This is a genomic window from Leclercia sp. GHBNCSD (genome assembly GCF_055805075.1).
Genome location: NZ_JBQVYO010000001.1, coordinates 2630693 through 3553438, shown reverse-complemented (window position 1 = coordinate 3553438; position 922746 = coordinate 2630693). Strand labels below are relative to the sequence as shown.

Below are 922746 nucleotides of genomic sequence, written 5' to 3'. Positions count from 1 at the left end.
GGTGTCGATGCGTACATCGCTGAACACCGACTCAAGCTGCGCCGCTACAAAATCAGGCTCAATGCGATAGACCGACTGCACCCCCCGGGTATTCTGGGCTACCAGGGCGGTGATCACCGAGCAGCCGTATGCGCCGAGCGCGGAGAAGGTTTTGAGGTCAGCCTGGATGCCAGCGCCGCCGCTGGGGTCGGTACCGGCAATGGTCAGGGCATTAATGCGTTTCATCGTTGTGCCCCCAGAGCCCACAGGGCATCAAGGAACGTTGCCGCAAAACTGCCCGGCCCGCGGCTTTGAGCAGCCGCAAGGGTACCGGCCCGTTTCATCCAGCCACAGGCCGCCGCGATGTTATCCAGCCGGTCGCCCGGCAGCGAACAGCTGGCCGCCACCACCGCCGATAGCGCACAGCCGGTGCCCACCACCCGGGTCATCATCGGGTCGCCCCCCGTCAGGGTCTGGGTGCGCAGTCCGTCAGTGACGTAATCCACCTCCCCCGTCACCACCACAATCGCATTGGTTTGCCGCGCCAGCGCCTGGGCAGCGGGTAGCGCGCTGGCCGCCGTGTCGGTGGTGTCCACCCCGCGCCCGCCCGCGCTCATCCCGGCGAGCGCGAGAATTTCCGAGGCATTGCCGCGAATGGCCGCCGGTTTCAGGGTGAGAATTTGCTGGCAAAAACGGGTGCGGTACGCCAGCGCGCCAACGGCTACCGGATCGAGCGTCCAGGGCTTGTCCGCCGCCACCGCGCTTTCAATGGCCCGGCGCATCGCCTGGGCGCGCGGTGCGGTCAGGGTGCCGACGTTGATCAGCAGCGCATCGGCCAGCGCGGAGAATTGTTCCGCCTCTTCGGCTTCAATCACCATCGCCGGTGATGCACCAAGGGCCAGCAGGACATTGGCGGTAAAGGTCTGCACCACGTCGTTGGTCATGCAGTGGGTCAGCGGAGAACGGGTTCGGAAATGGTGTAAGGCGTGTAGATTAAGCAGGTCAGGCTGCATGGTATCGCTCCTGCCTTGCGCGAAGAAGCGATAGCCCGGAGGGCATCTGACTTCCCTACGCTGGCATTATCCAGATCAGGTGGTACGGGTATATTCTCAGCCTTCACAAAGAAGGGCACCCCGAGTCAAATCAATTACAAAACAATCATTTACACAGAAACAAATTGTAGGCGTTTAGTGTAACCGGGGCCGTAGGCAGGGTGCAAGGATTATCGATTTATCACAGTGCTTATCACAGCAGTTATCACACCAGAAATAGGTTTCTCACGTAATTAATTACCTGAAATGTGCTCACCCGCTTGTATATCCGCTTGAGGTGAAGAGCGTAGGTAAGTTGTAACTGTCGCAGGCTTCCAGTTACTCGTCTCCGGGCAATCGCTTCTTCGCGTAAGGCAGGAGCAAAAGACAGAAGAAACGCTAACTGCGTTAGCTGTCCGATAGTAAGGGTGTGGGTCAAGACAACAAGATTAAGTAAGGTTATAAATCATTCAAATTATTAAAACCCTCTTTCACTCGACACTAAAACAAATTAGAATTGGCAATCAGATTTCATAGTAAAGAGAGTTAAAACCTTTAGTTTAATAGCTAAAATTATACTAGGGTTGTTTGTGAAGCTGCTTTAGCGCTCTTCATTATTTAATTTAAAAGTTACCAATAATTAAAAATCAAAGGCATGATAAAATGACATTGAACTCAGGTATATTTGCATTTTTCCTATTATATTTAGTACTACACATTTTATATTTGTTTAAGGTTAAAGCATTCAAAATGAATGCTGAGCCTCTTACTCACCAACAATTATTTAAAGCAGCAATCATAATACCTATAGTTTCTTTCTTGATGATAGGGTTTATATGCTGGAGAGAATACGATCTTAAACTTGATGCAGATGGATTTAATAAATTCATTGAAATCAGCAAATTGCCGTTAGGATTGTTATCCTTATCAATTCCCTTTGGCGTAGTTGTAAATAACATACATCGAACCATTCAGACTGATAAACAGATAAAAGAAGCAGAAAGAAAAAACAAGGCTGATGGTTTTTACTCTCATAGAAAAAACACTATTGAGATGTTTGAAAGCTTACCATTTAAAAGTTTCCAAGTGGCAGGCGAAAAATATACTCTAGAGTTTGACAACTGTTATTCGACCTATAGGTACTCTTATCCTATGGCGTCTACTAGCTCTGGTGAATTCATCGCTGACGAAAATTTCGTACGCCGAGTAGATAATCTATGGATTGCTTTAAAAGAGAAATTGGAAAACCCACCTACCAGGAGTGCTGAATCAACATTAAAATATATAGCATCAATTGAAAACATTCTTGATAACATGCATAGAATATTACTTTTCAAGCCCATTGAAATTAAAAAATTACTCTTAGTAAATTTTTCTAACGAGGAAGGGTTTACAAAGCGATTTGTTACCAAGTTTTCATGCGAAGATGATATAAAAATGGCTATAAACGCTTACTGGAATGCCTGCATGATAATCACACAAGCTTTAGAGTTAGACATAAATGAAGGTATTATGATCCAATCAATTGCCGTTGAGCACTATAGTTTGAATAGTGAAAAAATCTTAAGAAACTGGGGAGTATCGGTTAATGATAAAATTAATCATGCAATCCCAGGGATTTACTAATGTATCTCATGAGAATACAAAGTATTACGGCGAATCTAAGTTTGGTTAAAGCTGAAAAATCGCCGTAAGGCCGTAAACAATTAAACTTCTTCTAACTCATTCCAATCATTGAAACGATAATTGCCATTAAGAAGCCCTTCCAACTTTCCCAACGATAAAGGGAAGATAAGATCTACTTTATACCCTCTGCCATGAATTGCTTCTTGCCTGAGAGTGTTGATGTTCTTAGCTTTACGTTTCTGTTTTTTGAAACCAACCGATTGTTTATAGCTTTCACTAAATCTCTCTACTCTTTTAGTGATTGGCTGGTAGTACTCAATATCTTTGAATGTATTCATAATGACTATCTCATTAATTAGGTGGGTATATATTTATATGATTACAAGAAATATAAAACCAGTACCATATAACTACATATTATTTAAAAAAAGCCCCATCACAAAAATTAGTTTCTCTATGCATAGAAATTCTTTTTCATGTGAGGGGGAATTCTTTATTTCTCTATATGTACGTGATCAAACTAACACAAGGAAATGTTAACTAATGAGGGTGTAAATTTAAGCTGCAAGGATGGATAACTTAAAGACTCACACTCAACCTGTCAGGGAGCTTCACAATAAAAGCGCTTCTACTATGATTACTTTGAAAGATCGAGTATGAGTTTTTAAACTATCCAGTGTCCGAAAGCCGCAAGCTTTAATAGGCCGATAGAGAGAGCAAATTCCCATTGAGAGGGAAAGGATTAAAAGATCGATAAAAGGGAAAGGCCGTATTAGGTACGATAAGAGAAGATAATTATCTCTATATGCAATATCAGTCTTTTGCTTTGTTCTTTTTACTATCGGTCTTTTGAATTTAATCTTTTGACTTACTTACAACCAAATCTTTAGATTTGTGTTGTTATTAGAAATAACTGAAGGGAAATATTTATTTTAATAATAAGATAATATTATTGCTTTTGTCTTTTGACTTACTACGAAAAGCCAAAGGCTTTGAAGTTATTAGAAGTAATTGAAAGGAAGTTATTAACTTTCCTAAGACACATCCTACATTGTAAAGCTTTGCTTTACCTGTAAAGTAAATCATTCAAGGTAATATTTATCTTAATCACTATATTTTAGATACAGTTTGGTTAAAGTAGGAGAGTAGGCAACTCCTGAAAAGCTTACTTTTAAGCTTTCTTCCCTTTGTTTACCCGGTTGTGCATACGGCCTTTGAAGTAGCTTCCCGCTCATGGCGTAATTGTCGGTAGCTGTTTGCCCGCGCCTTATTGTCGTCGGGATTCTGCAAGAGTTTTTTCAATGCTCTATATTAAGTATATTACACAGCAGTAAAATTAGGTTCCAACCTTGTTAAAATAATTTAACATCGTAATAACCATGCTCTTCTAATTAATCATTTGATTGATTAATTAATATTTAATTTCATTTTAAGCACTCACTTCTTTCATTCGAAGAAATAAGCCTTACTTCCCTAACTTATTACATCATATCTCTTAAGCTATACGTGCTTTTCGTGATGTACATCAACATTTCAAAACACCGTTTCGATGATAGTTTCTTCACGGCATTAAAAAAGATTACCAAACCTGACAAATGTAAATTTTGTATTCGCATAATCAATGCCTTACAAAATTAATCATTACTATCAACAACTTAATTAGGATCTCAGCAGTCCATGAAACGTTCTATTCTTGCTATCATCGTCGCTACTTCTACTATCTCAGCTTTCAATGCTTATGCTGAACCTCTGCAAGCTCAGGCAGGTCGTGATATGGCTGCTGCTAAAGCTGTTGCTAGCCTTGCCTCTTACAATATGGATAAAGCCGCTAAATCTGGTGATGCTTCTCAGATATCCCGCGCTCAGAAAGATCTTAACTCTGCATTAGCTCAAGTGCGTTCTACTGCCCTTAGAAATCAGTTAGCACAACAGCGTGATGCTCAAGCCGCTTCAATTGGTCAACTGAATGCTTTGAAGGCTCAAGACTTAGCTAATCAACAAGCTCAAGTTACAGCACATATGAATCAGGTTACGGCTAACATGAGTGCTACACCTAATGCTCCAGCTGCTCCTGTGCAATCTGTAACGCCGTCAGCAACACCATCAGTACCATCAGCGCCAGCATCACCATCAGCACCACTCACTGTAACGGTAAACACCGCCTCCCCTACTACCGCACCCGGTATGGCTCCCGGTACTGTTGTTGGTGCTGCTCCTGCTCCAGTGTCTTACACCGTATCTCAGACGGTAGTTAATCCAAACCTGTCAACAGCACCCGTAGCTGGTTTACCTGCTGGAAGTGTGATTAATGGTGTAGCGGCTCCTGCTACGTTATCTAGCACCACTGTAGCAAACACTACTGATGCTGCTGCTCTACAAGCGGCATTGACTGCTAGCAAAATGGCTAGCTCTGCTGCTGCTCCGGGTGTTGCAACTTCTACGATGAATCCAGGAGTTAAAACTAATCCAGTGGGGAATCCTGTAGCCATTACTAGCAAAGTTGCGAATAGCTCAATTAACGTAGGTGTTTCATCTGTACCAGCGTCTACACCTGTGCAAGTGGGTAGTATCATCACCACTGCTGGCGCTATCGCTGCTATCGATTCCACTATCCAGATTTCAATACCCTATGAAAGCGTATTTGATGCCCCTGTAAAATCAGTACATAGTGATCATCAGAAAAATAGCCGTTCTGAGCATGGCACTGGTAATGGTGCTAACAACGCGCAAGCTTCCCGCTCTGCTGGCGGTTTCTCTACTGCTGGCTCACATATCGGCGGCGGTAAATCTGGCGGTGGATTCCATTACTAACCGATGCAATAAATACAAAATCCTAAATGAAAATATTATTGCTATGCATGGCCTTTAGTCTTATTGGCTTATTTATTGCCTTGAGATTGGTTAAGGCTAATGGATGATTTTAGTTTTACAATTTGGTTAGTAGTTGGTTTTTTATCATTTGAAATAATAACAATATCTCTAGGCTTTTAATTAATAGATGGTGATGGTGTGAAAAAGTTATTGATTGTGGGCTTAATGGCTTTGTTTACAGTTAATGTTATAGCATGTGATTTAGACTCTGCTAGATCTGCTGCTCAAGATGCTAGTGACTTTTCACGTAAAGCTAAAAATGCTGATGCTATTGGTTTATCGGAAAAAGCCTACGAATATTCCAAACGTGCATATAACGCTTCTGAGGATGTGATTAGCTTCCTTTCGGATTGTGAAGATAATATTGGAGAAAATCACTAATGAATAAAATAGTTTTGGTTTGTGTACTTACTTCTGTGCTGGCTGGCTGTGCTCAACGCTACGTATCACCAGAAGAGCAAGCAATGACTAACGCCGCATATAAGGGCGCTGCAATGAATCAGGCGCTTGCTAACGCTCATGCTGCTGCTTTCGATGGTAAAGAGATTGGTAGCGATAGTAAGCACAAGCACCATCATCATCATCACCTCTCTGATTCGGAAAACTATCATGAAGATGATCAGGATAATGGCGTAGTCTATAAGCATGGTAAAAAGGGTTATTACGACGCTAACGGTGAATTCATTCAATACGCACAAAGCGCACATAAGCCAGTTAATCACGACGCCGCTTTTAAACAGGTGAGTGCTGAGTCTGATGCTGTAATCAATGGTACTATCGGTGATGGTTCTGAGTTTCTGTTAGGGCAAGGCTGGAAACCTAATAACGGGAAATGGCATAAGAAAGGCTACACGTTAACGCTTGTAGTTGAAAATGGAATTGTGTTAAACGCTCAGCTTTCCAAATAGGAGTAAACAGGTACTATTAGCCCTTCTTTATTAGGGGGCTATATAGGAAAAGAGATTGATAGCGTTTCTATCATGGATTAATTAACCTGCTATTAGTCTCTTTCTCTGTATAAGTTTATTAATTGAGAAATGAACATAAAATGGGATTCTTCAAAGATTTAGTAGTAAAGGCGGGTAATACTGCTGCGAGAAGTAACATAGCTCTAGCTATCAGAGCTGGAACTGATTACATGGCTATAGGAGATTTGAAGAAGGTTGTAAAACAAGTAACGATCATTAATGGTGCTGTTGAAAGCATCACTTCAAGTATTTTAGATAATGAAGATTTTACTGGTGAACCTGTAGAAACGGCCTTGAGTATTATTGACACACTGCCCCGTTATATTAAAGAGAAAGAAGCCCTTATAGCTGCTGGAGAATTTATTAAAAAGGTAAATGACTGGATTGATGAAGATCCTGTTATGCAAGAAGTGATAAAAATTATCGATGGTAAATAAAGAATACCCCTTAATAAATCCTTACTCAAGGGATCTACTAAGGGGATGTTGCATTACTATTATCTCGTTATTCCTAATGTCCTTAATAATAGCACAATGCGTAAACACATTAACTTGATGTTATTCATTATATCATAATTAATGTGTAAACCGTTTATAGTGGGGTTCAGCACTCTCAGCATCAAAAAGGGTTAGATAACCCTTCAGAATCTTGCAAACTAAAATTAGACCATAGCTTTAAAAAATATATCCCTTGAATGCCCATTCTATGCGGGTTTCAAATCGAAGTTTACACATAAGATGAGAGGTAGTTCATCTACTATGTAAACTTACCCTATTTGCAGTTTTTAAGGGCTTAAATTAAGCCATATTTTTTATCGAATTTATTGTTTAATCCATGCATAACCATAATCACTACAACTAGAAACATCATCAAATGATCGTTGAGGCATCACCATAGGACTAGCGCTATACTCTGCTTTGTTTGCTTGCTCCTGAATTACTTTGGCCGCTGCTTACAGCTAATGTTAACAACTGTCGAAACTTGGTACTGATTTTTTAGTATTAACCTGATATTTAGAAGTTGTCGGCGTAAAATCGGAAGTAACTCAAGGTTTGTGCTTAATAGACCAAGCAATATCACAAAGCATCGCCCTATCTCCCAACCATCTATTACGAAACGTAGTTTTACTTAAATTCAATACTTGTTGCTCATGTGGTCATTGTTTGTAAAATAGCCACAGAATATATTTCCACAACAAGCATAGGGATTTATGCAGCAATATACCAATGAGATCACGCCTGAACTCCGAGAATCCTCTTCACAGTCACCCTACTACGAAGATTTTTTAGAAAGCTGGGACAGCAAGACTCGTGAAAAGTTTGAAGATTTTAACAAACACGTTAGTCGCTCATTAACTTACATTTTCCGGTTCACTGTGGGGGGAAGCGTTACCCGCGACGAGGGAATGCTCTGCAATCTTTCGGGAGGTAGTACGGTTGGCGGTTATAGGATGGCACGAGTTGGAGATAAGGTTGTTTACGCTGATAGCAGTGAAGCCACTGTTATTTTCGGTGCAGGTGGAGCACGTATTAGGCAGGGCGCATCTGCAGCACTGGTTGGAAGTATACTTGATAATGGCGACGAAATAATCTCAATACCACAGTCCGTCAGCAGGCTGATTTTCCCTGAAGGTGACACATTTCCGAAAGGATTCTTAAACATGCCAGGGAATAAGCACTAATGGCAGCCAAAGGTTACTTTCTGTTCAGAGGTGATAAGACGGTATGCGGCGGTCGGATTATTGAAGGATGGAATGATCACCAGTTTTTCGGTAAAGACATGGCCTGTGAAGGTCATCAAGTGACCTGTGGTAAACATCCAGGTCGTTACCGTATCTGTGGCGGTCTTGATACTGACTCTATACATGGTAAAAGGATAGCTGGAACTCTGCACAGCTATAGCTCCTGTCCCTGCAAATCGAAATTCGTCCCTTCAAACTTCGAAGATCATTACGAACTTGGTGGAGATGAAACAGTAGCACACACCGATCTGTCTCACCTCGTCAAAATGTCTGTATTCCCAGATCAGATTGAACCAGACCCTGAACAGTACGCTCAGACAGCGAAGAAGACTGGCATAGATGCAGGTTTTGCCGTTCTCCCTTATGGCGGCACCACAGAGGCCTGGCAACGTCTGCTGTTCACGGAGAACCCACCTATAGGAGCCAAAGAGTTATTCGTTACACTGAATGGTACAGGCAAAAGCTATAAAGCTGATTCTATTATGCTTCTGGTTGATCCTGATAAGCAGGACGATGAGCAGATCGCCCATATGAAATCCACGAAAGCGCAAGTTGATGCGGCATTGGCACCATTGACGCACAAGGAAGCTAATTTCCTACATAAGCATTACACTACTATAGCTAATTTTACCAGCTACGCTGATACTGGAATTGGCCTTGCTGCTGATCCTGTTGGGAAATACTTTGAGAATATCGAGAAAATTCTTAAAGAGATTCAGGATACATATAAGAATACCTACATAACAAGAGGTGCGTTGATTGGTGAACAATTTTACGTTAAGCGTAGCCAGTTGTTTAAAGAGCTTGAGTCCATACTCAAAGTCAGTTTCCTTAATAAAGCCATGAAATTTGTTGAATATAACAAAATAAAAAACGCACTCGGCCTCTCGAGCAGTTCTATTACCCACAAATGGAATGAAACGGGAGTGGGTGATATTGATGGATACGCAACTCACATTGAACGGGCAGCCAAATATGTTAAAGCAATGCGATACACTGGTTATTTAGGTATTGGCTTCAGCGGACTCCATTCACTTAATGAAGTAAGTCAGGCTTGCTCAGTGGGTCGTGAGAAAGAATGCTCTAAGAAAAAGTATACCGAGATCGGTAGTTTTGCTTTGGGTACAGGCGGTGGAGTTTACGCTGGCGGCTACGCCATACCATTATGTGTCGCAATCGGTGTTGGTAGTGCAGGTGTTGGTGGACTGGTTTGTACTGTCATTGCCGGTATTAGTTTAGGGTATGCTGGCAGTACAGTAGGCAGTGCTGTTGGTGAGTTAAGCGGGGAGCAATTGTATAATGTTTTCGGCAATTAATTTTTTGACCATTCATCGAATTGAGATTTCTGGAATCTTTATGATTCTTGGAATAACAACATACGCTTCCAGCGTAATATATGACAAATTATCCAATGAAAAATTTGTTAAGCTTTGCTCATTATTTGTAGATAAGTTCGGAGCAAGACCAGCAGAAGTTTTAATTTATCAAGACGCAGGATTTTTTTTCTCTTTTATGCGTGATGCTTTCTTTATTAAAGCATTATATTTTAGGGAAAATTCATTTCATACCCGCAGAATGGACAATGAACAAATTCGCTTCATCAAAGATCTCCCTAATCAGTACACTGATTGGTTACGAGTAAAAGTGCGACTTTCAATCGTTGGTTTTATTTGTCTGTTCATAATGTTAGCAGTTTTCTATTTGCCACAATTATTTGAAATATAACTATAAAATTAATAGCCAAGATACACGCTTGGCTATTTAATTTTAAAATTTGTCCTAGGAAAGAAAGCGACGGTTGCAAGTAGGAATACTGACTATCTTGATTTCATTTTTCATTATTTACTATTAATAAAGCCCATCAACAACATACGGAGTTGAGGATAATAACAGCTTATAAATAATGTTCAGTGATCCCCCGCTTTTCTCCCGTCCCACCTTTTGCGTAAGATATAGTTTGTTTTTCACCCAACCTCCAATAATCGTCCCAGGATAACTCTCAAGTTTTTAGCTATTCGTGCTAAATGTGATCTCCGTCAACCTGATAACGCATCTCTTCCGCGATAGTCATCCCGAGCCATCGCTGCGTTTCTATTATAGACGCACGCAAAGAATGGCCAGACCAACAATAATGAACTTATCAACCCCGGGGAATATCGGTTCCTCAACTTATTTAAGGTTAATGTATGAAAAAGATTCTGTTAGTCGGGATAGTGGCTACGCTTCTTGCGGGCTGCGTCTCAGAAGAGCAGCGCTTGGCGCAGTGTCAGGCCAAAGGCGTAAGCCGCGACGCCTGCTACGTTGCCGACCAGAACCGTCAGGCCGCCATTAATGCCGCGGCGGAAAAACAGGCCCTCGAGAATGCGCATGAAGCCGTACAACACGGTCAGGCGGCACACGTTGCCGACCCGCTGCGTGAAGCGTCATTTAGCGCCAACGGTATCAAAGCCAGCATCAATAACGGCTTTACCCAGGCGACCATCAACGGCAAAAAAGCCACGGTGAAACGCTTTAATGCTAACTTCTACGAAGTCAGAGGCGCAGGTTACGTCCTGTCGATCTCACTGGATGCGGACGGCGTGACCGATGCCTCGTGGAATAAAACCCATGGGCGCGACAACGGCATTCTGAACGTCGTTCAAAAGTAGTCCAAAAGTATTCTAAAACGCCCCTCTTTTTTACACGAAGCGCCCCCCACAAAACCTCAGCTACCATGCGGGGTTACGCCTTACGCGCGTTGATTCAACGCGCGTTACAAAACGATAAACAATTAACCATTGAGCCCCGGGCAAAAAGGCTCTATATTGGCCGCGTTTTTTGAGGCCCTTCTCATTTTTTTCATTAATTATTCAATCGGAGCCACGTGCTGAGCTGCGGTTGTAGGAGTGATATGATGACGGATAAAGTCCGTATTGATACTTTGAATGCTTCTTCTTTCAAAACCAACGAAACCTATCTGGCCCGTCAGGCCGAAATGGAATCCAATGTCAGGAGTTATCCGCGCAAACTGCCTTTAGCTATTACGAAGGCGGAAGGGGTGTGGATCACCGATGCGGATAATAAAGAGTATCTTGATTGCCTGGCCGGTGCGGGAACGCTGGCGCTGGGTCATAACCATCCTGATGTGCTGAAAAGCATTCAAAGTGTCATTACCAGCGGCTTGCCGTTACATACCCTGGATCTGACTACGCCGTTAAAAGACGCGTTCTCAGAATACCTGCTCTCCTTGCTGCCAGGTCAGGGTAAAGAGTACTGCCTGCAGTTTACCGGCCCATCCGGTGCAGACGCCGTTGAAGCCGCGCTGAAGCTGGCGAAAAAAGTAACTGGCCGCAGCGGCATTATCAGCTTCTCCGGTGCTTATCACGGCATGACCCACGGCGCACTGTCTGTAACCGGCAACCTCTCTCCGAAAGAAGCGGTTGACGGCATGATGCCTGAAGTCCAGTTCATGCCTTACCCACACCAGTACCGCTGCCCGCTGGGTATCGGTGGTGAAGCGGGCGTGAAAGCGCTGACCTACTACTTCGAAAACCTGATCAACGACGTGGAAAGCGGCGTGCGTAAACCTGCTGCCGTGATTCTGGAAGCGGTCCAGGGCGAAGGCGGTGTGAACCCGGCGCCGGTTGAATGGCTGCAGCGCATCCGTAAAGTGACTGAAGAGCACGGCATTCTGCTGATCCTCGACGAAGTTCAGGCTGGCTTTGCCCGTACCGGTAAATTCTTCGCCTTCGAACACGCAGGTATTCAGCCAGACATCGTGGTGATGTCCAAAGCTGTAGGCGGCGGTCTGCCGCTGGCCGTTCTGGGTATCAAAAAGCAGTTCGATGCCTGGTCTCCGGGTCACCATACCGGTACTTTCCGTGGCAACCAGCTGGCGATGGCTACTGGCCTCACCACCCTGCAGATCCTCAAAGAGCAGAACATCGCTGATAAAGTTGCCGCCCAGGGCGAGTGGCTGAAAGCGAAGCTGGTTGAGCTGCAGAAACGCTATCCGGTTATCGGTCACGTGCGCGGTCTGGGCATGATGATCGGCATCGAGATCGTTAAACCGCACGAAGCTGCCGACCATATGGGCTGCTTCCCGGGCGACGGCGAGCTCGCTGCGCTGATCCAGAAGAAGTGCTTCGAAGCGGGCCTGATTCTGGAGCGTGGCGGCCGTAACGGTAACGTTGTGCGTCTGCTGCCTTCCCTGCTGATCAGCGATCAGGAGCTGAATGTGTTCCTGGACAAATTTGAGCAGGCGCTGCTTGCTGCGGGCGTTCGCCCAGTTTAACCGGAGACAATGGATAGAATGTCAGATTTAAACCCGATTTTGTCGTCCTCGGCGCAAAGCATCGAAGCCTACCAGCAGGCGATCGAGCAGAGCACCCAGGCGGTCATGCAGTGGCTGAAACAGCCGGAAATGTACCAGGGTAAAACGGTCGCCGAACTGCGCGAGCGTATCAACCTGGAATTCAGTCCGGAAGGGCTGGGCAACGAAACTGCTATCGAGCGTGCCGTTGAATATTTCCTGAAAGACAGCCTGGCGGTGCATCATCCGCAGTGTGTGGCGCATCTGCACTGCCCGAGCCTGGTGGTAAGCCAGGCGGCGGAAGTAATGATCAACGCCACTAACCAGAGCATGGACTCCTGGGATCAGAGCCCGTCCGCGACCATTATCGAGATAAAACTGATCGAGTGGCTGCGTACCCGCCTGGGTTACCAGGCGGGCGACGCTGGGGTCTTCACCAGCGGCGGCACCCAGAGCAACATGATGGGTCTGATGCTGGCGCGCGATGCCTTCTTTGCGCGTCAGGGCCACTCCGTCCAGCAGGATGGTCTGGTGGGCGATCTGCGTAAGATCCGTGTGCTCTGCTCCGAGAGCGCGCACTTCTCTGTGCAGAAGAACATGGCGCTGATGGGCCTCGGCTACCAGTCCGTTATCCAGGTAAAAACTGACGAATGTTCGCGCATGGATCTTAACGATCTGGCCGCGAAAATTGAGCAGTGCAATGCCAACGGCGAACAGATTCTGGCGATCGTTGCCACCGCAGGAACCACCGATGCGGGTGCTATCGATCCGCTGCGTGCGATTGCAGAGCTGGCGGCGAAGCAGAATATCTGGGTTCACGTCGATGCGGCATGGGGCGGCGCGCTGCTGATGTCCGAGAAGTATCGCGATTACCTCGACGGTATCGAGCTGGTGGATTCCGTTACTCTGGACTTCCACAAGCAGTTCTTCCAGACCATCAGCTGCGGGGCGTTCCTGCTGAAAGAGGCGCGTCACTATGAGCTGATGCGCTATCAGGCGGCGTACCTGAACTCTGAGTTCGACGAAGAGGCTGGCGTACCAAACCTGGTGTCCAAATCCCTGCAGACCACCCGTCGCTTTGACGCGCTGAAGCTGTGGATGAGCCTGGAAGCGCTGGGCGAGAAGAAATACGCTGAGATCATCGATCACGGTGTCACCATGGCCCAACAGGTTGCGGCGTATGTCACTGAGCAGCCGCGACTGGAACTGGTCATGCCGCCGCAGCTGGCGAGCGTTCTGTTCCGTTTCCGTCCGGAGCATCAGCTGGATGACGCGGCCATCGCGCTGCTCAACCAGAAGATTGGCGATGCCCTGCTGGAATCAGGCCGCGCTAACGTGGGTGTTACCGAGCATAACGGTGTCACCTGCCTGAAGCTGACCCTGCTGAACCCAATTGTGACCCTGGAGGATGTTAAAGTCCTGCTGTCACTGGTGGAACGCACGGCGAACGAGCTGCTGGCTAAGTAAGTTGTCCCACCCGGCAGCGTTCGCTGCCGGGTCTCTCTTTCGTTATCTCGCTTTACTCTTCTCGTTTTCGTGCTGTCCGGCAGAATAACCATAAGCATTGTAACCGGAAGCATAATAGCTGGCCGCCGATTTCACGACGTCGTTCAGAATTGCCCCTTTGATGTTGACCCCCATCTGCTGTAAACGGTGCTGGCTGACCTCCATCTCGCGAACGCTGGTCACGTTAAACCGGGCTACCAGCAGGGTAGAGCCAGCGATCCGACCTACCAGCGCAGCATCGGTGACCGCCAGAACCGGCGGAGCGTCGACAATCACTATGTCGTACTGTTCGCTGGCCCAGGTCATGAATTCACGAAAACGATCGTGCGTTAGCAGCTCTGAAGGATTAGGCGGATACTGCCCGCAGGTCACGACATCAAACTGTCCGCTGGTGTAAGTCTGAATCGCCGCCTGGAAGGTCACTTTACCTGACAGTACATCCGACAAACCGGCATCATTGCGCAACCCAAAGATGTTATGCACGTAGCCTTTACGCATATCAGCATCAATAAACAGCACCCGTTTATCAACCTGCGTCACCAGCGCCGCCAGTGAGGTACTGACCAGTGTTTTACCGCAGTCCTGAGTCGGGCCGCTGAACATGAGAATATTATTTACGGCATCCATCATCGCGAAGTGCAGGCTGGTGCGTAATCCGCGCACGGCTTCGACAAAATTATCCAGCGGCCTGTCGACGGGCAAGAATGGCACATCTTTGATTTTATGCCGCCTGGAGCAGTGGAAGAAATAGCGGTTGCCCACCCGGGTTTTGCTGTGCAGCCAGACCGAATGGGGCAAGGTGGCATAAACGTTAATACCCTCTTTTTCAAGTTGTTCCGGTGCGTTAATGCCGCGTCGTAACGCTGCTTTTGCCAGCACGCCAGCGGCAGAGATAAAGAATCCGAACAGGGTCATAAAAGCGACAATTAACGCCTTGCGCGGCTTGATAGGCCCAGGGTTTGTGGCTGCCGAGTCGATAATGCGCGCATTGCCAATCGTGCTGGAGCGGGAGATATTGAGCTCCTGCTGACGGGTCAGAAGCTGAAGATAAACCGCCCGATTGGTATCCACGTCGCGGCTAAGGCGCAAAACCTGCTGCTGCGTAGACGGCATCGTCTCAACACGTTTGTTCAGTCGTTCACGTTCGCTCTCTAAAGTCTGCCGCTTTTCACGCAGCGCCCGATAGGTGGGGTGGTCTTTTTTAAAGTGCTGAGAGACCTCCGCCTCGCGGAAAGTAAGCTCATTCAGCTGATTGTCAACGTTAACAATCTGTTCCAGCACTGACTTGGCTTCCAGGGTTAAATCCACCGAGTCCCGCTGTTTACGATAGGTATTGAGACGCTCCTCGGCCTGCTCCAGCTCTTGCCGCACCAGCGGCAGCTGGCGTTGCAGAAAGACGAGGCTCTGTGAATCCTGTGCGGCCTGGCGGGCAATATTCTGCTGCAGATAATTGTGCATGATATGATTGAGCGTGTTTTTAATCTGCACAGGATCGTGGCCTGTCAGACTCAGCATCAGGATCCCGCTCTCTTTGCCCTGCTCTGTCACGCTAAACTGACGGCTCAGGGCATTTATCACTTCCAGTGGGCCACGTTGCCGAACCCGGAATTGCGTGCCAGGCGGTGCTGACAATTCACGAACGGTAATGCTCACCCCGCCATGCTGCAATGGTCTACCTACCGTGCCGTGCGCGCTGATACCCTCTCCTTCCAGCAGAAAACGGCCTTTAACTTCAGCGGTCAAGGTCAAAATAATCGGCTCGCCCGCGGTTTCGGGAAGCGTCAGATTATCCAGAATCAATGTGCCGTCGGGTTGACCAGTCAGCTTCGCCCATGCTTTGCCTATCAGCGGCAGGCGAACCTGAGTGATTTCATCGCGTAAGCGCAGCGCTTCCACCGTTTCACCCAGGATCATTCGCGATTTTAGTATTTGAATTTCGGCGCTGGAATCTGGTGAAAGCGCCGGTGTCAGCTGATTTAAGGTTTTGAGAATACTGTTCTGCTGCTTATTTTCTATTTGCACCATCGCATCGGCAAGATAGACCGGTGATGCAAAGAGTGCGTATAACGTTCCGAAGAGCGCAAAAATTAGCGTAATGCCGAGAATAGCCACGCGATGATCGATTAACTCTCCCAGAAGACGTGCCAGATCAAGCTCATGTTGGCTATCAGCCTGACCCTGAGTATTTACAATGTTCGACGACATGTACGTAATCCCTTAACGGTAAGTCGGTTGGCCCATTCCTGGCTTGCTTCGCCAAGCAGGCGAAAAACATATTCAAAAGCTTCCATGCTTTTGCCGTACGGATCGGGTATCTCCTGTTCCCTCAGCCATTGCCCAAACAGCAAGGCTTTGCCACGCACCTCAGGGGCGATAAGCGAGATCCGGTTTATTTGATCTGACTCCATGGCAAGAAGCAGATCGTATTCCCGCATCATTGCTATCGTCAGCGGCCGTGCAACATGATCCGCCAGCGACAGGCCATGCCTGGCAGCAATTTTTTGCGCATAGCGATCCGCCGGGTACCCGGCAAGCGCGCGGATACCTGCGGATGCGATGGTTAACGAGGGGAGCTGTTGCTGTAACAGCCGCTCGCCAATCGGGGAACGGCAAACATTTCCCGTACAAATCACCAGAATGGATCGGATCATTATTCAGGCCACGATTTAATGAAGCGCACTGTTTCGGTCAGATCATGCACGCCGCTGATCGTCGGCACCAGCTGCGTCAATACCCGGTTCCAGCGTGAGACAGGCGCGGTGGTGACATAGACGATATCGTAGGGCTGGAGCTGAAATTCTGTGCCAAGCACCATCGCAGACGCATCGCGGGCATCGAGTTGATAGATACGCGCGATTTTGCCGTCCTGACTGTTGTTGCCGTTGGAGCGAATGACGAAGATACCGGTCGCATCGGCCATGCTTTGGTTCAGGCCACCCGCGTTCGCCAGGGCTTCTGCCAGCGTCATGCCGCTGCGATCCATCTTGAGGGTGCTCTGTTTCACCACTTCACCCATGACAAAAACTTTCAAGGCATCATTGCGTGGTACAAACAGAATATCCCCCGGCCACAGCAACCTGTTTTGCGTCAGGTCCCCGTGCTGCATCAGGGCATAGAGTGAGATCCGGGTGTCCTTACCCTTGTGCGTCAGCACCACATTTCGCCAGTCCGCATCCGGGGAGAGGCCACCCGCCGCATTGATCGCATCCATTATGGTCAGCGGAATATTGGTAATTGGCTGCTGCCCTGACTTAACCACTTCGCCAGTAACGTAGGCTTTTTGCGAACGAAACGCCGCGATACTGACGTCAACCTGCGGGCTTTCAATCACTCTGTCCAGGCGGGCGGTGATCTCTTCGCGCACCTGGGCGAGCGTTTTTCCGGCAACGTGCAGTTTACCGACGTAAGGATAAAAGAGCGTTCCGTCTGCGCCGACCCAGTTTCCGGTGTCGCTTGCGCTACGGTACTGCCCGGCAGGGGTTGTAAGTTCAGGGTGATCCCAGACGGTGATCATCAGCACATCTCCGGGGCCGATACGGTACTCCCAGTGCTTTAATTGCTCATCCAGATTCGGATTTGCCTGAGATTTCACCTGGCTTGTGCGAAGCTGTTCAATCACGGAGGGCGTTAATGGCCAGACATCCATTTTTTTATTTAAATCATATGGATTGTCAGTAACCGCAATATTATTTTTCCCGGAAGTATTTATATGCTGGCCAGGCGTAATGGTGCAGCCTGTCAATAATAGCGCGCAAATAAAACTTACACTGGTGCGGAGTGGTATTGTCATTAATAAGAGGTGCTCTATTATATTCCGTTAAATGCCCACGCATTTCCCTGTAGCTCTCATTAAATTTGCTACATTATTAAATTTAAAAATATTAACTATAGTCAGAGAGTTACAAAAAAATAACCTAATAAAAAAACACTGGCCGTACTGGAGATTGTCTGTTGATATCTTTTAAAAAAAGCAAATCAAAAACAGCACAAATTAATCAAACGGCATCATAAACATTCCACAGAAAAAATAACATAGCACCTTGACGACTATTATGTCTGAAGGCAGTGATTTAAGAATTTATAAAAAGAAAGATAAACACTATAAATCTAAATCAGGAAATAAATTCACAATGTAAATATTTAAAGCTGATGCGATTAGCGGGGGGATGTGTTGATTTGTTACATTTTTTACACCCTTAGCCAACCGGCAAAACATAAAATAGACTATCTGTTGCTCAGCCACGAAACGGCAGAACAAGAGTAATGGCCACGGTAAATCTGGAGATAAAATGACTAAAGGTAAAATTCTACTTCTGGGCGTATTGATGTCACTGGCGAGCGCAGCATTTGCTGCCCCACAAGCCGCAGTGGCCCCCTCTGGCATCCAGGCCTATGAGGAACAGGAGTTTGTAGCCGATTTTACGAAATACAAGATTGGTGATTTCGCCCCGGCGCAGTACCTGACACCTGAGTACACCATCAAGCAGTATAAGCTGCGTAACCTGCCTGAACCGGATGCGGGGACCCACTGGACTTACATGGGCGAGAACTACGTACTGGTGGGTGATACGGACGGTAAGATCTACAAAGCGTATAACGGCGATATCTTCTACCACCGTTAATCGCTTAATGCGCCAGGTGGCGCTTCGCTTACCTGGCCTGAGGTGCAGGCCCGCGCAAGCAAAGCGCCACCCGGCAAAGGCTTACACCGCGCGGAACGCGATGTCGCCCGGGATCACCTCACCCTGCCAGTAAAGCTGTGCGGCAACGCGATCTGCCAGCTGACGATACATCTCAGCGAACTCACTTTCAGGGCGGTTGACGACGGTCGGCTTGCCGCTATCCAGATCTTCACGCAGCGTAATGTGCAGCGGCATCTGTCCCAGCAGTTGGGTATGATACTGCGCAGCCAGTTTTTCTGCCCCGCCGGTGCCGAAGATGGCTTCATGATGACCACAGTTGCTGCAAATATGCATGCTCATGTTTTCAACGACACCCAGCACCGGCACCTCAACCTTCTCGAACATCACAATGCCTTTTTTGGCATCAATCAGCGCGATGTCCTGCGGAGTGGTGACGACCACCGCGCCGGTCACCGGGATGTTCTGCGCCAGGGTCAGCTGAATGTCACCGGTGCCCGGCGGCATATCGAGCACCAGATAATCGAGATCCGGCCACATTGTCTCCTGCAACATCTGCATCAGCGCCTTGCTGGCCATCGGCCCGCGCCACACCATGGCGTTGTCGTCGGTAACCAGATAGCCAATGGAGTTGGTCGCCAGACCGTAAGCCATAATCGGCGCCATATGGGTGCCATCCGGCGAGGTCGGACGCTGATTTTCCGCGCCCAGCATGTTAGGAATTGACGGGCCATAGATATCGGCATCCAGAATACCGACCTTCGCCCCTTCAGCGGCCAGCGCCAGCGCCAGGTTCACGGCGGTGGAGGATTTCCCTACCCCGCCCTTGCCGGAACTGATAGCAATGATATTTTTCACGCCATTGATACCCGGATGGTTCTTCACCCGTTTCAGCGTGGCGATGGTATGGGTTAATTTCCAGTCGATGGCTTTCGCCCCGGTGATGCGCAGCAGCTCGGCGCTGGTTTGTTCTTTCAGCGTCTCGAATGCATGGCTCCAGACGAAAGGCATATGCAGTTCGACATGCAGGGTATCATCCAGCCACGCCACGTGATGTAACGCTTTCAGCGTGGTGAGATTGTGCTTCAGGGTGGGGTGCTGAAAATTAGCCAGCGTCCCGGCAACCATTGCGCGCAAGGCTTCCGGTGATTTGGCCTGGGATTGAGAACTCATCCCGACTCCTTTGTAGTTGTTCTGAAAAAGAGATGTAATTACCAAGTTTACCCCAGAGGTAACAATTATTCATTTATGGATTAATGCCCTTATCACTTGGCGTAGTTATTCCCTTTCGGGTAACATCAAAAACCCTTTTTACAGCTAAAAGAAGTAATACCTACTATGACTCAAGTCGCGAAAAAAATTCTGGTGACGTGCGCTCTGCCGTACGCTAACGGCTCCATCCACCTCGGCCACATGCTGGAGCATATCCAGGCTGATGTCTGGGTCCGTTACCAGCGAATGCGCGGCCACGAGGTAAACTTCATCTGTGCAGACGACGCGCACGGCACGCCAATCATGCTGAAAGCGCAGCAGCTGGGTATCTCCCCGGAGCAGATGATTGCCGAAATGAGTCAGGAGCATCAGACCGATTTTGCTGGCTTCGACATCAGCTATGACAACTATCACTCCACGCACAGCGACGAAAACCGCGAACTGTCGGAGCTGATCTACACCCGTCTGAAAGAGAACGGTTTTATCAAAAACCGCACTATTTCTCAGCTCTACGATCCGGAAAAAGGCATGTTCCTGCCGGACCGTTTCGTGAAAGGCACCTGCCCGAAATGTAAGTCGCCGGACCAGTATGGCGATAACTGCGAAGTGTGCGGCGCGACCTATAGCCCAACCGAGCTGATTGAGCCGAAGTCCGTGGTATCCGGCGCGACCCCAGAGATGCGTGACTCCGAACACTTCTTCTTCGACCTGCCTTCGTTCAGCGAAATGCTGCAGGCGTGGACCCGCAGCGGCGCGCTGCAGGAGCAGGTGGCGAACAAGATGCAGGAGTGGTTTGAATCCGGCCTGCAGCAGTGGGATATCTCCCGCGATGCACCCTACTTCGGCTTCGAAATCCCGAACGCGCCGGGCAAATACTTCTACGTCTGGCTGGATGCGCCTATCGGCTACATGGGCTCCTTCAAGAACCTGTGCGACAAGCGCGGCGATACCGTAAGCTTCGACGAATACTGGAAAAAAGATTCCACGGCCGAGCTCTATCACTTCATCGGCAAAGACATCGTTTACTTCCACAGCCTGTTCTGGCCAGCCATGCTGGAAGGCAGCGGTTTCCGCAAGCCGACCAACCTGTTTGTCCACGGCTATGTCACCGTGAACGGCGCGAAGATGTCCAAATCGCGCGGCACCTTCATTAAAGCCAGCACCTGGCTGAACCACTTTGATGCCGACAGCCTGCGCTACTACTACGCGGCGAAGCTTTCGTCCCGTATCGACGATATCGACCTGAACCTGGAAGATTTCGTGCAGCGCGTCAATGCCGATATCGTGAACAAAGTGGTCAACCTGGCCTCCCGTAACGCCGGCTTTATCGCCAAGCGTTTCGACGGCGTGATGGCGGCGGAACTGGCCGATCCTGAGCTGTACAAAACCTTCACCGACGCGGCTGCCGTGATTGGCGAAGCGTGGGAGAGCCGCGAGTTTGGTAAAGCGGTGCGTGAAATTATGGCCCTGGCCGACCTGGCGAACCGCTACGTTGACGAGCAGGCACCGTGGGTAGTTGCCAAACAGGAAGGCCGCGACGCTGACCTGCAGGCGATCTGCTCCATGGGGATCAACCTGTTCCGCGTACTGATGTCTTACCTCAAGCCGGTTCTGCCGCAGCTGGCCGCGCGTACTGAAGCGTTCCTGAACACCGAACTGAGCTGGGACAGCATCAATCAGCCGCTGCTCGGCCATAAGCTGAACGCCTTCAAGGCGCTCTACAACCGCATCGAGATGAAGCAGGTTGAAGCCCTGGTTGAAGCCTCGAAAGAAGAGGTGAAAGCCGCCGCCGCACCGGTAACCGGCCCGCTGGCGGACGATCCGATTCAGGAAACCATCACCTTTGACGATTTCGCGAAGGTCGATCTGCGCGTGGCGCTGATCGAAAACGCGGAATTTGTGGAGGGCTCCGATAAGCTGCTGCGCCTGACCCTCGATCTGGGCGGCGAGAAGCGCAACGTCTTCTCCGGCATCCGTTCCGCCTACCCGGACCCGCAGGCGCTGATTGGTCGCCACACGGTGATGGTGGCGAACCTTGCGCCGCGCAAAATGCGCTTCGGCATCTCTGAGGGGATGGTGATGGCCGCAGGTCCTGGCGGGAAAGATATTTTCCTGTTAAGCCCGGACAGCGGTGCGCTGCCTGGTCACCAGGTGAAATAAATAAAAAAGCCGGAGATAATCTCCGGCTTTTTTTATGCCTTTTTGCCGGGTGGCGGCTTCGCCTTACCCGGCCTCCATAACCTGTAGGCCCGCCGCCGGGCAATATTACGGCTTCGCGGCATGCACCCGGTTGGTGAGCCCACGCAGGAAGTAGCGCAGGAATTGATCCCCACACTCGCGGTAGTTTTTATGGTCCGGCGCGCGCATCATGGCGGTGATTTCCGGCATTGAGACACGGAACTTTTGCTCGCTCATGATGGCCAGAATATCGTCGGTTTTCAGTGAAAAGGCGATGCGCAGCTTCTTCAGCACCGTGTTGTTGTTTACACGACGCTCCAGCGACAGCTCAGGCGCAGATTCATCTTTGCCACGCTTGTGGTAGATCAGGCCGTTCAGAAAACCGGAGAGGATGATGTCCGGGCAGCGAACAAACCCCTCCTCGTCCTCTTTGGTCATCCAGGTGTCGAACCCGGCCGAGGTGGATTCCATGTCGGCAAGCGCAAGAATGCGCACCATGTCGTTGTTATTTGCTTTCAGGGTGTAGCGCAGGCTACGAAGAATATCATTACTGAGCATAGAGCCTTCGAGTGTCGATGATGCAATGGCGCGCAGTGTAGCAGTTTTACAGCCCTATCGCCTCTTTCAAACTTTTCAGGTAGCGACGGCTGACCGGCACCGTCTGTCCGGCGCGCAGCACCAGTTCCGCCTGACCGTTCTCTTCAAGGCGGATCTCTTTCAGATGCGCCATGTTCACCAGGTACTGGCGATGGCAGCGCAGCAGCGGCGTGCGGCTCTCCAGAGTACGCAGCGTCAGCTCGGTAAAGCCCTCTTTGCCTTCATGGCTGGTGACAAACACCCCGCTCATCCGGCTGCTGACAAAAGCCACGTCCTCCATCTGCAGCAGATAGATCCGGCTGTGGCCGGTACAGGGGATAAACTTCAGCGGCTGCTGGTGTTCCGCCAGCAGCGATACGTCCTGCACGTTGCGCTCCTGGCGCAGACGGTTGAGCGTTTTTTCCAGCCGCGGCTCTTCGATGGGTTTCAGCAGATAGTCAAAGGCGTGCTCTTCGAACGCTTTTACCGCGTATTCATCAAAGGCGGTGAGAAAGACAATGTAGGGTCGATGTTCCGGATCGAGCATGCCCACCATCTCCAGGCCGCTGATGCGCGGCATCTGGATATCCAGAAACAGCACATCGGGACGCAGCTTGTGCACGGCGCTAATGGCTTCAATGGCGTTAGCGCACTCGCCGACAATCTCAATATCGCTGTGCTCCTGCAGCAAAAATCGCAGGTTTTCTCGCGCTAACGGCTCGTCATCGACAATCAGCACATTCAACATGCGTGTTCCTCCAGAGGCAGTCGTAAGGTTATACGGGTAAAGCTGTCGGGCTCACAGGTGACGGTAATGCCGCAATCTTCGCCAAAATGGGCGCGCAGACGCTTGTCCACCAGCCCCATTCCCAGGCCTCCCCCCTCTTTTGCACCGCTATAGAGCCCGGCATTGTCTTCAATATCCAGCACCAGATAGCGGTTAAAGCGGCTGGCGGTGATGGCGATCTCGCCGGTGCCCAGCAGCTGGGAGGTGCCATGCTTGATGGCGTTTTCCACAATCGGCTGCAGGGTAAAGGCTGGCAGCTGCTGCCAGGCCAGCTCATCCGGCACCGACAGCGTCACCTGCAGGCGCGACTGGAACCGGGCCTGCTCGATTTGCAGATAGGCATTCACATGCTCAATTTCATCCGCAAGGGTGACAATTTCCGAGGGCCGCTTCAGGTTCTTACGGAAAAAGGTCGAGAGAAACTGCACCAGCTGCGTTGCCTGATCGCTGTCCCGACGGATCACTGCCTTCAGGGTATTGAGGGCGTTAAACAGAAAATGCGGGTTCACCTGAGCGTGCAGGAGCTTGATCTCCGACTGGGTGAGCAACGCCTTCTGCCGCTCATACTGCCCGGCGAGGATCTGGGCCGAGAGCAGCTGGGCGATCCCCTCTCCTAATGTTCGGTTGATGGAGCTGAACAAACGGTTTTTCGCTTCATACAGCTTGATGGTCCCCATCACCCGCTGGTTTTCACCGCGCAGGGGGATCACCAGCGTCGAGCCCAGCTTGCACTGCGGATGCAGCGAGCAGCGGTACGGCACTTCGTTACCGTCGGCGTAGACTACCTCACCAGTCTCGATGGCGCGAAGCGTATATGCGGACGAAATCGGTCTGCCTGGCAGGTGATGGTCATCGCCGGTGCCGGTAAAAGCCAGCAGCTTTTCGCGATCGGTAATGGCGACCGCGCTGATATCCAGCTCCTGGTGCAGCACCTGCGCCACCTTCATGCTGTTCTCTTCGTTAAAGCCCTGACGCAGGATCCCCTCCGTCGAGGCCGCGACCTTCAGCGCCGTTGCCGAAAAGGCCGAGGTGTACTTTTCAAACATGGCCCGCTTATCAAGCAGGATGCGCATGAACAGCGCGGCGCCTACGGTGTTGGTGACCATCATCGGCGCGGCAATGCTGCCCACCAGATGCAGGGCGTCCTCGAAGGGACGGGCGATCAGCAAAATGATCAGCATCTGCACCAGCTCGGCCACCAGGGTTATCGCGCCTGCAGTAAGGGGACTGAAGACTTTATCCGGGCGACCGCGACGGATCATCACGCTGTGGACGAGGCCGCCAAGCAGCCCTTCGACAATGGTCGAAATCATACAGCTCAGCGCCGTCATGCCGCCCATTGAGTAGCGGTGCAGTCCCCCGGTCAGCCCCACCAGTCCGCCGACAACCGGGCCGCCGAGCAGGCCGCCCATCACCGCGCCGATCGCACGGGTGTTGGCAATGGAGTCTTCGATATGCAGGCCCAGATAGGTGCCGAGAATGCAGAAGATAGAGAAGGTGACGTAGCAGAGCAGCTTGTGCGGCAGACGAACGGTGACCTGCATCAGGGGGATGAACAGGCGTGTTTTACTCATCAACCACGCGATGACCAGAAACACACACATCTGCTGAAGCAGCAGCAACACCAGATTAAATTCGTACATACCCACAAACCGCAAATTCTTAAAGCGCGTAACATACACCGAAGCGCAATAACTTTCTTTGCAGTCAAAGCACGAAAATGTGTTTTCGTGTGAGCCATCACACCTTTAGCCGAACATAATCTGATATTCGCATTTTTTTTGGGAAAAAAGAGCGAAACTTCCTGGTTCAGCATTCTCCGTCTACAGTTAATCTGGGCATGCGCAAGCCGGAGGGAAAACATGGCGCTCTACACGATAGGAGAAGTGGCACTCCTGTGTGATATCAATCCTGTGACGTTACGGGCATGGCAGCGACGTTACGGATTACTGAAACCGCAGCGAACCGACGGTGGCCACCGGCTGTTTACGGATGCGGATATCGACCGGATCCGTGAGATCAAAGGCTGGATCGATAATGGCGTCCAGGTCGGGAAGGTTAAAACGCTATTGAGCCCGGAAGGTCAGAAGGAGCAGGACATCTGGCGCGAACAACAGGAGGTGCTGCTGCGTTATCTGCAATGCGGCCATCTGCACCGTCTGCGTATATGGATCAAGGAACGAGGCAGTGAATACCCTGCGCAAACCCTTATTACCCAACTGTTCATCCCGTTACGAAGGCGTCTGCAATCGCAGCAGCCCACGCTCCAGGCACTGCTGAGCGCGCTGGACGGCGTGCTTATCAACTATATCTGTATTTATCTTGCTACGGCGCGAAAGAAGAACAGCAAAGATGCGCTGGTAGTCGGCTGGAACGTGCACGACACGACTCGCCTGTGGTTTGAAGCGTGGATTGCCGCCCAGCAGGGCTGGCGCGTCGACGTGCTGGCGCATTCGCTGGCTCAGCTGCGCCCGGAGCTGTTCGACGGACAGACGCTGCTGGTCTGGTGCGGAGAATCACCGACGGCGGCGCAGGAGCAGCAGCTGACCCAGTGGCAGGCGCACGGCTATCCCGTCTTCCCGCTGAAAGGCAATTAATGGTTCATTAACACCCGCGCTTCACCGTATAATCGCCCTGTTAACATCAGGAGCACATTATGAAGGCAACCAAAGTCGCGGTTATCACCCTCTTCTTTCTCATGGCCGTCAGCGGTATTGGGGGCGTGATGCTGGCAGGTTATTCGTTTATTGTCCGTGGCGGTGTTGGCTGAGGCTTCGTGCCAGCCGTTCGAAGGCGCGATCGACCACAATCGCCGCCAGCGCCACCAGCAGCGCACCCTGGATAATATAGGCGGTATTAAAGCCACTTAAGCCGATAATAATCGGCGTCCCCAGCGTGTTTGCCCCTACCGTTGAGGCAATGGCTGCGGTACCGATATTCACAATCACCGAGGTGCGGATCCCCGCCAGCATCACCGGCGCGGCCAGCGGCAGCTCGACGTTGCGCAGGCGCTGCCAGCCACTCATCCCCATCCCTTCGGCTACGCTGATGGCCGCCGCGGGCACTGCCGCCAGCCCCGCCAGCGTCGCCTGTAAAATCGGCAGCACCCCATAGAGGATCAGCGCGATAATCGCCGGCTGCTGGCCAAAGCCCATCACCGGTACCGCAATGGCCAGTACCGCCACGGGCGGGAAGGTCTGCCCGACGGCGGCGATGGTCTCCACCAGCGGGCGAAACTCCCGGCCCGCCGGCCGCGTTACGGCAATCCCGGCGCCTGCCCCCACCACGATGGCAAAGAGGCTGGAGATGCCGACCAGCCAGAAGTGGGCGAGCGTCAGGCTAACGAAGCTCTCCTGCTGGTAGACCGGGCGCGGCAGCTCCGGGAACAGCGCGCTGAAGAGCGGCGCGCTGTAGGGCATCAGGAACAGGAGCGCCACAAACAGCGCCACCAGCCACAGAAGTGGATCGCGTAATAGCCTCACGACGCCTCCCGGGCCAGCAGATCGCGAAACCAGAGCGTGCCGCACGGCCTTTCCTGATCGTCCACCACCGGCAGACGCTCACAGCCCTGGCTGACAAATGCCGAGAGCGCATCCCGCAGGCTCATGGAGGCCCGCAGCGGGCTGGACTCGCCCGAGGTGATTTCCGGGCGCATCGACTCGCCGACCGTGCGCAGCGACAGCAGGCGTACGCCCAGTTCGCTGCGGCCAAAAAACTCGCGCACAAATCCATTCGCCGGTCGGGTCAGCAGCGCCAGCGGCGTCCCCTGCTGCACTACCCTGCCGCTGTCCATCAGCACCAGGTGGTCTGCCAGCCGGAGCGCCTCGTCGATATCGTGCGTTACCAGAACAATGGTCCGCCCCAGAATGCGATGGATGCGGGTCATCTCCAGCTGCAACGCGCTACGGGTGACCGGGTCGAGGGCGCCAAAAGGTTCATCCATCAGCAGCACCTCCGGGTTAGCGGCCAGTGCCCGCGCCACACCGACCCGCTGCTGCTGCCCGCCTGAAAGCTGGTGCGGATAGCGCTCACGCAGGGCAGGATCCAGCCCCAGCAGCGCCATCAGTTCATCCACCCGGTCGTCAATCTGTTGCCGAGGCCATTTTTGCAGCTGCGGCACGGTGGCGATGTTGCGCGCCACCGTCCAGTGCGGGAAGAGACCGATGGACTGAATGGCATAACCCATCCGCCGACGCAGCTCCAGCACCGGCAGGCTGCGGATCTCCTGCCCGGCAAAGCGGATCAGACCGCTGTCATGCTCCACCAGTCGGTTGATCATCTTCAGGGTGGTCGATTTGCCCGAGCCCGAGGTGCCCACCAGCACCGTGAAGGCCCCTTCGGCAAAGGTCAGATCCAGATTGCTGACCGCGGGCTCGCCGGCAAAGGTTTTACTTACATCATCAAACTCAATCATCGGTTCTCCTTCGCAGCAGGGCGATCCACAGCGCAAACAGCGCGTCCACCACCACCGCCATCACGATGGTCGGTATAACGCCCAGCAGCACCAGATCCAGGGCGCTGCTCAGCAGCCCCTGGAACACCAGCGCGCCGAATCCTCCGGCGCCAATTAAGGCCGCTATCACCGCCATCCCCACGGTCTGCACCGCCACTACGCGCAGGCCGCGCAACAGCACCGGCAGGGCCAGCGGGAGCTGGATCTGCCAGAAACGCTGGCGGCTGTTCATCCCCATCGCGTCGGCGCTCTCCAGCACCTCGGCGGGCACCTGGCTGAGCCCCGCCAGCACCCCGCGCGCCAGCGGCAACAGGGCATAGAGCACCAGGGCGATCAGCGCGGGCGTCAGGCCGGTTCCGGCAATGCCCAGCGAAGACAGCCACGGCCAGGCGCGGGTCAGCCCGGCAAGCGGGGCAATCAGCAGGCCGAACAACGCCACGGAAGGGATGGTCTGAATGATATTCAGCACCGCAAACACTGGCCCCTGAGAGGCCGGACGGCGATAACAAAGCAGCCCCAGCGGCACGCCAATCAGCAGGGCCGGGATGAGGGTGCCCAGCAGCAGCGTGAGGTGCTGCTGCCCGGCATCGTTAAAGACATCCTGCCGGTTGGCGTACTCTTTCATCAGCGAGAGGGCGTTGAGTTCGCCGCTGAACAGCAGCAGCAACGGCAGGATCCAGATTTGCGCCTGCAGCAGCCAGCGCCAGAGCGGCGGCAGGTTAAGCCGACGAATGGCATCGCTGCAGGCGAGCAGGCAGAGCGCCAGCCAGAGCCACAGGCCGCTGCCCACGGCAGTGCGCGCCAGCGGACTTTCGCTGCTGGCAAGATGCGTGGCGGCAAGCCCCGCGCTCCAGACCAGCCCGGCGAACAGCAGCTCGCACACCACAAGCGTCGCCACCACTGCCCCGCGACCACGCATCAGTGCAAGCACGATTAACAGACCCGGCACAATAAGCAGCAGTGCAGGCGAGAACGCCCACACCTGCCAGACGGCACGCCCTTCCCCGGACACCAGCCGGTTCGGGGCAAAATTCACAAAGGGTAGCGCGGCTGCAGCCAGGGCAATGAGAGCCATCAGCAGCAGCACGCGGTTATGACATCTTATCGGCACAGCACAGTCCTGCGGCGGGTTATTTCACCAGCCCTTTTTGCTTCAGGTAATCTGCCGCCACTTTTTTGGCATCCAGCCCCTCGACTGCAATGCTGGCGTTCAGCTGTTGCAGGGTTTTCTCATCCAGCGTTTCAAATACCGGCTTCAGCCAGGCGTCCAGCTCCGGATAAGCCTTCAGCACCGCCTCGCGCACCACCGGCGCCGGGGCATAGATCGGCTGAACGCCTTTTGGATCGGTGAGGGTTTGCAGACCCAGCGCCGCTACCGGGCCGTCGGTACCATAGGCCATCGCCGCGTTCACGCCCGAGGTTTGCTGAGCGGCTGCTTTGATGGTGACGGCGGTATCACCCCCCGCCAGTGAGAGCAGCTGGCTCTGATCGAGCTTGAAGTCATAGGCTTTTTCAAAGGCAGGCAGGGCATCCGGGCGTTCGATAAACTCGGCTGAGGCGGCGAGTTTGAAATCACCCTTCTCTTTCAGGTAGCGGCTGAGATCCTCAAGGGAGGTGAGTTTGCCTTTCTCCGCCACATCCTTGCGTACCGCGATGGTCCAGGTGTTATTCGCCGGAGCCGGGGTAAGCCAGATTAGCTTGTTCTGTTCGGCATCGAGCTTTTTCACTTTCTCGTAGCCATTGCTGGCATTTTTCCACGCCGGGTCATTTTCATCTTTAAAGAAGAAGGCCCCGTTGCCGGTATATTCCGGGTAGATATCCAGTTCGCCTGAGGTGATGGCGCCACGCACTACCGGGGTAGTACCCAGCTGCACTTTATTGACGGTTTTGACGCCATGGCTCTCCAGCACCTGCAAAATAATATTGCCCAGCAGCGCCCCTTCCGTATCAATTTTCGACCCGACCTTTACCGGCTCCGCTGCCTGTAATGGCAGGCTCAACGCTGCCATCAGCGCCGCTGAACCAACAATCCCCTTTAAAATAGTCATTCCGCTTTCCTCATGATTTTGCCGCCTTTTTCAGAGGCTTGAGAGAAAAGCGTAGTCGATAAGTGGCGTTTTAGCGCGTCTCAGGCAGTTTTAACGGCAGGGTAAGCACGCTGGCGGCAAAGTAAAGCATGGCGATCACCCACAGCGTCCCCTCCACGCCGAGGGGGGCCACGCAGAGGGTGACAATCAGCGGCCCGACAAAGTTGCTCAGGCCGGAGCCCAGATTGAGGCAGGCGATCGCCGCGCCTTTGTTATCAGGAAGCAGGGAGGGGATCAGCGCGCTGAGCGGCCCGAACGCCCCGAGCCCAATGGCATAAAGCGCTAAGGCGCAGAACAGCGCGGGCTCGCTGTTACCAGACAGCACCGGGGCGTAGCATACCGCCACCATCGCCAGCCCGCACAGGGTGCCGGAGAACCAAACCACCGTGTTACGCCAGCCGATGGTGTCCCCCAGCCAGCCAAAGAAGTAGCTGGCGAAAATATTAACAACGTTCACCAGCCCCCAGATGGTGAGCCACGTCGCGATACTGAAGCCAAAGCGCGGCAGGTAGACCGGCATCAGGATCACCAGCGAAAATTTGCCGATGTCGTTGATGGTTTTGACGATCACCGCGAGACGCATTTTAGGCTCCCGCACCATCACCATGATCCCTTCGGTGAGTGCCGCCCCCATGCTGCCGCCCTGCGCCGTCTGCGGCCGATCGGGATTGAGCACCAGCGCGCAGAACGCCCCCAGTACCACAAAGATAAAGCCGCTCAACAGGGTGGCGGTTTCGCCGATCCGCGGCAACATCAGGCTGGCGTACCACGGTCCGATAATGGTCATCCCCACGCCAAAGGCGATCCAGAACCAGGAAACCGCCCGCCCCAGGATACGCGGCTCGCAGCGCTGGTTAATCCAGACCAGAAACGAGTAGGCAAACAGCGGGTAAGCCACGCCGCGCAGGGCGTAGCTGGCGACCATCAGGGGGTAGTTTCCCTGCGGCAGGGCATAGCCGATAAACGGGATCGAACCGAGAAAGTAGATCGCCGTGGCACTCCACATCAGACGACGCAGGCCCAGTACCCCCGCGCCGATCCCCGCAAACCAGGAGATCACCGCCACGCACAGGCCGAACACCGATGAGAGCAGGCTGATGTGAAACGCATCAAAGCCGCGGTTTTGCAGCATCGAGGCCAGCCAGCTTTGCTCGATGGTGGCACCGGTAATAAACAGAAAAATGCCGATAAAACCCCAGCTCAGTTCCCGGGGCAGACCCAGTCTGGCCCAGATCCCTTGCTGAATATATACGCTGTGTTCTGTCATGTGCTTCGTCCTGAAAGACCGGGGGCCCGGACCCGGTCAGCCTGTGAGGATCAGGCGTTGGTGAATTGCGGAGGGCTCTGACGCGCCATCATCCGTTTGCGGTTGAGATAGCCAACGGTGTTCTCGCCCCAGCAGTGCTCATACGGCATACCGGTCAGGCTTTCGATAACCGCACGGTTTTCCGCGCTGACGGTCGCCTTGCTGCCGCCCTGCTTCAGGCGCGCCACCTCTTCGTTCAGAATGGCGTGGGTGCGGCTGTTGATGCGGAACTGGCAGGCCGACCAGATCCCCCAGACGGTGAGGATCATCGGTAGCACAATCATGATCACTATGATCATGTTGATGGCCGACTGCGGCTGCGCGGACTGCCCGGAGACAAAGCCCGACATCTGCAAAGCCACGCCAACAAGGAAAATCGACATCGCCTGAGAGGCCTTACGCAGCAGACTCATAAAGCCGGCGAAGATCCCCTCCCGACGCTGACAGGTGAGGATCTCGTCCACGTCTGCCACGAAGGTGTAGTTATTCCATGGAATGGCGTAGATCCCGCCGCGCGCCAGGCCGGCAATCGCCGCCCCGGCATACAGCAGTACCATCCCACCGGTCTGGTGGAAGTACGCTGACACCAGCAGGGCAAAGGCCACCAGAGCCATTGAGGCCTGGGTGGCGAAGGCCCGGGACGGGGAGTAACGCAGGGTCAGCCAGGTGGCGATCCCGACGCCAAAGAATTGCAGGGCATTGATCACGCCGAGCAGGTTAGAGGCCATCACCGACGAGGTCATTAGGGCGAAGACCACGAAGTAGGTAAAGACGGAGTTGAAGATATCCTGCGCCACTGAACCGCCCAGATACATCCCGAGGTGCAATCTGAACGTTTTGATTTTCAGGGTGGAGAGGAAATCGTAATAGATATGGTACGTCCGGGTTGCCAGCGGCTCCTTCTCTTCCTCTTCACTGTGGGCTTCGCTCTGCTGGATCTCCTCCAGCGAACGTTCCCAGGTGCCGAAGTAGACAAAGAACAGTACGATCATAAAGGAGACGGTGAAAATGGCGCCGGTATAAAAGAATGACGCTGACGACTCCGGCCCGAAGTATGCCACCAGACGTCCCGGCAGGAAGGCGGCAGCAAAACCGGCCAGCTGGGCGATATACATGCGGGCGCTGGTGAGTTTTGAGCGCTTTTTGAAGTCGGAGGTCATCTCTGCCGACAGGGTGTCGTACGGGATGATGATCATGGTGTAGACGATCTCAAACAGGATGTAGAACAGCAGGTACATCCAGTAATTGAAGCCCTCCACCCACAGCAGGCTGTAGACCGACACCAGCGGGATGCTGGCCAGCAGGAAGAAGCGGCGACGGCCAAAGCGTCGGCCCAGCGCCGTCTTATGGAAGTTATCGGAAATGTAGCCGATGACCGGACACATGATCACATCGACAATACGCGCCACCGCAAACAGCGAGCCCGCCTGAATCGGCGTCAGCCCGCAGAAGGTGGTTAAGAAAAACAGCAGCCAGGCGCTGACCAGCGTGAAGGCACCGGAGCCAATCACATCTGCCAGCCCGTAACAGACATAGTTACGCAGTTTAATTTCTCGCACTTTTTTTATCATTTTGTATTCCCTGTATTCGCCGGGTAAGTTCGGATGCTCTCTTCATCCCAGCCCGCAGGTAACGGCAGCGGACGGGCAATCTGGATGACGTGCAGCTGTAATCCCTCAACACCTGCGGCATAGAGCGCGGGCAGTCCGTGCGGATAGCGTTCTACGCCGTAGGCGCGCCCCGTTTGCGGGTTAACGCGCCAGGCGTTATCCAGTCCCATCCCTGTCGGGCGCGCGGGGTTACAGGGAGGGCGCACGTCATAGCAGCCCTGCTCCTCGCTGGCGCTCAGGCGCTGAGAGAAGCTCAGCCCGTTAAAGGTGATGTCGTGAATGGCGCCCGGCACGTCGCTGTGTAGGTTGATAGCCCCTTCCCCGCTTCCGCTGAGGCTTAAGAACGTGACCTGGCTTATCTCGCCGGGCGCGACGTTGGGCGCGCGGTGGCGGACGGAGACAAAGACCGGATCGGCTTTTCCCCAGTGGCAGGGATCGCCGTGCCGGCAATCAAAGACGATATTGCTGAACAGCATCTGGCTGAACCGTCCGCCGTCGCGGGAGACCAGGCCGATGGCGCGGTTGGATTCGAAAATGACGCAGTTGCTGACCACCAGGTTGCGGATGTCGGCAAAGGTCTCGGTGCCCACTTTGATGGCGCAACTTTTTGAGCGAATGATGCAGTTATTGACCGTGACGTTCTCCATCGGCTGCTGCAACGCTGCGCTTTTGGCGGTGGTCTTCAGGCAGATGCCGTCGTCGGCGGCGCTGAAATAGCTGTCGCTGAGGTGCACATGCTGGCAGCTGTCGAGATCCAGCGCATCGGTATTGGAGAGCGCCAGATCGTTATCAATGGTGATCTGTTTGATAAAAACATGCCTGCAGCTGACCAGGTGCACGGTCCACATGGGTGCGTCGTACAGCGTGATATCGGCGATCCGCACCTGCTCGCACCCTTCCAGCACCAGCATGCGCGGACGATGGGTTTTCGGCTGACGGTAGCCCTGGGCGTCCGGCGCTGGCGCAAACCAGGCGCTGGCATTGCCGTCGATGCAGCCTGGACCGCACAGGGTCAGGTGATGGGCATCACGCGCATAGAGGAGCGCCATTCTGGAAAGCTCGGCCATGCTTTGGGTTTCGCAGGCCTGGTAGTCCGCCTCATGGGGGCTCGCCAGCAGACGCGCACCGGCTTCCAGATGCAGGGTGAAGTTTGACGGTAATACCAGCGTGCCCGTCAGGTAGGTACCCGGCGTGATCACCAGCGTACCGCCACCGGCCTGGGCGAGGGTCGCAATCAGCCCCTGGAGGAGATCGGTGACGGGAGTCAGACCGCTGCGGTCGAGAACGACATTTTCTAACGAGAGCTTCATGTTGATACCTGTCAGCTGTTAAGTGACAGGCATTTAACGCCGTTTTATCCCCCTGCTCGCGGGCCCTGTCTGGGGATTTTGAGCGAAGAGTGAAGATCGTCACGCCAGGATAAGGCGGTAGAAAGGGCTTTTGATGGGGTTCACGTTTTATCAGGGGCGGCAAAAATGAAGTGTGAAAATCATCACAAATCACCCGCCGGTGAGGAATAAAAAAGAGGGAATCAGGTCGGTTTCAGGCGGGACGGGAAAAAAATTGCGGGGCCGATCACGAATCAGGTGAGGCGGCCCCGTCTGGATATTGCCCGGCAGCGCCGGGCTATTTTTACAGCAGTTCGAACTCACCCTTGTTTACGCGGGCAGAATCCGTACCGATAAAGACGTTGAACTTGCCTGGCTCAGCGTCATATTTCATCTGCTGATTCCAGAACTTCAGCGCATCCACGTCGATCGGGAAGCTGATGGTCTTCGTTTCACCCGGTTTCAGGTTGACCTTCTCAAAGCCACGCAGCTGTTTCACCGGGCGGCTCATGGAGGCGGTAATATCCTGAACGTACATCTGAACCACCGTCTCCCCTTCACGTTTGCCGGTGTTGGTGACATCCACGCTGGCGGTCACCGTGCCGTCCGCCTTCATGGTCGGGGCCGACATTTTCACCTCAGAAACCTTAAAGGTGGTGTAGCTCAGGCCATAACCAAACGGATAGAGCGGGCCATTGGCTTCGTCAAAGTAGCGCGAGGTGTACTTGTTCGGCTTGTCGGCGTTGTAAGGACGGCCGGTATTCAGGTGGCTGTAATAGACCGGGATCTGCCCCACCGAGCGCGGGAAGGACATCGGCAGTTTACCCGACGGGTTGTAGTCACCAAACAGCACGTCGGCAATGGCGTTACCGCCCTCGGTACCGGCGAACCAGGTTTCCAGAATCGCGTCAGCCTGCTGATCTTCTTTCACCAGCGCCAGCGGACGGCCGTTCATCAGCACCAGCACCAGCGGCTTGCCGGTGGCTTTCAGCGCGGCAATCAGATCGCGCTGGCTTTGCGGCAAGGTGATATCGGTACGGCTCGAGGCTTCATGCGCCATCCCCTGAGCTTCACCCACCACGGCCACGACCACATCAGACTGCTTCGCAGCATTCACCGCTTCGTCAATCATCTCCTGGGCGGAGCGCGGATCGACCTTCACGGCCTCTTCATACTGGTTGAGGAAGGTGACGATGTCTTTATCGTTGGTGACATTGGCCCCTTTGGCGTAAATCACTTTGCCTTTGTCGCCCAGCGCATCTTTAATGCCCGTCAGCACCGTGACGGACTGATCCGCCACGCCTGCCGCAGACCAGCTGCCCATCACATCGCGTTTGCTGTCGGCCAGCGGGCCCACCACCGCCACGGTGCCAGATTTCGCCAGCGGCAGGGTCTCGAGACGGTTTTTCAGCAGCACCAGGCTCTCACGCGCCACTTCACGCGCCTCTTTGCGGTGCAGGCGGCTTTCAGCGTTGGTGTCTACCGGGTCAGACTCTTTTGGCCCCAGGTGGCTGTACGGATCGTTAAACAGCCCCATATCATATTTGACGTTCAGAACATGGCGCGTGGCGTCATCCAGCTCCGCCATGGTGACCTTACCGCTCTTCACCAGACCCGGCAGGTACTTGCTGTAGTACTCATCGCTCATGCTCATGTTGATGCCGGATTTCAGCGCTACCCGCACCGCATCTTCCGGATCCGCCGCCGTGCCGTGCTTGATCAGCTCCTTGATCGCCCCGTGATCGGAGACGGTGATGCCCTTAAAGCCCCACTTGTCGCGCAGAACCTCTTTCAGCAGCCAGGAATCCGACGTGGCTGGCGTGCCGTTGAGCGAGTTCAAGGCGACCATCACCGCGCCGCTACCGGCATCCAGGCCTGCTTTGTACGGCGGCATGTAATCGTTAAACAGGCGCTGCGGGCTCATGTCGACGGTGTTGTACTCTTTACCGCCTTCCACGGCACCATAGGCGGCGAAGTGCTTGACGCTGGTCATGACCGAATAGCGATCCGCCGGGCTTTTACCCTGCATCGCTTCCACCATGGTTTTCCCCATCGTGGCGGTCAAATAAGTATCTTCACCAAAGCCCTCTGACGCGCGGCCCCAGCGCGGATCGCGGGAGACGTCAACCATCGGGGCCCAGGTCATGTTGAGGCCATCATCCGCCGCCTCGTATGCAGAGACGCGACCGACGGTTTTCACCGCCTCGAGGTTAAAGGAGGAGGCCAGGCCGAGGCTGATCGGGAAGACGGTACGCTGGCCGTGAACCACGTCATAGGCGAAGAATAACGGGATTTTCAGGTGGCTGAGTTCCATCACCTGATCCTGCATCTTGCGGATATCCTGGCGGGTGACGGTGTTGAAAATCGCCCCTACCTGCCCGTTTTTAATCATCTCGCGAATGGCTTCTTTCGGATTATCCGGCCCGACGCTGATGAGGCGCAGCTGGCCGATTTTCTCATCAACCGACATCTTAGTAAGCAGGTCGGTTACAAATGCGTCCCGGGCTTCCGGCGTGAGCGGATGATTGCCAAACAGGTCGTCAGCCAGCGCGGGTTGCAGCGCCAGACTTACAGCCACACCTACAGAACAGAGCCATTTCATTTCGTTTACTCTCTCATCAATAACCGCCGGATAGTCGCGGCCAGACCGTACGAAAAGCGCAGTGTGCCATAAACCCTCTGAACGTTGCAGGGTTTATTCTCTGATTTTTCTGGTGAATAGTCGTTCGCTTAAACATTAATCGCGCTATGATTTTCGACGACGCATTTGAATAACCACAAGGGGTGGATGATGTCTTCTGTACAACTGCACGATAACACCAGCTTCATTAACGAGTTGTCACGTCTGGTAGGCCAGGCGCACCTGCTTACCGACGCCGCAAAAACCGCCCGCTACCGCAAGGGCTTTCGCTCCGGCCAAGGGGACGCGCTGGCGGTGGTGTTCCCGGGCACGCTGCTGGAGCTGTGGCGGGTACTTAATGCCTGCGTCGCGGCAGACAAAATCATTCTGATGCAGGCGGCCAATACCGGCCTGACCGAAGGCTCCACGCCGAACGGCAATGATTACGATCGCGACATTGTCATCATCAGCACCCTGCGCCTCGATAAGCTGCATCTGTTGGATAAGGGCGAGCAGGTGCTGGCCTACCCGGGCACCACGCTCTACTCCCTGGAAAAGGCGCTCAAGCCGCTGGGCCGGGAGCCGCATTCGGTGATTGGCTCCTCCTGTATTGGCGCCTCGGTGATCGGCGGGATCTGCAATAACTCCGGCGGCTCGCTGGTGCAGCGCGGCCCGGCCTATACCGAAATGTCGCTGTTCGCCCGCATCGATGAGCAGGGCAAGCTGACGCTGGTGAACCATCTGGGTATCGATTTAGGGGTCACGCCGGAGCAGATCCTCAGCAAGCTGGATGATGATCGCGTTAAAGATAGCGATGTCCTGCATGACGGGCGCCACGCTCACGACCATGATTACATCAGCCGGGTACGTGAAATTGATGCCGACACCCCGGCGCGCTATAACGCCGACCCGGACCGTCTGTTTGAATCTTCCGGCTGTGCTGGCAAGCTGGCGGTCTTTGCCGTACGCCTGGACACCTTCCCGGCCGAGAAACGCCAGCAGGTGTTCTATATCGGCACCAACCAGCCGGAGGTGCTGACCACTATCCGTCGCCACATTCTCGGGGAGTTTACCCATCTGCCGGTCGCCGGCGAGTATATGCACCGGGATATTTACGACATCGCCGAACGCTATGGCAAAGACACCTTCCTGATGATCGACAAGCTCGGCACCGACAAGATGCCCTTCTTCTTCACCATGAAGGGGCGCACCGATGCGATGCTGGAGAAGGTGTCGCTGTTTAAGCCTAACTTTACCGACCGCTTCATGCAGAAGCTGGGCAGCGCATTCCCGGCACACCTGCCGCCGCGGATGAAAAGCTGGCGGGATAAGTATGAACATCACCTGCTGCTGAAAATGGCGGGCGACGGCATTGCCGAAGCGCAAAGCTGGTTGAGCGAATTCTTCAAAACCGCGGAGGGGGATTTCTTTGCCTGCACCCCGGAAGAGGGCAGCAAGGCTTTTTTACACCGCTTTGCCGCTGCTGGCGCCGCGATCCGCTATCAGGCGGTTCACGCCGACGAGGTAGAGGATATTCTGGCGCTGGATATCGCCCTGCGCCGCAACGATACCGAATGGTTCGAAAAACTGCCGCCAGAGATCGACAGCCAGCTGGTGCATAAGCTCTATTACGGCCACTTTATGTGTTACGTCTTCCACCAGGATTACATCGTTAAAAAAGGGGTCAATGCCCACGCCCTGAAGGCGCAAATGCTGGCCCTGTTGAAGGCGCGCGGCGCGCAATATCCGGCGGAACACAATGTCGGTCACATTTACGAAGCACCGGATTCATTAAAACAGTTTTATCGCGCTAATGACCCAACTAACAGTATGAACCCGGGGATTGGCAAAACAACCAAGCATAAAAACTGGAAAGAGGAGTCAGAAACAGTGCGTAATGGCTCGCAAGCTACTGATCACACCAGTTAGCCCGAACGGACCTACTATTAAGCCCCTATAAATCGTACTAGAGTAGCCACGGGTCGCCAGAGAAACGTTTCTCTGGCTTTTTTTGATGAGGAGCGGACATATTATGTCGGCTGTTGAAACTTTCTCCGAAACTGACGTTCAGGTTCGCGATGCCGAGCTTGAGGATGCGCATGCCATTGCCGCCATCTATGCCTGGCACGTTCTGAACGGACGCGCATCGTTTGAAGAAGTGCCTCCTACCGTTGACGAGATGCGCGAGCGCATACATGCGGTGACCAGTCAGGGGTTGCCGTGGCTGGTGGCGCTCTATCGGGGTATCGTGGTGGGTTACTGCTACGCCACCCACTATCGTGCACGCCCCGCCTACCGTTATACCCTTGAAGAGTCGATTTACGTCGAGGCCAGCACGCCCGGACGCGGCTTTGGCAGCGCGCTGCTGAGCGCCCTGATTGCCCGCAGCGAAGAGGGGCCGTGGCGCCAGATGATCGCCGTGGTGGGCGACGGGCCAAACAACGCCGGGTCGTTACGCCTGCATAAAAAGCACGGTTTTGAAGTGGCGGGGCAGCTCAGAAGCGTGGGATATAAGAAAGGTGACTGGCGCGATACGCTAATTTTGCAGCGCCCCCTTAACGAGGGTGACTGGACGCTGCCGGAGTAATCTATTTCAACGCGGTATTGCCGGGTGGCGCTGCGCTTACCCGGCCTACACAACCCGTAGGCCCGTGCAAGCGAAGCGCCGCCGGGCATTAAACGCGATTCAATCGTTCTGCGCCGTCGCCATCTGGGCGGCTTTTTGCTTTTTGTAGCTCAGGGCCGCGGCGGGAACCGGGGTGACTTTTCCGGTTTCAATCCAGGTCCGCAGCCGGCTGGCATCGGCAAAGTGGGTATATTTGCCAAAGGCATCCATCACCACCAGCGCTACCGGCTTGCCATTAAAGACCGTGCGCATCACCAGACAGTGGCCCGCCGCGTTGGTAAAGCCGGTTTTAGTCAGCTGGATATTCCAGTTATCGCGGTAGACCAGATGGTTGGTGTTACGAAACGGCAGGGTATAGGCCGGATGCGAGAAAGTGGCCATCTCTTCGCGGGTGGTGCTGAGCTGGCCGAGCAGCGGATACTGCTTAGTGGCAATCAGCAGCTTCGTCAGATCCTGCGCCGTCGAGACGTTATGAATCGACAGACCGGTTGGCTCCACAAAACGCGTCTGGGTCATGCCCAGCGCCTTCGCTTTGGCGTTCATGGCGCGGATAAAAGCGTCATAGCCGCCCGGATAGTGGTGGGCCAGGCTTGCCGCGGCGCGGTTTTCCGAGGACATCAGCGCCAGCAGCAGCATATTTTTACGGCTGATTTCGCTGTTCAGACGCACGCGGGAATAAATCCCTTTCATCTCTGGCGTATGGCTGATGTCGACGCGCAGTTTTTCATCCAGCGGCAGCCGTGCATCCAGCACCACCATCGCGGTCATTAATTTGGTAATCGAAGCGATCGGGCGCACCAGATTCGGGTGGCTGGAATAGATCACTTTGTTGGTATTCAGATCGACGATCATAGCGCTGCCGGAAGCAATCTCCGGCTGTGTCGCCGTAGCCACAGCGGCAGTGTTGGCGATTGCGGGGGTCGCCACTGGCACAGCCAGCAACAGAGCAAGACTCAGTAAAGAAACGCGGAATTTCAGCATGGTGAGATTTCGGATAATTATTCACGCACGTAATAACGTACGCCGCCCGGGCCGAAGCGAGAACACGGGCTGGCTAAGGCATCATAGCCGTCCGGATGCCTTGCTACCAGTAGTTAATCGTGAACAGATGCTGCATTGCTGGCAATTCCGCCAGCAATGCAGTGACGTCAGAAGAGACGATATCCATAACCCCAAAGAATAACCGTCAGCGCCAGTAACACTTCCAGCAACAGCACGCCGATGGCGAGCGTAGAACCGGAAAAGCTGCGGCCCTCCTCTTTATTGATATTCAGGAAGGTAGGAATACCGATATAGAGCAGATAACCGGTATAAAACAGCGCCAGGGTGCCCACCAGCGCGCAGAGCCAGACAATAGGATAGAGCGCCACAATCCCGCTTAAAAATAGCGGCGTTGCCACGTAACCGGCAAACACCATGCAGTGCGCCAGGGAAGGACGCTGCGGATAGCGACGCGCCATCCAGTAAATCACCCGCCCCATTACCGCCACCCCTGCCAGCATCAGCGCGTAAAAGACCGCGGCCAGCGCCAGTCCGGTTGTCCACGAAAGTTTTACAATATTGCCGTCGTCAAAATCCCAGCCAATTTGCGTGGTACCAAAGAACGCGCAAATTACCGGTACGGCGGCCATCAACAACACATGGTGGGTATAGTGATGGCTGACCGTTTCGTTTTCGCTTCTGATCACGTGCATTTCACGATCGGGATGGGAAAAGAGTCCCCAGACATGGTTCATAACGCCCCCTTGTTGTCGGCCCGCTAGCGATAACTCAAGTATAATGCAGCCTGAGATTATTTTTTGAGCAACACAAGGAAATGGTCATTGTCGGTTCATTGACAGAGGGAGTGTATGATTAGGCAGACTTTCTCAGGACAGCTACGCTTACCCCTATGGACATTAATACTCTCATTGCACAGTATGGCTATGCCGCGTTGGTTATTGGCAGCATAGCGGAAGGCGAGACTATCACCCTACTGGGTGGCGTGGCGGCGCATCAAGGGCTGCTGCGTTTTCCCCTGGTCGTGGCCGCAGTAGCGCTGGGGGGCATGATCGGCGATCAGCTACTCTATCTGCTTGGCGTCCGGTTTGGTCCGGCGATCCTGCGGCGCTTTTCCCGCCATCAGAAGAAAATCAACCGCGCCCAGCAGCTGATCCAGCGCCACCCTTACCTTTTCGTGATCGGCACCCGCTTTATGTACGGTTTCCGCATCATCGGCCCGCTGCTGATTGGGGCCAGTCACCTGCCGCCAAAAATTTTTCTGCCGTTGAACATTGTGGGCGCCATCATCTGGGCGCTGATCTTCACCACTTTAGGCTACGTGGGCGGTGAAGTGCTGGAGCCCTGGCTGCACGCGCTGGACCAGCACCTGCGCCACTGGATCTGGCTGATTGGGGTGCTGGTGCTGGTTTTCGCGGTGCGCTGGTGGCTTAAACGCCGGGATCGCAGCTAAGCATTACTGCTCCGGTTTAAACTGCGGATTGCCCAGCATAAAGCCCCCATCGACGATAAATGACTGTCCGGTGGCGTAGCTGGCGTCGGTGTCACATAGCCAGGCGACCAGGCTGGCAATCTCTTTGGTATGCCCCGGCCTTGCCAGTGGAATGTTGGGCATGGAGCCGGGCTTCACTTCGCTGTCGTCCATGTCATTCATCGGAGTGGCAATGGCGCCCGGCGCCACGGCGTTCACCAGAATGTTATGGTGAACCAGCTCCATCGCCATCGACTTGGTCAGGCCGCCGAGGGCGTGTTTGGCTGAGGTGTAAGCGCTGGCCTCCGGCAGCGGCGTGTGTTCATGCACCGAGGTGATATTGACGATACGTCCCCCCTCCCCCTGCTTCACCATCTGCCGGGCGGCGATCTGCGAACAGAGAAATGCCCCGTCCACATCGACGCTAAAAATGGATCGCCACTGGTCATATTCCATCTCAAGAAACGGCGCTTTGGTCATCGCTCCAGCGTTATTGACCAACACGTCAAGACGGCCGAAACGTTCAATCAGCGTCTCGATGGCTTTCGCCCCGTCCGGCAGTTGGCTGAGATCCAGATGGATGGCCTCTGCCCGCTGCCCGCGCGCCTCGATCTCGCGACAGGTTTTCATCGCCCCTTCTTCATCCGAGTGCCAGGTCACGCCAATATCAAACCCACGCTCCGCCAGCATCAGCGCAGTGGTTTTGCCAATTCCCGAATCTGATGCCGTTACAATAGCCACACGATTGGTTGAACCCATACTCACCTCCAGAAAAGAAGACAAAGAGATAAGTATAGTTACTTCTCACTTTTCACCCGTGGTGATAGCCGCCGCCGAGCGCAGAGGTGAGTTGCAGGGTGGCATCCACGTATTGCCCCTGCAGCGCAATCCCGGCGAGTTGTTCCTGCAGGGCGGGGATTCTGGCCTCGCTGACGCGCGAGCCTGCGACAATCCCGGCGTTGAAACGCGCCTGCGCCAGGGCCACGACCCGGGCGGCATCGGCTTCCACGCGCTGCTGATGTTTATTTTTTGCCATCAGCGTTTCAACGTCGCTGGCGCAGCGGGTCACCTGATTGACCGCCTCCACCACCGCTTTGTTGTAGTGGGCAATCGACAGATTGCTTTGCGCCTGGGCAATATCAAGATTCGCATTCAGGCGTCCGCTGTCAAAAATTGGCAAGGTCAGACCGGCGGTGACGCCCATCTGCTGCGCCGAGGAGCGGAACAGATCGCTTAGGTGCAGCGCATCCTGTTGCAAGAAGGCCATCAGGTTTACATCGGGATAGAAGGCCGCTTTCGCCGCATCCACCTCATGCAGGGAGGCTTCGATATACCAGTGCGCCTCCTGTAAATCAGGGCGGCGAGCCAGTAATTCATAGCCGAGGGTCGACGGCAGATTGCTCTCCACAGTGGGCAAGGCATGCGGGGTGAGCTTCACCGTCGGGGAGTTGGTGAGCGCCGCCAGACGCGCCTCGATGGCTTTCATTTTCCCCTTCACCTCCGCCAGTCGCTCATCGGTTTTACTGGCGCTAATGTCGGTTTCCACCCCTTCCACGGAAGAGGTAATGCCATGCTGGTATAGCTCCCGGTCGGTACCGATAATCTTGAGCTGCTCCTGTTTGATGGCGGTTAAGAGATGCCCGATGGCCGCCTGGGTCTGCCAGTCCCAGTAAAGACGCGCCACGCTGCTGGCAAGCAGTTGACGGGTCTGCTGCAGCTCCGCCTGTTGTGCATTGACCTTCCCGATGCGGGCTTCCACCTGGGCGCGGTTTTTACCCCACAGATCCAGATCCCAGCCAGCGGTCAGGCCGAAGGTGCCGTTGGTGTACCAGGGGCCGGTGGTTCCGGCCGCCGGATCGGTTATCGCGAAGGGCCCCATCAACCCTTCGGCTGACATCTTCTGGCGCTCTGCATCAGCAGAGAAATTAACCTCCGGGCCATCGGCAGCCATGGCCATTTTGGCCTGCGCTTCGGCAAGGGCGATGCGCTGACGGGCAATGGTCATATCCGGCGCATCGGCCAGGGCTTTGGTAATCAGCTTATTTAATTCTGGATCGTGAAAATCTTCCCACCAGCTATCTTTAGGCCACTGGCCGGCAGCCAGGCCGGTATCGATTTTCGCAGCGGGGATCTGTTGATTAAGCGAGGCTGCGGTATCGTGGCCCGGGGCGCAGGCAACAAGAAGCAGGGAGAGAGGCAGGCAGCAAAAATAAAAAGTCGAACGATTCATGACGTTATTCACCGAAAAAAGAAGGGTGCAAAATACGCCCGCCTCGCCTCCTTTGTTTAGGAATCGGTGGCAATCCACAATTTGTCATACCTTTACATATCCAGCAAAGGCCCGGACTGGCATCCCGTTTGCGCAATTTCACTGTGTCGTTCGGTGCCACAATGCGCGCCGCAAAAAAGGTGATGCTGACCGTACTGCTATTTCCCCTGAATCACCCGGGCGATATCGGCCGAGGTTTGCAGGGTACGGATCTCCTGAAACAGCGCCAGGGCTTCGTCATACTCTTTGCGCAGATAGCTTAGCCACTGCTTGATACGCGCCACGTGATACAGGCCGGTGTCGCCCTGCTTTTCGAGGCGGGAGTACTTCTTCAGCAGCGTGACGACATCCGCCCACGGCATGCGCGGCTCATCGTATTTAATCACCCGGCTGAGGTTAGGGACGTTGAGCGCCCCGCGCCCAATCATGATGGCATCGCAGCCGGTGGCGGCCATGCAGGCCAGCGCGCTCTCGCGATCCCAGATTTCACCGTTAGCGACCACCGGGATGGTCAGCCGCTTACGGATCTCGCCGATAGCCTGCCAGTTAATGCGTTCGGCTTTGTAACCATCTTCTTTGGTGCGCCCGTGAACCACCAGCTCAGTCGCCCCCGCCTGCTGCACGGCGTCGGCAATTTCAAACTGCCTGTCGCCGCTGTCCCAGCCGAGGCGTACCTTCACGGTCACCGGCAGATGCGAGGGCACCGCCTCGCGCATCGCTTTTGCGCCACGGTAGATAAGCTCGGGATCTTTCAGAAGCGTGGCGCCGCCGCCGCTGCCGTTGACCATTTTCGACGGACAGCCGCAGTTAAGATCCACGCCCCAGGAGCCCAGCTCGACGGCACGCGCGGCGTTTTCTGCCAGCCATTCGGGGTATTGTCCCAGAAGCTGGACGCGCACCAGCGTACCGGAGGCGGTGCGGCTCTGGCGATGCAGCTCCGGACAGAGTCTGTAAAACGATTTTACCGGCAACAACATATCCACCACCCGCAGGAACTCGGTGATGCAGAGATCATAATCGTTAACGTCAGTCAGCAGCTCGCGCACCAGCGAATCGAGCACGCCTTCCATCGGTGCCAGTAATACACGCATATCAATATCCGTAAAAAAAGAGGCGCTATGGTATCTGCTCTGTGTAACGGTGGAAAGCCCTGTTTCAGGGCTCGTGGAACCGGGCTGATTTATAATGTTTTTACCCTTCTGGCTGGGGGAATGCCCGAGGTTCCAAATGGGAATGTCTGGTATGCTCAAAAGTCATGATGTGATCCGTAGCACGTTTCCGGTTTTAATTGTATGATGAATGCGTTCCATTAAGGGCTTCCACCATGAATAAATCACTGATCGTTGTCTGGCAATACCTGCGCGCCTTCATCCTTATTTATGCCTGCCTCTATGCAGGTATTTTTCTCGCCTCCCTGCTGCCGATCGCCATTCCCGGCAGTATTATCGGCATGCTGATCCTGTTTGTGCTGCTTGCCTTGCAGATCCTTCCGGCAAACTGGGTCAAGCCAGGCTGCTCGGTCCTGATCCGCTATATGGCCCTTCTGTTCGTCCCCATCGGTGTGGGCGTGATGCAGTATTACGATCTGCTGAGCGCGCAGTTTGGCCCGATCTTCGTCTCCTGCACGATCAGTACGCTGGTGGTGTTTTTAGTGGTGAGCTGGAGCACCCACCTGGCGCACGGGGAGCGCAAAGTGATTGGACAGAAAGGAGAGAAAAAATGATGGCGAATATCTGGTGGTCGTTGCCGCTCACCGTGGCGGTCTTCTTCGCCGCCCGCAAGCTGGCGGTGCGCCTGAAGTTTCCTCTTCTTAATCCCCTGCTGGTAGCGATGGTGGTGATCATCCCTTTCCTGCTGTTAACCGGCATCCCTTACGCTCACTATTTCCAGGGCAGCAAAGTTCTCAACGATCTGCTCCAGCCTGCGGTGGTCGCGCTGGCGTTTCCGCTTTATGAGCAACTGCACCAGATCCGCGCCCGCTGGAAATCGATTATTACCATCTGTCTCGCCGGGAGCGTGGTGGCGATGATCACCGGCACCTCGGTGGCGCTGCTGATGGGGGCGACACCCGAAATTGCCGCCTCCATTCTGCCCAAATCGGTGACCACGCCGATTGCAATGGCGGTGGGCGGCAGCCTCGGCGGCATTCCGGCGATCAGCGCCGTGTGCGTCATTTATGTCGGTATTCTGGGTGCGGTGTTAGGCCATACGCTGCTGAATGCCATGCGCATTCGCACCAAATCTGCCCGTGGGCTGGCGATGGGCACCGCCTCACACGCCCTCGGCACCGCCCGCTGTGCGGAGCTGGATTATCAGGAAGGTGCCTTCAGTTCGCTGGCGCTGGTGATCTGCGGGATTTTGACCTCGCTGATCGCCCCTTTCCTGTTCCCGATAATTCTGGCTGTGGTGGGCTAAAATTTGCGACGCGTCGCGCATTTTTAATCTGAGTTTCATAAGTTGCACACATAATGAGATCTAAGTCACATATAAAGCCCCAGCGGCTCCGTAAACTACCGATCCATTAACCTTTATGAGGCAACGCCATGCATCCACGTTTTCAATCAGCTTTTGCCGAGCTAGCAGAGAATTTGCAGTCAGCCCTGGCCCCGGTACTGGCGGATGCACACTTCCCCGCCCTGCTGACGGCTGAACAGGTCGCCGCACTGAAACGTGCCACGGATCTGGATGATGACGCGCTGGCCTTTGCGCTTCTGCCGCTGGCAGCGGCCTGCGCCCGCGCCGATCTTTCCCATTTCAACGTCGGCGCCATTGCCCGGGGCGTGAGTGGCACCTGGTACTTCGGCGGCAATATGGAGTTTCTCGGCGCTACCATGCAGCAGACCGTTCATGCGGAACAGAGCGCCATCAGTCACGCCTGGCTGCGCGGCGAACAAGCCCTGGAGGCGATCACCGTCAACTACACCCCATGCGGCCACTGCCGTCAGTTTATGAACGAACTCAACAGCGGATTAGCGCTGCGCATCAACCTGCCGGGCCGCGCCCAGCATACGCTGGCGGATTATCTGCCCGATGCCTTCGGACCGAAAGATCTAGAGATCAAATCACTGCTGATGGACGAGCAGGATCACGGTTATGCCGTGAGCGGAGATGAACTGACCCAGGCAGCTATCCTTGCCGCCAATAAAGCACACGCGCCATACAGCAACGCGCCGAGCGGCGTGGCGCTGGAGTGTCGTGACGGGCGAATCTTTACCGGCAGCTATGCCGAAAACGCCGCCTTTAACCCGACGCTGCCGCCGTTACAGGGTGCACTGAACCTGCTCAGCCTTAACGGTTATGACTACCCGGATATCCAGCGCGCCATTCTGGCGGAGAAAGCCGATGCACCGCTGATCCAGTGGGATGCCACTGCGGCCACGCTGCGGGCGCTGGGTTGTAGCAACATTGATCGTGTCCTGCTGGGCTAAGCGTATGATGCGGGCAGCCATGCCCGCACAACTGATGAAAATCCCCCCAATTAAATCGCCCTTTCTTGCGCTTACCAGACGGGTAAAGTAGCCTGAGTGAAATTTCACCTTTGGTAAGAGTCATCTGTATGTTAAAGCGCGTGTTTTACAGCCTGGTTGTCTTGATCGGCATCGTGCTGTTGACTGCGCTGGGCCTCGACCGCTGGATGAGCTGGAAAACGGCTCCTTATATCTTTGATGACCTTCAGGATCTGCCCTACCGGCAGGTCGGCGTGGTGCTGGGCACCGCCAAGTATTACCGCACCGGGGTGATCAACCAGTATTACCGTTACCGCATTCAGGGGGCGCTCAACGCCTATAACAGCGGCAAAGTGAATTATCTGCTGCTGAGCGGTGACAACGCGCTCCAGAGCTATAACGAGCCGGTCACCATGCGTAAGGATTTGATTGCCGCAGGGGTTGATCCGGCCGATATCGTGCTCGACTACGCCGGTTTCAGAACCCTCGATTCGATAGTTCGCACCCGTAAGGTATTTGATACCAACGATTTCATCATCATTACCCAGCGCTTCCACTGCGAACGCGCGCTGTTTATCGCCCTGCATATGGGCATTCAGGCCCAGTGTTATGCCGTTCCATCGCCAAAAGATATGCTCACCGTGCGGGTACGCGAGTTTGGCGCACGCCTGGGGGCGCTGGCGGATCTCTACATCTTTAAACGCGAACCGCGCTTCTTAGGCCCGCTGGTGCCGATCCCGACGATGACGGAAGTCCCGGCCGATGCCCAGGGTTATCCGGCGGTCACGCCAGAACAGCTGCTTGAGATGCAGAAGAAGAAGTAACCCCCGCCGGGTGGCGGCTTCGCCTTACCCGGCCTACATTACCCCGTAGGCCCGCGCAAGCGCAGCGCCGCCGGGCATAAAAAAACCCGCACAAGGCGGGTTTTTTGCTAACCGAAATCTTACTTCTTACGCGCGTACTTCAGGGAGTCCAGCGCTACCGCAAAGATAATGATGGCGCCCTTGATAATGTACTGCCAGTACGGGTTGACGCCGATATAGGTCAGGCCGTAGTTGATAACGGTGAAGATGATCACACCGGTTACCACACCCAGCACAGTACCCACACCACCACTGAACGACACGCCACCCACGACGCACGCGGCGATGGCATCCAGCTCATACATAAAGCCGAGGTTGTTGGTGGCAGAGCCGATACGGCCCGCTTCCAGCAGACCACCGAAGGCGTAGAACACGCCCGACAGGGCATAGATAACCAGCAGGTTCAGCGCCACGTTAACACCAGAGACTTTTGCCGCTTCCGGGTTACCCCCGATAGCAAAGATGTTCTTACCGAAGCGGGTTTTGTTCCACAGCACCCAGACGAACGCTACGGCAATCAGCGCGTAGAAGGTGATGTAGGAGAGGCGGAAACTGCCCATCGCGATAAAGCCCTGCGTAAAGGTCGAGAATCCACTGTCGAAACCGGAAATCGGTGATGCGCCCACGAAGTCGTAGTACAGGGAGTTAATACCGTAAACGATGATCATGGTACCCAGGGTGGTGATAAACGGCGTTACGTTCAGGTACGCAATGATGATGCCGTTAATCAGACCGATGACCGCGCCAATGGCACAGACAATCAGGATCACCAGGAAAATGGGCATGGTTGCCATTTCCGGGAAGACCTTGTTGGCGTTTTCCATCGACTGCAGAAGCGTTGCCGCAACAACCGCCGCCAGACCAACCTGACGGCCGGCTGACAGGTCAGTACCCTGGGTGACAATAAGACCTGCCACGCCGAGGGCGATAATAATACGCACCGAAGACTGGGTCAGAATGTTACTTAAGTTCAGCAGACTTAAGAAAGTCGGATCCTGGAAAATAATAATGGCCAGTAAGACTAAAAGAACAACGTAAATACCGCCTTCTTTCAGATAAGTAAGAAAACTTTTCTTATTTAACGCACTCATGAGGAGCCCCTGATCTTAAAGGTGCAAAGACGCAAGACGCAAAATTTCGTTTTGCGTTGTCGTTTTGGTGTCAACAATTCCGGCAACGAGACCATTGCTCATAACCAGAATACGATCTGTGATCCCTAACAATTCCGGCATTTCGGAAGAAATAATAATAATCCCTTTATCTTTCTTAGCTAATTCAGCAATCAGCTGATAAATTTCAAATTTTGCACCAACGTCGATACCGCGGGTTGGTTCATCCAGCATCAGAATTTCTGGCTGGGTTAACAACCAGCGTCCAATAATAACCTTTTGCTGGTTACCACCGGAAAGCGAGCCAATTTGCGTGCGGTGTCCAGGGGTTTTTACGCGCATGGAGTCAATCACCCACTGGGTATCGCTCTTCATGCGGGAATTATCCAACAAACCGATTTTATTTTTATAATTATGAATATTAGAAATTAAGGAGTTAAAGTTAATATCCAGATAGGCATAAATACCGGTCGAGCGACGCTCTTCGGTCACCAGCGCAAAGCCGTGGTTAATAGCTTCGTTGGCGTTATGGTTATTAATCTTTTTACCGTGCAGGGTAATGGTCCCGGCGGATTTCTCGCGGATGCCAAACAGCGTTTCGACGATATCGGTACGCTTGGCCCCCACCAGACCGGCAATACCGAGGATCTCCCCTTTATGCAGATCGAAGGAAACATCGCGAATGGAAGGCTGACGCAGTGAAGTCAGGTTGCGCACTTCCAGAATCACTTCGCCCGGCTTGTTCTCTTTGTTCGGGAAGCGCTGGTTCAGGGAGCGGCCAACCATCATGGCGATGATCTTGTCCATGTCCAGCCCTTCCAGTGACTGGGTGGCGATCCACTGCCCGTCGCGAAGCACGGTGATTTCATCACAAAGCTGGAAGATCTCTTCCATTTTGTGAGAGATATAAACGATGCCGCAACCGCGATCTTTCAGTTTACGGATAATGGTGAACAGGTGGTTCACCTCTTTCTCCGTTAATGAAGAGGTAGGCTCGTCCATAATCACGATTTTGGCGTTATAGGAGAAGGCCTTGGCAATTTCGATCATCTGCATTTGTGAAACAGACAATGTACCGACGCGCGCGCGCGGATCGATATCAATATCCAGTTCATCAAAAATAGCTTTGGTGTCGCGATACATTTTGTCCTGATCGACAAATACGCCTTTGGTCGGATAACGACCCAGCCACATATTGTCCATAACAGAACGCTGAAGTACCAGGTTAAGCTCCTGGTGAACCATCGAAATACCGTTTTCCAGCGCCTCTTTGGCGGAATGGAAATCGATCTCTTTCCCCTGAAAAAGAATGCTGCCAGAATCTTTTTGATAGATCCCAAATAAGCATTTCAATAATGTTGATTTACCCGCACCGTTTTCACCCATTAAGGCGTGAATGGAGTGAGGCCGTACTTTTAAATTAACATTATCCAGTGCTTTAACACCGGGAAAAGACTTGTTGATACCGCTCATTTCCAACAAGTATTCACCGGACGACTGAGTCGTTGTGCTGACCATAATTATACCTTCTCGGCCTCGCGTCGCGTGATAAAAGGGCGCAGAAACTGCGCCCAGTGGAATGCTATAACTTATTTACCGGTGAACTGCGCCAGGTTTTCCTGATCTACGCCAACGTACGGTACACGAACAACTTTGTTGTCAATTTTCCAGTTAGTACCGTCAGCCGCGCCTTTGCCTTCTGCCAGGTTTTTCGCCAGATCGAAGGTGGCTTTCGCCTGGTTGTTTGCATCGTTCAGTACGGTACCCGCCATTGCGCCAGATTTAACCAGTGCCAGCGCTTCAGGCAGGGCATCCACACCAAATACCGGGATAGAGGATTTGTTGTGTGCTTTCAGAGCTTCTACCGCACCCATTGCCATCGCGTCGTTGTTGGCGATAACCACTTCAATTTTGTTCGCGTTCGGGCCGGACAGCCATGCGTCCATCTTGTCTTTCGCCTGAGCGGTATCCCACATTGCGGTATCTAAAGCCAGCTGCTGGGTTTTCAGACCCTTGTCGTTCAGCTCTTTGATAACGTAGGTGGTACGTGCTTCAGCGTCCGGGTGGCCTGGCTCGCCTTTCAGCAGTACGAACTGTACCTGACCGTCTTTGTTCAGATCCCAGTTCGGGTTAGCGGCCCAGTGTTTGGCAATCAGGTCGCCCTGAATAATGCCGGATTCTTTGGAGTCGGTACCGACGTAGAAGGCTTTGTCATAGCTATCCAGCGCTTTGCGGGAAGGTTCTTTGTTGAAGAACACAACCGGCACGTTCTGGCCGCGTGCTTTTTCAATAACAGTGCCTGCTGCTGCCGGGTCAACCAGGTTGATTGCCAGAGCTTTTACGCCTTTCGCCAGCAGAACGTCGATCTGGTCGTTCTGTTTGGACTGGTCATTCTGGGAGTCATTCATCAACAGCTGTACGTCTGGTGCGCCTGTACCCTCTTTCTCGATTGCCTTACGCACAACGGACATGAAGTTGTCGTCATACTTATAGATAGTCACACCAATACGGCTATCTGCAGCGTGCGCGGCGGCACCGAAAAGCATGCTTGCCATAACAGCAGACAGAGTCAACACCTTCTTATTCATGATATCTCCGATTTTTATGCAGGGTAGTTCGTGTGAATAACGCTCGGCGGGCACATGTTAAAGAAACGTTACTGCCGGCCGAAGTCCACTTATAAAATTTCTATCTTCCTTGGTCGGTAACGCTCCAGAATGCGTTTTTTTGGATGTTTAACGGACCTCAGCTATGGTCAAAGTGATTAATCACCGTTACATAGCGTTTCAGTTGCTAAAACGCTGACATCATAGACAGCGCATTGTTAAGTTACTGTGAATTTACTCACAAATTGAAAACGGTTACATCACGGCGAATTATTAGTTAGTGATCGGCACCACAGTTTGCCGAATGGCAACGGAGTGGCGACGCACTAAAGTTGGCATGAAACAGTGTGTTGCATTGATATCCAGCTTCCCGGCGGCCCCCTGTAACGCCAGCTCTGTGGCCAGCCGGGCCATGGAGGCGATGGGGTAGCGAACCGTCGTCAGCTGAGGGTCCGTGTAACGGGCAATCGGAATATCATCAAAACCAATCAATGACAGATGCTGCGGCACCGCAATGCCGTTGTCTTTCAGCGCCGTGAGCGCGCCCGCCGCCATGCTGTCGTTGTAGGCAAAGACCGCGGTCAGCTGCAGGTTGCGCCCGAGCAGCTCCACCATCGCTGCCTCTCCGCCCTGCATGTCCGGAGCGCCGGTGCCGATCCAGCTTTCCGACCCCGTAATGCCCTGTTCCAGCAGCGCTTTCTGCCAGCCTTCCCGGCGCATATCGTCGTCCTCGATGCGATGGCTGGAGGCCAGATAGCCGATACGCTGATGCCCGTTGTTCATTAGCATCCGCGTGGCCATCATCGCTCCGCTGACGTTATCGAGGCAGACGCAGCGGTGGGCATAGCCGGGAACGATGCGGTTAATGAGCACCATGCCGGGGATCTGCTCCATCAGCGCGGAAAGTTCCTCATCGCTTAACGCTTTTGAGTGCACGATCAATGCGTTACAGCGTTGACGAATCAGCACCTCAATGGCGTTGCGCTCTTTTTCCGCCTCGTGATAGCTGTTGCCGATCAGCACGTTTTTCTGGTGCTCCTGCGCCACCATATCGACGGCTTTCACCAGCGCGCCAAAGAACGCATCTGACACGTCCATCACCACCACACCGATGGTGTCGCTGACCTGGGTCGCCAGCGCCTGGGCGTTCGCATTAGGCCGGTAGCCCAGCGCCGTGACGGCTTTCATCACGCATTCACGCGTCTCCGGGCTGACCAGTGCGCTATTGTTAAGAACCCGGGAAACGGTGGCGACAGAAACGCCCGCCTGACGCGCGACGTCACGAATGGTGATCATATTCACCACCCTTATTTAGATTGCAGCGACTCACAGACACCCCCTGTGTTTAGCAAGGTGCCTATTCTGGCAGCGACAAGGCGAGGACTACGTGAAGAAGGTCACAAGGATGAAAACGGTTACATCCGTTTTGTTAATGATTGTGATCCAGATCGTTATCCGGATGTATGGCTTGATGAAACGCCTGACGCACGTATGGTCAATTGTCGCCATACCCATTCCAGCGGCCCCTGACGGAAATGGCGCAGCCAGAGGACGGAGAATAGAATATTAACCAGCCACACCGGCAGGACAATGCCCAGCAGCTGTAGCCGGTCGAACTTCATAAATAAGCCAAGCTGATAGAACAGGGCGGTACAGATCAGCGTCTGTAAAATATAGTTGCTGAGCGCCATGCGCCCCACGCAGGCCACCGCCGTCACCAGCCTGAAACGGCAGAGCTGCGGCCAGTAACCGTAGATGAGCGCGGCATAACCAATCGTCTGAAACGGCGCGCTCAGCTCACGCGGCGCCTGCAACAGGAATGCGCACCAGCGATAATCCCAGTGCAGATACCACTGGGCGATCACCGCCGGAAGGTTGATCGCCAGCCCCACCAGCACCAGCCACATCCCGGTACGGCGATAGTGGCGCGGGCTGAACTCGCCCTTCAGCCAGCCGGTACGCATCAGCGCGGCGCCGATCAGCATCATCCCCGCCAGCTGCCAGCCATACTGTGCGCCGAGCGCCAGTAAACTGTTGCCGATCATATCCGCCCGGTTGCTGATGGCTTCCAGTCCACCGCCCAGCTTCCAGTACTGCTCATATTGCAGGTTCGCCGCATCCGGCACCCAGGAGCGGTTGGTCGAGCCGCCGGAGATAACCCCCAGCAGCAGCAATATAGCCACGCCGATAAGAAACAGCACCACGCCGGTATTGAAGAGATTTTTGACATCATGTGCGTCGCGGATGATACGCCAGCAGATCAGCCCTACCAGCCCATAGGCCAGCAGAATGTCGCCATCCCAGAACAGCAGCCCATGAATAAACCCGAACAGCACCAGCAGAGAGAGCCGGGCCTGGATCCAGCGTTTACCACGTTTCAGTAACAGCTGAAGACCTGCCCCGAACAGCAGCGCAAACAGGGTGAGGAATTTGACCTGAGCAAAGAGATCCAGTATCGCCCATGTCCAGGCGTCGCGGAGAGTGATATCGCCATACCAGACGGGATTGAGGTAAGCGGCCTTCGGCAAACCGAAGGCGCTTATATTCAGAAGCAGAATACCCAGAATCGCGACGCCACGAACGAAATCCAGCGTGACATTTCTTTCCATGTACCCTGCCCTGACGATTAGCTAACGTGACGGACGGCGCGCAGGAACTCCTGGCGGGTATTCTGGCTCGATTTGAACAGGCCGCCCAGCGAGGTGGTAGTGGTGGCGCTGGTCGCATCACGAATGCCACGCGCTTTCACGCAGTAGTGTACCGCATCAATCGATACCGCCACGTTGTTGGTGCCCAGCAGCGTTTGCAGCGCGATGAGGATCTGCTGGGTTAAACGCTCCTGCACCTGCGGACGCTGGGCAAAGAACTGTACGATACGGTTGATTTTGGACAGGCCAATCACCGCGTCTTTCGGGATATAGGCCACGGTCGCTTTACCGTCGATGGTCACAAAGTGATGCTCGCAGGTGCTGGTCAGGGTGATATCGCGCACCGTCACCATCTCATCGACCTTCATTTTGTTTTCAATGACGGTAATTTTCGGGAAATTGGCGTAATCAAGCCCGGAGAAAATCTCATCGACATACATTTTGGCGATGCGACGCGGCGTCTCCATCAGACTGTCATCACTCAGATCGAGATTGAGCAGCTGCATGATTTCGGTCATGTGCCCGGAAATAAGACTTTTACGTGTTTCGTTGTCCATCTCCTGAACCGGTGGGCGCAGCGGCGTTTCAAGGCCGTGTGCTACCAGCGCTTCATGGACGAGGGCAGCTTCTTTACTCATTGATGACATTCTTTTCTCCTGCAGGTGTGGCGCTCTTCTGCCCTCCATGGGGCAAAATGTGCACTCATTGTGCGCGAGGCGGCGAGCATAATCCAGTATTCACCGCGATAATTATTCCAATTGTCGTTACCTTTCAACCTGACGCTGCCAGACCAGTCCACCCGCAACAAACAATGCGATACCGGCAAGGCCCAGCGCAGGCTCAAGCTGATGGGTAAGCCAGCTCGACAGTGCCGATGTCATCGGGCCAATTAGCTGCCCGATGGCATAGCCGGTCGTCAGTAATCCGGCCATGTAACGCGTATGATTCGGTGCCAGTTCACGCCCATAGAGCAACGAGAGCTGCACCGCACATAAAAATCCGCCGCCGACCAGCAGCGCACCGGTCACAAGCCCAGCCATCCCCGGCATCAGCCAGGCGGCAATCACCCCTACCGCCTGCAACCAGAGCACGATCGCCAGCCGACGATGGGTCGACGCGACGTGGCGCAGGGCGATGCTGAGGGCAATCCCCACCATCGAAGCGACACCAAAAACCGGCCAGACAAACTGGGCAAAGGCGCTACCGGGAAAGCGCAGCGCCGCCATCTGCGACAGAAAGGTCGCCGGGAGGATGTAGCCAAACCCGGCGAGGCTGTAGCTCCAGACCAGACGGCGCAGATCGCGGGTTAGCGTCAGCGGCTCCGGCGTGGTGCCCGGACGATGCAGCTGTCCGGCTCGCGGCAGGTAGCGGGCCACCAGCGCGACGAGCACCAGCGCCAGCAGGCCGTAGATTTGCCAGGCGGCGCTGGCGGAGAGCGCCTGCGCCTGGATCCAGACCGCCAGCAGACCACTTAAGGCGATCCCCGCCCCCGGCCCGGCAAACACCGCGGCACTCAGGCCCGGCTTGCCATAATGGGCCAGCCGCTCGTTGGTCCAGGCGGCGACCAGCACCATCGACCAGCCGCTCATGCAGCCAATCACAAAGCGCAGCAGCCCGTGGATCACCGCATTATCCGCCACGGCGGAGAGCAGCGTCAGCGCCACTGCGCCCCCGATCCCCAGCCATAAACGTCCTTCAACGAAGCGGTGCGCGCGCATGGCATCCCATGCACCCGCCAGATAGCCGAGGTAGTTCATCGCCGCCACCAGCCCGGCGCTGGTCAGGGTGAGCTCCCCTGCCGTAATCATCAGCGGCACCTGGGGCGTAAAGGCAAAGCGCCCTATTCCCATCGCCACCACCAGAACCACAAATCCGCTGAGCGCGATACGCAGCGCCATGACCACCCCGATTGTTAAAGTTTCGTAAATTCATGATGCAGGATATGAGGCGAATGCGGAAGTGAAAGTTGCTCACACGTTACTGAATAATCTGTATTATGGCTTTCAATCCCGATCTCACCTTCCTGAAGGAGCCCTGCATGGAACTGCTCGAAGAGCACCACTGTTTTGAAGGTCGACAGCAGCGCTGGCGTCACGACTCCACGGTGCTGAACTGCGCGATGACGTTCAGCATTTTTCTTCCTCCGGCGACCGACGGGGCGAAACCGCCGGTGCTTTACTGGCTCTCCGGCCTGACCTGCAATGATGAGAACTTCACCACCAAAGCGGGCGCCCAGCGCGTGGCGGCCGAACTGGGGATCGCCCTGGTGATGCCGGATACCAGCCCGCGCGGTGACGACGTGGCGGACGATGCCGGGTATGACCTGGGCAAAGGCGCCGGGTTCTACCTGAACGCCACCCAGCAGCCGTGGGCGCGTCATTACCGGATGTATGATTATCTGCGCGACGAGCTGCCGGCGCTGATCCAGGCGGAGTTTGCGGTAGCCGATCGCTGTGCCATCAGCGGCCATTCGATGGGCGGTCACGGTGCGTTGGTGATGGCGCTGAAAAACCCGGGTAAATATGTCAGCGTCTCGGCGTTTGCGCCAATCGTCAACCCGACGCAAGTGCCGTGGGGGCAGAAAGCCTTTAGCCACTATCTGGGTGAGGATGCTGCAAACTGGCAGGCGTGGGACAGCTGCGCTCTGATGCTGAACAGCCAGCCGGAACAGGCGATCCCGACGCTTATCGATCAGGGCGATGCCGATCAGTTCCTGGCGACCCAGCTCCAGCCAGCCGTACTGGCGGAAGCGGCACGGCAAAAAGCCTGGCCGCTGACGTTACGTATCCAGCCGGGGTACGATCACAGCTATTATTTCATTGCGTCGTTTATTGAAGATCATCTGCGCTTCCATGCGCAGCAGCTGTTGAAGTAAGTGCCAGCCTCATGCCCGGTGGCGCTTCGCTTACCGGGCCTACAAAACCCACACCAGCCCTTAGGCCGGGCAAGCGCAGCGCCGCCCGGCATTTCAACCATCAGAACTGGTAATCCACCGCCATAAAGTAACGGCGTCCCTCTTCGGTATAGGTGTAGTCGTCGCGGCTGAGATCTTTATCCAGCAGGTTCATGACGCCCGCACGCAGCTTAACGTTTTTGGTTGCCTGCCATGCACCACCCGTGTTCCACACCACATAGCCACCCGGCGTTGCCGCGCCCTCGGTAATCGCGCGTTTCTCACCCGTGTAATTCCCCTGCACGTAGAAGGACCACGCCTGGGTCGCCTGCCAGTCCAGCGTGCCGTTTGCGGTATGGAACGGCAGCTCGGAGAGCGGCTTGTTGCCGCCGTTGCTGATATCACGCCCGTCGTTATAGGTGTAATTCAGCGTCATTCGCCAGTCTTCGGCAATGGGGAACTTAATCTCCGTCTCCAGGCCGCGGATACGCGCCTTATTGACGTTGTAGTAGCGGAATACCGGCTCACCGTCACCGTTCAGCCCGACATAGTTAGGGTAGCTCTGCGCCTGGCTAACGCTGGCGGTACGGCTGATGCTGATCCGGTCATCAACGTCGTTCTGGAAAGCGGTGATGCTCCCCTGAACGCCCTCTAACCATCCCTCTTCCCCGCTGTAATACAGCCCCAGCTCGAAACTTTCGCTGGTCTCTGGTTTCAGATCCGGGCTACCGACAATTTCACAGGCACCGCGGCAGGAGCCGGTGGTCCAGTCCGGACTCAGCTGCAACAGCGACGGCGCTTTGAATGCCGTTGCCCAGCCGCCTTTTACCGTTACGGTATCGGTGGCGTTATAAACCAGGTAAGCACGCGGGCTCCAGTGATCGCCGTAGGTTTCATGGTCATCCATGCGTACGCCGGTGGTCAGGGCCAGCGGTTCGAAGATCCGCCATTCATCTTCCAGGAACAGCGCATACTGGCTGGCCGAGGTATTGCTGCTGCTGCCGCCGGTAAGGTTGACCGGATCTTTCAGCTTGTCGTGACGCCACTCTCCGCCGAAGGTCAGCAGCTGGTTAATCTCCCCCAGCGGCAGAACATATTTGCCGTCAATGGAGTTGCTTTCGGACGTAATCGGGTTGGCATTGCCCGGGTTTTTGTTATCCACCTTCTCGCCGTAGAATTTTAGCTCGCTGTTGCCCAGCCCCCAGCGGCCATTGTGGCTCAGGGAGTAGTTCTGGCGCTCCAGGCGGTTTTTATCCAGCGAGTCGGAATCCCGATCCTGACGGTCAAAACCATACCCGGCGGTGAAATCGTGGTTTTCGTTCGGGGTCCAGGCAAATTCCACGTTGGCATCACGGCTGGTGAAGCCTTCGATACGCGGGGTTTCGCCCGTGGCGCTGGTGGAAGAGGACTGCGGATCGTCTTTATCACGCTGGGAGACGCTGCCGAAGGCTTTCAGGCCGAGGAGGCCATCCACCAGCGGGCCGCTGGTATAGAACTGCCCGCCGTAGGTGTCGCCGCGATCGCGATGTTCCTGAATAGTGGTGTCGGCAGTGAGGGTGCCGGTCCATTTCTGGCCGATCTTTTTGGTGATGATATTGACCACGCCGCCCAGGGCATCGGAGCCGTAGAGGGAGGACATCGGCCCGCGCACCACTTCGATGCGCTCGATGGCATCCACCGGAACCCAGTTGAGATCAAAGTCGTTATGGCGGAACACGGCATTGCGCGAGTTGACGCGTTTGCCGTCGATCAGGATCAGCGTATAGCTGCTGTCCAGCCCGCGGATACTGACCCCCTTGCGGTTGTCCCCTTCGTTGGTTAACTGTACGCCCGGCACGTCCTGTAACACATCTTTCAGGTTCTGCACCGGCTTACGCTGCAGATCCTGCTGGGTGATGACGCTGATACTGGCGGGGGCATCCTTCAGGTTTTGCTCGTTGGCCGAGGCGGTAACGACCATCGTGTCGCCAGATTCCACCGCCGCAACCGGCAGCGCCAGGGAAAGAGCAGACGCGCACAGCCCTCCCCGAACGAAGGGATTCAACCTAAACATTCCATTTCTCCATGAGGTAAACACAGCAAAATCAAATATGTACTGCTCACATTGCATTGCATGCCGCCCGCTTCTTTGGGCGGGTCGGTCTGGTAATTCTTTGCAGGTGTGGCCGCAACCCCTCCCCTGACCAGGGCTAGAAAGTTGACTCCTTCATCCTTTTGATTACTTTGCTAATGATAAAGCAAACGATAACTATTATCAATTCAATTGTTAAAAGTTATGTCAAGAGAGCATACTGTGGAGAAATAAAAAACCCGCTCGGCTGAGCGGGTTAGAGAGAGGCGGTACGCTTATTTTTTAAAGCTATTCGGGAATTCCATTTCGCTGTAGCGCACAAACTTCGTTCCCTTCGCCAGCTTGTAGCCAAACCAGATGATCAGGAACAGCGGGATACCGATATAGGTGGCCGCAACGCCGCCCCAGTCGATGGTGTCGGCCAGGAAGGCTTCGTAGTTCTGGCCGAGGGTGATGATCAGACAGAGCACAAAGGCGAAGATCGGACCCAGCGGGAAGAAGCCGGAGCGGTATGGCAGGTTGTTAATATCGTAACCCTGCTTCACGTAGCCGCGACGGAAACGGTAATGGCTGATGGCGATGCCCAGCCAGGCGATGAAGCCCGTCATCCCGGAGGTATTCAGCAGCCACAGGTAGACGGTCTGGTTGCCGAACATCGAGGTCAGGAAGCACAGGCAGGCAATCACGGTGGTGGCATAGAGCGCGTTGCGCGGCACACCGCCCCGGGAGAGCTTCGCGAAAATACGCGGCGCTTTGCCATCGCAGGCCAGAGAGTAGAGCATACGGGTAGAGGCATACATCCCGGAATTACCCGCCGACAGCACCGCCGTCAGGATCACCGCGTTCATAACCGCTGCCGCAGAGAGCAGACCGGCATGCTGGAACACCAGGGTGAACGGGCTGACGCTGATATCTTTCACATCGTTACGCAGCAGGCTCGGATCGGTATATGGAATGATCAGGCTGATAATCAGGATGGCGAACACATAGAACAGCAGGATACGCCAGAAGACCTGACGCACCGCGCGCGGGATGTTCTTCTCCGGGTTTTCGGATTCACCGGCGGCAATGCCGATAAGCTCCGTCCCCTGGAAGGAGAAGCCGACAATCATCGCCACGCCAATCATCGCCGATAATCCCCCCGCAAAGGGTGCATCGCCAACCGTCCAGTTGCTCCAGCCCGCAGGCTCGCTGCCCTGGAAGATACCGACGATCATCGCCAGGCCGACGATAATAAAGATGATCACGGTCGCCACTTTGATCAGGGAGAACCAGTATTCGGCCTCACCAAAGCCGCGCACGGAGATGTAATTGAGCAGGAAGATCACCGCCAGGAAGAGCGCGCTCCAGATCCAGCCCGGCGTGTCCGGGAACCACCATGTCATGACCAGCTGTGCCGCCACCAGGTCCACGGCGATGGTCACCGCCCAGTTGTACCAGTAGTTCCAGCCCAGCGCGAAGCCAAAGCCTTCTTCAACGTATTTCTGGCCGTAGGTAGAAAAAGAACCGGATACCGGCATGTACGCCGCCAGTTCACCCAGGCTGGTCATCAGGAAGTAGACCATCAGACCGATCAGGATATAGGAAAAGAGCGCGCCGCCAGGACCCGCTGCTGAAATCGTCGCGCCAGAGGCAACAAAAAGGCCTGTACCGATAGAGCCGCCAATGGCGATCATCGTCAGGTGACGCGCCTTGAGTTCGCGACGTAGCGCGGGCGCTTCTGTGGTTTTAGTTTCGGAAACCATGTGAAAATGCTGTCCATTCAAAAAATGAGGCGCGATTGTAGCAGACGATCGCCGGCTCTTCCGGCACAAATGCCCTGTTATAAGAGAGCTTCATGACCGGTCCAGGATTATAAGTAAAGCAGAGAATAGTATTGATGCGAGTAATGACTACCGGCGGACAAAACGCCGCCGGGCAGGATTACATTTCGCAGTAACGCAGAAAACGCTGGAGGGAATTAGAGAGGTGCTTCTGGCGGTGATGGATGCGCCACAGGGTGCGCACCAGCTTATTAGGCAACGGCACGGGGATCTCCACCAGCGTTCCGCTCTCCAGCTGTTCGGCAATCACCCGCCGCGACAGGCAGCTGATGCCAAGACCGTGGCGCACCGCATGTTTGATGGCCTCTGAATTGCCGAGCTCCATGCCCATATGGAACTGCGGCAGATGGGAGAGCAGCAGATAATCGACGATCTCACGCGTGCCTGAGCCCTGCTCGCGTAAAATCCACGGCGCCTGAGCCAGCCGCTCCAGGGTCACCTCCTGCTGTAATAAAGAAGAGGCCGGCGAGGCGAAGACCACCAGCTCATCCTCCAGCCAGGGCTCAGCAATAATGTCGGCGTTGTGGCATGGCCCTTCGATAAGGCCAATATCCACCCGAAAATCGATCACCGCGGTGATCACATCCTGGCTGTTGCCAACGCTCATCTCCAGCGGCAGGGTCGGGAAATCCCGGCGATAGCGGGCAATCACTTCAGGCAGGATATAGTTGCCAATGGTGCTGCTGGCGTAGACACGAATGGCGCCGTTATCCTCGCGAAAGAGCTGTTCGATTTCGACCGTTTGCTCCAGCAGAGCCAGCGCGCGCGGGTAGAGCAAACGTCCATGCTCGTTCACCACCAGCCGCTTCCCTACCCGGTCAAAGAGCTGAACCCCCAGCTGACCTTCAAGATCGGTTAACGCGGCGCTGACGGCGGACTGAGAGAGTGCCAGCATCTGAGAGGCCTGCGTAGTCGATCCGCTTTTCAGCACTTCGGCGAAGACTTCAAGCTGGCGTAAGGTAATGTGCATAGTCGCTATCCGGTAGGGTAAGCACCCTGCTTACCACTTATAAAGATTAATTATAAATATATAATCAATTTTATTTTTAAGCCAGCGCGCCGTAACCTTTTAGCCAGAGAAAAGGAGACGGTTATGACAACACTCACCCTACAGCATCATCGTACCGTGTGGCACTACATCCCGGGCCTGGCGCTCAGCGCGCTGGTCACCGGTGTCGCATTATGGGGCGGCAGCATCCCGGCGGTTGCAGGCGCCGGATTCAGCGCCCTGACCCTGGCTATCCTGCTGGGGATGGTGGTCGGTAATACGGTTTATCCGAAGATTTACAAGCCGTGCGACAGCGGCGTCATCTTCGCCAAGCAGCACCTGCTGCGACTCGGGATCATCCTGTATGGCTTTCGTCTTACCTTCGCGCAGATTGCCGACGTCGGAGTAAGCGGTATTGCGATTGATATCTTAACCCTCTCGAGCACCTTTTTACTGGCCTGCTTTATCGGCCAGAAGGTGTTCGGGCTCGACAAACAGACCAGCTGGCTGATTGGTGCAGGCAGCAGCATCTGCGGCGCCGCGGCGGTGCTGGCCACCGAGCCGGTGGTAAAGGCCGAGTCCAGCAAGGTGACCGTGGCGGTGGCGACGGTGGTGATCTTCGGTACGCTGGCGATCTTCCTCTATCCGGCCATGTATCCGCTGGTAGCCCACTGGTTTAGCCCGGAAAACTACGGCATCTACATCGGCTCGACGATGCATGAAGTCGCCCAGGTGGTCGCGGCGGGTCACGCCATCAGCCCGGACGCAGAAAATGCCGCGGTGATCGCCAAAATGCTGCGGGTGATGATGCTGGCCCCGTTCCTGCTGATCCTGGCCGCAAGAGTGAAACAGCTTGCGCCAGCGGGCAACGGTGAGAAGAGCAAAATCACCATCCCCTGGTTCGCCATTCTGTTTATTGTGGTCGCGGTGTTTAACTCGTTCCATCTGCTGCCCAAAGCGGTCGTGGATATGCTGGTGACGCTGGATACCATCCTGCTGGCAATGGCGATGGCGGCGCTGGGCTTAACCACCCACGTCAGCGCCCTGAAAAAAGCCGGAGCGAAACCGCTGCTGATGGCGCTGCTGCTCTTTGTCTGGCTGATTGTCGGCGGGGGCGCCATTAACCTGGCGGTGCATAGCCTGATGGCATAAACCGCTGTAGCCTTATCCTGTTAACCCGCTATCATATGCGTTTGCGGGTTAACAGGAGTCCCTTTATGAAATATGTTGGAGCGCACGTCAGCGCTGCCGGCGGTCTGGCAAATGCCGCTATTCGCGCCGCCGAAATCGAGGCGACCGCCTTCGCCCTGTTCACCAAAAATCAGCGCCAGTGGCGCGCCGCGCCGTTAACGACTCAGGTGATTGATGAGTTCAAAGCGGCCTGCGAAAAATACCATTTCTCCCCCGGCCAGATCCTGCCCCACGACAGTTTCCTGATTAACCTCGGTCACCCGGTACAGGAGGCGCTGGATAAATCCCGCGCGGCCTTCCTTGATGAGGTTCAGCGCTGCGAGCAGCTCGGCCTGACGCTGCTGAACTTCCATCCCGGCAGCCATCTGTCGCAGATCGACGAAGATGCTTGTCTGGCGCGGATCGCCGAGTCGATCAACATCGTGCTGGCACAGACCCAGGGGGTGACGGCGGTGATTGAAAATACCGCCGGACAGGGCAGCAACCTCGGTTTCCGCTTTGAGCATCTGGCCGCCATCATCGATGCCGTGGAGGATAAATCCCGCATCGGCGTCTGCATCGATACCTGCCACGCCTTTGCCGCCGGTTACGACCTGCGCAGCGCGGAAGCGTGTGCAAAAACCTTCGCCGAGTTCGAGCGCGTCGTGGGCTTTGAGTACCTGCGCGGTATGCACCTCAACGACGCGAAAAGCACCTTTGGCAGCCGCGTTGACCGTCACCACAGCCTGGGTGAAGGCAACATCGGCCATGATGCGTTCCGCTTTATCATGCAGGATCCGCGTTTCGACAACATTCCGCTGGTGCTGGAAACCATCAACCCGGATATCTGGGCCGAGGAGATCGCCTGGCTGAAAGCGCAACAGCATGCCGAGGCGACCGCAGAATGATGAACGAAAGGGAAAAGCAGATCCTGAAGATCCTGCGGCGCAACCCCCTTATTCAGCAGCATGAGATCGCCCAGATCCTCGATATCAGCCGCTCCCGCGTCGCTGCGCACATTATGGACCTGATGCGCAAAGGAGCGATCAAGGGCAAAGGCTATATCCTGACCGAACAGGATTATTGCGTGGCGCTCGGCGCCATCAATATGGATATTCGCGGGGTGGCCGATATTCGTTTTCCTGAACCCTCCTCCCAGCCGGGAGCCATTCAGTGCGCGGCGGGCGGCGTGGCGCGTAACATCGCCCACAACCTCGCGCTGCTGGGGCGCGAGGTGCACCTGATCTCTGCCGTGGGCAGCGATTTTTATGGCGAAACCCTGCTGGAGCAGACCCGCCAGGCGGGCGTTAACGTGCAGAGCACCATCCGCCTGCACGGACAAAGCACCGCAACCTATCTGTCGATTGCCAGTCCGCAGGACGACACTGTGCTGGCGATCAATGATACCCATATCCTGCAGGGGCTGACGCCGCAGCTGCTGAATCACTCCCGGGAACTGCTGGCCCATGCGGGCGTCGTGCTGGCCGACTGTAACCTCACTACGGAAGCGCTGGAGTGGGTCTTTACCCTCGCCGGGGATGTGCCGGTGTTTGTCGACACGGTTTCAGAATTTAAAGCCGACAGGATCAAACCCTGGCTGTCGCGCATCCATACCCTGAAGCCGACGCTGAAGGAGCTGCAGATCCTGGCGGAGTGCGAGGATCGCACGAGTGCCCTCGCCGCCCTGCATGAGAAAGGGGTGCAGCGGATTGTGGTCTGTCTGGAAGATGATTCGGTGCTCTGCAGCGAACAAGGCGCGGAGCCGCTTCTGCTATCGCCGCTCACCCACCCGGTGGTTGACCGCTTTGGTGCCGATGACGCCTTTATGGCGGGGTTGATTTATGGCTTCCTCGACGGGAGCGATTTTACGGAAAGTGCCCGGTTCGCGAGTGCCTGCGCGGCGCTCTCCCGCGCCAGTGAAAGCATCAATAACCCGACGCTGTCGGTAGATAACGTCCTGTCGCTGCTGGAGAGCCAGCCGTAAACAGGCCGGGTAGTTGCCCTACCCGGCCTGCGTCACTAGCCTGCCAGACCAATAAAGAAGCCCGCAATGGTGGCGCTCATCAGGTTAGAGAGCGTGGCCGCCACCAGCGCCCGCACGCCCAACTGGGCAATCTCCGGGGCGCGCTGGGGCGATACCGCAGAAAAGGCGCCCACCACCACGCCAATCGAGCCGAAGTTGGCAAAGCCGCACAGAGCAAAAGAGATGATGGCGATGGTCTTCACATCCAGCTGACCGGCGGTTTGCAGATATGGCGAGAAGTTGAGATAGGCGACAAATTCGTTAATCGCCAGCTTCTGCCCAATCAGGCTGCCTGCGAGCGTGGCATCCTGCCATTCGACCCCCATGAGCCACGCCAGCGGTGCCAGGGCATAGCCAAACAGCCCCTCAAGGCTCAGGCTTTCAATACCCAACCAGCCGCCAATGCCGCCCAGCATACCGTTCAGCAGGGCGATGATCGCCACAAAGGCCATTACCACCGTCGCAACCCCGGCGGCGATTTTTAACCCGGTCATCGCCCCGGTCGCCGCGGCTTCGATAATGCTTTTCGGCGGCGTGTCGCTGAACGACAGGTTATCGAAGGTGACCTGTGACGCCTCTGTGGCCGGGCTCAGCAGACGGGCAAACAAAATCCCGCCAGGAATGGCCATTAACGAGGCGGCGAGCAGGTAATCAATCGGCACCCCCATCCCGGCGTAGCCAATCAGCATCGAACCGGCAATGGACGCCATCCCGCTACAAATAGCGGTAAACAGCTCATTGCGGTTCAGCTTATCGACGAAGGGTTTCACGATCGCCGGGATCTCGTTCTGGCCGAGGAAGATGGTGGTCACCGCCACGAAGGATTCAATTTTACTGATACGCAACGCTTTCTGGAAAATGGAGCCCAGAATACGGATCAGCAGCCCCATCACCCCGATGTAGTAGAGCAGGCTTATCAGCGCGGTGACAAAGATGATGGCGGGCAGCACCCTGAAGGCAAAGACGAACCCGGCACCGTCAAACAGCGTATCCATTTTGGGGCCAACCAGCGCGCCAAAGATAAAAGCACTACCGGCATCGCTGTAGGACATTACCTTGCTCACCCCTATCGCGGCCTGTTCAACCAGCCATTTTCCTGGCGGGAAATAGAGCATGATGCCGCCAATTGCCACCTGCAAAATGAAAGCGGCGCCAACGGTACGCAGACTGATACGGCGTTTATTGACCGACAGGAGGAAGGCTATTGCTAACAGCACCGCCATACCCAGCAGACTTCTCATTACATCCATAATGATTTCCTTACCTGAAAACCCGGCGACTGGCCGGGTATCCGTGATTCCACTGTGAAGACAGGCGACGGCAAACTGCCTGTGAAAAGATTACGCGATGCGCTGGTACGCTTTCGCGATGTCGCAGGCCAGACGGGCGTTGTTAAAGACCAGCTGGATATTGGATTTCAGGCTGTCGCCACCGGTTAATTCCGCCACGCGGGCCAGCAGGAACGGCGTGCTGGCTTTGCCGGTCACACCCTGCTCTTCCGCTTCTTTCACCGCCTGATCGATCGCGGCGTTGATGGTCTCTTCAGGCATCGCAAACTGTTCCGGGATAGGATTCGCCACCACCAGGCCGCCGTTAAGGCCGGTCTGCCATTTCACCGCCATTGCGCGCGCGATGGCTTCAGCGCTGTCGAGACGGATGCTGACCTCAAACGGGCTGGTGCGACAGAAAAAGGCAGGCAGGGACTGGGTCTGATAGCCAATTAACGGTACACCGTTGGTTTCCAGATATTCGGTGGTTAACCCGAGGTCGAGAATAGATTTCGCCCCGGCGCAAACCACGGCGACATTGGTTTTCGCCAGCTCCTGTAAATCGGCAGAAATATCAAATGTGTGTTCCGCACCGCGGTGTACACCGCCAATTCCGCCGGTAGCAAAGACCTTAATCCCGGCCATTGCCGCAATAATCATGGTGGAGGCAACCGTGGTCGCGCCATTAATTCCTGCGGCAACCACAAAAGGTAAATCCCGGCGGCTGACTTTGGTCACCGCATGGCCTTCACGGCCTAACAGTTCAATTTCTTCTTTGCTGAGCCCCACTTTCATTACGCCACGAATAATGGCGATAGTGGCGGGAATAACCCCCTGCTGGCGGATCGCATCTTCAACTTCCAGCGCCGTCTGGGCATTTTGCGGGAAAGGCATGCCGTGAGAAATAATGGTGGATTCAAGGGCCACAACCGGCTTGTTATTATTTAAAGCGTCCTGAACCTCAGGAGAAATTTGCAGGAACTCAGCAGATAATTTTAATTCAGACATGTTCTCTCTCCATTAATGCGTTAACATTTTCAGCCGATAAGTCGGGGTTATTGGTATATACGGAAGCGAGCGCCAGCGACGAGCAGCCCTGGGCAAAACGAACGGAATAGGCAAATGTGGCTCCTTCCAGCCAGCAGAAGGCGAGCCCCGCCATCATCGCGTCCCCCGCGCCGGTGACATTGACAAGCCGGGTTTTAAACGGGGCTGACCAGCCGCTTTCGCCCCCTTTCTCGCTGTAATAAACGCCGTCGCCGCCCATGCTTAATACCAGCCGGAACAGGCCGTGCTGGTGAAACCAGGCCGCGACTTTCGGGGCATCCGCCGCGCAGGAGAGCGGGATGCCGCTCAGGGTTTCGGCTTCAATCCGGTTGGGCTTCAGCGTGTGGATATGGCCCAGCCAGTCGCGCACTTTGTTGCATTTCCAGGCCGAGACGGGGTCAACGAATACCGGTGCCTGGCCTGCATTTTCAAATATCCAGCCCAGCGCAGATTCACTGAGATTGCAGTCCACCACTACCGCGTTTGCCGCACGCAGAAAGGCCAGGTGGTGGGCCAGATAGTCCGGATTGATGTAGTCAGAAATAGCCATATCATTAATGGCTACCAGCATTTCGCCGGTATTATCCAGCAAGGATAAATAACTGGAGGTGCCTTCGCCCGCGATCACCTGACATTTTTCCACCTGTACGCCAGCGGCCTGGGTTTGTGATAGCAGCGACTGACCGTAAAAGTCATCGCCGACCGCGGAAAGTAGCCAGACATTTTTTCCCAACAGCGCAAGGTTTTGCGCAATATTCCGCCCAACGCCGCCGGGGGTAAATTTAATTTTCCCTGGGTTAGAGTCCGCATAATTAAGCGAGGCGTGTGAATACCCCGCAACATCCATATTCGCAGAACCAATAACAGCAATATAATCCTTTTCACGCATAGAACATCCTCTGGCACGCCGGCCATCGCAATGATAATTAAGCGAGTGAGTGACTTTTAATTCTATTAGAGCACATGTTTATAGATGAACATGTGTTTATAGTATGCGCAGGAAGGGTAAAGTAAAGCGGTGGCAAAAAGGGTGTGAAATGGTTATGAACAGAATCACAATTTTTTGTAGAGAGCGTTTTGCTGTCTACAAAAAACTGCGAACAGCAGCACGATAAAAGGCAAAAAAAGGGCAGAGTCGCCTCTGCCCTTTTCGGATGAAGAAAGATTATGCTGCTTTTGCAGCAACCGCTTCAGCTTCCGGGCGTTTCAGCACCGCGTAAGAGAGGCCCGCTACCAGGGTACCGGCGATAATCGCAAACAGGTAACCCAGCACTGGCGTAATGGCGCCCGGGATCAGCAGAACAAACAGACCGCCGTGCGGCGCCATCAGTTTCGCGCCAATCGCCATAGAGATAGCGCCGGTCACCGCGCCACCGACGATACAGCATGGCAGCACGCGCATCGGGTCACGGGCAGCGAACGGAATCGCCCCTTCAGTGATAAAGCACAGGCCCAGTACCAGCGCCGCTTTACCACCTTCCTGCTGCGCCTTGTCGAACTTACGACGGGCAACGATAGTCGCCAGGCCCAGCGCCAGCGGCGGCACCATACCCGCCGCCATAATGGCAGCCATTGGCGCATAGGTCTGGGTACTCAGCAGGCCGACACCGAAGGCGTAAGATGCTTTGTTCACCGGACCACCCATATCGGTACACATCATCGCACCGAGGATTGCACCCAGCAGGACCGCATTGGCAGTGCCCATGGTTTGCAGCCAGTGGGTCAGGCCTTCGAGGATACCCGCAACCGGTTTACCGATCAGGTAGATCATCGCCAGGCCAACCACCAGGCTGGAGATCAGCGGAATGATCAGGATCGGTTTCAGGGCTTCCATACTCTGCGGCAGTTTCAGCTTCGAGCTAATCAGCTTCGCCATGTAGCCTGCGAGGAAGCCCGCGATGATCCCGCCGATAAAGCCAGAGCCGGTGCTCACAGCCAGCATACCGCCGATCAGACCTGGAGTCAGACCCGGACGGTCAGCAATAGAGAACGCAATGTAACCCGCCAGGACCGGCACCATCAGCGCGAACGCCGAGCCGCCGCCAATCTGCATCAGCGCCGCCGCCAGGGTACCCGGCTCTTTAAAGGCTTCGATACCAAAGGCGAAGGAGAGCGCGATACAGAGACCGCCCGCCACCACCATCGGCAGCATATAGGAGACGCCCGTCAGCAGGTGACGATACGCGCCAGCGGACTCTTTTTTGCCTTCAGAAGCCGCAGCCGCGGTGTTGCCGGCAGGCTGGAACGGTTTCGCTTCGGCCTGGGCTTTATCCAGCTCTTGCGCGGTTTTCTTCAGCGCCAGACCGGTGGAGGTGCGGTACATCGGCTTACCGGCAAACTTCGCCAGATCCACTTCGATATCTGCCGCCACAATCACCAGATCCGCAGCCGCCACCTCTTCCGGGGTGATCGCATTACCTGCGCCCACGGAGCCGCGGGTTTCAACTTTTACCCACCAGCCGCGTTTTTTGGCTTCAGTTTCAATAGCTTCAGCCGCCATAAAGGTGTGCGCTACGCCGGTTGGGCAGGCGGTAACCGCCACCACGCGTTTCGGACCCGCAGCAACAGCCGTCTCCGCCGCTGCGACAGGTGCGGTATAGAGTGCCGCATGGCCTTTCGCTTCGCTCAGGAACAGTTCCGGGTGTGCAACGGCGCGGTTGATATCGCCCAGCCACACTTTTTTGCCGTTCAGCGAACTGTCGGCGGGGATTTTGTCGCCGAGAACGATAACCAGTTCGGCATCGCCCGGGTTGTCGATGAAATCAAGGTGTGCTTTATGTCCCGCCGAACCGAGCAGGGTTTTCGCCATATAGGCGCGCGCCTGTCCGAGTGCAGAGTCAATAATCAGCAGCGTTTTCATTATGCCTCTCCTGCTGTCAGTTAAAGGGTTTTAAGTCAACGCGCGCCATCATCGCGGCCAACTGGGTACGATCGGTAATACCGACATTGCTCTGGCTGACGGCCAGGGCTGCAACGGCGGTGGCAAGACGTAAAGTATGTTCACTGGATTCGCGCATCAGCAGGCCATAAATCAGCCCGCCAACCATCGAGTCGCCGGCACCGACGGTGCTGACCACTTCCATCGACGGCGGTTTCGCTATCCATTCGCCGGAGGCGTTAACCCACAGCGCGCCCTCTGCCCCCAGGGAGATGACCACATGAGCGATACCCTGCTCACGTAGCGCATGGGCGGCTTCAATCACATCCTTTAATTCTGGCAGCTTACGGCCTGCCCAGATCTCAAGTTCGCGACGATTAGGTTTCACCAGCCACGGTGCGGCTTTCAGACCGGCCACCAGCGCATCGCGGCTGCTGTCAAAGATGATGCACGGGCACTGGCTGCGCAGACGCGTCATCCAGTCGGTAAAGGCTTCCGGGCTGACGCCGGACGGCAGACTGCCGCTGACGCAGACCATGTCGAACTGACCCAGCCAGCTCAGGGAGTCATTCACAAAACGTTCCCAGTCCGCCTGGGTCACTTCAAAACCGGAGAAGTTCAGATCGGTGACTTCGCCATCTTTCTCGGTCAGCTTCACGTTGATGCGGGTACGCCCCTGCACCACCTGGAAACGGTTGGCGATCCCCAGCTCGCTGAACAGCTGCTGGAAACCATCCTGGTTATCTTTGCCGAGGAAACCGCCGACGGTGACGTCGATACCCAGATCCTTCAGCACTTTGGCAACGTTAATCCCTTTACCTGCCGCGTGCAGGCCAGTGGTACGCACGAGGTTGACTTCGCCGCGTTCGATTTCCGGGCAAAAGCCCACGAGGTCATAAGCCGGGTTCAGCGTAATTGTGGCAACACGTCTGCTCATTATGCGCCCTCCCCCAGACCTGCGGCGATAGCGTCGCCAATCGCTTTCAGCGCCTGTTCAGCATCTGCACCCTGCGCGGTGAAGCGCAGGCGATGCCCTTTCTTCACGCCCAGCGCGACGACTTTCATCAGGCTACGGCCGTTAGCCGGTTTACCGCTACCGTCGAGGTTGGTGACGGTCACGTCGCTGTTGAACTGCTTAATGGTATTGACCAGCATGGTGCCAGGACGGGCATGCAGGCCGTGTTCGTTGCGCACGACAAACTCGGCGCTCAGCAGTTCATCGGTGTTCACATCATCGCTGGTCAGCAGCGCCAGCAGGGTCGCAGCATCCGCTTTCAGCAGTTGTTCAGCTTTTTTGTTCAGCAGCAGATCGCTAAGGCGCTTCAGCACCTCAACCGGCTGTTCATCGGCCATGGCGACGGTCACCAGCATCGCCGTGGTTTCGCCGGCGGTATCGAATGCGGTTGTTGCACGGCTGACGGCGATAGCGCTGCGCAGGTTGCCTTCAGCACAGTCGTTCAGCCAGACGCCCTGACCGAGATTCAGCGGTTTATCGTTAATGGCGTGGGCCACGAAGGCGGTATCCACCGCACCGGCCTCTTTCAGGCGACCGGCGTTCAGCGCCTGCAGGGTCACCAGATCGGAGGCGGCTACGTCGAGCGTCAGCGTCTCGTTATCCAGCTTCAGGGCTTCGCTCTGCTTTTCACCCATCAGCAGGGCGCGCAGCTCTTCGGCGGTGGTGGCGGATTTCAGCTGTTCAGCCACGGCGTCGTCGCTCAGGACGTGCGTCAGCTGACGCAGCAGACCGAGGTGTTCGTCGCTGCTGGCGGCAATGCCGATGGCAACATAGGCTACCTGGCCTTCACCCCAGAGCACGCCCTGCGGGAACTGATAGACCTGAACGCCGGTTTTCAGCACCTGATCGCGGGTATCGGTAGTGCCATGCGGAATGGCGATGCCATTGCCAAGGAAAGTAGAGGTCTGCTGCTCACGCGCCAGCATGCCGTCAACGTAGCCGCTAGCGACATTGCCCGCCTCTACCAGCGCGGCAGCAATCTGCCGGATAGCCTCTTCTTTAGTGCCGGCCTGTTCGCCGGGATGAATGTCCTGCACGGATAACTGGAACATGGTTCTCCACTCCTGCTGAAATTGAATCGTTTCAGCTTAAATGTGAAAAAAGGCGCCAATCCGTTTGGGTTAGGTAAACCAATTAGCGCTGAAACGTTTCAAGAAGTCTTGCGCTTTCCAGGCATCCTTGCAAGTAAAGCCGCATTTCAGCTTGCAGAATTTAGAGTTACAGCACATTTTTGCTTCAGGCCGCTGCCTTCAGGGGTGAACAGCCGTTCGGCTTCAGCAACTTCAGCAAGCGCAGCGACGGACTGAAAACACGTTTTGATTTTTTGTGGGGTAACTGGCGAGGATATCTGTCTATTTTATGACAAGCGGCGTAAACTCCGCGTCTCTTCATATCACTGATACAGAAACATGCACACCACTCCCGCAGCCGCCTCACCCAAGCCATTTGATTTGACCTCATCGGCGTTTTTGATTGTTGCTTTTCTTACCGGCATTGCCGGCGCGTTACAGACCCCGACGCTGAGCCTGTTCCTCACCAACGAGGTGCATGCCCGCCCGGCCATGGTGGGGTTCTTCTTCACCGGCAGCGCCATTATCGGCATCCTGGTCAGTCAGTTCCTGGCCGGTCGCTCAGATAAGCGGGGCGATCGCAAATCCTTGATCGTCTTCTGCTGTCTGCTGGGTGTCCTGGCCTGCCTGCTGTTCGCCTGGAACCGTAACTACTTTGTGTTGCTGTTTGTCGGCGTATTCCTTAGCAGCTTTGGCTCTACCGCCAACCCGCAGCTGTTTGCCTTAGCCCGCGAACATGCCGACCATACCGGTCGCGAGGCGGTGATGTTCAGCTCGATCCTGCGTGCCCAGGTGTCGCTGGCCTGGGTCGTGGGGCCGCCAGTGGCCTATGTGCTGGCGATGGGCTTTGGCTTCCCGGTGATGTATATCAGCGCCGCCGTGGCGTTTGTGGTCTGCGGCGCGATGGTCTGGTTTTTCCTGCCGACGATGCGCAAGGAGCCGAAGCTGGCAACCGGGGTGCTGGAGTCGCCGCGCCGCAACCGTCGCGACGCCCTGCTGCTCTTTACCATCTGCACGTTAATGTGGGGCACCAACAGCCTCTATATCATTAACATGCCGCTGTTTATCATTAATGAGCTGCATCTCTCCGAGAAGCTGGCGGGAGTAATGATGGGAACCGCTGCCGGGCTGGAGATCCCGACGATGCTGATTGCGGGCTACTACGCAAAACGCTTCGGTAAGCGCTTCCTGATGCGCGTTGCCGCCGTTGCCGGTTTGCTGTTTTACGTCGGGATGCTCACCGCGCACACGCCGGTAGTGTTACTCGGGTTACAGCTGCTGAACGCCATCTATATTGGCATTCTCGCCGGGATCGGCATGCTCTATTTCCAGGATCTGATGCCGGGTCAGGCTGGCGCGGCCACCACGCTTTATACCAACACCACCCGCGTCGGCTGGATCATCGCAGGCTCCGTGGCGGGCGTCGTGGCCGAGATCTGGAGTTATCACGCGGTATTCTGGATTGCGCTGGGGATGTGCATCCTCACCACGCTCTGCCTGACGCGTATTAAGGATATTTAAGGCGCAGTAAGCGTCTCGAGTTCGAGCAGCCAGGTCATGGCCTGGCCGCGCGTATCGCCGCACATCTCCCGCGACGGCTGCAGGCCAGCACACACTTTCGGGCGCGAGCTCGAGCCGAAAATTTTGCAGCGCTGTTGCGCGTCCAGCTGCACGCAGGGGGTATTGGCAGGCTTGCCGTTGGGCATCCCGGGAATGGGGCTGGTGATGGAGGGGGCGGTGCAACATGCTCCGCAGTCCGGACGGCAATCCATATTCGTACTTTACCTGAAAGAAAGCCGCTCCCGCGGGCGTGACGGGCACAGTAACACCTTTTACGTATTGATAGCAAAAGCCACGAAATCCACTTGCCTGAAATGCCGCGCGCGAGTACTTTGACGCGATATTTTTGACCTTCCCGTTAACAGGATTACTGCAATGCCAAGAGCGAACGAAATTAAGAAAGGTATGGTGCTGAATTACAACGGCAAATTGCTGATTGTAAAAGACATCGATATTCAGGCACCCAGCGCCCGTGGCGCAGCAACGCTGTACAAAATGCGTTTCGCCGATGTACGTACCGGCCTGAAAGTTGAAGAGCGTTTCAAAGGCGACGATATCGTGGATACCGTTACCCTGACCCGTCGCTATGTCGATTTCTCGTATGTTGATGGCAACGAATACGTCTTTATGGATAAAGAAGACTACACGCCATACATCTTCACCAAAGATCAGATTGAAGAAGAGCTGCTGTTTATTCCGGAAGGCGGCATGCCCGACATGCAGGTTCTGACCTGGGATGGCGTTCTGCTGGCGCTGGAGCTGCCGCAGACCGTCGATCTGGAGATCGTGGAAACCGCACCGGGCATTAAAGGCGCATCCGCGTCTGCACGTAACAAACCGGCGACCCTGACCACCGGTCTGGTTGTGCAGGTGCCGGAATACCTCTCCGCAGGCGAGAAAATTCGTATCCATATCGAAGAAAAACGCTATATGGGTCGTGCTGACTAAGTGCGGGCTGTTTTGCCCGGTGGCGCTACGCTTACCGGGCCTACAAAAAACCGGCCATTGAGCCGGTTTTTTTGTGTCTGCTTTTGTAGGCCGGGTAAGGCGAAGCCGCCACCCGGCAATACCGGTTAAAGAAGCTCAGGATATTTGGTCATCTTCAGCGCCAGCTCCACGCCGCGCACTTCCGCCATCCCTTTCAGACGGCCAATGGCCGAATAACCCGGGTTGGTTTTCTTACGCAGATCGTCCAGCATCTGATGCCCGTGATCCGGACGGAATGGAATAGGACGCAGATCTCCCGCCTGCTTACGGCGCTTCTCTTCACGGAGAATGGCATCCACGACTGCCACCATATTCACGTCACCGCCGAGGTGCGCCGCTTCGTGGAAGGTCTTCGGATTCTCTTCCCGGCAGGTTGCCCGCAGGTGGGTAAAGTGAATGCGGTCGCCAAAGGTTTCAATCATCTGCACCAGGTCGTTGTCGGCCCGCACGCCGTAGGAGCCGGTACACATGGTGAAGCCGTTGCTGATGCTGTCGACCGTCTCTTTCAGCCACTGCATATCCTCAATGGTGGAGACGATACGCGGCAGGCCCAGGATAGGACGCGGTGGATCGTCCGGGTGAACGGCCAGACGCACACCCACCTCTTCCGCTACCGGCACAATAGCGCGCAGGAAGACGGCCATATTTTCCCGCAGCTGGGCTTTGTCGATGTTGCCATACTCCGCCAGGCGCGCGCGGAACTGGTCGAGGGTGTAGCCCTCTTCCGCCCCCGGCAGACCAGCGATGATATTGCGGGTCAGCTTTTCGATATCCGCTTCGCTTGCCGCATCGAACCACGCCTGCGCCTGCTGCTGCTCTTCTGCAGTGTAGTCAGCCGCTGCGCCTTCACGCTTCAGGATGTGCAGCTCGAACGCGGCAAAGGCGATCTGGTCAAAACGCAGCGCCTTTGAACCATCCGGCAGCTGATATTCGAGGTCGGTACGCGTCCAGTCAAGGATGGGCATAAAGTTGTAGCACACGGTATCAATGCCGCAGGCCGCGAGGTTGCGAATGCTCTGCTGGTAGTTGGCGATCCAGGTCTGATAGTCGCCGGAGTGGGTTTTAATCTCTTCGTGAACCGGAATACTCTCCACTACCGACCAGGTGAGTCCTTTTTCGGCCAGCAGCGCCTGACGCGCTTTGATCTCTTCTACCGGCCACACCTGACCGTTAGGAATATGGTGCAGCGCGGTGACAACGCCCGTTGCGCCAGCCTGACGCACGTCATCAAGCGAAACAGGATCATTGGGTCCGTACCAACGCCAGGTTTGTTCCATCGATTCACCCTCTAAAGTTGTTATACCAATATTTCGTCATGTGATGACGACTACCATACATGCATGCGGAAACAGGTCAACTCGCCTCGCAATATTGATTGATCCATCTCACAGTTCCCGGATATTTACGGCTTACCAATTCAATTTGCTGTCATATAACTTTACACTCACCTTGTTAATTAATGGTTAATCAGGTGTTTATTTCATGAAGACAATTGCCACCACCGCGCTACCCGCTCACGTGTTGCAGCCGCAGTACGATCGCCAGGCGTTACGCTCCCGTATCGTCCATTTCGGCTTTGGCGCCTTTCATCGCGCCCATCAGGCCCTCCTGACCGACCGGGTGCTCAACGCCAAAGGCGGCAACTGGGGGATCTGTGAGATTAGCCTGTTTAGCGGCGATACGCTGATGAGCCAGCTGCGCGCGCAGGATCATCTCTTTACGGTGCTGGAAAAAGGCGCCGACGGAAATCAACCGATTATCGTCGGGGCGGTACATGAATGCCTGAACGCTAAACTCGATTCGCTGGCGGCCATTATTGAGAAGTTTTGCGAGCCGCAGGTAGCGATCGTCTCCCTGACCATCACGGAAAAGGGTTACTGCATCGATCCGGCCACCGGCAAGCTGGATACCCGCAACGAGCGTATTATTCACGATCTGGAGTACCCGGATGCGCCGCACTCGGCGCCGGGTATCCTGGTCGAAGCCCTGCACCGCCGCCGCGAGCGCGGCCTGGCGCCGTTCAGCGTGCTTTCCTGCGATAACATTCCGGACAACGGCCACGTGGTGAAAAATGCGGTGCTGGGGATGGCCCACAAGCGCTCGCCAGAGCTGGCGGAGTGGATCGCCGCCAACGTCAGCTTCCCGGGCACGATGGTGGACAGGATCGTACCCGCCGCCACCGACGACTCCCTTGCGGAAATCGCCCGCGAAGTGGGCGTCGAGGATCCGTGCGCCATTAGCTGCGAGCCGTTTATTCAGTGGGTGATCGAAGATAACTTTGTTGCCGGCCGCCCGGAGTGGGAAGTGGCCGGAGTACAGATGGTGCAGGACGTCCTCCCCTGGGAGCAGATGAAGCTGCGCATGCTCAACGGCAGCCACTCTTTCCTCGCTTATCTCGGCTATCTGGCCGGTTTCGCCCATATTAATGACTGCATGGCCGACAGCGCGCTGCGTGACGCCGCCCGTCGTCTGATGCTTAACGAACAGGCGACGACGCTGCGCATCACCGGGGTGGATCTGATCGCCTACGCCGACAGCCTGATTGATCGCTTCGCCAACCCGGCACTGCAACACCGCACCTGGCAGATTGCGATGGATGGCAGCCAGAAACTGCCGCAGCGAATGCTGGAGAGTATCCGCCTCCACCTTCAGCGTGACACCGCCTGGCCACTGCTGGCGCTGGGAGTCGCCGGGTGGATGCGCTACGTCAGCGGCGTGGATGATGCGGGCAATGCCATTGACGTGCGCGATCCGCTAAGCGATAAAATTCGCGCCATCATCGAGACCAGCAGCGAGGAGGAGCGCGTGACCGCCCTGCTGGCGCTGAATGAAATTTTTGGCCACGACCTGCCTCAGGAACCCCGGTTCGTGGAGGCCATCACCCAGGCTTACCAGCGTATCAGCCAGTCGGGCGCGCGCCAGGCGATTATCGACACGCTGTCGCTTTAACCTTTATTGCGCTTAAGGCGAGCGGGAAGTCTTCCGTTCGCCCTTCCCCTTCCCAATGCTGTTCTTTTCCGCCAGGATTATTGATAATTGTTATAGCATTACATTTATCACCCTGGAGCACCTGTGACTAAAACCAACCTCATTACCGGTTTTCTCGGCAGCGGGAAAACCACGTCAATACTCCACCTGCTGGCCAATAAAGATCCTGACGAAAAGTGGGCCGTGCTGGTCAATGAATTTGGCGAGATCGGCATTGATGGCGCGTTGATGGCCGATAACGGGGCGCTGATAAAGGAGATCCCAGGGGGATGCATGTGCTGTGTCAACGGCCTGCCGATGCAGGTGGGGCTGAATACCCTGCTGCGACAGGGCAAGCCCGACCGGCTCTTGATTGAACCTACCGGGCTCGGTCACCCAAAGCAGATCCTCGACCTGCTGACCGCCCCGGTCTATGAGCCGTGGATCGATTTACGCGCCACCCTGTGCCTGCTCGATCCCCGTCAGTTGCTGGACGAAAAGTTTGTCCAGAACGAGAATTTCCGCGATCAGCTGGCCGCCGCCGACATCATCATTGCCAATAAAGAGGACCGCGCCACCCCGGAAAGCCGCGCTGCGCTGGAACTCTGGTGGCAGCACTTTGGCGGCGAGCGTCAGATTGCGCACACCACCCAGGGAAGTGTGGACAATGCCCTGCTCGACCTGCCGCGGCGTAATCTTGCTGAATTGCCCGCCAGCGCAGCCCATTCCCACAGCCACGGCGAAAAACAGGGTCTGGCGGCACTGAGTCTGCCTGCGCACCAGCGCTGGCGTCGCAGCCTGAACAGCGGCCAGGGGCATCAGGCCTGTGGCTGGGTCTTCGACGCCGACACCTGCTTCGATACCATCGGTTTACTGGAGTGGGCGCGGCTTGCCCCGGTTGAACGGGTGAAAGGGGTAATGCGTACCCCCGATGGGCTGGTACGGATTAATCGTCAGGGGGAAGATTTCTTCATCGAAACGCAGGGCGTGGCGCCGCCGGACAGCCGAATAGAGTTAATTAGTGCGGTTAACACCGACTGGAATGCCTTACAGTCGAGCTTGTTGAAGCTTCGTTTAAGTTCGGGCAACTAACGTTGCCCTGATTGAATTACTTACGGCGTGATGATGAAAACCCGACTTTTCCCCATTTTATTGCTTAATGTCGCCGGTGTGGCGCTCTTTTTATCCTGGTATCTGCCGGTCAACCACGGTTTCTGGTTCCCGCTGGATAGCGGCATATTCCACTTCTTTAACCGGCAGCTGGGAGAGAGCCGCGCCTTCCTGTGGCTGGTGGCGATCACCAATAACCGTGCCTTTGACGGCTGCTCGCTGCTGGCGATGGGTTATCTGATGCTGACGTTCTGGCGAAAAGAGAGTCCCGCCGGGCGTCGCCGTATTCTGATGATCGGCCTGGTGATGCTACTGACCGCGGTGGTGCTGAACCAGCTGGCGCAGGCCTTAATACCGGTGAAACGCTCAAGTCCGACGCTATTTTTCCCGGATATTTATCGCGTCAGTGAATTGCTGCATATTTCCACAAAAGATGCCTCTAAAGACAGTTTCCCAGGCGATCACGGAATGATGCTGCTTATTTTCAGCGCTTTTATGTGGCGTTATTTCGGGCATAAGACTTTCGCATTAGCCCTGATTATTTTTGTGGTTTTCGCATTCCCTCGGGTAATGATCGGTGCGCACTGGTTCACTGATATTGCCGTCGGGTCGCTTTCGGTGGCGTTGATTGGTCTTCCGTGGTGCCTGATGACCCCATTGAGTGAGCGTTTAATCGCCTTCTTTAATCGTTATCTGCCCGGCGATAAAACAAATTCGAAACAAGTTACTAACAGAAATTAACAATAACCATCAGGGATCATTACCGATCCCTGATAGATTTCCCCCTCGATTTCAGCGCCTTTGTCATCTTCCTGTCACATTAATCACGTTAGAAATTAATGCGTTGTACAGAACTTAACCTAAATTACCCTGCCCGACCACTCTCCTGTCAACGTACTTTTACTATCACAATTACTTATAAAAAAAGTGCGTATTTTTACTCGCATTACCCGCCTCAATCAGGTAATCTCAGACTCGTTTTACCTCAGCGCCACAATTATTATCGTTGTAAATAAATTTGTGCGATTCGCCACAGATTTGACCATAAAGAATTGTCTGATAGTGCGCAGGTATTTAGTCTCGTCTCGCTTGGCATTTTTTATAACGATATTTGTCGTTAAGGACTTCAAGGGAAAATAAACAACATGGTCAAATCTCAACCGATCTTGAGATACTTCTCACGGGTAATCCCGGCGATTGCAGTCGCGGTTCTGCTTTCAGCTTGTAGCGCATCGAACACCGCAAAGAATATGCATCCTGAGACGCGTGTTGTGGGGTCAGAAGACGCCTCTTCACTGCAAGCTTCTCAGGATGAATTTGAAAAAATGGTCAGCAATCTGGATATCAAATCCCGATTAATGGACCAGTATGCCAGCTGGAAGGGCGTGCGCTATCGCCTGGGCGGCGAAACACGTAAAGGCATTGATTGTTCCGGTTTCGTACAGCGTACCTTCCGCGAACAGTTTGGTTTAGAACTTCCGCGTTCAACCTATGAACAACAGGAAATGGGCAAATCGATTTCACGTAACAGCTTACGTACCGGCGATTTAGTTCTGTTCCGTGCGGGTTCAACCGGCCGTCATGTCGGCATCTATATTGGTAACGACCAGTTTGTCCACGCGTCCACCAGCAGTGGTGTGACGATCTCCAGTATGAACGAGCCATACTGGAAAAAGCGCTATAATGAAGCGCGTCGTGTACTGACTCGCAGTTAACCGCCTGTGCTGTCCGTTTCCCTTGACTGACAGCATGGAAAAAAGCACTGCTATGGCAGTGCTTTTTTTTTATCGCAGGACGCGATAATTCTGGACGGCTCGTTCCAGGTTATAGTTTTATCGTTGCGTGAGTTTAGCCGTCATGATAATGCGGGCGGCAAATCAGGATCCCATAACGTTTATGTTTACCCGCCATTTATCTTCCCGCCGAAAGGTGCTGATGCTCAGCGTACTTTCAGCTCTTATCGTCGCCCTGCTCTGCGGCGGTATGCAGTTTTTTTTCAGTTACCATAAACGTGCAGTGAAATACGATAACCTGATTAAAGACCTCCATGACTACATCGAAAGTTATTTTAAAGAGCTGCGCGTTTCTGTTGATGAATTACAGCCACTGACGCTCAGCGAGTGCCAGGATGTACGATCTGAACTCACCTCCCGCGCGTCATTCAGCCTGAACGTCCGCGCCTTTCTGCTGGTGAAAGATAAAATGGCCTTCTGCTCATCAGCAACCGGGCCGATGCATGTCCCGCTCAGCGAACTGGTGCCGAAAATCGACGCAACTAAAGCGGTAGATATGGCCCTGCTGCCGGGTACGCCAATGATGCCGAAAAAACCGGCCATTGTGTTGTGGCATCGTAATCTGCTGATGAAAGATGGGGGGATATTTACCTCCATTAACCTCAACCTGACCCCTTATCTGCTCTACACCGCCCGCCAGGATGAGTTTGCCGGTATTTCTCTGATCATTGGCGATACGGTTTTTTCGACCTATTCAAACCGCATCACCCACGTTTCGGAGCTAAAAGAGCGCCCTGCGCGCTCAAGCAAAATCGAAGGACTGCCGCTCACCGTTAATCTCTACGCCGAAAGCTGGACGATGGAAGATCTGGTCTTTGCACTACTGTTTGGTCTGTTGTGCGGTTCCAGCATCGGGGTACTCTGCTTCTACTGGCTAATGATGCGCGCCAACCCGCGTAAAGAGATCCTGACCGGCATTAAGCAGAATCAGTTTCATGTGGTCTACCAGCCAGTGGTAGGTGCCAGCGATTTGCAGATGCGGGGCGTGGAGGTGTTGATGCGCTGGCAGCATCCCGGCGCGGGGGCGATCCCGCCGGATGCCTTTATTAACTTTGCAGAGGCCCAGCAACTGATTGTGCCGCTGACGCTGCACCTTTTCGATCTGATCCTGCGCGACGCACCGGCGTTAGCGAAACGGCTGCCGCCAGGCTCCAAGCTGGGCATTAACATTTCGCCAGGCCATCTGCACGCCGAGAGCTTTAAAGATGACATGCGCAAATTTGCCGCCTCGCTGCCGCCGGATCATTTCCAGATTGTGCTCGAAATTACCGAGCGCGACATGCTCAATCAACGGGAAGCGACAAAGCTGTTTGAGTGGCTGCATCTGGAAGGTTTTGAAATCGCCGTGGATGATTTTGGCACCGGACACAGCGCCCTGATCTACCTTGAGCGTTTTACTATGGACTACCTCAAAATCGACCGGGGTTTCGTGAATGCTATCGGGATGGAAACTGTCACCTCGCCGGTACTGGATGCGGTGCTGACCCTGGCGCGGCGGCTGAATATGGTGACCGTCGCCGAAGGTGTCGAAACCCCCGAGCAGGCGAAATGGCTGCGCGATCACGACGTCAATCTGCTGCAGGGCTACTGGATAAGCCGACCCCTGCCCCTGGAGCAATTCCTGAACTGGCAACCTGATATTCACCTTGATCGCGAATAATTGCCCAACCACCGCTACGTCACTTATTATTCAGGTATCTTGCCCGGGCCGAACAGAGAAGGAAAACGTAGCGTAATGATAGTGCGCATTGTGGTGCTGATGGTGGCGTTAATGAGCGGGTTCAGTCAGGCGCAAACCATTAAAGAGAGCGACGCCTTCGCGGTTATTGGCGAGCCAAAATATGCCATCAATTTCGATCACTACGATTACGTCAATTCTGCCGCGCCTAAAGGGGGCGCTGTGACCCTGGCGGCAATTGGCACCTTCGATAATTTCAACCGTTATGCGCTGCGCGGCGTGGCGGCAGAAAGAACCGACGCCCTCTACGACACCCTCTTTACCACCTCAGACGACGAGCCCGGCAGCTATTATCCGCTGGTGGCCGAGACCGCCCGCTATGCCGATGATTTCTCCTGGATGGAGCTGACAATCAACCCGCAGGCGCGGTTTCACGACGGTACGCCGGTCAAGGCCAGCGATGTTGCCTTCACCTTTCACAAATTTATGACCGAGGGCGTTCCCCAGTTCCGGCTGGTCTACAAAGGGGCGACGGTAAAGGCCATCGCGCCGTTGACGGTGCGCATTACCCTTGCCAGCCCCAATAAAGAGGACATGCTGAGCCTGCTCACCCTGCCGGTAATGCCGGAAAAGTTCTGGAAAGATCATAAGCTCAGCGATCCGCTCTCCACCCCACCGCTGGCAGGCGGCCCGTATCGCATCACTCGCTGGCGGATGGGGCAATATGTGATTTATTCCCGGGTAAAAGATTACTGGGCGGCAAACCTGCCGGTAAACCGGGGCCGCTGGAATTTCGACACCCTGCGCTACGACTACTATCTGGATGACAACGTGGCCTTTGAAGCCTTTAAAGCGGGTGCCTTTGATATGCGGATAGAGAGCAGCGCCAAAAACTGGGCCACCCGCTACACCGGGAAGAATTTTGACCGCCACTATATCGTAAAGGAGTCCTTTAAAAATGATTCCGCCCAGGATACGCGCTGGCTGGCGTTTAATATTCAGCGCCCGGTATTTACCGACCGCCGCGTGCGCCAGGCCATCACCCTCGCCTTCGATTTTGAGTGGATGAACAAAGCGCTCTTTTATGGCGCCTACAGCCGTGCCAACAGCTATTTCCAGAATACCGAGTATGCCGCGCAGGGCTACCCGGATGCCGCGGAGCTGACGCTCCTCGACCCATTAAAAGATGCAGTTCCCCCGGAAGTGTTTACGACTCTCTTTCAGCCCCCCGTCTCGAAAGGCGACGGTTTTGATCGTAACAATCTGCTGAAAGCCAGCCAGCTACTGGACGAGGCGGGCTGGGTCATCCGAAATAAACAGCGGGTCAATAAGCAAACCGGCAAACCGCTCAGTTTTGAACTGCTGCTGGCTTCCGGGGGCAACAATCAGTGGGTACTGCCGTTCCAGCACAACCTGGCGCGGCTGGGCATTACCATGAATATCCGCCAGGTGGATAATTCACAGATCACCAACCGGATGCGCAACCGCGATTACGATATGATGCCGCGCCTGTGGCGGGCCATGCCGTGGCCGAGCAGCGATCTGCAGATCTCCTGGGCCTCTCAGTACATTGATTCCACCTACAATTCACCGGGGGTGCAAAACCCGGCGGTGGATAAGCTGATTGCGCAGATCGTCGCCGCGCAGGGGGATAAAGCCAGACTGGTACCGCTTGGCCGGGCGCTGGATCGGGTTCTGACCTGGAACTATTACATGCTGCCCATGTGGTTTATGGGGGAAGACAGGGTCGCTCGCTGGGATAAGTTCGCCCTTCCCGCCCAGCGCCCGGTTTATTCTCTCGGGTTTGATACCTGGTGGTATGACGTTAATAAAGCGGCGAAATTACCCGCCGAACGGCGTTAAGGATACGCAATGGGCGCATATTTACTTCGTCGTTTACTGCTGGTGATCCCCACCCTATGGGCGATCATCACCATCAACTTTTTTATCGTGCAGATTGCTCCAGGCGGCCCGGTGGATCAGGCGATTGCCGCCATCGAGTTTGGTAACAGCGGGACGATGCCCGGCGGAGGCGATGCGGGCATGCGCGCCAGCCACGCCCGCACCGGGGTCGGCAATATCAATGAGAGCCACTATCGCGGCGGGCGCGGGCTCGATCCGGAGGTGATCGCCGAGATCACCCAGCGGTACGGCTTCGACAAACCGATCCATGAGCGCTACTTCAAAATGCTGGGCGACTATCTGCGCTTCGATTTTGGCGACAGCCTGTTTCGCAGCGCGTCGGTGCTGCATCTGATCAAAGAGAGCCTGCCGGTCTCCATTACCCTGGGGCTATGGGGAACGCTGATCATCTATCTGGTCTCCATTCCGTTAGGTATTCGTAAGGCGATGGATAATGGCAGCCGGTTCGACATCTGGAGCAGCACCTTCATTATTATTGGCTATGCCATTCCGGCATTCCTGTTTGCCGTCCTGCTGATCGTCTTTTTCGCCGGGGGTAGCTACTTCGATCTCTTCCCGCTGCGCGGGCTGGTCTCGACCGATTTCAGCAGCCTGCCGTGGTACAAAAAGATAACCGACTACCTGTGGCACATTACCCTGCCGGTGCTGGCGACGGTGATCGGCGGCTTTGCGGCCCTGACCATGCTGACCAAAAACGCCTTTCTTGATGAGATCCGCAAGCAGTACGTGGTCACCGCCCGCGCGAAGGGGGTGAGCGAGCGACGCATCCTGTGGAAACATATTTTTCGCAATGCCATGCTGCTGGTCATCGCCGGTTTCCCGGCCACCTTTATCAGCATGTTCTTTACCGGCTCCCTGTTAATTGAGGTGATGTTCTCCCTTAACGGCCTGGGTCTGCTGGGCTACGAGGCCACCGTCTCGCGGGATTACCCGGTGATGTTTGGCACGCTCTATATTTTCACCCTGATTGGCCTGCTGCTGAATATCCTCAGTGATATCTGCTATACGCTGGTCGATCCGCGTATTGATTTTGAGGGTCGCTGATGCTGCGCTTAAGCCCCGTCAACCAGGCCCGCTGGGCTCGCTTTCGTCACAACCGCCGCGGCTACTGGTCGCTGTGGATTTTCGCCCTCTTTTTTGCGCTGAGCCTCTGTTCGGAGATCATTGCCAACGACAAACCGCTGCTGGTGCACTTTAACGATCGCTGGTACGTGCCGGTTTTGAAGAATTACAGCGAGAGCGACTTTGGCGGCCCCTTTGCCACCGAGGCGGATTATCAGGACCCGTGGCTACAGGCGCAATTGAATGAGCACGGCTGGGTGCTCTGGACGCCGGTCCGCTTTGGCGCCAACAGCATTAACTTTGCCACTACCACCCCGTTCCCGTCGCCACCCTCGGCACAAAACTGGCTGGGTACCGATGCCAACGGCGGCGATGTGCTGGCGCGTATTCTGTACGGTACCCGCATTTCTATACTGTTTGGCCTGCTGCTGACCCTGTTTTCCAGCGTCATGGGAGTGCTGGCCGGGGCGATCCAGGGCTATTACGGCGGCAAGATTGATCTCTGGGGACAGCGGTTTATCGAAGTGTGGTCCGGCATGCCAACGCTGTTTTTAATTATTCTGCTCTCAAGCGTGGTGCAGCCTAACTTCTGGTGGCTACTGGCTATCACGGTGCTGTTTGGCTGGATGGCGCTGGTAGGGGTGGTGCGGGCGGAGTTTCTGCGCACCCGCAACTTCGACTACATTCGCGCCGCCCAGGCGCTGGGGGTAAGCGATAGCGGGATCATTTTCCGCCACATGTTGCCTAATGCGATGGTCGCCACCCTCACCTTCCTGCCGTTTATTCTGTGCAGCTCTATTACCACCCTCACCTCGCTCGATTTTCTCGGCTTCGGCCTGCCGCTGGGCTCGCCTTCTTTGGGGGAGTTGCTGTTGCAGGGCAAAAATAACCTCCAGGCACCGTGGCTTGGGATCACCGCCTTCCTCTCCGTTGCTGTGCTGCTCTCATTGCTGATTTTTATTGGCGAAGCGGTACGCGACGCCTTTGATCCAAATAAGGCGGTTTAAGATGACGCAGCCTTTACTTCACATCGACGCGCTCTCCGTTGCTTTTCGCCAGCAGGGCGAGCTACGCACCGTGGTGAATGATATCTCCCTGAAAATTGACGCCGGCGAGACGCTGGCGCTGGTCGGCGAGTCGGGTTCCGGAAAGAGCGTCACCGCCCTGTCGATCCTGCGTCTGCTCCCCGCCCCGCCGGTGGTCTATCCCCAGGGCGATATCCTGTTTCACGGCCAGTCCCTGCTCCATGCTGACGAGCGCACGCTGCGCGGGGTGCGCGGCAATAAGATCGCCATGATCTTTCAGGAGCCGATGGTATCGCTGAATCCGCTCCATACTCTTGAAAAACAGCTCTACGAGGTGCTTTCCCTGCATCGCGGTATGCGTAAAGAGGCGGCTCGCGGAGAGATGCTGGATTGTCTCGAACGCACCGGGATCCGCAACGCCGCAAAACGGCTTGCCGATTACCCGCACCAGCTTTCGGGCGGTGAGCGCCAGCGGGTGATGATTGCCATGGCGCTGTTGACCCGTCCGGAACTGCTGATCGCCGATGAGCCCACCACCGCGCTGGATGTTACGGTGCAGGCGCAGATCCTGCAGCTATTACGCGAGCTGCGCGACGAGCTGAACATGAGCCTGCTGTTTATCACCCACAATCTCAGCATTGTGAAAAAGCTGGCCGACCAGGTGGCGGTGATGCAGAACGGTCGCTGCGTGGAGCAGAACCGCGCCGCGCCGCTGCTTGCCGCACCGCAGCATCCCTATACCCAACGCCTGCTCAACAGCGAGCCCGCAGGGGATCCCGTCCCACTGCCGCAAGATGTTCAGCCGCTGCTGCGGGTCAAGGATCTCTCGGTGGCGTTTCCGCTACGTAAAGGCATCCTGCGCCGGGTGGTGGATAACAAGCAGGTGCTGAACAACGTCAGCTTTACCCTGCGCCCGGGTGAGACCCTGGGGCTGGTGGGTGAGTCTGGCTCCGGCAAGAGCACCACCGGGCTGGCGCTGTTACGCCTGATCGCCTCGAAGGGGGAGATCCTGTTTGACGACAACCCCCTGCATGAGTGGGATCGCCGCCAGATGTTGCCCGTCCGCCACCGGATGCAGGTGGTTTTTCAGGATCCTAACTCTTCTCTTAACCCGCGCCTCAACGTGCAGCAGATCATTGAGGAGGGGCTGCGGGTACACCAGCCTGGCCTGAGCCTGCAGGCGCGTGAAGAGGAGGTCATTCGGGTAATGGGCGAAGTGGGGCTCGACCCGCAGACCCGGCATCGTTACCCCGCCGCCTTTTCCGGCGGCCAGCGCCAGCGGATCGCCATTGCCCGGGCGCTGATTTTGCGCCCGGAGTTGATAATTCTGGATGAGCCGACCTCATCCCTCGATAAAACCGTGCAGGCGCAGATCCTGGCGCTGCTAAAAGATTTACAGCGAAAACACCGTCTGGCCTATATTTTCATCAGCCACGATTTGCAGGTGGTACGTGCGCTATGTCACCAGGTGATTGTGTTACGTCAGGGAGAGGTGGTCGAGCAGGGAGACTGTCAGCGCGTGTTTGCCGCGCCGACGCAGGAGTATACGCGTCAGCTGTTAGCGTTACGCTGACGCTCAGAAAGGATTCTGGCCAGAAAAAGGCTCGGCGATAGCCACACCGACGTTTTTCAGGCGGCAGGTTGCTGCAAACTCATCCTGGCTTTTCACGAACAGGCACGGCTCGCCTTCGCACTCCAGCACCGAGCTGTAAAGCTCAATGTCCGTCAATGCCTGGCTCAGCTTTTCCATCAGCGGCCATGCGTTGCCCTCTTCCGGGCTCAGCAGTTTGAGCGCCACCAGACAATTATCAGGGGTTGTTCCACTTTGCGGAATCGGTTCAACCTTCGAGCCTGCAAAACCCGCCGACCAGCGATAGCTCTGCGGCAAGCGATGCACAATTGAGAGCTGTAATGTATTCACGTTTATTCCCCGGAAGCAAATTTACTTCACAATCTATTTACATTTATAGTAACACAACATTAACCGCCTGCTCTGTTTTTAATAAGAAAACGCTTACACCCACTATTCATGGGTGCAGGGGCCTTGTTTTTCAGGGCTTTCTGACGGTGTTTCAGGTTTATAGCGGCGCTATATGTACCCGTTTCTGTGATCTAACACAACCTTTTTAACTACAAAGATGTGACTATTTACACAAATAGATTTTACATAAAAGAAACAAACAAGCGGTCAAAGAACCGCCTTTTAATTGACCTGCATCAAAAAAGGGCCCCGACAGGGCCCTTTTTTGTGCATCATTTCACCAATTTCTTTGGCCGGCTGGCATAAAGGCAGAAAAGAATCGAGCCGGTGGCGCACAGCGCGATTGACCAGAGCATCGGCCAGGCGCTGTTAAACGTCGCCAGTGAAAGCAACGCGCCGACAATGGCGCCGATACCAAAGCGGAAGGTCCCCGCCAGTGAAGAGGCGGTACCGGCCATATGCGGGAACTCGTCGAGGATGACCGCCATAGCGTTGGACGAGACCATCGATATACAGCCAACAAAGGCCGCAATACCGATTACCAGCGCCCAGAATCCGATATCAAAGTAAGCGGTTACCACCATCCACACCGCCATCACAAACTGGATCCACAGCCCGATACGGAACATATTCAGCGCCCCTACCCGGCGCACGAAGCGGCTGTTGATCATCGTCAGCACGAAGATGAATACCACGTTCAGCGCGAAATAGTAGCCAAATTGCTGCGGTGAGACATGGTTAAGCTCAATGTAGACAAACGGCCCGGCGCTGAGGAATGAGAACATCCCGGCAAAGCTGAAACCGCTGGCCAGCATGTAGCTCAGCACGCGCTTATGGCGAAACAGCGAGGCAAAGTTGCCAAGCGTGGTGCGAATATGAAACTTCTGCCGGTGTTGTGCAGGCAGGGTCTCTTTAATAAAGAAGAAGATCATTGCCGAGGCCATCAGGGCCGCCAGCGCCAGGATCCAGAAAATAGCGTGCCAGCTAAACCAGACCAGCACCGCTCCCCCGACCATCGGCGCCACCAGCGGCGCGACGGTGGTCACCAGCATGACGAATGACATCATGCGGGAGAACTCCTCCTTCGGGTAGATATCGCGCATCAGGGCATTGATGACCACGCTTGCCGCCGCAGCCGCCAGGCCGTGGAAGAAACGCATCACAATAAGGTAATCGACAGATTGCGCCATCGCGCAGGCCATCGCCGCGCCGGCGAATACCAGCGTACCGCCCAGCACCACCGGTTTGCGCCCCAGGCTGTCGGCCATTGGCCCGTAAAGCAGCTGACCGAGGGCAAAACCGAGAATATAGCTGCTGAGAGTCATCTGTACGCTGCCTGCCGGCACGCCAAACTGCTCGGCGATCACCGGCAGTGCGGGCAGATACATGTCGATGGACAGCGGCATCAGCATGGCCAGCAGGCCAAGAATAAAAACAATGCTGAACGACGAGTGTGGCCTGGTGGTCACAATTAACTCCTGAAATTAGCGTGAAGAGAGGCCAACGCTGGCAATTTCTTCTTCCGTCAACGGGCGGTATTCGCCTGGCTCAAGGTCCGGGTCGAGAGCGATAGCCCCGATCCGTTCGCGATGCAGACCGACCACGTGATTTCCCACGGCGGCAAACATGCGCTTCACCTGATGATAGCGCCCTTCACTGATGGTCAGACGCACTTCGGTTGGGGTAATAACTTCCAGCACGGCGGGTTTGGTCAGATCTTTTTCATTATGCAGCTGGACGCCGTGGGCGAACTGCTCTGCCGTACTGTCGCTCACCGGATTTTCCAGCGTCACCCGGTAGGTCTTTTCGCAATGGTGGCGCGGTGAGGTGATGCGGTGTGACCACTGACCGTCGTCGGTCATCAGCACCAGGCCGGTGGTGTCGATATCCAGACGCCCGGCAGCATGCAGTTTGTGAGCGACCGGCTCATCGAGAAAATAGAGCACGGTGGGATGGTCGGGGTCTTCGGTGGAGCAGACATAGCCTTGCGGTTTATTGAGCATGAAGTAGCGCGGGCCGTTCTGCTGGGTCAGCGAGTTGCCTTCATACTCCACCTGATGCTCAGGCTGGAGTTTAAACGCGCTGTCTCGCACAATGTCGCCATCCACGGTAACGTGGCTGCCGCGGATCAGACGCCCGGCAATAGCGCGGCTTACGCCGAGTTGCTGAGCGATAAACTTATCAAGTCGCATGAAATATTTTAAACCTTACAGGTGCCAGGAGCCGGACAATGCGTCCGGAAAAGAAGCAGTCAGGAACAGTCCAGTATAACGGGCTCTGTGCGCCACTCAAGGGAAAAAGTTTCGTGGCATAATATGAGCGAGATAACCAAACCGAGACCCCATGACCTTTACACTTCGCCCCTACCAGCAGGAAGCCGTGGACGCTACCCTCGCCCACTTTCGTCAGCATAAAGAACCGGCGGCCATTGTCCTGCCCACCGGCGCGGGCAAAAGTCTGGTGATCGCCGAGCTGGCGCGCCTGGCCCGGGGCCGCGTGCTGGTGCTGGCGCACGTCAAAGAGCTGGTGGCGCAGAACCATGCCAAATATCTGGCGCTGGGTCTGGAGGCTGATATTTTTGCCGCCGGCCTACAGCGTAAAGAGAGCCACGGTAAAGTGGTCTTTGGCAGCGTGCAGTCGGTGGCGCGCAATCTGGATAAATTCCAGAGCGAGTTCTCCCTGCTGATTGTCGATGAGTGCCACCGTATCAGCGATGATGACGATAGCCAGTATCAGCAGATCCTGACCCATTTGAAAAATGTTAATCCGCAGATCCGCCTGCTGGGGCTTACCGCCACCCCGTTCCGCCTCGGTAAGGGCTGGATTTATCGCTTTCATTACCACGGCATGGTGCGCGGCAATGAAAAGGCGCTCTTCCGCGACTGCATTTACGAGCTGCCGCTGCGCTACATGATCAAACATGGCTACCTGACGCCACCGGAACGGCTGGATATGCCGGTGGTGCAGTATGATTTCAGCCGGTTGCAGGTGCAGAGTAACGGCCTCTTCAGCGAGGCGGATCTTAACCGCGAGCTGAAAAAACAGGATCGTATTACCCCGCATATCATCAGCCAGATCATGGAGTTTGCCGCCACGCGTAAAGGGGTGATGATTTTTGCCGCCACCGTGGAGCACGCCCGGGAGATCACCGGCCTGCTCCCCGCCAGCGAGGCCCGGCTTATCACCGGCGAAACGCCAGGCAGCGAGCGCGATCGGCTGATTGAGGCGTTTAAGGCGCAGCAGTTCCGCTATCTGGTCAATGTGTCAGTGCTTACTACCGGCTTTGATGCCCCGCACGTGGATCTGATTGCCATTCTGCGCCCGACCGAATCCGTCAGCCTTTACCAGCAGATTGTTGGCCGCGGCCTGCGCTTAGCCCCCGGGAAAACCGACTGCCTGATCCTGGATTATGCCGGGAACCCGCACGACCTGTATGCCCCGGAGGTGGGTACGCCAAAAGGCAAAAGTGACAACGTGCCGGTACAGGTGTTTTGCCCCGCCTGCGGCTTTGCCAATACCTTCTGGGGTAAAACCACCGCCGACGGCACGCTAATCGAACACTTTGGCCGTCGCTGCCAGGGCTGGTTTGAAGATGACGAGGGCCATCGCGAACAGTGTGACTATCGCTTCCGCTTTAAAAATTGCCCCCAGTGCAACGCCGAGAACGATATCGCCGCCCGCCGCTGCCGCACCTGCGATGCGGTGCTAGTCGATCCCGACGATATGCTGAAAGCGGCCCTGAAGCTGAAGGACGCCCTGGTGCTCCGCTGCAGTGGGATGGCGCTGGCACACGGTGCCGATGACAAAGGCGAATGGCTCAAAATCACCTACTACGATGAAGATGGCGCCGATGTAAGTGAGCGCTTCCGTCTGCACACACCCGCCCAACGCACCGCCTTTGAACAGCTGTTTATCCGCCCGCATACCCGCACGCCGGGCGTGCCGCTGCGCTGGATCACCGCGGCGGATATCGTTCATCAACAGCCGCTGCTGCGCCACCCCGATTTTGTGGTGGCGCGGAAAAAAGGGCAGTTCTGGCAGGTGCGAGAAAAAGTGTTTGATTATGAGGGCCGCTTCCGCCGTGCCAATGAATTGCGGGGATAGCGGGACTTTTCATTGATGTGAAAGCCATTTGAGTATAAAATGCCGCCCGCTTCACATCCGTGAGGCAGAACACTCACCTGTTGCTGGGTCGCCTGTAGCAGGATTTTTTATACAGAGAGAAATCAATGTTCACTATCAATGCAGAAGTACGTAAAGAGCAGGGTAAGGGTGCGAGCCGCCGCCTGCGCGCAGCTAACAAATTCCCGGCCATCATCTATGGCGGCGAAGCTGCTCCTGTCGCAATCGAACTGGACCACGACAAAGTGTGGAACATGCAGAACAACGCTGAATTCTACAGCGAAGTGCTGACTCTGGTTGTTGACGGTAAAGAAGAGAAAGTTAAAGCTCAGGCAGTACAGCGTCACGCTTTCAAGCCAAAACTGACTCACATCGACTTCGTTCGCGCGTAATCGCAAACTTGTCGAAAAAAAACCCCGCATTGCGGGGTTTTTTTATGGCCGTTATTTGCCGCCAGAGGTGCGACGCTGCAGCTGATCCCGCAGATTTGGCGGCGTGCCTTTAATGGTCAGCGTGTCGGTCGCCGGATCCCAGAAAATGCGCTCGCCGAGCAACATGGCATCAAAGTTGATGGTTAATCCGCCGCCGCTACCGGCAAATTTGGTGAGCTGACGCAGCGTACTGCGATCCGCCGGGAAGCTCTCTTCCAGCTCGTAGCCTTTCTCCGCCGTAAAGTCCTGGAAGCTCACCTCGCTGACGCCCGCCAGCTCTTTGGAGAGCGATTCCAGTTCAATCTCTTCGCCCGCCTGTAGCTGTTCGTTGCAGTAGGCATAAACCTGCTGGCGCACGTTCTGGCGTTCCGCTTTGTCCAGCTCGGCTTCTGCGGTGAAGTCATCCACCGCCTGCAGCAGGCCTTTATTCTGCGCTTTGGCATTCAGCCCTTCGCTGGCGCCGAGGAAATCCATAAAGAAGTCGGCCACCTTGCGCCCTACCCGGCCTTTCAGGAAGGTCAGATAGCGGGTGGATTCAGGATTGGTTTCCCATTCGGTCAAATCGATGCGCGCCACGATATCCGCGTGGTTGATGTCCAGATAGTGGGTCGAGCTGATATCCAGCTGCTCGTTGACGCGCATGCTGCTTAAGTTGTTCAGCACCGCCACCAGCAGGTACTCGACCGCCAGGTAACGATAGTGGCAGAACAGGACGATGCCGCCGTCGGCAAACGGATATTTTGCCAGCTCATCGCGCAGGCGGCCGGTGGCGGCCCGGCTGAACGCGAGAAAATCGTCTTCACCCTGACGCTGCTGGCGCAGCGCCTGCGCCAGTTCGCTCTCTTCGCTGAACAGGCCGTAGGCTTTGTTTTTGGCACTGTAAACCCGATGCAGCTCCGCCATCATGTCAACAACGGTAGGCGTCGGCTCCAGTAACGAATCGCGCAGCACCAGCTCAAGGGTTTGCTCATCACGCTTGATAAGCTGGTGCAGAGCAATCTGGTTGATATCCAGACTCATGTTAAACTCTCCTTTTAGACCGGGCCGTATTCAACCACCCCCCAGTCATGTATGCAACCGAAGATAAAAAAGGGGAAAAAAAGCTGTTGCTACGGTAATATGTTGCCCTTTCCTCCACAAACAGATTTAGATTTATGCCACAACTCTCCCGCTACAGTGATGAACACGTTGAACAAATGCTCAGTGAGCTGCTCAACGTACTGGAAAAACATAAGGCACCGACCGACCTTTCCCTGATGGTTCTGGGAAATATGGTGACTAACCTTATCAATACCAGCGTTGCGCCGGCCCAGCGCCAGGCGATCGCGAAATCTTTCGCTCAGGCCTTACAGTCCTCGGTTAACGACGACCAGGCGCACTAAGGGAAACAAACGACAGTTTATGGTGACGAATCGTCAGCGCTACCGTGAAAAAGTCTCCCAGATGGTTAGCTGGGGGCACTGGTTTGCCCTGTTTAACATTCTGCTGGCGATGGTGCTTGGCAGTCGTTATCTGTTTGTCGCCGACTGGCCGACGACGCTTGCCGGACGGGTCTTCTCCTGGATAAGCGTCATTGGCCATTTCAGCTTTCTGGTCTTCTCCACCTATTTACTGATCCTCTTCCCGCTGACGTTTATCGTCATGTCACAGCGGCTGATGCGGTTTATCTCCGCTATCCTCGCCACCGCGGGCATGACGCTGCTGCTTATCGACAGCGAAGTCTTTACCCGTTTTCACCTGCATCTTAATCCCGTCGTCTGGGAACTGGTGATCAATCCCGACCAGAACGAAACGGCGCGCGACTGGCAGCTGATGTTTATCAGCGTGCCGATTATCCTGCTGATTGAGATGCTGTTTGCCACCTGGAGCTGGCAAAAACTGCGCAGCCTGACGCGGCGCCGTCGCTATGCCAAACCGGTGGCCGCCCTCTTTTTTGTCGCCTTTATCGGCTCGCATTTTATGTATATCTGGGCGGACGCTAACTTCTACCGCCCCATCACCATGCAGCGCGCGAACCTGCCGCTCTCCTATCCGATGACCGCTCGTCGTTTCCTGGAGAAACACGGTCTGCTGGATGCCCAGGAGTATCAGCGCCGCCTGATTGAACAAGGGGATCCTGAAGCGGTATCGGTACAATATCCGCTGAGCGATCTGCGCTACCGTGACATGGGTCAGGGGCAAAACGTCCTGTTGATCACCGTCGACGGTCTGAACTACTCGCGCTTTGAGAAACAGATGCCAGCCCTGGCGGAGTTCGCCGAGAAGAACATCAACTTTACTCAGCACATGAGCTCCGGTAACTCAACCGATGCCGGGATCTTTGGCCTGTTCTACGGCATTTCACCTGGCTATATGGACGGCGTGCTGTCATCGCGTATCCCTGCCGCGCTCATCACCGGGCTCAACCAGCAGGGCTACCAGCTGGGGCTGTTCTCTTCGGATGGCTTCAGCAGTCCGCTCTATCGCCAGGCGCTGTTGTCCGACTTCTCTCTGCCGACCGCACAGAGCCAGTCCGACGAACAGACCGCCGGGCAGTGGATCAGCTGGCTTCACCGTTACGCGCAGGACGACAACCGCTGGTTCTCCTGGGTTGCTCTGAACGGCACGACGCTGGATGACAGCAACCAGAAAACCTTTAACCGCCGCTATGCGCAGGCCGCAGGCAATGTTGATACCCAGATTGCCCGGGTGCTGGACGCGCTGCGGGAATCGGGCAAGCTGGAGAATACCGTGGTGGTGATCACCGCCGGTCACGGTGTGCCGCTGGGCAGCGAGCGCAACGATGTCGACTGGGCGCGCCCTCGCCTGCATGTTCCGCTGGTGATCCACTGGCCTGGTACGCCATCCCAGCGCATTAACATGCTGACCGATCATAAAGATGTGATGACTACCCTGATGCAGCGTCTGCTCCACGTCAGCACGCCAGCCAATGAGTATTCCCAGGGTCAGGATCTGTTCAGCGCAACGCGTCGTCATAACTGGGTGACGGCTGCCAGCAACAACACGCTGGCCGTTACAACGCCAACCCTGACGCTGGTGCTGAACAGCAACGGTAATTACAAAACCTATAACCCGCAGGGTGAGAAACTCAACGACCAGACGCCGCAGTTAAGCCTGCTGCTACAGGTGCTGACGGATGAGAAACGGTTCATTGCTAATTGATTTAATATTAATCAGTTAGCCAGAACCACCCTTGCATTAAACGCGGAAATAGGTAGTATAAATTTCACGTGTCGGCACGTAGCGCAGCCTGGTAGCGCACTGTCATGGGGTGTCAGGGGTCGGAGGTTCAAATCCTCTCGTGCCGACCAAAATTTCCCCAAAAAAAACCAACCTTCGCGGTTGGTTTTTTTATGCCTGCAAGAGATGGCTAAAAAGCCAGCCCGATGGCAGGCTGGCTTTTGCACGAACATGCTGCTGATTAGATTTCCGGGGTATGCTTGTACCCGGTCAACATCAGTATCAGGCTCTCTTTAGAAGAGGCAGGGCTGAACTGATAGTGATTACCCTGACGGTCGCCACCGATATACCAGGAGATTTCAGTCTTGCCCGCCGCCAGCGCTTTGCGCACCGCCTTGTCGACATCCACCATCCGGTATTCGCGCTTGTTGTTGAGATAGAGCAGCGCATCGGACGAGTAGTTACAGGCCGGACGATTTTTCCAGGTGACGGTGGCGGGATCCCAGTCGTTGCTCGCCGGATAGAAGAAGATCTGATCCGCGCCGTTAGCCTCGACTTTTCCGCCATAGATCCGCACCCGGTATTTGAACAGAGAAGGATCCTGGCCTTCAGGCAGCGCAGGGATCGTAAACTTAACCAGACTCATCGTTTCGCTGTTACGGGTGCGGCCGCCGTTTTTCCAGTTATCCTGCACCAGCAAGGTCTGCGCCCCAGGTACCGGGGTATCTGGCGTCTCGCTACTCACCCAGACGTTTGCCAGCGCCTTTGAATAGCCGTAGGGGACGTTAGTGCCGCAGTCCATGCCCTGATTCATGCACATCTCAGTCATAAAGCGGGCACCCTCTTCAGTCCAGCCATTCATAAAGTCGGCGTGGGCGGTATAGAGGCTGCCCCAGTGCTCTTCGCGCACATCGCCATTCATGGTGGGATCGAGCGACAACTGGGCTTTGGCGGTATCCAGGGAGGTGATCCCGTGCAGCACCCAGGCCACGTTCATATTTACCGTCGGGATTTTCACCGGATAGCCGGACGGGCACTGCCCTTTCACATCGTAGGTCGCATTCGCCATGCCATGGTGCGGCTGCAGGTGGATACCATCCCAGCAGTTAGGGAACTGGATCCCGATATTAAACTGCACCGCATCTTTGGCTTTTCTCAGCCCACACACTTCACCGACTTTATTGCTGTAGCCTCTGCCGTTAGCGCATAAAAAGGTTATGCGGGCGTTAGGCCCGGTACCGTGGTGATCGCCCGCCAGCAGCGCCAGCCCTGCCGGAAATGGGCTGAGCGGGAACTGTTCCACGTTAGACGCCTGGTAATAGGTTTTTTGGTAGGCGGGTTGAACCACCGTCCCGTCCGGCAGGCGCAGCGACGGCGCCCAGTAAGCTGAGCTGTCGGCTTTGTTATCGCAGGTGGTTTCTGACTGCTTACGCAGTGATTGATAGGTCGAATGGGCGTCCGTGCGGGTGTTGCCGAAAAAGTCGTGCCACATCGCCTGGTTGGTTTTGCCAAACATCATAATGGCGTCATCGCCCAGAGTATGGCTATAAGCACAAACCACGTGCGCCTGCGGGCCTGCATGGGCATAAAGTGACGGCAACAGCAGGGCTGACGCCATCGCGGTATAAAGTGTGGTCCTTTTCATAAGTATCTCCTGATAGAAAGGACCACATTGGTAACAAAACGGCACTCACGCTTCGAATGATTTGCGCAATATTTTTCTGCGCTTGCGCGCTTTACAACGCCGCGGGGGGGTTGCGCAGATATCCCAGCGTCAGCAGGCAGATCGTCGCCCCGGCATAAAAGGTATATTCCGCGCCCCACGTTTCCCAGATGATGCCAGCCCCCAGGCTGGCAACCAGCAGCGCCACGCCGCTCACCATACTGAACAGGCCAAACGCCGTACCGCGCAGGTCGGGGGGTGCCGTCTTCGCAATCATCGCGGTCAGCAGCCCCTGGGTCATCCCCATATGGATGCCCCACAGCGCCACGCCGGCAATAATCCCGATCCAGTGGGTGCTCAGCGCCAGTACAATATCGGCGGCGATCAACACCGCCAGTCCCCACTGGAGCAGGCGCGTATGGCTCATGGCATCGGAGAGTTTGCCAAACGGATAGGCCGAAAACGCGTATAGCAGATTCATGGCGACCATCACCAGCGGGATCAGCGCCAGCGGAATGTCCGCCTGCTGGGCACGCAGCACCAGAAATGCCTCACTGAAACGGGCGAGAGTAAAGACAGCGCCGAGGCCAATTACCCACCAGCAGCTGGCGCCGAGGCGTTTCAGGTTCTCTTTTTTGATGGGATTGGACCGTTTATGGGCAACAGGCGTGGCGGGCTCATGCAGGCCCACAAAGAGCAGTAAGACGGCCAGCACGCCGGGGATGACGGCGATCCAGAAGATAGTGCGGAAATCATCGTTCCACAGCAGCATCATGCCGACCGCCAGCAGTGGGCCGAGAAACGCGCCAATGGTATCCATCGACTGACGCAGCCCGTATGCCGCCCCGCGCAGTTCCGGCGGCGTGACGTCAGCTACCAGCGCGTCGCGGGGGGCACCGCGGATCCCCTTTCCTACCCGATCAATCAGACGCGCCCCGAGGATCATCCCCGACGACGAGACGATCGCAAACAGCGGCTTACTGGCCGCACCCAGACCGTAGCCCAGCAGCGCCAGCCCTTTGCGTTTCCCCAGATAGTCGCTGATGGCACCGGAAAAAACCTTAATGATAAGCGCGGTGGCTTCCGCCAGCCCTTCAATCAGGCCAATGAAAATGACGCTGGCGCCCAGGGTGGTCACCATAAAGAGCGGCAGCAAGCTATGGATAATTTCCGATGAAATATCCATCAGCATACTGACGCCGCCAACAACCCAGACCCCTTTTGGGATCCGGCTCAGCGTGGAAAACCGGGAAACCATGCTCCACTCCTGTAAACGGGGAAAAAATCATTTAACCCGAAAACGGCACAGGAGTGAAACAGGCATTAATCGCGTTGGCGACTCAGTGTTTATCGCTCCCGCCGAGGAAAAATATGCCCAACGGGATAGCCAGCAGCACGGTAAAGACCGTGCTGTAGACCAGCACCATCGCCGACTGCAGCACGTACATGCTGGTGGTCCACTCCGTCAGTGGGATATTGTACTGCTCAACCACGCCAATAATAGTCACACGGCCTACCCCCATCACCGCGATCAGAAAAACCGTCAGCAGTGCCAGCAGAAATTTTTTCCCCGCCGGGGTGTTGAATTTATTACGTACCATGCGTGTTTCCTTCACAGATAGATAACAATGATTGCAGCTCACCCTACCACGATCGTTCCCCCGGGGCCAATACAGAATTTAAAACCAAATCACAAGGCACTTACCAGTTATATAAACCAGTTAAAAATAAAATTAAGGTAAAAAACACCATTCATGGTAGTGTATGGCCACCGTTTGACATAAAAAGGAATCACTGTGAAAAACGCCGCTAAAAGTCTCATCACTCTGCTGGCTCTGACCTGCGCCAGCGCATACGCCACCCCTGCTGACCAGCCGCTCAGTAAAACGGCCCCCTACCCGCAGGCGGAACAGGGGATGAAGCGCCAGGTCATTGACCTGCCTGAGCAGAAAGATGAAGCGAATTACAAGGTGGAACTGCTGATCGGCCAGACGCTGGAGGTGGATTGCAACGCGCACCGCCTCGGCGGTCAGTTAACCAGCAAGACGCTGGAAGGCTGGGGATATGACTATTACATCTTTGATAAGGTCACTTCGCCGGTTTCCACCATGATGGCCTGTCCGGACGGGAAAAAGACCACAAAATTCATAACCGCGAATCTCGGCGAGCATAGCCTGCTGCGCTACAACAGTAAGTTGCCGATTGTGGTTTATACGCCTGCGGATATCGAGGTGAGATACCGTATCTGGCAGGCTGACGAGAAGGTAGAAAGCGCCGTCACGCGCTAATAAAAAAAGCCGGGTAAATCACCCGGCTTTTTAATATCAGAGTGCGATATCCGCAACCGGTTTGCTTTCCGGCTGGGAGGTCGCCTGTGCCTCAGGCTGAGGCGCCGCATCCGGTGCCTGCGGTTTTTCATACTTCAGCTGCAGCACGCGGCTGGTGTACTCCAGCTCCTGCTCGGTGGCCTCAACGTTGCCGTTCAGCGCCGTACCGTATGAAGGAATAATGGTCTTCAGCTTCGCCTGCCACTCCGGGCTGGCGACTTTGTCTTTAAACACTTTTTCCATCAGGTGCAGCATAATCGGTGCCGCGGTGGAGGCGCCCGGGGAGGCTCCCAGCAGCGCGGCTACAGTGCCTTCTTTGTCGCTGACCACTTCAGTGCCCAGACGCAGCACGCCGCCTTTTTCCTCATCACGCTTGATGATCTGCACGCGCTGGCCCGCCTGCCACAGACGCCAGTCCGCTTTCTTCGCTTCCGGATAGTACTCTTTCAGCGCCGCAAAACGATCGTCATCGGAGAGCATCACCTGGCTAATCAGGTATTTCACCAGATCGAAGTTATCCAGACCAACATCAACCATCGGACCCACGTTTGAAGTGGTGGTGGAGCTGAGCAGATCCCACAGCGAACCGTTCTTCAGGAATTTGGTCGAGAAGGTGGCGAACGGCCCGAACAGCACCACGCGCTTACCGTCGAGAACACGTGTGTCGATATGCGGCACCGACATCGGCGGTGCGCCCACGGACGCCTGGCCATAGACCTTCGCCAGATGGCGATTCACCACCTCCGGGTTTTCCGACACCAGGAACTGGCCGCCAACCGGGAAGCCCGCGTAATTCTCCGCTTCCGGAATACCGGTCTCCTGCAACAGCTTCAGCGCTGCGCCGCCCGCACCGATAAAGACGAACTTCGCCTTGATGACGTGCTCTTCTTCATTGTGCTTCAGATCGGCAACGGTCACGCTCCAGGAGTTGTCCGCGTTGCGCTTAAAGCCGCGCACTTCGCTGTTCAGCGACAGCGTAAAGTTCTCTTTTTTCTGCAGAGAGCCCACCAGCTGACGGGTAATTTCGCCATAGTTAACGTCGGTACCGATTTCCGTACGGGTGGCCGCCACCTTCTGGTTCGGGTCGCGCCCTTCCATCACCAGCGGCGCCCACTCTTTGATCTGGGCGTGATCTTCGGAGTACTTCATGCCGCGGAACAGCGAGCTTTGCTGCAGAGCAGCATAACGTCCGCGCAGGAAGTTCACATTGTCGTCTCCCCAGACAAAGCTCATGTGCGGGACGGTGTTAATGAAACTGTGTGGATCGTGCAGCACACCGCTGTTCACCTGGTGAGACCAGAACTGACGAGAGATCTGAAACGCTTCGTTGATCTCCACCGCTTTCTCAATGCTGATGGAGCCATCTTTCTTCTGTGGGGTGTAGTTCAGCTCCATTAACGCGGAGTGGCCGGTTCCGGCGTTGTTCCAGCCGTTAGAGCTCTCCTGCGCTACCCCGTCCAGGCGTTCAACCATGGTCATGGACCAGTCCGGCTGAAGCTCCTGCAAATAGGTTCCCAGCGTGGCGCTCATGATCCCGCCACCAATTAACAGAACGTCCGTTTCCTGCTCTTGCGATGCCTGAGCCTTCGCCGCCGTGGAGACAGCACTAAGGCTTGCCGCCGCAGCCAGCAGCAGGGCAGTCATTTTTTTCATAATTAATGCCTTCGTAATACGCGTTTGTTCGCTATTTATGCAGATGAAGTCGAGTGCGGCGCCACGGTAGCAATAATTAAATATTGTTTAAAGGTTAAATAATTATTGTAATTATGATAATTAATGTCGCGGTATTTGTAGGGATATGGCATTTACTGCGCTGGAAACGCGCGCGATTTCCCGTTACTATGCTGCCCTTTGTGATCGGCCGCACAGATCCAGCCTTCTGCCACTAACCTGCGAAGAATTATGTCTCCTACACACGCTTCTCCCCATACTCTTGCCGTCCTGCGCTCTCCGTCGCTGTTGATGCGTGAAACGCTGGCCGGTGTGATCACCGCTCTGGCGCTTATTCCGGAGGTGATCTCCTTTTCCGTGGTAGCGGGCGTCGATCCGAAAGTGAGCCTGTTCGCCTCGGTGGTGCTGTGCCTGGCGCTGTCGGTGATGGGCGGTCGCCCGGCAATGGTGACTGCCGCTGCGGGATCGGTGGCGCTGGTGATTGGGCCGATGGTGCATCAGCATGGCGCGCAGTATATTCTGCCGGCAGTGCTGCTGGCGGGGCTTATCCAGATCCTGTTCGGCGCGCTGGGAATGGCGCGTCTGATGCGTTTTATTCCCCAGGCGGTGATGACCGGGTTTGTTAACGCCCTCGGGATCCTGATTTTCTTTGCCCAGGTGCCGCATTTCTGGAGCAGAAGCCCGCTGATTGTCGGCCTGTTCGTCCTGACCCTGCTGATTGTGCTGTGGGCGCCCCGCTACATTAAAAGTATCCCTTCCCCGCTGATCGCGATTGTGGTCCTGACGCTCTTCACCGTCACCAGCGGCCAGCTGCTGCCGACCGTGGGGGATGAAGGCTCTATCGGCGGCGGGCTGCCGGGGATCACCCAGATGCTGGTGCCGCTGAATCTGCACACCCTGAGCATTATCTGGCCCTGCGCCCTGAGTATCGCCTTTGTCGGCCTGATGGAGTCGCTCCTGACCGCGAAGCTGGTGGATGAGCTGACGGCAACCCCGTCCAGCAAGCGCCGCGAGAGCATGGGGCTGGGCGTGGCCAATATCATGGCGGGCTTCTTTGGCGGGATCGCCGGTTGCGCGATGATCGGTCAGACCATTGTTAACGTCGAAATGGGCAAAGGCCGCAGCCGCGTCTCCACCTTTGCCGCCGGGCTGGTACTGCTGGTGCTGGTTACCGCCCTGAGCGAAGTGATGGCGAAAATTCCGATGGCGGTGCTGGCGGGGATCATGGCGATTGTCGCCATTAAGACCTTCAACTGGCAGAGCATTCGCCCTGCCACGGTGAAAGGCGCGCCGGTTGCGGAAACGCTGGTGATGCTGGTGACCGTCGGGGCCACCGTTTCAACCGGCAACCTGGCAATTGGCGTGGTAGGCGGGATTATCATGATGGTGATCCTCCCTGCCCGCCTGCGACGCAAACACGCCGTTACAGCAGAAACAGTGTCGCCAGCCCAAGAAAAATAAAGAAGCCGCCAGTATCGGTAATGGCGGTGATCATCACGCTCGACCCCACTGCGGGGTCGCGCCCGAGGCGGGTCATGATCATCGGGATGAGAACGCCCATCGTCGCCGCCACCAGCAGGTTCAGCACCATCGCCAGAGTCATTACCCCACCCAGCGCCATATCGCCGTACAGCCACCAGGTCACGCCCCCCATGATGCCGCCCCACACCAGGCCATTAATCAGCGCCACGCCGAGCTCACGCAGGATCAGAAAGGTAAAGTTGCCCGGCTGAATATGCTGAAGCGCCAGGGCGCGCACGATCATGGTGATGGTCTGATTACCGGTATTGCCGCCAATGCCCGCCACGATGGGCATCAGCGAGGCCAGCGCCACCAGCTGGGAGATGGTGTGTTCAAATCCGTCAATGACACGTGAAGCGATGAAGGCGGTGCAGAGGTTGATCGCCAGCCACGCCCAGCGGGTTTTCACCGCCTTGCTCACCGGGGCATAGACATCCTCTTCGGCACTTAACCCGCCGAGGGCACGCATATCGTTGTCGGTCTCTTTGTAGACCACGTCGACGATCTCATCGATGGTCAGGCGCCCCAATAGCTTACCCGCCGGGTCTACTACGCCCGCGCTGAGAAGGTTGTCACGTTCAAAGGTGCGGGCGGCTTTTTCGGCGTCATCTTCCGGGGAAAAGAGCATCGGCTGCGTTTCCATCACCTCGCTGACCAGGGTCTGGGTGCTGTTAAGCAGGATGGTCTGTAGCTCAAGCTCGCCGAGCAGGGTTTTATCCCGTGAGGTCACAAACAGCTTATCGGTGTTCTTTGGCATTTTGCCCAGACGTCGCAGGTAGCGCTGGACCGCGCCCAGCGTGACGTCAGGGCGCACCGTAATGACGCTGAACTCCAGGATCGCACCGACGCGGTCCTGCTCATAGTGCATCACCTGTTGGACCCGGGCACGATCCTGAGGCGGCAGCGACGCCAGCAACTGTCCGGTCAGGTTGCGCGGCAGGTGCTGGACCATGTAGAGCTGGTCGTCGATATCCAGGGTGCGTACCGCGTCGAGAATGGCCTGGTCGCTCATCTCGTCGATCAGATCGTCCCAGACGTTTTCGGAGGCTTCCAGCAATACCTGACCGCGCTCGTGATCCTCTACCAGCCGCCACAAAGCGTGGCGCTCTTCCGAGGGCAGCGCTTCGAGGGTGTCGGCGAGATCCGGCGGCGGTAAATGGGCTACCAGCGCCCCTACCTCAGCAATATCGTCGGCTAACGTCCCGACATCATATTGCTCAGCCAGGGTCAGTTTACCCAGCAGGGTGGAAGTGAGCGCTTTGTCGGTGGTCATCAGCCAGATCAGGCGCGCACGCTCTTCATCGCGCAGCCTTGCGCTGTTTTTGGTTAATCCAGACATTAAATATCAATCCATTAAATAAGTTGGCATTAAGCATAGCGTGGGGTTGTGTAAATTTTAATAAACGGATGAGAGGAGAGGTTAAAAAAACAGCAGGCGGGGAAAACAAGATCGCAGGCCGGGTGAGGCGAAGCCACCACCCGGCACAGTTACGCTCAGGCGGTACGGGCTACCGCATCACGCGACGCGGCATCACGCTCCGCGCCGGTCAGTTCCGTCAGCTGGCCGCTGCGCATCTCAAGCAGACGGTCAGCATGGATAAAGTAGTGGTCGTCATGGCTGATGGCGAAGATGGTTTTGCCCATCTGCTGCATCAGCGGCAGCAGCACCTGGTAAAACTCGCGACGGAAATGCGGGTCCTGATCGGCAGCCCACTCATCCAGCAGAATAATGTCACGCTCTTCCGCCAGCGCCAGCAGCAGCGCCACGCGCTTCTTCTGCCCTTTTGACAGCTTGAGGTTGAGGATTTTGCCATCCTGCAGCTCCAGCTTGTGGGACATTTGCAGATGCGCCAGCCACTTCTCCACCAGCGCCGGATCGGCCTGCTTGCCTTCCGGGCCCAGCAGTTGATCGAACAGCCAGACGTCGGTAAACACCGCCGAGAAGAGCTTGCGGTAATCCTCCGGTTTTTCAGCGCTGAGCGGTTTACCGTCCAGCAGGATCTCGCCCGACTGGGGCTGATACAGGCCGGTCAGCAGCATCGCCAGCGTCGATTTGCCGCTGCCGTTGCCGCCAATCAGGAACAGCAGCTCACCGCGCTTAAGGGTTAAATTTACCGGCCCGACGGAGAAGGCGTTGTCCTGATACTGGAAGGTGACGTTGCGCAGCTCCAGCGTCTGCCAGTTTGGGAAGGCCTCAGGGCGCGGGAACTCAGGTTTGTACGGCGCCAGGGCAAACTTGCGCAGTTTGTTAAAGGCCACCTGGGCGCTGAGCAGGGTCGGCAGCGCACCGACAGCCGAGAGCAGGGGCGTGCGCAGGAACAGCAGCGTCAGCGAATAGGTCGCGGCGACGTTGGTATCCGCCCAGCCGAGGCTGTTTGCCATCCAGAAGACCAGGCCAATCGCCCCCAGCATCATGATATTCGACCAGTTGACCGCGCTCAGGTGGAAGGTATCGGCCCGCACGATATGGTGGCGATACTCACGGGCATCCGGGATATAGAGATTATTGAAGATGTGCTCGGCGCGCTCGCGGTTCAGGGTCAGCTCTTTGCGCCCTTCCAGCACCGTCTGATAGTCGTTGTAGAGCTTATCTTCGGTTTCGCGCAGCACCGCCATATGTTTGTAGACGCGCGACACCAGCAGGTAGCCGCCCCAGATGGTGATCGCAATCCACAGGGCAGTGATGGCCAGCATTTTGGTGGAGAGCCAGGCCAGATAGACCGCCGATCCAAAGGTCAGGATGATCCCCTGCACCAGCTCCGGCAGACGCACAAAGGCGATGGTGATCGAACGTACGTCGCTAGTCAGTCCGGCCAGCAGCGAGGCGCTGCCCAGTTGCTCGACGCGTTCAACCTGAGTATCCAGAATCCGCTTGATGAACTCGCTGCGCAGGCGGTAGACAAAGTGGTGACCGAGCGTCGTGAGCGCCAGCTGCGAGCCGAGGGTGACGGCCATCAGCAGGACCAGCAGGCCGAGAAATTCCGGCAGCACCATCAGGGTGGTATCAACAGTTTCAATCAAACGCAGGTTGATAAAGGCGATAAGCCCAATACCCAGCGCGGCGCTGAGCAAGCTCAATGCCATCACCGCGATAAACGGCCAGCGGTATTGGCGCCAGACCAGTAACAGGAGTTCCATGCAGAGCAATCCAGACAAGAAAAAACAGCCAGCAGTGTAAACTGCTCGCCGTTTACATCAAGAATAATTCTTATTTTTATTCGCTATCCGCCGCCTGGCGGAAGGTCAGGTTGTAGCGACAGTCGCCGGTAAGAGGATGCGTACCAGGCTTAAGCGGCTGAATACCATGATAAAACAGTCGTGATGCCCCACCCCAGACCACCACGTCGCCATGCTCCAGCAGCAGACGTTTAAGGGGATCGTTACGCCGTAATCCGCCAAACTGGAATACCGCCGGCAGGCCGAGGGAGACTGAGACAATCGGCGCCCGCAGGTCCGCTTCATCTTTATCCTGATGCAATGAGAGCTTAGCCCCAATCGCGTAGCGGTTGATGAGACAGGCGTCCGGCTGGAACTCAGGGTAGCCCGCCGCGCAGGCAGCATCGTGGCACAGGGTAGCGAACGCCTCCGGCATCGGCGGCCAGAGGGCGTCGGTAAGCGGGTCTTTTGGGGAGTAGAGATAGCCCCGCTGATTGGTGGTCCAGCCCAGCCCGCCGCAGTTGGTCATTGCCACCGACATGGTGTAGCCCCCGGGGGTGACCATCTGGCGGAACGGCGAGACGGTAGCCACCTGTTCGATTGCCTGCATTAATGCAAGCGCCCCAGCCCGGGCGAAGCGGCGCAGGATCACCGCACCGGGCGCCAGCGGCTCCTGCCAGGGTTGTTCATCTGCAAAGAGATCGAGCATCACACCTCCTCTTTTTTCGCTTCCCGACGCAGCAGCGCCGCTTTGCGGGCCGTGCCCCAGCGGTAGCCCGAGAGCCCACCATCACTACGCACCACCCGGTGACAAGGGATGATAACCGCCAGCGTGTTGGCGGCACAGGCCCGGGCCACCGCCCGCACCGCGCCAGGATGGCCAATGGCGTTTGCCACCTGTTGATAGCTTGCCGTCTCGCCGCTACGTATGGCTCGCAGAGCTTGCCAGACCTGGCGCTGAAAAGCGGTGCCGCGAATATCCAGCGGCAGGGGGAGCGCCACGGCGTGGTTATCCACGCTGGCGATCACCCGGGCGACGCGGGCGGCAAAGGCGGCATCTGCCTGTTCCCGCCGGGCGTGAGGAAAAAGGGTCTCCAGCTCGGCAATCAGCGTGCTGTCGTCATCGCCGGGTAAAATGGCGCAGATCCCCCGCACGCTCTCCGCCACCAGGCACCGCCCCAGCGTACAGTCGCTCAGGGCGTAGCGCACGGTGGTCTCTTCCCCGCCGTTGCGGTACTGCTTCGCGGTCATCCCCAGCGTGGCATCGGCGTTGCGATAGTAGCTGCTGCTGTCGGGGAAACCCGCTGCCAGCACGGAGTCGGTAATTTTATCCCCCTGCGCAAGGGCATGGCGTAGCCGTTTCGCCCGGGCCGCCTGCTGCCAGGCTTTCGGGGTCATTCCGGTCGAGGATTTGAACAGACGATGAAGATGATACGGGCTCATCGCCACCTGCTGCGCCAGCTGCTCAAGGGTCAAAGGTTGCTCCTGCTCCAGCAACCGGCAGGCTTTTTCGATGGTGGCGGCGCGCTGCGCCTGCGGGTCCTGTTGATCCGGGCGACAGCGTTTGCAGGGGCGAAAACCCGCCAGCTCCGCACGGTGGGCATCAGGATAAAAGCGGACATTCTCACGCAGAGCATGGCGAGCCCGGCAGGAGGGACGGCAGAAGATGCCGGTGGTCTGCACGGCAAACACAAACTGACCATCGGCACTCTCATCGCGGGCCAGCACCGCCAGCCAGCGTTCATCATCATTATTCAGGTTCGGCTTTTTCATGATCGGCTCCTACTGTAAGCATACTCATAGCCTGCCTGAGCGCCAGCCGACAAAAACCCGCAACCTTGCTTTTTAATTCTTCCCGTTAACGAGGAAACTGGCGAACTGCGGGGACATCCAGGTTTTGAAGCCCTCCCCTTCCCGGGTGATCATATAGACAGCCAGCCCTTGCTGACGCACGACCTCTTTGGCTTTTTCCGTCCCCAGCACCATCAGGCCGGTATCCCAGGCATCGGCCTCCAGGGCCGTCGGGGAGATTACCGTCACCGACACCAGGTTGTGGGTAATCGGACGGCCGGTCTGCGGATCGATTACGTGCGAAATGCGTTTTCCGTCCAGCTCATAATAGTTGCGGTAGCTGCCGGAGGTGCTGATCCCGTGGCCGTTGATATCGAGAATGGCCTGCACGGCGTTTTGCTCATCGGTCGGCTTCTGGATCGCCACGCGCCAGGGCTTATCGCTGGCGTTCATGCCCCGGCTGACCAGCGCCCCGCCTACCGACACCAGATAGCGCGAGATCCCCTCTTCGGCCATTAGCCGGGCCAGGTGATCGGCGGCGTAGCCTTCGCCCACCGTGGAGAGATCGACAAACAGATCGGGAATATCTTTTTGCAGATACTGCTGGCCGGACTGATTAATCACGGACAGATGCTGCAGCCCCGTTTGCGCCCGGGCATCGTCAATCTGCGCCTGATCGGGGGTTTTCACCGGCTGCTTGTTTGGGCCAAAGCCCCAAAGGTTAACCAGGGGACCGACGGTAATATCCATTGCGCCGTTAGTTTTGTAGCCCACCCGCAGCGATTCGGTGACAATGTCCGCCATCGCTTCGCTCACCGGCCAGGGCGACGTACTCTTCGACTGATTAAAGCGCATCAGTGCGGAGTCGTTTTTATAGGTGGACATCAGTTGGTCATCGCCGTCCAGCTGAGCCTGGATCTTCCCGCGCAGCTCTTCCGCCCGGGCAGCGGAGAGATCGATGGCGCTGACGCGCCAGAAGGTGCCCATCGTTTTCCCTTCCAGCACCGTCGCGGCGGCGGTTTCGTTCTTTGCAGAGGGAGCAGGTGCGTCACACGCGGTCAGCATAAAAAGTGTTGCCAGCAAGCCGACACGTAAAAAAGTAATTTCCATTCGTTATTATCCTCAAGCCTGAGACCGGCAAGAGTACACCAAAAAGCAGGCTTTGTAAGGGCCTGACGGTAAAACCAAAAAAAGGGGCCATTTGGCCCCTTTCGCAAGAGTACGTAAGACTTAGAACTGGTAAACCAGACCCAGTGCTACGATGTCATCGGTGCTGATGCCTGCACGGTCGGTGAAGGCGTTTTCATCCAGCAGGTTGATTTTGTAATCAACATAGGTGGACATGTTTTTGTTGAAGTAGTAAGTCGCGCCCACATCAACATATTTCAGCAGATCCTGGTCGCCGTTGCCTTCGATGTCCTTACCTTTAGACTGCAGGTAAGCCACGGATGGACGCAGACCGAAGTCGAACTGGTACTGTGCAACCACTTCGAAGTTCTGTGCTTTGTTGGCAAAGCCGTAAACAGCATTAGCGCGGTCGGACTGAGAGTCACCGAAACGGGTTGCATTGTAGGTCTGGGAGTACTGCGCTGCCAGGTACAGGTTGTTTGCGTCATATTTCAGGCCGCCGCTGTACACTTCAGCACGGTCGCCACGGCCGTAAACGCGTGGACCGTTCTGGTCTGCGGTACGTTTAGAAGAGGCTGCTGCCGCACCTACGCTGAAGCCTTCGCCCAGATCGTAAGTCAGGGAGCCGCCGAAGCCGTCGCCGTTCTGTTTCAGCAGGCTACGACCGCCCACGTTTTCACCGCTGACGCTGCCGTTTTTACCCTGATACTGCAGAGCAAAGTTCAGGCCATCAACCAGACCGAAGAAGTCCTGGTTACGGTAGGTAGCAACGCCGTTACCACGGGATTGCAGGAAGTTATCGGCACCGTAAGTGTCGCCGCCGAATTCTGGCAGAACGTCAGTCCAGGAGGTGACGTCATAGATTACGCCGTAGTTACGACCGTAGTCGAAAGAACCTGCTTCAGCGAACTTCAGACCTGCGAAGGCCACACGCGTCCAGGACTGGTTGTCGCTCTCGGTGGTGTTGCCCTGAATCTGGTATTCCCACTGACCGTAGCCAGTGATCTGGTCGTTAACCTGAGTTTCGCCTTTGAAGCCGAGACGCATGTAAGTCTGATCGCCATCAGCGCCATCGTCATCAGAGAAATAGTGCAGACCGTCTACTTTACCGTAGAGATCTAATTTGTTGCCGTCTTTGTTGTAAATTTCAGCCGCATTCGCTGCGCCTGCTACCAGCAGTGCTGGTACCAGGAGGGACAGTACTTTAACTTTCATTATTTTAACCCTCTGTTATATGTCTTTTATTACCACTGCTTACTGATTAACCCTCTTAACCAGTCGGCAAGTTCATTCTCCGCAAAAAAACAGAATAATCCAATAAGAATATGATACGAAAACTTTTAAGATGTTTCATATTGCCACATAGATGTTTCAATTTGTAAATTTTAGGGAACTTTTTGGCCGCACATTTAGTTAAAAAATAGAGCACCAATAATCAAAAACACAAAATAAATCATAAAAATCAATCACTTATCCAAAAACAAATTATAGCACTGATTGATAAAACAAAAACCGCAGCGGCGACTAAAATATTTACCGCTATCATCATTAACTTTATTTATTACCGTCATTCAGATTTGAATGTCTGTTTATCCAGAATTGAACCGAATGCAATGCATTCGGTTTTTTTTTACTCATCTTTACGCAAACTTGAATAATTTGTGCTACCTGCCTGAAACTATAACGACTATTAATTAAATCTTCGCTTGCTATTTTTAGGCGCATAAATTTCATGGTGATTTTAATTTCTTGTTTATTCGTGCTATTTTTTTCCTATATTGGGACTTATTTGTACAATTTTTATCTGAGCGTACAGATTTAAAACAGTCCATTTTCGTCTCACAGCGACATGAAAAAGTCAGCCCCGGTAGTGGCGTGAGGCTGGAAATTCGATTATTACGCTTTATACTGCCCTATTCGCCTGAAGCGCAGCCATAACGGGTTAAACACATCAATGAGTCAGTCTGAAACCACAGCCGCGAACAAGTTTTCCCTGCTCCCGGGCAGCATTACTCGTTTCTTTCTTCTATTGATCGTTGTGCTGTTAGTGACCATGGGCGTAATGGTGCAGAGCGCCGTGAACACCTGGCTCAAAGACCGCAGCTATCAGATTGTCGATATCAGCCACGCGCTGCATAAACGCATCGACACCTGGCGCTACGCCACCTGGCAGATTTATGACAACATCGCGGCAACCCCTACCACCTCCTCTGCTGAAGGTTTGCAGGAGACGCGCCTGAAACAGGACGTCTACTATCTTGAGAAGACGCGACGCAAAACCGAAGCCCTGATTTTCGGTTCCCACGACAGCGCCACGCTGGAGATGACCCAGCGCATGTCGACCTATCTGGATACGCTTTGGGGCGCGGAGACTGTTCCCTGGTCGATGTACTATCTCAACGGTCAGGACAACAGCATGATCCTGATCTCCACCCTGCCACTTAAAGATCTCTCTTCCGGGTTTAAAGAGTCTACGGTGGGTAATATTGTCGATTCCCGTCGCGCGGAGATGCTCCAGCAGGCTAACGCTTTGGATGAGCGCGAAAGTTTCTCCTCCCTGCGCCGACTGGCATGGCAAAATGGCCACTACTTCACCCTGCGTACGACGTTCAATCAGCCAGGCCATCTGGCCACGGTGGTGGCCTTTGATCTGCCCATCAACGATCTGATCCCGCCGGATATGCCGCTGGAAAGTTTCCGCCTGGAGCAGGACAATAGCGTGCAAAATATGCGCGCGCCAACGGATAAAGAGAGCCCTGACAGCGTCTCCATCTCCTTTAATGGTTCGAAAATCGAAATTGCTTCCGCCCTGAACACCACCGGCATGCGTCTGGTCTGGCAGGTGCCTTTCGGCACGCTGCTGCTGGATACGCTGCAAAATATCCTGTTGCCGCTGCTGCTCAATATTGGTCTGCTGGCGCTGGCGCTGTTCGGTTACAGCACCTTCCGTTCGCAGCCGGGTCGCCAGAGCGATGTTCCCGTGGCAGCCGGTACCCATAATGAGCTGCGCGTCCTGCGCGCGCTGAATGAAGAGATTGTCTCTGTGCTGCCGCTCGGCCTGTTGGTGCACGATCAGGAGGCTAACCGCACGGTGATCAGCAACAAAATTGCCGACCACCTGCTGCCCCACCTGAATCTGCAAAACATCACCAGCATGGCGGATCAGCACCAGGGGGTGATTCAGGCCACGATTAATAATGAGCTGTACGAGATCCGCCAGTTCCGCAGCCAGGTGGCGTCGCGCACGCAAATATTCATTATTCGCGATCAGGATCGCGAGGTGCTGGTGAATAAAAAGCTCAAGCAGGCGCAAAGGCTGTATGAGAAAAACCAGCAGGGCCGCGCAGCGTTTATGCAAAATATCGGCGAAGCGTTCAAGCTGCCGCTGAAGGCGCTTGCCAGCGAAGCCGCCCATTTATCCACCCCGGAGAGCATGCAGCTGTCCGCTCATGCCGATACGCTGGTACGGCTGGTGGATGAGATCCAGCTTGCCAACATGCTGGAAAATGATACCTGGAAGAGCACGGCGTCGCTGTTTTCCATTCAGGATCTGATTGATGAAGTGGTGCCGGAGGTACTGCCAGTCATCAAGCGTAAAGGGCTTCAACTGCTGATCAACAATCCGCTGCGCGCGAACGATGAGCGTCATGGCGACCGCGACGCCCTGCGCCGCATTCTGCTGATGCTGATCCAGTACGCGGTCACTACCACCCAGATCGGCAAAATTACCCTTGAAGTGAGCAGCGATGAATCGGCTGACGACCGCCTCACCTTCCGCATTCTGGATACCGGCGAAGGGGTGACGGCCAGCGAAATTGATAACCTGCACTTCCCGTTCCTTAACGAGACTCAGGGCGATAACTATGGCAAAGCCAATGCCCTCACCTTCTGGCTCTGCGATCAGCTGGCGCGTAAGCTTGGCGGCCATCTGAATATCAAAGCGCGTGAGTCGCTGGGCACCCGTTACTCTCTTCACGTTAAAATGGCGGCCAGCCCGCAGGATGCGGAGGAGGATGAACGCCTGCTGGATGATGTGGTAATAATGGTGGATGTGACCTCAAACGAGATCCGTAACATTGTGGTTCGTCAGCTGGAAAACTGGGGGGCGAGCTGTATCTCGCCGGACGAACGGCTGGCAAGTCAAGAATATGATCTCTTTTTAACAGATAATCCGTCTAATCTTACTGCCTCGGGCTTGCTTTTAAGCGATGATGAGCCAGGCGTGCGGAAAATTGGCCCCGGCCAGGTGCGCGTCAACTTTAATATGAGCAATGCTATGCAGGAAGCTGTACTACAACTAATAGAAGAGCAACTGGCGCAGGAAACGATCCCGGAATCCCCACTGGGCGGCAATGAAAATGCTGAACTTCATGCCAGCGGATATTATTCGCTCTTTGTAGACACAGTTCCAGATGATGTTAAGAGGTTGTATACTGAATCGGCCGTGAACGACTTCGCGGCGCTGGCTCAGACAGCACACCGGCTCAAAGGGGTGTTTGCCATGCTTAATCTGGTTCCAGGCAAGCAATTATGTGAAACGCTGGAACATCTAATTCGTGAGAAAGATGCCGCCAGCATAGAAAAATACATCAGCGACATTGACGCCTACGTCAAAAGCTTGCTGTAGCAAGGTAGCCCTATACATGAACAATATGAACGTAATTATTGCCGATGACCATCCGATTGTACTGTTCGGTATTCGCAAATCACTTGAACAGATCGAGTGGGTGAATGTAGTTGGCGAATTTGAAGATTCCACAGCACTGATTAATAACCTGCCTAAGCTTGATGCGCACGTGCTCATCACCGACCTTTCCATGCCTGGAGATAAGTACGGTGACGGGATTACGCTGATCAAATACATCAAGCGCCATTTCCCGAGCATTTCGATCATCGTGCTGACCATGAACAATAACCCGGCGATTTTAAGCGCGGTTCTGGATCTCGATATCGAAGGCATCGTCCTGAAACAGGGCGCGCCGACCGATCTGCCGAAAGCGCTGGCCGCGCTGCAGAAAGGGAAAAAATTCACGCCGGAAAGCGTCTCCCGCCTGCTGGAAAAAATCAGCGCCGGCGGTTACGGTGACAAACGCCTGTCGCCAAAAGAGAGTGAAGTCCTGCGTCTGTTTGCCGAAGGTTTCCTGGTGACCGAAATTGCCAAGAAGCTGAACCGCAGTATCAAGACCATCAGTAGCCAGAAAAAATCGGCGATGATGAAGCTGGGTGTGGAGAACGATATCGCCCTGCTGAACTATCTCTCTTCCGTGACCCTGAGTCCGGCGGATAAAGAGTAATAAGCTACATGCCCGGCGGCGCTTCGCTTGCACGGGCCTACAGGTAGCGTAGGCCGGGTAAGCGTCAGCGCCACCCGGCAATAATAAAAAAGCCCATTTCTGGGCTTTTTTTATCCCCGCGCTCTTCTCACCCGCTCCGCGTACACCGACAGCGTCTGTTTCAGGACATCCAGCGTTACCGGCTTGGAAAGACAGCTATCCATCCCCGATTCCAGACAGCGCTGCTTCTCCTCTGCCAGCGCGTTAGCGGTGACACCCACCACCGGCAGCGTCAGACCGAGCTGGCGGATACGCTGGGTCAGGCGATAGCCGTCCATATTCGGCATGTTCACATCACTCAGGACAATGTCGATATGGTTTTTGCTCAGCACATTGAGGGCATCCACGCCGTCATTCGCCGTTTTACACTGATAGCCCAGCGAGCCGAGCTGATCGGCCAGCAGGCGGCGGTTAATCGGATGGTCGTCCACCACCAGGATCATCATATCCTCATTCAACGACTGCTCAGATTCCGGCGACGGCAGCGAGGCTGTTCCGTCCGCGCTGTCCATTTCCACACGATAGATGCGCGCCAGCAGTGTAATCAGCTCATGTGGCGAGGCCACGCTGTTCACCCATTCGCCGTGCGCACGCTCCAGGGCGATACCGATATGGCGCCGGCAGAAGATCACCGCCGCTTTACCCTGCCACGGCTTCGTCAGCTCATCGTCGGTGAGAAGCATATCTTCCGCGTCCGGGGTTTGGCCGGCGTAGCGCGCCACCCGAATGCCGTATGAGCCCAGCAGAGACTCCAGGTAGGCATACAGCGAGGCATTATTCACCGCCAGCCAGCAGCGTTTATCGCTTAATCCCTCAATCAGCATGTTGCCCGGAGACTGCGCCGCATAAAGTGGAATACGGATAGTAAACTGACTGCCCATGCCCGGTTCGGTATCCACCGAGATATCGCCGTCCATCATGCTGATCAGTTTTTCACAGATCGCCAGCCCCAGCCCGGTGCCCTGGAAGTTGCGCTGAACCCCCGTCCCCACCTGGAAGAACGGGTCGAAGAGTTTGACCACCTCTTTGGCCGGAATACCCACCCCGGTGTCGCGTACGCGAATGCTCAGGTAGTCCCCCGCTTTGGCGACATGCATCACAATGCAGCCCATATCGGTGAACTTAATGGCGTTGCTGAGCAGGTTGGAGATCACCTGCTGCAGGCGCATCGGATCGCCCTGCAACGTTAGCGGCACGTCTGGCTCAATAAAGCAGTACAGCCCCAGCTGCTTACGCACCACCAGCGGCAGGTAGTTGGCGCTGATATGGTTCATCACCTCGCGCGGCGAGAATTCGCGCGGTTCAATTTTTAGCTGCTCGGACTCGATCTTAGAGAAGTCGAGAATGTCGCTGATGATTTTCAGCAGCAGGCTGGAGGAGTTGTTCATCGCCGTCACCAGACGGTCAACGCCACGCGGCAACTCTTTGGTCTGCAGCAGATCGAGGTTACCGATAATCCCGTAGAGCGGAGTACGCAATTCGTGACTGACGGTGGCAAGGAACATCGATTTCGACTGGCTGGCCTGTTCGGCGGACTGGGCCATATCCTGCAATGACTCTTCCATTTTGACGCGCGCGGAGACATCCACCAGCACGCAGATCGCCACGTTCTCATTGCGATAGCGCGAATGGACAAAGCTTATCTGCAGGTTGGTGTTGTTACTGGTCAGGACATCGACGAAGTTGACCTGCTGCCCACAGATAATCTGCGTCAGCCGCTGTCGGTCCTCATGGGTGAGCATATTGAGATAGTTATGCGCCAGCTCGTTACTGAGGATATTGGTCCCGTCAAGGGTGCGTAAAATACAGATCCCCACCGGCGCAGAGGCAACAATCTTACGGTTAAACTGCTCATGCTCTTCAAGACGCTGGGCATCGATCTCCGCCGGAATAAAGATTTTACGCTCGTACATCCGCGCGAGGGTAAATAGCGCAATCCCCACCAGCACGTTCAGCAGTACCGAGTTGAGGATCAGCATCCGAATACGCTCCAGCACCATATCCACCGGTACGGAGTAAACAATGCTCAGCGACGAAGGCGGCAGGCTTTTTTTCAACACCAGGTCACGAAAACCGGCGCTGTAACCAAACCATGAGCGCTCCTGCATCCAGCGAGGATCAACCTTCAGCCGCGATTCCGGCCCGGCCAGCGAAATAAGAGAGTGACCATTTTCATCAAGAATGGTGACGCCCATCGGCAGATTACCCGGGGTGAAAAAGTTCTCCATGCGGATAGTCTGCTCGATACCGAGCATCGCCTGCAGACGGTTGCCCAGATAGACCGGCGTCAGGGCATAGAAGTACCCTACCCCTGAACGCGGCCCCTGGCTTATCCAGAACAGATTATTACCGCGTTCATCCTGCGGCGCGTTACGGTACTTGATGATCCGCTCGTGCAGGCTTTTCAGCGCGCTGTCACGGTCTACCGGCACATCGCGCAGGCCAAAATCGGCCATACAGAGATTTTCGCTGCCAATCAGGAAGACGCGGTTCAGGTCATAGGCTGCCGAGAAGTTATCGCGCCAGTAGCGCATAAACCAGGCCAGTGACTCCAGCGATCCCCGCCATGCGGAGCCCATCGCCGAGCAGTCAGAGTCGGGGAAAAGCGGCTCAAAGTTGGGAACGTCCGCCTTACTGTCGCGCCCGCGGATAGCCAGAACGCCATTCTCCGCCGTCAGACGATTCTCGGCGATATACTTGAGCTCCTTCATGACGTCCGCGGTGCGCTGAATATAGCGCTGGGACTGATCGAAGCTGAGGTTAAACTCCTGACGGATCTCCGCCTCCTTCTGGTGCAGCGCATTGACGATGTAAAACACCGAAAAAAGCGCGATAAGCACCCAAATCAGGAGCGCCAGCGCCCGAAAAAGATAGCGAGAAACTTTCAGCGTGGTTCGAAAGGAGACGAGGTATTTCAAGGGGGCGAGGCTCCGCCGTCAGGTTGACAAGGAATGGGTTAAGGTAGCGGTAAATCGCCGCCGTCGCAACGTTCGGTTGTCTGCAATTCAGCGCCGCGACAAAAGAAAAGGGCCGGAAACCGGCCCTTTGTCGTCAGAAGAGATTACTCTTCGGCATCATCTACCGCATCATCGTCGATTTCCGCTTCCGGCGCGATTTCATCGTCACCTTCTGCCACGCTACCGTCGATTGAATCGAGCTCTTCGTCATCCACTGGCTCAGCAACACGCTGCAGACCCACCACGTTTTCATCTTCCGCAGTACGGATGAGGATCACGCCCTGGGTGTTACGCCCGACCACGCTAATTTCCGACACACGGGTACGCACCAGCGTACCGGCATCGGTAATCATCATGATCTGGTCGGCATCATCGACCTGTACCGCGCCCACAACGGAACCGTTGCGCTCGGTGACTTTAATCGAGATAACGCCCTGCGTGCCACGGGACTTGGTTGGATATTCGTCCTGGGCAGTACGCTTACCGTAACCATTCTGGGTGACGGTGAGGATTGCGCCTTCGCCACGTGGAACAATCAGGGAGACCACGCTGTCTTCGCCCGCCAGTTTGATCCCGCGGACACCGGTCGCCGTACGGCCCATGGCGCGCACCGCGTTCTCTTTGAAGCGCACCACTTTACCGGCGGCAGAGAAGAGCATCACTTCATCGGAGCCGGAGGTCAGATCCACGCCAATCAGTTCATCGCCTTCGTTCAGGTTGACGGCGATAATGCCGGCAGAACGTGGGCGGCTGAACTCGGTCAGGGCGGTTTTCTTCACCGTACCGCTGGCGGTCGCCATAAAGACGTTCACCCCTTCAGCGTACTCGCGAACCGGCAGGATCGCCGTAATACGTTCGTTTTGTTCCAGCGGCAGCAGGTTGACAATTGGACGTCCACGGGCGCCACGGCTCGCTTCCGGCAGCTGATAAACCTTCATCCAGTACAGACGGCCCCGGCTGGAGAAGCAGAGGATGGTGTCATGGGTGTTGGCCACCAGCAGGCGGTCGATAAAGTCTTCTTCTTTAATACGTGCCGCTGATTTGCCCTTACCGCCACGACGCTGTGCTTCATAGTCGGTTAACGGCTGGTACTTCACGTAGCCCTGGTGAGACAGGGTAACCACAACGTCTTCCTGGTTGATCAGGTCTTCGATGTTGATATCCGCGGAGTTGGCGGTAATTTCCGTGCGACGCTCGTCGCCGAACTGATCGCGGATCAGCTCCAGCTCCTCGCGGATCACCTCCATCAGACGATCGGCGCTGCCGAGGATATGCAGCAGCTCAGCGATCTGCTCCAGCAGCTCTTTGTACTCGTCGAGCAGTTTTTCATGCTCAAGGCCGGTCAGTTTCTGCAGACGCAGATCCAGAATCGCCTGGGCCTGCTGTTCGGTCAGCCAGTATTTGCCCTCGCGAATACCGTACTGCGGCTCCAGCCACTCAGGACGCGCGGCATCGTCACCGGCACGTTCCAGCATCGCAGAGACGTTGCCCAGATCCCACGGCTGGGCGATCAGGCCCGCTTTCGCTTCGGCAGGGGTTGGCGCACGACGGATCAGTTCGATGATCGGATCGATGTTTGCCAGGGCCACCGCCAGCGCTTCAAGGATGTGCGCACGATCGCGGGCTTTACGCAGTTCGAAAATAGTCCGACGGGTCACCACTTCACGGCGGTGACGCACGAACGCGCTCAGAATGTCTTTCAGGTTCATGATCTTCGGCTGACCATGGTGCAGTGCCACCATGTTAATACCGAAGGAGACCTGAAGCTGAGTCAGGGAATAGAGGTTGTTAAGCACCACTTCCCCTACCGCGTCACGTTTGATTTCAATCACGATACGCATGCCGTCTTTGTCAGACTCATCACGCAGCGCGCTGATACCTTCAATACGTTTCTCTTTAACCAGCTCGGCAATCTTCTCGATCAGGCGCGCTTTGTTCACCTGATACGGAATTTCGTGGACGATAATGGTCTCACGGCCAGATTTGGCATCCGCTTCGACTTCGGCGCGGGCACGAATATAGATCTTGCCGCGACCGGTACGGTAGGCCTCTTCGATACCGCGACGGCCATTAATGATGGCGGCGGTCGGGAAGTCCGGGCCCGGGATGTGTTCCATCAGCCCTTCAATGCTGATCTCTTCATCCTCGATATAGGCCAGGCAGCCGTTAATCACTTCGGTGATGTTGTGCGGCGGAATGTTGGTCGCCATACCTACGGCGATACCGGACGAACCGTTTACCAGCAGGTTAGGGATCTTCGTCGGCATAACGTCAGGAATTTTTTCCGTGCCGTCATAGTTGTCGACAAAATCTACCGTCTCTTTTTCCAGATCGGCCATCAGCTCATGGGCAATCTTCGCCAGGCGGATTTCCGTATAACGCATTGCCGCAGCGGAGTCGCCGTCGATAGAACCGAAGTTACCCTGACCATCAACCAGCATGTAACGCAGCGAGAACGGCTGCGCCATACGGACGATAGTGTCGTACACCGCGGAATCACCATGAGGATGGTATTTACCGATTACGTCACCAACGACACGGGCAGATTTTTTGTACGCTTTATTCCAGTCATTGCCCAATACGTTCATGGCGTATAGTACGCGACGGTGTACCGGCTTAAGTCCATCGCGGACATCCGGCAGCGCACGGCCAACAATGACCGACATCGCATAATCCAGATAGGAGCTCTTCAGCTCTTCCTCGATGTTAACCGGTGTAATTTCTCTCGCAAGGTCGCTCATCTAACCGCTATCCCTCTACTGTATCCCGGATTCAAAGGTCGGAAATTATAACACACCCGCTTAGGTTTAAACTAATTTGCTTTGTTATCCTGATATACTTCCTCGTCTTTAAATTACGGAGTAAAAGCGTCCATGAATGCGGAAAAATCCCCGATGGCTGACAACGTCGACCACGAAGAGATCGCCAAATTTGAAGCCGTGGCCTCGCGCTGGTGGGATCTTGAAGGTGAGTTCAAACCGCTGCACCGCATTAACCCTCTGCGCCTGGGCTATATCGCGGAGCGTTCCGGCGGCCTGTTCGGTAAAAAAGTGCTTGATGTGGGGTGCGGCGGCGGCATCCTGGCCGAGAGCATGGCGCGCGAAGGCGCCACGGTGACCGGGCTGGATATGGGCTTCGAGCCACTGCAGGTAGCACGTCTGCACGCGCTGGAGAGCGGTATCCAGGTGGAGTACGTGCAGGAAACGGTTGAAGCCCATGCGGCGGAGCACGCCCACCAGTACGACATCGTCACCTGCATGGAGATGCTGGAGCATGTTCCCGATCCGCAATCGGTGGTGAAAGCCTGTGCCGCGCTGGTGAAGCCGGGCGGTCAGGTGTTCTTCTCCACCATCAACCGCAACGGCAAGGCCTGGCTGATGGCGGTGGTTGGCGCAGAGTACGTGCTGCGAATGGTGCCAAAAGGCACGCACGACGTGAAAAAATTCATCAAGCCGGCAGAATTACTGAGCTGGGTCGACAACACCTGGCTTAAAGAACAGCATATGACCGGCCTGCACTACAATCCCCTGACCGACAAATTCAAACTGGCGCCAGGCGTGGACGTTAACTACATGCTCCATACCACCGCCAAAAAAGAGCAAGAGTAATTACTCTTTTTCTGACGAATGCGCAGCAGTTTGTTGCGCATTTTTGACAGCCCGTTGAAGAAATCAGCAGTCGATCAAATTTTCATTTTTTTTTCTGGAATATTGACATGTCTTCCAGGCCTTACGGTACGAGGACTTACGCTTTTTTACGCTTTAACAACCTCAATTTAACCTCAAAATCAACTCTTGTACTCAAAAGAATCCTTACTAGAATACTCACCATCTTGCGTTATCCTTATTGTAAAACCCCTATATGTAGTATTTATCCACAGAAGGCTGTGGATAAGCGGGGGATATTTTCATTTTCACGGACAGGTAAAAACCCACATGAATCAGAGTCTGCTGGTGACAAAGCGCGACGGTACCACCGAGCGTATCAATCTGGACAAAATCCATCGAGTTCTCGACTGGGCAGCAGAAGGACTGAATAACGTATCGATCTCCCAGGTTGAACTGCGCTCCCATATCCAGTTCTATGACGGCATCAAAACGTCTGATATCCACGAAACCATTATCAAAGCCGCGGCGGATCTCATCTCCCGCGACGCGCCGGATTATCAGTACCTCGCTGCCCGTCTGGCGATTTTCCACCTGCGTAAAAAAGCCTACGGTCAGTTTGAGCCGCCAGCGCTGTTCGATCATGTCGTGAAGATGGTCGAGCTTGGCAAGTACGACACGCATCTGCTGGAAGACTACACGGAAGAAGAGTTCAAGCAGATGGACGGGTTCATCGATCACTGGCGTGATATGAACTTCTCCTACGCCGCGGTGAAACAGCTGGAAGGGAAATACCTGGTCCAGAACCGCGTGACCGGCGAGATCTACGAAAGCGCTCAGTTCCTCTACATTCTGGTGGCGGCCTGCCTGTTCTCGAACTACCCGCGTGAAACCCGTCTGGAATACGTGAAGCGTTTCTACGATGCGGTTTCCACGTTCAAGATTTCTCTGCCAACGCCAATCATGTCCGGCGTTCGCACCCCAACCCGCCAGTTCAGCTCCTGCGTGCTGATCGAGTGCGGCGACAGCCTGGATTCCATCAACGCGACCTCCAGCGCCATTGTGAAATACGTTTCCCAGCGTGCCGGTATCGGCATCAACGCCGGTCGCATTCGTGCGCTGGGCAGCCCAATTCGTGGCGGTGAAGCGTTCCACACCGGCTGTATCCCGTTCTACAAACACTTCCAGACCGCGGTGAAATCCTGCTCTCAGGGCGGCGTGCGTGGCGGTGCAGCTACCCTCTTCTATCCAATGTGGCACCTGGAAGTAGAAAGCCTGCTGGTGCTGAAAAACAACCGTGGCGTGGAAGGCAACCGCGTGCGTCACATGGACTACGGCGTACAGATCAACAAGCTGATGTATACCCGTCTGCTGAAAGGTGAAGATATTACCCTCTTCAGCCCGTCCGATGTTCCGGGCCTGTATGACGCCTTCTTTGCCGATCAGGATGAGTTCGAGCGTCTGTACAGCAAATATGAAAAAGACGACAGCATCCGTAAACAGCGTGTGAAAGCGGTTGAACTGTTCTCCCTGATGATGCAGGAACGTGCCTCTACCGGCCGTATCTACATTCAGAACGTCGATCACTGCAACACCCACAGCCCGTTCGATCCGATCGTTGCGCCAGTGCGCCAGTCCAACCTGTGTCTGGAGATCGCCCTGCCGACCAAACCGCTGGAAGATGTGAACGACGAAAACGGCGAAATCGCCCTGTGCACGCTCTCCGCGTTCAACCTGGGCGCCATCAATAGCCTGGACGAACTGGAAGAGCTGGCGGTGCTGGCGGTTCGCGCCCTGGATGCGCTGCTGGATTACCAGGATTACCCAATCCCGGCGGCAAAACGTGGTGCGATGGGTCGTCGTACCCTGGGTATTGGCGTCATTAACTATGCTTACTGGCTGGCGAAAAACGGCAAACGCTACTCCGACGGCAGCGCTAATAACCTGACGCACCAGACCTTCGAAGCCATTCAGTACTACCTGCTGAAAGCCTCGAACGAGCTGGCGAAAGAGCAAGGCGCCTGCCCGTGGTTCAATGAAACTACTTATTCCAAAGGCATTTTGCCGATCGATACCTATAAGAAAGACCTGGATGCGATCGCCAACGAGCCGCTGCATCTTGACTGGGAAGGCCTGCGCGAATCCATCAAGACCCACGGCCTGCGTAACTCCACGCTCTCTGCCCTGATGCCGTCCGAGACCTCCTCGCAGATCTCTAACGCCACCAACGGTATTGAGCCGCCGCGCGGTCATGTCAGCATCAAAGCGTCGAAAGATGGGATCCTGCGCCAGGTGGTACCGGATTATGAGCTGCTGAAAAACAACTACGAGCTGCTGTGGGAGATGCCAAATAACGACGGCTACCTGCAACTGGTGGGGATTATGCAGAAATTTATCGATCAGTCGATCTCTGCCAACACCAACTACGATCCGTCACGCTTCCCGTCCGGAAAAGTGCCGATGCAGCAGCTGCTGAAAGACCTGCTCACCGCCTACAAATTTGGCGTGAAGACCCTGTACTATCAAAACACCCGCGACGGTGCGGAAGATGCGCAGGACGATCTGGCCCCGTCCATTCAGGATGATGGCTGCGAAAGCGGCGCATGTAAGATTTAATGTAAATGCCGGGTGGCGCTACGCTTACCCGGCCTACGATTTTGTTTGCCCGATCTACAAAATCTCTCACAGGACACACTCATGGCATACACCACCTTTTCACAGACGAAAAACGACCAGCTCAAAGAGCCGATGTTCTTCGGCCAGCCGGTCAACGTGGCGCGCTACGATCAGCAAAAATATGACATCTTCGAAAAGCTGATTGAAAAGCAACTCTCTTTCTTCTGGCGTCCGGAAGAAGTTGACGTTTCACGCGACCGCATCGATTTCCAGGCGCTGCCGGAACACGAAAAGCACATTTTCCTCAGCAACCTGAAGTATCAGACGCTGCTGGACTCCATCCAGGGGCGCAGCCCGAACGTGGCATTGCTGCCGCTGATCTCCATCCCGGAGCTGGAGACCTGGGTCGAGACGTGGGCGTTCTCCGAGACGATCCACTCCCGCTCCTATACCCACATCATCCGTAACATCGTCAACGATCCGGCGATTGTCTTCGATGATATCGTCACCAACGAACAGATCCTGAAGCGTGCGGAAGGCATCTCCCACTTCTACGACGATCTGATCGAGCTGACCAGCTACTGGCACCTACTGGGTGAAGGCACCCACACCGTAAACGGCAAAACCGTCACCGTGAGCCTGCGCGAGCTGAAGAAGAAGCTCTACCTGTGCCTGATGAGCGTGAACGCGCTGGAAGCGATCCGCTTCTACGTCAGCTTCGCCTGCTCCTTCGCCTTTGCGGAACGCGAGCTGATGGAAGGCAACGCCAAAATCATTCGCCTCATCGCCCGCGATGAAGCCCTGCACTTGACCGGTACCCAGCATATGCTGAACCTGCTGCGCAGCGGCGTGGACGATCCGGAGATGGCCGAGATTGCGGAAGAGTGCAAGCAGGAGAGCTATGACCTGTTTGTCCAGGCGGCACAGCAGGAGAAAGAGTGGGCGGAGTATCTGTTCCAGGGCGGCTCCATGATCGGCCTGAACAAAGATATTCTCTGCCAGTACGTCGAGTACATCACCAACATCCGCATGCAGGCGGTCGGCCTGGATCTGCCGTTCCAGACCCGCTCCAACCCGATCCCGTGGATCAACACCTGGCTGGTCTCTGACAACGTGCAGGTGGCGCCGCAGGAGGTGGAAGTGAGCTCCTACCTGGTCGGTCAGATTGACTCCGAAGTCAACACCGACGATTTGAGCGACTTCCAGCTCTGATGAGCCGCGTAACGCTTCGTCTTTCTGGCACAGAGCTTCTGTGCCAGGAAGAGCACCCCTCCCTGCTTATTGCGCTGGAATCCCACCAGATTGCCGTTGAATACCAGTGCCGCGAAGGCTATTGCGGCTCCTGCCGCTGTCGTCTGGTGACCGGTCAGGTTGACTGGATAACTGAACCACTGGCCTTCATCAACGACGGTGAAATTTTGCCCTGCTGCTGCCGGGCGAAAGGGGATATAGAGATCGAGATGTGATTGTGCCGGGTGGCGCTTCGCTTACCCGGCCTACAAAACCGCAGTCCATAGGCCGGGTAAGGCGCAGCCACCACCCGGCAATTTCAGCCTTTATCCTTCAAAAAGCTCACCGCTTTATCCGGGAAGTCCGTAAACAAACCGTCCACGTCCGCCTGCTTATATAACACCTCGTAAAGCTGATTCACGTCTGTGGCGTACGGCGGCAACTGGTCAGCACGCACCGTATACGGATGCACCTGCATCTTGCTGGCATGCGCCTCTTTCACCATCGCCGTTAGCTTCACGTGGCCCGGGGTTGAACCTTCCGCCACCAGCATGTGGTAATCGGGTCCGATCCCGTCGGCGTACTGCGCGATCTGCTTCATCGCACCCGGTTTGAACATCCAGTCGTAGTTGTAATTTACCCACTTGCCGTCTGCCTGCTTCTCCTGGGTTTCATTCCAGTCGGTATAGGCGATCAGCTGAACCAGATTGAGATCCATCCCCATCTTTGGCTCCAGCTCGGTTTTGATGCGCTTCAGTTCCGCGGCGTCAAAACACTGGAGCCAGACTTTGTCCTTCTTGCTGGTGTAGCCGTACTGCTTCAGCACCTCCAGCGTTTTCGCGGCGATATCCTTCCCTTCCTGGTGATGGAACCACGGGGCTTTAATTTCCGGATAGATACCGATATTTTTGCCCGTCGAGTGGTTCAGCCCCTGAACAAACTCAATCTCTTCCTGGAAGGTATGGATGCGGAACTCAGATTTGCCCATCGGGAAACGTCCCGGATAAACCTGCACCTTCTTGCCGTTTTCAATCTCGAAGCCCTCGGTAAACTTCAGAGAGCGGATTTCATCCAGGGTGAAGTCGATGGCATAAAAACGGCCATCTTTACGGGCGCGGTCCGGGAAACGTTCCGCCACATCGGTCACCCGGTCAAGATAGTGGTCATGCAGGACGACCAGCTGGTCGTCCTTTGTCATTACCAGATCCTGCTCCAGATAATCGGCCCCCTGCGCATAGGCCATCGCTTTCGCCGGCAGCGTATGCTCCGGCAGATAGCCGCTTGCGCCGCGATGGGCAATAACGATTTTATCCGCCGCCAGGGCGGATCCGGTCATCAGGCCCGCCAGCAACAGACCGGCCGCTATTTGCGTGAATTTCATGGCAGTGCTCCTTATTGACGACGCGCCAGCACGTCCGCGTGGTGACGTTTTTCACCGATCATCACAACAATCAGCAGCAATACCGCCAGCACGCTGCCGCCGATCATCACCATAAAGCCGCCGTCCCAGCCGAAGAAGTCAACGGTATAGCCTACGATGGCGCTCGCCGCGACCGAACCGCCCAGGTAGCCGAACAGACCGGTAAAGCCTGCCGCCGTGCCTGCCGCTTTTTTCGGTGCCAGTTCCAGGGCATGCAGACCAATCAGCATAACAGGGCCATAAATCAGGAAGCCGATGACGATCATACAGGCCATGTCCACGCCCGGGTTGCCCGGCGGGTTGAGCCAGTAGACGACGGTGGCAATGGTCACGAGGGTCATAAAGAAGACGCCCGTCGCGCCACGGTTGCCCTTAAACACTTTGTCCGACATCCAGCCGCAAATCAGCGTCCCCGGGATCCCGGCGTACTCGTAGAGGAAGTAGGCCCAGGAGGATTTATCCAGCGCAAAATGCTTCACCTCTTTCAGGTAGGTCGGCGACCAGTCGAGGATGCCGTAACGCAGCAGGTAAACAAACACGTTCGCTACCGCGATGTACCACAGCAGTTTGTTCGGCAAGACGTACTTCATGAAGATCTGCTTTGCCGTCAGCTCTTCTTCGTGCTTCTCGCTGTAATCATCCGGATAGTCGTTTTTATACTCTTCAATCGGCGGCAAACCGCAGGACTGCGGCGTGTCGCGCATCAGCGCAAAGGCGATAATGGCTACCAGGATTGCCCCAAAGGCTGGCATATAGAGCGCCGCGTGCCAGTCGTTGAACCAGGCCATCCCCAGCAGGAACAGCAGCGGTGGAAGCCCGCCCCCGACGTTATGGGCGCAGTTCCAGACCGACACGATACCGCCGCGCTCTTTCTGCGACCACCAGTGCACCATGGTGCGTCCGCACGGTGGCCACCCCATCCCCTGGAACCAGCCGCAGAGGAACAGCAGCACAAACATAATGGCGATGCTGGAGGTCGCCCACGGCACAAAGCCCATAAACAGCATGACCGCTGCCGCCAGGATCAGGCCAGCGGGCAGGAACACGCGCGGATTCGAGCGATCCGACACTGACCCCATAATGAATTTCGAAAAACCGTAGGCGATAGAGATCCCCGACAGCGCGAAACCAAGATCGCCGCGTGAGAAGCCCTGTTCCACCAGGTAGGGCATGGCGAGTGCGAAGTTTTTACGTACCAGATAGTACGCCGCATAGCCAAAGAAAATCCCCATGAAGATTTGCCAACGCAGACGGCGGTAGAGAGGGTCTATCTCTGCCTCTGGCAGTCGCGCCCGATGTGGCGCAGGTTTAAAAATACTGAGCATAACAGCCTCCGTGGCCTTTCAAAAAGTGACCGGACATCACGCGCCCGGCTAGAGAGGCGGGGATGTTAAGAAATCACGGTGATTGTTACTGTGAATCAACGCACAGATTGTTACAGAAATATGACAGAATGCGCAAAAAAGCGCATTAAATCACGTTTCACTTTCGAATTTCGCTCGTTTGTGTTCGATATCAAACAAACCACAGTTTTTATGTGGCTAAATGAGACAAAACGAACACTGAGGGATGGCAATGACAATTCACGATCCACGCTATAGCGATGTGATTATCATTGGCGGGGGCGCGACCGGCGCAGGCATCGCCCGCGACTGCGCGCTCAGGGGGCTGAGCGTCACGCTTCTGGAGCGCCATGATATTGCAACAGGCGCAACCGGACGCAATCATGGTCTGCTGCACAGCGGCGCCCGCTACGCCGTCACCGACGGCGAATCGGCCCGCGAATGTATCGCCGAAAACCAGATCCTCCGGCGCATTGCCCGTCACTGCATTGAGCCCACCGACGGTCTGTTTATTACGCTTCCCGAAGACGATCTCGCCTTTCAGTCAACCTTCATTACCGCCTGCCAGGCCGCAGGCATTCAGGCGCAAGCCATTGACCCGGCCCTAGCACGCCGCATCGAACCTTCGGTTAATCCGGCATTGACCGGGGCGGTGAAAGTTCCGGACGGCACCGTGGATCCGTTTCGCCTGACGGCGGCCAACATGCTGGACGCCCGCGAGCATAGCGCGCGGATCCTGACCGGCCATCAGGTCACCGGGCTTATCCGTGAGGGGCATCGCATCGTAGGTGTGCGGGTCCTGGATACGCGCTACAACGAACACCACGAGCTCTATGCCGCCGTGGTGGTCAACGCGGCGGGGATCTGGGGGCAGCGCATCGCGGAATACGCCGATCTCTCTGTGCGCATGTTTCCGGCCAAAGGCTCGCTGCTGATCCTCGATCACCGCATTAATAACCATGTCATCAACCGCTGCCGCAAACCGTCTGACGCAGACATCCTTGTACCCGGCGATACCATTTCGTTAATCGGGACCACCTCCACCCACGTGGACTACAGCGAGATTGATTTCAATCGGGTCACCGCAGAAGAGGTCGACATCCTGCTGCGTGAAGGAGAAAAACTGGCGCCGGTGATGGCCCAGACCCGTATCCTGCGCGCCTACGCGGGTGTGCGTCCGCTTGTTGCCAGCGATGACGATCCGAGCGGACGCAACGTCAGCCGCGGCATTGTGCTGCTTGACCACGCCGCGCGCGACGGGCTGGACGGCTTCATCACCATCACCGGGGGTAAATTGATGACCTACCGTCTGATGGCCGAATGGGCGACGGATGCCGTCTGCCGCAAGCTGGGCAATAGCGAACCGTGCGTGACCGCGGAACAGCCCCTGCCCGGCTCGCGCCAGTCCACCGAGAAAACAGTGCAAAAAATTCTCTCCCTGCCCGCCCCCCTGCGCGGTTCGGCTGTCTATCGCCATGGCGACAGAACACCGGTCTGGCTGGGCGAAGGACGGCTGAGCCGCAGTCTGGTATGCGAGTGCGAGGCCGTTACCGCCGGGGAAGTGCAATACGCGGTGGAGAATCTGACGGTGAATAGCCTGCTCGATCTCCGTCGCCGCACCCGCGTCGGGATGGGCACCTGTCAGGGGGAGCTGTGTGCCTGCCGTGCCGCCGGGCTGTTGCAGCGTTTTCATACCACCACCGCCACCCAGTCGCTCGATCAGCTCAGCGATTTTTTAAACGAGCGCTGGAAAGGCATTCAGCCTGTCGCCTGGGGCGATGCCCTGCGTGAAAGCGAATTTACCCGCTGGGTGTACCAGGGGCTTTGCGGTCTGGAGAAGGAGCAACACGATGAAATTTGATACGGTGATCGTCGGCGGCGGGCTGGCGGGTCTGCTCTGTGGCATCAAACTCACGAAGCAGGGACTGCGCTGCGCCATTATCACCCGGGGCCAGAGCGCCCTGCACTTCTCGTCGGGCTCGCTGGATCTGCTGGACGAAACGTACCGTGACAAACTGCCGGCAGAGCATCCTTATCACCTGATCGGCGCACAGCACATTGACCGCTTCGCCCTGGAGACCGAAGCGCTGCTGGCTGATTGCGGCGCACGTATGCAGGGGAGCGCCAGGCAAAATCACGCGCGCGTCACGCCGCTTGGCACCCTGCGTTCCGCCTGGCTCAGCCCGGAGGAGGTCCCCGTTGCCCCGTTCAAGGCCACGCGCGTGCGGGTGGTGGGTATTAGCGGTTTTCTGGATTTTCAGCCCCATCTGGCGGCGGCCTCGCTCAGTCGCCAGGGGGTCAACGCTGAAACGGCAGAGATTGACCTTCCTGAGCTGGATCTCCTGCGCGACAATCCCAGCGAGTTCCGCGCGGTGAATATTGCCCGTTTGCTCGATAACGAAGAGAAATGGCCGCTGCTGTATGAGGCGCTCAAACCGCTTGCAGAGGGATGCGATGCGCTCTTTATGCCCGCCTGCTTTGGCTTAGGTGATAACCGGCTGTGGTGCTGGCTCTCCGACCGCCTGCCCTGCTCGCTCGGCCTGCTGCCAACGCTTCCTCCGTCCGTACCCGGCATTCGCCTGCATACCCAGCTTCAGCGCCAGTTTGTGGCCCAGGGAGGCGTGTGGATGGCGGGCGATGAGGTGAAAAAAATCACCCTGACTGACGGCTCGGTGAGCGAAATCTGGACTCGCAATCACGACGACATTCCGCTTCGCACGCGTTACGCGGTGCTGGCAAGCGGCAGTTTCTTTAGCAACGGTCTGCTGAGCAGCCGGAAGGGCATTCGCGAGGCGATTATGGGGCTGGATGTGCGCCAGAGTGCCTCCCGCGCGGACTGGTATCAGAGCGATTTCTTTTCCCCGCAGCCCTGGCAGCAGTTCGGCGTGATTGTGGATAACCAGCTGCATCCGCAACTTTCCGGAAAGCCAGTTCCAAATCTCTACGCCATCGGTTCGCTTTTGGGCGGATACGATCCTATCGCCCAGGGCTGCGGCGGCGGCGTCTGCGCCATAACGGCGCTCTATGTAGCAGAGCAGATTTGCCAGCGCACGGAGGCTGAACAATGAACGACACCCGCTTTGAAAGCTGCATCAAATGCACGGTCTGCACCACCGTCTGCCCGGTCAGCGGCGTTAACCCGCGCTATCCCGGGCCGAAACAGGCCGGGCCGGACGGCGAACGCCTGCGTCTGAAGGACGGCGCGCTGTACGATGACGCGCTGAAATACTGCATCAACTGCAAACGCTGTGAAGTCGCCTGCCCGTCGGATGTGAAAATCGGCGACATTATTCAGCGCGCCCGGGCACGCTATAGCACGCAAAAACCGTCGCTGCGCGATGCCATTCTCAGCCATACCGACCTGATGGGCAGCGTCTCCACGCCGTTTGCCCCGCTGGTGAACGCCGCGACCTCGCTGAAACCGGTGCGCCAGCTGCTGGATGCCACGCTGAAGATCGACCATCACCGCAGCCTGCCTAAATATTCCCACGGCACCTTCCGCCGCTGGTACAAATCCGTAGCGGCAGACCAGGCGCGGTATGCCGACCAGGTGGCGTTCTTCCATGGCTGCTACGTGAATTACAACCACCCGCAGTTGGGCAAAGATCTGCTGAAAGTGCTGAACGCCATGGGTACAGGCGTGCAGTTGCTGAGCAAGGAGAAGTGCTGCGGTGTGCCGCTGATCGCCAACGGGTTTACCGATAAAGCGCGCAAACAGGCCAGAAGCAACGTCTCGTCGCTGCGCGAGGCCATCATCGATAAAGGCATTCCGGTGCTGGCCACCTCCTCGACCTGCACCTTCACGCTGCGCGATGAGTATCCGCACCTGCTGGAGGTGGACAATACCGGCCTGCGCGAAAAGATTGAGCTGGCGACGCGTTTCCTGTGGCGCAAGCTGGACAGCGGGCAGACGTTACCGCTGAAAAACTTACCCCTGAAAGTGGTCTACCATACGCCCTGCCATATGGAAAAAATGGGCTGGTCGCTCTACACGCTGGAACTGTTGCGGTTAATTCCGGGGCTGGCGCTGACGGTGCTGGATTCGCGCTGCTGCGGCATTGCGGGGACGTACGGCTTTAAGCGTGAAAATTACGAAACATCACAGGCAATTGGCGCGCCGCTGTTCCGCCAGATTGAGGAGAGCGGCGCCGATATCGTGGTGACCGACTGCGAAACCTGCAAGTGGCAGATAGAGATGTCCACCAGCAAGCGCTGCGAACATCCCATCACGCTGCTGGCGAAGGCGTTGGGTTAGGTATCGCCGGGGCCGCCGCCCCGGCAAACCGGTTACTCAACGAACAGCGATTCCACCACGTTGATCCAGCCGTGCTCGCTGGCCACCTCCTTACCTGCCAGCCAGCGACGCAGCATGTTCAGCGCCATCATGGCGCAGACCTCCTGACGCACCGCCAGGCTGTGGCGGCTGATACCCATTTTGACTCTTAAGGCATGGGTCCCTTCCGGCGTGGCGAGCGCAAAATTGAGATACTCTTCATCCAGTCCCCCGACAAACAGCGCCAGACCGGCAAAATGTTTCACCCGGCGTTCTGACGCCCAGCGTGCCGTCTGCGCCAGCGTCTCCTGCTGGAAGGGCACCACTTCGCTGGCCAGCAGTGGGGCACTGGCCCGGTTTAACTGCAACGCCAGCAGGCCACCGGTAAACTGCTCGCTCAGGGTAACGCTCAGCTGGCGCGACTGCAGATGCTTCGCAATCTGCGCTGGTAGCCCTTCCGTACCCTCGAAAATAAGACTTTCGCCCGCCACGCGCTGCACTTCCGGCCAGAGCGCCAGCATCGCCGCTTTCTGCGTCGCAGGCCCGGTCAGCTTGAGTTCAATGATCGGCATGGAAGAGCGATAGCCCATGGATACCCCCGGTGGCAGCGGCAGGTGATCGAGGCTCTGCGCCAGATCGCTTTCCGAGCGGCCAAAGGTGGTCAGGCGCAGGCAGACTGGCGGTTCAGGCAGGGTAAAACGTTGACGAAGGCGCGGCAGGATCTGCTGTTCGACCATCACTTTAAATTCAGACGGGACACCCGGCGTGAAGAACATCAGGCAGCGGTTCAGTTGAACGGCGAAACCGCAGGCGGTACCCACCGGGTTATCGACCAGTTCGGCGCTGGCCGGGATTTCAGCCTGTTTGCGGTTGCTGGGGGCCATCACGCGGCCACGTTCGGAGAAGAAACGCTCCATCTGGGCCAGCCACGCCTCATGCAACACCAGCCCTTCGCCTTTGGCGGTCGCGGCAGCCAGCGCGCTGAGATCGTCGCCGGTGGGGCCGAGCCCACCGTTCACAATCAGCACGTCGCAGTGTTCGCTACGCTCGCGCAGAACAGTCACCAGCGACTCAAGACTGTCGCCTACGGTATTGCGGCGCGTTAACGGTAATCCTTGCTCAAAGAAAAGATCGGCAAGCCAGGCAGCATTGGTATCAATAATCTGTCCATGCAGCACTTCGTCGCCGGTGGATAACATCTCCACGTTAATCATTGTGTTCTCCCGCTTATATGGTGAAAACACTATAGCGCAATCACCGGCACGGAGAGGAGAGAAACTGGCGCGACGGACGCCGCGCCGGAGGGGTTAGAAGCCTGCGCTGACGCCCACGTACGGGCCGTCAGCCAGCGCGTTGTCGCGGTTGCCCTCTTTGCCCGCCAGGTTCAGATAACGATAGCCCGCTTCGATGGTAATCGGACGCATGATGGTCCAGCGCGCACCCGCGTTAGCTTCTTTATAGCTGTCGATACCGCTGGAGAGGGAGTCCGGAGAGTAGTAATACTCGCCGAACAGGCCGAAGCTGTCGCCAATTTTCCACTGCAGACCGCCGCCCACTGCCGCCGCGTAACCTTCGTCACCGTCGTTCGGGTTGGTATAGATGCCTTTACCGCCGACGGTCGCCAGGAATGGACCAAGCGGAACGTTAAAACCGAGGCCCAGGCTTGCCGCATCGCCATCGTCGTCGTTATGCGTCCAGCCGCCGGTCATCGCCAGGCCTGCGCTATCCGTGCCAAGACCAAAGCCCAGGTGGGTATAGTCCTCGCCCGCCGAGCCGTTGAAGGAAATAGCGTTGGCCGCTGCCGATACACACATCAGGCCTAAGCCCATTAATGCCACTTTTTTCATTGTCGTGATCCCGCACAATTTGTTCACAGATATCCAAAACCGCGAGATTTTAACCTGACTGGCTATGGGATCAATGGACTCCGTGTGCGTCGGACAATTAGTTTGTAACGATTTGATAATATCAACATTTACGTCATCAATAAAAAGCGCATTTTGACGCACAGACCGCCCAGATTTTCACTGGCCATCAGTTGAAGATGGCTGCGGTGCAGGCGGGCGATATCGTTGGCCAGCGCCAGCCCAATCCCGGACCCGGTGGCATCTCCTACATTATCCAGCCGATGAAACGGCAGCATGGCCTGGGAAATCTGATCTTCAGCAATTCCCGGTCCGCTGTCCTCCACGCTCAGCTCAACAGCGTCGTTAACCGTGTGCAGAGACACGGTGACGATGCCCTGCTGCGGGGTGTATTTGATCGCATTCTCCAGCAGGTTGGCACACAGTTCGCCCAGCAGCACCTCATCACCTTCAATCATGACGGATTGCTGAATGCCGTCATAACCTAAATCGATCCCCTTGCTGCGCGCCTGCGCCAGCCGGGAGAAGCAGCAGTTCTGCACCACCTGAACCAGATCCACCGGGGCAAACTGGCGCTCTCCCTGCTCTTTGTGCTTCACCGTGGAGAACTGCAACAGCCGTTCAGTAAGGACGATGGTGTTGTCCAGCGTCACGTTCATGGCGCGTAAACTCTCCTGCCACAGGGCCGGATCGTTTCGCGTCAGGGCAACGGAAACCTGGGTTTTGAGCACCGCCAGCGGCGTTTTGAGCTGATGAGAAGCATCGGCGTTGAAACGCTCCTGGCGGGAAAGCACGCCGCGTAATCTGTCGATATAGCGGTTAAAGGCCACGATCAGCAGCCGCGTTTCTGACCAGGGCAGCAGCTCCGGCAGCGGGGCCAGCAGCCCTGGCTCACGGCGCACCATCAGCGAGGAGAGCTGACGCATCGGGCGCAGCACGCGGCGCAGCAGCCAGGCGGTTAAGACCAGCGTCAGCAGCACCAGCAGCCCCTGCGAAACGAGCGATGAAAACAGGAGCTGTGTGGCGAGATAGCGCCGCGACTGCAAGGTTTCGGCGACGTAGATCTCCGCCATACCGGAAACATTGTCTTCGTTAATTGGCTGGAGCAGCTTCGCCACGCGGATCGCCTGGCCGCGATACTCAGTATGATAAAACCAGGCCAGCGCGGGATAGTGCGTGGTGCGCGACGTGGAGCGGGGCATATTCGGCAGATCGTCATAGCCGGAGATCACCCGCCCCTCCGGGTCAACCACCTTGTAATAGAGGCGATCGTTCATGTTCAGCTCGAAGCTGTCGAGCACCACCCAGGGAACATCGACCAGCAGCTTGCCGTTGTGCACCTCCAGCCGCTCAGAGACGGTACGCGCCGACGATAACAGCGTGCGGTCGTACGCCTGGGTCGCCGCCTGCAGGGCGCTGACGTAACTGTTAAAGGCCGACAATCCCCACAGCAACAGCAGCGGTAGGCCGAGAAAAAGCAGCAGTTGCAGATAAAGCGACTGAGGCTTAACCCACTTCATCGCCGCACTCCAGCACATAGCCCAGCCCGCGCAGGGTGGTGATCCGCACCCCGCTGCCAGTCAGTTTTTTGCGCAGGCGATGAATGTAGAGATCGAGACTCTCGGGGCTGACGTCATCATTCAGGCTAAACACCTGATCGAACAACTGCTGGCGGGAGACGGGCCGGGTGCGGCGATGCATCAGCACCTTCAGCAGTGACAGTTCACGCGGGGTGAGCGAGAGCGGCTCATCGCGCAGCAGGAAAAAACCGTCGTCGTCATACTCCAGCTCCCCAAGACGCTGGCGTTCCTGGGTTCGCCCCTCGCTTCGGCGCAGCAGGGCGCGAAGCCTGGCGTCCAGCTCCTCCAGCTCAAACGGTTTTGGCAGATAATCATCCGCCCCGGCGTTCAGGCCTTTCACCCGATCCGCCACGTTGCTGCGTGCGGTGAGAAACAGCACCGGCAAGGTCTGGCCGCGTTTTCGTAAACGGTGCACCACCTCCAGGCCGTCAAAACCGGGCATACCGATGTCCAGTATCGCCACCGCGTAGTTTTCCCCCTGCAGCAGATGATCGGCAGCGCGCCCGTCAGAAACGCAGTCTACGGCAAAGCCCTCCTGCACCAGCGCTTTCTCCAGCCAGTGAGCCAGCTCACGATTATCTTCCGCCAGTAAGAGACGCATATCACATCCTGTAAAGTTGGTGTCGCGTTGAAAGGGAAATGAAAGGTTATTGTTTTAACAATCACGCAACGGAACCGCTACAAGGTGGTTCACATAATCAGAAAAAAACCCGTACCCGTACCCCCGGATCGCCGGCGTGAGGATAAACGATGAAAAAACAATTACTTTCAACGGTTGCTGCAAGCGTATTAATGTTGAGTGCCTCTGTTGTCCAGGCCCAGGACGCCCCGTCCCGCACCGAATGTATCGCCCCGGCCAAACCGGGCGGCGGTTTCGATCTCACCTGCAAGCTGATTCAGATCAGCCTGCTGGAGACGAAGGCCATTGAAAAACCGATGCGTGTAACCTACATGCCAGGCGGCGTGGGCGCGGTGGCCTATAACGCGATCGTCGCGCAACGACCGGCGGAAGCCGGCACGGTGGTCGCCTTCTCCGGCGGCTCGCTGCTGAACCTTTCCCAGGGCAAGTTTGGCCGCTACGGCGTGGATGACGTGCGCTGGCTGGCCACCGTCGGTACCGACTACGGCATGATCGCCGTGCGCGCAGATTCCCCGTGGAAATCCCTGAAGGATTTGCTCACCGCCATGGAAAAAGACCCTAACAGCGTGGTGATTGGTGCAGGCGCCTCCATCGGCAGCCAGGACTGGATGAAAGCCGCCCTGCTGGCGCAGCAGGCGAAAGTGGATCCGCACAAAATGCGTTACGTGGCGTTTGAGGGCGGCGGTGAACCGGTGACGGCGCTGATGGGCAACCACGTGCAGGCAGTTTCCGGTGATCTCAGTGAAATGGTGCCTTACCTGAGCGGCGATAAAATCCGCGTGCTGGCGGTCTTCTCCGAAAACCGTTTGCCGGGACAGCTGGCAAATGTGCCGACTGCAAAAGAGCAGGGTTATGACCTCGTCTGGCCGATTATCCGCGGCTTCTTTGTCGGGCCAAAAGTGACCGATGCCGAATACCAGTGGTGGGTCGACAACTTTAACAAACTGCAGCAGACAGACGAATTTAAAAAGCAGCGCGATCTGCGCGGGCTGTTTGAGTTCAACCTGAACGGTAAGCAGCTGGACGAGTATGTCAAAAAACAGGTGAATGACTACCGCGAGAAGGCAAAAGCGTTTGGCCTGGCCAAATAACCGGAGGCGCTATGAGCGATCGCATTTTTGCCGGGATCTGGTTGTTGCTCTGTATTGGCGGGATGTTCGTCGCCTGGCAGATCCACAGCGAATACAGCTATGAACCCGTGGGGCCCCGCCCCTTTCCAATGGGCATTGTCGGCCTGATGCTGCTTTGCTCGGTGGCCATGCTGTTACGCCACCCGGATACCGTAGAGTGGCCGCCTAAGCGCATTTTGCAGCGGCTGCTGGTGATGGTCATTGTGCTGCTGATGTATGCCTGGGGCTTTGAATGGCTCGGCTTCCCGGTGGCGACCACCATCCTGACGATGGTGATCGGCACGCTGTTTAACGCCAGCCTCCCTGCGGCGGGGATCTCGGGCGTGGTGATGGGCATTTTCCTGTGGTACGCCTTTGACCGCCTGCTGGATGTGACGTTGCCGCTTGGCGCCTGGCTTAATTAACGGAGCACGCTATGGATACCTGGATTTACCTCTCACAGGGGTTCGCTGTGGCGATGACCCCGGAAAACCTGGTGATCGCCCTGATCGGCTGCTTCGTCGGGACGATCGTCGGTCTGTTGCCTGGGCTTGGGCCCATCAACGGGGTCGCTATTTTGCTCCCGCTGGCGTTTGCCCTGCATCTGCCTGCGGAATCAGCGCTGATCCTGCTGGCGACGGTCTACATCGGCTGTGAATATGGCGGCCGAATCTCGTCAATACTGCTCAACGTGCCTGGGGATGCGGCGGCCATTATGACCGCGCTGGATGGTTACCCGATGGCGCGGCAGGGGCGCGGCGGCGTGGCGCTGTCTATTTCCGCCGTCAGTTCGTTCTTTGGCTCGCTGATTGCCATTGGCGGCATCATTCTGTTTGCGCCTGCGCTGGCCCAGTGGTCGCTGGCGTTTGGTCCGGCAGAGTATTTTGCCCTGATGGTCTTCGCCATTGCCTGTCTCGGCAGCATGATGGCGCAAAACCCACTGAAATCGTTTTTGTCTGCGCTGATTGGCTTAGGGTTAGCCACCGTCGGCGTGGATGCCAACACCGGGGTCTATCGTTTTACCTTCGACAGCGTTCACCTCTCCGACGGCGTGCAGTTTATCGTGGTCGTGATTGGTCTGTTCTCTGTCTCTGAGATCTTACTGATGCTGGAACATACCAGCAGCGGGCAGACGCTGGTGCGTAAAACCGGCCGGATGCTCTTTAACGCCAAAGAGGGCGCGCAGTGTATCGGTACTACGCTGCGTTCAGGGGTGATTGGTTTCTTTGTCGGCATTCTGCCGGGTGCCGGAGCAACCATCGCCAGCGCCATCACCTACATGACGGAGAAAAAGCTCAGCGGCAACAGCGACAGCTTTGGCAAAGGCGATATTCGCGGCGTCGCCGCACCTGAGGCGGCCAACAATGCCTCGGCCTGCGGCTCGTTTATTCCCATGCTGACGCTCGGCGTACCCGGCTCCGGTACCACGGCGGTGATGATGGGGGCGCTGACGCTCTATAACATCACCCCAGGACCGGCGATGTTTACCGAACAGCCGGACATCGTCTGGGGTCTGATTGCGGCGTTGCTGATTGCTAACGTCATGCTGCTGGTGATGAACATCCCGCTGATTGGCCTGTTCACCCGTATGTTGACCATTCCGCTGTGGTTCCTGGTCCCCGCGATCGCGGCCGTCTCGGCGGTGGGGGTGTATGCAGTACACAGCACCACCTTCGACCTGATTCTGATGGTGGTGCTGGGGGTGTTCGGCTACATCTTGCGTAAAATGCACTTCCCGATGTCGCCGCTGATTTTAGGGTTTGTGCTGGGTGAGATGCTGGAGCAGAACCTGCGCCGCGCTCTGTCCATCAGCAATGGTAATGTCTCCATTCTGTGGGACAGCAACGTGGCGAAGATCCTGCTGACGCTGGCGATTGTGGTGGTGGTCGTACCGCCGGTGCTGCGCCTGTTTCGCCGCCGTCAGCGTAAGCCGCAGCCCGATATCGGCTAATTACCCTGACAGTTGGGCATTCACCCACTGTGTTAACGCCTGGCGGGAGATCTTAATCCCGCCATTTTTTAGTTCTGCTGGCAGCACCAGCCAGTGCACGGGCTGCTCAAATCGCGCCATTTTGCCCTGTACCCACTCCGGGAAGCGGGTGAAATCCGTTCCCGGTTCACACTCCACTACCGCCACCGGACGCTGACCAAATTCGGCGTCATTCAGCGGGACAATAAAGACCTGGCTGATGTGCGGATGGGTCGCGATAATCCGCTCAAGGCTCTCCGGCTGAATGCCCTCGCCTCCGCTGAAAAAGAGGTTATCCATCCGACCGAGGATCGTCAGGCGACCCTCATGCAGCTCCCCGCGATCGCGGGTGGCAAACCAGCCCTCAGAATTTGTGAGCGGCAGCAGCGCGCCGTCGCGCCAGTAGCCTGAAGCCATGCTTTGCGCCCTGATCCACACTTCACCGTTAACAACCTGCACCTCCCTGCCCGGCAATGCGCAGCCCACGTCCGGCTCACCGTCAGCCTCTTTCGCGCAGACGGTAGAGGCAAACTCCGTCAGGCCGTAGCCACAAAACGTAGAAATACCCTGCGCGCGCGCCTGTTGCGTCAACTCAACGGGGATGGCGGCCCCGCCCAGGAGTACCGCTTTCAGCGCGATGTGCTGGTGTGTATTAAGCAGACGCCAGAGCTGGGTTGGCACCAGCGAGGCATGGGTACACCCCTGCAAGGCCTGCTCCAGCGGCTGCTTCTCGCGCACGGTTAAGCGCGCGCCGGCCTGCAGCCAGCGCCATAAGATCCCCTGCCCGGAGACATGAAACAGCGGCAGCGAAAGCAGCCAGTCGTCATCCTCGCCGTAGGGCATCAGCGCGAGGACACCCTCAGCGCTGGCAAGATGCGCCCCGCAGGTATGAACGGCCGCTTTCGGCAGCCCGGTAGAGCCGGAGGTGAGCGTCATTGAGGCCAGCCGCTCAGGCTGCCATGCCACGCTGTATTCGCCAGACTGTGCATGCATGCCAAGCGCGGCGAGTCCGTCATAGTGACCATCCAGCACCAGCGCAAAACGCAGCGTCATTTGCAGAAGCAATACCTCCAGCAGCGGGCGCGGGAGCTGAGGGTTAACGGGAAGAATACGCGCGCCGCACTGGAGCAGCGCCAGCCATGCGAGCAGAGTCTGCGGATGATTATGGGCAAGCAGCAGCACACCGTCCCCCGCCTCCACGCCCTGCTGATGGAACCCTGCAGCCAGATTGTCGATGCGGGTGCAGAGCTGTTGCCAGCTCAGCACCTCGTCGTTGAGACGCAGAGCCGGTTTATCAGCACGCTGCTCGCGCCAGTGCCGCCACGGCCAGTCACTAAAACTCATTGCAACGGCTCCAGGGCCTCAACGCCCGCGCACGGCAGGGCGCTACCCGGCCACGGGCGAATAAGCTGGGTTTGCATCAGGTTTAACGTATCCAGCCCCGGGATGGTGTCGGGCGTTAACCAGGCGGCAATACGCGCCAGCTGCGTCAGCCCAAGGCTGGATTCGATGGAGGAGCTGATCACCGCCGTCAGTCCTGCGCTATGCGCTGCCGTCACCTGGGCACGCACCTTCGCCAGACTGCCCGTTAGCGTCGGTTTTATGACCACGGCGCTGACGCCCGGCTCGGCGGTAAAGGCAAAGTCCGCCTCGCGCAGGCTTTCGTCCCAGGCGATGGCTATGCCGGTTTCGCGGGCAAAGCCGCGTGAATCCTCACGGGTTTTGCACGGCTCTTCCAGAAAAGCGATGCGGCTGCGGTACGCCGGATTGACGTACTTCGCGAACTGCTGCGCCTTAAGCGGCGTCCAGGCGCGGTTGGCATCCAGACGCAGGCGCAGATCGGGGATTGCCTCCAGCAAGAGGTTAGCGACCATGCCGTCGCGTACCGCTTCGTAAAGACCGACTTTGATTTTCGCCACTTTCTCGCCGGGCATAGCGCTGAGCAGTGCAAACAGCTCATCCGGATCGCCGGTACAGAGCGGCGCGGCACGGTAATCGGCCTCATCAGGGAGGCTGCCGTCGAGCTCCGCGAGCGCACAACTGATGCCGAACGCGGCGGAAGGAACTTCGGGCAGCGGCGGATTCAGGCCTGTACGCCATTCCTCTACCCATGCCACCAGCGCAGCCTGCGCCTCCTCCAGCGACTCCAGGCTAAAGCCCGGCAGAGGCGAAATCTCGCCCCAGCCCTGCCCTTCGCCCTGCTGCAGTTGCACGAAGAAGCCATCACGGGTTTTTAACCGCCGTTCACGCAGCACCACGCCCGCGTCCATCGGTATCTGCCAGCGGTAAACCTGCGCGCTGCGCATTACGGGTTCCGTTTGTATTTGCTGAAGTCCGGCTGGCGCTTCTCGTTAAACGCGTTGCGTCCTTCCTGACCCTCTTCAGTCATGTAGAAGAGCATGGTGGCGTTACCCGCCAGCTCTTGCAGACCGGCCTGGCCGTCGCAGTCGGCGTTCAGGGCCGCTTTCAGGCAGCGCAGCGCCATCGGACTGTTCTGCAGCATTTCACGACACCAACGCACGGTCTCTTTTTCGAGGTCGGCAATCGGCACCACGGTGTTCACCAGGCCCATATCCAGTGCTTCCTGAGCGTTATACTGGCGGCAGAGGAACCAGATTTCACGCGCTTTTTTCTGACCGACAATGCGCGCCATATAAGAGGCACCCCAGCCGCCGTCGAAGGAGCCGACTTTTGGTCCGGTCTGCCCGAAGATGGCGTTCTCTGCGGCAATGGTCAGATCGCACATCATATGCAGCACGTGACCACCGCCGATGGAGTAGCCCGCCACCATTGCGACAACCGGTTTCGGGCAGGTGCGGATCTGACGCTGGAAGTCAAGCACGTTCAGGTGATGGGTACCCGCATCGTCCTGGTATCCGCCGTAGTCACCGCGTACTTTCTGATCGCCACCGGAGCAGAACGCTTTTTCACCTTCCCCGGTCAGGACGATAACGCCGATGTTGTCGTCATAGCGCGCATCCGCCAGGGCCTGAATCATCTCTTTGACGGTTAACGGGCGAAACGCGTTACGCACCTCTGGACGGTTAATGGTGATTTTGGCGATGCCGTCAGTGGACTTGTGGTAACGAATGTCGGTATAGCCTTCGGAGCAGTCCAGCCATTCCACCGGTGCATAGAGCATGTTTTCATCAGGGTAGATCATAGAGTGTCCTTAATTGAAAGAGGGAGTATCTGGGCCAGACGCTCAGCCACCGCAGCGGGGTTTTCCCGATGGGCGTTATGTCCGGCGTGAGGAATTTCATGGCGGGTGGCGGTAAGCTGCCGGGCAATACCCCGAAACTTAGGGTCCTGTTCGCCATAGAGATAGAAAAAAGGAAGTGCGCACGAGGCGAGCTCAGGGCGTAAATCGGCTTGTTCGGCAAGCGACGTCGCCTGGAGCATGGCGGCCAGAGCTGGAGCATTATTCTGGCTACGCAGGGCGACAAGCTGTTCGCGCTGCGCGGGGGTTAGCGAGGCAAATACCGGCTGCTGATACCAGTCGGCAAATACCGACGCCAGAGGTTCATGGCGCAAGCGTGCCGCCCACTGCGCATCGGAGGCGCGACGGCTCGTCCGCGCGTGTTCATCGCTCAACCCCGGATGCGCCCCCTCCACAATCAGCCCCTGTAGCCCCCCGGGCCGCTGGCAGGCGTGATACATCGCAATGCGGCCGCCGAGGGAGTACCCCACCAGCCAGTAATTTAGTATGTTGTAACTAATCAGAGTGCGATTGAGCAAGCCGTTGAGATGATGGAAATCACTCACCACAATGGAGGCCGACTCTCCGTGTCCCGGGAGATCGAGATAGAGGCGGGAATAATCGCTCAGGCGCTCCCCTGACACCTGCCATTCGCGGCAATCGCCGGAAAAACCGTGCAGGAAAACCAGCCAGGGTTTATCCGGCTGACCTTTACGCTGGGTTCCCGCGAGGATCATAGATGGCTTACCTGCGCCAGCAGGTTTTGCAGCATCTGCGCCCCGTCGCTGTCGTTTACCACCACCTCGATTAGCGTGGTGCCGGGTTTGCTCCACGCCGTGCTGAGCGCGCTCTCCAGCTCCGCCCAGTTTTCCGGGCGCTGATACTTGAGGCTGAACATCGCCGCCGCATGTTCAAACTGCACGTTCTGCGGCATCAGATAAAAGCGTTCCCGTTCGCTCTGCGGCGTCGGCAACAGGGAGAAAATCTGGCCGCCATTGTTGTTGATCACCAGCAGCACAAAGGGCGCCGAAGCCTGACGAAGCAGCGCCAGCGCGTTCAGATCGTACAGCGCCGAGAGATCGCCGACGATCGCCAGCGTCGAACGGGCATTCGCGCGCTGAAGCCCTGCTGCGGTTGAAATCAGACCGTCGATACCGCTGGCGCCACGGTTACTGAATACCGGGTAGCCCGCCGGCAGGCGGGAGAAAGCGTCAATCAGACGCACCACCAGGCTGTTGCCCACAAACAACTGCCCCTGTTCGGGCAGATAGCGATGGATGCGGTGGGCCAGCTGCGCTTCACCGAATGCGTCGCTGTGTTGCGCCGTCAGTTCCCAGGCCTGGCGAGAGAGTTCAGGAATGTCGGTTGCCCAGGGGGCACGTTTTTCCGCCGGATGCAGCTCCAGCCACTCGGCCACGCTGGATACCAACCGACGGCCACGATGGTGCGCGGGATCCAGCCGCCCTTCGCGGGAATCGACCAGCCAGTACTCTTCCGGCCTGCAGGTGGCCTGCCACTGCAGAAGACGTTTACCCGTCAGGCTGCCGCCAAGCTGCACCACAATCTGCGCCTGCTCCAGTTCGGTCACGGCTCTGGCGTTGCCGAGCCAGAGATCCGCGCACGGCAGCGGCTGGCCGGTCTGGGAGAGCACGTCGCCAATCAGCGGCCAGCCAAGCCGTTGCGCCCACTGCGCTACCTGCTTGCCTTCCTCGGCGCTCATCCTGCCCGCGATGACCACACCGCGTTTCTGCCGCCAGAAGAACCAGTCGCGCTGTTGGGGGCTTGAAAGCGCCGCCGGAGCGCGCAGCCAGGGTTTATCGCTCTGCCACCAGTCGCCCAGCGCCTGCTGCCACTCAAGATCGGTATCATCCATTTCGCCATACAGCGGCTCGGCAAACGGACAGTTGATGTGCAGCGCCCCGGCACGCAGCCCGCCCAGGGCGTTATCCACCGTCGAAACCAGCCAGCGGGCGGGAATATCGCGGGTCGGACGCGGCAGCGACAGGGTTTCTGTCGGATGGGTGGCAAAAATCCCCGACTGGCGAATGGCCTGATTGGCGCCGCAGTCGATCAGCTCCGGAGGACGATCTGCCGTCAGCAGCACCAGTTTTTCACCGGTCAGACCGGCTTCGATCAATGCGGGATAGAGGTTAGCCACCGCCGTGCCGGAGGTCACAATCACCGCCACCGGCTCATGGCTGGCTTTTGCCAGCCCCAGCGCCAGATGGCCGAGACCGCGCTCATCAAAATGGGTGTGATGAATAAAGGCGCGGTTTTCGGCGGCGGCCAGGGTCAACGGCGTTGAGCGCGAGCCGGGCGCAATGCAAACATGCCTGACGCCATGGCGGGTCAGGGCTTCAAGGATCACCGCCGCCCAGCGCCGGTTAAAGGAACTCACTGACATGGAATTGTCCGGTATCAATATTGCGACGTAGTATAAATAATAGAGAAAGATGTAATTTTGATATGAATCGGGAATGTATGACTCAGTATTAATCCTTTAGGAGCAGAGAGCGCAGCCCGGCTGCTTTATTTTCAATCTCCTGCCACTCCTGATCGGGGTCAGAACCGCTGACGATCCCCGCCCCGGCATACAGGCGAACACAGCTCTCCTCAACGCTTGCCGAACGCAGCGCCACGCAGAACTCGCTTTGTGCTAACGAGAGATACCCGGCGGAACCGGCATACCACTCCCGGTCGAAGGGTTCATTGTGGGCGATGAAATCCCACGCCGCCTGGCGCGGCAGACCGGCAACGGCCGCGGTAGGCTGCAGGCGCAGCAGGCACTGTTCATCGTCCGGCTGTTGCAGCGCGGTCCAGATGCAGCGGCGTAAATGCTGAACCTTCCGCAAGCGCACGATTTGCGGCGGGAGGACATCAAGCACCCCGTTTTCCCGCTGCAGGCGCTGGCAGATGTCCTCAACCACCAGCATATTTTCCCGCTGGTTTTTATCGTCGGTCATCAGCCAGTTACCCAGCCGTGCGGCATGGGCATCGTCCGGATGGCTGGCAACGGTACCGGCCAGCGCTTCGGTGCGCAGCAGCAAACCGCGCCGCCGCCACAGCCGTTCCGGCGATGAGCCGAGAAACGCCCGGCTGGCATCAGGGCGCATAAAGAAGTGATAGCACTGGAAGTTGACCTGCCGGCTGGCCGCCATCAGCGCGGCGGGGTTTACCGCCTCGTTAAACTGCAAATCTGTCGCCCGGGCCAGCACCACTTTATCGAATGCCCCCCGGCCGATAGCCTCTGTCGCCCGGGTAATCAGCTGAAGCCAGCCGGCCCGGTCAGGGAGATGCGTTTCGCTCACCACCGCCTGCGTGACCGGGGCGACAGGCTGGCTCTCCGCCAAAGTCTGCATAAACTCCCGCGCGCGCTGGGCCTCCGCTTTCAGGGAGGTGTCGCTCCAGAGCACCAGGCGCAACGTTGCGGTCCCGCCGAAGCGCTGCCACAAAAGGCGCGGCAGGAACAGGCTGCCCTGCTTTGGATCGAAGGCATTAACGCCCACCACTCTCAGGTCGGGTGCGTGTGGATAACGGTTTAAAAACTGACGGGCAACGGATAACGAGGAGAAATGCGTTATCGCTCCGAGAGCAGCATACTCTTCGTCGCCATTGCGCTGCTGCCAGTAGAACTGCGGGTAGATGTGCTGGGCATTCAGCCAGCCGAGCGGATCAAACGCGTCGTTGAGGGCAAAGGAGACATCGAGATAATGCAGGCCTGGGGTATCGGGAAAATCGTCAGCTAATTGTTGGCAAAGGCCTTTCAGCGCGGTGGAAATCGAGTGCACGCGAACTTCTCCCAGCTCAAAAACCTCACATTATAAGGGGTACTAAACAGAAAAAGCAGTACCCCGAGTTGGCAGGGAGAAGCGTTCGTGCTGTGTTGTTAACGGCGGGCGAGTAAAATACCCAACACCAGGCCGGCGGCGGCGCCTACGCCAATCCCCTGCCACGGCTTTTCACGGACATAATCATCCGCACGATAGACCGCTTTTTTGGCCTTGTAATAGTATTGATCGGACGCATGACCCACGCGCGTTTTCACATCATGCAGAGCCTGCTCAGCACGCGCTTTTAGCTCAATGTATTTCTGATCGGCCGGATCGCCGGAAGAGCGTAAGACCTCCTCCAGGGTTTCACTCAGCAGGGTCAGATCGTCATCTACATGGTTATCCGATGATTGATAAGACATAGTGTTCTCCATGTGGTTGCATCAGTTCCGTAACTATAGACAATGCTTGACGATTCCGCCTGCTACGCTTGTTGTACCTCTTTCGCCATACCCACGTGCGGAATGCTATCTTCGTCGTAGATATCCGTCACCTGCACAAAGCCAAAACGGGCATAAAAAGTGTGCAGATGCGCCTGCGCCCCGAGGTATAACGCCTTGTCGGGCCAGTTATTTTCGCAGGAACGCAGCGCGTGCTCCATCAGGGCATAGCCCAGCTTCTCGCCCCGCACCTCACGGCTGATAATCACGCGGCCAATCACAACGGGGGAGAAATCGTCGTCACTTTTCAGAATCCTCGCATACGCCACCAGCCGGTTATCTTTCCAGCCGAGGATATGGCGGTTCTCCCCCACCAGGTCTTCGCCGTCAATGTCCTGATAGGGGCAGGTTTGCTCAACGACAAACACCTCACAGCGCAGTTGAAGTAAGGCGTAAAGCACAGGAACGGACAGCTCGCTATGGTGCAGATCTTGCCACTGGATCATTGGGGTCTCCTTATCGTGAGGGGAGCCGTTATACTAATGACTTTTCATCCCCGGTGCAGAGGCTGAGTGCATTATGGAGCTGTTTTTTTTAGGAACATCCGCTGGCGTACCGACCCGTACGCGCAACGTCACCTCAATTTTGCTGGATCTCCAGCACCCCACCCGCGGCGGGCTGTGGATGTTTGACTGCGGCGAAGGCACGCAGCACCAGCTGCTGCGCACCGCCGCGCATCCCGGCAAGCTGGATAAAATTTTCATTACTCACCTGCACGGGGACCACCTTTTTGGCCTGCCGGGGCTGCTCTGCAGCCGCTCGATGGCAGGCAATATCCAGCCGCTGACCATTTACGGCCCGCCCGGTATCCGGGAGTTTGTTGAAACCAGCCTGCGGATCAGCGGCTCGTGGACGGATTATCCCCTCGAGATTATTGAGATCAAACCGGGCGTGGTGTTCAAAGATGATGCCTACACGGTGACCGCCGCGGCGCTCAATCACCCCGTGGAGTGTTACGGTTTTCGCATTGAAGAGCGGGATAAACCCGGCGCGCTGGACGGTGCCGCGCTGATTGCCGCGGGAGTGCCCTTCGGCCCGCTGTTTCAGCAGCTAAAACGCGGCGAAAGCGTCACCCTGGAAGATGGCCGAACCATCAACGGTGCGGCGTATCTCTCCCCGCCCCGTCCGGGTAAGAAGCTGGCCCTCTTCGGGGATACCGCCCCCTGCGACAACGCCCTTGCGCTGGCTCAGGGCGTCGATCTGCTGGTGCATGAGGCCACCCTGGAGGTAGCGATGGAGGAGAAAGCCAATAGCCGCGGCCACAGCTCCACGCATCAGGCGGCCAGGCTTGCCCGCGACGCGCAGGTAAAAAAACTGATCGTCACCCACGTCAGCTCCCGTTACGACGCCGAAGGCTGCGCCATGCTGCTGGCGGAGTGTTGCGCCATCTTTGCTGCCAGCGAGCTGGCAGAAGATTTTGCTACCGTGCGCGTTTAATGCTCTGGTTTTCCCCGAAACTGCCGATAACCCTATCAGGCCGGTATTTTTCACTGAGGGGCAAACATGGATAACTTCCAGAAAGACATTGATGACAGGGCAAATCTTACTCTGTCGAACCGATTTGAGCTGCTGCTGTTTCGTCTTGGCCGCTCAATGAATGAAAACAAATCTGAGCTGTTCGGCATCAACGTCTTTAAGCTTCGCGAGATTGTGCCCATGCCCTCGTTCACCAAACCGGCGGGGATGAAGTCGCCCCTGATGGGTATGGTTAATATTCGCGATCAGGTGATCCCGGTTATCGACCTGGCCGCGGTGGCAGGCTGCAAGCCAACGACGGGGCTGAACATTTTGCTGATCACCGAGTATGCCCGTAGCGTCCAGGCGTTTGCCGTGGAGTCGGTCGAAAATATCATGCGCCTGGACTGGAAGCAGGTGCATGCGGCGGAAACCGCGGTCAGCGGACGCTATATCACCAGTATCGCCTGTCTGGATGAGAAGACGGATACCAACGATCTGGCGATGGTGCTGGACGTTGAGCAGATCCTCTATGACATCACTCCGGCTAACCACGACCTGCATGCTACCGATCTGAAAATCACCAAATTCAATATCAAGCCGGGTGCGGTGGCGATTGTGGCAGAAGACTCCAAAGTGGCGCGCTCAATGCTGGAAAAAGGGCTGCAGGCGATGCAGATCCCGGCGCAGCTGCATATCACCGGCAAAGAGGCCTGGGAGAAGATCGGCGTGCTGGCCGCGCAGGCCCAGGCGGAAGGGGTGCCCATTACCGATAAGATCTCGCTGGTGCTGACCGACCTTGAGATGCCGGAGATGGATGGCTTTACCCTGACGCGCAAAATCAAAACCGACGCCATCCTGAAGGATATTCCGGTGGTGATCCACTCTTCCCTGTCCGGTAACGCCAACGAAGATCATATCCGCAAGGTGAAAGCCGATGGATACGTGGCGAAGTTCGAGCTGAACGAGCTGTCATCGGTGATTGAAGAGGTGCTGGAGCGCGCCAACAAGAAAATCGACGGGCCGCTGATTAGCCGTAAGCAGCTGGCTTAAGCCCGGCGGCGCTTCGCTTGCACGGGCCTACGGTTTTGTAGGCCGGGTAAGCGCAGCGCCACCCGGCAATAAAAAAACCCGCCGAAGCGGGTTTTTTTTTCTGCCGTTTTTACATCAGCGGCATCGCATGCTGCACGATGGTGATCAGCGGCTGCGGATAGATACCGAAGATCAGCACCAGCAGCGCGGAGATGAGCACCACAATACCGCCGGCGCTGTACTGCCAGTTGCCTGGCGCATCGCGGTTGAGCTGCTGAGGCGCACTCAGGTAGAGGCTCACGGCAACGCGCAGGTAGTAGTAGAGACCAATCGCGGAGCCGATAACGACACCCGCCGTCAGCCACCACAGACCGGCCTGCACACCCACTGCCAGCACATAGAACTTCCCGATAAAGCCGAGCGTCATCGGGATACCTGCCAGCGAGAGCATCATCACGGTCATCACCGCGGAGAGGATCGGACGGTGCCAGAACAGACCACGGTAGGAGAAGAGCGAGTCGGCATCCGGGCCACGGTACGGGCTGGACATCAGGCTCACCACGCCGAAGGCGCCGAGGCTGCTGAACAGGTAACCGGCCAGGTAGACACCCACGGTCTCCATGGACATCTGACCGCTCTGCAGGGCAATCAGCGCCACCATCAGATAGCCGAGGTGGGAGATGGAGGAGTAACCGAGCAGACGCTTGATGTTGGTCTGGCTCAGCGCCATCAGGTTACCGAAGATGATGGAGACAAAGGCGATCACGCCCAGCACTACGCGAACCGCTTCGCTGTCACCCACCGGGGCGTAGAGGAACAGACGCATCACCACCCCGAAGATAGCGATCTTGCTCGCCGTCGCCAGGAAGGTGGATACCGGCGCTGGCGCACCCTGGTAGACGTCTGGCGTCCACAGGTGGAACGGCACCAGAGAGAGTTTAAAGCCGAGGCCAACAATCATCATGCCCAGACCCGCCAGCAGCAGCGGCTCATGCAGCATGCCGTCGCCGAGGCTCTTGCCGAGCGCTTCAAATGAGAGGTTACCGGACTGAGCGTAGAGCAGCGCAATACCAAACAGCAGGAAGGACGAAGCAGCAGCAGACAGGATCGTATACTTGATACTCGCTTCCAGAGAGCGCTTCTGGCGGAAGGCATAACCAATCAGGCCGAACAGCGGCAGCGAGATCAGCTCAATACCGAGGAACAGCGCCGCCAGATGGTTGGCATTCGCCAGCAGAATGCCGCCCAGGGCCGCAATCAGAACCAGCAGGTAAAACTCTTCTCTGTTGTCGTTGTACCCTTCCAGCCACGGGTAGGCAAAGGTGCAGGTCGCCAGACTGGCTAACAGCACCAGCCCGGTGTAGAGCATGGCGAAGCCATCAACGCGCATCAGCGGCGTGACGTCCATCGCCCCCGCCTGGCCAACAAACCAGAGGGAGACTAACGCAGCGTTCAGACCCAGAACCGCCAGCGTGGCATTCAGGAAGTGATTGCGTCGCCACGCAATGGAGAGCATCACAACCACCACCGTCAATCCGACGATCAGCAGCGGTAGCAGCGCAATCAGTTGTTGTGGAGTTATTGTCATGGCGATTTACGGCCTTGTAGTAGAAGCAGAATTAACAAACCACTGCTGGATATTACCCATCGCGGAGTGCGAGGTATCCAGAATCGGCTGCGGGAAGAAGCCCAGCAGCACCAGCAGTACGACCAGCAGCAGGATGATGAACAGCTCGCGCAGCGACATCCCCGGCAGTTCTTTGGCAGCGATCTCACTCTTCGCTTTACCGAAGTAAGCGCGGTGCAGCATCGCCAGCGAGTAAACGGAGGCGAACACCAGACCGAAGGTGGAGATGACGGTAATCATCGGTACCACCTTGAAGCTGCCGAACAGGATCATAAATTCGCCAACGAAGTTACCGGTCCCCGGCATCCCCAGCGTGGCAACCGCGAAGAACATCGACATCGCTGGCAGCCACTTAATTTTGCTCCACAGACCACCCATCTGACGCATGTCACGGGTGTGCAGACGTTCGTACAGCTGACCACACAGGATGAAGAGACCGGCTGCGGAGAGACCGTGGGCAATCATCTGGATCACCGCGCCCTGGTAGGCCAGCTGGCTGCCGGTGTAGATAGCAATCAGCACGAAGCCCATGTGGGAAACGGAGGTGTAGGCAATCAGACGCTTGATGTCGTACTGCGTGAAGGCCATCCAGGCACCGTAGAAGATACCGATCACACCGAGCCACATGGCAATCGGCGCAAACTCTGCGGAGGCATTCGGGAACAGCGGCAGCGCGAAACGCAGCAGACCGTAGGCCGCGGTTTTCAGCAGGATACCCGCCAGGTCAACGGAACCCGCCGTTGGTGCCTGGGAGTGCGCATCTGGCAGCCAGCCGTGCAGCGGCACCACCGGCATCTTCACCGCAAACGCAATGAAGAAGCCCAGCATCAGCAGGTATTCTACGCCGTGGGACATTGGGGTCTTCAGCAGGTCCTGATAGTTGAAGGTCCAGACGCCGGTCGCGTTGTAGTGCACGAAGACCAGCGCCAGGATGGCAATCAACATCACCAGACCACTCGCCTGGGTATAGATGAAGAACTTGGTGGCCGCCGTGATACGCGTTTTACCGTCGGATGCCTTATGGCCCCACAGCGCGATCAGGAAGTACATCGGCACCAGCATCATCTCCCAGAAGAAGAAGAAGAGGAACATGTCGATGGCAAGGAACACGCCGATCACGCCGCCCAGGATCCACATCAGGTTCAGGTGGAAGAAGCCCTGGTATTTTTCGATTTCTCGCCAGGAGCAAAGCACCGCCAGAACGCCGAGCAGACCGGTCAGCACCACCATCAGCAGCGACAGACCATCAATCGCCAGATGGATGGTGATACCGAAACGCGGGATCCACGGCAGAATAAATTCAGACTGCCACTGCGGAATGCCCGCAGACTGGGTCAGTGAATAGCCGCCCTGCAACCAGAGTTGCAGACCGAGCGCGAGCGTCAATCCCATGGTGATCAGCGCAATCCAGCGCGGCATCTTCACGCCAAAGCGTTCGGTCTGCCAGCACAGGAACCCACCGATAAAGGGAATTAATATTAGCCAGGGTAGTAACATGGCGATTTGCATTCCTTTTTAAGGCCCCCAGAAGGGGCCTGATTTTCAACGAATTCGAATAAAATTCACTTAACGATCAACGCAATACCATCAGCAGCGCCAGCACCACAACCGCGCCGATGCTCATGGACGCTACATACCAGCGCAGATACCCGTTCTCGCTGAACAGCAGGCCTTTACCTGCCAGGCGGGAAAGGATGGCCGGGATGTTCATTACCGCGTTCAGCGGATCGCGTTTGATAAGCCACGCAATGCCGAGGAACGGTTTCACGAAGATCATGTCGTACAGCCAGTCGAAGCCCCACGCGTTATACCACCAGGTGCCCAGCAGACGGCCCGGCGCACTGTTGGCAACCGAGGTGACCAGGGTACGTTTGCCCAGCCACAGCCATGCCGCAATCAGGATACCCGCGATAGCGACCACACCGGAGGTGATTTCAAGCGTCAGAACGCGACCGTGCTCAAGCTCGGTGGTGTCTGGCAGTACGCCCTGCAGCGGTGGCACAATCATCGCGCCAACGAAGGTGGAGAGTACCAGCAGCACAATCAGCGGCAGGTGGTGGGTAATCCCCTTCCCTGCGTGAGCGTGAATTTGTTCTTTACCGTGGAAGACGATGAAAATCATACGGAAGGTATACAGGGAGGTCATAAACGCACCGACCAGACCCGCAACCATCAGATTGATATGCCCGTTCGCCATGGCCCCCGCCAGGATTTCGTCCTTACTGAAGAAGCCCGCGGTGATCAGCGGCAGTGCCGCCAGCGCCGCGCCGCCCACCAGGAAGCAGACGTAAACCAACGGGATGGACTTACGCAGTCCGCCCATTTTGAAGATGTTCTGCTCGTGGTGGCAGGCCAGGATCACCGAACCGGACGAGAGGAACAGCAGCGCTTTGAAGAACGCGTGCGTCATCAGGTGGAAAATAGCCGCGTCCCACGCCTGTACGCCCAGCGCCAGGAACATGTAACCGATCTGGCTCATGGTGGAGTAAGCGAGAACGCGTTTGATGTCGGTCTGGACCAGCGCGGCAAAGCCTGCCAGCACCAGCGTCACCGCACCGACGATGCCCACCAGATGCAGAATTTCCGGAGTCATCAGGAACAGGCCATGGGTACGCGCAATCAGGTAAACACCGGCGGTCACCATGGTGGCGGCGTGGATCAGCGCGGAGACAGGGGTTGGACCCGCCATCGCGTCGGCAAGCCAGGTCTGCAACGGCAGCTGTGCAGATTTACCCACAGCGCCACCCAGCAGCATCAGGGTTGCCCACCACAGCATATTGTTGCCGGCTTCGAAGTGCGCCGGTGCCAGTTCCACCATCTCGCGGAAGTTCAGCGTGCCCAGCTCGTTGTAGAGAATGAACAGCGCGAAGGCGAGGAAGACGTCACCCACACGGGTCACAACGAACGCTTTCATGGCCGCTGCGCCATTCTTCGGATCGGTGTAGTAGAACCCGATCAGCAGGTAAGAGCAGAGACCCACCCCTTCCCAGCCGAGGTACATCAGCAGCAGGTTATCCGCCAGCACCAGTACCACCATGCTGGCGATAAACAGGTTGGTGTAGGCGAAGAAGCGGGAGTAACCCTCTTCACCGCGCATATACCAGGAGGCGAACATATGGATCAGGAAGCCGACACCGGTGACCACGGAGAGCATGGTCAGAGAGAGACCATCCAGCACCAGGTTAAAACCGATGTTGAAATCACCCACCGACATCCAGGTCCAGAGTGGAACGCTGAAAGCCTGACGTCCGTTATTAAAGAAGTCGATCCCCGCATACGCTGTGACCAGTGCGGCCAGGCCCACAGAGCCCATGCCGATGGTCGCAGAGAGATTCTCAGACCAGCGGCCGCGTGAGAACGACAGCAGCAGGAAGCCAATCAGCGGAAAAATAATGGTTAAGGCAAGCATGTTCATCCACGCAACTCACTTACTGAATCGATGTTCAGGTTCTGGCGGCGACGATGGAGCTGCAGCAACAGCGCCAGGCCAATACTCGCTTCCGCAGCCGCGAGGCTGATAGCGAGAATGTACATCACCTGACCATCGGTCTGGCCCCAGTAGCTACCGGCAACCACAAAGGCCAGCGCGGAAGCGTTGATCATGATCTCCAGGCCAATCAGCATAAACAGCAGATTGCGGCGGATAACCAGACCGGTTAAGCCCAGCACGAATAAAATCGCGGCGAGGATCAGTCCGTGTTGTAAAGGGATCATGCGTGATCCTCCGTTTTTCTTTTCGCGCTGTCGTCCTTACGGTTGCTCAGCACTTCACCCATGCGCTCTTCGCGACCCACGTGGAAAGCAACGACCAGGCCTGCCAGCAGCAGCATCGAGGCCAGTTCCACCGCCAGTACGTATGGCCCAAACAGGGTGACACCCACCGCTTTGGCGCTGATTGGCGTGCCGTCGATACCCTGGTCGTTCACACCCAGAATGGCGTAAACGATCACCGCCAGCATGATGGCCGACAGAATTGCCGGGCCAATCCACACCTGCGGTTGCAGCCACTGACGTTCCTGCTCGATCTCAGAGCCGCCCAGGTTCAGCATCATCACCACGAAGACGAACAGAACCATGATGGCCCCGGCGTAAACGATGATTTCAAGCGCACCGGCAAAGTGTGCGCCCAGCGCAAAGAACACCCCGGAAATAGCCAGCAGCGAAATGATTAAATAGAGCAGCGCATGCACCGGGTTGGTGTGCGTAATCACTCGCAGCGTAGCCAGGATGGCGATCAGGCCACAGATATAAAAAGCGAATTCCATTGCCCCTCTCCTTACGGTAACAGGCTCTTGACGTCGATAGGCTTGGCTTCGTTCTCTGCTTCGCCCTTATCTTTGCCGTCGATTGCCATACCCGCCATCCGGTAGAAGTTATATTCCGGGTATTTGCCCGGACCGGAAATCAGCAGATCCTCTTTCTCGTACACCAGATCCTGACGTTTGAATTCACCCAGTTCGAAATCGGGGGTCAACTGAATCGCCGTGGTCGGGCACGCTTCTTCACACAGGCCGCAGAAGATGCAGCGTGAGAAGTTAATGCGGAAGAACTCAGGGTACCAGCGACCGTCCACCGTCTCTGCTTTCTGCAGAGAGATACAGCCTACCGGACAGGCTACCGCACACAGGTTACAGGCAACGCAGCGCTCCGAACCGTCCGGGTCGCGCGTCAGCACGATACGGCCACGGTAGCGCGGCGGCAGATATACCGGTTCTTCCGGATACATCCGGGTTTCGCGTTTAGAAAACGCGTGCAGGCCGATCATCCAGATACTGCGTACCTGGGTGCCGAAACCTACCAATAATTCTTTTAAGGTCATGATCTCAAAGCCCCTTATGGCTGCTGCCAAAGAATGACAGCCGCCGTTACCAACAAGTTGACGAGCGTCAGCGGCAGGCACACTTTCCAGCCGAAGGACATTACCTGGTCATAACGCGGACGTGGTAATGCAGCGCGAATCAAAATGAACATCATCATGAAGAACGCGGTTTTCAGCGCGAACCAGATGAACGGCGGTAAGAACGGGCCATGCCAGCCACCAAAGAACAGCGTGACCATCAATGCGGAAATGGTGACGATACCGATGTACTCGCCCACGAAGAACAGACCGAACTTCATACCGGAATATTCAATGTGGTAACCGTCAGCCAGTTCCTGCTCGGCTTCTGGCTGGTCAAACGGGTGGCGGTGACACACTGCCACACCGGCGATAGCAAAGGTAACAAAACCAAAGAACTGCGGGATAACGTTCCAGATGTCGGCCTGGTTGTTGACGATGTCGGTCATGTTGAATGAACCGGCCTGCGCCACCACGCCCATCAGGGAGAGACCCAGGAACACTTCGTAGCTGAGCGTCTGCGCAGACGCACGCATCGCACCCAGCAGGGAGTATTTGTTGTTACTGGACCAGCCTGCAAACAGTACCGCGTAAACCGCGAGACCTGCCATCATCAGGAAGAACAGAATGCCGATGTTCAAATCAGCGACCACCCAGGTCGGGCTGACCGGAACGATAGCAAACGCCAGCAGCAGCGAGGTAAAGGCGATCATCGGTGCCAGAGTAAAGATCACGCGATCCGAGAAGCGCGGGATCCAGTCCTCTTTGAAGAACATCTTGATCATGTCCGCGACCAGCTGGAGTGAACCACCCCAGCCCACGCGGTTCGGTCCGTAACGGTTCTGGAACAGACCGAGCAGACGACGTTCACCAAAGCTCATGAACGCACCGCAGGTGACCACCACCAGCAGGATAACAACCGCTTTCAGGATGCTCAGCAGGATATCGATAAGATCCGGCGTTAACCAACTCATGCTTTTGCCTCCTGCAGGTTATCAAGACGCGCGCCGGCCAGCACCGGGGCGATGCCAGGCATACCCATCGGCAGACCCACCTGCCCTGCTGTCAGACCTTCAGAGATAATCAGCGGCAGGCTGATTGTCTGGCCTTCATAGCTAAAGCTGATGTTCGCGCCCGCGTTGACGCCAAGCTTCGCGGCGTCTGCCGGGTTGAGCTTGATGTAAGGCTGCGGCATGCGGGTCTGGAAGACCGGGGAACGCTGTGACAGCTCGTCGCTACCAAACAGATGGTAGTACGGCGCAATACGCCAGTTACCCTCTTCTGCCTGGAAGCGTGCCGGAACGGTGGAGAAGAACGCCAGACCGGTTTCGCTGGCTTCAATCAGGCGTACGCCCGGATCGCCGTGGCGCAGAGAACCACCCACTTCAGCCTGGAACTTGTTCCATGCCTGCGGGGAGTTCCAGCCTGGCGCCCATGCGAATGGGATCTGCGAACGTGGCGCAGACGGCTGGTTGTTCCCTTCCATCGAGAAGGCGAACATGGTGTCTTTATCCTGCGGCTGACGCGGTTCGTGTACGCTGATATTGGCGCGCATTGCAGTACGGCCACTGTAGCGATGCGGTTCACGCGCCAGTTTCTGGCCGCGAATACGGAAGCTCGCTTCCGGCGCCGCATCTTTGATGCCTGCCAGCTGCGGCAGCTTTTCAATAACGGCGTCGATCACGTGGTCGAGCTGCGTCCAGTCCACCTCACGGCTCAGCACGGTGCTGTGCAGGGAGTGCAGCCAGCGCCAGCTTTCCAGCATCAGGGTGGTATTGTCGTAGTAGGCCGGGTCATAAACCTGGAAGAAGCGCTGGGCGCGGCCTTCGTTGTTAATCACCGTCCCGTCGCTTTCCGCGAAGCTTGCCGCAGAGAGCACCAGGTGCGCTTTGTCCATAATGGCGGTGCGCTGATGGTCGATAACCATCACCAGCGGCGCCTTAGAGAGCGCAGCATCTACGCGTGCGGCAGAAGCATGGCGGTGAAGATCGTTTTCAAGTACGACAACGGCATCCGCAGAGCCAGATTCCAGTTCACTCAGCGCCTCTTCCAGAGAGCCGCCGCCGATCATACCCAGACCAATGCTGTTTACCGCACGGGCAATCATGGTTACGCCAACGTCGGCGCCACGGCCTTTCAGCGCTTTGGCCACGTTCGCTGCCGCTTCAATGATCTCGCTGCTGCCGGCGTTGGTACCGGAGATAATCAGGGGTTTCTTCGCACCGGCCAGCGCCTGCACGATAACGTCAACTTTGTTCTGCAGATCGCGATCCAGCTCAACGGCCGGGGCACTGCTGTCCAGGCCGTTAGCAATAGCAAAGCCGAGACGGGCCTGATCTTCCACCGGCGCGCGGTAGGTCCAGGCGGCGATGTCGTCGAGACGGGTGTCATCAACGTTGGTCACGAACAGCGGATGCTTCGCGCGCTGACCGATGTTGAGGATAGCCGCGATCTGCCAGTCAGCCACTTTCTGTGCCGCTGCCATTTCACGCGCTTTCCCTTTCACCGCCTGACGAACCGCCAGGGCTGCGCGAGCGCCGGTCTGGGTCAAATCTTCGCCCAATACCAGTACCGCATCATAGGATTCGATTTCGCGCAGCGCCGGGGTATGGATACCGCCTTCGCGCAGCACTTTCAGCACCAGCTGCAGACGTTCCTGCTCGCCCTGGGCGATACCGGTGTAGAAGTTATCCGCACCCACCAGCTCGCGCAGCGCGAAGTTGCTTTCGATGCTGGCGCGCGGGGAGCCGATACCGATCACTTTCTTCGACTGGCGCAGAATATCCGCCGCGCCCTGCATCGCCTGTTCAGCGTTCAGGGTGATGAAGTCATCGCCACGGCGCTGAACCGGACGACGCGGACGGTCTTTCAGGTTCACATAGCCATAGCCGAAACGACCGCGGTCGCAGAGGAAGTAGTGGTTAACGGTACCGTTGTAACGGTTTTCGATACGACGCAGTTCGCCGTAACGTTCACCCGGGCTGGTGTTACAGCCCAGCGAACACTGCTGGCAGATGCTTGGCGCAAACTGCATGTCCCACTTACGGTTGTAACGCTCGGAGTGAGTTTTATCGGTGAAGACGCCGGTCGGACAGATTTCTACCAGGTTACCGGAGAATTCGCTCTCAAGCGTACCGTCTTCCGGACGACCGAAGTAGACGTTGTCATGCGCGCCATAGACGCCCAGATCCTGACCATCCGCGTAGTCTTTGTAGTAACGCACGCAGCGGTAGCAGGCGATGCAGCGGTTCATTTCGTGAGAGATGAACGGCCCCAGATCCTGGTTACGGTGGGTACGCTTGGTGAAACGGTAACGACGGAAGCTGTGCCCGGTCATCACGGTCATATCCTGAAGGTGGCAGTTACCGCCCTCTTCACAGACCGGACAGTCGTGCGGGTGGTTGGTCATCAACCACTCCACCACGCTTTCGCGGAACTCTTTGGCTTCCGCATCGTCGATAGAAATAAAGGTACCTTCGGCGGCTGGCGTCATACAGGACATTACCAGGCGACCACGCGTGTCTTCCGCGTTTTGATATTGCTTCACCGCACACTGGCGGCAAGCACCGACGCTCCCCAGCGCCGGATGCCAGCAAAAATACGGAATATCAAGGCCGAGAGACAGACAAGCTTCCAGCAGGTTGTCCGCCCCGTTGACCTCATATTCTTTGCCGTCTACATGAATCGTAGCCATTAGCATGCTTCCAGTTGTCTCGGTCGAAACCGAGCGTTAATCAAAATTCTGTTTTTACCAGCGCGCTTTCAGCAGGTTCGGCTGAATCCCATTGATTGAATGGGTATTGCTGAACGGCTGCTTGATGCCTGCTTCGAATTCGTCGCGGAAATACTTAATCGCGCTCTGCAGCGGCTCAACCGCACCTGGCGCATGCGCACAGAAGGTTTTACCTGGGCCCAGGAATCGACACAGTTGCTCAAGTGTCTCGATATCGCCAGGCTGGCCTTCGCCACGCTCAATAGCACGCAGGATCTTCACGCTCCACGGCAGACCGTCGCGGCACGGCGTACACCAGCCGCAGGACTCGCGGGCAAAGAACTCTTCCAGGTTACGCACCAGCGACACCATGCCAATCTCGTGGTCGACGGCCATCGCCAGCGCCGTACCCAGACGGCTGCCTGCTTTACCAATGCTTTCGAATTCCATCGGCAGGTCAAGGTGCGCTTCGGTCAGGAAGTCTGTCCCTGCCCCACCCGGTTGCCAGGCTTTGAATTTCAGGCCATCACGCATACCGCCGGCGTAGTCTTCAAGAATTTCACGGGCGGTGGTGCCGAACGGCAGTTCCCAGACGCCAGGGTTTTTCACGCGGCCGGAGAAGCCCATCAGCTTGGTACCGGCATCTTTACTTGAGGAGATGCCCTGATACCACTCCACGCCGTTGGCGAGGATAGCCGGAACGTTACACAGGGTTTCGACGTTATTCACGCAAGTCGGTTTACCCCATACGCCTGAGCTCGCCGGGAATGGCGGCTTGGAGCGCGGGTTGGCGCGACGCCCTTCCAGAGAGTTAATCAGCGCGGTCTCTTCCCCGCAGATATAACGCCCTGCCCCGGTGTGCACGAACAGCTCGAAGTCGAAACCGGTGCCGAGAATGTTTTTGCCCAGCAGGCCCGCTTCGGTCGCCTCGGCAATCGCGCGACGCAGGTTCTCTGCCGCTTCGATGTACTCGCCGCGCAGGAAGATGTAGCCGCGATAGGCTTTCAGGGCGAAGGCGGAGATCAGCATGCCTTCCACCAGCAGGTGCGGCAGCTGCTCCATAAGCAGGCGGTCTTTATAGGTGCCCGGCTCCATCTCATCGGCGTTACACAGCAGGTAACGGATGTTCATGGATTCGTCTTTTGGCATCAGGCTCCACTTCAGACCGGTGGAAAAGCCTGCGCCGCCGCGCCCTTTCAGGCCAGCGTCTTTAACCGCGTTAACGATCTCATCCGGCGCCATGCCGGAGAGGGCTTTACGCGCCCCGGCATAGCCGTTTTTGCTCTGGTACTCTTCGAGCCATACCGGCTGTTTGTCATCACGCAGACGCCAGGTCAGCGGATGCGTCTCAGCAGTACGAATTACAGTTTTCATTTGTACTGCTCCAGCAGGTCAGGAATGGCTTCCGGCGTCAGATAACTGTGAGTGTCCTCATCAATCATCATGGTCGGCCCCTTGTCGCAGTTACCCAGGCAGCAGGTTGGCAGCAGGGTAAAACGACCGTCAAAGGTGGTCTGGCCCGGCTTGATATTGAGCTTCTTCTCAATCGCAGCCTGAATGCCCTGATAACCAGTGATATGGCATACCACGCTGTCGCAGTAGCGGATCACGTGACGGCCTACCGGCTGACGGAAGATCTGGCTGTAGAACGTAGCCACGCCTTCGACGTCGCTCGCCGGAATACCCAGCACTTTTGCAATCTCATAGATCGCGCCATCCGGCACCCAACCACGCTGTTTCTGTACGATTTTCAGCGCTTCAATGGACGCCGCACGCGGGTCTTCGTAGTGGTGCATCTCGTGCTGAATGGCGGCACGCTCTGCTTCACTCAGCTCAAAAGCCTCGGTTTGTGGTTGTTGATTCTCGTGCATAATTAGCGGTCCACATCTGACATAACAAAATCGATACTACCCAGATACACAATCAGGTCAGAGACCAGACTGCCGCGAATGGCTGACGGGATCTGCTGCAGGTGCGGGAAGCTTGGCGTACGTACACGGGTACGGTAGCTCATGGTGCTGCCGTCGCTGGTCAGGTAGTAACTGTTGATACCCTTGGTCGCTTCAATCATCTGGAAGGATTCTTGCGCCGGCATGACCGGGCCCCAGGAAACCTGCAGGAAGTGCGTGATCAGGGTTTCGATATGCTGCAGCGTGCGCTCTTTCGGTGGCGGCGTGGTCAGCGGGTGATCCGCCTTGAACGGGCCTTCCGGCATGTTGTTGAGGCACTGCTCAAGGATGCGCAGGCTCTGGCGCAGCTCTTCCACTTTCAGCATCACGCGGGTGTAGCAGTCGGAAACACCGCCGCCCAGCGGCACTTCAAAGTCGAAGTTTTCATAGCCAGAGTAAGGACGCGCTTTACGCACGTCGAAATCGATACCGGTGGCGCGCAGGCCAGCACCGGTGGTGCCCCACTCCAGCGCCTCTTTCGCGCCATAGGCAGCAACGCCCTGGGAACGGCCCTTCAGGATGGAGTTACGCAGCGCGGCTTTCTCATACGAGGCCAGACGTTTCGGCATCCAGTCGAGGAATTCACGCAGCAGACGATCCCAGCCGCGCGGCAGGTCATGCGCGACGCCGCCAATACGGAACCAGGCCGGGTGCATACGGAAACCGGTGATCGCTTCCACCAGATCGTAAATCTTTTGACGGTCGGTAAAGGCGAAGAAGACCGGGGTCATCGCGCCGACGTCCTGAATGAAGGTGGAGATGTAGAGCAGGTGGCTGTTGATACGGAACAGTTCAGAGAGCATAACGCGAATCACGTTAACGCGATCCGGCACGGTGATGCCTGCCAGTTTCTCAACGGCCAGCACGTACGGCATTTCGTTTACGCAGCCGCCGAGGTACTCGATACGGTCGGTGTACGGAATGTAGCTGTGCCAGGATTGACGCTCACCCATCTTCTCGGCACCACGGTGGTGGTAGCCGATGTCTGGCACGCAGTCGACGATCTCTTCACCATCAAGCTGCAGAATAATACGGAACGCACCGTGCGCGGAGGGGTGGTTTGGACCGAGGTTGAGGAACATGAAGTCCTCGTTGTCGGTGCTGCGCTTCATGCCCCAGTCTTCCGGCTTGAAGGTCAGCGCTTCCATCTCCAGATCCTGCTTGGCTTTGGTCAGCTCAAACGGGTCGAATTCGGTGGCGCGCGCCGGGTAGTCTTTACGCAGCGGGTGACCGGTCCAGGTCTGCGGCATCATAATGCGCGTCAGATGCGGGTGGCCATCGAAGGTCATGCCAAACATTTCCCAGGTTTCACGCTCATACCAGTTAGCGTTCGGGAAGAGTTTGGTGATCGTCGGCAGATGCATGTCGTTTTCAGACAATGCCACCTTGAGCATGATATCCGTGTTGCGGTCTATTGAGATCAGGTGGTAGAAAACGGAAAAATCCGCCGCGGGTAAACCCTGGCGGTGAGTACGCAGACGTTCGTCCATGCCGTGTAAGTCAAACAGCATGACGTAAGGTTTAGGCAGTTTCTTGAGGAAATCAACCACTTCCAGTAACTGCTCACGCTTCACCCAAACAACGGGTACCCCGGTGCGGGTGGCCTGAACAGTAAAGGCATCCGGCCCAAAACGGTTGCGCAGTTCGCCGATGACCGGGTCATCCAGATGATCCCGTGTTTGCCAGGCGGCGTCTTGCGCGGTTAAGTCGGTCATAGTGTTCACCATTGCAAAAGGTCCGTGGTGACTGTTGGGCGTGGCTTCGCGCTATTTGAATAGTGATATGCGAAGGTTATCTCCATGCCCACAGGCGCAAATTAAATTTCGTCTGGTGTCCGCAGATTGGTCACTGCGATACGTTCACCGCGTTTACGCTCGCGCTCAGACTGCATGTTAGCGCGGTACACGCCCTGGTCACCCACAACCCAGGAGAGCGGGCGGCGTTCTTTGCCAATCGACTCCTGCAACAGCATCAGCGCCTGCATGTAGGCTTCCGGACGCGGTGGGCAGCCCGGGATATAAACGTCAACCGGGATAAACTTATCTACACCTTGTACGACGGAATAGATGTCGTACATGCCGCCAGAGTTGGCACAAGCGCCCATGGAGATAACCCATTTTGGCTCGAGCATCTGGTCGTACAGACGCTGAATGACCGGTGCCATTTTGGTAAAGCAGGTGCCCGCTACCACCATCAGGTCAGCCTGACGCGGAGATGCACGCAGTACTTCCGCACCAAAACGCGCAACGTCATGCACCGCAGTGAATGACGTCACCATTTCAACGTAGCAGCAAGAAAGGCCAAAGTTGTATGGCCAGATGGAGTTCTTACGACCCCAGTTGACCATATCGTGCATGGCATGCTCGAGCTTGCCCATGTACACGCTTTTGTTGACTTCTTGCTCCAGGGGGTCGGTTACGATCTCCTGCTTTTGCAGGGGGTAACGGTCATTCTCACCGTTAGGATCTATGCGGGTGAGCGTATAATCCATCTTATTGCCTCGCTGTTACTGCTGACGATTAGGGATACTGTTTTCCGGGTTGATACGTTCACGGCGTGAACGTGCAGGTGTCCAGTCCAGCGCGCCAATACGCACCAGATAAACCAGACCGGCCAGTAACACTAAAATGAAAATTGCGGCCTCGACAAAGCCTACCCAGCCACTCTCACGAATGGAGGTCGACCATGCGAACAGGTAAAGCGCTTCCACGTCGAAAATGACGAAGAACATGGCTACCAGATAGAACTTGGCAGACAGGCGTAAACGCGCGGTACCTACCGAATCGATACCCGATTCGAATGGCGTGTTTTTGTGCCTTGCGCGGGCGCGACCGCCCAGGAACCAGCCGCCGACTAGCATCAGGCAGCACAGGCCAATGGCAACGATAAGAAAGATTGCGAATGCCCAGTGATGAGCGATGACTTCTGTGGATGTTGACATACTCATTGCTTACTCATCAAAAGTGATACCTGAAACACTGCTCTTTCTGGCAGATGGGCATCACATCGATTCATGGGGAGGAACAAATAACCGTACACTAACTGTCGAAAATGAGACATAGACAGCAAAATGATGTGGTTTTTTACTCCTTTCTATAACCTTTTGTCAACTTTAACAAAAGTTTCTTCACATTAAATTACATTGATCGAACTTCATTAACATTTAATGCCCTTTACCCTCATTAAGTGTGAGGCGCGTACCTGCGTGGGGGTGTTGAATCGTGTCCGTAATGAACTAATACAAAGATTACCCGCCTATTTTGACAGGATTTGCCGTCGATTCCTCCCCCCAAAGAGGAGTATTTTCTTGATCTGTGACACGCTTTTGTTAATTCAATCAAAAAAACAGCAACATCTTTGCTGCTTTTTTAACATGCCCATTGACATTAGAAAGAACAAGTATAGCGGGGTTTTGGAGAAAGGCAGGATATCTATCAGATTGATAAAACACAAAATTAGCAATGACTTAAATCAAATCCCTGGAATCCCATGCAAAAAAAGAACCACTGTGCGCAGAGGCAGCAGCAGTGGTTCGTTATCGTCTGGACGAATTGTTATCAGATTATTAGGGACCCTTTTACTCGAAATCACTTTCAATGATTACCGAGTCATCCCCTCCTTGTTGAGTCACTGTATTGTACTGCCAGGGGTTATGGTAATCATCCATGGCGCTAAAGATGGTCTGCGCAAGCTCGTTGTTACTGGCCGGATTATGGCACAACAGATATTCCGTATCCGGCAGCGCGGGCAATCCGTCCGCTTTACCTAACACACGCAAATCGGGGCTCATCATCTCCACCGGGCGTGCCGTTACGCCGAGCCCCGCTTTTACCGCGGCGCGGATCGCAGGCAGCGTGGAGGCGACATAGGCCATTCGCCATGGGACATTGGCGGCATTGAGCGTAGCCAGCACAACGTCGCGAAACGGGCTGGGATCGTCCAGCAGGACTAAGGGCACCGGCTCGCCGCGCTGCAGCGTGAACTCGGCGGCGCAGTACCAGTGTGTCGGCGAGGTGCGCAGCGTCAGACATTCGAACTGGCTGGTACGATGGGTGGTCACCACCAGATCGACCTCCTGCTCCTGCAACATATCAACCATAAAGGCGTTGCGTTTCACTCTGACATCAAGAGCAAGTTTCGGGTAAACCGAACTGATGCGATTGAGCAGGAACGGCAGAATGGTGTCGGCCGACTCGTCAGAGGCGCCTAATGTTAAGACACCCTGCAGGTTGCTAAACATTAATGATGAACATGCTTCATCATTGAAGCGCAGGATTTTTCTGGCGTAACCCAGGAGCTGAATACCATGCTCCGTTAACAGCTTATTGCGGCCATGACGGGCAAAAAGCTCTTTACCGACCAGTTGTTCCAGTCGTTGCATTTGTTGGCTTACTGCAGACTGGGTACGGCAAACTGCCGCCGCCGCCGCAGCAAAGGTGTTCAGATCGGCGACCGCCACAAAGGTTCTCAGCAGATCGAGGTCGAGATTCAGTATCGGACGATTTGCATTAATCATATCTTTTCACTTACAGGTTGCTCGTACGGAGCTGCCCCGGGTTTAAGCTGTGTGCGTAAAAGTAATACAGTTCCTTCTGAACGAAATCCGCTGACGTCCTGGTCTGGCAGGGGCCTGCATAATGTAATTGTGCTGGTTATATCAGTGGTCAGAAACAACTTATCTGACGTTATTTTTATTCTCAAAATCGTTCGAGATATATAGGTATTTGCCGGATGATGTAAATTCGATTAAAGAAGATGCATATCCAACGTTAACTTTATCGCAGTACAGGTTGAGCGGCAATGGTATCGCTTAACTTCTCAAGGCAGAGATAATTCCAGCAATTACAATAAACTATTAAAGGTCCAGGCATCAAGGCCTGCTGTGACCTGTTATCTTTCATCGCTAAACCCGGCATACATCTTACCCTAAAAACTTTTTCTTTATAAGCCTTATTGCAAATCCTTTGATTTAACCTGAATGGTAACTAGCTAAACTAATTTTATTAATATTAACGAAAGTTGCGATTTCGTCTTTATTTAGAAATAAACAATAATTGAAACCGGACTTAATGATTAATAATACTTAACATTAATTTCACATGAGCAACGTTAATATAAAAAGGCAGGAAAGCGAATACCAGTGAGTTTCATTCAGCTTTTACGAAAAATCACTACAGGAAACTGTAGCACCACCAGCGCAAGCCGCTCAAATCACCCCTTTTTTACAGTGTAAAATCCATATTACAACATCCATAACAGGACAAAACACCAACAAAAACCAAAAATACATACGTTAAAGTGATTAACCCATTAAAAAAGAGTTAAAAGATTCAGGGCAAAGCGGCAGCAATGCACAAAATCTTCTTCTGCCAACGCTTCAAAATCGGGCGTTCGAGGAGTACATTGTTTCGTGCTGACTTCCACGGCAGGACGTCGCAATAACAGTGAAAAGGTCAAAGATTCATGTCACCCATCGAAAAATCCAGCAAGTTAGATAACGTTTGTTATGACATTCGTGGCCCGGTTCTTAAAGAGGCAAAGCGTCTCGAAGAAGAAGGTAATAAAGTACTTAAGCTCAATATCGGCAACCCGGCGCCATTTGGTTTTGATGCACCGGATGAAATTCTGGTTGATGTGATTCGCAACCTGCCGACGGCGCAAGGCTACAGCGACTCCAAAGGTCTCTACTCTGCGCGAAAAGCGATCATGCAGCACTATCAGGCGCAGGGTATGCGCGATGTGACTGTAGAAGATATCTACATTGGTAACGGTGTTTCCGAGCTGATTGTCCAGGCGATGCAGGCCCTGCTGAACAGCGGAGACGAAATGCTGGTTCCCGCTCCGGACTACCCGCTCTGGACTGCGGCCGTGTCCCTCTCCAGCGGTAAAGCGGTGCACTACCTGTGTGACGAATCGGCTGACTGGTTCCCGGACCTGGATGATATTCGCGCCAAAATTACGCCGCGCACCCGCGGGATCGTCATCATCAACCCGAACAACCCCACCGGCGCCGTCTATTCCAAAGAGCTGCTGCTGGAGATCGTCGAGCTGGCCCGCCAGCATAATCTGATCATCTTCGCGGATGAGATCTACGACAAAATTCTGTATGACGCCGCGCAGCACCACTCTATTGCCGCGCTGGCGCCGGATCTGTTGACCGTCACCTTTAACGGCCTGTCAAAGACCTATCGTGTTGCGGGCTTCCGCCAGGGGTGGATGGTCCTGAACGGCCCGAAAAAACATGCGAAAGGTTACATTGAAGGGCTGGAGATGCTGGCTTCCATGCGTTTGTGTGCCAACGTTCCGGCCCAGCATGCGATCCAGACCGCGCTGGGTGGCTATCAGAGCATCAGCGAATTTATCGTGCCGGGCGGGCGTCTGTATGAGCAGCGGCAGCGCGCGTGGGAGCTGATCAACGATATTCCAGGCGTCTCCTGCGTGAAGCCAAACGGCGCCCTCTATATGTTCCCGAAAATCGACATCAAACGCTTCAACATCTTTGACGATCAGAAGATGGTGCTCGACTTCCTGCTGCAGGAAAAAGTGTTGCTGGTACAGGGAACGGCATTTAACTGGCCGTGGCCGGACCATGTTCGCATCGTAACGCTGCCGCGTGAAGATGAGCTGGAGATGGCCATCAGCCGGTTCGGACGCTTCCTCTCCGGATACCATCAGTAAACGATAATCGGGCTGCCACAGGCAGCCCGATTTGCATCTCACCGCCCCTCCCCTCACAATGAAACCTGTCGCTGTGCAGATTTAAGGTAACTTATGAGTCAGAGTCATTTCTTCGCCCATCTTTCCCGACTGAAACTGATCAACCGCTGGCCGCTGATGCGCAATGTGCGCACCGAGAACGTTTCCGAACACAGCCTGCAGGTAGCGATGGTCGCCCACGCGCTGGCCGCCATCAAAAACCGTAAGTTCAATGGTCAGCTAAACGCCGAACGTATCGCGCTGCTGGCTATGTACCACGATGCTTCAGAAGTGCTGACGGGCGATCTGCCCACGCCGGTAAAATACTTCAACTCGCAAATCGCCCAGGAGTACAAGGCGATTGAAAAAATCGCCCAGCAGAAGCTGGTCGACATGGTGCCGGACGAGCTTCGCGATATTTTTGCCCCGTTAATAGACGAGCAGAGCTATAGCGAAGAGGAGCACTTCATTGTGAAGCAGGCCGATGCGCTGTGCGCCTACCTGAAGTGTCTGGAAGAGCTCTCTGCCGGCAATCACGAGTTTTTACTGGCGAAAACGCGTCTGGAGAAGACGCTCGAAGCGCGCCGTAGCGAGGAGATGGACTACTTCATGGAGGTGTTTGTCCCGAGCTTCCAGCTCTCGCTGGATGAGATTAGCCAAGATTCGCCGTTGTGAGTTATGCCCGGCGGCGCTTCGCTTGCCGGGCCTACGGTTTCCAGGCAGCAAGCTTAGCGCCGCCGGGCAAAACTGTCAGAACGGGAACAACATCGGGATCATCACTACGCACACCACCATCACCAGGATCGTGAAGGGCACGCCAAGCTTAACGAAATCGCTAAAGCTGTATCTTCCAGGCCCCAGCACCAGGGTGTTAACCGGTGACGACACCGGCGTCATAAATGCTGCGGAAGCGGCCATCGCCACCATCATGGCGAACGGATAAGGTGAGACTCCCATCGATTTCGCCATCGCCAGCGCAATGGGCGCCATCAACACAGCGGTCGCGGTATTGGAGATAAACAGTCCGATCGTGGCGCACATAACAAACAGGCACATCAGCATCATGTATGGGCCATAGCCGCCGCCGAGCTCCATCAGACCTTTCACCACTAAATCGACACCGCCAGTTTTTTGCAGCGCCAGCGCAAAGGGCATCATGCCGACGATCAAAATGATGCTCGGCCAGTGAATCGCTTTGTAAGCGCTTTCAGCGTCAATACAGCGGAATTTCCCCATCAGCAGACAGGCAATGATCGCCGCCACCGGATTGGGGATTTCGTCGGTCAGCATCAGAGCGACCATCAGCACCAGACAAAAAATGGCGTGCGGTGCCTGGCTATGGGCAGGGGATGCATCGCTGACCTCGACAGGCAGGTTGAGCACCACAAAGTCTCGCCCTCTCTGCCCCAGTTGGGTAATCAGCTTCCAGTTACCCACCACCAGGAAGATATCCCCCAGTTGAAGGGGCTCATCCACCACCGAGCCGTTCATCGCCTCGCCGTCGCGCTTTAACCCCACGACGTTCAGACCGTACCGGGTACGAAAGCCGATTTCGCGAATGGTTTTGCCGAGCAGCTCCGACTCAGGGATCAGCGAGACCTCGGCCATCCCCACATCCAGCGCCTGATCGGAGAAGTACTCCCCGCGCAGGACCATCGGCTCCAGCAGCTGTTCGCTGCAAAATTCACGCAGATCGACCTCTGCCGACGACATATCAATGAGCAACACGTCACGGGCGCGAAACTCCGATACACCGTTTACGTTGACGATAACCCGACGAAAACGGCGCCAGCGCTCCACGCCGATGACGTTGGCCCCGTAGCGTTCGCGGAGTTTTAAATCATCCAGACGCTGTCCAATCAGCGGTGAACCGGGGCGGATCGCCAGACGGCGGGCCCGCCCGGTGAGGCGATACTCTTTGATCAGATCGCGAAACGTGCGGCGCTTCCAGCCGTCGCGGGTTTTATCCTGCTTTTCGCTTTTCAGGGCAAAGCGGGTCAACAGCATATAGACAATGCCCATCACCAGGACAACCAGCCCCAGCGGCGTCACGCTGAAGAAGCTGAAACCGTCCAGGCCTTCACGCAGCAGTTCACTGTTTACCACCAGGTTTGGCGGGGTCGCCACCAGCGTCATCATGCCGCTGATAAGGCCGGCAAAGCTCAGCGGCATCATCAGGCGCGACGGCGAAATCTGCATGCGCATGGAGACGCTCAACACCACAGGAATGAAAATAGCCACCACACCGGTGGAGCTCATAAAGGCCCCGAGTCCGGCCACGGTGAGCATCAAAAAGACCAGCATTTTGGTCTCGCTGTTGCCCGCCATGCTCACCAGCCAGGTACCCATACTGGTTGCCACGCCGGTCCGCACCAGGCCGTCGCCGATGATAAACAGGGCGGCAATGAGAATCACGTTGGGATCGCTAAAGCCTGAAAAGGCTTCCGGGAGGGTTAAGGTGCCGCTCAGCACAAAAGCGACGATCACCAGCAGCGCCACAGCATCCATGCGGATTTTGCCGGTTGCAAAAAGAAGAATGGCGATAAGAAGCAGGCTTAACACCCAGATGAGTTCACCGTTCACAACAGATCCTTGTCAGAAAAGAGTGCGTCAGATAGTGCCATAAAAAAGCCCCTGCAATGTGGGGCTAAATCATGTGATTACATTTTCCGGGTGACTGTTACATTCCCGTCGGGCTCGCGGCTGACGGCGAGTGCCTCCAGCGTGGTAAGCACAAAATCCGCCTCATCCAGACGCGGCGAGTTAGCGGGGACATTGACGGCAATGACGTGGCTTCCGGCATTGAGTCCCGCCAGCACGCCGGCTGCGGCATCTTCTACCACCACACACGCTTCAGGCGCCAGCCCCAGCAGCTCCGCGCCCAGTAAAAAGGCATCGGGCTCTGGCTTGCCGCGCTTGACCCGCTCCGCGGTGATAAAGACTTCCGGCAGCGGCAGGCCTGCCGCTTTATGACGCGCATGAGCCACAGGAACCGAACCGGAGGTGACGATAGCCCAGGGGATCGCCGATTCATTCAGATGGGTGAGCAGCGCCTGGGCCCCCGGCAGCGCGGTAATACCGTCGGTATCGGTGGCCTCGACCTGCTCAAGCCAGCTGAACTCCGCCTGAATTTCCGCTTCACTTTTTCCCTGGAGAAAGTGCCGTAAAGAGGTTATGGCCTGTTTGCCATGGATAAAATTCAGTACGTCCTGATGGTCGATGCCATGTCTGTCGGCCCAACGGCACCAGGAGCGTTCAACAACCGGTAGCGAATCGACCAGCGTACCGTCCAGATCAAACAGAAAACCTTCACACTGCACATCTACCTCCGTCAGGCATTAATAATTTGTTGGATCTCGTTACTGCTCAGGTGGTACTGGCGAGGACAAGCGTGCCATACGCTGAGCATGCGCTGATATTTTTCCCACATCGGGGTCTGGGCATTAAAGCCATGCGTACCGGCATCGAAATGGGTATAGCGTCCTTCGACATTGACCATAAAGCGGACATAGCTCAGGTAACGGGATTCAGTGGCCGCATCAAAACCCAGGAAGGTGACACGACGTTCGTCGATGCTCTGGGCATCTTTCAGGTTGGTCCAGGAGACATGCAGGGCGTGATACATCTCCATGATGTCGATGACGATGCGGCAGGTCTCTTCTTTCAGTTCGCCAAAGTCGCGATCCAGCTCGCGCATCTGTAAACCAAAGCCACGTTCGATGATAGTCTGCAAGCGGCGATAGCGCTCTGCGTTGTCGGGATCAAGCATAGTCATCATTTTGTACTGATTGGACAAAATCAGACGTTGAGCGTGGGTCATTTCCATCTTTCGACTCCTGTTGCGCATGGCAGCTTTAAAAAAGACACGGTAACGGTGGGTTACTGTGCCTTCTTTTGGTCATCGTTTCGATGATCAATCACAAGTCATCGAGGAATGTTTTATCAAGTTGCTTGAATGCCCGCTTCAGCGTATCAGCCAGCGCCTGATAATCGGGTTTCCCCTCTACCGGCGCGAGCGCCTGACCAGCATCCTGCAATTTGCCGCGCACCTCATAGAACCAGGACAACACGGATGGCGGCAGCGGTGTGACCGAGCGTTTGCCGAGCCACCACAGCCCCTGCATCGGCAGACTCAGGGCAAACAGCGCGGTAGCAACAGCAGGACCAAGCTGTCCGCCCAGCGCAATCTGCCAGCACAGAGTAAAGACCGCGAGAGGCGGCATCAGGCGGATAGCGTGACGGGTGGCGCGGATCACCCGGTTTTCAATAAAGACGGGCGCCAGGCGCTTTTCCAGTGGCCACGTCTTTGCATAGTGCTGTCCCCGGCGAAACAGGCTAAAAAAGCTCACGGATGGATTCTCGGGTGTCGACATGGCTTACCTCAACTTCACATATAAAATTTAAAAAATTCGTGCAAAACCACAACTGCTCATGACAACGTTCAAAAACTTTTGTCAGCGCTACCCAGTATCGGGTATCCTGTGCCGGCCTGCAAAGGCCTTAGACGAGGAACGTTCACTCGTCAAATTATCGCACATTATGCCATTGCCGGAAAAATGCGCAAAATGGCATAAAATCATATGTATTCTTTTCGTCATGCCAGAATGTCCTTCGGGCATGATGTTAATCATAAATGTCAGCGATATCTTGCGCTACGATCCTTGACTCACTGACGTTTTTTTAGCCACGTATCAATAATAGGTACTTCCATGTCGAGTAAGTTAGTACTGGTTCTGAACTGCGGTAGCTCTTCCCTGAAATTCGCCATCATCGATGCGCTCAACGGTGAAGAGTACCTTTCTGGTTTGGCCGAATGTTTCCATCTCCCTGAAGCACGTCTGAAGTGGAAAATGGACGGCAGCAAACAGGAAGCGGCTTTAGGTGCAGGCGCCGCTCACAGCGAAGCGCTGAACTTTATCGTTAACACTATTCTGGCACAAAAACCGGAACTGTCCGCCCAGCTGACCGCAATTGGTCACCGTATCGTTCATGGTGGCGAGAAGTACACCAAATCTGTGGTCATCGATGACAGCGTTATTCAGGGTATTAAAGACTCAGCCTCTTTTGCACCGCTGCATAACCCGGCTCACCTGATCGGTATCGCTGAAGCACTGAAAGCCTTCCCGCAGCTGAAAGACAAGAACGTGGCCGTATTTGATACCGCGTTCCATCAGACCATGCCGGAAGAGTCTTACCTCTATGCCCTGCCGTATAAACTGTACAAAGAGCACGGCGTTCGTCGCTATGGCGCACACGGCACCAGCCACTTCTACGTCACGCAAGAAGCAGCAAAAATGCTGAACAAGCCGGTAGAAGAAGTGAACATCATCACTTGCCACCTGGGCAACGGCGGTTCTGTTTCTGCTATCCGTAACGGCAAATGTGTTGATACCTCCATGGGTCTGACCCCGCTGGAAGGCCTGGTCATGGGTACCCGCTCCGGTGATATCGATCCAGCGATCATCTTCCACCTGCACGATATCCTGGGTATGAGCGTAGAAGATATCAACAAGATGCTGACCAAAGAGTCTGGCCTGCTGGGTCTGACCGAAGTGACCAGCGACTGCCGTTACGTTGAAGACAACTACGCCGAGAAAGAAGACGCGAAACGTGCAATGGATGTTTACTGCCACCGTCTGGCCAAGTACATCGGCTCTTACACTGCGCTGATGGACGGTCGTCTGGATGGCGTGGTCTTCACCGGCGGTATCGGTGAGAACGCGGCAATGGTGCGCGAACTCTCCCTGGGCAAACTGGGCGTGCTGGGCTTTGATGTTGACCATGAACGTAACCTGGCCGCGCGCTTCGGTAAGTCTGGCTTCATCAACAAAGAAGGCACCACGCTCGCAATGGTTATCCCAACCAATGAAGAGCTGGTCATCGCGCAAGACGCGAGCCGTCTGACTGCCTGATTCCCCACCGCCAGCAATGCTGGCGGTGCTGTTTTGAAGCCCGCCCGTTTTCGGCGGTAACGAAAGAGGATAAATCGTGTCCCGTACTATTATGCTGATCCCGACCGGAACCAGCGTAGGCCTGACCAGCGTCAGCCTCGGTGTTATCCGTGCGATGGAACGCAAAGGCGTTCGTCTGAGCGTGTTTAAGCCAATCGCTCAACCACGTGCTGGTGGCGACGCACCAGACCAGACCACCACTATTGTTCGTGCAAACTCTAACCTGCCAGCCGCTGAACCGCTGAAGATGAGCCACGTTGAGTCTCTGCTCTCCAGCAACCAGAAAGATGTGCTGATGGAAGAGATCATCGCTAACTACCACGCTAACGCCCAGGATGCGGAAGTGGTACTGGTAGAAGGCCTGGTTCCGACGCGCAAGCATCAGTTTGCCCAGTCTCTGAACTTTGAAATCGCCAAGACGCTGAACGCGGAAATCGTGTTTGTGATGTCCCAGGGTACCGATACCCCGGAACAGCTGAAAGAGCGTATTGAGCTGACCCGCAGCAGCTTCGGCGGCGCGAAAAACAGCAACATCACCGGCGTGATTGTTAACAAACTGAACGCACCGGTTGATGAGCAAGGCCGTACCCGCCCTGACCTGTCCGAAATTTTCGACGACTCGTCCAAAGCAAAAATCGTGAAAATCGATCCGGCTAAGCTGCAGGAATTCAGCCCGCTTCCAGTGCTGGGCGCGGTGCAGTGGAGCTTCGATCTGATCGCCACTCGTGCTATCGACATGGCGCGTCACCTGAACGCCACTATCGTGAACGAAGGCGATATCAATACCCGTCGCGTGAAGTCCGTGACTTTCTGTGCGCGTAGCATTCCGCACATGCTGGAGCACTTCCGTGCAGGTTCCCTGCTGGTTACCTCCGCTGACCGTCCTGACGTGCTGGTTGCAGCCTGTCTGGCCGCAATGAACGGCGTGGAGATCGGTGCGATCCTGCTGACCGGTGCCTATGAAATGGACCCACGCGTCAGCAAACTGTGCGAACGCGCATTTGCCACCGGCCTGCCGGTCTTCATGGTGAACACCAACACCTGGCAGACCTCCCTGAGCCTGCAGAGCTTTAACCTGGAAGTGCCGGCTGACGACCATCAGCGTATCGAGAAAGTGCAGGAATACGTTGCCGGTTGCATCAATCCTGACTGGATTGAATCTCTGACCGCGACCTCCGAGCGCAGCCGTCGTCTCTCTCCACCAGCCTTCCGTTATCAGCTCACCGAGCTGGCGCGTAAAGCGGGCAAACGCGTTGTTCTGCCTGAAGGCGACGAACCACGTACCGTTAAAGCCGCGGCAATCTGTGCCGAGCGCGGTATCGCCACCTGTGTGCTGCTGGGTAATCCGGATGAGATCACCCGCGTCGCGGCGTCCCAGGGCGTTGAGCTGGGTGCGGGTATCGAAATCGTGGATCCGGAAGTGGTGCGCGAAAGCTATGTTGCCCGTCTGGTTGAGCTGCGTAAGAGCAAGGGTATGACCGAAGCCGTTGCCCGCGAACAGCTGGAAGACAACGTGGTTCTCGGTACCCTGATGCTGGAGCAGGACGAAGTTGATGGCCTGGTTTCCGGGGCTGTTCACACCACCGCGAACACCATTCGTCCGCCGCTGCAGCTGATCAAAACTGCGCCAGGTAGCTCTCTGGTTTCATCCGTGTTCTTCATGCTGCTGCCGGAACAGGTTTACGTTTACGGTGACTGTGCGATCAACCCGGATCCAACCGCTGAACAGCTGGCAGAGATCGCGATTCAGTCCGCTGACTCCGCGATTGCGTTCGGTATCGAGCCGCGCGTTGCGATGCTCTCCTACTCCACCGGTAACTCTGGTGCAGGTAGCGATGTAGAGAAAGTACGTGAAGCCACCCGTCTGGCGCAGGAAAAACGCCCGGATCTGGTTATCGATGGCCCGCTGCAGTATGACGCCGCAGTTATGGCTGACGTTGCCAAATCTAAAGCGCCTAACTCGCCGGTTGCTGGTCGCGCTACCGTGTTCATCTTCCCGGATCTGAACACCGGTAACACCACTTACAAAGCGGTACAGCGTTCTGCCGACCTGATCTCCATCGGGCCGATGCTGCAGGGTATGCGCAAGCCAGTGAACGACCTGTCTCGTGGCGCGCTGGTAGACGATATCGTCTACACCATCGCCCTCACTGCGATCCAGGCTTCACAGCAGTAAGCTGCTGCCAAACGTAAAAAGGCGACCCCAGGGTCGCCTTTTTTATTATCACCGTTACGCTTCTTCTTGCTTAGCCGGTTCGTTGTTGGCATTGCGGCTCATCCACAGCGCCAGCGCTTTTAACGAATCAGGCGTGAAGTCATCGCAACGGGCGGTGATCTCCGTCGGGGTCATCCAGAAGACTTCGCTGACCTCTTCTTCCTGCAGCGCAAACGGGCCGTGGGAGACACAGCTGAAGAGGCCTCCCCAGACGCGGCAGTGGCTGTCTTCAAAGTAGAACTGACCGTGTTCGGCAAACGGCACACCGGCAATCCCCAGCTCCTCTTCCGCTTCACGGCGGGCGGAGTCAAGTAACAGCTCATCGGCCTGCACCACACCGCCGGCCGTTGCATCGAGCATGCCGGGCATGAAGTCTTTCGTTTCGGTACGGCGCTGCACCAGGATATTGCCCATACCATCATGCACCACGATATAGGTCGCGCGATGGCGAAGGCGCTGCGCGCGCATCTGCTCGCGGCTCGCCTGGGCGATGACTTCATTGTCTTCGCTGACTATATCTACCCACTCAGTACTTGCCAAATGACTCTGCTCCACCATCGGGAAACCTTCTCTTTATAGCGCTCTCACGGCGCGTTTACTGTTGAGGAGTAAGTTACGGATTAATCCTGGACTCTGCAATAACCTGGCTGTCATTCAGCGTCATAACGCACAAATGGCCCTCTTCCAGCATCCCATAGCTGGGTGGAAACCCGCCTTTAGGCAGGCTGACGGAGCCAGGATTGAAATGAATAATGTCGCCCTTCTTCCCAGCCACCGGAATATGAGTATGACCATAAACCAGGACATCGCCAGCATTCAGCGCGGGCAGATTATCCGGACCAAACAGATGGCCGTGGGTAACAAACAGGCGGCAGTGTGCCATCAGGATCTGCTGCCACGGGGCGGTGATGGGAAAGTGCAGTAACATCTGGTCGACTTCGCTGTCACAGTTGCCCCGCACGGCAATAATGCGCGAGGCAAAAGCGTTAAGCCGCTCTGCAACCTCAGCGGGGGCATAGCCTTCGGGTAGCGGATTGCGCGGGCCGTGATTCAGCACATCGCCGAGGACCACCAGCCATTGCGCCCCGCTCTGGTTAAACAGCGAAAGCACTTTTTCGGTCGCCGGTAGCGAGCCGTGAATGTCCGATGCAAACATCAGCTTCATCAGTGACTCCTTGTAGTGAAAAGCCGCCCCATCATACCTGAATCAGCAGGCCTTATCAGCCAGCCCGCTTAGCTGAAAGCGCCACATAACGCTGCACCGAGGCGCGCTGCCACTGGAAGCTGGCGTAATCCACCAGCTGTTGTGGTACGTCATCACCATTGAGCACCAGGCGGTTGAGCATCAGCGCCAGATCGCTATCCGCAATGCACCATTCCCCGAATAAATTCTGATTGCCGTGGGCCAGAAGCGAGGTGGCGGTATCAATCAGCTGGCTTGCCGTGCGCTGGGCAGTTTCGCTCAGGGCCGGTTTTTTCACCCCGGCAAATACCACGTCGGTAGAACGTTCTTCACGGATGGGCATCAGATCGCTGCGCAGCCACGCCTGTATCTGACGCGCGCGGGCGCGTTTTTGCAGATCGAGCGGATAGATCCGCTCCCATTCCGGCGGCGCAAAACGCTCTTCCAGATATTCGGTAATCGCGGAGGATTCGCTGAGTTCAAACCCGTCCACTTCCAGGAGCGGCACGCGACGGGTCAGCCCATAGCCCCGCCACTGCGGCTGACGGTTCTCCCCCCGGCTGAGGTCGATGGTTTTCAGGGCAAAGGGCAATCCCTTTTCGGCCAGCGCGACGTACACGCTCATCACATAGGGTGAAAAATAGTCGGCATCTGACCACAGGGTAATCGCAGGTTGGCTCATAACGTCCTCATAAGGCTTCGCGTGATGGGTAGATATCCAAAATATAACCTCCTGCCCCGGCTGTCACTTGATGAAAACTCACGATTTATCATCACCACCTATACTCGATCTATGTAGAAAAAAGCGCTATGACAGGAGTTGCGATGATTGACCTTTACTACGCCCCGACGCCCAACGGGCATAAGATCACTCTTTTTCTGGAAGAGGCCCAGCTGGACTACCGCATCCTGCCGGTCAATATCAGCAAAGGCGAACAGTTCCGCCCCGAGTTTCTCGCCATTTCCCCCAACAATAAAATTCCGGCGATTGTCGATCGCGATCCGGAGGATGGCGGTACCCCGCTGAGCCTGTTTGAGTCTGGCGAAATATTGCTCTATCTGGCAGAGAAAACCGGCAAGCTACTGAGCGGGGAATTACGCGAACGCCACGTCACGCTGCAGTGGCTCTTCTGGCAGGTTGGCGGCCTGGGGCCGATGATTGGTCAGAACTACCACTTTAACCATGCTGCGCCACAGCCTATCGCCTATGCCATCGAACGTTTCCAGGTCGAAACGCAGCGGCTCTATAACGTATTGAACAAGCGTCTGGAAAAATCGCCGTGGCTGGGAGGCGAACACTACAGCATCGCGGATATCGCCTGCTGGCCGTGGGTCAACACCCATGAAAACCATCGTGTCGACCTGGCATCATGGCCTGCGGTAAACAACTGGTTTGAACGTATCCGCACCCGCCCGGCAACCGAGCGTGCAATGCAAAAAGCGCAGCAGATATAAACGCTTTCCTCATGTATTATGGTGTCGATAATGACACGGAGGAAGCCTGCAATGTCCCAGCAAGACGCAATTATTCGTATTAAAAATTTACGCCTGCGCACCTTTATTGGAATCAAAGAGGAGGAGCGTGCTAATCGCCAGGATATCGTTATTAACGTGACGATCCACTATCCGGCAGACAAAGCCCGCGCCAGTGAAGACATTAATGATGCGCTGAACTATCGCACCATTACCAAAAGCATTATTCATCTGGTGGAGAATAACCGTTTCTCTTTGCTGGAAAAATTAACTCAGGATGTGCTGGATATCGCACGCGAACATCACTGGGTCACCTATGCTGAAGTCGAGATCGATAAACTTCACGCGCTGCGCTACGCCGACTCCGTCTCGATGACGTTAAGCTGGCAACGCTAAGCGCAACCCTGGAGGTGGTATGAAGATCCTGGTAACCGGCGGCACCGGCCTGATTGGCCGGCATTTAATCCCACGTTTGCAGGTATTGGGCCATGAGCTGACTGTGGTCACGCGCAGCCCTGAGAAGGCGCGCCAGCTTCTCGGCTCCGGCATCGATATCTGGAAAGGGCTGACGGAGCACCAGGATCTCAACGGCTTTGATGCCGTCATCAATCTTGCAGGCGAGCCCATCGCCGACAAGCGCTGGACAAAAGAGCATAAACAGCGTCTGTGCAACAGTCGCTGGAACATCACCCAGCGGCTGGTCGATATGGTTAAGGCCAGCGACACGCCGCCCTCGGTCTTTATCTCCGGTTCGGCTTCAGGTTATTACGGCGATTTAGGCGAGGTGGTGGTGACCGAAGAGGAGCCGCCGCACAATGAATTTACCCATAAGCTGTGCGCCCGCTGGGAGCAGATTGCCTGCGGTGCCCAGAGCGAAAAGACCCGCGTATGCCTGTTGCGCACCGGCGTGGTGCTGGCCCCCAAAGGCGGGATTCTCGGAAAAATGCTGCCGGTATTTAAGCTGGGTCTTGGCGGCCCGGTCGGTAACGGGCGTCAGTACCTGGCGTGGATCCATATCGACGATATGGTCAACGGCATTCTCTGGCTGCTGGATAACGATCTGCGCGGCCCGTTCAATATGGTCTCCCCCTACCCGGTGCGTAACGAGCAGTTTGCCCATGCCCTGGGCCATGCGGTGCATCGCCCTGCCGTAGTTCGCGCGCCCGCCACCGCTATCCGGCTGCTGATGGGGGAATCCTCCGTGCTGGTGCTGGGTGGCCAGCGCGCGCTGCCGAAGCGCCTGGAAGCCTCCGGCTTTGCTTTCAGGTGGTATGACTTAGAAGAGGCCCTGGGAGATGTGGTAGGTTAAATTTACCCTGTCAGATGTTAATTTGTTATATTCGCTCCCTGTTCAAGGCGCTTTGATGGCAACCATTACCACTCCCCGGCTGACGCTCTCCCCTTTTGAGCCCGCCGACTGGCCTTTTTTCCACAGGCTGCGTGAAGCGCCGGAGATCATGCGCTATATGGACGCGATCGCCCCGGAAAAAGAGATCCGACGCCTGTTTGCCGCCCGTCTTACCGCCCCGCACACCTTTGTGATCCGCGTCCATGATGATGCCACCCCGCTCGGGGATATTGGCCTGCAAATCAGCTCCCACTACCCTGAAGAGGCCGATATTGGTTACACCGTGATTGCCGCCGCCCAGGGCCAGGGAATAGCCTGCGAGGCGCTGCGTGCCGTGTGTGAATATGCGTTTATCCGGGTGGGCGTAAAAGCGATTAACGCATATGTGCTGGCGGACAACGGCGGATCGGTGCGGGTGTTAGAGAAAGCGGGTTTCATGCGCACCCAGGTACTTGAGCAGGCATATGAGATTAACGGCGTGCGGTATGACGACTGGGTGTACCGACTGGAGGTAAGTGCGGCCTGAATGCCGGGCGGCACTACGTTTGCCCGGCCTACGGTTTTGTAGGCCCGGTAAGCGTAGCGCCACCGGGCAACAAACTACTTCAACGATCCCTTAAGGAACTGCTGCAGACGCGGGCTCTTCGGGTTGGCCAGCACCTCATCCGGATGCCCCTGCTCTTCGATTACGCCCTGATGGAGGAAAATCACGTGGTTGGAGACGTTACGGGCAAAGCCCATCTCGTGAGTTACCACCACCATGGTTTTCCCCTCTTCAGCGAGCTGCTGCATGATGCGCAGCACTTCCCCCACCAGCTCGGGATCGAGCGCGGAGGTAGGTTCGTCAAAGAGCAACACTTCCGGCTCCATCGCCAGCGCACGGGCGATAGAGACACGCTGCTGCTGACCGCCGGAGAGATGCACCGGGTATTTCATCTGCTGGCGTTCGTCGATACCCACTTTCGCCAGGTATTTCTCCGCCCGGGTACGGGCTTCCTGCTTGCTTAAGCCCAGCACCTGCACCGGCGCTTCCATGACGTTCTCCAGCACCGTCATGTGACTCCAAAGGTTAAAGTGCTGGAACACCATCGTCAGACGAGTACGCAGCAGACGAAGCTGGTGTTTATCCGCCACCTTCAGCTGACCGTCTTTGTCCTGCACCAGATTGATGTTCTCACCGCTGACCACAATCGAGCCGGCACTCGGCTTTTCAAGAAAGTTAATGCAGCGCAGGAAGGTACTTTTACCCGACCCTGAGGAGCCGATAATACTGATCACATCGCCCGCATTAGCCTGCAGCGACACCCCTTTCAGCACTTCATGTTCGCCGTAGCGTTTGTGCAAATCGATAACGTTTAATTTGTTCTCAGCCATCTTCATTCTCAGTGCGTCGAAGGTTTGACATGCTGCAACCAGCGTTTTTCCGCTTTGCGGAACAGGCTAATCAGGACATAAGAGATGATTAAATAGAGCACTGCCGCGATCCCGAAGGCGGTAAAGGGCTGATAGGTCGCCGAGTTAATATCACGGGCAATCTTCAGCAGGTCCGGCACGGTAGCGGTAAAGGCCAGCGCGGTGGAGTGCAGCATTAAAATCACTTCGTTGCTGTAGGCAGGCAGCGCAATACGCAGCGCCGACGGCAGAATAATGCAGCGATAGAGCTTCACCGAAGAGAAGCCATACGCCCGCGCCGCCTCAATTTCACCGTGCGGCACGGAGCGGATCGCGCCGGCAAAGATCTCGGTGGTGTAGGCGCAGGTGTTGAGCGTTAACGCCAGCACGGTACAGTTCAGCCCGCTACGGAAGAACGCGTTCAGCATCTCGGTGCCTTTGACGATTTCCAGCGTGTACATCCCGGAGTAGAAGACCAGCAGCTGCACATAGAGCGGCGTACCGCGGAACACGTAGGTAAACAGCCAGATGGGGAAGCGAATATATTTGTTGCTGGAGACGCGGCCAATGGCGAGGAAAATCGCCAGGATCCCGCCCATTACCACAGAAGAAATCAGCAGCCAGAGGGTGATCGCCACACCTGTAAAACGGTATCCGTCGGTCCACAGCAGGGATTTCCAGTATTCCTGAATAATTTCGATCACAGGTCAGCCCTCTTCACACCCACGGAATAGCGCCGTTCGAGCAGGAGCAGCACGCCATTGGAGACGGTGGTAAACACCAGATAAATCACCCCGCAGACAATCGCGAAGTAGAACGGCTCCCAGGTGCTTTTGCCTGCCAGCTGCGTGGCTTTTACCACATCTTCCAGCCCCAGTAAGGAGACCAGCGCCGTTGCTTTGAGGATAACCTGCCAGTTGTTACCAATTCCCGGCAGCGCAAAGCGCATCATGGCCGGAAACATAATGCGGCGAAACGTCTGTGAGGAGGTAAACCCGAAGGCCGTAGCCGCTTCGATATGCCCTTTCGGCACCGCGAGATAGGCCCCGCGGAAGGTTTCGGTAAAATAGGCGCCATAGATAAAGCCCAGGGTGATGATACCGGCCACCATCGGATCGATATCAATCTGCGCCATACCGATGGCATCCGTAATGCCGTTAAGGGCGATTTGCAGACCGTAGAAGATCAGCAGCATCAGCACCAGGTCAGGCACCCCGCGGATCAGGGTGGTATAGCCCTCAAACAGCAGCGCCATCGCCCGATTCGCAGAGAGCTTCGCGCCCGCGCCTGCAAGGCCTATCAACACGGCCAGCACCACTGAACTGAGAGCCAGTTCAAGGGTGACCAATGCGCCTTGTAAAATTACGCCAGAAAATCCGTACAGCATACCGCCTGCCCTGTCGTGAGTGGTGTAGCCGTGTCTTTTCCCCTCCCTGGACGGAAGGGGCCGCACGTTATTAAGTGGAGGGATTAACCACCGTAGACATCAAAGTCGAAGTATTTCTTCGCCAGTTTTTCGTAAGTGCCGTCGGCGCGCATTTCAGCAAAGGCTTTGTTCAGCGCTTCACGCAGTTCGTTATCCTCTTTACGCAGACCCATACCGGTGCCCACGCCGAAGAGTTTCTCATCCTTGATGGACGGACCGCCAAACTTGTAATCTTTACCAACCGGCTGTTTCAGGAAGCCTTCGCTGGCTGCCACTTCATCCTGGAAGGCGGCGTCAATACGGCCCGCAGTCAGGTCAGCGTAGATATTCTCCTGGCCCTGGTAAGAGACGATTTCAATTCCTTTCGGTGCCCAGTGCTCGTTGCCGAAGGTCTCCTGAGTGGTGCCCTGCAGCACGCCCACACGTTTACCTTTCAGGGATTCAAGGGTTGGCTGAATATCGGAAGATTTCGCTACCACCAGACGCGAGTCCGCTGCATAAAGCTTGTCGGTAAAGGCAATCTCCTGCTGGCGTTTTTCGGTGATAGAGAGGGAAGACATAATGGCATCAATTTTTTTCGCTTTCAGCGAAGGGATCAGCGCATCCAGTGGGTTTTCAACGAAGGTACACTCTGTTTTGATACGTTTGCACAGCTCTTTAGCCAAATCGATATCAAAACCTACCAGTTCACCCTGCGCATTCTTCGATTCGAAGGGGGCATAAGTCGGGTCAGTACCAATACGAACTTTTTGCGGAATTGCTGCAAATGCCGCGGTAGCGCTGGAAAAGGCCAGAGCCAGAGAAAGTGACAAAACCAGTTTTTTCATATCTATCCTCAACAGACTGTCTTCTTACGGGATTTTAACGCCGACGGGGCGCCTTTAATGTGCCACTAATCGCCGCGGCAAGGCAAAAGATTATGCCCGGCAAGCGCGAAAAAGTGCATTGCGAGTGCTTAACTATTCACTTTATAACCAACACAGCGCACGATTTGCACCATCCTGGTTCGCAAAGGCCATTGTCGCACCATAACGGGGAGCCATTATGGTGCGCACCCGTCAGTTCCGGTTAGCCGCCGTAAACATTGAAGTCGAAGTATTTCTTCGCCAGTTTGTCGTAGGTACCGTCTTTACGCAGTTCAGTGAAAGCTTTGTCAAAGGCCGCCTTCAGCTCGGCATCGTCTTTACGCAGGCCGATCCCGGTGCCGTCGCCGAAATATTTTTTGTCTTTGACTGACGGGCCAGCAAAGGCAAACTCTTTGCCCGCCGGTTGTTTCAGGAAGCCTTCGCTCGCGGCGACTTCATCCTGGAAAGCCGCATCCAGACGCCCTGCCGCCAGATCGGAATAGATCAGATCCTGGTTCTGGTACGCCACTACATCCACGCCCTTCTCACGCCAGTTGGCGTTCGCATAGCCTTCCTGCGTTGAGCCCTGCAGAACGCCTACATGCTTGCCTTTCAGCGAGTCAATGGTTGGCTGGATTGGGGAGCCTTTCGCCGCAATCAGACGTGAATCCGCCGCGTAAAGTTTCTCAGAGAAGGCGATCTCCTGCTGACGCTTTTCGGTAATCGAGAGCGAGGAGATGATCGCGTCAATCTTCTTGGCTTTCAGAGACGGGATCAGCGCGTCGAAGTCGCTGCCCACCCAGGTACATTTCACGGACATGCGTTTGCACATCTCATTTCCCAGGTCGATATCAAACCCAACGAAATCCCCCTTCGCATCTTTCGATGAGAACGGGGCATAGGTTGCGTCTGTACCGATACGTACGTTCTGTGGGAGCGCCGCAAAGCTGCTTGCCGCAGCGCTTAATCCCACCAGCAAAGACAGAGCCAGAACCGTCTTCTTCATACATTACCCTCAAGTGTCGTGATTTTCTTATGTAATAGATTGTGTTGTGTGTTGTTGCAGGCAATCTCTTGCAGGTCTTATGCCATATTGCAGATAACGCAAAATTACGGCGTTAAATATGTTAATGAAAGGTTGCAGGATTACCTTAATGGTGAAAGATAGCAGGTCTGCCAAACGAACCGCAGTGCCTGGAAAGGAAAAAAGGAATTAAATGTTGAGGATATGATCGCTGTTGCAGAATTGCCCTGAAACAGGGCACGTTGCGGTGAAATGCACTCTGGCAGAACAGCCTTACCGTCAGGCGCCCTGCCAGCGGGTAAAGAGATCGTCCGGCAGGTCAATGTCGAACTGATCGAGCACCCGGTTTACGGTCTGATTAATCACATCATCCAGGCTTTGCGGACGGTGATAAAACGCCGGCACCGGCGGCATGATCACCGCCCCCAGTTCAGCGGCCTGGGTCATCAGGCGTAGATGGCCCAGATGCAGCGGGGTTTCGCGCACGCACAATACCAGCGGGCGACGCTCTTTTAATATCACATCGGCCGCACGGGTCACCAGCGTATCGGTATAACTGTTGACGATGCCAGAGAGAGTTTTGATGGAACAGGGCAGGATCACCATGCCCGCCGTTTTAAACGACCCGGAGGAGATGCTGGCGGCGATATCGCGCGCGTCATGCACCACATCGGCCAGCGCCTGAACGTCACGCAGGGAGTAATCGGTTTCGAGAGAGAGGGTCTGACGCGCAGCCTGGCTCATCACCAGATGCGTTTCAACCTCGGCGACGTCGCGCAATACCTGCAACAAACGGACACCGTAAATCGCGCCGCTGGCCCCTGAGATCCCTACAATTAATCGTTTCATGATGTTCGCCCTTTCTGTTACAGGGCTGACTGTGCAGGATTTTGGCGGGAGTTGCAAGCGAGGGCAGATGCCCTCGCCTGCGATAGTGCTTAACCTTCGTTATGCATCTCTAAACTTTCGAGATCGTTCGCCAGCTGGACGGCTTTCGCGTCGTCGTTGCGCAGTGAATCGAGGTAGTCCAGGTAGCCCTGATCCACATCTTTGGTGACGTAGATACCGTTAAACACCGAGCACTCGAACTGCTGAATATCCGGGTTCTCGGCGCGCACCGCGTCGATCAGATCGTTCAGATCCTGGAAAATCAGGCCGTCGGCACCGATGATCTGGCGGATCTCATCCACTTCACGACCGTGGGCAATCAGCTCGTTGGCGGTAGGCATATCGATGCCATACACGTTCGGGAAGCGAATTTCCGGTGCCGCAGAGGCCAGATAGACCTTCTTCGCACCCGCTTCACGGGCCATCTCGATAATCTGCTCAGAGGTGGTGCCGCGCACGATGGAGTCATCCACCAGCAGCACGTTCTTATCGCGGAACTCGGCGCGGTTGGCATTCAGCTTGCGGCGCACCGATTTACGGCGCAGCTGCTGGCCCGGCATGATAAAGGTGCGGCCAACGTAGCGGTTCTTCACGAATCCCTGGCGGTAAGGTTTACCCAGAATACGCGCCATCTCCAGGGCGATATCGCAGGAGGTTTCCGGGATAGGGATCACCACGTCGATATCCAGGTCTTCCCACTCGCGTGCAATCTTCTCGCCGAGCTTGGTTCCCATATTGACGCGGGCGCTGTAGACGGAGATTTTGTCGATGAAAGAGTCCGGGCGAGCGAAGTAGACGTACTCGAACAGGCACGGATTGCTGACCGGATTCTCTGCGCACTGACGGGTAAACAGCTGGCCTTTCTCGGTGATGTAGACCGCTTCGCCAGGTGCGACGTCACGCAGGAACTCAAAGCCCAGGGTATCCAGCGCCACGCTTTCGGAGGCGACCATATACTCGGTGCGGCCATCGCCAATATCGCGCTTGCCCAGCACCAGCGGGCGGATGCCGTTAGGATCGCGGAAGGCGACCATACCGTGGCCGATAATCATCGCGACGCAGGCATAAGCGCCACGGATCAGGCGGTTAGTGGCGGCTACCGCGGCAAAAATGTTGTCAGCTTCCAGCGGATAGTGGCGGAAGTTATCCAGCTCGCTGGCAAAGACGTTGAGCAGGATTTCAGAGTCAGAAGTGGTGTTAATGTGACGACGCTTCTCTTCAAACAGCTTCTTACGCAGCTCGTGAGCATTGGTCAGGTTGCCGTTGTGGGCAAGCGTGATGCCATACGGCGAGTTAACGTAGAACGGCTGAGCTTCAGAGGCGCTGGAACTGCCAGCAGTCGGGTAACGAACGTGACCAATACCCATGTTGCCTTGAAGACGCTGCATATGGCGGGCTTCGAACACATCGTTTACCAGGCCGTTGGCCTTACGTAAACGGAAGCAGTTGTGTGCATCAATGGTGATGATACCCGCAGCATCCTGCCCACGGTGCTGAAGCACCGATAATGCGTCATAAATAGACTGGTTTACCGGCATGAAACCGGCGATACCGACAATACCGCACATTCGTCATTTCCTCGTTAAGCCACATCTCAGGGTTTATGCCCTGGGCAAAAAACTCGACGAGCTTTGCAGATAGTCAAAGAACCATCTGATGATGAAGCTGAACTGCGGGATAAGCTGCGATTTCTGCCAGTCTTCACTTTTTGAGAACCCGGTAAAGGTATCAAGGAAGAATAGTATCGCGGCAACAATCAGCGCGCCTCGCAACGCCCCGAAACAGATCCCCAGCACCCTGTCCGTTCCTGACAACCCGGTTTTCTCGACCAGCTGGCCAATCACGTAGTTAACAATGGCGCCGACAATCAGCGTCGCGATAAACAGCACCGCGATGGCAATCCCATTTCGAACCAGTTCATCTTCAAAGCCCGTGAACCAGACAGACAGGTAAGTGTAGTAATGACTGGCAACAAAGAAGGCACAGCCCCAGGTTACCAGCGATAACGCTTCACGAACAAAGCCACGGATCAGGCTAACCAGACAGGAAAAACCTATCACCGCAATGATGGCGTAATCAATCCAGACCATATGTGTCCCACGATCAAACGCCCTGTCATCCAGTTCGGGGCGAATTCTAACAGAAAAAGAAAACGTTTGCGTAGGGATTTCCTTCCCGCGCGTAAATAAAAAAAGCGCTGAAAAAATATTCAGCGCCCCAGGCGGGTTACCTTCTCAGGCAATCTGCTGCGCCTGTTTTTGCCTTATCCCGTAAACGAGAGAAACCCTCAGTTCACGCTGTAATTCATCACCACGCCGCTCAAACCAGAGAGTTTATTCAGCTCTCCAAGCGATCCCTTCAGCTTGTCTCTCGACGCATCCGGCCCTACGAGAATACGGGTGATTTTACCCTGTACCGGTGTGGTAGGTGAAGTGTAAACGCGATACCCCGCACCACGGAGTTTGGCCACCACCTCGTTGACCTTATCGGCGTTTTTCAGGGCACCGAGCTGCACAACGTAGGCTTTACCGGTCGGGGCCGGTTTCTCTTCTGCCGCCGGTTTGGCCGGTGGGGTTTCTGTCGCCGCCGCCAGCTGCTGGCTGGTGTTATCGCGCTGCGGTTTCGGCTGCGGCTTCTCAACCGGTTTCGGTTTTTGCACCGGTTTTGGCGCGTACTGCTCAACCGGCGCCGGAACGGGATCCAGCTCGTTGTTGTTTCCGGCTGCCAGACGCGCCGGATCTAACGATGGCGCCGCGGCATCGCCCGCGCGCACCTCTTCAGCCGCCCCTTCTGGTGGCTGTGCAGGCAGAGCCTGTGTTGCCGGGAGCATGTCCGGCTCATCCCGATCGCCCGGTTTCGGCACCAGCGGGATCGCCGCAAACTCATCCTGATAATGTTTTTTCTGTCCATCAAGCAGCCCGGGGAGAATAATCACCCCCAGCGCCACCAGCACAATGGTGCCTGCTAAACGGTTCTGAAACTTACTTGCCACCGGTTCTCCCCGCATCCATTACGTCCATGACATGTGCCACCGTGTGGAACGAACCACACACCAGCACGGTATCTTCTGGTCTGGCATCGGCCATCGCCGCCCGCCAGGCCTGCGCCACGCTATCAAAGCGCTGCCCTGCGCCGAGATGCGCCATTAACTGTTCGGCAGTCGCCCCGCGTGGGCCTTCCAGAGGGGCACAATACCAGCTATCGACCACACTCTCCATGCAGGCCAGCGTGCCGCCAATATCTTTATCATGAAGCATACCGATAACCGCCAGCACGCGCCCGGTTTTTGGCAATGATTTGAGACGCCCTGCGAGATACGCCGCGGCATGGGGGTTATGCGCCACATCCAGAATCAGACGCGGTGATTCGCTGACTATCTGGAAACGCCCCGGCAGAATCGCATGCTGAATGCCGTCGCGCATCGCCTGCTCCTCTACCGCCAGACCACTGGCGCGCAGTGCGGCCAGCGCCGTCGCAGCATTCGGCTGCGGTACCTGGGGCAGCGGCAGGTTATCCAGCGCGCCCGCCGCGTCTTCAAAGCGCCAGCCGCTTTCCGTCACGCTGTAGCGCCAGTCGACGTCACGGCGCTGCAACAGCGCCCCTTTCTCCTGCGCCACGTCAGCAATAGTGTGCGGCATATCGGGTTCGCCGACGATAGCCGGTTTGCCCGGGCGGAAAATACCGGCTTTTTCACGGCCAATGCTCTCGCGATCGGGCCCCAGCCAGTCGGTATGATCCAGCGCGATGCTGGTGATTACCGCCACATCCGGGTCGACAATATTAGTGGCATCCAGACGTCCGCCTAACCCGACCTCGAGGATCACCACGTCCAGCTGCGCCTGCTTAAAGAGCCACAGCGCCGACAGGGTGCCATATTCAAAATAGGTCAGCGAAATATCGCCGCGCGCGGCTTCGATCTCCGCAAACGAGGCGGTGTGCGCGGATTCAGCCAGCTCCGCATTCTGTACCCGCACGCGCTCGGTATAGCGCACCAGATGAGGTGAGCTGTAGACCCCTACTTTGTAGCCTGCCGCCATCAGCATCGCTTCCAGGGTGCGGCAGGTGGTGCCTTTGCCGTTGGTACCCGCCACGGTGAAGACAAAGGGAGCCGGTTTCAGAACATCAAGGCGCGCCGCGACCAGGCTGACGCGCTCAAGTCCCATGTCGATGGCTTTACTGTGCAGGTTTTCCAGATAAGAAAGCCACGCGGCCAGAGGCGACGTGGCTTGGGGAAGAGTAATATTTTCCATGTTGCGCGCTTTTCAGTTACGGTTAGAAAGCAAAAGGGCAGCGCCACTGGCCCTGCCCTTTTCAGTTATCAGGCCTCGGGTTCCTGATCCGGTACCACCACGCCTTCGCGCGGCTCATCCGGGCTCGGCGACGGCAGATTCATCAGCTTCGCCAGAATGCTGGCCAGTTTCAGGCGCATTTCCGGACGGCGAACGATCATGTCGATAGCGCCTTTCTCGATAAGGAACTCACTGCGCTGGAAGCCCGGCGGCAGCTTTTCACGTACCGTTTGTTCAATAACGCGCGGGCCGGCAAAGCCGATCAGCGCTTTCGGTTCAGCGATGTTCAGATCGCCCAGCATCGCAAAACTTGCCGATACGCCGCCCATGGTTGGGTCGGTCAGCACAGAGATGTACGGCAGACCGCGCTCCTGCATTTTCGCCAGCGCTGCGGAGGTTTTTGCCATCTGCATCAGCGACATCAGCGCTTCCTGCATACGGGCACCACCGGAGGCGGAGAAGCAGATCAGCGGACAGTTGTCTTCCAGCGCCTGCTCAACGGCACGCACGAAGCGCGCGCCCACTACGGAGCCCATTGAGCCGCCCATAAAGGAGAACTCAAACGCCGCCGCGACAACCGGCATCTCGTGCAGAGTGCCTTTCATCACCACCAGGGCATCTTTCTCGCCGGTCTCTTTTTGCGCAGAGGCCAGACGATCTTTGTATTTCTTGGAGTCACGGAACTTCAGCACATCTTTCGGCTCAAGCTCGCTACCCAGTTCAACCAGAGAACCTTCATCCAGCAGGCTATGCAGGCGGTTACGCGCCGACATACGCATGTGGTGATCGCACTTCGGACAAACTTCGAGATTACGCTCCAGTTCGGCGCGGTACAGGACCTGGCCACAGCTGTCACATTTAGTCCACACCCCTTCAGGAATACTCGCTTTGCGGGTTGGGGTGATATTGCTTTTAATTCGTTCAATCCAGCTCATTGATAACCTTTCTGCCTGAACCAGGTTTGCTGCAAGGGGCGCATAATGCCATTTTTGCCCCCGGCAGACCATGAATGTTGCACATTAAAACATAACAGCCCGAAACTTTGGATAAAAAAGTGGTCGAACCGCAGTCGTGCCTTTATTTTACTTGTTTTGCCGCCGCGCGACGGTGACGAATCACTTCGATAACGCCCGGCAGAATGGAAACCACAATAATCCCTACGATCAGCAACTTAAGGTTTTCCTGGATCATAGGAATGGTCCCGAAGAAATAGCCCGCGTAGGTAAAGCTCAGCACCCACAGCAGCGCACCGGTGACGTTATAGAGCGCGAACTGACGGTACGACATATGACCCATACCCGCAACAAACGGGGCAAAGGTTCTGACGATGGGCACAAAGCGCGCGAGAATGATGGTCTTACCGCCGTGTTTCTCATAAAACGCATGGGTTTTATCGAGATAGCTGCGACGGAAAATCTTCGAGTCCGGGTTACTAAATAACCGCTCGCCGAACAGCCGCCCTATAGTGTAGTTCACCGCATCGCCAAGGATGGCGGCAATCAGCATTAACACCACCATCAGGTGAACGTTAAGGTCGTTGGTCTCCAGCGACGCCAGCGCGCCCGCCACGAACAGCAGTGAATCGCCCGGTAAGAAGGGCGTCACCACCAGCCCGGTTTCGCAAAACAGGATCAGGAACAGAATGGCATACACCCAGACGCCATAATCAGCGACCAGCTCTGCCAGGTGCACATCGATATGCAGAATGAAATCGATCAGAAAGCGAATTAAATCCATATTGTCTAAACCTTTATTGCCACGGCTATCAGTCCGCTAAGAACAGCGGGCCCATTGGCGGTTTTGGAAGGTCAAACCGATCCGGGTAATCGACCGAGACCAGATAGAGCCCTTCCGCTTTCGCCGTTGCTGCCGCCAGCGTTCTGTCCTTCGCCGCCAGCAACTCTGCAATCCAGCTCTCCGGCTGGTGTCCGGCGCCTACTTCCATCAGGCTGCCTGTAATATTCCTGACCATATGATGAACAAAGGCATTCGCTTTGATATCCACCACCACATACGCGCCATGCCGACTGACGTTAATGTGCATCACGTTGCGCCACGGCGTGCGAGACTGGCACTGCACGGCACGGAACGAGGTGAAGTCGTTTTCGCCAATCAATGCCTGCGCCGCGCGGTGCATGCGATCGGCATCCAGCGGCTCGTAAAAATGGGTGACGCCCTGGCCTAACACCGCCGGACGAAGACGCTGGTTATAGATGATATAGCGGTAGCGGCGCGCGGTGGCGCTGAACCGCGCATGAAAATCATCCGGCACATTTTTGACCCAACGTACCGCGATGTCACCAGGCAAATTCGCATTTACCCCCAGCGTCCAGGCCGCGTCTTTACGCACGGCGGTGGTTTCAAAATGCACCACCTGCCCCGTACCATGGACACCGGCGTCGGTACGCCCCGCGCACAGGACATTGATGGGCTCATTCGCCACCTGAGAGAGCGCTTTTTCCAGCTTTTCCTGGACGCTGCGCACCTCATTCTGACGCTGCCAGCCATAATATTTACTGCCATCGTACTCAATGCCGAGGGCAATCTTATGAACGGGCTTTTGCTCCACTTCAGACATCAGTAGAGATACTCCTGCACCAGTTTTTCAGCGATTTTCACCGCCATCAGCGCGCCGCCGAAACGCACGTTATCGGCGACCGACCAGAACTGGATCTGCTCCGGCATACCGTAATCGTTACGTACACAGCCAATGGAGAGACGCGCGTTGCCCGTTGCGTCGCCCACCTGGGTCGGGAACTCGCGCTCTTCAGACAGTTCAATATCTTCGCCGCGGCCAAAGGCATCGCGCGCCTCTTCCGCAGCCAGCGGACGCATGGCTTCAAAGCTCACCATCTGGGCATGGCCGTAGAACACCGGTGACTGCACACAGCTGGCGGAGATCATCAGTCCGTCGTCCTGCAGGATCTTACGCACTTCATCGATGATACGGCGCTCTTCGCGCACGCTGCCTTCACGATCCGGCAGCAGCGGCAGCATGTTGAACGCCAGCTGGCGGCCAAAGAAATCCTCTTCGTCCACCGGGATACCATTCAGCAGCTTCGCGCTCTGCCCTGCCAGGGCATCCACCGCTTTTTTACCGCGGGCAGAGACTGACATCAGGCTGGTTACGGCGATACGGGACAAGCCACCTTCGTCGATGAGCGGTTTCAGGGCGCTAAGCAGCTGGCTGGTCAGGCTGTCCGGGACGGCGATGATGTTACGGTTGCGGTAGTCGGCCAGCACGAAGGGGTTCACCTCCGGCACCACCAGCGGCACGTCCGGTTCAAGGGCAAACAGGCCGCTTAAATCAATGACCAGACAGCCCGCGTTGGTGGCCTCTTCAATATATGCTGCGGAGGCGTCGACCCCGGCCGCGAAAAAGGCCAGCTGCGCCTGGGTCCAGTCGAACTCAGCCGCATCCTGAACCATGACGGATTTACCCGCAAAGCGCAGGTGCTCGCCCGCGCTCTCATTACGCGCCAGGGCATAGATGTCGCCCACCGGGAACTGACGCTCAGCAAGGGTTTCGAGCAGGGCTTCGCCCACGGCGCCCGTTGCGCCCAGTATGGCAATGTTCCAGCCTTCAGACATGGTGGTTTACTCCAGAAATAAAAAAGCGTCCCTGGCGGGGTATCCGCCAGGGAGCATTAAGAAGACATTAACGAACCGGGTGATGAACGGCGTTGAAACCCAGCTTATGCAGCAGCGACGCCGCAGCAGGATCATCACACATCACATACAGAGAGGACCATTCGCGGCGCTCAACGTAATGCTTACGCAGCTTGTCAAACTCACCCGGTATACCCGCTACTTTTCGCAGCAGCGCGTCATCGCGGCGCACATCATACACTAAATGCACCAGCCTTTTCAGCGTTCCCTGATCCAGCGGGCCGTGCAGGGTGATGCGGCCAAAATCCGGGGTTGGCAGAAGGGTATCCAGCGCCACCTGCTGGGATTTGCCGATAAACGCGCTGTACGCCTCAAACACCTGGGTGGTGCCGCGGGCTTTACCTTCGAGGGTGTAACCGGCGATATGCGCGGTACCGATATCCACTTTGTCCAGCAGGGCCACGTTGAGATCCGGCTCCGGCTCCCACACGTCCAGCACCACGCTCAGATCCTGACCAGTTTCCAGGCGCTGCAGCAGGGCCGCGTTGTCCACCACCGGGCCACGGCAGGCATTAATCAGGATAGTGCCCGGTTTCAGGCGGCCAATCAGGGCGTCGTCTGCCAGATGGCGCGTCTTATACGGCCCGTCTTTAAACAGCGGCGTATGGAAGGTGAGCACGTCACACTCGGCCACCAGCTCATCCAGGCTGCGGAAATCGCCTTCATCGCCACGGTCAGCGCGAGGCGGGTCGCACAGCAGCGTGCGGATACCTAACGCCTCGAGGCGCTTTTGCAGGCGGCTGCCGACGTTACCGACACCGACAATGCCTACGGTCCGGCTGGTGAGCGTAAACCCGTCACGCTCGGCCAGCATCAGCAGAGAGGAGAAAACATACTCCACGACGGCAATAGCGTTACAGCCCGGTGCGGCGGAAAAGCCAATCCCGGCCTGCTTCAGCCACGCGTCATCCACATGATCGGTTCCTGCGGTTGCCGTGCCGACAAATTTGATCCCTTTGCCAGACAGCAGCGCCTCATTCACTTTGGTTACCGAGCGCACCATCAGGGCATCGGCATCAGTCAGCTCGGCGAGCGGAATGGGACGTCCAGGAACGGCCTTAACCTCACCCAGGCGGCTGAACAGCTCGCGGGCGTAAGGCATATTTTCATCAACGAGGATTTTCACGTCTGAGTACCTGTTTGAGAGGAAGAAAACCTGTCAAGTGTGCCATAATCTGGCCGCCAGGCATATACGTAAACCTGGTTAACGATGAGTAACGACTTTAAGGATTTTTTGCCGATGCAGCCCATTTCAGGTACGCCGCCACAACCTCCGGGTGATGGCCCGCGTCCATCCCACGTCGCGGGCGAACAGCCCCTCTCCACACAGCAACGCACTGTACTGGAACGTCTGATCACCCGGTTAATCGCTCTGACGTCGCAGCAGAATGCGGAGGTGTGGGCCGGAGTGAAACACGATCTGGGATTAAAGAATGATGCGCCCATGCTGTCGCGCCACTTCCCTGCTGCGGAGCAAAACCTCAACCAGCGCCTGAACACCGCCCAGCAAAACCACACCACCCGGCAGATGGTCTCCCAGTTGACGGAGCTGCTGACTCAGGGCAATAACCGCCAGGCGGCCAGCGATTTTATTCGCCAGCAGTATGGCCAGACCGCCCTGAACCAGCTGACGCCCGATCAGCTCAAAACGGTGCTGACGCTGCTGCAAAATAATCAGCTCAATATTCCGCAGCCACAGCAGCGCCCGGCCACGGAGCGCCCGCTGCTGCCAGCCGAACACAATACGCTGAAGCAGATGGTGACCAAACTTGCCGCCGCCACGGGCGAGCCGACCAAGCTCATCTGGCAGTCGATGCTGGAACTGTCGGGGGTGAAAGCGGGAGAGTTAATCCCGGCCAGGCAGTTTACCCACCTTGCCACCTGGCTACAGGCACGCCAGACGCTGAGCACGCAAAGCGCGCCAACCCTGCACACCCTGCAGGCCGCGCTGAAACAGCCGCTGGAGGCCCAGGAGTGGGACAGCATTCAGGACTATGCCCGGCAGAACTGGCAGGCGACGCCGCAGACGGTGCTGACTACCGCCCAGGTACAGGATCTGCTCAACGAGATCTTCGTCCGCCGCACCGAGCGTGAAGCTGGCGTGACGGAAGTGCGCAATATCCAGCCGATCTACAGCCCGCTCTTTGCCCCGGTAGTGGAAACCTTCAGAACGCTGTCTGCCCGTCCCGGACTGATGTTGATCGCCTTAATCATTGCGCTGGCGATTTTCTGGCTGGTCGCCTGATGTTTTGCCCGGTAGCGCTCCGCTTACCGGGCCTACAAAAGCACGTACTGTAGGCCGGGTAAGGCGCAGCCGCCACCCGGCAACAAACAGCTAACCCCGGCGAAACGCCACCAGCGTCACCACAATCCCCACCACCGCTGAAACGGCCCCGGCCAGGAAGACCGAAGGGTAGCCAAACGAGGTGGCTAACAGCCCCGCCAGCGGCCCGGTTATCCCGTATGAGATATCCTGAAAGGCGGCGTAGCCCCCCAGCGCCGTGCCCCGCACCTGCGGGGCAACGCGTTTAACCACTTCAACACCCAGCGCCGGGAAGATCAGCGAACAGCCGCAGCCGGTCAGGGCTGCCCCCAGCAGGGCTACCGGCGCGCTCGGCGCCTGCCAGAGCAACACCAGACCCACGGTTTCAATTACCAGCGACGCCACCGCTACTTTTACGCCACCGAAGCGATCCGGCATCCAGCCGAACAGCACCCGCATCAGTACAAACGCGCCGCCAAAAGCGGTGAGCGTAAACCCGGCCATCGCCCAGCCGCGGCTCATAAAGTAGAGCGAAACGAAGGTGCCAATCACCGCGAAGCCAACGCCCTGCAACGCAAGGCCCAGGCCTGGCTGCCAGATCTGCCCCACCACGCTCCACAGGGAAGGTCGTTCGCCTTTATGGGCCGGAACTTTACGCACCGAGCCGTTAAACGCCCAGGCCAGCAGCGGCAGTGCCATCGTGGTGGCGGCCAGCGCCGCAAAGCCCAACTGACTGTTGATCAAAAGACCCAGCGGCGCGCCTGCGGCCAGCGCACCATAGATCGCCATTCCGTTCCACGACATCACTTTGCCGGAACGCGCAGGCCCGACCAGCCCCATCCCCCATGTCAGGGTGCCGGTCAGGAGCTGGCTTTCACCAAAACCGAGAATTAATCGCCCCACCACCAGCAGCGCGAATTTCCAGGCAGCCTCTACCGGCAGCAGCGCGGCCAATAGCCATGCACCCCCCGCCAGCCCGCAGGCGAACATGCCCTGCAATGCCGAGCGTTTTGCGCCGTGCTGATCCGCCAGCCGTCCGGCATAGCCGCGGGTTAGCACCGTGGCTAGAAACTGAATACCTACGGCGATGCCGACCATGGTGTTGCCATAGCCCAGCTCCTGGTGCACAAACAGCGGGATCACCGGCAACGGCAGGCCGACGGTCATATAGGTGAGGAATACCGCAAAGGCGATACGGAACAGCGAGACGTTGCCGGAAGCGGCGTGTTTATCTGTGGTAACGGCCGTCATGCATAACTCCATGTTCAGGCATAAAAAAAGGGAGCCATCAGGCTCCCTTCTACTATACATTCAAACGCTTATGCTTTCAGCTTACGCATCACCAGCGTGGCGTTGGTGCCGCCGAAACCGAAGCTGTTGGACATGACGGTAGTCAGTTCACGCTCGGTGGTTTCAGTTACGATGTTCAGACCTGCGGCCTGCTCGTCCATCTCTTCAATGTTGATGCTCGGCGCGATAAAGCCGTTTTCCAGCATCAGCAGGGAGTAGATCGCTTCCTGCACGCCAGCCGCACCCAAGGAGTGACCGGTCATGGCTTTGGTGGCGGAGATAGCCGGGCTGTTGTCGCCGAACACTTCACGGATAGCACCCAGCTCTTTCACGTCGCCTACCGGAGTAGAGGTACCGTGGGAGTTCAGGTAGTCGATTGGGGTATCAATGCCGTGCATCGCCATCTTCATGCAGCGCACTGCGCCTTCGCCTGATGGAGCCACCATGTCTGCGCCATCGGAGGTGGCGCCGTAGCCAACAATCTCAGCATAGATGTGCGCACCGCGGGCCAGAGCGTGTTCCAGCTCTTCCACCACGACCATACCGCCGCCGCCAGCGATAACGAAACCATCGCGGTTTGCGTCATAGGTACGGGAGGCTTTTTCCGGGCATTCGTTGTATTTGGTGGACAGGGCGCCCATCGCATCGAACTCACAGGCCATTTCCCAGCCCAGCTCTTCGCCGCCGCCAGCAAATACGATGTCCTGTTTACCCAACTGGATCTGCTCAACCGCGTTACCGATACAGTGTGCAGAGGTCGCGCAAGCGGAGCTGATGGAGTAGTTTACGCCGTGGATTTTGAACGGGGTTGCGAGGCAAGCGGAAACCGCTGAACCCATCGCTTTGGTCACAACGTATGGACCGACCGCTTTCAGGCCGCGCGGGCTGCGCATCGCGTCGGCACCAAACACCTGCGCTTTAGAGGAGCCGCCGGAGCCAGCAATCAGACCCACGCGCGGGTTGTTCTGATAAACCTCTTCGCTCAGGCCAGCGTCAGCAATCGCTTCCTGCATAGAGAGATAGGCGTAGATGGAGGCATCGTTCATGAAACGGACCACTTTGCGATCGATCATGCCCGTGGTGTCCAGTTTTACATTACCCCATACGTGGCTACGCATACCGGAATCTTTAAACTCTTCAGAGAAGGTGATCCCGGAGCGTCCTTCACGCAGAGATGCCAGGACTTCCTGCTGGTTATTACCGATGCTGGAAACGATGCCCAAGCCAGTAATCACTGCACGTTTCATTCAATACCTCTGTAAGTCGCACTATTTAAGTTTCGAGTCGCACAATAGCGTACACTTGTACGCCGAACAAGTCCGATCAGCCAATTTCTGTGGAAATTTGCACCATCAGACGCACATCGTTAAGATCGCGGCACAGCCTGTCAGACGAGTAACTTACGTGAAACAAAACGCTATACAACCCGCCAACCTCGAATTCAACGCTGAGGGTACACCTGTTTCCCGAGATTTTGACGATGTCTACTTCTCTAATGATAACGGACTGGAGGAGACGCGTTATGTTTTCCTCGAGGGAAATCAGCTAAATTCCCGTTTTCCGCTGCATCCCCGCGATCTCTTTGTGGTGGCCGAAAGCGGCTTTGGCACCGGGCTGAATTTTCTTACCCTCTGGCAAGCGTTCGATCGCTTTCGTGCGGCACACCCTGACGCTACTCTGCAAAGGTTACATTTCATCAGTTTTGAGAAGTACCCGCTGGCCGCCGACGATCTCCGTCTGGCCCACCAGCACTGGCCCGAGCTGGCGCCGTGGGCGGAACAGCTCCAGGCCCAGTGGCCGCTGCCTATCGCAGGCTGCCATCGTTTGCTGCTGGACGGCGGGCGCGTCACGCTCGATATCTGGCTGGGGGATATTAACGAACTCACCGATAAGCTGGATGACTCCCTGAACCAGCAGGTTGACGCCTGGTTCCTCGACGGTTTTGCCCCGGCCAAAAACCCGGATATGTGGAGCCCTGGGCTGTTTGCCGCCATGGCGCGTCTGGCGCGGCCCGGGGGAACGCTCGCCACCTTTACCTGCGCCGGGTTTGTCCGTCGCGGCCTGCAGGAAGCGGGCTTCACCATGAAAAAAACCAAAGGCTTTGGCCGCAAGCGCGAAATGCTTGTCGGGGTGATGGAGCAGGATTGCCCCTCCCCTGCCCGCACCCCGTGGTTTGCCCGTCCGGCCAGCGACGGGCGCGAAACCGCCGTGGTGGGCGGCGGGATTGCCAGCGCGCTACTGTCGCTGGCGCTGCTGCGCCGTGGCTGGCAGGTGACGCTCTACTGCGCCGACGATGCCCCGGCAGCAGGCGCCTCCGGCAATCGTCAGGGGGCGCTCTATCCCCTGCTCAGCGCCCAGGATGCTGCACTGAGCCAGTTTTTCCCGGCGGCGTTCACCTTTGCCCGCCGCCTGTACGACACCCTGCCGGTGGCCTTTGATCATGCCTGGTGCGGCGTCACCCAGCTGGGCTGGGATGAAAAGAACCAGAAAAAAATCGACCAGATGCTGGCTCTGGGCCTGCCCGAGCAGATTGCGGTGGCGGTGAACGCCCAACAGGTGGCGGAGAGCACCGGGGTGCCCACCGGCTGCGGCGGGATCCAGTATCCGCTCGGCGGCTGGCTGTGCCCGGCGCAGCTTACCGCAGCGGCGATCGCGCTGGCGCAAACTCTGGGCCTGCAGGTGCGCTATGGCCGCAAGATAACGTCGCTGGCCCAGACCGACGCCAGGTGGATGTTGCAGTTTGCCGACGGTGAGCAGGCGCAGCATGGCAGCGTGGTGCTGGCGAACGGACACGGCATCAGCCAGTTCAGCCAGACCGCACCACTGCCGGTCTACCCGGTGGGCGGTCAGGTGAGCCATATCCCGGCGGCACCGCGGCTGAGCCAGCTACGTCAGGTGCTCTGCTACGACGGGTATCTGACCCCGCAAAATCCAGCCAACGGCCAGCATTGCATCGGCGCAAGCTATCATCGCGGCCAGACCGAGCCGCAGTACAGCGATGAGGACCAGCAGCATAATCGCCAGCGTCTGCTCGACTGTTTGCCGCAGGCGGCATGGGCGCGTGAGGTGGATGTCAGCGCAGGCGAGGCGCGCAACGGCATTCGCTGCGCCACCCGCGATCATCTGCCGATGACGGGTGCGGTACCGGACTATGAAGCCACGCTGACGGCTTATCAGGATCTCGCCAGCAACACATCCCAGGCGGTCAGCGCCCCGGCGTTCCGGAATCTGTTTATGCTCGGCGGGCTGGGCTCCCGCGGGCTCTGTACGGCGCCGCTGACGGCGGAGGTTCTTGCCGCCCAGATGAGTAACGAGCCGATCCCGCTGGACAGCCACACGCTGGCCGCGCTCAATCCGAACCGGTTATGGGTAAGAAAGTTGTTGAAGGGGAAAAGGGTGAAAGCGTAGGCCCGGTAAGCGTAGCGCCACCGGGCGATTACCGATTAGTTCAGGCTGGCTTTCTGAAACAAGGTTTCCCACATCCCCAGCACTAATGACTGGTCGCGCGGAGAGAGTTCGCCGGCCAGAATCGCTTTTTCCAGGCTGCGGGAAACTTCAGCATGCACCGCGTCCGCAGAGTGGTCGTCACCGGCTTCCAGTTCGGCGACGGCCAGCGTCAGGTGACCACGCAGATAACCGCTGGCAAACAGTTCATCGTCACTGGCGTGCTCCACCATGTCATCAATTAACGCCAGAATGCGTGATTCAAATTCTGCGATCATCTTCTTTCCTCAGTTAAGATCTTCCGGCCACGGGAAGTGTTCCGCCGTGATGTCCGGCGTGTGGTAATAATTCTGTAAAGCCTTGATCAAGCGCGCCGGACGTTCCGGGATGCCTTTTTCAAGGTACTCCATCACCTGCGCGTGCACGCGGCGCTGGAAGACAATACGGTCTGGCTCGAAGTCGCCTTCGAGATTGTCGCAGCTGACGTTGAACGGAAATCCTGCCGCCACGCAGAAGAGCCATTCCAGCGCCTGGGGTTTCACTTCCACATCTTCAAATTGCCCCTGGGTCGCGGCGTCACGCCCGTCCGGGCAGTACCAGTAGCCAAAGTCCACCAGCTCGCGGCGCGCTTTACCGGCAATGCACCAGTGGGATATTTCATGCAGACCGCTGGCGTAAAAGCCGTGGGCAAAGACGATCCGGTTGTACGGTAGCTCTGCATCAGCAGGAAGATAGATCGGTTCGTCGTCGCCTTTAATCAGACGGGTATTAAAATCATCAGCAAAACAGCCGTCGAAGATCTCAATCAGCTGTTCATATTTATGCGTACTGTTCATTAGTTCATCCCCAACCAGTGGAGGATCTCCTGTCCGTGGCTGTCATAAAGAAGTTTGGCACTCATGACGGCCGAGACAATGACAATCATCGGACGGATGAGCTGTTGCCCTTTGCTTAACACCAGGCGCGAACCTGCCCGCGCGCCCAGAAATTGTCCGGCCATCATCACAAAGCCTGTCGCCCAAATCACCTTCCCGCCGATGATAAAGAGCAGCAGGCCACCGACGTTAGAGGTGGCGTTCAGCACTTTCGCATGGGCGGTGGATTTGGCGAGGTTAAAACCGGCCAGCGTGACAAACGCCAGGGCGTAAAACGACCCGGCCCCGGGCCCGAAGAAGCCGTCGTAAAAGCCGACGCAGCCGCCCGCGATCAGCGCAAACGGCAGACCGTGCAGGCGGCGCTGCCTGTCCTCTTCACCCAGTTTCGGCATCAGTAAAAAATAGAGACCAATGCAGATGACGAGAATCGGCAAAATCTGGCGCAAAATATCAGACTGCACGTGCTGAACCAGCAGCGCCCCGCTGGTAGAGCCGATAAAGGTCATCAGGATGTTGAGCTTCTGATCGGCGAGGCTCACCACCTTGCGGCGGATAAAATAGAGCGAGGCGGATAACGATCCGCCGCAGGCCTGCAGCTTGTTGGTCGCCAGCGCCTGGGCCGGGCTCATGCCCGCCGCTAGCAGCGCCGGAACCGTCAGTAACCCGCCGCCACCGGCCAGGGCATCAATAAACCCGGCCAGCATGGCGATAAAAAACAGCGCCACCAGCATCAGCGGCGACACCATAAACAACTCAGCAAATTGGTCCATCACAGGGCATGCTCATCCAGTAGCGCCTGGCAGGAAGGCGGCAACGGAGGCGGTGTCTTCTTCTCAGGCTTGGTGGGTCCAGGTTTCGCTGGCTCAAACCAGCTTTGTAATTCCGCGCCGCAGCCATCGCCTGGCGGCGGTAACGGTTGATCTTCACACTCGAGGCTGTTCGCCGGGCATCGCAGGCGCACGTGCATGTGCGCGCGGTGCTGGAACCACGGCCGCACTTTACGCAGCCAGTCGCGGTCGGTTCCGGCATCTTCGCATAGCTGCTGCTTGATGGCCGGGTTAACGAAGATACGCGTGACGTCGTTATCTTCCGCCGCCAGCTTGATCATGCTGGAGACCTCTGGCGACCAGCGCGACGGCACCACCCGCTTGCCATCGCTGGAGACCAGATCGAGGGCCTGCGGCTTCAGCAGCTGTGCTGACGTCCAGCGGGTTTTTGGTAGCTGGAGGAAGATATCGACATCCAGCCCTGTCTGGTGGCTGGCGTGGCCGCCGTTAAAGCGTCCACCTGCCGGCATCCCCATATCGCCAATCAGCATCGTGCCGAGCCCCAGGTTATGCACCTGGTTACCCAGACGCTGAATAAACAGCACCAGGTCCGGGTGGCCGAAGTAGCGGCGCTGGTCGGTACGCATCACCTGATACGTATCCGACTGCAGAGGAAGTTCCTGCGCACCAACGATACAGCCATTAGAAAACGCACCAATCGACTGGGCGCTGCCCGCGACCGGATGGGTGATTTTTTGCCATGGCGTTGCCGCCAGAGCGGCTCCACTGGCAAGCAGCGCCAGCAGAGCAATTGCGGTTTTTTTCATGGTTACCAGCGTGGAATGGTGGTCGTCACATCCGCATTCTGCGCGCGCTGGCGCAGGAAGTGATCCATCAGCACGATCGCCAGCATCGCTTCGGCGATCGGCACTGCGCGGATCCCGACGCAGGGATCGTGACGTCCTTTGGTGATCATCTCAACTTCTTCACCAGAGCGGTTAATGGTGTGGCCCGGCACGGTAATGCTGGAGGTTGGTTTCAGCGCAATGTTGGCGATAATCTGCTGCCCGCTGCTGATGCCGCCTAAAATGCCGCCCGCGTGATTGCTCTGGAAGCCCTGGGCTGTGATCTCGTCCCGGTTCTGACTGCCACGAAGCTGAACCACGTCAAAACCGTCGCCAATCTCCACCCCTTTTACCGCATTGATGCTCATCATCGCATGGGCGATATCAGCATCAAGGCGGTCAAAGACCGGCTCGCCCCAGCCCGGCGGTACGCCGTCAGCCACCACGGTGACTTTGGCGCCAATGGAGTCGCCCTCTTTCTTCAGGGCGCGCATCAGTTCATCAAGCGCTTCCAGCTTCGAGGCGTCGGCGCAGAAGAACGGGTTCTGCTCAACCTGCTCCCAGTCGGCGATCGCCAGCGGGATGTCGCCCATCTGGGTCAGGCAGCCGCGAATGGTGATACCAAACTTCTGTGCGAGGTATTTTTTGGCAATGGCCCCTGCCGCGACGCGCATGGCGGTTTCACGGGCGGAGGAGCGTCCGCCGCCGCGATAGTCGCGAAAACCATATTTCTGCTCGTAGGTATAGTCGGCGTGGCCCGGACGGAACACATCCTTAATGGCGCCGTAGTCCTGGGAACGCTGATCGGTATTCTCAATCAACAGGCCGATGCTGGTGCCGGTGGTGCGTCCTTCAAAGACGCCTGACAGAATTTTGACCTGATCCGGCTCGCGGCGCTGGGTGGTGTAGCGTGACGTGCCTGGACGGCGTCGGTCGAGATCGTGCTGTAAATCGGCTTCAGTCAGTTCGATGCCTGGCGGTACGCCATCGACGATACAGCCCAGCGCCAGCCCGTGGGACTCACCAAACGTCGTCACACGGAATAATTGTCCAATACTGTTTCCTGCCATCACGGCTCCGTTTTCGTTGTTCTGTGTTTGAGCTTTCTGTGTTTGCGCAATGTGAAACGGGCCGAAGCCCGTTGGATTAATCTTTGTAGATGCTGAAGTGTTCGCGCGCGGCGAGAAGCTGCGCTTTGGTCAGCATGAAGACGCCGTCCCCACCGTTGTCGAACTCGAGCCAGGTGAACGGCACATCCGGATATTGCTCCATCAGATGTACCATGCTGTTACCGACTTCACAAATCAGAATGCCGTTGTCGGTGAGATAATCCGGCGCACAGGCCAGAATGCGGCGGGTCAGCTTCAGGCCGTCGGAGCCGGAAGCCAGGCCCAGCTCTGGCTCGTGACGGTATTCGTTTGGCAGGTCTGACATATCTTCTGCGTCAACGTACGGCGGATTGGTCACAATCAGGTCGTACTGCACTTTTGGCAGGTCACGGAACAGATCGGAACGGATCGGCGTGACATGATGGATCAGACCGTGCTCTTCAATATTGTGTTCCGCTACCGCCAGCGCATCAGGAGAGATATCGACAGCATCCACTTCTGCTTCCGGGAAGGCGTACGCGCAGGCAATGGCGATGCAGCCGCTGCCGGTACACATATCCAGGATATGCTCAGGCTGATGGTCAATCAGGCCGGCGAACTGGTTGTTGATCAGCTCACCAATCGGCGAGCGCGGCACCAGCACGCGTTCATCGACAAAAAACTCATGGCCGCAGAACCAGGCTTTGTTGGTGAGGTAGGCAACCGGAATGCGCTCGTTAACGCGACGGATCACGCGCTCAACGATGCGGTGTTTTTCGCTGGAGGTCAGGCGGGCTGCGCGCATATCTTCCGGAATATCCAGCGGCAGATAGAGGGATGGCAAAACCAGCTGTACCGCCTCGTCCCATGGGTTGTCGGTACCATGGCCGTACCAGATATTGGCCGCGCTGAAACGGCTGACCGCCCAACGCAACATGTCCTGAATGGTTTGCAGCTCATTCACCGCTTCATCGACAAAAATTTTATCCACTATGTTCTCCAGGGCATGCTCGCTAAATTTTCGGCGGCTAGTGTGCCATGAAGACGGCGATAAATCAGCATTGTCAGCCGCCGCCGGCATTGAAAAAATGCGTTTTGCCGCGCAGTGAGTCAGGTACACTGTCGGAAATAAGAGATGAGACGACCCCATGAAAAAGAAAATATCGCTCAGCGAGGAGGATCAAACGCTGTTTCGTCAGTTAATGACCGGCACGCGTCAAATCAAGCAGGACACCATTGTCCACCGCCCGCAGCGCAAAAAAGTGAGTGAAGTTCCGGTAAAACGGCTGATTCAGGAGCAGGCCGACGCCAGCCACTACTTTTCCGACGAGTTTCAGCCGCTGCTAAATACGGAAGGTGCGGTGAAATATGTGCGCGCGGACGTCAGCCATTTCGAGCTGAAAAAACTGCGTCGGGGAGATTATTCGCCGGAGCTGTTCCTCGATCTGCACGGGCTAACCCAGATGCAGGCGAAACAGGAGCTGGGCGCGCTGATTGCCGCCTGCCGTCGCGAACATGTTTTTTGCGCCTGCGTGATGCACGGCCACGGCAAACATATTCTCAAGCAGCAAACCCCACTGTGGCTGGCTCAGCATCCACACGTGATGGCATTTCATCAGGCACCGAAAGAGTATGGCGGTGATGCCGCCTTGCTGGTGTTAATTGAAGTGGAAGAGTGGCAACCGCCTGAGCTCCCCTGAGAGACAGGCGGGTGGCTGGATGCTACCCGCCTGGGTCCGTTTTACATCAGATAGCTTTCGCCATCTTCAGATTGCAGGGGCTCATCTGCCAGTTGAAGACGCCAGCACCCGTTTCAGAGAGGGTAACGTTGGCAATGGCAGAGGTGCTGAACATTGGCGGCGTTTCGCCCGGGCAGAGTTCAGCCACCAGATAGCCGACTAACGGCAGATGGGAAATTACCAGCGCAGAGGCGACACCTTCATTGCACAGCGCCTGAAGATAGGCACTGACAAGACCCACGTCGCCGCACGGGGTAAGCTCTGGCAGAACATCGACATTGGCTGGCAGGTTCATACACTCCCCTACCACATCCAGCGTCTGTTCAGCGCGTAAGAACGGGCTGACGAGGACACGTTCAATATCCACTTTTTGCCCTTTCAACCAGGTAGCCATTTGACGGGACTCGTCACAGCCGCAAGGCGTCAGAGGACGTACAGAGTCACTGGCAGCATCAAGTGCCGCGTCACCGTGACGCATGATAAAAACTTGCATATTGCACCGCTTTTGTTGACCAGGATCACCGGTGTTATTGCCCCGCGTGAACACTTAACGAGGTAAAAACCCGATGGCCGGGCATTGTGCCTGATCCATCCGTTGAATGAAACGCTGTTTTTTACCTCAACGGCGTAAGTATAGTCAATGTCTGTTTACAAATTAGACAGGACCAGCCCCTTCAACGGCGGATTTACTCTTATTTGACCTTAATTTACAAGGTCAGTTTCCTTTGCTGGCCAAAATCGCAGCCCCTGATCCGCCATCTGCAATAATGTGTCACACGGTGTAAACCGCGGCCCATATTGCACAGCCAGTCGTTGTAAAATCGCAACAACTTCACCCGCACCTACGCTATCCATATAGCGGAACGGGCCACCCAGGAAAGGTGGGAAACCAATGCCAAAAACGGCGCCAATGTCGCCATCTCGACCATTTTTAATGACCTTCTCACCAAAGCAGCGCGCCGCTTCGTTGAGCATCATCATCACGCAGCGTTCCGCGCACTGGGTCGCAGAGAGTTTGCCCTCGCCGCCAGGCTTAATAAGCCCATAAATCGCCGGGTCTACCCGCTTCTTGCTTTTACGCCCTTTTGGCTCGTAAAGATAGAAACCGCGGCCATTTTTTCTGCCTTTGCGATCGTCATTCAAAATTGCAGAAACAATGTTTGCGGGCGCGCTAAACCGTTCTCCATAAGCGCTTTCCAGCACAGGTATAATTTTAGTGCCGGTATCGATTCCCACCTCATCCAAAAGTTGGATTGGGCCGACGGGGAAACCAAACTTCACCAGCGCATTATCGATATGCTCGACCTTTTCGCCTTCGGTCAGCAGGCGCATAGCCTCGTTGATATAGGGGGCCAGAATGCGGTTGACGTAGAACCCGGCTTTATCAGCCACCACCACCGGCGTTTTGCCCTGCATTTTTGCCAGCTTAACGACGGTGGCAATGGTCTGCGGGCTGGTTCCGGCATGGGGGATAACCTCCACCAGAGGCATTTTTTCTACCGGACTAAAGAAATGCAGCCCAATCACCTGCTCAGGGCGCGCGGCCTGGGCCGCAATATCGCCGATAGGCAATGAGGAGGTATTAGAGGCAAAAATGGTGTGCGGCGCACAGTTCGCTTCGACCTCGGCCACCATCTGCTGTTTCAGCGCCAGGTCTTCAAATACTGCCTCAATCACCACATCGCGATGACGGAATCCGCTGTAGTCAGTGGTGCCGGAGATCAGCGCCAGCTCGCGATCGCGCTCGCTGGCTTTGATATGGCGGCGTTTGACCTTTTTATCAAGCAGCTGCCAGCTGTACTGCAGGGCGTGGTTGATCCCTTTCGGATTGATGTCTTTGATCCGCACCGGTAATTTGCCTTTGCTGGCGCTGACGAAGGCGATCCCGCCCCCCATCAGGCCACCGCCCAGCACGCCAATTGACGCCAGCGGCGCAGGCTCGGCTTCGCTGCCGGGATCTTTCTTCACGTCGGTGCTGGCAAAAAAGATGCTGCGCAGCGCCTGAGACTGCGGCGTCATCGCCAGCTCGCCAAAGGCTTTCGCTTCTGCAGCATAGCCGCTGCTGCTGCCCTGAGTCAGACCGGTATGGATAACCTCAAGAATGCGTTTTGTCGCCGGGTAGTTGCCCTGGGTTTTTTGCTCGGTTTTGTTCGCCACCATTTTAAACAGCAGCGCACGGCCCAGCGGCCCTGCCAGTACGCGCTCGCGCACCGGTAAGCGACGGCTATCGGGTTTGCCTTTCAGCGCGCGCGCCACGGCGGCCTCCAGCAGAATGGAATGCGGAACCACCTCATCTACCAGCCCGACTTTCAGGGCCTGACGCGGACGCAGCTGTTTGCCGGCGAGGATCATCTCCAGCGCCGTGCTGACGCCCACCAGTCGCGGCAGGCGCTGGGTGCCGCCTGAGCCCGGCAGTAAGCCAAGCTGCACCTCCGGCAGGCCCAGCACCGTTTTGGCGTCGTCGGTACAAATTCGTCCGTGGCAGGCTAGCGCCAGCTCCAGGCCGCCGCCGAGACAGGCGCCGTTGATCGCCGCAATCACCGGAATGGTCAGGGCGTGAATTTCGGCCATGATCTGCTGCCCCTGACGGGCCAGGTCTTCCGCTTCCTGGGCGCTTTCAGCGCGGGCAATCATGTTGATATCGGCCCCGGCGATAAAGTTATCCGGCTTGGCCGAGATAAATACCAGCCCGCGCAAGGCTTTGTTTTCTCGCACCTGTTTGAGGATAGCGCGAACCTGACCGCCAAACTCCGCTTTCAGGGTATTCATCTTTTCGCCTGGGGCGTCAATGGTGACGACCGCCACGTTGTCCGGACGCACGTCCAGGGTGAATGCCGTTGTCATCTCCATTACTCTACCTCCAGAACCATTGCGGCACCCAGGCCACCCGCAGCACAGGCGGTGACCAGTCCAAACCCACCGCCGCGACGGCGCAACTCATGCAGCGTCTGGGTGATCATCCTCGCCCCGGTCGCGGCAAAGGGGTGGCCATACGCAATGGAGCCCCCCAGCACGTTAAATTTGCTTTCGTCCACTTCGCCGGTGGCGTGGGCGCGGCCCAGCACATCCCGGGCAAAACGATCGCTTGCCAGCAGTTGCAGGTTGGCCAGGGTTTGCGCGGCAAAGGCTTCATGCATGTCGATGAGCGTCAGATCGCCCATCGTCAGTCCGGCGCGCTCCAGCGCCAGCGGCGTGGACCAGGCCGGCCCCAGCAGCATATCCTGCCAGACATCAATGGCGGTAAAGGCATAGCTGCGCAGATAGCCGAGCGGCTTCAGGCCCAGCTCTCTGGCGCGGGATTCGGTCATCAGGATCACCGCTGCCGCGCCGTCGGTTAACGGCGTGCTGTTCGCCGCCGTGACGGTGCCATGTTTGCGGTCGAATGCCGGACGCAGTTTCGCATAATCCGCCAGCGTAGAGGTGCCGCGAATATTGTTATCCTGGCTTAGCGGTTCGCGGAATGGTGGGGTGTAGGCGGTCATCACCTCCTCCGCCAGCTTGCCTTCTGCCCAGGCTTCTGCGGCGCGCTGATGCGAGCGGTGCGCCAGGGCATCCTGCTGCTCACGGGTGATGCCATAGGTTTTCGCCATCTGCTCGGCGGTATCCCCCATTCGCAGCCCGGTGGAGTATTCCGCCACGGCGGGGGGAACAGGAAGGAGATCGCGCAGACGCAGGCGCGAGAACAGTGACAGCCGCTGCCCGGTGGTGCGGGCCTTGTTGACGTCCACCAGCACACGCGCGAGCTTTTTGCTGACGCCAATCGGCAGAACTGAGGAGGAGTCGGCACCCCCGGCTATCCCGACGCGAATGGTACCGGTTATCAGGCTTTCTGCCACGTTCGCCACTGCCTGAAAGCTGGTGGCGCAGGCACGGCTGACGCTGTAAGCATCGGTGTGGACATTCATTCCGGTGCCAAGCACGATTTCACGGGCGATATTCGGCGCTTCCGGCATTTGCACGACCTGGCCAAAGACCAACTGTTCAATCACCTCGGGCGGGATTTCGCTGCGAGCCAGCAGCTCCCCTACAACCATTTTTCCCAGATCGACGGCAGGTACGCCATGATATGCCGTCGCCTGACGGGCAAATGGCGTGCGTAATCCACTGACAATGGCAATGCGATCCCCCTGACGGGTGATTAGCGGTAATGCCTGACTCATAACGCTCCCCTGTGAATAACAAATGCGCAAAGTGGTCTGACCTGATAACAGTCTTAACTAAATTTTTACATTAGCCAATCGGGGAGAGGAAAAATTGCGAGCGAACACACAGAGAGGAGACGAAACGCCTCCCGGAAGGGAGGCGCGGGAAGGGATTAACGCAGACCGAGTTGAAAAATCAGGGATTCTGCTTCGCAGCTGAACACGAAGTCGATGTCCAGACGAACGCCACCTTCCACTTCAGTGAAGTTGGCGTTGATTGCACACGGTTCAGACTCCACGCCGCGGGCTTTTTCGGTCAGCGCGGCCAGCGTCTCTTCGGCGTCGGCACGGCGGGTAAACTCACGGCTGTAAGAGGCGGTGCAATCCGTGTTGTCCACAATGGTGCCCACATCCATACAGCAGCAAACCGGGGTTTCATCAGCACTGCATTTACTCATAGTAGATTTCCTCTTCATTCGCGCATGGCGCGAGATAAACACGATGCTGATATTTTACGCGCCGGGCGGGAGCGGCTCCAGTTGTTAATGGCTTTAAACCGGGTAAGTGAGCAATATCACAAGTAAAAATGATCTAAAACAAAAATCACCCATTAGGAGGACGCGAACTGGTCACAATTTTGCCAACCAGATCCCGTTTCGAAAAACATATCGGTAAATATTCATAAACACCCTTGCAACATTCTATCTGGTCAGACCTATACTCTCGCCACTGGTCTGATTTCTAAGTGTTACCACAGACCCTACACTTCGCGCTCCTGTTACGGTATGTAACAAAAATTGAATAAAAATAACTCAATGAGGTTATGGTCATGAGCCAGAAAACCCTGTTCAAAAAAACTGCGCTGGCAGTCGCAGTGGCAATCGTCTCCACCTCCGCCTGGTCAGCGGGCTTTCAGTTGAATGAGTTCTCTTCCTCAGGCCTGGGCCGCGCCTATTCCGGGGAAGGTGCTATCGCTGATGACGCAGGGAACGCGAGCCGTAACCCTGCCCTGATCATGATGTTTGATCGTCCCACCTTCTCCGCAGGTGCCATCTTTGTTGACCCTGACGTGGATATCTCCGGACGCTCGCGAACGGGCGCAAGCCTGAATGCGGATAACATCGCGCCAACAGCATGGGTGCCAAACCTGCACTTTGTCGCACCAATCAACGATCAATTCGGCTGGGGCGCATCCGTCACCTCTAACTACGGACTGGCGACCGAGTTCAATAACAACTACGCAGCAGGGGCATACGGCGGTACCACCGACCTGGAGACCCTCAACCTGAACCTGAGCGGTGCTTATCGCCTGGATAATCACTGGAGTTTCGGTGTTGGCTTTGATGCGGTCTATGCGAAAGCGAAAATTGAGCGCTACGCGGGTGACCTGGGTCGCATCGTTGCAGGCTCCGGGGCATTACCTCCGGCTCTGGCACGACAGGTCGCGGGGATCCCGGGAGATACCCAGATTGCCTACCTGAAAGGTGATGAGTGGGGCTTTGGCTGGAACGCCGGTATTCTGTATGAAATCGATAAGAACAACCGGTATGGCTTGACCTACCGCTCTGAAGTGAAAATCGATTTCGATGGCGACTATAAGAGCAGCCTGCCTTCAGCCTATAACCAGATCCTCGGAAACTTTGGTCTGCCAATGGGGACGGATGGCCGCACCACTGGCGGTTCTCTGACCCTGAATTTACCTGAGATGTGGGAACTGTCCGGTTATAACAGAGTCGCGCCGCAATGGGCCATCCACTATAGCCTGACCTACACGAGCTGGAGCCAGTTCCAGGAGCTGAAAGCGACTAACAGCGGCGGTGATACGCTCTTCTATAAAGACGAAAGCTTCCGTGATGCTTACCGCATCGCTCTGGGTACCACCTACTACATGGACGATAACTGGACATTCCGTACCGGTATTGCCTTCGATGACAGCCCGGTTCCGGCAGACAAACGCTCTATCTCCATTCCGGATCAGGATCGCTTCTGGCTGAGCGCCGGTGCGACCTATGCATTCAACAAAGATGCCTCCATCGATGCGGGTGTCTCTTATATGCATGGTCAGAAAGTGACGTTCCAGGAAGGTCCGTATGAGTTCTCTTCTGAAGGTAAAGCCTGGCTCTATGGCATGAACTTCAACTACGCGTTCTAATCACGCAGGGATAAAAAAGGTGAGCCTCGCGCTCACCTTTTCTTTTTTATTCCGCATCAATCTCGGAGAGTTCATTCTCGATCGCTTTGGCGTTCGGGTTATCTTCCGGTTTCAGCTTACCGCCGTTAGCAATGAAGTCGTGATTCTGGAAGTACGCTTCACGCACCATGAGATACGGATCGGAAGACTGACGCAGCAGACCGTCTGAATCCAGCAGTTGCGCGCGCGTCTCCACCCCTTCCAGCGTCCATTTACCCACCGACAGCGGCCAGGTCAGCCACGACAGCACCGGATAGAGCGTATCGACCATATCACCGCCGTCATCACGCAACGTGAAGCTACCGTAGAACGGCAGATGCACGTACGGGCCGTAACCCACATTGTAGTGACCCAGCGTACTACCGAAGCGGTGCGGCTGTTCGCGCTGCAGCTTCGGATTCGCCATCCCGGCAACGTCAATAAAGCCACCCATACCTAACAGGGTGTTCAGGAAGAAGCGGGTAAAGTGGACCATCCCCTGATAGGGATCGCCCTGCAGGAAGTAGTTCGCCATCACCGCTGGCTCTTCGAGGTTGCTGGTGAAGTTGCTCAGCCCGTTACGGGCAGGCTGTGGAACATAATCCCGCCATGCCACCGCAACCGGACGCACCACATACGGATCCAGCACGTTATAGTTGAAGTTGTACATGGTGCGGTTAAATCCTTCCAGAGGATCGGAGCGCCCCTGCTGCTCGCCAGAGCTGGCGCAGCCCATCAGCAACGTGGTGCTCAACGCAACCACCGACAGCCGAAGTTTCATATCTTTCTCCCTGTTAAGTATGGCTATCAGCAAAAGCCATCCGTCATGGCGCTTTCGCGCTCTGTCTGTAAACGTGTAAGTGATTGTATCAGCGCGTTTACTGATGTCTACGACCACAAATCGGGGCAATAAACACTCTCTGGTATGATCTCAGAATAGCCTGGCTTTAGGTTTTCGTTTGGCTGGCAATTTTATACGGCCTTTGCCAGCGATGTATCGCCTTTATTGCCATTACAGGAATTTAAGAGCTTCCCCACGGGCGGCGGGAGAAAAAGCGCTACGCTTAAAGGTATCTGCAACCTATGGAGCATTGCGATGGACGAGCTAAAAGAAGAAAAAATTGATAACCATACCGAAGAGCTGGAAGTTGAAAGCGAGGAGAATCGCCGGGGAAAGAAGATTGAGGTTGACGAGGATCGCCTGCCCTCACGTGCAATGGCAATCCACGAACATATTCGCCAGGATGGTGAAAAGGAGCTGGAGCGCGACGCCATGGCGCTGTTCTGGTCGGCCATTGCCGCCGGATTATCGATGGGCGCTTCCCTGCTGGCAAAAGGGATTTTTCATGTCGAGCTTGAAGGGGTACCCGGCGGGATAATCATCGAAAACCTCGGATACACCTTTGGCTTTATCATCGTGATTATGGCGCGCCAGCAGCTCTTCACCGAGAATACCGTCACCGCCGTACTGCCGGTGATGCAAAGCCCAACCTGGGGCAATTTCGGCCTGCTGATGCGCCTGTGGAGCGTGGTACTGCTCGGCAATATTATCGGTACCGGTGTCGCCGCCTGGGCGTTCGAGTTTATGCCGATATTTGATGAGCCCACCCGCGACGCCTTTGTGAAAATCGGGATGGGAGTCATGGAAAACAGCCCGGCAGAGATGTTCGCCAACGCGATCATCTCCGGCTGGATTGTCGCCACCATGGTCTGGATGTTCCCGGCGGCCGGTTCAGCGAAAATCGTGGTCATTATTTTGATGACCTGGCTTATCGCTCTGGCCGATACCACTCATATCGTGGTGGGTACGGTAGAGATTTTATATCTGGTCTTTAACGGCACCATTCACTGGAGCGAGTTTTTCTGGCCCTTCGCGATCCCTACTCTGGCAGGCAATATCTGCGGCGGCACCTTTATTTTTGCCTTGCTGAGCCATGCGCAAATCCGTAACGATATGTCGAATAAGCGCAAAGCCGAGCTTAAGGCCCAGCAGGAGGAAGCGGAAGAAGATAAAAAAGCGGTGTGAGTGGCGACACTTTAAGCAGTCAGGCGGTCACGCGCTTAACGCATTGTATAAATGACGTTATACTCGTGCCGCTTTGTCCCCTTAGTTAAATGGATATAACGAGCCCCTCCTAAGGGCTAGTTGCAGGTTCGATTCCTGCAGGGGACACTTTCCTGCCGTCAGATTTACCATTTTTTCCCGCAACTTCGTAAGTTACTTTCTGTTCAATAGCACCCATAAACACAACTTAACCGGTTGCTGTAATGTACTCTCCCGCCATCAGAACGTATCCCTGGCTCACCAGGTAATACAAAATTGAACGGAGAAAGTTAATGAAGAAGATCCTGATCGCGCTGGCTTTAATCGCCCCATGCTCTGCCTTTGCTGGTGTTATCTTTCACCCGGTAGAACGCGCAGCCGTGGTTGCGAATTCCGCCCACCCGGTAGCGGCTGCAACGGTTACCGCGCAGGCAAGAAATCACCGTGCCGCCAGGGTAGATGCCGTTAACTGCAACGATGGGCATTGCGTACAGCGCGGCAACGTCATTCGCTAAGCGTTACGGAGCCCCGAAAGGTTGGGGCTCTCACCAGATGTTATTTCATCGAATCATTCAGCAGTGACAACACTACCTGCGGCGTCTGGTTGGCTTTGGTCATTAACGAGGCGAACGTTTCCTGGAGCATCTGCGCCCGGGCCATACTGGACACTTCCGCGGCATAGTCCGCATCTTCAATCCGCGAGCGGGACGCACTGACCGCAACAGACATTGTCGCCTGGAGATTTTGCGTGGACTCCAACCGGTTCGCCACAGCGCCCAGCGTGCTGCGTCTTTCATCAACCTGTTTAATGGCATTATCGAGCGCGGCCAGAGGGTTCTCAGGATTTTTCAGGCGGATCTCATCGCCGACTTCAGCGATATTCAGGGTCGTGTAGTTGGTCGCCGCATCCGTAGAGGCACTAAAAGACGCCTGGTAGTAGATCTGGAGATCCCCCAGACCATTCAGCGTTTTTAGCAGGAAACGGGCAGGATTCTCATCAGTCAAAACCAGAGTGGCTTTTTTTGTCTCAGTGCCGTTCACCACATCCATGTAGTAATTACCGTCCGCGTCCAGGCGCAGCACATCGTTGGAGATATTACCTTTGGCATCGGTATAACGCACGTTGACCTTCGCAGGATCCATCGTGACCCTTGACGACCCGCTGACCTGATTCACATCAGAGAAATTATTCAGACTGGTAGCGTTATTCGCCGTCACCACAAGCGAACTGTTCGTACCGTCAGTCGTGGTCGTTACTGAGGCAGTGTAATAGTTAAAATTACCATTGCCATCATCCACTTCCATAATGTACTGGCTGCCCGACTTCAGGAGTCGGGAACTGGAGCCGGAAAGCGGATTATTACTCGCATCCCTGAAGCTCAATGCTGCGGTCGTGGCATCAATATTGGGCGTAGTCGTTACGACAGCCGGAAGCGTAGCGAAATCCGTATCCAGTTTTGCCGTGGTGCTGGTCATTTGTGCGGTGACGGCACCCGATGAACCGTAGCTCAGGGTTGCAGGATAATAGAAATCATCCTGCTCAATATAATACTGGCCGTTTGATTCTCTTAATGTCGGCGCGGGACTATTGCTTAACATTCCCCCGTTGGTATCGATATAGCTCACCGAAGTAATGGTCCGGCTATTTAGCTGGGTGACGCTGCTGTAGAGAGGCGTTCCATTGGTGGCACTGATATTTACAGTTCCGGTTCCGCTGGCGGTATCCCAGCTTGCGGCCGTGGTGGCCTGATAATAAGCTGGCTTGCCGTCGGCTCCCGTGTCCTGAATGTAATACCGGCCATCAGTGGCGTTTCGCACCAGTTGCGGCGAGTTGTATGAGCCCGTCGGATACCAGGTTACGCTGACATTACCGCTGTTCAGGTCGATATTACTGGCATTTCCAGAAACCTGATTGATATCTGAAACCTTACCGCTGATGCCACGAATAACGAAATCCTTCAGGCCGATACTCTCTACGCTGAAATTTTTCGATAAATCGAGGGAGATTTTTTCATTATCCCGGGTGCCGACCTGAAAACCGACGGTACCCGCACTGCCATTCAACAGATTGATGCCGTTAAAGTCGACAGCGCCGTTCAGGCGGTCGATCTCTTTAAGGTTTAAGTTGATTTCGGCCTGAATGGTATCGGCATCCACCAGGGTATTGGATTCACTGAGCCCTTTGACTGTAAGCTCGCGAATACGCTGCAAACGATTGTTAATTTCATCCATTGCGCCTTCGGCCGTCTGAATCATCGACAAGCCATCACCAGCATTCCGCTGCGCCTGCTGCAGCCCATTTTGCTGGCTGGTCATGCGGTTAGCAATCGCCTGGTTGGCCGCATTGTCCTTCGCGCTATTGATACGCATGCCGGAAGACAAATTGCGGATAGACTGCTCCAGGGCAGAGGTGTTTTTTGCAGATTGACCCCGCAGCGTTAACGCCATCAGGTTAGTTTTTAGGCTCAGCATTTCGATATACCGATACAGGTTTCTCTGAAGCTGTTATCGGTCGTACAGTAGATTAGTTGATGATTTATTTGAGCCTTAACCAAATTTGGTAGGGGGCGTGGCGCATAATTGCGAATATGTTAATGCGTTCCAGCGTTAAGAAGATGCCCAAAAACCGATAATAACCCTGCCAGTGGCGAGGTTTAAGGAGGATTACATGCCAAAAGCACTACTCATCATCGATATGCAGAATTTTGTCACAGAGAGAATTCAGCAGGGCGTGGATTACTTCCCGCATAACAGCATTGAAAACATGACCTCTGTAATTGAAAAATTCAGAAAATCAGGCCTTCCCGTCATCCACGTTCGCCACCAGACGCCTGAACAGGGCTCGCTTTTCCATCCCAGCTCCTCCTCCAGCTTACCCCTGGACGCCTTTAAAGAATCAGCGAACGAACCGGTCTTTATCAAACACACCTCCTCCGCGTTCAGCTCAACGGGATTACTGGATTATCTTCAGGATGCGCAAATTTCAGAGGTTGTTGTCACTGGCGCGGTGGCCGGATTTTGCGTTAACTCCACCGTCAGGATGGGTGCCGACCTTGGATTAAAGATGACGGTGCTAAAAGATGCGGTAATCAGCTTTGAACTGAGTCAAGCTCAGCTCAGCGCAAAAGTCATTCATGATGTCACCCTTGCGCTGCTTGCGGCCGATTTTGCCCAGGTTATCCCTGCAGTGGAATTACAGGTATAATCTGCCCATCATTTGACAGATTTCAGAAACGACGATGACCAAACTCACACTACAAGAGCAGATGCTGAAAGCTGGCTTAGTCAGCAGTAAAAAGCTGGAAAAAGTGCAGCGCACCGCCAAAAAGTCCCGCGTCCAGGCGCGTGAGGCCCGGGAAGCGGTAGAAGTGAATAAGCAGGCGCAAATTGAGCGCGACAAAGAGCTTAGCGAACAGCAAAAGCAGGCGACGCTGGCAAAAGAGTATAAGGCGCAGATCAAGCAGTTGATTGAGATGAACCGCATTGTGATTGCCAAAGGCGATATCAGTTTTAACTTCACCGACGGCAATCTGATTAAAAAAATCACTGTGGATAAGACCACGCAAAAACAGCTGGTCAATGGCCGTCTGGCGATTGCGCGTCTGGTTGCTGAAGCGGGTCGCGAGAGCGAATACGCCATCATCCCTGCCGTTGTGGCGAATAAAATTATGCAGCGTGATGCGAGCTATATCGTCTTCAGCGGTGAGCTGACGCAGGAAGCGAAGGATGAAGACGATCCATACGCCGATTTTGTCGTGCCTGACGATTTGATGTGGTAACACTTAAAAGCCACCTCCCGGCGAGGTGGCCTTTCTCCATACTTATTAACGCTCGTGGAACGCCTCCGCTCTGGCGCGCAGAATCGGTTTCAGCAGATAGGCCATCACCGTTTTCTTACCGGTAATAATATCCACCGACGCCACCATTCCCGGAATAATTAACAGCGGCTTTTCATCCGTGCCGAGATGGTTTTTATCGGTGCGCAGGCGAATCACGTAAAAACTTTTCCCGTCTTTGTCGGTTACCGTATCAGGGCTGATCTGCTCCAGCGTTCCCTTCAGGCCGCCATAGATGGTGTAGTCGTAGGCGGTGAACTTCACCGTTGCTTCCTGGCCCGGACGTAAAAACGCAATGTCCTGCGGGCGAATTTTGGCCTCCACCAGCAGCTTGTCGTCCAGCGGCACAATCTCCACCAGGTCGTTGCCCGGCTGGATCACGCCGCCGATGGTGTTGACCATTAGCTGCTGCACCACGCCGCGCACCGGCGAGGTGACCAGGGTACGGTTCACCCGGTCGGAAATCGCCTTGCCCGACGCCTCTATCTTGCTGAGATCGGTTCGCGCCTCGTTGAGCTGCCCCAGCGCCTCGCTGCGATAACGCCCGCGCGTTTCACTGACTTTGCTCTCAATCTCCTTGATGGCCGCTTCCGCCCGGGGAATGGCAAGGGTCACGGAGTCGAGCTGTCCCTGGGTCTCTACCACGCCACGACGCAGGCGGAGCACTTCGACTTTGGAGATCGCCCCTTTCGCCACCAGCGGTTCAGACATGGCGACCTCCTGCTGCTGCAGCCCCAGGCTACGACGGTACTGGCTGGCTTTGCCCTGGAAGTCGAGCAGCTCCTGCTTCTTCTGCACCAGCTGTTCGTTGAGCCCCGCCAGTTCGCTCTGAATACGTTTGTTGACGCTGGCGAAGAGTTCCATCTCACCGCTGGCGATCTCCGGCGCCTTCTTCACTATCTCCGGCGCCAGGGTCAGGGTTGTGGCATCGTTCAGCTGCGCGGTCAGACGCTGGATGCGCGCCTGGAGCGCCAGCCGGTCGGCTTCGCTCTCCCCGGCGTTGGAACGAAACTGGGTATCATCCAGACGCAGCAGCGGCGCGCCGGCTTTCACCACCTCGCCTTCATGCACAAAGACTTCGGCCACGATCCCACCCTCAAGGTTCTGCACTTTCTGCAGACGTGATGAGGGGATCGCCCGCCCTTCCCCGCGCGTCACTTCGTCAATGCTGGCCAGCGATGCCCAGAGGATCATGGCGATAAAGAAGGCGAAGATAGCCCACAGCGTGACGCGCACCACCCGGGGGGCATCATCCAGCAACGCTTTGTTGACCTCGTTGGTGGTAAACGGTGCGGGCTGTTTATCTCCTGACAGCCAGCTCATCAGGCGGCTAAGCGTCTCAACGATTCGCATGAATTTGTCCCTTCTTCAGCGCACTCATGACGCTCTCTTTCGGGCCATCGGCAATGATTTTGCCGTTGTCGACGATAATCAGACGATCCACCAGCGTCAGCAGCGACGCACGGTGGGTGACCATCAGCAGCGTTTTGTTGGCAATCACCGGCACGAGCGCCTTTTTGATCAAATCTTCGCTGGTGTTATCCATCGAACTGGTGGGTTCGTCCATCAACAACACCGGCGGGTCGAGCAGTAGCGCCCGCGCCAGGGCGACAGCCTGCCGCTGGCCGCCGGAAAGGCTCATTCCCCGCTCACCCACCTGCATGTTGTAACCGGAGGGGTGACGACGGGCAAACTCGTGCACCCCGGTCAGGGTAGCCACCCGCAGCATCGTCTCGTCATCAACGTAGCTGGCGCCATACACCAGGTTCTCCCGCAGGGTGCCGCTGAACAGATGAATATCCTGTGGCGCGTAGCCGATATTGTGCCGCAAATCGTGAACATCGATCTGACGGGCATCGATGCCGTCGATCAGCACATTCCCGCTGTCCGGCTGGTAAAACCCGACCAGCAGTTTCGCCAGCGAGCTTTTCCCGGACCCACTGCGGCCAATAATCCCCACCTTCTCCCCGGGCTGGATCGTCAGCGAGACGTTGCTGAGCGAGGCATACTGATTGCCGGGATAGATAAAGGTCACATCGCGCAGCTCAATGGCGCCGGAGAGGGTTTCCCGCTTCAGCGGCACTTCGTCGTCCTGCACCTCCTGCTCAAGATCCATCATCCGGTCGATGGTGGCCTTGGTCATTCGCGCGCGCTGGTAGCGGGTGATGAGGCTACACAGCTGGCCGATGGGCATCATGGCGCGACGGTGCAACAGATAGCAGGCAATCAGCCCGCCCATGCTCAGGTTGCCGCCGATAATGATGTAGACCCCGGCCACGATCAGGGCCACGCCGCTGAACTGCTGCAGCCAGGCAGTAAAGTTCACCGCCACATAGGAGAGCGACTTCACCCGCAGTTCCAGCTTGCTCAGCTGACCGGTGAGGTGCTCCCACTGATACTGACGCTCGCTCTGGGCGTTGTTGATTTTGATGGCATCCAGGCCGGTGAGTGTCTCCACCAGCATCGCCTGGCGTTCGTTGGAGAGCTGATAGGTCTTCCTGACCCGCGACATCAGCGGACGCTGGATCAACCAGTTCACCAGCAGCGCCAGCGGATAAGCGAGCAGCGGGATAAACACCAGCGGGCCGCCAATGATGCCAATCACCAGCAGGATCAGCAGGGTAAAGGGGAGATCGATAAAGGCGGTCAGCGTCAGCGACGACAGAAAATCACGAATCGACTGGAACTCCTGGAAATTCTGCGCAAAGCTGCCCACCCGCTGCGGGCGGAGCTTCATCTTCATCCCCAGCAGCCGCTCGAACAGCGCCGAGGAGACCACGAGGTCGGTTTTTTTGCCCGCCAGATCGAGGCAAATTCCCCGCAGGATCTTCAGTACAAAGTCGAACACAAAGGCAATGCTGATGCCAATCGCCAGCACCCACAGCGTGGCGGTGGCCTGATTGGGCACCACCCGGTCATAGACATTCATCACAAACAGCGGGGCGCTGAGGGCCACCAGGTTGACGAGGAAACTGGCGACCACCGCATCCAGGTAGAGGGATTTCGACAGTTTGAGCGTGTCCTGGAACCAGGCTTTGGTACGCGGCAATGTAGCCGTCGGCTGGGCATCAAACTCATGCTCCGGAGAGATAAAAATCACCCGGCCGCTGTAATTCTCCGCCAGCGTCTCTGGCGACACGGTGATTTCACCGCCCTCCGTTTCGCTGGGTAGCAGCCGGGCGCGCTGCTGCGCATCCCAGCCAATCAGCACCGCGGCCTGATTGTTCTTCAGCAGGAGAATGGCGGGCAGAGAGAGCGCGGTGATGTTTTCAAGCCCACGCTGCACCACCCGCGCCTTGAGCCCGGCCCGTCCGGCGGCGCGGGGGAAGGTCTCTGTCGTCAGGGTGTGGGCTGCCAGCGGCAACCCCGCGGTCAGGACGTTGCGGCTGGTGCCTATGTTATGCAATTTACAGACGATCATCAGCGCATCCAGCAGGGGATCGTCATGGCTTTGCCGCGGATCCAGCCTGCCCTGCGCCTGCGGGGCCATCTCGATGCGATCAGAGGAGTCAATATCAGGCGTCATTCTCTGCCTCAGTGTTCTGCGGACGGGAACCGCAGATAAAAAAAGAGAGGGTTGTTGCCGTTATCTCTGCCAGCAACAACCCCGTCAGCCTCTCAGGGCGTCTTACTTTAATTCAGGCAGTTCTGCCTGGGAAGATTTCGCTTGCGTGAGCGGCTCCGCTGCCGTCGGCGGCTGAATATTCAGGCTCTTAAGCAGTTCGCCGGTACGGGCGCTGATGCGGTAGGTGGTAAACATGTCGACAAACTGCAGCTCGACGTAGCGGCGCTGGGCGCTGAACACCTCGTTTTCACTGTCCAGCATATCGAGCAAGGTCCGGTCGCCAAGGCTGAACTGCTCCTGGTAGGCGCTACGCACCTGCACGCTGCGATCGGCATACTCTTTGGCGATCGGCACCTGCTGCCCGGCGTTTTTCAGGGCGTTCCAGGCCAGACGCAGCTCTTCGTTCAGCTGACGCTGGGCGTTATTTTTCACATCCTGAGCCTCTTTCATTTTGTAGGCGTAAGAGGTGAGCGTCGCCTGGTCGCTGCCGCCGTTATAGAGGTTGTAACGCATGCGCAGCATCGCCTGCCACTCCTGGCTGTGGCCGCGGGTCCCATCGATGTTGTTATCCATGGTGCGCCCGACTTCGACATTCACATCCGGATAAAAGCGCGATTTTGCCGCCTCGTACTGCTGGCGGGTCGCTTCCACATCGGCATCGGCCTGTTTCAGCAGCGGATTGTTTGCCAGCATGACGGTCCGCGCGGCCTCCAGCGAGGCGGGTACCGCGATTTTGGCGGGCATGACGAGAGTGTCAGGCTCTTTGCCGGTGATACTCTGGTAGTTGGCGCGAGCGTCTTCGAGGTTAGTTTGCTCGGTCAGCAGGTTGTTGCGCGCCTGGGCCAGACGAGCCTGGGCCTGCTCAAAGTCAGCCTGACGCCCCACCCCCTGCTCGGTACGCAGGCGGATCTGATCGAATACGCGCTCGTGATTCTTCAGGTTATCTTCTGCCAGCGCCACCATCTTCTGGCGCATCAGCACATCGAGATAGCTCTGGATCGCCTGCAGGGCGGTGGATTCGCTGGTATTCATTACCGTCCAGGCGCGGGAGTTGACCGTCGCTTTCTGGCGGCCCACTTCGCTGGTGGTGGCAAAACCGTTGAAGACGTTCTGGCGCAGATTGATGGCGGACTCGCTGCGGTGCAAATCACGCAGATGATCGCCTGCCCCGCGGGTGCTGGCGTTATCGGTTTGTTCCCAGCCGGTACCGGCGGTGAGATCCAGGGTCGGGAGATAGCCGCCTTTGGCGGCGCGGAGATCCTGATCGGCGGAATAGCGGCTGTTTACCGAGGCGTTAACTTCCGGATGCCATAACAGGCTCTCTTTCACGGCCTGTTCCAGGGTCGTGGCCTGGCTATATGTGGCGCTCAGCGCCAGGGTAGCCCCTATAACGAACTGACTATACTGTTTCATCTTATTTTTTCCTTCATATCCCTTGATTATTGGTCAATATTCACCAGAGAAACCCCATCAGAGAGAGGGGGAAAAATGTACCCTGCGATTTTGCGGACAGACGGGATCCCTCGTCTGTCCTGAATAATGTTTGCCGCGCAGTGCCAGACCAGCCCTGCGCGGCGCCAGTCAGGCGTGCTCTTCCGGTTTGGCGATCAGACTGTCGAGCACCGTGTCGTTACCCGCGTCATACCCCTCCGTTCCGGCGATCTCACCGCCTTCAGCAGGAACATGCTCGACTTCCGCCGGGCCCTCCGCCGTGTCGCTCTGCGGCCCCGCCTGGATCAGCGTGCTGAGATCGTTATGCTCTTCATCATGAATGAGATCGCTAAAGTTCAGCTGCTCCTCCTGATCCGTACTCTGGAGCGTGAGGTTTTCGCTCTGCGCATTATCGACCGTTGGTGTGCCGTTGTTATCCACACTGCTGGTATTGAGCATCAGGTTGTCGTCATCGATTAACGATGCGGCGTGATCCCCGTTCGCCAGAGCGTGGTCGGCGTCATGCTCATCAGCCGTCAGGCTGCTCGTCTGCTTGTGATTCTCTTCACTGTCGCTTTCAACATGATTCTCCTCAACGCTGTGGTCAGCCATCAGAGAGCGATCGTCAACGTTATCATCGGCGTGCTCTTCTCCGCCGTGGCTTTCGCTGACAAACGTTCCGCCCTCTTTCCCGTCAACGGTGAAGTCGGTTTCGTGTTGATCGAAGGCGGTAGAGTCCACTTTCAGCCCGATCTCCCCGAAATCGCTCTGACCGTCCGGCAGCTCAACGCTCACCTGGCCGTTGAAGTGCGAGGTGTCGTTGTCAAAGGTCAGGGTGTAGCTCTTCTCTTCGGCGTTGTAGCTGACGCTCGCATAGTTGCCGGTAAAGGTCGCGTTTTCCGGGATACCGCTCAGGGTGATGCTGTTAAGGTGATCGCTGCTGTCTGAGCTTTCGAGATTGACATCCAGATTCAGCGTCACCGTATAGCTGACGGTGGTATTGCCGCCGTGCGTGGAGGAGGGTCCGTCACCAAAAACAACGCCTTCGATGCCGTTGGCATTCTGGAACGGTGACTTCCCGGTCTCGTTATCAACCACATGCAGGTTATCTATATCGTTGTTTTTACCATTCTGTGGATGGTCGACACCGGTAACGGTGTAGTCAGCCTCATTCCCCTGAACAAAGATATAGTCCTTACCCACGCTGCTTTGCGGTAAGCCCTGGTTGCCAGTGATGCCGTTGAGCGGCCGGAATTCATAGCGATCCTGCGGCCAGTCACCCTGCTGGTAATAGCCACCCGTATGGTCACCGACCACAAATATATCGGTGTAGGTCTTGTCGCCGTTATTGGCGTTGGCGTTACCCTGGCTGTTGTAGTAGTGGATCTGATCCAGGCTGTCGGCCTTCGGCACGAAGTCGCCCTGGATCTTACCGTCCGGGCTATCCGGAGTCAGCCAGACATGTACGTTGCTGCCGATCGCCACAATCACGCCGTTCTGGATGTCGTAACCGTTAGGATCGCCGCTGCCGCCATTAACGTGGATGATCTGGTCATCTGTCGTCTCGGTCGTCTTACTGCCTGGAGTGACGGTAACGGTTAGTTTGACGTCGGCGTCGGAATCAGAGTCCGCGTCGGCATCCGCGTCGGCGTCGGCGTCGGCATCAGAGTCCGCATCTGCGTCGGCATCGGCATCGGCATCGGAATCAGAATCGGCATCAGCATCAGCATCAGCATCGGCATCGGCGTCGGCATCAGAATCCGCGTCAGCATCGGAATCCGCATCGGCATCGGCATCGGCATCAGCGTCAGAATCCGCATCCGCATCCGCGTCGGCATCCGCGTCGGCATCGGCATCTGCATCAGCATCCGCATCAGCGTCTGCATCCGCATCCGCATCTGCATCGGAATCCGCATCGGCATCAGAATCCGCATCGGCATCGGCATCGGCGTCTGCATCTGCATCTGCATCTGCATCTGCATCTGCATCTGCATCGGAATCGGCATCTGCATCCGCATCGGCATCGGCATCGGCATCAGCATCAGCATCAGCATCAGCATCAGCATCAGCATCGGCATCGGCGTCGGCATCAGCGTCGGCATCAGCGTCCGCATCGGCATCGGCATCAGAATCCGCATCGGCATCAGAATCCGCATCGGCATCAGAATCCGCATCGGCATCAGAATCCGCATCGGCATCGGCATCCGCGTCGGCATCAGAGTCCGCATCTGCATCTGCATCTGCATCTGCATCTGCATCCGCATCAGCGTCGGCGTCCGCATCTGCATCGGCGTCCGCATCGGCATCCGCATCGGCATCAGAATCCGCATCGGCATCCGCATCCGCATCCGCATCGGCATCGGCGTCGGCGTCCGCATCAGCATCAGCGTCAGAATCCGCATCAGCATCAGCATCAGCATCAGCATCGGCATCCGCGTCGGCATCAGCGTCCGCATCTGCGTCGGCGTCGGCGTCCGCATCTGCATCAGAATCCGCATCCGCATCTGCATCAGCGTCGGCGTCGGCGTCGGCGTCGGCATCAGAGTCCGCATCTGCGTCGGCGTCGGCGTCCGCATCTGCATCAGAATCGGCATCCGCATCAGCATCAGCGTCGGCGTCTGCGTCTGCGTCTGCATCAGAATCAGAATCAGAATCGGCATCAGCATCTGCATCGGCATCGGCGTCCGCGTCGGAGTCAGAATCCGCATCGGCATCCGCGTCTGCATCAGCGTCAGAATCCGCATCAGAATCCGCATCGGCATCGGCATCGGCATCCGCGTCGGCATCGGCATCGGCATCCGCGTCGGCATCGGCATCGGCATCGGAATCCGCATCTGCGTCCGCATCGGAATCAGAATCGGCGTCTGCATCAGCATCGGCATCCGCATCGGAATCAGAATCAGCGTCCGCATCAGCGTCAGCGTCAGAATCGGCATCAGCGTCGGCATCGGCATCGGCATCAGAATCCGCATCGGCATCGGCATCCGCGTCGGCATCAGAGTCCGCATCTGCATCTGCATCTGCATCTGCATCCGCATCCGCATCCGCATCTGCATCGGCATCAGCATCTGCATCTGCATCGGCATCTGCATCTGCATCGGCATCGGCATCGGCATCGGCGTCCGCATCTGCATCAGAATCGGCATCCGCATCCGCATCTGCATCTGCATCGGAATCAGCGTCGGCATCCGCGTCGGCATCCGCATCAGCATCAGCATCAGCGTCGGCATCGGCATCGGCATCGGCGTCGGCGTCGGCGTCAGCGTCAGAATCCGCATCGGCGTCTGCATCAGCGTCGGCATCGGCGTCGGCATCGGCGTCTGCATCGGCATCGGCATCGGCGTCGGCATCTGCATCTGCATCTGCATCTGCATCTGCATCTGCATCTGCATCTGCATCTGCATCGGCATCCGCATCAGCATCGGCGTCAGAATCCGCATCGGAATCAGAATCCGCGTCAGCATCGGCGTCTGCATCAGCATCCGCATCGGCGTCGGCATCCGCATCGGCATCAGCGTCCGCATCGGAATCAGAATCCGCATCCGCATCCGCATCCGCATCGGCATCAGAATCCGCATCCGCGTCTGCATCGGAATCAGAATCGGCATCCGCATCTGCGTCGGCGTCAGAGTCCGCATCGGCATCGGCATCAGCATCAGCATCAGCATCAGCATCAGCATCAGCATCAGCATCAGCATCAGCGTCAGAATCCGCATCAGCATCGGCGTCCGCATCCGCGTCGGCATCGGCATCTGCATCAGCATCCGCATCAGCATCAGCATCTGCATCAGCATCAGCGTCAGAATCCGCATCGGCATCTGCATCGGCGTCAGAATCCGCATCCGCATCCGCATCCGCATCAGCATCTGCATCGGAATCAGAATCGGCATCTGCATCTGCATCAGAATCGGCATCCGCGTCGGCGTCGGCGTCGGCGTCGGCATCAGCATCAGCGTCGGCATCAGCATCAGCATCAGCGTCCGCATCGGCGTCCGCATCTGAATCGGCGTCTGCATCTGCATCGGCATCCGCGTCGGAATCAGCATCTGCGTCGGAGTCAGAATCGGAATCCGCATCTGCGTCGGCATCTGCATCCGCATCTGCATCCGCATCCGCATCCGCATCCGCATCCGCATCCGCATCAGAGTCAGCATCGGAATCGGCATCTGCATCGGCGTCGGCGTCCGCATCGGCATCGGCATCCGCATCCGCATCGGCGTCGGCATCAGAATCAGCATCCGCATCAGAATCCGCATCGGCATCGGCGTCTGCATCCGCATCAGCGTCAGAATCGGAATCTGCATCTGCATCGGCATCGGCATCGGCATCAGAATCTGCATCGGCGTCTGCATCGGCATCCGCATCAGCATCTGCGTCCGCATCGGCATCCGCATCTGCATCTGCATCTGCATCGGAATCGGCATCTGCATCGGCGTCCGCGTCGGAGTCAGAATCCGCATCTGCGTCGGCATCAGAATCCGCATCGGCATCTGCATCAGCGTCAGAATCGGAATCCGCGTCGGCGTCGGCGTCAGAATCTGCATCTGCATCGGCATCGGCATCAGCATCAGCATCAGCATCGGAATCAGAATCAGCGTCCGCATCTGCGTCAGCATCGGCATCCGCGTCGGCATCGGCATCGGCATCGGAATCCGCGTCAGCGTCAGCGTCCGAATCGGCATCTGCATCCGCGTCGGCATCCGCATCCGCATCCGCGTCAGCATCCGCATCAGCATCTGAATCATCAATATCGAGCAGCGTTAATTCTTCCGGGGGCTCATCATCGGGGAAATCCAGGCCGATCGTTGGGTAACCCGCAGTGGGATCAACAATTTCGCCGGTAAGATCGAGCACGACGTGGGTATGTGACCCGCCGCCGCTGCCGCCTGGCTCGCCGCCAGAATTACCGGATTGCGGACCAGCTGCTGTCGCTTCCAGGGTTTGCGTCGGGTCCTGCCCGTCGGCAATAGCCTGCTGGATGGCTGCCACGTCCTGCTGCTGGGTCGCCGTGGCCTCTGCCACTATATGCCCTGAGCTGTCCCACTGACTGTCACGCCCCAGATCCAGTTGTTTGCCATCCGGCAAAGATAAGGTAATTGCGCCAGCCGCTCCCGTCTGGACGTGTTCTCCTTCGAGAACGCGGTCGCCTTCGGTCAGCAAACGCTTACTGCCGTCAGGGCTGACGGCAAATACCTGCCCGATTACTGCTTTGACAATCCCGGATACGCCACTCATATATTGTCTCCCTCAATCTTTTTCTTGCCCAATTCATCCATTTGTCAGGCTTAGAATGCTAAAAGAGTATTTAATCTGTATTAGTAATATGCTGTGCAACTATGACTACAATACGCCTTTATGCACCAGATTTATTGATGCAGATACGGATCAGGGCGCTATATTAATAGATGCCATGAATAAACAGGAAACTAAAAAGATCTGTACTATCAAAATAGGGAGCCAGGGAAATATCCCCCTATTAATTGTTGATTAATCCCGGTACGCAAAAGAGGCTAAATAAGCCCCTCGTCCTCATCCGCGATTAACCCTTCCAGACCACTCAGCGAGCGACGCGCCTGCGCACGGCTGGTGAGTTTGGCCTGTGCGGCAGGCGGCAGGTCAGTAATGGTGATAACCCCTTTACTCATCAGAACCTCGATCAGATCCTCAAGCACACGCACCATCTCAAGGTCGCTTTGCCGCAGCTGATACAGCGTGGCTTCGCGGATATCACGCTGGCGCAACCACTCGTCAATCTCGGGCGTACAGAGATCGTGCTGTTCTGTCATTGCGGAAAAAGGTGTCAATTCCACCCGAATTATTCGTCTTTCCCTATCGCGTTCTACGTAATACATATTCAGCCTCTGTATAACCTGTGAGGTTAATTTCCACCCAGCGTACTGGCATCAGCAAAATAGCGCCCCATTGCGCCATACAGCCCCATTTTTTCGAGGATCGCCAGTTCGCCTGCCGTTTCCACTCGCTCGGCAATTAAAGGAAGATTTATCTGACGGGCGGCCCAGTAAATAGCCTCAATAAACAGTTTTTTATCGTCCTCGCTGTCTATATCGCGAATATAACTGCCATCAACCTTAATCCAGGCCAGACCCCATTGCGGCAAATTGCCGATAAGGTGGAAGCGTCCGCCAAAGTGCTGGATCCCCAGACGACACCCCAACGCCTTCAGGCGGCTGACCAGAACATTCACCCTCTCGACATCGGGCAGCTCATTCTCATCCAGCTCAAACGTCAGCCAGGTTGCCAGCTGCGGCGCGCTTTTCAGCGGCTGCAACAGGGCATTCAGGCTCTGGTCATCCGCGACGCTGGCCCCGCTGATGCTCAGCGCCAGCGGACGCGGTGATTTTGCCAGTTCACTTAGGGTCTGCTGGAGCATCACAATGTCCATGCGGCGGCTGAGATTGAGCCGGTGGATCCACGGCATAAAGCGTCCGGCAGGCACCAGCTCCCCCTCCGGGGTTTTAATTCGCGCGAGGATCTTATGATGCAGCACCTCACGCGCGCTGTTGCAGGCGTAGACCGGCTGTGAAAAGAGCGCAAAGTCGCCGCTTGTCAGCACCGCGTCCAGACGGGTGTACCAGCTGTGATGATCGTCTTCGCTCTCGGTGGCCGATGCGGTATCGGGCGTTGCAAAGATGCGCATTTCGGTTTCGGCTCTCGCCAGCGCCTGGTCCGCCTGGGCCAGTACTGCCTGGGGCGTATCGCCTGGGTTAAAGGGCACCATGGCAAAATGCGCCACCGGCGTTACGTCGCTCATGCCCATCTCAGACAGCGCCTTCAGCTGGGTGCTGAGGGTGTTGCGCAGATTATCGAGCTCCTGGCCCAGGATCTGCGGGGCGATAATGGCAAACTCCCCGCCGCGCACGCGGGCTACAAACCCCTCGTTGTGGAAATAGTTGCGCTGCAGGCCGCTCAGAATATCCGCCACGGCCACCAGCAGCTGATCGGATTTCGCCCCACCCAGACGCTGGTTAAGCCCCATCAGATCCTGCACCCGCAGCAGCATAATGTGGCCGGCGGCGTTCTCTTCATCACTCAGGCGTGACTGGAGCTGCATATCAAACGCCCGGCGGTTGCTCAGGCCGGTCAGGCTGTCGTGATAGGCCTCCTGGCGCAGCGCTTCGGTACGCCGGGCCTGCTCGCTGAATAACACCTTGAGCTGGGTCACCATCATGTTGGTGGCGTCCACCACCCGGCGCAGCTCAGGCGTTTTTGGCAGCGCCTGTATATTAAGAAACTCGCGGCGGCAGATGGCCATCGCCTGTCCGGCAATATAGTTAAGCGGGCGCAGAATGCGGTTCAACAGCAGGGTGGCTGCCAGCACAAACAGCAGGCTACAGCCGATCAGCCACAAAAAGCTGGCAACGATACTGTTCCACAGGCGGGCCAGGGCGAATATCGGATGGCTGACCACTTCTACCCGGGCAACCTGCGTCCAGCCCCGCATCACAATGGCATCGCCTTCGCCTGGGCTGAGGTTCACCAGCCGCACAAACCAGTGCGGTACACGGGTGCTCTGGGGTACGTCGCTGCGCTCGATAATCGGTTTATTGGTTTTAATGTCGATCACGCGAATGCGATAGAAATAGCCGCTGTCGAAGATGGAGTTCACCATCAGCTCGGTCATGGCCGGATCGTCGATATGGGTGGTCAGCGACACCCCCAGCGCCGTCGCCGCGTCCTGCGCGTGGGCGCTAAGCTGATTGCGGTACTGCTCCCGTGAGCTTTCCAGGGTAACGAAAAAGTTGCCGCAGAAAATGACGAGCGTAAATAAACAGATGCCAATCAGTAGCTGTTTATAAAGAGACATGGCCCTATCCTATTCATGAATTACAAATCCTTCTGCACGCATACGGGTGAGAAGATCCTGCCAGCGGGAGAGCCGTTTGCTGTCACCCACGCGTTTGTTGCCGCCAGATTGCGGCAGCCACAGCCCTTCGCCGTTAAACGCATACACCGGAAGCAGATCGGTACGCTGTGTAGCAGGCAAGATGGCGGTTTTCAGGTTATCCAGAACCAGTGGGATCGCCGTGGGGGTGGAATACCATGTCACCACCATGTGCGCCTGATTCAGTTCGAGTGCTTTAACATAGGTAATACGTAACTGGTTCGCCGGCACGCCCATTTCGCGCAGGGTGAAATATTTCGCCAGCGCAAAGTCCTCGCAGTCCCCTGCCCCCTGACGTAAAAACTCAATTGGCGTTGCCCAGTAATCCTGCTGCTTCCAGACGACGATATCATCGCGAAACGCCATCCGGGCGTTAAAAAACTGGTTTACCCGGTTTAAGGTGTCATGGATCGTGCCCTGCGACGGCTGTTTAAGCAACGCTGCCCACTCATCAATCCGCTGCCGGGCGGCGGGGGTAGCAGGACCATACAGCCGTTCGGTACGGGTGCTGATGGCGCTGAAATCCCACCCGGCGCCGAGTCCGGGGGAGATAACCAGCAGCAGCACCAGCCAGAGCGACAGCCAGCGTCGACAGCTCACCAGAAGAGAAGGATAAAGCCGCATGACGTAACTTACTGCTCGCCTGACCGGGCCAGCCAGCGCTTACGGTACGCGACATAGCCGGAAAGGTAGTGTTCAACATCGTCGATTCGCACGCGATAGCTGTGGTGACGAATAAAAAAGCTGCCGACGATGCGCGGCGGGTTTTTAAAGAACATCGCCAGTTCCGGCCAGAAAAAGCCGTTTGCCAGATAGCGGGCGCGGCTCTCCAGCGCCTGGTTGAACACCGCCATGTCGAAGCCCGCCAGCAGATGTTTATGCGGCGATGTCTCAAGCCGCGCGATCATCCGTGAGGCCGCCATCATCAACTCAAGCAGCGTAGGATAAGTGGTGACGCGGTTCTGAACGAAGTCGAGATGATCGCGCACGTTATCCAGCCCAAACTGGTAATAGCGCTCCAGCGGCTGGTAGCGCGTCAGCTCGTTGACGCAGTAGCTGAGCCAGTGATCGTGCGCCTGCCAGTGCTTCTGCACAATAAAATGATCCATCGCCCGTTCGACCATTGCCAGCCAGCGCGGCGCTTTAGTCAGTCCGTAAAGACGCATCAGCGCAAACGCCGCCTCACCGTCGTAATAGATAATGCGGTGCGCCGCCTTCAGCGACAGATCCCCTGCGTTCAGCACGTGAACAAACCCGCCCGTCTGCGGATCCTGCATAAAGCCGATCCCGTTCGCCAGCCGCGCCATCGGTTCCAGATACCGATCATCACCGGTCAGCTCGCTGTATTTCGCCATCGCCAGAATACACACCGCATTGCCGCCAAGCTTAATCTCATCCCCGGTATCGACCAGGAAATCGGCGTCGCTGCCGTCCGGTAGCCGGTAAGTACGAATAAAGCTGACACAAAGGTCGTTGAGTGCCCGCTCGATTGCCGCGAACTGTTCAGGCTGCTGCGTCACTTCCCATCCTTCGAGCAGTGCATAGGTAGAGCTGGCGTGGCGCAAGGCGTTATAGGTGGGAATGGCGCGATCGAAACAGGGGAACCAGCCGTACTGATAGCGCCCGGAGGGGGCGATCTGCCGGGCAAGGTAGTCGGTGGCGGAGGCGATCATCGGCTCAAGCGCCGTCGCCTGCCAGTCGGGTAGCTGGCGGTAGCCGCTGTTACGCCCGGTCGATTCGATGGGTAACAACTGCTCGCCGTCGCAAAACAGCGCCCGGGTGGTGAAGCGCCAGAGCGTCTGGTCAGGCTCCTCCGGCCAGCTCAGCACAGCGCCGAAGCGACGGCGGGAAAAATGGGCCAGATTAGTGGCATTGGGCGTGGCAACGCCGTGATCGCCATGATAGAGCAGCGCGTTGGCGGCAATCTCCTGCTCCAGCATCGCGTAGCGAAACGCTGGGTCCAGGCTGATGCCGAAGCGAAAATAGTTGCGTTTGGTCCTGGCTAAGCGGGCTTGCAGGTTATCCCAGCGCAGGGCCTGCACCTGATCCACAAGGTCAACGCGCAGCCAGCAAACCACCGCCCCACTCTTTTGCTGCCACTGCAGCAGCGCCTCTACGCCCTGCTGCCAGGCCTGATCGAAGCTGTCGCCAAAGCCCTGCACAATATGCGCACGGCTTTGACCATCGGAAGCACTAAAAAAGATCGCCCAGGCGGGGCAAATCGGCGGTTTGGGCGCGACGTCCAGCAATTCCATCGCCGGGCGGGTTTGCGCCAGTAATTGGCTGAGCGGCATTTTTACTCCTGATAACGCCTGAAGAAACCCTGTCAGAAAAATCCTAACCAGATAATACCATTATGTATGACAAGTTGTGTATTCTGTATGTCTATTGTTTCTTCCGGGGCGGTGGTGTGAGTCGATGTTTCGCGGTATGGATCCTGCTGCTAATCAGCGTTTTCGCTTACGCTGAGACGCCGCTGCTGTGGAACCAGCCAGCCTCCCGACAGCACTGCCCGGTCGGCGACGAGGCCGTGTGGGTACACTACCCTCAAGGCAACGCCTGTATGCGCTATTTCAGCGCCGGAAATCTCCAGGCTGCCCCACTGGCGGTGGTGATGTTAAAAGGCGACCGCGTCTCGCAGATAAAGCGTCCACCCGAAACCATTCCAGGTAACACCGCCGCCGACCAACGCCGTCAGGCCCGGGCGATCCTACGCCAGACCGGGTTGCCGACCATTATTATCGCCCGCCCCGGCACCTACGGCTCCAGCGGCAACCATTACCGCCGTCGTCAGGCGGAAGAGTTCCAGGCTATCGATGCTGCCCTCAATGCTATCAAGGCCCGCTATGGTATCCAGCGCTTTATTCTCAGCGGACACAGCGGAGGCGCCACCGCCGCTTCGGCGCTGTTGACTACCGGCCGCCGGGACATCGCCTGCGCGGTGCTTACTTCCGGCGCCTGGGGAATACTCGAGCGGGCGCAGCGCCTGCGTCAGCAGCGTGGCGAAGCCCCGGCGCCTGCACTGGACGGCACCGGCCTCCCTCACCCGTGGGATCCCCTCGAACACATCAGCGGGATCGCCGCCGATCCCTTCCGGTTGATCCTGGTGATCGGCAACCCGCAGGATCGCAATACGCCGTTCGATCTGCAGGCGCGATTCGCGGATGCGCTGCGGGAACATGGCCACCGGGTAGAACTGCTCGAACGCCCCGCCAGACCGCCGCAATTTCATAATTTGACGGGGAATGCCGGTATCAACGCCATTCGCCTCTGTCCGCTACGCGGATAAGCCCAAAAAAGCAGGAATAAAAATATGCGCCAGAAACCGCCCCGTCAGCCACGCGCAGAGACGCAAGCACCGGGATGGACCGCTGCCGAACTCGAAAAACTACCCGGTAGCGTCTGGTACAATCGTCCGGATGCAGGCTGGCACGCCGCTGACATTGTCCTTTTTCATGATAAGGCGCAGCCTGGCCATCCCTGTCTGTTTGTCGCCATCGATCCCGACACCTGGCACAAGGGCTCCGGCAACACCGGAGTTTACGCAGGCTGGGATGATACTCATCTTTCGCTTCCCCGCCACGCCTCTCGCTACTGCGGGGCCATCGTCCAGCGCAAGGTTGATGGTCTGCCTCCGGACTTTCCTCAGCTGGTGGTGGGCAACAGCTATCAGGCCCTGCTTTGGCTTGCAGAAGAAGCCCGGCGGCGACTGGACGGTAAGCTGGTGGCGATCACCGGTACGGTAGGCAAAACCTCGACCAAAGAGATGCTCAACAGCATCCTGACAAAGCATATGTCGGTAGTGGCGAGTCGCGGGAACCATAACACCCGCACGGGGGCCTCCATCACGCTGGCGCGTGCAGTCTGCAATCCGCAGGCGGTGGTGCTGGAGGTGGCGATCTCTGCTCTGTGGATGCGCAACGGCGGGATCGGCCCGCGTATCAAACCGCATATCGTCATTATTACCGAGATCGGCCTCACCCAGGTGGGCAGGAGCGTGACCTCTCTCGACGATGTGGCCCGCTTTAAAGCGCGCATCAGTCACGGTCTTATTCCGGGTGGTTACGCCATTTTAAACCGTGATATGGCCAGCTATGACACCGTGGCTGCGTGCGTCACCCGTGACGGTGCCCGCATCATCAGCTACGGGTTTGATGCCGACGCCGACGTGCGGATCACGGCGTTTACCCAGAATGCCAACGGGAGCCTGATCACGCTCAGCCTCCGTCAGCAGAGCCTGAATTACCGGCTGGCTGTGCCGGGCAAAGGCGCCGCGCTTAACTCGGTGGCCTCGCTTATCGCCGCCGATCTGCTCGGGGTGAGCCTGGCGGAGATCGTGGCCAGCCTCGAAACCTGGCGCAGCGATGATCAACATATGGGCATTTCCGCGCTGCCGCTGCCGGGCGGCGGGGCTGTCACCCTGATTGACGACAGTTATAACGCCGAATACCTCTCGATGCTCAACGCGTTTGAGGTGGCCGCTCAGCGAGCGCAGGAAGGGGGCGGCCGTGTGATCGCCCTGCTGGGGCGGATCATCAACCTCGGGGATCGGTCCGCCGCCATCCACCGCTCGCTGGCGCAGCCCCTGCTGGCGGCTGGCTGTCAGCAGGCATTTCTGCACGGTGACGAGATGTGTGCCCTGCACGACGCCCTGCCGGAGGAGGTTCGTAGCGGTCATTTCAGCACCGCAGAAGCGCTGGTGGAAGCCGCTGCGCCAGCGTTGCGCGACGGCGATATCGTGCTGGTAAAAGGGAGCGTGCGTAATTCCGACTTCAGGCGGGTTGTCGGCCTGTTGAAGCGCCGACTTACCGCGTCGCCAGCCCTGGCAAAAGGGCAAACCGCCCGCCTGCTGATGAATCTTACCACCGGCGAAACCCGGCTGTCTGAGCAGGGTGACAGCGCGTTTGCCCCCACGTACTTGAGCCAGCTGCTGCTGGCCGTCTGCCTGGCAGAACGGCTGCTGGCGAAAAAAATAGACCTTGATACGCCTGTTGAGATGCACGGCATCGCTGCCCACGTTCTGCAGGGCAATCCGGCTCTTGGCCTGCAACGGGGGAGCACGGCAACCGTGAAATCGCTGGTGCAGGCGATGCTCATCCACAACGCCTGCGACGCCGCCATTCATCTGGCGGAAACGCTGGCCGGCAGCAGCGCGGAGGCGTTGAAGGCGCTGCGCAGCCTTGTCGACCAGCTGGAGATGCGCCACACCCATATCAATAACGTCTCCGGTCGGCCCCGCCCCGGCCAGCGCACCACGCTTACGGATATCGCCAGGCTGATGCACCATTTCCAGCTGCGCTACCCGCACTGGCTTACGTGGCTGGGTGAGCACGAGGCGGCCATCGGCGAGCGGGTCTACCGTAAAAGCGGCAACCTGCACAGCAACGGCAGCGCATGGGGACAATTCTGCGCCGGACGCTGGGGCGTTGCGCTGCAGTGGATCGCAGGCGAACTCTGGCTGGCCTGCGCTGCCGGGGCGGATGACGCCTTTCATCTCGACTATCTGCTGGATGGGCTCCTGGCCGGAGTGGATGGCGCAGAGCCCGCACCGGTGCCCGTCGAACGGCACATCGACAAACCTGTGGCGACCCTCACCTTGTTGGGCGACACCTATTTTGGGGAGTGGTATACCCGCAAGCGCCAGGCGCGGGGTCTGGATGATGCCCTGCAACGTTACGGCTACGATCACAGCTTTCTGGGCATCGCCCCCCTGCTGCGCGGTAGCGACTTCACTCTTGCCAACTTTGAGGCGGCCCTCGCCACCGATCTGCGCGCCAGTCTGGAAGGCCGAAAGCCGTTCTGCCTGACCGGGGATCCGGTCGCCTCGGTTACCGCCCTGCGTAAACAGGGTATCGACGCGGTGGCCCTTGGCAATAATCACGCCATGGATGCCGGACTGCCTGGGCTGGAGAGCACCCTGGCGGCGTTTGGCGGCGGCGGCATTGCCTGCATCGGCGCCGGACGCAATGCGCAGCAGGCCCACGCTCCGCTGGTGCTGACGGTGGGCGACAGACAGTACAAGATTTTCAGCGCCTACTGGTACCGACGCTACATGGAGCAGGATTGCGCCTTTTATGCCCGCCCACATCGGGCAGGGGTCGCCTGCCTGAGCGGCGGCCTGGCTGAACAGCTGCGTCTGGAGAAAGCACGCCCCCGGCCAGCCACCACTATCGTGCTCGCTCACTGGGGGCTAGATTACCAGTGGACAACGGTGGGACAGCGGGCGCTGGCGCAGCGTCTCTGCGAGGCCGGAGCCGACCTGATTATCGGCTCCGGGCCGCACATGGCAGGCGAGGCGGTACGACTGGGCGAAAGTCTGGTGGTCTACAGCATCGGCAACGGGGTGTTTAACAGTAACGGTGAATACCAGTCGCGTGGCGTGCCGCCGTATGGCTTTGTCGTCCGCCTGCGGCTTGGCAATCCGCAGCCGCAGATCGCGCTTCTGCCGATCCTGACCGACAATAAACAGACTTTCTGGCAGCCCCGCCCGGTGACCGGGGCGGAATTCTCAGATCTGATCGCGCAGCTTACCGCGCAGGGCATGCCCATTACCCAGGAAGAGACGTCCGATGCGGGCTGGCGCGCCGTCAGTGAGGAGGGTGAATGCAGGCTGATCATGCCGCTGGCGCACCTGGCCGGGAGGTAAGCAGAATTTTTAAGCGATACAACTACCTGAATTAAAATTCCCGATTACATTTAAAAGACGTCACTCCGCTGTGCGACAGAGTCAGGACAAACTGATGAGCGTGCTACTGCAAAAAATGCCCCGCTGCGGGGTGGTGTTGTTAACGCTGCTTCTGAGCGTAAGCGGTTGTGCTAGCCATGATAAGAATCCCAGCCGGGCGCGTGTAGCGCCGAAATATGTTCGCCCTGCGCCTGTGCAGCCCGCGTATAGCGCACCTGAATCGTTCCTGAACGCGCCAGAAGCGTCCCCTGCGCCGCCCGTAAGAGTAAAAAAACGGCCTCAGGATAAAGCCGCCGAACCGCCCGCGCCCCGGGTCATGCCGGTGCTGGATAACTCGTTGCCGGAGCAGATCTGGCAACCTGCGATCACCCGTCAGACCAGCCTGGAGCTGAAATCATGACGGAACGCGCTCTCGGTGAACTGGAAAACCGGGCCGATATCAAGCGCCCCACGCTGCCGCTGTGGCAAAACGCAGTGGTTATTCTTCTCACCCTCACCTATCTCATCTGCGAGCTGGCCTTTAACTCGCGCCTGCTCGACCTGGTGGGAAGTCTCTCCACCCCCGACGATATCCACAGTATGGAGCGCTATGGTCGGGCCCTAACCGCCATCGCCGCCGCGCTGCTGATGTTCCAGCTGGTGCTGGCGTGCAACGCCTGGCTGAAAAAACGCGGCATTGCCTTTCCCGCCCCGTGGGTGGCAGGCATGGTGTTCTCGCTCTGTCTGCTCACCGGCGTGGTGACATGGCAAACGGTGGAGCGGGTTATTGAGCGCCAGGTCGCCCAAAGTACCGGCGAGTTTCGCCAGAAGTCGATGCTGGCGCAACTCTACCAGCAGTCTTTAATTGACGGGCACCAGACGCTGGAGGGGATCCCGCTTGGTGACGATGGCAGTCAGCGCGAAACCTGGACCAGCCCATCCGGGAAAGCGTTTCTGGCGATGCTGCCGCTACTTATGAGTTCGGTCAGCCGCTATCACGAACTGCTTGAGCGAGAGGCGGCGCAAAACCTGCGCGACAGCATCAGCGTTCAGGAGGGCGGGCTCCTCGGCTATTACAAACTCTGGCTGGCCGCGCGCGCAGAGATTTATCAGGACTATCTCGACTATACCAGCGTTACGCAGAAAAATGAGCTCTATCATGGGGTGACAATCCCGGCCCGCCTCGACTGGGAGACATTTTTTATGCTGGACCCGGTGCAGAAAAGGCTGCGGGAAAAGCTGGCCCTGCCGCTGCAAACCCGGGTGCAGCCTGAATATCCGAAAGAGGACGCCCTGAAACAGTTCGCCCTGGCGCTGCAGGCTCCCCATCTTGACTACGCCGTGCAACAGCAACTCCCCCGCCTGCAGGCTGCGCTGGCCAGCTACGGCACGGGCGGAGCAAATGAAAAACGGGGCGAGGATGCGGCGCGGGCGGTGATTGTTCCTCCCATTGCGCTGATGTTCTCCCTGCTCGGCGCCCTCACCCACCTGGCAAAACTGCTCTATCTGCTGCTTCTGCCGTTAAGTGCCGCCCTGCTCTCTGTTACCGCCTGGCGGCCCGTTCGCCTGCTTAACCGCCATCCGCTGATCTTCCCGGTGCTGTTAATCTGCCTGCTGCTCGGCCTGTGCAGCGTGACCAATAACAGTATTACGGCTTCTCCGGCCTATCAGTCGCTGCGGCACGCATTGCAGGGAGCGGAAGTGGCGATCACCAATACCCCCTCACCCCTCAGCGGCGGCACGCTGTTGCGGGCGATCCATACGGTCAGCATCGGGCAGAGTTACAGCTATCCGTTGAATCAGGCCATACGCCAGAACGTGCTGCTCGGCTTTGATTTTGGATATGGAAAGCCTGACTAATCGCGTTTGAATGTGGATAAAAATAGCCCCGGTTTGAGCCCTTTTGTGGGTTATTTTTTGCGCAAAAAGTAGTGTTAGCAGTTAAGATATATCAGTGCTACATTACGCCGCCCAGCGCCGACAGCCTTTTTTCAGACCTTGGGCATATACGGTAATCACCATGAACCAATAGTATTAACGCAGGTCTTAATAGCATTCCGGCGTAGCGCCAGTCTGGGGCTACCAATATACTCTCCATAAAGGTCGTTTTATCTTGTCTCAATGCAAATTCACGCGCACGCTTCTGCACCCGCGTTACTGGTTTACATGGTTTGGTCTGGGTGTCCTCTGGCTGCTCGTGCAACTTCCTTATCCGGCGCTACGCTGGCTCGGTGCCAGCCTCGGAAGTCTTTCGCGTCGTTTTCTGAAGCGCCGTGAATCTATCGCTCGCAGGAACCTCGAACTCTGTTTTCCGGCGCTCTCCCCTGAAGAGCGTGATCATCTCATTAGTGAAAATTTTAAATCTATCGGCATGGCGTTACTGGAAACGGGGATGGCCTGGTTCTGGCCGGACTCGCGGGTACGTAAGTGGTTTGACGTTGAAGGCCTGGAAAATTTGCAGCGCGCGCAGGCAAAAAACTGCGGGGTGATGGTGATCGGCGTTCACTTTACGTCGCTGGAGCTGGGTGGCCGGGTGATGGGGTTGTGCCAGCCGATGATGGCCACTTATCGTCCACATAACAGCGCCCTGATGGAGTGGGTGCAGACGTGCGGGCGCATGCGTTCAAATAAGGCGATGATCAGCCGCAATAATTTACGCGGGCTGGTCAGCGCCCTGAAAAAAGGCGAAGCGGTCTGGTTTGCTCCGGACCAGGACTATGGCCGCAATGGCAGCAGCTTCGCCCCCTTCTTCGCGGTAAAGGAGGTGGCCACCACTAACGGCACATTTGTGATTCACCGTCTTTCAAAGTCGGTGATGCTGACGGTCACCATGGTCAGAAAAGACGATAAAAGCGGTTATCGCCTGTTTATTATGCCGGAAATGGAGAACTATCCTCAGGAAGAGGCGGCCGCCGCGGCTTACATCAACAGGGTGATCGAGAGCGAGATCATGCGTGCGCCGGAACAATATTTATGGGTGCATCGCCGTTTTAAAACGCGTCCTGTGGGGCACGCTTCCCTCTATCTTTAACCCCGTTGAAGGTTAGTTTCTAAAAGAAACTAACCTTTTCAATCACCTGTAATCACTCAGGTTTATCGTTAGCACGCTATCTTGCCGAACGACAATTTATTACCCGCTGAAATTAAACTGTCGCCGTTCCACGACACTCGTAAGTCATGGAAATTATTTAGAAAAATGCCTCTTGTCACTCCTGAAATTTAAGCGTACATTAGCGCCGTCTGGCTACCTGAAAGCACAGAATTCTGAGCTGGAGTCGTCGCTGAAACGGGATAATTCTCATTTCCGCCCCGGCCTGACTTCACCTCTCTATACTCAGTTGGACTCTATTTTTATTGCGTATCACGAAATACGCGGAGCGATGAACGTGAAATATTTCTTTATGGGTTTTTCAGTGATTTTGTTCGCATGGGTCGGTACGTTTGCCCTGATGATGAACTGAGCAAAGAAAATGTAGTCAAAAAAACAGGCGCCCAAGGCGCCTGTTTTTTTTGGGGTTACTGACCCGCCTGCTCTGGCGTCGGCTTTGTTACCTGGGGCAGTAATCCGTCGGCGCGGAACATGCTTTTAATGCCCCTCACCGCCTGACGGATACGATCGCTGTTCTCAATCAGCGCGAAACGCACGTGCGTATCGCCGTAGTCACCAAAGCCAATCCCCGGGGAGACGCACACTTTCGCATCCTGGAGGAGTTTTTTGGCAAACTCCAGCGACCCCATCGCGGCGTAGGCGTCCGGGATCTTCGCCCAGACGTACATCGAAGCTTTAGGCATCTCCACCATCCATCCCGCCTCATGCAGCCCTTTGACCAGCACATCGCGACGGCGTTTATACTGGGCGGCAATGTCCTTCACACACTGCTGATCGCCTTCCAGCGCAGCAATGGCCGCTACCTGCAACGGGGTAAAAGTGCCGTAGTCGTGGTAGCTTTTGATACGTGCCAGCGCGTTGACCAGCGTCTTGTTGCCGACCATAAAGCCGATACGCCAGCCCGCCATGTTGTAGCTTTTCGACAGGGTGAAAAACTCCACCGCAACGTCGCGTGCGCCGGGTACCTGCATGATCGACGGCGCTTTCCAGCCGTCATACACGATATCGGCGTAGGCCAGGTCATGCACCACCAGCACGTCGTAGCGCTTCGCCAGGGCCACCACTTTCTCAAAGAAGTCAAGTTCCACGCACTGGGCGGTCGGGTTGGAAGGAAAACCGAGGATCATCATCTTCGGCTTCGGATAGCTTTCCCGGATGGCGCGCTCCAGCTCGTTAAAAAAGTCGACGCCTTCAACCAGCGGCACAGAGCGCACCTGCGCACCGGCAATGACCGCACCGTAAATATGGATCGGGTAGCTGGGGTTCGGCACCAGCACCGTGTCGCCATGGTCCAGCGTCGCCAGCATCAGATGCGCCAGCCCCTCTTTTGAACCGATGGTGACAATGGCTTCGCTCTCAGGGTCGATCTCCACCTGATAGCGTTCCTGATACCAGCGCGAAATGGCGCGGCGTAAACGCGGAATCCCTTTAGAGGTTGAGTAACCATGCGTGTCCGGGCGCTGGGCGACGGTGCAGAGTTTTTCCACGATATGGGGCGGCGTAGCGCCGTCCGGATTACCCATACTGAAATCGATAATGTCTTCGCCGCGCCGACGCGCAGCCATTTTCAATTCAGCAGTAATGTTAAACACATACGGGGGAAGACGATCGATACGCGAAAAACGGCGTTCAGGACTGGAGTCAGCCATAAATTCCTCAGATTACGTTAGCGCCCGGACCGTCCGAGCGACGTCGCCACGGATGTGGCGTGCTTAGAAAATAACCTGAAAAAATTCGCCTTGTCGAGGGGGGAAGAAATAAAAAAAAGCGTAGCGCTAAAACAGGAACTCTGCTGAGGCAAAAACCGGAAGCAAAAAAGAAAAGAGGCATCAGGAATGTTATTTTGTTAACATTTTAATATCATTACAGTTACGACTTCCGGGTGGCTTTTTGGCTTTTCTGCCCGCTCAGGCGACCTTAGATACAATCCCCTTTGATTAACGTGGTTTATCCCCATTTTATAAAAGAGCGGGATGGCTGGTCATTGAGCGTCAGGTTTTTTATCATGGTTCTTTCCTCTTTTCCCAGGTTTACCCGTGCACGAAATATTCAATATGCTGCTGGCGGTGTTCGATCGCGCGGCGTTAATGCTGATTTGCCTCTTTTTCCTCATTCGCATCCGCCTGTTCCGCGAGCTGCTGCATAAGTCTGCCCACTCGCCCCGGGAACTGCTGGCGGTCACTGCGATCTTTTCGATGTTTGCCCTGTTCAGTACCTGGTCCGGGGTACCGGTGGAAGGTTCCTTGGTTAATGTGCGGATCATCGCCGTGATGTCTGGCGGGATCCTGTTTGGCCCATGGGTCGGGATCATCACGGGCCTCATTGCCGGGACCCACCGTTACCTGATTGATATCGGCGGCGTGACTGCGGTTCCTTGCCTGATCACCAGCATTATCGCTGGCGTGCTGTCGGGGGCGATCAACCGCAAAGTCCCTAAGAAACAGCACTGGAAAGCGGGTATCATCGCCGGCATGCTCTGCGAAACCCTGACCATGATCCTGGTGGTGGCGTGGGCCCCCACCACGGCGCTGGGGCTGGATATCGTCTCAAAAATTGGTATTCCGATGATCCTCGGTAGCGTCTGCGTGGGCTTTATCGTGCTGCTGGTGCAGAGTGTGGAAGGCGAAAAAGAGGCCAGCGCCGCCCGGCAGGCCAAGCTGGCGTTGGATATTGCCAATAAGACGCTGCCGCTGTTTCGCGACATTAACGCTGAATCGCTGCGCCAGGTGTGCGATATCATCCGCCGCGACATTCACGCCGATGCGGTGGCCATCACCAATATTGACCGGGTGCTGGCCTACGTGGGCGTGGGTGAAGCAAACTACCGGGATAATGATGATACCATCAGCCCCACCACCCGCCAGGCAATCAGCGGCGGCAAGATCATCATTAAGAATAACGATGAGGCTCACCGCACCCCGGAGATCCACTCTATGCTTGTGATCCCGCTGTGGGAAAAAGGGGTGGTCACCGGCACGCTAAAAATTTACTACTGCCACGCGCACCAGATCACATCGACCTTACAGGAGATGGCGGTCGGGCTGTCACAGATTATCTCTACCCAGCTGGAGGTCTCCCGTGCCGAGCAGCTGCGGGAGATGGCAAACAAGGCAGAGCTGCGCGCCCTGCAGAGTAAAATTAACCCCCATTTTCTGTTCAATGCGCTGAACGCCATCTCCTCGTCGATCCGCCTGAATCCGGACACCGCCCGCCAGTTGATCTTCAATCTGTCGCGCTATCTGCGCTACAACATTGAGTTGAAAGACGACGAGCAGATCGACATCAAAAAAGAGCTTTATCAGATCAAAGATTACATCGCCATCGAACAGGCGCGGTTTGGCGATAAGCTTACCGTCATCTATGACATCGATGAAGAGGTGAACTGCGTGATCCCGAGCCTGCTGATCCAGCCGCTGGTGGAGAATGCCATTGTCCACGGCATTCAGCCGCGTAAGGGTAAAGGGGTGGTCACCATCAGCGTGGCCGAATGCGGTAACCGCGTGCGGGTGGCGGTGCGCGACACCGGCCACGGGATCGACCCGAAAGTGATTGAACGGGTGGAGTCGAATGAGATGCCCGGCAATAAAATTGGTCTGCTCAATGTCCATCACCGCGTTAAGCTGCTCTATGGTGAAGGGCTACACATTCGCCGCCTTGAGCCGGGTACCGAGATCGCGTTTTATGTTCCTAACGAACGCGCCGCCGTTCATGCCCAGACGTTGTTGTTGCCTTAGAGGGAGTGACGCATGAAAGTCATCATTGTGGAAGATGAAATACTCGCCCAACAGGAGCTGAGTTGGCTGATTAAAGAACACAGCCAGATGGAGATCGTCGGCACCTTTGAGGATGGTCTGGACGTGCTGAAATTTCTGCAGCACAACCGGGTAGACGCCATATTTCTGGATATCAATATTCCCTCTCTGGACGGGGTACTGCTGGCGCAAAACATCAGCCAGTTTGCCAGTAAACCGTTTATTGTCTTTGTCACCGCGTGGAAAGAGCATGCGGTGGAGGCCTTCGAGCTGGAAGCGTTCGACTATATTCTTAAGCCGTACCAGGAGTCGCGGATTGTCAGCATGCTGCAGAAGCTGGAACACGCCTGGCACCAGCAGTCCGGCGCGGAACAGGTCGCGGCCTCACCGGTCATGCGCGAAAATGACACGATCAATTTGATCAAGGATGAACGCATCATCGTGACGCCGATGAACGATATCTATTATGCCGAAGCGCATGAGAAGATGACCTTCGTCTACACACGCCGCGAGTCGTTCGTCATGCCGATGAACATCACCGAATTTTGCAGCAAGCTGCCGGCGAGCCACTTCTTCCGTTGCCATCGCTCTTTTTGCGTCAATCTGAACAAGATCCGCGAGATCGAACCCTGGTTCAACAACACCTACATTCTACGGCTGAAGGATCTCGATTTTCAGGTGCCGGTGAGTCGCAGCAAGGTGAAAGAGTTTCGCCAGCTGATGCACCTGTGAGGGGAATGCCCCGGTGAACAGACGTCACCGGGGAAGAGCCATTACAGTACCTGGCCCAGGGTCTGGCGCAGATGCGCGCCCGAGCCCAGCAGACCCGGATTGTCATGTACAATCAGGTACACCGGAATATCCCGGACATAATCGCGGAAGCGCCCCTTGTCTTCAAACCCGCCGCGGAAACCGGAGGATTTAAAGAAGTCGAGGAAGCGCGGTACGATCCCGCCCGCGATATAGACCCCACCAAAGGTGCTCAGGTTCAGCGCCAGGTTGCCGCCAAAACGCCCCATGATGACGCAGAAGAGCGACAGCGCGCGACGGCAGTCGGTGCAGCTATCTTCCAGCGCGCGTTCGGTCACATCTTTCGGCTGTAGATTCTCCGGCAGACGGCCATCGGATTTCACAATCGCCCGGTAGAGGTTCACCAGGCCCGGACCCGAGAGCACCCGCTCCGCCGAGACGTGGCCGATCTCCGCGCGCAGCTCTTCGAGGATAATGCCCTCTTCTTCGCTGTTTGGGGCGAAATCGACATGTCCGCCTTCACCCGGCAGGCTGATCCAGCGCTTGTCGACATGTACCAGATGGGAAACCCCCAGGCCAGTGCCAGCGCCGTAGACGGCAATGGGCTTACCTTCAACCGGCTCGGTGCCGCCGAACTGGATCAGATGCTCCGGCTTTAACATCGGGATCGCCATCGATACCGCGGTAAAGTCGTTAATAATTTCCAGATGGGCAAAGCCGAGGTTGGCCTTCATTTCGGCGACAGAGAATGCCCAGGTGTGGTTGGTCATCGCCACCCAGTCGCCGGTAATCGGGCAGGCAATGGCGATACAGCCATCCTCAACGCTGACATCATGCTCCGTCAGATAGACACGAACCACCGCTTCCAGGCTGGGGTAATCCAGCCCGGAATAGGTTTTGGCGCGGGAGATTTCGCCGGTGTTGACGTCACATAACGCCAGACGCGCGTTAGTCCCCCCTACATCACCTACCAAAGCATACTTTGTCATTCTTCTACTGCTCCGCTAAAGTCAAAATAACTGTTTGGCACACTCTAAATTCAAGGCCCGTGAACAACAACGACCTGGATAAAAGCACCCCAGGATTATCGATCTTCATCACAGAATAACTTTACCGTTTCAGCACCATTTGCACTATTGCCATAAGGCTGAACGTGCAAAGTACAGACAGCTATTTTTAACAAGGAAATCATCATGCTCCATCCGCGAGCCAGAACGATGCTGCTGCTGGCCCCTCCTGCGCTGATTATTGGCGTTGCATCCAGCCTGATCCTGATTGTGATCATGAAGGTCGCCTCCGTGCTGCAGTCGGTTTTGTGGACCTCATTACCGGCTTCCCTCGGCCTTAACGCAAGCTCGCCGGTATGGGTTATTTTAATCCTGACGCTTACCGGTATCGCTGTAGGAGTGGTGATACGCTACAGCCCGGGCCATGCCGGGCCAGATCCAGCCACTGAGCCGTTGATTGGCGCGCCGGTCAATGCCGCTGCCCTGCCCGGGTTGATTATCGCCCTGATTATTGGTCTGGCGGGCGGCGTCAGCCTTGGGCCTGAGCATCCTGTGATGGCGGTGAATATCGCCCTGGCCGTCGCCATAGGGGCGCGGGCCTTCCCCCGGGTAAACGCCCTTGACTGGACCATTCTCGCCTCTGCCGGCACCATCGGGGCGCTGTTCGGCACACCTGTCGCGGCGGCGCTGATTTTTTCCCAGACCCTGAGCGGCAACACGGAGATCCCGCTCTGGGATCGTCTGTTCGCCCCGCTCTTATCCGCCGCCGCCGGAGCCCTGACCACCAGCCTCTTTTTTCATCCTCACTTCTCACTGCCCGTTGCCCACTACAGTCAGATGCAGATGGTGGATATTTTCAGCGGCGCGATCGTCGCCGCCTTCGCCATCGCGCTGGGGATGGTGGCGGTCTGGTGTCTGCCGCGCCTGCACCGTCTGATGCATCGTCTGAAGCACCCGGTACTTATTCTTGGCGCAGGCGGATTTATTCTGGGGATCCTTGGGGCAATCGGGGGCAATATCACCCTGTTTAAGGGGCTGGATGAGATGCAGCAGATGGCCTTCAGCCAGATCTTCAGCGTGTCGGATTATCTGCTCTTTGCGCTGATAAAACTGGCGGCGCTGGTAGTGGCTGCGGCCTGCGGTTTTCGCGGCGGGCGCATTTTCCCGGCGGTGTTTGTCGGCGCGGCGCTGGGGTTGATGTTGCATGAACATGTAGAGGCGGTTCCCCTGGCGATCACCATCTCCTGTTCGATTATGGGGCTGGTGCTGGTTGTCACCCGGGATGCGTGGCTAAGCCTGTTTATGGCGGCAGTGGTGGTGCCGGACACCACCCTGCTGCCGCTGCTCTGTATTGTGATGCTGCCCGCCTGGCTGCTGCTGGCGGGCAGACCGATGATGGCTGCATGGAACGATGAGAAGTAATCAGGCGCTTTTGCGTGCTTCCAGCGCCTGGATAATGCCGCTCAGCAGCGGCGGAACGTCGGCTTTCGGCAACATCACCTCAATCAATGACAGCCGTTGTGGGTGCGCGACTCTCTCCAGCACCTCTTCCAGCTGCACCGTCTCGCTCACCCGCCAGCACTCGGCCTGACAATCCAGGCTGAGCGCCTGCGGGATCTGCGTCCAGTTCCACAGCGCTATGTCGTTATAGCGCTGGTTCGGACCATGAATGGCGCGCTCCACCGTGTACCCTTCGTTATTCAGCACCATGATCACCGGGCGCTGCTTGTCCCGCAGCATGGAGCCCAGCTCCTGGATAGTGAGCTGCGCCGCGCCGTCGCCGGTAATGGCAATCACGCGACGATCCGGGCAGGCGGTCTGCGCACCGTAGGCGGCGGCCAGGGTGTAGCCAATCGATCCCCAGATCGGCTGCACGATAAAATTTACCTCATCCGGCAGACGCAGCGCGCCAGCCCCAAAGGCCGAGGTTCCCTGGTCGGCGAGAATAATGTCCCCCGGACGAATATAGGTTTGCAGCGTTTTCCAGAAGCTGTCCTGGGTTAACGAACCGGGATGAACCGCATGAAGCTGTCTCGCCGGGCGAGGCGTATTGCCGGTTTGGGCATACTGATGGCAGAGGCTGGAAAGTACCTCAATGGCCTGGGTCATGGGGATCCCGGTGTACCAGACATCGCCTATGCGCGAGGCATGCGGCTGAACATCAATAGTCTGCTGATGGGAAAGTTTGTGGGTGAAGCCTGCGGTAAGCGTATCGGTAAAGCGCGTACCCACGCAGATCACGGTATCGGCGCCTTCAATGGCCTCGTTAACCTCGGCTGCGCTGGCGGAGCCGCTGTAGGTGCCAGCAAAACCGGGTTTGCGCTCGTCAAAAATCCCTTTCCCCATCAGCATGGTGGCGTGGGCGATGGGCGTTTGGTCCACCCAGCGTTGCAGCTGATTTTTCAGGCCATAACGCAGGACCAGGAAGTCGGCCAGCAGCGCGGTGCGATCGCTCGCGGCCAGCCGTTTTTCTGCCGCCTGGCGGAAGGCGTCAAGACGGAAACTGTCGCTCTCATAAAGAGGGTTCATGAGCGTGCTCACAGGCGGCGTGGCCGGTTTTTTTGCCACATCGGCAGGCAGCATAATATAGCCCGGACGGCGCTCCCGAAGCATCTGGGTCAGGACCCGGTCGATTTCATAGCAGGCATTTTGTTCGGTCAGGTGCGCCTGGGCGACGGTAACGGGCTCACTCATCTTATAGAAATGACGAAACTCACCGTCACCGAGCGTATGGTGCAGTAGCTCCCCTTTTTTCTGCGAGGCGCTGCCCGGGGCACCCACGATATGCAGAACCGGCACATGCTCGGCGAAACTGCCCGCGATACCGTTCATGGCGCTGAGCTCGCCTACCCCGAACGTTGTTAGCAGCGCAGCAAACCCTTTGCAGCGCGCATATCCATCGGCGGCATAGGCCGCATTTAATTCGTTGGCACAACCTACCCAGCCAATATCCGGGCTGGCGATAACGTGATCGAGAAACTGCAGATTGTAGTCGCCCGGCACGCCAAACAGATGATCGGCACCACAATCTGTAAGACGGTCCAGCAGGTAATCGGCGACGGTGTAGGGGGTTTGCATGACAGTTATCCTTATAATGTTGACTTCAGTTTGAGTATTGAAGAAGCGTGATAGCTGTCCAGGAATGGCGATAAACTGCCCATGGAAATAATGCTTTACGTATTTTCGCGAGGTAATCTGCCTGCCTGACGTTTAGTGTAAACGTATACACTGAATGACATTCTGACGCAGAGGGGCAAGACTCATGGTTTATCAGGCGAATCAAAACCGTTACCAGTCAATGAATTATCAACGATGCGGGCAAAGTGGTCTTAAGCTCCCTGCCATCTCCCTGGGGCTGTGGCACAACTTTGGCGACGCCACATTGATCGAAAACAGCCGTCAACTTTTACATCGTGCCTTCGATGTGGGGATTACGCACTTCGACCTTGCCAATAACTACGGTCCACCGCCGGGTTCCGCAGAACGTAACTTTGGACGAATCTTGCAGGAAGATTTCAGCGCCTGGCGCGATGAGCTCATCATCTCGACCAAGGCGGGCTATACCATGTGGGAGGGCCCTTACGGCGACTGGGGCTCGCGTAAGTATCTGATTGCCAGCCTCGATCAGAGCCTGAAACGGATGGGCCTGGAGTATGTCGATATCTTCTATCATCACCGTCCGGACCCGGAAACGCCGTTGAAAGAGACGATGAAAGCGTTAGACCACATCGTGCGCCAGGGCAAGGCACTGTACGTTGGGCTATCCAACTATCCGGCAGAGCTGGCTCGGCAGGCCATTGAGATCCTCGATGATTTAGGCACGCCCTGCATTATCCATCAGCCGAAATATTCGATGTTTGAACGCACCCCGGAAGCGGGCTTACTGGGCGTCCTGAAGGATAAAGGGGTGGGCTGCATCGCCTTTTCGCCCCTCGCCGGGGGCCAGCTGACCGACCGCTATCTTAACGGTATTCCGGCAGATTCCCGCGCCGCCAGCGGAAGCCGGTTCCTCAATCCGGATCAGCTCACCGAAGAGAAGCTGGCGAAAGTGCGTCAGCTTAACGCCCTGGCGGAACGCCGCAACCAGAAGCTATCGCAGATGGCGCTGGCCTGGGTATTACATCAGGAAGCCGTCACCTCAGTGCTGATTGGCGCCAGCAAAACGGCGCAAATTGATGATGCTGTGGGAATGCTGGCGAACCGTCACTTCACGCCTGAGGAACTGAACGAAATCGACGGAATTCTGAATAGTGTAAATTAAAAGCGCTTTTAGCAAAAAGTGCTACGCCTTCTGAATTAGGAGTTAAAGCGATTATCCGGGGCTTTACCGCCCCTTAATATTGCGTTAACAAGCCGATTACGGCTCCGATCGTGAAGGAGAAAAACCATGTTCAGGTCTCTGATTCTTGCAGCAGTATTACTGGCTTCAGCCCCGCTGGTCGCTAATGCTGGCGAAATCACCCTGTTGCCATCCATAAAATTACAAATTGGCGATCGTGATAATTATGGTAACTACTGGGATGGCGGCGGCTGGCGTGACCGCGACTACTGGCGCCGACATTATGAATGGCGCGGCAACCGCTGGCACAGACATGATAACGGCTACCATCGTGGCTGGGATAAACGCAAAGCCTATGAGCGTGGCTACCGCGCAGGCTGGAGCGATCGTGACGATCATCGAGGCCCACGCGGTCGTGGTCATGGTCATGGTCATGGCGGGCACGGTCACCGTCACTGATACGAAAAAGGCGCCTTCCGGCGCCTTTTTTACAATCCCAATGCGGTCCCGATAAGTAGCCACAGATTCAGCGCCACCACCAGAACCACGATCGCCCACCCCGTCCGTCTCACCGCCTTACTGTTAACCAGATCGCCCATCAGCTTCTTGTCACTGGTGAACACCAGCAGCGGCACCAGCGCCAGCGCAATACCAAAACTGAGCAGCACCTGGCTCATCACCAGAATGCGGGTCGGATCCAGTCCCATCAGGATCACCACAAACGACGGCAGCATCGTGATCGAACGGCGCACCCATAAAGGAATGTGGAAGCGCACAAATCCCTGCATCACCACCTGCCCTGCCAGCGTGCCTACCACGGTGGAAGAGAGACCCGCTGCCACCAGGCTCAGGCCAAAAATGGTCGCCGCCGCGTGACTCAGCAGCGGTTCCAGCGTCAGGTACGCCTGATCCAGATCGGCAACGCCGGTATGGCCGTTGAAATGGAATGCCGCTGCGGCGGTGGCCATCATCGCCAGGTTAACAAACCCGGCAATGGTCATAGCGATGGCGACGTCCCACTTTGTCGCGGAGTAGCGCTCATGCCGTGAACCGCCATGCAGGTTCTGGGTCAGCGAGGAGTGCAGATAGATCACGTGCGGCATAATGGTCGCGCCCAGTACCCCGGCCGCAAGGAACACCGCTTCGGTGGTAGGCAGACTTGGGATCGCCATTCCTTTACCCAGTTGAACCAGATCCGGCTGGGAGAAGATGAGCTCAACAATGTAGGCTGCCGCCACAAACAGCAGCAGGCCGCCAATTACTTTCTCCAGCGGTTTCTGCCCGCGTCGTTGCAGCATCAGAATAAGGAAGGTGGCGATACCGGTTAATACCGCGCCCTGCAACAGCGATACGCCGAGGATCAGCTTAAAGCCGATCGCCGCGCCGATAAATTCTGCCAGGTCGGTCGCCATGGCAATAATCTCCGCCTGCACCCAGTAGAACCAGACCAGCGGACGCGGATAGTGGTCGCGGATCTGCTCCGCGAGATTTTTACCGGTGGCAATGCCCAGTTTTGCCGACAGCACCTGAATCATCATCGCCATCAGGTTGGCCCAGACTACCACCCACAAGAGTTTGTAGCCGAAGCTGGCTCCGGCCTGGATGTTGGTCGCAAAATTACCGGGATCGATATAGCCAATGGCGGCAATAAACGCAGGTCCCATTAATGCGAACCGCATTTTGCGTGCAGCTCTGCCACTGCTACTCTCATCAACGCGACTATTGCTCATTTTTGCCTCAGTAATATAGCCTTTGCTATGTTAAATGCTATCAAAATGCGAATGATTATCAAGTTCATTTAAAAGGATTATCGTGATTGCAGTGATAGCGAAGAACAATTAGCAGGCTGGAATGAAGTATGGATAGCGGGCAAAAGCACGCGCCTTTGTGAAGCGTAGCACACAAACTTAACTTTTAACTCATTTACATAACATAACAAAAATGTATCGTATGTCACTATTTTTGAAACTCGTCACAGGACTCAACGATAGTGTGGCTTTGATCTCGTTTTCTTTACGCTTGTTTCATAGAATGTGCAGCGAAATTAAACCTGCCTCATATTTGGAGCAAATATGGACCGCGTCCTACATTTTGTCCTGGCACTTGTTGTCGTTGCCGTGCTTGCGTTGCTGGTCAGCAGCGATCGCAAAAAGATCCGCATTCGCTATGTCATTCAGTTACTTGTTATTGAAGTATTGCTCGCCTGGTTCTTCCTGAACTCAGACGTGGGGCTGGGCTTTGTAAAAGGCTTCTCCGAGATGTTTGAAAAACTGCTCGGATTCGCCAATGAAGGAACCAACTTCGTGTTCGGTAAAATGAACGATGAAGGTCTGGCATTCTTCTTCCTGAAAGTGTTGTGCCCAATCGTCTTTATCTCCGCCCTGATCGGTATCCTGCAGCACATTCGCATTCTGCCGATTGTCATCCGCGCTATTGGTACCGTGCTGTCTAAAGTAAACGGCATGGGCAAACTGGAATCTTTCAACGCCGTAAGTTCCCTGATCCTCGGTCAGTCTGAGAACTTTATCGCCTATAAAGATATCCTTAGCAAAATGTCCCGCAACCGCATGTACACCATGGCGGCAACGGCAATGTCTACCGTTTCCATGTCTATCGTGGGCGCGTATATGACCATGCTTGAGCCTAAATATGTGGTGGCTGCGCTGGTTCTGAACATGTTCAGCACCTTTATCGTTCTGTCACTGATTAACCCGTACCGCGTGGACGAAAGTGAAGAGAATCTGCAGATGGCGAATCTGCACGAAGGTCAGAGCTTCTTCGAAATGCTGGGTGAATACATCCTGGCAGGCTTCAAAGTGGCGGTGATTGTTGCCGCGATGCTGATCGGCTTTATCGCCCTGATCTCCGCGCTGAATGCCCTGTTTGCTGCCGTACTGGGTATCTCCTTCCAGGGGATTCTGGGTTACATCTTCTACCCGGTAGCCTGGGTGATGGGTGTGCCAGCCAGCGAAGCGCTGCAGGTGGGCAGTATTATGGCGACCAAACTGGTTTCTAACGAATTCGTCGCGATGATGGATCTGCAGAAAATCGCCGGTAGCCTCTCCCCGCGCGCCGAAGGCATTCTCTCCGTCTTCCTGGTTTCATTCGCTAACTTCTCTTCCATCGGTATCATCGCCGGTGCGATTAAAGGCCTGAACGAAGAGCAAGGTAACGTGGTTTCCCGCTTCGGTCTGAAACTGGTCTACGGTTCTACGCTGGTCAGCGTCCTGTCAGCGTCCATCGCTGCACTGGTACTGTAATAGCATAAAAAAACCGGGGATAACACCCCGGTTTTTTTTCGCCTGTCATTCGCTGAGCGGTTGCGGTTTGCCGATCAGATATCCCTGTAAATAGTCCACTCCCGAGGCGAGCAACTTTTCCCGCTGCGCTTCCGTTTCGACAAACTCCGCCACCACGCACAGCGACCGGGTCTTTGCCAGGTTACAGATGGATTTCACAATCATCGCATCCATGCTGTCGCTGCAAATATCCTTCACAAAGCAGCCGTCGATCTTGATGATATCCGCCTGCAGGCGCTTGAGTCGTTCGTAATTGGCGTACCCGGTACCGAAGTCGTCGATAGCAATTTTAAAGCCGTACTGACGCAGCTGCTGAATGTTAGCGATACTCACTTCCGAATTGGAGAACGCCTGCTCTTCGGTCACCTCAATAATAACCGTCTGCGGCTTCACGCTGTAGCGTTCAAACAGTGCAATGATCTCTGACGCAACCTCTTTTTGCATCAGCGTCAACGGCATCAGATTCACCGAGAAACGCGCGCAGCACCCCTGTGCAGGATGATCCTGCAGCCATACCAGCAGTGCTTCAACCACGCTGATATCGAAGCGTCGGCTCAGGTTAAATTGCGCCACCAGGGGCAGAAATCTGTCGGGCGTAAGGAGTTCGCCCTCGCTCTCCAGTCGCGAGAGGATTTCATGGTAGCCCACGCCATCGGCTCTCTGAATGGGTTGTGCATACAGACGCAGCCCCCCCTCATCCAGAGCGCGTTTGATCCGGCTCAGCATCAGCACACGCTCCGTCGTCTGGCCCGAAACCGTCTCAAAGCTGTTATTCAACGACAGAACCTGATTCGCCGAGCAGGCCTTTTCTGCCAGCCAGCTTAGCTGGCCCAGCGTGTGGTACAGGCTCTCACCCCCGTTAGATTCCACACCGCCCCAGGCGCCGCCAAACTCAATATCCATGCCGATATTGTTCCAGTAAATTTTGCGGCTGTTGAGATAATCAGTAATGTGCTGCAGGCGCGCTCCGGTTTCCGGGCCGCTAAGCACCACCACCAGCTCATTACCCGGGATTTGAAAAACCTGTTCGTTGACCATCAGCAACGGCTGCAGCTGGCGAATAATGTCCCGTTTACACTGCACGCGCATCATCAGGCCGTAATGACGGCTCAGAAACTCCAGGTTGTCCATGCGTAAACAGCACAGGGTGATATCCCTGTTGCCCTTCATAAAGCATTCCAGCGCGCGCAGATTACGCAGCCCGGTTAATGGATCGACCAGCGCCCTCTCCTGCCAGCCACGTTTGAGCCATTGACTGCGCTGAAAAATGCGGGACATATAAGCCAGACAAATTGCGAAGGAGATCAGCACCGACAGCACAAACGCCAGTGAATAACCGTTCTGTACGCCCTGTAGAAAATTGCTGTTGTAGGTAAGCAGCAGCAAAGCGCTTAGCGCCCAGCCCAACGCGATGAAAGGATAGCGAAATCGACTGACCCCTAAGGTGAATAAAATGAATATGACGGGAACCAGGTAGCCTGCAATGATATCGGAGGTAAAAGGTACACAGAGCAGCAAAAGGAAAGCAACAAGCGTGAGAAGTAATGCGGATGTAAATAACCTGTTGCGAAATGAAAATGAATTATGAATATTGCGCCGCCAGAAAGCGCGCGCATAATGGGGATTGATAATCATCCTTAAGGGATAATAGAACAGCATGGTAAAAATCAGAACCGCACAAATCAGGCTTTGAATATCGACTATATGGTAAATAACCGAGCCGCGGTCGGAAAAATTCGCAAGGGTAATCGGAAAATCACATAAATAACCGGCCAGATACATTGAGAGTTTGGTGGCTAGCGGCAGGATAAATCCCAGCCAGAAAATGCGCGCGCCGATAAAGCGATTGGGTACGTGATAACGCCAGCGCGTTCCAAGTTGCCATCGCAGGATCCCACAGACCACCAGCGTACTAAATACCTGACAAAATAATAAGATAGCAACCTGCCCTGGCGTTAAATCTAAATTCCATTCGTTAATGATGGCAAAACTGATGATGATTGGAAGAATAGCCTGACGACCAAATAAGAGTATCATCGCCAGCATGACGCTCAGCGGCATCCATGCCAGATAAACTTCAAAACCATCAATAACAGACTTCGGTGAAATAAGGCGGGAGAAAGGAATGACAACCAGACATAACACCAGAGCGAGCGAGAAGCGCTTTACGTCAATAGTAAACTTAATCTTCATTAATTTTATTAAACAGTTTATCTGGCGTTATTAAATTCACAATAATAATAATTTCTTTATGCAGGTGATTCAACTTAAGGTCCAGGAAATAGCATTTCCTGCTCAGGAGTAAACCTGAATAAGATTTATTTACAGAATTATGAGGAGAGACAGGAAACGGTATCGCGGGCATAAAAAAACCCCCGCCGTCTGGCGAGGGTTAATATTTTGGTGGAGCTAAGCGGGATCGAACCGCTGACCTCTTGCATGCCATGCAAGCGCTCTCCCAGCTGAGCTATAGCCCCACAGTATTCTTTACGCACCAGACTCTGTTGGGTTCAGAGTTTGGTGGAGCTAAGCGGGATCGAACCGCTGACCTCTTGCATGCCATGCAAGCGCTCTCCCAGCTGAGCTATAGCCCCATCGCGTAAAGCGTGTCGTGTTGACGGGCGGCATCATATGAATTCCATTGCTGAGTGTCAACGGCAAATTCTCACACTGTGGTTCAATCGCTGAAAATTCATGCAAATGAATCACATTGCGAGAGTGCTCGCAGCCATGAGTTAATCTTGTCACGTTTTCCAGTAAAAGGGTGTTATAAAATGACTCACTAATTAACCACACTCTTACTCAGGAAATTGCATGATCAAGGAACGAATGACGCCAGAAGAGTTGGCCCGACTCACTGGCTATAGCCGACAGACCATCAATAAGTGGGTGCGGAAAGAGGGTTGGTCCACATCGCCAAAACCCGGCGTCCAGGGCGGTAAAGCACGTCTGGTCCATGTGAATGAGAAAGTTCGGGAGTTTATCCGCAACGCACGCAGAGCCCCGGATATGGCCGCATCGCCGGAGATCTACCCTGAGAACTCGCTACAGGCCCTGCTGATTACGCTGGCCAATGAAATGACACCCACAGAGCAGAAACAATTGACCTCTTTATTACTCCGGGAAGGGATTACCGGTTTGTTACAACGTTTAGGGATCCGCGATCAGAACTGATATGAAAAGATTACGTAGCAAAATGACCACCGAGGAGCTTGCGGAAACGCTGGGCGTCGCCAGGCAAACCGTCAACCGTTGGGTGCGCAATAATGGCTGGAAAACGGAAGGCATTAACGGCGTAAAAGGTGGGCGGGCGCGCCTGATTCATATAGATGCGCAGGTACGCGAGCACATCATGAACATCCCCGCCATTCGTAAACGGCAGGCCCTCTTTCAGTTGGCGGAGACCTCGGCCAGCTATGGTAATGGGCAACCCGTTGCCGTGCTGCGGCAGATTACGGATGCACTGGAGAAGATGACCCCACCTGAGCAGGAGCGGCTGGCCGTTTTGCTGGCGCGCGAGGGAATAGAGGGTTTTCTGGTGCGGCTGAACATTCATCAGTCAGCGCAATAAAAAACGGCAGGGAAACCTGCCGTTTTATTTTTTACGTTCTGGTTACTGCTGGCTTTCGCGTTCAGCAATAAACGCCAGCGCTCTGTTGATGCGCGCCACGCTACGGGTTTTGCCAATGGCGTGTACGGTAACGTCCAGTGCCGGAGACTGACCCGCACCGGTGACCGCCACACGCAGCGGCATACCCACTTTACCCATACCGACTTCCAGCTCATCCGCTGTCGCCTGAATGGCATGATGCACATTCTCAGCGCTCCAGTCGGTAATGGCTGCCAGCTTGTCGCGAACCACTTCCAGCGGCTGACGCGCAACCGGACGCAGGTGCTTCTTCGCCGCATCAGCATCAAACTCGTCATACTCCTCATAGAAGTAGCGGCAGTTTTCCGCGATCTCTTTCAGGGTCTTACAGCGTTCACCCAGCAGTTTGATCAAATCGGCAAGCTGTGGACCGTTGCGGGTATCAATATTTGCCTGCTCAATGTGCCACTGCAGCTGGGTCGCAACATACTCTGGCGGCAGGGTATTGATGTAGTGGTGGTTCAGCCACAGCAGTTTATCGGTATTGAACGCACTTGCAGACTTACCCACCGCACTCAGGGAGAAGAGCTGGATCATCTCTTCGCGACTAAAGATCTCCTGATCGCCATGGGACCAGCCCAGACGCACCAGGTAGTTCAGCAGCGCTTCCGGCAGGTAGCCGTCGTCACGGTACTGCATGACGCTGACTGCACCGTGGCGTTTAGACAGTTTTTTACCGTCGTCACCGTTGATCATAGAGACGTGGGCGTAAACCGGTACCGGCGCATTCAGCGCTTTAAGGATGTTGATCTGACGTGGGGTGTTGTTGATATGGTCTTCGCCACGCACCACGTGGGTGATCGCCATATCCCAGTCATCCACCACGACGCAGAAGTTATAGGTTGGTGAACCATCGGTACGGCGGATAATCAGATCGTCCAGCTCCTGGTTGCTGAATTCGATCGGGCCGCGGATCTGATCGTCAAAAATGACTGAACCTTCCTGCGGGTTAGCGAAACGCACTACGCACGGTTCATCCGCAGCGTGATGTGAATGGTCATGGCGGCAGCGACCGTCGTAACGTGGTTTTTCGTTATTCGCCATCTGCTCTTCACGCAGCGCTTCCAGGCGCTCTTTCGAGCAGTAGCACTTATATGCAGTGCCCGCTTCAAGCATGTCATCAATTACGGCGTTGTAGCGATCAAAACGTTTAGTCTGGAAATAGGGGCCTTCGTCCCAATCCAGATTGAGCCAGTTCATACCATCCATAATGGCTTCGATTGCTTCCGGCGTGGAGCGTTCGAGATCGGTATCTTCGATACGCAGCACAAACTCACCGCCCTGGTTGCGAGCAAACAGCCAGGAATAGAGAGCAGTACGCGCACCGCCGACGTGCAGGTAGCCTGTCGGGCTTGGCGCGAAGCGAGTTTTGATTTTCATGAAGTGGCCTTACAGTGATAAAGATGCCGACAACCGGCATATCCTGGAAACTAAAGTGGGCAATATTCTATCACTCCAGCCTGATTCCTCAATCTTGTTACTGTCAGATCGTTCTCTGTAGCCGTTTTTGTTTAGAAATCATGCACCACAGGCGGTTTTGCGATCGTTTTGTTTAATTTTACGACGAACGAACAAAATCTTTAGAAAAGGCGTTGACTCATTTTCAACTCTCCCTATAATGCGACTCCACACAGCGGGGGTGATTAGCTCAGCTGGGAGAGCACCTCCCTTACAAGGAGGGGGTCGGCGGTTCGAACCCGTCATCACCCACCAACTACTTTATGTAGTCTCCGCCGTGTAGCAAGAAATTGAGAAGTGGGTGATTAGCTCAGCTGGGAGAGCACCTCCCTTACAAGGAGGGGGTCGGCGGTTCGATCCCGTCATCACCCACCACTTTCTCGCCAGCTGGATTTCTTGCAGTAGTAAATGAAGTACCGAAGTGGGTGATTAGCTCAGCTGGGAGAGCACCTCCCTTACAAGGAGGGGGTCGGCGGTTCGATCCCGTCATCACCCACCACTTCGGGTCGTTAGCTCAGTTGGTAGAGCAGTTGACTTTTAATCAATTGGTCGCAGGTTCGAATCCTGCACGACCCACCAATGTAAAAAGGCGCCCTAAAGGCGCCTTTTTGCTATCTGCGATATTAACGATTCGAACCTGCGCAGGTTCGGGACGAACGCAGTGAGTCAACGGAGCCGCCTGCGGCGACGGCCCGAAGGGCGAGCGAAGCGAGTCATCCTGCACAACCCACCAATGTAAAAAGGCGCCCTAAAGGCGCCTTTTTACTATCTGCGATATTAATGCGCTTACTACCTCTTCAGGTAGCTATTCTCAAGCCCTTCAATTTTCTGCCGATATCTCTTTTTTAGGCAAGAGACTATCGTCATGACAACCATTCAGACATCCACCCCGTCCGTACAAACCCAAAGCAGCGGCAGCAGCAGTTCCGCCGGCAATGACCTTGCGTCGCAAATCAGCCGCCTCACCTCACAAATCACTAAACTGACCAAACAGCTGAAAGAGGTCGCCAACGGCAGCGGCTCGGCGGAAGAGAAAAAAAAGCAGCAGGAGCTGCTGCAGAACCAAATCAAAATGTTGCAGGCTCAGCTCCAGCAGTTGCAGCGCCGCCAGGCAGAAGAAGCTCTGCAGAAGCAGGATAAACAGCAGGCTAAAGTGGAAGGCGTTAACTCCCCTTCCGCTGAACACCAGATTGATATCTACGTTTAACGGTTTTCTGGGTTAAAAAGCGGATCGCGTATGCGGGCCTGCGTCAGCCGCTTCGCCTGCATGCGTACCACTTCCCACAATGCCTGGGCGGCCCCCGAAAGTGAGCGATTCTTTCGACGAACCAGCATCAGCTTCCGTTCGATGATTGGAGTGAAACGTTTTACCGTCAGTCGACTCCCCTGCGGCAACGGGAGCGCCAGCGCGGGCAGCACGCTAATTCCGATTCCGGCTTCCACCATTGGAAAGAGCGTGGCGGGATGACCAATCTCCTGCACAATCGTCGCCCTTACCTGCTGCTCTGCCAGAGCCGCATCAATGAGTGGCCGACTGCCAGAGGCGTAATCCTGTAACACCAGTTTGGCACCCTGAAGCGACTGCCATGTCACCTGCTCCAGAGCAGCAAGGGGATCGTCGTCCCGGCACAGCAATAAGAAAGGCTCAGAGAGCACCTCTTCACACTCCAGATCGCTAACCGGCCCCGGATCGATAACGATACCGAAATCCACCTCTCCCAGGCGGATGCTCTCCAGAACCCACTGCTGCGGCCGGTCATGGAGCACAAAATTGATATCCGGATACTGATGATTACTTTGCGCGATACAGTGTGGAATTAAATGCGCCGAAATGGTCTGGCTGGCGGCAACCCTTACTGTTCCGGAGAGCTGTTGCCCTACTCTGCCTGCATCCCGTAGCGTGCTGGTAAGTTCATCCAGCAATCTTTCCAGACGCGCGGCCAGCTGTTGCCCCGCCTCTGTTAACACCACCTCACGGGTGGTGCGGTCGATAAGCCGCACGCCGGTCTGTAACTCCAGCTCTTTCACGCTATGGCTCACCGCCGACTGGCTCAGGCCGATCATCGTCCCCGCGCGGCTGAAACTTTTCGCCTGCGCGACGGTAACAAATATACGAAGTTGCCGCAGAGAGTAATTCATCTGTTTTACTCATAAATTGATGCAATAAATCAATTTTATTTCTCAAACGGAGTTAAGCACAATAGCGTTATCTGTTTTCAGGAGTATTTATGAAACTTTTGCGCATTCTTGATCCGTTCACCCTTATTCTTATCGTCGTGGTTCTGCTCGCCTCCTTCTTCCCGGCTCGCGGCGGTTTTGTCCCCTTCTTTGAAGGCTTAACCACTGCCGCCATCGCCCTGCTGTTCTTTATGCATGGGGCAAAACTCTCCCGTGAAGCGATTATCGCGGGCGGCAGTCACTGGCGACTGCACCTGTGGGTAATGTGCAGCACCTTTGTTGTTTTCCCGGTCCTGGGCGTGCTGTTTGCCTGGTGGGCACCGGTCAACGTCGACCCGGCGCTCTATACCGGTTTCCTCTATCTCTGCATTTTGCCAGCTACGGTGCAGTCGGCCATCGCCTTTACCTCCATGGCGGGCGGCAACGTGGCGGCTGCGGTCTGTTCAGCCTCCGCCTCCAGCCTGTTGGGAATTTTCCTTTCGCCGCTGCTGGTGGGGCTGGTGATGAATATGCATGGCGCGGAGGGCAGTCTGGAGCAGGTGGGCAAAATCATGCTGCAGCTGCTGCTGCCGTTTGTGCTGGGACATCTTTCCCGCCCCTGGACCGGGGCATTTGTGGCGAAACATAAGAAGTGGATCGCCAAAACCGATCAGTCATCGATTTTGCTGGTGGTCTATTCTGCGTTCAGCGAAGCCGTGGTGCATGGCATCTGGCATAAGGTTGGAGTCGGATCGCTGCTGTTTATCGTGGTGGTCAGCCTGGTGCTACTGGCGATTATCATTGCCATCAACGTCTTTGCCGCTCGCCGCTTTGGGTTTAACAAAGCTGACGAAATCACCATTGTCTTCTGTGGCTCGAAAAAGAGCCTGGCTAACGGCATCCCGATGGCCAATATACTGTTTCCAGCCTCGGTGGTTGGGATGATGGTGCTGCCGCTGATGATCTTCCACCAGCTGCAGCTGATGATCTGTGCGGTGCTGGCGCGTCGCTACCGTCGCCAGACCGATGAGTTGCAGGCCCGGGAGCAGGCCCGCGCGGCAAAAGTTTAAGGACGTCTCAGGGGCTGAACCAGCTGGGTCAGCCCTTCGGTTTTAATCAGCAACGTTAAGGCCATCAGCTCACCCAGATGCCCGGCAGGAAATTCATCCTTACGGGCAAACCACAGCAAATACTCTTCCGGCAAGTCAATCAGCCGACGGCCTTTATACTTGCCGAACGGCATTTCGGTGTTGGCAATCTCAATAAGCTGCGCTTTATCCACGTTACTCTCCCAACAGACGTAGCATTTCGGCTTCGTCGATGACCGTAATGCCCAGCTCCTGCGCTTTGGCAAGTTTAGAGCCCGCCGCTTCACCGGCAATCACCAGGTCGGTTTTCTTCGACACGCTGCCGGCCACCTTCGCCCCCAGCGCCGTCAGACGCGCTTTAGCATCATCGCGTGAAAGCTGGCTCAGGCTGCCGGTCAGCACCACGGTTTTGCCGGCAAACGGGCTGTCGATCTCGTCGGCGTTGATCGCCACCGGCGCAGGCCAGCGAATCCCTTCGTTAAGCAGCTGGCCGATAACGTCGCGGTTGCTCTCTTCCGAGAAGAAGTTAAAGACGTGGGTAGCAACCACGATGCCAACGTCCGGCACCTTTTGCAGTTCGTCGATCGTCGCCTTTTCCAGCGCCTCCAGCGTACCGAAATAGCCCGCCAGCCCCGCCGCCGTCGCCTCGCCCACTTCACGGATCCCCAGTGCGTAGAGGAAACGGGCAAAGGTGGTCTCTTTGGCCTTTTCCAGCGCGTCGGCCACATTCTGGGCAGATTTAGGCCCCATGCGATCCAGCCCGGTCAGCTTACCGGGCGTCAGGCGGAACAGATCGGCTGGCGTATGGACATACTCTTTCTCTACCAGTTGGTCGATGATTTTGTCGCCCATACCGTCAACATCCATCGCCCGGCGGGAGACGAAATGTTTCAGGGACTCTTTGCGCTGGGCACCGCAGACTAAACCGCCGGTACAGCGGGCTACGGCCTCTCCTTCGACGCGCTCAACGTCGGACCCGCACACCGGACAGTGGGTCGGGAACTCAACGGGGCGCGTATAGTCAGGACGCTCTGATTCCACTACGTTCACCACCTGCGGGATCACATCCCCGGCACGGCGGATCACCACTTTATCGCCAATTCGCAGCCCCAGCCGGTCGATCTCATCGGCGTTGTGCAGGGTTGCATTGCTGACCAGTACCCCAGCCACCTGAACCGGCTCCAGACGCGCCACCGGCGTTATCGCCCCGGTACGGCCCACCTGGAACTCAACGTCGCGCACAAAGGTCATCTGCTCCTGCGCCGGGAACTTAAAGGCTACCGCCCAGCGCGGCGCACGGGCGACAAAGCCAAGCTGTTCCTGCAGCGCGAGAGAGTTGACTTTGATCACCACCCCGTCGATATCGAAGCCCAGCGTCGGACGATCGGCTTCAACCTGACGATAAAACGCCAGCACGGCCTCCGGCGAGTCGCACAGCTGCACCCGGTTGCTGACCGGCAGCCCCCAGGCTTTAAACTGCAGCAAACGGCCCAGATGGGTATCAGGCAGCTCGCCCCCTTCCAGGATGCCGACCCCATAGCAGAAGAACGTCAGCGGACGCTTCGCGGTAATGCGCGGGTCGAGCTGGCGCAGCGATCCGGCGGCGGCATTGCGGGGGTTGGCGAAGATTTTGCCGCCGGTACGACGCGCCTCTTCGTTAATTTTTTCAAATCCCGCCTGGGGCAGGAAAACTTCGCCGCGCACTTCGAGACGTGCCGGAATGTTCTCGCCATGTAATTTGAGCGGAATCGCGCGGATGGTACGCACATTGGCGGTAATGTCCTCGCCGGTGGTGCCATCGCCGCGGGTGGCCGCGCGGATCATCACCCCGTTTTCGTACAGAATGCTGACGGCCAGCCCATCCAGCTTCAGCTCGCAGCACCAGCTCAGGGCATCGGTATGTTTCAGGCGATCCTGGACGCGTTTGTTGAAGGCGAGGAAGCTCTCTTCATCAAAGACGTTATCCAGCGACAGCATCGGCACTTCATGACGTACCTGGCTGAAAAAGGCCAGCGGTGCCGCCCCGACGCGCTGAGTTGGCGAGTCCGGTGTGATTAACTCGGGGTGCTGCGCTTCAAGCTCGCGCAGCTCACGCATCAGACGGTCATACTCCGCGTCCGGCACTTCCGGCGCATCCATCACATGATAGAGATATTCATGGTGGCGAAGCGTGGTTCGCAGTTCGGTGAGTTGTTGTTCGATTGAGTCCATGTCGCACCATTAATGAGAAAAACCCCCGACAGGCGGGGGTTGAGGAGGTGTGAAACAAACGCGAATGTTTACGCGTTAGCTTCTTTCACTTCGCGGATGCGGTCCTGATATTCGCGCAGTTTCTGCGGCGTCATCATTCGACGCTGATCGTCGAGCACCATACCGCCGACTTCATCGGCAATATGCTGAGCGGACTGCAGCATCAGCTTAAAGTTTTGCAGTTCATCGCCATACGAAGGCACCTGCATAAAGATGGTAATGCCCGGCGTCGTGAAATCACCGGTCATCTCCGGATCGAAGGTTCCCGGATTAACCATATTCGCCAGGCTGAACAGCGAAGGGCCGCTGCCGTCAGGGCTGAGGTGGCGATGGAAGATATTCATATCGCCAAATTTAAAGCCCGCCTGATGAATGCTGTTAAGCAGCACGTCGCCATTCAGGGTGGTGCCCTGGTGAGCCGCAACGCTCATGACAATCACCGTCTCTTTACGCTGTGGTTTTTCAGCCACTGGCGCGGCCTCGACAACCGGCTCCGGCTCTGAAACCGGTGCTGGCGCAGGGGCGGGTTGCGGCGCTGGTGCAACAGGCTGTGACGCCTGCTGTACGACAGGTTGTGGCTGCGGCTGTGGTTCAGGCTGAGCGGCATATTGCGGCTGCTGACGCACAGGTTCATGCTGCTGCGGCACGGGCTGCTGTCGCACAGGTTCATGCTGCTGCGGCTGCGGCTGCGGCTGGCGTACCGGTTCGGCCACGGGCTGCGGCGCAGCGGGACGTGGCTGTGCAGAGGCGTAAGGCGGCTGGTACTGATGCTGCGGAGGCTGACGAGGCGCTTCATGCTCCCCATGGCCTGCGCCGGGCGCAGTATTGGCCCGATGAACGCGTACTTCACCCACACCCTCATCTTCCATGTCGTCGATATCCTCATCGCTATCGTCGTCACGGGTAGACTTCATGCGCTTCAGTGGGCGATCGCGAAACATAGAAGAGCGCTCTTTACGGCTGGTCCAGAACCCATGGACCAGTAAAGCGATTATGGCGATCGCGCCAACAATGATTAATATCAGACGCAAATCCTGCATCATTATATTCTCTGTTGTTCTAACACCTTGCCACCACGGCAAACATTTACTCACTAAGAGTATTTGCCGATTACGTCAAGTGCAAGTGCGTGCAGAGCATTCGCAGCATAAAGATGAGTTAAATCGTGCTTTTTGCTGTTTTTTCGAACATTTCCGAACTGGTCAACGTGCCGCAACTGGCTAATATAGGCAGGCAATTTCACTGGTTGTGATAAAAGGAGCTCAACCTGGTTATGGTTTCATCGACATCTTCCCCTTCACGCAGCGGCGTCTGGTACTTTTCGCAGGGCTGGAAACTGGTTTCCCTGCCCGGCATCAGACGCTTTGTGATCCTGCCTCTGCTGATCAACGTTCTGCTGATGGGGGGCGCCTTCTGGTGGCTGTTTACCCGTCTGGACAGCTGGATCCCGGCGCTCATGAGCCATGTCCCCGACTGGCTGCAATGGCTGAGCTATCTACTATGGCCGATTGCGATCGTTTCGGTGCTGCTGGTGTTTGGCTACTTTTTCTCGACGCTCGCCAACTGGATCGCCGCGCCCTTTAACGGTCTGCTCGCCGAACAGCTGGAAGCGCGGTTGACGGGCGCCACGCCGCCGGACACCGGCGTGCTGGGGATCATGAAAGATCTGCCGCGCATTATGAAACGCGAATGGCAAAAGCTGGCATGGTATCTGCCCCGCGCCATCGTGCTGCTGCTCCTCTATTTTATTCCCGGCATCGGACAGACCGTAGCGCCGGTACTCTGGTTCCTGTTCAGTGCGTGGATGCTGGCCATCCAGTATTGCGACTATCCCTTTGATAACCATAAGGTGCCCTTCAAAGAGATGCGCACCGCCCTGCGCAGCCGTAAGATGGCCAATATGCAGTTTGGCGCGCTGACCAGCCTGTTCACCATGATTCCGTTCCTTAACCTTTTCATCATGCCGGTAGCGGTGTGCGGCGCGACGGCGATGTGGGTGGATTGTTATCGCGACAAACACGCTTTGTGGAAATAAGTTAAAAAGAGGGGTGGCTTATGCCGCCCCTTATTCCATACTGATCCCCATTATTTCTATGCAGCATATAGATATGCGATTTCCTTACTTCCCCCTACCTATGCAACAGGTATGCTGGGACGGTATCCCAATTTCAAACAGTTAAGGACAGGCCATGAGTAAGATTTTTGAAGATAACTCGCTGACTATCGGTCACACGCCCCTGGTTCGACTGAACCGTATCGGTAATGGACGCATCCTGGCGAAGGTAGAATCTCGTAACCCAAGCTTCAGCGTAAAATGCCGTATCGGTGCCAACATGATTTGGGATGCGGAAAAGCGTGGCGTACTGAAACCGGGCGTTGAGCTGGTTGAACCAACCAGCGGTAACACCGGTATCGCGCTGGCCTACGTTGCCGCCGCGCGCGGTTATAAGCTGACGCTGACCATGCCAGAAACCATGAGTATTGAGCGTCGTAAACTGCTGAAGGCCCTGGGCGCAAATCTGGTCTTAACCGAAGGCGCAAAAGGCATGAAAGGCGCTATTCAGAAAGCAGAAGAAATTGTGGCCAGCGATCCGGCTAAATACCTGCTGCTGCAGCAGTTCAGCAACCCGGCTAACCCGGAAATCCACGAGAAGACCACCGGTCCGGAGATCTGGGAAGATACCGACGGTCAGGTTGATGTCTTTATCTCTGGTGTGGGTACCGGCGGTACGCTGACGGGCGTGAGCCGTTATATTAAAGGTACAAAAGGTAAAAAAGACCTTATTACCGTTGCCGTTGAGCCAACCGACTCTCCAGTCATTGCCCAGGCGCTGGCCGGAGAAGAACTGAAGCCGGGCCCGCATAAGATTCAGGGTATCGGCGCGGGCTTTATTCCGGGCAACCTGGATCTGAAACTGATTGATAAAGTTGTGGCTATCACCAACGATGAAGCCATTTCTACCGCGCGCCGCCTGATGGAAGAAGAGGGTATTCTGGCGGGTATCTCCTCCGGTGCTGCCGTAGCCGCCGCGTTGAAATTACTCGAGGATGAAACCTTTACCAATAAGAACATCGTGGTTATTCTTCCATCGTCGGGTGAGCGTTATTTAAGTACTGCCCTGTTTGCCGATCTCTTCACTGAAAAAGAACTGCAACAGTAGTGCCAGAATGTAAATATCGCGTAAAAAAGCACCCAACTGGGTGCTTTTTTGTGGCCTGCTTCAAACTTTTATCTCTTCCGGCATTGCTCAACCCCGTTGGCTCTGGTATTTAAGCTGACAATTATTTTGAAGCACGAAATTAATCGATCCAGGAATTCGCGCTGCTGAATCGATTTTATGATTTGGTTCAAGTCTTGCTTTCGCGGCATAATGTTTAATGTCGAGCGAGACGTCAGCAGCCTGACATGCCAGTGCCGGAATACGTTTGACACATTTGTGCCTCGTGCCGTTAAGCCGGTGCTAACAATACAGGCTAAAGTCCTGCCGCCAGGCTAGACTTTAGTTCCACAACACTAAACCAATAAGTTGGGGAAATACAATGTTCCAGCAAGAAGTTACCATTACCGCTCCGAACGGTCTGCACACCCGCCCTGCTGCTCAGTTTGTTAAAGAAGCAAAAGGCTTCACTTCTGAGATCACTGTGACTTCCAACGGCAAAAGCGCAAGCGCAAAAAGCCTGTTCAAACTGCAGACTCTGGGTCTGACTCAGGGCACCGTTGTGACCATCTCCGCGGAAGGCGAAGACGAGCAGAAAGCAGTTGAGCATCTGGTTAAACTGATGGCTGAGCTCGAGTAAGTATCCGGGTTCTTTTAAATATCAGTCACAAGTAAGGTAGGGTTATGATTTCAGGCATTTTAGCATCCCCGGGTATCGCTTTCGGCAAAGCACTTCTGTTGAAAGAAGACGAGATCGTCATCGACCGGAAAAAAATTTCTGCTGATAAGGTAAATCAGGAAGTTGAACGTTTTCTGAGTGGCCGTGCAAAAGCATCTGCGCAACTGGAAGCGATCAAAACTAAAGCTGGCGAAACTTTCGGTGAAGAAAAAGAAGCCATCTTCGAAGGGCACATTATGTTGCTCGAAGATGAGGAGCTTGAGCAGGAAATCATAGCCCTGATTAAAGATAAAGGCATGACAGCGGATGCCGCTGCGCATGAAGTTATCGAAGGTCAGGCATCTGCCCTGGAAGAGCTGGACGATGAATACCTGAAAGAACGCGCGGCTGACGTGCGTGATATCGGTAAGCGCCTGCTGCGCAACATCCTTGGCCTTGCCATTATCGATCTGAGCGCGATTCAGGATGAAGTCATCCTGGTTGCTGCCGACCTGACCCCGTCAGAAACCGCACAGCTGAACCTGAACAAGGTGCTGGGTTTCATCACCGACGCGGGTGGCCGTACCTCCCACACCTCTATCATGGCGCGTTCTCTGGAGCTGCCAGCCATCGTGGGTACCGGTAGCGTGACCGCACAGGTGAAAAACGACGATTATCTGATTCTGGATGCCGTAAACAACGTGGTTTACGTCAACCCAACTAACGAAGAGATCGAAAAACTGCGTACCGTTCAGGAGCAGGTTGCGACTGAAAAAGCGGAACTCGCTAAGCTGAAAGATCTGCCAGCTATTACGCTGGATGGTCATCAGGTAGAAGTGTGCGCAAACATCGGTACCGTACGCGACGTCGATGGCGCTGAGCGCAACGGCGCGGAAGGTGTCGGTCTCTATCGTACTGAATTCCTGTTCATGGACCGTGACGCCCTGCCAACCGAAGAAGAGCAGTTCGCTGCCTATAAAGCGGTTGCTGAAGCCTGTGGCTCCCAGGCCGTTATCGTCCGTACTATGGACATCGGCGGCGACAAAGAGCTGCCGTACATGAACTTCCCGAAAGAAGAGAACCCGTTCCTGGGCTGGCGTGCCGTGCGTATCGCAATGGATCGTAAAGAGATCCTGCGCGACCAGGTCCGCGCTATCCTGCGCGCCTCCGCTTTCGGTAAACTGCGCATCATGTTCCCGATGATCATCTCTGTTGAAGAGGTGCGTTCACTGAAGAAAGAGATCGAAATCTTCAAACAGGAACTGCGCGACGAAGGTAAAGCATTCGACGAAGCTATCGAAGTTGGCGTGATGGTAGAAACCCCTGCTGCCGCGACGATTGCCCGTCATTTAGCCAAAGAAGTGGACTTCTTTAGTATTGGTACCAACGATTTAACCCAGTACACCCTGGCAGTTGACCGTGGTAATGATATGATTTCACATCTTTACCAGCCAATGTCCCCGTCCGTACTGAACTTGATCAAGCAAGTTATTGATGCTTCTCATGCAGAAGGTAAGTGGACAGGCATGTGTGGTGAGCTTGCAGGCGATGAACGTGCTACACTTCTGTTGCTGGGTATGGGTCTGGACGAATTCTCTATGAGCGCCATTTCCATCCCGCGTATCAAGAAGATTATCCGTAACACGAACTTCGAAGATGCGAAGGTGTTAGCAGAGCAGGCTCTTGCTCAACCGACAACGGACGAGTTAATGACGCTGGTTAACAAGTTCATTGAAGAAAAAACAATCTGCTAATCCACGAGATGCGGCCCAAATTACTGCTTAGGAGAGAAGTCTAATGGGTTTATTTAGTAAACTATTCGGTGACAAAGGCAATAACGACACCGGAACTATTGAGATTGTTGCTCCGCTGTCTGGTGAGATCGTCAACATCGAAGACGTGCCAGATGTCGTATTTGCTGAGAAAATCGTTGGTGATGGCATTGCTATCAAACCAACCGGTAACAAAATGGTTGCACCGGTTGACGGCACGATTGGTAAGATTTTTGAAACCAACCATGCATTCTCTATCGAATCCGATAGCGGTATTGAGCTGTTCGTTCACTTCGGTATCGACACTGTTGAACTGAAAGGCGAAGGCTTCAAGCGTATCGCTGAAGAAGGCCAGCGCGTTAAAGTTGGCGATCCGGTGATTGAATTCGATCTGCCACTGCTGGAAGAGAAAGCCAAGTCTACCCTGACGCCGGTTGTTATCTCCAACATGGACGAAATCAAAGAGTTGATTAAACTGTCCGGCAGCGTCACCGTGGGTGAAACCCCGGTTATCCGCATCAAAAAGTAATTTTTGCCGCACAGAAAAATGGCGCCTTCGGGCGCCATTTTTGTTTGTCAGAGAGGTAAAACCAGCTCGTCGTACCCTTTTTCCTGAGTATACTGCATGACCTGCGTCACCCTCTCCCCTGCACGGCTTATCGCCGCCGCCACGCTCTCATTCTGCACCAGCGCGCTGACAAGCTCTGAACAGAAGAGATCGCCAGTACCTTTAAGATCGACGTTGACGCGGGGATGGGTACTGATTGTCACCTCGTCATGGGATACCAACACTACATGAATAGCGTCAGCGTCACCAGCCACGGGGGCGCTGGTAATCGCTACCCACTGCAGCGTATCAGAAAGTAGCCCTTTTGCCGCGGCAATGGCGCTGGCGTTATCCCGACACGATTTGCCACTGAGCACTTCCAGCTCGTAGACATTGGGCGTAATCCCCTGCGCCAGCGGCAGCAGATGCTGACGGTAGGCTTCCGGGATTTCGGGTTTAACGTAGGTTCCGCTGTCGGTGTCGCCAATGACCGGGTCCACCAGGATAAAGAGATCCGGATGCTGTGCCTTAATCGTGCGCAGCCAGTTCGCCAGCAGGATAATCTGGCTGGCGCTGCCCATGTAGCCGGTGGTGACCGCTTTCAGCTCCCGCAAAATGTCCCGCTCTTCCAGCGCCTGCAGGTAGCCGCTGAACCACTCGTCGGGGATCACCCCACCGTAAAAGGTGTCGTAGTGGGGGGTATTACTGAACAGCACGGTTGGTATCGCCGTCACGTTGAGGCGATGCTGGCGAATATTAGGCACCGCAATGCTGTTACCCACGCTGCCGTACACCACCTGCGACTGAACCGCCACAATATCGCTCTGCTGCGCCCGGGTTTTATCCCGGAATAAAATCATCTCCATCGCCTTTAGATCCCTGCCCCTTGCGTATAGCTCTCCTCACCAAACACGCCGGTAGAGAGATAGCGATCGCCGCGATCGCAGACGATCGCCACCACCACCGCGCCCGGCACCGCCTGTGCAATGCGCAGGGCGCCCGCTACCGCGCCGCCTGAACTGACGCCGCAGAAAACACCTTCGCGTACGGCCAGTTCACGCATGGTATTTTCCGCCTCGCGCTGGTGAATATCCAGCACCTGGTCCACAAGCTGAGCATTAAAAATGCCCGGCATGTACTCCGCAGGCCAGCGGCGAATACCCGGGATGCTGCTCCCCTCTTCCGGCTGCAGGCCAACAATGGTGACCGCTTTTTCCTGCTCACGCAGAAAACGGGAGACGCCGGTGATGGTGCCCGTGGTTCCCATGCTGGAGACAAAATGGGTGATGCGGCCTTCGGTCTGCTGCCAGATCTCCGGGCCGGTGGTGGTGTAATGGGCATAGGGGTTATCGGGGTTGTTGAATTGATCCAGCAGCTTACCTTCGCCCCGGTTCGCCATCTCAAGAGCCAGATCGCGAGCCCCCTCCATACCCTGCTCTTTACTGACCAGAATTAACTCGGCACCATAGGCCCGCATCGCGGCACGGCGCTCCTGGCTCATGTTGTCCGGCATCAGCAGCTTCATGCGATAGCCTTTGAGGGCGGCGATCATGGCCAGCGCAATGCCGGTGTTCCCGCTGGTCGCCTCGATCAGCACATCGCCGGGCTTGATTTCACCGCGCTTTTCCGCCTGGACAATCATCGACAGCGCGGCACGATCCTTCACCGAACCCGCCGGGTTGTTGCCTTCCAGTTTGATCCAGATTTCGCTGCCGTTATCCGGCCCCATCCGTTGCAGCTTGATCAGAGGGGTGTTGCCGATGGTTTGTTCTAATGTGTTCATGACCGCTGTCCAATAAAAAGCCCGGTGGCGCTGACGCTTACCGGGCCTACACAGAGCATATCGTAGGCCGGGTAAGCGCAGCGCCACCCGGCAAAACTACGTGGCGTTAACCTATCAGGCAGATTCCGCCAGAGCAAGATCTCCCCGCGTCTCGATGCGATCCTTATCATGGTAAATGCGCGCATGTTGCAGGCCGACAAACAGGCGTTCACCGCGGTGCGGCGGCTCCTCGTCGCGCATCACCACCGTCAGCGGTTCGTTGTACCAGCCCAGCGGCTGGACGACCAGTTGGGTGTAATGACCTTTCGGGCTGGCTTCCAGCACCTGGACCGGCAGCGGCGAGTCGAGACTGGTGCGACGGCTGACATCCACTTCCCACGGACGCAGGAAGAGATCGACCGGCCCCTGATAGCCAGGGGTGTAACCCAGCGGCCAGCGGTGGGCCCCGACATGGAACTGGCCGCCGCGGATATTGCCGTGCAGTCGGTTCACTTCACCCATAAACTCCAGCACGAAGCGGGTCGCCGGTTCACGCCAGAGCTGCTCAGGCTCATCAACCTGTTCGATATTCCCCTGGCTCATTACCACCACCCGGTCGGCCACTTCCATCGCCTCTTCCTGATCGTGGGTCACGAAGACGCTGGTGAATTTCAGCTCCTCATGCAGCTGACGCAGCCAGCGGCGAAGCTCTTTACGCACCTGCGCATCCAGCGCGCCAAAGGGTTCGTCCAGCAGCAGGATTTGCGGCTCAACGGCGAGGGCGCGCGCTAAGGCCACACGCTGTTTCTGGCCGCCGGAGAGCTGCGCCGGATAACGATCAGCCAGGTGAGCCAGCTGCACCATCTCCAGCAGTTTGGTAACTTTCGCCTTGATGGTGGCGGCGTCCGGACGTTCACGACGCGGCAGCACCGTCAGGCCAAAGGCGATGTTATCGAACACCGTCATGTGGCGGAACAGGGCGTAATGCTGGAACACAAAGCCCACTTTACGGTCGCGGGCATGCAGGCGGCTCACGTCAGTGCCGTGGAAGCGGATGTGCCCGCTGGTCTGATGCTCGAGACCGGCGATGATACGCAGCAGCGTGGTTTTACCGGAGCCAGACGGCCCCAGCAGCGCCACCATTTGTCCGGAAGGGATATCCAGCGAGATATCATTCAGCACCTGGGTGCGACCAAAAGACTTCTTAATATTGGCAATCTCAATGCTCATGATTTCCCTCCTGATGCTGACGTTTTTCCTGATTCTCTAAACGCCACTGCACCACACTCTTCAAAAACAGGGTCAAAATAGCCATCAGCGTCAGCAACGCTGCGGCGGTAAAGGAGCCGATGGTGTTGTAGTCCTGCTGCAGCAGTTCAATCTGTAACGGCAGCGACAGGGTTTCACCGCGAATGGAGCCGGATACAACAGAAACGGCCCCGAACTCGCCAATTGCACGGGCGTTCGTCAACACTACGCCATAGAGCAGCGCCCAGCGGATATTCGGCAGGGTGACGCGGCGGAACATCTGCCAGCCGGATGCGCCCAGCAGCACCGCCGCTTCGTCTTCGTTGCTGCCCTGGCTTAACATCACCGGCACCAGCTCACGTACCACAAACGGACAGGTGACAAATATCGTAACCAGCACCATGCCCGGCCAGGCGAACATGATCTGCAGGTTATGCTCATCCAGCCAGCCGCCCAGCGGGCCGTTGGAGCCGTAGAAGAGCAGATAGACCAGACCGGCCACCACCGGTGAAACCGCAAATGGAATGTCCAGCAGGGTCAGCAGCAGCTGGCGGCCCGGGAAGTTAAAGCGGGTGACCAGCCAGGCCAGCAGAACACCGAACACCAGGTTCACCGGCACGGTGATAAGCGCAATCATTACCGTCAGCCAGATGGCATGCAGCATGTCCGGGTCGGCCAGATTGTGCAGCGCGGGCATAATCCCTTTACTGAACGCCTGGACAAAGATATAGACCATCGGCACGACCAGAATGAAGGCCGATACCATCACGCCGGTGCCAATCAGCACCCATTTTCCCCAGTTGATACGGGGAGCGTCGTAGCGTTTCAATTGAGTGATTTCCGCCATCAGTGACCTACCACGCGTCGACCAAAGCGACTTTGCAGAGTGTTAATCGAGAACAGCAGCAGCAGCGATGCCGCCAGGATCACCGAGGCAATGGCGCTCGCCGCCGGGTAATCAAACTCCTGCAGGCGAACAAAAATCATCAGCGAGGTCACTTCGGTTTTCCACGCGATGTTACCGGCGATAAAAATCACCGCGCCAAACTCACCGAGGCTGCGGGTGAACGACAGCGCCACGCCCGCCAGCAGGGCCGGAGAAAGCTCAGGCAGTACCACCTTGCGGAAGCTCTGCCAGCGCGTTGCGCCCAGCGTTTCTGCCGCCTCTTCATATTCCGGGCCTAACTCTTCCAGCACCGGCTGCACGGTTCGCACCACAAACGGGATGCTGGTAAAGGCCATCGCCACCGCAATGCCGAGCCAGGTATAGGTCACTTTGATATCAAACTTCGCCAGCCACTCGCCGTAAAAACCGTTGACGGAAAACAGCGAGGCCAGGGTCAGGCCCGCCACCGCGGTGGGCAGCGCGAAGGGTAAATCCATCAGAGCATCCAGCAGCGTGCGGCCCGGAAAACGGTAGCGAGTTAAGATCCACGCCATCAGCAGGCCGAACACGCCGTTAAACAGGGAGGCAACAAACGCCGACAGCAGCGTCACTTTATAGGCCTCCACCACCTGCGGATTGCTGATCACCTCCCAGTACTGGGACCAGCTCATCTCAGAGAGCTGGACCACCAGCGCGCTGAGCGGTAATAACAAAATGAGACAGACGAACAGCAGGCTGGTCCCGAGGCTTAAGGTAAAGCCCGGCAGCACACGTCTGGAGGAAACTGCAAACATTACTTACGCCCCGCCGCCAACAGTTTGTCTAACTCACCGCCGCTGGCGAAATGGGTCTTCATCACCTCAGGCCAGGCACCAAAGTGCTCTTCCACGCGGAACAGCTCGGTCTGCGGGAATTTGTCTTTCAGCTTGTTCATCACGTCCGGGTTATTCACGCGATAGTAGTAATCGGTGATCACCGTCTGCGCCTGCGGGCTGTAGAGATAGTTGAGATAGGCTTTTGCCGCCTTCTCCGTGCCGTTGGCTTCGATATTTTTATCCACCCACGCTACCGGGAACTCCGCCAGAACGTTGGTTTTCGGGATAACCACTTCAAAGCCCTGGGCTTCGTACTGCTTACGGATGTTGTTCACTTCCGATTCAAAGCTGATCAGCACATCGCCCAGACCGCGTTCCGCGAAGGTGGTGGTGGCACCGCGACCGCCGGTATCAAACACTTCAACGTTTTTCAGGAACTGGGTCATGAACTGTTCAGTTTTGGCTTTATCGTTGCCGTCCGCTTTGTCTGCGGCGCCCCAGGCGGCCAGGTAAGTGTAACGGGCGTTGCCGGAGGTTTTCGGGTTCGGGAAGATCAGCTTCACGTCAGAACGCACCAGGTCGTTCCAGTCGTGGATGTTCTTTGGGTTGCCCTTACGTACCAGGAAGCCCATGGTTGAGTAGAACGGCGAGCTGTTGTTTGGCAGACGGCTCTGCCAGTTGGCCGGGATCAGCTTGCCTTTATCGTGCAGGATCTGCACATCAGTGACCTGGTTATAGGTGACCACATCGGCCTTCAGCCCCTGCAGAATGGCCAGCGCCTGTTTCGACGAGCCGGCATGAGACTGCTTAATGGTCAGCTTATCGCCGTTATTCTCTTTCGCCCACTGCTGTTCGAAGGGCGGGTTCAGGGCGGCAAACAGCTCGCGCGAGACATCATAGGAGCTGTTCAGCAGCTCGGTTGCCTGCGCCTGCGCGACCAGCAACACTGAAGCTGCCAGCACCAGAGATCCTTTTTTCAGTACAGTAATGGCCATTGCGCACCCTTAAGATGTGATGTTTTTCTCAGGGTCATGATATTTATAACGCGTACTAAAGGAGTAACGGTTTTATATACCGTTTAGTGATTTGGAAGCAGAAAAGGGAATAAGGGTGCGGGAAAAGTGCCGGGTGGCGCTTACGCTTGCCCGGCCTGTGAAAGGAGTGCCGTTTTATAATGCCAGCAGACGCTCGATGGATGGCGCAAAGTAGTAGCCGCCGGTCACCGGTTTGGTGAAACGCAGCATCGCGTCGCGCTTGCCGTCGGTATCGCCAAACATGCTCAGCAGCTGCTGTTCAATGTTATACAGACGCGCGCAGTAGGCGCAGAAGTAGAGGCCGTGTATGCCGCTGGCGGTACCATACGGCAGGCTCTGGCGGACAATCTTCAGCCCTTTGCCATCCTCTTTCAGATCCACGCGGCTCAGGTGAGAGGTCGCCGGGCGATCGTCGCCGTCGATCTCTTCATTGGCCTCTTTGGTGCGGCCAATCATCATCTCCTGGTCGTGTACGCTCATGCGGTTGAGCTGTTTGAGGTTGTGCTCCCAGCGCTGGACGAAGACGTAACTGCCGCCCGCGTCCACGCCCTCTTTGATCACCGCGACTTCACGACGGATCTCGTCCCCTGCCGGATTTTCGGTGCCGTCAACAAAGCCACTCAGATCGCGCTCTTCCACCCAGCGGAAACCGTGGATCTCTTCTTTTACTTCAACGCAGTCGCCAAAGGCAGCCATCGCAGCCTGGGCGATGGAGAAGTTCACGTCGTGACGCAGAGAGAGAATATGGATCAGCACGTCGTACTGGGTGGCCGGAGCCAGACCTTTACCGTAAGGGACAAAGTCTTTCAACTCTTCGGCCCCTTCTCCGCCGCTCAGCTGACGCCAGACGTTGTGACCAAATGCCACCACTGCGCCGCAGTGGGCATCCGGGAATTTGGCCTGGAAGGTGGCCACGTTATCAATAAAGACTTTGCTGGCCGCACGCAGGGCATCAACATCCCCTTTGACATTGGCTTCGATCCAAATCGCCGCGCGGCAATGTTCTGGCAAAATGCCACTCTGAACCTGAGACATCGCTCCTCCTGAAAAAAAGATGCCACGAAGTCGTGGCATGGTTGGCGGCGATTATACCCGCTTTTTCAGCGAGGCGGCTTGTCCAGGCGCAATTTACTGCTGCCAGATAATTTTGCTGACTTTCCAGTTTTTCAGGGTGTCGTCAGAGGGCATTAACCCTTGCGGGCCATTCCAGGTTCCGCTGAACTGATAGCTGATATGCTGGCTGCCTTCCGCCTTGCACTCTACCGCCACCCCCTCTTCTGCAGGGGCGCTCGCGCAGTTGCCGTAGGCTTTCTGATAGAGGTCGCTGAACGGAGTACCGATCTTCACCCCAGTGTCAGTTTCGATGTCGCTATCCAGCACCTCGATGCGCGTCACCGTCTCTTTATTACCGTTAATCACCAGGGCCAGTTGGTCATCTTTCAGTGCTTCGTAATAGTGCACAATGTTGCCGTTCTCGGTTTTCATGCCGCTGCGCAGCCGGTAATCACCGCCTAATGCCGATTCGATGGCGCTCTGTTCCAGCGGCGTGGCGGCGGTGAGGTTGCCCACCCCCTGCTCAGTCACATCGCTGGATGAGCCGAACCAGTTCCAGGGATAAGCCGCAGACCAGTTAACGGCGGAAAGCGTTGAGCAGCCCGTCAGGACAACGGGGAGCGCACATAACAGTAAACGCAGCGATTTCATCGGGAGTCCCTTTCTGGTTATTTGAACGCTTGTTGGAGTACAGCATCGCTAAAAAGTGCCGTTTAATCTTTCTCGGGGGTGAAACAGGCGCGCAGACGAGGATGGGTCAGCAGCCACAGCAGCGCCACAATATCGGCCACCACCAGCGCAATGCCTGGGCCGCTCAGGGCTTCGCCGTTCAGCCACAGCAGCGGCTGCCAGCACAGCAACACACCCTGGGCAAGGATAAGCAGCCCGTGCAGCGCACGCCACAGGCGCGGCCAGAGATGACGTCGCCCGCTCAGTAAAAAGGCAACTACTGCCGGGAGCCCCGGCAGCAGCCCGAGCCAGAAGTTATTGCGATCGGGATAAAACAGGCTCAGCAGCGTGTTGCCCTGATCCCGGGAGGCGCCAGCCAGCACGAACAGCACCCAGGTGCGCGCCTGAAGGAGCAGCACGCACCAGAACAGAAACGGCAGGCGTACCCGGCCATAGCTGTCATAGTCGCCCGGGTGAAAATCAATACTCTTCATCTTCTATCAGGCGCTTGCCCAGCGTCAGCACGTCGGCATGTTCATAGTTAAGACGCTCGTACATACCCAGTACCATGTCGTTATCTTCCCGCACCATGATCTGAATTTTTGGACAGCCGCGGGCGATCAGTTTCTTTTCCAGACGATTGAGCAGCGCGTTGGCGATACCACGCCCGCGAAACTCCGGGTGCACGCCCAGATAGTACGCCGAGCCGCGATGCCCGTCGTAGCCGCCCATTACGGTGCCTACCACTTCGCCGTTCACCTCCGCCACCAAAAACAGGCTGACGTCATGATTGAGCTTGCGCTCGATGTCCATCTCCGGATCGTTCCACGGTCGCAGGAGCTCGCAGCGCTCCCAGAGAGTGATCACCTCTTCGAAGTCTGCCTGGCGAAAAACACGTATCTCCATGGTATTAACCGCCTTTTTGGGTTCAAAAACAGTGATTATGACGCGAACGCCCGCTTTCGCCAATATCCCGCGAAAAACGCCTGAAAATTTGGCATAATGGCACTTTGTCACGTATTGAAATGAAAAGTAAAACAATTCGCCACATGGACTGTCGTAACGGAAAAGACGATACGATATAACACCAGGACCCCAATTTTTACAATTCAGGCCGCATGAGCACATTCAAACCATTAAAAGCACTCACATCGCGTCGTCAGGTTCTCAAAGCGGGGCTGGCGGCCTTAACGTTAACGGGCATCGCAAAGCAGGCTCAGGCAAAAGACGAGAGCACGCTCAAAACCAGTAACGGACACAGTAAACCCAAAACCAAAAAACCCGGCGCGAAGCGTCTGGTGATGCTCGATCCGGGTCACGGCGGCATTGATACCGGCGCCATTGGCAGAAACGGATCGAAAGAAAAACACGTTGTGCTGGCAATTGCAAAAAATGTCCGGTCGATTTTACGCAACAACGGCATTGACGCCCGCCTGACCCGCACCGGCGACACCTTCATTCCGCTGTACGACCGCGTGGAGATCGCCCACAAGCACGGCGCGGATCTGTTTATGTCGATACATGCCGACGGCTTTACTAACCCGTCGGCGGCGGGGGCATCGGTATTTGCCCTCTCCAACCGCGGCGCCAGTAGCGCCATGGCAAAATACCTCTCCGACCGGGAAAACCGCGCGGATGAAGTGGCCGGAAAGAAAACCACCGACAAAGATCATCTCCTGCAGCAGGTGCTGTTTGACCTTGTTCAGACGGATACCATCAAAAACAGCCTGACGCTCGGCTCGCATATTCTGAAGAAGATTAAGCCGGTACACCGTCTGCACAGTAAAGGCACCGAGCAGGCGGCGTTTGTGGTGTTGAAATCGCCGTCGATTCCATCAGTGCTGGTGGAAACCTCTTTTATTACCAACCCGGAAGAGGAGCGTCTGCTCGGCACGACGGCGTTTCGCCAGAAGATCGCCAACGCGATTGCCTCCGGCATTATCAGTTACTTTAACTGGTTCGATAACCAGAAAGCGCACTCCAGGAAACGTTGATGAAACCCAATGCACAGCTGGTTAAAACCTTTCTGCTGCAACTGCAGGATGACATTTGCCAGAAACTGAGCGCCGTCGATGGCGGTGAATTCCAGCAGGACGAGTGGCAGCGCGAGGCCGGTGGCGGCGGACGCAGCCGCGTACTGCGCAACGGCGGCGTGTTCGAGCAGGCCGGGGTTAACTTCTCCCACGTCCACGGCGACGCGATGCCCGCCTCGGCCACCGCGCACCGCCCGGAGCTGGCAGGCCGCAGCTTTGAGGCAATGGGCGTCTCGCTGGTGGTGCACCCACATAACCCCTTTGTACCGACCAGCCACGCTAATGTGCGCTTTTTTATCGCCGAAAAACCGGGTGCTGAGCCGGTGTGGTGGTTCGGTGGCGGCTTCGACTTAACGCCTTATTACGGCTTTGAAGAGGACGCGGTGCACTGGCACCAGACCGCCCGCGATCTGTGTCAGCCTTTTGGCGACGAGGTCTATCCGAAATACAAGAAGTGGTGCGACGACTATTTTTACCTGAAGCATCGCGACGAGCAGCGCGGCATTGGCGGGCTGTTCTTTGACGATCTCAACACCCCCGATTTTGATACCGCGTTCCGCTTTATGCAGGCTGTGGGCAAGGGCTATACCGATGCGTACCTGCCGATTGTCGAGCGGCGGAAAAACCACAATTACGGGGTGCGCGAGCGCGAGTTCCAGCTCTATCGCCGCGGGCGCTACGTGGAGTTTAACCTGGTCTGGGACCGCGGGACGCTGTTCGGTCTGCAAACCGGCGGGCGCACGGAGTCGATTCTGATGTCGATGCCGCCGCTGGTGCGCTGGGAGTACAGCTATGAGCCAAAAGAAGGCAGCCCGGAGGCTGCCCTGAAGGATTTTATTAAGGTTCGCGACTGGGTTTAACCCCAGGCAGCGCTGCGCTTGCCCGACCTACAGGTCGGGTAAGCGAAAGTGCCACCCGACACTTACCCACTACAGCGGCTGCGTCTGCGCCTCAACCACCGCCAGCGCCACCATGTTCACGATACGGCGCACCGAGGCAATCGGGGTTAATACATGCACCGGTTTCGCCACCCCCATCAACACCGGCCCGACGGTCACCCCTTCTGAACTGGAGACGCGCAGCAGGTTGTAGCTGATACGCGCCGCTTCCACGTTCGGCATGATCAGTACGTTGGCAGAGCCTTTCAGCGGGCTGTCCGGCATCCGCTCGTTACGGATGCTCTCCACCAGCGCGGCATCGCCATGCATCTCCCCGTCGATCATCAGCTCCGGCGCGCGCTCGCGCACCAGCGCCAGCGTCTGGCGCATTTTGCAGGCGGCAGCCGATTTGGATGAGCCAAAGTTGGAGTGCGACAGCAGCGCCACCTTCGGTTCGATACCGAAGCGACGCACCGTTTCCGCCGCCATCACCGTAATTTCCGCCAGCTGTTCCGGGGTCGGATCGTCGTTGACGTAGGTATCGGCAATAAAGGTGTTACCGCTTGGCAGCAGCAGCGCATTCATCGCCCCGGCAGTATGCACGTTGTCGCGATAGCCGAAGATCTCCTGCACCACGCTGAAGTGCTCATGGTACTCACCGATGGTGCCGCAGATCAGCGCGTCGGCTTCACCGCGGTGCACCATGATCGCCCCGATCACCGTGGTGTTGCCGATCACCGCCCGCTGCGCCTGCTCCTGGGTGATCCCCCGGCGCTTCATGATGCTGTAGTACTCGCTCCAGTACTCCTTGAAGCGTGGATCGGATTCATTGTTGACGATCTCGAAATCGACGCCTGGCTTGATCTGCAGACCCAGCTTCTGGATACGCATCTCGATCACGCTCGGACGACCAATCAGGATCGGCTTTGCCAGCCCCAGGCTTACCAGCTCCTGAGTGGCGTGCAGGACGCGCGCCTCCTCCCCTTCCGCCAGCACCACGCGTTTTGCGTCCGCGCGCGCCTGGGAGAAGATCGGCTTCATGAACAGGTTGGTTTTGTAGACGAATTCGGTGAGTTTATCGACGTAGGCATCAAAGTCGGCGATCGGGCGCGTTGCCACGCCGGAATCCATCGCCGCTTTCGCCACCGCTGGCGCAATTTTGACAATCAGACGCGGATCGAACGGCTTCGGAATAATGTAATCCGGGCCAAAGCTCAGATCCTGATCGCCATAGGCGGAGGCCACCACTTCGCTCTGCTCCGCATGGGCCAGCTCGGCAATGGCGTGAACCGCTGCCAGCTTCATCTCTTCGTTGATGGCGGTCGCGCCGACGTCCAGCGCCCCGCGGAAGATGAACGGGAAGCAGAGAACGTTGTTCACCTGGTTTGGGTAGTCTGAACGACCGGTACAGATAATGGCATCCGGGCGTACCGCTTTCGCCAGCGGGGGCAGGATCTCCGGCTCCGGGTTGGCCAGGGCGAGGATTAACGGCGCGCGCGCCATCTTCATCACCATCTCTTCGTTCAGCACTTTCGGGCCCGAGCAGCCAAGGAAGATATCTGCGCCCTCCACCACCTCTGCCAGAGTGCGCCTGCCGTCATCCTCCACGGCGTAGGCAGCTTTGGTCTCCGCCATGTTGGCTTCGCGGCCTTTATAAATAACGCCTTTGGAGTCGCAGACCACGATGTTGTGCTTCTGCATCCCCAGCGCCACCAGCAGGTTCATACAGGCGATAGCTGCCGCACCCGCACCGGAGACCACCATGCGCACGTCAGAGAGGTTTTTCTCCACCACCCGCAGGCCATTGAGGATAGCGGCGGTGCTGATGATGGCGGTTCCGTGCTGATCGTCGTGGAACACCGGAATGTTCATCCGCTCGCGCAGTTTCTGCTCGATATAGAAACATTCCGGCGCCTTGATATCTTCCAGGTTGATGCCGCCAAAGGTCGGCTCCAGCGCGGCCACCACGTTGATAAATTTGTCCGGGTCGAGCTCGTCCACTTCAATATCGAACACGTCGATACCGGCGAATTTCTTGAACAGTACCCCTTTCCCTTCCATGACCGGTTTACCGGCCAGCGCCCCGATATTCCCCAGCCCCAGCACCGCGGTGCCGTTGGAGATCACCGCCACCAGGTTGCCGCGGGCGGTGTATTTGTAGGCCGCCAGCGGATCTTTTTCGATTTCGAGGCACGGCGCAGCCACGCCCGGGGAGTAAGCCAGCGCCAGATCGCGCTGGGTTGCGAGAGGCTTGGTGGGGGAGACCTGAATTTTGCCGGGTACAGGGAATTCATGAAAATCGAGGGCACTCTGTTTCAACTGATCGTCCATTGTAAGGTTCCTTTCACGTGTCGTTCAAAATGGGTGATGTTGTTATGGTCTGAGTTCACCCAGGGTGGCGGATAGTATCGCTGCTGACTGCGGTTCAAACTTTGAAGGGTGCCAAAGTCTCACTATCCAAAAACAAAAATTGTTATCAATTTATAACAATCATGTTACCTGCCCAGCGAAGCAAGACCATGTCCGTCTGCTATGCTTTTTTGTTAAGTCCATCGCGAATTTCGCAGAAGTGTGATCTAACACACTCCACCAACTCTTTTATTTTCAAGGAGTCATCATTTATGAACCAACTAGACGGCATCAAACAATTCACCACAGTCGTGGCTGACAGCGGTGATATCGAGTCTATTCGCCATTATCAACCCCAGGATGCGACCACCAACCCGTCGCTGCTGCTGAAAGCCGCCGGGCTTGAGCACTTCTCGCACCTGATTGACGACGCTATTACGTTTGGTAAAGCCCGTGGCAAGACCAAAGAGCAACAGGTTGCCGAGGCCAGCGACAAACTGGCGGTGAATATCGGTAGCGAAATTCTGAAAAGTATTCCGGGGCGCGTCTCTACCGAAGTGGACGCCCGGCTGTCGTTCGACCAGGAGAAGAGCATCGCCAAAGCGCGGCAGATTGTGCAGCTCTACGAGGAGCAGGATGTGGAGAAATCGCGCATTCTGATCAAGCTGGCCTCCACCTGGGAGGGGATCCGCGCGGCCGAAGTGCTGGAGAAAGAGGGGATCAACTGTAACCTGACCCTGCTCTTCTCCTTCGCTCAGGCGCGTGCCTGCGCCGAAGCCGGGGTGCATCTGGTTTCACCGTTCGTCGGGCGTATCTACGACTGGTATCAGGCCCGCCAGCCGATGGACCCCTATGTGGTGGATGAGGATCCCGGCGTAAAATCCGTTCGCAATATCTACGATTACTATAAGCAACACCGCTACGAAACCATCGTGATGGGCGCCAGCTTCCGCCGGACCGAACAGATCCTGGCCCTCACCGGCTGCGACCGGCTGACCATCTCCCCTAACCTGCTGAAAGAGTTGCAGGAGAAAGATGAGCCGGTTATCCGCCGTCTGGTGCCCTCCTCCACGGTGCTGCCAAAACCTAAACCCATGACCGAAGCCGAATTCCGCTGGGAGCATAATCAGGATGCCATGGCGGTCGAGAAGCTGTCAGAAGGGATCCGTCTTTTCGCGGTCGACCAGCGCAAACTCGAAGATCTGCTTGCCGCCAAACTGTAACCTTGCCATGGAGTGAACTATGTCCCGTAAAGAGTTAGCCAATGCCATTCGCGCCCTCAGCATGGATGCCGTGCAAAAAGCCAATTCCGGTCACCCAGGCGCGCCGATGGGCATGGCCGATATTGCCGAAGTGTTGTGGAACGACTTCCTGAAACATAACCCTAACGATCCGACGTGGTATGACCGCGACCGCTTTATTCTCTCTAACGGTCACGCCTCGATGCTGCTTTATAGCCTGCTGCACCTCTCCGGCTATAACCTGCCGCTTGAGGAGTTGAAAAACTTCCGTCAGCTGCACTCAAAAACGCCGGGGCACCCGGAACTGGGTTATACGCCAGGGGTTGAAACCACCACCGGGCCGCTCGGTCAGGGGCTGGCGAATGCGGTCGGGCTGGCGATTGCCGAGCGCACGCTGGCGGCGCAGTTTAACCAGCCGGGACATGAGATTGTCGATCACCATACCTATGTCTTTATGGGCGATGGCTGTCTGATGGAGGGGATCTCGCACGAGGTCTGTTCCCTGGCGGGCACGCTGGGCCTGGGCAAGCTGATCGGCTTCTACGATCACAACGGCATCTCCATCGACGGCGAAACCGAGGGTTGGTTCACCGACGACACGGCCAAACGCTTTGAGGCCTATAACTGGCACGTGGTGCATGAGATTGACGGCCACGATCCAGAGGCACTGAAAGCGGCCATTCAGGAAGCGCAAAGCGTAACCGATAAACCGTCGCTGATAATCTGTCGCACGGTCATCGGATTTGGTTCCCCGAACAAAGCCGGCAAAGAAGAGTCCCACGGCGCGGCGCTGGGGGAAGAGGAAGTAGCTCTGACGCGGCAGAAGCTGGGCTGGAAATACCCGGCCTTTGAGATCCCTAAAGAGATCTACAAAGCCTGGGATGCCCGTGAAGAGGGCGAAAAAGCGCAGGCGGCCTGGAACGACAAATTTGCTGCCTATCAGAAAGCCCATCCGGAGCTGGCGGCAGAGTTCAGCCGTCGCATGGGGGGTGGCCTGCCTGAAAACTGGGAAGAGACCACCCAGGCGCTGATTGAGAATTTACAGGCTAATCCGGCGAAAATCGCCACCCGTAAGGCCTCGCAAAACGTCCTTAACGCTATTGGCCCGATCCTGCCGGAGCTGCTCGGCGGCTCGGCGGACCTGGCACCGAGTAACCTGACTATCTGGTCGGGCTCCACCTCGCTTAAGGAAGATATCGCCGGGAACTACATCCACTACGGGGTGCGCGAGTTCGGCATGACCGCTATTGCCAACGGTATCGCCCACCACGGCGGGTTTGTGCCTTATACCGCCACCTTCCTGATGTTTGTGGAATATGCGCGTAACGCCGCGCGTATGGCGGCACTGATGAAGGCCCGGCAGATCATGGTTTATACCCACGACTCCATCGGTCTGGGGGAAGATGGTCCAACTCACCAGGCGGTGGAACAGCTGGCCAGCCTGCGTCTGACGCCAAACTTCAGCACCTGGCGACCGTGCGATCAGGTTGAAGCCGCTGTCGGCTGGAAGCTGGCGATAGAGCGCCACAACGGCCCGACGGCGCTGATCCTCTCCCGCCAGAACCTGGCGCAGATCGAGCGTACCCCGGAACAGGTGAAAAATATTGCCCGCGGGGGATATATCCTGAAAGACAGCGGCGGCAAGCCGGATCTGATTCTGATTGCGACCGGTTCGGAGATGGAGATCACCGTCAAGGCGGCGGAAAAGCTCACCGCCGAAGGCCATGCAGTACGGGTGGTGTCGCTGCCTTCAACGGATATCTTTGATGCTCAGGATGAAGAGTACCGTGAGTCGGTGCTGCCATCAGACGTGACGGCCCGTGTAGCGGTGGAAGCGGGTATCGCGGACTACTGGTACAAATATGTCGGGCTGAAAGGGAAGATTGTCGGCATGACCGGCTACGGTGAATCCGCCCCGGCCGAGAAGCTGTTCCCGTTCTTCGGCTTTACGGTGGAGAATGTGGTCGAGAAGGCGCAGGCCTTACTGTAAGGGGTTTGCCCGGCGGCGCTGCGCTTGCCGGGCCTGGAAGGTTAACGTCATCCGTGGGCCGGGTAAGCGCAGCGCCACCCGGCATTTTAGCGCGTTATCCACAACGTCGGCCATGCATCCGGCCCATGCCAGTTATCACAGCTTGGCTCTTCCGCATACCGTACCAGACGGAAGCGCTGACCGGTAAAACGCCAGCGCGTCTGGATACCGCAGTCGGCAATCCCGCGTCCCAGCGCCAGGGTCGTCAGCTCGCGGCTCTTCTCATCAAAACTGGCGTTCATTAACTCCATCTCGCTGCTGTCGCTGGCGGGAACAAACGGCAGGCGCAGACGTACCGCATGGGAAGCAAACGGCTTTTTGCGTGAGACCAGCCAGGCCAGATCGACGGTGTTGTACGCCCCCGCCTCGCAGCCAACCATCAGCAGCGCTTTGTCATCCGTCAGGGCGGTGACCCGCACTTCACGACGCGCCGGGTCAAGTGAACACTGGCTGTTGTTGATACGCCAGGTGCCATAGTCGAGCAGATCGCTGCGCTCCTCGCGAGTGAGCGGCGTCGGCGTCGGGTTTACCACGGCCACCTCTTTTAGCGCCGGTGCGGGCGGTACGCTCAGCGGGGGTTGCGCCCCTTTGTTGATCCACGCGGTTTCGCTTCCGCCACGCTTTTGCTGGGCATCAATAAACTGTAGCGCCTCTTTCATCCCATCGAGGGAGATGACCTGCTTGCCACCAGCGAGCGTGATGACCCTTTTTTGCTGAAGCGTAGTCAGCAGGGCAGTAATGGTGGCGGCATGGTCGGTCGTCAGACGCCAGGGGGTGATTTGCCAGTGCGGGGGGCCAAGCTGCAACGGCTCGCCGTCGAGCAGCAAGCGGGGGGCAATGGCGGGCTGTTTAGGATCGGGCGTTGCCAGCCCACCGAGATCGATGCGCAGCAGCGCGTCAGTTTTTGCACCCGCGCTGCGGCTTAAGGTCATCACCAGCCCGTGATGCTCGCCGGTGTTACGGGCGATGCAAAAGTTCTGGTTGTTGCAGGTCACCTGCCAGTCGATAAACGACCGCTGTGCAGGTGCTGCCCGGGCTAACGTCGCGGGCAGCACGCTGAGCATGAAAACAAGTAAAAGGCAGTGACGCATGAATAGCAGGATCCCGGAAGCAATAGCTGAACAGACAGAGCGTATCTTCCTGCTCAGACCGGGGTTGCTCAATCAGATTTATCGGATAGATTTATTCTGAATACATCTTATTAACGGCAACAAGATCAAGCCATTAACCCGGAACTTTGCAAATACTGTAATAATATCACCGTTTTGCCGTCCCGTATTTCACCCGATTGTATCATCGATAATGCCTGAGCAAAGGGCAGCTCCAGCACCTCGATCTCCTCATCTTCGATGCCCCCGCCCTCTCCGGCGCGCCGGGCGTCGCTGTATTCCGCCACGAAGAAATGGACGATTTCCGTTACGCCGCCCGGAGACATATAGAGCTCAAAAACTTTGCGTGCCTCGCCGACGACAAAGCCGGTCTCTTCAATCGCCTCTTTGCGAATGCACACTTCCGGCTCATCGTTATCCAGCAGTCCGGCACAGGTTTCAATCAGGCGCCCGTCGGGGTTGCCATTCACCCAGGTGGCAATGCGGAACTGGCGAATCAACACCACGCTCTGCTTCTCACGGTTGTAAAGCAGGACCGTGGCACCGTTGCCCCGATCGTAAACTTCGCGTTTGTGGCGCACCACCTCACCGTTACGCCGCGTCAGATCGTAGGTCAGGTTGCGCAGGATGAAATAGTTATCCGAAAGGCACTTGTCTTTAATTAATTCAATTTTCACGGTAATACGGGCTCCGTTGCGCTCAATACTGGCCATACTACGCTGCGAAGCCCGCCTTGTCGCCCGTCGGGTTAATGTTCGGTGGGAGAAGCGACCCCAAGCCAGTCGGCGATCCCCAGGGCGGCGTGTCGCCCTTCCGCCATCGCCGTTACCACCAGATCGGCTCCCCGCACCGCGTCGCCACCGGCAAATATCTGCGGGTTGCTGGTCTGGTAGCGATAGCGCGATTCCACGCTTGCCGCAATCCTGCCCCAGTCATCCACCTCAACCCCCTGCGCCTGTAGCCAGGGCATCGCATGCGGGTTAAAGCCAAAGGCCATAATCACCGCCCCGGCAGGCATCACAAACTCGCTGCCCTCGATGGGCTCCGGGCGACGGCGTCCCTGCGCATCCGGCTCACCCAGCCGGGTGCGCAGCAGGCGGATGCCGTTGACCCGCCCGGCGTCATCGAGGGTGAGCTCCACCGGCTGGACGTTAAACTCAAAGGTCGCTCCCTCTTCTCTGGCGTTTTTAACCTCTTTTTTCGAGCCCGGCATATTGGCCTCATCCCGGCGATAGGCGCAGGTGACATTCGCCGCTCCGTGGCGCAGAGCGGTGCGCACACAGTCCATCGCCGTATCGCCGCCGCCCAGCACCACGACGTTGAGTCCGGCGGTATCGACGAAGGGCTCTTCCACCGACGGCGGCAGCCCCATCAGCTGACGGGTATTGCCCACCAGGAACGGCAGGGCATCATAAACGCCTGGCGCATCTTCATTAGGAATACCCGCTTTCATTGAGCGATAGGTTCCCACCCCGACAAAGAGGGCATCGTACTCGCTGAGCAGCTGCGCCAGCGGGATATCTTTACCCACCTCACAGTTCAGTTCGAAGCGGATGCCCATGGCGGTGAAGATCTCCCGGCGGCGGGCCAGCAGGGATTTATCCAGCTTAAAGGCCGGAATACCGAAGGTGAGCAGGCCGCCAATTTCCGGGTGGCGGTCAAAGACCGTGACGCTGACGCCGCGACGGATCAACGCGTCAGCGCACGCCAGCCCGGCGGGCCCAGCGCCGATGATGGCCACCTGCTTATTGACCGGCGTAACGTGGCTCAGGTCCGGTCGCCAGCCTTTCGCCAGCGCCTGATCGGAGATATAGCGTTCGATGTTGCCAATGGTCACCGACCCGGCCACGTCGCGCACCGTGCAGGCGCCTTCGCACAGTTTGTCCTGCGGGCAGACCCGGCCTGTTACTTCCGGCAGGCAGTTGGTCTGGTGAGAGAGCTCGACCGCCCCAGCGATATCCCCCGCTTTCACCCGTTCGATCCACTGGGGGATATGATTGTGCAGCGGACAGGTCCATTCGCACACCGAGTGCTCGCCGCAGGTAAGGCAGCGGTCGGCTTCCCGCTTCGCCTGTGCCGGACGGAACGGCAGATAAATTTCGTTAAAATTGCCCGCCCGCGCCTCAGGGGAGAGCTTATCTGGCTCCCCGCGCGCGGGCGTAGCTGCCAGCTGCTCGCGTTTGCTACCTGTTCTGGTCACGCTCGCCGCCCGGGTCTGCCACGGCTGGGCCTCATGGCGCGCCGTGCGCATTTGCCGGGCGCGGGCCAGCTGGTTCAGGTTATCGGGGGTCACCAGCGACAGGGCATCCGCCGGGCAGTTCGCCACACAGGCGGGCCCCTGCGGGCGCTCAAGGCAGAGATCGCACTTCTGGGCGGTAGCCGCCAGCGGTGTGGTGACAATCTCGATGGTGCCAAACGGGCAGGCAATCACACAGGCTTTACATCCGATACATTTGTGCTGCTCCACCTGTACACTGTCATGCATGCGGCTGATAGCCCCGTTCGGGCAGCTCTGGACGCAGGGGGCGTTTTCACAGTGGTGGCAGGTTACGGCGCTCTGTTTATTGCCCTCTTTGACCACGGTGATGCGCGGGGTAAAATGGCGCTGGCTGAGGACATGCTGCTCATTATTATGTGCCATGACGCAAGCGACCTCGCAGGCATAGCATCCAATACATTGCTGGCTATTTGCCATAATAAAACGGTTCATGACGGTTCCCTTGCTGGCCCTGATAACCTTATTCTTTTAACGGAATAGTGTATTTACCCACCGCAACGGTAACAGGCAATGTTCATTTGCCCAGGAACGGAAAATATTTCGCCTGAACCTGTATCAGATCAATTTATTTCAGCGCGGGTGAAATTACGTTTCATTCCCTTGCACAAATGCTTATCAGGACGCGACCGGTGAGAGTTAAACAACCTGTTTCACGCAGCCTTGCCCGGGCCTTTTTCTCCATCATTGCCCTGTCGCTGCTGACCAGCGCGATTGCGCTGTTTACTCTCGCCAGCGGCCAGCGTGATGCTGAAGCCATCAACCTGGCCGGTTCGTTACGGATGCAGAGCTATCGCCTGGGTTACGACATTCAGCGGGGCAGCGTCGACCTGGTGCCTCATCGCCGGATCTGGCAACAAACCCTGGACGCCCCTGCCCTGCAAACCCTGAACAGCTGGTATGTCCCGGACGAGGTTAAGCAGCGCTATCGCCAGCTGCAGATCCGGTGGCTGGCGGTGGATCAGAAACTCGCTCAGGGTAATTACGCCTGGTATCAGGCGCAGATGGACGAGTATGTGGCGCGTATCGACGCCTTTGTCCTCTCCCTGCAGCACTATGCCGAACGTAAGATCACCCTGGTCTTCGCCATCTCCTTTGCCGGTGGGGCCAGTATTTTTCTGCTGGTGTTTGTCACCCTCCGCCGCATCCGCCAGCAGGTTGTCGCCCCGCTCAATCACCTGGTCACCTCCAGTCTGCGCATTGAACAAGGTCATTTTGATACCCCGGTGCCGAATACCGATCTCTCCAATGAGCTTGGCCTGCTCTCCCGCACCTTTAACCATATGTCGGCGGAGCTGCACACCCTCTACCGCTCGCTGGAGATTTCGGTTGAAGAGAAGACGCATCACCTGCACGAAGCCCACCAGCAGCTGGAGATGCTGTTTACCTGCTCCCAGGCGTTGAACACCGGCAAGATTGACAGTCACTGCTTCCGGCACATCCTGCATATTGTCTGCGAATATACCGGGATCACGTATCTGGCCCTGCACACCAGCGACGGCTGGCAGATGCAGGAGGGCGAAGCCGCACTGCATCTCGACATCCAGGTACTGCCGGTAGTGATGATGGAGACCCGCTTCGGTGAGCTGCGCTGGCAAAGCGCGCAGCGCCCCGTCCCGATGCCGCTGATGAAAAGCGTGGCGACGATGCTTGGCCGCGGCCTCTTTTCCAACCAGGCGCAGAAGCACTATCACCAGCTACTGTTGATGGAGGAGCGCGCCACTATTGCCCGCGAACTGCATGATTCGCTGGCGCAGGTGCTCTCTTATCTGCGGATCCAGCTGACGCTGCTCAAACATGCGGTGCCGGAAGAAAACGAAACGGCGCAGGGGATCATTACCGATTTTTCCCAGGCACTGAATGCCGCCTACCGCCAGCTGCGCGAGCTGCTTACCACCTTCCGCCTGACGCTGAACCAGGCCAATCTGCCGGCTGCGTTGCAGGAGATGCTGGATGACTTACAAAAACAGACCGCTGCGCGGCTGACTCTCGACTGCCAGCTTTCGTCTCTGGCGCTGGATGCACAGATGCAGGTCCACCTGTTGCAGATTGTCCGGGAGGCGGTACTGAACGCCATCAAGCATGCGCAGGCCAGCGACATCACGGTCTGCTGCATCACCGCCCCGGATGGCAAGCACACGGTGACAATTTGCGACAACGGCATCGGCATTGGTGATGCCAGCGAACCTCCGGGCCACTACGGTCTGAACATTATGCGTGAACGTGCCGACCGGCTGGGGGGAACCCTGAGCTTCTCACAGCCGCCAGCCGGCGGTACCCAGGTCAGCGTGCGCTTTTGTTCTTCGACCGCAACCGAGGGTAAATAACGGTAAAAACAGGCGGGGGATCGCCTGTCAGCCACGCCGATGAACAATACTCACCGCTGCACCAGGGCGATGTCGCGGAAAAAGCGCATGATAATTTACATTATCTCCTTTATTTCTCCACGTTTGACATCTCCCTTGCCGCTAGAGTGAAGCGGGCTATCTACAATGACGACGCGCAGCAAAACGAGGTCCTATTTTAATGGCGAATTTTTTCATCGATCGCCCCATTTTTGCCTGGGTGCTGGCAATTTTATTGTGCCTGACCGGCACGCTGGCTATTTTTTCTCTCCCTGTTGAGCAGTACCCGGATCTGGCCCCGCCTAACGTGCGGATCACGGCTAACTATCCGGGGGCATCCGCACAAACTCTGGAGAACACCGTTACCCAGGTGATTGAACAGAATATGACGGGCCTCGACAACCTGATGTACATGTCTTCCCAGAGCAGCGCCACCGGCCAGGCGTCGATAACGCTCAGCTTTACCGCGGGCGCCGACCCGGATGAAGCGGTGCAGCAGGTGCAGAACCAGCTTCAGTCAGCCTTGCGTAAGCTGCCGCAGGCGGTGCAAAACCAGGGCGTGACGGTGCGTAAAACCGGCGATACCAACATCCTGACCATCGCCTTTGTCTCCACTGACGGTTCAATGGATAAGCAGGATATCGCCGACTATGTCGCCAGTAATATTCAGGATCCGCTGAGCCGTATCAACGGCGTGGGGGATATCGACGCCTACGGGTCGCAGTACTCCATGCGCATCTGGCTCGACCCGGCGAAGCTCAACAGCTTCCAGATGACCGCGAAAGATGTCACCGACGCCATTGAATCGCAGAACGCCCAGATTGCGGTGGGTCAGTTGGGGGGCACGCCGTCCGTGGATAAACAGGCACTGAATGCCACCATTAACTCCCAGTCGCTGTTGCAAACGCCCCAGCAGTTCCGCGACATCACCCTGCGTGTCAATCAGGATGGCTCCGAGGTGCGCCTGGGGGATGTCGCCACCGTGGAGATGGGGGCCGAGAAGTATGATTACCTGAGCCGCTTCAACGGTAAGGCGGCCTCCGGGCTGGGGGTTAAACTGGCTTCCGGCGCCAACGAGATGGCCACCGCAGAACGGGTTATCGACCGTCTCGACGAGCTGTCGCACTACTTCCCGCACGGGCTGGAGTACAAAATCGCCTACGAGACCACCTCGTTCGTGAAGGCTTCTATTGAGGATGTGGTGAAAACCCTGCTCGAAGCCATCGCGCTGGTGTTTTTGGTCATGTACCTGTTCCTGCAAAACTTCCGCGCAACATTAATCCCCACCATCGCCGTTCCGGTAGTGTTGATGGGCACCTTCACGGTGCTCTACGCCTTTGGCTACAGCATCAACACCCTCACCATGTTTGCGATGGTGCTGGCGATAGGCCTGCTGGTGGATGATGCCATCGTGGTGGTGGAGAACGTTGAACGTATCATGAGCGAAGAGGGACTCTCGCCCCGGGAAGCGACGCGTAAATCGATGAAGCAGATCCAGGGCGCGCTGGTGGGTATCGCCATGGTGTTATCGGCGGTATTTGTGCCGATGGCCTTCTTTGGCGGTACCACCGGGGCGATCTACCGCCAGTTCTCAATAACCATCGTGGCGGCGATGGTGCTGTCGGTGCTGGTGGCGATGATCCTCACTCCAGCGCTGTGCGCCACCCTGCTTAAACCCCTGCATAAGGGGGAGCAACACGGTCAGAAAGGCTTCTTTGGCTGGTTCAACCGCATGTTTAACCGCAACGCGGCGCGCTATGAGGCGGGCGTGGGACGGGTTCTGCATCGCAGTCTGCGCTGGATGCTGATCTACATTCTGCTGCTGGGGGGCATGGTTTTCATGTTCCTGCGGCTGCCCACCTCGTTCCTGCCGCTTGAAGACCGGGGCATGTTTATTACCTCCGTGCAGTTACCGAGCGGCTCGACCCAGCAGCAGACTCTGAAGGTAGTGCAGCAGGTGGAGTCGTACTTCTTTAACCAGGAGAAAGACAACGTGCTGTCGGTCTTTGCCACCGTCGGCTCCGGCCCGGGCGGGAACGGACAGAACGTGGCGCGTATGTTTGTCCGTCTGAAAGACTGGGATGAGCGCGATGCCACAACCGGCAGCTCGTTTGCCATTATCGAGCGCGCCACCAAAGCCTTCAGCCGCATTAAAGAGGCGCGGGTCTTTGCCAGCAGCCCACCCGCCATCAGCGGGCTCGGCAGTTCGGCGGGCTTTGATATGGAGCTGCAGGATCACGCCGGGGCCGGACATGATGCGCTGATGGCCGCCCGCGACCGTCTGCTGGAGCTGGCCGGAGAAGAACCTTCCCTGACCCGCGTGCGTCACAACGGTCTGGACGATAGCCCGCAGATGCAGATCGATATCGATCAGCGTAAAGCCCAGGCGCTGGGCGTCTCCATCGATGATATCAACGACACCCTGCAAACCGCGTGGGGTTCGAGCTACGTGAACGATTTTATGGATCGTGGCCGCGTGAAAAAGGTCTACGTGCAGGCGGCGGCCAAATACCGCATGCTGCCGGACGATATCAACCTGTGGTACGTGCGCAATAAAGAGGGCGGCATGGTGCCCTTCTCGGCCTTTGCCACCTCGCGCTGGGAGACGGGCTCGCCGCGCCTGGAGCGCTACAACGGCTACGCCGCGGTGGAGATTGTCGGTGAAGCCGCGCCGGGCGTCAGTACCGGAACCGCGATGGATGTGATGGAAAATCTGGTGCGGCAGCTGCCTGCCGGATTTGGTCTCGAGTGGACCGCCATGTCCTATCAGGAACGCCTCTCGGGAGCCCAGGCTCCGGCGCTGTATGCCCTGTCGCTGCTGGTGGTATTCCTCTGTCTGGCCGCGCTGTATGAGAGCTGGTCGGTGCCATTCTCGGTGATGCTGGTGGTGCCGCTGGGGGTTATCGGCGCCCTGCTCGCCACCTGGATGCGCGGCCTGGAAAATGATGTCTATTTCCAGGTAGGGCTGTTAACGGTCATCGGTCTGTCGGCGAAGAACGCCATTCTGATTGTCGAGTTCGCCAACGAGATGAATGAAAAAGGTCAGGAGCTGATGGCCGCCACCCTGGAAGCCTGTCGCCAGCGCCTGCGCCCCATCCTGATGACCTCGCTGGCGTTTGTGTTTGGCGTTCTGCCGATGGCCACCAGCTCTGGCGCGGGCTCCAGCAGTCAGCATGCAGTGGGTACCGGGGTGATGGGCGGGATGATTTCGGCCACTGTTCTCGCCATTTACTTTGTTCCGCTGTTCTTTGTGCTGGTACGGCGACGTTTTCCGTTAAAGGAAAAACAGAAATAAGATCTTGATAATAAAAAAGGCGTCCTTACCGGCCGCCTTTTTTGTGTGTTAATTTTCACACTTTTATTATTTAGAAAATTAAGTGCTCTTGCGTTACTTGCTGAATGTCATTTACGAAGCATGCCTTCGATAAAATCTTTCCAGTTCCCCAGTTCACGTTCAATCATAACTACCTCTCTTATTATTATCGGCCATTCTACGAGAATATATCATCATTGTGAAGAGTTTTTAATCAGTGATACTGCTCTACCCCCGTTGGTACGACTGGCTTGTAGATACTATGGGCTCTTCGCGTTAAATTTTATGTGACCAACTGCAATATTTTGAAATAACCTTAATCAGGGCCGGGAAAATAACTTTGTAGCTGTTCTTAAATGCATTTTTGGCTATCAGCGCCCTATGCAATAAAGATGAAATTATATTCAGGACTTAAGTGCAATTTGTCACGCTGCTGAATATTCAATAAGGTAATAAAACAAATGTGTTATATTTCCACAAACGTTTACTCATCGAAATTACTGAGCAACTGACCACTTTTAAGACAAAAGGATTCACCATGATCACCCTGTATGGCATTAAAAATTGCGACACCATTAAAAAAGCCCGCCGCTGGCTGGAGCACAACAACATTGAGTACCGTTTTCACGACTATCGCGCCGACGGTATTGATGCTGATTTGATGCAGAAATTTATTGCTGAGCTCGGCTGGGAGGCGCTGCTCAACACGCGCGGCACCACCTGGCGCAAACTGGATGAAAGTGTGCGGGCCAGCATCAACAATGCCGACAGCGCAGCCGCATTAATGGTGGAAATGCCCGCAATCATCAAACGCCCATTGCTCTGGGCGCCCGGTAAGCCTATGCTGCTGGGTTTCAACGAAAATCAATACCAAACCTATTTTATTGAGGTGTAGTCTATGTCATGCCCGGTCATTGAGCTGACTCAGCAGCTTATTCGCCGCCCCTCCCTGAGCCCTGATGATGCGGGTTGTCAGGCTCTGATGATCGAACGCCTGCGGGCGATTGGTTTTACCGTCGAACCGATGGATTTTGGCGACACGCAAAATTTCTGGGCCTGGCGCGGCCAGGGTGAAACCCTGGCATTTGCCGGACATACCGATGTGGTACCCGCCGGTGATGCCGATCGCTGGATCAACCCTCCTTTCGAACCGACCATCCGCGACGGCATGCTCTTTGGTCGTGGCGCGGCAGATATGAAAGGATCGCTGGCAGCGATGGTGGTTGCCGCCGAACGTTTCGTGGCGCAATACCCGAACCATAAAGGCCGCCTGGCGTTTTTAATCACCTCTGATGAAGAGGCCAGCGCTAAAAACGGCACCGTGAAGGTGGTTGAAACGCTGATGGCCCGTAATGAACGTCTGGATTACTGCCTGGTGGGCGAGCCGTCCAGCACCGAAATGGTGGGCGACGTGGTGAAAAATGGCCGTCGCGGCTCTATCACCTGCAACCTGACCATTCACGGCGTCCAGGGTCACGTGGCTTATCCGCACCTGGCCGATAACCCGGTGCACCGCGCCGCGCCGATGCTCGAGGAACTGGTTGGCATTGAGTGGGATAAAGGCAATGAATATTTCCCACCGACCAGCATGCAGATCGCCAACATTCAGGCCGGTACCGGCAGCAATAACGTTATTCCTGGCGATCTGTTTGTGCAGTTCAACTTCCGCTTCAGCACCGAGCTGACGGATGAGATGATCAAAGCCCGCGTCGTGGCCCTGCTGGAGAAACACCAGCTGCGCTACAGCATCGACTGGTGGCTTTCGGGCCAGCCGTTCCTGACCGGGCGCGGCAAACTGGTGGATGCGGTAGTTAACGCCATCGCGCACTATAATGAAATTAAACCGCAACTGCTGACCACAGGCGGTACCTCTGACGGACGCTTTATTGCCCGCATGGGTGCACAGGTGGTCGAACTTGGGCCGGTGAATGCCACGATTCATAAAATCAATGAATGCGTGAATGCCGCTGATTTGCAACTGCTGGCCCGTATGTATCAACGTATCATGGAGCAACTTGTCGCCTGACGGTTGCCCCAAAGAAGGATAAGCGAATGGACTGGCTGGCTAAATACTGGTGGATCCTGGTACTGGTTTTTCTGGTAGGCGTACTGCTGAATGTGATCAAGGATCTCAAGCGCGTTGACCATAAGAAATTCCTCGCCAACAAACCTGAACTCCCCCCACATCGTGACTTTAACGACAAGTGGGATGATGAAGACGACTGGCCGAAGAAAGACCAGAAGAAGTAATGCCTGCCCCTCTCCCCCGGCGGGGAGAGGGTTATCCGCTAAAAGAACTCCACGATGTCGTCATCATTGGGCTTGCCGCCGCTGAGCGCTTCATCGAAGTAACGTTTCGGCACGGTAAAACGCAGGTGATCCAGCGCAAACTGCATGCTGCGATCGTCAATGGCGTGCCCCAGATCGTCGACAATATCCAGCGTCACATCACCGCCCGCGCGGATCAGCGCCTCCTGGGCAGCAACCGCATGGGAGAGCTCAATCACGCGATCGTCCCCGCCGTGGATCAGATGAATAGTGGTTCTGGTGGTCGCCTGTCCGGGCAAGGTCGCATAGCGGCCATTGAAAGCAATTACCCGCGAGACCAGGCCTGGCTCCGCTTTTATGCTCTCCAGCGCCATAATCGCTCCCTGGGAAAAACCGATCAGCGCCGTGGCATCCGCCTTCACACCGCTTTGCTGCTGCCAGTAACGCACCGTTTCGACAAAGGCCGGCATGATGGCATCCACGCGCTCCTGACGGCTCTCTTCGGTCACGCCCTGCACGGAAAACCACTGACGGCCGTTCGGGCCGCAAGGCTCCGGAGCGCCCACGCTCACCACAAGCGCGTCAGGAAACAGGGGTGCAAACCAGCGGCCAATCTCCCCCATATTGACCGGGTTGTCGCCAACGCCATGAAACAGCAGCAAAAGCTGTTTGGCTGGCATAGCGGGGCTCTGGACAACAAAATGGTCATGTTTCATGGCAGTCTCCTTAATGGGTAAGCGGGATTCTACGCCTGACAGGCAGAATGAACATGCCAGTTTACTGATGAAGTTATTGAAAAAATTGCCATTGCAAAACCGTCTGCTTCAGCTCCTGACAGCGCTGACTGTCCAGCTGCGCCAGCGCCTGGCCCGCCTCGCTGCGCAGATAATTCAGTAACGCCTTGCGCCCGTTCAGCCCCAGACTCTGGCTCAGCGCGCCGTCGTCCCGGTCCTGCTCGATTTTGCCCCGCAAGCCTGCCAGGGGCAGAACCGTTGACCGCAGCAGGCGCGTCAGACTGGCAAACGACGCCGTGAGGGGGCGATGAGCAAAAGCAAATCCGGCCAGCTCCAGCCAGTCATCATCATTAAGGGTAGACTCACCCGCGGGCTCTACCGGGATCTTTTCTCCGTTCATGCGTTCAATCACTGCGGCATCACGACAGAGCCGCTGATGCTCGCGCTGACACAGCGCCTGCCCCGCCGGGCTAAGCGGCAGGAGTGCCATCGCCGTGAAGCAGCCGCTGCTGGCCTCCCGGTGGCTCCCCATGCGCACCAGCACAAAACCGCAGCGCTGCCAGAAACGCCAGAGCGCGTCGGTGTAACCAAAGCTCACAGAAAGGTAGTCGAGGCTCGTCTGCTGGCAGGCCGCGGCCACCAGCGCCCGGCCAATGCCTTCGCGCTGGCGGGCAGGATGAACGGCTACGCGGGTCACCCGTCTCGCGCTCAGCGTTGCCGCCAGGGGCGAGCCCCCATGTGCCGCCAAAGATTGCGCCACCAGATTGCCGCGCGGACGCCGGTAGCCCGCCCATACCGCCTGGCTGAGCGCCGGGCTTAAGCCTCCCTCCTCCACCAGCCACAGCGCGCCGCAGACGCTCTCCCCTGCCCGGGCAACGGCAAAATGCTGTCCGGGGGCATCCATCATGCGTCGCAGATCGAGGGGGGATGTCCGGTAGTGGGCCGCGCAAAGCAGTTTATAGACCGCCGCCGGGAGCGCAGGGGCGCGGTTCCAGGCCTCCTGCTCCAGGGTTGCGTAGCCGATCTCCCCCAGCGGGATGCTGTCGTCGGGCTCATCATCAAACAGCAGCACCTGGGCGATAAGGCGCTCCAGCGGGCAGCCTGCCGCCCAGCGCACCGGGGTGGAGAGGGTGAAGTAACGCAGCCCGGCAAAACGGGCGCAGAATTTCAGCAGGAACCCCCTGCCGGTGCCCTCATAGCCCTGCACCGTGGTGGTCAGCAGGACCCGGGGAAAGCGCGTCACCAGCCGCTCCAGCAGCGGGCCGGGAATGGCCGCCGCCTCATCAACGATCAACCAGTCGGCATGTTCGTCCGGGGCCAGCAGCGCGTCAGGGGCCATAAAGCGATAGCGCTCGCCACCGAAACGGGCAATGACGTCGGTCGCCGCCCTGGCGGGAGCGGTGACAATGGCGTTGCCCATAATGCGATGCAACAGCATGCCCGCCAGTGCCGACTTGCCGCGCCCGCGCGGAGCGGTGACGGCGGCGACGCCTTCAGGCATGGTAATGAGCTGGTCCAGTATCGCAGCCTGCTCGCTCTGGGGCTCGCCGCTGGCTGGATGCCAGTCGGGTGCGGGTGGCGTTGGCGTAAGCATAAAAGGCTCGCCCTGCTGCCAGCGTAACACCTGCGGATCGCCCAGGATGTGGCGGCAGAAGCGGTCAATAAAGCGCGGCGTAGGGATGGGCTCTGGCCTGTCGCTCCAGCGCAGCGAATCCTGGTCGGGAATCTTTGGCCAATGCGTCAGGTCGGGTGTGAGTAAAACCAGTAGACTGCCGGCTCGCAGGGTGCCCGCCACGGCAGCAAAGGCCGAGACGTCGAAGCCGTGCCGGGCGTCGAAGATAGCGTGAAGAAACTCACGGCCCAGCAGCCGATGCAGCGCCTGGGGCGCGCAGGATGGCGGCTGCGGGGCATCAGCGCCAATCCACAGCCACTCCCCGGGATACTCCTCTTTCAACAGCCGCGCCTGCTGCTGCGTCCAGGTTTCATCCCCGCTCAGCACCAGCAGCCGCCGGTGCCCTTCCCGCGCCAGTTGTTCAGGCAGGCCTGATAAATTCATCCCTGACATTGAAAATTACAGCGCCTTGCCGAAGGTATTGCACTGTGCCGGATCGCCGCCGTCAAAGCCCTTTTTGAACCAGTTATAGCGCTGTTCTGACGTACCGTGCGTAAAGCTGTCTGGCACGACATGGCCCTGACTTTGCTGTTGCAAACGGTCATCGCCAATGGCGTGGGCCGCGTTGAGGGCCTCTTCCAGATCGCCCGCCTCCAGCACGCCCTCCTGCTGCATCTTGTGACCCCAGACGCCGGCGAAGCAGTCGGCCTGCAGTTCCATGCGTACCGACAGGGCATTCACCTCTTTCTCGCTGGCATTCTGCTGCAGCTGACGCACTTTAGGTTCAATCCCGAGCAGTTTTTGCACGTGATGGCCGACTTCATGGGCGATAACATAGCCCTGGGCAAAGTCGCCGTCGGCGCCCAGCTTATGTTTCATGTCATCGTAGAAGGAGAGATCGATATAGACGGTAGAGTCAGCAGGACAGTAGAACGGACCCATGACCGATTGTCCGGTGCCGCAGCCGGTGCGGGTGGCGCCGCGATACATCACCAGCTTCGGTTGCTGGTAGGTACGGCCCATTTTTTCAAACAGCTGGCCCCAGGTATCTTCTGTGGTGGCGAGAATGACCGACGTAAATTTCGCCGCCTCGTCTTCACTTGGGCTGATGGAACGCGTTGCCTGCTGCTGTTGCTGAATCGGTTGCCCGGTTAACAGCCCGCTCAGGTCGACCCCGTAGTAGCCCGCCACCACGACCACCAGCAAAATAATAATGCCGCCCTTGCCTCCCGGCAGGCGAAATCCCGGGCCGCCCATTGACGGGCCCCTACTGCTGCGTCTGTCATCCACATTGTCACTTTCACGACGCCCTTGCCAGCGCATAATCCCACCTCGAAAAATATCATCTTGATAACAGGTATGATCGTAGGCGCTTCGAAGCAAGATTACCACAGGAAACAGGAGTGAGATGCCAGAGGAGGCTGTGCTCCTCTGGCAGGTAGGGCAGGATTAATCGAGTTTAACACCCAGACGGTGAGCAACGGCTTCGTACGCTTCAATCAGGCCGCCCAGGCTTTGGCGGAAGCGGTCTTTGTCCATTTTATCCAGGGTCTCTTTGTCCCACAGGCGGCTGCCGTCCGGGGAGAATTCATCACCCAGCACCACCTCACCTTTATACAATCCGAATTCCAGTTTGAAGTCGACCAGAATGAGGCCCGCGTCGTCAAAGAGCTTCTTCAGCACGTCATTAGCTTTGAAGGTCAGCTCCTGCATACGCGCCAGATTCTCTTTGCTCACCCAGCCAAAGGTTTCGCAGTAAGATTCGTTGACCATCGGGTCGTGCATGGCGTCGTTTTTCAGGAACAGGTCGAACAGCGGTGGGTTCAGCTCCATGCCCTCTTCGATGCCCAGACGCTTCACCAGGGAGCCCGCGGCGCGGTTACGGACGACACATTCAACCGGCACCATGTCCAGCTTCTTCACCAGACACTCTGTATCGGACAGTAACGCTTCCATCTGCGTCGGGATACCCGCCTCTTCGAGCTTGCTCATAATGAAATGGTTGAACTTGTTGTTCACCATGCCTTTACGGTCAAACTGCTCAATGCGCGCGCCATCTCCTGCTGACGTATCATTGCGGAACTCGAGCACCAACAGATCCGGGTTTTCCGTGCTGTATACGGTTTTCGCTTTGCCACGATACAACTCAGCTTGCTTCTGCATCTTCATTACTCCTGGTGTGATGATTTGTGTTCAAAACTGGAGATATTATGCCACGCACACGTTTGCGTAGCACGAAAATTAAAAGGGCTGGATTAACCAGCCCTTTTTTTTACTTGCTGAATGCCGCCTGAAGGACAGCGACCAGCGCATCATTCTGCGACTGGGTCAGCGTATGGCCTTTCGGATCGATAAACTGCAGGCTGCTACGGTTGTCCAGATCGCCGACCTGAAGTTTGTAATCGCCCGAAGCCAGACCCGGATCGCGTACGCCCAGCTCTTCCCAGCTGCTGTCAGAGAGCGGTTTGTAGGTGAGCGTCATGCTGCCGGTTGAGCGGGTGCTGTCGGTGACTTTCATGCCGACACGCTCAAGGGTAGAAGGCAGACGCTGCCAGACCTGGTTGAACGGACCACGCACTACCAGCATTGGCAGACCGGTATCGTCGGCAGCGCTCTGCACGTCGAAGGTGGCACCATTACGGTTCTGAGCAGCATTCGCCGCGTCGGTGGCGCTCTTATCAAGACCCGCAGCAATCACGTTAAGCAGTTCGGTGCTGTAACGCTGCATGGATGCCGCGTCGGCAACCGGTTTGCCCGCCTGCTCCAGGTTGATGAGTTTAACCACCACCGCCTGCTGATAACCCTGAGGTTTAACAGAGACTTGATAGCGCCCACGGTACTGCTGGTCTTCATCCAGACGGCTCCATTCGATCCAGTCTGTCGTCAGCGTCTGGCTGGCATCGTCGCGCTGGGTAATCGCGTAGTTCTTCGACTGAAGTACGCTCACCACCTGCGGCCACAGTCCGGCATTGCGCGCGCTCTCAACCTGCAGCGTCGCGGTATCGCCGGTGAACTGAGTACGCGCCCCGCTTACCAGCGCCAGAGGCTGTGCTGGCGGACGAATATCAAGCGCTTTGCCTACCGCGCCGCTACCGTTGGCAACCGGAATGTTGTAGTCGCCATTCTGAATGGGCAGGATCATGCCAGCAGGTGCATGAAGTTCAGCAAGCGGCGCAGCATCCAGATAGGATTCGTCACCGCTCACCTGGCGCTTGTAGCGTGAATCTGAGCTACAGGCCGCGAGCAGCATAACAAGCGAAACACCCGCAACCTTCACCAGGCGCGACTTCTGTACTGAGTAAGCCATCAAATCTCCCTAAACTTTACAGCAGACCGGCATGCTTCAGCGCCGCAGTGACCGTTTCACGACCGTGGTCGGTAATCGGGGTCATTGGCAGACGCAGCGTATCGGTCGCTACAAGTCCCAACTCCTTACATGCCCATTTCACTGGGATTGGATTGGGTTCGACAAATAATTTGTTGTGCAGCGGCATCAGACGCTGGTTAATCACACGCGCTTCCTGGAAATGACCAGCCGCAGCCAGTTTACACATTTCAGCCATATCGCGGGCTGCAACGTTAGAGGTCACGGAAATCACGCCGTGGCCGCCGAGCTGCATAAAGTCCAGCGAGGTCGCATCATCGCCACTCAGCAGAATAAAGTCGTCTGAAACCAGCTCTTTGATCTGATGAACGCGGCTTAAGTTCCCGGTCGCCTCTTTAATACCGATAATATTTTTTACTTTCGCGAGGCGGCCTACCGTTTCTGGCAGCATATCGCAGCCAGTGCGCGACGGCACATTATACAGAATTTGTGGCAAGTCAGTATGTTCAGCGATGGCTTTGAAATGCTGGAACAGACCTTCCTGGGTAGGACGGTTGTAGTATGGGGTTACCGTCAGGCATCCCACCACACCACTGTCGTTGAAGCGCTGGGTCAGACTGATGGCTTCAGCCGTGGCGTTGGCACCTGTACCAGCGATAACCGGGATACGCCCGTCAGCCAGTTCAAGGGTCATCAACACCACTTCGCCATGCTCTTCGTGGCTCAACGTAGCAGACTCACCGGTAGTTCCTACCGAAACAATCGCCGAGGTTCCGCTGGCGACATGATAATCAATCAGTTTCTTCAGGCTTGACCGGCAGACATTACCTTTCTCATCCATCGGTGTTACAAGCGCGACAATACTTCCCGTGAACATGGGCCATCCTCTGTGCGTACAAGAGCCTCAATGGTACGTTTGGTGCTGTAATAAAAGCAAGCGACGTGAGACCTCCAGGTTATTGTATGCCGGTTTTTTTTATGCTTTCCTTAGAAAGACTAAACCAAGCAAAGGAAGAACAGGTTTGACAACCTCATCACAACATTACCTGGTTATTACTGCGCTGGGTGCCGACAGGCCGGGGATCGTGAACACCATCACCCGCCACGTCAGTAGCTGCGGCTGCAACATCGAAGACAGCCGCCTGGCGATGCTGGGTGAAGAGTTTACTTTCATCATGCTGCTTTCCGGGTCGTGGAATGCGATTACCCTGATTGAATCGACCCTGCCGTTAAAAGGCGCAGAGCTGGATCTGCTGATCGTGATGAAGCGCACCACCGCGCGCCCGCAGCCTGCCCTGCCGGCTACCGTCTGGGTCCAGGTGGAAGTGACTGACTCCCCGCATTTAATCGAACGCTTTACCGCCCTGTTTGACAGCCACCAGATGAATATCGCCGAGCTGGTCTCGCGGACGCAACCGGGCAAAGATGACGCCGTGCCGAAACTGTTTATTCAGATCACCGCCCACAGCCCGGCGTCGCGGGATGCCTCAAATATCGAGCAAGCGTTCAAAGCCCTCTGTACAGAACTGAATGCGCAAGGCAGTATTAACGTCGTCAATTATTCCCAGCATGAACAGGATGGAGTTGAGTAATGAATCCACTGAAAGCCGGTGACATCGCACCGAAATTTAGCTTGCCCGATCAAGACGGTGAGCAAGTAAATTTGACCGACTTCCAGGGACAGCGTGTACTGGTCTATTTCTACCCGAAAGCCATGACCCCAGGCTGTACCGTACAAGCCTGCGGCTTACGCGATAACATGGACGAGTTGAAAACCGCCGGCGTCGAAGTGCTGGGTATCAGCACCGACAAACCGGAAAAACTGTCTCGTTTCGCCGAAAAAGAGCTGCTTAACTTCACGCTGCTTTCTGACGAAGATCACCAGGTTTGCAACGCGTTTGGCGTCTGGGGTGAGAAAACCTTTATGGGTAAAACCTATGACGGTATCCACCGCATCAGCTTCCTGATCGACGCTGACGGCAAAGTTGAACACGTGTTTGATGACTTCAAAACCAGCAATCACCACGATGTGGTGCTGGAATGGGTGAAAGCGAACGCCTGATTTGGCTCTTCGCTTGTTTCGCCGGGTGGCGCTACGCTTACCCGGCCTACAAAATCCATAGGCCCGTGCAAGCGTTAGCGCCGCCGGGCAACAGCCTACTCCTCCACTGCCGGCACATCCGGCCAGGCATGCACCACCGCTTTAACCAGTGTTGCCAGCGGGATCGCGAAGAAGACTCCCCAGAATCCCCATAATCCGCCAAAAATTACCACCGACAGAATAATGACGAGTGGGTGCAGGTTTACCGCTTCCGAGAACAGCACCGGAACCAGCAGGTTTCCGTCCAGCCCCTGAATAATCAGATAGACGACGAAACAGCTCCAGAACTCGGTGCCCAGACCAAACTGGAAGAGCGCCACGCCCACTACCGGAATGGTGACCACAAACGCCCCGATATAGGGAATCAGCACCGAGAAGCCTACCAGCACCGCCAGCAGTAGCGAGTAGTTGAGGCCGAAGATTAAGAAGCCAATCCAGGTGGCAACCCCAACGACAATCATCTCCAGCACTTTGCCGCGAATGTAGTTGGTGATCTGCTGGTTCATCTCCTTCCACACCTGTCCTGCCAGCCCACGGTTACGCGGCAGGACGCGGCGCACCGCGTTAAGCATCTGATCTTTGTCCTTGACCAGGAAGAAGACCATCAGCGGCACCAGCACCAGATAGACCGCCAGCGTCAGCAGGCCCACCAGCGACGCGAGGGAGAATTTCACCACCGTATCCCCCATCGTCATGATGCGGGTGCGCATGTTCTCGGCCATAGCATCGATGATGCCCGCATCCATCAGGGCCGGATAGCGGCGCGGCAGGGTGGCGGCAAAGTCAGAGAGTTTGCTGAGCATCCCCGGCATATCGCGGATGAGATTGATCCCCTGCTGCCAGGCGATCGGCAATACTACAAAGGACATCACCATCAGGATGCCGACAAAAAAGACCAGCACGATGATGCTGGCCCAGCGGCGGGAACAGCCAATATTTTCCAGCCGGACGGTAGGCCACTCCAGTAAATAGGCGAGCACGATTGCCACCAGTAGCGGCGCCAGCAGCCCGCTAAAGAAGAAGAGGATGCCAAAACCGGCAACCAGAATAATCAGCAAAGCAATGGCCTCAGGATCGCTAAAACGTCGGCGGTACCACTGCATTAATAACTCGAGCATTCAACCCTTCCCTGAAGATATTGGCGGAACGTAAAGGGTGAATTGTATCGAAGAGTTAATGAAAAGACTTTCGCTTTTTCTTGCTCCGTCACAAAACGCAAAAGCCTGAAAAGAGGGATTTTCTTATCGCCCTGAGGCGCATACACTTGCAGAGCAGCCGCAGATGAACGATATGCGGGTTCTTCGGTCAAATTAGCACACCCACCAGACAGGACAGAGGTTATGTTCAGGCAGTTGAAAAAAACGTTGGTTGCGACGCTCATCGCTGCGCTGACCGCTGGCCAGATGATGCCAGCCTTCGCTGACTCTGCAGACGCATTGCCGGATATGGGCACCTCGGCAGGAAGCACGCTCTCCATTGGTCAGGAGATGCAAATGGGCGATTTCTACGTGCGCCAGCTGCGCGGCAGTGCGCCGTTGATCAACGATCCATTGCTGGTGCAGTACATCAATTCGCTGGGGATGCGCCTTGTCTCCCACGCGGATTCGGTAAAGACCCCTTTCCACTTCTATTTGATCAATAACGACGAGATCAACGCCTTCGCTTTCTTCGGCGGCAACGTGGTGCTGCACTCGGCGTTATTCCGCTATGCCGACAACGAAAGCCAGCTGGCCTCGGTAATGGCGCACGAAATTTCTCACGTCACCCAGCGTCACCTGGCGCGCGCGATGGAAGATCAGAAGCGCAGCGCCCCGCTCACCTGGGTGGGCGCACTGGGCTCTATCCTGCTGGCGATGGCGAGCCCGCAAGCGGGTATGGCCGCGCTGACGGGTACCCTGGCGGGCACCCGTCAGGGGATGATCAGCTTTACCCAGCAAAATGAACAGGAAGCGGACCGCATCGGTATTCAGGTACTGCAACGCTCCGGGTTCGACCCGCAGGCGATGCCGAACTTCCTCGAAAAGTTACTCGACCGGGCGCGCTACTCCTCGCGTCCGCCGGAAATTCTGCTGACTCACCCCCTGCCGGAAAGCCGTCTCTCGGATGCCCGCAACCGCGCCAACCAGATGCGTCCGGTGGTGGCGCAGTCCTCAGAAGATTTCTATATGGCGAAGGTCAGAACCCTCGGCATGTACAACTCGGGGCGCAACCAGTTGACCAACGATCTGCTCGATGCCCTGAATAAAGGCAACGTGCGTGAACAGCGTGCCGCCCGGTATGGCCGTGCCTTACAGGCAATGGAGGCCAGCAATTATGACGAGGCGCGCAAAAACCTGCAGCCGCTGCTGGCCGCAGAGGCCAACAATGCCTGGTATCTTGATCTGGCAACTGACATCGACTTAGGGCAGAAAAAAGCCCAGGATGCGATCAACCGTCTGAAAGGCGCCCGTGACCTGCGCAACAACCCGGTCCTGCAACTCAACCTGGCGAATGCTTACTTACAGGGTGGACAGCCGCAGGAAGCCGCGCCCATTCTCAACCGCTACACCTTCAATAATAAAGATGATCCTAACGGCTGGGATCTGCTGGCCCAGGCGGAAGCCGCGCTCGGCCATCGCGATCAGGAGCTGGCTGCCCGCGCCGAAGGTTATGCCCTGGCCGGACGTCTGGATCAGGCCATCTCCCTGCTGAGCAGCGCCAGCTCGCAGGTGAAACTCGGCAGCCTGCAACAGGCCCGTTACGATGCCCGTATCGATCAGTTGCGCCAGCTGCAGCAGCGCTATCGCGCGTATGAAAAGATGTAAAAGGAGAAAAGATGTCTGACGCGGTTACGATCTACCATAACCCTCGCTGCTCAAAGAGCCGCGAAACCCTGAACCTGCTGAAAGCCAACGACGTTGAGCCGCAGGTGGTGCTCTATCTGGAGACGCCGCCGGATGCCGACACCCTCCGCACGCTGCTCACCCAGTTGGGAATGACCAGCGCCAGAGCGTTAATGCGCCAGAAAGAGGAGCTTTACAGAGAGTTGCGTCTGGCAGACAGCGCGCTCAGTGAAGATGAGTTAATTCAGGCGATGGTGGAGCATCCGAAGCTGATTGAGCGCCCGATTGTGGTGGCCAACGGCCAGGCCCGGATTGGACGCCCGCCTGAGCAGGTGCTTGAGATTGTGAAGTAAGCAGGATTGGCCCGGTAGCGCGTGCGCCGGGCCTAAAGATTGAGAATGTCTTTCACAAAAGGAATGGTGAGTTTCCGCTGGGCAGTGATGGATGCCTTATCCAGCTGATCGAGCGTCATAAACAGCGTACGCATCTCGCGATCTAAACGTTTTAGCAGAAAACGCCCTACGTCTTCCGGCAGTTCAAATCCCCGTAACCGCGCCCGCAGCTGCAAAGCCTGCAGCTTATCTTCATCGGAAAGCGGCTGTAATTTGTAGATTTGTCCCCAGTCGAGACGCGAGGCCAGATCGGCCAGCCCGAGATTTAACTGACGCGGCGGTCGATCGCCGGTGATCAGCAGCCGGGTCTTCCCCGACTCCAGAATGCGGTTATAGAGATTGAAAATCGCCATTTCCCACAGCTCATCCCCCGCCACGCATTCGATATTGTCGATGCAGACCAGCGACAGCTGTTCCATTCCATCGAGCACCTCCGGCACAAACCAGGTGCGTTTATCCAGCGGCACATAGCCGACCGCATCCCCGCGCTGAGAAAGTTCAGCACAGGCGGCGTGCAGCAGATGGCTGCGCCCCGCGCCTTCGCGTGACCAGATATAGATGTAACCGCTGTGCTCCTGGCGCAACACGTTTTGCAGTGCAGCCAGTAAAGAGGGGTTATCACCCGGCCAGAAACTCGCGAAAGTTTCGTCGTCGGGAAGATAAAGTGGCAAAGAGAGCTGTGCCGGTGCGTTCAGAAATACCTCAACCAGGTCTTACTCGGAATCGGCCCAGAGTTTAACACGGAACAAGCGGGGAGAGAACCGGGCGGATCGGCCGCCCGGTTGCAGGATCAATGTGAGACTTTTTCGCTCTCTTCGGCGTCCAGCACCACCTCTTCCGGGCGCAGAACGGAGATCAGCTTGAAGATGAGGGCCAGACCGATACCAACGATGGTCGCCAGCGCCATGCCTTTCAGCTCGGCGGCGCCAATGTGCACCTTGGCACCGCTGACGCCGATAATCAGGATCACCGAGGTCAGGATCAGGTTTTGCGCTTTGCTGTAGTCAACTTTTGAGTCGATCAGAACGCGAATACCGGAGGCGCCAATCACCCCGTACAACAGCAGCGAAACACCGCCCATCACCGGAACCGGGATAATCTGGATAGCCGCCGCCAGCTTACCGACGCAGGAGAGCAGGATAGCGAAAATCGCCGCACCGCCAATAACCCAGGTGCTGTAGACGCGGGTAATAGCCATCACGCCGATATTCTCACCGTAGGTAGTGTTTGGCGTGGAGCCGAAGAAACCGGAGATGATGGTTGAGAAGCCGTTGGCAAACATTGAGCGGTGCAGACCCGGGTCGCGGATCAGGTCGCGCTTGACGATATTGGCCGTCACCACCAGGTGACCGACGTGCTCGGCAATCACCACCAGCGCCGCAGGCAGAATAGTGAAGATGGCAAACCACTCAAAGCGCGGGGTGTAGAAGGTTGGCAGCGCGAACCAGTGGGCCTGGGCAATCGGGGTGGTATCCACAACGCCCATCGCAAAGGAGAGCGCATAGCCAGCCAGTACGCCGATCAGGATCGGGATAATTGCCATAAAACCACGGAACAACACGGAGCCAAAGACCGTCACGCCCAGCGTGACCAGCGAGATAGTAATGGTTTTAGTATCCGGGGATTGCCCGTCGGCAGGCAGCAGGCCCGCCATGTTTGCGGCCACACCGGCTAATTCAAGACCGATGACGGCAACGATTGCGCCCATCGCCGCAGGGGGGAACATCACATCCAGCCAGCCGGTCCCCGCTTTCTTCACAATGAAAGCCACCAGACAGAACAGCACGCCGCACATAATGAAACCACCCAGCGCCACTTCATAGCCTAACGGCAACAACAGCAAGACCGGGGAGATAAAGGCAAAGCTGGAGCCCAGGTAGGCCGGAATCTTACCTTTACAAATAAAGAGATAAAGCAGCGTACCGATGCCGTTAAACAGCAGCACGGTGGCCGGGTTAATGTGGAACAGGATTGGCACCAGCACGGTTGCACCAAACATCGCAAACAGGTGCTGCAAACTAAGCGGGATTGTCTGCAAAAGTGGCGGTCTTTCACTCACCCCGATAGCACGGCGCGTCATAGAATCTTCCTCAAGTGTTGTTTGTTTTAAGCGGTTGGGTTTTTTATTCAAAAAAAAGCCGACTATCAAAGTCGGCTTCTTTTTCGTTATTCACTTATTTAGTACCAAAAATCTTATCGCCGGCATCGCCGAGTCCCGGGATGATGTACCCGTGCTCGTTCAGGCCCTGATCGACAGAGGCGGTGTACAGTTCAACGTCCGGGTGCGCTTTTTCCAGCGCAGCAATGCCTTCCGGCGCGGCAACCAGTACCAATACTTTGATGCTGCTGCAGCCCGCGTTTTTCAGCAGGTCGATGGTGGCGATCATGGAGCCACCGGTGGCCAGCATCGGGTCAACGACCAGCGCCATACGCTCGTCGATATTGGAGACCAGCTTCTGGAAATAGGGCACCGGCTCCAGCGTCTCTTCGTTACGGTAGATGCCAACCACGCTGATACGCGCGCTCGGAACGTGCTCCAGCACCCCTTCCATCATGCCCAGACCTGCGCGCAGGATTGGCACAACGGTAATTTTTTTGCCTTTGATCTGCTCAACCTGTACCGGGCCGTTCCAGCCTTCGATGGTCACAGTTTCGGTTTCCAGATCGGAGGTTGCTTCATAGGTCAGTAAGCTGCCAACTTCAGAGGCCAGTTCACGAAAGCGCTTAGTGCTGATGTCATGCTCACGCATCAGGCCCAGCTTGTGTTTAACGAGTGGGTGTTTCACTTCCACAATCTTCATTCTCTTTCTCCTTCGGGTGGCAGCCACAAAAAAAATCGCCGGATTATACCGCTTTTTTCGGATAGCGCCATACCCATCTTGCTTGACCGGGATCAACCAAAGTGAATTAGAGTCTGTCAGAGAGTATAAAAGAGACAAAAAAAACCGGCGGGGGATCGCCGGCTTTTGTGCGGGTTTTCGCCCGGCGGCGCTGCGCTTGCACGGGCCTACGGTTTTGTAGGCCGGGTAAGGCGAAGCCGCCACCCGGCAGTGGGCGTTTAAAGCGACTCGCCGTTGCTGGCGATCACCTTCTGATACCAGGCGAACGACCTCTTCTTGCTGCGATTCAGCGTGCCGTTACCTTCGTTGTCTTTATCAACATAGATAAAGCCATAGCGTTTTTTCATCTCGCCCGTTCCGGCAGAGACCAGATCGATACAGCCCCACGGGGTGTAGCCCATCAGATCCACGCCATCTTCCACCACCGCTTTTTTCATCTCACGGATATGGGCGCTGAGATAGTCGATGCGGTACTGGTCATTGACCGTGCCGTCACTCTCCAGCACGTCGATGGCACCAAAACCGTTTTCGACAATAAACAGCGGCAGCTGGTAGTGATCCCAGAACCAGTTCAGGGAGTAACGCAGCCCCACCGGATCAATCTGCCAGCCCCAGTCCGATTTCTGTACATAGGGGTTGGAGACCAGGCTTTTGCTTTCGTCGTAGTCGAGCTGCGGGTTGTCCTCCGTGGCTTTGGTGGCAAACGACATGTAGTAGCTGAAGCCGATGTAATCCACGCAGCCCTGCTTCAGCGCCGCTTTATCCTCTTCGGTAATATCCAGCGCAAAACCGCGACGGGCAAAGTAGTTCAGCAGGTGTTGCGGATAGGCGCCGCGCACGTGCACATCGGTGAACCAGTAGCGGCGGTGCATGGCGTTCATCGCCATCATCATGTCGTTCGGGGCGCAGGTCAGGGGATAGATCGGACACATGGCGATCATGCAGCCAATTTTCAGGGACGGGTTGATGTCGCGTCCGGCTTTTACCGCCAGGGCGCTGGCCACCAGCTCATAGTGCGCCGCCTGGAACATCACCGGCTCGCGATCTTCACCCGGCTGGTACTTCAGCCCGGAGTTGGTAAACGGGGCGAAATCTTCGTGGAAGTTGGCCTGGTTGTTGATCTCGTTAAAGGTCATCCAGTATTTCACTTTGTGCTGATAGCGCTCGAATACCACGCTGGCAAAGCGCACAAAGAAGTCGATCAGTTTGCGGTTACGCCAGCCGCCGTACTCTTTCACCAGGTGATAAGGCATTTCGAAGTGCGAGAGGGTGATCACCGGCTCGATGCCATGCTTCAGGCACTCATCAAACAGATCGTCATAAAACTGGAGCCCCGCCTCGTTAGGCTGCTGTTCATCGCCTTTCGGGAAAATACGCGTCCAGGCTATGGAGGTGCGGAAACATTTAAAGCCCATTTCCGCGAACAGCTGGATGTCATCTTTATACCGGTGATAGAAATCGATGGCTTCATGGTTGGGGTAGTTTTTGCCCGGCAGTACGCCGTCGGTAATTTCGCGGGGGACGCCGTGGGCGCCAGCGGTCATCACATCTGCCACGCTCGTGCCCTTCCCGCCCTCCTGCCAGCCGCCTTCAAGTTGATGCGCCGCCACTGCGCCGCCCCACAGAAAACCCTCTTTGAATCCTGACATGCAATATCCCTCATTCAGCGTTAATTATCGGCAAAAAAGAGTACAGAAACCGGTTTCATTGGAATGATGTGCATTCACTGGCAGGGTTGCAAGAATAAGAATGTACCCGGTTTCATTTTCGTGAACGGGTTCAAGTTTGTATGCTAAGGGGCGATTTTTACTCGATTTTCAGGCGCACGATTTTCTGTTGCAGAATGGGCTCGCAAACGTTTGCCTGGACTGTTAGAATTGCGCCGATTTTTCTTATATCGCAATGCAATCGCGTGGGGACTTGAGCCGTGACCAACAAAACTTCTCTCAGCTACAAAGATGCCGGTGTAGATATTGACGCAGGTAATGCGCTGGTTGACCGTATCAAAGGGGTAGTTAAAAAAACCCGCCGCCCGGAAGTGATGGGAGGTCTGGGAGGATTCGGCGCACTGTGCGCGCTGCCGCAAAAATACCGTGAACCGGTTCTGGTCTCAGGCACCGACGGCGTGGGCACCAAGCTGCGTCTGGCGATGGATCTGAAACGCCACGACACCATCGGCGTTGACCTGGTTGCGATGTGCGTGAACGACCTGGTGGTTCAGGGCGCTGAGCCGCTGTTCTTCCTCGACTACTACGCGACCGGCAAGCTGGACGTCGACACCGCAGCCAGCGTCATCAGCGGTATCGCCGAAGGCTGTTTGCAGTCAGGCTGTGCACTGGTGGGCGGTGAAACCGCTGAAATGCCGGGCATGTACCACGGCGACGATTACGACGTGGCTGGCTTCTGCGTGGGCGTTGTCGAAAAATCAGAGATCATTGACGGCAGCAAAGTGGCCGACGGCGACGTGCTGATTGCGCTGGGCTCCAGTGGCCCGCACTCTAACGGCTACTCTCTGGTGCGCAAAATTGTTGAAGTGAGCGGCTGCGACCCTCTCACCACCGAGCTGGAAGGTAAACCGCTGGCCGATCACCTGCTCGAACCGACCCGCATCTACGTGAAATCCATTCTGGCGCTGATTGAGAATGTGGACGTTCACGCGATTGCCCACCTGACCGGCGGCGGCTTCTGGGAAAACATTCCGCGCGTCCTGCCGGATAACACCCAGGCGGTGATCGACGCATCCTCCTGGCAGTGGCCTGCGGTATTTAACTGGCTGCAGGATGCCGGTAACGTCAGCGATCATGAGATGTATCGCACCTTCAACTGCGGCGTGGGGATGGTTATCGCCCTGCCGGCAAGCGAAGTGGACAATGCCCTGGCGCTGCTGCAGGCGAAAGGTGAAAACGCGTGGAAAATCGGTATCATCAAAGCATCTGATTCCGAACAGCGTGTGGTCATTGAATGAAAAATATAGTGGTGCTCATTTCCGGTAACGGAAGTAATTTGCAGGCTATCATCGATGCCTGCAAACAGAAGAAGATCAACGGCACCCTCCGCGCAGTATTCAGTAACAAGGCCGATGCATACGGCCTTGAGCGTGCCCGCCTCGCGGGCATTGCCACGCATGCGCTCAGCGCTGCCCAGTTTGCCAGCCGCGAGGCGTTTGACCGCGAATTGGTGCAGGAGATTGACGCCTACGCCCCGGATGTGGTGGTGCTGGCCGGCTACATGCGGATCTTAAGCCCGGCGTTTGTCGCGCACTATGCCGGACGTCTGCTCAATATCCACCCCTCCCTGCTGCCTAAATATCCTGGCCTGAATACCCACCGTCAGGTGCTGGACAACGGCGATGAGGAGCACGGCACCTCGGTCCATTTCGTTACTGACGAACTGGACGGCGGCCCGGTGATCCTGCAGGCGAAAGTGCCGGTGTTTGAAGGCGACAGTGAAGAGGAGGTGACCGCCCGGGTGCAGGCTCAGGAGCACGCTATCTACCCGCTGGTGGTGAGCTGGTTCGTTGAAGGCCGTCTTGAAATGCGCGACGGCGCCGCCTGGCTGGATGGCGCGCCGTTACCCCCGCAAGGTCACGCGGCGGAAGAGTAAACTTTTGCCGGGTGGCGCTATCGCTTACCCGGCCTACAGCACCTTTTGCCCCGCCAACTCTCTATTATCCCTCAAGAAAAAATTTAACTGTCATACTTTTCTGACACAGTTGGACATATTGTGGAAATGCTCGCCATAATAAAGGCGAGACGGATTTACCACGTCCTGTGATTGAACTGGAGTGTGAGTAGTAATGGGTCAGGAAAAGTTATACATCGAGAAAGAGCTAAGCTGGTTAGCGTTCAACGAGCGCGTGCTTCAGGAAGCGGCCGACAAAAGTAACCCGCTGATTGAGCGCATGCGTTTTCTGGGGATTTACTCCAATAATCTGGATGAATTCTATAAAGTGCGTTTCGCTGAACTGAAGCGTCGAATCATCATTAGCGAAGAGCAGGGTTTAAACTCGAATTCGCGTCATCTGCTTGGCAAGATCCAGTCCCGGGTACTGAAAGCCGACCAGGAATTTGACAGCCTGTATAACGAACTGCTGCTGGAGATGGCGCGTAATCAAATCTTCCTGATTAACGAGCGTCAGCTCTCGGTTAACCAGCAGAGCTGGCTGCGTCACTATTTCAAACAGTATCTGCGCCAGCACATCACCCCGATTCTGATTAACCGCGAAACCGATCTGGTGCAGTTCCTGAAAGATGACTACACCTACCTGGCGGTGGAGATTATCCGCGGCGACAGCATCCGCTATGCGCTGCTGGAAATCCCGTCAGACAAGGTGCCGCGCTTCGTCAACCTGCCACCGGAAACGCCGCGCCGCCGCAAGCCGATGATCCTGCTGGATAACATCCTGCGCTACTGCCTGGACGATATCTTCAAAGGGTTCTTCGACTACGATGCGCTGAACGCCTATTCCATGAAGATGACCCGCGATGCCGAGTATGACCTGGTGCACGAGATGGAGGCCAGCCTGATGGAGCTGATGTCATCCAGCCTCAAGCAGCGTCTGACGGCGGAGCCGGTGCGCTTTGTCTATCAGCGCGATATGCCCGATGCCATGGTTGATATGCTGCGCGAAAAGCTGACCATCTCCCGCTATGACTCCATCGTGCCGGGCGGTCGCTATCATAATTTCAAAGACTTTATCGGCTTCCCAAACGTCGGCAAGGCCAACCTGGTGAACAAGCCGCTGCCCCGCCTGCGCCATATCTGGTTTGATAAGTTCCGTAACGGCTTCGACGCCATTCGCGAGCGCGATGTCCTGCTCTACTATCCGTACCACACTTTTGAGCATGTACTGGAGCTGATGCGGCAGGCGTCGTTCGACCCCAACGTGCTGGCGATTAAAATCAACATCTACCGCGTGGCGAAAGATTCCCGCATTATCGATGCGATGATCCACGCTGCCCACAACGGCAAAAAAGTGACCGTGGTGGTGGAGTTGCAGGCGCGTTTCGATGAAGAGGCCAACATCCACTGGGCCCGTCGTCTGACCGAAGCGGGCGTACACGTGATCTTCTCGGCCCCTGGGTTGAAGATCCACGCCAAGCTGTTCCTCATCTCCCGTAAAGAGGGTGATGATGTGGTGCGTTATGCCCACATCGGCACCGGTAACTTCAACGAGAAGACCGCGCGCATCTATACCGACTACTCGCTGTTGACCGCCGATGCGCGGATCACCAACGAGGTGCGTCGGGTCTTCAACTTTATTGAAAACCCCTATCGTCCGGTTAATTTCGACTATCTGCTGGTCTCCCCGCAGAACTCCCGTCGTCTGCTGTATGACATGATCGACCGCGAGATCGCCAACGCGCAAAACGGCCAGCCGGCCGGCATTACGCTTAAGCTCAACAACCTGGTCGATAAAGGACTGGTGGATCGCCTGTATGCCGCCTCCAGTTCGGGAGTTCAGGTTAATCTGCTGATCCGCGGCATGTGCTCGCTGATCCCCGATCTTGAGGGCATCAGTGAAAATATTCGCGTCATCAGCATCGTCGATCGCTATCTTGAGCACGATCGGATCTATATTTTTGAGAATGGCGGCGATAAACGCGTTTACCTCTCTTCCGCCGACTGGATGACGCGAAACATCGATTACCGGATTGAAGTGGCGGCACCGCTGCTCGATCCGCGGCTGAAGCAACAAATTCTTGATATTATCGACCTGTTGTTAAGTGATACTGTAAAAGCACGTTATGTCGATAAAGAACTGAGTAACCGCTATGTGCCGCGCGGCAATCGCCGTAAAGTACGGGCACAGCTGGCGATTTACGACTATATCAAATCACTCGAGCAATCCGATTAACCTATGCCGATAAACGATAAGACCCCACGACCGCAGGAGTTTGCTGCGGTCGACCTTGGTTCTAACAGCTTCCACATGGTCATCGCCCGTGAGGTGGATGGCGCAATGCAGATCATCGGTCGTCTGAAGCAGCGCGTCCACCTGGCTGATGGCCTGGATGCGAACAATATGCTCAGCGAAGAGGCGATGGAGCGCGGGCTGAACTGCCTGTCGCTGTTTGCCGAACGCCTGCAGGGTTTCACCCCGTCGAGCGTCTGCATTGTCGGAACGCATACCCTGCGCCAGGCCGCAAACGCGACGGAATTTTTAAAGCGCGCGGAAAAGGTGATCCCCTACCCTATCGAAATCATTTCGGGTAACGAAGAAGCCCGTCTGATTTTTATGGGCGTGGAACATACGCAACCTGAAAAAGGCCGCAAGCTGGTGATTGATATTGGCGGCGGCTCGACGGAGCTGGTGATCGGCGAAAACTTTGAGCCGCATCTGGTCGAAAGCCGCCGGATGGGCTGCGTCAGCTTTGCCCAACTCTATTTCCCCGGCGGGGCGATCAGCCGGGAGAACTTCCAGCGCGCGCGGATGGCCGCGGTACAGAAGCTGGAGTCCCTCGCCTGGCAATACCGTCTGCAGGGCTGGAACGTGGCGCTTGGCGCCTCGGGTACGATCAAAGCGGCACACGAAGTGCTGGTGGAGATGGGCGAAAAAGATGGCTTTATTACCCCTGAGCGTCTGACCAGGCTGATGGAAGAGGTGCTCAAGCATAAGAGCTTTACCGCCCTCAGCCTGCCGGGTCTCTCCGAAGAGCGCAAAGCGGTGTTTGTGCCGGGTCTGGCGATCCTGTGTGGCGTGTTCGATGCGCTGGCGATCCGCGAGCTGCGTCTTTCCGACGGCGCGCTGCGCGAAGGGGTACTCTATGAGATGGAAGGCCGTTTCCGTCATCAGGATATTCGCAGCCGCACCGCGCAGAGCCTGGCCAACCAGTACAATATTGACCGCGAACAGGCCAGACGCGTGCTGGAAACCACGACCCAAATGTATGAGCAGTGGGAAGCCCAGAACCCGAAACTGGCGCATCCGCAGCTGGCGGCTCTGCTCAAATGGGCGGCGATGCTGCATGAAGTGGGGCTCAATATCAACCACAGCGGGATGCACCGCCATTCGGCCTACATTCTGCAACACAGCGACCTGCCAGGCTTCAACCAGGAGCAGCAGACCATGATGGCCTCGCTGGTGCGCTATCATCGTAAAGCCGTTAAGCTGGATGAGCTGCCGCGCTTTACGCTGTTCAAGAAAAAACAGTTCCTGCCGTTGATCCAGCTGTTACGTCTGGGCGTGCTGCTGAACAACCAGCGCCAGGCGACGACAACGCCACCTACGCTGACGCTCACCACGGACGATAACCACTGGACGCTGAGTTTCCCGCATGACTGGTTTAGCCAGAATGCGCTGGTCTTGCTGGATCTGGAAAAAGAGCAACAGTACTGGAGCGCCGTCACCGGCTGGTGCCTGAAAATTGAAGAAGAGCACTCCCCGCACGTCGCCGCGTAATCTTCCCGTCAGGCGCTCATACCGAGCGCCTCACCCCTAAGCAGACTCTCCAGCGGCACAGGTTTGCCAATCAAATAGCCCTGAAAATAGTCAATGCCCAGCGCTTCAGCCGCATGGCGGATCTCTTCGCTTTCAACATACTCCGCCACCACCAGCATCTTTTTCATCCGCGCAAGATGACAGATCGAAGCGACAATCTGGTAATCCAGACTATTGCTGACGATGTTACGAATAAAGCTGCCGTCGATCTTCAGAATATCGGCATCCACGTTTTTCAAGCGCGCATAGCTGGCGTAGCCGGTACCAAAATCATCTATGGCAATCCGGCACCCCATCTGCTGCAGATGGTTGACGGTCTGCATCGCCAGCCCGGCGTTGCCGAAGCTGCTGCTTTCGGTGATCTCGAAGATGAGCTGCCAGCTCTCAATGGCATATTTTTGCAACATCCGGCTGACCTCAAGCGGCAGCTGGGCCCGGCAAACGGACGTTGGCGAAAGGTTAATGGCGAACCGCTGCCCCGGGAGCGTTTCGCGATTCTTCGCCATAAACTGAAGCGTCTTCTCCAGCACCAGCAGATCAATTCGCGACGAAAGGCCAAACTCCATGGCAACGGGCAAAAAGATATCGGGCGAGATCAGCCCGGCATCACCATTTTGCAGGCGGAGCAGTATCTCGTGATAGCTATCGCCGCGGATGCCCTGTACGGGCTGCGCCAGCAGGGTAAACTCATCTTTTTCCAGCGCCCGCTGCACGCGATTCATCATCGCAACCTTGTCTTTCAGACCGCGCTGCAGGTTGATTGCGCCCCGCTGCTGCAGGTTTTCCGGGTGGTTGGTCGCCAGAGAGAGATCCGCAATGGTACTCAGCTCACCCAGCAGCAGATAGATATGCACCACCGGTGAACGCACATAGCAGTAACTGACCCCCACCTGCGGCTGCAGCGGCATCCCATCCCAGATAAAGCGAAAGCGTTTGATGTGCAGATCCAGCTCTTCAATACGGGATTGGTGCAGCTCGGTATTTAAACGCAACACTAAATCGTGACCCGAGAGTTGATAGATGCACTCATCCGGCTGCAGATAATCATTCAGCCAGGCGGCCAGCTTCTGTTTGTACTGGATGCGCAGCAGTACGCCATAGTTACGCCCCAAAACTTCCAGTTCAGGGATGCGCAAGAAACAGAGCACCGACCAGGGTTTTTTGCCCAGGGCACGATTGAGCGCCCGCAGGTTTGGCATGTGCACCACCGGATCGAGAAACGCCAGCCGACGGGCGCGAATATTGATGGCCCGCTGTCGCGTCGCCAGTACCGCCATATAGACCACCACGAAGGTAAAGACCAGATAACTGGAGGAGGTAATGGTGAGCTGAATATCGTATCCCTGCGACCAGGGGATGTAGCGGTAAAAATAGTGAATAGAGACGATCAGCACTGGAGTCCAGATCAGAGACATCAGCTTATAACCAAAGCGCATCGATCCCCAAAGCATGACCGGCATCAGCAGCGACAGCGTGTAGTTGGTACTGAAGATACTGCTGTTTTCGTTAATCGGCCATAACAGCAGGGCCAGTAAGGCACTGTTGATCAACATCCAGGTGACAGCTTCTGCCAGCGACACTTTGCGGTCTATCTGGCTCCTAATCTGCGATATCAGGCTGCGCAGATAGCGGGGATGACGGAGGATGCGGATGATCACATAGCTGAAGGGCACCCCTGTCAGGCAGCCAACCAGTAACCCCTGATAGTTAATCAGCGAGCGGATCCCGGGAGTACTGATACCGGCCAGGTCAAACCGCGTCTGGTAAACGCCGAGGTAAACCGCGAACTGAAATAGCAGGAGAAAAATCGTGGCCGGGCAGAACATCTGCCAGAACATCCGTTGCGCGATAAGCCGTGCGTCGCCATAGGCAGTCATATTACGTCGGGGTGTGAAGACCCGATATCCGCCCCAACTGAGAGTTATAGGGATCAGGAAATGCGCAATGGCAATCGCCGTTTCGTAGTCGCCAATCGAGGGATAATAGTGCAGGAAGAGCGCAACCATAATGCCCGGCACTGCCGCCATTCCATAAAACAGCATGAGCGCGAGTAACAACGCCAGCGGCATATAGTAGAGCACCACCAGACTCCCCTCAACCTGGGTGTAGGTAGTAGCTAAGCGCGCAATGGGCAGCAGCACGATCGGCAGAAGCATCGGCAGCGCCCACCAGCGATCTTTGTATTTTTTGTATAAAGTGAAAATAGTCATAGATGCCATAGTAAACCCGCTGATCCCGGGGGTAATTCAGACAGGCATCCAACCTGACACTGTTGCCGCGCATCGAATAACGATTACACGAAGGGAATAAAAGATTTTAATTAGCAACGGCGGGTGACATTTGACTTAAATCAAAAATATTAATATCGCTCAATTAGATTCACATTTTTTGACCACACTTTTGTGCTAATTATCAATGGCGTAAATAAGTTAATTATTATACATAACATTAAGTGAGTGAGTTGTTGACGCAATTTTACATTACGATTAATTGACCCCTGCCCGCCCGTATGCCTTAATGGCGTACCGCCCGCAGGGTATTATCAGGAAAACAACAGTGAGTCAGGCCACACGTATGCGAAGACGACATCGGTTTAACACTCGGATGACGCGTATCATACTGCTAATCAGCTTCTTCTTTTTCCTTGGCCGTTTCGTCTATTCCTCTATAGGTGCCTGGTATCACCATCAGGAGAAAAAACAGGCCCAGCAATCCAGCCTCTCTGTCGATTATGCCGGGCGTTCCACATCGACAATTAATTAATCGTTTGGTTTTTATTGGTTAATTTAATTATTCTGTTGTTTGTAATAAACGAATAATTTCGCTCATTCCTTTGCTCAGTATTTTGTCCTGACGCATAACAATAGCCAGCTGGCGCTGTAATACCGGCGTAAGCGATTGTACGCATAATCCCTGTCTGTCCTGCGCGCAGGCGACCGCCATGCGGGGAATAATGCTGTACCCCAGCCCGACACGAACCATACGCTTGATCGCTTCGATGCTGCCGGACTGCATCACCGGCTGCACCTCCACGCCGCTTGCCTGGAACCAGGCGTCGATGACCGTACGCGTACTGCTTCCCGCACTAAAGGCGATAAAGGGTCGATCCTGTAGATGCTCAGCGGTCAGCATGCCGAACTGCCTCTGCTCTTCCCCGGCGGCGATATAGACAAACTCCTCATTCATCACCGGTGCGATCGAAAGCGCAGACCCGGCAGCCGGGAGTGTCACCAGCCCCAGATCGAGACGGTTCTCCTCGATAGCGCGAACAATCTCAAGGGTATTGCCGGTGGTGACGCCAACCCGCAGCAGCGGATGATCCTGACGCAGCTGCTGCAACAGAGGTGGCAGCAGATGGATGCAGGCCGTGGCACCCATTCCGAGGGTAATGGTGCCGCTCACCTCATGGCTGAAGGCCCCTATCGCGCGTATCGCCTCATCCACCGCCTGCTCGATGCGCTCGCCGTGCGTAAGTAACGTGAGCCCCGCCGCGGTGGCTTTAATCCCCCGTCCGGTTCGCTCGATTAATCGCGCCTGCAGAAACTGCTCCAGCTGGCGGATCTGCAGACTGACGGCCGGTTGCGAAAGTCCCAGCAGATCCGCCGCGGCAGAAAAACTGCCCCGCTGCACCACCAGACGAAAGGTCGCCAGCTGTCCAAGATTCAGCGTCGTCATCACAAAGTTTCTCTTATAGGAGCCATAAACGCACCGGCCTGCCAGGGTCCTGATGCAACCGATATGCTCAGCATAACGCCCTGATGGAATGAAAGATAATGAAAAACCCTGCCCTGCCCCGCGCCCTCTCCCTCACTGCTGGCTGTAACCAGCTTATCAACTGGGGGATCTCTTTTTATATGCCCGGCACCTTTGCCCGGGCGATATCGGCGGATACCGGCTGGTCGTCAGCGCAAATCTACTCGGGCCTGACGCTCGCCATGCTGGTGATGGCTGCCCTCTCGCCGTTTGTCGCCCGCTTACTGGCGCGGATCGGCGGCCAGCGTGTGGTGATGACCGGCTCCCTGCTGATCGCCATGAGTTGCCTGCTTATGGCTTACACGCACTCGCTTATGACCTGGTACAGCGCCTGGGTGTTAACTGGCATCGGTATGCGCCTGTCGCTGTACGACGCACTGTTTGCGGCGCTAGTGAATCTCTACGGTCAGCAGGCGCGGCGAACGATCTCCCGCGTGACGCTGGCGGGCGGGCTGGCCTCGGTGGTCTTCTGGCCGCTGGGAGAGGCACTGCTCATGGTCATGAACTGGCGTGAAGCGCTGCTGATCTATGCCCTGTTCGGCCTGCTGAGCGCCGCGTTAATCCTGTCGCTACCCAATCAAACTCACCCTCTAGCCAACAAACCCGCCGCCCCTGCCGGGGGAGAGGATCGGCGCAACGGCTGGCTGTACGCCGCGTTTATCGCGCTGATCACCTTTGTCTCTAACGGCACCTCGACCCATCTGCCGGAATTTATCGCCAGCGTCGGGCTGCCGGTTGCCGTCGGCATGTTATGGGGAATTGGGCAGACCGGGGCGCGGTTCCTGGAGGTGGTGGCCGGAGCGGGACTGACTCCGCTGCGCCTGACGCTGCTCACCGCGCTTGCCATGCCGGTCTGCTTTCTGCTGGGGCTCTGCAGTACGCTCTGGCTCTGGTCAGCCGCCGGTTTTGTGCTGGGCTACGGGGCGATTAACGGGCTGGTGACCATCGTCAAAGCCACGCTGCCGTTGCAGCTGTTTGCCCCTGAAGAGTACGCCAGACGCACCGGCGTGCTGCTGATCCCGGCCCAGCTGATGGCGGCGGCTTCTCCGCTGGCCTATGCGTGGCTGAACCGGGCTTTAGGGACGATGGGGGCGATGTGGCTGTCGTGGGGGCTGACGCTGGTGATTGCCGGGCTGGCGGTGGCGATGGTGAAGGGACAGGCCGCGCGTGGGGGCCAGGGCATCCCTGCCCTGAGTGACTAAAGAACAAATCCGCCGTCAATGGTCAGGCTTGCCCCGGTCATGTAGCCGGATGACGCCCCGGCAAGCCAGGACGCCAGCGAGGCGATTTCGTCCGGCTCGCCCATTCTTTGCAACGGGATGCTACCGACGATCTGCTCCGCCATCCCGGCGGTCATATCGGTGGCAACAGGCCCTGGCTGAATGTTGTTAATGGTGATGCGCCGTGGCGCCAGATCCAGAGCGAGGTTCTGCACCATCGATGCCACCGCCGCTTTGCTCATGGCATAAACGCTGCTGCCCGCATGCCCGGTACGCACGGCGGTATTGCTGCCGATGGTGATAATTCTCCCCCCTTCCGTCATCGGCTTCACCGCCGCCTGAATGGCGAGGAAGACGCCGCGTACGTTGACCGACAGCGTGGCGTCCAGATCCGCCAGGGCATACTCCTCAATCGTTCCAGGGCGAAGCACACCCGCGTTCACCACCGCGACATCCAGCCTGCCGTAGCGGCGCAGCGTCGTATCCACTGCCGCCTGGATTGCTGCCGCATCTGCGCTGTCGGCTTCAATGGCTATCGCCTGACCGCCCTGTTGTTCAATGGTTGAGACCAGCGCCTGCGCCCGATCCGGGCGTGATACCTAGGTAATGGCAATCCGATAACCCTCGTGCGCCAGTCGCGCCGCAGTGGCCGCTCCGATCCCGCGTGCCCCGCCGAAAATCAACGCTACTTTTTCGTGATTCATGATGGTCATTCTCCTGTTGGCTTGAGCACCCAGCCGGGTGCCTCTGCAGACACCCTGCCAGCAGAATTTCCCCTGCGCATGCGCGGAATGTATCGCACTGTATCCCCGCCCCCCTGCTTACGCAGCCATACAAAAAAGCCGCCCACAGCAAACAGACCCGATACATAAAAATGGTTTTCTGTACCTGTCGTCACTGATTACCTGAAGAGGAGATACCCGGATGATGCATCGAAATGTCCTGCTCACGCTGTTCGCCTTGTCATCAGGCTGTACCTGGGCCGCACCGTTAAGCGGGCTTAGTGCGGCGGAGGTGAATGGCCCTGCTGCCGTAGCACCGCTCGAACAGCCCCAGCCTCCGGCGAAGCTGATTGTGGATCCGCCGCTGGCGGGCCCGCTAAGTAAAGGCGCGGTCTTTATTCAATACCGCGCAGAGAACATGCGCATTGAACCGGTGTTCGGGCCTGAGGCGTTGAAAGTGACGCCGCGCATCGGCCATATCCACGTCATCGTGGATGACAATCCCTGGCACTGGGCCGACGCCAGCGGTGAACCGATCATTCTGGTGGGGCTACCCGCAGGTCATCACAAGGTGACCCTTATTCTCGCTGACCCAACTCATAAACCTGTTGATCGTAAAACCATTGAATTTACCGTGCCGCCGCATGCCGCGATTATGCACTGAACGCAACCCCTGACCTATTTTTGAGGATTTAAACCATGAAAACATTACTGATTGCTGTCCTGACCTTCACTGCCGCAATGACCTCTTCCGCTTTCGCCGCCCAGGAAATTAACCAGCCTCAGGGAGAGCAAAAGATTGGCACCGTTTCCGACAGCAGCGGTGCGACGTCGCTGGCGGATCTGGAGGCAAAACTGCAGGCCAAAGCCGATAAAGCGGGCGCCAGCGCGTTTCGTATTACCTCCGCCGGGGGGAACAACACCCTGTCCGGCACCGCCGATATTTATCGCTGAGGCGTAACCATGAAAAAAGTGTCTATCCATACCGTTGCGGTGGGCTTGCTGCTGGCCGCCGCCAGCGGCTCCGCGCTGGCGAATAATAAAACCGTCGTTCTGGTGCACGGCGCGTTTGCCGACGGCAGCAGCTGGAACCGCGTGATCGACAAGCTGCAACACCAGCATACCGAGGTCATTGCCGTTCAGCTGCCGCTCACCTCGCTGAAAGAGGATGTCGCCGCAACCCAGCGCGCCATCGCACGGGCCCACGGGGATGTGGTGCTGGTAGGCCACTCCTGGGGCGGCACGGTGATAAGCGAGGCGGGTAACGATGCGCGGGTCAAAGCGCTGGTTTACGTGGCGGCGTTTGCCCCGGACTCGGGCCAGTCGACGGCGGATCTGGCGGGGAGCTGCTACCCTGCCCCACCGGGCAGCGCAGGCATCGCCAAAACCGCGGACGGTTTTCTCTATTTGCCTGCCAAATCGGTACGTCAGGACTTTGCCCCGGACATTAATGCGGCCGAGCAAAGCACACTGGTCGCCACCCAGGGCCCGATCCGCGCAGAGGCTTTTGCAGAAAAGGTCACGCATGCGGCCTGGCACGATAAGCCGAGCTGGTATGTGGTCAGCAAGAGTGACCGGATGATCAACCCGGATCTGGAGCGGGCAATGGCGAAAGCGATTGATGCGAAAACCAGCGAGGTAGCGGCAAGCCATGTGTCGATGGTGAGTCATCCCAGGGAGATTGCCCGGGTGATTGAGCAAGCGGTGAAATGAGGCCAGCGAAAAAAAGCCCGCACGATGCGGGCTTGATTTATATGCGCTTAACAGGCGGGATTTATTCCCACTCGATCGTCGCCGGTGGCTTACCGCTGATGTCATACACCACGCGGGAAATACCGTTCACTTCGTTGATAATACGGTTGGATACGCGGCCCAGGAAGTCATACGGCAGGTGCGCCCAGTGGGCAGTCATAAAGTCGATGGTCTCCACCGCACGCAGGGAGACAACCCAGTCATACTTACGGCCATCGCCCATTACGCCTACAGAGCGAACCGGCAGGAAGACGGTGAACGCCTGGCTCACTTTGTTGTACAGGTCAGCTTTGTGCAGCTCTTCAATGAAGATCGCGTCCGCACGACGCAGCAGGTCACAGTACTCTTTCTTCACTTCGCCCAGCACGCGCACGCCCAGACCCGGCCCCGGGAACGGATGACGGTAGAGCATGTCATACGGCAGACCCAGCTCCAGACCGATCTTACGCACTTCGTCTTTGAACAGCTCGCGCAGCGGCTCAACCAGACCCATCTTCATCTCTTTCGGCAGGCCGCCCACGTTGTGGTGAGATTTGATGACGTGTGCTTTACCGGTGGCGGATGCCGCGGATTCGATCACGTCAGGGTAGATGGTGCCCTGCGCCAGCCACTTCACATCTTCCAGCTTCAGCGCTTCTTCATCGAACACTTCAACGAAGACGCGGCCAATGATTTTACGTTTGGCTTCCGGATCGTTTTCACCCGCCAGCGCGTCGAGGAAGCGCTGCTCGCCTTCCACGTGAACGATGTTCAGACCGAAGTGGTCGCCGAACATGTCCATCACCTGCTGGGCTTCGTTCAGGCGCAGCAGACCGTTGTCGACGAAGACGCAGGTCAGGTTTTTGCCGATGGCGCGGTGCAGCAGCATCGCGGTCACGGAGGAGTCAACGCCGCCGGACAGGCCGAGGATCACTTTGTCGTCACCCACCTGCTGGCGGATACGCTCCACGGCGTCGTCGATAATTTTTGCTGGCGTCCACAGCGCTTCACACTGGCAGATGTCGATGACAAAACGCTCCAGCATGCGCAGGCCCTGACGGGTGTGGGTCACTTCCGGGTGGAACTGCACGCCGTAGAAGCGCTTCTCTTCGTTCGCCATGATGGCAAACGGGCAGCTCTCGGTGCTGGCAACGGTCACGAAGTCGGACGGGATAGCGGTAACTTTGTCGCCGTGGCTCATCCAGACGTCCAGCAGCGCTTTGCCGTCGGCGGTCAGGGAGTCTTCGATACCGCGGATCAGGGCGCTGTCGGTCTGTACTTCAACCTGTGCATAGCCGAACTCACGCTCGTTGGAGCCCTCTACATGGCCACCCAGCTGCATCGCCATGGTCTGCATGCCGTAGCAGACGCCGAACACCGGCACACCGGCTTCGAATACATACTGCGGCGCGCGCGGGCTGTTCTCTTCGGTGGTGCTTTCCGGGCCGCCAGAGAGAATGATACCGCTTGGGTTGAATTCGCGAATCTGTGCTTCCGTGACATCCCACGCCCACAGTTCACAGTAAACGCCCAGCTCACGTACGCGACGTGCCACCAGCTGAGTGTACTGCGAACCGAAATCCAGAATGAGAATGCGATGTTTATGAATATTTTCCGTCATTGACGCTAATTCCGAGGCAAGTGAAACAAAATCGCCCGGCTTATAGCCGGGCGTGGAAATTTATCAGGAGCCCATGCGGTAGTTCGGGGACTCTTTGGTGATGGTCACGTCGTGAACGTGACTTTCCTGGATACCCGCACCGCTGATACGTACAAATTCCGCTTTGGTACGTAACAGGTCAATAGTACCACAGCCGGTCAGGCCCATACAGGAGCGCAGGCCGCCCATCTGCTGGTGGATGATCTCTTTCAGGTAGCCTTTATAGGCCACGCGGCCTTCGATACCTTCCGGCACCAGTTTGTCAGCAGCGTTGTCGGTCTGGAAGTAGCGGTCGGAGGAGCCTTTGGACATCGCGCCCAGAGAGCCCATTCCACGGTAAGATTTATAAGAACGACCCTGGAACAGTTCGATTTCGCCCGGAGACTCTTCGGTACCGGCCAGCATGGAACCGACCATTACCGCTGCCGCACCGGCCGCGATCGCTTTCGCGATATCACCAGAGAAACGGATACCGCCGTCAGCGATAACCGGAATGCCGGTGCCTTCCAGCGCTTCTACCGCGTCGGATACCGCAGTGATCTGCGGAACGCCCACGCCGGTCACGATACGGGTGGTACAGATGGAGCCTGGGCCGATACCCACTTTCACTGCGCTACAGCCCGCTTCAGCCAGGGCACGCGCGCCCGCGCCGGTTGCCACGTTACCGCCGATGATCTGCAGGTCAGGGTATTTTGCACGGGTCTCACGAATACGCTGGAGAACGCCTTCGGAGTGGCCATGAGAGGAGTCGATCAGCAGCACGTCAACGCCCGCCGCAACCAGTGCGTCAACACGCTCTTCGTTGCCCGCACCCGCGCCCACCGCCGCGCCAACGCGCAGACGGCCATGCTCGTCTTTACAGGCGTTCGGTTTACGTTCTGCTTTCTGGAAGTCTTTAACGGTGATCATGCCGCGCAGGTGGAAGCTGTCGTCCACAACCAGCGCTTTTTCAACGCGCTTTTCGTGCATTTTGGCGAAGACCACGTCGCGGGACTCACCTTCACGCACGGTAACCAGACGCTCTTTCGGGGTCATGTAAACGCTGACCGGCTGGTTCAGGTCGGTGACGAAACGCACGTCACGGCCAGTGATGATGCCCACCAGTTCGTTATCGGAGGTGACAACCGGATAGCCTGCAAAACCGTTACGCTCGGTCAGCGCTTTCACTTCGTGCAGGGTGGTGGTTGGCAGAACGGTTTGTGGGTCGGTAACGATGCCAGATTCATGTTTCTTCACGCGGCGAACTTCTTCCGCCTGACGCTCGATAGACATGTTTTTATGAATAAAGCCAATGCCGCCTTCCTGAGCCAGGGCGATAGCCAGGCGCGCTTCCGTCACGGTGTCCATTGCCGCGGAGAGCATAGGAATGTTCAGGCGAATGGTCTTGGTTAACTGCGTGCTGAGGTCGGCAGTATTCGGCAGAACGGTGGAATGAGCGGGAACGAGGAGGACGTCGTCAAACGTCAGTGCTTCTTTAGCGATACGTAGCATGGGCAATATCTCTGACCTGGGTGGTTAAATATTGCCGTGGCATTATACAGAGCGTAACCGATTGCATCCACACTTTTTTATAAATAATGCTTGCGATTGCCTCTTATCAGGTTACTATCGACTGAATAACCTGCTGATTTAGAATTTGATCCCGCTCACATGTTATCCTCTCAATCCCCCTCAATTTATACCGTCAGCCGCCTGAATCAGACGGTCCGCTTGCTGCTTGAGCAGGAAATTGGCCAGGTGTGGATCAGCGGAGAGATCTCCAATTTCACCCAACCGGCGTCCGGTCACTGGTACTTCACCCTGAAGGACAATACAGCCCAGGTGCGCTGCGCGATGTTCCGCAACAGCAACCGTCGCGTGACCTTCCGTCCGCAGCACGGGCAGCAGGTGCTGGTTCGCGCCAGTATCACCCTGTACGAGCCGCGCGGTGATTATCAGATTATCGTTGAGAGCATGCAGCCTGCGGGAGAAGGGCTTCTTCAGCAGAAATATGAGCAGCTTAAAGCCGCGCTTTCCGCTGAGGGCCTGTTCGATCAGCAGTACAAACAACCGCTTCCCTCACCTGCCCACTGCGTGGGGGTGATCACCTCGAAAACCGGCGCCGCGCTGCATGACATTCTGCATGTCCTGAAACGTCGCGACCCCTCCCTGCCGGTCGTTATCTATCCGACCGCAGTGCAGGGCGATGATGCGCCGGGACAGATTGTCCGCGCCATTGCGCTTGCTAACGCCCGTCAGGAGTGTGATGTGCTGATTGTCGGGCGCGGCGGTGGCTCGCTGGAGGATCTCTGGAGCTTTAACGACGAACGGGTGGCGCGGGCAATTTTTGCCAGCCGGATCCCGGTAGTCAGCGCCGTCGGGCACGAAACTGACGTCACTATCGCCGATTTTGTTGCTGACCTGCGGGCCCCCACACCGTCTGCCGCGGCAGAAGTGGTAAGCCGTAACCAGCTTGAGCTGCTGCGCCAGCTGCAAAACGGCCAGCAACGGCTGGAGATGGCGATGGACTATTTCCTCGCCAACCGCACCCGTCGCTTTACCCAGCTTCATCATCGTCTGCAACAGCAGCACCCGCAGCTGCGCCTGGCGCGCCAGCAAACCGTGCTGGAACGTCTGCGCCAGCGGATGAACGTGGCGGTGGATAGTCAGCTTAAACGGGCGGTGCAACGCCAGCAGCGCGTTACCCAGCGCCTGAACCAGCACAACCCGCAGCCGCGTATTTACCGCGCGCAAACCCGCATTCAGCAGCTGGAGTATCGCCTTGCGGAGAATCTGCGTGCCCGCCTGAGCAGCACCCGCGAGCGTTTTGGTAATGCGGTCACCCACCTGGAAGCCGTCAGCCCGCTCTCAACCCTGGCGCGCGGCTACAGCGTGACCACGGCAACCGACGGCAAAGTGCTGAAGCAGACGAAACAGGTTAAAGCGGGGGATGTGCTTACTACCCGCCTGTCAGACGGCTGGGTGGAAAGCGAAGTGAAAGGCGTGACGCCGGCCAGGAAAACCCGCGCCCGCAAAAAGGCCTGACGCGGTTAATTCCGGGGGGCGGGACTCACCATCACCATCGCCAGCGATAACGCGGAGAAGGCCAGCAGCGCCCACGCCGCGCCGACAAATCCATACAGCTGGCCAAAGAGCACCGAGCCGATAATCTGCCCGACCGCCAGCATCAGAAAGGCGACGCTGACCCCGGCCGCAGGCGAAGGCTCCGCGACCCGCGCCCCCTGAACCAGCAGCACGCCGGATAAAATCACATATCCCGCCCCGCTCATCGCCACCACCGGTACCAGCCACCAGGCAAAGCCCTTGCTGAAGGCCAGGGCAATCAGCGACCCCGCCATAAAGATCTGCGATCCGCGATAAACCCCGCGCATGCCGATGCGTTTCGCCAGGCTGCCGGTAAATACGGCGGCCACCCCAGCCCCGCCGCTCACCAGCCACAGGATGTTGGTGGCGGCGTCCTCCAGACTGGTATGGCGCTGCAAAAGCTCGGGGCCAAAGCTCCACCAGGCGGCGCTGGCGATGCCGCTGACCAGCGCAATAGCGGAGAGCCGAATCATCCCCGGTTTATGCATCAGGCTGCGCCAGCCCGGGGTCGTTTCGCCCGCCCTTCCCGCGCGGGGCAGATAGCGCCAGACGGGAAGAAGAGAGGCTAACGCCAGCAGGGCAAAGATCGCGCAGGCAACCCGCCAGCCTCCCGGCACAAAAAACAGCACCGGCACCGACAGAATGATGCCACCGCTGGTCCCGGCATTGATAATGGTGTTCACCTGAGTTTGCCGCTCGGGGTTAACCCCGATGCTTACGGCCCCTGCCAGGGCGGGAGACGCCAGCCCCGAACTGAGGCCAGCAATGAACAGGCCCGCGGCCAGCACCGGCGGCGAAGGGGCGAACGCCAGAATCAGCAGCCCGGCCGCCGCCGTTAAGGCCGCCAGAACCGCCGGCAAGCGCGGCCCGAAGCGCTCAGTGAGAGACGAGGCGAAAAAAACCGACAGGCAATAGGCCCCGTAGCTGCAGGCGGCAATCAGGCCCGCGGCCTGCGGCGAGAAAGGGATAGCCTGCCGGATATCCGGCAGCATGATGCCCCATGAAAAGCGCGCCATCCCATAGGTGATAGCGATCAAGGTAAATCCTGTGATGGCCAGAGCCAGGTTTTTCTTCATGCCGTTCCTCGCGTTGGGTCGTTAAAACCTAAACCCTGTGCGCCGGGTGCGCCACTTTTTCGCCCCGCGACTTGTCCGACTTGCCTGCCGTTTTGCTGCGATGGCATACACTTAAGCTGTTGCTTTTTTCGGCATTGCCATAACAGGAGAGACGCATGACCCGAACCTATAGCGTGATCCCGCCCTATATCCTTCGCCGTATTATTGAGAGCGGCTCTGAGCCGCAGCAGCGCTGCGCTCGCCAGACCCTGACCCATGTCCAGACGCTGATGGCCCACATGCCGGGCAAACCTGTCGCGCCGCACGTGAACAGACCCGGGCAGCTGGAGCGGGACATTTACGACGCCAGGCAGACCCAGGAGCTGCCGGGCACCCAGGTGCGCTATGAGGGGCAGCGCTCTAACGGCGACGTGGCGGTGGACGAAGCCTACGATTATCTGGGCATCACCCATGATTTTTTCTGGAAAAACTATCAGCGTGACTCCCTCGATAACAAAGGGCTAATCCTCACCGGTACCGTGCATTATGGCCGGGAGTATCAGAACGCCTTCTGGAACGGGCAGCAGATGGTCTTTGGCGACGGGGACGGTGAGATTTTTAACCGCTTTACCATCGCCATCGACGTGGTCGCCCACGAGCTGAGCCACGGCGTCACCGAAACCGAAGCCGGGCTTATCTACTTTGAACAGTCCGGGGCGCTGAACGAGTCGTTATCTGACGTTTTTGGTGCGCTGGTGAAGCAGTATCATCTTAAGCAAACCGCCGATAAGGCCGACTGGCTGATTGGCGAAGGCCTGCTGGCAGAGGGCGTTAACGGCAAGGCTCTGCGTTCCATGTCCGAGCCGGGCAGCGCCTACGACGATCCACTGCTGGGCAACGATCCGCAGCCGGGGCATATGGATGATTTCATTAAAACCCGTGAGGACAATGGCGGCGTTCATCTGAACTCCGGCATCCCTAACCGCGCCTTTTACCTGGCGGCCACCGCCATTGGGGGCTATGCCTGGGAAAAGGCTGGCTACGCCTGGTACGATACGGTGTGCGATCGCAACCTGGCGCAGGACGCGGATTTTGCCGCCTTTGCACGGCTGACCATCTATCACGGAGAGAAACGCGCCGGCGGCGACGTGGCGGCAGCCATTGAACAGGCCTGGAAGAGCACAGGAGTACTGTAAATGCAGATCCCGGAACTGACGGATGACGCCGTGGTTGAGCTGGCCCGCGAGGGCGGCGTCGCTTTTATTCCTAAGCTGAGCGGCCTGCGGCGTATCGCCCTCTCGGAACTGAACGAGCAGCAGCGCCAGCGGGTGGTAGCGATCCTCGACCAGGCGCTGAACCTTGGCCAGCCGCCCGGCCAGGCATCATCACCGGGGCGAGGGGATCAGCGCTATTTTCGCATCCAGATCGTCTGGACCCGGCACAACCAGGCGCAGTATACCGACGTGATCCTGCTGGTGCCGGAACAGGAAGCCCCGCCCTCGCTGGTGGATTTGTGGCGTAAGGGCGAAGACTGCGTCTGCGATTAAGCGCCGGGCAGGACGAACTCAACGCGCTTTTTCGAGATCAGGCCGTGGCCGTTCTGGCAGAAATAGTCCACCGCACCGCAGGCTTTTAACACCTCGAGCGGCTTATGGCACTCCGGGCAGCGCGCTTCCAGGGCAATATCCTGGTTGCAGTTTTCACAATGCGCCACGCCGTTTTGCGGTTCAATCTCCGCATGGCAATCCGGGCAGGTAATCGACATGATGACTCCTTGAAAGGATATTCAGTACGCTGTTGATTTTAACACGATGCGCTCAGTGGGGGCCACGTAGCTGTTGCTGTAATGTCAGCAGGCATGTTACTTCCTCCAGCCGACGTTGCGTTGTGCGGCTCACCTCCTGCGGGGCACGTTCAAACAGGCTCTGCTCCCCCAGGATATGCTCCGCCAGACAGTGGGCGTAAATCGTGCCGCCAAAACGCCAGCTCTGAACAACCTGCCCCTTATCAATGAGCTCCAGCACATCTTCCGCTCCGCGCCGGTCGTGGCTGAGGATACGGCCGTCACGCAGATAGAGCCGCAGCCCTTTTTGCCCGCCGCTCGGCCCCGCATATTTGTTGAGCCAGATATCCATCGGCACGCCGCTAATCTGCCCCTGAAGATGCGCCTCGCCTTCCGCGGTGGTCAGGTCGCCTTTAGCGATATCGCGCCCCAGCCGATCTCTGGCGGTCACCACCTGCAAGGCCAGATCCCCACTGCCGCCCAGATAGCGCACCGTTTCGCGCATCATCGCCAGTACGTGCGTGCCGATATCGAGGATCACCCCATCCGGGTGGCGAAGCGTCCGGGTATCCGGCTCGCCGGTGGCAAAGTTAAGCGCGACAGGTTCCCCCGCCGCGTTAAACCCGCTCGGCTCCTGCAAAAAGCCCTCGATCCTGACGATGTCAGAGAAGGAGCCGATCAGCTCCAGACGTATCAGATGAATGCGCGCCATCCAGTGATCGAGCGCCAGCACCCGGGAGGCCGCCTCCGGCCTCGCCAGCAGCGATGTCAGTTTTTCGGCCTGGGCAAGCGTGGCGACAATCGGTTTTTCGACCACAATCCTCGATATGGAGGAGGCCAGCGCCTGCTCAAGCACATCCAGATGGTGTAGTGATGAGGTCGTGATAAAAAGCGTATCGAGGGGGCGGGCAAGGAGGTCGTCGAGCGCAGGAGATCGGGTGATGCCTGCAAGGGTCTTTGCGGGCTGGATATCAAACCCCAGAGAGTGGAGTGAATCACCAAAGGTATTTTGTAGTGCGGGCAGGTAGGCGGTTTCAACCACCGCGCCAAGCCCGACAAATCCAATCTGCATCTGTTACCTCTTTCGTTGCATTGCCGGGGCGTAACACCGCCCCGGCCAGGAAAGGTCAGATTCAGGCGTTGGTTACGGGTTTCGGCTCACTTTTCGTTTGCGCATTTTCCAGCATACGACGCACCGGAACAATGAGCACCGTCAGAACAGCGGCACAAATCAGCAGGGCAATGGAGCAGCGCGCGAAGAGGTCCGGCAGCATATCCAGCTGGTCGGCCTTCACGTGCCCGCCAATCAGGCCCGCCGCCAGGTTGCCCAGCGCGCTGGCGCAGAACCACAGCCCCATCATCTGACCGCGCATTCTTTCCGGGGCCAGCAGGGTCATGGTCGCCAGACCAATCGGGCTCAGGCACAGTTCACCGAGGGTCAGCATCAGAATACTGCCCACCAGCCAGAATGGGGAGACACCCGCCCCACCGTTACTGAGGACATTCTGCGCCGCCAGCATCATCAGGCCAAAGCCCCCTGCCGCGCACAGAATACCGATCACGAACTTGGTGATGCTGCTCGGACGAATATTGTTTTGCGCCAGTTTAGGCCAGGCCCAGCTAAAGACCGGCGCCAGCAGAATAATAAACAGGGCGTTAATTGACTGGAACCACACGGCCGGGATTTCAAAATCGCCGATCATGCGATTGGTGTAGTCGTTCGCAAACAGATTGAACGAGGTCGGCTTTTGCTCGAACGCAGACCAGAAGAAGGCCGCAGAGACCAGCAGAATAAAGCAGACCAGCAGTCTGGCGCGCTCTTTCCGGTTCAGGCCGGCAAAGGCAAACAGCCAGATGAAGTAGAGCGCCACAGAGGCGGCAATCACATACACCAGCACGCTGGCAACGGCGACCGGGTTAATGACAATCACGCCCTGAGCAATCAGGGTAACAATAATCGCAATACCCACTGCCAGTGCCAGCAGCCAGCCGCCGACACCGTTTTTCTTCGCAACCGGGCTGTTCCAGGTGGAGTCCAGCCCCACTTCACTGTCGTAGCGTTTCATGGCCGGTACGGCAAACAGGCGGAAGATGACCAGCGCCACCAGCATCCCGATGCCGCCGATACCAAAGCCCCAGTGCCAGCCGTGGGATTTAATCAACCAGCCGGAGATCAGCGGCGCGATAAATGACCCCATGTTGATGCCCATATAGAACAGCGAGAAGCCGCCGTCACGACGCGCATCGCCTTTCTTATACAGGGTGCCGACCATTACCGAGATACAGGTTTTAAACAGGCCCGAACCAAGGACAATAAACATCAGGCCGATAAAGAACAGGTTGTTACCCATCACCGCAGAAAGCGCAATCGACAGGTGGCCGAGCGCAATCAGGATCGAACCGTACCAGACCGCTCTTTGCTGGCCGAGCCAGTTATCCGCCAGCCAGCCGCCCGGCAGCGCGGCCAGGTACATGGTTCCGGCGAAGATACCGACGATAGCGGAGGCATTTTCACGGGCCAGCCCCATGCCGCCATCATAGACGGTGGCCGCCATAAAGAGGATCAGCAGCGGACGGATACCGTAAAACGAGAAGCGCTCCCACATCTCCGTGAAGAACAGCGCGCCGAGCGGATAAGGATGGCCGAAGAAAGTTCGGCTTTCGTTTTTATTAACAGAGGATTGCATAATTCTCCCGAGATGATGTGTCGTCGTACTTGTTAGCACCGGAAGTCAGCCGCCCCGTTAGCATTCGGGTGGCTTTTTTACATCCGGCGAAATGTTATTTAACCATTTGATAACCTGAAGCAACTTTTGTCCAGCCCCTGGTGCACCACCAAAAGATGAAAGTTCGACAATCATCTTATTTCTTAGATTTTATGTTGGATAAACATGAATAGTGATTGACATCACATCAATAATTATTCGTTCCTGTCAGGCATAAAAAAACCCGCGACAGGCGCGGGTTTTTTGGCAGAGCAGCAAAGATTATTTGCTTTTCTTGATGTGTTTAATCAAACGCTTACGTTTACGCATCTGGTTCGGCGTCAGGGTGTTGCGTTTGTTAGCAAACGGGTTATCCCCTTCCTTGAACTGGATACGGATCGGCGTACCCATTACGTCCAGCGATTTGCGGAAGTAGTTCATCAGGTAACGTTTGTAAGAATCGGGCAGATCCTTCACCTGGTTACCGTGAATCACCACGATCGGTGGGTTATAACCACCGGCGTGCGCATACTTCAGCTTCACGCGACGACCACGCACCAGCGGTGGCTGGTGGTCTTCTGCCGCCATGGTCATGATGCGGGTCAGCATCGCGGTACCGACACGGCGGGTAGAGCTGTCGTAGGCTTCGCGTACGGATTCAAACAGGTTGCCGACGCCGCTACCGTGCAGGGCAGAGATGAAATGCACACGAGCAAAGTCGATAAAGCCCAGACGGAAGTCGAGGGTCTCTTTCACCTGCTCACGCACTTCATTGCTCAGGCCATCCCACTTGTTGACGACGATAACGAGTGAGCGCCCACTGTTGAGGATAAAGCCGAGCAGGGAGAGATCCTGATCGGAGATGCCTTCACGGGCATCGATAACCAGCATCACCACGTTGGCATCTTCAATCGCCTGCAGGGTTTTGATTACCGAGAATTTTTCCACTACATCGGTGATTTTGCCGCGCTTACGCACGCCCGCGGTGTCGATCAGCACATATTCACGCTCGTCGCGCTGCATCGGGATGTAGATGCTGTCACGGGTCGTGCCCGGCATGTCGTAGACCACCACGCGGTCTTCACCGAGAATACGGTTAGTAAGCGTTGACTTACCGACGTTTGGACGGCCCACAATCGCCAGCTTGATCGGCAGATCCTGTGGATTGAAGTCGTCTTCAGGCTCTTCTTCGCCCTCTTCGCTCTCTTCAAACTGCGCCCAGTATTCCGCGTCTTCATCCACTTCTTCTGGCGGGTTGATCTCATCAACAAACGGCAGCAGCGCGGTTTCCAGCAGGCTGGTCACGCCACGACCGTGAGAGGCGGCGATCGGGTAGATATCACCCAGGCCTAATGACCAGAAATCGGCCATCGCCTGGTCGGCATCGATACCGTCAGTTTTGTTCGCCACCAGGAACGTTGCTTTTTCACGTGAGCGCAGATGCTTGGCAATAGCCGAGTCGGCAGGCATCAGGCCCGCGCGCGCATCGACCATAAACAGCACGATATCGGCCTCTTCGATCGCCAGCAGGGATTGCTCCGCCATGCGGGTTTCCACGCCGTCCTCTGTACCGTCGATACCACCGGTATCGATACAGATAAACTCACGACCTTCCACTTCTGCACGACCGTACTTACGGTCACGCGTGAGCCCCGGGAAATCCGCAACCAGCGCATCACGGGTGCGTGTTAAACGGTTAAAAAGAGTGGATTTTCCAACGTTCGGGCGCCCGACAAGCGCGACCACAGGTACCATGTTTAAAGCCTCATAAAATTCGATATCACGTCGCATTTGCGGCGTTTTTTAAAAAATCAAAACGGCCCCTGAAGCAACAGGAGCCGTTGAGTATACTACAACCGCGGTGATTAACGCGTGATCGCGTACAGCGTGCCGTCTTTTGCCTGGATCAGCAGTTTACCGTCAACCGATACCGGCTCGGTCAGGAAGCCGGAACTGTCGACCTTCTCCTGCGCGACAAAACGACCGTTGCTCGGGTCAATCCAGTGCATATAGCCTTCGCTATCACCCACCACCAGGCTGCCGTTATAGAGTGTCGGCGCGGTCAGCAGACGGTGCAGCAGATCGCTTTGCGTCCACAGCGTCACGCCGCCTTCAGTGCTCAGGGCCAGCACGCGATCGTTCTGATCGACCAGGTAGATGCGGTTGCCGTCAACGATGAAATCGTTCACCGAGCCCAGCTCACGTTTCCACATGATTTGACCACTACGCAGATCCATCGCGGTCAGGTTGCCGTTATAGGCCAGCGCATACACAACGCCATTCACGATAACCGGCGTGGTATCGACGTCGCTCAGACGGTCGATTTCGGTCGGACCGGTAGCCTGAGAGATACGCTGCTGCCAGATCAGCTGACCTTGCTGCATCAGTACGGCGCTAACGCGACCGTTATCACCGCCGACAATGGCGGCGCCAAACGCGGTAGCCGGAGCCGATTCGCCGCGCAGGGAGAGCGCAGGCATATCCAGGTTCACGGTCCATTTCACCGCGCCGTCAGTTTCATTCAGCGCCTGCAGCTGACCGTTTGCGGTATGCACCAGCACCATGCCGTCGCTGACGACCGGACGAGAGAGCGATTCGCCCGCCACGCGGGTCTGCCAGGCAATGGAGCCATCGCTGGCGTTAAGAGCATAGACCTGTGCCTTCTCGCTGCCGATATAGACATGGCCACCAGCGACCGTTACACCACCGGAGAGCAGCGCAGGCGTGCGTGACAGCCAGCCGCTTTTTTCTGCGAGGTTAACCGACCACACTTCTTTGCCGTCGTCGGCATTCAGGGCTTTCACCGTGCCTTTACGGTCAGCCGCATAGACAACGCCGTCCGCAGAAGCCGGATGCAGGTTAGAGTAGAAATCACCAATCCCGTCGCCCACGGAGGTGCTCCAGGCAGTAGAAGGTTCAAACTGGTTTTCAACCGTCGGCAGTGGCGACATGGTCACGACATCTTCTTCACCGCTGAACAGTGAACAGCCGCTCAATAACGTAACGGAAAGCAGTCCTGGCAGAAGTAATTTACGCAATTGCATCGGGTCCCTCTCAGACGGACAAATTATTTATTTTCATCTGCAGCATTTCGCTCAGCGCTGGCGAAGCGTTGCTTTTCACGCCCGCTTCCCACGCGCTGCGCGCGCCCTGTTTGTCACCTTTGCTCAGCAATGCTTCGCCACGCAGGTCGGCAACAATGGCGGCGTAACCTTCACCTTTAACGCTGTCCAGCGTTTTCAGCGCGTCGTCAGTTTTTTTCTGCTGAACCTGAATACGGGCGAGACGCAGGTTGATAACCGCTTTCAGATTATCGTCGCTTGCTGATGCCAGACCCTGCTGCAGCTGGGCTGCCGCTTTGTCCAGTTCATTTTTATCAACAAACTGCTGAGCCACTTCCAGGGAAGCCAGCGCACCGTAGGTGTTTTTGTTGTCTGCGGCAAATTTCTCTGCCGCCGCCAGCGTTTGTGGCTGATCGGCGCGGATTGCGCTAACGGTATTTTCATACTGTAAGGAAGAACCACGGGCAGAGTCGACCTGATGATTGTTCCAGTAACGCCAGCCCACCAGGGCGCCAACACCTAAAATGACCCCAACAGCCAGGGCTTTGCCGTTTTCAGCAAAGAAGCGTTTAAGTGCATCAACCTGGTCGTTTTCGTTCTCGTAAATTTCCACGCAGTCCTTCTCCTTAGCCCAGTAGAGTGCGCAAGTGCGCCGCAACGCCGTCCTGCGTTACCGTTGTTTGCTCACCAGAGCGCAGATCTTTCACTACCACTTCGCCGTTAGCCACTTCTGACTCGCCAAGTACCAGTGCGATACGCGCGCCCCACTTATCGGCACGGGCGAACTGTTTTTTAAAGTTGCCGCCGCCGTGGTTGGTCATCAGCTTAGCCTCCGGGAGCGCATCGCGCACGCGTTCGGCAAGCTGCATTGCCGCAGACTGCGTTTCCGCGCCTGAGGCTACCAGGTATATATCGACAACAGGATCGGCTTTAAATTCCGGATTAACTGCCTGAACTAACAAAACAAGTCGCTCAAGGCCCATGGCGAAGCCAACGGCAGGTGCTGGGCGACCGCCTAACTGCTCAACCAGACCGTCATAACGGCCACCGGCACAGACAGTCCCCTGGGAACCCAGGCTGGTAGTGACCCACTCAAAGACGGTGCGGTTATAGTAATCCAGGCCACGTACCAGGCGCTGGTTAACCGTATAGGTAATACCAGCAGCTTCCAGCAGTTTGCACAGACCAGCAAAGTGTTCGCGGGAGTCGTCATCCAGGTAATCACCCAGCGCAGGCGCATCGTTCAGCAGCGCCTGCACGTCCGGGTTCTTGGAGTCCAGCACGCGCAGCGGGTTGCTGTACATACGACGTTTGCAGTCTTCGTCCAGCTTCTCTTTGTGCAGTTCCAGGAAGGCCACCAGCGCATCGCGGTAGTTCGCGCGCGCTTCAAGAGAACCGATAGAGTTCAGCTCCAGCGTAACATGTTCAGCGATGCCCAGCGCACGCCACCAGCGCGCGGTAAGCATGATCAGCTCAGCGTCGATATCCGGCCCCTGCAGGCCAAAGGCTTCGACACCCAGCTGGTTAAACTGGCGGTAGCGGCCCTTCTGCGGACGTTCGTGGCGGAACATCGGGCCGATATACCACAGGCGTTGCTCCTGATTGTACAGGAGACCATGCTCGATGCCGGCGCGAACACAGCCCGCCGTACCTTCCGGACGTAAAGTCAGGCTGTCGCCGTTACGATCCTCAAAGGTATACATCTCTTTTTCAACCACATCGGTCACTTCGCCGATAGCGCGCTTGAATAACGGGGTCTGCTCTACAATCGGCAAACGGATTTCGCTGTAACCGTAGCTGCCGAGCACCTGCTTCAGGGTGCCTTCAATGCGCTGCCAGATGGCGGTCTCGGCAGGCAGATAATCGTTCATGCCGCGAATGGCTTGAATATTCTTTGCCACGTTTGTTCTCTTTCTATAGACAAAAATGAACCCCGGGGTTCATAACCGAAGGGTTCAATCATACACAGGAAGCATACCGCTTCCCATCACGTTATTTTTCGACCTGGTGCACGCTGATGCGCTGCGCTTCATCAAGCATGGTCGCTTTGGCGCGGATTCGGGCTTCAAGCTGATCGATCATGTCGCTATTATCCAGACGATCTTTGCGAACGCCATCTTCATAGAGACCACTTTTCTTGTTGCCGCCCGTTACACCAAGCGTTGACACCAGCGCTTCACCCGGACCGTTTACCACGCAGCCGATAATCGAGACATCCATTGGGGTGATGATATCTTCCAGACGCTGCTCAAGGGCATTCACGGTACCGATGACATCAAACTCCTGACGCGAACAGGTCGGGCAGGCGATAAAGTTGATGCCACGGGAGCGGATACGCAGGGATTTCAGAATATCGAAACCGACTTTGATCTCTTCGACCGGATCGGCGGCCAGCGAGACGCGCAGGGTATCGCCAATGCCTTCGTTCAGCAGCAGGCCGAGGCCAATGGCTGACTTCACCGCCCCACTGCGCGCGCCACCGGCTTCGGTGATCCCCAGGTGCAGCGGCTGATCGATCTGCTTCGCAAGCAGACGATAGGATTCAACGGCAAGGAAAACATCAGAGGCTTTCACGCTGACTTTGAATTGATCGAAGTTCAGGCGATCGAGATGATCCACATGACGCATGGCCGATTCCAGCAGCGCCTGCGGCGTCGGTTCGCCATACTTTTCCTGCAGATCTTTTTCCAGAGAACCGGCGTTTACGCCGATACGGATGGGGATGTTTTTATCGCGGGCGCAATCCACCACCGCACGAATACGCTCTTCGCTGCCGATATTGCCGGGGTTGATACGCAGACAATCGACACCGTATTCCGCCACTTTCAGCGCGATGCGGTAATCGAAGTGAATATCGGCAACCAGCGGAACAGAGACCTGCTGCTTGATGAGTTTGAATGCTTCTGCCGCATCCATCGTTGGCACGGAAACGCGAACAATGTCCGCACCTACGCGTTCTAACGCTTTGATCTGATTGACCGTCGCTTCCACATCCGTGGTGCGGGTGTTGGTCATCGACTGAACGGCGATGGGGGCACCATCGCCGATTGGCACATTTCCGACGTAAATACGTTTCGATTTTCTACGTGGAATAGGAGCCTGGTTATGCATGAAAAATCTCCCGCGTTGCCTGTCCGTTACTTACTGTGCTGCTGATTGTTCGGCATTTACGGTCAGACGCGCAACCTGGTTAGTTCTGATAAAACGGCTCAGATCGACAGGTTTACCCTGGAACTGGATCTGGACCGCAGCCGGAGCACCAATCTTGAGTTTGTACGGCGCCTGGCCTGTCAGGTTTAAATTACCGTCTTTACGCTGCAGACCGCTGAACAGCTTTTTGCCCGTCGCATCGGTCACTTCCAGCCAGCAGTCGGCGGTGAAGTTCATCACCAGCGCGTTCGGGTCAACAGGTGCTGCCGACACGCCTGCCGGATCGGCAGGTAAGGTCTGAGTGGCATCCGCCGTCGCTGCAGGTGCGGTTGCAGGTGCAGTCTCGACGTTAGCCTGAGAAGGCGACACCACCGCATTGTCTGCCGGTGCCTGCGCCGTCTGATCCGCGGCTGGCGCAGCAGTTTGCGCCGTTGCCATATCCTGAGTGCCGGTTGCTGGCGTCTGTGAATCGCTGGCGCTTGCAGAGGCGTCGGTATTCAGCGGGATGCTCTGGGCACCATCGCCCGCTGAGTTATTGAGCTCGGCGGAAGTTTGATCGGCCATGGTGGTGATCTCTTCCTGCTGCGCTTTATGGTTCTGCCACCACCACGCGCCCGTCAGGCCGATGACCACAAACAGCACCAGCCAGGTGAAACTCATCAGCCAGCCATCACGTTTTTTACGGCGTTTGCCCAGCGAAAAACTCTGCATCGGCGCGACTTTCGCCGCTCTGACCGGTGCCTGTTTTTCCATCATTGGCAGCAGTTCGTTTTCAGGGATATGAACCAGTTTCGCATAGGAGCGGATATAACCACGCAGAAACGTTGAAGCAAGATCGGCAGGAGCCTTATCTTCTTCAATATCGCGGACCGTGGAAACCTTCAGACATAAGCGCTCCGCAACGACTTGCTGGCTTAGTCCAAGTTGTTCACGGGCGTTACGAAGACGTACGCCAGTGGAAAGTGCTGCATTTTGGTCGTGAGTGGCTTCAGTATTCATTCGCTACAACTACTGGTACGTGAAAAGTGAGTATCCTGGCGCCGGTGAGTCACAATGCCACCTGCACCGCGAAACTTCTGGTCAGTTAACCTTAGTAACCCCGCCCAATGCTGTCAGGTTATCGTTGACAGAGGCGGTCTGGCAGTGAGGCTAAACTGTTGTTGCATCGTTACATACTGCCTCAAAGTCATATAAAACGCACCGTAATTATTACCCATATGCCGGCGCAATGACTGTTTATTCGCATCCGTAGCCGCCACGGCGCAATAGACGCGCCGTGACGGCATAATAATTACACGGACTTGATCGCGATGGCGTCGCCCTGCATGCGTTTACGCAGTGTACGCTTGGTGCGGTCGATAACATCACCGGCCAGCTGACCACAGGCGGCATCAATATCATCACCACGGGTTTTACGCACGATAGTGGTAAAACCATACTCCATCAGAACCTTGGAGAAACGGTCGATACGGCTGTTTGAGCTACGGCCATACGGCGCGCCCGGGAACGGGTTCCATGGGATCAGGTTGATCTTGCACGGCGTGTCTTTCAACAGTGCCGCCAGCTCGTGGGCGTGTTCGGTACCGTCGTTGACGTGATCCAGCATGACGTACTCAATGGTGACGCGACCCTGGTTGGCGTTGGACTTCGAAATGTAGCCACGAACCGAGTTCAGGAAGGTCTCAATGTTGTACTTCTTGTTGATGGGCACGATCTCATCGCGGATGGTATCGTTTGGCGCATGCAGCGAAATCGCCAGCGCCACGTCAATCATATCGCCGAGCTTATCCAGCGCGGGAACAACGCCTGAGGTAGAGAGTGTGACGCGACGTTTGGAGAGGCCAAAACCGAAGTCGTCGAGCATGATTTCCATCGCCGGAACCACGTTGGTCAGGTTCAGCAGCGGCTCGCCCATCCCCATCATCACCACGTTGGTGATTGGACGGGTGCCGGTGATTTTTGCCGCACCGACGATTTTCGCCGCACGCCACACCTGGCCGATGATCTCTGACACGCGCAGGTTACGGTTAAAGCCCTGCTGCGCCGTGGAGCAGAATTTACACTCCAGCGCACAACCCACCTGGGAGGAGACGCAGAGGGTAGCGCGATCGTCTTCCGGGATATAAACCGTTTCAACACGCTGATCGCCAACCGCAATCGCCCATTTGATGGTGCCGTCAGCGGAACGCTGCTCTTCCACCACTTCCGGCGCGCGGATTTCGGCCACTTCTTTCAGCTTGTTGCGCAGCACTTTGTTGATGTCGGTCATCTCATCAAAGTTGTCGCTGCAATAGTGGTACATCCATTTCATGACCTGGTCGGCACGAAACGGCTTTTCGCCCATCTCTTTGAAGAACTCGCGCATCTGCTGACGGTTCAAATCCAGCAGGTTGATTTTTCCATTTTTATTCGGAACCGCAGGAATGGCGACTTCGGAGGTGTTAACTAATTCAGACATAATATATTCCGGCCTCGTTGTTACACGTTATGGCCCGTGGAGGGTTGAAAAGAAACGCCCCGGAAAGCGATCGGCTCATCCGGGGCGTTACATTGTACAAAGTCTGGTGCAGGGATGCCACGTTTGCACGCGGCATTTACGAAAATAATGTGTAAACGAAACCGTTATATTAACGGGTACGTGGACACACTTCGCCTTCCGCGAAGAAGTAGGCGATTTCGCGTTTAGCAGATTCTACGGAGTCGGAACCGTGGGTGCCGTTCTCGGTGAAGCTGTCAGCGTAGTCTGCACGCAGTGTACCTGCCAGCGCGTTGTCCGGGTTAGTGGCACCCAGCAGATCGCGGTGACGCTGAACGGCATTTTCGCCTTCCAGAACGGAAACCACGATTGGGCCAGAGGTCATGAACTCAACCAGGCCGTCGAAGAATGGGCGACCTTCGTGCTCAGCATAGAAACCGCGAGCCTGCTCAACGGTCAGATGCAGCATTTTGGTACCAACAATTTTGAACCCTGCCGCTTCAAAGCGCGCAAAGATGCTGCCAATAACGTTTTTTGCCACCGCGTTTGGTTTGATGATGGAAAAAGTACGTTCAATAGCCATGATTACCTCTGTGATTTGTTCTGTTGTTTTGCATTCATGCGAAATATATGGCGCGGATTATAATGAGCATTGGCGCCATTGCCTATGGATGCATGTAACATTTTTTTAAAATAAGACGAGTTTTAACAACAGATCCTCGTCAAAACACCTTTTATCTATTGCAGCGTGAAATCCACAGTCGCCACCTGCCCCGCCTCATCCATTACCAGTAGCTGATAATCTCCTGCATTTTCAAGCTGCAACGTATACATTCGCCCCTGGACATTCAGCGGTTCGCCATTAAGAAACCACCAGCGCGGTCCCTCGCTGCCGCTGACCAGCAGAGGCAGCGAGACGCGCGACTCCCCCGGCAAACGCTTAATCACTGCCCCCTGACGAATGCCGGAGAGCAGCAGCGGCGCCGGGAAGGTCTGACCGAGCGGCGGACAGGTTGCAGACGCGGGCGGGATGCGGGCAGACCGTCGCTCTGCCTGGGGCAGCCACGGCTCCAGCGGCAGCGGCCAGACGTCGACGCTTTTTTCCTGCGCCTGCGGGCAGTCTGCTGCCACCCGCTTACCGCTGTTATCCAGCCAGATCGGAAAATGAATGCCGCGGATGCCCTCCTGCTCCGGCAGTAACAGCGTCGGCGGTTGGCTCCCTTCGAGCAGCCACGTCGCGAGTCGACGGCGGCAGTTGCTGTCCCCGTCTGGCAGCGACTGCCCGCCCGGCCAGCAAATCACCCCGCGGCTAACGGAGGCCGGGCGCGGATCGCGCGGCAGACGCGCCTCATCCAGCGCCGATCGCGACTGCAGCAGGTTATTAACCTGATTCAACACCGGCACGGCGCTGGCAAAACCAAACTGCCCGGCCACCGGGGTGCCGTCCGGCCTGCCGGTCCAGACCCCGATGACGTAGCGCGCATTCAGCCCTATCGCCCACGCATCGCGATAGCCATAGCTGGTGCCGGTTTTTATTGCCAGGGGCACTACCTGAGCAAGCGCGCTGTCGGGTAACGGCTGCGCCTCACTGGCAAGAATGCGTCGGATGATCCACGCGGACCCAGGCGAGAGTAGAGGCCGTTCCAGCAGCGGGTCGTCGGGTTTCAGGCGCAGCTTCCCTGCCCGACCCTGACGGGCAAACGCGCTGTATGCCGCGGCGATATCCGCCAGACGCGCCCCGGCGCCCCCGAGAATCAGGGACAGATTCGGCTGAGCCCCCGCAGGCAGGAGAAGCGGTAAACCAGCGTTACGCAGCATTCCGGCAAACTTTTTCGGCCCGTAGGCCTCCAGCACCTGGACGGCGGGCAGGTTCAGGGATCTCACCAGCGCCTCGCTCATGCTCACTGGGCCGTGAAAGCCGCTGTCAAAGTTACCCGGACGGTAATCGCCGGTGCGTCGCGGCACATCCTGCAGCAGCGAGGCGGGATGGATCAGCCCCTCATCCATCGCCAGGCCATAGATAAAGGGCTTCAGCACCGATCCGGGGGATCGGATCGCGCTGATCATATCCACATGGCTGAAGCGGCTGTCGTCGTTGATGTCGACCGACCCCACCCAGCCGCGCACCTTCATATCGGTATGATCCAGGACGATCATCGCCAGCGAGCTGCGGGGCGGCAGGCGGGATTTCCAGTTCAGGGCCAGCTCCTCCAGCTGACGCTGCAGCGTGGCATCCAGCGTCGTCACCACTTTGCTGTCGCGGCTTTTGCCCAGCATCATGCGCGAGAACAGCGGCGCCAGCTGCGGCATCTGGCGTGGCGCCAGCCAGACGGGCTCTTCCTGCGACTCTTTGACCTGGCGGGCGGACCAGACGCCCTGGGATGCCATCCGGTTAAGCACTTTGTTACGCGCCGCCTCTGCCCGCTGCGGCCAGCGATCCGGTCGCAAACGGCTCGGCGCCTGGGGCAGAACGGCAAGCAGGGCGGCTTCGGAGTAGCTCAGTTGCGCAGGGGATTTTCCCAGATAGGCCCAGCTGGCGGCCCCCACCCCCTGTAGCGTGCCGCCAAACGGGGCGCGGTTCAGATAGAGCGTCAGGATCTCAGCTTTGGAGAGGTGCCACTCCAGCTGGAGCGCCCGCCAGAGCTGACGCACTTTGCCCCCCAGCGTACGGGAATGCGGATCCAGCAGTCGCGCCACCTGCATCGTCAGCGTGCTGCCGCCCGAGATCACCTTTCCGGCCAGCAGATCCTGCCAGGCGGCGCGCAGAACAGAGAATGGGTTAACGCCGGGATGATCCCAGAACCAGCGATCCTCATACTGGATCAGCGCCTCAAGATAGCGGGGTGAAACCTCTTCAATGGTGACCGGATAGCGCCAGATCCCGTCGCGATCGGCAAATCGCCACAATGGAATGCCCTTTTCATCCACCACCAGGCGGGCAGGGTTGACCTCGTGTAACGGCAGCGGCCACAGGCGATCGGCGGCCACGACAGCGCCCCATAGCAGAAGAAGCGCTCCCGCCAGCCACAGCCAGCGGGAGCGTAACAGAGAGCGGCGCTGCACGTTACGGAACGACAGTTAGCGGGCCGCTGGCCGCACCCGTTGCCCGCCACTGCGGTACGTACATGGATTCCACCATCGGTACCGGCACCGTGTAGGTTCCCGGGGTGACGGCACGGGCCAGATAGACCAGCGTCACTGTCTCATAATTTTTCACCGACACGGCGGCGACAAAGCGATCGTCGCGGAACTCCATATGCTGGATATCCGCCTGCTGCATCTGGTTGAGCAGGTTTTGTACCTCGCTGCCGCTCTCCTGCAGGCTGGCGCTGCTGCTGGCGAGGTTCTGGTTTTCCAGCTCCAGCCCCGCAGGCAGCAGATCCACCACCAGCGCATCCGGCACGTTCTTGCTGGCACGCACGGTCAGCCAGACCAGAACCAGCTCCCCGCTTTTCAGGGAGGAGAGCGACTTGCTGCTGCCATCGGTGGCCAGAATCTGCCGTTCAATTTTCAGCACGTTCGAGGCGGGCTGCGGCGCGTATTGTGGGTAGCCGCTGCTGTCCAGACGCACCCACAGCGGTGCAGTGCCGGTATTGGTCACCTGCAGGGCGGCCAGTTGATCGGCATTAAGATTTTGCACCTGCGGTTTGTCTCCCCGCATATTGCCTTCTTTAAACGACGTGGTGGCCTGCCACTCTCCGGTGAGTTTCTGTACGGAACGCCCCGCCAGGAACAGAGCGTTACTCTCCTGCGTTGAGAGCCAGCGCTGGCTGTACGCCTGCTCAGAAAGCACATTCAGCAGCGTATTCTGAGCGTTCGGCAGCAGTTTGTACTCTTCCAGCAGGCTGAGCATCATCGCGTTATCGCGAAGCGGGCTACCGTAATCGGCCAGCCAGCTTTGCGTTTCGCTGCGCGGCGTTTTGATTGCCAGATCGAGCGCCTGCTGGCTGCGCGGCGCATCCCCCATCAGCTTCAGCGCCAGGCCAAGCTGCATCAGCGGCAGGCCCGATTTGGCCTGACCATGACGATCCCAGATTTCACGCAGCGCCCCCAGCGGCGCTTTTTGCTGACGAGCCAGCACCAGCGCGGCATAGGCCTGGATGGCAAATTTGCTGGCGGTGGTGTTCTCGCTGTAGCGGACAGCCATCATGCCCGGGTCCTGCAGATAGCGCAGCAGGCGGTTGTTGGCGTTGGTAATGGCCTCAGCCGGGACGCTGTAACCCTGCTCGCCCGCCCGCACCAGGAAATCAGTGACGTAGGCGGTGAGCCAGTACTCTTCCTCACCGTTTTTATCCCACAGGGCAAAGCCACCGTTGTCACGCTGCATCTGCAGCAGGCGGGAGATACCGATCTCAATAGCCGCGCGACGTTTTTCGTCGCTGTCACCCTTAATCCCTAACGCGCTCAGCTGGGCGGCATTGGTATACAGAGACGGGAAGAGACCGCTGGTGGTCTGTTCCAGACAGCCATACGGATAGGCCTGCAGCTCACGAATGTAGCGGGCCAGGTTGAGCGGCGGCTTGCCGCTGAGCAGAAGCTGCCCCTGTAAGGTCACCGGCGAGAAATTCGCCAGGTGCTGTTCCGGCGCATGCCAGCTTTCGCCCGGATTGAGCATCGTGCCGGTGTTCACCGTCTGCGCCGGGAATGCCGGGCGCACGCCGATTTTCCAGCTCTTCTGCTGCGGGGCAAAGGTTTCGCCGGGCAGCGTCAAGCCGTTTACCTGCGCGACGATTTCGCCCTCGCCGTAACCCTCCAGCGCCCGCACCGGAATAAACAGCGTCGAGCGTTCACCCGCGGCCAGTGTAACCGGCTGCGGCTGGGCCCCTTCCAGCGCCAGATTACCGCCAGCGGTCAGGGCGACGTTCAGGGTCTGCGGACGATCGGTGAGGTTAGTCAGATCCAGCGTCAGCCTGGCGCTATCGCCGCTGGCCAGGAAGCGCGGTGTGTTTAGCTCGGTGATCACCGGTGCGGCAACGATGATTTTGCTCTCGCTACTGCCAAAATCATCATCGGTCCAGGCCTGGGCCATCAGACGCAGCTCGCCGTTAAAGTCGCCAATGGGTAACGAGACGGTGCCCTCCCCGTTGGCGTCCAGCTCTACCGGCTGCGCCTGCTGGGCGATAATGGTGACGTGGTTAACCGGCGGTTTGCCGCCGCGCTTGAGCTCATCGCCGTCGCCGCCAAAGCGCAGCGACGCCAGACGCCCCTGGCCTTCAATCACCTGCCCGTAGATATCGTAGATGTCCGCGCCATAGCGCTTCTGGCCAAAGAACGCCTGCCACGGATCCGGGGTGACGTAATCGGTAATGTTGAGTACGCCGCTGTCCACCGCCGAAACCAGCACGTTAACTTTCTGCGGGGTCGTCCCCTCTTTCACGCTGGCTTTCACTTTCACCGTCAGCATCTGGTCAGGACGCATTTTGGGCGGATTTTCCAGGGCGATGCTCAGGCGACGGTTCTCATCGCCCATCGGCAGATGCAGCAAGCCCACAGCCCGTTTTGGCGTGGCCGATTTGGATTTATCGCCGGGGCGAACCACCAGCGTGGAGAGGTAAAGATCGTGACGTTTCCAGGCTTTATCTACCGGGATCGTCATATCCAGCCCTTCAGCCGGGACGTCGATCTCTTTCCACCACAGCGGCCCTTCGCTGGATTCGATCATCGCGTAGCCTTTACCTGCCGCCGGGGCGGCAATGTGCAGCTTGATGGTATCCCCTGGCTGATAGGCCGGTTTGTCCAGCTTCAGGGTGACGCGATCCGGTCGCGCCGCGCCGGAGCCGTCGCTGTTATCCTGCCAGCTGTAGCCCGCCCAGAAGCGCACGCTGCTCACCGCCTCATCCGGGGCTTTCACCTCCAGACGGTAGGAGCCCCACTCCACCGGGAAGCTCACTTTCCCCGTTTCGCCCGCGGCCAGATCCAGCGCCTGCTCGCCTTCGATCAGATCTTTTTGATCAAACTGCGACTGCCAGCCGTCACTTTCCGACCAGGTCCAGGCGTAGTCCCGACGTTCGCGGATCAGGCGAACCTGCAGACCAGAAACGGCTTTTTTCGCCCCGCTGGCATCAGCGTAGACAATATCGAATCCGGCCTGGCTGTTCTCCTCCACAATCGGCTGGTTGACGGTGGTATCGGTGCGGTAGTCATAGACCGCTTTGCTGGCGAACTGCGGACGGATGCCCGGCAGGGTGGCCGCTGGCCAGACGGCCTGTTCCGCCCGGCGGGTCACCGGACGTCCGCCGGACTCCAGCAGGCTGGCCTGCAAAATAACCTGCAGCGGGGAGTGCGTCTCTTTCCACTGGCTTTCGCTGGTCACCTGACCCTGCCCTTGTTCGTCCAGGGTCAGCTGCACTTCGTCGAGGCTGCGGCTCAGGTTCTCTTCGGCGATATCGCCAAACTGGAAGCCCGGCAGTGCGGCCACGGCGTCACGCAGCGGGCGTAAAAAGAGCTGTCCTTGCAGGCTGTTGCCGTTGGCGGGAGCGCCGTACAGGTAATACCCCGTCACGTCGAACGCGACATCATCCTGCGGCGCAACCGGCGCTTTTTGCCCGGTAAGATTCAGCGCCATGCGCTCTGGCATAAAATCTTCGACGTGGAAATCCCACATCCGCTGCTGGTTATCGCCGGTACTGGCGCGCACATGCCACATGCCGGTCTGCGCCCCGCTATCAAGGGGATAGTTAAAGCGATAGAGACCGTTTTCCGGCTGGCTGACCACGGTACGTGCCACCTGGCCGTCCGGGCGTAATACCTCCAGCTTCACCGGCTGGTCGGGCAGCGGTTTGCCGTCGCTGTCGCGCAGCAGGCCGTTGAGGATCAACGTTTCGCCCGGGCGATAGAGATCGCGCGGACCAAACATAAAGAACTGCTTGTTCAGGCCTGGCGCGCCGGAGATGGCAAACTCCGCCAGATCCAGCGCCGGAAGGGTGAGATCCAAAAGCGTGGTCTGCCCATCTTTACGGGCGAGAAGCAGCGCGGCCGCTTTATCTGTTTGCAACGTCGCGTGACCGTCGGCATCGCTCGACGCCTGGGCCAGCGTTTGCCCTTTATCGTTAAGCAGCAGCACCTCAATGCCCGACTGCGCCGCGCCGTTCTCCAGGCTCTGGGTAAAGATATCCAGTCGGTTATGGTAGCGGTGGGCGGAGAGACCAATATCGCTGAGGGTAAAGAGCGTGGCGGCGTTGCTGTAGTTATAGTGCCCGGCCTGATTCATCACCGCGATGTAGACCCCCGCCTGCTGTAGCGGCTTGATCTCCGCCAGCGGCAGCAGCAGTTTCTCGCGGGTATTGCGCGCCGGGTTAAGGTCGAAGCGGCCGGTATAGACCAGATCGGCCATCTTCAGCAGGTTGTCAGATTCCCAGTTGGTAAGCGAACTGCGGTACTCCCACTGGCTGACGAACGCGGCCAGGGACTCGGGTTTGACCCGGTAGAAATTCACATCGACGTTGTTTACGTTCAGCGCCATTACCGGCAACCCTTCTACCACCTTGCCCGGCAGCAGCGAGCCGCGGCTGGCGAAGCCCACGGTCGGCTCAATATCGCGGGTGGTGATGGTTTTTTCGATATCGCTGCCCAGCGTGGCTTTATTCAGCCCAAGCAGCGCGCCCTCGACGGTGACCACCAGATTCCGGTTTGGCTCCAGATGGCGCAGGCGCAGCTCCTTCAGGTTAGGCGCCAGCTCCCATGCCCCATCAACCTTGCCGCTTTTTTTGTCCACCACGTGCACGGTGCGGGCGAAATCCTGGGCGGGATCGAGGGGAACCGAGAAGGTCAGCACCAGGGCTGCCGCGCCGTCGAGCTGGAGCTCTGAAGCATCCAGCAGGGTCAGCGCCTTGCCCTGGCTCTGCGCTGCCAGTTTTTCCAGCGTGGCGCCGTCAGGCTTCGCCGGGACAGTCGGTTGTGTGGTGGATGCAGCCGCCGCAGCGGGCGCCTGGGGTTTGGGCTTATCGTCACTGTTGTCACAGCCGATAAGCGCCAGTGAAGTGAGCAGCGCTAATGAAAGTGCGGCGAAGCGAAACGGTTTCATCCTTTATCCCTGGCCTCTCGGGCCTGTTGGTCGTCGTCGGGGTAAGTATTATCCGCAAGTTTCATTAATACAAAAGCACTCAATCCAATTACGGACAGCACCTCGCAAAATAATTATCAGCATTAAAAATTCCGCTGCTACGGCGATCACAGCGCATAAGGTTACATGTAACCTTTAACGTCATTTGTTTTTAAAACAAGAAGATATATGGATAAACCGGCGTTCCCACTGCTAGTTTTACTCTCAGACGCACCTTGAGTGCGCGGTTCAATAAGAGAGAACATGATGAAACGAGCCGTGAACGCCCTACAAAATTTCGGAAAATCATTATACGGACCGGTACTTATCCTGCCGATTGTCGGTCTGTTTATTGCCTTTGGAAACGTGCTGGGTAACGGTGGTCTTGCCGGCTATCTGCCATTCCTCGGCCATCCACTGATCCAGAGTATTGGCCAGCTGATCGCCAAATCCGCCGTCTCGGTGCTGGTTAACCTCGCGCTGGTGTTCGCCGTGGGGATTCCCATTGGTCTGGCAACACGTGACAAAGGTTACGCGGCGCTGATTGGTCTGATGACCTTTGTGGTGTTTATCAACGCCATGAACGTCACGCTGCAACTGCAGGGCGCGCTGGCCCCTGCGGAGCAGATGAAAGCCGCCGGACAGAGCATGGTGCTGGGGGTACAGGTGCTGGAGATGGGCGTGTTCGCCGGGATCCTCACCGGGGCGCTGTCGGGCTACCTGTATAACAAATACTCCGGGGTGCAGTTTAACGGCGCCATGGCAATCTACTCCGGCCACTGCTTTGTCGCCATTATTATGCTGCCGGTTTCAATGCTGCTGGGGGTGGTGATGAGCGAGCTGTGGCCGTTTGCCCAGCACGGGATCAGCACGATGGCCTTAGCAATAAAAGGTTCCGGACCGTTTGGGGTGGCGATTTACGGCTTCCTTGAGCGCATCCTGGTGCCGACCGGCCTGCACCATCTGGTTTATACCCCCTTCCTCTATACCGAACTGGGCGGTACCCAGGAGGTCTGCGGCGCTACCTACCAGGGCGCGCGTAATATCTACTTCGCCGAGATGGCCTGCCCGGATGTGAAGCAGCTCAGCAGCACCGTGGTCTGGGATGCTCGCGGTATCAGCAAGATGTTTGGCCTGCCTGCCGCCGCGCTGGCGATGTATGTCACCGCGAAACCGGAGCGTAAAGCCGCGGCGAAAGCGATTCTGATCCCGGCGGCGCTCACCTCGTTGCTGGTGGGCGTGACCGAACCCATTGAGTTCTCCTTCCTGTTTGTCGCCCCGCTGCTGTTTGTGGTGCATGCGGTGCTGACCGGGATTGGCATGATGCTCTTCTCCCTGTTCGGCGTTCACGCCATCGGCGCCAATGGCATCATCGATTTTATTCTCTATAACCTGCCGCTGGGCACGGAGAAGTCTAACTGGCCGATGTACATCGTGGTCGGGCTGATCATGTTCACCGTCTACTTCGTTGTCTTCCGCTTCCTGATCCTGCATTTCCGCATGAAAACGCCGGGACGCGAGGAGGAAGATCAGGAGACCCGTCTGTACAGCAAGCAGGAGTATCAGGCGAAGGGCAGCAATAATGGCCTGGGCGAGGCGATTGTGGTCGGCCTCGGCGGACGTGAAAACATCGAGGTAGTGGACAACTGCTACACCCGCCTGCGCGTCACGGTGAAAGATGTCGCCGTCATCGACGAGCCGCGGCTCAAGGCGACGGGCGCGAAAGGCATTATCAAACAAGGTAACAACGTTCAGGTGGTCTACGGGCTGCATGTCAAAAAAATGCGAGAAGCGGTCGAGACGGTTCTCTGAAGGAGATAAACATGATTACACCCCCATTCATTCTCTCTATCGCCGGTGGTGGCAGCACCTATACGCCAGGAATTGTGAAAAGCCTGATGGTGCAGCTGGACAAATTCCCGCTGGCGGAAATTCGCCTCTACGACATCGACGCCGCGCGGCAGGATACCATCGCGCCGGTGGTGGAGAAGGTGATTCGCGATCACAGTCAGAGCATCAAATTCACCGTCACCAGCGACCCGGAAGTGGCCTTCAGCGGTGCCCATTTCATCTTCGCCCAGATGCGCGTGGGTCAGTACAAAATGCGCGAGCAGGATGAGAAGATCCCGCTGCGTCACGGCGTGGTTGGCCAGGAGACCTGCGGCCCGGGCGGGCTGGCGTATGGCTTACGCACGATCCTGCCGATGGTTGAACTGATCGACATGGTCGAGCGCTATGCGCATGAAAAAGCGTGGATCGTTAACTACTCCAACCCGGCGGCCATCGTCGCAGAGGGTGTGCGCCGCCTGCGACCTGACGCCCGGGTGCTGAACATCTGCGATATGCCGGTCGCGGCGATGCGCAATATGGGGGCCATTCTGGGCGTGGATCGTCACAAGCTGGAGGTGGATTACTTCGGTCTGAACCACTTCGGCTGGTTTACCCGCGTGCTGGTGGATGGCGAGGACAAACTGCCGGAGCTGCGCCGCCATGTCGCCAGATTTGGCCTGCTGACGGAAGATGCGGCTAAAACCGACCCGCAGCACTCCGATCCATCCTGGGTGAAAACCTGGCGCAACATCAAGCCGATCATGGATAACTTCCCGGAGTATCTGCCGAACCCCTATCTGCAGTACTACCTGATGCCAAACCAGATCGTGGAGCACCAGAACCCGGACTATACCCGCGCCAACGAAGTGATGAACGGTCGCGAGAAAAAGCTGTTTGCGGCTGCGGAAGAGTATAAACAGACCGGGATCCTGCCGGATGCGTTCCACGTGGGGGTACACGGCGAGTTTATCGTGGATGTGGCCCGCTCGCTGGCGTTCAACCTGCGTCAGCGCCATCTGGTGATGGTAGAAAACCGCGGGGCGATTACTAATCTGCCGTATGACGCCATGGTTGAAGTGCCGGCCTATATCACAAGCGAAGGGCCAGAGCCGATCCGCATCGGCCAGGTGCCGCTGTTCCACCAGACCCTGCTGCAACAACAGCTGGCCTCGGAGCAGCTGCTGGTAGAGGCCACCATCGAAGGCAGCTACGAGAAAGCGTTGCAGGCGTTCACCCTGAACCGCACCGTGCCAACCATGGAGCATGCCAAAGCCATTCTGGACGAGATGATCGAAGCTAACCGTGAATACTGGCCTGCATTGCAGAAAGCGTGGCAGGACGGAGAAGCGGTGAAAAAATAAGGGCTTGCTCGCGAGTTGAACGTGGTTCCCTTGTCGGTGTCAGAAAAAACACCGACAATCCATTATTGGATTCATTTATGGAGGCAACCATGTCCACCTCATATTTTGTCGCAGCCGACTGGCTGATTGAGCACAGTGACGATCCTGAAGTCCAGATCCTCGACGCGCGCATGGCGCCGCCGGGGCAGGAGCATCGTGACGTTCCCGCGGAATACCGCGCCGGGCATCTGCCGGGGGCGGTATTTTTTGATATTGAAGCCCTCTCCGATCACACCTCTCCCCTGCCGCACATGATGCCGCGCCCGGAAGCGTTTGCGGTCGCCATGCGCGAGCTGGGCGTCAGCCACGATAAGCATCTGGTGATTTATGATGAAGGGAATCTCTTCTCCGCACCACGGGCGTGGTGGATGCTGAAAACCTTCGGCGTGGAAAAAGTGTCGATTCTGGCGGGCGGGCTTGCGGGCTGGCAGCGGGCGGAGCTCCCGCTCCAGCAGGGCGATGTTTCCCTGCCGGACAGCGATTTTGAAGCCACCTTCGACGCCGGGGCGATCAAGCGCGTCACCGACGTGCTGCTGGCGAGCCACGAACAGACCGTACAGATTGTCGATGCCCGCCCTGCCCCGCGCTTTAACGCCGAGGCCGACGAGCCGCGCCCTGGCCTTAAGCGCGGCCATATCCCAGGCGCACGTAACGTGCCCTGGGGCGATCTGGTGTTTGAAGGCGAGCTGAAAACCACCGATGAGCTGCGTGAGATTTTTGCCCGTCAGGGTGTGGATCTGCATCAGCCCATCGTCACCAGCTGCGGCTCGGGCGTCACCGCCTGTGTGGTGATCCTGGCGCTGGCTACCCTCGGCAAAACCGACGTGACGCTCTACGACGGGGCGTGGAGTGAATGGGGTGCCCGGGACGATCTGCCGGTTGAACCGGCGCAGTAATGGATAACCGCCTGGCGACATTGTTATCGCGCGGGGAGACCCTGACCCGCGCGGAATATCGCGTGCTGGCCCATCTGACCGGGCATCCACTGCTGGTGGGTCAGATCACGGTGCGGGAGCTGGCGCAGGCGACCTTTGTCTCTACCGCCACCATTATGCGCCTCTGCCGCAAGCTGGGGTTTAGCGGCTTTAGCGAGTTCATCTGGCACTGCAAGCAGCTATTGAGCGACACGCCGCACATTGCCGCCGAAAGCCGTCAGCCTGCGGAGTTGCCCGCGCTGTTCAATCAGTTTATCGCCAACTATCAGCAGACCTTTCAGTGGGCGACGGCGCAAAAGCGCCACTATTTTGCCGAACTGCTGCGGGAAAAAGAGAGCTTCTTTCTCTACGGGGCGGGCTTTTCCTATCTTTTTGCCGAGTACCTGACCAAAAAATTGCAGGTGCTGGGCAAGACGGCCTTTATCTCCGGCCCGGGCGACAGCCGTAATATCTTTCTCAGCAACGCCTCGCGCTATCAGGTCTTCATCGCAGTCTCGCGCAGCGGGGAAACGGAACAGGTTCTGGATAAGGCGCGCATTGCGCAAAACGTGGGGATGACGGTGGTGGCTTTTACCCGCGCGTCGGCGAATAGCCTGGCGGGGATGGCGGATCTGCATTTTGCTTTGTACGACGAAGCGGTGCATTTCGCCGCCGAAGCCGCAGGGGTGACCTCGTTTGAGTCGAACCTGGTGCTGCTGATGGATTTACTGCTGCTGGAAGCAACGGGGTGAGTGCCACCCCGTAAGATTCAGATAATGCGGTTGTTTTTGAAATCGCGCAGGAAGCCACCCCAGCGGCGCTCATAGAACGGCGTGATGTGCTCGGTGATAAAGTGGCTGATGCCCTTCTCCCCCGCCACTACCCGGCAGATATCGATCGGCTCGTCGCCCGGCAGGGTGTCGGTCGCCACGCTGCCCGCGGCCTGAATGATGTCGTCGATCTCGCCATCCGCCTCGATACCAATCAGCAGTACCGGCTGTTCGTCAGCCTGCTCTTTGATGGAGCAGAGAAACGCGCGCTTAACCGGCTTGAGGGTCTGGAAAAGGGTGGTCAGGGAGTCGATCATCTGCGCCGGTGGCTCGGCCACTTCCGACAGCAGCAGCGACTCGCCGCCCTCCAGCACCTCCTGGGTGCTAAGCGGGTTGCCCTCTTCGCCAATCAGATGGCTGATTTCACGCGGGGTGAACTCTTTCCCGGTCGGCAGTTTGGCATTCAGAAACAGGGTTTCGCCCAGCGTCATCTCAAACAGTGTGCGCACCGGCATCACCACGAACGCCTGCTCATCTTCAACGGCTTGCTGTAAGGCCTCAAGGGAGGAGAAGAACGGGATCACCGAGGTGCCGTCGTCTTTTTCCCAGTGCAGCAGATCCAGGGCGCTGTCCTCAACAACCTGCTCGCCTTCCGCCGCCGTACCGGGCACCCAGACGGTGGACTCCAGCAGCGCGCGGAAGAATGCCGGACGATGGGCGGGCTCGGTGGCCGCTTTCTCCAGCAGGGTTTCTAATTCGTTTTTGGTTTCTGACATAGTTTCACTACTTCAAAAAACGCCGGGTGGCGCTTTGCTTACCCGGCCTACAACACCCGTAGGCCCGTGCAAGCGCAGCGCCGCCGGGCAAGCTAATTACTCTGCCGTCAGCAGGTTCGCAATGGTACGCACGCCCAGACCGGTCGCACCCGCGGACCACTGTTCAACCGCCGCTTTACGGTAGGTCGCGGAGCAGTCGATGTGCAGCCAGCCTTCGCGATAGTTCTCGACAAAGTGCGACAGGAAACCGGCGGCGGTGCTTGCCCCTGCCGGATAGGCCGCGCTGGCGGTATTGTTCAGTTCGGCAAAGTTCGACGGCAGCTGGCTGCGGTGGAACTCGGCCAGCGGCAGACGCCAGAACGGCTCGTTCTCGGCGGCGGCGCTCGCCAGCAGGCGGTTTGCCAGCTTATCGTCGAAGCTGAACAGCGCGTGGTAGTCGTTGCCCAGCGCGGTTTTCGCCGCCCCGGTCAGGGTCGCCATGTCGATAATCAGCTCTGGTTTTTGCGCCGAGGCATCGATCAGCCCATCCGCCAGCACCAGACGGCCTTCGGCGTCGGTATTCATCACTTCAACGTTTTTGCCGTTGCGGTAGCGAATGATGTCGCCCAGCTTAAAGGCGTTACCGCTGACCATGTTGTCGGCGCAGCAGAGCCAGAGCTTCACGCGTTTGTTCAGACCGCGGGTGATGGCAAAGGCCAGCGCACCGGTGATGGTCGCCGCGCCGCCCATGTCGGACTTCATGGAGTCCATGAACGCGCTCTGCTTCAGGCTATAGCCGCCGGTGTCAAAGGTAATGCCCTTCCCGACCAGGCAGGCGAATACCGGGGCCGCTTTATCGCCGGTTGGGTTGTAGTCCAGCGCCAGCAGCACCGGCGGGCGCTCAGAGCCGCGACCCACGGTGTGGATGCCCATATAGTTCTGCTCGCGCAGATCTTCGCCTTTGGTGATGCGGTAAGAGACGTTTTCGCCCGCCACCTTGCTCAGCAGATCGACAGCACGCTGCGCCAGCTGCTCCGGACCCAGCTCTTCCGCCGGGGCGTTGATGGTGTCGCGCACCCAGTCGATAATGGTCAGACGGCTTTCCAGCTCGCGCTTGCTGGCTTCGTCCAGATTAGCCCACTCAATTTTACGGCTGCCTTTTGGCCCTTTATAACCGGCCCAGAAGGCCCAGCTACGATCGGTGTCCCAGCCTTCGCCGTCGAGTAACACATGTTTAATGCCCAGGCCGTCAATTTTACGCGCCGCGCGCTGGATCAGGCCTAAATCGTCGCTGCCGTTCAGGTGCAGGGTAATACCGTCGTTGTTGATGCTGTAAGTGGCTTTTTCACCCCAGCGCGCATCGGCAGGCTGAGTAGAGAGCGTAATCTTCATCGCTTCGGTCATTTTATTTTTCCTTATTAGCAACAAGCAAACGGGCCGCCTGAAGGCAGCCCGTTACGTTTTTATTCTGCTTCGTCCAGCCAGACTAACAGAATCGCCTCCAGAATTTTTTCATTGGATGCGTTGGGATCGTCGTCAAACTCTTCCAGATCGCAAATCCACTGATGCATATCGGTGAAGCGTACGGTCTTCGGATCGAGATCCGGGTTGGCGTCGTACAGCGCCTCGCCGATTTCACGGCTGTCTGTCCACTTCAGTCCCATATTAATGCTCGCGTGCGTGGTTAAGCGTATAACGCGGAAGTTCGACCACCAGATCTTCATCGGTGACGCGCGCCTGACAGCTCAGACGGCTTTCCGGCTCCAGACCCCATGCTTTATCCAGCATGTCGTCTTCATCTTCTGTGCTCTCCGCAAGAGAGTCAAACCCCTCGCGGACGATGCAGTGGCAGGTTGTGCAGGCACAGGATTTTTCACAGGCGTGTTCCACTTCAATACCGTTACGCAGGGCAACGTTAAGGATGGTTTCGCCGGTCTCAGCTTCCAGAACTGCGCCATCCGGACAGAGGTCCGCATGTGGCAGAAAAACAATCTTTGGCATATTAAACCTCGTCCACGGAGTGGCCTTTCAGCGCGGTACGGACAGACTGGTCCATACGACGAGCGGCAAACTCCTGGGTTTGTTTATCAACGTTTTTAATCGCTTGTTCTATGGCGTCAGCATCATTGCCTTCGGCCACCGCAATCAACTGTGCGACGGCATCGTCAATGGCCTGACGTTCAGCGGCGCTTAGCAGCGCGGCATCAGCAGTGAGTGCGCTGTTCAGGCTTTCCAGCACGCGTGCGGCTTCGACTTTCTGTTCGGCCAGCATACGCGCCTTCACATCCTGCTCAGCAAAACTCATTGAGTCCTGAATCATGGTGGCGATCTCATTATCGGTCAGACCGTAGGACGGTTTCACCTGAATGGAGGATTCGACACCGGTCGATTTTTCCATCGCCGTGACGCTCAGCAGGCCGTCCGCATCCACCTGGAAGGTCACGCGGATGTGCGCCCCGCCTGCAGGCAGCGCCGGAATGCCGCGCAGGGCGAAACGCGCCAGCGAACGGCAGTCCTGAACCAGCTCGCGCTCACCCTGCAGCACGTGGATCGACATTGCAGTCTGGCCATCTTTAAAGGTGGTGAACTCCTGCGCGCGGGCCACCGGAATGGTGGTGTTACGCGGGATCACTTTCTCCACCAGGCCGCCCATGGTTTCTAACCCGAGGGAGAGCGGGATGACATCCAGCAGCAGCATTTCGCTGTCCGGCTTGTTGCCGACCAGAATATCGGCCTGGATAGCGGCGCCGATAGCGACCACTTTATCCGGATCGATAGAGGTTAATGGCGTGCGGCCAAAGAACTCGCCCACGCGCTCACGCACCAGCGGCACACGGGTTGAACCGCCGACCATCACCACCTCCAGCACCTCTTCGGCTTCCACGCCCGCATCTTTCAGCGCGCGGCGGCAGGCCAGCAGAGTGCGTTTCACCAGCGGGGCAATCAGTTCATTGAACTGCTCGCGGCTGATGTCGCCTTTCCAGCCCGCCACCTCAACGGTCACGGAGGAGGCATCGCTGAGGGCGATTTTGGCGGCAATGGCCGCATCCAGCAGCTCGCGCTGGACGCGCAGGTCGCTGCGATCGGCAATCCCCGCCTGCTCGCGGATGTGATCCGCCAGCAGATGGTCGAAGTCGTCACCGCCGAGGGCAGAGTCGCCGCCGGTCGCCAGCACTTCAAACACCCCTCGGCTCAGGCGCAGGATGGAGATATCAAAAGTCCCGCCGCCGAGATCGAATACCGCGATCACCCCTTCCTGGCCAGAGTCGAGACCATAGGCAATGGCGGCCGCGGTCGGCTCGTTGAGCAGACGCAGCACATGCAGGCCCGCCAGACGCGCGGCATCTTTGGTGCCCTGACGCTGGGCGTCATCGAAATAGGCCGGCACGGTGATCACCACGCCATCCAGCTCGCCTGAAAGGGTCGCGGTGGCGCGGGCGGCCAGCGCCTTGAGAATATCGGCAGAGACGCGGATCGGGTTCAGTAACCCTGCGGCAGTGGCGATCATCGGCAGGCCATTTTCACTTGCCTGCAGCTGATACGGCAGATGGGGATAACGGTTCTGGATATCCGCCAGCGAGCGGCCCATCATGCGTTTTACCGAGCTGATGGTGTTGGCAGGATCCTGCGCGGCATTGGCGCGGGCATCGAAGCCCACGCTGTGGCCCTGAGGCTGATAGTGGACCACAGAAGGCAACAGATGTTGACCCTGCGCATCCGCCAGCGTCTCAGCCTGGCCGCTGCGCACGGTCGCCACCAGCGAGTTTGTGGTGCCTAAGTCGATGCCCACCGCCAGACGACGCTGGTGCGGTGCGGCACTTAAACCAGGCTCACTAATTTGTAATAAGGCCATAATCGCTTCCGAAATTAAAAATCGAGCAGCTTTTCTTCGAGTTGTTCAGCACTGCTTCGCAGTTTATCGAGAAAACGCAGCTTGCGAACGCTGTCCGCTGCCACATCCCACGTCTCGTTATTCAATTGGTTAACCATCTGCTGATGGCGGGTATCGAACATCCCTTTTACGCGCTTGATAAAGCGCTCCAGACGGGCTTCGTCTTTGGCCTGTTCAATCTCATCCAGCTCTTCACGCAGCTCCAGCTGTTCCATCAGGAATGCGGTGTCGCGGACGGTGTGTTGCTCACTGGAGAGATCAAACCCGTGACGCGAAAGCAGATATTCTGCCCGGCTCAGCGGATTGCGCAGGGTTTGCCACGCCTGATTGATGGTCGCAGAGTGCTGCACCGCCGCCAGTTGTTCCGCCTGCGTACCGCTGGCGAATTTATCCGGGTGATACTGACGTTGCAGATCCTGGAAACGGGCCGCCAGCGCCTGAGTATCAATTTCATACCCGGCTGGTAACCCAAAGAGGGTGAAGTAATCCATAACAATCTCAGGGTTAGCTGATTAAAGCAAACCCCACACACAGCCTGGCTGCGGTGGGGTTAACAGGTGATGCGCAATTATACGTGGAAGCTTTCGCCGCAGCCGCACTCGTCTTTCACGTTCGGGTTGGTGAACTTAAACCCTTCGTTAAGACCTTCTTTAACAAAGTCCAGCTGAGTGCCGTTCAGGAACTGCAGGCTTTTACCATCGACCACCACCTTCACGCCTTTGTCTTCGAACACGGTGTCTTCCGCCGCAGGTTCGTCAACAAATTCCAGTACATACGCCATACCGGAACAACCGGAGGTGCGTACACCCAGTCGGAGGCCAAAGCCTTTGCCACGGTTTGCCAGGAAGGCGCTTACTCGCGCGGCAGCGCTGTCGCTAAGGGTAATCGACATAACAACCTCAACTAATTATTTTGCTTCACGTTTGCTTTTGTAATCCGCAATTGCGGCTTTGATCGCATCTTCCGCCAGGATAGAGCAGTGAATTTTCACCGGCGGCAGTTCGAGTTCGTCAGCAATATCGGTATTTTTAATCGCCTGCGCTTCGTCCAGAGACTTGCCTTTCACCCACTCGGTAACCAGGGAGCTCGACGCGATTGCGGAACCGCAACCGTAGGTCTTGAAGCGCGCGTCTTCAATGATACCTTCATTGTTGACTTTAATCTGCAACTTCATCACGTCGCCACACGCTGGTGCACCCACCATGCCGCTGCCCACGCTGTCGTCGCTGTTGTCGAAGGAGCCCACGTTACGTGGATTCTCGTAATGATCGATAACTTTTTCGCTGTATGCCATGCTGAATTCTCCTTACAAACCGATTAGTGATGTGACCATTCAATGCTGTTCAGATCCACGCCTTCTTTGTACATTTCCCACAGTGGAGAAAGATCACGCAGACGGCCAATGGAGTTGCGAACCAGTTGGATGGTGTAGTCAATCTCTTCATCGGTAGTAAAACGACCTAAAGAGAAGCGGATAGAGCTGTGTGCCAGTTCGTCGGTCATGCCCAGCGCACGCAGTACGTAGGACGGCTCCAGGCTTGCGGAAGTACACGCAGAACCGGAAGAGACGGCCAGGTCTTTCAGGGCCATGATCAGCGACTCGCCTTCAACATAGTTGAAGCTGACGTTGAGGATATTTGGTGCGCCCTGCTCGAGATCGCCGTTCAGGTAGACCTCTTCCATATCCTTCACGCCTTCCCACAGACGGTTGCGCAGCGTACGCAGGCGCGCCATCTCGGTTTCCATCTCTTCTTTGGCGATACGGTAAGCTTCACCCATGCCCACGATCTGGTGAACAGGCAGCGTACCGGAACGCATGCCGCGCTCGTGACCACCGCCGTGCATCTGGGATTCGATGCGGATACGTGGCTTACGACGCACGTACAGCGCGCCGATACCTTTCGGGCCGTAGATTTTATGGCCGGAGAAGGACATCAGGTCCACTTTCAGCTGGCTCAGATCGATAGGCAATTTGCCCACGCTCTGGGTCGCATCCACGTGATAGATAATGCCGCGCGCACGGCACAGCTCGCCGATTGTCGCGATATCCTGCACCACGCCGATTTCGTTGTTAACGTGCATGATGGAGACCAGAATGGTGTCGTCACGCATTGCCGCTTCGAGCTCTTTCAGGTCGATGATACCGTTGCGCTGCGGAGCGAGGTAGGTTACTTCAAATCCTTCACGCTCCAGCTGACGGCAGGTATCCAGTACGGCTTTGTGTTCAGTTTTGCTGGTGATAATGTGCTTGCCTTTTTTCTGGTAGAAATTAGCGGCACCTTTAATCGCCAGGTTATCGGATTCGGTTGCGCCAGAGGTGAAAACAATTTCACGCGGGTCGGCACCAACCAGCTCGGCAATCTGGTTACGGGCGATATCTACCGCCTCTTCAGCATGCCAGCCAAAACGGTGTGAACGGGAAGCTGGGTTACCAAAGTTTCCGTCCAGGGTCAGACACTGCATCATTTTCTCGGCAACACGCGGGTCCACCGGCGTGGTTGCGGAGTAGTCGAGATAAATCGGTAATTTCATTGCTCTATAAACTCCGTACATCGCTTCAATGCAAGGAATCAGGCAACCGGCTGGATGTACGACCGAGTACACGGGGCGTTACGCCCCGGCCTGATTCTGAAATACTTATCTTTTTATTACGCGCGTAATTTGACGTCGATAGCGTCCTGCGCGCGGGTATTACGATGGGAATCGTGGCTGTGCTGACGGCCTGATACATCCAGAACTTCCTGGTTATTTACCAGCTCACCGAGGGTGATATTGTTCAGGAAACCGGTCAGACGGTCGCTCAGATCGCGCCACAGCGCGTGCGTCAGGCATTTGTCGCCGCCCTGACAGCCGCCTTTACCCTGGCAACGGGTCGCGTCGACGGATTCGTCAACTGCGCTAATCACTTCACCAACCGCAATACTGCCCGCGTCTTTACCTAACAGATAACCACCGCCAGGACCGCGAACGCTGGAAACCAGGCCATTTTTACGCAGTCGGGAAAAAAGCTGTTCCAGATAAGAGAGGGAGATTCCCTGACGTTCAGAAATATCAGCCAATGGAACCGGGCCCGCTTCGGAGTTGAGCGCAACGTCCAGCATCGCGGTCACGGCATAACGCCCTTTAGATGTCAGTCTCATGTCTTACTTAACCTCAAACTCGCCCCTGCCCGGGGTTTTTTATTGTAAAGTGGGGGTATTGCATAGCAGGGCCAAGTCTGACATTCCTGACTAAAATGGTCAACTATTTACTTGACTGATTTAGTCAGGTATTTAACCTTCTGTGCGCTCATCAGTTTTTGCCCGGCGGCGCTTCGCTTGCACGGGCGTACGGTTTTCGTAGGCCGGGTAAGCGCAGCGCCACCCGGCGCCACACCGCACTACTCTTTATTCTTCTGCTCAATCGACGCCAGAATACCGCGCAGGATGTTCAGCTCCTGGCTCTCCGGACGGGCGCGAGTAAAGAGGCGGCGCAGACGATTCATCACCTGACCCGGATGACCGGCGCGGATAAAGCCGGTGGCGAGCAGGGTCTGCTCCAGATGGCCGTAGAACCGCTCCAGATCGTCCACCAGCGGATAAGGCGTCTCTTCCTGCGCGGCGGGAACATCTTTTTCCTGGGTTGCCAGCCAGGCCATACGCACCTCATAGGCGATGACCTGCACGGCCATGGCCAGGTTCAGCGAGCTGTACTCCGGGTTGGCGGCAATGGCGACGTGATAGTGACACTTCTGCAGCTCATCGTTGGTCAGCCCCACGCGCTCACGGCCAAACACCAGCGCCACCGGCGCATGCTGGCCTTCGCTGATGCTTTTCAGCCCGCATTCACGCGGGTCGAGCATCGGCCACGGCAGGGTGCGGGAACGCGCGCTGGTACCCACCACAAGGCTACAACCCGCTAAGGCTTCATCCAGGGTATCGACGATCTGGGCATTGCCAATCACGTCGCTGGCCCCTGCCGCGAGGGCAATGGCCTGGGAGTCGGGTTTGACCAGCGGGTTAACCAGCCAGAGATTGGTTAAGCCCATGGTTTTCATAGCGCGGGCTACGGAGCCCATGTTGCCGGTATGCGATGTTTCGACCAGCACGATTCGGATATTTTGCAGCATAATTTTTCTGAGTATGGAGAATATTCGATGATGTTATCATAAACGGAAGACATATTCCGATCCCGCTGCTATACTCTGCGCCGTTTTCGTTTCCCCGTTCTTTAACATCCAGTGAGAGTAACCGATGCAACATCCTATGTTGACCATCGCCGTGCGCGCAGCGCGCAAGGCGGGTAATGTAATTGCCAAACACTACGAAACACCCGATTCCGTAGAAACCAGCCAGAAAGGCAGCAATGACTTTGTGACCAACGTTGATAAAGCGGCAGAAGCTGTAATTATCGACACCATTCGCAAATCTTACCCGCAGCACACCATCATCACCGAAGAAAGCGGTGAGCATGAGGGCGAAGATCAGGATGTTCAATGGGTTATTGATCCACTGGATGGCACCACCAACTTCGTTAAACGTCTCCCACACTTCGCTGTTTCTATCGCTGTACGCATCAAAGGCCGTACCGAAGTGGCCGTGGTTTACGATCCAATGCGTAACGAACTCTTCACCGCCACCCGCGGTCAGGGCGCACAGCTGAACGGCTACCGTCTGCGCGGCACTAACGCTCGCGACCTCGACGGCACCATCCTGGCGACCGGCTTCCCGTTCAAAGCCAAACAGCACGCCCCTGCGTACATGAAAATTCTGGGCAAACTGTTCACCGAGTGCGCCGACTTCCGCCGTACCGGCTCCGCTGCGCTGGACCTGGCTTATGTTGCCGCTGGCCGCGTTGATGGTTACTTCGAGATTGGCCTCAAGCCGTGGGACTTCGCCGCTGGCGAACTGATCGCGCGTGAAGCGGGTGCGCTGGTGTGTGATTTCACCGGTGGCCACAACTACATGCTGTCTGGCAACATCGTTGCGGGTAACCCACGCGTGGTAAAAGCCATGCTGGCGAACATGCGTGACGAACTGAGCGAAGCGCTGAAGCGTTAATCTCAGCAGGCGGGTGAAGATCTTTCACCCGCCTCTTTTCCTGCCCTGCCCGCCCCAGACAATTAACGATTACTGCAGCAGTGACAGCAGTATACGAATGAAGGTATTGGTGACCATCGCCAGCACCGCCATGCCGTTAAACAGCGCAAAATACCGCCACCCTTTTTGACACCGCGCCTCCCCCAGCCACTGATGCAGCAGACAGGCGATACCGCCCGTCGCCAGTCTGGCTAACAGCACGCCAATCATGGTGGGGACGAATAGCAGCCATCCTGTCAGGATCAAATCATGCTCCCGCGCCCCCAGCACTAGCCACACGATTTGTGAAGGCATATAGAAGCTCAGCGCGAAAATGAGCGGCAGCCGAATATTGCTCCGGGGACCTTCAGCGCTTTTCCGCCAGCACAAGGCATCGCGAACCAGCAACACACCCAGTACCAGCGTGGCGAAATAGCAGACGTAGTTGAACGCTGCGACAAAGCGCAGCAATACCTCGTGGGAGAGATTCTGCGTAAATCCGATGCGCCAGAAAACAATGACAAAAAAACCGCCCTGCAGGATCCAGCTGCGCACTATCCAGTCAAAGAATTGCCTGGCCGAAGGCTGGTTATGCAGCATCCAGGCGACGAGAGGTATTTTGCTGTAGCCGGGATGCAGAAAAGCCAGCACAAAACCGGCCACCAGCAGCTTGCCGTACATGGCGAGCGGAAGCGTGTCGATGCTGGTTTGCCCCATACCGATAAGAAAATAGAGGGTGGAATAGATGCGGGGGAGATCTTCAGGCCGACAGCAGGCCGGACCCGGCGGCTAACCAGAGATTGCGTGTTGAAACAGTAGTATTATGATCGGTCATCGTGACTCCTTGTCATGACCCCAAAGCAAAGCTGCAAACTAAAACATCCCTGTCGAAGCGACAATCATGTCCCGCCATTTTGGGATTTTTGCCCGGCCGGGACGACTAAAACGGCCTCAGCCCCCTGCCCACCGGCACCGCGCTCAGCCACATGATGACCGCCGCCGCCAGCAACACCACACCGCCCGCTAATGCCAGCGTCGTCCATCCGACCTGTCGCCACAGCACCGGCGTTTTATTGCCGCTGAGCCTGACCGCCAGATGGCGAAAGCCGTGCACCAGCAGTGCCAGCGAAGAGATGGTTAACCCCGTTCCCGCCGCCATCGCCAGCGCCGAGGCCACACCCCAGCTGAATACGCCGATTACCTTACTGAACAGCAGCACCATAATGGCCCCGGAACAGGGCCGCATCCCCATCGACAGAATAATCATCAGCCGCGTCCGCCAGTCGTCCGCGCCCTGCATCTGCCCCGGCGTGGGCAGATGTTGATGGCCGCAGCCGCAGTTTGCGTCGTGGACGTGATGCGGGGTAAAGGCTTTGAAGGTCGGTTTGCGCAGCAAGGCGCGCAGTTTTTTCAGCGCCCGCCAGCAGAGCATAATCCCCAGCACGCCCACCAGGGCGTAGCTGCCCTTCTCCAGCCAGAAGCTACTCATGTGCAGATCCCGCGCCGGGAGCCGCAGCAGCATTAATACCCCCACCACCAGGGCGATCGCCACGCCCCCCTGTAATAAAGAGGAGGCCAGGGTTAAGCCGATGCTCGATTTCAGTTTTGAGGGGTGGGTCGCAAGCCAGGTGGTGATAACAATTTTGCCATGTCCCGGCCCCAGCGCGTGCAGCACGCCATAGAGGAAGCTGAAGATCAGCAGTGACCCGCCTGCTGCCGTCGGGTTATCGGCCACCGCTTTCAACAAACCGCTCATCTGCTGGTTGACCTCCCGCTGCCAGAGAATGCTCTGGCGCATCACCTGCGGCCACGCCTGCCATAACCACACGGCTCCCGCCGCCGCCACAACGAGGAACAGCGCCAGCGGCCAGAGATCCCACCCACGTCGCGCGCGCATTACTGACATTGTAAGGTCACCGTCTGGGCAAACTGTTTGCCGAGATTCATATCTTCCGGCGGGGCATCATCTTTATCCAGCGAGCTGGCAAAGTTGAGCGTCTCATCGCTGGGCTCCGGGGTATCGATAGTGAGGGCGCATTGACTTTTCAGGCCGTCAGGCAGCGTCACGTCACTATCCTCTGCATAGCTCATGTCGACGTAATAAGAGGGATCGAAGGTCGAGAAGGTGTACTTTTGTCCGGCCAGCGGCTGGGGCTCCGCCAGCGGCAGGATAAATGTCAGCACCGCCTGGTGATCAATGCGGCTCATACCGTACTGAGTGGGGCGGTTAAGAAATTTCACCTTCTCCCCGTTATGCCAGAACTCGGTAAAGTAGTGCTGGCCGAGCACGTTGGCCATGACCTCCGCCGCCAGCTTTTTCCAGATTTCATCCCCGGGCTTTGCGTTCCCGGCATCATAAAGCAGATCGGCGGATGTTAGCTCGTCCATTACCCAGCGCATTTTCAGGCCGGTGACCTGCTCATCCTTCACCATGATTTGCGTTTTCAGGGTGATAAAGCTGTGAGGGTGCGCGACGGCGGAAAAAGACAAAACCGCCAAAAAAAGCGCAGTTGCGCTGCGTTTAACTATTTGCATCTCATCCTCACGTCAAAAATTCTGTGATGTTCACCCGCATTCCTGAAGGAAAGCCCGGCATCCCGTGCTATGGCGTACATCCTTTAGCTATTCTTATCAAACACACTCACTGGAACCCGACAGATGATGACGACTCTCGAAATGCCATCTGCACTTTCCAGTTCGCAGCGCCGCTGCCAGGTTCTGTTGATGCTCTATGTGCCAGGCTTTCGCGCCACTCTGCAAAGCATCGGGGAAATCAATGGTGTCGATGATGCCCTCTGCCGGCAGGATATCGACGAGATGCGCATGGAGATCCAGCGCTATCACCAGCTCGACATTGCGACACAGCATGATGGCTGCTACCTGCTGGAAGGTAGCCACCTTAATCAACGCTTATGCCTGCTGCACTGGTTGCGCCGGGCGTTACGCCTCTGCCCCCACTTCATCGCGCAGCAGTTTACCCCATCTCTGAAGATCGCGCTAAAGCAGCTCGGCATCGCCCGCACGTTATATGACGACACTAACCTGCAGGCGCTGGTCAATTTCTGTTCCCGCCGACTGCAACGGCAGTTTGAATGCCGTGACGCGCAGTTTTTACAGCTCTACCTGCAATACTGCCTGCTCCAGCACCATCTGGGCCAGACGCCGCAGTTTACAGTGGTTCAGCGTAACTGGACCCAGTCGCGTAACGAATATCTGATGGCGCAGGAGATTGTACGCCACTGGCAGCGTCGCGTGGTGCAGGTACCCCACGCGGATGAACAGCTGTTTCTGGCTCTGCTGTTTATGATGTTGCGTACCCCCGATCCGCTGCGCGATGCGCACCAGGAAGATGAACGCCTGCGCCACGCCATTACCCGGATGATCGACCGCTTCCGGGAACAAACGGGGATGCATTTCAGTGACGAGCAGGGACTGACCGCTCAGCTCTATATCCACCTTGCCCAGGCGCTGGACCGCTCGCTGTTTGGCATTGGCATCGACAACAGCCTGCCGGAGGAGATCCACCGCCTCTATCCGCGCCTGATGCGTACCACCCGGGAGGTGCTGTTTGAGCTGGAGTCCGAATTCGGCCTGCGGTTCTCCGAGGAGGAGGCGAGCCTGGTGGCGGTGATCTTTGGCGCCTGGCTGATGCAGGAGACCGATCTGCATGAAAAGCAGGTGGTGTTGCTGACCGGTGAGGATAAAGCGTGCGAGGAGCTGATTGAACAGCAGCTCCGGGAACTGACCCTGCTGCCGCTGAACATTCGCTATGTGACGCTACAGTCTTTTCAGAAGGAGGGTGCCCCGCGCGAAGCGGCCCTGGTGGTCACACCTTACACCACCGCCCTGCCGCTGTTCTCGCCGCCGCTTATCCATGCCGTCGAGGCGTTGAATGCGCAGCAGCAGGAACATATTCGCGCCATGCTGGAAACTTAGCGCACTGCCACGCGCGGACGCAGCAGAACCGCGGGCAGCGCCACCAGCGCCATCACCCAGAAGACCCCGTGACCCAGATGCTGGTAAAGGAAACCGGCAAACACGGTCATGATGGCAATACTGCCCCCCATCGCCACGGCGGAGTAGACCGCCTGCAGGCGGATCACGTCGCTGCCTTCGCGCGCCGCGATATAGCGCATCGCCGCCAGGTGGCACACCGTAAAGGTGCCGCAGTGCAGGATCTGCGCCACAATCAGCCACGGCAGCTCCGTGGTCCAGCCCATCAGACCCCAGCGTACAATCCCGCAGAGGGCCGATAACAGCAGCAGGTCCCGGGCGCTGAAGCGGCGAAACAGCCTGTTGCTGAGAGCAAAGATAATCACTTCCGCTACCACGCCCAGCGACCAGAGATAGCCGACAGCGGAGGCTGAATACCCGGCTCCCTGCCAGTAGATAGCGCTGAAGCCATAGTAGGCGGCATGCGCCCCCTGCAGCAGACAGACGCAGGCCAGAAAACGCCAGCTCTGGGCGACAAGCGATCGCCAGGCGGGCCAGCCTGCGCTCTCCTGCTGACGGCTCTCCCCCTGCGGCATCACCGAAGGACGCAACAGCATACCGAGCAGCATCGACAGGATCCCCACGCTTAGCAGCGCCAGAATCGCGCGATAGTCGTAAAGGCTCACCAGTTTGCCCACCAGCGCCGAGCCAATCACAAAGGCAATCGAGCCCCACAGCCGCACCCGGCCATAGTCCATAGTGATCTGCTTTTGCCAGGTATTGGCGAGCGCGTCGGTCAGCGGAACCAGCGGCGAGAAGAAGAGGTTAAAGCCCACCATCACCACCATCAGCCAGGCAAACTGCTGGCTGACCCAGAAACCGGCCATAAACACCAGGGTGAGCAGCGCCAGCACGCGTACGGCTTTGATTAACAGGGAGGGATCGCTGACGCGCGGCGCAATAAGCAGGCTACCGAGAAAACGTGCCACCAGGCCCGAGCCCAGCAGAAGGCCAATCATCTCCGGCGTAAGGCCAATTCCCTTGAGCCAGACGCTCCAGAAAGGCAGAAAAATACCGTAGCTAAAAAAGTAGGTGAAGTAGCTGAGCGCCAGCCAGCGTGTGGAATGCAAAACCATGAATCCCTCCCGTTTTGGAGGCGATAGTCTGGCGGCAAAAACGGGCTGGCGCAAGGGAGTATTAACAGCGGTTTAACAGTTTCGGCGAGCCTTTTCGACGGCGATTTCCATCGCAAAACGACTGCTCTCTCCCTGGGCTAACGCCACCAGGCCAGGCTGCCCGGCCATATGGTGGGCATTGACCGGATGGCTCTGGGGCTCAAGGCATAAGAACGATTGACCCGACATTCTGAACAGCATCAACCACGGAGTTTGCGCTGTAATTGTGATATTCATCACATCATGATCCAGGGTCGCCACGCCGTTCCAGCCGGAATAGCCGACGTTCAGCCAGCGATCGCCGCCATGGCGTGACGTGCTGAAATCGACATCCGCCGGGATATTGCTCTGCCAGGCTTGCGGTAAATGGTGTGCACCTTCCGGCCAGTAGCCGCTGGCGGAGAAGCGCAGGCGGCTTTGCGCATCAAAACAGAACCACGGGTGAAAGCCCAGGCCGTACAGCATCGGCGCCTGACCAAGATGGGTGAGCGTCAGCTCCGCCCGCAGAACGTTCCCGCGCAGCTGGTAGCGCAGCCCGGCCTGATAATCAAAACCGCACTGATGCTGGCTGCGCAAGGTGAGGACGCACGCCGTGTCGGAATGCGAAGCTATCTGCCAGCGCGACTGCCAGCCATCACCGTGCAGGAAGAAGCGCTCATCAACCGGACTTTGCGGCAACACCACCTCCCGCCCCTGAAACCAGAAGCGATTCCCCGCCACCCGGTTTGCCAGCGGCACCATCGGAAACAGCGCGCTGTCGCCGCCGTCCCATAACACCGGCTGCCCGCAGGTCAGGGAAAAGAGTTCCTGTAACCCGCCGCCCTGCGGGTTGACGCGCATCCGGAGATGCGCGTTTTCAATCAACAGCGTTTCCATTAGTGCACGCGCTCAGCATGATTTGCGGAGGCAACCTTGCCGTGCTGTTTTTCCAGCTGTGCCTCCAGCGCCTCCAGCGTCACGCCTTTGGTCTCCGGCACTTTACGCAGAATGTAGAGATAGCCCGCCGCGCAGATCACCCCGTAGAGCAGGAAGCTCCCCGCCGCACCCAGACCGGCATTGAGCAGCGGGAAGGTGTAGGTTAACAGGAAGCAGGCGATCCACAGCGCCAGCGTGCCCACGGACATCGCCAGGCCGCGCACGCGGTTGGGGAAGATCTCCGACAGCAGCACCCAGGTGACCGGCGCCAGCGTCACGGCGTAGATGGCAATCGCCGCCAGCACCAGCAGCAGCACCGGCCAGCCCATGATGTTCATAGCGTAGGCGCTGGCAATCAGCACGTAGATAATGGTCAAGCCTGAGGCGCCGAGCAGCATCAGCTTGCGGCGGCCAATCTTATCCACCAGCGGCAGCGCGGCGAGGGTAAAGACCAGATTAATGATGCCGGTCGCCACGATCGATTTCAGGGTGTCGTTGATATCAAACCCGGCGGAGGCGAAGATCTCCTGGGCATAGTTGAAGATCACATTGATCCCGCACCACTGCTGGAACATCGCCAGCACGATGCCGATGATGACAATCGGTTTGACCTGCGGTTGCAGGAGCGTGGAGAACGCCACCTTCTGGGTGTCTTTCTCCAGGGTGTGGGCGATCTCTTTTAAGGTCTGACTGGCGTACGCCGGGGTGCCAATACGCTCCAGCATGGCGCGCGCACGCTCTGGCTTGCCCGCCTTCATCAACCAGCGCGGCGATTCCGGGACAAAGAACATCAACACCAGAAACGCCAGGGCGGGAACCAGCTCAGCGCCAAACATCCAGCGCCAGCCGGTCTGCCCGTTCCAGGTCTGAATGATGGCCTCCTGAGTGGCGCCTGCCGCTACCGGCTCGGCAATCATCAGGTTAATCAGCTGTGCGGCCAGCACGCCCACCACGATGGTCAGCTGGTTAATGGCTACGAAGCGACCGCGCTTTTCCGCCGGGCTGACCTCCGCGATGTAGAGCGGACTCAGGGCGGAGGCCAGGCCGATACCGAGGCCGCCGACGATGCGCCAGACCACAAACATATCAAAACTGCCCGCCACCGCCGTGCCCCACGCCGAGGCGCTGAACAGCACCGCCGAGAGGATAAGCGGACGCTTGCGGCCAAATTTATCGGCACACCAGCCGGAGATCAGCGCCCCGAAGATACAGCCCACCAGGGCGGAACTCATCGCCCAGCCGGACTGTGCCGGGTCGGTAATGGAGAACCAGGCTTCATAGAAGGGCTTGGCCCCGCCAATCACCACCCAGTCGTAGCCAAACAGGAGTCCGCCGCAGGCGGCGACCAGACAGATAGTCCAGACGTAGCCCATTTTCAGTTGTGTCTGCGCGCTATTATTCATGTTGATTCCTCTTTAAGGGAAACGCAGGGTACAGAGGGTTAACAGGTGGGTTTCCCCACCTGCGAGGTCAGTTAATGGAAAATGCCCGTGGCCTGCGCATGCTGAAACAGATGCGCTTTGTCATGGGCCGGGTTCAGCGCCAGTAAGTTCCCCAACAGGCGTTTGCAGGCCGCGAGCTCGCCCAGCCCTGCATAGCCCAGCGCCTCAATGAACAGGCAATGCTGCTGGTGCTGATGACCCGCTGGCGTATCCAGTACCACCAGATCCGGGAGCGAAACTGCAAAGAAATCCGCTTCGGGCAGGTCGTCGCGATGGGCCTGCACCCACGCCAGGAATCCCTGGAAGTGGCGCTCCGCCGCGGCGGGATCGCCCAACTGGCGCAGCGCCATTCCCTGCCAGAACAGATAGTCCGCTGGCTGATCGTTGTAGTAGCGTCCGGCATCGAGAGTGGAGCCGCCCTGTGCCGCCCGGGCAAAACAGCGTTGCGCGTCGGCATGTACGCCACTTTGCGCATGGCAGAACCCCAGCAGATACCAGATATCGTTATCGGTTTGCCCCGGCAGACGCCCCTCCCCCAGATTGTGCGGATAGTGCAATGCCGCCTGCAGCAGAGCCATCGCCTCCTGGAATTCCCCGCGGCTTATGTGCTGCAGGGCACGATGCTGCTGGTTCAGCAGATACTGCCCGGTCACTTTGCCTTCCCCCCCTTCCCACGGATGGAACTGCCGCTCCTGAAGTACCTGCGCCGCAGCATCGTAGCGCCCGGAACCGTTCCACAGACTCAGGAGTTCTGCGGTGAGGTCATCGCGCTTCAGCGCCACGCGCTCCCGCTCGGTGAGCATGGCGAGGCGTTTCGCCACCGGCTGCCCGGTGAGCTTATTGAGATAATCAAGCTCAAACAGGAAACGCGGATTGTCCGGCTCCAGGGCCACGGCGCGCTGCAGACACTGCGCCGCCAGCGCCAGGTTGTGCTGTTTATTCCAGGCGTAGATCCCCAGCAGGCGGTGGGCAGGGGCAAACTCCGGCTCCTGCGCCAGCGTGGTCTGCCAGCATTTCACCGCATCGTCATAGCGGCGTTTGCTGTACCAGAAGCAGCCCAGCAGATAGCAGGCATATGGGTCGTCGTGCAGGGTTTGCAGCATCTGCACTTCATCAAGCGCATTCGGGAAACGTACCCGGTTGGCCTCGCAGCGCCGCGCCGCGGCAATATAGCGGGCACGGGTAGCAGGATCGTCGCTTAAGGCGGCCCGCCACAGCTGGGGCAACGTCTCCTGGCTGTCGAGCAGATCCAGCATCTCGCGGGCGGCGTCGCGCATGCCCATCGAGATTAACCAGCCCGCCAGCAGGCAGGCATTGGCCCCTCGACGACCAGTCACCTGCAACAGCTGGTCACAGGCAGCATCATCCCGGCTGATTGCCCAGCGGGCATAGTGCAGGGCGTAGCTCAGAGGATGGGTTTGCAGGCAGCGCTGAATGTAGTCCAGCGCTGCGCCTTCGCCCTGCACCTCTGCCAGCGCGAGGGCTTTCAGCCCCATCGCCAGGTTGTTGCTGGCGTTGGTGCTAAGGCTGATATCAACTTTTTCCAGCGCATCAGCCGCGTTGCCGCGCTTCATCGCCAGCCGCGCCAGGGATAAGAAAGCCGCATCACGGCAGTTTCCGCTCCACGAGGCTTTGTAGTAGTGATCCCATGCGGCGTCGTCCTGCCCCTGCCGCTCCAGGGCCGTCGCCAGCAGCTGGCTGGCTTCGCCGTCGCGGGGGTTTTTATTCAGACGATGGGCGCGAACCAGCGCGGCTTCGGCGCAGCGTTGCGCCAGCGCCCAGTCGGCACGGTTGAGCGCCAGCGTGCCCAGCGCCACGTTATTGCGATAGTCGTTAGCATCCAGCGCCAGCGCCCGGCGATAGTAATCTTCCGCATAGCGGCTGGCATGGTTGTACTGCTCCAGATGCTGCCCGATAAAATAGAGTTCATCGCTGTTGCTGATCTCTTCCGGCATGGCGGGCGCGGTGGCCGGATCCGGCAGCGGCGTCTCCTGCGGGATATGCTCCTGGTAGTGGAGCAGCGTGCGGCCCGAGGCCTCTTTCACCCTCAGCGTTAAGCGCTGCGGCCAGGTATCCGGCAGCGCCTGCTGCCAGCTTTCGCCCGGCATCAGGGTCAGGTGCGTCTCCCAGACCGGTTTTTCGTCGGCGGTCAGCTCGAGCCGCACATCATGCAGCGGTGCGATGGCGTAGAGGCCGAGGTGAAGCTGCTGCTCACGCCGTTCCAGCTTAAGCGCCAGCTGCGTGTTGGCGTTATGCACCTGTCCCAGTTCGCTATAGGGCAGGAAGTTCTGCACGAAGATCTTCTCTTCGTAGGGTGCAAGCCAGGTGAAATCGGGCTGGTTATCGGTAAACACCCCGGTCATCAGCTCGATATAGGGGCCGTTTTCATCGGTCAGATTGCGATCCCAGGCACGGCCAAAATCGTCATGACCCCAGGTCCACTGCTTTTTCCCCGGCGACACATGGTGGTCGGCCACGTGCAGCAAGCCGCCGCGCTCGCCGTGATGGTATGCCCCGACGAAATCGTAGTCCGATTTTTCCGCCATGTAGGAGGTTGGCACCGGCACGTTTTTGTAGCGGGAGATATCCACGCCCGCGGAATAATCGACTTTATAGTAGGTGCCGGTGGCGATCGGGAAGGCGGAGACGGCGCGCTTGCCATGGTCAAATACCGCCGTGACGTCCGGCGGGAAGACGCTCTGGTGATCGTCCCCACCCTTCACCGCCGGATTTGCCCACCACAGGAAGTGGCGCGGCGTGGCATTGCCGTTGAAGACTTTGCCGGCGATCTCAATCAACGCCCGGTCCGGGTAAAGGGTAAACCCAGTCATCACCTGCAGGCCGCGCATCGGCTCGGCCTCGCCCAGCCAGACGGTTTGCGCCCCGTTATCCTGCTCCTGAATGGTGACGTCGACAGGCATAAAGGTGGTTGGGCGATGGTGCTGCGGCCAGTTAAACTCGATCCCACCGGAGATCCACGGCCCCAGCAGCCCCACCAGCGCCGGTTTCACCACTTCGTTGTAGTAGACGAAATCACGCTGCTGGACTTTGTCATACGCGCGATGAATACGTCCCCCCAGCTCCGGCAGCAGCATAATGCGGATGAAGTCGTTTTCCATCCAGACGGCCTGGTAATTACGGGTTTCGCGAACGCCGGTCAGGGTATCGGTCACGCCGTAGGGATAGACCGCGCCAGAGGAGCCCTGATAGACGCGCTTTTCCAGGAACATCGGGTTGGTATCTTCTGCGCCGGTGGTCCACGTCGGTAATGCCACGGTCTCCCGCCAGACCTTCACTGCTCCAGACATATTCACTCTCCAGTAAACAAATAACAGTAAAACGCGATAAGATGGCAGTGTAGAGAGGAATTCAGCGCGCTGATTGCGTAATGCTCACGCAATATAATTAACGGAGTTTAGTGAATGCAGCTATCCGGTCTGAACAATCACAGGGTACGACAGCATAACCGCCGCACGATCATGTCCCTGGTCTGGCGCTACAAGCGCCTGAGCAAATCCCAGCTGGCCCAGCACACCGGGCTCTCTATTCCCGCGGTAAGCAAGATCCTGGATGAGCTGGTGGCGGACAAAAAGCTTGGGCATTCCAGTGAAAACCTCAGCACCCGGGGAATGAACAGCGGCCATTATCAGATCCCGGATGCGGGGCCATTAATACTCTGCATGAATGTCAGCCCCACCAGCATTGAGAGCCAGCTTATCGACGCCCGTATGTCGCCGTTAGGCGAGTTTCGCTGGACTGACGTGAACGCACAGACGCCCGAAGCGTTGTTACAGGCCATTGAGAACCTGTGGCAGCAGCAGCGCAAACAGTGGCCGGGGCAGCGCATTACTCTGGCGCTGGGGATCCACGGCCAGGTCGATACCGCCACCGGGGTATCGCAGATGATGCCCCAGGCGCCGTGGAAAAAACCGGTTGAGATTAAGTATCTGCTGGAAGAAAAACTGGGCATCACGGTGAAGGTGGATAACGACTGTGTGATGCTGGCGCTGGCAGAGAAGTGGCAAAACCCGGCCAACCGCGACGATTTTTGCGTGATTAACGTCGATTACGGTATCGGATCCTCGTTTGTGATTAATGGCCAGGTCTATCGCGGGACGCTTAACGGCAGCGGGCAAATTGGCCACACCATTTTCGATCGCGACGGCGTAGCCTGCGCCTGCGGACGCTACGGCTGTCTGGAGACGGTCGCCTCCCTCTCAGCCCTTAAAAAACAGGCGCGTTTATGGCTGAAATCCCAGCCCGGCACCCTCGGGCTTGATCCGGACAGCCTCACCAGTCTGCAGCTGATTGAGGCCTGGCGTCAGGGGAATGCTCCAATTCAGCGCTGGGCTGACGAGGCCGCCAACGCTATCGGACTGACGCTCTACAACCTGCTCAATATCCTTAATATCAACCAAATCTGGTTCTATGGCCGCAGCTGCGCCTTTGGCGAACGCTGGCTGCAGACCATCAATCGCCAGATTGGATTTACCCCCTTCGATCACGGCGATGCGGTGCGTAACCGGCAAACGGAAATCGCCTTTGGCGGCTTAACCCGGCAGCAGCAGATTATCGGCATTGGCTTTCTGTTCGTGGAGGACGCGCTGGCGGAAGGCTAGCGGAGAACATGCTGAAAGGGGGGGGAATTTAAATCATCCTGATGGCTGATTTATGGCGAAAAGCGGAATGGCGGGGCGGCAATTTGTGTATTAGCTTTAAGATAAATCCCACCCCAAACGAGCCTGCCATGAACACACTACGGTATTTCGATTTTGGTCAGTCCCGGGCGCTGATCCTGTTGATTGCCCGTCTCGCCCTTATCCTTCTGTTCATTATTTTCGGCGTGCCTAAAATGTTCGGTTTTGACGGCACGGTGCAGTATATGGTGAAGCTGGGCGCCCCGATGCCGATGCTGGCGGCCATTGTGGCGGTGATCATGGAAGTGCCCGCCGCCATTCTCATCGTGCTCGGCTTTTTTACTCGCCCGCTGGCGGTCCTGTTTGTCTTTTATACGCTGGGAACGGCGTTGATTGGGCACCACTACTGGGATATGAGTGGCGATGCGGTAATGCCGAACATGATTAACTTCTTCAAGAACATCAGCATCGCTGGCGGATTCCTGCTGCTGGCGGTGGCCGGGCCGGGCGCTATCTCCATCGACCGGCGTTAGCCATAAAAAAGGCCGCTTGCGCGGCCTTTCTGTTCTGCGAGGCAGACTTATGCGTAAACCGGGAAGCGGGCGCAGATCTCCAGCACTTTCGCTTTCACGCGTTCGATAACCGCTTCGTCGTTGATGTTGTCCAGCACGTCGCACATCCAGCCCGCCAGCTCTTTCACTTCCGCTTCTTTAAAGCCGCGGCGAGTGACAGCCGGAGAACCGATACGGATACCGGAGGTCACAAACGGGCTCTTCGGATCGTTTGGTACGCTGTTTTTGTTAACGGTGATGTTGGCGCGGCCCAGGGCAGCGTCAGCTTCTTTACCGGTCAGGTTTTTATCAACCAGATCCAGCAGGAACAGGTGGTTTTCAGTCCCGCCGGAGACCACTTTGTAACCGCGGTTCAGGAAGACTTCCACCATCGCTTTGGCGTTCTTAGCAACCTGCTGCTGGTAAACCTTGAACTCTGGCTCCATCGCCTCTTTCAGCGCCACGGCTTTTGCCGCGATAACGTGCATCAGCGGGCCGCCCTGCGCGCTTGGGAAGACAGCAGAGTTCAGTTTTTTGTACAGCTCTTCGTCACCGCCCTTCGCCAGGATCAGGCCGCCGCGCGGACCGGCCAGGGTTTTGTGGGTAGTGGTGGTGACAACGTGTGCGTGTGGAACCGGGTTCGGGTAGACGCCTGCGGCGATCAGACCGGCAACGTGTGCCATATCGACGAACAGGTATGCGCCGATGCTGTCTGCGATTTCACGCATTTTTGCCCAGTCAACAACACCGGAGTAGGCAGAGAAACCACCGATGATCATCTTCGGTTTGTGCTCTTTGGCCTGCTTCTCCATGTCGGCGTAGTCAATTTTACCGGACTCATCGATACCGTAAGGGATGATGTTGTACAGTTTGCCGGAGAAGTTAACCGGGGAGCCGTGAGTCAGGTGGCCGCCCTGCGCCAGGTTCATACCCAGTACGGTATCGCCCGGCTGCAGCAGTGCGGTATAGACAGCGAAGTTAGCCTGAGAGCCAGAGTGCGGCTGCACGTTAGCGTAATCAGCGCCAAACAGCTCTTTTGCACGGTCGATTGCCAGCTGTTCAACCACATCGACATACTCGCAACCGCCGTAGTAGCGCTTGCCCGGGTAACCTTCAGCATATTTGTTGGTCAGCTGAGAGCCCTGCGCCTGCATCACGCGCGGGCTGGTGTAGTTTTCGGAGGCGATCAGTTCGATGTGCTCTTCCTGACGTACTTTTTCCTGCTCCATAGCCTGCCACAGTTCGGCATCATAATCGGCAATGTTCATTTCACGCTTTAACATCCGCATCTCCTGACTCAGCTAACAAGTAAATTTTGGCCTGAAAAGGCAGTCCTGATGGACGACGGGCAACAGTATAACTGATTAGCAGAGTGATAACAGGTCTTGACAAAGGATTTTACGCAAACGTTTACCTACCCGCCACGCAAGGGTTTGAGGAATAGCGTACTCGCCCTGCAAAAGGGAATTCTTTTCAGGTTTGTGATGCAGTTAATTCATGTTGCAAAGAACCATTTACAAAGCAGGGTTATTTTTTATAAGATGCATTCAAAATACACTATTAAAGTAACATTTGAAGGAAGCTGCTATGTTAGATGCCCAAACCATCGCTACCGTAAAAGCCACGATTCCCCTGCTGGTCGAAACGGGTCCTAAACTTACCGCCCATTTTTACGATCGTATGTTCGCGCACAACCCGGAGCTCAAAGAGATTTTTAACATGAGCAACCAGCGTAATGGCGATCAGCGCGAAGCGTTATTCAACGCCATTGCCGCCTACGCCAGCAACATCGAGAACCTGCCGGCCCTGCTGCCAGCAGTGGAAAAAATCGCTCAGAAACATACCAGCTTCCAGATCAAACCTGAGCAGTACAACATTGTTGGCACCCACCTGCTGGCGACCCTGGACGAAATGTTCAGCCCGGGCCAGGAGGTGCTGGACGCCTGGGGCAAAGCCTACGGCGTGCTGGCGAATGTCTTCATCAACCGTGAAGCGCAGATCTACAGCGAAAACGCCAGTAAGACCGGCGGATGGGAAGGTACCCGCGCCTTCCGTATCGTGGAAAAAACCCCGCGCAGCCAGCTTATCACCAGCTTTGAATTTGAACCCGTCGACGGCCAGCCGGTTGCCGATTACCAGCCAGGCCAGTACCTGGGCGTGTGGCTGAAGCCTGAAGGCTTCCCGCATCAGGAGATCCGCCAGTACTCCCTGACCCGCAAGCCAAACGGCAAAAGCTATCGCATTGCGGTAAAACGCGAGGAAGGCGGTCAGGTTTCGACATGGCTGCATAACGAAGCCCGCGTGGGTGATGTGGTGCATCTGGCCGCCCCTGCGGGCGACTTCTTTATGGCTGTTGAAAGCAATACCCCGGTGACGCTGATCTCCGCCGGTGTCGGCCAGACCCCGATGCTGGCGATGCTGGACACCCTGGCGAAGGCGCAGCATAAGGCGCAGGTGAACTGGTTCCACGCTGCAGAGAATGGCGAAGTGCATGCGTTTTCTGATGAAGTGAAAAGCCTGGCTGCCGGCCTGCCGCACTTTACCGCTCATACCTGGTATCGCCTGCCGTCGGATGACGACCGTGCCGCTGCCCGCTTCGACAGCGAAGGCCTGATGGCGTTAAGCGAGCATAAAGAGCAGTTCCACGCCCCGGAGATGCAGTTCTACGTCTGTGGCCCGGTGGCCTTTATGCAGTATGCCGCCGCGCAGCTCCTTGAGCTGGGGGTGAATAAAGAGAACATTCACTACGAATGCTTCGGCCCGCATAAGGTGCTGTAATGCAAAAAGCCCCTCAGTAGAGGGGCTTTTTTTTGCCCGGCGGCGCTGCGCTTGCAGGGGCCTACGGGATGTCAAACAACGGGTAATTAAATCGCTGCGTCGTCTTCTTCGCCGGTACGGATACGGATCACGCGCGCCACGTCAAAGACGAAGATTTTGCCATCACCAATTTTGCCGGTCTGTGCGGTGCGGATAATGGTATCCACGCAGGTATCCACGATGTCATCCGACACCACGATCTCAATCTTCACCTTCGGCAGGAAATCGACCATGTATTCTGCGCCACGGTAGAGTTCGGTGTGGCCCTTCTGACGACCAAAGCCTTTCACCTCTGTCACCGTCATGCCGGTAATGCCGACTTCTGCCAGCGCTTCGCGCACATCATCCAGTTTGAAAGGTTTAATAATCGCATCAATCTTTTTCATGGTGGTCCTTAAACTTATGCCTGTCAGCTGCCTCGTAATCGGTTGCTCACAGTATCATATTCAGGCGGAATTTAGCGCATCACTCTTTAAAATCGTTTGCTTCCAGCTCATGGCGCGAGAGCAGTTTATAAAACTCGGTGCGGTTACGCCCCGCCATGCGCGCCGCATGGGTGACGTTGCCTTTGGTGATCTGCAGTAACTTACGCAGATAGTTAAGCTCAAACTGGTTGCGGGCTTCAACGAAGGTCGGCAGGGCGGTGTTTTCGCCCTCCAGCGCCTGCTCCACCAGCGCATCGCTGATCACCGGCGAGGAGGTGAGCGCCACGCACTGCTCAATCACGTTCACCAGCTGACGCACGTTACCGGGCCAGCTGGCGGTCATCAGCCGCTTCATGGCGTCGGTGGAAAATGCACGGACAAACGGCTTGTGCCGCTCCGCGGCCTGGCGCAGCAGCTGAGTAGCGAGCAGCGGAATATCTTCTGCCCGCTCCGCCAGCGCCGGGATCTTCAGGTTAACAACATTGAGACGGTAGAAGAGGTCTTCACGAAACTCGTTGCGCGCCATCGCCTTGGGCAGATCCCGGTGGGTCGCGGAGATGATGCGCACGTTGATGTCGATATCGCGGTTACTGCCGAGCGGTCTGACCTTGCGCTCCTGCAACACGCGCAGCAGTTTAACCTGCAGGGGCGCCGGCATGTCGCCAATTTCATCGAGGAATAGCGTGCCGCCTTCCGCCGCCTGGAAAAGCCCTTCCCGGCTGCTGACCGCGCCGGTAAAGGCGCCGCGCGCGTGTCCAAAGAGCTCGGACTCCAACAGCTGCTCGGGCAGCGCCCCGCAGTTAATGGCGATAAAGGCGTTTTTGCCGCGCGGGCTGGCGTTGTGAATGGCCTGGGCGAGGATCTCTTTCCCTGTGCCGCTCTGGCCGTTAATCAGCACGCTGACATCGGACTGCGCCACCATGCGCGCCTGCTCCAGCAGACGCAGCATAATCGGGCTGCGGGTAACGATCGCCTCCCGCCACGTTTCGTCGCCGGAGGGGGCGGCGTGTTCCAGGGCATCATCAATCGCTTTGTAGAGCGCGTCTTTATCCACCGGCTTGGTGAGGAAGCTAAAGACCCCCTGCTGGGTGGCGGCCACCGCATCGGGGATGGAGCCGTGGGCGGTAAGAATAATCACCGGCATGCCGGGCTGGAGCTTCTGGATCTCGGTGAAGAGCTGCATGCCGTCCATTTCGTCCATCCGCAGATCGCTTATCACCAGATCGATCTTCTCGCGGCCCAACACTTTCAGCCCCTCCTGACCACTTTCGGCGGTCACGATGCTGTAACCCTCGCTCACCAGACGCATCCCCAGCAGCTTCAGCAAACCGGGATCGTCATCCACCAGCAAAAGATGCGCAGGTTTTCGGCTTGTCATGGCTTTACGTCCTCCTGTTTCGGGGCATCGCTTTTCGGCTCTGTCGCATCACCCTCGGTGCCGGCGGGCGACGCGGCACTCTTCGGCGCGTCCGGCAGATAGTTACTGACCGGCTTACGGGTGGAGAGCTGCCGTTCAATATCGGTCAGGTTTTCCAGCTTGCGGGTTGTGGTGTCCAGCTGCGCCCGCAGGTATTGCTGCTGCTGGCGCAGGGTATCCAGTTCACCGTCGGTGGTCTGCTGCAGCTTACCGTAGCGGAAACGCTCCTCTGCCAGCTGCAGTTGCAGCACCTGACCGTGTCGCCACAGCTGATACAGCGGGCGCACCTGGGCCGGGATCTGCGGGCTCAGCGCATCCAGCCGGGTGGTCAACTGGCGCCGCTCCACGGGATTAATTTTGGCATTGGCCAGCAGGATCCCGCGCTTAAAACTCTCCTGCCAGGTATCATCGTCCCATCCCCTCGCCTCTGCGCGCGCGGCGGCGGGTGAGAGGCGATCTGCACAGTCCATGCCGCGCAGCCAGTAAAGCGGGTTGCTGTCGGTCTCCTGACCATGCAGCTGCCAGATATTATTGCAGTCGGTAGACAGGAAGTCCGCCAGCTGATGCTCAGGCAATTTTTCACCCTGCTTGTCGCTGATGGCACTGGTCGGCGTACTGGTGACGCACCCGGCCAGCAGCAGGCAGGGAAGGCTCAGAAAGAGAGAGTGACCGGAAAATACCGCGTTAATGGCGCGGGAAAAGACGTGTGACATACTCACCAGATTTAGATTCATTTTAGTGGTTTTTCCGACTCAAGCGGCAGTTCGATGCGAAAACAGACATCGGTACGGTCGTCAGTAACAAGGTTAAGCTCTCCATGCATACGACGAATACAGTCGCGTGCGATACTCAGCCCCAGGCCGCTTCCCTTCACCGCCCCTTTTCGTTGATGGCTACCCTGATAAAAGGGTTCAAAGATCATCGCTTTTTCATCGTCGGGGATCGGGCTTCCGGTGTTGGCGACATCGATACAGACTCGCGAGCCGCGCGTAAAACTGCGAACATAAATGGTACCGGATTCAATACCATAGTGCACCGCATTGGAATAAAGATTATCCAGCACGCTCATCAGCAGCATCGGCTCGGCTAAACAGGCGGGTGTCGCCAGCGCCAGTTCAGTATGCATCATTTTAGCGCGAGCAGGCAGGCTGTGAGCAGACAGCACCATATCCACCAGCGGTGCGAGCTCTACGCGCTCAAGCTCCGGGATGCCGTCGGCCAGTTTACGGTTGTAGTCGAGCAGCTGTTCAATCAGCTTTTGCAGGTTGCGGCTGCTGGCATCAAGGATCTCGACAATCTCTCTTTGCTCCGGGGTCAGCGGCCCGGCAACCTCATCGGCCAGCAGTTCGGTGCCCTCACGCATGCTGGCAAGGGGCGTTTTCAGTTCGTGGGAAATATGGCGTAAAAACTGGTGACGTTGGGATTCGAGCCATGACAGCCGCTCCGACAGCCAGATGATACGTTGTCCGACCGAACGCAGCTCGCGCGGGCCGGTAAAGGCCACGGTATTGCCCAGCGAGCGCCCCTCCCCCAGCCGGTTGATCATCCGCTCAATGCCCTTAACCGGGCCGATGATCATCCGGGTGAAGAGCACCACTAACAGCAGGCTGAGCAGAAAAAGGACCAGCGCCTGCCAGCCAAAGAACTGGCCGCGCTCGGCAATCTCCTGCTGGAGCTGTTGCCCGCGGGAGAAGATCACCGACCGGGTCGCCTGAACCATCTCGGTATTGGCATTCGCAAAGGCCTCCAGTCGCATAGCGGCCTGGGCATCAGGCCCGCTGTTAATGCACTGCAGCTGGGACAGGGCGTTAAGATCCTGGCGCAACGTCTGATAGAGCTTATCGTCGGGCAGTACACCGGCATGGGCGTCGAGCATATCGCTGTAGCGCTTACGCTGATCCTGGTACACCCGCGCCAGCGTTCTGTCGTCGAGGACGCAATACTGCCGGTAGCTGCGCTCCATCTCCAGGGCGGCATTGGTCATCGCCTCGCTGCGGCGGGCATCAATCAGGGTGGTTCTGTTGGTCAGCGCCGCCTGCGCGCTGAGCGCGTTCAGGCTCTGCCACGCCTGCCATGCCAGCACCAGCAAAGGCAGCAGGATCAGCAGGAAGGCCATCATGACTAACTGTCGTAAGGAGCGAGGGAAAACTGGCCAGCGTTTCAACGCATTACTCTCTGTCGCGAGGGGGTAAGGGGATGCTAGCCGGACATGCGTTCAGATACAACAAAGCCGGGTTAAAAACCCGGCTTTGTTGCGGAATGAGGCGGTGCCTAACTCGACGTTTCGCCCTGGGTCTGATAAAGCAACGCTATGATCAGTAGTTGGACGGCAGGCACCTTTTTGTGCGTCATTCGAAGTTTATGTAGCACGTCCCGAAGGGGCTGACATAAGAAGGTGAATGAGCCACTGGTTACTATTATGCAACAGATGTGCCAAAATGCAAATAAAAATATTAATGTGTTGAAAAATATGAATTTATAGAGCTTTGCGTACTTATTCAGCGCGTGATGATTTTCAGGCTATCTGTCGCTAATCAGCAACACTCTGGCAGAATCCTTACTACCATTATAAAAATCAAAAACTTAAGTGTCGCCTTTTGGCGACACCGCAGAATGTGAGTTGTCGCACATTTGCGACACTGAGGAATTGCCGGGCGGCACTGCCTTTGCCCGGCCTACAAAATTTATCCGGCTTTTGGAGGCCCGGTAAGCGAAGCGCCCCCGGGCACAACAACGATCTCTTAACCTAACTGCTTACGCGCGTTGCGGAAGATACGCATCCACGGGCTGTCCTCGCCCCAGTTTTCCGGGTGCCAGGAGTTACTGACGGTGCGGAATACGCGCTCAGGGTGCGGCATCATCACCGTGACGCGACCGCTTTCGCTGGTCACCGCGGTGATCCCGTTGGCAGAGCCGTTCGGGTTTGCCGGGTAGTTTTGCGTTACCTTGCCGAAGTTGTCGACAAAGCGCAGCGCCACCAGACCTTTGCTTTCCAGCTCCGCCAGATGCGCGGCATCACGCAGTTCAACCTGCCCTTCACCGTGGGAGACAGCGATCGGCATCTGCGATCCCACCATTCCCTGCAGCAGCAGAGACGGGCTCTGGGTCACTTCCACCAGGCTGAAACGCGCTTCGAAGCGATCGGACTGGTTACGCACAAAGCGCGGCCAGGCTTCGCTGCCCGGGATCAGCTCACGCAGGTTAGACATCATCTGGCAGCCGTTACAGACGCCCAGCGCCAGGGTCTGTGGACGGTGGAAGAAGGTTTCGAACTCATCGCGGACGCGTTCGTTGAAGAGGATGGATTTTGCCCAGCCCTCGCCCGCGCCCAGCACGTCACCGTAAGAGAAGCCGCCGCAAGCCACCAGCGCCTGGAAATCGGCCAGACCGGTGCGCCCTGCCAGCAGGTCGCTCATGTGAACGTCGATGGCATCGAAGCCTGCACGGTGGAAGGCGGCCGCCATCTCAACGTGGGAGTTCACGCCCTGCTCACGCAGGACAGCTACTTTCGGACGCGCACCCTTCGCAATGTACGGCGCGGCGATGTCTTCGTTAATGTCGAACGAGAGTTTGACGTTCAGGCCCGGATCGTTGTCGTTGGCTTTCGCCTCGTGCTCCTGATCGGCACACGCCGGGTTATCACGCAGACGCTGCATCTGCCAGGTGGTTTCCGCCCACCACATACGCAGCGTGGAGCGACTTTCGGCAAAGACGGCCTGGCCGTTGGCGTCGATAACAAAGCGATCCCCGGTCACTGCTTTACCCAGGTAATGGACGCAGTCGCCCAGGCCGTGCTGCGCCAGCAGCGTTTCCACCGCCTCGCGATCTGCCGCCCGTACCTGAATGACGGCGCCCAGCTCTTCGTTGAACAGCGCAGCCAGATTATCGTTACCCAGAGAGGCAATATTCACTTCCACGCCGCAGTGGCCGGTGAAGGCCATTTCCGCCAGGGTGACCAGCAGGCCGCCGTCGGAACGGTCGTGGTAGGCCAGCAGTTTGCGTTGGGCCACCAGCGCCTGAATGGCGTCGTAGAAGCCCTTCAGCTGCGCCACATCGCGCACGTCTGCCGCTTTGTCACCCAGCTGGCGATAAACCTGCGCCAGCGCGGTGGCGCCCAGTGCGTTATGACCTTTACCCAGGTCAATCAGCAGCAGGGCGTTGTCTTCGGTAGAGAGTTGCGGGGTAATGGTGTGGCGCACATCTTCCACGCGGGCAAAGGCGGTAATCACCAGCGACAGTGGAGAGGTCATCTCGCGCTGCTCGTTACCTTCCTGCCAGCGGGTTTTCATCGACATGGAGTCTTTACCCACCGGAATGGTCAGGCCCAGCGCCGGACAGAGCTCTTCACCCACCGCTTTCACCGCTTCGTACAGCCCGGCGTCTTCACCCGGGTGACCGGCTGCGGCCATCCAGTTGGCGGAGAGCTTGATACGTTTGATGTCGCCAATCTGGGTGGCTGCGATGTTAGTCAGCGCTTCACCTACCGCCAGGCGGGCAGAAGCGGCAAAGTCCAGCAGCGCCACCGGGGAGCGTTCGCCCAGCGCCATCGCTTCGCCATAGTAGCTATCGAGGCTGGCGGTAGTGACCGCGCAGTTCGCCACCGGGACCTGCCACGGGCCCACCATCTGATCGCGGGCGACCATGCCGGTCACGGTACGGTCACCGATGGTGACAAGGAAGGTTTTCTCCGCCACTGCCGGCAGATGCAGAACGCGGTTTACCGCCTCGGCAATCGTCACACCCTGCAGGTCGAGCGCTTTACCGCTCGCTTTGCGGGATTCAACGTCGCGAGTCATCTTCGGCGTTTTACCCAGCAGCACGTCCAGCGGCAGATCGATCGGCTGGTTGTCGAAATGGGTATCGCTTAAGGAGAGGTGCATCTCTTCGGTGGCCTCACCGATCACTGCATACGGGGCGCGCTCGCGACGGCAGAGCTCGTCAAACAGCGGCAGCTGATCCGGGGCAACGGCCAGCACGTAGCGCTCCTGAGATTCGTTACACCAGATCTCCAGCGGGCTCATGCCGGGTTCATCACTCAGGATATCGCGCAGGTTGAAGCGGCCCCCGCGGTTGCCGTCGCTCACCAGCTCCGGCATGGCGTTGGAGAGACCGCCCGCACCCACGTCATGAATAAAGAGGATCGGGTTGGCATCGCCCAGCTGCCAGCAGCGGTCGATCACCTCCTGGCAACGGCGCTCCATCTCCGGGTTGTCACGCTGTACGGAGGCGAAGTCGAGATCCGCATCAGACTGGCCGGACGCCATTGAGGAGGCGGCCCCGCCACCCAGACCGATATTCATCGCCGGGCCGCCCAGCACGATCAGCTTGGCACCCACGACGATCTCGCCCTTCTGCACGTGATCGGCGCGAATGTTGCCGATCCCGCCCGCCAGCATGATCGGCTTATGGTAGCCGCGCAGCTCTTCGCCGTTGTGGCTGTCCACTTTTTCTTCGTAGGTACGGAAGTAACCGTTCAGTGCCGGACGACCAAATTCGTTGTTAAACGCCGCGCCGCCCAGCGGTCCGTCGGTCATGATATCCAGCGCGGTAACAATACGCTCTGGTTTGCCAAAATCTTCTTCCCACGGCTGTTCAAAGCCCGGGATGCGCAGGTTGGAGACGGAGAAGCCGACCAGACCCGCTTTTGGTTTTGCCCCACGACCGGTTGCGCCTTCGTCACGGATTTCACCGCCGGAGCCGGTGGCGGCACCTGGCCACGGCGAAATAGCCGTCGGGTGGTTATGGGTTTCCACCTTCATCAGGATATGCGCCGGCTCCTGATGGAAGTCATAGCGCCCCGCTTCGCGATCGGCGAAGAAGCGGCCCACCTCGGAACCTTCCATAACTGCGGCGTTGTCTTTGTAGGCAGACAGCACATGATCAGGGGTTTGCTCGAAGGTGTTTTTGATCATTTTGAACAGCGACTTTGGCTGTTGCTCGCCGTCGATAATCCAGTCGGCGTTGAAAATCTTGTGGCGGCAGTGCTCTGAGTTGGCCTGCGCGAACATATAGAGTTCGATGTCGTTCGGGTTGCGGTTCAGCTTAATGAACGCGTCCTGCAGGTAGTCAATCTCATCTTCTGCCAGCGCCAGGCCTAAACGCAGGTTGGCGTCAATCAGCGCCTGACGGCCCTCACCCAGCAGGTCCACGCTCTGCACGGGCGCAGGCTGATGGTGAGAGAAAAGCTGCTGCGCATCGTCGAGAGAGGCGAACACGCTCTCCATCATGCGGTCGTGCAGTTCTGTTGACACGGCTGACCACTGTTCATCAGTCAGGCTTGCGGCTTCAACGTAATAGGCCACGCCCCGCTCCAGACGATTAATCTGGCTCAGACCACAGTTATGGGCGATGTCGGTTGCTTTAGAAGACCAGGGGGAGATGGTACCCGGACGAGGCGTAACCAGCAGAAGTTTACCGTTCGGGGTATGGCTGCTCAGGCTTGGGCCGTACTTCAACAGGCGCTCAAGCCGGACTAAATCCTCTGACGTTAAGGGAGCATTCAGGTCAGCAAAATGGACATACTCAGCGTAAATATTGCTTACCGGAAGGTCGGCCGCCTGAAAACGTGCCAGCAGTTTATTGATACGGAAGGCAGACAGTGCAGGCGAACCACGCAGAATTTCCATCATAAGTCTCTCGTCTTCGAAGCGCCGGAGGCGCTTACAGTGTGCGCAAGGGGGGAAAACGGGCGCCATTATAGTGGATCCTGCGCGCCGACGAAACCGTTTGCGTCGTAATAAAATCGTCGTCGTCATTTAACCATTGGTGTTGCCTTTCCCGCTAATAAGTTGCCAAGTGGCGCAACTTTACGCAAAATGCCGCGAAATCTTTGGTAATACTTGTTTTTACTATGGCCAATAAACAACAGAATAATACACAGCGCATAGAATCAACTTATTGAAAAAATTAAAGATTAATTATCTGTTCATCGGCATCGTGACCCTGCTGTTGGCAGCGGCCCTGTGGCCTTCAATCCCTTGGTTCGGTAAAGCCGAAAATCGCATCGCCGCCATTCAGGCGCGGGGGGAGCTGCGCGTCAGTACCGTGGCCTCTCCCCTCACCTACAGTGCGATCAACGATAAAGTCATTGGGCTGGATTACGAGCTGGCGCAGCATTTTGCTGACTATCTGGGCGTAAAGCTCAGAATTACGGTACGCCAGAACATCAGCCAGCTGTTTGACGACCTGGACAATGATAAGGCTGACATGCTGGCTGCTGGCCTGGTCTATAACAGCGAGCGCAGCAAAAACTATCAGCCAGGCCCAACCTACTACTCTGTCTCGCAGCAGCTGGTCTATCGCGTGGGCAGCCTGCGACCACGCACGCTTGCCGGGCTCACCGCCGAGCAGCTCACCGTTGCCCCGGGCCATGTTGTCATTGACGACCTTCGGGCGCTGAAAGAAAAAAAGTACCCTGAACTTAGCTGGAAGGTTGATAAGAAGCTCGGCACCACGGCGCTGCTGGAGCAGGTGACAGACGGGAAACTGCCCTACACCATCGCCGACTCGGTTGCCATCAGCCTGTTCCAGCGCGTTCACCCGGAGCTGGCCGTGGCGCTGGACGTCACTGACGAGCAGCCTGTCACCTGGTTCAGCCCTCTCGACGCCGACCAGACGCTTTCCGCCGCCATGCTCGATTTCTTTAACAGGATGAATGAAGACGGCACGCTGGCGCGTCTGGAGGAGAAGTACCTCGGTCACGGGGAGGGCTTCGACTATGTCGATACCCGCAGCTTCCTGCGGGCGGTGGATAATGTCCTGCCGACGCTGAAGCCCCTGTTTGTGAAGTATGCCCAGGAGATTGACTGGCGACTGCTGGCCGCCATCTCTTATCAGGAGTCTCACTGGGACGCACTGGCCACCTCGCCAACCGGGGTACGCGGCCTGATGATGCTGACCAAAAATACCGCCCAAAGCCTGGGACTAACCGACCGTACCGATGCTGAGCAGAGCATCAGCGGCGGCGCGCGCTACCTGCAGGCGATGATGGACAGAGTGCCGGAGAGCGTCCCGGAAGAGGAGCGGATCTGGTTTGCGCTGGCGGCCTATAACATGGGCTATGCCCACATGATCGACGCCCGCGCCCTGACCGCGAAAACCAAAGGCAACCCCGACAGCTGGTCAGACGTAAAACAGCGTCTGCCGCTGCTGAGCCAGAAGCCTTATTACAGCAAGTTGACCTATGGCTACGCGCGCGGCCACGAGGCGTACGCCTACGTGGAAAACATCCGCAAATATCAGATAAGCCTGGTGGGGTATCTGATGGAGAAAGAGAAAGAGGCGCAGGCAGCCCAGCAGCTGGCCCAGGCCTATCCGGTGGTGGCACCGGAGGAGCTTACTCACCCGATAACTTCCATTCTGCCTTTTGCTGCTTTTTCTGCTGACGCCGCATTCGAAAGAAGTCACTTAGCATCGCCGAACACGCTGGTGCCAACACCTCTCCAATAACCTTGACCTGATGGTTCATGCCGGGATGGCTGAGCACGTCCAGCAGCGAACCTGCCGCACCGGTTTTTTCATCCCGCGCCCCATACACCACCGTACCGATCCGGCTGTGGATCATGGCGCCGGAGCACATGACGCAAGGTTCGAGAGTGACATACAGGGTGGTGTCCAGCAGGCGGTAGTTTTGCAGCACCAGTCCGCCCTGGCGCAGGGCCATAATTTCGGCATGGGCGGTGGGGTCATGGCGACCAATCGGGCGATTCCAGCCCTCGCCGATCACCTGATTATTGTGTACCAGCACGGCACCGACCGGGACTTCGCCTTCATCCCAGGCACGTTGGGCAAGCTGGAGCGCATGGCGCATCCAGTATTCATGATTAAGTTCAGGGTCGGACAACGCAGCATACTCCAGTCTGAAAAGCGGGCGCATTATACACACCCGCTATGCATAATCACAAAATCATTCCAGTTGCTGAAGTTCGCCCAGCGGCGTAACGCGCCAGCGGTGCTGGCAGAAGTAGAGCAGCGGGTTATCCTGTTTGCTGTCGCTGTAGCCGCTGTAGAGCCGCAGTGGGGTGCCGATTTTCTTCTCCAGCTGTGCCACCTTCTCATGCCCGAGACAGCGCATGGTCAGCACCCAGCCGCCATAGGCGCGGCCAATCTGGGTGGCGATCAGGTTAACGCGCGGCAGCCAGGGGGTATCAAAGTAGACCTGTTCCACCAGCGACTGCGGCGAGCCGGTGATGAGCCAGATGTCGGCATCGTTGGCGTCCAGGTAGTTTGTCAGCCGATCCTGCACTACCGGAAAGGCGGTGACATGTTTGCGAAACCAGGTGACAAACTCTTTCTCCAACTGTTTAAGCCGGGCTTCGCTGTGGCCGAAGGTACACCCCCACAGCAACAGGCTCATCGGCCAGCGAGCGGCGCGCCCCTTCACCAGCAACACGCCGCCAATGATTGGCAGCAAGGGCAATACGAGCAGGGCATTCAGGGGCTGTCGGCGCAGTAAATAGCGCATAAAGGTGCCGAACATATCCTGCTGATGCAGCGTTCCGTCCAGGTCAAAAAAGACAACACGACGCTCGTTATTTGCCAAACCTTACTCCTCTGGATCGTTAAACCCTAACAGCCAGGTAAACAGGAACCCGGCGATCACCGCTACCAGATAGCCTAACAGATAGAGCATGACTTTTCCGGTCACGATGGTTAATGCCAGCGGTAATCCGGAAATACCAAAGGTGATGACGGTCGCCACTTTCCAGTAACCGATCAGCGCCCCACCGACCGCGCCGCCCAGACAGGCCCCGATAAACGGCTTGCCGAGCGGGAGGGTGACGCCAAAAATCAGCGGCTCGCCGATGCCCAGCAGCCCGACCGGCAGCGCCCCTTTAATTACCTTTTTCAGGCGTGCGTTGCGGGTTTTCATCAGCACCGCGATGGCCGCGCCGATCTGTCCGACCCCGGCCATCGCCAGAATAGGCAGCAGGGCGTTGTAACCGTGCGCCTGCACCAGCTCAACGTGGATCGGCACCAGCCCCTGATGTAAACCGGTCAGCACCAGCGGCAGGAAGGTACCCGACAGCACCGCCCCCACCAGGAACCCACCGCGATCGATAGCCCAGGAGGCACCGTGGGCAATGGACTCCGAGATCCAGCCTCCCAGCGGCTGCAGGGCAATGATGGCGATACTGCCGGTGATAAGCGTGGTCAGCAGCGGGTTGAGGATCAGCTCCAGGGAGCCTGGCAGGACATTACGCAGCTTTTTCTCGAGCCAGCACATCAGCACCACCACCAGCAGCACGGCGATCACTCCGCCGCGCCCCGGCTGCAGCGCTTCGCCGAACAGGGTGATCTGCGCCAGCTGCGGGCTGGAGAGAATACCGGCCATCACCCCGCCTAACGCCTGCGAGCCGCCAAACACTTTGGCGGTATTAACCCCCACCAGAATGTTCATGATGGCAAAGACCGCGCTGCCGAAAATGCCGAGGATCCCGAGCAGGTTTGGGTATTGGGTCGCGAAATCCCCGACAATGTCCGGGCGTTTGAGGATATTGATAATGCCGGTGATGAGCCCCGAGGCAATAAAGGCCGGAATGAGCGGAATAAAGACATTCGCCAGCATGCGTAGCGCATCGCTCATCGGGGCTTTATATTTCGCTTTTGCCTGCGCTTTGGTGCGCTCGGCATCATCAATCACCGCCCCGCCCATCAGGGAGCGCATGGCATCCACTACCTGCGCGGCTTTACCCGGCCCGACGATGAGCTGGTGCTGCTCCCCCTGCTTTACGTATCCGCTGATGCCAGGCAGTTTTTTCAGGGTGGCCGGATCGAGCTTGTCGTCATCCTGCACTTCCACCCTCACTCGCGTCATACAGTTTTCCAGACGCCGTATATTTTTTTCTCCGCCGATCCCCGCAAGAATACCGCTGGCGAGCGCTACTGTTTTTTCCATGTACGCCTCTTTAGTTTTCTAATGCCGCACGTAAGAATCCCTGATGCGCGTCAAGCCTGGCGCGCGCCGCAGCGGCATCCAGCCCGCTTAAAATCATCAGAATGGCCGGTTTGACGTCGTACCCGGTCTGTTTCAGCACCTCTTCCGCCTCTTCGCGGGAGCTCCCTGTGGCTTCGACCACCATGCGACACGCCCGGTCAATGAGCTTCACGTTGGTCGCTTTCATGTCCACCATCAGGTTCTGGTAGACCTTACCGAACTTGACCATTGCCCCGGTGGAGATCATATTCAGCACCAGCTTTTGCGCCGTGCCGGATTTCAGGCGGGTGGAGCCGGTCAGCGCTTCCGGGCCTACCACCGGCGAGATAGCGATCGTCGCCACCTGGGCGATGGGGGAACCGGGATTGCAGGAGATGGCCACGGTAGTGCAGCCGGTCTGGTTCGCATACTCCAGCCCGCCAATGACGTACGGCGTGCGCCCGGAGGCCGCCAGCCCGACCACCAGATCCTGCGCGGTCAGGTTAAGCGCTTTGAGATCGTCTTCACCGAGCTGCTTGCTGTCCTCTGCCCCTTCCACCGCTTTCAGCAGCGCTCCCGGCCCACCGGCGATGAGGCCGATCACCAGGCCATGTGGTACGCCGAAGGTGGGTGGGCACTCTGAAGCATCCAGCACCCCCAGACGCCCGCTGGTGCCCGCCCCCATATAGATAATGCGTCCCCCCGCTTTCAGCGCATCTGCCGCGGCATCCACCGCTTTCGCCACCTCGGGCAATGTTTCTTTCACTGCCTGCGCGACCAGCGTATCCTGTTGGTTGAAGCGATGAACAAGGTCAAGCGTGGAGAGTGCGTCCAGGTCCAGGGTTTGTGGGTTGCGGGATTCTGATACCAGTGAGCCGAGATTCATTTTTTTGTACCTCAAGAATTTTTAATTCATAATAATCGCATTATCATGGAATATAAAATTCATTCAGGCGAGCAGAATTCGCATTTGCTGCAGTCATCACATTTCGCCAGGAGTCCCTATGAACTGTCTAATTCGCATCCGCCAGCGATACGCGGGTTTTGCCCAGAGCGATAAAAAGCTGGCGGATTTTTTACTCTCGCAGCCCGATCGTGCCCGCCATTTAAGCTCTCAGCAGCTTGCCAGCGAGGCGGGCGTGAGCCAGTCAAGCGTAGTGAAATTCGCGCAAAAGATTGGTTTCAAAGGTTTCCCTGCCCTGAAACTGGCGCTCAGCGAGGCGCTGGCCAGCAACCCAAATCCGCAATCCATGCCGGTTCATAACCAGATCCGCGGCGACGATCCGATGCGCCTGGTCGGGGAAAAGCTCATCAAAGAGAACGTGGCGGCGATGCATGCCACCCTCGACGTCAACAGCGAAGAGAAGCTGCTGGAGAGCGTGGCCATGCTGCGGGCGGCAAGACGGGTGATCCTAACCGGCATCGGCGCCTCGGGGCTGGTGGCGCGTAACTTCGGCTGGAAGCTCAATAAAATCGGTGTGATTGCCATTGTCGAACAGGACATGCATGCCCTGCTGGCTACCGTACAGGCGATGGAGCCTGACGATCTGCTGTTGGCCCTCTCCTATTCTGGCGAACGCCGCGAGATTAATCTGGCCGCTGATGAAGCGCTGCGCGTGGGGGGCAAAATTCTGGCGATCACCGGCTTTACTCCCAATGCCCTGCAGCAGCGGGCCACACGCTGTCTGTATACCATTGCCGAAGAGCAGGCCACCCGCAGCGCGGCGATCTCGTCCACCAGCGCGCAGATGATGCTGACCGATCTGCTGTTTATGGCGCTGGTTCAGCAGGATCTGGAGCATGCCCCGGAACGTATTCGCCACAGCGAGGCATTGGTAAAAAAACTGGTTTGAACAGACAATGAGCGTATAATGCCCGCCCTGTTTGTGTTGTTTCTGAGAATTTCCTGATGGCGCTGTTAATCACCAAAAAATGCATCAATTGCGATATGTGCGAACCCGAATGCCCTAATCAGGCAATTTCAATGGGAGCGAGCATTTACGAGATTAACAGCGACCGCTGCACCGAGTGCGTGGGCCATTATGAGACGCCAACCTGCCAGAAGGTGTGCCCGATCCCCAATACTATCCTGAAAGATCCGGCACATCCTGAATCGGAAGAGCAGCTGTGGGACAAGTTCGTTCTGATGCACCACGCCGATAAAATTTAACTTTCGATAATCACCGTGGCGCAGGCGTAATGGCGTTCATCCGCCAGCGTCACATGCATGTTCGCCACGCCCAGCTTTTCTGCCAGATTTAGCGCCTCGCCCCACAGCCTGAGGCGCGGTTTACCCAGCTCATCGTTAAAGACTTCGAACTGATTGAACGCCAGACCGTTGCGGATGCCGGTACCGAAGGCTTTTGCCGCCGCCTCCTTCACCGCAAAACGTTTGGCAAGAAAACGCACCGGTTGCTGGTGCGCTTCCCAGATGGCCCACTCGTTATCGCTGAGCACCCGACGGGCAAGGCGATCGCCGCTGCGGGCAATCACCGCTTCGATGCGGGCGATCTCAACAATATCCGTGCCTAAGCCGAGGATAGCCATTACTTGCGGGCTTCCAGCATCAGACGCTTCATCTCTGACACCGCCTCTTTCAGACCGCTCATCACCGCGCGCCCGATAATCGCATGGCCGATGTTCAGCTCATGCATCTCCGGGATCGCCGCAATGGCCTTAACGTTATGATAGGTCAGACCGTGACCAGCATTCACCTTCAGACCCAGACCCGCCGCGTAGGTTGCCGCTTTGGCGATGCGATCGAGCTCTTTCGCCTGGGTCGCTTCGTCTTCGGCATCGGCGTAGCAGCCGGTGTGGATCTCAATAAACGGCGCGCCAACGTCGGCGGCGGCTTTGATCTGCGCTTCATCGGCATCGATAAACAGGGATACTAAAATCCCGGCATCGGCCAGACGTTTGCAGGCGTCACGCATCTTATCCAGCTGACCGGCCACATCCAGCCCGCCTTCGGTGGTCACTTCCTGGCGCTTTTCCGGCACCAGGCAGCAGAAGTGCGGTTTGGTCTCAACGGCAATCGCCAGCATCTCTTCGGTGACGGCCATCTCCAGATTCATGCGGGTGTCCAGGGTCTGGCGCAGGATGCGCACATCGCGGTCGGTAATATGGCGACGGTCCTCGCGCAGATGCACGGTAATGCCGTCGGCACCCGCCTGCTCGGCGATAAAGGCCGCCTGGACCGGGTCAGGATAGGCGGTTCCGCGCGCATTGCGCAGCGTGGCGATATGGTCAATGTTGACGCCTAACAGTAATTCAGCCATGACAATCCTCGGTTTCTCGTTGTTCATTTACGCTTTGGCATAAACTGCCTGAATAATTCGCGGCTCTTTAAGGGCTTGCCACCAAGATACGGCTTGAGCGCAATACGGGTAAAGCGTTTTGCCGCCCGCAGGGTGCTGGCGTCCGGAAATTCGCGTTCCGCCAGCGCCCGCAGATCCCGCCCGGTAAAGGTGCTGTTGTCGATAACCACGCTGGCGATAAAGCCCTTCTCTTCGCGATAGCGGTAGGTCATGGTGTCCTCTACCGGCTCGCCGCTGCCCGCGCAGTGCAGAAAATCGACGCCGTATCCCAGATGCCCGAGCAACGCCAGCTCAAAGCGGCGCAGCACAGGCTCGGGCGAGCCGCTCACGCCAGCCAGCGCCTGAAGACAGTGCAGATAATCGAAAAAGAGTTCAGAGAAGCGGGTCTCATGTTCAAGCACGCGCGTAATAAGCTCGTTAACATACAGACCGCTGTAGAGCGTAATACCAGAGAGAGGGAGCGCCAGAGAGACGGCTTCAGCACTGCGCAGGGTTTTCACTTCCCCACGTCCGCCAAAGCGCACCAGCAGCGGTGTGAAGGGCTGCAAAGCACCTTTCAGATTAGAACGTTTAGAACGTGCGCCTTTGGCAACAAGGCGCACGCGGCCTGACTCTTCCGTGAAGACGTCCAGCATCAGGCTGGTTTCACTCCAGGGACGACTGTGAAGGACAAAGGCTCTTTGCCATCCATCCACGTTTTAGTGGCTTATACGTCGTCGCCGTAACCAAGACTGCGCAGTGCGCGCTCGTCATCGGCCCAGCCAGATTTCACTTTCACCCACAGTTCCAGGTGAACCGGCGCTTCGAACATCTCCTGCATATCCTTACGGGCTTCAATACCGATGGTTTTGATTTTGGCACCTTTATTGCCAATCACCATCTTCTTCTGCCCTTCGCGCTCAACGAGGATCAGCCCGTTGATGTCATATCCGCCGCGCTCGTTAGTCTGGAAACGTTCGATTTCAACGGTGACAGAGTACGGCAGCTCCGCGCCAAGGAAACGCATCAGCTTTTCGCGAATGATTTCAGACGCCATAAAGCGCTGAGAACGGTCAGTGATGTACTCTTCAGGGAAGTGATGAATCGCTTCCGGCAGATGCTTGCGCACGATGCCCGCGATGGTGTCGACGTTCAGACCGGTCTCGGCAGAGAGCGGGACGATATCGAGGAAGTTCATCTGGCTACCCAGCCACTGCAGATGCGGCAGCAGATCGGCTTTTTCCTGCACGTTGTCCACTTTGTTGACCGCGAGGATCACCGGCGTTTTACCGTCACGCAGTTTGTTCAGCACCATCTCGTCGTCCGGGGTCCAGCGGGTACCTTCGACAACAAATATCACCAGCTCAACGTCGCCGATAGAGCTGCTCGCCGCCTTGTTCATCAGACGGTTAATGGCGCGCTTCTCTTCCATATGCAGACCCGGGGTATCGACATAAATCGCCTGATATGCCCCTTCGGTATGGATACCGACAATGCGGTGACGCGTGGTCTGCGCCTTGCGGGAGGTAATAGAGATCTTTTGCCCCAGCAGATTATTCAGCAGGGTTGATTTGCCTACGTTCGGACGTCCGACGATGGCAATAAATCCACAATAACTTTTTTCTTCGCTCATTCCAGCTCCAGCATTTTCAGCGCCTGTTCGGCGGCAGCCTGTTCCGCCTTACGACGGCTTGAACCTGTGCCAACCACCGGTTCACTCAGGCCACTGACCTGGCAATGGATGGTAAACTCCTGATCGTGTGCTTCGCCACGAACCTGCACCACCAGATAAGATGGCAGCGGCAAATGGCGACCCTGCAAATACTCCTGCAAACGGGTTTTTGGATCTTTCTGTTTATCACCCGGGCTGATCTCATCCAGACGCGTCTGATACCAGTTCAGGATCAGCTGCTCCACCGTCTGGATATCGCTGTCGAGGAAAACACCACCGATTAACGCTTCGACCGTATCCGCGAGAATAGATTCACGACGGAAGCCGCCGCTTTTCAGTTCGCCAGGCCCGAGTCGCAGGCATTCACCCAGTTCGAATTCACGGGCAATTTCGGCAAGCGTATTGCCACGTACCAGCGTTGCGCGCATGCGGCTCATATCGCCTTCATCCACACGCGGGAAACGGTGATAAAGCGCATTCGCAATAACAAAACTTAAAATGGAGTCGCCCAGAAATTCGAGTCGCTCATTGTGTTTGCTGCTGGCACTGCGATGGGTTAATGCCTGTTGCAACAACTCCTGATGCTGAAAAGTGTAGCCCAGCTTCCGTTGAAGCCGATTAATTACGATGGGGTTCATGCGATACCAATAGAATAAATGCGTCAAAAATGCAGCACACGAAACCGTCCTGAGAAAGCCAACGCGGTTTCGTGTGCCGTGGCACTGAATCAGCGCCAACCTTAAACTTCGGGGGAATATTCTATACGCAACGACAGGGGTTGTCGTTAGTCAGAAGAGATTTATCAGTGAAATAATTCACGTAGCCTCTGGTTAAAGAGGCTACGTGCTCATTTATCAGGAATTAATGGATGCCGCCAATACGATTTAACCGTACGCCGGTTGGCCATTCGCCTTCCTGTTTCTCGAAGCTCATCCAGATGGTGGTGGCTTTACCCACCAGGTTCGCTTCCGGCACAAAGCCCCAGTAACGGCTGTCCGCGCTGTTATCGCGGTTATCACCCATCATGAAGTAGTGTCCCGGTGGCACGATCCAGGTCGCCAGCTGCTGCCCCTTTTGCTGATAGTACATACCCAGCTGATCCTGCGCGATGGAGACGGTCAGGATACGGTGCGTCACATCGCCCAGGGTCTCTTTACGCTCGTTCAGACGAATACCGTTCTCTTTGGTCTCGCCTTTCGGCAGCTGGAAGAAACCGCTGGTCGCTTCGCCGCCGTTGCGACGGGCAAAGGTCTGCACAAAGTCGCTTGGCTCAACGCCGGAATAGGTCACCGGTAATGCGCTACCGCAAGCGGTGCCGGAACTGCAGCCAGGCTGAACCGTCACCTCTTTGGAAACCGGATTATAGGTCACCTTATCACCCGGTACGCCAACGGTACGTTTGATGTAATCCAGACGCGGATCGTCCGGATATTTGAACACCACGATATCGCCGCGTTTTGGATGGCCGGTTTCGATCAGCGTTTTCTGGTAGATCGGATCTTTAATGCCATAAGCAAACTTCTCGACCAGAATAAAATCACCGATCAGCAGCGTTGGCATCATCGAACCGGATGGGATCTGGAAAGGTTCATAGATAAACGAACGTACCACCAGCACAATGGCCAGCACCGGAAAGACCGAAGCGCCCGTTTCCAGCCAGCCCGGCTTAGGGCTGACTTTCTTCAGGGTATTCGGATCCAACTGGTCGCCCGTGGCAGCCTGCGCGGCGGCCTGACGTTCGCGACGTTTCGGAGCAAAGATAAACTTATCCAGACACCACAACAGCCCCGTCACCAGTGTGGCAATCACCAGGATCAGGGCAAACATGTTCGCCATGCCAACTCCTTAAGGGTTATTTTCCGTCTTTACCAACGTGCAGAATGGCGAGGAACGCTTCCTGCGGCAGCTCAACGTTACCGACCTGCTTCATACGCTTCTTACCTTCTTTCTGCTTCTGGAGCAGCTTCTTCTTACGGCTGACGTCACCGCCATAGCATTTTGCCAGAACGTTTTTACGCAGCTGTTTCACCGTAGAACGGGCGATAATATGGTTGCCAATGGCCGCCTGAATCGCAATGTCGAACTGCTGGCGTGGGATGAGATCTTTCATCTTCTCGACCAGTTCGCGACCGCGATACGGGGCGTTGTCGTTATGGGTGATCAGCGCCAGCGCATCGACGCGCTCGCCGTTGATCAGCACGTCCACACGCACCATGTTGGAGGCCTGGAAGCGTTTGAAGTTGTAATCCAGCGACGCATAACCGCGTGAAGTTGACTTCAGACGATCGAAGAAGTCGAGCACCACTTCCGCCATCGGGATTTCATAGGTCAGCGCTACCTGGTTACCGTGGTAAACCATGTTGGTCTGCACACCACGTTTTTCGATACACAGCGTGATGACGTTACCGAGGAACTCCTGCGGCAGCAGCATGTGACATTCGGCGATCGGCTCGCGCAGCTCATGAATATTATTCAGCGGCGGCAGCTTGGATGGACTGTCGACGTAGATAACCTCTTTGGAGGTGGTCTCGACTTCGTACACGACCGTTGGTGCGGTGGTGATCAGATCCAGGTCATATTCACGCTCCAGACGCTCCTGAATGATCTCCATGTGCAGCAGGCCGAGGAAGCCGCAGCGGAAGCCGAAGCCCAGCGCCGTCGAGCTTTCTGGCTCATAGAACAGGGAAGCATCGTTCAGGCTCAGCTTGCCGAGCGCGTCACGGAAGTTCTCATAATCGTCAGAGCTGACCGGGAACAGACCGGCGTAAACCTGCGGTTTTACCTTTTTAAAGCCTGGCAGCGCTTTTTCTGCCGGGTTGCGGGCGCCCGTCAGGGTATCGCCCACTGGCGCGCCGAGGATGTCTTTGATCGCACAAACCAGCCATCCTACTTCGCCGCACTTCAGCTCGGTACGGTCGACCTGTTTTGGCGTGAAGATACCCAGACGGTCAGCGTTGTAAACCTGTCCGGTGCTCATCACTTTGATCTTGTCGCCTTTACGCATGGTGCCGTTTTTAATACGCACCAGCGAGACAACGCCGAGATAGTTATCGAACCAGGAGTCGATGATCAGCGCCTGCAGTGGCCCCTCCGGATCGCCTTCCGGCGCCGGGATGTCACGCACCAAACGTTCCAGCACGTCGGTTACACCCACGCCGGTTTTTGCCGAGCAGCGCACGGCGTCGGTCGCGTCGATGCCGACGATATCTTCGATCTCTTCCGCCACACGCTCAGGATCGGCGGCTGGCAGGTCGATCTTGTTCAGAACCGGCACCACCTCGAGATCCATTTCCATCGCGGTATAGCAGTTCGCCAGGGTCTGGGCTTCTACGCCCTGCCCCGCATCCACTACCAGCAGCGCGCCCTCACAGGCCGCCAGCGAACGGGAAACTTCATAAGAGAAGTCAACGTGGCCTGGGGTGTCGATAAAGTTAAGTTGGTAGGTTTCACCGTCAGACGCTTTATAGTCGAGCGTAACGCTCTGCGCTTTAATGGTAATACCGCGTTCGCGTTCCAGGTCCATGGAGTCCAGTACCTGGGCTGCCATTTCACGATCAGACAGGCCACCGCAAATCTGGATAATACGGTCAGACAGCGTCGACTTACCGTGGTCAATGTGAGCAATGATCGAAAAGTTACGTATGTTCTTCATATAGTTAAATAATTATGCCTTACGAATTCCTGGAGGCCGCTGTTCTTAGCCTGACGTTTTTCAGTGCGAAAACGCAGCATTCTACACTACATCTCCGTCACCAGGAAATGCTCTTCCAGCAAGCTTAGCGCGAAGATCTGGCGTTTTCTTTTATGAGATGTAAATAAAACAAAGCCCGGTAACATCACCGGGCTTCTGAAGAGAGCGTGTCGACACGCAGCTGATCGGGTGGCAATCCGACGCTGAGAATAACGGGCTGCCACGCTTCACGCTCCGCAAGACGGGAGGAAAAGCCGCGAGCCAGTAAAAAACCGCCTACGCCGCCCAGCGCTGCGCCGCACATGGCGGCGAGATCGGTCCCAAACAGTACCTGGAACAGACCGCCAAGGGCAAACAACCCCACCAGCGGGGAGAGATAGACCAGCATCGCCGAGCCAAGCAGGCTACCTTCAGCGATTCCTAACTCGACTTTTTGCCCCTCCACCAGCGGCTCTGCGCTGGGCACGCTGATCGTGTGTGAGGTCTGTGGTCCAAGTTTGTTCAGCACCCGGCTGCCGCAACCGGCGCGGGAGGCGCAGCTGTTGCAGGATGCTTTGACGTCGCAGCTGACCAGCGCGACGCCCTTATGCCATGAAACGACCGTTGCCCACTCTTTGATCATTGTGCAGCCCTGAATTTAATGCTGTCGGCGATACGTTTAGCCGTTTGCGGCGGCAGTTCACCGACAACGGTGATCTCTGCGTTATCCCGTATTGTGGTGCTGACGGTGCGACGCCCGGTACGCAACATCTGATCGGCACTGACCGGTGTTGCCCGGTTGATATTAACCGAGAAGCTGAACAAGCCGTCGGAGTAAAGACGGGATTCAACCGGGGTATCGATGGTGGGCAGCTGGCGTCGACTGCTGGAGACTTCACTGAAGCCCTGCGGGATCCAGTTGGGCGCCCAGTTAAAGTTGACGTTATCCCCCGCCGGGACGGAGAGCAGCGGCGGCAGGTTCGCTTTTGCCAGATTCTGCATGCTGTTACCGACCTGATCGTCGATGGTGAAAGAGATCACCCGGAACTGCTCCAGCGTCTCACCATCCCGATCCAGCAGATCGACCCGCATTGGCAGCTTGGTCTCTGCATCCATCCAGACGATATAGCTGTAACGTGTTCCGTCTCTGGCGACCACCCGCAGCACCTCGCAGAGCCGATCGGCGATACGGGTACGTCCTACGGAGATAAAGTCGTAGTAAGGGGAGAGCCGTTTAAAATCGGTATAAATGAGCGAAGGCAGCGAATCAACAATGTAGTCGCCATTCAGCGTAAAGGGTTCGAGACCCGGCTCGAAATAGCTGATTTCATTGCCACGCTGCACGACTTCGCGGCGCGGACCATCCATCTGCAAAAGCTGGGCAAGCGGCTGTTTATCAAGACGGGCATGGCGATAGCGTAACGACTCTACACCTTGCTTATTGATACTGATAAAAGACAGCTCGTAGTTGAGTGACTGGCTGGCCTGGTTCATTTGCTGCAACAACGCCCCGGACGATACATCAGCCGAGGCGTTGACAGTGAACAACAGGCTACCCGCCATCAGAGACATGGCGCACCAAAGTTGCTTCATTACTGCGATTGCGTTCCTAAAGTTTGGTTTCCTGGCACTTGCACAGCAGCCTGCTGCGTTTGCGCCTGTTCAAACTGAAGCTGTTCAGAATGCAGACGACGCTGCAATTCATAATCCTGCAACATCGCGTTAATACGACGGCGCTGCTCCTGGACCTGCTGCTGCTGACCGGCACCGGCCGAGGCATCAGAAGGAATACCCAGACTTACCGGGCTGGCTTTGCCCATCATCGGCAGTGTATTAAACACTGGCGCTTCTGGTTGCTGGCTCACTTCAGATTGAGTGTTATAGTGCTGGACGCCCACAATAACTGCAAGCGATACGCAAGCAGCCACACCCATTTGAGTCAGTTGACTCGCCCAGGGGCGCACTTTGTTCCAGAAAGGCATCTTCTGCCACAGGTGCGGTGCAGGTTGGGCTTCGGGGATTAGCGGGGTGGCCTGAGAAACAGGTTCGTTCTCTATGGCCGCCATTACGCGAGCTGAGATATCAAAATGGAGGAGATCGCTGGTATCGCCGCGCAGAGTATCGCGAATGAGATGATAACTCTCCCAGGTTTTTTGCATCTCAGGAGAGCGAGAGAGCTCGTTGAGCATCTCACTGTCCAGCGTTTCACCATCCATCAAAGCGGAAAGTTGTTCTTTCTGCATGCCTAATACCTTTTCCAGTATCCCGCTATCGTCAACGCCTGATTAGCGGTTGAACTTTATTATCAATAGCTTCTCGCGCACGAAAGATCCGTGAGCGAACCGTACCGACCGGGCAATCCATGATAGCGGCTATCTCTTCATAGCTCAGGCCATCTAACTCCCGCAACGTAATTGCCATGCGTAAATCTTCCGGGAGCGACTCGATGGTGCGAAAAACTATTTGTCTCAGTTCTTCTGACAACATTAAGTTCTCAGGGTTCGAAATTTCTTTCAACGCACCGCCGCTTTCAAAATTTTCAGCGTCGATAGCATCGACATCGCTTGAAGGCGGACGTCGGCCCTGAGCGACGAGGTAGTTCTTAGCCGTATTGACGGCAATACGGTACAGCCAGGTATAAAAAGCACTATCTCCCCGGAAAGATTCCAGCGCACGATAGGCCTTAATGAAAGACTCTTGTACCACATCAGGAACATCCCCTGACGGTACATAGCGGGACACCAGACTCGCCACCTTATGCTGGTAGCGCACCACCAGTAGGTTAAAGGCTTTCTGATCTCCCTTCTGGACCCGTTCAACCAGAATCTGGTCCGTTAACTGCTCGCTCATCCGAGGTAAAGTCTCCCCAAACCTAAATTCCACGCGTTATCGAAACGCCACTCCAAACACTGCACTGTGAGCAAGCAGTTGCTTTGAGGGTCTTTATTTCAATTAGTTCCGTCACGCCTTTGTTTTTGTTAATCACGTCGCAGACCGTTCATTTTCTATCATTATAAGTCTGATACCGATACGTACCCAGTTTCTGCTAAGAAATGGTCTTTTACCGCTTGCAGGGTAACGCAAGACGGGCTTTATTTCACCACAAAATCTGAAGCTAACGATCTGCTACGCAAAATATTTTCGCCCTTTTAGTCCCTTATCGCTGTCCAGCCTTTGTTTAGTCATTGCAACAACTCTTAAAAAAAACGTGCGATTCATCGCATTCAGGTGCTATGCTGGCCAAACACTGTTTAGTAAATTAAACACACATCATGAACGCAATTTCCGAACTCACCTGTGACGTACTGATTATCGGCAGCGGTGCCGCCGGCCTTTCACTGGCGCTGCGACTCGCCCCACACCAGAAAGTGATTGTCCTCAGCAAAGGTCCTGTTAGCGAAGGTTCTACCTTCTATGCCCAGGGCGGAATTGCTGCGGTGTTTGATGAAACTGACAGTATCGACTCCCATGTCGAAGATACCCTGATTGCAGGTGGCGGTATCGTGGACCGACACGCGGCTGAATTTGTCGCCAGTAATGCCCGCCACTGCGTGCAATGGCTGATCGATCAGGGCGTGCTGTTTGATACCCACGTGCAGGCCAATGGAGAAGAGAGTTACCACCTGACGCGTGAGGGCGGACACAGCCATCGCCGGATCCTGCATGCCGCAGATGCCACTGGTAAAGCAGTCGAAACGACGCTGGTCAGCCAGGCGTTAAGCCATCCCAACATCCGGGTGCTGGAACGCAGCAACGCGGTGGATTTGATCATCTCCGATAAGATTGGTCTGCCGGGCACGCGGCGCGTTGTGGGAGCCTGGGTCTGGAACCGTAATAGAGAGAAGGTGGAAACCTGTCGGGCAAAATCGGTTGTACTGGCAACCGGCGGTGCCTCTAAGGTGTATCAGTACACCACCAACCCGGATATTTCCTCAGGGGACGGTATTGCCATGGCCTGGCGAGCAGGCTGTCGCGTGGCCAATCTGGAATTTAACCAGTTCCATCCCACTGCGCTATTCCACCCGCAGGCACGCAACTTCCTGCTGACCGAAGCGCTACGCGGTGAAGGCGCGCATTTAAAACGCCCGGATGGCACGCGCTTTATGCAGGATTTCGACGAGCGGGGCGAGCTGGCGCCGCGTGATGTCGTGGCCCGCGCTATCGATCATGAGATGAAACGCCTGGGCGTGGACTGCATGTATCTGGATATCAGCCACAAACCCGAAGCCTTTATTCGCCAGCACTTCCCGACCATCTATGAAAAACTGTTGGGGCTCGGCATCGATATCACCAAAGAGCCGATGCCGGTGGTGCCCGCGGCGCACTATACCTGCGGCGGCGTGATGGTCGACGATCATGGCCGGACCGACGTTGACGGCCTGTACGCCATCGGCGAGGTGAGCTACACCGGCCTGCATGGCGCGAACCGAATGGCATCAAACTCGCTTCTGGAGTGCCTTGTGTATGGCTGGTCAGCGGCGGAAGATATCACGAAGCGCATGCCTTACGCCCGCCAGGTGGAAAACCTGCCGGACTGGGACGAAAGCCGCGTGGAGAACCCGGATGAACTGGTCGTGATCCAGCATAACTGGCACGAGCTGCGCCTCTTTATGTGGGATTACGTCGGCATTGTGCGCACCACCAAACGTCTGGAGCGCGCCCTGCGCCGTATTACCATGCTGCAGCAGGAAATTGATGAGTATTACGCCCATTTCCGCGTATCCAATAATTTGCTGGAACTGCGTAATCTGGTTCAGGTGGCGGAGCTGATTGTGCGCTGCGCAATGATGCGCAAAGAGAGCCGCGGTTTGCACTACACGCTCGACTACCCGGAGCAGCTTGAGCATTCCGGCCCGTCGGTGCTCTCACCGCTGGCTCACATAAATAAATAGAAGGGGTGGGTCAGCGCCGTGTAGTCATCGGAATAACGCTGATCTGGCCCACGTATCACCAGCCTGTCGCTGAAGCACTCTCCCTCTTTCGGCGACAGCGCCAGCAGCACCCGGTGCGGCAGCCTGCCGTCGGTTTCCGCAATATCGGTGCGCAGGCGTAAAAACCAGCCCATCTCCAGCGCGCTGGCAATAAATGCACTGCCTGCGCTCTCCGGTAATACCACGCAGAAAAATCCCTCTTCGGAGATCAACCCGGCAGCGCAGGCTAACAGCGCGCCATGATCGAGCGTGTCGGTATACCGGGCCTGCTCTCGCTGGGGTGTAGCACAGGCTACGCCCGGTTCAAAATAGGGAGGATTGCTGACAATCAGGTCATAGCGGCCCGTTTGTTCTGGCGCCCAGGCAAGAACATCCGCACAATGAAGAGATACGCGCGAAGCCCAGGGGGATTCCGCTACGTTTTCCGCTGCCTGCTCAGCCGCCTGGGGATCCAGTTCAACCGCGTCAAGCGTGACAGCGTGTTCGGTACGCTGCGCCAGCATCAGGGCTAATAATCCGCTGCCGCTGCCAATGTCGAGGATACGTTTAACGCCTGCTACCGGTGCCCATGCCCCCAGTAAAATGCCATCAGTGCCGACTTTCATTGCACAGCGATCGTGGGCAACAAAGAACTGCTTAAAAGTAAAACCATCGCGGCGCAGCTGCGCTTTGAGTTGAGACATGTCGGAGCAACCTTCAAAGTGAAACGGGAGTAGCATAGGTGAAAGCGTAACGACGGAAAAGGGATATCCACACAAACAGATGAAGATTGCAGCCGTAACGTCTATAATCAGCGCCCCACACAGAGGTAGAACATGACTGTAACGACTTTTTCCGAACTTGAACTCGATGAAAGCCTTCTGGACGCGCTCCAGGAAAAAGGCTTCACACGCCCGACCGCTATTCAGGAAGCGGCAATTCCGCCTGCACTGGAGGGCCGTGACGTGCTCGGTTCTGCGCCAACCGGCACGGGTAAAACGGCAGCCTATTTGCTGCCTGCGTTGCAGCATCTGCTGGATTTTCCGCGTAAGAAATCAGGTCCGCCGCGTATTCTGATCCTCACCCCGACCCGTGAACTGGCGATGCAGGTTACCGATCATGCCCGTGAGCTGGCGAAGAATACCCACCTGGATATCGCAACCATTACCGGCGGTGTGGCCTATATGAACCACGCCGAAGTATTCAGTGAGAACCAGGATATCGTCGTTGCGACGACCGGGCGTCTGCTGCAATACATCAAAGAAGAGAACTTCGACTGCCGTGCGGTTGAAACCTTAATTCTTGACGAAGCTGACCGTATGCTGGATATGGGCTTTGCGCAGGATATCGAACACATTGCCGGTGAGACCCGCTGGCGTAAGCAGACTATGCTCTTCTCCGCGACGCTGGAAGGCGATGCAATTAAAGATTTTGCTGAGCGTCTTCTGGAGGACCCAGTTGAGGTTTCCGCCACCCCGTCCACCCGCGAGCGCAAGAAGATCCATCAGTGGTACTACCGCGCCGATGATATTCAGCATAAAACCGCGCTGCTGATCCACCTGCTGAAACAGCCTGAAGCCACCCGCTCTATCGTCTTTGTACGGAAACGTGAGCGTGTGCACGAGCTGGCGACCTGGCTGCGTGAAGCGGGTATCAATAACTGCTATCTCGAAGGCGAGATGGTGCAGATTAAACGTAACGAAGCGATCAAACGTCTGACCGATGGCCGCGTGAACGTGCTGGTGGCGACCGACGTTGCTGCGCGCGGTATTGATATTCCTGATGTCAGCCACGTGTTCAACTTCGATCTGCCGCGCACTGCGGATACCTATCTCCACCGCATTGGCCGTACCGGTCGTGCCGGGCGTAAAGGGACAGCCATTTCGCTGGTCGAAGCGCATGACCATCTGCTGCTGCAAAAAATTGGTCGTTACGTTGAAGAGCCGCTGAAGGCCCGCGTGATCGACGAACTGCGTCCGAGCACCCGTGCGCCGAGCGAAAAAATGACGGGCAAACCGTCCAAGAAAGTGCTCGCTAAACGTGCCGAGAAAAAGGCGAAAGAGAAAGAGAAACCGCGCGTGAAGCAACGCCACCGTGATACCAAAAACGTGGGCAAGCGTCGTAAGCCTAGCGGCAGCGCGCCGGTGACACAGAAAGAAGAGTAATAAAAAAGCCGGGTTCTAACCCGGCTTTTTTTATCTGTACGCTGGTAACGATTACAGGCTGGCAGTAAAGGTACGGGCAATAACGTCGCGCTGCTGTTCGGCAGTCAGTGAGTTAAAGCGTACCGCGTAGCCAGAAACACGGATGGTCAGCTGCGGATATTTTTCCGGATGCTTAACAGCATCTTCCAGCGTTTCACGACGCAGCACGTTAACGTTCAGATGCTGACCGCCTTCAACGCGGACTTCAGGTTTGATTTCCATAGGGATTTCGCGGTATTCGAACTCGCCCAGCGCGTTAACCTGAACAACTTCATCTTCAGCAAAGCCTGCTTTTGCGCATACGCAACGCGCTTCGCCTTTCTCGCTGTCCAGCAGCCAGAAAGAGTTCAGCAGGTCGTCGTTTGCAGCTTTAGTAATCTGGATACCAGTAATCATGTGATGTCTCCCTTACACTACAATATTGGGTGTCGCCCGTTCGTCCGGGCAATTGGTAAAACCATTGTTGCTTGAGTGTATATATATCAGTCAAACCCTCGCCATTCCTTGACTTAAATCAACAAAAACCACACCAGTAAAAGGGTGATAAACGGAGATTATTGTTTTATATCAATTTTAACCTCGCAATTGGCTTCAAAATTCCGTGTAAATTTTCAATATTTTTCAGTGCAATGACATTTTTGGCTCGCCAGTTTTGTTCCCTCGTCATATGCAGTTAAGCTAAAGACAGTGAAAATTCGCAGGAGAGCGAGATGACAGCACCTTTAACCTGGCACGACGTACTGGCCGATGAAAAAAAACAGCCTTACTTCGTTAATACTCTGAATACCGTTGCCGCGGAACGTCAGGACGGCATCACCATCTATCCGCCCCAGAAAGATGTGTTCAACGCCTTTCGTTTTACCGAGCTGGCAGATGTCAAAGTGGTTATCCTGGGACAGGATCCCTACCACGGACCGGGTCAGGCACACGGCCTGGCGTTTTCTGTGCGTCCGGGCGTTGCTATCCCCCCTTCCCTGCTGAATATGTATAAGGAGCTGGAAGCCTCCGTACCGGGGTTTACCCGACCTTCACATGGTTACCTGGAAAGCTGGGCGCGTCAGGGCGTTCTGTTGCTCAACACCGTGCTGACGGTTCGCGCCGGGCAGGCCCATTCTCATGCCAGCCTCGGGTGGGAGACATTTACCGACAAGGTCATCAGCCTGATTAACCAGCACCGGGAAGGCGTGGTCTTTTTGCTCTGGGGATCGCATGCGCAGAAGAAAGGGTCGATCATTGATACTCAGCGCCATCATGTGCTGAAAGCGCCGCACCCGTCACCGCTGTCAGCCCATCGCGGCTTTTTTGGCTGCAATCATTTTGTGCTGGCGAATGAGTGGCTGGAGAAACAGGGCGAAACGCCGATTGACTGGATGCCGGAGTTACCGGCTGAAAGCGAGTAAGTTGTTGTAGGCCGGGTAAGGCGAAGCCGCCACCCGGCACATTGCCCGGCGGCGCTACGCTTGCCGGGCCTACGAACGACGAACAAAGCGGGATTATGCTTTGTTCTGACGCCACCATTCCGCCAGCAGAACGCCGGTCGCAACGGATACGTTGAGGCTTTCTACATTGCCGGTGCCATCGATAGAGACGCTCAGATCGGCGCTGGAGAGTGCCGCATCGGAGAGACCATCGCGCTCCTGACCCAACACCAGCACCATCTTACGGGGCAGTGTCGCTTTAAACAGCGGCGTGGTGCCTTTGTGGCTGGAGGTGGTCACGATGGCATAGCCCGCCTGACGGAACTGCTCAATCGCTTCCAGCACGCTGTCGCCAGTGATCGGCTGAACGTGCTCCGCGCCGCCTTCCGCCGTACGGATTGCTGCGCCGGATTCCAGCAGAGCCGCATCCTGCAACAGAACGCCTTTCACGCCGAAGTGGGCACAGCTGCGCATCATGGCGCCGAGGTTGTGCGGGTTACCCACGTCTTCCAGGGCCAGCACGCAATCATCTTCGCCAGCCTGGCTGACCCACTGCTTAACGGTGGTACCGTTACGTTTCTTAATCAGGAAGCAGACGCCACCATGGTGTTCGGTGCCAGACGCTTTGGTGATCTCAGCATCGTCCACCACATGGTAGGCTTTGCGGTTGGCCGCCATCCAGCGCAGCGCTTCTTTGAAACGCGGCGTGACGCTCTGGATGAACCAGGCGCGCACGATGCAATCAGGACGGCTCTGGAACAGGGCCTGACAGGCGTTTTCGCCATAGACGCGCGTCTCTTCGGCACGCTGACGGCGGATCACTTCCGGATCGATAACCGTTTTACCGGCCATGCTGCCGTGATCGACGGGCGCTGTGGACTCGTCGCCCGGCGCGCGGGAGACGGTACGCCACGGTGAGGCGTCGCGGCTAAAATCGTCGCGTTTGAAATCATCACGCTTACGGTCGTCACGTTTGCGGTCATCACCGCGGCTGCTTCTCTCATCGCGGGCGGGGCGACGGCCACCGTCTGCACGAGATGGCCCTGGACGTCCGCCACCTTTTCCGGTACGCGGATTTTGGGTGCGTTTATCAGAGTCATCGTCACTGCGGACATACATCACTTTGACCTTGCCGCTTTTGTTTTTCAGTTCGTCGTTCATGCTTTTCTCCACCAGCGCTGCGCGAAGCGCGCAGATTACCCGATGTCCCGGCGCATAGCCATTACTTCGTATAAAAGCCTGTGACTATTGTTCTCATTGAACAAAACGCATTGTCGTTTCAAACAGGGTCGTTGATAATATGTAACATATTGGAAACATAACCGGCATGTTGCCGATTTGTCCCCCTGCTCTACCTGAGGTTAGTTATGAATACCGTATGTGCCAACTGCCAGGCTCTTAACCGCATTCCGGAAGATCGCATTGATGACGGAGCAAAATGCGGACGCTGCGGTCATGAATTGTTCGATGGTGACGTGATTAATGCTACCGGCGAAACTCTGGATAAACTGCTGAAGGATGATCTGCCGGTTGTTGTAGACTTCTGGGCACCCTGGTGCGGCCCTTGCCGTAACTTTGCGCCGATCTTTGAAGATGTCGCCGAAGAGCGTAGCGGTAAAATGCGTTTTGTGAAAGTGAACACCGAAGCTGAGCGCGAACTGAGCTCCCGCTTCCGCATTCGTAGTATCCCGACCATTATGATTTTCAAAAATGGTGAAGTCGTCGATATGCTCAATGGTGCCGTTCCGAAAGCACCTTTTGATAGCTGGCTGAACGAATCCCTCTGACATTCCGGGGCACGTAACTTGTGCCCCGCCCTCGCCTCTGCGAGAATGGCGTTTTTTCTGCGCTCCTTCCCATGACTGATAACGCCGTACTGCAACTGCGCGCCCAACGCCTGGCGCGTGCGACTCGCCCTTTTCTTGCCCGTGGTAACCGCATTCGTCGCTGTCAGCGCTGTCTGCTGCCGCTCAGGCAGTGTCTCTGCGCGACGCTGGCGCCCAGCCATGCTCAAAGCCGTTTCTGCCTGGTGATGTTCGATACCGAACCGATGAAGCCCAGCAACACCGGACGGCTGATCGCCGATATTCTACCGGATACCGCAGCCTTCCAGTGGTCACGCACTGAGCCACCTCAGGCGCTGCTCGATCTGGTCGCCAGCCCCGACTATCAACCGATGGTAGTGTTTCCGGCCTCCTACGCCGGTGAGACGCGCCAGGTAATTACCGCGCCCTCCGCCGGCAAACCGCCGCTGTTTATCATGCTGGATGGCACCTGGACTGAAGCGCGTAAAATGTTTCGCAAAAGCCCCTATCTGGATGCGCTGCCGGTGATCTCCGTCGATTTGTCGCGCGTCTCGGCTTACCGGCTGCGTGAAGCCCACGCAGAAGGCCAGTATTGTACTGCCGAAGTGGCCATTGCCCTGCTGGATCTGGCGGGGGACGTTCAGGCGGCAGGCGCCCTGGGCGATCACTTCTCACGCTTTCGCGAACGTTATCTGGCCGGAAAAACCATTCATAAGGGAAGCATCACAGCGGCGGAGCCGGAAAGCGTTTAAAATCATCAGGTCACTCGCCTTTTCAGGAGATCTGTATGAGCCAGCGCGGGCTAGAAGCCTTACTCCGCCCTAAATCCATTGCCGTGATTGGCGCGTCGATGAAGCCTGAACGCGCCGGTTATCTGATGATGCGTAACCTGCTCGCTGGCGGCTTTAATGGCCCGATACTGCCGGTTACCCCCGCGTATAAGGCGGTGTTGGGTGTCCTTGCCTGGCCGGATGTGGAGAGCCTGCCCTTCATTCCCGATCTCGCGGTGCTCTGCACCCACGCCCGACGTAACATCGCCCTGCTCGACGCGCTGGGGAAGAAGGGCTGCAAAACCTGCATTATTCTCTCTTCGCCCCCTGAACAACAGGCGGAGCTGCTGGCCTGCGCGACGCGCTACCAGATGCGACTGCTGGGGCCAAACAGTCTGGGTCTGCTGGCACCGTGGCAGGGGCTGAATGCCAGCTTTTCTCCCGTCCCGATACGTAAAGGCAAGCTGGCCTTTATTTCCCAGTCGGCGGCGGTCTCTAATACCATCCTCGACTGGGCCCAGCAGCGCGAAATGGGCTTTTCCTATTTCATTGCGCTGGGCGACGGTCTGGACATTGACGTTGACGAGCTGCTGGATTTTCTGGCGCGCGATAGCAAAACCAGCGCCATCTTGCTCTATCTTGAGCATCTCAGCGACGCGCGACGCTTCGTCTCGGCAGCCCGTAGCGCTTCACGCAACAAACCGATTCTGGTGATCAAAAGCGGGCGTAGCCCGGCCGCCCAGCGTCTTTTGCATTCTCATTCAGGCATGGATCCGGCATGGGATGCCGCTATCCAGCGTGCCGGCTTGCTGCGTGTTCAGGACACCCACGAACTTTTTTCCGCTGTCGAAACGCTCAGCCATATGCGCCCGCTGCGCGGGGAACGGCTGATGATCATCAGTAACGGGGCCGCACCGGCCGCGCTGGCGCTGGATGAACTGTGGCTGCGTAACGGTAAGCTGGCCACCCTCAGCGAAGAGACAATGCAGCGCCTGCGTGAGGCATTGCCGTCCGGCGTGGAGCCGGGTAATCCACTCGACTTACGCGACGATGCCAGCAGCGAGCACTATCTCATGGCACTCAATATCCTGCTGGACAGCCAGGATTTTGATGCCCTGATGGTTATTCACTCCCCTAGTGCCGTAGCCCCGGGCAGCGAAAGCGCTCGTGCGCTGATTGATATTGTGAAGAAGCATCCGCGTGGAAAGTATGTGTCGCTTCTGACCAACTGGTGCGGTGAATTTTCATCTCAGGAGGCGCGACGTCTGTTCAGCGAGGCTGGCCTCCCCACTTACCGTACCCCGGAAGGCACTATCACCGCTTTTATGCATATGGTGGAGTACCGGCGCAATCAGAAACAGCTGCGGGAGACGCCTGCCCTGCCGGGAAACCTGACCGCCAATACGGGTCATGCTCACGACCTGTTGCAGCGTGCCATTGATGACGGCGCGCGTTCGCTGGATACCCATGAGGTACAGCCGATCCTCACCGCCTATGGCCTGCATACACTGCCCACCTGGATCGCCAGCGACAGCGCGGAAGCGGTGCATATTGCCGAGCAGATCGGTTATCCGGTAGCACTGAAACTGCGTTCGCCAGATATCCCGCATAAATCTGAAGTTCAGGGGGTGATGTTGTATCTGCGTACCGCGGCGGAAGTCCAGCAGGCGGCGGATGCCATTATCGATCGCGTTAAAATGGCCTGGCCCCAGGCGCGGATCCACGGCCTGCTGGTGCAGAGCATGGCTAATCGTGCCGGCGCGCAGGAGCTACGGGTGGTAGTGGAACACGATCCGGTCTTCGGTCCGCTGATTATGCTGGGCGAAGGGGGCGTGGAGTGGCGCCCTGAAGAGCAGGCGGTGGTTGCCCTGCCGCCCCTGAACATGAACCTGGCGCGTTATCTGGTGATTCAGGGGATTAAGAGCAAAAAGATCCGTGGACGCAGTGCCTTAAGACCGCTGGATATCGCCGCCCTGAGCCAGTTCCTGGTGCAGGTATCGAACCTGATTGTCGATAGCCCGGAAATCCAGCGTCTGGATATTCATCCTTTACTGGTATCCGGCAGCGAACTGACGGCGCTGGATGTGACGATGGATGTGGCGGCCTATACCGGCGATCGCGAAAGCCGGCTTGCTATTCGCCCTTACCCCCATCAGCTTGAAGAGTGGGTGGAGATGAAAAATGGCGAACTGTCGCTGTTCCGCCCTATCCTTCCTGAAGATGAACCCCAGCTTCAGCGCTTTATCGCCCAGGTCACAAAAGAAGATTTGTATTACCGCTACTTTAGCGAAATCAACGAATTTACCCACGAAGATTTAGCCAATATGACGCAGATCGACTACGATCGGGAAATGGCTTTCGTTGCTGTCCGACGCACTGAAGAGGGCGATGAAATCCTTGGCGTCACACGTGCCATCTCCGATCCTGATAACGTTGATGCGGAGTTTGCGGTGCTTGTTCGCTCCGATCTGAAAGGTCTTGGGCTGGGAAGACGATTACTCGAAAAACTGATCAGTTATACGCGCGATCACGGACTGATCCGCCTCAATGGCATTACCATGCCTAACAACCGTGGCATGGTCGCCCTGGCGCGAAAGCTGGGCTTTACCGTTGATATCCAGCTTGAAGATGGGATCGTCGGGTTGACTCTGCAGCTTATGCCATCAGGTAAACAAGAGTAAGGTACTGGAAATGTTGACCACTTTAAACGGCACTGGTGGTATGATTGCCCGCTTCTGTTGTCTACATAGTACATATAATCCTTCAATGAACAGAGAAGAAACGCACTGTGATGTTGTCAAAATTTAAGCGTAATAAACATCAACAACACCTTGCTCAACTACCGAAGATTTCTCAGTCAGTTGATGATGTAGAGTTTTTTTATGCTCCCGCCGACTTTCGGGAGACGCTACTGGAAAAAATTGCCAGCGCAACGCATCGTATCTGCATTATCGCGCTTTATCTTGAACAGGATGAGGGCGGCAGCGCCATTTTACGCGCCGTGTACGAAGCCAAACGCCAGCGCCCTGAGCTGGATGTCCGTATCCTGGTCGACTGGCATCGCGCCCAGCGCGGTCGTATTGGCGCCGCTGCGTCCAACACCAATGCCGACTGGTATTGCCGCATGGCGCAGGAAAACCCCGGCGTAGATGTCCCCGTTTATGGTGTTCCTGTTAACACCCGCGAAGCTCTGGGCGTTCTCCATTTCAAAGGCTTTATCATTGATGACAGCGTGCTCTATAGCGGCGCGAGTCTGAACGATGTCTATCTGCATCAACTGGACAAATACCGTTACGATCGTTATCACCTGGTGCGTAATGCCCGCATGGCTGACGTCATGTTTGAGTGGGTGGACCAACATCTGGTGCATGGCCGCGGCGTGAATCGGCTTGACGATCCGCAGCGACCAAAAAGCCCGGAGATCAAAAATGAGATCCGCCTTTTCCGTCAGGAACTGCGCGATGCCATGTTCCATTTCCAGGGCGATGCCGATAATGAACAGCTTGCAGTGACCCCACTGGTTGGGCTGGGTAAATCCAGCCTGCTCAACAAGACCATCTTCCATCTGATGCCGTGTACAGAACATAAGCTGACCATCTGTACACCGTACTTCAACCTGCCGGCGGTGCTGGTGCGTAACATCATTCAGCTGTTACGCGACGGTAAAAAGGTGGAAATTATCGTTGGCGATAAAACCGCGAACGATTTCTTCATTCCTGAAGATCAGCCATTTAAGATCATCGGCGCCCTGCCTTATCTCTATGAGATCAACCTGCGCCGCTTCCTGAGCCGCCTGCAGTACTATGTGAATACCGATCAGCTGGTTGTGCGTCTGTGGAAAGATGAAGATAACAGCTATCACCTGAAAGGCATGTGGGTTGATGATGAATGGATGCTGCTGACGGGCAATAACCTCAATCCCCGCGCGTGGCGACTGGATCTAGAAAATGCGATTTTGATCCACGATCCCCGCCAGGAGCTGGCTGCTCCGCGCGACCGTGAACTGGATCTGATCCGCACGCACACCACTGTAGTGAACCATTATCGCGATCTGCAAAGTATCGCTGACTATCCGGTGAAAGTGCGTAAGCTAATTCGCCGTTTACGTCGCATCCGAATCGACCGGTTGATTAGCCGCATCCTGTAATCTTCAGCCCTGTCATTGACGGGGCTTTTTTATGGAGGTCGTTGTGCGTTATTTGCTGTTAATGGGCTGCCTGGTTTTGGGCGGATGCAGCCATATGGCTCAGGATAGCTGGTCGGGTCAGGATAAGGCGCAACACTTTTTAGCCTCGGCGATGCTCTCGGCTGCGGGTAATGAATATGCACAGCGCCAGGGCTACAGCCGCGACCGCAGCGCTGCATACGGCCTGATGTTTTCGGTCAGTCTGGGGGCATCGAAAGAGCTCTGGGACAGCCGCCCGGCAGGGAGCGGCTGGAGCTGGAAAGATTTTGCCTGGGACATAGCCGGTGCGACTACCGGCTATGCCGTCTGGCAGATGGCGGATCATTAAAGACGCACGCCTTTCCCTTTGCGGTGCAGCATTAAAGAAACCATAAATGCCAGCGCCCCCATCAGCGTGACGTACCAGAAAAAGATTGCCTCACTCCCCACCGATTTTAATGACAGGGCTACATATTCCGCTGAGCCGCCAAACAGCGCGTTAGCCACCGCATAAGATAACCCAACGCCCAGTGCACGCACCTGAGCCGGAAACATCTCTGCCTTAAGAATGCCGCTGATCGAGGTGTAAAAACTGGCAATGACCAATGCGACCATCACCAGTGCAAAAGCGGCATAAGGAGATGTGACATGCTGGAGTGCAGTGAGAATGGGCACAGTACATATTGCCGACAACCCGCCGAAAATCAGCATTGAGCTACGACGACCGATTCTATCCGACAGCGCACCGATAATGGGCTGGATGAGCATAAAGACAAAGAGCGCCACCGTCATGACCATGCTCGCCACGTTAGCGTGCATACCCGTTGTATTAACCAGATACTTCTGCATATAGGTAGTGAAGGTATAGAAGGTGAGCGAACCGCCAGCCGTAAAGCCGAGCACCATTAAAAAGGCCTTCCGGTTACGCCACAAGCCCTTAAAAGAACCTGCCTCTTTTAACGTCCTTACCTCTTTACGCGACGTTTCGTCCAGCTGACGGCGCAGCCACAGCGCCACAATGGCAAGGAGGGCGCCAAGCGCAAAAGGAATACGCCATCCCCAGGCACGGAGATCTTCATCACTCAGAACCTGTTGCAGGATCACGACGGCCAGAATTGCCAGGAGCTGTCCCCCGATCAGGGTGACGTACTGAAATGAGGCATAAAAGCCTTTACGCCCTTCCACGGCAACTTCACTCATATATGTCGCGCTTGTGCCATATTCCCCCCCAACGGAAAGTCCCTGGAACAAACGCGCCAACAGCAGTAAGGCTGGAGCCCAAGTGCCGATAGTGTCATAGCCCGGAAGGCAGGCGATAACCAGGGAGCCGAAACACATCATGCAGACGGAGATCAGCATGGACGTTTTTCGCCCCTTTCGATCGGCAATACGCCCAAAGAGCCAGCCGCCGATTGGACGCATCAAAAAGCCTGCGGCGAAAACGCCTGCAGTTTGCAGAAGCTGGGTAGTGGTGTTGCCGGATGGGAAGAAGATATGGGCAAAATAGAGCGAGCAAAACGAGTACACGTAAAAGTCGAACCATTCAACCAGATTGCCTGAAGATGCACCGACGATTGCCCAAATCCTGCGGCGAGTATCGTCCTCTGCCAGTTTTTTACTATCCGTATCTGTACTTGCTACGGTTTCTGTCATTTTAAATCCCCTGTCTTACAATGCGGGCCAAAGCACCCACTCCAGTAAAACCAGATTTAAAATTTAACGTTAGGTAAAATAATTGTTTCTATTATGTTTCATTTAATTTTGTTATCTCCGTCACAAAATGCGTCCTGACACGGATAACATCATCAGCCCCACTTTTTTTGATGCGCTTGTTTTCTCTGTAAATAATCCTCATCGGCGCGAATTTTGTCCCACCATCCTTTGAATACTTTTGCGGCTTCGGCTTTAACGGGATCGTGATCCAGTGGACGAACATTGCGTTCATCATCGTACTTTTTTCCGCCTTTGTGGTTGGCGTAGCGTCTGGCGCGGGTATATCCCATCTGGATGAATTTTCTGGCCATATCCATGCCCACAAAATCGTCTTGCTGACGGTATTGCTCAAAGAGTGCGTATATTTCCTGCGCAGATTTTGTCGCAACCTCAGCATTTTTGTATCGCCAGTAGGGCAGAATTTCGCTTTTGTAAGGTTCAACCAGCAGAACGCCTTGTTCTCCCCGCCCTACCTGGTAAAGCTCAGGATGGTCGCGAAAGTTTATGTTGGCGAAATCTTGTTGATAGTTAAAGGGGGGGTTCGGCAAAATAACCTCGCTGACGATGCGTATCTTGTTATTTTAGCCAGAGATTGTTGATTGTGCCCGCCAGGGTGGAAAAGCAAAAAACCCCGCACCATAAGGTACGGGGTTTTTTAATTTGATGCCTGGCAGTTCCCTACTCTCGCATGGGGAGACCCCACACTACCATCGGCGCTACGGCGTTTCACTTCTGAGTTCGGCATGGGGTCAGGTGGGACCACCGCGCTACAGCCGCCAGGCAAATTCTTGGTGCTCTGTACGCAATACTTTATCGCATCAGCCGCGTTGGCCGCGCTCGTAAAGTCAGTCACATACTTCAGTATGCTCCTTCCTTTCCTTCGCTTGCCGCCTTGCTGCTGCGCAAACTATTGTGTACTTAACTCTGAATCAATGCTGAAAATCTCTCAAACCCACCGAAACAGCTTCGGCGTTGTAAGGTTAAGCCTCACGGTTCATTAGTACCGGTTAGCTCAACGCATCGCTGCGCTTACACACCCGGCCTATCAACGTCGTCGTCTTCAACGTTCCTTCAGGACCCTTAAAGGGTCAGGGAGAACTCATCTCGGGGCAAGTTTCGTGCTTAGATGCTTTCAGCACTTATCTCTTCCGCATTTAGCTACCGGGCAGTGCCATTGGCATGACAACCCGAACACCAGTGATGCGTCCACTCCGGTCCTCTCGTACTAGGAGCAGCCCCCCTCAATTCTCCAGCGCCCACGGCAGATAGGGACCGAACTGTCTCACGACGTTCTAAACCCAGCTCGCGTACCACTTTAAATGGCGAACAGCCATACCCTTGGGACCTACTTCAGCCCCAGGATGTGATGAGCCGACATCGAGGTGCCAAACACCGCCGTCGATATGAACTCTTGGGCGGTATCAGCCTGTTATCCCCGGAGTACCTTTTATCCGTTGAGCGATGGCCCTTCCATACAGAACCACCGGATCACTATGACCTGCTTTCGCACCTGCTCGAGCCGTCACTCTCGCAGTCAAGCCAGCTTATGCCATTGCACTAACCTCCTGATGTCCGACCAGGATTAGCTGACCTTCGTGCTCCTCCGTTACTCTTTAGGAGGAGACCGCCCCAGTCAAACTACCCACCAGACACTGTCCGCAACCCGGATTACGGGTCTACGTTAGAACACCAGCCATTAAAGGGTGGTATTTCAAGGACGGCTCCACGCAGACTGGCGTCCACGCTTCAAAGCCTCCCACCTATCCTACACATCAAGGACCAGTGTTCAGTGTCAAGCTATAGTAAAGGTTCACGGGGTCTTTCCGTCTTGCCGCGGGTACACTGCATCTTCACAGCGATTTCAATTTCACTGAGTCTCGGGTGGAGACAGCCTGGCCATCATTACGCCATTCGTGCAGGTCGGAACTTACCCGACAAGGAATTTCGCTACCTTAGGACCGTTATAGTTACGGCCGCCGTTTACCGGGGCTTCGATCAAGAGCTTCGCGTTGCCGCTGACCCCATCAATTAACCTTCCGGCACCGGGCAGGCGTCACACCGTATACGTCCACTTTCGTGTTTGCACAGTGCTGTGTTTTTAATAAACAGTTGCAGCCAGCTGGTATCTTCGACTGATTTCAGCTCCACCCGCAGGGGCTTCACCTACATATCAGCGTGCCTTCTCCCGAAGTTACGGCACCATTTTGCCTAGTTCCTTCACCCGAGTTCTCTCAAGCGCCTTGGTATTCTCTACCTGACCACCTGTGTCGGTTTGGGGTACGATTTGATGTTACCTGATGCTTAGAGGCTTTTCCTGGAAGCAGGGCATTTGTTGCTTCAGCACCGTAGTGCCTCGTCATCACACCTCAGCGTTAACAAGGTACCGGATTTACCTGGAACCTCCGCCTACATGCTTAAACCGGGACAACCGTCGCCCGGCCAACATAGCCTTCTCCGTCCCCCCTTCGCAGTAACACCGAGTACAGGAATATTAACCTGTTTCCCATCGACTACGCCTTTCGGCCTCGCCTTAGGGGTCGACTCACCCTGCCCCGATTAACGTTGGACAGGAACCCTTGGTCTTCCGGCGAGCGGGCTTTTCACCCGCTTTATCGTTACTTATGTCAGCATTCGCACTTCTGATACCTCCAGCATGCCTCACAGCACACCTTCGCAGGCTTACAGAACGCTCCCCTACCCAACAACACATAGTGTCGCTGCCGCAGCTTCGGTGCATGGTTTAGCCCCGTTACATCTTCCGCGCAGGCCGACTCGACCAGTGAGCTATTACGCTTTCTTTAAATGATGGCTGCTTCTAAGCCAACATCCTGGCTGTCTGTGCCTTCCCACATCGTTTCCCACTTAACCATGACTTTGGGACCTTAGCTGGCGGTCTGGGTTGTTTCCCTCTTCACGACGGACGTTAGCACCCGCCGTGTGTCTCCCGTGATAACATTCTCCGGTATTCGCAGTTTGCATCGGGTTGGTAAGCCGGGATGGCCCCCTAGCCGAAACAGTGCTCTACCCCCGGAGATGAATTCACGAGGCGCTACCTAAATAGCTTTCGGGGAGAACCAGCTATCTCCCGGTTTGATTGGCCTTTCACCCCCAGCCACAGGTCATCCGCTAATTTTTCAACATTAGTCGGTTCGGTCCTCCAGTTAGTGTTACCCAACCTTCAACCTGCCCATGGCTAGATCACCGGGTTTCGGGTCTATACCCTGCAACTTAACGCCCAGTTAAGACTCGGTTTCCCTTCGGCTCCCCTATACGGTTAACCTTGCTACAGAATATAAGTCGCTGACCCATTATACAAAAGGTACGCAGTCACACCCGAAGGTGCTCCCACTGCTTGTACGTACACGGTTTCAGGTTCTTTTTCACTCCCCTCGCCGGGGTTCTTTTCGCCTTTCCCTCACGGTACTGGTTCACTATCGGTCAGTCAGGAGTATTTAGCCTTGGAGGATGGTCCCCCCATATTCAGACAGGATACCACGTGTCCCGCCCTACTCTTCGAGTTCACAGCCTGTGTGCTTTCGTGTACGGGAGTATCACCCTGTACCCTGCGACTTTCCAGACGCTTCCACTAACACACAAGCTGATTCAGACTCCGGGCTGCTCCCCGTTCGCTCGCCGCTACTGGGGGAATCTCGGTTGATTTCTTTTCCTCGGGGTACTTAGATGTTTCAGTTCCCCCGGTTCGCCTCGTTAGCCTATGTATTCAGCTAACGATAGTGCAACGAATTGCACTGGGTTTCCCCATTCGGACATCGCCGGGTCAAGGGTTCATATCACCTCGCCGGCGCTTTTCGCAGATTAGCACGTCCTTCATCGCCTCTGACTGCCAGGGCATCCACCGTGTACGCTTAGTCGCTTAACCTCACAACCCGAAGCTGTTTCACTTCGTGTTGTGAAAATTTGAGAGACTCGAACACACTTAACGTGTGTCGTTTCAATTTTCAGCTTGATCCAGATTTTTAAAGAGCAAATATCTCAAACGTAACTCGATGAGTTAGTTTTGAGATATAAAGGCAGGTGACTTTCACTCACAAACCAGCAAGTGGCGTCCCCTAGGGGATTCGAACCCCTGTTACCGCCGTGAAAGGGCGGTGTCCTGGGCCTCTAGACGAAGGGGACACTGAAGTCTCAATCGCAAGACGCCTTGCTATTCACTTTCTATCAGACAATCTGTGTGAGCACTGCAAAGGCAGGTTCTTTAAGGTAAGGAGGTGATCCAACCGCAGGTTCCCCTACGGTTACCTTGTTACGACTTCACCCCAGTCATGAATCACAAAGTGGTAAGCGCCCTCCCGAAGGTTAAGCTACCTACTTCTTTTGCAACCCACTCCCATGGTGTGACGGGCGGTGTGTACAAGGCCCGGGAACGTATTCACCGTAGCATTCTGATCTACGATTACTAGCGATTCCGACTTCATGGAGTCGAGTTGCAGACTCCAATCCGGACTACGACGCACTTTATGAGGTCCGCTTGCTCTCGCGAGGTCGCTTCTCTTTGTATGCGCCATTGTAGCACGTGTGTAGCCCTACTCGTAAGGGCCATGATGACTTGACGTCATCCCCACCTTCCTCCAGTTTATCACTGGCAGTCTCCTTTGAGTTCCCGGCCGGACCGCTGGCAACAAAGGATAAGGGTTGCGCTCGTTGCGGGACTTAACCCAACATTTCACAACACGAGCTGACGACAGCCATGCAGCACCTGTCTCAGAGTTCCCGAAGGCACCAAGCCATCTCTGGCAAGTTCTCTGGATGTCAAGAGTAGGTAAGGTTCTTCGCGTTGCATCGAATTAAACCACATGCTCCACCGCTTGTGCGGGCCCCCGTCAATTCATTTGAGTTTTAACCTTGCGGCCGTACTCCCCAGGCGGTCGACTTAACGCGTTAGCTCCGGAAGCCACGCCTCAAGGGCACAACCTCCAAGTCGACATCGTTTACGGCGTGGACTACCAGGGTATCTAATCCTGTTTGCTCCCCACGCTTTCGCACCTGAGCGTCAGTCTTTGTCCAGGGGGCCGCCTTCGCCACCGGTATTCCTCCAGATCTCTACGCATTTCACCGCTACACCTGGAATTCTACCCCCCTCTACAAGACTCAAGCCTGCCAGTTTCAAATGCAGTTCCCAGGTTGAGCCCGGGGATTTCACATCTGACTTAACAGACCGCCTGCGTGCGCTTTACGCCCAGTAATTCCGATTAACGCTTGCACCCTCCGTATTACCGCGGCTGCTGGCACGGAGTTAGCCGGTGCTTCTTCTGCGAGTAACGTCAATCACTGCGGTTATTAACCACAATGCCTTCCTCCTCGCTGAAAGTACTTTACAACCCGAAGGCCTTCTTCATACACGCGGCATGGCTGCATCAGGCTTGCGCCCATTGTGCAATATTCCCCACTGCTGCCTCCCGTAGGAGTCTGGACCGTGTCTCAGTTCCAGTGTGGCTGGTCATCCTCTCAGACCAGCTAGGGATCGTCGCCTAGGTGAGCCATTACCCCACCTACTAGCTAATCCCATCTGGGCACATCCGATGGCAAGAGGCCCGAAGGTCCCCCTCTTTGGTCTTGCGACATTATGCGGTATTAGCTACCGTTTCCAGTAGTTATCCCCCTCCATCAGGCAGTTTCCCAGACATTACTCACCCGTCCGCCACTCGTCACCCGAGAGCAAGCTCTCTGTGCTACCGTTCGACTTGCATGTGTTAGGCCTGCCGCCAGCGTTCAATCTGAGCCATGATCAAACTCTTCAATTTAAGTTTGATGCTCGTGAATTAAACTTCGTAATGAATTACGTGTTCACTCAGAGACTTGGTATTCATTTTTCGTCCGAGGACGTTAAGAATCCATGTCACTTTGAGTGCCCACACAGATTGTCTGATAAATTGTTAAAGAGCAGTGCCGCTTCGTTTTTCGCTGCGGCGCGGGTTGTGCATACTACGCTTTCCCGCTTCAGAGTCAAGCGATTATTTCGCGCTTTTCTCTGCTGATTCGGCGGCTTGCTTGCCGTTGTTCCGTGTCAGTGGAGGCGCATTATAGGCAGTTCTTCGGAGCTGGCAAGTATAAAGTGAAAATTATTTATCGACCGCTCACTTTCCAGGCAACTCCGCATTTGGATCTCTATTTTTGCCTGGTTTTTAAACAAAAACGAGCCCTCCGGGGGCTCGTTTTTGCGTTTTGTGATTTACTGCACTGCCACAATGCGATCGTCGTTAGCTTCCAGACGGATAACTTTGCCCGGAATCAGCTCCCCAGAGAGGATCTGCTGTGCCAGCGGGTTTTCGATCTGCTGCTGGATAGCACGTTTTAATGGACGCGCACCGTATACCGGATCGTAACCATTCTCGCTCAGCAGCTTCAGCGCATCGTCGGAAATGTGAATTTCATACCCACGCTCTTCCAGACGTTTATAGAGACGCTGCAGCTGAATCTGCGCAATCGAGGCAATGTGTTTCTCACCCAGAGGATGGAAGACCACCACTTCATCAATACGGTTGATGAACTCAGGACGGAAGTTATGGCTCACCACCCCGAGCACCAGGTCCTTCATATGGCTGTAATCCAGTTCACCGAAACGTTCCTGAATCAAATCAGAACCCAGGTTCGAAGTCATGATGACAACCGTATTACGGAAGTCGACCGTTCTCCCCTGCCCGTCCGTCAGACGACCATCATCCAGTACCTGTAGCAGAATGTTGAACACATCCGGATGCGCTTTTTCCACCTCATCCAGCAGGATGACGGAATAAGGACGACGGCGCACTGCTTCCGTCAGGTAACCGCCTTCTTCATAACCAACATAACCAGGAGGCGCACCGACCAGACGTGAAACGGAGTGTTTTTCCATAAACTCGGACATATCGATACGCACCATCGCATCGTCACTGTCGAACATAAAGTTAGCCAGCGCTTTGCACAGTTCGGTTTTACCGACGCCGGTTGGCCCCAGGAACAGGAACGAACCAATCGGGCGATTCGGATCGGAAAGCCCTGCGCGACTACGACGGATAGCATTCGATACCGCTTCAACCGCCTCGTTCTGCCCAATCACACGATTATGGAGATCCTGTTCCATACGCAGCAGTTTTTCACGTTCGCCTTCAAGCATGCGCGCCACCGGAATCCCGGTCCAGCGAGCAAGCACTTCAGCAATTTCCGCATCCGTCACTTTATTACGTAACAGACGCATCGTTTTACCTTCCGATTGCGTCGCCATCTGAAGCTGTTTTTCCAGCTCAGGAATTTTGCCGTACTGCAGTTCAGACATGCGCGCCAGATCGCCCACACGACGCGCCTGCTCAATGGCAATTTTTGCCTGTTCAAGCTCAGCTTTGATTGTTTGAGTGCCAGACAGGGAAGCTTTCTCGGCTTTCCACTCTTCTTCTAACTCAGAATACTGGCGCTCTTTATCATCCAGCTCTTCATTAAGCATATCCAGACGCTTTTTACTCGCTTCATCAGACTCTTTTTTCAGCGCCTGCTGTTCCAGCTTGAGCTGAATGATCCGGCGATCGAGTCGGTCCAGCTCTTCTGGCTTGGAGTCAATCTGCATACGAATACTGGAGGCCGCTTCGTCGATAAGGTCGATCGCTTTGTCAGGCAGCTGTCGGTCGGCAATATAGCGATGCGACAAGGTAGCAGCCGCCACGATGGCCGGGTCAGTAATCTGCACATGGTGGTGCAGCTCATAACGCTCTTTCAGGCCACGCAGGATCGCGATGGTATCTTCCACTGACGGTTCAGCCACAAATACTTTCTGGAATCGACGTTCCAGAGCAGCATCTTTTTCAATGTACTGACGATACTCATCAAGCGTGGTGGCGCCCACGCAGTGCAGCTCGCCGCGAGCAAGAGCGGGTTTCAGCATGTTCCCGGCATCCATGGCACCATCGGCTTTACCTGCTCCCACCATCGTATGCAGTTCGTCGATAAACAGAATGACGTTGCCTTCCTGTTTCGCCAGATCGTTGAGCACGCCTTTTAAGCGTTCTTCAAATTCGCCGCGGTATTTGGCCCCGGCCACCAGCGCGCCCATATCCAGTGCCAGTACACGGCGGCCTTTCAGACCCTCCGGCACTTCACCATTGACGATACGCTGGGCAAGCCCTTCCACAATAGCCGTTTTACCGACGCCCGGCTCACCAATCAGCACCGGGTTATTTTTGGTACGGCGCTGCAGGACCTGAATGGTACGGCGGATCTCTTCGTCACGGCCAATGACCGGGTCAAGCTTGCCCTGTTCCGCACGCTCAGTCAGGTCGACCGTATATTTTTTCAATGCCTGACGCTGATCTTCAGCACCCTGATCGTTCACGCTCTCACCTCCGCGCATTTGTGCAATCGCCTGCGTCACATTGGCGGTAGTTGCGCCAGCTGTTTTCAGCAGGTCGGTCAAGGTGCCACGTGATTCAAGCGCCGCCAGAACAAAGAGCTCTGACGAAATAAAGTTGTCGCCGCGTTTCTGCGCCAGTTTGTCGCACAGGTTTAATACGCGAACCAGATCCTGAGACGGCTGAACATCTCCGCCTGTGCCCTCTACCTGCGGTAAACGGCTCAGCGCCTGATCGATGGCTGTGCGTAACTGGCCCGCATTAATGCCGGCAGATGTCAATAAAGGACGTACCGATCCCCCTTCCTGATTCAGTAAGGCGCTCATTAAATGAAGAGGTTCGATAAACTGATTGTCGTGCCCCAGTGCGAGAGACTGGGCATCGGCGAGAGCAAGCTGGAATTTATTAGTAAGACGATCCAGACGCATAACTCCTCCCATAACAGGTCAAAATTGCTACTGGAGATTAAATGAGGTCATCCCTCAATTATTCAAGGTGAATGACCTGAATTATGCGAAAAGAAAACGGCGCGTACCGGATCGTCTTGATTCTATAGGTTATATCAGCCAAATGAAACTTGCCATACGCCCGGTAGTCTTGTCGCGGCGATAGGAAAAGAAATCACCGTTTTCGGTGAAGGTGCAGCGATCGCCGCCGTAGATCTGGCTGATACCGACGCGGGTCAGGCGCTGGCGGGCAAGCTGATAAATGTCCGCCATATACTTATCCCTTGCCGGAAGAAAAGCGCTCTGCGCCTGCGGATCGTGCGCCATAAAAGCGTCACGCACCTCCGGCCCCACTTCAAAAGCCTGTGGGCCAATGGCCGGGCCAAGCCAGGCGATGATGTTATCCGCGCCGTCGGCAAAACAGGCGACGGTCTCTTCCAGTACGCCGGCGCACAATCCGCGCCAACCGGCATGGGCGGCGGCCACTTCCGTGCCCGCACGGTTGCAGAAAAGCACCGGCAGACAGTCAGCAGTCATGACGGCACAAACCGTGCCCGGAGTATTGCTGTAAGACGCATCGGCACGTTTCGAGGCATACGGTTCACCGGTGAGACGAAGCACAGCGGTACCATGTACCTGTTCAAGCCAGACCGGTTTTGACGGCAACTTGCCTGCCGCAAACAACCGCTTACGATTCTCTTCAACGTGATCGAGGTTATCGCCACAGTGAGCGCCCAGGTTCAATGATTCCCAGGCCCCCTCACTCACGCCGCCGATACGGGTTGAACTGCAGGCCGCCACACCTTCTGGCGCAGGCCACTCCGGGACAATCAGTTTGGTCATAACCAGTCCACGTCATCCTTATGTTCTTCAAAATCGGCACGCATCGCGTCGATAAGATCCACCATATCCTGTGGAATTGGCGCATGCCATTCCATCTCAATGCCGGTGATCGGATGGTAGAGACGTAGCATGGTTGCGTGCAGGGCCTGGCGGTCGAATTTACGCAGCATCGCGATAAATTCGTCAGACGCCCCTTTCGGTGGACGCGGACGACCACCGTACAGCTGATCGCCCACCAGCGGATGGGTGATATGGGACATATGCACACGGATCTGGTGCGTACGGCCCGTTTCCAGACGCAGACGCAGACGCGTATGAATGCGGAAATGCTCCATAATGCGGTAGTGCGTGACGGCCGGTTTACCCATCGGGTGAACGGACATGTGGGTACGCTTGGTCGGATGGCGACTGATAGGCTGCTCTACCGTGCCACCGGAGGTCATATGCCCAATAGCAACCGCTTCGTATTCACGGGTGATTTCACGCAGCTGCAGGGACTCCACCAGACGCGTCTGCGCCGGAATGGTCTTGGCAACGACCATCAGGCCGGTGGTGTCTTTATCCAGACGGTGAACGATCCCCGCACGCGGTACGTCCACAATAGGAGGATAGTAGTGCAGCAGGGCGTTCAGTACAGTGCCGTCAGGGTTACCTGCGCCAGGGTGTACAACCAGATCGCGCGGCTTGTTAATAACCAGGATGTCGTCATCTTCATAGACGATATTCAGCGGGATATCCTGAGGCTCAAAACGGACTTCTTCTTCGATATCAGCATTGATGGCGACCACTTCCCCACCCAACACTTTCTCTTTTGGCTTGTCCCAGATCTTGCCATTTACCAGCACGCGCTGGTCAAGAATCCATTCTTTTATGCGTGAACGCGAATAATCAGGGAACATTTCGGCCAAAGCCTGATCTAAGCGTTGTCCGAGCTGTTTTTCGGAGACTGTTGCGGTGAGTTCTACTCGTTGTGCCATAGACTGCTTCTTCGTTTAACGTTGGGTTTTACGGCTTTGCCGTTTAATATAGTGTGCTATTGTAGCTGGTCTTAATCGGGAGCAGGAAAGAGATTCTCCCGGACAAACATTTGAGGAAAGTCAAAACGTCATGACGCGCATGAAATATCTGGTGGCAGCGGCCACGTTGAGCCTGGCTTTGGTAGGCTGCTCCGGTTCGAATGAACAGGTCCCTGACAATCCGCCGAATGAAATCTATGCGACTGCTCAGCAAAAGCTGCAGGACGGTAACTGGAAACAGGCGATAACGCAACTGGAAGCGCTGGATAATCGCTATCCATTTGGCCCGTACTCCCAGCAGGTACAGTTGGATCTGATCTACGCCTACTATAAAAATGCCGATCTGCCACTGGCCCAGGCGACGATTGATCGCTTCATGCGTCTGAATCCGACCCATCCGAATATTGACTACGTGATGTATATGCGCGGCCTGACCAATATGGCGCTGGATGACAGCGCGCTGCAGGGCTTCTTTGGTGTGGATCGCTCCGACCGCGACCCGCAGCACGCCCGCGATGCGTTTAATGACTTCTCTAAACTGGTTCGCGGCTACCCGAACAGCCAGTACGTAACGGATGCCAGCAAACGTCTGGTGTTCCTGAAAGACCGTCTGGCGAAATACGAATACTCTGTGGCGGAATACTATACCCGTCGTGGTGCATACGTTGCCGTCGTGAACCGCGTCGAAGGCATGCTGCGTGATTATCCGGATACTCAGGCAACGCGTGATGGCCTGAAGCTGATGGAAAACGCCTATCGCCAGCTGCAGATGACCTCCCAGGCTGACAAAGTGGCGAAGATCATCGCCGCGAACAGCAGCAGCTCCTGATCGTCCAGTAGAATGCAAAACGGCAGCCTCAGGGCTGCCGTTTTTTTATCCATTTCCGCATCAAGCTGAAGCGGTTTAGCCTGCACGAATCCTATCAACTATGGCCGCAATTTGTCGCTTCGACAAGGTAAATGTTACGTGTTCCTGTCCTGCCTCACAAAAAGAATCCGTTGACAAAAAGTGACATAAAAATGTGATTTACATCACACATTTTGACATTAGGAACGGTATGCTGGACTCACCAAGACGGGAAAGACAAGAGGTAAAATTTATGACAATGAACATTACCAGTAAACAAATGGAAATTACTCCGGCAATCCGCCAGCACGTCGCAGACCGTCTCGCCAAACTGGATAAATGGCAAACACACTTGATTAACCCACATATCATTCTCTCTAAGGAGCCACAGGGTTTCATCGCTGACGCAACTATCAATACTCCAAACGGCCATCTGGTCGCCAGCGCGAAACATGAGGATATGTACACCGCCATCAACGATTTGATTAACAAGCTGGAACGGCAGCTCAATAAAGTGCAACACAAAGGTGAAGCCCGTCGCGCCACAACATCGGTGAAAGACGCCAGCTTCGCAGAAGAAGTTGAAGATGAGTAATCCCTTACATTGAGTCTATCGCCAACGCGCCTTCGGGCGCGTTTTTTATTGACAGGGTGAAAACAGTACGGGTACTTTAAGTCTGTCTTCTGAAGGAATTTTCCATGACCATTAAACCGTTTTTCTTCGCATTCTTTTTTACCTTCCCCTGATTGGGAGGCGTTTCGTCGTGTGATAAAGAATGCGAAGACGAACAATAAGGCCTCCCACACCGGGGGGCCTTTTTTATTGATAACGATAAATGACAAAGGCAACGCTATGACACCGGAAAACCCGTTACTGGATCTGCGAGATAAGATCAGCGCTCTGGATGAAAAATTGCTTTCACTACTGGCCGAACGCCGTGCGCTTGCCGTTGAGGTCGGAAAAGCAAAGCTGGCTTCACATCGTCCGGTACGCGATATCGATCGGGAGCGCGACCTGCTGGAACGCCTGATTAACCTTGGTAAAACGCACCATCTGGATGCGCACTACATTACCCGTCTGTTCCAGCTGATTATCGAAGATTCCGTTCTCACCCAGCAGGCGTTGCTGCAGCAGCATCTGAACAAAACTAATCCGCACTCGGCGCGTATTGCCTTCCTGGGACCAAAAGGGTCCTATTCCCACCTCGCTGCACGTCAGTATGCTGCCCGTCACTTCGAAGAGTTTATTGAGAGCGGCTGCGCGAAGTTCGCCGATATTTTCAATCAGGTAGAAACCGGCCAGGCAGATTACGCTGTCGTGCCGATTGAGAACACCAGTTCCGGTGCCATCAACGACGTTTACGATCTGCTCCAGCACACTACGCTGTCGCTGGTCGGCGAGATGACGATCCCGATTGACCACTGCGTACTGGTTTCCGGAACGACTGACCTCGACAAGATCGAGACGGTCTACAGCCACCCACAACCTTTCCAGCAGTGCAGCCAGTTCCTGAACCGCTATCCGGGCTGGAAAATTGAATATACCGAAAGCACGTCAGCCGCGATGGAGAAGGTCGCACAGGCCAACTCCCCCACCGTTGCCGCGCTCGGCAGCGAAGCGGGCGGGGCGCTCTATGGCTTACAGGTGCTGGAGCGCAACCTGGCCAACCAGACGCAAAACATCACCCGTTTCATCGTGCTGGCGCGTAAAGCAATCAACGTCTCCGATCAGGTGCCGGCCAAAACCACCCTGCTGATGGCGACGGGCCAGCAGGCCGGCGCGCTGGTTGAGGCTCTGCTGGTACTGCGCAATCACAATCTGATTATGACCAAACTGGAATCGCGCCCTATTCATGGCAACCCGTGGGAAGAGATGTTCTATCTCGATATCCAGGCCAACCTGGAGTCTGCGTCCCTGCAGAAAGCCCTGCGTGAACTGGGTGAGATCACCCGCTCCATGAAGGTGCTGGGATGCTATCCGAGCGAAAACGTCGTCCCGGTCGATCCGGCTTAACGCGCGATAAATGGGCCTTTTTTCACTCCTGCCACGCTGACGGGCAGGGTGAAAATGGCGCCGGAAAGAGGATATGCCGCCACCTCCTGTGCGTCCATGTTCTCACGGGTGGTGGTAATAAACAGCGTCTGCATATCATCGCCCCCAAAACAGACCATTGTCGGACAGCGCACCGGCAACCGGTACTCTTCCAGCTGTTCGCCCTGCGGTGAAAAACGGGCGATCCGCCAGCCGTCAAACAGCGCGCTCCAGTAACAGCCCTCCACATCCACCGCCGCGCCGTCCGGGATCCCCTCCCCCGGCTGGAACCGGCGAAAGACTTCCCGTTTACCCGGTTCGCCCTGCTCATCCAGCGGCGTACGGTAGATCACCGCATTGGGCGTGTCTGAGGTGTACATCCAGCGCCGGTCATCGCTAAAGGCCAGCCCGTTATGGCCGTGGATATCACACTGGATCACCTCCGGCGTCAGGTCGTTATCGATACGCATCAGCAAGGCGCCGTTATAGTCCCCCGGAGCCCAGAATGTGCCCGCGTAAAAGCGGCCGAAATGATCGGTTCCCCCGTCATTAAAGCGTGCCAGCTGCGGGTTCGACGGATTATCACAAACTTTTCGTTGTAGCAGCCCATGCTTATCCGCCAGCCAGATGCCCGTGCGCATGGCGACAATAAAGCCCCCATCCTGACGCAGCGCGAAGCACCCCACCTCTTCATGGAAGGATAAAACGCTGTGTTCACCCGTCGGCAGATGGTAGCGGTGGATCTCGCCTTCCAGAATATCCGCCCAGTAGAGCGCGCTTTCTGCTTCGCTCCAGGTGGGGCACTCTGGTAAGTGCCCCGTATAGTCAAACAAAACGCGTGGTTCAGCCATGACAGTTCCCCAAAATAAAAAAAGCCAGCAGTGCTGGCTTTCAGTATATACATCATCAGATTACTGGCGACTGTCATTCGCCTGTCGGAGCAAAATGCGGCTCTCGCTCTGGAAACGCTGGGCGTAATCGCCAAACCAGTGCTCGACCTTGCGGAAGCTGTCGATAAAGGCCTGCTTATCGCCCTGCTCCAGCAGCGTAATCGCCTCACCAAAACGCTGGTAGTAACGTTTGATCAGCGCCAGGTTATTGCCCGAGGACATAATGATATCCGCATAGAGCTGCGGATCCTGGGCAAACAGTCGTCCGACCATCGCCAGTTCAAGACGATAGATAGGAGACGACAGCGACAGCAGCTGCTCAAGCTGAACGTTCTCTTCCGCCAGGTGCAGGCCATACGCGAAGGTTGCGAAGTGACGCAGCGCCTGGATAAAGGCCATGTTCTGGTCATGCTCGACGGCACTGATCCGGTGCAGTCGTGCGCCCCATACCTGAATCTGCTCCAGGAACCACTGGTACGCTTCTGGCTGGCGGCCATCACAATAGACGACTACCTGCTTCGCCAGACTGCCGCTGTCCGGGCCGAACATCGGGTGCAGCCCCAGCACCGGACCACGGTGTGCGGCAAGCATCGCCTGCAATGGACCATTTTTTACCGAGGCGAGATCGACCAGAATACAGTCATCCGGCAGCGGTGGCAGTCGGGCAATAATCTCTTCGGTGATGTGGATCGGTACGCTGACAATGACCATACCCGCATCGGCCACCATCGCCTGCGCCCGGGTCCAGTCCTCTTTTTCAAGGATGCGGACCTGGTAGCCTGAGAGCGTGAGCATCTTCTCGAAGAGACGCCCCATCTGCCCGCCGCCACCGACAATGACCACCGGGCGCAGCGTCGGACAAAGGGTTTTAAATCCCTTGTCGTTTTCGCTGGAATACGACTCGCGCATCACCCGGCGCAGTACATCTTCTATCAGGTCCGGCGAGACGCCCAGCGCCTGCGCCTCTTTGCGCCGGGAGGCCAGCATGGAGGCTTCGCGCTCCGGCACGTAAATCGGCAAGCCATATTTACTTTTGACTTCACCTACCTCGGCGACCAGCGCCATGCGGCGCGCCAGCAAATCCAGTAGCGCCTTATCTACCTCATCAATTTGATCGCGCAGGGCGGTCAATTCAGCAACCATAACAAACCTCTTAAGCCAGACGCGTCGCCAGCTGGCCGTTCAAATCTTTGTGGATCTCACGCAGCAGCGCATCGGTGGTTTCCCAGCTGATGCAGGCATCCGTAACAGATACCCCGTATTTCATGGTGCTGCGCGGCTGCTCAGATGACTGATTGCCTTCATGGATGTGGCTTTCAATCATCAGGCCAATAATCGAACGGTTGCCATCTTTGATCTGCGCGACGACGGATTCCGCCACCGCAGGCTGACGACGGTAATCTTTATTGGAATTACCATGACTGCAATCTACCATCAGCGCCGGGCGCAGTCCTGCCTGTTCCATCTCTTTTTCACACTGCGCCACATCTGCCGGGCTGTAGTTAGGCGCTTTGCCGCCACGCAGGATAACGTGTCCGTCCGGGTTGCCCTGGGTCTGCAGCAGGCAAACCTGGCCCGCCTGGTTGATGCCGACAAAACGGTGCGGCATGGCAGCGGCACGCATAGCGTTGATGGCTGTGGCCAGGCTGCCGTCTGTTCCATTTTTGAAACCGACCGGCATGGAGAGGCCAGAAGCCATTTCACGGTGCGTCTGAGACTCGGTCGTACGCGCCCCGATTGCCGACCAGCTAAAGAGATCGCCCAAGTATTGTGGGCTGTTCGGATCCAGCGCTTCTGTCGCCAGCGGCAGCCCCATGTTCACCAGCTCCACCAGAAGATTACGCGCAATCTTCAGACCGGCTTCCACATCAAACGAGCCATCCATGTGCGGATCGTTAATCAACCCTTTCCAGCCGACAGTGGTACGAGGTTTTTCAAAATAGACGCGCATGACCAGGTAGAGGCTATCGCTGACCTCCTCGGCCAGAGCTTTAAAACGATGGGCATATTCGATGGCAGCTTCAGGATCATGAATAGAGCACGGACCACATACCACCAGCAGACGCGGATCGCGCCCGGCGATGATGTCGGAAATGGTCTTGCGGGAGTGCGCGATTTGCGCCTCCTGCTCAACGCTCAGCGGGAATTCCGCTTTCAGTTGATCCGGAGTAATCAAAACATGTTCATCAGTAATATGTACGTTATTCAGCGCGTCTTTTTGCATGATTGCGGTCCTGGAAGCTCGTTTGCGATAGTGGTTTCCTCACTGAGGAAGCCCAACGATATCACATCAAGTAAAGATTTCAATCCAAAATTCGTAAATAATAGTTTACAACGCCTCTTTTCAAGCAAAAAACATCTGATTAAGGTGTAACGTAAAAATTACAGAATAGATTCTTATCGCCAGGCTATGCTCAATGGAAAAAGGAGAATGCCTTATGCGCCTGACCGTTATCCCGCTTTTGGGTCTGCTATTAACCGCTTGTCAGATTGATCCTTACACTCATCAGCCTCACTGGACCGGCACCGACTGGTATGGTGCGGGGAAAGAAGACGCGATGGACGGCGTGGCCGTAAAATCCCGTGAAACGCTTGCCGCTAATTTTAATGACCCTAAGGTGGACCGCCCGGCCTATCTCAAAGGATATAAAGAGGGACAAAAGAAAATATGCCAGGAAAATTTTGTTTACGCCTGGGGATTAGCCGGTCGAATATTCCCCGCCAGCTGTGATACCGCTGAAAACGCCACTCAGCTCCGCACCGCCTGGCAGCAGGGTATGGATGAAGGTACAAAAGCCAGCCGTTTGAATTAATAACCTCGATAGCTCCTTTTTAAATTAAGGAGCCAGGATTTTACTTAAGCTCCTTAATATCAGCGCGACGTAATGACGATCCGGGTAAAAAATGGTATTATTGCGGCAAAACTAAAGGGCTAATATTCCCAGAGTGGTATGGCGGATTCTGGTGGGTAACTATTTTCTCATTTCCGGTTGTCGGGTAGCGCTGGTAGTGATGCTGTTAATATCCTGCGGACACGCTATTGGCGGAACATTATCCAGAACGGATAAATCGGTACGTTCAATTGTCTCCGGGATCGTCAGTTATACCCGCTGGCCCACCCTCTCTGGCCAGCCAACCCTGTGCATTTTTGCCTCTTCCCGCTACGTTGAGGCGCTCAGTATCGATGGCCCGGACACGCTGCCCTATATCCCCGTCATTATCCATAGCGATCAAGAGGCACTGAGTGCAGGATGCCATGCGCTCTATTTTGGCAGTGAGCCTCCCCACGCCCAACTTGAATTAAGCACAGCATTTAATGCCAGACCGTTACTCCTCATTGCGGAGCAAAATTCGCAGTGTCTCACAGGCAGCGCTTTTTGCCTGATAATAGACGATAGACAGGTCAGATTTTCCGTCAATATGAATGTGCTGTCGCGCAGCGGAGTCCGGGTTAGTCCTGATGTGTTAATGCTTGCATGGAATACAAAGCATGAATAAGGAATTTACATCAGCGCCGCGTCCAACGTTCAAAAGAACCCTCAGGCGCATCAGTATAATTAGTGTTCTCATTACCATGACGCTGGTCTGGTTATTATTGTCTATTGCTTCGGTATTCACACTGAAACAGTACGCGCAACGAAACCTTGAATTAACCAGCGCCACGGTAAGTCGCAGCCTGGAGGCGACGCTGGTCTTTAATGATACCGCCGCCGCTCACGAAGCGCTGGCCACACTCGGCAAACAGGGGCAATTTTCGTCAGCAATATTGCTGGACCGCCACGATAACCCTTTTGCGGCGTGGTCAATGGAGCCAGACGTGCAGGCGGATCCCCTGAGTCAACTGGTCAGCCAGTGGTTATTCCCCCAGCCCATCAGACAGCGCGTCTGGCACAACAACCTGCCGATTGGTGAATTACGCCTTACCGCACGTGACAGCCTTATTAGTCACTTTCTCTGGACGTCTCTGGCCGTGTTAACCGGTTGCATCCTGTTTGCCTCCCTGGTGGCGTTAGCGATAACCCGCACCCTGCACAATGGCGTGGTCACCGCCCTGCAAAACATTACCGAGGTGGTGCATGATGTCCGTACGAACCGGAATTTCTCCCGCCGGGTGCCAGAGGAGCGTATTGATGAATTTCATCGTTTCGGTCAGGACTTCAACAGCCTGCTGGATGAAATGGAGGAGTGGCAGCGCAAACTACAGGCGAAAAATGCCCAGCTGCTGCGCACTGCCATGCACGACCCGCTCACCGGGCTGGCGAATCGGGCCGCTTTTCGTACCCGCATCTCGGCCCTGATGAGTGACGCCTCCTCGCGGGCTAACGCCGCCCTGCTCTTCCTGGATTGCGATGACTTCAAGCTGATTAACGATACCTGGGGGCACGCCGCGGGCGACGATGTGCTGATTGAAGTGGCCCGCCGCATGGTCGAATTCAGCGGCGGGCGTCATCAGCCCTATCGTCTGGGCGGGGATGAATTTGCCATCATTCTGTATGGCGTCCACTCGGAGTACGAGGTTCTGCGCCTTTGCGCTGCGCTGACGCAGCAGTTCAGCCCCTCATATGAGCTGCAAAACGGACTCAGCACCAGAATGTCGCTCAGCATTGGCTTCGCGCTGGGCTGGGAACACCATTCCGTTGAAGCGTTGCTCGATCAAGCCGACCGGAATATGTATCTGGTGAAGCATCAGCGTCCTAGAAATTCCGCGTAGAAGACAACGCCGCTGATGCCCCGCGCCAGCGCAGCCAGTCAACGATGACGAACAGCGCCAGGCTGCATCCCATTACTGGCATCGCCAGCCCCAGTAAAAAGGCGATAGCGAAAGAGAGCACGCGCCCCCACAGCGGCAACGCCAGCCAGCTCTGACACAGCGTCTGCGCCGGATTGGTTGCCGTCTGGCGGGGTCTTCGCATCCACCACATCCGGTATCCCCAGACGATCATCACACACAGCGCGAGGCCAAAAGCGATCAGCACCAGCTGGTTTGGCAGGCCAAACAGCACCCCCATATGGAAATCCACACCCCAGCGGGTCAGTTTGGCCATCAGCGGGAAATCCGCAAAGCGGGTCCGATCGATCACCGTCAGGGTCGCCGGGTCAACAGCCACCGCATCCACCTGCGTCGGCCAGCCGCGATCGATCTCCGTTACCGTCCACGCCGTGGTAGCGCTTTTCGCCGGGCGAATCTCCAGCTTCGTGGCATCAATACCTGCTGCATAAGCCGCGTTCATTACGCCGTCATACAATGCCAGGTCGGGCTTCATCTGCGGCATGGGCATCGACATGTGGTGACCATGATGATCGGCATGCGGATCGGCGACCTCCGCCGGACCGTGCAGCTGCGTGTTCACCTGCGGCGTGAGCCAGTTCAGCTGCGCACGCAGTTTATCCACGTTGCCCCCCGCCCACTGGGACCAGGTCAGGCCGGTAGCCGAGAACAACAGCATGCCCAGCAGCAGACACCAGCCGAGGGAGACGTGTAGCCGACGGTGGTTCTGGAAGCGGTTATTGATGCGCCGTTTTGGCCGGGTATAGAACCACAGCGCGATCCCTCCCAGCGCAGCGATCCACATCCATGACGCGGCCAGCTCGCTGTAGATACGCCCGATATCGCCCAGCAGTAATGACCGATGCAGATAATCAATCTTCTGGCGTAACGGCAGGATACCGCTGGTGCCATAGACGGTCATATCGCCGCGCACCGCCAGGCTGACCGGGTCGATAAAGATGGCCCGGTTCTCAGAGGCGTTCAGCGCCGGGTCGGCATACATCACCCGGGTGGTCTCACCTGCAACCAGGCCCGGACGTACCGCATGCAGAGGTAGCCCTCCGCCGGTGACCTTTTCTGCGACCGCGATCTGTTCAGCAAGGGGACGCGCTTCTCCCTCGGTCTCGCTGAACAGGGCATGATGATAAAGCGCATTTTCCAGCTGCGGCGTAGCGACATAGAGCGTACCTGAGAGCGCAGCGATGAAGATAAACGGCCCGACAAACAGACCAATATAGAAGTGAAGACGACGCAGCAGGTTGCCCCAGGCTGCGCGCGAAGTGCAGGTAGTCATGCTTTCCCTTTTTCAGGCAATAGATTATCGGTACACCAGGGTGTACGTTTTATTTAAATGGAATAAGCAGACAGGTGCGGCGGTGCGCGGGTATCGGGGCAGAGCCAGGGGAAGAAGTGCCAGTGGCGAACAGAGGGGCGCGGCGGCGTCAGGCGCTGCCTGAGTAATACCGCGCACAGCAGCATCACCAGCGCCAGAATCACACCCGGCACGTGGGCCAACAGTACGCAGTAACCGCAGGCTTCGGCATGGTCAACCGGCATGCTTTCGGGCGGGGCATGGTGCTCTGCCATCATGCTCATGTCATGGTGCATGCCGGGCATCGCGCTCATGGGATCTTTTTGCAACGAGACAGAGACCAGCGGCGCAAAGACGATCATCAGGATCGCAAATAACGCGAGACCTGCCGCGATACGTTGCCATTTTGTCTGATGCTGTTGAGTCGTCACTTACCCTCCGTTAGAGCAGGGGCATTGTAAACGATTTATGACGAAGAAGTTAATGCGCAGGGCACAGAGAGATAAAAAAAGGGCCGGCCATTCGGCCAGCCCTTTTTACAGGATGTCGCACAAGCGAATCTTAGTTCAGACGCTCTTTAATACGAGCAGACTTACCAGTACGCTCACGCAGGTAGTACAGTTTAGCTTTACGTACAGCACCACGACGTTTAACAGCAATGCTGTCAACTACCGGAGAGTGAGTCTGGAAGACACGCTCAACGCCTTCGCCGTTGGAAATTTTACGAACAGTGAATGCAGAGTGCAGACCGCGGTTACGGATAGCGATAACCACGCCCTCAAATGCCTGCAGACGTTTTTTGGAACCTTCAACAACCCATACTTTCACTTCCACGGTATCACCCGGACGGAAGGAAGGTACGTCCTGCTTCATCTGCTCTTGTTCAAGTTGCTTAATAATGTTGCTCATAATTTAATCTCTTATCCTGGGTAAACTGATATTTGGGGGCCTCAGGCCATCCCATCATGTTTCTGCTGCTGGTGCGCGTGTTCAGTTTTGAACTCGGCCAGCAACTTTGCTTGCTCTTCAGTCAGAGCCAGGTTTTCCAGAAGTTCAGGTCTTCTAAGCCAGGTACGGCCCAGCGACTGCTTCAGGCGCCAGCGACGAATCTCGGCATGGTTTCCCGACAGTAATACTGGCGGTACCTCCATCCCTTCTAACACTTCAGGACGGGTATAGTGTGGACAGTCCAGCAATCCATCAGCAAAAGAGTCTTCTGTTGCTGAAGCTTCATGGCCCAGAACCCCCGGAATAAACCGGGAAACCGAGTCAATCAGCGTCATTGCCGGTAACTCACCACCGCTGAGAACGTAATCGCCGATAGACCATTCTTCGTCAATCTCGGTTTGAATTACGCGCTCATCTATCCCTTCGTAGCGACCACACACCAGAATCAGTTTCTGATTCGTTGCCAGTTCGCTGACGCCCGCTTGATCAAGCTTGCGTCCCTGAGGTGACAGATAAATCACCTTTGCGCCTTCACCTGCCGCGGCTTTTGCTGCTGCGATGGCATCCCGCAAGGGTTGAACCATCATGAGCATCCCCGGTCCGCCGCCGTAAGGACGATCGTCCACGGTACGGTGCCGGTCATGCGTGAAGTCACGTGGACTCCAGCTTTCGATGCTCAGCAGGCCATTTTTTACTGCCCGGCCAGTTACCCCGTAATCAGTAATCGCGCGGAACATTTCAGGAAACAGGCTAATAATGCCAATCCACATAGCGCCGTCTTTTACCGTTTTCAGGAGAATTTAAAAACCAGGATCCCAATCTACTTCGATAGTACGAGTAGCGAGATCGACTTTCTTGATAACCTGCCCATCGAGGAACGGAACCAGCCGCTCCTTGATACCAAACGCATCTTTCAGGTTTGCCTTAATGACGAGAACGTCATTGGATCCGGTTTCCATCATATCGATGACTTTCCCCAGACCGTAACCTTCAGTCGTGACTACCTGGCAACCCATAAGGTCTTTCCAGTAGTAGTCACCCTCTTCCAGCTGTGGCAACTGCGACGAATCGACGACAATTTCACAATTAGTCAGCGCATTCGCGGCATCACGATCGTCAACGCCTTTCAGCTTGATGATGATGTCCTGATTGTGGTGACGCCAGCTTTCCAGCTCGACCTCTTCCCACTTACCGGCCTTCTGGATAAACCAGGGCTGATAGTCAAAAATGCTTTCGGCGTCTTCGGTGGAGGAAAACACTCTGAGCCAACCACGGATACCGTAGCAAGAACCCATTTTGCCCAATACAATCGGTTCAACAGGTGCTTTTTTGCTCATCATGACCACCGTGACAGATTAAGCTGCTTTGTTTGCTGCTTTGATCAGCGTAGCAACGCGATCGGAAACAGTAGCGCCCTGGCCAACCCAGTGAGCGATACGATCCAGATCCAGACGGGTTTCTTCTTCTGCGCCAGCGGCCAGTGGGTTGAAGAAACCAACACGCTCGATGAAGCGACCGTTGCGTGCATTACGGCTGTCGGTGACAACAACCTGGTAGAACGGACGCTTTTTCGCGCCGTGACGTGCTAAACGAATAGTTACCATAACATCCTCTTGTGTGAATAAAACACCGGGCCCCATCGAGGGAAGGAGCCCGGTGTCATATTAAAAGCCCGAAAATTTTACTGATTTCTGGGGAAAATGCAATCAGCATCTGTTTTTTACTGCACAAGGCCAGGGCGTAACCGGTGCAGCCAGTTTGGCGTCGGCGTGCGCGCAGCTACCGGAGCGTACTTTGCGTACGTGAGGATAGCGAGCACACCCCGGCGTCAAAATGGCAAATAAGGTAGCCCGATATTATCTACCCGGGAATCCTGGGGGCATCATGCCTTTCATGCCGCGCATCATCTTGGCCATGCCGCCCTTCTTCATCTTCTTCATCATGCGCTGCATGTCGTCGAACTGCTTCAGAAGACGGTTCACGTCCTGGACCTGCATCCCACAACCCGCCGCGATACGGCGTTTACGGGAGCCTTTGATGATTTCCGGCTTCGCGCGCTCTTTCAGCGTCATGGAGTTGATAATCGCCTCCATACGCACCAGGACCTTGTCGTCCATCTGCGCTTTTACGTTATCCGGAATTTGCCCCATGCCCGGCAGCTTGCCCATCAGGCTCGCCATACCGCCCATGTTTTTCATCTGGCGCAGCTGCTCCAGGAAGTCGGTCAGATCGAAGCCGTCGCCTTTTTTCAGCTTGGAGGCCAGCTTCTCGGCCTGGGCACGGTCAACCTTGCTCTCGATATCTTCGATCAGCGACAGCACGTCGCCCATGCCGAGGATACGGGAGGCAATACGGTCCGGGTGGAACGGCTCCAGCGCTTCGGTCTTTTCGCCGACGCCGAGGAACTTGATTGGCTTGCCGGTGATATGACGAATAGAGAGCGCCGCACCGCCGCGGGCGTCGCCGTCCACTTTGGTCAGCACCACGCCGGTTAACGGCAGCGCTTCGTTGAAGGCTTTTGCGGTATTGGCCGCATCCTGACCGGTCATGGCATCGACGACAAACAGGGTTTCTACCGGGTTGATCGCGGCATGCACCTGTTTAATCTCGTCCATCATCGCTTCGTCAACGTGCAGACGACCGGCGGTATCCACCAGCAGCACGTCAAAGAACTTCAGCTTCGCCTCTTTCAGCGCCGCGTTCACGATATCGATCGGTTTCTGTCCGACATCGGACGGGAAGAACTCCACGCCAACCTGTTCGGCCAGGGTTTCCAGCTGTTTGATCGCCGCCGGGCGATAAACGTCGGCAGAGACGACCAGCACTTTCTTCTTGTGCTTCTCGCGCAGGAATTTACCCAGCTTACCGACGCTGGTGGTTTTACCCGCACCCTGCAGACCCGCCATTAGCACGACCGCCGGCGGTTGCGCCGCCAGGTTCAGGCTCTGGTTCTCTTCGCCCATCGCCGCAACCAGTTCGTTACGCACAATTTTGACGAACTCCTGACCCGGGGTCAGGCTCTTATTCACTTCATGGCCAACCGCTTTCTCTTTTACACGGTTGATGAAATCACGGACGACAGGCAGCGCGACGTCTGCTTCGAGCAGCGCCATACGCACTTCGCGCAGCGTCTCTTTAATATTGTCTTCGGTAAGGCGTCCACGGCCGCTGATGTTGCGCAGCGTGCGCGACAAACGATCGGTTAAATTATCAAACATTGTCTCTCGCCTGGGGTAGAAACGTTAGGTCGCTGGCGCGACACGTACACAGAATTTTGCCGGAGTATAACATGAAGGCGCCTTTGTTGTTATGCAACGGTTGGAGCACGCCTCACGTAACGTTATACTGCATCTCTTTCTTATCAGGACAACTGTCGACACCTATATGCCTGTTTTCGCTTTGATCGCCCTCGTCGCGTACTCTGTCAGCCTTGCGCTGATCATTCCTGGCCTGTTACAAAAAAACAGCGGCTGGCGGCGAATGGCTATTTTGTCGGCGGTCATCGCGTTGATAAGCCACGCTTTTGCGCTCGAAGCGCGCATTTTGCCGGGCGACGGTAGCGGGCAGAACCTGAGCCTGCTTAACGTCGGCTCGCTGGTCAGCCTGATGATCTGTACGGTGATGACTATCGTGGCGTCGAAAAACCGCGGCTGGCTGCTGCTGCCCATTGTCTACGCCTTTGCGCTGATCAATCTGGCCTTTGCCACCTTCATGCCGAACGAGTTTATTACTCACCTTGAGACCACCCCGGGCATGATGGTGCATATTGGCCTGTCGCTGTTCTCTTATGCCACGCTGATTATTGCCGCGCTGTACGCGCTCCAGCTGGCCTGGATTGACTACCAGCTCAAAAATAAAAAGCTGGTCTTCAGCAACGAGATGCCGCCGCTGATGACCATTGAGCGTAAGATGTTCCACATCACCCAGGTTGGCGTAGTATTGCTGACGCTCACCCTGAGCACTGGCCTGTTTTATATGCATAATCTCTTCAGCATGGAGAATATCGACAAGGCCGTGCTCTCCATCATCGCGTGGTTTGTCTATATTGTCCTGTTATGGGGCCATTATCATGAAGGCTGGCGCGGTCGCCGCGTGGTCTGGTTCAACGTGGCGGGTGCAGGCCTCCTGACCCTTGCCTATTTTGGTAGCCGCGTCATCCAGCAATTTGCCAGCTAAGTAACAAAGGAGTTCCCCCTGGAACACATCTCCACTACCACGCTGATCGTTACCCTGATCGTCATGGTGGTTATCTCCGCCTATTTCTCCGGCTCGGAGACCGGGATGATGACGCTCAACCGTTACCGGTTACGTCATCGCGCCAAACAGGGTAACCGTGCCGCTCGCCGTGTAGAAAAACTGCTGCGTAAGCCAGATCGCCTGATAAGCCTGGTGCTTATCGGCAATAACCTGGTCAACATTCTCGCCTCCGCGCTGGGCACCATTGTCGGCATGCGTCTCTACGGCAACGCCGGGGTCGCTATCGCCACCGGGGTGCTGACCTTTGTGGTGCTGGTCTTTGCCGAAGTGTTACCGAAGACCATCGCAGCCCTCTATCCCGAGAAGGTCGCCTATCCCAGCAGCTTCCTGCTGTCGCCTATGCTCGTTCTGATGATGCCGCTGGTCTGGCTGTTAAATGGTGTGACCCGGATCCTGATGCGCCTGATTGGTATCAAAGCGGATGGGGTGGTCAGCAGCGCGCTGAGCAAGGATGAACTGCGCACCATCGTGCATGAGTCACGCTCGCAAATCTCCCGCCGCAATCAGGATATGCTGCTGTCGGTGCTGGATCTGGAGAAGGTGAGCGTGGACGACATCATGGTGCCGCGCAATGAGATCGTCGGTATCGACATTAACGACGACTGGAAAGCGATTGTCCGCCAGCTGACCCACTCCCCGCATGGCCGCATCGTGCTGTACCGTGATTCGCTGGACGACACCATCAGCATGCTGCGCGTGCGTGAAGCGTATCGTCTGATGACCGAGAAAAAAGAGTTTACCAAAGAGGTGATGCTGCGTGCGGCGGATGAAATTTACTACATCCCGGAAGGTACTCCTCTCAGCACCCAGCTGATTAAATTCCAGCGCAATAAAAAGAAAGTGGGTCTGGTAGTCGATGAGTATGGCGATATTCAGGGCCTGGTGACGGTGGAAGATATTCTGGAGGAGATTGTTGGCGACTTCACCACCTCCATGTCCCCTACCCTTGCCGAAGAGGTTACGCCGCAAAACGATGGCTCGGTGCTGATTGACGGTAGCGCGAACGTCCGTGAACTCAATAAAGCCTTTAACTGGCAGATGCCGGAAGAGGAAGCCCGAACCATCAACGGCATGATTCTGGAAGCGCTGGAGGAGATCCCGGCTGCAGGCACGCGGGTGCGGATTGGTCAGTACGATATTGATATCCTGGACGTGCAGGACAATATGATTAAGCAGGTTAAAGTCGTGCCGGTTAAACCGTTGCGGGAGAGCGTCGCGGAGTAAGATGTTGTAGGCCGGGTGAGGCGACGCCGCCACCCGGCACTACGGGAGGCAAGTTACGCCTTTGCTTTCGCCACGGAGACCATCGCCGCGCGAATGGTACGACCGTTCAGGGTATAGCCTTTCTGCATCACCATCAGCACGTTGCCGGCAGCCACGTCCTCAGATTCCACCATCGCAATGGCCTGATGCACGTTCGGATCCATCGGCACGTTGGTATCGGCAACCACTTCCACACCGAACTTCCTCACTACGTCGAGCATGGATTTCAGCGTCAGCTCAATCCCTTCAACCATCGGTGCCATATCCGGGTTCGCTTTATCCGCTACTTCCAGCGCGCGATCCAGGCTGTCGATAACCGGCAGCAGTTCGTTGACGAATTTTTCCAGCGCAAATTTATGCGCTTTTTCAACGTCCAGCTCGGTACGGCGACGCAGGTTTTCCATTTCTGCTTTGATACGCAGGATGCCATCGCGCTCGCGGTTCTGGGCCTCAGCTAACTGCGCTTCCAGATTCGCAATTTTTTCATCGCGCGGATCCACCTGCTCAGCACCAGCCTCAGCCTCTACAGCCTCAACCTCTTCGTGCTGCTCCGTGATAATTTCTTCCGGGGCTTGCCCCTCAGGCGTTTTCTGTTCTTTACTACTCATGAATTTCTCCGCGTTTTTCTGCATTCAACTCGCTAACTTCGCTTATTATGGGGATCAGTTTCCGGGATTCAAGGGAACAAGCCACATTGTCATCATTCATTCGCACAAGGACCTTCAGAAAATGAGCAACCATTTCAAGTGTATTGGAATTGTCGGTCATCCACGTCACCCTACTGCGTTGACGACACATGAAATGCTCTATCGCTGGCTGTGCGCCAAAAATTATGACGTGATTGTGGAACAGCAAATTGCTCAGGAACTGCAGTTAAAAAACGTTAAAACCGGCACGCTGGCGGAAATTGGACAGCAGGCCGACCTGGCCGTGGTGGTCGGTGGCGACGGCAATATGCTGGGCGCCGCCCGTACCCTCGCCCGTTACGATATTAAAGTCATTGGCATCAACCGTGGCAACCTGGGCTTTTTGACCGACCTCGACCCGGATAATGCCCAGCAGCAGCTCGCCGACGTGCTGGAAGGCCACTACATCACTGAAAAACGCTTTTTACTGGAGGCGCAGGTCTGCCAGCAGGATTGCCAGAAGCGAATCAGTACCGCTATCAACGAAGTGGTGCTGCACCCGGGCAAGGTGGCGCATATGATTGAGTTTGAAGTCTATATCGACGAAATCTTTGCCTTCTCGCAGCGCTCCGATGGGCTGATCATATCGACGCCGACCGGCTCGACAGCCTACTCGCTCTCGGCGGGCGGCCCGATCCTGACGCCTTCGCTGGATGCCATCACCCTGGTGCCGATGTTCCCGCATACCCTTTCAGCCCGCCCGCTGGTGATTAACAGCAGCAGCACCATTCGTCTGCGCTTTTCCCACCGCCGCAACGACCTGGAGATCAGCTGCGACAGCCAAATCGCGCTACCTATTCAGGAAGGTGAAGATGTGCTGATCCGCCGCTGCGATTATCACCTGAATCTTATTCACCCTAAAGACTACAGCTATTTCAACACATTAAGCTCCAAGCTCGGCTGGTCGAAAAAATTGTTCTGAAATAGCATCCAGCACTTTACTGTATAAAAAACCAGATTATACTGTACACAAACACAGTCATGGTTTTTCATACAGGAAAACGTTTATGCTGGCACAACTGACCATCAGCAACTTCGCCATCGTGCGTGAGCTCGAAATTGATTTCAACAGCGGTATGACGGCTATCACCGGCGAGACCGGGGCCGGTAAATCTATTGCGATTGACGCGCTGGGGCTCTGCCTTGGCGGTCGTGCTGATGGCAGCATGGTGCGCGCTGGTGCCAGCCGCGCCGATCTGTGCGCCCGTTTTTCCCTCAAGGACACTCCCGCCGCGCTGCGCTGGCTTGAAGAAAACCAGCTTGAAGACGGACGTGAGTGCTTACTTCGCCGTGTTCTCAACAGTGATGGCCGCTCCCGTGGCTTTATCAACGGTACCGCGGTGCCGCTCTCCCAGCTGCGCGAGCTGGGCCAGCTGTTAATCCAGATCCACGGCCAGCATGCCCATCAGCAGCTTATCAAACCTGAACAGCAGAAGTCGCTGCTCGACGGCTACGCCGGTGAATCTGCGCTGATGCAGCTGATGGCTGCTCACTATCGTCAGTGGCATCAAAGCTGCCGCGAACTGGCGCTGCATCAACAGCAGAGCCAGGAGCGTGCGGCCCGCGCCGAACTGCTGGCCTATCAGCTGAAAGAGTTAAACGAATTCAGCCCCCAGGCGGGCGAGTTTGAGCAGATTGACGAAGAGTACAAGCGCCTGGCCAACAGCGGTCAGCTGCTCTCCACCAGCCAGCAGGCGCTGAATTTGCTGGCCGATGGCGAAGATGTGAATCTGCAAAGCCAGCTGTATGCCGCACGCCAGCTCGTGACCGAACTGGCCGGTATGGACAGTAAAGTCTCCGGCATGCTCGATATGCTGGAAGAGGCGGCGATTCAGATCTCCGAAGCGAGTGACGAGCTGCGCCATTACTGTGAGCGACTGGATCTGGACCCTAACCGCCTGTTTGAACTGGAACAGCGTATTTCGCGTCAGATCTCCCTTGCGCGCAAGCACCACGTTTCACCTGAAGAGTTGCCCAATTTTCACCAGTCCCTGCTTGATGAGCAGAATCAGCTCGACGATCAGGCCGACTCGCTGGAGACCCTCTCTCTGGCCGTCAGCGTCCATCATAAGCAGGCTCTGGAAACGGCGACGCAGCTGCACAACGTGCGTCAGCGCTATGCTCAGGAGTTGAGCCAGCACATCACCGAGAGCATGCATCTGCTGTCGATGCCCCACGGCGTCTTCACCGTTGATGTCAAGTTCGAAGCCAACCACCTGACGGCTGAAGGCGCAGACCGCATTGAATTCCGGGTCACCACCAACCCGGGGCAACCGCTGCAGCCTATCTCCCGGGTCGCGTCGGGCGGTGAGCTGTCGCGTATTGCCCTGGCGATTCAGGTGATCACCGCGAAGAAAATGGAAACCCCGGCGCTGATCTTCGATGAAGTGGACGTTGGTATCAGCGGCCCGACCGCGGCGGTCGTGGGCAAACTGCTGCGTCAGCTTGGCGAGTCCACCCAGGTAATGTGTGTGACCCACCTGCCGCAGGTTGCTGGCTGTGGCCACCATCACTTCTTTGTCAGCAAAGAGACCGATGGCGAGATGACGGAAACGCATATGCAGCCGCTGGACAAACGCGCCCGTCTGCAGGAGCTGGCGCGTCTGCTGGGTGGCAGTGAAGTCACCCGCAATACGCTGGCGAATGCGAAAGAACTGCTGGCTGCGTAAACTTTTTCGGTATCTCAGGGTCATACAGAACAATAAAAACGCCGACAGACCGGCCGCCAGAGGTTTTAATGTGGTGAAAGGTCTATTATCATCGGCATATTACATATGAGCCGTCGCGTATTGCCCGGGCCCGAAAAGGAATCAAATCACTATGCGCTGTAAAACGCTGACCGCTGCCGCAGCGGTTCTTCTGATGATGACCGCAGGCTGCTCCACGCTGGAAAAAGTGGTTTACCGCCCTGACATCAACCAGGGGAACTATCTCGCACCTAACGATGTGTCTAAAATTCGCGTCGGCATGACGCAACAGCAGGTCGCTTATGCCCTGGGCACACCGATGATGTCCGATCCATTCGGCACTAACACCTGGTTCTACGTCTTCCGCCAGCAACCGGGCCACGAAAACGTGTCGCAGCAGACCCTGACGCTGACTTTCAACAGCAGCGGCGTTCTGACCAATATCGACAACAAACCAGCGCTCACCGACGAGTAAGGTTTCAGAAATGCAAAAGGTGCTCACTGAGCACCTTTTTTGTTTTCTCTCGCTGCCTGTAAACCCGGAAAGCGCAGCGCCGCCGGGAAACCCCGCTTATTTAGCCGCTTTCTCCGCACGCTGACGGCGTAGCTCCTTCGGATCGGCAATCAGCGGACGGTAAATCTCGACCCGATCGCCATCTTTCAGAGTATCGCTTAGCTTCACCGGACGGCTGTAAATACCGACTTTGTTTTTCGCCAGATCGATATCGCTTCGCAAGGTCAGCAGGCCAGAAGCATGGATCGCTTCTTCAACGGTCGCGCCCTCTTCCAGCGTAACGCGCTGTAGATACTGCTTTTCCGGCAACGCGTAAGCCACTTCCACCACGATCTCAGGCTGCACTGTAGACCTCTTTGGCGCGCACGGTGAACGCCTGAACCATATTGGCCGCCAGCTCTTTAAATATGCGGCCAAACGCCAGCTCAATCAGGGCGTTGGTAAACTCGAAGTCAAGATGGAATTCGATCCGGCAGGCATCGGCACTCAGCGGAACGAACTTCCATCCACCCATCAGTTTTTTGAAAGGACCATCCACCAGATGCATCAGAATACTCTGGTTATTGGTCAGCGTGTTACGGGTAGTGAAGGTTTTGCTGATCCCGGCCTTGGAGACATCCACTGCCGCCGTCATTTGCGTCGGGCCTGACTCCAGCACGCGGCTCCCGGTGCACCCCGGGATAAACTGCGGATATGACTGTACGTCATTCACTAACTGGTACATCTGTTCCACACTGTAAGGGACAAGCGCAGTACGACTAATCTGAGGCATAACATTTTTCCTGATCAAACAACCAACAAATAATAACATTTATCACCTGTTAAAAAAACGCTGAGCCTTATCTCATGCTAATATAGCGCGTTAGACCTCACAGGACGCAATGAGGTGACTTTTTGACATCAGATTACCTACGGCTTTACGACACTTATGACGAAGAAAAAAGCACATAAACCTGGCTCGGCAACCATTGCGCTCAACAAGCGTGCCCGCCACGAGTATTTCATCGAAGAAGAATTCGAAGCTGGCCTTGCGCTGCAGGGCTGGGAAGTTAAATCGCTGCGCGCGGGTAAAGCCAACATCGGTGACAGCTACGTGATCTTTAAGGATGGCGAAGCCTTTCTGTTTGGCGCGAACTTTCAGCCGCTGACGGTCGCCTCTTCTCACTATGTTTGCGATCCGACCCGCACCCGTAAGCTGCTGCTGAACAAACGTGAGCTGGATTCGCTCTTCGGGCGTATCAACCGCGAAGGTTACACCGTGCTCGCCCTGTCGCTGTACTGGAAGAACGCCTGGTGCAAAGTGAAAATCGGCGTGGCGAAAGGTAAGAAGCAGCACGACAAGCGTAACGATGTGAAAGATCGCGAGTGGCAGGTCGATAAAGCGCGCATCATGAAGCACGCAGGCCGTTAATTTCCGGATACTTATTGAGCGATTCAATAAGTTAGCGTTCCGGGGTGGTAACCGGTCTGCAAATTCTGGTATACTTGCTGTAACACTATTGGGGCTGATTCTGGATTCGACGGGATTTGCGAAACCCAAGGTGCATGCCGAGGGGCGGTTTGCCTCGTAAAAAGCCGCAAAAAAATAGTCGCAAACGACGAAAACTACGCTTTAGCAGCTTAATAACCTGCTAAGAGCCCTCTCTCCCTAGCTTCCGCTCTTAAGACGGGGATCAAAGAGAGGTCAAACCCAAAAGAGATCGCGTGGAGGCCCTGCCTGGGGTTGAAGCGTTAAAACTAATCAGGCTAGTTTGTCAGTGGCGTGTCCGTCCGCAGCTGGCCAGCGAATGTAAAGACTGACTAAGCATGTAGTACCGAGGATGTAGAAATTTCGGACGCGGGTTCAACTCCCGCCAGCTCCACCAAAATTCTTTGTTAACGGTCACCAGAGCCTGATACAAAGTCCTGAAAGCCCGCAATGCGGGCTTTTTTGTTTCTACCGTCCCTCTATTCCAGTACTCTAACCTTCCCTGCGTCCCTCAACAGAATCCTTAAGCCTCTACCGCCGTCAGGTAATCCAGCCGCAGCGGCTCCGCCAGCAACTCATCCATCTGCAGGATAAAGGCCTGGAAATGGGGCAGCGCAATGTGAGCCTCTAGTGCCTTCTGGCCTCGCCAGGCTTCCCGGACGTAAAACATGTCCGGCGTATCGCGCAGCTGAAACAGCTGATACTCAACGTTGCCCGGCTCCTGACGGGTCGGCAGCAGCAGCGCCTGTAAGGCCGTCTTCAGCGCGTCACGTTTGCCGGGCTTCGCCTTCAGAACCGCTATAAGCGAGATGATGTCAGAGGTGGCCATCTCAGAACCCCTCCAGTACAATCTTCCCGACCGCACGCCCGGTCTCGAGCTGCGCATGGGCCTTCTGCACATTCGCCGCCGTAATCGCCCCGTAATGCTCACCCAGCGTCGTGGTAAGCACCTGCTCGTCAATCAGATTTGCCACGCGGGTCAGCATCTGGTGCTGGGCAATCATATCGGCGGTCTCAAACATAGAGCGGGTGAACATAAACTCCCAGTGCAGGGAGATGCTTTTTGCTTTCAGCGGACGGGCGTCGAGCGTATCGGGATCGTCGATCAGCGCCAGTTTGCCCTGCGGCGCTAGCGCCTTAATAATCTCATCATAGTGCGCTGCGGTATGGGTCAGGCTGGCGACGTGGGTCACCTCTTTGATACCCGCGGCGGCTAATTCTTCCGACAGCGGCTTGCTGTGATCGATAACGTGATGCGCCCCCGCTTCCCGCACCCACTGCTGGCTTTCCGGGCGTGAGGCCGTACCTACTACAGTCATTTTCGTCAGCTTGCGCGCCAGCTGCACCAGAATCGACCCCACTCCGCCCGCCGCGCCGACGATCAGCAGCGTGTCGCTTTCATTACCCTGCTCCTGAATGCCCAGGCGATCGAACAACATCTCCCATGCGGTGATAGCGGTTAACGGCATTGCGGCAGCGGATGCGTTATCCAGGGTTTTGGGCTTCAGGGCGACAATGCGCTCATCCACCAGCTGAAACTCGCTGTTGCTGCCAGGCCGTCCCAGCGCACCGGCATACCAGACTTCATCCCCGGGCGCGAAAAGCGTTACCGCCTCGCCCACCGCCGCCACAACGCCCACGGCATCCCAGCCGAGAACACGCGGCGTATCGCCGGTAAAACCGGCGCGGACCTTGGTATCCACCGGGTTTACGGAGATGGCTTTCACTTCAATCAGCAGATCGTGTCCTGTCGCTTGCGGCTGCGGCAATTCGATATCCTGCAGGAACGCGATGTTGTCAGGGGCAGAACGGGTAATGGCAATGGCTTTCATAATCTCTCCGTCGTTTATCGTGTGTGTCGCAATAATGTGATGGTAAAGCGTAGCTGTGGCGGGAAAAATAGCCTCGCGACGATAAGACTTGTACTCGGGAGATGAAAATGGCCCGGCTTGAAGATTGCGGAGCACGCCTGACGGGCCATGAGAATGACGCATGTTGCTGAATATCCTCTGTCCGCACCGCAAACCGCTGTCTGCGGGCGTCAGATGAGTGTAGGAAGAGTTAAAGCCTGTTATGAAGGTCAGTCAGCGCGCGATGATGCAGTTTAATCACCGCTTTTTTAAGCATACCGGGCTTCGCGGTAAAACAGCCCGGCTTATGGGGTTCGCCCGGCATAAAAATGGCAAACATCCCCGGCTTCAACGTCAGGCACTGTTCATTCCCGATGCGGTCACAGAGCTGATAATCCTCCTCCTCGTGCCACGCATCGCAGGCCCGGGCGCTTCCCGCCAGTCCGTAATAAATGTGCTCTTCTCCCTCCAGCAGGATCTGGATATCGATATAGTTGCGGTGCAGCTCGGCACGTTTTTGCTCAGCGCGCTGGGTCTCAAACTGCATCACGTTGACGAACATCTTCTCGCCCTGCAGCGGATAGCTACCCGGCGCCAGCTGCGCTAGCCCCGCGCTCAGGGCCTGGTCGATCGCCTGACAGAACACCGTCGACAGACCGGCAGCCTGCAGACGGTTGATATCACCCACAATCATTGCCACGCTCCTTTTGCCCATAATGCAGCACCCAGCAGCCCCGCGTCGCCGCGATGGCGGGCTGAGCAGAGTTCGGTCTGATAAACAGCGGGCTCCTGCGCAAGGTGATGCTGTACCTGCGTGAGATAGCCGTCGGCCAGGCCAATGCTGCCGCCAATGACCACCCGTTGACAGTCGGTCAGCGCTTTTATATCCGCAATGAGCCGCGCCAGCGTCCGGGCGGAACGCGCAATCAATCTCCCCGCCTGGGCATGTCCCTCTGCGGCGCGGGCAAAGATGGCTTTCGCATCCAGCCCGCAAAGCTCCCCTTCTGCCGCCGCGGCGATACCCCGGCCTGAGGCGATCGCTTCCACACAGCCGATCCGCCCGCAGCCGCAGCGCGGTCCGTTCGGGTCGGCCTGAGTGTGGCCGCAGTGTCCGGCCAACCCACCGGAGCCGGTCACCAGGCTGCCGTTATGGATCATCCCGCCCCCTACGCCGGTCGAAACGGTGATAAAGACCATATCGCGCACGGCATCTGGCATGTGTTGATACTCCGCCAGCGCCGCGGCCTGGGCATCGTTTAGCGCCACGCCGGGGAGCCCGGTTATAGCCGAGACCGATTTCACCAGCGGAAAATGCGCCAGCCCGCCCAGATTTGCCGGGTTAATGGAGGTGAGTACCCCTTGCTGGATAATCCCTGTCGAGGCGATAGCGAACTGCTGCGCCCGGCGGTATAGCGGGGTGACCAGCTCGCACAGCGCCGCTTCCAGCGCATCCGGCGTTTTGCTGGCAGGGGTGGGGATCTCCCTGCGTTCAATAATCCTCAGCTCGCGGTCGACCAGCGCCGCGGCGAGTTTGGTCCCGCCAATATCAATAGCCAGCGTGATCATTTTGTCGCGTCCTGTAAGGCGTCCCGATACCACTGACAGATATGCTCCAGGCGGGTGATGGCAGAGCCTACCGTCACGGCCCATGCCCCGTGCTTCATAGCCTGCGCGGCCAGCTCCGGTGAGTTGTAGCGCCCTTCGGCCACCACCCGGCACCCGGCCTGACTCAGGGTTGAAACCAGCGCCAGGTCCGGCTCGACGGGCGTAACGTCTGAGGTATATCCCGACAGCGTGGTGCCAATCAGTTCAACCCCCAATTGATGGCAATACAGCCCCTCCTCCTGCGAGGCGCAGTCTGCCATCGCGATCAGCTGATGGTGCCGGATGCGCGCCAGCAGGGCCTCAACCGGCACAGGCCGCGTGCGCTGTGTGCCGTCAAACGCAATAATGCTGGCGCCTGCCTCAGCCAGCGCATCCACATCCTCCAGCCAGGGCGTAATACGCACCGGGGTATCGGGCAGATCGCGTTTAATAATGCCAATAACCGGCACGCTTACCACGGCACGCACCGCCCGCAGGTTTTCAATACCTTCGATACGCAGCGCCACGGCACCCGCCTGCTCCGCCGCCAGCGCCATCGCCGCGACGATCAACGGCTTATCCAGCGGGCTTTGTGGTACCGGCTGACACGAGACGATCAGCCCGCCCCGGGCTTTTATGTTTGCATCCAGTTCATCAAGGAACGACATAACTCCTCCGTTAAAAATTCAGCCTTAGTGTTTGGCAAGCTGGCTCGCCCTTTTGCCGGCCACAATGGCGCCGCTGAACGGTTTGCCGTCGATGGCATCGTGGGTACGCAGGGCTTCAGGATGCAGCCAGCGCTGAACGCGGGACGGCATATCAAAACCAATCAGCAAAATGACGACGAACGTCAGACCAAACGAGAGCGAGCAGAGCGCGGTGCCCAGATCGAGACGTTGAGCGATAAACGCCCCCAGAACCGGGGCCAGTGCACCGCCGAGCGCGCCGACGTTGTAGGTAAACCCGAGCCCGGCCGCGCGCTGTTCGGTATCAAAATAGCCTCCGATCAGTTTAGGCAGGATCCCTGAGATGCCCTGTCCAAGCATCTGCTGGAAGAAGAGCAGCAGGCCCAGCACCCAGACGCTGCTGCCGCCAAGGGTAAATACCGGAATGATCAGCAGCTGCGAGGCGAGCAGGCTACAGACATAGGCTTTGCGCGTGCCCAACCAGTCGCCAAGGAAGCCCCCGGCGCAGCAGCCTGCCGCCGCACCAAAGCCGCTGAAAAACAGCACCTGAGCAACGGTGGCGGGATCGTAAGCCAGATCGGTTTTCAGCCAGGTAGGCAACAGCGCCTGAATCGGCCAGGAGTATAAGAAGGCAAACAGCACCACCACCATCAGGGTGACGCCGGTCGGCCAGCGCTTGCCGTTGCTTTGCACCATAAAGCTAATGAAGATCCCCGCGCACAGCAGGCCGAGCAAGGCCACAATCGCCGCGCTCTCCAGCTGGCCTGCGAAGCAGAACCACAGCGAGACGGCGGCCACCAGGGTCATCATAATATTGATAACCCGATGTTCACCGCGATAGAGAATATCGACCATGGTTTTCACGGGCGCATTACTCTGCTGCTTCTCTTTCCAGTCTTCGGCTTCCGGAATATTTTTTCTCAGCCAGAGGGCAAAAACGATCGGCAAAATGCCGATGAAGAAGAGCGCCCGCCAGCCCCACTCCGGCACCACCAGGCTATAGACCTGAGCCGCCACCACCGCGCCGACGGAGAAGCCCGAGATCAGGAAACCACTGGCTTTGTTACGCAGGTGTTTGGGCCAGCTTTCAATCACATAGGTGGCGCTGGAGCCATACTCCCCCGCCATCCCCATGCCGATCACCAGACGGGCGATGAACATGGTGGTATAGCCCTGGGCCAGGCCGCACGCCAGCGTCCCGACGGAAAAGAGGATAATGCTGCTCACCATCGCCAGACGGCGACCGTAGCGATCCCCCATTGCGCCCAGCACCAGACCGCCAAACCAGCGGGAGATAAAGGCGGCGGAGATCAGGCTCGCGGCATGAAGGGTGGTCAGGCCGAATTCGGTTTTTATATCGGTTAAAACAAGAGCGATGAGGACAAAATCAAAACCATCAAGAACATAACCGACCCAGGCGGCAGAAAACGCGCGCCACTGCTGACGGTTGAGGCAACGATACCACGGGACATTTTGAGTCATTGTATTCATGTCAGTCTCCGCAATGGGTAAACCCATACGCTGTTTTGCAGGATACAGCTTTAGTAATGCCGGGTATGCCCGGCATCCGGCGTTGTCTTAACGTTGCTCTTTTTCTTGCTGGAGCCGCTGCGCTAATGCCCGTAGCGCGGGGAGATACTGTTCATCGACAGGGGCAAACGGCTTGCGGCACAGCGGAACATCAATCACGTCCATATAGTGCAGCACCGTTTTCAGGCCGCGGAATACGCCCACGTTGACCAGCAGGTCGATCACTTCATTACACTTGACCTGCAACGCTTTGGCGGTGGCGATATCCCCCTCCTTTAGCGCCCTGACGATCCCCTGATAGCGCCAGCCCATGATGTTATAGGTGCTGCCGATGCCACCATCCGCACCCGCCAGCAGGCCGGAGGCGAAAATCTCATCGTAACCGTTGTACAGCACCAGATCCGGGTGTGCCCGGCGGATCTGCTCCATCTGATAGAGATCGCCGGAGGTCTGCTTCAGCGCGCCCACGCCGGGTAAGGTCACCAGCGTATTGATCTGATCCAGAGAGAGTTTGACCCCGCTCAGGGCCGGGATGTTGTAGACCACCATCGGCAACCCATCTGCTGAATCAATAATTTCCCGATAGTGATCGAAATGCTCTTCAAAGCTGAACGGATAGTAGAAGGGCGTGACCGCAGAGACGGCGTCATAGCCATAACGGCTGGCCGCCTGGGCCAACTGCTGGCTCTCGTGGGTGCTGACGGTGCCGACATGGGCGATCAGGGTGACTTTGCCTTTTGCTTCTTCAGCAACGATCTCAAGCACTTCCTGACGTTCGGCGCTGTTCTGCACGAAGGCTTCGCCGGTAGATCCCCCAACATAGAGGCCATCGATGCCCTGGGCAATGTTGAACCGTACCAGCTGGCGCAAGCTTTGCGTATCCAGCTGCTGGTTGCGATCGAACGGTGTAAGCAGTGCGGGCATAACCCCTTTAAGCGTGACGGACATAGATACCTCGAATGTAATGTGATGACGCGATAATGGTAGACCTTTATACCTGTTATACCAGACACATTAAAAACAGCGCGATCGAAATGCGCAGAACGCGATCGAGTTCACTAAATCATCGAGGCGATTATTTGCGGCGTTTTTTGCCCTGCTCGAAGGCGTGCCAGGTGGCGAAAACGCTGGTGAGGTGGGCCTGTAATGCCTCTTCAGCCGCATCGGGATCGTGGCTGCGGATAGCGTTAAAGATGGCGATATGTTGTTGATAGCTGGTGTTATTATGCTCGTGCAGCGCCTGCTCCGGTACCGTGGGGCGCGCGGCAATCAGCCAGTCGATCAGCGCCACGTGGATCGCCAAAAAGATCGGGTTGTTGGGGATCTCCGCCAGCACGCGGTGAAATTCCACGTCGGAGCGAATAAACAGCGCATTGTCATCCAGCGACTGGCTGTTCAACGTCAGGGCTTTTTCCAGCAGGGCAATCTGCTCATCGCTGGCATGCTGTGCAGCATGGCGCACCAGGCTGGACTCAAAGAACAGGCGCAGCTGCTCAAAATGAGCGATCCCACCCGGATGGGCGAGGAAATCTTTTGCCATACCGGAGAGTTCGCTAATGATGGTGTCCGCAGAGGGGCGCGAAATACGGGCGCGCTCGCCGTTCTGGATCTGCACCAGCCCTTTGCGTTTGAGTGCCGCCAGCGCCTCGCGCACTGAAGGTCGCCCGACATTAAAAAAGGCCATCAGCTCACGTTCAGAGGGCAGCTGTTCACCTTCGGCAAACTCACGGCGACGGATCATCTGCTCCAGCTCTTCTTCCACCATCTCGGACAATTTTTTGCGCGCCAGCGGGCGACGACGCAATGTCCGCCCAATGGTTTCAGAGGAGATTTCTGTCTGTTTTTCGCTGGAAAGAGTCATAGACGCTACATCATAAGAAGTTGAGTTAAGGAGTTCTTTATCATAACACAGGCGTTGGTGCCAGGTGCGATGGGTTACGCAGGTGCCAGAGGATAACGTCAACGCAGACATTCACTTATATGGCGAGGTAGACCCAAATGGCCCCGGCGTTATCGCGACGCTCACCTGAAACTTTCTCAAACTGTGAACCCGCTACAAACGCATATTTAACACTCTTCTGAAACCCCTTGCTCACGCGCTTCCCTGTTTCTACGCTTATTCTCACGCAGGGCAACACCCCTCTTACACCAAACAAGCCTGCGCGCTGATGCGTTAACTTGCAACCTGTGAATGGGAGAGCCCCCTATGCTGCGCCGCATTCTTCTGCTGGTCTTCATGATCGCTTGCCCGTCGCTTTACGCCGCCCCCGTCGTCTATGTCATCGACACGCAGAAGACCGCCATCAGGCTGTCGTGGCGCGCCTTCGGCGGCATACCCTCCTGGGCGCATCTCCAGGGGGTGACGGGGACGGTCACGCTGAACCCGGACAATGAATATGACGATCGCATCCGGGTGTCGGTGCCGGTCGCCACACTTCAGGCCTCCAACAATCTGCTCACCTGGCAGTTGAAAAGCGATATGTTTTTTGACGCCGCCCGCTACCCGACGATCACCTTTACCAGCACCCGGGTGGTGAAAGTTAAGGACGATCATTACCGCGCGTTCGGCACTCTCACCGTCCGGGATCTCAGTCGTCCGGTGATCCTCGAAGCCACGCTCGATCGTCTGCCGGACGAGGCGATCGCGCTGCATGCCACCACCGCCATCTCCCGTTCAGCGTACAAGATGGATCGCTTTGCGCTGGTGGTGGACGATCGCATCGCCATTGCCATTGAGATCCAGGCGATGCGGCGTCAGTAAAATTTCGACCTGATACAATAATATTTATTAATAATTGCTCCGGTAAAAAATCCCGCCTGTTCTATACTGCCTTTCAGAAAATAATAAACGCGCAAAAAATAGTACAAACGTCGTAGAGCGTTTTGTAGAAGGCGTTATCCAGACGAGAAAAAATCATACCTTTGTATTATTCAAAAATTCAGCAACGCTTCTATTAGCCGGTGGCGAAAATATAATAAATAGCGTGTTATCGCGCCCTCGAATTTAATAAATATAAAAGCTAATCCAGCGATGAAACTTGTGATCTCTCGCAATCTCCGCTTCATCATCCGCACTAACAAAACCCGACACATCAGAATAAAAATAGATAAAATACAACATTTTAATCAATAATTCTGGCGATTGCCCACTGGTTTATTAGGTTTCAACGCGGTTAAGTAAGCGCCTATGCTTTATTTCACCGCTTCGTCATTTGCGCTTTTGGTTCTTTATGACTATATCCTTTAATGCACTTATAAAAAGCCAGCAATATAAATAACAGGGATGGCAATCATCACGCCTGCGCAAAAAACAAAAAAGTCGCAGAAAAACTATTACAGCAGAACATTATTTCTGACAAATAGTGTCTCCTTCGGGACGCTTAAACTCTGCTGAAAGAAAAACGATTTTTACACACAGCATTCATTACACTCTGTTGGGAGTCATACAAATGAGTAAATTCACTGTTATCTCCAGACTGACGCATCAACAAACAGTCGCAGAAGGTAACCAGATCATTCTGGGCGAGGATTCCGTTGTTAAGCTCGATGCAGGCAGGGGCGATATTGCCAGTTATTCCCGCAGCAATAACGATTTGCTGGTCAGGATGACCAACGGCGAAACCGTGACGCTGAAGAACTACTACATCAACGATCATCAGCTGGTACTGAATGAAAACGGCGCGCTGTGGTGGATTGAAGATCCGCTGGCGGTTGAGCGTTACCAGTCGATCCCGTCAACCGACGCGTTGATTGCCGGTAACGTCAGTAGCTCATCGGGCGATACTCCTATCTGGCCGTGGGTGCTGGGTGGCGTGGCCGCAGCGGGGGGCATTGCGCTGGCAGCAGGCGGTGGGGGCGGCGGCGGTGGGGGCGGTGACGATCGCATCGATCCGGGTCCGGTAGCGCAGGATACCACGCCGCCCGGCGCGCCCACTAACCTGCATTTCGCCAACGGTAACACCCAGCTGCTCGGCAGCGCCGAAGCCAACAGCATGGTAACCATCACCGATGCCAGCGGTAACGTGGTGGGCAAAGCCAAAGCCAACGGCAATGGTGAATTTACCGTCGAGCTGGGGGTGCCCTACACCAACGGCGAGACGCTGACGGCCACAGCCGCCGACAGCTCCGGCAACGTTAGTCCGCCCACCAGCCTTACCGCCGCGGATACCACCCCGCCAGATGCGCCCATGATTATTATCGCTGACGACAACGCCGGCAGCCTGACCGGGGCGCTGAACAGCGATCAGACCACCGACGATCCGCGCCCGGTCTTTAGCGGCAGCGGCGAGGCCGGTTCGACCATCACGGTGTATGATAACGGGAAGAACATCGGCAGCACGGTAGTGAACAGTGACGGTAGCTGGACGTTTACCCCCACCGCCGATCTCGCTAACGGCTTGCATCAGATCACCGCCAGCGCCACCGACCCGGCAGGCAATACCAGCCCGGACTCTCCCGCGTTCAACCTCACCATCGATACCGTCGCCCCGAATGCGCCGGTTCTGCAGGTGATGGATGAGGTAGGCAACATCCAGGGGTTCATCACCTCCGGGGGTTTTACCGATGACAACCAGCCGGTGCTGAGCGGTACGGGCGATCCCGGCAGCACCATTACCCTCTACCACAACGATCTGCTGGTGGCGGAGATCATCGTTCCGGACAACGGCTCCTGGAGCTACCAGCTTGCCGAGCCGCTGACGGAAGGGCTACAGACCTTTACCCTGACGGAGACGGATATTGCGGGCAATCTGAGCCCCTCTTCCGCGCCGTTTGAATTTACCGTCGACCGCACGCCGCCCGCCGCGCCGAGTGGCCTCGCCATCAATGCCACTGGCACCATCGTCACCGGTAGCGCCGAGCCCAACTCGACGGTTACGGTGACCAACGACCTGGGTGATAGCCTGGGTACGGCCACCGCGGACGTCAATGGGGCATTTTCGCTGACCCTGACCACTCCGCAGGTCAATGGCGAAACCCTGAGCGCCGTGGCTACTGACCGGGCGGGTAACGAAGGTCCAGCCTCTTCGCTGCCTGTGCCGGACATCGCCCCGCCAGCGGCACCGACAGCCCTCTCCGTCGCCGCGACGGGCGACAGCGTGAGCGGTGAAGCGGAAGTGGATGCCCGCATCTCGGTACGCGACGCCACGGGCCAGGAGATAGGTACCGGCACCGTGGGTGCCGACGGTAAATTCACCGTCAATATCGCCCCGAACCAGCTCAACGGCGAGGTGCTGACGGTCTACGCCTTCGATACCGCCCAGAACCAGAGCCAGCCGGCGCAGGCCACCGCCCTGGACTCCACGCCACCGGCACCGCCTGCAGGGCTGGATGTCTCCGATAATGGTCTGGCGCTCACCGGCACGGCGGAAGTGGGTAGCACCGTGGTCGTCATGGAAGGCACCACTAAACTCGGCGAGCTGATTGTCGGCGAATCGGGTAGCTTCTCCTTCACCCTGCCTACCGCCAAACTGAACGGGGAGATCATGACGCTTACCGCTACCGATAAAGCGGGCAACACCAGCGCGCCCGGTACGGTAGAAGCCGACGACACGACCCCGCCGGCCACACCGATCATCACCAACGTGGTGGATAACGTTCCGGACGCCATCGGCACCATCGTGAGCGGGACCTTATCAGATGACCGCACGCCGCTCATCTCCGGCACCGGTGAGGTCGGCACCAAAATTTATGTCTACAGCGAGCAGATGCAGATCGGCTTTACGGAGGTGGATTCGGCAGGTAACTGGTCGTTCCAGGTCTCCGCCAGTCTGACCGATGGGCTCCACTCTCTGACCGCCGATGCGGTTGACCGCCGCGGCAATCACAGCCTGATCTCCGAGACCTGGACGATTAACGTCGACCCGCTGGCCCCGAACCCACCGACGGCATCAGCGGCAACCGCGGCGTTTGCCCAGAGCGAGGAGCCATTGGTGAGCACCCTGAGTGCCAGTACCACGGGCGAGACGCTGATTTATAACGTGCTCAGCGATAACGGCGGGGAGCACGTCGGTAACTTCTCGCTGGCGCAGGGCGACAAAATCGACATCAGCCAGCTGCTGGTGGGCTGGAATGGCGATGGCAACACGCTGGGGGATTATCTCCATCTCACCAGCAACGGCGATGGCAGCACGACAATCACGCTCGACCGGGATGGTGCAGGCACCAGCTTTGCCCCGGCCACGCTGGTGACGCTGGATAACGTGCAGACCACCTACGAGGAGCTGGTGAACCAGAATCATATTATCACCGGTTAACTCACCCCCCGCCGGGTGGCGGCTACGCCTGACCCGGCCTACAAAACCAAAAACCCGAAAACGAAAAACAGCAATGAAAAAGTCAAACAAAATAAATAGCTTACAGCGACTATCGTGTCCGGATAAAAATCGCTGAGGCGTTGACCGCAGGCCGGGGCGAGGCGCAAGGATCACGCCCGCCCCGATAGCCGAAGGGAATAAGCCGAAGACAAAATTGCCGGGAGCCCGGGTCGCCAGGGTGGTGGCGATTGAGCCACCCTGGCACGTTCACCGGTTCAGGCGTAACAGAAGCAGAAAACGTGAGGTGAACGGAACCCCTACTTCGCCACATATACTTCTCTTCATTCCCCACAAGAAGAAAATAATGTGATCTCTCCCACCGTAATAACATTTCTACCAAATAACCTGGTTGCCTTAACTTATACGCCCATCTAAATAGCACAACTCTTTATTAATTCAACCCAGATTCGACAATATTAAAAACCTTCTCAAATATATCATATTCAATATCAACTTCACTCCCATTTAAATATTTATACAGCCACACTAAAATACCCCTATAAAATACCTCCCCCTCACCAAATGCCGCTATCTCATTAAATTAAAAACAAAAATCTCTACACACGCCTCGCTCAGCAGACACCTGCAAGCCGCGCCACGCCTGCCACCGCCATTTTCACACTGCACAGCGCAATATTTTAAATATGACTAACCATTTATTAACTCACGCTTAATTTGCACTTCTGGTACTTTCTGGCTATATCAAATTCAGTCAATCACAAATTCTTACCATTATTAAAGACAAGGATTTTACCGCTGAAAACATATTCCCAATCGCATTATCTCTTGAGTATCAAAGGCTAAATGTCGCTGCCACCATCGCTATATCGGCAGCTTTTAATCACTTTCACATAATTACCCAGGGTCATTGTTTTAAATAAACAATATCCCTTTGGGTGGCGCTTAATCTGCTGAAAAGAAATGGCGAAAAATAGACGCCGTTTCTCTGCACTCTGCCGGGAGTAATACACATGAGTAAAATCACTGTCATCTCCAAACTGACGCACGTCGAATCAGTAACAAACGGGTCTCAGGTGACGCTGAATGATTCCTCCATTGTAAAAATCAACGCTGAACGGGCTGACATTCTCGAGTACAACCGCAGCGGGAATGACTTGATTGTTAAGCTGACCGACGGCGAAACCATTACCGTCAAAAATTTCTTCGTCAGCGGCGATAACGGTATCAGCCAGCTGGTACTGGAAGAGGACAACGGTGCGCTGTGGTGGATTGCAGACCCGATGGCAGCAGAGCAATATCAGTCGATAGCCTCCATTGATGCCCTGCTGGCAGGAACCACAACCGCGTCCGCGGGCGAAGCGGCGATCTGGCCGTGGGCGCTGGGCGGAGTGGCGGTCGCAGGGGGCATTGCGCTGGCCGCTGGTGGCGGTGGCGGCGGTGGTGGTGGTGGCGGAAGTAATGGCGACGGTGACGGCGGCATTGATAACGGCGGTGGCAGCAATAACGGCGGTGGCAGCGACAACGGCGGGAGCCCCAACCTCCCGGGCAGCCCGAACGACACCACCCCGCCGGGCGCACCCGCCAACCTCCGATTCTCAGCAGATGGCACCCAGCTTAGCGGGAGCGCCGAACCCAACAGCACCCTCACCGTTACCGATGTCAACGGCAACGTCATCGGTCGGGGCCAGGCCAACGGCAACGGCGAATTCACCGTCGATCTCGGCAAGCCTTATACCAACGGGGAAACCCTGACCGTCACGCCAACCGACGGCGCAGGCAACGTCGGCCCGGGCACCCCGGTGACCGCCGCAGATACCACCCCACCCGCAGCGCCAGTTGTCGCCAGCGTGGTCGATGACGTGGGCAACGTAACCGGGTCGCTCACCAGCGGCCAGACCACCGATGACGCCCGCCCTACCTTTAGCGGCAGCGGCGAACCCGGTGCCACTATCACGATTTACGACAACGGCAACGCCATCGGCACCGCGCAGGTCAACAGCGACGGTAGCTGGACCTTCACCCCGGCCAGCGCGCTGGGCGAAGGGGCGCATCAGATCACCACCCGGGCCACCGACGGCGCGGGCAACACCGGACCGGCCTCCCCGGCCTTCAGCTTTACCGTGGATACCGTCGCGCCGAATGCGCCATCCGGCGTGACGGTGAATGACACCACCGGCACGATACAGGGAGTCATTGCCGCCGGGCAGACCACTGACGCCAACCGCCCTTCCCTGAACGGCAGCGGTGAGGCGGGCAGCACCATCCGGATTTATGATAACGGCCAGCTCGTAGGCGAGACCGTTGTCGGCGCAGACGGCACCTGGAGCTTTACTCCGGAGACTCCCCTTGCCGACGGGCCACACTCCCTCACCCTGACGGAAACGGATCCCACGGGCAACACCAGCGCCCCCTCCGAGCCGTTTGCTTTTACCATCGACCGTACGCCACCGGACCAGCCAACCATTAGCCTGATCCCGGGCGGCACCGAGGTCGTCGGTACCGCCGAGCCGGGCAGTAACATCATCATCACCAACGGTGCCGGGGACGAAATTGGCCGCGGCACTGCCGATGCCAACGGCGACTTCACGATCCCCCTCGACGAGGCGCAAAACGAAGGCGATACCCTCAACGTGGTGGCCTCCGATGCCGCCGGGAACCAGAGCCAGCCCGCCACTGCGGTGGTGGGGGATGTCACCCCGCCTGACGCGCCAACCGATCTGCAAATCTCCCTGAATGGCGCCACCGTTACCGGTAAGGCGGAGGCGGGCAGCACCGTGACCATCCGCGATGGCGACGACGTGATCGGCAGAGGGGTAGCGGACGCTGACGGCAACTTCAATATTCTTCTCAGCACCCCAAGGCTCAACGGTGAAGGCCTGGCGGTTACCGCCACCGATGCCGCGGGCAATACCGGGCCGGAAAGCAGCGTTGCCGCCCCGGACGTCACCCCGCCCGAGGCGCCGGTTATCGTAAGCGTGGTGGATGGCATGGACGACATCACCGGCGTGGTCAACGACGGGCAGGTCACTAATGACCGCCAACCGCTCATTACTGGCACCGGTGAGCCGGGCGCCACCATTTACATCTATAACGGCGACGAGGAGGTCGGTTTTGCCAACGTCAACGCAGACGGCACCTGGTCTACCAACATCACGCTGGGCGCGGACGGCGGCTACGTCCTGCGGGCGGAAGCGGTGGACAGTGAAGGCAACCGCAGCGGCCCGTCCAACACCTGGAGCATTATTCTCGATGCCACCGCGCCGGGTACGCCTGCCATCGTCCAGGTGATCAACGATCTGCCTGACTCCGCTGGCGTGATCGATAACAACAGCGCCACCAACGACAACCGCCCTACCCTCTACGGCACCGGTGAAGCCGGGTCGACCATCACTATTCTGGTGGATGGCGTGGAGGTGGGCACCGCGCTGGTGGGCAGCGGCGGCGAGTGGAACTTCACCCCGGCGACGGCGCTTGAGGATGGGGAGCACGCCATCACGGTGGTGGCGAAAGATACCGCCGGGAATAACAGCGCCGCCTCCGACGCCTTTACGCTGACCGTTGATACCACCGCCCCCGCCGCCCCGGTCATTACCCGGGTGGCAGATAACACCGGCAGCGTGCAGGGTGATGTGGGCAACAACGTGCCCACCGACGAAACCCGTCCGGTGTTCTACGGCACCGGCCCGGCGAACGCGCAGATCGCCCTCTATGAAGGCACCACTCTGCTGGGCACCACCACCACCAATGCGCAGGGCGAATGGAGCCTGCAAGTGACGACCCCGCTGGGGAATGGCACTCACACCATTACCGCCACCGTCAGCGATGCGCTGGGCAACACCGCCACCTCGGAGAGCTTTAACCTGGTGGTTGATACCCTCGCCCCGGACACTCCGGCGCTACCGGAGATCACCGTCAATCCTGACGGCGGCGAGGAAGCGATCCTCACCTCCGGCGGCAGCACCCGCGACACCACCCCAACCCTGAGCGGTACCGGTACGGAAGGCGACATCGTCACCATCTACGACGGCACTACCAAAATCGGCGAAACCACCGTCCAGCCAGACGGGAGCTGGAGCTGGACCCCGCCAGAAGGACTGCCTAACGGCACCTACGATCTCAGCCTGACCGTGACCAACAAAGATGGCGCGGGCAACGAGAGCGCCCCGTCGCAGCCGGTGAGCATTACCATCGATACCGACGCGCCGGATCAGCCTGCCGCCCCGGTAATTACCGATAACGTCAGTGAAATTACCGGCCCGGTTGGCAACAACGGCGCCACTAACGATACCCGTCCGGTACTGAGCGGCACGGGCACGCCAGATGACACCATCAGCATCTACGACCAGACCGCCACGGGCAACGTCAAGGTGGGCGAAGCGGTGGTCGACATCAACGGCAACTGGAGCTGGCGGCCTGATGACGAGCTGGCCCAGGGGCAGCACAGCTTTACCGTGACCGCCACCGACGAGGCGGGTAACGTCTCGGCGATCTCAAACACCATCACCGTGACCGTCGACAGCGAGGTACCGGCGATCCCGGTTATCAGCAGCGTGGATGACAACCTCCCGGCGGGCGGCAGCAGCAACGACAATACCCCGACCGTCACCGGCACCGGCGAAAACGGCACCACCGTGATCCTTTACAGCAACGGCGTGGAGGTCGGACGCAGCCTGGTCACTGACGGCAGCTGGAGCATCACCACTCCGGAACTGCGAGATGGCCCGACTACCCTGACCGTGGCGGCGGTGGATGCTGCCGGGAACGTCAGCGGCGCGGGCAACGATTTTGCCTTCACCATCGACACCCAACCGCCAGGTAACCCACAGCTGCTTGCGATCTCTGAAAGCACCCTGGCCGGTGGCCAGCTTTATGTGAACAACGCCACTCCGACCCTGAGCGGCAGCGGGGAACCACTCAGCACCATCACCGTCGTTATCGACGGCAATGCCGTAGGCGAGGTACAGGCCGACGCCGGGGGCCAATGGACGCTGCCGCTGCCCGAGGGCACCACGCTGAGCGATGCCAGCCATACCATCACCGTGGTGGCGCGCGACGCGGCGGGTAATACCAGCGAAAGCACGCCGGTTAACCTGATCGTTGATACCCAGGCACCGGACGTGCCGGTGGTGACCGGAATTGTCTCCGGCGGTACGCCGCTGACTGGCACTGCCGAAGCGGGTTCCATTATTACGGTGACCGGCCCGGGCAACGTGGTGCTGGGCACCGGGGTCACCAACGCCCAGGGGCAGTTCTCCGTCGCCCTGACCCCGCCGCAAAGCGACGCGGTCACCCTGAACCTGACCGCCAGCGACGTGGCGGGCAACACCAGCCTGCCGGGATCGTATGACGTTCCGGCTACGCCAGCGCTGCCGGAGGTGCCGGTCATCAACGAGATTGTTGATGACAACGGTACCGGCGGCAACGTTAAAGGCGGCAGCTCCAACGACACCACCCCGACCCTCACCGGCACCGCCATCCCGGGCAGCGTGGTGACACTCTATCTCGACGGCAGCACCACGCCGCTGGGCACCGTCACCGCCGACGCCACCACCGGCGCATGGTCGTTCCCGATTGAAACCGCCCTGGATGAGGGCAGCCATAGCTTCAGCGTCACCGCCACCGTTGACGGCCAGACCAGCGGCCTGTCGCCGGAAGCGACGGTCAATATCGATATCACCCCGCCATCCGCCCCGGCGTTCGGTAGCGTGGTGGACGACGTGGGCCCGGTTTCGGGCGCCATCGTCAGCGGCAGACCGACTAACGATGATCTGCCGACCTTTAACGGCACAGCGACGCCGGGCGACGTCATTACCCTCTATGCAGGCGACACCGTGCTCGGTACGGCAACGGTGGGCAACACCGGCGCCTGGAGCATTACCCTTGCCCAGCCGCTGGATGATGACACCTACAGCCTGACCCTCAGCGCCACCGATCCGGCGGGCAACGAAAGTCCGCGCTCGGCACCGTTCACGCTGGTGGTGGATACCAGCGCGGGCGAAGTGCTTATCACCGGCGCTAACGACAACGTCGATCCGGTCAGCGGCAACGTGGCTAACGGCGGCAGCACCAACGACAACACCCCTACCCTCTCGGGCACCGCGGAGGCGGGCAGCAGCGTGGCGATCTACGATGGCATTACGCTGCTGGGTACCGTCACCGCCAGCGCCACGGGCGCCTGGAGCTTCACCCCTACCCGCGTGCTGGCGGAAGGTCAGCACAGCTTCACCGCAGTCGCTACCGACAGCGCGGGTAACATCAGCCCGGTATCCGGTGTTTACACGCTGTTCGTGGACATGACCCCACCGGCCACCCCGGTCATTGTCAGCGTCAACGATGATGTGGAGGGCAGCACCGGGCCGCTGACCAACGGCCAGGTCACCAACGACACCCGCCCGGAACTGACCGGGACCGGCGTGGCGGGCAGCACCGTGCATATTCTCGATAACGGCGTGGAGATCGGCACCGCCTTAGTCAGCGAAAGCGGCAACTGGAGCTTTATCCCTGGGACCGATCTGACGCCGGGCTCGCACGATCTGCGCGTCAGCGCCACCGATGCCGCAGGCAACCTCTCGGGCACCTCGCCAGCCTTCACGCTGAACGTGGATACCGCCGCCCCGCTGGCGCCAGTGGTGATCACCGTAGTGGATGATGTCGGCGCGGCCACCAGTACGCTGGCAAGCGGCGATACCACCAACGACACCCGTCCAACCTTTACCGGCAGCGGCGAAGTGGGTGCCACGATCCGTATCCTTGTTGACGATCGGGAGATCGGCACCGCGGTGGTTAACGCCGCGGGCAGCTGGACTTTCACGCCCGATCAGCCCCTGGAAGAGGGCACCCGCAGCATTCGCTTTACCGCCACTGACGTCGCCGGAAATACCGGGGATGCCAGCGAGCCGTTTGTTCTGACGGTGGATACCCAGGCGCCAACGGCGCCGACCCTCACCGCCATCAGCGATAACGTCGGGACGATCCAGAACCCGATCACCACCTCCGGCCAGACCACCGACGACACCACCCCGACCCTGAGCGGCAGGGCTGAAGCCAATGCCACGGTGGATATTTATGACAACGGCGCCCTGATCGATACCGTGCAGGCCAACGAAGCGGGTGACTGGACATACACCCCAGACCAGGCGCTCAACAACGGCAGCCATACCTTTACCACCCGCGCCACCGACGCGGCGGGCAACGTCAGCGAGCTCTCGCCGGGCTTCACCCTGATTGTCGATACCCTTAAACCGGTAGCCCCGGTGATCGCCCTGGCCCAGGATGACGTCGCCCCGGGCACCGGCGCGCTCGCCAGCGGAAGCAGCACCAACGACACCCTGCCGGTGCTCACCGGCACCAGCGAGCCGAATGCCCGGATACAGATCTTTGAAGGCGAAACCCTGGTGGGCGTTGGCGTGGCGGATGCGCAAGGAAACTGGACGGCCACGCTCACCGAGCCGCTCAGCGATGCTCAGCACAGCTTCAGGGCGGTAGCCATTGATGCCGCGGGCAACGCCAGCGATCCATCCGCCGCCTTCACCCTGACCGTCGATACCCAGCCGCCAGCGGCGCCGGTACTGGTTTCGGTCACTGATGATGTCGGCGCCGGAGGCATCCTCGACAACGCCCAGCTGACCAACGATGCGAACCCGACGCTGCGCGGCACGGCAGAGGCGAGCACCACGGTGAACATTTACGACGGCGCCACCCTGCTGGGCACGGCGCTCGTCGGGGCCGACAACGCCTGGATCTTTACCCCGCAGAGCCCACTGGGCGACGGTCTGCACACCCTGACGGTGACCGCCACCGACGCGGCGGGCAACGTCAGCCCGCCGACCAGCGGATTTGTGATCAACGTGGATACCATCGCGCCGCCAGCGCCTGCCATCGTCTCGGTTGTGGATGACATCGGTTCGGTACAGGGGCCTGTCCTCAACGGCAACCCGACCAACGATACCCGTCCGACCCTCAACGGCACCGCCGAAGCGGGCGCAATAGTGCGTATTTACGACGGCGACACCCTGGTGGGCGAGACGATCGCTAACGCCGAGGGCCAGTGGACCCTGGCGCAGACCACCACTACCCTCATCGACGGGGTGCATAACTTCACCGCCACCGCCACCGACACTGCGGGCAACCTCAGCGCGAGGTCACCGGTTACGTCGATCACCGTTGACACTATCGCCCCGGGCGCGCCGGGCAGCTTCACCGTGCTCAACAACGGCAATACCCTCACCGGCCAGGGCGAAGCGGGCAGCACCATCACCGTGCGCGATGGAGACACGGTGATTGGCACCGGGGTCGTTGACGAGACAGGCAACTTCTCCCTTACCCTCACCACGCCAAAACAGAATGGGGAACTGCTGACGGTAACGGCAACCGACCGGGCCGGGAACACCGGCGCGGAAGGCCAGATCGTCGCTCCGGACACCACGCCGCCTGCCGTTCCGGCGATCACCGACGTGGTGGACAACGTGAGTGCGTATACCGGCACCGTCAACGACGGGCAGACCACCAATGACAACACGCCACTGGTGCGCGGCACCGGCGTTGCCAACGCCACCATCCTGCTCTACAGCGGCACGGATCTGGTTGGCACCACACAGGTCAGCGCAGAGGGGACCTGGGAGATCCAGCTGACGGCACCGCTGCCTGATGGCGGTCACGTTCTGACCGCGCAGTCGGCGGACGCCGCGGGCAACAACAGCGCGCCGTCCAACAGCTGGAGCATCGTAGTGGATGCCACCGCCCCGGACGCCCCGGTCATTACCCAGGCGATCAACGATCTCTCCGGCAGCCCGGTTGCCATCAGCAATAACGGCGCCACCAACGACAACCAGCCAACCCTGAGCGGGACCGGGGAGGCGGGCACCACCCTCAGCATTCGGGTGGACGGCGAGGAAGTGGGTACTGTCCAGGTGGGCGCGGGGGGCGAATGGACCTTCACGCCGCCGGAGGCGCTCGGCGAGGGGCTACGCGTCATCACCGTGGTGGCGACCGATGCCGCCGGGAACACCGGTGAGCCGTCCGCCGCCTTTAACATCACTATCGATACCGTACCGCCAGCCGCCCCGGTCATCACCCTGGCCGTGGACAATACCGGCAGCGTCACCGGCGACGTGCTCAGCGACCAGCCGACCGATGAGAATCTGCCGCTGATCCGCGGAACGGGTCCGGCGAACGCGCAGATTAACCTCTATGACGGCACCACCCTGCTGGGCACCGCCACCACCAGCGCGACGGGAGCATGGAGCGTACAGCTCACCACGCCGCTGGGGAACGGCACCCACGCCCTGACCGCCACGGTGAGCGATGCGGCGGGCAACATCGCCACCTCCGGCACCTTTAACCTGGTGGTGGATAACGTGCCGCCTGCCACGCCGGAGATTCCGGCTATCACCGTCAACCCGGACGGCAGCGGCGAGACCCCGCTTACCGGTGGGGGCAGCACCCGTGATACCACCCCAACCCTGAGCGGGACCGGGAATGAGGGGGATCTCGTCACCATCTATAACGGTACCACCCCTATCGGTGAAACCACCGTGCAGCCGGACGGGACCTGGACCTGGACGCCGCCTGCGGATCTGCCTAACGGCACCTACGATCTGAGCCTGACCGTGACCAACAGCGACGGCGCGGGTAACGAGAGTGCGCCATCCCAGCCGGTAAGCATCACCATCGATACCGAAGCGCCAGAGACGCCAGCGCTGCCGGTGGTGACGGATAACGTCAGCGATATCACCGGCCCGGTAGCCAACAACGGCGCCACCAACGATACCCGTCCGGTGCTGAGCGGCACAGGCACGCCGGACGACATCATCACCATCTATGACGAGACCCTCAACGGAAACAATCCGGTGGGCGAAGTGGTGGTCGACATCAACGGCAACTGGACGTGGCGTCCGGACCTGCCGCTGACGGAGGGCACCCACAGCTTCACCCTGACCGCCACCGATCCGGCGGGCAACGCATCGCCGGTATCTGGCAGCATGACCGTCACCGTTGACAGCGTCGTGCCAGCGATCCCAACTATCGGCATCGTGGATGACAACGTCGGTCCGGTCACCGGCAACATTACGGCGGGGGGCAGCAGCAACGACAATACCCCAACCGTCACCGGTACCGGAGAGAACGGCACCACGGTGATTCTCTACAGCAACGGCATTGAGGTGGGACGCGGCCAGGTCACTGACGGCATCTGGAGCATCACCACTTCGGAACTGCGAGATGGCCCCACCACCCTGACCGTGGCGGCGGTGGATGTTGCCGGGAACGTCAGCGCGGCGGGGAGCGACTTCGCCTTCACCATTGACACCCTCCCTCCTGCCATCCCGCAGCTGCTGGCGATCTCCGACAGCACCCTGGCAGGCGGCCAGCTCTACGCCAACAGCAGCACCCCGACCCTGAGCGGGACCGGGGAGCCGCTCAGCACCATCACCGTCTCTGTTGACGGACAACCGCTGGGCGAGGTGCAGACCGACGCCCAGGGCCAGTGGACGCTGCCGATCCCTGACGGCACCCCGCTCTCCGATGCCCCGCACACCTTTACCGTGGTGGCGCGGGATGCGGCGGGCAACACCAGCGAAAGCACGCCGGTTAACCTGATCGTTGATACCCAGGCGCCGGGTGCGCCGGTGGTGACCGGGATTGTCTCCGGCGGTACGCCGCTGACCGGGACCGCCGAAGCGGGTTCCATCATTACGGTGACCGGCCCGGGCAACGTGGTGCTGGGCACCGGCATCACCAACGCCCAGGGGCAGTTCTCCGTCGCCCTGACCCCGCCGCAAAGCGACGCGGTCACCCTGAGCCTGACCGCCAGCGACGTGGCGGGCAACACCAGCCTGCCGGGATCGTATGACGTTCCGGCTACGCCAGCGCTGCCGGACGTGCCGGTTATCGACGCCATCGTGGATGACAACGGCACCGGCGGCAGCATCAACGTCAAGGGCCTGAGCTCCAACGACGCTACGCCAACCCTTACCGGCACGGCGATCCCGGGCAGCGTGGTGACCGTTTATCTCGACGGCAGCACCACGCCGCTGGGCACCGTCACCGCCGATGCCACCACCGGGGCCTGGACGTTGCCGGTTGCCACCGCCTTGAGCGAAGGCAGCCACAGCTTCAGCGTCACCGCTACCGTCGACGGCCAGACCAGCGGCCAGTCGCCAGAGGCGACGGTGAATATCGACCTCACCCCGCCTGCGGCACCTGCTCTGGGCACGCTGGTGGATAACGTCGGCACCGTCACCGGTTCAGTGGTTAGCGGTACCCCGACCAACGACAACCAGCCAACCCTGAACGGCACGGCGACACCGGGGGATGTAATCACCATTTATGCCGGTGATACCGTGCTCGGCACCGTACCGGTGAGCGCAACCGGAGCCTGGAGCTTCACCCCCGCCGAGCCGCTGGCGGATGGCACCTATACCCTGCTCCTCACCGCCACCGATCCGGCGGGCAACCAGAGCCAGCCGTCGGCACCGTTCTCACTGGTGGTGGATACGGTGGTGACACCACCGGTTATTACCGGAGCGAATGATGACGTCGGGCCGGTGACCGGCAACGTGGTCAGCGGCGGCAGCACCAACGACAACACTCCGACCCTGACGGGCACCGCGGAAGCGGGCAGCAGCGTCGCCCTCTATGAAGGCACCCGTCTGCTCGGCACCGTGGTCGCCAACGCCAGCGGGATCTGGAGCTTCACTCCGACGGTGGTGCTGCCGGAGGGCCAACACAGCTTTACCGCCATCGCCACCGACCTGGCGGGCAACGTCAGCGTAGCGTCCGGGGCCTATACCCTGACCGTGGACATCACGCCACCGGCGACGCCAGTCCTGGTCAGCGTTAATGACGACGTGGCGGGCAACACCGGCGTACTGGTCAGCGGCCAGATCACCAATGACGCGCGTCCGGAACTGACCGGGACCGGCGTGGCGGGCAGCACCGTGCGCATTCTGGATAACGGCCAGCAGATCGGCACCGCGCTGGTGGACGGCAGCGGCAACTGGCGCTTTACCCCGGACACCGATCTGGCCCAGGGGCCGCACGAGCTGCGCGTCAGCGCCACCGATGCCGCAGGCAACGTCTCGGGCACCTCTCCAGCCTTCTCCCTGAACGTCGATACCGTCGCGCCGCTGGCGCCGGTGCTGGCAAACGTGGTGGATGACGTCGGGACCCTTACCGGCACGGTGAACAACGGCGGCATCACCAACGATACCCGCCCAACCTTTAACGGCACCGGCGAAGCGGGCTCGATTGTCACTATCCTTGTGGATGGAGAAGCGGTCGGCACCGCGGTGGTTAACGCCGCCGGGAACTGGACCTTTACCCCTGACACCGCCCTCGCCGAGGGGCTGCGCAGCGTCACCTTCACCGCCACCGATCCGGCGGGGAACACCGGTCCTGCAAGCGCAGCCTTTACCCTGACGGTAGACACCACCGCCCCGGCGGCACCGACCATCCTGGCCGCCGCCGATAACGTGGGCAGCATCCAGACGCCGCTCACCGTTTCGGGCCAGGTGACCGACGATCCGACCCCAACCCTGTCCGGCCAGGCGGCCGCCAGCGCCACGGTGACGATCTATGACAACGGCGTGGCCCTTGGCACCGTACAGGCCAGCGCCGCCGGGGAGTGGAGCTTTACCCCGGCCACGGCGCTCGGTAACGGCAGCCACACCTTCACCGCCAGCGCCACCGACGCGGCAGGCAACCTCAGCGAAGCCTCGGCGGGGTTCACGGTGATTGTCGATACCGTCAAACCGCTCGCACCGGTGATCGCCCTGGCCCAGGATGATGTCGGCAGCATAACCGGGGCACTCCCCAGCGGGCAGCGCACCGATGACACCCTGCCGGTGCTCACCGGGACCAGCGAAGCGAACGCCCGGGTGCAGGTGTTTGAAGGCGATATCCTGCTGGGCACCGCCACCGCGGATGCCAGCGGTAACTGGTCGATTGCCCTGACCACCCCGCTCACCAACGCCACGCACAACTTTACAGCGTTGGCGACGGATGCGGCGGGCAACGTCAGCGATCCGTCCAATACCTTCAGCCTGACGGTAGATACCCAGCCGCCAGCGGTGCCGGTGCTGGTCTCAGTGGTGGATGATGTCGGTGCGGTGACAACCCTCACCAGCGGCCAGCTGACCAACGATGCGAGACCGACCCTCAGCGGCACCGCGGAAGCGGGCGCGACGGTGAGCATCTACGACGGCACCCTGCTGCTCGGCAGCGTGGTGGCCGATGCCAACAGCGCCTGGAGCTTTACTCCAACTACCCCGCTGGCGGATGGCCTGCACACCCTGACGGTGACCGCCACCGACGCGGTGGGCAACGTCAGCCTGCCGACCGCGGGCTTTACCGTGAATGTCGATGCCACCGCCCCGGCTGCGCCTGTCATTACCTCGGTAGTGGATGACGTCGGCTCGATCCAGGGCCCGGTGATCAACGGCAATCCGACCAATGACACCCGTCCAACCCTCAACGGCACCGCCGAAGCGGGCGCAATAGTGCGCATCTACGACGGCACCACGCTGGTAGGCGAGGTGACGGCCAACGCCCAGGGCCAGTGGACGCTGGCGCAGACCACCACCGCCCTCACCAACGGAGTACATAACTTTACTGCCACCGCCACCGATGCGGCGGGCAACCTCAGCGCAGCATCGCCGGTCACCGCCATCACCGTCGACACTATCGCCCCAGGGGCACCGGGCGGCTTGACTGTACTGGAGAGCGGGGGCCGGATTAACGGCACCGCCGAGGCGGGCAGCACCGTCACCATTCTCGGCACCGACAACGTGACCGTGTTGGGCACCGGCGTAGCCGACGCGTCCGGGCGCTTCAGCATCGCGCTCTCCACGCCGCAGGTGAACGCCGAACTGCTGCACCTCTTCGCCACCGACCGGGCCGGTAACGTGGGGCAGACGGTGGATCTGCGGGTGCCGTACTCGGTGATCCCGAATCCGCCAGTCATCACCAGCGTCAACGACAACGTGGGCAGCATCATTGGCAATCTGCTCAACGGGCAGCGCACCGACGATACCACCCCAACGCTGACCGGGACCGCGCAGCCGCTCTCCACCATCACCCTGTATGACAACAATGTGTTGTTAGCCACGGTGACCACCAACAGCGCCGGGGTCTGGACATACACCCCAACCGTGCCGCTGGGTAATGGCCCTCACGCCTTTACCGCCACCGCAGGCAATGCGGTTGGCACCAGCCCGGTGACGCCGCTGAGCTCGATTGTCGTGGATACCGTCGCCCCGGGCACGCCGCAGGGAACCTTTAACGCCGACGGCAGCGTTCTGAGCGGGACCGCCGAAGCGGGGAGCACCATCACCCTGCTGCTGAGCGATAACAGCGTGGTGACCACCACCGCTAACGCCCAGGGCAACTGGAGCTACACCTTCCTCGACAGACAGTCCGAAGGGGAGCGAATCACCCTTTCCGCCACCGATGCGGCGGGCAACACCTCCGCCACCGGTACGGTGATTGCGCCAAACCTGCCGCTGTCCGCGAGTGACAACGTGGTAGGGCTGGCCCTGACCACCAACGCCACCACCAGCACCGCCCAGTACAGCGACTACGGCGTGCAGCTGGTGGGCGGCGTCGGCAACGTGCTGTCGCTGCTGGGGGAGAACTCCGCCCAGGTGACCTTCACCGTACCGACCGGCGGTAGCGCAGATATGGAGATCAACGCCAGCGCCACGGGTATCGTGCTCTCCCTGCTTAACACCCTGGAGATCATTGTGCAGCGCTGGAACGGCAGCTCCTGGACCACCGAAGTGGATACTGGCCTGCCGCAGTTCGCCAACCTGCTGACCCTGGGTGCCAGCGGCGTGACCCTGAACCTGGCCGGTCTGCCGGGCGGGCAGTATCGTGTGCTGAGCTACAACACCAACCTGCTGGCGACCGGGTCATACACCAGCCTGGACGTGGACGTCACCCAGACCACGGCTGGTACCCTGTCCGGCACGCTGGTGCAAAACGGTAACGTCATCACCGATATCGATCCGGTGAGCGGCAGCGACAGCGCGCCAAACGGCACGGTGGTGACCAGCGTGACCAACGCCAACGGCGTCACCGTCAACGTGGCGGCAGGGGCGGCGGGCACCACCATCAACGGGCTGTACGGCACCCTGACCCTGCACACCGACGGGAGTTACACCTACACCCTGACCAATACCAGCGCCTCGGTGCTGGGCCGGACCGACACCTTCATCTATAACATCGCCGGAAAAGGGGCCACGGACGACGCCCGCCTGGTGATTACCCTGGGTGAGAACACGGTGCGCAACAGCGTGACGGCGGTGGACGACACCGCCTCCCTGACCTTCGGCACGCAGGTACAGTCCATCGACTACGGCCCGTCAAGCCAGGGCGGCTTTACCGTGGTGGGGGTTAACCTCGGCAACGTGCTGAACCTCAACCTGCTGGACGATCGTAGCGAGACCATGAAGTACAGCGTGGCGGAGGGTACCACCCGCACCATGACCATCCAGAGTAGCGTCGGCGGGGTGGCCCTGGCTTCGGTGTTTGACCTCTATATCTACAAGTTCAACCCGGCAACCCAGAGCTACGAGCGGGTACGCACCGAGGCAGGCTGGCTGCGCGCGCCGCTGCTGGGTGGCACCTCGGCACCGCTGACCCTGACCCTGCCGGCAGGGGATTACATCTTCCTGATGAACACCGTCTCGGGGGTCACCGCCCTGACCGGCTACCGTCTGAACGTGCTTGAGGACCACGTTTATGCCGTCACCAGCACCACCGCCAGCACCACCGGCGACGTGCTGCAAAGTGACATCGCGCCTGCGGGCACGCTTGTCACCCAGGTGAACGGCGTTAACGTGAACGCCACCGGCACCACCCGCATCGAGGGAGAGTACGGCACGCTGCTGATCGACGCCCAGGGCAAATATACCTATACCCTGCGCGCCGGGGTGGGCGCCGACCAAATCAGCACCCCGGACAGCTTCATCTACACCGTGACGGCACCGAATGGCGATAAGGACACCGCCTCCCTGAACATCACCCCGACACCGGTGGCGCTGGATGCGGTGAACGACGTCAGCCGCGAGCTGGTGGTGGATACGACTCCGCAGGTGGCCGCCTACCGCGATGACACGGTGGGTAACGCGACGTGGAATGCCGCTCTGCTGGCATCCACCACCGGCCGGGGCAGCGGCACGTTTGTGGTGGACGCCAACACCGCCCTGCATGACGTTGTGCTCCACTTTAACGTCGCCTCCCTGCTGTCGCTGGGCGGGCTGAACGTAAACTGGACCATTACCGGGGGAGGGGTTACCAGAAGCGGTTCATTCAATGGCGGCCTGCTGCTGGGTGGCGTGGCGACCATTAACGTCACCGGTCTGGATCTGGACGCCGGGACCTACACCCTGAGCTATACCGGCTCCATGGGGCCGCTGGGAGTAGGCCAGATCTCCATCACGCCATACGTCACCGGTACTACCGTCTACCTGAACAATGAGCTCACCACCGCGGGCCACACCGTCACCGGCAATATCTTCGACGGGACGGATTCCGGCGGCGTGCTGGATCAGCTGCACTCGGTAGACAGCCGTCTGAGCATCACCGGCTATAACGGCACCACCACTACCCTCGATCCGTACACCACGGCCAACGCCACCGCCAACATTCAGGGGCATTACGGCGTGCTGAACATCGGAGTGGATGGTCACTACACCTACACCCTGAACAGCGGCGTCTCGCTGGCCTCAATGACCACGAAGGAGACCTTTACCTACAAACTGACCGGCGATAACGGCACGACCGACACCGCCACCCTCACCATCAACATGGCACCGAAGTTCGTCAGCACGGAGCATAACGATACCTTTACCGGTAGCGCCTATGGCGACACGCTGATTTACGAAGTGCTGAACAACACGGCGGGGAACGGGACGGCAGGCAACGGCGGTAACGACCACTGGACCAACTTCTCACTGGCGCAGGGAGACAAGATCGATATCAGCGATCTGCTGGTGGGCTGGAACGGAAGTAGCGCGACGCTCGGTAACTATTTGCACGTCACAAATAGCAATGGCAATACCGTGATCTCCGTCGACCGGGACGGAGCGGCAAATATTTACACGAATACTACACTGGTAACACTGGATAACGTTCAGACAACTTATGAGGAGCTGGTTAACCAGAATCACATCATCACCGGTTAGCGCTAATAACAAGACCCGGGCGCTCGTCGCCCGGGCTTAACATTATAAAGTTGTTCAGTTTTTTTAGGGATAATGCCATGAACAAAGTACCTTGCTGGTGGCTTGGGTGCTGCCTGTTGTCTGCACAGGTCCTTGCCGCCGATTCGCCTGCGGTAATCAGTTTTGGACAATTAAATGAAAATCAGGCGCTGCCCGCTCTGGATGGACGGGTCGCCCTGCCCACCCGTCAGGCCGCCCCCGGTACCTTAACCCTTGGCGATGCGGTGACCCGCGCCGTCAACTGGCATCCCACCATTCGCGAAGCGGTGGGCAAACTTTACGAACAGATCCAGCAGGTCGATGTCGCTAAATCGAAATACTATCCGCAAATCAGCGCCGGGATAGACAACGGCTACAGCAATAACTCCAGCGATACCGGCTTTACCCCCTCGGTGGTGGTCTCCCTCTCCCAGATGCTCTATGACTTTGGCAAGGTGGCAAGCCAGGTGCGCGCTGAAGACGCGGGCGTGGTGCAACAGCAGGCCAACGTGCTGTTGAGCATCGACACTATCGCCCGGGATACCGCCATCGCCCTGGTGCAGGTGCAGATGTGGCAGCAGATGGTCGAGACCGCCGAAGAGCAGCTTGAGGCGCTCGGCGCCATCGGCAAGCTGACGCGCCAGCGTAACGACGAAGGGGCCACCTCGCTCTCGGACGTGGTGCAGACCGACGCCCGTATCGAAGGGGCGCGTTCGCAGCTGATGCAGTATCAGGCCAACCTCGACAGCGCCCGCGCCACGCTGATGAGCAACCTCGGCTGGAGCAATCTGAACGCGGTCAGCAACGCCTTCCCGGAAAAACTGGCCCGCAGCTGCGACATCAACGAGCCGGATGACCGGCTGGTGCCCGCGGTGCTGGCTTCCTGGGCGCAGGCTAACGTGGCGCAGGCGAACCTCGATTACGCCAATGCGCAGATGACTCCTACCGTCTCGCTGGAGCCGCAGGTGCGTCACTACATGAACAACCGCTACCCCGGCCACGATACGCTGGACAAGACCCAGTACAACGTCTCGGTGAACGTCGAGATGCCTCTCTACCAGGGCGGCGGGCTAAGCGCCCGGCGCAACGCCGCCAGCCACGCGGTGGAAGCGGCGCAGTCCAATATTCAGCGCACCCGGCTGGCCGTGCGGCAAAAGCTGCTGGAGTCCAAAAGTCAGGTGATGAGCCTGATGAGCACCCTGCAGATCCAGTCCCGCCAGGAGACGCTCAGCCAGCGTACCCGCGAACTCTATCAGCAGCAGTATCTCGATCTGGGCTCCCGCCCCCTGCTGGACGTGCTGAACGCCGAGCAGGAGGTCTACCAGGCCCGCTTTACCCAGTGGCAAACCGCCGGGCAGCTTCGCCAGCTGCAGATCAACTGCCTCTATAACACCGGGCGGATGCGCAATGCCTTCGGCCTTGAAAACCACACCATTCAGTCAGTGGAGATCCAGCCATGATCCGAGACGATATCCTTTATGAGGAGACACTGACGCAAGAGGCGCTGGAACACTGGGCGCAGGCGTTTGGCTACGTCGCCACCCGCTACCGGGTGGCCTGCTCCCCCGGCGCGCTGGTGGCGGGCGCGCCCTGGCTGCAGGGCAAAAGCAAAATCCCGGCGCTGACCGGGCTTGCCCGCGAGGCGGGCCTCTCCTTTCAGCTGCTCACCAACGGCCAGGAGTCCATCAACAGCTGGCGCCTGCCGGTGGTGGTGGAGCTTAATGACGGCAAGATTGGGGTGATTGAGCACTTCGACGGCGAGGATCTGCTGGATGTCTGCTTCTTTGACGGCAAGGCGCAGACCAACCGCATCTCGCTGGCGAAGATGCTCCCGGCCATTCGCCAGGTGGTGGCCCTGCGCCCGCTGGCGGCGCTGAAAGACAGCCGGGTGGATGCCTATATCTCCAGATACCGCCCCGACTGGCTCTACCGGCTGGTGATGCGCGACCTGCGCCCCTATACCTACGTCATGCTGGCGGCGCTGTTCATCAACCTGCTGTCGCTGGCGGGCATTCTCTTTTCAATGCAGGTCTATGACCGGGTGATCCCCGCCCAGTCCTACCCCACCCTCTATGTGCTGACCATCGGGGTGCTGATTGCCACCCTGTTCGGCTTTATCCTGCGTCTCGCCCGGTCTCACATTATGGATCTGCTGGGCAAACGCGCCGACATGCGCGTCTCGGACCGGGTGTTTGGCCACGCCCTGCGCCTGCGCAACAGCGCGGTGCCCCGCTCCACCGGCAGCTTTATCTCCCAGCTGCGTGAGCTGGAGCAGATCCGCGAGATGGTCACCTCCTCCACCATCTCTACCATCGTCGACCTGCCCTTCTTCTTCCTGTTTGTGGTGGTGCTGGCGATCATCGCCCCGTCACTCGCCTGGATCGCCCCGGTTGCGGCAGTGGTGATGGTGCTGCCGGGCCTGCTGCTACAGAAAAAGCTGGCGGCGCTGGCGAAGCAGTCGGCCCACGAGGCGACCCTGCGCAACGCCGTGCTGGTGGAGAGCGTGCAGGGGCTGGAGGACATCAAGCTGATGCAGGCGGAGAACCGCTTCCTGCAACAGTGGAACAGCTACATTCAGATCACCGCCGAGTCGGGCCTTAAGACCCGGGAGCTGACTCAGGGCCTGATCAGCTGGGGGATGACCATTCAGAGCCTGGTCTACACCGCGGTGATTGTGGTGGGTGCCCCGATGGTGATCGAAGGCGAAATGACCACCGGTGCGGTGGTGGCCGCCTCAATGCTGGCCTCGCGGATGATCGCCCCGATGGCGACCCTGTGCGGCGTGCTGGCCCGCTGGCAGCAGGTGAAGGCGGCTAAAGAGGGGCTGGACAACATTATGCAGTTGCCCACCGAGAACCAGCGTGAAGAGACGCCGATCCGCCAGGACGTGCTGCGTGGACACTACCTCTTCGAGCAGGCGCAGTTCGCCTACGGCGGCGACGCGCAGAACCCGGCGCTGCGCATCAACCGGCTGGAGATCAAACCCGGCGAACATGTGGCAGTGCTGGGACGTAACGGCGCGGGCAAATCGACCCTGCTGCAGGCGATGGTGGGCAGCATGGATCTGGTGGGCGGCGAGCTGCGGCTCGACAACCTCAGCCTGCCCCATCTCGACATGGCGGATGTGCGCCGCAACGTCGGCCTGATGAGCCAGAACGCGCGGCTGTTTTACGGCACCCTGCGGGAGAACATCACCCTCGGGATGCCGCGGGCCACCGACGAGGAGATCTTTGCCGTGCTGGAGATGTGCGGCGCGGCCAGCTTTGTGCAGAAGCTGGCGAAGGGGCTGGATCACCCGATTATGGAGAACGGCGTCGGGCTCTCCGGCGGCCAGCGCCAGTCGATTTTGCTGGCGCGGATGTTCCTGCGCGATCCCAACGTCGTGCTGCTGGATGAACCCACCGCCTCGCTGGATGAGCACACCGAGCGTGAATTTATCCAGCGTCTGGGCCAGTGGCTCGGTCATCGCACGCTGATTGTCGCCACCCACCGCGTACCGATGCTGGAGCTGGTGGAGCGCGTGGTGGTGCTGAAAGAGGGCATGCTGGTGATGGACGCGCCGAAAGCGCAGGCGCTGAGCAACAGCCGGATGCAGCAACCGCAGCAGACAAATGGCCGGGAGTGGAAAAATGAAAATCAATCAGCGTGACGTTGCGGCGATGGATGACCTGGATAACGCCCTCGGCTCCGAGAGCGGCTATACCGGGGCGAGAAGCATTGTGTTATTCAGCCTGCTGCTGTTTGTCGCTGCCGGGGTGTGGGCGTGGTTCAGCATTCTCGATGAGGTTTCCACCGGCACCGGGAAGGTGATCCCCAGCTCCCGGGAGCAGGTGTTGCAGTCTCTCGACGGCGGGATCCTCGCCGAACTAAAGGTTCACGAAGGGGATCAGGTGCAGGCCGGCCAGGTGCTGGCGCGTCTCGACCCGACCCGCTCTGAATCCAACGTCGGCGAAAGCGCCGCCCGCTACCGCGCGTCGCTGGCCTCCAGCGCCCGTCTGCGTGCGGAGGTGAACGATCTGCCCCTCATCTTTCCGCCGGAGCTGGCGAAATGGACCGACCTGATCGCCGCCGAAACCCGGCTCTACAACTCCCGCCGCGAGCAGCTGGAAGACTCCCGGCGCGAGCTGCGCCAGGCGTTGGATCTGGTGAATAAAGAGCTTGCGATCACCCAGCGGCTGGTAAAAACCGGCGCCGCCAGCCACGTCGAGGCGCTGCGCCTGCAACGCCAGAAGAGCGATCTTGAGCTGAAGCTCACCGACCTGCGCTCGCAGTACTATGTTCAGGCCCGGGAGGCGCTCTCTAAATCGAACGCCGAAGTGGATATGCTCTCGGCGGTGCTGAAAGGACGTGAAGACTCGGTGACCCGCCTGACGATGACCTCGCCGGTGCGCGGCATTGTGAAGAACATCAAGGTGACCACCATCGGCGGCGTTATTCCCCCGAACGGCGAGGTAATGGAGATTGTGCCGGTGGACGATCACCTGCTGATTGAAACCCGCCTGTCACCACGGGATATCGCCTTTATCCACCCCGGCCAGAAGGCGCTGGTGAAGATCACCGCCTACGATTACGCCATCTACGGCGGGCTGGATGGCGTGGTGGAGACCATCTCCCCGGACACCATTCAGGATGAAGCCAAACCGGAAGTGTTTTACTACCGGGTGTTTATCCGCACCAGCCAGGATTACCTGGTGAACAAAGCGGGCAGGCACTTCTCGATTGTGCCGGGGATGATTGCCACGGTGGATATCAAAACCGGCGAGAAATCGGTGATGGATTATATGATTAAGCCGTTTAACCGGGCGAAAGAGGCACTAAGGGAGCGGTAGCAAGAGCGCCGGGTAGCGGCTGCGCCTTACCCGGCCTACCAAACCGGCACACCCTTGTAGGCCGGGCAAGCGAAGCGCCGCCCGGCAAACAGGTCGCACCGGTGCAAACCCACCAGGCAATACTCTCAACGAAACATTAACGGCAAGGTTTCGCCAGGCTGCTGCGGTCGGGTTGCGCCTGATGCTGAAGGGTGTTCGATAAAATCAGGGTGATGAATAACATTGTTTGTCGCCAGATTAAGGGCGCAGTGCATCTCATACAGCAGCCTTTCCTGTTCAGGCCCGCTGCTGCCGGACAACTGCTGCGTGTAGCCTTTCACCTGAAGCAAATTTTCCGTCATGCGCAGATTCGTCAGCTTGCACGCCTCAGCGTGCTGACTGGCAGACTTCAGCTGCCCCCGGCTCTCCTCCAGCGCCGTTTCAAGTTTATCAACCTCATTGGTCAGCCGGGAAACCATCATAAAGAGGATGGCGACCCCGGCGATGACAGGAACAATTAACCACCATGACACAAACATGTGAGTCACCCTGCAAGATAAGTAGCGTAGTTACATTCTTATTAGCGGGCCGACTTAGAGCAATAATAGGAAATCATTAGAAACGCCCGCGCCTCTTTACTCCTTCATTGCGGATTGCCAGTAAAGGGGCGTGCCGAAAAACGCCACGTAGTAGTCAATCACCGCCCTGACGTTCAGCGGTGGATGACGCGCATTGGGGTAGATCGCCGAAATGTTCTGCGGTTCCGTGTTGATAGCGGCCTCATGGTCCGGCAGCAGTTTTACCAGCTCCCCGCTGCGCAACCGGTCGCCGATAAGCCAGTCCGGGAAGAGCACCATCCCCATCCCGCCCAGCGCCGAGGTCAGCAGGGTTTCCGCGTTATTGGACGATAACAGCGGCGACACGGGATAGTGGACCCACGCCCCGCCAGGCGCACGCAGCAGCCAGCGGTTGGGGCCGGACGAACCGCGGTAGACAAGGCATTTATGTCGGGTTATGTCGTCGGGCACCTCGGGCGCGCCGTATTTGCGCAGATAGGCCGGAGAAGCGGCGAGGTGATAAAACTGCGGCCCGAAAACCCGGGCGTGAAAAGAGGAGTCGGTCAGCATACCGATGCGAAAGATCAGGTCGGCAGCATCCCGATGGGGATCGATATAGTCATCCGTCAGCGTCAGCTCGATGCTGAGCCGGGGGTAGCGTTCCGTCAGGCCGGGAAGCCCCGGCGCGATATGCCGCTGACCGAAAAAGACCGGGGCGTTGATGCGCAGCAGACCGGAGGGCTCCTGCTTGCGCGCGTCCAGCTCCCGGCGCGCCTCCTCAAGATTGCCGAGCATCAGGCGGGCATAGCGGATAAAAAGGTGCCCACTTTCCGTGGGAATAATTGCCCGCGTGTTGCGGTAAAAAAGCTGCTGGCCGAGCGCATCCTCAAGCTGATGGATGACCCGCGAAACCTGCGAAGCGGAGATCCCCTCCCGGCGTGCTACCACCGAAAAATTCTGGGATTCATAGACCTCTTTAAAGGTTTGCAGCCAGCGGAGGCTGATCGTGGCGGGGTCGCGCATTAATGCATTTCCTGCACAGGTGTTTCTTTCATTATGGCATTTTTCTCACGGATGTTCAGGGGTACGCTTCCCCGCCTTGAAAACGGAGAAGAGTAACTATGCAGCTGATATTGATTTTACTGGTTATTGCCGGGGGGATGGGGTTGTCCGTCGAGGCAGGGCTACTGGGGCCGCTCGGCGGTGAGGTAGGTGATTTATGGGCCACGTTCAGCGTGTTCGGCGTCGGTGCCGCCCTGACCTTTTTGCTGATGCTCTTTTTCAGCCCACGCAACAGCCCGTCGTTTTTTTCACAGCCTTCATGGCAGCTGCTGGGCGGCGTTCTCGGCCCGGTCTACGTCATTATTCTCACCGTGGTAACGCCCGCCATCGGTATCGCCATGACGATGATTGGCATCCTTGCCGGCCAGGTCTTTAAAAGCCTGATCATCGATCACTACGGCCTGCTGGGCACGCCGCACCGCAAAATTGACACTAAACGCATCATCGCGCTGATTTTTATCATTGCCGCGCTGGTTCTGGTTGCACAGGGGTAAGACGATGACATTAATTATGATTATTCTGGCGGTGATTGGCGGTGCGACGCTGAGTATTCAGGCCGCCATCAACGGCCAGCTGGGCAGCAAGGTGGGCGTATTCAAAAGCGCGTTCCTGACCTTTTCCGTCGGCGCGCTGATCACCGCCCTGCTGATCTTCTTCTTTGAACCGCGCCATGCCGTCAGCCTGCTGGATGTGCCCAAATGGCAGCTGCTGGGGGCGATGTTTGGCGTGCCGTACATCGTCATCATGGTGCTGGCCGTGCAGCGTATCGGTACGGCGGTGGCCACGGTGGCGGTGATTTTTGGTCAGCTGACCATGAGCATGCTGATCGACAATTTTGGCTGGCTGGGGAACGACGCCATACCCTTCTCGATGACGCGCCTGGGTGCGGTTCTGTGCCTCGGGATTGCGCTGTGGTTTATCTACTCCAGCAGCACGCAGAAGTCAGAGGAGAAGGCGCCTGCAGAAACGCGAAGTTAAGCCGGCTTCGGTGAGGGGAGGCGCAGGCAGGTGTTTTTGCCTTTCAGGTCATTTATAGTACTTCCCCTCATCCCGTAGCCATTAACACCATGAAAACCGATAATAAACGCGTTCGTGCTTATCATTTTTCCCCCTTTCGCCATCTTTTTGCCGCACGTTTTCTCACCGTTCTGGGCAACGGTATCGCCCCCATTGCGCTGGCATTTGCGGTGCTGGATATTGGCGGCTCGGCCTCTGATTTAGGTATCGTCGTGGCCTCCCGCTCGATTTTTAACGTGCTGTTTCTGCTGCTGGGCGGAGTATTAGCGGACCGCTACTCCCGCAGCCGGGTGCTCGTCTCCTCGTCGGTGGTGGCCGCCATCTCACAGGCTGTCGTGGCGTGGTCGGTGCTGGACGGGTCCGCCACGGTGCTCAGCCTGACCCTGCTTGGCGCGGTAAACGGTGCCGCCGCGGGCATCACCCTTCCCGCCTCTTCTGCCCTCGTTCCCCAGACGGTCCCCGGTAAAAGCCTGCGCGAAGCCAACGCCTTCATTCAGCTCGGGGTGTACAGCGGGACGGTTATCGGCGCGTCGCTGGGCGGCGTTCTGACAGGCGCCGTCGGACCGGGCTGGGGGCTTGCCATTGATGCCCTGGGGTTCGCCGCCGCCGCCCCCCTCTACCTGATGATTCGCGTGACCGCCCTTGAAGCCGGGCCTTCTCAAAGCAACATGCTGCAGGATTTAAAAGCGGGGTGGCAGGAGTTCGCCAGCCGGGCCTGGGTGTGGTCGATCGTCGTGCAGTTCACCATTATTAACGCCGCTTTTAGCGGGGTAATGATGGTGCTCGGGCCGGTGATTGCAGATACCTCTTTTGGCCGGGCGCAGTGGGGGATTATTTTGGCATGCCAGAGTATTGGCCTCATTGTGGGCTCCTCCCTTGCCCTGCGCTGGCGACCGCGCCGGGATCTCTTTATCGGCGTGATGCTGGTGTCATGCTGCGCCCTGCCCATCTTTATGCTGAGCCTGCTCCCCTCCACGCCCTGGCTGATTGCTGCGTTCTTTATTGCCGGGGTGACCTTTGGCCTCTTTGGGGTGGCCTGGGCCCAGTCCCTGCAAACGCATATTCCGCAGGATAAGCTGGCACGCGTCTATGCCTACGATGCGGTGGGATCGTTTGTGGCGATCCCCTGCGGCGAGCTTATCGCCGGGCCGCTGGCCAACCAGTACGGCACCAGCAACGTGCTGCTGGTGGCGGCCTGTGCCGTGGTTCTCGCCACGGTAGCCGCCAGCCTGGTGCCGGCGATAAGACGACTCGATAACACGTCACAGCTTAAATCGCATACATAATGGGTTATCATCCGTCTCCCTCCTCTTTCTGCGGTCAGACTGATGTCAGTGATTATCGATAATTTTATTGCCCCGCCCTGCCATGCGGCGATAGAGACGCTCTGGCAGGACGACCATCTGGTGCTGATCAATAAACCCAGCGGGCTGCTCAGCCTGTCGGGGAAAAATCCGCAAAACCTCGATTCGGTGCACTACCGGCTGGTGCAGACCTTTCCCGGCTGCACGCTGGTGCATCGCCTCGATTTTGGCACCTCCGGGCTGATGGTGATTGCCCGCAACAAGGCGATCAATGCCGCTCTCTGCCAGCAGTTCAGCCAGCGCAGCGTAACCAAGACTTACACCGCCCTGCTCTGCGGGCATCTGGCCGATGATGAAGGGGTGATAGACGCCCCCATAGCCAAAGATCCGGCGCTGTTCCCGCGGATGTCGATTTGCGCTATCAACGGCAAGCCCGCCCGTTCCCGCTATCGGGTGGTGGAGCGCGGGCATTATCAGGGTGATGTGCCGGTCACGCGGGTGGAACTGACGCCGGAGACGGGGCGCACCCACCAGCTGCGCATTCACTGCCAGCAGCTGGGCCACCCGATTTTAGGCTGCGACCTGTATGGCGGAGTGCAGATACCCGGCACCGAACGCACGCCGCGCCTGATGCTGCACGCCAGCGAGCTGCGGTTCGTGCATCCGGTCAACGGGGAGCCTGTCCATATCCGCCATGCCAGCCCGTTTTGATAGTGCCATTTTGCCACGCGGCTCTCTGTCAGTTCAGCCCCACGCCTGGTTCTGAATCACCACCCGGTACCCGTTGTCATCCACGAATGTGTGCCCATTGACCTCCCAGTAGGGGTTAAACGCATTTACCTGCGTAAAGCCCGCGCTGCGCATTCGCCCGCAGGTCGCTTCCCATTCGGCTTTATCGGGATAATAGAGAACGATCAGATCCTCGTTCGTTTGCAGAGGCTGAACGGGATGGTGGTGGCACACGGTAAATTCGATATGCCAGGGTAAATCTTCCCGCCCTAACATGATCCCGCTGAAGCCCTGATGATCGCTAAAGTCCGCAATCTTTTTCAGTCCTAATCCCTGGCTGTACATCAGGAAAGCGTTGTCGAGGTTTATGACAGGTCTGGCAATACGCATATGGGTGAACATCCGGGCTCCTGTGGGCTGCTGGTTTATCATGCCGTCTCAGTCTACCTGCCGTTGCGTTTGCCATTTTCCTCTCAGTGCGTTCCGACATAACGGCGGCACGCCTGATGTTGCATCGCGCCGCCGGGCGGTCTGGGTGAGTTTGCAGCGGAATGTGGCTATCCGGTTAATCCAGAACGATGAGCCCTCTCACCCCGACTGCTGCACCTGTGCCGACAAATAGACCCGCACGTAGCGTACAAATTTGCCGACAAAGACCCCGGCGAACAGCCCGCCGGTAATGATGGCGAAGGCGCTTGCGCCGGGGCGCTGCAGCGTCTCGGGCGCAATGGCGCTGATCGCTCCCAGCACATATTTCACCGCGAAGGCCAGCATCATAATGGGCAGTGCCGAGTAGTCCGCCGAACGGTAAATGCTGCGCGGGGCGGCAGCCCGGCTCACCGTCACCCCTTTGCTCAGGATATAGCCCATCGCCGCGCCGCTGAGTAGACCTGCCAGCCACAGGGAGCCGGTGCCGAAGGTGAGTGTGCGAAAGACCAGCAGGTCGTAGATATCCCAGATCAGAAACAGGGCCGGAACGATAGCGAGCTTTTCCAGCGCAACGGTGGCGGGCTTACGCGCCCGGATGCCTCTGCTTATCAGGAACAGCAGAACCAGATAGACCCAGACGGGGGTATGAATCAGGACACCAGAGATGAAATCAAGCATAGGGTTCACCTTCGCCTCCGGGGTGACACCGCGTCACCGCTCCGGTTGAGTATTGCCTGGGGTACCCGATCTACCATCATACTTTATCAGGTTCTTTTATTTGTCCTTCGCTTACCCTTTTTGAAGTAGTAATTTCCGTGAGTAACTGTAATCCATACATAATATACGTAAACAATTTGTTATATTATTTAACAGCCGAAAACAACGTCCATAAATAATATAAAAACCAATTAAGATTAATCCCACGTACAATATTTTTATATGGGCTATAAGCGGGCCACCCTGAACGTAAACTTACGTAAAGAGCCCCGCCACGCCTGGACTCGAACGTTTCAGCGAAACACAAAACAAGCGATAAAGCAGAACAACCGGAAGGTCGTTTGTTTACATTACCTTGGCGAAACTTATTTGCGAAACAAGCGGAGCGATATATTCAGTTAAATCTTAAAACATAAGATAATTTATTTTCAAAACCGCATTTGACTCTTCTGAAATAGGGGCTAAATTTAATCCTGAACGACAACGGATACGAATAAAAACGTATCTTACTGACATAAACGATGTAAATGAGGAAACATAATATGGCAGAGCAACGTGGTGGTTCAGGTAATTTCGCACAGGATCGTGAAAAGGCCTCTGAAGCAGGGAAAAAAGGCGGTCAGCAGAGCGGTGGTAATTTCAAAAACGATCCGCAGCGCGCTTCCGAAGCAGGTAAAAAGGGCGGTCAGCATAGCCATGGTGGCGGACGTAAGTCTGACAACTCTTAATTCATCTCATTATTAAAGCCTGTTCTTCACTTTAATGGGTAACCTCTGCGGGTCCGCGGGCTCGCAGATTTTTATAGCACTGGAGAAAAAGTATGAATATGAAAAGTATAGAGGATGTATTTATTCATTTGTTATCCGATACCTATAGTGCAGAAAAACAGCTTACTCGTGCGCTGGCTAAATTATCCCGCGAAGCCGCCAGCCCCGATCTGAGCGCTGCGTTTAAAGCGCACCTGGAAGAAACCCATGGTCAGATTGAGCGTATCGATCAGCTCATCGAGAAAACGCCAAATATTAAATTGAAAAGAATGAAATGCGTGGCGATGGAAGGGTTAATTGAAGAAGCCAATGAAGTCCTTGAAAGCACAGAAAAAAATGAAGTGCGTGATGCAGCATTAATCGCTGCGGCGCAAAAAGTCGAACACTATGAAATTGCCAGCTACGGCACGCTCGCTACCCTGGCGGAGCAATTAGGATACACCCAGGCGGTCAAATTATTAGCCGAGACGCTGGAAGAAGAGAAATCCACCGATCTTAAACTGACCGATTTGGCAGTCGGTAATATTAATCAGAAAGCAGAAAAGTAAGCCTGAATTAACCGAACCCGAGGACGAAAATATGAATCACGTAGAACACTACCATGACTGGCTACGCGATGCTCACGCCATGGAAAAGCAAGCGGAATCTATGCTCGAATCAATGGCGAGCCGTATCGATAATTATCCTGATGTCCGCGCCCGTATTGAGCAACATCTTACTGAAACCAAACAGCAAATAAATGTACTGGAAGAGATCCTCGACCGTAACGATATTTCCCGCTCAATGTTAAAAGACTCCATGAGCAAAATGATGGCGTTCGGCCAGTCTGTCGGCGGCATTATGACCTCGGATGAAATCGTAAAAGGCTCTATTAGCGGCTACGTTTTCGAGCAGTTCGAAATTGCCTGCTATACCTCCCTGCTGGCCGCGGCGCGAAAAGCCGGAGACGTGGCATCGATTCCAGCGATCGAATCGATCCTCGCCGAAGAGCAGCGCATGGCCGACTGGCTGATCCAGCATATTCCTGACACGACTGAGCAGTTCCTGCTGCGCTCAGATGCTGACGGTGTCGAAGCGAAAAAATAACCAGGGAGTGAGCGTATGTTTCGACACGTAAAACAATTGCAGTATACCGTCCGCGTTGCCGAGCCGAACCCCGGCCTGGCAAACCTGCTGCTTGAACAGTTTGGCGGCCCACAGGGCGAGCTGGCGGCCGCCTGCCGTTACTTCACCCAGGGGCTGGGCGATGACGATCCAGGCCGCAGAGAGATGCTGATGGATATCGCGACCGAAGAGCTCAGCCACCTTGAGATCATCGGTACGCTGGTCGGCATGCTGAACAAAGGCGCCAAAGGCGAACTGGCGGAAGGCACCGAAAGTGAAGCGGAACTCTACCGCTCACTGACGCAAAACGGTAACGACAGCCATATCACCTCCCTGCTGTATGGCGGTGGGCCACCGCTGACCAACTCCGCAGGCGTGCCATGGACTGCGGCGTATATCGATACTATCGGGGAAGCCACCGCCGATTTGCGCTCCAACATCGCGGCGGAAGCACGCGCCAAAATCATCTATGAACGCCTGATCAACGTCACTGACGATGTCGGGGTAAAAGATGCCCTTGCGTTCCTGATGACCCGTGAAGCCGCACACCAGCTCTCGTTTGAGAAGGCGTTGCAGTCGATTCGCAATAATTTCCCACCAGGGAAACTACCGCCAATCGAACAATACGCAACCACCTACTACAATATGTCTGCAGGTGATGATCTTCGCGGCAGCTGGAACAGCGATGAAAACTTTGAGTACGTTGCCGATCCGCAACCCGCCGTTGATGGCGGCGATGGCAGCGCTGAGGTTACGCTCACGAAAGAGCAGGCCGCACTACTCAAAGCGATGGCGAGCCGCACCGAGTCGGATCCAACAGCCGATCCGCTCACTGGCGCTGAGCTGGGTGCCGGTAAAAATAAACCGTAACCCCGCCCGCAACAACAGCCGTACCACGATGCCCCGTTTTATACGGGGCTTTTCGCTGACAGGGGAAGAGTACGATGTTCGAACTCGATGCGTTTTATCTCGCCAGGCTTCAGTTTGCCTTCACTGTCTCATTTCATATTATCTTCCCGGCGTTAACCATCGGCCTTGCCAGCTATCTGGTGGTACTGGAGGGGATGTGGCTGAGAACGAAAAATGATGTCTGGCGCTCGCTCTATCATTTCTGGTTAAAAATCTTCGCCGTTAACTTCGGCATGGGCGTGGTCTCCGGGCTGGTGATGGCTTACCAGTTTGGCACCAACTGGAGTGGCTTTTCGCAGTTTGCCGGCAGCATCACCGGCCCGCTGCTCACCTATGAAGTGCTCACCGCCTTCTTCCTCGAAGCGGGTTTCCTTGGGGTCATGCTGTTTGGCTGGAACAAGGTTGGGCCTGGCCTGCACTTCTTTGCCACCTGTATGGTGGCGCTGGGCACTCTGATGTCCACCTTCTGGATCCTCGCCTCCAACAGCTGGATGCACACGCCGCAGGGCTTTAGCATCGAGAACGGTCAGGTCATCCCCGAGGACTGGTTCGCCATCATCTTTAACCCCTCTTTCCCGTATCGTCTGATCCACATGTCCATCGCCGCCTTCCTGAGCAGCGCCCTGTTTGTTGGCGCCTCCGGGGCATGGCATCTGCTGCGCGGTAACGACAGCCCGGCGGTGCGCAAAATGTTCTCAATGGCGCTGTGGATGGCGCTGCTGGTGGCGCCGATTCAGGCCTTTGTCGGGGATATGCACGGCCTGAACACCCTCGAACACCAGCCGGCAAAAATCGCCGCCATCGAAGGGCATTGGGAAAATCCCCCTGGCGAAGCGACGCCCCTGCTGCTGTTTGGTGTGCCCGATATGGAAGAGGAGCGCACCAAGTATGGGCTGGAGATCCCGGCGCTTGGCAGCCTGATCCTCACCCACAGCCTGGATAAGCAGGTCCCGGCGCTGAAAGATTTCCCGAAAGATGAGCGCCCTAACTCGCTCATCGTCTTCTGGTCGTTCCGCGTGATGGTGGGCCTGGGGCTGCTGATGATCCTGATGGGGGTTATCAGCCTTTGGTTGCGCCATCGCCATCGGCTCTATCACTCCCGCCCGTTCCACCGCTTTGCCCTGAGTATGGGGCCAGCGGGTGTAGTCGCGATCCTCGCCGGCTGGGTCACGACCGAGGTGGGCCGCCAGCCGTGGGTCGTATATGGCTATCTGCGCACCATTGATGCGGTGTCGCTGCACAGCACCCTGCAAATGAGCATCAGCCTGCTGGCGTTTATCGTTGTTTACTGCTCGGTATTTGGCGTGGGGTTAGTCTATCTGGTGCGGTTGATTAAGAAAGGACCGCAGCCTACCGATAATCTCTCGATGAAGACCGACGGCAGACCCGCACGCCCGCTCTCGGCGGCAGAACCGGTTCCGGAAGAGGAGAAACTGTAATGGGCGTCGATATCTCAGTTATCTGGTTTGCCATCATCGTTTTCGCCACCCTGATGTACATCATCATGGATGGCTTCGATTTAGGTATCGGCATGCTCTTCTACTTTGAGCGCGACCCGCAGGCGCGCGACGTGATGGTAAACAGCGTCGCCCCGGTATGGGACGGAAACGAAACCTGGCTGGTGCTGGGGGGAGCCGGGCTGTTTGGCGCCTTCCCGCTGGCCTATGCGGTGGTTATCGACGCCCTTACCATCCCGTTGACCGCGATGCTGATCGGGCTCATCTTCCGCGGGGTGGCGTTCGAGTTTCGTTTTAAAGCCACACCGTCGCACCGCGCCTTCTGGGACTACTCCTTCGCCGGGGGCTCGCTGCTGGCGACCTTCAGCCAGGGGATTGTCGTCGGGGCGATGATTAACGGCTTTGACGTTGAAGGCCGCCGCTTCGCGGGTTCGTCGCTGGACTGGCTGACCCCCTTTAACCTCTTCTGCGGGCTGGGGCTGATGGTGGCCTATACCCTGCTGGGCACCACCTGGCTGATTATGAAAAGCGAAGGGGCATTACAACGCCATATGCGGGATTTGACCCGCAAGGTGCTGCTGGCGCTGCTGGCGGTCGTGGCGGTGGTAAGCGTCTGGACCCCGCTCGGCTGGCAATATGTGGCCGACCGCTGGTTCACATTGCCGAACTTCTTCTACTTCCTGCCGGTGCCGCTGCTGGTGGGGATCTTCGGTCTGTGGATCTGGCGACTCACCCGCGATCCGCACAGCCATACCCGGCCCTTCCTGCTGACCCTCGGGCTGATCTTCCTTGGCTTTAGCGGGCTCGGCATCAGCCTGTGGCCCAACATTATCCCGCCACGCATCACCATCTGGGACGCCGCCGCGCCGCCGTCCAGCCAGCTCTTTATGCTGGTGGGCACGCTGCTGATCATCCCGTTGATTCTGGTCTATACCGCCTGGAGCTACTACGTGTTTCGCGGCAAGGTGACCGACACCGAAGGCTACCATTAAGCGCGGCAGCATTGCCGGGTGGCGCTGACGCTTACCCGGCCTACCACAGCCCCCGTAGGCCCGGCAAGCATCGCGCCAACGGGCGTTGCGCAATAAAAAGCCGGGTGACGGCTTTGCCTTACCCGGCCTACAAAACGATACTGCTTACCCTATTTCCGCCGGGTGATCAGTTTCCCCACCAGCAGCAGCCCCGCCAGCGCAGCGCTACCCAGCAGTACTTTCCCCGGCACGCCGGAGGTGATGGCCGTCGCCCGGGTTCTCGACTCGTCGGAAAAGCGCCCGTGGACCTGGTGCATCCCCCTGACCGGCCCGGAAAGATAATCCTGCCGCTCGGGGACGTTGAGTTCGTTGGTCATCTGCCCTTCCCACGCCTTTTTCACCATCATGCGATCCAGCAGGCCGGGGAAGAGAAACTGGCCGATAATCGCCTGCATGGTGCTGCGCCCGACCCACAGCTCCCGCACCGGGCGGCGGGTCACGTTGAAAATTGCCTCGGCGGCCACCTCCGGCTCGTAGACCGGTCCGATTGGGCGCATGGCGAAGGCAAACTTATTGCGCGCCCAGCTAAACTGCGGCGTGTTAAGGCCCGGCATCTGCACCATCGTCAGCTGGATATTGATACGCTCGTGGATAAGCTCGGTGCGTACCGCGTCGGTAAAGCCGCGGATCGCCGCTTTCGCGCCGCAGTAGGCGGACTGGAGCGGGATGGAGCGGTAAGCCAGCGCAGAGCCCACCTGGATAATCTGTCCCGCATCGCGCGGGGTCATCACGGACAATGCCGCCCGGGTGCCGTTAACGTAGCCCAGGTAGGTTACGTCCGTGACCCGGCGAAACTCCTCATCGCTCATGGCGCGAAACGGCGCCAGTACCCCGCACATGGCGTTGTTGATCCATACATCAATTGCGCCGAGCTGCGTCTCGAACGCGTTGGCCGCCGCCATGATGGCCGACGCGTCCGTCACATCGGCATTCACCGTGTGACACTTCACGCCGAAGCGTTCAATTTCGGCCCGCGCCGCCTCAAGACTGAGGTCATCCCGGGCGATAATCCCCACGTGATAGCCCGCCTCTGCAAAACGCAGCGCCGTGGCTTTGCCCACGCCAGCCGTCGCTCCGGTGATCACCACAACGCTCATCATGCTCTCCTTAATGCAGTTGCTTTTTCCAGTGCGGGATCTGCCGCAACAGTTCAGAAAGCGCGTAACGAACCGCTTTCTCAATCACATCTTCACACTCGCCGGTGAAGTGCTGCACGGCGGTAGTGACCTCACCGCGAAAAGACCAACCAAACCAGACGGTGCCTGCCGGAGTGCCATCCTCACCGCCGTCCGGCCCGGCATAACCGCTGATGGCGATGCTGATATCCGCGTCGGCAAGCTCCAGTGCGCCCTGAGCCATCTCGCCCACCGTCTGGCTACTGACGGCGGTATATTTTTCCAGGGTGGCATTGTTGACACCCAGTACCTTGTGTTTAGCTTCGTTGTTAAAGGTGACCACGCCGGTACCAAAGAACGAGGCGGTATCTTTCTCGGCGCAGAGCGCAGAGGCCAGGTTGCCGCCGGTGCAGGATTCTGCGGTAGTAAGCAGCCAGCCCAGATCGATCAGGACAGTTGATACCTGGCTGGTGAGTTCTTTGGTGGTTTTGGCCTGGTTCCAGACATTTTCATTTTCTTTCATGATGCACTCTCTTCAGGAATAATCGAAATATGACCATTACGTTCAAGTATGGCGTATTTAATTTCTTCCAGAGTGGTTATGCCGTGATTTTGCCGGGCAGAGACCAGAATGTCGTCGCAGGAGACATCGACTTTCTTTAATTTTTCGTTTTGCAGTTCACCGTGCACCACCAGAATAACCGGGGAGCCGTCGATGGCCGATTCCGCACCGGATATATATTTTTTTACCATGCCAAACAGCATATCCACCACCACCAGCGTAATAATGGTGAGCATGGCGCCGGTGACGGAAAAATCATCCCCCAGCAGCGCCTGTTGAGTAGCTTCACTAATAATTAATAACAGGATCAGATCGAAGCTGGTCATTTGCAGCAGCGCCCGCCTGCCAGCGATTTTAAATACCACCAGCAAAATCAGATAAATCGCCACCGCCCTGAGTATCATTTCCATATTGGTGCCTTAGGGATAGATAAATTGCCAGAAAGAGAGGCCCGGTTGATTATTTACCGTGACAGAGAGGTCGGTTTTGCCGGGGCGTTGTGGGGTGGTATAGAGCCAGACGGTTAAACCCTTGCGCGGTTCCTGATAAACCAACACGATCTCCCCGCCCTCGCTGTACATTTCATCGGGCTGCGGCCAGATATTATCGGTTTGCATCCGTTCCATATATTCGCCGCCGATGCGCAACGTCAGCGGCGTAGTACTCTGTTCTGGCACGCTAATTTTCAACTCAATGGGCGTTTGCAAGCGTCCAAAACGTTCATACTCCACCTGCAAATTACCCGGAGCGTTACTCTTTGTCGCTTCGCTAAAATAGCCACCAGAAAAAAGTCCTGACAGCGCAGCGGTGATAATGAGTATTAACAGAACAAAACCGAAGCGGTGCGCATCGTATTCAAACTGCAGGGCAGCATGACTCTGTTTGACGCCGGGCAATTCAGGGGGATTTTCTTTGGCTTTTGCCATTTATCACCTCACCGTCTCGTTAATTAATATTATGCAGCCAGATGATTTTTATCGATAAATTTGATTAAGACTGTTCCTGTTTGCAAAATAAAAAATAGCAACCAGGCTTAATCTGTCAAGCAGGCTAAACCAAGGAGGCTGTATGAAATTATCCGTCGCACCCTTATTGTGTTGTCTTATAATTCCGGCTGTATATGCCGATGATAATGGTGGACTGAAGAAAGATACTGCCCCTCCTCCACCGCACGCGCTGGATGATGGTTATCGTGGCGCGGAAGATGCCCGCATCATGACCGTGGAGCAGGCCAAAGAGATGCACGACGGGGCTACGATCTCCCTGCGCGGTAATCTCATAGAAGGTTCCGGCGGCGATAAATTTAAATTCCGCGATAAAACCGGCACTATTGATACGGTGATCCCCCAGGCGGTATTTGATGGCCGTACCGTCCAGCCCGATAATATGATCAGCATTAACGGCAGTCTGGATAAAAAATCAAATCCACCGGTGGTCCGTGTCGACCGTATTCAGAAATAGCGTAAATTTCACTTAAGTTTCTCGTGGATATTCCCGAATATCCACGAGAACCCTGAGGAATATATTCTCTAAACCTTAACCTACCAGATTTAAGGAGCCAAAAACTCGGATAATTCCGGGCTTTAGGATTAATCCCCCTTTCCTTCCCCTCGCAATACTTAAACAATTTTACACAAATTCACATTGCCTTCTTTATTGCTTACACAGCACGGATTCGCCGATGAAAGCCCGACATAATATTGCCCTGATAATGGCGACAGCCTCTGGTCTGTCTTTAATGGTCTCTGCCCATGCGGCGCCACCCGATAATCAATTTATTATTCAGCAGCAGCGCCAGAGAGCATTAGAGGAGCAATTAACCCCGCCGGTCCCGGATGTGCGCCTTTCAGAACCGTCATCCGGTTTTGGTAACATTGCCTTCCCGACCGAAACGCCCTGTTTTCCGATTAACCGCGTCGAGCTGAGCGGCGAGGAGGCCCTGCCCCACTGGGTGCCGTTGCAGCGTATTGCGGACCAGGCGCAGGGGCGCTGTCTGGGCGGCAAGGGCATTAACCTGCTGATGAGCACCCTGCAGAACCGCATCGTCGACCACGGCTGGATCACCACCCGCGTGCTGGCCCCGTCGCAGGATCTGAAGAGCGGCACCCTGAAGCTTGCCATCGTGCCGGGCACTATCCGCCACGTGAAGCTGACCGAAGAGAGCGACGACTATATCCAGCTCTACAGCGCCTTCCCGGCTCACGAAGGCAACCTGCTGGATCTGCGCGATATTGAACAGGGGCTGGAAAACTTACAGCGCCTGCCAACGGTTGAGGCCAGTATGGAGCTGCTGCCGGGGGAAAACCCGGGCGAGAGCGACGTGGTCATCACCCGCAAGCAGAGCAAAATGTGGCGTATCGGCCTGTCGCTGGACGATGCCGGGACCGAAACCACCGGGCGCTACCAGGGCGGCGTGACGCTGTCGCTGGATAACCCCTTCTCGCTGAGCGATCTGCTCTATGTCTCTGCCAGCCACGATCTGAACGACAAGGGCGGCAAAGGGAGTAAAAACGTCACCGCCCACTACTCGGTGCCGTTTGGCTACTGGATGCTGGGCGTCACCGGCAGCGACTACGACTACCACCAGACCGTCGCCGGGCTGAACGAGGATTATCGCTACAGCGGTAAAAGTAAAAACCTCGACATTCAGCTCAGCCGGGTGCTGCACCGCAGCGGCTCACAAAAAACCACCTTCTCTTACGACGTGCTGGCGCGGGAGACCCGCAACTATATCGACGATACGGAAGTGGGCGTCCAGCGCCGTCAGACCGCGGGCTGGCGCATCGGGCTGGATCATCGCCACTACATCGGCCAGGCGACGCTGGATGCGGGCATCAGCTATCAGCGCGGCACCCGCTGGTTCGGTGCCCGGCCTGCGCCGGAAGAGTACTGGGGCGATGCCACCGCGCTTGGCAAAATTACCCTGCTGAGCGCCCAGCTCGATCTGCCGTTTGCCATCGGTACGCAAAACTTCCGCTACAACGTGCAGTACCTGCGTCAGATCAGCAACACGCCGCTGACGCCGCAGGATCAGTTCGCCATCGGCAACCGCTGGACGGTGCGCGGCTTTGACGGCGAACGCACCCTCAGCGCCAGCCACGGCTGGTACGTGCGTAACGATCTGGCCTGGCGCACGCCGCTGCCGAACCAGGAGTTCTATCTGGGCGCCGACTACGGCGAGGTGGGCGGTTACAGTTCCGATCTCCAGGTGGGTAAACATCTGGCGGGCGGCGTAGCGGGCCTGCGCGGCAACGCCTTTAACACCGGCTACGACCTGTTCGCCGGGACGCCATTCTCGAAGCCGGACGGCTTTGAAACCAGCGATCTGACGCTCGGCTTTAACCTCAACTGGAGCTGGTGATGCGCGTCGGAGATCTGGATATCAAAGCGCCGCTGATCCTCGGCGGTGAGGAGAGCGAGGCCGAAGTGCTGGGCGCCACCGTCTGGCTGTGGATGCACTCCCCGATGCACCGGGACGCCCCCCTGCACGCCCTGCCCACCCTGCTGCTGCCGATCATCAAGCGCCGCCAGTACGTGCTGGTGAGCGAAAACGACCGCCCGGTCTTTTTCCTCAGCTGGGCCTGGCTGAACGAGGAGGCGGAAGTCCGCTACCTCACCCGCCCCGCCATCGAGATGCGAGAGGCGGACTGGGACTGCGGGGATCGGATCTGGTTCTGCGACTGGATCGCCCCCTTCGGCCATACCGCCGCGATGTATAACCTGATGCGTCGCGATATCTTCCCCGACCACGTCTGCCGCGCGCTGTATCACCGCGGCGCGGCGCGTGGCAAGCGCGTAATGCTGTTCCACGGCAGCCGCGTCAGCCGTCAACACGCCAGAGAGTGGCAACAGAATCACCCGCTCACCGTGAGCCTGCCGGAAGCGTTTAAAGGAATGAACCATGAATAAGAACCTGTACCGAATTGTCTTTAACAAAGCGCGCGGCATGCTGATGGTGGTGGCGGATATCGCCCGCTCCGGCCGCGCGGGTTCGTCCCGTTCTTCCGGCATTGGCCATACCCACAGCCAGCTTATCGGCAAGGTGAGCGCCTTAAGCTTTAGCCTGTGGCTGGCGATGGGGGCCGTGCAGACGGCGCAGGCCACTATCGTGGCCGACGCCGGTGCGCCAAAAAACCAGCAGCCAACGGTCATCAACAGCGCCAACGGCACGCCGCAGGTCAATATCCAGACGCCATCTGCTGCGGGGGTGTCGCGTAACAACTACACCCAGTTCGACGTGGAGAGCAAAGGGGCGATCCTCAACAACTCGCACAAAAACGTGCAGACCAACATCGGCGGCATGGTGGCGGGCAACCCGTGGCTGGCAAAAGGCGAAGCTAAAGTGATCCTCAACGAGGTGAGCTCCCGCGACCCGAGCAAGCTGAACGGCATGATCGAAGTGGCCGGTAAAAAAGCCCAGGTGGTGATCGCCAACCCGTCAGGCATTACCTGTAGCGGCTGCGGCTTTATCAACGCCAACCGCGCCACCCTCACCACCGGCCAGCCGCAGATGAAAGACGGCGCGCTGACCGGGTTTAACGTCGAGCGCGGCGAAGTGGTGGTTGAAGGCGCGGGGATGGACACCTCTGGCGCGGATTACACCGACATCATTGCCCGCTCGGTGAAGGTTAATGCCGGGCTGTGGGCCAAGGATCTGAAGGTCACCACCGGGCGTAACAAGGTGGATGCCGCCCACGAGACGATCGAAAAAGGCAGTGACGATCCTGCCACCCGTCCGCAGCTGGCGGTGGACGTGGCCAGCCTCGGCGGCATGTACGCAGGCAAAATCCGCATGGTCGGCACCGAGAGCGGCGTCGGGGTACGTAACGCCGGGGCCATTGGCGCCCAGGCGGGCAGCGTAACGATCTCCGCTGACGGCCGCATCGAGAACAGCGGCACCCTGCGCGCTGGCGACAGTGCCAGCCTGCAAACCGCAGGGGAAGTGCACAACAGCGGCGTGATGACCGCCGCGAATAACGTCCGGGTGAACGCGGCCAGCTTCACCGGCAGTCAGCAGAGCGTGCTGGCCGCCGGGGTAAAAAGCGACGGCAAGCTCGCCGATGCGGGGGATCTGGAAATCAGCACCCGCGGCCAGCTGAGCGCCCACGGGCAAACCCTGGCGGGCGGCAATCTCAGTGCCAGCGGCCAGGGGGTGGACGTCAGCGGCAGCCAGACCCAGGGCAAACGCGTGCTGCTGGACGGCGGCGCGGAAGGCGTGAGCACCGCCAGCGCGAAGGTTAACGCCAGCGAACTGACTGTGCGTACCGGCAAAATGCTCAATAACAACGGCGGCACGCTGGGGGCGGAGACCATCAGCGTCAGCGCCCACGACCTCAGCAACCAGAAAGGCAACATCGTGCAGCGCGGCGGCAGCACCCTGGCGGTAGACCTGCCGGGCGCCCTCAATAACCAGCAGGGGCAGATTGGCGCGGCGAACGGCGTGCAGCTTAAGGCCGGGACCCTCGACAACAACGCCGGGCAGATCGTGGCGGTAGCGGGCAACACCCGGCTTGAGGCCGGGAGCGTAAACAATCAGCAGGGGTTGATCTCAGCTGGCGCGGGTGACGGCGAGATTGCCAGCCAGCAGGCGGTAAACAACGCCAAAGGCCGCATTGAGGCGGCGAAAACCCAGCGCATAAGCGCCGCAAGCCTCGACAACCAGCAGGGGGTGATTGTCGCCGACGGCGCGACACTGGCCCTCAACGGCGGCGCCCTGGATAACCGCGACGGCGCCCTGCTCTCTCAGGGTTCCCTTAATCTTGAGAGCGGCGCGCTGAATAACCAGCGCGGCTTCCTGGCGAGCGAGGGCGATTTTAGCCTGACCGCGGGGGCTATCGACAACACCGACGGGCAGATTGGCGCGAACCGGACGTTGACCGCCGGGTTCGACACCCTCACCAATAACGGCGGCGCGCTGAAATCGGTCGGGGCTATGACCCTCAGCGGCGGCCTGCTGGATAACAGCCAGGGGACTACCTTCTCCGGCAACAGCCTGAATTTCAACGGCGGCACGCTGAATAATACGTCCGGGCAGCTTGCTGCGACAGGGAGCCTGTCGCTGGGCACCTCGCAGCTCATCAATAAAAAAGGCGTGCTGCAGGGCGATGGCGTGGCTGTCACCTCCGGCACGCTGGATAATAGCGCGGGCACCCTGAACAGCCTGGGGGCACTGAACCTCTCGGCGGACACCGTGAATAACCAGGCTGGCACCCTGGCGGCCAGCGGCGCGGCGGATGTGGCGGCAAAGAACCTCGATAACCGCAACGGCGGACGGGTGATTGGCGAGGCCGATACCGCCCTGAATACCAGTAACCTGCAGAACGGCGGCGGAGAGATCCAGTCGGTGGGCGACCTGCTCCTCGACAGCGCCCAGGGTATGGTGGATAACGTCTCCGGGCTGATCCGCAGCGGCAAAAGCGTGACCCTCACTGCCCTGGAATTTGTTAACACCAGTACGCTCGGCGAGAACCAGGGGCTGGAGGGCCAGAGCCTGGCGCTGAACACCGGGAGTCTGGATAACCAGCGCGGCAGTATCCTGGCGAATAACACCCTGAGCATCAATAACAGCGGCGTGCTGAACAACGGCGCGGGGGTGCTGGCCTCGGGTGATACCCTGGATCTCAGCGGTAGCGCCCTGAATCTGCTGAACGCGGACGGCACCCTGAAAGCGGGTAAAGCGCTGCGCGTGGAGGCTCAGTCTCTGGATGCCAGCGGCCAGCTGCTGTCGCTGGGGGATATGACGCTTCACAGCACCCGCGGCGTGAACAACAGCGGCACTACCCTCGCCAACGGCAACCTGACGTTCACCACCGATGGCGATCTGACCAACAGCGGCCAGCTGATGGCGGGCAGCGCCCTCAACGTGCAGAGCGCGAATCTTAATAACCTCGCCAGCGGTGAAATCAACGCCGGCAGCACCACCCTGACGGCCCGCGGCACGGTACGCAACACCGGCCTGATCGACGGGATCGCCACCCGCATCAACGCCGACACCCTGACCAACACCGGCACCGGACGGATTTACGGCGATGCGGTGGGGGTAAATGTGGGTACCTTTAACAACCTCGCCGAAAACGGCACCGCAGCGACGCTGGCCGGGCGCGAGCGCGTCAACCTCGGCGTGCAGACCCTGAACAACGCCGACCACGGCCTGATCTACAGTGCGGGCAGCATGACCATCGGCGGCGCGCTGGATGATAACGGCGCCGTCACTGGCCGCGCCGGGACCCTCAATAACCACAGCTCGACCATTGAATCCGCCGGGGATATGGCGATTGCCGCCGGGCAGATCAACAACATCAACGACCACTTCTCCACCGAGGTGGTGCGGGTGTCGCAGGAAGAGCTCACCGACTATCAGCACACGGGGTCAACCAACCGCTGGAGTTCGACAGAAAAAGGCGTCTGGGTGGATGACAACTCTTCCGACGGACTGCGTAACCTGAATACGCCAGAAGACAGCGGCGCAAATAACGACAACTTCAACCAGTACGACTACACCCGCACCATTGACGAAACGCGCATCAAAGAGAGCGACCCGGCGAAGATCCTCGCCGGGGGCAACCTGCTGCTGACCGGTGACAAACTGTTTAACGACAAGAGCCAGGTGATTGCAGGCGGCACCCTGGCAATCGACCAGCTGGGCAGCGTGCAGAACGAGGACGTGCCCGGCAAGCGTTACACCACCGATGAAGGCACCGTCACCCACTACTACCGTATTCGCCACAAGGGCGACGATGAGCAGGGGCGCGACCGCACGGCATATACCCCGCCCACCACCATTCAGGACATCTCCCTGAAGCCGGGCCAGCTGATCAGCAACGGCAGCGTCGAGGGCAGCAATCTCAGCATCACTCCGCTGGTACTACAGGGAACGGACGTGACCATTGGCCAGGCCGCCGGGGTGAAACCCGCCCCGCAGCAGACCGTTTCGCCGGGCGAGCCGGTGACCCCACCTGCCGGACAGCAGTTTGAAGTGACCCCGGCCGACGGTGCGATCCGCATTATCGGCCCCAACACCACCCTGCCGGACAACAGCCTGTTCAAGGTGAACCCGTCGGCGGAGGTGCCGTACCTGGTGGAGACCGATCCGCGCTTCACTAACGAGCGCCAGTGGCTCGGCAGCGACTATATGCAGGACGCCTTTACCGCCGATGGCGACAACACGCTGAAACGGCTGGGGGATGGCTACTACGAGCAGCGCCTGATCCGCGAGCAGGTGATTGGCATCACCGGCCAGCGCTACCTGGATGGCTACAGCAACGACGAAGAGCAGTACAAGGCGCTGATGGATCGCGGCATCACCTTCGGCAAGCAGTACGACCTGAAGATCGGCGTGGCGCTGACGCCAGAGCAGATGGCGCTGCTGACCGGGGATATCGTCTGGCTGGTCAATACCCGGGTGAAGATGCCGGACGGCTCCACCGAGAACGTGCTGGTGCCGCAGGTCTACGCCAAAGTGAAACCGGGTGATATCGACGGCTCTGGCGCGCTGATTGCCGGGAACAACGTCTCCATCAAGCTTAACGGCGACCTGTTTAACCGTGGCACCCTTGCCGGGCGCAAAGTCCTGCAACTGGACGCCGACAACATCACCAACCAGACCGGGACGATTCAGGGGGCGGACGTCAACCTCAACGCGCGCACCGATATCAACAATATCGGCGGTGCCATCGTGGGTGACAACAGCGTGCTGGCCAGCGCCGGACGCGATATCAATCTCACCAGCACCACCCTCAGTGCCGACAGCGTTAACGGCGAGAACCGCTTCGCCCGCACCACCATCGACAGCGTCTCCGGCATCTACGTCCAGGGCGACGACGGCAAACTGGCGTTGCAGTCCGGGCGGGATATCACCCTGACCGGCGCACAGGTGATCGCCAGCGGCGAGAACGGCAAAGCGCAGCTGGTGGCCGGGCGGGATATGACCCTCAACGATCTTCAGACCGCCAGCCGCGATAGCCTGGTGTGGGATGGCGACAACAGCCTGAAACAGGGCCAGACCAACAGCATCGGCAGCGAGGTGACCGGCAAAGGGGACGTCACCCTGGCCGCCGGGAATGACCTCAACGCCCGCGCCGCTGCCCTCTCCGCCGGGCAGGCGCTGAACGTCAGCGCCGGGAATAACCTGACCCTGACGGCAGGCGAAAACAGCCAGGATCTGGACGAACGGCATAAAGTGGTGGGCGGTAACGGCTGGCTGTCAAAAACCACCACCACCACCCGCGACCAGATTGCCCGCCAGACGGTGCAGAGTAGCGAGCTGAACGGCGACACCGTTAACCTCACCGCCGGAAACGATCTCACCGTGCGCGGCAGTAACGTGGCGGGCACGGGGGATGTGGCCCTGCTGGCAGGCAACAACCTGAGCGTGGAGACCCAGGCCGAACGCAATAACGAGCTGCACCTGAAGCAGGAGAAAAAATCGGGGCTGCTGAGCTCGGGCGGGATCGGCTTTAGCGTCGGTACACAGAGCATCAAAACCACCGACACCGGCGCGGACGCGACCCAGGCGGGCAGCACCGTCGGCAGCGTCGACGGCGACCTGACCCTGCGGGCGGGGGAGCGCCTGACGGTAAGCGGCTCGGATCTGGTGGCCGGTCAGGACATGACGCTCACGGGTAAAAATGTCGACATCACGGCGGTGAACAACCGCAGCCAGCAAACCCATGAGGTGGAGCAGAAAACCTCCGGGCTGACCCTGGCGCTCTCCGGCACCGTCGGCAGCGCGCTGAACAGCGCCGTTGAGGCCTCCCAGCAGGCGAAATCCTCCGGCAGCAGCCGCATGCAGGCGTTGCAGGGCGTGAAGGCCGCGCTCTCCGGCGTGCAGGCTGCCCAGGCCGCACGCATGGACCAGGCGCTGGGGGCAGACAAATCAAACACCAATACCGTGGGCATCAGCCTCTCTTACGGCAGCCAGTCGTCGAAATCGACCCAGTACAGCGAGCAGAACACCGCCCAGGGCAGCACGCTTAACGCCGGGCGCGATCTGAGCGTTGTCGCCACCGGCAGCGGCGCGCGCGGCGCGGACGGGGATCTGACTGTGGAAGGCAGCCAGCTGAAGGCGGGCAACGATCTGACCCTCGCCGCCAACCGCGATCTCTACCTGCGCTCGGCGCAAAACACCCAGCTGCTGGATGGCAAAAACGAGAGCAAGGGCGGCAGCGTCGGGGTGGGCATCGGATACGGCTCCGGCGGCGCGGGCATCAACATCTCCGCCAGCGTCAACCGCGGCAAGGGCAACGAGAGCGGCACCGGCACCACCCACAGCGAAACCACCCTGGACGCGGGCCGCCAGGTGAATATCCTGACCGGACGTGACGCCACCCTGACCGGGGCCCAGGTGAGCGGCGACACGGTGCGAGCGGAGATTGGCCGCAACCTGACCCTCACCTCCGAGCAGGACAGCGATCGCTACGACTCGAAACAGCAGAACGCCAGCGCGGGGGGCAGCTTCAGCATCGGCTCCATGACCGGTTCGGCCAGCGTCAACCTCAGCCGCGACAAGATGCACAGCAACTACGACTCTGTCGTGGAGCAGACCGGGATCTTCGCCGGCAAAGGCGGCTACGACGTCACCGTGGGCGAACATACCCAGCTCAACGGGGCGGTGATTGGCTCTACGGCTACCGCTGATAAAAACCGTCTCGATACCGGCACCATTGGCTTCAGCGATATCGAAAACCGCGCCGACTTCGAGGTGGAACACCAGAGCGTGGGGATGAGCACCGGGGGCAGCATCGGCAGCCAGTTTGCCGGGAATATGGCGAACGGCCTGCTGGTGGGGGCGAACCGCGACGGGCATGACAGCAGCACCACGCACGCGGCAGTATCGGACGGCACCCTGATTGTCCGCGATCAGGATCGTCAGGTCCAGGATGTCAACCAGCTCAGCCGGGACGTGGAGCACGCCAACCAGACCCTCTCCCCTATCTTCGACAAAGAGAAAGAGCAGGAGCGGCTCCAGCAGGCGCAGCTCATCGGTGAGATTGGCAATCAGGTAGCGGATATTGCCCGCACCGAGGGCGGCATCCGCGCCACCAACGCGGCGAAAGAGAAGCTGAAAAACGTCAACGCGCAGGATCTGCAGGAGGCGAAAGCGGCGTGGGAGAAAGCCAACCCGGGCAAAACCGCGACTCTTGAAGACATTAACAGCCAGATCTACCAGACAGCGTATAACGACGCGCTCAGTGCCTCCGGCTTTGGCACCGGCGGGCAGTATCAGCAGGCGATTCAGGCGGCGACGGCAGCGGTTCAGGGGCTGGCCGGGAGCGATCTCAGTGCCGCTCTCGCGGGCGGTGCTGCGCCATACGTGGCGGAGGTGATTGGTCACTACAGCGGTCTGAACGACGCGGGCAAAGTCGCCGCCCACGCGGTGGTCAACGCTGCGCTCGCCGCCGCCCAGGGCCAGGACGCGCTGGCGGGCGCCGCCGGTGCCGCCACGGGCGAGCTGGTGGGGATGATCGCCACCGAGATGTACGGGAAACCGGCCGACGAGCTGGACGAAACCCAGAAGCAGACGGTTTCTGCGCTGGCGACGCTGGCGGCGGGCTTGTCCGGTGGACTGGTGGGCGACAGCTCTGCGTCTGCTGTGGCGGGGGCGCAGGCGGGTAAAACGACGGTTGAGAATAATTTCCTTGGTTCTACATCTTCAGACAAACTTGACAAAGCCGTTGAGAAAATTAAGAACGGTGATAAGTCATTAGCAACTGCCAATGAGCTAATCAAGCTGGAAAATGCCGACAAACGTAGCGATGCACTGGTTTCTAAATTTACTAAAGATCCATCACAGATGAGCAGCAATGAACGGGCTGAATTGGCAGGTTACTTACGTGTTTACGCATCAGAGATGGAGAGGGAATACGGTTCTGCTGTTTCGCAAGAACTGGTCAAAGGTTTGCTCTCCGGACAGGATTACATGAAACGTAACCCTGACTCTGAGGCCATGTCTAAGGCTCAGACAATCATGAATACCTGGGGCTACCATAAATCGAATGCCAGCATTGGCGACGCACCTGTCATGTTCGGGGGCAGCGTGCTGGGCATTACTGTGAAAGGTATGGCCGCTAATGCTGCAATTGGTATTGGAGTAAATACGGGTGTGCAACTGGCAGGAAAGGATCCTTTCAGTTATGTGGACGCAATCATGGCGGGAGTAACAGCCGCAGCAACAACGGGGAAAGGTATTCTGGTTTCAACTCCTATAAATATGGGTGGTGCGGCAATAGGTAGTAGTATTAAAGGTGAAGATCCAACTAACTCAACTATTGGCGCCGGAGTTGGCTCTCTATTTGGTGGTGGTATTGGCAAAGTGGCAACCGAGCAGCTAAAACCTGTTATAAAAGAAGGTAGTGCTGAAATAATTGGAGCAGCTACGGGGGCCACTGTGGGAGAGGTTTCCGGCAATAAAGTTAAAGATAAACTTGACAATGCAGGAAAGAAAAATGGAAAAAATTAACATTAAGGATTTGGTTAAACTGGTTTGCATATGTGTAAGCATATTGTTTATTGCGGTAGTCATCGGCTATCTAATCGTTTCAGTAATCGTTTATTTTAAAATAAATGTATTTGAGTTCGATTGGAGAGAAGCTTTCAGTGATGCCTTAAGGAAAGGTATCGCTGGCGGCTTAATACTTGCTTTCGGCATCTGGATTAAAGCCAGGTTACAAGAGCGTAAAAAGAAAAAAAGAAGCAGATAAATAAGCCAACAACAATCTCAGCCAGCAGACTGGGATTGTTGTTGAGAATAGCGCCCCTGGCGACATCGCCACGGGGTAAGTGCCCGGTAAACCCACCGAGCAAATGGCCGAAGAACAGGTGAAGGTATTGACTATCGAGAAAACGACGCTAATCGTAGAGAAAATGCAACGCATGGCTACTTTATTAGAATTAGGGGGTTATGCCGAATGGTCAGTAGTATTTGTAAACTGGCTAAAAAATATGAGCTGGAACCTGATGATACCAAACACATTTTTCTCAATCTCTATGGTGGAATGGGATCTCTAAACGATCTCGTACTGTATAGAAACGGAAAGGTTTTGATGAGTGAGAACGATGAACTCGATCAGCTCAGACGCGACCTGTTTAACCTTCTTTCCTGAACAAAAATTAAGGTAAGGTGATTATGGCTGGAAGGTTGTATTTGGATGTGAATTCGCTCTGTCCCGATGACGTGGCCAGGATGATGTAAATTATTTCTGCTTCCTGAACAATGAACGAAACGATTATCGACGGTGACGACAGGGGCCTTTAAATGACGAATAAATCAGTTAACCAATTACGGGCAGGATTAGATCTCTACCAGTCAAACGGCTATGTCGAATCTAATTCATTTAACGATCCGAATGATGATGCTCTGGAATATCTGGGCATGCTGCTCGTGGAAGAACAACCCACGGCGCTAAAGTATTGCCAGAGATTTTTGCAGCAGTCCCAGGCCAATGATGAACTAAAATCAGCCGCACTTGATTTTTTACTACTGTCCAGTGAATGGAGTTTCGCGTATCAGTATCTTTATAGCCAGGCGGAAAGACTTTCTATCCCGGAACTTGAAAAGGCGTTTTTTTATTTTTATTGTGATAAAAACGAAGCCGAACCTCATCCCGTTCCCGAAGGGCTATTCACAAAATTGTTAGCACGATACGAGATTGTTAAGAATGAGCCCGATGCTTATTTTTATCATCTTCATGAAGCCTATAATGACTTTGTTGAAACACTTTCTGATAGGCGTAATTGACTTTAAATTGCCTGGCACTTTGTTAGCGGAATTTTGGCTATAAATTTGTTCTTTAACAAACAAGATATATTATAGTTGAGAAGTACACGCCAGATGGGGTTATAAAATGACAGTGGAATGGGCTAGTTTTATAGATGTTCTTGGTGAAAGGGAAGATTCTATTGGAGTTAACAACCTGTGTCATGCTATCGGTGAATCCCCGGTTATATCAGCTGATGCTGGCGAATATAATGATCCGGATGGAAAAACAAAGTACTATAAATTTTACCACTCGGGTATCGAGATGGGGTTTCGGAAAGACTGCTTAAGTCATATTCATTTTTACTTTGGCTATGAAGATGAATATTCACCGTTTACAGGTAATTTCATCCCTGGAATTGAAGCGGGAATGGACAGAGCATACATTACAAAATTGCTTGGAAAACCCACTTTGGTTGGCGAAGGCAAAATCGACATGCTCCTTGGATGGATTAATGGATGGTCAAAGTATGATTACGGGAGCCATTCAGTACATCTTCAGTACACAGAACATAATCACCTGTGTCACGCAACGTTGATTAAAAATTAGAACATCATGATTTATAATGTTTTTTATAAAAGCTTAACCCGGATTGGTGCGTTGAAACACTCAGGATTAACATTGACTTTAAATAGGATAACTAACATGTCTAAATTTTTGGAAAAACTCTTATCCGTTTGCGGCGGTGATATTTCATCAGGAAAGGTGCAAAAACTACCCGCAGCTTTTCATGATTATCCTCTGATTGAGGATTTAATTAATTTATTAAATAAACGAAACGGATTTTATTGTTTTGAGTCAGCTCTACATGTTTTCCCTGTTGAGACAGACGGAGAAGAGATCGGCCTCATCGACTGGAATGATAAAGGCTTATGGATTGAGTGTTACGATGATCTTGCTCGTAACGCCCTCTTCTTCGCTGAAGATGTTTTTGGCGGTCAATTTTGTATAAAAGAAGATGGAATATACACATTCGATCCAGAGACAGGTGCTTTTGATTATCTTGCACCAGATATCAATGAATGGTGTAAACATATTCTTGAAGACTATGAGGTATTAACGGGCTACCCACTGGCAAACGCATGGCAGAAGAAGTATGGTTCAATACCAGCGGGCTATCGCCTGGTTCCAAAAATTCCGTTTGTAGTGGGTGGCGAATATGAGCCAGATAATCTTTATTTAGAAAAATCGACAATAGCAATGAAAGCAAGAGCCACTATTGCATTGCAAATAAGAGATGTTCCTGATGGTAGCAATATCAAGTTAACGTTAAAATAGTGTGCAGTGAGGTTCAATAATATGTTAGTCAACATTGATGAAATACAAAAACAAGTTAATGAAATTATTTTGCGAGCAGGCTTTCCAAAACATTCAGTTAATCTGTGTTCTGCTCCCTATGGCGATGGCACTCCCTATATTTCATTCGAAAATAGTTCATATAATTATATTTACTCAGAAAGAGGGTATGAGTTCTCCCGAAAAGTCACTCACTCTTTAAACACGCTGCTTTATTGGATAATCTCCGAATTTGCCTATAAGATTGCATACCAGTATGAGTTAGATCACAGGGTTGAAGGCAGAGATGGAAGGCGCATCGCTTTTCCAAAATTTATTGAAATAATGGCAAATATGAACCCAGCATGGGAGTTAAAAGCGCGAAATGAAATTCAAAATATTCTGGTTGAAGCACCCTATGACGATAGCCTCTATACATAGTTGAGGGCAGCATCGCATCAGCACCGACGCAGAAGATGTCTGCTCATTTTGACAAGGTAATGGCTATCAATCACAGGGAGTCGCAAATGAAAATATTCCCCATCCTGTTCTGTTTCATGATCAGCGGCTGTGTTGTTGGCAATATGGATTCAACCGACTATCAATACGTGCGCTATGCGCAAACGTTTCAGAAGCCGGGTGCAGGCGGTTACACCGATAATGAACAGCGTAAAGCCGATCTCTATAGCTGTGGCGTACCTAAAAATGCCAATCTTGATGATGGTAGCTGGAACGGTGGCAGCGCCCGCCCGGAGCAAACGCTTCAGGAGATCGTTGCCAGGAACGAAAAAATTTCAGGCTGTATGAAAAGTAAAGGCTACAAGGTGTACGGTTACGATGCGTGTGGCCCACTTAAAGCGCCGACCGGCCTTTGCCCTAATTAATACGATTTGTCACCCCAGGATGAAAATATGCGCGAATCCCAGGCTATTTATAATGATATTGGCTCGGTCTTAGTTGCCGCAGCGCCCGATAACGCCGCAACCATCATCGTGCGTGCTGAGCTGTCGCCCGAAAATGATCACTGCAAATGTGAGTTTGATTATGTGGACAGCACCTCAGGTGAGACAAACTGGTTTACTGCAGGCGCACAGGCCAATGCTGATTTGCTGGACCTTCTGGTTGAGCTGAGGACATTTTTTGTTAATAACATCTCCTCAAAACAGCCTTCGTTCTGGCATGCCTGCGAAATAACGGTCGATGTTGAAACGCTCAGAATCAAGATTGATTTTAAGTATACTGATTAACAGATAATAATCTCGCACTAAATAAAACTTCAGGACAAATAAATGAGCGACTTAGACGATCTGCATAATAAAATTGGTCAATTACTGGTTGATGCCGGTCCTGCTGAGGCGAAGAAAATCATTGCTCGCGCAAAATTAGCCCAAGATGGCGAGTCCTGTGAGTATGAATATGATTATGTTGATCAGCAGGATAACCAGGACTGGTTCGTGCCGGATAAGCTCGCCAGTTATCATCTTCGGCTCCTGTTAGTTAACCTTCGGGACTATTATATTCAGAATAATATGATGCAGGGTAAAGCGCCCTGGACAGGTTGCGATATCACCGTTGAAATACCCGCAGAGAAAATAAGCATCAGCTTTAAATATGACACCCTACCAATATAGGGGAGGCAAATTCCAGGACTATTCCGGGCTTTAAGATTATTCCCTATTTCATCGCCTGCCAAAAAAACCAACAATTTTATCGCCTTAATTTGCAGTGGAATATCTCCAGCCTGACGGATGGGGATATATGGCATTACACATAAAAAATGACAACAAGGATTACGGAAAATGAAAAAACTCTCTCTGGCGGTATGCGTTGCGGCGAGTCTGTCAAGCGGGGCTGCTCTGGCGGATAATCAGACTGTTTCTGTGGGTTATGCGCAGAGTAACGTTGAAGACTTCAAAAATATCCGCGGCGTGAACGTTCAGTATCGCTACGAGTGGGATTCCCCGGTCAGCCTGATGGGTTCATTCACCTATATGAGCGGCGATCAGGACGAGCATTATTATCTCTTCTCTGACTCCGTTAAAAACCACGTCGAAGTGAAATATTACTCCCTGATGGCAGGCCCGGCATATCGCCTGAATGATTTCGTTTCCCTGTATGCGCTGGGCGGCGTGGCACGCGTGAAAGCAGACGGCCACACCACCTGGGTGAACGGCGGCGACAACTATACCCAGCGTGACGGCATCGATGAGAAATCCACCTCTTTCGCTTACGGCGCGGGCGTACAGTTCAACCCAACGCCTGAGCTGGCGATCCACGTCGGTTACGAAGGCACCACTGCCGACCTGGGTGATGATTACGGGATCGACGGCTGGAATGTGGGCGTAGGTTACCGTTTTTAATTGGTGCGGCCTGATGCCGGGTGGCGGCGATGCCTTACCCGGCCTACGGTCCGGTGCGGTTGTGCCGGGTGACGGCCATGCCTTACCCGGCCTACGATCCGGTGCGGTTGTGCCGGGTGACGGCCATGCCTTACCCGGCCTACGGGTCAGTGCGGTTGTGCCGGGTGGCGGCGGTGCCTTACCCGGCCTACGGTCTGAAGGTTTTGTAGGCCCGGCAAGCGCAGCGCCGCCGGGCGTTACAAACCGCACTGTGCCTGCATAATATGCTCAATAAACCGCGTGAGTTTCGGCAACGGACGTAGATCCTGACGCCATAACAGGTGCACCGGTCGGGGTTGTGGTGTGTAACCTTCTAAAACACGTATCAGCCGTCCATTCGCCAGCTCATCCGCCACCAGCACCTCCGGTTGCAACAGCAATCCCGCGCCGGCAATCGCCGCCATCCGTAGACCGTAGCCGTCGTTACAGCGCAGGATCGCATCGCGCTTCCAGCGCACCTCCCCTTCCACTCCCGGCAGCCGCCACTCGTTGCGTGCGGTCCAGACGGTATGAGAGAGACAAAGATGCTCCACCAGATCGTCCGGCGTTTGCGGCGTGCCGTGGCGGGCTAAGTAGTCCGGCGCGGCGCAGATCACCATCCGGTACGGGCAGAGGTATTTCGCCACCAGATCCTCGGTGTGGATGTCGCCAATGCGGATCGCCAGATCTACCCCCTCCTCCACCAGATCGACCATCCGGTTAGTGAGATCCAGCTCGACGCGCACCTCCGGGAAACGCTGCAAAAAGGTGGCAGTCAGCGGGGCAATCACGCACCCGCCGAACGAGGTGGGCGCAGTCACCCGCAGCGTGCCCGCGGGCGCGGTACGCAGACGCTCCACCGAACGTTCAGCGATGGCGACCTGCTCAATGACCCGCTTTGCCTCTTCGAACCAGACCCGCCCGGCGTCAGTCAGGCTCTGGCGGCGGGTATTGCGCTCCAGCAGCCGGGTGCCAAGCTGCGCCTCCAGCCAGGCGATATACTTCCCGACCATCACCGCCGACATCTCCAGTCGGGCGGCGGCACCGGTAAAGCTGCCGCTCTCCACCACCGCGATAAAGGTCTCCATGCCGCGAAGCTTATCCATATTGCAAACCTCTGGTTAATAATGATCTAACTTTAGCCCAGTTTATCCGCTCTCTGGTTTGTTAAACAATCAAGGCTCACAACACAGAGGAGTCGGCTATGAAAATCGTCATTATTGGTGCCAGCGGTACGGTCGGTCAGGCCGTTACAGAAGAGCTGAGTCGTCGTCATGAAGTCATTCGCGTGGGTCGCACGAAAGGCGATCATCAGGTAGATATCACCTCCCAGGCCAGCGTCCAGGCGCTGTTCGAAAAGATCGGTCCGGTGGATGCGATTGTCTCCGCCAGCGGCGGGCTGCACTTTGGCCCTCTGTCGACCATGACCGACAGCGAGTTTAACCAGGGATTGCAGGACAAATTGCTGGGCCAGGTGCGGCTGGCGCTCACCGGGCAGCACTATCTGAATGAGGGCGGGTCGATCACTTTGATCAGCGGCATCGTCGCCCACGAGCCTATCGCCCAGGGGGTGAATGCCACCACGGTAAACGTCGCGCTGGAAGGCTTTGTCCGCGCCGCCGCCTGCGAACTGCCGCGCGGGATCCGCATCAACCTGATTAGCCCGACGGTACTCACCGAATCGGCTGAAGCCTACGACGGTTTCTTCCCGGGCTTCGAAAGCGTGCCCGCCGCAACGGTCGCCCAGGCCTATCGCCGCAGCGTGGAAGGGGTACAGAGCGGACGGGTGTATCAGGTAGGGTATTGATGGTAACCGGGGCGAGTCGGCCTCGCCCCGTTCAGGTTCAGAGCCTGCGGCGGATTTTTTCCACCATCGCCGCGGTGGAGATCCCGTAGCGGTCGTGCAGGGTCGGCAGCGCTCCGGCGTCGAGGAAGGCGTCCGGCAGCGCGACGGTATCAAAATCGACCTGCACCCGGTTGCGCATCAGCAGTGACGCCACCGCCTCGCACAGGCCACCCACGCTGCTGTGGTTTTCCGCCACTACCACCAGCCTGCCCGGCTTCGCCGCCTGCGCCAGAATGGTCTCCTCGTCCAGCGGCTTGATGGTGGGCGAGTGGAGCACCGCCACGCTGATGTTATCCTTACGCAGCTGCTTCGCCGCTTCCAGCGCCCGCATGGTCATCAGGCCGGAGGCGATAATCAGCACATCGCTCCCCTCCTCCAGCAGCGCGGCTTTGCCGATTTTGAACTGGTAGTTGTACTGGTCCAGCACCACCGGCACCTTGCCGCGCAGCAGGCGCATATAGACCGGGCCATCGTGCTCTGCCATGGCCGGTACCGCCTGCTCGGTGTCTATCGCATCACAGGGATCGATAATCGTCATGCCCGGAATGCCGCGCATAGTGGCGAGATCTTCCGTCGCCTGATGGCTGGGACCGTAACCTGTGGTCAGCCCTGGCAGCGCGGCGCAGATCTTCACGTTCAGGTGCTCTTCGGCAATCACCTGATGAATAAAGTCATAGGCGCGGCGGGTGGCAAACACCGCGTAGGTGGTGGCGAAGGGGATAAAGCCCTCTTTCGCCATCCCGCCCGCGGCGCCCATCAGCAGTTGCTCCGCCATCCCCATCTGGAAGAAGCGCTCGGGGTGCGCCTGGGCAAAGATATGCAGGTCGGTATATTTTGAGAGATCCGCCGTCATGCCGACGATCTCCGGGCGCTGCTCCGCCAGCTTCACCAGCGCGTGGCCGAACGGCGCGGCGCGGGTCTCCTGCCCCTCTTCGGCAATAGAGGCGATCATCGCCGAGGTGGTTAAACGCGGTTTTTTCTCGGTGGTCTGGCTCATCACTGCACTCCTTCCGGTTTGTTCGCGTCCAGCACCGCGAGCGCTTTTTGCCACTCGTCAGCATCCACGCGGATAAAATGGTTCTTGTCGCGCTGCTCAAGGAAAGGCACCCCCTTGCCCATCAGGGTGTCGCAGAGAATGACGCGGGGCTGATTCTCCGGATAGCGCTTCGCGTTATCGAACGCCGCCACCAGCGCCGGCGCGTCGTTGCCGTTGACCCGCTGCACGTACCAGCCAAACGAGGTCCACTTATCTTCCAGCGGCTCAAAGCCGAGGATTTTGTGGGAGTTGCCGTCGGCCTGCTGGCGGTTGATATCCACCAGCACGATCAGGTTCGACAGGCCGTGGTGGGCAGCGGACATTGCCGCTTCCCAGGTGGAGCCTTCGTCCAGCTCGCCGTCGGACATGGAGTTCACCACCCAGGCATCACTCCCCTTGTGCTTCAGCCCCAGGGCCATGCCCACGCCAATGCTCAGGCCCTGCCCCAGCGAGCCGCCGGAGATCTCCATACCCGGTGTGTAGGTGGCCATACCGGACATCGGCAGGCGGCTGTCGTCGGCGCCGTAGGTCTCCAGCTCCTCTTCGGGAATAATGCCCGCCTCGATCAGCGCCGCGTAGCAGGCGATGGCGTAGTGGCCGTGGGAGAGCAGGAAGCGGTCGCGCCCTTCCCACTCCGGCTCGTCGGGCTTAAAGGTCATGCCGTGGGCAAAGGCGGTAGCCAGCACGTCGGCGTAGCCCAGCGCCTGGCCGATATAGCCCTGCCCCTGCACTTCGCCCATCCGCAGGGCATAGCGGCGGATGCGCCACGCGGCGGCAGCGACCTGTTGAATCGTGGTATCAGTCATAATCCTGTCTCCTTAGTGGATCAGCATGCCGCCGTTGACGTCGAGGGTGATGCCGGTGGAGTAAGAGGAGAGATCGCTGCCGAGGAACAGCGCGGCGCGGGCGATATCCTGCGCGTCGCCGAGGCGGTTAAGCGGAATGCCTGCCAGAATGGCGGTTTTCATCTCGTCCGAAAGTTTGCCCGCGGTGATGTCGGTCTGGATCAGCCCCGGGGTGATGCAGTTAACCCGCACGTTATCCGGCCCCAGCTCGCGGGCCATCGCCTTCGCCAGCCCCAGCACGCCCGCTTTGGCGGCGCTGTAGTGCGGCCCGCCGAAGATGCCGCCGCCGCGCTGGGCCGACACCGAGGAGATGCAGACGATGCTGCCGGACTGCTGGCCGCGCATGGTGGGGATAACGGCCTGAGACATTAAGAGCGTGCCGCGCAGGCTGACATCCAGCACCGCGTCATAGTTTTCCCGCTTAATATCCATCAGCTTGATCGGCTGGGTGATGCCGGCGTTATTCACCAGAATATCGATGCGCCCGTATTTGCCCAGCACCTGCTCGATGGCGGCATTAACCTGCAGCTCGTTGCTGACGTTCGCCGCCAGCCCCAGATGCCCCTCGCCCAGGCTTGCCGCCGCCTGCTTGCTGGCCTCTGCATCTAAATCAATAATGACCACTTTCGCGCCCTGTTCGGCATAGAGTTTTGCCGTAGCGAAACCCAAACCGCGTGCGGAAGCCGCGCCGGTAATAACGGCGACTTTATCTTTCAGTAGCATATATTTACTCCAAAATATTGAGAGGTGTTTAATTTATTATTTCGGTTCTTCCAGCAGGGTAATCATTAATAAGCCAACGGCTGCGCAAATACCGAAATAAATAAAGACAGAATTAAAACTTCCTGTTTTATCCAGCAGATAACCCGCCAGCATGGGCGAAACAAATCCGCCGAGATTACCGCCGCTATTAATAATGGATGCGGCGATGGGATAGGTTTTACTGTCCGCCACCGCCATGCCGTAGGCGGTAAAAGCGGGCCAGCCGATATTCAGGCACAGGCCAACGAAGAACAGCCCCACGCACACCGCCACGGTGCTTTGCGGAATATTGAGCATGATGACCATCATTAATACGGTGCTGATAGCGGTAAACATCATGGTCGGCTTGCGTCGGCGGCCCAGGAGCTTGTCCGACACGTAGCCGCCGAAAATCGCCCCGATAAAGCCGCCGATGCAGGGCATGCTGGCGACCAGCCCCATGCTCATGAAGGTAAAGCCTTTCTCTTTGACCAGGTAGAGCGGGATCCAGGTCAGCAGGCCGTAGAGCACGCTCACCATCATGAAGTAGGCCACGCAGTCGCCAAGAATATTCTTCGAGGTGAAGAGACCTTTTACCGTCTCTATCGGGGCCAGCTCGCGCACGCGGATCAACCGGTCGAGGCGGTTGAAGCGCGGTTCAATCACGATATTTTCCCGCCGGGTTTCCGCTGCGTTTTGCCCCCCGACGATGGTCTCCAACTCAGCTTTAGAGACCATCGGGCTCTCTGCGGGACGGGTGCGCACCAGCAGATACCAGAGCACGGCAATCACCAGCCCCGGAATGGCGAAGGAGAAAAAGACCCAGCGCCAGCCCCAGGTCATGGCGATCCACACCGCCAGCGGCGGCACCAGAATGGGGGCGAACATGGTAGCGGCGATATAGACTCCGGTGGCGGTCGCTTTCTCCTTCGGCGGGAACCAGTTATTGATGGTGGAGGCCAGCCCCACCGGGCAGGGGCCTTCCGTCAGGCCGAGCCCGAGGCGGATAAACTTCAGCCCCAGCACCGAGGTGGCGGTGCCCATCAGCCAGGTGAAGGCAGAGAAGCCAAATATCGACAGGGCCACCATGCCGCGAATGCCTTTTTTAGCAATAAAAAAGCCCGCCGGGATCTGGCTCAGGGCATAGCCTAAAAAAAACATGCTGGCGATGGCGCCGGCCTCGAAATTATTGATATGAAATTCATCGATGATAAAGGGAAGCACGGCGCCAATATTGGTTCTGTCTGCATAATTAATGGCATACACAATAAATATTAACGCCAGCACCACGAAGCGGTAATTGGTTTTTTTAGTGGCTATGTAGGGGACAGCTTGTTCTATACGAGACATGTTTTACCTCATTATTCGAACAACGTGAGTCGTTTTAATTTCGCGTTCAAACTCAATATATCGGCTTACGTTTGAAACACCATTCAATAAAACTCATTTATTGCTGAGATAAATTTGATTCGCGAAGCGCGTCATAAAAATAACGGCTTCGTTTATGGGGATATAGGTTTTTTAAAAATGTGGCGGGGATCCTGTTTAATCCATTCAGCCGCAATAATATTGCCGGTGCAGGGTCAGAATGTTATGTTTTTTTACCGCAACATCCTCAAGGAGGACCGGTTATGCCCGCGCAGGATCGCCAGACGCTCCCCATCCCTTCGCTGCGAAACATTCAGTCTTTTATCGCGGTCGCCAACTCCCTGAGCATTCACCTGGCGGCCGAGCAGCTTAACGTCACCCCCTCGGCGGTGAGCCATCAGATCGCCTCCCTGGAGTCCTGGATGGGCAAAAAGCTGTTTATCCGCAGCGGCAAGGGGGTCACCCTTACGCCTACCGGAGAGAAGTATCTGCGGGAGGTCTCGGCGGCCATGAGCGCCATCGGGCGCGCCACCGAGCAGGTGATCAAAGAGAAGGAGAACGCTGTGCTGCGCGTGCACTCCTCCCCGACCTTCGGTTTATCCTGGCTGCTGCGCCGCCTGGGCAAGTTCCGCGCCGAATATCCCGATATCATCCTCAACCTCACCTGCTCTTATGAGAACCTGCAGTTCGCCCGGGATAATATCGACATCGACATTCGCCACGGCATCCCGGACTGGGACGCCTACCGGGTGATGACCATTAAAAATGACGCGCTGGTGGTGCTGGCCTCGCCCGATTACCTGCGCGAGCATCCGGTACAGTCACCGCAGGATCTCTTACAGCAGGCGCTGATTTCATCCACCAGCACCCTGGTGAACTGGGAGAAGTGGTTTGCCTGGCACAATATCGACCGGCCCTGGCTCAACTTCAGCCTGAGCTTCGATCGCTCCTATATGAGCTTTGAGGCGGCGCGCATGGGGCTGGGATTTATTCTTGAAAGCAAAATGATGGCCACCGATCATCTGAACGATGGCTCGCTGGTGCAGGTGCTGCCGGACAGCATGGGGATCGCCATAAATGCCCATCATCTGGTGATGCCGCACATGAACGAGCGTAGCTGGAAGATCCAGCAGTTTGTCGAGTGGATCGACCGGGAGTTGCGGCTGTCGGGGTATCACCTGTAACGCCGGGTGGCGGCTTCGCCTTACCCGGCCTACAGAACGTGCGGTCTGATGCCCTTCCCCACAGAGCTGAGGAACCCCAGGTAATTTAATTGCCTTTAAAGCAATGAAATAATCACATAAAAATTAGGAACTTAAAGCGGCTCCCTGGTCCGGCTGAAAATCGCCGAAGCGTTTCCGGAAGGCCGGGGCGAGGTTTGCTTTTACCTCGTAGGCCGGGTAAGGCGTAGCCGCCACCCGGCTTCACATCACCCCACCGTGCCCCACACCAGATTCCCGTTATGGAAGGTCGCGGTACGCGGGGAGATGCGCGCCACCGCTTCGGCGGAGCAGGAGGCGTCCACCAGCACAAAGCTGGCGGCATCCTGCGCCTTCGGCCATACGCGTTCGCCTTTGTCGTTCAGCGGCAGCACGTCGCCGGTGGCGATACCCAGCGCGCGGGAGAGCGTCTGCTCGTTCGGGCGAATGTAGAGCTGGGCGTAGAGATTCGCTTTTTCCAGCATGTCCCCCAGGCCATACGGCGACCAGTGGTCGATCACGCTGTCGGTCCCGGTCATGACAAACACGCCTTTGTCACGCAGCTGCCTGAGCGGCATGTGGAGCGTGCCAATCGGCACCGTGGAGGCGATCGTCACCTGCTGCGCCGCCATGCGGGTGGCGATCTCATCCACCTGCTGTTCGTTCATCGTCGCCAGCGCAAAGGCGTGGCTGATGGTCAGCTTGCCCTTCAGTTCCGGGGTCTTCTCTACGGTCTGCACCATGTAGTTCACCGCCGCCACCCCCGCCGGGCTGGTTTCGTGCAGGTGGATATCCACCCCTTTGTCGTAATCGAGCGCAATCTGGAACATCAGGTCGAGGGATTTCTCCATCGCGCCGTCAACGCTGGTGGGATCCAGCCCGCCGACGTAGTGCGCCCCGGCCTGCATCGCCTCACGCATCAGCTTTTCAGCGTTTGAGAGCAACAGGCCGTGCTGCGGGAAGGCGACAATCTCACAGTCAAACCCGGGTTTACGCCGGGCCAGTACCGCCTGTAAATTTTCCAGGTTTTTTAGCCCGGAGGTCGGCTCGATATTGCAGTGGCTGCGGGCGATGGTGGAGCCCTTCGACTGGATCAGGTCGATCAGTTTTTCCGCCCGCTCCTGGGTATAAGGTTGCAACTCCGGGAGCAGCTTTTGCTCCAGGCGGATCATATCCTGAATGGTAGTGCCCGCCGGGCGGTTGAGCGAGCGCCACGGGCCGCCGTAGAAGGTCTTATCCAGATGGATGTGCATATCGCGCATCGCCGGTAACAGCAGTTTGCCGCCCGCATCGTAGTGCGGCAGCGTGGCGTCGGCGTGGCTGTTGTTGTCGCGCAGGGCAGCGATCTTGCCCTCCTTGATCTCCAGCGTTTTCAGTTCGGTGCGGGTGCTGACGGCCACGTCGCCGTCGACGTTAAACCCGGCCTCCAGCAGCACGTTGTCCAGATAGTAGTGTGTCGCGGTGATGTTCATCGGTTTGCCCGTCTCGCAGGTCGCTTTTGCGGTGTCAGCAGCATACGCGACGGAGCCAGCAGTGCCAAACAGGGCGCAGGCGGTTGCAGCGGTGGCGATTTTGCCGCTCTGGCTGAGAAACTCCCGGCGGCTTTTATTCTCACTCATTGTCTTGTCCTTTTACTTACGCATTCACACAGCGGGCGGGAAGCCCGCCAGGGTTAAGCCACAATATGGGTCCCGGTTTCACCACGCAGGGCTGCGGGCAGGCAGTCCGGCGAGGTGATGATCACCCGCTTGCCGCCGTGGTGCAGAAATTCCAGCGAGGCCATAATTTTCGGCAGCATACTGCCCGCCGGGAAGTGCCCCTCTTCCATATAGCGCGTCATCTGCGCCACGTTGACGGTGTCCAGCGCCTGCTGGTCTGGCTTGCCGAAGTTAATGCACACTCTCTCCACCCCGGTAGTGATCACCAGCACGTCGGCGCGGATCTCACGCGCCAGCAGCGCGGTAGAGAGATCTTTGTCGATCACCGCATCCACGCTCTGGTAGTCGCCCTGTTCGGTACGCACCACCGGAATGCCACCACCGCCCGCGCCAATCACCACAAAGCCTTGTTGCGTCAGGGCCTTGATGGCATCCGCCTCAACGATGCGTAGCGGCTGGGGCGAGGCCACCACCCGGCGGTATCCGCGCCCGGAATCCTCGACGAAATGCCAGTCGGGATGGGCGCGTTGCAGCTCATCGCGCTGCGTCTCGCTGAAAAACGCCCCGATGGGCTTGGCAGGATGGGTAAAGCCGGGATCGTTTTTATCCACCTCCACCTGGGTGACCACCGTGACCGCTTTCTGCTCACCGCGGGCGGCAAGGCGGTTGTTGAGCGCCTGCTGGATCAGGTAGCCGATGCCGCCCTGGGTATCGGCCACGCAGTTCGCCAGCGGGGTCAGGGGGAGCCCTTCCCGCTCGTGGGCAATCTCGGCGCGGCGCAGATCCAGCCCCACCTGCGGGCCGTTGCCGTGGGTGAGGACGATGTCGTAGTCCGAGGCCAGCATCTCCAGCACCGACTCGGCCACCGCTTTCACCGCCTGCGCCTGGTGCTCAATCGACTGGCTGGCGTTATCTTTGATAATGCTGTTGCCGCCAATGGCAACGACCATAAGCTCTTTCATACGTTGTCCTTTATAACGGTGCCCGACGTCGCGCTTGCCGCTTCGCGGCTATCCAGAACATGCTTCAGCACAAACATGCCGCTCATCATCAGGTAAGCCAGCACAAAGGTCAGCGAACTGCCCTCAGCAAAGCCCACCACCGGAGCGTGGATCACCCCGAACAGCGCCAGCAGCGCACCGACCGCAGCGGCAACGGCACCGCGCAACGGCTTGTTGACGATGGCGAAGATGGCGATACAGCCCCACAGCATGCTGGCGAGCGGTGCGCCGTTACCCAGGTGCATCAGCCCTTCGTAGTAAATGCCCTTGCTGTGCAGCACGTCGGTGCCGATTTTCGCCGCGTTGGTGCCCGCCGCGCCCATCACGCTGTTCATCATGGTCAGCGCCCAGTTGGCGATCCACGGGAAGAGACAGATAAAGATGACGGGCACCTCCACTTTGGGCGTCTCCCTCACCACCTGGTTGGCGGTAACCACGCCGATAAAGACCAGAATCGGCACGATGGCGGTCATTGGGATGATGGCGAGCATAAAGGCTCCCAGCCCGAACAGCGGCACGATGAACATGGTGACGCCGGAGGCCAGCGTGTAGCCGATGCTGGCCCCCATCGCTTTCCAGCCCGCGTGGCCGACGTAGACCGTTACCGGGAACGGGTTCCCCATCAGGCAGCCGAGCATGGACGAGAGCCCGTTGGCCAGCATCACCTTGCGGGTCGGGTACTCATCCCCCGCCGCGTGGGCGCTTTCGATGTTCTCCAGGTCAAAGATGTAGTTCGCCAGCCCCAGCGGCACGGCAGAGGCCAGATACGGCAGGGCATGTGGCAGGCCCTGCATAAAGCTGTCGATATGCACTTCCGGCGGGTTAAAGCCGAAGGAGGACATCGACGCCTTGATCGCTTCCGGGCTTTGCAGGCCGGAGATCCACGCCAGGGCCGTACCGGCGATCAGCAGCAGGAGACCGGTGGGGATGCGGGCGAAGATCGGCTTTTTGCCGAACCAGTTGATGAAGATCAGCAGCAGGACGATAAAGGAGACCGTCGGCGCTTCGAACGCCTGCAACATCGGGTTCATCGCCAGCAGCAGCAGACCCAGACCGGAGAGGCACGAGAGCAGCACGGTACGCGGGATCATCTTGCGGATGGTTTCGCCGAGGAAGGAACCGCCCGCGAGGATCATCGCCTCCACGAAGCACCACACCAGACCAATCTGGATGGCGAAATCCGCGTCACCGGTCTGCTGGTAGACCGGCATCAGCACCAGAAAAGTGACGGTGAAGATCGAGGGCGCGCTCGGCCCCGACGGCAGCGCAGTCACGTCGTTACGCCCGGTCTGGCGCGCCATCTGCAGACCAAACCACGCGTAGCAGACGCTCGCCACCAGCACCGCCAGCCCGAAGGCTGGCGCAATACGTCCATAAACAATCTCTTTCGGGATGCCGACGACAAAAATGAGCAGCCCCATCATGGTCAGCAGGTTCGTCAGGTTGTTGGTCATCAACCCGAAGTACGCCGCCCAGTCACCTCTTTTCCACTCCAGTTTCATGCTTTTCATGGATGCTTACCTTAAAGGAAGTAGCGATCGCGGAAGGCCAACAGCGCCTTTTCAAAACAGCTAAACGGCGGGTGAACGATGCCCGCCCCAATCATGCCGATGCCCGCATCTTTATGGGCGATGGCGGTGTTAATGACCGGCAGAATACCGCTGCCCGCCACGCGGGTGATGTCGATGGCGGTGGGAACGCCCATAAACGAGAGCAGCGGAATAGTGACGTTCGGGTTTTCGCCGAGGGTGATCTCGCGCATCTGGCGGGAGAAGTCGATGGCCTCTTCCACCGTGCCGCCCACCAGGGCGACAATCGCCGGGGCCGTCGCCATGGCAAAGCCACCGATGCCGTAGGTTTCGGTGATGGCGCTGTCCCCGATATCCAGCCCGGAGTCTTCCGGCCTGTAGCCCGCGAACATCGGGCCAATCACCTGCTGCGCCGGACCGGTGAACCACTGCCCCGGCAGGCCGGAGACGCGCAGGCCGAACTCGTAGCCGTTGCGCGCCATGGTGGTGACTACGGTGCTGTACTCGATGCCGTGGGCAGCGTCCAGCGCGGCTTTACACATCGCCATCCAGGTTGGGCCGGAGAAGTAGTCGCTGCTGGCGACAAACTCAAACACCTCGCGCTGCTGCTCTACCGGGTAGCCCGCCTGGATCAGCCCCGGCGTCAGCGCCTGAATCAGCAGCGTGGTGCCCGCGTTATTACGGTTGTGGCACTCGTCGCCCATGTGCAGTGCCTGGGCCAGCATCAGGCGCAGATCGATTTCGCCGATGATCTTCATGGCGTCGCGCAGCATCGGGCCGAGCACGTCGCGCATCCAGTTCAGGCGGTCGATAACGCTCTGGTCGTTGGCCCCCATGCGCAGGATCTTCGCCATCTGCTCGCTGAGGTTGGTGAAGGCGCGGTTGCCGTAGGTTTTGTTCTCGACGATATGCATAAACATCGACGCCGAGGTGACGCCCGCCATCGACCCCACGCAGTCGTGCTCGTGACACGGCGAGAAGGTGATCTCGCCTGAGGCGGCCAATTGCGCCGCCTCTTCCAGATCTCTGGCTAAGCCTTCAAATACCAGCGCACCGGTGACCGCCCCTCTCATCGCCCCGCACATGTTCTCCCAGGCCACCGGCGGGCCGGCGTGCAGAATGGTGGTGCGGGTCATGCCTGGCACGACGTTGATCGCCTGATCAAAGCCCACCAGCACCGGATGGGACTGGATAATGCGCTCCAGCGCAACCTTGTTAGCCGCGGCGATTTTCTCCGCCAGCGAGTTTTCTGCCAGCTGATCGAGGGCCTCAACGACCTGCATATTGCCCTGCCCCGGCGGGGTCCAGTCGAGATGGGTGACCGGGACGTGCTGCTTCTTCAGATCGTCGCTGAACAGGGCGATGCCGACGTTAATGACGTTCAGCGGCTGGTTAAATAAGGTGGTCATCAGGCTTTCTCTCCTTTGAAGACAAATTCACGTGCCAGTAATCCGGTGTTGGTGCTGCTGCTGGCCCAGATGACGCCCGCGTCGGTGAGCCGCTGGCACTGCTGCGCCAGCGACTGGGGATCCTGGTCGGTGCCAAGCACATAGCCGAGGATGACCAGCGGGCGGTGATCGGCCTTCGCGATCGCCTGCGCCTCCTGGATCGCCTCGATCATCACCCCTACCGGATCGTCATGCGATCCAAAGCCGAGGACGAAATCCATCACGATCACGCCTACTTCCGGATCGCGTGCCTCCTGCAACAGGCGGCTGATGCGGTTGGTCGGATCGATCATCGGGTGCGGTTTGCCGTTGGTGAAATCGTCATCGCCGAAATCGAGGAAGGTATGGGCCTGGCTGACGTTGATGTCCTTCAGGCGCTTAGCCGGGTCCGGCTGGATGTTGCTGTAGACCTCGTCATATTTCTCCAGCGCGGCGAACATCGCTTCGTCGCACAGGGTGCCGCCGCAGAAGAGGCCGCGAATGTACTTCTGCTGCGGGGTGAGATGGGCGCGCACCTCTTCAATCAGCGGCCAGTTGAGCGGGTGCAGATCGAGGGACTCTTGTTTGATGCCGGTGAGCAGCACCGCCTTCAGCGCCGCCTCTTTGGTGCCGCGGGCAAACTGTAATCCCGCTTCATCGGCAGGCGGCTCGTTGCGACCAAGGAAACAGACTACGACCGGTTTGCGGCAGGCGCGGGCGCGGGCCAGCACTTTCTCGGCCACCGCAGGCGCTGGCGGCTTGGAGATCAGGGCGATGACCTGGGTGGCCTCGTCCGCTTCCAGCATGGCGATAGCATCCAGCATCATCAGGCCGCCGATTTTTTCACTCAGATCGCGGCCGCCGGTGCCGATCAGCTGGGAGATGCCGCCGCCGAATTCGTGGATGCGCGCGCTCAGCTCCTGGCTGCCGGTGCCGGAGGCGCCGACGATGCCAATGGATCCGCGACGGACCGCGTTGGCGAAGCAGAGCCCTGCCCCGTTAATGATGGCGGTGCCGCAGTCCGGCCCCATCATTAACAGTCCTTTTTCGTGGGCCAGTTGCTTGAGCGCCAGCTCGTCGTCGAGGGAGACGTTATCCGAGAAGAGCATTACGTTGAGGTTGTTCTCCAGCGCCTGGCGCGCCTCACGGGCGGCAAAGGTGCCGTTGACCGAAATCACCGCCAGGTTGGCGTCCGGGCGGTGGGTTTTGGCGCTGGCGAGCGTGGCGTAGCGCGATTCGTGTGAGCCTGCGCGCTCCTTGCGGGTAAACAGCGCCTCGATGGCGGCCAGCGTCTCGTCGTTGGCGGCCTCACCTTTAATCACGATCATCAGATCGCCGTTTTTGGCGTCTTCTAATTCCGGCGTCAGCAGACCGAGATTTTTTAATACGCCTTTATTCATTTCGGTGGCCATAGCAACAAAGGCCTGCTCCACGCCGGGCAATTTGTTGGCTTTGGTGGAAACCGACATCAGCGAAACAGAATCAAAATAGGTATTCTTTCTTATCACGATTTTGGTGGGCATTACGTCCTCCTGAATGCGGGCAAAAGGGGGCCACATCACGCCCGAAGGCATGACGGCAAGAGCTATTTTTAATTCAGGCCAGCGCGAAACGGCTGGCCGGGAGTATTACGCGCCGGCGGCGATCAGCAGGTCGGCAATTTCGCTGAAGCCTTTTTCCCGCGCCAGTTCGAGGGGGGATTTGCCGTATTTATCGGTCATATGCGGGTTGGCGCCGTGGTCGAGCAGCAGCTTCACAATCGCCTGCTGGCGAGGGCCGCCGTCATTTAACACAATGGCTTCGAGCAGCGGGGTCCAGCCGACAAAGTTGGTGTGGTTAACGTTGATGTCGGTGCGGGCCAGCAGCTCCTGCACCACCTCCAGATGCCCTTTCTCGCTGGCCGGGGTGATCCCCACCCCGCCAAAACGGGTCAGCCTGTCGAGATCCGGGTTGGCCGGTAGCACAAGACGCAGCAGGGTGAGATCGTTGGTCAGGCAGCTAATCAGGAACGGGTTGAAACAGGTCTGATCCTGCTGGTCGATATTTGCGCCAGCGGCAATCAGCCGCTCCACGCAGGAATAGTGTTTATTCAGACTGGCGATAATAATGGCGGTTCTTTTCTGCCGGTTGGTGGCATTTATATCCACCCCTTTTTCCAGACAGGCGTTTAATGCCTCGACATTCCCCTGTTCGGCGGCTAACAGAAATTCAGTAACGAGTTCATTGCTGGACATATCCACACTCCGGGTTTTCCTTTCTGATGGAGTGAGCATAGCAATGGCCTGGTCAGAAAAGAATCCGCTTAAAAATGATTCATCGACAGGCAATTCATTGTTGAGATAAATTTAACAGTCCGGTCAAAACGTGCGTCCGTGCAATCTTTTTCTTATCTTTGGCCGCGTTTTTACCGCCCGCGCTGCATTCTGCTTATGGTTAACGAGCCCTTGCCCGGCGGGGCTCGCAGCAATTTCGCAGAACTGTGACCGGCATCAAATGAGTTGTAACCGCGTTGTTAAAATATGTTCAAAACTGATGGGTGCCAGGAGCCATGATATGAATTCCATCTTTACCGAAGAGAACCTGCTGGCGTTTACTACCGCGGCCCGCTTCAGCAGCTTCAGCAAAGCGGCTACCGAACTGGGGGTCACCACCTCGGCCATCAGCTATACCATCAAGCGCATGGAGACCGGCCTCGACGTGGTGCTGTTTGTGCGTAACACCCGCAGCATCGAGCTCACCGAATCGGGCTTTTACTTTTACCGTAAGGCGGTAGACCTGCTGAATGACTTCCATGCCATCAAGCGCGGGATAGATACCATCTCCCAGGGCATTGAGACGCGGGTGCGGATCTGCATCAACCAGCTGCTCTATACGCCGCGCCATACCGCCCGCCTGTTGCAGGTATTAAAGAAACAGTTCCCCACCTGCCAGATCACCGTCACTACCGAGGTCTATAACGGCGTCTGGGATTCGATCATCAATAATCAGGCGAACATCGCCATTGGCGCGCCGGATACCCTGCTGGACGGCGGCGGGATCGATTACACCGAGATTGGCGCGATCCGCTGGGTGTTTGCCATCGCCCCGGACCACCCGCTGGCCCTGGCCCCGGAGCCGCTGGCCGAGAGCCAGCTGCGCCTGTATCCCAACATCATGGTCGAAGACACGGCGCATACCATTAACAAGAAAGTGGGCTGGCTGCTGCACGGCCAGGAGGCGATCCTGGTCCCGGATTTTAATACTAAATGCCAGTGCCAGATTCTGGGTGAAGGAATCGGTTTTTTACCGGAACATATGGCGAGAGAGGCGGTGGAGGCGGGGCTATTGGTGACGCGGCGCATCAATAATCCGCGCCAGGACTCGCGCATGCTGCTTGCCACGCAGCATGCGGCAACCGGTCTGGTCACCCGTTGGATCAAACAGCAGTTCGCGCCCGACGGGGTGCTGACCGGGATCTACAGCGATTTACTGTGGCGGGATTAGCTGCGGCTTTGCACCCAGAATGCATGGATAAGGCCGGGGAGGTAACCCAGCAGCGTCAGGATGACGTTGAGGATAAAGGCCCAGCCAAACCCTTTGCCCAGCAGCACGCCAAGCGGGGGAAGCAGGATGGTAATTACGATACGCCAGAAACCCATAGATTCTCCATACAAGCAGTCAGGTCATTGTAAAAAAAGAGATTTTCACTCTAAGAGTAGCGAGTCTACGCACAGCTGCCAGCGTTGGCGTGAAGTTTTACCCTCTTTTACCCTCTTTACACAGGTTTAGGCGGGCGATTAAGGGGTATTCCACCCGCCGCGCTGTACCGCGGCCTGCGCCTGGGCTAAGCTCGGAGCTCATCTATCAGAAGGAGGTAACTATGTTTTCTGTTGGCGATCTCGTACAGCCGCGCATGGGCGGCCCGAAACTTAAAGTCATCGAAGTGCATGAAGATCAGATTGTGGCGGTGCAGGCAAGTAACGAGCAGGGCGAGAAGTTCACCCTGAAAGCAGCGGATGTGGCGCTGTATAAAGAAGATGGCGATTTCGGCGTCTGCTAAGCGCCGGTGCTACCGGGCGGCGTGAATCCGCCCGGTCTGCGCGGATTAAATCAGGAAATCATCCAGCGATTTACCCTCTGCCAGCGCAAGGGAGATAGGCTTCGGCGTACGTCCCTGGCCGGTCCAGGTTTTTTCAGTGCCATCGAGATCGGTATAGCGATATTTTGCAGCACGCGGTTTGCGCTTTTTCGGCTGCGCGCTGGTGCTCAGCAGTTCCGAACCCAGCAGGTCTTCGGCCGAAATACCGTCAGCTTTCATCATCTCCAGCAGAGCGCTAATTTTCTGCTGCTGCTCAGCACGCTGCTGTTCAATCTCAGCCTGCTCGTTACGTTTTTCTTCCGTGACGATGCGCAGCTTTTCGAGCATATCTTCCAGCACGTCCAGAGAGAATTCACGCGCCATCGCGCGGAGTGTACGGATATTATTAAGAGTGTGTAATGTTGAAGTCATATAATATGAAAACCTTTTCAAAAGTCTGCTAAATAATCAATACCGGCTCATGGTAATTCATTTGTTTATAAACATCCAGACGATACCGCACGAAAATATAATCCAGCCCAACATCTGAGAATAAAGAATATATAACGGCGGTTATTTTTAGAATGTATGATTTATTCAGCGTAGCCGTTTAACCATTATTTATTTGTCCTGTGTTATTACCCGCATCAATGGCGGTGACGCCCTCGCCCGAAACGAATAGCCATTCACTGGTTTCGCATAAAACCAAACCCTTACTTCCAGAGCTTTACGCTACATAACGACCACTTAGCAACACAAGTTGCTTGAGAGGTGCGCGTTTTACCTTATCTGCAGAGAGCTCATGCCAGAGCGCAGAAAGAAAACCACTTAAGCCATTGTTTAACATTGATAAAAATAACCAGGACAGAGAAAATAACGCCGTTCTGGCAAAACCGGTTCGTTTAGAGAATTTTACGGACAAAACGCCATTAAATAAAAATTTATCGCTAATTGAGAGTTTTAATGCAGAGAGATACGCTATACACGAAAAACAAAGCAAACTAAAGCACTATCCCAACCCGCTTTAGCCTCGTTATCGTATCATCTTCAGGAGTCAGAACATGTTCTCACGGCAGTCTCGCCTGCGCCACGCTGTAGCGGACACATTTGCAATGGTGGTCTACTGTTCGGTGGTGAACATGCTGATTGAAATATTCCTCTCCGGAATGACCTTTGAGCAGTCACTTTCTTCACGTCTGGTCGCCGTGCCGGTGAACATCCTTATTGCATGGCCGTACGGTTTCTACCGCGATGCGGTGATGCGTTTTGCCCGCCGCTATTCATCTACTGGCTGGATGAAAAATCTGGCGGACGTGGTGGCCTATGTTACCTTCCAGTCGCCGGTATATGTCGCCATTTTATTAACGGTGGGCGCAGACTGGCACCAGATCGCCGCTGCTGTAAGCTCGAATATTGTGGTGTCGATGATGATGGGCGCCGTCTACGGCTATTTCCTCGACTACTGCCGACGTCTGTTTAAAGTGAGCCAGTACCAGCAGATCAAGGCCTGAAACACGGCGACTGGCGAAAGCCAGTCGCGTCGTTATTGCGAGTCGCCAAACAGGCCTTTCAGAAAGCGCTCCAGCGCCATGCGGGAACTGAAACCATGCGGAATACCATAATGTTCCTGATTATTGCCCCCTAAATAGAGCGGGAACTGCTGGTAATGGTCGCTGGTTTTCATCTCTGAAGCAGGCTCCGCGAAGGAAAGACTTCTCTCTTTCAACGTCGGATGAATGATCAGCGCAGTGCGCCCCATGCGGGCTTCCCGGTTCACATAAACATAATTATCGCCACGACGATAACCGTATGCTTTTTGTGTTACCACATCCACCGTAAATCCCGCTTTTTCAAGTTCGCGCGCAACCTCATCGGGTCGTAAATACATATTCTTTCCTCGTTATCATTTCCTGCCGGGCAACCTTACCGTATTCAGCATTAGCAGTGCTTTCAGAAAAATCCATAAACGGCCTGATAAGCCGTGACCGGCTTCAGATATTAAAAAGGTGGTCTAAACTGTTTATTACCGCAAATTCAAGGGAGAATTGTATGTTTAGCCGATCAAACCGAAACGACATTGAGGACGATGCTCAGGATATCCATAACGATGTCAGGAAATTAGCGGATACGCTGGAAAGCGTTTTGAAATCCTGGGGTTCAGATGCGAAGGGCGAAGCGGACGACGCCAGACGGAAGGCGCGGTCGCTACTGCGTGAAACCCGTGCACGCCTTAATGGATGCTCCACCAGCAAACAGTCTGCCTGCGATGCCATAAACTGTGCGAACACCTTTATTCGCGAGAGACCCATGTGTGCGGTAGGTACTGTCGCCGCCGTCGGGATCTTCATCGGTGCGCTGCTCGCCCTGCGTAAGTAACGCCCAACGCCGTACTGTGTTCTTCTACCCCAATGCCCTGCGGTGTTGGGGTTTTTCATTTTTATAAGCCATACCTCCCCTTCCCGTAACAGTTGTTACCGGCAGCAAGCACGCTTGAATTTCCCATATCTTGTGTGGTTGAAAGTTTAGATAACTACATCTAGTATTCCTTTTAGCAAGACAGACTCCTGTGACGCGTTCAATCGCGTTGGACTCTCATTTTAAATGGAAATACGAATCATGCGCATTATTATTTACACTCGCGACAACTGTGTGCAGTGCCATGCCACCAAACGCGCCATGGAGAGCCGGGGCGTGAGCTTCGAACTGGTGAATGTGGATCAGGTTGCCGACGCGGCAGAGAGGCTTAAAGCCCAGGGGTTCCGCCAGTTGCCGGTGGTGGTCGCCGGGGAGATGAGCTGGTCGGGGTTCCGTCCGGACCTGATTAACCGGCTGCCGCAGGCTGCGCAGGCCGCCCGGGCATGAGCCTGCTCGTCTACTTCTCCAGCAGCTCGGAGAACACGCACCGCTTTATCGTGCGCCTCGGGCTGCCCGCCGTGCGGATCCCGCTGAACGAACGGGAGCGCATCCAGGTGGACGAGCCTTTTATTCTGGTGGTGCCCAGCTACGGCGGCGGCGGAACCGCCGGGGCGGTACCGCGCCAGGCGATCCGCTTTCTTAACGATCCCCATAACCGGGGGCTTATCCGCGGGGTGATCGCCGCCGGCAACCGTAATTTCGGCGAGGCCTTCTGCCGCGCCGGGGATGTCATCTCACAAAAGTGCGGCGTGCCGTACCTCTATCGCTTTGAGCTGATGGGGACCCAGCAGGACGTCGACAACGTGCGTAAAGGAGTAAACGAATTTTGGCAACGACAACCGCAGAACGCGTGATACAGGGATCGCAGGATTTCCATGCCCTGAACGCCATGCTGAACCTCTACGATGAAGACGGGAAGATCCAGTTCAGCAAAGATCGTGAGGCGGTGGACGCCTTTTTTAATGCCCATGTCCGCCCCAACAGCATGACCTTTGCCAGCCCGCAGGCGCGTCTGGACTACCTGCTCAGGGAGGGTTACTACGACCCACGGGTGCTGGCGCGCTATGAGAGCAGCGTTGTGCTGGCGCTCTTTGCCCATGCCCATGCCAGCGGTTTTCGTTTCCAGACCTTCCTCGGCGCCTGGAAGTTTTACACCAGCTATACGCTGAAAACCTTCGACGGAAAGCGTTATCTGGAGAGCTTTGAGGATCGGGTGGTGATGGTCGCCCTTACCCTGGCCCAGGGAGATGAAACGCTGGCCCGCCAGCTGACGGACGAGATCCTTTCCGGGCGTTTTCAGCCCGCCACGCCGACCTTCCTCAACGGCGGCAAGGCGCAGCGCGGGGAGCTGGTCTCCTGTTTCCTGCTGCGCATTGAAGACAACATGGAGTCGATTGGCCGGGCGGTCAATTCGGCACTACAACTTTCCAAACGCGGCGGCGGCGTGGCCTTTTTACTTTCGAACCTGCGGGAAGCGGGGGCGCCCATCAAGCGCATCGAGAACCAGTCCTCCGGGGTGATCCCGGTGATGAAGATGCTGGAGGATGCCTTCTCCTACGCCAACCAGCTTGGCGCGCGCCAGGGGGCCGGAGCGGTCTATCTTCATGCCCATCACCCGGACATCATGCGTTTTCTTGATACCAAACGCGAAAATGCCGACGAAAAAATTCGCATCAAAACCCTCTCCCTGGGGGTGGTGATCCCGGATGTCACCTTCCGGCTGGCAAAAGAGAATGCCGATATGGCGCTCTTCTCCCCCTACGACGTGGAGCGCATCTACGGTAAGCCGTTTGGCGATGTGGCGGTGAGCGAGCTGTATGACGAGATGGTGGCGGATACGCGGATCCGCAAAAAAACCCTCAATGCCCGGGAGTTCTTCCAGCGGCTGGCCGAGATCCAGTTTGAATCCGGCTATCCCTACATCATGTACGAGGACACGGTCAACCGCGCCAGCCCCATTGCCGGGCGCATCAATATGAGCAACCTCTGCTCGGAGATTTTGCAGGTTAACAGCCCTTCAACCTATGACGAGAATCTGGACTACGCCCGTATCGGGCACGATATCTCCTGCAATCTGGGCTCGCTGAATATAGCCCATACCATGGACTCGCCGGACTTTGGCCGCACCGTTGAAACCGCGGTGCGCGGCCTGTCGGCAGTGTCGGAGATGAGCCACATCCGCAGCGTGCCGTCGGTGGAGGCCGGGAATGCCGCCTCGCACGCCATTGGGCTGGGGCAGATGAATCTGCACGGCTATCTGGCGCGGGAGGGCATTGCCTACGGCAGCCCGGAGGGGCTGGATTTCACCAACCTCTACTTCTACACCATCACCTGGCACGCGCTGAACACCTCTATGATGCTGGCCCGTGAAAAAGGGCAGCGATTCGCCGGTTTTGCACAGTCGCGTTACGCCAGCGGAGAGTACTTTAACCTGTACCTCAACGGTGACTGGCAGCCGAAAACGGAAAAAGTGCGGGCGCTGTTTGCCCGCGCCGGGGTCCGCCTGCCGACGCGGGCGATGTGGCAACAGCTGCGCGACGACGTGATGCGCTACGGCATCTACAACCAGAATCTGCAGGCGGTACCGCCCACCGGGTCGATCTCGTATATCAACCATGCCACCTCAAGCATTCACCCGATTGTGTCGAAAATCGAGATCCGCAAAGAGGGGAAAACCGGGCGCGTCTACTACCCTGCCCCGTTTATGACGAATGAGAATCTGGACCTCTATCAGGATGCTTATGAAATCGGCCCGGAAAAAATTATCGATACCTACGCCGAGGCGACAAAACATGTCGATCAGGGGCTGTCGCTGACGCTCTTCTTCCCGGACACCGCCACCACCCGCGACATCAACAAAGCGCAGATCTATGCGTGGAAGAAAGGGATCAAGACCCTGTACTACATTCGCCTGCGCCAGCTTGCGCTGGAAGGCACCGAAACAGAAGGCTGCGTGTCCTGCGCGCTGTAAGGAGAGAGCATGAAACTGTCCCGGGTTCACGCCATTAACTGGAACAAGATTGAAGATGACAAAGATCTGGAGGTATGGAACCGCCTGACCAGCAACTTCTGGCTACCGGAAAAGGTGCCGCTGTCGAACGACGTTCCGGCGTGGGAGACCTTAAGCCGGGAAGAACAGCAGCTGACTATCCGCGTCTTTACCGGCCTGACCCTGCTCGACACGGTACAGAACACAGTGGGCGCACCGGCGCTGATTGACGATGCGCTGACCCCGCACGAAGAGGCGGTGATGTCGAATATCAGCTTTATGGAGGCGGTGCATGCCCGCTCCTACAGCTCCATCTTCTCGACGCTTTGTCAGACCAAAGATGTGGATGCCGCGTACCGTTGGAGCGAAGAGAGCGTTGCGTTGCAGCATAAAGCCCAGCGGGTACTGGAACATTACCGCGCCGACGAACCGCTGAAGAAGAAGATCGCCAGCGTCTTTCTGGAGTCGTTTCTCTTCTACTCCGGTTTCTGGCTGCCGATGTACTGGTCGAGCCGGGGTAAGCTCACCAATACTGCGGATCTGATTCGGCTGATCATCCGGGATGAGGCCGTACATGGGTATTATATTGGCTATAAGTATCAGAAAGGGCTCGAGAAAGTTAGCGAGGCCGAACGCGAGACGTTGAAGGGCTTTGCGCTGGATCTCCTGATGGATCTGTATGATAACGAGCTGAACTATACCGACGAGCTCTATGCCGGAACGGGCTGGGAGGAGGAGGTGAAAGCGTTCCTCTGCTACAACGCCAACAAAGCGCTGATGAACCTCGGCTACGAGGCGCTCTTCCCGCCGGAAATAGCGGAGGTAAACCCGGCGATCCTCGCCGCGCTCTCGCCGAACAGTGACGAAAACCATGATTTTTTCTCCGGGTCGGGATCGTCCTATGTCATGGGAAAAACGGTGGAGACAGAAGACCAGGACTGGGATTTTTAAGTAAAATTAATCGGATTTGAATGTGAAATATATCACTTAATGTCTGACAAATATCTCTTCGTGATCTACGCTGTAATTCTCCGGTCATATTCGCCTGAATCATAAGAATTCAGGCGAAATTTCCCATCCGCACGGTAAAAATCTCAAAAAAATTCATTTCCCGCTCAGCCCTTATCTCATGGGAAATTGAGCGATATTGTCCGCATGCAAACCATGGCAAAATTCATGCCACAAGCGCCGCAAGGGTTGTCTCAGATTCTGAGTATGTTAGGGTATGGCTTGCTTATTATTTCAATGGTAACGCTATCGATTTAAATAAATAACGGGACATTCTTTATTGCATGGCAATTAAATTAGAAGTTAAAAACCTCTACAAAGTATTTGGCGAGCACCCGCAGAGGGCTTTCAAATATATTGAAAAAGGTCTCTCAAAAGAACAAATTCTGGAAAAAACCGGGCTATCGCTTGGCGTTAAAGACGCCAGTCTGGCCATTGAAGAAGGCGAGATATTTGTCATCATGGGATTATCCGGTTCGGGTAAATCCACTATGGTTCGCCTTCTCAATCGCCTGATTGAACCCACCCGCGGGCAGGTGCTGATTGACGGCGTCGATATCGCCAAAATATCAGACGCTGAGCTCCGCGAGGTGCGCAGAAAAAAGATCGCGATGGTGTTTCAGTCATTCGCCCTGATGCCGCATATGACGGTGTTAAATAACACTGCCTTCGGCATGGAATTAGCCGGCGTACCGGCCAATGAGCGCCAGGAAAAAGCGCTGGATGCGCTGCGTCAGGTGGGGCTGGAAAATTACGCCCACGCATATCCGGATGAACTTTCCGGCGGGATGCGCCAGCGCGTGGGATTAGCCCGCGCATTAGCGATCAACCCCGATATATTATTAATGGATGAAGCCTTCTCGGCCCTCGATCCATTAATTCGCACCGAGATGCAGGACGAGCTGGTAAAACTGCAATCGCGGCATCAACGCACCATTGTCTTTATTTCCCATGACCTCGATGAAGCCATGCGAATTGGCGATCGTATTGCCATTATGCAAAACGGCGAAGTGGTTCAGGTGGGTACTCCGGACGAAATTCTCAATAATCCGGCAAATGATTATGTCCGCACCTTCTTCCGCGGCGTGGATATTAGCCAGGTGTTTAGCGCCAAAGATATTGCCCGCCGCACGCCAAACGGCATTATCCGTAAAACGCCAGGGTTCGGCCCGCGCTCGGCACTGAAGCTGCTGCAGGATGAGGACCGGGAATACGGTTATCTGGTTGAACGCGGCAATAAATTTGTCGGCGTGGTCTCCATCGACTCCCTGAAAACCGCCCTCGGCGAAGGTCAGGGGATCGATGCGGCGTTAATCGACGCGCCACTTGCTGTGGACGCCGAAACGCCGCTCAGCGAGTTGCTCTCTCACGTTGGCCAGGCGCCCTGTGCGGTGCCGGTGGTTGGAGAGGAACAACAGTACGTCGGCATCATTTCAAAACGCATGCTGCTGCAGGCTTTAGATCGCGAGGGGGCAAACAATGGCTGATCAATCTAACCCGTGGGGTACTACAGAGGCGGCGGACAGCGCGGCGCAATCCGCTGACGCGTGGGGTTCTTCTACGCCAGCACCCACCGACGGCGGTGGCGCTGACTGGCTGACCAGCGCCCCTGCGCCTGCGCCAGAACATTTCAATATTATGGACCCGTTCCATAAGACCCTGATCCCGCTCGACAGCTGGGTGACGGAGGGGATCGACTGGGTAGTGACCCACTTCCGCCCGGTCTTCCAGGGGATCCGCGTCCCGGTGGACTACATCCTCAACGGCTTCCAGCAGCTGATGCTGGGGATGCCGGCTCCGGTCGCCATCGTGCTCTTCTCGCTGATCGCCTGGCAGTTTGGCAGCGCGGGGATGGGGATCGCCACGTTGATCTCGCTGATCGCCATCGGCGCCATTGGCGCGTGGTCCCAGGCGATGATCACCCTGGCGCTGGTACTGACCGCCCTGCTCTTCTGCGTGGTGATCGGCCTGCCGATGGGGATCTGGCTGGCGCGCAGCCCGCGGGCAGCGAAAATTATTCGCCCACTGCTGGATGCGATGCAGACCACTCCGGCGTTTGTCTACCTGGTGCCTATCGTGATGCTGTTCGGCATTGGCAACGTGCCGGGCGTGGTGGTGACCATTATCTTCGCCCTGCCGCCGATTGTGCGTCTGACCATTCTGGGCATCAACCAGGTGCCGGCTGACCTTATCGAGGCCTCGCGCTCGTTTGGCGCCAGCCCGCGTCAGATGCTGTTTAAAGTCCAGCTGCCGCTGGCGATGCCCACCATTATGGCGGGTGTGAACCAGACCCTGATGCTGGCCCTGTCGATGGTGGTGATCGCCTCGATGATCGCCGTGGGCGGTCTGGGCCAGATGGTGCTGCGCGGGATTGGTCGTCTCGATATGGGGCTGGCCACCGTCGGTGGCGTCGGGATCGTGATCCTCGCCATTATCCTTGACCGCCTGACCCAGGCTGTCGGTCGTGATGCACGCAGTCGCGGCAACCGTCGCTGGTATAACACCGGCCCTGTCGGGTTGCTTACCCGCCCATTCACAACGTCTAAATAAGGAACAACGATGCGACATAGCGTACTTTTTGCCACAGCGTTTGCCACCCTTGCCTCCACCAGCGCATTCGCTGCCGACCTGCCGGGCACCGGTATTACCGTGCAACCGGTCCAGAGCACCATCTCCGAAGAGTCATTCCAGACCGGGCTGGTCAGCCGCGCGCTGGAGAAGCTGGGCTATACGGTCAATAAACCCAGCGAAGTGGATTACAACGTCGGCTATACCTCTATTGCCTCGGGGGATGCCACCTTTACTGCCGTCAACTGGCAGCCGCTGCATGACGACATGTACACCGCCGCGGGCGGCGACAAAAAGTTCTACCGTGAAGGGACCTTTGTCTCCGGTGCGGCTCAGGGTTACCTGATCGACAAGAAAACCGCCGATCAGTACCACATCACCAATATTGAGCAGCTGAAAGATCCGAAGATTGCGAAGCTGTTCGATACCAACGGGGACGGCAAAGCCGACATGATGGGCTGCTCGCCGGGCTGGGGCTGTGAGGCGGTGATTAACCATCAGAACAAAGCCTTCGACCTGGCAAAAACGGTGGAGGTGAGTCACGGCAACTACTCTGCGATGATGGCGGACACTATTGCCCGCTTTAAAGAGGGTAAACCGGTCATCTATTACACCTGGACGCCATACTGGGTAAGCGACGTACTGAAGCCGGGTAAAGATGTGGTCTGGCTGCAGGTGCCGTTCTCCTCTCTGCCGGGCGAGCAGAAGGATATCGACACCAAACTGCCTAACGGCATGAACTACGGCTTCCCGGTGAATACCATGCACATTGTGGCCAACAAAGCCTGGGCTGAGAAAAACCCGGCAGCGGCGAAGCTCTTCTCGGTCATGAAGCTGCCGCTGGCGGACATCAACGCGCAGAACGCGATGATGCATGCCGGCAAGTCATCGGAGGCCGATGTACAGGGCCATATCGATGGCTGGATCAAAGCCCACCAGCAGCAGTTTGATGCATGGGTAAATGAAGCCCTGGCGGCACAGAAGTAACGCTACTCTGCTCCTCTCTCCCGGAGAGGGGAGCAGACCGCACGATCCATCACTCACCAACTCCCCGCCTCCTCTCTTCATCCGTTATTATGGTTTACGAAAAAATAATCACTTAACTAATGATTTCGAAACCAAATGACAAAAACACCTCAGGGGCTTAGCCCCGCACTTATTCTGCTGATGTCAGTGGCAACCGGTCTGGCGGTCGCCAGCAACTACTATGCGCAACCCCTGCTGGAAACCATCGCCCGCAACTTCTCGCTCTCGGCAAGCTCAGCCGGTTTTATCGTTACCGCCGCCCAGCTGGGATACGCTGTGGGTCTGCTGTTCCTCGTCCCGTTGGGGGATATGTTTGAACGCCGGGCGATGATTGTCTCCATGACGCTGCTGGCCGCGGGCGGGATGTTGATCACCGCCTCCAGCCAGTCGCTTAGCATGATGATCCTCGGCACCGCCCTGACCGGTCTCTTCTCGGTGGTGGCGCAGATTCTGGTGCCCCTCGCCGCCACCCTCGCCTCGCCGGATAAGCGCGGTAAGGTGGTCGGCACCATTATGAGCGGCCTGCTGCTGGGGATTTTACTGGCGCGTACCGTTGCGGGCTTACTGGCGGGTATCGGCGGCTGGCGCACCGTCTACTGGGTCGCCTCGGTGCTGATGGTGGTGATGGCGCTGGCGCTGTGGCGCGGCCTGCCGAAGGTGAAGTCAGAAACCCATCTCAACTATCCGCAGCTGCTGGGCTCCGTCTTTAGCCTGTTCATAAAGGATAAACTGCTGCGTACCCGGGCGTTGCTCGGCTGTTTCACCTTCGCTAACTTCAGTATTCTCTGGACCTCGATGGCCTTCCTGCTGGCCTCTCCGCCGTTTAACTATTCCGAAGGGGTGATCGGTCTGTTTGGTCTGGCCGGGGCTGCCGGTGCGCTGGGGGCGCGTCCTGCGGGTGGCCTGGCGGACAAGGGCAAATCGCACCTCACCACCACCGCCGGTCTGGTGATGCTGCTGCTCTCCTGGGCAGCAATCTGGTACGGACATGTCTCGGTGCTGGCGCTGATTATCGGCATCCTGGTGCTCGACCTGACCGTGCAGGGGGTGCATATCACCAACCAGACCGTGATTTACCGCGTCAAGCCGGATGCCCGTAACCGCCTGACGGCCGGGTATATGACCAGCTACTTTATCGGCGGTGCGGCCGGGTCGCTCATTTCGGCCTCGGCGTGGCAGCATGCCGGCTGGACGGGCGTGTGTGCGGTCGGGTCGGTGATGGCGCTGCTTAACCTGCTGGTCTGGTGGCGCGGTTATCACCGTCAGGAGGCTATTCAATAAGGTTTACATAAGTTTGGGGCTCTCAGGGTGTTAAGGAGCCCTTCAGTCTGTTAAGGTACGCAATCATTTATACCGAAAATTTTTATGTGGGTAATATATTAGAATACCGCATGAATAGCTTACGCCTGATGACTCATCCCCGTTTTGCCAGCGCCACCCCCTCTTTTCTGTGCTTACCGGGTCACGGATCAACCCGGCTCTTGATGACAGTGAAATTCGCCTTGTGGATTTTATCCGCACAAATAATTCATTTACATTATTTGTCACTGTCGTTACTATATCGGCTGTAATTAATGAGGTTATGCCCAAATGGATAGTTCGTTTACGCCCATTGAACAAATGCTTAAATTTCGCGCCAGTCGCTATGCAGATTTCCCATATCAGGAGATCCTGTTAACGCGTCTCTGCATGCACATGCAGGGTAAGCTGCTGGAAAATCGCAATAAAATGCTGAAAGCTCAAGGGATTAACGAGACGTTATTTATGGCGTTGATTACGCTGGAGTCTCAGGAAAATCACAGCATTCAGCCTTCCGAACTGAGTTGCGCGCTGGGTTCGTCCCGTACCAATGCGACCCGTATTGCCGATGAGCTTGAAAAACGTGGCTGGATTGAGCGCCGCGAAAGTGACAACGACCGCCGTTGTCTGCACCTGCAACTGACCGAGAAAGGTCACGAATTCCTGCGCGAGGTGCTCCCACCTCAGCACAACTGCCTGCATCAACTCTGGTCGTCTTTAAGTAACGCAGAGAAAGATCAGCTCGAGCATATCACCCGTAAGCTGCTCACCCGTCTGGACCAGATGGATGAAGATGGCGCTGTTCTTGAGGCGCTGCGCTAACGCGACGACACGCTCCAAAATCCAGATTAATAAGAAAACCGTCAGGCCAGCATCTCATCGTGCTGGCCTTTCTGATAACAGGTCGGCTCAGCCGATGTGAAATAATAAGATCGTGGAGAACAACATGAGCGCAAATGCGGAGAACACAACCCCGCAGCAACCGGTCAACAAGAAAGGCAAACGCAAGCGCGCCCTTCTGCTGCTGACCTTGCTCTTTATTATCATTGCCGTGGCATATGGGATCTATTGGTTTTTAGTACTGCGTCATAGTGAAGAGACGGATGACGCGTATGTGGCAGGGAACCAGGTTCAGATTATGGCGCAGGTGTCGGGCAGCGTGACGAAAGTCTGGGCTGACAATACCGACTTTGTGCAAAAAGGTGATGTGCTGGTAACGCTCGATCCGACCGATGCCCAGCAGGCGTTTGAAAAAGCGCAGACTGAGCTGGCCTCGAGCGTACGTCAGACCCGCCAGCTGATGATCAACAGCAAACAGCTGCAGGCCAATATTGACGTGCAGAAAACCGCCCTCGCCCAGGCCCAGAGCGACCTCAATCGTCGCGTCCCGCTGGGTTCGGCCAACCTGATTGGCCGCGAAGAGCTGCAACACGCCCGTGACGCGGTCGCCAGCGCGCAGGCCCAGCTGGATGTGGCACTTCAGCAATATAACGCTAATCAGGCGATCGTGCTGAATACCACGCTCGACCAACAACCGGCGGTAAAACAGGCGGCGACCGAAGTCCGTAACGCCTGGCTGGCGCTGCAGCGTACTAAAATCGTCAGCCCGATGACCGGCTACGTTTCCCGTCGTTCCGTGCAGCCTGGCGCGCAGATCACCTCCTCCACCCCGCTGATGGCGGTGGTGCCGGCAACCAACCTGTGGATTGACGCCAACTTCAAAGAGACCCAGCTGGCGCATATGCGTATCGGCCAGACCGCCACGGTCGTCAGCGACATCTACGGCGACGACGTAAAGTACACCGGCAAAGTGGTGGGGCTGGATATGGGGACCGGCAGCGCCTTCTCGCTGCTGCCTGCGCAGAACGCCACCGGGAACTGGATCAAAGTGGTTCAGCGTCTGCCGGTGCGTATCGAGCTGGATGAGAAACAGCTGGCGGACCATCCGCTGCGTATTGGCCTCTCCACGCTGGTGACGGTGGACACCTCCAACCGTGACGGCCAGATGCTGGCAAACCAGGCACGTTCGAACCCGGCCTACGAAAGTAATGCCCGTGAGATCAGCCTTGAGCCGGTGAATAAACTGATCGATGAGATCGTGAAGGCAAACGCCGGTTAATCCGAAGGTGAGCGTTATGCAGCAGCAAAAACCGCAAAAACCGTTGGAAGGGGCGCAGCTGGTCATCATGACCATTGCGCTTTCGCTGGCGACATTCATGCAGGTGCTGGACTCCACCATCGCGAACGTGGCGATCCCGACCATCGCCGGGAACCTTGGCTCATCCCTGAGCCAGGGGACATGGGTGATCACCTCGTTCGGGGTGGCGAATGCGATCTCCATCCCGATTACCGGCTGGCTGGCGAAGCGCGTCGGGGAAGTGAAACTGTTCCTCTGGTCAACGATCGCTTTCGTGCTGGCCTCCTGGGCGTGTGGCGTCTCCACCAGCCTGAACATGCTCATCTTCTTCCGCGTGATCCAGGGGATTGTGGCCGGACCGTTGATCCCGCTGTCGCAAAGTCTGCTCCTGAACAACTACCCGCCTGCCAAGCGCTCTATTGCGCTGGCGCTGTGGTCGATGACGGTGATTGTCGCCCCGATCTGCGGCCCGATTCTGGGCGGTTATATCAGCGATAACTATCACTGGGGCTGGATCTTCTTTATCAACGTGCCGATTGGCGCCCTGGTGGTACTGCTGACCCTGCAGTCGCTGCGTGGCCGCGAAACCCGCACTGAACAGCGGCGGATTGATGGCGTGGGGTTGGCGCTACTGGTGCTGGGCATCGGTAGCCTGCAGATCATGCTCGACCGCGGGAAAGAGCTGGACTGGTTCGCCTCGCAGGAGATCATCGTTCTGACTGTTGTGGCGGTGGTGGCGCTCAGCTTCCTGATTGTCTGGGAGCTGACGGACGACAACCCGATAGTCGATTTGTCGCTATTTAAATCACGCAACTTCACCATAGGGTGTTTGTGTATCAGCCTTGCCTACATGCTTTACTTCGGCGCCATTGTTCTGCTGCCGCAGCTGTTGCAGGAGGTATACGGGTATACCGCCACCTGGGCAGGGCTGGCGTCGGCGCCGGTCGGGGTGATCCCGGTCCTGCTGTCGCCGATCATCGGCCGCTTCGCCCATAAGCTGGATATGCGACGCCTGGTGACCTTCAGCTTCATCATGTATGCGGTGTGCTTCTACTGGCGCGCCTATACCTTTGAACCGGGCATGGACTTTGGCGCCTCCGCGTGGCCGCAGTTCATCCAGGGGTTTGCAGTGGCCTGCTTCTTTATGCCACTGACCACCATCACCCTCTCCGGTCTGCCGCCGGAAAGGATGGCGGCGGCATCCAGCCTGTCGAACTTTATGCGTACGCTGGCGGGCTCTATCGGGACCTCGATGACCACCACCATGTGGACTAACCGCGAGTCGCTGCACCATGCGCAGCTGACTGAATCGGTGAACGTGTTCAATCCGCAGGCGCAGGAAGTCTACAGCCAGCTGCAGGGGATGGGCATGTCTGAGCAGCAGGCTTCCGGATGGATAGCGCAGCAGATCACCGCCCAGGGACTGATAATCTCGGCTAACGAGATCTTCTGGCTGTCGGCAGGCGTGTTCATTGTGTTACTGGGGCTGATCTGGTTCGCTAAACCGCCGTTCGGGGCGGGTGGCGGAGGGGGCGGCGCCCACTGACGCGTTTGGCTGAAAAGAAAAACGGATCTGCATGCAGATCCGTTTTTTTATGGCCGCGGTTACGGCTACTTAATGCCAATAATTTTAATCGTAATGATCGAGACCGTGCCTGGTGGCACAAAGCCGGGTACGCCCTCTTCACCGTAGGCCTGTTTCGCCGGGATATGGATTTTTGCCTCCCCGCCCAGACCCAGTTTTTTCACTACCGTCTGGAACAGCGGCGGTAAATCCTTAACCCGGCTGGCGCGCACCTCTTTACTGGACATCACTTTACCGGTACCCAGCACCTCATCAATCTCGGCAATGATCTCGTTCTGGGCCGTAATCAGCGGCGCCTCACCTTGCTGAATCACCCGATAGATAGCTCCTTCCGGCAGTCGTTTAGCGCCTTTCTCATTCGCCGCCTTAGTCATGATCGCTTTGCTCTGCTTTTCGTTTTCACTTTGCATTGCGACAAACTGCTTTTTCTGTACCTGATCCAGCGCGACCAGCTCCTTCGACAGCGCTGCTGGCGTCATCTGGAGCTTATTGTTCACCTTGTCGTTAAAGCCCTGCATAAAGGCGTTAAGATCGAGCTTTTTGTTCAGCCCGTGCAGCTTGCTCTTTTCACGCCCTGCCGCATCGCCATACCAGGTGCCGATAGCGTAGCTGGTCAGCGTATCTTTTGCCGCCGTCTTATCGATCTTCATCCGCTGCGGCTCCTTAGTCGCTTTTGCGGATGCTGCCTGACTCTCCTTCAGCTTCTGGTTTTCGGCCGTCAACGTTGCCAGGGAGGCGCTTTGCGTTTTCTGCTGCTCCTCAAGCGAGGCTTTTTGCGTCTGTAGCTGGGCCAGCTGCTTTTTCAGCTCCTCGGTCTCTTTTCCGGCAGCAGCCAGTTGAGTGACCAGCGCACCGCTTTTATCTTTCTCGCTGCCAACGTTATTTTTCTGAAGAGCCAACAGGGACTCCTGTGAAGCGATAACTTTTTTAGCATCCTCAAGCTGGTTCTGCGCAATCTCAGATTTTAACTTCTCGCTTTTAAGCACTTTTTCCTGCTCGGCCAGCCGGGTCTCCAGAGTGGCTTTTTGCAGGTTCAGCGACGACAGCTGGGCTTTTAAGGCATCCGCCTCTTTTACCGCGCCGGTGCTCTTATCGCTGCTGGTTTTAAGGGTCGCAAGCTGCGCCTCCACCGCTTTCTTCTGCGCCTGCAGATCGGCCAGTTCTTTGGACAATGCCACGTTTTTCTCGCGGATCGCTTTCAGGGCAGCCAGCTCCGTCTCCAGCCCCTTTTTCTGCGTTTGCAGTTCGGTCAGCTCTTTCGCCAGCGCGGCACTTTTCTCATTGACCGCTTTCAGCGCCGTCAGCTGAGTATCCAGCGTCTTTTTCTGCGCCTGCAGATCGGTCAGCTCTTTGGTAAGGGTCGCATTTTTCGCACTGGCTTCTTTCAGAGAAGCAAGTTGGGTATCCAGCGCTTTCTTTTGCGTCTGCAGATCGGACAGCTCTTTGCTGAGAGTGTCATTTTTGGTACTGACCTCTTTCAGGGAGGCCAGCTGGGTTTCCAGCGTCTTCTTCTGCGCCTGCAGATCGCTCAGCTCTTTAAGCAGCTTCTCTTTGTCGCTTCCGGCGCTGCTCTTCTGCACAGCCAGCAGCGACTCCTGCGAGGCAATCACCTTTTTGGCATCTTCGAGCTGGTTCTGCGCAATTTCAGACTTTGTCTTTTCGCTGCTGAACGCTTTTTCCTGTTCGGCGAGCCGGGTCTCCAGAGTCGCTTTTTGCAGATTCAGCGACGACAGCTGGGCTTTTAGAGCCTCAAGCTCTTTTGCCACCCCGGCGCTTTTCTCGCTGCTGGTTTTGAGGGTGGCAAGCTGGGCATCCAGCGCCTTCTTCTGTGCCTGTAGGTCGGTCAACTCTTTCGTCAGCGCGACGCTCTTTTCCTCGGCCGCTTTCAGTGAAGCGAGCTGCGTTTCCAGCGCCTTCTTCTGCGCCTGCAGATCGGTCAACTCTTTCGCCAGCGTGGCGCTCTTCTCATCGGCCGCTTTCAGTGAAGCCAGCTGGGTTTCCAGCGCCTTCTTCTGCGCCTCCAGGTCGCTCAGCTCTTTAAGCAGCTTCTCTTTGTCGCTTCCGGCGCTGCTCTTCTGCACAGCCAGCAGCGACTCCTGCGAGGCAATCACCTTTTTGGCATCTTCGAGCTGATTCTGCGCAATCTCAGACTTTGTCTTTTCGCCGCTGAACGCTTTTTCCTGTTCGGCGAGCCGGGTCTCCAGAGTCGCTTTTTGCAGATTCAGCGACGAGAGCTGGGCTTTTAAAGCATCGAGCTCTTTTGTCACGCCAGTGGTCTGGATGCTGTTGGTCTTAAGGGCACTCAGCTGCGCATCAAGCGCGTCCTTCTGCGCCTGTAGATCGTTCAGCGCTTTCGTCAGAGCGGCGCGTTGCGCGTTGGCTTTATTGAGCTGCTCCACCAGTTCTGCATTTTTTTGTTGATCGACGCCAGCAGGCTTCGGCAGCATCGCGATCAGGCTCTCAATGGCAAGCTTTTGCGCGCTGCCTTCCGATTGTGCTGTCAGCCGGGAGAGCTTCTGCTCTTTTTCCGCGACACGATCCCTTTCATGAGCAACCGCCTGTTCCAGCAGCGCCTTTTCGCTTTCCACCGCACTTAGCTGTTTATCTAATTGGGTGATGGTGGTATTGGCCTGACGAAGTGCCTCGGTGAGGCGGGAAAGTTTGGCCTGATCGGCCGCGACGGCCTTGTCGTTTTTAACAGACGCGGCACGGGTCGCCGGACGGGCAGGTTTTACCTGCTGCGGCGCTGTATCCAGGGGAGTAGTGGTGGTCTCTGAGGAGATAAAAGGATTGGTTGAATTATTGCCGATAATTTTTTCGTTATTTAAACGTTCCAATAGTTCCGTTCCGGCTGAAAATGCTTTTCCACCCGATAATAACAATCCGCAGTACAGTGCTGCGCTAAAATATTTATTCATAACTTGTTCATTTCATTGGCACGGTTCATCATATTGGTATAAACCGTATTACGAATCCTTACGCATACCAGCGACAGTTTTTTATTAATTTCGGTGAGCATAACTTCGGAAGCGTTATCATCAACCAGAGATTTATTCGATTCGTAAATTTTATAGTTTTTATTAATATTCTCAAATTGCTTACGGTAGGTCTCGTAGGCCGCCGGGTCGAGCTTTTGCAGCGCAGAAAACTCCTGATAGCACTGCACCTCCTGCTTACGTTCGGCAGGGGCTTTGGCTATAGGCGTAGTCACCGGTTTAGAACTGCAGGCAGACAGCAGAATAGCGGAAAAAAGAATCGCGGAGCCAGCAAAATAAACTTTCATAAATTCCTCTTAATTATATTCTATTCCATGAAATATTAACGCATCAATAATTACAGTGAATGAGCGTTAAGGTTTCATCCATAGATATAATATATATAAATAACTATCATGCGTTAGCTGCAATAATAAAGAGAAAGAGAGGATTGCACAACGAGTGACAGGCTTTTAGGAATTTATTAATAGAGTAATATTACCCGGCATACTCCTTGCGAAGAGCCGGGTAATTTGCTAGATGTGCAGTTCCTGCAACTTCTCTTTTGGCAGCGCCAGTTCGTCATTGCTGTTGACGCGAACGTCACGCTCAAGGATGTGGCGGGCAATATCCTGGGCTTCTTCCAGAGAGTGCATCTGATATGTACCGCACTGGTAAACGTTGAGCTCCGGGATCTGGTTCTGCTCTTTAACTTTCAGCACATCTTCCATCGCCGCTTTCCACGCATCTGCGACGCGGGTCTCTTCCGGCACCCCAATCAGGCTCATGTAGAACCCGGTACGGCAACCCATAGGCGAGATATCGATGATCTCAACGCCGTTACCGTTCAGGTGATCGCGCATGAAGCCGGCAAACAGGTGCTCCAGGGTGTGAATGCCTTTTTCCGGCATCACTTCTTTATTCGGTACGCAGAAACGCAGGTCGAATACCGTGATCGTATCGCCGTGCGGGGTATGCATGGTCTTCGCAACGCGTACAGCAGGTGCTTCCATACGGGTATGGTCGACAGTAAAGCTATCTAATAACGGCATACGTCACCTCCGATAGTGATTTTTTTTTAAAAAAAATGAACTCTTCTTTTCAACGCGCGTCTGAGTATATGAAAGACGCGCATTTGTTATCATCATCCCTGTTCTTCAGAGATGTTATTTTGGCCACAGCGATGTGGCCTTTTTCTTTTCTGTCAGGTCTGTTTCGCCAGAAACTCAGCAAACGACTCTGTATCCGCCGCCTCAATCTCACGCTGACGCACCGTTGACGCTTCGCGTTCAGCAGCGAACTCAGCTTCGGTAAGCACCTCCAGCGGTTCCTGCAGCAGCATATCGCGATACTCCGCCGCAAGTGCACGACCGGTCCCGCCGATGCCCCGATCAATCATAGAACGCAGAATGCGTGCCGAGAACGTTAGCTCAGGATTATCAAAACTTTCGACCAGCTGATCGCAAACCAGCTGATACGCATCGCCACCATAAACGCTGTCCAGTGTCTGGGCGACGCGTTTGAGATCACGGAACAGATCTTTACCCACCTGTTGCAGCGGGAACTGTGCCGTCTGGCAACCTATGCCCAGCGTCAGGCCAGGTTTACGCCCTTCAAGGATCACCCGGTTCCAGTTCGTGCGGGTGCAGAGCAGTTCGTCAGCACTCATTTCCGGCGCATCGGCCAGCACGCACCAGACCATAAACAGATCCAGGAAGCGTACCTGCTGCTCGTCCACGCCGATAGGCGAGAACGGGTTGATATCCAGGGAGCGCACTTCGATGTACTCAATCCCACCGCGCTGTAACGCATCCGATGGTGTTTCTCCGCTGCGCGTGACGCGTTTCGGACGGATAGGCGCGTACAGTTCGTTTTCAATCTGTAAAACGTTACTGTTGATTTGCAGGCGCTTACCGTCTTTCTCAAGACCGATCTCTTCGTAGGTTTCCGACGGGGTTTTGATCGCCCGCTTCAATCCTGCCACATACTCGTGCAGATCGTTAAACGTAATACCGAGATTGCTTTGCGACTTATTGGTATAACCCAGGTCGCTGAGACGCAGGGAGGTGGCATATGGCAGGTAGTACATACCGCAGTCGGTTTTCTCAAACGGCAGCGTGGTCGGTTTGCCCTGCAGGAAAGAGGAGCAAATCGCCGGAGAAGCCCCAAACAGATACGGGATGACCCAGCCGAAGCGATAGTAGTTACGAATCAGGCGGAAATAGCCTGCGGAGATCGCCTCTTTATCTGTTTCGCCGCACTTCGCCTGCCAGAATGCCATCGGCAAGGAGAAGTTATAGTGCACGCCAGAGATCGTCTGCATCAGCGCGCCATAGCGATTTTTTAATCCTTCGCGATAGAGCGTTTTCAGACGACCGATATTGGACGTGCCGTACTGCGCCAGTTCAATATCCTGCCCCTGCGCGATATAGCACGGCATACTCAGCGGCCACATCCGCTCATCACCCAGATTACGGGCGCTGTAGCGGTGAATGTCACGCATGATTTTCAGCATGTGGTCAATTTCGCCGTCGACCGGCGTAATAAACTCAAGCAGTGCTTCGGCGAAATCAGTAGTGATCCATTTATGGGTCAGCGCCGAACCCAACGCCTGTGGATGGCCTGTCGTTGCGAGACTGCCATCTGCGTTAACGCGCAGCGTTTCGCGCTCAAGACCGCGCTGAATACCCTTCAGTGCCTGAGGGTGGTTTTCCAGCCAGGCCAGTGCCTGTGATACGTCCGGGATCAATTCGACCTCCCGCCTGTCAAAATCATTTCATTTAGCATAATTGTAATGGTTTCTGGTCACAAACAGTCCAATTAGTGCCACCACGTCATGCCCTGCAAAGTTGCAACCGCTACAAGAATGTAGCGCAATGCCTTGCCAAGGCATAAAAAAAAGAGCACAGGCCCCCAGGAGATGCGCATCCATCCCGCCAGCAGGCACAGTAAATCACCGATTACCGGCATCCAGCTTAGTAAAAGCGTGGCAGCGCCATAGCGTTTTAGCCAGCCGACTGCCTTTTCCTGCCAGCGCGATTTTTTGCGTAGCGGAAAGAATCGCCCAAGAATAACGTTAGTCAGCCCTCCAAGGCTATTACCCATTGTTGCTATTAACACGAGTAACCACGGCTGACTGACACCGGACAAGAGCATCGCCACCAGTACCACCTCGGAATTTCCGGGCAGGATCGTGGCGCTTAAAAAACTGCTGGCGAATAATGAGGCGAGTGACAGTGTGTCACTCACAGTAAGCGAACATCCACCGCGGCCATACCGGCATCACGTGCTGCCTGGATACCAAAATCGGCATCTTCAAACACGACACACTTCGCGGGTGGTACGCCCATCAGCTCTGCACAAAGCAGAAAGGTGTCAGGTGCAGGCTTGTGGTTTTTAACGTGATCGGCCGCGACCACGGCAGAGAAATAGTGGCGCAGGTTAAGGTGGTTGAGCAGTGCTTCAGCGATAGCGCTTTCACTGCCCGTACCGACGGACATGGGACGTCGTCCGTGCCACGCCTTCACTACGTCGATTAAGGGCAAAGGACGCACAGTGTCCAGCAGCATGGCTTTTACTGCATCGGTTTTTTCACGCGCGAGCAGGTGCGGGTCGAGATCGGCCTGATTCAGTTCAATCACGGCCTGCGCAATACGCCAGGTTGGAGATCCGTTGAGGGCTATCATCGCCTGTAAGTCGAAACGCATACCATAACGACCCAGGACTTCAGTCCATGCCTGGCGATGCGTTGGCTCAGTGTCGAGGATGGTGCCATCCATATCGAAAATCAAACCGTCATACTGTGCGTACATCGTGCTCTCGCGAAAGGATTACAAAGCGTTACTTTATCGTAAACAAGGGGTTTTGTCGCTGACAGAGAAGATGATTGCTGACGAAACGTCGAAGGAATAAACAATGAGGGAGAAGATGGTGCATCCGGGAGGATTACTCGGCGTTGCCTCGCCCTCCGGGTCGTTGCTGAAGCAACGTTATCCTCCCTGATGCTGACGATTGATTCGCAGACCATGAAACAACAGCCTGGCTGTTATCTCTGAGAAGATGGTGCATCCGGGAGGATTCGAACCTCCGACCGCTCGGTTCGTAGCCGAGTACTCTATCCAGCTGAGCTACGGATGCATCGGGATTTACTACTGTACTACTCGATACCACATATCATTTCGAAATCGACATGCAATAAAAGATGGTGCATCCGGGAGGATTACTCGGCTGCGCCTCATCCTTCGGGCCGTTGCTGAAGCAACGTTATCCTCCCTGGCACTGGCGATTAACTCGCAGACCTTGAAACAACAGCTTCGCTGTTATCTCGGAGAATATGGTGCATCCGGGAGGATTCGAACCTCCGACCGCTCGGTTCGTAGCCGAGTACTCTATCCAGCTGAGCTACGGATGCATCGGGATACTGCTTTGAGATGTAGTAAATGGTGCATCCGGGAGGATTACTCGGCTGCGCCTCACCCTTCGGGCCGTTGCTGAAGCAACGTTATCCTCCCTGGTGCTGGCGATTAACTCGCAGACCTTGAAACAACAGCTTCGCTGTTATCTCGGAGAATATGGTGCATCCGGGAGGATTCGAACCTCCGACCGCTCGGTTCGTAGCCGAGTACTCTATCCAGCTGAGCTACGGATGCATCGGGATTTACTACTGTACTGCTCGATATTCATATCACTTCTAAAGCAATATGAAGTAATAGATGGTGCATCCGGGAGGATTCGAACCTCCGACCGCTCGGTTCGTAGCCGAGTACTCTATCCAGCTGAGCTACGGATGCAAAATGGCGGTGAGGCGGGGATTCGAACCCCGGATGCAGCTTTTGACCGCATACTCCCTTAGCAGGGGAGCGCCTTCAGCCTCTCGGCCACCTCACCACACAACGCCTCTTTCGAGTGCTCCGAGTAACTCGCTAAGAGCTTCTCGTCGCTGCGTGGCGCATATATTACTTTCTGGGACTTATAAGTCAAACAATTTTCCACAAGCTTTTATCGTTTGCACAATTCACAGGCAATTCGGACGTAAAACCTGCAAAGAGAGTGTTTTATAAACGTATTTTGCCCCTCTTTCTACACTCTTCTGCATGGAGAACGGTAGATTTTGGCGAAGTAAAAGAGATGAGAGTGGTCAAAAACAGAGCGAACGAAACAGAACGGTAACTTTAAGGAAGGAGAATGTCAGGAGGGGTGCGTCTCGCCAGAGAGCGAGACGCGATAATATCAGTAACTTGACTGCTGGGATTTTTCAGCCTGGATACGCTGGTAGATCTCTTCACGATGAACAGAGACTTCTTTAGGGGCGTTCACACCAATACGTACCTGGTTACCCTTTACCCCTAAAACTGTCACGGTGACCTCATCCCCAATCATGAGGGTCTCACCAACTCGACGAGTCAGAATCAGCATTCTTTGCTCCTTGAAAGATTAAAAGAGTCGGGTCTCTTGTATCCCGGCATTATCCATCATATAACGCCAAAAAGTAAGCGATGACAAACACGTAATGTGTAGGTAGTCACGGCATCACAATCTGTTAAACGTAAGTTTAGCCGATATACACAAACTCAACCTGACTTTATCATTATGGATAGCGTAGAGCGCAGTACGCCATAACGGTGACGTTATGGCGTCTGATTACGCTTTGTAATTATTACAGTTTCGAATTTACCCAGCTTTCTACACTGGCCAGTGCTGCCGGGAGGGCCGCAGCGTCCGTACCACCGGCTTGCGCCATGTCAGGACGACCACCGCCTTTGCCGCCCACTTGCTGAGCGACCATACCAATCAGTTCCCCTGCTTTCACACGGTCGATCACGTCCTTAGATACGCCCGCAATCAGAGAAACCTTACCTTCCGCTACCGTTGCCAGAACGATAACCGTTGAACCGAGCTGGTTCTTCAGATCGTCGACCATGGTACGAAGCATTTTCGGCTCAACGCCCGTCAGCTCGCTGACCAGCAGTTTAACGCCTTTAATCTCAACCGCTTTGCTGGAAAGGTTTGCGCTCTCCGCAACCGCAGCCTGCTCTTTCAGCTGCTGGAGTTCTTTTTCCAGTTGGCGGGTACGTTCCATCACGCTGCGCACTTTCTCGCCCAGGTTCTGACTGTCGCCCTTCAGCAGCTGCGCGATGTCGTGCAACTGATCGCTCTCAGCATGGAGGCTAGCAATCGCGCCTTCACCGGTGACCGCTTCGATACGACGAACGCCTGCCGCTGTACCCGATTCGGACACGATGCGGAACAGACCGATGTCGCCCGTACGGCTGGCGTGGGTACCGCCACATAGCTCGGTGGAGAAATCACCCATGCTCAGCACACGTACACGGTCGTCATACTTCTCGCCGAACAGAGCCATCGCGCCTTTGTTCTTCGCCGCCTCGAGGTCCATGATGTTGGTTTCGATCGGCAGGTTACGACGGATCTGGGCGTTAACCAGATCTTCAACGGCGCGAATTTCTGCCGGTTTCATCGCTTCGAAATGGGAGAAATCGAAACGCAGCACTTTGTCATTTACCAGCGAGCCTTTCTGCGCAACGTGCGTACCCAGAACCTGGCGCAGTGCGGCATGCATCAGGTGCGTCGCAGAGTGGTTCAGACGAATACGTGCGCGGCGCGCTTCGTCAACGATAGCCTGAACGCCCTCGCCCACTTTCAGTTCGCCGGATGCCAGCGTCCCCTGGTGGCCGATCGCCTGACCATATTTCTGCGTGTCGCTGACGGCAAAGCTAAAACCATTGCCTTTCAGTTCGCCTTTATCACCCACCTGGCCGCCTGATTCAGCGTAGAACGGCGTCTTGTCCAGAACCACAACGGCAGTCTGGCCCGCGCTGATGCTCTCCACGGCTTTGCCGTCAACAAACAGGGCAGTAACTGTACCGTTAGTTTCCAGATGCTCGTAACCTTCAAATTCGCTGCTGCCATCAACGCGGATCATGGCGTTGTAATCGGCACCGAAACCGCTGGATTCACGCGCACGACGGCGCTGCTCTTCCATTGCCGCTTCGAAGCCCGCTTCGTCAACTTTGATGTTGCGCTCGCGGCAAACATCAGCCGTCAGGTCAACCGGGAAACCATAGGTGTCGTACAGACGGAAGGCGGTTTCGCCATCCAGGGTGTCGCCTTTCAGCTTCGACAGCTCGTCGTCCAGCAGGGTCAGGCCACGTTCCAGCGTACGGGCAAACTGCTCTTCTTCGGTTTTCAGAACCTGCTCAACCTGCGCCTGCTGACGTTTCAGCTCTTCGCCCGCTGCGCCCATAACGCCAATCAGCGGCCCCACCAGCTTATAGAAGAAGGTATCTTTCGCGCCCAGCATATTGCCGTGGCGGATCGCGCGGCGAATGATACGGCGCAGCACGTAGCCGCGGTTTTCATTCGATGGGATCACGCCGTCAGCAATCAGGAATGCACAGGAGCGGATGTGGTCGGCAATCACGCGCAGGGATTTGTTGCTCAGGTCGGTCGCGCCAGTCACGTCGGCAACGGACTTAATCAGAGTGCTGAACAGATCGATGTCGTAGTTGGAGTTAACGTGCTGCAGTACTGCGGCAATACGCTCCAGACCCATACCGGTATCTACGGATGGCTTCGGCAGTGGCTCCATGGTGCCGTCGATCTGACGGTTGAACTGCATGAAGACGATGTTCCAGATCTCGATGTAACGGTCGCCATCTTCTTCTGGGCTACCCGGAGGGCCGCCCCAGATGTGGTCGCCGTGATCGTAGAAGATTTCGGTGCAAGGACCGCACGGACCGGTATCGCCCATCTGCCAGAAGTTGTCAGACGCGTACGGGGCGCCTTTGTTATCGCCGATGCGAATAATACGTTCGCGCGGGATACCCACCTCTTTTTCCCAGATTTCATAGGCTTCATCGTCGGTTTCGTAGACGGTAACCCACAGGCGCTCTTTCGGCAGGTTGAACCAGTTTTCACCGGTCAGCAGTTCCCATGCGTACTGGATAGCGTCATGTTTGAAATAGTCGCCGAAGCTGAAGTTACCCAGCATCTCGAAGAAGGTGTGGTGACGTGCGGTATAACCGACGTTTTCCAGATCGTTATGTTTACCACCCGCACGTACACAACGCTGTGAGGTGGTCGCGCGGGAATAATTACGCTTGTCGAGACCAAGGAAGACATCCTTGAACTGGTTCATCCCGGCGTTGGTAAAGAGTAAAGTTGGATCGTTGTTCGGTACCAGGGAGCTGCTGGCAACAACCTGATGTCCCTTACTATGGAAAAAATCGAGAAACGCCTGTCGGATCTCAGCGGTGCTCTTGCTCATAATTATCCTGAAATCAAGCTAACGAAATGTCACAGCGGGTCACTACGCAACCGTTGTTGGACGGACCAGCTACTGTAAAAAGTGGGAATAAGATAAGTTTTCTTTGGAGGGAAGTAAAATCCCGCATGCGTTCAATCGGTAAAATTACGCCAGATATCCTGTATATCCTCCATCAGGAAACCGCGGTAGAGCAAAAAGCGCTGGATTTTGACTTTTTCTGAAAATTCACGCGGCAGCGGTTCGCCGTATTTTCGCACCGCCTGTTCCCGCGCCAGTTCGCACCAGTCAATCTCGCATTCACGCATCGCGCGTTCTGTGATTTCCCGTGGGATACCTTTCTGATTAAGCTCCTGGCGGATACGCGCCGGGCCATAACCTTTACGGCTGCGGCTGGCGATAAAGCGAGAGACGAAGCGGCTATCGTCCAGATAGTTATGCTCGTAACACCAGGCAATAACGCGGTCATAATCTTCCGCGGTCGCGTCGATTTGTTCCGGGCCGTTTTTGCTCATGACCGGCGCCATGAGTTTGCGGCGCAGCTCCTGTTCGCTATGGTCGCGCACGCTCAGTATGCGTACCGCGCGATCAAGCAGACGGTTCCAGGCGGGGCGTCGGGGGGATGATTCACTCATAAAGCACCTGCTGAAAAACAAATGCAAAAAAGGGCCGCAATCGCAGCCCTTTTATTACATCAAGTGATTAGAAATCTTCGTTGGTTTCTTCTACGTCTGCGTCATCCGCAGTGAAGTCTGGCTTAGCATCCTGATTGTTGAGAAGCAGATCGCGTACCTTCTTCTCAATCTCTTTCGCTGCTGCCGGGTTCTCTTTCAGCCAGGAGATAGCATTCGCTTTACCCTGACCAATCTTGTCGCCGTTGTAGCTGTACCAGGCGCCCGCTTTCTCAATCAGCTTCTCTTTCACGCCGAGGTCAACCAGTTCGCCGTAGAAGTTGATGCCTTCGCCGTAGAGGATCTGGAATTCAGCCTGTTTGAACGGTGCAGCGATTTTGTTCTTAACCACTTTCACACGCGTTTCGCTACCCACCACGTTCTCACCGTCTTTAACGGCACCGATACGGCGGATATCCAGACGCACGGAGGCGTAGAATTTCAGCGCGTTACCACCGGTGGTGGTTTCCGGGTTACCGAACATCACACCGATCTTCATACGGATCTGATTGATGAAGATCAGCAGCGTGTTGGACTGCTTCAGGTTACCGGCCAGCTTACGCATCGCCTGGCTCATCATACGTGCCGCGAGGCCCATGTGAGAGTCACCGATTTCGCCTTCGATTTCTGCTTTTGGCGTCAGCGCCGCTACGGAGTCGACGATGATTACGTCAACTGCGCCAGAGCGCGCCAGTGCGTCACAGATTTCCAGTGCCTGCTCACCGGTATCCGGCTGCGAGCAGAGCAGGTTGTCGATATCAACACCCAGTTTACGTGCGTAAACCGGATCCAGCGCGTGCTCAGCATCGATAAAGGCACAGGTTTTGCCCTCGCGCTGTGCAGCAGCCACAACCTGTAAGGTCAGGGTGGTTTTACCGGAGGATTCTGGCCCGTAGATCTCTACGATACGCCCCATAGGCAGGCCGCCAGCACCCAGTGCAATATCCAGAGAAAGCGAACCGGTGGAGATAGTTTCTACATCCATGGAACGATCTTCACCCAGGCGCATGATGGAACCTTTACCGAATTGCTTTTCGATCTGGCCCAGTGCTGCCGCCAACGCTTTCTGTTTGTTTTCGTCGATAGCCATTTTTTCCTCTCATGCCGGGTGAAACAACTGCGCTTCACCTTGGATTTCTGTTCTGTTGCAGCAATTATACTGTATGCTCATACAGTATCAAGTGTTTTGTAGAAAATGTTGCCAGAGCGTTTTTAACGCATAAACGGTGGCCTGACGACGCACGCTTTCACGGTCGCCGCTAAAGCATTCCCGGCGGGTAATCCCCTCCCCTTGCGCCGTCGCAAAGCCAAACCACACTGTTCCAACAGGCTTTTCCTCGCTGCCACCGTCCGGCCCGGCGATGCCGCTAATAGAGATAGCATAGTCCGCCCGGGCAGCACGCAGGGCGCCAATCGCCATTTCAATGACCACCGGTTCACTCACCGCGCCGTGCTCGATGAGCGTGGGCTCACGAACCCCAATCATCTGCGCTTTCGCTTCATTACTGTAGGTGACAAAACCGCGTTCAAACCAGGCGGAACTGCCCGCGATATCGGTGATAGCTTTCGCCACCCAGCCACCGGTACAGGACTCAGCCGTGGTGACCGTGGCACCGCGCTGTTTCAGCGCCTGCCCTACCCTCTCACTGAGCTGCATTAATTCATGGTCACTCATCTCGTTTTGTCTCCATAAAAACGTGCAGCACAAGATAGCACTTTAGTCGGTAGATATGAGGATGAGGTGGCGCTTTTACGAGGGGGATTCAGAAAAAATAAACGTAGCCATCCGGCCAGGAGTGAAACGTGAGTGGCGTAAGCCACCCACGTTTTCAGGCGTTAACTGAACGGCGAGGCCGCCCTCGCCTGGGCCACCGCCAGCCCCAGCTGCCAGACCGCCATCGCATAGTGCGTACTGTGGTTGTAGCGGGTGATGGTGTAGAAGTTCGGCAGGCCGTACCAGTACTGATAACCAGTGCCAATATCCAGACGTAGCAGGCTCACCTGCTGATTGCCGTTCAGCGGCTGCTGCGGCGTGAGGCCGGCAGAGGTCAGCTGTGCCGCGCTGTAGCGGGTTTTAAAGCCGTTCTCCAGCCCCGGTGCCTGGCCGTTAGCCATAACCGCGACCGGCTGGCCTGGCGTCCAGCCATGCTCTTTAAAGTAGTTGGCAACGCTGCCAATGGCATCTTCAGGATCCCACAGGTTGATGTGCCCGTCCCCATTGAAATCGACCGCATACTGCTTATAGGAGGAGGGCATAAACTGGCCGTAGCCCATCGCCCCGGCAAAGGAGCCTTTCAGATCCAGCGGGTCATCCTGCTCGTCACGGGCCATCAGCAGGAAGGTTTCCAGCTCAGAGGAGAAGTATTCCGCCCGGCGCGGGTAGTTAAAGGAGAGGGTCGCCAGCGCATCAAGAATGCGGGTTTTTCCCATCACCCGGCCCCAGCGGGTCTCCACGCCGATAATCCCGACGATGATCTCCGGCGGCACGCCGTAAACCTGCTGGGCACGGGTCAGTGCATCCTGATACTGATTCCAGAACGCCACGCCATTCTGCACGTTATCCGGGGTAATAAACTGCTTGCGATATCGCAGCCATGCGCCGTTCGGTCCGGCCGGAGGCTGGGTGGTCGGCGCCTGACGATCCATCAGTCGCAATACATAATCCAGACGTTTCGCCTGGGAGAGGATCTCCTGTAGCTGGGCTTTGTTAAAGCCGTGCTTGCTCACCATTTTGTCGATGAACTGTTCCGCCGCAGGGTTATTGGCAAAGTCGCCCCCCATCTGCATCACATTATGCTGAGGCTCCAGCAGGAAGCCGCCGGAAGGGGCGCCTGCCGTTTGCTGGACCTCTTCGGTCTTCGGTTTACTACTGCATGCGGAGAGCAGAATAAGCGCAGGGAGTAGCGCTGCGTAACGACGCTTGAACATGACACATCCATTCACGAATTCGATAAGTGGCAAGTATGGTAAAGCATCCGGGACACCTCAAGGAAGGGGCGCACACGCACCCGGCAAAATCTTTACGCTGCCTAAAGGTAAATTCAGTCTCTTCTTCACCACGCCGCCGTCACCTTTCCTATTGCCTTTCAAAATAATCACTTTTTCTTTCATTGTGAGATCTGTTTAACACTTTAAAACCTTTCAAAGTGATTATTATTACTCCGCCAGAGCGAACATACCCTACAGGAGAAAACAATGATAGAAACCATCACCCACGGCGCCGAGTGGTTTATCGGGCTGTTTCAGAAAGGTGGCGAGGTCTTTACCAGCATGGTCACCGGCATTCTGCCGCTGCTGATCAGCCTGCTGGTGATCATGAATGCGCTGATCAACTTTATCGGCCAGCAGCGGATTGAAAAGCTGGCCCAGCGCTGCGCGGGTAACCCCGTCTCCCGCTATCTGCTGCTGCCCTGCATTGGCACCTTTGTGTTTTGTAACCCCATGACCCTGAGCCTCGGGCGCTTTATGCCCGAACGCTACAAGCCGAGCTACTACGCGGCAGCATCCTACAGCTGCCACTCCATGAACGGCCTGTTCCCGCATATCAACCCGGGCGAGCTGTTTGTCTATCTGGGGATCGCCAGCGGCCTGACCACCCTCGGCCTGCCGCTCGGCCCGCTGGCGGTGAGCTACCTGCTGGTCGGCCTGGTGACTAACTTCTTCCGCGGCTGGGTGACCGATCTCACTACCGCCATTTTCGAAAAGAAGATGGGCATTCAGCTTGAACAGAACGTCCAGCTTAAGGGAGCCACAGCATGAGCCGGATCCGCATTGAAAAAGGCACGGGTGGCTGGGGCGGCCCGCTGGAGTTCGACGCCACCGAAGGCAAAAAAATCGTCTATATCACCGCGGGCACCCGCCCGGCTATCGTCGACAAGCTGCGCGAACTCACCGGCTGGGAAGCGGTGGACGGCTTTAAAGAGGGCGAGCCGCCGGAAGCGGAGATCGGCGTGGCGGTGATCGACTGCGGCGGCACCCTGCGCTGCGGCATCTACCCGAAACGGCGCATTCCTACCGTGAATATTCATTCGACGGGAAAATCCGGCCCGCTGGCGCAGCATATCGTGGAGGACATTTATGTCTCAGGCGTAAAAGAAGAGAACATCACGCTGGTAGACGGGGCTGCGCCGGTGAAAAAGCACGCGCCGCGGGAGTACGACACCAGCAAGAAGATCACCGAGCAGAGCGACGGTCTGCTGGCAAAAGTCGGGATGGGAATGGGCTCTGCGGTTGCGGTCCTGTTCCAGTCCGGGCGCGACACCATCGATACGGTGCTGAAAACCATCCTGCCGTTCATGGCCTTCGTCTCGGCGCTGATCGGCATCATTATGGCCTCCGGGCTGGGGGACTGGATCGCCCACGGACTGGCTCCGCTGGCCAGCCATCCGCTCGGGCTGGTGACCCTGGCGCTGATCTGCTCCTTCCCGCTGCTGTCGCCGTTCCTCGGCCCCGGCGCGGTCATCGCCCAGGTTATTGGCGTACTGATTGGCGTGCAGATTGGGCTGGGCAATATTCCCCCGCACCTCGCCCTGCCCGCGCTGTTCGCCATTAATGCCCAGGCCGCCTGTGACTTTATCCCGGTGGGGCTGTCGCTGGCTGAAGCGCGCCAGGAGACCGTGCGCGTCGGCGTCCCTTCGGTGCTGGTAAGCCGCTTCCTGACTGGTGCGCCAACGGTGCTGATCGCCTGGTTCGTCTCCGGCTTTATTTATCAATAAGAGGAATTCCTGATGACCGTGATTTACCAGACCACCATTACCCGCATCGGCCAGAGCGCCCCGGATGCGCTGAGCGACCAGATGCTGATCACCTTTCGTGAAGGGGCCCCGGCGGATATTGAGGAATTCTGTTTTATCCACTGCCACGGGGAGCTCAATGGCGAACTGAAGGCCGGAAGCGAGCTGGAGCTGGGCGAAACGCGCTATGCCGTCACCGCCGTGGGCGACGTGGCCGAACAAAACCTGCGCGAGCTGGGCCACATCACCCTGCGTTTCGATGGTCGGCTCCAGGCGGAATACCCCGGCACGGTTCACGTGGCGGGCCCGGTTCCACAGGCTGTTACCCCAGGCTGCACATTAAAATTTGTTGCGTAATTAAGGAGAGAAATATGAGTCAGGTTGCCGTTGTCATTGGTGGAGGACAAACCTTAGGGGAGTTCCTCTGCCGTGGGCTTGCCGCAGAGGGTTACCGCGTGGCGGTAGTCGATATCCAGAGTGAAAAGGCCGCCCGCGTGGCGGACGCCATCAACACCGAATTCGGTAACGGGATGGCCTGGGGATTTGGCGCCGACGCCACCAGCGAACAGAGCGTGCTGGCTCTCGCCCGCGGCGTGGACGAGATTTTTGGCCGCACCGATCTGCTGGTTTATAGCGCCGGGATCGCCAAAGCGGCCTTTATCAGCGATGTGGAGCTGGGGGATTTCGACCGTTCATTGCAGGTGAACCTGGTGGGTTATTTCCTCTGCGCCCGGGAGTTCTCGCGCCTGATGATCCGCGACGGCATTGCCGGGCGCATCATTCAGATCAACTCCAAATCGGGCAAGGTGGGCAGCAAGCACAACTCCGGCTACAGCGCGGCCAAGTTCGGCGGCGTGGGGCTGACGCAGTCCCTGGCGCTGGATCTGGCGGAATATGGCATTACCGTGCATTCGCTGATGCTCGGCAACCTGCTGAAATCGCCGATGTTCCAGTCCCTGCTGCCGCAGTACGCCACCAAACTTGGCATTAATGAGGATCAGGTGGAGCAATACTACATCGATAAAGTGCCGCTGAAGCGCGGCTGCGACTATCAGGACGTGCTGAATATGCTGCTGTTTTATGCCAGCCCGAAAGCCTCTTACTGCACCGGGCAGTCGATCAATGTCACCGGTGGGCAGGTGATGTTCTGAGTTCATTCCCCGGGGGCGCTGCGCTTACCGGGGCTACAAACCCCGAACCCCAGGCCGGGCAAGCGTATCGCCGCCCGGCCATAGCACAGGAGCTAAACATGGTCACCACCCTGATCACCGTCGCTGTTATCGCCTGGCTGTGCCAGCTGGCACTCGGCGGCTGGCAAATCCATCGTTTTAACCGCGCCTTTGACGCCCTTTGCCAGAAAGGGCGCGTGGGCGTGGGCCGCTCCGGCGGTCGCTTTAAGCCGCGGGTGATTGTCGCCATTGCGCTGGATGATAACCACCGGGTCTGTGACTCCTTGATGATGCGTGGGCTGACGGTCTTTGCCCGACCGGTGAAAATTGCAGCGATTAACGGCACCGCGTTGCAGGAATTAGAGCCCGATGTGATCTTTCCCAATGATTCGCTCTGTCAGGATGCACTATCATTAGCGCTTAAATTGAAACATGGATAATTTCGTTGTGAACGTTATAAGCTTGCGAAATTATCATTTCGCAACCTAAGGAACTCAACGCCTATGAAACCCCGCCAGCGGCAGGCGGCCATACTCGACCATTTGCAAAAACAGGGAAAATGTTCGGTTGAGGATCTGGCCCACTACTTTGATACCACCGGCACCACAATCCGCAAGGATCTGGTGATCCTGGAAAACGCCGGGGCGGTGATCCGCACCTATGGCGGCGTGGTGCTGAATAAAGACGAGGCCGACCCGCCTATCGATCACAAGACGCTCATCAACACCCATCAGAAGGCGTTAATCGCTGACGCCGCGGTAAAATTTATCCATGACGGCGACTCCATTATCCTCGATGCGGGCAGCACGGTTCTGCAGATGGTGCCAATGCTGAGCCGCTTCAATAACATCACGGTGATGACCAACAGCCTGCATATCGTCAACGCCCTGTCCGAATTCGACAATGAACAAACCATCCTGATGCCCGGCGGCACCTTCCGCAAAAAGTCGGCCTCGTTTCACGGCCAGCTTGCGGAGAACGCCTTCGACCATTTCAGCTTCGACCGCCTGTTTATGGGCACCGACGGCATCGACCTCAACGCGGGCGTCACCACCTTCAATGAAGTGTTCAGCGTCAGTAAAGCGATGTGCAATGCCGCCAGGGAGGTGATCCTGATGGCGGACTCGTCAAAGTTTGGCCGTAAAAGCCCGAATATTGTCTGTAGCCTGGAGAGCGTCGATAAGCTGATTACCGACGCGGGCATCGATCCGGCGTTTAAGAAAGCGCTGGAAGAGAAAGGAATCGACGTGATTGTAACCGGAGAGCGTGATGAGTGATTTTCTGTTAAACGCGGGTCGCCAGACCCTGATGCTGGAACTGCAGGAGGCCAGCCGCCTGCCGGACCGTCTGGGGGAAGATTTTGTTCGCGCAGCCAATACCATTATTCACTGCGACGGGAAGGTGATCGTCTCGGGCATCGGCAAATCCGGGCATATTGGCAAGAAGATTGCCGCGACCCTTGCCAGCACCGGCACCCCCGCCTTTTTTGTCCACCCTGCTGAAGCCCTGCACGGCGATCTGGGGATGATTGAGAGCCGCGACGTGCTGCTCTTTATCTCCTACTCCGGCTCGGCAAAAGAGCTGGATTTGATCCTCCCGCGTTTGCAGGAAAAATCGGTGGCGCTGCTGGCGATGACCGGCAAGTCCCGCTCGCCGCTGGCGCTGGCCGCCAACGCCACGCTGGATATTTCGGTGGAGCGCGAAGCCTGTCCGATGCACCTTGCGCCGACCTCCAGCACCGTCAACACGCTGATGATGGGCGATGCGCTGGCGATGGCGGTGATGCAGGCCCGCGGGTTTAATGAAGAGGATTTTGCCCGCTCGCACCCGGCAGGCGCCCTGGGAGCACGCCTGCTGAATAAAGTGCACCACCTGATGCGCACCGACGAGGCTATCCCGCAGGTGAAACTGAATACCAGCGTGATGGACGCGATGCTGGAGCTGAGCCGTACCGGACTGGGGCTGGTGGCGGTCTGTGATGATGACCAGCAGGTCAAAGGGGTCTTCACCGACGGCGACCTGCGCCGCTGGCTGGTGAGCGGCGGCAAACTGGAGATTGCCGTCAGCAACGCCATGACCGCCGGTGGCCTGACGCTGAATGCCGACAGCCGCGCCATTGAAGCCAAAGAGCTCTTGATGAAGCGCAAAATCACCGCCGCGCCGGTGGTGGATAGCCATGGCCGCCTGTGCGGTGCCATCAACCTGCAGGATTTCTACCAGGCAGGCATTCTCTAACCCTTAAGACCCAGACGTTTCGCCAGCCGGTGCAGGTTGGCGACGTCCGTCTCCAGCGCCCTCGCGCTCGCCGCCCAGTTGCGGCTGTTCTGCTCCAGCGCCCGGACAATCATCTGGCGCTGAAACGCCTCCGTCGCCTCACGCAGGTTCTGATTCTCAACGCGCGGCGTCTCCGGCGTCACCACGGGTGTGCTCTCATCATGCAGGGCAAAGTGCTGCGCGTGGATCACCACTTCATCCCCTGCCCGCGCCGCCCGGGCCAGTACTACCGCCCGGTGAATGGCATGTTCCAGTTCGCGCACGTTGCCCGGCCAGGCGTAGCTCAGCAGATGCGCCCGGGCGCCGGGGCTTAGCACCACCCGGGATAACCCCATCCGCAACCGGCACTGTTCACAGAAATAGCCTGCCAGCAGTACCACATCTTCGCCACGCTCGCGCAGCGGCGGCACCGAAAGCGGAAACACACTCAGGCGGTGGTACAGATCGGCGCGGAAGTTCCCGGCCAGCACCTCTTCACGCAGATCGCGGTTGGTGGCGGCCAGCACCCGCACGTCGACCCGCAGGCTGCGGTCATCGCCCACCCGCTGGATATCGCCATACTGCAATACGCGCAGCAGCTTAGCCTGCAGCGCCAGCGACAGCTCGCCAATCTCATCCAGGAACAGCGTGCCGTTATCGGCCATCTCAAACTTGCCGCTGCGGTTGCTGATGGCCCCGGTAAACGCCCCTTTGACGTGACCAAAGAGCTCGCTCTCCGCCACGCTTTCCGGCAGCGCGGCACAGTTGAGATAGACCAGCGGATTCACCGCCCGGGGAGAAGCCTGATGAATGGCTTTTGCCACCAGCTCTTTACCGGTGCCGGTCTCCCCTTCGATCAGCACGTTCAGGTCGGAGGCGGCGACAATCTCAATCTCTTTTTTCAGGCTCATCATGCCCGGCGAGAGGCCAATCATCTCGGTGCTTTTTACCTGCTCAAACCCCGTCGGGCGGGTGGAGAGGGTGTTCTGGCTCTCGAGCTGCTCAATCAGCAGGGCATTATTCAGCGCCCCGGCGGCCAGGGCGGCAATCAGCCTCAACTCTTCGTCGCTGAAGGTGTCGAACTGGTCCGGCGACATGCCATCGAGGGTCAGCGCGCCAATCAGGTTCTGCCCGGCAAACAGCGGCAGGCCGATACAGGCGTGCACCTTCAGACTCTCCTGACCGGGGATCAACCCGTCGTAGGGATCGGGCAGGTCGCTGTCGGCCGGGAAGCGCACCACATCCCCGGCGCGGGCGATGGTCTCCAGCCGCGGATGGCCTTCAAGGGTGAAACGCCGCCCCAGCACATCCTGCGCCAGCCCGTCGATCGCCAGCGGAATAAACTGCCGCCCTTCGTAGCGCAGCAGCGCCGACGCATCGCACTCCAGCACGTGGCGCAGAGTGGAGATCAGCCGCTGAAAGCGATCCTGATGGCCGATGCCGCTCTGCAATTCAATGGCGATTTTCGCCAGCACCTCTACAGAAAAACTCATTCTCGCCTCGTTGTCATTTTGACAATACGCAGTGTCATATTGACTATACCAGACACAGTCAAATTGACTACCACAAGAGTGCGGTTATTTTTAAAACCATTAAAAATTAATAACTTAAAAAGTTGGCACGCACCCTGCAATAGACATGACATCTTTCATTTAATTGCGCTGTATTAAGTTGAGGTTGCTATGTCTATTCTGGTTAAAAACAATATTCATTGGGTTGGTCAACGTGACTGGGAAGTACGTGATTTTCACGGAACGGAGTACAAAACGCTGCGCGGCAGCAGCTATAACAGCTATCTCATCCGGGAAGAGAAAAACGTCCTGATCGATACCGTCGATCATAAATTCAGCCGCGAGTTCGTGCAGAACCTGCGCAGTGAAATCGACCTGGCCGATATCGACTACATCATCATTAACCATGCGGAAGAGGACCATGCCGGGGCGCTGACCGAGCTGATGTCCTGCATCCCGGACACCCCGATCTACTGCACCGCCAACGCCATCGACTCCATCACCGGCCATCACCACCATCCGGAGTGGAACTTCAACGTGGTGAAAACCGGCGACTCTCTGGATATCGGCAACGGCAAACAGCTGATCTTCGTTGAAACCCCAATGCTGCACTGGCCGGACAGCATGATGACCTACATGACCGGCGACGCGGTGCTCTTCAGTAACGACGCCTTCGGCCAGCACTACTGCGACGAACGTCTGTTCAATGACGAAGTGGATCAGGCCGAACTCTTTGAGCAGTGCCAGCGCTACTACGCCAACATCCTCACCCCGTTCAGCCGTCTGGTGACGCCAAAAATCACCGAGATCCTCGGCTTTAACCTGCCGGTGGATATGATTGCCACCTCTCACGGGGTGGTATGGCGTGATAACCCTACGCAGATCGTCGAGCTGTACCTGAAATGGGCGGCGGACTATCAGGAAGACCGCATCACCATTTTCTACGACACCATGTCCAACAATACCCGCATGATGGCCGACGCCATCGCCCAGGGCATTAATGAAGTTGACCCGAACGTGGCGGTGAAAATCTTTAACGTCGCCCGCAGCGATAAAAACGACATTCTCACGAACGTCTTCCGCTCAAAAGGCATGCTGGTGGGTACCTCCACCATGAACAACGTGATGATGCCGAAAATTGCCGGCCTGGTGGAAGAGATGACCGGCCTGCGCTTCCGTAACAAACGTGCCAGCGCCTTCGGCTCTCACGGCTGGAGTGGCGGCGCGGTAGACCGTCTCTCCACCCGTCTGCAGGACGCAGGCTTTGAAATGTCGATGAGCCTGAAGGCGAAATGGCGCCCGGATCTCGATGCGCTGGAAGTCTGCCGTCAGCATGGTCGCGATATTGCCCGTCAGTGGGCGCTCGCTCCGCTGCCTGAAGCCAGCGTGAAACCTGCCGCTCAGGCGGAAGAAAGCGCCAGCGTCGAAGAGACCACCGCCGACCTCGGCCCCTGCATGCAGTGCAGCGTCTGCCAGTGGATCTACGATCCGACCCTCGGCGAGCCGCTGCAGGACGTCGCGCCAGGTACCCCGTGGAGCGACGTGCCGGACAATTTCCTCTGCCCGGAATGTTCCCTTGGTAAAGATGTATTTGAAGAACTGGCATCGGAGGCAAAATGAGCCACGGTATCGTCATCATCGGCTCGGGCTTCGCCGCCCGCCAGCTGGTGAAAAACATCCGTAAACAGGATGCGAACGTCCCGCTGACGCTTATTGCAGCGGACAGCATGGATGAGTACAACAAGCCAGACTTAAGCCACGTTATCAGTCAGCGCCAGCAAGCCGACGATCTCACCCGCCAGACGGCGGGAGAGTTTGCCGAACAGTTTAAGCTGCGCCTGTTTCCTTACACCTGGGTCACCGACATCGACGCCGCAGCCCACGTGGTCAAAGGCAAAGATAACCAGTGGTCATATGACAAACTGGTGCTGGCGACCGGAGCCTCGGCTTTCGTCCCGCCGGTTGCGGGCCGCGAGCTGATGCTGACCCTCAACAGCCAGACGGAATACCGCGCCTGCGAAAGCACGTTGCGTGACGCCCGACGGGTGATGATTGTTGGCGCAGGTCTTATCGGCAGCGAACTGGCGATGGATTTTTGCCGGGCCGGGAAAGAGGTCACCCTGGTTGACCATTCCGCCAGCATTCTCTCCGCGCTGATGCCCGCCGAAGTGAGCAGTCGCTTACAACACCGGCTGACCGATATGGGGGTGCATCTGCAGCTGAAATCCCAGCTGCAAAGCCTGACCCAAACCGATACCGGGATCTGCGCCCTGCTGGATCGGGATCGCTGCCTTGAAGTCGATGTGGTGATTGCCGCCACCGGCCTGCGCCCGGAAATCGGGCTGGCGCAGCGGGCCGGTGCAGAAACAGATCGCGGGGTAAAGGTCGACAGCTATCTGCAAACCACCCGGCCCGATATTTATGCTCTGGGCGACTGCGCCGAAATTAACGGTCAGGTACTGCCGTTCCTGCAGCCGATCCAGTTAAGCGCCATGTATCTGGCGAAGAATCTGCTCGGGGCCAGTACGCCACTGAAACTGCCTGCGATGCTGGTGAAGGTCAAAACGCCGGAACTGCCGCTGCACCTGGCAGGCGAAACCCAGCGCCAGGATTTGAACTGGCAGATCGCCATCGAAGCCCAGGGGATGGTGGCGAAAGGGGCCGACAACGAGGGCAATCTGCGCGCCTTTGTGGTCAGCGAAGATCGTATGAAGGAGGCCTTCGCCCTGCTGAAAGCCTTACCCGTTTAACCCTCAAACTCTTGTTCTACTCGTTGTATGCTTGTCACTCTTTGCCTTTCGCAGCCCCGGTGCCCCGGGGCTTTTTTAATGCGGAACAGCGATGAAACCGCGTCAGGTTTTAAGCCTGTTTTCCGGCCTACACTGTTGCGCTACTCCTTCACAGGAGACGACACATGGCAAACTTCACCCAGGAAATAACCTGGCTTGCCGCCTGGTTCAGACAGGTCAGGAAGCATGAACCTCTTTTTTCGCTGGCGCTGTCTCAGCCCATCACCGCTCAACGCCCTGGAAAACGTGCAGGATATGGCGCTGACCGCGGGCGGCCGACTCGGCTTTACTTGTGCCTGGCTGCCCTATAAATCAGTGGTGCGGGCCGGGGATGACGGAATCACGCAGCATCAACTCTCCGGCGAAGGTCTGCCGGAAGGTGAAGTCCCCACCATCGAGCATAAAGATCAGACGGCTGATGGTCTCTTTCACCATCTCTGTCACCGGTACGCGCACGCTGGAGAGGGAGGGTACCACGTAGGGCGCCATCGCAATGTCATCGAAACCCACTACCGACACCGCCTCCGGCACGGCGACCCCGCTGTCGTGAAGCTGCTTGATGGCGCCGATCGCCATATCGTCGTTACTCGCCACCAGCGCGGTAAAATGCTCGCCGCGCGCCAGCAGCGTCGCCACCCCTGCCGCGCCGCTGGCCGGGTGCCATTTACCCTCGACAATCAGCGACTCGCGCAGCGGAATGCGGTGCGCAGCAAGGGCCTCTTTGTAGCCGGAAAGGCGTTCGATCCCGGTGGGGGAATCGAGCGATCCGGTGATAAACGCGATATCGCGGTGGCCCTGCTCGATAAGGGTCGATACCGCCGCCTGGCTGGAGGCTTTATGATCTGACCAGACGCAGTGGCTGCTGTTTTTACGCAGGCGGCGGTTAAGCACGATCACCGGCTGGGCGTGTTTCTGGATGATCTCGTCCATCTCATCAACGCTGAGAAAACGCGGGTAGATGATGATCGCATCGCAGCGCATATCCAGCAGGTACTGAATCGCCTCGCGCTCCTCATCGGCGCTGTGCTTACCGTCGGCGAGGATCAGCTGACGTCCCTTCTCTTCGGTCATTCTGGCGGCATGGAACAGCAGCTCGCTGAAATAGACCCCGTGGTAGAGGGTGTTGGTCACCACCAGCCCAAGGGTTTGCGTGCTTTTGGTCGCCAGGTTACGCGCCAGTAAATTAGGCCGATACCCGCTCTCTTCAATCGCCTGAAAAACCTTGTCTTTTGTCTCCTGGCTCACGTAGCCATTGCCCGAAAGCACCCGGGAAACCGTCGCTTTCGAGACCCCTGCCCGCTTCGCCACTTCCAGCATCGTGGTCATGCATCTGTTCCGTCTTAATCCCGTGAGCGGCAGTGTACTGCACCGCGTGAAAATTGTCGCAGCGTCTGTCACACGCTTTTTAACACGCTAGGTGATCGCCATCACGAATTTAAAAAATGGCTAAAACGTGATCTTGTTAGATTCCAGGAAACTCTTCATGATTTTGTGGAACCGGTTTCCTATATAAGTTTCATCGCTCACCCCGATGAAGACGTACCTTACTGATAAAACAGGATACAACCCGATGGCCAAAAATTATGCTGCGCTGGCGAATGCCGTTGTCAGCGCGCTCGGCGGCAAAGAGAATATCGTCGCGGTCACCCATTGCATGACCCGTCTGCGCTTCGTGGCAAAAGACGAAAGCCTGATCGACAGCGCGACGCTGAAAAGCATCAGCGGCGTGCTGGGCGTCGTGCGCAACGACAACCAGTGCCAGGTGATCATCGGCAATACCGTTTCCCAGGCGTACCGCGAGGTGGTCAACCTGCTGCCCGCCAACATGCAGCCTGCCGCGCCCCAGGGGCCGCAAAAGCTGACCCTGAAACGCATTGGCGCGGGCATTCTTGATGCCCTGATCGGCACCATGTCACCGCTGATCCCGGCGATCATCGGCGGGTCGATGGTCAAGCTGCTGGCGATGATCCTTGAGATGAGCGGCGTGCTGACCAAAGGCGATCCGACGCTGACGATCCTGACCGTCATCGGCGACGGCGCGTTCTTCTTCCTGCCGCTGATGGTGGCCGCCTCTGCGGCGGTGAAATTCAAAACCAACATGTCGCTGGCGATCGCCATTGCGGGCGTGCTGGTCCACCCGAGCTTTATTGAGCTGATGGCGAAAGCGGCGCAGGGCGAGCACGTTGAGTTCGCGTTTGTGCCGGTGACGGCGGTGAAATATACCTATACGGTGATCCCGGCGCTGGTGATGACCTGGTGCCTGTCCTATATCGAACGCTGGGTGGACAAAATCACCCCGGCGGTGACGAAAAACTTCCTCAAGCCAATGCTGATCGTGCTGATTGCCGCCCCGCTCGCCATCGTCCTGATTGGGCCGCTGGGGATCTGGATCGGTAGCGGCATCTCCGCGCTGGTTTACACCATTCACGGCTATCTGGGCTGGCTCTCCGTCGCCATCATGGGCGCGCTGTGGCCGCTGCTGGTGATGACCGGGATGCACCGCGTCTTTACGCCTACCATCATTCAGACCATTGCCGAAACGGGCAAAGAGGGGATGGTGATGCCGTCAGAAATCGGCGCCAACCTCTCCCTCGGCGGTTCGTCGCTGGCGGTCGCCTGGAAAACCAAAAACCCGGAACTGCGCCAGACGGCGCTGGCCGCGGCCGCTTCCGCCATCATGGCCGGGATCTCTGAACCGGCGCTGTATGGCGTGGCGGTTCGTCTGAAACGTCCTTTAATTGCGAGCCTGATCAGCGGCTTTATCTGCGGCGCCGTGGCCGGGATCGCCGGGCTGGCCAGCCACTCGATGGCGGCGCCGGGCCTGTTTACCAGCGTCCAGTTCTTCGACCCGGCCAACCCGATGTCCATCGTCTGGGTATTCGGAGTCATGGCCCTGGCCGTGGTGCTCTCTTTCGTGCTGACCCTGATTCTGGGCTTTGAAGATATCCCGGTAGAAGACGAAGCAGAAAAAGCACGCGCGCTGCAATCCGCACCGGTTCAGGCCAAAGCAGCACAAGCATAAATTTATAGCGAGGTAAGAATGTCAGTTTTTCCACAAGGATTTTTATGGGGCGGCGCACTGGCCGCTAACCAGAGCGAAGGCGCATACCGCGAGGGCGGCAAGGGCCTGACCACCGTCGATATGATCCCCCACGGCGCAAACCGCCTGGCGGTGAAGGTCGGCAAGGAAAAACGCTTTTCGCTGCGTGACGATGAGTTCTATCCCAGCCACGACGCGATCGATTTTTACCATCGCTATAAAGAAGATATCGCCTTAATGGCCGAGATGGGCTTCACGGTATTTCGTACCTCCATTGCCTGGAGCCGTCTCTACCCAAACGGCGACGAACCGCTGCCTAATAAAGAAGGGATTGCCTTTTACCGGGCCGTGTTCGAGGAGTGTAAAAAGTACAATATCGAACCGCTGGTGACCCTCTGCCACTTTGACGTGCCGATGCATCTGGTGACCGAGTATGGCTCCTGGCGCAACCGCAAGATGGTCGATTTTTTCGCCCGCTACGCCCGCACCTGCTTCGAAGAATTTAACGGGCTGGTGAAATACTGGCTCACCTTCAACGAGATCAACATCATGCTGCACAGCCCCTTCTCCGGTGCCGGGCTGGTGTTTGAGGAAGGTGAAAATGAGGATCAGGTGAAGTATCAGGCCGCCCACCATGAGCTGGTTGCCAGCGCGCTGGCAACCAAAATTGCCCATGAGGTGAACCCACAAAACCAGGTGGGCTGCATGCTGGCGGGCGGTAACTTCTACCCCTACTCCTGCAAACCGGAAGATGTGTGGACGGCATTAGAAAAAGATCGTGAGAACCTGTTCTTTATCGACGTCCAGGCCCGTGGCCGCTACCCGGCCTACTCTGCTCGCGTGTTCCGCGAAAAGGGGGTGGTGATTGTCAAAGATCCGGGTGATGACGCACTGCTGACACACACCGTCGATTTTGTCTCATTCAGCTATTACGCCTCGCGCTGCGCCTCGGCGGATATGAATGCCAACAACACCAGCGCGGCCAATATCGTGAAATCCCTGCGTAACCCGCATATTGACGTCAGCGAGTGGGGCTGGGGCATCGACCCGCTGGGCTTGCGCATTACCATGAACATGATGTACGACCGCTACCAGAAGCCCCTGTTCCTGGTGGAGAACGGCTTAGGCGCGAAGGATGAGATGGACGCCAACGGTGAGATTAACGACGACTACCGCATCAGCTACCTGCGGGAGCATATCCGCGCGATGGGCGACGCCATTGAAGATGGCATTCCGCTGATGGGCTACACCAGCTGGGGCTGCATCGATCTGGTTGCCGCCTCCACCGGCGAGATGAGCAAGCGCTACGGCTTTATCTATGTCGATCGCGATGATGCCGGCAACGGCACCCTCGAACGCAAACGCAAAAAATCGTTCTGGTGGTACAAGAAAGTGATTGCCAGCAACGGTGCAGATTTAGATTAAACCCCCTTCGCCGGGCGGCGCTACGCTTGCCCGGCCTACAAATCCCCTATGAAATCCAATAATTTCATGACGTTATTATCGTTCATTGACACCGTGAATATATCATTGTATAAAACCCCGCCATAATAAATGATATTCATTCTCAGCCATGCTCCCGGGCTGTCATCAATAAATTAATGAAGGATAGCGTTTCATGAAAAAGATCATCAGTGCATTAGGCTTGCTGATCGCGACAGCCGGTTCTGCTTTTGCAACCACCTACCCTCTGACGATCGAGAACTGCGGCTATAAAGAGACCTTCACCAAAGCGCCAGAGCGCGTGGTGGCACTGGGCCAGAACACCGTAGAAATTCTCTTACTGCTGGGCCTGCAGGATAAGGTTGCCGCCAGCGCCTTCTGGCCGACCAAAGTGCTGCCTGAACTCGCTGAAAAGAATGAAAAAGTTAAATTGCTGACCGTTGAGATCCCGACGCTGGAGTCTATCCTTGCGCAAAACCCGGACTTCGTTCCGGCCCAGCTGCCGCTGCTACTGGGGCCAGAGAGTAAAGTCGCCAAACGCGAAGATCTGGCCACCGTCGGCGTCAACAGCTACATGTCGCCGGGCATGTGCGCCACCAAAAAAGATATCGGCGATATGTACGGCAGCCGCCAGAAGCTCTGGGATATGACCTTCCTGTATAAAGAGATTGAAGATTTCGCCAAAATCTTTAACGTCGAAGATCGCGGCCAGGCGTTGATTGCCGATTTCAAAAAGCGTGAAGCCGACCTGCGGGCTGAGTTCAGCAAAAACAAGAAAGACCTCTCATTTGTCTTCTGGTTCTCCAGCTCCTCCCCCTCTTCTGACGCCTACGTCGGCGGTAAAAACAGCGCCTCCGGCTTTATTGCTAACGTGCTGGGTGGCCACAACGCCATCACCTCTGAAACGGAATGGCCGACCGTCGGCTGGGAAAGCATTATCGCGGCCAACCCGGACGTGATCGTGGTCTCCAGCCTCGACCGCAACCGCTGGGCGCTGGATAACGCCGAGGAAAAAATCAAATTCCTGAAAAGCGATCCCGCCGTCAGCCAGCTCGACGCGGTGAAAAAAGGCCACATCGTGGTGATGGACGGCCAGGCGATGAACCCGACCATCCGCACCCTTTACGGCGCGGAGCAGATTGGTGAACAGCTCAGAAAAATGGAACTGAATTAATGACCGCGGTAGTACAACAGACCCGCCTGAGCTGGCTGTTGCCAGCTTCGGGTTTCCTGGCGGTGGTCGCGCTGCTGCTGGTTATCGCTTTTGGCGTCAGCGTGGGGGAGTTGTCGATCCCCCTGCAGAGCGTGTTCTACGCCATTACCAATAAAATGGGCTTAACCGAGGTGCCGCTCAATCGCATCTATGAGAGCGTGATCTGGGACTTTCGCCTGAGCCGGGCGCTGGTGGCGGCCTGCTGCGGTGCGGGTCTGGCTATCTGCGGCGCGGTGCTGCAAAGCCTGCTGAAAAACGCCCTCGCCGAACCCTACGTCCTGGGGGTCTCCGCAGGGGCGTCAACCGGGGCGGTCTCCGTGGTCGTGCTGGGCATTGGCAGCGGTACCGTGACGCTTTCCGCCGGGGCCTTCGCCGGCGCGTTTACCGCCTTCGCGTTTGTGGCCCTGCTGACGAACGGTGCCCGCGGCGGCAGTGAACGCACCATCCTTGCCGGGGTTGCCGCCTCGCAACTGTTTAACGCCATCACCGCCTGGACCGTCAGCACCTCGGCCAGCGCCCAGCAGGCGCGCGACGTGATGTTCTGGCTGCTGGGCAGCTTTAGCGGCGTGAGATGGCCCGAGTTCCAGATGGTGCTGGTCGCGGTGCTGGTCGGTCTGGCTGTCTGCCTCTGGTACGCCCGGGCGCTCGACGCCTTCACCTTTGGCGATGATGCCGCCGCCTCGCTGGGGATCGCCGTCCCTTGGGTGCGGCTGATCCTGTTCATCGTTACCGCACTGATGACCGCCACCATCGTCAGCATGGCGGGTTCCATCGGCTTTGTCGGCCTGGTGGTGCCACACATGATGCGCTTCTTCTTTGGTCCGCTGCACCGCACGCTGCTTATCGCCAGCGCGCTGGCGGGTGCCATCCTGATGGTGCTGGCGGATATCGCCTCACGCCTGCTGATCGCTCCGCAAAGCCTGCCGGTGGGCGTCGTTACCGCGCTGGTGGGCGTCCCGTTCTTTGCTGTGATTATCTACCGTTCAAGGAATAAGTGATGAGCATCACTGCTGAAAATATCACCTGGAAGGTGGGTAAAAAGGTCATCGTCGACAATGTCTCGCTGGCAGTATCCCAGGGGCAGACCGTCGGCCTGCTGGGGCCAAACGGCTCCGGCAAATCCTCGCTGCTGCGGATCCTGGCCGGGTTACGTCGCCCCCATAGCGGCACCGTCGCGCTGGATGGCAAAAGCATCAGTGGCATCCCGAAAAAGCAGCTCGCCCGGCGGGTAGCCTTTGTGGAACAGCATGGCATGACCGACGCCAACATGCGCGTGCGGGATGTGGTGAAGCTGGGGCGTATTCCGCACCACTCCCCTTTCTCCGGCTGGACGGCGCAGGATGACGAAACGGTAAACCAGGCGCTGAAGACGGTGGATATGCTGCATCATAGCGAGCAGGGCTGGCTGAGCCTCTCCGGCGGCGAGCGCCAGCGGGTGCACATCGCCCGGGCGCTGGCGCAAATGCCAACCGAGATCCTGCTGGATGAACCCACTAACCACCTGGATATTCACCATCAGATGCAATTGATGCAGTTGATTAGCCAGCTGCCGGTCACCAGCATCGTCGCCATTCACGATCTTAACCACGCCTCTATGTTCTGTGATGCGCTGATCGTGATGCAAAAAGGGCGAGTTGTCGCCAGCGGTACGCCGCAGGCGATCCTGACCGAAGAGCTGCTGTGGGAGATATTCCGGGTGAAAACCCGCATTGAGCTCTCCCCCGATCATGGCAAAAAACATATTCACTTCCTCGTCTGAGGCAAAATAACAGGTGCTATCCATTCGCCCCGCGACGCAACTCTGGCCGCCCGTCTTACTGGGCAGCCAGTTTGTTTTCAATATTGGTTTTTATGCCGTCGTCCCCTTCCTGGCGATTTTTTTACGCGACGATATGCTGCTCTCCGGCGGCGTTATCGGGCTGGTGCTCGGGCTGCGGACCTTCTCCCAGCAGGGGATGTTTATCGTTGGCGGCGCTCTCTCCGACCGCTACGGCGCGCGCATCATTATTCTTTGCGGCTGCGTTGTACGGGTGGTGGGCTATCTGCTGCTGGCCTTTGGTTACAGCCTGCCGGTCATTATTGCCGGGGCGTGCCTCACCGGGATCGGGGGCGCGCTCTTCTCCCCCTCCATCGAAGCCTTACTGGCTAAAGCCGGAACCCGCAGCGAGGCGCAGGGAAAACGCAGCCGCGCCGAGTGGTTCGCCCTCTTTGCGGTATGTGGCGAGTTGGGGGCCGTCCTGGGCCCGGTCGCGGGTGCCCTGCTCACCGGCCTGGGTTTTCGTCAGGTGGCGCTGGCCGGGGCCGCGGTCTTCGTGGTGGCGCTGATAGTGCTGTTCTTCTGTTTACCTTCAGGCTCAGCAAAAAACCAGCCGCTGCATATCACCCCCTGGTGGATCACCTTTCGCCAGCCGCGGTTCGTGGCGTTTATCATCGCCTGGAGCAGCTGGCTGTTGAGCTATAACCAGCTCTATCTGGCGCTTCCGGTGGAGATCCAGCGTGCTGGCGGCAGCGAGAAAGATCTTGGCCCGCTGTTTATGCTGGCCTCGGGGCTGGTGATCCTCTTTCAGCTTCCGCTGGCGCGTTTTGCCCGTCGGGTGGGCGCGGTGCGGGTCCTGCCGGTGGGTTTTCTGCTTATCGCCGCCGCGTTTCTGAGCGTCGCGCTGTTTGCCTCTTCGCCGCCGGGCACGGGGTTACTGCGGCTGCTGCCTGCGGCCTGTTTTGTCACCCTGCTGACCACCGGGCAGATGCTGCTGGTACCGGCAGGAAAAGATGTGGTGCCATGGTTTGCCAGCGAATCGACCCTGGGTGCGCACTATGGCGCACTGGCTACCGCTGGGGGCTGTGCAGTGCTGGCGGGAAATTTACTGCTCGGCGATCTGCTCGATCGGGCGCTGACGCCATCCACCGGGGCGATCGTTCCGTGGCTGGTGCTGGCGGTATTCCCGCTGTGCAGTGCAATTGCTATGGTGGCAATCTGTCGCCCGATGCGCAGGGCGCGCACCTGAATGGTTACTTTTTCGGGCGGTACTTTTCCGGCAGCTCTGGCACAGGGCGGCGATCGTCAATCAGATGGCGAATCGTCAGAATCGGGTGACGCCAGAGCATGCGCGGCCCCGCCCAACGCATGACCTGCTTCATCTCTTCACGCTTAGCGGGCTGGTAGCAATGGACCGGGCACTGCTTGCAGGCCGGTTTCTCTTCACCAAACACGCATTTATCCAGGCGCTTGTCGGCATACGCATTCAGCGCTGCGTAGTGTCCCGCCTCTTTAGATGCCTGCGGGCACTGCTTTTCATAGAGCGCGATCATCTTGCGGATGGTCTCTTTTTCGCGCGCGATCCGTTTTCCTGCCATAGTCTAATACCTAATAATAAATTGTATTTATAATACCCTTTTCAGGCTGGATATTAAGCCCGATTTCATATTTTACATTTCGTTTTCTGAAGACGCTTCGCAGTTCTGCGTTTGTCTCAGGTTCATTTTACTGGCATTTTATACAGGTTTTTTTATCACCTGATCCTTGCCTGAGAAAAAGGAGTTTCTATGTCAGATATCAGCATTTCCAGACCCAGCCGCCAGCTCACCGTGGGGTATTTCAGAAAGCGCCATGAGGATCGCAAGACCAAGATCCCAACACGCTACAGCGTACACGCCGCGCTGAGTTTAAAAGGCGACTGGCTGGAAGAGGCTGGTTTTAAAACCCATTCCCGGGTGCGGGTGCTGGTGGAACAGGGAAAACTGGTGATTGAACTGGTCAATGAAGAGACGAGTTAAGGTAGTGACATTTTGCTGCGCCGGGCCATTTTTTCATGCGACAATAGCGGCAATACACGACCCTAACGTCGCCTGAACAGCACTGTTTTCAAAGAAATGGACATCATCACTCCATGACCACTACTGACAATTTCGACGCCCACACCCCCATGATGCATTGGTGTGTTAATACTGATTATTAAAGATTATTTCCCAGAAGATAATAAAAACCACACTTTAACCTACATTTTCGTAACTATCTGATTTTAAGAATATTGTTTGCTGTACTCATCCAGCGTTATACTCCCTCTGTTTTCCCATCCTTCTAATAACACAGGGCATCTCCATGAGCCGATACCATGTATCCAGCAGTGAAGGCCAGTATGAGAAAGACTCTGGCGAGCAGGTTTTGGCTAATAAGCTGGGGATCGCGACTTCTGATGAGATGGATGAGGCTGAACTTGTCCTGTTAGAACAACTCTACCAGTTTGTTTTTGAAGAACAGTTCCCGGAAGGGCAGCTCAGCGTAGCCATGCTAAAAAGCTGGCATCGCCGCTGGTTAGGTAACATCTACAAGTGGGCTGGACAAGAAAGAGCGGTTAATATCAGCAAGGGCGGCTTTATGTTTGCACCTTCAGCACAATTGCCAAAACTACTGAACGAATTCGACACAAAGTATCTGGCTCAATACACGCCGTGTCGCGGCATGGACGAAGAACAACTCATCACCGCTATCGCCATCACCCATGTCGAGCTGATACTTATCCATCCGTTCAGAGAGGGAAACGGGCGATTGTCGCGACTGTTAGCTGACGTAATGGCCGTTCAGGGAGGATACAAACCGCTGGATTATCAAAGCTGGGAGCAAAACAAAACCCAGTATATCTCGGCTATCCATGCAGGTGTATCAATGGACTACGAGCCGATGAGACACTTGGTAAGAGAAGCATTAAGAAGGGATTAGGCAAGGCGAAGATGGGGGAACTTTTTGCGCGCGACTTCCAGAGAAGCTTCAACCCTAGCTGAAGGCTGTCCTGTCTCGACCGCCGTTGACGTCGCTACCGAACGTGCTATGTCCGAACGAGACGGCTTAGCATAAGTTACCTGCTCTTTTTTGTTGTTACTCATTGCACGGTTCCTCAACATCGAACTGGTAGATGGACATTGGTTTGTAACTATTATATCAAGCTTTCCCGACGACTTCACTTATCAAATAGACAGAAACTTAAGAAGACTAATCGACCAAATCCAAAGAGAGCTTAACAGCTTCGGCTGGAGGTATCTGCTCAATCTCGGAATGGCTATACACAATGGTTAACCGTAGCAACTTATCAGCCGTGGAAGACCTATTGCATAATTGTTAACACTTCGCTTAGATTCTTATTCGATAATCCCCTCAAACTCATAAATAGACTGCATCAAGCACCCCTTCATATTCCGGTTTATGCTTGAACCCATCTAAGTAAGCGATACAAAAACTGGAAAATGGTGCCCTTTTACTTGTCATTTCCAACAAACGACAAATTGTCTGTTCATATGCAAAGTCGTTATCCGCGTCGCCTGTCTCCAGTTTGTTAAAGTACCTTTTTGCAGCGTTGACTTCCTTATCAATCTGGTCTCGTAATTCTATGCGGCAACGGACAAAATCTGAATGATTGAGGTTATAAAATAAAATAGACTGGTCGGCACGCATAAACTTACGGGCATGCTTTTCCTTAGAAAACCGGGGCATAGCTTCTCCATCAGGTTTAAATTGAAGCAATTGCACGTCGGTTGCCTTTAATGGATCCAGTAATATCGGTTGCTCTTCTTCCAAGTCACAATCTGGAGTTCTCGCTCTCATCCCCTCGTCGCACAGTGGAAAGTGATCAGCTTTACCGCCTGTAACGCCAGTTTTTACATCAGTTCTTCGACGATTCGCGACAATACAGCTACAACGATAATTTTGGAGGGAGAAAGTCAGCCACCAGTAACCATCATGAGGTTCTGCCGTCAGTAGCGTTTCTTGCACTCGCTTTTTAGGACGAAAATGATCGACGTCTACATCCGTTCCTTGCTGTGGAGCCTCTGTGTACCAACACTTGTAATTGAACAAGGATTCCAGTACATGTTTCACCGCTTTCCAGTGATCCTGATTTTTTTTAATAATCTCTGAGCGTTGCTTATCGTTTTGCGCCGCTTTAAGCGAATCTAACAGCTCCTGTGCTTTCTTATGCCAACCATCCGGTAATTGGAGCTGATTGAAATCAATGTCTAAGTGTCTCATTTTTCATTCTCTTCCCGTTCTACAGCAAGTATGCGTTGAACGATCGCTTTGGCGCGCTCTTTACGTAATCGTTTAAGTTCAGGCGTGACGGTAGCAGCTTCAGATTCTATTTCCACTTCTCTACGCACACGCAAATACTGAGCGTATTCCTCATCCCAATGTGCTGTCGTAAAACCAAGCCCCTCTATCGCTTTATCAATTTTTTTTAAACGCCCAGCCTGAATAGGGGATAATTCAGATTTTTCAGTAAAGCGACGTCGCAATCGCAATAAACGTTCCGTTGGATTATCTAAGGTGGTTCGTAGACCAAACATGTCGCTAGTGAGAATTCCACCATAGCCCATGCCTTTGGGGCTCTCCTCTGGTTCTTGTGCATGTACTTGAAATTTAGAGTCCCTCCACATTACTTGAATTTGCTGCTTATCTAATTCAGCAATAGCTAATGGGTGATGTGTTACCATCAGCAAATGGCAGGTCTCATGGTTAGGTACGAATTCACGCAGGAATTTAAGGTACTTAACGGCCCATGAGGGATTAAGGTGCGTGTCAGGTTCGTCTAGTAAAAATAAGGAATCTTTACCACCCGTGAATTTAAGAAGGCCTAATACAGTCAGTAGCTGTTGTTCACCTTCACTAAGTTCCTGGAATGTGATTGGATTTTGAGCGTAAGTTACCTTAACTCGAACATGAACTTCAGAAATAATTTCAGAGAGAACTGTGCTTTCAAGCATCTTAAAGAAAATACTCGGCGTTAGCTGCTTGGCTATTTCATGCAGAGTTTCAACGGATGGCAGAAATATATGAATGAAATCATTTTTTTTATTTTTCCCTGTGAGACTAGTGTCCTCATTTCGAGTCACCTTCACGGGAGCTAAAGCATGGGGATAAAGTAGATCTATAAATTCACGAACGACACCATCAGCGCCCCAGAATCTGTCCTCTTTGTCTCTTTCCCATGCCGGACGTCTCAATACAAAATGTATTGAATCAAGACTTTCTATGCCAAGCTCTTTTTCTAGAAATGTGCGTTCTCTTTTAAGCTCAGGGCTAAGAAAAAAAGCCATCAAAACAAATTGGCTATGAAGAGACTTTGCATAAAATAGCGACCGAATATCAGCTTTCAAGTCTAGGTCGTTGTAGAGCAGCTCGCGATAATAATCATCACGATGCTTTCTAAAATATTTTTCTAATCGATCTGATGGCCCGGAATAATAGGCAAACAGAAAGTTAGGAAGAAATTCCGCTTGCTTAGTTCTCTTATCACGCTTCACTTTAGAGAAAGGTATGAGCTTGAAATCCGCTTTGCTATTGTGTTTATCTTTGACAGAAACTTGATATTGCTTTGCTAATGTTCCTCGGTTTGGATCTGCATCCACCTTAACGTCATACCACTTGACACCGCCTTCTTCACCAAGTTGAAAGTACAACTCATAAGAAAACGTTGGGGCTTCTCCTAAGTCAAGATTTCGGAATATAGCGACCAAAGCTTCAAGAACGTTGGATTTTCCTGAACCATTACGACCTACCACGACTGTCATTAGGTGGTCTTCATCAAAGTCCACTTTCACATTTTCAAGATTTTTGAAACGTGTGCGAATATGCAGTTTGTCGACTTTCATGGGCTATCCTTAATTCTTTGCTTTATTCATTGGTAATTTAGCCAAAGTGAACCAATCTTGGCTATCGTCACCGCGATCAAGTTTTACAATAGACTCTTCGATTACAAGAGCATCACGAATATCTAAAAAGAACTGCTCCAGTTGCTCGGTGCTACTGTCGCTGGGGTAGCCCGCCGCCGCCAACAATTGTTGGCCACTAAGCGGTTCCCCAGCATGTTTCAACGCTTCAACAACTTTGATGATTTTTTTGCTCATACGGCTGTCAGCCTTCTTTTTAATAGTTGTCTTAGGTTGTTTTACGATAGCTTCACGTTGTGCCTGAATTTTTTTAAGCAAAGCTTTAGCGCTGTTATCACCTCTGATCAACTCAGGGTTGGCGGCACGCCAATCAGCAGAGAGTTCACCGCGAAAAGCTTTAGCCAGAATAGATTGAGTAAGATTATTTACTCGTTCTAATGCGACACTAGTTTTTAGTTTGATGTTATCTGCAAATGAGAAAATACCTTCAATGCGGCGGACGATTTCCGTTTGTTCTACCATTGATGGAACACTGATTGTATATGCTATAAGTTTTTGAGCATTGATATTTGACTGACTTACGCCGTCAGACTTTACCTGATAACAATAATCTTTGGCATCTTGACTATTTAAAATGTAATTCAAAAACTCAGGGTTTAAATTTTCTTTGCATTTAATTCGGATCAAATAGCCAGCATATACAGCTTCTCTTTCCCCCCGAAAAATCGAGGTTTTACCAACTAACTCGGGACTATTTGTACGATTAAACAGTACGTCACCTGCGAATAGCTTATACTTTTTTATTTCTTCTGGGTCAGATGTATACGCTAAGCTTGTCCAATCTATCTTCCCGTCTTGTAAATTGCCCATTCTCAATACAGGCACGAGGCCTTCTGGCTGAGATTTAGCCGATGAGCCGTAAGTTGGTTTTTCAACAAAATCACCGAGAACCCCATGTTTCCACATACCAAGGTTTTGCTTATTTAATTCTCGCCAACCTTCCGTCAACTTCCCGCTGACGGCAGCATTAATAACTGATTGGCGTAGGGTTTTAAGGATATCGGGTATGCGCTCAAGTCGGGCTTTAGTAGCCTCCACCTGAGCCAGAAGAATGTCGAGTTTGTCGGTGATTACTTTTTGTTCTGCCAAAGGGGGCAATGGAAATTTATAAGCTTGGACATCTGAAGACTTTGCAGCCGGGTACAAAGCACCTTGTACAACGCCGCTAATGGAATCAATAAAGTCTTTTGAACGAGTCAACATAAAAATATAACGACTATCAACTAATAATGATTTGATAACTTCAAAGCCAGTCGAAGCTATTTGGTTGTCTAATTCACTTGGAACCAATGCGACAGCATTGAGGTTAGGTCTTGTTAAAGATACAAGAACATCTCCTGTATTAATAATTTTTCTAGCCCGACTAGGTGCATTTTCCCCAATTAATGTTTGGGGTGATTCTATAAATTTTAAATTTCTATTGATACTCCCAATATCAACATAAATAAAAGATTCTTCTCCTGAAGGCTTGCGCTGTTCTCCTTTAATTGAAATATCAGAGATCGTGGAAATGCACCACCCCTGCGGCAAATGAATCTTATTCATCAACTTGCCCCTTCTAACGCAATCAATAGCTCATCCAGTTCGCTCAGTGTAGCTTCGAGTTCTTCCTTTGCCTCCCGCGCTAGTACTACTGGCTCCGGCAAATTAGCTGCATCCACATTGTCTTTATCTTTTAGCCATGAAATATCCAACGAATCATCTTTAGCATTAGCTATCCACTCACGGCCAAAACAGCGCCAGCGAGAATGTGCCAGTCGTTCGTCAAAATTCTGGTTTTCTTCAATAGCATCTACATCTAATTCAATCTGTTGAGCACCAAAACTGTATTCCCCCTCGGTACGCTCACTAGTGCCGTCAGGATTGTCACCAAACACTGTCTCAAAGACTCCTAAGTGCGGATCTGTACCAAACTCTTCAGGAGAAAAACCAATATCAGGATTACCAAAGGGTGTGCGTTTACCAAAACTAGGCATATTGGTGCGCAAGTCGTACACCCAGACATTCTCAGTACAGTTTTCTTCTTGGTATCTATTTTTGGCTGAACCTTTGGTGAAAAACAACACATTAGTTTTGACGCCATGGGCATAAAAAATACCAGTTGGAAGGCGCAAGATAGTATGTAAGTTGCATTTATTCATTAAATCGCGACGTACATCAGTACCGACACCAGATTCAAATAGTACGTTATCAGGTAACACTACAGCAGCACGACCGCCAGCTTTAAGACTCAAATAAATATGCTGCAAAAAAACGAGTTGCTTATTTGCATTAGGAAATGGAATATCATTTCGTAAAGGGCGCTGCCCCCCAGCTTTATTACCAAAGGGAGGATTAGCTACGATCACATCGGGTTCATCTAATTCTGCCACGTCATCAGTCAGAGCATCACCATAAATAATTTTTGCATCTAAATCATGCAAAAAAGTGTTCATTAGGCAAATGCGACGAGTATTTTTTTCTATCTCCACCCCTTGGTATTTAGGTGGATTTGTTAGGTATTCTTCTCGTGAGTACTTGTTTCGGATGTAGCTGTCAGCAGAAACTAAGAAACCACCACTTCCTGTTGCAGGATCTTGAATTAAGTCTCCAAGATTTGGTTGTATTAACCTCACTATAGTGTTAACTAAAGAACGTGGTGTGAAGTACTGCCCAGCCCCTGAACGTGTGTCCTGAGCACTTTTATCAATTAAGCCGCTATAGAGATCACCAAAGCCATCTTTTCCTACTTGGTGCCACTCTATCTTTGAAATACCATCTATAACAGCTTTTAAATTTTCAGAATGGGAGAAAACGGTTGTAGGGAATGCGTAAATCTCTCTTATGACTTCATTTTTAACATGCGCACCCAAGTGGGTGAGCATCTCTTGATAGAACCCTAATAATCCTGCTTCTGGATGGGATTCGAGATCAGCCCAGCGGTAGCCTTCAGGTATCAGCTTTTCTGAACCATTCTCTTGAGCAATCTTCAGAAAAAGCAGATAACTTAGTTCAGAAACATACTGATAATAGGTGATACCATCACCTCTTAGTATGTTACAGAGACTCCAAATTTTTTGAACGATCGTTTCTTGCTTCATATTTTCAATTAACTCAGGATATAATTGTGCTCACTTTAAATGATAATACACCATAACATAATGAAAAGATACAATAATTTATCCGACTACCAGCCCAGTCTATGAATCCTCAGATTTAGATAATGTATAACTCTCTTTAATGCTTTTTCTCAATTAAAAGGTATGGATGGGACCAATCGGTTACCTCCTCATATGAAACAAACCCATCGTGTTCCAGTGCGCAAACACCCTTATGACTGGCAACGTAATCGTAGACAGCCCGGCTTTCCAGTCCCTGTAACATGTGCGACAACAACTTTCGGCGCATCACATCTGACTTCCTGCGTTTACGCGCTGCCACATCTTTGTAGGTAATGTTGAAAGATTGCCCTACCGCATTGGTAACGCATTTGCCGTAACGATTGGTCAATGCTGTGCTTTCGTAATGATCCAGCAGTAAACCCAGATCTCGCCGTAAAGGCTTCAGAAGGCGCTTCCAGCGTTTCAGTACCCGCTTTGCTTCTGCCTTACCTAGCTCACGGTTCAACAGGCGTCGGGTGCTGGATTTAAGCGATAATGAGACGAACCCGGCGTTGAATACGCTGGAAAACCTGAATTGCTTCACCAGCTCCTCCGCAACACGCAATACCCGGCAGATATATTGAGTTTCCAGCACTTCCAGCGATTCGGCCGAAATGCCAATGCTCAACAGCTCATGCCGTAGTATCTCAAGCTGGCATCCCTTGATGTCATTGTTCACACCACGTGCCAGACACGCCCACTTCATTTTAGACGGAAGACTCTGAAAGCCAGTGCCAACCTCAAAGGATCTCCCGCCAATGTACGCAGTCTTATAAGATTGCCTGTAAGAAACCGTCAACGGTGACTCTTTCACCAGATCCACGCCTGTTTCAGCCAGTCGCGACAGGAAGTTGAAAATGAATATTTTGTTCTTCTTGGTGGGATTCTCATTATAGTAATCCAGCAGTGCCTCCAGATTGATTTCAAGCGGCTCAAGGTTATTCCAGACACTCACTACCAGCTCCCTGAAGGCTGCGTTGGGGATATCGCGTTTAGACTGCTTATGTGTAGCGTTCTGCCCACGGTCGATCGCAACTCCAATCAGATCATCAAATGAGTAGCTTTTACGCTTGGTGAAAATGTCCGTCAGATAATGGTAACGATCCTTACGGCTAAGGTATGCCTCGCGGTCGTTGCCAAACAACTTACGCAAAAAACGTTGAGAAACAGCATATTCCCGGCATGAGTGCTGAACATTGGAATACCCGGTTAGTTTGATAATTCCCGCGCTTGCCAGTGCCTCCATTGCACGCTCATGGGTCGGCCCACTTTTCTTGAATACTCCAGGGAGTTTCGCCCTACCCAGCTCAAAGGGTACTGGCACAGAATAAGACCATTTTTTATTCGCCTTAATCTTTGCTTTTTTCCTGTTCTTGCGACTACAGCTAGCAACACAAATAACGTGCTGGAGAAATACTGCAATATTACGATAAAATGGACGTCGCAGACTTGGCACACCATTATAAGGAATGCTGAAAACGACCGTCTTGAAATAGTCCAGTGTTGAATCTGTGACAAGAATATTGTTGTACGTAATGTATGGCTTCATAATTCACCTGTATATAGAGATCAAAGCCCCATGCCCTGACCCCATTTATTTACAACTGAATTACGGAAATCTTGTGTGAACCCAACAAGGTTCAGATGGTTATTGTTAGATGATAATATTGGAGGCTGGAGCCTCATGATAGCTGATACTGGATAATGGCTATAGTATGTAATGATATATATACAATAATATAGAGATAGAGTGTATACAGAGCATAATAGATACGGCTATGAACCCTATAGACGCAAATAGCGAATAAATATCAGCTTAGCCAGAATGGGATTAGCGGATACGTAAAACGTTACCGGTTATTAAGCGGTGTAACTCTCTCCCGGTAATATTCAACAGCGGTTGTAGCCACATGTTATTTTCTGAATTTAATTCTTTTGAAATCTCAACTTTGATAAAAACCGCAGCTACTTGCCAACGTCAGAATCAGGGGAAGCCATCGCCGATTTTCCCCTACCATTGTACGAGGTGCCGATTTCAAGTTAAACCGTACCTGTAGTTAGCCGGTCTGCCACAGCAAAATCCGACAACGTTGGACAGTCAAAAGGCGGTCATTTCCCAGGTTTAATTTTCTCCTCGCCTTTTTAGGCTTGCCGTTGAACAAGCCACAGATGAAGATGCAGCATCCCTGCCGCAACACCATGGCACTTATTTGCCGCGAGATTTAAGCCATTTTTTACGGATGTCCGGTTGCCAATACTGCGGCTGTCCCAAAATACCCAGCTTCTCGATAACCAGTGGAAGTTTGTGCCAAATAGCCTCTGCATCAAACAAGTCCACCAGATACGTTTTCATCACCTTATCTATTCGCTTTTTAGCTGCCTCTTTGGTCGGACTAACAGCCCTGCCATTCAACTCACTGGCCGGACGGAACGTTTTACGGGCACGGGGGACAGTCATACGTTTCAAACGTTTGGCAAAGTCTGGATCCAGCTTGCGATCCCTGATTAGCTTACGGTCATAGAATGCCAAACGTGATACCAGATTCTCCATTTGCGACAGGTTACTCAGCATCAGTTTCTGCTTACCTGGAGACAGACGCAGCTCCAGACGTAAAAAACACTCATGCTGGCTTTCATCCAGTGTTAGCTGAGCTGTTGCCCGACGTTCTTCAAGGCTTAACTCAGGGGCGTTTACTTTTTCGTATATCGAAGCTACTACGGTGGTAGCCCCTAGCCGCATACCCTCCTGCTTGCCATAAGGATCATTGAAATCACCATCATGAACTTTGGCAAGACCAATCAGAAAGTCATGCAGCTTCATCCCCATCACATCCAGCGCGTAATGGATGGTCGTGACCCATGAGTTACGCAACCCCCGGTACAGGTATTTACCAATACGGCCTTTGCGCCCCAACCAAATGAATAAGTCGCTCATCTGTTCAGCTAGATAGTGTTGGGGGCTTAATTCCATTCGCACGGCACCGCGTTTCTTGTTTGTTGGTCCAAAGTAGATCATCAGTAGAACTGGGTGATGTTTAGACTTGTTTGCTAGACGGATTTCAACTACCCAGCGGTAGAGACTATCGCACTCATCCTTGCCTGCGGGGCGAACCCTGACCTGATAAGTATCGTCTGATTCAAGCTGAAACAAGCGATCTATCATCACCTGATTTTCCTGCTTGTCGAACAGGTCAGTTACCCAGGCAATTTTGTCGAAATGCCCATAACATTGCTGTCCTACATTACTGCATTCCAGTGATACGGCGTATGCCAGTGAATCAACACGTTCACTATTAAATGTTTTCATCATAATCTTTTCCAGGTGTCCTGTAGCCCGCCAACAAGCAATAGCGATCCACCTACAAGAGGAGCAATCATTGACATTGCTATGCCCTCTATAGGGTTCATTGGGGGCTATGTGAGGGTTACACACACACATGCGCTTAGAGTTGCGCGTTGATACCGCGTGACTGAATCCACTCCAGTACGTCATTGAGTCCCCAGCCCACTGCGCGTCCACCATCGCCGGTCAATTTTTTCCCTGCCTTAAACTCTCCTTTCGAGATGAGTCGGTACAACGTCGCTGACGAGATCCCCGTGAGATGAAGAACCTCTTTTTTACGCAAAATACGGTTGGTGTTCATGCTTGTGCTCCTTTGAGCTGTTTCAGGAGCGGGGTTATTTACAACCACTAAAAAACAGTAAGGATTCGCTCAACGTTGCCTTCTTTGGGCTAGTTCAAGGGATCTTTAATGTGGATGTCATTCGAGAACACCTATTTCTGGCACCAAAACGATCACATCAAGGGCTATTGGCCACTGAGGCTCAATGATGATATTTTGAACAACACTCTCATGGAGGTGAGCTGTGATTGGTAACCAAAGCAACAAGGCTGACGCTAAATGCCACCGGGAACGGAAAAGCAGTAACGAGGTCTTTGAATTTCTGGAGAAGAAGCTTTATCTGGGACGGGATACCCGGCAAAAACTGGCACTGATTGCCCGGAAACTAACGGGAGCGGGCTTTAGCCCGGATAAATTCGACGCAGAGAAAGCGGCGGATGTGCTGAGTGCCTGCGTGAATCACATGTTTAATGACCTGCTCAATGAGGGAGAGCTAAACGGGATTTATGGGCTGGAGGAGTACCCCATGATAGTTCCAGCCAGGTCCCCTAAGGCATTAGAAATCTATACTGTTTACCAGCTTGTAAAAGGTCGTTTTGACAAGCTTCATACGGGGGAGTCAGATCGTGAGAAATATGCTTCGGTAGCAAAAAAACTTAATGAGTATGGAATATGGAAACCCCGGTTAAAACGTCTCTCTGACGGTAAAGAATGGGCGCGTGAGGATGTTGCGTGGATGCTTCAGCCTGAAAATATCAATGCACTGATTAAAGTCCAGAATCAAAAGTATGCGCGGTTAAGTGCTGAAGATAAAACTTAAGCCGAGTCTGGAAACGGCTCAACAGCTAAAAACACCTGATGCGTTTACTGGCGCTGATTTTCATGCTCTCACCACGACAGTCATAGCGGGTTGTCGTGGATATGTCGCTGTGACCTGCCAACTGGCGGACGGTGTTGATATCCACGCCCAGCTCCAGCAAACGGGTGATGAAGGTGCGCCGCATATCATGCGGAGTAAAACGTGCTATGCCTGACGTTTGCTGTAATTCAGCCAAAATACCCGTTAACCCGGTTGTTGTCAGAGGCTGGCTGGCGACCTTACCATTGCGCTGGATACGGCTGAACAGTGCGCTTTCAGCCTCCTCTGCGCCAACTTTCAGCCACGCGCGGATAGCCTTATCCACTGCATCCGCCACGTGAATTTCGCGGTATTTACGCCCCTTCCCTTGCCGCACCGTCAGGATGCCGTTGTCATAGTCCCGGCACTCAAGTTTGACCAGTTCACCGGCACGCAGGCCCGTTCCACAAAGTATCAGCACAATAGCGGTATCACGACTACGCCGTACCGTCTGCGGATGCTGTTTTGCGGCCTGAATCAGTGCCCGGATTTCTTGCCTGTCTAATGCCCTTCCCTTGCGCTGGATATCGCCGCTCACGCGCTTCACTGACCGTATACGAGCCAGCGTTTCGGCATCCATACAATTGAGATTAAAGGCCGTCTGTGCCACGCCCCGCAGAGCTGACAGCGCCATGTTCACCGACGACACGGCGTAACCGTCATCCAGCATTGCCGCACGTACTTTAGCGACGGCGGCGTAGTTGAGTTGTTCCCACGGATAGTCTGCTGCATCAACACCGCGTTTAAGTATGCTGGCGCTACGGTTTAACAGGCTGATGATACCTCTTCGCCCCGAAGGAGCCAGACCGCCAATATACGCATCAAACACGGTTGTTTGCACCATAGGCACAACCTGACATAACGCTGTCCTGCTCATGAACGTAACCCGCAATAACGTACATTAAACCAGGTAACTTTCAGCATCACACCAGCCCTCGCTCAGCCATCGACACAGTTTCAGTTCCTGCCACGATAAAGTGATCAAGTAACCGCACATCAAGCATTTCCAGCAGCTCCTGAAGCTTTTTGGTCAACTGGATGTCACAACGGCTGGGTTCAGGCTCGCCGCTGGGGTGGTTGTGGACAAGGATGGCTGCGGCGGCGTTATGTTTCAGCACACGCTTAATAACTTCGCGGGGGTGAACGCTGACCGAGTTTAATGTGCCCCTGAACAGGATTTCGCGGTGCAGCAGCTGATTCTGATTATCGAGCAGGATGATGCCAAACTCTTCATGTTCAAGCGGTGCCAGCTCAACCATCACGCACCGCCGTACATCATCAGGGGAACAGAGCTGAACCCCACGCTGATAGAACCGGCTGATAATGTCACGCGCCTGATCGAGGATACGCGTTTCACGTTGGGTAAATAGGGTCATGTCAGAACTCCCGTTCAATGAAGTAAATGGCGTCAGGAAACAGCTGGCGGCGGGTTACGCCAGTACGCAGGGAGAAAGCTTTACGGGGCATTGAAGTTCGCCCGTTACTGTCAAAGAAGCAGAGCATTTCTTCATCCATTTTGACCAGAAGGGACCAGTGAAACTGGTCGCTGAGCATAATCAGGCGGGAATAGTCAGTGACGTCAAGAAACCGCTGCATTTCCCTGAACAGCCGCCCGTCTGTTAACCCCCGCTTCCCAGCAAAGGGTCTGGTGATTTGAACCGGAAACTGGCGGCTGTAATGCCCTTTCTGCAACACCTGCACTATCAGCCAGTCTAAACGGTCTTCTTCAATCCCTTCAGTCAGCCATTCATGCAAAGGCCAGCGCTGCTGATAGGTCTGAATAAGCCGGTTCATTAACGGGCGTCGTTTAACCCTGCCGTCAAACAGCCAGCTCAGCATGTTAACCACACAATAAGCACCGCAAAGACAGTCCAGTTCGCCCTGTTGAGACGCACGTATCCCTCTGTCAGTCGTCACAGATTATTCCTCATAAATTAGTGATGGTTAGTACAGAGGGATTAGCTTTCCCAGAGAACGGTAATGGTGTAGATGTTCATGGCGTGATATTGAATAAAGTTGGATTGCCAGAGTTCAAATAACTCCCTTCCGGCGTTAACAGGTAGGTCACCAACATTAACCAGAAAGACATATTGCTGACTCCAGCTGATATCAATTTCCTTTTCCAGTTCGGGGTACACCATTCCCATATAACTGAAGTCGGTAATGTAATCAAAATACCATTCGTTATTGCGAGAAATAAGCCGTATTTCGACAGGATGGTAACCGCCCTTTTCAGCGCTGTAACTCAGGTCTTTAAATAACAGACTGACGGCTGTAATTTTGGCTTTATGCGGCGGTGGATTTCCCGCTTCATTTAAAATGATATTTATTAATTCTTGATCGACGGGCATAGCAAGCCCTTCCTGATGGACAATATTCATCAGTGATTTTCCTGTTCAATCTATTTTAATAAGACATCATGCCTGCATCAGTATCGGCGGGTTTTAATCACCTGATAAATAATAAGTACATGGCAACATACTGGCTGCAAGTAATAACACTATCCAGCAATGACATTATACCAACAATATACTTTCACTGCAAATAATAACAAAAGAAACTAATTTATGATTCAGAAAAGAAATAACTGACAACAGATTTTTATTCATAATTAAGTGATGGCATACTTTCCATTCTGCCATGTCAGACAGGTCAGGGTTCCGGGGTGGTTCCTTCTGTCTGGCATGGCGGAAAACTGACGCTATCACACCTTCCCGTTCAGCTTTTCAAACAGGCTCTTACGCTCATCTTCGGGCAGCTTCATGATTTGTACCGCCAGTTCAGAAACATCAGGCCCCTGAGATATCAGATCGTCCTTTACCAGCCTGAGGGCCTGCTCCATCAATTGCGCCCGCGAAGCTGGTGACATATTGCGATACAACTGAATCCAGAGACTAAGTTGGCGATCGCTGTCGGTGAGAGTAAACGCTTCGCCCTTAGCCCTGCTTCTCTCATCGTCAAGAGACATTGTGGCTGCGCTGATATGGTAAACCACACCTTTCCCGGTAGTCCTTTTACGACGTATTTCTGGGTGCAGGGATGCCAACTTTTCCAGGCGCATCCTAGCGCCACGCGCAGTGCCCGGCATCCCCTCAATATGAGTGAATTCCTCTGCTGTCAGCCAGTCTTTAGCCCCTTCAACAGAAGCTTCAGGATGGGTCGGTATAGCCGATACTGATCTCTTACTGCTCATATAAATTTCACCAGATATCAATGCGTTAATAAAAAACACAAAAATAGATACCAAAAGAACTTGAAAGGTATCTTTTATTCGCATTTAATATCCATGTACTGATTCCATGGAGTTAATACTGTGCGTAACTCAACAGCATCGCAGAAAAAACAGAGCAAAGGAAGTTCAGGAAACTGGCATCGTGCCGATATTGTGGCAGCACTTCACAAGCGAGGGTTAACGCTAGCGTCGCTTTCACGCAGTCACGGCCTTGCGCCACGTACATTAAATAACGCCTTAGAGCGTCATTACCCCAGAGCTGAGCGCATTATTGCCGGAGCTCTGGATACGACACCGGAAACATTATGGCCGGAAAGGTATGCCCTTAAAAATGGACCAAGTAGCAGGTAAAGGATGCAACCATGGCAACCACCATCACTGAAATAACGGAATGCTTTGAGTATTTTTTCAGTTCTCTTTATCGCAGGGAGTTCGTCAAAACCCTGCGTCTGAACGAATGTAGCGAGCGGGAATTACTGCCTCTGGTACGTTGCTATTTGCTGGGTTGGTTTGCAGATAACGTCTCACCGGAAGTAAAAAGCAAGCTGCCAGGAACTGTATCCGGGCACGGTTACATTGATTTTGTCATTGATGATGTAGCCGTTGAGTTTGCAGTACGTAAACCAACTGCGGCACGTTCCAATGTCTCCGCGACCGTCAACAGTACAGAAGTAAAGAAATTGATGAAGCACGATGGCAAAGCCTTGCTTGTGCTGTTTGACTTCTCTGACACGCCTTATTCAGAAGAACAGATCGAATCCTTCCGCAACTGGCCTTCTCTTGGTCGAGGGAATCATCGCAAGTCCGCATTCAACGTCGTTTATTTCTTTGTGGAAAAACGCAGACCTCTGGCACTGGGGAAAATCACCAAAAACATCCGTATCACTTAACAGGGAATTAATTAATGAACAGAAAACTGTTGGCCTTATTGATGGCAGCCATAACGCTACCTGTCGCGGCAGCGCAGTACGTAAAACCCGGAGCGGTTCTAACCCTGAATCCGGGAAAGGGTAATGCTGAATTCAACATTAATGCCTCAACAGGGGATGGTTCGGGCGTATGCAATATGGATGGTACGGCACAACAAATAGCTGCCGGAGAAAGCCAAAAGCGTCGCTGGGTCTGGAATGACAATGCCAGCCAGTGTGTCGCAATAATCAGTGAACTGAATAATGGCAAGACCAGCGTGATGACTCGTGGTTGCGAAGGATACTGCGGGGATTCTGCGGCAGGCGCAATGGATGGTCTATTTAATAAGAAGTAATAAGTATCGTTAATTAACGAAGGAACTACATACAGATGAAAAGAGCAATACTTCTGGTATTAATTGCTGCTGGTTTGCTGGCTGGCTGCGGCGAGAAAACGCCAAAATGTAGTAGTGATGACGCAAAAAACCTAGTCGCGGATATTGCCAGAAAGACAATCGAGAAAGGCATGACACTGGATAAGGATGTGCGGATTACAGTAGAAAATGTCAGAACAATAAGCTATGAATCAGGCCTTGATGTTTATCAGTGTGCCGCTGATTTGACCTTCACAAAACCAGACCTGCAAAACTCCCTGCCAATCACATACCGGATTCAAAAAACTGATGAGGGGAAAGGCCAATTCTATATAAACGTCTCAGGCTTATAATATTTTTATAACAGTTAGACTTTCTTTTGGGTGGAGTCCCTTCCATCCAAAAGGATAACTTGATAAAAAATTAAAACTCTACTCAATAGATGTTTCCCTCAGTATCGCTTTTGGTGCATGTTTGTCTTTATGTGTTCTACCAGAAAAAAACATTAAACAGCAAAGCAAACAAGCTAATAAAACAACAAAAAAATGAGCTGAAATATACAAAAACGGTCCATTAATTAAAGATATATTTTTTAAAGACTTATAGAGTGAGTATGACAGAACAACAACCCAAGACATCATGACATAGGTTGCAACCCATTGGTTTATTTTTGAAACTGATATGCTTAGAGGGCCAGTAACAATTCTTTCAAAAAAATCGTTATGCCCAGGCCGTTCAAGAAGTGTTTTATATAATGGGCCTGTTATTTTATTCTCAAGCATATCGAGATGATTTTCCCAATTTTCCTGCCAATACTTACTTCCTCTACTAGATAAAAACCACGCAAAGGTAAAAACAAACCCTATATTTGCAATTACTATTGATATGAAATACTTATTTTCTATATTATCAGAAGACAAAGCAGCAAAATAACCTGCAAATGCTACCGCTATCAATGCCCAAAAATAATTAGCTCTTTTCCAGTAAAGTTCAATTTCAAACTTCCTAATATCTGATACTTGAGTGAAAGCAGCTTTTAATAATTCAGAGTTATGCTTATCAACTTCAAATTTATTGTTGTAATCATCTTGAGTCATCACAATCCTCACTTTTAAACATAATTATCTTAACATCAAGAAACCAGAATCACTTTCTTTTTATATTTCTTTGACAATTCCGCCTTAATCCCTGCAAAATTGACTGCAAAGGTTCGGCCTTGCATATTAAATCCATTTTCCTCTTTAAAAAGTGGATTCAGTATGGAAATTGCCTCTCTATATTTCCAATAATACGACGAAACACCAGTATGAACAAAGTAGTTAGCCCATCTGTTTACGTGTAAAAGATCATTAACATCAATAACTTCGCCAAAGAAATTAAGTCTTTTATTTTGTTTAATAACACTTAATATTTGATGGACGGTTATATTACTTTCTTTATTATGAGAGTCGTATGCTTTTTCGTATCCAATCACTTCCTTGATCTTCATTTCCAATGCCATTCTGATAAAAACAGGTATAATGGAAATATCAAAATTCATAACATTAAGATTTGGAATTGTCTTATAATTATTAGTTCCTAGCCATGACGCCTTAAAATAAAACATCGAAGCCCACTGCGTAACAGGCTTAGTAATTCTACCATCTAAATTTAAAAAATTAACTCCGGAATGATAATTAAGATCCCACAAATCATATATAAATTCTTTTGACAGCGCAACTATGTCTGATTCTTCTTTTATATGTCCACTTTTCAAAATTTCAAAAAAATCATTTAAATGTTCCCTTGCAAAATAAACATTTGCATAGACATGATCATGGGAAATTATTCTTGGATGAGAAAACAAATCATTTCTTAACCTCCTAACACCTCTTTTTGTGACATTTTTATCCAAATAATCATTCATACTCGATAACATGCCCTTTAATTCAGACAGGTTAACATCTGAGTGATCCCTTTTAAGTTGCCTTAACATCTTTTGAATTTCATCCATAATAATTCATCACTCGCAAGATTAATTTTAACACTAAAATCTCAAGTCAATAATAATGAATTATTTCCACACTTACTAAGAAAAAATGTGACAATTAATAGTCAATCCATATTAGGGAAAAAACACATCATTTGAATTGAGGTTAGGATCCAAGCTCTTTGGTCAGAAGAGCTCTTCACCTATCAGTGCTAATAGTAGGAATAGAACTGCTGAATCAGTTGCAGCACTGCAACGATCAGGTTAAGTATGTCAACAATAAGCGACATCATAACTAGCTCCTTAGATTGGAGCATGACTAGCCACGGGGTACCCTTAAATTGCCTATAACCGTTGCATGTCCGGCTAGGAACAATTCATCACGCACTAAGATGGGGGCATTGCCAGCACCACCTGCTACAACTAGGCGAGATAGACCCACTGTTAGACCTGACACATTGTGTCTGGAAAACAGTGCTATGGTCACTAGGCCACAAGCAAAACTCTGCTATGTGAAATTTTAATGCCACCTCTAATCTGTCAAGTGCTCACGACAAATTAAATGCAACATGATCTCGGCTTCCACCAATGTATACCGCGATGAAATTACTTTTCCTAACATCTCTATAGTATTTATTAACTGCTATTATGCAAGCTTTTTGCGCTTGTCACGATTAAGTAGTACACTTAATGAGCTAGGAACGATTCATCACACGGTTGAACTTAGGCTACCAACCAATGTTCAACTCATGCGCCTTATGATCTTCAATAGATCATTGGCGCATCCCCCTCATATCCCACTATTTATTTTTTCTAGATAATCCGCCCACACCTGCAACCACTTCCGGCACTCAGCATCATACTTATACAAGTTATAAATCCCCTCAACTCCACCGCGCGTATGCCCCAATATGGCCTCGGCTACCTCATTTGGACATTGCAAGCGGGATAATCCTGTCCGCACTGTACGACGCAGATCATGCGGCGTCCAATGGGGTATATCAAGCATTTGAGCACTTTCACGTAAACGCCATGAGTTTTCCGTCAGGTACTTCTGCTGGATTGGCTTCTTCGTCGCCTGTGAAGGGAATAGGTATTTATCGGAGGTTAGGCGTAGAACTTTGAGAAAGTCGATAGCCTGATCGGATAACTGAACGTAGCGCTCTACCCCGGTCTTGGTTTCCCGTAGATGAATGGTGCCTTTTTCAAGATCAACATCCTTCCATGCCATATTGCAGACTTCACCGGTACGGCAACCGGTCCAGAGAGTCAGACGTAACACGTTTTTGATCGTTGGCGTATAAGCAGAGCCCGGAAGCCATTTAAGGAATTTTGCAAGCTCGTCCTCACTCAGTACTCGTGTTCCACGTCCATTTGTGAGCTTGATTCTGGTCTGTCGTAAGCTGGATTTTGCTAACAACGCCGGATTCGCAAAACTGTCATCAAAGCGCCCAAGGCCAATTGCAAATTCATATGCAAGTGAAAGCTCCCTCAGTACATTCCCTGCCTGTACGGTTGCACCTCGAGCTACAATGCCATTGATTAAATTAATGACATCCTGGCGCGTAATCTCAGCAGCATTCCGGGTTCCTAAGCTTTTAACAGCGTCACCATAGAGAGTACGACGAACCTCAGCCTGCCCTTTCGGCTTTCTGGCACCGGGTATGACCTTTCCGTCCTTCGTTTTACGATCCTCAATACGTTCAGTAAGATACAGTTCAACTAATCCCTGTACGGTCAATTCAGGGATCTTAGCTTGTTCAGCTTCAATCGCACGCTGGAGCTTGTCTTTTTTGAGTTCAGTCGCAGGGCACCGACCTTCCTGTCGGAGGAGCTTTAATTCGTGGAGTTTAAGACGTGCAGCGGCGAGAGAAGTCTGCGGGAAGTTACCAATTTTAACCTGAGCAAGCTTGCCAGTCAGAGGACTTGTGTAACGGTAGAAAAAAGACTTAACCCCAGTTGCACCACAGGAGACACGTAAGCCACGATTTTCGCCAACATCAGCCTTATCTTTATCGCCTGGCTTCATCATTTCAACCGCTTTAAACGAAAGTGGCTTTCCCTCTTGTTTTCCTGCCATAAAGACTCCGTTATCATGCACCTTATGTTAGTCATGAACATAAATGTAGGTTGCGCTGTATGTGCCCATATTTTACCAGGCCATAGGTTGGCAAGCTACACTTTAACCTACATTTAAATGTAGGATTTCATGATATCCGATGAGACAACGTGAAACCTAATGATAACCATAAAAAACACTAACTCATTAAAAATTAAGAAAATGGACATCACAAACCGATGAGTACAATAGAAAATTTAGACTCACACACCCCAATGATGCAGCAGTACCTCAAGCTGAAAGCTCAGCATCCCGAGATCCTGCTCTTTTACCGGATGGGCGACTTTTACGAGCTGTTTTATGACGATGCGAAACGCGCCTCGCAGCTGCTCGACATCTCCCTGACCAAACGTGGCGCCTCGGCAGGTGAACCCATCCCGATGGCCGGTATTCCACATCATGCGGTAGAGAACTACCTGGCGAAGCTGGTTAACCAGGGTGAATCGGTCGCCATCTGCGAACAGATTGGCGATCCGGCCACCTCGAAAGGCCCGGTTGAGCGCAAAGTAGTGCGTATCGTCACTCCGGGCACCATCAGCGATGAAGCGCTGTTACAGGAGCGCCAGGATAACCTCCTTGCCGCCATCTGGCAGGATAGCAAAGGTTTCGGTTACGCCACGCTGGATATCAGCTCCGGGCGTTTTCGCCTGAGCGAACCGGCCGATCGCGAAACCATGGCGGCCGAACTGCAACGCACCAATCCTGCGGAGCTGCTCTATGCCGAAGATTTCGCCGAGATGGGGCTGCTTGAGGGGCGTCGCGGCCTGCGTCGCCGTCCGCTGTGGGAGTTTGAAATCGACACCGCGCGTCAACAGCTCAATCTGCAATTTGGCACTCGCGATCTGACCGGCTTTGGCGTAGAAAACGCGCCGCGCGGCCTGTGCGCCGCGGGCTGTCTGCTGCAGTACGTAAAAGATACCCAGCGCACCGCCCTGCCGCATATCCGCTCCATTACGATTGAACGCCAGCAGGACAGCATCATTATGGATGCCGCCACCCGCCGCAATCTGGAGATCACCCAGAATTTAGCCGGTGGTGTGGAGAACACCCTCGCCTCGGTGCTCGACAGCACCGTCACCCCGATGGGCAGCCGTATGCTGAAACGCTGGCTGCATATGCCGGTCCGCGATATTGCCACGCTCACCGCGCGCCAGCAGACCATTGGCGCCCTGCAGGATCGGTATAGCGACCTTCAGCCGGTATTGCGTCAGGTGGGCGATCTGGAACGTATTCTGGCACGACTGGCGCTGCGCACCGCACGCCCGCGCGATTTAGCCCGCATGCGCCATGCCTTCCAGCAACTGCCTGAACTGCGCAGCCAGCTGGCGGAGATCGACAGCGCCCCGGTGCAAAAGCTGCGCGAGGCGATGGGCGAATTTAGCGAACTGCGTGAACTGCTGGAAAAGGCCATTATCGATGCCCCGCCGGTTCTGGTGCGTGACGGCGGCGTGATTGCCCCGGGGTACAACGAAGAGCTGGACGAGTGGCGCTCGCTGGCCGATGGTGCGACGGACTATCTGGATAAGCTGGAGATCCGCGAGCGTGAGCGCCTTGGGCTGGACACCCTGAAAGTGGGTTACAACGCAGTGCACGGCTACTTTATTCAGATCAGCCGTGGACAGAGCCACCTGGCTCCTATTCACTACGTGCGCCGCCAGACGCTGAAAAACGCCGAGCGCTACATTATTCCGGAGCTGAAAGAGTACGAAGACAAAGTGCTTACCTCAAAAGGCAAAGCGCTGGCGCTGGAAAAACAGCTCTATGACGCCCTGTTCGACATCCTGATGCCGCACCTTGCGGATCTGCAGCAGAGCGCCACGGCGCTGGCCGAGCTGGATGTACTGGTCAACCTGGCGGAACGTGCCGAGACGCTGAACTACTGCTGCCCAACCTTCACCGATAAGCCAGGCGTGCGCATTACCGAAGGGCGCCACCCGGTGGTGGAACAGGTACTGAACGAACCGTTTATCGCTAACCCGCTGAACCTGTCGCCGCAGCGCCGGATGCTGATTATTACCGGGCCAAACATGGGCGGTAAAAGTACCTATATGCGCCAGACGGCACTGATTGCGCTGCTGGCCTACATCGGCAGCTACGTTCCGGCGCAAAAGGTGGAGATTGGCCCTATCGACCGTATCTTTACCCGCGTGGGCGCGGCGGACGATCTGGCGAGCGGTCGCTCCACCTTTATGGTCGAGATGACCGAAACGGCAAATATCCTGCACAACGCCACGGAGTACAGCCTGGTGCTGATGGATGAGATTGGTCGCGGCACCTCCACCTACGACGGGCTCTCGCTGGCGTGGGCCTGTGCCGAAAGCCTGGCCAATAAGATCAAAGCCCTGACCCTGTTTGCCACCCACTACTTCGAGCTGACGCAACTGCCGGAGAAGATGGAGGGCGTGGCGAACGTGCATCTGGATGCGCTGGAGCACGGCGATACTATCGCCTTTATGCACAGCGTACAGGATGGCGCGGCGAGCAAAAGCTACGGTCTGGCCGTGGCGGCGCTGGCGGGCGTGCCGAAAGAGGTGATCAAGCGGGCCCGTCAGAAGCTGCGCGAACTGGAAAGCCTGGCGCCAAACGCAGCGGCTACCCAGGTAGATGGCACCCAGATGTCTCTGCTGGTCCCTGCCGAAGAGACCTCCCCGGCGCTGGAAGCACTGGAGAACCTCGACCCGGATTCTCTGACACCACGTCAGGCGCTGGAGTGGATTTATCGGTTGAAAAATCTGGTGTAAAGCTCTGCGGTCTGTATCGCCCGGTGGCGCTATCGCTTACCGGGCCTGCGGAGATTTCATGCGGTTTTTACGCCCGGTGGCGTTATCGCTTACCGGGCCTACAAAAGACGCTGGATAGTAGGCCGGGTAAGCCGTAGCCGCCACCCGGCTTTTTTATCCGCGCTTATCTTCCGCCAGCAACGGCGGAATAGTCGGCACCTGCGGGGCATCGTCGATATCTTTCTGCGTCATGCGAAACGCTTCGGGATAGTGCTCGCGGCTGGTGCGGCGCAGCGGCTCGGTATCGCGCCAGGTATACAGACAGTGCTGGCACTGATACACCGTCCAGACATCTTTAACCGGCGACGTCGCCATCACCTCAATATGTTCATCGGCACAACGTGGACAAATCATTTTCCCCTCCTTATTTACGTGCGGCCAGCATCGCGGTCAGTTTTTCAGCCCAGGCTTTGGTTTCAGGCAGATCCTGTACCGGCTGGCTGTAGTGTCCACGCATATCGGGTGCAACCGGTGTGGTGGCGTCGATAATCAGTTTGTCGGTGATCCCCGCCGGACTTGAACCCGGATCCAGCTCCAGCACCGACATGTTCGGCAGCTGCACCAGATCCCCCGCGGCGTTCACCTTCGACGACAGGGCCCACATCACCTGCGGCAGGTTGAATGGATCGACATCCTCGTCCACCATGATCACCATCTTCACGTAGCCCAGGCCATGCGGCGTGGTCATCGCCCGCAGCCCCACGGCGCGGGCAAAACCGCCGTAACGTTTTTTAGTGGAGATAATTGCCAGCAGGCCGTGGGTGTACATCGCGTTCACCGCCTGTACTTCCGGAAACTCAGCTTTCAGCTGCTGGTAGAGCGGCACGCAGGTTGCCGGGCCCATCAGGTAGTCGATTTCGGTCCACGGCATCCCGAGATAGAGCGACTCAAAAATCGGTTTTGTGCGGTAAGAGACTTTATCGATGCGTACCACGGTCATGTTACGGCCACCGGAGTAGTGCCCGGTGAACTCCCCGAACGGCCCTTCGATTTCGCGTTTGCGGCCTTCAATCACCCCTTCGAGGATCACTTCCGAACCCCAGGGCACGTCAAAACCGGTCAGCGGTGCGGTAGCGATCGGATACGGGCTTTCGCGCAACGCTCCCGCCATCTCATATTCTGATTGATCGTACTTGAGCGGCGTCGCCCCCATCAGGGTGATGATCGGGTCATTGCCCAGGGTGATCGCAATCGGCAGATCCTGCCCGCGCTCTTCCGCTTTATGCAGGTGCAGGGCGATGTCATGCATCGGCACCGGCTGCAGACCCAGCTTGCGTTTGCCCTTCACCTCCATGCGGTAGATGCCGACGTTCTGCTTGCCGAAGTGATCCGGATCGAGGGGATCGCGGGAGACCACACAGGCTTTATCCAGGTAGAAACCACCGTCACCGTCGTTCAGGCGGAACAGCGGCAAAATATCGAACAGGTTGATCGCGTCGCCATCCACCGTGTTCTCAGCCCAGGCCGGGTTGGCGCGACGCTCCGGCGCAACCGGGAAGTTATCCCAGCGGCGAATAAACTCGTCGATCTGCTTTTTCACTGGCGTATTTGGCGGCAGCCCCATCGAGATGGCGTGGTTTTGCCAGGATCCGATAGTGTTCATCGTCACGCGGGCGTCGGTAAAGCCGCGGATGTTGTCAAACCAGAGCGCAGGTGCGCCATCGCCAATGCGCCCGGTGGCGTTGGCTGCCGCGGCCAGATCCGGCTCCGCATCAACCTGTTCCGTGATTTTTAGCAGTTGCCCTTGCTCATCGAGCGCCTGCAGGAAGCTTCTCAAATCATCAAATGCCATGTTTATTCTCCTGGGAAAAATCTCTGGCCGCCTGTAACCCCTCCCAGCGACGGGCTTTGTTATGCGCCAGACCAAACTGATCGAGCACCCGGGTCACAATGTGTTGAGTAATGTCATCGGCGGTTTGCGGATGGTTGTAATAAGCGGGCATCGGCGGCACCATTGCCACGCCCATGCGGGAAAGCGCCAGCATATTTTCAAGATGGATAGTGCTGAGCGGCATTTCCCGCGGGACCAACACCAGCTTGCGTCCCTCTTTTAACACCACGTCAGCGGCGCGCCCCACCAGCCCTTCGGCGTAGCCTGCGCGGATACCCGCCAGCGTTTTCATGCTGCAGGGAATGACGATCATGCCGTCGGTGCGAAAGGATCCGGATGAGATGGTTGCCCCCTGATCGGCCGGGCTGTGAACCACATCGGCTAATGCAGCAACATCCTGAGCGGTATAGGGCGTTTCCAGTTCAATCGTTGTTTTCGCCCATTTCGACATCACCAGATGGGATTCAACTTCCGGCATGTCGCGAAGCGCCTGCAGCAGCGCCACGCCGAGCGGCGCACCGGTTGCCCCTGTCATCCCAACAATCAATCTCATGCAAAACCTCATTTAATTTGTTCGTATACGAACTTGTTGCTTACCGTACGCCCGGATCTGAACGCTGACAAGATCGTTCGCATGCGATCACACGAAATGGTAAAACGGGCTGCGTTAAATTCGCCGCTGATCGGGGCTATCATAAAGAGATCATTTTTATGCTGGAGAGTTCATGGAACTAAAACAAGAAGCGTTCCACCTGTTACGTCAGCTTTTTCAGCAACATACTGCGCGCTGGCAGCAGGCCTTACCCGAGCTGACTAAGCCGCAATACGCGGTGCTGCGTTCTATCGCGGAACATCCTGGCATTGAGCAGGTGGCGCTCACCGAAGCGGCGGTAAGCACCAAAGCTACCCTCGCGGAGATGCTGAGCCGTATGGAATTACGTGGGCTGGTGAAGCGCGAAGCCGATGCTGCAGATAAGCGCCGCCGGTTTGTATTCTTAACGCCGGAAGGCGAAGCGTTGCTCGGCAACTGTAAACCGGTAGGGAATCATGTCGATGAGGCTTTTCTGGGGCGTTTAACGGCTGAGGAGCGTCGCCAGTTTACGGAGTTGGTTCGCAAAATGATGGTAAAGGAGAGAGAATGACCCGCTATGAAACAGAAATTATTGATGCTCACATCGCATTAGAAAAGTGGTTAGGCCAGGGTGAAGGCGATTTTGCCCCCCTGCTCGCCCGTTTTCATCAGGACTTTTTGATGATTGCCCCAACCGGCGCACACCTGGATCACCCCGCGCTCGCACGTTTCCTCGAGGCGCAGCGCGGCAGCCGCCCTGGACTGAAGATCGTGATTGATGAATTAACGACGTTGCAGACCTGGGGTAACGGCGCAGTGCTTCACTACCGCGAAACACAAACCCGCCCGGACCAGCCGGTGAATGTGCGCTGGTCCAGCGCCGTCCTCAACCAGGAGGGAGAGACTCTCACCTGGCGTCTGCTACACGAAACCGCAGCGCCTTAAGCAAAAGAAAAAGGCCAGTCTTTCGACTGGCCTTTTTTGACGAAAAGGTGCTTACTCGCGGAACAGCGCTTCGATATTCAGCCCTTGCCCCTGCAGGATTTCACGCAGGCGACGCAGACCTTCTACCTGAATCTGACGAACACGTTCACGGGTCAGGCCGATTTCACGACCGACATCTTCCAGTGTCGCAGCTTCATACCCCAGCAGACCGAAACGACGTGCCAGCACTTCACGCTGTTTGGCGTTCAGTTCGAACAACCATTTGACGATGCTCTGTTTCATATCATCGTCCTGCGTGGTGTCCTCCGGGCCGTTGTCTTTTTCATCGGCCAGGATGTCCAGCAGCGCTTTCTCGGAATCGCCACCCAGCGGGGTGTCGACAGAGGTAATACGCTCGTTGAGACGCAGCATACGGCTAACATCATCAACAGGTTTATCAAGCTGTTCGGCAATCTCTTCCGCGCTTGGCTCGTGGTCCAGCTTATGGGACAACTCGCGCGCGGTACGCAGATAAACGTTCAACTCTTTCACAATGTGAATAGGCAGTCGAATCGTACGGGTCTGGTTCATGATTGCCCGTTCGATGGTCTGTCGGATCCACCATGTCGCATAGGTTGAGAAACGGAACCCACGTTCAGGGTCAAATTTCTCTACTGCGCGGATCAGGCCCAGGTTGCCCTCTTCAATCAGATCCAGCAGAGCCAGACCACGATTGCTGTAACGACGGGCAATTTTAACCACCAGACGCAGGTTACTTTCAATCATGCGACGACGTGAAGCCACATCACCACGTAATGCCCGGCGCGCGAAGTAAACTTCTTCTTCTGCTGTTAACAGTGGGGAGTAACCAATCTCCCCAAGGTAAAGCTGAGTCGCATCCAGCACACGTTGTGTGGCACCCTGCGATAACAGCTCTTCTTCAGCTAAATCGTTATCACTGGGTTCCTCTTCTACTAAGGCTTTTTCGTCAAAAGCCTCTACTCCGTTCTCATCAAATTCCGCGTCTTCATTTAAATCATGAACTTTCAGCGTATTCTGACTCATAAAGGTGGCTCCTACCCGTGATCCCTGGGCGCAACATACCAAAAGATATGTCCCGCCAATTTATCGCTGCGGTAAATACTGCAGCGGGTTTACGGATTTCCCCTTGTAACGAATTTCAAAATGCAAGCGTGTAGAACTGGTTCCGGTGCTACCCATAGTAGCTATTTTTTGCCCCGCCTTAACTTCTTGTTGTTCCCGGACCAGCATCGTATCGTTATGGGCGTAGGCACTCAGGTAATCATCGTTGTGTTTGATGATAATAAGATTACCGTAACCGCGCAGAGCGTTACCGGCGTATACCACGCGTCCATCAGCGGTCGCGATAATAGCCTGTCCCTTACTCCCTGCGATATCGACCCCTTTATTTCCCCCCTCGGAGGAAGAAAAGTTCTCGATAACCTTGCCTTCAGTCGGCCAGCGCCAGGAAGAGATTGGCGAGCTGGACGTCTGACTACTGGCAACGGGTGCGGTAGAGCTAACCACAGGAGCCGTAACGGGTGCTGTAACTACAGTCGCAGTCCCCTTATTGTTCGGCAACATCTTGTTAGCACTCTGTTCACCTGAATCTTCAGAATACGTAATTGTCGGTTGCGACGCAACCACTGTGCTTGATTTTTGCGCAGGCGTCACACTGTTATTTTGCGCTGTGACGTCAGCCGCAGAAACAGTATTGCCTGGCGTTAACGGTGCGCCGGTCGCATTGCCCACCTGTAGCGTCTGGCCGACATTCAGGCCATACGGGGCCGGAACGTTGTTTCGCTCTGCCAGATCGCGGAAATCGTTCCCGGTGATCCAGGCAATATAGAAGAGGGTATCACCGCGTTTCACGGTGTAGGTGCTGCCGCCAGTATAGCTGCCTTTCGGAATGTTCCCATACTTGCGGTTATACACAATGCGGCCATTTTCCGTCTGGACAGGTTGTTCCACTGGCTGAATCTGTACTGGCTGGGTAACCGGACGCTGAACAGGCTGGATTTGCGGAGTTTGTTGCGCCGTTGAGGTGCCCATTTTGGGCGGAGGGGTGATCAGCATGCCACCGGATGAATTACCAGAGCCGCTATTACCGCCGACCGAACTGACAGGCGCAGGGGCATTATTCGATGTTGAACAACCTGCCAGCCAGATTGAAACCAGTGACAATGCCGCAACTCGGCTGATGGTGAATTTTGGGCTTCCCGCGCTCATTTATCCCCCAGGATTATTTTTAATTACCAGTGACTTAAAATTACCGTAATGTCACGACGTTTTGCGCCACACCATACGCTGAATTTGCCTGAATAACCCTGGAAAAATCCGAGTCTCAGGCCAGCTCTCCTTTTACCAGAGGCACGAAACGTACGGCTTCTACGGTATCGATAATAAACTCGTTGCCCCGTCGACGAACACGCTTCAACAGTTGGTGTTCATCGCCCACCGGTAAAACGAGGATCCCGCCGTCGTCCAGTTGCGCCATCAGCGCAGCCGGGATCTCAGGCGGTGCAGCCGTCACGATAATGGCATCAAACGGGCCGCGTGCCTTCCAGCCCTGCCAGCCATCCCCGTGACGGGTAGAAACATTATGTAAATCGAGCTGCTTCAGGCGGCGGCGCGCCTGCCACTGCAACCCTTTAATGCGCTCAACCGAGCAGACATGATGCACCAGGTGCGCCAGAATGGCGGTCTGGTATCCAGAACCGGTGCCAATCTCCAGCACCCGCAAGTCCGGGGTCAGCTCCAGCAGCTCGGTCATGCGCGCCACCATATAGGGCTGGGAGATGGTTTGCCCCTGCCCTATCGGCAACGCGACGTTGTCCCACGCTTTGTGCTCAAACGCCTCATCCACGAATTTTTCCCGCGGTACCCGCGAGATGGCGTCCAGCACCCGCTCGTCAGCAATGCCCTGACTGCGTAATTGATTCAGAAGAGTTTGTACACGATTGCTTACCATTGCGAGCTCACCCCGGCGCGATCCAGCCAGCCTGAAACCACATCCTGCGCGTTATGCGCGGTCAAATCGACGTGCAGCGGGGTGACGGAGACGTAGCCTTCATCTACGGCGGCAAAATCGGTATCCGGCCCGGCATCATGTTTTTCGCCCGGCGGACCAATCCAGTACAGCGTGTTGCCGCGCGGATCTTCCTGCGGGATCACTTTATCCGCCGGGTGGCGGCTGCCGCAGCGCGTCACGCGGATACCTTTGATTTGATCCAGCGGCAGATCCGGCACGTTGATATTAAGGATGCGACCGGTGCGCAGCGGTTCACGGCTCAGCGCGCGCAGAATGGCGCAGGTGACCGCGGCGGCGGTGTCATAATGCTGATGGCCGTTAAGCGAGACCGCCAGGGCAGGAAAGCCGAGATGGCGCCCTTCCATGGCTGCCGCCACCGTACCGGAGTAGATCACGTCATCGCCCAGGTTGGGTCCGGCATTAATGCCGGAGACCACCACGTCCGGGCGGGGACGCATCAGCGCATTAACCCCCAGAAAGACACAGTCGGTCGGGGTGCCCATCTGCACGGCGATATCACCGTTATCAAAGGTAAAGGTGCGAAGAGACGACTCGAGGGTTAACGAGTTAGAGGCACCGCTGCGGTTACGATCGGGAGCCACCACCTGCACCTCGGCGAACTCACGTAGCGCTTTCGCCAGCGTCTGAATGCCTGGCGCATGGATCCCGTCATCGTTACTCAGCAATATTCGCATAGTCACCCGAAGTGTTGATAAGTTCCCTGACAACACTGGTGGCAAAGCTGCCTGCCGGCAGCCAGAAACGTAGCTCGACGGTTACGTCATCCCACCAGTTCCAGCTCAACTGTTGCGGATAGAGCAGCATCGCCCGGCGTGCCGCTTCGACTTTTTCCCGCCCCAGCAGTGAGCATAACTCTGTTTCATCGGCGATGGCAGACTGTTCAAAGCGCAGCGCATCACCCTGCGGACCCCAGTCGCCGGTACCCGGCAGGGCCGCAGTGATCATCAGCGTTTTTGCCTCGACGCGCGCCTGCACATCGCGCAGCTCTTCGTCAGTGGCGACAAACCAGCTGCCGCGTCCCGCTAATTGTAGCGCATCGCCGACAACAACTTGATTCGCGTCTGTTTTTTTCAGTCGCTCGCTGACGATTTGATTAAACAACGCGCTGCGGGCTGCCGACAACCAAAAACTGCGTTTATTGCGATCGCGCACCGGGGCATTGCTCTGCGCCCAGCGTAGCGCCCCCTGCAGGTTACTGCCGCCGATGCCAAAACGCTGCGCGCCAAAGTAGTTCGGCACACCCTGCGCCTGGATGGCGTTAAGACGCTGTTCTACCTCGTCGCGGTTGCTTACCTCGCGCAGCACCAGGGTAAAGGCGTTGCCCTTTAACGCGCCGAGGCGCAACTTGCGCTTATGGCGGGCATATTCCAGCACCTGGCAGCCTTCGAGCTGGAACTGGCTTAAATCGGGCATCCCGTTACCCGGCACCCGCGCGCAGAGCCACTGTTCCGTCACGGCGTGTTTGTCTTTCTGCCCGGCGAAGCTTACTTCACGAGCGTGAATTTTCAGGAACTTTGCCAGCGCATCGGCCACAAAACGGGTGTTACATCCATTCTTCAGGATCCGCACCAGAATGTGCTCGCCCTCGCCATCCGGCTCGAACCCCAAATCCTCGACGACCACAAAATCTTCCGGGTTGGCTTTCAGCAGCCCCGTACCCTGCGGTTTACCGTGCAGGTAGGTCAGGTTGTCGAAGTCCGTCATTTCACCGCCTTCACCAGCAGCGCCACGGCTTCGCAGGCAATGCCTTCACCACGGCCGGTAAAGCCGAGTTTCTCGGTGGTGGTCGCTTTGACGTTGACGTCGTCCATATGGCAGCCAAGATCTTCGGCAATAAAGACGCGCATCTGAGGAATATGCGGCAGCATTTTCGGCGCCTGGGCAATAATGGTCACATCCACGTTGCCAAGGGTATAGCCTTTGGCCTGAATACGGCGCCAGGCTTCGCGCAGCAGCTCGCGGCTGTCGGCCCCTTTGAAGGCCGGATCGGTATCCGGGAACAGCTTGCCGATATCGCCAAGCGCCGCCGCACCAAGTAGCGCATCGGTTAACGCGTGCAGTGCAACATCGCCATCAGAATGCGCGAGCAGTCCTTTTTCATAAGGGATGCGTACGCCGCCAATGATAATTGGGCCCTCGCCGCCAAAGGCGTGTACGTCAAAACCATGTCCAATTCGCATTATGCCTTCTCCTGATGGGTCGAACGGGTAAGATAAAATTCTGCCAGCTGTAAATCTTCGGGGCGCGTCACCTTTATATTATCTGCGCGCCCTTCAATCAGTTCCGGGTGAAAACCGCAGTACTCCAGCGCCGAGGCTTCGTCGGTGATGGTTGCGCCTTCGTTCAGCGCACGGGTTAAGCAGTGGTGCAACAGCTCGCGAGGGAAAAATTGCGGCGTGAGTGCATGCCAGAGGTCAACGCGCTCCACCGTATGGGCGATGGCCGGCAGGCCGGGCTCGCCGCGTTTCATGGTATCGCGGACCGGCGTGGCCAGAATGCCACCAACGCGGCTGGTTTCGCTGATGGCCAGCAGCCGCGCCAGGTCATCCTGATGCAAACAGGGCCGCGCCGCATCGTGCACCAGTACCCACTGTGCGTCACCGGCGGCTTTCAGTCCCGCCAGCACCGAATCGGCACGCTCTGCGCCACCGTCCACCACGGTCACCTGCGGGTGGCGGGCAAGCGGCAGCGCGGCGAAGCGGACGTCGCCCGGGCTGATAGCGATAACGACCCGCGTCACACGTGGGTTCGCCAGCAGCGCCGCCACGGTGTGCTCAAGGATAGTTTTATCACCAATTGAAAGGTACTGCTTAGGACATTCAGTCTGCATGCGCCGGCCAAACCCGGCGGCTGGCACAACGGCGCATACGTTGGAAAATGTTACTGCCATGGCGTAATCCTGGGCCTGATTATCGAGGGTTTTGTACTGAGCCCTGGTTGCGTTTAGACGCATCCGGCACCAGACGATAGAAGGTTTCGCCCGGCTTAGTCATGCTGAGTTCGTTGCGCGCACGCTCTTCAATGGCTTCCTGCCCGCCATTGAGATCGTCAATTTCCGCAAACAGCTGATCGTTTCGCGCTTTTAATTTGCTGTTTGTTGCCTGCTGCGCCGTCACGTCATCGCTGACGCGACTGTAATCGTGAAGGCCGTTCTTACCGAACCACAGCGAATACTGAAGCCAGACCAGCAGAGCCAGCAACAGCAGCGTAAGTTTACCCATCCTGCCCCCTGAAAAACGGCATCATCATCCCATAACTTTCCCCATGACTCTACATCGGGGCTACAGAGATGCCGCAACATTGCGGGCAAATGTACCACATTTTTTTTGCAGATTCGCGCAAGCCAACAATGTCACATAGTTGGTTACGGTTTGAATTATGGATGAACTTATCCCATGAGCCACAAAAATAACAGTCCCACCATAGCGACCACCGTTAAGACGGTGATAAACGAACTGTAGAGCAGCTTGCCGTGAAGCAGAGAGTGGAGCGCGATCCCTACCACAACGGCAACGGGCATCAGCGCCAGAAAGAAAGGCCAGGTATAAAGGAAGAAAAACAGCGTATTGCTGCCGTAAAACAGGAAAGGGATCCCCAGTGCCATCAGCCATGACGCAAAGCCGACAATCGCCCCAGGAAAAGACCAGGTCGTCTCGTCATGTGCCGATACTGTGTCCGACCCGGTGATGATGTAGTTTTCACTGTTCCGCATAGCTGATCCTGTGACCGTGACATATTGATGGAGATTAAGCATCCCCATCAATACCATCTCAGGATCTGATAATATCGCCCTGCCGGAGCAGGTCTAATAATTGACCCACCAAATTTGTTACCAATTGTTGGCCTTGCAGGTGAATATCGGGGTTTTCCGGCGCTTCGTAAACCGCATCAATGCCGGTGAAGTTCTTCAGCTCGCCAGCGCGGGCCTTTTTGTACAGTCCCTTCGGATCGCGCTGCTCGCATATTTCCAGCGGGGTATCAACAAACACTTCAATGAAGCGGCTGTTCCCCACCCGCTCACGTACCATCTGCCGCTCGGCGCGGTGCGGTGAGATAAAGGCGGTTAACACCACCAGCCCGGCATCGGCCATCAGGCTGGCCACTTCGCCCACCCGACGGATGTTCTCTTTGCGATCCGCATCGCTAAAGCCCAGATCGCTGCACAGCCCGTGGCGCACGTTGTCGCCATCCAGCAGATAGGTGCTGACGCCCGCTTTGTGCAGCGCCTCTTCCAGCGCCCCCGCGACGGTGGACTTACCGGACCCCGAGAGCCCGGTAAACCACAGCACAACCCCACGGTGACCGTGGAGCTGTTCGCGTTCGGCCACCGTGACCGGATGAGGATGCCAGACGACGTTCTCATCATGCTGCGCCATTACTTGCCTCCCAGCAGATCGCGCGCGCCCCAGTGCGGGAAGTGTTTGCGCACCAGCGCGTTGAGCTCCAGTTCAAAGGCGCTGAATTCAGACGGCACCGCGCTCGCCTGCGCTTTAGGTTCGCGCACCATCCCTGCGCCAACGGTGACGTTGGTCAGACGATCGATAATAATCAGCCCGCCGGTCACCGGGTTCTGCTGATACTCGTCCAGCACCAGCGGCTCGTCGAAGGTGAAATCCACCAGACCGATGCCGTTCAGCGGCAGTTCAGTCACGCTGTGCTGCGCCAGATTGTTAATGTCGACCTGATACTGAACGCCGTCGACGCGGGCGCGGGTTTTCTTCCCGGCAATCTTGATGTCGTAGCTCTGGCCCGGGCTCAGCGGCTGCTCGGCCATCCACACCACATCCACCGCGGCGCTCTGTACCGCAGGCAGCGACTCCTGCGCATCCACCAGCAGATCGCCGCGGCTGATATCGATCTCATCTTTCAGCACCAGGGTGACCGCTTCGCCGGCCCCCGCTTCCTGCAGATCGCCATCGAAGGTCACGATACGGGCAATGGCCGATTCCACGCCGGACGGCAGTACCTTCACGCGCTGGTCTACGCGCACGCTGCCGGAGGCAATCGTGCCGGAGAAGCCGCGGAAATCGAGGTTCGGGCGGTTAACGTACTGCACCGGGAAGCGCATCGGCTGCGTATCCACGTCGCGCTGGATCTCAACGGTCTCCAGCACTTCCAGCAGCGTCGGGCCGCTGTACCACGGCATGCTCACGCTCTGGGAAGCGACGTTATCCCCTTCCAGCGCCGAGAGCGGCACAAAGCGGATATCGAGATTGCCCGGCAGCTGCTCGGCAAAGGTCAGGTAGCTTTCGCGGATCTCGTTAAACTTCTCTTCGCTGAAGTTCACCAGATCCATCTTGTTAACCGCCACCACCAGGTGCTTGATCCCCAGCAGCGTGGAGATAAAGCTGTGACGACGGGTCTGATCCAGCACCCCTTTACGGGCATCGATCAGCAGGATCGCCAGGTCACAGGTGGAGGCGCCGGTCGCCATATTACGGGTGTACTGCTCGTGCCCCGGGGTGTCGGCGATAATAAATTTGCGCTTCTCGGTAGAGAAATAGCGATAGGCCACGTCGATGGTGATGCCCTGCTCGCGCTCCGCCTGCAGGCCATCCACCAGCAGCGCCAGATCGAGTTTTTCGCCTTGGGTACCATGACGCTTGCTGTCGTTGTGCAGGGAAGAGAGCTGATCTTCATAGATCTGACGGGTATCGTGCAGCAGACGGCCAATCAGGGTGCTTTTACCGTCGTCCACGCTGCCGCAGGTCAGAAAACGCAGCAAACTTTTATGCTGCTGGGCGTGCAGGTAGGCTTCGACGCCGCCTTCATTGGCGATCTGTTGAGCAATAGTGGTATTCATGGCGGCTCCTTAGAAATAACCCTGACGTTTCTTCAGCTCCATCGAGCCTGCCTGGTCGCGGTCAATCACGCGCCCCTGTCGCTCGCTGGTGGTGGACACCAGCATCTCTTCGATGATCTCCGGCAGCGTTTGCGCGTCGGATTCCACCGCGCCGGTCAGCGGCCAACAGCCGAGGGTACGGAAGCGCACCATCCGCTTTTTGATCACTTCGCCTGGCTGCAGGTCGATGCGATCGTCGTCGATCATCATCAGCATGCCGTCGCGCTCCAGCACCGGGCGTTCAGCCGCCAGGTACAGAGGAACAATCTCGATATTTTCCAGATAGATGTACTGCCAGATATCCAGCTCGGTCCAGTTGGAGAGCGGGAAGACGCGGATGCTTTCGCCCTTGTTAATCTGGCCGTTGTAGTTGTGCCACAGCTCCGGACGCTGGTTTTTAGGGTCCCAGCGGTGAAAGCGGTCACGGAAGGAGTAGATACGCTCCTTGGCGCGGGATTTCTCTTCATCGCGGCGGGCGCCGCCGAAAGCGGCATCAAAGCCGTATTTGTTCAGCGCCTGCTTCAGCCCTTCGGTCTTCATGATGTCGGTGTGCTTGGCGCTGCCGTGGACAAACGGGTTAATGCCCATCGCCACCCCTTCCGGGTTTTTATGTACCAGCAGTTCGCAGCCGTAGGCTTTGGCGGTACGGTCACGGAACTCATACATCTCGCGGAATTTCCAGCCGGTATCCACGTGCAGCAGCGGGAATGGCAGCGTGCCCGGGTAAAACGCTTTACGCGCCAGGTGCAGCATTACGCTGGAGTCTTTGCCGATGGAGTACATCATTACCGGATTTGCAAACTCAGCGGCCACTTCGCGGATAATATGAATACTCTCCGCTTCCAGTTGCCGCAGGTGCGTCAGTCGTTTTTGATCCATAACCGTTCCTTAAGCCAAATTGATAACAGAAGAACTAAAGCCTTCTGTGTCGGTTGTATGTTGGAACCAGGCGAGCGTGCTGTGGAGCTGCACCACCTCTCCCACCACGATCAGGGCGGGCATCGGGGCGTCTTTCGCCAGGGTTGCAAGGTGTTGTAGTGTTCCGATCGACACGTGCTGATCGACGCGCGTGCCGCGGGATATCACCGCGACCGGGGTATTCGCATCGCGCCCGTGTCGAATCAGTTGTTCGCCGATCTCCGCCGCTTTCATGGTGCCCATGTAGATGGCGAGGGTCTGACGGCTCTGCGCCAGATGCGTCCAGTCAAACGGGGTGCTGTCGGCCTTGTAGTGGCCGGTGACAAAAGTAACGCTCTGGGCGTATTCACGGTGCGTCAGGGGAATGCCGGCATAAGCCGTGACCGCCGAGGCCGCGGTGATCCCCGGCACTACCTGGAACGGCACGCCCGCTTCGGCTGCCGCCTGTAACTCTTCGCCACCGCGACCAAAGATGAACGGATCGCCGCCTTTCAGGCGTACCACGGTTTTGCCCGCTTTGGCCGCCGCAATCAGCATCTGGTTGGTATCGTGCTGGGGAACAGCGTGCCCGCCCGCGCGTTTGCCCACACAGATTTGCTCGGCGTCGCGACGAATCAGCTCGCGCACGCCGTCGCTCACCAGGTGGTCATAGAAAACCACATCGGCGTCCTGCAGCACCTGCAACCCCCGCAGGGTCAGCAGGCCAGCATCGCCTGGCCCGGCGCCTACCAGAATGATCTCCCCGCCAGTGCTGCCGGGGTTATCGAGTTCGTCTTCAAGAAGCTGTTGCGCTGCCGTCTCATTACCGGCCTGCATCAGGCTGGCAAAACGGCCACGAAATACGCGCTCCCAGAAGCGACGGCGTTCCGCCACGCTGGTCAGGCGGGTTTTCAGATGGTTGCGCCAGTAGCTGGCCTTCTCGGCCATGCGGCCCAGGCTTGTCGGCAGCAGCGCTTCGATTTTTTCCCGCAAGACGCGGGCCAGCACCGGGGCAGTCCCGCCAGAAGAGATCGCCACCAGCAGCGGCGAGCGATCGACAATTGACGGAAAGATAAAGGAGCAGAGCGGCTGGTCGTCCACCACGTTCACCAGGCGGTGACGGGCGTGGGCGGCATCGGAGACGCGCTGGTTGAGCGCCCGGTTTTCGGTGGCGGCAATCACCAGCACCACATTGTCGATTTGCGATTCAGCAAAGTCCGCTTCGGCAACAACCTGCACGCGAGCGCCTGCCCGATGTAAAAAGGCAATTTTGCGCTCAGCGATTTCGCCGCTGCCGACAACCAGCACCGGGCGGTCTTTTACAGCAGCGAATAAAGGAAGGTAATCCACAATGCTACAACTCGCTAACAACCAGGAATAGGGGGACTATAGGGGGCGGCTACGAGCGAATGAAATTACGAATTGGAATGAGTAGTTACTCAATGGAATAACGCCCTGAAAAAGCTCATATCAAAAAGTGCTTAACGCGCGACATTCCGGGCATTTAAGCGCAAATCAAATTGTGTAAGCGCGGTCACAGTTTCATACTAAGCGCGTTAAAATTTTGCGTTATTTTTTTAAGGACTCACTATGTTTTCCGCAATGCGCCACCGATACGCTGCCCTGGCGCTCGGCGTTTGCTTAATCGGAACGGTTCAGGCTAAGACCTCGCCCCTGGGTGAGATGGCCGCGACGCAGGCACGTCATATTGCCACCTTTTTCCCGGGTCGGATGACCGGTACCCCCGCCGAAATGCTCTCCGCTGACTACGTGCGCCAGCAGTTCGCCGGGATGGGCTACCAGAGCGATATCCGCACATTTCAGAGCCGCTACATCTATACCTCACGCAATCTGAGTAAAAACTGGCACAACGTCACCGGCAGTACCGTGATTGCGGCCCATGAAGGCAAAGCCGCGCAGCAGATTATTATTCTGGCGCACCTGGACACCTATGCTCCGATGAGCGACAGCGATGCCGACAACAATCTTGGCGGCCTCACGTTACAGGGCATTGATGATAATGCCGCTGGGGTCGGCGTGATGCTGGAGCTGGCCGATCAGCTAAAAAATATTCCCACCCAGTACAGCATCCGCTTTATCGCCACCAGCGGCGAGGAAGAGGGACGGCTGGGTGCCGAGAATGTCCTTAAACGCATGAGCGCGGCCGAGAAGAAAAACACCCTGCTGGTGATCAACCTCGATAATTTGATTGTGGGGGATAAGCTCTATTTCAACAGCGGCAAAACCACCCCAGGACCGGTACGCAAGTTAACCCGCGACCGCGCGCTGGCGATTGCCCGCGCCCACGGCATCTATGCTGCCACCAACCCGGGCGGCAACGCCGCGTATCCGAAAGGCACCGGCTGCTGCAATGATGGCGAGGTGTTCGATAAAGCCGGGATCCCGGTGCTCTACGTTGAAGCGACCAACTGGTCCCTGGGCAAAAAGGATGGTTATCAGCAGCAGGCAAAATCAAAAGCGTTTCCAGCGGGAACAAGCTGGCACGACGTCAGGCTGGATAATCTGCAGCACATCGACAAGGCATTGCCGCAGCGGATTGAACACCGCAGCCGGGATGTGGTACGGGTGATGCTGCCGCTGGTGAAAGAGCTGGCGAAAGCGGGGAAAGCCTGAGGCCCTGCGCTTACCGGGCCAACAGGATGCGCATTTGTAGGCCCGGTAAGGGGTAGCCGCCACCGGGCAAACATTACCCTTCGTGCAGCCCGCACTCGCGCTTGAGGCCAAAGAAACGGGTCTCTTCTTCTGCCATACCCGGCTCCCATTTACGGGTAGTGTGGGTATCCCCTACCGACAGATAGCCCTGATCCCACAGCGGGTGATACTTCAGGCCATGCTGTTGCAGGTACTGGTATACGGTCCGGTTGTCCCAGTCGATAATTGGCAGCACCTTGAACACCCCGCGCTGGATCGCCAGAACCGGTAAAGAGGCCCGGCTACCGGACTGATCCCGGCGCAGGCCGGCGAACCAGGTTTTGGCGTTGAGCTCGGACAGCGCCCGGTTCATCGGCTCAACTTTGTTGATGGCATTATATTTCTCAATGCCCTCGACGCCCTGCTCCCACATCTTGCCGTAGCGTGCTTCCTGCCAGGCCGCGCTCTGCTCTGCGCGGTAGACCTTCAGGTTCAGCTTAAGCTTATCTGTCAGCTCATCGATAAACTGATAGGTTTCCGGGAAGAGGTAGCCGGTATCGGTGAGGATCACCGGGATATCCGGGCGAATTTTATTCACCAGATGCAGGCTGACCGCCGCCTGAATACCGAAGCTCGACGACAGCACATATTCGCCCGGCAGATTTTCCAGCGCCCAGGCGACACGCCCTTCGGCGTCCAGCCTCTCCAGCTGGGCGTTGGTTTCGGCCAGCGCCAGAATGCGTTCGACTTTTGGCAGATCGTTAAGGGCGTTTAGATCGAGTACGGACATAAGAACCTCGTTTGCCTGTTTTGCCGGACGGCACTGCGTTTGCCCGGCCTACAAAACCTGTAGGCCCGGTAAGCGAAGCGCCACCGGGCAAAGGGTGGGTTACTCCCAGAAATCCCGTGCGGGATCGAGCACCGGGCGAATGATGCCCGCACGCACCGTGAAGTCGCCGAAGCCTTCACCCGCTTCGCGCTCTTTCGCCCAGCGCCCGATAAGCAGGTCGATGGAATCAAGGATTTCCGGCTCGGTGATGTTTTCCCGGAACATGCGCGGAATACGGGTGCCGATACGGTTGCCGCCCAGGTGCAGGTTATAGCGCCCTGGCGCTTTGCCCACCAGCCCCAGCTCGGCCAGCATCGCGCGGCCGCAGCCGTTCGGGCAGCCGGTCACGCGCATCACGATATGTTCGTTCGGAATGCCATGTTTCTCCAGAATCGCTTCAACCTTGTCGGTGAACGACGGCAGGAAACGCTCAGCTTCAGCCATCGCCAGCGGACAGGTCGGGAACGAGACGCAGGCCATGGAGTTTTCGCGCTGCGGTTTAACCGCCTCCATCAGAGCATGATCCCGCGCCAGCTTCTCGATCTTCGCCTTCTGGCTTTCCGGCACGCCGGCAATGATCAGGTTCTGGTTGGCGGTGATACGGAACTCGCCCTGGTGGATCTTCGCGATCTCCAGCAGGCCGGTTTTCAGCGGGCGACCCGGATAGTCCAGGATACGGCCATTTTCAATAAACAGCGTCAGGTGCCATTTATCGTCGATACCTTTTACCCAGCCAATACGATCCCCACGCCCGGTGAATTCGTACGGGCGGATCGGCTCAAACTTGATACCCGCACGGCGTTCCACTTCGGCTTTGAACGTCTCAACGCCCACGCGCTCAAGGGTGTATTTGGTCTTGGCGTTTTTACGATCGGTACGGTTACCCCAGTCGCGCTGGGTGGTCACTACCGCTTCCGCCACCGCCAGGGTGTGCTCCAGCGGCAGATAGCCAAACTCGCTCGCGGTACGGGCGTAAGTCTTTTTGTTACCGTGTTCAATAGAGAGACCGCCGCCCACCAGCAGGTTAAAGCCCACCAGCTTGCCGTTCTCGGCAATGGCCACGAAGTTCATGTCGTTGGCGTGCAGATCGATATCGTTCTGCGGCGGGATCACCACCGTGGTTTTGAACTTACGCGGCAGGTAGGTCTGGCCCAGAATTGGCTCTTCGTCGGTGGTCGCCACTTTCTCCTGATCGAGCCAGATCTCGGCATAAGCGCGGGTACGCGGCAGCAGATGCTCGGAGATCTTCTTCGCCCACTCGTACGCTTCGGCATGCAGCTCGGACTCGTACGGGTTAGAGGTGCAGAGCACGTTACGGTTCATGTCGTTGGCGGTCGCCAGCGCGTCCAGCCCGACGGAGTGCAGCATCTGGTGTACCGGCTTCACGTTCTTCTTCAGAATGCCGTGGAACTGGAAGGTCTGACGGTTGGTCAGACGGATGCTGCCGTAAATTGTATTTTCACCGGCAAACTTGTCGATCGCCTGCCACTGTTTGGTGGTGATGATGCCACCCGGCAGGCGGCAGCGCAGCAGCATCGCATGACGCGGCTCCAGCTTCTGTTCAGCACGCTCGGCGCGGATATCGCGGTCGTCCTGCTGGTACATGCCGTGGAAACGGATCAGCAGGAAGTTGTCGCCTTTGAAACCGCCGGTCAGACCGTCATTTAAATCTTCGGCAATGGTGCCGCGCAGGTAGTTACTCTCAACCTTCATGCGCTCGGCATCAGACAGTTTGCCTTCGACCACCAGTGGGCCAGGATGTTTTTCGCTCATTAGTAGACATCTCGCTGATAACGGCGCTCGACGCGCAGCTCACTTAAATATTCATCCGCCGCTTCGGCATCCATACCGCCGAATTGGGCAATCACTTCCAGTAAAGCCTGCTCAACGTCTTTCGCCATGCGATTGGCGTCGCCGCAGACATAAATGTGGGCACCGTCATTGATCCAGCGCCACAGCTCTGCGCCCTGTTCGCGCAGTTTGTCTTGTACGTAGATTTTTTCTTTCTGATCGCGGGACCAGGCCAGATCGATGCGGCTCAGTACGCCCTCTTTAACGTAGCGCTGCCACTCCACCTGATAGAGGAAATCTTCGGTGAAGTGCGGGTTGCCGAAGAACAACCAGTTTTTACCTGGCGCTTCGTCAGCGGCGCGCTGCTGCATAAAGGCGCGGAACGGCGCAATACCGGTGCCCGGACCAATCATGATCACCGGGGTTTCCGGGTTAGCGGGCAGGCGGAAGTTGTCGTTGTGCTCGATAAAGACCCGCACCTCGCCCTCTTCTTCCACGCGATCCGCAAGGAAGCTCGACGCGCCGCCGGCGCGGGCGCGCCCTTCGATGTCGTAACGCACGACGCCCACGGTGACGTGGACTTCGTTCTCCACCTCGGCCTGCGCAGAGGCGATAGAGTAGAGGCGCGGCGTCAGCGGACGCAGCAGGTCGATTAACGCCTGGGCATCCAGCTGGGCTGGCGCGAAACGCACCATATCCACGATGGGCGTGGCGGCGGCGTAGTGTTGCAGCCTGGCTTTATCGCCCACCAGCGGCAGCAAGGATTCGCTGCGGGTCAGCGTGGCGTAGTTCTCCACGATGTTCGCGGTATTAACGGTCAGCTCGAAATGCCACTGCAGCGCTTCAGAGAGCGGCAGCGTTTTGCCTTCCACGCTGACCGACTCGTCACCCTTCAGCCACAGCAGCTCAACCAGCTCTTTCACCAGCGCCGGATCGTTCTGGTACCAGACGCCAAGGGCATCACCCGGCTGGTAGCGCAGACCCGAGTCGCCGAGATCGATTTCGATATGGCGCACATCTTTCTCTGAATCGCGACCGGTGATTTTCTGGTTCACCGAGAGGCTCGCCGTCAGCGGGGCCTCTTTGGTGTAGGGGCTGGTGTGAATGTCGTTGACTGCGCCAGCGGCGGTGGCTGCCGCCTGGGCTGGCGTCCCGGTCGGTACGCGGGCTTTCAGCACCTCGACAATGCGCGCGCGCCATTCGGCCGCCGCAGACTGGTATTCAACGTCGGTATCGACGCGGTCCAGCAGGCGTTCTGCCCCCAACTCGGCCAGTTTGCTGTCGAAATCTTTGCCCGACTGGCAGAAGAATTCATAGGAAGAGTCGCCAAGGCCGAAGACCGCAAAGGCGGTGCCCGCCAGTTTTGGCGCTTTTTTCGAGAACAGGAACTTATGCAGCGCAACCGCTTCTTCAGGCGGCTCACCTTCGCCCTGGGTTGAGGTCACAACGATAACCAGCTTCTCTGACGCGATTTGCTTAAATTTATAGTCCCCGGCGTTCACCAGGTTCACGTTCAGTTTGGCTGCGAGCAGATCGTCGCGCAGGGCTTCCGCCACGCGACGGGCGTTGCCGGTTTGCGAGGCGGAGATAAGCGTGATTGCCGGGATCTCTACAGCCGTAGCCGGCGCACTCGCCACAGCACCCGGCTGTTGATTGAGCATTCCCCAGAAATAACCGGATACCCAGGCCAGCTGGGTGGGTGAAAAGTCAGTGGTGGCCGCCTGCAGGCGTGCCAGTTGCTCCGGGTTCAGGGGAAGCAAATTTGAAGGAGGGGCCTGTGTTGTCATGCGTCGTTATGTTCCAGTAGCAAAGCTGAATTTTTATCTGAAAGACAGAACAGAGTGTAAGGTTAACGGCACGGATCATAACAATTAAAGACAGGATGGAAATAATAAATAACCAAATGGACTAACCTCTTTTAGCTATTGTTCTTAACAATAAAAGTGATTAACCATCTATTTGAAAAATAAAACAAAAAACAGCCCTTATTACGCTGTCAGGTGCCCCTGACCATAATGCCCGTTTTAGTTAATGATAAAAAATGTACTTTCCGGTACTCTACGGCGGTTTTTTCCGCATTTTTGAGAGTCCACGATGTCCACCACACTGTTTAAAGATTTCATCTTCGAAGCCGCCCACCATCTGCCTCACGTCCCGGAAGGGCATAAATGTGGTCGTCTGCACGGACACTCCTTTATGGTGCGTCTGGAGATCACGGGTGAAGTCGATCCGTATACCGGTTGGATCATGGATTTTGCCGAGCTGAAGGCCGCCTTCAAGCCGACCTACGATCGCCTCGATCATTACTATCTGAACGATATTCCGGGTCTTGAAAATCCGACCAGCGAAGTGCTGGCAAAATGGATCTGGAATGAGATCAAACCGCTGGTGCCGCTGCTGAGTGCGGTAATGATCAAAGAGACCTGCACCGCGGGCTGCGTCTACCGCGGCGAATAATTACGTCTCATGAGAGAGCAACGGCGCGAGCTCAAAGAGCATCAGCGCGTTGCTTTCCAGCGACGCCGTAATCTGCCAGCCATCATGAAGCCGTTCATCACGCATTGACAACGTTGGACGCGCTTTATGCTCCATCCAGCGCCACATCTCTTCGTCAGGTCCCCTTTCACTGCGCACGCCTTCAATCAAGGGGTACAGCGCGCCGTTGTGCTGATCAAACAGATGACACTTAATCCGCCACCTGCCGCTTAGCCCCTTCAGCTGAACGTGGTACTGCTGGCGAAAACGCTGAATGAAAGCCTCTTCGCTGGAGAGTAACGGGTTAAACACCACCGTATTGCGCAGCAGCAGTTGGTATCCGTTGTGGTGGCGCAATAGCAGAAGATTCTTTTCGTTGACTAACACCTCACCGCGCAGGCGTCGCCACAGCCAGACTACCCAATAGATCGGGCGCGGCAGGCCGTGGTTATACTGCAGCGCCAGGCTCGAGGTATCGATGGTATTGTTGGCCCGCGCTTCCCCCTGTAAGCCCGAGTTGAGCCAGAACCCGGCCAGCCACACCTGTTCCGACAGTCCGAGCAGGTTTTGCATCAGCAGTGCCCCACGAAAAAACCAGCCGTTGGTGGCGCGCGTGTTGCCGGTGAGGGTATTCCACGACAGCAGCCATACCGGAAGCGAGAGCTTTCGCTGACGAAGCGAGGTCAGGATCTGCCGGACCTTCTGCACCGGATAGTTTTCAGAGGAAGAGAGATGAGCCGGATCCAGCTGCGCCAGATCGAGAAGCTCATTGGCATCGGCCGGACAGGCCAAAAAATCGGCCTGGGTGAGGAGAGTCGAGTCCAGCAGAGCCTCATCGTTATGCCCCGTGTGCCCGGGCGCAAAACGGTGCCACACGCCGAACGTCGCCTGCGGCAGATATTCCCGCAGCGTCGCCCGCTGAGCCTGCCAGACCTGCGCTCTTGTCTCCTCGCTCGCCTGCGTTGACCAGTGCATCACAAATTGCCAGCGATCGGTAATCTCAGGCGAAAAGTGATTGACCGACTGCTGTAAGAAACGCGCCAGCAGGTCGGTGCGGGTTGTCAGGCCGGTATGCAGCAGCACCGTCCACTGTTTTTGAGCAAGCCAGCTGAAGACCTGATGAAGGTTGTACCAGCAGGCATAACCTGCCATCAGCGGATCGTCCCAGCCGCTGGCAAACAGGCGGCTACTGAGAAATGGCTCAGCGATATCAATCCCGAAAAGAGGCATCGCCTCCCCCAGCTTTTCCAGCTCCCGGCGCACATCCTCCCGCAGCAGATCGTCCAGCTCACGCACCGTCACTACCATTCGGGTATGACGCAGCGGCGCGGCGGGCTTGAGAAGATGCAGATCGAGCACCCTCTCCTGCACCGGATGCGGGGTTAATGGCAACGGCTCCCGACCGCGCGTTTCGGCTTCATTTAGCAGGCTGAAGAGCTTGTCCACTGCCACCGGATAACGCTGCTCCCCATTGCCTGGACGTAGACGGGGCATCCCGGCGTGATGACGACGTTGTTTGCGATACGCTCCCGGGGCCATCTGGTGATGACGCCGGAACAGATCGCTCATCATCCGCGTACTGGCGAACCCCTGCTCCAGCGCAATCTGATGCAGCGGACGGTTGGTCAGGCGAAGCGCGTCGGCCGCCTTCTCAAGGCGCAGGGTGGTAATGTACTGCATAAAACTGACGCCCATCTCTTTGCGAAAAAGACGGGAGAGCCAGGCTTCTGAAACAAATTCGCTTCCGGCGATTTCAGCAAGCGTAATGCGTCGGGTGTAGCTGGCGTTGATGCGTTCCACCACTCGGGCGATGCGTTTGCTTACGCCCGGATGATGTTCCCGCAGAAGCAGGCGGGCGGGTTGCTGAAACCGGCTGGTCAGCAGGAGCAGGATCTCGCTCAGCCAGCGGGTCGCCTCCAGCCGGTAGCGATGCTGATCGTTGATCAGGGTGCAGACCAGCAGTTGGCGCAGAAGATGGCGTAGCTCATCACCAGGAGGCCAGCCGCTCCCGGCTTCGGGCGGGATGGCGTAATCATGGGTAAAAAAGTCGCTACAGAGCTGCTGGATCCAGCGCCCGGAAAGCATGACACACATCGTCGTATTGCCGCTCTCGCTGGTGAGCTGCCAGCGTTGATTGCGATTAACGATCGTCAGGCTATCCGCTGTCAGGGTCATCTGCCGCTGGTCGGTGTGCAGGTCGGCGCTCCCTTCCAGCAGCCACAGCAGCGTCAGCGCGTCGTCCTCCTCCTGATGAAACTGACGAATATCCTGCACCTTCACCCAAAACTCGCTACCCCGTTGCTCCATGTGTTCCTCCAGGGAAGACAAATTATGACGCGCTGTTTTTTGTCATAACGGAATTGTATGAAAAACAATCAGAAATAATGCGTCGCTTCACAACAAAAAAGTGCATTTTCCGTCGCTGCGATCGGCATAAACTCGAAATTAGCATTGTTTGATAAAAAAAGGATAACAAAAATGACACATCCGATTGTTGAAGCACTGCAGGGCAACGAAGCGCAGTTTATTGAGCTGCGGCGACATTTTCATCAGCATCCTGAGATCGGTTTTGAGGAGCAGCAAACCAGCCAGCGCGTTGCGGAACTGCTTCAGCAATGGGGATATGAGGTACATCACGGGATGGCAAAAACCGGGGTGGTCGGCACCCTGAAAGTGGGCAACGGCAGCAAACGTCTTGGTCTTCGCGCCGATATGGATGCGTTGCCGATGCAGGAGGAGAGCGGCAAAGCGTGGAGCAGCACCGTTGAAGGCAAATTCCACGGCTGCGGTCACGACGGCCACACCACCACCCTGCTCTATGCCGCCGAGTACCTGGCGCGCACCCGCAACTTTAACGGCACGCTGCACCTGATTTTCCAGCCAGCGGAAGAGCTCCTGTATGGCGGACGGGTGATGGTCGAAGATGGCCTGTTTGAGACCTTCCCCTGCGACCATATTTTTGGCCTGCATAATATGCCGGGGCAGAAACTGGGCAAAATTGGCCTGCGCGATGGCGCCATGATGGCCTCCTCGGACACTATACACATTGAAGTTAATGGCGTGGGTGGGCACGGTGCCCTGCCGGAACATACCGTCGATGCGACGCTGGTGGCCTGCCATATTACCCTCGCCCTGCAGTCGATTGTGTCGCGCAATATCACTCCATTTGAACCCGCCGTGGTGACGGTCGGCAGTATTCAGGCCGGTCATGCGCCCAACATCATCAACGACAAAGTTCTGATGAAACTGACCGTGCGCACCCTGAACGAAAAGGTGCGTCAAACCGTTCTGCAGCGCATCCACGATATCGCCGTTGCGCAGGCAGAGAGCTTCAACGCCACGGCCACCATCCGTCATATCAACGGCAGCCCGGTGCTCATCAATAATCCTGCGGCCAACGAGATGGTGCGTACCGTCGCCCAGGATCTGTTCGGACAGGATGCTGTGGCCGCTATCGGTTCATTCATGGGCAGTGAAGACTTCGCCTTTATGCTTGAAAAGAACCCTGACGGCTGTTACTTCACCATCGGCGCTGGCGATGAAGCGGATCGCTGCATGGTGCATAACCCGGGCTATGACTTTAACGACAAGATCCTGATCACCGGCGCCGCACTCTGGAGCGCCCTGACCGAACACTATCTGCGTTGATCCCATATCCCCAGGAGGGCTGCACAATGAGTACCGTTCCCCTGACAGGCACCCCGGCTTTCGCAGGTAACGATCGACTGCTGGCGGGTATTGTTCTGAGCGTTCTGACATTCTGGTTATTTGCCCAGTCGGTGATTAACGTCGTGCCGGCCATGAAAAATAGCCTCGACATATCCCTGGAGACGCTCACGCTGGCAGTCAGTCTCAGCGCGTTATTCAGCGGCTGCTTTGTGGTTGCCAGCGGTGGCTTTGCCGATAAGTTTGGCCGCGTGCGCCTGACGGTTATCGGCCTGGTGCTGAGTATCATCGGCAGCGGCCTGCTGTTTCTGACCCGGGAACCGGTGCTTTTCCTGCTGGGACGGGCGATCCAGGGGCTGTCGGCAGCCTGCATTATGCCCGCGACACTGGCGCTGATTAAAACCTGGTACGACGGTAAAGCGCGCCAGCGGGCGATCAGCTTCTGGGTCATTGGCTCCTGGGGCGGCAGTGGCCTGAGCTCGTTTGTTGGCGGCGCGATTGCCACCAGCCTGGGCTGGCGCTGGATTTTTGTTTTTTCCATCGCGATGGCCCTGGCTGCACTGCTGTTGATCCGCGGTACGCCGGAAAGCCGAAGCGCCAGTGCTGGTCAGCACAAGCTGGATATTGGCGGGTTGGTGAGTTTTGTCTGTATGCTGGTGCTGCTCAACCTGTTTATCAGCAAAGGGCATAGCTGGGGCTGGGGCAGCGGCCTGTCACTGACGGTGCTGGGGGCAACGATCCTCGCGGCACTCGGTTTTATCTATACCGGCCTGCGCAAAGGCGATGCGGCGCTGATTGATTTTGCGCTGTTTAAAAACCGGGCCTACAGCGCGGCGGTGCTCTCAAACTTCATGCTCAACGGCTGTATTGGCACCATGATGATCACCAGCATCTGGTTACAGCAGGGCCATCATCTGACGCCTTTACAAACCGGAATGATGACGCTGGGGTATCTGGTGACGGTGCTCGCCATGATTCGCGTTGGAGAAAAGCTGCTTCAACGCTATGGCGCCCGCCTGCCGATGATGACCGGCCCGGTGTTGACCGCAATCGGCATCACCTTTATCTCCTGCACTTTCCTGAGCAAAGAGATCTATATCGTGACCGTCTTTTTCAGCAACGTCCTGTTTGGCCTCGGGCTGGGCTGTTATGCCACGCCATCGACAGACACGGCGGTGATGAACGCCCCAGAGAGCAAAGTTGGGGTGGCATCAGGGATCTATAAGATGGGCAGTTCGCTGGGCGGAGCAATGGGGATCGCCGTAACGGCTTCACTGTATGCCCTGCTGCTGCCGCTGGGCATGGCCAGCGCCGCACAGTACGCGCTGCTGTTTAACAGTGCGATTTGTCTCGGTTCGGCGGTGGTGGCCTGGGCGTTATTACCCAAATTGCGGGCCCCTTAGTAACAGAGGCCGCAGGGCTATCAGGCGATGTTCAGGTATTTGTGCGTCTGCATCGACAGACGCCAGTTACGCGCAATACAAGTCTCAATACACAGACGGGTGGCATCCTCTTTCTGGCTGATGGGCTGCAGCGCAATAACGCGCTGTTTTTCGTCCGTCAGCGTTGCCAGCAGCTCGTCCAGCGCTTCGATATCGCGCGTGCGCCCGACCGGGTGTTTGATCTCATCGGCACGCTCCAGCGCCTGGGAGAGGATGTCGTAACCGCCACGCATATTGACTTTTGGCGATACCGTCACCCAGGTGGTGTGGGAGCAGCGCACTTCATGGGTGCCGCTGGTCTCAATCTGACAGCTAAAGCCGTTCTTCTCCAGCAGCATGGTGAGCGGCATCAGATCGTGAATGCAAGGTTCACCGCCGGTGATCACCACATGGCGCGCCGTCCAGCCCTGACGACCAATGATCGCCAGCAGATCTTCCGGATTTGCTGCGCCCCATTTGTCGCTCTCTTTGGTTTTCGCCAGAATGCTGAACAGTGACACTTCCCGATCGCTAAGCGTTTCCCAGGTATGTTTGGTATCACACCAGGCACAGCCAACCGGGCATCCCTGCAGACGAATAAAAATAGCGGGAACGCCGGTGAAGTAACCCTCGCCTTGCAGGGTCTGGAACATCTCGTTAATCGGGTACTGCATAGTTATCTCTGGTCAGATTTACGGGGGGGGCATTATTGCAGATCGCACATAATCAGGCAAAACAACCCCCGTCACGATTTTATTCCGGTCAGTTTAAGGATAGCCAGGTTAACAGCCTTAGGGTGGAAAGCCGTGGTCAGAAGGCAATGTTAAAAACATTAAAACTTACGCTACGCTTTTAAGATATCGCCCACCCGGCTGTCGACGTTAACCCCTTTGACTGAGTAGCCATCAGAATACTGGACAAGCAGAATGAGCCATTTTGCGGTAATAACGCTACCGTTATACAGCCATATGCGCGCTATGGAAGCACTGGCAAAACACCTTATCGTGCGCGGCCATCGGGTCACTTTTTTTCAGCAGGAAGAGGCCCGCACGCTGCTCAGGGAACCGCAGGCGCACTTCATCGCCGTGGGTCACCCGACGCCGTCTGCGATGCACGAGCCGGGTTTTTTCCGCCTGATATCAGACATGGCAAGCGTTACCGATATGCTGTGCCGTGAACTGCCTCTCGCCTTCAAACAGCACAATATTGACGCCGTGATTGTCGATCAGATGGAGCCGGCAGGAGGGCTGGTTGCACAAGCGCTCAACCTGCCCTTTATCTCTATCTGCTGCGCCCTGCCGGTAAACCGGGATAACACCATTCCCTTGCCGGTGATGCCTTTTCGCTATGGCACCAGCAATCGCAGCCGGAAATTATACGCCTCCAGCGCGGATGTTTATGACTGGCTGATGTCGAAACAGGGGCGGGTCATTGCCTGTCATGCCCGGGCGTTTGGTCTGCCCTCGCGCACCAGGCTGGATCAATGCCTGTCGCCGTTGGCGCAAATCAGCCAGACCATCCCGGGCTTTGATTTTCCACGCACCTTGCCCGCCTGCTTCCATGAGGTAGGCCCGCTACGCTACGATCCGCCAACGGTCTCTACCGGCAATAAGAAGCCGTTTGTTTTTGCCTCACTGGGCACGCTCCAGGGCTACCGCTACGGGCTGTTCCGCACGATTGCCCGCGCCTGCCGACAGGCTGGTGTGCCCTTGCTTATTGCCCACTGTGACAGACTCAATGCAAGTCAAACCGCCCGGCTGGCGCGTGCGGGGGCGCAAACCGTAGGATTTACCGATCAGCTGGCGGTCTTGCGCGATGCCAGCGCCGTCATCACCCACGCAGGGCTGAATACGGTTATGGATGCCATCGCCACCGCCACGCCGATCCTCGCCGTACCTCTGGCGTTTGATCAGCCAGGCGTCGCCGCCCGAGTGGTCTTCAGCGGCATTGGCCTGAAGGCCTGCCGTTTTTCGCCGAGCCGCACGCTCAGCCAGCATCTTCTCGACCTGCTGGAAAATAAGCAGTACACGCAGCGCATCACCGCCCTCCAGACTCAGCTGATAAATGCCGGAGGGGCAGCACGGGCTGCCGAAATTATTGAACAGGCGGTATGCACACGTCATCGCGTACCGACGGTGTAATGATAAAAAAAACCCGCCGAAGCGGGTTTTTCTAAAGATGAAAGTTCAGCGTGAATTACTGACCTTTGATCTCTTTACGACCGTTGTAAGGTGCTTTCTCGCCCAGCGCTTCTTCGATACGAATCAGCTGGTTGTATTTAGCAACACGGTCAGAACGGCTCATAGAACCGGTTTTGATCTGGCCAGCAGCGGTACCAACAGCCAGGTCAGCGATGGTCGCGTCTTCAGTTTCGCCTGAACGGTGAGAGATAACGGCAGTGTAGCCAGCGTCTTTCGCCATTTTGATCGCAGCCAGAGTTTCGGTCAGAGAACCGATCTGGTTGAATTTGATCAGGATGGAGTTAGCGATGCCTTTCTCGATACCTTCTTTCAGGATTTTGGTGTTGGTTACGAACAGGTCATCACCAACCAGCTGGATTTTGTCGCCCAGGACTTTAGTCTGGTATGCGAAACCATCCCAGTCAGACTCGTCCAGACCATCTTCGATGGAGACGATTGGGTACTGTTTGGTCAGCTCTTCCAGGAAGTGAGTGAACTCTTCGGAAGAGAAGGCTTTGTTGCCTTCGCCAGCCAGAACGTATTTACCGTCTTTGTAGAATTCAGATGCTGCACAGTCCATCGCCAGGGTGATGTCGGTGCCCAGCTCGTAGCCTGCTGCTTTAACTGCTTCAGCGATTACGGCCAGTGCTTCGGCGTTAGAACCCAGGTTAGGTGCATAACCACCTTCGTCACCAACAGCGGTGTTCATGCCTTTGGCTTTCAGAACTTTTGCCAGGTGATGGAAAACTTCAGAACCCATACGGATGGCTTCTTTAACAGTTTTCGCGCCAACCGGCTGAATCATGAATTCCTGGATGTCGACGTTGTTGTCAGCGTGCTCACCGCCGTTGATGATGTTCATCATCGGAACTGGCATAGAGTATTTGCCTGGAGTGCCGTTCAGTTCAGCAATGTGTTCGAACAGTGGCTGACCTTTAGAAGCAGCTGCTGCTTTGGCGTTAGCCAGGGAAACAGCCAGGATTGCGTTCGCACCGAAGTTAGATTTGTTTTCAGTACCGTCCAGATCGATCATGATCTTGTCAATGCCAGCCTGATCTTTGGCATCTTTGCCAAGGATTGCCTGAGCAATAGGACCGTTTACTGCGCCAACCGCTTTGGTTACGCCTTTGCCCAGGAAGCGGGATTTGTCGCCATCGCGCAGTTCCAGCGCTTCGCGGGAACCAGTAGAAGCACCTGACGGCGCAGCAGCCATACCTACGAAACCACCTTCCAGGTGTACTTCGGCTTCAACAGTCGGGTTACCACGGGAGTCGATGATTTCACGACCGATGACTTTAACGATTTTGGACATTAGATTTTCCTCAGTACAAGTTAAACTAAAACTCCAGACAAACAACGCGTACCTCTGGTACGCGTTGCCGTTCTAACTTTTCTTACTTCGCCTGACGCTTCTGGAACTCCGTCGCGGCTTTCACAAAGCCAGCAAACAGCGGATGTCCATCACGCGGCGTAGAAGTAAATTCCGGGTGGAACTGGCAGGCAACGAACCACGGGTGGTTCGGCACTTCGATGATCTCGACCAACTGATCATCCCCGGAGCGGCCCGCAATACGCAGACCCGCAGCTTCAATTTGTTTCAACAGCAGGTTGTTCACTTCATAACGGTGACGATGGCGTTCAGTGATGACTGGCGCACCGTACATCTGGCGTACCAGGCTGTCATCAGAGAGCTGGCAAGCCTGAGAACCCAGACGCATCGTGCCACCCAGATCGCTTTTCTCGGTACGGACTTCGACGTTACCTTCTTCGTCGCGCCATTCGGTAATCAGCGCCACAACAGGGTACTTACAGTCTGGCACAAATTCCGTAGAGTTCGCGTTTTCCATGCCCACCACATTACGGGCAAATTCAATCAGTGCAACCTGCATACCCAGGCAAATGCCGAGGTAAGGAATATTGTTTTCACGCGCATAGCGTGCGGTGGCGATCTTGCCTTCAACGCCACGGTAGCCGAAGCCGCCAGGGATCAAAATAGCATCCAGATCTTTCAGAATTTCTACACCGCGGGTTTCAACATCCTGCGAATCGATCAGCTTGATGTTGACGGTTACGCGGTTTTTCAGGCCACCGTGTTTCAGCGCTTCGATAACGGACTTATAGGCGTCCGGCAGTTCGATGTACTTGCCGACCATACCGATAGTCACTTCGCCTGCCGGGTTCGCTTCTTCGTAAATAACCTGTTCCCATTCAGACAGGTTAGCTTCCGGACAGTTCAAGCTGAATCGTTTACAAATATAATCGTCCAGGCCCTGTGATTTCAACAGGCCCGGAATTTTATAAATGGAATCGACATCTTTCATTGAAATAACGGCTTTTTCTGGCACGTTACAGAACAATGCAATTTTTGCACGTTCGTTGGCCGGAACCGCACGATCGGAGCGGCAGACCAGAATATCTGGCTGAATACCGATGGAGAGCAGCTCTTTAACGGAGTGCTGAGTCGGTTTGGTTTTCACTTCACCTGCGGCAGCCATGTAAGGCACCAGGGTCAGGTGCATGAACAGCGCGTGTTCGCGACCAATATCAACCGCCAGCTGACGGATCGCTTCGAGGAACGGCAGGGATTCGATATCGCCTACGGTACCGCCGATTTCTACCAGCACGACGTCGTGGCCTTCACCACCAGCAATGATGCGCTCTTTAATGGCGTTGGTGATGTGTGGGATAACCTGAACGGTTGCGCCCAGGTAGTCACCGCGACGCTCTTTACGCAGAACGTCGGAGTAGATACGGCCAGTCGTGAAGTTGTTACGGCGGGTCATTTTGGTGCGAATGAAACGCTCGTAGTGACCCAGGTCCAGGTCGGTTTCAGCGCCGTCTTCAGTAACGAACACTTCCCCGTGTTGGATCGGGCTCATGGTACCTGGATCGACGTTGATGTACGGATCCAGCTTCATCATGGTCACATTGAGGCCACGGGCTTCAAGAATGGCTGCGAGGGAGGCTGCGGCAATGCCTTTACCCAGAGAGGATACAACCCCGCCGGTCACAAAAATATAGTTCGTTGTCATGCTGAACCTGAGAAGTTAGGGTGAAACGATGGAATAACCAGGACGGGAAAGTAGTATACCCGAACACGGCGAGCGCCACAAACTTTCATTCTCCGTCTCCTGTCTCAGGCTTTGACTCATATTGGGAGTGAGAAAATAGCCCCTTTTGGGTAAATGTTTTTGACGCAAATCAAGCGCTTGTCATTTAAAAAATCACACAAATTGCGCTTGATCGCAAAAACCCGTTAGAGATCAGATTCCTGGCGTTTTACTTCCTGCCAGACTTCTTCCATCGCGTCGAGGTCCACGCCGGTCATTTCCAGGCCGCGCGCCGCGATAATGCGCTCCACTTCCCGGAAGCGGCGCTCGAATTTGAGGTTCGCTTTCTGCAGCGCCATTTCGGCTTTGACGCCCAGATGACGAGAAAGATTGACGGTGGCAAACAGCAGATCGCCCATCTCCTCTTCAAGCTTCTCCTGGTCCACTACCGCCTGCTGCGCTTCGTGCATCACCTCGTCAATCTCTTCATGCACTTTGTCGAGCACCGGGCCTAAGGATGTCCAGTCAAACCCCACCGTCGAGCAGCGTTTCTGAATCTTGTGCGCGCGCATCAGCGCCGGCAGGCTTAACGGAATATCGTCCAGCGCCGAATGTTGCGACTTTTCAGCCCGTTCCGCGCTTTTAATCTGTTCCCAGCGGGCCAGAACCTCGGTACTGTTTTCGGCGGTGGCATCACCAAAGATGTGCGGGTGACGGCGCTCCAGCTTGTCGCTGATGGCGGCACAGATATCGTTGAAATCGAAGCGTCCCTCCTCCTGGGCCATCTGCGCATAGAACACCACCTGGAATAGCAGGTCTCCCAGCTCGCCGCGCAGATCGTCAAAATCTTCCCGGGAGATAGCGTCCAATACCTCGTAGGTCTCTTCAAGCGTGTAGGGGGCGATGGTGGCGAAAGTCTGCTCTTTATCCCACGGACAGCCGTTTTCCGGGTCGCGCAGACGTTGCATAATGCCGAGCAGGCGGTCGATTTGGGTCATAGTTTTGTCCTGATAAAAAAATGCCGGGTGGCGGCTTGCGCCTTACCCGGCCTACAAAAGAAGGTGCGATTATCCGCCGTGCAGACGACGGGCGTCGATCACATCCGGCACCTGGTTCAGCTTGCCGAGCACACGGCCCAGCACCTGCAGGTTATAGATTTCGATGGTCATATCAATGGTGGCGAGCTGCTGGCGCGTATCGCTGCGGCTGGCGACGCCCAGCACGTTCACCTTCTCGTTCGCCAGAATGGTGGTGATATCGCGTAGCAGGCCGCTGCGATCGTTGGCTGAGACCCGCACTACCAGTGAATAACCGGCGGAATAGCTCTCGCCCCACACCGCATCCACGATGCGTTCCGGCGCGTGAGACTGTAAATCGTCCAGCTGATCGCAGTCCGCACGGTGAATGGAGATCCCGCGCCCCTGGGTGATAAAGCCGACAATCTCATCCCCCGGGATTGGCTGGCAGCAGCGGGCAATATGGTGCATCAGGTTGCCGACGCCCTCCACCACCACTCTGCCTTTGTCTTTTTCTTTGCCACGGTGCGAGGGGGCGTAGCTCTTCTGCTGAAGCTGCTTCAGCGCCGCCGCATCCTGCTCTTCCGCGCTCGGTTTGTTGAACTGCGCCTGCAGGAAATTCACCATCTGGTTAAGACGAATATCCCCACCGCCAATGGCGGCCAGCAGCTCATCCAGCTCGTTAAAGTTGTAGCGCGGCAGAAGGAATTTTTCTGCCTCTTTCAGGTGGATGCCTAAATGCTCCAGCTCGTCATCGAGGATCTGGCGTCCGGCAAGAATATTCTTGTCGCGATCCTGCTTGCGGAACCAGGCATGAATTTTTGAGCGCCCGCGGCTGGTGGTGACATAGCCGAGGTTCGGGTTCAGCCAGTCGCGGCTCGGGTTCGGCTGTTTCTGGGTGATGATCTCAATCTGGTCGCCCATCTGCAGCTGGTAGGTGAACGGCACGATACGCCCGCCGATTTTGGCGCCGATGCAGCGATGCCCCACATCGCTATGGATGTGGTAGGCGAAGTCGAGCGGCGTTGAGCCTGCCGGCAGGTCAACCACGTCGCCTTTCGGCGTAAAGACGTAGACCCGGTCGTCAAAGACCTGGCTGCGCAATTCGTCGAGCATTTCACCGGAGTCGGCCATCTCCTCCTGCCACGCAATCAGCTTACGCAGCCAGGCGATACGATCCTCGTGACCGGAGCGCGCCCCGCTTGTGGGCCCCTCTTTATACTTCCAGTGCGCGGCGACGCCGAGCTCGGACTCCTCATGCATCTGCTTAGTACGGATCTGGATTTCGACGGTTTTGCCGCCCGGCCCCAGCACCACGGTATGGATCGACTGGTAGCCGTTCGGTTTCGGATTGGCGACATAGTCGTCAAACTCATCCGGCAGGTGACGGTAATGGGTGTGGACAATCCCCAGCGCGGCGTAGCAGTCCTGCAGCCGCTCGGCGACGATACGCACGGCGCGCACATCAAACAGCTCGTCAAAGGCGAGATGCTTTTTCTGCATTTTGCGCCAGATGCTGTAGATATGCTTCGGACGGCCATAGACTTCAGCCTTCACCCCCTCTTCTTTCATCGACTTACGTAAGCCGCCGACAAACTCATCGATGTAGTGTTCCCGATCGATACGGCGTTCGTGCAGCAGCTTAGCAATGCGTTTGTATTCCGCCGGGTGCAGGTAGCGGAAGCAGTAATCCTCCAGCTCCCATTTCAGCTGGCCGATGCCCAGACGGTTCGCCAGCGGGGCATAGATGTTGGTGCACTCTTTCGCCGCCAGCACGCGTTCGTCTTCCGGCGCGTCTTTGACTTCCCGGAGGTGGGCGACGCGTTCGGCAAGCTTAATGACCACACAGCGGAAATCATCCACCATCGCCAGCAGCATACGACGCACGTTATCCACCTGTTCAGACGAGACCGAATCGGTGTGGGTGGCTTTGAGCTGACGGATGGCCGCCATATCGCGCACGCCGTGGATCAGCGCCACGATCGATTTCCCGACGCTTTCGCGCAGCACCTCTTCTGTGACCACCTCGGCGTCGGCCAGCGGGAAGAGCATAGCCGCACGAAGGGTGTCGATATCCATACTCAGCATGGAGAGGATCTCAACCATCTCTACGCCGCGCCACAGCAGCAGCTCGGCATCGGGATGCCCCTGCGTGGTGCGCAGACAGTAGGCCCATGTTTCGGTTAAGCGTTCACACGACTGCTGGCTGGCAATCCCCAGACTTGCGATCCATTTTTGTGGGTCAAACTCACCAGCTTTATTGAGATGTGCACTTCTTACCGCAACCATTGTCCTCTCCTTTAGGGACCCCTGCCTGTCGAATTCGACAAGCCGAAACTCATCAATTGTGTTCAAACAACGCCATTGATTCCAGATGCCCAGTGTGCGGGAACATATCAAGCATTGCCAGACGCTGAATCTGGTAACCCGCCGCTAATAACGCCTCGCTATCGCGGGCAAGCGTTGCCGGATTACAGGAAACATAGACCACGCGTTTGGGCGCCAGTTTAATAATATGCTGCATCACGCCTGGCGCGCCCGCGCGTGCCGGATCAAGCAGGATTTTATCGAAACCGTGCGCCGCCCATGGCTGCTGGGTAACATCCTCTTCAAGATTTTCGTGAAAAAATGTCACGTTTTGCAGCGCATTGTGAACAGCGTTATCGCGCCCCTTTTCCACCAGCGCCGCCACGCCTTCAACGCCGACCACGCTTCGTGCCCGTTTTGCCAGCGGCAGGGTAAAGTTGCCCATCCCGCAAAACAGGTCGAGTACCCGGTCCTCCGGCTGAATATCCAGCCACGCCAGCGCGGTCGCGACCATCTGCTGGTTAACGCCGTCGTTAACCTGAATGAAGTCGCGCGGGCTGAACGTTAAGCGTAGCCCGTCTGAATCATACCAGGGCGTTTCGCCGCTCAGTTGCTCAAGTATCTCGCTTTGCGGGGCGAGATAAAGCGCAAGGTCATGAGAATGCGAAAAGCGTTCCAGTTTTTCACGATCCCGGGCCGACAACGGCGCCGTATGGCGCAGCACCATCAGCGGGCCACTGTTCGCCAGCACCAGCTCAACGTGCCCAAGATGGCGGACCCCCTGCAGGCCAGAGAGGCATTTGTGCACCTCTGGCAGCAATGCCTCAAGACGGGGCACCAGAATGGGGCACGCTCTGACATCAACGATGTCGCTGGAGTTGGCCTTGCGAAAGCCCATCTCCAGACGCGCGGTTTTCGGCTGATAATTGAGGCTCAGACGCGCCCGGCGGCGGTAGCCCCAGGGTTTATCTGCGATCACCTCATCGACGTCGTGCTTCAGCAGGTGCGCCAGGGCGTTGCTTTTGCTGCGCTCCTGCAGCGCGACGCTGGCGTGCTGTTGTTGGCAGCCGCCGCAGACGCCAAAGTGCGGGCAGCGAGGCGTTTCACGTTCCGGGCTATCATTAAGACGGCGCTTTACCTGCCCGCGTGCGTACTGACGTTTCTCTTCCATCAGGGTGATTTCCGCACGCTCCTGGGGCAGCAGGCCGGGAATAAATACGGTCTTGCCCTCGTGGCGCGCCACCCCCTGTCCGAACGGATCGAGGTCTGTCACTTCAACAGTTATGATCTGACGCGTCGTCACGCGTCGCTTTGCAGAGTAGAATTGCGCCATCGCCGGGAATTTTCTCAAATGAACATATTGACTCTAATTGTCCCATAACGGAACTCCATGACCAACTACAGCCTGCGTGCGCGCATGATGATTTTGATCCTCGCCCCTACCGTACTCATTGGTTTACTGCTGAGTACCTTCTTCGTGGTGCACCGTTATAACGACCTGCAACGTCAGCTCGAGGACGCCGGTGCCAGCATTATTGAGCCGCTCGCGGTCTCCAGCGAGTACGGCATGAACCTGCAAAATCGCGAGCCCATCGGCCAGCTCATCAGCATTCTGCACCGTCGTCATTCGGACATTGTGCGGGCGATTTCAGTGTATGACCAAAATAATCACCTGTTTGTGACCTCCAATATTCAGCTTGATCCCGACACCCTGAAGCTGCCGGATGGTACGGCGTTTCCAAAACGGCTGAGCGTGATCCGCCAGGATGAAAAAATGATCCTGCGCACCCCTATTATTTCGGAAAGCTATTCACCGGATGAATCTCCCGCGTCGGACGCTAAGCCCAATAACAATCTGTTGGGATATGTGGCGCTGGAGCTGGATCTCAAGTCCGTGCGGCTGCAACAGTACCGGGAGATCTTTATCTCCACGGTGATGATGCTGTTCTGTATCGGCATTGCGCTGATCTTCGGCTGGCGTCTGATGCGGGATGTAACCAGCCCCATCCGCAACATGGTAAATACCGTCGACCGGATCCGCCGGGGCCAGCTCGACAGCCGCGTCGAAGGCTTTATGCTCGGCGAGCTGGATATGCTGAAAAACGGCATCAACTCAATGGCCATGTCGCTGGCGGCATACCATGAGGAGATGCAGCATAACGTCGATCAGGCTACTTCCGACCTGCGCGAAACGCTGGAGCAGATGGAGATCCAGAACGTTGAGCTGGATCTGGCTAAAAAACGCGCCCAGGAGGCGGCACGCATCAAGTCGGAGTTCCTGGCGAATATGTCCCACGAGCTGCGCACCCCGCTCAACGGGGTGATTGGCTTTACCCGCCTGACGCTGAAAACCGAGCTCAACCCGACCCAGCGTGACCACCTGCATACCATTGAACGCTCCGCCAACAACCTGCTGGCGATCATCAATGACGTACTGGACTTCTCCAAGCTCGAAGCGGGCAAATTGATCCTCGAGAGTATTCCGTTCCCGCTGCGCAACACCCTGGATGAGGTGGTCACCCTACTGGCGCACTCCTCCCACGACAAGGGGCTGGAGCTTACGCTGAACATTAAAAATGATGTGCCGGACAACGTCATTGGCGATCCGCTGCGCCTGCAACAGGTGATCACCAACCTGGTGGGTAACGCCATTAAGTTCACCGAGAGCGGGAACATCGACGTGCTGGTCGAAAAACGCTCCATCAGCAATACCAAAGTGCAGATTGAGGTGCAGATCCGCGACACGGGGATCGGTATTCCTGAGCGCGATCAGTCCCGGCTGTTCCAGGCCTTCCGCCAGGCCGACGCCAGTATCTCCCGCCGCCACGGCGGTACCGGGCTGGGGCTGGTCATCACGCAAAAACTGGTTAATGAGATGGGGGGCGATATCTCCTTCCACAGCCAGCCTAACCGGGGTTCGACCTTCTGGTTCCATATCAACCTCGACCTGAACCCGAACGTGCTGACCGATCGTCCGGCCATGGATTGCCTGCAGGGTAAACGGCTGGCGTACGTGGAGCCCAATACCGCCGCCGCGCAAAGCACCCTCGATGTGTTAAGCACGACGCCGCTGGAGGTGGTCTACAGCCCGAACTTCTCCACGCTGCCGGTTGACCATTACGACATCCTGCTGCTGGGGATCCCGGTGACCTTTACCGGCGATCTGACCATGCAGGAGGAGCGGCTGGCGAAAGCGGCCTCGATGACCGATTACCTGCTGCTGGCCCTGCCCTGCCATGCCCAGATCAACGCCGAGGAGCTAAAACATGACGGGGCGGCCGCCTGCCTGCTGAAACCGCTGACGGCCACGCGCCTGTTGCCAACGCTGACGGAATATTGCCGTCTGAACCATCACATCGCACCGATGACCAGCGATGAGAGCAAACTGCCGATGACCGTGATGGCGGTGGATGACAACCCCGCCAACCTGAAGCTGATCGGGGCGTTGCTGGAGGATCAGGTTCAGCATGTCGAACTGTGCGAGAGCGGTCTGCAGGCGGTGGAGCGAGCGAAGGAGAAGCAGTTTGACCTGATCATGATGGATATTCAGATGCCCGGTATGGACGGCATCCGCGCCTGTGAACTGATTCGCCAGCTTCCTCATCAGCAGCAAACCCCGGTGATTGCCGTGACGGCGCATGCGATGGCGGGGCAAAAGGAGAAGCTGCTGAGCGCCGGGATGAACGACTATCTGGCGAAGCCGATTGAAGAAGAGAAACTGCACAGCCTGCTGCTGCGCTACAAACCCGGCCCTACCACAGGCAACTGGATCCCCGCACCGGAGATTCCGCCGGCGGCCCCGGAGATTGTGACTAACGTCAGTGCCACCCTCGACTGGCAGCTGGCGCTGCGTCAGGCGGCGGGCAAAAATGACCTCGCGCGGGAGATGCTGCAGATGCTGGTCGCGTTCCTGCCAGAGATCCGCAATAAAGTGGAAGAACAACTGGTGGGAGAAAACCCGGAAGACCTGGTCGGGGCGATCCATAAGCTGCACGGCAGTTGCGGGTACAGCGGGGTGCCGCGTCTTAAGAATCTCTGTCAGCTGCTGGAGCAGCAGTTACGTTCCGGTACGCCGGAAAGCGAGCTAGAGCCGGAGTTCCTGGAGTTGCTGGATGAGATGGATAACGTCACGCGGGAAGCGATGAAGGTGCTGGGGTCGTAAGGCCCCTCTCCCGACAGGAAGAGGGGGAACAGAAGGGATTACAGCCCCCTTCCCACTTTTAATACGGCGGCGATATTGCGGGCCGCCATCCGCACGTTTTCTTCGGCCTCTTCCAGCGCCTCTTCCAGCGTACAGACGGTATAAATCACGCTGAACACCGCGTCGATGCCATGGTCATGCACCACGCCGACGTCCGCCGTCAGGCTGCCCGCGAGGCCAATGACCGGTTTATTGTAGCGTTTGGCAATCTTCGCCACCCCTACCGGCACTTTGCCATGAACGGTCTGGCTGTCGATCCGCCCTTCGCCGGTGATCACCAGATCGGCATCGGCCACCAGGCCGTCGAGATTGAGCGCATCGGTGACGATTTCAATACCCTGGCGCAGCTGCGCGCCGCAAAACGCATACAACGCCGCGCCCATACCGCCCGCCGCGCCGCCACCCGCCAGCCCGAGCACGTCAACGTCCAGGTCGCGGGCGATGATCCGGGCATACTGCGTCAGCGCGCGATCGAGGCGCACGATCATCTCTGAGGTCGCCCCCTTTTGCGGACCAAACACGGCGGACGCGCCATTGTCGCCGGTCAGCGGGTTAGTGACATCGCATGCCACCTCAATGCGGCACGCCGTCAGTCGTTTATCCAGACCGCTGATATCGATACGTGCCAGCCTTTCCAGTTCACCGCCGCCGGGACCGATGGCGTGACCCTGTTCGTCCAGCAGTTTCGCACCAAGCGCCTGCACCATCCCTGCGCCGCCATCGTTAGTGGCGCTGCCGCCAATCCCAATGATGATATGTTTTACGCCTGCATCCAGGGCATGGCGGATCAGCTCCCCGGTTCCCCAGGAGGTGGTTTTCAGCGGATTGCGCTGGGCCGGGGGAACCAGCTCCAGACCGCTGGCCGCCGCCATCTCGATGAATGCGCTTTTTCCATCGCCGGAGCGGCCATAAAAACCGTCAACATGCTCGCCGAGCGGCCCCGTTACGCGTACCTGAATAATTTCACCCTGGGTGGCGGCGACCATCGCTTCCACGGTGCCCTCCCCGCCATCGGCAACCGGCAGTTTCACGTACTCCGCCGTGGGGAAAATCTCGCAAAATCCTTGCTCTATCGCCGTTGCCACTGCCAGGGCACTCAGGCTCTCTTTGTAAGAGTCCGGTGCGATCACTATTTTCATAAGCCGTCCTTACGCATGTTGACTACCATAAGCATACACCCGTCACGCAAGAGATAATGCCGACTCCCGCAGGAACCGGCACCGGACTTAACGCACCATGCAAGGGCGTTTGTTGTTGAAGGTCCACTCCGGAATCAGGTACTGCATCGCCATCGCGTCGTCGCGTGCGCCCAGACCGTGCTGCAGGTAGAGCTCGTGCGCCTTCATCACCTGATCCATATCCAGCTCCACGCCCAGACCCGGTGTGGTTGGTACCTGCACCATACCGCCCTTGATTTCGAACGGCTGTTTGGTCAGGCGCTGGTTGCCCTCCTGCCAGATCCAGTGGGTGTCGATGGCGGTGATGTTGCCCGGCGCGGCAGCGGCCACGTGGGTGAACATCGCCAGCGAGATATCAAAGTGGTTGTTGGAGTGCGAACCCCAGGTCAGGCCGAACTCGTGACACATCTGCGCCACGCGCACCGAGCCCTGCATGGTCCAGAAGTGCGGATCCGCCAGCGGGATATCCACCGACTGCAGCGACAGGGTATGCCCCATCTGACGCCAGTCGGTGGCGATCATGTTGGTGGCGGTTGGCAGACCGGTGGCGCGGCGGAACTCGGCCATCACTTCACGCCCGGAGAAGCCCTGCTCGGCACCGCACGGATCTTCCGCATAGGCCAGCACGCCCTTCAGACGCTTACCGATGCGGATCGCCTCGTCCAGCGACCATGCGCCGTTTGGATCGAGGGTGACGCGCGCCTGTGGGAAGCGTTTCGCCAGTGCAATGATCGATTCGGCTTCTTCTTCTCCTGCCAGCACGCCGCCCTTGAGTTTGAAATCGTTAAAGCCGTACTTCTCGTAGGCGGCTTCCGCCAGACGGACCACCGCATCAGGGGTCATCGCCTCTTCATGGCGCAGGCGATACCAGTCGCACTGCTCATCCGGCTGGCTCTGGTACGGCAGCGGGGTCAGCTTGCGGTTGCCCACAAAGAACAGGTAGCCCAGCATCTCAACTTCGGTGCGCTGCTGCCCGTCACCCAGCAGGGAGGCGACGTTAACGCCCAGATGCTGGCCCAGCAGGTCGAGCATCGCCGCTTCAATACCGGTCACCACGTGGATAGTGGTGCGCAGGTCGAAGGTCTGCAACCCGCGGCCACTTGCGTCACGGTCGGCAAATTCGTTACGGACGGCGTTAAGAACGTTTTTATAGGCGCCCAGGGTTTGACCCACCACTAACGGGATCGCATCTTCCAGCGTTTTACGGATCTTCTCGCCACCCGGGATTTCACCTACCCCGGTGTGACCGGCGTTATCTTTGATAATCACAATATTACGGGTGAAGAACGGGGCATGGGCGCCGCTCAGGTTCATCAGCATGCTGTCATGACCCGCGACCGGGATAATCTGCATGGAGGTCACAACAGGAGTAGTAGACGTGCTCATAATTCCATCCTTTAATCAGTGGCGACCGAACGCCGGGCGTTTACGGTCAAAGGTCCAGCCGGGGATAAGGTACTGCATCGGGCCTGCGTCATTACGCGCGCCGCCTGGCAGTTTCTTATACGCCTCATGCGCTTTGTGGATCTGATCCCAGTCAAGTTCCACGCCAAGCCCCGGAGCGTCAGGTACGGCAATCTTGCCGTGTTTAATTTCGAGTGGATTTTTAGTCAGGCGCGCTTCGCCTTCCTGCCAGATCCAGTGGGTGTCTATAGCGGTCGGCGTGCCCGGTGCGGCGGCACCGACATGGGTAAACATCGCCAGCGAAATATCAAAGTGGTTGTTGGAGTGACAACCCCAGGTCAGGCCCCAGTCATCGCACAGCTGCGCCACCCGTACCGCGCCGGAAAGGGTCCAGAAGTGCGGGTCCGCCAGCGGAATATCGACCGCGTTGAGCATGACGGCATGTCCCATCTCGCGCCAGTTGGTGGCGATCATGTTGGTCGCTACCGGCAGGCCCGTGGCGCGGCGGAACTCCGCCATCACCTCACGGCCAGAGAAACCCTGCTCGGCGCCGCACGGATCTTCGGCGTAGGTCAGGACATCGCCCAGCCCTTTGCACAGGGCGATAGCTTCATCCAGCAGCCAGGCGCCGTTGGGATCCACGGTAATGCGGGCATCCGGGAAGCGTTTTTTCAGGGCGCGGGCGCTCTCAATTTCCTGCTCGCCCGGCAGAACGCCGCCTTTCAGTTTGAAATCCTTAAAGCCGTAGCGATCCTGCGCCGCTTCCGCGAGGCGGATCACCGCCTCACTGGAGAGCGCCTCCTGGTGGCGCAGGTGATACCACTCGTGGCTGCCCGGCGAACGTTCGAGGTAAGGGAGATCGGTTTTGGTGCGATCGCCCAGGTAGAAGAGATAGCCCAGCACGGTGACCGCATCGCGCTGTTTTCCAGGGCCGAGCAGTTCACACACCGGCACGTTCAGCGCTTTGCCGAGCAGGTCCAGCAGCGCCGCTTCCAGCGCCGCCACCGCATTCACCCGCAGCTCAAAGGTCCAGGCACCTTTGCCGAACGTATCGAAATCGGCAGACTGGTTGCCTTTGTGTACGCGCTGCACCACTTTGTTCAGGCGCGCCACCTCCTGACCCACCACCTGCGGAATGGCATCCACCAGGGTCTGGTAGATCACCTCGCCGCCAGGCGCTTCACCTACGCCGGTATTCCCGGCGTTATCGGTCAGTACCACGATATTACGGGTAAACCAGGCGTTATGCGCGCCGCCAATGTTCAGCAGCATACTGTCCTGGCCGGCAACCGGGATAACCTTCATTTCAGTGACGACAGGGCTGGATTGCATACTCATCATCAACGCTCCGTAACAGGTTTCAGCTCGATACGTTTGATATCACCCACCAGGACCAGGTAGCTCAGTACCGCTACCAGGGCATGGATACCGACGTAGATCAGCGCCCCGTTGAACGAACCGGTGGTACCGACAATGTAGCCAATGGCGATCGGGGTGACGATCCCGGAGATGTTGCCGAACATGTTGAACAGACCGCCGCTCAGACCGCTGATCTCTTTCGGCGCGGTATCTGCCATCACCGCCCAGCCCAGCGCCCCGATACCTTTACCGAAGAAGGCCATCGCCATAAAGCCGATAATCATCCACTCTGCGTTCACGTAGTTACACATCACCATCGTCATGGAGAGCAGCATACCCAGCACGATTGGCGTTTTACGGGCGATATTCAACGAGCCAGTACGACGCATCAGCCAGTCGGAAATTACCCCGCCCAGTACGCCGCCCACAAAGCCGCAGATTGCCGGAACGGAGGCGACAAACCCGGCTTTCAGAATCGACATGCCGCGCGCCTGCACCAGATAGACCGGGAACCAGGTAATAAAGAAGTAGGTTAAGGCGTTGATGCAGTACTGGCCGAGATAGATCCCGAGCATCATGCGGGAACCCACCAGCTGTTTGATTTGGCCCCATTTCTGGCTGAACGGGACTTTCGCTTTGCTGCTCGCCTGATCCATGTTGATCAGCGCGCCGCCTGCGGCAATGTAGTCCAGCTCTTTCTGGTTTACGCCGGGATGCTGGTTCGGTTCGTGGATCACTTTCAGCCAGATAAAGCTGATCACAATGCCCAGACCGCCCATAAAGAAGAACACATGCGACCAGCCCACCTCGTGCGTCAGCCAGCCCATGATGGGCGCAAAGATGACGGTGGCAAAGTATTGTGCAGAGTTAAAAATGGAGACCGCCGTTCCCCTCTCCTGAGCCGGGAACCAGGCAGCCACGATTCGGCTGTTGCCGGGGAAGGATGGGGCTTCTGCCAGCCCGACGAGGAAGCGCAGGGTAAAGAGCGCGACAATGATGCCAAAGCCGTTAAAGATATCGACAAAGCCCTGCAGCAGGGTAAACATGGACCAGATGAAAATGGACCAGAAATAGACGCGTTTTGAACCGAAGCGATCCAGCAGCCAACCGCCAGGAATTTGGCCGATAACATAGGCCCATGAAAATGCCGAGAAAACATACCCCATACCGACCGGATCCAGACCGATATCTTTTGCCATTTCTGAACCGGCAATCGACAGGGTGGCGCGGTCGCCATAGTTGAAGGATGTGACGATAAACAGCATCACCACTATCCAGTAGCGGGCGTTAGTACGCTTTTCAGCGCTGCTCGCCGCTTGGCTTAATGAACTCATTCTTGCACTCCTGAATCATAGCGTTTTCGCTACGTTCATTCTGAACAGCTCAACCGTAGGGTAATCAGAATGACGTGTATGTGTTTTTGCAGTTCGAACATGTAGGTCGTTTCGCCTTACTGACTGCATTTTTATTAACTGGCGGAAAAAGTATAAGAAAGGAACCTGGCCCCTCTCACCGTGCATCAACACAACATTGGCACGGCTCTGTGCGGTTGTTTGTGGCAAAAGCCCAGGACAATGGAAGAGACTTCACGGAAATGAAAACTGCCTGCCCGTAAGGGGGAGGCCAGTGCCAGGGAATAACGGGAGTGTGAAACAGGTCGCTTGACGCAGTGAAAATGCCTGCTAATAACCGCGCTTCAGATGAGGATTTACGGGCGATTGCCCAAAGCTTACTCGATTCAGTTAACTTATACTGGCTGCATGGTCGCTTTGTTAACTGGCAAAGGGTTCTGGCCCTCCGCTCAGGGAGGGCAGGAACTTATTTTAGCAATGTGCCCCACTGTTCAACCCAGGGATTGGATTCGCCTTCCGGCTCAGGGTGTTCAGAGGCGTCAATCATCAGCATATCACCCACGCGCTGCGCGCTTTGCTCCTGTAACAGAGCGTCGAACAGCTTACCGCCACCGCAGAAATTCGCGTAAGTGCTGTCACCGAGCGCAATAATGCCGTAACGCATTTCCGGCTGATAACCCAGCTTATCTTTAATTCCCTGGAATAGCGGAACAATGCTGTCCGGGAGATCGCCCTGCCCGGTTGTCGAGGTGACCACCAGCACATACTGGCCCTGATATTTTTCCCAGTCGGCCAGATCGGGATCTTCATAGACCGTGGCTTTATGACCCATGCCTGCCAGAATCGCTTCGGCCTCTTCTGCCACCAGCAGCGAGTTACCGTACATCGTGCCGACAAAAATTCCGATTACCGCCATGTTTTACTCCCTGATTAAACGCTCGTTCCGATCATCCTGAACGTTGGTTACGTCAAACTCAACCCTTTCATTTTCGGGGAGTTGTCCGCGCCATCCAAACTGTGACAACGCCTGCATCCACACCTCGTCCAGCCCGGCCCGGATCGTCAGTGGCTTGCCGGTAAACGGATGGATAAGTTGCAGCTGGCTGGCGTGTAGCATCAGACGATGGCAGCCGAAATGCTCCGCGGCGCTGCGGTTTTGCCGCAAGTCGCCATGCTTGCTGTCGCCGATGATCGGATGGCGAAGATGGGCAAGGTGGCGTCGCAGCTGGTGCTTACGCCCGGTTTTCGGCTCCAGTTCAATCAGACTATAGCGCGTGGTGGGAAACTTACTGGTGGGAACGGGCATTTCAGTGGTCGCCATGCCGCGATAGTCGGTTACCGCGGGCTGCGGGCCTTTGTCGTCGCGGGCATACTTATCGGCAATTTTATCCAGCTCTTCCGTCAGGGGGTAATCGAGCGTGGCGCACTCTGTCAGCCAGCCCCGGACAATCGCATGGTAGCGTTTCTGGATCTGATGCTGCTCAAACTGCTGCGCCAGACGTCGACCGGCCTCGCTGGAGAGCCCCATCAGCAGAACGCCGGAAGTGGGTCTGTCCAGACGGTGGGCAGTGAAGACATGCTGACCGATCTGGTCGCGCACCGTCTGCATCACCACCACTTTTTCATCCCGGTCCAGCCAGCTACGGTGCACCAGCCAGCCGGAGGGCTTATTAACAGCGACCAGCCACTCATCCTGATAGAGGATCTCGATCATGCTTCGTCGCCGAAGAGCGTATCGAGGGCCAGCAGCACGGCCAGCACCGCGTCGCGTGACGGATGAGCAGCGTCCAGCGCCATTTCATAATAGGGCGCCACGGCAAAGCTCTGGGGTAGCGGATGGCCGCTGTCGAGCAGTGCATGCATGCGGGGAATGAGGACCCATTGCAGCCACTCAAACGGCTCCAGGGTATCCATACAGAAAGGTTGCGTGCTCTCAAAAGCCTCTGGCTGCGGCGCCGTCTCCTGCCACAGCTGATGGTCGCGCAGTAAAGCTTCAATGGCGTGCAGTTGCGCGCGCACGTTGTCGTGATGGGTCATACAAACCTCAACTGAAAATGTGAACGGCGCGCAGCATAGCAAAGACCACGCAGAAATAAAAAAAGGGAGCACTGTAAAAACAGTGCTCCCGGTTCGTTTCGTAGCAATCCAGCTACTTTTAGTGCTCCCTGCTCATCCGTGACAACTTTTCCTCTGACCCTAAGGCCTGGTCTTCCCTTGACCGCTGCATCCTGCGCACATCGTCCTGATGTGACTGCTTCTTCCTGAAGCGTCCTGGTCTTCCTGACCCACCGGACATCTGTACCGGCTCTCATTCTCCTTCCTGGAGGTGTCCTTCAACGCGTCCTGCGTGATCCTCTTGCTTCATCCTGAAGCCTTCCTTGTAGCGTCTTCCTGACGTGTCCTTATTAAGAAACGTCATCATCCTGATGTTCGTTTCTTGTGTCGGCTTCCTGTCGACGGAGATAGAATCCATGATTCCGCTTCGTCTTACAAGGTACTACGTAAGCCAAATTAAAAAGTTTGCGTATCTGTGCTAAGCGTTTTAAAAAGACAAGTTACTGATAAATTAGTGATTATTAAATAGCGGGATGGTTAAAGCATTCAACTAATAAGGGCGATCTCTCACAAACTCTGTAAGAGATCTCTCACACGCGCAGTAGTATGCAGGATTACACTACGGGATGAAGATGATTAAGAAAATCCGCAAGGGAAGCGGAGAGGATCTGACGCTTCTGCGTACCCAGCGTCTCTTTTATCACGTTACCTGTAAGGTTGCAGACAGAGATAACGTCCATTTCACTGTCGAGCGTGGCGATAAACAACGTTGGCGATAGCTTCAGGCGCTTCTGGGTAACAAGGTGCCCAATCAGGTTCTCCTGCACGCGCAGCAGGTCTTCTTCGCTCCAGGTTTGCAGCAGCGTCATCGCTTCATTATCAAAGCGAGCGCACATATCCCCGGCGAACTGTGTGGTATAGAACGCGTGAACCGGAGGTTGTACCACAATGTCCATGGCACGTTCAATGGCTTTTACACTCTGCTCAGCGGTAAACGGCTGCGGCTGCCAGGTCACGGTCTCGCCGGAAGAGGTGATAATGCAGGGTGAAGGCACGCCGTACAGCTCTTCGCTTTGCGGCCATGACGCTTTCTGTTCATGCCAGGCGTCACAGTAACGCGTGGTAAATGCGGTTAACGCAGCAGCAGTCTCTTTATCCACCGGTTTCTCTCTTCATATAAGCCAGGATACACTCAGCCCATAGTTTACCTTTAAAGTGACAATGAAACATGTCTTACGAAAACCATGATGCCTTATCGGGCCTGACGCTGGGCAAAAGCACAGCCTACCGCGACATCTACGATGCCAGCCTTTTGCAGGGGGTGCCGCGCAGCCTCAACCGCGATCCGCTGGGCCTGAAGGCCGATGCCCTGCCTTTCCACGGCGGCGATATCTGGACGCTCTACGAGCTCTCCTGGCTTAACGCCCGCGGTTTACCGCAGGTGGCAGTGGGTCATGTTGAGCTGGATTACACCAGCGTCAATCTGGTGGAGTCCAAAAGCTTTAAGCTCTACCTCAACAGCTTTAACCAGACCCGCTTTGAGAGCTGGGAAGCGGTACAGCGCACTCTGGAGAGGGATTTAAGCGCCTGTGCCCAGGGCAAGGTCACGGTGGCGCTCTACCGGATTGATGAGCTTGAAGGCCAGCCCATCGCCCACTTCCACGGCACCTGCATCGACGATCAAGATATTGAGATTGACAACTATCAGTTTGACACCGCGTGGCTGGAAAAGAGTGCCAGCGGCAAAGTGGTGGAAGAGACGCTGGTCAGCCACCTGCTCAAATCCAACTGCCTGATTACCCATCAGCCTGACTGGGGTTCGGTGCAGATCCAGTATCGCGGGGCAAAAATCGATCGTGAGAAGCTGCTGCGCTACCTGGTCTCCTTCCGTAACCACAATGAGTTCCACGAGCAGTGCGTGGAGCGCATCTTCAACGATATTCTTCATTTCTGCCAGCCGGAGGCGCTCAGCGTCTATGCCCGCTATACCCGACGCGGCGGACTGGATATCAACCCGTGGCGCAGCAATACCGATTTTGTTCCTGCCATCGGTCGGTTAGTACGTCAGTAAAATAAATAAATTTATAATATGCGCGGTATGTTCCGCGCTTTAGGTTGTGAAAGGTCATAAGCCAGGGCTATTGTAATCAACGGGGAAAGACGATAAACGTCCCGTAAGGAGCTCACTTGATTACACATATTAGCCCGCTTGGCTCAATGGATATGTTGTCGCAGCTGGAAGTGGACATGCTCAAGAGCACGGCCAGCAGCGATCTTTATCAATTGTTTCGCAACTGTTCACTTGCCGTTCTGAACTCCGGTAGCCTCACCGACAACAGCAAAGAGTTGCTGTCGCGCTTTGAAAGCTTTGATATCAATGTCCTGCGCCGCGAACGTGGCGTAAAGCTGGAACTGATTAACCCGCCAGAAGAGGCCTTTGTTGACGGGCGCATCATTCGTGCGCTGCAGGCCAACCTGTTTGCGGTCCTGCGCGATATCCTGTTTGTGAACGGCCAGATCAATAACGCCGGTCGTTTTCAGCATCTGAACCTGGAAAGCTCCGTTCATATTACCAACCTGGTCTTCTCTATTCTGCGTAACGCCCGTGCTCTGCACGTGGGCGAAGCGCCAAGCATGGTGGTGTGCTGGGGTGGTCACTCCATTAACGAAACCGAATATCTCTACGCCCGTCGCGTGGGCACCCAGTTGGGTCTGCGCGAGCTGAATATCTGCACAGGCTGTGGCCCGGGTGCGATGGAGGCGCCAATGAAGGGAGCGGCAGTGGGCCATGCGCAGCAGCGCTACAAAGAGGGCCGCTTCATCGGTATGACCGAGCCGTCTATTATCGCCGCTGAACCACCCAATCCGCTGGTTAACGAACTGATCATCATGCCGGACATTGAGAAACGTCTGGAGGCGTTTGTCCGTATCGCCCACGGGATTATCATCTTCCCGGGCGGCGTAGGGACAGCAGAAGAGTTGCTCTATCTGCTGGGCATTCTGATGCATCCGGCAAACCACGATCAGGTGCTGCCGCTGATCCTCACCGGCCCGAAAGAGAGCGCCGACTACTTCCGCGTCCTGGATGAGTTCATTGTGCATACGCTGGGAGAAACGGCCCGTCGTCACTATCGCATTATTATTGACGATGCCGCAGAAGTGGCACGCCAGATGAAAAAGGCCATGCCGCTGGTGAAAGAGAACCGCCGGGATACCGGGGATGCCTACAGCTTTAACTGGTCGATCCGTATTTCGCCCGATCTGCAGATCCCGTTTGAGCCATCCCATGAAAATATGGCTAACCTGAAGCTCTACCCCGATCAGCCGGTTGAAACGCTGGCCGCCGATCTGCGTCGCGCCTTCTCAGGCATCGTGGCCGGTAACGTTAAAGAGGTGGGTATCCAGGCCATCGAGGAGTTTGGTCCCTATAAAATTCATGGCGACCGCGAAATGATGCGCCGCATGGACGATCTGCTCCAGGGCTTTGTCGCTCAGCATCGTATGAAACTTCCGGGCAGCGCCTACATCCCCTGCTACGAGATTTGCGCATAACACCCGTGCTCGGCTGCGTGTCGGGCACCTTCTCACTCTCCCCCGCCGGGAATCGCCTTCAGCCGCCCGGCTTTTTTATTCCCTTCAGCCACATGGCGTGGCTTGAGATATCACCGTAACTTATCTTTTTGCGTTTAGATAACCAAACGCAAACGATTACGTACAATTTCTAAGCGTTATTTATTAGCTACAAACGTTTTAAATCACGAAAAAATCCTCTAAAAACTCACTTTTACAGCGTATGACACCTATATTCCCGGGCTCTCTATCACGCTACATATCGTTAATGTTAGCCTTCGCGCCCAGAAATTCGCTGTGATGTTTTATTAGCAGATAAATGGTCTAAAGATATCCACCTCAAAAGTAGATTATTGCATTTGAGATCGGGATCACTGATAGATCCATTACGAAAATGTATCTTTCCGCCCGCCGATAGTTACGGAGAAAAATTATATAAAAACCGTCACTGAGCGAATTTCATATTACGATTAGCCCTTTTTGCATCGAATTTGACCAGAAACCTGACATTAGCTACTTCCTGGAGACACAGATGGAAACCACTCAAACCAGCACCGTTGCTTCGATTGAAACCCGAAGCGGATGGCGTAAAACCGATACCATGTGGATGCTTGGCCTGTACGGCACAGCAATCGGCGCTGGTGTTCTCTTCCTGCCTATTAACGCGGGTGTTGGCGGCTTAATTCCGCTGATCATCATGGCAATCATTGCGTTCCCGATGACCTACTTCGCACACCGCGGCCTGACCCGTTTTGTGCTCTCCGGCAAAAATCCGGGCGAAGACATCACTGAAGTGGTTGAAGAGCACTTCGGGATTGGCGCAGGTAAGCTGATTACCCTGCTCTACTTCTTTGCCATCTACCCAATCCTGCTGGTGTATAGCGTGGCTATCACCAACACCGTTGACAGCTTTATGACCCACCAGCTGGGCATGACGCCGCCACCGCGCGCCATTCTGTCGCTGATCCTGATTGTCGGCATGATGACTATCGTGCGCTTCGGTGAGCAGATGATTGTAAAAGCGATGAGCGTGCTGGTGTTCCCGTTCGTTATCGCCCTGATGGTGCTGGCCTGCTACCTGATCCCTCAGTGGAACGGCGCAGCGCTGGAAACCCTCTCCCTGAGCAGCGCGTCCGCCACCGGTAATGGCCTGTGGATGACCCTGTGGCTGGCAATCCCGGTAATGGTCTTCTCCTTTAACCACTCGCCGATCATCTCCTCCTTCGCCGTGGCGAAGCGTGAAGAGTACGGCCAGGGCGCCGAGAAGAAGTGCTCCAGTATCCTGGCTCGCGCTCACGTGATGATGGTGCTGACCGTTATGTTCTTCGTCTTCAGCTGCGTACTGAGCCTCTCCCCGGCGGATCTGGCGGCAGCGAAAGAGCAGAACATCTCGATTCTCTCTTACCTGGCGAACCACTTTAATGCCCCGGTGATTGCCTGGATGGCACCAATCATCGCCATTATCGCTATCACTAAATCCTTCCTCGGCCACTACCTGGGCGCGCGTGAAGGTTTTAACGGTATGGTGATTAAATCTCTGCGCGGTAAAGGTAAGAGCATTGAAATCAACAAGCTGAACAAAATTACTGCCCTGTTCATGCTGCTGACCACCTGGGCGGTTGCGACCCTGAACCCGAGCATCCTCGGCATGATCGAAACCCTGGGCGGCCCGGTCATCGCGATGATCCTGTTCCTGATGCCGATGTACGCCATTCAGAAAGTGCCAGCGATGCGTAAATACAGCGGCCAGATCAGCAACGTCTTCGTTGTGGTTATGGGTCTGATTGCTATCTCCGCTATCTTCTATTCGCTGTTCGCGTAATGCCTCCCGCGCCATCTTCGGATGGCGCAATCTACTCCTCTGACGTAAAGCAACGGACGCATCATGATTAGCGTTTTCGATATTTTTAAAATTGGTATTGGTCCTTCCAGCTCGCACACCGTCGGGCCAATGAAAGCAGGTAAACAGTTCACGGACGATCTTATTGCGCGCGGAATGCTGCACGACACCACCCGCGTAGTTGTAGATGTCTATGGCTCCCTGTCGCTGACCGGCAAAGGTCACCATACCGATATCGCCATCATTATGGGCCTGGCGGGCAACCTGCCGGATAGTGTTGATATTGACGCCATCCCGGGCTTTATCCAGGACGTTAACACCCATGGCCGACTGCTGCTGGCCAACGGTGAGCATGAAGTTGAATTCCCGGTTGATCGCTGCATGAATTTCCACGCCGACAACCTGTCGCTGCACGAAAATGGTATGCGCATCACCGCGCTGGCAGGCGACAAGGCGATTTACAGCCAAACCTATTACTCTATCGGCGGCGGTTTTATCGTCGACGAAGACCATTTTGGGCAGCAAGAGAGCGCGCCTGTCGCGGTGCCGTACCCGTATAAAACGGCTGCCGACCTTCAGCGTCATTGCCAGGAGAGCGGCCTCTCCCTCTCCGGCCTGATGATGAAAAACGAGCTGGCGCTACACAGCAAAGAAGAACTGGAACAGCACTTTGCTAACGTCTGGGAAGTGATGCGCGGCGGTATTGAGCGCGGTATCACCACCGAGGGCGTGCTGCCCGGTAAACTGCGTGTTCCACGCCGTGCTGCGGCCCTGCGTCGTATGCTGGTGAGCAGCGATAAAACCACCAGCGATCCGATGGCGGTCGTGGACTGGATCAATATGTTCGCGCTGGCGGTGAACGAAGAGAACGCCGCGGGTGGCCGCGTAGTAACGGCCCCAACGAACGGTGCCTGCGGTATCGTTCCTGCGGTGCTGGCTTATTACGACAAGTTTATCCGCGAAGTAAACGCCAACTCACTGGCCCGCTATCTGCTGGTAACCAGCGCCATTGGCTCGCTGTATAAGATGAACGCCTCGATCTCTGGCGCCGAAGTGGGCTGTCAGGGCGAAGTGGGCGTGGCTTGCTCCATGGCGGCAGCGGGTCTGGCAGAGCTGCTGGGCGGCAGTCCGGCGCAGGTCTGCATTGCGGCAGAAATTGGCATGGAACATAACCTCGGTCTGACCTGCGATCCGGTTGCCGGCCAGGTGCAGGTGCCCTGTATCGAGCGTAATGCCATTGCCTCCGTGAAGGCGGTGAACGCCGCACGTATGGCGCTGCGCCGCACCAGCGAGCCGCGCGTCTGCCTCGATAAAGTGATCGAGACCATGTATGAAACCGGTAAAGATATGAACGCCAAATACCGTGAAACCTCTCGCGGTGGTCTGGCGATGAAGATCGTGACCTGCGACTAAGCCTCAAAAGGAGCCTTGTTTTGCGAGGCTCCTTCCCGTTCTTCCCGCCTCTCGTAGTTTCATTCTGCCGACGGTGTTACCCTTAATCCACTGGATATAAGAGGGATTATCTGTGGCTGTTCATTTGCTTATTGTCGACGCGCTGAATCTTATCCGCCGCATTCATGCGGTACAGGGCACCCCCTGCAAGGATACCTGCCTGCATGCTCTGGAGCAGCTTATTCGTCACAGCCAGCCCAGCCATGCGGTTGCCGTTTTTGACGATGAAGCCCGCAACAGCGGCTGGCGTCACCAGCGTCTGCCGGATTATAAAGCTGGCCGCGCGCCGATGCCGGACGATCTGCACGACGAAATGCCTGTGATACGCGCCGCCTTTGAGCAGCGAGGGGTTCCCTGCTGGGGTGCTCAGGGCAACGAAGCCGACGATCTCGCGGCGACTCTGGCGGTCAAAGTGGCCAGTGCAGGCCATCAGGCTACCATTGTTTCGACGGACAAAGGCTATTGTCAGCTGCTTTCCCCCACCATTCGCATTCGCGACTATTTTCAGAAACGCTGGCTCGACGCGCCCTTTATCGCCAGTGAGTTTGGCGTATCACCCCAGCAGCTGCCGGATTACTGGGGACTGGCGGGGATCAGCAGCTCAAGGGTGCCGGGCGTGGCGGGCATTGGCCCGAAAAGTGCCGCCCAACTGCTGGCTGATTTTCAGGATCTGGAAGGGATTTACGCCCATCTGGATGAGGTGCCGGAGAAGTGGCGCAAAAAGCTGGAGGCGCACAAAGAGATGGCCTTTATCTGCCGGGACGTGGCGCGATTGCAGACGGATTTACAGCTAGACGGGAATTTGCAGCAGCTCAGGTTAGAGCGAGTGTGACGTCATGCCCGGAGGCGCTGCGCTTACCGGGCCTGCGGGACGAGGGGTGTTGTAGGCCCGGTAAGCGTAGCGCCTCCGGGCGTTGTACAGATTACCGCTCGTCGCGACGGCCACCTACGGCAGCCCACCAGCGGCGTACATGCACGGTAACCTCTTCGCGGTCGTGGTACAGTTGACGCGCCTGGATCTCCGCATTGATGCCATGCTCTGCAAGCTGGGTCTGGATGTATGCCAGGTTCTGGGAAACCTCTTCGTAGCGCTTTTTCATCGGCAGCTTGAGGTTGAAAATCGCCTCGCGGCACCAGCCGTTGACCAGCCAGGTAGCCATCAGCGCGGCCACCTTGGCCGGCTTTTCTACCATATCGCACACCAGCCACGAGATGTTATTGCGGTTCGGACGATAGCGGAAACCATCCTCGCGCAGCCAGGTCACCTGGCCTGTGTCCATCAGGCTTTGCGCAATCGGGCCATTATCAATGGAGTAGACCCACATGTTGCGTTTCACCAGCTGATAGGTCCAGCCCCCCGGACAGGCCCCCAGATCCACCGCATACATCCCGTTTGCCAGACGCTCATCCCACTCGTCGGCCGGAATAAAGATATGGAACGCCTCTTCCAGCTTGAGGGTGGAACGGCTCGGCGCGTCGGACGGGAACTTAAGACGCGGGATCCCCATGTAAAACGGCGAATTGTTGGTGGTATAGGAATACCCGGCGTAGCAACAGCCCGGGGCGATAAAGAAGACATGCACCACCGGACGCTTTGGCGTCTCGTAGTTGGTCAGCACGCCGCTGTCACGCAGTGCGGCGCGCAGCGGCACGGTGAATTTGCGGCAGAACTTCATCAGCTCTTTGCTTTCGTTAGTATCGGCCACCTCAACGCGCAGCTCACCGCCCTTCTCCACAACGCCCTGCAGCATACCGGCAATAGGGGTAATACGATCCTCTGGCGGCAGATCCTGCAGCAGCTCACCGGCCACAAACATCTGACGGGCAAAAATCAGCGAGCTGAACGGCAGTTCGCGAACCAGTTTATCGGCATCTTCGGGCTGATAGCATTCGAAAACAACGTAGCCCGCATTCTCTTTCACGCGAGCGAAACCAAAGACTTCACGCTTCGCGGCTTTATCAGTAATTTCCGCGGCACACTCTTTTTCAAAGCCCGGGCGACAATATAAGACAACTTTATTCATGAACAACGCCCTTGCGTTTCAGACGGAACGAACCGATTAACATTAATACCCACCCGACCAGGAAGCTGACGCCGCCCACCGGGGTAACAAACGCCCACAGGCGTAAATGCGACAGCGCAAGGCAATAGAGGCTACCGCTGAACAACACGGTGCCCAGCGCCATAAATACGCTGCTCCAGTAAAACCAGATGCTGATGCGACGCTGCATCGCCACAGCCAGTCCGAAGATTGCCAGGGTATGAAACGCCTGATATTCCAGACCGGTATGGATCCAGCCCATCTCCACCACACCCAGGGATTTGCGTAATACATGTGCGCCAAAGGCGCCCAGCGCAACAAAAATAAAGCCACTCACCGCGGCGAAAATCAGCATAAAACGGCTGGTCATGTTTCTGTCCTGAAGTTATGCGCGCCCTGCACGCAAAAGAAAGTGTTACTCGTACCGAAAGCGGAATTTTTCTTGCTCGTTGGCCGCCTTTGCCAGGATCCACTGGCGAAACGCGGCTATTTTACCCAGTTCTGCCTGACTGTCATGACAAACCAGATAAAATGCGTTCTTGCTGACCAAAACATCATTAAAAGGGCAGACCAGGCGGCCAGCCTCAATTTCGGACTGCGCCATCACGTTGTTTGCCAACGCCACGCCCTGTCCGTGGATGGCAGCCTGTAACACCATCGCACTGTGGCTGAAGATGGGCCCCTGCTGCACATTGATATGGTTAAGACCAAGCTGCCGGGTATACGTTTGCCAGTCGCGGCGAGAAGCATCATGCAAAAGCGTGTGTTGCGCCAGATTGTCCGGCGTTTTTAACGCTTTTTCGCCTGTTAAGAGTAGTGGCGAGCAGACCGGCAGCAAATATTCTGCGTACAATTTTTCAACACGCAGCCCTGGCCAGTTGCCCCGGCCATAAAAAATCGCTACGTCGACATCGTCTGCCAGCTTCTCTTCCTGACGGTCGACCGCCTGGATGCGAACGTCGATTCCCGGATAAGCTGAGTTAAAGCTTGAGAGTCTCGGCACCAGCCATTGAATGGCAAAACTTGGCAATAAACTGACCGTCAGTGCCCCTTTGGCACTGCGCGCCTGCAGCTTACGGGTAGCCTCGGTAAGCTGGGAAAATATCTCTTTGATATCCTGAAAATAGCTCTGCCCCTCTTCCGTCAGAAGCAGGGAACGGTTGCGGCGGCGGAACAGCTTGAGGCCCAGAAAATCCTCAAGAGACTTGATTTGATGACTGACTGCGGCCTGCGTCACAAAAAGTTCATCGGCCGCGCGCGTGAAGCTCAGATGGCGCGCAGCAGCATCAAATACACGTAATGCATTAAGTGGTGGTAATCGCTTGGACATGGTTATCTGGCTTAGATGTTAACGGCTTTTAACAAACAGGAAACAACGTTTAACCTATTAGTTTTTTTTATCTGAACCATTATAAATTGTCCGTTGAGGAACTACCAGCAAATACCTATAGTGGCGGCACTTCCTGAGCCGGAACGAAAAGCTTTTTTTGGAATGCGTGTTCTGATGGGCTTTTGGCTTACGGTTGTGATGTTGTGTTGTTGTGTTTGCAATTGGTCTGCGATTCAGACCACGGTAGGAAAACTACCACCTTTTCACTTCCTGTACATTTACCCTGTCTGTCCATAGTGATTAATGTAGCACCGCCCAATTGCGGTGCTTTTTTTTGTCTGCTGTATCCTTACTTATTCAGCTCAACCATCTCTTTCACATCACTACGGTTAATCTGCTGTTTATTCCCGTTAGCATCCTTATACGAGATCATGCCGGTATCATTATCAGTTTGCGGCTTACCTTCTGATACGATAGAGCGGCCATCGTTAGTGTGCATGACATAGTTGTTGCCAGAACAGGCGCTCAGGGCAAAGGTAAGCATACAGGCAGAGGCGATTGCGATAGTCTTTTTCATTTTCTTCTCCTTCAGCAATTAATGCTATTTCAAGCGTGTTTATTAACAGGCTAAGACATTCTCCTGACTCTATTTCAGCATAACCTGCTTCGTCTGTTGCGCCAGGATAAACAGACAATTCCGATAGAGATCAACCTTCTTGCCCTGCTGCGGAATTTGCGCGACGATCTCATCATCACGAAGAGGAATTCCATGAACGCATTCAGCCCTGCCCATTTTCGCGCCCAGTTTCCGGCCCTGGCCGATGCCGGTGTCTATCTTGATAGCGCTGCGACAGCCCTTAAGCCTCAGGCAGTGATTGAGGCCACCAACCAGTTTTACAGCCTGAGCGCTGGCAATGTGCATCGCAGCCAGTTTGCCGAGGCGCAGCGCTTAACCGCACGCTATGAAGCGGCGCGCGATCAGGTTGCCCGTCTGCTTAACGCTGAAAGCGGCAAAAATATTGTCTGGACGCGGGGCACCACCGAAGCCATCAACATGGTGGCGCAATGTTATGCCCGCCCGCGCCTGCAGCCGGGCGATGAGATTATTGTCAGCGAGGCGGAACACCACGCTAACCTCGTGCCGTGGCTGATGGTCGCCGAACAGACCGGCGCAAAGGTGGTTAAGCTCCCGATTGGCACAGACTGCCTGGCGGATGTGGCTCGCCTGCCTGAGTTGATCACCCCGCGTAGCCGCATTCTCGCGCTCGGGCAGATGTCCAACGTCACCGGCGGCTGCCCGGATCTGGCCCGCGCCATCCGCCTCGCCCATGAGAGCGGGATGGTGGTGATGGTGGATGGCGCCCAGGGGGTGGTCCACTTCCCGGCGGACGTACAGCAGCTGGATATCGATTTCTATGCCTTCTCCGCACATAAGCTGTACGGTCCTACCGGTATTGGCGCACTGTACGGCAAAGCGGCGCTGCTGGAGGAGATGACCCCGTGGCTCGGCGGCGGCAAGATGATCACCGAGGTGACTTTCGAGGGCTTTAAAACTCAGCAGGTGCCTTATCGTCTGGAAGCCGGGACGCCAAATGTCGCAGGCGTCATTGGCCTGAGCGCGGCGCTGGAGTGGCTGGCGGATCTCGATCTGCAACAGGCAGAGAGCTGGAGCCGCGGGCTGGCAACGCTGGCGGAAGAGGCGCTGAAACAACGCCCCGGTTTTCGCTCCTTCCGGGTACAGGATTCGAGCCTGCTGGCATTCGATTTTGCCGGGGTTCATCACAGCGACATGGTGACGCTGCTGGCGGAGTATGGCATTGCCCTGCGCGCCGGCCAGCATTGCGCCCAGCCGCTGCTGGCGGCGCTGGGCGTCAACGGCACGTTGCGCGCCTCGTTTGCTCCCTATAACACCCAAAGCGATGTCGACGCGCTGGTTGCCGCCGTCGATCGCGCTCTAGCTTTACTGGTGGATTAATGACAAGCCCAACCCTGGCCGGACATCCGTTCGGCACCGTCATCACTGAAGAGACGTTAAAACAGACCTTTGCCCCGCTGACCCAGTGGGAAGACAAATATCGCCAGCTGATCCTGCTGGGCAAGCAGCTCCCTGCGCTGTCCGATGAACTCAAAACGCAGGCGAAAGAGATCCCCGGCTGCGAGAACCGCGTCTGGCTTGGCGTTACAAAAATTGGGGATAAGCTGCATTTTTATGGCGACAGCGAAGGACGGATTGTTCGCGGCTTGCTGGCCGTGCTGCTGACGGCCATTGAGGGGAAAAGCGCCGCGCAGATCCTGGAGGAGAACCCGCTGGCGCTGTTCGATGCGCTGGGGCTACGCGGCCAGCTTAGCGCCTCGCGCAGCCAGGGGCTGGCTGCGCTCAGTGACGCGGTACTGGAAGCGGCGCGTCAGGCCTGACGTTCCGCCTTCGCCATCATCTTTTTCAGCGCATGAGAGACGGCGATAAAACCAAAGCTCGCGGTCACCATCGTGGCCGCGCCAAACCCAGAGGCACAATCCATCCGTTTTGGCCCTTCCGCACTGCTTTTCATGGCGCAGACTGAACCGTCCGCTTGCGGATAGACCAGCGCTTCCGTTGAAAAGACGCAGTCGATGCCGAGCTTGCCTTTGCTGTTTTTCACCACGCCAAAATCGCTTTTCAGACGCTCGCGCAGCTTGGCCGCGAGCGGATCCTGAATGGTTTTCGCCAGGTCCGTCACCTGGATCTGCGTCGGGTCGATCTGCCCGCCCGCGCCGCCGGTGGTCACCAGCGGCACTTTATTGCGGCGACACCAGGCGATCAGCGCCGCTTTCGGGCGCACGCTGTCGATGGCGTCAATCACGTAGCTGTAGCCAGCTCCCATATACTGCGCCACGTTATCGGCGGTCACAAAATCATCAATGACGGTGACGCGACACTCCGGGTTGATCTGGCGAATGCGATCCGCCATCACCTCTGACTTCGCCAGCCCGACGCTGTCGCGCAGGGCGTGGATCTGCCGGTTAGTGTTGGTGACGCAGACGTCGTCCATGTCGATAAGCGTAATGGCGCCGATCCCGGTTCGTGCCAGCGCTTCCGCTGCCCATGAGCCGACGCCGCCAATGCCGACCACGCAGATGTGCGCATCGGCAAACAGTTGCAGGGCTTTTTCACCATATAAACGTGCGGTGCCACCAAAACGCTGGCGCCAGGCTTCGCTCATTACCACAGACATAAGACCTCAGATGTAAAAAGGGTGAGAGTTACCCCTCACCCCGGAAAACATAGCGTCAATATTACCACACTCAGCCGCTAAAGACGTTGCCCGTACTTGCGGCAGTTTTCAGCACCCACACGCGGCCGTAATGGTTATACCAGCCCGCGCGGTGGCCGGCATCGGCGCCAATGCCCTGATAGATATCAAAGTGCTGGCCTTTAATCGCGCCACCCACATCCAGCGCCACCATCAGGCGCAGCTCGTACTGGCCGCTGAATTTGCCTTCGTTATTCAACAGCGGGACTTCGGCCAGCAGCGTGGTACCCGGCGGGATCACTGTCTTGTCAGAGGCGACCGACGCGCGGCCAATCAGCGGCACCGAGCTGGCGCCTTTCACCGGGGCAAAGTTTTGCGGTTTGAAGAAGACAAACGACGGGTTCTGCTCAAGCAGCTCACGCACTTCATATTCGCTGTGCTTCTCCCCCCACTCGCGGATCGCCTGCATCGACATATCTTCGCGTTTCACTTCTCCGCGATCGATCAGCACTTTACCGATACTGCGGTAGGCATGGCCGTTTTTACCCGCATAGCTGAAGAAGTTAAGCGGGCTGCCGTCGCCAAAATCGATATAGCCGCTGCCCTGCACATCCATGATGAAGTTATCCATCAGCGAGTTGCTGTAAGCGAGGACATAGTTGTCGCTCAGCGCGCCCGAGTAGATTTCGGCCCGGGACGGCAGGCGGCCACGTTTTGGCGGCATGCGGTAGATAGGGTATTTGAACTCACCCTGAGCGGTATGGCGGGCTTGTACCACCGGGGTGTAGTAGCCGGTAAACTGGACGTTACCGTAGTTATCGGTGCCCTCCATCTGCCAGGCATCAATGCCGAACTGGCGCATGGTGCGGGTATCGCCCCCGGCGCGTAGCCAGTCCTGTACTGCGTTATAGACGGCGTTCTGCGAGCCATACAGCCGCGGCGATGCGGTGCGGATCTGGCTTACCTGCTCCGCGAAGTCACCGCCATTGATGGGTGCACCCACGGCATCCGGCTGGTTTACTAAAGAGAAAGGCTGGGTCAGTTTCCCGTCTTTATATTGCTGACCGCGATCGGTCGGTTTGGAGGAACAGGCGGCGAGGATTGCTACCATTGCGCCTGTCATCAGATACTTCGCCCAACGTCCTTTCATATATCCCATCTTCAAGTTGCCCCATTCTGCGCAACGAAGATAACAAACCGGCAAAGGTATTGAAATGCGATTGCCTCCCCTTAGGCAAATTTTGCGTAAAAAACAGCCAAATCGACGGCAGAGCAGGCAATTCAACGTCTAATTTGGTGATTTTTACGAAAAAGGGTTGCAACAAAAAGTCAGCAGAGTATAGTGCGCATCCACGGACGCGGGGTGGAGCAGCCTGGTAGCTCGTCGGGCTCATAACCCGAAGGTCGTCGGTTCAAATCCGGCCCCCGCAACCAATTAAAATTTGATGAAGTACAAGCAGTACGGTGACGCGGGGTGGAGCAGCCTGGTAGCTCGTCGGGCTCATAACCCGAAGGTCGTCGGTTCAAATCCGGCCCCCGCAACCAATCAAATTTGAAGAAGTACAAGCAGTACGGTGCCGCGGGGTGGAGCAGCCTGGTAGCTCGTCGGGCTCATAACCCGAAGGTCGTCGGTTCAAATCCGGCCCCCGCAACCAACACTTCTTAAAACAATAAACACCCTTCCGGGTGTTTTTTTGTTTTTGTCGTCAGCCCACCCGTAGGCCCGCGCAGGCGCAGCGCCGCCGGGCAGTGTTGATCTTATCCGCGTCTCGCCAGCGTCGCCCCGTCAGAGAAATAGGCTTTAATCCCCGCCAGTATTGACTCCGCCACTTCCTGCTGGAACTTAGCCGTTTTAAGTTTGCGCTCCTCTTCCACGTTACTGATAAAGGCGGTTTCCACCAGAATCGACGGGATGTCCGGCGCTTTCAACACCGCAAATCCGGCCTGCTCGACGCTGTTCTTATGCAGCTTGTTCACATGCCCGAGCCTGCCCAGCACCGCTTTACCAAACTTCAGGCTGTCGGTGATGGTCAGCGACTGGACCATATCGAACATGGTGTGGTCGACATAGCGATCGCCGCTCCGCCCTACCCCACCGATAAGGTCGGAGGCGTTCTGGGTATCGGCAAGATAGCGTGCTGCGGTACTGGTCGCCCCTTTGGTAGAGAGGGCAAACACTGATGACCCGCTGGGCTGACGGCTGGTAAAGGCGTCCGCATGGATAGAGATGAAGAGATCCGCACGCTGCTTTTGTGCTTTCGCCACACGCACTTTTAACGGAATAAAGACATCTTCGTTGCGCGTCATGTAGGCGCGCATGTTGCCTTCTCTGTCGATCATCGCCTTCAGGCGACGGGCGATTTGCAGCACCACATCTTTTTCCCGGGTCCGGTATTTGCCTACCGCGCCGGAGTCTTCGCCGCCGTGCCCCGGATCGAGCATGATCACAATCGGGCGATCGCGTCCCGCTTTGCCGGGCTGCGGGCCACTTTGCGCAGGCGGTACCTGTTTTTCCAGATCGCCTTTGTTGTAATCCTCCAGCAGGGCCAGCAGCGGATCCTGAATATCGGTCGCGTTGGCAGGATAGAGATCCATAACCAGACGTTCTTTAAAACCGGCCACCGGTGCGAGGGCAAACAGCTGCGGTTTGACGTTCTGCTTGAGCTCAAACACCATGCGCACGGTTTTCGGATCAAACTGCCCTACCCGCGCGGATTTGATAAAGGGATCGTCGCCGCGGATCTGGGCGCTCATTCCTTTCAGCACCGAGTTAAGATTTACGCCTTCGATATCCACCACCACCCGCTCCGGGTTGCTCAACGCGAATTGCTTATAGTTCAGCACCCGGTTTGACTCGACCGTCACGCGCGTATAGGTCGAAGACGGCCAGACGCGCACCGCAACAACCTGGCTGACAGCGGCAAACCCGACCTGACTGACGCTAAGCAACCACATTGCTCCGGCCCCTTGTAACAGGCGACGACGACTTAATGCTTTACTGGATCCCGACATGCTTCTCCCGAGCAAAGATATCGAATAACTTTTCATAACGTCCAAATTGACCGAAAACTTTAACGAATGATGCATAACCTGTCATCCCTAAAAGGGTAAACAATCATGCGTTAACGATAACTTAGCTGAATCTTTTCTTTGCTTCGAAGAAAAGTTTGGCTTGCGCACAGAGCGATAATCGAATAAAAATACAAAAATTACGAATAAACATTCATTAAGGGGTTGTGCCGTGGTGAAGGAACGTAGAATCGAACTGGTCCAGGGATTCCGCCATTCTGTTCCCTATATCAACGCCCACCGGGGAAAGACGTTTGTCGTCATGCTGGGTGGCGAAGCCATTGAGCATGAGAATTTCTCCAGTATTGTCAATGATATCGGCCTGCTGCATAGCCTGGGTATTCGTCTGGTTGTCGTGTATGGCGCTCGCCCGCAGATCGAGGCGAATCTGGCCGCGCATCATCACGAGCCGATCTACCACAAACATACCCGCGTCACCGACGCTAAAACGCTGGAGCTGGTTAAGCAGGCCGCCGGTCTGCTGCAGCTGGACATCACCGCGCGCCTGTCGATGAGCCTTAACAACACCCCGCTGCAGGGGGCGCATATTAATGTGGTCAGCGGTAATTTTATTATCGCCCAGCCGCTCGGCGTGGATGATGGCGTGGACTACTGCCACAGCGGACGTATTCGTCGTATTGATGAAGAGGCGATCCACCGTCAGCTCGATGGCGGCGCGATTGTGCTGACCGGCCCGGTGGCCGTCTCTGTCACGGGCGAAAGTTTCAACCTCACCTCTGAAGAGATTGCCACCCAGCTGGCGATCAAGCTGAAAGCAGAAAAAATGATCGGCTTCTGCTCCTCGCAGGGGGTGATGAACGAGCTCGGGAATATTGTCTCTGAGCTGTTCCCTAACGAGGCTCAGGCGCGCGTCGATGCCCTTGAGGCGCAGGGGGACTACTACTCCGGTACCGTGCGTTTTCTGCGGGGCGCAATCAAAGCCTGCCGCAGCGGCGTGCGTCGCAGCCATCTGATCAGCTATCAGGAAGATGGCGCCCTGCTGCAGGAGCTCTTCTCCCGCGACGGTATTGGGACGCAGATTGTGATGGAGAGCGCCGAGCAGATCCGTCGCGCCACCATCAACGACATCGGCGGCATTCTGGAACTCATCCGCCCGCTGGAGCAGCAGGGGATCCTGGTGCGCCGCTCCCGCGAACAGCTGGAGATGGAGATCGACAAGTTCACCATTATTCAGCGCGATAACCTCACCATCGCCTGTGCGGCGCTCTACCCCTTCCCGGAAGAGAAGATCGGTGAAATGGCCTGCGTGGCGGTACATCCGGATTACCGCAGCTCATCGCGCGGCGAAGTGTTGCTGGAGCGGATCGCCCTCCAGGCGCGGCAGATGGGGCTGAGCAAGCTGTTTGTGCTGACGACCCGCAGCATTCACTGGTTCCAGGAGCGGGGTTTCACGCCGGTGGATATTGACTCGCTGCCGGAAACCAAGAAAGAGATGTACAACTACCAGCGCCGTTCAAAAGTGCTGATGGCGGACCTGGGATAACGGTCATCACCCACAGGCCGGGCAAACGCCGCCCGGCTTTTCACACGCTTATAAGGCTTCAAAAATCGCGCTCAGGCCGCTGCGTCGCTCTGTACGGGTAGTGACAGCCTGGGTCAGCACCCCTTCATCCGCATACAACGACAACCGCCGACGGGCGCGGGTAATGGCGGTATAGACCAGCTCGCGGGTCACGACGGGCGACATCTGGTTAGGTAAAATCAGCGCCGCGTGATCGAACTCAGAGCCCTGGGATTTATGCACCGTCATGGCCCAGGCGGTTTCATGTTCCGGCAGGCGGCTGGGCTGCACGGATTTCACGCTGCCGTCGGGCATCTGGAACCAGACACGCAGCCCCTGACCCCGATTCAGCGCAATCCCGATATCGCCGTTAAACAGGCCCAGCGCGCTGTCGTTACGTGAAATCATCACCGGCCTGCCTTCATACCAGCGTGAATGCGGCTGACGGCCAATACGGCGTTTTTGCGCCAGGACCTGCTCGAGCTTTTCATTGAGCCCGGCAACGCCGAAGGGGCCATCCCGTAAGGCGCAAAGCAGCTGGTAGCGGCCAAATGCCGCCAGGATCTCCGCTTCGGAGGCTTGCTGCTGCACGCTGTCGAGAAAATGTTGATACCCCTGCAGGGCATCTTCCAGCATCGCCAGATACTCTTCCCCGCTCTGGAGCTGCTTTTTCTCAATATCACTGAATTTGCCATCAAATACCGAGCGGATAGCGTGGCGATCGCCCCGGTTGACCGCGGCCGCCAGTTGCCCGATGCCAGAATCGCTGCCAAAACGGTAGCTTTTTTGCAGCAGGCACAGGCTGTCGCGTAGCGCACCCGCGACCGGGCTGACGTTGCCCTCCATCTCGCATCCCGTCATGCTGGCAAGCTCCTGCGCGCGCCGGACCGTAAAGCCGGCGCTGGCCCAGGTACAGATGTCACCCAGCACCGCGCCCGCTTCGACGGAAGCCAGCTGGTCGCGATCGCCGAGGAAAATAACCCGGGCATGAGGCGGCAGGGCGTCGATCAGACGCGACATCATCGTCAGATCAATCATCGACGCCTCATCCACCACCAGCACATCCAGGTGCAGCGGATTACCTGCATGGTAACGCAGGCGCTGGCTGCCAGGCTGCGCGCCAAGCAAACGGTGCAGCGTACTCGCTTCCGTCGGGAATCGCGCGCGCTGGGCCTCGGTCAGGGGCAGTTTTTGCAGCGCGCCGCCCAGGGATTCGGTCAGACGAGCGGCCGCTTTACCGGTGGGGGCTGCCAGCCGGATCCGGCACTTCTCCTCTCCCGCCATCTGGATCAGCGCCGCCAGCAGGCGGGCAACGGTGGTCGTTTTGCCGGTCCCCGGCCCGCCGGAGATCACGGAAATACGCCGCGTTAACGCGACTGCCGCAGCCACCTTTTGCCAGTTGACGGATTCATCAGAGGTGAACAGCGCATTGAGCGTGCGCTGAACGTCGGCGCTGTCATGGGGCAAAGGCTGGTTGGCTTCGCTAAAGAAGCGGGCCACCGCCCGCTCATAGCGCCACATCCGGTTGAGGTAGAGCCGTTCGCCGGTGAGCACCAGCGGCGTCGGTTCATCCCCTGCACTCACCGCGCGGGAGCGCAGCAGCGTAGCGGTCCAGTCCGGCTCCTGGTCAAACAGCGCAAAACAGGCCTGCAGCGCGGCGCTTTTCGCCTCGGCACGCAGCCGGGACAACGGCAGGCAAACGTGCCCTTCTCCCGCATCACGGCTTAAGATTGCCGCCGCCAGCATCACCGCCGGTTCGTCGTTCCCTGCTACCATCATCGCAAACTGTACATCCAGACGACGCAGCACGCGCTGCTCTACGGCTTCCAGCAAGTGTTCCTGCATCGTCATTGTGTTAGCTCCTCGTTGCTGGCGGAAAACAGGCTATCCATTTGTTCGATTAACGCTTCATCCGGACGGGTGGCAAAGCAACCGGCGCCCGGCGAGCTGCCATCGACGCCACGTAAAAACAGGTAGATCACCCCACCGAAATGTTGTTGATAGTCATAGTCGGCAATACGGTGACGTAAATATCGGTGCAGCGCCAGGGTATAGAGCTGGTACTGCAGATCGTAGCGGTGCGACTGCATCGCCCGGGCCATAGCCTGCGGGGTATAGGCCTCGCTGTTTTCACCCAGCCAGTTGGATTTATAGTCCAGCAGGTAATAGCGGCCATTATGGCGGAAGACCAGGTCGATAAAGCCTTTCAGCATGCCGCGCACCTGACGAAAATCGAGCGGCGGGCAGCCCCGGGAGAGTGGATCGTACTCGCGGATCAACGCATCCAGCGCCCCGGCGGTGAGCGGCCCGGCGATGGGCAGATAAAACTCCATCTCAACCTGCTTATCAGCGGCTGTCAGCTGGCTCAGTGAGATCCCCTCCTCATTGAGCGGAGTTTCCAGCACCTGCGCGATCCAGCGGGTTAACACCGGCTCCCAGCGGGCATCGTACCCCCCTTTTTGCAGCATCTCCAGCACCCACTCCGGGGAGACGGGCTGCGTAAAATCGAGTGCTTCAAACAGGCTGTGTAAAAAGGTGCCCGGCGAGGCGCCGCGCGGAAACTGATGCGGCGTCAGCTCTGGCTCCTGCGGCACTTCGCCGGTGCCTGCGGCATCAACATCGAGGCGCGGCATCAGATCCTGGGCGATACTGTGCCCGTGCTGCTGAAGTCCGGAATAGCTGGTGACCCGCCAGTCGTCATACAGCATGCGAGCCACCTGCCGCGCCTGCAGATCCGGCATCACCGGATCCGGCATATGCCAGCGGGCGGCGTCTGCCACATCGGCAACCTGCAATGCAATGTGGTCATTGCATAACGCCTCCAGACACTGGCGCAGACCGGCGGCATCTTTCGGCTCGCCGCGCTGGATCAGGCGTCCAAGCGCGCTCAGGTGGACGTCGCTGTCACCCGATTTTTCGCCACGCCGACGGAACAGCGGCGCCACGCCTAAGCTGCAGTGCCACACCGAACGGGTCAGTGCCACATAGAGCAGGCGTAAATCTTCCGCCTGCCGTTCAGCTTCGGCCAGCTCCACGCTGTCATCGGCCTTGCTGAGGTCAAGCACCGCTTCGAAGGTCTTACGATCGTGATAAAAGGCCTGATCCTGAACCCGGTAGTTGGCAATGAAAGGCAACCAGACCAGGGGATACTCCAGCCCTTTCGATTTGTGAATGGTGACGATTTTAACCAGATGCTTGTCACTTTCGAGACGCATTTGCTGGCTTGAGGCGTTGCTGTTCGGCTCGGCAATGTGCTGCGCCAGCCAGCGCACGAGGGCATATTCACTCTCAAGCTGGGCCCCCGCCTCCTGCAACAGTTCGCTGATATGCAGAATATCGGTCAGGCGGCGTTCCCCTCCGGCGGTCGCCAGCATATTTTCGGCGATGTTGCGCTGGGTCATGAGGTCGCGCAGCATCGCCATTACGCCCCGCTTCTGCCAGCGCTCACGGTAGCGGGTAAACTCTTCCACCGCCTTATCCCAGAGTGTCTCACTGTTATTCAGCGTATCGATATCCTGGGCGTTAAGGCCGAGCATGGCGCTTGCCAGGGCGCTGCGCAGGGTGCTTTCACGCTCCGGCGCCAGCACCGCCTGCAACAGCCAGAGCATCTCCTGGGCTTCCAGCGTTTCAAATACGCTGTCGCGGTTGGAGAGATAGACCGAAGGAATGCTCAGCAGGGTCAGCGCATCACGGATCAACGCCGCCTCCTGACGGCTGCGCACCAGCACCGTAATGTCTGACGCCTTCACCGGTTGGGCATCGTCGCCCCGGTGCAGAATGGCTTCGCCGCGCACGCCAGCGCTCAGCCAGTCGCGGATTTGCGCCGCGCAGTGCTGGGCCATAAAGGTCTGGTAATCTCCGACGCCACACCCCTCGCCCTCCATCAGCCAGATGCGCATCGCGGGCTGGAAATCGCCTTTATACTCGAAACGCAGCGTGGCGTTTCTCGGGGCAGATTTGACCGGTAAGAAGGGGATTTCACGGAACATGAAAGCATCGTTCATCTGTGAAAAGAGCGTATTCACGCTCTCCACCATGCCGGGCGCCGAACGCCAGTTGGTATCCAGCGTATAGTGCGCGGCCACTTCGCCACGCGCTTTCATGTAGGTGAAAATATCCGCCCCACGGAAGGCGTAGATCGCCTGTTTCGGGTCGCCAATCAGCAGCAGGGCGGTATCCGGCTGCTGGCGCCAGATGCGGCGGAAAATCCGGTACTGCTGGGGATCGGTATCCTGAAATTCATCGATCATCGCCACCGGAAAACGGGTCCGGATGGCGGCAGCCAGCGCCTCGCCATTGTCGCTGTTGAGGGCATCATCGAGACGGCTGAGCATATCGTCGAAGCCCAGCTCACCGCGACGGCGCTTTTCCCGCGCCACCGCTTCGCGGATCTCTGACAGCGCACGGGTGATCATCAGATCGTTAAGGGTTAACGGCTCTGCCAGCAGGTTATCGATGGCGGAAAAGAGCGGGTGTTCCGGTACCTCGCCCCCCGCTTTCGTGCGCTCGGCAAGGAACGACTGGGAGAATTTTTCCAGCGCGTCAGGCAGCTGATAGCTGTGCTTCTCTTCCTGCGCCCAGGCCGTAACGCGCTCGATATATTTTGCCTGGTTGCCGCGGTTGAATTTACGCCGATCGATGCCGGAGCGTTCAATCACCGCCTCGATTTCCGCCACGCTGTCAGACCACTGCTGTTTCATGGCGGCGATCAGGCCGACAATCTTCTCATGGCGTGAAGCCAGCGTTTCGTCCGCAGGCGGGGCAGATTTGATGACCGGGGCTTCCCCCTGCAGATAGCGATCGATGGTCCGCAGTAGCTCGTCCGGGCCTTTCCAGAGATTGTGTACCGCTTCGGCGATATCACGTGGCAGGGGGTAGCAATGGCGACGCCAGAAGTCGGCGCACGCCTGGTAGCGCAGCTGGGATTCATCTTCGATAAGTTGCTGCTCAAAAAGCATGCCTGATTCAAACGCATTCAGGCTGAGCATGCGCTGGCAGAAGCCGTGGATAGTAAACACGGCAGCCTCATCCATCTGCCGTTCCGCCAGCAGCAGCCACTGTGCCGCCTGCTGTTTATCGTCAATCTCATCCAGCAGGCTGGCATACAGCGGGTTATCTGTACTCTGCCGCAGGCAGGCGATGCGCAGCTCATGGATGTTAGCGCGGATACGTCCGCGCAGCTCTTCCGTCGCGGCTTCGGTGAAGGTCACCACCAGCAGCTCTTCCACGTTGAGCGGGCGGCTAAACGCCGCGCTGCCGCCCAGACCGAGCAGCAGTCGCAGATAGAGTGCAGCGATGGTGAAGGTTTTTCCGGTTCCCGCTGAGGCCTCTATCAGTCGCTCCCCCTGTAACGGTAAACGTAAGGGGTTAAGGGACTCAGCGGTATCGGTCATTCGTTCTTACTCCTGGGCAAAGATTGCTGCAATGCGCTCACGCTCTTCCATACCGTCCAGCCCGCAGGCGGGGTGACATCGGCTTTCTTACTCTGGCTACCGGAAACCTGAGACAGGATAGCCATCCCCTGCGGGGCGACCACGGCCTGGTGGAAGAAGTCGGCCACTTTCTGTGGCGTGAGCTGTTTTATCTCGGCCACTACTTTATCATGCGAATCGAAGCGCATATTACCCCGATCAAAATCTTTGCTGATTTTTGATGCTTCTTCAGCCAGCGTCTGCGGCGGCTGCATAATCTGGGCAATGACCGCCTGCTGAATCTGGGCAAACTCTTCCGGCTTCATCGCACGCAGCTTCGCTTCGGCCTGCGGGAAGAAGGCCTGGAAACGCTGCCAGAGATAATCTGGCTGTTTATCACTGCTTTGCAGCAGGAAGCCCATCCCCCACTGGCGACCAACGTTCATCGAAAAGGCAAAGACGGCATAGCCCAGCTGCTCTTCGGTACGTAACTGGGTGTAGAACCAGGGCTGCACGATCTGTCCGAGTACGGCGCTGTATGCTGAACTGGCGTATTCGTCATAGCCGGTCGGGACAAAGACCGCTGCCAGAGCGGAATCCGTGCTGCTGCCCGCTTTTTCGAAAATCACGTTCTGCTGTTTTTCGACCAGCACGTCCTGGTTACGACACCATTCGGTCCCCTTCGCACCCAGCTGAGTACGCACATCCTGCGCCAGGTTTTTCGCCTGATCTTCGCTCATGTTGCCCACCACCAGAAACTCCGGACGGGCATTGGTCTTTAGCGCGGCACGGTAGGCCATTACGTCGTCCAGCGTGATGGACGGCAGCAGCTCCCGGCGCTCCTCGCGCTGGAAGTAGGGAACCTGCGAGAGCATCTGCACCGGCATAATAGCCTGATCGAAGGCTTTGCCCTTTTCTGCGGAATCCATCATCTGCGCATACCAGGACTTAGCCTGCTCCAGCTGCTCCTCGGTGGCGGTGTAGCTGAAATAGCCTTCCAGCAGCGCCTTAAAGAGCTGCGGCAGACGCTGGGTGTAACCGTTGGCGTTGAGCATCAGGCCATTATTGGCGTTGGTGGAGAAACCGATCCCGCCTACCGCGGCCTGGTTGCTGAGCTGATCCAGCGCGATACCGGCCAGATAGTCATTCAGCGCAAACATCACCTGGTTTTTAGCGGTATTCATCGCCGCAGGGTTACGCAGCACCATGCTGACGTTGGCTTTTGGCTCGCTGGCGAAGTAGCGGCTCGGGGTATAGACCACGCGCAGGTCAGGCTCATCCACAATCAGCTGCGGCTGTGGATAATCTTTAGTCGGTTTGATAAGGGTAAAGTCGTCCGGGATGTAAGGGTTCACCTCCGGCAGCTTAAGGGCGATCCCGGCGGCTCGCTTCTGCCAGTCGGCAAAAGTTTGCTCGCTGATTTTGTCCACCTGGTATTCGGCGTTCACAAAGTAAGCGGTCTTGTTATGCGGCTCGTTCGGGCTGATATACCAGATACGGGCGTTCTGCGGCGTCATCATCGCCAGTCGGGCTTTGACGGCGTCGGCATCATATTGATCGGCGATATTGACCGCATCCAGCGTGTGCTCAACCGGCACGCGGATCATGGTGTCAGCCAGCCACTCGACATAGTCCATATCGCGGGTAATGGAAGGATAACGGAAGTCGAGATCCAGCACGTGCGCCAGCTCGTCAAAGTAGCGTTTATCCACCCCTTTTTCACGCAGCAGGGAAAGGTAGCTGAAAATCGCGGCGACGACATCATCGCGATGGGCCAGACCTTTATCGGTTAAGGTGGCGGAGATCGCCAGTACGCCGCTGTTGCCGTTAACGACGGGATCGGAGTCGGCGCGAATACCTTCCACCAGCCCCTGCTTTTGCAGCCAGTCGGAGAGGGTGTCCGGGCTACGGTTGCCAATCAGGTAGTTAACCAGCTCGTCGGTTTTACTGCGAAACTGCGGCGTATTGTTATCAATACGGAACTCCACGCGCAGCACCTTGCGGGGCATCGCGGGAACGTAGTGAATGATCAGGCCTTTCTGCGCGTCGGTGACCACCGGCACGGTGATTTCCGGGCGGGTGATATTTTTATTCGGCACCCGGCCATAGGTCTGGGCAGCCAGCTGCGCCAGTTCCGGCAGCGGCTTATTGCTGTAGACCACGGCCTTCATCAGGTTAGCGGAGTAGTATTTGTCGCGAAACGCGTGCAGCGCATCAAGCACCGGGCTGCCCGGCTTGTCGCTCAGCGTCTCAAGATTTCCGCCGGAGAAACGCGATCCAGGGTGCGCGGAGTTGATGGTTTCGGCGCTGACCTGCGCCATCCGCATCCCGTCCCGGGTACGCGCCAGCGTCAGCTCCGCATTAACGGCATTGCGCTCACGATCGGCATATTTTTTATCCAGCAGCGGGGCAGCAATGGCATCCGCCAGACGATCGACGGCACCTTCCAGCGCATCGTTTTCCACTTCAAGATAAAAAGCCGTGCGGTACGGCGCGGTGCTGGCGTTATGGCTGCCACCGTGCATCTTTAAAAATTCGGCCAGACTGTCAGGCTGCGGATAGTTCTTTGAGCCCATCAGGGTCATATGTTCAAGATAGTGGGCCAGACCGGGATGCGATTCAGGATCTTCCAGCGAGCCCACCGGCACCACCAGCGCCGACAGTGACTTTACGGCCTGCGGATCGGAAACCAGCAGCACGACCATCCCGTTATCAAGGCGGATCGCCTGATATTCACGGGTATCTTTATCACTTTTGCGGATCGTTTCCTGAACGGGTTGCCAACCGGTATTTGCCTGACTGAGGGGGGCCCAAAGAGCGACGAACAAAACTAACGTTTTCAATAAGGTGCTGCCTGGCATTCACTACCTCTTCATCACGGACATCATCATTAACAAGCTTCGTGCCGGACACGCCAGCATCTCTTTGTTTTGGTACATCAGTCCATGACAAGTTGCGCATCATAAATGAATGCCCAAATCCGTGCAATTTTTATACAGCCGTCAGGACTGATTAAATTTATAGAGCGGTAACAGGTAGCGTCGGGCCTCGTTGGTGATGGCCTCGAAGTACTCCGGTTCAAGGGTTCGCCACAGGCGTTGATACCAGACGTCGTCACCTTCCCCGCGGACGATCATGTTGCCTTCGTAGGCCTGCAAAAATTTGCTGCGCGCTTTTTGCAGGGTCGCCTCATCCGTTAACATGGCATCATTTGAGGCGTCATAACAGGTTTTAATCCATGCCCCCCCACTTTCTGGCAGCAACAGCAGCGGCGTGTTCATCCCCTGCTGGTAACCCTCAACCAGCTGCGACAGATAGTTCATGGCCTGTTCAGCAGAGAGCGCCGGGAAGCGCCATTCACCCTCTTTGCGGACAAATAACCGGCTCTCGCCTTCGCCACCGCTCGCACAGTAGACAAGGTGTTCCAGCCAAAGTTGCAGACCTTGCGAAACGCTAAGCATCGACGGTCGCCAGCGCAGCAGCCCGTCGGGCTGTACGTGCTGTAGCCACCCCGTCAGATTCACACCGTTGCAGTTGAGATCGATCTCCATGCTCGTACCCGGCTGACGGCACTCAATCACCCGGCCAGCCAGGGCCTGCATCTCCTGACACTGAGCCTCCCAGACGATCTCACCGAAGGCGCCATAGGGCAGTTGACCTGCCGCGCGATAGTGACGGAACAGCTTCTGGGCATCTTCCTGCTCCACCAGCGCATTCAGCAATTGCTGATTGAGCTGGTAGCGGCTTAAGCCATCCAGCGTAAACGGCTCGGCATCCGGGATCTCGCTCTCTTCGGAGCGGAAGTTAACCTGCAACCGCATCTGGAAAAACGCCCGCACCGGGTGCGCCCAGAAACGCTGAAGCTGCTCAAAGGGAACGGTATCAAGCGCTAACGGCTTCAGCGTCTGGATAAAGTCGCCATGGGCTACGCCCTCCCGTTTCGCGGCGGGCAGCCATTCCCGGGCATAGCTCTGCTGCTCGTTAGCCTTGTAGTTCTCCGCATCAAAAGGCATACGGCTGTGACAACAGGTGATATGCGCTTTTACGCGCTTTTCGCTCTCATCACAGTTGAGCGCCTCATCGCCCGGCAGGTAGTGGCTTTGCCCGATGTAGTCCACCAGTTCCTGCACCAGCACGGAGGGGAACCGTTCGCTGTTGTCCTGGATAGAGCGACCGATATAGCTGATATAGAGCTGCTGTTGCGCGGAGATCAGCGCCTCAAGGAACAGATAGCGGTCATCATCGCGACGACTGCGGTCGCCGCGCTGCGCATTCTGACTCATTAAATCAAAGCCCAGCGGCGCCAGCGCGCGCGGGTAAATGCCGTCGTTCATGCCCAGCAGGCAGACAACCTTAAACGGAATGGATCGCATCGGCATCAGGGTGCAGATGTTTACCGGCCCGGCGAGAAAACGCTGGCTGATACGCTCCTGGTCGAGACGCAGGGTTAACTCATCCCGCAACAACGACAGGGGGATCGCTTCACCATAGTGCGAGGAGATCCCTTCATCGATGATCGCCTGCCACTGCTGCTCGATTAACGCCATCGCCGCTTCGGTTTCCTGATCCGGCAGGAAGAAATCATTGAGCATCTCGCGACATACCGGCATCCACTCGTCGAGCGGGCGGGCTTTCATCAGCTCCCGACGCCAGCGGTTAAGCTGCATCAGCAGTGACGCCAGATGCCCGACCAACTCGGCAATTAAGCCGCTGGACTCATCATAAGGCAGCACGGCATTCCATTCCCCCTGGCTACTCTCCATGGCATACCCGAGCAGCATACGCGTCAGGCCAAACTGCCAGGTGTGCTGGCCGGTGACGGGCAGCTCAAACTCCTGCACGTTGTCATCGTCCATGCCCCAGCGCACGCCCGACTCGTTAACCCACTGACGCAGGTAGCGCAGCGCCTCCTCGTCAATATCAAAACGAGCCGCCAGGACCGGCACGTCCAGCAGGGCCAGCACATCTTCCGGGACGAAGCGGCTATCCGGCAGGGAAAGCAGGCTGACAAACGCCTGCAGGGCCGGGTGCGATTGACGCGCACGACGGTCTGATATGGCAAACGGCAGGTAGCGGTCGCCCGTCGCACTCCCAAAAACGGCCTGGATATAGGGGCTGTAGCTGTCGATATCCGCCACCATCACCACGATATCGCGCGGCGTCAGCTGTGGATCCTCCTCCAGCATCGCCAGCAGTTTGTCGTGTAGCACCTCCACTTCGCGCTGCGGGCTATGGCACAGGTGAACGGTCACGCTGCGATCGTCAGGATCGAGCCGGCGTTTGCTGTCACTGCGGGCAAACTCCGTAGCGGTGATGCCTGTCACCGCGCGGTTATCCAGCTCCAGAATGTCCCGCTGTATGTTATGCAGCAGGTTGTCCGGGGTGATATCCGCAAAGGCGTCGACATCCCCTTCCCCGGAGGCGGTCAGCTCCGAGAGCATATAGATATAGTCGCGCCCCAGCTTGCCCCAGGAGGCGAGCAGCGGGTTCGGCAAGTGCTGGATCCCCTGTTCGTCAAAGAGTTCAGAGGCCGTCTCGCTGTCTTTAAACAGCGGTACCGTGCCGTCGTCAAACAGGCGACGACGCTGGCGCGTCACCATGCGGGCCAGCCAGCGGGCATCCTGAATATCTCCCCAGTAATGGCGGCAGGGGTTGGTGAAGAGAATATGAATGTCGATATGCCTGCCCAGCGCATTCAGCGCTTTCAGGTAGACCGGCGGCAGTGCGGATATCCCGCAGATAAAGACCCGGGACGGCAAACCGGCAGGCGTCTCAGAGGCGGACTCCAGGGTCGCGATAAAACGCTCATATAAATTTGCGCGGTGCCACTGCGGCTGACCCAGCGCTTCAGTATGGGCGACCAACGCTTTCCACAGCGGGGCCTGCCAGATTTGCGCCTGGTCAAGACCGTCGACAAGCTCGCCCGCCTCCCAGCGCGTTAACCACTCCGGCCGATAGACCAGATACTGGTCGTAGAGATCCGCCGTACGCGACGCCAGCTGGAACAGCTTCCGTTTATCGGTATCGTCATTCAGGTAGTGGCGCAGCATGACAAACTCGTCATGGGTCAGCATCTCAGGCAGCAGCGACATCAGCTTCCAGCTCATGCTCTGTTTGCTGAATGCGCTCTGTTTTGGGATCTCCGGCAGTACGCGGACAAACATATCCCAGATAAAGCTGGCCGGCAGCGGGAAATCAATATTGGCGGCGATACCAAACTTCTGTGAAAGGGACATCTGTAACCACTGCGCCATACCGGTGCTCTGAACCATGATCATCTCTGGTTCAAAGGGATCGTCGAGCCGCTGCTGCTCGACAATAAATTCCATCAGTGCTTCCAGCACATCAAGACGGTTTGAGTGGTAGACCCTTAACATTGCTGCTCCAACTACTGGCTAACCGGGCAGTGCAGGCGTGTCAGTTGACCCTGCCGACCCAGAGGAGAAATAAGTTTGACCGAGATGCTGACACATCCAGCCTGTGTTGTCTGCATCCTGTTTACCTGCCAGCCGCCAGGCGCATCCCCGGCGCTCAGCTGGGACAGCGTCTGAGCATGACGCCAGAGCTGGCGATACTGCTCAAGCGCGACAAACCGACTGGCTAAAACACGATGGTAACCTGCCAGCGCGGTGACGACCACGACCATCAGCACCATTGCCAGCAGAACCTCCACGATGCTGAACCCTTTCTGTCTGGCTACGGTGGCTGACATAACGCTCTCTCCTTCAGGGGACAAAAATCGCTCCAGCCGTGGGGCAGAAAATGTATGCCGTCTGCCTTTACCTCGCCCAGACGCCACAACGTGATGCTGTCGCTGCTGGCGATAAGCAGTGCGCGCTCCCCGGTCAGACGCAAACAGACTCGCCAGGGGTGCAGAGGATGCTGCTGGCACGCATAGTCCACCTGCGTTCGCCAGTCGAGCGTTCTTCCCCACTCCAGCGCTGACTGGGCGGCAGCCTGATGCTGTATCGCCTGGCGTTCTGCACTGACGATACGCAGCAGCGCGTCAAGCTGCTGGTTAAGTCCCGCCAGCATCAGGCTACCCAGAATTAACAGCAGGAGCACCAGCGCCAGCGATGACATTCCCCGCTCGCGGCTCATAAATTAAACCCGGTAACGATGTGGCGCACCTCAACGCCGCCATCATGCTCTCCGTTGACGGCGGCCGCCAGCATCAGACTCAGCTCCGGCGCAAAGTCTGCGCGGGCAATGCGCTGCACCTGAAAACGCAGGACCGTGATCCGGTCGGGATCGGTTATTCTCTCCCACCCCTTGCCGCCACACTCTGTCGCGCCGCGCACTGTTTCCAGCGCACCGCCGTTCAGGCGAAACCCGGTCTGTTCCGCCGCAGCAGGCGGGGAGGTTTCCCAGCGGCCATTGCTGTTTTCGTCCCACTGCACAATGACACATTCACCACCCTGCCCCACTTTTAACGCCTCGCCAGTGCACTCGCCCGCGCAATACCCCGCCCGCTGCAGATGTTTACCGATAGTGGTTATGCGTAGCCAAAGCTCTTCTTCAAGCTCCTGCTGTTTCGTGAGCCGCGTGACTGACTGCTGGAGCGCGGGCAAAAACCGCGCTGCGCTTAACAGCAGCACGCTGCTTATCGCCATCGCGATCAGCACTTCCGTGAGGGAAAATCCCCGCTGCTTTACCGGCATGCGAACGCTCCCTTGCCGTTACACATCCGGATACGTCCCCACGAAGAGATGAGAATAAGCCACTCGCCGGCCTGGCTTTGCAGACGCACCCTTCCGGCCCAGGCGGTATCCCGCAAACCGTAAAATCCCAACCCCGGCGTTAACTCGGTAAGGCTGATATCCGCCCACTGCGGGATTAGCACAAAGGCGCTCTCCGCCTCACACGCAGGAATCCCCGTCTTTAACAGGCACCACCGCTTGCCGTCCTGTTTGAGTGTGATGATATGGTCGCGGTTATTTCGCCAGGCATCATTGCGTAGCACCACCAGAAAATCGCGCACCTGGCGCGCCGTCTGCCATAGCTGCTGTTGCTGCTGCCAGGATCGCCAGCCGTACAGCCCCGCAGCGCTCAGCGTCATGATGAGCGAGAGGGCGATCAGCATTTCCATGAGGGTGAACCCCTTTTCCTTTTTCATGGCGGTAGTGTGCCGGGAGGGAAGAAACAGGTCGAGGCGGCGTTAAGCGAATTACGAGGCGCTTTCCGCGCTTTATGAGGGATTGCAGCTCGTTGCAATTCTCGCGGACGCAGGCTCGCAAAAGGCGACGACAGGCATAAAAAAACCGGCGCAGAGTGCGCCGGTTGTGTCAGGATTGCAGCATCAGACCGCTACAGGCGCTTTGATCCCCGGGTGCGGGTCGTAGCCTTCGATTTCGAAATCTTCAAAGCGATAGTCGAAAATGGAGTCCGGCTTACGTTTGATAATCAGCTTCGGCAGCGCGCGCGGCTCGCGGGTCAGCTGCAGATGGGTCTGCTCCATATGGTTGCTGTAGAGGTGGGTATCCCCCCCGGTCCAGACAAAATCACCCACTTCCAGGTCGCACTGCTGGGCCATCATATGCACCAGCAGCGCATAGCTGGCGATGTTGAACGGCAGGCCGAGGAAGACATCGCAGGAGCGCTGATAGAGCTGGCAGGAGAGCTTGCCATCCGCGACATAGAACTGGAAGAAGGCATGGCACGGAGCCAGGGCCATTTTATCCAGTTCGCCCACGTTCCAGGCCGACACAATGATACGGCGTGAATCGGGATCGTTTTTCAGCTGGTTCATCACGGTGGTGATCTGGTCAATGTGGCGGCCATCCGGCGTCGGCCAGGCGCGCCACTGCTTGCCATATACCGGGCCCAGATCGCCGTTCTCGTCTGCCCATTCGTCCCAGATAGAGACATTGTTCTCGCGCAGGTAAGCGATGTTGGTGTCGCCCTGCAGGAACCAGAGCAGCTCGTGAATAATTGAGCGTAAGTGGCAGCGCTTGGTTGTCACCAGCGGAAAGCCTTCCTGCAGGTTGAAGCGCATCTGGTGCCCAAAAATGGAGAGGGTACCGGTGCCGGTACGATCGTTTTTTGGCGTGCCCTCATCGAGCACTTTTTGCATCAGTTCAAGATACTGTTTCATGATTCCTCAGGAGACCTGTTGCTGTGGACGACGGTACGCCCAGACCATCATCGCGATACCCGCGACGATCATCGGAATGGAGAGGATCTGCCCCATGCTGATGTACTGGACCCATGTCCCGGTAAACTGCGCATCCGGCTGGCGGAAGAATTCCACGATAATGCGGAACGCGCCATAACCGATCAGGAACAGGCCAGATACAGAGCCCGTCGGGCGCGGTTTACGGATGAAGAGGTTCAGAATGATAAACAGCACCACCCCTTCCAGCGCCATTTCATACAGCTGCGACATATGGCGCGGCAGGACGCCGTAGGTATCGAAAATCGATTGCCATTCCGGATGCGACGGCAGCAGGGCCATATCTTCGGCACGGGACTGCGGGAACAGCATGGTAAACGGCACGCTCGGGTCGACACGGCCCCACAACTCGCCGTTGATAAAGTTACCGAGACGGCCTGCACCCAGACCGAACGGGATCAGCGGGGCAATAAAGTCAGAGACCTGGAAGAAGCTGCGTTTGGTGCGCTTCGCGAAAATGACCATCACCAGAATGACGCCAATCAGGCCACCGTGGAAGGACATGCCGCCATCCCAGACGCGGAACAGGTAGAGCGGATCGTTCAGGAAGACCGGGAAGTTGTAAAAGAGCACATAGCCGATACGTCCACCGAGGAAAACGCCGAGGAAACCGGCATACAGCAGGTTTTCCACTTCGTCTTTGGTCCAGCCGCTGCCCGGGCGTTTGGCGCGACGGCCAGCCAGCCACATGGCAAAGACGAAACCGACCAGATACATCAATCCGTACCAGTGCAGCGCGACGGGTCCTACTGAGAAAATGACCGGATCAAACTCCGGAAAATGCAGATAGCCACTGTTCATCTGTCACCACAAGATGTTGTTATTCCGCTGAAAGTGGACAGCGGTAGAGAAGCGCGCAGAGGAGTACCCTGCGCTCCAAAGTTGCGAATCATAGCACAAGCAAGCGTAGAGGTTGCGCCAGAGATGTAAAAGATGTGTATAGGGGTTTGTATCCCCCGGCGCAGACGCTGAGGGATACCTGGTGCCTAACGTCCGCCGCGGATCAGCCCGCCCATGCCGCGACGCTCCATAAAGGCCGCCACCTGATGCCGCACCTCCGTTGCCAGCTGGGCTTCAAGGCTGCGTTTCGCCAGCTGCTGAGCCTCTTCAAAGTCGATATGACGCAGCAGATACTTCACGCGGGCAACGGAACGTCCGTTCATGGACAAGTGGCGGAAGCCGAGACCAATCAGGATCGCTACACACATTGAGTCGCCCGCCATCTCGCCGCATAAACGCAGATCAATACCGTTGGCTTCCGCCTCGCGGGCAATCATTGCCAGCGCGCGCAGCATCGCTGGATGCAGGCTGTCGTAGATGCTCGCCACCCGGGTGTTATTGCGATCCACCGCCAGCATGTACTGGGTCAGGTCGTTGGTGCCCACCGAAACAAAGTCGACGCGCGTGGCCAGCTGCGGGAGCATAAAGACCATCGACGGGACTTCCAGCATCACGCCAATTCGCGGCTTCGGTATTTCGTAGCCGATCATCTCTTCGACTTCGCGTCCGGCGCGCTCAATAAGGCGTCGGGCTTCGTCGATCTCATCAATGCTGGTGACCATCGGCAGCAAAATACTGAGGTTGCCGGTCGCCGCATTGGCACGCATCATGGCGCGCACCTGGATCAAAAAGATCTCCGGCTGATCGAGAGTAATGCGGATCCCGCGCCAGCCCAGGCAGGGATTCTCTTCGCTGATGGGCATATAGGGCAGTTGCTTATCTGCGCCAATGTCCAGCGTACGTAGCGTCACCGGCTTGTCGTTGAACATCTGCAGCATGCCCTGATACTGCGCTACCTGCTCCTCCTCAGAGGGGAAGCCGCTTTGCAGCATGAACGGGATTTCGGTGCGGTAGAGACCAATACCATCAATACGGCTGCCGAGCTTCTCTTCATGTTCCGGGCTTAACCCGGCATTGAGCATTACCTTGATGCGCTCACCGCTTTTCAGCGCCGCGGGCTGGTTGACGTCATCTTCCGCCAGACGGCTCAGCTCGTTCTCTTCGCTGATAAGCCGCTGATATTCCTGCAACAGCACCGGTTCAGGATCGACCAGCAGCTCGCCGCGATAACCGTCCACCACCAGCGTTCGGCGGTGCAGCGCAGAGGGCTGAATATCGGCCCCCATTACGGTCGGGATCCCGAGCGCCCGCACCATAATGGCGGCATGGGAGTTGGCGGCGCCGTCGCGGACCACGATCCCGGCCAGTCTGTCCTGCGGCAACTCCGCGAGCGTGGTGGCGGAAAGCTCATCCGCAACCAGTACAAAGCGCGGCGGCCAGGTATTGGCAGCCTGAATGGTATCATCGAGATGGAACAGCAGACGCTGACCTAAGGTACGCAGATCCCCGGCACGCTCTTTCAGATAGCCATCGGTCAGGGCGGCAAACTGTTCGGCGAATTTTTCGACGACCTTTTTGACGGCCCACTCCGCCACCGAGCCCCTGTCGACCTCATCAAACAGCTCCCGACGCAGCCGGGCATCAGACAACAGGTGTGAATAAAGATCGAAGATCGCCGCCGTCTCTTTTTGCGCACCTGCGGCATAGCGCTTGCTGTAGCGGCGAAACTCGTTGGCAGCCTCCTCCAGCGCGCCGGTCAGACGTTCGCGCTCAAGGGCGGTGTCCAGCGTGGAGGCTTCGTAAACCTGCTCCATGAGCGGCAGCGTGGCGTCCATCCAGCCTTCGGCGATCGCGACGCCGGGTGAGGCCGGCAAGGCGCGAATGCGCGTCTGCCGGTACTGACCAAACAGTGCCGCGAGCTGGGACTGGGAGAGAATAGCCGCCATTTGCGTGGCCAGCGTAACGAGGAATGACTCCTCGCTTTCGTCGTACTGACGCAGTTCGCGCTGCTGCACAACCAGCACGCCCAGCAGCTGGCGACGCTGGATGATCGGTACGCCCAGGAAGGCGCGAAAACGCTCCTCTTTTACGGAGGGGATATATTTGAAGCTGGGGTGTTTTTGCGCATCGGCAAGGTTGATGGGTTCGGCCAGACGCCCGACCAGACCCACAACGCCCTCATCAAACGCCAGCGCAACGGTGCGACCACGCGGTTTTTTCAATCCGCGCGTGGCCATAAGGTAGTAACACCTGCGGTCGTGGTCGGCCAGATAGACCGAACAGACCTCGGTTTCCATCGCAAGGCAGATATCAGTGACCAGAATATCCAGCGCCTCGTTGAGCCGTGGGGCACTGGCCACCTTCTCGACTATTTCGCGCAGGCGGGTGAGCATAATGTGCGTAGCTTAACCTCTTTTACGTCGCCAGGCAGGTGCGCTCTGGGGCTTAGGAGGAACCTCCTGAAGCATCATTACGGCACTTGCGAACTCTTTCATCACCCTGCGGTAAACATCGCGCTTAAACGACACGACCTGCCGAACGGGATACCAGTAGCTGACCCAGCGCCAGCCATCAAACTCAGGCGTGCTGCTGGTTTGCATATTGATATCCGCATCGCTGCTCACCAATTGCAGAAGAAACCATTTCTGTTTCTGGCCGATACATACCGGCTTTGTGTCCCAACGCACCAAACGCTTCGGTAACTTGTAACGCAACCAGTTGCGGGTCGAAGCCAGAATGCGAACATCCTTGCGGCTTAAGCCAACTTCTTCGAACAGCTCCCGATACATCGCTTGCTCTGCGGACTCTCCAGGGTTAATCCCCCCTTGGGGAAATTGCCAGGAGTGCTGACCATATCGCCGGGCCCACATGACCTGCCCCTGGCGATTACAAATTACGATACCTACATTCGGGCGGTAGCCATCGTCATCAATCACCGGACTACCCCAAACTAAACCTTATATATAAATGATTGTTTCACACTCCAGTGAGGCGGTAAACCACTCTCTTTCGGGCCTGGAGCCGAATAACATTTGAATAACTCACAATTATCATCGGAGTTATAAACAGATGACCGCCCGGAAGGGCAATTTTATACACTTTTTCTGTGGATAGAGTTGTGAAGAAGTATGGAATTACCGATGGACAACCCAGATCACTCTGAATATTGCAGAGATTGACATTTTTTACAACTCTCTATTTTTCATTAGCTTAAACGAGATTATCTGTGAAATGCACAGCATTGTGTGATGCAGGTCACCTGAAAGATCGTTGTGCTGATGAAAGATCGAGCAACGTCGGTTTTATCCACAGATTGTGCCAATAAGTTAGGCACATTTTGTCTGAATTTTCGATTTTCGTCGCGCGTCAAGGCTGTAAATGGAAACAGTAGTGGGGGTTATTCCCAGTTATCCCATTTTTCTGTGGATAACTGGGTGTAAGATCCTGTTTATTGTCAGTGACCAGATTTGGACAACCTGGATAACCGACCGGCAGCACAGTAGAAAGTGGCCATAAAAATACATATAAATCATTAACCTGGCACATGCAAAAAGAAAAAGATAAACTCTCTCAGTGCGGTGGAAAACTGCTGTTCATTTTTTAACCAAAAGGCAATTATCATGCTTCCCCTCGCTCCCCTCTCTTCGCCTCCTGCTACAGAAGCGGTGTTACTGCAACAAGCGCAGCGTCTGGCGGGCTATTCGCTGGGTGAACTCGCTGCCCTGGCAGGCCTGCCCATTCCGCCCGATCTTAAGCGCGATAAAGGCTGGACAGGCGTTCTGCTGGAGCTGTGGCTGGGTGCCAGCGCGGGCAGTAAGCCTGAACAGGATTTTGCCGCCCTGGGGGTAGAGCTCAAGACCATCCCCATCGACAGCGCAGGCCGCCCCCTGGAGACGACGTTTGTCTGCGTGGCGCCGCTAACCGGCAATACGGGGATCACATGGGAGAGCAGTCACGTGCGGCATAAGCTGAAACGCGTGCTGTGGATCCCGGTTGAGGGGGATCGCGCGATCCCGCTGGCCGCCCGTCGCGTGGGAGCCCCGCTGATCTGGAGCCCGAACGAAGAAGAAGATCGTCAGCTGCGTCTGGACTGGGAGGAGTTGATGGACATGATCGTCCTGGGTCAGGTTGAGCGCATCACTGCCCGCCACGGCGAGGTGCTCCAGCTACGGCCAAAAGCCGCAAACAGTAAAGCGCTCACCGAAGCCATCGGCGCACGCGGCGAACCGATCCTCACCCTGCCCCGGGGCTTTTATCTGAAAAAAAACTTCACGGGCGCGTTGCTGGCACGTCACTTTCTTTTGAATACCTGACTTTTTAGCCAGAATGTTGCTTTTTATCACATATTTCCCTGTTTTTTCAGAATTGACCACTTTCAGAAAAACAACGGCAGAGTTATTACTACACTGATAACTAACACGAGCCAGGCGGAGGTAACAAGAATGAAGAAATGGGCAGTGATAATCTCGGCAGTTGGTTTAGCGTTTGCCGTTTCTGGTTGTAGCAGCGACTACGTCATGGCGACCAAAGATGGTCGTATGATTCTGACCGACGGCAAACCCGAAGTCGACGATGATACCGGGCTGGTCAGCTACCGCGATCAGCAGGGTAACAATATGCAGATTAACCGCGACGAAGTTTCACAGATTATAGAAAGATAATAGTAAAGGTCAGCGGCTTGCTGGCCTTTTGATTTTTCTCTTCCCCTCTGTCATGTTTATAGTCCTTTGTCGGGAGTTTCCTGACGCAGATAACATGTCAAATAAGGAAGCCGGCTATGCATTATCACCGTATCCCCCATAGCGCTCTTGAGATAAGCCAACTGGGGTTGGGCACGATGACATTTGGTGAACAAAATAGCGAAGCCGATGCCCATGCACAACTCGATTACGCCGTCAGCCAGGGCATTAACCTGATTGATGTCGCGGAAATGTACCCGGTGCCGCCGCGTCCTGAAACACAGGGCTTAACTGAAACCTACGTCGGCAACTGGCTGGCAAAGCGCGGTAATCGCGAAAAGCTGATTGTCGCCTCCAAGGTCAGCGGTCCCTCCCGCAATAACGATAGCGGCATTCGCCCGAATCAGGTCCTCGATCGTAAAAACATCCGCGCCGCGCTGGACGCCAGCCTGACGCGTCTGCAGACCGATTATCTCGATCTCTATCAGGTTCACTGGCCGCAGCGCGCAACAAACTGCTTTGGCAAACTGGGCTATAGCTGGAGCGACAGTGCGCCCGTTGTCACGCTGCTGGAAACCCTGGAAGCGTTAACCGAGTGCCAGCGCGCAGGCAAAATCCGCTACATTGGCGTCTCTAACGAAACGGCGTTCGGCGTGATGCGTTATCTGCACCTGGCAGACAAGCACGACCTGCCGCGTATCGTGACCATTCAGAACCCATACAGCCTGCTGAACCGCAGCTACGAAGTGGGTCTGGCGGAAGTGAGCCAGTATGAAGGCGTTGAGCTGCTGGCGTACTCCTGCCTGGGCTTTGGTACGCTGACCGGTAAGTATCTTAACGGCGCAAAACCGGCGGGAGCGCGTAATACCCTGTTCAGCCGCTTTACCCGGTACAGCGGCGAGCAGACGCAAAAAGCGGTAGCGGCCTATGTCGATATCGCCAGACGTCACGGGCTCGATCCGGCGCAGATGGCGCTGGCCTTTGTGCGCCGTCAGCCGTTTGTGGCCAGCACCCTGCTGGGCGCGACCACCATGGAGCAGCTGAAAACGAATATCGAAAGCTTCCATCTGGAGTTGAGCGAAGAGGTGTTAGCGGAGATTGAGGCGGTGCATCAGGTATATACCTATCCGGCACCGTAATAAACGCAAAAAGGCAACGACAGTTGCCTTTTTAGTTTCACAGGTCGGGTAAGGCGAAGCCGCCATTCGACAAGTCGCTCCGGTGTCGCATGGTTGCCCGGCGGCGCTTCGCTTGCCGGGCCTACAAGGACAAAGGCGGATTTCGTAGCCGCCACCACATCACCGCCGACGCTGCCACACCCACAGCGCCGCTATCGCCACCGCAAACAGCCCGCCAAACCCGACGCCAATGCCCACCACAGGTACGCCCACCTTCACCGCCAGCGAGTAAAGGCCGAGCATCAGCAGCATGGCGGCGTTTTCGCCGAGATTCTGCACCGCGATGGCATTTCCCGCGCCGACGGTATGCTTCCCGCGCTCCTGGAGCAGCGCGTTCAGCGGCACCACAAAGAAGCCACCGCAGATCCCCATCAGGAAGAGCAGCGCATAGGAAGGCAACAGCGCATGTTGCAGGGCGAAGATCAACACCACCAGACCGATCAGGACCCCGGCAGGCATGCAGCGGGCAACGGTTTGCAGCGTAACCAGCTTCGCCGCGGCCCCCGCGCCCAGCACGATCCCCACCGCTACCATGGCGTTGAGATAGGTCGGCGTGGCGTTATCGGTGATGCCCAGCGCCGTCGGCACCCAGAGCACCAGCAGGAAGCGCAGCGTCACCCCTGCACCCCAGAACATGCTGGTGCCCATTAGCGAGAAACGGGTTTCGCCGTTACGCCACAGCACGCGACAGGCGTTAAAGAAGCTGGCGGTCATCGGCGTAAAGCGCCAGGACTGCCCCGGACGCGCCGCCGGCAGTTTCGGGATAAACAGGTTGGCAATCACCGCCCCGCCATACACCACGGCACAAACCCCCAGCGCCGCCAGCACGTGCCAGTCGGCCAGTACGCCACCGGCTACCGAGCCCAGCAGGATCGCCGCAATGGTGGAGGCCTCCATCAGCCCGTTGGCTTTCACCAGCTTATCGCCAGTGGTGAGTTCACCGAGAATGCCATATTTAGCCGGGGAGTAGGCTGCCGCCCCGACGCCCACCAGCGTATAGCCTACAAACGGATTGACGCCAAAGCAGATACTCGCCGCTCCCAGCAGTTTCAGGCTGTTGGCAAACATCATCACCCGCCCTTTGGCGAAGCTGTCCGCCACCTGGCCGACAAAAGGGGCAAAAATGATGTAAGCGCCCACAAACACCATCTGCAGGATCGGCTGGCTCCAGTCCGGGTAAAACTGGGATTTGAGCAGCGCCAGAGTGGCAAACAGCAGTGCGTTATCACCAAAGGCAGAGAGAAACTGGGCGGCGATAACCGCCATCATCCCTTTCGACCAGATGGATGTGTTAGTGGGTACTGACTCACTCATCATGCGGCTCCGCCTGTTCAACCATGCCTTTCAGGGTGACAAAATCCGGCTTACCACTGCCCAGCACCGGAAGTTGCTTGAGATAACGAATATCACGCGGCACGGCCAGCTCAGGGATGCCATGTTCGCGCGCCTGTTGCAGAAGTCGCTCGCGTTTCAGCTCGCTGTCGGTAGTAAAGAGCACCAGGGCTTCACCTTTACTGGCGTCGGCCTTCACCGCGGTGGCGTGCATTTTGTCAGGGGATACCCCCAGCGCCAGCTGCTCCACCATCTCCAGCGAGACCATTTCACCGGCGATTTTGGCGAAGCGCTTCGCCCGCCCCTGGATCTGCACGTAGCCCTGGTCATCGAAGCGCACGATATCGCCGGTGTCGTACCAGCCGGTCTCCACCTCGCCGTTGGCGTTTTCAGCCGTTGGCGCTTCCAGCACGCCCGGATTTTCGACCCGCAGATAGCCGTTCATGATGTTCGGCCCTTTCAGCTGCAGACGTCCGCCCTCTTCAATGCCCGGCACAGCAAGCAGACGGGCATCCATTCCCGGCAGAATGCGTCCTACCGTTCCCGGTTTGGCCGCCATCGGCACGTTAATAGAGACCACCGGCGCGCACTCTGTGACGCCGTAGCCCTCCAGAATGCGCAGGCCAAATTTATCCTGCCACAGCTGGCGGGTGCTCTCCTGCAATTTTTCCGCTCCGGCTACCACGTAGCGCACGCGATGGAAATCATACGGATTGGCAAAGCGGGCGTAGTTGCCGAGGAAGGTCGAGGTGCCGAAGATCACCGTACAGTTACGGTCATAGGTCAGTTCCGGTACGATGCGATAGTGCAGCGGGCTCGGGTAGAGGAACACTTCGGCACCGGTCAGCAGCGGCGTAAACAGTCCCACCGTCAGGCCAAAGGAGTGAAACAGCGGCAGCGCCGACATAAAGCGATCCCGGGCGGTAAAGTCGGCGATGGTCTTTATCTGCTCGACGTTAGCCAGCAGGCTTTTATGGCTATGAACCACCCCTTTCGGGTTCCCCTCCGAGCCGGAGGTAAAGAGGATCACGGCGGCATCTTCCGGCTGCTGTTTTACCTGCGCCAGGTGCGGCATCAGCAGGTGAGCAAAGATCCACAGCTTATCGCCGAGGGTGACTTCCGCCTTAAGATCTTCCAGAAAGACCCAGCGTACCTGAGTAAGCTGCTCCGGCAGATGCCAGAGTTTGCCTTTATCAAGAAACGTGCGTGAGGTGAAGACGGTGTTGATCTGCGCGGCGGTGAAAGCGCTGCTGAGCCCTTTCACCCCTGCGGTGTAGTTGAGCATGGCCGGGACACGGCCACGGGAGACGGCGCCAAAGATCACCGCCGCGCTGATCCCGGCGTTCGGCAGCATCAGGCCAATCTTCTCCCCTTGCTGGCTGTATTTCTCAAGAATTCGGCCGACAAACAGCGTCTTGGTCAGCAGCTTGCGATAAGTATCAGGCGCAAAATTAATGTCATCGATACAGTTTTTCTTCGCGCCATAACGGTACATCGCCGTCAGCAGCGACTCATACAGCGTTTCACGCGGACGCACCGCCATCCGGGCTTCCATCATGATCTGATGCAGCATCTCCCCGGCGATCTTACGTCGGTCGCGGGCGCGGGATGCATCGGGCATCGGCAAGGTGGTTGGCGGCAGCAGATGCAGGGTAATACGCGGGAACAGGCGCTGCTTCACCAGCCCTTTCAGGCGGCTGAAAAAGGTGAGTTCTGCGCCTTCAATGCGCACCGGCACCACCGTCGCGCCCGATTTCGCTGCCACAAAGCCCGCGCCGTCATAAATTTTCATCAGCGAGCCGGTGATGGAGATGCGCCCTTCCGGAAAGATCACCACCGGGCGTCCCTGCCCGATCAGTCGCACCAGATGTTTGATCATCATCGGTTTGGTGGGATCGAGCGGAACGAACTCAATCACGCTCGACAGCCAGCGCATATACCACTGCTGGCTGATGGAGGTGTAGACCGCAAAGACCGGGCGCACAGGTAAAAACAGCGCCAGCAGAATGCCGTCAATAAAAGAGACATGATTGGGGGTAATAATAACGCGTTCTGCGTGCAGAGCCTGGGTGTCGCCAGTCAGACGGACGCGAAAGAGGATACGAAACAGCGTGCGGAAAAACCCAAATAACATTTCAACTCCCTTTGCCTTTCAATTAGCCGGGTTACGGTAAATTGTGGCAGATTACACGAGAAGTGCGGTGGGAGCGACAACCGGATAGAGACAAAAAAAAACCTGCGCATCTGCGCAGGTTGGTGCAAGAGATGAGTACGCAGTACGTACTAAGAATTCTCACCAATCAATACCTCTGGGATCTTGATTGTGGCGCCGGGCAATCCACTTCACCAGCGCAAAAAAGCAAGGGAATGAGCCGAAGTGCAACCAGGTGTGAATTTTATCGATAGCTGTTACATGTTGAACAACAAGCAAAAAAAACCTGCGTAAGAACGCAGGCTGGTGTAAAGCGTGTCAGTTAACCCGGGGTCAACTTCACCTATCAATACCTCTGGGATCTCAAATGTAGCAACGCGGCCCAAACCCCTGCCAGCAGACAATCGCAACAGCCTGAGGCAAAGTGTAACCAAAGATTCAAATTCACCCTCTTCTGTCACGCTTCGCTGTGTAACGATTACACCGTTTCCGCCAGCGTTTCTCACCTTTGTGAATTGCCTCACCGCCCTGCGCTTGAATACACCTCACTTTTCCGCAACACTATTGAGTGTGTAAACGCTTACCCTAACAAGAAGGTAGAGAATGGCGACAATAAAGGATGTGGCCCGACTGGCGGGTGTTTCCGTCGCCACGGTTTCACGTGTGATCAACAACTCCCCAAAAGCCAGTGAAACCTCCCGCCAGGCCGTGCTGACTGCCATGGAATCCCTGAACTATCACCCCAACGCCAACGCCCGCGCGCTGGCTCAGCAGTCCACCGATACCGTCGGGCTGGTGGTGGGCGATGTCTCCGATCCCTTTTTCGGCGCGATGGTCAAAGCTGTCGAGCAGGTCGCCTACCAGACCGGCAACTTTCTGCTGATCGGCAATGGCTACCACAACGAGCAGAAAGAGCGTCAGGCGATTGAGCAGCTGATCCGCCATCGCTGCGCGGCGCTGGTGGTGCATGCCAAAAAGCTGCCGGATGAGGAGCTGGTGCATCTGATGAAGCAGATCCCCGGCATGGTGATTGTGAACCGCATTATTCCCGGCTATGAGCAGCGCTGCGTGGCGCTGGACGATCGCTACGGCGCCTGGCTTGCCACCCGCCACCTGATCCAGCAGGGGCATACCCGTATCGGCTATCTTTGCTCCAACCACCCCATCTCCGACGCCGAAGATCGGCTGCAGGGTTATTACGATGCGCTACGCGAGAACGACCTGCCCTGCAACGATCGCCTGGTCACTTATGGTGAACCTGATGAGCGCGGCGGCGAGCAGGCGATGACCGAGCTGCTGGGACGCGGGCGTAACTTTACGGCGATCGCCTGTTACAACGACTCGATGGCCGCCGGGGCGATGGGGGTGCTGAACGATAACGGCATTGACGTGCCGGGAGATATTTCGCTGATTGGCTTCGATGACATTCTGATCTCCCGCTATGTGCGACCGCGCCTGACCACGGTGCGCTACCCTATCGTCACCATGGCGACGCAGGCGGCGGAGTTGGCGCTGTCACTGGCGGATAAACGCCAGCCGCCGGAGATCACCCACCTGTTTAGCCCGACGCTGGTGCGCCGTCACTCCGTTGTGCCGCCGGCAGAGTCCGCCAGCGAGTAGCGGTAGAGGTGGACGGTTTTGTCCGGGTATTCCAGTCCGTCGCCGATATAGTGCCAGCCGTAGCGCTCATAAAAATCGCGGCAGGCAGACCAGAGATGCAGTTCGCTAAAGCCGCTCTCTGCGGCGTAGCGCTGAACATGCTGCTGTAATTTCCCCGCCAGTCCCTGTCCGCGCGCCGCGTCGTCCACATACAGCGCCGCCAGCCAGGGATGGAGATCCTGACGGGTAATCAGGTCGCAGCGCCATAACCCCACCGTGCCGAGCAGGCGTTTCCCTTCGGTAGCAATAAAGGTGAGCGGCAGCGCGCCGGGGGTCTGGCTGTGGGTCACGACGCTTGTAAAAAACGTCCGAGGCACACCGTCGCCAAAGGCCTGCCACAGCCAGTCAATCACCTGCTCCGCATGTTGCGGAGCCGCGTACAGCGGTTGAATAATCACATCAGTTTCCCCTGAAAAAGGGAAACCGAATCAAACAGATAGCCGTCAAAGTCCGGGGCATCCTCGTCGGAGAGTTCCAGCAGGCTCTTTTTGACATTTTCCAGATGCTGAAACATGGCCTGCCAGGCGCCCATGACGTCGCGACGGCGCAGGGCGGCGAGGATGGTTTGTCTGTCGCCCAGCCACTTCAGGCGATACGCCCGACTGGCGATATGGGCGTTGAACTGTTGCCAGAGCGGGCTACTGTCCATGTGATGCCAGATGCTTTCGACGGTGCCCAGCAGCATCTGATTCTGCGTTGCCCCCGCCAGCACCAGATGGAACATCTTGTTGTTGTCCTGGCTGTTATCGTTGGCGGCGATCGCCCGCTGCTCTTGCTCGATGATGCGGCGCAGGTTATCGATGTCCGCCCGGGTCGCCATCTTCGCAGCAAAGGCGGCAATGTTACTCTCAAGCAGCTGGCGCGCCTGCAAAATCTCGAACGGGCCGACGTCGCTGTGAAAGAAGCGCTCTTCCTCGTTCTCATGCTCTTCAGGAATGCGCATCACGTAGACGCCGGAACCCTGACGAATATCCACGGTGCCCTGTAGCTCCAGCATCAGCAGCGCCTCCCGCACGATGGTACGGCTGACGCCGTAGGTTTCCGCAATGTTGCGCTCCGGCGGCAGACGTGAGCCCACGGGATAGTGCCCCTGGACGATCTGGGCGCGTAAATCCTCGCCAATCTCCTGGTACTGCTTCTTTTCCGCCGGGACGACAGCCTTATCCACGTTATCACCTGTACTGAGAGTTAATGCGCGGGCCGGGCAGCTTCCCGGCCAGTTTGTGCCCTATGTTACCAGAAGCGTCGCACTCTTCGCCTACTTCCATTCATCATCAATGGTCAGGGTCAGCACGCGCTTATCGCGCAGTTGCCGGAACCAGCTGGCCGATTTTTTTGGGCGTCGGGCGCGGTTGTCCGCCAGATCGATCTCAATCAGGCCGTAGCGGTTCTTAAAGGCGTTCATCGGCGAGACGTTATCGGTGAAGGCCCACAGCATGTAGCCGTGGCAGTTGGCTCCCTCCTCCCGCGCCAGCAGCGTGTAATAAAGGTGCTCGCTGATGAAGTTGATGCGGTAGCTGTCCTCGATGATGCCATCGCGGTTACGGTACTGGCCTTCGTTTTCCACCCCCATCCCGCTTTCGGCCACGAACCAGTCGATATTGCGGTAGTCGTTTTTGATGCGCATCGCCATGTCGTAGATGATGCGCGGGGCGATCTCCCAGCCGCGGGAGGGGTTCATCCTTCGCCCCGGCAGGTCAAACGGCTCGTAGTAGTATGCCGGATGGAACGGCGTCTCGGGGTGCCAGGCCCGGGACGGCGCCTTCACCCGGTGCGGGTAATAGAGATTGATCCCCAGCTCATCGACGGTGTTCTCCGCAATAAGAGCCAGTTCGTCGTCGTTGTACTCCCACCGCACCTGGTGTTTTTCCAGCAGGGTGAAGAGTTCCTGGGGATAACGCCCATGCACCAGCGGATCGAGGAATACCCGGTTGTAAAACAGATCGTAGATCTCCGCGGCCTTGATGTCGTGGGCGGCCCGGGAGCGGGGATAAGTCACTTCCGGGTTGAGGATACAGCCTACGCTGCCGCTGTAGCCTTTTTCGCGGAACAGCTTCACCACTTTCGCCGTCGCCAGCACTTTGTGGTGGTTCCACTGCATCCAGGTATGGGTGTTCTGCTCATAGGGCCAGCGCAGGGCGTCGAGGTATACCCGGGTCTGCACCACTATCGGCTCGTTGAAGGTAAACCAGCGCTTCACCACATGGTGATAGCGGGCAAAGACCTGTTCAGCATAGCGGGTGAACAGCTCGACCACATGCTTCGACGCCCAACCGCCGTAGGTTTCCAGCAGCGTACCCGGCAGCTCGTAGTGTTCAAGGCAGATCATCGGCTCAATGCCCTGACGATGCATCTCGGCAAACAGGGCGTCGTAATACGCAGCGTACTCCTCGTCCACCGTGGCGTTTTCGTAGTCGGTAAGAAAACGCGACCAGTTGATGGAGGTGCGGTAGTGGGTCAGCCCGGCCTGCTTCATCAGCGCCACATCTTCCCGGAAGCGGTTAATAAAGTCGGTCGCCACCGCTGGGCCGTAGCCGTTGTGCCACACCTGACGATCGTTTTTGTACCAGAGATCGATCCAGGAATCCTGCCCGGCTTTTTTGCCGCTCCAGCCCTCGGTTTGCCAGGCGGAGGCCGCGGCCCCAAGGATAAACCCCTCGGGGATAGTCATCTGTTTAATGCTCATGCGTTATTCGTCGCCTCCTGGTTCGCGGCCTGTTGCGCGGCCTGCTCTGCCCGGCGGGAGGCGATCTTCACAAACGGCAGATAGATCAGCACGGCGGTGATAATACAGACCAGTTGGGTTACGACCGCGCCCATCGACCCGGCGGTAGAGAGCCAGGCGTTGATCAGCGGCGGCGTGGTCCAGGGCACCATCACCACCGCTTTGCCGGCAAAACCAGTGACGGTGGCAAAGTAGCCGATAGTGCCGGTCACCAGCGGGGTGATGATGAACGGGATCGCCAGAATCGGGTTGAGCATGATTGGCATACCGAAGATCACCGGCTCGTTAATGTTAAAGATCCCCGGGCCGATGGAGAGCTTGGCGATCTCCTTCATCTCTTTGCGTTTGGTGCCGATCATCACCGCGATGAGCAGGCCGATGGTCAGACCCGAGCCGCCGATACTCATATAGACATCCCAGAACGGCATGGTGATGATGTTCGGGATCTCTTTGCCCTGCTCAAAGGCGCTCATGTTGACGGTGATCGCCCCCAGCAGCAGCGGCTCGCGGATCGGCTTGATCATCTGATTGCCGTGGATCCCTATCACCCAGAAGAGCTGGGCCACGAACATCAACAGCAGGATCCCCGGCAGGCTTTGCACCACCCGCTCAAGCGGCTGTTGCACCACCTGGTATACCGCATCGTAGAGGTACATGCCGGTGAGCTGATGGAAGACAAAGCCGAAGGTGGCGATGGTGGTGGTGGTGATGATCGCCGGGATCAGGGCCGAGAACGAGGCCGAGACGTTTGGCGGCACGGTGTCCGGCATCCTGATTTTCAATCCCGGACGCCCCTCCAGCCAGCAGTAGATCTCCACCGACAGGATGGCGATAAACATGCCGAGGAAGAGGCTACGGGTATCCGAGAACTGGCGCAGGAGCACATCTTTTACCATGTGCATTTCGCCATCGACCATCATCTCAACGGTAGTCGGAGTGACGCAGATAAAGCAGATCACCGCCAGCAGCCCCGGGAACAACGACTTAATACCGTTGATGCGCCCCAGCTCAATGCCGATCAGGAACACGGCCCCGATATTGAGGAAGTTGAGCGTGGCGTAGTTCAGGGCGCTGGTGATCGGTTTCAGCGTGGCGAGAAACGAAAGCGACTGAAAGCTGGCTAAGCCGTTTTTCGGATCCAGCACCATGTTGGATATCAGCACCGAAAATGCGCCAACAATGATGACCGGCATCAGGGTGATGAAGGCGGACTTTATCGCCATGATATAGCGATAACTGTTGAACTTCGTGGCGAAACTGCCCAGAGAGTTGATCAGTTTTTCCTGTAATGCCATGGGGTAATACCTCAGTAAAAGGGCCTTTATTGGGATTTAGGTGTTCAGCCGGCTTCTATTGGCATACCAAAAATAGCTTCTGGTGAAGATTTGTTCTGTGATTAAGCTCCCAACGCCGCCAGAGGTATCCCGGAGTATGAATTATCACCACTTTGGTATGCCACTTGTCGTTACTCCCTCATCTGTTGCCAGAAAGCGTGATCGTGGTGGGGGTTTCACCCTCCCGCCCGGCTTATGCCCCTGAACGTCTGTGATAAACTTCCGTGCATAACGTGGAAGCAGGAATAACGAATGGCAACAATGCTGGATGTCTCACTGCGTGCGGGCGTGTCGAAAGCCACCGTGTCGCGCGTACTGAACGGCACAGGTCAGGTAAAAGAGAGCACCCGTCAGCAGGTTTTTAACGCGATGGAAGAGCTGGGCTATCGCCCCAATTTCCTGGCGCGATCGCTGGCGAACCGGACCAGCAACAGCATTGGTCTGGTGGTCTCAACCTTTGACGGTTTTTACTTTGGTCGTCTGCTGCAACAGGCCTCAAGACAGACCGAAACGCACGGGAAGCAGCTGATTGTCACCGACGGTCACGACACCCCGGAGCGGGAAGAGGAAGCGGTGCAGATGCTGGCCGATCGCCAGTGCGATGCCATCGTGCTCTACACCCGCTACATGAGCGAAAAAGCGATCATGAAGCTCATCAACAGCGTGCAGATGCCGCTTATTGTGATCAACCGTGACGTCAGCCAGGCGCGGGAGCGCTGCGTTTTCTTCGAGCAGCAGGAGGCGGCCTTCAACGCGGTGGAGTACCTGATAAGCCAGGGGCACCGGGAGATCGCCTGCATAACCGTGCCGATCCACACCCCTACCGGCAAGGCGCGGCTGACGGGCTATCGCAAGGCGCTGGAGAAGCACCGTATTCCCTGGGATGAGAGCCGGGTGAAGTATGGCGATTCGGGGATGACGCGCGGATACGAGCTGTGTCAGGAGCTGCTGAATGAGAAGGTGGTGTTCAGCGCCCTGTTTGCCTGTAACGACGATATGGCGCTGGGCTCGTCGAAGGCGCTGCACCAGGCCGGGCTGCGCATTCCAGAGGATGTGTCGTTGTTCGGCTTCGATGACGCACCGTGTGCGAAGTGGCTGGAGCCGGGGCTTTCTACCGTCTACCTGCCCATCGACAACATGATCACTACCGCTATCGATCAGGCCATCCGGCTGGTCAAAAACGAGCCGATCGAAGCGATCCCGCCCTTCACCGGCACGCTGGTGTTACGCGATTCGGTGGCGACGGGACCCTGGTGCGATCAGAACAGTTCGAGGGCGAGCAGTTCCTGAATGGTCTGGCGGCGGCGGATCAGGCGCGCCGCGCCCTTATCGAACAGCACTTCCGGCAGTAGCGGGCGGCTGTTGTAGTTAGATGACATAGACGCGCCATATGCACCGGTATCGTGCAGCACCAGATAATCCCCCGGCACGACCGGCGGCAGCGCGCGGGTTTCCACTTTTCCGCCCTCCAGCTGGGTAAACACATCTCCGGATTCGCACAGCGGCCCGGCCACCACCGTCTCCACGAGATTGGCCTGAGATAAGTCGCGGCCATCGGCAGCCAGCGCCGAAATGTGATGATAGCTGCCGTACATGGCCGGGCGCATCAGATCGTTGAAGCCTGCGTCAATCAGTACGAAATGACGGCTACCCATCGCCTTCACGCTGCGTACCTGCGACACCAGAACGCCCGACTCGGCGACAAGGAAACGCCCCGGCTCGATCTCAAGTTTTACCGCGTGGCCCAGATGCGCGGCGATTTTATCCCGCGCGCCATTCCAGAGGCCGTAGTAGTGATCGGTATCGATCGCCTCTTCCCCTTCGCGATAGGGGATCGACAGCCCGCCGCCCGCAGAGATCGCCTCCAGATTCTGACCAAACTCAATCACCTGGCGCACCATGGCGCCGCACACCTGCTCGAGATGGCCGTAGTCCACGCCGGAGCCGATATGCATATGAATGCCCACCAGCTTCAGGTTATAGCGTTGCAGTACGGTCAGTGCCGCAGGGAGATCGCTGTACCAGATGCCATGTTTGCTGTTTTCGCCGCCGGTGTTGGTCTTCTGGCTGTGGCCGTGACCAAAGCCCGGGTTAACCCGCAGCCAGACGCGGTGGCCCGGCGACACCTGACCGAGCTGCTCCAGCATGTCCACGGAACCGGCATTGACCGGGATCTGCAGCTCATGCACCCGGGCAAGCGTGGCGCTGTCGATCAGATCAGCGGTAAAGACAATCGCATCGCTGTCGATCTTCGGATCGTAGCCCGCCGCCAGCGCACGCTCGATTTCACCCAGCGACACGGAGTCGACCTTGACGCCCTGCTCGCGCATCAGGCGCAGAATATGGATGTTGGAGCAGGCTTTCTGGGCAAAGCGCACCACGTCGAACTGATGCAGGGCGGCAATTTTGTCGCGAATGATCTGCGCGTCGTAGACCCAGACAGGGCAGCCAAACTCGGCGGGCAGGCGCAGCAAATTGTCGGCATTGAGATCGGTATCGGTGTTGTTCAGCGGGCGTGGCATGGTGCTCTCCGGGAATACGTTTTTTATGATTACGCCACAGCGCGAAGAGAATAAAAAATATCGTTTTATCGCCACTCTATGCAAAAATGATATGGATTATATTCAACCAGGTTGCTGCCATGCCCGCTGTGAATTTACGCCATATTGAGATTTTCCACGCGGTGATGACCGCCGGGAACCTGACCGAAGCCGCGCGTCTGCTGCACACCTCGCAGCCGACGGTGAGCCGCGAGCTGGCGCGCTTTGAGAAGGTGATCGGCCTGACGCTGTTCGAGCGCACCCGCGGGCGGCTACACCCTACGGTGCAGGGGCTGCGGCTCTTCGAAGAGGTGCAGCGATCCTGGTACGGGCTGGACCGCATCGTCAGCGCCGCCGACAGCCTGCGCGAGTTTCGCCAGGGCGAGCTCTCCGTCGTCTGCCTGCCGGTCTTCTCCCAGTCGTTTTTACCCGCCCTGCTACAGCCGTTTCTTGCCCGCTACCCGGACGTGAACCTGACCATCGTGCCCCAGGAGTCGCCCCTGCTGGAGGAGTGGCTCTCGGCCCAGCGCCACGATCTTGGTCTGACTGAAACCCTCGCCACCCCAGCGGGCACCGCGCGTCACGAGCTGCTGTCATTAGATGAGGTATGCGTCCTGCCCGCCAGCCATCCCCTTGGTGCAAAAGCGGTGCTGACGCCGGGTGATTTCCAGGGCGAGAACTACATCAGCCTGTCGCGCACCGACAGTTACCGGCAGCTGTTGGACCAGCTTTTTGCCGAACATCAGGTGAAGCGACGCATGGTGGTGGAGACGCACAGCGCGGCCTCCATCTGTGCAATGGTGCGCGCGGGGGTGGGGATTTCGGTGGTCAATCCGCTGACGGCGCTGGATTATGCCGACAGCGGGATTGTTATTCGCCGCTTCAGTCTCTCGGTGCCGTTTACGGTGAGCCTGATCCGCCCGCTGCACCGCCCGGCTTCGGCGCTGGTGGACGCCTTCAGCGCGCATCTGCAGCAGGGGCTGGGGGCGATCACCGGCCCGCTGGAAGAGCTTTTAGCCTCGCCCGTTACGAGAGCATAAATTCCACCGCATCGGCGGCGTGGATCGCGGCGGTATCAAACACCGGGATCGGGCTATTATCCGCCGGGATCAGCAGGCCAATCTCGGTGCAGCCAAAGATCACCCCCTGCGCCCCGCGATCGGCGAGCTTGCGGATCACGCTGAGATAGTACTGGCGTGACGTCTCGCTAAAGGTGCCGAGACACAGCTCTTCAAAGATGATCTGATTGATCCGGGCCCGGTCCGCCTCGTCCGGGATCAGGCTCTCGATGCCGTACTGCGCCGTCAGCCGCCCGCGGTAAAAATCCTGCTCCATGGTATAGCGCGTACCCAGCAGCGCCACGCGGTTCATGCCCGCCGCGGTAATCGCCCGCCCGGTAGCATCGGCGATATGCAGAAACGGCAGGGAACAGCGGGTTTCAATCTGCTCAGCGACTTTGTGCATGGTGTTGGTGCAGAGCAAAATGGCCTGCGCCCCGGCACCCTGCAAGCCCAGTGCTGCCTCTGCCAGGATCTCTCCCGCCTTTTCCCAGTCGCCGCTGGACTGGCAGGCTTCGATTTCATGAAAATCAACGCTGTGCAGCAGCAGGCTGGCCGAGTGTAATCCCCCCAGGCGCTGTTTTACCCCTTCGTTGATCAGACGATAATAGGGAATGGTAGACTCCCAGCTCATTCCTCCTAACAGGCCAATGGTTTTCATCTTGCTCTCCTTTCCGGTTTCAACCAGTGAAGCAAACTTGTGATCGAGTTTCCAGTTCTCTGGTTCAACATTTCCTTTTAGCTGGCTCTGGGATAAATTAAATGAAACGATGTTTCACTATATAACAGGACATGAGCATGTTTATTTTCCACAAAGAGACACAGCTTGAAGATCTGGGTAATGGCGTGACGCGCCGTATTCTGGCGCACGACGGCAAAATGATGGCGGTAGAGGTCAATTTTGAGCAAGGCGCCGTTGGCCCAATGCATAACCATCCCCACGAGCAGCTGACCTATGTTTTATCCGGTGAGTTCGAATTTACCATCGGCGAAGAAAAGCATGTGGTGACCGCCGGGGATACCCTTTATAAACAGCCGCATATTATGCACGGCTGCGTTTGCCTGAAACCGGGTACGCTGCTGGATACCTTCACGCCGGTTCGTGAAGACTTCCTCAAATAAAGTAATAAGGCGATGCGCGGGCATCGCCCTTTTTTTGCTTAAGTGCAATTCGCTTTATTTTCGCGAAAAATCATTCAACAAGTTAATTATATCCTCGCTACCTTCAGGCCTGCGTTACATTTTTGCTACAAATATTAGTAGTTTGTATCTGCCATCAATAATTCCCAGAATAGCTGAGTAAAGTCTTCCGTTTAGCCGATCCTTTACCCTCATTTTTTCGCGCCTACCGATAAAAATGCCACCCATCTCACCTTATTGAAACGCTGTTTCGACCTTGATCACATTTCCACTATTTATCGAATGACGTGGATTTAAATCACAATAAAATAAATTAAAACGACGTTTTACAAATTGAAAACGGTGGTTCATAAGTTTTAAAAAATTGCTTAGCGGGCAGGACAGGCCCGGCATTACCAGCACTCACAAACAGGTAAAAGGAGATACCGCCGTGAAATTTCGCACCAGACGCATTCCGCTGTTCGCTTGCTGTTAAGCGGGCAGAGCCGGGCAGATTCCGTTTTAAACCATTAATTACCAGGTAGGTATGTATGAATGAAAACAAGATGCTGGGGCTAGCCTGGATATCACCCTACATAATTGGGTTGATACTCTTCACTGCCTTCCCCTTTGTCTCATCTTTCTTCCTCAGTTTTACTGAGTACGATTTGATGAGCCCGCCCGTATTTAACGGCGTAGAAAACTATCGCTACATGTTTACGGAAGATACCCTCTTCTGGAAATCCATGGGCGTGACCTTTGCCTACGTATTTTTGACTATCCCGTTAAAGCTGGCCTTTGCGCTGGGTATTGCGTTTGTTCTGAACTTTAAACTGCGCGGCATCGGCTTCTTCCGTACCGCTTATTATATTCCGTCTATTCTCGGCAGCTCCGTTGCGATTGCCGTTCTGTGGCGTGCGCTGTTCGCGATTGATGGCCTGCTGAACAGCTTCATTGGCGTATTTGGTTTTGACCCGGTGAACTGGCTGGGCGAACCCTCACTGGCGCTGATGTCCGTGACCCTGCTGCGCGTCTGGCAGTTCGGCTCTGCCATGGTGATCTTCCTGGCTGCCCTGCAGAACGTGCCGCAGTCGCAGTACGAAGCGGCGATGATTGACGGTGCTTCCAAATGGCAGATGTTCATGAAAGTGACCGTGCCGCTGATCACGCCGGTTATCTTCTTCAACTTCATCATGCAGACCACCCAGGCGTTCCAGGAATTTACCGGTCCGTATGTTATTACCGGCGGTGGACCAACCTACTCCACCTACCTGTTCTCACTCTACATCTACGATACCGCATTTAAGTACTTTGACATGGGTTACGGCGCTGCGCTGGCCTGGATCCTGTTCCTGGTGGTCGCTGTCTTTGCCGCTATCGCCTTTAAGTCTTCGAAATACTGGGTCTTCTACTCCGCCGATAAAGGAGGCAAAAATGGCTGATATTCAACAACTCTCCACGGCGAGAAGCATCGCAGAGCGTGAAGTGGCGCGTACTCAGCGTCGTGAAAAAATTAGCGCCACCATTCGCTATGTGATCCTGCTGTTTGTTGGCCTGCTGATGCTCTATCCGCTGGTGTGGATGTTCTCGGCGTCGTTCAAACCGAACCACGAGATCTTCACCACCCTCAGTCTGTGGCCCGCACACGCCACCTGGGACGGCTTTGTAAACGGCTGGAAAACCGGTACCGAGTACAACTTCGGCCATTACATGCTGAACACCTTTAAGTATGTAATCCCGAAAGTGATCCTGACCATTATCTCCTCCACCATCGTGGCGTACGGCTTTGCCCGCTTCGAGATCCCGTGGAAGAAGTTCTGGTTCGCGACGCTGATTACCACCATGTTGCTGCCAAGCACCGTACTGTTGATCCCGCAGTACCTGATGTTCCGTGAAATGGGCATGCTGAACAGCTATATGCCGCTCTACCTGCCGCTGGCCTTCGCCACGCAAGGGTTCTTCGTCTTCATGCTGATCCAGTTCCTGCGCGGCGTACCGCGTGACATGGAAGAGGCGGCACAGATTGACGGCTGTAACTCCATTCAGGTGCTCTGGTACGTGGTGGTACCGATCCTGAAGCCAGCCATCATCTCCGTGGCGCTGTTCCAGTTCATGTGGTCAATGAACGACTTTATCGGGCCGCTGATTTATGTCTACAGCGTGGATAAATACCCGATTGCACTGGCTCTGAAAATGTCCATCGACGTCACCGAAGGGGCGCCGTGGAACGAAATTCTGGCAATGGCGAGCATCTCCATCCTGCCATCCATCATTGTCTTCTTCCTGGCACAGCGCTACTTCGTACAGGGCGTAACCAGCAGCGGAATTAAAGGTTAAGAGGGAAATATCATGGCTGAAGTTATTTTCAACAAACTGGAAAAGGTCTACTCCAACGGCTTCAAAGCGGTACATGCTATCGACCTTTCAATCGCTGAAGGTGAGTTCATGGTCATCGTCGGCCCTTCCGGCTGCGCGAAGTCCACTACCCTGCGTATGCTGGCCGGTCTGGAGACCATCAGCGGCGGTGAAGTGCGTATCGGCGATAAAATCGTTAACAACCTCGCGCCAAAAGAGCGCGGGATTGCGATGGTGTTCCAGAACTATGCGCTCTACCCACACATGACCGTGCGGGAAAACCTCGCCTTCGGCCTGAAGCTGAGCAAGCTGCCTAAAGCGCAGATTGAGGCCCAGGTGAACGAAGCGGCAAAAATCCTTGAGCTGGAAGAGCTGCTCGACCGCCTGCCGCGTCAGCTTTCGGGCGGTCAGGCGCAGCGTGTGGCCGTCGGCCGCGCGATTGTGAAAAAGCCAGACGTGTTCCTGTTCGACGAACCGCTCTCCAACCTCGACGCCAAACTGCGTGCCTCGATGCGTATCCGTATTTCGGATCTGCACAAGCAGCTGAAGGCCTCCGGCAAACCGGCGACCACCGTCTACGTGACGCACGACCAGACCGAAGCGATGACCATGGGCGACCGCATCTGCGTGATGAAGCTCGGCCACATCATGCAGGTAGATACCCCGGACAACCTGTATCACAAACCGAAAAACATGTTCGTCGCGGGCTTTATCGGCTCACCGGAGATGAACATCCGCGCCAGCAAGCTGGTGCAACAGGAGGGTCAACTCTCCCTGACCATCGGCAACCAGACCATGCCGTTAAGCCCAGAGCTGAAAGAGAAAGTGGCCGGTCACGCGGATAAGGAGATTTTCTACGGCATTCGCCCTGATTTTGTCTCTATCTCCGATGAGCCGTTCGCTGAAGGTTGCTGCACCGGTGAGATGGTCCGCGCCGAAAATATGGGCCATGAATTCTTTGTTTACCTGAAAGTTGGCGAGTACGAACTGACAGCCCGAATTCCTTCCGATGAAGCTAAACCCATGATCAACAAGGGCCTTCACCGTAAGGTTTACTTTAAGTTTGATATGAATAAGTGTCATATTTTTGACGCAAAAACTGAACAGAACATCTCTCTTTAATGGAGTTATAAAAATGAAAAAAGTGCTTTTAAGCGCCGTTATCTCCGCTACCTTTGGAATGAGTGCCCTACCCACTTTTGCTGCGGACAGCACCGATCTGCGTATGTCCTGGTGGGGCGGCAATGGCCGTCACCAGGTCACGCTGAAAGCCCTGGAAGAGTTCCACAAACAGCACCCGGATATTAACGTGAAGTCGGAATACACCGGCTGGGATGGTCACCTCTCGCGTCTGACCACGCAGATTGCGGGCGGCACCGAGCCGGACGTGATGCAGACTAACTGGAACTGGCTGCCGATCTTCTCCAAAACCGGCGACGGCTTCTACGACCTGAACAAAATGAAAGATGTGATCGATCTGTCCCAGTTCGATCCAAAAGAGCTGCAGTCGACCACGGTCAACGGCAAGCTGAACGGTATTCCGATCTCCGTGACCGCGCGCGTCTTCTACTTCAACGATGAAACCTGGAAAAAAGCGGGCGTCGAATACCCGAAAACCTGGGATGAGCTGATGGCGGCGGGTAAAGCCTTCGAGAGCAAACTGGGTAAACAGTACTACCCGGTTATTCTCGAGCACCAGGATACCCTGGCGCTGCTGAACTCCTACATGATCCAGAAGTACAACATCCCGGCGGTGGACGAGAAGGCGAAAAAATTCTCCTACACCAAAGAGCAGTGGGTTGAGTTCTTCCAGACCTATAAAAAGCTGATCGACAGCCATGTCATGCCGGACACCAAGTACTATGCGTCGTTCGGTAAGAGCAACATGTATGAGATGAAGCCGTGGATCGAGGGTGAATGGGGCGGCACCTATATGTGGAACTCTACCATCAAAAAATATTCCGACAACCTGAAGCCACCAGCGAAGCTGGAGCTGGGCAGCTACCCAATGCTGCCGGGTGCAACCGATGCGGGTCTGTTCTTCAAGCCAGCACAGATGCTCTCTATCGGTAAATCGACCAAGAACCCGGAAGCGGCCGCGAAAGTGATCAACTTCCTGCTGAACAGCAAAGAAGGTGTTGAGACGCTGGGCCTGGAGCGTGGCGTACCGCTGAGCAAAGTGGCGGTGAAATACCTGACCGAAAACGGCGCTATCAAAGAGGACGATCCGGCGGTTGCGGGTCTGCGTCTGGCGCAGTCTCTGCCAGCGAAACTCTCTGTGTCGCCATACTTTGATGACCCGCAGATCGTGGCACAGTTCGGTACCTCGCTGCAGTACATCGACTATGGCCAGAAAACCGTTGAAGAGACAGCCGCTGACTTCCAGCGTCAGGCTGAACGTATCCTGAAACGCGCAATGCGCTAATTCCCATACGTTATCAATACCCTACCGTTATGCGGTGGGGTATTTTTTTATCTGAAGGAACATACTATGAAAGGAAAAATCATTCCCCTGCGTTTTCGACCTCGTCAGGACAGTGAAACCGGACACGAGGTGATCCGCCTGACGCCCCCGCACATCATCTGTCACCGTAACTACTTCTATCAAAAATGTTTTACCCGTGATGGCAGCAAGCTCATCTTTGGCGGCGCCTTTGAGGGCCACTGGAACTACTATCTGCTGGACATTGCGCAGCAGCAGGCGATCCAGCTTACCGAGGGCGCCGGAGATAACACCTTTGGCGGCTTCCTCTCCACGGACGATCGCTCGCTGTGGTATGTGAAAAACAGCCGCGAACTGCGGCGCGTCGACCTCGGGAGTCTGGAGGAGTATGTGGTCTATGAGGTCGATGACGACTGGGTGGCCTACGGTACCTGGGTGGCGAACTCGGACTGCACGAAGCTGGTAGGTATCGAGATTAAAAAAAGCGACTGGCAGCCGCTCACCGACTGGAGCAAATTCCGCGCGTTTTACTTTACCCACCCGGAATGCCGCCTGATCAATATCGACCTGCAAACCGGCGAACGCCGCGTGATTTTGCAGGAAAAGCGCTGGCTCGGACACCCGATCTACCGTCCTTTTGACGATAATACCGTGGCGTTTTGTCACGAAGGGCCACGGGATGCGATCGACGCCCGCATGTGGCTGATTAACGAGGATGGCAGCAATCTGCGCAAGGTGCGCCAGCATGCTGAGGGGGAGAGTTTTACCCACGAGTTCTGGGTGCCTGACGGCTCCGCGCTCTATTACGTGGCGCACAAGGAGAACGATCCTCAGCGCTATCTGTTCAGCGCCGATCCCGCCACCCTGGAAAATCGCCAGCTGATGGCGATCCCGCCCTGCTCCCATCTGATGAGTAACCACGACGGGTCGCTGATCGTCGGCGACGGCGCGCCACACAACACCGGCAATATCAGCCTGAACGATCCCTTTATCTGGGTGTTCGATATTGCCAAAGGCACGCAAACCGCCATCTGCCAGCACAACACCAGCTGGAAAGTGCTCGACGGCGACCGCCAGGTGACCCATCCGCATCCGTCGTTTTCACCGGATAATCAGTGGGTGCTCTATACCTCCGACGAAGAAGGGATGCCAGCGCTGTACCTCGCCCGGGTGTAAAAAAGCCGGGTGGCGGCTACGCCTTACCCGGCCTACAAATCACGGCATTTGACCCCGTAGGCCCGGCAAGCGAAGCGCCGCCGGGCGTTGCCGCATCAGGCTTGCTGCAACAAAAAAGCCGGGTGGCGGCTGCGCCTTACCCGGCCTACGAATCACAGCATTTGACCCCGTAGGCCCGGCAAGCGAAGCGCCGCCGGGCATTGCCGCATCAGGCTCACTGCAACAAAAAAGCCGGGTGGCGGCTGCGCCTTACCCGGCCTACGAATCACAGCATTTGACCCCGTAGGCCCGGCAAGCGAAGCGCCTCCGGGCGTTGCCGTATCAGGCTTGCTGCAACAAAAAGCCGGGTGGCGGCTACGCCTTACCCGGCCTACAAAACCCCATGCCCGGCAAGCGAAGCGCCGCCGGGCAATCTGCTATACCCCAATATTCCGTAACTTCTCCCCTGTCATCAGCTTGCGCTCGATGTGCTCCAGGGTGACGCCTTTCGTTTCCGGAACCAGCCAGAAGGTGATGCCAATAAATGCCACATTCAGCACCGTATAAAGCCAGAAGGTTCCCGCCGCGCCGATCGCATCCAGCAGGGTCAGGAAGGTGGCGCCAATGATCATGTTCGACACCCAGTTAGTGGTGGTGGAACAGGTGATCCCAAAGTCGCGGCATTTCAGGGGCTGAATTTCTGAGCAGAGGATCCACACCACCGGCGCGGCACTCATCGCGTAACCGGCGATGCACATCATCGTCATACCCACGGACAACCAGGATAAGCCGCTGGACGCCGTACCGTTATCAAACTGCATCAGACAATAGCCCAGAATCAGCGTCCCCAGCGCCATCACGCTGAAACCAATTTTAAGGGCAGGCTTACGGCCCGCTTTATCGACGGTAAATACTGCAATAAAGGTGGCAAACATAAAGGTCAGCCCCACCACCAGCGTGGCGATCATCTGCTGCTCGGTGGTGGTGAATCCGGCCATTTTAAAAATACGTGGCGCGTAATACATGATGATGTTCATACCGGTAAACTGCTGCATCGCCTGCAGCAGCATGCCGAGAAATACCGCACGGCGTACGTTGCGGTTGACTCTGAACAACGACCAGCCCCCCTGTTTAAGCTTGAGGCTTTCGCGGATCTCGTTCAGCTCTTCACGCGCTTTCTCCGAGGTATCGCGCAGCATCCGCAGCACTTCTTCCGCCTCGACGTGCCGCCCTTTTTGTGCCAGCCACCGTGGGCTGTTGGGCAAAAAAATCACCAGCACAATCAGCACTATTGCCGGTAATGCCAGTACACCCAGCATGGCGCGCCAGTTGCCGCTGTAGCTGAAATAGGTGTCAGAAAGAAAGGCCAGTACGATCCCGAGGGTGACCATCAGCTGGTACATGCTGATCATTTTGCCGCGCACATCCTCACTCGCCATCTCTGACAGATAAAGAGGGGCGGTATAGGAGGCGATCCCTACGGCCACACCCAGCAGCACGCGAGAAAGCAGTAACGCTTCAACGCCTGTGGCAAACGCGGAACCCAATGAGCCGACCACAAACAGAATGGCTCCCACCATCAGGCTATATTTTCGGCCCAGGCGGAACGAGAGCCAGCCGTTGAATAGCGCCCCTACGGCTGCGCCCAGCATCATACTGCTCACTACCCACTCCTGCAGGCGATTGCTGAGCGTAAAGTGATCGGTGATAAAGGGTAACGCACCGGCAATGACGCCGATATCCAGCCCAAACAGTAAACCGGCTACCGCCGCGGACACAGAAACAAACAGGTTCATCCTTCGGGTATCGCGAAGGGCGCGGGGCATAAAGGTAGAGTCGTTTATAGATGTCATATTTTCCTGCCTGAACAGCGTAAGACGTTAATCGAAATTACGAGAAACCCTGAAGAAGTGTCAGGTCGTATAACGTGAAAATATGGATTTTTCAGCTGGCAATGTGCGATCTGTGATGGACATTACACTTTAAAACAAGCTTGAAAATTACTCAATTTTTGTTAACTGAATGATTTATAGAAATTAAATGTGTGATCCATGCAATTTTCGTAAAATGCTTATGGATTTTTCTATTTTTGCTATATGGACAATGACTTATCCAGGTCAAAAAAAACCTCCGCCCTGAGGCAGAGGTTTTTTGACCTGAGCAGGAATTAACGCGCCAGCCAGCCGCCATCAACCGCTACGGTGTAGCCATTGATATAGTCAGATGCGCTGGAGGCCAGGAACACCACCGGCCCCATCAGATCGCTTGGCAGACCCCAACGACCCGCTGGGATACGCTCGAGGATAGCTGCGCTACGCTCTTCGTCAGCACGTAGCTGCTGGGTGTTGTTGGTGGCCATGTAGCCCGGCGCAATGGCGTTTACGTTTATGTTGTGCTGCGCCCATTCGTTCGCCAGCAGACGGGTTACGCCCATAACGCCGCTCTTGGAAGCGGTATAAGAAGGCACACGGATGCCGCCCTGGAAGGAGAGCATGGAGGCGATGTTAATGATTTTGCCGCCGTTGCCCTGCGCGATGAAGTGCTTCGCCGCTGCCTGAGACATGAAGAATACGCTCTTGATGTTCAGGTTCATGACGTCATCCCAGTCCTGCTCGCTGAAGTTGATCGCATCTTCACGACGGATCAGACCGGCGTTGTTCACCAGAATGTCGATTTTACCGAATTCCGCAACCGCACGGTCAAGCAGCTCAGGGATAGCGTCGATCTTACGCAGGTCAGCGGTCAGGCTCAGGAAACGACGGCCCAGCGCGGTTACACGCTTGATGGTCTCCTGCGGCTCAACGATGTTGATCCCCACGATGTCGCAGCCCGCTTCTGCCAGCCCCAACGCCATGCCCTGACCGAGGCCAGTGTCACAACCGGTCACAACCGCAACTTTACCTTGCAAAGAAAATGCATCCAGAATCATTTTTTATCCTTAGTCTTTCAGCGCCTGAACGAACAGGCAAGTTTATGCTTAACTGTCCGCGACTAGCGCAGATCCTTAACGGCAACGTGGTCCATATCATCGAAGACCTGGTTTTCACCTACCATGCCCCAGATGAAGGTATAGGCACGCGTGCCTACGCCGGAGTGAATAGACCAGCTTGGAGAGATGACCGCCTGCTCGTTATGCATCACGATATGGCGTGTCTCCTGCGGCTGACCCATCATATGGAATACACAGGCGTCTTCTTCCATATTGAAGTAGAAGTACACTTCCATGCGGCGCTCGTGGGTATGGCACGGCATGGTGTTCCACAGGTTGCCTGGCTCAAGCTCGGTCAGCCCCATGCTGAGCTGGCAGGTTTCCAGCACATCTGGAACGAAGTATTTGTTGATGGTGCGGCGGTTGCTGGTGAGGTTGTCACCCAGGGTGACCGGAGCAACGTCTGCCGGGGTCACTTTTTTGGTTGGGTAGGTAGTATGTGCCGGGGCGCAGTTGTAGTAGAACTTCGCCGGTTTGTTGCTATCGACGCTGGCAAATATCACTTCCTGTGCACCTTTCCCGACGTACAACGCATCGCGATGGCCGATCTCATAGCACTGACCGTCAACGGTAATGGTGCCCGGGCCGCCAATGTTGATCACGCCCAACTCGCGACGCTCCAGGAAGAAGCTGACGCCAAGCTGCTTGCCCACTTCCCCACCCACAGAAACCGTTTTGGCAACTGGCATAATGCCGCCAACGATGATGCGGTCAATGTGGCTGTACACCATGGTGTATTCATCTGCGACAAACACTTTCTCGACTAAAAACTCATCACGCAGACCCTGGGTATCCAGCGTTTTTGCATGCGCGCTGTGGATGCTTTGTCTGACTTCCACATTAACCTCCAGAATTTATCGGCCGCGACGGCCTGGATAATTAACAAAACGGTGTTCCGTTTTCATGATGAGCACATATTATCTGCTGTGAAATAGGTTTTCAATTACATTCAAAACGATGTTTCACTTTTTCTGCATGATAATCTCAAAACTGTAGTTCCGATCACGATTGTCAGGGAGTTGACAAGCTTTTCTTAGATTATTTTTTTAAATCAAGTCAGTTATTTTTCATATTAAACAAAAGGTTATAAAAAAATAAAAAATGGATGAGGTCATGAGAAAAAACTGAACAAAATTAATCATATTGATGAATCAGCACGCTTTTCCTTCAGAAGTGCGCCACCAGTCACACACAGTGAAACATTGTTTTGATATTTTAACACCCAGTTTTTAAACTCATATTTACCGATCGGACCGCAGGCGCGATCCTGCCGTCGAATTCAAGGAGCGCATCATGGCAAAAGGTATGCGGGTCAAACTGAACTATGAGGTCAGCCGCGATCCGGATACAGGCGTGGAAGTGACCCGCCTGACCCCCCCTGAAGTTACCTGTCACCGTAACTACTTCTATCAAAAGTGCTTTTTCAACGATGGCAACCACCTGCTGTTTGCGGGTGAATTCGATGGCCACTGGAACTACTATCTGCTGGATCTGAAAAACGCCGAAGCGGTGCAGTTAACCGAAGGCGCAGGCGATAACACCTTTGGCGGCTTCCTCTCACCGGATGATAAATCCCTCTATTACGTTAAGAATGATCGCACCCTGCGGGAAGTCAATCTGACCACCCTAGAGGAGCGTGAAGTCTATCGCGTCAGCGACGACTGGGTCGGCTATGGCACCTGGGTGGCCAACAGCGACTGCACCAAACTGGTGGGCATCGAAATTGCGAAGAGCGACTGGACGCCGCTCAACGACTGGAAAATCTTCCACGACTTCTTCCATAAAGGCCCACACTGCCGCCTGCTGAGGGTCGATCTGCAGACCGGTGAAAGCAGCGTAATCCATGAAGAGAAGAACTGGCTGGGCCACCCGATTTACCGTCCGTTTGACGACAGTACCGTCGCGTTCTGTCATGAAGGCCCGCACGATCTGGTGGATGCCCGTATGTGGATGGTCAACGAAGACGGCAGCAACGTTCGCAAGGTGAAAGAGCACGCCGCAGGCGAAAGCTGCACCCATGAGTTCTGGGTACCGAATGGCTCAGCGCTGGTCTATGTCTCTTACCTGAAAGGTGAGCAAGGACGTACCGTGTATAGCTTCAATCCGGATACCGGTGAGAACCGCGCGGTCATGAAGATGCCTGCCTGTTCACACCTGATGAGTAACTTTGACGGCACGCTGCTGGTCGGTGATGGTTCCGGTACGCCGGTCGATGTGAAAGATACCAGCGGTTACACCATCGATAACGATCCGTATCTTTATGCATTCGACGTGGCGAAAGAGGCGTATTTCCGTATCGCGCGTCACGATACCTCCTGGGCAACCGTGGCAAACAGCCGTCAGGTCACTCACCCGCACCCCTCCTTTACCCCGGATGATAAAGCGGTGCTGTTTAGTTCCGATAAAGATGGCAAACCTGCTCTCTATATTGCGAAGCTTCCTGAGCAACCAGAAATGTTGCGAGAATAATGTTTGTGTTTGTGTTCCTGTAACTGGCCTTGCCCTCCTTTATGGAGGGCTTTTTTTATCTGCTGATAAGGCATAAACCGCAAAAATAATACATTACAGACGCAAAAAAACCGGCTCCTGAGAGCCGGTTTATCCCGGAGGTATTGCTTATTATTAGAATGAATAAGCTACGCCGACACGAAGACGGGTCTGACGCTCATCGGTATCTTTCACACCAACGTTACCCACTTCGCCATACGGAGCCCAGTTCTTATCAATTTTGTACGCCAGCTTAACGTTATATTCCTGGGAGTAATCTTTATTGTTGTTACGAATATTCCCTTCTGTACTTTTCGCGTATACGTAGTTCAGCTCGGTACGCCAGTCGCCCATTACCCAACCAACCCAGGCGTCGCCACGGTTAACTTTATCGTCGTCTTTATTCGCGCTTGACGGATAACGGGTGTAGTCATAGCGATAACGGGCAGCCACATAGAAGCCATTATCGAAGCTATATTGCGCGTGCAGATAGGGTTTATAAATGGTGAAGCTGTCTTTACTTTCGAGGGTAAAGCCTGGTGTTAACGCAATGTTCTGGTTCGCTTTCCAGCGCCAGCTAATCTGATCTTCATGGCCGTTACCCACCACGTCCGCAAATGGCTGGTCAGCTTTATCGCCGCCAGATTTCCATTTTGCTTCTACTGAGAAACCAAAGCCATTTTCGAAACGGTGCGAAACCGAAACACGGTCGGCGTTCGAGCCGCTATCGATATATTCGTGACGCAGATCCACGGTGACAGCCTGAGCTGCGAAAGAAGCGCCAATAAGTGAAGCAAGGACCAGAGATTTCTTAAACATGGAAAAACCCTCTTTTAAAATGATGTTTCGTTTTTATGGAATTGCATTTTATTTTTTAATAAACGTAATTTTAGTGATCTCGATCGTAATTATCTGTTTCATTTTTTTTGGCAAACCCAGCCGTGAGCAATATCAACAAATGTTGACTTTTAAGGGGAATTTAAAGGATCGCGATCACACTAAATCGTTATTAGCGATTCAAGGAATAAGTTAACTATTTTGCGGATGATTGAGATTTTACTGACAGGAGGTAAAAATATGATGAAGCTCACAAACAAATAAGCCTCCGGGATCGGAGGCTTATTTGGATTGATATATATCAACGCGAATTATCTTTCTATAGCCAACGCCACGCCCTGTCCGCCGCCGATACACAGCGTAGCCAGCCCTTTACGCGCATCGCGTTTTACCATCTCATGCACCAGTGAGACCAGGATACGGCAGCCCGATGCGCCAATGGGGTGACCCAGGGCGATCGCTCCACCGTTAACATTCACCCGGCGTTCGTCCCACTCCAGCATTTTGCCCACCGACAGCGCCTGGGCAGCAAAGGCTTCGTTCACTTCGATCAAATCCACATCCGCCAGCTGCCAGCCTGCCCGTTCAAGACAGCGGCGCGTGGCGTGAACCGGGGCGATCCCCATTAAGGCGGGATCAACACCCACGCTGGCAAAGGCTTTGATGCGCGCCAGTACCGGCAGATTCAGCGCTTCGGCTTTGCTCTCGCTCATCATCATCACTGCGGCGGCCCCGTCATTAATCGAGGAGGCATTCCCGGCGGTGACCGACCCGGTGAGCTCAAAGGCAGGGTTCAGCAGCGCCAGCCCCTCTGCGCTGGCATCGGTGCGCGGCTGTTCATCTGTATCCACCAGCAGGTTCTCCCCGCCCTGCTTCTGGGCGACAACCGGTACGATCTCGTCGCGAAAACGGCCCGCGTCGATGGCCGCCCGGGCCTTATGCTGGGAACTGAGGGCATAGGCGTCCTGCAGCTCACGGGAGATGCCATATTCACGCGCCAGGTTCTCTGCCGTGACCCCCATATGGTAATCGTTGAAGGCATCCCACAGCCCGTCATGCACCAGGCTGTCGATAAGCTGGCTGTTGCCCAGTTGCGCCCCGGTACGGCTGTCGGTGAGCACGTGCGGGGCACGGCTCATGTTCTCCTGGCCGCCCGCGATCACCACATCGGCTTCGCCGCACTGGATCGCCTGGGTCGCCAGATGCAGCGCCTTCAAACCGGAGCCGCACACGTCGTTGATGGTGATGGCAGAGACGGTATTGGGTAATCCTCCCTTCAGCGCCGCCTGGCGGGCAGGGTTTTGCCCGGCGCCTGCGGTCAGCACCTGACCGAGGATCACTTCGTCGATCTCGTGTCCCTCAATGCCGCTTCGCTCCACCAGCGCGCGAACCACCACGCTGCCTAACTCAACCGCCGAGTGGCGTGAGAGCGCTCCCTGGAAACAGCCGATTGCGGTACGCAATGCACCCACTATCACGACGTCTTTCATCTCTACCTCTGCGCAAAATGACACCGCTCATAGTAGAGGATTGTTATCAACTAATGATGTAATTGTTTAAAAAAAGTGAGTTTTATCACAAAGGATTCTGGAGGGCCGAGAGAAATGGTTGCTCAGCCGATACCGGGAAACTTAACCTGCGCGGGCGCAGGGCAAGGCGGGTCAAGATCTCCAGTACTGGGTTAAGGCGGGCGAGTTTCCATTGACCGGATCCCGCTCAGGAAAGGGCAACGCAACGATCCGCGCCAGCATGGCCGGCGTCGCCGCCTGCTTGCAGAGATCAACATCCGTCCCCGGCGGATAGGCACCCACCACCAGAAAATCGTCGGTTGCAGATATCCGGCAGTGCCCGGTTCCGGCAGGCAATAACAGTGCGTCTCCCGCTTCTACTTCGATCTCTTCGCCCCCAGGTCCGCCAACGATGAGGCGTGCCGCCCCCCGGGCAATACCTAAGACTTCATGCCCATTAGAGTGGTAGTGGTGATAATCAAAAACCCCATCGCGCCACTGAGGCGGCCAACCGTTGTCGGCAAATCGTTGTTCAAACTGGCTTGCGCGATCGCCATCCGTTATCACCCCTTTATAGAGCAGCACCGGCAAATGGGGATTATTCGGCACCCACTCTCTGGCGGAGAGCATCAGCGTCCGGGGTGTGATTCTCGTTTTAGCGGTCATGGTCTCTTCTCAGTCAGTTATTACACTCCGCTAAGTGTAGTTCGTTTCAATGTCGCCACTGACGGGGGCAGAGATCACCGTGGATCCGCTTTTTGCTGTAAATAATGGCGCAGCCAGTTGCCTGCCGTTCCCGGCGGGGAGCGTTTATTCCAGACCAGATCGATCGCCACCGAGCGCGGCCAGCCCGGCACATTGAGCTGCACCAGCGCTTTCGCCGGCGCAAACTCCTCTACCAGCGCGCAAGGCAGCGCGCACCAGCCAAATCCCTGAACCGCCATGCTGAGCAACATCAGGTAGTTAGGTGCCGACCAGACCGGCCCCTGCGCCAGCACCGGTTCACGCTCCAGATAGGTATTCAGGCGCAGCTCCCGCCAGCTGTGCAGTTCATCGTGCTCCGTTCGCGCCTGCGCGGCCAGCGGATGGCTGGCTGACGTATAAATCGCCATATGGGTCTGCATGGGAAGGCGAACGGCGGCAATGTCGGTGGGATAGTTTTCCCGCGCCTCGGTGAGGCCAATCTGCGCCCGCCCTTTTTGCAGCAGATCGATGACATCTTCCTCTTCGCCAATCAGACACTCAAATTCGGTATGGGGAAAACGCTCATCAAAACGAAACAGCATCTCCTCCAGCACATCCGGATGCAGGGTATCGGAGAGGACAAAGGTGAGCCGTGCTTCGGTCTCTTCGCTAAGGGATACCGCCAGTTCATCCAGCCGCGCGCTGGCCGCCAGAATCGACTGCACATAGCCCAGCACCTGCTTGCCCTGGGCGGTGAGTACCGGCTGGCGGGCACTGCGGTCGAACAGGGCAAAACCCAGGTCATCCTCCAGATGGGCGATGGCGGTGCTGATGGTGGACTGGCTTTTCCGCAGGCGGCGGGCCGCAGCGGAAAAAGAGCCCGCAGCAACCGTCTCGACAAATGCTGTTAACGCTTCGGGTGAGTAGCGCATGTAGTATCTACTTTATCGATGGAATCTCACTTTTATATATCACTTTTAGCGATAAAAATAGCCGCATGATTGGCCGTCCTGGCTTGTTTTTGAGGTAAGAGATTATGCAGCACAACGATGTTCAGCGCAGAAAACTGCCGGAACGCATTTTTCACGCCGTCTGTTTTGAGGGTATTGCCACGGCGATCCTGGCCCCGACCACCGCGTGGCTGATGCAGCGCCCCATACTGGAGATGGGCGGGTTAACTGTTCTCCTCGCCACCACGGCGATGATCTGGAACATCATCTTCAACTACCTGTTCGACAGGCTGTGGCCGCGGCATAAGGTGCCTCGCACCGCGAAAGTCCGCGCCCTGCACGCGCTGGGCTTTGAAGTCGGGTTCATCTTTATCGGCGTCGGGATTGTATCGCTGGTGCTGGGCGTGAGCCTGCTTCAGGCCTTCACCTTAGAGATTGGCTTCTTTATTTTCTTCCTGCCGTACACCATGGTTTATAACTGGGCGTACGATACCCTGCGCGATCGCATGATTAAGCGACGCCAACAGCGGCAGGCTGCCACCTCTTAACTCCCCTGGCCGGAAATGCTTTCCGGCCCGCTTAAAACCGTTCCAACCGCCAGGCCAACTGTTGATTATGGTAAAATAGTCTCCTTTTTGTTGGTTTTATAGTTGATACGTTTATCTCATGTCGAAAATCTGGTCTAAAGAAGAGACCCTCTGGAGCTTTGCCCTCTACGGCACTGCCGTGGGCGCAGGAACCCTGTTCCTGCCCATCCAACTGGGATCTGCGGGCGCTGTCGTCCTTTTCATCACCGCCCTTGTGGCATATCCATTCACCTACTGGCCCCACAAAGCGTTATGCCAGTTCATCCTCTCTGCAAAAACCAAAGGTAGCGAAGGGATCACCGGCGCGGTGACCTACTACTACGGGAAAAAGATCGGCAACCTGATCACCACGCTCTACTTTATCGCCTTTTTTGTGGTGGTGCAGATCTATGCCGTGGCGATCACCAACTCGCTGACCGAACAGCTGGCGAAGCATATGACGGTGGACACCCCCGTGCGGGTGCTGGTCAGCCTGGGCGTCGTGCTGGCGTTAAATCTGATCTTCCTGATGGGGCGGCATGCCACCATCCGGGTGATGGGTTTTCTGGTATTCCCGCTGATCGCTTACTTCCTGCTGGTGTCGCTCTATCTCACCCACAGCTGGCAACCCGCGCTGCTCACCAGCCAGATGAGCGTTGATAAGCACACTCTGCACCAGGTGTGGATCTCCATTCCGGTGATGGTGTTCGCCTTTAGCCATACGCCGATTATTTCAACCTTTGCCGTCGACCGGCGGGAGAAATATGGCGAGGCCGCCATGGGCAAATGTACCCGCATCATGAAGGTGGCCTACCTGGTTATCTGCCTGAGCGTGCTCTTCTTCGTCTTCAGCTGTCTGATGTCGATCCCACCCTCTTACATCGTCGCCGCGAAAGAGGAAGGGGTCACCATCCTCTCGGCGCTCTCGATGATGCCCTCCTCCCCTTCGTGGCTTGGGATCTCCGGGATTGTTGTCGCCATCATCGCGATGTCGAAGTCGTTTCTCGGCACCTATTTCGGGGTGATTGAGGGGGCTACAGCGATGGTGAAATCAGGATTAAACCAGGTTGGCGTAAAGAAAAGCCGGGCCTTTAATCGGGCGGTATCGGTGATGGGGGTCTCCCTGATCACCTTTGCGGTGTGCTGCATTAATCCCAATGCCATCTCGATGATCTATGCCATCAGCGGGCCACTTATCGCCATGATTTTGTTCATCATGCCGACTCTGTCGACATTCCTCATTCCGGCGCTGAAGCCCTACCGCTCCGTCGGCAATGTGCTGACGCTGATTGTCGGGGTGTTATGCGTGTCGGTGATGTTTATCGCTTAAAAAAGAGAACCTGCAGCGCGCTGCTGCAGGTTCAGAATCAGGCGCGGATATCGTCATACTCGCGGGTGTTATCAAATTCGTGTTTCGCAAACGGGCAGAGGGGAATAATTTTACGGTTTTCGGCACGCATCTTTTCCACCACCCTTGCCACCAGCTGTTTGCCCACGCCCTGCCCTTTCAGGCTGGGATCGACATCGGTATGCTCAATGATACTGAGGTGCTCGCCGGTGGGGACAAAGACGATCTCCGCAACCTGATTGCCTTCGGCATCGTTCACGTAAAACTTGTTATGGCCTTCCTGAATATCCATGTTATCTCGCTTATTTGTGGCGGTATTTAAGTGCGCCGCTTGGGCAGGTATCGATCACACGCACGACCGTATCGACATCCACTTCATCAGGGATGATCCACGGTTTACGTTTCAGATTGAAGAGCTTAGCGCTGCCGCGCACGCAGTTTCCCGCGTGTTGGCAGATGCCGGTATTGAAGTAGACGTCAATTTTCTCACCGGTATAGGCCCGGTATCCCGCCTCCAGCAGTTCATTATCCATGACATTGCCTCTGAATTATTATGGTTGGGATTAAGCATAGCGCGACATCTCTATTCAACCTGCTCGTTTAAAAATAAACAACATTAATCTGCAATCTGGCTACCCACGCTGGATAATTAACGCTGTTTTTCAGTAATACAGGTCAGATAATGAGAAAGATATCCCCGCTCATACTGGTATTTAGTATGGTTTTTATCACCGGCTGTAGCAGCCCGGAACCGGACAAAGTTGAACAGATCAACAGATTGCATATTCCATTAGTTCTGCCCGGCAGCAAAGCCCCACCGGCACAGACATCCCATATCGCCTCGCTGTACAATTCCAATAAACAGGATATAGAGAGGCTTACCGACACGCTAAAAAAGCAATATTTACAGGATGTAAAACCCAAAGAGATATTTGAAATGGATAGCGATGTACAGCCCGTTTACGCTTCTCTTTCCCGATTAGAAGCATTAGCCATGATGAATCAGCAATACCTTAAAGATAAGAATGAAATGGGGTTACAGCAGATACATATTGCGCTCAAACCGGTTATTACCGGCTAATATTCGATAAAAAAACCCGGCAGGTTAATGCCGGGTTTAAAGCGTTCCAGAATTTTATTTATTGCTGATCTCTACCACCACCCGTCGATCCGGGGATAGACAACCAATCAGCGCGTTGCCGCTCTGACCATTACATTGCGCTCCTGTCACGGACTCACTCGCACCGCGGCCTGCTGTGGTGATGTTTTGCGCCGGAATGCCCAGCGCAACCAGTTCATCAGCTACAGCCTGCGCGCGGCGTTCAGAGAGTTGCAGATTGTAGTCAGGCGTACCGATACGATCGCTGTAGCCGATAACCACTGTCGACTTGTCGTTGGCAGGCTGTAAACCCGGGCTATTATAGAGCTGGCGAATCGCTGCGTGACCTTCGCTGGTAAGGGTTGCAGAGTCATAGTCAAACATCACATCGGATTTCAGGTTAAAACGCTGTGGCGCCGGGGCCGGTTCAACGGTAGCCGCGGGAGTGGCGACAACAGGTGCGTCCTCATGCTGACCAAAACGGTAGCTCAGCCCGGCCGTAACCGAACTGACATCACTGCTTACCCCAATCTGATTGGCGTTGCCAACGTTGCTTACCCATTGATACTCAAGGCGGCCCGCCCAGTTTTTGTTAAAGGCATACTCGGTTCCTACAGCAGCCAGCGGGCGGACTCCGGTTTCAAAGCGATTATGACCGCTTACATCGGATTCAGCCCGGTATCCCATTGCCCCGGCCCGGCCATACAGGTCCCATTTCGGCGTGACGGCATAGCTGGCTTTCAGGGACATCTGGATCCCCTGACTTTTCATCCTGGCGCCAGCGCCGGCGTGATGGCCGTTTAACTGCATATTCCCTAAATAGTCGTAACCACCTTCCACAGCAAGCCAGGAGTTAATCTGGTAACCGGTATAAATACCGCCACTCACATTATCCTGGTCTAAATCAAAATGGTTTGAGCCACTGTTATTATCCAGCGCTTTGCTACCCGTGTTGGTATCGAAATAGTGCGACCAACCTAATTTTCCACCGCTGTACCAGGTTCCGGCATCACCTGCAGCAAAAGCTGCGGTAGCGGTAAAAGCATTTGCGATAATTAACGCAACAATAGTCTTTTTCATAACAATCCCGTTCACACTTACTGTAGATAGATTTCTTTATTAATTTCAGTAGGCAAACGATATAGAAAAAAAGCTGTCAGGTTAATTATCATTCTGTTTAAAATTAAATTTTCAGTTAAAAACTCTCTGGTAAACTCTTTAGTTCCTGAAGATAACCGCCACGTTTAAAGTTGATATATCCCCCTCGTTTCAGGGCAGAAATGACATTTAACACACTGCTGCGGGAAAGCAGCGTTCTGTCCTGAATATAATCGAGGATCGATATACGCATGCGAGTCTGTTCCGGCAGCGTGATCATCTCCAGCAGGTGGTTACGTATCACGGAATAGGTTCGTTGTTGTACCACTAGCGCATCACGATAAAACAGATAAGCAGTATGGTAGGAGAGCACCGCAGCCACATCCTCCCATAACCCTTGTTGGGAAATAAGTTCCGCCGCCCGCCCTGCATCAATCCGTAACAGTGTCGACTCAGCTTCGGTGCGCAGAATATGGCCTTTTGTCGGCTGGATCATCTCCGCAATACCAAAAAGATGCGCTTCGTAAACTGTGACAATCAACAGCCCATCAGAGGCACGCAGGATGGATAACTCTCCCTCGATAAAAAAGTAAAGCTGGGGACGTCCTTTGTATGTCCAGGTCATTCGCTTGCGGGGGATGACCTGGAGTTTATCCGCGATCGGCTCAAGCGCCGCAAGCAGACGCTGCATGGCCCCTTCGGGACGAACGGGTGAAATAAGATGCATAGTATGACCTGATAACGTTGGATAGCAGCCAGAATAGCTCTGCGATTTGCGCAGGTTGGCCTCTACTTCTCTCTTCAGATATAGCAATGAATAAACGGCGGGTAAAATTTAGGTTGTTTATTTTTAAATTTTTGCACGACGGGGACGGATGCTGTGTCGCGCTGTTGCAGAGATAAAAGCTGGAGCGGGCGAAGGGAATCGAACCCTCGTATAGAGCTTGGGAAGCTCTCGTTCTACCATTGAACTACGCCCGCTTTGAGGTGCGTAAGGCATTATAGACCTTACGCCTCTGCTGACAAGAGACCTGCTTGCTAAGTGGCGATAAAATAGTCACTTAGCACTTCGGTTTACCGCCCGGCGCCGGTAAATAGCGGATCGGATCGATAGCCGTCGCCCGATAGCGGATCTGGAAATGCAGCGCCACGGTATTGGAGCCGGTGCTGCCCATAGTCGCAATCTTCTGCCCCGCCTTCACGTTTTGCCCGTTATTCACCAGCATTGTGTCGTTATGGGCATAGGCGGTGATGTAGTCCTCACCGTGCTTAATCATGATCAAATTGCCATAACCCCGCAGCTGATTGCCGACATAGACAACTTTGCCCGCATCGGAAGCATACACCGGTGCGCCTCGGGTGCCGGCGATATCAATGCCTTTGTTTCCCCCTTCTGCGGTAGAGTACGGGATCACCACTTTGCCGCTGGCAGGCCAGACCCAGCAGCGCTGCCCGACAGGCGGCCAGGAAGATTTCGGTACGGTGTAAGATGGGGTGACCGCAGCGGTTTTACCGCGGCTCTTTGACGAAGACTTTCTGGCCGTGCTGCTGGTACCGTTAATCTTCAGCTTTTGCCCCACTTCGATGGTGTAAGGCGGAGAAATATTGTTCAGGCGCGCCAGCTCCTTCACGCTGGTGCCGGTCGCACGCGATATACGGTACAGCGTATCACCGCGTTTAACGGTATACACCGGGCCAGAATCCGATGATTTACTGCCCGCGCATCCCGCCAGCAACAGGGCCAGAATCAGGCAAAACAGAGCAGAAACGGGGTTTTTCGTCGGGCTTCCTGCAAACAAAACAGTTCCTCGGTCAACGTGAATGGCCGCGCTATCATAGCAGCCTCATTACGGATGCCCAAGAGCACCCTGCGCGACAACCAGTGTAGCAGCGATTACGCTCCAGGCCGTGAAGGGCGAAGAAGCCCGGGCTGCAAGAGGCTCACCGCTGCGCTTCGCGACAAACGCCAGGCAATAAAAAAGCCCCGACGCAATATACGCCGGGGCTTTTTCGCAACAGGGATTATTTTACCGGACGCATCGCCGGGAAGAGGATCACGTCGCGGATGGTGTGGCTGTTAGTGAACAGCATAACCATACGGTCGATACCGATACCCAGACCCGCCGTTGGTGGCAGGCCGTGCTCCAGGGCGGTCACGTAGTCTTCGTCGAAGAACATCGCTTCGTCGTCGCCTGCGGCTTTCGCATCAACCTGATCCTGGAAGCGCTGCGCCTGATCTTCTGCATCGTTCAGCTCGCTAAAGCCGTTGCCGATTTCGCGGCCACCGATGAAGAACTCGAAGCGGTCAGTGATTTCCGGATTCACATCGTTACGACGCGCCAGCGGAGAAACTTCAGCCGGGTATTCGGTAATGAAGGTTGGCTGAATCAGGTGCGCTTCGGCCACTTCTTCGAAGATCTCGGTCACGATACGGCCCAGACCCCAGCTCTTCTCAACCTTGATACCGATGCTCTCAGCGATCGCTTTCGCAGAGTCGAAGTTATCCAGATCCGCCATCTCAGTTTCCGGACGGTATTTCTTAATTGCTTCACGCATGGTCAGCTTAGCGAACGGCTTACCGAAGTCGAACACCTCTTCGCCGTACGGCACTTCGGTGGTGCCCAGAACGTCCTGCGCCAGGGTGCGGAACAGGGATTCGGTCAGCTCGATCAGATCTTTGTAATCCGCGTAGGCCATATAGAGTTCCATCATGGTGAACTCTGGGTTATGACGCACGGAGATGCCTTCGTTACGGAAGTTACGGTTGATCTCAAACACGCGGTCGAAACCACCGACCACCAGACGCTTCAGGTACAGTTCCGGCGCGATACGCAGGTACATGTCCAGGTCCAGGGCGTTGTGATGGGTGATGAATGGACGCGCAGACGCGCCGCCCGGGATCACCTGCATCATCGGGGTTTCTACTTCCATAAAGTCGCGGCCCACCATGAACTGGCGGATACCGGCCATGATCTGAGAGCGAATTTTGAAGGTCTTGCGGGATTCATCGTTAGAGATGAGATCCAGGTAGCGCTGACGGTAGCGCGCTTCCTGATCCTGCAGGCCGTGGAATTTGTCCGGCAGCGGACGCAGGGCTTTGGTCAGCAGACGCAGCTCGGTGCAGTGGATAGAGAGTTCACCGGTCTTGGTTTTGAACAGTTTCCCTTTCGCGCCCAGGATATCGCCCAGGTCCCACTTCTTGAACTGCTCGTTGTAGATGCCTTCCGGCAGATCGTCACGGGAGACGTACAGCTGAATACGGCCACCCACGTCCTGCAGCGTAATAAAGGAGGCTTTACCCATGATACGACGGGTCATCATGCGGCCAGCAACGGCCACTTCGATGTTCAGCGCTTCCAGCTCTTCGTTCTCTTTAGCGTCGAAGTCAGCATGCAGTTGGTCTGAGGTACGATCGCGGCGAAAATCGTTCGGGAACGGCACGCCCTGCTCGCGCAGCGCAGCCAGCTTCTCGCGGCGGGTTTTCAGTTCATTATTAAGATCGGCTACCGCGTCAGCGCCCTGTGCTTGTTGTTCAGACATGTTGGTTCCTCATAACCCTGCTTTCAAACTTGCTTCGATAAATTGGTCCAGGCTGCCATCCAGCACCGCCTGCGTGTTACGGGTTTCGACACCGGTACGCAGGTCTTTGATGCGGGAGTCATCAAGGACGTAAGAACGGATCTGGCTGCCCCAGCCGATATCAGACTTGTTATCTTCCATCGCCTGTTTCTCAGCATTTTTCTTTTGCATCTCCAGCTCATAAAGCTTCGCTTTCATCTGCTTCATGGCCTGGTCTTTGTTTTTATGCTGGGAACGGTCGTTCTGGCACTGTGTCACCAGCCCGGTAGGGATGTGGGTAATACGCACCGCAGATTCCGTACGGTTAACGTGCTGACCACCCGCACCGGATGCGCGGTAGACGTCGATACGCAGATCTGCCGGGTTGATTTCGATGTCGATATCTTCGTCCACTTCCGGATAGACAAACGCGGAGCTGAACGAGGTATGGCGGCGACCGCCGGAGTCGAACGGGCTCTTACGCACCAGACGGTGTACGCCGGTTTCAGTACGCAGCCAGCCGTAGGCATAATCGCCAATGATCTTGATGGTGACAGATTTCAGGCCTGCCACTTCGCCTTCAGACTCTTCGATAATCTCAGTCTTGAAGCCGCGGGCTTCAGCCCAACGCAGATACATGCGGGTCAGCATGCTGGCCCAGTCCTGGGCTTCTGTACCGCCGGAACCGGCCTGGATATCAAGGTAGCAGTCGGCGCTGTCGTACTCGCCGGAGAACATACGACGGAATTCCAGCTGTGCCAGCTTCTCTTCCAGCCCGTCGAGCTCTGCGACAGCTTCGTTGAAGGTCTCTTCGTCGTCGGCCTCAACGGCCAGCTCCAGCAGTCCGGAAACATCATCCAGACCCTGCGCCATTTGATCCAGCGTATCTACGATAGCTTCGAGAGAGGAACGCTCTTTACCCAGCGCCTGTGCGCGTTCAGGTTCGTTCCAGACGTCTGGCTGTTCCAGCTCGGCGTTTACTTCTTCAAGACGCTCTTTCTTGGCATCGTAGTCAAAGATACCCCCTAAGAACGTCGGAGCGCTCGGTGAGGTCCTGAATGCGGTTTTTTACCGGATTAATTTCAAACATGGTCTGTTTTCTTTTATGGACGAGTAAAAATGCGGTGTAAGGGCGGAATTGTACCGGATTCACGCCCTTTTTTATAGCGGAATAGTGATGCTAAAGTGGCCAGATATGGTCGATGATGATTTGCAGGCTGCGGTTGCCGCGAAACTCGTTAATATCCAGTTTATAGGCCAGTTCGACTTCGCGTACGCCGTTATCAGGCCAGATTGTGGTGTCCACGTTAAAGGCGATACCGTCCAGCAGCGGACCGCCGCCAACCGGTTCCACCATCACCTTTAGATGCCGTTCCCCCACCAGACGCTGTTGCAGCAGGCGAAAACGCCCGTCAAACAGCGGCTCCGGGAACATCTGCCCCCACGGACCGGCGTCGCGCAGCATCTGCGCCACCTCCATGGTCATATCCGCCGGCGCCAGCGGGCCATCGGTGACCACTTCGCCCTGGAGCAGAGCCGGATCCAGCCAGTCGGTGACCAGCTCGCTGAACAGGCGCTGGAACTGGTCAAATTTCGCCTCTTCCAGCGACAGTCCCGCCGCCATGGCGTGGCCGCCAAATTTAATCATCAGCCCCGGATGCAGCGTATGCAGGCGCTCCAGCGCGTCGCGCATATGCAGCCCCTGAATCGAGCGGCCGGATCCTTTCAGGGTGCCGTCTCCGGCAGGGGCAAAGGCGATCACCGGGCGGTGAAAACGCTCTTTAATGCGCGAGGCGAGGATGCCCACCACCCCCTGATGCCACTCGGGGTGATACATCGCCAGCCCGCCGGGCAGCGAGTCGCCGCTGCGCTCCAGCTTTTCGCAGAGGATCAGGGCTTCGGCCTGCATCCCCTGCTCGATCTCTTTGCGGGTCTGGTTCAGCGCGTCCAGCTCGTTGGCCAGTACGCGCGCCTCGCCGATGTTATCGCACAGCAGCAGCGCTACGCCCACCGACATATCGTCCAGACGTCCGGCAGCGTTCAGACGCGGGCCAAGGGCAAAGCCGAGATCGCTGGCCGCCAGCCGCAGCGGGTCCCGGTTGGAGATCTCCAGCAGCGCCTTGATACCCGGACGGCATTTTCCCGCCCGAATGCGGTTCAAACCCTGCCAGGTCAGAATACGGTTATTGGCATCCAGCGGCACCACGTCCGCTACGGTGCCCAGCGCCACCAGATCGAGGAATTCCGCCAGATTAGGCGGCGCAATACCTTTAGCGTCAAACCACCCTTCATCACGCAGCCGTGTACGCAGCGCCAGCATCAGATAGAAAGCCACCCCCACCCCCGCCAGCGATTTCGACGGGAAGTCGCAGTCGCGCAGGTTGGGGTTAACGATCGCTTCTGCCGCCGGTAAGGTATCCCCAGGCAGATGGTGATCGGTGACCAGCACCGGGATGCCAAATTCATGGGCGCGCTCAACTCCGGAGTGGGAGGAGATCCCGTTGTCCACCGTCAGGATCATCTGCGCGCCGCGGGCGTGAGCCTGATCCACCACTTCCGGACTCAGGCCATAGCCATCCTCAAAGCGGTTCGGCACCAGATATGAGACGTTGTCGCACCCCATCGCCCGCAGGCTGAGCACGCTCAGCGCGGTACTGGTGGCGCCATCGGCGTCAAAATCCCCCACCACAATGATGCGCGTTCCTTCCCGCAGGGCGTTGTACAACAGCTCGGTGGCGCGTTCGACGCCGCTAAGCTGCTGCCAGGAGAGCATACCCTTTACGCTGCGTTCAAGGTCATCTGCATTTCGCACGCCACGGCTGGCATAGAGCCGACGCAACAGCGGAGGGAGCGTCGCGGGTAACGCGGCGCTCTCGTCCACTTCACGACGACGAAGTTGTGTCGAAGATTTCACGCGAATTATTTACCGCCAAACTGTTTCTGGTGCTCATCAAGGAAGGCTTTCATCTCTTTCGGCCCCTGGTAGCCCGGCACAACATAGCCGTTGCTCAGCACGATCGCAGGCGTACCGGTCACACCAAACTGCACGCCCAGCGCGTAGTGATTGGCAATGTCGATATCACAGGAGGCAGGCTTAACGCCTTTACCGCTCATGGCATCATCAAAGGCTTTGTTGCGATCTTTCGCACACCAGATGGCCTTCATGTCCTGCTCAGGCTGGCTCTGCACGCCCGCACGCGGGAAGGCGAGATAACGCACGGTGATCCCCAGCGCGTTGTAATCTTTCATCTCTTCATGCAGCTTGTGGCAGTAGCCGCAGGTGATGTCGGTAAAGACGGTAATGACATGTTTTTCCTGCGTCGCTTTGTAGACGATCATCTCTTTTTCCAGCGCGTTCAGGTTTTTCATCAGCATCTGGTTGGTAACGTTAACCGGCTGCGCGCCGCTCACGTCGTACAGCGGTCCCTGGATAAAGTGCTTACCGTCTTCGGTCACATACAGCACGCCGCTGTTGGTCAGTACCGTTTTCATGCCCGCAACGGGCGCAGGCTGAATTTCGCTACTGGTGACACCAAGCTTCGCCAGAGACTGTTTGATGGCCGCATCGTCAGCATGCGCCAGGCCGGATAATGACGCTGCCAGCAGAGAGAACAGCACTAAAGACTTTTTCATATTGGTTCCTGTTACAAGTCATCACGCACGTGGGTGATGCTGTTGGTGTAGCTGCCGCAGGCGTTCCGTCGCGACATGCGTGTAGATTTGCGTCGTTGACAGGTCACTGTGCCCAAGCAGCATCTGGACCACGCGCAGATCGGCGCCGTGATTCAGAAGATGGGTCGCAAACGCGTGACGCAGAACGTGCGGCGAAAGTTTTTCACTGTCGATACCCGCCAGTGTGGCGTAATGTTTGATGCGATGCCAGAAGGTTTGACGTGTCATTTGCTGCGCGCGCTGGCTGGGAAACAGCACGTCAATGGAGACACCGTTCAGCAACCAGGGGCGGCCATGCTGAAGATAGTTCTCCAGCCAGTAAACCGCCTCTTCACCCAGCGGCACCAGACGCTCTTTATTGCCTTTACCGATCACCCGTACCACGCCCTGGCGCAGACTGATATCGCTCATCGTCAGCCCGACCAGTTCAGACACGCGTAATCCTGTGGCGTAAAGCACTTCGAGCATCGCTTTATCGCGTAACTCCAGCGGTTGGTCAACCACTGGCGACTGTAATAATCTCTCAACTTGCGCTTCGCTGAGATCTTTTGGCAAACGCTGGGGCAGTTTTGGCGACGCCAGTGCCGCACTGGGATCATCAGGGCGTATCTTCTCGCGATAAAGGTGCTGAAACAGACGCCGCATGGCGCTCAGCAGCCGCGCGGAACTGGTGGCTTTATATCCCCCTTCCATCCGCTCGGCAAGCAGCGCCTGCAAATTGTCGCTTTGGGCCGTGGCCAGAGAGAGATCATGATGGTGTAACCATGCCACCAGCATCGCCAGATCGCGTCGGTAGGCGCTGAGGGTGTTCTCGGCAAGATTCTTCTCCAGCCAGAGCGCATCGAGAAACTGTTCGATGAGTGAGAGATCCTTTTCCACGTCCGCCTCTTTCGTTCTGCAATGGGGCATTATGCCTGAATGGGTCTTGTTTCTGGTACACTACTCGCAAAGTCATAGCAAGTATTGAGACATTTTAGCGATGAATATTGGTCTGTTTTATGGTTCCAGCACCTGCTACACCGAGATGGCCGCAGAGAAAATTCGCGACATTATCGGCCCGGAACTGGTCACCCTGCACAATCTCAAAGATGATGCCCCATCGATGATGGAGCAGTACGACGTGCTGATCCTCGGCATCCCGACCTGGGATTTCGGTGAACTGCAGGAAGACTGGGAAGCCATCTGGGATCAGCTCGACTCCCTGGCGCTTGAAGGCAAAATTATCGCGCTTTACGGCATGGGCGATCAGCTGGGCTACGGCGAGTGGTTCCTCGACGCGCTGGGGATGCTGCATGACAAGCTGGCACCGAAAGGGGTCACGTTCATCGGTTACTGGCCGACAGAAGGCTATGAGTTTACCAGCAAGAAACCGATTATCGCCGACGGAGAGCTGTTTGTCGGGCTGGCCCTGGATGAAACCAACCAGTACGACCTCAGTGAAGAGCGCCTGCAGAGCTGGTGCGAGCAAATCCTTGGCGAAATGGCGGAGCAGTTCAGCTAAACCACTACCGCCCCTGCGTCGGCTGGTGCGACATCATCCGACGCAGATCCCGCCACTCCGCTTCATCCATACTGTCTGCCGCCAGCCATAAATGATGGCAGCGTTGACCCGCGCCTTTGCGTAAGCGGAGCATCATGCCGGAGTTCAGCATCCACGGCGTGCCGACAATTTCCCACTCGCTCTCCTGCCAGTGCAGACGGGAATCCATAAACAGTTTGATTTCACCCTGACGGGCGTTAATGCGCCGCTGACTGCGTACGCTATCAAACACCACCAGCGACAGCAGCATCAGCCATAATGGGGTGTAGCTCAGCGGCCACGGCATCAGAAGAATAACAGCCGCGACCAGGCCGTGGAGCAGAAGCGACATCCACTGGGCGCGCCATGAGACGCGTAGATCAGATTGCCACAGGACCACGTTCCTGATTCCGTGTCTGAATTAAAAGCACCATCCGTTGCAGCTCGGCGTCGGCGGGTTTGCCGTGATTCATCAACCAGTTAAATAAATCGGGATCGTCGTTCTCCAGCAGGCGAACGAAGAGATGCTTATCCTCATCGCTCAGGCTGTCATATTCGTATTCGAAGAACGGCATGATGGAGATATCGAGTTCGCGCATGCCGCGACGGCATGCCCAGTGAATGCGGGCTTTGTTATTAATGTCCATGTCTGATTCCTGCATAACGTTGAGTTCAGGCAGTGTTCCGTTCGTATCGGCAGAGAAACGTGCTCAACCGGGAAGAAACGGCTCTTAGTGTAACGTGTTTTTTGCTGTTTCATTACTGGAATATTGTGTTCCAGGAGCAGGCTTCCACAAAAAACCACAATAAATAAGCGTGTTCAGCTGTTTTGCGTAGCGTTACGCAGATTAGGCTAAGGGCACGAATAGCCTGTTGAAACCGCTTGCAATGGCTACAGTCTCTTTTACCATTAGGCATTATCAAAGCGTTAAGCAATTCAGGACATCAATATGGCATTTACACCCTTTTCTCCGCGCCAGCCTGTCGCCTCTGCGCGTCTGCCGCTGACGCTTATGACCCTTGATGACTGGGCGCTGGCAACCCTCGTCGGCGTGGACAGCGAAAAGTACCTGCAGGGCCAGGTGACCGCGGATGTCAGTCAACTGACCGAACACCAGCATCTGCTGGCGGCGCACTGCGATCCGAAAGGCAAGATGTGGAGCAACCTGCGCCTCTTCCGTCGTCAGGATGGTTTTGCCCTGATCGAACGTCGTAGCCTGCGCGACGCCCAGCTCACCGAGCTGAAAAAGTATGCGGTATTCTCTAAAGTGACCATCGCGGCCGATGACGAGCAGGTGCTGCTGGGTGTGGCGGGCTTCCAGGCGCGCGCCGCGCTGAAAAACCTGTTCAGCGAACTGCCTGATGCAGAAAAACAGGTCACCAACGACGGGGCTACCTCGCTGCTGTGGTTTGAACATCCGGCAGAGCGTTTCTTACTGGTAACCGATGTCACTACCGCCGAGCGCGTGACCCAGGCCCTGCGTGGCGAAGCGCAGTTAAATAACAGCCAGCAGTGGCTGTCGCTGGACATTGAAGCGGGCATTCCGGTTATCGATGCCGCCAACAGCGGGCAGTTTATTCCGCAGGCGACCAACCTTCAGGCGCTGGGCGGTATCAGCTTTAAAAAAGGCTGCTATACCGGTCAGGAGATGGTTGCCCGCGCGAAGTTCCGCGGCGCCAACAAACGCGCGCTCTGGTATCTGGCGGGTAAAGCCAGCCGCGTACCGGAAGCCGGTGAAGATCTGGAGCTGAAAATGGGTGATAACTGGCGCCGTACCGGCACCGTACTGGCTGCCGTTCAGCTTGACGATGGCCGCCTGCTGGTTCAGGCCGTGATGAATAATGATATGGAGCCAGACAGCGTGTTCCGCGTCCGTGAGGATGTGAATACGTTAAGCATTGAGCCGCTGCCCTATTCGCTGGAAGAGTGATAGCTGTTGCCCGGTGGCGCTGCGCTTACCGGGCCTACAAAACCCGTAGGCCGGGTAAGGCGAAGCCGCCACCCGGCAATTTTTATTAGACCTGCCCGACGTACAGATAAATCGCCAGGAAATGGCACACGCTGCCGCCCAGTACAAACCCGTGCCAGATAGCGTGGTTATAGGGGATGCGCTTGCAGACGTAAAAAATGACCCCCAGCGAATAGACAATTCCGCCCACCGCCAGCAGTGTCACACCGCCCGCCGCCAGTTTTACCGCCAACTGATAGATCACAATCAGCGACAGCCAGCCCATGGTCAGATAGGTCACCAGCGACAGCACCTTAAAGCGGTGCGCGATGGTGAGCTTAAACAGGATCCCCAGTAGCGCCAGGCTCCAGATAACAATCATCAACCCACGCGCCAGGGGTGAATCCAGCCCGACCAGCAAAAACGGCGTATAGGTTCCGGCAATCAGCAGATAGATCGCGCAGTGGTCAAATTTCTTCAGCCAGATCTTGGCCCGCTGATGGGGAATGGCGTGGTACAAGGTGGAGGCCAAAAACAGCAGGATCATACTCCCGCCGTAGAGGCTGTAGCTGGTGATCGCCAGCGTGCTGGCGTTAGTGTCGACGGCCTGAACCAGCAGCAACACCAGCCCAACGATGCCAAACACCAGGCCAATACCGTGGCTAATGCTGTTGGCTATCTCCTCAGCCAGCGAATATCCCTGTGTGGTTAATGGTTTGCTAACCATAGATAACTCCGGGAAAACAAAAGTGAATAATGTCTCGCTGTCTATGCTAACTGAGAATGATTCCAGTGAACACCTGTTCGCTAAAATAAATATCAGTTTAAAATTTATTTATTACAATCATAAGGTTGAAGGATTATTTCAGCTAACGGTCGTTCACATAAAAACTTAAAGGCATTTAAATTCAATAACATAAAACTGATGCTGGTCCGGGTAAATGTCTGTAATTACCCGCTTCAGTTCGTCCAGGGACATGTTCTCCTGTTGAGCATGTTTTTCACTCAGTGTATCGAGCGTGACCGTCGACGTGCCTGTAACCTCAATGGTGCAAAAGTAGCCGTCATCCTCATAACGCCCCACCCGCAGCACATCGCCCGCTTTGAAATGTGATTCGCTTTCATCGCGGAGAGTAATGGTCTTACGTCCGGCCAGAATGTCATCCTGAAAGCGCTGAAAAAAAGTGATGTCGTTTGGCTGCATGTTATTATTCCCTGAAGATGAAGTCTGATGAGTGAGTTTAGCCCCAGTGAGCATGTTCTCCCATTCCGCCATTGCCAGCCTCAACAACCTGGAGATGATGGTCTACAACACCGTCATTAAAAACCGCGATCGGGTGATGTACATGACCATTCGTGAACTGGCGGATGCGGCGGGGGTGTCTACCACCACCGTGCTGCGCTTTTGCCGCAAGCTGAACTGCGATGGCTATTCGGAATTCCGCGTGCGGTTTAAATTATACCTTGAGCAAAACGAACCGCAGCAGGCTAATTTTGGTGCCAGTGAGATTATCAGTTTTTTCAAAAGCGTAAACAACGACGAATTTGACGCGCTATTAAATAACGCCGTGGATATTATATTATCCTCGGAACGTATTATATTTGTCGGCGCTGGCACCTCAGGTTCGCTGGCAAAATATGGCGCACGGTTCTTTTCCAATATTGGAAAATTCAGCAACCATATCGACGACCCTTATTTCCCGGTCACTAACGATATGGCAAAAAATGCGCTGGCGATTGTGCTCTCGGTCTCGGGCGAAACCGAAGAGATCCTGCGCTTCGCCAGCCAGTTCAGCCTGCATCACTGCAAGGTACTCTCCATTACCAGCCACGAACATTCGCGGCTGGCGAAACTGGCGGACTTTAACCTCTCATGGCATGTTCCGCAAACGCGTATCGCAGGCGTCTACGATATTACCACGCAGATTCCGGTTATTTATATTCTTGAATCGCTGGGGCGTAAACTGGCGAAGAAATTAACGGAATAAAACACCCTGTTTTTTCGGTGTAACATATTACAACTCTCACGAATTGTTATATCGTGACATTTTATTCCCCTTTGTTAGACTCAAAAACAATAGCAATAAATGAGATTAGCAAAGATGAAAAAACTCACCTTACCAAAAGACTTTTTATGGGGCGGCGCGGTTGCGGCGCATCAGGTTGAAGGCGGCTGGAACAAAGGCGGCAAAGGCCCGAGCATTTGTGACGTGCTGACCGGCGGCGCGCATGGCGTACCGCGTGAAATCACCCAGAAGGTGGTTGACGGCAAATACTACCCTAACCACGAGGCCATCGACTTCCACGGTCACTATAGAGAAGACATCAAGCTGTTTGCCGAGATGGGTTTCAAATGCTTCCGTACCTCCATCGCCTGGACCCGTATCTTTCCGAAAGGTGACGAAACCCAGCCCAACGAAGAGGGGCTGAAGTTCTACGACGACATGTTCGATGAGCTGCTGAAATACAACATCGAGCCGGTCATCACCCTCTCCCACTTCGAAATGCCACTGCACCTGGTGCAGGAGTACGGCGGCTGGACCAACCGTAAGGTGGTCGATTTCTTCGTCAACTTCGCCGAAGTGGTCTTTGAGCGCTACAAGAGCAAGGTCAAATACTGGATGACCTTCAACGAAATCAACAACCAGCGTAACTGGCGCGCGCCGCTGTTCGGCTACTGCTGCTCCGGGGTGGTCTATACCGAGCATCAGAACCCGGAAGAGACCATGTACCAGGTGCTGCATCACCAGTTCGTGGCCAGCGCCCTGGCGGTGAAAGCTGCCCGTCGTATCAACCCGGAGATGAAAGTCGGCTGCATGCTGGCAATGGTCGCGCTCTATCCTTACTCCTGCAAACCAGAAGATGTGATGTTTGCTCAGGAATCGATGCGTGAACGCTATGTCTTTACCGACGTGCAGTTGCGGGGTTACTACCCGTCCTACGTGCTGAACGAGTGGGAGCGCCGCGGTTTCACCATTAATATGGAAGCGGGCGATGAACAGATCCTGCGTGAAGGCACCTGCGACTATCTGGGCTTCAGCTACTACATGACCAACGCGGTGAAAGCGGAAGGCGGCACCGGCGATGCGATCTCCGGCTTTGAAGGCAGCGTGCCGAACCCGCACGTGAAAGCGTCTGACTGGGGCTGGCAGATTGACCCGGTGGGCCTGCGTTACTCCCTGTGCGAACTCTATGAGCGTTATCAGAAGCCGCTGTTTATCGTGGAAAACGGCTTTGGCGCGTACGACAAAGTGGAAGAGGACGGCAGCATCAATGATGACTACCGCATCGACTATCTGCGCGCGCACGTGGAAGAGATGATGAAAGCGGTCACTTACGATGGTGTGGATCTGATGGGCTACACCCCGTGGGGCTGCATCGACTGCGTGTCGTTCACCACCGGCCAGTACAGCAAACGTTACGGCTTTATCTATGTGAACAAGCACGACGACGGCACCGGCGACATGTCCCGTTCGCGTAAGAAGAGCTTTGAGTGGTACAAAAAAGTGATCGCCAGCAACGGCGAGACGCTTTAATCCGGCATTGCCGGGCGGCGCTGCGCTTGCACCGGCCTGCGATCGATCCCCTCTCCCCTATGGGGAGAGGGTTAGGGTGAGGGGCCTTACTTCCCGCCCGCTAACTCAATAAAACTGCCCGTCACGTACGAGGCTTTCTCGCTCAGCAGCCAGACAATCGCCTGCGCCACCTCTTCCGGCTGGCCGCCGCGCTGCATCGGCAGCATCGACTTCACCCGATCCACCCGCCCCGGTTCACCGCCGGAGGCATGAATGTCGGTGTAAATCAGCCCCGGACGCACGCAGTTCACCCGGATGCCCTGGGCCGCCACTTCCAGCGATAGCCCGGTCGTCAGGGAGTCCACCGCCCCTTTCGATGCCGCGTAATCCACATACTCCCCCGGCGCGCCGAGTCGTGAGGCTGCTGAAGAGACATTCACGATCGCCCCGCCTTTACCGCCATGTTTCAGCGACATGCGTTTCACCGCTTCGCGGCAGCAGAGGAAATACCCGGTCACGTTGGTGGCCAGCACGCGGTTAATCCGCTCGGCGGAGAGGTTCTCAATGGTGCTCTGCTCGAAGAGAATCCCGGCGTTGTTGACCAGCGCGGCGAGGGGCTCCCCTTCGCGATCGAGGCTGTCGAACATCGCTATAACCTGCGCTTCGTCGCTGATATCCGCGCGCAGGGCAAAGGCTCTCCCGCCCTCTTCTGTAATCTGATTGATCACGTCGGTGGCGGCGCTGATGTTGTGGTGATAATTCACCGCCACGTTATAACCCACACGCGCCAGCTCAAGCGCCGTCGCTTTGCCAATCCCACGGCTGGCGCCGGTGACTAATGCGATTGCCATCTACAACCTCCGGATAAAAAAAAGCCGGGTGGCGCTGACGCTTACCCGGCCTACAGTATGACAGAAAGATTACTGGTATTCGCTCATCGGCACGCAGGAGCAGAACAGGTTACGGTCGCCGTAAACGTCATCAAGACGCTTCACGGTCGGCCAGTACTTGTTGGCTACGCCTGCCGGGAAGACCGCCAGTTCGCGGGTGTAACCGTGGTTCCACTCCGCTACCAGTTCGTTCTGGGTGTGCGGCGCGTTAACCAGCGGGTTATCTTCCAGGGTCCACTCCCCGGCCTTCACGCGGTCGATTTCGCTGCGGATCGCCAGCATCGCATCGATAAAGCGGTCCAGCTCAACTTTGCTTTCGGACTCGGTTGGTTCAACCATCAGCGTACCCGCAACCGGGAACGACATGGTCGGGGCGTGGAAGCCGTAGTCGATCAGACGCTTGGCGATATCCAGCTCGCTGATACCGGTCTCTTCTTTCAGAGGACGAATATCAAGGATGCACTCGTGCGCCACGCGACCATCACGGCCGGTGTAGAGCACCGGATAGGCATCTTTCAGACGCGTCGCGATGTAGTTGGCATTCAGGATCGCCACCTGGCTGGCCTGCTTCAGCCCTTCTGCGCCCATCATGCGGATATACATCCAGCTGATTGGCAGAATAGAGGCGCTGCCGAACGGTGCCGCAGAGACCGCGCCCTGACGGGTGAGCATGCCTTCGATCTGCACCACGCTGTGGCCCGGAACAAACGGTGCCAGGTGCGCTTTCACACCGATCGGGCCCATGCCCGGGCCGCCGCCGCCGTGCGGAATGCAGAAGGTTTTGTGCAGGTTCAGGTGCGACACGTCCGCGCCGATAAAGCCTGGCGTGGTGATCCCCACCTGGGCGTTCATGTTGGCGCCATCGAGGTAAACCTGGCCGCCATACTGGTGCACAATTTCGCACACTTCGCGGATGGTCTCTTCATACACGCCGTGAGTGGACGGATAGGTGACCATGATGCAGGAGAGCTTATCGCCGGTCTGTTCCGCTTTCGCACGCAGATCGGCCAGGTCGATGTTGCCGTTTTTATCGCAGGCCACTACCACCACTTCCATCCCTGCCATCTGGGCCGATGCCGGGTTGGTGCCGTGGGCGGAGCTTGGGATCAGGCAGATATCACGATGCCCTTCGTTACGGCTCTCGTGGTAATGGCGGATCGCCAGCAGTCCTGCGTATTCACCCTGGGCGCCGGAGTTTGGCTGCATGCAGAGTGCGTCGTAGCCGGTCAGTTTCACCAGCCAGTCGGAGAGCTGGTTGATCATCTGGTGATACCCTTCCGCCTGATCGGCCGGGCAGAATGGGTGCAGTTCAGCGAATTCCGGCCAGGTGATTGGGATCATCTCGGCGGCGGCGTTCAGCTTCATGGTGCAGGAGCCCAGCGGGATCATCGCCTGATTCAGGGCCAGATCTTTGCGCTCCAGAGAGTGCATATAGCGCATCATCTCGGTTTCGCTGTGATAGCGGTTAAAGACCGGATGCGTCAGGATCGCGTCATCGCGCAGCATGCTCGCCTGAATGGAGCAACTGTCGTGCGCCACCTCTTTATCGAGCGTGTCCACATCCAGACCGTGGTCTTCACCCAGCAGGACGTTGAAGAGCACCTGCAGATCGTCACGGGTGGTGGTCTCATCCAGGGTGATGCTGACCGCATTCAGGATGTCACTGCGCAGGTTAATTTCTGCCGCCTCAGCGCGTGCCAGCACGGTCGCTTTGTCGGCCACGTCAACGCACAGGGTGTCGAAGAAGTGGGCGTGACGCAGTTTTTGACCTTTCTGCTGCAGGCCACAGGCGAGAATATCGGCCAGGCGATGAATGCGGCTGGCGATACGCTTCAGGCCAACCGGGCCATGGAAGACCGCATAAAGGCTGGCGATGTTGGCCAGCAGTACCTGAGAGGTACAGATGTTGGAGTTCGCTTTCTCACGGCGGATATGCTGCTCGCGAGTCTGCATCGCCATTCGCAGGGCGGTATTGCCGGCGGCATCTTTCGATACGCCAATAATACGGCCTGGCATGGAGCGTTTGAATTCATCTTTGGCGGCGAAGAAGGCCGCGTGTGGACCGCCGTAGCCCATCGGTACGCCGAAGCGCTGCGCGGAGCCGAAGACGATGTCTGCGCCCTGTTTACCCGGGGCGGTTAACAGCACCAGCGCCATAAAATCGGCAGCCACGCTGACGACAATTTTACGCCCTTTCAGCTCGGCAATCAGTTTGGCGTAATCGTGCACTTCACCGGTGGTGCCCACCTGCTGCAACAGCACGCCGAACACATCCTGGTGATCCAGCACTTTATCGGCATCATCAACAATCACTTCAAAGCCAAAGGTCTCAGCACGGGTACGTACCACGTCGAGGGTTTGCGGATGCACGTCGGCTGCGACGAAGAAGCGGTTTGCGCCCTTCAGTTTGCTGACGCGTTTTGCCATCGCCATCGCTTCTGCGGCGGCAGTGGCTTCATCCAGCAGCGAGGCGGAGGCGATATCCAGACCGGTCAGATCCAGCGTCACCTGCTGGAAGTTTAGCAGCGCTTCCAGACGGCCCTGAGAGACTTCCGGCTGATAAGGGGTGTACGCGGTGTACCAGCCCGGGTTTTCCAGCATGTTACGCAGGATCACCGGCGGTAACTGCACGTTGGTGTAACCCATGCCAATGTAAGACTTAAAGCGCTTGTTCAGGCTGGCAATGCCCTTCAGTTCCGCCAGGGCGGCATATTCAGTGGTCGATTCCCCCACCTGCGGCGGCGTGTCGAGCTGAATATCCTTTGGCACAATCTGGCCGATCAAGGCGTTGAGCGAATCCGCGCCAACCGTCTTCAGCATCTCCTGCTGTTGCTGAGCATCCGGCCCAATGTGACGTTCGATGAAGGCGCCACGGTTTTCAAGCTGGCTTAAAGTCTGTGTCATGAGCGATGGTTCCTGAAACGTGCAGTGAATCGTATTTGGAATTTAACTGAATACGCTAAATCATTCGCGTTGCAGGAAGGCGGCGACGCAGCGAATCCCCGGGAGCTTACTCAGGTAAGTGACCGGGGTGAGCGAGGAAGCCAACGCGCCTGCAACGTGAAGGATGACGCGTATTTATTCGTCTTCGAGTAGAGCTTCGTACGCGGTGGCATCCAGCAGGGCGGCAACTTCCGCTTCATCGCTGGCTTTGATTTTGAAGATCCAGCCTTCGCCGTAAGGCTCGCTGTTGACCAGCTCCGGGGAGTCGCTCAGGGCGTCGTTAACCGCCACGATTTCGCCGCCGACCGGGGCATAGATGTCTGAAGCCGCTTTTACCGATTCCGCCACCGCACAGTCGTCGCCCGCGGTCACGGTCGCGCCCACTTCCGGCAGATCCACAAAGACCATGTCACCTAACAGCTCCTGAGCATGTTCGGTGATCCCAACGGTATAGGTGCCGTCGGCTTCTTTGCGCAGCCACTCGTGTTCTTTGCTGTATTTCAGTTCTGCTGGCACATTGCTCATTGAATTTCTCCTGATAAAAATAATTAGGCGACCGGTTTACCGGCGCGAACAAAAATTGGTTTGGTCACGCGGACCGGCATTTCGCGGTTGCGGATCTGCACCACGGCCGTCTCGCCAATGCCCGCCGGCACACGCGCCAGCGCAATACTGTAACCCAGCGTTGGGGAGAAGGTGCCGCTGGTGATAATGCCTTCGCAGTGGTTGCCATTGGCATCGGTGAAACGTACCGGCAGTTCACCGCGCAGGACGCCTTTCTCGGTCATCACCAGCCCAACCAGCTGTTCGGTGCCCTTCTCACGCTGCTGTTCCAGCACTTCACGACCGATAAAGTCGCGATCGGCCGGTTCCCAGGCTATGGTCCAGCCCATGTTGGCCGCCAGTGGAGAGACCCCTTCGTCCATCTCCTGGCCATATAAATTCATACCAGCTTCCAGACGCAGCGTATCGCGCGCGCCCAGACCCGCCGGCTTAACGCCCGCTTCCACCAGCGCACGCCAGAAATCGGCCGCTTTTTCGTTCGGCATGGCAATTTCATAGCCCGCTTCACCGGTGTAGCCGGTGGTCGCCACAAAGAGATCGCCCGCCTGCACGCCAAAGAACGGCTTCATGCCTTCGGTGGCTTTACGCTGTTCTTCGTTAAACAGGGAGGCGGCTTTCGCCTGGGCATTTGGCCCCTGCACCGCAATCAGCGACAGGTCGTCACGCACGGTGATGTCGATGCCGTAAGGTTCAGCGTGTTGGGTGATCCAGGAGAGGTCTTTTTCGCGGGTGGCGGAGTTTACAACGAGGCGGAAGAAATCTTCAGAGAGGTAATAGACAATCAGGTCGTCAATAACGCCGCCGGAGGCATTCAGCATGCCGCTATAGAGCGCTTTACCCGGCGTCTTCAGTTTGGCGACGTCGTTTGCCAGCAGATAGCGTAAAAACTCCCGGGTGCGGCTGCCGTGCAGATCGACAATGGTCATGTGAGAGACGTCGAACATACCGGCATCGGTGCGCACCGCATGATGCTCATCAATCTGCGAACCATAATGCAGCGGCATCATCCAGCCATGGAAATCGACCATGCGTGCACCGCATAAGGTGTGTTGTTCATACAAAGGCGTCTGTTGAGCCATCTTATCCTCGTTGAATGAGCTGGGCTGTCTTGCGTTTCATGGCGAAAAATTCACCACGAAACCCGGCATCGGCATCGCTCCCGGACACCGACGCAAACGTTCTCTTTCCTCAGAACTTACCACCGAAAACGGTGGTTAACCATAAGGCAAAATGGGTCATCACATTAGCTTATGGTCAAAAAAGCCAGCAAAGCGTACAGAGTTATTCACTATAAAAATGCGAATCGTTCCGCACAAAAGCAAAGTTGATAAGATGGGATTTAGCACAGGCTGATATTTACTGCGGAAAAATGCGCGAAATTTCCGTAACATAAAAATAGCCAGATTAGTTAATCTAATGCGAAAAAGGCGGTGAAATTAGATTATTTCAAACGAGGGAGATCCCCCGGTCTGCAGGCCGGGAGAATAAAGTGTGATGGAGTTCTAAATTAGCGTAGCCAGTCCGGCAGGTCGTTAAGTCCCATCGCCTGACGCAGAAGTTGTGGTTTAACGCCCGGGAGGGTGTCAGCCAGTTTCAGACCGAGATCGCGCAGCAGTTTTTTCGCCGGATTGGCACCGGCAAAGAGTTCGCGGAAGCCCTGCATCCCCGCCAGCATCATTGCCGCGCTGTGCTTACGGCTACGCTCGTACCGGCGCAGGTAAATATGCTGACCAATATCTTTGCCCTCACGATGGAGGCGGCGCAGTTCATTCACCAGCTCGGCGGCATCCATAAAGCCCAGGTTTACCCCCTGCCCGGCCAGCGGATGAATGGTGTGCGCCGCGTCGCCCACCAGCGCCAGGCGATGCGCCGCGAACTGGCGCGCATAGCGACCGGTTAACGGGAATACCTGACGCTCGCTTTCGACAGTGCAGAGCCCCAGCCGGTTATCAAAGGCCACGCACAGGGCCTGATTAAACGCTTCGGCTGATGCCTCCTGCATCTGCTGCGCCTTCTCAGGGGAAAGCGACCAGACGATGGAGCAGAGATGCGGATCGCTGAGCGGCAAAAAGGCCAGAATGCCGTCGTTATGGAAGATCTGCCGGGCCACCGCCTGGTGCGGTTCCGCGGTGCGAATAGTGGCGACCAGGGCATGATGGCGGTAGTCCCAGTACGTCAGGGGAATGTCGGCTTTGTTGCGCAACCAGGAGTTGGCACCATCGGCCCCGACCACCAGACGCGCAGTCAGCATGTCGCCGCTTTGCAGGGTAATAAAGGCATCGTTTTCACCCCAGGCCACCTGCTGCAGTTGTGCCGGGGCAATCAGCGTAACGTCGCTGCACTGCTGCGCTTTCTGCCACAAGGCATGATGGATCACCGCGTTTTCGATGATATGGCCGAGATGGCTGTAGCCCATGCTCTCATCATCAAAGGCGATATGCCCGAAGCTGTCTTTATCCCACACTTCCATGCCGTGATAGCAGCTGGCGCGCTGGGCGATAATCTCTGACCAGACGCCAACGCGGGTCAGCAGCTTTTCACTGGCGGCGTTGATCGCCGAAACGCGTAGCTCAGGCGGCGCATCGGGAGCGACAGGCTGCGGCTGTTTCTGTTCCAGCACCGCCACGCGCAGACCGCTCCCCTGCAGACCGCAGGCCAGCGCCAGTCCTACCATTCCGCCACCGACAATGGCGACATCAACATTCTGCACTTTGTTTACTCCTTAGCGAGCGACCCAACCAAGCGTCCTCTGTGCCAGCACATCGCGTGCCGGAATGAATAGTTCCATCGCCATTAACCCGGCGTTACGCCCCACGACCAGCGGCGCCCAGCGATTGGCAAACAGATGCACCAGCCCGTCGGTTACGCCGATCGTCGCCGCTTTATCTGCCTGGCGACGCTTCTGGTAGTGGCATAACACCGGATATGCCCCGCAATCCTGCTGTTGCGCAAATGCCTCGGCCAGGGTTTCGGCAAGGGTCATGACATCGCGCAGCCCGAGGTTAAAGCCCTGTCCGGCGATGGGATGTAATGTCTGTGCTGCATTGCCCACCAGCGCGACGCGATGGGAGACAGATTGCGACGCCGTAGTTAAGGCCAGGGGATAGAACGAACGCTTGCCCGCATGGGTGATCCGCCCCAGCCGCCAGCCAAAGGCTTTTTGCAGTTCGGTGCAGAAGCGTTCATCAGACCAGCTCTGCACATCGTCCGCACTCTCCAGCGGATGGCACCAGACCAGCGAGCAGCGCCCCTGCGACATCGGCAACATGGCCAGCGGGCCATGTTGGGTAAAACGTTCAAAAGCGCGACCACGATGTGGCTCGGCGGTGGCGACGTTGGCAATCACCGCCAGCTGATGATAGGGCTGCTGTTGCCACTGGATCCCGCACTGCTGGCCGAGCGCCGAACGGGAGCCGTCGGCAGCCACCAGCAGTTGTCCGTCAAGGGTGGTGCCGTCATCGAGGGTGACGCTCACCGCCGCTTCGCTGCGGGTAAAATGCTCCACGCGCGCCGGGCAATGCAGCGTCACGCCAGGGGCCTCCTTTAGCAGACGGAACAGGCGCAGACCCACGTCGTGCAGTTCAACCACCTGCCCCAGCGCATCAATGCGGTAATCCTGCGCCTCAAGGGTGACAAACCCGGCGTGGCCCCGGTCGCTGACATGAACGGTTTCGATGTCCGTGGCACAATCGGCAATCGCCTGCCAGATGCCGCTACGCGCGAGCTGCTGGCAGGTGCCCTGCGCCAGGGCGATAGCGCGTCCGTCAAAACCCGGATGGCCCGTTGACTGCGGGGCAACGGCTTCGATCAGATGGATCGGCAGCTTACCCTGGGTCAGGGAAGAGAGGGTCAGCGCCAGCGTTGCCCCCGTCATGCCTCCGCCAACGATGATGATGCTCATGCGCGCGCCGCCGCCATCAGCGCCTCGATCTCATCGGCATTTTTCACCACCGACGCGGTGAGGTTTTCGTTGCCGGTTTCGGTGATAACGATGTCGTCTTCGATGCGAATGCCGATACCGCGATACTCCGCAGGCACATCGGCATCCGGTGCGATATAGAGCCCCGGCTCAACGGTCAGCACCATGCCAGGCTCCAGCACGCGCGAACGCTCCGGGCCATACGCTCCCACATCATGCACATCCAGCCCCAGCCAGTGGCTCAGGCCATGCATAAAGAAGGGACGGTGCGCACTCTCAGCAACCAGCTGATCGACATCGCCCTGCAGGATACCCAGATCCACCAGCCCGCTGACCATGATGCGCACCACTTCACCGGTCACTTCCTGAATGGAGGTGCCAGGGCGGAACAGCATCAGCGCCGTATCCAGCGAGTGCAGAACAATGTCGTAAATCGCGCGCTGGGCTGGGGTAAATTTACCGTTCACCGGGAAGGTGCGGGTGATATCCCCGGCATAGCCTTTAAATTCACATCCGGCATCAATCAGCACCAGATCGCCATCCCGCAGTTCGGACTCGTTTTCGGTGTAGTGAAGAATGCAGCCATTTTCACCGCCGCCCACAATGGTGTTGTAGGCCGGATAGCGCGCGCCGTGGCGGGAAAATTCATGATGAATTTCCCCTTCAAGCTGATATTCGAACATTCCCGGACGACACTTTTCCATCGCCCGGGTATGAGCCAGCGCGCTGATTTCACCCGCGCGACGCATTACCTCCAGCTCTTCAGCCGATTTAAACAGGCGCAGTTCATGCACAACGGGACGCCAGTCGGTGATCGTTGCGGGCGCTTTCAGATTTTGCCGGGCGCCTTTGCGCAGCTTATCCAGCGCGGCAAAGAGAATCTCGTCGGCATACGCGTATTCGCCCTGGGCGTGGTAAACCACATCCAGGCCATTGAGCAGCTGGTAGAGCTGATCGTTGATTTCGCTGAACGCCAGGGCGCGATCCACGCCCAGCTTTTCCGGCGCGGCCTGCTGTCCCAGCCGACGGCCAAACCAAATTTCGGCGGTGAGATCCCGAACGCGGTTAAACAGCACGCTGTGGTTGTGGGTGTCATCACTTTTAATCAGCACCAGTACCGACTCCGGCTCGTTGAAGCCGGTGAAGTACCAGAAATCACTGCTCTGGCGATACGGATACTCGCTATCGTTACTGCGCGTGGCCTCCGGTGCGGCAAATATCAGCGCGGCGCTTCCCGGCTGCATCGTAGCCAGCAGCGCCTGACGGCGACGAAGGTACTCTTGCTGAGTCATGACACCCTCCAGTAGTTGTTATTAGTGTAAGGTTGGTTTGCGCACTTCCGGCGCAGTGGGCTGAGTCCGCGTAAAGGTATCGTGGCAGAGCAACGACGCGACGCGCACATACTCAATGATCTCTTCGAGGGACATTTCCAGCTCTTCCTGGTCCTCTTCCTCGTCGTAGCCCAGCTGTGCAATGTTGCGCAGATCGTCGATCGCTTCTCCGGCTTCGCCCGTCACCTTTTCAAGTTTAGGCTGCGTTACGCCCAACCCCAACAGGTAATGGTTAACCCACCCGGCCAGCGCATCGGCGCGATCGAACACGCTGACGTCGTCGCCATCAGGCAGATAAAGCTGAAAAAGGAAGCCGTCATCTTCCAGCGCATCGCTGATTGCGCCATGCATACTGCGCAACGCCTGGGCCAGATCGTGGCCAAACGCCAGACCTTCGTTCGTCAGGTCGTGAACCAGCGGCAGCCATGAGCTGTCGTTGTTTCCACCACACAGCATCCCGCTGATCAGACCGTGCATTTCAGCAGGTGTTAAACCCACGCCCTGCTGGTTCAGTAACTGGCTAACGTCGTTGTAGCCAGGCATTTCGTTCTGTATAGACATGCGCATTCGTCATCATTGGGAGGAATATTCATGGTATGCTACCACTTTGGACCCTGGTGAACCAGAATAGGGCTTGTATCTGCGCACCAGGGTAGCTATAGTGTCGCCCCTTCGCAGCCCCCGGAATCGGGTGTGAAGGCAGCGCAGTCAAACAGCAGGAAGGTGGCATGTCTGCACAACCCGTCGATATCCAAATTTTTGGCCGTTCGCTGCGAGTGAATTGTCCGCCTGAACAAAGGGATGCTTTGAATCAGGCTGCGGATGATTTGAATCAGCGGTTGCAAGATTTAAAAGAACGCACTAGAGTCACAAATACTGAGCAGCTGGTTTTCATCGCCGCGTTGAACATCAGTTATGAATTGACTCAGGAAAAAGCGAAGACCCGCGAATACGCGGCGAGCATGGAACAACGCATTAAAATGCTCCAGCAGACCATTGAACAGGCATTGCTTGATCAGGGTCGCATTACTGACAGACCGGGGCAAAACTTTGAATAACACTTCATGGTCTACTATGGTAGAGTGACCCTGAAGGAAAAATTTCTCTGAGATGTTCGCATGCGGGCCAGTCCCCTGAGCCGATATTTCATACCACAAGAATGTGGCGCTCCATGGTTGGTGAGCATGCTCGGTTCGTCCGAGAAGCCTTAAAATCATGACGACACATTCACCTTGAACCAAGGGTTCAAGGGTTACAGCCTGCGGCGGCATCTCGGAGATTCCCTCACCTTTCTACCCAGCGACTACCATGACGCAACTTCCTGAAGTTCCTGCCACACGTCAACAAATTCGTCAGTTTATTCGTCAGCAACGCAGAGCCCTAACGCCTGAACAGCAAGCCCATTTCGCGCAGCAAGCCGCGGCCCGCATGATGGCGTATCCGCCTATGGTCATGGCGCACACGGTGGCCCTGTTCCTCTCCTTTGACGGTGAACTGGATACCCAGCCGCTTATCGATGAACTCTGGCGCAGCGGGAAGAAAGTCTATCTGCCGGTACTCCACCCTTTTAGCCCGGGTCATCTCCTGTTTCTGCACTATCACCCTCACAGCGAACTGGTGGTGAATCGTCTGAAAATCACCGAGCCGAAACTGGACGTGCGCGACGTATTGCCGCTGGATCAGCTGGATGTGCTGGTGACGCCGCTGGTGGCGTTTGATGAGAGCGGCCAGCGCTTAGGCATGGGCGGGGGTTTTTACGATCGCACCCTGCAAAACTGGCAGCAGTACGGTTTACATCCCGTGGGCTATGCGCATGATTGTCAGGGCGTTGAAGCGTTACCGGTGGAGAAGTGGGATATCCCGCTGCCTGCGGTGGTGACGCCATCCAGAATTTGGCAGTGGTGAAAAAAGCCGGGTGGCGGCGTCGCCTTACCCGGCCTACACGGAACATTCAAATTTTGTAGGTCGGGTAAGCGAAGCGCCACCCGACAAAACAAAACGCAGATTAGTAAAGCAGACGCGCGCGAATCGTGCCCGGAATGGCCTTCATCCCCTGCAGCGCTTTCTCTGCAACATCTTCATCTGCTTCGATATCGATAACCACATAACCCATCTGCGCGTTAGTTTGCAGATACTGTGCGGCAATGTTGACCCCCTGCTCGGCGAAGATCTGGTTAATGGCCGTCAGCACGCCCGGACGGTTTTCATGGATATGCAGCAGACGGCGACCGCCGTGCAGCGGCAGAGAGACTTCCGGGAAGTTGACCGCAGAGAGGGTGGAACCGTTGTCGGAGTATTTGCTCAGCTTACCGGCCACTTCAAGACCGATATTTTCCTGCGCTTCCTGCGTGGAGCCGCCAATGTGCGGGGTCAGGATCACGTTGTCGAACTCGCACAGCGGAGAGGTAAACGGATCGCTGTTGGTCGCCGGCTCGGTCGGGAAGACGTCAATGGCCGCCCCCGCCAGATGTTTGCTTTTCAGGGCGTCGCACAGGGCAGGAATATCCACCACCGTACCACGCGCGGCGTTGATCAGCAGCGAGCCCGGCTTCATCAGCGCCAGCTCTTCCGCACCCATCATGTTTTTGGTAGAGGCGTTTTCCGGCACGTGCAGGCTCACCACGTCGCTCATGTTGAGCAGATCGGAGAGATGCTGAACCTGAGTAGCGTTACCCAGCGGCAGTTTGCTTTCAATGTCGTAGAAGAAGACGTGCATCCCGAGCGATTCAGCGAGAATGCCCAGCTGTGTACCGATGTGGCCGTAACCGATAATCCCCAGCTTCTTACCACGCGCTTCAAAAGAGCCTGAGGCCAGCTTATTCCAGATCCCGCGGTGCGCTTTGGCGTTGGCTTCAGGGATGCCGCGCAGCAGCAGCAGGAGTTCGCCGATAACCAGCTCCGCCACGGAACGGGTGTTGGAGAATGGCGCGTTGAATACCGGAATCCCGCGCTTCGCGGCAGCATCAAGATCGACCTGGTTGGTGCCGATACAGAAGCAGCCAATCGCCACCAGTTTTTCTGCCGCGGCAATAACCTCTTCGGTCAGGTGGGTACGGGATCGCAGGCCAATGAAGTGGGCATCACGGATCGACTCTTTCAGCTGTTCGGTATCCAGTGCACCTTTGTGAAATTCGATGTTGGTGTAACCCGCCGCACGAAGGCTATCCAGTGCTTTCTGATGCACCCCTTCGACCAGCAGAAATTTAATCTTGTCTTTCTCCAGTGATACCTTTGCCATTTCCCCGACCCTGTCTGATTGTCTGAACTGTTGTTGTGCTGGATTGAAATCCACTCCCGCCAACATATCAAAAAAAACTATTGCAGCAATATGAACGTTTGCGTCGGCACTCTGAAGAAATGTCATACAGCCGCAATTGGCAGTGAATTATTCTGTGGAGCAGGAGGAAAGCGGCAGGATCGTCAGGAGAGGATTATAAATGTGACACAAGTCACCAAATATCGCTTTTGCAAAAATAATTAGCGGGGGGACGCTCCCCCCGTCAGATCATTTCACGATGGTTTTAACGCCCTCGGCGGTGCCAATCAGCGCGACATCCGCGCCACGGTTGGCGAATAACCCTACGGTTACTACGCCTGGCAGGCCATTAATGGCGTTTTCCAGCGCCACGGCGTCGAGGATCTCCAGACCGTGCACATCCAGAATCACGTTACCATTGTCCGTCACCACGCCCTGACGGTATTCCGGGCGTCCGCCCAGCTTGACCAGCTCACGGGCGACCGCGCTACGCGCCATGGGGATCACTTCAACCGGCAGCGGGAATTTGCCAAGGATATCCACCTGCTTCGAGGCATCGGCGATACAGATGAACTTGTCCGCAACAGAGGCGATGATTTTTTCACGCGTCAGCGCCGCGCCGCCGCCCTTGATCATCTGCATATGGCCGTTGATTTCATCCGCGCCATCAACGTATATTCCCAGGCGGTCGACTTCATTCAGATCGAAAACGGTAATGCCCAGGCTTTTCAGCTTTTCCGTGGATGCATCGGAGCTGGAAACCGCGCCCTCGATCTGCCCTTTCATCGTGCCGAGCGCATCAATAAAGTGTGCTGCCGTTGACCCTGTGCCCACGCCGACAATGGTACCCGGCTGTACATACTGGAGAGCGGCCCATCCTACTGCTTTTTTCAGTTCATCCTGCGTCATGATCTCTTGCCCGTGGTGATTTTGCGTGACGCGCATTATAGAGCATTCACCTGCGCCATGTGATCTGCAAGGTCACCAATTTCGTCTGTATCAAACATAAATTTATGTCATAGTGCGAAGTATTGAATTATTTGGGAGTCAGCCAGAGCAATGAAACGTCCGGACTACAGAACATTACAGGCCCTTGATGCCGTTATACGTGAACGCGGATTCGAACGCGCAGCACAGAAGCTGTGCATTACCCAGTCCGCCGTTTCGCAACGGATCAAACAGCTTGAGAATATGTTCGGGCAGCCGCTGCTGGTCCGTACCGTGCCGCCGCGTCCCACCGAACAGGGGCAAAAGCTGCTGGCGCTGCTGCGTCAGGTTGAGCTGCTGGAAGATGAGTGGCTGGGTGACGAACAGACCGGCTCCACGCCGCTGCTCCTCTCCCTGGCGGTCAACGCCGACAGTCTGGCAACCTGGCTGCTGCCCGCGCTGGCGCCGGTGCTGGCCGATTCGCCTATCCGGCTGAATTTGCAGGTGGAAGACGAAACCCGTACCCAGGAGCGTCTGCGTCGCGGTGAAGTGGTGGGCGCGGTCAGTATCCAGCCTCAGGCGCTGCCAAGCTGCCTGGTGGATCAACTGGGGGCGCTGGATTATCTCTTCGTCGGCTCCAAAGCGTTTGCTGAACGTTACTTCCCGAATGGCGTCACCCGCGCGGCGCTGCTGAAAGCGCCTGCCGTGGCGTTTGACCATCTCGATGATATGCATCAGGCGTTTTTACAGCAGAACTTCGATCTACCGCCCGGCAGCGTACCCTGCCATATCGTTAACTCATCAGAGGCCTTCGTGCAGCTGGCGCGTCAGGGCACAACCTGCTGCATGATCCCGCATCTGCAGATCGAGAAAGAGCTGCAGAGCGGTGAGCTGATCGACCTGACGCCAGGCCTGCACCAGCGCCGCATGCTCTACTGGCACCGCTTCGCCCCGGAAAGCCGGATGATGCGCAACGTCACCGATGCACTGCTGGCCCACGGCCATAAGGTCCTGCGCCAGGACTAATAAAAAAGCCGGGTCGCGTTAACGCTCACCCGGCTTTTTATTGCTGCTAAAGCACAACCATTACGGGGCTTTTGTCGCCGTATCCGGCTGCTGCGCTTGCTGCTGCACCTGCGGAGTCTGCTGGCTCTGCTGCTGACCCTGTGCTGGCTCCAGCTGGAACACCACATCAACCTGATCGTCGAACTGAATCGTTGGCTGTTCGTAGGTATCCTGCGCGGAGACCGGCGCCGCTTCCGCTTTCATCATGCGCACCATCGGGCTCGGCTGGTAGTTAGAGACGTGGTAACGCACGCTGTAGACCGGACCCAGTTTGCTGTTGAAGCCAGACGCCAGCTGCTGCGCCTGACGCACGGCATCATCAATTGCCGCTTTACGCGCTTCGTCTTTATATTTCTCAGGTTGCGCAACACCCAGTGAGACCGAACGGATCTCATTCAGACCCGCTTTCAGCGCGCCATCCAGCAGGGCGTTAAGTTTATCGAGCTGACGCACCGTCACTTCCACGGAGCGCACCGCGCGGTAACCTTTCAGGATGCTTTTGCCATCCTTATAGTCATAATCCGGCTGGGTACGCAGGTTGGCAGAGTTGATATCTTTTTTACCCACGCCGTTCTGCTCCAGGAAAGAGAGATATTGCGCAACGCGGTCGTCTGCCTGTTTCTTGGCGGTGGCAGCATCTTTGGCCGCCACGTTCACTTCAATGGCTAAGGTCGCAATATCCGGTGCCGCATCCACGCTTGCGGTGCCGGAGGTCACAATGTGCGGGCTGTCAGGCAGTTCACTGGCCTGAACGGATGCTGCGCCAAAACCCATTAATGCCGCCAGGGCAATTGCATTCAACTTCACTTTAATTCCTCCATGTTGCGAAGAGTGCCCAGGTAACAGGGCGCATGCCAGCAAGCTTAGCGACTGCTGGCCGAATGTCCATAAGACAACGCTTAGTTGAATAGTTCACGAATGTGATGAATTCCCTCTTTCGCCAGCTGAAAAGCAATAAACCACATCACCACGCCGACCAGGCCGTTAATAATGCGCTGAGCTTTGGCGGTGCGCAGACGGGGTGCCAGCCATGCAGCGAGCAGCGCCAGACCAAAGAACCAGAGGAAGGAAGCGCTGACGGTACCCAGCGCGAACCAGCGTCTCGGCTCGACATCCAGCTGCCCGCCCAGACTGCCCAGCACCACAAACGTATCCAGATAAACGTGCGGATTAAGCCAGGTTACCGCCAGCATGGTGACGATAATTTTCCAGCGCCCCTGCTTCATGACTTCAGCGCTGGCCAGCTCAATATTGCTGCCCAGCGCCGTTTTCAATGCGCCAAAACCATACCAGAGCAGAAAGGCGACGCCGCCCCAGGTGACCAGCGCCAGCAGCCAGGGAGACTGCATCAGTAGCGCGCTACCGCCAAAAATCCCGGCACAAATCAGTAGCATATCGCTTAGTGCACAGAGCAGCGCGATCATGATGTGATATTGGCGTCGAATCCCCTGATTCATGACGAAGGCGTTTTGCGGGCCGAGAGGCAGGATCATCGCCGCGCCAATCATAAGCCCCTGAAAATAAAAAGAGAACATGAACACTAATCTCAAAAATGTGACTTAAGGGCTGACTATACTGCGGGAGAATAATAAGAGGAAATGGATAATATTAATTGGCAATTAGTGAAGCTAATGTAACCCGGTACGCATTGCGCGCACCGGGTTACGATGAAACGTTATTCCGCCGGTTCTTTCACCCGCTTGAAGTTCACGTCCATCTGCGGATATGGGAAGCTGATGCCGTTAGCATCAAAGTCGCGCTTGATGCGCTCCAGTACGTCCCAGTAAACGCTTTGCAGATCGCTACTTTTGCTCCAGATACGGACAACGAAGTTGATAGAGGAGGCGCCCAGCTCGTGAAGGCGAACCGTCATTTCGCGGTCTTTCAGGATACGCTCGTCAGATTCAATGATGTCGGTGATAAGTTTCTTCACCTGCTCGATATCGGAATCATAGCCCACGCCGATCATAAGCTCGTTGCGGCGAACCGGCTCCCGGGAGAAGTTGGTGATATTGCCGTCGATAACCTTTTTGTTCGGCACGATAACGATTTTGCCGTCCGCGGAACGCAGCGTAGTGGAAAAAATCTGCACGTTCAGCACCGTACCTGCGGTGCCACCGAGATCGACATACTCCCCGGAACGGAATGGACGGAAGGTGACCAGCAGCACGCCGGCCGCCAGGTTTGCCAGCGAGCCCTGTAGCGCCAGGCCCACGGCCAGACCAGCGGCACCCAGTACCGCAATCACCGAGGCGGTCTGAACCCCCACACGCCCCATTGCTGCTATCAGGGTAAAAGCAATAATCGCGTAGCGCACCATTGCCGAGAGGAAATCGGCGACGGTAGCGTCAATGTGCCGGGCGAGCATAACGCGGTTAACGCCTCTGGCAACCGTCCGGGCAACGATCATCCCCACCACTACGATGGCAATCGCCGCAGCGATATTTACGGCATAGCTGATAAGCAACGCCTGATTACGCACCAGCCAGGAGCCCGCGTTATTGATGCTATCTACAACACCGAGATCTTCCATTTATCTTTCCTTATGCACATAAAACACAAATCCGCCCCATGCGGAGAGGAGCAAGTGTGTAAAGGGTAAACAAAAAGCCCGCAATATGCCAAGCAGATCACATAAAACAGCCACTATAGCCAGTTGAAAAGACATAAAAAAAGCCCGCGATTAACGCGGGCTTTTGATGCTTGCTGTCAGCAGCTTAAATTACAGAACGTCAACCGCGTTCAGCTCTTTGAACGCCTGCTCCAGACGCGTCACCATAGAGGTCTGGGCTGCACGCAGCCATACGCGTGGATCGTAGTATTTCTTGTTCGGCTGGTCTTCGCCTTTCGGGTTGCCCAGCTGGCCCTGCAGGTAAGCTTCGTTAGTTTTGTAGTACTGCAGAATACCGTCCCAGGTTGCCCATTGGGTGTCGGTATCGATGTTCATTTTGATAACACCGTAACTAACGGAATCTTTGATTTCCTGAGCAGAAGAACCGGAACCGCCGTGGAAGACGAAGTTCAGGCTGTTGTGCGGCAGGTTGTGTTTCTTGGAAACGTACTCCTGAGAATCACGCAGGATAGTTGGCGTCAGAACCACGTTACCTGGCTTGTACACACCGTGTACGTTACCGAAGGAAGCCGCGATGGTGAAACGTGGGCTGATTTTGCTCAGCTCGGTGTAAGCGTAATCAACGTCTTCTGGCTGAGTGTACAGAGCAGAAGCGTCCATATGGCTGTTGTCCACGCCATCTTCTTCGCCACCGGTGCAACCCAGTTCGATTTCCAGGGTCATGTCCATTTTGGCCATGCGAGCCAGGTATTTGGAGCAGATCTCGATGTTCTCTTCCAGAGACTCTTCAGACAGGTCGATCATGTGAGAAGAGAACAGTGGCTTACCGGTTGCAGCGAAGTGTTTTTCGCCCGCGTCCAGCAGACCGTCGATCCACGGCAGCAGTTTCTTCGCGCAGTGGTCAGTGTGCAGGATTACTGGAACGCCGTAGTGTTCAGCCATCTGGTGAACGTGATGTGCGCCAGAGATTGCGCCCAGGATTGCCGCGCCCTGAGGAACGTCAGTTTTCACGCCTTTACCTGCGATAAACGCAGCACCGCCGTTAGAGAACTGAACGATTACCGGCGCTTTAACTTTTGCTGCAGCTTCCAGTACGGCGTTGATAGAGTCGGTACCGACGCAGTTAACCGCTGGCAGCGCAAAGTTGTTTTCTTTAGCTACCTGGAACACTTTCTGAACGTCATCACCAGTGATCACGCCAGGTTTTACGAAATCAAAAATTTTAGACATGTTGCGAGTCCTGTATCTTCGGCCTTGGAAAGGGGCGAGCTCTTAAAAGCGCGCTGAAAATTGGGCAGGTTTCCCTGCCCTAAAATGGCTTACTTCTTAGCGCGCTCTTCGAGCATGGCTACTGCTGGCAGAACTTTGCCTTCCACGAATTCGAGGAATGCGCCGCCGCCAGTGGAGATGTAGGAGATCTTGTCGGAAATACCGAACAGATCGATGGCTGCCAGGGTGTCACCGCCGCCAGCAATGGAGAATGCGTCGCTGTCTGCAATCGCGTTAGCCACGATTTCAGTACCTTTACGGAAGTTCGGGAATTCGAACACGCCAACCGGACCGTTCCACAGAATGGTTTTTGCATTCTTCAGGATTTCAGCCAGTTTCTCTGCAGAGGCGTCGCCCAGGTCCAGAATCTGCTCTTCATTTTTGATGTCAGAAACAGATTTCAGCTCTGCGGTTGCGGTTTCAGAGAACTCGGTCGCGACGCGAACGTCAGTTGGAACCGGGATATCGCAGGTGCTCAGCAGGCGTTTCGCTTCGTCAACCAGGTCTGCTTCGTACAGGGATTTACCCACGTTGTGGCCCTGGGCAGCAACGAAGGTGTTAGCGATACCACCGCCAACGATCAGCTGGTCAGCGATTTTGGACAGGGAGTCCAGAACGGTCAGTTTGGTGGAAACTTTAGAACCACCCACGATAGCAACCATCGGACGAGCAGGTTCTTTCAGCGCTTTACCCAGCGCATCCAGCTCAGCGGCCAGCAGAGGACCTGCACAAGCGACGTCGGCGAATTTACCGATACCGTGGGTAGAAGCCTGGGCACGGTGAGCGGTACCGAAGGCGTCCATCACGAATACGTCGCACAGTGCAGCATATTTTTTGGACAGGGTTTCGTCGTCTTTCTTCTCGCCTTTGTTGAAGCGAACGTTTTCCAGAACAACCAGTTCACCTTCAGCAACTTCCACGCCGTCCAGGTAGTCTTTAACCAGACGTACCGGGCTGGACAGTTTGTCTTTCAGGTAATTAACAACCGGCAGCAGAGAGAATTCTTCGTTGTACTCGCCTTCGGTCGGACGACCCAGGTGGGAGGTTACCATCACTTTTGCGCCCTGCTTCAGTGCCAGTTCGATGGTTGGCAGAGAGGCACGGATACGCGCGTCGCTGGTCACTTTACCCTCTTTAACCGGTACGTTCAGATCCGCACGGATGAAAACGCGTTTACCTGCCAGATCCAGATCGGTCATCTTAATTACAGACATGGTGAATCCTCTCGTTGATTCTTAAAGTTTTGCAGACGCAATACGCGTCTTACCTGAAACCTTGTGCGGCCATGGCTAACGTGGTGTCGAGCATCCTGTTAGCAAAGCCCCATTCGTTATCACACCAGACCAGCGTCTTGATCAGGTGCGCTCCACTCACGCGCGTTTGGGTGCCATCTACAATGGCGCTGTGCGGATCGTGGTTAAAATCTACTGAGACCAACGGTAATTCCGTATAGTCAACTATACCATGAAATGCTTGCTGTGCCGCCTTTTGCAGCAACAGGTTGACCTCAAAGGCTTTTACCGGTTTTTTAACGGTAACGCTGAGGTCGATCGCCGTCACGTTGATGGTAGGTACGCGGACCGCGATAGCTTCAAAACGATCTTCAAACTGCGGAAAAATTCGGGTTATACCGGCCGCCAGTTTGGTGTCCACCGGGATAATCGACTGACTCGCCGCGCGAGTGCGTCGCAGGTCCGGGTGGTAAGCGTCAATGACCTGCTGATCGTGCATGGCTGAGTGGATCGTGGTAACCGTACCCGACTCAATGCCGTAGGCATCGTCCAGCAGCTTGATGACCGGAATAATACAGTTGGTAGTACAGGAGGCATTGGAGACAATTCGGTGTTCTGCGTGCAACTCGTGATGGTTGACGCCGTAAACCACCGTGGCATCGAGATCGTTACTGCCAGGATGTGAAAAGAGCACTTTCTTTGCGCCAGCCGCCAGATGGGCTTCGCCGTGTTCGCGGTTGCCGTAGACGCCGGTACAATCGAGAACCACATCGACACCCAGTTCACGCCAGGGTAATGCTTCGATCGTCCGCTCATGAAGCACACGGATCACGTCATCACCGACAAGCAGCTGCTCTCTCTCCTGACGAACGTCCCAGGCAAAGCGTCCATGGCTGGTGTCATATTTCAATAAATGCGCCATGCCTGCGGCATCCGCCAGTTCATTGATGGCCACCACGGTAATTTCCGCCCGGCGTCCGGATTCATATAAAGCACGAACCACGTTACGTCCGATGCGACCGAAACCATTAATCGCTACGCGTACGGTCATAAGTCTCCTGCAAAGCTTTCCCTGACACGAGGTGGCTGACAGAGTAATGCAGCAACGCGCTGAGGGGAATCCTTGCCTGTCACAAACTCCAACTGATTGGTCATTTGTCGAACATTTAATCGACTGAAACGCTTCAGCCAGAATAAGCGAAACACGGAATAAAGGGAATGACTGTCCAGACCAATAAGCCAGCTATATGACACACATCACATTTTAAGTGGAATAATTTACAGAGATATTACATCTTTGAGGAATAACATGCACAAAAAAGCCGGGTGACGCTTACGCCTGCCCGGCCTGAATATTTGTAGGCCCGGCAAGCTACGCGCCGCCGGGCACAACCATGATTACAGCAGTTCTTTCGCTTTCGCGACCACGTTCTCAACGGTGAAGCCGAACTCTTCGAACAGCTGCTCAGCTGGCGCAGACTCACCGAAGGTGGTCATGCCAACGATAGCGCCGTTCAGGCCCACGTATTTGAACCAGTAGTCAGCGATACCCGCTTCGATTGCCACTCGGGCAGAAACGGCTTTCGGCAGTACAGATTCACGGTAAGCCGCGTCCTGCTTGTCGAAGGCATCGGTAGACGGCATGGAGACCACGCGCGCTTTCACGCCTTCGCCTGCCAGCTGATCCCAGGCGGCAACAGCCAGTTCAACTTCAGAACCGGTTGCGATGAAGATCACCTGCGGCTGACCGTCGCAGTCTTTCAGCACGTAACCACCGCGGGCGATGTTCGCCAGCTGCTCTTCGGTACGATCCTGCTGAGCCAGGTTCTGACGGGAGAGGATCAGCGCGGTTGGGCCGTCCTGACGCTCAACGCCATATTTCCACGCTACCGCCGATTCAACCTGGTCACATGGACGCCATGTGGACATGTTCGGGGTCACGCGCAGGGAAGCAACCTGCTCAACCGGCTGGTGGGTCGGGCCATCTTCGCCCAGACCGATTGAGTCGTGGGTGTAGACCATCACCTGACGCTGTTTCATCAGCGCAGCCATACGCACCGCGTTACGGGCATATTCCACGAACATCAGGAAGGTGGAGGTGTACGGCAGGAAACCACCGTGCAGGGAGATACCGTTGGCAATCGCGGTCATACCGAACTCACGAACACCGTAATGGATGTAGTTACCGGCAGTATCTTCGTTGATGGCTTTAGAGCCAGACCAGATAGTCAGGTTTGATGGTGCCAGGTCAGCGGAGCCGCCGAGGAACTCTGGCAGCAGCGGGCCGAAGGCTTCGATCGCATTCTGGGAGGCTTTACGGCTGGCGATTTTAGCCGGGTTAGCCTGCAGCTTAGCGATGAACTCGTTCGCTTTGGCGTCGAAGTCTGCTGGCATGTCACCTTTCATACGACGGGTGAACTCTGCCGCTTCCTGTGGGAAGGCTTTAGCGTAGGCGGCGAATTTCTCGTTCCATGCCGCTTCTTTCGCCTGACCAGCTTCTTTGGCATCCCACTGCGCATAAATTTCAGACGGGATTTCAAACGCAGCGTGTTTCCAGCCCAGCGCTTCACGGGTCAGGGCGATCTCTGCGTCACCCAGCGGTGCGCCGTGGGAGTCGTGCGTACCAGCTTTGTTCGGAGAACCGAAACCGATGATGGTTTTGCACATCAGCAGGGACGGTTTGTCAGTCACTGCGCGCGCTTCTTCTACTGCACGTTTAATCGCTTCAGCATCGTGACCGTCAACGCCACGCACCACGTGCCAGCCGTAGGCTTCGAAACGTGCTGCGGTGTCGTCAGTGAACCAGCCTTCAACGTGGCCGTCGATGGAGATGCCGTTGTCGTCATAGAACGCAACCAGTTTGCCCAGTTTCAGGGTGCCTGCCAGGGAGCACACTTCGTGAGAAATGCCTTCCATCATGCAGCCATCACCCAGGAATGCATAGGTGAAGTGGTCGACGATGTCATGACCCGGACGGTTGAACTGCGCCGCCAGCGTCTTCTCGGCAATCGCCATACCCACGGCGTTAGCAATACCCTGACCCAGCGGACCGGTCGTGGTTTCAACACCTGCGGTATAACCCACTTCCGGGTGACCCGGGGTTTTGGAGTGCAGCTGACGGAAGTTTTTCAGCTCTTCGATTGGCAGATCATAGCCGGTGAGGTGCAGCAGGCTGTAGATCAGCATCGAGCCGTGGCCGTTAGAGAGAACGAAACGGTCACGGTCAGCCCAGGCAGGGTTCTGCGGGTTGTGGTTCAGGAAATCACGCCACAGGACTTCGGCAATGTCAGCCATACCCATAGGGGCACCCGGGTGACCGGACTTAGCTTTTTGTACAGCATCCATGCTCAGCGCACGAATAGCATTGGCAAGCTCTTTACGTGAGGACATTTTGACTCCAGATCGGATGTTGAAGGCCATGCCCGTTTCGGCTTGACGACAGCGCGTTTTGGGCTACGCCAGAAAAAAGTGCCAACAATGTAACCCAAGCGACAAAGCATGTACATGGACCATTCTTTTGCCGCTTAAGAAATCTCTGGAACAGGCTCGCACGTTGCGCAATCTTCTCGCCCGCCTTCGTTTATATTCTTTATAATTGGAGCTGCACCCTCCTCCGGGGCGGCAAAACTTTCAGAATTTATCAAGTTTAACGAGTACGGAAGCAACATAATGAAAATGCGTGCAGTAGTGCTGGCTCTGGGAACGACCCTTCTTCTTAGCGGGTGTCAGAATATGAATTCTGGTGGCCTGCTGAGCTCCGGAGCAGAGGCGTTTCAGGCCTACTCCCTCACCGATGCCCAGGTGAAAACATTAAGCGATGAGGCCTGTAAAGAGATGGACGGTAAAGCGACCATCGCACCGGCAGACAGCACTTACGCTCAGCGTCTGAATAAGATTGCTTCAGCACTTGGCGACAACATTAACGGCCAGCCGGTGAACTACAAGGTTTACATGGCGAAAGACGTTAACGCCTTTGCGATGGCTAACGGCTGCATCCGCGTCTACAGCGGATTAATGGATATGATGAACGACAATGAAGTCGAAGCGGTTATCGGCCATGAAATGGGCCACGTTGCCCTCGGCCATGTGAAGAAAGGGATGCAGGTTGCCCTCGGCACGAACGCCGTTCGCGTGGCGGCGGCCTCTGCGGGTGGTATTGTAGGTAGCCTTTCCCAGTCGCAGCTCGGCGATCTCGGTGAAAAACTGGTTAACTCCCAGTTCTCTCAGCGTCAGGAATCTGAGGCCGATGACTACTCTTACGATCTGTTGCGCAAACGTGGGATTAACCCATCAGGTTTAGCCACCAGCTTCGAAAAACTGGCTCAACAGGAAGCGGGCCGCCAAAGCTCCATGTTTGACGACCACCCTGCCTCCGCAGCGCGTGCGCAGCACATCCGCGATCGCATGGCGGCAGACGGGATTAAATAATGTACCGGGGAGGCGCCCGCGTCTCCTTTGAAAAGCCGGGTGGCGGCTTCGCCTTACCCGGCCTGCTTTGTGCGTAAACGTAGGCCCGGTAAGCGCAGCGCTACCGGGCACACAGCTAGTACAGCGTTTTCTGCGGCGGCCCGGCAAACTTCAGGGCGCCAATCTGCCCCATCCGCACCTCCACCACCGACGGCCCCGGCATGGCCAGCGCCTCTGTCATCACCGCATCAAAATCCTCTGCCCGCTCAACGCTCCACGCCTGCAGGCCAATCGCCTGGGCCAGCAGGGTAAAGTCCGGCGTATGCAGCTCGTTATAATACTGCCGCCCGCCAAAATATTTATCCTGAATGCCACGCATCACGCCGTAACCGCCGTCATTCATGATCAGCAGCGTCACGTTGGCTTTCTCCTGCGCCAGCGTCGCCAGCTCGCCTAAATTCAGGCTCAGGCCGCCGTCGCCCACCAGCCCCACCACCTTGCGCTGCGGATTGGCAATCGCAGTACCAATTGCCATCGGCAGCCCCATGCCAATTGCCCCGGCCAGAGAGTGAATGTTCATCAGCGGACCGTTGGCGCGGAACAGACGGCTGCCCCACAGGCTGCCGGAAACGGTGATATCACGCACGAGCAGGCCATCCTGCGGCAGCGCTTTCTCGATGGCGTCGTTGAGCTTCGCATAGGCACCACACTGCTCGCGCAGACCCTGCTCAGCTTGCTCCACCGCCTGCTGTACCTGCGTGTCCCACTGCGCGTTACCCCATTCACGCCCCTGCGCTTTTGCAGCCAGCGCGTTAAGCAGCGCTGAACAATCGGCTACCAGCGTCTTATCCATCAAATAGTTACGGCTTGCCGCCGCCGGATCGATATCGATCTGCACCCGCGGAGAGGGCAGTTCGAGCGTCCATGAACGGGTCTCATTGCTGCGCAGGCGTGAGCCCGCCACCAGCGTAAAATCACACCGGGCGATCAGCGCCTCCACTGACGACGAGTTGTGGAAAGCCCGCAGGCTGGCGCGATGGCTGTCCGGCAGCACGCCGCGTGCGTGGGTGCTGGAGATCACGGTGATGCCCGCATCCGCCAGCTTTTTCACAGCGTCAGCGCTGCCCAGCGCCCCGCCACCCAGCCACAGCAGCGGCTGTTTCGCCTGCTTCAGCTGCGCCCAAAGCGCATCAACCATTCCGGCGTCTGGCGCTGAAACTGACACCGGTTTTACCGGCGCCGTCACCAGCGACAGCGGAATTTTCGCCCCCTGAATATCAATCGGGATCTCCACAGAGACCGGCCCGCACGGCGGCGTCTGTGCCTCCTGAATCGCTTTATGGAGAATCGCTATCGCCTGGTTGGCATTGCTGATGCGATATGCCCGTTTTGAACTGGCCTTCAGGAAGGTCAACTGGTCGCGGGTTTCGTGAATAAACCCGGTGTCGGCATCCAGCCAGGCTTTTTCCACCTGTCCGGTTAAATGCAGCAGCGGCGTGCAGGCATTCATCGCTTCCACCAGCGCGCCTACCGCGTTACCTGCCCCTGCCCCGGTACTGGTCAGCGCCACGCCGAGGCCGGAAAAACGCCCGTGGGCATCGGCCATGGTGACGGATCCCGCTTCGCCGCGCGCGGGCACAAAGCGGATATTGCCGCGCTGCCCTACTGCATCGGCGATGGGCAGGTTGTGAATGGAGATGACGCCGTAGATGGCCTCAACCTGATACTGCTCCAGCGTTCTGGCGATGGCGTCGCCGACGGTTATCATTTCGCTCATTGCTCACCCTTTTTCAGTCGCACCAGTAGTTGACGCTGTTACCCGTCGCCAGATAAATGCTCTTTTGTTGCATCCAGGCTTTCAGCCCCTGAATGCCCTTTTCGCGGCCCAGACCGCTCTCTTTAAAGCCCCCGAACGGGGTCGAAATCGCAAAGACCTTGTAGGTGTTGATCCACACCGTGCCCGCCTCAAGCTGCTCGCTTAAGCGCAGCGCACGTCCGGTATCCCGCGTCCAGATCCCGGCAGCCAGACCATATACCGAGTCGTTCGCCTGCTGGATCAACGCCGCTTCATCGTTAAATGGCATCGCCACCAGCACCGGGCCGAAGATCTCCTCCTGACAGGCGCGGGCGCTGTTGCTCAGCCCTTCGATAATCGTTGGCTGGAAGAAGCTGCCGTTTGCAAGATTGGGATCGGCTGGGATCTCCCCGCCGCACAGCACGCGGCCCCCTTCGCGCTTCGCCAGCTCGACGTAGGCCTGCACGCTCTGGCGATGCTTATCGTTGATCAACGGCCCGACGTGGATGCCGTCGGTAAACGGATGCCCGACGCGCAGGCCACGGGTTAACTCCAGCAACCGCGCCATCAGCGGAGCGTAAAGGCTTTCGTGGATAAACAGCCGCGACCCGGCGATACAGGCCTGTCCCGCCGAGCTGAAGATGCCGAAGCAGATCCCGCGCGCGGCCTGCTCGATATCCGCATCGTCGAGCACGATGGTCGGGGATTTACCGCCCAGCTCAAGAGAGGCCGGGATCAGCTTTTCCGCCGCCACGTGCGCCAGATGACGGCCAGTGGTGGTGCCGCCGGTAAAAGAGATTTTGCGCACTTTAGGATGGCGTGCCAGCGCATCGCCAATGACCGAGCCTTTGCCCGGCAGCACGCTCAGCAGCCCGGCGGGCAGCCCCGCCTGTTCAAAGATGCGGGCCAGCTCCAGCGCCATCAGCGGCGTCGCTTCGGCGGGCTTGAGGATCACCGCGTTACCGGCGGCAATGGCCGGAGCGACTTTCTGCATTTCACTGGCAATCGGCGAGTTCCACGGCGTAATGGCTGCCACCACGCCAAGCGGCTCATAGCGACTCAGGGTTAGTAAATCCGGCTGGCGCGGCGTCGGAAGCTCCCCTTCCAGCAGTTCGCAGGCGGCGGCAAAGTAGCGCGCCGTTCCCGCCGCGCTCATCACCAGCCCGCGTGCTTCCGCCAGCGGTTTGCCGTTATCGCGGCTCTGCATCTGCGCCAGCTCGTCGACGCGGGATTCAATCTGATCCGCCACTCTGTGCAGGATCTTCGCGCGCATATGCGGCAGGCTGTTGCGCCACAAGGGATCGCGCCACGCCAGCTCGCCAGCCTCGATTGCGTCATGCAGATCGTCGAGGCTTGCCGCGTTTAAAACCGCGTTGATCGTTCCATCAGCCGGGAAGTGGCTCTGCATCGGGTTGCCGCCGCCGTGTCGCCACTGCCCCCCGATAAAAATCTTCAGTTCGCTCATCGTCACTCCTCAGCTCAGGGCCAGCTCGCGGCAGGCGCGGACCGCGCTCAGTGCCGCCAGGGTGGAGGTTTTCGGGTTAGAGGCAAGCGGCAGCCCGCTCAGCTCAAGATGGAACTCGCCAAACACGCCTTCGACGTGCAGCGTGTGGGTATTGCGTTTCGTGGCCGGGTCGACCATCAGCTGTACGCGGGTCTCATCCATCCCCACGCCGCCGAGCGCCACGGTCGCCGCCACGTTGGCGTTGGCCGGGAACAGTCGTGCCGCCTCCCGGGCGCTGCCTTCGAAAAAGACCTGCGCCACTGACACCGAATTAAGATCGATAAGCTGTTCGGCGTAGCTGCCGCGCCAACTGGCCGGGCTTTTACGCGACTGATAGGTCACGCGCTCAAGCCCGCCCTCTTTCGCCGCCGCCAGCCCGTCGATGCCGGCCACCGCGCCGGAGAGTAGCGTCAGTTTGCCGCCCGCGTTGAGCAGGCGCTGCTCCAGCGCGCTATCTGCCAGTGCGCCGGTGGAGATCACCGCCAGATGCCAGCCGCGATGCAAAATATCCTCGCCGTACTGCGCCACCGCCTGCTGGCTGGCGCACTCCAGCACCAGATCGGGCGCTTCAGCGCACTCCAGCGGCGAGGTCAGCGCCACCACCGCATCACCAAACTGCTGGCGAATCGCCGCGTGATGAGACGCGCGCGCCACGATCCAGCCGATAGCGACACCGGCAGGCAGGCGCTCGATCACCGCCTGCGCCATGGCGCCGAACCCAATTAACATGATCTTTTTCATGATGCGTCCTTACAGATGGCGGCAGAAGCCGCCGGAAACGTCCAGCGCGGCGCCGGTGGTAAACGAGGCCAGCGGCGAGGCGAGGAACAGCAGCGCCTGCGCGGGCTCCTGCGGCTTGCCGAGGCGCGCCATCGGGATGCCGCGTTTGCGCGCGATCTCTGCCGTCCACTCCGGCCAGCTCTGGCTTTTGTCTGTACGGTTTTCAAAGCGGCGCTGCCACTGGCCGGACTCCACCATGCCGAGCAAGATGGAATTCACCCGAATGCCTTTCCCCACCAACTCTTTCGAGAGTGTCAGCGTCATATTCAGCAGCGCGGCACGGGCGGCAGAGGTGGCAATCATGTGCTCCTCCGGCTGCAGCGCCAGTAGCGAGTTGACGCAGGTGATGGAGGCGATGTCGGACTGCTCCAGCAGCGGCTGAAACGCCTGCACCGGATTGATCACTCCGAACAGCTTCAGCTCGGCCTCGTGCAGCCACGCCTCGCGCGGCGTATCCTGGAAGTGCGCCACGTAGCCCTGCCCGGCGTTGTTGATCAGCATATCCGCCGCACCAAAGCGCGCCTGAACGGCATCCGCAAAGGCCTGCATCTCGTCAGCGTTCAGCACGTCGCATCGATAAGAGAAAACCTCCCCGTCGGGGTATTCGTTATGCAGCGCGGCATGGGCGCTGGCGAGGCGATCCGGATCGCGGCCACAGAAGGCCACTTTAGCCCCCTCGCCCAGCAGCAGGCGCAGCGTTTCAAAGCCAATGCCAGAAGAACCGCCGGTGACGACCGCTATGCGCCCATCAATTTGTGCATTCATCGCGCACCTCTTCGTTAATGCGTAAAAGCTGTTGGTTAAAAAACGCGTCGTTATCGAGATAGCTGGCGTGACCGGCCTGGGGAATGGCGATAAACGGCAACCCGTATCGCAGCGCCAGCCCCTGCACCAACTCCGGCTGCGTAATCGCATCCTGCTCGCCGCACCAGACTTCAAAATCGCCCGGGTAGCGCTTAAGCCAGGCATGGATGTCGTCATATGCCAGCATCCACGCGGCGGCCAGGTAGCCCTCCGGGCGCAGCTTGCGCATCCCTGACGCCACGGTGGCAATATCCTCCGCGCGCGCGCCAGGGCGCAGCAGCTTCGCGGCGCGGGTCTGGGCGAGGATTTCGCCGCCCAGTGCCATCTGTTGCTCGCGGTTGCGCCAGACCTGCTCGCGCTGCTCCGGCGCGGCCTGGCCGTAGCCCTGCGCGGCATCCGCCAGCACCAGATGGATAACGCGTTCCGGGAACTTCGCCGCAAAAGCACTGGCGACCAGCGCCCCCAGAGAGTGCCCTACCAGCACCGCCTGCCAGACGCCCGCCCGATCGAGCATCGCCGCCAGCGCGTCGGCGTAATCTCCGGCGTTTGCCCGTTCAGCTGCCAGCATCGGGCTTTCGCCATAGCCGGGCATGTCCCACGCCAGCACCCGAAAACCGTCCAGCGCCATCTGCTTATGCCAGGAGGCGGCGCAGGAGCTGATGCCGTGCAGCAACATCAGCGGAATGCCGCATCCCTGTTCACGAAATTCCGTCATCGTGCACCCCTTAGTTCCGCTTCACTTTTGAGAGCGGATGATCGGCCGGGTAGGTCGGGATTTCCGGCTTGTTAGTGCCCAGCATGACGCACATCAGCGCCTCTTCTTCGCCGTGGTTGAACAGCCCACGATAGATACCCGGCGGGACGGAGATGAGGTCACGCTCGCGCAGCACGGTTTCGGTGTAGTTGTCGCCATCCTGGATCATCAGCGTGATCTGGCCTTTCAGCATGAAGAAGACCTCTTCCACATCGTCATGCAGGTGCAGCGGCCCTTCGCACTTCGACGGCAGTACCATGGTGGAGAAGGTAAAGTGATCCGCCTGCACGGTGTTGGTGTCGTTCGCCACGCCGGTGGCACCGGTGCCGATGTAGCGCATCTGCGCCCGGCGGTATTTCGGATCAAAATCGGCCTGGAACTTCAGGGCGTTCCAGTCATATTTACGCCCTTCGAAGCGCGCGATGCGCGACTCGACCCACTCTTCCATCGTCAGGTGGTCAGGTTTGATGCCAGATTTGTTGGTTATGGTTGAATCAGTCATGACACTCTCCTCAGTAACGTCTCAGCAGCGGCAGTAACAGGACGCAGCCCACCGCCGCCATCACCGCCAGAAAAATCAGCCCGGAATCCATGCTGTGGGTGAAGGCGATAAGCGCGCCCATCACCGCCGGCGACAGCGCGCCCGCAAAGTTTCCCAGCCCGTTGAAGATGCCGCCCGCCGTAGCACTCACCCGTGGATGGGTGGCCTTTGCCAGCAGGGCGAAAATGTTGGGCGCCCCGGTGCCCCACATAAAGGTACTGAAGCTCATCGCCGCGATGATGGTCAGCGGGGTGTCGAGGTGCATGACCGCTGCCAGCCCCACCGCCGCCCCCGCCATGGAGATAAAGCAGGCCGCGGCGCGCTTATCGACCCGGTCCGAGAGCCATGCGCCAATCACCTCGCCTGCCAGCATGGCGATAAACGGCATCGACGACAGCCAGCCCGCATGCTCCAGATGAATGCCCTTCCCCTTGATCAGGTAGCCCGGCAGCCAGCCGTTGATACCCCACAGGTAGGTCAGGAAGGCGATGTTAAAGATGCAGATGATCCAGAAGTGCGGACTGACGAACAGCTCGCGCCGGGCCGCGCGACGCTCATCCTGCGACGCCTGAGTAGTGGCCGGTTTCGCATCCAGACGGATCCCCCGCAGACCGATGCGCACAAAAATAAGCACCGGCACGGTCAGCATCGCCATCACGAAGAAGGTGCTCTGCCAGCCGAAGGTATTCAGCAACCAGAGGGAGAGCGGGAAGCCAATCGCCGCCCCCACCGGGGTGCCCAGCAGCCACAGCATGGTGGCGCGCGCCTGCAGATGCTGCGGGAAGTTGTGGCGCACAATGGCGAAGGCCAGCGGGAAGAGCGGCCCTTCTGCTACCCCCAGCAGGATGCGCAGGACAATCATCAGCGTGTAGTTATGGGTAAAGCCCATCGCCACCATCAGCACGCACCAGATCACCATCATCCCGGTGAGCAGGCGCAGCGGGGCGATTTTGTCCCCCAGCCCGCTTAAAAAGACCGATGAAAAGCCGTAGCTCAGCAGGAAGGCGCTCATCAGAATGCCGAGGCGCGTGGTGTCGAAATCGATGCCCATCGCCTGCTGGAAATGGCCGTCAGAAAACAGCGCCGCAATGCTGATTTTGTCGAAAAACGCCAGCAGCACGCAGGCCAGCAGCGCCAGCGGGATGGCCCAGCGCACCGCTTTTTCAGGCGTGCGGGTTCCCTCACCGCTCGCCTCAACGGGCGCGGTGTTGGTCTCTAATGTGGTCATATCTCCCCCTACGGGTGCGGGTTAGCTATCGCAATGACATCAGTGAAAAGGTCGGGTCGCTGAGCGGTACGTCTGACAGATCCCTTCCCGCCGCCATCCAGCGCTTCGCCAGCTTGACGGTGCGCGCATCGTTGAACGCCACCAGCTGCGTCAGCCGCCCGTTCGCGTCGAGCGAGAAGAACAGCGAATCGTCCCGCACTATCGTGCTGCTGCCCGGCTGCGGAATACCGAGGATCTGAATGTTGTGCTGATATTGATCTGACCAGAGCCACGGCGCGTCGTCGTAACCTGACGCATCGGGGTTGAGCATTGCTTTCGCCGTCGCCACCGCCTGATTCTGGGCAAAGGCCCAGGACTGGATGCACAGGCCGTAGTGATGATGCTGGGCCACATCCCCGGCGGCAAAGATGAACGGATCTGCGGTGCGTCCCTGGGCATCCACCACGATCCCGCGTTCGGTTTTAAGCCCGGCGTTACGCGCCAGTTCCAGGTTGAGATCGACACCGATCCCCACCACCACCGCATCAAAGGTTTTACGCTGGCCGTCGCAGTGGATGACCGGCAGACCGTTATCGTCTTCCAGCTCCAGCGCGCCGCAGCCGGTGCGGATCGCCACACCCTGCTCGCGTTGAATGGCCTCTAAGCGCTGCGAAACCTCGCCACTCACCGAGCGCATGCAGAGTGCGGGCTGCTGCTCGAACAGCGTGACCGCCACGCCGCTGCTGCGCGCGGAAGCGGCAATCTCAAGACCGATCCAGCCGCCGCCAACGATAGCCAGGGTGCGGCTCTCCGCCAGACGGCTTTTCAGACGCTGCGCGTCCTGCCAGTGGCGCAGGGTGTAGACCTGCGGGTGCGCCGCCCAGGCCTCACCCGGCAGGCGCGCCCGCCCTCCGGTGGCCAGTAAAAGCATGTTGTAACTAAGGCGTTCGCCGTTGCTTAAAACAACCGCTTTCGCTTCACGATCAATGGATTCAGCCCGCAACGGACGATACCAGGTCAGGTTCAGCGCCTGCTGCGCCTCTTCGGAAAAGAGTCGCGGAAACGCCGCCTCTGGTTGCAAAAGAGCCGCTTTCGACAGCGGTGGCCGTTCGTAGAAATCCCATTCCTCTTCCGCCACCACGCAAATCTCGCCGTCGAAACCCTCGTCACGCAGGGTTTTAGCCGCCCAGCCCCCCGCCTGGCCGCCACCGATAATGACAATGCGCGACGTCATACCGCCTCCGTTTTTTTCTGCTGACGGCGCGTGTCGTGATCGATCCCGCCTTCCACCGCCCATTCGGTAAAGGAGACCAGCGAGTGCTCCAGCTCGCGCGGCTGCCAGTTTTCGGTCAGGTAGTCGTCGTTGGTGTAGTACTCAAACGCGCCGCCGGTCGGGCTATTGACGTACCAGAAGTAGGCCGACGAGACCGGATGGCGGCCCGGCCCGATAAAGGTGCTCCATTCATTTTTATTCATCGCGATACCACCGCCGATCACCTCGTGGATATCGCGCACGGTAAAGGCCACGTGGTTCAGGCCGCGCTTACGGTTCGGCAATTGCAGCAGGAACAGGTTGTGATGCCCCCCACGTACGCCGCAGCGCAGGAATACGGCGCGGTTGATGTAGCGGTCAGAGACCTGGAAACCGAGCACCTTGCGGTAGAATTTCTCCACCGCCGCCAGCTCCTCCACGAAAAACACCACGTGGCCGACGTTGATGGGCTGGGCGCGATCGTAAACCGGGCTGGGGGTGTCAATCCGGCGGGCATCGCCCCACTGGTTGATCGGCTCGACGTTCAGCTCCACGTCGGTCTGCTGGCTGACCTGCACGCGCAGGGTCATGCCGTTCGGGTCAAGGCATTCCAGCGCGTCGCCCACTTCGCGAAAGCCGGGCTGCTGCGCAAGCTTCGAGCGCAGTGCGTCCAGATCGTTCTGGGTCGCCACTCCCCAGGTCATGCGGCGCAGGGTGTTACCCGCTTCAAACGCCGGGGGCAGATCGGGGCTGTCGATCGGGTTAAGCTCCACGCGCGCGCCGCTCAGGGTGGTAAAACGCTGGCCGCTGGCATCGCCCGTCAGGCCAAAATCACGCATAAATTTGGCGCAGTGCGTCAGGTTCTCAACGCCAAATTCCAGCTTTTCAATTCCGGTTACACTCATCGTTCGTTGCCTCATCTGGCCCAAATTGGGCGTAAAACATGCCCGACGCAGTGAAGCGCCTGACGTTAACTCACTGATTTAACTGGCCTGTGATAAATACCCTAAGAAGCCAGAAATTTTGTCCGCCGCCAGACGAACCTCGTTTTGCAGTCGCTCGCGGTCGGCTTGTGGGATCTCTTCCGACGGCACCAGAATGCTCACTACCGCCGCCACGCGATGGCTTCGGTCAAACACCGGATAAACGATGGAGGAGATACCGTGGCGGAAGAAGGATTCACCGATCACGTATCCGCGGGCTTTATCCTGCTGCACCATTTGCCACAGGGCTTCACGGTCGTGAAGCTGACCCGGCGTGTTGCCCGGCAGGCGCTCCTGCGGGAACAGCTGTTCGAAATCGGCGCGGGAAATATCGGTCAACAGCATGCGGCCGAGCGAGGTGCAGTGCACCGGCAGACGGGTGCCAATGCTGACCTGATTGATGCGCGACCCGGCGGCGCTGACGCGGGCGATGTAGATGATGTCGCGCCCGTCGCGGATCGCCAGATGGCTACTGCACTGGCTGACGTCACGCAGTTGTTCAATCACCGGCTGACCCACCTGCGCCACATCCAGCGAGGCGATGTACTCAAAGCCCAGACGCAGCACGTTCATGCCGAGCGAGAAGGTATTGGTACGGGTGTTGCGCTCCAGAAAGCCCATATACTCCAGGGTCTGCACCACGCGGTAGGCGGTGGCCTTCGGCATATCCACCAGCCGGTGCAGCTCGGCAAAGGTCAGATCGCGATGCTGCTCGCCGAAGGCCAACAGCAGCTGTAAACCGCGCTCCAGCCCCGGCACCAGATACTTCACTTCCTGATCGTTTGCCATAATCGCCCTACCTTAGTTAAAGACAAAACCGCCGTTGACCGGAATAAGCTGCCCGGTGATGAACCGCGACAGATCGCTTAACAGCCAGACCACGCTGCCGGTGACATCTTCCGGCTGCTGCGCCCCCGTTAACGCCCGGCCATTTTCATAGAGCTGATGCCGTTCGGCGGGCACATATTCCGTCGCCTCAACGCGGGTTAATCCCGGCGCGATGGCGTTAATACGAATACGCTTTTCACCTAGCTCCCGCGCCATTGAGCGGGTCATGGCAATCACGGCCCCCTTACTGGCGACGTAGGCCATCAGGCGCGGCGCGCCCCACAGGGCGGTATCGGAGGCTACGTTCACAATCCCTGCCCCTTCCCGCAGCAGCGGCACGGCGGCGCGGGTGACCAGCCAGGTGCCTTTGACGTTGACGCTCATTACCCGATCCCAGAGATCCGGATCGTAATCGAGCATGTTTTTGCCGCCGACGCCGGTCGCCATCGCCGCGTTATTCACCAGGCCGTCAATCTGCCCCAGCTCGCCAATGGCACTGAACACCTGTTCGATGGAATGCGGATCGGCCAGATCGATAACGTGCGATTCGATCGCATAACCCTGTTCGCTCAGCCCGTGGGCGCTTTCAGCCAGCTCGCCTTTCAGGATGTCGCACATCACCACCGCCGCCCCCTGCTCCGCGCAGGCTCTGGCGAAGTGGTAGCCCAGCCCGCGCGCGGCACCGGTTACAACGATGCGTTTTCCGCTCAACAGCCCGTTCATCAGGCGGCTCCCTGCTGCGCGTCGCGCATCGCCAGCTGCTCTTTCGCAGCTTTTTGCATCATGCGGCGCAGGCGGGAGAGACCAACGTCATGCTGGTAGAGGTATTCATGGTCGCGGGCGTTTGGCGCCATGCTTTCCAGCACCACACGATCCTGCTCCAGCACTTCCCAGTGCAGTTTTTCCAGGCGGTTACGGTACATAAAGCGCCACATATCGCGCTGCCAGCCCTGCACGCGGCGGATGCGCCAGAAGAAGACGCGGCAGTTGTCGTTATCTTCCGGTACCACCATACCGACGATAAAGAAGTGGCCGCCCGGCCCGAAACGCTTCCTGTAAGGAATGGAGAGGCGCATCCAGCAGGTGCCGCTGTTGCCCAGCTCCACCCAGTCGAAGTTGACGCCGCTCTGCCCTTTTTTCTCAAAGATGAAGCCGGTTTTGGTCGGCTGGAGCACCATGTCGGCCTTGCGGTCCCCTTCCGCCATTGAGTGCGAGGAGGAGTGCAGATAGGTGCCGTGCATCGGGTCCATCACGTTTTCCAGCGCGTACTGGTAATTGCATTTCCACCCGGCGGTGCAGAGGAAGTTGCTGAAATTTTCCATGTCGGCGAGTTCATCCGGGAAGGTCAGTTCGTCCGGCTGCTGATCGGCGGTGACGCCGAACCACAGGAAGATGGCGCCGTGCGCCTCCTGCACGTTATAGCTGCGTACGCACTGCTGGCCGACCAGCGGACATTTGTCCACCGCAGGCACATCTTTCACTTCGCCATTGCCTGCCACTTCCACGCCGTGATACCAGCAGGCGATGCGGTCCCCGAGATTCCAGCCCATCGACAGGCGCGCGCCGCGGTGCGGACAGCGGTCCTCCAGCGCCTGGACCTGGCCGTCTTTGTTGCGCCAGACCACAATCTGCTCCCCCAGGCGGGTAATGCCCACCGGTGCAGACTGCACTTCCCAGCTCGCCAGCACCGGATACCAGAGGCCGCGCAGACCTTTATCGAGATAGTTTTGTACGGTAGTCGTCATCGCGTTGTCCTCAGTAGCCGTTAACCTGTAAGAATGCCTGGAAGCTGGCGTCGCTCCACGGCTCGCCCTGCTGATCGTGCATCCGCACCGCGTTCAGCCCCTTCACCAGCTCCGGTAAGGTTTCAATGCCCTGCTCAAAGAGATCTTCCAGCGTGGCGATAAGGCTCATTTCCCAGTTTTCCGGCACCCGGCTGCGGGTCTGCCAGATCAGGTTCTGGTACTCGCCCGGTTTATGAATGGCGCCGTTACCGCCCTCTGCAGGCGGGGTAAACTGGCGGCTTTCGGGCAGCGCCGGGTTGAAGTTCAGGATGTCGCTCATGCCACGGTCTCCTCGACAAAAGTAATCTGGATTTGATTTTCAAAGACCCGAACCGGGTAGCGGTTAAGGTTTCGGCCGCCGGGGCCGTGCAGGCACTGGCCGGTTTTGACGTCGAACACCGCCTCGTGCAGCGGACATTCCACTTTGCCGTCCTCAACAAAGCCCTGACTCAGCAGCGCATAGGCGTGCGGGCATACGTCTTCCAGCGCGTAATATTCGCCGTCGATTAAATAAACGCCGATCTCTTTACCTTCTACGTTGCCGCTAAAAGGGAAATCTTCCTGTACTTGTTCTGCGTCACATACGCCTATCCAGCTCATCACGATCCTCCAGGCTTTTGTTTCATATATGAAACTCTGTTTCTTATTTAATACGGTCAATATAAAAGCGATGAATGTTTCGTCAAGCGTCAATGTGACGAATTTGTTAATTGATCGGCAATTAATAAGCTAAGTGTGCAAGGGATCACGAAAAAATGCAGCGATATGAAATTTTCATTATTGAGGCGTGAAAGAATACGTTTTAGCGATGAGCTAAAAGAGTAAATGAAAAATATTGACTTCTTTTCTTTTTCTTCCTTAAAAATAAAGCAAAGAAAAATCGACAGGTTTCACCCGTGAAACACATTTTAAAACAACCTTTTAAAACAACGAGTTTCACAGGTGAACCATTTTAGCTCCGTGACAATCACATTGATAAAAATATAAATTCTCGAACGCATAAGGCGGGCAATATGACGGCAAGATGGCAAGGCACAATTGCACTGTTATTTCTCATTATTATTTCCTACGTTGACCGGGTAAATATTTCGGTGATGATTTTAAATCCGGAATTTGCCGAACATTTTCAGTTAAATGAAAACAGAATGTTACAAGGAATGTTAATGACCTGCTTTCTGCTGGGTTATGGATTCTCGGCTTTATTATTAACACCGGTTATCGAAAGCAAACTGCATTATCGGCAGGGGTTGTTAAGCAGCATTGCGATCTGGGCCCTGGTCTGCGCTGTTTCGCCATTGCTGGGCTCGCTAATGGGGATGCTTATCGCCCGCCTGGTATTGGGCATTGCCGAAGGTCCGCTCTTTTCCCTGAAAACGCGCTTTATAAGCGATAACTTCAGCGCGGAAGAGATAGGCAAACCCAACGCCGTCACCGCGCTGGGCGTCTCGCTCGGGCTGGCGGTGGGCTTTCCGCTCGTCACCTGGCTGATGGCACATCTGGGCTGGGCGGGTTCGTTCTATGCGCTGGCGGCAATCAATCTGCTGCTGGGTGGCGGGTTAATCTGGCGCTTCCTGCCCGCACCGCGTGGTGCGGTGAAGATGAAAAAACCAGGATTTGTCGAAACCTTTACCCTCGCCTGGCAAACGCCGCTGCTGGGCTGGATTTTACTGGTTGAAATCGCCACCCTGAGCTATCTCTGGGGAAGCAGTGCCTGGCTGCCCGCGTGGCTGCGGGATGAACACCATTTCTCCCTTCACGCGACGGGCTGGCTTGCGGCGATCCCTTTCCTGCTGAGCCTGGGTTCAAAGTTCCTGGGTGGTGTACTGCTCGATAAAATGCGCCCGGACCAGGCTCCGGTACTCTTTGTTGTGGGCGGCGCGTTGACCGCGTTGTCAGTGGTCGCCCTGATGCTCAGCCATCAGCCGGTATGGCTGGCGCTGTTTATGCTTTCCGCCAATATCTTTTGGGGGCTTCAGGGGGCCGCCATTCCTGCCGTGATCCAGCATCACGCCGCACGAGAAGCGGTGGGCAGCGCCTACGGGATCATTAATGGGATTGGCAATATCTGCGCGGCGTTTATTCCGCTGCTGATGGGGATGGTGATGAAATCGGCCGGGTCGGTCAGTTCCGGTTTTTCGGTGCTGGTGGCGTCGCAGGTTATCACTCTGCTGGCCGGAGGAATGTTGCTGCTGCGCATGCGTCGCGCAGCAGCACTCAGCGCGTAAGGCTTACTCGCCTTTTTTCGCCGCCTGGATGTAGAGCATCTCCAGCGCCAGGGTCGCTGCGGCCAGCGCAGTGATCTCGGACTGGTCATAGGCAGGCGCCACTTCAACGACGTCCATACCGACGATGTTCAGATCCTTCAGGCCGCGCACCAGTTTGATGGCGCGGTCTGAGGTCAGGCCGCCAATTACCGGGGTGCCGGTGCCTGGGGCAAAGGCTGGATCCAGGCAGTCGATGTCGAAGGTCAGGTAGACCGGCATATCACCGACGATCTGCTTAACCTGGGCGATGATGTCATCCACGCCGCGATCGTTCACCTGGCAGGCGTCCAGCACGGTGAAGCCGTTGTCTTTGTCGAATTCGGTACGGATACCGATCTGCACGGAGTGGTTCGGATCGATCAGACCTTCCTTCGGCGCGGTGAAGAACATGGTGCCGTGGTCAAATTCACAGCCGTTCGCGTAGGTGTCGGTATGCGCATCGAAATGCACCAGCGCCATCTTACCGAAGTGTTTCGCGTGGGCGCGCAGCAGGGGCAGCGTCACGAAGTGGTCACCACCGAAGGAGAGCATGCGCTTGCCGGCAGCCAGCAGTTTTTCTGCGTGCGCCTGCAGTTTTTCACTCATTTCACGCGCGTCGCCGAAGGCATACACCAGGTCACCGCAGTCCACGACGTTCAGGCGCTCGCGCATGTCGAAGTTCCACGGGAAGCGGTTATGCTCCCAGGCGAGGTTGGTGGAAACCTGACGAATGGCCGCCGGGCCATGACGGCCACCGGCACGACCGGATGTCGCCATATCAAATGGTACGCCGGTGATCACCCAGTCCGCATCGCTGTCGTAAGGCTGGAAGTTCATCGGAAGGCGTAGAAAACCAAAGGCATTGGAAACTAACGAGTTGTCGTACTGGTGACCTAAGGTGCTCATGGCAAAAACCTCATATTCGTCGCTATAAAAAAACCCTCCCGCGTCGTTAGCCCGACGAGGAAGGGTTAGATTGGAAAAGGCAATAAAAAGAATTATCGCCGTTAATCTGCGCAGGTTCAAGTCAGGAAAAACGATCCCCCACCTCACCCCTTATAAGCGACGCAACCGGTCGATCAGCGGACCGGCCTCCTTAATCAGCGTTGCCGTTGACGGCTGGCACAAACACTCCAGCGAAACCGCACCCTGATAGTTGGCCGCTTTTAGCGCCAGATAGATGTCGTCAATCGGCAAATGGCCATACCCCGGAAACGCCCGGTTAGAGTCGGCAAAATGCACATGCCGCAGCCGGGAGCCCAGCAAGACTATCGCGTCGGTGAAATCGCGATCCTCAATATTGGCATGGAAAATATCCCATAACACGCCGACATTTTCCGGTGCGTCGCAGAAGCTCATAAACGCCATCATATCCGCCGCGCTGTGCAGATGCGCGATTTCATAGCGATTGAGGGCTTCAAGGACCAGCGTCACGCCGCACCGCTTCGCCTGCTCCACGCACGGCGCCATCGCCTCCGCCAGCGCATGCATATACTCGGTTTTACTCAGCATCCTGTCCGTTGCGCGCAATGAGCCTATGGTGACATGGCTCGACAGCTGCGCGGCGGCGTCAATATGTTCCGCCAGGCGCTGTTGAGTACGCAAAACCACCGCCCTGTCGCTGGAAAGTAAAGATAGGCCATCGCGCTTGCGGGCCTGGCCCGTGGCAATAGTCGTACACCCCAGCCGGTAATCATCCAGCCGCTTTTTCAGCCATGAGACCTCCATGCCTTCATAATCATTGATGCACAGTTCGGCGGCGTCGAAGCCGCTTTGCGCCAGCCACGCCAGCCCCTGCTCAAAGTCCTGCGGGGTAAAAGGCGAAAAAAGCGTTTCATAACGGCAGGTTAGCGTTGCGCTAAAGGTAATCATATCCTTCCCCATCATCTGTGAACCGGTATCGTCGGGTTAGCGCATTGCTCTGCCCAGGATGCGTTCGGCATTACGGGAGAAGCTTTTCGCCGCCTGCTCTACCGTAAGGGTGCCCTGGTCGATATTTTCAATGGTGTTGTGCCAAAGCTCGACAAACTGCGGGTTATCGAAATAGGGCGAGGTGGGGATGTTATGGGGCAGTGCCAGGGAGGCGTTGATCCCGGCTACGGTAATATTGTCCTTTTGAATCACTCCCTCTGCTTCCAGCTGCTGCGCGGCCTTTTTACTCAGCGGCGTGCCGCGCTCCAGCCCCATCGCTTTGACGCCCTGCGGATCGTTCATTAAAAAATCGATCAGCTTCGCCGCCTCCTGTGGGTGCTTCGTCGATTTCCCCACGCTGAACATCATTGTCGGCTTGAAGAATAATCCGGCATCTTTCGCCCCCGGCAGCATAAAGAATGGCCCCAGCTCCAGCTTGTTATAGGGCGCGGTCAGGTTGTTTTCATACATCACGGCATTCGTATTCCACATATAGATGCCGCCCCATTTTCCCTGGATCCAGGGCTTCATCTCCCAGGTATTACTTTTGCCGTAAGAGGAGAGTACCCGCATGGAAGGGAAGACGTGGCTGTCGACAAGATCTTTATACAGCTGGAAGAACTCCACCCACTGCTGCGGGGTATAGTTGAACTTGCCCGTTTTCTCATTAATCGCCGGAATCGCGTACTTCTGCACCATCCAGGACTGTACCAGCGTCAACGACTCCATATAGTCGAGAACCAGCGGATATTTCTCTTTGTCTTTTGCCTGAAACGCTTTCCCGGCCGCCATCAGCTCCGGCCAGCTCTGCGGATAGCTGACGCCCATCTCCTGCCATAATTTCTTGTTGTAGTAGAAGCTGCGCGCCGTCACCGCCACCGGAATGCCGTTCAGCTTGCCGTTGACCGTGGTGGTACTCAGAGACTGCGGGTCATATTGCCCGAGGTCGAGCACCGCTTTCTGGCTGTAGAGATCATAAAAGCCGTTGCCGTCCCGGGAAAAAATAGGCAGCCAGTTCCAGTTGGTCTGAATGACATCCGGCTCGTTGCCGCCCGCAATCTGTACGGTCAGGCGCGAGAGGTATCCCTCCCACCCGGCATATTCGGCCTTCACCTTGATATCAGGGTATTTCTGCTCAAACAGCTTGATGGCGTTCAAGGTCGCCTGGTGGCGGCTGTTTCCTCCCCACCAGGAGATACGGATTTCCGCCGCCTGCGCCGCCGCGAGGCAGGAGCAGGCAAGCAATAATGAGGCGCTCAGGCAAGCGTTACGTTTCTTCATCGTTTGCTCCTTATTAAGCCTTAATGTTTTGCAAAACCTCAGGCGGGATCTCGGCCAGATAGAGCGCCGGTTTACCGTCTTTATCCGTGCTGAACAGCACCGCTTTTTCGTCCGGCGTAAACGAGGGGTGCGGATGCGTCACCTGGCGATCGCCGTCCAGCACCTGCCAGGATGAGCTGTGACGGGCGATTTTGTAGGCTTGCTTTTTCCGCAAATCAAATAACCACAGGTAGGGATCGCTGGTATCGCCATAGCCGGCGTTATCGGCGATATCAATGGGCACGCCGGAACCGTCGCCTACGGCGAGGGAGCCATCTTCGTTACTCATGACGTGCGAACAGGGGGGCATCGCCATCAGACGTTCGTCCTGACCGCTCTGACCATCAATACGGCATAAATAGCGCACAGGGCTGTTTTTCACATAGGTGACGTACATCAGCGCCGAGCCATCCGGCACCCAGAATTCATGGGTATAGCTCTCCCCGGGAGCGGGCTGTCTGGCTTTACGAATATTGCTGCCATCTTCATCCATCAGCCACATACGGGCATCGACCCGGTCCAAAGGACCCTCGTGGCAGAAGGCCACGGTGTTGTCATCAAAGGGTCGATAAATCGGATGCCCCAGCCACTGATTCTCCTCCAGCAGCGTGGTTCTCTCCCCTGTATGTAGATCGATGCGGATAACCCGACAGCGCGGCTGCTCGGCCCAGAAGGTCTGGAAGACGGTCCAGTCGCTAATTGGCCGCCAGCTGTCGCGATGGATCTCCACGCCGACAAGCTTATTGCAGGCGCTGTTCGCCACCCAGGTGCCATATCCCACCCACTCTTCCGGCACCTGATAAACGATCTCTTCCTGCAGCGTCGACAGATTTACCCGCATTAAATTGCGTTCGCTTTTTACATAATAGAGCGAGGTTTCATCCGGTGATAAAAAGCCGCCAAAGGTATTATCGCCCGCGCCTTCCGTTAATTGCATTGCTATACCCGTCGCCAGATCCAGCAAATAATAGTTGCGGTTAACATCGAACTCACCGGCAAAAATTAATTTCCTGCCGCCATCAATAAAACATTTCTGGTAAAAGTAATTACGATGACAAATAACATCAACAGGCGTGAAGCGGGTAACTTTAGCGCCGGTATCCTCATCGATATAATGTTCAAAATGTAATTGTACCTTCATACCTTTCGCCATGGGAACTCCTCCTGTCAGGGCATAACAATCTGGCCTGCAGATGTCACACGTTTTTAGCGCATTCGAGCAGGCTCACACTTTTTTTCTTACGCCAGCAGCGGCGTTTGATCTTTGCGGGGATCGCATCTAGCATGCGTTTTTTATCGCTGCGGAATGCGTTTAATGAATACAACGACGCCTTACCTGTTAATGGAATTTAATTCACCTGAAATATGGCGCTGGGCTTTTATTGAAAAAGCGGTACGACTGGCCACAGGCTATGGTTTTCAGGGCATTATTATTCACCAGCAGTCATTATTAGCGCGTCTGGCTCCGCCTTCACCGCATTGTAAAGGCGCCGATTTAATTAATCTCACCATCGTCCAAGAAAATGCCATTATTTATTTACGCAAAGTGGGCGACTATGTTCAACGTCATAATTTGCAGCTTTGGTTACAGGGAGAAGCCACCCCTAATAGCCAGGAATTAAAAGCGAAATTCCCGGAGTTTTTTCTTTCTGAAAATAACGAATCCCACTTTATTCACGCTTTTTTTCAGAACGTCATTCCGCACATTCTCGCCGCGTTGCCCACCGTTCGCGGTCTGCGCCTGTCGTTATCCACGCCCGACGTCAGCACCGAAAACTGGATTAGCGCACTAAAGGCGTTATATAAGGGCATCCGGCAACTGGGACGCCAGCTTATTTTACGCGATTACCAGGACAAAACCTGGCCCCGGCATATGCTGCGGGAAGCGCTGGAGGCCCTGCCCGGCGACGTTCGCGCCTCGGTTAAAGCAACCGAACTCGATTACCGTCCCGGCTTTGCCGGTAATCCCAATCTGCTCAACATTCGCCATAACCAGAAATGGCTGGAGCTGGATCTCTGGGGGCTGGAATATGGCTGGACGCTGCTGCCCTGTTATCTGCTTGACGAAATCCAGCAGCGCCTTAGCTGGCTTAATCAGCTCGACAGTACGCCAGAGGCCATCACCGTCCGCGTCGACTGGGAGTGGCTGCCCGACCTGACGCTGGAAGATTCCGTTAACGAGCTTAATTTGTCCGGCCTCTCCCGGCTGATCCACGAGCCAGAGATCGCCCCCCGTCAACTGATCGCTCCCTGGCTACAGCAACGCGCCCGCGCCCCTCTCTCCTTGCCGAACCTTAACGCCATCAGCGAAATTCTCGTCGCCAGCCACGAATGGAGCTGTAAAACGCCTACCCTACTGGGGCGCGTGCTGCAATCCCACAGCCGCCCCCCGGAAGATTTAGACCAGACCCTGCATCTGCTTCATCTTGATACCCGCGGCGCCAGCTGGACCCAGTCTTTTCAACCGCTGATGCCGAGCGACGATCCGGAGCTGGGCCACCAGCAGCGTCAGCTTATCGAGCTTGAGGACCAGCGTAGCCGCTTCCTGGCCGACTATATGTACAGCCGGGCATCTAATCTCCTGCCTGATAGCATGCTCACCGACGAAGCCCGGCATATCCTCCTTTCCGGGGTAACCCGGGCGGTGAAATATAGCCATATCTACAGCGCGTTCACCCGGGCGCTGACGCTAAAACTGTGGCTGCGCAAATATGGCGAGCAAGCGGATGTCAGGGCGGAATTCACCGCGGCGCTGGCGCACTTTACTCATCAGAATCGCGAGCTTGAAACGTGGCTGCTTCAGCACGGCTCACAACATCCCTCCTCCTTCGCCACACTGCTCAATCCGCCACGCATCGCGGCGTTGATAGCAAGCCTGGCTCACGACTAAGCGATAGTGAAAGCATGGTGGCACAGGGGCGGGAAGTAAATCCGTCAGGCAAAAGGAAAAGAGCGGTTAGCGCAATGAGCGGTAGAAAAAGCGAGGCCGATCACGACCTGGGGAGATTTCAGGTGATCTAACTCACATTTGAGAGGCAGGATATTGTGATCGCCATCTACTGGCTGGGGCAGGAAAAGCCCGGCGACGCAAACGTCGCCGGGCACCGTCATTACTCGTCTTCCAGATACGTGTAACCGTACAGACCGGCTTCAAACTCTTCCAGGAACTGTTTCTGCAACGTATCGTCCAGGTCGGTCTTTTTCACCTGATCGCGGAACTGGGTCAGCAGTTTGTTCGGATCGAGCTGCACGTACTGCAACATGTCCGCCACGGTGTCGCCCTCGTCAGAGAGCTCCACTTCCACATTGCCGTCAGGGAAGACAAACACGTCAACCGCTTCGGTGTCCCCGAACAGGTTGTGCATGTTGCCCAGGATCTCCTGATAGGCCCCGACCATAAAGAAGCCCAGCATAGGTGGGTTCTCCGGATCGTACTCCGGCATTGGCATGGTGGTGGCGATACCGTCACCGTCAATGTAGTGATCGATCGCGCCGTCGGAGTCACAGGTGATATCCAGCAGCACCGCGCGGCGCTCAGGCACCTGGTTCAGCCCTTCCAGCGGCAGGACCGGGAACAGCTGATCGATACCCCACGCATCCGGCATCGACTGGAACAGCGAGAAGTTGACGTACATTTTGTCCGCCATACGCTCCTGCAACTCGTCGATGATCGGACGGTGCGCACGGTTGCTCGGGTCGAGCTGTTTCTGCACTTCGTGGCACATGTTCAGATAGAGCTGCTCTGCCCAGGCGCGCTCCTGCAGACTGAACGTACCGGATGAATAGCCGATATGAATATCGTGCAGGTCCATCTGGCTGTCGTGCAGCCACTCGCGCAGGGAACGGCGGGTGCCCGGCTCGTGCATCTCCTGCCAGGTTTCCCACATACTCTGCAGGGCGCGTGGCGCGTCGTCAGCAGGCGGTGTGGCTTCGGTGTATTCGTTGCGCTCAACGCCAATAATGTTGGAGACCAGCACCGTATGGTGCGCGGTCACCGCGCGCCCGGACTCGGTGATCACCGTCGGGTGCGGCAGGCCGTGCTCTTCGCAGGCATCGCCGATTGCCCAGATGATGTTGTTCGCATATTCGTTCAGGCCGTAGTTCACGGAGCAGTCAGACTTGGAGCGAGTACCCTCGTAGTCCACGCCCAGGCCGCCGCCCACGTCGAAGCACTGGATATTCACGCCCAGCTTGTGCAGCTCGACGTAGAAACGGGCCGACTCGCGCACGCCGGTGGCGATATCGCGGATGTTGGCCATCTGGGAACCGAGGTGGAAGTGCAGCAGTTGGATGCTGTCCAGACGACCACGCTCGCGCATGATCTCCACCAGCTGCAGAACCTGGTTCGCCGCGAGGCCGAATTTGGATTTTTCACCGCCGGAGGACTGCCACTTGCCGGAGCCCTGGGAGGCCAGACGTGCACGTACACCCAGGCGCGGCACCACGTTCAGACGCTCGGCCTCTTCCAGCACAATGTTAATCTCAGACATCTTCTCGATGACCAGATAGACCTTGTGGCCCATCTTCTCACCGATCAGCGCCAGACGAATGTATTCACGGTCTTTATAACCGTTACAGACGATCACCGAGCGGGTCATGCCGGCATGGGCCAGCACCGCCATCAGTTCCGCTTTGGAACCGGCTTCCAGACCCAGCGGTTCGCCGGAGTGGATCAGGGATTCAATAACGCGACGATGCTGGTTTACCTTGATCGGATAAACCAGGAAGTAGTCGCCGTTATAGCCGTAGGATTCACGCGCGCGCTTAAAGGCGGCGTTAATGGAGCGCAGACGGTGTTGCAGGATCTGCGGGAAGCAGAACAGAGCGGGCAGACGCTGGCCCTGCGCTTCGCGTGCTTTTACCAGTTTGGCGAGATCGACGCGCGCTTCCGGTACGTCAGGATCCGGGCAAACGCTGATGTGGCCCAGCTCGTTGACGTCGTAGTAGTTGTTACCCCACCACGCAATATTGTATGTGCGCAGCATCTTGCTGGCTTCCTGGGAGCTCATCGCAACCTCCTGCATAGAACGTAGTACACCCTGTTCGCCCGCTGACGAAGGCGAAAACGAAGACATGTCGTCAGACATAGCGAACCTCAACTCTTACTATTAAGTGTAAAACAGTTGACTACTATCGCAGCGTCAATCTGCGATAACAACCCATTATCCGACCGGTTTTCCAGCACAGAATGCTGAAAGCCGGGCCGTGCGACCGGTTTCTTATTCATATCATTGTAAAACACGTATCCGAACTCTGTATGACAAGGTCCGGCGAAACCACGAGAAAACTCTTGTATTAACAAGAGCGCCCTTGTTCAGTCTTCACAAAGCGTAGTGCCTGCCCGGGAATCCTGAGAAGCGCCGAGATGGGTATAACATCGGCAGGTTTGCAGATTAGAAATGCGAATGGCGGGGTACATGTTCCGGCCTGAAAGGCAGAACTGAATTAGCGGAAAACGACGGTTCATTATCTCGTATCACCTCCACGCAAGCCCGATGAAGCTCGCGACAAGTTAAAGCTAAAAGTTCACTGCTTTACCCGGCTGGAAGTGGCGACACGAAGAAACGTCGTGTGCTTTTTTGTATGAGCCGCGCGCCGCGTTTTATACCGACAAGACGCGGAAAATGCAAAATATAAATGCGGGCATTGACGCACCGTCAGCAAAAATTTCCAGCAGGGTTTTCAGGGGCGTGTGGATACATTTAAAAAAAGCTGGAAATCGGGCGAAGAAGTGACCTAAAATAGCCATCCAGATGTTAATCCATCCATACCGATTAACACTCAGACTGCCAGTGTCACCATCTGCAAGTCCTGGTGGAAAAACCTGCCACGGCTATCCCACACGACAGTTTGAGCTAAACAAATTCTCCTTAGGTAAATTAAAACATGGCAAAACACCTGTTTACGTCCGAGTCTGTATCAGAAGGACATCCTGATAAAATTGCTGACCAAATTTCCGATGCCGTGCTGGATGCGATCCTCGAGCAGGATCCAAAGGCGCGCGTAGCGTGTGAAACCTATGTCAAAACCGGCATGGTGATGGTAGGCGGTGAAATCACGACCAGTGCATGGGTTGATATCGAAGAGATCACCCGTAACACCGTACGTGAAATCGGCTATGTGCATTCTGATATGGGCTTTGATGCCAACTCTTGCGCCGTCCTGAGCGCCATTGGCAAACAGTCCCCTGACATCAACCAGGGCGTTGACCGTGCCGATCCGCTGGAACAGGGTGCAGGCGACCAGGGCCTGATGTTTGGCTACGCTACCAACGAAACCGACGTGCTGATGCCAGCGCCAATCACCTATGCGCACCGTCTGGTGCAGCGTCAGGCTGAAGTGCGTAAAAACGGCACCCTGCCGTGGCTGCGTCCGGATGCGAAAAGCCAGGTCACCTTCCAGTACGACGACGGCAAAATTGTCGGCATTGACGCGGTGGTTCTCTCTACTCAGCACGCTGAAGATATCGAGCAGAAATCCCTGCAGGAAGCGGTGATGGAAGAGATCATCAAGCCGGTTCTGCCAACCGAATGGCTGAATAGTTCCACCAAATACTTCATTAACCCAACGGGCCGCTTTGTTATCGGTGGACCAATGGGCGATTGCGGCCTGACCGGACGTAAGATCATCGTTGATACTTACGGTGGCATGGCGCGTCACGGTGGCGGCGCATTCTCCGGTAAGGATCCGTCTAAAGTTGACCGTTCCGCAGCCTACGCAGCACGTTATGTTGCCAAGAACATCGTGGCTGCTGGCCTGGCAGACCGCTGTGAGATCCAGGTCTCCTACGCTATCGGCGTGGCGGAACCGACCTCCATCATGGTTGAAACCTTCGGTACTGAAAAAGTGCCTTCAGAACAGCTGACCCTGCTGGTACGCGAGTTCTTCGACCTGCGTCCATATGGTCTGATTCAGATGCTGGATCTGCTGCACCCAATCTACAAAGAAACCGCTGCATACGGTCACTTTGGTCGCGAACATTTCCCATGGGAAAAAACCGACAAAGCCGCTCTGCTGCGTGAAGCTGCCGGTCTGAAATAATCGACTGACCGCTTACTGAAAAAGCCAGCCTCGTGCTGGCTTTTTGTTTTTTATCCCCCTGAATGCCCCGTCTGAAATCGCTTACATCGCGATAAAAACGCAGCCCTTTCGGAATACTCTCTTTGTCTGTCCCGCCCCTCTCACATACTTTTACAGCATCCCATTCAAAACTTTACATTCATAAAACAAAAAACCAACTGGAGGGCTTCATGCCTGATAATAAAAAACAGGGGCGGACGTCCAACAAGACGATGACATTCTTCGTCTGCTTCCTCGCAGCACTGGCAGGTTTACTTTTCGGCCTCGATATCGGCGTGATTGCCGGCGCCCTGCCGTTCATTACTGACGAATTCCAGATCGATTCCCATACCCAGGAGTGGGTGGTCAGCTCGATGATGTTCGGGGCTGCGGTTGGGGCAGTTGGCAGCGGCTGGCTCTCCTTCAAACTCGGGCGTAAAAAGAGCCTGATGATTGGCGCGATTCTGTTTGTCGCCGGTTCGCTCTTCTCTGCCGCGGCGCCTAACGTGGAAGTGCTGATTGCTTCGCGTGTGCTGCTGGGTCTGGCGGTGGGTGTGGCCTCTTATACCGCGCCGCTGTATCTGTCTGAGATTGCACCAGAGAAAATCCGCGGCAGCATGATCTCCATGTATCAGCTGATGATCACTATCGGTATTCTTGGCGCCTATCTTTCTGACACCGCCTTCAGCTACAGCGGCGCATGGCGCTGGATGCTGGGTGTGATCATTATCCCGGCGGTGCTGCTGCTGATTGGCGTCTTCTTCCTGCCTGACAGCCCGCGCTGGTTTGCGGCTAAACGGCGCTTTAACGATGCGGAGCGCGTCCTGCTGCGCCTGCGCGATACCAGCGCGGAAGCGAAGCGTGAGCTGGAAGAGATCCGCGAAAGCCTGCAGGTCAAACAGAGCGGCTGGGCGCTGTTTAAAGAGAACAGCAATTTCCGTCGGGCGGTGTTCCTTGGCGTGCTGCTGCAGATCATGCAGCAGTTCACCGGGATGAACGTCATTATGTATTACGCGCCGAAAATCTTTGAGCTGGCGGGTTACAGCAACACCACTCAGCAGATGTGGGGCACCGTGATTGTCGGCCTGACCAACGTGCTGGCGACCTTTATCGCCATCGGTCTGGTGGATCGCTGGGGTCGTAAACCGACGCTGACGCTGGGCTTCCTGGTGATGGCCGCCGGTATGGGTGTGCTGGGTACAATGCTGCATGTGGGTATTGATTCCACCGCGATGCAGTACGTAGCCGTCGGGATGCTGCTGATGTTTATTGTTGGTTTTGCGATGAGCGCGGGCCCGCTGATCTGGGTACTCTGTTCTGAGATCCAGCCGCTGAAAGGCCGCGACTTCGGTATTACCTGCTCCACCGCCACCAACTGGATCGCAAACATGATTGTCGGCGCAACCTTCCTGACCATGCTCGATACGCTGGGTAATGCCAACACCTTCTGGGTGTACGGCGGTCTGAACCTGCTGTTTATCGTGCTGACGCTGTGGCTGGTTCCTGAAACGAAACATGTTTCGCTGGAACATATTGAACGCAACCTGATGAAAGGTCGCCCACTGCGCGAAATTGGCTCCCACGACTAATCCGTCCGGCTTCCTCCCCTGCGGAGGAAGCCGCTTGCACCGCCTCGCCGCAGGCTCTATGCTCTGCTCCTATGAAAACACCCCGTCTCCCTATTGCGCTTCAGCAAGCCGCTATGCGCAGCCTGCGCGATAAACTGGCCCAGGCCAATCTGAAACTCGACCGGAACTACCCTGAACCTAAGCTGGTGTGGCAGCAGCGCGGCACCGCAGCAGGCACCGCCTGGCTGGATGCGTACGAGATCCGCCTTAACCCTGTTTTAATGCTGGAAAACCAGCAGGCGTTTATTGACGAGGTGGTGCCGCATGAACTGGCGCATCTGCTGGTTTGGAAGCACTTTGGCCGCGTGGCGCCGCACGGCAAAGAGTGGAAATGGATGATGGAAGCGGTGCTGGGCGTACCGGCTCGCCGAACCCACCAGTTCGAGCTTGATTCCGTTCGGCGCAATACGTTCCCCTATCGCTGCCCCTGTCAGCAGCACCAGCTTACGGTGCGTCGCCATAATCGGGTGGTGCGCGGTGAAGCCACCTACCGCTGCGTCAAGTGCGGTGAACCCCTTATCGCTGAGTAACCGGCAGAACAATCAGGAACATTCATGATCTGCCTGATTGCATACAGGAATAACTTTCGTTACGTTGCGGGCTCGTTTTGACACGGAGTTCACGATGTCCCGTAATTTCTCTCTCGCGGTCGCGTTTCTGACGACGGCGTTCTCAGGCCATGCGCTGGCCGAAGGTATCCACAGTTTTTCCCAGGCAAAAGCCGCAGGCGTAAAGGTTAATGCCGACGTGCCGGGCGATTTTTACTGCGGCTGTAAAATTAACTGGCAGGGCAAAAAAGGGGTCGTGGATCTGCAGTCCTGCGGCTACAAAGTGCGTAAAAATGAGAACCGTGCCAGCCGTATCGAATGGGAACATGTGGTCCCGGCCTGGCAGTTCGGCCACCAGCGTCAGTGCTGGCAGGATGGCGGACGTAAAAACTGCGCCAAAGACCCGATCTATCGCCAGATAGAGAGCGATATGCATAACCTGCAACCCGCCGTGGGCGAGGTAAATGGCGATCGCGGCAACTTTATGTACAGCCAGTGGAACGGCGGCGAAGGCCAGTATGGCCAGTGCGCCATGAAGGTCGATTTCAAGGAGAAACTTGCCGAGCCGCCTGCCCGCGCCCGCGGCAGCATCGCCCGCATCTATTTCTACATGCGCGACAGGTATCACCTCAACCTCTCCCGCCAGCAGACCCAGCTCTTCAACGCCTGGGATAAACTCTATCCGGTCACGGCCTGGGAGTGCATACGAGACGAGCGCATCGCCAAAGTGCAGGGGAATCACAACCCTTACGTCCAGCGCGCTTGCCAGGCGCAAAAGAGCTAACCTACACTAGCGGCAACTGTTTCTTAGCGTCCCCCTCCCCCTCTCCCCTGTGGGGTGAGGGGGACTCAGCTCTTGATGGATTTCTTAACTATGCGTGTTCCTCGTATTTATCACCCTGAACCGATCGCCGCTGGCAGTGAAATCGCCCTCTCGGAAGAGGCCGCCAACCATGTTGGCCGCGTGCTGCGCATGGGTGCAGGCCAGGCGATTCAACTGTTTGATGGATCAAATCAGGTTTTTGACGCCGAAATCATCCGCGCCGATAAAAAAAGCGTGCAGGTCAGCGTCCTGCATAGCGACATCGACGATCGTGAATCACCGCTGCATATCCATTTAGGCCAGGTGATGTCGCGCGGCGAAAAAATGGAATTCACCATCCAGAAATCGATCGAACTGGGTGTAAGCCTCATTACGCCACTTTTTTCTGAGCGCTGCGGGGTTAAACTGGATGCTGAACGTCTGAATAAGAAGCTCCAGCAGTGGCAAAAAATCGCCATTGCCGCCTGTGAGCAGTGTGGCCGCAACCGCGTCCCGGAGATCCGTCCGGCCATGGATCTTGAAGCCTGGTGCGCGGAAGAGGAGCAGGGTCTGAAGCTCAACCTTCATCCCCGCGCCAGCGCCAGCATCAACACCCTGCCGCTGCCGGTTGAGCGCGTGCGTTTGTTGATCGGTCCGGAAGGCGGCCTGTCGGCGGATGAGATCGCCATGACCGCACGCTACCAGTTTACTGATATTCTGTTGGGACCCCGCGTTCTGCGTACTGAGACCACCGCGCTAACCGCCATCACTGCCCTGCAGGTGCGTTTTGGTGATTTAGGTTGAAGCATTAACGGAGAAGACAATGATCAAGCTCGGCATCGTGATGGACCCCATCGCAAGCATCAATATCAAGAAAGATTCCAGCTTCGCTATGCTGCTGGAAGCGCAACGTCGCGGCTATCAGCTCCACTATATGGAGATGAGCGACCTCTACCTGATTAACGGCGAGGCGCGTGCGCGCACCCGCATCGTCAACGTCGAGCAGAATTACGATAAATGGTACGAGTTTGGTTCCGAGCAGGATCTGCCGCTTGCCGAACTTGACGTGATCCTGATGCGTAAAGACCCGCCGTTCGACACGGAATACATCTACTGCACCTATATCCTGGAGCGCGCAGAAGAGAAAGGCACCCTGATCGTCAACAAACCGCAGAGCCTGCGCGACTGTAACGAGAAGCTCTACACCGCCTGGTTCTCCGACCTGACGCCAGAGACGCTGGTAACGCGCAATAAAGCGCAGCTGAAAGCCTTCTGGCAGAAACATGGCGATATCATCCTGAAACCGCTGGACGGCATGGGCGGTGCCTCAATCTTCCGCGTTAAAGAGGGTGACCCAAACCTGGGGGTGATCGCCGAAACGCTGACCGAGCACGGTACCCGCTACTGCATGGCGCAGAACTATATTCCGGCGATTGTCGACGGCGACAAGCGCGTGCTGGTGGTGGACGGCGAGCCGGTGCCTTACTGCCTGGCGCGTATTCCGCAGGGTGGCGAAACCCGTGGTAACCTGGCGGCCGGTGGCCGTGGCGAGCCGCGTCCGCTGACCGAAAGCGACTGGGAAATTGCCCGCCGCGTGGGCCCGCTGTTAAAAGCCAAAGGGCTGATCTTCGTTGGCCTCGACATCATTGGCGATCGCCTGACAGAAGTGAACGTGACCAGCCCGACCTGTATTCGTGAAATCGAAGCTGAGTTCCCGGTGTCTATCACCGGCATGCTGATGGATGCGATCGAAAAACGGCTGAAGCAGTAACAGTCCCAATATTTATACACACAACCCTTCATGCTGCATCAAGGCGCAGCCGTTGCCCCGGCAGCGTGAAGGGTGAAGTGTATAGTGACAGTGTCGGGTTTTGTCCGCATACTGGGTACTGTCGCTTTTTAAACCAGGAAACTGAACCTCTGACAATGAATTTACAGCATCACTTTCTGATTGCCATGCCTGCTCTCCAGGATCCGATTTTCCGCCGTTCCGTCGTGTATATCTGCGAGTACAGCGAAGAGGGTGCGATGGGGATTATCATCAATAAACCGCTGGAAAATCTGACTGTTGAAGGCATTCTGGAAAAATTGAAAATTTCCCAGGACGAACGTGTTCCTGAAATTCGTCTCGACAAACCGGTGATGCTGGGTGGCCCGCTGGCAGAAGATCGCGGCTTTATTTTGCATACGCCGCCCGGTTTCTCCTCCAGCATCCGCATCTCTGACAATACCGTTGTGACCACCTCCCGTGACGTGCTGGAGACGCTGGGCACCACCAGCCAGCCGGCGGATGTGCTTGTGGCGCTCGGTTACGCCTCATGGGAAAAAGGCCAACTTGAGCAGGAGATCCTGGATAATGCCTGGCTCACTGCCCCGGCAGATCTGAACATTCTGTTTAAAACCCCCATCGCCGATCGCTGGCGGGATGCGGCAAAACTGATTGGCATTGATATCCAGACCATGCCTGGCGTCGCGGGGCATGCCTGATGAGCGGCACGCTTCTCGCCTTTGATTTCGGCACTAAAAGTATCGGCGTGGCGATCGGCCAGCGCATCACCGGCACCGCCCGCCCGCTGACGGCGCTGAAAGCGCAAAATGGCATCCCGGACTGGAACCTGATCGAACGACTGTTGAAAGAGTGGCAGCCGGACGAGGTCATCGTCGGTTTACCGTTGAATATGGATGGCACAGAACAGCCACTAACTGCCCGGGCGCGCAATTTTGCCAATAAAATTCATGGCCGTTTTGGCGTGGCGATTAAGCTGCATGACGAACGGTTAAGCACGGTTGAAGCCCGCGCCGGTCTGTTCGAGCATGGCGGTTTTCGCGCGCTAAACAAAGGCAGCGTCGATTCCGCTTCTGCGGTGATTATTCTCGAAAGTTTCTTCGAGCAGGGTTACTGATCCCCTTCCCTTTGCCCGGCAATCCGGGCAATTCATTCCCGGTCCGCCAGCAGCGTAGCGTTGAGCGCGGTCAGCTCATCAAGACGGGAGCGGACGCTCTCATCGTCAATATTCCACATGCCGGCAAAGGCCAGCGCGGCATGGTGCGCCCCTACGGGCACCGCCATCGACACTTCACCGTCGTCATGATGCCAGATCACACGTCCCTGCTCGCGCTGCTGGGCCACATGCGGGGCGAGGTTTTGCCACTGCTCTGGCGTAAAGCGTGGGATTAGCGCGTCATCCGGTTCGCTCGCCAGTAGCGACATGCCAATCACCGATTGCCAGGCAGGGAGCATATGGAATCCGGCCAGCGCCTGGCTGGCCTGGCTGCCGGGAACGGCGTGCCAGATATAGATGACCTGATCCTCCCACAGCACGCCCAGGGCCACCACGATATCGCGTGGCGCATGGCGCTCCAGCCGGGGCAAGGCGCGGGAGAAAAGCTCCGAGCCACGGATGGACTGCGCCGCCAGGGCATGAATGCCGGGACCAGGCAGGTAGCGACGATGCTCGTCCTGCATGGTCAGGCCAATAGAGGCCATGGTCATCAGCAAACGGTTCACCCGAGTGGTGTTGATCCCCATCAGCCGTGCGAGTTCACGGCAACCGATAGCACGGTCGCTGGAAACCAGATATTGCAGACAGCGAATGCCGTCGATAAGACTTTGGTTCGGTTGTGATGACATAGCCGCTTTCAATCAGTGCAATCAGAACTCGATTTTAGCGCCCGTACCGCAGGAAACAAGGCCATGAGAGGCATTCTCTGCTGGCACAGGCTCATGACAATCGCCCCTGCGCCCTGCGCTCAGCCAGGCTCTGCTCGAAGTTTTGCATGCCAGCCTGCTGCCCGGTCTGGATCACGCCGGGCAGTTGCCAGGTTTTTCCTTCGCGGATTAAATTGGCTGCCGCAGGGGTATTAACCAGTAATTCGAACAGCGCGACGCGCCCCTGCTGATTATCCCTTTCGAGTTTTTGCGCCAGCACGGCGCGCAGGCTGCCTGCCAGCTGTTTCCGTACCGGCTCTTTTTCCTGCGCGGGGAAGGCATCCACCAGCCTCTCCACTGCCTGGGCGGCGCCCCGGGTGTGGAGCGTCGCCAGCACCAGATGCCCGGTCTCTGCGGCGGTAAGCGCAAGACGTATCGTCTCGCTGTCACGCAGTTCGCCCAGCAGGATCACATCAGGATCTTCACGTAAGGCTGCCCGCAGCGCGTCGGCAAAGGAGAGGCAATGCAGGCCAATCTCCCGCTGCTGAACCAGGCAACGCTTGCTTTGATGGATAAATTCCACCGGATCTTCGAGCGTCAGGATATGCCCGTCGCTATGGTGATTGAGAAAATCGACCATTGCCGCAAGGGTGGTGGATTTACCGCTGCCTGTCGCCCCGGTCACCAGTATCAAACCGTTATCATTTGCCAGCAGTTCGGGTATCGCCCGCGGCGCTCCCAGGGTGCGCAACTGCGGGCACGCGTCTGGAAGCAGGCGGAGCACCAGAGAACACCCCTGCATATGCGCAAAGGCGCTGGCCCGCAGCCGCTGCCTGCTCGCAAGCGTAACGGCAAAATCCACCTGCCCTTGGGCGCACCATGCCCCCTGCTGCTCGTCGCTAAGCCAGCTTTTCAGCAGCATCGCGACCTCCGGCCCCGGAAAGGGAGCAAATTCCATTTTCCCTCGCCGCCGCCAGCGAGGTGGTGCGTTACTGCACAGGTGTAGATCCGACACATTATGCTTTACACTAAGGGCCACAATTTCTTCCATATCCATTTAATGATCCCCGGAAAATGAACGACATTGCGCATAACCTGGCACAGGTCAGGGACAAAATCTCAGCCGCGGCAACAGGTTGCGGCCGTGCTTCAGAAGAAGTTACGTTGCTTGCAGTCAGTAAAACCAAGCCTGCGAGCGCTATCGCAGAAGCCATTGATGCAGGCCAGCGCATGTTCGGTGAAAACTACGTGCAGGAAGGGGTGGAAAAAATCCGCCATTTCCGGGAAAAGGGCACCGCGGATCTGCAGTGGCACTTTATCGGACCACTACAGTCGAACAAAAGCCGGCTGGTGGCGGAGCATTTCGACTGGTGTCATACCGTTGATCGTCTGCGCATCGCCACCCGTCTGAGCGAGCAGCGCCCGGCAGAGATGCCGCCGCTTAACGTGCTGATCCAAATCAACATTAGCGATGAGAACAGTAAATCCGGCATTGCGCTGGATGCCCTGGATCTGCTGGCGGAACAGGTTGCCGCTCTGCCCGGCCTTCGCCTGCGCGGGTTAATGGCGATCCCGGCCCCTGAAACAGATTACGACAGGCAGTTTGCCGTAGCCCGGCAAATGGCTGTAGCATTTGAGGCGCTTAAAACGCGCTACCCAACGGTCGACACGCTTTCACTGGGCATGACGGACGATATGGCCGCCGCGATTGCGGCTGGCAGCACCATGGTGCGCATCGGGACAGCAATTTTCGGCGCGCGCGATTACACCCAATAATAAGGAAACCTGAGGAACGCCATGAAGACGTTGACCTTCCTGCTCTCAACGGTCATTGAACTGTATACGATGGTGCTTTTGTTACGCGTCTGGATGCAGTGGGCCCGTTGTGATTTTTACAACCCCTTCTCACAGTTTGTCGTGAAAGTGACCCAACCGATTGTCGGACCGCTGCGCCGGGTGATCCCGCCAATGGGCCCGATTGACAGCGCCTCCCTGCTGGTTGCGCTGATCCTGTGCGTGGTGAAAGCGATCGTGCTGTTTATGGTCATCACCTTCCAGCCGATCATCTGGATCGCGGCGGTGTTGATCCTGATAAAAACGATCGGCCTGCTGATTTTCTGGGTTCTGCTGCTGATGGCGATCATGAGCTGGGTAAGCCAGGGCCGTAGCCCGGTGGAGTATGTCCTGATTCAGCTTGCAGACCCGCTGCTGCGCCCGATTCGTAATCTGCTGCCGGCCATGGGCGGGATCGACTTCTCTCCAATGATCCTCGTACTGCTGCTGTACGTGATCAATATGGGTATCGCTGAACTGCTGCAGTCCACAGGCAATATGCTACTGCCGGGGCTGTGGATGGCGTTATGAGTGCTGTCAGCACCTGCGCCGATGGGCTGGTTTTACGGCTATACATTCAGCCGAAAGCCAGTCGCGATACGATTATCGGGCTGCATGGCGACGAAGTAAAAGTCGCCATCACCGCCCCTCCTGTGGACGGCCAGGCCAATGCCCATCTGGTGAAGTATCTGGCGAAGCAGTTTCGCGTTGCGAAAAGCCAGGTGTTGATCGAGAAAGGTGAACTGGGCCGTCACAAGCAGGTCAAAATTCTTCATCCGCAACAAATCCCGACGGAAGTCGCGGCACTGATACAACAGGATTAACAGATGCAAAAAGTTGTTCTCGCTACCGGTAACGCCGGTAAAGTGCGCGAGCTGGCCTCGCTGTTAAATGATTTTGGTCTGGATGTGGTTGCCCAGACCGAGCTGGGCGTGGACTCTGCAGAAGAGACCGGCCTGACCTTTATTGAAAATGCCATTCTGAAGGCGCGCCATGCTGCACAGGTCACCGGCTTACCGGCCATTGCCGATGACTCTGGCCTGGCGGTAGATGCCCTTGGCGGCGCGCCAGGAATTTACTCCGCCCGCTATTCTGGCGTCGATGCCAGCGATCAGCAGAATCTCGAAAAGCTGCTGGAAACGCTCAAGGATGTGCCGGATGAGCAGCGCAAGGCGCAGTTCCACTGCGTGCTGGTCTACATGCGTCACGCTGAAGACCCAACGCCGCTGGTCTGCCACGGCAGCTGGCCGGGCGTGATAGCCCGCGAGGCGGCAGGCAATGGCGGCTTTGGCTACGATCCGATCTTCTTTGTCCCGAGCGAGGGCAAAACCGCTGCGGAACTGACCCGCGAAGAAAAAAGCGCGATTTCCCATCGTGGACGCGCCCTGAAACTGTTACTGGAAGCATTACGTAATGGCTAATTTGCCACCATTGAGTCTTTATATTCACATCCCGTGGTGCGTGCAGAAATGCCCGTACTGCGATTTCAACTCGCATGCGCTAAAAGGCGAAGTGCCCCATGACGATTACGTTCAGCATCTGCTTGCCGATCTGGACGCCGACGGACCTTACGCGCAGGGACGTGAAGTAAAGACCATTTTTATCGGTGGCGGTACGCCGAGCCTGCTCTCAGGGCCGGCGATGCAAACGCTGCTGGATGGCGTGCGAGCGCGCCTTAATCTGGCAGCGGATGCAGAGATTACCATGGAGGCCAACCCAGGTACCGTTGAGGCCGACCGTTTTGTGGAGTATCAGCGCGCCGGGGTGAACCGTATCTCTATTGGCGTGCAGAGCTTTAGCGCGCCGAAGTTAACGCGTCTGGGGCGCATTCATGGCCCGGATGAGGCGAAACGTGCCGCTCACCTGGCGACCGGGCTGGGATTGCGCAGCTTTAACCTCGACCTGATGCACGGCCTGCCGGATCAATCCCTGGAGGAAGCGCTGGACGATCTGCGTCAGGCCATTGAGCTGAACCCGCCGCACCTCTCCTGGTATCAGCTGACCATTGAGCCAAACACGCTGTTTGGTTCACGCCCGCCGGTACTGCCTGATGATGACGCGCTGTGGGATATTTTCGAGCAGGGCCACAAGCTTTTGACCGCCGCCGGGTATCAGCAGTACGAAACCTCGGCCTACGCGAAGCCTGGCTACCAGTGTCAGCACAACCTGAATTACTGGCGTTTTGGCGACTACCTGGGCATTGGCTGTGGCGCCCACGGCAAAGTGACCTTCCCGGACGGACGGATTCTGCGCACGGCTAAAACGCGCCATCCGCGTGGCTATATGGAAGGACGCTATCTTGAGCGCAGCCATGATGTTGAAGCCGACGATAAGCCGTTTGAGTTCTTTATGAACCGCTTCCGCCTGCTTGAACCCGCACCGCGCAAGGAGTTTACGTTGTATACCGGGTTGCCGGAGTCGGTCATTCGTCCGCAGATTGACGAAGCGCTGGCGCAGGGGTATCTGATCGAATGCGCTGATTACTGGCAGATAACCGAGCATGGCAAACTGTTCTTAAACTCCCTTCTTGAGCTATTCCTCGCCGAAGCGTCCTGAAGCAGGCTTCAGGGTTTTGCCTCCCCCTCTGCTGGTTAAGGGAAAAGCGGGCAGAGTGCGGGGAGGGAACTTACTGGTTCTTATGCGAAACAGCTTCGCCGTGAGCGGACCATAGAGACGTCTCCCCTCGCCCCGACCCTCATCCTGAAAGGGAGAGGGTTAAGGTGAGGGGCCCAGAACGCACTAAACTACTTCAACGTCCCCACCAGCGCCTTTCGGCTCTCTTCCAGCGAGACAACACGCTTACACACATCTTTGCCAAAGCTCTGGAAATCCGCTTCCTGGTTTTTCCACTCGTTCTGAATGGCGGTTTGCAGGCCGCCCAGGCTACCCAGTACGCCCTGCAGCGGGTTGCCGCCGCCTTTCAGTACCGCTTTGGCGCCCATTTCGTTAATGCTGTCCTGCAGAATGCCGCCCATCGCCTGGTTCACCAGCTGCTGACCGTCGGCACGTACCTGATCGATCGCTTTATAGTGGAACGTCAGGCCATCGGTGCGATGCTCAATAATGCGGTTCATCTGCTCTTTTAACTGCGCGTCCAGTTTGGTGAGCCGCGAGCGCATGTTGCTGCTCTCACCTACCTCTTTCGCGATGATCTTATCCAGCGCGACACGGCCTTTTTCCACGCGGGTCTGTGCGCCTTCGTCGATCCACGGCAGCGCGCTGCGCAGATCGGCCTGGTAATCTTTTGCCTGTTCACGTTGGGCTGCGCTCAGCGTGTACTGCTTGCCGTTAAACATGACGTTGCCATCCGGGGTGATCACCAGATTGCCGTTCTCACCTTTTACCTGCACGGTTTGGGGACTCAGGATCACATCGTCACGCGGCGTGACTTCACATTTGTACTCTGCGTGAGCGGTGAGTGCCGTGGTCATTAAGGCCGCGGCGAGCAGCGTTTTGCGCATCATATATTCTCCCTCATACAAAATGGGCCAGCAATTGCTGGCCCCTGATGCTCTATTAGTCCCACCAAATGTCGAAAAGTTCGCTGATGCGCACCTCTTCGAATTTGTGGTCTTCCAGCCACTTACGCACAATGGCCTGATCTTCTTCGCTACACTTGCCGATCTCTTGTTTGCAGATCAAACCTTCCCACGCCAGGTAGCCGCTGCCGTCAAACGCCAGCTTGTTCGGCTCGATGACTTCATTGATGAAAGCGTCGACATCTTCATCAATTTTTTCTACGCTGGTGCCTTCCGGGAAACGCCATGCAACCGAAAAACCCACCTCCTGGAACTCCTCGATGTGCATTTTCTTACGCAGACGACGGCTACGGTTCTTTGCCATTATTTTACCCTCTCGAACATTAAGTCCCATACGCCGTGACCAAGACGATGGCCACGCTGTTCAAATTTGGTTACCGGACGCGATTCAGGACGCGGTACATAGTCATTGCTCGCAGACTGGTTTTTATACCCGTCCAGCGCCGACATCACCTCCAGCATATGTTCCGCATACTGTTCCCAGTCGGTTGCCATATGGAAAACACCACCCAGCTTCAGTTTGCTTCTGAGAAGCTCAGCAAACGGCGCCTGAACGATACGGCGTTTATTATGACGTGCTTTGTGCCACGGGTCAGGGAAAAAGAGCTGAACCATGCTCAGAGAATTGTCAGGGATCATCTTGTGCAGCACTTCTACCGCGTCGTGACACATCACGCGCAGGTTCTCGACGCCCTCTTCGTGGGCGGTCGCCAGACACGCACCGACGCCCGGGGAGTGCACTTCAATGCCGAGGAAGTTCTGCTCCGGGCGCGCTTTTGCCATGGTCACCAGCGAAGCGCCCATGCCAAAACCGATCTCAAGTGTAATTGGCGCGTCGCGGCCAAACAGCGCCACAAAGTCGAGCGGCTGTTCGGTGAACTCAACGCCCATCACCGGCCAGTAGTTATCCAGCGCGTGCTGCTGCCCTTTGGTCAGGCGCCCCTGACGGCGGACAAAGCTGCGAATACGGCGCAGCGGGCGACCGTTTTCATCAAATTCCGGTGATATGACGTCGTTTTTCATAAAAGAGTAGTCTGCTTGTGAGAATGTTCGGGAAACGGGCATTATCCAAAGTTAATGACCGGATGCAAGCATGGGAAAGATCCGGTTTACAGCCGCATGCCTCTGTGCTGCAATCTGCCTCCCTGATACCGCAAAGCGAAGACCATGCAAGCCTCTCAATTTTCAGCCCAGGTGCTGGACTGGTATGACAAATACGGGCGTAAAACCCTGCCCTGGCAAATTGAAAAAACACCGTACAAAGTATGGCTCTCAGAGGTGATGTTGCAACAAACGCAGGTCGCGACGGTTATCCCTTACTTTGAGCGCTTTATGGCGCGTTTTCCAACGGTGACCGATCTGGCTAACGCACCGCTGGATGAAGTGCTGCATCTGTGGACCGGGCTCGGCTATTACGCCCGCGCCCGCAACCTGCATAAAGCCGCCCAGCAGGTGGTTTCGCTGCACGGTGGCACCTTCCCGGAAACCTTCGATGAAGTGGCCGCCCTGCCGGGCGTGGGGCGCTCCACCGCCGGGGCCATCCTTTCCCTCTCGCTGGGCAAACATTTCCCGATTCTCGACGGCAACGTTAAACGCGTGCTGGCGCGCTGCTACGCCGTCGGTGGCTGGCCGGGCAAGAAAGAGGTGGAGAAACGCCTCTGGGAGATCAGTGAAGCGGTCACTCCCGCTCAGGGTGTTGAACGCTTTAACCAGGCGATGATGGATTTAGGGGCAATGGTCTGCACCCGCTCGAAACCGAAATGCGAACTGTGCCCGCTGAATAATCTCTGCGTGGCCTATGCTAACCAGTCGTGGGCGCACTATCCCGGTAAAAAGCCGAAGCAGACCTTACCAGAACGTACCGCCTATTTTCTGCTGATGCAGCACGAGGAGACCGTCTGGCTCGCCCAGCGTCCGCCAAGCGGTTTATGGGGCGGTCTCTTCTGTTTCCCGCAGTTTGAGGATGAAGAGCATCTTCGTAACTGGCTGGCGCAACGCGGCATCCCTGCCGATACTCTTGTGCAGCTCACCGCGTTTCGCCATACCTTCAGCCACTTCCATCTGGATATTGTTCCAATGTGGCTTCCCGTGTCCTCATTCACGGCGTGCATGGATGAAGGCACCGCTCTCTGGTATAACTTAGCGCAACCGCCGTCAGTGGGGCTCGCGGCTCCCGTAGAGCGCCTGTTACAGCAATTACGTGTCGGAGCAACGGTTTAGCTCCGGGCGACAAAGAGGAATCAGTATGGCCAGAACAATTTTTTGCACCTTCCTGCAGCGTGAAGCAGAAGGCCAGGACTTCCAGCTCTATCCGGGCGATCTGGGTAAGCGCATCTATAACGAAATTTCGAAAGAGGCGTGGGCGCAGTGGCAACACAAGCAAACCATGCTGATTAACGAGCGCAAGCTCAACATGATGAACGTTGAACACCGCAAACAGCTTGAAGAGGAGATGGTCAATTTCCTGTTTGAAGGCAAAGACGTTCACATCGAAGGCTATACGCCACCAGAAAAATAATATCGTGCCGCCTTGCCTGGTCTACGGTTTGTAGGCCGGGTAAGCGTAGCGCCCCCGGCGAAAAGAGCCCCAGAACCAACACAACACGCACTCCTGGAATGATGAAAAAATTTTTAGCGCTTGCTCTTGTTGCACCGTTACTTGTTTCGTGTTCCTCCAGTAAGAAAGGCGATAGCTATAACGAAGCCTGGGTAAAGGACACCAACGGTTTTGACATTCTGATGGGGCAATTCGCCCATAACATCGAAAATATCTGGGGATTTAACGAGGTTCTGATCGCAGGACCAAAGGACTACGTTAAGTATACCGACGCTTACCAGACCCGCAGCCACATCAACTTTGACGAAGGTACTATTACCGTCGAGACCATCGCCGGAACCGATCCTGCGGCGCGTTTGCGCGAGGCGATCGTGAAAACCTTGCTGATGGGTGACGATCCGGGCTCTATCGACCTCTACTCCGATGCTGACGACATCACCATCTCCAAAGAGCCGTTCCTCTATGGCCAGGTGGTGGATCAAACCGGCCAGTCCATTCGCTGGGAAGGCCGTGCTAATAATTTTGCTAACTACCTGTTGCAGACGCGTCTGAAAAGCCGCAGCAATGGCCTGCGCGTTATCTACAGCGTGACCATTAACCTGGTGCCAAACCACCTCGATAAACGTGCTCATAAATATGTCGGAATGGTGCGCCAGGCGTCGCGTAAATATGGTGTCGATGAGTCGCTGATCCTGGCGATTATGCAGACCGAATCCTCGTTCAACCCCTACGCGGTGAGCCGTTCCGACGCGCTGGGCCTGATGCAGGTTGTGCAGCACAGCGCCGGGAAAGATGTGTTCCGCTCGCAGGGAAGATCGGGTATGCCAAGCCGCAGTTACCTGTTTGATCCTGCCAGCAATATCGACACCGGTACCGCCTACCTGGCGATGCTGAACAACGTCTACCTGAGCGGCATCGATAACCCGACCTCTCGCCGCTACGCGGTGATCACCGCCTACAACGGCGGCGCAGGCAGCGTGCTGCGCGTCTTCTCCAGCGATAAAATCCAGGCGGCAAACATTATCAACAGTATGTCACCGGGGGATGTATACCAGACCCTCACCAGCCGTCACCCTTCCGCAGAATCCCGCCGCTACCTCTACAAGGTCAATACGGCTCAGAAGAGCTATCGTAGAAAGTAGTGTGACTTTTTTACCCTCTCCTGCGCGGGGAGGGTAAAGAGTCCATCGATCCCCGCCCGCCTTACCCATAGGAAATTGTTATTTGCATCACAATCCAAACTGCAAATTAATGTTGATTGCATTTTTTTGCGGGAGGTAACAAAACATCACGCCACTCGCTGATAGAATTGCATCAAATCCAAAACCCAAATGTTTCTACACCAACATACAGCCCGCTCTCTTTGTGAGGAAAGTAACATGAACCTTAAGCTGCAGCTTAAAATATTGTCGTTTCTGCAGTTCTGTCTGTGGGGGAGCTGGCTAACCACGCTCGGCTCCTACATGTTTGTCACCCTGAAATTCGATGGTGCTTCCATCGGCGCGGTCTATAGCTCGCTGGGCATTGCCGCGGTATTTATGCCGACCCTGCTCGGGATCGTGGCGGACAAATGGATCAGCGCGAAATGGCTTTACGCCTTCTGCCACCTGGTGGGGGCGGCCACGCTGTTTATGGCCGCGGGGGTAACCACGCCGGGGGCGATGTTTGTGGTGATCCTGCTTAACTCGCTGGCCTATATGCCAACGCTTGGGCTTGTGAACACCATCTCCTACTATCGCCTGAAAACGGCAGGTCTGGACATCGTGACCGACTTCCCGCCGATCCGTATCTGGGGCACCATCGGCTTTATCATGGCGATGTGGGCGGTGAGCTTCTCCGGCTTTGAGCTGAGCCATATGCAGCTCTATATCGGCGCGGCGCTCTCCATCGTGCTGGTGCTGTTCACCCTGACCCTGCCCCACATTCCGGTCTCTAACCAGCAGACAAACCAGAGCTGGAGCTCCATGCTTGGCCTGGACGCGTTCGCGCTGTTTAAAAACAAACGCATGGCGATCTTCTTCATCTTCTCCATGCTGCTGGGCGCAGAGCTGCAGATCACTAACATGTTCGGCAACACCTTCCTGCACAGCTTTGATAACGACCCGCTGTTCTCCGGGAGCTTTATCGTTGAACATGCGTCGGTGATGATGTCCATTTCGCAGATCTCCGAAACGCTGTTCATTCTGACCATCCCGTTCTTCCTGAGCCGCTACGGTATCAAGAACGTCATGATGATCAGTATTTTCGCGTGGATGCTGCGCTTCGGCCTGTTCGCCTACGGCGACCCGTCAGCCTTCGGTACCGTGCTGCTGGTGCTGTCGATGATTGTCTACGGCTGCGCCTTCGACTTCTTCAACATCTCCGGTTCCGTCTTTGTGGAGAAAGAGGTACGTCCGGAAATTCGCGCCAGCGCCCAGGGCATGTTCCTGATGATGACCAACGGCTTCGGCTGTATTCTCGGCGGCGTGGTGAGCGGTAAGGTTGTGGAGATGTATACCACCAACGGTATTACCGACTGGCAGCCGGTATGGCTGATCTTTGCAGGCTACTCGCTGGTACTGGCCTTCGCGTTCATGGTGCTGTTCAAGTACAAACATGTTCGTACCCCAACAGGTGTGCAGACCGTCGCACATTAATCTGTGAAATCCCCCTCCCTGCGGAGGGGGATTTTTTTTACTTCAGAACATACCCGTACAAACGCTTGATCCCGTCCGCATCCTTTTCGCTGTAAACGCCCTGCAGTTCCGGAGAAAAACCGGGTAACAGGTTGACGCCCTCTTCCAGCGCCAGGAAGTAACGCTGCACCGCTCCACCCCACAGTTCGCCCGGCACCACACACAGCACCCCTGGCGGGTATGGCAACGCCCCTTCCGCCGCGATACGCCCTTCGGCTTCGCTGATGCGCACCAGCTCGACGTCACCGCGAATAAAGGCCTGGTTAGCATCCTGCGGGTTCATCGCCACGGTGGGCAGGCTCTCTTTGCGGAACATCGCCTTTTGCAGATCCTTCACGTCAAAGCTGACATACAGATCGTGCATCTCCTGGCAAAGCTGACGCAGCGTGTAGTCGCGGTAGCGGACCGGATATTTGTTCCAGATGGTCGGCAGGACATCCGCCAGCGGGGTGTCATCTTCAATGTGCTGCTCAAACTGGCCCAGCATCGCCACCAGTTGCGCCATCTTCTCGGCGCTCTCCGCCGGGGTCAGCAGGAAGAGAATGGAGTTGAGATCGCACTTCTCCGGGACAATGCCTTTCTCGCGCAAGTAGTGCGCCAGAATGGTCGCCGGGATGCCAAAGTCGGTGTACTCCCCGCTTTCAGCATCGATGCCCGGCGTGGTCAGCAGCAGCTTGCACGGGTCGACAAAGTACTGCTCTTCGGCATACCCCTCAAAGCCGTGCCATTTCGCCCCCGGTTCAAAGCTGAAGAAACGCAGCTCGCTGGCAATCGCATGGGTAGGATGATCCTGCCACGGACGCCCGGCCACCACCGGCGGGATAAACGGCTTAATCATTTTACAGTTGGCGATAATCGCCTTGCGCGCTTCGATGCCCATCTCAACGCATTCGGCCCACAGCCGACGCCCGCTCTCCCCTTCGTGGATTTTGGCGTTCACGTCAAGGGCCGCAAACAGCGGATAGAACGGGCTGGTGGACGCATGCAGCATAAAGGCATTATTCAGGCGCTTATGCGGGCAGAAACGCGCCTGACCGCGGATATGGTTATCCTTTTTGTGGATCTGCGAGGTCTGGGAGAACCCGGCCTGCTGTTTGTGCACCGACTGAGTGACAAAGATCCCCGGATCGTTCTCGTTTAGCTCCAGCAGCAGCGGCGAGCTGTCGGCCATCATCGGGATAAACTGCTCGTAGCCTACCCACGCCGAGTCGAAGAGGATGTAGTCGCACAGCTGGCCGATTTTATCGATCACCTGACGGGCGTTATAGATGGTGCCGTCATAGGTGCCGAGCTGGATCACCGCCAGGCGGAACGGACGGGCTTCCAGAGCTTTCTCCGGAGCAACATCACGGATCAACTCCCGCAGGTACGCCTCGTCAAAACAGCGATCGTCGATGCCGCCAATAAAGCCAAAGGGGTTGCGCGCCGCTTCGAGGTAAACCGGCGTGGCACCCGCCTGGATCAGCGCCCCATGATGGTTGGACTTATGGTTATTGCGGTCAAACAGCACCAGATCGCCACGGGTCAGCAGCGCGTTAGTCACCACCTTGTTGGCGGCTGAGGTGCCATTAAGAACGAAATAGGTTTTGTCGGCATTGAATACTTTCGCCGCAAACTTTTGCGCATGTTTGGCAGACCCTTCATGGATCAGCAGATCGCCGAGCTTGACGTCGGCGTTGCACATATCGGCACGAAAGAGGTTCTCGCCAAAGAAATCGAAAAACTGGCGGCCGGCGGGATGCTTCTTAAAGAATGCGCCATGCTGGTGCCCAGGACAGGCAAAGGTGCTGTTATCCATTGCTACATACTGACTAAGGGTGTCGAAAAACGGCGGCAACAGATTCGCTTCATAGCGACAGGCCGCCGCTTCCAGCTCAAGCCACTCCTGTGCCTTACCGTCGATTACCGCATCGACACCCGCAGGCGCGTCTACCGGCTCTGGTGAGAACAGATAAACAGGTAAATGAAAACCGGTGCGTTTCAGTAATGCGAGGATGCCGCTGTGGCTTTCAGCGACGGTAATGACGACTGCCGCCACATCCGTAAAATCGGTGTTATCCAGCGTCACCACTTCCCGGTGCGTGGATAAGGCGGAGGCCAGCTCACGGCTGACGGCAATTTTCATTGATTTCATAAGCGCAAATACCCGTGCAAGGCGAGAAAAAGCCCCGGACAGGGAGTCCCCCTGCCCAACGAATGTGTCTGACCGGAGTTCAGCTCCGACCGCCAGACATCAGTAAAAACAGAGCGCGTCTGGTTTTACTGCTGTCCTGCAGTGAGCCTGCGTTACCCTCACCGCATGGTGAGCTTAGAATAAGCGGTGTGGATGCGGCCAGCCATTCGTACAGCGAGAGAAAGTCTGTTCATGGGCGGCCCCGTATCTGAGAGGAGAAAATTCGCGCAATAATGTCACCTTTCGCCAGGAGGCGCAAGGAGGAATCATTATGCAAAAAATAGCATTACTTTTGGCGGTTACTCACTGAAAAGAGTAATAATAATGCAATATCAATGAGTAAATAACAGGAGTTCATAGTGGTTATTGGACCATTTATTAATGCCGGAGCCGTGCTGCTCGGTGGTGTACTGGGTGCCATGCTCAGCCAGCGATTACCGGAGCGTATCCGCTCCTCCATGCCCTCAATCTTCGGTCTGGCGTCGTTAGGCATTGGCATTTTGCTGGTCATCAAATGCGCCAACCTGCCGGTAATGGTGCTGGCGACCCTGCTTGGGGCGCTGATTGGCGAGTTTTGTTATCTGGAAAAGGGTATTAATAGCGCCGTCGGCAAAGCGAAAAATTTACTCTCACGGGGTAAACAGAAAGGCGGTGGCCACGACGCATTTATCCAGAACTACGTCGCCATCATTATTCTCTTCTGCGCCAGCGGCACGGGGATATTTGGCTCAATGCAGGAAGGGATGACCGGCGATCCCAGTATCCTCATCGCCAAAGCCTTTCTCGATTTCTTTACCGCCACAATCTTTGCAACCACGCTGGGGATTGCCGTCGCCGCGATCTCTGTGCCCATGCTGCTTATCCAGCTCGTGCTTGCAACCTGCGCCACGCTGCTGCTACCGCTAACCACTCCGGCGATGATGGCTGACTTTACCGCCGTGGGCGGCCTGCTGCTGCTGGCGACGGGGCTGCGGATCTGCGGTATCAAGATGTTTGCAGTGGTGAATATGCTGCCTGCGCTGGCAATCGCCATGCCGCTCTCTGCCCTGTGGACAGCGTTTTTTGCCTGATAATGCAGCAAAGTGGCGACAGAGTGTGCGGTCAGTAGCGAAACCAACAAATTTCGTTGACGACAGAGGGCAGATCGGGTTTAATGCGCCCCGTTGCCCGGATAGCTCAGTCGGTAGAGCAGGGGATTGAAAATCCCCGTGTCCTTGGTTCGATTCCGAGTCCGGGCACCACTATTTAAAGAACCCGCCCAAAAGGCGGGTTTTTGCTTTCTGAGAGCCGGACTCTTCATCGAACGATGTTCGATTATTCGCCGCAAGCGGCTCACCCCTTCGGGGCCAGCGCGGCAAGCACGCTGTTCAACGCCTCCGGCGTTAGTCCGGGTCCGGGCACCACTATTTAAAGAACCCGCCCAAAAGGCGGGTTTTTGCTTTTGGCAAAACAGAATTTAACAACGGCCCTTTCTCTTCCAGCTTTACTGTCAACGCTTCCGGGCATCTATCAGTACGTCAGCAGCGTTGAACCATTCTGACGTCTTATTTGTGGCACACAGGCGTTGTGGAAGGCTTAACCTCTTCAAAGCAGTTCCCCCTCCCCTGGCCTTTCTCGCGTCTTACCGTCGTTAAAACCGCACTCTGCGTAACGATCGATATAGACCACACGATCGCTAGATGGCTGTTAAGTCATCGGGAAATGCACATGGCAGTGCACGATATTGCTGAACAATCGACAGGGTGACTCGTAGGCCGGGTAAGGCGAAGCCGCCACCCGGCTTTTTTAACGCCCAACGCAAAAAGCCCATCCGTGAGGATGGGCTTTCGGCTTTAATTGATGCCTGGCAGTTCCCTACTCTCGCATGGGGAGACCCCACACTACCATCGGCGCTACGGCGTTTCACTTCTGAGTTCGGCATGGGTCAGGTGGGACCACCGCGCTACAGCCGCCAGGCAAATTCTTGGTGCTCTGTACGCAATACTTTATCGCATCAGCCGCGTTGGCCGCGCTCGTAAAGTCAGTCACATACTTCAGTATGCTCCTTCCTTTCCTTCGCTTGCCGCCTTGCTGCTGCGCAAACTATTGTGTACTTAACTCTGAATCAATGCTGAAAATCTTCTCAAATCCACCGAAACAGCTTCGGCGTTGTAAGGTTAAGCCTCACGGTTCATTAGTACCGGTTAGCTCAACGCATCGCTGCGCTTACACACCCGGCCTATCAACGTCGTCGTCTTCAACGTTCCTTCAGGAGCCTTAAAGGCTCAGGGAGAACTCATCTCGGGGCAAGTTTCGTGCTTAGATGCTTTCAGCACTTATCTCTTCCGCATTTAGCTACCGGGCAGTGCCATTGGCATGACAACCCGAACACCAGTGATGCGTCCACTCCGGTCCTCTCGTACTAGGAGCAGCCCCCCTCAATTCTCCAGCGCCCACGGCAGATAGGGACCGAACTGTCTCACGACGTTCTAAACCCAGCTCGCGTACCACTTTAAATGGCGAACAGCCATACCCTTGGGACCTACTTCAGCCCCAGGATGTGATGAGCCGACATCGAGGTGCCAAACACCGCCGTCGATATGAACTCTTGGGCGGTATCAGCCTGTTATCCCCGGAGTACCTTTTATCCGTTGAGCGATGGCCCTTCCATACAGAACCACCGGATCACTATGACCTGCTTTCGCACCTGCTCGAGCCGTCACTCTCGCAGTCAAGCCAGCTTATGCCATTGCACTAACCTCCTGATGTCCGACCAGGATTAGCTGACCTTCGTGCTCCTCCGTTACTCTTTAGGAGGAGACCGCCCCAGTCAAACTACCCACCAGACACTGTCCGCAACCCGGATTACGGGTCTACGTTAGAACACCAGCCATTAAAGGGTGGTATTTCAAGGACGGCTCCACGCAGACTGGCGTCCACGCTTCAAAGCCTCCCACCTATCCTACACATCAAGGACCAGTGTTCAGTGTCAAGCTATAGTAAAGGTTCACGGGGTCTTTCCGTCTTGCCGCGGGTACACTGCATCTTCACAGCGATTTCAATTTCACTGAGTCTCGGGTGGAGACAGCCTGGCCATCATTACGCCATTCGTGCAGGTCGGAACTTACCCGACAAGGAATTTCGCTACCTTAGGACCGTTATAGTTACGGCCGCCGTTTACCGGGGCTTCGATCAAGAGCTTCGCGTTGCCGCTAACCCCATCAATTAACCTTCCGGCACCGGGCAGGCGTCACACCGTATACGTCCACTTTCGTGTTTGCACAGTGCTGTGTTTTTAATAAACAGTTGCAGCCAGCTGGTATCTTCGACTGATTTCAGCTCCACCCGCAGGGGCTTCACCTACATATCAGCGTGCCTTCTCCCGAAGTTACGGCACCATTTTGCCTAGTTCCTTCACCCGAGTTCTCTCAAGCGCCTTGGTATTCTCTACCTGACCACCTGTGTCGGTTTGGGGTACGATTTGATGTTACCTGATGCTTAGAGGCTTTTCCTGGAAGCAGGGCATTTGTTGCTTCAGCACCGTAGTGCCTCGTCATCACACCTCAGCGTTAACAAGGTACCGGATTTACCTGGAACCTCCGCCTACATGCTTAAACCGGGACAACCGTCGCCCGGCCAACATAGCCTTCTCCGTCCCCCCTTCGCAGTAACACCGAGTACAGGAATATTAACCTGTTTCCCATCGACTACGCCTTTCGGCCTCGCCTTAGGGGTCGACTCACCCTGCCCCGATTAACGTTGGACAGGAACCCTTGGTCTTCCGGCGAGCGGGCTTTTCACCCGCTTTATCGTTACTTATGTCAGCATTCGCACTTCTGATACCTCCAGCATGCCTCACAGCACACCTTCGCAGGCTTACAGAACGCTCCCCTACCCAACAACACATAGTGTCGCTGCCGCAGCTTCGGTGCATGGTTTAGCCCCGTTACATCTTCCGCGCAGGCCGACTCGACCAGTGAGCTATTACGCTTTCTTTAAATGATGGCTGCTTCTAAGCCAACATCCTGGCTGTCTGTGCCTTCCCACATCGTTTCCCACTTAACCATGACTTTGGGACCTTAGCTGGCGGTCTGGGTTGTTTCCCTCTTCACGACGGACGTTAGCACCCGCCGTGTGTCTCCCGTGATAACATTCTCCGGTATTCGCAGTTTGCATCGGGTTGGTAAGCCGGGATGGCCCCCTAGCCGAAACAGTGCTCTACCCCCGGAGATGAATTCACGAGGCGCTACCTAAATAGCTTTCGGGGAGAACCAGCTATCTCCCGGTTTGATTGGCCTTTCACCCCCAGCCACAGGTCATCCGCTAATTTTTCAACATTAGTCGGTTCGGTCCTCCAGTTAGTGTTACCCAACCTTCAACCTGCCCATGGCTAGATCACCGGGTTTCGGGTCTATACCCTGCAACTTAACGCCCAGTTAAGACTCGGTTTCCCTTCGGCTCCCCTATACGGTTAACCTTGCTACAGAATATAAGTCGCTGACCCATTATACAAAAGGTACGCAGTCACACCCCGAAGGATGCTCCCACTGCTTGTACGTACACGGTTTCAGGTTCTTTTTCACTCCCCTCGCCGGGGTTCTTTTCGCCTTTCCCTCACGGTACTGGTTCACTATCGGTCAGTCAGGAGTATTTAGCCTTGGAGGATGGTCCCCCCATATTCAGACAGGATACCACGTGTCCCGCCCTACTCTTCGAGTTCACAGCCTGTGTGCTTTCGTGTACGGGAGTATCACCCTGTACCCTGCGACTTTCCAGACGCTTCCACTAACACACAAGCTGATTCAGACTCCGGGCTGCTCCCCGTTCGCTCGCCGCTACTGGGGGAATCTCGGTTGATTTCTTTTCCTCGGGGTACTTAGATGTTTCAGTTCCCCCGGTTCGCCTCGTTAACCTATGTATTCAGCTAACGATAGTGCAACGGATTGCACTGGGTTTCCCCATTCGGACATCGCCGGGTCAAGGGTTCATATCACCTCGCCGGCGCTTTTCGCAGATTAGCACGTCCTTCATCGCCTCTGACTGCCAGGGCATCCACCGTGTACGCTTAGTCGCTTAACCTCACAACCCGAAGCTGTTTCACTTCGCGTTGTGAAAATTTGAGAGACTCGAACACACTTAACGTGTGTCGTTTCAATTTTCAGCTTGATCCAGATTTTTAAAGAGCAAATATCGCAAACATGACTCTGAAGTCAGTTTTGAGATACTGATTGGTTGTGCCTTTCACTCACACCCAGCAAGTGGCGTCCCCTAGGGGATTCGAACCCCTGTTACCGCCGTGAAAGGGCGGAGTCCTAACCGCTAGACGAAGGGGACACGAGGTGTCACGACTTCGCAGCCGTCTTGCTTTCTACTTTCTATCAGACAATCTGTGTGAGCACTGCAAAGGCAGGTTCTTTAAGGTAAGGAGGTGATCCAACCGCAGGTTCCCCTACGGTTACCTTGTTACGACTTCACCCCAGTCATGAATCACAAAGTGGTAAGCGCCCTCCCGAAGGTTAAGCTACCTACTTCTTTTGCAACCCACTCCCATGGTGTGACGGGCGGTGTGTACAAGGCCCGGGAACGTATTCACCGTAGCATTCTGATCTACGATTACTAGCGATTCCGACTTCATGGAGTCGAGTTGCAGACTCCAATCCGGACTACGACGCACTTTATGAGGTCCGCTTGCTCTCGCGAGGTCGCTTCTCTTTGTATGCGCCATTGTAGCACGTGTGTAGCCCTACTCGTAAGGGCCATGATGACTTGACGTCATCCCCACCTTCCTCCAGTTTATCACTGGCAGTCTCCTTTGAGTTCCCGGCCGGACCGCTGGCAACAAAGGATAAGGGTTGCGCTCGTTGCGGGACTTAACCCAACATTTCACAACACGAGCTGACGACAGCCATGCAGCACCTGTCTCAGAGTTCCCGAAGGCACCAAGCCATCTCTGGCAAGTTCTCTGGATGTCAAGAGTAGGTAAGGTTCTTCGCGTTGCATCGAATTAAACCACATGCTCCACCGCTTGTGCGGGCCCCCGTCAATTCATTTGAGTTTTAACCTTGCGGCCGTACTCCCCAGGCGGTCGACTTAACGCGTTAGCTCCGGAAGCCACGCCTCAAGGGCACAACCTCCAAGTCGACATCGTTTACGGCGTGGACTACCAGGGTATCTAATCCTGTTTGCTCCCCACGCTTTCGCACCTGAGCGTCAGTCTTTGTCCAGGGGGCCGCCTTCGCCACCGGTATTCCTCCAGATCTCTACGCATTTCACCGCTACACCTGGAATTCTACCCCCCTCTACAAGACTCAAGCCTGCCAGTTTCAAATGCAGTTCCCAGGTTGAGCCCGGGGATTTCACATCTGACTTAACAGACCGCCTGCGTGCGCTTTACGCCCAGTAATTCCGATTAACGCTTGCACCCTCCGTATTACCGCGGCTGCTGGCACGGAGTTAGCCGGTGCTTCTTCTGCGAGTAACGTCAATCACTGCGGTTATTAACCACAATGCCTTCCTCCTCGCTGAAAGTACTTTACAACCCGAAGGCCTTCTTCATACACGCGGCATGGCTGCATCAGGCTTGCGCCCATTGTGCAATATTCCCCACTGCTGCCTCCCGTAGGAGTCTGGACCGTGTCTCAGTTCCAGTGTGGCTGGTCATCCTCTCAGACCAGCTAGGGATCGTCGCCTAGGTGAGCCATTACCCCACCTACTAGCTAATCCCATCTGGGCACATCCGATGGCAAGAGGCCCGAAGGTCCCCCTCTTTGGTCTTGCGACATTATGCGGTATTAGCTACCGTTTCCAGTAGTTATCCCCCTCCATCAGGCAGTTTCCCAGACATTACTCACCCGTCCGCCACTCGTCACCCGAGAGCAAGCTCTCTGTGCTACCGTTCGACTTGCATGTGTTAGGCCTGCCGCCAGCGTTCAATCTGAGCCATGATCAAACTCTTCAATTTAAGTTTGATGCTCGTGAATTAAACTTCGTAATGAATTACGTGTTCACTCAGAGACTTGGTATTCATTTATTGTCCGAAGACATTAAGAATCCATGTCACTTTGAGTGCCCACACAGATTGTCTGATAAATTGTTAAAGAGCAGTGCAACGTGGCTTTCGCTCACCGTTGCGAGGTGGCGTATATTACGCCTTCCTCTTTCAGAGTCAAGCGATTATTTTCGCTTTTCTCCTCAACCGGCCCGGCTGTTAGTGTGAAGTGATTCACATCCGCCGTGTCGATGGAGGCGCATTATAGGGAGTTCTCCGGCGCCCGCAACCCTTAAATGTCATAAAAATGACTGACTGCTGCATTCCCCAGCAAAAGCCCGCCTTATACCTGATTACCCACAGAGTTATCCACAAACATGCTGATATTCTCTACTATATAGAGGCTAAGGCGGGTTCAGAATCACGCTGCGGCCTGTTCTTTGCGTACCAGAAGGGTGGTAAGTATAAAGGAGAGCACCAGCGAGATCGCCACACCCGCCAGAGCAAAGATAAAGTACGGCCCTATATAAGCAGGCAAACTGAAGATGCTTGACAGGATATAGCCATAGAGGCGCACCCCGAAGAAGGCGATAAAGGCTGATGCCAGCGAGCTGGCCACCGTGGCGGCGATAAAAGCTTTCTTGTAGCGCGTCAGGACGCCAAAGAGTGCCGGTTCGGTAATCCCCAGCAGCGCAGAGATGGCTGCCGACAGCGTAACGGTCTTCTCCTGACGGTCTCGGCTCAGCCGCCAGATAGCAAATGTCGCCCCCGCAATTGCCATATTGGCCATAAACATCATCGGCATCAGCATGTCGTAACCACGGTCGCTGAAGTTTTGCAGGGCAATCGGCGTCATCGCGTGATGCATACCGGTCAGGATCGCCACCGGACGGATAGCCCCGACGATAAGCCCGGCAAAGCTGGCCGACACGCCAAACAGTCCTTCTATAAAGAAGGCGAGTCCTTTACCCAGCCAAATGCCCACGGGGCCGATCACCACCAGTGCCGCCAGGGCGCCTATAAAGAGGGAAAGCGTTGGTGTGAACACGGTTTTCAATACATCCGGCATAATGCTGTCTACCCAGCGATGGATATAGCTTAATGCCAGCACCGAGAAGATCACCGGAATGACGCTCGAGGCATAGTTAAAGACGGAGACCGGTATGGCATTCATTAACCAGAGCGCGCTGACCGCCCCTTCCTGATGTGTCGCCAGGGCTTTCGCTGCTTCTATTAAGGAGGGATACATCAGACAGGCGGCAACCGCCGCGGCAAGATACTCATTCGTTTTGAAGATCTTTGCCGCCGACACGGCAAGAAAGAAAGGCAGAAAATAGAACACGCCGCTGGCAATCAGGTCGATAACCATAACAGTATCGCTTTTCGCTGATACCAACTTCAGTGCAATCAGCCCGGCCAGCAGCCCTTTTATCATCCCGGCCCCGGCAATGGCCGGAACAATCGGGCCAAACACGCCCGAGACGGTATCCATAAAGAGGGAGACCAGACTTTTACGCCCCTTCGTCGCCGTCGGCGCCTGATCGCCCCCTTGACCGAGTACCTTAACCATTTGCACGTACCAGCTGTTCACCTTCGGCCCAATAATCACCTGAAACTGATCGCTCTGCAGTTGCGCGCCCAGCACGCCCGTCAGATTTTTTATCGCGGTCTGATCAACTTTGTTATCGTCGATAAGATCAAACCGTAGCCGCGTCATACAGTGCCAGACTTTATTAATATTCCCCTGGCCGCCGACCAGATAAATAATATTGTTGATGGCTTCTTGCATCCCCATAAAGACTCCTGCCGGTATGGTTGTTGTTTTATTGATGCTCCGAGAATAATTAACCCCCCCATACAAAACAAACCAATAAAATTTGACACCGCTCACACTTAACCATCTAAAAGACGGTAAAACAATATGCAATGCACAATTGGTACGGCTTTTAATTAAAATAGAATAAAATAACTGACCAAAATAAATAATAAAAAAATGGTTTACCTGTAAACATTTTTGGGGCGATGATATTCCCATTCCGTATTTCCACAGCGCAGCAAAGGAGTTTTTCGTGACGCCTGTGATTATCAAAAATATCGAGTGTTTTATTACGCGCCCGGACCGACATAACCTGGTGACCGTGCGCGTCACCACCGAAAACGGGCCCATTGGACACGGTTGCGCCACCTTCCAGCAACGCCCGCTGGCGGTGAAAACCCTGGTGGATGAGTACCTTAAGCCGCTGCTCATCGGCCGGGATGCCAATAACATCGAAGATCTGTGGCAAATGATGAACGTTAACGCTTACTGGCGTAACGGTCCGGCAATGAACAACGCGATTTCAGGCGTGGATATGGCTCTGTGGGATATTAAAGGGCAACTGGCCGGAATGCCGCTTTATCAGCTGCTGGGTGGAAAAGCCCGTGATGCGATCCCGGCTTACAGCCACGCCAGCGGCGAAACGCTGGAGGAACTCTTTGCCTCCGTTGATAAACTGGTGGCGCAAGGCTATCGGCATATCCGCTGCCAGCTTGGTTTTTATGGCGGAACGCCATCGGCGTTACATGCCCCGGAAAATCCGACGTCAGGGGCCTGGTTCGATCAGCATGAATACATCGCGAATACCGTGGAGATGTTCCGCACCCTGCGCGAAAAATATGGCTGGAAACTCCATTTCTTACACGACGTTCATGAGCGATTATTCCCGCAGCAGGCGGTGCAACTGGCAAAACAACTTGAGCCTTACCAACCCTACTTTATTGAAGATATTTTACCGCCGCAGCAGAGTGCCTGGCTGGAACAGGTTCGCCAGCAGAGCTGCGTGCCGCTGGCGATGGGCGAGCTCTTCAATAATCCCGCTGAATGGCACGAGCTGATTGTGAACCGCCGCATCGACTTTATTCGCTGCCACATCTCGCAGATTGGCGGCATTACACCGGCGCTGAAGCTTGCGCATCTCTGTCAGGCCTTCGGCGTGCGTCTCGCCTGGCATGGCCCCGGCGATATGACCCCTATCGGCGTGGCGGTAAATACGCACCTGAACATTCATTTGCATAATGCCGCCATTCAGGAATTTATTCCGCGTTCTGCCGCCACCGACAGCGTATTCCCTGGCGCGCCTGAGGTGAAAGACGGGTTTGTTTATCCGCCGACAGCGCCCGGCATCGGCACCGCCTTCAATGAAGAGCGAGCTCTGGCCTATCCGTTGGTTTATCGCCCGCATGAATGGACGCAAAGCCGCCTGCCGGACGGCTCGATTCACACGCCCTGATGTTGTCGCCAGGCTAAATTATCGCGGTTATACGGGCTGACCCAGGTGCAGGTGTAGTTGATATCAATAATATCGCTCACCTCAAAGACCCGACCCCCCTCCAGTATTCCACGATTATTAATATGCATTGCTGGGCTGCCTTTTTTGCAGCCCAGTATTACCGCCTGCTCCCGGCTGACGCTGACCGCCCGGTAGGTGGTCAGCATATGGGAAATGATCATTCCTTTATTTAAGACGTACTGCTGAATGGAACGCTCAATCGCCTGCTGATTAAGATCGGGGAAATCGGCGGCCGGCATGCTGGACACTTCCAGCTGTACGGGCTGGTCATCGACGTAGCGCAGGCGGCAAAAGTGCCAGATAAAACTCTCTTCATCGATGCCGAAGATCTGCTGCGCCGCGCGATCGGGCCTCCTCTTATGCAGGCTAATCATCCGGTAACGCATCTGATCGAATCGCTTTTCCGTGATCGAATTATAAATCAGCGGATTATTGCGTGCATGCTCGTTGATCCAGATCCCCGAGCCCTGCACGATCCGCACCACGCCAATACTGACCAGTTTTTCCAGCGCCTGGCGGATGGTGAAACGCGAGACGCCATACTCTTCGGCCAGCTGTCTTTCAGGAGGAAGTTTACGTGGCCCTGCCGTGGTGTCCTGATAGATTTTGCTCAACAGATCCTGGGTCACAAACTCTTTCTTTTTCATTGTTCCATCCTGAAGTCACTCAACGTTGATCGCACCTCAACACTCCGGCAAATCTTGTGCCAGCAAGCGCGGCCAGACTACCGCCCAGTCGGAGCCATGCCCCAACCCGCTGACCACCTCCGTTTGCACACAGTTCCCCCCCACCGCCTGTTGAAAACGTCTGGCGACGGCGGGCGGCACGGTGGTATCGGCTTCTCCACTGTAGTGGATCTGTGGCAGGACGCGAAGCGTAGGCGCACGATCAATAGCGCTTTCCGCCTCGGGCATCGGACTGACACGGTGCAGGGCATTGACATACGCCACGTCGAGATTGCCCGCCACCGTGCGCAGAGAGCGCACATCATTCCGTCGTTCGGCTAACAGCGCGGCGATATTACCGCCCCCGGAGTAGCCAACCAAATCGAGCTTCACGCCGGGATAACGCTTCACCATCTGGCTGAGCGCCTCATTCATCGCATCAATGACCGCAGGTGAAAAACGATCCTGCGTCCAGATATTTACACGGCAGTGCGCCGGCAAAGGCGGCCCGATAAACTGGCAGGGCCGGGCCAGATAAAGCACATTGGCATGGCTATCCGCCGCCGCCAGCATCAGGCCAACTGGATTACGAGGTGTCGGATTATCCGAGGGTGTGAAGCGGTTTTTCCAGGCAAAGCCATCCCCCTCGATATAGACCCGCAACGAAACAACCGGAGGCGTGATTCGATGCCAGCTGGTAATCGGGAAGGGATCTGTATCAAACTTCTCACTGATCAGACCACTCTCCCTGGCGATTTTTTGTACGGCACCCTGCGGATTGGCTGAAATACATCCCGCCAATAATAAAGATAAATTAATCAATACCGTTCCCTGCAATAAGTGAGGATATATCCTCATTCCGCCACCAGCCTTAAGTCAAATTATAAACATTACAAAAAATATGCAATAAATTCTCCCTGAAATAATTAAGCAGGACTTATTGTTTTCAGCAACGAATTGTATATTCTGCGCCCGAAGATATCGGATTAATCCGAAGAGATCGCCACAACCTTTGCACAATCATCGCTACTTATGACGGAATACCATGGAAAAGAAACGCCTTAGCCAGCTGATCTCCCTGCTGGTTGCATCGACGGCTGCGCACGCCTTCGCAACGTCTCCCGAGTTAATTATCGACACGCCAACGAGTAATATTCAGATCGCTGACGGAAAAGAGCTGGTGCATATTACCCATGCGGGAAGTATCACCGGCACCCCTACCAATGCCTTAACCGTGAACGCGGGCGTCACTGTAACGACACTTACCAATGATGGGATGATTAGCGACACCGTTGATAACCCTTTATTGTTAAACAACAATATTGTTCAGATTGATGGAACAATAGATACGCTAAACAATAACGGCACCATCTCCAGCCAGAGCCTGTATCAAAACGGCAGCGTCGTGGCGGTGGGTGCGACGGGGGTGATTAACACCTTCATTAACAGCGGCACGCTCGAGAGAGTTCCTGGCTCTTACAACCTTTTCGGGTATAACAACAACGGTACCTTGAGCAATGCCGGGACTATCGGCACCCTGGTTAATGCCGTGGATGGCAAGATTGTGGGCTATCGCGGCATCAACAATCAGGGCACCATCGACAACCTAAATAATGCCGGCCTTATCTCTTCTGTGAATAACGATAACGGCATATTCATGGGGCAAAAAGGGGCCATTTTTAACAGCGGGACGATTGGCTCCCTGCATAACACCGGAACAATTGAAGGCGGCACGACCGATTATTACGGCAGCTCCGGGATTATCAACCAGGGCATCATTAACGCTATCGTTAATGATGAGAAGATTAACGGCAGCTCCTTCGGCATTATCAACTCCGGCACCCTTAATACCCTTGTTAATAACGGTAACATCACCGCCAACGACACCGCTGTCTATAACAACAGCAATAACAACAGCGTTATTGGCTCCATTGTGAACAACGGTGAAATCTCGGGTAACTGGAGCGGGATTTACATCTGGAACTACAACAACCAGGGCAACACGGAGATCGTCAATAACGGCCTTTTAAGCGGCGGGGGCTATGCCCTGTTTGTTAACGGTAATAATAGTGACACGGTAACCCTCACCAATACCGGCACCATTACCGGTGATATTTACTCCACCAGCACGGCACCATTAACTCTTAACGGTGGCACCACCATGGGCACGCTGACCGGCATCGACGGCGCGACGGGCACCATTACTGGCTCTAATGTCACATTTGGCAGCGGCTCGCTGCTGCTCAACGATAATGTCAGCACGTTTAGCGTTATCCCTGAGTATGGCCTGATGGCAATGCAGATGAGCGACGACATTGAAGTGACGACCGGCACCGTACTGAACGAAGCCGCGTCCCTTCAGGTCAATAACAGCATCAACATTCTGGGTGATTATCATCAGAAAGCGGCCGCAACGCTCATCTCCGGCATCTCCGATCTGGCCGAGGCTAACGGCGATGTGCTTGCCGACGCCGGATATGGTCGTCTGAACGTCAGCGGTAATGCCACTATCGACGCGGGCTCAAGCATCAATCTGCTGCGCACCGGCAGCACCTATAAGTTCGCTGAAGGGCAGCGCTATGTGGTCATCAACGCCAGTGGCGCCCAGACCGACTACCATGCCGATCAGCTGAACTATAAAGCGCTCGGCTACCGTGGTGCGGTCAACGGCACCGTGTATGAAGATGCGACGAGCAAGGCGCTGGTGTTAACCCTGGGCGCAGAGCCGGTCACTCCCGATCCGGTAGAGCCACAGCCCCAGCCGCAGCCGCAGCCTGAGCCGACGCCAGAAGTGACCCCGCCTGTGGTGACCGAGCCTGAGATCGCCCCGCCGGTCGTTACGACCCCGGCACAGCCGACCCAGCCTGCGCCAGCGGAACCCACACCTGCTCAGCCGACCAAACGGGGCTATGCCACTATCCCAAGCGCTACCGCGTCACTGGGCGGGCTGGCGAGCTACTCCGGTATCGCCTCACCGCAACTGCTGAATTTGTATAACGCCTCGCTGGCAATTGAAGGTAAACAAGAGGCGAACCGCGTTGGCGAGCGTCTCTCTACCAGCCAGAATCTCAACACCAGCTCAGCGGCAACCGTTGCCATCTCTACCGCTCAGGCCGTAGTGGGTGCTCACATCGATGCCGTGCGTAATCCACAGGCCTCCGGCGTGAGCGGGGTGGCAACCGGTGATGACTACGCAGAAAACTGGATTGTCTGGGGTCAGCCGTTCGGCGGTTATGCCCGCCAGCAGAGCAGTGACGACGTGAGCGGTTACTCAGCGAAATTTGGCGGCCTGATCATCGGTGCCGACCGTGCCCTGGGTGACGCCTGGCGTCTGGGCGCGGCGCTGAACTACAGCAACACCTCCGTACATGGTAAAGACAACCTGAGCGGCAACAACTCCACCGCCGATAACTATGGGGTGATTGGTTATGCGGCCTACACCGGCAATCCGTGGTATCTGAACCTCTCCGCGGGCCTGAACCGTCAGAACTACAGCTCCGTTCGCCGCGCCGATTTCACCGGTTTCTCCGGCGCGGCGCACGGCAAGTTCAACGGCCAGTCGGTCACTCTGCAAAGCGAGCTGGGTTACCCGATCACGCTGCCAGCCGACGTGGTACTGACCCCGCTCGCGGGCCTGACCTACGGTTATCAGCATGTGGAGGGCTACAGCGAAACTGGCGGCAATGGGATGGCGCTGGATGTCAGCAGCACCCATACGCAGTCGGTAGTCAGCGATATCGGCGCCCGCCTGGAGAAGAGCTTTTCCACCGGTCTGGGTAATCTGACGCCGTTTGCCCAGCTCTCCTGGATCCACCAGTACGATAACCGCCAGGTCAGCAGCCATGCGACCTATGCCGCCGATGCCGTGGGTGAAACCAGCTTTATCACCAAAGGAGCTTCACCGGTGAAAGATATGGCCAGCGTAGCTATCGGCACCACGCTCTACGACGCCAACGATCTGAGCTTTGACGCGCGTTACGACCTGCAGGCCGGCGATCGTTACCAGGCGCATACTTTCAGCCTGCGTTTACGCAAGTCGTTCTGATTATTATGTCCCTTCAACGGGGCCCTCAGGGGCCCCGTTTTTTTACCCGGGTAAAACATTATGTTTTTAGCACACCAGCAGGCATCCCGTTGAGCGCATAATCTTATGCGCTCAGTTCGTTAAACCGTTCACGGAACAGCTGCTACACTGCCTCAACACCTCCACAAAAAGGCAGATCAACATGTCCGAGAATAACTACCAGCCAGCGAAAGTCTGGGAATGGAAGCAGAACAACAGCGGCGGCGCGTTCGCCAGCATCAACCGCCCAATCTCAGGCGCCACTCACGAGAAAACCCTGCCGGTCGGTTCACATCCGTTGCAGCTTTATTCACTGGGTACGCCAAACGGCCAGAAGGTCACTATTCTGCTGGAAGAGCTGCTGGCGCTCGGCGTCACCGGTGCGGAATATGATGCATGGCTGATCCGCATCGGCGAAGGCGATCAGTTCTCAAGCGGGTTTGTTGAGGTCAACCCGAACTCTAAAATTCCGGCCCTGCGCGACCACTCCACCACGCCGCCAACCCGGGTGTTTGAGTCCGGCAATATCCTGCTCTATCTGGCGGAAAAGTTCGGCCACTTCCTGCCAAAAGATCCGGCTGGACGAGTGGAAACCCTGAACTGGCTATTCTGGCTGCAGGGCGCTGCCCCGTTCCTTGGCGGCGGTTTCGGCCACTTCTATCACTATGCCCCGGTAAAAATCGAGTACGCCATTGACCGCTTCACCATGGAAGCCAAACGTCTGTTCGACGTGCTGGATAAACAGCTGGCGCGGGGTCGCTACGTGGCGGGTGAAGAGTACACCATCGCCGACATTGCCATCTGGCCGTGGTTTGGCAGCGTGGCGCTGGGCCAGGTTTACGGCGCGGCAGAGTTCCTCGATGCCGAAAGCTACAAGAACGTTCAGCGCTGGGCGAAGGATGTCGCCAGCCGTCCGGCGGTGAAGCGCGGGCGTATCGTCAACCGCACCAATGGCGAGCTGAGCGAACAGCTGCATGAGCGCCATGCGGCAAGCGATTTTGATACCAACACTGAAGATAAACGTCAGGGCTAACCCCTGTGCCGGGCGGGCCACCGCCCGGCGACGGTCAGATTACGTTGAGTTTCCCCACTACGGCATTATTGGCCTACCTGGCAAACCGCGCAGCTGGCAGTATCCCCAACGTCTCACTGCATATTTATAAGGGAACAGCCATGAAAACCATGAAAATCACTTTGATGATCGGCGCGCTGATCTTCTCTGCTACCAGCCTGGCGGCAGATAAAACCGCTACCGGGGCGCTGGTGGGTGCCACCATCGGCGCAGTAGCCGGGAAAAGCGTAAAATCCACCGTCGGTGGCGCGGTGGTTGGCGCGGGTACCGGGGCAATGTTTAAAAACGGTGAGAAAGGCAAAGCCGCGCGTAAGGGGGGAGCCATTGGTGCCGCTGTAGGGGCTGGTGCAGCCGCCGTAACCGGCAATAGCGTTCTCAAAGGCGCCGCCCTTGGCGCAGGGGCGGGCGGCCTGGTCGGCGAAGCGACCCACTAATAAAAATGCCAGGTGATTATTCCACCTGGCTTTTTCAGGCCCCTCATTTCTTATTTCCTGGCTGTTTATAAGACCTTCAATATAAGCCTTAACGCAAATCCCTCTCTTTTTTCAACACCATATTTACTTCCATCCAGTAAACTGGCATCAATAATTTCTTTCTTCAGATTATTCGCATGTCAGAAAAGGCGCTGAAACAACAGATTCAGAATCTCAAAAAGCACAATGCCCGGCTTGCCAGGCTGGCGCGTGACGCCCGAAACAAGCTCAGTGCTGCGCTCGACGGAACCGGTCTCTGTTTATGGCAGCTCGACGTTCCTACCGGCAAGCTGATTATCTATAACCGCCGCTGGGGTGCGATGCTGGGCTATCAGCCCAAGGAGCTGAATGCGCAGTTTGAGATCTGGCGTGAGCATCTGCATCCGGATGACAAACAGAACGTGCTGGATGCCTTCTACGATCACCTGCACGGCAAAACGCCCTTCTATGAAGCGCTGCACCGCATGCAGCACAAAAACGGCACCGTCACCTGGGTGCTGGACCGCGGACGGGTGACGGACTGGGATGAAAACGGCAACCCCCTGAAGGTGACCGGCACCCATATCGACATGACCAAAGAGAAGCAGTACGAAGAGCAACTGGCCCAGCTGGCTAATCACGATCCGCTCACTGGCCTTGCCAACCGTCACGCATTGCTTAAGCACTTCGCCCAGCTTAAGGCCCAGGGGCCGCTCAGCATCGCTTTTATCGATCTTGATGATTTTAAAACGGTGAACGACACTTTTGGTCATCGCAGCGGCGATGAGCTGCTGATCCAGCTCAGCCAGCGCCTGCGCGATGCCTGTCCGCCGGAGGCCATCGTTGGCCGCCTGGGTGGCGATGAGTTCGTGCTACTGTTGCCTTTCCCGCTTTCCAGTGTGCGGGTGAACAGCACCGCCCACCGTTGTCTGCAGGCGGCGCTGACGCCGTTCGAGCTGGATAATGGCCAGGCGCAGGTCGGCGCCTCGGTAGGGATTGACGAAGTGCTGGAGCAGGATGATTTCGTCAATGCCCTGCGCCGTGCCGACCGATCGATGTACCAGATTAAGCACACCGGCAAAAACGGCGTGGCGATTGGCCAGACGCCGCTCGCCTTCACCCGTACCGGAACAGAACCATGAAAAGCCCCCGTCATCAGGATCTTATCCGCCTGCTGGCGGCCTCCGACTGGCTGACAACAGAGGCGCTGGCCGCCGCGCTTGGCGTGAGTAAAGAGACGATTCGGCGCGATCTGAAACTGCTGCAGCAGCAGGGCAAGATCGTGCGCCATCACGGGCGGGCGCGGGCGATCCACCCGGATCACCGCGACGGCGGAGAGCCCTTTGGCGCGCGGTTGAAAAGTCACTACGCGGATAAAGCCGATATCGCCCGTCATGCGCTGGACTGGGTCAGCGAAGGCATGACGCTGGCCCTGGATGCCAGCTCAACCTGCTTTCACCTGGCGCGGCAGCTGCCGGATATCGCCCTGACGGTCTTTACCAACAGCCTGCCCATCTGTCATGAGATGGCGAAGCGCGAGCGCATCACCCTGATCTGCTCGGGCGGGACGCTGGAGCGCAAATACCGCTGCTATGTGAATCCGGCCCTGGTGACGCTGCTGAAATCGCTGGAAATTGACCTGTTTATCTTCTCGTGTGAAGGGGTGGATGAGCAGGGTGTGATGTGGGATCCCACCCCGCACAGCGCCGGGTTTAAATCGCAGCTGCTGGGCCGCGCCAGCCAGTCGCTGCTGCTGATCGACAAAAGCAAGTTTCAGCGCTCCAGCGAAGTGAAAATTGGTCACCTGTCGCAGGTGACGCAATTGATCAGCGACGCGCAGCTTGCCCGGCGTTAGTCTGCCAGACGGAACTTCTGCACCGAACGTTGCAGCTCTTCGGTCTGGCGCTCCAGTGCGGAAGCCGCCGCCGACACCTGCTCCACCAGCGAGGCATTCTGCTGGGTCACGCCGTCCATCTGGGTGATCGCCACCCCAACCTGCGAAATGCCTTTGCTCTGCTCTTCCGAGGCGCTGGCAATCTGCTTCATGATGGTGGTGACGCCAGTAATGTCGCGCAGCACCGCCTCCATGGTGGTGCCAGTCTCGGTCACCAGTTTGGCCCCCTCCTCCACGCGGGAGACGGAGTCAGAGATTAACCCCTCGATCTCTTTTGCCGCGTTCGCGCTGCGGCTGGCGAGATTCCGTACCTCACCGGCTACCACCGCAAAGCCACGCCCCTGCTCGCCCGCCCGCGCCGCTTCCACCGCCGCGTTGAGGGCCAGAATATTGGTCTGGAAGGCGATGCTGTTGATGACGCTGGTGATCTCCGCAATCTTCTTCGAACTGATGGAGATCCCGGTCATGGTACTGACCACATTTTCCACCAGCGCGCCGCCGCGACTGGCGCTGACAGAGGCGACGTCCGCCAACTCGCTGGCCTGACGGGCATTATCCGCGTTGAGCTTCACCGTGGCGGTGAGCTGCTCCATGCTGGCGGCGGTCTCTTCCAGCGCCGCTGCCTGCTCTTCGGTACGGGACGAGAGATCGTTATTGCCGCTGGAGATCTCCGTCGCCCCGCGCCAGATGTTCTCGCTGCCGTTGCGGATGGTGCTCACCGCCTCGCGCAGGCTCTCCTGCATCGCCGTCAGCAGCGGTACCAGCTGGCCCACACAGTTACGGCCAAAAGGCGCGATCGGCTGGCTAAGATCCCCCTGCGCAATCAGGCGAAAATGGTGGCGGAGCTGCTCAAGAGGTTTCACCAGCATGGCAACCAGATAACGGTCGGCGAACAGCAGGATCAGCAGGCCGATAATCGTTGCGGTAATCATTACCGTGCGGGTAGTGCTGGTGAAGCCATCCACCGTCACCCGGGTGGTGTCGAGGATCGTGTCGGCGGCCTTATTGAACTGTCCGGCGCTCTCGCCAAAGGCGCGGCTTAGCGGTGGGGTGACATTGTTCGCCTGCTGGCGATAGCCCTCAAGGTTGCCCTGCTGAGCCAGCTGCATCTGGGGCTTAACGCCGTTATCCAGCAACGCCTGCCAGCTGGCGATCACCCGGGCGGAGACGTCGGCATCCATTGGCCCCGGCGACATGGCTTTCAGCTCGTCGAGCCTGATGCTCATGGTATCCAGCGCCTGCTGCACAGCGGCAAAATCGGCCTTGCCGCCTGCCGCCTGCGTCTCCATCGCGCGGCTCAGCCGGGTAACAAAACGGAAGTATTGATCGTTGCCCTGGCTGAGCACCGTCATCTGTCTGACCAGCTGGCGATCGACCTCATTGCCATCCGCCACGCGGGAGAGCGCCCATGAGCCATACAATCCCACGCCCGCCCACATTAAACAGAAGATACCCAGAATCGTCAGCATCACGAACCGGATTGTAAGATTACGAAATATACGCATAACTCTTTCCTTGCCTGAGGGAGATGTCGCCCGGAGGCGAGTATTACCCTCGTTATCGGCAAGAAAAGACGAAGCAATACCTTTTCCTGGTTATTTTTATAAAACTTTTCATTTCTGTTTACCGGGCCGGAAAAGGATAATCACGCCAGGACAAATACCCCTCTAAATAACGTGATATTAGATTTCATAAAATTTACAAATGTAAATCAGGCTCTCCATTCATAATCCACATAACTCTAAAGGGTTAGTCGTCCGATCTCTCTTGACAGAGAATTTTCCTGCTCAAGCGGAAAAAGTCTTACTTTTTGTACGTTAATAAAACTGTAACATTCACAAAACAGATATATTTAGAAAAACCAATCATTTGTTTTTATAAAAATGGTCATTTAATGGCTTGATATAATTTCAAATTTCATTACACCCTTTTCGTCTGAGAAAGTTCTTAATTACGCATATCTGGTTTAAAAAGAATTCACTTTGATCCGGTTATAAGAGATGAAGAAATGCGTATTTCAATGAAAAGGACCTTGTTGTCACAGTGTGTATTACTGTCACTTGCCTCGTTTGCTGCCCAGGCAGGCGAGACCCCTGCCACGCCTTGCCAGAATGGTGACACCACCCAGACCTGCGGCCTGAAAGAATATCCGGACGGCAGTTTCTATCAGGATCCAGGGGTCACTGATGCCGTTATGGCAAATGAAACAGCAACCAATATTTATATGGATGGTGACCGTAAAACAGGCGATACGCAGACCTTAACTGTGACAGGTACGGACATGTCCGGTTATTATATTCAGGGAAGCAATGGCGGTACCGTGAATATTAACGTCACTGACAATGCCAAAGTGGATATGATTGAAGTCGGTTCCGCATTCAAGACCACCAATACAACGATCAACGTCAATGACTCCACGCTGAACGGCCAGAACAGCGACGGGGCCTATCAGCGAGACAAAGATTATATGATGGGCGCCGCCATCTATCTCGACCCGCTCGATGCAGGGTACCACGACGTGAATATCAGCAACGGCAGCGCACTGCATGGCAGTATTATCAGCGCCGGTCAGGGCACCCAAACCATCGCCATGAGCGACAGCATCATGGATAATGGCGGTATCTACGTCGGCAGCGATAAATCCGATACCTCCCTTACCCTGACGAACGCCAGCGTGGATGCAACTAACAGCCAGGTGGCGCAAAATCTCGATACCATCGTAGAAACACTGAGCCAGTACCAGCCCTTCCAGAATATCAACGTTGATGCCTTTAGCGATCTGGCAGTGGCACTGTACGGTACCACTCAGGATACGCTGGCACTGAACAACAGCACCGTGACCGGCGACATCGGGGTTATTAACGAAAAAGGCCAGACCAACCTGTCATTCACCAATAACAGCGTCGTGAACGGCAATGTGACGCTGGACGGTAACTCCACCAATACCGTTCTGGTGGATAACAGCACCATTAATGGCGACCTGAATGCCAGCCAGAACAGTGGCGATACCACCATTACTCTGCAAAACGGTGCTAACGTTGACGGCAATATTACGACCGGCGCAGGCGATGATACGGTGGTCCTGGTGAATGATTCCCACGTCACCGGTAATGTCAGCGGCGGAGACGGCAACGATACCCTGTCGATGGATGCGGGTAGCTCTATTTCCGGGCAAATTAATCAGTTTGAAACTGTGAATACCACCAGCGATAACAGCATCAGCCTCGACACCATTAACGATTCAACTACATGGAGTCTGCAAAACGGCTCCACCCTGACCGCCGACACCACGGGTAGTAATGCCGTAGTGAACATGAGCACCGATAGCCGGGTTAACTTCGGCCAGATCACCGGCTCCCGTAACGCTGTGGTAGTCAATAACATTACCTCTTCGGCGCTCAATCAGCAGAACATCGTGCTGGGGTCCTTTACCACGACTACGGCAACCACCACGCCGGAAACGGCCGCCAATGCGACCTTCAGCAACGGTCAGCAGCAGGTTGAAAACCGCAGCGCGGCTTATAACTACAACAATGCTCTGAGCATTGTGCCTGGCGATAACAGCCAGGACTGGAATATTGTCTTTAACAGCTCACGTGGCGCACTGGCCAGCGATGTCCAGGGATTAGTCGCCGGGCTGGATGCAGCCGAACAGGCGGGCCATCAGGTCACTGATGACATCGCCAGCCATTTGGATCGCCTGCACTTTGCTGGCCTGACAGGTGAACAGCAGGAAGGGGCCCAGCTGTGGGGAGATTTCCTCTATCAGAACGGTAACTTCAGCAACGATGTGGATTACAAGAGCATCACTCAGGGCGCACAGGGAGGCGTTGACTGGACGGCGTACCTCGCTAACGGGGACAGCGTAACCGGCGGCGTGGCACTGGCCTGGACCCGTAGCCGCGTTGAAGATACCGCCAACGGCCCGGACAGCTTCAAGGACACCGTCTATGGTAACTACTACAGCCTGTATGGCGGCTGGCAGCAGGCGCTGAACGGTCGTCAGTGGGGCATGTTCGCCGACGCCAGCTTCAGCTATGGCGATATGCGCTACTCCCTCTCCGCGCATAACGTCACTGGCGACACCAGCGGCATGACCGAAGCGCTGCACGGCTCCACAGACGGTAGCCTGTATATGGCTCAGGCTCGTACCGGGGTGAACGTGCTGCTGCCAGGCGAAACCGTGCTGCAACCATACGCCATCCTCGGCTGGGATCAGACCAAAGCTAACGGCTTCTCCGACAGAGAAGTGACCTTTGCTGACAGCCAGGTCTCCTCCTGGAACGGCGGCGCGGGTCTGCGTCTGACCACCACCCTGACCGATCTGAACAAAAACGTGCAGATCATGCCATGGCTGGATGCCCGCGTGCAGAAAGAGTTCAGCGATGATACCGATATCCAGGCAGCGGATTATCACAACACCGCAGGTCATAACAACAGCATGGGAATGTTTGGTGCGGGCGTGAATGCCACTATCGCGCACAACTTCTCGATAAATACCGGCATTTACTATGGCACGGGCGATGTCGATAACGACGCCAGTGTTCAGGCAGGTATGAGCTACAGCTTCTGATGACCACGCCTACCCGGCAGCCTGAGGCTGCCGGGTATTTTCTTAACTCAAATATTTCTCAAACCATCCCAGGGTTCTTTTCCACGCTAATTCGGCAGCAGGTTCGTCGTAACGCGGGGTAGAGTCATTATGGAACCCGTGGTTGACCCCCGGATAGATCCAGGCTTCGTACACCTTACCGTTAGCTTTAAGCGCGGCCTCATAGGCAGGCCACCCCTCGTTAACATTCTTGTCGTGCTCGGCGTAATGCAGCAGCAGCGGCGCCTTAATTTTGGCGACATCCGCCGCCGGTGGCTGGCGGCCATAAAAAGGGACCGCGCAGGCCAGCTCTGGCCAGGCGACCGCGGCGGCATTAGAGACACCGCCGCCGTAGCAAAAACCGGTGATCCCCACTTTACCGGTAGCGTCCGGGTGTTTTTGCATAAACCCGATGGCGGCAAAGAAGTCATTCATCAGCTTCGTCGGATCGACCTTCTGCTGCAGGATCTTGCCCTCCTCATCATTGCCGGGGTAACCGCCCACCGAACTTAAACCATCCGGCGCCAGGGCGATGTAGCCCGCTTTCGCTACCCGACGCGCCACGTCCTCAATGTAGGGATTGAGCCCGCGGTTTTCGTGAACCACCACCACCGCCGGCACTTTGCCGGTGGCTTTGGCCGGTTTCACCAGATAGCCGCGCACCTGGCCATGGCCGTCCGGGGAGGGATAGGTGATGTATTCGGGCAGGATATCGGGATCGGTGAATTTCACCTGCTCCGCGAGGGCGTAATTGGGCTTAAGCATATTAAACAGCGCCAGCGCCGTGACGCCGCCAACCGCATAACGGGCAGCCAGATTGAGGAACTCACGTTTGTTGATTTTGCCGTGAGCGTAATAGTCGTAGTAGTCGAGCAATTCCTGAGGAAAGTCTTTGGCGGTCATACGCGTCATCGCATATCTCCATGAATTGTGAACGAACTAAGGTTAGAATAGAAACGCTGTTTCGAAAATCAATCACTAAGAAAGGAGACATCATGCCCTGGAACGCCTCCCCTGACCGCTACGAGACGATGCAGTACCGTTACTGCGGTAAAAGCGGCCTGCGTTTACCCGCCCTGTCACTCGGCCTGTGGCACAGCTTCGGCCACGTCCACGCCCTCGACTCACAGCGCGCCCTGCTGCGAAAAGCCTTCGATTGCGGCATCACCCATTTCGATCTCGCCAATAACTATGGCCCACCGCCGGGCAGCGCGGAGGAAAATTTTGGCCGCCTGCTGCGCGATGATTTCGCGGCTTATCGCGACGAACTGATTATCTCCACCAAAGCGGGCTATGGCATGTGGCCGGGGCCTTACGGTGCGGGCGGTTCGCGCAAGTATCTGCTCGCCAGCCTCGATCAAAGCCTCAAGCGGATGGGGCTGGACTACGTGGATATCTTCTATTCACACCGGGTCGATGAAAACACGCCAATGGAGGAGACCGCTTCTGCGCTGGCGCAGGCGGTGCAGAGCGGGAAAGCGCTCTACGTAGGCATATCCTCATATTCGCCGGAGCGGACCCAGAAAATGGCGGAGCTGCTGCGCGAGTGGAAAATTCCGCTGCTTATCCACCAGCCCTCATACAACTTGCTTAACCGCTGGGTGGACAAGAGCGGCTTACTGGATACCCTGGCCGCTAACGGCACCGGCTGCATCGCCTTTACGCCGCTGGCCCAGGGGCTGTTGACCGGAAAATACCTGAACGGCATTCCTGACGGCTCCCGCATGCAGCGTGAGGGCAAAAAGGCGCGCGGCCTGACGGAAAATATGCTGACCGAAGCCAACCTGAACAGCCTGCGTTTGCTCAATGAGATGGCCCAGGCGCGCGGACAGACGATGGCGCAGATGGCGCTGAGCTGGCTGCTGAAAGATGAGCGTGTCACCTCGGTACTGATTGGCGCCAGCCGGACGGAGCAGCTGGAGGAGAATGTGCAGGCGCTGAATAACCTGCACTTTAGCGAAGAGGAGCTGCAGCGGATTGACCAGCATGTGGCCGACGGGCAGCTGAATCTGTGGCAAGCCTCTTCGGATAAATAATTTCAGAGGATAGTGTCGGGTGGCGCTGCGCTTACCCGACCTACAGACTCCCCGTAAGCCTGATAAGCGCAGCGCCATCAGGCGTTTTGTCTTATTTGCGGCTCAGCTTGTCCAGATATCCCATCACAAATGCCGACAGCACAAACGTGAGGTGGATAATCACGTACCACATCATCTTGTTGTCAGGGATATTTTTGGCATCCATGAACACCCGCAGCAGGTGAATGGAGGAGATCGCCACAATCGACGCCGCCACTTTGTTTTTCAGCGACGACGCATCCATTTTGCCAAGCCAGCTCAGCTTCTCTTTATCCGCGGAGATATCCAGCTGCGAGACGAAATTTTCGTAGCCCGAAAACATCACCATCACCAGCAGGCCGCCCACCAGCGTCATATCCACCAGCGACAGCAAAAGCAGGATCAGGTCAGATTCAGCGATGCTGAATATATGCGGCAGAACGTGAAAAATTTCCTGAAAGAATTTAATACAGAGCGCCACCAGCGCCAGCGAGAGGCCAAAATAGACCGGAGCTAACAACCAGCGGGAGGCATACATTGCGTTTTCAAAAAAGCGTTCCATAGAGTCCTGTCTGCAAACGAAACCAGTGTGCAGTATATCGCAATGGCCCAAATTGTTTGCAACAACTAAACAACAGATCCCCTACACTTGCTCAGGCTTTACCACCGGGCGCTGATACTCAGGCCACACCAGCACCACCAGCGAGGGATACGCCTCCAGGCTGAACTCGCGAAAACACTGGCGCAGGTTCATCACCTCCAGATCGGTGTGCGACACTTTTTCGCCGTTCAGGCAGCGCTTCTTAATATTGTCGTAATATTTGTAGACCGCCGAGTTAAGATCGCTGCAACGACGCTGCGCCTCAAACAGGTCAGGAATGCTATTTATTTCCACCATATTCATTCGTTTAATTGTGGCATGGAGGAAATCAATATATTCATGGTTAACGCGCCAGTACCAAACCGGGGTAATCGCATTCATTAACACAGAAAAATGGTCTTCGCCCTCTTCTTTTGACATCCGCTCCGGCTGAGGCGGGACGTGCGCGCTCCCCACATCGCTACTTTTATTGAACTCGCGCATCAATAAAAGAACTACGGCGGTAAGCAATAACAAAGTAATGACAGTATAAAAAATGCTGTTCATATAGGCAGGCTCCATTTTTTTTGATTTTAAATTTGCCTCATGTTATTGTCAACGAATCTCACACTCCAGACAACCCTACCCCGTTGAAATTAAAGGAAATATAAAATGTTGCCCGACAATCTGGTTCCGGCCAAGTTTCACATTTCTTCCGTGGAACCAAAACCGCCAGAAGCAGAAAGCAATGCCAATTTCACTAAGGGGAAAAGAACACTCGCTGATTACGCGCCAGATATATTAATTGGCGTTACCCGTACCGGTAACTCCCGCAATATGTTGCTTGAAGAGCACGATCGGCATATTAAAGACCGGTTATTTCGGGTAGTTAAAATCGAGGTGTTCGCCCGGCTGCTGAATGATTTGCAGGCGGAGGGGGAAATAGATGCCCAGGCACTAAGTCAAATATTGGCGGAAAAAACCGATGAGATTAACGAAGCCGGTAATGAAATCTGGTTGAATCTTATTACCTGCGAAAAAAACACGCCTGTGTTTTATACGCTAGAGGATGAATAACGTGAAGGATGTTGATAACAACAACGTTTATTTAGCTTTAGATGACAAAAAAAGCGATGAATTTATCTTAGAGCAAAACCTTGCCGCGCTTAAAGAGATTAAAAACGCTGAAATACAAAGAATTGCTAAAGATCTGCTCTCCATTCCGGCGGGCCTGGTGCGTCTGAAATGGCAGAATCGCCGTGAAATTTATCCATTGCAGGTAAAAGAAGAGATCTATGGCGCGACAATAAACGCCATTATGCAACAGCGTCCGGATTTAAAAGAAAAAATACTGGCGCGCCTGGAAACCAATTATCAATATATTCTGGCACGTGAAACCGCGACCCTGCGCGTCACCCGTAAGCTGGCTGATGAAGGCTATCGCACCACCAGCGTGACCACCGTTGCGCTGAATGAAGAGGTGCTGGCCGCCAAAGCGGACATTCCACCGCAAAAGCCGTAACCTCTCGCCGAACCCTGCCGTCTCGCCTGTTTCTGATCAGCCCATTTCTTTTAAGGATTATACTGAATAATCCTCACAGCCCAGTTGATTCTCCTAAGCTTAAAGTCTGATTAACCCCTCAAGGAGAACACCTATGGCAAACTCTCAGAGCAAAATTCAGGATCCGACAACCCAGTACTACACCGGCGAATATCCCAAGCAGAAACAGCCTGTACCGGGGCTGCAGAGCAAGATGGACCCGGTGCCGGACTGCGGCGAAAAGAGCTATAAAGGCAGCGGCAGACTACAGGATCGTAAGGCACTGGTGACAGGGGGCGATTCCGGGATTGGACGCGCTGCCGCCATCGCTTACGCGCGTGAAGGAGCAGATGTCGCCATTAACTATCTGCCCGCCGAAGAAGAGGACGCCCAGCAGGTTAAGCAGCTTATTGAAGAGGCCGGGCGCAAAGCGGTGCTCATCCCTGGCGACCTGAGCGATGAACAATTTGCCCGCTCGCTGGTACATAAAGCCCATCAGGAGCTGGGTGGGCTGGACGTGCTGGCGCTGGTAGCCGGTAAGCAGGTGGCGGTGGAGAAGATTGCCGATATCACCACCGAGCAGTTTAAGCAGACCTATGCCGTGAACGTGCTGGCTCTGTTCTGGATTACCCAGGAGGCACTGCCGCTGCTGCCCGCCGGGTCGAGCATTATCACCACCTCCTCGATTCAGGCCTATCAGCCGAGCCCGCATCTGCTGGACTATGCTTCCACTAAAGCGGCTATTCTCAACTTCAGCCGCGGGCTGGCGAAACAGGTGGCTGAGACCGGCGTGCGCGTCAACGTGGTAGCCCCTGGTCCTATCTGGACGGCGCTGCAAGTCTCCGGCGGTCAGCCTCAGGAGAAGCTCCCGCAGTTTGGTCAGCAGACGCCGATGAAGCGCGCAGGGCAGCCTGCGGAGCTGGCGCCGGTCTATGTCTATCTGGCAAGTCAGGAGTCCAGCTACGTGACCGCAGAAGTGCACGGCGTGTGCGGTGGGGAACATTTAGGCTGATGGTGCAGTGCCGGGTGGCGGCTTCGCCTTACCCGGCCTACGTTTCGCATGCAGGCGCCATCCGGCAAATACAAAAACGGCAACCCGTGGGTTGCCGTTTCTCTTTATTTCGCCGCCGCTTTCTCTTCGCCGACGAGACCAATTTTCAGGTAACCCGCCTGGTGCAGCGTGTCCATTACCTTCATCATGGTTTCGTAATCGACCGTCTTATCGGCGCGGAAGAAGACGGTAGTCTCTTTCTTGCCTTCGGTCAGGGCGTTCAGCGCCGGGATCACCGACTCATCGGTCACCGGATCGTTGCCGAGGAACATAGATTTATCGGCTTTTACAGAGAGATAAATCGGTTTTTCCGGGCGCGGCTGCGGCTGACTGGATGACGCAGGCAGATTCACCTTCACGTCTACGGTCGCCAGCGGCGCCGCCACCATGAAGATAATCAGCAGAACCAGCATAACGTCGATAAACGGCGTCACGTTGATTTCGTGCATTTCGCCGTTATCGTCCAGATTTTCATTAAGACGCATTGCCATGACGAATCAACCTACGTGAAATTTCTGAGCAGAACGAATCGGCTTAGCCGAGCTGGCGCTGAGATCCAGATCGCGGCTTTGCAGCAGCAGGACCTGAGCGGCAACGTCGCCGAGGGTCGCTTTGTAGCTGCCAATCATACGGGCGAAGACGTTATAGATCACGACTGCCGGGATTGCCGCCACCAGACCAATGGCTGTTGCCAGCAGCGCTTCGGCGATGCCGGGCGCCACAACCGCGAGGTTGGTGGTTTGCGTCTGGGCGATGCCGATAAAGCTGTTCATGATGCCCCAGACGGTACCGAACAGACCGACGAACGGCGAAATCGCGCCGATGGTCGCCAGGTAACCGTTACCCCGTCCCATATGACGGCCAACGGCCGCAACGCGACGCTCAAGGCGGAAGCCGGTACGCTCTTTAATCCCTTCGTTGTCTTCACTGCCTGCAGAAAGTTCGAGCTCGTTCTGCGCTTCGTTGATTAACAGGGTGGTCAGGCTCTTCGCCTGGAAGGAGGCGGCCATGTCGCTCGCCTGATTCAGGGTACGGGCTTCGGCCAGCTGCTGCTGCTCGCGCTTAAGGCGGCGTTTATGGGAAAGAAGCTCTACGCTCTTGCTAAAGAAAATAGCCCAGGTGACGACAGACGCCAGAATCAGGCCGATCATGACAATCTTCACCACGATGTCGGCATGATGATACATACCCCAGACGGAGAGGTCCGTCTGCATCAAATTATTACCCACTCGGTATCTCCAGGACGCAAATCACAAAATCTGAGCATAATAATATCAAAACAACGTCGAATTGATAGTAGTTCTCATTAGTATTTACATAGTGCCGTAAATTCGTTTCATTTTCCTTGCGCTTACGCAGGAAAAATTTCCCGGAAACAAATTTTAAAAAATTTTCCGCTGAACCCACTACCGTTAAGGTGACCATTTTTACTTTCGTGATAGTCTGGACGTCCAGACGTATAAAAACAGGTTGCGCAGACATGAAAGAGAAGCATCTTGATACCACCCTTGTCCAGGCGGGACGCAGTAAAAAATATACCCTTGGTTCCGTGAACAGCGTCATCCAGCGCGCCTCGTCGCTGGTGTTTGATACCGTGGAGGCGAAAAAGCACGCCACCCGTAACCGGGCCAACGGTGAACTGTTTTACGGGCGTCGCGGCACGCTGACCCACTTCTCGTTACAGGAAGCGATGTGCGAGCTGGAGGGCGGCGCGGGCTGTGCGCTCTTCCCCTGCGGTGCCGCGGCGGTGGCCAATACCATTCTGGCGTTCGTTGAGCAGGGCGACCATATCCTGATGACCAACACCGCCTACGAGCCAAGCCAGGACTTCTGCACCAAAATCCTCAGCAAGCTGGGGGTCACTACCGACTGGTTCGATCCGCAGATTGGCGCGAACATCGCCGAGCTGATCCAGCCCAACACCCGGATTGTGTTCCTGGAATCACCCGGCTCTATCACCATGGAAGTGCATGATGTGCCAGCCATTGTGCAGGCGGTACGCAGCAAAGCGCCGGACGCTATCATCATGATTGATAACACCTGGGCGGCAGGGGTGCTGTTTAAGGCGCTCGATTTTGGTATCGACATCTCGATTCAGGCGGCGACGAAGTACCTGATTGGCCACTCTGACGGGATGATTGGTACCGCGGTTTCCAACGCCCGCTGCTGGGAGCAGCTGCGCGAGAACGCCTATCTGATGGGCCAGATGGTGGATGCCGACACCGCCTATATGACCAGCCGCGGCTTGCGTACCCTCGGCGTGCGTCTGCGTCAACATCATGAAAGCAGCGTGCAGATTGCACAGTGGCTGGCGCAGCATCCCCAGGTGGCGCAGGTTAACCATCCGGCACTGCCGGGCAGCGTCGGACATGAATTCTGGCAACGTGACTTTACGGGCAGCAGCGGTCTGTTCTCCTTTGTGCTTAATAAACGCCTGAGCAATGACGAGCTCGCCGCTTACCTGGATAACTTCTCGCTGTTCAGCATGGCCTACTCCTGGGGCGGCTTTGAATCGCTGATCCTGCCGAACCAGCCAGAGCAGATTGCGGCCCTGCGTCCCGGCGGCAAAGTGGACTTTACCGGCACCCTGATCCGCCTGCATATCGGCCTGGAAAACGTCGACGATTTGATTGCCGATCTGCAAGCCGGGTTTGCGCGCATTGAATAGCGCAGGGCCACAAACACACTCCGCGGACACTTTTCTCTCCATTAGCTGCAGAAAAGTCTGATTTGTTGCGTCTGCGATCAAAGCCCGCCGACGAAATAGGGAGTACAATAGCCTTATATATGCTGTTCCACAGGAAAGCCCATGGCTGTTATTCAAGATATTATCGCTGCACTCTGGCAACACGACTTTGCAGCGCTGGCGGACCCGCACGTGGTTGGGATTGTCTATTTCGTTATGTTCGCCACATTGTTTCTGGAAAACGGGTTACTGCCCGCCTCCTTTTTACCGGGGGACAGTCTGCTGCTGCTGGCAGGGGCGTTAATCGGTAAAGGGGTGATGGACTTTACCCCCACGATGGTGATCCTCACCTCAGCCGCCAGCCTGGGCTGCTGGCTCAGCTATTTGCAGGGCCGCTGGCTCGGCAATACGCGGGTGGTCAAAAGCTGGCTGGCGCAGCTGCCGCATAAATACCATCAGCGGGCGAACTGCATGTTTGACAGGCATGGCCTGCTGGCGCTGCTGGTCGGGCGTTTTCTGGCCTTTGTGCGTACGCTGCTGCCAACCATGGCTGGCATCTCCGGGCTCTCTAACCGCCGCTTCCAGTTCTTTAACTGGCTGAGCGCGCTGCTGTGGGTCGGGGTCGTGACCACTTTTGGCTATGCGCTGAGTATGATCCCGTTCGTTAAACGCCATGAAGATCAGGTCATGACCTTCCTGATGATCCTGCCTATTTTCCTGCTGGTCGCAGGGCTGGTAGGAACCATCGTGGTGGTGATCCGTAAGAAGTACTGCAACGCCTGAGGCGCTGCTGTCGTTGTAGCCCCGGTAAGCGTAGCGCCTCCGGGGAAAAGCGCCGGGCGGCACTGCGTTTGCCCGGCCTACATGTCAATCACATCCCCTGCATCATCCGCATCCGCGCCGCATCTTCCCCCGGCGTCACGCCAAAGTAGCGCTTGAACTCCCGGCTGAACTGCGAGGCGCTTTCATAGCCTACCCGCAGCGCGGCGGCGCTGGCTTTCATACCATCGTGGATCATCATCATCCGCGCCTTATGCAGGCGGTAGCTCTTGAGATACTGCAGCGGCGAGGTGCTGGTTACCGACTTAAAGTTATGGTGGAACGCCGAGACGCTCATGTTGGCCTCAGCCGCCAGCTGATCCACGCTCAGGTTTTCGGTGTACTGGCTCTCGATGCGTTTCAACACCCGGCCAATCAGGCTGAAATGGGTCTGACGGCTGACCAACGCCAGCAGCGCCCCGCCGCCTGGCCCCAGCAGGATGTGGTAGAGGATTTCACGCACGATCTGCTTACCCAGAATCCGCGCGTCCAGCGGCCGCTCCATCACGTCCAGCAGACGTTCAATGGCGCAGAGGATCTCATCCGTCAGCGTGGCGGAGTTGATGCCGCTCGCCGCCATCGACGGGCGAAACAGTTCGTCCTCGCCAATGTCCATCAGCAGTTCCTGCAGTTGCAGAATATCGATATTTAAGCGAATACCTGCCAGCGGTACCGCCTCTGTCGCGAAAGTTTCACATTCAAAGGGTAAAGGTACTGTCAGGAGCAGATATTCGTTGGGGTCGTAACGAAATACTCGCTCGTTGATGTAGCCAATTTTGTGGCCAGAAAAGAGAAAAATGATACCCGGCTGATACATCACCGGCGTGCGGGCGTAGGGCTGAGTCCCATACAGCAGACGAACATCCGGCAGCAGCGTATCAAGATAATTTTCATTATTTTTCAGTTTCTTAATTTGTTCCGTTAGCTGCTGGCAGACGGCTTCACGTTTCATCTTCTCTCACTCCGGGTACGTTTTCCGACACCTGCAGTGTGCGCATTTTTTCCTGTTTTCTCCAGCACTGTGTAGAAATGGGCAAGACAACGGCAGGAATGTGCATTGAGAGGAGCGCGTGCGCTCGCCACAATGAGCACCATCAGGCAGCCCTCTGTGCCGCCCCGTTTTTTCACCCACCAAAGGGAACGAACAATGAACAATTTTAATCTGCATACCCCAACCCGCATCCTGTTTGGTAAAGGCGCCATCGCCGATCTGCGCGAGCAGATCCCGGCCAACGCCCGCGTCCTGATTACCTATGGCGGCGGTAGCGTGAAGAAGAATGGCGTCCTGGATCAGGTTTACTCCGCGCTGGAAGGCATGGACGTGCGCGAGTTCAGCGGCATTGAGCCAAACCCCTCTTACGAAACGCTGATGAAGGCGGTGAAAATCGCCCGTGACGAGCAGATCACCTTCCTGCTGGCGGTGGGTGGCGGCTCGGTGCTGGACGGCACCAAGTTCATTGCCGCGGCGGCCCATTATGATGAAACCATCGACCCGTGGCACATCCTGCAAACCGGCGGCAGCGACATTAAGAGCGCCATTCCGATGGGCTCCGTACTGACCCTGCCGGCGACCGGCTCCGAATCCAATAAAGGCGCGGTGATCTCCCGTAAAACCACCGGCGACAAGCAGGCCTTTATGAACGAGCACGTGCAGCCGGTGTTTGCGGTGCTGGATCCGGTCTACACCTACACCCTGCCGCCGCGTCAGGTGGCGAACGGCGTGGTGGATGCCTTTGTCCATACCGTTGAGCAGTACGTTACTTACCCGGTAAACGCGAAGATTCAGGATCGTTTCGCCGAGGGCATTCTGCTGACCCTGATCGAAGATGGCCCGCTGGCGCTGAAAGAGCCAGAAAACTACGAAGTGCGCGCCAACGTGATGTGGGCCGCCACCCAGGCGCTGAACGGCCTGATTGGTGCCGGCGTGCCGCAGGACTGGGCGACCCATATGCTGGGCCATGAGCTGACGGCGATGCACGGCCTCGATCATGCCCAGACCCTGGCTGTGGTTCTGCCTGCGCTGTGGAATGAAAAACGCGACACCAAACGTGGCAAGCTGCTGCAGTACGCTGAGCGCGTCTGGGGTATTACTGCCGGTTCTGAAGATGAGCGTATCGATGCGGCCATCGCTGCCACCCGCAACTTCTTCGAGCAGCTGGGTGTCCCGACGCGTCTCTCCGGCTATGGTCTGGATGGCAGTTCCATCCCTGCCCTGCTGGCAAAACTCGAGGAGCACGGCATGACGCAAATCGGGGAACATCATGACATTACTCTCGATGTAAGCCGCCGTATTTACGAGGCCGCTCGCTAACTGATTTTACGCGATTGCCTTCCGTTTTTCGGCATTTAGGCCAGGCTTAATGCACATACGCCACCAGGGGATCACTCCTGGTGGATGTCCAATGAAGGAGGAAAAATGGCAAACCAAACCGTAATCAAGCTTCAGGATGGCAACGTAATGCCCCAGTTGGGGCTCGGCGTATGGAAAGCCGGTAACGACGAGGTCGTCTCCGCCATTCATAAAGCACTGGAAGTCGGCTATCGCTCCATTGATACCGCTGCCGCCTACAAAAATGAGGAGGGCGTCGGCAAGGCCCTTGCCAGCGCTGGCGTACCCCGCGATGAGCTGTTCATTACGACCAAGCTGTGGAACGACGACCAGAAGCGTCCGGCAGAAGCCCTCCAGGAGAGCCTGGACAAGCTGCAGCTCGATTTTGTCGATCTCTATCTGATGCACTGGCCGGTTCCGGCTATCGACCATTACGTCGAGGCCTGGAAAGGGATGATTGAGCTGCAAAAAGCCGGGCTGATAAAAAGCATCGGGGTCTGTAATTTCCAGGTCCACCATCTGCAACGGCTGATCGATGAGACGGGCGTCGCCCCGGTGATCAACCAGATTGAGCTGCACCCGCTGATGCAGCAGCGCCAGCTTCATTCATGGAATGCGACCCACAAAATTCAGACCGAATCCTGGAGCCCGCTGGCTCAGGGCGGCGAAGGGGTCTTCGATCAGAAAATTATCCGCGATCTGGCCGATAAGTACGGCAAAACCCCGGCACAGATTGTTATTCGCTGGCATCTGGACTGCGGTCTGGTGGTGATCCCGAAATCGGTCACCCCGTCGCGCATCGCTGAGAACTTCAACGTGTGGGATTTCCGCCTGGATAAAGATGAACTGGGTGAAATTGCGAAGCTGGATAAAGGCAAGCGTTTAGGCCCGGATCCGGACCAGTTTGGCGGTTAGTAAAAAGCCGGGTGGCGGCTTCGCCTTACCCGGCCTACGTTCAGACTTGTAGGCCCGGTAAGCGCAGCGCCACCGGGCTTTTTTACAGGCTTAACCGGCCTTACGTTTTACACTCTTCTTCGTGCTCGCCCCACCGTTCGAACGCTGATGCACAATTGGCGTGTGCTTGGTCAGGGCCGGACGTGTATTGCGGTTCTGGCGGCGCGCTTCGCGCATCTCTTCAACCGTTGGCGCAGGTACCAGACAGTCGCGGCGTGAGCCAATCAGGTGCTTTTTGCCCATCTCTTCCAGCGCCTGGCGGATCAGCGGCCAGTTTTTCGGATCGTGATAACGCAGCAGGGCTTTATGCAGGCGACGCTGTTTGTCCCCCTTCGGCACCACCACATCCTCACTCTTATAGCCAATCTTACTCAGCGGGTTTTTGCCGGTGTAATACATGGTGGTTGAGTTCGCCAGCGGCGACGGATAGAAGTTCTGCACCTGATCCAGACGGAAGCGACGCTGCTTCAGCCACAGGGCCAGGTTCACCATGTCTTCGTCACGCGTGCCCGGGTGCGCGGAGATAAAGTACGGGATCAGGTACTGCTCTTTCCCGGCCTGCTTCGAATAGGTATCGAACAGCTCTTTAAAGCGATCGTAGCTCCCCATCCCCGGCTTCATCATCTTCGATAATGGCCCCTCTTCGGTATGCTCCGGGGCGATCTTCAGGTAGCCGCCCACATGGTGGGTCGCCAGCTCTTTGATGTAGCGCGGATCTTCCACGGCGATGTCATAACGCACCCCGGAAGCGATGAGGATCTTCTTGATGCCCTTCAGATCGCGGGCACGACGGTACAGGTTGATCGTCGGCTCATGGTTGGTGTCCATATGTTCGCAAATGCTCGGATAGACACAGGAGAGACGACGGCAGGTCTGCTCCGCGCGCGGCGACTTACAGCGCAGCATGTACATGTTGGCGGTTGGGCCACCCAGATCGGAGATGACGCCGGTAAAGCCCGGCACCGTGTCGCGAATGGCTTCGATCTCGTTGACGATAGAGTCTTCAGAGCGGCTCTGAATAATGCGCCCTTCATGCTCGGTGATCGAACAGAAAGAGCAGCCCCCGAAGCAGCCACGCATGATGTTGATCGAGAAGCGGATCATCTCATACGCCGGGATACGGCTGTTGCCGTATGACGGGTGCGGCACGCGCTTGTACGGCAGCGCAAATACGCTGTCCATCTCTTCGGTAGAGAGCGGGATCGCCGGCGGGTTTACCCAGATGTAGCGCTCACCGTGCTTTTGCATCAGCGCACGGGCACAGCCCGGGTTGGTTTCGTGGTGCAGAATACGGGACGCATGCGCGTAGAGCACCTTGTCGCTTTTTACCTTCTCAAAGGATGGCAGCAGCACGTAGGTCTTTTCCCACGGCTTCGGACGCGGCGGCTGCACCACGATGGCTTTTGCTTCGGCTTTCTTCGGCGCAACCGGCTTATTATCCGCACACGGCAGATCTTCGCCGTATGGATGCGGGATCGGATCGATTTTGCCCGGCATATCGATGATACGGGAATCCACCCCTTTCCAGCCCGGCAGCGCCTCTTTCACCATGATGGCGGTGTTACGCACGTCGCGGATGTCGCCCACTGGTTCGCCCTGCGCCAGACGATGCGCCACTTCCACCAGCGGACGCTCGCCGTTGCCGAAGATCAGCATGTCGGCTTTGGAGTCCACCAGCACCGAACGGCGCACGGTATCAGACCAGTAGTCGTAGTGCGCGGTACGGCGCAGGCTCGCTTCGATACCCCCCAGGATAACCGGTACATCTTTCCAGGCCTCTTTGCAGCGCTGGGTGTAGACGAGGGTTGCGCGATCCGGACGCTTGCCCGCCACGTTATCCGCGGTGTAGGCGTCGTCGTGACGCAGCTTGCGGTCGGCGGTGTAGCGGTTGATCATCGAGTCCATGTTGCCCGCGGTAACGCCGAAGAAGAGGTTAGGCTTACCGAGGCGCATAAAATCATCTTTGCTGTTCCAGTCAGGCTGGGCAATGATCCCGACGCGGAAGCCCTGGGCTTCGAGCATGCGACCGCAGATCGCCATACCAAAGCTCGGATGATCGACGTAAGCGTCACCCGTCACCAGGATAATGTCGCAGCTGTCCCAGCCAAGTTGGTCCATCTCTTCACGAGACATCGGCAGGAAAGGCGCCGGTCCAAAGCAGGCCGCCCAGTACTGCGGCCAGGAGAAGAGGTCACGATCCGGCTGGATCAGGGAAATTGCGCTCATAATGCTTCCGAAGAAAAAATAATCAAAGGGCGGCGATTATACGCTGTTCTTCTGCAATAAATGAAGTGGGGAACGCGCCAAAATGGCGCCAGGTTAACGAAACTTCCACAAGCGCTGTAAACAACCTGCTAGAATGCCGCGCGCTGACGAATAACCGCTTTACTACGCAGGATTTTTAGCCCGTTTTTGCTCAGCAAAAACGGCCATGACGGGGAATGACACTTTGCGAGGCAGCCACTCTTCTCAGGTTTCCCAGCTACAGGTTGTGATGCATCTGTGCGGGTTTTTGGTGTTGCTTTATAGCTTCTCGATGCTGCCGCCGATGGCCATCGCGCTGGCAAATAAAGAGCGCAGCTATATCGCCTTTTTGAGCACCTTCGTGACCTTTTTTACCCTCGGAGGCGGCACCTGGCTGATGACCAAACATGCCGGGATCCAGCTGCGCACCCGCGACGGGTTTGTGATTATCGTACTGTTCTGGTTCCTCTTTTCGCTGATTAGCGCCATGCCGCTGTGGATGGATGACGCGCAGAAACTCTCGCTGGCGGATGCGCTTTTTGAAGGGGTATCGGGGATCACCACCACCGGGGCTACGGTGATTGGCGACGTCAGCGCCCTGCCAAAATCGTATCTCTACTATCGCGCGCAGCTCAATTTTATCGGCGGCCTTGGGGTCATCGTGCTGGCGGTGGCGGTGCTGCCGTTTCTCGGCATTGGCGGCATGAAGCTTTATCAGTCTGAAATGCCAGGACCGTTTAAAGAGGAGCGCCTCACTCCCCGGCTGGCGGATACCTCACGCACTCTCTGGCTCACCTATCTGCTGCTGGGGCTAACCTGCACGCTGGCCTACTGGCTTGCGGGGATGTCGTTCTTCGACGCGCTGTGCCACGGGCTCTCAACCGTCTCCCTCGGCGGCTTCTCCACCCGTTCGGAGAGTATCGGTTTTTACGACAGCCATGCCGTGGAGCTGGTCGCCGGGCTGTTCTCCCTGCTCTCCGCTTTCAACTTTACCCTCTGGTATGTGGCCATCACCCGCCGCACGCTGAAGCCGTTTCGCCGTAACCAGGAGCTAAAGTTCTTTCTGATTGCCGCGGCCATCATCATTTTGATCACCGCCTGGCAGGTATGGCATGCAGGGATGTACAACATCCCTGACAGTCTGGTGCATGCCTTTTTTCTTGCCAGCTCGATGATGACCGATAATGGCCTGTCGACCGGGGACTATGCCCAGTGGCCCGCACACACCATCTTTTTACTGTTACTGGCCAGCTTCTTCGGCGGCTGCATCGGCTCCACCTGCGGCGGGATCAAGGCGCTGCGTTTTCTGATCATGTTCAAACAGTGCCGCCAGGAGCTGCACCAGCTTGGCCATCCACGCGCCCTTTTGCCGGTGCGCATCGGTAAAAGCGTGGTCAACGAGCGCGTACTGCGTTCGGTCTGGAGCTTCTTTTTTCTCTACGTCCTGTTTACCGCCTTTTTTATCTGGGCGCTGAATCTGATGGGGTACGATCTGTTCACCTCCTTCGCCACGGTCGCCGCCTGCATCAACAATATGGGGCTGGGATTCGGTGAAACTGCGTCAACGTTCGGTACGCTGACGGAAGGGGCAAAATACCTGATGTGCGTGGCGATGATTCTGGGGCGTCTGGAGATCTATCCGATACTGATCCTCTGCTCGCGCTTCTTCTGGCGGGCCTAGAAACAACACGCCCGGCAGAGGATGCCGGGCGGGAGAGAATTACGGGGCCGGATTTACCAGCAGCTGCCCCACCGAGCCGCGATCCGCCATCTCCAGCGTCTGGCTGTGGAACAGGAACGGGAAGTGCGGCCAGGAAGGCTGCCCGTAATAGACCAGCAGTTCCACCTGCCCGTCGACCCAGACGGTATCCTTCCAGCCTCTGTCTTCCGGGAACGGCATGGCGCCGTTGACGTTGCGGATAAGGAAACTCACCCCTTCGATATGGAACGACTGCGGCCTGTCGGCGCGCACCGTCCAGCGCTCCCAGGAGCCCTGCTGGGCGGTGATATCGATGCGGTTCACATCCCACAGCTGGCCGTTAATGCCCGGATCGTCGCCAAGGCTGATATCCCGGCTGCGCACCGGCGTACCGCTCAGGATCTCCTCCGACAGCAGGCGCATCGGCAGGGTATCGGTCACCAGCGGCAGCAGGCCGGTTGGACGCAGGGTTAACACCAGCGTCGAAACCAGAATGCTCGACGGCTCAAAGAAACCGCGCAGACGATCAACAATGCCCGCCGCCTCGCCACAGGTGATTGACACCTCTTCGCCGTTGGTCATATCCACCAGGATTTCGCGTCGCTCGCCCGGCGCCAGCGCCAGCTGTTTAACCGACACCGGAGCCGGTAAAAAGCCCTGATCCCCGGCAATGACGTGCAGCGCGCGGCCATCGCTCATCTGCAGTTGATAGCGACGCGAGTTGGAGGCATTCAGCAGACGCAGGCGTACCCAGCCGCGTGACACCTCGACATAGGGGCTTTGCGCGCCGTTGACCAGCAGCGTATCACCCACAAAACCGCCGCTGCCCGGCTCGCTGTACTCCGGCGTACCGAAATTATCCAGCCGCTTGTCCTGAATGATGAGCGGGAAGTCATCCACCCCGTAGTGGTTCGGGATCGGCAGGGATTTACTGACCTCATCCTCTATCAGCCACATCCCGGCCAGACCGTTGTAGACCTGCTGCGCGGTGCGGTTTGGGGTGTTGGCGTGATACCAGAGGGTCGCGGCGCGCTGGCGGACCGGCAGAACCGGTGCCCAGTCGGCGCTTGCGGACATCATGCGCGGCGCACCGCCCAGCAGCGGGCCCGGCACCTGCATCCCGCTGATGGTCATGGCGACGTTCTCCGCCAGGCGGTTGCTGTAGATCAGTTTGACGTCATCGCCGCTCCAGACGCGCACCGTCGGGCCGAGGTAGCGTCCGTTGATGCCCCAGACCGAAGCCCGGGTACCCTGAGTGAACGACCAGTGGGCGCGCTGTAGCGTCAGAAACAGCGGCTGCCCGCGGCGGGATTCCAGTAACGGCGGAATGGGCAGCGGCTGCTGCTGCCCGGCGGCGTTTGCCCTCAGCGGAACCGCGCCTGCACAAAGGGCGATCCCCGATGCCTGAATAAACTGACGGCGACTGAGTGACATAATGGCTCCATCTATAAACGCACTAACACACGGGAATTCGTTTTCCCTTTAAGCCGGCTTAAACCTTGCCAGCAGCTTCTCGCTCTGCGACTTCTTTATCGAGCTCAGCGATTTTATTCAGCATTAATTCGCGGCAATGTGCCGCCAGCTCGCGTACCTGGTCTTTGCCATATTTACTGACATCGACCGGCGGCAGCATCTCTACGATGACCAGACCGTTACGCAGACGATTCAGGTTTATCTTATTCGATGTGTTGGAAACACACACTGGAATAATCGGTACGCCTGCCGCAATTGCGGCATGAAATGCGCCAGTTTTGAACGGCAGCAGGCCACGACCCCGGCTGCGGGTCCCTTCCGGGAACATCCAGATAGAGATCTTGCGCTTTTTGAAGTGGTTCACCACCTCGGCAATCGTGCCGTGCGCTTTGGCCCGGTTGTTGCGGTCAATCAGCAGGTTGCCGGTGAGCCAGTAGAGCTGGCCGAAGAACGGGATCCACAGCAGGCTTTTCTTGCCCACGGTGACGGTTGGCGGCTGCACGATTTTCGCTGCGGTCACCATATCGTAGTTATTCTGGTGGTTACCGATATAGATAGCGTTACCAAATTTCTCTGCCCCTTCCGGCAGACGCGTTTCCACCTTCAGGCCAAACAGCGGCGCCAGACGGGCAAACATGTGGCCAAAGGTGGCAACGTGTTTTGGATTACGCGGGCTGAACAGGCAGTAAACAGAGCCGAAGATACAGACCAGAATGCAGTAGATAACGGCAAGAATGGTTCGAACAATTAATAGCATAGCGACCTCAAAAACCCCTGACAGTTGGCGATTATACTGCAACTGTGAGCGGGTAACTCCTTTGTTTCTATAACGGATGTTTTTCACGAGTCCCCCTCCTGAGCGGAGGGGGAGGTGCTCTGTTACGCTTCGTTGTCGCCCGATGTCGCGCGGTGTGGAGAGTCGATCTCTACACGGTCAATGCGCTGCAAGCCACGCATCAGCGATCCTTTGCGTCCACGTTCGCCCACCACTTTCTGCAGCTCTTCCGGGCGCAGCTTGATTTTGCGTTTACCCACATGGATGGTCAACGTGCTCTGCGGCGGCAGAATAAAGAGGTGCGCCAGGCTGTCTTCCCCTTTTGCCGCATCCGCCGCAGCGATGTTGATGATCTTGTTGCCTTTGCCTTTCGACAGCTGCGGCAGATCGCTGAGCGGGAACATCAGCATGCGGCCCGCGGCGGAGATCGCCAGCAGCATGTCGTTCTCGTCTTCAATCACCAGCGGGGCCATGACCCGGGCGTTATCCGGCAGGCTAATCAACGCTTTGCCCGCACGGTTGCGCGAGATCAGATCGTTAAAGGTACAGATGAAGCCGTAACCCGCATCGGAGGCCATCAGCAGTTTCTGCTCATCACCTTCCATCAGCATATGCTCGACGGTCGCCCCTGGCGGCAGCGTCAGCTTGCCGGTGAGCGGCTCGCCCTGCCCGCGCGCTGACGGCAGCGTAATCGGGTCGATGGCGTAGCTACGCCCGGTGGTGTCGATAAAGGCCACCGGCTGGTTGCTCTTGCCCTTCACGGCGGCTTTGAAGCTGTCGCCCGCTTTGTAACTCAGACCCGGCGCGTCGATATCATGACCTTTGGCGCTACGCACCCAGCCGCTTTGTGACAGCACAATGGTCACCGGCTCGGACGGCTGCATGTCATGCTCGCTCATCGCTTTCGCTTCTTCACGCTCGTGCAGCGGAGAGCGACGCTCATCGCCGAAGGCATCGGCGTCAGCCTGCAGCTCTTTCTTCAGCAGGTTGTTCATCTTGCGTTCGGAGGCGAGGATCGCCTGCAGCTGATCGCGCTCTTTTTCCAGCTCGTTCTGCTCACCGCGAATTTTCATCTCTTCCAGCTTCGCGAGATGGCGCAGTTTCAGCTCGAGGATCGCTTCCGCCTGGGTTTCGCTGATTCCAAAGCGCGACATCAGGGCTGGCTTCGGCTCATCCTCGGTACGGATGATCTCAATCACTTCGTCGATGTTGAGGAACGCCACCAGCAAACCTTCAAGGATATGCAGGCGCTTAAGCACTTTCTCCAGACGGTGATTCAGACGACGGCGCACCGTATCGCGGCGGAACGTCAGCCATTCGGTGAGGATCTCCAGCAGGTTTTTCACCGCCGGACGGCCATCCAGCCCGATCATGTTCAGGTTGATACGGTAGCTTTTTTCCAGATCGGTGGTGGCGAACAGGTGATTCATCACCGGCTCCATATCCACACGGTTGGAACGCGGCACGATCACCAGACGGGTCGGGTTTTCGTGGTCGGATTCATCGCGCAGATCGTCCACCATCGGCAGCTTTTTATTGCGCATCTGGGCGGCGATCTGCTCCAGCACCTTCGCGCCCGAGACCTGGTGCGGCAGCGCGGTAATCACCACCGCGCCATCCTCTTTGGTCCACACCGCGCGCATACGCACCGAGCCGCGACCGTTCTGGTAGATTTTGCGGATTTCCGCGCGGGAGGTGATGATCTCCGCTTCGGTCGGGAAGTCCGGCCCCTGCACGATATCCAGCAGATCGTCCAGCGTGGTCTTCGGCTGTTCAATCAGGGTAATGGCCGCTTTCGCCACTTCACGCAGGTTGTGCGGCGGGATATCCGTCGCCATCCCGACGGCAATACCGGTGGTGCCGTTCAGCAGAATGTTCGGCAGACGCGCAGGCAGCATTTTCGGCTCCTGCAGCGTACCGTCGAAGTTGGGTACCCACTCCACGGTGCCCTGGCCCAGCTCGCTGAGCAGCAGTTCGGCATATTTTGAGAGACGGGATTCGGTATAACGCATCGCCGCGAACGACTTCGGATCGTCCGGCGCACCCCAGTTCCCCTGGCCGTCGACCAGCGGATAGCGGTAGGAGAACGGCTGGGCCATCAACACCATCGCTTCATAACAGGCGCTGTCGCCGTGCGGATGGTATTTACCCAGCACGTCACCCACGGTACGGGCGGATTTTTTAAACTTGGCGCTGGCATTCAGTCCCAGCTCAGACATCGCATAAACGATGCGGCGCTGAACGGGTTTCAGGCCATCTCCGATAAACGGCAACGCCCTGTCCATGATGACGTACATGGAGTAGTTCAGGTAGGCGTTTTCCGTGAATTCATGTAGCGCGAGGCGCTCTGCCATATCGCTCATTAAATGGGATTCCTCAACTCAGAAACCAGTTGGTTTCAGGCAATATTGCCGCAGATACTACCTTATCTGGCGAGTCGAGTCACAAAGAAAAAGGGGCCGGAATAGCGGCCCCTTGATGGGTTATTTATTCAGCTTGATAACCTGTTTCACGTCGATTTCGAAATCGTTCCACTCTTTATCGACCTTGCCCTGCAGCTCAACCTTATCCTGCGGCGTAATGGTCTGGCCGTTCCAGTGTTTATTGTCGATCTCCACCGTTACCGTGCCGCTCTCATCACGGAAGGTATAACGGTCGTCAGAGAGGCGCTCGGTAATCGTCCCGCGCAGTTTCACCCAGCTGTCATCCTTCATATCCTTGACCTTCTGCGCCGTGGTGAGGTTAGCGTCATTATCGACAAACCCGCCCTGCTGGGTTTGCGTCTGGGTTGCCGTCGCGGATGGGCCATTAAATCCCCCCTGTGCCGCAAACACCGGCGCGGAGGTGATCATCATGATGGCAGCAATAGCAGCGATTTTTTTCATCTTAACTCTCCCTTTAATGTCGTTTCGCAATCCATTAAACAGGGTAAACCTTAACAACTTCTTAAGCGGAAAATTTAAATTTTTTTACTGTACAGCTGTGCGTAACAGAGGGTTTACTGACGGCATCAGGGAGGGAAACATGCGCATTTTACTGGTAGAAGATGACAGGCTGATTGGCGATGGCATTAAAGCCGGGCTGACGAAAATGGGCTTTTGCGTGGACTGGTTCACCGACGGCGAAACGGGCCGTGCGGCGCTCTACAGTGCCCCCTACGACGCCGTGGTACTCGACCTGACGCTGCCCGGCCTCGACGGGCTACAAATCCTGCGCGAATGGCGGGCACAGGGGCGCGACGAACCGGTGCTGATATTAACCGCGCGGGATGCGCTCGATCAGCGCGTCGAGGGGCTGCGCCAGGGGGCTGACGATTATCTCTGTAAACCCTTCGCCCTGATTGAGGTGGCTGCCCGTCTGGAGGCGCTGGTGCGCCGCAGCCACGGGCAGGCGCACAGCGAACTGCGCCACGGTAAGATCACGCTCAATCCCACCAGCCTCGTCGCCACCCTGAACGGCGAAACTCTGGTGCTGAAGCCGAAAGAGTTTGCCCTGCTGGAACTCCTGATGCGCAACGCAGGCCGCGTCCTGCCGCGGAAGCTGATTGAAGAGAAGCTCTATACCTGGGATGACGACGTCTCCAGCAACGCCATAGAAGTCCACATACACCATCTGCGCCGCAAGCTCGGCAGCGATGTTATCCGCACCGTGCACGGCATCGGTTATACCCTGGGTGACGCATGAAACTGACCCAACGCCTCAGCCTCAAGCTGCGCCTGACGCTGCTGTTCTTAGCCCTGTCGCTGACGGCGTGGTTTGCCGCGAGCATCGTCGCCTGGCACCAGACCACCGATAAGCTCGATAAGCTGTTTGACACTCAGCAGATGCTGTTTGCCAAAAGGCTGCTGACCATGGATCTCGACGAGCTCAAAGCCCCGGAACGCATGCGCGAGGTGCCGAAAAAAGCCCGTCACGGCCATCTGGATGACGATGCGCTGGCCTTCGCCATCTACACCCCCGAGGGCAAAATGGTGCTTAACGACGGCGAAAACGGACGCGACATTCCGTACCACTATCGCCGGGAGGGCTTCGACAACGGGCGGCTGGACGACGATAACGACGAATGGCGATTCCTCTGGCTCACCGCCCCGGACGGCAAATACCGGGTGGTAGTGGGCCAGGAGCGGGAGTACCGTCAGGAGATGGCGCTGGACGTGGTGCGATCGCAGCTCACGCCGTGGCTGGTGGCGCTGCCGGTGATGCTGCTGTTGCTTATCGTCTTGCTGAGCCGGGAACTGCACCCGCTGAAAAAGCTGGCGCAAACCCTGCGCCTTCGCTCACCGGATGCCACTGACCGCCTGCCGACCCACGGCGTGCCCGTTGAGGTTCGCCCGCTGCTTGATGCGCTGAATCATCTTTTCGCCCGCACCCAGGAGATGATGGCCCGCGAGCGCCGCTTTACCTCCGATGCCGCCCACGAACTGCGCAGCCCCCTCACCGCCCTGAAAGTGCAGACCGACGTGGCGCAGCTGTCGCTGGACGATCCTGAGGCGCAGGGCAAAGCGCTGAACCAGCTACACGCCGGTATCGACCGGGCATCGCGGCTGGTTGAGCAGCTCCTGACCCTGTCGCGCCTGGATTCACTGGAGAGCCTCGATGACGTGGAATCCCTGGTGCTGGCCGATGTTCTCCAGTCAGCGGTGATGGCGATCTACTCTCCGGCGCAGCAGGCCGGGATCGAGATGCGCCTGAACATCAACGCCCCGCAGGTCACCCGCCCAGGCCAGCAGCTGCTGCTGAGCCTGCTGGTGCGCAATCTGCTGGATAACGCCGTACGCTACAGCCCGCGCGGCAGTGTGGTGGAGGTTACGCTCGATAGCCGCAGTTTTACCGTCCGTGACAACGGAGCGGGCATTGCCCCCGAGGCGCTGGCGCGGATCGGCGAGCGCTTCTATCGCCCGCCAGGGCAGGACCAAACCGGCAGCGGGCTGGGGTTGTCTATCGTCAAACGGATTGCCGCCCTGCATCGAATGACGGTTACACTCGGGAATGCGCCGGACGGCGGCTTTGCCGTCACCGTCGGCTGGTAGGGAATTATTGCTGCTATAGCAAAAGACTTTGCACATTTTGCTAATTTCACCGCACCGCTGTCGCGCGTAGAATAGCCCTCAGACTCGCTACTCTGAGGACAACTTAATGAGCAATATCTTAATTATCAACGGCGCAAAAAAATTCGCCCACTCCAATGGCCAACTGAATGACACCCTGACCGAGGTCGCGGACGGCTTCCTGCGCGACGCCGGGCATGATGTTAAAGTCGTGCGCACCGACGGCGAGTACGATATCCAGGCCGAAGTGCAGAACTTCCTCTGGGCTGACGTGGTGATCTGGCAGATGCCTGGCTGGTGGATGGGCGCGCCGTGGACCGTGAAAAAGTACATGGACGATGTCTTTACCGAAGGCCACGGCGCGCTGTATGCCAGCGATGGCCGCACCCGTTCAGATGCCTCGAAAAAATATGGCTCCGGCGGTCTGATTCAGGGGAAAAAGTACATGCTTTCCCTCACCTGGAACGCCCCGATAGAAACCTTCACCGAAGAAGATCAGTTCTTCCACGGCGTGGGCGTGGACGGTGTTTATCTGCCGTTCCACAAAGCCAACCAGTTCCTGGGAATGGAGGCGCTGCCGACCTTTATCACCAACGACGTGATCAAAATGCCGGACGTGCCACGCTATATCGCAGAATATCGCAAGCATCTGGCTGAAATTTTTGCTTAACTGGTTGCATGTTATCAGGAGAAATGACCATGCTTACCGTTATTGCTGAAATTCGTACCCGTCCTGGCCAACATCACCGTCAGGCGGTGCTGGATCAGTTCGCTAAAATTATCCCGACCGTTTTAGAAGAAGCCGGCTGCCACGGCTACGCGCCGATGGTGGACACCGCCGCGGGTGTCAGCTTCCAGACCACCGCCCCCGACTCCATCGTGATGGTTGAGCAGTGGGAAACCATCGCGCACCTTGAAGCGCATCTGCAGACTCCGCACATGAAAGCGTGGAGCGAGGCGGTGAAGGGTGACGTTCTGGAAACGCATATCCGTATTCTGGAGAACGGGGTTTAACCCCTGTTTTGCCCGGTGGCGCTACGCTTACCGGGCCTACAAAACCGTAGGCCGGGCAAACGAAGTGCCGCCCGGCAATACCAACAGCACCGAATCTCAGGCCCGGTACGCATAGCGTTTCCGGGCTTTTTTTATCACCTCGAAACGCACCTGCTATGCTTACTTCTGATTTCATTGTTATCTGGAGGAAGGAATGGGAATTTTTAACTTCGTTAAAGAGGCAGGTGAAAAGCTGTGGGATAACCTGACCGATCACAAAGGTCAGAGCGATAAGGTGACTGAACACCTTAAAAAACTCAACATACCGGGCGCCGACAAAGTGCAGGTCAACGTCAACGACGGTAAGGCGGTGGTAACAGGCGACGGACTCACCCAGGAGCAGAAGGAAAAAATCCAGGTCGCGGTAGGGAACATCGCGGGCGTCAGCGAGGTGGAAAACAGCATCACTGCCACCGACACCCAACAAGAAGCCACCTACTACACGGTCAAATCGGGTGATACGCTGAGCGCTATCTCCAAAACGGTGTATGGCGATGCGTCGCAGTACAACAAAATCTTCGAAGCCAACCGCCCTATGCTCTCCAGCCCCGATAAAATTTATCCCGGCCAGACGCTGCGTATTCCAGAAGCCTGATAGCACCGCACCGAGGGAAGATGATGAAGATAGCCTGTCTGGGCTGGGGCTCGTTGATATGGAAAAGCGGCCCACTCCCCGTCGCCGGGGAGTGGAAAACTGACGGGCCATCGCTCCCCGTTGAATTTTGTCGGATCAGCGATGGCGGCGAGCTCGCCACCGCCCTCTGCATGAACGCACCTGCCGTTCCCGTGCTCTGGGCGTGGCTCAACGCGGAAACCCTGAACGTTGCCTGTCAGGCCCTGCGCGAGCGCGAAGGGATCCCTGAGGAACGTTGTGACGGTATCGGTTCGTTGCTGACTGGAGAGCGCCATACCGGCCTGCTTGCTAAATGGGCGGCTGAAAGAGGCATCGAGGCGGTGATCTGGACCGGGCTGCCACCGAGAAGCGCCTCACTGGAGGGGCGGGTGCCTACCGTGGACGAAGCGATTGTCTATCTGGACAGCCTGAGCGGCGAGGCCCGCCAGCACGCGCGGGACTATTTTGACCAGGTGCCAGCCCAAATCGACACCCCCTACCGGCGGGTAATCACTGAAGTGCTGGGGTGGTGACAACGCCACCCCAGCGTTTTCTTACCAGTACAGTTTCCAGCTCTGGGTAAAGCGCACCAGCGCTTCGACGTAGAAGTAATCCCCCCAGCTGGCGCACTCGTCCACGCCTTTATTGCTGGCGAGGTGATACACGGAGTGTTTCAGCACGCCGTTGCCCTTCTCCTCTTTTCCCATCAGGTAGTGCCTGGTCAGCGAGGACATGATCCCTTTCGCCCACGCCAGATAGCGCTCGCGATCCGGGTCAGTCACCGGCAGATGCTTCACCAGCTCCAGCAGGCCGCATACCGCAATCGCCGCCGACGATGAATCACGCAGCGCGTCGGTGCCCACCAGCGCCAGATCCCAGTGGCAGACGTAATCCTCCGGCAGGCGGTTGAGGAAGTAGTTTGCCAGCCGTTTTGACAGGGCGATCATCGTCTCGTCGCCGGTATAGATATAGCTCAGCAGGAAGCCGTAAATCCCCCACGCCTGGCCCCGCGACCAGCAGGAGTCGTCCGCATAGCCCTGCTGGGTATTACCGTAGCGCGGCGCGCCGGTGACCACATCCATATAGTAGGTGTGGAAGGTGGAGGCATCGTCACGGATAAGGTACGTTGCGGCCTGCATCACATGGGCTTTAGCGGCCTCGGCAAAGCGCGGATCGCCGGTCTGCTCCGTCGCCCAGTAGAGCAGCGGCAGATTCATGTTGCAGTCGATGATCATCCGGCCAGCCTGTTCCGGGTCAGCCAGATCGCCCCACGCCTGGATGATCTTCGCCTTCTCGTGGAAGCGCTCCAGCAAAGCTTCTGCCGCCAGCAGCGAGAAGCCGCGCGCCTCGCGACTGCCGGTCAGCCGCCAGTCCGCCACGCAGGAGAGCGTGTAGAGGAAGCCGAGATCGTGGGTGTTGGTGTCGCTGCGCCCGGCAATGCGCAGGCCAAACGAGCGCGTGTGTTTTTGGGCCATCTCACGGAATTTCTCCTCCCCGCTCATCTCCCACGCCAGCCAAAGCTGCCCGGTCCAGAAGCTGGTGGTCCACTCGACGTTATCGGTCAGGGGATAAAACCCCTCTTTGCAGGTTTCTGCCGGGAATTTGTCACCGAATTCCGTTAAATGACGGCTAATCAGGTCGAGGATATGGCTGCGCGCCGAGATTAATTCATCGCTAAAGGCGCGTTCATCCACGGGCACGGGAATATCGGCCAGACGTTCCTCGGTGATACGACTTAACATAATTCGATTCCTTCTTTGACGACGTAAATTAGTGATGTTCAACAACGTTCAGCGTTTTTGCGCCGCGCCATTTGCTCTGGCAGGCGGATAACGTGAAGGCGGAAATAAGGGTAAAGGTCAGCGCCGTAGCGCCCATGATGATATAGGTCTGCTCAAAGCCGATGCGGTCATACATATAACCCGCAGGGGAAGAGACCACGACATTACCGACGTAGAGCATTGCCTGATAGCCCAGCAGATACATGGTGGCGTTCACGCGTTTATCGAAATGCTCGGCGATATATTTAAAGACCGACACCAGCAGGAGGCAGATCTCCAGACCGTACAGCGGCTTGAGAACCGAAATAAGCAGGTGCGAATCGCAGATCCCGGAAATAATCAGGCGCGCCCCGACAATCAGACCGACAATCAATAACCCACGCTTGGCGCCAATAAAATTCACGAACAGCGGGATGACCATATACATGACAAATTCCATCCCCGACTGCACGGTGCCCAGATAGCCAAAGACCGCGTTGCCCTGATGCACGTCATCAAAGAAGGTGACGAAATAGCGCGAGAACTGCTGCTCGGCGATAAACATCATCCACGCCACGCCCGCCACGTACAGGCAGAAGGCCCAGAATTTGCGGCTGCGCAGCAGGGCGTAAACATCCGCCGGAACGATTTTCTCTTTGGTCAGCACCTCACCGGCATGGGCCGAGTTGGTGTTCACCTTCAGGCTCAGGAGGACAATCAGCATAATGACCGACGCCACGCTGCCCATAATGAAGTTGTACGCAGGAGAGAGGTTAAACAGCAGGCCGGAGAACGACGATGCCACCGCCCAGCCGAGCGATCCCCACATACGGATCTGACCAAATTCCATGCCGTTCAGACGGCTGAAACGGTCGGAATAGGATTCGCACGCCGCGACGCCCGCATACCAGGCGAAACTTAAATAGAGCGCGCCGATAATAATCCCCAGCATGGTGTTGGACATTAACAGCGGCTGATAGACATAAATAAAGAACGGCGCCATCAGGGCGGACATCGCCACCACAAAATAGAGCAGGTATTTGCTCATGCCGATCTTATCCAGAATATAGCCATAGATCGGTTTCAGAATAACGGAGAAGACACCATTTACCGCAAATACGGTGCCGATCACCGAGCCGCTCAGGTTGGCTTTTTGCCCGAGCCAGATCGCCAGCAAACCAATACTGGCCGACCAGGTAAAGAAATAGAGAAAGATAAAACTGCTGATTTTGTAATATTCAGTTTTGTTGCTCATACCATCCTCGCCGATATCCAGGGTAAGGCTCTTATAAAATGAACGACAGCTTACGTTCGCTTCCGGGCGCGCAAATAACGACCCGGTTATCTTCTATTTTCAGTTGTGGTGTGTTTGCCTCTGCACGCGCTTTCCCGGAGGCGTATACCGCACTGCATAGCCAGCTCTCCCCCTGCGGGAGAGTGGTGGTCAGCACCGGAATGGCGGCGCATTCGGCAAACATGATGCTGCTGTTGGGTGGCGTCACCACGCTGTCAGGCTGACGGCTGATGACAGGCGACAGATCGACAATGACGCTGCTGCCGTTCGCGGCATTCAGATAACTGCCGCGCCCGATAAGCTGATGGTCGGTTTTCATTACCGCAAAACCGCCCTCCACCGTCTGCAACGTGCGGGCGCTGTTGATGCGGTGCAGGCGCAGATGCCACTCGCCAAACGGCACCAGCCAGCTCTCAATGTGGACGTCGTGCCACGGCGACCAGCGCGAAAAGATGAAGTTCTCGTCGACGCGGACCGCCTCGCATTCACGGCGTCCGCGGAAGTAGTTATCACCATCGGCCAGCAGCAGCATGGAGTCGCAGGCAGCATGCTTGATGCCGAAGCGTCCGCGCTCGATGGTGAACCCAAAGCGGCTGGAGTAGGCAAATTTGGTGTATTTCGCCTCGGTGTTCACATAGTTGTTCAGCTCCAGCTGTCCGGCGGTGAGCATCGTGACGTGATCCGCCTGCATCAGGATCTGCTGGGCATGGGGAATGAGGCGCTTTTCGGCAAGCGCAGGTAATGGCTGCTCTTCTGCCTGCCAGAACGGATGGCTCTCCGGCAGGGCCAGAATCAGGTAGGTTTTCAGCGCCCAGTAAGGCGAGCCGGGGGAGTTATAGTCCTCGCACATCGCCAGGTTCGGGTAGGCGAAGCCAAGCGTCAGGATCCCGTCGCGATCGGTCATCGGCTGCTGCTGCCACCAGCGCAGATGACGGAGGATGATCCCTTTCACAACCCCCGGCGTGAACACCTCCAGCCCGGAAAAAGCCACCGCGCTCCAGAAGGCGACCATCGCGAAGCGGTAGGTCAGGCTGCGGCCAAAGGGCACCGAGGCGCCGTCGGCGGCGGACATATAGATAAAATCTTCCGCGAACAGGCGCGAACGCTGGCGCAGCACCTCTGCCCTCGCCTCATCACCGCTCAGGGTGGCGTAGATCAAACCGTAAAAGTGAAACGCCATTGAGATGTAGTAGTCCTTTGGCCGTCCCGGACCGTCGGAGTACCAGCCGTCCCCCAGATAGTAGGTCTCCATCATGGCGAAGCGGCGATCGATGGCCTGCTGGTCGTAGGGCAGTCCGGCGCGCTTAAAGCCAAGCTGGACCATGATGGCGAAGTAGTTCCAGTTGCTGTCCGGCATCGTCGCGTCGGTGATCTGGTTCAGCCAGGCGTGCAGATTCATCAGCTCACGTTCGCTAAACAGTTCAGTAAGTTTGTCCTGTAGGAGCGCCAGCCCGAGGCCATAGGCCGCCATCTCCACCAGACGCTGGTCATAAGGCCCGGCTTCGCCCCAGTAGCCTGCGCTTTGCGGATCGGTGCCCTGCTTAATGGCGGTGAGGTACTTATCGCTGAACGGCGTACTGTCGCCTGCGGCCATCAACGGAAACAGCCCCCATAAGATCCGGGAGAGCCCCTCCATCTGCGCCACATCCCGGGCGTAGTGCGCGCAGGTATCGCCCAGTGAAAACCGCGAACTCCCCGCCGGAAACTGATTATCTACCGCCGCAAGCCACATGTTCAGGGCCGCCACCAGATCCTGGCGGGATGACAACGGATTTGATTTTTCTTTATTTGCCGCGCACATACGCTTGTCCTCGCAATCAACTGCGGCAAAGCATAGTTAATCAACAAGGTGCAGAAATGTTAGCCGGGTCACAGGAGTGAGAGATGAATAAACCCGCAGTTGAGGAAATTTAAAATGGTGGTTTATAAAGAGGAAAGAAAAGGGAAAAGTTGAGTTTTATTGCACTATGCGCGAGACACCTACGCCGGAACACCTTGAGCTCATCACCCTGAACGATACCCTCGTGTCGTTCAGTCGTCTGTTCGCCAACACCGTGCGCTATCACCACTGGCATCAGTGTCTGGAGATCCTCTATGTCGAAGAGGGCTTTGGCGTGGCGATTGTCGATAACCGCCACTACACCATGCGCCCGGGGAGGCTGTTTTTCTTTCCCCCCTTTACCCTGCACAAGGTGATGGTCGACCCCCAGGCCGAAGCGAACTACCGCCGGACCATTATTCATCTCGATCAGCATGCAGTAATGAAAGCCCTGCGTGATTTTCCCCAGACCCAACAGCGACTCCAGAAGCTGTCCCAACGGGGAGGAGAAGCCTGGGTAGCGGACATGGCCCACTGCCACAGCCATATCGATCATCTCTTCAGCTGCTACCCGCCGCCGTTGAACGGCGAGCGCATCGCCAGCCTGCTGATTAGCCTGTTCGCCATGCTGCCGCACGATGACGAAGGCCAGCCCGGCAACAGCCACGGTATCGCCAGCCAGGTAATGTTCTGGCTGGATGAGCACTACCAGCATAAGTTCAGTCTTGATGCGCTGGCAGACGAGCTGGGTAAATCCCGCAGCTACGTATCACGGAAATTCCATGCGGAGACGGGAGAGAAAATTCACGATTACCTGAATACGTTACGATTACGCAAAGCCTGTGAGAGCCTGCTGCATTCAGACGCCAGCGTGCGGGAGATTGCCGCGCGGGTGGGGTTTTCAGACGTGACCTACTTTATCAGCGCGTTTAAAAAGGGGATCGGAGAGACGCCCTTACAGTACCGGAAGAATCATCTGCAGCCCTGAGACACACGGCTGCGCGCTCATGTTCATTCATCTCTGAAAAAATGACAGCATAGTGATACTTTTCCTGTTCATCATAACGGCGGATTAATGGCCCCTGACTGAGCAGGCAGCATCAGAATAAAGCGCGTCGAGGTTTTATCTGACTCAACGGATACCCGTCCATTATGGGCAGTAATAATGGATTTAACGATCGCCAGACCGATGCCGCTGCTGTTTTCATCTTTTCGCTGACGAGAGGGATCGACCCGATAAAAGCGATCGAACAGCCGGGATAAATGCACAGGCGCTATAGGCGTGCCCGGGTTTTCCACACTAATATGCACTTCCCCTTCCCCTGAGCGCAGGTGAACGGTAATGGTGCTCCCGCGTGGGGTATAACGGATGGCGTTTGACAGTAAGTTGCTTATTGCCCGACGCAGCATCAGCGGATCGCCCTCCACCGGGGTGGCCTGCCCCTCCAGGCTTAGCGCTACTTCGCGTTCCTCGGCCAGAGCTTCAAAGAAGTCGAAAACCGTGGCGATCTCCGTCGCCAGATCCAGCTTCTCTTTTTCCGGGATCAGCTGGTTATTATCTGCCTGGGCGAGAAATAGCATATCGCTGACCATTTTCGACATGCGTGAAAACTCCTCCAGGCTGGAGTAGAGCACTTCCTCCAGCTCTTTCACGTTACGTGGCTGGCTGAGAGCTATTTCGGTTTGCGTGACAAGATTAGTGATCGGGGTACGCATTTCATGAGCAATATCGGCAGAAAAATTGGACTGCCGGTTAAAGACATCTTCTATACGCTCAATCATATGGTTAAAAGAGATCACCAGCCTTTCCAGCTCAATGGGCACATTTTGGTTATTTAAGCGGACACCGAGATCGGCCGAGCTAATATTTTTGATCTGCTGACTTAAACTGCGGATAGGTTTATGCCCCTGATAGACGGCAAACAGCACAATAAAGATCACGATAATGCTGATTATCGACGCCATTATCATCAGCTTGTTTTTGAGGTCATTGATATAATGCAGATGAAAATTGATCGATAGCGCCATCAGTAAATTATAGGCGGGCGTGCCATCTGCTTTTTTGCCGATGGGTAGCATAATTATACGCCAGGCGCTGTGCTGCGCCTGCGCACTATCAGCCATTCCCTGGTGCGGGGCGGGATCACGCCATAAGAGCACATGTCCGGCACGCAAATCTCTGCCAGGGGCGGGATCGTTGAGAAGGGTGTTCAAATCGGGTCCGGTTGAGGACTGAAAAACCGGACGATTATCCCTATCCAGCAGCAAAACAGAGATATTGGCGAAGCCTGCCACGACATTTTGCAGGATTTCCAGCCGCTCTTTTTCCGGCTCCTCCTGATGGCTCAGTACCGTTTCGAGGGTGAAGCCTATCTGCTTCAAATCATGAATATCGCGCTCTTCGAAATGTGCCTTTACGGAGTGGATCATTACCCAGGTGAAGACAAAAAAAGAGGCAATGGTGGCGAGGCTGATAAAGAACGTGAGCCGCGTGGCCAACGAAAAAGGCCGGGGGGAGCGCCTAAAGATCATCTGGCACCTCAAGCATATAGCCTACACCGCGCACGGTCTGGATGAGCCGTGGTTCAAAATCGTTATCAATCTTGCCCCGCAACCTTTTCACCGCCACGTCGATGGCATTGGTATCGCTGTCAAAATTCATGTCCCAGACCTGAGATGCAATCAGCGACCGGGGCAATACTTCGCCCTGATGACGAATGAAGAACTCCAGCAAGGTAAACTCCTTGCTGGTCAGCGTGATGCGCGTTCCGTTGCGCGTTACCTTACGGCTGACCAGATCGAGGGTCAGATCGGCTACCTGAAACTGGCTTTCGACCATCACCGCCGCGCCACGACGGAGTAACGTCTTTACCCGGGCCAGCAGTTCGGCAAAGGCAAAAGGCTTAATCAGATAATCATCAGCGCCCAGCTCAAGCCCTTTGACCCGATGTTCAATGGTGCCCAGCGCGGTGAGCAGGAGAATGGGCATCCCTTTGTTGGCCGTGCGCAGCATCCTGACAATATCCCAGCCGTTCACATCCGGCAGCATAATGTCGAGGATCAACAGATCGTAATCTGCGGTCATTGCCAGATGAAAACCGTTCAGGCCGTTGTCTGCCAGATCGACAATAAACCCGGCCTCTTTCAGCCCCTTAGTCAAATACTCGCCGGTTTTTTTCTCGTCTTCGACGATCAGAATTTTCATGACGTTCTCTCCCTGCCCTGCGCTGCGAGCCTGAGATTTTAGGCATCCCGGATTCGATAGCAAAGGCATATTCCGCTTAATGACAGCTTTGTCATTTTCCTGTCACCCGTCAAACAGAGTCCGGAACGTAAAGTACCCGTCGTTGAACTACCCCCTTTAAGGATCCGCCCGGGCGAGAAAACCTATGCGTAAATTTCAATTAATGACGCTCAGCGTAAGTTTTATTCTGACCGGCTGTCTTTCGCTGGCACCGGAATATCAGCGCCCGTCCGCCCCGGTGCCGTCGCAATTCTCGCTCAGCCAGAATGCATTAGTGGCTACAACGCCGGGTTACCGGGATAGCGGCTGGGGGGCCTTTTTTGTCGATCCGCACGTCAAGGCTCTGATAGACGAAGCGCTGGTAAATAACCGCGATTTGCGAATGGCGGCGTTGAAAGTAGAGGAAGCCCAGGCGCAATACGGCGTAACGGATGCCGACCGTTTTGCGCAACTGACGATGGATGGCCGTAAAACAGTGAGCGGGAGAGTGGACGGGAATGCATCGACCACGGGGGACTATGAAGCAGGCCTCAACCTTAGCTTCGATCTGGATTTCTTTGGCCGCTTAAAAAATCTGAGTGAAGCTGAGCGTCAGGCGTATCTTGCCAGCGCCGAAGCTCATCGGGCGGTACATATTTTACTTATCTCGAATGTATCGCAGGCCTATTTCAATCAGCAGCGGGCCTGGGCCCAGCTCCAGGTGGCCCAGGAGACGTTAGCCAACTATGAGCGTGCTTATACCTTTGTTGAGAAGCAACTGCTGACAGGCAGCACCAGTGTGCTGGCACTGGAGCAGGCGCGTGGCGTCATAGAGAGCACCCGCAGCGATATCGCCAGGCGGCAAGGGGAGCTGGTGCAGGCCGATAACGCCCTGCATCTGCTGCTGGGTACCTGGAACCCGCTGCCGAAGAATGGCTATCGCGAGGATATTGCAAATAATGGCGTAGTATTACCGCCAAATCTCTCCTCAAACATTTTATTGCAGCGCCCGGATATCATGCAGGCTGAACACGAACTGCTGGCGGCCAATGCCAATATCGGTGCCGCCCGCGCCGCTTTTTTCCCGTCCATCACTCTCACCAGCGCGTTATCCAGCAGCAGTACCGAGTTATCCAGCCTGTTTTCTGCGGGCAGTGGGATGTGGAATTTTATCCCCAAAATCGAGCTGCCTCTGTTTAATGCCGGACGTAATCAGTCGAACCTCAGCCTGGCTGAAATTCGTCAGCAACAGTCGGTAGTGAATTATGAAAATAAGATCCAGACCGCCTTTAAACAGGTTGCGGATGCGCTGGCATTACGCCAGCACATTAGCGATCAGATTGCGGCGCAGCAGCGCTATCTCACCTCGCTGCAGATAACCCAACAGCGCGCCAGAGGCCTCTATCAGCATGGCGCGGTCAGCTATATCGAAGTGCTGGATGCCGAACGCGCCCTGTTTACCACCCGGCAGACCTTACTCGACCTTAACTACGCCCGTCAGGTAAACGAAATTACGTTATTCACCGCTCTCGGCGGCGGCTGGATTGAATAACCCCCTTACTTCACTCAGGAATTATCACGATGAAAACGCTCTCTACCGCACTCTTTTTCGGCCTCTGTTCCGCGACCCTGTTCAGCGCGCACGCCAGCGACAGGCATGACATGGCAAACATGCAGCCCACCGCGGCAACGGCAGAGCAACATCCGGTGGTCAACGCCACAGGAGAAGTCAAACATATTGATATGCAAGAAAAAAAGATAACCATCGCCCACGGACCTGTCGCGGCATTGAACTGGCCAGCAATGACAATGCGTTTCACCCTGACCCCCACGACGCACCTGCAGGATATTAAACCGGGCGACAAGGTTAAATTTACCTTTGTGCAGCAGGGCAACATCTCGTTATTACAGGATATCCACACCCAGGATTAATTTCGCCAGATACGGTGCACTGAGCGTGAATGGAATAACTATGATGCCTTTCAACATTAAAAACACAGCACTTATTGTCGGTGGCGCGATCCTGGGCGGGAGCATTACCGCGGGCATTGCTTTCTCTATTTCAGCTGCGCATTCGACCACGGAAGCTCCCGCCACAGAGCAGCACCGGCAAGTGCTGTTCTGGTATGACCCGATGTACCCCAACACCCGCTTTGATAAACCAGGCAAGTCACCCTTTATGGATATGGATCTGGTGGCGAAGTATGCCGATGAAGAGGGAGGGGAAACCCCTGCCCCTGGCATTCGCATCGACCCGACCCAGACACAAAACCTCGGCGTAAAGGTGGAGTCGGTTCGCCAGGGGCCGTTGCAGTATCAGCGGACCTTCCCGGCCAATGTCAGCTACAACGAATATCAGTTTGCTATCCTGCAGGCACGCTCAGCGGGCTTTATTGAGAAAGTCTATCCCCTGACCGTGGGGGACAAAGTGCGCAAAGGGATGCCGCTGGTGGACATGACTATCCCGGACTGGGTTGAAGCACAGAGTGAATATTTACTCCTGCAGGAGACTGGCGGGACAGGTACTCAAACTGAAGGGATCCTTGAGCGCCTGCGGCTGGCGGGTATGCCGGACGAGGCTGTACGGCGTCTCATCTCCAGCCGCAAAATTCAGACCCGCTTCACGTTGAAAGCGCCTATTGACGGGGTGATTACCGCATTTGATCTGCGCAGCGGGATGAACATCGCTAAAGACAACGTAGTCGCCAAAATCCAGGGTATGGACCCGGTGTGGATCACAGCCTCAGTGCCAGAATCCATCGCCTGGCTGATTAACGATACATCACAGTTCACGTATTCTGTGCCGGCATGGCCGGATAAAACGCTCTCCGTGAAGAAATGGTCGCTGCTGCCGAGTGTGGATGCGGCAACCCGCACGCTCCAGCTGCGCCTGGAGGTGGATAACCCGGACGAGACCCTGAAACCGGGTATGAATGCCTGGTTAAAACTCAACAGCCAAAGTCAGCCCATGCTGTTAATTCCTTCCACCGCGTTAATCGACAGCGGTGATGAGCAACGGGTTATTACCGTTAATAGCGAGGGGCGCTTTGTCCCGAAATTGGTTGAAGTGTTCCATGAATCCCAGGGTATCACCGCCATTCGTACCGGACTTACAGAGGGTGAAAAGGTCGTGTCGAGCGGCCTGTTCCTGATCGATTCAGAGGCAAACATCACAGGCGCGCTGGAGAGAATGCGTACCACCGGCCATTCGCACGAAGGGAAAGCAAATGATTGAATGGATTATTCGCCGTTCGGTGGCTAACCGTTTTCTGATGTTAATGGGCGTAGCGTTTCTCAGCATCTGGGGTACCTGGACAATCCTCCACACCCCGGTTGATGCCTTGCCGGATCTCTCTGACGTACAGGTGATCGTAAAAACCCAGTATCCGGGCCAGGCTCCGCAACTGGTAGAAAATCAGGTCACCTACCCAATCACCACCACCATGCTCTCTGTGCCAGGCGCAAAAACGGTGCGCGGCTTTTCGCAGTTTGGTGATTCGTATGTGTATGTCATTTTTGAAGAGGGTACCGATCGGTACTGGGCGCGCTCCCGGGTGCTGGAATACCTCAACCAGGTCCAGGGCAAACTGCCCGCGGGCGTAACGGCAGAAATGGGTCCGGATGCCACCGGCGTAGGCTGGATCTTTGAGTATGCGCTGGTGGATCGCAGCGGCAAACACGATCTGGCTGAACTGCGCTCTTTACAGGACTGGTTCCTGAAATATGAGCTGAAAACTCTCCCGGATGTTGCCGAAGTGGCGTCGGTGGGAGGCGTGGTTAAAGCGTACCAGATCGTGGTCGATCCTCAGAAACTAACCCAGTTCGGCATCAGTCTGGCGGAGGTGAAAGCCGCAGTGAATGCCTCCAATCAGGAGGCGGGGGGTGCCTCTGTCGAGCTCTCTGAAGCCGAGTATATGATCCGGGCCAGCGGCTACCTGCAAACGCTGGATGATTTCAATACCATCGTACTAAAAGCTGGCGTCAACGGTGTACCGATTTATCTGCGTGACGTGGCGCGGGTGCAGACTGGACCGGAGATGCGCCGGGGTATCGCTGAGCTTAATGGCGAAGGAGAAGTGGCCGGGGGCGTGGTGATCCTGCGTTCCGGTAAAAATGCCCGGGAGGTGATCTCCGCGGTCAAAAATAAGCTGGAGACGTTAAAGCAAAGCCTGCCGGAAGGGGTGGAGATTGTCACCACTTACGACCGCAGCCAGCTTATTGACCGGGCCGTCGGTAACCTGAGCCATAAACTGCTGGAAGAGTTCATTGTGGTTGCCCTGGTCTGCGCCCTGTTTCTCTGGCATTTGCGCTCCGCGCTGGTGGCGATTATTTCACTGCCGCTTGGCCTGTGCTTCGCCTTTATCATCATGCGTTTTCAGGGAATTAACGCCAATATCATGTCCCTTGGCGGCATTGCCATTGCCGTTGGCGCGATGGTGGATGCCGCTATCGTGATGATCGAAAATGCCCATAAGCGCCTGGAAGAGTGGCAACACCAGCATCCGGGCCAGAAGCTACGCAACGACACACGCTGGCAGGTGATCACCCAGGCGTCCGTTGAGGTTGGACCGGCGCTGTTTATCAGCCTGTTGATTATCACTTTGTCCTTCATTCCGATCTTTACCCTGGAAGGCCAGGAGGGACGCCTGTTCGGACCGCTGGCTTTTACCAAAACCTGGTCGATGGCGGGGGCTGCCCTATTAGCGATCATGGTGATCCCGATCCTGATGGGATTGTGGATCAGAGGCAAGATCCCGGCGGAAACCAGTAATCCATTGAACCGCCTGTTGATCCGCCTGTATCACCCCCTGTTGCTCAAAGTGCTGCGCTGGCCGAAAACGACCTTACTGGTGGCGGTGCTGTCGGTTTTGACCGTCATCTGGCCGCTCAATAAGATCGGGGGGGAGTTTCTGCCGCAAATTAATGAAGGCGATCTGTTGTATATGCCCTCTACCCTGCCGGGCATTTCCGCTGCGCAAGCGGCGGCGATGTTGCAAACTACCGATAAACTGATCATGACCGTGCCGGAAGTTGCGCGCGTTTTTGGCAAAACCGGAAAAGCGGAAACGGCAACCGACCCGGCACCGCTGGAGATGGTGGAAACAACCATTCAGCTGAAACCTGAAGATCAGTGGCGACCAGGTATGACGATGGACAAGATCGTGGCCGAGCTGGATAAAACGGTGCGCCTGCCGGGGCTGGCAAACCTCTGGGTACCGCCCATCCGTAACCGCATTGATATGCTCTCGACCGGGATAAAAAGCCCTATTGGCATCAAAGTCTCCGGTAGGGTTCTGGCCGATATCGACGCCACAGCAGAGCAGATTGAAGGGGTGGCCAGAACCGTGCCGGGGGTCACCTCGGCTCTGGCAGAGCGTCTGGCTGGCGGGCGCTATATCAACGTGGAGATCCAGCGCGACAGAGCGGCGCGCTACGGTATGACCCCAGCCGACGTGCAGCTGTTTATTACCTCCGCCGTCGGTGGGGCCATGATTGGCGAAACGGTGGAGGGCATTGAACGCTATCCTGTTAACCTTCGCTATCCCCAACGCTATCGCAATAGCCCGGAACAGCTGCGTCAGTTGCCCATCCTGACCCCGATGAAACAGCAAATCACCCTTGGGGATGTCGCAGACGTAACGGTCTCAACAGGCGCGTCGATGCTCAAAACAGAAAACGCGCGTCCCACAGGCTGGATTTATATTGATGCCCGCGATCGTGACCTGTTATCAGTAGTTAACGACCTGAAGCAGGCGATTGCTGAAAATGTGCAGTTAAAACCCGGCATCAGCGTAACCTTCTCCGGGCAGTTTGAATATCTTGAGCGCGCCAGCCAGAAGCTGAAATTGATGGTGCCGATGACATTACTCATCATCTTTGTGCTGCTGTATCTGGCATTTCGTCGCGTTGGTGAAGCGTTACTGATCATTACCAGCGTCCCCTTTGCCCTGGTGGGCGGGTTCTGGTTCCTGTTATGGATGGGGTTTCACATGTCGGTAGCCACCGGTACTGGCTTTATTGCGCTGGCCGGGGTAGCCGCGGAATTTGGGGTAGTAATGTTGATGTATCTGCGCCATGCCATCGAGGCCGATCCATCTCTGGACGATCCACGCACCTTCAGTACTGTAAAACTGGACGCTGCGCTGTATCAGGGGGCGGTTCTGCGTGTGCGGCCTAAAGCGATGACGGTCGCGGTGATCCTTGCCGGTTTGCTGCCCATTCTATGGGGCGCTGGCGCAGGCTCGGAAGTGATGAGCCGGATTGCTGCCCCGATGATTGGTGGCATGATCACGGCACCACTGCTGTCGCTGTTTATTATTCCGGCGGCCTATAAATTGATGTGGCTGCACAGGCACCGTCGCGCCCGCGTTTAGAAAGACTTTTCCTGGGCCTTTACCCGTTTGCGTTATTCAGCAGCTAACGCGGCGGATAAAGGCCTTATGAAAAGAGAACTCGCTGGTCAGCGATCGCTACGGGAGAGGCTCTGAGCAGCGATCTGCATCCGCAGTGAGGTCAGCACGGTAATGCCATCAACCCTCGATATCTGCCAGGTCGCCCTTCTCCTGCAGCCAGTTGCGGCGGTCTTCCGAGCGCTTCTTGGCCAGCAGCATATCCATCACCGCAGTGGTCTGCTGCTCATCTTCATCGCTGATGGTGAGCTGCACCAGACGGCGGGTATTCGGATCGAGCGTGGTTTCACGCAGCTGCAACGGGTTCATCTCGCCCAGCCCTTTAAAGCGCTGCACGTTAGGTTTGCCCTTCTTGCGTTTAAGCTGCTCCAGCACGCCCGCTTTCTCTTCTTCCGTCAGGGCGTAATAGACCTCTTTACCGAGATCGATACGGTACAACGGCGGGAGTGCCACATAGACATGGCCGTTTTTCACCAGCGTGCGGAAATGCTTCACAAAGAGCGCGCACAGCAGCGTGGCGATGTGCAGACCATCGGAGTCCGCATCCGCAAGGATACAGATCTTGCCGTAACGCAGCTGGCTGAGATCTTCGCTGTCCGGATCAATACCGATCGCCACCGAGATGTCATGCACCTCCTGCGACGCCAGCACCTCATCGGAAGAGACTTCCCAGGTGTTAAGGATCTTACCCTTCAGCGGCATGATCGCCTGATATTCACGGTCGCGCGCCTGCTTGGCCGACCCGCCCGCAGAGTCCCCTTCCACGAGGAACAGCTCGGTGCGGTTCAGATCCTGTGCGGTACAGTCCGCCAGCTTGCCCGGCAGCGCAGGGCCGCTGGTGAGCTTTTTACGCACCACTTTCTTCGCCGCGCGCAGACGGCGCTGGGCGCTGGAGATCGCCATTTCGGCCAGCATTTCTGCGGCCTGCACGTTCTGGTTCAGCCACAGGCTGAAGGCATCTTTCACCACGCCGGAGACAAACGCCGCGCACTGGCGTGAAGAAAGCCGCTCTTTAGTCTGACCGGCAAACTGCGGATCCTGCATCTTCACGGAGAGGACGTAGGCGCAGCGCTCCCAGATATCTTCCGCCGACAGCTTCACGCCGCGCGGCAGGATGTTGCGGTATTCGCAGAACTCACGCATCGCGTCCAGCAGCCCCTGGCGCAGGCCGTTCACGTGCGTGCCGCCCTGCATGGTCGGGATCAGGTTAACGTAGCTTTCAGTCAGCAGCTCGCCGCCTTCCGGCAGCCACAGCAGCGCCCAGTCCACCGCTTCCGTATCACCGGCAAAATTACCGATAAACGGTTTTTCCGGCAGGGTTGGCAGGCCGTTAACCGCTTCGCCCAGATAATCATTCAGACCATCCTGGTAGCACCAGCGCTGCTCGCTGTTGTTGACCTCATCCTTGAAGGTAATTTCTACCCCAGGGCAGAGCACCGCTTTCGCTTTCAGGATGTGCGTTAAGCGAGAAACCGAGAAACGCGGGCTGTCGAAGAAGCTCTCGTCCGGCCAGAAGTGGACGCTGGTACCGGTATTACGTTTCGCGCAGGTACCGATCACCTGCAAATCCTGCACTTTATCGCCGTTCTCAAAGGCGATGTTGTAGACCTGGCCGTCGCGCTTAACGGTCACTTCAACGCGTTTGGAAAGGGCGTTCACCACGGAGATACCTACCCCGTGCAGACCGCCTGAGAACTGGTAATTTTTATTGGAGAACTTACCGCCCGCATGCAGGCGGCAGAGGATCAGTTCAACCGCCGGCACACCCTCTTCCGGGTGGATATCGACAGGCATGCCGCGCCCGTCGTCGATCACTTCCAGCGACTGGTCGGCATGCAGAATAACGTCAACGCGTCTGGCATGACCCGCCAGCGCTTCGTCGACGCTGTTATCAATTACTTCCTGGCCCAGATGGTTTGGGCGCGTGGTATCGGTATACATCCCCGGACGGCGGCGAACCGGCTCAAGCCCGGTGAGTACCTCAATGGCATCAGCGTTATAGGTTTGCGTCATGATTTAAACTAGCAATTCGCAGCGATTGTCAGAGGCTGTGCAGACCGAGAAAATCGACAATCTGGGTGAAATGATCCTCAAAGCCCGTGAAAGCGTGGTTGCCACCCTCTTCTACAGTCTGGCGGCAGGAGGCGTAATACGCCACTGCCTGGCGGTAATCCAGCACTTCATCACCCGTCTGTTGCAGCAGCCAGATAAGATCTGGCGCTTCCAGCGGATCAATCTGCATCACTTTGAGGTCGTAAATATGGCGAGACTCTAGCACATATTGCTGTCCGGTGTAGGGGTTCTCGTTGTGCCCAAGATAGCCCACCAGCAGCTCAAAAGGCCGCACCGCTGGGTTCACCACCACGGCGGGCAGCATAAAGCACTGAGAGAGCCAGGTGGCGTAGTAGCCACCAAGGGAAGAGCCCACCACACCGAAAGGCTCGCCGCCGTGCGCCATGACGATGGTCTCCAGCATCTCGGCAGCGTCAGCCGGGTACGGCGGCAATTGCGGGACGATCATCTCGACGTCGGGATGATGAACCTCCAGCCATTGGCGAAACAGCGTCGCTTTTGCCGAGCGCGGGGAGCTGTTGAACCCGTGCAGATAAAGGAGCGCAGACATCAGTAGCCTTCTGAAGCGGTATCCGGGCGGAACCGGGTGCCTTCCAGGCGGCAGACTTCGGTGGTCAACGAGCCGTCGGCATGCAGTTCCAGCCAGCGCCAGCCTGGCGCAATGGTATCTAACGTGAAGTTCGCGCAATGCGGTTTGAACTGCACGCAGGTAGAAGGCGTAGCCAGCAGGCGACGACCGTTCCAGTCGAGATCCTGCTCCTGATGGATATGCCCGCAGAGCAAGTGCTTCACCCGCGGGAATTTTTCCAGCACCTGATCCAGGGCGGCGGAGTTGCGCAGACTGTGCTGATCGAGCCAGCTACATCCTGCCGGCAGCGGATGATGATGCAGTAAAAGCAGGGTGTTGCGCTCCGGCTCAGCCGCCAGTTTCCCTTCCAGCCACTCCAGCTGAAAATCGCTCAGCTCACCGTGCGGCACGCCGAAGACCTGGCTGTCGAGCAGCAGAATCTGCCAGTGGTCGCCGGCGTAGACCCGTTTAGCGGGCGAAATGCCTGAATCCTGAAGTGCGCTGTACATCGCAGGTTGAAAATCGTGGTTTCCCGGTAACCAGACGCAGGGCGCGTGAAAGCTCGCGGTACCTTCAGCGAAATGCTGATAAGCCGCGGCGGTTTGGTCCTGCGCCAAATCGCCCGTTGCGACTATCAAATCGCATTCGCGCTTCTGGCCATGAATGGCTTCCAGAACAGCCTGATAACTCTCCCAGGTATTCACACCTAACAGGGTTTCATGCTTATTGGCAAACAGGTGAGTATCGGTAATTTGTAATACCCTGACTGGCGCCCCACCAGCAACAGTCAGGTTCAACAGGCTTTCCAAATGGTGTCCTTAGGTAGGTTTCACGACGCTAACAAACCGGAATCGCCATCGCTCCATGTGCTAAACAGTATCTTAGCCAATCAGCCAGAAACTGATTAATTTGATGCTTTTCGTCACGTTGATGCAACTTTTTATTTGGGTAATCATAACGCGCTTTGAAGCGGAAGATCTGCTGACTTGAACACACTTCAGCGACCATCGCGTCATGGTACAGCCGCACCGTCATCGACGGCAGGCTCCAGTAGCTGATGGAAGGTGCCGTTTGTTCAATCTCCACCAGCGTAGTGTAACGGGTTGATTCCGTAATCGTTAACCGATACTGCGCGTTGCTCACCTGATAGCTCACTGTTTCGCCGGGCGCGTCATTACGCGGCAGCAAACGGCGCAACTGGGCGAAGTTGGTTTCGCACAGGCGCATCATTTCAGGGAAGTCAGGTGTATAACGCTTCATTTTTTCCACTCGTTTCTTAATTCCTGATAGTGCAGCTGTAGCCATTGCAAAGCGATGACAGACGCCGCGTTGTCGATTTTCCCCTCTTCTACCCATTGATAAGCCTGCTCCCGACTTACCACATGAACACGAATATCTTCGTTTTCATCAACCAGACCGTGAATCCCTTGCGCGGTCGTGGCGTCCACTTCGCCTACCAGAACCGATAAACGCTCGCTGGTGCCGCCAGGGCTTGCCAGATAATTCGAAATCGGTTTTGTACGCCCAACCATCAGCCCGGCCTCTTCCATCGCCTCGCGACGGGCGACCTCATCCGGGGTCTCGCCTGCTTCAACCATCCCGGCTACCATCTCCAGCAGCCACGGGCTTTCGCTGGTATCCAGCGCGGCAATGCGAATCTGCTCTACCAGTACCACTTCATCACGCACTGGGTCAAAGGGTAGCAAGACTGCAGCATGCCCGCGCTCAAAAATTTCGCGCCGCACTTCGCCACTCATTTCGCCGTTAAACAGACGATGGCGAAAACGGTATAATTCCAGTGAAAAAAATCCGCTGTAGAGCGTTTCTCGTGCAATAATTTCTACATCGTTTTTTGTAAAAGTCACTGGCAACTTCTCTGGTTTATCCATGTTTGCATCCTGGTATAAATGGTGGCGTTAAGGTGAAATTCAATTCTGCTAAAATGCGGTTTCTACAACAGTATGGTAAATTGGTGCAAGTTACTGCCGCATGGCACGGAACGCCAACCTTTTGCAGTGGCGAAGTCTGCTAGAATCGGTAGATATTTTTTAAATTAGATCAGCGCTAACTAAGCTTCACAACAAGGAAAGCAAATGAAGAAATTGCTCCCCATCCTCATCGGCCTGAGCCTGACGGGTTTCAGCGCGGTGAGTCAGGCAGAGGACCTGATACAGGTTTATAAGCAGGCACGTCTGAGTAATCCGGAACTGCGTAAATCCGCCGCCGATCGTGATGCTGCATTTGAAAAAATTAATGAAGCACGCAGCCCATTATTACCACAGCTGGGTTTAGGTGCAGACTATACCTATAACAACGGTTACCGTGATGCTAACGGCATCGACTCCAACGTCACCAGCGGTTCACTCCAGTTGACCCAGACGCTGTTTGATATGTCTAAATGGCGTACCCTGAGCCTGCAGGAGAAATCTGCCGGTATTCAGGATGTGACCTATCAGACCGACCAGCAGACCCTGATCCTGAACACGGCCACCGCCTACTTCAGAGTGCTGAGCGCTATCGATACGCTCTCCTATATTGAAGCGCAAAAACAAGCTATCTACCGTCAGCTCGATCAGACCACCCAGCGTTTTAACGTGGGCCTGGTCGCCATCACCGACGTGCAGAACGCCCGTTCGCAATACGATAACGTACTGGCGAACGAAGTGACCGCGCGTAACGACCTGGATAACGCCGTTGAACAGCTGCGTCAGGTCACCGGTAACTATTACCCACAGCTGGCTTCCCTGAACGTTGATCGCTTCAAAGCCGAAAAGCCGCAGGCGGTGAATGCCCTGCTGAAAGAAGCTGAAAACCGTAACCTGAGCCTGCTGCAGGCCCGCCTGAACCAGGATCTGGCCCGCGAGCAGATCCGCCTGGCACAGGATGGCCATCTGCCAACCCTGAGCCTGAGCGCCTCTACCGGGGTGTCAAACACCAGCTACAGTGGTTCACGAACCAGCGGAGCCCAGTACAACGACAGCGACGTTGGCCAGAATAAAATCGGCCTGAACTTCTCTCTGCCAATCTATCAGGGCGGCCAGGTCAATTCGCAGGTCAAACAGGCGCAGTACAACTTTGTCGGTGCCAGCGAGCAGCTTGAAAGTGCGCACCGCAGCGTTGTGCAGACCGTGCGTTCCTCCTTCAACAACGTGAATGCCTCTGTCAGCAGCATCAATGCCTATAAACAGGCCGTAGTGTCTGCTCAGAGCTCGCTGGATGCGTCAGAAGCGGGTTACGCGGTCGGTACCCGTACCATTGTTGACGTGCTGGACGCGACCACCACGCTCTATAACGCCAAACAACAGCTCTCCAATGCCCGTTATAACTACCTGATTAACCAGCTGAACATCAAGCAAGCGCTGGGTACGTTGAACGAGCAGGATCTGCTGGCGCTGAACGGCGCTCTGGGTAAACCTATCTCCACTACCCCAGAGGTTGTGGCCCCGGAAAATCCACAGCAGGCTGCCTCTGCTGATGGCTTAACCGCCGCCGCTGCGCGTACCACCAGCAACTAATGATGTCATCCGGCCAGGGCTATCCTGGCCGGGTATTATCGCGCTGCCCGACAAAAAAACGTAAGCCAACGTAAAGATCCCCCAGTTTCGCCCCCATCGCTTCAATTTCCACCACTCATCCTCTATTCTGAGCGTTATTTTCTGTGTTTTATCACTGGGTCCTGGAAGACGATCATGAAACGGACAAAATCCATTAATCACGCCACGTTCCGCAAAAGCTGGAACGCGCGTCACCTCACTCCTGTCGCCCTGGCGCTGGGCGCCGTGTTTATGCTGGCAGGCTGTGAGCAAAGCGACGAAACGGTTTCGCTCTACCAGAATGCCGATGACTGTGCCTCCGCCACCGGCAACAAGGCAGAGTGTACTACCGCCTACAACAATGCCCTGAAAGAGGCCGAACGTACCGCGCCGAAATATGCCAGCCGTGAAGACTGCGTGGCGGAATTTGGCGAAGGTCAGTGCCAGCAGGCGCCTGCTCCGGCTCAGGCGGGCACGGCGCCAGAAAACCAGGCGCAGGCGCAATCCAGCGGCAGTTTCTGGATGCCGTTGATGGCCGGTTACATGATGGGCCGACTGATGAGCGGCGGCGCGGGTTATCAGCAGCAACCGCTGTTCAGCTCTAAAAACCCGGCCAGCCCGGCTTACGGCCAGTATACCGATGCCAGCGGCAAAGGTTACGGTGCTGCCCAGCCAGGCCGCACCATGACCGTTCCGAAAACCGCTATGGCGCCTAAACCGGCGACCACCAGCACCGTTACCCGCGGCGGCTTTGGTGAATCTGTTGCCAAACAGAACACCATGCAACGCAGCGCGACCGGCACCTCAACGCGCTCAATGGGCGGCTGATAATGGAACGAGTCAGTATTGTTGAGCGCCCGGACTGGCGCGAAAAAGCCACCGAATATGGTTTCAACTTCCACACCATGTACGGCGAGCCGTACTGGTGTGAAGATGCCTACTACAAGCTGACCCTCGCCCAGGTTGAAAAACTGGAAGAGGTGACGGCGGAGCTGCATCAGATGTGCCTGAAGGTGGTGGAAAAGGTGATCGCCAGCGATGAGCTGCTGACTAAATTCCGCATTCCGAAGCACACCTGGGGCTTTGTGCGTCAGTCATGGCTGACCCATCAGCCGTCGCTCTACTCCCGCCTCGATCTGGCGTGGGATGGCACCGGCGAGCCTAAGCTGCTTGAGAACAACGCCGATACACCAACCTCCCTGTATGAAGCGGCCTTCTTCCAGTGGATCTGGCTGGAAGATCAGCAGAACGCAGGCCATCTTCCGGAAGGCAGTGACCAGTTCAACAGTCTGCAGGAAAAGCTGATCGCGCGTTTCGCTGAACTGCGCGAACAGCACGGCTTCAACCTGCTGCACTTTGCCTGCTGTCGTGACACGGTCGAAGATCGCGGCACGGTACAGTACCTACAGGACTGCGCCGCCGAAGCGGACGTTGCCAGCGAATTTCTCTACATGGAAGATATCGGGCTGGGTGAAAAAGGCCAGTTCACCGATCTGCAGGACCAGGTAATCAGTAACCTGTTCAAGCTCTATCCGTGGGAATACATGCTGCGCGAAGTCTTCTCTACCAAGCTGGAAGATGCTGGCGTGCGCTGGCTGGAGCCGGCCTGGAAGAGCATTATCTCCAACAAAGCGCTGTTACCGCTGCTGTGGGAGATGTTCCCGGACCATCCAAACCTGCTGCCCGCTTACTTCGCGGAAGATGACTATCCGCAGATGGAGAAGTATGTCAAAAAGCCGATTTTCTCCCGCGAAGGCGCCAACGTATCGATTATCGAAAACGGTAACACCGTGGAAGCGGTAGAAGGTCCGTATGGCGAAGAAGGGATGATCGTCCAGCAGTTCTGTCAGTTACCGAAGTATGGCGACAGCTACATGCTGATCGGCAGCTGGCTGATCAACGATCAGCCAGCCGGGATTGGTATTCGTGAAGATCGGGCGTTGATCACCCAGGATCTGTCGCGGTTCTATCCGCATATCTTCGTGGAGTAGCCTGTGGTGCCGGGTGGCGGCTTCGCCTTATCCGGCCTACATCACTCCGCAGGCCCGGTAAGCGCAGCGCCACCGGGCGCTTTACCCCACCTGCACCGACAACATACTCAAGCTGCCCATCTCAATGCCGTCCACCGGTGTGGAAACGGGCTCCTGACCATCCCACGCGCCCAGGACATAGAGCAGCGGCAGGAAATGTTCCGCCGTCGGGTTTGAGAGCGAGCCGCCTTCATGCGCCAGATAGTTCACCAGGGGATGTTCTTCAGCCGGCCCCTGCCAGGTCAGGTTTGCTTTCACGTAATCGTTAAACGACGTTGCCCACGGATAGGGCGTGTTTTCTCCATGCCAGCGGGCTGTGCGCAGGTTATGCACCACGTTACCGCTGGCTACCAGCATGATGCCCTCGTCACGGAGCGCGGCGAGCTTACGGCCCATCTCAAGGTGCCACGCCGCCGGTTTGGTACTGTCGATGCTAAGCTGCACCATCGGGATGTCGGCATCCGGGTACATCTTGATCAGCACGCCCCAGGAGCCGTGGTCAAAGCCCCACGCCTCTTTATCAAGGATGACCGGGAGAGGCGACAGCAGCTCTACCAGCCGCTGCGCCAGGGCCGGTGATCCCAGTGCCGGATAGTGCGTGTCGTACAGCGCCTGCGGGAAGCCGCCAAAATCATGGATCGTTTTCGGCGTTTCCATCGCGGTAACACCGGTGCCACGGGTAAACCAGTGTGCAGAAATCACCACGATTGCTTTCGGACGCGGCAACGTCTCTCCCAGATGACGCCAGGCGCGGGTATAGACGTTATCCTCCAGCGCGTTCATGGGGCTACCGTGGCCCAAAAACAGTGCTGGCATACGAGAAGATGTCATGATGATATCCTTACACAAGCTGTCGATTTGATAGCTTTACCTTACCCGTTAACAGGATAAGATGAACTCTGATAACCATGATGAAGATCATCAGGAAATTTGAATGTAAGGGATCTGTAAAGGCGATTATACCCGCTCGCTTTACGCGCGTTTAGCCTTTAATATGAATGATAATCATTATCATAAGGAGAGGTGAATGTCAGTTCCTCTGATTCTGACGATTCTCGCAGGCGCCGCCACCTTTATCGGCGCCCTGCTCGGCGTGCTGGGCCAGAAGCCCTCGAACCGCGTGCTGGCATTTTCGCTCGGCTTTGCCGCCGGGATCATGTTGCTCATCTCCCTGATGGAGATGCTGCCCGCGGCACTCGGCACCGAAGGGATGTCGCCGGTGCTCGGCTACGGGATGTTTGTTTTTGGCCTGCTGGGCTACTTTGCGCTGGACAGAATGCTGCCCCACGCGCACCCGCAGGATCTGATGCAGAAAGGGAGTCAGCCGCTGCCCCGCAACCTGCGACGTACTGCGCTGCTGCTGACCCTGGGCATCAGCCTGCACAACTTCCCGGAAGGCGTTGCGACCTATGTGACCGCCAGTAACAACCTGGAGTTAGGATTCGGTATTGCGCTGGCGGTGGCGTTGCACAATATCCCGGAGGGGCTCGCGGTCGCAGGCCCGGTCTATGCGGCCACCGGTTCAAAACGTAAAGCGGTCTTCTGGGCGGGTATTTCCGGCATGGCGGAGATTGCAGGCGGCGTACTGGCGTGGCTGATCCTCGGCAGCCTGATCTCGCCGGTGGTGATGGCGGCGATTATGGCGGCAGTGGCGGGCATTATGGTGGCGCTGTCGGTGGATGAGCTGATGCCGCTCGCCAAAGAGATCGATCCCAATAACAATCCCAGCTACGGCGTGCTGTGCGGGATGTCGGTAATGGGGCTCAGTCTGGTGCTGCTCCAGACGGCAGGAATAGGGTAAAAAAAACGCCGGGTTAACCCGGCGTTTTTTATGCTGCGTTATCAGCTGGCTTTGCGCTCGTGCGCCTGGCGATACGCCACCAGATCTTCAATGGTGACCACAGCCATGTTGTGTTTCACCGCGAAGTCGATGCACTCCGGCGCGCGGGCCATAGAGCCATCATCATTGGTCAGTTCACACAGGACACCGGCGGGTTTGAAACCGGCCAGCGTTACCAGATCGATAGTGGCTTCGGTGTGGCCGCCGCGAGTCAACACGCCGCCCGGCTGCGCGCGAAGCGGGAAGACATGGCCCGGACGGTTCAGGTCAGAAGGTTTTGCACCGTCGGCAATGGCGGCACGCACGGTGGTGACGCGGTCAGCGGCAGAGACACCGGTGGTCACGCCGCTGGCGGCTTCGATGGTGACGGTAAAACCGGTGCCGAAGGCGCTGGTGTTGTTCTCTACCATCATAGGCAGTTCCAGCTGTTTACGGCGATCTTCGGTGATACACAGGCAAACAATGCCGCTGCCGTGACGGATGGTCAGCGCCATCTGCTCAACGGTCATGGTTTCGGCGGCGAAAATCATATCGCCTTCGTTTTCACGGTCTTCATCGTCAAGCACCATCACGCCGCGGCCTTCGCGAAGCGCAGCAAGCGCCTGCTCAACACGGTCAGTAGAGGTACCGAAAGAGGAAAGGAGCGTCTGATTCATGGTAAAAAAACCTCATTAAAATTATGGTTACCAGAATCAGGGCAGTCTTAGGAGCGCCGGAGTACGGCAAAAAAATAACGTGAGCGGGCCTCGCCCGACTGGTTCGTTACTCTCTCCCATCCGGACTTTAACCGTCGGCCCCGGAATTACACCGGATCTGCTGACCTTTGAGTATGCACCCAAAGCGCTCGCGGGCTTTCAACATGGTGTTGATTTACCGCCGGTGGGGAATTTCGCCCCGCCCTGAGAATAAGCGGGATAACTATAACGCTAATGATTATGTTCGGCAACGCATAAGCTTCACACAATTCTGGTTTAAGGATCCCCGTAACGCGCTACAATGGTTCTAAACATCTTTACTTCAAGGGAACTATGATGATCGACCCAAAAAAAATTGAACAACTTGCTCGCCAGGTCCATGAATCCATGCCAAAAGGCGTACGTGAGTTTGGTGATGATGTTGAGAAGAAGATCCGCCAGGTGCTGCAGGCGCAGCTGATGCGTCTGGATCTGGTCAGCCGTGAAGAATTTGACGTGCAGACGCAGGTTCTGCTGCGCACCCGCGAAAAGGTTGCCCTGCTGGAGCAGCGCCTCACCGAGCTGGAAAACCGCGGTGTTGTTGTTGATGAAGTGAAACCGGCCCCGGCGATCCCACCGGTAGACAATGTGGAATAATTCACACGGGTTACCGTAGGCCGGGTAAGGCGAAGCCGCCACCCGGCAAAAAAACGGGCCTTTCGGCCCGTTTTTTATTTCTCGCTATCTTTCTGGATCTTTTTGATGATGTTGGTGGTTGAACATCCGTCCTCAAAATTGAGCACCATCACTTCCCCGCCGTTGGCCCAGACCTCTTCGCTGCCCGCGATTTGCTCAGGCTTGTAGTCACCGCCTTTCACCAGCAGGTCCGGCAGGATCCCGGCAATCAGGCGCTGCGGGGTATCCTCTTCGAAGGAGACGACCCAGTCCACCGCTTCCAGCGCGCCTAGCACAATCATACGCTGCTCAAGCGGATTCACCGGACGGGTTTCACCCTTCAGACGTTTGGTGGAGGCATCGCTGTTCACCGCCACGATCAGACGGTCGCCCAGCTTGCGCGCGTTGGCAAGATAGGAGACGTGGCCCGCGTGCAGAATGTCGAACACGCCGTTGGTCATTACCACTTTCTCACCACGCTTACGCGCGGCGGCAACGGCCACTTTCAGCTCTTCTTCACTCATCACGCCAAAACCGGTATCAGCACGGCCACGCACCGCGTTTTCCAGCTCGATAGGGGAGACGGTTGAGGTCCCCAGCTTGCCGACCACCACGCCTGCGGCAGCGTTGGCAAAGTAGCAGGCCTCTTCAAGGGTATTACCGGCCGCCAGCGTCGCCGCCAGCACGCCAATCACCGTATCGCCCGCACCGGTGACGTCATACACTTCCTGCGCCTGGGTTGGCATATGCAGCGGCGCTTTGCCCGGTTGCAGCAGGGTCATCCCCTGCTCGGAACGGGTCACCAGCAGCGCGGAGAGATCGAAGTCGGCGATGATCTTCATGCCGCGCTCAACGATCTCATCCTCGGTTTTGCATTTGCCCGCCACCGCTTCAAACTCGGAGAGGTTCGGCGTCAGCAGCGTCGCACCGCGATAGCGTTCGAAATCGGTGCCTTTCGGGTCGATCAGCACCGGCACACCGGAAGCGCGGGCCAGCTTAATCATCTGCTGGACGCTCGCCAGCGCCCCTTTGGCGTAGTCGGAGAGCACCAGCGCGCCGATGTTGCCCAGCGCCTGGTTGATGCGCTCGTGCAGCGGCTCCGGATCTACCCCTTCAAAGCCCTCTTCAAAGTCGAGGCGGATCAGCTGCTGATTGCGCGACAGCACGCGCAGCTTGGTAATGGTCGGGTGCGTTGGAACAGAAACGAAATCACATTTAACGTTCACATCCGCCAGCGTCTTGCTCAGCGCCCGCGCCGCATCGTCGATGCCGGTCAGACCGACCAGACGCGAATGTGCGCCGAGAGAAGCAATGTTCATCGCCACGTTTGCCGCGCCGCCAGGACGCTCTTCAATGGTATCCACCTTCACCACCGGGACCGGGGCTTCCGGGGAAATGCGGCTGGTTGGCCCATACCAGTAGCGATCCAGCATCACATCGCCAACTACCATAACTCCAGCACGTTCAAACTCTGGCAGTGTTACTTTCATTCCTGACTCCAGAAAGATTCACAATTTGCGCGCGATAATATCACACTTGTTTTGTTACGCACGGTTCCACCAGCCACTTCTGCCAGCAGGCGCGCACCAGCTCCCGCTCGGCGTTAAAGCAGTCGAGCGGCAGATGACCGGGCTGCTCCTGCAACGCCAGATGATGCAGTTCATCGCGCAGCGTGGTGTAAGCGCGGGTGAGCGCCAGCGCCTCCTGCTCATCCATAATGTCGTTCTGCGCCAGCAGTTCCAGAATGCGCACGTTATCCGACCAGCGGGTCAGCTTCGGTTTGGCGTGGGCGTCACGCAGCACCAGATACTGGGTGATAAATTCGATGTCGGTAATACCGCCTTCGTCGGCTTTAATATCAAAGCGATCACGATGTTTATTTCCCAGATGGGCGCGCATTTTTTCACGCATCTCGCGCACCTCGGTCTGCAGCGTCTGGCCTTCACGCGTGGCGGTCAGCACGTCGCGCCGGATAGCATCGAACTGCGCCTTCAGCTGCGGATCGCCATAGACCACCCGGGCGCGCACCAGAGCCTGATGCTCCCAGGTCCAGGCTTCGTTCTTCTGATACTCGGCGAACGACTCGGTGGAGGTGACCAGCATGCCCGCCGCCCCGGACGGACGCAGGCGGGCATCCACTTCATACAGAATGCCCGACGACGTGCGGGTGCTGAACAGGTGCATGATGCGCTGGGCGAGGCGCAGGTAGAACTGACGCCCGTCGATCTCACGCTCGCCGTCGGTCATCACATCTACCGGGCAGTCGTGAAGGAAAATGAGATCCAGATCGGAGCTGTAGCCCAGCTCCCAGCCGCCCAGCTTGCCATATCCCACAACCGCAAAGCCGCGCCCTTCCCGATCGGCCAGGTGTTTCGGCTGGCCATAACGCGCCACCATCTGTACCCACGCCTGATGGACAACGGCATCAATAATCGCCTCCGCCAGCCAGGTTAAGTGATCGCTCACTTTCATCACCGGCAACGTTCCGGCGATATCGGCGGCAGCCACACGCAGCAGCTGCGCCTGTTTAAACTGACGCAGCGCCTCCAGCTGCTGCTCCTCATCCTCCTCCGGCACGCGCAGCAGATACTGGCGCAGCTCGTCCCGGTAGGCGTCGGTCGCCGTCGGCTGGTAAAGGGTATTGGGATCGAGCAGCTCGTCCAGCAGCAGCGGATAGCGCGCTAGCTTGCTGGCGATCATTGGCGAGGCGGCGCAAAGGGAAATCAGGTGCTTGAGCGCGCCCGGGAACTCGCTTAACAGCTCCAGATAGGTGGTGCGGGTGATGATCCCGCTGAGCAGTGGGGTCAGGCGCGACAGCGGCACCGGCGCATCGGCGCGGGAGCAGACGTCGCTCAGCAGGTGCGGCATCAGGTGATCGAGCACCTGACGTCCGCGCGGGCCAATGGCGCGCTTGTTCAGCTCCAGGCGGAAATCTGCAATCAGCGCCACCACCCGGTGACGGTCATCATTGCTGAGGTGGGCCAGCACCGGGGTAGTATCGTCCTCCTGCAGCGCATCCTGCCACAGCTCGCGCCAGTGCTCCGACAGCTCATCATCCTGTGATTCGCTCTCATCGTCGCCAATCAGGTCGTTAAAAATCCGCCGCACCGCGGCCATGTGCGCATCCAGCGCCTCGGTCAGCGCCTGCCAGTCGTCAAGGCGCATTCCCCAGGCGAGACGGGCGCGATTAAGCTCATCCCCCGGCAGGGTCTGGGTTTGTTCGTCGTTAATGCTCTGCAGCAGGTTCTCCAGCCGACGCAAGAAGAGGTAGGCCTCACGCAGGATCTGCGCATCCCCTTCCGCCAAAAGGTTCAGCTGTGCAATTGCCGCAAGCGTTGGCAGCAGGGAGCGGGATTGCAGCGACGGCTCGCGCCCGCCGCGGATCAGCTGGAACACCTGGACGATAAACTCGATCTCGCGGATACCGCCCGCCCCCAGCTTGATGTTGTCTTTCAGGCCACGCCGCCGCACTTCCCGGGCAATCATCCCTTTCATGTTGCGCAGCGACTGGATGACGCTGAAATCGATATAGCGACGGAACACGAACGGGCGCAGCATGGCGCGCAGCTCGCTGGCGTAGGCACCGTCGTTATCGCCCATGATCCGCGCCTTCACCATCGCGTAGCGCTCCCAGTCGCGCCCCTGCTCCTGGTAGTAGTCCTCCAGCGCGGCGAAGCTCAGCACCAGCGGGCCGCTGTCGCCGAACGGACGCAGGCGCATATCCACGCGATAGACAAAGCCATCCTGGGTGGGTTGATCCAGGGCCTTAATCAGCCGCTGCCCCAGGCGGGTAAAGAACTGGGCGTTGTCCAGCTCACGGCGTCCGCCGCGGGTGGCACCCTTCTCCGGCCAGGCGAAGATCAGATCGATGTCTGAGGAAAAGTTGAGCTCGCCGCCGCCGAGCTTGCCCATCCCTAAAATCAGCAGCGGCTGCGGGGTGCCATCCTCACTGCATGGCGTACCCCATTCACGACAGCAGGCGTCGTACAGCCAGTCGCGGGCGGTGACGATCAGCGTCTCCGCAAGGTGACTCAACTGCTGCAACGTGCTCTCTTCACTCACCAGCATCAGCGCCTGCGCCCAGGCGATGCGCACCATTACCCGGCGGCGGAAATGGCGCAGCTCGCGCATCAGCGCGGCTTCATCGCCGACATCTGCCAGCGCGTCGCATAACCACTGCGCGTAGTGCTGCCACTCGTCCGCCTGCGGCGGCGCGGCCTCAAGCCCGGTCAGCCAGTCAGGATGTGCCGTAACGCTCTCCTGCACAAAGTCGCTGAACGCCAGCACCTGCCTGGCCTGGTCGCTTAATGACGAGGCGGGTAATGTTTCCGGCAGACGCTCACATACCGTCTGCCACTGCTGCTGTAAGGGTGAAGAAAGCGGCATCATTGGGGTTCCTTGCCTGCGTTAACGTTTTCCGCTGTGCAGCCAGAATGGCTCCTGCGAAATGGCTTCGTTACGGAAATGCTCAATTTCAATGTGCTGGCGCGTCTTAATGGCATGCAGCAGCCCTTGCCAGTTTTCCAGCCAGGCGCGGGCCATCGGGCCGTCATACGCCCCTGACAGCAGCAACATGCTGTCGATGTTGCGCGCCAGACGAATCAGCTGATCGCCATACTGATCCCCCAGCGGATGGGCGAAGGTGGTTTTCAGTTCAGCAGCATGACGGGAGAGGTGAATATCGGCGAAGCGCTTAAAGTTATCCGCCATTTTGCTCTGCGCCTTCGCGTCGAGGAAGGTGCGCCAGCCGCGCGTCACCAGAAACTCGGTCAGCGCCAGTTTCGCGGTGGCGGTTTGCGGGCTGTAGACCGCCGTCTCGGCAGAGACATCCGACGCCATCAGGGTTTCGGTCTGGGTCAGCAGATCGCGTAAGTGAGCACTCGCTTTACGTGGCACAATGCCGCCGAACAGCGTCAGGCTATGACGTACCAGCGCCATCGCCGCCAGCACCTCGGCTTTCGCCCCTTTCACGCCGCGGACCCACAGCTCCTCGTGATACTGCCACTGGCTCAGGGCCAGCTCCAGCGAGGCTTCAAACCCCTGCTCGATAGAGGATTTCGGCGCGACGCGCATAATCTCCAGCGGTTTCAGGGTGCGCGGGGCATTGCCCTGGGCCAGATGATAGCCGCGGGCCGCCTTGCTCAGGCTTCCCTGACGCAGACCGCTCTGGGTCACCAGCTTACGCGCCAGCTTCAGCACGTCATCGGCGTGGCCTTCCAGCAGCTCAAGCTCCAGCTCGCAGATCGGCTCCTGGAACTCGCCCGCTTTTACCTCACCCCGGTCGAGGGCGATTTCAATGCGGCTTTTACCTTCGTTCACCAGCCACTTTTCGCGCCAGAAATCGGTGCTGAACAGCGGGCTGGCGCTCTCTTCCAGGCCCTCGGGGAGTTGGCCTTCCGGCCACACTTCCGCCGGGAAGCGCGCCAGATCCAGCGCAGGCTGGTCAATATCAATGTTGTATTCCGGGCGCTGATGCAGACCGCCCACCACGCGACCACCAATTTTCATGGTCATCTCGTAGCGGCCATCAACGCCGCGGATGCGCAGCCCCCTGTCATGGCGACGCAGCCACAGGTCCTGAGTTTCGTAATAGATGTTGAGCAGTTGCACCGGCTCGTGATGTTCAGCTGTCAGCTGGTGCAGATGGTTTTTCAGCGCGTCGACGCTCTCATTTTCAACGATAAACTTTAATTCGATTTCCTGAGCCATGGCCTTGTTCTTTTGATTGCAGCACTGCGGGGTAAATTTAGGCGAACTTACTCGCCACTTTTTTGTCAGTAGATAGTATTTTGCGCCAGATTGCCACGCAATGAGCAATTTGACGGGCGTAAAGTTTGTTAAAGTGGCAAACCCTACACGGAGGATTCCGAATGCTGACGAATCCTTTGCGTGGAGAAGCCGTTACCACTACTATCGTTCCACTTTTTACGAAAATAACGACTGCCTGATGCTTAAATTACGCCTAATCGGACTGACATTACTTGCTTTTAGCGCCGCAACAGCGGTTCACGCTGAAGAGAAACGCTACGTTTCTGACGAACTGAATACCTGGGTACGTAGTGGTCCGGGTGACAATTATCGCCTCGTGGGTACGATTAATGCCGGCGAGGAAGTGGTGCTGTTACAGAGCAATGCCGACTCTAACTATGGCCAGGTGCGCGACAGCAGCGGCCGTACCGCCTGGATCCCGTTGAAAGAGCTTAGCACCAGCCCAAGCCTGCGCACCCGCGTGCCGGATCTGGAAAACCAGGTCAAAACCCTGACCGACAAACTGACCAATATCGACGCCACCTGGAACCAGCGCACGGCTGAAATGCAGCAGAAAGTGGCGCAGAGCGACGGGGTGATCAACGGTCTCAAAGACGAAAACCAGAAGCTGAAGAACGAGCTGATCGTCGCCCAGAAAAAGGTGAGCGCAGCCAACCTGCAGCTGGATGACAAACAGCGCACCATTATTATGCAGTGGTTTATGTATGGCGGCGGCGTGCTGGGTATGGGTCTGCTGCTGGGTCTGGTGCTGCCGCATCTGGTACCGAGCCGTAAGCGTAAAGACCGCTGGATGAACTAAATCGCTATCTCTGCCACACTTACGTATTATTGCCATTTTTAATACGGGAGAGTGTGGCGTGAAGATTTATCTGGTCGGTGGTGCGGTTCGTGATGCGTTGTTAGGTCTGCCGGTCAAAGATAAAGACTGGGTGGTGGTAGGCGCCACACCTCAGGAGATGCTTGATGCGGGCTACCAGCAGGTAGGCCGCGATTTTCCTGTCTTCCTGCATCCGCAAAGCCGCCAGGAGTACGCGCTGGCGCGTACCGAGCGCAAATCCGGCGTCGGTTATACTGGCTTCACCTGTCATGCCGCCCCGGACGTCACCCTTGAAGAGGATTTGCAGCGCCGCGATCTGACCATTAACGCCCTCGCCCAGGATGAAAACGGCCATATCATTGATGCCTATGGCGGCCAGTCGGATCTGCGAAACCGCATTCTGCGCCATGTTTCCCCCGCCTTCTCTGAAGATCCGCTCCGCGTGCTGCGCGTGGCGCGTTTTGCTGCCCGCTATGCCCACCTGAGTTTTCGCATCGCCGATGAAACGATGGCGCTGATGGCCGCCATGACCAGAGCGGGCGAGCTGGAACACCTTACCCCCGAACGCGTGTGGAAAGAGACCGAGAATGCGCTCACCACACGTAATCCACAGGTTTACTTCCAGGTGCTGCGCGAATGCGGGGCGCTGAAGGTACTGTTCCCGGAAGTGGACGCCCTGTTTGGCGTGCCGGCCCCGGCGAAGTGGCACCCGGAAATCGATACCGGCATCCATACCCTGATGACCCTGAGCATGGCGGCGATGCTGAGCCCGGAGGTAGACGTCCGCTTTGCCACGCTCTGTCACGACCTCGGGAAGGGGTTAACGCCGCCCGAACTCTGGCCGCGCCACCACGGCCACGGTCCGGCGGGTGTGCGGCTGGTTGAACGGGTCTGCCAGCGGATGCGGGTCCCTAACGAGATCCGCGATCTGGCGAAGCTGGTTGCCGAGTTCCACGACCTGATCCACACCTTCCCGATCCTTAAACCGGCCACCATCATCAAGCTGTTCGACAGTATTGACGCCTGGCGCAAACCGCAGCGCGTGGAGCAGATCGCCTTAACCAGCGAAGCCGACGTGCGCGGGCGTACCGGGTTTGAAGCCAACGATTATCCGCAGGGGCGGTTGCTGCGTGAAGCCTGGGAGGTGGCGAAAGCGGTGCCGACAAAAGCGGTCGTCGAAGCTGGATTTAAAGGAGCAGAAATCCGGGAAGAGTTAACGAAACGGCGGATCCGGGCCGTCGCAGCCTGGAAGGAACAGCATTGCCCTCAGCCGAAAGACTGAGGGCGGGCAATCAGAAGAAGACCACGTATACCGCGGCCGCCACGATAAAGCGATAGATGGCGAACGGGATAAACGAGATGTGCTTGATCAGTTGCAGGAAGGTTTTGATGGCGATCAGCGCCACGATAAAGGCGGTGACAAAGCCCACGGCAAACATCGGGATGTCGCCCGCGGTCAGGAAGTGATAGCTCTTGTAGAGATCGAGCGCGGTGGCGCCCATCATCATCGGCACCGCCAGCAGGAATGAGAACTCAGAGGCCGCATAGCGGCTCACGCCCATCAGCATCCCGCCTGAAATCGTCGCCCCGGAGCGAGAGAAGCCCGGCCACAGTGCCAGACACTGGAAGCAGCCAATCATAAACGCCTGACGGTAGGTCATGTCGTCCAGACCCGGCGCGCGGGGCTCTTTCGGCTTCAGCAGCTCGGCGGCAATTAGCAGGATACCGCCGACCACCAGGGCATACATGACGTTAATCGGGTTAAACAGCGACTTGATGGTGTCGTGGAGTAACAGACCCAGCACTACCGCCGGAATCATCCCGAGCAGAATGTGCAGCAGCGTTAAACGCCCTTTACCTGTGCCTTCATGCGGCGGATGACCAAAGTGGATGCCAATCAGGCCGAACAGGCGACGCCAGAACATCACCACCACCGCCAGAATGGATCCTAACTGGATCACTACCTCAAAGGTTTTCGCCGTTTCGCCTTCGAACCCCAGCAGATGGCCGACAATGATCATATGGCCTGTACTGGAAACCGGCAAAAACTCTGTCAATCCTTCGACCACACCCAGTATTGCTGCCACCAGCAGGGAGTGCATATCGCTCATCAATTAACCCCTAAAAGACAGAAAAAAGGGCTACCCAGGGGGTAACCGTAAAAGGAACAGCTCTAAGACTGATTTAACAGGAATTGGTTTAACTATTATACCTTTAAATGTTTCCTTTCAGATTTTGGCTACGTTCGATAATGACCCCGACATTGGCCGCCCGCGCAACCGCCCCCGGCTTGCTGACTTTGATACGCACCCATGGGGAGTTGAAGCGGCTGAGCAGCAGCTCCGCGACTTCTTCCGCCACACGCTCCACCAGCGCAAAACGCTGGCCTTCCACGTGACTGATGACCGCGTCACTCACGTCGGCATAGCTCAGACAGTCGTTCACATCGTCGCTTTTTGCCGCGGCGAGGTTATCCCAGCCCATTTCGATATCGAACACGAGTTTCTGCTCGATGGTCTGCTCCCAGTCATACACCCCGATAGTGGTGATTACCGAAAGTTGCTCTATAAATACTATATCCATCACGACCTGCCTGGTTTTTGGCTAAACCGGATACCACTCCCGGCGAATTATGCGTATTATCCACAGATGCTAAGTACAAAACGACATTTTCAAAACGGAACAGCGTTATGAGTGCAATCGCGCCTGGAATGATCCTCCTCGCCTACCTTTGCGGCTCAATTTCCAGCGCCATTCTGGTCTGCCGTATCGCCGGGTTGCCTGACCCACGCGAGAGCGGCTCCGGGAATCCGGGAGCGACCAATGTACTACGAATTGGCGGCAAAGGAGCAGCCGTAGCGGTTCTGATTTTTGACGTTCTGAAAGGAATGCTTCCCGTCTGGGGCGCGTATGCACTGGGCGTCACGCCGTTCTGGCTGGGGCTGATTGCCATTGCCGCCTGTCTGGGCCATATCTGGCCGGTTTTCTTTGGTTTTAAAGGTGGAAAAGGCGTCGCCACCGCGTTTGGCGCCATTGCCCCCATTGGCTGGGATCTGACCGGCGTGATGGCCGGCACCTGGCTGCTCAGCGTGTTGCTGAGCGGCTACTCTTCGCTTGGCGCCATTGTGAGCGCGCTGATTGCGCCATTTTATGTCTGGTGGTTTAAGCCGCAGTTTACCTTTCCGGTGTCGATGCTCTCTTGTCTGATCCTGTTGCGTCACCATGACAATATTCAGCGGTTGTGGCGGCGTCAGGAGACGAAGATCTGGGCGCGGTTGAAGCGGAAGAAGAAAGAGACGCGGTAGCTTATATTGAGTTTAGTGGAATAGTTACGTTCACTTTATGACCAACAGTATATGACGTTCCGGAACCCATGAACGTGATAAGGGGGCCACCGCGGCCCCCTTATCAATCCCCGCGGCCCCGCGACGAAATCGGTGCTTCGCACTGCGCTCACCTCCCGACCTGCTGCCTGCGGTCGGCTCAACTCGACATCCTGTCTCGATTCGCCTCTGGCCGCCATCCCTGGCGTCCAGCCCTTGTCAGCCGGTCTCCGGTTCGCCGATTTCAGCGGGGACTCAACACCCGTGCCACATTCCGGCAATAAAAGAATTTGCAGAGAAATGACATTCTGTTTCCTTCAGACCGCAGCGAAGGCAGAGGGAGCGTGAGTCCGGCTGAAAATCGCTGAGGCGTTGACCGCAGGCCGGGGCGAGGCGCATGGATGCGCCGAGAGGGCGTGACCTACATGGATGTAGGATCACGCCCGACCCGTTAGCCGGAGGGAATAAGCCGAAGGGACCGCGAAGCGGCGATTTTCTTTGCCGGGAGCCGGGATTGTTAAGGGGGCGGCGGCAGCCCCCTTAACACGTTCACCGCAGCGGGGCGTACATAACGCAGAGAAGTTATAGTGAACGGAACAATTCCACCACTCCAGAAAATAAGTGGGCGCTTAGCCCCCCCCCATCCATAAGCGACTCATATGACAGCCTTCATTTCCGCCAGGGCATACTAAAAAAACCCGACGGCGAGCAGATGGATAAAGCATGTCAGCAACTCAGGCGCATGAAAAAACAGTAAAAGGCTGGCAGGCATCCCTTGCCCTGCACTTTTCCTACTCGCCTGAGAAAACCCTCCTCCACTCTGCCCGCCACGTCGGGCCACTCACCGTGCAGCGCCCCTTTTATCCCGAAGGTGAAACCTGCCACCTCTATCTGCTGCATCCCCCCGGCGGGATTGTCGGCGGGGATGAGCTGGCGATTACCGTTCATCTTGCGGCCCATAGCCACGCGCTGATCACCATGCCCGGCGCCAGCAAGTTCTATCGCAGCAACGGCGCCCTGGCGCGGCTGGATCAGCACTTCACGCTGGAGGAGAACGCAACGCTGGAGTGGCTGCCGCAGGACACCCTTTTCTTTCCCGGGGCACAGGCCGCCCTGCGCTCGGTGTTCCATCTGCAGCGCAGCAGTACGCTGCTGGCCTGGGAGCTGTTTTGCCTGGGCCGCCCGGTGATTAATGAGCCCTTCAGCCACGGTCGTATTGAGAGCCGTCTCGAAGTCTGGCTTGAGGGTGAGCCGCTGTTAATCGAGCGCCAGCACCTGGCCGACGGCGATCTGACCCCCGTGGCGGAACATCCGTGGATCGGCACCCTGCTGTTTTACCCGGCGAGCGAAACACAGCTGGAGGAGGCCCGCGAAGCCCTGGCACCGCTGGAGCATTTCGCTGGCGCGACCCTCACCGACGGCCTGCTGTCGGTGCGCTTCCTCGCGCATGACAACCTGATTTGCCAGCAGGCGATGCGTGAGATCTGGCAGCGCCTGCGTCCGCAACTTACCGCCAAAGCCCCCTGTTCGCCCCGAATCTGGCACACCTGAGAGAAGCACGATGGAACTGACCCCCAGAGAAAAAGACAAGCTGTTGCTGTTTACCGCCGCGCTGGTCGCCGAGCGTCGTCTCGCCCGTGGCGTAAAACTCAATTACCCGGAATCGGTGGCCCTGATCAGCGCCTTCATTATGGAAGGGGCGCGCGATGGGCAGACGGTTGCGGAATTAATGGAAGCGGGCCGCCATGTCCTGACCCGCGCCCAGGTGATGGAGGGCGTACCGGAGATGATCCCGGATATTCAGGTGGAGGCCACCTTCCCGGACGGCTCCAAGCTCGTCACCGTTCACAATCCGATCCTGTAAGGGGGCAACATGATCCCAGGGGAATATCAGATACAACCCGGCCAGATCGTCATTAACGCGGATCGCGATACCCGGACGGTGATCGTCGAGAACCACGGCGACCGCCCGATCCAGGTCGGATCCCACTACCATTTTTTTGAGGTGAACCCGGCGCTTAAGTTCGATCGTGAGGCGACCCGAGGCTACCGGCTGAACATTGCCGCCGGTACCGCCGTGCGCTTTGAACCGGGGCAGAAGCGCGCCGTGACGCTGGTGGCTGTGGCAGGCGCGCAGCGTATTGTGGGCTTTCGTGGCGAGGTGATGGGTGAGGTCAACCATGGCTGAGATTTCACGTCAGGCATATGCCGACATGTTCGGCCCCACCACCGGGGATAAAGTCCGTCTCGCCGATACCGAGCTCTGGATCGAGGTGGAAAACGATCTGACCATCTACGGCGAAGAGGTCAAATTCGGCGGCGGAAAAGTGATCCGCGACGGCATGGGCCAGGGGCAGATGCTGGCGCAGGACTGCGTGGATCTGGTGCTGACCAACGCGCTGATCGTCGATCACTGGGGGATCGTCAAAGCGGATATCGGCGTGAAGGATGGCAGGATCTTCGCCATCGGCAAAGCGGGTAACCCGGACATTCAGCCCGGCGTAACGATCCCCATTGGCGCGGCCACCGAGGTGATCGCCGCCGAAGGGAAGATCGTCACCGCAGGCGGGGTCGATACCCATATCCACTGGATCTGCCCGCAGCAGGCGGAAGAGGCGCTGGTCTCTGGCGTCACCACCATGATTGGCGGCGGTACCGGCCCTGCCGCAGGCACCAACGCCACCACCTGCACGCCGGGGCCGTGGTATATCGCCCGCATGTTGCAGGCGGTCGACACGCTGCCGGTGAATGTCGGCCTGCTGGGTAAAGGCAACGGCTCCAACCCGGATGCCCTGCGCGAGCAGGTTGCCGCGGGTGCGATTGGCCTGAAAATTCATGAGGACTGGGGTTCCACCCCTGCGGCGATCGACTGCGCCCTGACGGTGGCGGATGAGATGGATATCCAGGTGGCGCTGCACAGCGACACCCTTAACGAGGGCGGGTTTGTCGAGGACACCCTGGCGGCCATCGCCGGGCGCACCATCCACACCTTCCACACCGAAGGGGCGGGCGGCGGCCATGCGCCGGATATCATCACCGCCTGCGCGCATCCCAACATTCTGCCCTCCTCTACCAACCCCACGCTGCCCTACACGGTGAATACCATCGACGAACACCTGGACATGCTGATGGTCTGCCACCACCTCGACCCGGATATCGCCGAGGATGTGGCCTTTGCCGAATCGCGTATTCGCCGGGAGACCATTGCGGCAGAAGATGTGCTGCACGATATTGGCGCCTTCTCGCTCACCTCGTCCGATTCACAGGCGATGGGCCGGGTGGGAGAAGTGATCATCCGCACCTGGCAGGTGGCGCACCGCATGAAGGTGCAGCGCGGTCCGCTGGCGGAGGAGTCGGGCGATAACGATAACCTGCGGGTGAAGCGCTATATCGCCAAGTACACCATCAACCCGGCGCTGACCCACGGCATCGCCCATGAGGTCGGGTCGGTTGAGGCGGGGAAACTGGCGGACCTGGTGGTCTGGTCCCCCGCCTTCTTTGGCGTCAAGCCAGCCACCATCGTCAAAGGCGGGATGATCGCCTGCGCGCCGATGGGGGACATCAACGCCTCGATCCCCACGCCGCAGCCGGTGCATTACCGGCCCATGTTTGGCGCGCTGGGCGCCGCCCGCCACGCCACCCGTCTGACCTTTCTCTCGCAGGCTGCCGCCGATAACAACATTTCGCAGCAGTTGAACCTGCAGAGCGCCACTGCGGTAGTCAAAGGCTGCCGGACGGTGAAGAAGGCCGACATGATCCACAACGGCCTGCAGCCGAACATTACCGTCGATGCGCAAACCTATGAGGTGCGCATTGACGGGGAGCTGATTACCAGCGCACCGGCAGAGGTTCTGCCGATGGCGCAACGCTATTTCCTGTTCTGAGGAGGACTCATGATCACCTTAACCCAACGCCTTGATCATCCCCATCCCGTTACCGCACACGTCACGCTGCCCATTGATGTGCGGGTAAAGAGCCGCGCCCGCGTAGTGCTTAACGATGGCCGTGACGCCGGGCTGATGTTGCCCCGCGGTCTGTTGCTGCGGGGCGGCGACCTGCTTGCCAGTGACGATGGTCATGAAGTGGTGGAGGTCATTGCCGCCCCCGAGCCGCTGTCGGTGGTGCACTGCGCGGATCCGTTCCTGCTGGCTCGCGCCTGTTATCACCTGGGCAACCGCCACGTCCCGCTGCAGGTCATGCCCGGCGAATTGCGCTATCACCACGATCACGTGCTGGATGAAATGCTGCACCTGTTGGGCCTGGACGTCACTTTCGCCACCCTGCCCTTTGAACCGGAAGCGGGCGCTTATGCCAGCGAAGGGCACTCCCACTCTCACGCTCATTCACATTAAGGATTAATTATGCGTAAGTTGTTACCCCTGCTTCTGCTGGCCTTCTCCCTGCCCGCGCTGGCCCATCCGGGACACGGCAGCGACAGTTTTCAGGCGGGCTTTTTCCATCCCCTGACCGGGCTTGATCATCTGCTGATGTTGACCGGCGCAGGCGTGCTTGCCGCCCTGAGCGGCCGCAGGCTGCTGATGCCCTTTGCCACTCTCGGCATGATGCTCACCGGGGCGATTGCAGGCAGCCTGCTGGGGGGCTTTAGCGGCATGGAGATGCTGATTATCGCCTCGCTGGCGGTGTGTGGTGCCATGATGTTCAAAACCGAAAACCGCCTGCTGCTGGCGGTGCCCGCGCTGGCGATGTTCCACGGCTGGGCGCACGGGGTGGAGATGGCTGGCCACAGCTTCTGGCTGTTTACCAGCGGCTTTATGCTCGCCAGCGCCGCGGTGCTGTGCGCAAGCTTTGCGGCAGGCCTGCTGCTGCGCCGTCACGACGGGCTGCGTAAAACCCTCGGCGGCGGGCTGATCGCCTCTGCCCTGCTGGCGCTGATGAGCTGATGGAGCCGTCCCGCCAGTGGTTGCGCCTGATGCAACTCGCCAGCAGCAGTCTGCCGGTGGGCTCTTTTACCTGGTCGCAGGGGCTGGAGTGGGCGGTGGAAGCGGGCTGGGTCACTACCCCGGCGGCATTCAAAGCCTGGCAGTGTCAGCAGATGGAGCAAAGCTTTTTCCGCGTCGATCTGCCGCTCTTTTCCCGCCTCTACCACGCCTGTGAACAGCAGGATCTGGCGAGCGCCGCGCACTGGACGGCGTACCTGCTGGCCTGCCGGGAGACCCGCGAGCTGCGGGAAGAGGAGCGCAACCGCGGGGCGGCGTTTACCCGGCTGATCAAAAGCTGGGAGGCGGATTGCCCACCTGACTGGCTGGCGCTGTTCCCGCAAAGCCAGCTATGCGGTATGGCGTGGCTCGGTGTGCACTGGGGCATCGGCCTGCGCGAGATGGCGCTGAGTCTTGGCTACAGCTGGATCGAGAGCGCGGTAATGGCGGGCGTCAAGCTGGTGCCCTTTGGGCAGCAGGCGGCCCAGCTGTTGATCATCGAACTCTGCGATCGCTTTACCGACGGGCTGGCGCAGGCGCTGTTGCTTTGCGATGACGAACTGGGCGCCGCCACGCCGCTGTCGGCCATCGCCTCGGCGCGCCACGAAACCCAATATTCACGATTATTCCGTTCCTGAGGAGTCTCTATGTCTGAGTACAAACACCCCCTGCGCGTGGGCGTGGGCGGCCCGGTGGGGTCGGGTAAAACCGCCCTGCTGGAAGCGCTGTGTAAAGCGATGCGCGACACCTATCACCTGGCCGTCGTCACCAACGATATCTACACCAAAGAGGATCAGCGCATCCTCACCGAGGCGGGCGCGCTGGAGCCGGAGCGCATTGTGGGGGTGGAGACCGGCGGCTGTCCGCACACCGCCATTCGTGAAGATGCCTCGATGAACCTGGCGGCGGTAGAAGCCCTGAGCGAGAAGTTCGGCAACCTGGATCTGATCTTTGTCGAGAGCGGCGGCGACAACCTGAGCGCCACCTTCAGCCCGGAGCTGGCGGATCTGACGATCTACGTGATCGACGTGGCGGAAGGGGAGAAGATCCCGCGCAAGGGCGGGCCGGGGATCACCAAATCCGATTTTCTGGTGATCAATAAAACCGATCTCGCCCCTTACGTGGGGGCCTCGCTGGAGGTGATGGAGCGCGACACCAACCGCATGCGCGGCGAGCGTCCGTGGACCTTTACTAACCTGAAAGCGGGTGACGGGCTGGCAAACATCATCGCGTTTCTGGAAGAGAAAGGCATGCTGAAGGTCTAAAAAAAGCCTGGCGTGACGCCAGGCTTGCCGATCATTTACAGGTGTTGTTCGACGCCCCCTCTTCACGCCATACGCCCCAACTGCTGAAGCCTTTGCCCGGCTCTTCCTGGCCCGGGTTGACGTACCACTGGTTAAACCAGATTTTACCGTTGTGGGACACTTTGGTGCATTTCACCGGATAGGCAATTTTTGGGTTATAGGCCGGAACGATCTCTTTGGCTGGGGTTTCATCCTGGGCCGGAGTTTCATCCTGGGCCGGGGTCTCGTCCTGGGCCGGAGTCTCGTCCTGGGCCGGGGTCTCTTCCTGCGCCGGGATGGCCGGCTTGCTGACCTTAATAGTCATGCTGTCCTGCGCTGTGCGACCGTCCGCGCCGGTGGTGGTCAGGGTAAAGACCGCATCGCCCTCGGTATTCGCCGGGATCACCGCGTAGGCATGGGCGCTGTTCACGCTGCTGCTCAGGGTACCGTTCAGGTTCTGCTGCACAAAGAAGGTGCCAGCGCCTTTGGTCACGCTCCAGTTATACGATTTTGCATTGAGGCTTTGGCTGCCGTCCAGCGGCCAGGTTTTCACCCCCGACGTGGGTGACTCCATGCTGTAATCCGCGCCCGCTGCTGCCGTCGGCGCCGGCAGGGTATCGCCCCCATCCTTCAGGGCCAATATTTTGGCCGCCGCCCGCGCCATATCCGGCTGGGTGCCGATGGTCTGCCCGGTGCCGCTGGCGGCCGGTGTTCCGGTCTCCTGGAGGATTTGACGCATCTGTAGCGGCGTCACGGTGATCCCATGCGCTTTGGCGATCCCTGACAGGCTGGCCACCACGCCCGCCACGATGGGCGTTGCGGATGAGGTGCCGTTGAAGCTGCTGGTATAGTTGGCGTTAGGGGCGTTATAAAGCGGGCCGTAACCGGTGGTGGTGACATCGTTGCAGCCCCAGGAGGAGCTGGTGACGCGCTTGCCGTAAGTACTGAAGTGGGCACGTTTACCATCTTTGGCGCAAAGCGCGCCGACGATAATCGCCCCGGAATCGCGAACGTTGGTATCCCACTTGCCGTTAAAGCCCGGCGCATCCAGGTTGATATTGCCGTTGCCTGCGGCGGTGACGACAAACACCCCTTTGTCAGTCAGGGCTTTGATAACATTGAAGTAGCTCTGATCGTTTTCAATCGGTATGTAGCAGTTTTTTTGACAGGTACCGGCCACTTCACCGCCGTAGGTCTGCATGTTCAGCGACACCACGTCCCCGGCTTTGAGCTGAGGGATCAGCTTATACAGATTGCTTGAAGGCCAACCGGCATAGCCCACCTTGCTCTTCCAGCTCAGCCCGCGCACCCCGGCCCCGATATCCCGCCCGGCCAGAATACCCATGGAGGCTGTACCATGTTCCCGCTCAGAGCAGGTGGCACTGGTGCTGGTGGCGCTGCCCTGGCTGAACGCGATGGGCGGTAAATTGACATGTTGCGGGTTCCAGGCGCAGTTTTCTGAAGAGACAAGGGTAATATCTTCCCCCTCATTGCCTTTATAAAGGTTGACACTGTCGCGGTTAACCCCGCCCATAAAATAGCCCGCGCGCTTTTCATCCGGCGCTTTTAAATAATCCTGGAGATGGCGAAAATCCGGCACTGAAACCGCACCGAGGCTGCCGCTGGATGCTCTTAAGCCAGGTCTGACGGCGCTGTTCTCTCCCTGCTCCTCTTCCAGCGAAACGGGAAGTGATTCCGGATAGACCGCTTCAATATTTTGATTATGTTCCAGCTCGCTAATAATGCTGTTGATGTAGTTCTTATCCTGGTTCTTATCGCCCGGCAGATTAATACGCAAATAGCGATCGAAGCCGTAGCGCTTATTTATCGCCGCCATTTCGGTGGTATTTTTATCGGCGGGATACATGGCGGTGGCTGCCAGTGAAGGGTCGCTCAGGGTCAGCGAAGGCTGGACGCCCGTGTCTGTCGATGGTTTCAGCTTAACAATGATCGCATCGTAGGCAACGCCCTCCTCCGCCAGGGTGGCCTGAGGTACGGTATCGGCCCAGGCGGTGCTGGAGACGATCGCACAGATCAGTAACGATAAAATTCTTTTTTTCATTTTTGCCAACGTTCCTTAATGACATTTATTTATGTGAAATCCCTTTTTTCACAATGAAAGAAAATCATCGTCCAGCCAATAAGAGCCTTCTTCGAATAAATAAGAACTGTCTCTACGTGTATTAGTTTCCCGATCTTTTTTGAACGCGAAAATGTCAACCGCAACGCAGAGTAAAAATAACCAAAATAATATGCATAACGCGAAAACGACAGGCACTCAGGCGAATAATACCAGCCGCCATAGCGCAAGACATTTCTAATATTAAAAATATCTTCCAAAGGATAATTAATACGCTCTCGCGGGGGTTAAAATTGGTTTTATAAATACGCTGGCCGTTATCGTCTCAGCGTTCAATGCTGGAGAATTACGATGCGATTAAATTTAACCATTGCCGATGAGCACCCGCTGATTCGCCGGGGCGTCCGGGCGATGATCGACGACATGAATAGCGCTGGCGCAGCGATTGCAATCAACGATGAAACGGAGTCGACATCCGATCTGCTGAAAACGCTGACCCGAGAGCTTCCCGATATCCTGCTGCTGGGCTACACGCTTAACGGCGCCCACAGCGCCGATCCGCTAAGCCGTATGGAGGGGCTGGCGCTGGTAAAAGGCCTGCGCCAGCGTTTTCCGGGGCTCAAAATACTTCTGCTGGCCCGCTACAAGAATCCGCAGCTTCTCCGCCTGGCCATTGAGACAGGAGCAAAGGGGTACGTTAGCCACAATATAAACGCGAAAACCCTTCGCGACGCGCTCACCTGCTTAATGAATGACGACGTCTACGTCGAACCGGCGCTGCTGGAGCTGCTCTTCCCCGGTGAAAAGCCGGCCGCGGAGACACTCTCCGCCAGAGAAGTGGACGTGCTGCGTTTACTTTGTAAAGGGGGGAGCCTGACGGATATCTCGCGTCGCATGCACCTGAGCATTAAGACCGTGAGCGCGCATAAAATTCGGGCGATGGAGAAGCTGCGGGTGAAAAATGACTGCCAGCTTTACTGCCTGCTGGCCCGCACCCGGATGTTTGATATTACCTTTTAACATCCGGGCCGGGTGAAAGATCAGGCCGCAGGCAGTTCGGACAGTGGCCAGCGCGGGCGCACGGAGACGCTGAGATCCGCCGTGGCGTTCGATTTCAGACGCACCATACCGGCATAGGCGATCATCGCCCCGTTATCGGTACAAAATTCCGGGCGGGCATAGAAGACTTCACCGCGGCGTTTTTGCATCATCTCAGCGAGCTTCGCGCGCAGCGTGCGGTTGGCGCTAACGCCCCCCGCCATCACCAGGCGCTTAAAGCCGGTCTGATCCAGCGCGCGTTTGCACTTGATCATTAAGGTATCCACCACCGCATCTTCAAAGGCGCGGGCGATGTCGGCGCGTGTCTGCTCGTCGTCGTCATTATTCCGGATGGTATTGGCGGCAAAGGTCTTCAGGCCGGAGAAGCTGAAATCCAGACCCGGACGGTCGGTCATTGGCCGCGGGAAGACAAAGCGCCCTTCGGTGCCCTGCGAGGCCATTTTCGACAGCATCGGGCCGCCAGGGTAATCGAGCCCCAGCAGCTTGGCGGTTTTGTCGAACGCTTCACCCGCCGCATCGTCAATGGACTCGCCCAGCAGTTCGTACTGGCCAATACCGGTGACGCTGATCAATTGCGTATGACCGCCGGAAACCAGCAGCGCCACAAACGGAAATTCAGGGGGATTCTCTTCCAGCATCGGCGCCAGCAGATGCCCTTCCATATGGTGAACCGCGATAGCCGGAACATCCCACGCGAACGCCAGCGAACGTCCGATAGTGGCGCCCACCAGCAGCGCCCCCACCAGACCCGGACCCGCCGTGTAGGCCACAGCGTCAATATCTTTTGCCGTAAAGCCAGCCTCTTTCAGCGCCGCCTGGATCAGGGGCACGGTTTTACGCACATGGTCGCGGGAGGCCAGTTCTGGCACGACGCCACCGTAGTCGGCATGCAATTTTACCTGACTATACAATTGGTTGGCGACCAGCCCTTTTTCATCGTCGTAGATCGCGATGCCGGTTTCATCGCAGGATGTTTCAATACCCAGTACACGCATGACTTGTTTTACCTCACTCAGATACCGCGCAGTGTAGAGCCTGGGCGGGTTGATGTAAAACTTTCCTCACCCCTGGAGTTCACTTCGTGTATACTCCTCACCCTTATAAAAGTCCCCTTTCAAAAACGGCCGCGGTGCTTTACAAAGCAGCAGCAATTGCAGTAAAATTCCGCACCATTTTGAAATAAGCTGGCGTTGATGCCAGCGGCAAACCGAATTTATAAAGGTGAGAGTTACATGCCGGTAATTAAAGTACGTGAAAACGAGCCGTTCGACGTAGCACTGCGTCGCTTCAAGCGTTCATGCGAGAAAGCAGGTGTTCTGGCTGAAGTTCGTCGTCGTGAGTTCTATGAAAAACCAACGACCGAACGTAAGCGCGCTAAAGCTTCTGCTGTGAAACGTCACGCGAAGAAACTGGCTCGCGAAAACGCACGCCGTACTCGTCTGTACTAATCTATTGAGGACGCACGTCCTCAGTCGTCAGACAGAGTAGTAGTCGTAAGGCCGTGCTTCCGGAAGGAATGCGCGGCTTGTTTTCGTTTATACGTTCCTAAAAATTTCTGGGGCCTATGGCTGGACGAATTCCACGCGTATTTATCAACGATCTGCTGGCAAGAACCGACATTGTCGATCTCATCGACGCGCGGGTAAAGCTGAAGAAGCAGGGCAAGAACTATCACGCGTGCTGTCCATTCCATAACGAAAAAACCCCCTCTTTCACCGTAAACGGTGAAAAGCAGTTCTACCACTGCTTCGGCTGTGGCGCGCACGGCAACGCCGTCGACTTTTTGATGAACTACGACAAGCTCGAGTTCGTTGAAACCGTCGAAGAGCTGGCTGCCATGCACAATCTTGAAGTGCCTTATGAAGCAGGCAGTGGCCCCAGCCAGATAGAGCGTCATCAACGACAAACGCTGTATCAGCTGATGGATGGCCTGAATTCGTTTTACCAACAGTCTCTCAAGCAACCTGCTGCTGAGCCTGCGCGTCAGTATCTGAACAAGCGCGGACTGAGCGACGATGTTATTGCGCGTTTCGCTATTGGTTACGCCCCGCCCGGCTGGGATAACGTGTTGAAGCGTTTTGGCGGCAATAGCGAAGATCGTAAATCACTCATCGACGCGGGCATGCTGGTCACTAACGACCAGGGACGTAGCTATGACCGCTTCCGCGAACGGGTGATGTTCCCTATTCGCGACAAGCGTGGCCGGGTAATTGGTTTTGGTGGCCGCGTGCTGGGCGATGCCCTGCCGAAATACCTCAACTCCCCGGAAACCGATATTTTCCATAAAGGCCGCCAGCTGTATGGCCTGTATGAAGCCCAGCAGAATAACGCTGAACCGCAGCGGCTGCTGGTGGTCGAAGGCTATATGGATGTGGTGGCGCTGGCGCAGTTCGACATTAACTATGCCGTGGCGTCGTTGGGTACCTCTACCACTGCCGACCATATCCAGCTGCTGTTCCGGGTGACCAACACGGTCGTCTGCTGTTACGACGGTGACCGGGCCGGACGCGAAGCCGCCTGGCGCGCGCTGGAAACGGCGCTGCCTTATATGACCGACGGGCGCCAGTTGCGCTTTATGTTCCTGCCCGACGGCGAAGACCCGGATACGCTGGTGCGTAAAGAGGGCAAAGCGGCATTTGAAGCGCGGATGGAGCAGGCTCAGCCGCTCTCCACGTTTCTGTTTAACAGCCTGATGCCGCAGGTAGATTTGAGCACCCCGGATGGCCGCGCCCAGCTGAGCACGCTGGCGTTACCGCTGATTACTCAGGTGCCGGGCGAAACGTTGCGCATCTATCTGCGCCAGGAGCTGGGCAAGAAACTTGGCATCCTGGATGACAGCCAGCTTGAACGTTTAATGCCAAAACTGGCTGAAAGCGGAGCGGTTCGCCCCGCGCCTCAGCTAAAACGCACAACCATGCGTATACTGATAGGACTGTTGGTGCAAAACCCGGAGCTGGCCCCACGCGTGCCCTCTCTGGCGGGTTTAGACCACGAAAAGCTGCCCGGACTTGGCTTATTTGCAGAACTGGTCAACACTTGTTTGTCACAGCCAGGTCTGACCACCGGGCAACTTTTAGAGCACTATCGCGGAACAAAAGCCTCCGCAACCCTTGAAAAACTGTCGATGTGGGACGATATAGCAGATAAAGAGATTGCTGAAGAGACCTTCACCGACTCGCTCAACCATATGTTTGATTCGATGCTTGAACTGCGCCAGGAAGAGTTGATTGCTCGCGAGCGCACACACGGTTTAAGCAGCGAAGAACGCCGGGAGCTCTGGATGATTAGCCAGGAGCTGGCAAAGAAATAACAGAAAGACAAAAGTATTTAACGGCTTAAGTGCCGAATATCGATCGGGTAGATCCCGACAGCCGCACTGAGAGGCAGCGGCAAAAATACAAGTACGCCCTCGCTTTAAAGGTTGGCAGCCGTATCGCCGACACCAATCAAACGAATAAGTGTGGATACCGTCTTATGGAGCAAAACCCGCAGTCACAGCTGAAACTTCTTGTCCAACGTGGTAAGGAGCAAGGCTATCTGACCTATGCCGAGGTCAATGACCATCTGCCGGAAGATATCGTCGACTCCGATCAGATCGAAGACATCATCCAAATGATCAACGACATGGGTATTCAGGTGATGGAAGAAGCCCCTGATGCCGATGATCTGTTACTTGCTGAAAACTCAAACAACACTGACGAAGATGCAGAGGAAGCTGCTGCACAGGTTCTGTCGAGCGTTGAATCTGAAATCGGCCGCACCACCGACCCGGTTCGCATGTACATGCGCGAAATGGGTACCGTTGAACTGTTGACCCGCGAAGGCGAAATTGACATCGCTAAACGTATCGAAGACGGGATCAACCAGGTGCAGTGTTCCGTTGCCGAATACCCGGAAGCGATCACCTATCTGCTGGAGCAGTACGATCGCGTTGAGGCAGAAGAAGCCCGCCTCTCCGATCTGATCACCGGTTTTGTCGATCCGAACGCGGAAGAAGACATGGCCCCAACGGCGACGCACGTCGGTTCTGAACTCTCTCAGGAAGAGATGGATGATGACGAAGACGAAGACGACGAAGATGGCGATGACGACAGCAGCGATGATGACAACAGCATCGACCCTGAACTGGCTCGCGAGAAGTTCGCTGAACTGCGCGCGCAGTATGTCGTTACCCGCGACACGATCAAAGCGAAAGGCCGCAGCCACGCAGCCGCTCAGGAAGAGATCCTGAAGCTCTCTGAAGTGTTCAAACAGTTCCGTCTGGTGCCAAAACAGTTCGATTACCTGGTAAACAGCATGCGCGTGATGATGGATCGCGTACGTACCCAGGAACGCATCATCATGAAGGTGTGCGTTGAACAGTGCAAAATGCCGAAGAAGAACTTCATCACCCTCTTCACCGGCAACGAAACCAGCGAGACCTGGTTCAACGCCGCTATCGCGATGAACAAGCCGTGGTCTGAAAAACTGCGCGACGTGACTGAAGAGGTACATCGTGGCCTGCAGAAACTGCAGCAGATTGAAGAAGAGACCGGCCTGACCATCGAGCAGGTAAAAGACATCAACCGTCGTATGTCCATCGGTGAAGCGAAAGCCCGCCGTGCGAAGAAAGAGATGGTTGAGGCGAACTTGCGTCTGGTTATCTCTATCGCCAAGAAGTACACCAACCGCGGTCTGCAGTTCCTGGATCTGATTCAGGAAGGCAACATCGGTCTGATGAAAGCGGTTGATAAGTTCGAATACCGTCGTGGTTATAAGTTCTCCACCTACGCAACCTGGTGGATCCGTCAGGCGATCACCCGCTCTATCGCGGATCAGGCGCGCACCATCCGTATTCCGGTGCATATGATTGAGACCATCAACAAGCTCAACCGTATCTCCCGCCAGATGCTGCAGGAGATGGGCCGCGAGCCCACGCCGGAAGAGCTGGCCGAGCGCATGCTGATGCCGGAAGACAAGATCCGTAAGGTGCTGAAAATCGCTAAAGAGCCAATCTCCATGGAAACACCAATCGGTGATGATGAAGATTCGCATCTGGGTGATTTCATCGAGGATACCACCCTCGAGCTGCCGCTGGACTCTGCCACCACCGAGAGCCTGCGTGCCGCCACCCACGACGTACTGGCTGGCCTGACCGCCCGTGAAGCGAAAGTCCTGCGTATGCGTTTCGGTATCGATATGAACACCGACCACACGCTGGAAGAGGTGGGTAAACAGTTCGACGTTACCCGCGAACGTATCCGTCAGATCGAAGCGAAGGCGCTGCGTAAACTGCGCCACCCGAGCCGCTCTGAAGTGCTGCGTAGCTTCCTGGACGACTAATTCGTCCTGATGTAAAAAAGCTCCCTACGGGGAGCTTTTTTTATGGCTGATGCTTCAGAGCCTAAAGCCCCCGCACCACCAGCGCCTCGTCCAGCTCCCGGTACGCCTCCACCAGCTTCTCCAGCGTTGCCCGGTTCAGGCCGCTCGGATTGGGCAGCACCCACACCTGCGTTACGCCGATGGTGATCTTCTGCTTTCCCCACTGCACCCCACGCTGGCTAAAAGCCTGCTCATACGCCTGCTTGCCGAGGACCGCCAGCGCCGCGGGCTGATAGTCCTCCATCTTTTTAACCAACTCGCGCCCGCCGCTGCGTAGCTCATGCAGGTTTACCTCACTCGCCTGCACCGTGGGCCGCTCCACCAGCATGGTGATGCCGCAGCGGGTATCCAGCAGCTGCTGCTCCTCTTCCGGCTTGAGCAATTTATCGGTAAACCCGGCCTGGTAAATCACTTTCCAGAAGCGATTCCCCGGATGGGCAAAGTGAAAACCGGTATGGGCAGAGGACTTGCCCGGATTGATGCCGCAGAACACCACCCGCAGGCCTGGCGCCAGGATATCGCTGATCATTATTACTCCTGCTTATTGATTCAGGCTTTAAGTATAAAAGATTGAAAATGCGTTGTTTATAAAAACAGCAGGCAGGTGCGTATGGCTGGATTGCAGCGAGCAGTTACTTTATAATCCTCCGCCACGGCCCCTTAGCTCAGTGGTTAGAGCAGGCGACTCATAATCGCTTGGTCGCTGGTTCAAGTCCAGCAGGGGCCACCAGATTTTGGCTTTAAAATCAAAGAATTAAGCCACTCCAGTGAGTGGCTTTTTTTTACGCTAACACTAATAAGTAGCTTCTAGCACGCTCTCAGTGCGTCCGGTACGGCTCCCTCACATAATCCCGCAAGATATACACCAGATCGTGCAGCAGCCCGGTCAGATCCTCCGCGACTGCGCCCGGCAGCATATTCCCCAGTAACGCCTGATTCAGCGAACGCAGATATCCCACCATCAAACAGGTATCCTGCCAGCAGTCCGGCATGGCGGAATCCGGCAGCTCATCAACGGTGAGCTGGGCAATAAGGTGTGGGGGTAAATCTTCATCACACAGTTGCGCCAGTCGGGTGAGCACGTGCGACAGCCGTCCGCATAACGCCAGACGCGCGGTAATTTCTTTAGTTTCAAGCAGAACTGTTACCAGAGCCGCGCAACGATCCGTGACCTCAAACAGGTCAGCAGAGGCAGGCAGGGGCGAGGTGAGCAAGTGGCGGATAACGCTTTCGTCAGATTCGGGGTAAGTCAGGGTTGGGATCGTAGCCATAAGGCATCCTCCTTGTACGAGAAATAAGATCACCACCAGAGTTCCTACGCTCGGGGGGTGACGCTGACGGAGGTAGGAATGCCGACGTACAAGGGGATCGGCCAGCCTTTCGGCTGCTCCGCCAGCGCCACTGTAATCATATCGGGATACGCGCTGGCAGGACACCAGATCGTGAATCTGGGTCACCTTGTACTAAAGCGGGTTCCTACGCCCGGTTGCAGGTTTCACCGCAACGAGGAGACTCTACGCCCTGCTCTCCCCCACACAAAACAAAAAGCGCCACCGCAAGTCATTCTTGCGAGGCGCTTTCCAGAATCTCACCTTAGGAAGGTAAAACTTACCTTGCCAGCGACACCAGCATCTTCAGACTCGCAGAATAGTAATCCTCCTGAGCCGTGATCTGCGGCTCGCCCGCCGGGAGTTGCCCCATCGCCAGGTCACGCACCGCCAGCAGGCCGCCGTCCATCATATAGGGCGCCGGATCGTTGGTGGTGATGTTCACCCAGGCTGGCGTCTGGGTACGGGAAAAACGTCCCCAGTAGGCGGTATATGGCGCCATCAGCGGGCTGGTTGGCTGATACCACTTCACGTAGAGCGGCACGCGGATCGCATCGTAGCTGAAGCGCGCCGGCCACTCTTTGGCCGGGGTTACGCGCCCGTCGGCGTACAGTGAAACCCAGTCCGCCGGGAGCTGCGTGTTGCCGAAGCGCATTTTCACCAGCAGCTTCTGCCCGTCATTGATCAAATCACGCCACACCGTCAGATGGCTGCGCTTCGCGAAATCCTCCCAGGCCGGGAAGATAAAATAGGAGGGGTTGAGATTCACATGGCTGTTGAGGTTAAAGCCTTTCGCGCCAGGCAGCATCACGCGGTAACCGGCAAAGCTGATCACATTGCGGGCCACCAGCTCTTTGGTGATGGCATCCGACGCGTTCAGGTAATTGCTGTCATTCCACTGGGTGCCCGCCTTTAACAGCGCCCAGGCGATAAAGGTATCGCCGTCGGTGGCATTGTTTTTATCCATAACCGGATCGGCGGCCACCGGGTTAAAGCGCCAGTAGAACAGGCCCGTCTGTGGGTTTTGCAGATTCTTTTTGGTCCAGCTCCAGATTTTGTCAAAACCCGCGCGATCGTTGTTGCGCACCGCCATCATCATGGCGAAGCCCTGCCCCTCGGTATGGCTCACGCTGTTGTTGCCGGTATCAATGATGCGACCATCCGGCATCAAAAACCGCGCCTTGTAACTCTCCCATGCGCTTCCAGCGAAAACCTGATGGCTTAACAACAGCCCCAGCGCCAGAACCACGATTTTAATTCGCTGCCACATGGCCGATCCTTATTGATTGTTTTGATATCTGAAATGGATAACCGTAGCCGAGGGGGATGCCTCCCGCCACAGTGAAACGTGCGATTTTCCGCCCTGCTCGCGCAGCCAGCGGGCGTAGAGCCCCTCCAGCACCGCGCTGAAGGCATGGTTCCAGGCCATCTGCTTTGCCTCTTCAGGCGGCACCGGCAATGCCGTATGCACGATGCGGATCGCCGTGTCGCTGGCATCAATATCAATATAGCCCCAGTTAAAGGCCGCCAGCCGGGCGTTGATCTGCTCTTCGAGTTCGCCCACCGTGTGCGCCAGCGTCAGCGGGAAGCGCTCGCCCAGGGTATCGCCCATCTGCACGAGAAAGGCGCGGCTCTGCGCCTCGCCGACGTTCGCCACCATCGTCTCAACCATCACGTGGATCAGTCCAAACCAGCCCGACTGGGACTGTTGATGCTGGTAATAGTGCAAAAGCTGTTGATCGTTCATTATTTATTCCCCAGAAGGTAGCGGAAGTAGAGGCTTGCGGTGCTTTCGTTGTAATCACCGAAGGTGTCATACCCAATCTGCCCGCCGATGGTCATATCTTTGTTGAGTTTGTAGTCCGTGGACGCGCGCAGGTTGTAGCCCAGGCCGTTTTCGCTGTTGCCTTTGTAGAACGCCTCTTTGGCGAAACCACGGGAGACGTAATCTTCCAGCTGGCGCTGCATGGCCGCGTCCGTCGGGAAGTACGGGCTCTCATCCTGGGAGTAGGACTGATAACCAATCGACGCGCCTAACCCCAGGTTCCAGTTGTCATATTTCTGGGTGTAATCCACCGGGAAGGAGACGCTGATATAGTCCTGCGGACTGAAATAGCCCCCCTGCCCGTAGCTGAAGTAGCTCAGGTTTTTGTCGAAGTTCATGTAGTTCATGTTGATGCCGGCTTTCAGCTCGCGGTCGGCGGCGTAGTAAGGGCGGAAATAGACCCCCGCAGAGCCGGTGACGCTGGTGTTGCTCGGCACGTTCTCCCCGACGTAGTCATACACGCCAAACCCGGCGTAGAAACCTGCATCGGTATTGTCATAGCTCAGCTGCGCGCTGCCGCCGTTTTTGGTGACCTGGCCCCACTTCTTGCCGCTGTATTTGTCCTCAACGCCAACATAGGAGAGGAGGCTGTCTACCACCGCACGACGCTCGCCGGTAAGCACCAGCTTGAGGTAATCGGTCAGCTGGGGCGACCACTGGATCCCACCCACTACAGTATTCAGATCCTGACCCAGCGGCGTGGAGCCAACGTCAATTTTGTATTGATCCCCGGTGAGCGCCATCGCCACTTCCACACCCTGAGCGCTTTGCGAGCCCTGGGACGGCACCTTGATTTTGTCGATATTCGGCAGCTCAGGCGGCGTGGTGGTGGAGGCGTTATAGAGCTCTTCGGCCACGCCGCCCTGAATCAGCGCCCCGGTACCAAACCGGCGGCTGGATTCATCGGACGAGGTACCCGCATCGAGGCTTATCGGCGTGACGTTAACGTCCAGGCGGGAATCCCCGAACGGCACGGTGGACCACTGCAATGGCGCCTTGATCTCGGTGAGCTTGCTGAGCCCATCTTCGCCGTCACGCGCGCGCAGGGAGGTTGATCCCCGTGCCCAGGTGGCGGTTTTATCCACCAGCATCTCCATCATGTTATCCACCTGGCGCAGCGTACCGGCCTGGGCGGTTTCCACCGGCAGATCGGTGCGCACGGTACCCGGCGGCGCGGTCTGTGGATTACGCGCCAGCTGGGCCACCTGCCACGGCATCGCCTGGCCGTAGAGGGACGGCGACGCCGCCACCTCGCCGGTGCTAGAGGTTCCTACAAACGGGTTGTCGGCCAGTGCCAGGCCGCCCAGCATTGGGGCGGTTTCACCGGTGTTATTCTGCAGGCCGAGCAGCTTGCCGCGCGCGGTGCGCAGATAGCTCATCGCCTGCTGATGGTTACCTTCCGCCTCGGAGACCCGCGCCAGCAGCAGCAGGCGCTCCGGCGTACCGTCGTTGGTCAGCCCGGCGCTCAGCTGCTTCGCTTTATCGACATTTTTGCTGGCCAGGGCCACATCGATCGCCCCGGCCCGCGCATCCTGCTGCGGGGTATCGCGGGTCATCAGGTAGTCGTAGACCACCCCTGCCTCTTTATTCATCTTGCCGGACTGATAGACGCGGGCCATCGCAAACATCAGATCGGTGTTCTGCGGATCGTTTTGCATGGCGCGGATCAGCTTGTCGTAGGCCGCGGCATAGTTGCCCTGGGTGCGCAGACGATCGGCCTCGTTGATCACGTAGCCGTTACGAATGCTCGCCAGCTGGGTTGGCGTACTGCGGGACTGCAACTCCGGGCTGGCAAGCCAGGCCTGGGCTTCGCTGCCCAGCCCCGCCTGATTGAGCACCGCCACCTGATCGGCATAATCCCCGGCGTTACCCTGCACGCCGCGGCGCATGTTGTCGTGGACCACGCTCACCGCAGTGGTGACATCCCCGCTCTGGGCCAGCATCCGCGCCAGCTTGCCCGCATCCGCCGGGCTTTGTGGCGGACGCGCCGCCAGGGCTTTCAGGGTGTTGGCCGCCGCGGTGCGATCGCCCTGCGCCAGATAGCGCTCGGCGACGTTCATCTGCAGGTTGTAGTTGACCCGCTGCGACAGCTCGCGCATATCGCGATTCTGGCTGGAGGCTGGAATGCGCGACAGCAGGGTTTGCGACTGCTGCCAGGCGTTGTTTTCACTGGCGAACAGCGCGGCAGCGTAGAGTTCACTGTTGCTGGCGTTCGGGCGGAAGGCCGGTGCCATGGTGTTGGCCGCCTCTGCGTCGCGTCCCTGTTTCTGCAACAGACGCGCAAGATCGAGACGCAGCCAGGGATCGGACGGATAGCGGGCCGTCCCCTGCTGCAACAGCGCAATGGCGCGCTGCGGATCGCCGTTGGCCGCCGCCTGCTGCGCCTGACGACGCAACGGATCGGTCGGGTTGCCGCCGGAGACGCGCGGCTGGAGCCTCGCCTGCAGGCTGGCCGGCAGGGTCTGCAACATCGCCTGGGCTTCGGCGGTTTTGTTCTGCTCGCGCAGGACGTAGTAGAGGTTTTCCCGCGCCGCGCCGTTGTTCGGCTGCTCGGTCAGCAGGCCGCGCAGGGTCTGCTCCGCCGAGGTGTAATCTTTGTTATGCCGCTGGACGTCGGCGCGGAACAGCTTCGCCGCCGCCCCCTGTTCGCCACTGCGCTGGGCGAGCGGTGCGCTCAGGGCCAGCGCCTGGCTGACGTTACCCTGTTTGTAAGCCGCCTGCGCCTGGGCCAGCTGGCCGTAAAACTCGGCATCCTGCGCCTGCTGCTTGCGCTCCTCAGAGGCGCTTCCGCCCAGGCTTGCCGCACGGTTCAGGTACTGCGCGCCTGCGGCGTAGTCGCCCTTGCGCAGGGCCACGTAGCCCATCCCGGCCAGCGCGTCGGCATCTTCCGGGTTGGTCTTCAGCGCCTGCTCAAACTGGCTGCGGGCGGTGTCGGTATTGCCGCTGTTCAGCGCCACATAGCCTTCGCCTTTGGCCGCCCCGCCGATGCTTTTACGGAAGTAATCCTGCACTGCGGTATCGGTGGGATGGCGCTGGAGGTAGGTCTGGTAATAGGCTTCGTCACCCGCCTGCGGCCCCAGCCAGAGCAGAGCCTGACGCAGGGATTTATCCGCGTCCTGACTGCCGCTTGCCAGATCCTGGAGAATATCCATCCCCTCGCGGCGGGTGCTCTCCTGATAGGTGAGCACTTTGCCCAGCGCAATTTTGACGTTGTTATCCTGCGGGTACTGCACGCGCAGCTGACGCAGCTCGCTTACCGCCTGCGGATAGAGGGATTTGTCCCCCGCCATGGTCAGATAGTATTCCGGGGCCAGGCTCGGCGGCGGCTGGTTGCCGGTAAACAGGCTCTGCCAGGTGCTAAGCGCGGCGGGAATATTGCCGCTGCGCGCCTGCTGGCGGGCCAGCTCCAGCTGCCCGCGCGGCACCTGCTGCATCTGTTTGGCGTTATCCAGCGCCTGTAGATTCGCATCCTGCGGCGAGACCGCCGTTAAGCGCTCACGCCACTGCGCGGCCCCTTTCATGTCCCCAGCCTGCTGTGACCACAGCGCCATCAGGTAGAGCGCCTGGGTGTTGTTGGGGTCCACCATCAGCACTTTTTTCAGCGATTCCATCGCCAGGTTATCGTGAGACTTTTCGTGCCAGTAGTTCGCCTGGTCGAACAGCGCTTTCAGCGCCGGGTTATTGGCCGACTGCGCGGCATCCGCCGCCTGGGCGCCCTGAAGGCCCCCGAGCGCCAGCCCGCTGAACAGGCAAAGCACAGGCAGATGTCTGGCGGTTTTGTTTTTATTTTCCATAGTGTTACCACCCTTACTCACGATCTGAATCCTGTGGGTTAAGTCGTTTATGCGCGCGTTTTTTCAGTAACGAGTAGAGGCTCAGGCCAATAATCGTCGCGAACAGCAGGCCAAAAATTGCCAGCATGGCGGAGTGCTGCGTGGCATACCACACCACCATCATGTACCAGGGCATCTGGCCGCTCGGGAACTGCGGGCCGACGCGGAAGCTGCGCACGCCGTTTTCATCGGTGATGATCGCCGTATCGCCGCGGATCCCGGCGTTGATGCGGGCCGAGTTAAGATCGTTATGCAGACGCGAAAGCTGTTGGTCATTGCTGCCAATCGCCATCACCACCAGCCGCTGCGGGTTCCACTGGGAGCGGAAGCTGACAAAGCCGCGCCAGGATTCGTTCGACGAGAAGTAGCGGTCGGCATCGACGCCCGACGCGTTCCAGTCGCCCTCCAGCAAGCGCTGCGCTTTTTCCAGCATCTTCGGCTCGCGCACCCCAAAGGTGTGTTCGTTGCTGATAAACGGCGACTGGGCCAGCAGCGCGCGGTTGAAGGCGGTTTGGTCCAGCGTGGAGACCGCCAGCACATCGCTGTTGCTCAGGCGCAGCAGGTTCGCCCCGCCAGAGGGCAGACCGAACATCACGCGGTTGTTGTTCAGCGCGGTCCCGGTGGCGTTACCGGAGCGGGCGGCGAGATCCAGCAGCGTGCCAATCTCGCTTTCGCTCGGGTTTTCCGGCAGGAGTAATACCGTCTGCGAGAAGTCCGCCAGACGGGTAAACGGGAACGATGCGCCGACGAAGTAAGAGAGATTTGGCAGCAGCGCGAAGTGGCGCGAATTGCTCAGATCGATGCTGGAATCTTCGTCGATACGGCTTTTGATGTTGTTATTGAGCAGCACGCTGCACGGCGCGGTCTCTTTGGTCTGGATGTTGAAATAGAGCTGCAGCTGGTTGTCGCCGTAAATCAGATAGGGCTCCAGCGGCATGACAAAGTTCTCCTGGCGCGCATCGCCGCCAAGCTTGTGCCACAGCCCTTCCAGCAGGCCCTGTTTGTTAACCGGCAGGTTACGCAGGAAGGTGCCGTTAAAGGTCATCGATAGGTACGAACGCTGTTCGTCGATCCAGCTTTCGGACGGGAAGCGATAGGCTATTTTCAGCGGAATGGTGTCGCCATCCCACATAAAGAGATCCGGTGCGGCACGGAACCCAAGGGTCAGCGGCTCGTGCCAGATGCCGGTCACCGTCAGGCTCTGATCTTTACGCATCAGCTCGCTCAGCAGCACCGGGCGGTCGGTGGCGATCCAGCGCGGGGCGTCATAAGGTTTGCTGACCGGGATGTTCTGGGCCTCCACCGGCAGGCTGGTGGTCTGGCCGCTAAACTCTCCGCGGGTCAGACGCCATGCGGCGCTTTTCAACTGCTGCTCGTTATTGCCCACCACCAGCAGCAGTTTGTAGATCGGGTTGGCCGGGTTATCCACCACCTGGAGCATCGCCCCGTTAGAGGCAGGCAGCGTCAGGCCGCCAATCGACTCGCCCGGTTTGCCGAACAGGATGCCGTTTTTCTCCGGCAGCTGGTCATGCAGGGCGTCAAACGAAATACCGCGGTAGTCCGCTTCGATCCCCAGCCACGAGGCGATCAGCGCCGCCGCGCCCACCTGCTCCGGCAGGGTTTTGGCCGGGAAGGCGAAGGTCAGCGTGGTCGGCGTCATCTGCATCTCATCAAGGAACGGACGCGGGAAATGGCTCAGATCCGCGCCAATGTTCAGCTGCTGCGCCTCCAGGTCGAGACGCGTGTTCGGCATGATGGTGACCTGATAATTGTCCGACAGATCCCGCTGGCACAACAGGGCGTCGCCGTCGTTGATTTTGAAGCTGATGTTGTTGCGTGACACCACCATCGCCGCCGGGATCTCAAGCTGATAGCTCGACACGTTGCTGTCGGCAGAGCCCAACGGCACGGTTCCCAGCGGCTGGCCGTTAAGCATCAGTTGCAGGGTGGTATTACGGGCCGCCATCGCCGGAGAGACCTTCAGGTTCAGCTCCAGCTGGGCATTGGTGATCACCTGGTCCGCCGAGAGGGTGAAATCGATCCCCCCCTGAAGCTGCCCACCGCTTAACACCACACCATTGGGCTGCCCCATCTGGGCAACGGTGATGCTGCTGCTGGTGCCAGGGGTGATCCCCATCGGCACCGGAGAAGCAGGAACGGCATCGGGCGTCACCGGCATGGCCTCCGGCGCCGGGCTGGCAGCCGGTTCCGCAGCCGCCTCTGCCGCCGGTGGGGTCTGGAAAGCGGGCAGCGTATCGGGTGCAGGCAGAGAAGCTGGCGCCGCATCCGCAACGGGCTGCGCCGCGTCGGTCCCCGGCGGCGGGAGATCCACCGGCAGCAGCGATTCCACGGTGGTCGGCTCTTCCGCCGTCACCGGCTGCGCCAGGACGCCAAATACAAACAACATCTGCAGCGCTTTGCGGGTCATCCCTTTCATACAGCGGTATCCTCGGTGGCGTTATTCCTGCGCCCTGCATCCTCATGGCGTTGACGACGCTTATTACGACGGTCTTTCCAGGTCAGCCAGAACAGATCAAATACGCTGCGAATAATGATAAACAACGAGCGGAACGGGTTGTCCTGCGGCTTAGGCGGGTTGATCCACGCATCGGCGCGGGCCAGCACCACGCGCACCAGTTCGCGACGGCGCTCCAGCGGGATCTCGGCGAACATCAGGCGAATGTACTGCTCATCGTGGGCAATGACGCTCACCGGAATACTGATCGCCCCGGATTGCAGCTGTAGCTCAATCTCTTCGATCTCATCGGTCAGGTGACGGTCGTCCACCACCGCAATACGGCAGCCGCCCATGGAGAGATCCAGAGTATGGCTGCGCGAGGAGATGCCGCTGGCGTAGTGGATCACCACCGGCACGTTGGCATCGATACGGATCGTCTTACGCGTCTGTCGGGTTTCACGCGCCACGGCAATGGCCGCCAGCAGGAAGATCAGGCTGTAGATACCCCAGCCGACGTTCAGGGCGATAACCATCGGATCGACGTTGAAATAGTCATGCGCGACGGCGCGCGTGATCCCGGCGACCACCCCTGCCGCCAGCAATACGGCGATGATCAGGTGCGGGCGGACAATGCTGAAGTCGAAATAGCCCACGTCCAGCAGCGCGCCTTTATCGGTTACGTTGAACTTGCCGCGTTTCGGGAAGATCAGGGTGATCACCGTCGGCAGCACCAGATGGAAGGCCAGCACGAGGTCATAGATCTCCCCCCAGAAGCTGTAGCGGAAGCGCCCGTTGACCCGCGAGTTCACATAGATACAGAGGAACAGGTGCGGCAGCATATAGGCGAAAATCAGGCTCGCCGAGGAGTGGATGATGTTCAGGTTAAACAGCAGGTAGGCCAGCGGCGCGGTGAGGAACGCCACGCGCGGCAACGCAAACTGGAACGAGAGCATGGCGTTGAGGTAGCACAGACGCTGCTGCCACTTCAGGCCGCGGCCCAGCAGGGGGTTATCGACCCGCAAAATCTGCGTCATGCCGCGCGCCCAACGGGTACGCTGGATCACGTGCACCACCAGGCGCTCCGTCGCCAGCCCTGCGGCCAGCGGAATATTCAGATAGGCCGACTTCCAGCCCAGGCGCTGCATCTTCAGCGCGGTGTGGGCGTCTTCGGTAACGGTTTCCACCGCAAAGCCGCCAATCTCTTCCAGCGCGCTACGACGGATCACCGCACATGAGCCGCAGAAGAAGGTGGCGTTCCAGTTATCGTTACCGCGCTGGATCTGCCCATAGAAAAGCTGCCCCTCGTTAGGGATATCGCGGCCTGCGGAGAGGTTACGCTCGAACGGATCCGGCGAATAGAAGTAGTGCGGCGTCTGCATCAGCGCCAGCTTCGGATCCTGCAGGAAGGCTCCAACCGTCGCCTGCAGGAAGATACGCGTCGCCACATGGTCACAGTCAAAGACGCAGATCAGCTCGCCTTTGGTGAGCTTCATCGCGTGGTTGAGGTTGCCCGCTTTGGCGTGGGAGTTGTCGTTACGCGTGATGTACCCTACCCCGACGTTGGCGGCAAACACCGCGAACTCGCTGCGCTTGCCGTCATCCAGCAGATAGATCTTCAGCTTATCCGCCGGATAATCCAGGCACTGCGCCGCCAGCACGGTATCGCGCACCACGTCCAGGCTTTCGTTATAGGACGGGATATAGATATCCACCGTCGGCCACTGCGACATATCATCCGGCAGCGGCACAATCTTGCGCTGTAACGGAAAAAGGTTTTGCAGATAACTCAAAATAATGGTTATCCAGATATAGAGTTCGGCGAGAAATAACCCGATCCCCAGGATGGCCTCAATTTCGGAATTAAAGTGCAGCGTCTGCGTGGCCCGGAACCAGATATATCGTGTGGACATTAACACCGCCACGATCATCATGATTACCGATACGCGGTGATGTTTGCTAAAGCCGAGCAGCAGCAGCGCCCCAATGCTGATTAAGCCGAAGATATACTGCTTCTGGCTATCCATTGGGGTGATAATAATGAGCACGGCGATAGGTGCTAAGACCAATAGCAGTAGATAAAACAGCGCCTTTTTCATAGGACGTCCCTGGAAATTGTCGTCAGAAACTGGAGGTTCTCAGGTTGGCGTGTACGGCGCCGTCCCCCACCTGGATACCCAAAATGCCCGCGATACGCTTACTCACCAGCTCGATATCGAACGCCGCCGCCGAGGTGGCGCTGAAATCCAGTATCGATTGCTGTGAGGCATTGGCCTCAGGCACGCTTTCATCCCGGTTGATCACACCAAGCAGGCGATCGCCGAGGCGTTGCTGTAAGAAGGCGGTGACGTCACGGCTGATATGGCGCCGGTTGTCACTCTGGTTCACCAGGAAATAGTATCCGGCCTTGTTGTTCGGCGGTTCGCCGCCGGTCAGCCGGTGGTTTTCAATGTGTGGCAGCAGTGACAGCGATGCGGTGTCGGCCAGCAGGGTCACCAGGTGCATATCGGCCAGCGGGGAGATCGCCTTCAGCGCCGGGTTCGGCCCTGGCGGGAAGTCGGCCAGAATGACCAGCCCCGGGTAGTTCAGCAGAGAACTTAACCCACGCGCCAGGAAATTGCTGTCGCTGGTGAGATTATGTTCAAAGATCAGGCGCTGCTCTTCCGTCACTTCACCGTAGGGCAGGACAAACATATTGTTGCCCGCCGTCAGCACCGACTGGCTCCAGTCGGCGGATTCATTGGCGCGGGCAACGTAGCCGCGTCCGTCAGATAACGGCACGCCAAAATGCAGACGCAGCGCGTTCTGTACGTCGAAGTCAATGGCCAGAACTTTACTGCCGGAACGTGCCAGAGCATAAGCGAGGTTGGCCGTGACCGTAGTTTTCCCGACTCCGCCTTTTGGCGAGCAAATACACACTAACGGCATGAAGCGATTCTCTCCAGGAGCGGTTGTAACGGAAGATCTTTCACCGGATGGCTGGCACGTTCAGACGCTTTGGTGGCGAACAGCTGCTCAAAGCGCACCGGCTCTGCAGGTTTTGGCGCGGGAGTGGCTTGCGCAATGGGCACCACCGGCGCAGGCGTTGCCTGGAACTCAGGTTGCGGCGCAGGGGCCTCTTTCACCGGCGGCGGGCTTGCTACCTCAGGTTTAAGCTGATCGAACAGCGAGGGCGCAGGCTGAATCGGCGCCTCTGTTTCGGCGCGGTCAACATTCATGCTTTGCATGATCGACGGCGAGGAAACGGCAGGCGCCTTCGTCAGGCTGGCAAAGGCAGCATCCAGCTCTCCAGGTTGCACTGCTTGGGGAACCGGTACGGCAACGCTGCCCGCTTTCGCCAGCACCGCGTCGTTATTCACACCTGCCAGCTGGTTGATGATCGCCCAGCCGCTACTGGAAGCCTGCTTGTTCTGCGCAGACAAGTCCTTGAAGTTGATGTCACCGGTGCGCGTTTTATCCTTGAAACGCTGCAAATCATCATAATTTTTCATGGCATTACTCGTGATTTACAAGTCAGTATTTTTTTGTTTCCTGCATGACTTTGCCAGGGACAACCTTTTTGTGGGAATACGAACATGTAAAGGGGATCGGTGATTAACAACCGCTATAGGGCATTCCCTTTACGGGTAGTCATATTTGCTTAGTAAATATTCTAATGCATATTACGTAGAGCTAATACTATGTACAAGCTTATCGACAGATCGCGTAATTTCTCCACTTTCTGCCAGCAGTACCCCCCAATATAAAGATAAAATCTCGCTTTATGTTACTCAGGCGAGAGATTAATCCAGCAAAAATATAGCACGCAAAGCTTAATATCGACAGTAAACTATAAGCGCGGTTTATGAAAAGCAGGATACAGGGGTGAGTATGGCGGGTGCACGGCAGCCTGTTTATATTTGCCAGCATCATTTCCTTTTAATATGTATTTGCTGGCTGCCAGCCCCGGTGGTGAGATTATTGACCGCATCACGGAGAGTCAGATCCAGCACTTTGCCGTTCAGCCTGGCGCCGTAGCGGGCGAGGCCGCCGCTGCGAGCTTGCCGCGCGCAAAATTAACGCATTCCCCCGTCGCGCCATTCATCAGACATGTGTATTATTCCCTGTTGTTTTCCTGACAACTATCCTTAACTCAAATACTTAAGCGCAAAAGCGAAAAGCATCATGAGCACACCGATCAAACGGCTGGAAATCATTAAAAATGCTATCGAACTGGAAGATGACGACATCATCGAGAGTCAGCTGGCACGGTTAAAAAGCGAAGCCTTTGACGATGAGCTTCAGGCGATCGTCGTGGCGCTTGAGCAGAAAAACTACACCGGGGCGATGGCGGCCATTACCGAATGGCTACAGAGCCAGCGTGCCGTTACCACTTGGCGGGATCCGCAGCTGGCCGCCAGCAAGCTGGAGCTGAAAGCGCTGGAAGAACGCCTGCGCGATCTCATCGATCGCCGTAACGCCCGCGTCCAGCAGTTGGACGAATTTAACGATCTCTACCTCACCCGCCTCGGCCCGCTGATGAGCCAGATCCTCGCCCTGCGTAAAACCCTGGCGGAGCTGAATCTGCGCCGCCAGCAGGCGGAGGCGCGCCGCCGGGAAGCGGATTACCGCCGCTGCCAGCAGTATGTCGCCCAGGCGGTGGAAGTGCTGGCTACCCTGACCCGACACTGGCGGGATCTGCCTGCCGACTCGGTGCAGGCCGCCACGGCGCGCAAACAACTGCAGCAGCAAAGCAACCTGGTTGCCAACCTGCTGGCCGAAGCCCAGGAGCTGGAAACGGGCTTAACCCGGGAAGAGGAGCCCGCCCGCCAGGCGCGGGATGAAGCCAACGACGAGTATGAAAAATACCGCGAGCAGCAGCATGAGGCGGAGATCCGGCTGCGCAAAGGCAAAGACCTGTCCGAAGAGGATCAGAACGAGTTAAAACGGCTCTGGCGCCAGGCGAGCAAGCTCTGTCATCCGGATCTGGTGGCGGACGAGCTGAAAGAAGAGGCGAACGCCATGATGGTGCAGCTCAACCAGGCGAAGCAGCGCGGCGACGTGAAAGCGATCCGCTCCCTGGTGGCCCGCCTGCATCAGGGGCTGGAGCCGCTGATGGCCAGCGACCGGCTAAACGATCTGACGCGTATCCGCAAAAAAATGGCCCAGGTTCGCGAACAGATCGA

805 protein-coding genes, 21 tRNA genes, 6 rRNA genes, 3 other RNA genes, 2 pseudogenes, 2 riboswitches and 1 other annotated feature (2 of these 840 only partly in view) are annotated in these 922746 nt (G+C 56.6%); of the genes and pseudogenes, 346 read left to right on the top strand and 491 right to left on the bottom strand.

Going from position 1 to position 922746, the window contains the following annotated elements:
* A protein-coding gene (thiD, locus tag ACT3IC_RS16955) for a bifunctional hydroxymethylpyrimidine kinase/phosphomethylpyrimidine kinase (protein WP_103180255.1) crosses the window boundary here: on the bottom strand, positions 1-225 show its start. 576 nt of this gene lie to the left of the window's left edge; only the first 225 of its 801 coding nucleotides appear in the window; the start codon lies at positions 223-225; the stop codon falls past the left edge of the window.
* Entirely contained in the window at positions 222-992 is a 771-nt protein-coding gene (gene thiM, locus ACT3IC_RS16950; protein WP_159339573.1) for a hydroxyethylthiazole kinase, read from the bottom strand. Before thiM ends, thiD begins: the two co-directional genes overlap by 4 nt.
* Before the next feature lie 35 nt (positions 993-1027).
* A riboswitch (TPP riboswitch) is annotated at positions 1028-1125 on the bottom strand.
* Between the two features lie 548 nt (positions 1126-1673).
* Between thiM and ACT3IC_RS16945 the strand changes: the two genes are divergently transcribed.
* Positions 1674-2636 carry a hypothetical protein gene (locus ACT3IC_RS16945; protein WP_473478275.1) on the top strand — a complete coding sequence of 321 codons (963 nt, stop codon included), beginning with the start codon at positions 1674-1676 and terminating at the stop codon, positions 2634-2636.
* 80 nt (positions 2637-2716) lie between these two features.
* On the opposite strand, the gene ACT3IC_RS16940 is transcribed toward ACT3IC_RS16945, so the two are convergent.
* Positions 2717-2974, bottom strand: a complete 258-nt coding sequence (locus tag ACT3IC_RS16940) for a hypothetical protein (protein ID WP_103180258.1) — start codon at positions 2972-2974, stop codon at positions 2717-2719.
* A 1339-nt stretch (positions 2975-4313) separates the two neighbouring features.
* Between ACT3IC_RS16940 and ACT3IC_RS16935 the strand changes: the two genes are divergently transcribed.
* The 10 genes from ACT3IC_RS16935 (at position 4314) to ACT3IC_RS16890 (ending at position 13974) form a co-directional block, all read left to right on the top strand.
* Positions 4314-5447, top strand: coding sequence for a hypothetical protein (locus ACT3IC_RS16935; protein WP_473478272.1), 1134 nt, complete (start codon positions 4314-4316; stop codon positions 5445-5447).
* A gap of 198 nt (positions 5448-5645) precedes the next feature.
* The gene (locus ACT3IC_RS16930) at positions 5646-5888 is read left to right on the top strand and encodes a hypothetical protein (RefSeq protein WP_473478270.1); all 243 of its coding nucleotides are present in this window, start codon (positions 5646-5648) and stop codon (positions 5886-5888) included.
* Positions 5888-6415: a hypothetical protein gene (locus ACT3IC_RS16925; RefSeq protein ID WP_139156353.1), complete on the top strand. Its 528-nt coding sequence runs from the start codon at positions 5888-5890 to the stop codon at positions 6413-6415. Before ACT3IC_RS16930 ends, ACT3IC_RS16925 begins: the two co-directional genes overlap by 1 nt.
* Positions 6416-6555: 140 nt before the next feature.
* Entirely contained in the window at positions 6556-6912 is a 357-nt protein-coding gene (locus tag ACT3IC_RS16920) for a hypothetical protein (protein ID WP_473478267.1), read from the top strand.
* Positions 6913-7685: 773 nt separating this feature from the next.
* Complete coding sequence (locus ACT3IC_RS16915; protein ID WP_473478265.1) at positions 7686-8156, top strand: PAAR domain-containing protein; 471 nt, start codon at positions 7686-7688, stop codon at positions 8154-8156.
* A complete protein-coding gene (locus ACT3IC_RS16910; RefSeq protein WP_473478263.1) occupies positions 8156-9532 on the top strand; it encodes a PAAR domain-containing protein in 1377 nt (458 codons plus the stop codon). The genes ACT3IC_RS16915 and ACT3IC_RS16910 overlap by 1 nt, the downstream gene beginning before the upstream one ends.
* A complete protein-coding gene (locus ACT3IC_RS16905) occupies positions 9516-9941 on the top strand; it encodes a hypothetical protein (protein ID WP_236560460.1) in 426 nt (141 codons plus the stop codon). The genes ACT3IC_RS16910 and ACT3IC_RS16905 overlap by 17 nt, the downstream gene beginning before the upstream one ends.
* A gap of 461 nt (positions 9942-10402) precedes the next feature.
* Positions 10403-10864 carry a hypothetical protein gene (locus tag ACT3IC_RS16900; RefSeq protein WP_103180263.1) on the top strand — a complete coding sequence of 154 codons (462 nt, stop codon included), beginning with the start codon at positions 10403-10405 and terminating at the stop codon, positions 10862-10864.
* Positions 10865-11106: 242 nt separating this feature from the next.
* Positions 11107-12489 carry a diaminobutyrate--2-oxoglutarate transaminase gene (locus ACT3IC_RS16895; protein WP_156654884.1) on the top strand — a complete coding sequence of 461 codons (1383 nt, stop codon included), beginning with the start codon at positions 11107-11109 and terminating at the stop codon, positions 12487-12489.
* Between the two features lie 18 nt (positions 12490-12507).
* Positions 12508-13974 carry a pyridoxal phosphate-dependent decarboxylase family protein gene (locus tag ACT3IC_RS16890; RefSeq protein ID WP_103180267.1) on the top strand — a complete coding sequence of 489 codons (1467 nt, stop codon included), beginning with the start codon at positions 12508-12510 and terminating at the stop codon, positions 13972-13974.
* 42 nt (positions 13975-14016) lie between these two features.
* Here ACT3IC_RS16890 and ACT3IC_RS16885 read toward each other — a convergent pair whose 3' ends face one another.
* Genes ACT3IC_RS16885 through ACT3IC_RS16875 form a run of 3 tightly spaced genes read right to left on the bottom strand, consistent with a single transcriptional unit; the run spans position 14017 to position 17803 of the window.
* Positions 14017-16218, bottom strand: a complete 2202-nt coding sequence (locus tag ACT3IC_RS16885; RefSeq protein WP_159339579.1) for a polysaccharide biosynthesis tyrosine autokinase — start codon at positions 16216-16218, stop codon at positions 14017-14019.
* Positions 16200-16664: an arsenate reductase/protein-tyrosine-phosphatase family protein gene (locus ACT3IC_RS16880; protein WP_103180270.1), complete on the bottom strand. Its 465-nt coding sequence runs from the start codon at positions 16662-16664 to the stop codon at positions 16200-16202. Before ACT3IC_RS16880 ends, ACT3IC_RS16885 begins: the two co-directional genes overlap by 19 nt.
* Entirely contained in the window at positions 16664-17803 is a 1140-nt protein-coding gene (locus ACT3IC_RS16875) for a polysaccharide export protein (protein ID WP_156654886.1), read from the bottom strand. The genes ACT3IC_RS16880 and ACT3IC_RS16875 overlap by 1 nt, the downstream gene beginning before the upstream one ends.
* A 499-nt stretch (positions 17804-18302) precedes the next feature.
* On the opposite strand from ACT3IC_RS16875, the gene ACT3IC_RS16870 reads away from it, so the two are divergent.
* Positions 18303-18635 (top strand): RcnB family protein, encoded by a 333-nt coding sequence (locus ACT3IC_RS16870; protein WP_473478257.1) that lies wholly within the window; start codon positions 18303-18305, stop codon positions 18633-18635.
* An 81-nt stretch (positions 18636-18716) separates the two neighbouring features.
* Here the strand turns inward: ACT3IC_RS16870 and apbC are convergent, their stop codons facing one another.
* On the bottom strand, positions 18717-19826 hold the full coding sequence (gene apbC, locus ACT3IC_RS16865; RefSeq protein ID WP_103180274.1) for an iron-sulfur cluster carrier protein ApbC: 1110 nt from the start codon (positions 19824-19826) through the stop codon (positions 18717-18719).
* A gap of 165 nt (positions 19827-19991) precedes the next feature.
* Between apbC and metG the strand changes: the two genes are divergently transcribed.
* A complete protein-coding gene (gene metG / locus ACT3IC_RS16860; protein WP_103180275.1) occupies positions 19992-22025 on the top strand; it encodes a methionine--tRNA ligase in 2034 nt (677 codons plus the stop codon).
* Between the two features lie 105 nt (positions 22026-22130).
* Here metG and ACT3IC_RS16855 read toward each other — a convergent pair whose 3' ends face one another.
* The 3 genes from ACT3IC_RS16855 to ACT3IC_RS16845 are packed head-to-tail and all read right to left on the bottom strand — an operon-like array spanning position 22131 to position 25049.
* A complete protein-coding gene (locus ACT3IC_RS16855; protein ID WP_103180277.1) occupies positions 22131-22601 on the bottom strand; it encodes a YehS family protein in 471 nt (156 codons plus the stop codon).
* Positions 22602-22647: 46 nt separating this feature from the next.
* Positions 22648-23367, bottom strand: coding sequence for a two-component system response regulator BtsR (gene btsR / locus ACT3IC_RS16850; protein ID WP_103180279.1), 720 nt, complete (start codon positions 23365-23367; stop codon positions 22648-22650).
* Positions 23361-25049 carry a sensor histidine kinase gene (locus ACT3IC_RS16845; protein ID WP_103180281.1) on the bottom strand — a complete coding sequence of 563 codons (1689 nt, stop codon included), beginning with the start codon at positions 25047-25049 and terminating at the stop codon, positions 23361-23363. Before ACT3IC_RS16845 ends, btsR begins: the two co-directional genes overlap by 7 nt.
* A gap of 219 nt (positions 25050-25268) precedes the next feature.
* Here ACT3IC_RS16845 and mlrA point away from each other — a divergent pair, with 219 nt between their 5' ends.
* Together mlrA and ACT3IC_RS16835 are read left to right on the top strand one after the other, a co-directional pair.
* Entirely contained in the window at positions 25269-26003 is a 735-nt protein-coding gene (mlrA, locus tag ACT3IC_RS16840) for an HTH-type transcriptional regulator MlrA (RefSeq protein ID WP_103180283.1), read from the top strand.
* Between the two features lie 59 nt (positions 26004-26062).
* Positions 26063-26176, top strand: coding sequence for a protein YohO (locus tag ACT3IC_RS16835; RefSeq protein ID WP_072036698.1), 114 nt, complete (start codon positions 26063-26065; stop codon positions 26174-26176).
* Here ACT3IC_RS16835 and ACT3IC_RS16830 read toward each other — a convergent pair.
* The 8 genes from ACT3IC_RS16830 to bglX all read right to left on the bottom strand — a co-directional run bounded on the left by ACT3IC_RS16830 (position 26151) and on the right by bglX (position 36792).
* The gene (locus ACT3IC_RS16830) at positions 26151-26888 is read right to left on the bottom strand and encodes an ABC transporter permease (protein ID WP_159339581.1); all 738 of its coding nucleotides are present in this window, start codon (positions 26886-26888) and stop codon (positions 26151-26153) included. The two genes, ACT3IC_RS16835 and ACT3IC_RS16830, sit on opposite strands and share 26 nt — an antisense overlap.
* Complete coding sequence (locus ACT3IC_RS16825) at positions 26885-27820, bottom strand: ABC transporter ATP-binding protein (protein ID WP_103180286.1); 936 nt, start codon at positions 27818-27820, stop codon at positions 26885-26887. Before ACT3IC_RS16825 ends, ACT3IC_RS16830 begins: the two co-directional genes overlap by 4 nt.
* Complete coding sequence (locus ACT3IC_RS16820) at positions 27813-28970, bottom strand: ABC transporter permease (RefSeq protein WP_103180288.1); 1158 nt, start codon at positions 28968-28970, stop codon at positions 27813-27815. Before ACT3IC_RS16820 ends, ACT3IC_RS16825 begins: the two co-directional genes overlap by 8 nt.
* A 19-nt stretch (positions 28971-28989) precedes the next feature.
* On the bottom strand, positions 28990-29907 hold the full coding sequence (osmF, locus tag ACT3IC_RS16815; protein ID WP_473478251.1) for a glycine betaine ABC transporter substrate-binding protein OsmF: 918 nt from the start codon (positions 29905-29907) through the stop codon (positions 28990-28992).
* Positions 29908-29977: 70 nt separating this feature from the next.
* Positions 29978-31213 (bottom strand): MFS transporter, encoded by a 1236-nt coding sequence (locus ACT3IC_RS16810; protein WP_473478249.1) that lies wholly within the window; start codon positions 31211-31213, stop codon positions 29978-29980.
* Between the two features lie 50 nt (positions 31214-31263).
* Positions 31264-32823, bottom strand: coding sequence for an MFS transporter (locus tag ACT3IC_RS16805; protein ID WP_473478247.1), 1560 nt, complete (start codon positions 32821-32823; stop codon positions 31264-31266).
* The gene (locus ACT3IC_RS16800) at positions 32820-34172 is read right to left on the bottom strand and encodes a glycoside hydrolase family 28 protein (RefSeq protein ID WP_159339584.1); all 1353 of its coding nucleotides are present in this window, start codon (positions 34170-34172) and stop codon (positions 32820-32822) included. The genes ACT3IC_RS16805 and ACT3IC_RS16800 overlap by 4 nt, the downstream gene beginning before the upstream one ends.
* Before the next feature lie 322 nt (positions 34173-34494).
* Entirely contained in the window at positions 34495-36792 is a 2298-nt protein-coding gene (gene bglX, locus ACT3IC_RS16795; RefSeq protein ID WP_156654890.1) for a beta-glucosidase BglX, read from the bottom strand.
* A gap of 189 nt (positions 36793-36981) precedes the next feature.
* Between bglX and dld the strand changes: the two genes are divergently transcribed.
* Together dld and ACT3IC_RS16785 are read left to right on the top strand one after the other, a co-directional pair.
* Complete coding sequence (gene dld, locus ACT3IC_RS16790; protein ID WP_473478244.1) at positions 36982-38739, top strand: D-lactate dehydrogenase; 1758 nt, start codon at positions 36982-36984, stop codon at positions 38737-38739.
* 103 nt (positions 38740-38842) lie between these two features.
* Entirely contained in the window at positions 38843-39397 is a 555-nt protein-coding gene (locus tag ACT3IC_RS16785; protein WP_103180299.1) for a GNAT family N-acetyltransferase, read from the top strand.
* Positions 39398-39496: 99 nt separating this feature from the next.
* On the opposite strand, the gene pbpG is transcribed toward ACT3IC_RS16785, so the two are convergent.
* The gene (pbpG, locus tag ACT3IC_RS16780; RefSeq protein WP_103180301.1) at positions 39497-40417 is read right to left on the bottom strand and encodes a D-alanyl-D-alanine endopeptidase; all 921 of its coding nucleotides are present in this window, start codon (positions 40415-40417) and stop codon (positions 39497-39499) included.
* Positions 40418-40584: 167 nt separating this feature from the next.
* A complete protein-coding gene (locus tag ACT3IC_RS16775; protein WP_473478240.1) occupies positions 40585-41172 on the bottom strand; it encodes a Yip1 family protein in 588 nt (195 codons plus the stop codon).
* Positions 41173-41327: 155 nt separating this feature from the next.
* Here ACT3IC_RS16775 and ACT3IC_RS16770 point away from each other — a divergent pair, with 155 nt between their 5' ends.
* Positions 41328-41888, top strand: coding sequence for a DedA family protein (locus tag ACT3IC_RS16770; RefSeq protein WP_159339586.1), 561 nt, complete (start codon positions 41328-41330; stop codon positions 41886-41888).
* Between the two features lie 3 nt (positions 41889-41891).
* Here the strand turns inward: ACT3IC_RS16770 and ACT3IC_RS16765 are convergent, their stop codons facing one another.
* From ACT3IC_RS16765 to dusC, 3 genes are all read right to left on the bottom strand, one after another.
* Positions 41892-42665 carry an SDR family oxidoreductase gene (locus ACT3IC_RS16765; RefSeq protein WP_103180306.1) on the bottom strand — a complete coding sequence of 258 codons (774 nt, stop codon included), beginning with the start codon at positions 42663-42665 and terminating at the stop codon, positions 41892-41894.
* Positions 42666-42717: 52 nt separating this feature from the next.
* Positions 42718-44136 (bottom strand): multidrug resistance outer membrane protein MdtQ, encoded by a 1419-nt coding sequence (gene mdtQ, locus ACT3IC_RS16760; protein ID WP_473478237.1) that lies wholly within the window; start codon positions 44134-44136, stop codon positions 42718-42720.
* 197 nt (positions 44137-44333) lie between these two features.
* Entirely contained in the window at positions 44334-45266 is a 933-nt protein-coding gene (dusC, locus tag ACT3IC_RS16755; RefSeq protein WP_159339588.1) for a tRNA dihydrouridine(16) synthase DusC, read from the bottom strand.
* Between the two features lie 233 nt (positions 45267-45499).
* On the opposite strand from dusC, the gene ACT3IC_RS16750 reads away from it, so the two are divergent.
* The 4 genes from ACT3IC_RS16750 to sanA all read left to right on the top strand — a co-directional run bounded on the left by ACT3IC_RS16750 (position 45500) and on the right by sanA (position 48445).
* Positions 45500-45898, top strand: a complete 399-nt coding sequence (locus ACT3IC_RS16750) for a CidA/LrgA family protein (RefSeq protein ID WP_103180316.1) — start codon at positions 45500-45502, stop codon at positions 45896-45898.
* A complete protein-coding gene (locus ACT3IC_RS16745) occupies positions 45895-46590 on the top strand; it encodes a CidB/LrgB family autolysis modulator (protein ID WP_103180317.1) in 696 nt (231 codons plus the stop codon). Before ACT3IC_RS16750 ends, ACT3IC_RS16745 begins: the two co-directional genes overlap by 4 nt.
* Positions 46591-46718: 128 nt before the next feature.
* Positions 46719-47603 (top strand): cytidine deaminase, encoded by an 885-nt coding sequence (cdd, locus tag ACT3IC_RS16740; protein ID WP_156654898.1) that lies wholly within the window; start codon positions 46719-46721, stop codon positions 47601-47603.
* A gap of 128 nt (positions 47604-47731) precedes the next feature.
* On the top strand, positions 47732-48445 hold the full coding sequence (gene sanA / locus ACT3IC_RS16735) for an outer membrane permeability protein SanA (protein WP_103180320.1): 714 nt from the start codon (positions 47732-47734) through the stop codon (positions 48443-48445).
* A 119-nt stretch (positions 48446-48564) separates the two neighbouring features.
* Here sanA and mglC read toward each other — a convergent pair whose 3' ends face one another.
* The 7 genes from mglC to ACT3IC_RS16700 form a co-directional block, all read right to left on the bottom strand.
* Positions 48565-49575, bottom strand: coding sequence for a galactose/methyl galactoside ABC transporter permease MglC (mglC, locus tag ACT3IC_RS16730; protein ID WP_103180322.1), 1011 nt, complete (start codon positions 49573-49575; stop codon positions 48565-48567).
* A 15-nt stretch (positions 49576-49590) separates the two neighbouring features.
* Complete coding sequence (mglA, locus tag ACT3IC_RS16725) at positions 49591-51111, bottom strand: galactose/methyl galactoside ABC transporter ATP-binding protein MglA (protein WP_159339590.1); 1521 nt, start codon at positions 51109-51111, stop codon at positions 49591-49593.
* Between the two features lie 71 nt (positions 51112-51182).
* Positions 51183-52181: a galactose/glucose ABC transporter substrate-binding protein MglB gene (gene mglB / locus ACT3IC_RS16720; RefSeq protein ID WP_103180326.1), complete on the bottom strand. Its 999-nt coding sequence runs from the start codon at positions 52179-52181 to the stop codon at positions 51183-51185.
* A gap of 291 nt (positions 52182-52472) precedes the next feature.
* Positions 52473-53495: an HTH-type transcriptional regulator GalS gene (gene galS, locus ACT3IC_RS16715; protein ID WP_159339591.1), complete on the bottom strand. Its 1023-nt coding sequence runs from the start codon at positions 53493-53495 to the stop codon at positions 52473-52475.
* 155 nt (positions 53496-53650) lie between these two features.
* Positions 53651-54808, bottom strand: a complete 1158-nt coding sequence (gene yeiB / locus ACT3IC_RS16710) for a DUF418 domain-containing protein YeiB (RefSeq protein ID WP_473478233.1) — start codon at positions 54806-54808, stop codon at positions 53651-53653.
* Between the two features lie 17 nt (positions 54809-54825).
* Positions 54826-55494 carry a GTP cyclohydrolase I FolE gene (folE, locus tag ACT3IC_RS16705; RefSeq protein ID WP_103180331.1) on the bottom strand — a complete coding sequence of 223 codons (669 nt, stop codon included), beginning with the start codon at positions 55492-55494 and terminating at the stop codon, positions 54826-54828.
* A 117-nt stretch (positions 55495-55611) separates the two neighbouring features.
* Entirely contained in the window at positions 55612-56745 is a 1134-nt protein-coding gene (locus tag ACT3IC_RS16700; protein ID WP_263950408.1) for an MFS transporter, read from the bottom strand.
* Between the two features lie 140 nt (positions 56746-56885).
* Here ACT3IC_RS16700 and fghA point away from each other — a divergent pair, with 140 nt between their 5' ends.
* Positions 56886-57722, top strand: coding sequence for an S-formylglutathione hydrolase (gene fghA, locus ACT3IC_RS16695; RefSeq protein WP_156654899.1), 837 nt, complete (start codon positions 56886-56888; stop codon positions 57720-57722).
* A 100-nt stretch (positions 57723-57822) separates the two neighbouring features.
* On the opposite strand, the gene cirA is transcribed toward fghA, so the two are convergent.
* The 3 genes from cirA to yieE all read right to left on the bottom strand — a co-directional run bounded on the left by cirA (position 57823) and on the right by yieE (position 62604).
* Positions 57823-59793: a catecholate siderophore receptor CirA gene (gene cirA / locus ACT3IC_RS16690; RefSeq protein WP_473478229.1), complete on the bottom strand. Its 1971-nt coding sequence runs from the start codon at positions 59791-59793 to the stop codon at positions 57823-57825.
* Between the two features lie 293 nt (positions 59794-60086).
* The gene (locus ACT3IC_RS16685; protein WP_103180338.1) at positions 60087-61556 is read right to left on the bottom strand and encodes an amino acid permease; all 1470 of its coding nucleotides are present in this window, start codon (positions 61554-61556) and stop codon (positions 60087-60089) included.
* 178 nt (positions 61557-61734) lie between these two features.
* The gene (yieE, locus tag ACT3IC_RS16680) at positions 61735-62604 is read right to left on the bottom strand and encodes a DNA-binding transcriptional regulator YeiE (protein WP_103180339.1); all 870 of its coding nucleotides are present in this window, start codon (positions 62602-62604) and stop codon (positions 61735-61737) included.
* A 123-nt stretch (positions 62605-62727) separates the two neighbouring features.
* Between yieE and ACT3IC_RS16675 the strand changes: the two genes are divergently transcribed.
* The 3 genes from ACT3IC_RS16675 to ACT3IC_RS16665 all read left to right on the top strand — a co-directional run bounded on the left by ACT3IC_RS16675 (position 62728) and on the right by ACT3IC_RS16665 (position 65776).
* Positions 62728-63774 (top strand): YeiH family protein, encoded by a 1047-nt coding sequence (locus ACT3IC_RS16675; RefSeq protein WP_156654903.1) that lies wholly within the window; start codon positions 62728-62730, stop codon positions 63772-63774.
* Positions 63775-63839: 65 nt separating this feature from the next.
* Positions 63840-64700 (top strand): deoxyribonuclease IV, encoded by an 861-nt coding sequence (nfo, locus tag ACT3IC_RS16670; protein ID WP_156654905.1) that lies wholly within the window; start codon positions 63840-63842, stop codon positions 64698-64700.
* Positions 64700-65776 carry a sugar kinase gene (locus tag ACT3IC_RS16665; RefSeq protein WP_103181112.1) on the top strand — a complete coding sequence of 359 codons (1077 nt, stop codon included), beginning with the start codon at positions 64700-64702 and terminating at the stop codon, positions 65774-65776. The genes nfo and ACT3IC_RS16665 overlap by 1 nt, the downstream gene beginning before the upstream one ends.
* Positions 65777-65811: 35 nt before the next feature.
* Here ACT3IC_RS16665 and ACT3IC_RS16660 read toward each other — a convergent pair whose 3' ends face one another.
* From ACT3IC_RS16660 to fruB, 6 genes are all read right to left on the bottom strand, one after another.
* Positions 65812-67065 (bottom strand): NupC/NupG family nucleoside CNT transporter, encoded by a 1254-nt coding sequence (locus tag ACT3IC_RS16660; protein WP_180210012.1) that lies wholly within the window; start codon positions 67063-67065, stop codon positions 65812-65814.
* A gap of 90 nt (positions 67066-67155) precedes the next feature.
* Positions 67156-68091, bottom strand: coding sequence for a pseudouridine-5'-phosphate glycosidase (locus ACT3IC_RS16655; protein ID WP_180210013.1), 936 nt, complete (start codon positions 68089-68091; stop codon positions 67156-67158).
* The gene (locus ACT3IC_RS16650) at positions 68084-69019 is read right to left on the bottom strand and encodes a pseudouridine kinase (protein ID WP_473478226.1); all 936 of its coding nucleotides are present in this window, start codon (positions 69017-69019) and stop codon (positions 68084-68086) included. Before ACT3IC_RS16650 ends, ACT3IC_RS16655 begins: the two co-directional genes overlap by 8 nt.
* A 276-nt stretch (positions 69020-69295) precedes the next feature.
* Positions 69296-70990 (bottom strand): PTS fructose transporter subunit IIBC, encoded by a 1695-nt coding sequence (fruA, locus tag ACT3IC_RS16645; protein WP_263950405.1) that lies wholly within the window; start codon positions 70988-70990, stop codon positions 69296-69298.
* Between the two features lie 16 nt (positions 70991-71006).
* The gene (gene fruK / locus ACT3IC_RS16640) at positions 71007-71945 is read right to left on the bottom strand and encodes a 1-phosphofructokinase (protein ID WP_103180352.1); all 939 of its coding nucleotides are present in this window, start codon (positions 71943-71945) and stop codon (positions 71007-71009) included.
* Positions 71945-73075 carry a fused PTS fructose transporter subunit IIA/HPr protein gene (gene fruB / locus ACT3IC_RS16635; protein ID WP_473478223.1) on the bottom strand — a complete coding sequence of 377 codons (1131 nt, stop codon included), beginning with the start codon at positions 73073-73075 and terminating at the stop codon, positions 71945-71947. The genes fruK and fruB overlap by 1 nt, the downstream gene beginning before the upstream one ends.
* A gap of 357 nt (positions 73076-73432) precedes the next feature.
* Here fruB and setB point away from each other — a divergent pair, with 357 nt between their 5' ends.
* A complete protein-coding gene (gene setB / locus ACT3IC_RS16630) occupies positions 73433-74614 on the top strand; it encodes a sugar efflux transporter SetB (RefSeq protein WP_473478220.1) in 1182 nt (393 codons plus the stop codon).
* On the opposite strand, the gene ACT3IC_RS16625 is transcribed toward setB, so the two are convergent.
* Positions 74611-74865, bottom strand: coding sequence for a YkgJ family cysteine cluster protein (locus ACT3IC_RS16625; protein WP_103180356.1), 255 nt, complete (start codon positions 74863-74865; stop codon positions 74611-74613). The two genes, setB and ACT3IC_RS16625, sit on opposite strands and share 4 nt — an antisense overlap.
* Positions 74866-75028: 163 nt before the next feature.
* Between ACT3IC_RS16625 and yeiP the strand changes: the two genes are divergently transcribed.
* Positions 75029-75601, top strand: a complete 573-nt coding sequence (gene yeiP / locus ACT3IC_RS16620; protein WP_014884579.1) for an elongation factor P-like protein YeiP — start codon at positions 75029-75031, stop codon at positions 75599-75601.
* 125 nt (positions 75602-75726) lie between these two features.
* Here yeiP and uxuA read toward each other — a convergent pair whose 3' ends face one another.
* Positions 75727-76917, bottom strand: a complete 1191-nt coding sequence (gene uxuA / locus ACT3IC_RS16615; protein WP_103180357.1) for a mannonate dehydratase — start codon at positions 76915-76917, stop codon at positions 75727-75729.
* A 205-nt stretch (positions 76918-77122) separates the two neighbouring features.
* Here uxuA and ACT3IC_RS16610 point away from each other — a divergent pair, with 205 nt between their 5' ends.
* From ACT3IC_RS16610 to yejF, 9 genes are all read left to right on the top strand, one after another.
* Positions 77123-78589, top strand: a complete 1467-nt coding sequence (locus ACT3IC_RS16610) for a mannitol dehydrogenase family protein (RefSeq protein ID WP_156654914.1) — start codon at positions 77123-77125, stop codon at positions 78587-78589.
* Positions 78590-78712: 123 nt separating this feature from the next.
* The gene (locus ACT3IC_RS16605; protein WP_156654916.1) at positions 78713-79699 is read left to right on the top strand and encodes a CobW family GTP-binding protein; all 987 of its coding nucleotides are present in this window, start codon (positions 78713-78715) and stop codon (positions 79697-79699) included.
* A 27-nt stretch (positions 79700-79726) separates the two neighbouring features.
* Positions 79727-80458, top strand: coding sequence for a phosphatase PAP2 family protein (locus ACT3IC_RS16600; protein WP_473478217.1), 732 nt, complete (start codon positions 79727-79729; stop codon positions 80456-80458).
* 404 nt (positions 80459-80862) lie between these two features.
* The gene (gene mepS, locus ACT3IC_RS16595; RefSeq protein WP_103180364.1) at positions 80863-81432 is read left to right on the top strand and encodes a bifunctional murein DD-endopeptidase/murein LD-carboxypeptidase; all 570 of its coding nucleotides are present in this window, start codon (positions 80863-80865) and stop codon (positions 81430-81432) included.
* A gap of 181 nt (positions 81433-81613) precedes the next feature.
* The gene (locus tag ACT3IC_RS16590; protein WP_156654918.1) at positions 81614-83170 is read left to right on the top strand and encodes a cyclic di-GMP phosphodiesterase; all 1557 of its coding nucleotides are present in this window, start codon (positions 81614-81616) and stop codon (positions 83168-83170) included.
* A gap of 75 nt (positions 83171-83245) precedes the next feature.
* Positions 83246-85051, top strand: coding sequence for an extracellular solute-binding protein (locus ACT3IC_RS16585; protein WP_159339599.1), 1806 nt, complete (start codon positions 83246-83248; stop codon positions 85049-85051).
* A gap of 9 nt (positions 85052-85060) precedes the next feature.
* Positions 85061-86155, top strand: a complete 1095-nt coding sequence (locus tag ACT3IC_RS16580) for a microcin C ABC transporter permease YejB (RefSeq protein ID WP_114314418.1) — start codon at positions 85061-85063, stop codon at positions 86153-86155.
* The gene (locus ACT3IC_RS16575) at positions 86155-87180 is read left to right on the top strand and encodes an ABC transporter permease (protein WP_473478214.1); all 1026 of its coding nucleotides are present in this window, start codon (positions 86155-86157) and stop codon (positions 87178-87180) included. The genes ACT3IC_RS16580 and ACT3IC_RS16575 overlap by 1 nt, the downstream gene beginning before the upstream one ends.
* A 1-nt stretch (position 87181) precedes the next feature.
* A complete protein-coding gene (gene yejF, locus ACT3IC_RS16570) occupies positions 87182-88771 on the top strand; it encodes a microcin C ABC transporter ATP-binding protein YejF (protein WP_420193355.1) in 1590 nt (529 codons plus the stop codon).
* A gap of 3 nt (positions 88772-88774) precedes the next feature.
* On the opposite strand, the gene ACT3IC_RS16565 is transcribed toward yejF, so the two are convergent.
* The 3 genes from ACT3IC_RS16565 to rsuA all read right to left on the bottom strand — a co-directional run bounded on the left by ACT3IC_RS16565 (position 88775) and on the right by rsuA (position 91371).
* Positions 88775-89119 carry a YejG family protein gene (locus ACT3IC_RS16565; protein WP_103180374.1) on the bottom strand — a complete coding sequence of 115 codons (345 nt, stop codon included), beginning with the start codon at positions 89117-89119 and terminating at the stop codon, positions 88775-88777.
* A gap of 332 nt (positions 89120-89451) precedes the next feature.
* Complete coding sequence (locus tag ACT3IC_RS16560) at positions 89452-90648, bottom strand: Bcr/CflA family multidrug efflux MFS transporter (protein WP_473478211.1); 1197 nt, start codon at positions 90646-90648, stop codon at positions 89452-89454.
* Positions 90649-90663: 15 nt separating this feature from the next.
* Positions 90664-91371 carry a 16S rRNA pseudouridine(516) synthase RsuA gene (rsuA, locus tag ACT3IC_RS16555; RefSeq protein ID WP_156654922.1) on the bottom strand — a complete coding sequence of 236 codons (708 nt, stop codon included), beginning with the start codon at positions 91369-91371 and terminating at the stop codon, positions 90664-90666.
* 151 nt (positions 91372-91522) lie between these two features.
* On the opposite strand from rsuA, the gene radD reads away from it, so the two are divergent.
* Together radD and rplY are read left to right on the top strand one after the other, a co-directional pair.
* Complete coding sequence (gene radD / locus ACT3IC_RS16550; protein ID WP_103180380.1) at positions 91523-93283, top strand: DNA repair helicase RadD; 1761 nt, start codon at positions 91523-91525, stop codon at positions 93281-93283.
* 125 nt (positions 93284-93408) lie between these two features.
* Positions 93409-93693, top strand: a complete 285-nt coding sequence (gene rplY, locus ACT3IC_RS16545; protein ID WP_103180382.1) for a 50S ribosomal protein L25 — start codon at positions 93409-93411, stop codon at positions 93691-93693.
* A 51-nt stretch (positions 93694-93744) separates the two neighbouring features.
* On the opposite strand, the gene yejK is transcribed toward rplY, so the two are convergent.
* Positions 93745-94752, bottom strand: a complete 1008-nt coding sequence (gene yejK, locus ACT3IC_RS16540) for a nucleoid-associated protein YejK (RefSeq protein WP_156239401.1) — start codon at positions 94750-94752, stop codon at positions 93745-93747.
* A gap of 134 nt (positions 94753-94886) precedes the next feature.
* Here yejK and ACT3IC_RS16535 point away from each other — a divergent pair, with 134 nt between their 5' ends.
* The 3 genes from ACT3IC_RS16535 (at position 94887) to ACT3IC_RS16525 (ending at position 97043) form a co-directional block, all read left to right on the top strand.
* The gene (locus ACT3IC_RS16535; RefSeq protein ID WP_032612681.1) at positions 94887-95114 is read left to right on the top strand and encodes a YejL family protein; all 228 of its coding nucleotides are present in this window, start codon (positions 94887-94889) and stop codon (positions 95112-95114) included.
* Between the two features lie 19 nt (positions 95115-95133).
* Positions 95134-96894: an LPS biosynthesis-modulating metalloenzyme YejM gene (yejM, locus tag ACT3IC_RS16530; protein WP_103180385.1), complete on the top strand. Its 1761-nt coding sequence runs from the start codon at positions 95134-95136 to the stop codon at positions 96892-96894.
* A 72-nt stretch (positions 96895-96966) separates the two neighbouring features.
* Positions 96967-97043, top strand: a tRNA-Pro gene (locus ACT3IC_RS16525).
* Positions 97044-97153: 110 nt separating this feature from the next.
* On the opposite strand, the gene ACT3IC_RS16520 is transcribed toward ACT3IC_RS16525, so the two are convergent.
* The 3 genes from ACT3IC_RS16520 to ACT3IC_RS16510 all read right to left on the bottom strand — a co-directional run bounded on the left by ACT3IC_RS16520 (position 97154) and on the right by ACT3IC_RS16510 (position 100176).
* Entirely contained in the window at positions 97154-98557 is a 1404-nt protein-coding gene (locus ACT3IC_RS16520) for a CBM96 family carbohydrate-binding protein (RefSeq protein WP_103180387.1), read from the bottom strand.
* Positions 98558-98648: 91 nt separating this feature from the next.
* Positions 98649-99833: an MFS transporter gene (locus tag ACT3IC_RS16515; RefSeq protein ID WP_473478207.1), complete on the bottom strand. Its 1185-nt coding sequence runs from the start codon at positions 99831-99833 to the stop codon at positions 98649-98651.
* Positions 99834-99915: 82 nt separating this feature from the next.
* Entirely contained in the window at positions 99916-100176 is a 261-nt protein-coding gene (locus tag ACT3IC_RS16510; RefSeq protein ID WP_473478204.1) for a DUF2534 family protein, read from the bottom strand.
* 195 nt (positions 100177-100371) lie between these two features.
* On the opposite strand from ACT3IC_RS16510, the gene eco reads away from it, so the two are divergent.
* Positions 100372-100863, top strand: coding sequence for a serine protease inhibitor ecotin (gene eco, locus ACT3IC_RS16505; RefSeq protein WP_103180391.1), 492 nt, complete (start codon positions 100372-100374; stop codon positions 100861-100863).
* 36 nt (positions 100864-100899) lie between these two features.
* Here the strand turns inward: eco and mqo are convergent, their stop codons facing one another.
* Positions 100900-102555 carry a malate dehydrogenase (quinone) gene (mqo, locus tag ACT3IC_RS16500; protein WP_180210026.1) on the bottom strand — a complete coding sequence of 552 codons (1656 nt, stop codon included), beginning with the start codon at positions 102553-102555 and terminating at the stop codon, positions 100900-100902.
* Positions 102556-102743: 188 nt separating this feature from the next.
* Here mqo and ACT3IC_RS16495 point away from each other — a divergent pair.
* Positions 102744-104034: pseudogene (locus ACT3IC_RS16495) on the top strand (SulP family inorganic anion transporter).
* Here ACT3IC_RS16495 and mgtE read toward each other — a convergent pair.
* The 6 genes from mgtE to ACT3IC_RS16465 form a co-directional block, all read right to left on the bottom strand.
* On the bottom strand, positions 103997-105433 hold the full coding sequence (gene mgtE / locus ACT3IC_RS16490) for a magnesium transporter (RefSeq protein ID WP_103180395.1): 1437 nt from the start codon (positions 105431-105433) through the stop codon (positions 103997-103999). The pseudogene ACT3IC_RS16495 and the gene mgtE sit on opposite strands and share 38 nt — an antisense overlap.
* Before the next feature lie 155 nt (positions 105434-105588).
* Entirely contained in the window at positions 105589-107232 is a 1644-nt protein-coding gene (locus ACT3IC_RS16485; protein WP_103180396.1) for a multidrug ABC transporter permease/ATP-binding protein, read from the bottom strand.
* Between the two features lie 76 nt (positions 107233-107308).
* Positions 107309-107959, bottom strand: coding sequence for a DNA oxidative demethylase AlkB (gene alkB / locus ACT3IC_RS16480; RefSeq protein ID WP_473478200.1), 651 nt, complete (start codon positions 107957-107959; stop codon positions 107309-107311).
* Positions 107959-109023, bottom strand: coding sequence for a bifunctional DNA-binding transcriptional regulator/O6-methylguanine-DNA methyltransferase Ada (gene ada, locus ACT3IC_RS16475; protein WP_103180399.1), 1065 nt, complete (start codon positions 109021-109023; stop codon positions 107959-107961). The genes alkB and ada overlap by 1 nt, the downstream gene beginning before the upstream one ends.
* 72 nt (positions 109024-109095) lie before the next feature.
* A complete protein-coding gene (apbE, locus tag ACT3IC_RS16470; protein ID WP_103180401.1) occupies positions 109096-110151 on the bottom strand; it encodes an FAD:protein FMN transferase ApbE in 1056 nt (351 codons plus the stop codon).
* A 120-nt stretch (positions 110152-110271) separates the two neighbouring features.
* The gene (locus tag ACT3IC_RS16465) at positions 110272-111384 is read right to left on the bottom strand and encodes a porin OmpC (RefSeq protein WP_473478197.1); all 1113 of its coding nucleotides are present in this window, start codon (positions 111382-111384) and stop codon (positions 110272-110274) included.
* 739 nt (positions 111385-112123) lie between these two features.
* On the opposite strand from ACT3IC_RS16465, the gene rcsD reads away from it, so the two are divergent.
* Both rcsD and rcsB read left to right on the top strand, forming a co-directional pair.
* Complete coding sequence (rcsD, locus tag ACT3IC_RS16460; protein WP_103180405.1) at positions 112124-114796, top strand: phosphotransferase RcsD; 2673 nt, start codon at positions 112124-112126, stop codon at positions 114794-114796.
* Positions 114797-114812: 16 nt separating this feature from the next.
* A complete protein-coding gene (gene rcsB, locus ACT3IC_RS16455; RefSeq protein WP_032612710.1) occupies positions 114813-115463 on the top strand; it encodes a response regulator transcription factor RcsB in 651 nt (216 codons plus the stop codon).
* Between the two features lie 110 nt (positions 115464-115573).
* On the opposite strand, the gene rcsC is transcribed toward rcsB, so the two are convergent.
* The gene (gene rcsC, locus ACT3IC_RS16450; RefSeq protein WP_159339609.1) at positions 115574-118420 is read right to left on the bottom strand and encodes a two-component system sensor histidine kinase RcsC; all 2847 of its coding nucleotides are present in this window, start codon (positions 118418-118420) and stop codon (positions 115574-115576) included.
* 143 nt (positions 118421-118563) lie between these two features.
* Positions 118564-121200: a DNA topoisomerase (ATP-hydrolyzing) subunit A gene (gene gyrA, locus ACT3IC_RS16445; RefSeq protein ID WP_473478194.1), complete on the bottom strand. Its 2637-nt coding sequence runs from the start codon at positions 121198-121200 to the stop codon at positions 118564-118566.
* A 132-nt stretch (positions 121201-121332) separates the two neighbouring features.
* On the opposite strand from gyrA, the gene ubiG reads away from it, so the two are divergent.
* The 4 genes from ubiG to yfaE all read left to right on the top strand — a co-directional run bounded on the left by ubiG (position 121333) and on the right by yfaE (position 126146).
* Positions 121333-122067 (top strand): bifunctional 2-polyprenyl-6-hydroxyphenol methylase/3-demethylubiquinol 3-O-methyltransferase UbiG, encoded by a 735-nt coding sequence (ubiG, locus tag ACT3IC_RS16440; RefSeq protein ID WP_156654935.1) that lies wholly within the window; start codon positions 121333-121335, stop codon positions 122065-122067.
* A gap of 327 nt (positions 122068-122394) precedes the next feature.
* On the top strand, positions 122395-124680 hold the full coding sequence (gene nrdA, locus ACT3IC_RS16435; RefSeq protein ID WP_159339611.1) for a class 1a ribonucleoside-diphosphate reductase subunit alpha: 2286 nt from the start codon (positions 122395-122397) through the stop codon (positions 124678-124680).
* A gap of 81 nt (positions 124681-124761) precedes the next feature.
* Complete coding sequence (nrdB, locus tag ACT3IC_RS16430) at positions 124762-125892, top strand: class Ia ribonucleoside-diphosphate reductase subunit beta (protein WP_214422221.1); 1131 nt, start codon at positions 124762-124764, stop codon at positions 125890-125892.
* Positions 125892-126146 (top strand): class I ribonucleotide reductase maintenance protein YfaE, encoded by a 255-nt coding sequence (gene yfaE, locus ACT3IC_RS16425; protein ID WP_103180417.1) that lies wholly within the window; start codon positions 125892-125894, stop codon positions 126144-126146. Before nrdB ends, yfaE begins: the two co-directional genes overlap by 1 nt.
* Before the next feature lie 83 nt (positions 126147-126229).
* On the opposite strand, the gene glpQ is transcribed toward yfaE, so the two are convergent.
* Entirely contained in the window at positions 126230-127291 is a 1062-nt protein-coding gene (gene glpQ / locus ACT3IC_RS16420) for a glycerophosphodiester phosphodiesterase (protein ID WP_103180418.1), read from the bottom strand.
* Positions 127292-127302: 11 nt separating this feature from the next.
* Positions 127303-128655, bottom strand: a complete 1353-nt coding sequence (gene glpT, locus ACT3IC_RS16415; protein ID WP_156654937.1) for a glycerol-3-phosphate transporter — start codon at positions 128653-128655, stop codon at positions 127303-127305.
* A 250-nt stretch (positions 128656-128905) separates the two neighbouring features.
* Here glpT and glpA point away from each other — a divergent pair, with 250 nt between their 5' ends.
* Genes glpA through glpC form a run of 3 tightly spaced genes read left to right on the top strand, consistent with a single transcriptional unit; the run spans position 128906 to position 132928 of the window.
* A complete protein-coding gene (gene glpA, locus ACT3IC_RS16410; RefSeq protein WP_473478190.1) occupies positions 128906-130534 on the top strand; it encodes an anaerobic glycerol-3-phosphate dehydrogenase subunit A in 1629 nt (542 codons plus the stop codon).
* On the top strand, positions 130524-131741 hold the full coding sequence (glpB, locus tag ACT3IC_RS16405) for a glycerol-3-phosphate dehydrogenase subunit GlpB (RefSeq protein ID WP_473478187.1): 1218 nt from the start codon (positions 130524-130526) through the stop codon (positions 131739-131741). The genes glpA and glpB overlap by 11 nt, the downstream gene beginning before the upstream one ends.
* Complete coding sequence (gene glpC / locus ACT3IC_RS16400; protein WP_103180425.1) at positions 131738-132928, top strand: anaerobic glycerol-3-phosphate dehydrogenase subunit GlpC; 1191 nt, start codon at positions 131738-131740, stop codon at positions 132926-132928. Before glpB ends, glpC begins: the two co-directional genes overlap by 4 nt.
* A 32-nt stretch (positions 132929-132960) precedes the next feature.
* On the opposite strand, the gene ACT3IC_RS16395 is transcribed toward glpC, so the two are convergent.
* The 4 genes from ACT3IC_RS16395 to tctD all read right to left on the bottom strand — a co-directional run bounded on the left by ACT3IC_RS16395 (position 132961) and on the right by tctD (position 136992).
* The gene (locus ACT3IC_RS16395) at positions 132961-134160 is read right to left on the bottom strand and encodes a nicotinamide mononucleotide deamidase-related protein YfaY (RefSeq protein WP_103180427.1); all 1200 of its coding nucleotides are present in this window, start codon (positions 134158-134160) and stop codon (positions 132961-132963) included.
* Between the two features lie 93 nt (positions 134161-134253).
* Entirely contained in the window at positions 134254-134793 is a 540-nt protein-coding gene (locus tag ACT3IC_RS16390) for a YfaZ family outer membrane protein (RefSeq protein WP_103180429.1), read from the bottom strand.
* A gap of 128 nt (positions 134794-134921) precedes the next feature.
* Complete coding sequence (locus ACT3IC_RS16385) at positions 134922-136331, bottom strand: sensor histidine kinase (RefSeq protein ID WP_103180430.1); 1410 nt, start codon at positions 136329-136331, stop codon at positions 134922-134924.
* Positions 136318-136992 (bottom strand): transcriptional regulator TctD, encoded by a 675-nt coding sequence (gene tctD, locus ACT3IC_RS16380; RefSeq protein ID WP_103180432.1) that lies wholly within the window; start codon positions 136990-136992, stop codon positions 136318-136320. The genes ACT3IC_RS16385 and tctD overlap by 14 nt, the downstream gene beginning before the upstream one ends.
* Before the next feature lie 149 nt (positions 136993-137141).
* Here tctD and ACT3IC_RS16375 point away from each other — a divergent pair, with 149 nt between their 5' ends.
* Genes ACT3IC_RS16375 through ACT3IC_RS16365 form a run of 3 tightly spaced genes read left to right on the top strand, consistent with a single transcriptional unit; the run spans position 137142 to position 140091 of the window.
* Positions 137142-138122: a Bug family tripartite tricarboxylate transporter substrate binding protein gene (locus ACT3IC_RS16375; protein ID WP_473478184.1), complete on the top strand. Its 981-nt coding sequence runs from the start codon at positions 137142-137144 to the stop codon at positions 138120-138122.
* 11 nt (positions 138123-138133) lie between these two features.
* Complete coding sequence (locus ACT3IC_RS16370; protein WP_473478181.1) at positions 138134-138565, top strand: tripartite tricarboxylate transporter TctB family protein; 432 nt, start codon at positions 138134-138136, stop codon at positions 138563-138565.
* A gap of 11 nt (positions 138566-138576) precedes the next feature.
* Entirely contained in the window at positions 138577-140091 is a 1515-nt protein-coding gene (locus ACT3IC_RS16365; RefSeq protein ID WP_103180438.1) for a tripartite tricarboxylate transporter permease, read from the top strand.
* On the opposite strand, the gene menE is transcribed toward ACT3IC_RS16365, so the two are convergent.
* The 8 genes from menE to ACT3IC_RS16325 form a co-directional block, all read right to left on the bottom strand.
* On the bottom strand, positions 140092-141453 hold the full coding sequence (gene menE / locus ACT3IC_RS16360; RefSeq protein WP_156654944.1) for an o-succinylbenzoate--CoA ligase: 1362 nt from the start codon (positions 141451-141453) through the stop codon (positions 140092-140094).
* Positions 141450-142415 carry an o-succinylbenzoate synthase gene (menC, locus tag ACT3IC_RS16355; RefSeq protein WP_420193365.1) on the bottom strand — a complete coding sequence of 322 codons (966 nt, stop codon included), beginning with the start codon at positions 142413-142415 and terminating at the stop codon, positions 141450-141452. Before menC ends, menE begins: the two co-directional genes overlap by 4 nt.
* Entirely contained in the window at positions 142415-143272 is an 858-nt protein-coding gene (gene menB, locus ACT3IC_RS16350) for a 1,4-dihydroxy-2-naphthoyl-CoA synthase (RefSeq protein ID WP_103180443.1), read from the bottom strand. Before menB ends, menC begins: the two co-directional genes overlap by 1 nt.
* Positions 143269-144045 carry a 2-succinyl-6-hydroxy-2,4-cyclohexadiene-1-carboxylate synthase gene (gene menH, locus ACT3IC_RS16345; RefSeq protein WP_473478177.1) on the bottom strand — a complete coding sequence of 259 codons (777 nt, stop codon included), beginning with the start codon at positions 144043-144045 and terminating at the stop codon, positions 143269-143271. The genes menB and menH overlap by 4 nt, the downstream gene beginning before the upstream one ends.
* Positions 144042-145712: a 2-succinyl-5-enolpyruvyl-6-hydroxy-3-cyclohexene-1-carboxylic-acid synthase gene (menD, locus tag ACT3IC_RS16340; protein WP_420193367.1), complete on the bottom strand. Its 1671-nt coding sequence runs from the start codon at positions 145710-145712 to the stop codon at positions 144042-144044. Before menD ends, menH begins: the two co-directional genes overlap by 4 nt.
* An 88-nt stretch (positions 145713-145800) precedes the next feature.
* Positions 145801-147096 carry an isochorismate synthase MenF gene (menF, locus tag ACT3IC_RS16335; protein WP_214422228.1) on the bottom strand — a complete coding sequence of 432 codons (1296 nt, stop codon included), beginning with the start codon at positions 147094-147096 and terminating at the stop codon, positions 145801-145803.
* A gap of 98 nt (positions 147097-147194) precedes the next feature.
* Positions 147195-147500: a stress response protein ElaB gene (elaB, locus tag ACT3IC_RS16330; RefSeq protein ID WP_103180450.1), complete on the bottom strand. Its 306-nt coding sequence runs from the start codon at positions 147498-147500 to the stop codon at positions 147195-147197.
* A gap of 62 nt (positions 147501-147562) precedes the next feature.
* Positions 147563-148024: a GNAT family N-acetyltransferase gene (locus tag ACT3IC_RS16325; RefSeq protein WP_159339621.1), complete on the bottom strand. Its 462-nt coding sequence runs from the start codon at positions 148022-148024 to the stop codon at positions 147563-147565.
* A gap of 73 nt (positions 148025-148097) precedes the next feature.
* On the opposite strand from ACT3IC_RS16325, the gene rnz reads away from it, so the two are divergent.
* Positions 148098-149015, top strand: coding sequence for a ribonuclease Z (gene rnz / locus ACT3IC_RS16320; protein ID WP_103180454.1), 918 nt, complete (start codon positions 148098-148100; stop codon positions 149013-149015).
* A gap of 66 nt (positions 149016-149081) precedes the next feature.
* Positions 149082-150086, top strand: coding sequence for a chemotaxis protein (locus tag ACT3IC_RS16315; protein ID WP_103180456.1), 1005 nt, complete (start codon positions 149082-149084; stop codon positions 150084-150086).
* 109 nt (positions 150087-150195) lie between these two features.
* On the opposite strand, the gene nuoN is transcribed toward ACT3IC_RS16315, so the two are convergent.
* The 14 genes from nuoN to lrhA all read right to left on the bottom strand — a co-directional run bounded on the left by nuoN (position 150196) and on the right by lrhA (position 166706).
* Positions 150196-151653 (bottom strand): NADH-quinone oxidoreductase subunit NuoN, encoded by a 1458-nt coding sequence (nuoN, locus tag ACT3IC_RS16310; protein ID WP_103180457.1) that lies wholly within the window; start codon positions 151651-151653, stop codon positions 150196-150198.
* A gap of 6 nt (positions 151654-151659) precedes the next feature.
* A complete protein-coding gene (gene nuoM, locus ACT3IC_RS16305) occupies positions 151660-153189 on the bottom strand; it encodes an NADH-quinone oxidoreductase subunit M (protein WP_156654950.1) in 1530 nt (509 codons plus the stop codon).
* Positions 153190-153265: 76 nt separating this feature from the next.
* Positions 153266-155107: an NADH-quinone oxidoreductase subunit L gene (nuoL, locus tag ACT3IC_RS16300; RefSeq protein WP_156654951.1), complete on the bottom strand. Its 1842-nt coding sequence runs from the start codon at positions 155105-155107 to the stop codon at positions 153266-153268.
* Positions 155104-155406 (bottom strand): NADH-quinone oxidoreductase subunit NuoK, encoded by a 303-nt coding sequence (gene nuoK / locus ACT3IC_RS16295; protein WP_049841347.1) that lies wholly within the window; start codon positions 155404-155406, stop codon positions 155104-155106. Before nuoK ends, nuoL begins: the two co-directional genes overlap by 4 nt.
* Positions 155403-155957: an NADH-quinone oxidoreductase subunit J gene (nuoJ, locus tag ACT3IC_RS16290; protein WP_103180463.1), complete on the bottom strand. Its 555-nt coding sequence runs from the start codon at positions 155955-155957 to the stop codon at positions 155403-155405. Before nuoJ ends, nuoK begins: the two co-directional genes overlap by 4 nt.
* An 11-nt stretch (positions 155958-155968) precedes the next feature.
* Entirely contained in the window at positions 155969-156511 is a 543-nt protein-coding gene (gene nuoI, locus ACT3IC_RS16285; RefSeq protein WP_103180465.1) for an NADH-quinone oxidoreductase subunit NuoI, read from the bottom strand.
* Positions 156512-156525: 14 nt separating this feature from the next.
* A complete protein-coding gene (gene nuoH, locus ACT3IC_RS16280; RefSeq protein ID WP_039030977.1) occupies positions 156526-157503 on the bottom strand; it encodes an NADH-quinone oxidoreductase subunit NuoH in 978 nt (325 codons plus the stop codon).
* Entirely contained in the window at positions 157500-160223 is a 2724-nt protein-coding gene (nuoG, locus tag ACT3IC_RS16275; protein ID WP_139156354.1) for an NADH-quinone oxidoreductase subunit NuoG, read from the bottom strand. Before nuoG ends, nuoH begins: the two co-directional genes overlap by 4 nt.
* A 54-nt stretch (positions 160224-160277) precedes the next feature.
* Positions 160278-161615 (bottom strand): NADH-quinone oxidoreductase subunit NuoF, encoded by a 1338-nt coding sequence (gene nuoF / locus ACT3IC_RS16270; RefSeq protein WP_103180470.1) that lies wholly within the window; start codon positions 161613-161615, stop codon positions 160278-160280.
* Complete coding sequence (gene nuoE / locus ACT3IC_RS16265) at positions 161612-162112, bottom strand: NADH-quinone oxidoreductase subunit NuoE (RefSeq protein WP_159339623.1); 501 nt, start codon at positions 162110-162112, stop codon at positions 161612-161614. The genes nuoF and nuoE overlap by 4 nt, the downstream gene beginning before the upstream one ends.
* 2 nt (positions 162113-162114) lie before the next feature.
* The gene (gene nuoC / locus ACT3IC_RS16260; protein WP_103180472.1) at positions 162115-163917 is read right to left on the bottom strand and encodes an NADH-quinone oxidoreductase subunit C/D; all 1803 of its coding nucleotides are present in this window, start codon (positions 163915-163917) and stop codon (positions 162115-162117) included.
* A gap of 89 nt (positions 163918-164006) precedes the next feature.
* Positions 164007-164681 carry an NADH-quinone oxidoreductase subunit NuoB gene (gene nuoB / locus ACT3IC_RS16255; protein ID WP_003861482.1) on the bottom strand — a complete coding sequence of 225 codons (675 nt, stop codon included), beginning with the start codon at positions 164679-164681 and terminating at the stop codon, positions 164007-164009.
* Positions 164682-164696: 15 nt separating this feature from the next.
* The gene (gene nuoA, locus ACT3IC_RS16250) at positions 164697-165137 is read right to left on the bottom strand and encodes an NADH-quinone oxidoreductase subunit NuoA (RefSeq protein ID WP_103825145.1); all 441 of its coding nucleotides are present in this window, start codon (positions 165135-165137) and stop codon (positions 164697-164699) included.
* 630 nt (positions 165138-165767) lie between these two features.
* Positions 165768-166706, bottom strand: a complete 939-nt coding sequence (gene lrhA, locus ACT3IC_RS16245; protein ID WP_159339624.1) for a transcriptional regulator LrhA — start codon at positions 166704-166706, stop codon at positions 165768-165770.
* 947 nt (positions 166707-167653) lie between these two features.
* Between lrhA and alaA the strand changes: the two genes are divergently transcribed.
* Together alaA and yfbR are read left to right on the top strand one after the other, a co-directional pair.
* Complete coding sequence (alaA, locus tag ACT3IC_RS16240) at positions 167654-168868, top strand: alanine transaminase AlaA (RefSeq protein ID WP_159339625.1); 1215 nt, start codon at positions 167654-167656, stop codon at positions 168866-168868.
* Between the two features lie 93 nt (positions 168869-168961).
* A complete protein-coding gene (yfbR, locus tag ACT3IC_RS16235) occupies positions 168962-169561 on the top strand; it encodes a 5'-deoxynucleotidase (RefSeq protein WP_103180476.1) in 600 nt (199 codons plus the stop codon).
* Between the two features lie 75 nt (positions 169562-169636).
* Here yfbR and ACT3IC_RS16230 read toward each other — a convergent pair whose 3' ends face one another.
* From ACT3IC_RS16230 to yfbV, 4 genes are all read right to left on the bottom strand, one after another.
* Positions 169637-171469, bottom strand: coding sequence for an SLC13 family permease (locus tag ACT3IC_RS16230; protein ID WP_159339626.1), 1833 nt, complete (start codon positions 171467-171469; stop codon positions 169637-169639).
* A 77-nt stretch (positions 171470-171546) separates the two neighbouring features.
* On the bottom strand, positions 171547-172206 hold the full coding sequence (locus tag ACT3IC_RS16225) for a sugar phosphatase (RefSeq protein ID WP_103180478.1): 660 nt from the start codon (positions 172204-172206) through the stop codon (positions 171547-171549).
* 11 nt (positions 172207-172217) lie between these two features.
* Positions 172218-172712 carry a YfbU family protein gene (locus ACT3IC_RS16220; RefSeq protein ID WP_103180480.1) on the bottom strand — a complete coding sequence of 165 codons (495 nt, stop codon included), beginning with the start codon at positions 172710-172712 and terminating at the stop codon, positions 172218-172220.
* A 91-nt stretch (positions 172713-172803) separates the two neighbouring features.
* Positions 172804-173259 carry a terminus macrodomain insulation protein YfbV gene (yfbV, locus tag ACT3IC_RS16215; RefSeq protein ID WP_103180482.1) on the bottom strand — a complete coding sequence of 152 codons (456 nt, stop codon included), beginning with the start codon at positions 173257-173259 and terminating at the stop codon, positions 172804-172806.
* Positions 173260-173595: 336 nt separating this feature from the next.
* On the opposite strand from yfbV, the gene ackA reads away from it, so the two are divergent.
* A complete protein-coding gene (gene ackA / locus ACT3IC_RS16210; RefSeq protein ID WP_473478168.1) occupies positions 173596-174798 on the top strand; it encodes an acetate kinase in 1203 nt (400 codons plus the stop codon).
* A gap of 76 nt (positions 174799-174874) precedes the next feature.
* Positions 174875-177013 (top strand): phosphate acetyltransferase, encoded by a 2139-nt coding sequence (gene pta, locus ACT3IC_RS16205; protein ID WP_103180485.1) that lies wholly within the window; start codon positions 174875-174877, stop codon positions 177011-177013.
* Between the two features lie 54 nt (positions 177014-177067).
* Here the strand turns inward: pta and yfcD are convergent, their stop codons facing one another.
* From yfcD to yfcF, 3 genes are read right to left on the bottom strand one after another with little or no spacing between them, the layout of a single operon-like run.
* On the bottom strand, positions 177068-177610 hold the full coding sequence (gene yfcD / locus ACT3IC_RS16200; RefSeq protein WP_103180487.1) for an NUDIX hydrolase YfcD: 543 nt from the start codon (positions 177608-177610) through the stop codon (positions 177068-177070).
* A 55-nt stretch (positions 177611-177665) separates the two neighbouring features.
* Positions 177666-178217: a phosphodiesterase gene (gene yfcE, locus ACT3IC_RS16195; RefSeq protein WP_159339627.1), complete on the bottom strand. Its 552-nt coding sequence runs from the start codon at positions 178215-178217 to the stop codon at positions 177666-177668.
* 55 nt (positions 178218-178272) lie between these two features.
* The gene (gene yfcF / locus ACT3IC_RS16190) at positions 178273-178917 is read right to left on the bottom strand and encodes a glutathione transferase (RefSeq protein WP_103180490.1); all 645 of its coding nucleotides are present in this window, start codon (positions 178915-178917) and stop codon (positions 178273-178275) included.
* Between the two features lie 143 nt (positions 178918-179060).
* On the opposite strand from yfcF, the gene yfcG reads away from it, so the two are divergent.
* From yfcG to ACT3IC_RS16170, 4 genes are read left to right on the top strand one after another with little or no spacing between them, the layout of a single operon-like run.
* Positions 179061-179690 carry a GSH-dependent disulfide bond oxidoreductase gene (gene yfcG, locus ACT3IC_RS16185; protein ID WP_103180492.1) on the top strand — a complete coding sequence of 210 codons (630 nt, stop codon included), beginning with the start codon at positions 179061-179063 and terminating at the stop codon, positions 179688-179690.
* 51 nt (positions 179691-179741) lie between these two features.
* Positions 179742-180104: a dihydroneopterin triphosphate 2'-epimerase gene (gene folX / locus ACT3IC_RS16180; protein ID WP_103180493.1), complete on the top strand. Its 363-nt coding sequence runs from the start codon at positions 179742-179744 to the stop codon at positions 180102-180104.
* Positions 180105-180123: 19 nt separating this feature from the next.
* The gene (locus tag ACT3IC_RS16175; RefSeq protein WP_103180495.1) at positions 180124-181017 is read left to right on the top strand and encodes a TIGR01777 family oxidoreductase; all 894 of its coding nucleotides are present in this window, start codon (positions 180124-180126) and stop codon (positions 181015-181017) included.
* 55 nt (positions 181018-181072) lie between these two features.
* Complete coding sequence (locus ACT3IC_RS16170) at positions 181073-181582, top strand: GNAT family N-acetyltransferase (protein WP_473478164.1); 510 nt, start codon at positions 181073-181075, stop codon at positions 181580-181582.
* 74 nt (positions 181583-181656) lie between these two features.
* On the opposite strand, the gene hisP is transcribed toward ACT3IC_RS16170, so the two are convergent.
* From hisP to pdxB, 15 genes are all read right to left on the bottom strand, one after another.
* Complete coding sequence (gene hisP / locus ACT3IC_RS16165) at positions 181657-182430, bottom strand: histidine ABC transporter ATP-binding protein HisP (protein WP_103181114.1); 774 nt, start codon at positions 182428-182430, stop codon at positions 181657-181659.
* 8 nt (positions 182431-182438) lie between these two features.
* Positions 182439-183152 carry a histidine ABC transporter permease HisM gene (gene hisM / locus ACT3IC_RS16160; RefSeq protein WP_103180499.1) on the bottom strand — a complete coding sequence of 238 codons (714 nt, stop codon included), beginning with the start codon at positions 183150-183152 and terminating at the stop codon, positions 182439-182441.
* The gene (locus tag ACT3IC_RS16155) at positions 183149-183835 is read right to left on the bottom strand and encodes a histidine ABC transporter permease HisQ (RefSeq protein WP_103180501.1); all 687 of its coding nucleotides are present in this window, start codon (positions 183833-183835) and stop codon (positions 183149-183151) included. The genes hisM and ACT3IC_RS16155 overlap by 4 nt, the downstream gene beginning before the upstream one ends.
* 83 nt (positions 183836-183918) lie before the next feature.
* Positions 183919-184701, bottom strand: coding sequence for a histidine ABC transporter substrate-binding protein HisJ (hisJ, locus tag ACT3IC_RS16150; RefSeq protein ID WP_032612831.1), 783 nt, complete (start codon positions 184699-184701; stop codon positions 183919-183921).
* A gap of 241 nt (positions 184702-184942) precedes the next feature.
* Entirely contained in the window at positions 184943-185725 is a 783-nt protein-coding gene (gene argT / locus ACT3IC_RS16145; RefSeq protein WP_473478160.1) for a lysine/arginine/ornithine ABC transporter substrate-binding protein ArgT, read from the bottom strand.
* A gap of 297 nt (positions 185726-186022) precedes the next feature.
* Positions 186023-186592, bottom strand: coding sequence for a UbiX family flavin prenyltransferase (locus ACT3IC_RS16140; protein WP_103825163.1), 570 nt, complete (start codon positions 186590-186592; stop codon positions 186023-186025).
* Between the two features lie 89 nt (positions 186593-186681).
* Positions 186682-188199, bottom strand: coding sequence for an amidophosphoribosyltransferase (purF, locus tag ACT3IC_RS16135; RefSeq protein WP_103180507.1), 1518 nt, complete (start codon positions 188197-188199; stop codon positions 186682-186684).
* A 33-nt stretch (positions 188200-188232) separates the two neighbouring features.
* Entirely contained in the window at positions 188233-188721 is a 489-nt protein-coding gene (gene cvpA / locus ACT3IC_RS16130; RefSeq protein WP_039030950.1) for a colicin V production protein, read from the bottom strand.
* Between the two features lie 197 nt (positions 188722-188918).
* Complete coding sequence (gene dedD, locus ACT3IC_RS16125) at positions 188919-189623, bottom strand: cell division protein DedD (RefSeq protein WP_103181115.1); 705 nt, start codon at positions 189621-189623, stop codon at positions 188919-188921.
* Positions 189613-190881, bottom strand: coding sequence for a bifunctional tetrahydrofolate synthase/dihydrofolate synthase (gene folC, locus ACT3IC_RS16120; RefSeq protein WP_159339630.1), 1269 nt, complete (start codon positions 190879-190881; stop codon positions 189613-189615). The genes dedD and folC overlap by 11 nt, the downstream gene beginning before the upstream one ends.
* Positions 190882-190949: 68 nt before the next feature.
* Positions 190950-191855, bottom strand: coding sequence for an acetyl-CoA carboxylase, carboxyltransferase subunit beta (gene accD, locus ACT3IC_RS16115; protein ID WP_103825166.1), 906 nt, complete (start codon positions 191853-191855; stop codon positions 190950-190952).
* Between the two features lie 142 nt (positions 191856-191997).
* The gene (locus ACT3IC_RS16110; protein ID WP_103180515.1) at positions 191998-192657 is read right to left on the bottom strand and encodes a DedA family protein; all 660 of its coding nucleotides are present in this window, start codon (positions 192655-192657) and stop codon (positions 191998-192000) included.
* Positions 192658-192685: 28 nt separating this feature from the next.
* Positions 192686-193498, bottom strand: a complete 813-nt coding sequence (gene truA / locus ACT3IC_RS16105; RefSeq protein WP_103180516.1) for a tRNA pseudouridine(38-40) synthase TruA — start codon at positions 193496-193498, stop codon at positions 192686-192688.
* Positions 193498-194511 carry an aspartate-semialdehyde dehydrogenase gene (locus tag ACT3IC_RS16100; protein WP_159339631.1) on the bottom strand — a complete coding sequence of 338 codons (1014 nt, stop codon included), beginning with the start codon at positions 194509-194511 and terminating at the stop codon, positions 193498-193500. The genes truA and ACT3IC_RS16100 overlap by 1 nt, the downstream gene beginning before the upstream one ends.
* 67 nt (positions 194512-194578) lie before the next feature.
* Positions 194579-195715, bottom strand: coding sequence for a 4-phosphoerythronate dehydrogenase PdxB (gene pdxB / locus ACT3IC_RS16095; protein WP_159339632.1), 1137 nt, complete (start codon positions 195713-195715; stop codon positions 194579-194581).
* A 114-nt stretch (positions 195716-195829) separates the two neighbouring features.
* Between pdxB and flk the strand changes: the two genes are divergently transcribed.
* Positions 195830-196834, top strand: coding sequence for a flagella biosynthesis regulator Flk (gene flk / locus ACT3IC_RS16090; RefSeq protein WP_473478156.1), 1005 nt, complete (start codon positions 195830-195832; stop codon positions 196832-196834).
* A gap of 90 nt (positions 196835-196924) precedes the next feature.
* Here flk and ACT3IC_RS16085 read toward each other — a convergent pair whose 3' ends face one another.
* Positions 196925-198103: an MFS transporter gene (locus tag ACT3IC_RS16085; protein ID WP_159339633.1), complete on the bottom strand. Its 1179-nt coding sequence runs from the start codon at positions 198101-198103 to the stop codon at positions 196925-196927.
* 68 nt (positions 198104-198171) lie between these two features.
* Positions 198172-199389 carry a beta-ketoacyl-ACP synthase I gene (gene fabB, locus ACT3IC_RS16080; RefSeq protein ID WP_159339634.1) on the bottom strand — a complete coding sequence of 406 codons (1218 nt, stop codon included), beginning with the start codon at positions 199387-199389 and terminating at the stop codon, positions 198172-198174.
* Between the two features lie 157 nt (positions 199390-199546).
* On the opposite strand from fabB, the gene mnmC reads away from it, so the two are divergent.
* Positions 199547-201550, top strand: a complete 2004-nt coding sequence (gene mnmC, locus ACT3IC_RS16075; RefSeq protein WP_473478153.1) for a bifunctional tRNA (5-methylaminomethyl-2-thiouridine)(34)-methyltransferase MnmC2/FAD-dependent 5-carboxymethylaminomethyl-2-thiouridine(34) oxidoreductase MnmC1 — start codon at positions 199547-199549, stop codon at positions 201548-201550.
* Between the two features lie 35 nt (positions 201551-201585).
* On the opposite strand, the gene ACT3IC_RS16070 is transcribed toward mnmC, so the two are convergent.
* From ACT3IC_RS16070 to prmB, 6 genes are all read right to left on the bottom strand, one after another.
* Positions 201586-201864 (bottom strand): YfcL family protein, encoded by a 279-nt coding sequence (locus tag ACT3IC_RS16070; RefSeq protein ID WP_103180529.1) that lies wholly within the window; start codon positions 201862-201864, stop codon positions 201586-201588.
* Between the two features lie 9 nt (positions 201865-201873).
* On the bottom strand, positions 201874-202422 hold the full coding sequence (locus ACT3IC_RS16065) for an elongation factor P hydroxylase (RefSeq protein ID WP_103180530.1): 549 nt from the start codon (positions 202420-202422) through the stop codon (positions 201874-201876).
* On the bottom strand, positions 202422-203231 hold the full coding sequence (locus ACT3IC_RS16060; protein WP_103180532.1) for a sulfite exporter TauE/SafE family protein: 810 nt from the start codon (positions 203229-203231) through the stop codon (positions 202422-202424). Before ACT3IC_RS16060 ends, ACT3IC_RS16065 begins: the two co-directional genes overlap by 1 nt.
* Complete coding sequence (mepA, locus tag ACT3IC_RS16055) at positions 203231-204055, bottom strand: penicillin-insensitive murein endopeptidase (RefSeq protein ID WP_473478150.1); 825 nt, start codon at positions 204053-204055, stop codon at positions 203231-203233. The genes ACT3IC_RS16060 and mepA overlap by 1 nt, the downstream gene beginning before the upstream one ends.
* Before the next feature lie 2 nt (positions 204056-204057).
* Entirely contained in the window at positions 204058-205143 is a 1086-nt protein-coding gene (aroC, locus tag ACT3IC_RS16050) for a chorismate synthase (protein ID WP_103180536.1), read from the bottom strand.
* Positions 205144-205219: 76 nt separating this feature from the next.
* Complete coding sequence (gene prmB / locus ACT3IC_RS16045) at positions 205220-206152, bottom strand: 50S ribosomal protein L3 N(5)-glutamine methyltransferase (RefSeq protein ID WP_103180537.1); 933 nt, start codon at positions 206150-206152, stop codon at positions 205220-205222.
* A gap of 157 nt (positions 206153-206309) precedes the next feature.
* Here prmB and smrB point away from each other — a divergent pair, with 157 nt between their 5' ends.
* Positions 206310-206861, top strand: a complete 552-nt coding sequence (gene smrB, locus ACT3IC_RS16040; RefSeq protein WP_103825178.1) for an endonuclease SmrB — start codon at positions 206310-206312, stop codon at positions 206859-206861.
* A 46-nt stretch (positions 206862-206907) separates the two neighbouring features.
* On the opposite strand, the gene sixA is transcribed toward smrB, so the two are convergent.
* From sixA to ACT3IC_RS16020, 4 genes are all read right to left on the bottom strand, one after another.
* Entirely contained in the window at positions 206908-207393 is a 486-nt protein-coding gene (gene sixA / locus ACT3IC_RS16035) for a phosphohistidine phosphatase SixA (protein ID WP_103180541.1), read from the bottom strand.
* Positions 207394-207602: 209 nt separating this feature from the next.
* The gene (gene fadJ / locus ACT3IC_RS16030) at positions 207603-209750 is read right to left on the bottom strand and encodes a fatty acid oxidation complex subunit alpha FadJ (protein ID WP_103180543.1); all 2148 of its coding nucleotides are present in this window, start codon (positions 209748-209750) and stop codon (positions 207603-207605) included.
* Complete coding sequence (gene fadI / locus ACT3IC_RS16025; RefSeq protein ID WP_103180544.1) at positions 209750-211060, bottom strand: acetyl-CoA C-acyltransferase FadI; 1311 nt, start codon at positions 211058-211060, stop codon at positions 209750-209752. Before fadI ends, fadJ begins: the two co-directional genes overlap by 1 nt.
* Before the next feature lie 155 nt (positions 211061-211215).
* Positions 211216-211500, bottom strand: coding sequence for a YfcZ/YiiS family protein (locus tag ACT3IC_RS16020; RefSeq protein ID WP_103180546.1), 285 nt, complete (start codon positions 211498-211500; stop codon positions 211216-211218).
* Between the two features lie 371 nt (positions 211501-211871).
* Between ACT3IC_RS16020 and fadL the strand changes: the two genes are divergently transcribed.
* On the top strand, positions 211872-213194 hold the full coding sequence (gene fadL, locus ACT3IC_RS16015; protein ID WP_168192031.1) for a long-chain fatty acid transporter FadL: 1323 nt from the start codon (positions 211872-211874) through the stop codon (positions 213192-213194).
* A 46-nt stretch (positions 213195-213240) separates the two neighbouring features.
* Here the strand turns inward: fadL and mlaA are convergent, their stop codons facing one another.
* On the bottom strand, positions 213241-213993 hold the full coding sequence (gene mlaA, locus ACT3IC_RS16010; protein ID WP_103180550.1) for a phospholipid-binding lipoprotein MlaA: 753 nt from the start codon (positions 213991-213993) through the stop codon (positions 213241-213243).
* A 315-nt stretch (positions 213994-214308) separates the two neighbouring features.
* On the opposite strand from mlaA, the gene ACT3IC_RS16005 reads away from it, so the two are divergent.
* The gene (locus tag ACT3IC_RS16005) at positions 214309-215238 is read left to right on the top strand and encodes a formate/nitrite transporter family protein (protein WP_156654969.1); all 930 of its coding nucleotides are present in this window, start codon (positions 214309-214311) and stop codon (positions 215236-215238) included.
* A gap of 75 nt (positions 215239-215313) precedes the next feature.
* Positions 215314-215385: transfer RNA gene (locus ACT3IC_RS16000), tRNA-Arg, on the top strand.
* A 191-nt stretch (positions 215386-215576) separates the two neighbouring features.
* Here ACT3IC_RS16000 and ACT3IC_RS15995 read toward each other — a convergent pair.
* Positions 215577-215741: a hypothetical protein gene (locus ACT3IC_RS15995; protein WP_159339637.1), complete on the bottom strand. Its 165-nt coding sequence runs from the start codon at positions 215739-215741 to the stop codon at positions 215577-215579.
* Positions 215742-215811: 70 nt separating this feature from the next.
* Complete coding sequence (locus ACT3IC_RS15990) at positions 215812-217728, bottom strand: flagellin N-terminal helical domain-containing protein (RefSeq protein ID WP_473478145.1); 1917 nt, start codon at positions 217726-217728, stop codon at positions 215812-215814.
* Positions 217729-217924: 196 nt separating this feature from the next.
* Here ACT3IC_RS15990 and ACT3IC_RS15985 point away from each other — a divergent pair, with 196 nt between their 5' ends.
* Both ACT3IC_RS15985 and ACT3IC_RS15980 read left to right on the top strand, forming a co-directional pair.
* Positions 217925-218461, top strand: a complete 537-nt coding sequence (locus ACT3IC_RS15985; RefSeq protein WP_214422239.1) for a cysteine hydrolase family protein — start codon at positions 217925-217927, stop codon at positions 218459-218461.
* Between the two features lie 34 nt (positions 218462-218495).
* Positions 218496-219035 carry a DUF2058 domain-containing protein gene (locus ACT3IC_RS15980; RefSeq protein ID WP_159339639.1) on the top strand — a complete coding sequence of 180 codons (540 nt, stop codon included), beginning with the start codon at positions 218496-218498 and terminating at the stop codon, positions 219033-219035.
* 45 nt (positions 219036-219080) lie between these two features.
* Here the strand turns inward: ACT3IC_RS15980 and ACT3IC_RS15975 are convergent, their stop codons facing one another.
* The 8 genes from ACT3IC_RS15975 to ACT3IC_RS15940 form a co-directional block, all read right to left on the bottom strand.
* A complete protein-coding gene (locus ACT3IC_RS15975; RefSeq protein ID WP_180210278.1) occupies positions 219081-220445 on the bottom strand; it encodes an HlyD family type I secretion periplasmic adaptor subunit in 1365 nt (454 codons plus the stop codon).
* On the bottom strand, positions 220432-222582 hold the full coding sequence (locus tag ACT3IC_RS15970) for a type I secretion system permease/ATPase (RefSeq protein ID WP_159339667.1): 2151 nt from the start codon (positions 222580-222582) through the stop codon (positions 220432-220434). The genes ACT3IC_RS15975 and ACT3IC_RS15970 overlap by 14 nt, the downstream gene beginning before the upstream one ends.
* A 138-nt stretch (positions 222583-222720) precedes the next feature.
* Positions 222721-224070 (bottom strand): TolC family outer membrane protein, encoded by a 1350-nt coding sequence (locus ACT3IC_RS15965; protein ID WP_103180590.1) that lies wholly within the window; start codon positions 224068-224070, stop codon positions 222721-222723.
* A 168-nt stretch (positions 224071-224238) separates the two neighbouring features.
* Positions 224239-229323, bottom strand: a complete 5085-nt coding sequence (locus ACT3IC_RS15960) for a hypothetical protein (protein WP_473478142.1) — start codon at positions 229321-229323, stop codon at positions 224239-224241.
* 275 nt (positions 229324-229598) lie between these two features.
* Positions 229599-229898 carry a tryptophan synthase subunit beta gene (locus tag ACT3IC_RS15955; RefSeq protein ID WP_236560462.1) on the bottom strand — a complete coding sequence of 100 codons (300 nt, stop codon included), beginning with the start codon at positions 229896-229898 and terminating at the stop codon, positions 229599-229601.
* 68 nt (positions 229899-229966) lie between these two features.
* Positions 229967-231913 carry a cyclic di-GMP receptor LapD gene (gene lapD, locus ACT3IC_RS15950; RefSeq protein ID WP_473478139.1) on the bottom strand — a complete coding sequence of 649 codons (1947 nt, stop codon included), beginning with the start codon at positions 231911-231913 and terminating at the stop codon, positions 229967-229969.
* 9 nt (positions 231914-231922) lie between these two features.
* Complete coding sequence (gene lapG / locus ACT3IC_RS15945) at positions 231923-232615, bottom strand: cysteine protease LapG (RefSeq protein WP_103180595.1); 693 nt, start codon at positions 232613-232615, stop codon at positions 231923-231925.
* An 8-nt stretch (positions 232616-232623) separates the two neighbouring features.
* A complete protein-coding gene (locus tag ACT3IC_RS15940; RefSeq protein WP_473478136.1) occupies positions 232624-234285 on the bottom strand; it encodes a Mur ligase in 1662 nt (553 codons plus the stop codon).
* Positions 234286-234401: 116 nt separating this feature from the next.
* On the opposite strand from ACT3IC_RS15940, the gene ACT3IC_RS15935 reads away from it, so the two are divergent.
* The 6 genes from ACT3IC_RS15935 (at position 234402) to ypdK (ending at position 242116) form a co-directional block, all read left to right on the top strand.
* A complete protein-coding gene (locus ACT3IC_RS15935) occupies positions 234402-235280 on the top strand; it encodes an alpha/beta hydrolase family protein (protein ID WP_473478133.1) in 879 nt (292 codons plus the stop codon).
* 24 nt (positions 235281-235304) lie between these two features.
* A complete protein-coding gene (locus ACT3IC_RS15930; RefSeq protein WP_473478130.1) occupies positions 235305-238637 on the top strand; it encodes a CapA family protein in 3333 nt (1110 codons plus the stop codon).
* A gap of 94 nt (positions 238638-238731) precedes the next feature.
* Complete coding sequence (locus tag ACT3IC_RS15925; RefSeq protein ID WP_156654988.1) at positions 238732-239076, top strand: hypothetical protein; 345 nt, start codon at positions 238732-238734, stop codon at positions 239074-239076.
* Positions 239073-240515, top strand: a complete 1443-nt coding sequence (locus tag ACT3IC_RS15920) for a hypothetical protein (protein ID WP_473478127.1) — start codon at positions 239073-239075, stop codon at positions 240513-240515. The genes ACT3IC_RS15925 and ACT3IC_RS15920 overlap by 4 nt, the downstream gene beginning before the upstream one ends.
* Positions 240516-240765: 250 nt before the next feature.
* The gene (gene lpxP / locus ACT3IC_RS15915) at positions 240766-241686 is read left to right on the top strand and encodes a kdo(2)-lipid IV(A) palmitoleoyltransferase (RefSeq protein ID WP_103180605.1); all 921 of its coding nucleotides are present in this window, start codon (positions 240766-240768) and stop codon (positions 241684-241686) included.
* Positions 241687-242035: 349 nt separating this feature from the next.
* Positions 242036-242116: a membrane protein YpdK gene (gene ypdK / locus ACT3IC_RS15910; protein WP_197080173.1), complete on the top strand. Its 81-nt coding sequence runs from the start codon at positions 242036-242038 to the stop codon at positions 242114-242116.
* A 55-nt stretch (positions 242117-242171) separates the two neighbouring features.
* On the opposite strand, the gene alaC is transcribed toward ypdK, so the two are convergent.
* Positions 242172-243413, bottom strand: coding sequence for an alanine transaminase (alaC, locus tag ACT3IC_RS15905; protein ID WP_180209299.1), 1242 nt, complete (start codon positions 243411-243413; stop codon positions 242172-242174).
* A gap of 387 nt (positions 243414-243800) precedes the next feature.
* Between alaC and ACT3IC_RS15900 the strand changes: the two genes are divergently transcribed.
* Together ACT3IC_RS15900 and ACT3IC_RS15895 are read left to right on the top strand one after the other, a co-directional pair.
* Positions 243801-245498, top strand: coding sequence for a sensor histidine kinase (locus tag ACT3IC_RS15900; RefSeq protein ID WP_103180609.1), 1698 nt, complete (start codon positions 243801-243803; stop codon positions 245496-245498).
* A gap of 12 nt (positions 245499-245510) precedes the next feature.
* Positions 245511-246248, top strand: coding sequence for a LytR/AlgR family response regulator transcription factor (locus ACT3IC_RS15895; protein ID WP_103180611.1), 738 nt, complete (start codon positions 245511-245513; stop codon positions 246246-246248).
* Positions 246249-246289: 41 nt separating this feature from the next.
* Here ACT3IC_RS15895 and glk read toward each other — a convergent pair whose 3' ends face one another.
* Positions 246290-247255 carry a glucokinase gene (gene glk / locus ACT3IC_RS15890; RefSeq protein WP_103180613.1) on the bottom strand — a complete coding sequence of 322 codons (966 nt, stop codon included), beginning with the start codon at positions 247253-247255 and terminating at the stop codon, positions 246290-246292.
* A 204-nt stretch (positions 247256-247459) separates the two neighbouring features.
* Here glk and ACT3IC_RS15885 point away from each other — a divergent pair, with 204 nt between their 5' ends.
* Positions 247460-248695 carry an ion channel protein gene (locus ACT3IC_RS15885; protein WP_103180614.1) on the top strand — a complete coding sequence of 412 codons (1236 nt, stop codon included), beginning with the start codon at positions 247460-247462 and terminating at the stop codon, positions 248693-248695.
* Here ACT3IC_RS15885 and ipdC read toward each other — a convergent pair whose 3' ends face one another.
* Complete coding sequence (gene ipdC / locus ACT3IC_RS15880) at positions 248696-250351, bottom strand: indolepyruvate decarboxylase (RefSeq protein WP_473478123.1); 1656 nt, start codon at positions 250349-250351, stop codon at positions 248696-248698. It lies immediately after the preceding gene.
* Between the two features lie 184 nt (positions 250352-250535).
* Between ipdC and mgrA the strand changes: the two genes are divergently transcribed.
* Positions 250536-251534 (top strand): L-glyceraldehyde 3-phosphate reductase, encoded by a 999-nt coding sequence (gene mgrA, locus ACT3IC_RS15875; RefSeq protein WP_473478121.1) that lies wholly within the window; start codon positions 250536-250538, stop codon positions 251532-251534.
* Positions 251535-251660: 126 nt separating this feature from the next.
* Positions 251661-252011, top strand: a complete 351-nt coding sequence (ypeC, locus tag ACT3IC_RS15870) for a DUF2502 domain-containing protein YpeC (RefSeq protein ID WP_103824691.1) — start codon at positions 251661-251663, stop codon at positions 252009-252011.
* 29 nt (positions 252012-252040) lie between these two features.
* On the opposite strand, the gene ACT3IC_RS15865 is transcribed toward ypeC, so the two are convergent.
* A complete protein-coding gene (locus ACT3IC_RS15865) occupies positions 252041-253282 on the bottom strand; it encodes an Nramp family divalent metal transporter (RefSeq protein WP_103180621.1) in 1242 nt (413 codons plus the stop codon).
* A 342-nt stretch (positions 253283-253624) separates the two neighbouring features.
* On the opposite strand from ACT3IC_RS15865, the gene ACT3IC_RS15860 reads away from it, so the two are divergent.
* Positions 253625-254812, top strand: a complete 1188-nt coding sequence (locus ACT3IC_RS15860) for a NupC/NupG family nucleoside CNT transporter (RefSeq protein WP_103180623.1) — start codon at positions 253625-253627, stop codon at positions 254810-254812.
* A 45-nt stretch (positions 254813-254857) separates the two neighbouring features.
* On the opposite strand, the gene ACT3IC_RS15855 is transcribed toward ACT3IC_RS15860, so the two are convergent.
* The 3 genes from ACT3IC_RS15855 to ACT3IC_RS15845 form a co-directional block, all read right to left on the bottom strand.
* On the bottom strand, positions 254858-257044 hold the full coding sequence (locus ACT3IC_RS15855; RefSeq protein WP_473478117.1) for an EAL domain-containing protein: 2187 nt from the start codon (positions 257042-257044) through the stop codon (positions 254858-254860).
* 208 nt (positions 257045-257252) lie between these two features.
* Positions 257253-257328, bottom strand: a tRNA-Ala gene (locus tag ACT3IC_RS15850).
* A 41-nt stretch (positions 257329-257369) separates the two neighbouring features.
* A tRNA-Ala gene (locus ACT3IC_RS15845) sits at positions 257370-257445 on the bottom strand.
* Positions 257446-257665: 220 nt separating this feature from the next.
* Between ACT3IC_RS15845 and ACT3IC_RS15840 the strand changes: the two genes are divergently transcribed.
* Together ACT3IC_RS15840 and ACT3IC_RS15835 are read left to right on the top strand one after the other, a co-directional pair.
* Positions 257666-258025 (top strand): YfeC-like transcriptional regulator, encoded by a 360-nt coding sequence (locus ACT3IC_RS15840; protein ID WP_473478114.1) that lies wholly within the window; start codon positions 257666-257668, stop codon positions 258023-258025.
* Between the two features lies 1 nt (position 258026).
* Positions 258027-258422, top strand: a complete 396-nt coding sequence (locus ACT3IC_RS15835) for a YfeC-like transcriptional regulator (RefSeq protein WP_103180628.1) — start codon at positions 258027-258029, stop codon at positions 258420-258422.
* A gap of 42 nt (positions 258423-258464) precedes the next feature.
* Here the strand turns inward: ACT3IC_RS15835 and gltX are convergent, their stop codons facing one another.
* Positions 258465-259880, bottom strand: coding sequence for a glutamate--tRNA ligase (gene gltX / locus ACT3IC_RS15830; RefSeq protein ID WP_103180630.1), 1416 nt, complete (start codon positions 259878-259880; stop codon positions 258465-258467).
* Between the two features lie 257 nt (positions 259881-260137).
* Here gltX and ACT3IC_RS15825 point away from each other — a divergent pair.
* From ACT3IC_RS15825 to ACT3IC_RS15800, 6 genes are all read left to right on the top strand, one after another.
* A tRNA-Val gene (locus ACT3IC_RS15825) sits at positions 260138-260213 on the top strand.
* 44 nt (positions 260214-260257) lie between these two features.
* Positions 260258-260333 (top strand) — tRNA-Val (locus tag ACT3IC_RS15820).
* Positions 260334-260381: 48 nt separating this feature from the next.
* Positions 260382-260457 (top strand) — tRNA-Val (locus ACT3IC_RS15815).
* 4 nt (positions 260458-260461) lie between these two features.
* Positions 260462-260537: transfer RNA gene (locus ACT3IC_RS15810), tRNA-Lys, on the top strand.
* Between the two features lie 29 nt (positions 260538-260566).
* Positions 260567-260691, top strand: a non-coding RNA gene (locus ACT3IC_RS15805) — RtT sRNA.
* Positions 260692-260823: 132 nt separating this feature from the next.
* Positions 260824-261165 (top strand): FlxA-like family protein, encoded by a 342-nt coding sequence (locus ACT3IC_RS15800; RefSeq protein WP_159340074.1) that lies wholly within the window; start codon positions 260824-260826, stop codon positions 261163-261165.
* Here the strand turns inward: ACT3IC_RS15800 and ACT3IC_RS15795 are convergent.
* Entirely contained in the window at positions 261162-262097 is a 936-nt protein-coding gene (locus ACT3IC_RS15795; RefSeq protein WP_159340073.1) for a LysR family transcriptional regulator, read from the bottom strand. The two genes, ACT3IC_RS15800 and ACT3IC_RS15795, sit on opposite strands and share 4 nt — an antisense overlap.
* Before the next feature lie 89 nt (positions 262098-262186).
* On the opposite strand from ACT3IC_RS15795, the gene ACT3IC_RS15790 reads away from it, so the two are divergent.
* The gene (locus tag ACT3IC_RS15790) at positions 262187-263185 is read left to right on the top strand and encodes a bile acid:sodium symporter family protein (protein ID WP_103180634.1); all 999 of its coding nucleotides are present in this window, start codon (positions 262187-262189) and stop codon (positions 263183-263185) included.
* On the opposite strand, the gene ACT3IC_RS15785 is transcribed toward ACT3IC_RS15790, so the two are convergent.
* From ACT3IC_RS15785 to zipA, 3 genes are all read right to left on the bottom strand, one after another.
* On the bottom strand, positions 263182-263397 hold the full coding sequence (locus tag ACT3IC_RS15785; protein ID WP_103180635.1) for a DUF3820 family protein: 216 nt from the start codon (positions 263395-263397) through the stop codon (positions 263182-263184). The genes ACT3IC_RS15790 and ACT3IC_RS15785 overlap by 4 nt on opposite strands.
* A gap of 1 nt (position 263398) precedes the next feature.
* A complete protein-coding gene (gene ligA, locus ACT3IC_RS15780; RefSeq protein ID WP_159340072.1) occupies positions 263399-265414 on the bottom strand; it encodes an NAD-dependent DNA ligase LigA in 2016 nt (671 codons plus the stop codon).
* Between the two features lie 68 nt (positions 265415-265482).
* Positions 265483-266496: a cell division protein ZipA gene (gene zipA / locus ACT3IC_RS15775; protein ID WP_263950357.1), complete on the bottom strand. Its 1014-nt coding sequence runs from the start codon at positions 266494-266496 to the stop codon at positions 265483-265485.
* A gap of 230 nt (positions 266497-266726) precedes the next feature.
* On the opposite strand from zipA, the gene cysZ reads away from it, so the two are divergent.
* From cysZ to crr, 5 genes are all read left to right on the top strand, one after another.
* The gene (gene cysZ / locus ACT3IC_RS15770) at positions 266727-267488 is read left to right on the top strand and encodes a sulfate transporter CysZ (protein WP_103180640.1); all 762 of its coding nucleotides are present in this window, start codon (positions 266727-266729) and stop codon (positions 267486-267488) included.
* 154 nt (positions 267489-267642) lie between these two features.
* Positions 267643-268614 carry a cysteine synthase A gene (gene cysK / locus ACT3IC_RS15765; protein ID WP_039029656.1) on the top strand — a complete coding sequence of 324 codons (972 nt, stop codon included), beginning with the start codon at positions 267643-267645 and terminating at the stop codon, positions 268612-268614.
* A gap of 379 nt (positions 268615-268993) precedes the next feature.
* On the top strand, positions 268994-269251 hold the full coding sequence (gene ptsH / locus ACT3IC_RS15760) for a phosphocarrier protein Hpr (RefSeq protein ID WP_000487600.1): 258 nt from the start codon (positions 268994-268996) through the stop codon (positions 269249-269251).
* A 44-nt stretch (positions 269252-269295) separates the two neighbouring features.
* Entirely contained in the window at positions 269296-271023 is a 1728-nt protein-coding gene (gene ptsI, locus ACT3IC_RS15755) for a phosphoenolpyruvate-protein phosphotransferase PtsI (RefSeq protein ID WP_103824678.1), read from the top strand.
* Between the two features lie 43 nt (positions 271024-271066).
* Positions 271067-271570 (top strand): PTS glucose transporter subunit IIA, encoded by a 504-nt coding sequence (crr, locus tag ACT3IC_RS15750; protein ID WP_039029658.1) that lies wholly within the window; start codon positions 271067-271069, stop codon positions 271568-271570.
* A gap of 47 nt (positions 271571-271617) precedes the next feature.
* Here the strand turns inward: crr and pdxK are convergent, their stop codons facing one another.
* The 10 genes from pdxK to ACT3IC_RS15700 form a co-directional block, all read right to left on the bottom strand.
* Positions 271618-272454, bottom strand: coding sequence for a pyridoxine/pyridoxal/pyridoxamine kinase (pdxK, locus tag ACT3IC_RS15745; RefSeq protein ID WP_103180643.1), 837 nt, complete (start codon positions 272452-272454; stop codon positions 271618-271620).
* Between the two features lie 5 nt (positions 272455-272459).
* Entirely contained in the window at positions 272460-273371 is a 912-nt protein-coding gene (gene cysM / locus ACT3IC_RS15740; RefSeq protein ID WP_159340071.1) for a cysteine synthase CysM, read from the bottom strand.
* Positions 273372-273485: 114 nt separating this feature from the next.
* Complete coding sequence (gene cysA, locus ACT3IC_RS15735) at positions 273486-274580, bottom strand: sulfate/thiosulfate ABC transporter ATP-binding protein CysA (protein ID WP_103180647.1); 1095 nt, start codon at positions 274578-274580, stop codon at positions 273486-273488.
* Entirely contained in the window at positions 274570-275445 is an 876-nt protein-coding gene (gene cysW / locus ACT3IC_RS15730; protein WP_473478093.1) for a sulfate/thiosulfate ABC transporter permease CysW, read from the bottom strand. Before cysW ends, cysA begins: the two co-directional genes overlap by 11 nt.
* Entirely contained in the window at positions 275445-276278 is an 834-nt protein-coding gene (gene cysT / locus ACT3IC_RS15725; protein WP_159340070.1) for a sulfate/thiosulfate ABC transporter permease CysT, read from the bottom strand. Before cysT ends, cysW begins: the two co-directional genes overlap by 1 nt.
* Positions 276278-277294, bottom strand: coding sequence for a sulfate ABC transporter substrate-binding protein (locus ACT3IC_RS15720; protein WP_103180653.1), 1017 nt, complete (start codon positions 277292-277294; stop codon positions 276278-276280). Before ACT3IC_RS15720 ends, cysT begins: the two co-directional genes overlap by 1 nt.
* A gap of 174 nt (positions 277295-277468) precedes the next feature.
* On the bottom strand, positions 277469-278368 hold the full coding sequence (locus ACT3IC_RS15715) for a Dyp-type peroxidase (RefSeq protein ID WP_156655005.1): 900 nt from the start codon (positions 278366-278368) through the stop codon (positions 277469-277471).
* A 93-nt stretch (positions 278369-278461) separates the two neighbouring features.
* On the bottom strand, positions 278462-279037 hold the full coding sequence (locus ACT3IC_RS15710) for an RpoE-regulated lipoprotein (RefSeq protein WP_159340069.1): 576 nt from the start codon (positions 279035-279037) through the stop codon (positions 278462-278464).
* 62 nt (positions 279038-279099) lie between these two features.
* Positions 279100-279549 (bottom strand): DUF2919 domain-containing protein, encoded by a 450-nt coding sequence (locus ACT3IC_RS15705; protein WP_103180659.1) that lies wholly within the window; start codon positions 279547-279549, stop codon positions 279100-279102.
* A complete protein-coding gene (locus ACT3IC_RS15700) occupies positions 279536-279961 on the bottom strand; it encodes a GNAT family acetyltransferase (protein WP_032613000.1) in 426 nt (141 codons plus the stop codon). The genes ACT3IC_RS15705 and ACT3IC_RS15700 overlap by 14 nt, the downstream gene beginning before the upstream one ends.
* 212 nt (positions 279962-280173) lie before the next feature.
* Between ACT3IC_RS15700 and amiA the strand changes: the two genes are divergently transcribed.
* Both amiA and hemF read left to right on the top strand, forming a co-directional pair.
* Positions 280174-281049, top strand: coding sequence for an N-acetylmuramoyl-L-alanine amidase AmiA (gene amiA / locus ACT3IC_RS15695; protein WP_103180661.1), 876 nt, complete (start codon positions 280174-280176; stop codon positions 281047-281049).
* Positions 281049-281948, top strand: coding sequence for an oxygen-dependent coproporphyrinogen oxidase (gene hemF, locus ACT3IC_RS15690; protein WP_103180663.1), 900 nt, complete (start codon positions 281049-281051; stop codon positions 281946-281948). Before amiA ends, hemF begins: the two co-directional genes overlap by 1 nt.
* Positions 281949-282017: 69 nt before the next feature.
* On the opposite strand, the gene maeB is transcribed toward hemF, so the two are convergent.
* Positions 282018-284297, bottom strand: a complete 2280-nt coding sequence (gene maeB, locus ACT3IC_RS15685; protein ID WP_156655009.1) for an NADP-dependent oxaloacetate-decarboxylating malate dehydrogenase — start codon at positions 284295-284297, stop codon at positions 282018-282020.
* A gap of 290 nt (positions 284298-284587) precedes the next feature.
* On the opposite strand from maeB, the gene tal reads away from it, so the two are divergent.
* Positions 284588-285538, top strand: coding sequence for a transaldolase (tal, locus tag ACT3IC_RS15680; protein WP_103180666.1), 951 nt, complete (start codon positions 284588-284590; stop codon positions 285536-285538).
* A gap of 19 nt (positions 285539-285557) precedes the next feature.
* Positions 285558-287546 (top strand): transketolase, encoded by a 1989-nt coding sequence (gene tkt / locus ACT3IC_RS15675; protein WP_103180667.1) that lies wholly within the window; start codon positions 285558-285560, stop codon positions 287544-287546.
* 86 nt (positions 287547-287632) lie between these two features.
* Here the strand turns inward: tkt (ACT3IC_RS15675) and ACT3IC_RS15670 are convergent, their stop codons facing one another.
* The 3 genes from ACT3IC_RS15670 to aegA all read right to left on the bottom strand — a co-directional run bounded on the left by ACT3IC_RS15670 (position 287633) and on the right by aegA (position 291404).
* Positions 287633-288676 (bottom strand): DUF1176 domain-containing protein, encoded by a 1044-nt coding sequence (locus tag ACT3IC_RS15670; protein ID WP_103180668.1) that lies wholly within the window; start codon positions 288674-288676, stop codon positions 287633-287635.
* A 125-nt stretch (positions 288677-288801) separates the two neighbouring features.
* Positions 288802-289377, bottom strand: coding sequence for a GDP-mannose pyrophosphatase NudK (nudK, locus tag ACT3IC_RS15665; RefSeq protein WP_103181120.1), 576 nt, complete (start codon positions 289375-289377; stop codon positions 288802-288804).
* Positions 289378-289442: 65 nt separating this feature from the next.
* Positions 289443-291404: a formate-dependent uric acid utilization protein AegA gene (gene aegA / locus ACT3IC_RS15660; RefSeq protein WP_159340067.1), complete on the bottom strand. Its 1962-nt coding sequence runs from the start codon at positions 291402-291404 to the stop codon at positions 289443-289445.
* A 197-nt stretch (positions 291405-291601) separates the two neighbouring features.
* Between aegA and narQ the strand changes: the two genes are divergently transcribed.
* Together narQ and acrD are read left to right on the top strand one after the other, a co-directional pair.
* Complete coding sequence (gene narQ, locus ACT3IC_RS15655) at positions 291602-293296, top strand: nitrate/nitrite two-component system sensor histidine kinase NarQ (RefSeq protein WP_473478086.1); 1695 nt, start codon at positions 291602-291604, stop codon at positions 293294-293296.
* Between the two features lie 199 nt (positions 293297-293495).
* Complete coding sequence (gene acrD / locus ACT3IC_RS15650; protein WP_180209675.1) at positions 293496-296609, top strand: multidrug efflux RND transporter permease AcrD; 3114 nt, start codon at positions 293496-293498, stop codon at positions 296607-296609.
* Between the two features lie 107 nt (positions 296610-296716).
* Here acrD and ypfM read toward each other — a convergent pair whose 3' ends face one another.
* Positions 296717-296776, bottom strand: coding sequence for a protein YpfM (ypfM, locus tag ACT3IC_RS15645; RefSeq protein WP_015572204.1), 60 nt, complete (start codon positions 296774-296776; stop codon positions 296717-296719).
* A gap of 389 nt (positions 296777-297165) precedes the next feature.
* Between ypfM and ACT3IC_RS15640 the strand changes: the two genes are divergently transcribed.
* From ACT3IC_RS15640 to ACT3IC_RS15630, 3 genes are read left to right on the top strand one after another with little or no spacing between them, the layout of a single operon-like run.
* Positions 297166-297522 carry an ArsC family reductase gene (locus ACT3IC_RS15640; RefSeq protein WP_103180672.1) on the top strand — a complete coding sequence of 119 codons (357 nt, stop codon included), beginning with the start codon at positions 297166-297168 and terminating at the stop codon, positions 297520-297522.
* Between the two features lie 3 nt (positions 297523-297525).
* Entirely contained in the window at positions 297526-298653 is a 1128-nt protein-coding gene (dapE, locus tag ACT3IC_RS15635) for a succinyl-diaminopimelate desuccinylase (RefSeq protein ID WP_156655013.1), read from the top strand.
* Between the two features lie 26 nt (positions 298654-298679).
* A complete protein-coding gene (locus ACT3IC_RS15630; RefSeq protein WP_039029679.1) occupies positions 298680-298877 on the top strand; it encodes a YpfN family protein in 198 nt (65 codons plus the stop codon).
* 38 nt (positions 298878-298915) lie between these two features.
* On the opposite strand, the gene ypfH is transcribed toward ACT3IC_RS15630, so the two are convergent.
* The 6 genes from ypfH to dapA form a co-directional block, all read right to left on the bottom strand.
* On the bottom strand, positions 298916-299611 hold the full coding sequence (ypfH, locus tag ACT3IC_RS15625; protein WP_103180674.1) for an esterase: 696 nt from the start codon (positions 299609-299611) through the stop codon (positions 298916-298918).
* A 73-nt stretch (positions 299612-299684) separates the two neighbouring features.
* A complete protein-coding gene (locus ACT3IC_RS15620) occupies positions 299685-301685 on the bottom strand; it encodes a tRNA(Met) cytidine acetyltransferase TmcA (protein ID WP_473478928.1) in 2001 nt (666 codons plus the stop codon).
* A gap of 15 nt (positions 301686-301700) precedes the next feature.
* The gene (gene ypfJ / locus ACT3IC_RS15615; RefSeq protein ID WP_156655015.1) at positions 301701-302564 is read right to left on the bottom strand and encodes a KPN_02809 family neutral zinc metallopeptidase; all 864 of its coding nucleotides are present in this window, start codon (positions 302562-302564) and stop codon (positions 301701-301703) included.
* A 126-nt stretch (positions 302565-302690) separates the two neighbouring features.
* Positions 302691-303404 (bottom strand): phosphoribosylaminoimidazolesuccinocarboxamide synthase, encoded by a 714-nt coding sequence (gene purC, locus ACT3IC_RS15610; RefSeq protein WP_103180677.1) that lies wholly within the window; start codon positions 303402-303404, stop codon positions 302691-302693.
* Between the two features lie 109 nt (positions 303405-303513).
* Positions 303514-304548, bottom strand: a complete 1035-nt coding sequence (gene bamC, locus ACT3IC_RS15605; RefSeq protein ID WP_103180678.1) for an outer membrane protein assembly factor BamC — start codon at positions 304546-304548, stop codon at positions 303514-303516.
* A 16-nt stretch (positions 304549-304564) separates the two neighbouring features.
* Entirely contained in the window at positions 304565-305443 is an 879-nt protein-coding gene (gene dapA, locus ACT3IC_RS15600; protein WP_103180679.1) for a 4-hydroxy-tetrahydrodipicolinate synthase, read from the bottom strand.
* 145 nt (positions 305444-305588) lie between these two features.
* Between dapA and ACT3IC_RS15595 the strand changes: the two genes are divergently transcribed.
* Both ACT3IC_RS15595 and bcp read left to right on the top strand, forming a co-directional pair.
* Positions 305589-306158 (top strand): glycine cleavage system transcriptional repressor, encoded by a 570-nt coding sequence (locus ACT3IC_RS15595; protein WP_197431813.1) that lies wholly within the window; start codon positions 305589-305591, stop codon positions 306156-306158.
* Positions 306158-306628 (top strand): thioredoxin-dependent thiol peroxidase, encoded by a 471-nt coding sequence (gene bcp / locus ACT3IC_RS15590; protein ID WP_039029687.1) that lies wholly within the window; start codon positions 306158-306160, stop codon positions 306626-306628. The genes ACT3IC_RS15595 and bcp overlap by 1 nt, the downstream gene beginning before the upstream one ends.
* Before the next feature lie 95 nt (positions 306629-306723).
* Here bcp and ACT3IC_RS15585 read toward each other — a convergent pair whose 3' ends face one another.
* Entirely contained in the window at positions 306724-307785 is a 1062-nt protein-coding gene (locus ACT3IC_RS15585) for an AI-2E family transporter (protein WP_103180681.1), read from the bottom strand.
* Positions 307786-308007: 222 nt separating this feature from the next.
* On the opposite strand from ACT3IC_RS15585, the gene bepA reads away from it, so the two are divergent.
* Together bepA and arsC are read left to right on the top strand one after the other, a co-directional pair.
* Positions 308008-309471 carry a beta-barrel assembly-enhancing protease gene (gene bepA, locus ACT3IC_RS15580; RefSeq protein ID WP_103180682.1) on the top strand — a complete coding sequence of 488 codons (1464 nt, stop codon included), beginning with the start codon at positions 308008-308010 and terminating at the stop codon, positions 309469-309471.
* A gap of 11 nt (positions 309472-309482) precedes the next feature.
* The gene (arsC, locus tag ACT3IC_RS15575) at positions 309483-309842 is read left to right on the top strand and encodes an arsenate reductase (glutaredoxin) (protein WP_159340063.1); all 360 of its coding nucleotides are present in this window, start codon (positions 309483-309485) and stop codon (positions 309840-309842) included.
* A gap of 32 nt (positions 309843-309874) precedes the next feature.
* Here arsC and ACT3IC_RS15570 read toward each other — a convergent pair whose 3' ends face one another.
* The 4 genes from ACT3IC_RS15570 to ACT3IC_RS15555 all read right to left on the bottom strand — a co-directional run bounded on the left by ACT3IC_RS15570 (position 309875) and on the right by ACT3IC_RS15555 (position 314370).
* Complete coding sequence (locus tag ACT3IC_RS15570) at positions 309875-310576, bottom strand: DnaA inactivator Hda (protein WP_214422612.1); 702 nt, start codon at positions 310574-310576, stop codon at positions 309875-309877.
* 95 nt (positions 310577-310671) lie between these two features.
* Complete coding sequence (gene uraA / locus ACT3IC_RS15565; protein WP_114314300.1) at positions 310672-311961, bottom strand: uracil permease; 1290 nt, start codon at positions 311959-311961, stop codon at positions 310672-310674.
* Between the two features lie 94 nt (positions 311962-312055).
* A complete protein-coding gene (gene upp / locus ACT3IC_RS15560) occupies positions 312056-312682 on the bottom strand; it encodes a uracil phosphoribosyltransferase (protein ID WP_032613066.1) in 627 nt (208 codons plus the stop codon).
* Between the two features lie 257 nt (positions 312683-312939).
* Positions 312940-314370: a 6-phospho-beta-glucosidase gene (locus ACT3IC_RS15555; protein ID WP_103180686.1), complete on the bottom strand. Its 1431-nt coding sequence runs from the start codon at positions 314368-314370 to the stop codon at positions 312940-312942.
* A gap of 278 nt (positions 314371-314648) precedes the next feature.
* Between ACT3IC_RS15555 and purM the strand changes: the two genes are divergently transcribed.
* From purM to ppx, 4 genes are all read left to right on the top strand, one after another.
* Positions 314649-315686, top strand: a complete 1038-nt coding sequence (purM, locus tag ACT3IC_RS15550) for a phosphoribosylformylglycinamidine cyclo-ligase (RefSeq protein ID WP_159340061.1) — start codon at positions 314649-314651, stop codon at positions 315684-315686.
* Complete coding sequence (gene purN, locus ACT3IC_RS15545; protein ID WP_156655018.1) at positions 315683-316324, top strand: phosphoribosylglycinamide formyltransferase; 642 nt, start codon at positions 315683-315685, stop codon at positions 316322-316324. Before purM ends, purN begins: the two co-directional genes overlap by 4 nt.
* Before the next feature lie 193 nt (positions 316325-316517).
* Positions 316518-318578, top strand: a complete 2061-nt coding sequence (ppk1, locus tag ACT3IC_RS15540; protein WP_103180689.1) for a polyphosphate kinase 1 — start codon at positions 316518-316520, stop codon at positions 318576-318578.
* A gap of 3 nt (positions 318579-318581) precedes the next feature.
* Entirely contained in the window at positions 318582-320123 is a 1542-nt protein-coding gene (gene ppx, locus ACT3IC_RS15535; protein ID WP_103180690.1) for an exopolyphosphatase, read from the top strand.
* Between the two features lie 8 nt (positions 320124-320131).
* On the opposite strand, the gene ACT3IC_RS15530 is transcribed toward ppx, so the two are convergent.
* Positions 320132-322372 carry a sensor domain-containing phosphodiesterase gene (locus ACT3IC_RS15530; RefSeq protein ID WP_103180691.1) on the bottom strand — a complete coding sequence of 747 codons (2241 nt, stop codon included), beginning with the start codon at positions 322370-322372 and terminating at the stop codon, positions 320132-320134.
* 346 nt (positions 322373-322718) lie between these two features.
* On the opposite strand from ACT3IC_RS15530, the gene ACT3IC_RS15525 reads away from it, so the two are divergent.
* A complete protein-coding gene (locus ACT3IC_RS15525; protein ID WP_103180692.1) occupies positions 322719-322925 on the top strand; it encodes a YfgG family protein in 207 nt (68 codons plus the stop codon).
* A gap of 27 nt (positions 322926-322952) precedes the next feature.
* Here ACT3IC_RS15525 and ACT3IC_RS15520 read toward each other — a convergent pair whose 3' ends face one another.
* On the bottom strand, positions 322953-323837 hold the full coding sequence (locus ACT3IC_RS15520; protein ID WP_103180693.1) for a LysR family transcriptional regulator: 885 nt from the start codon (positions 323835-323837) through the stop codon (positions 322953-322955).
* A gap of 98 nt (positions 323838-323935) precedes the next feature.
* Here ACT3IC_RS15520 and ACT3IC_RS15515 point away from each other — a divergent pair, with 98 nt between their 5' ends.
* Complete coding sequence (locus tag ACT3IC_RS15515; RefSeq protein WP_473478071.1) at positions 323936-325117, top strand: MFS transporter; 1182 nt, start codon at positions 323936-323938, stop codon at positions 325115-325117.
* Here the strand turns inward: ACT3IC_RS15515 and ACT3IC_RS15510 are convergent.
* Positions 325114-325839 (bottom strand): annotated as a pseudogene (locus tag ACT3IC_RS15510) (SDR family oxidoreductase). The gene ACT3IC_RS15515 and the pseudogene ACT3IC_RS15510 sit on opposite strands and share 4 nt — an antisense overlap.
* A 220-nt stretch (positions 325840-326059) precedes the next feature.
* Here ACT3IC_RS15510 and ACT3IC_RS15505 point away from each other — a divergent pair.
* The 3 genes from ACT3IC_RS15505 to ACT3IC_RS15495 are packed head-to-tail and all read left to right on the top strand — an operon-like array spanning position 326060 to position 327570.
* Positions 326060-326521, top strand: a complete 462-nt coding sequence (locus ACT3IC_RS15505) for a DUF6130 family protein (RefSeq protein ID WP_156655021.1) — start codon at positions 326060-326062, stop codon at positions 326519-326521.
* A 35-nt stretch (positions 326522-326556) separates the two neighbouring features.
* A complete protein-coding gene (locus ACT3IC_RS15500) occupies positions 326557-326811 on the top strand; it encodes a YdgH/BhsA/McbA family protein (RefSeq protein WP_156655022.1) in 255 nt (84 codons plus the stop codon).
* 9 nt (positions 326812-326820) lie between these two features.
* Positions 326821-327570, top strand: coding sequence for an alpha/beta fold hydrolase (locus tag ACT3IC_RS15495; RefSeq protein WP_263950344.1), 750 nt, complete (start codon positions 326821-326823; stop codon positions 327568-327570).
* A 61-nt stretch (positions 327571-327631) separates the two neighbouring features.
* Here ACT3IC_RS15495 and guaA read toward each other — a convergent pair whose 3' ends face one another.
* Together guaA and guaB are read right to left on the bottom strand one after the other, a co-directional pair.
* The gene (gene guaA / locus ACT3IC_RS15490; RefSeq protein ID WP_103180698.1) at positions 327632-329209 is read right to left on the bottom strand and encodes a glutamine-hydrolyzing GMP synthase; all 1578 of its coding nucleotides are present in this window, start codon (positions 329207-329209) and stop codon (positions 327632-327634) included.
* Positions 329210-329272: 63 nt separating this feature from the next.
* Positions 329273-330739 (bottom strand): IMP dehydrogenase, encoded by a 1467-nt coding sequence (gene guaB, locus ACT3IC_RS15485; RefSeq protein ID WP_156239545.1) that lies wholly within the window; start codon positions 330737-330739, stop codon positions 329273-329275.
* A gap of 159 nt (positions 330740-330898) precedes the next feature.
* Between guaB and xseA the strand changes: the two genes are divergently transcribed.
* The gene (gene xseA, locus ACT3IC_RS15480; RefSeq protein WP_103180700.1) at positions 330899-332272 is read left to right on the top strand and encodes an exodeoxyribonuclease VII large subunit; all 1374 of its coding nucleotides are present in this window, start codon (positions 330899-330901) and stop codon (positions 332270-332272) included.
* A gap of 5 nt (positions 332273-332277) precedes the next feature.
* On the opposite strand, the gene ACT3IC_RS15475 is transcribed toward xseA, so the two are convergent.
* Entirely contained in the window at positions 332278-333408 is a 1131-nt protein-coding gene (locus ACT3IC_RS15475) for an MFS transporter (RefSeq protein WP_473478064.1), read from the bottom strand.
* Positions 333409-333563: 155 nt separating this feature from the next.
* Here ACT3IC_RS15475 and ACT3IC_RS15470 point away from each other — a divergent pair, with 155 nt between their 5' ends.
* Positions 333564-334583, top strand: coding sequence for a M4 family metallopeptidase (locus ACT3IC_RS15470; RefSeq protein WP_159340054.1), 1020 nt, complete (start codon positions 333564-333566; stop codon positions 334581-334583).
* Entirely contained in the window at positions 334584-334934 is a 351-nt protein-coding gene (locus tag ACT3IC_RS15465; protein WP_103180702.1) for a protealysin inhibitor emfourin, read from the top strand.
* Here ACT3IC_RS15465 and ACT3IC_RS15460 read toward each other — a convergent pair.
* From ACT3IC_RS15460 to ACT3IC_RS15400, 13 genes are all read right to left on the bottom strand, one after another.
* Positions 334931-335152 carry a zinc ribbon domain-containing protein gene (locus ACT3IC_RS15460; protein ID WP_103180703.1) on the bottom strand — a complete coding sequence of 74 codons (222 nt, stop codon included), beginning with the start codon at positions 335150-335152 and terminating at the stop codon, positions 334931-334933. The genes ACT3IC_RS15465 and ACT3IC_RS15460 overlap by 4 nt on opposite strands.
* 52 nt (positions 335153-335204) lie before the next feature.
* Positions 335205-336242, bottom strand: a complete 1038-nt coding sequence (locus ACT3IC_RS15455) for a Gfo/Idh/MocA family oxidoreductase (RefSeq protein ID WP_159340053.1) — start codon at positions 336240-336242, stop codon at positions 335205-335207.
* A 61-nt stretch (positions 336243-336303) separates the two neighbouring features.
* Entirely contained in the window at positions 336304-337857 is a 1554-nt protein-coding gene (locus ACT3IC_RS15450) for a peptide MFS transporter (protein WP_103180705.1), read from the bottom strand.
* Between the two features lie 300 nt (positions 337858-338157).
* Entirely contained in the window at positions 338158-339630 is a 1473-nt protein-coding gene (gene der / locus ACT3IC_RS15445; RefSeq protein ID WP_103181122.1) for a ribosome biogenesis GTPase Der, read from the bottom strand.
* A 110-nt stretch (positions 339631-339740) separates the two neighbouring features.
* Positions 339741-340919, bottom strand: coding sequence for an outer membrane protein assembly factor BamB (gene bamB, locus ACT3IC_RS15440; protein WP_473478060.1), 1179 nt, complete (start codon positions 340917-340919; stop codon positions 339741-339743).
* A 10-nt stretch (positions 340920-340929) separates the two neighbouring features.
* Positions 340930-341550, bottom strand: a complete 621-nt coding sequence (locus tag ACT3IC_RS15435; protein WP_103180707.1) for a YfgM family protein — start codon at positions 341548-341550, stop codon at positions 340930-340932.
* 13 nt (positions 341551-341563) lie between these two features.
* Positions 341564-342838: a histidine--tRNA ligase gene (gene hisS / locus ACT3IC_RS15430; protein ID WP_103180708.1), complete on the bottom strand. Its 1275-nt coding sequence runs from the start codon at positions 342836-342838 to the stop codon at positions 341564-341566.
* 91 nt (positions 342839-342929) lie between these two features.
* Complete coding sequence (ispG, locus tag ACT3IC_RS15425; protein ID WP_103824628.1) at positions 342930-344048, bottom strand: flavodoxin-dependent (E)-4-hydroxy-3-methylbut-2-enyl-diphosphate synthase; 1119 nt, start codon at positions 344046-344048, stop codon at positions 342930-342932.
* Positions 344049-344078: 30 nt separating this feature from the next.
* Entirely contained in the window at positions 344079-345086 is a 1008-nt protein-coding gene (gene rodZ / locus ACT3IC_RS15420; RefSeq protein ID WP_103180710.1) for a cytoskeleton protein RodZ, read from the bottom strand.
* A 292-nt stretch (positions 345087-345378) separates the two neighbouring features.
* The gene (gene rlmN, locus ACT3IC_RS15415) at positions 345379-346545 is read right to left on the bottom strand and encodes a dual-specificity RNA methyltransferase RlmN (RefSeq protein ID WP_103180711.1); all 1167 of its coding nucleotides are present in this window, start codon (positions 346543-346545) and stop codon (positions 345379-345381) included.
* A gap of 169 nt (positions 346546-346714) precedes the next feature.
* Positions 346715-347146 carry a nucleoside-diphosphate kinase gene (ndk, locus tag ACT3IC_RS15410; RefSeq protein ID WP_039029721.1) on the bottom strand — a complete coding sequence of 144 codons (432 nt, stop codon included), beginning with the start codon at positions 347144-347146 and terminating at the stop codon, positions 346715-346717.
* 155 nt (positions 347147-347301) lie between these two features.
* Complete coding sequence (gene pbpC, locus ACT3IC_RS15405; RefSeq protein WP_156655028.1) at positions 347302-349626, bottom strand: peptidoglycan glycosyltransferase PbpC; 2325 nt, start codon at positions 349624-349626, stop codon at positions 347302-347304.
* A gap of 1 nt (position 349627) precedes the next feature.
* Positions 349628-354586: an alpha-2-macroglobulin family protein gene (locus ACT3IC_RS15400; RefSeq protein ID WP_473478057.1), complete on the bottom strand. Its 4959-nt coding sequence runs from the start codon at positions 354584-354586 to the stop codon at positions 349628-349630.
* A 285-nt stretch (positions 354587-354871) separates the two neighbouring features.
* On the opposite strand from ACT3IC_RS15400, the gene ACT3IC_RS15395 reads away from it, so the two are divergent.
* The 4 genes from ACT3IC_RS15395 (at position 354872) to ACT3IC_RS15380 (ending at position 359500) form a co-directional block, all read left to right on the top strand.
* The gene (locus tag ACT3IC_RS15395) at positions 354872-356416 is read left to right on the top strand and encodes a PTS transporter subunit EIIC (RefSeq protein WP_159340076.1); all 1545 of its coding nucleotides are present in this window, start codon (positions 354872-354874) and stop codon (positions 356414-356416) included.
* Positions 356417-356427: 11 nt separating this feature from the next.
* Positions 356428-357795, top strand: coding sequence for a 6-phospho-alpha-glucosidase (locus tag ACT3IC_RS15390; protein ID WP_290527484.1), 1368 nt, complete (start codon positions 356428-356430; stop codon positions 357793-357795).
* A gap of 89 nt (positions 357796-357884) precedes the next feature.
* Positions 357885-358730 (top strand): 3-mercaptopyruvate sulfurtransferase, encoded by an 846-nt coding sequence (sseA, locus tag ACT3IC_RS15385; RefSeq protein WP_156655031.1) that lies wholly within the window; start codon positions 357885-357887, stop codon positions 358728-358730.
* Positions 358730-359500 carry a MurR/RpiR family transcriptional regulator gene (locus ACT3IC_RS15380; RefSeq protein WP_156239569.1) on the top strand — a complete coding sequence of 257 codons (771 nt, stop codon included), beginning with the start codon at positions 358730-358732 and terminating at the stop codon, positions 359498-359500. The genes sseA and ACT3IC_RS15380 overlap by 1 nt, the downstream gene beginning before the upstream one ends.
* Positions 359501-359517: 17 nt before the next feature.
* Here ACT3IC_RS15380 and sseB read toward each other — a convergent pair whose 3' ends face one another.
* The 11 genes from sseB to trmJ all read right to left on the bottom strand — a co-directional run bounded on the left by sseB (position 359518) and on the right by trmJ (position 368273).
* Positions 359518-360294, bottom strand: a complete 777-nt coding sequence (gene sseB, locus ACT3IC_RS15375) for an enhanced serine sensitivity protein SseB (protein WP_103180718.1) — start codon at positions 360292-360294, stop codon at positions 359518-359520.
* A 96-nt stretch (positions 360295-360390) separates the two neighbouring features.
* Positions 360391-361677 carry an aminopeptidase PepB gene (gene pepB, locus ACT3IC_RS15370; RefSeq protein WP_473478053.1) on the bottom strand — a complete coding sequence of 429 codons (1287 nt, stop codon included), beginning with the start codon at positions 361675-361677 and terminating at the stop codon, positions 360391-360393.
* Between the two features lie 59 nt (positions 361678-361736).
* Entirely contained in the window at positions 361737-361937 is a 201-nt protein-coding gene (gene iscX / locus ACT3IC_RS15365; protein ID WP_032613119.1) for a Fe-S cluster assembly protein IscX, read from the bottom strand.
* A 1-nt stretch (position 361938) separates the two neighbouring features.
* Entirely contained in the window at positions 361939-362274 is a 336-nt protein-coding gene (fdx, locus tag ACT3IC_RS15360; RefSeq protein ID WP_039029728.1) for an ISC system 2Fe-2S type ferredoxin, read from the bottom strand.
* Position 362275: 1 nt separating this feature from the next.
* Complete coding sequence (hscA, locus tag ACT3IC_RS15355; RefSeq protein WP_156239575.1) at positions 362276-364126, bottom strand: Fe-S protein assembly chaperone HscA; 1851 nt, start codon at positions 364124-364126, stop codon at positions 362276-362278.
* A 14-nt stretch (positions 364127-364140) separates the two neighbouring features.
* Complete coding sequence (gene hscB / locus ACT3IC_RS15350; protein ID WP_156655033.1) at positions 364141-364656, bottom strand: co-chaperone HscB; 516 nt, start codon at positions 364654-364656, stop codon at positions 364141-364143.
* A gap of 77 nt (positions 364657-364733) precedes the next feature.
* Entirely contained in the window at positions 364734-365057 is a 324-nt protein-coding gene (gene iscA, locus ACT3IC_RS15345) for an iron-sulfur cluster assembly protein IscA (protein ID WP_103180721.1), read from the bottom strand.
* 15 nt (positions 365058-365072) lie between these two features.
* Positions 365073-365459 carry a Fe-S cluster assembly scaffold IscU gene (gene iscU, locus ACT3IC_RS15340; RefSeq protein WP_004866383.1) on the bottom strand — a complete coding sequence of 129 codons (387 nt, stop codon included), beginning with the start codon at positions 365457-365459 and terminating at the stop codon, positions 365073-365075.
* A gap of 23 nt (positions 365460-365482) precedes the next feature.
* Complete coding sequence (gene iscS / locus ACT3IC_RS15335; protein ID WP_103180722.1) at positions 365483-366697, bottom strand: cysteine desulfurase; 1215 nt, start codon at positions 366695-366697, stop codon at positions 365483-365485.
* A 116-nt stretch (positions 366698-366813) separates the two neighbouring features.
* Positions 366814-367305, bottom strand: coding sequence for a Fe-S cluster assembly transcriptional regulator IscR (gene iscR, locus ACT3IC_RS15330; RefSeq protein WP_103180723.1), 492 nt, complete (start codon positions 367303-367305; stop codon positions 366814-366816).
* 239 nt (positions 367306-367544) lie between these two features.
* On the bottom strand, positions 367545-368273 hold the full coding sequence (gene trmJ / locus ACT3IC_RS15325; protein ID WP_103180724.1) for a tRNA (cytosine(32)/uridine(32)-2'-O)-methyltransferase TrmJ: 729 nt from the start codon (positions 368271-368273) through the stop codon (positions 367545-367547).
* Between the two features lie 124 nt (positions 368274-368397).
* On the opposite strand from trmJ, the gene suhB reads away from it, so the two are divergent.
* On the top strand, positions 368398-369204 hold the full coding sequence (gene suhB, locus ACT3IC_RS15320; protein WP_103180726.1) for an inositol-1-monophosphatase: 807 nt from the start codon (positions 368398-368400) through the stop codon (positions 369202-369204).
* A 69-nt stretch (positions 369205-369273) separates the two neighbouring features.
* Here suhB and ACT3IC_RS15315 read toward each other — a convergent pair whose 3' ends face one another.
* From ACT3IC_RS15315 to ACT3IC_RS15305, 3 genes are all read right to left on the bottom strand, one after another.
* A complete protein-coding gene (locus tag ACT3IC_RS15315) occupies positions 369274-369939 on the bottom strand; it encodes a hypothetical protein (RefSeq protein WP_473478045.1) in 666 nt (221 codons plus the stop codon).
* 223 nt (positions 369940-370162) lie between these two features.
* Positions 370163-371128 (bottom strand): nickel/cobalt transporter, encoded by a 966-nt coding sequence (locus tag ACT3IC_RS15310; RefSeq protein WP_103180728.1) that lies wholly within the window; start codon positions 371126-371128, stop codon positions 370163-370165.
* Positions 371119-371757 (bottom strand): DUF1007 family protein, encoded by a 639-nt coding sequence (locus ACT3IC_RS15305; protein ID WP_103180729.1) that lies wholly within the window; start codon positions 371755-371757, stop codon positions 371119-371121. Before ACT3IC_RS15305 ends, ACT3IC_RS15310 begins: the two co-directional genes overlap by 10 nt.
* A 123-nt stretch (positions 371758-371880) precedes the next feature.
* On the opposite strand from ACT3IC_RS15305, the gene csiE reads away from it, so the two are divergent.
* On the top strand, positions 371881-373158 hold the full coding sequence (gene csiE / locus ACT3IC_RS15300) for a stationary phase inducible protein CsiE (RefSeq protein ID WP_103180730.1): 1278 nt from the start codon (positions 371881-371883) through the stop codon (positions 373156-373158).
* Here csiE and ACT3IC_RS15295 read toward each other — a convergent pair.
* The 4 genes from ACT3IC_RS15295 to ACT3IC_RS15280 form a co-directional block, all read right to left on the bottom strand.
* Entirely contained in the window at positions 373155-374291 is a 1137-nt protein-coding gene (locus ACT3IC_RS15295) for a 3-phenylpropionate MFS transporter (RefSeq protein WP_103180731.1), read from the bottom strand. The two genes, csiE and ACT3IC_RS15295, sit on opposite strands and share 4 nt — an antisense overlap.
* 72 nt (positions 374292-374363) lie before the next feature.
* Positions 374364-375206 (bottom strand): aldose 1-epimerase, encoded by an 843-nt coding sequence (locus tag ACT3IC_RS15290; protein ID WP_473478041.1) that lies wholly within the window; start codon positions 375204-375206, stop codon positions 374364-374366.
* Positions 375206-376648 carry a sugar porter family MFS transporter gene (locus tag ACT3IC_RS15285; RefSeq protein WP_103180733.1) on the bottom strand — a complete coding sequence of 481 codons (1443 nt, stop codon included), beginning with the start codon at positions 376646-376648 and terminating at the stop codon, positions 375206-375208. Before ACT3IC_RS15285 ends, ACT3IC_RS15290 begins: the two co-directional genes overlap by 1 nt.
* 71 nt (positions 376649-376719) lie before the next feature.
* Entirely contained in the window at positions 376720-379995 is a 3276-nt protein-coding gene (locus tag ACT3IC_RS15280) for a DUF5107 domain-containing protein (protein WP_159340028.1), read from the bottom strand.
* Between the two features lie 114 nt (positions 379996-380109).
* Here ACT3IC_RS15280 and ACT3IC_RS15275 point away from each other — a divergent pair, with 114 nt between their 5' ends.
* Both ACT3IC_RS15275 and ACT3IC_RS15270 read left to right on the top strand, forming a co-directional pair.
* Positions 380110-381306 carry an ROK family protein gene (locus ACT3IC_RS15275; protein WP_473478038.1) on the top strand — a complete coding sequence of 399 codons (1197 nt, stop codon included), beginning with the start codon at positions 380110-380112 and terminating at the stop codon, positions 381304-381306.
* A gap of 128 nt (positions 381307-381434) precedes the next feature.
* Positions 381435-381857 (top strand): DoxX family protein, encoded by a 423-nt coding sequence (locus tag ACT3IC_RS15270; protein ID WP_103180736.1) that lies wholly within the window; start codon positions 381435-381437, stop codon positions 381855-381857.
* A gap of 47 nt (positions 381858-381904) precedes the next feature.
* Here ACT3IC_RS15270 and glyA read toward each other — a convergent pair whose 3' ends face one another.
* The gene (gene glyA, locus ACT3IC_RS15265; RefSeq protein WP_103180737.1) at positions 381905-383158 is read right to left on the bottom strand and encodes a serine hydroxymethyltransferase; all 1254 of its coding nucleotides are present in this window, start codon (positions 383156-383158) and stop codon (positions 381905-381907) included.
* Between the two features lie 304 nt (positions 383159-383462).
* Here glyA and hmpA point away from each other — a divergent pair, with 304 nt between their 5' ends.
* The gene (gene hmpA, locus ACT3IC_RS15260; RefSeq protein WP_103180738.1) at positions 383463-384653 is read left to right on the top strand and encodes an NO-inducible flavohemoprotein; all 1191 of its coding nucleotides are present in this window, start codon (positions 383463-383465) and stop codon (positions 384651-384653) included.
* An 86-nt stretch (positions 384654-384739) separates the two neighbouring features.
* On the opposite strand, the gene glnB is transcribed toward hmpA, so the two are convergent.
* The 5 genes from glnB to purL all read right to left on the bottom strand — a co-directional run bounded on the left by glnB (position 384740) and on the right by purL (position 393163).
* Positions 384740-385078, bottom strand: coding sequence for a nitrogen regulatory protein P-II (glnB, locus tag ACT3IC_RS15255; RefSeq protein WP_003860685.1), 339 nt, complete (start codon positions 385076-385078; stop codon positions 384740-384742).
* A 79-nt stretch (positions 385079-385157) separates the two neighbouring features.
* Positions 385158-386495 (bottom strand): two-component system response regulator GlrR, encoded by a 1338-nt coding sequence (gene glrR, locus ACT3IC_RS15250; RefSeq protein WP_103180739.1) that lies wholly within the window; start codon positions 386493-386495, stop codon positions 385158-385160.
* Positions 386492-387268 carry a two-component system QseEF-associated lipoprotein QseG gene (gene qseG / locus ACT3IC_RS15245; protein ID WP_103180740.1) on the bottom strand — a complete coding sequence of 259 codons (777 nt, stop codon included), beginning with the start codon at positions 387266-387268 and terminating at the stop codon, positions 386492-386494. Before qseG ends, glrR begins: the two co-directional genes overlap by 4 nt.
* On the bottom strand, positions 387265-388698 hold the full coding sequence (qseE, locus tag ACT3IC_RS15240) for a two component system sensor histidine kinase QseE/GlrK (protein WP_263950336.1): 1434 nt from the start codon (positions 388696-388698) through the stop codon (positions 387265-387267). The genes qseG and qseE overlap by 4 nt, the downstream gene beginning before the upstream one ends.
* A 577-nt stretch (positions 388699-389275) precedes the next feature.
* The gene (gene purL / locus ACT3IC_RS15235; protein ID WP_473478029.1) at positions 389276-393163 is read right to left on the bottom strand and encodes a phosphoribosylformylglycinamidine synthase; all 3888 of its coding nucleotides are present in this window, start codon (positions 393161-393163) and stop codon (positions 389276-389278) included.
* 268 nt (positions 393164-393431) lie between these two features.
* Here purL and mltF point away from each other — a divergent pair, with 268 nt between their 5' ends.
* Positions 393432-394982: a membrane-bound lytic murein transglycosylase MltF gene (gene mltF / locus ACT3IC_RS15230; RefSeq protein WP_156655040.1), complete on the top strand. Its 1551-nt coding sequence runs from the start codon at positions 393432-393434 to the stop codon at positions 394980-394982.
* On the opposite strand, the gene tadA is transcribed toward mltF, so the two are convergent.
* From tadA to murQ, 4 genes are read right to left on the bottom strand one after another with little or no spacing between them, the layout of a single operon-like run.
* Positions 394870-395409, bottom strand: coding sequence for a tRNA adenosine(34) deaminase TadA (tadA, locus tag ACT3IC_RS15225; RefSeq protein WP_103180745.1), 540 nt, complete (start codon positions 395407-395409; stop codon positions 394870-394872). The two genes, mltF and tadA, sit on opposite strands and share 113 nt — an antisense overlap.
* Positions 395410-395439: 30 nt before the next feature.
* Positions 395440-396075 carry a phosphatidylglycerophosphatase C gene (gene yfhb, locus ACT3IC_RS15220; RefSeq protein WP_103180746.1) on the bottom strand — a complete coding sequence of 212 codons (636 nt, stop codon included), beginning with the start codon at positions 396073-396075 and terminating at the stop codon, positions 395440-395442.
* A gap of 3 nt (positions 396076-396078) precedes the next feature.
* Entirely contained in the window at positions 396079-397431 is a 1353-nt protein-coding gene (locus ACT3IC_RS15215) for a PTS transporter subunit EIIC (protein ID WP_473478025.1), read from the bottom strand.
* 10 nt (positions 397432-397441) lie between these two features.
* Entirely contained in the window at positions 397442-398335 is an 894-nt protein-coding gene (gene murQ / locus ACT3IC_RS15210; protein ID WP_103180748.1) for an N-acetylmuramic acid 6-phosphate etherase, read from the bottom strand.
* A 118-nt stretch (positions 398336-398453) separates the two neighbouring features.
* On the opposite strand from murQ, the gene ACT3IC_RS15205 reads away from it, so the two are divergent.
* Together ACT3IC_RS15205 and ACT3IC_RS15200 are read left to right on the top strand one after the other, a co-directional pair.
* Positions 398454-399302, top strand: coding sequence for a MurR/RpiR family transcriptional regulator (locus tag ACT3IC_RS15205; protein WP_039029756.1), 849 nt, complete (start codon positions 398454-398456; stop codon positions 399300-399302).
* Positions 399303-399358: 56 nt separating this feature from the next.
* The gene (locus ACT3IC_RS15200; RefSeq protein ID WP_103180749.1) at positions 399359-399619 is read left to right on the top strand and encodes a YfhL family 4Fe-4S dicluster ferredoxin; all 261 of its coding nucleotides are present in this window, start codon (positions 399359-399361) and stop codon (positions 399617-399619) included.
* Here the strand turns inward: ACT3IC_RS15200 and acpS are convergent.
* From acpS to rseD, 12 genes are all read right to left on the bottom strand, one after another.
* Positions 399616-399996 (bottom strand): holo-ACP synthase, encoded by a 381-nt coding sequence (acpS, locus tag ACT3IC_RS15195; RefSeq protein ID WP_103180750.1) that lies wholly within the window; start codon positions 399994-399996, stop codon positions 399616-399618. The two genes, ACT3IC_RS15200 and acpS, sit on opposite strands and share 4 nt — an antisense overlap.
* Positions 399996-400727 (bottom strand): pyridoxine 5'-phosphate synthase, encoded by a 732-nt coding sequence (gene pdxJ / locus ACT3IC_RS15190; protein WP_103181123.1) that lies wholly within the window; start codon positions 400725-400727, stop codon positions 399996-399998. The genes acpS and pdxJ overlap by 1 nt, the downstream gene beginning before the upstream one ends.
* A gap of 23 nt (positions 400728-400750) precedes the next feature.
* Positions 400751-401461 (bottom strand): DNA repair protein RecO, encoded by a 711-nt coding sequence (recO, locus tag ACT3IC_RS15185; protein ID WP_103180751.1) that lies wholly within the window; start codon positions 401459-401461, stop codon positions 400751-400753.
* An 11-nt stretch (positions 401462-401472) separates the two neighbouring features.
* Complete coding sequence (gene era / locus ACT3IC_RS15180) at positions 401473-402378, bottom strand: GTPase Era (RefSeq protein ID WP_103180752.1); 906 nt, start codon at positions 402376-402378, stop codon at positions 401473-401475.
* Entirely contained in the window at positions 402375-403055 is a 681-nt protein-coding gene (rnc, locus tag ACT3IC_RS15175; RefSeq protein WP_103180753.1) for a ribonuclease III, read from the bottom strand. Before rnc ends, era begins: the two co-directional genes overlap by 4 nt.
* 223 nt (positions 403056-403278) lie before the next feature.
* Positions 403279-404253, bottom strand: a complete 975-nt coding sequence (gene lepB / locus ACT3IC_RS15170) for a signal peptidase I (protein ID WP_103824593.1) — start codon at positions 404251-404253, stop codon at positions 403279-403281.
* Between the two features lie 16 nt (positions 404254-404269).
* Complete coding sequence (gene lepA / locus ACT3IC_RS15165; RefSeq protein ID WP_103180755.1) at positions 404270-406069, bottom strand: translation elongation factor 4; 1800 nt, start codon at positions 406067-406069, stop codon at positions 404270-404272.
* Between the two features lie 184 nt (positions 406070-406253).
* Entirely contained in the window at positions 406254-406730 is a 477-nt protein-coding gene (gene rseC, locus ACT3IC_RS15160) for a SoxR-reducing system protein RseC (RefSeq protein ID WP_114385946.1), read from the bottom strand.
* Positions 406727-407680, bottom strand: coding sequence for a sigma-E factor regulatory protein RseB (gene rseB / locus ACT3IC_RS15155; RefSeq protein ID WP_103180757.1), 954 nt, complete (start codon positions 407678-407680; stop codon positions 406727-406729). The genes rseC and rseB overlap by 4 nt, the downstream gene beginning before the upstream one ends.
* Positions 407680-408330 carry an anti-sigma-E factor RseA gene (rseA, locus tag ACT3IC_RS15150; RefSeq protein WP_103180758.1) on the bottom strand — a complete coding sequence of 217 codons (651 nt, stop codon included), beginning with the start codon at positions 408328-408330 and terminating at the stop codon, positions 407680-407682. Before rseA ends, rseB begins: the two co-directional genes overlap by 1 nt.
* Before the next feature lie 31 nt (positions 408331-408361).
* On the bottom strand, positions 408362-408937 hold the full coding sequence (rpoE, locus tag ACT3IC_RS15145) for an RNA polymerase sigma factor RpoE (protein WP_032613187.1): 576 nt from the start codon (positions 408935-408937) through the stop codon (positions 408362-408364).
* The gene (gene rseD, locus ACT3IC_RS15140) at positions 408934-409002 is read right to left on the bottom strand and encodes a rpoE leader peptide RseD (RefSeq protein WP_233212310.1); all 69 of its coding nucleotides are present in this window, start codon (positions 409000-409002) and stop codon (positions 408934-408936) included. Before rseD ends, rpoE begins: the two co-directional genes overlap by 4 nt.
* A 357-nt stretch (positions 409003-409359) precedes the next feature.
* Here rseD and nadB point away from each other — a divergent pair, with 357 nt between their 5' ends.
* Positions 409360-410979 (top strand): L-aspartate oxidase, encoded by a 1620-nt coding sequence (nadB, locus tag ACT3IC_RS15135; RefSeq protein ID WP_159340023.1) that lies wholly within the window; start codon positions 409360-409362, stop codon positions 410977-410979.
* On the opposite strand, the gene trmN is transcribed toward nadB, so the two are convergent.
* The gene (gene trmN, locus ACT3IC_RS15130) at positions 410964-411701 is read right to left on the bottom strand and encodes a tRNA(1)(Val) (adenine(37)-N(6))-methyltransferase TrmN (RefSeq protein ID WP_103180761.1); all 738 of its coding nucleotides are present in this window, start codon (positions 411699-411701) and stop codon (positions 410964-410966) included. The genes nadB and trmN overlap by 16 nt on opposite strands.
* A gap of 132 nt (positions 411702-411833) precedes the next feature.
* Here trmN and srmB point away from each other — a divergent pair, with 132 nt between their 5' ends.
* Complete coding sequence (gene srmB, locus ACT3IC_RS15125; protein ID WP_159340022.1) at positions 411834-413162, top strand: ATP-dependent RNA helicase SrmB; 1329 nt, start codon at positions 411834-411836, stop codon at positions 413160-413162.
* 51 nt (positions 413163-413213) lie between these two features.
* Here the strand turns inward: srmB and grcA are convergent, their stop codons facing one another.
* Positions 413214-413597, bottom strand: coding sequence for an autonomous glycyl radical cofactor GrcA (gene grcA / locus ACT3IC_RS15120; RefSeq protein ID WP_103180763.1), 384 nt, complete (start codon positions 413595-413597; stop codon positions 413214-413216).
* A 314-nt stretch (positions 413598-413911) separates the two neighbouring features.
* On the opposite strand from grcA, the gene ung reads away from it, so the two are divergent.
* A complete protein-coding gene (gene ung / locus ACT3IC_RS15115; RefSeq protein ID WP_103180764.1) occupies positions 413912-414601 on the top strand; it encodes a uracil-DNA glycosylase in 690 nt (229 codons plus the stop codon).
* Between the two features lie 93 nt (positions 414602-414694).
* On the opposite strand, the gene ACT3IC_RS15110 is transcribed toward ung, so the two are convergent.
* The gene (locus ACT3IC_RS15110; RefSeq protein WP_103180765.1) at positions 414695-415780 is read right to left on the bottom strand and encodes a tRNA/rRNA methyltransferase; all 1086 of its coding nucleotides are present in this window, start codon (positions 415778-415780) and stop codon (positions 414695-414697) included.
* A gap of 206 nt (positions 415781-415986) precedes the next feature.
* On the opposite strand from ACT3IC_RS15110, the gene trxC reads away from it, so the two are divergent.
* From trxC to ACT3IC_RS15085, 5 genes are all read left to right on the top strand, one after another.
* On the top strand, positions 415987-416406 hold the full coding sequence (gene trxC / locus ACT3IC_RS15105; protein ID WP_103180766.1) for a thioredoxin TrxC: 420 nt from the start codon (positions 415987-415989) through the stop codon (positions 416404-416406).
* 71 nt (positions 416407-416477) lie between these two features.
* Positions 416478-417176 (top strand): tRNA-uridine aminocarboxypropyltransferase, encoded by a 699-nt coding sequence (gene tapT / locus ACT3IC_RS15100; RefSeq protein WP_103180767.1) that lies wholly within the window; start codon positions 416478-416480, stop codon positions 417174-417176.
* Between the two features lie 35 nt (positions 417177-417211).
* Complete coding sequence (locus tag ACT3IC_RS15095; RefSeq protein ID WP_156655042.1) at positions 417212-419875, top strand: bifunctional acetate--CoA ligase family protein/GNAT family N-acetyltransferase; 2664 nt, start codon at positions 417212-417214, stop codon at positions 419873-419875.
* A gap of 110 nt (positions 419876-419985) precedes the next feature.
* Positions 419986-421341, top strand: coding sequence for a CDP-diacylglycerol--serine O-phosphatidyltransferase (pssA, locus tag ACT3IC_RS15090; protein ID WP_159340020.1), 1356 nt, complete (start codon positions 419986-419988; stop codon positions 421339-421341).
* A 31-nt stretch (positions 421342-421372) separates the two neighbouring features.
* On the top strand, positions 421373-421708 hold the full coding sequence (locus ACT3IC_RS15085; protein ID WP_255584953.1) for a YfiM family lipoprotein: 336 nt from the start codon (positions 421373-421375) through the stop codon (positions 421706-421708).
* Here the strand turns inward: ACT3IC_RS15085 and ACT3IC_RS15080 are convergent.
* The 9 genes from ACT3IC_RS15080 to rluD form a co-directional block, all read right to left on the bottom strand.
* Positions 421705-423012: an MFS transporter gene (locus ACT3IC_RS15080; protein ID WP_156655043.1), complete on the bottom strand. Its 1308-nt coding sequence runs from the start codon at positions 423010-423012 to the stop codon at positions 421705-421707. The genes ACT3IC_RS15085 and ACT3IC_RS15080 overlap by 4 nt on opposite strands.
* Before the next feature lie 152 nt (positions 423013-423164).
* The gene (locus ACT3IC_RS15075; RefSeq protein WP_103180771.1) at positions 423165-423620 is read right to left on the bottom strand and encodes a DUF4385 domain-containing protein; all 456 of its coding nucleotides are present in this window, start codon (positions 423618-423620) and stop codon (positions 423165-423167) included.
* Between the two features lie 117 nt (positions 423621-423737).
* A 5S ribosomal RNA gene (rrf, locus tag ACT3IC_RS15070) occupies positions 423738-423853 on the bottom strand.
* 195 nt (positions 423854-424048) lie between these two features.
* Positions 424049-426952 (bottom strand): 23S ribosomal RNA (locus ACT3IC_RS15065).
* Between the two features lie 181 nt (positions 426953-427133).
* Positions 427134-427209 (bottom strand) — tRNA-Glu (locus tag ACT3IC_RS15060).
* Between the two features lie 85 nt (positions 427210-427294).
* Positions 427295-428834 (bottom strand): 16S ribosomal RNA (locus ACT3IC_RS15055).
* The 16S, 23S and 5S rRNA genes sit together here with 1 tRNA gene alongside, the layout of an rRNA operon.
* Positions 428835-429262: 428 nt before the next feature.
* Positions 429263-431836 carry an ATP-dependent chaperone ClpB gene (clpB, locus tag ACT3IC_RS15050; RefSeq protein ID WP_103180772.1) on the bottom strand — a complete coding sequence of 858 codons (2574 nt, stop codon included), beginning with the start codon at positions 431834-431836 and terminating at the stop codon, positions 429263-429265.
* Between the two features lie 129 nt (positions 431837-431965).
* Positions 431966-432697 carry a purine nucleoside phosphorylase YfiH gene (gene yfiH / locus ACT3IC_RS15045; protein ID WP_473478012.1) on the bottom strand — a complete coding sequence of 244 codons (732 nt, stop codon included), beginning with the start codon at positions 432695-432697 and terminating at the stop codon, positions 431966-431968.
* Positions 432694-433674: a 23S rRNA pseudouridine(1911/1915/1917) synthase RluD gene (gene rluD / locus ACT3IC_RS15040; protein ID WP_103180774.1), complete on the bottom strand. Its 981-nt coding sequence runs from the start codon at positions 433672-433674 to the stop codon at positions 432694-432696. Before rluD ends, yfiH begins: the two co-directional genes overlap by 4 nt.
* A gap of 130 nt (positions 433675-433804) precedes the next feature.
* Between rluD and bamD the strand changes: the two genes are divergently transcribed.
* From bamD to pheA, 4 genes are all read left to right on the top strand, one after another.
* Positions 433805-434542: an outer membrane protein assembly factor BamD gene (gene bamD, locus ACT3IC_RS15035; RefSeq protein ID WP_103180775.1), complete on the top strand. Its 738-nt coding sequence runs from the start codon at positions 433805-433807 to the stop codon at positions 434540-434542.
* Between the two features lie 271 nt (positions 434543-434813).
* Positions 434814-435155 carry a ribosome-associated translation inhibitor RaiA gene (gene raiA, locus ACT3IC_RS15030; RefSeq protein WP_032613238.1) on the top strand — a complete coding sequence of 114 codons (342 nt, stop codon included), beginning with the start codon at positions 434814-434816 and terminating at the stop codon, positions 435153-435155.
* 103 nt (positions 435156-435258) lie between these two features.
* Positions 435259-435384 (top strand) — a sequence feature (Phe leader region).
* Entirely contained in the window at positions 435260-435307 is a 48-nt protein-coding gene (locus ACT3IC_RS15025) for a hypothetical protein (RefSeq protein WP_193312005.1), read from the top strand. Its footprint overlaps the feature before it by 48 nt.
* 29 nt (positions 435385-435413) lie before the next feature.
* On the top strand, positions 435414-436574 hold the full coding sequence (gene pheA, locus ACT3IC_RS15020) for a bifunctional chorismate mutase/prephenate dehydratase (RefSeq protein ID WP_103180776.1): 1161 nt from the start codon (positions 435414-435416) through the stop codon (positions 436572-436574).
* Here pheA and ACT3IC_RS15015 read toward each other — a convergent pair.
* From ACT3IC_RS15015 to aroF, 3 genes are read right to left on the bottom strand one after another with little or no spacing between them, the layout of a single operon-like run.
* Positions 436571-437443, bottom strand: a complete 873-nt coding sequence (locus tag ACT3IC_RS15015) for an SMP-30/gluconolactonase/LRE family protein (protein WP_103180777.1) — start codon at positions 437441-437443, stop codon at positions 436571-436573. The genes pheA and ACT3IC_RS15015 overlap by 4 nt on opposite strands.
* Before the next feature lie 60 nt (positions 437444-437503).
* The gene (gene tyrA / locus ACT3IC_RS15010) at positions 437504-438625 is read right to left on the bottom strand and encodes a bifunctional chorismate mutase/prephenate dehydrogenase (protein WP_103180778.1); all 1122 of its coding nucleotides are present in this window, start codon (positions 438623-438625) and stop codon (positions 437504-437506) included.
* 10 nt (positions 438626-438635) lie between these two features.
* Positions 438636-439706, bottom strand: coding sequence for a 3-deoxy-7-phosphoheptulonate synthase AroF (gene aroF, locus ACT3IC_RS15005; protein WP_103180779.1), 1071 nt, complete (start codon positions 439704-439706; stop codon positions 438636-438638).
* A gap of 214 nt (positions 439707-439920) precedes the next feature.
* Here aroF and ACT3IC_RS15000 point away from each other — a divergent pair, with 214 nt between their 5' ends.
* The 3 genes from ACT3IC_RS15000 (at position 439921) to dgcN (ending at position 442193) form a co-directional block, all read left to right on the top strand.
* On the top strand, positions 439921-440295 hold the full coding sequence (locus tag ACT3IC_RS15000) for a DUF2799 domain-containing protein (protein ID WP_103180780.1): 375 nt from the start codon (positions 439921-439923) through the stop codon (positions 440293-440295).
* Between the two features lie 199 nt (positions 440296-440494).
* Complete coding sequence (yfiR, locus tag ACT3IC_RS14995) at positions 440495-440980, top strand: regulatory sequestration protein YfiR (protein WP_103180781.1); 486 nt, start codon at positions 440495-440497, stop codon at positions 440978-440980.
* Positions 440973-442193 carry a diguanylate cyclase DgcN/YfiN gene (gene dgcN / locus ACT3IC_RS14990; protein WP_103180782.1) on the top strand — a complete coding sequence of 407 codons (1221 nt, stop codon included), beginning with the start codon at positions 440973-440975 and terminating at the stop codon, positions 442191-442193. The genes yfiR and dgcN overlap by 8 nt, the downstream gene beginning before the upstream one ends.
* Here the strand turns inward: dgcN and ACT3IC_RS14985 are convergent.
* The 7 genes from ACT3IC_RS14985 to ffh all read right to left on the bottom strand — a co-directional run bounded on the left by ACT3IC_RS14985 (position 442177) and on the right by ffh (position 447728).
* Positions 442177-443544, bottom strand: a complete 1368-nt coding sequence (locus tag ACT3IC_RS14985; protein WP_103180783.1) for a PepSY-associated TM helix domain-containing protein — start codon at positions 443542-443544, stop codon at positions 442177-442179. The two genes, dgcN and ACT3IC_RS14985, sit on opposite strands and share 17 nt — an antisense overlap.
* A gap of 53 nt (positions 443545-443597) precedes the next feature.
* Positions 443598-443993 carry a DUF2946 domain-containing protein gene (locus ACT3IC_RS14980; protein WP_255410827.1) on the bottom strand — a complete coding sequence of 132 codons (396 nt, stop codon included), beginning with the start codon at positions 443991-443993 and terminating at the stop codon, positions 443598-443600.
* Positions 443994-444123: 130 nt separating this feature from the next.
* Positions 444124-444471 carry a 50S ribosomal protein L19 gene (gene rplS, locus ACT3IC_RS14975; RefSeq protein ID WP_002914145.1) on the bottom strand — a complete coding sequence of 116 codons (348 nt, stop codon included), beginning with the start codon at positions 444469-444471 and terminating at the stop codon, positions 444124-444126.
* Positions 444472-444512: 41 nt separating this feature from the next.
* Positions 444513-445280 (bottom strand): tRNA (guanosine(37)-N1)-methyltransferase TrmD, encoded by a 768-nt coding sequence (gene trmD / locus ACT3IC_RS14970; protein ID WP_103180784.1) that lies wholly within the window; start codon positions 445278-445280, stop codon positions 444513-444515.
* Between the two features lie 30 nt (positions 445281-445310).
* Entirely contained in the window at positions 445311-445850 is a 540-nt protein-coding gene (gene rimM, locus ACT3IC_RS14965; protein ID WP_301564410.1) for a ribosome maturation factor RimM, read from the bottom strand.
* Positions 445851-445865: 15 nt separating this feature from the next.
* The gene (gene rpsP / locus ACT3IC_RS14960) at positions 445866-446114 is read right to left on the bottom strand and encodes a 30S ribosomal protein S16 (RefSeq protein WP_003863133.1); all 249 of its coding nucleotides are present in this window, start codon (positions 446112-446114) and stop codon (positions 445866-445868) included.
* Positions 446115-446366: 252 nt separating this feature from the next.
* Positions 446367-447728 carry a signal recognition particle protein gene (ffh, locus tag ACT3IC_RS14955; RefSeq protein WP_103180786.1) on the bottom strand — a complete coding sequence of 454 codons (1362 nt, stop codon included), beginning with the start codon at positions 447726-447728 and terminating at the stop codon, positions 446367-446369.
* A gap of 166 nt (positions 447729-447894) precedes the next feature.
* Here ffh and ACT3IC_RS14950 point away from each other — a divergent pair, with 166 nt between their 5' ends.
* Both ACT3IC_RS14950 and ACT3IC_RS14945 read left to right on the top strand, forming a co-directional pair.
* A complete protein-coding gene (locus tag ACT3IC_RS14950; protein ID WP_103822531.1) occupies positions 447895-448686 on the top strand; it encodes a cytochrome C assembly family protein in 792 nt (263 codons plus the stop codon).
* An 18-nt stretch (positions 448687-448704) separates the two neighbouring features.
* Positions 448705-449991 carry an HlyC/CorC family transporter gene (locus ACT3IC_RS14945; RefSeq protein ID WP_156655048.1) on the top strand — a complete coding sequence of 429 codons (1287 nt, stop codon included), beginning with the start codon at positions 448705-448707 and terminating at the stop codon, positions 449989-449991.
* Between the two features lie 53 nt (positions 449992-450044).
* On the opposite strand, the gene grpE is transcribed toward ACT3IC_RS14945, so the two are convergent.
* Positions 450045-450638 carry a nucleotide exchange factor GrpE gene (grpE, locus tag ACT3IC_RS14940; RefSeq protein WP_139156362.1) on the bottom strand — a complete coding sequence of 198 codons (594 nt, stop codon included), beginning with the start codon at positions 450636-450638 and terminating at the stop codon, positions 450045-450047.
* A 121-nt stretch (positions 450639-450759) separates the two neighbouring features.
* Between grpE and nadK the strand changes: the two genes are divergently transcribed.
* From nadK to bamE, 3 genes are all read left to right on the top strand, one after another.
* Positions 450760-451638: an NAD(+) kinase gene (nadK, locus tag ACT3IC_RS14935; protein ID WP_103180790.1), complete on the top strand. Its 879-nt coding sequence runs from the start codon at positions 450760-450762 to the stop codon at positions 451636-451638.
* Positions 451639-451723: 85 nt separating this feature from the next.
* Positions 451724-453385, top strand: coding sequence for a DNA repair protein RecN (gene recN / locus ACT3IC_RS14930; protein WP_263950327.1), 1662 nt, complete (start codon positions 451724-451726; stop codon positions 453383-453385).
* A 151-nt stretch (positions 453386-453536) separates the two neighbouring features.
* A complete protein-coding gene (bamE, locus tag ACT3IC_RS14925; protein ID WP_114317035.1) occupies positions 453537-453878 on the top strand; it encodes an outer membrane protein assembly factor BamE in 342 nt (113 codons plus the stop codon).
* Positions 453879-453974: 96 nt separating this feature from the next.
* Here bamE and ACT3IC_RS14920 read toward each other — a convergent pair whose 3' ends face one another.
* Entirely contained in the window at positions 453975-454262 is a 288-nt protein-coding gene (locus tag ACT3IC_RS14920; protein ID WP_103180793.1) for an RnfH family protein, read from the bottom strand.
* Entirely contained in the window at positions 454252-454689 is a 438-nt protein-coding gene (locus tag ACT3IC_RS14915; RefSeq protein ID WP_197080107.1) for a type II toxin-antitoxin system RatA family toxin, read from the bottom strand. Before ACT3IC_RS14915 ends, ACT3IC_RS14920 begins: the two co-directional genes overlap by 11 nt.
* Positions 454690-454845: 156 nt before the next feature.
* Between ACT3IC_RS14915 and smpB the strand changes: the two genes are divergently transcribed.
* Positions 454846-455328 carry an SsrA-binding protein SmpB gene (gene smpB / locus ACT3IC_RS14910; protein ID WP_103180795.1) on the top strand — a complete coding sequence of 161 codons (483 nt, stop codon included), beginning with the start codon at positions 454846-454848 and terminating at the stop codon, positions 455326-455328.
* 90 nt (positions 455329-455418) lie between these two features.
* Positions 455419-455782, top strand: a transfer-messenger RNA (tmRNA) gene (gene ssrA, locus ACT3IC_RS14905).
* Between the two features lie 126 nt (positions 455783-455908).
* On the opposite strand, the gene ACT3IC_RS14900 is transcribed toward ssrA, so the two are convergent.
* From ACT3IC_RS14900 to nanR, 8 genes are all read right to left on the bottom strand, one after another.
* Positions 455909-456199: a putative quinol monooxygenase gene (locus ACT3IC_RS14900; RefSeq protein WP_201304751.1), complete on the bottom strand. Its 291-nt coding sequence runs from the start codon at positions 456197-456199 to the stop codon at positions 455909-455911.
* Between the two features lie 16 nt (positions 456200-456215).
* On the bottom strand, positions 456216-457217 hold the full coding sequence (locus ACT3IC_RS14895; RefSeq protein ID WP_473477998.1) for a zinc-binding alcohol dehydrogenase family protein: 1002 nt from the start codon (positions 457215-457217) through the stop codon (positions 456216-456218).
* A gap of 229 nt (positions 457218-457446) precedes the next feature.
* The gene (nanQ, locus tag ACT3IC_RS14890) at positions 457447-457929 is read right to left on the bottom strand and encodes an N-acetylneuraminate anomerase (protein WP_103180798.1); all 483 of its coding nucleotides are present in this window, start codon (positions 457927-457929) and stop codon (positions 457447-457449) included.
* Complete coding sequence (gene nanK / locus ACT3IC_RS14885; protein ID WP_103180799.1) at positions 457926-458801, bottom strand: N-acetylmannosamine kinase; 876 nt, start codon at positions 458799-458801, stop codon at positions 457926-457928. Before nanK ends, nanQ begins: the two co-directional genes overlap by 4 nt.
* Positions 458798-459487, bottom strand: a complete 690-nt coding sequence (locus ACT3IC_RS14880; RefSeq protein WP_156655118.1) for an N-acetylmannosamine-6-phosphate 2-epimerase — start codon at positions 459485-459487, stop codon at positions 458798-458800. The genes nanK and ACT3IC_RS14880 overlap by 4 nt, the downstream gene beginning before the upstream one ends.
* Before the next feature lie 24 nt (positions 459488-459511).
* A complete protein-coding gene (locus ACT3IC_RS14875; protein ID WP_156655119.1) occupies positions 459512-460996 on the bottom strand; it encodes an MFS transporter in 1485 nt (494 codons plus the stop codon).
* A gap of 87 nt (positions 460997-461083) precedes the next feature.
* On the bottom strand, positions 461084-461983 hold the full coding sequence (nanA, locus tag ACT3IC_RS14870) for an N-acetylneuraminate lyase (protein WP_103180802.1): 900 nt from the start codon (positions 461981-461983) through the stop codon (positions 461084-461086).
* Between the two features lie 127 nt (positions 461984-462110).
* Positions 462111-462896 carry a transcriptional regulator NanR gene (gene nanR / locus ACT3IC_RS14865; protein WP_103180803.1) on the bottom strand — a complete coding sequence of 262 codons (786 nt, stop codon included), beginning with the start codon at positions 462894-462896 and terminating at the stop codon, positions 462111-462113.
* A gap of 345 nt (positions 462897-463241) precedes the next feature.
* Between nanR and ACT3IC_RS14860 the strand changes: the two genes are divergently transcribed.
* The 6 genes from ACT3IC_RS14860 (at position 463242) to ACT3IC_RS14835 (ending at position 489340) form a co-directional block, all read left to right on the top strand.
* Complete coding sequence (locus ACT3IC_RS14860; protein WP_103180804.1) at positions 463242-463796, top strand: YceI family protein; 555 nt, start codon at positions 463242-463244, stop codon at positions 463794-463796.
* A 688-nt stretch (positions 463797-464484) separates the two neighbouring features.
* Complete coding sequence (locus ACT3IC_RS14855; RefSeq protein WP_473477994.1) at positions 464485-467289, top strand: Ig-like domain-containing protein; 2805 nt, start codon at positions 464485-464487, stop codon at positions 467287-467289.
* A 1031-nt stretch (positions 467290-468320) separates the two neighbouring features.
* Entirely contained in the window at positions 468321-484493 is a 16173-nt protein-coding gene (locus ACT3IC_RS14850) for a BapA/Bap/LapF family large adhesin (RefSeq protein ID WP_473477991.1), read from the top strand.
* A gap of 77 nt (positions 484494-484570) precedes the next feature.
* The gene (locus ACT3IC_RS14845; RefSeq protein ID WP_473477988.1) at positions 484571-485971 is read left to right on the top strand and encodes a TolC family outer membrane protein; all 1401 of its coding nucleotides are present in this window, start codon (positions 484571-484573) and stop codon (positions 485969-485971) included.
* A complete protein-coding gene (locus ACT3IC_RS14840; protein ID WP_103180807.1) occupies positions 485968-488160 on the top strand; it encodes a type I secretion system permease/ATPase in 2193 nt (730 codons plus the stop codon). Before ACT3IC_RS14845 ends, ACT3IC_RS14840 begins: the two co-directional genes overlap by 4 nt.
* A 10-nt stretch (positions 488161-488170) precedes the next feature.
* Positions 488171-489340 carry a beta-barrel domain-containing protein gene (locus ACT3IC_RS14835; RefSeq protein ID WP_103181127.1) on the top strand — a complete coding sequence of 390 codons (1170 nt, stop codon included), beginning with the start codon at positions 488171-488173 and terminating at the stop codon, positions 489338-489340.
* A gap of 125 nt (positions 489341-489465) precedes the next feature.
* Here ACT3IC_RS14835 and ACT3IC_RS14830 read toward each other — a convergent pair whose 3' ends face one another.
* Positions 489466-489858 carry a hypothetical protein gene (locus ACT3IC_RS14830; protein ID WP_103180808.1) on the bottom strand — a complete coding sequence of 131 codons (393 nt, stop codon included), beginning with the start codon at positions 489856-489858 and terminating at the stop codon, positions 489466-489468.
* A 96-nt stretch (positions 489859-489954) separates the two neighbouring features.
* The gene (locus tag ACT3IC_RS14825; RefSeq protein WP_156655123.1) at positions 489955-490899 is read right to left on the bottom strand and encodes a LysR family transcriptional regulator; all 945 of its coding nucleotides are present in this window, start codon (positions 490897-490899) and stop codon (positions 489955-489957) included.
* A 98-nt stretch (positions 490900-490997) separates the two neighbouring features.
* On the opposite strand from ACT3IC_RS14825, the gene ACT3IC_RS14820 reads away from it, so the two are divergent.
* The 4 genes from ACT3IC_RS14820 (at position 490998) to ACT3IC_RS14805 (ending at position 493970) form a co-directional block, all read left to right on the top strand.
* A complete protein-coding gene (locus tag ACT3IC_RS14820) occupies positions 490998-491432 on the top strand; it encodes a DMT family transporter (RefSeq protein ID WP_103180810.1) in 435 nt (144 codons plus the stop codon).
* A gap of 4 nt (positions 491433-491436) precedes the next feature.
* Positions 491437-491916, top strand: a complete 480-nt coding sequence (locus tag ACT3IC_RS14815) for a DMT family transporter (RefSeq protein ID WP_103180811.1) — start codon at positions 491437-491439, stop codon at positions 491914-491916.
* A gap of 89 nt (positions 491917-492005) precedes the next feature.
* Positions 492006-493241, top strand: a complete 1236-nt coding sequence (locus ACT3IC_RS14810) for an MFS transporter (protein ID WP_156655124.1) — start codon at positions 492006-492008, stop codon at positions 493239-493241.
* Positions 493242-493283: 42 nt separating this feature from the next.
* Positions 493284-493970: an RluA family pseudouridine synthase gene (locus ACT3IC_RS14805; protein ID WP_159340332.1), complete on the top strand. Its 687-nt coding sequence runs from the start codon at positions 493284-493286 to the stop codon at positions 493968-493970.
* A gap of 33 nt (positions 493971-494003) precedes the next feature.
* Here ACT3IC_RS14805 and ACT3IC_RS14800 read toward each other — a convergent pair whose 3' ends face one another.
* Both ACT3IC_RS14800 and ACT3IC_RS14795 read right to left on the bottom strand, forming a co-directional pair.
* Positions 494004-494390 (bottom strand): hypothetical protein, encoded by a 387-nt coding sequence (locus ACT3IC_RS14800; protein ID WP_103180813.1) that lies wholly within the window; start codon positions 494388-494390, stop codon positions 494004-494006.
* A 186-nt stretch (positions 494391-494576) separates the two neighbouring features.
* Complete coding sequence (locus ACT3IC_RS14795) at positions 494577-495095, bottom strand: hypothetical protein (RefSeq protein ID WP_156655125.1); 519 nt, start codon at positions 495093-495095, stop codon at positions 494577-494579.
* Positions 495096-495676: 581 nt separating this feature from the next.
* Between ACT3IC_RS14795 and ACT3IC_RS14790 the strand changes: the two genes are divergently transcribed.
* The 6 genes from ACT3IC_RS14790 to cydB all read left to right on the top strand — a co-directional run bounded on the left by ACT3IC_RS14790 (position 495677) and on the right by cydB (position 500363).
* Positions 495677-495862 carry a con-10 family general stress protein gene (locus tag ACT3IC_RS14790; protein ID WP_103180815.1) on the top strand — a complete coding sequence of 62 codons (186 nt, stop codon included), beginning with the start codon at positions 495677-495679 and terminating at the stop codon, positions 495860-495862.
* 92 nt (positions 495863-495954) lie between these two features.
* The gene (locus tag ACT3IC_RS14785) at positions 495955-496449 is read left to right on the top strand and encodes a YciE/YciF ferroxidase family protein (RefSeq protein ID WP_103180816.1); all 495 of its coding nucleotides are present in this window, start codon (positions 495955-495957) and stop codon (positions 496447-496449) included.
* A gap of 31 nt (positions 496450-496480) precedes the next feature.
* Entirely contained in the window at positions 496481-496987 is a 507-nt protein-coding gene (locus tag ACT3IC_RS14780; RefSeq protein WP_103822602.1) for a ferritin-like domain-containing protein, read from the top strand.
* A 15-nt stretch (positions 496988-497002) separates the two neighbouring features.
* On the top strand, positions 497003-497875 hold the full coding sequence (locus ACT3IC_RS14775) for a manganese catalase family protein (RefSeq protein WP_103180818.1): 873 nt from the start codon (positions 497003-497005) through the stop codon (positions 497873-497875).
* 74 nt (positions 497876-497949) lie between these two features.
* Positions 497950-499353, top strand: coding sequence for a cytochrome ubiquinol oxidase subunit I (locus ACT3IC_RS14770; RefSeq protein ID WP_473477979.1), 1404 nt, complete (start codon positions 497950-497952; stop codon positions 499351-499353).
* Positions 499353-500363 (top strand): cytochrome d ubiquinol oxidase subunit II, encoded by a 1011-nt coding sequence (cydB, locus tag ACT3IC_RS14765; protein ID WP_103180820.1) that lies wholly within the window; start codon positions 499353-499355, stop codon positions 500361-500363. Before ACT3IC_RS14770 ends, cydB begins: the two co-directional genes overlap by 1 nt.
* Positions 500364-500512: 149 nt before the next feature.
* Here cydB and ACT3IC_RS14760 read toward each other — a convergent pair whose 3' ends face one another.
* From ACT3IC_RS14760 to ACT3IC_RS14745, 4 genes are read right to left on the bottom strand one after another with little or no spacing between them, the layout of a single operon-like run.
* Positions 500513-501499, bottom strand: coding sequence for an SDR family oxidoreductase (locus ACT3IC_RS14760; protein ID WP_473478923.1), 987 nt, complete (start codon positions 501497-501499; stop codon positions 500513-500515).
* 10 nt (positions 501500-501509) lie between these two features.
* The gene (locus tag ACT3IC_RS14755; protein WP_156655127.1) at positions 501510-502040 is read right to left on the bottom strand and encodes a 2-oxo-tetronate isomerase; all 531 of its coding nucleotides are present in this window, start codon (positions 502038-502040) and stop codon (positions 501510-501512) included.
* Positions 502037-502489: a DUF421 domain-containing protein gene (locus tag ACT3IC_RS14750; protein WP_103180823.1), complete on the bottom strand. Its 453-nt coding sequence runs from the start codon at positions 502487-502489 to the stop codon at positions 502037-502039. Before ACT3IC_RS14750 ends, ACT3IC_RS14755 begins: the two co-directional genes overlap by 4 nt.
* 9 nt (positions 502490-502498) lie before the next feature.
* Positions 502499-503005: a hypothetical protein gene (locus ACT3IC_RS14745; protein WP_263950320.1), complete on the bottom strand. Its 507-nt coding sequence runs from the start codon at positions 503003-503005 to the stop codon at positions 502499-502501.
* Positions 503006-503147: 142 nt separating this feature from the next.
* On the opposite strand from ACT3IC_RS14745, the gene ACT3IC_RS14740 reads away from it, so the two are divergent.
* The 16 genes from ACT3IC_RS14740 (at position 503148) to ACT3IC_RS14665 (ending at position 519677) form a co-directional block, all read left to right on the top strand.
* On the top strand, positions 503148-503540 hold the full coding sequence (locus tag ACT3IC_RS14740; RefSeq protein WP_103180825.1) for a YdeI family stress tolerance OB fold protein: 393 nt from the start codon (positions 503148-503150) through the stop codon (positions 503538-503540).
* A gap of 250 nt (positions 503541-503790) precedes the next feature.
* Positions 503791-505440, top strand: coding sequence for a ShlB/FhaC/HecB family hemolysin secretion/activation protein (locus ACT3IC_RS14735; protein WP_236560492.1), 1650 nt, complete (start codon positions 503791-503793; stop codon positions 505438-505440).
* Positions 505440-505988: a toxin-activating lysine-acyltransferase gene (locus tag ACT3IC_RS14730; protein ID WP_420193562.1), complete on the top strand. Its 549-nt coding sequence runs from the start codon at positions 505440-505442 to the stop codon at positions 505986-505988. Before ACT3IC_RS14735 ends, ACT3IC_RS14730 begins: the two co-directional genes overlap by 1 nt.
* On the top strand, positions 505981-514536 hold the full coding sequence (locus ACT3IC_RS14725; protein WP_473477974.1) for a two-partner secretion domain-containing protein: 8556 nt from the start codon (positions 505981-505983) through the stop codon (positions 514534-514536). Before ACT3IC_RS14730 ends, ACT3IC_RS14725 begins: the two co-directional genes overlap by 8 nt.
* Positions 514523-514777 (top strand): hypothetical protein, encoded by a 255-nt coding sequence (locus ACT3IC_RS14720; protein ID WP_103180829.1) that lies wholly within the window; start codon positions 514523-514525, stop codon positions 514775-514777. Before ACT3IC_RS14725 ends, ACT3IC_RS14720 begins: the two co-directional genes overlap by 14 nt.
* Before the next feature lie 103 nt (positions 514778-514880).
* The gene (locus ACT3IC_RS14715; protein ID WP_103180830.1) at positions 514881-515084 is read left to right on the top strand and encodes a hypothetical protein; all 204 of its coding nucleotides are present in this window, start codon (positions 514881-514883) and stop codon (positions 515082-515084) included.
* Positions 514997-515179 carry a DUF6966 domain-containing protein gene (locus tag ACT3IC_RS14710; protein ID WP_409518951.1) on the top strand — a complete coding sequence of 61 codons (183 nt, stop codon included), beginning with the start codon at positions 514997-514999 and terminating at the stop codon, positions 515177-515179. The genes ACT3IC_RS14715 and ACT3IC_RS14710 overlap by 88 nt, the downstream gene beginning before the upstream one ends.
* 152 nt (positions 515180-515331) lie before the next feature.
* Positions 515332-515814, top strand: coding sequence for a hypothetical protein (locus ACT3IC_RS14705; protein ID WP_420193564.1), 483 nt, complete (start codon positions 515332-515334; stop codon positions 515812-515814).
* 106 nt (positions 515815-515920) lie between these two features.
* The gene (locus tag ACT3IC_RS14700; RefSeq protein ID WP_473477971.1) at positions 515921-516382 is read left to right on the top strand and encodes a hypothetical protein; all 462 of its coding nucleotides are present in this window, start codon (positions 515921-515923) and stop codon (positions 516380-516382) included.
* Positions 516383-516478: 96 nt separating this feature from the next.
* A complete protein-coding gene (locus ACT3IC_RS14695) occupies positions 516479-517111 on the top strand; it encodes an SMI1/KNR4 family protein (RefSeq protein ID WP_473477968.1) in 633 nt (210 codons plus the stop codon).
* Positions 517112-517132: 21 nt separating this feature from the next.
* Complete coding sequence (locus ACT3IC_RS14690; protein ID WP_473477965.1) at positions 517133-517549, top strand: Imm63 family immunity protein; 417 nt, start codon at positions 517133-517135, stop codon at positions 517547-517549.
* Positions 517550-517584: 35 nt separating this feature from the next.
* The gene (locus tag ACT3IC_RS14685; RefSeq protein ID WP_233210493.1) at positions 517585-517992 is read left to right on the top strand and encodes a hypothetical protein; all 408 of its coding nucleotides are present in this window, start codon (positions 517585-517587) and stop codon (positions 517990-517992) included.
* Between the two features lie 27 nt (positions 517993-518019).
* Positions 518020-518355, top strand: a complete 336-nt coding sequence (locus ACT3IC_RS14680; RefSeq protein WP_473477962.1) for a hypothetical protein — start codon at positions 518020-518022, stop codon at positions 518353-518355.
* A 42-nt stretch (positions 518356-518397) separates the two neighbouring features.
* On the top strand, positions 518398-518739 hold the full coding sequence (locus tag ACT3IC_RS14675) for a hypothetical protein (protein ID WP_103180840.1): 342 nt from the start codon (positions 518398-518400) through the stop codon (positions 518737-518739).
* A gap of 168 nt (positions 518740-518907) precedes the next feature.
* Positions 518908-519468, top strand: coding sequence for an Ail/Lom family outer membrane beta-barrel protein (locus ACT3IC_RS14670; protein WP_103180841.1), 561 nt, complete (start codon positions 518908-518910; stop codon positions 519466-519468).
* A gap of 29 nt (positions 519469-519497) precedes the next feature.
* Positions 519498-519677, top strand: coding sequence for a hypothetical protein (locus ACT3IC_RS14665; protein ID WP_473477959.1), 180 nt, complete (start codon positions 519498-519500; stop codon positions 519675-519677).
* A 27-nt stretch (positions 519678-519704) separates the two neighbouring features.
* On the opposite strand, the gene ACT3IC_RS14660 is transcribed toward ACT3IC_RS14665, so the two are convergent.
* Positions 519705-520592: a LysR family transcriptional regulator gene (locus tag ACT3IC_RS14660; protein ID WP_103180842.1), complete on the bottom strand. Its 888-nt coding sequence runs from the start codon at positions 520590-520592 to the stop codon at positions 519705-519707.
* A 98-nt stretch (positions 520593-520690) separates the two neighbouring features.
* Between ACT3IC_RS14660 and ACT3IC_RS14655 the strand changes: the two genes are divergently transcribed.
* Positions 520691-521293 carry a short chain dehydrogenase gene (locus tag ACT3IC_RS14655; protein WP_103180843.1) on the top strand — a complete coding sequence of 201 codons (603 nt, stop codon included), beginning with the start codon at positions 520691-520693 and terminating at the stop codon, positions 521291-521293.
* A 37-nt stretch (positions 521294-521330) separates the two neighbouring features.
* Here ACT3IC_RS14655 and ACT3IC_RS14650 read toward each other — a convergent pair whose 3' ends face one another.
* From ACT3IC_RS14650 to ACT3IC_RS14635, 4 genes are read right to left on the bottom strand one after another with little or no spacing between them, the layout of a single operon-like run.
* Positions 521331-522329 carry a transketolase family protein gene (locus ACT3IC_RS14650; protein ID WP_420193569.1) on the bottom strand — a complete coding sequence of 333 codons (999 nt, stop codon included), beginning with the start codon at positions 522327-522329 and terminating at the stop codon, positions 521331-521333.
* Positions 522329-523174 carry a transketolase gene (locus ACT3IC_RS14645; RefSeq protein WP_156655136.1) on the bottom strand — a complete coding sequence of 282 codons (846 nt, stop codon included), beginning with the start codon at positions 523172-523174 and terminating at the stop codon, positions 522329-522331. Before ACT3IC_RS14645 ends, ACT3IC_RS14650 begins: the two co-directional genes overlap by 1 nt.
* 12 nt (positions 523175-523186) lie before the next feature.
* Complete coding sequence (locus tag ACT3IC_RS14640) at positions 523187-523936, bottom strand: SDR family NAD(P)-dependent oxidoreductase (protein WP_103180846.1); 750 nt, start codon at positions 523934-523936, stop codon at positions 523187-523189.
* 36 nt (positions 523937-523972) lie between these two features.
* Positions 523973-525304: an MFS transporter gene (locus ACT3IC_RS14635; protein ID WP_103180847.1), complete on the bottom strand. Its 1332-nt coding sequence runs from the start codon at positions 525302-525304 to the stop codon at positions 523973-523975.
* A 281-nt stretch (positions 525305-525585) separates the two neighbouring features.
* On the opposite strand from ACT3IC_RS14635, the gene ACT3IC_RS14630 reads away from it, so the two are divergent.
* Entirely contained in the window at positions 525586-526506 is a 921-nt protein-coding gene (locus ACT3IC_RS14630) for a LysR substrate-binding domain-containing protein (RefSeq protein ID WP_103180848.1), read from the top strand.
* A gap of 245 nt (positions 526507-526751) precedes the next feature.
* On the opposite strand, the gene ACT3IC_RS14625 is transcribed toward ACT3IC_RS14630, so the two are convergent.
* From ACT3IC_RS14625 to ACT3IC_RS14600, 6 genes are all read right to left on the bottom strand, one after another.
* Positions 526752-528140, bottom strand: a complete 1389-nt coding sequence (locus ACT3IC_RS14625) for an amidohydrolase family protein (protein ID WP_159340343.1) — start codon at positions 528138-528140, stop codon at positions 526752-526754.
* Positions 528141-528193: 53 nt separating this feature from the next.
* On the bottom strand, positions 528194-529141 hold the full coding sequence (locus tag ACT3IC_RS14620) for a carbamate kinase family protein (protein ID WP_312349122.1): 948 nt from the start codon (positions 529139-529141) through the stop codon (positions 528194-528196).
* Positions 529138-530691, bottom strand: a complete 1554-nt coding sequence (locus tag ACT3IC_RS14615) for a xanthine permease (RefSeq protein ID WP_156655140.1) — start codon at positions 530689-530691, stop codon at positions 529138-529140. The genes ACT3IC_RS14620 and ACT3IC_RS14615 overlap by 4 nt, the downstream gene beginning before the upstream one ends.
* An 11-nt stretch (positions 530692-530702) precedes the next feature.
* On the bottom strand, positions 530703-532118 hold the full coding sequence (locus ACT3IC_RS14610; RefSeq protein ID WP_180209179.1) for a YlbE family protein: 1416 nt from the start codon (positions 532116-532118) through the stop codon (positions 530703-530705).
* On the bottom strand, positions 532118-533659 hold the full coding sequence (gene fdrA, locus ACT3IC_RS14605; RefSeq protein WP_103180853.1) for an acyl-CoA synthetase FdrA: 1542 nt from the start codon (positions 533657-533659) through the stop codon (positions 532118-532120). Before fdrA ends, ACT3IC_RS14610 begins: the two co-directional genes overlap by 1 nt.
* Positions 533660-533764: 105 nt before the next feature.
* Positions 533765-534370 (bottom strand): ankyrin repeat domain-containing protein, encoded by a 606-nt coding sequence (locus tag ACT3IC_RS14600; RefSeq protein WP_103180854.1) that lies wholly within the window; start codon positions 534368-534370, stop codon positions 533765-533767.
* 319 nt (positions 534371-534689) lie between these two features.
* Between ACT3IC_RS14600 and ACT3IC_RS14595 the strand changes: the two genes are divergently transcribed.
* Positions 534690-535619, top strand: a complete 930-nt coding sequence (locus ACT3IC_RS14595) for a LysR substrate-binding domain-containing protein (protein ID WP_103180855.1) — start codon at positions 534690-534692, stop codon at positions 535617-535619.
* On the opposite strand, the gene ACT3IC_RS14590 is transcribed toward ACT3IC_RS14595, so the two are convergent.
* Positions 535616-535774 carry a YqaE/Pmp3 family membrane protein gene (locus ACT3IC_RS14590; RefSeq protein ID WP_103180856.1) on the bottom strand — a complete coding sequence of 53 codons (159 nt, stop codon included), beginning with the start codon at positions 535772-535774 and terminating at the stop codon, positions 535616-535618. The genes ACT3IC_RS14595 and ACT3IC_RS14590 overlap by 4 nt on opposite strands.
* Before the next feature lie 221 nt (positions 535775-535995).
* Between ACT3IC_RS14590 and ACT3IC_RS14585 the strand changes: the two genes are divergently transcribed.
* Positions 535996-536175 (top strand): hypothetical protein, encoded by a 180-nt coding sequence (locus tag ACT3IC_RS14585; protein ID WP_103180857.1) that lies wholly within the window; start codon positions 535996-535998, stop codon positions 536173-536175.
* Positions 536176-536220: 45 nt separating this feature from the next.
* Here the strand turns inward: ACT3IC_RS14585 and stpA are convergent, their stop codons facing one another.
* A complete protein-coding gene (gene stpA, locus ACT3IC_RS14580) occupies positions 536221-536625 on the bottom strand; it encodes a DNA-binding protein StpA (protein ID WP_103180858.1) in 405 nt (134 codons plus the stop codon).
* Positions 536626-537254: 629 nt separating this feature from the next.
* Here stpA and alaE point away from each other — a divergent pair.
* Positions 537255-537704: an L-alanine exporter AlaE gene (gene alaE, locus ACT3IC_RS14575; RefSeq protein ID WP_103180859.1), complete on the top strand. Its 450-nt coding sequence runs from the start codon at positions 537255-537257 to the stop codon at positions 537702-537704.
* A gap of 32 nt (positions 537705-537736) precedes the next feature.
* Here alaE and ACT3IC_RS14570 read toward each other — a convergent pair whose 3' ends face one another.
* Complete coding sequence (locus ACT3IC_RS14570) at positions 537737-538081, bottom strand: DUF2002 family protein (RefSeq protein WP_039030004.1); 345 nt, start codon at positions 538079-538081, stop codon at positions 537737-537739.
* Between the two features lie 161 nt (positions 538082-538242).
* Between ACT3IC_RS14570 and ACT3IC_RS14565 the strand changes: the two genes are divergently transcribed.
* From ACT3IC_RS14565 to emrB, 12 genes are all read left to right on the top strand, one after another.
* Positions 538243-538569 (top strand): DUF883 family protein, encoded by a 327-nt coding sequence (locus ACT3IC_RS14565; protein WP_103180860.1) that lies wholly within the window; start codon positions 538243-538245, stop codon positions 538567-538569.
* Between the two features lie 240 nt (positions 538570-538809).
* A complete protein-coding gene (gene nrdH, locus ACT3IC_RS14560) occupies positions 538810-539055 on the top strand; it encodes a glutaredoxin-like protein NrdH (RefSeq protein ID WP_180209177.1) in 246 nt (81 codons plus the stop codon).
* The gene (nrdI, locus tag ACT3IC_RS14555; protein ID WP_103180862.1) at positions 539052-539462 is read left to right on the top strand and encodes a class Ib ribonucleoside-diphosphate reductase assembly flavoprotein NrdI; all 411 of its coding nucleotides are present in this window, start codon (positions 539052-539054) and stop codon (positions 539460-539462) included. Before nrdH ends, nrdI begins: the two co-directional genes overlap by 4 nt.
* Entirely contained in the window at positions 539435-541579 is a 2145-nt protein-coding gene (nrdE, locus tag ACT3IC_RS14550) for a class 1b ribonucleoside-diphosphate reductase subunit alpha (RefSeq protein WP_214422335.1), read from the top strand. The genes nrdI and nrdE overlap by 28 nt, the downstream gene beginning before the upstream one ends.
* A gap of 9 nt (positions 541580-541588) precedes the next feature.
* Positions 541589-542548: a class 1b ribonucleoside-diphosphate reductase subunit beta gene (gene nrdF, locus ACT3IC_RS14545; protein WP_473477946.1), complete on the top strand. Its 960-nt coding sequence runs from the start codon at positions 541589-541591 to the stop codon at positions 542546-542548.
* Between the two features lie 341 nt (positions 542549-542889).
* Positions 542890-544092, top strand: a complete 1203-nt coding sequence (gene proV / locus ACT3IC_RS14540) for a glycine betaine/L-proline ABC transporter ATP-binding protein ProV (protein WP_114385885.1) — start codon at positions 542890-542892, stop codon at positions 544090-544092.
* Positions 544085-545155 carry a glycine betaine/L-proline ABC transporter permease ProW gene (proW, locus tag ACT3IC_RS14535; protein WP_103180866.1) on the top strand — a complete coding sequence of 357 codons (1071 nt, stop codon included), beginning with the start codon at positions 544085-544087 and terminating at the stop codon, positions 545153-545155. The genes proV and proW overlap by 8 nt, the downstream gene beginning before the upstream one ends.
* Before the next feature lie 9 nt (positions 545156-545164).
* Positions 545165-546160, top strand: a complete 996-nt coding sequence (gene proX / locus ACT3IC_RS14530; RefSeq protein ID WP_156655146.1) for a glycine betaine/L-proline ABC transporter substrate-binding protein ProX — start codon at positions 545165-545167, stop codon at positions 546158-546160.
* 135 nt (positions 546161-546295) lie between these two features.
* The gene (locus tag ACT3IC_RS14525; protein ID WP_103180868.1) at positions 546296-547480 is read left to right on the top strand and encodes an MFS transporter; all 1185 of its coding nucleotides are present in this window, start codon (positions 546296-546298) and stop codon (positions 547478-547480) included.
* 309 nt (positions 547481-547789) lie between these two features.
* Complete coding sequence (mprA, locus tag ACT3IC_RS14520; RefSeq protein WP_039029994.1) at positions 547790-548320, top strand: transcriptional repressor MprA; 531 nt, start codon at positions 547790-547792, stop codon at positions 548318-548320.
* Between the two features lie 124 nt (positions 548321-548444).
* A complete protein-coding gene (gene emrA / locus ACT3IC_RS14515) occupies positions 548445-549617 on the top strand; it encodes a multidrug efflux MFS transporter periplasmic adaptor subunit EmrA (protein WP_103180870.1) in 1173 nt (390 codons plus the stop codon).
* Between the two features lie 16 nt (positions 549618-549633).
* Positions 549634-551181, top strand: a complete 1548-nt coding sequence (emrB, locus tag ACT3IC_RS14510; RefSeq protein WP_103180871.1) for a multidrug efflux MFS transporter permease subunit EmrB — start codon at positions 549634-549636, stop codon at positions 551179-551181.
* Positions 551182-551246: 65 nt separating this feature from the next.
* Here emrB and ACT3IC_RS14505 read toward each other — a convergent pair whose 3' ends face one another.
* The 17 genes from ACT3IC_RS14505 to mltB form a co-directional block, all read right to left on the bottom strand.
* Positions 551247-554057: an FKBP-type peptidyl-prolyl cis-trans isomerase N-terminal domain-containing protein gene (locus tag ACT3IC_RS14505; protein WP_473477939.1), complete on the bottom strand. Its 2811-nt coding sequence runs from the start codon at positions 554055-554057 to the stop codon at positions 551247-551249.
* Between the two features lie 77 nt (positions 554058-554134).
* Positions 554135-554503: an outer membrane protein assembly factor BamD gene (locus ACT3IC_RS14500; RefSeq protein WP_103180874.1), complete on the bottom strand. Its 369-nt coding sequence runs from the start codon at positions 554501-554503 to the stop codon at positions 554135-554137.
* Positions 554504-554731: 228 nt separating this feature from the next.
* Positions 554732-555247 carry an S-ribosylhomocysteine lyase gene (luxS, locus tag ACT3IC_RS14495; RefSeq protein ID WP_103180875.1) on the bottom strand — a complete coding sequence of 172 codons (516 nt, stop codon included), beginning with the start codon at positions 555245-555247 and terminating at the stop codon, positions 554732-554734.
* Between the two features lie 152 nt (positions 555248-555399).
* On the bottom strand, positions 555400-556944 hold the full coding sequence (gene gshA / locus ACT3IC_RS14490) for a glutamate--cysteine ligase (protein WP_103180876.1): 1545 nt from the start codon (positions 556942-556944) through the stop codon (positions 555400-555402).
* A 71-nt stretch (positions 556945-557015) separates the two neighbouring features.
* A complete protein-coding gene (locus ACT3IC_RS14485; protein ID WP_103180877.1) occupies positions 557016-557444 on the bottom strand; it encodes a YqaA family protein in 429 nt (142 codons plus the stop codon).
* The gene (gene yqaB / locus ACT3IC_RS14480; protein WP_156655149.1) at positions 557441-558007 is read right to left on the bottom strand and encodes a fructose-1-phosphate/6-phosphogluconate phosphatase; all 567 of its coding nucleotides are present in this window, start codon (positions 558005-558007) and stop codon (positions 557441-557443) included. Before yqaB ends, ACT3IC_RS14485 begins: the two co-directional genes overlap by 4 nt.
* Positions 558008-558255: 248 nt before the next feature.
* Positions 558256-558332, bottom strand: a tRNA-Arg gene (locus tag ACT3IC_RS14475).
* A gap of 197 nt (positions 558333-558529) precedes the next feature.
* Positions 558530-558606 (bottom strand) — tRNA-Arg (locus ACT3IC_RS14470).
* Between the two features lie 161 nt (positions 558607-558767).
* A tRNA-Arg gene (locus tag ACT3IC_RS14465) sits at positions 558768-558844 on the bottom strand.
* Positions 558845-558908: 64 nt separating this feature from the next.
* Positions 558909-558985 (bottom strand) — tRNA-Arg (locus tag ACT3IC_RS14460).
* Between the two features lie 4 nt (positions 558986-558989).
* Positions 558990-559082 (bottom strand) — tRNA-Ser (locus ACT3IC_RS14455).
* Positions 559083-559424: 342 nt separating this feature from the next.
* Positions 559425-559610 carry a carbon storage regulator CsrA gene (gene csrA / locus ACT3IC_RS14450; protein ID WP_000906486.1) on the bottom strand — a complete coding sequence of 62 codons (186 nt, stop codon included), beginning with the start codon at positions 559608-559610 and terminating at the stop codon, positions 559425-559427.
* Positions 559611-559851: 241 nt separating this feature from the next.
* Positions 559852-562479: an alanine--tRNA ligase gene (gene alaS / locus ACT3IC_RS14445; RefSeq protein WP_159339780.1), complete on the bottom strand. Its 2628-nt coding sequence runs from the start codon at positions 562477-562479 to the stop codon at positions 559852-559854.
* Positions 562480-562610: 131 nt separating this feature from the next.
* Positions 562611-563111: a recombination regulator RecX gene (recX, locus tag ACT3IC_RS14440; RefSeq protein WP_103180880.1), complete on the bottom strand. Its 501-nt coding sequence runs from the start codon at positions 563109-563111 to the stop codon at positions 562611-562613.
* Between the two features lie 67 nt (positions 563112-563178).
* Positions 563179-564237 (bottom strand): recombinase RecA, encoded by a 1059-nt coding sequence (recA, locus tag ACT3IC_RS14435; protein WP_103180881.1) that lies wholly within the window; start codon positions 564235-564237, stop codon positions 563179-563181.
* Positions 564238-564324: 87 nt separating this feature from the next.
* The gene (pncC, locus tag ACT3IC_RS14430) at positions 564325-564822 is read right to left on the bottom strand and encodes a nicotinamide-nucleotide amidase (protein ID WP_103180882.1); all 498 of its coding nucleotides are present in this window, start codon (positions 564820-564822) and stop codon (positions 564325-564327) included.
* 161 nt (positions 564823-564983) lie between these two features.
* Positions 564984-566075, bottom strand: coding sequence for a lytic murein transglycosylase B (gene mltB, locus ACT3IC_RS14425; RefSeq protein ID WP_156655151.1), 1092 nt, complete (start codon positions 566073-566075; stop codon positions 564984-564986).
* 267 nt (positions 566076-566342) lie between these two features.
* Between mltB and srlA the strand changes: the two genes are divergently transcribed.
* From srlA to gutQ, 7 genes are all read left to right on the top strand, one after another.
* A complete protein-coding gene (gene srlA / locus ACT3IC_RS14420; RefSeq protein ID WP_159339781.1) occupies positions 566343-566906 on the top strand; it encodes a PTS glucitol/sorbitol transporter subunit IIC in 564 nt (187 codons plus the stop codon).
* Positions 566903-567862, top strand: coding sequence for a PTS glucitol/sorbitol transporter subunit IIB (gene srlE / locus ACT3IC_RS14415; protein ID WP_103822670.1), 960 nt, complete (start codon positions 566903-566905; stop codon positions 567860-567862). The genes srlA and srlE overlap by 4 nt, the downstream gene beginning before the upstream one ends.
* A gap of 12 nt (positions 567863-567874) precedes the next feature.
* A complete protein-coding gene (gene srlB, locus ACT3IC_RS14410; protein WP_159339782.1) occupies positions 567875-568237 on the top strand; it encodes a PTS glucitol/sorbitol transporter subunit IIA in 363 nt (120 codons plus the stop codon).
* Positions 568238-568251: 14 nt separating this feature from the next.
* The gene (gene srlD, locus ACT3IC_RS14405) at positions 568252-569031 is read left to right on the top strand and encodes a sorbitol-6-phosphate dehydrogenase (RefSeq protein WP_103180887.1); all 780 of its coding nucleotides are present in this window, start codon (positions 568252-568254) and stop codon (positions 569029-569031) included.
* Between the two features lie 98 nt (positions 569032-569129).
* Positions 569130-569489, top strand: coding sequence for a transcriptional regulator GutM (gutM, locus tag ACT3IC_RS14400; RefSeq protein WP_103180888.1), 360 nt, complete (start codon positions 569130-569132; stop codon positions 569487-569489).
* Positions 569490-569552: 63 nt separating this feature from the next.
* Complete coding sequence (gene srlR, locus ACT3IC_RS14395) at positions 569553-570326, top strand: glucitol operon DNA-binding transcriptional repressor SrlR (RefSeq protein WP_103180889.1); 774 nt, start codon at positions 569553-569555, stop codon at positions 570324-570326.
* Entirely contained in the window at positions 570319-571284 is a 966-nt protein-coding gene (gene gutQ / locus ACT3IC_RS14390; protein ID WP_114385874.1) for an arabinose-5-phosphate isomerase GutQ, read from the top strand. Before srlR ends, gutQ begins: the two co-directional genes overlap by 8 nt.
* On the opposite strand, the gene norR is transcribed toward gutQ, so the two are convergent.
* Positions 571281-572795 (bottom strand): nitric oxide reductase transcriptional regulator NorR, encoded by a 1515-nt coding sequence (norR, locus tag ACT3IC_RS14385; RefSeq protein WP_103180891.1) that lies wholly within the window; start codon positions 572793-572795, stop codon positions 571281-571283. The two genes, gutQ and norR, sit on opposite strands and share 4 nt — an antisense overlap.
* 189 nt (positions 572796-572984) lie before the next feature.
* Between norR and norV the strand changes: the two genes are divergently transcribed.
* Together norV and norW are read left to right on the top strand one after the other, a co-directional pair.
* On the top strand, positions 572985-574433 hold the full coding sequence (norV, locus tag ACT3IC_RS14380; protein WP_473477925.1) for an anaerobic nitric oxide reductase flavorubredoxin: 1449 nt from the start codon (positions 572985-572987) through the stop codon (positions 574431-574433).
* Complete coding sequence (gene norW / locus ACT3IC_RS14375; RefSeq protein ID WP_473477922.1) at positions 574430-575563, top strand: NADH:flavorubredoxin reductase NorW; 1134 nt, start codon at positions 574430-574432, stop codon at positions 575561-575563. Before norV ends, norW begins: the two co-directional genes overlap by 4 nt.
* 351 nt (positions 575564-575914) lie before the next feature.
* Here the strand turns inward: norW and ACT3IC_RS14370 are convergent, their stop codons facing one another.
* On the bottom strand, positions 575915-576928 hold the full coding sequence (locus ACT3IC_RS14370) for a LacI family DNA-binding transcriptional regulator (RefSeq protein ID WP_103180895.1): 1014 nt from the start codon (positions 576926-576928) through the stop codon (positions 575915-575917).
* Between the two features lie 244 nt (positions 576929-577172).
* On the opposite strand from ACT3IC_RS14370, the gene ascF reads away from it, so the two are divergent.
* From ascF to ACT3IC_RS14340, 6 genes are all read left to right on the top strand, one after another.
* Positions 577173-578624: a PTS cellobiose/arbutin/salicin transporter subunit IIBC gene (gene ascF / locus ACT3IC_RS14365; RefSeq protein WP_159339786.1), complete on the top strand. Its 1452-nt coding sequence runs from the start codon at positions 577173-577175 to the stop codon at positions 578622-578624.
* A gap of 18 nt (positions 578625-578642) precedes the next feature.
* The gene (locus ACT3IC_RS14360) at positions 578643-580067 is read left to right on the top strand and encodes a 6-phospho-beta-glucosidase (protein WP_336998131.1); all 1425 of its coding nucleotides are present in this window, start codon (positions 578643-578645) and stop codon (positions 580065-580067) included.
* Positions 580068-580260: 193 nt separating this feature from the next.
* Entirely contained in the window at positions 580261-581259 is a 999-nt protein-coding gene (gene eitA, locus ACT3IC_RS14355) for a siderophore ABC transporter substrate-binding protein EitA (RefSeq protein WP_103180898.1), read from the top strand.
* The gene (locus ACT3IC_RS14350) at positions 581259-582296 is read left to right on the top strand and encodes a FecCD family ABC transporter permease (RefSeq protein ID WP_156655155.1); all 1038 of its coding nucleotides are present in this window, start codon (positions 581259-581261) and stop codon (positions 582294-582296) included. Before eitA ends, ACT3IC_RS14350 begins: the two co-directional genes overlap by 1 nt.
* Positions 582296-583057: a siderophore ABC transporter ATP-binding protein EitC gene (gene eitC / locus ACT3IC_RS14345; RefSeq protein WP_103180900.1), complete on the top strand. Its 762-nt coding sequence runs from the start codon at positions 582296-582298 to the stop codon at positions 583055-583057. The genes ACT3IC_RS14350 and eitC overlap by 1 nt, the downstream gene beginning before the upstream one ends.
* A gap of 13 nt (positions 583058-583070) precedes the next feature.
* Positions 583071-584303 (top strand): MDR family MFS transporter, encoded by a 1233-nt coding sequence (locus tag ACT3IC_RS14340; protein WP_263950311.1) that lies wholly within the window; start codon positions 583071-583073, stop codon positions 584301-584303.
* 4 nt (positions 584304-584307) lie between these two features.
* Here the strand turns inward: ACT3IC_RS14340 and ACT3IC_RS14335 are convergent, their stop codons facing one another.
* Positions 584308-584652: a nitrous oxide-stimulated promoter family protein gene (locus tag ACT3IC_RS14335; protein ID WP_103822686.1), complete on the bottom strand. Its 345-nt coding sequence runs from the start codon at positions 584650-584652 to the stop codon at positions 584308-584310.
* 189 nt (positions 584653-584841) lie between these two features.
* On the opposite strand from ACT3IC_RS14335, the gene ACT3IC_RS14330 reads away from it, so the two are divergent.
* Both ACT3IC_RS14330 and ACT3IC_RS14325 read left to right on the top strand, forming a co-directional pair.
* On the top strand, positions 584842-585072 hold the full coding sequence (locus tag ACT3IC_RS14330; protein WP_159339789.1) for a SymE family type I addiction module toxin: 231 nt from the start codon (positions 584842-584844) through the stop codon (positions 585070-585072).
* A 325-nt stretch (positions 585073-585397) separates the two neighbouring features.
* The gene (locus tag ACT3IC_RS14325; RefSeq protein WP_320741536.1) at positions 585398-586015 is read left to right on the top strand and encodes a Fic/DOC family protein; all 618 of its coding nucleotides are present in this window, start codon (positions 585398-585400) and stop codon (positions 586013-586015) included.
* Positions 586016-586453: 438 nt separating this feature from the next.
* Here ACT3IC_RS14325 and ACT3IC_RS14320 read toward each other — a convergent pair whose 3' ends face one another.
* The 7 genes from ACT3IC_RS14320 to ACT3IC_RS14290 form a co-directional block, all read right to left on the bottom strand.
* Positions 586454-587317, bottom strand: coding sequence for a hypothetical protein (locus tag ACT3IC_RS14320; protein ID WP_104895873.1), 864 nt, complete (start codon positions 587315-587317; stop codon positions 586454-586456).
* Positions 587314-588936, bottom strand: coding sequence for an AAA family ATPase (locus ACT3IC_RS14315; protein ID WP_320741535.1), 1623 nt, complete (start codon positions 588934-588936; stop codon positions 587314-587316). Before ACT3IC_RS14315 ends, ACT3IC_RS14320 begins: the two co-directional genes overlap by 4 nt.
* A 9-nt stretch (positions 588937-588945) precedes the next feature.
* Entirely contained in the window at positions 588946-590559 is a 1614-nt protein-coding gene (locus tag ACT3IC_RS14310) for a restriction endonuclease subunit S (RefSeq protein ID WP_369604489.1), read from the bottom strand.
* Positions 590559-592094 (bottom strand): class I SAM-dependent DNA methyltransferase, encoded by a 1536-nt coding sequence (locus ACT3IC_RS14305; RefSeq protein WP_369604490.1) that lies wholly within the window; start codon positions 592092-592094, stop codon positions 590559-590561. The genes ACT3IC_RS14310 and ACT3IC_RS14305 overlap by 1 nt, the downstream gene beginning before the upstream one ends.
* 136 nt (positions 592095-592230) lie before the next feature.
* Positions 592231-593703, bottom strand: a complete 1473-nt coding sequence (locus ACT3IC_RS14300; protein ID WP_473477913.1) for a hypothetical protein — start codon at positions 593701-593703, stop codon at positions 592231-592233.
* A gap of 657 nt (positions 593704-594360) precedes the next feature.
* A complete protein-coding gene (locus ACT3IC_RS14295; RefSeq protein WP_473477910.1) occupies positions 594361-595464 on the bottom strand; it encodes a hypothetical protein in 1104 nt (367 codons plus the stop codon).
* A gap of 133 nt (positions 595465-595597) precedes the next feature.
* Complete coding sequence (locus ACT3IC_RS14290) at positions 595598-595798, bottom strand: helix-turn-helix transcriptional regulator (RefSeq protein ID WP_320741349.1); 201 nt, start codon at positions 595796-595798, stop codon at positions 595598-595600.
* Positions 595799-596021: 223 nt separating this feature from the next.
* Between ACT3IC_RS14290 and ACT3IC_RS14285 the strand changes: the two genes are divergently transcribed.
* Entirely contained in the window at positions 596022-596597 is a 576-nt protein-coding gene (locus ACT3IC_RS14285) for a hypothetical protein (RefSeq protein WP_320741350.1), read from the top strand.
* A 25-nt stretch (positions 596598-596622) separates the two neighbouring features.
* Here the strand turns inward: ACT3IC_RS14285 and ACT3IC_RS14280 are convergent, their stop codons facing one another.
* The 5 genes from ACT3IC_RS14280 to ACT3IC_RS14260 form a co-directional block, all read right to left on the bottom strand.
* Positions 596623-597552, bottom strand: coding sequence for a tyrosine-type recombinase/integrase (locus ACT3IC_RS14280; protein ID WP_320741351.1), 930 nt, complete (start codon positions 597550-597552; stop codon positions 596623-596625).
* Between the two features lie 46 nt (positions 597553-597598).
* Positions 597599-598051 (bottom strand): RadC family protein, encoded by a 453-nt coding sequence (radC, locus tag ACT3IC_RS14275; RefSeq protein WP_270359347.1) that lies wholly within the window; start codon positions 598049-598051, stop codon positions 597599-597601.
* Position 598052: 1 nt separating this feature from the next.
* Positions 598053-598514, bottom strand: a complete 462-nt coding sequence (locus ACT3IC_RS14270; protein ID WP_320741358.1) for a hypothetical protein — start codon at positions 598512-598514, stop codon at positions 598053-598055.
* A gap of 119 nt (positions 598515-598633) precedes the next feature.
* Positions 598634-599026, bottom strand: a complete 393-nt coding sequence (locus ACT3IC_RS14265; RefSeq protein ID WP_320741359.1) for a DUF2787 family protein — start codon at positions 599024-599026, stop codon at positions 598634-598636.
* Between the two features lie 353 nt (positions 599027-599379).
* Positions 599380-599868 carry a hypothetical protein gene (locus ACT3IC_RS14260; RefSeq protein WP_473478919.1) on the bottom strand — a complete coding sequence of 163 codons (489 nt, stop codon included), beginning with the start codon at positions 599866-599868 and terminating at the stop codon, positions 599380-599382.
* 120 nt (positions 599869-599988) lie between these two features.
* Between ACT3IC_RS14260 and ACT3IC_RS14255 the strand changes: the two genes are divergently transcribed.
* The 4 genes from ACT3IC_RS14255 to ACT3IC_RS14240 are packed head-to-tail and all read left to right on the top strand — an operon-like array spanning position 599989 to position 601542.
* Positions 599989-600258, top strand: coding sequence for a helix-turn-helix domain-containing protein (locus ACT3IC_RS14255; protein ID WP_071645127.1), 270 nt, complete (start codon positions 599989-599991; stop codon positions 600256-600258).
* 11 nt (positions 600259-600269) lie between these two features.
* Complete coding sequence (locus ACT3IC_RS14250) at positions 600270-600797, top strand: hypothetical protein (protein WP_000246193.1); 528 nt, start codon at positions 600270-600272, stop codon at positions 600795-600797.
* Between the two features lie 14 nt (positions 600798-600811).
* Positions 600812-601171: an acyl-CoA dehydrogenase gene (locus ACT3IC_RS14245; RefSeq protein WP_071645125.1), complete on the top strand. Its 360-nt coding sequence runs from the start codon at positions 600812-600814 to the stop codon at positions 601169-601171.
* 35 nt (positions 601172-601206) lie between these two features.
* On the top strand, positions 601207-601542 hold the full coding sequence (locus tag ACT3IC_RS14240; protein WP_071645124.1) for a hypothetical protein: 336 nt from the start codon (positions 601207-601209) through the stop codon (positions 601540-601542).
* Between the two features lie 78 nt (positions 601543-601620).
* Here ACT3IC_RS14240 and ACT3IC_RS14235 read toward each other — a convergent pair whose 3' ends face one another.
* From ACT3IC_RS14235 to ACT3IC_RS14225, 3 genes are all read right to left on the bottom strand, one after another.
* The gene (locus tag ACT3IC_RS14235) at positions 601621-602286 is read right to left on the bottom strand and encodes a RipA family octameric membrane protein (RefSeq protein ID WP_320741352.1); all 666 of its coding nucleotides are present in this window, start codon (positions 602284-602286) and stop codon (positions 601621-601623) included.
* Positions 602287-602321: 35 nt separating this feature from the next.
* Positions 602322-603182 (bottom strand): hypothetical protein, encoded by an 861-nt coding sequence (locus ACT3IC_RS14230; RefSeq protein ID WP_101244564.1) that lies wholly within the window; start codon positions 603180-603182, stop codon positions 602322-602324.
* Positions 603183-603948: 766 nt separating this feature from the next.
* The gene (locus tag ACT3IC_RS14225; RefSeq protein WP_320741353.1) at positions 603949-605238 is read right to left on the bottom strand and encodes a tyrosine-type recombinase/integrase; all 1290 of its coding nucleotides are present in this window, start codon (positions 605236-605238) and stop codon (positions 603949-603951) included.
* 218 nt (positions 605239-605456) lie between these two features.
* On the opposite strand from ACT3IC_RS14225, the gene mutS reads away from it, so the two are divergent.
* Positions 605457-608018: a DNA mismatch repair protein MutS gene (mutS, locus tag ACT3IC_RS14220; protein ID WP_473477901.1), complete on the top strand. Its 2562-nt coding sequence runs from the start codon at positions 605457-605459 to the stop codon at positions 608016-608018.
* A gap of 153 nt (positions 608019-608171) precedes the next feature.
* On the opposite strand, the gene ACT3IC_RS14215 is transcribed toward mutS, so the two are convergent.
* From ACT3IC_RS14215 to ACT3IC_RS14205, 3 genes are read right to left on the bottom strand one after another with little or no spacing between them, the layout of a single operon-like run.
* Entirely contained in the window at positions 608172-608411 is a 240-nt protein-coding gene (locus tag ACT3IC_RS14215) for a non-oxidative hydroxyarylic acid decarboxylases subunit D (RefSeq protein ID WP_114316919.1), read from the bottom strand.
* 10 nt (positions 608412-608421) lie between these two features.
* Positions 608422-609849 (bottom strand): non-oxidative hydroxyarylic acid decarboxylases subunit C, encoded by a 1428-nt coding sequence (locus ACT3IC_RS14210; RefSeq protein WP_103180907.1) that lies wholly within the window; start codon positions 609847-609849, stop codon positions 608422-608424.
* The gene (locus ACT3IC_RS14205) at positions 609839-610441 is read right to left on the bottom strand and encodes a non-oxidative hydroxyarylic acid decarboxylases subunit B (RefSeq protein ID WP_473477897.1); all 603 of its coding nucleotides are present in this window, start codon (positions 610439-610441) and stop codon (positions 609839-609841) included. The genes ACT3IC_RS14210 and ACT3IC_RS14205 overlap by 11 nt, the downstream gene beginning before the upstream one ends.
* Positions 610442-610613: 172 nt before the next feature.
* Here ACT3IC_RS14205 and ACT3IC_RS14200 point away from each other — a divergent pair, with 172 nt between their 5' ends.
* Entirely contained in the window at positions 610614-611030 is a 417-nt protein-coding gene (locus ACT3IC_RS14200; RefSeq protein ID WP_103180909.1) for a MarR family winged helix-turn-helix transcriptional regulator, read from the top strand.
* Positions 611027-611404: a DUF4440 domain-containing protein gene (locus tag ACT3IC_RS14195; protein ID WP_420193577.1), complete on the top strand. Its 378-nt coding sequence runs from the start codon at positions 611027-611029 to the stop codon at positions 611402-611404. Before ACT3IC_RS14200 ends, ACT3IC_RS14195 begins: the two co-directional genes overlap by 4 nt.
* 51 nt (positions 611405-611455) lie before the next feature.
* Here the strand turns inward: ACT3IC_RS14195 and rpoS are convergent, their stop codons facing one another.
* Together rpoS and nlpD are read right to left on the bottom strand one after the other, a co-directional pair.
* Positions 611456-612448 carry an RNA polymerase sigma factor RpoS gene (gene rpoS / locus ACT3IC_RS14190; protein WP_103180911.1) on the bottom strand — a complete coding sequence of 331 codons (993 nt, stop codon included), beginning with the start codon at positions 612446-612448 and terminating at the stop codon, positions 611456-611458.
* A 60-nt stretch (positions 612449-612508) separates the two neighbouring features.
* Complete coding sequence (gene nlpD, locus ACT3IC_RS14185) at positions 612509-613573, bottom strand: murein hydrolase activator NlpD (protein ID WP_231736666.1); 1065 nt, start codon at positions 613571-613573, stop codon at positions 612509-612511.
* Between nlpD and ACT3IC_RS14180 the strand changes: the two genes are divergently transcribed.
* On the top strand, positions 613479-613682 hold the full coding sequence (locus ACT3IC_RS14180; protein ID WP_231736555.1) for a hypothetical protein: 204 nt from the start codon (positions 613479-613481) through the stop codon (positions 613680-613682). The two genes, nlpD and ACT3IC_RS14180, sit on opposite strands and share 95 nt — an antisense overlap.
* A gap of 66 nt (positions 613683-613748) precedes the next feature.
* On the opposite strand, the gene ACT3IC_RS14175 is transcribed toward ACT3IC_RS14180, so the two are convergent.
* The 11 genes from ACT3IC_RS14175 to cysG all read right to left on the bottom strand — a co-directional run bounded on the left by ACT3IC_RS14175 (position 613749) and on the right by cysG (position 622545).
* Complete coding sequence (locus tag ACT3IC_RS14175; RefSeq protein WP_103180913.1) at positions 613749-614375, bottom strand: protein-L-isoaspartate(D-aspartate) O-methyltransferase; 627 nt, start codon at positions 614373-614375, stop codon at positions 613749-613751.
* A complete protein-coding gene (surE, locus tag ACT3IC_RS14170) occupies positions 614369-615130 on the bottom strand; it encodes a 5'/3'-nucleotidase SurE (RefSeq protein ID WP_103180914.1) in 762 nt (253 codons plus the stop codon). Before surE ends, ACT3IC_RS14175 begins: the two co-directional genes overlap by 7 nt.
* Complete coding sequence (gene truD, locus ACT3IC_RS14165) at positions 615111-616160, bottom strand: tRNA pseudouridine(13) synthase TruD (RefSeq protein ID WP_103180915.1); 1050 nt, start codon at positions 616158-616160, stop codon at positions 615111-615113. Before truD ends, surE begins: the two co-directional genes overlap by 20 nt.
* The gene (gene ispF, locus ACT3IC_RS14160; RefSeq protein WP_048959481.1) at positions 616157-616636 is read right to left on the bottom strand and encodes a 2-C-methyl-D-erythritol 2,4-cyclodiphosphate synthase; all 480 of its coding nucleotides are present in this window, start codon (positions 616634-616636) and stop codon (positions 616157-616159) included. Before ispF ends, truD begins: the two co-directional genes overlap by 4 nt.
* On the bottom strand, positions 616636-617346 hold the full coding sequence (gene ispD, locus ACT3IC_RS14155) for a 2-C-methyl-D-erythritol 4-phosphate cytidylyltransferase (protein WP_103180916.1): 711 nt from the start codon (positions 617344-617346) through the stop codon (positions 616636-616638). Before ispD ends, ispF begins: the two co-directional genes overlap by 1 nt.
* Positions 617347-617365: 19 nt before the next feature.
* A complete protein-coding gene (gene ftsB / locus ACT3IC_RS14150; RefSeq protein WP_473477889.1) occupies positions 617366-617677 on the bottom strand; it encodes a cell division protein FtsB in 312 nt (103 codons plus the stop codon).
* Between the two features lie 167 nt (positions 617678-617844).
* Positions 617845-618168 (bottom strand): DUF3561 family protein, encoded by a 324-nt coding sequence (locus ACT3IC_RS14145; RefSeq protein WP_103180917.1) that lies wholly within the window; start codon positions 618166-618168, stop codon positions 617845-617847.
* A gap of 58 nt (positions 618169-618226) precedes the next feature.
* Positions 618227-618832 carry an adenylyl-sulfate kinase gene (cysC, locus tag ACT3IC_RS14140; protein WP_103180918.1) on the bottom strand — a complete coding sequence of 202 codons (606 nt, stop codon included), beginning with the start codon at positions 618830-618832 and terminating at the stop codon, positions 618227-618229.
* Positions 618832-620259: a sulfate adenylyltransferase subunit CysN gene (gene cysN, locus ACT3IC_RS14135; protein ID WP_156655162.1), complete on the bottom strand. Its 1428-nt coding sequence runs from the start codon at positions 620257-620259 to the stop codon at positions 618832-618834. Before cysN ends, cysC begins: the two co-directional genes overlap by 1 nt.
* A gap of 9 nt (positions 620260-620268) precedes the next feature.
* Positions 620269-621177, bottom strand: a complete 909-nt coding sequence (gene cysD, locus ACT3IC_RS14130) for a sulfate adenylyltransferase subunit CysD (protein ID WP_015963247.1) — start codon at positions 621175-621177, stop codon at positions 620269-620271.
* A gap of 9 nt (positions 621178-621186) precedes the next feature.
* Positions 621187-622545 carry a siroheme synthase CysG gene (gene cysG, locus ACT3IC_RS14125; protein WP_473477884.1) on the bottom strand — a complete coding sequence of 453 codons (1359 nt, stop codon included), beginning with the start codon at positions 622543-622545 and terminating at the stop codon, positions 621187-621189.
* A gap of 240 nt (positions 622546-622785) precedes the next feature.
* Between cysG and ACT3IC_RS14120 the strand changes: the two genes are divergently transcribed.
* Entirely contained in the window at positions 622786-623829 is a 1044-nt protein-coding gene (locus ACT3IC_RS14120; protein WP_159339795.1) for an aminopeptidase, read from the top strand.
* 73 nt (positions 623830-623902) lie between these two features.
* On the opposite strand, the gene cysH is transcribed toward ACT3IC_RS14120, so the two are convergent.
* The 3 genes from cysH to cysJ form a co-directional block, all read right to left on the bottom strand.
* Complete coding sequence (cysH, locus tag ACT3IC_RS14115) at positions 623903-624637, bottom strand: phosphoadenosine phosphosulfate reductase (RefSeq protein WP_473477882.1); 735 nt, start codon at positions 624635-624637, stop codon at positions 623903-623905.
* A gap of 99 nt (positions 624638-624736) precedes the next feature.
* A complete protein-coding gene (gene cysI, locus ACT3IC_RS14110; protein ID WP_103180923.1) occupies positions 624737-626449 on the bottom strand; it encodes an assimilatory sulfite reductase (NADPH) hemoprotein subunit in 1713 nt (570 codons plus the stop codon).
* Positions 626449-628254, bottom strand: coding sequence for an NADPH-dependent assimilatory sulfite reductase flavoprotein subunit (gene cysJ, locus ACT3IC_RS14105; RefSeq protein ID WP_103180924.1), 1806 nt, complete (start codon positions 628252-628254; stop codon positions 626449-626451). Before cysJ ends, cysI begins: the two co-directional genes overlap by 1 nt.
* Positions 628255-628561: 307 nt before the next feature.
* Between cysJ and queD the strand changes: the two genes are divergently transcribed.
* Positions 628562-628924, top strand: coding sequence for a 6-carboxytetrahydropterin synthase QueD (gene queD / locus ACT3IC_RS14100; protein WP_103180925.1), 363 nt, complete (start codon positions 628562-628564; stop codon positions 628922-628924).
* Here queD and ACT3IC_RS14095 read toward each other — a convergent pair whose 3' ends face one another.
* Positions 628925-631249, bottom strand: a complete 2325-nt coding sequence (locus ACT3IC_RS14095) for a helix-turn-helix domain-containing protein (RefSeq protein ID WP_263950305.1) — start codon at positions 631247-631249, stop codon at positions 628925-628927.
* Positions 631250-631420: 171 nt separating this feature from the next.
* Between ACT3IC_RS14095 and ACT3IC_RS14090 the strand changes: the two genes are divergently transcribed.
* Together ACT3IC_RS14090 and ACT3IC_RS14085 are read left to right on the top strand one after the other, a co-directional pair.
* Positions 631421-632590, top strand: coding sequence for a M20 aminoacylase family protein (locus ACT3IC_RS14090; RefSeq protein ID WP_103180927.1), 1170 nt, complete (start codon positions 631421-631423; stop codon positions 632588-632590).
* 26 nt (positions 632591-632616) lie between these two features.
* The gene (locus ACT3IC_RS14085; protein ID WP_103180928.1) at positions 632617-634011 is read left to right on the top strand and encodes an MFS transporter; all 1395 of its coding nucleotides are present in this window, start codon (positions 632617-632619) and stop codon (positions 634009-634011) included.
* A gap of 20 nt (positions 634012-634031) precedes the next feature.
* On the opposite strand, the gene queE is transcribed toward ACT3IC_RS14085, so the two are convergent.
* Positions 634032-634703 (bottom strand): 7-carboxy-7-deazaguanine synthase QueE, encoded by a 672-nt coding sequence (gene queE, locus ACT3IC_RS14080; protein ID WP_103180929.1) that lies wholly within the window; start codon positions 634701-634703, stop codon positions 634032-634034.
* A gap of 252 nt (positions 634704-634955) precedes the next feature.
* On the opposite strand from queE, the gene ACT3IC_RS14075 reads away from it, so the two are divergent.
* On the top strand, positions 634956-636170 hold the full coding sequence (locus tag ACT3IC_RS14075) for a glycosyltransferase (RefSeq protein ID WP_473477876.1): 1215 nt from the start codon (positions 634956-634958) through the stop codon (positions 636168-636170).
* Between the two features lie 55 nt (positions 636171-636225).
* Here ACT3IC_RS14075 and eno read toward each other — a convergent pair whose 3' ends face one another.
* The 5 genes from eno to rlmD all read right to left on the bottom strand — a co-directional run bounded on the left by eno (position 636226) and on the right by rlmD (position 643915).
* On the bottom strand, positions 636226-637521 hold the full coding sequence (gene eno / locus ACT3IC_RS14070; protein ID WP_103180931.1) for a phosphopyruvate hydratase: 1296 nt from the start codon (positions 637519-637521) through the stop codon (positions 636226-636228).
* Between the two features lie 82 nt (positions 637522-637603).
* The gene (gene pyrG / locus ACT3IC_RS14065; RefSeq protein ID WP_103180932.1) at positions 637604-639241 is read right to left on the bottom strand and encodes a glutamine hydrolyzing CTP synthase; all 1638 of its coding nucleotides are present in this window, start codon (positions 639239-639241) and stop codon (positions 637604-637606) included.
* Between the two features lie 224 nt (positions 639242-639465).
* A complete protein-coding gene (gene mazG, locus ACT3IC_RS14060) occupies positions 639466-640257 on the bottom strand; it encodes a nucleoside triphosphate pyrophosphohydrolase (protein WP_103180933.1) in 792 nt (263 codons plus the stop codon).
* Between the two features lie 69 nt (positions 640258-640326).
* Positions 640327-642564, bottom strand: a complete 2238-nt coding sequence (gene relA / locus ACT3IC_RS14055) for a GTP diphosphokinase (RefSeq protein ID WP_103822711.1) — start codon at positions 642562-642564, stop codon at positions 640327-640329.
* Positions 642565-642616: 52 nt separating this feature from the next.
* The gene (gene rlmD, locus ACT3IC_RS14050; protein ID WP_473477870.1) at positions 642617-643915 is read right to left on the bottom strand and encodes a 23S rRNA (uracil(1939)-C(5))-methyltransferase RlmD; all 1299 of its coding nucleotides are present in this window, start codon (positions 643913-643915) and stop codon (positions 642617-642619) included.
* 57 nt (positions 643916-643972) lie between these two features.
* On the opposite strand from rlmD, the gene barA reads away from it, so the two are divergent.
* A complete protein-coding gene (barA, locus tag ACT3IC_RS14045; protein ID WP_156655172.1) occupies positions 643973-646744 on the top strand; it encodes a two-component sensor histidine kinase BarA in 2772 nt (923 codons plus the stop codon).
* 38 nt (positions 646745-646782) lie between these two features.
* Here barA and ACT3IC_RS14040 read toward each other — a convergent pair whose 3' ends face one another.
* The 8 genes from ACT3IC_RS14040 to syd all read right to left on the bottom strand — a co-directional run bounded on the left by ACT3IC_RS14040 (position 646783) and on the right by syd (position 655291).
* The gene (locus tag ACT3IC_RS14040) at positions 646783-647922 is read right to left on the bottom strand and encodes a glycerate kinase (protein ID WP_103180937.1); all 1140 of its coding nucleotides are present in this window, start codon (positions 647920-647922) and stop codon (positions 646783-646785) included.
* Positions 647923-648009: 87 nt separating this feature from the next.
* On the bottom strand, positions 648010-649350 hold the full coding sequence (gene gudD, locus ACT3IC_RS14035) for a glucarate dehydratase (RefSeq protein ID WP_168192060.1): 1341 nt from the start codon (positions 649348-649350) through the stop codon (positions 648010-648012).
* A 12-nt stretch (positions 649351-649362) separates the two neighbouring features.
* Positions 649363-650703, bottom strand: a complete 1341-nt coding sequence (locus ACT3IC_RS14030) for a glucarate dehydratase family protein (protein WP_263951645.1) — start codon at positions 650701-650703, stop codon at positions 649363-649365.
* Between the two features lie 2 nt (positions 650704-650705).
* Positions 650706-652058 carry a galactarate/glucarate/glycerate transporter GudP gene (gene gudP / locus ACT3IC_RS14025; RefSeq protein WP_103180939.1) on the bottom strand — a complete coding sequence of 451 codons (1353 nt, stop codon included), beginning with the start codon at positions 652056-652058 and terminating at the stop codon, positions 650706-650708.
* A 484-nt stretch (positions 652059-652542) separates the two neighbouring features.
* Entirely contained in the window at positions 652543-652992 is a 450-nt protein-coding gene (locus ACT3IC_RS14020; RefSeq protein WP_103180940.1) for a flavodoxin, read from the bottom strand.
* 3 nt (positions 652993-652995) lie between these two features.
* Positions 652996-653790, bottom strand: coding sequence for a tRNA pseudouridine(65) synthase TruC (truC, locus tag ACT3IC_RS14015; RefSeq protein ID WP_103180941.1), 795 nt, complete (start codon positions 653788-653790; stop codon positions 652996-652998).
* Positions 653787-654113, bottom strand: coding sequence for a YqcC family protein (locus ACT3IC_RS14010; RefSeq protein WP_103180942.1), 327 nt, complete (start codon positions 654111-654113; stop codon positions 653787-653789). Before ACT3IC_RS14010 ends, truC begins: the two co-directional genes overlap by 4 nt.
* A 632-nt stretch (positions 654114-654745) precedes the next feature.
* Positions 654746-655291, bottom strand: a complete 546-nt coding sequence (syd, locus tag ACT3IC_RS14005) for a SecY-interacting protein (RefSeq protein ID WP_103180943.1) — start codon at positions 655289-655291, stop codon at positions 654746-654748.
* Positions 655292-655359: 68 nt separating this feature from the next.
* Between syd and queF the strand changes: the two genes are divergently transcribed.
* The 5 genes from queF (at position 655360) to xni (ending at position 661825) form a co-directional block, all read left to right on the top strand.
* Entirely contained in the window at positions 655360-656202 is an 843-nt protein-coding gene (gene queF, locus ACT3IC_RS14000) for an NADPH-dependent 7-cyano-7-deazaguanine reductase QueF (RefSeq protein WP_103180944.1), read from the top strand.
* 116 nt (positions 656203-656318) lie between these two features.
* A complete protein-coding gene (gene ppnN, locus ACT3IC_RS13995) occupies positions 656319-657683 on the top strand; it encodes a nucleotide 5'-monophosphate nucleosidase PpnN (protein WP_103180945.1) in 1365 nt (454 codons plus the stop codon).
* A 550-nt stretch (positions 657684-658233) separates the two neighbouring features.
* Positions 658234-659523, top strand: coding sequence for an HAAAP family serine/threonine permease (locus ACT3IC_RS13990; protein WP_103180946.1), 1290 nt, complete (start codon positions 658234-658236; stop codon positions 659521-659523).
* Between the two features lie 63 nt (positions 659524-659586).
* Complete coding sequence (locus ACT3IC_RS13985) at positions 659587-660954, top strand: L-serine ammonia-lyase (protein WP_156655174.1); 1368 nt, start codon at positions 659587-659589, stop codon at positions 660952-660954.
* A gap of 112 nt (positions 660955-661066) precedes the next feature.
* The gene (xni, locus tag ACT3IC_RS13980; RefSeq protein WP_473477862.1) at positions 661067-661825 is read left to right on the top strand and encodes a flap endonuclease Xni; all 759 of its coding nucleotides are present in this window, start codon (positions 661067-661069) and stop codon (positions 661823-661825) included.
* A gap of 91 nt (positions 661826-661916) precedes the next feature.
* Here xni and rlmM read toward each other — a convergent pair whose 3' ends face one another.
* The 4 genes from rlmM to ACT3IC_RS13960 all read right to left on the bottom strand — a co-directional run bounded on the left by rlmM (position 661917) and on the right by ACT3IC_RS13960 (position 664942).
* On the bottom strand, positions 661917-663017 hold the full coding sequence (gene rlmM, locus ACT3IC_RS13975; protein WP_103180949.1) for a 23S rRNA (cytidine(2498)-2'-O)-methyltransferase RlmM: 1101 nt from the start codon (positions 663015-663017) through the stop codon (positions 661917-661919).
* Positions 663010-663405 carry a DUF423 domain-containing protein gene (locus ACT3IC_RS13970; protein WP_039029918.1) on the bottom strand — a complete coding sequence of 132 codons (396 nt, stop codon included), beginning with the start codon at positions 663403-663405 and terminating at the stop codon, positions 663010-663012. The genes rlmM and ACT3IC_RS13970 overlap by 8 nt, the downstream gene beginning before the upstream one ends.
* 45 nt (positions 663406-663450) lie before the next feature.
* Positions 663451-664365, bottom strand: coding sequence for a glycine cleavage system transcriptional regulator GcvA (gcvA, locus tag ACT3IC_RS13965; RefSeq protein WP_103180950.1), 915 nt, complete (start codon positions 664363-664365; stop codon positions 663451-663453).
* Positions 664366-664714: 349 nt separating this feature from the next.
* Complete coding sequence (locus tag ACT3IC_RS13960; RefSeq protein ID WP_039029916.1) at positions 664715-664942, bottom strand: YgdI/YgdR family lipoprotein; 228 nt, start codon at positions 664940-664942, stop codon at positions 664715-664717.
* A gap of 192 nt (positions 664943-665134) precedes the next feature.
* Between ACT3IC_RS13960 and csdA the strand changes: the two genes are divergently transcribed.
* Positions 665135-666340, top strand: a complete 1206-nt coding sequence (csdA, locus tag ACT3IC_RS13955) for a cysteine desulfurase CsdA (protein WP_159339805.1) — start codon at positions 665135-665137, stop codon at positions 666338-666340.
* Positions 666340-666780, top strand: coding sequence for a cysteine desulfurase sulfur acceptor subunit CsdE (gene csdE / locus ACT3IC_RS13950; protein ID WP_103180952.1), 441 nt, complete (start codon positions 666340-666342; stop codon positions 666778-666780). Before csdA ends, csdE begins: the two co-directional genes overlap by 1 nt.
* Here the strand turns inward: csdE and tcdA are convergent.
* Complete coding sequence (gene tcdA / locus ACT3IC_RS13945) at positions 666771-667577, bottom strand: tRNA cyclic N6-threonylcarbamoyladenosine(37) synthase TcdA (RefSeq protein ID WP_103180953.1); 807 nt, start codon at positions 667575-667577, stop codon at positions 666771-666773. The genes csdE and tcdA overlap by 10 nt on opposite strands.
* Before the next feature lie 70 nt (positions 667578-667647).
* Positions 667648-668745 (bottom strand): murein transglycosylase A, encoded by a 1098-nt coding sequence (gene mltA / locus ACT3IC_RS13940; RefSeq protein WP_473477856.1) that lies wholly within the window; start codon positions 668743-668745, stop codon positions 667648-667650.
* Positions 668746-668952: 207 nt separating this feature from the next.
* On the opposite strand from mltA, the gene ACT3IC_RS13935 reads away from it, so the two are divergent.
* The 3 genes from ACT3IC_RS13935 to ACT3IC_RS13925 all read left to right on the top strand — a co-directional run bounded on the left by ACT3IC_RS13935 (position 668953) and on the right by ACT3IC_RS13925 (position 669250).
* A tRNA-Met gene (locus ACT3IC_RS13935) sits at positions 668953-669029 on the top strand.
* A 34-nt stretch (positions 669030-669063) separates the two neighbouring features.
* A tRNA-Met gene (locus ACT3IC_RS13930) sits at positions 669064-669140 on the top strand.
* A gap of 33 nt (positions 669141-669173) precedes the next feature.
* Positions 669174-669250: transfer RNA gene (locus ACT3IC_RS13925), tRNA-Met, on the top strand.
* Between the two features lie 103 nt (positions 669251-669353).
* Here the strand turns inward: ACT3IC_RS13925 and amiC are convergent.
* Complete coding sequence (gene amiC, locus ACT3IC_RS13920) at positions 669354-670607, bottom strand: N-acetylmuramoyl-L-alanine amidase AmiC (RefSeq protein WP_103180955.1); 1254 nt, start codon at positions 670605-670607, stop codon at positions 669354-669356.
* A gap of 229 nt (positions 670608-670836) precedes the next feature.
* Here amiC and argA point away from each other — a divergent pair, with 229 nt between their 5' ends.
* Positions 670837-672168: an amino-acid N-acetyltransferase gene (gene argA, locus ACT3IC_RS13915; protein WP_103180956.1), complete on the top strand. Its 1332-nt coding sequence runs from the start codon at positions 670837-670839 to the stop codon at positions 672166-672168.
* A gap of 48 nt (positions 672169-672216) precedes the next feature.
* Here the strand turns inward: argA and recD are convergent, their stop codons facing one another.
* The 12 genes from recD to rppH all read right to left on the bottom strand — a co-directional run bounded on the left by recD (position 672217) and on the right by rppH (position 690545).
* The gene (gene recD / locus ACT3IC_RS13910) at positions 672217-674037 is read right to left on the bottom strand and encodes an exodeoxyribonuclease V subunit alpha (RefSeq protein ID WP_159339807.1); all 1821 of its coding nucleotides are present in this window, start codon (positions 674035-674037) and stop codon (positions 672217-672219) included.
* On the bottom strand, positions 674034-677579 hold the full coding sequence (recB, locus tag ACT3IC_RS13905) for an exodeoxyribonuclease V subunit beta (RefSeq protein ID WP_159339808.1): 3546 nt from the start codon (positions 677577-677579) through the stop codon (positions 674034-674036). Before recB ends, recD begins: the two co-directional genes overlap by 4 nt.
* Entirely contained in the window at positions 677576-680458 is a 2883-nt protein-coding gene (gene ptrA, locus ACT3IC_RS13900; protein WP_159339809.1) for a pitrilysin, read from the bottom strand. The genes recB and ptrA overlap by 4 nt, the downstream gene beginning before the upstream one ends.
* Before the next feature lie 141 nt (positions 680459-680599).
* The gene (gene recC / locus ACT3IC_RS13895) at positions 680600-683974 is read right to left on the bottom strand and encodes an exodeoxyribonuclease V subunit gamma (protein ID WP_156655180.1); all 3375 of its coding nucleotides are present in this window, start codon (positions 683972-683974) and stop codon (positions 680600-680602) included.
* Between the two features lie 11 nt (positions 683975-683985).
* A complete protein-coding gene (locus ACT3IC_RS13890) occupies positions 683986-684309 on the bottom strand; it encodes a prepilin-type N-terminal cleavage/methylation domain-containing protein (RefSeq protein ID WP_103180961.1) in 324 nt (107 codons plus the stop codon).
* On the bottom strand, positions 684294-684698 hold the full coding sequence (locus tag ACT3IC_RS13885) for a DUF2509 family protein (protein ID WP_103180962.1): 405 nt from the start codon (positions 684696-684698) through the stop codon (positions 684294-684296). The genes ACT3IC_RS13890 and ACT3IC_RS13885 overlap by 16 nt, the downstream gene beginning before the upstream one ends.
* The gene (locus tag ACT3IC_RS13880) at positions 684695-685258 is read right to left on the bottom strand and encodes a prepilin peptidase-dependent protein (RefSeq protein WP_103180963.1); all 564 of its coding nucleotides are present in this window, start codon (positions 685256-685258) and stop codon (positions 684695-684697) included. The genes ACT3IC_RS13885 and ACT3IC_RS13880 overlap by 4 nt, the downstream gene beginning before the upstream one ends.
* Positions 685249-685713, bottom strand: a complete 465-nt coding sequence (locus tag ACT3IC_RS13875) for a prepilin peptidase-dependent protein (RefSeq protein ID WP_103180964.1) — start codon at positions 685711-685713, stop codon at positions 685249-685251. Before ACT3IC_RS13875 ends, ACT3IC_RS13880 begins: the two co-directional genes overlap by 10 nt.
* 183 nt (positions 685714-685896) lie before the next feature.
* Positions 685897-686691: a thymidylate synthase gene (gene thyA / locus ACT3IC_RS13870; RefSeq protein WP_103180965.1), complete on the bottom strand. Its 795-nt coding sequence runs from the start codon at positions 686689-686691 to the stop codon at positions 685897-685899.
* Between the two features lie 6 nt (positions 686692-686697).
* Entirely contained in the window at positions 686698-687570 is an 873-nt protein-coding gene (gene lgt / locus ACT3IC_RS13865) for a prolipoprotein diacylglyceryl transferase (RefSeq protein ID WP_103180966.1), read from the bottom strand.
* A 185-nt stretch (positions 687571-687755) separates the two neighbouring features.
* Entirely contained in the window at positions 687756-690002 is a 2247-nt protein-coding gene (ptsP, locus tag ACT3IC_RS13860; RefSeq protein ID WP_473477848.1) for a phosphoenolpyruvate--protein phosphotransferase, read from the bottom strand.
* Positions 690003-690014: 12 nt separating this feature from the next.
* Positions 690015-690545, bottom strand: a complete 531-nt coding sequence (gene rppH, locus ACT3IC_RS13855) for an RNA pyrophosphohydrolase (protein ID WP_103180968.1) — start codon at positions 690543-690545, stop codon at positions 690015-690017.
* A 684-nt stretch (positions 690546-691229) separates the two neighbouring features.
* On the opposite strand from rppH, the gene mutH reads away from it, so the two are divergent.
* The 3 genes from mutH (at position 691230) to ACT3IC_RS13840 (ending at position 693427) form a co-directional block, all read left to right on the top strand.
* Positions 691230-691922 (top strand): DNA mismatch repair endonuclease MutH, encoded by a 693-nt coding sequence (gene mutH / locus ACT3IC_RS13850; protein WP_103822739.1) that lies wholly within the window; start codon positions 691230-691232, stop codon positions 691920-691922.
* A gap of 129 nt (positions 691923-692051) precedes the next feature.
* Positions 692052-692270 carry a YgdI/YgdR family lipoprotein gene (locus tag ACT3IC_RS13845; protein ID WP_039029896.1) on the top strand — a complete coding sequence of 73 codons (219 nt, stop codon included), beginning with the start codon at positions 692052-692054 and terminating at the stop codon, positions 692268-692270.
* Between the two features lie 116 nt (positions 692271-692386).
* Positions 692387-693427 carry an NADP(H)-dependent aldo-keto reductase gene (locus ACT3IC_RS13840; protein WP_103180970.1) on the top strand — a complete coding sequence of 347 codons (1041 nt, stop codon included), beginning with the start codon at positions 692387-692389 and terminating at the stop codon, positions 693425-693427.
* A gap of 159 nt (positions 693428-693586) precedes the next feature.
* Here the strand turns inward: ACT3IC_RS13840 and lplT are convergent, their stop codons facing one another.
* Both lplT and aas read right to left on the bottom strand, forming a co-directional pair.
* Positions 693587-694780, bottom strand: a complete 1194-nt coding sequence (gene lplT / locus ACT3IC_RS13835) for a lysophospholipid transporter LplT (RefSeq protein ID WP_114388371.1) — start codon at positions 694778-694780, stop codon at positions 693587-693589.
* Positions 694773-696932, bottom strand: a complete 2160-nt coding sequence (gene aas / locus ACT3IC_RS13830) for a bifunctional acyl-ACP--phospholipid O-acyltransferase/long-chain-fatty-acid--ACP ligase (RefSeq protein ID WP_156655184.1) — start codon at positions 696930-696932, stop codon at positions 694773-694775. The genes lplT and aas overlap by 8 nt, the downstream gene beginning before the upstream one ends.
* Positions 696933-697553: 621 nt before the next feature.
* On the opposite strand from aas, the gene galR reads away from it, so the two are divergent.
* Positions 697554-698570: an HTH-type transcriptional regulator GalR gene (gene galR, locus ACT3IC_RS13825; RefSeq protein WP_103180972.1), complete on the top strand. Its 1017-nt coding sequence runs from the start codon at positions 697554-697556 to the stop codon at positions 698568-698570.
* On the opposite strand, the gene ACT3IC_RS13820 is transcribed toward galR, so the two are convergent.
* From ACT3IC_RS13820 to ACT3IC_RS13805, 4 genes are all read right to left on the bottom strand, one after another.
* Complete coding sequence (locus ACT3IC_RS13820; RefSeq protein WP_103180973.1) at positions 698531-699007, bottom strand: GNAT family N-acetyltransferase; 477 nt, start codon at positions 699005-699007, stop codon at positions 698531-698533. The two genes, galR and ACT3IC_RS13820, sit on opposite strands and share 40 nt — an antisense overlap.
* Positions 699004-699777, bottom strand: coding sequence for a GntR family transcriptional regulator (locus ACT3IC_RS13815; RefSeq protein WP_473477841.1), 774 nt, complete (start codon positions 699775-699777; stop codon positions 699004-699006). Before ACT3IC_RS13815 ends, ACT3IC_RS13820 begins: the two co-directional genes overlap by 4 nt.
* Before the next feature lie 90 nt (positions 699778-699867).
* A complete protein-coding gene (locus ACT3IC_RS13810) occupies positions 699868-701295 on the bottom strand; it encodes a glycoside hydrolase family 1 protein (protein ID WP_263950294.1) in 1428 nt (475 codons plus the stop codon).
* Positions 701292-702629, bottom strand: coding sequence for a PTS sugar transporter subunit IIC (locus tag ACT3IC_RS13805; protein ID WP_103180976.1), 1338 nt, complete (start codon positions 702627-702629; stop codon positions 701292-701294). The genes ACT3IC_RS13810 and ACT3IC_RS13805 overlap by 4 nt, the downstream gene beginning before the upstream one ends.
* Before the next feature lie 291 nt (positions 702630-702920).
* Here ACT3IC_RS13805 and ACT3IC_RS13800 point away from each other — a divergent pair, with 291 nt between their 5' ends.
* Positions 702921-703958, top strand: a complete 1038-nt coding sequence (locus tag ACT3IC_RS13800; RefSeq protein ID WP_103176844.1) for a LacI family DNA-binding transcriptional regulator — start codon at positions 702921-702923, stop codon at positions 703956-703958.
* Here ACT3IC_RS13800 and lysA read toward each other — a convergent pair.
* The gene (gene lysA, locus ACT3IC_RS13795; RefSeq protein WP_159339867.1) at positions 703928-705190 is read right to left on the bottom strand and encodes a diaminopimelate decarboxylase; all 1263 of its coding nucleotides are present in this window, start codon (positions 705188-705190) and stop codon (positions 703928-703930) included. The genes ACT3IC_RS13800 and lysA overlap by 31 nt on opposite strands.
* Before the next feature lie 119 nt (positions 705191-705309).
* Here lysA and ACT3IC_RS13790 point away from each other — a divergent pair, with 119 nt between their 5' ends.
* The gene (locus ACT3IC_RS13790) at positions 705310-706248 is read left to right on the top strand and encodes a LysR family transcriptional regulator (protein ID WP_180209069.1); all 939 of its coding nucleotides are present in this window, start codon (positions 705310-705312) and stop codon (positions 706246-706248) included.
* Here the strand turns inward: ACT3IC_RS13790 and ACT3IC_RS13785 are convergent.
* Positions 706235-706927 (bottom strand): aspartate/glutamate racemase, encoded by a 693-nt coding sequence (locus tag ACT3IC_RS13785; RefSeq protein WP_325941599.1) that lies wholly within the window; start codon positions 706925-706927, stop codon positions 706235-706237. The genes ACT3IC_RS13790 and ACT3IC_RS13785 overlap by 14 nt on opposite strands.
* Positions 706928-707064: 137 nt before the next feature.
* On the opposite strand from ACT3IC_RS13785, the gene ACT3IC_RS13780 reads away from it, so the two are divergent.
* The 6 genes from ACT3IC_RS13780 to ACT3IC_RS13755 all read left to right on the top strand — a co-directional run bounded on the left by ACT3IC_RS13780 (position 707065) and on the right by ACT3IC_RS13755 (position 713359).
* The gene (locus ACT3IC_RS13780; protein ID WP_039029883.1) at positions 707065-707388 is read left to right on the top strand and encodes a cupin domain-containing protein; all 324 of its coding nucleotides are present in this window, start codon (positions 707065-707067) and stop codon (positions 707386-707388) included.
* A 548-nt stretch (positions 707389-707936) separates the two neighbouring features.
* Positions 707937-708827: a carbohydrate ABC transporter permease gene (locus ACT3IC_RS13775; protein WP_103176848.1), complete on the top strand. Its 891-nt coding sequence runs from the start codon at positions 707937-707939 to the stop codon at positions 708825-708827.
* Positions 708820-709722, top strand: a complete 903-nt coding sequence (locus ACT3IC_RS13770) for a carbohydrate ABC transporter permease (protein WP_103176849.1) — start codon at positions 708820-708822, stop codon at positions 709720-709722. The genes ACT3IC_RS13775 and ACT3IC_RS13770 overlap by 8 nt, the downstream gene beginning before the upstream one ends.
* Positions 709723-709734: 12 nt before the next feature.
* Entirely contained in the window at positions 709735-710862 is a 1128-nt protein-coding gene (locus ACT3IC_RS13765; RefSeq protein ID WP_159339822.1) for an ABC transporter ATP-binding protein, read from the top strand.
* Positions 710863-710875: 13 nt separating this feature from the next.
* Positions 710876-712165 (top strand): ABC transporter substrate-binding protein, encoded by a 1290-nt coding sequence (locus ACT3IC_RS13760; RefSeq protein WP_103176851.1) that lies wholly within the window; start codon positions 710876-710878, stop codon positions 712163-712165.
* A gap of 66 nt (positions 712166-712231) precedes the next feature.
* Complete coding sequence (locus ACT3IC_RS13755; protein WP_325941602.1) at positions 712232-713359, top strand: oligogalacturonate lyase family protein; 1128 nt, start codon at positions 712232-712234, stop codon at positions 713357-713359.
* Between the two features lie 416 nt (positions 713360-713775).
* Here ACT3IC_RS13755 and araE read toward each other — a convergent pair whose 3' ends face one another.
* The 3 genes from araE to kduI all read right to left on the bottom strand — a co-directional run bounded on the left by araE (position 713776) and on the right by kduI (position 717166).
* Positions 713776-715209: an arabinose-proton symporter AraE gene (gene araE, locus ACT3IC_RS13750; RefSeq protein WP_473478915.1), complete on the bottom strand. Its 1434-nt coding sequence runs from the start codon at positions 715207-715209 to the stop codon at positions 713776-713778.
* Between the two features lie 296 nt (positions 715210-715505).
* Positions 715506-716267, bottom strand: a complete 762-nt coding sequence (gene kduD / locus ACT3IC_RS13745) for a 2-dehydro-3-deoxy-D-gluconate 5-dehydrogenase KduD (protein ID WP_473477832.1) — start codon at positions 716265-716267, stop codon at positions 715506-715508.
* A gap of 62 nt (positions 716268-716329) precedes the next feature.
* Entirely contained in the window at positions 716330-717166 is an 837-nt protein-coding gene (gene kduI / locus ACT3IC_RS13740) for a 5-dehydro-4-deoxy-D-glucuronate isomerase (RefSeq protein ID WP_159339824.1), read from the bottom strand.
* Between the two features lie 454 nt (positions 717167-717620).
* Between kduI and ACT3IC_RS13735 the strand changes: the two genes are divergently transcribed.
* Positions 717621-718796 (top strand): oligogalacturonate lyase family protein, encoded by a 1176-nt coding sequence (locus ACT3IC_RS13735; RefSeq protein ID WP_159339825.1) that lies wholly within the window; start codon positions 717621-717623, stop codon positions 718794-718796.
* A 153-nt stretch (positions 718797-718949) separates the two neighbouring features.
* Here the strand turns inward: ACT3IC_RS13735 and ACT3IC_RS13730 are convergent, their stop codons facing one another.
* The 4 genes from ACT3IC_RS13730 to ACT3IC_RS13715 all read right to left on the bottom strand — a co-directional run bounded on the left by ACT3IC_RS13730 (position 718950) and on the right by ACT3IC_RS13715 (position 722775).
* A complete protein-coding gene (locus ACT3IC_RS13730; RefSeq protein WP_103176857.1) occupies positions 718950-719633 on the bottom strand; it encodes an oligogalacturonate-specific porin KdgM family protein in 684 nt (227 codons plus the stop codon).
* A 329-nt stretch (positions 719634-719962) separates the two neighbouring features.
* Positions 719963-721141, bottom strand: a complete 1179-nt coding sequence (locus ACT3IC_RS13725; protein WP_103176858.1) for an acetyl-CoA C-acetyltransferase — start codon at positions 721139-721141, stop codon at positions 719963-719965.
* A 171-nt stretch (positions 721142-721312) separates the two neighbouring features.
* Positions 721313-721825, bottom strand: coding sequence for a cupin domain-containing protein (locus ACT3IC_RS13720; protein WP_103176859.1), 513 nt, complete (start codon positions 721823-721825; stop codon positions 721313-721315).
* A gap of 74 nt (positions 721826-721899) precedes the next feature.
* Complete coding sequence (locus ACT3IC_RS13715) at positions 721900-722775, bottom strand: LysR family transcriptional regulator (protein ID WP_103176860.1); 876 nt, start codon at positions 722773-722775, stop codon at positions 721900-721902.
* 104 nt (positions 722776-722879) lie between these two features.
* Here ACT3IC_RS13715 and ACT3IC_RS13710 point away from each other — a divergent pair, with 104 nt between their 5' ends.
* Both ACT3IC_RS13710 and ACT3IC_RS13705 read left to right on the top strand, forming a co-directional pair.
* A complete protein-coding gene (locus ACT3IC_RS13710) occupies positions 722880-723341 on the top strand; it encodes a multidrug/biocide efflux PACE transporter (protein WP_103176861.1) in 462 nt (153 codons plus the stop codon).
* Between the two features lie 118 nt (positions 723342-723459).
* Entirely contained in the window at positions 723460-724689 is a 1230-nt protein-coding gene (locus ACT3IC_RS13705) for an amino acid permease (RefSeq protein WP_159339826.1), read from the top strand.
* A 37-nt stretch (positions 724690-724726) separates the two neighbouring features.
* On the opposite strand, the gene ACT3IC_RS13700 is transcribed toward ACT3IC_RS13705, so the two are convergent.
* Together ACT3IC_RS13700 and yjdI are read right to left on the bottom strand one after the other, a co-directional pair.
* Positions 724727-724999 (bottom strand): GNAT family N-acetyltransferase, encoded by a 273-nt coding sequence (locus ACT3IC_RS13700; protein ID WP_103176863.1) that lies wholly within the window; start codon positions 724997-724999, stop codon positions 724727-724729.
* Between the two features lie 10 nt (positions 725000-725009).
* The gene (yjdI, locus tag ACT3IC_RS13695; protein WP_040074154.1) at positions 725010-725240 is read right to left on the bottom strand and encodes a 4Fe-4S mono-cluster protein YjdI; all 231 of its coding nucleotides are present in this window, start codon (positions 725238-725240) and stop codon (positions 725010-725012) included.
* A 185-nt stretch (positions 725241-725425) separates the two neighbouring features.
* On the opposite strand from yjdI, the gene ACT3IC_RS13690 reads away from it, so the two are divergent.
* Entirely contained in the window at positions 725426-725788 is a 363-nt protein-coding gene (locus tag ACT3IC_RS13690) for a hypothetical protein (RefSeq protein WP_236560468.1), read from the top strand.
* A 54-nt stretch (positions 725789-725842) separates the two neighbouring features.
* Here the strand turns inward: ACT3IC_RS13690 and ompA are convergent, their stop codons facing one another.
* The 9 genes from ompA to xerD form a co-directional block, all read right to left on the bottom strand.
* Entirely contained in the window at positions 725843-726886 is a 1044-nt protein-coding gene (ompA, locus tag ACT3IC_RS13685; RefSeq protein ID WP_159339828.1) for a porin OmpA, read from the bottom strand.
* 115 nt (positions 726887-727001) lie between these two features.
* Positions 727002-727631: a helix-turn-helix domain-containing protein gene (locus tag ACT3IC_RS13680; protein WP_159339829.1), complete on the bottom strand. Its 630-nt coding sequence runs from the start codon at positions 727629-727631 to the stop codon at positions 727002-727004.
* A gap of 180 nt (positions 727632-727811) precedes the next feature.
* Positions 727812-727885, bottom strand: a tRNA-Gly gene (locus tag ACT3IC_RS13675).
* Between the two features lie 80 nt (positions 727886-727965).
* Positions 727966-728703 carry an amidase activator ActS gene (gene actS, locus ACT3IC_RS13670; protein WP_103176867.1) on the bottom strand — a complete coding sequence of 246 codons (738 nt, stop codon included), beginning with the start codon at positions 728701-728703 and terminating at the stop codon, positions 727966-727968.
* A gap of 223 nt (positions 728704-728926) precedes the next feature.
* On the bottom strand, positions 728927-730444 hold the full coding sequence (lysS, locus tag ACT3IC_RS13665; protein ID WP_159339830.1) for a lysine--tRNA ligase: 1518 nt from the start codon (positions 730442-730444) through the stop codon (positions 728927-728929).
* Between the two features lie 9 nt (positions 730445-730453).
* A protein-coding gene (gene prfB, locus ACT3IC_RS13660; protein ID WP_103176869.1) for a peptide chain release factor 2 occupies positions 730454-731552 on the bottom strand; the annotation gives its coding sequence in 2 pieces (ribosomal slippage) (positions 730454-731476 and positions 731478-731552; 1098 coding nt in all).
* Positions 731553-731642: 90 nt separating this feature from the next.
* Entirely contained in the window at positions 731643-733376 is a 1734-nt protein-coding gene (gene recJ / locus ACT3IC_RS13655) for a single-stranded-DNA-specific exonuclease RecJ (RefSeq protein WP_103176870.1), read from the bottom strand.
* A gap of 5 nt (positions 733377-733381) precedes the next feature.
* A complete protein-coding gene (gene dsbC / locus ACT3IC_RS13650) occupies positions 733382-734095 on the bottom strand; it encodes a bifunctional protein-disulfide isomerase/oxidoreductase DsbC (RefSeq protein ID WP_473477820.1) in 714 nt (237 codons plus the stop codon).
* A 21-nt stretch (positions 734096-734116) separates the two neighbouring features.
* Entirely contained in the window at positions 734117-735043 is a 927-nt protein-coding gene (xerD, locus tag ACT3IC_RS13645) for a site-specific tyrosine recombinase XerD (RefSeq protein WP_409201128.1), read from the bottom strand.
* A 70-nt stretch (positions 735044-735113) separates the two neighbouring features.
* On the opposite strand from xerD, the gene fldB reads away from it, so the two are divergent.
* Complete coding sequence (gene fldB, locus ACT3IC_RS13640; protein WP_103176873.1) at positions 735114-735635, top strand: flavodoxin FldB; 522 nt, start codon at positions 735114-735116, stop codon at positions 735633-735635.
* Between the two features lie 4 nt (positions 735636-735639).
* Here fldB and ACT3IC_RS13635 read toward each other — a convergent pair whose 3' ends face one another.
* Together ACT3IC_RS13635 and sdhE are read right to left on the bottom strand one after the other, a co-directional pair.
* Positions 735640-736053: a protein YgfX gene (locus ACT3IC_RS13635; protein WP_103176874.1), complete on the bottom strand. Its 414-nt coding sequence runs from the start codon at positions 736051-736053 to the stop codon at positions 735640-735642.
* Positions 736034-736300, bottom strand: coding sequence for an FAD assembly factor SdhE (gene sdhE, locus ACT3IC_RS13630; RefSeq protein ID WP_103176875.1), 267 nt, complete (start codon positions 736298-736300; stop codon positions 736034-736036). The genes ACT3IC_RS13635 and sdhE overlap by 20 nt, the downstream gene beginning before the upstream one ends.
* Positions 736301-736603: 303 nt before the next feature.
* On the opposite strand from sdhE, the gene ygfZ reads away from it, so the two are divergent.
* Entirely contained in the window at positions 736604-737584 is a 981-nt protein-coding gene (ygfZ, locus tag ACT3IC_RS13625; RefSeq protein ID WP_473477816.1) for a tRNA-modifying protein YgfZ, read from the top strand.
* Between the two features lie 85 nt (positions 737585-737669).
* Here ygfZ and trhA read toward each other — a convergent pair whose 3' ends face one another.
* Positions 737670-738329 carry a PAQR family membrane homeostasis protein TrhA gene (trhA, locus tag ACT3IC_RS13620; RefSeq protein WP_103176877.1) on the bottom strand — a complete coding sequence of 220 codons (660 nt, stop codon included), beginning with the start codon at positions 738327-738329 and terminating at the stop codon, positions 737670-737672.
* Between the two features lie 165 nt (positions 738330-738494).
* Entirely contained in the window at positions 738495-738806 is a 312-nt protein-coding gene (yqfB, locus tag ACT3IC_RS13615; protein WP_114316856.1) for a N(4)-acetylcytidine aminohydrolase, read from the bottom strand.
* A 52-nt stretch (positions 738807-738858) separates the two neighbouring features.
* Between yqfB and ACT3IC_RS13610 the strand changes: the two genes are divergently transcribed.
* Entirely contained in the window at positions 738859-739590 is a 732-nt protein-coding gene (locus ACT3IC_RS13610; protein WP_103176879.1) for a MurR/RpiR family transcriptional regulator, read from the top strand.
* A gap of 114 nt (positions 739591-739704) precedes the next feature.
* Positions 739705-741138, top strand: a complete 1434-nt coding sequence (locus ACT3IC_RS13605; protein ID WP_473477812.1) for a 6-phospho-beta-glucosidase — start codon at positions 739705-739707, stop codon at positions 741136-741138.
* 86 nt (positions 741139-741224) lie between these two features.
* Here the strand turns inward: ACT3IC_RS13605 and ACT3IC_RS13600 are convergent, their stop codons facing one another.
* The 8 genes from ACT3IC_RS13600 to ACT3IC_RS13565 all read right to left on the bottom strand — a co-directional run bounded on the left by ACT3IC_RS13600 (position 741225) and on the right by ACT3IC_RS13565 (position 751325).
* Positions 741225-741968 carry an SDR family oxidoreductase gene (locus tag ACT3IC_RS13600; RefSeq protein ID WP_473477809.1) on the bottom strand — a complete coding sequence of 248 codons (744 nt, stop codon included), beginning with the start codon at positions 741966-741968 and terminating at the stop codon, positions 741225-741227.
* A 69-nt stretch (positions 741969-742037) separates the two neighbouring features.
* On the bottom strand, positions 742038-744911 hold the full coding sequence (gene gcvP / locus ACT3IC_RS13595) for an aminomethyl-transferring glycine dehydrogenase (RefSeq protein WP_473477806.1): 2874 nt from the start codon (positions 744909-744911) through the stop codon (positions 742038-742040).
* 174 nt (positions 744912-745085) lie between these two features.
* Positions 745086-745475 (bottom strand): glycine cleavage system protein GcvH, encoded by a 390-nt coding sequence (gene gcvH / locus ACT3IC_RS13590; protein WP_039029826.1) that lies wholly within the window; start codon positions 745473-745475, stop codon positions 745086-745088.
* A gap of 23 nt (positions 745476-745498) precedes the next feature.
* The gene (gcvT, locus tag ACT3IC_RS13585) at positions 745499-746593 is read right to left on the bottom strand and encodes a glycine cleavage system aminomethyltransferase GcvT (protein ID WP_103176882.1); all 1095 of its coding nucleotides are present in this window, start codon (positions 746591-746593) and stop codon (positions 745499-745501) included.
* A gap of 428 nt (positions 746594-747021) precedes the next feature.
* The gene (gene ubiI, locus ACT3IC_RS13580; protein WP_103176884.1) at positions 747022-748224 is read right to left on the bottom strand and encodes an FAD-dependent 2-octaprenylphenol hydroxylase; all 1203 of its coding nucleotides are present in this window, start codon (positions 748222-748224) and stop codon (positions 747022-747024) included.
* A 12-nt stretch (positions 748225-748236) separates the two neighbouring features.
* A complete protein-coding gene (gene ubiH / locus ACT3IC_RS13575; RefSeq protein ID WP_473477802.1) occupies positions 748237-749415 on the bottom strand; it encodes a 2-octaprenyl-6-methoxyphenyl hydroxylase in 1179 nt (392 codons plus the stop codon).
* Positions 749412-750725, bottom strand: coding sequence for a Xaa-Pro aminopeptidase (pepP, locus tag ACT3IC_RS13570; RefSeq protein ID WP_103176886.1), 1314 nt, complete (start codon positions 750723-750725; stop codon positions 749412-749414). The genes ubiH and pepP overlap by 4 nt, the downstream gene beginning before the upstream one ends.
* Positions 750726-750746: 21 nt before the next feature.
* A complete protein-coding gene (locus ACT3IC_RS13565) occupies positions 750747-751325 on the bottom strand; it encodes a YecA/YgfB family protein (RefSeq protein WP_139156297.1) in 579 nt (192 codons plus the stop codon).
* Between the two features lie 167 nt (positions 751326-751492).
* On the opposite strand from ACT3IC_RS13565, the gene zapA reads away from it, so the two are divergent.
* The 3 genes from zapA to ACT3IC_RS13550 all read left to right on the top strand — a co-directional run bounded on the left by zapA (position 751493) and on the right by ACT3IC_RS13550 (position 752669).
* Entirely contained in the window at positions 751493-751822 is a 330-nt protein-coding gene (gene zapA, locus ACT3IC_RS13560) for a cell division protein ZapA (RefSeq protein WP_039029820.1), read from the top strand.
* 41 nt (positions 751823-751863) lie between these two features.
* A non-coding RNA gene (ssrS, locus tag ACT3IC_RS13555) (6S RNA) lies at positions 751864-752047 on the top strand.
* A gap of 25 nt (positions 752048-752072) precedes the next feature.
* Positions 752073-752669 carry a 5-formyltetrahydrofolate cyclo-ligase gene (locus ACT3IC_RS13550; protein WP_159339838.1) on the top strand — a complete coding sequence of 199 codons (597 nt, stop codon included), beginning with the start codon at positions 752073-752075 and terminating at the stop codon, positions 752667-752669.
* Positions 752670-752769: 100 nt separating this feature from the next.
* Here the strand turns inward: ACT3IC_RS13550 and serA are convergent, their stop codons facing one another.
* Together serA and rpiA are read right to left on the bottom strand one after the other, a co-directional pair.
* Positions 752770-754002, bottom strand: coding sequence for a phosphoglycerate dehydrogenase (gene serA, locus ACT3IC_RS13545; protein WP_103176889.1), 1233 nt, complete (start codon positions 754000-754002; stop codon positions 752770-752772).
* A gap of 267 nt (positions 754003-754269) precedes the next feature.
* Positions 754270-754929, bottom strand: a complete 660-nt coding sequence (rpiA, locus tag ACT3IC_RS13540; RefSeq protein WP_103180978.1) for a ribose-5-phosphate isomerase RpiA — start codon at positions 754927-754929, stop codon at positions 754270-754272.
* A 150-nt stretch (positions 754930-755079) separates the two neighbouring features.
* On the opposite strand from rpiA, the gene argP reads away from it, so the two are divergent.
* On the top strand, positions 755080-755973 hold the full coding sequence (gene argP / locus ACT3IC_RS13535) for a DNA-binding transcriptional regulator ArgP (RefSeq protein ID WP_103176891.1): 894 nt from the start codon (positions 755080-755082) through the stop codon (positions 755971-755973).
* A gap of 60 nt (positions 755974-756033) precedes the next feature.
* On the opposite strand, the gene ACT3IC_RS13530 is transcribed toward argP, so the two are convergent.
* The 7 genes from ACT3IC_RS13530 to tkt (ACT3IC_RS13500) all read right to left on the bottom strand — a co-directional run bounded on the left by ACT3IC_RS13530 (position 756034) and on the right by tkt (ACT3IC_RS13500) (position 764475).
* Positions 756034-756786: an oxidative stress defense protein gene (locus tag ACT3IC_RS13530; RefSeq protein WP_371816561.1), complete on the bottom strand. Its 753-nt coding sequence runs from the start codon at positions 756784-756786 to the stop codon at positions 756034-756036.
* Between the two features lie 125 nt (positions 756787-756911).
* Positions 756912-757547: an arginine exporter ArgO gene (argO, locus tag ACT3IC_RS13525; protein WP_103176893.1), complete on the bottom strand. Its 636-nt coding sequence runs from the start codon at positions 757545-757547 to the stop codon at positions 756912-756914.
* Positions 757548-757687: 140 nt separating this feature from the next.
* Positions 757688-758545: a small-conductance mechanosensitive channel MscS gene (gene mscS / locus ACT3IC_RS13520; protein ID WP_156655198.1), complete on the bottom strand. Its 858-nt coding sequence runs from the start codon at positions 758543-758545 to the stop codon at positions 757688-757690.
* Positions 758546-758734: 189 nt separating this feature from the next.
* Positions 758735-759814, bottom strand: a complete 1080-nt coding sequence (gene fbaA / locus ACT3IC_RS13515; RefSeq protein ID WP_039029814.1) for a class II fructose-bisphosphate aldolase — start codon at positions 759812-759814, stop codon at positions 758735-758737.
* A gap of 89 nt (positions 759815-759903) precedes the next feature.
* Positions 759904-761067, bottom strand: coding sequence for a phosphoglycerate kinase (gene pgk, locus ACT3IC_RS13510; RefSeq protein ID WP_103176895.1), 1164 nt, complete (start codon positions 761065-761067; stop codon positions 759904-759906).
* Between the two features lie 49 nt (positions 761068-761116).
* Positions 761117-762136 carry an erythrose-4-phosphate dehydrogenase gene (gene epd, locus ACT3IC_RS13505; RefSeq protein WP_103176896.1) on the bottom strand — a complete coding sequence of 340 codons (1020 nt, stop codon included), beginning with the start codon at positions 762134-762136 and terminating at the stop codon, positions 761117-761119.
* A gap of 347 nt (positions 762137-762483) precedes the next feature.
* Entirely contained in the window at positions 762484-764475 is a 1992-nt protein-coding gene (gene tkt / locus ACT3IC_RS13500; RefSeq protein WP_473477794.1) for a transketolase, read from the bottom strand.
* A 279-nt stretch (positions 764476-764754) separates the two neighbouring features.
* Here tkt (ACT3IC_RS13500) and loiP point away from each other — a divergent pair, with 279 nt between their 5' ends.
* Entirely contained in the window at positions 764755-765513 is a 759-nt protein-coding gene (gene loiP / locus ACT3IC_RS13495; RefSeq protein WP_103176898.1) for a metalloprotease LoiP, read from the top strand.
* 115 nt (positions 765514-765628) lie between these two features.
* Here the strand turns inward: loiP and ACT3IC_RS13490 are convergent, their stop codons facing one another.
* The 14 genes from ACT3IC_RS13490 to ACT3IC_RS13425 form a co-directional block, all read right to left on the bottom strand.
* Positions 765629-767269 (bottom strand): thiamine pyrophosphate-binding protein, encoded by a 1641-nt coding sequence (locus tag ACT3IC_RS13490; RefSeq protein WP_103176899.1) that lies wholly within the window; start codon positions 767267-767269, stop codon positions 765629-765631.
* A 13-nt stretch (positions 767270-767282) separates the two neighbouring features.
* A complete protein-coding gene (locus ACT3IC_RS13485) occupies positions 767283-768752 on the bottom strand; it encodes an aldehyde dehydrogenase (RefSeq protein ID WP_473477790.1) in 1470 nt (489 codons plus the stop codon).
* Positions 768753-768761: 9 nt separating this feature from the next.
* Positions 768762-769532, bottom strand: coding sequence for an aspartate dehydrogenase (locus ACT3IC_RS13480; protein WP_156655201.1), 771 nt, complete (start codon positions 769530-769532; stop codon positions 768762-768764).
* A 9-nt stretch (positions 769533-769541) separates the two neighbouring features.
* Positions 769542-770336, bottom strand: coding sequence for an SDR family oxidoreductase (locus ACT3IC_RS13475; RefSeq protein ID WP_103176902.1), 795 nt, complete (start codon positions 770334-770336; stop codon positions 769542-769544).
* Entirely contained in the window at positions 770320-771090 is a 771-nt protein-coding gene (locus tag ACT3IC_RS13470) for an alpha/beta fold hydrolase (RefSeq protein WP_420193604.1), read from the bottom strand. The genes ACT3IC_RS13475 and ACT3IC_RS13470 overlap by 17 nt, the downstream gene beginning before the upstream one ends.
* Positions 771091-771100: 10 nt before the next feature.
* A complete protein-coding gene (locus ACT3IC_RS13465) occupies positions 771101-771631 on the bottom strand; it encodes a cupin domain-containing protein (RefSeq protein ID WP_103176904.1) in 531 nt (176 codons plus the stop codon).
* Between the two features lie 10 nt (positions 771632-771641).
* Positions 771642-772898: an MFS transporter gene (locus ACT3IC_RS13460; RefSeq protein WP_114316837.1), complete on the bottom strand. Its 1257-nt coding sequence runs from the start codon at positions 772896-772898 to the stop codon at positions 771642-771644.
* Positions 772899-772923: 25 nt separating this feature from the next.
* Entirely contained in the window at positions 772924-774111 is a 1188-nt protein-coding gene (locus tag ACT3IC_RS13455; protein WP_473477785.1) for an NAD(P)/FAD-dependent oxidoreductase, read from the bottom strand.
* Complete coding sequence (locus ACT3IC_RS13450; protein ID WP_473477782.1) at positions 774108-775034, bottom strand: VOC family protein; 927 nt, start codon at positions 775032-775034, stop codon at positions 774108-774110. Before ACT3IC_RS13450 ends, ACT3IC_RS13455 begins: the two co-directional genes overlap by 4 nt.
* Positions 775035-775112: 78 nt before the next feature.
* Complete coding sequence (locus ACT3IC_RS13445) at positions 775113-775901, bottom strand: IclR family transcriptional regulator (RefSeq protein WP_156655205.1); 789 nt, start codon at positions 775899-775901, stop codon at positions 775113-775115.
* Between the two features lie 12 nt (positions 775902-775913).
* Positions 775914-776663, bottom strand: a complete 750-nt coding sequence (locus tag ACT3IC_RS13440) for an SDR family oxidoreductase (RefSeq protein WP_156655206.1) — start codon at positions 776661-776663, stop codon at positions 775914-775916.
* Complete coding sequence (locus ACT3IC_RS13435; RefSeq protein ID WP_103176908.1) at positions 776663-777685, bottom strand: aromatic ring-hydroxylating oxygenase subunit alpha; 1023 nt, start codon at positions 777683-777685, stop codon at positions 776663-776665. Before ACT3IC_RS13435 ends, ACT3IC_RS13440 begins: the two co-directional genes overlap by 1 nt.
* A gap of 10 nt (positions 777686-777695) precedes the next feature.
* Entirely contained in the window at positions 777696-778004 is a 309-nt protein-coding gene (locus tag ACT3IC_RS13430; RefSeq protein WP_103176909.1) for a recombinase-like helix-turn-helix domain-containing protein, read from the bottom strand.
* Positions 778001-778324, bottom strand: coding sequence for a Rieske (2Fe-2S) protein (locus tag ACT3IC_RS13425; RefSeq protein ID WP_013098654.1), 324 nt, complete (start codon positions 778322-778324; stop codon positions 778001-778003). The genes ACT3IC_RS13430 and ACT3IC_RS13425 overlap by 4 nt, the downstream gene beginning before the upstream one ends.
* A 413-nt stretch (positions 778325-778737) precedes the next feature.
* On the opposite strand from ACT3IC_RS13425, the gene ACT3IC_RS13420 reads away from it, so the two are divergent.
* Positions 778738-779949: an MFS transporter gene (locus tag ACT3IC_RS13420; protein ID WP_159339845.1), complete on the top strand. Its 1212-nt coding sequence runs from the start codon at positions 778738-778740 to the stop codon at positions 779947-779949.
* 3 nt (positions 779950-779952) lie between these two features.
* On the opposite strand, the gene speB is transcribed toward ACT3IC_RS13420, so the two are convergent.
* From speB to ACT3IC_RS13400, 4 genes are all read right to left on the bottom strand, one after another.
* A complete protein-coding gene (gene speB, locus ACT3IC_RS13415; RefSeq protein ID WP_058608614.1) occupies positions 779953-780873 on the bottom strand; it encodes an agmatinase in 921 nt (306 codons plus the stop codon).
* A 150-nt stretch (positions 780874-781023) separates the two neighbouring features.
* A complete protein-coding gene (locus tag ACT3IC_RS13410; protein WP_473477774.1) occupies positions 781024-781839 on the bottom strand; it encodes a sugar phosphate isomerase/epimerase family protein in 816 nt (271 codons plus the stop codon).
* A 36-nt stretch (positions 781840-781875) separates the two neighbouring features.
* A complete protein-coding gene (locus ACT3IC_RS13405; protein ID WP_103176912.1) occupies positions 781876-783159 on the bottom strand; it encodes an ABC transporter substrate-binding protein in 1284 nt (427 codons plus the stop codon).
* A 13-nt stretch (positions 783160-783172) separates the two neighbouring features.
* Positions 783173-784351, bottom strand: coding sequence for an oligogalacturonate lyase family protein (locus tag ACT3IC_RS13400; RefSeq protein WP_159339847.1), 1179 nt, complete (start codon positions 784349-784351; stop codon positions 783173-783175).
* A 162-nt stretch (positions 784352-784513) separates the two neighbouring features.
* Here ACT3IC_RS13400 and ACT3IC_RS13395 point away from each other — a divergent pair, with 162 nt between their 5' ends.
* Positions 784514-786088 carry a hypothetical protein gene (locus tag ACT3IC_RS13395; protein WP_473477770.1) on the top strand — a complete coding sequence of 525 codons (1575 nt, stop codon included), beginning with the start codon at positions 784514-784516 and terminating at the stop codon, positions 786086-786088.
* A gap of 220 nt (positions 786089-786308) precedes the next feature.
* Here the strand turns inward: ACT3IC_RS13395 and speA are convergent, their stop codons facing one another.
* The 3 genes from speA to ACT3IC_RS13380 form a co-directional block, all read right to left on the bottom strand.
* Positions 786309-788285: a biosynthetic arginine decarboxylase gene (speA, locus tag ACT3IC_RS13390; protein WP_103830403.1), complete on the bottom strand. Its 1977-nt coding sequence runs from the start codon at positions 788283-788285 to the stop codon at positions 786309-786311.
* An 8-nt stretch (positions 788286-788293) separates the two neighbouring features.
* Complete coding sequence (gene yqgB / locus ACT3IC_RS13385) at positions 788294-788425, bottom strand: acid stress response protein YqgB (protein WP_139156299.1); 132 nt, start codon at positions 788423-788425, stop codon at positions 788294-788296.
* Positions 788426-788512: 87 nt separating this feature from the next.
* On the bottom strand, positions 788513-788665 hold the full coding sequence (locus ACT3IC_RS13380; protein ID WP_418936642.1) for a hypothetical protein: 153 nt from the start codon (positions 788663-788665) through the stop codon (positions 788513-788515).
* A 419-nt stretch (positions 788666-789084) separates the two neighbouring features.
* On the opposite strand from ACT3IC_RS13380, the gene metK reads away from it, so the two are divergent.
* The 8 genes from metK to ruvX all read left to right on the top strand — a co-directional run bounded on the left by metK (position 789085) and on the right by ruvX (position 796138).
* The gene (metK, locus tag ACT3IC_RS13375; RefSeq protein ID WP_103176917.1) at positions 789085-790239 is read left to right on the top strand and encodes a methionine adenosyltransferase; all 1155 of its coding nucleotides are present in this window, start codon (positions 789085-789087) and stop codon (positions 790237-790239) included.
* Positions 790240-790448: 209 nt separating this feature from the next.
* Positions 790449-791846 carry a sugar porter family MFS transporter gene (locus tag ACT3IC_RS13370; protein ID WP_103176918.1) on the top strand — a complete coding sequence of 466 codons (1398 nt, stop codon included), beginning with the start codon at positions 790449-790451 and terminating at the stop codon, positions 791844-791846.
* Between the two features lie 71 nt (positions 791847-791917).
* Positions 791918-792415, top strand: coding sequence for a SprT family zinc-dependent metalloprotease (locus ACT3IC_RS13365; protein WP_103822812.1), 498 nt, complete (start codon positions 791918-791920; stop codon positions 792413-792415).
* A gap of 94 nt (positions 792416-792509) precedes the next feature.
* The gene (gene endA / locus ACT3IC_RS13360) at positions 792510-793217 is read left to right on the top strand and encodes a deoxyribonuclease I (RefSeq protein WP_103176920.1); all 708 of its coding nucleotides are present in this window, start codon (positions 792510-792512) and stop codon (positions 793215-793217) included.
* 90 nt (positions 793218-793307) lie between these two features.
* Positions 793308-794039, top strand: coding sequence for a 16S rRNA (uracil(1498)-N(3))-methyltransferase (gene rsmE, locus ACT3IC_RS13355; protein ID WP_156655212.1), 732 nt, complete (start codon positions 793308-793310; stop codon positions 794037-794039).
* A 19-nt stretch (positions 794040-794058) separates the two neighbouring features.
* Positions 794059-795006 (top strand): glutathione synthase, encoded by a 948-nt coding sequence (gene gshB, locus ACT3IC_RS13350; RefSeq protein ID WP_114316823.1) that lies wholly within the window; start codon positions 794059-794061, stop codon positions 795004-795006.
* A 155-nt stretch (positions 795007-795161) separates the two neighbouring features.
* The gene (locus ACT3IC_RS13345) at positions 795162-795722 is read left to right on the top strand and encodes a YqgE/AlgH family protein (RefSeq protein ID WP_103176923.1); all 561 of its coding nucleotides are present in this window, start codon (positions 795162-795164) and stop codon (positions 795720-795722) included.
* Positions 795722-796138: a Holliday junction resolvase RuvX gene (ruvX, locus tag ACT3IC_RS13340; RefSeq protein WP_103176924.1), complete on the top strand. Its 417-nt coding sequence runs from the start codon at positions 795722-795724 to the stop codon at positions 796136-796138. Before ACT3IC_RS13345 ends, ruvX begins: the two co-directional genes overlap by 1 nt.
* Positions 796139-796170: 32 nt before the next feature.
* Here ruvX and ACT3IC_RS13335 read toward each other — a convergent pair whose 3' ends face one another.
* Entirely contained in the window at positions 796171-796866 is a 696-nt protein-coding gene (locus tag ACT3IC_RS13335; protein WP_103176925.1) for an IclR family transcriptional regulator, read from the bottom strand.
* Between the two features lie 91 nt (positions 796867-796957).
* A complete protein-coding gene (locus ACT3IC_RS13330; protein ID WP_159339851.1) occupies positions 796958-797941 on the bottom strand; it encodes a type IV pilus twitching motility protein PilT in 984 nt (327 codons plus the stop codon).
* A gap of 17 nt (positions 797942-797958) precedes the next feature.
* Here ACT3IC_RS13330 and ACT3IC_RS13325 point away from each other — a divergent pair, with 17 nt between their 5' ends.
* Genes ACT3IC_RS13325 through hemW form a run of 5 tightly spaced genes read left to right on the top strand, consistent with a single transcriptional unit; the run spans position 797959 to position 801273 of the window.
* Entirely contained in the window at positions 797959-798660 is a 702-nt protein-coding gene (locus ACT3IC_RS13325) for a YggS family pyridoxal phosphate-dependent enzyme (RefSeq protein ID WP_180209604.1), read from the top strand.
* 21 nt (positions 798661-798681) lie between these two features.
* The gene (locus ACT3IC_RS13320) at positions 798682-799248 is read left to right on the top strand and encodes a YggT family protein (protein ID WP_103176928.1); all 567 of its coding nucleotides are present in this window, start codon (positions 798682-798684) and stop codon (positions 799246-799248) included.
* Positions 799245-799541 carry a DUF167 family protein YggU gene (gene yggU / locus ACT3IC_RS13315; protein WP_180209605.1) on the top strand — a complete coding sequence of 99 codons (297 nt, stop codon included), beginning with the start codon at positions 799245-799247 and terminating at the stop codon, positions 799539-799541. Before ACT3IC_RS13320 ends, yggU begins: the two co-directional genes overlap by 4 nt.
* A gap of 3 nt (positions 799542-799544) precedes the next feature.
* Positions 799545-800138, top strand: coding sequence for an XTP/dITP diphosphatase (locus ACT3IC_RS13310; RefSeq protein ID WP_103176930.1), 594 nt, complete (start codon positions 799545-799547; stop codon positions 800136-800138).
* Complete coding sequence (hemW, locus tag ACT3IC_RS13305; RefSeq protein WP_159339853.1) at positions 800131-801273, top strand: radical SAM family heme chaperone HemW; 1143 nt, start codon at positions 800131-800133, stop codon at positions 801271-801273. Before ACT3IC_RS13310 ends, hemW begins: the two co-directional genes overlap by 8 nt.
* Before the next feature lie 188 nt (positions 801274-801461).
* On the opposite strand, the gene ACT3IC_RS13300 is transcribed toward hemW, so the two are convergent.
* From ACT3IC_RS13300 to trmB, 3 genes are read right to left on the bottom strand one after another with little or no spacing between them, the layout of a single operon-like run.
* On the bottom strand, positions 801462-802181 hold the full coding sequence (locus ACT3IC_RS13300; RefSeq protein WP_103176932.1) for a YggN family protein: 720 nt from the start codon (positions 802179-802181) through the stop codon (positions 801462-801464).
* 52 nt (positions 802182-802233) lie between these two features.
* Entirely contained in the window at positions 802234-802560 is a 327-nt protein-coding gene (locus ACT3IC_RS13295) for a YggL family protein (RefSeq protein ID WP_103176933.1), read from the bottom strand.
* Complete coding sequence (gene trmB / locus ACT3IC_RS13290; RefSeq protein ID WP_103176934.1) at positions 802560-803279, bottom strand: tRNA (guanosine(46)-N7)-methyltransferase TrmB; 720 nt, start codon at positions 803277-803279, stop codon at positions 802560-802562. Before trmB ends, ACT3IC_RS13295 begins: the two co-directional genes overlap by 1 nt.
* Positions 803280-803423: 144 nt before the next feature.
* On the opposite strand from trmB, the gene mutY reads away from it, so the two are divergent.
* The 4 genes from mutY to ACT3IC_RS13270 all read left to right on the top strand — a co-directional run bounded on the left by mutY (position 803424) and on the right by ACT3IC_RS13270 (position 807449).
* The gene (gene mutY, locus ACT3IC_RS13285; RefSeq protein WP_473477755.1) at positions 803424-804476 is read left to right on the top strand and encodes an A/G-specific adenine glycosylase; all 1053 of its coding nucleotides are present in this window, start codon (positions 803424-803426) and stop codon (positions 804474-804476) included.
* A gap of 25 nt (positions 804477-804501) precedes the next feature.
* Entirely contained in the window at positions 804502-804774 is a 273-nt protein-coding gene (locus tag ACT3IC_RS13280) for an oxidative damage protection protein (protein WP_103176936.1), read from the top strand.
* Positions 804775-804875: 101 nt separating this feature from the next.
* Complete coding sequence (mltC, locus tag ACT3IC_RS13275; RefSeq protein ID WP_103176937.1) at positions 804876-805955, top strand: membrane-bound lytic murein transglycosylase MltC; 1080 nt, start codon at positions 804876-804878, stop codon at positions 805953-805955.
* A gap of 237 nt (positions 805956-806192) precedes the next feature.
* Positions 806193-807449 (top strand): nucleoside permease, encoded by a 1257-nt coding sequence (locus ACT3IC_RS13270; RefSeq protein ID WP_156655214.1) that lies wholly within the window; start codon positions 806193-806195, stop codon positions 807447-807449.
* 37 nt (positions 807450-807486) lie between these two features.
* Here ACT3IC_RS13270 and ACT3IC_RS13265 read toward each other — a convergent pair whose 3' ends face one another.
* Positions 807487-809622 (bottom strand): ornithine decarboxylase, encoded by a 2136-nt coding sequence (locus ACT3IC_RS13265; RefSeq protein WP_420193610.1) that lies wholly within the window; start codon positions 809620-809622, stop codon positions 807487-807489.
* A 398-nt stretch (positions 809623-810020) separates the two neighbouring features.
* Between ACT3IC_RS13265 and ACT3IC_RS13260 the strand changes: the two genes are divergently transcribed.
* Positions 810021-810731 (top strand): DUF554 domain-containing protein, encoded by a 711-nt coding sequence (locus ACT3IC_RS13260; RefSeq protein ID WP_103176940.1) that lies wholly within the window; start codon positions 810021-810023, stop codon positions 810729-810731.
* Between the two features lie 95 nt (positions 810732-810826).
* Positions 810827-810902: transfer RNA gene (locus ACT3IC_RS13255), tRNA-Phe, on the top strand.
* Between the two features lie 600 nt (positions 810903-811502).
* Here the strand turns inward: ACT3IC_RS13255 and rrf (ACT3IC_RS13250) are convergent.
* The 5 genes from rrf (ACT3IC_RS13250) to ACT3IC_RS13230 all read right to left on the bottom strand — a co-directional run bounded on the left by rrf (ACT3IC_RS13250) (position 811503) and on the right by ACT3IC_RS13230 (position 818423).
* A 5S ribosomal RNA gene (rrf, locus tag ACT3IC_RS13250) occupies positions 811503-811617 on the bottom strand.
* Between the two features lie 196 nt (positions 811618-811813).
* Positions 811814-814719: ribosomal RNA gene (locus ACT3IC_RS13245) — 23S ribosomal RNA — on the bottom strand.
* A 180-nt stretch (positions 814720-814899) separates the two neighbouring features.
* A tRNA-Glu gene (locus tag ACT3IC_RS13240) sits at positions 814900-814974 on the bottom strand.
* Positions 814975-815061: 87 nt separating this feature from the next.
* Positions 815062-816601: ribosomal RNA gene (locus ACT3IC_RS13235) — 16S ribosomal RNA — on the bottom strand.
* A 448-nt stretch (positions 816602-817049) separates the two neighbouring features.
* Positions 817050-818423, bottom strand: a complete 1374-nt coding sequence (locus tag ACT3IC_RS13230) for a PTS transporter subunit EIIC (RefSeq protein WP_473477750.1) — start codon at positions 818421-818423, stop codon at positions 817050-817052.
* Between the two features lie 274 nt (positions 818424-818697).
* Between ACT3IC_RS13230 and ACT3IC_RS13225 the strand changes: the two genes are divergently transcribed.
* Complete coding sequence (locus tag ACT3IC_RS13225) at positions 818698-819897, top strand: enolase C-terminal domain-like protein (protein WP_103176942.1); 1200 nt, start codon at positions 818698-818700, stop codon at positions 819895-819897.
* Here the strand turns inward: ACT3IC_RS13225 and ACT3IC_RS13220 are convergent.
* Entirely contained in the window at positions 819885-820604 is a 720-nt protein-coding gene (locus tag ACT3IC_RS13220) for a GntR family transcriptional regulator (protein ID WP_156655217.1), read from the bottom strand. The two genes, ACT3IC_RS13225 and ACT3IC_RS13220, sit on opposite strands and share 13 nt — an antisense overlap.
* Positions 820605-820640: 36 nt before the next feature.
* On the bottom strand, positions 820641-821480 hold the full coding sequence (locus ACT3IC_RS13215; RefSeq protein WP_159339955.1) for an alpha/beta hydrolase: 840 nt from the start codon (positions 821478-821480) through the stop codon (positions 820641-820643).
* Positions 821481-821667: 187 nt separating this feature from the next.
* Between ACT3IC_RS13215 and ACT3IC_RS13210 the strand changes: the two genes are divergently transcribed.
* The 5 genes from ACT3IC_RS13210 (at position 821668) to fucR (ending at position 828064) form a co-directional block, all read left to right on the top strand.
* The gene (locus ACT3IC_RS13210; protein WP_159339954.1) at positions 821668-824667 is read left to right on the top strand and encodes an autotransporter family protein; all 3000 of its coding nucleotides are present in this window, start codon (positions 821668-821670) and stop codon (positions 824665-824667) included.
* A 181-nt stretch (positions 824668-824848) separates the two neighbouring features.
* Positions 824849-825718 carry a glutathione-dependent disulfide-bond oxidoreductase gene (gene yghU, locus ACT3IC_RS13205; protein ID WP_103176946.1) on the top strand — a complete coding sequence of 290 codons (870 nt, stop codon included), beginning with the start codon at positions 824849-824851 and terminating at the stop codon, positions 825716-825718.
* A gap of 140 nt (positions 825719-825858) precedes the next feature.
* Entirely contained in the window at positions 825859-826191 is a 333-nt protein-coding gene (locus tag ACT3IC_RS13200) for a glycine zipper family protein (protein ID WP_103176947.1), read from the top strand.
* A 176-nt stretch (positions 826192-826367) separates the two neighbouring features.
* Positions 826368-827351: a sensor domain-containing diguanylate cyclase gene (locus ACT3IC_RS13195; protein ID WP_159339953.1), complete on the top strand. Its 984-nt coding sequence runs from the start codon at positions 826368-826370 to the stop codon at positions 827349-827351.
* Positions 827348-828064 carry an L-fucose operon activator gene (gene fucR / locus ACT3IC_RS13190; protein ID WP_473477745.1) on the top strand — a complete coding sequence of 239 codons (717 nt, stop codon included), beginning with the start codon at positions 827348-827350 and terminating at the stop codon, positions 828062-828064. The genes ACT3IC_RS13195 and fucR overlap by 4 nt, the downstream gene beginning before the upstream one ends.
* Here the strand turns inward: fucR and ACT3IC_RS13185 are convergent.
* A complete protein-coding gene (locus ACT3IC_RS13185) occupies positions 828061-829608 on the bottom strand; it encodes a methyl-accepting chemotaxis protein (protein WP_103176950.1) in 1548 nt (515 codons plus the stop codon). The genes fucR and ACT3IC_RS13185 overlap by 4 nt on opposite strands.
* 515 nt (positions 829609-830123) lie before the next feature.
* On the opposite strand from ACT3IC_RS13185, the gene ACT3IC_RS13180 reads away from it, so the two are divergent.
* Positions 830124-832676 (top strand): autotransporter domain-containing protein, encoded by a 2553-nt coding sequence (locus ACT3IC_RS13180; protein ID WP_473477741.1) that lies wholly within the window; start codon positions 830124-830126, stop codon positions 832674-832676.
* Positions 832677-832718: 42 nt separating this feature from the next.
* Here the strand turns inward: ACT3IC_RS13180 and yghX are convergent, their stop codons facing one another.
* Complete coding sequence (gene yghX / locus ACT3IC_RS13175) at positions 832719-833606, bottom strand: YghX family hydrolase (protein WP_103176952.1); 888 nt, start codon at positions 833604-833606, stop codon at positions 832719-832721.
* 83 nt (positions 833607-833689) lie between these two features.
* On the opposite strand from yghX, the gene ACT3IC_RS13170 reads away from it, so the two are divergent.
* On the top strand, positions 833690-834730 hold the full coding sequence (locus ACT3IC_RS13170) for an aldo/keto reductase (RefSeq protein ID WP_473477738.1): 1041 nt from the start codon (positions 833690-833692) through the stop codon (positions 834728-834730).
* Between the two features lie 91 nt (positions 834731-834821).
* Here ACT3IC_RS13170 and ACT3IC_RS13165 read toward each other — a convergent pair whose 3' ends face one another.
* Together ACT3IC_RS13165 and ACT3IC_RS13160 are read right to left on the bottom strand one after the other, a co-directional pair.
* Positions 834822-835310 carry a TIGR00645 family protein gene (locus ACT3IC_RS13165; RefSeq protein ID WP_103176954.1) on the bottom strand — a complete coding sequence of 163 codons (489 nt, stop codon included), beginning with the start codon at positions 835308-835310 and terminating at the stop codon, positions 834822-834824.
* An 81-nt stretch (positions 835311-835391) separates the two neighbouring features.
* Positions 835392-835895 (bottom strand): ESA_00282 family adhesion-associated protein, encoded by a 504-nt coding sequence (locus tag ACT3IC_RS13160; RefSeq protein ID WP_103176955.1) that lies wholly within the window; start codon positions 835893-835895, stop codon positions 835392-835394.
* A 105-nt stretch (positions 835896-836000) separates the two neighbouring features.
* Between ACT3IC_RS13160 and ACT3IC_RS13155 the strand changes: the two genes are divergently transcribed.
* The 3 genes from ACT3IC_RS13155 to ACT3IC_RS13145 all read left to right on the top strand — a co-directional run bounded on the left by ACT3IC_RS13155 (position 836001) and on the right by ACT3IC_RS13145 (position 837880).
* Positions 836001-836405 carry a hypothetical protein gene (locus ACT3IC_RS13155; RefSeq protein ID WP_103176956.1) on the top strand — a complete coding sequence of 135 codons (405 nt, stop codon included), beginning with the start codon at positions 836001-836003 and terminating at the stop codon, positions 836403-836405.
* Positions 836398-836850: a cytoplasmic protein gene (locus tag ACT3IC_RS13150; RefSeq protein WP_103176957.1), complete on the top strand. Its 453-nt coding sequence runs from the start codon at positions 836398-836400 to the stop codon at positions 836848-836850. Before ACT3IC_RS13155 ends, ACT3IC_RS13150 begins: the two co-directional genes overlap by 8 nt.
* Before the next feature lie 133 nt (positions 836851-836983).
* Complete coding sequence (locus tag ACT3IC_RS13145) at positions 836984-837880, top strand: SDR family oxidoreductase (protein ID WP_156655224.1); 897 nt, start codon at positions 836984-836986, stop codon at positions 837878-837880.
* A gap of 104 nt (positions 837881-837984) precedes the next feature.
* On the opposite strand, the gene exbD is transcribed toward ACT3IC_RS13145, so the two are convergent.
* Together exbD and exbB are read right to left on the bottom strand one after the other, a co-directional pair.
* Entirely contained in the window at positions 837985-838410 is a 426-nt protein-coding gene (exbD, locus tag ACT3IC_RS13140; protein WP_103176959.1) for a TonB system transport protein ExbD, read from the bottom strand.
* 6 nt (positions 838411-838416) lie between these two features.
* Entirely contained in the window at positions 838417-839148 is a 732-nt protein-coding gene (gene exbB / locus ACT3IC_RS13135; protein WP_103176960.1) for a tol-pal system-associated acyl-CoA thioesterase, read from the bottom strand.
* 251 nt (positions 839149-839399) lie between these two features.
* On the opposite strand from exbB, the gene metC reads away from it, so the two are divergent.
* Positions 839400-840587: a cystathionine beta-lyase gene (metC, locus tag ACT3IC_RS13130; RefSeq protein WP_103176961.1), complete on the top strand. Its 1188-nt coding sequence runs from the start codon at positions 839400-839402 to the stop codon at positions 840585-840587.
* A gap of 141 nt (positions 840588-840728) precedes the next feature.
* The gene (yghB, locus tag ACT3IC_RS13125) at positions 840729-841388 is read left to right on the top strand and encodes a DedA family general envelope maintenance protein YghB (protein WP_103176962.1); all 660 of its coding nucleotides are present in this window, start codon (positions 840729-840731) and stop codon (positions 841386-841388) included.
* Between the two features lie 88 nt (positions 841389-841476).
* Here the strand turns inward: yghB and ACT3IC_RS13120 are convergent, their stop codons facing one another.
* Positions 841477-842376: an AraC family transcriptional regulator gene (locus ACT3IC_RS13120; RefSeq protein WP_473477733.1), complete on the bottom strand. Its 900-nt coding sequence runs from the start codon at positions 842374-842376 to the stop codon at positions 841477-841479.
* 195 nt (positions 842377-842571) lie between these two features.
* Between ACT3IC_RS13120 and yqhD the strand changes: the two genes are divergently transcribed.
* Positions 842572-843735 (top strand): alcohol dehydrogenase, encoded by a 1164-nt coding sequence (gene yqhD, locus ACT3IC_RS13115; protein WP_103176964.1) that lies wholly within the window; start codon positions 842572-842574, stop codon positions 843733-843735.
* Between the two features lie 105 nt (positions 843736-843840).
* Positions 843841-844668 (top strand): 2,5-didehydrogluconate reductase DkgA, encoded by an 828-nt coding sequence (gene dkgA, locus ACT3IC_RS13110; protein ID WP_103176965.1) that lies wholly within the window; start codon positions 843841-843843, stop codon positions 844666-844668.
* 90 nt (positions 844669-844758) lie between these two features.
* Here dkgA and ACT3IC_RS13105 read toward each other — a convergent pair whose 3' ends face one another.
* Positions 844759-846933 carry a YgiQ family radical SAM protein gene (locus ACT3IC_RS13105; protein ID WP_103176966.1) on the bottom strand — a complete coding sequence of 725 codons (2175 nt, stop codon included), beginning with the start codon at positions 846931-846933 and terminating at the stop codon, positions 844759-844761.
* Between the two features lie 205 nt (positions 846934-847138).
* Between ACT3IC_RS13105 and ACT3IC_RS13100 the strand changes: the two genes are divergently transcribed.
* Positions 847139-848632 carry a TrkH family potassium uptake protein gene (locus ACT3IC_RS13100; RefSeq protein ID WP_197431823.1) on the top strand — a complete coding sequence of 498 codons (1494 nt, stop codon included), beginning with the start codon at positions 847139-847141 and terminating at the stop codon, positions 848630-848632.
* Between the two features lie 39 nt (positions 848633-848671).
* On the opposite strand, the gene ftsP is transcribed toward ACT3IC_RS13100, so the two are convergent.
* The 4 genes from ftsP to ACT3IC_RS13080 all read right to left on the bottom strand — a co-directional run bounded on the left by ftsP (position 848672) and on the right by ACT3IC_RS13080 (position 853783).
* Entirely contained in the window at positions 848672-850084 is a 1413-nt protein-coding gene (gene ftsP, locus ACT3IC_RS13095) for a cell division protein FtsP (protein ID WP_103176967.1), read from the bottom strand.
* A gap of 58 nt (positions 850085-850142) precedes the next feature.
* Positions 850143-850880, bottom strand: coding sequence for a 1-acylglycerol-3-phosphate O-acyltransferase (gene plsC, locus ACT3IC_RS13090; protein ID WP_103180982.1), 738 nt, complete (start codon positions 850878-850880; stop codon positions 850143-850145).
* 122 nt (positions 850881-851002) lie between these two features.
* Positions 851003-853261, bottom strand: a complete 2259-nt coding sequence (gene parC, locus ACT3IC_RS13085; RefSeq protein WP_103176968.1) for a DNA topoisomerase IV subunit A — start codon at positions 853259-853261, stop codon at positions 851003-851005.
* Positions 853262-853381: 120 nt separating this feature from the next.
* Complete coding sequence (locus ACT3IC_RS13080) at positions 853382-853783, bottom strand: YgiW/YdeI family stress tolerance OB fold protein (protein ID WP_103176969.1); 402 nt, start codon at positions 853781-853783, stop codon at positions 853382-853384.
* A gap of 139 nt (positions 853784-853922) precedes the next feature.
* Between ACT3IC_RS13080 and qseB the strand changes: the two genes are divergently transcribed.
* The 6 genes from qseB (at position 853923) to ACT3IC_RS13050 (ending at position 858145) form a co-directional block, all read left to right on the top strand.
* A complete protein-coding gene (gene qseB, locus ACT3IC_RS13075; RefSeq protein ID WP_263950268.1) occupies positions 853923-854582 on the top strand; it encodes a quorum sensing response regulator transcription factor QseB in 660 nt (219 codons plus the stop codon).
* Entirely contained in the window at positions 854579-855928 is a 1350-nt protein-coding gene (qseC, locus tag ACT3IC_RS13070) for a quorum sensing histidine kinase QseC (RefSeq protein ID WP_325941822.1), read from the top strand. The genes qseB and qseC overlap by 4 nt, the downstream gene beginning before the upstream one ends.
* 106 nt (positions 855929-856034) lie before the next feature.
* Positions 856035-856616: an NAD(P)H-dependent oxidoreductase gene (locus ACT3IC_RS13065; protein ID WP_473477728.1), complete on the top strand. Its 582-nt coding sequence runs from the start codon at positions 856035-856037 to the stop codon at positions 856614-856616.
* 29 nt (positions 856617-856645) lie between these two features.
* Positions 856646-856960: a putative quinol monooxygenase gene (locus ACT3IC_RS13060; protein WP_473477725.1), complete on the top strand. Its 315-nt coding sequence runs from the start codon at positions 856646-856648 to the stop codon at positions 856958-856960.
* A gap of 193 nt (positions 856961-857153) precedes the next feature.
* Positions 857154-857594: a peptidoglycan-binding protein LysM gene (gene lysM / locus ACT3IC_RS13055; protein WP_103176973.1), complete on the top strand. Its 441-nt coding sequence runs from the start codon at positions 857154-857156 to the stop codon at positions 857592-857594.
* Between the two features lie 20 nt (positions 857595-857614).
* Positions 857615-858145 (top strand): hypothetical protein, encoded by a 531-nt coding sequence (locus tag ACT3IC_RS13050; protein WP_371816533.1) that lies wholly within the window; start codon positions 857615-857617, stop codon positions 858143-858145.
* Positions 858146-858166: 21 nt separating this feature from the next.
* Here the strand turns inward: ACT3IC_RS13050 and ACT3IC_RS13045 are convergent, their stop codons facing one another.
* Genes ACT3IC_RS13045 through ACT3IC_RS13035 form a run of 3 tightly spaced genes read right to left on the bottom strand, consistent with a single transcriptional unit; the run spans position 858167 to position 862467 of the window.
* A complete protein-coding gene (locus ACT3IC_RS13045) occupies positions 858167-859354 on the bottom strand; it encodes a glycoside hydrolase family 88 protein (RefSeq protein WP_103822868.1) in 1188 nt (395 codons plus the stop codon).
* A 28-nt stretch (positions 859355-859382) separates the two neighbouring features.
* Positions 859383-860627 carry an oligosaccharide MFS transporter gene (locus ACT3IC_RS13040; protein ID WP_197080114.1) on the bottom strand — a complete coding sequence of 415 codons (1245 nt, stop codon included), beginning with the start codon at positions 860625-860627 and terminating at the stop codon, positions 859383-859385.
* A gap of 31 nt (positions 860628-860658) precedes the next feature.
* Positions 860659-862467, bottom strand: coding sequence for a DUF2264 domain-containing protein (locus ACT3IC_RS13035; protein WP_473477722.1), 1809 nt, complete (start codon positions 862465-862467; stop codon positions 860659-860661).
* A gap of 166 nt (positions 862468-862633) precedes the next feature.
* On the opposite strand from ACT3IC_RS13035, the gene ACT3IC_RS13030 reads away from it, so the two are divergent.
* Positions 862634-863473 (top strand): AraC family transcriptional regulator, encoded by an 840-nt coding sequence (locus tag ACT3IC_RS13030; RefSeq protein WP_103176978.1) that lies wholly within the window; start codon positions 862634-862636, stop codon positions 863471-863473.
* 71 nt (positions 863474-863544) lie between these two features.
* On the opposite strand, the gene ACT3IC_RS13025 is transcribed toward ACT3IC_RS13030, so the two are convergent.
* Together ACT3IC_RS13025 and ACT3IC_RS13020 are read right to left on the bottom strand one after the other, a co-directional pair.
* Complete coding sequence (locus ACT3IC_RS13025) at positions 863545-865017, bottom strand: Cu(+)/Ag(+) sensor histidine kinase (RefSeq protein ID WP_103176979.1); 1473 nt, start codon at positions 865015-865017, stop codon at positions 863545-863547.
* Positions 865007-865690 carry a copper/silver response regulator transcription factor gene (locus ACT3IC_RS13020; RefSeq protein ID WP_103176980.1) on the bottom strand — a complete coding sequence of 228 codons (684 nt, stop codon included), beginning with the start codon at positions 865688-865690 and terminating at the stop codon, positions 865007-865009. The genes ACT3IC_RS13025 and ACT3IC_RS13020 overlap by 11 nt, the downstream gene beginning before the upstream one ends.
* A gap of 184 nt (positions 865691-865874) precedes the next feature.
* Here ACT3IC_RS13020 and ACT3IC_RS13015 point away from each other — a divergent pair, with 184 nt between their 5' ends.
* Genes ACT3IC_RS13015 through ACT3IC_RS13000 form a run of 4 tightly spaced genes read left to right on the top strand, consistent with a single transcriptional unit; the run spans position 865875 to position 872082 of the window.
* Positions 865875-867260: a Cu(I)/Ag(I) efflux RND transporter outer membrane protein gene (locus ACT3IC_RS13015; protein ID WP_103176981.1), complete on the top strand. Its 1386-nt coding sequence runs from the start codon at positions 865875-865877 to the stop codon at positions 867258-867260.
* A gap of 29 nt (positions 867261-867289) precedes the next feature.
* Positions 867290-867640, top strand: coding sequence for a cation efflux system protein CusF (cusF, locus tag ACT3IC_RS13010; protein ID WP_420193542.1), 351 nt, complete (start codon positions 867290-867292; stop codon positions 867638-867640).
* A 40-nt stretch (positions 867641-867680) separates the two neighbouring features.
* Positions 867681-868943: an efflux RND transporter periplasmic adaptor subunit gene (locus ACT3IC_RS13005; RefSeq protein ID WP_420193541.1), complete on the top strand. Its 1263-nt coding sequence runs from the start codon at positions 867681-867683 to the stop codon at positions 868941-868943.
* Entirely contained in the window at positions 868936-872082 is a 3147-nt protein-coding gene (locus tag ACT3IC_RS13000; RefSeq protein WP_325941814.1) for a CusA/CzcA family heavy metal efflux RND transporter, read from the top strand. The genes ACT3IC_RS13005 and ACT3IC_RS13000 overlap by 8 nt, the downstream gene beginning before the upstream one ends.
* Positions 872083-872238: 156 nt before the next feature.
* Here ACT3IC_RS13000 and parE read toward each other — a convergent pair whose 3' ends face one another.
* From parE to nudF, 5 genes are read right to left on the bottom strand one after another with little or no spacing between them, the layout of a single operon-like run.
* Complete coding sequence (parE, locus tag ACT3IC_RS12995; RefSeq protein WP_103176985.1) at positions 872239-874131, bottom strand: DNA topoisomerase IV subunit B; 1893 nt, start codon at positions 874129-874131, stop codon at positions 872239-872241.
* Between the two features lie 28 nt (positions 874132-874159).
* Entirely contained in the window at positions 874160-874741 is a 582-nt protein-coding gene (gene yqiA, locus ACT3IC_RS12990) for an esterase YqiA (RefSeq protein WP_103176986.1), read from the bottom strand.
* Entirely contained in the window at positions 874741-875568 is an 828-nt protein-coding gene (cpdA, locus tag ACT3IC_RS12985) for a 3',5'-cyclic-AMP phosphodiesterase (RefSeq protein WP_420193540.1), read from the bottom strand. Before cpdA ends, yqiA begins: the two co-directional genes overlap by 1 nt.
* 28 nt (positions 875569-875596) lie before the next feature.
* Positions 875597-876019: a DUF1249 family protein gene (locus ACT3IC_RS12980; RefSeq protein WP_003862516.1), complete on the bottom strand. Its 423-nt coding sequence runs from the start codon at positions 876017-876019 to the stop codon at positions 875597-875599.
* A complete protein-coding gene (gene nudF / locus ACT3IC_RS12975; RefSeq protein WP_159339938.1) occupies positions 876016-876648 on the bottom strand; it encodes an ADP-ribose diphosphatase in 633 nt (210 codons plus the stop codon). The genes ACT3IC_RS12980 and nudF overlap by 4 nt, the downstream gene beginning before the upstream one ends.
* Positions 876649-876852: 204 nt before the next feature.
* Here nudF and tolC point away from each other — a divergent pair, with 204 nt between their 5' ends.
* From tolC to ACT3IC_RS12960, 3 genes are all read left to right on the top strand, one after another.
* A complete protein-coding gene (tolC, locus tag ACT3IC_RS12970) occupies positions 876853-878274 on the top strand; it encodes an outer membrane channel protein TolC (RefSeq protein ID WP_103176989.1) in 1422 nt (473 codons plus the stop codon).
* Positions 878275-878448: 174 nt separating this feature from the next.
* Positions 878449-879120 carry a DUF1190 family protein gene (locus tag ACT3IC_RS12965; RefSeq protein WP_103176990.1) on the top strand — a complete coding sequence of 224 codons (672 nt, stop codon included), beginning with the start codon at positions 878449-878451 and terminating at the stop codon, positions 879118-879120.
* A gap of 2 nt (positions 879121-879122) precedes the next feature.
* Complete coding sequence (locus tag ACT3IC_RS12960) at positions 879123-880283, top strand: glutathionylspermidine synthase family protein (protein ID WP_336998401.1); 1161 nt, start codon at positions 879123-879125, stop codon at positions 880281-880283.
* An 81-nt stretch (positions 880284-880364) separates the two neighbouring features.
* Here ACT3IC_RS12960 and ygiD read toward each other — a convergent pair whose 3' ends face one another.
* Positions 880365-881153 carry a 4,5-DOPA-extradiol-dioxygenase gene (gene ygiD / locus ACT3IC_RS12955; protein WP_159339936.1) on the bottom strand — a complete coding sequence of 263 codons (789 nt, stop codon included), beginning with the start codon at positions 881151-881153 and terminating at the stop codon, positions 880365-880367.
* A gap of 196 nt (positions 881154-881349) precedes the next feature.
* Here ygiD and zupT point away from each other — a divergent pair, with 196 nt between their 5' ends.
* Complete coding sequence (gene zupT / locus ACT3IC_RS12950) at positions 881350-882123, top strand: zinc transporter ZupT (protein WP_103176993.1); 774 nt, start codon at positions 881350-881352, stop codon at positions 882121-882123.
* A gap of 41 nt (positions 882124-882164) precedes the next feature.
* Here zupT and ribB read toward each other — a convergent pair whose 3' ends face one another.
* Positions 882165-882818 (bottom strand): 3,4-dihydroxy-2-butanone-4-phosphate synthase, encoded by a 654-nt coding sequence (gene ribB, locus ACT3IC_RS12945; RefSeq protein WP_103176994.1) that lies wholly within the window; start codon positions 882816-882818, stop codon positions 882165-882167.
* Positions 882819-882922: 104 nt separating this feature from the next.
* A riboswitch (FMN riboswitch) is annotated at positions 882923-883073 on the bottom strand.
* Between the two features lie 120 nt (positions 883074-883193).
* Between ribB and ubiK the strand changes: the two genes are divergently transcribed.
* Complete coding sequence (gene ubiK / locus ACT3IC_RS12940; RefSeq protein WP_263951643.1) at positions 883194-883493, top strand: ubiquinone biosynthesis accessory factor UbiK; 300 nt, start codon at positions 883194-883196, stop codon at positions 883491-883493.
* Between the two features lie 74 nt (positions 883494-883567).
* Here ubiK and hldE read toward each other — a convergent pair whose 3' ends face one another.
* The 3 genes from hldE to ACT3IC_RS12925 are packed head-to-tail and all read right to left on the bottom strand — an operon-like array spanning position 883568 to position 889220.
* Positions 883568-885001, bottom strand: a complete 1434-nt coding sequence (hldE, locus tag ACT3IC_RS12935; RefSeq protein WP_103176996.1) for a bifunctional D-glycero-beta-D-manno-heptose-7-phosphate kinase/D-glycero-beta-D-manno-heptose 1-phosphate adenylyltransferase HldE — start codon at positions 884999-885001, stop codon at positions 883568-883570.
* A gap of 40 nt (positions 885002-885041) precedes the next feature.
* Positions 885042-887900, bottom strand: coding sequence for a bifunctional [glutamate--ammonia ligase]-adenylyl-L-tyrosine phosphorylase/[glutamate--ammonia-ligase] adenylyltransferase (gene glnE / locus ACT3IC_RS12930; protein WP_473477716.1), 2859 nt, complete (start codon positions 887898-887900; stop codon positions 885042-885044).
* Between the two features lie 18 nt (positions 887901-887918).
* On the bottom strand, positions 887919-889220 hold the full coding sequence (locus ACT3IC_RS12925) for a CYTH domain-containing protein (RefSeq protein ID WP_473477713.1): 1302 nt from the start codon (positions 889218-889220) through the stop codon (positions 887919-887921).
* Between the two features lie 238 nt (positions 889221-889458).
* On the opposite strand from ACT3IC_RS12925, the gene ACT3IC_RS12920 reads away from it, so the two are divergent.
* Together ACT3IC_RS12920 and ACT3IC_RS12915 are read left to right on the top strand one after the other, a co-directional pair.
* Entirely contained in the window at positions 889459-890079 is a 621-nt protein-coding gene (locus tag ACT3IC_RS12920) for a TIGR04211 family SH3 domain-containing protein (RefSeq protein WP_103176999.1), read from the top strand.
* A 58-nt stretch (positions 890080-890137) separates the two neighbouring features.
* The gene (locus tag ACT3IC_RS12915; RefSeq protein WP_103177000.1) at positions 890138-891379 is read left to right on the top strand and encodes a multifunctional CCA addition/repair protein; all 1242 of its coding nucleotides are present in this window, start codon (positions 890138-890140) and stop codon (positions 891377-891379) included.
* A 10-nt stretch (positions 891380-891389) separates the two neighbouring features.
* On the opposite strand, the gene bacA is transcribed toward ACT3IC_RS12915, so the two are convergent.
* Positions 891390-892208 carry an undecaprenyl-diphosphate phosphatase gene (gene bacA, locus ACT3IC_RS12910; RefSeq protein WP_103177001.1) on the bottom strand — a complete coding sequence of 273 codons (819 nt, stop codon included), beginning with the start codon at positions 892206-892208 and terminating at the stop codon, positions 891390-891392.
* Between the two features lie 103 nt (positions 892209-892311).
* On the bottom strand, positions 892312-892680 hold the full coding sequence (gene folB / locus ACT3IC_RS12905; protein ID WP_103177002.1) for a bifunctional dihydroneopterin aldolase/7,8-dihydroneopterin epimerase: 369 nt from the start codon (positions 892678-892680) through the stop codon (positions 892312-892314).
* Between the two features lie 107 nt (positions 892681-892787).
* On the opposite strand from folB, the gene plsY reads away from it, so the two are divergent.
* From plsY to ureG, 9 genes are all read left to right on the top strand, one after another.
* The gene (gene plsY / locus ACT3IC_RS12900) at positions 892788-893402 is read left to right on the top strand and encodes a glycerol-3-phosphate 1-O-acyltransferase PlsY (protein WP_103177003.1); all 615 of its coding nucleotides are present in this window, start codon (positions 892788-892790) and stop codon (positions 893400-893402) included.
* A 741-nt stretch (positions 893403-894143) separates the two neighbouring features.
* Positions 894144-894971: an urease accessory protein UreD gene (locus tag ACT3IC_RS12895; protein ID WP_263950256.1), complete on the top strand. Its 828-nt coding sequence runs from the start codon at positions 894144-894146 to the stop codon at positions 894969-894971.
* Between the two features lie 10 nt (positions 894972-894981).
* Positions 894982-895284, top strand: a complete 303-nt coding sequence (locus ACT3IC_RS12890; RefSeq protein WP_039031754.1) for an urease subunit gamma — start codon at positions 894982-894984, stop codon at positions 895282-895284.
* Positions 895285-895293: 9 nt separating this feature from the next.
* Positions 895294-895608 (top strand): urease subunit beta, encoded by a 315-nt coding sequence (locus tag ACT3IC_RS12885; protein ID WP_103177005.1) that lies wholly within the window; start codon positions 895294-895296, stop codon positions 895606-895608.
* Positions 895601-897304 carry an urease subunit alpha gene (ureC, locus tag ACT3IC_RS12880; protein ID WP_103177006.1) on the top strand — a complete coding sequence of 568 codons (1704 nt, stop codon included), beginning with the start codon at positions 895601-895603 and terminating at the stop codon, positions 897302-897304. The genes ACT3IC_RS12885 and ureC overlap by 8 nt, the downstream gene beginning before the upstream one ends.
* Before the next feature lie 9 nt (positions 897305-897313).
* A complete protein-coding gene (gene ureE, locus ACT3IC_RS12875; protein WP_103177007.1) occupies positions 897314-897772 on the top strand; it encodes an urease accessory protein UreE in 459 nt (152 codons plus the stop codon).
* A gap of 9 nt (positions 897773-897781) precedes the next feature.
* Positions 897782-898321, top strand: a complete 540-nt coding sequence (locus ACT3IC_RS12870; RefSeq protein WP_103177008.1) for a HupE/UreJ family protein — start codon at positions 897782-897784, stop codon at positions 898319-898321.
* Complete coding sequence (locus ACT3IC_RS12865) at positions 898321-898995, top strand: urease accessory protein UreF (protein ID WP_103177009.1); 675 nt, start codon at positions 898321-898323, stop codon at positions 898993-898995. The genes ACT3IC_RS12870 and ACT3IC_RS12865 overlap by 1 nt, the downstream gene beginning before the upstream one ends.
* A 9-nt stretch (positions 898996-899004) precedes the next feature.
* Positions 899005-899622 (top strand): urease accessory protein UreG, encoded by a 618-nt coding sequence (gene ureG, locus ACT3IC_RS12860; protein ID WP_103177010.1) that lies wholly within the window; start codon positions 899005-899007, stop codon positions 899620-899622.
* Between the two features lie 31 nt (positions 899623-899653).
* Here the strand turns inward: ureG and ACT3IC_RS12855 are convergent, their stop codons facing one another.
* Positions 899654-901702 carry a S8 family peptidase gene (locus ACT3IC_RS12855; RefSeq protein WP_473477706.1) on the bottom strand — a complete coding sequence of 683 codons (2049 nt, stop codon included), beginning with the start codon at positions 901700-901702 and terminating at the stop codon, positions 899654-899656.
* 369 nt (positions 901703-902071) lie between these two features.
* Between ACT3IC_RS12855 and ACT3IC_RS12850 the strand changes: the two genes are divergently transcribed.
* Positions 902072-902740 (top strand): LuxR C-terminal-related transcriptional regulator, encoded by a 669-nt coding sequence (locus tag ACT3IC_RS12850; RefSeq protein WP_103177012.1) that lies wholly within the window; start codon positions 902072-902074, stop codon positions 902738-902740.
* Between the two features lie 20 nt (positions 902741-902760).
* On the opposite strand, the gene tsaD is transcribed toward ACT3IC_RS12850, so the two are convergent.
* Positions 902761-903774 carry a tRNA (adenosine(37)-N6)-threonylcarbamoyltransferase complex transferase subunit TsaD gene (gene tsaD / locus ACT3IC_RS12845; RefSeq protein WP_103177013.1) on the bottom strand — a complete coding sequence of 338 codons (1014 nt, stop codon included), beginning with the start codon at positions 903772-903774 and terminating at the stop codon, positions 902761-902763.
* A gap of 237 nt (positions 903775-904011) precedes the next feature.
* On the opposite strand from tsaD, the gene rpsU reads away from it, so the two are divergent.
* From rpsU to rpoD, 3 genes are all read left to right on the top strand, one after another.
* Positions 904012-904227 carry a 30S ribosomal protein S21 gene (gene rpsU / locus ACT3IC_RS12840; RefSeq protein WP_001144069.1) on the top strand — a complete coding sequence of 72 codons (216 nt, stop codon included), beginning with the start codon at positions 904012-904014 and terminating at the stop codon, positions 904225-904227.
* A 116-nt stretch (positions 904228-904343) separates the two neighbouring features.
* Positions 904344-906089, top strand: coding sequence for a DNA primase (gene dnaG, locus ACT3IC_RS12835; RefSeq protein WP_103177014.1), 1746 nt, complete (start codon positions 904344-904346; stop codon positions 906087-906089).
* Positions 906090-906211: 122 nt separating this feature from the next.
* On the top strand, positions 906212-908101 hold the full coding sequence (rpoD, locus tag ACT3IC_RS12830) for an RNA polymerase sigma factor RpoD (protein WP_255410825.1): 1890 nt from the start codon (positions 906212-906214) through the stop codon (positions 908099-908101).
* 61 nt (positions 908102-908162) lie between these two features.
* Here the strand turns inward: rpoD and mug are convergent, their stop codons facing one another.
* On the bottom strand, positions 908163-908669 hold the full coding sequence (gene mug, locus ACT3IC_RS12825) for a G/U mismatch-specific DNA glycosylase (RefSeq protein WP_103177016.1): 507 nt from the start codon (positions 908667-908669) through the stop codon (positions 908163-908165).
* 125 nt (positions 908670-908794) lie between these two features.
* Here mug and ACT3IC_RS12820 point away from each other — a divergent pair.
* A tRNA-Ile gene (locus tag ACT3IC_RS12820) sits at positions 908795-908870 on the top strand.
* An 88-nt stretch (positions 908871-908958) separates the two neighbouring features.
* On the opposite strand, the gene ACT3IC_RS12815 is transcribed toward ACT3IC_RS12820, so the two are convergent.
* The 8 genes from ACT3IC_RS12815 to bcsO all read right to left on the bottom strand — a co-directional run bounded on the left by ACT3IC_RS12815 (position 908959) and on the right by bcsO (position 921072).
* Positions 908959-909411 (bottom strand): hypothetical protein, encoded by a 453-nt coding sequence (locus tag ACT3IC_RS12815; protein WP_103177085.1) that lies wholly within the window; start codon positions 909409-909411, stop codon positions 908959-908961.
* Positions 909412-909748: 337 nt separating this feature from the next.
* Positions 909749-910738, bottom strand: coding sequence for a family 8 glycosyl hydrolase (locus ACT3IC_RS12810; protein ID WP_473477703.1), 990 nt, complete (start codon positions 910736-910738; stop codon positions 909749-909751).
* Positions 910739-910747: 9 nt separating this feature from the next.
* Positions 910748-911215 (bottom strand): cellulose biosynthesis protein BcsD, encoded by a 468-nt coding sequence (gene bcsD, locus ACT3IC_RS12805; RefSeq protein ID WP_180210935.1) that lies wholly within the window; start codon positions 911213-911215, stop codon positions 910748-910750.
* Complete coding sequence (locus ACT3IC_RS12800; RefSeq protein ID WP_180210936.1) at positions 911215-915087, bottom strand: cellulose synthase subunit BcsC-related outer membrane protein; 3873 nt, start codon at positions 915085-915087, stop codon at positions 911215-911217. Before ACT3IC_RS12800 ends, bcsD begins: the two co-directional genes overlap by 1 nt.
* Before the next feature lie 13 nt (positions 915088-915100).
* Entirely contained in the window at positions 915101-917563 is a 2463-nt protein-coding gene (gene bcsB / locus ACT3IC_RS12795; RefSeq protein WP_473477699.1) for a cellulose biosynthesis cyclic di-GMP-binding regulatory protein BcsB, read from the bottom strand.
* Positions 917560-919680, bottom strand: coding sequence for a UDP-forming cellulose synthase catalytic subunit (gene bcsA, locus ACT3IC_RS12790; RefSeq protein ID WP_114316629.1), 2121 nt, complete (start codon positions 919678-919680; stop codon positions 917560-917562). Before bcsA ends, bcsB begins: the two co-directional genes overlap by 4 nt.
* Positions 919681-919702: 22 nt before the next feature.
* Positions 919703-920509 (bottom strand): cellulose biosynthesis protein BcsQ, encoded by an 807-nt coding sequence (bcsQ, locus tag ACT3IC_RS12785; protein WP_156655247.1) that lies wholly within the window; start codon positions 920507-920509, stop codon positions 919703-919705.
* The gene (bcsO, locus tag ACT3IC_RS12780) at positions 920500-921072 is read right to left on the bottom strand and encodes a cellulose biosynthesis protein BcsO (RefSeq protein ID WP_473477696.1); all 573 of its coding nucleotides are present in this window, start codon (positions 921070-921072) and stop codon (positions 920500-920502) included. Before bcsO ends, bcsQ begins: the two co-directional genes overlap by 10 nt.
* 673 nt (positions 921073-921745) lie before the next feature.
* Here bcsO and ACT3IC_RS12775 point away from each other — a divergent pair.
* A protein-coding gene (locus ACT3IC_RS12775) for a coiled-coil domain-containing protein (protein ID WP_159339920.1) crosses the window boundary here: on the top strand, positions 921746-922746 show its 5' portion. 169 nt of this gene lie beyond the right edge of the window; 1001 of the gene's 1170 nt are visible here — the first part of the coding sequence; the start codon lies at positions 921746-921748; its stop codon lies off the right edge, out of view.

Coding starts and splice junctions, on each gene's coding strand:
- ACT3IC_RS16510 (WP_473478204.1), bottom strand. CDS start 100,176: ATGGTACGTAATAAATTCAACACCCCGGCGGGGAAAAAATTTCTGCTG.
- nanK (WP_103180799.1), bottom strand. CDS start 458,801: ATGATCACGCTGGCTATTGATATTGGCGGGACCAAACTCGCCGCGGCG.
- bcsD (WP_180210935.1), bottom strand. CDS start 911,215: ATGAACGATCAACAGCTTTTGCACTATTACCAGCATCAACAGTCCCAG.
- ACT3IC_RS13705 (WP_159339826.1), top strand. CDS start 723,460: ATGTCGAAAATCTGGTCTAAAGAAGAGACCCTCTGGAGCTTTGCCCTC.
- ACT3IC_RS14630 (WP_103180848.1), top strand. CDS start 525,586: ATGCCCGCGCAGGATCGCCAGACGCTCCCCATCCCTTCGCTGCGAAAC.
- truA (WP_103180516.1), bottom strand. CDS start 193,498: ATGTCTGAAGTGGAGCAAAAGCCCGTTCATAAGATTGCCCTCGGCATT.
- ACT3IC_RS13985 (WP_156655174.1), top strand. CDS start 659,587: ATGATTAGCGTTTTCGATATTTTTAAAATTGGTATTGGTCCTTCCAGC.
- ACT3IC_RS13450 (WP_473477782.1), bottom strand. CDS start 775,034: ATGAGTGTAACCGGAATTGAAAAGCTGGAATTTGGCGTTGAGAACCTG.
- ACT3IC_RS13720 (WP_103176859.1), bottom strand. CDS start 721,825: ATGACCGCTAAAACGAGAATCACACCCCGGACGCTGATGCTCTCCGCC.
- bepA (WP_103180682.1), top strand. CDS start 308,008: ATGTTCAGGCAGTTGAAAAAAACGTTGGTTGCGACGCTCATCGCTGCG.
- ACT3IC_RS14840 (WP_103180807.1), top strand. CDS start 485,968: ATGATCCGAGACGATATCCTTTATGAGGAGACACTGACGCAAGAGGCG.
- ACT3IC_RS13325 (WP_180209604.1), top strand. CDS start 797,959: ATGAACGACATTGCGCATAACCTGGCACAGGTCAGGGACAAAATCTCA.
- ACT3IC_RS13035 (WP_473477722.1), bottom strand. CDS start 862,467: ATGTGCGCGGCAAATAAAGAAAAATCAAATCCGTTGTCATCCCGCCAG.
- argO (WP_103176893.1), bottom strand. CDS start 757,547: ATGTTCTCTTTTTATTTTCAGGGGCTTATGATTGGCGCGGCGATGATC.
- ACT3IC_RS13310 (WP_103176930.1), top strand. CDS start 799,545: ATGCAAAAAGTTGTTCTCGCTACCGGTAACGCCGGTAAAGTGCGCGAG.
- ACT3IC_RS14855 (WP_473477994.1), top strand. CDS start 464,485: ATGAGTAAATTCACTGTTATCTCCAGACTGACGCATCAACAAACAGTC.
- ACT3IC_RS14500 (WP_103180874.1), bottom strand. CDS start 554,503: ATGAAAGTTTATTTTGCTGGCTCCGCGATTCTTTTTTCCGCTATTCTG.
- glnB (WP_003860685.1), bottom strand. CDS start 385,078: ATGAAAAAGATTGATGCGATTATTAAACCTTTCAAACTGGATGATGTG.
- ACT3IC_RS15270 (WP_103180736.1), top strand. CDS start 381,435: ATGAACACACTACGGTATTTCGATTTTGGTCAGTCCCGGGCGCTGATC.
- cysW (WP_473478093.1), bottom strand. CDS start 275,445: ATGGCGGAAATCACTCAATTGAAACGCTACGACGCTCCCCGTATCAAC.
- ACT3IC_RS13405 (WP_103176912.1), bottom strand. CDS start 783,159: ATGAAGAAACGTAACGCTTGCCTGAGCGCCTCATTATTGCTTGCCTGC.
- ACT3IC_RS15920 (WP_473478127.1), top strand. CDS start 239,073: ATGACGGAACGCGCTCTCGGTGAACTGGAAAACCGGGCCGATATCAAG.
- ACT3IC_RS14735 (WP_236560492.1), top strand. CDS start 503,791: ATGGCGACAGCCTCTGGTCTGTCTTTAATGGTCTCTGCCCATGCGGCG.
- ftsB (WP_473477889.1), bottom strand. CDS start 617,677: ATGGGTAAACTTACGCTGCTGTTGCTGGCTCTGCTGGTCTGGCTTCAG.
- ACT3IC_RS13735 (WP_159339825.1), top strand. CDS start 717,621: ATGGCAAAAGGTATGCGGGTCAAACTGAACTATGAGGTCAGCCGCGAT.
- cysN (WP_156655162.1), bottom strand. CDS start 620,259: ATGAATACCACTATTGCTCAACAGATCGCCAATGAAGGCGGCGTCGAA.
- ACT3IC_RS14620 (WP_312349122.1), bottom strand. CDS start 529,141: ATGAAAGAGCTTATGGTCGTTGCCATTGGCGGCAACAGCATTATCAAA.
- sanA (WP_103180320.1), top strand. CDS start 47,732: ATGTTAAAGCGCGTGTTTTACAGCCTGGTTGTCTTGATCGGCATCGTG.
- ACT3IC_RS13045 (WP_103822868.1), bottom strand. CDS start 859,354: ATGTTAAGTCGTATCACCGAGGAACGTCTGGCCGATATTCCCGTGCCC.
- mglA (WP_159339590.1), bottom strand. CDS start 51,111: ATGGTCAGCACAACGACTCAGTCGTCCGGTGAATACTTGTTGGAAATG.
- mutH (WP_103822739.1), top strand. CDS start 691,230: ATGCTTCCCCTCGCTCCCCTCTCTTCGCCTCCTGCTACAGAAGCGGTG.
- ACT3IC_RS15620 (WP_473478928.1), bottom strand. CDS start 301,685: ATGAATTTATCAGGCCTGCCTGAACAACTGGCGCGGGAAGGGCACCGG.
- ACT3IC_RS14895 (WP_473477998.1), bottom strand. CDS start 457,217: ATGAAAGCCATTGCCATTACCCGTTCTGCCCCTGACAACATCGCGTTC.
- ACT3IC_RS15885 (WP_103180614.1), top strand. CDS start 247,460: ATGCTCCATCCGCGAGCCAGAACGATGCTGCTGCTGGCCCCTCCTGCG.
- nuoF (WP_103180470.1), bottom strand. CDS start 161,615: ATGAAAACTGTAATTCGTACTGCTGAGACGCATCCGCTGACCTGGCGT.
- fabB (WP_159339634.1), bottom strand. CDS start 199,389: ATGAAACGTGCAGTGATTACTGGCTTGGGCATCGTTTCCAGCATCGGT.
- ACT3IC_RS14360 (WP_336998131.1), top strand. CDS start 578,643: ATGTCAGTTTTTCCACAAGGATTTTTATGGGGCGGCGCACTGGCCGCT.
- ACT3IC_RS14265 (WP_320741359.1), bottom strand. CDS start 599,026: ATGCCCGTCGATCAAGAATTAATAAATATCATTTTAAATGAAGCGGGA.
- ACT3IC_RS13875 (WP_103180964.1), bottom strand. CDS start 685,713: ATGAAAAAGGAAAAGGGGTTCACCCTCATGGAAATGCTGATCGCCCTC.
- tkt (WP_473477794.1), bottom strand. CDS start 764,475: ATGTCCTCACGTAAAGAGCTTGCCAATGCTATTCGTGCGCTGAGCATG.
- ACT3IC_RS13280 (WP_103176936.1), top strand. CDS start 804,502: ATGGCCAGAACAATTTTTTGCACCTTCCTGCAGCGTGAAGCAGAAGGC.
- lrhA (WP_159339624.1), bottom strand. CDS start 166,706: ATGATTAATGCAAATCGTCCGATACTGAATCTCGACCTCGATCTGCTG.
- speA (WP_103830403.1), bottom strand. CDS start 788,285: ATGTCTGACGACATGTCTTCGTTTTCGCCTTCGTCAGCGGGCGAACAG.
- ACT3IC_RS16520 (WP_103180387.1), bottom strand. CDS start 98,557: ATGAAAAGGACCACACTTTATACCGCGATGGCGTCAGCCCTGCTGTTG.
- norR (WP_103180891.1), bottom strand. CDS start 572,795: ATGAGTTTTTCTGTAGAGGTGCTGGCGAAAATCGCCATTGAATTGCAG.
- nadK (WP_103180790.1), top strand. CDS start 450,760: ATGAGCAACCATTTCAAGTGTATTGGAATTGTCGGTCATCCACGTCAC.
- ACT3IC_RS14830 (WP_103180808.1), bottom strand. CDS start 489,858: ATGTTTGTGTCATGGTGGTTAATTGTTCCTGTCATCGCCGGGGTCGCC.
- fbaA (WP_039029814.1), bottom strand. CDS start 759,814: ATGTCTAAAATTTTTGATTTCGTAAAACCTGGCGTGATCACTGGTGAT.
- yfbR (WP_103180476.1), top strand. CDS start 168,962: ATGAGTCAGAGTCATTTCTTCGCCCATCTTTCCCGACTGAAACTGATC.
- ACT3IC_RS13400 (WP_159339847.1), bottom strand. CDS start 784,351: ATGGCGAAAGGTATGAAGGTACAATTACATTTTGAACATTATATCGAT.
- ACT3IC_RS13770 (WP_103176849.1), top strand. CDS start 708,820: ATGGCTGATATTCAACAACTCTCCACGGCGAGAAGCATCGCAGAGCGT.
- recB (WP_159339808.1), bottom strand. CDS start 677,579: ATGACCGATACCGCTGAGTCCCTTAACCCCTTACGTTTACCGTTACAG.
- ACT3IC_RS15995 (WP_159339637.1), bottom strand. CDS start 215,741: ATGCCCATCGTTGCAGTTAACGGCATCTACCCTGGCGGCACGGTGATT.
- menD (WP_420193367.1), bottom strand. CDS start 145,712: ATGTCAGTGAGTTCCTTTAACCGGCGCTGGGCGGCGGTGATCCTTGAA.
- radD (WP_103180380.1), top strand. CDS start 91,523: ATGACCTTTACACTTCGCCCCTACCAGCAGGAAGCCGTGGACGCTACC.
- alaE (WP_103180859.1), top strand. CDS start 537,255: ATGTTCTCACGGCAGTCTCGCCTGCGCCACGCTGTAGCGGACACATTT.
- galS (WP_159339591.1), bottom strand. CDS start 53,495: ATGATCACCATTCGTGACGTCGCGCGTCAGGCGGGCGTTTCTGTCGCC.
- glnE (WP_473477716.1), bottom strand. CDS start 887,900: ATGATGCCGCTTTCTTCACCCTTACAGCAGCAGTGGCAGACGGTATGT.
- nadB (WP_159340023.1), top strand. CDS start 409,360: ATGAACGCAATTTCCGAACTCACCTGTGACGTACTGATTATCGGCAGC.
- iscU (WP_004866383.1), bottom strand. CDS start 365,459: ATGGCATACAGCGAAAAAGTTATCGATCATTACGAGAATCCACGTAAC.
- ACT3IC_RS15860 (WP_103180623.1), top strand. CDS start 253,625: ATGGACCGCGTCCTACATTTTGTCCTGGCACTTGTTGTCGTTGCCGTG.
- ACT3IC_RS12870 (WP_103177008.1), top strand. CDS start 897,782: ATGCGTAAGTTGTTACCCCTGCTTCTGCTGGCCTTCTCCCTGCCCGCG.
- ACT3IC_RS13060 (WP_473477725.1), top strand. CDS start 856,646: ATGCTTACCGTTATTGCTGAAATTCGTACCCGTCCTGGCCAACATCAC.
- ACT3IC_RS13490 (WP_103176899.1), bottom strand. CDS start 767,269: ATGAGCGAAATGATAACCGTCGGCGACGCCATCGCCAGAACGCTGGAG.
- ACT3IC_RS16915 (WP_473478265.1), top strand. CDS start 7,686: ATGCAGCAATATACCAATGAGATCACGCCTGAACTCCGAGAATCCTCT.
- ACT3IC_RS13020 (WP_103176980.1), bottom strand. CDS start 865,690: ATGAAAATTCTGATCGTCGAAGACGAGAAAAAAACCGGCGAGTATTTG.
- ACT3IC_RS13755 (WP_325941602.1), top strand. CDS start 712,232: ATGAAAGGAAAAATCATTCCCCTGCGTTTTCGACCTCGTCAGGACAGT.
- ptsH (WP_000487600.1), top strand. CDS start 268,994: ATGTTCCAGCAAGAAGTTACCATTACCGCTCCGAACGGTCTGCACACC.
- rpoS (WP_103180911.1), bottom strand. CDS start 612,448: ATGAGTCAGAATACGCTGAAAGTTCATGATTTAAATGAAGACGCGGAA.
- ACT3IC_RS15710 (WP_159340069.1), bottom strand. CDS start 279,037: ATGAAATCGCTGCGTTTACTGTTATGTGCGCTCCCCGTTGTCCTGACG.
- rodZ (WP_103180710.1), bottom strand. CDS start 345,086: ATGAATACTGAAGCCACTCACGACCAAAATGCAGCACTTTCCACTGGC.
- mdtQ (WP_473478237.1), bottom strand. CDS start 44,136: ATGAATCGTTCGACTTTTTATTTTTGCTGCCTGCCTCTCTCCCTGCTT.
- ACT3IC_RS15390 (WP_290527484.1), top strand. CDS start 356,428: ATGATTACACCCCCATTCATTCTCTCTATCGCCGGTGGTGGCAGCACC.
- rplY (WP_103180382.1), top strand. CDS start 93,409: ATGTTCACTATCAATGCAGAAGTACGTAAAGAGCAGGGTAAGGGTGCG.
- ACT3IC_RS16700 (WP_263950408.1), bottom strand. CDS start 56,745: ATGGCGCTGCGTATCGCGCTCAGCGGATTTGTGGTTCTGGTGGTGGCG.
- ACT3IC_RS13170 (WP_473477738.1), top strand. CDS start 833,690: ATGCCCTGGAACGCCTCCCCTGACCGCTACGAGACGATGCAGTACCGT.
- srlD (WP_103180887.1), top strand. CDS start 568,252: ATGAGTCAGGTTGCCGTTGTCATTGGTGGAGGACAAACCTTAGGGGAG.
- yfiR (WP_103180781.1), top strand. CDS start 440,495: ATGCTGTTAATATCCTGCGGACACGCTATTGGCGGAACATTATCCAGA.
- sixA (WP_103180541.1), bottom strand. CDS start 207,393: ATGCAAGTTTTTATCATGCGTCACGGTGACGCGGCACTTGATGCTGCC.
- ACT3IC_RS14120 (WP_159339795.1), top strand. CDS start 622,786: ATGTTTTCCGCAATGCGCCACCGATACGCTGCCCTGGCGCTCGGCGTT.
- ACT3IC_RS12890 (WP_039031754.1), top strand. CDS start 894,982: ATGGAACTGACCCCCAGAGAAAAAGACAAGCTGTTGCTGTTTACCGCC.
- ACT3IC_RS15800 (WP_159340074.1), top strand. CDS start 260,824: ATGACAACCATTCAGACATCCACCCCGTCCGTACAAACCCAAAGCAGC.
- amiA (WP_103180661.1), top strand. CDS start 280,174: ATGAGCACATTCAAACCATTAAAAGCACTCACATCGCGTCGTCAGGTT.
- alkB (WP_473478200.1), bottom strand. CDS start 107,959: ATGCTCGATCTCTTTGCAGATGAACAACCCTGGCAGGAGCCGCTGGCG.
- ACT3IC_RS14705 (WP_420193564.1), top strand. CDS start 515,332: ATGACGAATAAATCAGTTAACCAATTACGGGCAGGATTAGATCTCTAC.
- ACT3IC_RS16325 (WP_159339621.1), bottom strand. CDS start 148,024: ATGATCCAGTGGCAAGATCTGCACCATAGCGAGCTGTCCGTTCCTGTG.
- qseG (WP_103180740.1), bottom strand. CDS start 387,268: ATGAATCTAAATCTGGTGAGTATGTCACACGTCTTTTCCCGCGCCATT.
- menB (WP_103180443.1), bottom strand. CDS start 143,272: ATGATCTACCCTGATGAAAACATGCTCTATGCACCGGTGGAATGGCTG.
- ACT3IC_RS13840 (WP_103180970.1), top strand. CDS start 692,387: ATGCATTATCACCGTATCCCCCATAGCGCTCTTGAGATAAGCCAACTG.
- ACT3IC_RS13015 (WP_103176981.1), top strand. CDS start 865,875: ATGCGTAAATTTCAATTAATGACGCTCAGCGTAAGTTTTATTCTGACC.
- ACT3IC_RS14640 (WP_103180846.1), bottom strand. CDS start 523,936: ATGCTACTGAAAGATAAAGTCGCCGTTATTACCGGCGCGGCTTCCGCA.
- ACT3IC_RS14755 (WP_156655127.1), bottom strand. CDS start 502,040: ATGAAAGAAAATGAAAATGTCTGGAACCAGGCCAAAACCACCAAAGAA.
- ACT3IC_RS14660 (WP_103180842.1), bottom strand. CDS start 520,592: ATGGATAAGCTTCGCGGCATGGAGACCTTTATCGCGGTGGTGGAGAGC.
- ACT3IC_RS16590 (WP_156654918.1), top strand. CDS start 81,614: ATGTTTACCCGCCATTTATCTTCCCGCCGAAAGGTGCTGATGCTCAGC.
- ACT3IC_RS16085 (WP_159339633.1), bottom strand. CDS start 198,103: ATGACGGCCGTTACCACAGATAAACACGCCGCTTCCGGCAACGTCTCG.
- emrB (WP_103180871.1), top strand. CDS start 549,634: ATGCAGCAGCAAAAACCGCAAAAACCGTTGGAAGGGGCGCAGCTGGTC.
- rpsU (WP_001144069.1), top strand. CDS start 904,012: ATGCCGGTAATTAAAGTACGTGAAAACGAGCCGTTCGACGTAGCACTG.
- ACT3IC_RS15215 (WP_473478025.1), bottom strand. CDS start 397,431: ATGGAAAAAACAGTAGCGCTCGCCAGCGGTATTCTTGCGGGGATCGGC.
- menC (WP_420193365.1), bottom strand. CDS start 142,415: ATGCGCAGCGCGCAGGTTTACCGCTGGCAGATACCGATGGACGCGGGC.
- ACT3IC_RS16580 (WP_114314418.1), top strand. CDS start 85,061: ATGGGCGCATATTTACTTCGTCGTTTACTGCTGGTGATCCCCACCCTA.
- ACT3IC_RS13265 (WP_420193610.1), bottom strand. CDS start 809,622: ATGAAATCAATGAAAATTGCCGTCAGCCGTGAGCTGGCCTCCGCCTTA.
- cdd (WP_156654898.1), top strand. CDS start 46,719: ATGCATCCACGTTTTCAATCAGCTTTTGCCGAGCTAGCAGAGAATTTG.
- ACT3IC_RS14635 (WP_103180847.1), bottom strand. CDS start 525,304: ATGTCTCGTATAGAACAAGCTGTCCCCTACATAGCCACTAAAAAAACC.
- ACT3IC_RS16585 (WP_159339599.1), top strand. CDS start 83,246: ATGATAGTGCGCATTGTGGTGCTGATGGTGGCGTTAATGAGCGGGTTC.
- ACT3IC_RS13425 (WP_013098654.1), bottom strand. CDS start 778,324: ATGAGCTGGATAGGCGTATGTGACGCAGAACAAGTACAGGAAGATTTC.
- ACT3IC_RS16845 (WP_103180281.1), bottom strand. CDS start 25,049: ATGTACGAATTTAATCTGGTGTTGCTGCTGCTTCAGCAGATGTGTGTG.
- yghX (WP_103176952.1), bottom strand. CDS start 833,606: ATGACGCGTATGACCGCCAAAGACTTTCCTCAGGAATTGCTCGACTAC.
- pgk (WP_103176895.1), bottom strand. CDS start 761,067: ATGTCTGTAATTAAGATGACCGATCTGGATCTGGCAGGTAAACGCGTT.
- bacA (WP_103177001.1), bottom strand. CDS start 892,208: ATGAGCGATATGCACTCCCTGCTGGTGGCAGCAATACTGGGTGTGGTC.
- yeiP (WP_014884579.1), top strand. CDS start 75,029: ATGCCAAGAGCGAACGAAATTAAGAAAGGTATGGTGCTGAATTACAAC.
- acrD (WP_180209675.1), top strand. CDS start 293,496: ATGGCGAATTTTTTCATCGATCGCCCCATTTTTGCCTGGGTGCTGGCA.
- ACT3IC_RS14280 (WP_320741351.1), bottom strand. CDS start 597,552: ATGAGCAGGACAGCGTTATGTCAGGTTGTGCCTATGGTGCAAACAACC.
- mprA (WP_039029994.1), top strand. CDS start 547,790: ATGGATAGTTCGTTTACGCCCATTGAACAAATGCTTAAATTTCGCGCC.
- purC (WP_103180677.1), bottom strand. CDS start 303,404: ATGCAGAAGCAAGCTGAGTTGTATCGTGGCAAAGCGAAAACCGTATAC.
- trmJ (WP_103180724.1), bottom strand. CDS start 368,273: ATGCTGCAAAATATCCGAATCGTGCTGGTCGAAACATCGCATACCGGC.
- glrR (WP_103180739.1), bottom strand. CDS start 386,495: ATGACAAGCCGAAAACCTGCGCATCTTTTGCTGGTGGATGACGATCCC.
- hisJ (WP_032612831.1), bottom strand. CDS start 184,701: ATGAAAAAACTGGTTTTGTCACTTTCTCTGGCTCTGGCCTTTTCCAGC.
- ACT3IC_RS16785 (WP_103180299.1), top strand. CDS start 38,843: ATGTCGGCTGTTGAAACTTTCTCCGAAACTGACGTTCAGGTTCGCGAT.
- argT (WP_473478160.1), bottom strand. CDS start 185,725: ATGAAGAAGACGGTTCTGGCTCTGTCTTTGCTGGTGGGATTAAGCGCT.
- ACT3IC_RS15520 (WP_103180693.1), bottom strand. CDS start 323,837: ATGACGACGCTGAATCTTGGACAGCTGGCGACCTTTCGTCTGGTGGTG.
- gutQ (WP_114385874.1), top strand. CDS start 570,319: ATGAGTGATTTTCTGTTAAACGCGGGTCGCCAGACCCTGATGCTGGAA.
- gcvT (WP_103176882.1), bottom strand. CDS start 746,593: ATGGCTCAACAGACGCCTTTGTATGAACAACACACCTTATGCGGTGCA.
- ACT3IC_RS14085 (WP_103180928.1), top strand. CDS start 632,617: ATGAGTACCGTTCCCCTGACAGGCACCCCGGCTTTCGCAGGTAACGAT.
- ACT3IC_RS14095 (WP_263950305.1), bottom strand. CDS start 631,249: ATGGAGCAACGGGGTAGCGAGTTTTGGGTGAAGGTGCAGGATATTCGT.
- iscS (WP_103180722.1), bottom strand. CDS start 366,697: ATGAAATTACCGATTTATCTCGACTACTCCGCAACCACGCCGGTGGAC.
- menE (WP_156654944.1), bottom strand. CDS start 141,453: ATGAGTTTTAGTGACTGGCCGTGGCGGCACTGGCGCGAGCAGCGTGCT.
- ACT3IC_RS15280 (WP_159340028.1), bottom strand. CDS start 379,995: ATGTCTGGAGCAGTGAAGGTCTGGCGGGAGACCGTGGCATTACCGACG.
- yfcD (WP_103180487.1), bottom strand. CDS start 177,610: ATGGTGGAGCAGAGTCATTTGGCAAGTACTGAGTGGGTAGATATAGTC.
- tctD (WP_103180432.1), bottom strand. CDS start 136,992: ATGCGTCTCTTACTGGCGGAAGATAATCGTGAGCTGGCTCACTGGCTG.
- xerD (WP_409201128.1), bottom strand. CDS start 735,043: ATGCCCCATTGCAGAACGAAAGAGGCGGACGTGGAAAAGGATCTCTCA.
- ACT3IC_RS13785 (WP_325941599.1), bottom strand. CDS start 706,927: ATGAAAACCATTGGCCTGTTAGGAGGAATGAGCTGGGAGTCTACCATT.
- ACT3IC_RS13690 (WP_236560468.1), top strand. CDS start 725,426: ATGGTTTTTATCACCGGCTGTAGCAGCCCGGAACCGGACAAAGTTGAA.
- gltX (WP_103180630.1), bottom strand. CDS start 259,880: ATGAAAATCAAAACTCGCTTCGCGCCAAGCCCGACAGGCTACCTGCAC.
- ACT3IC_RS14845 (WP_473477988.1), top strand. CDS start 484,571: ATGAACAAAGTACCTTGCTGGTGGCTTGGGTGCTGCCTGTTGTCTGCA.
- ACT3IC_RS15940 (WP_473478136.1), bottom strand. CDS start 234,285: ATGCCGCTCAGCCAATTACTGGCGCAAACCCGCCCGGCGATGGAATTG.
- ACT3IC_RS16900 (WP_103180263.1), top strand. CDS start 10,403: ATGAAAAAGATTCTGTTAGTCGGGATAGTGGCTACGCTTCTTGCGGGC.
- eno (WP_103180931.1), bottom strand. CDS start 637,521: ATGTCCAAAATCGTTAAAGTCATCGGTCGTGAAATCATCGACTCCCGT.
- ACT3IC_RS15585 (WP_103180681.1), bottom strand. CDS start 307,785: ATGCTCGAGTTATTAATGCAGTGGTACCGCCGACGTTTTAGCGATCCT.
- mutY (WP_473477755.1), top strand. CDS start 803,424: ATGCAAGCCTCTCAATTTTCAGCCCAGGTGCTGGACTGGTATGACAAA.
- ptsP (WP_473477848.1), bottom strand. CDS start 690,002: ATGCTCACCCGCCTGCGCGAAATAGTCGAGAAGGTGGCCAGTGCCCCA.
- ACT3IC_RS16765 (WP_103180306.1), bottom strand. CDS start 42,665: ATGGGTTCAACCAATCGTGTGGCTATTGTAACGGCATCAGATTCGGGA.
- radC (WP_270359347.1), bottom strand. CDS start 598,051: ATGACCCTATTTACCCAACGTGAAACGCGTATCCTCGATCAGGCGCGT.
- luxS (WP_103180875.1), bottom strand. CDS start 555,247: ATGCCGTTATTAGATAGCTTTACTGTCGACCATACCCGTATGGAAGCA.
- ACT3IC_RS13065 (WP_473477728.1), top strand. CDS start 856,035: ATGAGCAATATCTTAATTATCAACGGCGCAAAAAAATTCGCCCACTCC.
- alaC (WP_180209299.1), bottom strand. CDS start 243,413: ATGGCTGACTCCAGTCCTGAACGCCGTTTTTCGCGTATCGATCGTCTT.
- ascF (WP_159339786.1), top strand. CDS start 577,173: ATGGCCAAAAATTATGCTGCGCTGGCGAATGCCGTTGTCAGCGCGCTC.
- ACT3IC_RS14825 (WP_156655123.1), bottom strand. CDS start 490,899: ATGCGCGACCCCGCCACGATCAGCCTCCGCTGGCTGCAAACCTTTAAA.
- ACT3IC_RS15315 (WP_473478045.1), bottom strand. CDS start 369,939: ATGGGGCAAACCAGCATCGACACGCTTCCGCTCGCCATGTACGGCAAG.
- ACT3IC_RS16880 (WP_103180270.1), bottom strand. CDS start 16,664: ATGATCCGATCCATTCTGGTGATTTGTACGGGAAATGTTTGCCGTTCC.
- ACT3IC_RS13320 (WP_103176928.1), top strand. CDS start 798,682: ATGAAGACGTTGACCTTCCTGCTCTCAACGGTCATTGAACTGTATACG.
- rcsD (WP_103180405.1), top strand. CDS start 112,124: ATGAGTCAGTCTGAAACCACAGCCGCGAACAAGTTTTCCCTGCTCCCG.
- proW (WP_103180866.1), top strand. CDS start 544,085: ATGGCTGATCAATCTAACCCGTGGGGTACTACAGAGGCGGCGGACAGC.
- cysJ (WP_103180924.1), bottom strand. CDS start 628,254: ATGACAACACAGGCCCCTCCTTCAAATTTGCTTCCCCTGAACCCGGAG.
- ACT3IC_RS14370 (WP_103180895.1), bottom strand. CDS start 576,928: ATGACCACGATGCTGGAAGTGGCGAAGCGGGCAGGGGTCTCGAAAGCG.
- ACT3IC_RS14570 (WP_039030004.1), bottom strand. CDS start 538,081: ATGTATTTACGACCCGATGAGGTTGCGCGCGAACTTGAAAAAGCGGGA.
- ppx (WP_103180690.1), top strand. CDS start 318,582: ATGCCGATAAACGATAAGACCCCACGACCGCAGGAGTTTGCTGCGGTC.
- pncC (WP_103180882.1), bottom strand. CDS start 564,822: ATGAGTGACCATGAATTAATGCAGCTCAGTGAGAGGGTAGGGCAGGCG.
- rlmN (WP_103180711.1), bottom strand. CDS start 346,545: ATGTCTGAATTAGTTAACACCTCCGAAGTCGCCATTCCTGCGGTTCCG.
- ACT3IC_RS15530 (WP_103180691.1), bottom strand. CDS start 322,372: ATGACTATTTTCACTTTATACAAAAAATACAAAGATCGCTGGTGGGCG.
- gcvH (WP_039029826.1), bottom strand. CDS start 745,475: ATGAGCAATGTGCCAGCAGAACTGAAATACAGCAAAGAACACGAGTGG.
- tal (WP_103180666.1), top strand. CDS start 284,588: ATGAACCAACTAGACGGCATCAAACAATTCACCACAGTCGTGGCTGAC.
- rseC (WP_114385946.1), bottom strand. CDS start 406,730: ATGATCAAAGAGTGGGCAACGGTCGTTTCATGGCATAAGGGCGTCGCG.
- hemW (WP_159339853.1), top strand. CDS start 800,131: ATGGCTAATTTGCCACCATTGAGTCTTTATATTCACATCCCGTGGTGC.
- tapT (WP_103180767.1), top strand. CDS start 416,478: ATGACTGATAACGCCGTACTGCAACTGCGCGCCCAACGCCTGGCGCGT.
- ureC (WP_103177006.1), top strand. CDS start 895,601: ATGGCTGAGATTTCACGTCAGGCATATGCCGACATGTTCGGCCCCACC.
- ACT3IC_RS12980 (WP_003862516.1), bottom strand. CDS start 876,019: ATGAAGCGTTATACACCTGACTTCCCTGAAATGATGCGCCTGTGCGAA.
- ACT3IC_RS14715 (WP_103180830.1), top strand. CDS start 514,881: ATGGCCGAAGAACAGGTGAAGGTATTGACTATCGAGAAAACGACGCTA.
- yqaB (WP_156655149.1), bottom strand. CDS start 558,007: ATGTACGCACAGTATGACGGTTTGATTTTCGATATGGATGGCACCATC.
- epd (WP_103176896.1), bottom strand. CDS start 762,136: ATGACCGTACGCGTAGCGATTAATGGTTTCGGTCGCATCGGACGTAAC.
- ACT3IC_RS15095 (WP_156655042.1), top strand. CDS start 417,212: ATGAGCCAGCGCGGGCTAGAAGCCTTACTCCGCCCTAAATCCATTGCC.
- queE (WP_103180929.1), bottom strand. CDS start 634,703: ATGCAGTACCCGATTAACGAGATGTTCCAGACCCTGCAAGGCGAGGGT.
- ACT3IC_RS15495 (WP_263950344.1), top strand. CDS start 326,821: ATGAAAAAAGTGTCTATCCATACCGTTGCGGTGGGCTTGCTGCTGGCC.
- ygfZ (WP_473477816.1), top strand. CDS start 736,604: ATGGCATTTACACCCTTTTCTCCGCGCCAGCCTGTCGCCTCTGCGCGT.
- rsuA (WP_156654922.1), bottom strand. CDS start 91,371: ATGCGACTTGATAAGTTTATCGCTCAGCAACTCGGCGTAAGCCGCGCT.
- ACT3IC_RS13565 (WP_139156297.1), bottom strand. CDS start 751,325: ATGTCTATACAGAACGAAATGCCTGGCTACAACGACGTTAGCCAGTTA.
- ACT3IC_RS14310 (WP_369604489.1), bottom strand. CDS start 590,559: ATGAATAAGATTCATTTGCCGCAGGGGTGGTGCATTTCCACGATCTCT.
- glyA (WP_103180737.1), bottom strand. CDS start 383,158: ATGTTAAAGCGTGAAATGAACATTGCCGATTATGATGCCGAACTGTGG.
- ACT3IC_RS14670 (WP_103180841.1), top strand. CDS start 518,908: ATGAAAAAACTCTCTCTGGCGGTATGCGTTGCGGCGAGTCTGTCAAGC.
- gyrA (WP_473478194.1), bottom strand. CDS start 121,200: ATGAGCGACCTTGCGAGAGAAATTACACCGGTTAACATCGAGGAAGAG.
- ACT3IC_RS16890 (WP_103180267.1), top strand. CDS start 12,508: ATGTCAGATTTAAACCCGATTTTGTCGTCCTCGGCGCAAAGCATCGAA.
- ACT3IC_RS15980 (WP_159339639.1), top strand. CDS start 218,496: ATGACCAAACTCACACTACAAGAGCAGATGCTGAAAGCTGGCTTAGTC.
- recD (WP_159339807.1), bottom strand. CDS start 674,037: ATGACGATGCAGGAACACTTGCTGGAAGCCGTAGAGCAGCGCGTGCTG.
- nrdB (WP_214422221.1), top strand. CDS start 124,762: ATGGCATACACCACCTTTTCACAGACGAAAAACGACCAGCTCAAAGAG.
- era (WP_103180752.1), bottom strand. CDS start 402,378: ATGAGCGAAGAAAAAAGTTATTGTGGATTTATTGCCATCGTCGGACGT.
- ACT3IC_RS14615 (WP_156655140.1), bottom strand. CDS start 530,691: ATGAAAAGCATGAAACTGGAGTGGAAAAGAGGTGACTGGGCGGCGTAC.
- ACT3IC_RS13960 (WP_039029916.1), bottom strand. CDS start 664,942: ATGAAAAAGACTATCGCAATCGCCTCTGCCTGTATGCTTACCTTTGCC.
- nudF (WP_159339938.1), bottom strand. CDS start 876,648: ATGGATAAACCAGAGAAGTTGCCAGTGACTTTTACAAAAAACGATGTA.
- ACT3IC_RS14240 (WP_071645124.1), top strand. CDS start 601,207: ATGAAAAGAGCAATACTTCTGGTATTAATTGCTGCTGGTTTGCTGGCT.
- ACT3IC_RS14295 (WP_473477910.1), bottom strand. CDS start 595,464: ATGATGAAAACATTTAATAGTGAACGTGTTGATTCACTGGCATACGCC.
- ACT3IC_RS15630 (WP_039029679.1), top strand. CDS start 298,680: ATGGACTGGCTGGCTAAATACTGGTGGATCCTGGTACTGGTTTTTCTG.
- arsC (WP_159340063.1), top strand. CDS start 309,483: ATGTCTGACGCGGTTACGATCTACCATAACCCTCGCTGCTCAAAGAGC.
- nuoA (WP_103825145.1), bottom strand. CDS start 165,137: ATGAGTATGTCAACATCCACAGAAGTCATCGCTCATCACTGGGCATTC.
- ACT3IC_RS15285 (WP_103180733.1), bottom strand. CDS start 376,648: ATGAATAATAGCGCGCAGACACAACTGAAAATGGGCTACGTCTGGACT.
- smpB (WP_103180795.1), top strand. CDS start 454,846: ATGACGAAGAAAAAAGCACATAAACCTGGCTCGGCAACCATTGCGCTC.
- ACT3IC_RS15965 (WP_103180590.1), bottom strand. CDS start 224,070: ATGAAACAGTATAGTCAGTTCGTTATAGGGGCTACCCTGGCGCTGAGC.
- ACT3IC_RS14655 (WP_103180843.1), top strand. CDS start 520,691: ATGAAAATCGTCATTATTGGTGCCAGCGGTACGGTCGGTCAGGCCGTT.
- nuoG (WP_139156354.1), bottom strand. CDS start 160,223: ATGGCTACGATTCATGTAGACGGCAAAGAATATGAGGTCAACGGGGCG.
- osmF (WP_473478251.1), bottom strand. CDS start 29,907: ATGACTATTTTAAAGGGGATTGTTGGTTCAGCGGCGCTGATGGCAGCG.
- recX (WP_103180880.1), bottom strand. CDS start 563,111: ATGAGTGAATCATCCCCCCGACGCCCCGCCTGGAACCGTCTGCTTGAT.
- stpA (WP_103180858.1), bottom strand. CDS start 536,625: ATGACTTCAACATTACACACTCTTAATAATATCCGTACACTCCGCGCG.
- aroF (WP_103180779.1), bottom strand. CDS start 439,706: ATGCAAAAAGACGCGCTGAATAACGTACATATTACTGATGAACATGTT.
- gcvA (WP_103180950.1), bottom strand. CDS start 664,365: ATGTCCAAGCGATTACCACCACTTAATGCATTACGTGTATTTGATGCT.
- acpS (WP_103180750.1), bottom strand. CDS start 399,996: ATGGCTATCCTCGGCTTAGGCACGGATATTGTTGAGATCGCCCGCATC.
- tyrA (WP_103180778.1), bottom strand. CDS start 438,625: ATGGTTGCTGAATTGACCGCCCTGCGCGATCAAATTGATGAGGTAGAT.
- iscX (WP_032613119.1), bottom strand. CDS start 361,937: ATGGGACTGAAGTGGACAGACAGCCGTGAAATCGGCGAGGCGCTGTAC.
- hscB (WP_156655033.1), bottom strand. CDS start 364,656: ATGGATTACTTCACCCTCTTTGGGTTACCAGCCGGGTATGAAATTGAT.
- proX (WP_156655146.1), top strand. CDS start 545,165: ATGCGACATAGCGTACTTTTTGCCACAGCGTTTGCCACCCTTGCCTCC.
- ribB (WP_103176994.1), bottom strand. CDS start 882,818: ATGAATCAGACGCTCCTTTCCTCTTTCGGTACCTCTACTGACCGTGTT.
- ACT3IC_RS13600 (WP_473477809.1), bottom strand. CDS start 741,968: ATGGCAATCGCATTAGTCACCGGCGCCAGCCGTGGGATTGGCAAAGCG.
- csdE (WP_103180952.1), top strand. CDS start 666,340: ATGACAAGCCCAACCCTGGCCGGACATCCGTTCGGCACCGTCATCACT.
- mltC (WP_103176937.1), top strand. CDS start 804,876: ATGAAAAAATTTTTAGCGCTTGCTCTTGTTGCACCGTTACTTGTTTCG.
- dusC (WP_159339588.1), bottom strand. CDS start 45,266: ATGCGTGTATTACTGGCACCGATGGAAGGCGTGCTCGATTCGCTGGTG.
- ACT3IC_RS14795 (WP_156655125.1), bottom strand. CDS start 495,095: ATGCTTGATTTCATCTCTGGTGTCCTGATTCATACCCCCGTCTGGGTC.
- ACT3IC_RS14585 (WP_103180857.1), top strand. CDS start 535,996: ATGTTTTCTGTTGGCGATCTCGTACAGCCGCGCATGGGCGGCCCGAAA.
- ACT3IC_RS15450 (WP_103180705.1), bottom strand. CDS start 337,857: ATGCAATCCTCTGTTAATAAAAACGAAAGCCGAACTTTCTTCGGCCAT.
- yfbV (WP_103180482.1), bottom strand. CDS start 173,259: ATGTCGACACCCGAGAATCCATCCGTGAGCTTTTTTAGCCTGTTTCGC.
- ACT3IC_RS13345 (WP_103176923.1), top strand. CDS start 795,162: ATGAATTTACAGCATCACTTTCTGATTGCCATGCCTGCTCTCCAGGAT.
- der (WP_103181122.1), bottom strand. CDS start 339,630: ATGGTACCTGTGGTCGCGCTTGTCGGGCGCCCGAACGTTGGAAAATCC.
- ACT3IC_RS15290 (WP_473478041.1), bottom strand. CDS start 375,206: ATGGAAACGCTGTTGATTGAAAACGCGCATCTCCGGATGCGCGTCAAC.
- dnaG (WP_103177014.1), top strand. CDS start 904,344: ATGGCTGGACGAATTCCACGCGTATTTATCAACGATCTGCTGGCAAGA.
- ACT3IC_RS13230 (WP_473477750.1), bottom strand. CDS start 818,423: ATGGGGATGCAAGAAGCCATCAACAATATTATTTATCTGGTCGGCGGC.
- ACT3IC_RS12850 (WP_103177012.1), top strand. CDS start 902,072: ATGCGATTAAATTTAACCATTGCCGATGAGCACCCGCTGATTCGCCGG.
- rnz (WP_103180454.1), top strand. CDS start 148,098: ATGGAGCTGTTTTTTTTAGGAACATCCGCTGGCGTACCGACCCGTACG.
- ACT3IC_RS14180 (WP_231736555.1), top strand. CDS start 613,479: ATGCCACCGGATGAATTACCAGAGCCGCTATTACCGCCGACCGAACTG.
- ACT3IC_RS13715 (WP_103176860.1), bottom strand. CDS start 722,775: ATGCGCTACTCACCCGAAGCGTTAACAGCATTTGTCGAGACGGTTGCT.
- gudP (WP_103180939.1), bottom strand. CDS start 652,058: ATGAGTTCATTAAGCCAAGCGGCGAGCAGCGCTGAAAAGCGTACTAAC.
- cysA (WP_103180647.1), bottom strand. CDS start 274,580: ATGAGCATTGAGATTGCCAATATTAAGAAGTCTTTTGGTCGCACCCAG.
- nuoN (WP_103180457.1), bottom strand. CDS start 151,653: ATGACAATAACTCCACAACAACTGATTGCGCTGCTACCGCTGCTGATC.
- ACT3IC_RS15640 (WP_103180672.1), top strand. CDS start 297,166: ATGATCACCCTGTATGGCATTAAAAATTGCGACACCATTAAAAAAGCC.
- ACT3IC_RS14225 (WP_320741353.1), bottom strand. CDS start 605,238: ATGGCAGGAAAACAAGAGGGAAAGCCACTTTCGTTTAAAGCGGTTGAA.
- ACT3IC_RS15080 (WP_156655043.1), bottom strand. CDS start 423,012: ATGACAGAAACCGTAGCAAGTACAGATACGGATAGTAAAAAACTGGCA.
- ACT3IC_RS16100 (WP_159339631.1), bottom strand. CDS start 194,511: ATGTCTGAAGGCTGGAACATTGCCATACTGGGCGCAACGGGCGCCGTG.
- dgcN (WP_103180782.1), top strand. CDS start 440,973: ATGAATAAGGAATTTACATCAGCGCCGCGTCCAACGTTCAAAAGAACC.
- ACT3IC_RS16175 (WP_103180495.1), top strand. CDS start 180,124: ATGAAGATCCTGGTAACCGGCGGCACCGGCCTGATTGGCCGGCATTTA.
- yghU (WP_103176946.1), top strand. CDS start 824,849: ATGTCCGAGAATAACTACCAGCCAGCGAAAGTCTGGGAATGGAAGCAG.
- ptsI (WP_103824678.1), top strand. CDS start 269,296: ATGATTTCAGGCATTTTAGCATCCCCGGGTATCGCTTTCGGCAAAGCA.
- bglX (WP_156654890.1), bottom strand. CDS start 36,792: ATGAAATGGCTCTGTTCTGTAGGTGTGGCTGTAAGTCTGGCGCTGCAA.
- folB (WP_103177002.1), bottom strand. CDS start 892,680: ATGGATATAGTATTTATAGAGCAACTTTCGGTAATCACCACTATCGGG.
- ACT3IC_RS15925 (WP_156654988.1), top strand. CDS start 238,732: ATGAGCGTGCTACTGCAAAAAATGCCCCGCTGCGGGGTGGTGTTGTTA.
- mgrA (WP_473478121.1), top strand. CDS start 250,536: ATGGTTTATCAGGCGAATCAAAACCGTTACCAGTCAATGAATTATCAA.
- proV (WP_114385885.1), top strand. CDS start 542,890: ATGGCAATTAAATTAGAAGTTAAAAACCTCTACAAAGTATTTGGCGAG.
- thiM (WP_159339573.1), bottom strand. CDS start 992: ATGCAGCCTGACCTGCTTAATCTACACGCCTTACACCATTTCCGAACC.
- yejK (WP_156239401.1), bottom strand. CDS start 94,752: ATGAGTCTGGATATCAACCAGATTGCTCTGCACCAGCTTATCAAGCGT.
- purN (WP_156655018.1), top strand. CDS start 315,683: ATGAAAAATATAGTGGTGCTCATTTCCGGTAACGGAAGTAATTTGCAG.
- ACT3IC_RS16810 (WP_473478249.1), bottom strand. CDS start 31,213: ATGACAGAACACAGCGTATATATTCAGCAAGGGATCTGGGCCAGACTG.
- ACT3IC_RS13050 (WP_371816533.1), top strand. CDS start 857,615: ATGATGAAGATAGCCTGTCTGGGCTGGGGCTCGTTGATATGGAAAAGC.
- hemF (WP_103180663.1), top strand. CDS start 281,049: ATGAAACCCAATGCACAGCTGGTTAAAACCTTTCTGCTGCAACTGCAG.
- ACT3IC_RS14090 (WP_103180927.1), top strand. CDS start 631,421: ATGACACATCCGATTGTTGAAGCACTGCAGGGCAACGAAGCGCAGTTT.
- qseC (WP_325941822.1), top strand. CDS start 854,579: ATGAAACTGACCCAACGCCTCAGCCTCAAGCTGCGCCTGACGCTGCTG.
- ACT3IC_RS15515 (WP_473478071.1), top strand. CDS start 323,936: ATGAAAAACCCTGCCCTGCCCCGCGCCCTCTCCCTCACTGCTGGCTGT.
- nrdF (WP_473477946.1), top strand. CDS start 541,589: ATGAAACTGTCCCGGGTTCACGCCATTAACTGGAACAAGATTGAAGAT.
- yfaE (WP_103180417.1), top strand. CDS start 125,892: ATGAGCCGCGTAACGCTTCGTCTTTCTGGCACAGAGCTTCTGTGCCAG.
- lysM (WP_103176973.1), top strand. CDS start 857,154: ATGGGAATTTTTAACTTCGTTAAAGAGGCAGGTGAAAAGCTGTGGGAT.
- ACT3IC_RS13730 (WP_103176857.1), bottom strand. CDS start 719,633: ATGTTTAAGAAATCTCTGGTCCTTGCTTCACTTATTGGCGCTTCTTTC.
- ACT3IC_RS15465 (WP_103180702.1), top strand. CDS start 334,584: ATGCAGATCCCGGAACTGACGGATGACGCCGTGGTTGAGCTGGCCCGC.
- ACT3IC_RS13210 (WP_159339954.1), top strand. CDS start 821,668: ATGGAAAAGAAACGCCTTAGCCAGCTGATCTCCCTGCTGGTTGCATCG.
- ACT3IC_RS13430 (WP_103176909.1), bottom strand. CDS start 778,004: ATGAGCGACATCCTGAACTTCAACCCGGCGCTGCCCGAAAGCCGCCAG.
- ACT3IC_RS13155 (WP_103176956.1), top strand. CDS start 836,001: ATGTTGCCCGACAATCTGGTTCCGGCCAAGTTTCACATTTCTTCCGTG.
- ispF (WP_048959481.1), bottom strand. CDS start 616,636: ATGCGAATTGGACATGGTTTTGACGTACACGCCTTTGGCGGCGAGGGC.
- lysA (WP_159339867.1), bottom strand. CDS start 705,190: ATGCCACGCCCGCTGAACAACACCGATACCGATCTCAATGCCGACAAT.
- parC (WP_103176968.1), bottom strand. CDS start 853,261: ATGAGCGATATGGCAGAGCGCCTCGCGCTACATGAATTCACGGAAAAC.
- ACT3IC_RS13145 (WP_156655224.1), top strand. CDS start 836,984: ATGGCAAACTCTCAGAGCAAAATTCAGGATCCGACAACCCAGTACTAC.
- ACT3IC_RS15275 (WP_473478038.1), top strand. CDS start 380,110: ATGCAGCTATCCGGTCTGAACAATCACAGGGTACGACAGCATAACCGC.
- ACT3IC_RS14230 (WP_101244564.1), bottom strand. CDS start 603,182: ATGGATGAAATTCAAAAGATGTTAAGGCAACTTAAAAGGGATCACTCA.
- trxC (WP_103180766.1), top strand. CDS start 415,987: ATGAATACCGTATGTGCCAACTGCCAGGCTCTTAACCGCATTCCGGAA.
- ACT3IC_RS16885 (WP_159339579.1), bottom strand. CDS start 16,218: ATGTCGTCGAACATTGTAAATACTCAGGGTCAGGCTGATAGCCAACAT.
- ACT3IC_RS16535 (WP_032612681.1), top strand. CDS start 94,887: ATGCCACAACTCTCCCGCTACAGTGATGAACACGTTGAACAAATGCTC.
- fucR (WP_473477745.1), top strand. CDS start 827,348: ATGAAAAGCCCCCGTCATCAGGATCTTATCCGCCTGCTGGCGGCCTCC.
- nuoE (WP_159339623.1), bottom strand. CDS start 162,112: ATGCACGAGAATCAACAACCACAAACCGAGGCTTTTGAGCTGAGTGAA.
- loiP (WP_103176898.1), top strand. CDS start 764,755: ATGAAAATGCGTGCAGTAGTGCTGGCTCTGGGAACGACCCTTCTTCTT.
- ACT3IC_RS14745 (WP_263950320.1), bottom strand. CDS start 503,005: ATGGCAAAAGCCAAAGAAAATCCCCCTGAATTGCCCGGCGTCAAACAG.
- grpE (WP_139156362.1), bottom strand. CDS start 450,638: ATGAGTAGTAAAGAACAGAAAACGCCTGAGGGGCAAGCCCCGGAAGAA.
- ACT3IC_RS14235 (WP_320741352.1), bottom strand. CDS start 602,286: ATGACTCAAGATGATTACAACAATAAATTTGAAGTTGATAAGCATAAC.
- mepA (WP_473478150.1), bottom strand. CDS start 204,055: ATGAAAAAAACCGCAATTGCTCTGCTGGCGCTGCTTGCCAGTGGAGCC.
- ACT3IC_RS16875 (WP_156654886.1), bottom strand. CDS start 17,803: ATGACAATACCACTCCGCACCAGTGTAAGTTTTATTTGCGCGCTATTA.
- ACT3IC_RS14740 (WP_103180825.1), top strand. CDS start 503,148: ATGAAATTATCCGTCGCACCCTTATTGTGTTGTCTTATAATTCCGGCT.
- ACT3IC_RS14610 (WP_180209179.1), bottom strand. CDS start 532,118: ATGACCACCTTATTTAACCAGCCGCTGAACGTCATTAACGTCGGCATC.
- ACT3IC_RS13530 (WP_371816561.1), bottom strand. CDS start 756,786: ATGGGTTTTGGCGCAGCATCCGTTCAGGCCAGTGAACTGCCTGACAGC.
- uraA (WP_114314300.1), bottom strand. CDS start 311,961: ATGACGCGCCGTGCTATCGGGGTGAGTGAAAGACCGCCACTTTTGCAG.
- ubiG (WP_156654935.1), top strand. CDS start 121,333: ATGAATGCGGAAAAATCCCCGATGGCTGACAACGTCGACCACGAAGAG.
- cysM (WP_159340071.1), bottom strand. CDS start 273,371: ATGAACACATTAGAACAAACCATCGGCAACACCCCTCTGATCAAGCTG.
- ACT3IC_RS14305 (WP_369604490.1), bottom strand. CDS start 592,094: ATGAAGCAAGAAACGATCGTTCAAAAAATTTGGAGTCTCTGTAACATA.
- aas (WP_156655184.1), bottom strand. CDS start 696,932: ATGTTATTTGGGTTTTTCCGCACGCTGTTTCGTATCCTCTTTCGCGTC.
- rimM (WP_301564410.1), bottom strand. CDS start 445,850: ATGATGAGCAAAAAAGCACCTGTTGAACCGATTGTATTGGGCAAAATG.
- srlE (WP_103822670.1), top strand. CDS start 566,903: ATGAGCCGGATCCGCATTGAAAAAGGCACGGGTGGCTGGGGCGGCCCG.
- ACT3IC_RS16020 (WP_103180546.1), bottom strand. CDS start 211,500: ATGAGTAAATGCAGTGCTGATGAAACCCCGGTTTGCTGCTGTATGGAT.
- ACT3IC_RS16770 (WP_159339586.1), top strand. CDS start 41,328: ATGGACATTAATACTCTCATTGCACAGTATGGCTATGCCGCGTTGGTT.
- ptrA (WP_159339809.1), bottom strand. CDS start 680,458: ATGCCAGGCAGCACCTTATTGAAAACGTTAGTTTTGTTCGTCGCTCTT.
- mgtE (WP_103180395.1), bottom strand. CDS start 105,433: ATGTCTGGATTAACCAAAAACAGCGCAAGGCTGCGCGATGAAGAGCGT.
- fadL (WP_168192031.1), top strand. CDS start 211,872: ATGAGCCAGAAAACCCTGTTCAAAAAAACTGCGCTGGCAGTCGCAGTG.
- galR (WP_103180972.1), top strand. CDS start 697,554: ATGGCGACAATAAAGGATGTGGCCCGACTGGCGGGTGTTTCCGTCGCC.
- ACT3IC_RS12895 (WP_263950256.1), top strand. CDS start 894,144: ATGTCAGCAACTCAGGCGCATGAAAAAACAGTAAAAGGCTGGCAGGCA.
- ACT3IC_RS13475 (WP_103176902.1), bottom strand. CDS start 770,336: ATGAATGCACAAATTGATGGGCGCATAGCGGTCGTCACCGGCGGTTCT.
- ACT3IC_RS14020 (WP_103180940.1), bottom strand. CDS start 652,992: ATGGCGGTAATCGGAATTTTTGTCGGCACGATGTACGGTAACTCGCTG.
- ACT3IC_RS13200 (WP_103176947.1), top strand. CDS start 825,859: ATGAAAACCATGAAAATCACTTTGATGATCGGCGCGCTGATCTTCTCT.
- ACT3IC_RS16610 (WP_156654914.1), top strand. CDS start 77,123: ATGAAGACAATTGCCACCACCGCGCTACCCGCTCACGTGTTGCAGCCG.
- ndk (WP_039029721.1), bottom strand. CDS start 347,146: ATGGCTATTGAACGTACTTTTTCCATCATCAAACCAAACGCGGTGGCA.
- nuoM (WP_156654950.1), bottom strand. CDS start 153,189: ATGTTACTACCCTGGCTAATATTAATTCCCTTTATCGGTGGGTTCCTG.
- rluD (WP_103180774.1), bottom strand. CDS start 433,674: ATGGCACAACGAGTAGAACTCACCGCAACAGTCTCCGAAAAACAGCTC.
- ACT3IC_RS12960 (WP_336998401.1), top strand. CDS start 879,123: ATGGAACGAGTCAGTATTGTTGAGCGCCCGGACTGGCGCGAAAAAGCC.
- ACT3IC_RS15960 (WP_473478142.1), bottom strand. CDS start 229,323: ATGAGTGGCGTATCCGGGATTGTCAAAGCAGTAATCGGGCAGGTATTT.
- ACT3IC_RS14245 (WP_071645125.1), top strand. CDS start 600,812: ATGAACAGAAAACTGTTGGCCTTATTGATGGCAGCCATAACGCTACCT.
- zapA (WP_039029820.1), top strand. CDS start 751,493: ATGTCTGCACAACCCGTCGATATCCAAATTTTTGGCCGTTCGCTGCGA.
- ACT3IC_RS14030 (WP_263951645.1), bottom strand. CDS start 650,703: ATGAGTATGCAATCCAGCCCTGTCGTCACTGAAATGAAGGTTATCCCG.
- yfcG (WP_103180492.1), top strand. CDS start 179,061: ATGATTGACCTTTACTACGCCCCGACGCCCAACGGGCATAAGATCACT.
- ACT3IC_RS16805 (WP_473478247.1), bottom strand. CDS start 32,823: ATGATAAAAAAAGTGCGAGAAATTAAACTGCGTAACTATGTCTGTTAC.
- dkgA (WP_103176965.1), top strand. CDS start 843,841: ATGGCAAACCAAACCGTAATCAAGCTTCAGGATGGCAACGTAATGCCC.
- ACT3IC_RS13455 (WP_473477785.1), bottom strand. CDS start 774,111: ATGACGTCGCGCATTGTCATTATCGGTGGCGGCCAGGCGGGGGGCTGG.
- ACT3IC_RS13005 (WP_420193541.1), top strand. CDS start 867,681: ATGATGCCTTTCAACATTAAAAACACAGCACTTATTGTCGGTGGCGCG.
- ACT3IC_RS16940 (WP_103180258.1), bottom strand. CDS start 2,974: ATGAATACATTCAAAGATATTGAGTACTACCAGCCAATCACTAAAAGA.
- ACT3IC_RS13150 (WP_103176957.1), top strand. CDS start 836,398: ATGAATAACGTGAAGGATGTTGATAACAACAACGTTTATTTAGCTTTA.
- ACT3IC_RS13725 (WP_103176858.1), bottom strand. CDS start 721,141: ATGAAAGACGTCGTGATAGTGGGTGCATTGCGTACCGCAATCGGCTGT.
- ACT3IC_RS16745 (WP_103180317.1), top strand. CDS start 45,895: ATGATGGCGAATATCTGGTGGTCGTTGCCGCTCACCGTGGCGGTCTTC.
- ACT3IC_RS13330 (WP_159339851.1), bottom strand. CDS start 797,941: ATGGATATGGAAGAAATTGTGGCCCTTAGTGTAAAGCATAATGTGTCG.
- ACT3IC_RS15395 (WP_159340076.1), top strand. CDS start 354,872: ATGAAACGAGCCGTGAACGCCCTACAAAATTTCGGAAAATCATTATAC.
- ACT3IC_RS15500 (WP_156655022.1), top strand. CDS start 326,557: ATGAAAACATTACTGATTGCTGTCCTGACCTTCACTGCCGCAATGACC.
- ACT3IC_RS14800 (WP_103180813.1), bottom strand. CDS start 494,390: ATGTTCACCCATATGCGTATTGCCAGACCTGTCATAAACCTCGACAAC.
- ACT3IC_RS15470 (WP_159340054.1), top strand. CDS start 333,564: ATGACCCGAACCTATAGCGTGATCCCGCCCTATATCCTTCGCCGTATT.
- ACT3IC_RS16925 (WP_139156353.1), top strand. CDS start 5,888: ATGAATAAAATAGTTTTGGTTTGTGTACTTACTTCTGTGCTGGCTGGC.
- ACT3IC_RS14695 (WP_473477968.1), top strand. CDS start 516,479: ATGTCTAAATTTTTGGAAAAACTCTTATCCGTTTGCGGCGGTGATATT.
- ACT3IC_RS12800 (WP_180210936.1), bottom strand. CDS start 915,087: ATGGAAAATAAAAACAAAACCGCCAGACATCTGCCTGTGCTTTGCCTG.
- tkt (WP_103180667.1), top strand. CDS start 285,558: ATGTCCCGTAAAGAGTTAGCCAATGCCATTCGCGCCCTCAGCATGGAT.
- mltA (WP_473477856.1), bottom strand. CDS start 668,745: ATGAAAGGACGTTGGGCGAAGTATCTGATGACAGGCGCAATGGTAGCA.
- ACT3IC_RS16800 (WP_159339584.1), bottom strand. CDS start 34,172: ATGAAGCTCTCGTTAGAAAATGTCGTTCTCGACCGCAGCGGTCTGACT.
- ACT3IC_RS13800 (WP_103176844.1), top strand. CDS start 702,921: ATGGCAACAATGCTGGATGTCTCACTGCGTGCGGGCGTGTCGAAAGCC.
- cvpA (WP_039030950.1), bottom strand. CDS start 188,721: ATGGTCTGGATTGATTACGCCATCATTGCGGTGATAGGTTTTTCCTGT.
- pdxJ (WP_103181123.1), bottom strand. CDS start 400,727: ATGGCTGAATTACTGTTAGGCGTCAACATTGACCATATCGCCACGCTG.
- zipA (WP_263950357.1), bottom strand. CDS start 266,496: ATGATGCAGGATTTGCGTCTGATATTAATCATTGTTGGCGCGATCGCC.
- ACT3IC_RS14915 (WP_197080107.1), bottom strand. CDS start 454,689: ATGCCTCAGATTAGTCGTACTGCGCTTGTCCCTTACAGTGTGGAACAG.
- ACT3IC_RS14815 (WP_103180811.1), top strand. CDS start 491,437: ATGACATTAATTATGATTATTCTGGCGGTGATTGGCGGTGCGACGCTG.
- ffh (WP_103180786.1), bottom strand. CDS start 447,728: ATGTTTGATAATTTAACCGATCGTTTGTCGCGCACGCTGCGCAACATC.
- cysC (WP_103180918.1), bottom strand. CDS start 618,832: ATGGCGCAGCATGATGAGAACGTCGTCTGGCATCCTCATCCGGTCACG.
- ACT3IC_RS14590 (WP_103180856.1), bottom strand. CDS start 535,774: ATGGGTTTCTGGCGTATCGTAATTACCATCCTGCTTCCCCCGCTTGGC.
- ACT3IC_RS13445 (WP_156655205.1), bottom strand. CDS start 775,901: ATGGCAAACGATCAGGAAGTGAAGTATCTGGTGCCGGGGCTGGAGCGC.
- nrdH (WP_180209177.1), top strand. CDS start 538,810: ATGCGCATTATTATTTACACTCGCGACAACTGTGTGCAGTGCCATGCC.
- mqo (WP_180210026.1), bottom strand. CDS start 102,555: ATGAAAAAAATGACTGCCCTGCTGCTGGCTGCGGCGGCAAGCCTTAGT.
- ACT3IC_RS14320 (WP_104895873.1), bottom strand. CDS start 587,317: ATGAGACACTTAGACATTGATTTCAATCAGCTCCAATTACCGGATGGT.
- ACT3IC_RS15720 (WP_103180653.1), bottom strand. CDS start 277,294: ATGGCCATTACTGTACTGAAAAAAGGATCTCTGGTGCTGGCAGCTTCA.
- yqhD (WP_103176964.1), top strand. CDS start 842,572: ATGAACAATTTTAATCTGCATACCCCAACCCGCATCCTGTTTGGTAAA.
- xseA (WP_103180700.1), top strand. CDS start 330,899: ATGTTATCCTCTCAATCCCCCTCAATTTATACCGTCAGCCGCCTGAAT.
- ACT3IC_RS16935 (WP_473478272.1), top strand. CDS start 4,314: ATGAAACGTTCTATTCTTGCTATCATCGTCGCTACTTCTACTATCTCA.
- alaS (WP_159339780.1), bottom strand. CDS start 562,479: ATGAGCAAGAGCACCGCTGAGATCCGACAGGCGTTTCTCGATTTTTTC.
- ACT3IC_RS13805 (WP_103180976.1), bottom strand. CDS start 702,629: ATGGCATTACAGGAAAAACTGATCAACTCTCTGGGCAGTTTCGCCACG.
- ACT3IC_RS13030 (WP_103176978.1), top strand. CDS start 862,634: ATGCGCGAGACACCTACGCCGGAACACCTTGAGCTCATCACCCTGAAC.
- ACT3IC_RS14200 (WP_103180909.1), top strand. CDS start 610,614: ATGGAACTAAAACAAGAAGCGTTCCACCTGTTACGTCAGCTTTTTCAG.
- ACT3IC_RS12925 (WP_473477713.1), bottom strand. CDS start 889,220: ATGGCTCAGGAAATCGAATTAAAGTTTATCGTTGAAAATGAGAGCGTC.
- ACT3IC_RS13550 (WP_159339838.1), top strand. CDS start 752,073: ATGACGCAACTTCCTGAAGTTCCTGCCACACGTCAACAAATTCGTCAG.
- glk (WP_103180613.1), bottom strand. CDS start 247,255: ATGACAAAGTATGCTTTGGTAGGTGATGTAGGGGGGACTAACGCGCGT.
- ACT3IC_RS13100 (WP_197431823.1), top strand. CDS start 847,139: ATGACGGGGAATGACACTTTGCGAGGCAGCCACTCTTCTCAGGTTTCC.
- ACT3IC_RS13420 (WP_159339845.1), top strand. CDS start 778,738: ATGACGGCAAGATGGCAAGGCACAATTGCACTGTTATTTCTCATTATT.
- metC (WP_103176961.1), top strand. CDS start 839,400: ATGAAAGAGAAGCATCTTGATACCACCCTTGTCCAGGCGGGACGCAGT.
- ACT3IC_RS13680 (WP_159339829.1), bottom strand. CDS start 727,631: ATGCATCTTATTTCACCCGTTCGTCCCGAAGGGGCCATGCAGCGTCTG.
- ACT3IC_RS14680 (WP_473477962.1), top strand. CDS start 518,020: ATGCGCGAATCCCAGGCTATTTATAATGATATTGGCTCGGTCTTAGTT.
- pyrG (WP_103180932.1), bottom strand. CDS start 639,241: ATGACAACGAACTATATTTTTGTGACCGGCGGGGTTGTATCCTCTCTG.
- zupT (WP_103176993.1), top strand. CDS start 881,350: ATGTCAGTTCCTCTGATTCTGACGATTCTCGCAGGCGCCGCCACCTTT.
- ACT3IC_RS14725 (WP_473477974.1), top strand. CDS start 505,981: ATGAATAAGAACCTGTACCGAATTGTCTTTAACAAAGCGCGCGGCATG.
- rcsB (WP_032612710.1), top strand. CDS start 114,813: ATGAACAATATGAACGTAATTATTGCCGATGACCATCCGATTGTACTG.
- ACT3IC_RS13160 (WP_103176955.1), bottom strand. CDS start 835,895: ATGAACAGCATTTTTTATACTGTCATTACTTTGTTATTGCTTACCGCC.
- ACT3IC_RS14700 (WP_473477971.1), top strand. CDS start 515,921: ATGACAGTGGAATGGGCTAGTTTTATAGATGTTCTTGGTGAAAGGGAA.
- iscA (WP_103180721.1), bottom strand. CDS start 365,057: ATGTCGATTACCCTTAGCGACAGCGCTGCCGCGCGAGTAAGCGCCTTC.
- ACT3IC_RS12810 (WP_473477703.1), bottom strand. CDS start 910,738: ATGTGGCAGCGAATTAAAATCGTGGTTCTGGCGCTGGGGCTGTTGTTA.
- serA (WP_103176889.1), bottom strand. CDS start 754,002: ATGGCAAAGGTATCACTGGAGAAAGACAAGATTAAATTTCTGCTGGTC.
- yejM (WP_103180385.1), top strand. CDS start 95,134: ATGGTGACGAATCGTCAGCGCTACCGTGAAAAAGTCTCCCAGATGGTT.
- ACT3IC_RS14880 (WP_156655118.1), bottom strand. CDS start 459,487: ATGTCGTTCCTTGATGAACTGGATGCAAACATAAAAGCCCGGGGCGGG.
- ACT3IC_RS13760 (WP_103176851.1), top strand. CDS start 710,876: ATGAAAAAAGTGCTTTTAAGCGCCGTTATCTCCGCTACCTTTGGAATG.
- rlmD (WP_473477870.1), bottom strand. CDS start 643,915: ATGGCGCAATTCTACTCTGCAAAGCGACGCGTGACGACGCGTCAGATC.
- sseA (WP_156655031.1), top strand. CDS start 357,885: ATGTCCACCTCATATTTTGTCGCAGCCGACTGGCTGATTGAGCACAGT.
- sseB (WP_103180718.1), bottom strand. CDS start 360,294: ATGTCAGAAACCAAAAACGAATTAGAAACCCTGCTGGAGAAAGCGGCC.
- ACT3IC_RS16750 (WP_103180316.1), top strand. CDS start 45,500: ATGAATAAATCACTGATCGTTGTCTGGCAATACCTGCGCGCCTTCATC.
- ACT3IC_RS14600 (WP_103180854.1), bottom strand. CDS start 534,370: ATGTCCAGCAATGAACTCGTTACTGAATTTCTGTTAGCCGCCGAACAG.
- dld (WP_473478244.1), top strand. CDS start 36,982: ATGTCTTCTGTACAACTGCACGATAACACCAGCTTCATTAACGAGTTG.
- ACT3IC_RS15855 (WP_473478117.1), bottom strand. CDS start 257,044: ATGAAGATTAAGTTTACTATTGACGTAAAGCGCTTCTCGCTCGCTCTG.
- ACT3IC_RS13000 (WP_325941814.1), top strand. CDS start 868,936: ATGATTGAATGGATTATTCGCCGTTCGGTGGCTAACCGTTTTCTGATG.
- crr (WP_039029658.1), top strand. CDS start 271,067: ATGGGTTTATTTAGTAAACTATTCGGTGACAAAGGCAATAACGACACC.
- ACT3IC_RS14315 (WP_320741535.1), bottom strand. CDS start 588,936: ATGAAAGTCGACAAACTGCATATTCGCACACGTTTCAAAAATCTTGAA.
- ACT3IC_RS14350 (WP_156655155.1), top strand. CDS start 581,259: ATGACCGCGGTAGTACAACAGACCCGCCTGAGCTGGCTGTTGCCAGCT.
- ACT3IC_RS15975 (WP_180210278.1), bottom strand. CDS start 220,445: ATGCGAATCGTTGAGACGCTTAGCCGCCTGATGAGCTGGCTGTCAGGA.
- ACT3IC_RS16655 (WP_180210013.1), bottom strand. CDS start 68,091: ATGTCTGAATTAAAATTATCTGCTGAGTTCCTGCAAATTTCTCCTGAG.
- nrdA (WP_159339611.1), top strand. CDS start 122,395: ATGAATCAGAGTCTGCTGGTGACAAAGCGCGACGGTACCACCGAGCGT.
- ACT3IC_RS12865 (WP_103177009.1), top strand. CDS start 898,321: ATGGAGCCGTCCCGCCAGTGGTTGCGCCTGATGCAACTCGCCAGCAGC.
- rseB (WP_103180757.1), bottom strand. CDS start 407,680: ATGAAGCAACTTTGGTGCGCCATGTCTCTGATGGCGGGTAGCCTGTTG.
- ACT3IC_RS14330 (WP_159339789.1), top strand. CDS start 584,842: ATGTCAGATATCAGCATTTCCAGACCCAGCCGCCAGCTCACCGTGGGG.
- ACT3IC_RS13395 (WP_473477770.1), top strand. CDS start 784,514: ATGAATACAACGACGCCTTACCTGTTAATGGAATTTAATTCACCTGAA.
- glpB (WP_473478187.1), top strand. CDS start 130,524: ATGAAATTTGATACGGTGATCGTCGGCGGCGGGCTGGCGGGTCTGCTC.
- lysS (WP_159339830.1), bottom strand. CDS start 730,444: ATGTCTGAACAACAAGCACAGGGCGCTGACGCGGTAGCCGATCTTAAT.
- norW (WP_473477922.1), top strand. CDS start 574,430: ATGAGCCACGGTATCGTCATCATCGGCTCGGGCTTCGCCGCCCGCCAG.
- csdA (WP_159339805.1), top strand. CDS start 665,135: ATGAACGCATTCAGCCCTGCCCATTTTCGCGCCCAGTTTCCGGCCCTG.
- ACT3IC_RS16485 (WP_103180396.1), bottom strand. CDS start 107,232: ATGGAACTCCTGTTACTGGTCTGGCGCCAATACCGCTGGCCGTTTATC.
- ACT3IC_RS16905 (WP_236560460.1), top strand. CDS start 9,516: ATGTTTTCGGCAATTAATTTTTTGACCATTCATCGAATTGAGATTTCT.
- ACT3IC_RS16390 (WP_103180429.1), bottom strand. CDS start 134,793: ATGAAAAAAGTGGCATTAATGGGCTTAGGCCTGATGTGTGTATCGGCA.
- yggU (WP_180209605.1), top strand. CDS start 799,245: ATGAGTGCTGTCAGCACCTGCGCCGATGGGCTGGTTTTACGGCTATAC.
- ACT3IC_RS14215 (WP_114316919.1), bottom strand. CDS start 608,411: ATGATTTGTCCACGTTGTGCCGATGAACATATTGAGGTGATGGCGACG.
- ureE (WP_103177007.1), top strand. CDS start 897,314: ATGATCACCTTAACCCAACGCCTTGATCATCCCCATCCCGTTACCGCA.
- ACT3IC_RS14675 (WP_103180840.1), top strand. CDS start 518,398: ATGAGCGACTTAGACGATCTGCATAATAAAATTGGTCAATTACTGGTT.
- pepB (WP_473478053.1), bottom strand. CDS start 361,677: ATGACCGAAGCGATGAAGATTACGCTCTCTACTCAGCCTGCCGATGCG.
- ACT3IC_RS13775 (WP_103176848.1), top strand. CDS start 707,937: ATGAATGAAAACAAGATGCTGGGGCTAGCCTGGATATCACCCTACATA.
- aroC (WP_103180536.1), bottom strand. CDS start 205,143: ATGGCAGGAAACAGTATTGGACAATTATTCCGTGTGACGACGTTTGGT.
- nuoL (WP_156654951.1), bottom strand. CDS start 155,107: ATGAACATGCTTGCCTTAACCATTATTTTTCCGCTGATTGGCTTCCTG.
- fdx (WP_039029728.1), bottom strand. CDS start 362,274: ATGCCAAAGATTGTTTTTCTGCCACATGCGGACCTCTGTCCGGATGGC.
- ACT3IC_RS13335 (WP_103176925.1), bottom strand. CDS start 796,866: ATGTCATCACAACCGAACCAAAGTCTTATCGACGGCATTCGCTGTCTG.
- upp (WP_032613066.1), bottom strand. CDS start 312,682: ATGAAGATTGTGGAAGTGAAACACCCACTCGTTAAACACAAGCTGGGC.
- ACT3IC_RS13710 (WP_103176861.1), top strand. CDS start 722,880: ATGCAGCACAACGATGTTCAGCGCAGAAAACTGCCGGAACGCATTTTT.
- ACT3IC_RS13185 (WP_103176950.1), bottom strand. CDS start 829,608: ATGCGTATATTTCGTAATCTTACAATCCGGTTCGTGATGCTGACGATT.
- ACT3IC_RS16005 (WP_156654969.1), top strand. CDS start 214,309: ATGGACGAGCTAAAAGAAGAAAAAATTGATAACCATACCGAAGAGCTG.
- argP (WP_103176891.1), top strand. CDS start 755,080: ATGAAACGTCCGGACTACAGAACATTACAGGCCCTTGATGCCGTTATA.
- nrdI (WP_103180862.1), top strand. CDS start 539,052: ATGAGCCTGCTCGTCTACTTCTCCAGCAGCTCGGAGAACACGCACCGC.
- ACT3IC_RS13380 (WP_418936642.1), bottom strand. CDS start 788,665: ATGAACCGTCGTTTTCCGCTAATTCAGTTCTGCCTTTCAGGCCGGAAC.
- ACT3IC_RS14775 (WP_103180818.1), top strand. CDS start 497,003: ATGTTTCGACACGTAAAACAATTGCAGTATACCGTCCGCGTTGCCGAG.
- truC (WP_103180941.1), bottom strand. CDS start 653,790: ATGATCGAGATCCTCTATCAGGATGAGTGGCTGGTCGCTGTTAATAAG.
- ACT3IC_RS14325 (WP_320741536.1), top strand. CDS start 585,398: ATGAGCCGATACCATGTATCCAGCAGTGAAGGCCAGTATGAGAAAGAC.
- ACT3IC_RS15790 (WP_103180634.1), top strand. CDS start 262,187: ATGAAACTTTTGCGCATTCTTGATCCGTTCACCCTTATTCTTATCGTC.
- ACT3IC_RS16170 (WP_473478164.1), top strand. CDS start 181,073: ATGGCAACCATTACCACTCCCCGGCTGACGCTCTCCCCTTTTGAGCCC.
- ACT3IC_RS14175 (WP_103180913.1), bottom strand. CDS start 614,375: ATGGTAAGCAATCGTGTACAAACTCTTCTGAATCAATTACGCAGTCAG.
- ACT3IC_RS14790 (WP_103180815.1), top strand. CDS start 495,677: ATGGCAGAGCAACGTGGTGGTTCAGGTAATTTCGCACAGGATCGTGAA.
- ruvX (WP_103176924.1), top strand. CDS start 795,722: ATGAGCGGCACGCTTCTCGCCTTTGATTTCGGCACTAAAAGTATCGGC.
- glpC (WP_103180425.1), top strand. CDS start 131,738: ATGAACGACACCCGCTTTGAAAGCTGCATCAAATGCACGGTCTGCACC.
- ACT3IC_RS15555 (WP_103180686.1), bottom strand. CDS start 314,370: ATGTCAGGATTCAAAGAGGGTTTTCTGTGGGGCGGCGCAGTGGCGGCG.
- nuoH (WP_039030977.1), bottom strand. CDS start 157,503: ATGAGTTGGTTAACGCCGGATCTTATCGATATCCTGCTGAGCATCCTG.
- ACT3IC_RS15705 (WP_103180659.1), bottom strand. CDS start 279,549: ATGAAGAGTATTGATTTTCACCCGGGCGACTATGACAGCTATGGCCGG.
- ACT3IC_RS14720 (WP_103180829.1), top strand. CDS start 514,523: ATGGAAAAAATTAACATTAAGGATTTGGTTAAACTGGTTTGCATATGT.
- eitC (WP_103180900.1), top strand. CDS start 582,296: ATGAGCATCACTGCTGAAAATATCACCTGGAAGGTGGGTAAAAAGGTC.
- ACT3IC_RS14730 (WP_420193562.1), top strand. CDS start 505,440: ATGCGCGTCGGAGATCTGGATATCAAAGCGCCGCTGATCCTCGGCGGT.
- mglC (WP_103180322.1), bottom strand. CDS start 49,575: ATGAGTGCGTTAAATAAGAAAAGTTTTCTTACTTATCTGAAAGAAGGC.
- amiC (WP_103180955.1), bottom strand. CDS start 670,607: ATGTCGGGATCCAGTAAAGCATTAAGTCGTCGTCGCCTGTTACAAGGG.
- ACT3IC_RS14645 (WP_156655136.1), bottom strand. CDS start 523,174: ATGACTGATACCACGATTCAACAGGTCGCTGCCGCCGCGTGGCGCATC.
- gutM (WP_103180888.1), top strand. CDS start 569,130: ATGGTCACCACCCTGATCACCGTCGCTGTTATCGCCTGGCTGTGCCAG.
- lepB (WP_103824593.1), bottom strand. CDS start 404,253: ATGGCGAACATGTTTGCCCTGATCCTGGTGATTGCCACACTGGTGACG.
- ispD (WP_103180916.1), bottom strand. CDS start 617,346: ATGGCAGTAACATTTTCCAACGTATGCGCCGTTGTGCCAGCCGCCGGG.
- emrA (WP_103180870.1), top strand. CDS start 548,445: ATGAGCGCAAATGCGGAGAACACAACCCCGCAGCAACCGGTCAACAAG.
- guaB (WP_156239545.1), bottom strand. CDS start 330,739: ATGCTACGTATCGCTAAAGAAGCACTGACGTTTGACGACGTCCTCCTC.
- bcsO (WP_473477696.1), bottom strand. CDS start 921,072: ATGAAAAATTATGATGATTTGCAGCGTTTCAAGGATAAAACGCGCACC.
- ACT3IC_RS15985 (WP_214422239.1), top strand. CDS start 217,925: ATGCCAAAAGCACTACTCATCATCGATATGCAGAATTTTGTCACAGAG.
- clpB (WP_103180772.1), bottom strand. CDS start 431,836: ATGCGTCTGGATCGTCTTACTAATAAATTCCAGCTTGCTCTCGCCGAT.
- ACT3IC_RS16650 (WP_473478226.1), bottom strand. CDS start 69,019: ATGCGTGAAAAGGATTATATTGCTGTTATTGGTTCTGCGAATATGGAT.
- rpsP (WP_003863133.1), bottom strand. CDS start 446,114: ATGGTAACTATTCGTTTAGCACGTCACGGCGCGAAAAAGCGTCCGTTC.
- ACT3IC_RS15475 (WP_473478064.1), bottom strand. CDS start 333,408: ATGAAGAAAAACCTGGCTCTGGCCATCACAGGATTTACCTTGATCGCT.
- nfo (WP_156654905.1), top strand. CDS start 63,840: ATGAAATATGTTGGAGCGCACGTCAGCGCTGCCGGCGGTCTGGCAAAT.
- gcvP (WP_473477806.1), bottom strand. CDS start 744,911: ATGACACAGACTTTAAGCCAGCTTGAAAACCGTGGCGCCTTCATCGAA.
- ACT3IC_RS13765 (WP_159339822.1), top strand. CDS start 709,735: ATGGCTGAAGTTATTTTCAACAAACTGGAAAAGGTCTACTCCAACGGC.
- ACT3IC_RS16835 (WP_072036698.1), top strand. CDS start 26,063: ATGAAGGCAACCAAAGTCGCGGTTATCACCCTCTTCTTTCTCATGGCC.
- yieE (WP_103180339.1), bottom strand. CDS start 62,604: ATGCACATTACCTTACGCCAGCTTGAAGTCTTCGCCGAAGTGCTGAAA.
- norV (WP_473477925.1), top strand. CDS start 572,985: ATGTCTATTCTGGTTAAAAACAATATTCATTGGGTTGGTCAACGTGAC.
- yejF (WP_420193355.1), top strand. CDS start 87,182: ATGACGCAGCCTTTACTTCACATCGACGCGCTCTCCGTTGCTTTTCGC.
- ureG (WP_103177010.1), top strand. CDS start 899,005: ATGTCTGAGTACAAACACCCCCTGCGCGTGGGCGTGGGCGGCCCGGTG.
- apbC (WP_103180274.1), bottom strand. CDS start 19,826: ATGAGTTCTCAATCCCAGGCCAAATCACCGGAAGCCTTGCGCGCAATG.
- bamC (WP_103180678.1), bottom strand. CDS start 304,548: ATGGCTTACTCAGTACAGAAGTCGCGCCTGGTGAAGGTTGCGGGTGTT.
- grcA (WP_103180763.1), bottom strand. CDS start 413,597: ATGATTACTGGTATCCAGATTACTAAAGCTGCAAACGACGACCTGCTG.
- bcp (WP_039029687.1), top strand. CDS start 306,158: ATGAATCCACTGAAAGCCGGTGACATCGCACCGAAATTTAGCTTGCCC.
- ypfJ (WP_156655015.1), bottom strand. CDS start 302,564: ATGCGCTGGCAAGGGCGTCGTGAAAGTGACAATGTGGATGACAGACGC.
- ACT3IC_RS16945 (WP_473478275.1), top strand. CDS start 1,674: ATGACATTGAACTCAGGTATATTTGCATTTTTCCTATTATATTTAGTA.
- ACT3IC_RS15930 (WP_473478130.1), top strand. CDS start 235,305: ATGCGCCAGAAACCGCCCCGTCAGCCACGCGCAGAGACGCAAGCACCG.
- mscS (WP_156655198.1), bottom strand. CDS start 758,545: ATGGAAGATCTCGGTGTTGTAGATAGCATCAATAACGCGGGCTCCTGG.
- murQ (WP_103180748.1), bottom strand. CDS start 398,335: ATGAATCTCGGCTCACTGGTATCAGAATCCCGCAACCCACAAACCCTG.
- ACT3IC_RS12885 (WP_103177005.1), top strand. CDS start 895,294: ATGATCCCAGGGGAATATCAGATACAACCCGGCCAGATCGTCATTAAC.
- truD (WP_103180915.1), bottom strand. CDS start 616,160: ATGACGGACTTCGACAACCTGACCTACCTGCACGGTAAACCGCAGGGT.
- ACT3IC_RS13165 (WP_103176954.1), bottom strand. CDS start 835,310: ATGGAACGCTTTTTTGAAAACGCAATGTATGCCTCCCGCTGGTTGTTA.
- lapG (WP_103180595.1), bottom strand. CDS start 232,615: ATGCGGCTTTATCCTTCTCTTCTGGTGAGCTGTCGACGCTGGCTGTCG.
- ACT3IC_RS15700 (WP_032613000.1), bottom strand. CDS start 279,961: ATGGAGATACGTGTTTTTCGCCAGGCAGACTTCGAAGAGGTGATCACT.
- cysI (WP_103180923.1), bottom strand. CDS start 626,449: ATGAGCGAAAAACATCCTGGCCCACTGGTGGTCGAAGGCAAACTGTCT.
- ACT3IC_RS13605 (WP_473477812.1), top strand. CDS start 739,705: ATGAAAAAACTCACCTTACCAAAAGACTTTTTATGGGGCGGCGCGGTT.
- bamE (WP_114317035.1), top strand. CDS start 453,537: ATGCGCTGTAAAACGCTGACCGCTGCCGCAGCGGTTCTTCTGATGATG.
- ACT3IC_RS16515 (WP_473478207.1), bottom strand. CDS start 99,833: ATGGTTTCCCGGTTTTCCACGCTGAGCCGGATCCCAAAAGGGGTCTGG.
- rlmM (WP_103180949.1), bottom strand. CDS start 663,017: ATGAATAAAGTTGTCTTATATTGTCGCCCGGGCTTTGAAAAAGAGTGT.
- cysT (WP_159340070.1), bottom strand. CDS start 276,278: ATGTTTGCAGTTTCCTCCAGACGTGTGCTGCCGGGCTTTACCTTAAGC.
- ACT3IC_RS16920 (WP_473478267.1), top strand. CDS start 6,556: ATGGGATTCTTCAAAGATTTAGTAGTAAAGGCGGGTAATACTGCTGCG.
- ACT3IC_RS13080 (WP_103176969.1), bottom strand. CDS start 853,783: ATGAAAAAAATCGCTGCTATTGCTGCCATCATGATGATCACCTCCGCG.
- barA (WP_156655172.1), top strand. CDS start 643,973: ATGACCAACTACAGCCTGCGTGCGCGCATGATGATTTTGATCCTCGCC.
- ACT3IC_RS13410 (WP_473477774.1), bottom strand. CDS start 781,839: ATGATTACCTTTAGCGCAACGCTAACCTGCCGTTATGAAACGCTTTTT.
- ACT3IC_RS13435 (WP_103176908.1), bottom strand. CDS start 777,685: ATGACGACTACCGTACAAAACTATCTCGATAAAGGTCTGCGCGGCCTC.
- cydB (WP_103180820.1), top strand. CDS start 499,353: ATGGGCGTCGATATCTCAGTTATCTGGTTTGCCATCATCGTTTTCGCC.
- ACT3IC_RS14040 (WP_103180937.1), bottom strand. CDS start 647,922: ATGAAAATAGTGATCGCACCGGACTCTTACAAAGAGAGCCTGAGTGCC.
- mltB (WP_156655151.1), bottom strand. CDS start 566,075: ATGTTCAAGCGTCGTTACGCAGCGCTACTCCCTGCGCTTATTCTGCTC.
- endA (WP_103176920.1), top strand. CDS start 792,510: ATGTCCCGTAATTTCTCTCTCGCGGTCGCGTTTCTGACGACGGCGTTC.
- sdhE (WP_103176875.1), bottom strand. CDS start 736,300: ATGGACATTAATAACAAAGCCCGCATTCACTGGGCATGCCGTCGCGGC.
- ACT3IC_RS13370 (WP_103176918.1), top strand. CDS start 790,449: ATGCCTGATAATAAAAAACAGGGGCGGACGTCCAACAAGACGATGACA.
- ACT3IC_RS16220 (WP_103180480.1), bottom strand. CDS start 172,712: ATGGAAATGACCCACGCTCAACGTCTGATTTTGTCCAATCAGTACAAA.
- ACT3IC_RS14835 (WP_103181127.1), top strand. CDS start 488,171: ATGGATGACCTGGATAACGCCCTCGGCTCCGAGAGCGGCTATACCGGG.
- ACT3IC_RS13990 (WP_103180946.1), top strand. CDS start 658,234: ATGGAAACCACTCAAACCAGCACCGTTGCTTCGATTGAAACCCGAAGC.
- ppk1 (WP_103180689.1), top strand. CDS start 316,518: ATGGGTCAGGAAAAGTTATACATCGAGAAAGAGCTAAGCTGGTTAGCG.
- ACT3IC_RS16140 (WP_103825163.1), bottom strand. CDS start 186,592: ATGAAACGATTAATTGTAGGGATCTCAGGGGCCAGCGGCGCGATTTAC.
- ACT3IC_RS13105 (WP_103176966.1), bottom strand. CDS start 846,933: ATGAGCGCAATTTCCCTGATCCAGCCGGATCGTGACCTCTTCTCCTGG.
- ACT3IC_RS14760 (WP_473478923.1), bottom strand. CDS start 501,499: ATGAGCGTTGTGGTGATCACCGGAGCGACGGCTGGCGTGGGCAAAGCC.
- ubiH (WP_473477802.1), bottom strand. CDS start 749,415: ATGAGCATCATCATCGTTGGCGGAGGCATGACGGGGGCAACGCTGGCG.
- ACT3IC_RS14205 (WP_473477897.1), bottom strand. CDS start 610,441: ATGAGATTGATTGTTGGGATGACAGGGGCAACCGGTGCGCCGCTCGGC.
- bcsQ (WP_156655247.1), bottom strand. CDS start 920,509: ATGCCGTTAGTGTGTATTTGCTCGCCAAAAGGCGGAGTCGGGAAAACT.
- ACT3IC_RS14820 (WP_103180810.1), top strand. CDS start 490,998: ATGCAGCTGATATTGATTTTACTGGTTATTGCCGGGGGGATGGGGTTG.
- relA (WP_103822711.1), bottom strand. CDS start 642,564: ATGGTTGCGGTAAGAAGTGCACATCTCAATAAAGCTGGTGAGTTTGAC.
- pbpG (WP_103180301.1), bottom strand. CDS start 40,417: ATGCTGAAATTCCGCGTTTCTTTACTGAGTCTTGCTCTGTTGCTGGCT.
- bamB (WP_473478060.1), bottom strand. CDS start 340,919: ATGCAATTGCGTAAATTACTTCTGCCAGGACTGCTTTCCGTTACGTTA.
- queF (WP_103180944.1), top strand. CDS start 655,360: ATGTCTTACGAAAACCATGATGCCTTATCGGGCCTGACGCTGGGCAAA.
- dapE (WP_156655013.1), top strand. CDS start 297,526: ATGTCATGCCCGGTCATTGAGCTGACTCAGCAGCTTATTCGCCGCCCC.
- ACT3IC_RS15085 (WP_255584953.1), top strand. CDS start 421,373: ATGGAGGTCGTTGTGCGTTATTTGCTGTTAATGGGCTGCCTGGTTTTG.
- srlR (WP_103180889.1), top strand. CDS start 569,553: ATGAAACCCCGCCAGCGGCAGGCGGCCATACTCGACCATTTGCAAAAA.
- lapD (WP_473478139.1), bottom strand. CDS start 231,913: ATGTCTCTTTATAAACAGCTACTGATTGGCATCTGTTTATTTACGCTC.
- ACT3IC_RS16315 (WP_103180456.1), top strand. CDS start 149,082: ATGGATAACTTCCAGAAAGACATTGATGACAGGGCAAATCTTACTCTG.
- ACT3IC_RS13465 (WP_103176904.1), bottom strand. CDS start 771,631: ATGACTGATTCAACCATAACCAACAAATCTGGCATCAAACCTGACCAC.
- cysD (WP_015963247.1), bottom strand. CDS start 621,177: ATGGATCAAAAACGACTGACGCACCTGCGGCAACTGGAAGCGGAGAGT.
- ung (WP_103180764.1), top strand. CDS start 413,912: ATGACAGCACCTTTAACCTGGCACGACGTACTGGCCGATGAAAAAAAA.
- iscR (WP_103180723.1), bottom strand. CDS start 367,305: ATGAGACTGACATCTAAAGGGCGTTATGCCGTGACCGCGATGCTGGAC.
- ACT3IC_RS13440 (WP_156655206.1), bottom strand. CDS start 776,663: ATGAACGGGCTGTTGAGCGGAAAACGCATCGTTGTAACCGGTGCCGCG.
- yghB (WP_103176962.1), top strand. CDS start 840,729: ATGGCTGTTATTCAAGATATTATCGCTGCACTCTGGCAACACGACTTT.
- ACT3IC_RS13215 (WP_159339955.1), bottom strand. CDS start 821,480: ATGAGGATATATCCTCACTTATTGCAGGGAACGGTATTGATTAATTTA.
- ACT3IC_RS16870 (WP_473478257.1), top strand. CDS start 18,303: ATGACTAAAGGTAAAATTCTACTTCTGGGCGTATTGATGTCACTGGCG.
- ACT3IC_RS13480 (WP_156655201.1), bottom strand. CDS start 769,532: ATGAAAAAGATCATGTTAATTGGGTTCGGCGCCATGGCGCAGGCGGTG.
- ACT3IC_RS16660 (WP_180210012.1), bottom strand. CDS start 67,065: ATGGATGTAATGAGAAGTCTGCTGGGTATGGCGGTGCTGTTAGCAATA.
- ACT3IC_RS14250 (WP_000246193.1), top strand. CDS start 600,270: ATGGCAACCACCATCACTGAAATAACGGAATGCTTTGAGTATTTTTTC.
- csiE (WP_103180730.1), top strand. CDS start 371,881: ATGATGACGACTCTCGAAATGCCATCTGCACTTTCCAGTTCGCAGCGC.
- ACT3IC_RS16910 (WP_473478263.1), top strand. CDS start 8,156: ATGGCAGCCAAAGGTTACTTTCTGTTCAGAGGTGATAAGACGGTATGC.
- yfiH (WP_473478012.1), bottom strand. CDS start 432,697: ATGACCAAACTGATTGTCCCGGAGTGGCCTGCGCCAGAAGGTGTGGCG.
- ipdC (WP_473478123.1), bottom strand. CDS start 250,351: ATGCAAACCCCCTACACCGTCGCCGATTACCTGCTGGACCGTCTTACA.
- bcsA (WP_114316629.1), bottom strand. CDS start 919,680: ATGAAAAAGGCGCTGTTTTATCTACTGCTATTGGTCTTAGCACCTATC.
- fruA (WP_263950405.1), bottom strand. CDS start 70,990: ATGAAAACGCTGCTGATTATTGACTCTGCACTCGGACAGGCGCGCGCC.
- ackA (WP_473478168.1), top strand. CDS start 173,596: ATGTCGAGTAAGTTAGTACTGGTTCTGAACTGCGGTAGCTCTTCCCTG.
- lplT (WP_114388371.1), bottom strand. CDS start 694,780: ATGAGTGAGTCAGTACCCACTAACACATCCATCTGGTCGAAAGGGATG.
- ACT3IC_RS14625 (WP_159340343.1), bottom strand. CDS start 528,140: ATGAGTGAGAATAAAAGCCGCCGGGAGTTTCTCAGCCAGAGCGGCAAA.
- ACT3IC_RS14075 (WP_473477876.1), top strand. CDS start 634,956: ATGAGCCATTTTGCGGTAATAACGCTACCGTTATACAGCCATATGCGC.
- bamD (WP_103180775.1), top strand. CDS start 433,805: ATGACGCGCATGAAATATCTGGTGGCAGCGGCCACGTTGAGCCTGGCT.
- ACT3IC_RS14335 (WP_103822686.1), bottom strand. CDS start 584,652: ATGGCAGGAAAACGGATCGCGCGCGAAAAAGAGACCATCCGCAAGATG.
- srmB (WP_159340022.1), top strand. CDS start 411,834: ATGACTGTAACGACTTTTTCCGAACTTGAACTCGATGAAAGCCTTCTG.
- recN (WP_263950327.1), top strand. CDS start 451,724: ATGCTGGCACAACTGACCATCAGCAACTTCGCCATCGTGCGTGAGCTC.
- fadJ (WP_103180543.1), bottom strand. CDS start 209,750: ATGGAGATGACAACGGCATTCACCCTGGACGTGCGTCCGGACAACGTG.
- ypfH (WP_103180674.1), bottom strand. CDS start 299,611: ATGAAACATGACCATTTTGTTGTCCAGAGCCCCGCTATGCCAGCCAAA.
- ACT3IC_RS14210 (WP_103180907.1), bottom strand. CDS start 609,849: ATGGCATTTGATGATTTGAGAAGCTTCCTGCAGGCGCTCGATGAGCAA.
- parE (WP_103176985.1), bottom strand. CDS start 874,131: ATGACGCAAACCTATAACGCTGATGCCATTGAGGTACTCACCGGGCTT.
- rsmE (WP_156655212.1), top strand. CDS start 793,308: ATGCGTGTTCCTCGTATTTATCACCCTGAACCGATCGCCGCTGGCAGT.
- ACT3IC_RS14650 (WP_420193569.1), bottom strand. CDS start 522,329: ATGAGCCAGACCACCGAGAAAAAACCGCGTTTAACCACCTCGGCGATG.
- ACT3IC_RS13120 (WP_473477733.1), bottom strand. CDS start 842,376: ATGAAACGTGAAGCCGTCTGCCAGCAGCTAACGGAACAAATTAAGAAA.
- yqfB (WP_114316856.1), bottom strand. CDS start 738,806: ATGCAGCCAAACGACATCACTTTTTTTCAGCGCTTTCAGGATGACATT.
- nuoJ (WP_103180463.1), bottom strand. CDS start 155,957: ATGGAATTCGCTTTTTATATCTGTGGCCTGATCGCCATCCTGGCTACG.
- tcdA (WP_103180953.1), bottom strand. CDS start 667,577: ATGTCTGTGGTAATGAGCGAAGCCTGGCGCCAGCGTTTTGGTGGCACC.
- ACT3IC_RS15840 (WP_473478114.1), top strand. CDS start 257,666: ATGATCAAGGAACGAATGACGCCAGAAGAGTTGGCCCGACTCACTGGC.
- metG (WP_103180275.1), top strand. CDS start 19,992: ATGACTCAAGTCGCGAAAAAAATTCTGGTGACGTGCGCTCTGCCGTAC.
- yjdI (WP_040074154.1), bottom strand. CDS start 725,240: ATGGATAATGAACTGCTGGAGGCGGGATACCGGGCCTATACCGGTGAG.
- ACT3IC_RS15505 (WP_156655021.1), top strand. CDS start 326,060: ATGATGCATCGAAATGTCCTGCTCACGCTGTTCGCCTTGTCATCAGGC.
- ACT3IC_RS14010 (WP_103180942.1), bottom strand. CDS start 654,113: ATGACCCATCACGACAACGTGCGCGCGCAACTGCACGCCATTGAAGCT.
- glpT (WP_156654937.1), bottom strand. CDS start 128,655: ATGCTCAGTATTTTTAAACCTGCGCCACATCGGGCGCGACTGCCAGAG.
- ACT3IC_RS13885 (WP_103180962.1), bottom strand. CDS start 684,698: ATGAGCCGCGAGCGGGGAATGTCATCGCTGGCGCTGGTGCTCCTGCTG.
- ACT3IC_RS14260 (WP_473478919.1), bottom strand. CDS start 599,868: ATGAGCAGTAAGAGATCAGTATCGGCTATACCGACCCATCCTGAAGCT.
- yeiB (WP_473478233.1), bottom strand. CDS start 54,808: ATGGAAAGAAATGTCACGCTGGATTTCGTTCGTGGCGTCGCGATTCTG.
- tadA (WP_103180745.1), bottom strand. CDS start 395,409: ATGCGCCCGCTTTTCAGACTGGAGTATGCTGCGTTGTCCGACCCTGAA.
- ACT3IC_RS13040 (WP_197080114.1), bottom strand. CDS start 860,627: ATGAGCAACAAAACTGAATATTACAAAATCAGCAGTTTTATCTTTCTC.
- ACT3IC_RS12920 (WP_103176999.1), top strand. CDS start 889,459: ATGCTTAAATTACGCCTAATCGGACTGACATTACTTGCTTTTAGCGCC.
- lgt (WP_103180966.1), bottom strand. CDS start 687,570: ATGAACAGTGGCTATCTGCATTTTCCGGAGTTTGATCCGGTCATTTTC.
- setB (WP_473478220.1), top strand. CDS start 73,433: ATGCACACCACTCCCGCAGCCGCCTCACCCAAGCCATTTGATTTGACC.
- cysH (WP_473477882.1), bottom strand. CDS start 624,637: ATGTCCGTACTCGATCTAAACGCCCTTAACGATCTGCCAAAAGTCGAA.
- trmD (WP_103180784.1), bottom strand. CDS start 445,280: ATGTGGATTGGCATTATTAGCCTGTTTCCTGAAATGTTCCGCGCGATT.
- mug (WP_103177016.1), bottom strand. CDS start 908,669: ATGATCAGCGATATCCTGGCGCCAGGCCTGCGGGTGGTGTTCTGCGGC.
- nuoB (WP_003861482.1), bottom strand. CDS start 164,681: ATGGATTATACGCTCACCCGCATAGATCCTAACGGTGAGAATGACCGT.
- surE (WP_103180914.1), bottom strand. CDS start 615,130: ATGCGAATATTGCTGAGTAACGATGACGGGATCCATGCGCCAGGCATT.
- ACT3IC_RS14780 (WP_103822602.1), top strand. CDS start 496,481: ATGAATCACGTAGAACACTACCATGACTGGCTACGCGATGCTCACGCC.
- ACT3IC_RS13365 (WP_103822812.1), top strand. CDS start 791,918: ATGAAAACACCCCGTCTCCCTATTGCGCTTCAGCAAGCCGCTATGCGC.
- cusF (WP_420193542.1), top strand. CDS start 867,290: ATGAAAACGCTCTCTACCGCACTCTTTTTCGGCCTCTGTTCCGCGACC.
- ACT3IC_RS13700 (WP_103176863.1), bottom strand. CDS start 724,999: ATGGATATTCAGGAAGGCCATAACAAGTTTTACGTGAACGATGCCGAA.
- ACT3IC_RS14290 (WP_320741349.1), bottom strand. CDS start 595,798: ATGAACACCAACCGTATTTTGCGTAAAAAAGAGGTTCTTCATCTCACG.
- fdrA (WP_103180853.1), bottom strand. CDS start 533,659: ATGCCCACCAAAATCGTGATAAGAAAGAATACCTATTTTGATTCTGTT.
- ACT3IC_RS15400 (WP_473478057.1), bottom strand. CDS start 354,586: ATGAAACCGTTTCGCTTCGCCGCACTTTCATTAGCGCTGCTCACTTCA.
- ACT3IC_RS14145 (WP_103180917.1), bottom strand. CDS start 618,168: ATGCGGAACAGTGAAAACTACATCATCACCGGGTCGGACACAGTATCG.
- nanA (WP_103180802.1), bottom strand. CDS start 461,983: ATGTCCGTCACGCTTAAAGGGGTTATGCCCGCACTGCTTACACCGTTC.
- ACT3IC_RS14985 (WP_103180783.1), bottom strand. CDS start 443,544: ATGACTACCTGCACTTCGCGCGCAGCCTGGGGCAACCTGCTGCGTCGT.
- ACT3IC_RS12965 (WP_103176990.1), top strand. CDS start 878,449: ATGAAACGGACAAAATCCATTAATCACGCCACGTTCCGCAAAAGCTGG.
- ACT3IC_RS15715 (WP_156655005.1), bottom strand. CDS start 278,368: ATGTCTCAGGTTCAGAGTGGCATTTTGCCAGAACATTGCCGCGCGGCG.
- cirA (WP_473478229.1), bottom strand. CDS start 59,793: ATGTTTAGGTTGAATCCCTTCGTTCGGGGAGGGCTGTGCGCGTCTGCT.
- ACT3IC_RS14525 (WP_103180868.1), top strand. CDS start 546,296: ATGACAAAAACACCTCAGGGGCTTAGCCCCGCACTTATTCTGCTGATG.
- mlrA (WP_103180283.1), top strand. CDS start 25,269: ATGGCGCTCTACACGATAGGAGAAGTGGCACTCCTGTGTGATATCAAT.
- ACT3IC_RS13220 (WP_156655217.1), bottom strand. CDS start 820,604: ATGAAAAAGAAAGAGTTTGTGACCCAGGATCTGTTGAGCAAAATCTAT.
- speB (WP_058608614.1), bottom strand. CDS start 780,873: ATGAGCACCTTAGGTCACCAGTACGACAACTCGTTAGTTTCCAATGCC.
- purF (WP_103180507.1), bottom strand. CDS start 188,199: ATGTGCGGTATTGTCGGTATCGCCGGTTTCATGCCGGTAAACCAGTCT.
- ypdK (WP_197080173.1), top strand. CDS start 242,036: ATGAACGTGAAATATTTCTTTATGGGTTTTTCAGTGATTTTGTTCGCA.
- plsY (WP_103177003.1), top strand. CDS start 892,788: ATGAGTGCAATCGCGCCTGGAATGATCCTCCTCGCCTACCTTTGCGGC.
- ACT3IC_RS14300 (WP_473477913.1), bottom strand. CDS start 593,703: ATGAAGCCATACATTACGTACAACAATATTCTTGTCACAGATTCAACA.
- cysZ (WP_103180640.1), top strand. CDS start 266,727: ATGGTTTCATCGACATCTTCCCCTTCACGCAGCGGCGTCTGGTACTTT.
- folX (WP_103180493.1), top strand. CDS start 179,742: ATGTCCCAGCAAGACGCAATTATTCGTATTAAAAATTTACGCCTGCGC.
- ACT3IC_RS14805 (WP_159340332.1), top strand. CDS start 493,284: ATGTCAGTGATTATCGATAATTTTATTGCCCCGCCCTGCCATGCGGCG.
- ACT3IC_RS16385 (WP_103180430.1), bottom strand. CDS start 136,331: ATGAAGTGGGTTAAGCCTCAGTCGCTTTATCTGCAACTGCTGCTTTTT.
- pheA (WP_103180776.1), top strand. CDS start 435,414: ATGACACCGGAAAACCCGTTACTGGATCTGCGAGATAAGATCAGCGCT.
- recA (WP_103180881.1), bottom strand. CDS start 564,237: ATGGCTATCGACGAAAACAAACAGAAAGCGTTGGCGGCAGCACTGGGC.
- ACT3IC_RS16855 (WP_103180277.1), bottom strand. CDS start 22,601: ATGCTCAGTAATGATATTCTTCGTAGCCTGCGCTACACCCTGAAAGCA.
- ACT3IC_RS13790 (WP_180209069.1), top strand. CDS start 705,310: ATGCCCGCTGTGAATTTACGCCATATTGAGATTTTCCACGCGGTGATG.
- elaB (WP_103180450.1), bottom strand. CDS start 147,500: ATGTCTTATCAATCATCGGATAACCATGTAGATGACGATCTGACCCTG.
- ACT3IC_RS14565 (WP_103180860.1), top strand. CDS start 538,243: ATGTTTAGCCGATCAAACCGAAACGACATTGAGGACGATGCTCAGGAT.
- ACT3IC_RS16110 (WP_103180515.1), bottom strand. CDS start 192,657: ATGGATTTAATTCGCTTTCTGATCGATTTCATTCTGCATATCGATGTG.
- ACT3IC_RS14665 (WP_473477959.1), top strand. CDS start 519,498: ATGCCTTACCCGGCCTACGGTCCGGTGCGGTTGTGCCGGGTGACGGCC.
- hscA (WP_156239575.1), bottom strand. CDS start 364,126: ATGGCCTTATTACAAATTAGTGAGCCTGGTTTAAGTGCCGCACCGCAC.
- ACT3IC_RS16575 (WP_473478214.1), top strand. CDS start 86,155: ATGCTGCGCTTAAGCCCCGTCAACCAGGCCCGCTGGGCTCGCTTTCGT.
- gshB (WP_114316823.1), top strand. CDS start 794,059: ATGATCAAGCTCGGCATCGTGATGGACCCCATCGCAAGCATCAATATC.
- tsaD (WP_103177013.1), bottom strand. CDS start 903,774: ATGCGTGTACTGGGTATTGAAACATCCTGCGATGAAACCGGCATCGCG.
- exbD (WP_103176959.1), bottom strand. CDS start 838,410: ATGGCAATGCGTCTTAATGAAAATCTGGACGATAACGGCGAAATGCAC.
- ACT3IC_RS13845 (WP_039029896.1), top strand. CDS start 692,052: ATGAAGAAATGGGCAGTGATAATCTCGGCAGTTGGTTTAGCGTTTGCC.
- trmB (WP_103176934.1), bottom strand. CDS start 803,279: ATGAAAAACGACGTCATATCACCGGAATTTGATGAAAACGGTCGCCCG.
- ACT3IC_RS16155 (WP_103180501.1), bottom strand. CDS start 183,835: ATGCTGTACGGATTTTCTGGCGTAATTTTACAAGGCGCATTGGTCACC.
- uxuA (WP_103180357.1), bottom strand. CDS start 76,917: ATGGAACAAACCTGGCGTTGGTACGGACCCAATGATCCTGTTTCGCTT.
- nuoK (WP_049841347.1), bottom strand. CDS start 155,406: ATGATCCCTTTACAACACGGACTGATCCTCGCCGCGATTTTATTCGTG.
- mglB (WP_103180326.1), bottom strand. CDS start 52,181: ATGAATAAGAAGGTGTTGACTCTGTCTGCTGTTATGGCAAGCATGCTT.
- qseB (WP_263950268.1), top strand. CDS start 853,923: ATGCGCATTTTACTGGTAGAAGATGACAGGCTGATTGGCGATGGCATT.
- ACT3IC_RS15000 (WP_103180780.1), top strand. CDS start 439,921: ATGCGCCTGACCGTTATCCCGCTTTTGGGTCTGCTATTAACCGCTTGT.
- ypeC (WP_103824691.1), top strand. CDS start 251,661: ATGTTCAGGTCTCTGATTCTTGCAGCAGTATTACTGGCTTCAGCCCCG.
- rnc (WP_103180753.1), bottom strand. CDS start 403,055: ATGAACCCCATCGTAATTAATCGGCTTCAACGGAAGCTGGGCTACACT.
- hldE (WP_103176996.1), bottom strand. CDS start 885,001: ATGAAAGTAACACTGCCAGAGTTTGAACGTGCTGGAGTTATGGTAGTT.
- ACT3IC_RS15205 (WP_039029756.1), top strand. CDS start 398,454: ATGAACTGTCTAATTCGCATCCGCCAGCGATACGCGGGTTTTGCCCAG.
- ligA (WP_159340072.1), bottom strand. CDS start 265,414: ATGGACTCAATCGAACAACAACTCACCGAACTGCGAACCACGCTTCGC.
- rpiA (WP_103180978.1), bottom strand. CDS start 754,929: ATGACGCAGGATGAACTGAAAAAAGCAGTAGGATGGGCCGCTCTCCAG.
- ACT3IC_RS14195 (WP_420193577.1), top strand. CDS start 611,027: ATGACCCGCTATGAAACAGAAATTATTGATGCTCACATCGCATTAGAA.
- plsC (WP_103180982.1), bottom strand. CDS start 850,880: ATGCTATTAATTGTTCGAACCATTCTTGCCGTTATCTACTGCATTCTG.
- eitA (WP_103180898.1), top strand. CDS start 580,261: ATGAAAAAGATCATCAGTGCATTAGGCTTGCTGATCGCGACAGCCGGT.
- ada (WP_103180399.1), bottom strand. CDS start 109,023: ATGAAAAAGCCGAACCTGAATAATGATGATGAACGCTGGCTGGCGGTG.
- mazG (WP_103180933.1), bottom strand. CDS start 640,257: ATGACCCAAATCGACCGCCTGCTCGGCATTATGCAACGTCTGCGCGAC.
- mepS (WP_103180364.1), top strand. CDS start 80,863: ATGGTCAAATCTCAACCGATCTTGAGATACTTCTCACGGGTAATCCCG.
- ACT3IC_RS15310 (WP_103180728.1), bottom strand. CDS start 371,128: ATGTCAGTAATGCGCGCGCGACGTGGGTGGGATCTCTGGCCGCTGGCG.
- trhA (WP_103176877.1), bottom strand. CDS start 738,329: ATGGTTAGCAAACCATTAACCACACAGGGATATTCGCTGGCTGAGGAG.
- accD (WP_103825166.1), bottom strand. CDS start 191,855: ATGAGCTGGATTGAACGAATTAAAAGCAATATCACCCCAACCCGCAAA.
- rseA (WP_103180758.1), bottom strand. CDS start 408,330: ATGCAGAAAGAACAACTTTCCGCTTTGATGGATGGTGAAACGCTGGAC.
- glpQ (WP_103180418.1), bottom strand. CDS start 127,291: ATGAAATTCACGCAAATAGCGGCCGGTCTGTTGCTGGCGGGCCTGATG.
- ubiK (WP_263951643.1), top strand. CDS start 883,194: ATGATCGACCCAAAAAAAATTGAACAACTTGCTCGCCAGGTCCATGAA.
- ACT3IC_RS13890 (WP_103180961.1), bottom strand. CDS start 684,309: ATGTCAGCCACCGTAGCCAGACAGAAAGGGTTCAGCATCGTGGAGGTT.
- apbE (WP_103180401.1), bottom strand. CDS start 110,151: ATGGAAATTACTTTTTTACGTGTCGGCTTGCTGGCAACACTTTTTATG.
- nuoC (WP_103180472.1), bottom strand. CDS start 163,917: ATGGTGAACACTATGACCGACTTAACCGCGCAAGACGCCGCCTGGCAA.
- yfcF (WP_103180490.1), bottom strand. CDS start 178,917: ATGAGCCAACCTGCGATTACCCTGTGGTCAGATGCCGACTATTTTTCA.
- nanR (WP_103180803.1), bottom strand. CDS start 462,896: ATGACTCTTTCCAGCGAAAAACAGACAGAAATCTCCTCTGAAACCATT.
- srlA (WP_159339781.1), top strand. CDS start 566,343: ATGATAGAAACCATCACCCACGGCGCCGAGTGGTTTATCGGGCTGTTT.
- ACT3IC_RS16465 (WP_473478197.1), bottom strand. CDS start 111,384: ATGAAAGTTAAAGTACTGTCCCTCCTGGTACCAGCACTGCTGGTAGCA.
- pepP (WP_103176886.1), bottom strand. CDS start 750,725: ATGACTCAGCAAGAGTACCTTCGTCGCCGTCAGGCGCTGCTGGCTACG.
- ompA (WP_159339828.1), bottom strand. CDS start 726,886: ATGAAAAAGACTATTGTTGCGTTAATTATCGCAAATGCTTTTACCGCT.
- ACT3IC_RS15835 (WP_103180628.1), top strand. CDS start 258,027: ATGAAAAGATTACGTAGCAAAATGACCACCGAGGAGCTTGCGGAAACG.
- recC (WP_156655180.1), bottom strand. CDS start 683,974: ATGTTAAGGGTCTACCACTCAAACCGTCTTGATGTGCTGGAAGCACTG.
- ACT3IC_RS16895 (WP_156654884.1), top strand. CDS start 11,107: ATGATGACGGATAAAGTCCGTATTGATACTTTGAATGCTTCTTCTTTC.
- ACT3IC_RS13485 (WP_473477790.1), bottom strand. CDS start 768,752: ATGAGCGAACTGAAGATTTTTATCGGGGGGCAGTGGCGACACGGCGGC.
- fghA (WP_156654899.1), top strand. CDS start 56,886: ATGGAACTGCTCGAAGAGCACCACTGTTTTGAAGGTCGACAGCAGCGC.
- ACT3IC_RS13460 (WP_114316837.1), bottom strand. CDS start 772,898: ATGACCACATTAGAGACCAACACCGCGCCCGTTGAGGCGAGCGGTGAG.
- ACT3IC_RS14785 (WP_103180816.1), top strand. CDS start 495,955: ATGAATATGAAAAGTATAGAGGATGTATTTATTCATTTGTTATCCGAT.
- menH (WP_473478177.1), bottom strand. CDS start 144,045: ATGATCCTCGCGGGAACCCAGCGTAAAGGTCAGCCGGATAAACCCTGG.
- ACT3IC_RS14685 (WP_233210493.1), top strand. CDS start 517,585: ATGTCTGCTCATTTTGACAAGGTAATGGCTATCAATCACAGGGAGTCG.
- ACT3IC_RS13295 (WP_103176933.1), bottom strand. CDS start 802,560: ATGGCAAAGAACCGTAGCCGTCGTCTGCGTAAGAAAATGCACATCGAG.
- nanQ (WP_103180798.1), bottom strand. CDS start 457,929: ATGATTGTGGGTGATATCAACCGTCTGCAGGCTGCCGGTCTGTCGACG.
- ACT3IC_RS14950 (WP_103822531.1), top strand. CDS start 447,895: ATGCCTGTTTTCGCTTTGATCGCCCTCGTCGCGTACTCTGTCAGCCTT.
- ACT3IC_RS16060 (WP_103180532.1), bottom strand. CDS start 203,231: ATGGACCAATTTGCTGAGTTGTTTATGGTGTCGCCGCTGATGCTGGTG.
- ACT3IC_RS15795 (WP_159340073.1), bottom strand. CDS start 262,097: ATGAATTACTCTCTGCGGCAACTTCGTATATTTGTTACCGTCGCGCAG.
- ACT3IC_RS16675 (WP_156654903.1), top strand. CDS start 62,728: ATGACAACACTCACCCTACAGCATCATCGTACCGTGTGGCACTACATC.
- ACT3IC_RS14690 (WP_473477965.1), top strand. CDS start 517,133: ATGTTAGTCAACATTGATGAAATACAAAAACAAGTTAATGAAATTATT.
- hisP (WP_103181114.1), bottom strand. CDS start 182,430: ATGGCTGAGAACAAATTAAACGTTATCGATTTGCACAAACGCTACGGC.
- ftsP (WP_103176967.1), bottom strand. CDS start 850,084: ATGTCACTCAGTCGCCGTCAGTTTATTCAGGCATCGGGGATCGCCCTT.
- ACT3IC_RS16370 (WP_473478181.1), top strand. CDS start 138,134: ATGAGCGATCGCATTTTTGCCGGGATCTGGTTGTTGCTCTGTATTGGC.
- kduD (WP_473477832.1), bottom strand. CDS start 716,267: ATGATTCTGGATGCATTTTCTTTGCAAGGTAAAGTTGCGGTTGTGACC.
- fruK (WP_103180352.1), bottom strand. CDS start 71,945: ATGAGCAGACGTGTTGCCACAATTACGCTGAACCCGGCTTATGACCTC.
- ACT3IC_RS15110 (WP_103180765.1), bottom strand. CDS start 415,780: ATGAACGACGAACTGAAAAACAAAAGCGGCAAGGTCAAAGTGATGTAT.
- ACT3IC_RS14270 (WP_320741358.1), bottom strand. CDS start 598,514: ATGCTGAGCTGGCTGTTTGACGGCAGGGTTAAACGACGCCCGTTAATG.
- ACT3IC_RS13970 (WP_039029918.1), bottom strand. CDS start 663,405: ATGACCAGCCGTTTTATGCTGATTTTCGCCGCGGTGAGTGGCTTTATT.
- bcsB (WP_473477699.1), bottom strand. CDS start 917,563: ATGAAAGGGATGACCCGCAAAGCGCTGCAGATGTTGTTTGTATTTGGC.
- ACT3IC_RS15380 (WP_156239569.1), top strand. CDS start 358,730: ATGGATAACCGCCTGGCGACATTGTTATCGCGCGGGGAGACCCTGACC.
- ACT3IC_RS15455 (WP_159340053.1), bottom strand. CDS start 336,242: ATGCAGATTGGATTTGTCGGGCTTGGCGCGGTGGTTGAAACCGCCTAC.
- pssA (WP_159340020.1), top strand. CDS start 419,986: ATGTTGTCAAAATTTAAGCGTAATAAACATCAACAACACCTTGCTCAA.
- maeB (WP_156655009.1), bottom strand. CDS start 284,297: ATGGACGATCAGTTGAAACAGAGTGCCCTCGATTTTCATGAATTCCCT.
- flk (WP_473478156.1), top strand. CDS start 195,830: ATGCAGCCCATTTCAGGTACGCCGCCACAACCTCCGGGTGATGGCCCG.
- ACT3IC_RS14810 (WP_156655124.1), top strand. CDS start 492,006: ATGAAAACCGATAATAAACGCGTTCGTGCTTATCATTTTTCCCCCTTT.
- ACT3IC_RS15460 (WP_103180703.1), bottom strand. CDS start 335,152: ATGTCGATTACCTGCCCGGATTGCCATGCGGAGATTGAACCGCAAAAC.
- ACT3IC_RS14875 (WP_156655119.1), bottom strand. CDS start 460,996: ATGAATACAATGACTCAAAATGTCCCGTGGTATCGTTGCCTCAACCGT.
- ACT3IC_RS14860 (WP_103180804.1), top strand. CDS start 463,242: ATGCTGCGCCGCATTCTTCTGCTGGTCTTCATGATCGCTTGCCCGTCG.
- ACT3IC_RS13025 (WP_103176979.1), bottom strand. CDS start 865,017: ATGATCTTTAGGCGCTCCCCCCGGCCTTTTTCGTTGGCCACGCGGCTC.
- metK (WP_103176917.1), top strand. CDS start 789,085: ATGGCAAAACACCTGTTTACGTCCGAGTCTGTATCAGAAGGACATCCT.
- tolC (WP_103176989.1), top strand. CDS start 876,853: ATGAAGAAATTGCTCCCCATCCTCATCGGCCTGAGCCTGACGGGTTTC.
- alaA (WP_159339625.1), top strand. CDS start 167,654: ATGTCACCCATCGAAAAATCCAGCAAGTTAGATAACGTTTGTTATGAC.
- lepA (WP_103180755.1), bottom strand. CDS start 406,069: ATGAAGAACATACGTAACTTTTCGATCATTGCTCACATTGACCACGGT.
- ACT3IC_RS13880 (WP_103180963.1), bottom strand. CDS start 685,258: ATGCCGGTAAAGCAGCGGGGATTTTCCCTCACGGAAGTGCTGATCGCG.
- fadI (WP_103180544.1), bottom strand. CDS start 211,060: ATGAGTCAGGCATTACCGCTAATCACCCGTCAGGGGGATCGCATTGCC.
- mutS (WP_473477901.1), top strand. CDS start 605,457: ATGAGTACAATAGAAAATTTAGACTCACACACCCCAATGATGCAGCAG.
- queD (WP_103180925.1), top strand. CDS start 628,562: ATGTCCACCACACTGTTTAAAGATTTCATCTTCGAAGCCGCCCACCAT.
- folC (WP_159339630.1), bottom strand. CDS start 190,881: ATGGAAAATATTACTCTTCCCCAAGCCACGTCGCCTCTGGCCGCGTGG.
- yqgB (WP_139156299.1), bottom strand. CDS start 788,425: ATGAATAAGAAACCGGTCGCACGGCCCGGCTTTCAGCATTCTGTGCTG.
- mlaA (WP_103180550.1), bottom strand. CDS start 213,993: ATGAAACTTCGGCTGTCGGTGGTTGCGTTGAGCACCACGTTGCTGATG.
- ACT3IC_RS15895 (WP_103180611.1), top strand. CDS start 245,511: ATGAAAGTCATCATTGTGGAAGATGAAATACTCGCCCAACAGGAGCTG.
- ACT3IC_RS15865 (WP_103180621.1), bottom strand. CDS start 253,282: ATGAGCAATAGTCGCGTTGATGAGAGTAGCAGTGGCAGAGCTGCACGC.
- ACT3IC_RS14770 (WP_473477979.1), top strand. CDS start 497,950: ATGTTCGAACTCGATGCGTTTTATCTCGCCAGGCTTCAGTTTGCCTTC.
- ACT3IC_RS15990 (WP_473478145.1), bottom strand. CDS start 217,728: ATGCTGAGCCTAAAAACTAACCTGATGGCGTTAACGCTGCGGGGTCAA.
- ACT3IC_RS16775 (WP_473478240.1), bottom strand. CDS start 41,172: ATGAACCATGTCTGGGGACTCTTTTCCCATCCCGATCGTGAAATGCAC.
- ACT3IC_RS13270 (WP_156655214.1), top strand. CDS start 806,193: ATGAACCTTAAGCTGCAGCTTAAAATATTGTCGTTTCTGCAGTTCTGT.
- pdxK (WP_103180643.1), bottom strand. CDS start 272,454: ATGGAGATGATTTTATTCCGGGATAAAACCCGGGCGCAGCAGAGCGAT.
- dsbC (WP_473477820.1), bottom strand. CDS start 734,095: ATGAAAAAGTCTTTAGTGCTGTTCTCTCTGCTGGCAGCGTCATTATCC.
- ACT3IC_RS16365 (WP_103180438.1), top strand. CDS start 138,577: ATGGATACCTGGATTTACCTCTCACAGGGGTTCGCTGTGGCGATGACC.
- ACT3IC_RS12815 (WP_103177085.1), bottom strand. CDS start 909,411: ATGGCTACGATCCCAACCCTGACTTACCCCGAATCTGACGAAAGCGTT.
- ACT3IC_RS16665 (WP_103181112.1), top strand. CDS start 64,700: ATGAACGAAAGGGAAAAGCAGATCCTGAAGATCCTGCGGCGCAACCCC.
- dapA (WP_103180679.1), bottom strand. CDS start 305,443: ATGTTCACGGGAAGTATTGTCGCGCTTGTAACACCGATGGATGAGAAA.
- ACT3IC_RS13470 (WP_420193604.1), bottom strand. CDS start 771,090: ATGACGGAATTTCGTGAACAGGGATGCGGCATTCCGCTGATGTTGCTG.
- ACT3IC_RS15015 (WP_103180777.1), bottom strand. CDS start 437,443: ATGGCTGAACCACGCGTTTTGTTTGACTATACGGGGCACTTACCAGAG.
- ACT3IC_RS13610 (WP_103176879.1), top strand. CDS start 738,859: ATGTTCTCCCATTCCGCCATTGCCAGCCTCAACAACCTGGAGATGATG.
- ACT3IC_RS13300 (WP_103176932.1), bottom strand. CDS start 802,181: ATGATGCGCAAAACGCTGCTCGCCGCGGCCTTAATGACCACGGCACTC.
- srlB (WP_159339782.1), top strand. CDS start 567,875: ATGACCGTGATTTACCAGACCACCATTACCCGCATCGGCCAGAGCGCC.
- ACT3IC_RS12855 (WP_473477706.1), bottom strand. CDS start 901,702: ATGAAAAAAAGAATTTTATCGTTACTGATCTGTGCGATCGTCTCCAGC.
- folE (WP_103180331.1), bottom strand. CDS start 55,494: ATGTCATCAATGAGTAAAGAAGCTGCCCTCGTCCATGAAGCGCTGGTA.
- ACT3IC_RS16395 (WP_103180427.1), bottom strand. CDS start 134,160: ATGATTAACGTGGAGATGTTATCCACCGGCGACGAAGTGCTGCATGGA.
- glpA (WP_473478190.1), top strand. CDS start 128,906: ATGACAATTCACGATCCACGCTATAGCGATGTGATTATCATTGGCGGG.
- raiA (WP_032613238.1), top strand. CDS start 434,814: ATGACAATGAACATTACCAGTAAACAAATGGAAATTACTCCGGCAATC.
- ACT3IC_RS14595 (WP_103180855.1), top strand. CDS start 534,690: ATGAATTCCATCTTTACCGAAGAGAACCTGCTGGCGTTTACTACCGCG.
- nuoI (WP_103180465.1), bottom strand. CDS start 156,511: ATGACCTTAAAAGAATTATTGGTAGGTTTCGGCACCCAGGTACGCAGT.
- rplS (WP_002914145.1), bottom strand. CDS start 444,471: ATGAGCAACATTATTAAGCAACTTGAACAAGAGCAGATGAAGCAGGAC.
- ygiD (WP_159339936.1), bottom strand. CDS start 881,153: ATGACATCTTCTCGTATGCCAGCACTGTTTTTGGGCCACGGTAGCCCC.
- ACT3IC_RS15670 (WP_103180668.1), bottom strand. CDS start 288,676: ATGCGTCACTGCCTTTTACTTGTTTTCATGCTCAGCGTGCTGCCCGCG.
- ACT3IC_RS14750 (WP_103180823.1), bottom strand. CDS start 502,489: ATGGAAATGATACTCAGGGCGGTGGCGATTTATCTGATTTTGCTGGTG.
- ACT3IC_RS15295 (WP_103180731.1), bottom strand. CDS start 374,291: ATGGTTTTGCATTCCACACGCTGGCTGGCGCTCAGCTACTTCACCTAC.
- fldB (WP_103176873.1), top strand. CDS start 735,114: ATGAATATTGGTCTGTTTTATGGTTCCAGCACCTGCTACACCGAGATG.
- purL (WP_473478029.1), bottom strand. CDS start 393,163: ATGATGGAAATTCTGCGTGGTTCGCCTGCACTGTCTGCCTTCCGTATC.
- ACT3IC_RS14850 (WP_473477991.1), top strand. CDS start 468,321: ATGAGTAAAATCACTGTCATCTCCAAACTGACGCACGTCGAATCAGTA.
- csrA (WP_000906486.1), bottom strand. CDS start 559,610: ATGCTGATTCTGACTCGTCGAGTTGGTGAGACCCTCATGATTGGGGAT.
- guaA (WP_103180698.1), bottom strand. CDS start 329,209: ATGACGGAAAATATTCATAAACATCGCATTCTCATTCTGGATTTCGGT.
- ispG (WP_103824628.1), bottom strand. CDS start 344,048: ATGCATAACCAGGCTCCTATTCCACGTAGAAAATCGAAACGTATTTAC.
- yqiA (WP_103176986.1), bottom strand. CDS start 874,741: ATGTCTGCGCTCCTTTATCTGCACGGGTTCAACAGCTCCCCGCGCTCG.
- ACT3IC_RS16825 (WP_103180286.1), bottom strand. CDS start 27,820: ATGATTGAGTTTGATGATGTAAGTAAAACCTTTGCCGGCGAGCCCGCG.
- thyA (WP_103180965.1), bottom strand. CDS start 686,691: ATGAAACAGTATCTTGAACTGATGCAAAAAGTGCTCGATGAGGGCACG.
- ACT3IC_RS13180 (WP_473477741.1), top strand. CDS start 830,124: ATGAAAAGGACCTTGTTGTCACAGTGTGTATTACTGTCACTTGCCTCG.
- hmpA (WP_103180738.1), top strand. CDS start 383,463: ATGTTAGATGCCCAAACCATCGCTACCGTAAAAGCCACGATTCCCCTG.
- aegA (WP_159340067.1), bottom strand. CDS start 291,404: ATGAACCGTTTTATTATGGCAAATAGCCAGCAATGTATTGGATGCTAT.
- btsR (WP_103180279.1), bottom strand. CDS start 23,367: ATGTTGAATGTGCTGATTGTCGATGACGAGCCGTTAGCGCGAGAAAAC.
- ACT3IC_RS16070 (WP_103180529.1), bottom strand. CDS start 201,864: ATGATCGCAGAATTTGAATCACGCATTCTGGCGTTAATTGATGACATG.
- ACT3IC_RS16375 (WP_473478184.1), top strand. CDS start 137,142: ATGAAAAAACAATTACTTTCAACGGTTGCTGCAAGCGTATTAATGTTG.
- smrB (WP_103825178.1), top strand. CDS start 206,310: ATGAAAAAGAAAATATCGCTCAGCGAGGAGGATCAAACGCTGTTTCGT.
- ACT3IC_RS16685 (WP_103180338.1), bottom strand. CDS start 61,556: ATGGTTTCCGAAACTAAAACCACAGAAGCGCCCGCGCTACGTCGCGAA.
- ACT3IC_RS16065 (WP_103180530.1), bottom strand. CDS start 202,422: ATGAACAGTACGCATAAATATGAACAGCTGATTGAGATCTTCGACGGC.
- ACT3IC_RS13780 (WP_039029883.1), top strand. CDS start 707,065: ATGTTTATTTTCCACAAAGAGACACAGCTTGAAGATCTGGGTAATGGC.
- ACT3IC_RS15200 (WP_103180749.1), top strand. CDS start 399,359: ATGGCGCTGTTAATCACCAAAAAATGCATCAATTGCGATATGTGCGAA.
- ACT3IC_RS13195 (WP_159339953.1), top strand. CDS start 826,368: ATGTCAGAAAAGGCGCTGAAACAACAGATTCAGAATCTCAAAAAGCAC.
- rpoE (WP_032613187.1), bottom strand. CDS start 408,937: ATGAGCGAGCAGTTAACGGACCAGATTCTGGTTGAACGGGTCCAGAAG.
- ACT3IC_RS15970 (WP_159339667.1), bottom strand. CDS start 222,582: ATGGCCCCGCAGGCGCAGGGCAGGCTGGATCCGCGGCAAAGCCATGAC.
- suhB (WP_103180726.1), top strand. CDS start 368,398: ATGCAACATCCTATGTTGACCATCGCCGTGCGCGCAGCGCGCAAGGCG.
- ACT3IC_RS15305 (WP_103180729.1), bottom strand. CDS start 371,757: ATGCAAATAGTTAAACGCAGCGCAACTGCGCTTTTTTTGGCGGTTTTG.
- yfcE (WP_159339627.1), bottom strand. CDS start 178,217: ATGAAGCTGATGTTTGCATCGGACATTCACGGCTCGCTACCGGCGACC.
- cysK (WP_039029656.1), top strand. CDS start 267,643: ATGAGTAAGATTTTTGAAGATAACTCGCTGACTATCGGTCACACGCCC.
- fruB (WP_473478223.1), bottom strand. CDS start 73,075: ATGTTCCAGTTATCCGTGCAGGACATTCATCCCGGCGAACAGGCCGGC.
- trmN (WP_103180761.1), bottom strand. CDS start 411,701: ATGTCTCAACTCAAAGCGCAGCTGCGCCGCGATGGTTTTACTTTTAAG.
- ACT3IC_RS16625 (WP_103180356.1), bottom strand. CDS start 74,865: ATGGATTGCCGTCCGGACTGCGGAGCATGTTGCACCGCCCCCTCCATC.
- ACT3IC_RS13810 (WP_263950294.1), bottom strand. CDS start 701,295: ATGAGCATTAAACAGATGACTATCCCCGAGGGGTTTATCCTTGGGGCC.